The following is an 895,250-nucleotide window of genomic DNA, read 5'->3' on the forward strand; positions in this document are numbered from 1 at the left end:
AGCTGCCGGCATGGGCGTGGGTGATGGCCAGGCCCAGCGCGTCGGCCGCGTCCTTGCCCGGCAGGCCGGGCAGCTGGAGCAGCCGCTTGACCATCTCCTGCACCTCGGCCTTGCCGGCCCTGCCGTAACCGGCCACCGCCTGCTTCATCTGCAGCGCGGTGTACTCGGCCACCGGCAGCGCCCCCGCCACCAGCGCCGTGACGCAGGCGCCGCGCGCCTGGCCCAGCAGCAGCGTGGACTGCGGATTCGCGTTGACGAACACGATCTCCACCGCCGCGGCGTCCGGCGTGTAGCGCGAGCGCACCTCGGCGATGCCCTCGAACAGCACCTTCAGCCGCGCCGGCAGGTCGCCGCGCGCCAGGTGCGTGGTGCTGATGGTGCCGCTGGCCACGTACCGCAGTGCGTGGCCGTCCAGGTCCACCACGCCGAAGCCGGTGGTCTGCAGGCCGGGGTCGATGCCGAGGATGCGCATGGTCAGGACGGCGCGCGGGTCCAGTTCTCCAGCATCAGCGGCGCCTGGATGCGCCGGTAGTGCCGTTCGTTGTTGGTGACCAGCACGGCGCCTGCGGCCAGGGCATGGGCAGCGATCATCATGTCCACCTCTCCGATGGGCTGCCCGGCCTGCGTCAGCTGGTGGCGGATGGCGGCATACCAATCCGCGCAGTCGGCGTCCCAGGACAGGACGCGGATGATCTTGAACATCCGCTGCACCGCCAGATGCAGCCTGTGCGTGGCGGGCAGCCGCTTCAGGCCGTATTGAAGCTCCGCGCGCGTCATCGCCGAGATGCAGATGTCTGCCGGCGCATGGGTGGCGATGCGCGCCTCGACCTCCGGCGAGGTGCCCTTGACCAGGTAGCTCACCGTATCGGTGTCCAGCAGGTGGAGCATCAGAACCTGGGCCCGCGCACCGACCCCGCCGGTGCCTCGTCGAACAATCCGCCGGAGGCGGGCACGCGGTTCATGGGACGTTCCGTCATGAAGTCGGCCGGCGCTTGCGCCGAATGCAGCAGCTCGAAAAATCCGGCCCAGGCCTGGGCGCCCGGCCGATCGGACAGGATGACGTCCCCGGTCGCTTCGTCACGCGTGACGTACACCTCGTCGCCTTCGAAGCGGAACTCGGCAGGCAGCCGCACGGCCTGGCTGGCACCGTTCTTGAACAGCTTGGCGGTACGTGTCTCGGCCATGGCTTCTCCTTCTATGCCAGTGAGTATATATCGATGTATATACTAATCCACCAGGCACCGAAGTACCAGTGCCAGGCCATCGGCAGGTGCTTCCTACCCGCGCTTGCAGGCGCGGACGACAGCATTGCCTTGCGCGCGCGGCACAGTGGCAGGCCCTTGGCATTTCCGACGAAGGAGTTTCCCATGGCATCGCGTTTTCCGACGCCTTTCCAGGCGCCCTCGCGCAACCTGCGCGCCCCCGACCCGTTCAGCGACCTGCACCGCGAGATGAACCGGCTGTTCGACGACTTTTTTTCCTTCGGCGCACCCACGCCGGGCACCGCCACCCTGGCTCCCATGCCGCGGCTGGACGTGCGCGAGACGGACCAGGAGATCTGCATCAGCGCCGAGCTGCCCGGCGTGAAGCCGGCCGACGTCGACGTGCGCGTGGAAGGCAACCTGCTGACCATCCGGGGCGAGAAGAAGAACGAGGCCGAGCAGCAGCAGCAGCAGCAGGACTACCACCTGATGGAGCGCAGCTACGGCCGCTTCCAGCGATCGCTGCAGCTGCCCTTCCAGCCCGATCCCGGGCAGGTGCGGGCCAGCTTCGAGGATGGGGTGCTCACGGTCCACGTACCGAGGCAGGCCCAGCAGGAGCGCAGCCGCCGCATCGAGATCCAGGCGGGCGCCGGGGCGCAGCACGCGGCGGTCGGCGGTTCCGCGACCGGCAGCGGCGACGATGCCGGCAACCGCCCCGATCCCATGAGCCATCACTGATCCTCCGCCGTCGTGAGGCGCGGCGCGCATTGCCAACGGATCAGCAACCGGTGGTCGGTCACGGATGAGCTGAAAGCTCATCCGCCTATGCGCTGTCCTCCTACAGACGAGCCTGGCTCGGCCGTGGGACAAACGCGCTTCGTTTCCAGCCCGAACCCAGACATGTCCCTCGATCCCGCAGCGGCCCCGGCCGATCACCTCTGGCAGCCCAGCCGGCCTGCGGGTGGGCAGCCGGCGCATGCACCCCTGCAACGCCGCTGGTCGGCTTTGCTGGCCGATTGGGCCTGGGGCACCGCCCTGCGCTGGCGCGCTCCGGCCGGGCGCGGCCACCGGGACCCGTCCAGCGGGCTGCTGCAGAAAGAGGGCTTCCTGCAGCAGGCGACCGCACTGGCGCAGGACTGCCGCGAGCAGGGCCTGCCGCTGTCAGCGGCGGTGTTCGACTTCCCCGACCTGCTGGAGGTGCACCGGATGTACGGCAGCCGCATCAGCAGCCAGCTGCTGGACCGGCTGGGCCGCTCGCTGTGGCGGGCGGCGGGGCGCTCGGGCCTGGCAGGCCGCACCGGCCCTACCCAGTTCGCCCTGGCCCTGCCGCGCCTGACGCAGGCGCAGGCCCGGGCCCAGGTGCAGCGCGTGCTCGGCAAGGTGCCTTGCGTCGAGCTCGACGCCGGCGGCGACGAGCTGGTGCTGGTCGCCGACTTCCTGGTCGCCCAGATCCAGGGCGGCGGCTTCGAAGCGCTGTTCCACCGCCTGCGCGCCGGCCTGTCGCGTGTCCAGGAGCGGCGCCTGCGCATCGAGCGTTACCTGGAAAGCGCGCCCGCCAGCCTGACCCGGCCGGCCGAATTGCACTGAAGGCGCCGCCGCGCCGCCGTCAGGTGCGCCGCGGCTTGCGGCCGAAGGTCAGCACCCGCCACGCGTACCAGGCCAGCAGGCCGCCCACCACGACGCGGGTCGCGATCTCCACCACGTCCTTCACCTTGTCCCAGCGGGTTTCCAGCGCGAAGCCCAGGGCCGCCAGCGCGCCCGTCCACAGCAGGCTGCCGGCCGCCGACCACAACAGGAAGGCACCCAGGGGCATGCGCTCGATCCCGGCGGGCATGGAGATCACGCTGCGGATGGCGGGGATCAGCCGGCCGATCATCACCGAGCGCGCGCCGTGGCGCCGGAAACGGTCCTCCGCCTGCTCCAGGTCCTCGGGGTCCAGGGTGAGCCAGCGGCCGTGCCGTTCGGCGAAGCGCTTGAGCCGGGCGCTGCCCAGGCGGCGCCCGGCCCAGTACCAGGGCAGGGTGCCCAGCAGGGATCCCACCAGGCCGGCTGCGACCACGCCCACCGGGTTCAGGTCGCCGCGCGCCGCCACGAAGCCGGCGAAGGGCATGATCAGCTCCGAGGGGACGGGCGGGAAGATGTTCTCCAGCAGCATGAGGACCGCGATCCCCAGGTAGCTGAAGCGCTCGATGAACTGGATGATCCACTCCGTCATGGCGACATCCAGGTTGGCACCGGCTCCCGGGCCCGGATGTAGGACGGCTACGGGAGCTCGGCCTCGCGCATGCGAGCCACGATGGTGTAGGCACGGCTGGCCAGGTAGCCGGAATTGGGCACCTTCTCGAAGAACCGCGGCCGCGGCAGCATCACCGCCAGGCGCGCCGCCTCGTAAGCGCTGAGGCGGGCGGCGCTCTTGCGCCAATAGTGCTGGGCCGCGGCCTCGGCGCCGAACACCCCCTCGCCCCATTCGACGCTGTTGAGGTAGATCTCCAGGATGCGTTCCTTGGTCAGCAGCTGCTCCAGCGCGAAGGTGAGCACGATCTCCTGGCCTTTGCGCAGCAAGGTGCGCTCGCCCGACAGGAGCAGGTTCTTGGCCAGCTGCTGGGTGATGGTGGAGCCGCCCACGATCCTGGGCGGCCGGGCCTGGCGGCGCAGCTGGGCGCGGCGCGCGGCCTGTTCCTCGGCCTTGGCATTGCGCTGCCAGGCCTTCTCGATGGCCTCCCAGTCCACGCCCTCGTGGCTGGCGAAGCCGTCGTCCTCGGCGGCGATCACCGCCCGCTTGAGGTGATCGGAGATGCGGTCGTACGGCACCCACTGCTGCCGCCAGCGGAACCGTTCCTTCTCGGTGGCCACGCGCCAGGCCTCCGAACGCTGGAAGGCCGTGGACTGCGGGTCCACCACCGCCATCAGCGCGATGCGGCCGATGAAGAACAGCTGCAGGCCCAGGGCGGCCACCAGGGCCAGCAGCAGCCAGCGACCCAGGGCCCTCACTGCCGCGCCAGGCGCTCGCGCAGCCCGTCCAGCACGGCGGCCGAAGGCGGGCGCACGCCGCGCCAGACCTGGAAAGCCTCGGCCGCCTGCTCCACCAGCATGCCCAGGCCGTCGCGCGGCACCGCGCCCAGGCGCCGCGCCCAGTCCATGAAAGGTTGGGCGGCCGGCCCGTACATCAGGTCGCAGGCCAGGGTGCCGGGCCGCAGCACCGCGTCCGGCACCGGCACCGCGCCGCCGGCCAGGCTGCTGGCGCTGGCGTTGACCACCAGGTCGAACGCCTGGCCGGGCTGCTGCAGGCCGGCGGCCTGCAGGCGCACGCCATGGCGGGCGGCCAGCGCCGCGTGACGGTCCACCAGGGCCCGGGCCTTGTCCTCGGTGCGGTTGGCGACCACCACCGCCTGCGGGCCGGCCTCGACCAGCGGTCCCAGCACGCCTGCCGCCGCCCCGCCCGCACCCACCAGCAGCACCCGCCGGCCGGCGATCGCCACGCCGGCGTTGCGCGTGATGTCGTGCACCAGGCCGATGCCGTCGGTGTTGTCGGCGAAGACCTCCTCACCGTCGAAGCGCAGCGTGTTGCAGGCGCCGGCCAGCTCGGCGCGGGCGCTCAGGCGGGTGGCCAGCGGTGCGGCCTCGAACTTGAACGGCACGGTGATGTTGCAGCCGCGCCCGCCGCCGGCGCGGAACTCGCGCACCGCCTGGGCCAGGCCGCCCGGCGGCACCAGCAGGCGCTCGTAGCCCAGGACCTGCCCGGTCAGCTCGGCGAAGCGCGCGTGGATCCACGGCGACTGGCTGTGCGCCACCGGGTTGCCCATCACCCCGTAACGGTCCATCGGCTATCGGCTGGTGAGCTTGGTTTCCAGGGTCTCGTCGCGCGTGAACTTGAAGCGGGAGACGACCACGATCTGGTCGGCGCGGCGCCGCATGGCCTGGCTGAAGCGGCCGAACGGGCCGGCGGCCTTGGCGATGCTCTGGGCGCGGCGGTCCAGGGTGAGGTTGCCCGAGGTCTGGACCACCTCGGTGTCCAGCACCCGGCCGTCGTGGTTGACGGTCACCACCATGGTCAGCTCGCCGTACAGCTTGCGGCCGGCCAGGTGGGGGAAGTTCTGCGTGCCGCGGTCCTCGATCCTGCGGCGCAGCCCGTCGTAGTAGACGGCGTACACCTCCTCGCGGGTGGCGGGACTGATGTAGCGCTTCTTGGGACGCGCGTTCTCCTGGTGGATGCGCCGCTCGATCTCCGCCAGCGCCTTGACCAGCTGGCGGCGCTTTTCCTCCTGGGCCCGGGTCTCCGGGTTGCGGGTGGGCTGCTTGGGCTGGGGCGGGGGCAGGGCGGCCAGCTGCTTCTTCAGCTGGGCCAGCAGCAGCATCTGCTGTTCCTGCATGGCCTCGATCCTCTTTTGCGCTTCCTCGGCGGCGTCGCCCATCTCGGTCAGCGCCGAGGGCGGCAGCGGCGAAGTGGCGCGGCCCTGCTCTGCATCGCCGCCGCCGGCCAGCGCCGCCTGGGCGATGGCCTGCGCCTTGTCGGGCCGCTCGCTGGTGCGGGCGTTGACCAGCACCACTTCCAGCGGGGTGTCCTGGAACACCCGGTTGAAGCGTTCCGGGTCCACGAAGCGCACCGTCAGCAGTCCTGCATGGACCGCAAATGAGATGCCCAGCGCGATCTGCAGGGTGCTGAAGGACTTCAGGTTCACGGAGCAGGATTATGGTCGGGCGCTTCCGGTTCGCTCACATCGACCGCGATGGCGATGGGGCCGGCCACCGCTTCTTCTTCGCCGGTGTCGTCTTCCGCCGACACCGGCGCCCGCTCGGCATCCAGCCGCTCGACCACCGTGCCGTGCACGTCCAGGCCGATCTCGTCGATCTCGCCCAGCCTCACGCGCACCCGCGCGCCCCGCGGCAGGTCGCCGGCGCCCAGCACCGGCAGCACCAGCGGCAGCTCGTCGGCGCGCACCAGGCCTTCCTTGAACACCGTCGCGGTCAGTTCGCCCAGGCCCTGCTGGCGCAGGTACTTCAGCGTCCAGAACCGCTCCATGGCGGCCTGGTAGCCGTTGTAGGCCGAATAGGCGGCGTCGAAGGCCGAGATGATGGAGAACAGCTCCGCGTCCTTGGGCTTGAAAGGCGCGGCCAGGGCGGCGGTGCGGCCATGGCGGGCCGCGGCGATGATCTGCCACTGGTTCACCAGGTCGGTGTAGCGGCGCAGCGGCGAGGTGCTCCAGGCATAGCACTTGACGCCGATGCCGGCATGCGGCGCGGCCTTGGTGCCCATGCGCACCTTGACGCCGGGCGCCAGGCTGGCCTGGCTGCGGTAGATGGCCGGCACGCCCAGGTCGGCCAGCCACTGGCCCCAGCTGCTGTTGGCCAGGATCATGGCCTCGGCCACGATCAGGTCCAGCGGCGCGCCGCGGCGGCGCACGGTGATCTGCACCTCCTCGCCGCCGGTGGGCTCGGCATCGCCGGCGCCGACCAGCTTGAAGCTGTAGTCCGGCCGGTTGAAGGTCTCGGGCCTGCCGCGCACCAGCTCGCGCAGGCCCTTGAGGTGCCGCGCCAGGCGGTACAGGAAGGAGAGCGCGCCGCGCAGGCTGGACGCCGGCTCGGGCACGTTCCCGCCCGGGGAGTCGGCGTCCGCCAGCCATGCCTCCGTGACGAAGGCGTCGAGCTGGTCGTGGCGCAGGTTGTGCGCGATGGGCACCCGCTCCAGCCGGGTCTGGCTGTCCTTCACCACCAGGGTGGCCTCGTCGAGGCTGAGGTACAGCGACACCGCCGGGCAGTCGCGCCCTTCCTGCAGCGTGTAGGCCTGCACCACCTCGTCGGGCAGCATGGTGATCTTGTAGCCCGGCATGTAGACGGTGGACAGGCGCGAGCGCGCCACCTGGTCGATGGGCGTGGACGGCTGCAGGGCCAGGCCGGGCGCCGCGATGTGGATGCCCACCGTTACCGTGCCGCTGCCCAGGCCCTGCACCGACAGCGCGTCGTCGATCTCGGTGGTGCTGGAGTCGTCGATGGAGAACGCCCGCACCGGCGCCAGCGGCAGCTCGTCCCGGATGGCCGGCGCGGCCAGCGGCGGGAAACCCGTGCCCTTGGGGAAGTTGTCGAACAGGAAGCGCTTCCAGTGGAACTGGTAGGGCGAGGTGATGGCCCCGGCCTTCTGCAGCAGCGCCAGCGGCGGCAGCTGCGTGCTGCGCGAGGCCTCGACCACGGCCTTGTACTCGGGCCCGTTCTTGTCCGGCTTGAACAGGATGCGATAAAGCTGCTCGCGGATGGCGGGCGGGCAGCTGCCGGCCGCCAGCTCCGCGGCCCAGGCGCCGATCTGGGCCTGCTGCTGCTGCTTCTTCTCGATGCCGGCCAGCGCCTGCTGGACGATCTCGGCCGGCGCCTTGCGGAAACGGCCCTTGCCGGCGCGGCGGAAGTAGTGCGGCGCCTCGAACAGGCGGAACAGGGCGGCGGCCTGCTGCTCCAGGCTGGCGTCGTCGTTGAAGTAGTCGCGCGCCAGGTCGGCGAAGCCGAACTCCTCCTCGGGCGCGAACTCCCAGGCCAGCTCCAGCTCGATGGAAGGCGCCAGGGCCTGGGCCCGGGCGATCAGTTCCGCCGGCTGGGGCTTGTCGAACTTCAGCAGGACGTGCGCGGCCTTGACCTTGACGCGCTTGCCGCTGTCCAGCTCCACCTGGGCCGAAGCCTCGGCCTCGGACAGCACCCGGCCGGCCTGGAACTTCCCGGCCTCTTCAAATAGGACGAACATCGCGGGATTGTCCCTCACAGGCCGAGGAAGCCCAGCACGTCGTCGATGTGGTCGGGGAAGTCGGACAGCGCGTGGTCGCCGCCTTCCAGCAGCTTGATGCGCGCGCCGGGGTAGCGGCCCGTCATCTCGCGCCAGTCGAGCACCTCGTCGCCCTTGGCGACCACCGCGAAATAGTTCGCGGGCCGCGCCGGCGGCCCGGGCTCCAGGACCCGCAGCTCGTCGACGAAGCGCGGTTCGAAGAAAAAGCGCTCCCCGGGCGCGTGCCAGGCGGCCTGCTCGCCGATGTGCCGGGCCAGGTCGCGCGCCGGATGCACCGCGGGATTGAGCAGCACGGCGCGGCAGCCCGTGGCCTCGGCCACGCAGCTGGCGTAGAAGCCGCCGAGCGAGGAGCCGATCACGCCCATGCCCTCGCGCGGCCAGGCGGCGATGCCGTCCAGCACCAGCGCCATGGCGGCGCGCGGGGAGGGCGGCAGCTGCGGGCACCACCAGGCCACCCCCGGATGCCGTCCGCGCACCCGCGCCTCCACCTGGACCGCCTTGGCCGAGCGCGGCGAGGAGCGGAAGCCATGCAGGTACAGCAGGTGTGTAACAGGGGCGGGTAGGGGGTTTTCTGGCATGGTTTCATCATGCCAGCGTGATAATCCCGGCCCATGCAGGCCGTGTTCGACAAACCCCCCCTGTGGCAGCGCGCTGCCCCCTCGCTGCAAGGCTTCGACGGGCCGCTGGCGTTCGCCATCTTCCTGCTGGTGTGCGCCGGGCTGTTGACGATGTACTCCTCCGGCTTCGACCATGGCACGCGCTTCATGGACCACAGCCGCAACATGCTGATCGCCGGCTTCGTGATGTTCGTCATCGCCCAGGTGCCCCCGCAGCGGCTCATGAGCTTCGCCGTGCCGCTGTACATCATCGGGGTGTCGCTGCTGATCGCAGTGGCGATGTTCGGCATCGCCAAGAAGGGCGCCCGGCGCTGGATCAACGTGGGCATCGTCATCCAGCCTTCCGAGATGCTGAAGATCGCCACTCCGCTGATGCTGGCCTGGTGGTTCCAGAAACGCGAGGGCCACCTGCGGCCGCTGGACTTCATCGTGGCCGGCGGCCTGCTGCTGCTGCCGGTGGGCCTGATCATGAAGCAGCCGGACCTGGGGACCGCGCTGCTGGTCATGGCCGCCGGCCTGTCGGTGATCTTCTTCGCCGGCCTGCCCTGGAGGCTGATCGTGCCGCCGGCGGTGGTGGGCGTGCTGGGCATCGCGCTGCTGATCGGGTTCGAATCGCGGCTGTGCGCCGACGGGGTGGACTGGAAGGTGCTGCACGAGTACCAGCGCCAGCGCGTCTGCACCCTGCTGGACCCGGCCAAGGACCCGCTGGGCAAGGGCTTCCACATCCTCCAGGGCATGATCGCCATCGGCTCGGGCGGCCTGGTCGGCAAGGGTTTCATGCAGGGCACCCAGACGCACCTGGAGTTTATCCCGGAGCGCACCACGGACTTCATCTTCGCGGCGTTCTCCGAGGAGTTCGGGCTGGTGGGCAACCTGTGCCTGATCGCCGCCTTCATCTTCCTGATCTTCCGCGGCCTGGCCATCGCGCTGGAAGCCTCCACCTTGTTCTCGCGCCTGCTGGCCGGCGCGGTGACCATGATCTTCTTCACCTACGCCTTCGTGAACATGGGCATGGTCAGCGGCATCCTGCCGGTGGTGGGCGTGCCGCTGCCCTTCATCAGCTATGGCGGCACCGCCATGGTGACGCTGGGCATGGGGCTGGGCATCCTGATGTCCATCGCCAAGGCCAAGCGGCTGGTGCAGACCTGACGGGCAACCCGACAATCCTGCGGGTCCTAGAATGACCCGATGATTTCCCGCGAACCCACCCTCGAACGCCTGGCCACGGCCCAGCGGCTCCTGCTGGAGCCCTTCGGCCTGGACGAAACCCACCTGTCGCGCGCCCTGGCCGAGATCACGGCCCACCAGGTCGACGACGCCGACCTGTACTTCCAGTACACCCGCAGCGAAGGCTGGAGCCTGGAGGAGGGCATCGTCAAGACCGGCAGCTTCAGCATCGACCAGGGCGTGGGCGTGCGCGCCGTCAGCGGCGAGAAGACGGCCTTCGCCTACTCCGACGACATCTCCGAGGCCTCGCTGCTGGACGCGGCCCGCACCGTGCGGTCGATCTCGGCCGCGGCCCGCTCCGGCCGGGCGCGGGTGGCGCCCAGGAAGGTGGCCTCCAGCCGCACGCTCTACGAAGGCCTGGACCCGATCGCCACGCTGGACAGCACGGCCAAGGTGAAGCTGCTGGAAAAGGCCGAGAAGCTGGCCCGCGCCAGGGACCCGCGCATCGCCCAGGTGATGGCGGGCCTGGCCAGCGAGTGGGACGTGGTGATGGTGGCGCGCGCCGACGGCACGCTGGCCGCCGACGTGCGGCCGCTGGTGCGCCTGTCGGTCACGGTGATCGCCGAGCAGAACGGGCGGCGCGAGGTCGGCTCCAGCGGCGGCGGCGGCCGCTTCGGCCTGGCCTACTTCGACGACGAGCGCATCAACACCTACGTGAACGACGCGGTGCGCGCCGCCCTGACCAACCTGGAGTCGCGCCCGGCCCCGGCCGGCGAGATGACCGTGGTGCTGGGCCCGGGCTGGCCCGGCATCCTGCTGCACGAGGCCATCGGCCACGGCCTGGAGGGGGACTTCAACCGCAAGGGCTCCAGCGCCTTCTCCGGCCGCATCGGCAAGCGGGTGGCTGCCAAGGGCGTGACGGTGCTGGACGACGGCACCATCGCCGACCGCCGCGGCTCGCTCAACGTGGACGACGAGGGCAACGCCAGCCAGCGCAACGTGCTGATCGAGGACGGCATCCTGCGCGGCTACATCCAGGATTCGCTCAACGCCCGGCTGATGGGCGTCAAGCCCACCGGCAACGGCCGGCGCGAGAGCTACGCCCACATCCCGATGCCGCGCATGACCAACACCTACATGCTGGGCGGCGACAAGGCGCCGCAGGAGATCGTGGCCAGCATCAAGAAGGGCCTGTACGCCACCAACTTCGGCGGCGGGCAGGTGGACATCACCTCGGGCAAGTTCGTGTTCTCGGCCAGCGAGGCGTTCTGGGTCGAGAACGGCAAGATCCTGTACCCGGTCAAGGGCGCCACCATCGTGGGCAACGGACCCGACGCGCTGACGCGGGTGACCATGATCGGCGACGACATGAAGCTCGACAGCGGCGTGGGCACCTGCGGCAAGGAAGGCCAGAGCGTGCCGGTGGGCGTGGGCCAGCCCACGCTGCGCATCGACGGCCTGACGGTCGGGGGAACCGCTTGACGGCGGGCCACGGGCCTGTGGTAGATTCCAGCCCCATGCGCAAGCACAGCGTCTTCTTCTTCGGCTACTTTTGGTTCTCTGGCCCTTCGGCGGTCGAGAGCTCTGAGCGCACCTGAAGCAGACGCGAAACAGAACTCCCCAAACCGCCGGCAAGCCCGGCGGTTTTTTTTTGCCTCCACCTTCCACGTTCCAGGAGCACACGATGACCGCGATGACCCCGAACGCCAGCGATGCCTGGTATGCGCGCCCCGTCGACAAGACCAGCCAGACCGACGACGAACGCATCAAGGACATCACCGTGCTGCCTCCGCCCGAACACCTGATCCGCTTCTTCCCGATCCGCGGCACGGCCGTGGAGCAGCTGATCACCGAGACCCGCCGCAGCATCCACCGCATCATGGCCGGCCAGGACGACCGGCTGCTGGTGGTGATCGGCCCGTGCTCCATCCACGACCCCAACGCCGCGCTGGACTACGCCCGCCGGCTGAAGCAGGCGCGCGCCCGGTACGCCGACACGCTGGAGGTCGTGATGCGGGTGTACTTCGAGAAGCCGCGCACCACGGTGGGCTGGAAGGGCCTGATCAACGATCCCTACCTGGACGAGAGCTACCGCATCGACGAAGGCCTGCGCATCGCGCGCCAGCTGCTGATCGAGATCAGCCGCCTCGGGCTGCCGGCCGGCAGCGAGTTCCTGGACGTGATCTCGCCGCAGTACATCGGCGACCTGATCGCCTGGGGCGCCATCGGCGCGCGCACCACCGAGAGCCAGGTGCACCGCGAGCTGGCTTCGGGCTTGTCGGCGCCGATCGGCTTCAAGAACGGCACCGACGGCAACATCCGCATCGCCACCGACGCCATCCAGGCGGCCGCGCGCGGCCACCACTTCCTGTCTGTGCACAAGAACGGGCAGGTGGCCATCGTGCAGACCCAGGGCAACAAGGACTGCCACGTCATCCTGCGCGGCGGCAAGGCGCCCAACTACGACGCGGCCAGCGTGGCGGCGGCCTGCAAGGACCTGGCGTCGGCGGGATTGCTGGCGACGCTGATGGTGGACTGCAGCCATGCCAACAGCAGCAAGCAGCACGAGAAGCAGCTGGAGGTGGCGCGCGACATCGGCGGCCAGATCGCCGGCGGCTCGCGCAGCATCTTCGGCGTGATGGTCGAGAGCCACCTGTGCGCGGGCGCCCAGAAATTCACGCCCGGCCGGGACGATGCCGCGCAGCTGGAGTACGGCAAGAGCATCACCGACGCCTGCCTGGGCTGGGACGATTCGATGCAGGCGCTGGAGCTGCTGTCCTCGGCGGTGCGGGCGCGCCGGCGCTGACGGCCGGGGAGACCATCGATTTACATACGTTGAAGCCTCAACTATATTGGGCGCGATCCATGCCACGCGCCCTCCATGACGCCTGAACTCCCTGTCCTGCGCCTCGGCCTGGCCGGCTTTGCGGAAGCCGCCCAGGAGCGGTTCCAGCAGCTGCTGGGCCGCCTGCCGGGTGCCGCCGTGCGCTGGGAGATCGTGCCCCTGGAGGAGGCCGATGCCTGGTGGATCAACGGCGCGCGCACCCAGCAACTGGCCGACGGCACGCTGCGGGTCGCCTCCGGGGCCCCCGGCGGCCGTTCGCTGCAGCTGGACCTGTCGGGGATCGACCGGCCCATCGCCTTCGGCCTGCCGCTGGCGCCGCGCGGGCTGACGCCCGAGCGCTCGTTCGATCCCGAATCGCCGCCCAGCGTGGCCGCGGTGCTGGCCCAGTTCGAGACCCTGCTGCGGCCGCTGTCGGCCCAGTTCCTGCTGGCCTCGCAGATCCTCGAGCGGGAGACCGCCCTGGGGCGCGGCAGCCACCGGGTGGTGGCCAGCGGCCGCCTGCTGGCCATCGTCAACCTGCAGGGCGACGCCTCGGTGCTGGCCACGGTGAGGGCGGCGGACTTCGAGAAGTCGGTGTGGGAGCCCCGCCCCACCTCCGACGAGCCGCTGCCCCGCGGCTTCGTGCGCACCACGCTGTCGCACCTGATGTGGCAGTACGCGCTGCGCACCGGCCGCGACGTGCTGCCGGCGCGCTACCGCAACTGCACCCTGTACTTCCGCCGGCCGCCGCGGCTGCCCCAGCGCCTGCTGCTGGATTCGCACCTGCTGCTGATGCGCGAGCTGGCGGTGGAGCCGGCCACGCTGGAGCAGCTGCAGCGCCGCACCGGGCTGGCACCGCGTCTGCTGGAACGCGACCTGGGCGCGCTGTACCTGGTGGGCTCCGTCACCTCCAATGCCCGGCGCGTGGTGTGGTCGCCATCGTCCGGCCGGCGCGAGGGCCCCGATTCGGGGCTGCCGAACGGCCAGGATACGCAGGAGGGGGCCCTGGACGTGCAGGGCGTGGCGCCGCAGTGGAAACCGGAGCACCCGCCCGACATGACGGCCCCGGCCCCCATTCCCCGGGGCTGACGCTCAGGCGTTCTGCAGCGCCTGCAGCAGGCGGCCATGGATGCCGCCGAATCCGCCGTTGCTCATGCACAGCACCTGGTCGCCGCTGCGGGCGGCCTGCACCACCTGGCGCACCAGCTCGTCGATGGAGTCGGCCACCTGCGCCCGGCCGCCCATGGGCGCCAGCGCCTCGCGCGGGTCCCAGCCCAGGCCGCCGCTGTGGCAGAAGGCCAGGTCGGCCTGCTCCAGGCTCCAGGGCAGCTGCGACTTCATGGTGCCCAGCTTCATGGTGTTGCTGCGCGGCTCGAACACCGCCAGGATGCGCTGGCCCGGCGGCAGGCGGCGGCGCAGGCCGTCCACCGTGGTGCGGATCGCCGTGGGGTGGTGGGCGAAGTCGTCGTAGACCGAGATGCCGCGGACCGTGCCGCGCAGCTCCATGCGGCGCTTGACGTTCTCGAAGCGGGCCAGCGCCTGGGCGGCCTGCGCGGGCGCCACGCCCACGTGGTCGGCCGCGGCGATGGCCGCCAGGGCGTTGAGCTGGTTGTGCACCCCGCCCAGCGACCATTCCACCTGTCCCACGCGCTCGCCCCGGCGCAGCACGTCGAAGGCATGCGGCTCGCCCTCGGCGGTGAAGTCGCCGTCCGCCGCGCCGAAGCTGCGCACCTCGCTCCAGCAGCCGGCATGCAGCACCCGGGCCAGGCTTTCCTCCAGCCCGTTGACCACGACCCGGCCGGTGGACGGCACGGTGCGCACCAGGTGGTGGAACTGGCGCTCGATGGCCGCCAGGTCGTCGAAGATGTCAGCGTGGTCGAACTCCAGGTTGTTCAGGATGGCCGTGCGCGGCCGGTAGTGCACGAACTTGCTGCGCTTGTCGAAGAAGGCCGTGTCGTATTCATCGGCTTCGATCACGAAGTGACGGCCGGCGCCCAATCTTGCCGAAACGCCAAAGTTCATCGGCACGCCGCCCACCAGGAAGCCGGGCTGCAGGCCCGCCTGCTCCAGCACCCACGCCAGCATGGAGGTGGTGGTGGTCTTGCCGTGCGTGCCGGCCACCGCCAGCACGTGCCGGCCCTGCAGCACGTGCTCGGCCAGCCACTGCGGCCCGCTGGTGTAGGGCAGGCCGGCGTCCAGGATGGCTTCCATCAGGGGGTAGCGCGGCGTGCCGTCCGGCTGGCGCGCGCGCGAGACCACGTTGCCGATCACCCACATGTCGGGCTTGAGCTGCAGCTGGTCGGCGCCAAAGCCTTCGATCAGGTCGATACCGAGGGCGCGCAGCTGGTCGCTCATCGGGGGGTAGACGCCCGCGTCGCAGCCGGTGACCTTGTGCCCGGCCTCGCGGGCCAGTGCGGCGACGCCTCCCATGAACGTGCCGCAGATGCCGAGGATGTGGATGTGCATGGGGCGGGATTATCGACGCGGTGTGGAGGCACTCTGGGTTGGCCAGACGCTGTTGCTGCATGGTGTGGCAGCGGTGTTGCACCCTGGCCGCAGACGTGCGCAAGCGGTTGCTCCGCTGGGCGCGGCAGGCGGTGGCTCTCGCGGGGCGCCAGGTGCTCACAAACCAGGTTGGCGCGCTGCGGTGTGGAGAAGTAACGCCCCAGCGCGGCAGGCGGTGCCCGGGCGGGGCGATTTCTGGGGCGGCGGGACGGCTCTTCGGCCTGGGGCTGCGCGCCGCCGGTGCGGCGCGCTTCGTGATCTGACTCGCGGCATCTGTCTGAGCGCAGCGGCCTTCGGGCGCGTAGCGAGTTATACCGCGGCCCCAGGCCGAAGAGAACGGCCCGCGAAGTCCGTGCGCCAGCACGGACCGCCACAGTATGAGCCCCGGCCGGGCACCGCCTGCCGCGCCGCGCAAGGCAACACTCGCGAGCACAACGACCAAGCGACCAGGCAAGCTACAGCCAAGTAGGTGCAAGCCAATCCATGCAGAATCGGCCGCATGGAAAGCCTCAAGTCCGAGATCGCGGCCACGGCCGCCCGCCTGGTGGTGGAGGAAGGACTGGAGTACGGTCCCGCCAAGCGCAGGGCCGCCAAGCAGCTCGGCCTGGCCGCGCGGACGGCCTTGCCCGACAACGACACGCTGGAGGAGGCCGTGCGCGAGTACCTCCAGGTGTTCTGTTCCGATACCCAGCCGGCCGAGCTGACCGCGCTGCGACGACTGGCCCTGGTCTGGATGGAGCGACTGGCGCAGTTCCGGCCCCATCTGGCGGGGGCCGTGTGGAACGGCACGGCCACCCGGCTGTCGGACATCTACCTCCAGCTCTTCTGCGACGACCCGAAATCCGCCGAGATCGCCCTGATCGAGCACGGGGTGGATTACCAAGCGCGCAGCGTCACCGGCTTCAACGGCGAACTGGTGGAGGCGCTTAGCCTGTCCAGCCACAGCGCCGAGCTGGGTGAGCCCATCGGCGTGCATCTCATGATCCATGACCACGACGACCTGCGCGGAGCCCTGCGGCCGGATGGCCGGGGACGCCGTCCCCGCGGCGATTTCGCGGATGTGCAAGCCCTGTTGGCCCAGGAGGGGGTATGAGCGTCAGCGGTGCGGGGCCCCGGGGCTCCAAGGGTACAAGCCGGCGCGGCTGGGTGCTGGCGGGGGTGGGCGCGGCGGCGGCGCTGGCCGGCGGCGGCTTGGGCTGGTGGCGCCTGCGTGAATCGGCGCCCGCCGACGGCGCTTCAGCCTTGTACGCCCAAAGTTTCGACCGGCCCGAGGGCGGCAGCCTGGCGATGGCCGGCCTGAAGGGCCGGCCGGTGCTGGTGAACTTCTGGGCGACCTGGTGCCCGCCCTGTGTGGAAGAGCTGCCGCTTCTGGACGGGTTCTACCGCGAACACAGGGCAAAAGGCTGGCAAGTGGTGGGCTTGGCCATCGACCAGCCCAGTGCGGTGCGCAAGTTCCTGGCCCGCACCCCGGTGGGCTTTCCGATCGGATTGGCCGGCCTGGGCGGCACCGAACTGGGCAAGGCGCTGGGGAATCTGACAGGGGGGCTGCCGTTCACGGTCGTTCTGGACCCGAAGGGCGCGGTTGTGCAGCGTAGAATGGGCAAGCTCACGGCCGAAGACTTGGCGCGCTGGGCAGCCACCACGGCACGCTGAGAGCCGATCCGCCAAACGCGATTGCAGTGTCCGTCGTTGACGACAGATAGCGAAAATACCGCTCAAAAAGTAAAACTTAGCGGAATTTAAGGTACATTCGCCGCTTTTGTTGTCCCCGGAGAGGCCATGGATTTGCGCAAACTCAAGACGTTGATCGATCTCGTATCGGAGTCGAACGTCTCGGAACTTGAGATCACGGAAGCGGAAGGGAAGGTCCGGATCGTCAAGGGCCAGCCAGTGGTGGTGCAGGCCGCCCCGGTTTCTGCGCCCATGCCGGCAGCCCCCGCACCCGTGGCCGCCGCCACTGCGCCCGCGCCGGCGGCGCCGGAGCCACCAGCTGGCCACATCGTGAAATCGCCCATGGTCGGCACCTTCTACCGTGCCTCCAGCCCGGGCGCCAAGGCCTTCGTCGAGGTGGGCAGCCAGGTCAAGGCCGGCGAGACCATCTGCATCATCGAGGCGATGAAGATCCTCAACGAGATCGAGACCGACAAGGCCGGCACCATCACCCAGATCCTGTGCGAGAACGGCCAGGCCGTGGAATACGGCCAGCCGCTGTTCGTGATCGCGTGACGGGTCCGGTTCCATGTTCAAGAAAATCCTGGTCGCCAACCGCGGCGAAATCGCGCTGAGAGTCCAGCGGGCCTGCCGCGAACTGGGCATCAAGGCCGTCATGGTGTATTCGGAGGCCGACCGCGACGCCAAGTACGTGAAGCTGGCCGAGGAGGCGGTCTGCATCGGCCCGGCGCCCTCGCCCCAGAGCTACCTCAACATGCCGGCCATCATCTCGGCCGCCGAGGTCACGGACGCCGAGGCCATCCATCCGGGCTACGGCTTCCTGTCCGAGAACGCCGACTTCGCCGAACGGGTGGAAAAGAGCGGCTTCCAGTTCATCGGCCCCACGCCCGAGTCCATCCGCATCATGGGCGACAAGGTGTCGGCCAAGCAGGCCATGATCAAGGCCGGCGTGCCCTGCGTGCCCGGCTCGGACGGCGAACTGCCGGACGACCCGGTGCAGATCCGCCGCATCGCCCGCACCGTGGGCTACCCCGTGATCATCAAGGCCGCCGGCGGCGGCGGCGGCCGCGGCATGCGCGTGGTGCACACCGAGGCCGCGCTGATCAACGCGGTGCAGATGACCAAGGCCGAGGCCGGGGCCGCCTTCGGCAATCCGGCCGTGTACATGGAGAAGTTCCTCCAGAACCCACGCCACATCGAGATCCAGATCCTGGCCGACAAGCACCGCAACGCGGTCTACCTGGGCGAGCGCGACTGCTCCATGCAGCGGCGCCACCAGAAGATCCTGGAGGAGGCGCCGGCGCCGGGCATCGCCCGCAAGCTGATCGAGCGCATCGGCGAGCGCTGCGTCGCCGCCTGCAAGAAGATCGGCTACCGCGGCGCGGGCACCTTCGAGTTCCTGTACGAGAACGGCGAGTTCTACTTCATCGAGATGAACACCCGGGTCCAGGTGGAGCACCCGGTGACCGAGCTCATCACCGGCATCGACATCGTCAAGACGCAGATCATGGTGGCGGCCGGCGAGAAGCTGCCCTTCCTGCAGCGCGACGTGCAGATCCGCGGCCACGCGATCGAATGCCGCGTCAACGCCGAGGACCCGTACAAGTTCATCCCTTCGCCCGGCCGCATCAGCCTGTGGCATGCGCCGGGCGGCCCGGGCGTGCGGGTGGACTCGCATGTCTACAACAACTACTTCGTGCCGCCCAACTACGACTCCATGATCGGCAAGATCATCGTGCACGGCGACACACGCGAGCAGGCGCTGGCGCGCATGCGCACGGCGCTGCTGGAGACGGTGGTCGAGGGCATCAACACCAACATCCCGCTGCACCGCGAGCTGATGGTGGACGCCAAGTTCCTGGCCGGCGGCACCAACATCCACTACCTGGAGGAGTGGCTGTCGCACCATAAGCGCTAGCCGGCCGCCTATGTTCGAGCTGCGCCTGCTCTGCCCCGAGGACAAGGTCGAGATGCTGGGCGAGGCGCTGGACGCGCTGGATGCGCTCAGCGTCTCGGTCGAGGACGCCGACGCGCACACCGAGGCCGAGCAGGCGCTGTTCGGCGAGCCGGGCATGCCCGCGCCCAAGGAGGGCTGGCAGCGCTCGCGCGTGCTGGCGCTGTTCCAGGGCGAAGCCGCCGCCCGGGACGCCGCCCGGCTGCTGCAGGTGCAGGACTTCTTCGAGGGCTGCAGCGTGCTGGGCCTGGCCGCGGTGCCGCAGCAGGACTGGGTGCGCCTGACGCAGTCGCAGTTCGCGCCGGTGGAGATCACGCCCGAGTTCTGGATCGTGCCGACCTGGCACGAGCCGCCGGCGCAGGCGCGCCAGGTGATTCGGCTGGACCCGGGCCTGGCCTTCGGCACCGGAACGCACCCCACCACCCGCATGTGCCTGCGCTGGATCGCGGCCCATCCGCCGCAGGGCCGGCGTGTCCTGGACTATGGCTGCGGCTCGGGCATCCTGGCCATGGCCGCCGCCCGGTTCGGCGCGGCCGAGGTCGACGCGGTGGACATCGACGAGGCTGCGGTGCGCTCGACCCTGGACAACGCCCAGGCCAACGGCGTGCGGCTGCGCGCCGGGCTGCCCGACCAGGCCCGCGGCGCCTACGGCCTGGTGCTGGCCAACATCCTGGCGACGCCGCTCAAGGTGCTGGCGCCGCTGCTGTGGTCGCATGTCGCGCCCGGCGGTTCGCTGGTGCTGGCGGGCATCCTGGAGCGGCAGGCGCAGGAGCTCACCGCCGCCTATGCGCCGCAGGGCGAACTGCGCGTGGCGGATACCGAGGACGGCTGGATCCTGATGACCGCCCGGCGCTGACCGCCGGCGGCGCTCTCTACAATCGGGCGCTCATGAGTCTCGTCACCTGCTGCCCGGCCTGCGCCACCCTGTTCAAGGTGGTGCCGGACCAGCTCAGGATTTCCGAGGGCTGGGTGCGCTGCGGCCATTGCTCGGAGGTGTTCGACGCATCGGCCCATCTGCGGCGACCGACGCAGGATGAGGCGCCGGCGGCGCCCATCGCCCCGGCGGTGCCGCCCGACTTCCCGCTGACCGAGCCGGTGTCCCTGGCGCCGACCGAGCCGGCGCCGCTGCAGCCCACCGAGCCCGCGCCCTTGCCGCCGACCGAGCCGGCGCCCTTGCAGCCCAGCCGCGCCCCGACGCCCAAGCCGCCGGCCGCTCCCTTCGTCCTGGTCCGCCAGGACACGACCAGCCCCGCACCCGAGGTCGACTCGGGCTGGCACGAGTCCTGGCGCAGTTCGCAGCTGTCCATGGCCCCCACGCAGCCGGCCTCGCAGATCGACGCAGACGAGGACGAAAGCGGGGAGGCCGACACCGAGCCGGCGCTGGAGGACGTCTCCTTCGTGCGGCAGGCGCGCCGCCGCGCCTTCTGGCGGCGCGGCGGCGTGCGTGCGGTGCTGGGGCTGCTCGCGCTGACCCTGGCCGCGCTGCTGGCCGCCCAGGTCGCGGTGCGCCAGCGCGACCGGCTGGCGGCGGCACGGCCGGCGCTGCGGCCGGTGCTGGAGGCGTTGTGCCAGCCCCTGCAGTGCCGCATCGGCCCACCGCGGCGCATCGAGTCGGTGGTCATCGACAGCTCGGCCTTCAACCGCCTGCGCCCGGATGCCTACCGCCTGAGCGTGACGCTGAAGAACCGGGCGGCCACCGAGGTGGCGATGCCAGCTCTGGAGCTCACGCTCACCGACACCCGGGACCAGCCCGTGGTGCGGCGGGTGCTGCCGCCTTCCGAGCTGGGCCCCTCGGTGCCGGCCACCCTCCCTGCGGGGGGCGAGTGGTCCACCTCGCTGGGCGTGTCGGTGGTGGCCAGCGGCAGCGCCAGCCGCATCGCCGGCTACCGCCTGCTCGCCTTCTATCCCTGAACCCTTCCCACTTCCCTCGACCGGCATACCTCCTATGGCAGCAGTGATCTGTGGCTCCCTCGCGTTCGACACCATCATGGGCTTCGAAGGGCGCTTCGCCCAGCAGATCCTGCCCGACCAGCTGCACATCCTGAACGTGTCGTTCCTGGTGCCGGCGCTGCGGCGCGACTTCGGCGGCTGCGCCGGCAACATCGCCTACAGCCTCAGGCTGCTGGGCGGCACGCCGCTGCCCATGGCGACGGTGGGCAGCGACGGCGCCGGCTACCTGGCCCGGCTGCGGGAACTCGGCATCAGCACCGAGTTCGTGCGCGAGGTGCAGGACAGCTACACCGCGCAGGCCATGATCATGACCGACCGCGACAACAACCAGATCACCGCCTTCCACCCCGGGGCGATGATGCAGGCCCATGTCACCCGCATTCAGGCGCGGCCGGACATCAAGCTCGGGATCATCTCGCCCGACGGGCGCGACGCCATGCTGCAGCACGCCCAGCAGATGCACGCCGCCGGCATCCCCTTCGTGTTCGATCCGGGCCAGGGCCTGCCGATGTTCGATGGCCGGGAGCTCGCCGGCTTCATCGAGCAGGCCAGCTGGGTCACGGTCAACGACTACGAGGGCAAGATGCTCGGCGAGCGCACCGGCTGGAGCGAGGCCGAGATCTCGCGCCGGGTGCAGGGCCTGGTGGTCACCCTGGGCGGCGAAGGCTGCGAGGTGTGGGTCGGCGGCGAGCGCACGCGGGTCCCGGCGGTGAAAGCCGCCCAGGTGGTGGACCCCACGGGCTGCGGCGACGCCTGGCGCGGCGCGCTGCTGTACGGGCTGGAGCAGGGCTGGCCGCTGGCGCGCTGCGCCGAGCTGGGCAACAAGGTCGGCTCGATCAAGATCGCCAGCCGCGGGCCGCAGAACTACACGCTGGCCGGGCTGTAGCCCGGCGGGCGCCTCACCCCCGGGCGTGGGTGACGCCCCCGTCCACAACGATGGTCTCGCCCAGCACGTAGTCGCCGGCGCGGGACGCCAGGTAGATCGCGGCGCCGGCCATGTCCTCGTCGGTGCCGATGCGGCCGGCCGGGATGCGCCGCGCCACCTGCTCGCCGTGGTCGCGCGCGTCCTTGTTCATCTCGGAAGGGAAGGCCCCCGGCGCGATGCCGCTGACCACGATGTTGTCGCGCGCCAGCCGCAGCGCCAGGCGCTTGGTCAGGTGGATCAGGCCGGCCTTGCTCGCGGCGTAGGAGTACGTCTCCAGCGGATTGACCGAGACGCCGTCGATCGACGCGACGTTGATCACCTTGGCCGGGTGCCGCGCGGCGGCGGCCTTCAGCAGCGCGTGCAGGGCCTGGGTCAGGAAGAACGGGGTCTTCACGTTCAGGTCCATCACCTTGTCCCAGCCTTTTTCGGGAAAGGTCTCGAAGGCCTCGCCCCAGGCCGCGCCGGCGTTGTTGACCAGGATGTCCAGGGCCGGTTCGCGCCGCGCCATCTCGGCCGCCAGGGCCTGCGCCGCCGCCACAGAGGACACGTCGGCCGGCAGCGAGATGCAGGGCCCCAGCGCCGACAGCTCGGCCGCGGCGGCGTCGCAGGCGGCGGCCTTGCGGGCCGTGAGGTAGACCTTGGCGCCCTGGCGCAGGAAGCCGGCGGCGATCATGCGGCCGATGCCGCGCGAGCCGCCGGTGACCAGGGCCGTGCGGCCTTGCAGGGAGAAAAGCTCGTTCATGGGCGGCGGCTCAGGCCTGCTGGGTGCGCGCCTTGCGCCGGTCCATCCAGGCCAGCAGCTCGCCCACCACGCCCTTGCGGAAGGCCAGCACGCACACCACGAAGATGACGCCGATGATCACCGTCACCCACTCGCCCACCTTGTCGGCCAGCAGGTTCTGCAGCGAGATCACGATGCCGGCGCCGAACACCGGGCCGAAGAAGGTGCCGACGCCGCCCAGCAGGCTCATCAGGATGACCTCGCCGGACATGGACCAGTGCACGTCGGACAGCGTGGCGAAGCCCATCACCACGGTCTTGAGCGCGCCGGCCAGGCCGGCCAGCGCCGCCGACAGCACGAAGGCCAGCAGCTTGTAGCGGTCGACCTCGTAGCCCAGCGAGACGGCGCGCGGTTCGTTCTCGCGGATCATCTTGAGCACCTGGCCGAAGGGCGAGGTGACGATGCGCGAGATGCCCAGGAAGCAGGCGATGAACACCGCCACCACCACGTAGTACATGGCGGTGTCCGAAGCCAGCGACAGCACGCCGAACAGGCTGCCGCGCGGCACGCCCTGCAGGCCGTCCTCGCCGCCGGTGAAGGGCGCCTGCAGGCAGATGAAGAACACCATCTGCGCCAGCGCCAGCGTGATCATTGCGAAGTAGATCCCCTGGCGGCGGATGGCGACGGCGCCGAACAGCAGGCCCAGCAGCGCGGCGACCACCACGCCGGCCAGGATGCCCAGCTCGGGCGTCCAGCCCTGCGACCGGATGAACCAGCCGGTGACGTAGGCGGCGAAGCCGAAGAAGGCGGCGTGGCCGAACGACAGCAGGCCGGTGAACCCCAGCAGCAGGTTGAAGGCGCAGGCGAACAGCGCGAAGCACAGCAGCTTCATCACGAACACCGGGTACAGGCCCAGCAGCGGCGCGGCCAGCAGCAGCGCCAGGATGGCCAGGTAGGTGACGGTGGTCAATTTGGAGTGGCGCATATCAGGCGGACTTTCCGAACAGGCCGGCGGGGCGCAGCATCAGCACGATGACCATCACCACGAACACCACGACGTTGGAGGCCTCGGGGTAGAACACCCGCGTCAGGCCTTCCACCACGCCCAGGCCCAGGCCGGTGACGACCGAGCCCAGGATGGAGCCCATGCCGCCGATCACCACCACGGCGAACACCACGATGATCAGGTTGGAGCCCATCAGGGGGGTGACCTGGATGATGGGGGCGGCCAGCACGCCGGCCAGGCCGGCCAGGGCGGCGCCGGCGCCGTAGGTCAGCATCACCATCAGCGGCACGTTGACGCCGAAGGCCTGCACCAGCTTGGCGTTCTCGGTGCCGGCGCGCAGGTAGGCGCCCAGCCGGGTGCGCTCGATCAGGAACCAGGTGCCCAGGCACACGGCGATGGAGGCCAGCACGACCCAGGCGCGGTAGTTGGGCAGGATCATGAAGCCCAGGTTGGTGGCGCCCGAGAGCAGCTCGGGCACCGGGTAGGACTGGCCCGAGACGCCGTACTGCTGGCGGAACGCGCCTTCCAGGATCAGGGCCAGGCCGAAGGTGAGCAGCAGTCCGTACAGCGGGTCCAGCCCGTACAGGTGCTTGAGGAACAGGCGCTCGATGGCGACGCCCAGCACGCCCACCACCAGCGGCGCCAGCACCAGCGCCAGCCAGTAGTTCACGCCCCATCGCTCGAGCATGATCCAGGCGGCGAAGGCGCCCACCATGTACAGCGCCCCATGGGCGAAGTTCACGATGTCCAGCAGGCCGAAGATGACCGCCAGGCCCAGGCTGAGCATGGCATAGAAGGCCCCGTTGACCAGCCCGAGCATGAGCTGGCCGAGGAAGGCCTGGTGGGGGATGCCGAAGATTTCCATTACGGATGACAAACCGGCCCCGAAGGGCCGGCTCCTAGGGGTGGTGGATTATTTCTTGACCAGCGAGCACTTGGAGTCGGCCAGCGAGGTGAAGGCCTGCTCGCCGGGCACCTTGGCCACGGTCTTGTAGTAGTCCCAGGGCGTGGTGGACTCCTTGGTGCCCTTGACCTGGAACAGGTACATGTCGTGCACCATGCGGCCGTCGGCGCGCACCTTGCCCTTGGTGTAGAAGTCGTTCTGCTGGACGCTCTTGAGGTGGGCCATGATCTTGTCGGAATCGGTCGAGCCCACGGCCTTGACGGCGTTCAGGTAGGCCGTGGTGGCCGAGTAGTCGGCCGCCTGCAGGCTGGAGGGCATGCGCTTGTACTTGTCGAAGAAGCGCTTGGCGAACTTGCGTGACGCGTCGTCCTGGTTCCAGTACCAGCTGTCGGCCAGCTGCAGGCCCTCGGTGTTGGCCAGGCCCAGGCTGTGCACGTCGTTGATGAACACCAGCAGGCCGGCGACCTTCATGTTCTTGGTGATGCCGAATTCCTTGGCCGCCTTCATCGCGTTGGTGAAGTCGCCGCCGGCGTTGGCCAGCGCCAGGATCTGGGCCTTGGAGCCCTGGGCCTGCAGCAGGAAGGACGAGAAGTCCGACGCGTTGAGCGGGTGGCGCACGGAGCCGGCGACGGTGCCGCCGTTGGCCTTGACCACGGTCGCGGCATCGTTCTCCAGCGAGTGGCCGAAGGCGTAGTCGGCGGTCAGGAAGTACCAGTTCTTGCTGCCGGCCTTGACCAGCGCGCTGCCGGCCACCTTGGCCAGGGCCACGGTGTCGTAGGCGTAGTGCACGGTGTAGGGCGTGCAGTCCTCGTTGGTCAGGCGGGACGAGCCGGCGCCGATGGAGATGAAGGGACGCTTCTTCTCGGCCGCCACCTTGGCCATGGCCAGCGCCGTGCCGGAGCTGGTGCCGCCGACCAGCATGGACAGGTTCTGGTTGTCCATCCACTCGCGGGCCTTGGAGCTGGCCACGTCGGCCTTGTTCTGGTGGTCGGCCGTCAGCACCTCGACCGGGCGGCCCAGCACGGAGCCGCCGAAGTCCTGCACCGCCCACTTGATCATCTCGGCGCCGGCCGGGCCGTCGATGTCGGCGTACAGGCTGGACATGTCGGTGATGAAGCCGATGCGCACCGGCCCGTTGTTGGCGGGCTGGGCGAGGGCCGCGGTGGTGCCCAGGCCGATGGCCAGGGATGCGACGAGGGTCTTGAGTTTCATGGGATGCCTCCTGGGGATGAAAACGATGGGCCGGCGCACTAGACGCCGAGGTATTCCTGCAGCATGGCGGTGTTGCCCTGCAGCTCGGCTTGCGCGAACTGCTGCACGATGCGGCCATGCTCCATGACGTAGAAGCGGTCGGCCAGCGGCGCAGCGAAGCGGAAGTTCTGCTCGACCAGCACGATGGTGTAGCCGCGCGCCTTGAGCGCGCGGATCATCTCGGCCAGCTTCTGCACGATCACCGGGGCCAGGCCCTCGGAGATCTCGTCCAACAGCAGCAGCCGCGCGCCGGTGCGCAGGATGCGCGCCACGGCCAGCATCTGCTGCTCGCCGCCGGACAGGCGGGTGCCCGGGCTGGCGGCGCGCTCCTTGAGGTTGGGGAACATGGCGTAGATGTCGTCGACGCTCATGCCGCCTGCGGCGATGACCGGCGGCAGCATCAGGTTCTCCTCGGCGGACAGGCTGGCAAAGATGCCGCGCTCCTCCGGGCAGTAGCCCACGCCCAGCCGGGCCACCTTGTGCGGCGGCAGGCGGATGGCCTCCTCGCCGTTGATGCGCACCGACCCCTTGCGGGTGCCGGTCAGGCCCACGATGGCGCGCAGCGTGGTGGTGCGGCCGGCGCCGTTGCGGCCCAGCAGGCACACCACCTCGCCCTGCTGCACGGCGAGGTTGACGCCGTGCAGGATGTGCGACTCGCCGTACCAGGCGTGCAGGTCCTCGATGCGCAGGAGCTCTTTGGTCATTCAGGCCTCCGACGGGCCGCCCCTAGGCAGGCCTGGGCCCCCTCGGGGGGCAGCGCACTACACGAAGTGAGAAGCGTGGGGGCCATTCAGTGGGCTCCCTGGAGGGCGGTGTCGGTGCTGCCCATGTAGGCCTCGATCACCTGCGGGTTGGCGGAGACCTCGGCGTACGGGCCGTCGGCGATGATGGCGCCGCGCTGCAGCACGGTGATGCGGTCGGCGATGGAGGAGACGACGTTCATGTTGTGCTCGACCATGAGGATGGTGCGGCCCGCCGACACCTTCTTGATCAGCTCGGTCACGCGGCTGACGTCCTCGTGGCCCATGCCCTGGGTGGGCTCGTCCAGCAGCATCAGCTCCGGCTCCAGGGCCATGGTGGTGGCCAGCTCCAGCGCGCGCTTGCGGCCGTAGGGGAGGTTGACGGTCAGCTCGTCGGCGAATTCCTGCAGGCCCACCGTCGCCAGCAGCTGGCGCGCCCGGTCGTGCAGGTGGGACAGGCTGGATTCCGGCTTCCAGAAATGGAAGGAGGTGCCCAGGTTGCGCTGCAGGGCGGCGCGCACGTTCTCCAGCACGGTCATGTGCGGGAACACCGCCGAGATCTGGAACGAGCGCACGATGCCGCGCCGCGCCGTCTGGGCCGGCTTCTCGTGCGTGATGTCCACGCCGTTGTAGGTGATGGTGCCGCGGGTGGGCGGCAGGAACTTGGTCAGCAGGTTGAAGAAGGTGGTCTTGCCGGCGCCGTTGGGGCCGATCAGCGCATGGATATGGCCCCGGCGGACCTTCAGGTCCACGTGGTTGACGGCGACGAAGCCCTTGAACTCCTTGGTCAGGCCCTGTGTCTCCAGGATGAACTCAGCTGGCAAATCGCACTCCTGCGGTGGTTCGGCTGCGGTGGCACGCGGCCGCGCAAAGACTGCGAATGCTAGAAAGCGCGGCAAGGCCGCGCCAGGGGGTTAGACCCTAAGTATTTTTGCGTGCCTGCGCTACGGGCTAATCAGCCGCCGTTGTTCTTCGCGATCAATGGCGGATTCGCCTCGGCGGCCAGTCTCGCCACGCTCCTGGCGCCGAGCTTGTTGGACCCCACCAGGGTCATGGGTGTGGTTGTCAGCTGTCAGCAGGCTGACAGACGCTCGGGCCATGGCCGCTGCGCATGCGCGCGGGCCAGTTCACCGGTGCAGGCCAATATGTACGACGCCCGCCCCGGCGCGAGCCGCTTCCCGACAGGCCTGCGCGATCTGGGGGGGCGTGACCGGCATTGCCGGGTGCTTGGGGTTGAACGGCGCTCCTCCGGTGACTGCGCAGGTCAGGACGACTTTTCCGCTCATTGTGAATTCCTGACGTGAATGCGGTGGCCGCATGCCGGGTAAGTCATTATTTCTCTCAAACGAACGACGCCACGCCGTTGCCTAGGGACCAGTTCTCCTTGGCAGCCTCGAGGACGTTCACGAACACGTCCTCCCGCCGGATGCCTGGTCGATCACCGAGCAGCTGCACAAGGCGCGCATAGAGCGCCTTCTTCTGTTCGGCCGTGCGCGTGTTGAACACGGTGACCTGGAGGTACACGAGATCATCGCTGCGCGAGATGCCGAGATACGAGGCTCCGTAGCGAAAGTTGACAGCATCGTGCTCGGTAAGAACGATGAACTGATCGTCTTGCGGCACGCCCAGCGCGTCTCGCATGGCCTGGTAGACGCCGTCGATGACTCCCTGCCGATAAGCCTCCGGCTTTCCGGAGCGCATCGAGATCCTGACGAAGGGCATTGCCGGTCTTTCAAAGTTGCGGGCAGAACATTAGGATGTGGCAGGCATTTCGACAAGATATCGCTGCCTATATTTGAGATAAGCATTTGAAATGAATCGACCACTCGATCTCGACGCCGTTCAGGCCTTCGTCCGCGTTGCGGAACTTGGCAGCTTCACCCGCGCCGCCGAAGTGATGCAAGCCACGCAAGCCGCAGTGAGCCTGAAACTGAAGCGTCTCGAAGACAGGGTCGGGTGCCGGCTCCTTGAGCGGACACCTCGATACGTGGAGCTGTCCGCGCGAGGCGCCGCCTTCCTAGAACACGCGCGTGAAATGCTGGCGGCACACGACCGCGCGCTCGCCACGTTCGGCGAAGCGCGACAGCGGTTGACCATCGGCATCAGCGATCACGTTGCGGGTCCCGAGCTGTCGGCGTTGATCGCGCGCATGAACGCGCAGGACCCGCAGCTGGTCATCGAAATCCGGATTGCCTCGTCGGGCGACCTGCTCCAAAGCTTCGACCGGCGCGAGCTCGACACCGTGATCGTTCGTCTGCATGCCGGGCGCAGCGACGGGGAGGTGCTGACGGAAGAAAAACTCGGGTGGTTCGCAGCGCCGACCTGGCGGCATCGCGCCGAAGAACCCTTGCCGGTTGCGACCATGGCTGAGCCGTGCGGCGTGCGTGCGCTGGCCGCGCGGCTTCTCGATTCAGCGGGCGTGCCTTGGCGGGAAGTCTTCGTCGGCGGAGGGGTTCCTGCGGTCGCTGCCGCGGTGGTGGCAGGATTGGGTGTGGCCGCGCTGGCTCCTCGCATGCTGCCGTTCGGTGCGGTGGACGTGCGCTCAAAGCTCGGCCTGCCCGCCTTGCCGAAACTGCCGGTGCTGCTTCACACGAGGGTCAAGAGCGGCCGCCCACGGGATGCGCTCACCGCGCTTTCGGCTGCTTTCCGAAGCGCGGTGCGAGGCTGATCATTCGCCTCCGGTCCTCAGCCGCCGCTACATGTTGCGCCGGTACTGGCCGCCCACCTCGAACAGGGCGCTGGTGATCTGGCCCAGCGAGCACACGCGCACCGCGTCCATCAGCACCTCGAACACGTTGCGGTTGTCGATCACGGCCTGCTGCAGGCGCTGCAGCAGGGCCGGCGCCTCGCCCGCGTGCCGGTCGTGGAAGTCGCGCAGCCGCCGCAGCTGGCCTTGCTTCTCCTCCTCGGTGGAGCGGGCCAGCTCCAGCTTCTCCGGGGTGGGGTCGCCGTGCGGGTTGCGGAAGGTGTTGACGCCGATGATGGGCAGCTCGCCGGTGTGCTTGAGCATCTCGTAGTGCATGCTCTCGTCCTGGATGCGCCCGCGCTGGTAGCCGGTCTCCATCGCGCCCAGCACGCCGCCGCGCTCGGCGATGCGCTCGAATTCGGCCAGCACCGCCTCCTCGACCAGCTCGGTCAGCTCGTCGACGATGAACGAGCCCTGGTTGGGGTTCTCGTTCCTGGCCAGGCCCCACTCGCGGTTGATGATCAGCTGGATGGCCATGGCCCGGCGCACGCTGTCCTCGGTGGGCGTGGTGATGGCCTCGTCGAAGGCGTTGGTGTGCAGCGAGTTGCAGTTGTCGTAGATCGCGATCAGCGCCTGCAGCGTGGTGCGGATGTCGTTGAAGTTGATCTCCTGCGCGTGCAGGCTGCGGCCCGAGGTCTGGATGTGGTACTTGAGCTTCTGGGACCGCTCGTTGGCGCCGTACTTGTGCTTCAGGGCCACTGCCCAGATGCGGCGCGCCACCCGGCCCATCACCGTGTACTCCGGGTCCATGCCGTTGGAGAAGAAGAACGACAGGTTGGGCGCGAAGTCGTCGACGTGCATGCCGCGGGCCAGGTACGCCTCGACGAAGGTGAAGCCGTTGGACAGCGTGAAGGCCAGCTGGCTGATCGGGTTGGCGCCGGCCTCGGCGATGTGGTAGCCGCTGATGGAGACGGAGTAGAAGTTGCGCACGTCGTGGTGCACGAAATATTCGGCGATGTCCCCCATCACCTTGAGGCTGAACTCGGTGGAGAAGATGCAGGTGTTCTGGCCCTGGTCCTCCTTGAGGATGTCGGCCTGCACCGTGCCGCGCACATTGGCGAGCACCCACTCCCGGATCTTGGCGGCCTCGGTCTCGGTGGGCTCGCGGCCGTTGTCGGCCTTGAACTTCTCCAGGTTCTGGTCGATGGCGGTGTTCATGAACATCGCCAGGATGGCCGGCGCCGGGCCGTTGATGGTCATGGAGACCGAGGTGCCGGGGCTGCACAGGTCGAAGCCCGAGTACAGTTCCTTCATGTCGTCCAGGGTGGCGATGGACACGCCGGAATTGCCCACCTTGCCGTAGATGTCCGGCCGCGGGTCGGGATCGTTGCCGTACAGGGTGACCGAGTCGAAGGCGGTGGACAGCCGCTTGGCCGGCATGCCTTCGGACAGAAGCTTGAAGCGGCGGTTGGTGCGGAACGCATCGCCCTCGCCGGCGAACATGCGCGTGGGGTCCTCGTTCTCGCGCTTGAAGGCGAAGGTGCCGGCGGTGTAGGGGAAGCTGCCGGGCACGTTGTCCAGCATCAGCCACTGCAGGATCTCGCCGTGGTCCTCGTAGCGGGGCAGGCTCACCTTGCGCACCGGGGTGCCCGAGATCGACCGGGTCGTGAGCTGGGTGCGGATCTCCTTGTCGCGGATCTTCACCACGTACTCGTCGCCGGCATAGGCCTTGCGCATGTCCGGCCACTGCTGCAGCAGGTGCAGGGCGTCCCTGTCCATGCGCGCCTTGCGCTTGCCCGCCAGGTCCAGGGCCGCCTCCGCCGCCGGGGCGCGCCCGGGCTTTTCGACCTTGAGCATGCGGGCGGCTTCCTGCAGCTGCTGGACCTCGCGCGCCAGCACGGCCTGTTCGCGGGCGCGCTTCTTGTAGCCGCGCACCGTGTCGGCGATCTCGGCCAGGTAGCGCGAGCGCGCCGCCGGCACGATGGACGCCTGGTTGGTGCTGTGGCGCACCGTCACGGCCGGCAGGCGGCCGTCCTGCAGCGCCACGCCCAGGGCCTGCAGACGGGCCTTCAGCGCCTGGTACAGGGCGGTGACGCCGTCGTCGTTGAAGCGCGCCGCCATGGTGCCGAACACCGGCATGTCCTCGGGCCTGCTGCCCCAGGCCTCCTGGTTGCGCTGCACCTGCTTGGCCACGTCGCGCAGTGCGTCCTGCGCGCCCTTGCGGTCGAACTTGTTGATCGCCACGAACTCGGCGAAGTCCAGCATGTCGATCTTCTCCAGCTGGCTGGCGGCGCCGAATTCCGGCGTCATCACGTACAGCGGGATGTCCACGTGCGGCACGATGGCCGCGTCGCCCTGGCCGATGCCCGAGGTCTCGACCACCACCAGGTCGAAGCCGGCGGCCTTGCAGGCGGCGACCACGTCGGGCAGGGCGGCGGAGATCTCGCTGCCGAAGTCGCGCGTGGCCAGGCTGCGCATGAACACGCGCGAACCGTTCTTCCACGGGCCGATGGCGTTCATGCGGATGCGGTCGCCCAGCAGCGCGCCGCCGCTCTTGCGCCGCGAGGGGTCGATGGAGATGACCGCCACGCGCAGGCGGTCGTCCTGATCCAGCCGCAGGCGGCGGATGAGTTCGTCGGTGAGCGAGGACTTGCCGGCGCCGCCGGTGCCGGTGATGCCGATCACCGGCACCTGGCGGGCCGCGGCCTGCCGGCGCATTTCCTGCGCCAGGGCCGCGTCGGCGCTGGAATTCTCGATCGCGGTGATCAGCTGGGCCAGGGCCCGCCAGGCCATCTCGCCGTGGCCCTGGATGGCCGCCAGGTCCCTGGGCGCGAGCGCGGTGAGGTCCTTGTCGCAGCGCATCACCATCTCGCCGATCATGCCCTGCAGCCCCATGCGCTGGCCGTCCTCGGGGCTGTAGATGCGCGTCACGCCGTAGGCCTGCAGCTCGCGGATCTCCGCCGGCACGATCACGCCGCCGCCGCCGCCGAACACCTGGATGTGCTCGCCGCCGCGCTGGCGCAAGAGGTCCACCATGTACTTGAAGTACTCGACGTGGCCGCCCTGGTAGGAGCTCACGGCGATGCCCTGCACGTCCTCCTGCAGGGCGGCGGTGACCACCTCGTCGACGCTGCGGTTGTGCCCCAGGTGGATGACCTCGGCGCCCATGCCCTGCAGGATGCGCCGCATGATGTTGATGGCCGCGTCGTGCCCGTCGAACAGGCTGGCGGCCGTGACGAAGCGCACCTTGTGGGTAGGGCGGTAGCTCGCGAGCGCCTTGAATTCAGCGGACAGGTCGGTCATGGGGGGTGTCTCCAGGCCACTACCTTAATTGACGTTTACGTCAACGTCAATGTCGCGAACGCTGCAGGAAAAAGGCCGCCCGGAGGCGGCCTTTCGCGTTCGGCGCAGGGGTCTACCGCGCGTAGAGCACGGACGGCAGCCACAGCCCGATCTGCGGCCAGATGTACAGCAGCACGATGGCCACGATCTGGATCCCCATGAACGGGAGCATCCCCACGAAGATCTGGTTGAGCGTCACGTGCGGCGGACTCACCCCCTTCAGGTAGAAGGCCGACATCGCCACCGGCGGCGACAGGAAGGCGGTCTGCAGGTTCAGCGCGACCAGCAAGCCGAACAGCAGCGGGTCCACGCCGAAGTTGTCGAGCAGGGGCACGAAGATCGGCATGAAGATCACGATGATCTCGGTCCACTCCAGCGGCCAGCCCAGCACGAAGATGATCACCTGGGACAGGATCAGGAACTGCGTCTGGGTCAGGTTCATGCCGAGCACCCAGCGCTCCACCAGCTCCTGCCCCCCCAGCAGTGCGAAGGCTGCCGAGAAGATGGCCGAACCGACGAACAGCCAGCAGACCATGGCAGACGTCTTGGCCGTCAGGAACACGCTTTCCTTGACCACCTCGAAGGTGAGCTGCCGGTAGGCGATCGCGAGCACGAAGCCCCCGAGCGCGCCCACCGCCGCGGCCTCCGTGGGCGTCGCCAGGCCCATCACGATGGAGCCCAGCACCGCCAGGATCAGCACCATCAGCGGGAAGAAGCTCGTCAGCAGCATCTTGAAGACTTCGAGCCGCGCGAAGGTCAGCAGGGCGTAGAAGATCGCGAAGAGCGCTGCGAAGACGGCGAAGGTGGTCCACCAGGTTCTTGAAGCCTCGCGTTCGGCCCCCATCGCTGCGGGCGTGCCGCCGGCGCCTGGAGGCTCCGCGACGCCACCCGCTGCGGGCGGTTCGGCCACGCCACCGGCTGCGGGTGGCTCCGCAAGGCTGCCGCCGGCTGCGGGAGGCTCGGCCACGCCACCGGCTGCCGGCGGCTCTGCGAGGCTTGCGCCCGCTGCGGGCGGTTCGGCCAGTCCACCACCGGACGGCGGTTCCGACAGGCCCGTGCCCGCCGCCGGCGGTTCCGCGAGGCCGCCGGCCGACGGTGGCTCGGCGAGGCCCGTCCTGGCATCGCGGTCTGTCCCGCCGCCGCTCGTCTCGCCCATCCGGGTCAGGTTCTCGTAGGTCGCTTCGGCGGCCAGCGGCTCGGTCACCGCGCGGTAGCTCCACAAGGAGGCGAAGACGAACAGCAGCAGCGGCGCGACGACCACCAGCAGCTGACGCAGCAGGTAACCGGTCGACACGTCCTGGTTGCGCCGACCCTTCAGCGCCGCGAGCAGGCCCACGACCGCATGCTGCGTGCCGTCGGGGTTGGTGATCTTCTGCGTGAGCGGCGGCAGCGGCACGAAGCGGTCGGCCGCGGACAGCGGCGGCGCCAGCGATGGCTTGATCTTCGCCACCAGGACGACGTACAGGATGTACAGGCCGGTCAGCATCAATCCGGGGAAGAAGGCGCCGGCATACAGCTGGACCACCGACACACCGGCCGTCGCGCCGTACACGATGAGCAGCACCGACGGCGGGATCAGGATGCCCAGGCAACCGCCGGCGGTGATGGAGCCTGCCGTCAGCCGCACGCTATAGCCGGCCTTGAGCATGGCCGGCATCGCCAGCAGCCCCATCAGCGTCACGACCGCGCCGACGATCCCGGTGGCGGTGGCGAAGATTGCGCACGTGACGAGGGTGGCCACGGCCAACGCGCCCGGCAGGCGCGCCAGAGCCAGGTGGATGCTTCGAAACAGGCGTTCGATGAGGTTGGCGCGTTCGACGATGTAGCCCATGAACACGAACAGCGGGATCGCGATCAGGACGTCGTTGCCCATCGTCTTGAACGCGGCCTGCACCATCAGATCGAGCGTCCGCGTGGTGTCCCGGTCGTAGGCGAGCCAGGTGAAGATCATGCCCATGCCCATCAGCGTGAAGGCGGTGGGGAAGCCGAGCATGATGGCCACGACGACCAGCGACAGCATCAAAAGGCCGATGTGGCCGCGCTCGATGCGCTCCACGCTCACCAGCATGATCAGCGCCGCGGCCACGATGATGGCCATCAGGCCGAAGCCGAACCAGAGTTCCTTGCGGATCTTCACAGCGGGCTCCCCTTCTCGGCGGGCGCCGCAGCCAGTCCCGGGTTGTCGTCGGCATGGACCATCTTCTTGAGCTTGTCCACGTCCACTTCCTCCACGTCCTGCTCGCGCGACGGCCACTGCCCTTCACGGATGCAGATGATGCAGCGGGCGATCTCGACGAAGCCCTGCAGCAGCAGGATGGCGCCCGCGAACGGGATGAAGAACTTGAAGGGGTACACGGGAATCGGGTCCGCGTTGAAGGTCTGCTCGCGGATCGCGAGCGACTCCTGGAAGTAGGTCCAGCCGGCCCAGGTCATGGCGAACACGCCCGGCAGGAAGAACAGGATGTAGAGGATCAGGTCCAGCGTGGCCTGGGTGCGCGGCCGGAAGAAGCCGTACAGCACGTCGCCGCGCACGTGGCCGTTCTTGGACAGGGTGTAGGCGCCGGCCATCATGAACAGCACGCCGTACAGCATGATCTGCACGTCGAGCATCCAGGAATGCGGCTTGCCCAGCACGTAGCGCGAGAACACTTCCCAGGAGATCGCCACCGTCAGCAGGACGACGCACCAGGCGAACGTTTTTCCCAGCCAGGTTGATAGGCGATCAACCGCCAACAACAGTTTCTGCATCTTTTATACCTTTTTGCCGGAGGCGGGCCTCAGACGAACAAAGGGCGGCTGTGCGCACAGCCGCCCTCTGCACCAAGCCGGTGAATCAGGACTTCTTGGGGGCTGCGCCGCCCGTGCCGGACTTGGCGAAGTAGCGGTTGTAGGCCATCTTGAAGTCGACCATGTAGTCGTTCTGCCACTGGCCGGCACGCGAGGCAAACTCGCGCTGCGAATCCAGCACCTTCTTGAACATCGGGTTCTCGGATCCCTTCTTCGCGGTGACCTTGTCCCAGGAGTCGAGCTGGGCACGCAGGATCGCGTCGGGCGTCTTGTAGAAGTTGACCTTGTCCTTGGTCTTGAGCTCGATGTAGTCCTTGGAGTTGCGGTCGATCGCCTTCCAGCTCATGTCGGCGCTGGCGGCCTGCACGGCGTAGTCGATCATGGCCTTGAGTTCCTGCGGCAGGGAGTTGTACTTGGTCCTGTTGAACAGGATCTCGAACTGCTCGCCGCTCTGGTGGAAGCTTTGCAGCATGCAGTTCTTGGCCACGTCGGGGAAACCCAGCACGCGGTCGGACGAGGCGTTGTTGAACTCGGCCGCGTCGATCAGGCCGCGATCCAGCGCGGGCACGATCTCGCCGCCGGGCAGCGGGTTGACGGCGACGCCGAGGTCGGTGAACAGGTCGACGGCCAGGCCCACGGTGCGGAACTTGAGGCCCTTGAGCTGTGCCACGTTGGACACCGGCTTCTTGAACCAGCCCAGCGGCTGGGTGGGCATGGGGCCGTACAGGTAAGAGACCACGTCCATGTTGATGGACTTGTAGATCTCCTCCAGCAGGGCCTTGCCGCCGCCGTAGTAGTGCCACGACAGGACCATGTTGGGGTCCATGCCGAAGGCCGGGCCCGAGCCCCACAGGGCCAGGGCGGAGTTCTTGCCGTAGTGGTAGGCCACCACGCCATGGCCGCCGTCCAGCGTGCCCTTGTTCACGGCTTCCAGCAGCTGGAACGCCGGGACCACGGCGCCGGAGGGCAGCACCTCGATCTTCATGCGGCCGCCGGCCATGTCGTTCACCTTCTTGGCGAAGTCGTTGGCGTACTCGTGGAAGATGTCCTTGGCCGGCCAGGTGCTCTGGAAGCGGAACGACACCGGTGCGGCCTGGGCCATCACCATGGGCGCGCTCATGCTCGCGCCGGCGGCGACGGCGGCGCCCTTGAGCAGGCTGCGGCGGCGCGGGGACTTGGATTCGGTCATGAGGTCTCCTTTGAGGGTTGGGGTGGTCAACAGGCGATCTTTTGCGCCAGTGGCCGGCACCCGAAACAGGGTTTTCACCGAGCTCAGGTGATGAAGGGCGCCTAAATCCCTGAAGCTGACGCCGGTGTCAGCCTCAGGGCCGGCGGGGCGCGCGCCGCGCGCTGGCAGAATCGCGCCATGCCCGCCCCGCCGCCCACCGTCCAGCCCGCCGAAGGTTATGCCGGCGACGTGCCGCCGCAGCTCGCCTACGAATGGTGGCGCTCGGGCGACGCCGTGCTGGTCGACGTGCGCAGCGATGCCGAACGCGAATGGGTGGGCTACGTGCCCGGCGCCGTCTCGGCGCCCTGGAAGCAGTGGCCGGGCATGGCGCCCAACCCCGGCTTCGACGAAGCGGTCCGTTCCCAGGTGCCGCCGGGCAAGAAGGCGGTGATGCTGTGCCGCAGCGGCGTGCGCTCGATCGCCGCGGCCCGCCGCGCCACCGAGCTGGGCATCGAGGCCTACAACATCCTGGAAGGCTTCGAGGGCGATGCCGACGCCGAGGGCCACCGCGGCCGCAAGGGCGGCTGGCGGCTACGGGGCCTGCCCTGGCGCCAGAACTGAGAGGAGAACCGATGGCTGTGAACCTGAGCGCGCCCCGCGCGGCTGACCTGCTGCCCGTGCCGGGCGTGCGCATCGGCGTGGCCGAGGCGGGCGTGCGCAAGGCCGGGCGCAAGGACCTGACCGTGATGCTGCTCGAGCCCGGCGCGGCGGTGGCCGGCGTCTTCACGCAGAACCGCTTCTGCGCGGCGCCGGTGCAGGTGTGCCGCGAGCACCTGAAGCAGGGGGACATCCGCGCCCTGGTGATCAACACCGGCAACGCGAACGCCGGCACCGGCCAGGACGGCCTGGTGCGCGCGCGCGCCACCTGCATCGCCCTGGCGCGCCAGCTCGAGGTGGCGCCCGAGCAGGTGCTGCCGTTCTCCACCGGCGTGATCATGGAGCCGCTGCCGCTGGAGCGCATCGAGGCCGGCCTGCCCGCGGCGCTGGCCGACGCGCAGCCGGCCCACTGGCTGCGCGCCGCCGAGGGCATCATGACCACCGACACGGTGGCCAAGGCCTTCAGCGCGACGGCCGTCGTCGGCGGCGCGCAGGTGACGGTCACCGGCATCAGCAAGGGCGCCGGCATGATCCGGCCCAACATGGCCACCATGCTGGGCTTCCTGGCCACCGACGCCCGCATCGCCCCCGGGCTGCTGCCGGCGCTGGCGCTGGAGCTGGCCGAGGCCTCGTTCAACCGCGTCACCGTGGACGGCGACACCTCGACCAACGACTCCTTCGTCGTCATCGCCACCCAGAAGGCCGCGCACGCGCCCATCGCCTCCCTGGACAGCGCCGACGGCCGCGCGCTCAAGGCCGCCATGCTGCAGGTGGCGCGCCAGCTGGCCCAGGCCATCGTGCGCGACGGCGAAGGCGCCACCAAGTTCATCACCGTGCGGGTGGAGGGCGGCCGCGACGCGGGCGAGTGCCGGCAGGTGGCCTACGCCATCGCCCACTCGCCGCTGGTCAAGACCGCGTTCTTCGCCAGCGATCCCAATCTGGGCCGCATCCTGGCGGCGGTGGGCTACGCCGGCATTGCCGACCTCGACCCCGGCCGCATCGACCTGTTCCTGGACGACGTGCACGTCGCCGTGGGCGGCGGGCGCAACCCGTCCTACCGCGAGGAGGACGGCCAGCGCGTGATGAAGCAGAGCGAGATCACGGTGCGCGTGGTGCTGGGCCGGGGCCAGGCGGCCGACACGGTGTGGACCTGCGACTTCAGCTACGACTACGTGAAGATCAACGCCGACTACCGTTCCTGATCCGATGGCCGAGAAGTTCGACCACCTCATCGCCCGCGCCGAGCAGCTGCTGGCCCGCATCGAGGCCGTGCTGCCGCAGCCGCTGTCGGCGCCCGACTGGTCGGCCTCGGTGGCCTGGCGCTTGCGCAAGCGCTCCACCGGCCACGGCTCGCTGGAGCCGGTGCGGCACGTGGCGGCGATCCGCCTGGCCGAGCTGAAGGAGATCGATCCGCAGAAGGAGAAGATCCAGCGCAACACCGAGCAGTTCGTGCGCGGCCAGACGGCCAACAACGTGCTGCTCACCGGCGCGCGCGGCACCGGCAAGAGCTCGCTGATCAAGGCCTGCCTCAACGAGTACGCGCCCCGGGGCCTGCGGCTGATCGAGGTGGACAAGGCCGACCTCACCGACCTGCCCGACATCGTGGAGGTGGTGGCGCCGCGGCCCGAGAAGTTCATCGTCTTCTGCGACGACCTGAGCTTCGAGGAGGGCGAAGCGGGCTACAAGGCGCTCAAGTCCATCCTGGACGGCTCGGTGGCCGCGGCCACGCCCAACCTGCTGATCTACGCCACCAGCAACCGGCGCCACCTGCTGCCCGAGTACATGAAGGAGAACCTCAGCTACACCCACACCGAGGACGGCGAGGTCCATCCCGGCGAGGTGGTGGAGGAGAAGATCTCCCTGTCCGAGCGCTTCGGCCTGTGGGTGAGCTTCTACCCGTTCAGCCAGGACGAGTACCTGGCCATCGTGGCGCAGTGGCTGTCCTCGCTGGGCATCCCCGCCGCGCAAGTCGAGGCCGCCCGCGCCGAAGCCCTGGTCTGGGCGCTGGAACGCGGCTCGCGCAGCGGCCGCGTGGCCTACCAGTTCGCGCGCGACTGGGCCGGCAGGCGCGGCGGCGACCTGTGAGCGTTCTGGTCGCCGACGGCGAGCGGCCGCGCGAAGGCGGGCCCGATCGCCGGGAAGTCCTGGTGGCCGTGGGCGTGCTGGTGCGGCCGGACGGCCGCTTCCTGCTGACCTCGCGGCCGGCCGGCAAGGTGTACGCCGGCTACTGGGAGTTCCCGGGCGGCAAGCTGGAGCCGGGCGAGACGGTGGAAGCCGCCCTGCGCCGCGAACTGCACGAGGAGCTGGGCATCACCATAGCCACGGCCCATCCCTGGAAGGTCGAGCGTGTCGACTACCCGCATGCCCTGGTGCGGCTGAACTTCTGCAAGGTGTTCGACTGGACGGGGCAGCTGCAGATGCGCGAGGGCCAGGCCTGCGCCTGGGAGGGCCTGCCGGTGCAGGTGCGCCCGGTGCTGCCGGGCACGGTGCCGGTGCTGGACTGGTTCGCGGCAGAGCGCGGCCACCGGGGCGCCACGCACTTCGCGGCCTGACGATGGCCGTCGCCGGACCTCAGGCCGAGCCCGGCTCCGGGCCGGCGAACGAGGCGCCGGTGGCCAGCTCGAGGCGGTCGGTCAGGGCGTGCAGCGCCGCCTCGTGCTCGCGCCACAGCTGCATGAAGCGGCCGTCGTGGTCGGACTCCAGCCAGGCCTCCGGGTCGGCCAGCCGCAGGCGCTGCTGGGCGGCCAGGAAGGCCGCCAGGCGGGTATGCACATCCATCAGCGCCGACCACTGGCGCGACAGGCGTGGAAAGCCCAGGGCCTGGGCCCTGGCGGCTTCCTGCAGGGCTGTCTCGGCCACGTCGTCGTGCAGAACGAAGGCGGCGTTGCGCCGCTGCGAAGCCACCCAGGCCGAGTAGCGCGCCAGCGCGTGCAGCAGGCGCAGGCCCTGCTCGCGCCGCGCCTCGCGCAACCGCAGGTGGCGGGTGATGAGCGCGCTGATCACGGCGGCCAGCGCCACGCCGGAGAGCAGCCACAAAGCGAGGGAGGAAAGGTCGGACACGGCCACCGCCTTATGCGGCGCGCCGGTTGCGGGCCTTGGCCGGCGCGGGCTTCTTGGCGGGCGCCTGCTTGCCGGCCGCCTTCTTCGACGCGGGTGCGGGGGCCGGCGCGGCCGCCTTGCCACCGCCACCGCGCTGCAGGCTGCGCTTGAGCAGCTCCGTCAGGTCGATCACGTCGGCGCCGGCGGGCGCCGCGGGCTGCGATTCCACCTTGTCGACATGGGCCGTGTCGCCGGCTTCTGCCTTGGCCTCCACCAGCTTCATGACCTCTTCCTTGAACGAGTCGCGGAACTGGTCGGCGCTCCAGTGGGCGGTCATGCCCTCGATCAGCTGCTTGGCCATGTTCAGCTCGGCTTCCCGCACGCCCGCGGCCTTGGCGTCCGAAGGCGGCAGCTTCAGCTCCTCCCACGAGCGGATCTCGCCGCCCCAGCGCAGCAGGTTGAGGATCAGTGCCGGACCGCAGGGGATGAGCACGGCCAAGTGCTGCTTGGTCTGGATCACCACCTTGGCGATGCCGACCTTGCCGGTCTGCTTGAGCGCCTCGCGCAGCAGCGCATACACCTTGTCGCCCTTGTTGACGGGGCCGACGTAGTAGGGCCGCTCCAGGTAGACGAAGGGCACCTCATCCGCGTCGACGAAGGCCTCGATCTCGATGGTCTGGGTGGTGCGCGGGTAGGCTGCGGCGATCTCCTCGGGCGACAGGATCACGTACTGGCCATCCTGCCACTCGATGCCCTTGACGATGTCGTCCTTGTCGATCTCCTTGCCGGTCTTCTTGTTGACCCGCTTGTAGCCCACCGGGTCCATGGTGCGCCTGTCGAGCCAGTCGAAGTTGAGGTCGCTCTCGGCGGTGGCCGAGTACAGCCCGATCGGGATGTGCACCAGCCCGAACGTGATGGCGCCCTTCCACAGCGTGCGCGTGGAGGTTTTCGCCATTCCTTTCTGATCGGCCATGGATGGAAATTCTTGTTGGGAAAAACTTCCTGAGTTTGCAAACGTATCCGTGCCCGGCCTGTGGGACACCTGCAGGGCGCCGTGTAGGCGGGCGCGCACAGCCGGCCCCGGCTCCCTGCTATGCCGTACCGGCTTGGCTCGGGCGCCGTCAGTGCAGCTTGAGCAGGGAGGCCAGGCTGAGCCCGCGCCGCGGCGCCGGGGCGCCGGGCGCGTGTTCGTCAGCCGTGCGCTGCCAGCGGGCGGCCAGGCGCGAGAACGCCTCGCCGCTATCGGGGGCGAAGGCGGCGTGCTCGCGGTGCAGCGTGCCGAAGTTGCCGGCGATGCGGCGCGCCAGCAGGTAGCGGTGGGCCGGCGCCCGCGTCTGCATGAAGGCGGTCATCAGCGACAGCGTGGCCAGCCACAGCGCGCGGCAGGCATCGGCCAGCGCCTTCGCATCGGCGCCGCCTTGCGCATCGGATCGGGGGGTCACGGCTTGCTCCCTGGACGGATGGTGTGGGTCTCCATCCATGCTAGGGGCCGGGCCGCGCCCCCGGTGTCGGCGCAGGTCGCGCCCGCGGACCGCTGAGTCCTACAGCGGCCGCCCGCCCATGGTCAGCGGCTGTCGCCGGCGCTGGGCCGCGCATGCCGCTTCTTGCCGGCGGCACGCGCTTCCTCGCTGGTGAATTCATGCGCGTGGCCGCTCTGGTGGGCGGCGCGCCCTCCCAGGCTGGCGATCTCGCGCTGGCGCTGCGGGTCCATCGCCGCGAAGCCGCGCAGGCTGCGCTTGGGGGTGTTGCCGTTGGACTGGTTGGAGGAATCTTGCAAAGACATGGGGTTTCCTTCGAATAAGGGAAAGGGAGTCCGACTCGTGGCAACGGGCATGCCCGCGAATCCGGCGTGCCGGGCGGCGCGCCGCCGGGGCTCTGCTGCAAAACTTGCGGCAAATGGCTGAACTGCCTAGACGCCGTATTCCTTCAGCCGGTTGTACAGGGTCTTCAGGCTCACGCCCAGGGCCGCGGCGGTGCGCTCCTTGTGGTGCCCGAAGTGTTCCAGCGTGGCCAGGATCACCTGCCGTTCCACCGTCGCCAGCGGCGTGCCCACCGCGACTTCCAGGATGCCGGACGGACGGCCGCCGGTGCCCGCGGCCGTGGCGGCGGGCAGGGGTGCCAGCGCCGCCGGGGCGGCGGTCGGCACGTCGCGCGGCAGCCATTGGTCGGTGATCTGGGCGCCGGCCGTCATCACCCAGGCGCGCTGCAGCACGTTGCGCAGCTCGCGCACGTTGCCCGGCCAGCGGTAGCGCGCCAGCCGCTCGAGCGCGGCCTCGCTCGCCTGCTTCTGCTGCCCCTCGCGCTCGCCGATCTGCTGCAGGAAGTGCCGCACCAGCAGGGGCAGGTCCTCCTTGCGGTCGCGCAGCGGCGGCAGCTCGATGGGGAACACGTTCAGGCGGTACATCAGGTCCTCGCGCAGCGCGCCGGTGGCCACGGCGTGGCCCAGGTCGCGGTTGGCGGCGGCGACCACGCGCACGTCGGTCTCCTGCGGCACGGTGGAGCCCACCCGCATGAAGGTGCCGGTCTCCAGCACCCGCAGCAGCTTGACCTGCAGCTCCAGCGGCATCTCGGTGATCTCGTCCAGGAACAGCGTGCCGCCATGGGCGCGCTCGAAGAAGCCTTGGTGCTGGCGTTCGGCGCCGGTGAAGCTGCCCTTCTCGTGGCCGAAGATCTCGCTCTCGATCAGATGGGGCGAGATCGCGCCGCAGTTCACCGCCAGGAACGGCCGGGCGCGCCGCCGGCTGAGGTCGTGCACGGTGCGCGCCACCAGCTCCTTGCCGGTGCCGCTCTCGCCGGTGACGAAGACCGTCACCGAGGTGCCGGCCACCCGTGCGATCTGCTCGTACACCAGGCGCATGGGCGCCGAGGTGCCCACCAGGTGGCCGAAGCGGCCGGTGCGCTGCAGGTCGTCATTGAGCGTGCGCACCTCGGCTTGCAGCACCGAGGGCTTCATCACCCGGGACAGGATGCCCTGCAGCTGGCGCGCGCTCACCGGCTTGACCAGGTAGTCGGCCGCGCCGTAGCGCAGCGCCTGGATCGAGGTTTCCAGGCTGGCATGGCCCGTCATCAGCACCACCTCGGAATTGCCGATGAGCTCCTGCTCATCCAGCAGCGCCATGCCGTTGCCGTCGGGCAGCTGCAGGTCCAGCAGCACCAGGTCGGGCGGCTGCATCGCCATCTGCCGGCGCGCGTCGCGCAGCGACGGCGCGGTGGCCGCCGAGTAGCCCTCGCTGGCCACCAGCGCGGCCATCATGCGGGCCGAATCGGCGTCATCCTCGACGATCAGTGCGTGTCCCATCCGTGGGGTACTCCCTCAAAACGAACCGATTGTTGCGCGCGGCTACAGACGCGGTGTAACAACATGGAAGAGCGGGGGAGAAGCGGCAAGCTCAGCGCTCCTCCAGGCTGGCACGCAGCTGCCGGCGGTCCACCGGCTTGACCAGGTAGGCATCGAAGCCGGCCGTGTAGGCGTCGTCCGCGTCGCGGTCCCGACCATAACCCGAGAGCGCGATCATGCGGCCCGCGTAGCCGGCCGCGCGGGCGTGGCGCGCCAGCTCGTAGCCGGTCAGGCCGGGCAGTCCGATGTCGACGATGGATACTTCCGGACGCAGCTGCAACACGCAGTGCAGCCCATCGATGCCGTCGCTGGCCGTGCTCACGTCGTGGCCGTCCAGCTCGAGCTTGGAGCGCAAGGCCGCCAGCACGTCCTGGTTGTCCTCGACCACCAGCACGTGGCGGCGCCGCGAGGGCGGCAGCGTATCGCCTGCCTGGCGCACGGGCGGGGCCACCGCTGGCAGCCGCACCGTGAAGGAGCTGCCGCGTGCCAGGTTGGCGGCGCTGACGGTGCCGCCGTGCAGCTCGACCAGGCTGCGCACCAGGGTCAGGCCCAGCCCCAGGCCGCCGGCGCGCCGGTCCAGCGGCCGCTCGCCCTGCACGAACAGGTCGAACACGCGCGGCAGCAGTTCCGGCGGAATGCCGGCGCCGCAGTCCCGCACCTCCAGCTGCGCCATGCCGTCCTGCAGCCCGGTGCTGACGTCCACCGGCGAGCCGGCCGGCGTGTACTTGAAGGCGTTGGTCACCAGCTGGGTCACCACCTGCTCCAGCCGCACCGCGTCGCCCTCCACCCAGGCCTCGTCCAGGTGCAGCCGCAGCTCGTGGCCGCCGGCCTCGCCGGTCAGCGACAGCGTCTGCCGCACCCGGATCGCCACGGCGGCCAGGTCGACCGGCTGCCGCAGCAGACGCACCTTGCCGGCCAGGGCGCGGCCCACGTCCAGCAGGTCGTCCATCATGTGGGCCAGGTTGCGGGTCTGGCGCGCGATGATGCCGCGCGCTTCCGTGGCACTGGGGCTGTCCGCCGGCGCGATCTCCAGCACCTCGACCGCGGCCGAGACCGCGCCCAGCGGGTTGCGCAGCTCGTGGCTGAGCATGGCCAGGAACTCGTCCTTGGCCCGGCTGGCGGCCTCGGCCTGCCGGCGGGCGGCGATGGCGCGCTCGGTCAGCTGCTCGCGCTGCAGCTGCGCCTCGCGGTGGGCCGTCATGTCCACCGTGACGCCCACCATCTGCACGGCCCGGCCGTCGGCGTCGTAGTGCAGCGTGACGCGGCTGGAGAGCCAGCGCGAGCGGCCGTCGGGGGCGGTGATGCAGTATTCCAGCGTCCAGCCCTCCCGGCGCAGGGCGCATGCGGTCCAGAACTCGCGCTCGACGCGGTCGCGGTCGTCCCCGTCGATCCGCGCGAACCACCCGGCCAGGCCGGCCATGGGCGTGTCCGGGCGCGTGCCGAACAGCCGGTGCTGGCCCGGGGTCCAGTCCAGCTGGTCGGCGCCGAAGCGGTAGTGGAAGAAGCCGACCTGGCCGGCCTCCTGCGCCAGGGCCATCAGCTGGTGGCTCTCGCGCAGTTCCTCGGCCGTGGCCTCCAGCCGGGCCCGCGCGGCCGCATCGCGCTGCGCGGACCGCAGCAGCGCATGGCGCAGCAGGGCGACCTCCTTGACCGGCGCCGGGCCGGCCAGCCGCGCCGGCCCGCCGGTGGCCAGCTGGTGCAGCGGGCGGGTGACGCGGCGGGCCGCCAGCGCGGCCAGCAGCACGCCCAGCAGCAGGCTGGCACCGCTGGTCGCCAGCGCACCCAGGATGGCGCGCCGGTGGCCCGCGTCGATCGGCTGGGCCGGCGTGCCGACCCGCACGGTCCATCCGGCCACCGGCACCGCCTGCCAGGCCGCGTACACCGCCCGGCCCTCGGAGTTCAGCGCGCGGTGCACGCCGAACGGCTGGCCGCGCAGCGTCTGCGCGGTCGCCGGGGGCAGGGCATCACCGGCAGCCGCCACCTCGGGCCCGGCGGTGTGGCTGATGGTCCGGTACTGGGCGTCGAGCAGCGCGGCATAGCCGCCCTGGGGGCGGCTGGCGCCGCTGGCCAGCCGCTGCCACACCGCGGGGCCGATGCGGGCGCCCAGCACGTGGCCCGGCTCGCCTTCGCGCACCAGCGGAACCGCCAGGATCACGGCTGGCCCGTCGGTTCCGTCGCGGGGCAGCAGGCCCGAGACGGCCGGCTGCAGCCGCTGGGTTACCAGCCGGCGCACGCCGTCCAGCTCGGGCGCCGGACCCTCGGCCCCCCCGGAGGCGGTGTCGAACAGCACGCCGCCCGCCGGGTCCAGCAGGAACACGCTGTCCCAGTCGCGGCGCGGCCGCGGCCGCCAGCGCCACAGCTGCTGCAGCCGCCCCGGCCCGCCCTCCTGCAGCACCTCGGAATGGGACAGCGCGGTGAGGGCATCGAGCGAGGCCAGCAACTCGCTGTCCACCGCCTGCGCGAACGAGGCCGCCGAGCGCGCCAGGCCGTCCTCCACCTGGTCCTGCTGCGCGCGGGCGTCCATCAGGATTTGCCAGCTCATGAGGGCCGACAGCGGGAAGGTGGCCAGCAGGATCACCGCCACCAGGTAGGTGCGCAGCGAGGCCGCCGGCCAATGGCGTTCGAGCCGTGGGGGCGAGGGTGTTCCGGGCGACATGGTGGACCGCTTCGCGGACGGGCCGCCGCGGGGCCCGAGTATTCCATGGTCGCTGCCCGGCCGGCATCGGCGCAACGGCATGTAAGCCTGCAGTTCTTGCGCGTAACGGCTACCGGCCGGGCTCGCCGGCCGCGCCCAGAGCGGCTCTCCCGGTCGCCGCGGCAGCGCGGTAGGTGAGCTTCGTTTGCTGCTTTCGGCCGTGTTTTCGCCGCGCAATGGTTAGCAATGTCCGGCTTGTGTGAGCATCTTTGTCCAGCCGCTTCGCGAGGCATGGGCTTTGCGTAAAGTCATCGCCGAGCAAGCCACTGCCTGCGCCTGCGCGGCTTCTTTCTTCAAGCAGGGGGATGCCAGACGATGATGATGAATTCCTTGGGCCTGCGCGCCAGCCAGACCCTCCAGCCCGCGCTGTCGCCGCGCCTGCAGCGCGCGGTGCGGCTGCTGCAGATGTCGTCGATCGACTTCTCGCAGGTGGTGCGCGACGCGCTGGACACCAACCCGTTCCTCGAAACCGACGATTCGGCCCCGCCGGCCGACACGGCGGTGGCGGACGTGGCCGAGACCGAACCGCCGGAGGGCCTGGGCTGGGGCGCCGACCCGGTGGGGCGCTCGCGCATGGTCGACGGCGACGGCGGCGTGTTCGACACCCTGATGGCCCCCACCTCGCTGGCCGACCACCTGATCGGCCAGCTCAACGTCATGCCCCTGCCCGAGCGCGACTGGGCGCTGGCGGCGGCGGTCGCCGAGTCGCTGGACGAGGACGGCTACCTGCGCACGCCGCTGGAGGAAGTCGCCGCCGTGCTGCAGCTGCTGCCGCAGGCGCAGCCGCAGGAACTGGTGATCGCGCTGCGCCGGGTGCAGGCCCTGGACCCGGCCGGCGTGGGCGCGCGCAGCGTGGCCGAATGCCTGCTGCTGCAGCTGCCGGCGCTGCCCGATGCGCCGGTGCGCGAGCTGGCCGCCGTCATCCTGGCCGACCACCTGGAGGTGCTGGCGGGCCGCGACCTGGGCGTGCTGGCGCGCCGCCTGGGCGCCAGCCGCTCCGCGGTCGAGGCGGCCTGCGCCGCCATCCGCCGGCTCGACCCGCGCCCGGGCTGGAAGTTCGGCGCGCCCTCGGTGCAGTACGTCACGCCCGACGTCATCGTGCGCAAGCAGCGCGGCCAGTGGACCGCCTCGCTCAATCCGGCCGTGGTGCCCAAGGTGCGCGTCAACCGCAGCTACGCCGACCTGTTCACGCGGCACCGCAGCCCGCAGCACGCGGAGCTGGGCGCGCACCTGCAGGAGGCCAAGTGGACGGTGCGCAACGTGGAGCAGCGCTTCTCCACCATCCTGAGCGTCTCGCGCGCCATCCTCAAGCGCCAGCACCACTTCCTGGCCTACGGCGCGATGGCGATGAAGCCGATGGCGCTGCGCGAGATCGCCGACGAGGTGGGGGTGCACGAGTCCACCGTCTCGCGCGTGACCAACAACAAGTTCATGGCCACGCCCTGCGGCGTGTTCGAGCTCAAGTACTTCTTCTCGCGCGGCCTGGCCACCGCCAGCGGCGGCGAGTGCTCGCCCACCGCCATCCGCAGCCTGATCGGCGAGATGATCGCGGCCGAGGCGCCGCAGCGGCCGTTGTCGGACGTGGAGATCGCGCGCCAGCTGGCGCAGCAGGGCCTGAACGTGGCGCGCCGCACGGTCACCAAGTACCGCCAGCTGATGAAGATCGAGCCGGCCGAGCGCCGGCGGCCGGTGGCCTGCGCCTGACACCAGGGCGCCGCGGGTGCGGCCGGGCCCGGCGCGGGGGCAGCCCGGCCGTTGGCTAGACTGCGCCCATGAGATCCGACATCGCGCCCCCGGCGGCCGCGCCCGAGGCGCTCTGGGTGGAGGGCGAGCTGGTGCGCAGCCTGATGCGCACCGCCCGCACCACGCAGGTCGCCGCCTTCCTGCTGATCCCGGTCTACCTCGGCGTGCTGTGGACCGACACCGACGTGGCGGCGCTGATGGTGTGGGCCGGGATCGCCCTGGCCGTGGCGCTGCTGCGCCTGGCCCTCATCCGCCACTACACGCACAGATTGCCGCATGCGAGCGCGGCCGAGCACCTGGCGTTCTTCGCGCGGGCGCGGCACGTGTGGACGCTGAGCGCCGGAGCCTGGGGCGCCTCGACCTGGCTGTATTTCGACAGCGCGCCGCTGGCCGACCAGTTCATCTGCTGGCTGATCATGGCCGGCCTGGCCATGTTCTCGATCAACAGCATGTCCGCCCACCTGGCCACCATGCGCGCCTACCTGAACACGCTGGCGCTGACGGCGCTGGCCGTCATGGGCTGGCGCATCGTCGTCGAGCTGCAGCTGCGCGGGCCCTTCTACCATTTCTGGCTGATAGCGCTGCTGCTGGTCTTCTGGTACGCGCTGCGGCAGGCCGGGCTGCGGCTGCACCAGACGCACCGGCGCAACTTCGAGCTGCAGTACCGCAACAACCAGCTGATCGATTCGCTGACGCGCCAGACCCAGGCGGCGCTGGACGCGGTGGAGGTCAAGAACCGCTTCCTGGCCAGCGCCGCCCACGACATCCGCCAGCCGGTGCACGCGCTCGGGCTGTACGCCGACTGGCTGGCCGGCGAGCCGGAGCTGGTGCACGACATCGCGCCCAAGATCGTGGAGTCGACCAAGGCGGTGAACGCGCTGTTCGATTCGCTGTTCGACCTGGTGCGGCTGGACTCGGGCAAGGTGCGGCTGAACATCGACCAGGTGCCGCTGGACAAGCTGCTGCGCGACCTGGAGCTGCAGTACCGGCCGCTGGCCGAAGCCAAGGGCCTGCGGCTGCGCATGCACGTGGCGCCGGGCTCGGTGGTGTCCGACCCCATCCTGCTGCAGCGCATCGTGGGCAACCTGATCTCCAACGCCATCAAGTACACCGAGCGCGGCGGCGTGCTGGTGGCCGTCCGCGGCGGCGCGGCGGGCCGGCGCATCGAGGTCTGGGACACCGGCGTGGGCATCGCGCCGGCGCACCAGCGCGAGGTATTCCGGGAGTTCTACAAGGTGCCCTCGCATGGCGGCACCGAGGACGGCTTCGGCCTGGGCCTGAACATCGTCGCGCGCCTGTCGCACATCCTGGGGCACCCGCTGGTGCTGGCCTCGCGGCCGGGCCGCGGCACCCTGTTCCGGCTGATGCTGCGCCCCACGGACGCGCGGCTGGCGGCCGAGCGCGCCGCCCGCGCGGTCAGTCAGCTGGCCAGGAGGCCGTGAACCCGGGCGTAGTGGATGGTCTGGGTGCGGCTCTTGACGCCCAGGCGGCGGAACAGCCGCCACAGGTGCACCTTGACGGTGTGCTCGCTGATGCCCAGCTCGTCGGCGATCTCGCGGTTGGACAGGCCCCGGTCCAGCATCACGATCAGCTGCTTCTGGCGCTTGGACAGCTTGTTGTCGGTGGGCGCCAGCTCCTCGAACCCGCCGTCTGCCGTCATCAGCGCGCGCAGCGCGTTGCCGATCTCCCCGGCGCCGGAGGACTTCTCGATGTAGATGTCGGCGCCGGCCTCGATGCACAGCTCCTCGGCGTCGGCCGCGGGCGAGGCCGAGAGCACGGCCAGCGGCACGCCGGGGAAGCGGTTCTTGATCTCGTGCACGCCCGAGGTGCCGGTGGTGTCCGGCAGCTTCAGGTCCAGGCAGACCAGGTCGGGCGCGCCGTGCTGGCGCACCGCGGCCTCGATGCCGCCCAGCCGGTCCAGCTCGACGACGTTGGCGCCGGGCCGCAGCCGCCGCAGCAGCATGACCACGGCCTCGCGCATCAGCGGGTGGTCGTCGACGACGTACAGGTTCGAGGGAGAGGAAGGTTTTTGTGGGACCATGGAACCGCCGAGGATAACTGGTGACGCCGCCGCCGCCGCGGGGGTCCCTAGCCGGCCTGGGCCAGCTGTTGCAGCGCCGCCATCACCTCGGCCTCGGCCACGCCCGCCGGCCGCTCCAGGAGCGCCTCGAGCCCGTCCAGCCGGCCCTGCCGCAGCTGCGCGATGCTCTGGCCGGCCTCGCGCGGCGAGTCGAAGCCCGCGCTTTGCAGCAGCAGCCGGCCGCCCGCGTCGACCAGCTTGAAGTAGTGCCGGCCGTCGGCCTCGCGGTACTGCTTGAAGCTGGGCAGGGCCGCCTTGTCCTGTTTCTTCGCCGGCGCGGCGGCCGCTCCCATGGCCAGGTGGCGCAGGCCCACCGCCGCGCGCAGCCGCGCCATGAACGGCGTGGCCCGCTCGCGCGCCTTCTCGGCACCGCGGCGCAGGATGGCCTCCAGCTCCTGCGGGTGCTCCATCAGGTGCCGGTAGCGCTCGCGCATGGGCGCGACCTCGCGGTCGATGCGCTCGAACAGCAGCTGCTTGGCCTCGCCCCAGGCGATGCCCTGCGCGTAGGCCTGGCGCAGCGCCTGCGTCTCGGCCTCGCTGGCGAACGCCTGGTAGATCTGGAACAAAGCCGAGCCCTCGACCTGCTTGGGCTCGCCGGGCGCGCGCGAGTCGGTGACGATGGCGGCGATCTGCCTGCGCATCTGCTCGGGGGGCGCGAACAGCGGGATCACGTTGTCGTAGCTCTTGCTCATCTTGCGGCCGTCCAGGCCCGGCAGGAGGGCCACCGACTCGTCGACCGCCGCTTCGGGCAGCACGAAGTTCTCGCCGTACAGGTGGTTGAAGCTGGAGGCCATGTCGCGCGCCATCTCGATGTGCTGCACCTGGTCGCGGCCCACCGGGACCTTGTGGGCGTTGAACAGGACGATGTCGGCCGCCATCAGCACCGGGTACATGAACAGGCCCGCCGTCACGTCCGTGTCCGGGTCGCTGCCGGCGGCCAGGTTCTTGTCGACCTGCGCCTTGTAGGCATGGGCGCGATTGAGCAGCCCCTTGCCGGTGACGCAGGTCAGCAGCCAGGTCAGCTCGGGGATCTCGGGGATGTCGGACTGGCGGTAGAAGAACACCTGCTGCGGGTCCAGCCCCGCGGCCAGCCAGCAGGCGGCGATCTCCATCGTGGAGCGCTGGATGCGCGCCGGCTCGTCGCACTTGATCAGCGCGTGGTAGTCGGCCAGGAAATAAAAGTTCTCGGTGCCGGGCCGGCGGCTGGCCTGCACGGCGGGGCGGATGGCCCCCACGTAGTTGCCCAGGTGCGGCGTGCCGGTGGTGGTGATGCCGGTGAGGTAGCGGACGGGAGCGGCGGTCATGCGGGAGAGGGGAGGATTCAGCGCAGCAGCGCGTTCAGCGGGGCCAGCAGCAGGCCCAGAGTGTCGTAGCCAAGGCGGATCAGCGGGCGCAGCCAGAAGGTGCCGACCAGGCCCACCAGCACCAGGCCCAGGACGATGAAGAAGCCCCAGGGCTCGACGCGGGACAGCAGCTGCGCCTGGCGCCAGGGCAGCAGGCCCATGAGGATGCGCCCGCCGTCCAGCGGGGGCAGCGGGAACAGGTTGAAGGCCCACATCACCAGGTTGACCAGCACGCCGGCCTTGCACATCTCCAGGAAGAAGCGCTCGTTCACGCCGGAGCCGGTGAGCAGCGCGAACAGCACGGCCCAGAAGATCGCCTGGATGAAGTTGGACGCCGGCCCGGCCAGCGCCACCCAGACCATGTCGCGCCTGGGCCGGCGCAGCTGGCCGAAGTTCACCGGCACCGGCTTGGCGTATCCGAACAGGAAGGCGCCCGACGTGGCGAAGTACAGCATCAGCGGCATCAGGATGGTGCCGATGGGGTCGATGTGCTTGACCGGGTTGAGCGTGACACGGCCCATCATGTAGGCGGTGTTGTCGCCCAGGTACCGCGCCACGTAGCCGTGCGCCGCCTCGTGCACGGTGATGGCGAACAGCACCGGCAGGGCGAAGATGAGGACGGTCTGGACCAGATTGTCGATGTTCACCGGCCGATTGTGTCAGAGGGACACGCCCAGGGCGGCGGGATCGCCGCGGCCCTGGCGCACCAGCACCGGCTCGCCGCCCTGGCCCATGGGCGTGAGGTCCAGCACGGTGGTGGGCTCCAGCGGGCAGGCACCGGCGTCGACCACCGCCGCCAGCACGCGCTCGAAGCGGGCGCGGATGGCCGCCGCGTCGTTCATCGGCAGGGTCTCGCCGGGCGGGATCAGGGTGGTGGCCAGCAGCGGTGCGCCGTGCAGCGCCAGCAGCTCCTGCAGCGCGCGATGGTCGGGCACGCGCAGGCCGATGGTCTTGCGCTGCGGGTGGCTCACGCGGCGCGGCACCTCGCGCGTGGCCTCCAGGATGAAGGTGTAGGGGCCGGGCGTGCCCGACTTGAGCAGGCGGAACGCACGGTTGTCCACCCGGGCGTAGCTGGCGAGTTCGGCCAGGTCGCGGCACAGCAGGGTGAGGTGGTGCTTGTCGTCCACGCCGCGGATCTGGCGCAGCCGGTCGGCCGCCGCCTTGTCGTCGAGGTGGCAAGCCAGGGCGTAGCTGGAGTCGGTGGGCACGGCCACGATGCCGCCGCTGCTGAGCAGCGCCGCGGCCTGCTTGAGCAGGCGTTGTTGCGGGTTGTCGGGGTGGACTTCGAAGTACTGGGCCATGGGTTGTGATTCTTGCTGAAGGTCGGGGCAAGCGTTGTTCCAGGGGCGCCCGCACGGGACACCTGGCTTCCGGCATGCATCAAGGCTGTAGAAGCTCCTCGCCTTCCCCCCCTTCTCCCCCCCGCCCCTCTTCGCCCCCCGCCGGGGCGAAGAGGGGAGCCTGGATTTGTCCGCGCGCGCCGAATACGGATCTACAGGGGTAAGGTCGCGGTGCCGATCAGCACGCCACGGCGCGAACCTGCTGCTGGACGCGCTTCGGCGCGCGCAGGCTCGGAGCCGCTGGCCGCGCACAGCGCAGGCCAGGACGAGACAAGGAGGCGGGAGGTCGCGCTCACCTTACGAGCCAGCCGCGCTTGCGCGCTGGCTCGCGGCTCCGATCTGGTCGGCCAGCCATCCCTAGGACTGCAGCGTCCGGGGCCGTGGTTCACCGCGGAGGTGGCGACGGTGGCCTGTAGTTTCGTAGCCGGCGCGACGAACCAAATCAAGGCTCCCCTCTTCGCCCCGGCGGGGGCGAAGAGGGGCGGGGGGGAGAAGGGGGGGAAAACTCCCGCATCGTCAGCCAGGCACCGCCCGCGCCGCAGAGGGCGATCAAGGCCATCCCCGCCAGCGACCACCCGTCGGGCAGGTGGTTGAACACCAGCCAGCCGCCCAGCATGGCGAAGCCGATCTGGGTGTAGAGGTAGGGCGTCAGCGTGCTGGCCGGGGCGCGCTGGAAGGCCAGGATCAGCATGAAGTGGCCCACCGTCGCCATCAGGCCCATGAAGCACAGCGCCGCCCACAGGCCGCCCGGGGGCAGCTCGGCCCAGCCCAGGGGCAGCAGCAGGGTGGCCACGGCCGTGCCCACCCAGCCGGTGTACAGGTGCATGGTCTCCGGGTTCTCGGTGCGCGCCAGCTTGCTGGTGAGGATCTGGAAGCAGGCATTGGTGCCCACCAGGCCCAGCGGCAGCAGCGCGGCCCAGGTGAAGCCCTCGCCGCCGGGCCGGATGATCACCAGGGTGCCCAGGAAGCCGCCGATCACCAGCGCCCAGCGCAGGGGCGACACATGCTCCTTGAGCACCGTGGCGGCCAGCAGCGTCACCGCCAGCGGCGCGATCATCACGATGGCGGTGAACTCGCCCACCGGCATGTAGCGCAGGCTGGCGAAGGCGAACAGGCTGCTGCCCAGGAGCAGCGCGCCGCGCAGCAGCTGGAACAGCGGGTGGCGGGTGCGCAGCACGCGCACGCCGCGCAGCGGCAGCACCAGCGCGGTGGTGGCCACGGCCTGGAAGGCATAGCGGAACCACAGCGCCATCAGCAGGGGCACGGCGTGGCTGACCGCCTTGGTGGTGGTGTCCAGGGCCGAGAAGCAGGCGGCGGCGCCCACCACCAGCGCAATGCCGGCCAGCACGCGCCGGGAACCGGCGGGAAGCGCCGCCGCCGCGGTCACCGGATGCGCGCTTCCAGCAGCTCCCACACCGGCGTCAGCCCGCCGGGCAGGTAGGGCAGCTGGCCCAGGTCGGTGTGGCTTTCGTCGGGGCTGTGGAAGTCGCTGCCGCGCGAGGCGGCCAGGCCGAACTCCTGGGCGGTCTCGGCGTACTTGACGTACTCGGCCGCGGTGTGGCTGCCGGTGACCACCTCCACGCCCTGGCCGCCGTGCGCCTTGAACTCGGAGAACAGCGCGTACTCCTCGTTGGCCGTGAAGCGGTAGCGCGCGGGATGGGCGATCACGGCCAGGCCGCCGGCCCGGGTGATCCACTGCACCGCGTCCTTCAGCGAGGCCCAGCGGTGCGCCACGTAGCCGGGCTTGCCTTCCGTCAGGAAGCGGCGGAACACCTCGCCGGTGTCCTTGCACACCCCGGCCTCGACCAGGAAGCGGGCGAAATGCGTGCGCGAGATCAGCTCGGGGTTGCCCACGTACCTGAGCGCGCCCTCGTAGGCGCCCTTGATGCCCACCTGCGCCAGCTGCGCCGACATCTCCTGGGCGCGTTCGCCGCGGCCGCCGCGGGTGCGCACCAGGCCTTGCTGCATCTGCGGGTCGTCGGGATCGAAGCCCAGGCCGACGATGTGCACCGTGTGGCCGGCGAAGGTGACCGAGATCTCGGTGCCCGTCAGGTACTTCATGCCGCGCCCATGCGCGGCGGCCATGGCACGGTGCTGGCCGCTGATCTCGTCATGGTCGGTCAGGGCCCACAGCTCGACGCCATTGGCGGCGGCGCGCGCGGCCAGCTCTTCCGGCGTCAGCGTGCCGTCGGAGACCACGGAGTGGCAGTGCAGGTCGGCGTTGAGGATGGACACGCCCTGATTTTAGGTGCGCTCAGTCCAGGGCGCCGGCTTCGCTGCGGATGTCCTGCCGGGTGCGCAGCGCGCAGGCGATCGCCAGTTCCAGGCCGCGCACGATGTCCGCCAGCGGCAGGCTGGGCTGGCCCTGGCCCGGCAGCCAGGGCACGTGCACGAAGCCGCCGCGCACGCCTCCCAGATCGGCCTGCGTCGCCAGCGCGTGCATCAGGCCGTAGAACACGTGGTTGCAAACGAAGGTGCCGGCGGTCTGCGACACCTCGGCCGGCAGGCCCTCGCGCTGCAGGGCCGCCCGCATGGCCTTGATGGGCAGCGTGCTGAAGTAGGCCGCCGGCCCGCCCGCGACCACCGGCGCGTCCACCGGCTGCGCGCCCGCGTTGTCCGCGATGCGCGCGTCGTCCACATTGATCGCCACCCGCTCCAGCGAGATCGCGGCCCGCCCGCCGGCCTGGCCGCAGCCCAGCACCAGGGCGGGGCGATGCAGGCGCAGCAGGGCCAGCAGCGCCACCACGCTGCGCCCGAACACGGTGGGCAGCTCGGCGCCGACGACGGCATGGCCATCGATGAGGCGGCCGTGCAGCGCCCGCGCGGCCAGCGCGCTGGGGTTCAGCGCCTCGCCGCCGAAGGGGTCAAATCCGGTTACCAGAACGGTGGGAAAGCCACCCCTGGCACCGGGTGGAGTGCTTAGCATGCAAAGTACTGTACAGCGGCCGGGAGCCGGGAGACCGTCATGCGCTGGGAAGGCAATCGCGAGTCCGGCAACGTCGAGGACCACCGTGCGGGCGGCGGTGGCGGCGGCTTCGGCCTGGGCGGCCGCAGCATCGGCATAGGCACCATCGTGATCGCGCTGGTGGGCGGCGCCATCTTCGGCATCAACCCGCTGACGCTGCTGGGCATCCTCAACGGCGGCGGACCGCCGGCCCAGGTGCAGCAGGGCCCCGCGCAGCCGCCGCCGGCCGACGACCGCATGGCCCGCTTCGTCTCCACCGTGCTGGCCGACACCGAGGACGTCTGGAACCAGCTGTTCCGCCAGGGCGGCGCCGACTACCGCGAGCCGCGGCTGGCGCTGTTCCGCGGCAGCATCGCCACGGCCTGCGGCCAGGGCCAGTCGGCGATGGGGCCGTTCTACTGTCCGGCCGACCAGAAGGTCTACATCGACCTGAACTTCTACGAGACCCTGCGCAGCCGCCTGGGCGCGCCGGGTGACTTCGCCCAGGCCTACGTGATCGCGCACGAGGTTGGCCACCACGTGCAGCACCAGCTGGGCATCACGGCGCAGATGGAGCGCATGCGCGGGCGGGTCAGCCAGGCCGAGTACAACGGCATGAGCGTGCGGCTGGAGCTGCAGGCCGACTGCTTCGCCGGCGTCTGGGCCCACCATGCGCAGAACGCGCGGCAGATCCTGGAGCAGGGCGACGTCGAGGAGGCCATGAACGCGGCTGCGCGCATCGGCGACGACGCGCTGCAGGCCTCGGCCGGCCGCGCCGTGGTGCCCGAGAGCTTCACCCACGGCACCAGCGCGCAGCGCCAGCGCTGGTTCGCCACGGGGCTCAAGACCGGCAGCGTCAAGGCCTGCGACACCTTCGGCGCGCGCAGCCTGTAGCGGCCCCGGCCGGGGCCGTTTTGTTTCACTTTACTGCGCCGCGGGTGAGGGGATGGGGCGCATGCAACAATCGCCGGTTGTCATGACCGACTCCTTCTCCAATCTTTCGCTGGCCGAGCCGCTGGCGCGCGCCGTGGCCGAAATGGGCTACGAGACGATGACGCCGATCCAGGCCCAGGCCATCCCGGTGGTCCTCACCGGCCGCGACGTGATGGGCGCCGCCCAGACCGGCACCGGCAAGACGGCGGCGTTCTCGCTGCCGCTGCTGCAGCGCCTGCTCAAGCACGAGAACTCGTCCACGTCACCGGCGCGCCACCCGGTGCGCGCGCTGGTGCTGCTGCCCACGCGCGAGCTGGCCGACCAGGTGGCGCAGCAGGTCAAGCTCTACGCCAAGTACACCAACCTGCGCAGCGCGGTGGTGTTCGGCGGCATGGACATGAAGCCGCAGACGCTGGAGCTCAAGCGCGGCGTCGAGGTGCTGGTGGCCACCCCGGGGCGCCTCTTGGACCACATCGAGGCCAAGAACGCGGTGCTGGGCCAGGTCGAGTACGTGGTGCTGGACGAGGCCGACCGCATGCTGGACATCGGCTTCCTGCCGGACCTGCAGCGCATCCTGTCCTACCTGCCCAAGCAGCGCACCACGCTGCTGTTCTCGGCCACCTTCTCGCCCGAGATCAAGCGGCTGGCCAACAGCTACCTCAAGGACCCGGTCACCATCGAGGTGGCGCGGCCCAACGAGACCGCCTCCACCGTCGAGCAGCATTTCTACAGCGTGACCGACGACGACAAGCGCCGGGCGCTCAAGCAGATCGTGCGGCAGCGCGGCATCACCCAGGCCTTCGTGTTCGTCAACAGCAAGCTGGGCTGCGCCCGGCTGGCGCGCTCGCTGGAGCGCGAGGGCCTCAAGACCACGGCGCTGCACGGCGACAAGAGCCAGGACGAGCGGCTCAAGGCCCTGGCCGCCTTCAAGGCCGGCGAGGTCGACCTGCTGGTGGCCACCGACGTGGCGGCGCGCGGCCTGGACATCAAGGACGTGCCGGCGGTGTTCAACTTCGACGTGCCGTTCAACGCCGAGGACTACGTGCACCGCATCGGCCGCACCGGCCGCGCCGGCGCGTCGGGCCTGGCCGTCACCTTCGTCTCCGGCAGCGACGGCCGGCTGGTGGCCGACCTGGAGAAGTTGCTGAAGAAGAAGGTCGACCTCGAGGCCATCGAGTACGAGGACGATCGGCCGCGCGGCCGCATCAACGACGGCCGCCGCGCCTGGCGCGAGGCCGGCGAGCTGGGCGACCCGCGCGACGCGCTGGACGCGCCGCGCCCGCGCGAGCGGGAACGGGAGCGCGAGGCGCGTCCCTCGCGACCGGCCGCCGCCCCGCGCGATCCCTTCTTCGACCAGCCCTACCAGGCACCGGCCACCGAGCAGCCGCCGGCCTGGGAGCAGGGCGCCAAGCCGGCCCCCAGCCGGGTCTCGGCCAACATCAAGTCCAAGCGCAAGGTCCCGGCGCTGTTCAAGGCGCAGTGACCCCGGGCGCCTGCGCCTGCTCGCACCCGACCTGGACCAGCCCCTCCTGCCCGGGCGCGGCATCCAGCCGCCAGGCGCTCAGGCAGCCGCCCCAGACGCAGCCGGTGTCCAGTGACAGCAGGTCGGGCCGCCTCAGGAAGCCCAGGGTCGACCAATGCCCGAAGGCGATGGGCTGGCCGGCGGTGCGCCGGCCCGGCACGTCGAACCAGGCCCGGTGGCCGGGCGGCGCCTGGTCCAGCCCGCCCGAGGCCTTCAGGTGCATGCAGCCGTCGGGCGTGCAAAAGCGCAGCCGCGTCAGCGCGTTCACGACCACGCGCAGCCGCGCCGCGCCGGTCAGCGCATCGTCCCAGCGCGCCGGCTCGTTGCCGTACATCTGCGCCAGGAAGTCGGCCAGTGCCGGGCCGCGCAGCACGGCCTCGACTTCGGCGGCCAGGGCCAGGGTCTGCGCCACGTCCCACTGCGGCAGCACGCCCCCGTGCACCAGCAGCCAGCCCTGGACGCCCAGCGCCATGCGGCGGTGGCGCAGCCAGTCCAGCATGGCCCCGCGGTCGGCTGCGGCAAGCACCTGGTCCAGCGTGTCGTTGCGGTGCGGCGCGCGGTGGCCGTGCGCCAGGGCCAGCAGGCTCAGGTCGTGGTTGCCCAGCAGGCACTGGGCCGCGTCGCCGTAGCCCATGAGCCGGCGCAGCACGGCGGCCGACGAGGGCCCGCGGTTGACCAGGTCGCCCAGCAGGTACAGCGTGTCGCGGCTGGGCGAGAACGCGATCTTCTCCAGCAGCCGGCCGAGCGCCTCGTCGCAGCCCTGCACGTCGCCGATCAGGTAGAGTGCCATGGTGTCGGATTCTCGCCTCTGTCCATGGACGTCCTGCTGATCGCGCTGCTGACGCTGATCAACGGCGTGTTCGCGATGTCGGAGCTGGCGCTGGCCTCCAGCCGCAAGGCCCGGCTGGCCGCATTGGCGGAGGGCGGTGACCGCGGCGCGCAGGCGGCGCTCAAGCTGATGGAGCAGCCCACCCAGTTCCTGTCGACGGTGCAGGTGGGCATCACCTCCATCGGCGTGCTCAACGGCATCGTGGGCGAGGCGGCGTTCAGCGGCGACCTGGCGGCCTGGCTGGCCGGTTTCGGCATCGGACCGCGGCCGGCGGCCATCACCGCCACGGCCATCGTGGTGGCGGTCATCACCTTCGTCACCATCATCTTCGGCGAGCTGGTGCCCAAGCGCATCGGCCAGCTGTACCCCGAGGCCGTGGCCACGTGGATGGCACGGCCCATGGACTGGCTGGCACGCGCGGCCCGGCCCTTCGTCTTCCTGCTGTCGGCCTCGACCCAGGCCGTGCTCAAGCTGCTGCGCATCGACACCGACCAGCCGCGCGGCATGACCGAGGAGGAGCTCACGCACAGCCTGGAGGAGAGCGTGGACGCCGGCGTGATCGCGCAGCACGAGCGGCAGATGGTGCAGAACGTGTTCCACCTGGACGACCGGCCGCTCACCTCCATGATGCTGCCGCGCTCGGACATCGAATGGCTGGACGCCAGCCTGAGCGTCGCCGAATGCCTGGCCCAGGCCGGCCGCGGCGGCGCGCACTCCTGGTACCCGGTGTGCCGCGGCTCGCTGGACGACGTGGTGGGCGTGGTGAGCGTGGCCACGCTGCTGGGCCTGGGGCCGCAGCACCCCGGCACGGTGGAGCCGCATGCCGTGCCGGCGGCCTTCCTGCCCGAGACGCTCACCGGCCGCGAGCTGCTGGACCAGTTCCGTGCGCAGTCGGCCCGCATGGTGTTCGTGGTCGACGAGTACGGCGTGGTGCAGGGCCTGATGACGCCGCACGACCTGCTGGAGGCGATCACCGGCGAGCTGCAGCCCAGCGCCCAGACCGAGGCCTGGGCCACGCAGCGCGAGGACGGCTCCTGGCTGCTGGACGGCCTGATGCCGGTGGCCGAACTCAAGGCGCGGCTGGACATCCGCGAACTGCCGGAGGAGGAACGCGGCCGCTACAACACGCTGGCCGGCCTGCTGATGGCCGTCTGCGGCCACCTGCCGGCCGTCGGCGAGCGCATCGATTGCGAGGACTGGGTGTTCGAGGTGGTGGACCTGGACGGCAAGCGCATCGACAAGGTGCTGGCCATCGGGCCGGCCGCCGCCTGAGGCCGGCCGGGTTAGTCCAGCAGCGCCCGGCGGATCGGCTCGACCCAGCCGCGCGTCTCGGGCGACCACACGCCGGCGAATTCGGAGCCGAACTCCCAGTACGTCCAGCCGATGCCGCGCCGCTCGGCCTCGTCGCGCACCAGGCGGGTGTATTCCGCCCGCGAACCCATTTCGCCGGCGCTGTGCGCGCCGAACTCGCCCAGGTGCAACGGGTAGCCCTGCTCGCGGTTCCAGCGCTCGGCCTTTTCGAAGGGGTCGGCCATCTCGCGCCGCTGGCGGCTGTCGCAGCAGGTCTGGCCGGTGCGCAAATCCGGGCGCCAGGACACGCCCTGGTGCGTGAAGTTGAAGGGCTCGTAGGTGTGGATGGCCACGATCAGGTTGCGGTCGCGCGGCAGCCGCAGCTTGGGCAGGTCGCGCACGTTGTTCCAGTAGCTGGGCCCCACCAGCACCGGCCGTTCCGGATTGGTGGCCCGCACCGCCGCCAGCGCCTGGGGGATGAGCTGGTTCCAGGGCTCGCCGTCGAGACGGCCGTGCGGCTCGTTGAGCAGCTCGAACAGCAGGCGCGGCGAGCGGTTCTGGTAACGCTGGCCCAGCTGCCGCCAGATGTTGACCAGCCGTGTCTCCAGCAGCGCCGGATCCACGGTGAACTCGTGTTGGTGCGGCTGGTCGCCGTGGATCTGGCTGTAGTGGTGCACGTTGAGGATCACGTACACGCCCTTGGCCAGCAGCGCGTCCACCACACCGTCCACGCGCCGCGCGAACGCCTCATCGATGGTGGCATCCGCGGTCGGCGCGGCATGGTTGGTCCAGCGCACCGGCAGGCGCACGGTCTGGAAATGACGGGCGGCGATGTCGATGAAGCCGGGCTCCAGGCGGATGCCCCAGTCGCCCTCGCGCGGCGCCTCGAGCATGTTGCCGAGGTTGATGCCGCGTCCCAGCGCATGGGCCACGGCGCAGGTGCGCTCGGTCACCGCCCGGCAGTTCTGTTGCGGCCGGGTCGGCGCAGCCGATCGGGCTGCGGGCGCGGAAGCGCCGGCAGGCGAAGCCAGGCCGGGCGAGGCGGTGGACAGCAGCAGCGACAGGCAGGCGGCCAGGACGGCGACGGCCAGCGCGATGGTCTTGTTGTTCAAAGCATGGTCCCTGGAGCGTTGATGTCTGCGCCATTGTTGGAGCCAAAGCCGCGGCCGTGCCTGTGCGTATGCCGAAACAAACTGAAAATCGGGTCCGTTCTGCCTCGTGCATGAGGCGCAGTCCTACGCTACCTGGGCAGCAGGCAGCACGGTGAACGCCGCGATCCAGTGGCGCACCGAACAGGCCCACCAGCGACACCAGGGCCAGCAGCATGGTCCGGGCGGGTCCGGCATCGGGTCCGAGGGGTGACGGGGCAGCGTTCAAGCGCGACGGTCCAGGGTTGTAGGAGCTTGGTGTTAACGGACCTCACCTGTCCGGGGCTCGCCCTTTCCCTAGGGCATTGCGGTGGTTCGGCCGTCCAATGCGCAAGGCGAGCGGGATTGTCGCGCGATCTACCGGCGCTCCGCACCCGTCTTCAGGGGCTGACAAGAGGCGCCTCCCAAGGCGCCCGAGTGGCAAGTACTGAAAGAAGACAAAAATGGGATTGCTATCACGCATCTTCGGCGAGGCGGACAAGGCGGCGCGCGAAGGCAGGACTTCCCGCCTGGCGGACGCTACCCGCGAGCAGACGCGCAAGGAATTGATCGCGATGGCGGTGCGCGACACGCTCAAGAAGCACGGCATCCCGCCCACCTGCATCACGGCCGAGGCCCGCCCCGGCATGGTGGCCGGCCGGCCCCGCGGCGTGCACCTGCAGCTGGTGTTCCGCGAATGGCAGCCCGAGCTCCTGGCTTACGTCGTCGCCATCGAGAGCACTGTGCGAGCCAGGCTGCTGCGGCTCGATCCGCTGTCGCAGGCCTGGGTCACGGGGGTGTCCTGGCGCTTCGAGCCCACCGACGCACGCCAATGGCCGCAGCTGCCGGCCGCCAGCCAGGCCAGCCCCGCGCCGGCCTCCGCGGCCAAGGGCGCGAGCACCAGCTCCAAGGACACGCTGGAGAAACTGCTGGGGTCGGGGGAGGGCCTGTTCGGCGGCAGGGCCGGCAAGCGCGAGGACTTCAGCCCCACGGTGCCCATGCCGCTGCCGACGCGGTAAACCAGAAAAGGAAAAGGCCGCTGGCTTATGGCAGCGGCCTTTTTCTTGACTGACTGGTGCCGGAGAGAGGAATCGAACCCCCGACCTTCGCATTACGAATGCGCTGCTCTACCGACTGAGCTACTCCGGCAAACCGAAGCCCGCGATTATAGCGGGCGCACCGCTCAGCCATAGCGGACGCACCGCTCAGCCCGCGGCGCCCGCGTGGTAGCCGGTCACCCGCTCGACCTCGTTCTTCGAACCCAGGATCACGCTGACGCGCTCGTGCAGCTTGCCCGGCTGGATGTCCAGGATGCGCTGGCGCCCGCTGGTGGCCGCGCCGCCGGCCTGCTCGACCAGCCAGCCCATCGGGTTGGCCTCGTACATCAGGCGCAGCTTGCCGGGCTTGTCCGGCTCGCGCTTGTCCCAGGGGTAGAGGAACACGCCGCCGCGGCTGAGGATGCGGTGCACGTCGGCCACCATGGAGGCGACCCAGCGCATGTTGAAGTCCTTGCCGCGCGGGCCGTCCTTGCCGGCCAGGCACTCGTCGATGTAGCGCCTGACGGGCGCATCCCAGTGCCGCATGTTCGACATGTTGATGGCGAATTCCTTGGTGTCCGGCGGGATCTGCACGTTCTCCTGGGTCAGCACGAAGGAGCCCATCTCGCGGTCCAGCGTGAACATGGCCACGCCGTCGCCCACCGTCAGCACCAGCGTGGTCTGCGGCCCGTAGATGCAGTAGCCGGCGGCCACCTGCCTGTGGCCAGGCTGCAGGAAGTCCTGCTCGCTCACACCCGCGCCCGCGCCCTCGGGCTTCTTGAGCACGCTGAAGATGGTGCCGATGCTGACGTTGACGTCGATGTTGGACGAGCCGTCCAGCGGGTCGAACAGCAGCAGGTACTCGCCCTGCGGGTAGCGGTTGGGCACCACGTAGATGCCGTCCATCTCCTCGCTGGCCATGGCGGCCAGGTGGCCGCCCCACTCGTTGGCCTCGATCAGCACCTCGTTGGCGATGATGTCCAGCTTCTTCTGCACCTCGCCCTGCACGTTCTCGCTGCCGGCCGTGCCCAGCACGCCGCCCAGCGCGCCCTTGTTGACGGCCTGGCTGATGCTCTTGCAGGCGCGCGCCACCACCTCCAGCAGCAGCCGCAGCTGCGAGGGGATGTGGCCGTCGACGCGCTGCTGCTCGACGAGGTAGCGGGTAAGTGAGATCTTCTGTGGCATGAGGGTCCTTCGGTCAGTCGGCCAATGCGCGGGTGACGATCTCGCGCACGTCGTTGGACAGGTCGGGCTTGGCGGCCACGCGGGCGATGGCCTCGCGCGCCGCGCCGCGCAGCGGCTCGGCCAGCTTGTTCCAGCGGTCCAGCGCGCGGGCCAGGCGCGCGGCCACCTGCGGATTGATCGCGTCGAGCTCCATCACGCGCTCGCTCCAGAACACGTAGCCCGCCGCGTCGGGCCGGTGGAAGGCGCCGGGGTTGGCGCTGCAGTAGCTGAAGATCAGGCTGCGCGCGCGGTTCGGGTTGCGGATGTTGAAGTCGGGGTGCTGCATCAGCTGGCGCACCGCCGGCAGGACGTTGCCGCCGCGGTCGGGCGCGCCGGCCTGCAGCGCGAACCACTTGTCCAGCACCAGCGCCTCGTCCTTGAACATGGCGTGGAAGCGCTGCAGCGCCGGCCGCGCCAGCTCGTGGCCGCTGACCACCAGGGCCGACAGCGCGTTGAAGCGGTCGGTCATGTTGCTGGCGTCCTTGAAGCGCTGGTAGGCCTTGCCGGGCCACACCGGGTCGGCGCTGGCGCGCGCCGCCAGGCACAGGTGGGTGAGGGCCAGGCCGGCCAGGGCGCGCCGGCCCGAGGACACCGGGTCGGGCCGGTAGGCGCCGCCGACCTGGTGGGCCTCCCAGGCCCATTCCCAGTCGGCCTGCAGCGCCTGCGCCAGCTGCTGGCGCATGGCCTCGCGCACGGCGTGGATGCGCGGTGGGTCCACCACCTCCAGCTGCTCGGCGATGTAGGTCTCCGAGGGCAGGGTCAGCACCAGCTCCTTGAAGGCCGCATCCAGCGTGGGATGGCGCAGGATGCCGCGCATGGCGTCGACGAAGGGCGCGTCCAGCGCCACCGGCTCGTGCGGCTGGGCGACGAAGCGCAGGGCGCGGGCCAGCGCCAGGCGCTGCGCCGCCTCCCAGCGGTTGAACGGGTCGGTGTCGTGCGCCAGCAGGGCCAGCAGCTGGGCGTCGCCGTAGTCGAATTCCAGCACCACCGGCGCCGAGAAGCCGCGCAGCAGCGAGGGCACGGGTTCCGCTTGCAAACCCTGGAAGCTCAGGGTCTCGCTGGCCTGCGTCAGCACGTGCAGGCCGCTGGCGAGCTCGCGGCCCTGGTCGTCCAGCAGGCCGTAGGCCACCGGGATGACCACCGGCTCCTTGACCGGCTGGCCCGGCGTGGGCGGGCAGGTCTGGCCCAGGGTCAGCGTGTAGGTGCCGGCCGCCGCGTCCCAGCGGGCCGAGGCCTGGACCCGCGGCGTGCCGGCCTGGCTGTACCAGCGCTTGAACTGCGGCAGCAGCTCGGCCAGCTTGGAGCCGGGGTTGGCGTCGGCGATGGCCTGGGCGAAGTCGTCGCAGGTGACGGCCTGGCCGTCGTGCCGCTGGAAGTACAGCTGCATGCCGCGCCGGAAGCCGTCGCGGCCGACCAGCGTGTACATCATGCGCACGACCTCGGCGCCCTTCTCGTACACCGTGACGGTGTAGAAGTTGTTGATCTCCAGGTACTGGTCGGGCCGCACCGGGTGCGCCATCGGGCCGGCGTCCTCGGGGAACTGCGCGGTGCGCAGCACGCGCACGTCCTCGATGCGCTTGACGGCCCGCGCACTGGCCTCGCCCGCCAGGTCCTGGCTGAACTCCTGGTCGCGAAAGACCGTCAGGCCCTCCTTGAGCGAGAGCTGGAACCAGTCGCGGCAGGTGACGCGGTTGCCGGTCCAGTTGTGGAAGTACTCGTGGCCGACCACCGACTCGATGTTGGCGTAGTCGGTGTCGGTGGCGGTGGACTGGCTGGCCAGGACGTACTTCGTGTTGAAGATGTTCAGGCCCTTGTTCTCCATCGCGCCCATGTTGAAGTCGCTGGTGGCGACGATCATGAAGCGCTCCAGGTCCAGCGGCAGGCCGAAGCGCGCCTCGTCCCAGGCCACCGAGTCGATCAGCGAGTTCATCGCGTGCTCGGTCTTGTCCAGGTCGCCGGGCCGCACGTAGACCTGCAGCAGGTGCTCCTGGCCCGAGCGCGAGGCGATGCGCTGCTCGCGGCACACCAGCTGGCCGGCCACCAGCGCGAACAGGTAGCAGGGCTTGCGGTGCGGGTCCACCCACTTGGCGTAGTGGCGGCCGTCCTCCAGCTCGCCCTGGTCCACCAGGTTGCCGTTGGACAGCAGCACCGGGTACCTTCGCCTGTCGGCGCGCAGCAGCACGGTGTAGCTGGCCATCACGTCCGGCCGGTCCAGGAAGTAGGTGATGCGTCGGAAGCCTTCCGCCTCGCACTGCGTGAAGAAGGAGTCGTTGCTGACGTACAGCCCCATCAGCTTGGTGTTCTTGGCCGGGGCGCAGGTGGTGAAGATCTCCAGCTCGAAGGGCTCGTGGCCCTCCGGCAGGTTCTCCAGCACCAGCTGGCCGCCCTCCAGCTTGAACGAGGTGCCCTGGCCGCCCACCAGCACCCGTGCCAGGTTCAGCTCCTCGCCATCCAGGCGCAGCGGCTGGACCGGCACGTCGGGGTTGCGCCGCAGACGCATGCGGTTGAGCACCCGCGTCTTGGCCGGATCCAGGTCGAAGCACAGCTCCACCGTATCGATCCAGAAGGCCGGGGGCTGGTAGTCGGCGCGGTGGATGACCGCGGCTTGTCCTTCACGCATGTTGGTTTCCTAGACGCCCTGCTTGAGCGAGGCTTCGATGAACGGGTCGAGGTCGCCGTCCAGCACCTTCTGGGTGTTGGAGATCTCGACGTTGGTGCGCAGGTCCTTGATGCGGCTCTGGTCCAGCACGTAGCTGCGGATCTGGTGGCCCCAGCCGACGTCGGTCTTGGTGTCCTCCAGCTTCTGCTGCTCTTCCATGCGCTTGCGCATCTCATGGTCGTACAGGCGGGAGCGTAGGCGTTGCCAGGCGACGTCGCGGTTGCTGTGCTGGCTGCGGCTGTCCTGGCACTGCACCACGATGCCTGTGGGCACGTGGGTCAGGCGGACCGCCGAGTCGGTCTTGTTGATGTGCTGGCCGCCGGCGCCCGAGGCGCGGAAGGTGTCCACCCGCACGTCGGCCGGGTTGATGTTGATCTCCACCGAGTCGTCGACCTCGGGATAGACGAACACGCTGGCAAAGCTGGTGTGGCGCCCGCCCGCGGAGTCGAACGGCGACTTGCGCACCAGCCGGTGCACGCCGGTCTCGGTGCGCAGCAGGCCGTAGGCGTACTCGCCCTCGACCTTGATGGTGGCGCTCTTGATGCCGGCGATGTCGCCGGCCGACTCGTCCTCGACGTTGGCCTTGAAACCCTTGCGCTCGGCATAGCGCAGGTACTGGCGCAGCAGCATGCCGGCCCAGTCGCAGGCCTCGGTGCCGCCGGCGCCGGCCTGGATGTCCAGGAAGGCGTTCATCGGGTCGGCCGGCCGGTCGAACATGCGGCGGAACTCCAGCGCCTCCACGTCCTGGGCCAGCCGGGCGGTGTCGGCCTCGATGGTGGCCAGGCCGGCCTGGTCGCCTTCCTCCTTGCTCATCTCGTAGAGCTCGAGGTTGTCGGCCAGGTCGCGGCTGAGGCTGGTGAGCGTGACGACCACGCTGTCCAGCTCCTTCTTCTCCCTGCCCAGGGCCTGGGCCTTCTTGGGATCGTTCCAGACCGCCGGGTCTTCCAGCGAGGCGTTGACCGTCCTCAGGCGCTCCGACTTGGCATCGAAGTCAAAGATACCTCCGTAGGTCTTCCGTCCTGGCCTGCAGGTCGGTCAGGCGGGTGCCGATGAGGTTGATGCGTTCTGCGTCCATGGTTCTGCGCTTTCTTGAGAACCGCGGATTTTCGCATGCGCCACCTGGGCGCGGGGTGGCCGGCCGGCAGAGCCCGTCAGCGGAACGAACCCAGCCGCGCCTGTGCCCGGCGGTTGCCGGCGCTGGCGGCCAGCTCGTACCAGCGGATGGCCTGGTTCGGGTCGGCGCGCACGGTGACGCCTTCCTGGTAGGCCACGCCCAGGAAGTAGCTCATCTCGGTGCGACCGTAGCGGATGCCTTCCTCGGTGGACTTGCCCGAGCGCTTGACGATCACCGGCACGTCGCCCGTGCCGTTGGCGTAGGCCTGCATCTGCTCGACCGTGGTGGCGAAGAAGCGGTCGCGTGCCTGGCTGGCGAGGGCCTTGTCGGGCTGGGTCGCGACCAGCTCGTCGGCCAGCACCGGCAGCGCCTCGAACGGCGTCATGCCGCCGCGCATGGCCGGCGAGTACCATGCGCGCAGCATCACCTTGTCCAGCGGCATGAGGGCATCGACCTTCCAGGGGAAGTAGCTCAGCACCGTCTTGCCGGCCGGGTGGCCGCGCACGCCCATCACGTGCATGGCCTCGTGGTAAGCGCAGCGCCAGGCGTCGCGTCCGCGCATCTGCACCGTGGCCGAATCGATGCGCGTCTCGGTGCGGAAATCCAGAGAGGTGGCGCAGGGCTGGTTGTCGTCCAGGGCGCTGTCGGAGGTGAACTCGACGCTGAGGTTGGCGGTCTGCGGCGCGTGATCGGTCACGTCGACGAGCTTGACGCCCGCCTCCTGGGTGACGGCGCGCAGCGCGCCCAGGCTGTGCTCCCGGTGGGCGGCGACGCCCAGGCCGGAGAAACGCACGCGGATCTCGTTTTCCCAGCGCACCACGCGGGTGGGCGTGCCGCTCTGGTGCCACAGCACCTCCCACAAGGTGGCCAGGCCCTGCTCGACATCGTCGCCCGCCGTCGCGGCCAGCGGTGAGGAGAGAAGCGCTGCCAGCAGCAGCAGCGTCCGGGACATCCTGCTCATCTGAAAGTCACCTCAGCAATTTGCAGTGACAGTCTAGGAGTAGGACGGCTCCTACGGCAAGTTCTGTTACGTTCTTACGCTGAGCTCTTCAGATTTATGCCAAGAAATTCTCAATGTGCTGAGCCACGGCGGCCGGCTGGTCGTGGTGCAGCATGTGGCCGGCGTCCTCGATGCGCCCCTGTCGCAGCTGTGGCACGGCGCGGATGCGCTCGTGGTATTGCGCCAGCGTGTAGCGGCCTTTCCACCACAGCGAGAGGCTGTCGTCGCCGGCTTCCAGGCACAGCGTGGGCGCCGTGATGCACCGGTAGAGCTCCAGCACCTCGTCCACACGGTAAAGCTGGGCATTGACGATCTTGTGGGCCGCGTCGCCCAGGATGCGCCACTGCCCGTCGGCGCCCGGCCTCGCCCAGTGCGTTGCCAGCCACTGCGCCTTGTCGGGCGCCAGGCGCCGGTTGGTCTTCGTCAGCCGCTGGGCCACGCCGTCGGCCGAGGGGTAGGGCTTGAGTTCCAGCTCGCCGCGGTGCAGGGCCTTGAGCTCGTCCATCCACTGCGCGTAGCGGCGCGGCGCCTGTTGCGGACGGCTGGCCGGCATGCCGAAGCCCTCCAGGTTGACCAGCCGGCGGATGCGCGCCGGCCGCACGCCGGCGTACAGCATGGCGACGTTGCCGCCCATGCTGTGGCCCACCAGGTGCACCGGCGCATCGGGGCTGTAGTGGTCCAGCAGGAAGTCCAGGTCGGCCAGGTAGTCGGGGAACCAGTAGCTGTCGGCTTGCGGTGATTCGGTCAGGCCGTAGCCGCGCCAGTCGGGCGCGAGGACGTAGTGATCGTGGCGCAGGGCGTCGACCACGAACTGCCAGGAGGCCGACACGTCCATCCAGCCGTGCACCATCACCAGCGGCACCTTGCCGGGACCCGGCTCGCCCCAGACGCGCACGTGGTAGGTGAGATTGCGTAGCGGGACGAACTCGCTGCGCGAGGCCTGGCGCGGTTGGTACATTGCGCCGCATCATAAGGAGACAGCCCATGGCCCCCAGTCAAAACCGGGACAACCACGCGGCCCTGCACGCGTCGTTCCGCTGGCAGGTTCCGCAGCGCTTCAACATCGCCCAGGCGTGCTGCACGCGCTGGGCGCGCTCGCCCGGCGCTTCGCGCAGGATCGCCGTGCGCGCCCATTCGGAGCGGGGCGTGCCCGCTGTTCTCTCGTATTCCGAGCTGCAGGCGCAGGCCGACGCCGTCAGCCGGGCCCTGCGCGCGCTGGGCGTGCAGCGCGGTGACCGGGTCGCCATCGTGATGCCGCAGCGTTTCGAGACCGCCGTCGCCTACATGGCGGTGTTCCAGCTGGGGGCGGTGGCCATGCCGCTGTCCATGCTGTTCGGCCCCGAGGCGCTGGAGTTCCGGCTGTGCGACAGCGGGGCCGTGGTGGCCATCTGCGACGACAGCTCGATGGCCAACATCGCGCAGGTGCGCGAGCGCTGCCCGGCGCTGCGCACCGTGGCGGGCGTGGGCGCGGCCGCCGCGCAATGCGATGCCGATTGGCTGGACTGGATGCGCGACCGGTCCGGCGCCTTCGATCCTGTCGACACGGCGGCCGACGAGGCCGCCGTGCTGATCTACACCAGCGGCACCACCGGCCCGCCCAAGGGCGCGCTGATCCCGCACCGCGCCCTGATCGGCAACCTGCCGGGGTTCGTCTGCAGCCAGAACTGGTTCGGCTTCGACCCGGCGCGCGGCGGCGACTCGCAGGCCGTGTTCTGGTCCCCGGCGGACTGGGCGTGGACGGGCGGCCTCATGGATGCTTTGTTGCCCAGCCTGTACTTCGGCCGGCCCATCGTTGCCTTCAACGGCCGCTTCAGCCCGGAGCTGGCGTTCACCCTGATGCAGCAGCACGGCGTGACGCACACCTTCCTGTTCCCCACCGCGCTCAAGGCCATGATGAAGGCCTTCCCGCGGCCGCGCGAGCGCTTCCCGCTGCGGCTGCAGGCCGTCATGAGCGCGGGCGAGGCGGTGGGCGACGCGGTGTTCGCCTATTGCCGCGAGCAGCTGGGCGTCACCGTGAACGAGATGTTCGGCCAGACCGAGATCAACTACGTGGTCGGCAACTGCTCCATGGAATGGGCCCCCACGCTCCCCGCTTCGCGTGGTTCGCTGCCCCCCGAGGGGGCCCAACCCGCCTTGGGGCGGCCCGGCGGCGGGTTGACGGCCGGCCGTGCCGTGGTGGGCTGGCCGGCCAGGCCGGGCAGCATGGGCCGCCCGTACCCGGGGCATCGTGTCGCGGTCATCGACGATGCAGGCAACGAATGCCCGCCCGGCGAGCCGGGCGACGTGGCGGTGCACCGCTGCGACGTGCACGGCGACCTTGACCCCATCTTCTTCCTGGGCTACTGGAACCAGGAGGACGCCACCCGCCGCAAGTTCACCGGCGACTGGTGCCGCACCGGCGACCTGGCGGTGCGCGACGAGGACGGCTACCTCTGGTACCAGGGCCGCGCCGACGACGTGTTCAAGGCGGCGGGCTACCGCATCGGCCCCGGCGAGATCGAGAACTGCCTGGTCAAGCATCCGGCGGTGGCCAATGCCGCCGTGGTGCCCAAGCCGGACCGCGAGCGCGGCGCGGTGGTCAAGGCCTATGTGGTGCTGGCGCCCGGCCACGCCGGCGGCGACTCGCTGGTGGCCGAGTTGCAGCAGCACGTCAAGGGCAAGCTCGCGCCCTACGAGTACCCCAAGGAGATCGAGTTCATCGAGCAGCTGCCCATGACCACCACCGGCAAGGTGCAGCGGCGGGTGCTGCGGCTGCAGGAGGAGGAACGCGCCCGGGCGCAGGCCGCTCAGCCGTAGCGCACCTGGCAGCGCTCGCACCAGAAGCTGCGGCGCTGCGTCAGGCCGAGGTGGCCCTTGTGGAAGGGGATATTGCAGCGCGGGCAGATGCTCTTGGTGTGGGCCAGCCAGTGCGCGCGCAGCACGCCCGCCTTCTTCCATTCGTAGAACTCGAAGCTGTATTGCCGGGCTTGGTCCACCAGTTCGCGCAGCTTGGGCGCGGGCAGGGCGCCGATGGGGGACAGCGGATGCAGCCGGATGCGGAACAGCACCTCGTTCTTGATGATGTTGCCCACGCCGGCCAGGATCTCCTGGTTCAGCAGGGCGTCGCAGGCCAGCTGTTCGGGCAGCGCGCGCAGGCGCCGGCGGGCCAGGGCCGGATCGAACGCCTCGGACATCACGTCGCCGCGCCAGTCGTACACCTGGTCCAGCGGCTCGTCGATGTAGCGCGCCGCGCAGCTGTAGAAGTTCAGCTCGCGGCCCTGCGCGAAGCCCAGGCCGATGCGTAGCGGCTTGTCCTTGCGCTGGTCGATGCACCAGCTGCCGAACATCAGCAGGTGGATGCGCAGCGCCACCCCCGGCACCTGGACCAGGAAATGCTTGCCCCAGGTGCGGATGTCCGTGACGGTGCGGCCGCGCAGCCGGTCGAAATCGAGCTTGCTGTCGCCCTCCACGCGCAGGATGCGGCGGCCCTGGAACACGCTGGCGTGCTCACGCAGGATGACCAGTGACGGGCCTTCGGGCATGGCTTGGATTATTCTTGCCGCCCTCCCACCCCGGCTGTAGTCCCCTATCCATGAACCACGTCATGAACCCTGTCGCCCTGGGCGCCAGCGACCTGCGCGTCACCCCCGTCTGCCTGGGCACCATGACCTTCGGCGAGCAGGTGGCCGAACCGCTGGCGCACCGCATCCTGGACCGCGCCCTGGAGCGCGGCGTCAACTTCATCGACACGGCGGAGATGTACTCGGTGCCGGCGCGCGCCGAGACCTACGGCGCCACCGAAACCATCATCGGCAACTGGTTGGCCAGGAACCCGTCGGCCCGGGGCCAGCTGGTGCTGGCCACCAAGGTCGCCGGGCCCTCGCGCGGCATGCCCTGGGTGCGCGAAGGCGCGGGCATGACGGCGGCCGACATCATCGCCTCGTGCGAGGGCTCGCTCAGGCGCCTGCGAACCGACGTGATCGACCTCTACCAGATCCACTGGCCCGAGCGCAACGTGCCCATGTTCGGCGGCCTGTACTACGACCCGGCCCAGGAGCGCACCCAGACCTCCATCCTGCAGCAGCTGGAGGCGCTGGCCACCCTGGTGCGCCAGGGCAAGGTGCGCCACATCGGCCTGTCCAACGAGACGCCCTACGGCGTGCACGAGTTCGTGCGGCTGGCCGAGCAGCACGGCCTGCCGCGCATCGCCACCGTGCAGAACGTGTACTGCCTGCTCAGCCGCGCGCTGGAGAACGGCCTGGACGAGACCCTGCACCGGCTGGGCGTGTCGCTGCTGGCGTACTCGCCGCTGGGCTTCGGCCTGCTGACGGGCAAGTACGACGCCGCCGGCACCGAGGGGCCGGACGCGCCCAGGCAGGCGCGCATCGCCCGCTACGAGTCGGTGCGCAAGCAGCGCTGGGGCCGGCCCGAGGCCCTGGCCGCGGCGCGGCGCTACAACCAGCTGGCGCGTGACCATGGCCTGAGCCCGGCGCGCATGGCCCTGGCCTTCTGCTACACCAAGTGGCAGGTGGCCAGCACCATCGTCGGCGTGACCTCGCTGGCCCAGCTGGACGAGGACCTCGATGCCTGGGGCACCCGGCTGCCGCCCGAGCTGCTGGCCGAGATCGACAGGATCCGCTGGGAGATGCGCGACCCGGCGAACTGAGGAAGCCCCCATGGCCAAGAAGGAGCACGTCAGCGAAACCCCGGCCACCGCCTTGCTCAGGGCCCAGGGCGTGGCCTTCACCGAGCATCCCTACGAATGGCTGGAGCACGGCGGCGCGCAGCACAGCGCGCAGGTGCTGGGGTTCGACCCGTTCGCCGTGGTCAAGACGCTGGTGATGGAGGACGAGAAGGCGCGGCCGCTGATCGTGCTGATGCACGGCAACCGCAAGGTCTCGACCAAGAACCTGGCGCGGCAGATCGGCGCCAAGTCGGTGGAGCCCTGCAAGCCCGAGGTGGCCCACCGCCACAGCGGCTACCTGGTGGGCGGCACCTCGCCCTTCGGCACCCGCAAGGCGATGCCGGTGTACATCGAGGAGACCATCCTGGGCCTGCCCAGGATCCTCATCAACGGCGGCCGGCGCGGCTACCTGGTGGGCATAGCCCCGCAGGTCTGCGTGCGGCTGCTGGCCGCCCGGCCGGTGCGCTGCGCCCTGGAAGAGTGAAGGCAGAATACCGGCCGTGCAAAGCCTCTACCCCCTGCTCGCCACCGTCGCCGCCTACCTGCTGGGTTCGCTGGCCTTCGCCGTGATCGTCAGCCGCGCCATGGGCCTGGCCGACCCGCGCACCTTCGGCAGCAAGAACCCGGGCGCGACCAACGTGCTGCGCTCGGGCAGCAAGCCCGCCGCCATCGTCACCCTGCTGCTGGACGCGCTGAAGGGCGTGGTGCCGGTGCTGCTGGTGCGGCACCTGGGCGCGCGTTGGGGCCTGGGGGAGGGCACGGTGGCCCTGGTGGCGCTGGCGGCTTTCGCCGGCCACCTGTTCCCGGTGTTCTTCCGCTTCCAGGGCGGCAAGGGCGTGGCCACCTTCATCGGCGTGGTGTTCGGCATCCACTGGGGCCTGGGGCTGGCCACCGGCGCCACCTGGCTGATCATCGCCTTCTTCTTCCGCTACTCCTCGCTGGCCTCGCTGGTGGCGGCGGTGTTCGCGCCCGCCTACTACCTGCTGGGCCACCGCGTGGCCTGGGACGCGCACACGCCGGTCGCGGCGGCCCTGGCGGCCATGGCCGTGCTGCTGGCCTGGCGGCATCGCGAGAACATCTCGCGCCTGCTGCGCGGCACCGAGTCGCGCTTGGGCGCCAAGAAGGCCTGAACAACAGGCCCCCCAAAAACACCCCGCTCCCGTAGACTGGACGGCACCGGGCGCCACCGCGCCCGGCAACCGGGACCGCCGGCCACCCGCTGCGCGTCCCATGTTCCGCAACCAGGCGCGACACGATCGCGCGGAGCGACTGCATGAACGACCCGCACCAGGCCCTGCGCCTGCACGTGCCGGAGCCCTCGGGGCGGCCCGGCTGCGCCACGGATTTCTCCTACCTCCACGTCTCCGCCGCCGGCCAGGTGCGCCGGCCGCCCATAGACACCACCCACTTCGAGACGCAGGACCTGGCCTATGGCCTGATCCGCGTGCTGGACCACGACGACCGCGCCGTCGGGCCCTGGGCGCCGGACCTGGACACGGCCCGGCTGCGCCGCGGGCTGCGCGCCATGATGAAGACCCGCATCTTCGACGCCCGCATGCTGGTGGCGCAGCGGCAGAAGAAGATCTCGTTCTACATGCAGTGCCTGGGCGAGGAGGCGATCGCCATCGCCCACGCCCTGGCGCTGCAGCCGGGCGACATGTGCTTTCCCACCTACCGCCAGCAGGGCCTGCTGCTGTGCCGGGACGACGTGTCCATGGTGGAGCTGATGTGCCAGCTCATGAGCAACGAGCGCGACCCGATGAAGGGCCGCCAGCTGCCGGTGATGTACTCGTTCAAGCGCGCCGGCTTCTTCTCCATCTCGGGCAACCTGGCCACGCAGTTCCCGCAGGCGGTGGGCTGGGCCATGGCCTCGGCGATCCAGGGCGACACCCGCATCGCCTCGGGCTGGATCGGCGACGGCTCCACCGCCGAGGCCGACTTCCACACCGCGCTCACCTTCGCCCACGTGTACCGCGCGCCGGTGGTGCTCAACGTGGTCAACAACCAGTGGGCGATCTCCAGCTTCCAGGCCATCGCCGGCGGCGAGTCCACCACCTTCGCCGCGCGCGGCGTGGGCTGCGGCATCGCCTCGCTGCGGGTGGACGGCAACGACTTCCTGGCGGTGTACGCCGCGTCGGCCTGGGCTGCCGAGCGGGCGCGCGCCAACCTGGGCCCCACGCTGATCGAATGGGTGACCTACCGGGCCGGGGCGCATTCCACCTCGGACGACCCGTCCAAGTACCGCCCGGCCGACGACTGGGAGCGCTTCCCCCTGGGCGACCCCATCCTGCGCCTCAAGCGCCACCTGATCGGCCTGGGTGCCTGGTCCGAGCAGGAGCACGAGCAGGTGCACAAGGAACTGGAGGCCGAGGTCGCCGCCGCCCAACGGGAGGCCGAGCGCCACGGCACGCTGCTGGACGGCCACATCCCCAGCGCGGCCACCATGTTCGAGGACGTGTACGCGCAGCTGCCGGAGCACCTGCGCCGCCAGCGCCAGGAACTGGGGGTGTAGGAATGATGCCCCCACGCTCGATGAATCTCGCTGCCCCCAAGGGGGCTTCAGCCTCCTTGAGGCGGCTCTACGGAGGCTGACATGCTGACCAAGACCCAGGACGCCCGCATCGAGGCCGCGGACACGGCCCCCCAGCCCATGACCATGATCCAGGCCCTGCGCTCGGCCATGGACGTGATGATGGAACGCGACCCCCAGGTGGTGGTGTTCGGCCAGGACGTGGGCTACTTCGGCGGCGTGTTCCGCGTGACCGAGGGCCTGCAGGCCAAGTACGGCAAGACCCGCTGCTTCGACACCCCCATCAGCGAGGGTGGCATCGTCGGGGTGGCGGTGGGCATGGCCGCCTACGGCCTGCGGCCGGTGGCGGAGATCCAGTTCGCCGACTACTTCTACCCGGCGGCCGACCAGCTCGTCTCGGAGGCGGCCCGCCTGCGCTTTCGCTCGGCGGCCGACTTCACCTGCCCGCTGACGGTGCGCATGCCCTGCGGCGGTGGCATCTACGGCGGCCAGACCCACAGCCAGAGCCCCGAGGCGCTGTTCACCCACGTGTGCGGCCTGCGCACCGTGATGCCCAGCAATCCCTACGACGCCAAGGGCCTGCTGATCTCGGCCATCGAGAGCGAGGACCCGGTGATCTTCCTGGAGCCCAAGCGGCTGTACAACGGGCCGTTCGACGGCCACCACGACCGCCCGGTGGTGCCCTGGTCCAGGCACCCGATGGGCAACGTGCCGGCCGGCCACTACCGCGTGCCGCTGGAATCGGCCGCGGTGTTCCGCCCCGGCAGCCAGGTCACGGTGCTGGCCTACGGCACCATGGTCTGGGTGTCGGAATGCGCGGCCCGCGAGACCGGCATCGACGCCGAGATCATCGACCTGCGCTCGATCTGGCCCATGGACCTGGACACCGTGGTCGCCTCGGTGAAGAAGACTGGCCGCTGCGTCATCGTGCATGAAGCGACGCGCACCAGCGGCTTCGGCGCCGAGCTGGCGGCGCTGGTGCAGGAGCACTGCTTCTACCACCTGGAGGCGCCGATCGAGCGCGTCGCCGGCTGGGACACGCCCTACCCGCACGCCCAGGAATGGGCCTACTTCCCGGGACCGGACCGGGTGGGCGCGGCCTTGCGGCGCGTGCTGGAACAAGAGGGAAGGGCCTGACATGGGGCAGTACACGATCAAGATGCCCGACATCGGCGAGGGCATCGCCGAGGTGGAGCTGGTGGAATGGCGCGTCCGGCCCGGCGACGCGGTGGCCGAGGACCAGGTCCTGGCCGACGTGATGACGGACAAGGCCACGGTGGAGATCCCCTCCCCGGTGGCCGGCACGGTGCTGGAACTGGGCGGCCAGCCCGGCGAGCTGATGGCCGTGGGCGCGGAGCTGATCCGGCTGGAGGTGCAAGGCGAGGGCAACGTGAAGGCTCAGGCAGTGGCTGCGGCCAGCGCGGCCGGCGCGCGTGAGGCCATGGTCAGTAGGGAGGGAGCTCCGGCGCTTCCTCCTGCTGACAAGGGCAGTGGAGCGCCCAGGTCTGTGCAGCCTGCGAATCCTGTGCCCGCCGCCACGGCCCAGCCCATCCAGCGCGCCCCCGGCGAGCGCCCCATCGCCTCGCCGGCGGTGCGCAGCCGGGCCTGGGAGCTGGGCATCGAGCTGCGCTTCGTGCACGGCAGCGGCCCGGCCGGCCGGATCACGCACGAGGACCTGGACGTCTACCTGGCTTCGCGCGGGCAGTCGTCGGTCGCGTCCCGCCCGGAATCGGCCTGGGCGCAGCGCCACGGCGAGGAGGCCATCCCCGTCATCGGCCTGCGCCGCAGGATCGCGCAGAAGATGCAGGAGGCCAAGCGCCGCATCCCGCACTTCAGCTACGTGGAGGAGGTGGACGTCACCGAGCTGGAGGCGCTGCGCGCCGCGCTCAACAAGCGGTATGCCGCCGGGCGCGGCAAGCTCACCCTGCTGCCGCTGCTGGCCCGCGCCGTGGTGCTGGCCGTCGCCGACTTCCCGCAGATGAACGCGCGCTTCGACGACGACGCCGGCGTGGTCACGCGCCATGCGCCGGTGCACCTGGGCATGGCGACCCAGACCGACGCCGGCCTGCTGGTGCCGGTGATCCGCCATGCCGAAGCCCTGGATCCCTGGGCCTGCGCGCGCGAGATCGCGCGCCTGGCCCAGGCGGCCCGCGACGGCAAGGCGAGCCGTGACGAGCTGGGCGGTTCCACCCTCACCATCAGCAGCCTGGGCCCGCTGGGCGGCATCGTCACCACCCCGGTGATCAACCATCCCGAGGTGGCCATCATCGGCGTCAACCGCATCGTCGAGCGGCCGGTGCTGCGCGGCGGCGCGGTGGTCGCGCGCCAGCTGATGAACCTGTCGTCCTCGTTCGACCACCGCGTGGTGGACGGCATGGAGGCGGCGCAGTTCATCCAGGCCATCCGCGCGCTGCTGGAAACACCGGCGCTGCTGTTCGTGGAGTGAGGGAGACATGAAGAGCAGGAGCACGACGCTGCTGGTGGTCGGCGGCGGTCCCGGCGGCTATGTGGCGGCGCTGCGCGCGGCGCAGCTGGGCATCGCCACCACCCTGGTCGAGGGCGACCGGCTGGGCGGCACCTGCCTGAACATCGGCTGCATCCCGTCCAAGGCCCTGATCCACGTGGCCGAGGAGTTCGACAGCGCACGCCGCTCGGCCGCCGGCGGCCGCATCGGCATCCAACTGCAGCCGCCCCGGCTGGACCTGGGCCAGACGCATCGCTGGAAGGACTCGGTGGTTGCCAGGCTCACCGGCGGCGTGGGCGCGCTGCTGAAGAAGGCCGGCGTGCAGGTGGTGCGCGGCTGGGCGCGCCTTGAGGACGGCAAGACCGCCACGGTGGAAGTGCCGGACGAGGAGCCGCTGCGCATCCGCTGCGAGCACCTGCTGCTGGCCACCGGCTCGGTGCCGGTGGCGCTGCCACAGCTGCCGTTCGGCGGCCCGGTGCTGTCCTCCACCGAGGCCCTGGCCCTGCCCGAGGTGCCGCGCCACCTGGTGGTGGTGGGCGCGGGCTACATCGGCCTGGAGCTGGGCATGGCGTGGCGCAAGCTGGGGGCCGAGGTGGCCATCGTCGAGGTTGCGGACCGCGTGCTGCCGACCTACGACGAGGCGCTGGGCCAGGTGCTGCAGGCCTCGCTCAGGCGCATGGGCGTGACGCTGCACCTGGGCTGCAAGGCCGAGGGTCTGGCGCAGGACGGCCGGGCCTTGCGCGTGCGCAGCGCCCAGGCCGACGAGTTCGTGCTGCCGGCGGACCGCGTCCTCGCCGCGGTGGGCCGCCGTCCCCGCGCCGAGGGCTTCGGCCTGGAATCGCTGCGGCTGGACATGGCCGGGCGCGCGGTCCGGGTGGATGCGCAGTGCCGCACTTCCATGCGCAACGTCTGGGCCATCGGCGACCTGACCGGCGAGCCCATGCTGGCGCACCGGGCCATGGCACAGGGCGAGGTGGTGGCCGAGGCCATCGCCGGCCACAAGCGCCGCTTCGAGCCGCTGGCCATCCCTGCCGTCTGCTTCACCGATCCCGAGGTGGTGGCCGTGGGCCGGACGGCTGCGCAGGCGGCCGAGGCCGGCATCGAGACGCTGTCGGCGACGTTCCCGTTCGCGGCCAACGGCCGTTCGCTGAGCATGGAAGGCGGCGAGGGGTTCGTGCGCGTGCTCGCGCGCCGCGACAACCACATGGTCCTGGGCTGGCAGGCGGTGGGCCGGGGCGTGTCGGAGCTGGCGGCGGCGTTCAGCTATGCGATCGAGATGGGGGCGCGGCTGGAGGACGTGGCTGGGATCGTCCATGCGCATCCGACGCTGGGGGAGGCGGTGCAGGAGGCGGCCCTGCGGGCGCTGGGGCGGGCATTGCACTGAGCGAGGACCGCCGAAACGGATTGAACCCCGTCACCAGCGCGGTGGCCGCCAGCACCAGCACGCACCCCGGCAGCATGCCGGCCGTGACCGGCTCGCCCAGGAACAGCGCGCCCCAGGTCACGCCGAACAGCGGGATCATGAAGGCCGAGGAGGTGGCCGCGCTGGCCGGGATCTCGCGCATCAGGCGCATGCTGACCCAGTACATGAAGCCGGACGTGATGGTGCCCAGCACCGCCACTGCGAGCAGCGCGCCGGGCGTGGGCTGCATGCGCCCGGCACCCGCCGCCGCGGGCAGCAGCAGCACCAGCGCCGCGGCCAGGTGCACGGCGGCCGAGGCGGGCAAGGGCTGGTGCGCCAGCGTGGCGCGCTTCATGAAGATCGCGCCCACGCCGTAGCTGGCCGCGGCGACGGTGCAGGCCAGCGCGGCCAGCACCACGCGGGCGTCGGGCGCGACCGGCCCCAGCCGCACCAGCAGCGCCACGCCGGCGAAACCCACCGCGCAGCCCGCCAGCCGGCGCGCCGTCAGGCGCTCCTCGCCCAGGGCCGCGGCCGCCAGGATGCCGAACAGCGGCGCGGTGGCGTTGAGCACGGCCGAATAGCCGGCCGGCAGCACCAGGCCCGCCCAGTTGAACAGCACGAAGGGCGAGACCACGGTCAGCAGGCCCAGCAGGGCCAGGCGCCACCAGCTTCCGGCGCCGCCTGCGGGCCAGCGCTGGCGCAGCAGGCGCATCAGCAGGGCGAGCACCACGGCGGCCAGGGCGCAGCGGATGCCGGCCAGGCCGAGCGGGCCGAACGCGGGGCTGGCGATCCGGATCAGCGGGAAGGAACCTCCCCACAGCGCCGACAGGAAGATGAGCTGGAGGAAGTGGCGGGTCTGCATGGCTCGGTCAGGATTGTCCCGGCACTTGGGCCGATAAACTCGTGCCATGGCACATGACCCGCTGCAGCACGACCTGGAAGCCGTGGCCCGCCTGGATGCGGTACCGCTGATCCTGGAGGTCGCGGCACGGACCACCGGCATGGGCTTCGTGGCCGTGGCACGGGTGACGGACGAGCGGTGGGTGTGCTGCGCCGTGGGCGACGAGATCGAGTTCGGGCTGAAGGTCGGCGGCGAACTGCAGGTGGAAACCACCCTGTGCAACGAAATCCGCTGCCACGGCGAGGCCATCGTCATCGACGACGTGCCGCAGGATGCCCGGTACGGCGGTCATCCCACGCCGCAGAGGTACGGGTTCCGCAGCTACATCTCCATGCCCATCTACCGGCGCAACGGCGAGTTCTTCGGCACCTGTGCGCCATCGACCCGCGTCCGGCCCGCGTGCAGGCGCCCGGCGTGGTCGGCATGTTCAAGCTGTTCGCCCAGCTGATCGGCATGCACCTGGACACGCAGGACCGCATACGGGCCACCGAGGCGGCGCTGGCCGAGGCACGGCGCTCGCGCCACGAGCTGGACCAGGTCACGGCCGCGTCCGAACAGCGCAAGCGCCTGTACGAGACCATCCTGTCCAACACGCCCGACCTGGCCTATGTGTTCGACCTGGAGCACCGGTTCATCTACGCCAACGAGGTGCTGCTCAGGATGTGGGGCCGCAGCTGGGACGAGGCCATCGGCAAGACCTGCCTGGAGCTGGGCTATGAGCCCTGGCACGCGCAGCTGCACGATCGCGAGATCGAGCAGGTCAAGGCCACCGGCCAGCCGGTGCGCGGCCAGGTCCCGTTCTCGGGCAGCTTCGGCCGCCGCATCTACGACTACATCTTCGTCCCGGTCTTCGGCCCGGACGGGCGCGTCGAGGCGGTGGCCGGCACCACCCGCGACGTCACCGAGATGAAGGCCTCGGAGGAGCGCCTGCGCGAGCAGGACCGGCACAAGGACGAGTTCCTGGCGGTGCTCGCGCACGAGCTGCGCAACCCGCTGGCCCCGATCCGCACGGGACTGAGCCTGCTGCACCGGCCGGGGCCACCCGAGGCGCAGGACAAGACCTTGCACATGATGGAGCGCCAGCTCGGGCACATGGTGCGGCTGGTCGACGACCTGATGGACATCTCGCGCATCAGCACCGGCAAGGTCCAGCTGCGCACGGAGCGCACGGATGTACGCGACGCCGTCGAGACTGCGCTGGAGAGCTGCCGTCCCTTGATCGAGGCAAGCGGCCATGGCCTGCAGGTGTCGCTGTCCCCGGAGCCGCTTTGCGTCGAGGCCGACCGCACCCGGCTGTCCCAGGTCATCGGCAACCTGATCAACAACGCGGCCAAGTACACACCGGAGGGCGGGCGCATCGAGCTGGCGGCGTCCTCGCGCGACGGCCAGGTCGTGGTCAGCGTCAGCGACAACGGCGCCGGCATCGCGCCGGACATGCTGCCCAAGGTGTTCGACATGTTCTCCCAGGAAAGCCGCAACCTTCAGCGGGCGCAGGGCGGGCTGGGCATCGGCCTGGCCCTGGTCAAGCAGCTGGTGGAGATGCACGGCGGCACGGTGGTGGCGCACAGCGCCGGCCTGGGCCACGGCAGCACCTTCACCCTGGCGCTGCCCGCGGCCGCGACCGGGGTGGAGCTGGCCGGGCCGCAGGAAGCCGACGCCGCTGCCTGGAGCGGCGCCGGCAGTGGCGCCGGCAGCGCCGCCGGCCTGCGCATCCTGGTGGTGGACGACAACGTCGATGCCGCGGAATCCCTGGCCAGCCTGCTGGAGATCCAGGGCCACTCGACGCGGACGGCGCACTCCGGCGAGCGGGCGCTGGAAGTCCTGGGCGGTTTCGCTCCCGACTGCGCGCTGCTCGACATCGGGCTGCCCGGCATGAGCGGCTACGAGCTGGCGCAGCGGCTGCGCGCCGGCCCGGCCGGCGGCGAATGCGTCCTGGTGGCGCTGACCGGCTGGGGCAGCGAAGGCGACCAGCGGCGCTCGGCGCAGGCCGGCTTCGACCATCACCTCACCAAGCCGGTCGAGATCGGGCGCCTGGACCGGCTGCTGCAGGACATCCGGTCCCGGGCCACGGCGGGCTGAGCGCCTTCAGCGCTCCACGCGGAAACGCGTGACGCGCGGCGGCTCCTGGGGCAGGTGGAACGACAGCCGCCGGTCGCGCAGCTGCGCGTCGGCCGCGGTGACGCGGTCGAAGCGGCGCAGGTGCTCGGTCCAGGACTCGTCGGTGATCTGCTCGACGTAGCGGCCGGGCTCGGACAGGTCGTGCAGCAGCTGCCAGTCGAGCGCGCCCTGGCGCAGCCGGCTGCGGCGGCTTTCCTGCATCAATGCCGCGAAGTCGGCGGCGCGCGCCGGGTCGATCCGGTACTCGATCCAGATCTGGATGCGGCCGGCACCCGGCGGCACCGGGATCTGCGGGACCTGGAACACGTGGGCGGGCGTCAGGTCCTCCTCGGTGCCGCGGTCGGCCACGCGCCACTGCACCAGCGCCATCAGCACCACGCCCGAGGCGGCCGAGACCGCCAGGCTGTGGTGGATGCTGGTCCAGGTGGCGAGCTGGCCCCAGAGCGCGGCGCCCAGCGCGGTCGCTCCCATCAGCGCCATCTGGTAAATGGACATACCGCGCGCGCGCACCCAGTCGGGCAGCGCCATCTGCGCCGCCACCGTGAGCGAGTTGGCCACCGTGATCCAGGCCATGCCGGAGAGGAACATGGCCGGCACCGCCATCCCGACGCTGGGCGCGTAGGCCGTTGCCACCGCGCAGGCGGCCTGCATCGCCGTGCCGGTGAGCACCAGGCGCTGCAGGGCCATCAGCTTGCGGATGCGCGGCATCAGCAGCGCGGCCAGGATGGCCCCGGCGCCCATGGACGCCAGCAGCACCGTGAAGGTGCCGGCAGCGCCGCCCGGCAGCGCGCGCGCCACCAGGGGCAGCAGCGCCAGCAGGGCGGTGGAATGCAGGAAGAACAGCGAGATGCGCAGCAGGATGGCGCGCATGCGCGCCGACTGGCGCACGAACTGCACCCCCACGCGCATGGCGCTGCCCAGGCGCTCGCGGCCCAGCGGGTCGATGCGGTGCTCGCGGCGCCAACGCATGATGACGAAGCCGGCCACCAGCGACAGCACCGCGTTGAGCACGAACACCCAGGCGCTGCCGGCGGCGGCGATGATGGCGCCGGCCACCAGCGGGCCGATGATGCGCGAGCCGTTCATCGCCACGCCGTTGAGCGCCAGCGCCTGCGGCAGCTGGGGCCGCGGCACCACCTCGGGGATGATGGCGGCGAACACCGGCCAGCGCATGGCCAGGCCGACGCCGTTGGCGAAGGTCAGCGCCAGCAGCAGCGGCGCGTTCATCCAGCCCAGCAGCACGGCGATGCACAGCACCGAAGCGATGCCGGCGACCCAGAACTGGGTCACCATGAAGTAGCGGCGCCGGTCCAGGATGTCGGCCAGCGCGCCGCTGGGCAGGCCCAGCAGGAACACCGGCAGGGTGGAAGCCGACTGCACCAAGGCCACCCACAGCGGCGAGGGCGCCAGCGAGGTCATCAGCCAGGCGGCGGCCACGTCGTTCATCCACATCGTGGTGTTGGCCGCCAGCCAGGTGAACCAGAGCATGCGGAACACCGGCGCGCGCAGCGGGCCCAGGGCCGAGGTGTCGGCCGGCGCCCCGGCAGCGGATGCCGCGCTGTCCTGGTCGGAAGGCTCGGGCATCAGAACCGGCGTTCCAGCACCATCTGGTCGTTGTCGCGCTTCATCTGGAAGCGGCTCAGGAAACTGTTGCCCAGCAGCACGTAGGGCATGGGCTGGGGCGACACCACCGCGTCGACCTCGTACAGCTCCACGTCGCCGAGGCGCACCGAGGACAGCTTGAGCAGGTAGCCCTGGGACGTGCCGTTGGCCGTGCTCATTTGCACCGGCCGCCCGGCCCGGTAGTTCAGGCCCACGCGCTCGGCATCGGCGGCGCTGAGGCTGACGGCCGAGGCCCCGGTATCCACCATGAACTGCACCGCGCGGCCGTTGATGGTGCCCTGGCTCAGGAAATGGCCGTTGCTGCCGGCCGTCAGCACGATCCGGTTGCCGCGCGCACCGCCGCCGCCCGCGCCCACGCTGGCCGGCGCGTCGCCCACGCGCAGCAGGTGGCGCTTGCCGGCTATCTCCACCACCGCCTGGTCGCCGGAGGTGGACACCACCTTGACGCCCTGGTGCTCCTGGCCGGGCGCGACGCTCTTGGGCGTCCCGCCATCCACGATCAGCAGGGCCTTGCTGCCCAGCATGCCTTGCAGGGCCACCGGCTGCGCCCAGGCAGCGCCGGCGGGTGCCAGCAGCAGCAGGAGCCAGGAAAGGGCGGCCCGCATCAATCGCGGAAGTTGTTGAAGGAGAGCGGCAGGTCGGCCACGTCCTTTCGGATCAGCGCCATGGCGGCCTGCAGGTCGTCGCGCTTGGCGCCGGTGACCCGCACCGCGTCGCCCTGGATGGCGGCCTGCAGCTTGAGCTTGCTGTCCTTGATCAGCCTCTGGATCTTCTTGGCGGCCTCGGACTCGATGCCGCTGCGCACCTTGACCACCTGCTTGACCTTGTCGCCGCCGATCTTCTCGACCTTGCCCTTGTCCAGGAAGCGCACGTCCACGTTGCGCTTGGCCAGCTTGCCGGTCAGGATGTCCTCGACCTGCTGCAGCTGGAAGTCGGCGTCGCCGAGCAGGGTGATGTCCTTGTCCTTGATCTCGATGGCCGCAGAAGTGCCCTTGAAGTCGAAGCGCGTGGCGATCTCCTTGGCGGTGTTGTCGACGGCGTTCTTGACCTCCACCATGTTGGGTTCGCAGACGGTGTCGAAAGACGGCATTGGAAAGCTCCCGGTCCCTGTTCGCTGAGCGACAATTCTCCCATGATCGTCGAGCAAAACGTACCCCTGCAGGCGTACAACAGCTTCGGCATCGTGGCCAAGGCCCGCGAGCTGGTGCGCGTGCGCTCCGAAGCGGACGTGCTCGCCCTGCTGGCGGACGCCGGGCGGGCGGCGCAACCCAAGTTCGTCCTGGGCGGCGGCAGCAACATCGTGCTGACCGGCGACGTGAGGCCGCTGGTGCTGAAAGTGGAGGTGACCGGCCGGCGCGTGGTCGACGACGGACCGCGCGCCACCATCATCGAGGCCGGCGCCGGCGAGAACTGGCACGAGTTCGTCCGCTGGACGCTGGACCAGGGCTTCCCCGGCCTGGAGAACCTGGCCCTGATCCCGGGCACGGTGGGCGCCTCCCCGGTGCAGAACGTGGGCGCCTACGGCGTCGAGACCCAAGACCGCTTCGAGTCGCTGGACGCCATCGACCTGGCCACCGGCCGGGTTTTCACGCTGGACGCCGCCCAGTGCGCCTTCGGCTACCGCGACTCGGTGTTCAAGCACGCGCCGCCGAAGGACGGCGAAGCGTCCGGCGGCATGCCTCGCGGCATGGGCCTGGCCGGCCGGGCGCTGATCCTGCGCGTGCGCTTCCGGCTGCCCAAACCCTGGAAGCCGGTGCTCGGCTACCTGGACCTGGAACGCAAGCGGGCCGAGGCGGGTGTGCGCGAGCCCACGCCGCGGCAGATCTTCGACTGGGTGTGCGCCATCCGCGCCGGCAAGCTGCCCGACCCGCGGGTGCTGGGCAACGCCGGCAGCTTCTTCAAGAACCCGACGGTCACGCCCGAGCAGTGCACCGACATCATCGCCCGCGAGCCGGGCATCGTCCACTACCCCATGCCCGACGGCAGCGTGAAGCTGGCGGCCGGCTGGCTGATCGACGCCTGCGGCTGGAAGGGCAAGTCGGTGGGCAATGCCGGCGTCTACGAGAAGCAGGCGCTGGTGCTGGTCAACCGGGGCGGCGCCACCGGGGGCGAGGTCGTCACCCTGGCGCGCGCCATCCAGACCAGCGTCTACGAGCGTTTCGGCATCCGGCTGGAGCCCGAGCCGGTGGTCGTTTAGGCGCCGCCTCAGCTGGCATCCGGCTTGGATTCGGCGCGCGGCGCGCGCATCGCGGTCCTGCGGCTGGCGCCGCCGGCGCTCATGCGGCCGCCGGACGGCGACGAGCCGCTCGAGGCCATGGCGTTTTTCTGCTGGTAGGCGTCCCAGGCCTTCTTGGCCAGGCCGGACGTGATGGCGAAAAGCACGAGCTTGCGGAACATGGTGTTCTCCTTATTTCGAACAAGCTCGAAGTTAGGAGAGGGCGGGCCGCAGCGCCAGCGGCCGGCGGCCACGCCTGCGGTCAGTGCAGGCCTACACCCTGGCTCAGCGCTTGTCGCCCTCGCCGTCCTGCAGCGTGGGCAGGGCCGCGCCGCCGCCCAGCGACAGCAGCCCGGCCTGGCTGTAGATGCCCAGCTTGCCGCGCGTGTCCACGATGTCGAGGTTGCGCAATGTGAGCTGGCCGATGCGGTCCAGCGGCGAGAAGGGCGCATCCTCGACCTTCTCCATCGACAGGCGTTCCGGCGCGTAGGTGAGGTTGGGGCTTTCGGTGTTGAGGATCGAGTAGTCGTTGCCGCGGCGCAGCTCCAGCGTCACCTCGCCGGTGACCGCGCGCGCCACCCAGCGCTGGGCGGCCTCGCGCAGCATGATGGCCTGCGGGTCGAACCAGCGGCCCTGGTACAGCAGGCGGCCCAGCTTGCGGCCGTTGTCGCGGTACTGCTCGATGGTGTCCTCGTTGTGGATGCCGGTGACCAGCCGCTCGTAGGCGATGTGCAGCAGCGCCAGGCCGGGCGCCTCGTAGATTCCGCGGCTCTTGGCCTCGATGATGCGGTTCTCGATCTGGTCGCTCATGCCCAGGCCATGCCGGCCGCCGATGCGGTTGGCCTCCAGGATCAGCGCCACCGGGTCGTCGAAGGCCTTGCCGTTGAGAGCGACGGGCTGGCCGTCCTCGAAGCGCACGCTGACCTCCTCGGCCTTGACCGCGACGGCATCCTTCCAGAAGGCCACGCCCATGATCGGGTTGACGATGCGGATGCCGGAATGGAGGTGCTCCAGGTCCTTGGCCTCGTGGGTGGCGCCCAGCATGTTGGAGTCGGTGGAATACGCCTTCTCCACCGACATCTTGTAGTCGAAGCCGTTGGCGATCAGGAACTCGCTCATCTCCTTGCGCCCGCCCAGCTCGTCGATGAAGGCCTGGTCCAGCCAGGGCTTGTAGATCTTGAGCGAGGGGTTGGTGAGCAGGCCGTAGCGGTAGAAGCGCTCGATGTCGTTGCCCTTGAAGGTCGAGCCGTCGCCCCAGATGTGGACGTCGTCCTGCTTCATCGCGGCCACCAGCATGGTGCCGGTCACGGCGCGGCCCAGCGGCGTGGTGTTGAAGTAGGTGGCGCCGGCCGTGGAGATGTGGAAGGCGCCGGCCTGCAGCGCGGCGATGCCCTCCTGCGCCAGCTGGCGGCGGCAATCGACCAGGCGGGCGATCTTCGCCCCGTACTGCAGCGCCTTGCGCGGGATCGCGTCGTAGTCGGGCTCGTCGGGCTGGCCCAGGTTGGCGGTGTAGGCGTAGGGCTCGGCGCCCTTCTTCTTCATCCACAACAGGGCGGCGCTGGTGTCCAGGCCGCCGGAGAAGGCGATGCCGACCTTCTGGCCGATGGGGAGGTTCTGCAGGATGGTGGCCATGGCGGTCCTTGCGTTCAGCCGAAATGGCAGATGTAGTGGTAGGCCTGCGCCACCCGGATCTCGAACCTGGCGTTGCCCGGCACGCTGAACTTCTCGCCGGCCCGGCTGGATGCCCAGGCTTCGGTGCCCGCCAGCCGCCACTCGCAGCTGCCGGCCACGCATTCCATCACCTCGGGCGCGCCGGTGGTGAAGGTGAGGGTGGAGGGAAGGATCACGCCCACCGACTTGCGGCTGCCGTCGGCCAGCACCAGGCCGTGGCTCACGCATCTGCCGTCGAAATACACGTTGGCCTGGGTGGTGACGGTCGCGCCGTCGATCTTGTCGGTGGTCATGGGCTGCCGCTGCTCGCGCCGTGAAGAAGGAAAGCCGGCGATTTTAGGCGCTGGCCCGACAGTCTCCCGGGACCAACGAATCCAAAGGCCCGCGGTTTGCGTAAAGACCAGCAAGCCCGACAATCCGCCGCCATGGCATACGACCTTCAAGACCAACAGCTGATCGCACTGATCGACCGCATCGCCGCCCGCGCGGCGGCGGCCGGCCGCGCCGCGGACAGCGAGGCCGCGCTGCGGGCCCTGTACGACAGCACCTCATCCAAGCTGTACGGCGTGGCACTGCGGGTGGTGGGCAACCGCGAATGGGCCGAGGACGTGCTGCAGGAGACCTACCTGAACATCTGGCGCATCGCCGGCGACTACCGGGCGGCGCTCAGCCCGCCGATGGCCTGGATGGGCGTGATCGTGCGCAGCCGGGCCCTGGATTTCCTGCGCCGCCGCGCCAGCGAGCGGGCCGACGCCGCGCTGGAGCTGGACGACGTGATCGCCGAGACCGTGGCCGGCGACTCGCCCAACCCGATGGACACCAGCCAGGCCAGCGAGCAGGCCTGGGCCCTGCACGAGTGCCTGCGCAAGCTGGAGAGCCGCCAGCGCGAGGTGGTCAGCCTGGCCTACCTGCGCGACCTCAGCCACAGCGAGCTGGCGCAGCAGCTCAAGCTGCCGCTGGGCACGGTAAAGACCTGGATCCGCCGCGGGCTGGACCAGCTGCGCGGTTGCATGGGCCGTTTCGCCTGAAGGGACCGCGATGAACCTGATCGACCATCCCGAACTGCTGGACCGCCTGGCGGCGGCCTATGCCCTGGGCACGCTGCGCGGCGGGGCGCGCCGGCGATTCGAATCCCTGGCGCGCCAGAGCGTCACGGTGCGTGCCGCCGCGCTGCTGTGGCAGGAGCGCTTCGCCTCCATGACCGAGCTGCAGCACGTGGAGGCCCCCAGCCCCAACGTCTGGAAGCGCATCGAGAACCTGGTCGCGGCCCAGGCCCGGGGCACCGCATCCGTATTACAGGAGACCGCCATGCTGGACAAGCTCAGGCGCGGCCTCGGCTGGTGGCGCGGCGCGGCGCTGGCCGGCGTTGCCGCCACCGTGGTCGCCGTGGCCGTGGGGCTCAACCTGGGCCGGCAGGTGCAGGTGCAGGATGCGCAGCTGGCACAGGCCGGCGGCCGCGCCGAGCAGCTGGTGCGCGAGAACGCCCAGCTGCGGGCCACGCCCCACATCCAGTACGTGGCCGTGCTGGCCGACGACAAGGCCTCGGCGTCCATCCTGGTGACCTTCGATCCGCGCCACAACGCACTCACCCTCAAGCACGTCGCGCCGATCCAGGTCGGCGCCGACAAGTCGCTGGAGCTGTGGGCGCTGCCGCCCTCGGGCGGGCCGCGCTCGCTGGGCGTGCTGGACGGGGGAGCGGTGGTCCGCCTGCCGGCCGCCGAGAACCAGGTGCGCGAGGTGCCGGCGCTGGCCGTCTCGCTGGAGCCCAGGGGCGGGGTGCCGCCGGGAAGCGGGCCGACCGGCCCCATCCTGTTCAAGGGACCGCTGCTTCAGACGCCGCAGGTGTAAGTGCGCCGGGACCCCGTCTGTGGCGGGGGCCTCAATGGCGCCAGTGGCGATGGTGGCGGTGGCCGCGGTGGTAGCCCAAATTGAGCGAGATGCCCACGGGCGGGTAGTAGTACGGCCGCGGGTAGTAGGCGTGCTGGTAGACCACCGGCGCCGGCACCGTGACCACCTCGCGGATGATGGTGGCCGGCGCCGGCGGGGCCTGCGTCAGCGGCGCGGGCGCGGAGTAGGCCGGCTGCTGGGGCGCGGCGGCGCCCACCGGCGTGACCTGCAGCTGCACCGTCGGGCCCGGGTCCTGCGGCATCTGCACCGTGTACTGCCTGCCCGCGTACTCGTAGGTGACGTTGTAGGCCACCGCGCGGTTCTCGTAGTAGGTCTGAGTGCTGCACTGCTGGTAGTTGTGCACCTCCGAGCCGGTGCCTTCGACGCGGTTGCCCAGCACGGCGCCGCCCAGCACGCCGATGGCGGTGGCCACGGCGCGGCCCGTGCCGTCGCCGATCGCATTGCCCATGGCACCGCCGGCGATGGCGCCCATCAGCGCGCCGGCGCCGGAGGGCTGCTGCTGCACCACGACCGGCTGCTGCGAGCAGACCTGGCGCGGCACGGCGACCTGCTGGATCACGGGAATGCTGGAGATCACCCGGCCCACCTCCTGGGCGCCGGCGGCCGTGGCGGCCAGGCCGCCCAGGGCGAGTAAGTACACGGACTTTTTCATGGCGCGCTCCACTGCATGGCTGGATGGCCAAATTTTAGGCAAGCCGGGCCGATCAAGGTAGCTCGACGGGTAAAGGATGGGTAAAAGTTGGCGTTCAGCGGGGCGCCAGCGCGTCCCAGGCCGCCGGGTCGAAGCCGACCGTGGTGGCCGCGCCCCACTCGACCACCGGGCGCTTGATGACGCTGGGCTCGCGCGCCATCAGGGCCCGCGCCGACGCCGCGTCGGCCACCCGCTGCTGGTCGGCCGCGTCCAGCTTGCGCCAGGTGGTGCCTCGGCGGTTGACCAGGGCCTCCCAGCCGAGCTCGACCACCCAGGCGGCCAGCCGCTCGCCCGGCACGCCGTCCTTCCTGAAGTCGTGGAAGCGGTGCTCGACGCCGCGCCCGGCCAGCCACTGGCGCGCCTTCTTCACGGTGTCGCAGTTCGGGATGCCATAGACCACGATGCTCATGGCGGCTCATCATAGTTCCCGGGGACAATGCCGCCCATGGAGACCTTGCAAGACTGGCTCGCGCACTGCGAGCGACTGCATCCCGCAGCCATCGAGATGGGGCTGGAGCGGGTGGGCGCGGTGGCCGGGCGCATGGGGCTGCGCTTTTCCTGCCCGGTGATCACGGTGGCCGGCACCAACGGCAAGGGCTCGACCTGCGCGATGCTGGAAGCGATCGCGCTGCAGGCCGGCTGGCGCACCGGCGCCTACACCTCGCCGCACCTGGTGCGCTTCGAGGAGCGCTGCCGCCTGGGCGGCGAGGCGGCGCAGGCGGAGCGGCTGGTGCCGCACTTCGCCCGGGTCGAGGCCGCGCGCCAGGGCACCTCGCTCACCTACTTCGAGTTCACCACCCTGGCCATCCTCGGCCTGATGGCCGAATCGGACCTGGACGTGGCCATCCTGGAGGTGGGGCTGGGCGGCCGGCTGGACGCGGTCAACGTGATCGACCCCGACTGCGCCGTCATCACCAGCATCGACCTGGACCACCAGGCCTGGCTGGGCGACGACCGCGAGAGCATAGGCCGCGAGAAGGCCGGCATCCTGCGCGCCGGCCGTCCGGCCGTGGTGAGCGACCCAGTGCCGCCGCGCAGCGTGATCGACCGGGCGACCGAGCTGGGGGCCGACCTGTGGCTGCTGGGGCGCGACTTCAATTTTTCCGGCGACAAGCTGCAGTGGGGCTGGGCCGGCCGCGGCCGGCGCTATCCCGGCCTGGCCTATCCGGCGCTGCGCGGCGCCAACCAGTTGATCAACGCCTCGGGCGTGCTGGCCGCCCTGGCGGCCCTGCGCGAGCGCCTGCCGGTCACGGCCCAGGCGGTGCGCAACGGGCTGGCGATGGTGGAGCTGCCCGGGCGCTTCCAGATCGTGCCCGGCCAGCCGGTGCTGGTGCTGGACGTGGCCCACAATCCGCACTCGGTCGCGGCGCTGGCGGCCAACCTCGACGCCATGGGCTTCTATCCCACCACCCATGCGGTGTTCGGCGCCATGGCCGACAAGGACCTGGACCCCATGCTGGGCAAGATGCTGCCGCTGGTGGACCGCTGGTACTTCACCGACCTGCCCACGCCGCGGGCCGAGCGCGCGGTGCAGCTGCACTCGCGCTGGCAGGCGCTGAACACGCGCCGGGATGCCGCCGCCCGCACGCACGACAGCCCGCCGGCGGCACTGGCGGCGGCGATGGCCGCGGCGGACCCCGCTGATAGAATCCTGGTCTTCGGTTCCTTCTTCACGGTGGGTGGCGTTCTGGAGGCCGGGCTGCCCCGGTTGCAGGCCCAGCACCTGCGGACCTGAATCCCTACGGGCACGCGCTTTCATGGCCTTCTTCAAGTTCCGCAAGGGTGGCGACGAGCCGGTGGCCCACCACCAGCCCGAAAGCGTCGAGGCGATGCGCCGGCGCGCCCGGCACCGCCTGATCGGCGCCGCGGTGCTGGTGCTGGCGGGCGTGATCGGCTTCCCCCTTTTGTTCGACACCCGGCCGCGGCCTGTGGCCGTGGACATCCCGATCGAGATCCCCGACCGCGGCAAGACCCCGCCCTTGCCGGCGGCGCCTGTGGCGCCCCTGGCGCCGACGGCCAGCGCTTCGGCCGCCATGCCTTCGTCCGAGGCGGACACCGGCCGCAAGCCGGCGACCGCCCAGGCGGACCCGGGACCGGGCGCCGCCAAGGAGACGGAGCCGCCCAAGCCGGCGGCACCCGCGGCCGCCGTGGCCAAGGCGCCATCGGTCGAAGAGACTTCCAAGGCGCGCGCCGTGCCGGACGGCAAGGCGGCCGAAGCCGCCGCCGACGGCCGCTTCGTGGTGCAGGTCGGCGCTTTCGCCAACGCCGCCAAGGCGCGCGAGGCGCGCCTGAAGGTCGAGAAGATGGGCCTGAAGACCTACACCCATGTGGCCGACACCAAGGACGGCCGGCGCATCCGGGTGCGGGTGGGGCCGTTTTCCAGCCGCAACGAGGCCGACAAGGCCGCCGACAAGATCAAGGGACTGGATATGCCGGCCACCGTCCTCACCTTGTAGGCGGGCGGCGCTCGCCGATGGCCGCGCTCGACTGGGTGTTCGCAACCGCGCTGGTGGCCTCGGTGCTGCTGGGCGCCTGGCGCGGCCTGATGTACGAGCTGCTGTCGGTGCTGGGCTGGATAGGCGCCTTCGTGCTTGCACAATGGCTGGCGCCCCAGGTGGGCGGCTGGCTGCCGATGGGACGCGCGGGCGAGGCGCTGCGCTACGGCGCCGGGTTCGCGCTGGCCTTCGCCGGCACCGTGTTCGCGGCCGGCCTGCTGGCCTGGGCGGCCAGAAAGCTGGTCGAGGTGGCGGGCCTGCGGCCGGCGGACCGTGCGCTGGGCGCCATGTTCGGCCTGGTGCGCGGCGCGGTGCTGGCGCTGGCGGTGGCGCTGGTGGTGCTGCTCACGCCGCTGAAGGCCGCGGGGTGGTGGACGGAGTCGGTGGGCGCCGCGGTTGCGACCGTGGCGCTGCAGGGTTTGAAACCGGTATTGCCCCAGCCGCTGGGCCAGTACCTTCCGGGATAGACGCATGTGTGGAATCGTCGGCGTTGTCAGCAGCGCCCCAGTCAACCAGCTGATCTATGACGCGCTGCTGCTGCTGCAGCACCGTGGCCAGGATGCGGCGGGCATCGTCACGCAGCAGGAGCGCAAGTTCTTCATGCACAAGGCCAAGGGCATGGTGCGCGACGTGTTCCGCACGCGCAACATGCGCGCGCTGCCGGGCAGCGCCGGCCTGGGGCAGGTGCGCTATCCCACCGCCGGCAATGCCTACAGCGAGGAGGAGGCGCAGCCGTTCTACGTCAACGCGCCCTTCGGCATCGTGCTGGTGCACAACGGCAACCTGACCAATGCCCACGCGCTCAAGGCCGAGCTGTTCTCCACCGACCACCGCCACATCAACACCGAAAGCGATTCGGAGGTCCTGCTCAACGTGTTCGCGCACGAGCTGGAGCGTTCCACCCGGGGCGTTCCGCTGCAGCCGGAGGACGTGTTCACCGCGGTGCGCAACGTGCACCGCCGCGTGCGCGGCTCCTATGCCGTGATCGCGCTGATCGCCGGCCATGGCGTGCTGGCCTTCCGCGACCCGTACGGCATCCGGCCGCTGTCCCTGGGCCGCGGCAAGGACGGCACGGTGATGGTGGCCAGCGAGTCGGTGGCGCTGGAGGGCACCGGCCATGCCTTCGAGCGGCACGTGGCGCCGGGCGAGGCGGTCTTCATCGACCTGGAGGGCCGGCTGCATGCGCGCCAGTGCGCGCAGGAACCCAGGCTCAACCCCTGCATCTTCGAGTACATCTACCTGGCCCGGCCCGATTCCGTGCTGGACGGCATCTCGGTGTACCAGGCGCGGCTCAACCTGGGCGAGACCCTGGCCAAGCGCGTGGTCTCCACCGTGCCGCCCAGCGAGATCGACGTCATCATCCCCATCCCCGAATCGAGCCGGCCCAGCGCCACGCAGCTGGCGCACCTGCTGGGCGTGCCCTACCGCGAAGGCTTCGTGAAGAACCGCTACGTGGGCCGCACCTTCATCATGCCGGGCCAGAGCGTGCGCAAGAAGTCGGTGCGCCAGAAGCTCAACGTGATCGCCAGCGAGTTCAAGGACCGCAACGTGCTGCTGGTGGACGACTCCATCGTGCGCGGCACCACCAGCCGCGAGATCGTGCAGATGGCGCGCGACGCCGGCGCCAGGAAGGTGTACCTGGCCAGCGCCGCGCCGCCGGTGCGCTTCCCCAACGTCTACGGCATCGACATGCCCACTGCCGGCGAGCTCGTGGCCTACGGCCGCACGGTCGAGGAGGTGCGCCAGATCATCGGCTGCGACGCGCTGATCTACCAGGACGTGGAAGGCATGAAGCGCGCGGTCATGAAGGCCGCACCGGGCGCGGCGGGCGCGGTGCCGATCAGCGGTTTCGACGCTTCCTGCTTCGACGGCGTGTACGTCACCGGCGACATCAACCCCGACGACATCGCCCGCATCAACGAGGCGCGCATCGGCCAGGAGGATCCGCTGGACGAGGACACCTCGCGCCTGGCCCTGCCCAACGCGCAGGACGCATGACCATGAGCCGCAGCAAGCCATTGCCCGAGGGGCTGCACCTGGACACGCTGGCGGTGCGCGCCGCCGTGGACAAGAGCCAGTACGGCGAGAACTCCGAGGCCTTGTACCTCAGCTCCAGCTTCACCCAGCCCGACAGCGAAACCTCGGCGCGGCGCTTCGCGGGCGAGGAAGAGGGCTACATCTACTCGCGCTTTACCAACCCCACGGTGGCCAGCATGGAAAAGCGCCTGGCCGCGCTGGAGGGCATGGAGTCCTGCATCGCCGCGGCCAGCGGCATGGGCGCCATCCTGCTGCTGTGCATGGGCCTGCTCAAGGCCGGCGACCACGTGGTGTGCTCGCGCTCGGTGTTCGGCTCCACCATCAAGCTGCTGGCCGGCGAGTTCGGCAAGTTCGGGGTGCAGACCAGCTTCGTGTCGCAGACCGACATCGGCGAGTGGAAGGCTGCGATCCGTCCCGGCACCCGGCTGCTGTTCGCCGAGACGCCCACCAACCCGCTGACCGAGGTGTGCGACATCCGCGCGCTGGCCGACCTGGCGCACGAGGCCGGCGCGCTGCTGGCCGTGGACAACTGCTTCTGCACGCCCGCGCTGCAGCAGCCCGTCAAGCTGGGTGCCGACATCGTGGTGCATTCGGGCACCAAGTACCTGGACGGCCAGGGCCGCGTGATCGCCGGGGCGCTGTGCGCCAGCCAGTCGCTGGTCAAGGAGAAGTTCATCCCGGTGATGCGCAGTGCCGGCATCACGCTGTCGCCGTTCAATGCCTGGGTGGTGCTCAAGGGGCTGGAGACGCTGGGCATCCGCATGGAGGCGCAGTCGCTGCGCGCGCTGGAGCTGGCGCGCTGGCTGGAGGCCCATCCCAAGGTGGAGCGGGTGTACTACCCGGGCCTGGCCAGCCACCCCCAGCACGGGCTGGCGATGGCGCAGCAGTCCGGCCGCGGCGGCGCCGTGCTGTCCTTCGACGTGAAGGGCCAGGGCGCAGACGAGGGGCGGCGCAACGCCTTCCGCGTCATCGACGCCACGCAGCTGCTGTCCATCACCGCCAACCTGGGCGACGTGAAGTCCATCATCACCCAGCCGGCCAGCACCTCCCATGGGCGGTTGACGGAGCAGCAGCGGCTGGAGGCGGGCATCCGCCAGAACCTGATCCGCGTGGCCGTGGGCCTGGAACACCTCGACGACTTGAAGGCCGACCTCGCACGCGGCCTGGACCTGCTGTGAAAGTTCGCACCCGTTTCGCGCCGTCGCCCACCGGCTTCATCCACCTGGGCAACATCCGCTCGGCCCTGTACCCCTGGGCCTTCGCCCGCTCGCAGGGCGGCACCTTCATCCTGCGCATCGAGGACACCGACGTGGAGCGCTCCTCGCAGGCGGCCGTCGACGTCATCCTCGAGGGCATGGCCTGGCTGGGGCTGGACCCGGACGAGGGCCCCTACTACCAGATGCAGCGCATGGACCGCTACAAGGAGGTGGTGGCGCAGATGCGCGCCAAGGGCCTGGTCTACCCCTGCTACATGAGCGTGCAGGAGCTGGACCAGCTGCGCGAGCGGCAGATGGCCAACAAGGAGAAGCCGCGCTACGACGGCACCTGGCGGCCCGAGCCGGGCAAGGCGCTGCCGCCCGTGCCCGAGGGCGTGCAGCCGGTGTGGCGCTTCAGGAACCCGGCCGGCGGCCCGGTGGTGTGGGACGACAAGGTCAAGGGCCGCATCGAGATCAGCAACGAGGAGCTGGACGACCTGGTGATCGCCCGGCCCGACGGCACGCCCACGTACAACTTCTGCGTGGTGGTGGACGACATCGACATGCGCATCACGCACGTGATCCGCGGCGACGACCACGTGAACAACACGCCGCGCCAGATCAACATCTTCCGTGCCCTGGGCCAGGAGCCGCCGGTGTACGCGCACCTGCCCACCGTGCTGAACGAGCAGGGCGAGAAGATGAGCAAGCGCAACGGCGCCAAGCCGGTGACGCAGTTCCGCGACGAGGGCTTCCTGGCCGACGCCGTCGTCAACTACCTGGCGCGCCTGGGCTGGTCGCATGGCGACGACGAGATCTTCAGCCGCGAGCAGTTCCTGCAGTGGTTCGACCTGGACCACCTGGGCAGGAGCGCCGCGCAGTTCGACGAGGCCAAGCTGCGCTGGGTCAACGCCCAGCACATGAAGGCCATGCCCGATACGCAGCTGGCCGACCTGGTCGCGCCGCGGCTGCGCGAGCGCGGCATCCAGCCCGATGCGAGGCTGGCGCCGATCTGCGGCCTGTTCAAGGACCGCTGCGACACCACCGTGGCGCTGGCCGACTGGGCCGTGCGTTTCTACTCGCCGGTGCAGCCGGCCGCGCAAGACCTGGACAGGCACATCACCGAAGGCGTGCGCCCGGCCCTGAGCATGCTGGCCAAGATGCTCGAAGGCGTACCCTGGGAAAAGGGCGCCATCGCCGAGGCGATCAGGGAGGTGCTGCGCGCCACCGGGCTGAAGATGCCGCAACTGGCCATGCCGGTGCGTGTGCTGGTGCTGGGCACGCCGCAGACGCCGTCGCTGGATGCGGTGCTGGAATTGAGCCTGCGCGACGAAGTCGTGCGCCGGCTGTCGAACGGCTGAAATTCGGTCTATAATTCAAGGCTCGACGCCAGACGGGGGGTATAGCTCAGCTGGGAGAGCGCTTGCATGGCATGCAAGAGGTCAGCGGTTCGATCCCGCTTACCTCCACCAAAGTGCGTCGGGACGGAGTTCCAAGGTTTTGACCCTATCGTCTAGAGGCCTAGGACATTACCCTTTCACGGTAAGTACCGGGGTTCGAATCCCCGTAGGGTCGCCAAGTTGACGCAAGTTGATTGGGCACACCGGCCGGCGCAAGCCGGCCGGTTTTTTCAAGCCGCAGCACTTGGCTCGCAAGAGCGGACGCTGCACGACGCGGAGTGGTAGTTCAGTTGGTTAGAATACCGGCCTGTCACGCCGGGGGTCGCGGGTTCGAGTCCCGTCCACTCCGCCACAGACACGAGGCGCTATGCAGGTTCCACCGCATGGCGCCTTTTCATTTCCGTTCCCGCTTTCTCCTTCGCCATGGTCGGGGCCGAGCCTGTGCCAGGCGATGGCGCCTCTGTTAGCTCCGCGCCACCTTTGTTTCACTTCGCCTACACACGCCGCGCAGGGCCCTGCCTAGCATGGGCCCATGACTTGCACAGGAGCAGCGGGAATTCGCCATGCGCTATAGCCGGTCCGAGTACGCGAAGATCGTGGCCGCGCAGCAGGAAGTGGCGCGTGCCGAGGCGGACTACCAGCGGTTCCGCGCCGCCTACCTGGAGATCGCCAAGAACGAGCCCGGTCACGAGGTCGCGCTCGCCATGATCGGCGCCGACATGGACCGGGCGCATGCCCATCTCCAGACCCTCATCGGCCTGCCCAAGCTTCCGTTCACCCACGAGCCCAGTACCGTGGTGCGCCGCGAAGCCCGCCGGACGACCGAGGAAAGCGAAGAAAGCAGCTGACGCGCCCAGGCGGCTTGCGACTACAGGGGCGGCCGCGGTGCCGGTGCGAGCATGGCCCGGAAAGGATGTTGAATGATCCCCTACGACATCGATCCGAGCCTCCACGCCGCCGAGCCCGCGCCCGAACGGCTGGACGACGGCTTCGCGCCACCTGCCGCTCAGGATGAGGGTGTCGCGCCCGAGCCAGCGCCGCCGCAGCTGGCGCTGGCGGCCAAAAGCGATTTCTGAGGCTGCCGTGTCCACCCATCCCGTCGAGCCCGAGCCGCTGCCGCCGGGGCCCGAGCCGGCCGCGCCCAATCCCACCCGCCTGCCGGTGGAGCCGGAGTTCGGTCCCATGGGCTCGCCCGCGGAACCGGAAGATCCCCGCCCTGGCGCCAAGCCGCCGCCGATGTGAGGCCGGCGGCGGCCCGCTCAGTGGCCGCCCTGGCACTCCTGGGTGATGGCCAGCAGCGGCTGCGTCTCCTCGTCCAGCCCCGCCACCGGCGTGGCCTTGGCCAGCGCCATCCACACGCCGAAAGGCAGCGCCGCGCGCTCCCGGCGAGGCGCCAGCCGGACCACCCGCAGCCGGCCCTGTTCCCACAGCATGACGCCGCACTCCGGCGGCACCTCGCCCGCGTCGCCGATCGGCCGGCCGCGGGCGTCGTGCCCCAGCACGTACCAGCACTGGCCCAGGTCGAGGTAGGCGCGGCGCTTGTCGATCCGGCCCAGGTCGGCCAGCAGGTCGGAGCGCCGCACCTTGATCTCGTGCACGACGGGCTCGACGTACTCGGCCACCGAGGTGTTGCGGATGGAGAACACGTCGGGCCGGGCCATGCACCAGCGCGTGCCGCCTTCGGCGGGCACCTGGGCCCGCAGGCCCAGGCCGCGCCAGGCGATGCGGCCGCAGCGCTGCATCTCCAGGGCGACCTCCTCCACCAGGGCCTCGTGCTGCGATCGCGAGGCCCGGTTGCCCTGGAGCATGGCGGCCACCAGGCGCATGCCGTCGTCCGTGACACGCAGCGATTCGTGCCCCGAGGCGGCCAGCACCCGCTGCAGCATGCCCGCGGCCAGCAGGTCGATCTCGATCGCGTCGTGGCACGGCCAGCCGGCCGAGCCGTAGATCTGGCGCAGCCGGCGCGCATGGGCCTTGCCCAGCGGCGGCTCGGACGAGGGGAGGGGCGCGGGAGGGCTCACGGCGGCGCAGTGTAAGGCGCAACCGTAGGCACCTTCCCACGCGGGTTATCGTGTTTGCCTGATCCGCAGGGTGGGGGCGGTCACCACAATGCGCGCATGACCGAAAGAGCGACCTTTGGCATCACTGCGTTGCGCTACGCGGGGGCCCATATCGTCGAAGCCATGATGGGACTGGTGGACGCCGCCCACGCCAGGTGGGACGTCCTGCCGGCCCCCACGCGGGTGAACGAGGTGGTGGACCACCTGGTCGAAGGCGACACCGTCATCACGCTCTTCCCCGACGAGGACGGCGGCTGGGCGCCGGGGCCGGAGGTCAAGGTCGACGTCCTGGCGGAGGGCGTCGAAACCCTGGCCCTGGCCGAGGAGTCGCCCGGCCGGCGGCTGCACGACCTGCCGCGCTTCTGAAAGCGGCGTTGCCGCCTCTGCCAGTGCAGCTTGCCATGGGGGCAGGAATTCCCCTGCCTTGACCGCCCCGTTGCTTGCTGCCCGGGCCGGTTTGGCATGGCCGGATTGCCGGGAAACCAGGCAGTCTCTGCAGTAGTGACGTCCTGTGCCTCATCGTCACATGCATTTACGCCAAGGACGTGCATTAAGGCTGAGGCACAAGCGGCATAGATGCCGACAACCGTGTCCGTCCGCAACCTACAAGCCCGTCGCGGGTCTGTGCCCCAACATCGCGCCTAGATTTGACTCGGCAGACAACAAGCGGAATGGGACTCCAAGCCATGGTTCAAAGAAGTTTTTCGAGGCGGGGGAAGGGCGCAGGCAGCGACGGCAGGCATGTAGATGCCATTCACGCCGCGTTGCACTTCGGTGAAGCCAGCAACATCGCTTCAACCGGCAGTAACGCAGTAACCGTATTTTTGTGTATCGCAGGAGCAGGGGCATGAGCGCGGCAGTAACCACTCTTCAGGCCGACCCGGCCCAATTCATGCAACTCGCGGCTCAGGGCGCCAGCCTTTCCAGCCATGCCGACCTGTGGCAATGGCTGCAGGGCGGCGTGCAGAAGCTGCTGCCGCACGATGTCCTGCTGGTGTGCTGGGGCGACTTCCGTTCGCGCAATCTGCGGTTCGACCTGGTGTCCAGCCTGCCGGGCTTGCGCACCAGCGAGTGCCAGGCTTCCATGGTCGCGCCGCTGGCCAGCTACCTGCGCGACTGCTGGGTTGCCGCGCAGAACCTGCCCTGCCAGGTAGACGTGGCCGGGTGCGCCGATCTGCTGGGCGATTCCGGCACCGGCTGGCCGGCCGGTCACCCGATCGCCGGCATGCAGTCGGCGCTGGTCCACGGCATGCAGGAGGCCGGCGACGGCACCGAGCGCATCTTCGCCATGCTCAGCCGACGGCCGCGCTACGACGCGGCGGCGGCCTCCATGCTGCGGCTGCTGGTGCCTTTCGTCGACCTGTCGCTGCGCTGCATGCCGCCCGTGCCGGCCCGGCCGGTGCACGGCGAACGCGCCTCCCTGTCGGGCGAGAAGCTGACATTGCCGGTGGCGTCGCTGAGCGAGCGCGAACGGCAGATCATGGCCTGGGTCGCCATGGGCAAGACCAATCCCGAGATCGGCTGCATCCTGCGGATCAGCGAGTTCACGGTGAAGAACCACATGAAGAGCATCTTCAGCAAGCTGGACGTGACCAACCGGGCCCAGGCCGTGGCCAAGCTGACGCGGATGGCGACCCATGCGTGAAGCCGAGTCCTTCCCGGGCCTGGGCAGCATCGCCGAGTTGAGGCGAGGCGCGACGGCGGCCAACGAGAGCCGCCTGCTGCTGGCCGTGGAGGCCGTGCTCGAGCCGCTGCTGGCGGTGCTGTCGCTGTGGCTGCTGGTGTGGCTGTTCCAGGGTGCGCTCACGCCGGTCTGGCTGGTCACCTCGGTGCTGGCCTTCGCGCTGGCCTACCCGGGCCGCCCGCAGTTGCGCGCGCCGGCGCACAAGGTGGTCGCCAACACCCTGCTGGGCTGGAGCTGGATCGCCGCGCTGTTGCTGGCGACCGGGCTGGCGACCGGGCACCTGGGCGAGCTGCCCCGGCCGGTGATCATGAACTGGCTGTGGTTCGCGCCGGCTTCCCAGCTGCTGGGCCACTGGGCGCTGCGCAAGGCGGCCCCGCACCTGGTCCGCCTGCAAGGCCCGCCGCTGCGCGCCGTGGTGGTCGGCCTGAACGAGCAGGGCGCCTCGCTGGCCGACCGGCTGACCTCCTCGGCGTACGCCGGCATCGAGCTGGTCGGCTACTTCGACGACCGGGGCGACGGCCGCCACCATCGCAGCGGGCGCTACAAGCTGCTGGGCCGCCTGACCGACGTGGCGGCCTTCGTCAAGACGCACCGCGTCCAGCTGATCTACCTGTCGCTGCCGATGGCTTCGCAGCCGCGCATCAAGGAACTGCTGGATGCGCTGAAGGACACCACGGCTTCGGTGTACTTCGTGCCCGACATGTTCGTGACCGACCTGATCCAGGGCCGCACCGACTCGGTCTGCGGCATGCCGGTGATCTCGGTGTGCGAGACCCCGTTCCGCGGGCACGCCGGCCTGATGAAGCGCGCCAGCGACATCGTGCTGTCGGCGCTGATCCTGCTGCTGCTGTCGCCGCTGCTGCTGGCGATCGCCGCTGCCGTCAAGCTCGGCTCGCCCGGCCCGGTGATCTTCCGTCAGCGCCGCTACGGCCTGGACGGCCAGGAGATCGTGGTCTACAAGTTCCGCTCCATGACCGTCACCGAGGACGGCAGCAGCATCCAGCAGGCGCGCCGCAACGACCAGCGTGTCACGCGGCTGGGCGCCTTCTTGCGCCGTACCTCCATGGATGAGCTGCCTCAGTTCATCAACGTGCTGCAGGGGCGCATGAGCATCGTCGGGCCGCGGCCGCACGCGGTGGCCCACAACGAGTTCTACCGCTCGCTGATCAAGAGCTACATGATTCGCCATAAGGTCAAACCCGGCATTACCGGCTGGGCCCAGGTGAACGGCTACAGGGGCGAGACCGACTCGCTCGAGAAGATGGAAGGGCGCGTCCGCTATGACCTGGACTACCTGCGCAACTGGTCTATCCGGCTGGACTTGTACATAATTTTCCGGACCGTGCGATTGGTCTTCAGGGACAGCGCGGCCTACTAGCGGGGCGGTAGTCCAAATGAGCCATTGCTGGAGCGTATGTGCATCGCCCACCATCGAAAACCGGATACGTCTGCTCCGCGCATTCGCAAGGAGAGCGCCGGATGCGTATCCCAGACAAGGAAAAAAAGTGAAGAAACTGCCTAAGCAATCCCTCATCGGCCTGGCCGCGCTGTGCGTGCTGCCGGCTGCCGTCCAAGCACAGTTGCAGTACCAGGAGCCCTATGCGGGCGACACGCTGCAGTTCCGGGCGCTGGCCGGCCTGCAGCACGACTCCAACGTGCTGCGCACGCGCGACGGCGAGTCGGACCAGGTTGGGGTGCTGGGCGCCGGCATCAGGTTCGACAAGCAGATCAGCCTGCAGCGCATCACCATCGATGCCGAGGCCAATGCCTACCGCCACCGGGATTTCTCGGAGCTGAACTACGAGACCCTGAACTACAACGCCGCCTGGAACTTCTCGCTGACCCCGCGCCTGCGCGGCACGGTGTCGGCCGACCGGCGCCAGTTCCGCGATGTCGTGGACGCGCTGGGCGGCGGCAGCGCCGTCGACCTGCGCACCGAGCGCACCGAGCAGGTGCAGGGCCTGTACGAGATCGGCGGCGGCTGGCGCGCGGTGGGCGGGCTGCTGCAGACGCGCAGCAGGAGCGACGAGCCGCGTGCCTTCGAGTCCAGCCCCACGGTGCGCAGCGCGCGCGTCGGCGGCGGCTACGAGTTCGGCTCCGGCGCCTCGGTGTACGTGCGCTACCGCTACGGCACGGGCGAGTACGACAACGTGGTGGTCGGCCAGGACTTCAAGGAGACCGAGCCCGACATCGTCGTGCGCTGGCCCGTCACGGCCAAGACCACGGTGGACGCGCGCGTGGGCTACCTGCGGCGCGAGCACGACGACGGCGGGGGATTCCGCGACTTCAGCGGCGGCGTCTTCAACGCCAACGCGTACTGGGACATCACCGCCAAGACCCGCCTGACGGGCGGCTTCGCGCGCGAGATCGGCAGCTACGAGTTCATCGGCGGCGGCAATGTGCGCACCAACCGCCTGTACGTCGGGCCGATGTGGATGCCCACCGAGCTGGTCACCGTCAGCCTGCGCTACGAGCGCGAGGAGCGGGACTGGAACGTCGGCCCCGCCTCGCCGGACGCCGCCCGCAGCGACACGACGCACTACAGCTCGGCCATGGTGGAGTGGACGCCGCGGCGCTTCCTGACGCTCCAGGCGTCGCTGCGCGCCGAGCGCCGCAACTCCAGCATCGCCTTCTTCGATTACGACGCCACCATCGTCGGCGTCGGCGCCAAGCTCACCTTCTGAAAAAGGAGATGAGCTCGCCATGACCGGTTAGCTTCATTGTCAATCCAGGGAGATTTGCCATGTCCAACACACTACGCCTCTTGCTGTCAGTCGCCGTCGCGCTGTGGGCCGCGCTCGCGTCGGCCCAGGGCGCACGGGCACAGTCCGCACCGTCCGCGCCGTCCGCCGCCGCGGCGTCGGTCGGGCCCGAGTACAAGCTGGGCCCGGGCGATTCGATCCGGGTCCAGGTATTCCAGAACCCGGACCTGACGGTGGAGGCGCGTGTGTCGGAGAACGGCACCATCAGCTACCCCCTGGTGGGCAACATGCGGCTGGGCGGGCTGTCGATCGGCGAGGCCGAGAAGCGCATCGCCTCCGCCCTGCAGCAGGGCGGCTACCTCAAGCAGCCCCAGGTCAACATCAACCTGCTCCAGGTGCGCGGCAACCAGGTCGCCGTGCTCGGGCAGGTCCAGAAACCCGGCCGTTTCCCGCTGGAGACGGCCAACGTGCGGGCCAGCGAGATGCTGGCCGCCGCCGGCGGCGTGACGCCCGACGGCGATGACACCCTGGTGGTGACCGGCACGCGCGCCGGCAAGCCGTTCCGCAAGGTCATCGACATCCCGCAGCTGTTCTCCAACGCCCGGCCGGAAGACGACATCCAGCTGACCGGCGGCGACACGCTGTACGTGGCCAAGGCCCCGGTGTTCTACATCTACGGCGAGGCCCAGAAGCCCGGCCCGTACAAGGTCGAGCGCAACATGACCGTGATGCAGGCCCTGGCGGCCGGCGGCGGCCCGACCCCGCGCGGCAGCCAGAACCGCCTGCACCTGCATCGTGCCGGCCCCAACGGACAGGTGGTGCAGACCGTGCCCAAGCTGACCGACCCGATCCAGCCGAACGACGTGCTGTTCGTTCGCGAGAGCCTGTTCTGAGGCGGATGCCATGAGTATTCAACAATTCTTTTCCATCCTGCGCGCCCGCTGGCCGGTCGCCGGCCTGATCCTGCTGGCCACCATCGGCGCCGCCCTGGCCTGGGTGCTGCTGCGCCCCACCCACTACACGGCGCGCGCGCCGGTGCTGGTCGACGTGCAGTCCGAGAACGTCGGCGGCGGCTACTCGCCGAGCCTGATCGCCAGCTACATGGCGACCCAGATCGACATCGCCAAGAGCGACCGCGTCGCCGAGCGTGTCATGGAGATCCTCAAGGACGACCTGCCGGCCTCGACCTCGCCGCTGCGGCGCACCAGCGCCGCCGCCGATCCGCAGGCCGAGCGTCGCGAGCGCATGAAGACGATCCAGGAGAACCTGGAGGTCAAGCCGGCCCGTGAGAGCAACATCATCAACATCTCCTACACCGCCAACACCGCCGCCGATGCCGCCAAGGTCGCCAACGCCTTCGCCCGGGCCTACGTGGATGTCGCGCTGGACATCAAGACCGCACCGCACAAGGCCGACGCCTCCTGGTTCGACGAGCAGGTCAAGGCCGCGCGCGCCAAGCTCGAGCAGGCGCAGATGAAGCTGTCCGAGTTCCAGCAGCGCCAGGGGATCGTCGGCGCCAACGAGACGGCGCAGGTCGATTTCGAAACCTCCCGGCTCAATGAGCTGTCCAACCAGCTGGCCCTGGTGCAGGCCCAGACCACGGACGCGCAGAGCAAGCGCGGCGCCGCCGGTGACACCGTCGCCGAGGCCATGGCGAGCCCGCTGGTCCTCAGCCTGCGCACCGACATCGCCCGCCTGGAAGGCAAGCTGCAGGACAGCTCGGCCAGCCTGGGCCCGCAGCACCCCACCATGCAGCGCATGCAGGCCGAGCTGGCTGCCCTGCGCAGCCGGCTGGGGCAGGAGACCTCGCGCATCTCGAGCTCGATCAGCACCAGCTACGAAACCGGCCGCGCCCGCGAGCGCGAGCTGCAGGCCGCGGTGGCCGCCCAGAAGGCGCGGGTGCTGGCCGTCAACAAGGACCGGGGCCAGCTCGGCCTGCTGAACAAGGACGTCGAGGCCGCGCAGCGCAACTTCGAGGCCATCACCAACAACGCTTCCAAGTCGCGGCTGCAGGCGCTGACCACCCAGACCAACCTGATGCTGCTGGCGTCCGCCGTCGAGCCTCTGGAGCCCAGCGGCCCGAGCGCCAAGCAGGCCCTGATCGTCGCCACGCTCGCCGGCCTGCTGCTGGCCGTCGCCGGCGCGCTGATGATGGAACTGGCCAACCGCCGCGTGCGCTCCATCGACGACATCACCATGGCCACCCAGCTGCCGGTGCTGGCCAGCCTGCCGGCCTCGACGCCCGCGTTCGCCGCCCTGCCGGCCTCGCGCCGCCGCCTGGCGCTGTCCAACGGGGGTACAGCATGAGCGCCGCCGCTTCCAAGCCGAATACCGCAGTGTGCAAGACGGAGATTTCACTATGAACAGCCGTGTCCTCGCGATGCCCCGCGAGTCCGAGTACAGCGTGGGCCTGCCGCGGCAGGCGGCGCTGCCGATCGGCGCGCTGCTGGTCGACAGCGGCCGGCTCTCGTTCGACGATGCCGAGCGCATCCACGACTACCAGCAGAAGACCGGCCAGCTGTACGGCGAGGCCGGGGTCGAGATGGGCCTGATCAGTCCGCAGGACGTGCGGCTGGCGCTGTCGCTGCAGTTCGGCCACATCGCGCTGCCGCGCGACGCCGGCCTGTCCAGCGAGCTGGTCGCCGCCTGGCAGCCGGAGAGCGCGGCCGTCGAGCACCTGCGCTCGCTGCGCAGCCAGCTGATGCTGCGCTGGTTCGAGAACGACGCCCGCCATGCGGCGCTGGCGGTGGTCAGCCCCGGCAAGGCCGAGGGCCGCAGCTACATCACCGCCAACCTGGCGGTGCTGTTCTCGCAGCTGGGCAAGCGCACGCTGGTGATCGACGCCGATCTGCGCAGCCCGCGCCAGCACCGCATCTTCGGCGTGCCGGGGCGGGTCGGCCTGTCGGGCATCCTGGCCGGGCGCGTGGGCGCCGACGCGGTGGTCGACATCAAGGCCGTGCCCGGCCTGTCGGTGCTGCCCGCCGGCACCACCCCGCCCAACCCGCAGGAGCTGCTGGCGCGCAGCGGTTTCTCCAAGCTGCTGTCCTCGCTGCGCTCCACCTACGACGTGATCCTGGTGGATACGCCCGCGGCCGCCGATTGCGCCGACGCGAGCACGGTGGCGGCGCGCGCCGGCGCGGCGCTGATCGTGGCCTGCCGCGACAGCAGCTCGGTGCCGCGCATCGCCGACCTGACCGACGAGCTGCGCCAGTTCGGCGTGACCGTGGTCGGGGCGGTTCTCAACGGCGCAGGCAAGGCATGATGGGACGCGCCGCCCGGCCGGCCCCCTGGGAGCCCCGGTGGAAGCAGCTGGTGCGCGCCGTGGTCCGGGTCCATTCCGGCCGTGGCGAGCAGCAGCTGCTGGACTGGCTGACCCGGGTGGAGGAGCCGACGGTGCTGGCCTTCGTCAACGCGCACGCGATGAACTCGGCGGCGGTGTCCGACCGGTTCTTCCGGGCCATCATGTCGGCCAATGTGGTGCTGCGCGACGGCATCGGCATGGCCATCCTCATGGGCCTGCTGAACCAGCGCCCCGGGCTGAACCTGAACGGGACGGACCTGATCCCCAAGATCCTCCAGCGCTACCGGGGCAGCGGGATCGCGCTGTTCGGCACCCAGGAGCCCTGGCTCTCGGCCGCCCGCGACACGGTGCTGGCCCGGCTGGCGCCGGACAGCCGCATCGTGCTGGCGCACGGCTTCCACGAGACCACGGTCTACGTGCGGGTGGCCGCCGCGCACCGGCCGCGCCTGATCGTGCTGGGCATGGGCATGCCCAAGCAGGAGGAGGTGGCGCAGGTGCTGCGCGCCGCGCTGGGCTTTCCCTGCCTCATCATCTGTGGCGGCGCCATCATCGATTTCCTGGGCAACAAGACTTCGCGCGCGCCGGCCTGGATGCGCCGCACCGGCCTGGAGTGGGCCTACCGCCTGGCGCTGGAGCCGCGGCGCCTGTTCCAGCGCTACGTCATCGGCAACCCGCTGTTCGTGGCCCGGGCCCTCAACCTGGCCGCCCACCTGCTCCGCCAGGAAGGCAAGACCGTCTGCCGGAGCGCTGCCTGAAAGGCGGGTAAGGGGACAGCCGGATGCCTCCGGCTGTTGTGTTCCCCCGTATCAGAAGCCGACCCGGCCGTGGCGGCGCGGGCCGGAGCGATCGCCGCCCAGCAGCACCGGCCGCCGGCGCAGCGGCAGGCTGTCGTCGGTCAGCAGCCAGGCCATGGACTGGCGCAGGCCGGTGGCATAAGGCGTCCAGCGCAGGCCCAGCACCTGCTCGGCCGCGGTGGCGTCCAGCTTTTGCTGGCGCTGCCACAGCCCCAGCAGTCCCGGTGTCAGCGGATCGGGCAGGGCCGCGACCGGCCGGCCGAGGCGGCCCAGCACGCGCCGTATGACATGCAGCGGCGGGCCCGCCAGGTACGCGTCGGCGCGCATCTGCTGACGGCGCATCCGCCGCATGGGCTCCGCGCCGATGGCGAGGGCCACGTCGGCGAAGTAGTCGTTCCAGCGCGGGCTGTCCGGCCCCGCCAGGTTCAGCGTGCGCACCTGCCCCGCCGGCACCGGCTTGCGCAGCGCGGCCACCACCGCCGAGCACACGTCGTCCACGTGGACCAGGTTGGACCAGCCGTCGCCGTCCTCGCCCAGGTCACCCAGGCGCCCGGCCGCCAGCCAGCGGGCGATGCGGCCGACCCACAGATGGCTGCCGGGCCCCCAGACGCAGCCGGGCCGCAGCACGGTGGCGCTGCCGCCCGCCGCGGCCACGGTGGCGATGTGGCGTTCCGAATCGCACTTGGCCCGTGCGTACCAGCCCTGCGCCGCCCCGGCGGCGGCCTGTTCGGCCAGCAGGCCTTCCCGGTCGCCGTACACGGCCATGCTGCTGAAATGCACCAGCCGCGGGAAGTCGGCCGCCACCACGGCGCGGGCCAGCACGGCGGCGCCTTCGGCGATGGCCGCGGCACTGCCGGCCACGCAGTTGACCACGGCGTCGGCTTCCTGCAGCGCGCGCGTCAGGGCCGGCTCGTCGCGCGTGTCCAGCCGCAGATGGCCGGGCACGGACAGCGGGGCGCGGGAGGACGCGCTGATGGGGATGGCCCAGCCCGTGGCCTGCAGCATCTGGCACAGCCGCGAGCCGATGTAGCCGGAGCCGCCAAGCACCAGAACTTTCATTGGAAAACCTCCGCCCTGCGGGCTGCGGTGCCATGAGCCTTTGGAACGGCCGGGCGGCTCATGCCACCACCTCCAGCGCCGGCGCGGTGGCCGGTTTGAGGCGCTGCGCCAGATGGTCGGCCAGCCGCAGGGACAGCGCGATGATGGTCAGCGTGGGATTGGCTTGGCTCGAGGTCGGGAAGGCCGCGCTGCCCGCCACGTACAGGCCGCTCACCGCATGCAGCTTGCAGTCGCGGTCCACCACGCTGGTGCGCGGGTCCGGGCCCATGCGGGCGGTGCCGATGTGGTGGCCGCCATAGGCGCCATAGCGCAGCAGGTCCTCTTCCAGCGTGGCGCGCTGGTAGCTGAAGCGGCCGGCGCCGCTGCGCGCCAGCTCGGCAGCCATCAGGTCCAGCGTCTGCGCCACCGAGTCGATGTCGTCGCGGCTGTAGCGCCAGTCGACGCGGATGCGCCGCATGCCCAGCGGGTCGGTGCGGTCGCACAGCTGCACCCGGCTGGTGGCCAGCGGCTGCTGCTCGCTCTGCACCTCCAGGCTGAAGCGGTTGATGCGGTTGCGCAGGATCACCGAGGGGAACTTGCGCTGGGCCAGCGTGCGGCGGCTGACCCAGTGCGCCAGGAAGGCCGCCGTGTCCAGCGGGTCGGAAGCGACGTTGAAGAGGTGGCGCGCGTAGTCGGCCAGCGTCGGCGGCTTGCGGTCCGCCAGGCGCTTGCCGTACTCGTAACTGATCATCTTGCGCGCCAGGAACAGGCCGGACAGCACGCCGCTGCCGTGCGACGGGTCGGTGATCTTGGGGAAGTGCAGCCGCGCCACCGCATTGAGCAGCTGGTGCTGGCGCTGGCGCGCCGGCGCGATCGACAGCCGGCGGCGGCAGTACACGCCGTCAGGCGCCACCTCGTAGCCGTGGCGCACGTCCGACGGCGGACCATTCACCGTGAGGGTGCCGACGTTGCCCGCGATGTGGCACTGGTAGTAGCGCCCGACCACGTCGAACTGGTTGCCCACGCCGGCGGGCGTCACGTCGTTGGAGCACAGCAGCAGGCGCGCGGTCTCCAACCCGCCGGTGGCCAGCACGCTGGCGCGCGCGCGCACGCCGAAGCGGTTGCCCTCCAGCGTGGCGATGTCCAGCGCGCGCACCGCCGATCCGTCGGCCTGCAGCCGGATGCCGGTGCACACGGCGCCGCGCAGCACGCGGATGTCCGGCGCCAGCTGCAGCCGGCGCGCGTAGCGCTTGCCGAAATGCGTGGGACAGGAGAAGCGCTCCAGCCCGGTGGTGCGCACGATGTCGCTGGTGAAGCCCGCGATCATGGGCGGCGAGAACGGGAAAGCCTCGCGCGCGTCGTAGGCGTAGCGGCCGGCCTCGGCCAGGTTGTTGGCCGCCACGTAGTAGGGCACCAGTTCCTCGTAGGCGACGGGCCAGCCGCTGTGCGGCACCCAGGACCGCTCCTCGAAATCGATGGGGTCGTAGGGCATGCAGCGCCCGCCCCACAGCGAGGTGGATCCGCCCAGGCCTCGCAGGCGATAACGGTGCGTCGGGCTGTGCATCTGCTCGTCGGCCACCTCGCCTTCGTACAGCGCCTGCGCCGGCGCGTCCTGCGAATGCTTGCCGGCCTCCAGCAGCACGATGGACAGGCCCTTGCCCGACAATGCCAGCGCCAGCGAAATGCCGGCGGCGCCGCCGCCGACCACGCAGACGTCGGCTTCCAGCACCGTGCCGGCGGGGACCTGGTTCGCGTCTTCGATCATGGCTGCCGCTCCTGCGCAGCCCGGGGCTGCGCCGCGCCGCCGCACAGGCCGAAGTGGCGCCTGTGCACGCTGGCGATGCTGGCGAAGAAGCGCGACATCGAGAAGCGTTGCTCGTACAGCGCGCGCCCGTTGCGTTCCAGCCGCTCGCGCAGCTGCGTGTCACGCAGCACGTCGGCCAGCCCCTGCGCGATCGCCGGCGCGTCGCCGGGCTTGACGAAGCGCGCGTTCAGGCCGTCGCTCAGCACGTGCGGGATCTCGCCCACCGGCGTGCAGACCACGGCCACGCCGTGGGCCAGGGCCTCCAGGATGGCCAGGGGCAGGCCCTCGTCGTAGGAGGGCAGCACCAGCACGTCGGCCTGGGCCAGCAGGGCGGCCACCTGGTCCTGGTCGGCCCAGCCCTCGAAGCGCACGCGCTCGCCCAGGCCCAGGCGGTCGGCCATGGAGCGGTAACCGGCCACGTCGCCGCCGCCGGCGAAGGTGGCCACCAGCGGCACGTCGGCCAGCGCCGGCTGGGCCAGGGCGCGCAGCAGGTCCGACACGCCCTTGCGCTCGGACAGGTTGCCCACGAACAGCACGCGCTGCACCGCCTGGGGGGTGCGCCGAGCCGCGCGCGGCTCGGGAACGCCGTTGATCACGATCTCCACCCGCTGCGGCGGCACCTTCAGCTCGTTCATCACGAACTCGGCCGAGGTCTTGCCCAGCACCACCACGCTGTCCGGCAGCGAGAACGCCCAGCGCACCAGCGCCTGCGCCGGGGCCGGGAAGGCGCGATAGCTGTGGTGCAGCTGCGCGGCGTGCAGGTGCAGCACCGACGGCAGGCCCAGGGCCTTGCAGGCCACCAGCACCGAGCTCTTGCGGAACAGGCTCAGGCGCTCGGCCATGTTCACGTGCACGCCGGCCAGCTGGCCGCTGGCACGCCCGCGCACCAGTTTGACCAGCGCGGACAGCAGCACCAGCAGCGAACGCGCGGGGCTGCCGCTGCCGCGCGTGTCCAGCGGCCGCAGCCGCGGGTTGTCGCCGGGCAGGCGGGCCTGCGACTGGATCAGGTAGTCCGCCACCTTGAACATGCCCCCGCCGATCGGCGTCCAGGGACAGGCGATGTAGATGAAGCGACGGGCGCCGGCTGCGGTGGCCGTCGGTGCCGGAGTGGACACGGGCACCTCAGGCATCGCCCCAGGAGGGTGCGGCGCCAGCGGCGACATGTCGGCCACCGACGGGCCGCCCGCCTGGGCCGGCTGCCCTTGGCGCAGCAAGCCTCGCACCAGGCCGGCGGTGTTGAAGCACCAGGAATACGCCGCATGGAAGCCGCGTTGCATCGAACGTTTGCGCACCGTCATCACCTTGGTATTTTGATTTCCTAAGCATTCATTCGTCCATCACACCGGTTCCTGCGCGAAGCTGTCGGCGCTGCGCACGCGCCAGCTCTGCCACTTGGCGGCCCAGCTTCCGGGCATGAAGAGGGCCATCAGCGCGGTCAGCTGCCAACGCACGCTCCAGGAGCAATAGCGCGCCTCGATCAGCCGCTGCAATGCGCGCTTGCGGTCGCCCGCGGCCAGCGCCTCGCGCGCCAGCGTGATGTGGTACTGCGCCACGAACCACAGCGCAGAGTCGTGGTAGCGCGAGGGGATGGTCCCGTCCAGTGCCTGCTCGCGCATGCGCAGCACGAACGGCGGCGGCACCTGTCTGCACCCGAAAGACGACAGGCTGCCCGGAACGGATGCGCGCACCGTGGCGTAGCAGCCGTTGACCACGGCCACCGGCGCCTGGTCGCCCAGGCGGAACCACATGTCCAAGTCCTCGCCGTAGGACTCGCCCTCGACGAACCAGGTGGTCATCTGCATCAGCCGGGCCTTGCGCACCGCCACGCTGCTGCTGCACAGGGGCGTGTTCTTCATCCAGCGCAGCCGCAGGTCCTCGACCAGCTCGACCTCGCAGAACGGCTCCGGAACCGCCCAGGGCTCCAGCGGCAGGCCGGTGGGCTCGTACACCGTGCGATGGCGCGTGGCCAGCACGTCCGCCTCCGGGCAGGCGGCATGGGCGCGCGCCAGCGCGGCCAGGAACTCCGGGTGGTAGGCGTCGTCGGCATCCAGGAAGGCGACCCAGTCGCCGGTGGCCATGGCGATGCCGCGGTTGCGCGTGGCCGAGACACCGGCATTGTCCTGGCGCACGATGCGCACCCGCGGGTCCGTCACGTGGGCCAGCGCGTCGGCGCCGCCGTCGGTGGAGCCGTCGTCGATCACGATCACCTCGTGCGGCGGCAAGGTCTGCGCCAAGACCGACTGGACGCCGCTTTGCACGAAGCGGGCCTTGTTGTAGAGGGGGATGACGACGGAGAACCTCATGGACAGGCGGCAATCCTCGGCCGCGGCTGCCTGGGCAGCCGTCGGCACCTCGCCGTACAGCGGTGTTTCAGGCATTTTTCCGGTCACGAAGCGGAAAGGGAAGAACCGGCCGCGCCGATGGAGGCGTTCCTCGCCGCCACCTGGCCGGGTTCCTGCAGGACGCGGCTGGCGATGGGCGCGCGAGCATCCCGGCGCGGTCGGAACAGGCCACGCAGCAGGCCGACGGCATTGAAGCACCATGACACCACGGAGTACAGCCCTCGCTCCATGGAGCGCTTGCGCAACGCCATCGCCAGCAACGGCAGCAGCAGCAGCGCGGCGAACAGCGCGGCGCCCACGCTTTCCGGAATCGGCCACAGGCCCGCGGTCAGCAGCAGGGCCCACCACACCCACACGGCCGTGTACAGCCGCAGCTCGCGCTGGTCGCGCAGCACCAGCCGCATCTGGGGTTTGCCGATCGCGCTGCGCACCAGTTCGCCCAGCCCGCAGATGTAGCCCGAGTTCCAGCGCCGCTTCAGCAGCTGGTACGGCGGGGTTTCGTGGCCGTAGTGCGTGGCCGAGTCGACCGGCAGGCGCCACAGCTTCCAGCCCCGCGAGCGCAGCCGGATCCCCAGTTCGAACTCCTCGTAGCTGTGCAGGTTGCGGTCGGAAAAGTAACCGGCCTCCAGGATGGCGCGGCGGCGGTACAGGCCGCCGCTGTCCAGCCGGTCGACCTGGCCGGGCATGTGGTGCGGCTCCTGCACCTGGCGCAGGGCCCGCTCGCGGAACTCCAGGTTCTCGAGGTTGAGCTCGCGGATGTGGCCGCCCACGCCCGCCACCTCGGGATGCTGCGCCAGGAAGGTCAGCCCGTGCTCGAGGAAGCTGGGTACCAGCTTCATGTCGCCATCCAGGATGTAGACGTACTCCCCCAGCGAATGCTGGAAGCCCAGCTGCGGTCCGATGCCGCAGCAGCGCTCCTGCGCATCGGCCAGCTGTACGATGCGGATCGGGTAGCGCGAGGCCAGTTCCACCGTGCGGTCGGTCGAGCAGGAGTCGGCCAGCACCACCTCGCCGCCATACGGCTCCACCGCCTGGAGCGCGCTCTCGATGCAGCCGCAGATGTTGGCCTCCTCGTTCAGCGTCTTGATGACCACCGAAACAAGACAGGAGCTGCTGGTCATGGATGACTGATTCATTGCACCGGCTCCTGGGCGAACACCTCGGCGCTGCGCAGGCGCCAGCGCTGCCACCGGTCGGCCACGCCCACCGGCATGAACAGCGCCATCGCCAGCGTCATCTGCCAGCGGCGGTTGAGCAGGCCACGGGGCGCCGCCATGAGCAGCCAGTGCAGGGCGCGCAGGCGCTGGCCCATGGACAGCGCCTCGCGCGCCAGCGAGACCTGATGCTGCGCCACGAACCACAGCGCGGATGCGCGGTGCCGCGCCGGGATGCTGCCGTCCAGCGCCTGCTGGTGCATGCGCACCAGGAAGGGCGGCATGGTGTTGGGCCGGATGGACGAGAGGCTGCCGGGCACCGCGCTGCGCACCGTGGCGAACGGGCCGTTGACCACGGCCACCGGCGCCTGGTCGCCCAGGCGGAACCACATGTCCAGGTCCTCGCCGTAGGACTCGCCTTCGACGAACCAGGTGGTCATCTGCATCAGCCGGGCCTTGCGCACCGCCACGCTGCTGCTGCACAGGGGCGAGTTCTTCATCCAGCGCAGCCGCAGGTCCTCGACCAGCTCGACCTTGCAAAACGGGGTCGGCCAGGGCTCCAGCGGCAGGCCGGTGGGCTCGTACACCGTGCGGTAGCGCGTGGCCAGCACGTCGGCCTCCGGGCAAGCGGCATGGGCGCGCGCCAGCGCGGCCAGGAACTCCGGGTGGTAGGCGTCATCGGCATCCAGGAAGGCGACCCAGTCGCCGGTGGCCATGGCGATGCCGCGGTTGCGCGTGGCCGAGACACCGGCATTGTCCTGGCGCACGATGCGCACCCGCGGGTCCGTCACGTGGGCCAGCGCGTCGGCGCCGCCGTCGGTGGAGCCGTCGTCGATCACGATCACCTCGTGCGGCGCCAGGCTCTGGGTCAGGGCGGAATGGACGGCGCCGGCGACGAAGCGCGACTTGTTGTACAGAGGGATGACGATCGAGAATTTCATGAGGCGACTCCGTAGCGCATGGTCCTGCCTGCCGGCGCGGCGCGCCGCTCGGCGCTCGCAGCCGAGGCCAGCGTGACCAGCAGCAGCAGATGGTTGAACAGTTCGGTGCCGTAGCCGATCAGCCTCAGCGGCACTTCGGCGATCGACTGCAGGGCGATCGCCACCCACAACACCAGGCTCAGGCCACCGGTAGCACGGGCATAGCGCAGCGACAGCACCAGCAGCACGCTCGCGTAGATGACCAGTGCGCCGGCGCCCACGCTGCCCGAGCGCGCGAGGTCGTCCATGAACTGGTTGTGCGCATGGGTGGCCTGGGGCATGCCGATGCTGGCGCGGTACACGTTGTCCCAGATGGTCAGGCCATAGCCGAACATCGGGTTGTTGCGCCACTCTTCCAGCGCGGCCTCCCAGATGCGGTCGCGTCCGGTCATGGACATCAGCTCGGCGCCTTCGCGGCTGCCGAGGAAGTCATCCAGCTGCCCCGAGGCGTTGCCCACGAGGATCCAGGTGCCCGCGGCCAGCACCACGGCGATGACGCCCAGGCAGACCAGCACGCCCAGGCCGCCGCCGCGGCGCGGATCGCTCATGCGCTGCCAGAAGCCGCCGCCCTGGCGCACCGCCAGCATGCAGGACGCGCACACCAGGAACGCCAGCCAAGCGGTCTTGGACTGTGCCAGGAACAGCACACCCAGCCCGAGCGCCCAGGCGCAGCGGTTGAGCCAGCGCCGCTGGAACGGCCGGCACCACAGCAGCAGCAGCGCGATCTGGGCCAGCATTCCCTGGGTCACCGGATGCGGCGTGAGGCCGCCGAAACGGGGCAGGCCGGGGATGAGTCCCTGCGAGTAGCCGACGTCCAGCACCAGGCGGATGTTGATGGGGATGAACAGCACACCGGCCAGCATCAGCACGAACAGCGCATTGCGCGCGCCGTCGAGGATGCGGTCACGCTCCTGAATGCCCACCAGGCAGGCGGCCGTGCCGATGGCCAGGCTGTAGATCAGGTCGTGGCTGATGGCGGGATGCGTTCCGAACACGGCCGGGATGCCGACCGTACCCAGCCAGTACAGCAGGAAGGACAGCAGCAGGATCACCGAGGGGGTGCGGCGGCCCAGCGAGAAGTGGTTGGCGATCTGCTCGGCCGACGCCAGCAGCAGCAGCAGCGAGATGCCGCGCTGCACCCAGGCGATCACCGTGGGGCGGGTCGGCTCGGCCACGGACTCCAGCTGGACATACAGCTGGGTCAGGTCGCGCCCGGATGCCAAGATGCTGACCGCGACGAAGAAAATGATGGCCTGGAAGACCAGGGGCAGCAGCCCCGACGAGGGCTTGTGTGCGGCCGGCTTCTTCATCATGGCTGTCCCTCCGGCTGGGGCGGCACCGGGCGCATGAAGGGCAGCACGCGGGCCAATGCGCCGCGGGCATGGCTGCCCAGCAGCTGCGGCACGCCCAGCAGCACCAGCAGGCCGGCCGCCAGGGCCGCCGCGCTGCCGGCCGACAGCGACGCCGCCGGCAGGGTGTGCGGGGCCACAGCCCATTGCCCGGCCCACACTGCGCCGGCGCACAGGAGGCTCAGCAGCAGGCCGCGGGCGGCGAACGGCAGCAGTTGCACCCAGCGCAGGTCCAGGGCGCGCAGGCCGGCCGCGACGATCATGACGGCGCGGGCCACGATGACGACGGCCGAGACGGCGGCGGCCGAGCGCAGGCCGCCCGGCGTCAGCAGCCACCAGGCCGGCAGCGCCAGGGCCAGCAACGGAAGCTGAAGCAGGGCCTCGTAGTGCCGGCGACCGGTGTTCCACAGCACCGGCGTGGACAGGCCCCAGCAGGCCCAGGCGGGCAGGCACAGGAACATCAGGGCGAGCACCCAGGCCGACTCGGCCCAGGCCGGGCCGTACAGCATCTGCACCAAGTCGGACGCCAGCAGGGCCAGCACCACCGCCACCGGCGTGACCAGCACCAGCACGCAGGCCAGCACCATCAGCCAGGCCTGGGCCAGCCGCTGCGGTTCGCCGCTCATCTTCGCGCCCGAGGACAGGAAGGCCGGCTGCACGGCGCTGACCAGCAGCGTGTTGGGAATGGTCGACAGGTTGTAGGCCAGGGTGTACAGGCCCACCGCCTGGGCGTTGAGCACGCGGCCGATGATCACGCGGTCGATGTTGCCCAGCAGCCAGTTGACGATGTTGGTGACGAAGACGGTCTTGCCCGTGCCCAGCGCATCCGCGCCGCCGGCATGCCGCAGCAGCGGCCGCATCGGATGGCGTCGCACCCACAGGCCGCCGGCCAGCGTCACTGCCGCCTGCACCACGCAGGCCACGGCCAGCGCGTCGGCGCCCCAGCCGGCCAGTGCCAGCGGCACGCCCACCGCCAGGTAGCCGGCGGCGTAGGCGAGCAGCTGCACCAGCCCGATGGCGCGGAAGTTCAGCTCGCGCTGCAGCAGGCACTGCGCCGTCGCGCTCATGGCCGTCAGCAGGCAGGCCAGCGACAGCCACTGCATCATGGTCTCGACGCGCGGGTCGTCGAAGAAGACGGCCAGGGCCGGGGCCGCCAGCAGCATGGCCAGCGCCGTGACCGCGCCGGCCAGGGTCTGCCAAGTGAAGGCGAAGCGGATGTCATTGTCATCGACACGCGGCTGCAGCATCAGGCTGTAGCTGAAGCCGTTGCCGGCCAGGAAGGTGGCGAAGGTGAGCATCGCGATGCCGATGCCATACACGCCGTAGTTGCCCGGGCCCAGCATGCGGGCCAGTGCCACCTGCGCGACCAGCTGCAGGCCGAAGCGGACCAGCGTGGTGAGGGCGCTCCACTTGAGCGCCCGCTCGGCCAGGTTGGAGAGTGGAGTTGCCGTCATCGGTTCCCTGCGCCGTGGCGCCGCAGGGCGATGCCGGACATCAGCGCGAGCGCCACCCACAGCAGCGCGGGGTCGTTGCGCTCCTCCTGCGCAGCGGCGGTTTCGCGCTGCACCGGCGCGACTTCGCGCTGGACGGCAGCGGTGCGCAGCACGGCGGGTTCGCGCACCACCGCGGTGGACGTCTTGATCAGGTCCGCGCCGCCGCGCAGCGGACCGGCCGCGGCAGGCGTGGACGCGGCGGCGCACTGAGCCGCTGCCAACGGGGCGAAAATACAAAGCACCATCGCGAGAATGGGGGCCTTCATAAGGAATGGGTCCTGGCAGTGAGTCCAAGGGAAATTCTGGGCCAGGGCTCAGCGCGCACACGTCGGAAAAGTCCTTCATGCGATGGCTCTTTCAGGCTATGCGGTCGGGCTCGCAGGGCGTGTCTGGCCACAATCCCGGCATGCAGCCTTCCATCGCCCGCGCGGGCTCCGCGCTTTTCTGCGCGGCCATCCTGCTCGGCACGCTGATGCCGGGCCCCTGGCGCGATGCCGCAGCACGGCCGTTCGAGCTGACCCTGGACCTGGGACTGGTGGCCCATGTGGTGCTGTTCGCCGGGCTGTGCCTGCAGCTGCCGTTCACGCGCTGGTGGGCCATGGCCTGGTGGCACGTGCCGGCGATCGGCCTGGGCCTGGCACTGCTGACGGAAGGGCTGCAGTCCTTCGTGCCGGGCCGCCATCCCAATCTGGCCGGCGTGCTGCAGGACCTGGCGGGCACGCTGATGGGCTGGGTTGCGGCGCGTACCTGGCAGGCGCGCCTGGCGGCCCGCACCGCCTGAGGGCCGGGGGCCGGGGGTCGGCCGTCAGGGCGCCGGCTGCGCGACGCGCGTGCCCAGCCTGAGCAGGCCGGTGGACAGGGCGGTGCCGGTGACGATCACGGCGCCGCACAGCAGCATCCAGGCCGTGAGCGCCTCCCCCAGGAACAGCACGCCGTAGACCACGGCGAACACCGGCAGGACGAAGGTCACGGCCAGCGCCCGGGCCGGGCCGGCCCGCTCGATCAGGCGGAAGAACAGCACATAGGCCAGGCCGGTGCACACCACGCCCACGACCAGCATCGCCAGCCAGGCGCGGCTGCCGGGCATCCGCGCCGGCCACAGCCACAGCGCCGGCAGGGCCAGGCCCAAGGTCGCGCCGAGCTGGCTGCCGGTGGCGGTCACCAGGGCCGGGACGCCGGCCAGGTAGCGCTTGGTGGCGCTGGCGGCGATGCCATAGCACAGGCAGGCGCCCAGGCAGGCCAGCACGGCCCAGCCGGCGGCCGCGCCCGAGGCGCCTGCCGTGAAGCTGGCCCGCTGGCCGGCCAGCAGGGCCACCCCCGCGAACCCCACCAGCAGGCCCAGGATGCGCGAGCCGGCCGGCCGGTCCTGCAGCCACAGCCAGGCGACCAGCGCGCCGAACATCGGCGCGGTGGCGTTGAGGATGGCCGACAGCCCGGTGGTGATGGACAGCAGGGCGAACGCGTACAGCGCGAACGGGATGCCCGAGTTCACCACGCCGATCAGGAAGGTGGCCTTCCAGTGCCGGCGCAGCTGGGGTCCGAGGCCGCGCACCAGCACCAAAGGCAGCAGGAAGGCCGCGGCGATGGCCACCCGCACCGCCGCCGTGGGCAGGGCGCCGAACTCCACCACCGCCAGCTGCATGAACAGGAACGAGGCGCCCCAGATGGCGGCCAGCAGGACGAAGTCGACGATGGCCGCGGGGGTCATGCGACGCCCTCGAGCCGCAGCAGGGCGGTCTTGCGCTCCAGCCCGCCGGCATAGCCGGTCAGGGCGCCGGCCTTGCCCAGCACGCGGTGGCAGGGCACCACGATGCTCACCGGGTTGCGGCCCACGGCCGCGCCCACGGCGCGCACCGCGGCCGGCTGGCCGATGCGCTCGCCCACGGCGCCATAGCTCAGGGTGGCGCCGCGCGGGATGCCGCACAGCGCCTGCCACACGGCCTGCTGGAACGGCGTGCCGGCCTGCAGGTCCAGCGGCAGGTCGAAGCGGACCAGTCGCCCGCCGAAGTAGGCATCGAGCTGCGCCAGCGTCTCGCGCAGCACCGCATGGGCGGGATCCGGGGCCCAGCCGGCGCTGCCCGCCGGCCAGTGGCGCTGGCCCTCGAACCACAGGCCGGCCAGGCCGCGCGGGCTGGCCGCGACCAGCATGGGACCCAGGGGGCTGGCATAGCCGGCGGTCGCCAGGGAAGGATGGAATCTCATACGGTCAGCCTCCAGCCGCCGCCGGTTCCCGGCGCACGGCTCTGGTTTCAGGGAGCGTCACGGCGCCGGGCGACGGTGCCGCCCAGGCGCGCACCACGGCATAGCTGCGCCAGGGTTTCCAGGCCTGGGACGCGGCCTCGGCCTCGCGGGCCGGGTTCTTCGCGCCGAGCACGCCCAGCGCCTTTTGCAGCGCCACGTCGCCGGCCGGGAAGGCGTCGGGCCAGCGCAGCGCGCGCATCGCGATGTACTGGGCCGTCCAGTCGCCTATGCCCGGCAGCTCGCGCAGCGCGGCGATGGTGGCGTGCACGTCGGCACCGCCGTGCAGCTGCAGGCCGCCACCGGCCACGGCGCGGGCCAGCGCCACGATGGCGGCCTGGCGCTGGCGCACGATGCCCAGCTGCCCCAGCGCGTCGCCCCCGGCCTGCGCCAGCACCGACGGGGCGGGGAACAGGCGCGTCAGCCCCGCCAGCGGCGTCTCCACGGGCTCGCCGAAGCGGTCCACCAGGCGCTGCGCCAGCGTGCGGGCGGCGGCCACCGTGATCTGCTGGCCCAACACCGCCCGCACCGCCAGCTCCCAGCCGCTGAGCGTGCCCGGCACGCGCAGGCCGTCGCCCTGCGGGAAGCTCGCGTGCAGCACTGCGTTGACGGCCTTGGGGTCGGCGTCCAGGTCGAGCGCGGCGCGCAGCCGCCGGATCACCAGCGGCAGCGCCTCCAGCAGCGAATCGGCGACCTGCAGCACCAGCTGGTGCCGGTCCTCGTCGAAGGTGCCCACCAGCCAGCCGCGGTGCACGCGGCCGCCGGCCTCGATGGCCAGCGTGCGTCCCAGGCGGCGCTGCGCTTCGTCGACGAACTCGACGCCCGCGATCACCCGCCTGGCGAAAAATCCCAGCATGGCCGCCACGTCGTAAGGCGGCCGGTAACCCAGGCGTATGCCCAGGCCGCCCGCGCCGCGTGCCGGGCCGCCTGCACGGCGCAGGCCGCTGGGGTTGAGGCCGTAGTGCTCGAGGAAGGCGGCATTGAAGCGGCGCACGCTGGCATAGCCGCTGATGAGCGCGACCTGGGTGACGGGCAGGTCGGTGTCGGCCAGCAGCTGCTTGGCCATCAGCAGCCGCCGCGTCTGCAGGTACTGCACCGGCGAGACGCCCAGCTGGGCCTCGAAGATGCGGCGCAGGTGGCGGTCGCTCACGCCCAGCCGCGCGGCCAGCTGGTCCATGGAGGGAGGGCCGCCGGGCCATGCGTCCGGCTCGTCCAGCAGCCGGGCCGCCTGCCGCGCCAGGATGGCGCTGGCGTCCTGCACCGACCAGGCCAGCGAGTGCGGCGCCAGCTCGGGCCGGCAGCGCAGGCAGGGCCGGAAGCCGGCGCGCTCGGCCGCGGCCGCATGGCCGAAGAAGCGGCAGTTCTCGCGCTTGGGCGTGCGCACGCTGCACACCGGCCGGCAGTAGATGCCGGTGGAGGTGACGCCGGTGAAGAAGCAGCCGTCGAAGCGCGCGTCCCGCGACTTGAGCGCCAGGTAGCACGTGTCGGCGTGCAGGGGTGCTTCGTGGTCGGGCGTCATGCGGGGCATCATAGCCAGCGCATGCACGGCGACTGGCCGTTTCCGGACACGTGCCTGCCTGGCCGTGGCTGGTCTTTTCGGGCCGGCGCGGGACGGATGGGCTGGCCATCCCTGCCACAATCTCGCGTTGTTTTTGGCTTCCGGGGAACACGAACACCATGCAACTGTCGCCATCCATCTTCAAGGCCTACGACATCCGCGGCATCGTGCCGTCCACGCTGGACGAGGAGGTGGCGCAGGCCATGGGCCGCGCCTTCGGCGCGGCCGCCCTGCGCGAGGGCGAGAAAGCCGTGGCCGTGGGCCGCGACGGCCGCTTGAGCGGCCCGGCCCTGTCGGCGGCCCTGGTGCGCGGCCTGGTGGCCTCGGGCATCGACGTGATCGACGTCGGCATGGTCACCACGCCCATGCTGTACTTCGCCGCCAGCACGCTGTGCACCTCGGGCATCCAGGTCACCGGCAGCCACAACCCCAAGGACTACAACGGCTTCAAGATGGTGCTGGCCGGGCGCGCCATCTACGGCGAGGAGATCCAGGCCCTGCGCCGGGCCATGGAAGGCCCGCAGCCCGACGCCCCGGCGCCCGGCAAGGTTCGCAACGTCAACGTGTTCGGCCCCTACCGCGACCGCATCGTGTCCGACGTCAGGCTGGCGCGGCCCATGAAGATCGTGGTCGATTCCGGCAACGGCGTGGCCGGCGCCTCGGCCCCGGCCATCCTCCGCGCGCTGGGCTGCGAGGTGGTGGAGCTGTACAGCGAGGTGGACGGCAACTTCCCCAACCACCACCCCGACCCCAGCAAGCCGGAGAACCTGAAGGACCTGATCGCCGCCCTTAGGACTAGCGGCGCCGAGCTGGGCCTGGCCTTCGACGGCGACGGCGACCGGCTGGGCATCATCACCCGCGGCGGCAACAACATCTACCCCGACCGGCAGATGATGCTGTTCGCCCGCGACGTGCTCACCCGCGTGCCGGGCGGCACCATCCTGTTCGACGTCAAGTGCACGCAGCGCCTGGCGCCCGCCATCCGCGAGGCCGGCGGCCAGCCGCTGATGTACAAGACCGGGCACTCGCTGATCAAGGCCAGGATGAAGGAGGTGGATTCCCCGCTGGGCGGCGAGATGAGCGGCCACATCTTCTTCAAGGAGCGCTGGTTCGGCTTCGACGACGGCACCTATGCCGGCGCCCGGCTGCTGGAGATCCTCTCGCGCTCGCAGGACCCGAGCGCCGTGCTGGACCAGCTGCCCACCAGCCACTCCACGCCCGAGCTGAACGTCAAGTGCCAGGAAGGCGAGCCGCACGCCCTGGTGGCGCAGCTGACCCAGAAGGCGAAGTTCGCCGCGCCGGCCGAGGTCTCCACCATCGACGGCGTGCGCGTGGACTGGCCCGACGGCTTCGGCCTGATCCGTGCCTCCAACACCACGCCGGTGCTGGTGCTGCGCTTCGAGGGCCACACGCCCGAGGCGCTGCACCGCATCGAGGCCGAGATGCTGGCCTTGCTGCGCAGCGTCAAGCCGGACGCGTCGTTCGCCGAGGCGGCTCATTGAACGAATGACGCCCCCACCCTTGTCACTGCGTGTACTGCGCTGCCCCCCGAGGGGGCCGTGGGCGCCTTAGGGCGGCCCGGCGGCGCCCAAGTCCGCATGCGCGTCCTGATCGTCAAACTGTCATCGCTTGGCGACGTGGTCCATGCCATGCCGGCGGTGCAGGACATCCGCCGCGCGCGGCCCGACGCGGTGATCGACTGGGTGGTGGAGCAGGGTTTCGCGCCGCTGGTGCAGCGCTGCGAGGGCGTTGCGCGGGTCATTCCCTGCGAGCTGCGGCGCTGGCGCAAGTCGGCCCTGTCGCGCCAGACTCGGCACGAATGGCGCGCTTTCCGCGAGGCGCTGCAGCACGAGGCCTATGACGCCGTCATCGACCTGCAGGGCCTGACCAAGTCGGCCCTGGTGGCGCACACCGCGCGGCTCGCGCCCGGCGGCAAGCGCTACGCGCTGGCCAACCAGACCGAGGGCTCGGGCTACGAGGCGCCCACCCGCTGGGTGGCCGACGTGGCGGTGCGCGTCGAAACGCGCATCCATGCGGTGGACCGTTCGCGCCAGCTGTGCGCGCGGGCCCTGGGCTACACGCCCGGGCCGGCCGAGCACTTCGGGCTGCTGGCCCGCGGCGCTGCCGGCAGTGCCGCGGGGCAGGAGGTCGCGCTGGTCCACGGCACCTCGCGCGACGACAAGCTCTGGCCCGAGGCCCACTGGGTCGCCCTGGGGCGCCGCCTGGCGAGCGCCGGCTTCGCCCTCGGCCTGCCGCATGGCAGCGAGGCGGAGCGCGCGCGCAGCGAGCGGCTGGCCGCCGCGCTGGGCGCCGCCGCCCGCGTCTGGCCGCGGCTGGACCTGGGCCTGCTCGCCGACCGGCTGGCCGGCTGCGCCGGCGTGGTCGGCGTGGACAGCGGCCTGTCGCACGTGGCCACCGCGCTGGACCGGCCGCACGTGCAGGTCTACAACTTCGACACCGCCTGGCGCACCGGCCCGGTGGGCCGCCCCCGGCAGGTCGCCGTCTACGCCGCGCCCACGCCGGCGGTGGACGCGGTGTGGCAGGCCTGGCAGACCGTCCACGGCGCCGCAGGCGCCGGGGTGGGCGGCGCGCAAGCCCTGTGATCCGCGCGCTGTACTCGCTGGTGATGAGCGGCGCGCAGCCCCTGCTGCGGCGCAAGCTGCGCCGGCGCGGCGAGGCCGAGCCGGGCTACCTGGAGGCCGTCGACGAGCGCTTCGGCCGTTACAGCGGCCCGGCCCGGCCCGGAGCGCTGTGGATCCATGCCGTGTCCCTGGGCGAGACGCGCGCCGCCGCCATCCTGGTCGGCGCGCTGCGCCGGCGCGAGCCGGGCCTGCGCCTGCTGCTGACGCACGGCACCGCCACCGGCCGGGCCGAGGGCGCGCGCCTGCTGCGCGAGGGCGACACCCAGGCCTGGCTGCCCTGGGACACGCCGGGGGCGGTGGCGCGCTTCCTCGACCACTTCCGGCCCTGCGCCGGCGCGCTGATGGAGACCGAGGTCTGGCCCAACCTCACCGCCGCCTGCGCCCGGCGCGGCGTCCCGCTGGCGCTGGCCAACGCGCGGCTGTCGGCCAAGTCGCTGGGCCAGGCCCTGCGCATCGCGGCGCTGGCCCGACCCGCGTACGGCGCCCTGGCGGCGGTGTGGGCGCAGACCGAAGCCGACGCCCAGCGCCTGGCGCAGGTCGGCGCGCGCGTGAGCGGCGTCTTCGGCAACCTGAAGTTCGACGCCCAGCCCGATGCCGCCCTGCTGGACCGGGGCCGGGCCTGGCGCCAGGCCCTGGGACAGCCGGTGGTGATGTTCGCCAGCTCGCGCGAGGGCGAGGAGGCGGAGTTCTTCCGCGTCCTGCAGGCGGATCGGGAGCTGGCCCACGCCGGCCGGGCGCGGGGCGCCATCGACGCCACGGCGCCCGGGGTGCGCTGGCTGGTGGTGCCGCGCCATCCCCAGCGCTTCGACGAGGTGGCGGCGCTGGCGGCACAGGCCGGCTTTCGCGTCTCGCGGCGCAGCGGCTGGTCCGACCTGGCGGGCCCCGCCGACGCTGCCGAGATCTGGATCGGCGACTCGCTGGGCGAGATGCCGCTGTACTACGGCCTGGCCGATGTCGCCCTGCTGGGCGGCAGCTTCGCGCCGCTGGGCGGGCAGAACCTGATCGAGGCCGCGGCCTGCGGCTGCCCCGTGGTCATGGGCCCGCACACCTTCAACTTCGCCGAGGCGGCGCAGCTGGCCGAAGCCGCCGGCGCGGCCGTGCGGGTGGGCTCGATGGACGACGGCGTGCGCCAGGCCGCCGACCTGCTGGCCGGCACCGGGCGCCCCGCGGCCAGCGCACAGGCCGCGCTGGCCTTCGCCGGGGCCCACCGCGGTGCGGCCGAGCGGACCGCGCGGGCGTTGCTGGAACTGGCGGCACCCAGGCCATGAAAAAAGGCGGCGCAGGCCCCGCCTGCGCCGCCCACGGTACGGGGCTTTTCTTCAGTTGAACTGCGCGTCCTGCGGCGCCAGCTCAATCCAGTCGATATCGAGCGGCTCGCCGTCCTTGCTCAGGGTGATGACGTTGGTCCCGCTGGGCAGCGCCGTGGTGAGCAGCTTGAGCCAATGCCAGTTGCCTGACGTGCCGCCATGGGCCACGGTGTGCGAAACACCGTTGAGCACCATGGTCAGGTTCTGCGGCACCTGGGCGCGGTAGCCGATACGGATGGCGTAGGTGCCTGCAGCCACGTTGGGGAAAGTCGCCGTAAGCCGGTTGCTGCCCGTGGTGAAGGGGCCCACGTAGCCGGTGCCGTCGTAGCCTGGCACGTCCGTCCTGACGGATGCGCCCGTGCCGCTGACCGCGGCGTTCTCCGCCTGGATCCGCTTGGTGACCGGCAGGCTGGCGGGCGTGCCGCCGGAGGGGACGATCTCGAAAGCGTCAACGGCCATCCACCCCCACTCCTTGCGGAAACCAACCGTGTTGGTGCCGGCGGCCAGGGGCACGCCGCTGAGGGTCTTGTAGCCCCACGGGCTGCCGGTGCCGGGGAAGCTGTGGCTCTGCGGCCTGCCGTTCACAAGCACCTCGTTGTACTGCAGGCCGCCGGAGTTGTAGCGGATGCGCAGGTCGTAGGTGCCGGCGGCCACGTTCGTGAAAGCGACCTGCACGGAGTCGCCGTCATTCGCAAAGGGACCGACGAAGCCGGAGCCCTCGTAACCCGCATGGTTGGCGTTCACCGTCACGTTCCCTGTCAGCGTCCCGTTCTCTGCCTGGATCTTGCTGCCGGACGGCACGGCGGCGGGCGCCGTCGGGTTCCACCAGTTGCCCGATGCCACGATCATGGGGATCAGCATCAGCTCCGCCTCGTAGTAGGTGGCCTGGAACTGCTGCGCCGAGAACGTCCACAGGCTGTTGAGGAAAGGCTGCAGGCTGCTGTCGACGATGGCGCCGGCCAGCATGGGGCCGATGGTGCCCTTGGGGTACCAGTTGTTCAGGTAGGGCCGGTAGTAGCAGGTGCCGAGCTGGCCGGCCAGGGTGTAGCCGATGGCCGTCTTGCCCGGATCGCCGCCGGTGTCGGCGACGAAGAAGTTCATCATCTTCAGCACGATGGCGCGAACGCGGTTGTCGCCGGAGAAGACGTAGTCCGTGCCGAAGCGCCACGGGTTGCGCTGCGCATTCGCGAAGTAGTCACCGTCGGTGGCGGTGCCGTCTCCCATGGCCTGCGTGCAGGCCACGGACCCGGGGCTGGGCGCCGGCGAGCTGTCGGTGTACTTGATGAAATCGGGCTGCAAGCCCGCCGCCGGTGAGTAGCCGGCGATGACCTGCTCCAGCAGCAGCAACTGCTTGTCGACCACCAGGTCCCAGAACGCATCGCCCGTGGCCTGCCGGAAAGCGCGGAAGTGGCCGAACATGAAGTCGGAAGTACGCGAGGTGTTTTCCGTGGGCCGCCCGCGCAGGCGCCCGTCGGAATAGGTGCTCCAGGCCTTGAGCGCGTTGATGGTCCTGATCGCCTCCTGCCGGTAGTTCCATGCGCCGGCGGAGCCCCACTGGCGGTCGGCCATCAGCAGCGCCATGGCGATGTCCAGGTCGCCGTCGGTGGCGGGCCACCGGCCGTACTGGGGGCCGGTGTGCGAGCCGTCCGGCATCAGCGTCCATTCCATCAGGTAGGGCCAATGCGAGGCGTAGCGGTTGTAGCCGTCGTCGTGGTAGTTGGCCAGTCCGTCGGCCGGGCGGGCCCGGGCGGTGGTCAGCAGGCCGTCGAAGATCTGCTGCGCTTCGGTATCCGCGCCGGCCATCAGCACGGCGATCAGCATGCCGTAGCCGATGCCTTCGGACACCGTGAGCCGCTCGGGCGTGGGCGAGTCGCTGAACTTGACGGCCATGCCGCCCGGGATGGTGGGGATGCTGCGCGCCAGGCGCTGCGTCTTCCACATCTGGTACTTGTCGCGGATGGTCTGGTCCATCTGCGCGGCGGTCTGGTTGTTCACCTTCACGCCATGCGGATAGGGATCGAGACGGGCGCCGAAGGGATAGGACGGCGGTGCGGCGTGCACCGATGCACCGGCCAGGGCCAGGGCGAGCGACAGCAATGCCGCTGTCTTGCAAAGCGGATTCATAAGAGTCCTTCGTGAAAGGTTGTGGTGGTTCTTCTGGTCCCTGGGCCTCCCGGGCCCCAGGGGGTTTCACGAGCCTCGGCTGCATGCGACATCGAGGGCTCGGCGGCGTCGGGCACGGTTTCCCGAAGACGTGTCAGCACCCGCGCGGCGGCGCGCGCGGCAGATGGATCAGCATGAGCTCCTCCCTACGGACGAGCCAAGCATGCTTCAGGAATCCTATGCCGTCAAAGCTGAGCTTGAAAACGATGGACTACGCCGCCGCAAGTTTGGAAAACCTTCTCCCGCATGCGGCCGGCCATGTACTTTCTGTTTTTCCTTATTCAGAGAAGAAAGTCACGGTCCGGCGACGAAGTGGATGCCTCTTCCAGCGGCGGCGGAGCACCGCCTTGCTCATCAATCTGAGGCGGACAACCTTTGCCGACCAGTACTGCGCGCCAGACGCTGAGCTTGCAAGCGCCTTATTACTGCTGTTGCAGATGGAGAAACCTGTTCACATGTGCAATCCCAACAATGTACTTCCCGTTTCTAAATATTCAGGGAGATAAGTGATGGTTCTTTCCACGAAGTGGATGCCTGTTGTCGGCTTTTTGTTTGCGCTGGCTGCCTGCGGCGGTGGCGGTAGTAGTGGCGGTGGCGAATCCGCCAGCGGCAGTGCCAGCGGCACCGGCGTGGTGACCGTCGGCGGTGGCGAGACCGGAGGCGGCGGCAGCACCGGAAGTGATACGCCGCCCACGGCTGAGTGGGTCGGCTCCGTCATGGTGGGCGATCAGGCGGGGGACCAGACCACGCCGGGGATTGCGCGCCTGAGTTCAGGCGAGTCGGTCGTGGTGTGGACGGCGGCCGACCGCACCATCCGCGCGCGCCGCTACAACGACGCCGGCGCGACCGTGGGCGCCGAGATCGTGGCCAACACCGGCACCGCACCGGCTTTGGCAGCCGGCGTTGCCGCCCTGGCCAATGGGGGCTTCGTGGTCACCTGGATGGCGCAGGACGGCACGACTCCGTCACGCACCGGCACCCACGAGTACCCGCTGATGAACGTCTACGCCAAGCGGTTCGACAGCACGGGCGAGCCCGTCGGTCCGCAGATCAAGCTGAGCAATGAGAGCAGTTATTACTTCTCGCAGGTGGTTCCTGTCGCGCTCGCCGACGGCGGCTATGTCGTCGTCTGGGCCTGGGATGTGGCATTTCCCGACATGCCCTACTACGGCGGGCCATCGCTGCGCCTGCGCAAGGTGGATGCAGCCGGCAATCCGGCCTCGCCGGAGCAGCCGGTGGACGCGCAATATGACGGGACTGCAGTGCGCTTCTCGGCCGCACCGATGGCCGACGGAGGGTTCATCGTGTTCTGGCAAGGTAGGTCGTATTCCCGTATCGACGCACCCAGTGGTGTGCGCCTGTCGCGGTTCGATGCCACGGCCACGCTGACAGGGCCCACAAGGACGCTGGATGGATCGGGTACCGGGGGTTTTGACGTGGCGAGTACCGCCTACAACCCTGCCATAGCGACCCTGCGAGACGGCGGCTATGTGCTGGCGTGGCAGAGCGGCGATTCGCTGGTGATGCAGCGCTTCAATGCCGCGGGGACTGCGGCGACCTCGAAGCAGCCTCTCGGGCCGCGGATTGCCCCGACGGGATACGGGAGCGCTCCCCCGATGGCCCACCCGATGCTGGCGGCGCTGAGCAATGGAGGGTTCGTGGTGGCATGGCACATCCGAGAAGATGCCTATCCGGCCGTCACCTACCGATTCAGCGCCAGGCGCTTCGACGCCAGCGGCGCTGCAGCAGGCGAGACCCTTCCGCTGGGTTCGTACACTACCGCTTCGGAAAACCTTGGGCCGGGTCGGGTGGGGTGCCCGTGCAGCGCCGCTGCACCCAGCAGCAATGGCCACTTTTTCCTCGTGAGCCAGTGGCATGACGCCGCGACCGGCTGGGACATCCGCCTGACGCGCCAGTAGCGCCTCCCACCGCGCGGCGCACCAGCCGCCGCGCGGCGCCAGCGCCTCAGCGCACCACCAAAGCGTTCAGCCGCGCCAGGTCCTGCTCGGTCAGCGTGCCGTTGGCCTGGCGCAGGCGCAAGGTGCCCAGCAGCACGTTGTAGCGGGCCTGGGCCAGGTCGCGCTTGGTCTGGAACAGCTGGCTCTGGGCGTTGAGCACGTCGATGTTGATGCGCACGCCCACCTGGTAGCCCAGGCGGTTGGCCTCCAGCGCGCTCTGGCTGGAGGCCTCGGCTGCCTCCAGCGCGCGCACCTGGCCCTGGCCCGAGACCACGCCGAAGTACGCGGTGCGGGTGGCCTGCGCCACGTTGCGCCGCGCGGCCTCCAGGTCGGCCTGGGCGCGCTGTTCCAGCGCCAGGGTCTCGCGGATGCGGTTCTGGGTGGCGAAGCCGGCGAACAGCGGCAGGTTGAAGGCGATGCCGACCTGCCCCGTGTTGCTGCGCGAGGCCCCCGCGAAGGTGGTGCTGCCGCTGGGGTTGCGGTTGAGGTTGTAGCTGGCCTGCAAGTCCACCGTCGGCTTGTGGCCGGCCTCGGCCTTCTCGGTCTCCAGCTCGGCGATCTCGCGCGCGATGCGGGCCTGCTGGATCTGCGGGCTGGCCTGCTCGGACTGCTGGACCCAGGCGCTGACGTCGTCGGGCTGCGGGGCCGGCAGCACCAGCGGGGTGGCCAGCGGCACCGGCTGCGCGTCGTCCTTGCCGACCAGGGTGTCCAGCGCCAGCCGGTGCACGCGCAGGTCATTCTCGGCGGCGATCTCCTGCGCCGTCACCAGGTCGAAGCGCGCCTGCGCCTCGCGGGTGTCGGTGATGGTGGCGGTGCCGACCTCGAAGTTGCGCCGGGCCGAGGCCAGCTGCTCGGCCACCGCGGTCTTTTGCGCGCGCACGAAGGCCAGCGTGTCCTGCGCCGCCAGCACGTCGAAGTAGGCCTGGCTCACGCGGATGATCAGGTCCTGGTTGGCCGCCGTGAGCTGGGCGCCGGCCAGCTCGGCCTGGCGCTTGCCCTGCTCCCAGGTGGCGAAGTTGGCCGGGCGGTACAGCGGCTGCGAGGCCGACAGCGTCGCGTTGCGGTTGTTGAAGCCGCGGTCGGTCTCGACACCGCCCACGGTGCTGTCGAACTGGGTGCGGTTGACGCCGGCCGACAGGCCGGCCTGCGGCAGGATGCCCGCGCGCGCCTGCTCGGCCCGGTGCAGGTTGGCGTCGTACTGGGCACGGGCCGACTGCCAGGTGGCGTCGTAGCCGCGGGCCGCTTCGTACAGCTCCAGCAGCGTCTGCGCCCGGACCGGGGCGGCGAGGAGGGTCGCGCCCAGCAGCGCCAGCGGCACCGGCGAGAAGCGGGGAAGGGGCCGCGGCAGCGGGGTCATGGTGCTCCTTGGGGTGGGTCAGTAGCGCGGCACGCCGGCGTCGCGCTCGGCCGACCAGGCGTCGATGCCGCCGGCGATGTTGGCGACCTGGCCGAAGCCCTGCTGCGCCAGGAACATCGCCACCCGCTGGCTGCGCGCGCCGTGGTGGCACAGGCAGGCGACCGGCCGCTGCGGGTCCAGCTCGCCCAGCCGTGCCGGCACCTGCCCCATGGGGATGGTCACCAGGTCGAAGCCCTGGGGCCGCACGGACGCCGCGCGCAGCTCGCCCGCCTCGCGCACGTCCAGCACCACCGGGGCCTGCCCGGCGTGCCGCTGCAGCCAGGCGTCGAGTTCGCCGGGGCGCACCTGTTCGATCATGCTGTTGCCTGCCGTATCAGAAATGGAAGCGCGACGGCTCGGGGAAGTTCAGCAGGCGCGGCGCCACCGTGTCCCAGCGCTGCACCGTCGTGTAGGTGGTCTCGCCGGTGCGCGTGATCAGCGTGGCGCGCATCACCGGCTCGCTGCCGACGATGGCACCCAGGCGGCCGCCCACCTTCAGCTGCAGCAGCAGGGCCTGCGGCACCTCGGCCACCGAGCCGCTGAGCAGGATGACATCGAACGGGCCCTCGGCGGCCAGGCCGCGCGAGCCATCGGCCTCGCGCACGTCCACCTGGGTGATGCCCGCGCGCTGCAGGTTGGTCCGCGCCATGGCGGCCAGCTGCGGGTCGATCTCCAGCGTGATGACGCGCTGCGCGCGGCCGGCCAGCAGGGCGGCCATGTAGCCCGAACCGGCGCCGACCTCCAGCACCTTGTCGTGGCGCTGCGGGTTCACGTCCTGCAGCAACCGGGCTTCCACCTTGGGCGCCAGCATGCAGCGGCCGCTGGCCAGGGCCTGCTCGGCCGGGGAGGCCAGCGGGATTTCCATGTCGACGAAGGCCAGGGCGCGGTGCGCCGGCGGCACGAAGTCTTCGCGCCGCACCTCGGCCAGCAGCTCCAGCACGTCGGGATCGAGCACGTCCCAGGGGCGGATCTGCTGCTCGATCATGTTGAAGCGGGCTTGTTCGAGGGAGTTCATGTCTTGGGAAGGGATTCGCGGTCGGGACAAACGGACGATTCTAGGGAAGCTCTGGACAAGTCGCGCCGTGCGCGACGGGACTTTTCCGGGATGAGCCGCAAGGCGCCGGACCCAGGGCAAGCCTGGACGGCTTGCCTGGTCCGGCAACGCCGCGGATCGCCCGGAAAAGCCCGTCCCCGGAGGGTCTCGGCCCAAAACCGGTGTCTTGCCCACCAAGTTTCTTGCCCGTGCGTGCAGCACGGGCTGCGAAACGTTGGCGGCCAATCCATCCGGTTTTGGGCTCGAGCGCGCACGGCGGGACTTGCTCAGAGCTTGCCTAGGAGCGGCCCGAGCAGAAGCCCTGCAGCAGCGTCTGCGCGGTGGCGCGCACGTAGCGCAGGGGGTCGATGGGGTCGCTGCACGGCACGCAGGCGCCCAGCGAGTGCTTGTTCATCACCAGGAAGATCATGGGCGCGATCACCGCGTAGATCGCGTGGTCGATGTCGGGGACCTGGAACTCGCCGCGCTCCACCCCGCGCTGCAGGATGCGCCGCAGCAGCGTCTGGCCGGGCAGGATCACCTCGCGCTGGTAGTAGGCGGCCACCTCGGGGAAGTTCTGCGCCTCGCTGACCATCAGCTTGGTGATGCCCGAGGCGCGGGTGGCGCCTATGCGCTCCCACCAGGCCAGCATGAAGAATTCCAGCATCTCGGCGCTGCTGCCCTCGAAGGCCGCGAACTCCTGGTTCCATTCGGCGAACCGGCCGGCGATGTTCTCGCGCACCACGGCCTTGAACAGCTCCTCCTTGCTGGGGAAGTACAGGAACAGCGTGCCCTTGGAGACGCCGGCGCGGGCCGCGACTTCCTCGGCGCGGGTGGCGGCAAAGCCTTTTTCGACGAACAGGTCCAGGGCGGCGTCCAGCAGCTCACCCGGCCGCGCCTCCTTGCGGCGCTCGCGCTTGGCCTGGACCCCGTCGCCGGGGTCGCCGCCGGGCTTGTCCTGCCGGCCGATGAGCTTGGAAAGGGAGGGCATGTTAATGACTGACTGGTTAGTAATGTAGCCAGGCCCGGCGCATCCCGTCAACCATTCCCCGCGCCTCCACTCAGGTCGCCGCCTGCAGCGCCAGCCACTCGCGCAGGATCTGCCGCGTGGCCGCCAGGCCCTGGCCCGAGGGCAGCCATTCCAGCGCCGGCCGCTCGCGCGGGACGACGAAGCCGGTGGGCGCGGGCAGCACCTCGAAGCCGGCGCGGCGGAACTCGACCACGGCCCGCGGCAACTGCCAGGTGTCGGTGACCAGGGCGATGCGGTCCACGCCGTCCCGGCGCATCAGCGCGCGCATCTGCTGGGCGTTCTCCGCGGTGTCGCGCGAGCGGCCCTCCACCCAGCGCAGATCCGCGCCGAAGTCCTCGCCGGCGGCGCGGCGTGCCACCTCGGCTTCGGAAGGCGCCGCCGTGCCCAGCGCCGACCAGGCCACGCCGCCGCTGAAGCCCAGCGGCAGGCCGGTGGCCCGCGCCAGGCGCACGCCATAGCGCAGCCGCGACCAGGTGTTGGCCGAGGGCTGGGCCTGCCCGTATTCCGGCGCCTGCGGCAGCACGCCGCCGCCCAGCACCACCACGGCCTGCACGCCGGCCGCGCGCAGCTCGGCCGCCGTCACCGGCCGCACCGGCGGCAGCAGCTGCCGCGCCAGCGCCACCGCCACCGCGTGGCTGCTCAGGGCCCACAGCAGGGCCAGCCCAGCCAGGCCCAGCAGCAGGCCCAGGCGGCGCCGGGCCCAGGCCAGCGCCAGCCCCAGCAGCGCGAGCAACAGGGGCCCGGACGGCGGCAGCACGACGGCGGCCAGGAAAGTCTTGATTTCACCCGCTTGCATAGGGGCGCCATGGTAGCGGCGGGCCGGTACCGCACCGGCAGGCTACAGTGGACGGCTGTCAAGGAGACGCGAGCATGAGCGACCAATCAACCATCGTGCTGGGAGGCGGCTGCTTCTGGTGCACCGAGGCGGTGTTCAAGGAAGTGCGCGGCATCACCGACGTGGAATCCGGCTACAGCAACGGCCATGTGCAGCGGCCCAGCTACGAGCAGGTGTGCACCGGCGCCACCGGCCACAACGAGGTGGTGAAGCTGACCTATGACCCCGGGCAGATCAGCCTGCGGCAGATCCTGGAGATCTTCTTCGTGGTGCACGACCCGACCACGCTGAACCGCCAGGGCAACGACGTGGGCACGCAGTACCGCAGCGGCATCTACACCACCACGCCCGAGCAGAAGGACGTGGCCGACGCCATGATCCGCGAGATGGGCCAGGAGAAGCTGTTCGGCAAGCCCATCGTGACCGAGGTGCTGCCGCTGTCCAACTACTGGCCGGCCGAGGAGTACCACCAGGACTTCTTCGAGAAGAACCCCCACCAGGGCTACTGCATGGCAGTGGCGGCGCCCAAGGTCGCGAAGTTCCGCAAGACCTTTGCCGAACTGACCAGGGCCCCGGCCTGAGCGGTGGCGGCGGGCCTGCGCACGTGATCGAGACCCGGGGCCTGCGCTTTCGCTACCCCGCGGGCGGCGACCTGGCCTTCGCGGACCTGGCGGTGCCGCAGGGTGGGCGGCTGGTGCTGCGCGGGCCTTCGGGCGCGGGCAAGTCGACTTGGCTGGCGCTGGCGGCGGGCCTGCTCACGCCCGGCGCGGGCAGCATCGCGGTGGCCGGGCAGCCGCTGCAGGCCCTGCGTCCCGCCGAGCGTGACCGCTGGCGCGGCCGGCACCTGGGCTTCCTGCCGCAGAAGCTGCACCTGAGCGACGCGCTCACGGTGCAGGAGAACCTGGCCCTGCCTTTCTACGCCGCCGGCCTGCCGGTGGACCGGGCCGCCATCGCCCGGGTCCTGGACGCGCTGGGCGTCGCCCCGCTGGCCGGGCGCCGGCCGCAGCATCTGTCGGGCGGGCAGGCCCAGCGGGTCGCGCTGGCACGCGCCGTGCTGCTGTCGCCGCGGGTGCTGCTGGCCGACGAGCCGACCGCCAGCCTGGACGACGCGGCTGCCGACGCCGCGCTGCGCGTGCTGGACGAGAGCGCCAGCCGCTGCGGCGCCACCCTGGCGGTGGCCACGCACGACCGGCGCGTGCTGCAGGCCTTCCCCGGGGCCGTGGTGCATGAGATCGGACCCGGGTCGGCCGTCGCGTCGGCCGCGGCACCATGAACACGGCGACCCTCGCCTTGCGCTACCTGTGGTCGCGTCCGCTCACGGCGCTGCTCAACCTGCTGCTGCTGACCCTGGGCCTGGCCGCCATCACCTTCGTGGTGCTGGTGGGCGAGCAGGCCGGCCGCGCCTTCGAGCGCGACCTTGCGGGCATCGACCTGGTGGTGGGCGCCAAGGGCAGCCCGCTGCAGCTGATCCTGGCCGGCGTGTTCCAGATCGACGTGCCGCCCGGCAACGTGCCGCTGGCCGAGGTGCGGGCCCTGCAGAAGCACCCGCAGGTGGCCCGGCTGATCCCGCTGTCCATGGGCGACAGCCTGCGCGGCCACCGCATCGTGGGCACCACGCCCGACTACCTGGCGCACTATGGCCTGTCGCTGGCCCGGGGGCAGGGCGGCTTTGGCCCCATGGAAGCCCTGCTCGGCGCGGGCGTGGCCCGGGCCACCGGCCTGGCACCCGGCGAGGCCTTCGTCGGCAACCACGGCCTGGGCGGCGGCGGCCACGCCCACGGCGACACGCCCTACCGCGTGGCCGGCGTGCTGGCGCCCTGCGGCTGCGTGGCCGACCGGCTGGTGCTGACCTCGCTGGAATCGGTGTGGCGGGTGCACGAGGACGCCACCACGGCCGACGAGGAGGACCGCCGGCTGCTGCAGGCCGAGCGCGAGGTGACCCTGGCCCTGATCGCCTACCGCACCCCGCTGGCCGCCGTGAGCTTCCCGCGCATGGTCAACGCCACCACCGCCATGCAGGCCGCCGCGCCGGCTGTCGAGGTGACGCGGCTGGCGCGGATGCTGGGCGTGGGCGGCGACGTGCTGCGCGGCCTGGGGCTGGTGCTGCTGGCCACGGCGGCCCTGTCGGTGTTCATCGCCCTGTGGAACGCGGTGCGCGAGCGGCGGGCCGACCTCGCCATGCTGCGCATGCTGGGCGCCACGCCGGCGCGGGTGGCGGCCCTGGTGGTGTGCGAGGCGCTGTGGCTGGCCCTGATCGCCTGCGTGCTGGGGCTGGCCGCCGGCCACGCCCTGGCGGCTTTGGTAGGCTACGTGCTGGCCGCGCAGCAATCGCTGCCGCTGTCCGGCGCGGTCTGGCTGGCGCGGGAACTGTGGATCCCTGCCGCGGCGCTGGCCGTGGCCGTGGTCGCCGCGCTGATCCCCGCGCTCAGCGCCTACCGGGTCGACGTGGCCCGCCTGTTGCAATCGAGGTGAACCAGACATGAACCGACTGCTGATCGCGCTGCTGCTGGCTCCGCTGGCCGCCCTGGCCCAGGGCCAGCACGGCGCCGAGGACATCAAGAAGGACGTGCAGCGCCACCGCGCGATGGCGGCGGCCCACGAAGCGGCCGCCAGGTGCCTGGAGTCCGGCAAGGGCCACGACGCCTGCCAGAAGGAACTGCAGGCCGCCTGCAAGGGCCTGGCCATCGGAAAATACTGCGGCATGCGGCACGAACACTGAGCCACGCCACTTCTCCGGGAGCCTTGCCATGAAACTGCGTTGTTCCGTTTCCTTCCTGCTCGCCGCCTTGCTGGCCGCCTCCGCCATGGCGCAAACGGCGGCGCCCCTGGGCTCGCCCTTGCCGCAGGGGACGGGCCCCGGCGTGCACAGCCCCGACAGCCCGTTCAAGCCGCTGCCCCAGCGCAGCGACGTGGTGCCCTGGTCGGTGCTGACGGCGGTCAAGACCCGGGTCGAGAAGAACCGGGTGCTGCCGGCCTTCAAGCCCGAGCAGCTCGCGCTGAACCAGAAGACGCAGCGCCTGCAGGGCTTCATGATGCCGCTGGAGCCGGGCGAGAAGCAGCGCCATTTCCTGCTCAGCTCGGTGCCGCTGACCTGCGGCTTCTGCGTGCCCGGCGGGCCGGAGAGCATGGTCGAGGTCAAGACCAGGTCGCCGGTGGCCTACACGATGGAGCCGGTGACGGTGGAGGGCCAGTTCGCGGTGCTGAACGACGATCCCTACGGCCTGTACTACCGCATCACCGACGCGGTGGGCGTGAAATAGGACCGAGGCTGCCGTTCGTGCGCTCCTCGCGGTTCTTGGTTGTCCTGCTGCTGGCGTTCGCTCTCATCGGGGCGCAGGCGTTGGGGCTGATGCACCGCCTCGTCCATGGGCCGCAGGCGCACCTGGCGCATGCGCTGCAGGGCGGCGGCGGGCATGCGCACGAGCACCCACAGGCACACGACCATGAGCATGACGATGACCATGCGGGTCACCACCATCACGACGGCACCGGCTGGGCTGCTGCCCTGTTCGCCGGCCATGACGACGAGTCCACCTGCCGGCTGTTCGACCCGCTGAGCCACGAGGGTCTGCCCGGCGTGCCGATGCTGGCGCTGCCGCTGGCCTTGAGCACCTTCTTCCTCGACCGGTTCCAGGGCGACTTCCTCGTCCGCTGGGCCGCGCTGTTCGACGCGCGCGGCCCGCCCGCGCTCCGCTGATTCCCGCTGACCAGGGCTGCACCGGGCGCTTGTGTCCGGTGCAGCTGCTTTTTTCTTGCGCAATCACCGGAGCTTCACTTGAATACCCTCTTTCCCCGTAGCGCCATGAGCGCTGCCGTCGCCTGCCTGGGCCTGGGTGCCCACGCGCAATCCCAACCCGATTCGCCCGCGGTGCTGCCTCAGGTCACCGTGACCGGCAACCCGCTGGGTGCGACCGACCTGGCCGTGCCGGCCGAGCGCTACGGCGGCACCGGGCTGCTGCTGCGCTCGCAATCCACCCTGGGCGAGACGCTCAACCACACCCCCGGCGTTTCCAGCACCGGGTTCGGGCCCAACGCCAGCCGGCCCGTCATCCGCGGCCTGGACGGCGACCGCATCCGCATCCTGAACAACGGCGGCGCCAGCGTCGATGCCTCCGGCCTGAGCTTCGACCATGCGGTGCCGCTGGACCCCATCGCGGTGGACAGCATCGAGGTGCTGCGCGGCCCCGGTGCGCTGCTCTATGGCGGCAGCGCCGTGGGCGGCGTGGTCAACGTCATCGACAACCGCATCCCGCGCGCGCCGGTGCAGGGGCTGACCGGCCGCCTCGATGCCAGCTACGCCACCGGCGCCCGCGAGAAGGCGGGCGCGGCGATGGTCGAGGGCGGCAACGAGCGCTTCGCGCTGCACGTGGACGCCTTCGGACGCGACGCGCGCGACGTGCGCGTGCCCGTCACGCTGCCCTGCACCCGGGGCGACGAGACGCGCCTGGCTCGGCGCGTCTGCAACTCCGCCGCCGAATCGCACGGCGGCGCGCTGGGCGGCTCGGTGTTCCTGGACCGCGGGGGCTACCTGGGCGCCTCCGTGGCCAGCTTCCGCAAGGACTACGGCACGGTGGCCGAGGACGAGGTCACGATCGACATGAAGTCCGACCGCTACGCCCTGGAGGGGCTGTGGCGCGCGGCCGGCGGCCCGGTGGACAGCATCAAGGCCCAGTTCGGCCACACCGATTACCGCCACACCGAGTTCGACGCCGGCGAGGCCGGCACGCTGTTCAGGAACCGCGGCAACGACTGGCGCATCGAGCTGCGGCACCGGCCTCTCGGGCCTCTGGAAGGCGTGGCCGGCCTGCAGGGCGAGCACACACGCTTTGCCGCCGACGGCGAGGAGGCCTTCGCGCCGTACAGCCGCACGCGGCAGCAGGCGCTGTTCGTCTACGAGGAGCTGGCCACCGGCTGGGGCAAGCTCACGTTTGGCGGGCGCACCGAGTCGGTCCGCGTCGAGTCGCTCGGCAATCCCGAGGTCGACCGCTTCGCCACCGGCGGCCGGCGCTTCCGCGCCAACAGCTACGCGCTGGGTGCGCTGTGGCAGCTGGCGCCGGCCTGGCAGCTGAGCGGCAACCTGGCGCATACCGAACGCGCGCCGCGCGACTACGAGCTGTTCGCCAATGGGCCGCACGTGGCCACCGGCGCTTACGAGCTGGGCGATGCGACGCTGGACAAGGAGCGCTCCGACAACCTGGACCTGGGGCTGCAATGGAAGCAGGGGCCGAGCAGCGCGCGCCTCGGCGCCTTCGTCACGCGCTTTCGCAACTACATCTCGCTGGAATCCACCGGCGCCGAGGTCGAGACGGAGGAGGGCGAGTTCCTGCCCGGGTTCGCCTACCGCCAGGTGCCGGCGCGCTTCCAGGGGCTGGAGGCCGACGGCACGGCGCGGCTGCTGGAGCGCGGCCACACGCTGGACCTGGAATGGCGCGGCGACCTGGTGCGCGCCACCCACCGCGGCACCGGCGAGCCGCTGCCGCGCATCCCGCCCGCGCGCGCGGGCGCCACGCTGGTGGGCGCGCGCGGCCCCTGGAGCGCCCGCGTCGGCTTCGATGCCGCGGCCCGGCAGGACCGCGTGCCCGAAGGTGAGCGGGAGACCGGCGGCTACACCCTCTGGCATGCCGCGCTGACCTACCGCACGAAAGCCGGCTTGGCCGATGCGCTGTGGTACGCCCGGCTGGACAACGCGACCGACAAGCTGGCCTACAGCGCCACCTCCATCCTCACCCAGACCGCGCCGGGCAGGTCGCCACTGGCCGGCCGCAGCCTGCGGCTGGGGGTGCAGGCGAATTTCTGAGCTGCGGCAGGAGGGCTTCAGCGGCGCACCAGCCGCTCGCGCAGCCACGCCGCGAACTCGGCATCGTTCATGTCGCCGGCCGCCACGGCGAGCATGGCCATGGTCGCTTCCGCCTGGCTGGTGACCAGGCGCCAGCCGTTGAGGTGCAGGAACAGGCCGACCGACAGGAAGGCCGCGCGTTTGTTGCCGTCTACGAAGGGATGGTTCTTGGCGACGGCGACGCCATAGCTGGCGGCCAGGTCCGCGGCATCGGGGTCGCCGTAAGCGTCAAGGTTTTCGGGCCGGGCCAGCGCCGCCTCCAGCCGCCCCTCGTCGCGCAGGCCAGCGGCTCCGCCATGCTCGGCCAGGCTTTCGCCATGCAGCAGTAGCAGCGCGCGCTTGTCGACCCAGCGCCAAGTCACTTGGCGAGCTGGTGGAAGGTGTCGCGGAACTCGCGCATGAACTCGCGCCCCGCCTGGATCTGCTCCTCCAAGGTCGGGTCATAGGGCGTCAATGCATAACCTTCGGGCGTTTCCGTCAGGAAAACCGTTTGACCTTTTTCCAGCCGCATGCGGTTCAGCGCTTCCTTTGGCAGGATCACGCCGATGGAGTTGCCGATCTGGGTGAGTTTGAGCATGTGCATCAGGCTTCCCCTGTTATAACGGTCGTTATAGTAGACCGGCAGCACAGGAGCTGCAAGTGCTGCCGTGACGAAGATCAGTTTCATCAAGGAAAGGCGAACCATGGCATGGCTGGTGCTCGTGATCGCGGGCCTGTTCGAAGTGGGCTGGGCGATCGGCCTGAAGTACACCGAGGGCTTCACCCGCCTGTGGCCCTCGGTGGGCACGGTGGCAGCCATGGTGGTCAGCGTGGTCCTGCTGGGCTGGGCCATGCGCACGCTGCCCGTCGGCACCGCCTATGCCGTGTGGACCGGCATCGGCGCCGTCGGCACGGTGGTGCTGGGGATCGTGCTGTTCGGCGAGCCCGCCACCGTCGCCCGGCTGGCCTGCGTCGGCCTGATCCTGGCGGGCATCGTGGGCTTGAAGATCACCCACGCCTGAGGTCCGGGCCGTCGCGCCGCCTGTCGGCGAGACAACTGAGAGCAATGTTGCGGGGGTGACACCCCGGCCGAGGAAGTGTCCCTTCTAGGCTTCCCCACCGGCGTTTCTCTTGCTGCGATTCCCGCAGGGGCGCCGCCGAGGAGAGCCCCATGCCCCAGCCGACCCAGCAACAAAAGCCACCCGGCGTCGAAACGCAGATGGCGCCCAAGCCGGATCATGGCGAGCAGAGCTACCAGGGCTGCGGCAGGCTGGTGGGCAAGGCGGCGGTGATCACGGGCGGCGACAGCGGCATCGGCCGGGCCGTCGCGATCGCCTACGCGCGCGAAGGCGCCGACGTGCTGGTGAGCTACCTCAACGAGGAGGAGGACGCGCAGGAAACCCGGCGCTGGGTGGAGCGGGCCGGGCGCAGGTGCGTGCTGGCCGCCGGGGACATCCGCGATCCGGCGCACTGCCGCGCCATCATCGACCGCGCGGTGGACGAGTTCGGCAGGGTGGACATCCTGGTCAACAACGCCGCCTTCCAGATGACGCGCGAGTCCCTGGAGGAGATCCCGGACGAGGAGTGGATCTACACCTTCGACGTCAACATCCACCCGCAGTTCTTCCTGGCCAAGGCGGCGCTGAAGCACATGAAGCCGGGCTCGTCGATCATCAACACGACCTCGGTGAACTCGGACAAGGCGCCGCCCAAGCTGATCGCCTACTCGGCCACCAAGGCGGCCATCGCGAACTTCACCGCCAGCCTCGGCCAGTCGCTGGCGGACAGGGGCATCCGGGTGAACTGCGTCGCGCCCGGACCGATCTGGACCCCGCTGATCCCGGCCACCATGCCGCCGCAGCAGGTCGAGAGCTTCGGCCAGGAGGTGCCGATGAAGCGGCCGGGCCAGCCCAAGGAGGTGGCCACGCTGTTCGTCTTCCTGGCGTCGGACGACGCGAGCTACGTCACCGGCGCGCGCTATGCCGTGACCGGCGGCACTCCCATCCTCTGAGTTCCCGCGGGACTGCGCGCCCGCGGGCGAGCGTCCTGCTGGGCCAGCCGTGCATGGCATCATCGACCCGATGCCCGAAACCGCTTCCGTGATCTGGTACACCGGCGCCGATGGCGCGGTGAGGCGCCGGAACCCATCCTGGGAACAATTCACGGGCCAGAGCCATGCCGACTACCACGGCTGGGGCTGGCTCGACGCCATCCACCCCGACGACCGCAACCGCGTGGCCCAGGCCTGGCGCGACGCGGTCGCCGACGGCACGCTCGACCGGCTGCGCTACCGGCTGCGCCGCCACGACGGCCAGTGGCGCGACGTCACCGCGCATGGCTCGCCGCTGCTGGAGGACGGCCGTCCGCCCGAGTGGGTCGGCATCTGCGTGGACATCACCCACAGCCTGCAGGCGGAGCGCGCGCTCAAGGCCAGCGAGGAGCGGCTGCGCTTCCTGGACCGCCTGGGCCAGGCCGCGCGGCCGCTGACCGACGCCAACCGCGTCATGGCGACCACGGCCCGGCTGCTGGGCGAGTACCTGGGCGCGACGCGCTGCGCCTACGCCGACGTGGAGGCCGACAGCAACCGCTTCACCATCCGCAGCGACTGGTCGGTGCCGGGTGTGCCCAGCAGCGCGGGCGTCTACTCGCTGGACCTGTTCGGCCCGCAGGCCACCTCCAACCTGCGCCGCGGCCAGCACCTGGTGGTGCGCGACGTGGACCGCGAACTGGGCGACGAGGGCGGCGGTCGCATGTTCAACGCCATCGGCATCAAGGCCATCATCTGCGCCGGCCTGGCCAAGGACGGGCGGCTGGTGGCCATGATGGCGGTGCACCAGTCCCAGCCCCGCAACTGGACGCGGGCCGAGCTGGCCCTGGTCGAGGAGGTGGTGGACCGCTGCTGGGCCCACATCGAGCGCGTGCGCGACAGCGCCATGCTGCGCGAGCAGGACCGGCGCAAGGACGAGTTCCTGGCGACGCTGGCGCACGAGCTGCGCAACCCGCTGGCGCCCATGCGCTACGCCGTGGCCATGATGCGCATGGCCAAGGATGGCAGCGTGCTGCCGCAGGCACAGGAGGTGATCGACCGCCAAGTCAGCCACATGGCCCGGCTGATCGACGACCTGCTGGACCTCTCGCGCATCAACCGCGGGCTGATCCAGCTGCAGCGCGAGCCGGTGCGGCTGGCCACGCTGCTGCAGCGCGCCGTGGAGACGGCCCGCCCCGGCATCGAGGCCGCGCGGCATCGCCTGGAGCTGCAGCTGCCGCCGGACAGCCTGATGGTCGATGCCGACCCGGCGCGCGTGGTGCAGGTCATCGGCAACCTGCTCAACAACGCGGCCAAGTACACGCCCGACGGCGGCCACATCCGGCTGGCGGCCTGGGCCGCCGGACGCAACGCAGTGCTGGAGGTGGCGGACAACGGCATCGGCATCCCGCCCGACCAGCAGGGCAAGCTGTTCCAGATGTTCACCCAGCTGCACCACACGGCCAACCGGGCGCAGGGCGGGCTGGGCATCGGCCTGTCGCTGGTCAAGACGCTGGTGGAGATGCACGGCGGCTCGGTGCGGGTGGACAGCGCGGGGCTGGACGAGGGCAGCCGCTTCACGGTGGAGCTGCCCCTGGCCAAGGCTGCGGTGGTGCCCGCCACACCGCCGGCGGCCGCGACTCCCAGCGCCCCGGGCCCGACCCGGGTGCTGGTGGTGGAGGACAACCGCGACGGGCTGGAAACCCTGTTGGCCCTGCTGGACGTGCTGGGCTACGAGGTGGCGGGCGCGGCCGACGGGCGCGAGGGCCTGGCGGTGGCGCGGCACTTCCGCCCACAGGCGGTGCTGCTGGACCTGGGGCTGCCGGTGATGGACGGCTTCGAGGTGGCCCGGGCGATGCGCGAGGACCCCGCGCTCAAGGACACCTACATCGTGGCGCTGACCGGCTGGGGCGCCGACAGCGACCGGCAGCGCACGGCGCAGGCCGGCTTCGACGCCCACCTGACCAAGCCGGTGGCGCTGGACACGCTGGAGGAGATGCTGGCGCGGGCCACGCAGCCCGCGGCCGGCAACTGAGCGCTAGGGCGCCAGCCGCTCCCGCACCCAGGCCCCGCCGTCCAGCCGGTAGCGCAGGCGGTCGTGCAGCCGGCTCTTGCGGCCCTGCCAGAACTGCCATTGGTCGGGCACCAGCCGGTAGCCGCCCCAGTGCGGCGGGCGCGGCGGGTTCAGCAGGAACTGCGCGCCGTACTTCGCCGCGTTGGCCACCAGCACGCTGCGCCCGGCGATCACCTGGCTTTGCGGGCTGGCCCAGGCGCCGATGCGCGAGTCCAGCGGGCGGCTGTGGAAGTAGGCGTCGCTCTCGGGGTCCGAGGTCTTCTCCACCCGCCCCTCGATGCGCACCGTGCGCTCCAGCTCCACCCAGTGGAACTGCAACGCCGCCCACGGGTTGCCGGCCAGCTCGCGGCCCTTGCGGCTGTCGTAGTTGGTGTACCAGACGATGCCGCGCTCGTCACAGCCCTTGATCAGCACCACGCGCGTGCTGGGACGCAGGTCGCCGGCCACGGTGGCCAGGGTCATGGCGTTGGGCTCGGGCACCTGCGCGGCGATGGCTTCCTGCAGCCACTGCTCGAACTGCCGCAGCGGGTCGGCGTGGGAGGCGTCCTCGCTGAGCTCGGCCCGTTCATAACTCTTGCGCAGGTCGGCGAGGCGGGAGGCGGGTGTGTCCATGCGCGGATTGTGGCCGACAGGGCCGCCCACGGCGGACCGCGGGTGTTCAGGCGACGGCGCAGGCCGCGCTGTAGCGCGCCTCGTTCTCCAGCACGTGCTCGTGCAGCTGCGCGCAGGCACCCTCGACGTCGCCGCGTTCCAGCAGGTCCAGCAGCACCTGGTGGCTGTCCACCATGTTGCTGATGGGCGAGCGGTGGCGCAGCGCGATCAGCTGGTAGCGGATCAGCTCGTAGGCGCCGCGCAGGTAAGGGTTGGTGCAGCAGGCCAGGAACTCGTAGTGGAAGTTCATGTCGATGCGCGACAGCCGCTGCAGCTCGCCGGAGCGCTGCGCCGCCGTCATCTCGGCGATGTGCCGGCGCATGCGCTCCATCAGCGCCTGCGGCTGCGTGGTCGCCGCCTCGCGCAGGGCCGCCGTCTCGATCATCGCGCGGTAGCGGCACAGCTGGCCCACCTGCTCGGGGGTGAGCCGGAAGACAAAGGTGCCGCGCTGCGGCTGGATGTCGACCAGGCCCTCCATCTTCAGCCGCACCAGCGCCTCGCGCACCGGCGTCTTGCTGATGCCCATGCGCTGGGCCAGCTGCGCCTCCGAGACCTGCTCCCCCAGCTTGAGGTCGCCGGCCACGATGCCCTCGCGCAGCCGTTCGTAAGCCAGGTCGGTGAGCAGCTGCGGCCGCTCGAGGAGGAGGGGGGCGTTCATGGGATGCGATGCGTGTGTCGAGGGAAAGTATATAGGGTTAAACCGGATGCCAAATCTGAGATATCAGATACGATGCCGCCACTTGATCCTGCGGTCAAGCCAGAGGAATCCCTTGGAGACAAGCGCGACATTACTGCAGCAGCAGCCTTCCGCCGCCTGGGAGCGGGCGTTCGTCGCGCTGAACCGCTGGGCGCTGATCGGGCTGCTGGCGGCCATGGCGGTGCTGGTGATCGCCAACGTGGTGTCGCGCTACCTGTTCCTCTATTCCTTCACCTGGGTGGAGGAGGCCACGCGCTACATGATGGTCTGGGTCGCCTTCCTGGGCGCCGGCTTGGCGCTGCGGGTGGGTGGCCACATCGCCATCGACTCGCTGCATGCCTCGCTGCCGCCCGGGCCGGCGCGCGTCGTGCGGGGCGTCATCGTGGCCGTGCTGGCGGTCACGCTGCTGGTGGTGGCCTGGCTGGGCTGGGACTACGCGCAGTTCGCCTGGGAACAGGAAACGCCGGTGCTGGGCTGGTCCTTCGGCAAAGTGTACCTGGCCATTCCCGTGGGCGCCGTGCTCATGCTGTGCCACCTGGCCCTGGTCGCGCGCCAGTGGGTGGGCCGCGGCGAATGGGAACGGCTCGAGGGTTTCGACCCGCAGGCGCTGTGAGCACCATCCTCGCCGTCACCTTCGTGGGCCTGATGGTGCTGGGCGCGCCGATCGCCTTTGCCATGCTGATCGCCGGCCTGGTGGCGGTGTGGGTGAAGCCGGGCCTCTCCGGCCTCGTGGTGATGCAGAACATGTTCAGCGGGCTGGACAGCTTCCCGCTGATGGCCATCCCCTTCTTCATCCTGGCCGCCGAGCTGATGTCGGGCGGTGCGCTGACCGACGTGCTGCTGCGGTTCGCCGCGCGGCTGGTGGGCCGCCGGCGCGGCGGACTGGGCCACGCCAACATCCTGACCCTGACCTTCTTCTCCGGCATCAGCGGCTCGGCGCTGGCGGACGCCGCCGGCCCCGGCGCGATGCTGATCAGGATGATGAAGAAGGCCGGCTACAGCGACGCCTACGCCGCGGCGCTCACCGCGTCCACCGCCATCGTCGGCCCCATCATCCCGCCCTCGATCATCATGATCGTGTACGCGTTGACGGACAACAGCGTCACCATCACCGGCCTGTTCCTGGCCGGCGTGGTGCCCGGCTTCCTGATCGCCGCCGCGCTGGCGGCCGTCAACCATGCCGTGAGCCTGCGCCGCGGCTACCGCAGCCCGCCCGAGCTGCTCGACCCCTCGCCGCTGCCGCGCCTGTTCGTGCGCGCGCTGCCGGCCCTGATGCTGCCGGTGATCATCCTGGGCGGCATCCACTTCGGCGTGTTCACGCCCACCGAGGCCTCGGCCGCCGCCGTGCTGTACGCCCTGGTGGTGGGGCGCTTCGTCTACGGCACGCTGCGCATGCACATGCTGCCGGCCATCCTGCTGCGCACCGCGCTGATGACGTCCTCGGTGCTGTTCATCGTCGCCACCTCGGCCGTCTTCGCCTGGGTGCTCACGGTGGGCCAGATCCCGCAGACCGTGGCCGCCTGGATCGCCGGCATGGAGCTGTCGCCCACCGTGCTGCTGCTGGCCATCAACGTCCTGCTGCTGCTGGTGGGCATCTTCATCGAGCCGCTGCCGGGCGTGATGATCATGGTGCCCATCCTGGCGCCGCTGGCGGACGCCGCGGGCCTGAACCCGCTGCACTTCGCCATCGTGGTGATCGTCAACCTCACGCTGGGGATGATCACCCCGCCGGTGGGCGGCCTGCTGTTCGTCACGTCCATCGTCTCGGGCGTGCCCATGGGCCGCATGGTCCGCGAGGCCCGCCCCATGCTGGTGGCGCTGATTGCGGTGCTGGCCCTGCTCACCTTCATCCCGGCCCTGTCGACCTGGCTGCCGGGCCTGCTGGGCTACAGGAACTAGAAGCCTTCCCACTTCACTAGGAGACACCGATGATCCGACGCCGTTTTCCCTTGCTGACCGTGGCCGCGGCCCTGCTGGCCGGCCTGGGCGCGCTGCCCGCGCACGCCCAGAAGGTGCTGAAGTACGCGCACTTCCAGCCGGCCAAGAACGACCAGCCCAAGCACGTGGCCGCGGTGGCCTTCAAGGAGCACGTGGAGAAGGCCACCGGCGGCTCGCTCAAGGTCGAGATCTACCCGGCCGGCCAGCTGGGCACCGCGCAGCAGATGATGGAAGGCCTGCGCCTGGGCACAGTGGAACTGGCCGTGGTGCACGACGGCGGCATCCCCGGCGTGTACAAGACCTTCAACATCTTCGGCCTGCCCTACCTGTTCAACGACCACGCCCATGCCTACGCCGTGCTGGACGGCGCGTTCGGCAAGGAACTGGCCGAGGACATGCGCAAGAAGACCGGCATCCGACTGATGGCCTACGCCGACAACGGCATCCGCCACTTCACCAACTCCAAGCGGCCGATCAAGGCGCCCGAGGACATGAAGGGCCTGAAGATGCGGGTGCAGCCCAGCCCGGTGTTCGTCAAGCTGGTCGAGTCGCTGGGCGGCAGCCCCACCGCCATCGACTGGGGCGAGCTGCCCGCGGCCCTGGCCCAGGGCACGGCCGACGGCCAGGAGAACGGCGTCACCAACATCCTGGCCGCCAGCCTGTTCCAGCACCAGAAGCACGTGACCCTGGACGGCCACGTCTACAGCCTGCACGCCTACCTGGTCAGCGACCGCTTCTACAACGGCCTCACGGCCGCCGAGAAGAAGGCGGTGGACGAGGGCGTGGAGAAGGCCAAGAAGATCCACCGCGACATGACGCGCGAGCAGGACCTGTCGGCCAAGAAGGTGCTGGCCGACAAGGGCATGACCGTCACCGAGCTCAGCGCCGCCGAGGTGGACCGTTTCCGCAAGGCCGCGCAGCCGGCGGTGCGCCAGTACCTGGAGGCCGAGGTCAGCAAGGAATGGACCGGCAAGCTGGTCCAGGCCGCCGACAGCACCCGCAGCAAGTAGGTCGGGGGACCCGCGCACCATGTCCGTGACCGCACCGCGACTGGTCGTCGCCCTGGACGACGGCTACGCGACCTACGACCAGGAGACCGAGCTGCTGGCCACGGTGGGGGCGCGCTTCGAGCTGCGCCCCTGCCGCGGCGACGAGGCGGCGGCCACCCGCGCCGTGCGCGGCGCCGACGTGGTGCTGGTGCGCGAGTCGCCGGTGAGGCAGCGGGTGATCGAAGCCATGGACCGGTGCCAGGCGGTGATCCGCTACGGCATCGGCGTGGACAACATCGACCTGGCGGCGGCGGCCCGGCGGCGCATCGCGGTGGGCAACGTGCCCGACTACGGCACCGACGAGGTCAGCACCCAGGCCGTGGCGCTGGCCCTGGCCGTGGTGCGGCAGCTGCGCCTGCACGACGCCGAGGTGCGCGCCGGCCGCTGGTCCACCGGCGTGCTGCGGCCCCTGTACCGCCTGCGCGGCCGCACCCTGGGGCTGGTGGGCTACGGCCGCATCGCCCGCATGACGCACGAGAAGTTCGCCGGCTTCGGCTTCGGCCGGGTGCTGGTGAGCGACCCCCACGCGCAGCTGCCGCCCGGCGCCGAGCGGGCCGAGGTGGACGAGATCTGCCGCGAGGCCGACGTGATCTCGCTGCACGCGCCGCTCACGCCGCAGACGCGGCATTTGATCGACGCGCGCCGGCTGGCGCTGATGCGCCCCACGGCCATCCTGGTCAACACGGCCCGCGGCCGCCTGGTCGACATGGACGCCCTGTGCGCCGCGCTGCAGGCCGGGCGCCTCCTCGGCGCCGGCCTGGACGTGCTGGAGACCGAGCCGCCCGACCCCGCCCATCCGCTGTTCGCGCTGGACAACCTGGTGGTGACCAACCACATCGGCTGGTACAGCGAGGAGGCCATGCGCGACCTGCAGCGCAAGGCGGCGCAGGAGGCGGTGCGCGTGCTGGAAGGCCGCACGCCGCAGCACTGGTTGAACCCCTGGTAGTTGGAAGGAAGAAACCCTCATGAAAGACCTGATCGATGGATTCCAGTCCGTCGCCGTGGCCTCGGTGGCCGACGCGGTGGACAAGGTGTGCGGCAAGCGCGGCTACATGGATGCGAGCATCAAGCCGCGCATCAACGACAAGCGCGTGGTCGGCCCGGCCGCCACGGTGCTGGAGGCGGCCACGGACGAGTTCCTGCCGCCGCAGCACGCGCTGGACCTGATCGACGAGGCGCCGCGCGGCAGCGTCATCGTGATCTCCGTCGCGGGCGGCGAGCCCGACGTGGCGGTGTGGGGCGGCCTGATGACCGCCGGCGCCGTGGCCAACGAGCATGCCGGCGCAATCCTGGACGGCGGCGTGCGCGACCTGTCCGAGATCCGGCGCGACTACGGCTTCCCGGTGTACGCCCGCGACGTCAGCCCCGGCACCACGCTAGGCCGCTTCAAGACCGTGGCGTCCCAGGTGCCGGTGGAGGTGGGCGGCGTGGTGGTGCATCCCGGCGACATCATCGTGGCCGACATCGACGGCGTGGTGGTGGTGCCCAAGGACAGGGCGCGCGAGGTGCTGGAGATGTCGCGCGAGATCGACGCGCGCGAGCTCGAGCAGGCCAAGCTGATCATCGCCGAGCGTTCGCTGCGCAAGGGCCTGGCCAAGTACGGGCGCATCTGAGCCACAGCCGCGAAAGGGGCGGGACCGTGCAGACCGACATCCTCGCGCTGGGCGAAGCCATGGTGGAGTTCAACCAGACCGGCGCCGACGGCGGGCAGACCTACCTGCAGGGCTTCGGCGGCGACACCTCCAACGCCGCCATCGCCGCCGCGCGGCAGGGCGCGCGCGTGGGCTATCTCTCGGCCATAGGCGACGACGTCTACGGCCGCATGCTGCGCGGGCTGTGGTCGCGCGAGGGCGTGGACCATGGCGGCGTGCGCACCGACGACCAGGCCTTCACCGCGGTGTACTTCGTCAACCATGACGCGCAGGGGCACCACTTCAGCTTCTTCCGCAAGGGCTCGGCCGCCAGCCGGCTGCGGCCGCAGGACCTGCCGGCCGAACGCATCGCGCAGGCCAAGGTGCTGCACCTGTCGGGCATCTCGGCGGCCCTCTCGGACAGCGCCTGCGACACCTGCTTCGCGGCGGTGGACCTGGCCCGCGCCGCCGGCGTGCAGGTGTCCTTCGACACCAACCTGCGCCGCAAGCTCTGGCCGCTGGCGCGCGCCCGCGCCGTCATGCGCGAGCTGATCCGCCAGTGCGACATCTGCCTGCCCAGCCACGACGATGTGGCCGCCATCAGCGGCTTGCAGGAGCCGGATGCGCTGCTGGACTGGTGCCTGGCGCTGGGCCCGCGGGTGGTGGCGCTCAAGCTGGGCGAGCAGGGGGCGCTGGTCACCGACGGCACCTCGCGCTGGCGCATCCCGCCGCACCCCTGCCGCGCGGTGGATGCGACCGGCGCCGGTGACACCTTCGGCGGCGCCCTGCTGGCCCGGCTGGTGGCCGGCGACGCGCTGGAAGCCGCCGCCCGTTACGCCGCGGTGGCGGCGGCGCTGTCCACGCAGGGTTATGGCGCGGTCGAACCCATTCCCACCGCCGCGCAGGTGCGCTCGGCCCTGCAGGGGAGCGCCCCATGAGCCGGGCTGTCGAAAGCTTCGCGCCCGGCCTGTTCGCGCGGCGCCAGGTGCTGGTGGTGGGCGGCAGCTCGGGCATAGGCGCCGGGATCGCGGCCGCCTTCCTGGGCTGCGGCGCCGCCGTGCAGGTGACCGGCGCGACGGCCGGCGAGGTCGACGCCGCGCGGGCCGATGCCGGCCTGCAAGGCGCACAGGTCGCGCAGCTCGACGTGCGCGACGAGGCCGCGGTGAAGGCCTGCGTGGGCGCTCTGGCGCGCCTGGACGTGCTGGTCAACTGCGCCGGCATCATCCGGCGCGGTGCCGAGCTGGACCCGGCGGTGTTCGCCGAAGTCCTGGACATCAACCTGAACGGCACCATGCGCGCCTGCGCCGCGGCGCGGGAGAAGCTGGCCGTGGACGGCGGCTGCATCGTCAACACGGCGTCCATGCTCAGCTTCTTCGGTGGCGCTCTGGTGCCCGGCTACGCGGCCAGCAAGGGCGGGGTGGCGCAGCTGACCAAGTCGCTGGCCATCGCCTACGCGGCCGAGGGCATCCGCGTCAACGCCGTCGCGCCGGGCTGGATCGCCACCCGCCTGACCGGGGCGCTGCAGGAGGACGCGGCGCGCAGCCAGGCCATCCTGTCGCGCACGCCGCTGGCGCGCTGGGGCCGGCCCGAGGACGTGGCCGGCGCGGCGCTGTTCCTGGCCTCGCCCGCGGCCGCCTTCGTCACCGGCGTGGTGCTGCCGGTGGACGGCGGCTACCTCATCAGCTGAAGGACACTCTCATGATCACCCAACTGCCCGGCATCCGGCCCGAGATCGCCCTGCAGGCCATTCCCGACGACGAGCGCGTCTGGGTCCCGCAGGCGCCCGAGGTGTGGTTCCGCCCGCTGCTGCTCAACACCGTCACCGGCAGCTGGTGCAACCTGCTGCGGGTGCGCAAGGCCGGCGTGCTGTCGCGCCACATCCACCCGTCCTGGGTCACCGGCCTGGTGCTCAAGGGCGCCTGGCGCTACCTGGAGCACGACTGGGTGGCGCGCGAGGGTTCCTTCGTCTACGAGCCGCCGGGCGAGATCCACACCCTGGTGGTGGACGAGGCGGCCGGCGCGCAGGAGATGGTCACCTTCTTCAACATCCACGGCGCCATGGTCTACGTGGACGCCCAGGGCGCGGTCACGGCTTACGAGGACGTGTTCACCAAGATCGGGATGTGCCGCCGCCACTACGAGGCCTGCGGGCTGGGTGGCGGCTACGTGGACCAGTTCATCCGTTGAACCGGCAGCCGGGCGTTCCCCGGCCGTGGGGCCATCATTTCCAGCTAAGAGAGTCGGGCAAGCGGCGGCGGTACAGTCGCCCTCGTTCCACCCAGGCTGCGAAAAGGAGGGCCCATGACCACGCTCAACATCAACGGCAAGGACGTCGCGGTCGACGCCGACCCGTCCACCCCCATCCTCTGGGCCCTGCGCGACACGCTGGGCATGACGGGCACCAAGTTCGGCTGCGGCCAGGCGCTGTGCGGCGCCTGCACCGTGCACCTGAACGGCGCCGCCACCCGCTCCTGCGTCACGCCCCTCTCCGCGGCCGCCGGCCAGAAGATCACCACCATCGAGGCGGTGGGCGCCGACCGCGTGGGCCGGGCCGTGCAGGCCGCCTGGGTCAAGCACGACGTGGCCCAGTGCGGCTACTGCCAGAGCGGCCAGGTGATGAGCGCCACCGCGCTGCTCAAGACCAACCGCAAGCCCAGCGACGCCGACATCGACGCCGCCATGGCCGGCAACGTCTGCCGCTGCGGCACCTATGTCCGCATCCGCGCCGCCATCAAGGATGCGGCCTCCACCCTGGCCTGATGGGCTCAACGAGAAGGAGCACACCATGCATTTCGATCCCGCCGTCGCCCGTGACATGCACAAGGTGCTCGCGGCCCGCCTGCGCTCCGACGACCCCGAAGCCGCGGGCGGACTGGAGCGCCGCAGCTTCCTCAAGCTGGGCGCCGCCTCCGGCTTCGCGCTGGGCCTGTTCCCCGTGGCCGCCTGCGCCCAGGGCGCCGGCCTCAAGCCCCAGGAACAGCCGTCCGCCTTCGTCAGGATAGACCGCGACGGCACCACCACCGTCACCATCAACCGCCTGGACTTCGGCCAGGGCGTGCAGACCGGCCTGCCCATGATCCTGGCCGAGGAACTGGACGCCGACTGGTCCAAGGTGCGCAGCATCCACGGCGACGCCAACCCCGCGTACGCCGACCCGGCCTTCGGCACCCACCTGACCGGCGGCTCCAACTCCATCAAGAACTCCTACACCCAGTACCGCGAGCTGGGCGCCCGCACCCGGGCCATGCTGGTGGCCGCGGCGGCGCAGCAGTGGAAGGTGGAGCCTGGCAAGCTGCGTACCGAGAACGGCGCCGTGATCGGCCCCGGTGGCCAGCGCCTGGGCTACGGCGAGCTGGCCGAGGCCGCGATGAAGCAGCCGGTGCCGCAGAAGGTGCAGCTGAAAGACCCGAAGCAGTTCAAGATCATCGGCAAGCCCACCGGGCGGCTGGACGCAGTTCCTAAGTCCACCGGCCAGCAGGGCTACGGCATCGACGTGCGGCTGCCCGGCATGCTCACCGCCGTGGTGGCGCGGCCGCCGGTGTTCGGCGCCAAGCTCAAGGCGGTGGACGACAGCGCGGCCAAGGCCGTCAAGGGCGTGAAGGCCGTGCTGCGCGTGCCCACCGACCGCGGCGGCGAGGGCGTGGCCGTCGTCGCCGACGGCTACTGGCCGGCCAAGCAGGCACGCGACGCGCTCAAGCTGGAATGGGACACCGCCAGCGCCGAGCGCGTGGACACGGCGCAGCTCACGGCCAAGTACCGCGAGCTGGCCCGGCAGCCCGGCGCCGTCAAATACAACGCAGACGTCTCGCGCTTGGGCGCAGCGCCGAACAGGATCAGCGCCGAGTTCGTCTTCCCCTACCTGGCGCATGCGCCCATGGAGCCGCTGAACTGCACCGTGGCCTTCGACGGCAAGGGCGCGCAGCTGTGGATGGGCACGCAGATGCCGGGCCTGGACGCGGCCGCGGCCGCTCGCACCCTGGGCGTCAAGCCGGAGGCGGTGAAGGTGAACACGCAGATGGCCGGCGGCGGCTTCGGCCGGCGCGCCATCCCCAGCAGCGACTACGTGGTGGAGGCCTGCCACGTCGCCAAGGCGGCGCGCGCCGCCGGCGTCAACGCGCCCGTGCGCACGCTGTGGAGCCGCGAGGACGACATCAAGGGCGGCTACTACCGCCCGCTGCACGTGCACCGCGCCGAGATCGGCTACGACGCCCAGGGCAACATCCTGGCCTGGGACCACGTCATCGTGGGCCAGTCCATCCTCAAGGGCTCGCCCTTCGAGGACTTCATGGTCAAGGACGGCATCGACGCCACGGCCGTCGAGGGCATGAAGGAGCCCTACGACTTGCCCATGCGCCTGTCGGTGCACCACCCGCAGGTCAACGTGCCGGTGCTGTGGTGGCGCAGCGTGGGCTCCACCCACACCGCCTATGCCATGGAAACCCTGCTGGACGAGGTGGCCCGCGCGACCAAGCAGGACCCGGTGGCCATGCGCATGAAGCTGATGGGCGGCAAGCACCCGCGCCACGCGGCGGCGCTGCAGATGGCCGTGGACAAGTCCGGCTACGGCAAGCGCCAGCTTCCGGCGGGCCGGGCCTGGGGCGTGGCGCTGCATGAGTCGTTCAGCTCGGTGGTGGCCTACGTGGTCGAGGCCTCCGTCGACAACGGCACGCCCAGGCTGCATAACGTCACGGCCGGCGTGCACTGCAACCTGGCGGTCAACCCGCTGAGCGTGGAGGCGCAGGTGCAGGGCGCGGCGCTGATGGGCCTGGCCATGTGCCTGCCCGGCGCGGCCGTCACGCTCAAGGACGGCGTGGTCGAGCAGAGCAACTTCGGCGACTATGCCGTGCCGCGCATCACCGACATGCCGCGCATCGCGGTGCACATCGTGCCCAGCGCCGACGCGCCCACCGGCATCGGCGAGCCGGGCCTGCCACCGCTGGCGCCGGCCTTCGCCAACGCCATCGCCCGCGTCACCGGCAAGCCCGCTCCGCGCGAGCTGCCGTTCAAGCTGGCCTGATGGCCTCCACCGGCGCCGCGCCGCAGCCGGTGGTGCTGGTGCTGGCCTCCGGCCGGGGCGAGCGCTTCCAGGCCTCGGGCGGGCAGGTCCCCAAGCTGCGGGCGCTGCTGGCTGGCGTGCCGGTGCTGCAGCGCACGCTGGCCGCCGTGCGCGCCAGCGGCCTGCCCTGGCACCTGGAGGACGCGGGCCATCCGGGCATGGGCGATTCCATCGCGGCCGCCGTGCGTGCCACGCGCGATGCGCCGGGCTGGCTGGTGTTGCCGGCGGACCTGCCGCTGGTGCAGCCCTCGACCCTGCAGGCCGTGGCGCGGGCCCTGGCCGGACACGAAGCGGTGGTGCCGGTGTTCCAGGGCCGGCGCGGCCACCCGGTCGGCTTTGCCGCCGCCTGCGGCGCCGAGCTGGCCGGCCTGACAGGGCAGCAGGGCGCGGCGCCCGTCCTGAAGAGGCGCGGCGCCCTGGAACTGGCGGTGGACGACATCGGCTGCGTCACCGACATCGACACCGTGGCCGACCTGGCGGAGGCGCAGCGGCGGCTGGCCGGGGCCTGAGGCGCGCGCCCGCTGTGCTACCGTCGCCGGGCCATGCCCAGCGACATCCCCCTGCTGCTCCTAGGCGCCCTGGTCGCGGGCGTGGTGCAGGGCATCTCCGGCTTCGCCTTCTCCATGGTGGCCATGAGCTTCTGGGTCTGGGGCCTGGAGCCGCAGCTGGCGGCGGTGCTGGCCGTGGTGGGCTCGCTCACCGGCCAGCTGACGGCCGTGGGCACGGCGCGGCGGCGCCTGGACCTGCACGACCTCTGGCCCTTCCTGGCCGGCGCCGGCGTCGGGGTGCCCATCGGCGTGGCGGTGCTGCCGCTGCTGGGCGCCGAGGTGTTCAAGCTGATCCTGGGCGGCGTGCTGGCCGTGTGGTGCCCGGTGATGCTGTTCTCGCGCCGCCTGCCGCACACCACCGTGGGCGGCCGCTGGGCCGACGCGCTGGCCGGGGCGGGCGGCGGCTTCATGGGCGGGCTGGGCGGCTTCACCGGCGTGGTGCCCACCCTGTGGTGCACGCTGCGCGGCCTGGACAAGGACCGCCAGCGCGCCATCGTGCAGAACTTCAACCTGGCGACGCTGGCCTTCACGCTGGCCGGCTACGTCGCCAGCGGCGCCGTCTCCGGCCGCGTGCTCACGCTGGCGCCTCTGCTGACCGCCGTCGTGGTGCCCGCGGCCTGGCTGGGGACGCGCCTGTACCGCGGCATGAGCGCCGAGGTGTTCCGCCGCTTCGTGCTGGGGCTGCTGTCGCTGGCCGGCCTGGCGATGCTGGCCTCGGCCCTGCCGCGACTGCTGGGCTAGCTCAGGCCTTCTGGATCACCGCGCAGGCCAGCCGCGGCCCGGCATTGCCGGTCGGCTGGGTCTGGTAGTCGTCGGGGTCGCGGTGCACGATCAGGCCCTTGCCGCTCACGTCGGCGGGGCCCCCGCCCAGGGCGATGCTGGACGACTCGAAGCTGAAGCTGGCCACGCCCTGCGCATTGGCGCGCAGGCTGGGCAGGTCGCCCGCGTGCTGCGCCGCGCCGCCATGCCGGCCGTGCGGCGCGTTGCCGGGATTGAAGTGCCCGCCGGCGCTCATCGCGTCGGGGCTGGAGCAGTCGCCCTTCTCGTGCACGTGGAAGCCGTGCTCGGCGCCCGGCTTCAGGCCCCGCACCTCGCCGGCGACGCGGACCCGGCCGCTGCCGACGGAGGTGAAGTGCACCGTGCCGGTGGTGGAATTGCCGGCCGTAGGCGCCAGGTTGGCGACCGCGTGCGGCCCGGGGCCGCCGGTGACGGCGCAGGCCGCCAGGGCCAGGGGCAGCGCGGCGGCGAGCGCCGCCCGTGTGATGAGGGGGGTGTTCACGCTTGTTCTCCTTGGTTGGTGGGATGGCCAGAGCGCACTCTAGGGCGAAGGCCGGGCTGCGTGTGGCTCAGCCTTTTCCGCGCACCAGCCTGAGCAGCCGCTCCAGGTGGCGGTCCCGGATGTTCATGCGCCGCAGCTCCTCCAGCGTACGCTCGGCGTAGTCCAGGGTGGTGCCGTAGATGCCGCAGGCCCCGTCGAAGATGCGCCGGTATTCCTCCTCGCTCAGCGTGCCGGTGTGGCTGGGGCTGCTGCGCGACAGGGTGAAGGCCAGCGCCGTCACCGGCCCGTGCGTGGTGTGGCAGGTGAGCCAGCGCGGGTCGTACACCGCCGTGACCATCTCGCGCTGCCACAGCCGCGTCAGCACCTCGCGCCCGCTGGCCTGGGGGATGCGGAACACCATGCCCTGGCAGCAGCCGCCCGACAGCAGGCCGAACACCAGGCCCGGCCGCTCGGGCGTGCCGCGGTTGATGCGGCTCCACATCTTCAGCGCCCGGTGCCAGCCGTGCACCCGGGCCGGCCGCCGCTCGGCGTAGTCGAAGTCGGGCTTCCAGATCAGCGAGCCGTAGCCGAAGATCCACAGGTCGCCATGGCCGCCCCATTCCTGCAGCGCCTTCTCCAGCATCGGTGCCGGGTCGCGCACGGGTTGGACGAGGGGCCTCATGGCCGGGAACTGTAGCGCGGCCGGTGGCGGGAGCGGAGGCGGCGTTTTGGTAACCCGGACGTAACCACGCGGCCCTCGCCGGCGGGGCTTGGCGGTACCATGAAACGCATGTCCCAACTCCACTCCGTCGTGGCGGCCGTCACCGACCGCATCCGCGAGCGCAGCCAGGCCGCGCGCGGCGACTACCTGCGGCGCATCGACGCCTATGCCAGCCGCGACCGCGGCAGCGACCGCCTGGGCTGCGCCAACGTCGCGCATGCCTTCGCCGCCTTGCCCGGCAACGACAAGTTCAAGGTGGTGGTCGAGCGCGCGCCCAACATCGCCATCGTCACTTCCTACAACGACATGCTGTCGGCGCACGCGCCGTTCGCCGGCTTCCCCGACATCCTCAAGGACGAGGCGCGCCGCCAGGGCGCCACCGCCCAGGTGGCCGGCGGCGTGCCCGCCATGTGCGACGGCGTCACCCAGGGCACGGCGGCCATGGAGCTGTCGCTGTTCTCGCGCGACGTGATCGCGCAGGGCACGGCGGTGGCGCTCAGCCACGACGTGTTCGACGGCGCGCTGATGCTGGGCATCTGCGACAAGATCGTGCCGGGCCTGCTGATCGGCGCGCTGCACTTCGGCCACCTGCCCACCGTGTTCGTGCCCGGCGGGCCCATGACCAGCGGCCTGTCCAACAGCGAGAAGGCCAAGGTGCGCGAGCAGGCGGCGCAGGGGCAGGTGGGGCGCGAGGCCCTGCTGGACGCCGAGCAGAAGGCCTACCACGGCCCCGGCACCTGCACCTTCTACGGCACGGCCAACAGCAACCAGATGCTGATGGAGGCCATGGGCCTGCACGTGCCGGGCACGGCCTTCGTCAACCCGGGCAACGAGCTGCGCGAGCAGCTCACGCGCGAGGCGGTGCGCACGGTGCTGGGCATCGTCAAGGCCAGGCGCTTCACGCCCGTCGGCAAGCTGGTCGACGAGGCCTGCATCGTCAACGCCCTGGTGGCCCTGCTGGCCACCGGCGGCTCGACCAACCACCTGATCCACTGGGTGGCGGTGGCGCGCGCCGCGGGCATCACCATCGACTGGAACGATTACGACGAGCTCTCGGCCGTCACACCGCTGCTGGCGCGGGTCTATCCGAACGGCAGCGCCGACGTGAACCACTTCCAGGCCGCGGGCGGTCCCGGATTCGTCATCCGCGAGCTGGTCGACGCCGGGCTGATGCACGGCGACGTGCTCACGGTGCGTGAGGGCGGCATCCGCGAGTACACGCGCGAGCCCGAACTGCACCTGGCGCCGCCCGCCGGCAGCGGGGACGCCCTGCACTGGCGCGACATCGGCCCTTCGCGCGACACCGCCGTGGTACGCCCGGCGGCCGACCCGTTCAGCCCCACCGGCGGCCTGCGGCTGCTGACCGGCAACCTGGGCCGTTCGGTCATCAAGGTCTCGGCGGTGCCGCAAGACCGCCACGTCGTCGAGGCGCCGGCGCGCATCTTCGACAGCCAGGAGGACCTGCTCAAGGCCTTTGGCGACGGCGAGCTGGAGCAGGCTTGCCGGTCCAGTGGTGCCAACGGACTGGTGTGCGTGGTGCGCTGGCAGGGCCCGCAGGCCAACGGCATGCCCGAGCTGCACAAGCTGACGCCGCCGCTGGCGGTGCTGCAGGGCAAGGGCTACCACGTGGCGCTGGTGACCGACGGCCGCATGAGCGGCGCCTCCGGCAAGGTGCCGGCCGCCATCCACGTCTCGCCCGAGGCCGCCGCGGGCGGTCCGCTGGCGCGCCTGCGTGACGGCGACGTGGTGCGCATGGACGCGGTGGCCGGCACGCTGGCCGCCCGGGTGGCCCAGGCCGAATGGGACGCACGCGAACCCGCCGCCCTGCCGGAAACCCTGCGCGCGGCCAACCAGGTCGGCCTGGGCCGTGACCTGTTCGCCGGCTTCCGGCGCAATGCCCTGACGGCAGAAGAGGGAGCCTGCACGTGGCTATGAACGCAAACGAGAAGCTGACGGCGCTGGCCGTGATGCAGGACGCGCCGGTGATCCCCGTGATCGTGCTGGACGAGGTGGCGCAGGCCGTGCCGCTGGCGCGGGCGCTGGTCGAGGGCGGCATCCGCATGCTGGAGGTGACGCTGCGCACGCCGGCGGCGCTGGCCTGCATCGAGGCGATCGCGCGCCACGTGCCCGAGGCCGTGGCCGGCGCCGGCACGGTGCGCAGCCAGGCCGACGCGCAGGCCGCGCAGCGCGCGGGCGCGCGCTTCGCCGTCAGCCCCGGCTACACGCCGGCGGTCGGCCGCGCATGCCGCGAGCTGGGCCTGCCCCTGCTGCCCGGCGTGGCCACCGGCAGCGAGATCATGCTGGCGCAGGAGGACGGCCACACCGACCTCAAGTTCTTCCCGGCGCTGCAGGCCGGCGGCGCGGCCATGCTCAAGGCCTGGAGCGGGCCGTTCGGCGACGTGCGCTTCTGCCCCACCGGCGGCGTCACCGCCGCCAACGCCCGCGAGCTGCTGGCCCTGCCCAACGTGGTGTGCGTGGGCGGCTCCTGGCTCACGCCGGCGGACGCGGTGCGCCAGGGCGACTGGGCCCGCATCACGCAGCTGGCGCGCGAGGCGGCTGCCCTGCGCTGAGCGGGGTCACGGGCCAGCCTGCGTTTCCAGGCTCAGGCATTCAATGTCGGCCAAGGACGGAAACTGTCGATCATTGCTCACCAGGCAGGTCGCTCCAGCCTCCAGCGCCGTTGCCAGCTGCAAGGCATGCACCATTTTGAGTCCGTGCCTGGCACGCAGCGCAGCGGCGCGCTCGAAAGCCTTGCGACTGTGGCTGTGCAAGGCAATGCTGCCATCTTCCACCAGCAACTCACGCACGGCAGCCACTGCCTGCGCATCGTTGGCCTGCAGCGGCTTGACCAGCAATTCGGCCAGGGTGACGTCACCGGTGCAGCCCAGGATCCGCTGGCGCGCGCAGGCTTGCAGCAATTCGAGGCACAGCGCAGCGTAGCGCTGGCTGGCACCCAGCACGTAGATGAAGATGTTGGTGTCGAAATAGACGCGTCGGCCGGCATGGCGTTCGATCAGCGCGTCCGCTCGCAAGAGCATCGGCTGCGCACGCCTACCAGCCATCGCGCAGGTCTTGGACGTACTTGTCCATGGCCCGGCTGTCCTTGCCGTAGTGGCCTCGTGCCGCACCGAGAAAGCGGCTCATGTCCGAGACACCCTTGCCTGCACGCAGCGGCACCAGCTCGATCACGCCATTGACGAAGCGCACGTCCAGCGCGTCGTCCACTTCCAGCCGTGCAGCCTCGACCACCTCGCTGGGCAAGGTGATCTGGCGGCGTTCACGCAGGCGTGCTGTGGTCATGGACAAGGGCGAGTCGTCTGATTTCTGATGGTACGTCAGAAATCGAAAAATCAACCCCGCCGCTCGATCAGCTCGATCTTGTAGCCGTCCGGGTCGGTCACGAAGGCGATCACGGTGCTGCCGCCCTTCACGGGGCCGGGCTCGCGCGTGATGTTGCCGCCGGACACGCGGATCTTCTCGCAGGCGGCATGCACGTCGGGCACGCCCAGCGCGATGTGGCCGTAGGCCGTGCCCAGCTCGTAGCCGGGGACGCCGTGGTTGTAGGTCAGCTCGATCTCGGCATGCTCGGGGTTGCTACCGTAGCCGACGAAGGCCAGCGAGTACTTCTGCTCGGGCCGCTCGGTGGTGCGCAGCAGCTTCATGCCGAGCACGCGGGTGTAGAAGTCGATGGAGCGCTGCAGGTCGCCCACCCGCAGCATGGTGTGGAGGAGTCGCATGCGGACGATTATCGCCACGTCCGCGGCGGCTCGCCCTCAGCCCGCGGCGCCCGCCAGGTCGGCCAGGTGCGCCTCCAGGGCCGACAGCTCGTCCTCCTCGATCGCGCCCTTGCCCGCGATGGCGGCGAACACATGGCCGCCGAAGCCGTCCACCGGGAAATAGCGGGTGAAGCCCCAGCCGATCAGCAGCTGTCCGAACAGGCTGGGCGAGAAGCGCGCCGACGCGCTGGCCATCTCCACGCCATTGAAGCGCAGCGTCTGCCGCCCCGGCCGCGAGGTCAGCGCCAGCACCACCGGGCGCTGCAGCGGCAGGCGCGCCTCGCCGGTCAGCACGACCTGCTGGCCCTTGGCGTCCACCCAGCGTGCCTGCGGGCAGCCGCCGGCCAGCCGCAGCTCGGAGACGTGGGTCTCCTCGGCCTTGGAGGCCTGGAAGGCCACGCCGCTGGCCTCGGCGCACGGCACGCTCAGGGCGATCAGCGCGAAGTGCGCGTCCTGCAGGTGGTAGGGCACGCGGTTGCCCGGGTGCGGCAGCACGCCGGGGGACATGGCGGCCTTCTTGCACCAGAAGCCCCAGGTCCCGGACGCCGTGTGGTCCGAGCAGCGCCGTCCCTCCAGCGTGCGCGCCACCGGCGCACGCGCCGCGGCGCGCTGCGGGTCCAGCCAGTTGAGCATCTGCATGGGGTGACCCAGGGAGGCGCCGAAGCCGGAGTCGGGGATGGCGCGCAGGAACTCGCCGTCGGCGGCCGGCCCCTCGTCGCCCAGGCGGGCGCGGCCGTCGGCCATCTCCCATTTGCTGGCGGCGTAGCGGGACAGGATGGCGCGCACGGCGGGGCGCGCCGGCCCGGTGTTGGCGGGGAGATCGAGCCGCTCCGACCAGGATGGCGTGTCGTATGGCTCGAAGGCGGCAGAAAGGCAGGTTTTCATGGCGTGGCGCAATGCTGCGGAGGTACAGCATCTCAGCAGCAGTCCTGCATGCTAGTGGGCGGGATCCGCGCGGCTGTGAGGCCGGGTCGGCAAACGTAAGCGTTTACCGGCGCCGGGCACCGCAGCCGGCGACAGGCTCGCATGCGGCGCGGCAGTGCGCGTTGGCTGAGATGCACGGGAATACAAGCTCAACAGCCGCGGATGCCAGCACGAACCGGCGTTGCTCCGACTTGGCGGCGGCAGTCTGCGAGCGGGGGATTCAGCAGCAGAAGTTACTTTTGCTGCGACCGCCAAACGTCGCGCGGATGCCTCAACCGGCTTTGGCGGGCGGCAGCTCGAACACCAGGCAGGTGGTGGTGGCATGGGCGTACAGCGTGCCGTCGGGACCGTACAGACGGCCTTCGGCCGTGGCCAGCTGGCCGCCGCAGTGCAGCACCTGGCCTTGCGCGCGCACGCGCGGCGCCTTGGCGCCTATGCCGCGCACCAGGTTCACGCTGAGCTCGGCGGTCGTGTACGCGCGGCCCGGCGGCATCAGGGTGTGCACGGCGCAGCCCATGGCCGAATCCAGCAGGGTGGCGTACCAGCCGCCATGGACGGTGCCCATCGGGTTGAGGTGGGTGGGTCCCGGCGTGCCCTGGAACAGCGCGCGCCCTTCGCCCACCTCGAGCAGCATGAAGTCCAGCGTCCTGGCGATGGGAGGGTAGGGGAAGTCGCCGCGCAGCATGGCCTGCATCAGCGCCAGGCCGCTGCGGCCCGCCACCTGGGCCGGTGCCGCCACGCCCGGGCCCGGGCCGCGCTCCAGCCGTTGCACCACCTCGGCCTCCTGCGCCAGCCAGGCCTGCAGCTCGTCCCGGTTCTTTTCCATGGGCACCTCCAGAAAGTTGCATATGCAAAACTTGCAGCTACAATAAATCGCCATGGACACCGCCGTCAAGCCCCAGGGCTGCACCAACCTCAAGCTGCGCCAGCTGATGCGCCGGGTGGCGCAGCACTACGACGCCGAGGTCGGCAAGACCGGCCTCAAGGGCACGCAGTACTCGCTGCTGTCCTATGTCTGCAAGCTGGGCCCGATCCGGCCCGGCGACCTGGCGCGCGAGATGAAGCTCGACGCCTCCACCCTCACGCGCAACCTCAAGCCGCTGCTGGCCGCGGGCTGGCTCAGCCTGGAGCCCGGGACCGACGGCCGCAGCCGCCTGGTGAGCGCCACCGATGCCGGCCGCGACAAGCGGCAGGAGGCGCAGCGCCGCTGGCGCGTGGCCCAGGAAGGCATCAATGCCGCGCTGGGCGCGGAGCGCGTGGTCGCGCTGCACGCGCTGATCGACGAGTGCATGGAACGACTGGCCCCCCCAGCCGCAGGAGAGAGCGATGACTGACACCCCGGGCGCTTCCGCGCGCCGCATGGCGTTCTGGCTGGTGATGATGCAGATGATGTCGGCCGGCGCCATGGGCGGGGGCGTTGCCTCGGCCATCGCGCGGGCGCTGGGGGCGCAGCGGCGCGCCGACGCCGACGCGCTGGCCGTGCATGCGCTGGTGCTGGCGCTGGGCTTCGCCCTGCTGTTCACCGTCGGCCTGTGGCTGGGCGGGCCGGCCTTGTACCGCCAGATGGGCGGCAGCGGCGCCTCGCTGCAGGCGGCGCTGACCTATTCCAACTGGGTGTTCGCCGGCGCCCTCGTGGTGTGGCTGTTCAATTCGCTGGCGGCCGTGGTGCGCGGTACCGGCAACATGGCGCTCCCGGCCATCGTCACCTCCGGCGGGCTGTTCGTGCTGATCCCGCTGTCGCCGCTGCTGATCTTCGGCTGGGGCCCGGTGCCGGCCTTGGGCATCGCCGGCGGCGCCGTCGCGCTGCTGGTCTATTACGCCGGCGGCATGCTGGCGCTGGCGCTGTACCTGCGCTCGCCGCGCAGCCTGATCAAGCCCTCGCTGCACGGCGGCGGGCTGCGCTGGCCGCTGGCGCGCGACATCCTGCGCGTCGGCCTGGTGGCCACGGTGTCGGCGCTGGCCACCAACCTGACCATCGGCATCGCCACCGCCCTGGTCGGCCGGCTCGGCCCGGCCGCCATCGCCGGCTACGGCACGGCCTCGCGGCTGGAGTACCTGCTGGTGCCGCTGGTGTTCGGCCTGGGCGCGCCGCTGGTGGCCATGGTGGGCACCTGCATCGGTGCCGGGCGGCGCGAGCGCGCCCTGCAGGCCACCTGGGTGGGCGCCCTGATCGCGGGCGTCCTGTGCGAGGCCGTGGGCCTGGCGGCCGCCTGTTTCCCGCGGCCGCTGCTGTCGCTGTTCGGTTCCGACCCGGCCATGCTGGAGGCCGGCAGCCGCTACCTGCAGATCGTGGGGCCGGCCTACGGCTTCTTCGGCTTCGGCCTGGCGCTGTACTTCGCCTCGCAGGGCGCCGGCCGCCTGGCCTGGCCGCTGCTGGGCAACGTGGTCCGGCTGGCGGTGGCGGGCGGCGTGGGCTGGCTGGCGCTGGCCGCGGGCGCCGGGCTGGCCGGCATCTTTGCCGCGCAGGCCGTGGCGCTGCTGCTGTACGGCGCGGTGAACGGGCTGGCGATCGCCGGCGGCGCCTGGTTCGGCTGGCCCGGGCGGCCGCGCGCGCCGGCCTACTGGGCACTGCGTAGCTGATCCAGAAGGTGGCCGCGCTCTTGCCGCACAATGGCAGGCTCCCCTTCGCACCAACCGACCCCTGAGAGGCAGCGCATGACCTATCCCAGCACCCAGCTCTTCATCAACGGCCAGTGGCAGGACGCGGCGGACGGCCGCACGCTGGCGGTGTTCAACCCGGCGACGGGCAAGGAGATCGGCCGCGTGGCCCATGCGTCCAAGGCCGACCTGGACCAGGCGCTGGCCGCCGCGCAGAAGGGTTTCGAGACCTGGCGCGACATGACCGCCGCCGACCGCAGCAAGGTCATGCGCAAGGCCGCCGGCTTCATGCGCGAGCGCGCCGAGGCCATCGGCCGCCTGCTGACGCAGGAGCAGGGCAAGCCGCTGGCCGAGGCCAAGGGCGAGGCCCTGGCCGCGGCCGACATCATCGAGTGGTTCGCCGAGGAGGGCTTCCGCGTCTACGGCCGCATCGTGCCCTCGCGCTGGAACCTGTCGGTGCGGCAGATGGTGGTGAAGGACCCGGTGGGCCCGGTGGCCGCGTTCACGCCCTGGAACTTCCCGATCAACCAGGTGGTGCGCAAGGTGGGCGCGGCCCTGGCCGCCGGCTGCTCCATGCTGGTCAAGGCGCCGGAGGAGACGCCCGCCGGCCCGGCCGAGCTGATCCGCGCCTTCCAGGACGCCGGCCTGCCGCCCGGGGTGCTGGGCCTGGTCTACGGCAACCCGGCCGAGATCTCCAGCTACCTGATCCCGCATCCCGTGATCCGCAAGATCACCTTCACCGGCTCCACGCCGGTGGGCAAGCAGCTGGCCGCGATGGCTGGCCAGCACATGAAGCGCGTGACCATGGAGCTGGGCGGCCATGCGCCGGTGATCGTCTGCGAGGACGCCGACATCGCGCTCGCGGCCAAGTCCGCGGGCAGCGCCAAGTTCCGCAACGCCGGCCAGGTGTGCATCTCGCCCACGCGCTTCCTGGTGCACGAGAGCGTCAAGAAGGAGTTCGCCAGCGCGCTGGCGCAGCAGGCCCAGAAGCTCAAGGTGGGCGACGGCCTGGCCGAGGGCACGCAGATGGGCCCGCTGGCCAACCCGCGCCGCCTGACCGCCATGGCCGAGTTCACCAAGGACGCCGTGGCCAAGGGCGCCACCGTGCTGGCCGGCGGCGAGCGCATCGGCGATGCCGGCAACTTCTGGCAGCCCACCATCCTGGCCGACGTGCCGGTGGAGGCCAAGGTGTTCAACGACGAGCCCTTCGGCCCCATGGCCGCCATCCGCAGCTTCAACACGCTGGACGAGGCCATCGCCGAGTCCAACCGCCTGCCCTACGGCCTGGCCGGCTATGCGTTCACCAAGTCGCTGAAGAACGCCGACCTGCTGGCGCGGCGAGTCGAGGTCGGCATGCTGTGGGTCAACATGCCGGCCATGCCCTCGGCCGAGCTGCCCTTCGGCGGCGTCAAGGACTCGGGTTATGGCTCCGAAGGCGGCCCCGAGGCGCTGGAGGCCTACCTCAACACCCGCGCGGTCAGCGTGGCGAACGTCTGAGTGGTCGTCGCAAAGACGCTGCACGTTTTTGCGACGGTGATGATCAGATGAACATATCGCTGCTGATTGCCGGTACCAGCGTCCTGGTGCTCTCCAGTTGCGCGGTCGCGCCCCCGACGGTGATCGTGCAGCCCCAGCCGCGCATCGTTGTCGCTCCGGCACCCGCCCTGGCAGTGGACATTCCGCCGGGGCACTACCCGCCACCTGGCAGCTGCCGGATCTGGATTCCTGGCGTACCCGCCGGGCAGCAGTCCCCGCCTGGGCGGTGCGCTGACTTGCAGCATCGCGTTCCGCCCGGCGGCGTACTCGTGGGTCGGTGACCTGTTGCGTGCTTGCACCACCGAGCAATTCTTCACACACGAGGCGGGCCTGCAGCCTACAAACTCACCTCATGAAAGTGATTCGCGTCAGCACCATCCTGTTTGCCCTGGCAACCTTGCCGTTCGCGGCCATCGCCGACCCGGACAAGGACGAGAGCGGCCACGGCAAGTACCGCCATGGCCGGTCCGAATTCAAGCATGAGTACCGGGACGGCAACTGCAAGGTTGAGATCAAGCAGAAGAAGAATGGCGACTACAAGGAGGAGCGCAAGTGCAAGGGGCACCAGCATGTCCATGCGCCCGCTCCTGTTTATGTGGTTCCGCAGCCGGTGGTGGTGGCCCCCCAGCCGGTGTACGTGCCGGCGCCTGCAGTGGTCGTCGAGCCTGGTGTAACCATTCGGGGCACCATCCACCTGAAGTAAGTCCAGAACCCCTGCGCAGACGTTCAGGTGCGTTTGACCGACGCCAGCACGGCTGGCAGAAAGGCCGCCCGTACCTCTGACGCACCACGCAGGCTGGGCTCGATGGTGCGGGTGAACCAGGAGGCGTCGCCCCGCAGGAAGTGCGCGTGCAGGTCCACCAGCTGGCCATGCCGCGCCGCGGCCGCGGCCAGCACCTCGTTGACCCGGCGGTGGTTGGCGCGGGCGATGCGCGCGTCGATGCCCAGGAAGTTGTTCGCGTCGTTGCCCAGGGTCGGGTCGTAGACGTTGCCGATCAGCACCGGCCGGACCTTCAGCCCGCGCAGGAAGCGCTCCAGCCTGGATTCGAACTCGCGGATGCCCGGCCCGCTGTCCGCCGCCAGGCCGCGCAGCAGGTCGTTGCCGCCCACCGTCAGCACGGCCAGCGCCGGGCCTGAGGCCGCCAGCCGCCGTGCCTGGTCGGGCAGGTCGTCCACCGTGGCGCCGTCCACCGCGCGATGCTCCAGCCGCGCCGGTCCGATCGTCTGCAGGTCGCGCCCGCGGAACCCGGGGAACAGCGCGTCGTCGTTGCGCACCAGCAGCTGGCCGGGGTGGACGCCATGCTCGTTGTAGCGCCCGCAGTCCAGGATGGAGTCGCCGAAGGTGTACAGGGTCATGCGGCGCTCCTGCGCGGTGGCCGGCAGGCCGGGCAGCAGCGCGGCGATGAGCGCGCAGAACCTGCGCCGGCTGCTGGTGGGGCTTGCCATGGAGCCCACTGTGCCGCGCGCCGCCCCGGCGTCTGTCGGCGCGCACTGACGATGCGCGTCAGCGCCGCAGGCGCTAGGCCGGCACCGTGTAGTTGAGCGTCATGCGCCCGCCGTCCACCACCACGATCTCGCCGGTGACGTAGCTGGCGGCGTCGCTGGCCAGCCAGGCCACGGCGTCGGCGATCTCGGACGGCTGCCCCAGCCGCTTCATGGGCGTGCGGCTCATGATGCGCGCACGGGCTTCCTCGCTGGTCAGCACCGCCTGGGCCGCCAGCTCGGTGGCGATGGTGCCCGGCGCCACGGCATTGACGCGGATGCCCCGGTCGGCCAGCGCCAGGGCCATCACGCGGGTGAGCTGGTTGATGCCGCCCTTGCTGACGTTGTAGCTGGCGATGCTGGGGATGGCCAGCACGCCGTTGACCGAGCTCATGTTGACGATGGCGCCGCGCATGGCGCCGCCCGCTGCGTCCTGCCGTGCCGGCTGCCGGACCATCTGGCGCGCCACCGCCTGGCCCATGAGGAAGGCCCCCTTGAGGTTGACGCGCAGCACGGCGTCGAAATCGGCCTCGCTCACGTCCAGGAAATCGGCGGCCTTGAAGATGCCCGCGTTGTTGACCAGCACGTCGATGCGGCCGTGCAGCGCCACGGCCTGGGCGACGGCGGTATCGACCTGTGCCTTGTCGCCCACGTCGCAATGCAGGTAGCGGGCGCCCAGCTCGGCTGCCAGGGCCTGGCCGCGCGCCTGCGCGATGTCGGCGATCAGCACCTGCGCGCCCTCGCGGGCGAAGCGCCGGGCGCAGGCCTCGCCGATGCCCTGGGCGCCGCCGGTGACGATGCAGACGCGGCCGCGCAGGCCGAAGGAGATGGGGTCGTCGTTCTGCGGCTGCGCGGTGTTCATGCGCGCATGGTACCGGCCCAGGCATCGCGGAAGGTTTGCGCGCGCCGGCCCACCTCGGCCGCGTCCACGCCCGGCGCGAACAGCGCCGAGCCGATGCCGAAGCCGTCGGCGCCCGCAGCCCGGTAGGCCGCCATGTTGTGCGGGGTGATGCCGCCCACCGGCAGCAGCACCGCCTCGCGCGGCAGCACGGCGCGCATCGCCTTGACCGCCGGCGGCGGGATCATCTCGGCCGGGAACAGCTTGAGCGCGTGGGCACCCGCCTCCAGCGCGGCAAAGGCCTCGGTCGGCGTCACCACGCCCGGCAGGTACACCATGTCCAGCCGCGCGGCCTCACGTGCCACGCCCGGGTGGAAGTTGGGCGCGACGATCAGCCGGCCGCCGGCGGCGCCGATGGGTTCGACCTGGCCGGGCTGCAGCACCGTGCCCGCGCCGACCAGGGCCTGCGGAAAGGCGCGCGCCAGCGCGGCGATGCTCTGCAGCGGCTCGGGCGAGTTGAGCGGCACTTCCATCAGGCTGAAGCCGGCCTGCGCCAGCGCGCCGCCCACGGCAATAGCCTCGGCCGGCGCCAGGCCGCGCAGCACGGCCACCAGGGGGCAGGCCTGGAGCGCGGCCTGGAAACGCGATGCGGCCTCGTTCATGCGAAGTCCTCGACGGTCCGGGCGATGGCCCACAGCCCGCGCCAGGTGGCCTCGGGCCCGACGCGCCGGCAGGCGATGCCGCGCGATTGCAGCGCCAGCTCGTAGCGCAGGGTCAGCGCCGGGGCGCCGATCAGCACCACCGGACCGCCGGCGGGCGCGGGCTGCAGCAGCCGCAGCTCATCGCCGATCACCAGGCCCGACAGGTAGCTGGGCAGGAACGCGGCGGGCAGCGACTCGAACAGCGCCAGCGTGCGCACGCCGAAGGCCGAGCGCAGCAGGCTGCCGGCCTCGCGCGCCTGCCCCACGCCGCGCAGGAAGGCGTCGCGGTCGAGCTCGTCATCATGAGACTCCGGCAGCGTGCGCGCCAGGATGGACTGCCTGCGCAGCAGGCCGTACACCTCGCCCGTCATGAAGGTGCTGAAGGATTCGATGCGCCCTCCGCGCACCTGCACCCACTTGCTGTGCGTGCCGGGCAGCAGGAGCAGGCCGTCCTGCAGGCCCAGCAGCTCCAGCGCGCCGAAGGCCTGGGTCTCCTCGCCGCGCATCACGTCGGGCAGGCCGTCGTGCTCGCAGCGCAGCCCCGGCACGATGGCGACGCGGCCCAGCGGCGGCAGGTCCGGCAGCCGCAGCAGCCGCGCGGCGACGTCGCCGAAGCCGGCGGGGCAGGGGCAGTAGGCCGCCTCCTGCCAGCCCTGGCGGCTGCCCACCATGCCGGACATCAGGACCCCGCGCGCCCCGGCGCCCTCCCAGCCGCGGCAGGCTGCGGCCAGCACGGCGGGGAACCCGTCCGGCGGCACCGCCAGGATGCCCTGGGGCGCGCTGCGCTCCTCCAGCACCCGGCCGGCCGCGTCCAGCAGCGCGGCGCGCAGCGAGCTGGTGCCCCAGTCGACGGCGATCAGCGGCGCGCCCACGCGGAATGCCTCAGTGATTGTCGCGAGGCACGAAGGCGCCGCGCCTGCCGACCAGGAAGTCCAGGTCCGCGCCCTCGTCGGCCTGCAGCACGTGGTCCACGTACAGCTTCCAGTAGCCCGAGGCCAGCGGCGGCGGGGTGGGCTGCCAGCGGGCCAGGCGGTGCTGCAGCTCCTCGTCGCTGATGTGCAGGTGGATGCGCCGGTTCGGCACGTCCAGCTCGATCAGGTCGCCGTTTCGCACCACCGCCAGCGGACCGCCGGCGGCGGCCTCGGGCGCGGTGTGCAGCACCACCGTGCCGTAGGCCGTGCCGCTCATGCGCGCGTCGCTGATGCGGACCATGTCGGTGATGCCCTTGCGCAGGATCTTGGGCGGCAGCGGCATGTTGCCCACCTCGGCCATGCCGGGGTAGCCCTTGGGGCCGCAGTTCTTCAGCACCATGACGCAGGTCTCGTCGATGTCGAGGTCCTCGTCGTCGATGCGGGCGTGGAAGTCCTCGATGTCCTCGAACACCACGGCACGGCCGGTGTGCACCATCAGCGCGGGCGTGGCGGCGCTGGGCTTGATGACGGCGCCGCGCGGCGCCAGGTTGCCGCGCAGCACGGCGATGCCCGCCTTGTCCTTGAACGGCGCGGCCAGCGGCTGGATCACCTCGGTGTTGTAGTTCTGCGCCTCGGCGATGTTCTCGCGCACGGTCCGGCCGCTGGCGGTGACGGCGTCCAGGTGCAGGTGCTCGCGGATCTCCTTCATCACCACGGGCAGGCCGCCGGCGTAGCAGAAGTCCTCCATCAGGTGCTTGCCCGAGGGCTGCAGGTTGACCAGGCAGGGCATCTCGCTGCCCAGGCGGTCGAAGTCCTCCACCGACAGCTCGACGCCGATTCGCCGCGCGATGGCGATCAGGTGGATCACCGCGTTGGTGGAGCCGCCGATCGCCGCCAGCGTCTTGATGGCGTTCTCGAAGGCCTGGCGCGTGAGGATGCTGGAGAGCTTCTGGTCGGTGTGCACCATCTCCACGATGCGCCGGCCGGCCATGCGCGCCAGCACGTTGCGGCGGCCGTCCACCGCGGGGTAGGCGGCGTTGCCCGGCAGGCCCAGGCCCAGCGCCTCGACCATGCTGGCCATGGTGGAGGCCGTGCCCATGGTCATGCAGTGGCCGTGGCTGCGGTGCATGCAGGATTCCGCCTCGAAGAAGTCGGCCAGCTTGAGCGTGCCCGCGCGCACCTGCTCGCTCATGCTCCACACGCCGGTGCCCGAGCCCAGCTCCTGGCCGCGCCACTTGCCCGAGAGCATGGGGCCACCCGAGACGCCGATGGTGGGCAGGTCACAGCTTCCGGCCCCCATCACCAGCGAGGGCGTGGTCTTGTCGCAGCCCATCAGCAGCACCACGCCGTCGATCGGGTTGCCGCGGATCGATTCCTCCACGTCCATGCTGGCCAGGTTGCGGTAGAGCATGGCGGTGGGGCGCAGCAGCGTCTCGCCCAGCGACATGACGGGGAACTCCAGCGGGAAGCCGCCCGCCTCGTACACGCCGATCTTGACCTGCTCGGCCAGGGTGCGGAAATGCGAGTTGCAGGGCGTGAGCTCGCTGAAGGTGTTGCAGATGCCGATGACGGGCCGGCCGTCGAACTGGTCGTGCGGCACGCCCTTGCCCTTGACCCAGCTGCGGTAGGCGAAGCCGTCGCGGTCCTGGCGGCCGAACCATTGCTGGCTCCTCAGTTCACTGGGTTTCTTGCGTGGCTTGCTTTCGTCGGTCATGCGGGTTAGTCCTGAAACTGCAAACATATTATGGTCATACGATTGCCGGCGACGCCTCGTACAAACCATGATCAAGAACGTCCACGGCAACACGCTAGACCACCTGGGCGAGGCCATCGTCGCCGGGCGCTATGGCGCCGGGCTGGCCATCCCGCCCGAGCCCATGCTGTGCGTCGAGCTGGGCGTCAGCCGCACCGTGGTGCGCGAGGCGGTCAAGTCGCTGGTGGCCAAGGGCCTGCTCAGCACCGGCCCCAAGGTGGGCACCAAGGTGCTGCCCTCGGAGCAGTGGAACTGGTTCGACCCGGACGTGGTGGTCTGGCAATCCAAGGCCGGCCTGACGCGCGAGTTCCTGCGAGACCTGCAGGAGCTGCGCCGCGTGGTCGAGCCGGCCGCGGTGCGCATGGCGGCCGAGCGCGCCACGCCCGGGGACATCGCCGAGATCGAGACCGCCTTCGCCGGCATGAAGCGCGCGGTGGAGGAGGGCGGCGACTACGTCACGCACGACCTGCGCTTCCACCAGGGCCTGCTGCGCGCCTGCCGCAACCGCATGATCGTGCAGATGAGCAAGGCGCTGGGCGCGCTGCTGCGCACCAGCTTCGAGATCTCCACCACGCGCAAGGACGGCCCGCGCAACTCGCTGCCGCTGCACCGCGCGGTGCTGGACGCGGTGATCGCGCGCAACCCGGTCCAGGCCGAGCGCGCCATCCTGGTGCTGATCGACGGCGCGCGCGACGACATCGAGGAGGTGCTGGCGACGCGCAAGCGCCTGCCGCGCCTGAACGTTCCCGCGCGGCACCTGCCCGCGGGCCTGCGCGCGGCCTGAGCGGAGTGCGGATGCGCAAGGCGACGGACCTTTTCTTCAAGCTGCTGGAGCTGCTGGTGGTGCTGGCCCTGGTGGCCATGGTGGTCATGGTGTTCGGCAACGTGGTGCTGCGCTACGGCTTCAACTCCGGCATCACCGTGTCCGACGAGATGTCGCGCTACTGCTTCGTCTGGCTCACCTACATAGGCGCCATGATCGCCATGCGCGAGAAGGGCCACCTGGGCGTGGACACCCTGGTGCGGCACCTGGGCACCACCGGCAAGAAGGTCTGCCTGTTCGCCAGCGAGTCGCTGATGCTGCTGGTCAACGGGCTGTTCGTCCTGGGCACCTGGAAGATGCACGGCCTGCAGGTCAGCAACGTCTCGCCGGTGGTGGGCATGTCCATGATCTGGGTCTACGGCGTCGGCTACGTGGTGGGCACGGTGATGGCCCTGTTCAACCTGAGCGTGCTGTGGCGCCTGGTCACCGGCCGGCTGCGCGAGGACGAGCTGGTGCAGGTGGTCGATTCCGAAGACGTGCCGCACGAGGCACCGGCTCCCGTGGCGACGGGGGTGGCGCGATGACGGTCGGCGTCTTCCTGTTCAGCCTGCTGGGGGCCATGGCCATCGGCATGCCCATCGCCTACGCGCTGCTGGTGTGCGGCCTGGCGCTGATGGGCTTCATGGCCGCCACCGGCGCGCTGGCGGCCTTCGACAGCCAGATCCTGGCGCAGCGCTTCGTCGACGGCGCCGACAACTTCCCGCTGCTGGCCGTGCCCTTCTTCCTGTTGGCCGGCGAGTTCATGAACGCCGGCGGCCTGTCGCGGCGCATCGTCAACCTGGCCATGGCCTGGGTCGGCCACTTCCGCGGCGGCCTGGGCTACGTGGCGGTGCTGGCGGCCGTGATCATGGCCTCGCTGTCGGGCTCGGCGGTGGCCGACACCGCGGCGCTGTCGGCGCTGCTGATCCCCATGATGAAGCAGGCCGGCTACCAGGTGAATCGCTCGGCCGGCCTGATCGCCTCGGGCGGCATCATCGCGCCGGTGATCCCGCCGTCCATCGGCATGATCATCTTCGGCGTGGCGGGCAACGTCTCCATCACCAAGCTGTTCCTGGCCGGCATCGTCCCGGGCATCCTGATGGGCGTAGCCATCGGCCTGACCTGGTGGTGGCTGGCGCGCCGCGAGAACGTGCAGCCGGCGCCGCGCGTGGGCCTGGGCGAGCGCCTGAAGGTCACCGCGCAGGGCAGCCTGGCGCTGGCGCTGCCGGTGCTGATCCTGGGCGGCATGAAGTTCGGCGTGTTCACGCCCACCGAGGCCGCCGTCGTGGCCGCTGTCTACAGCTTCGCGGTGGGCATGTTCGTCTACCGCGAGCTCAAGCCGTCGGCGCTGTACGGCCTGGTCCTGTCGGCCGGCAAGACGACGGCAGTGGTGATGTTCCTGGTGGCCGCCGCCATGGTCAGCGCCTGGCTGATCACGGTGGCCAACATCCCCACCGAGGTGGCGAAGCTGCTGGAACCCTTCATGGACAACCGCATCCTGCTGATGGCGGTGATGATGGTGATCGTCATCGCGGTCGGCACGGCGCTGGACTTCACGCCCACGGTGCTGATCCTCACGCCGGTGCTGATGCCGGTGGTCAAGCAGGCCGGCATCGACCCGGTGTACTTCGGCGTGCTGTTCATCATGAACAACGCCATCGGCCTGATCACCCCGCCCGTGGGCACCGTGCTCAACGTGGTCTGCGGCGTGGCGCGCATCACGCTCGACGACGCCTTCAAGGGCGTGATGCCCTTCTTCCTGGCCCAGCTGGCGGTGCTGTTCGCCCTGGTGCTGTTCCCCGACCTCGTGCTCGTGCCTCTCAAGTGGCTGATGCAGTGAGGACGTTTTCCCATCCCGTCGTTCATCCAAGGAGACAAGCCATGTTCAAGCGACGCACCCTGGTGGCCTTCGCCGCCACCGCCGTCTTGGCCGCCGCGCCCGCCTTCGCGCAGTTCAAGGAGCGCACCATCAAGTTCACCAACGGCGTGAACGAGGACCACCCGGTGGGCGTGGGCGTCAAGAAGATGCAGGAGGTCCTGAACGCCAAGACCGGCGGCAAGATGAAGATCCAGGCCTTCTGGGGCGGCGCCGCCGGCGGCGACCTGCAGGCCACCCAGGCGCTGCGCGCCGGCACGCAGGAGATGGTGTGCACCTCGTCCTCGCCGCTGGTGGGCATCGTCAAGGAGCTGGGCGTGTTCGACCTGCCCTTCCTGTTCGCCAGCGAGAAGGAGGCCGATGCGGTGCTGGACGGCGAAGCCGGCAAGTACTTCAACAAGAAGTTGGAAGACGCCGGCCTGGTGAACCTGGCCTACTGGGAGAACGGCTTCCGCAACCTCACCAACAGCAAGAAGCCGGTGGCCAAGGCCGAGGACTTCGAGGGCATCAAGGTGCGGGTGATGCAGAACAACATCTTCCTGGACACTTTCAAGACCCTGGGCACCAACGCCGTGCCCATGTCCTTCGGCGAGGTCTTCACCGCGCTGGAGACCCGCACCATCGACGGCCAGGAGAACCCCTTCGTGACCATCGAGACCTCCAAGTTCAACGAGGTCCAGAAGTACCTGTCGGTCACGCGCCATGCGTACACGCCGTTCCTGGTGCTGTATTCCAAGAAGCTGTGGGACGGCCTCTCCCCGCAGGAGCAGGCCGTGCTGCGCGAGGCCGCCGCCGAGGGCCAGAAGGTGCAGCGCCAGGCGAACCGCCAGCTCAACGAGAAGTCGCTGGCCAGCCTGAAGACCAAGGGCATGCAGGTCAACGAGGTCTCGCCGGCCGAGCAGAAGCGCATGTTCGAGAAAGTGAAGCCGGTGTACGACAAGAACGTGCCCACCATCGGCACCGAGGCTGTCAACGTGGTGATGGACGGGTTGAAGAAGGCCCGCGGAGGATAAAAGCGCACCCATGAAGATCGCCCGCCTGGAAACCGTCCGCCTGGGCGAGTTCCCCAACATCCTGTGGGTGCGGCTGCACACGGATCAAGGCCTGGTCGGCCTGGGCGAGACCTTCATGGGCGCGGCGGCGGTCGAGGCCTACCTGCACGAGTGGGTGGCGCCGCGCCTGATCGGCACCGACCCGCTGGCCATTGAGGCGCGCAACCGCGACATCACCGGCTACCTGGGCTGGCGCGGCTCGGGGGTGGAGACGCGCGGCAATTCCGCCGTGGACATCGCCCTGTGGGACCTGTTCGGCAAGGCGGCCGGCCTGCCGCTGCACACCGCGCTGGGCGGCAGGAGCCGCGACGCCATCCGCGTCTACAACACCTGCGCGGGCTACCAGTACATCCGCAGCAATGCCAACCAGACCTCCTCGAACTGGGGGTTGGCGAACGGACAAGGCCCCTCCGGTAGCGCGAGCGGCCCGTACGAGGACCTGCAGGGCTTCCTGCACCACGCCGACGAGCTGGTGCAGTCGCTGCTGTCCGAGGGCATCACGGCGATGAAGATCTGGCCGTTCGACACCGCGGCCGAGGCCAGCCACGGCCAGTACATCAGCAACGCCGACCTCGACGCCGCGCTGGAGCCCTTCCGCAAGATCCGCGGCGCGGTGGGCGAGCGCATGGACATCATGGTCGAGTTCCACAGCCTGTGGCGGCTGCCCATGGCCCGCAAGATCGCCCGCGCGCTGCAGCCCTTCAACACCTTCTGGCACGAGGACGCGATCCGCATGGACTCGCTGGATCTGCTCCAGCAGTACGCGCAGGACTGCCAGGCCCTGATCTGCGCCAGCGAGACCCTGAGCTACAAGTGGGGCTTCAAGGACTACCTGCAGACCGGCGTGGCCGGCGTGGTCATGCTGGACCTGTCCTGGTGCGGCGGCCTGACCGAAGCGCGCAAGATCGCCGCCATGGCCGACGCCTGGCAGCTGCCGGTGGCGCCGCACGACTGCACCGGGCCGGTGGTGTGGACAGCGTCCACCCACTTGTCGCTGCACGCGCCCAACGCCCTGGTCCAGGAGAGCGTGCGGGCCTTCTACAGCGGCTGGTACAAGGAACTGGTCACCGAGCTGCCGCGCGTCAGGGACGGGATGGTCTCGCTGGGCGACCAGCCCGGCCTGGGGCTGGAGCTGCTGCCCGACCTGCACCGGCGCAAGGACGCGATCGTGCGCATGTCGTCCGGGGAAAACGCCCCATGAGCCATTTCACCGAAGTCAAGCTGGCGCACGCCAGCCGCCTCATCAACCACGGCCCCACCGTGCTGGTCACGAGCAGCCATGGCGGGCGCGGCAATGTCATGGCGGCGGCCTGGTCCATGCCGGTCGAGTTCACGCCGCCGCGCATCGCGGTGGTGATCGACAAGACCACCTGGACGCGGGAGCTGGTGACGGCCAGCGGCGCCTTCGGCATCTGCGTGCCCGGCGCGGCGCTGGTGGACCTGACCCACGCGGTGGGCAGCCTGTCGGGGCGCTCGGTGGACAAGTTCGAGCGCTTCGGCATCCGCACCCGGCCCGGGCCGGTGCTGGGCGTGCCGCTGCTGGAGGCCGGCTGCGCGGCCTGGCTGGAGTGCCGGCTGATCCGCGAGCCGCACGCCGAGGACGCCTACGACACCTGCTTCGGCGAGGTGGTTGCCGCAGCGGCCGACAGCCGCATCTTCGCCGGCGGGCACTGGACCTTCCGCGAGGACAACGCCGACCTGCAGACCATCCACCACCTGGGCGGCGGCCACTTCGTGCGCGCCGGCGGCACGCTGCGCGCCGCTGGGTCTTAGACGCCGCGTCAGCGGTTGAAGTTGCGCGCCGGGTTGCCGCCGCGCGCACCGAAACCGCCGCCGCCGGAGCGGCCGCCGCGCCGGCCACCGCCGCCGCCCCCACCACCACCACCGCCCATGCTGTCGATGCTGGTGCGGGTGGGGTCGGGCTGGCCGTTGCCGTTGACGCGCTTGACGCCGGTCATGTCGCGGCGGGTGGGCAGGCTGGTGCGCAGCGGGTCCACGTTGCGCGGCATGCGGTCGTCGTCGCGGTCGAAATCGTCGTCCTGGGCGCGCTCGGGCTGCGCCAGGCGCGGCTGCTGGGGCTGCGGCGGGCGCTGGCCGTTCGGCGCGCCGTTGTGCCGGCCGCCCTGGCCGTTGTAGCCGTTGTGGCCGTTGGCGCCCTGCGCCGGACGACCGCCGCCGGCCGGCCTGGCGCGGCCGTTCTGGCCGTTGCCGCCACCCTGGCCGTTGCCGCTGCCGTTCGCGCCATTGCCGCCGCGGGCATTGCGCGCGCCCTGGCCTGGCGCACCGCCCTTGTTGTCGCGGATGCGTTGCATCATCTCCTGGCGCGCCGCCTTGGCCGCCTGGACCATCACTTCGCGGCTGGGCGGCTTGCCGGCGCCGCCCCACAGGGTCTGGCGGCCCATGGCGATGGGCTCGGCACGCTCACCGGGCTCGGGGCCGAAGCCCTCGATCACCTGCGCCGGGATCTGCTGCTTGGTGAAGCGCTCGATCTCCTGCATGAAGCCTTCCTCGTCCAGGCAGACCAGGCTGACGGCCTGGCCTTCCTTGCCGGCGCGCCCCGTGCGGCCGATGCGGTGCACGTAGTCCTCCGGCACGTTGGGGATCTCGTAGTTCACCACGTGCGGCAGGTCGTCGATGTCGATGCCGCGCGCGGCGATGTCGGTGGCCACCAGGGCGCGGATGTCGCCGCTCTTGAAGCCGGCCAGCGCCTGGGTGCGCGCGCCCTGGCTCTTGTTGCCGTGCAGCGCCATGGCGGTGATGCCGTTCTTGTTCAGGAACTCGGCCACGTTGTTGGCGCCGAACTTGGTGCGGGTGAACACCAGCACCTGGCTCCAGTCGTGCTGCTGGATGATGTGGGCCAGCAGCTGCTTCTTCTTGCCGCGGCCCACCGGGTGCACGACCTGGGTGATGCGCTGCACCGTGGTGTTGCGCGGCGTGACCTGGATGGACTGCGGGTTCTTCAGCAGGCCGTTGGCCAGATCGCGGATCTCGTCGCTGAAGGTGGCGGAGAACAGCAGGCTCTGCTTGTCCCTGGGCACCAGGGCCAGGATCTTCTTGACGTCGGGCAGGAAGCCCATGTCCAGCATGCGGTCCGCCTCGTCGAGCACCAGGACCTCGACGGTGGACAGGTCCAGATGGCCCTGCTGCTGCAGGTCGAGGAGGCGGCCCGGAGTGGCCACCAGGATGTCGACCCCTCGCTTGATGCGGTCGATCTGCGGGTTCATCCCCACACCGCCGAAGATGACCGTGGAGGTCAGCGGCAGGTACTTGCCGTAGGTGCGGATGGACTCTTCCACCTGGGCGGCGAGTTCACGCGTCGGCGTGAGCACCAGGGCGGCGATGCCGTCCTTGCCGAACTTGTTGGTCTTGCCCTGGCCCTTGGTGAGCTTGTGCAGCATGGGCAGCGTGAAGGCCGCGGTCTTGCCGGTGCCGGTCTGCGCGCCGGCCAGCAGGTCGTGGCCTTCGAGCACGGCGGGGATCGCCTGGGCCTGGATGGGGGTGGGGGTTTCGTAGCCTTGCTCGCGCACGGCCTTGAGGATGGCGGGTGCCAGTTTCAGTTCGTCAAAAGTCATGAAATGAGCGCCGTCCGTGGCGCTGGGCATCGGCCTGTCCGGCGGGTGGCCGGGCCAGTTAAAGGCAGATGAGGTTGCTAAGGTGGGAGCCGGCGGCGCATTGGGCCACGTCGTCCCCAGCGAATCGCTGAGCTTGCGCACAACTGGTTCGCGCAAGAGCCGCCATTGTCTCATGCCTGGGCGATGGGTGAAGGCCGGGCTGAGGTTACGGCTGTTTACAACGGGCGCCGCCGCAACAGGCCGGCCTCGAACGGGGTCGCTCCATGGGGCTGGCAAGCTCTGCCGTTTCATAATGGCTGCCGCATGGCCAAGCTGTTGAAACTCCGACTGGGCGTCTCCGACGATCCCACCGCCTTGCAGCCGACCCTGGCCGACTGCCTGCAGGCCCTGCTGTCGCAGTCGGAGCCGCTGATGGCGCAGGTGATCGAGGGGCTGCAGCTGGCGGCCGCTCCGGCCGGCCCGCGCCGCATCCCCGGCTTCCAGCAGCCGGGCATCCAGCGGGCGGTGCAGGCCCTGGCCGAGGCGTCCGCCGAGGTGCGCGCCCGCTACACCGCCGAGCTCGGCCGCCTGGTGTACGAGGGTGGCGGCAAGGAGCAGGCCCAGACCGAGGCGCTGCGCTTCGAGGACCTGCAGCTGTTCGGCGACGAGGAACTGGACCAGAGCATCGAGGTGGCACGCGCCCAGCAGGAGGTGTCGCAGGCGGTGGACGACGTGCTGCCCGCACTGGACGCGCTGATCAGCACGCTGCTGGGCTGGCGCACCATCCAGTCCGGCCTGAATCCCTTGAGGCCCGACGTGTTCGTGCGCGCGCTGCAGGCCTGCCTGGCCGCGCACGTGCCCGACCCGGCGGTGCGTGAGGCGTTGATCGTGCCGGCCGCCGGCCTGCTGGGCGCCCAGCTGCGCCAGCTCTACCGCGAACTGACCGACTGGCTGGCCTCCTCGGGCGTGGAGCCGGCCATGCCCGTGGGCGGCAAGGCCAAGAAAGGTCTGGCCACCGGCACGGCCGTGGCCAGCTCGGTGGCCAAGACACTGCTCACGCTGGACCGGCTGCGCAAGCTGCTGGCCGGCGATTTCGACACCCCGCCGCGCCAGGACTACCAGCACACGTTGCCGGCTTCCATGGCCCTGCTGCAGGACATGAAACAGGTCGACGCCCTGGTCAGGCAGCTGGAGGAGCGCTCGCGCGGCGAGCCGCCGGCGCCGCCGCGCGACCTGCTCGAGCCCGCGCCGGCCGAAGGCTCGCCGCGCCTGGGCCGGCAGCTGGGCAAGGAGGTGGTGCGGCTGATGTTCGACAACCTCACGCAGGACAGCCGCCTGGTCAGGGAGTACAAGAACCAGCTCAAGGCCATCGAGCCGGCGGTGCTGCGACTGGCGCAGTACGACTCGCGCTTCTTCAGCGACCGCAGCCACCCGGCGCGCCAGCTGCTGGACCGCATGACCCAGCGCAGCCTGGCCTTCACCAACGAATCCGATCCCGGCTGGCAGCGCTTCCTGGCGACCGTACAGGCCGCGGTGAAGTGGCTGGACAGCAAGGTCATCGACGCCGACACCTTCGCCGAGCTGCTGGAGACCCTGCAGGCGCAGTGGGGCGAGCAGGACCAGAACGGCCGCCAGCGGCGCGAGGACGGCGCCCGGGCCCTGCTGCACGCCGAGCAGCGCCACCTGCTGGCGCAGAAGCTGGCCGGCGAGTTCGCGCAGGAGGCGGAAGGCCTGGGCGTGCCGGAGTTCGTGGGCGACTTCCTCAAGGGCTCCTGGTCGCAGGTGGTGGCCGAGGCGAAGCTGAGCTGTGTCGACGGCTCGGACGATCCCTACGGCTACCGCGCACTGGTGGCCGACCTGGTCTGGAGCGTGCAGAAGAGCACTGCCCAGCGCAGCCGGCTGGCGCGCCTGGCGCAGATGATCCCGGGCCTGCTGGAGCGGCTGCGCGAGGGCCTGGACCGCATCGACTACCCGCCCGAGCTCACCGGCCGCTTCTTCGAGAACCTGACCGTGGTGCACCAGTCGGCGCTGCAGGAAGGCCGTGACGCACAGGCGCGCGAGGCGGCCGAAGCCGCCGAGGCCCAGCCTTCGCAGCTGCCCGACAGCGTGTTCGACGACGCCGCGATCTGGCTGGCCGAAGGCGAGGCGGCCGGCACCGGCTACCTGCAGCCCGAAGCCGGCGCCCAGGGCGCGCCGGCGCAAGGCCCGGAGCAGCCGCCGGCCGCGCCGGGCGAGCTGCGCACCGGCGCCTGGGTGGAGCTGATGGTCAAGGGCGAGTGGCTGCGCGTGCAGCTGACCTGGGCCAGCCCGCACCACACGCTGTTCATGTTCACCTCGCCCGCCGGCACCGCGCACTCCATGTCGCGCCGCATGCTGGACCGGCTGCGCGCCCAGGGCCTGATGAAGGTCATCGCCGACCGCAACGTGGTCGACGAGGCGCTGGACCAGGTCGCCAAGACCGCTCTGCTCAACAGCCTGGACGGCAAGACCTGAGCCGCGGCCGCCGATGCGGCGGCGGGCGGCCCGCCCGCGCGGGATAATGCGCGGTTTGGTCCGCCATCCACCCTATCCAGAGCAAGAGCCATGGCCCAGTACGTCTACACCATGAACCGCGTCAGCAAGATCGTGCCGCCCAAGCGGCAGATCTTGAAGGACATCTCCCTCTCGTTCTTCCCCGGCGCCAAGATCGGCGTGCTCGGCCTCAACGGCTCGGGCAAGTCGACGCTGCTCAAGATCATGGCCGGCATCGACCACGAGATCGAGGGCGAGGCCACGCCCATGCCCGGCCTGAAGATCGGCTACCTGCCGCAGGAGCCGCAGCTCGATCCGCAGCAGACGGTGCGCGAGGCCGTCGAGGGCGGCATGGGCGAGGTGGCCGCGGCCAAGCAGCGGCTGGAGGAGGTCTACGCCGCCTATGCCGAGCCCGACGCCGACTTCGACAAGCTGTCGGAGGAGCAGGCCAGGCTGGAGGCCATCATCTCCGCCGCCGGGGCCGAGGGCGATTCGGAGCACCAGCTGGAGATCGCCGCCGACGCGCTGCGCCTGCCGCCCTGGGACGCCACCATCCAGCACCTGTCGGGCGGCGAGAAGCGCCGGGTCGCGCTGTGCCGGCTGCTGCTGTCCAAGCCCGACATGCTGCTGCTGGACGAGCCCACCAACCACCTGGACGCCGAGTCGGTCGAGTGGCTGGAGCAGTTCCTGGCCCGCTTCTCCGGCACCGTGGTGGGCATCACGCACGACCGCTATTTCCTGGACAACGCCGCCGAGTGGATCCTGGAGCTGGACCGCGGCCGCGGCATCCCCTGGAAGGGCAACTACAGCACCTGGCTGGAGCAGAAGGAAGCGCGCCTGGAAGCCGAGCAGAAGGGCGAGGAAGCCCATGCCAAGGCGATGAAGAAGGAACTGGAGTGGGTGCGCCAGAACGCCAAGGGCCGCCAGTCCAAGAGCAAGGCGCGCCTGGCCCGCTTCGAGGAGCTGTCCGACTACGAATACCAGAAGCGCAACGAGACCAACGAGATCTTCATCCCGGTGGGCGAGCGGCTGGGCCACGAGGTGATCGAGTTCGTCAACGTGAGCAAGTCGTTCGGCGACCGCCTGCTGATCGACAACCTGAGCTTCAAGGTTCCGGCCGGCGCCATCGTCGGCATCATCGGCCCCAACGGCGCGGGCAAGTCCACGCTGTTCAAGCTGATCTCCGGCAAGGAGAAGCCGGACAGCGGCGAGGTGAAGATCGGCAAGACGGTGCAGATGGCCTTCGTCGACCAGCACCGTGACGAGCTGGCCAACAACAAGACGGTGTGGGAGGACGTGTCCGGCGGGCTGGACATGATCAACATCGGCAAGTTCCAGATGGCCAGCCGCGCGTACTGCGGCCGCTTCAACTTCAACGGCAGCGACCAGCAGAAGAAGGTGGGGATGCTCTCGGGCGGCGAGCGCGGCCGCCTGCACCTGGCCAAGACGCTGCTGCAGGGCGGCAACGTGCTGCTGCTGGACGAACCGTCCAACGACCTGGACGTCGAGACCCTGCGCGCGCTGGAAGACGCGCTGCTGGAGTTCGCCGGCAGCGTGATGGTGATCAGCCACGACCGCTGGTTCCTGGACCGCATCGCCACCCACATCCTGGCCGCCGAGGGCGACAGCCAGTGGGTGTTCTTCGACGGCAACTACCAGGAGTACGAGGCCGACAAGAGGAAGCGCCTGGGCGAGGAGGGCGCCAAGCCCAAGCGGGTGCGGTTCAAGGCCTTGAAATAAAACAGAGCCTTAGCTAGGTGAGAAAGAGGCGGAGAGGTTCGAACGAATTGCGCAAGCGTTTGACGAAGACCGAGGCCAGGATGCGAAGGTGACGGTCAAGGAAGCCTCAGTCGAAAAGCTATTCTGCGACGCATACTTTCTGAAAAAGCTGGTGCCCGTGATGCTTGAGGCTCGGCGTGCTAGCCAAGTTTCGGCAACCGAGGGAACTGCCGATTCAGCCGTAGGAAGCGTGCGGAGTAGGATCCGAGCTCTCATTTGAAAGCAGGCAGATGCGAGTCACGTCGCTCCAAATGGCAGGATTCCGGTCGTTCGCGAACATGGATTCCATCGAACTAGGGACGATCAACGTCCTTATAGGGGCCAACAATTCAGGGAAGTCCTCGATTCTCCGAGCGCTGAGTCTGATGCAAACCTCGGAAGGCAGCCCACCATATCCCGACGTTCGGATAGGGCACCCTTCAGCAAGCATCCGTATCGGTTTGACCGGCATCGACAATCCAACGTGGACCGGATTGCCCGCAGCTCCGCTCGTAATTACATTGAGCACGGAAGACAGGCGTGGTGGAAGCATCGCCCTCAACTTTATCCAACCGAATGGATCTAGTTCGGCCGTGTCCCAGCTGCCAGCGATCGAGCCATATCACTTTATCGTCCCGTACCTTTCAAAACGGAAGGTGATGACGTTCCAAGAAGATGTGCGACAGCAGCACGCGATGGCGATCACTCAAACCATGACGTACTTGGCTGCGAAGCTATCCCGCCTAGGAAATCCGGAGTTTCCGGGCTCCGAAAAATACCGGGACACCTGCAGAGCGATCTTGGGTTTTGTTGTGACTGCCGTACCCTCGGAAGGCGGGCAACGTCCGGGAACCTACCTTCCAACACGAGAGGTGTTGCCTATCGAACAAATGGGCGAAGGGGTCCCCAATATCGTAGCTCTGCTCGCTGATCTCGCACTTTCGAAAGACAAGCTTTTCCTCATTGAAGAACCTGAGAATGACCTGCACCCGGCGGCGTTGAAAGCTTTGTTGGAGCTTATTCTGGAAAGCTCGTCTACGAACCAGTTTGTCATCTCGACACACTCGAACATCGTTGTCAGCACGCTCGGAGCGTCTCCCGAAGCAAAAATCTTAGAAGTAAGCAGCGTCCGAAACCGGCTTCCAACTGAGGCAACCGTGCGACCAGTGGATGCGACGCCGCAGTCACGCCTTGATGTACTCCGATCGTTGGGTTACTCGCTGTCGGACTTTGACCTTTGGGATGGCTGGCTTTTCCTTGAGGAAGCTTCTGCCGAGCGAGTGATCCGCGACTACCTCATTCCGTGGTTTACGCCGGCCCTGACTCGCGTGCGCACCATTTCAGCTAATGGAGTGTCGCGTGTTGAGCCGTCTTTTGATGATTTCCACAGGTTGACCTTGTTCTCACAATTGCAGGAGGTCTATTCACGTTCAACGTGGGTTTGCGTTGATGGCGACGAGCCGGGAAATGAACTTGTGCGAAAACTTCGAGACAAGTACCGGTCATGGCCCGCAGATCGGTTTCGCACGTTTTCGTCCCAGCAGTTCGAGCGGTACTACCCCTCGCATTTCCATGAGCGCGTGGACTCAGTGTTGGGCATACAGGATCGGCAGGCCCGCCGAGAGGCAAAACGAGTACTTCTCGACGATGTCAGGAGTTGGCTTGATGAAGATGAGGCGCGAGGCAAAGCGGCGCTTCGAATAGATGCCGCCGAGGTGATCGAAGTACTTCGCGAAATATCTTCGAAGCTCAAACCCCAATGACTGGGAATGGGGACAGTGCTTGACAGCTTTGGCGTGGACTGACGAGCAAAGGCGAGCCTAAGTTATGAGAAATATGGACTAACACCCCCGTTATCTGTCACTGGAATTGCGTTGGTACCCGGAGCAACATGCCCGTCACTGATGAGAAGTACCACGAGCTTAGGAAGAAGGGTTTTCATAGCGGCGGCCTGCGCTTGCGCGGCTGCCGCGTACGCCCAGGCGCTCCCCGTCACCCGACCTCGACGCTCAGGAAAGGTATTTTCAAAGGAGCTATCTGCTGATATGCAAGAGCGTTTCCGCTCTGCCGGCGTGCCAAGCTCCTAAATACCAGAGGTATCTTAGGTAGGCACCTGTGCGGTGCCGTGGTTCTAGGCACACCCCTTGCCGCGTTCGTGCTCCTCTTGCACGAGCCCGCCATGGAACCTGTCTCACGCCGCATCTTCCTCAAGGTCAGTAGCGCGACCGCCGTCACGCCTGTCGTCGCCGAGGCCGCGGCGCCGCAGCGGCCGGGCGCACACGCGTCTGCGGCCGCAGCCCCCGCGGCCGGCGCCGAGGCCCAGCCCTACCTCTTCTTCACCGCCGGCGAGGCCGCCTTCATGGAGGCGGCCGTGGATCGGCTGATCCCGCCCGACGACCTGGGCCCCGGCGGCCGGCAGGCCGGCGTGGTGCAGTTCATCGACCGCCAGCTCGCCGGCGCCTGGGGCGCCGGCGAGCGCCTGTACCGCAGCGGGCCCTGGCAGCCGGGCACGCCGTCGCAGGGCTACCAGCTGCCCTTCACGCCGGCCGAGCTGTTCCGCAACGCGCTGCGCGGCATCGCGCAGCAAGGGCAGCAGGGCGGCGGCACGCCGTTCGAGAAGCTGCCCGGCCCGCAGCAGGACGCCTGGCTTACGCGGCTGCAGAACGGCGGCACCGACCTTGAGGGCGTGCCGTCCAAGGTGTTCTTCGAGTCGCTGCTGGCCATGACCGTCGAGGGCTACTTCTGCGACCCGGCCTATGGCGGCAACCGCGGCATGGGCAGCTGGTCCATGATCGGTTTCCCCGGCGCTTACGGCAACTACTACGAGCTGGTCGACCGCCACGGCATCGCCTTCAACGTGCCGCCGCGCAGCCTGGCCCAGGACGGCGGCGGCCATGTGCACCCCATGCCCGCGACCCGGCCGCAGGCCACGCAGCCGCCACCGCAGCAGGGGAAGCGCTGATGGCCGCCACCCGGCTGCCGCCGGTCGATGCCGTCGTGCTGGGCGTGGGCCTGGTGGGCAGCATGCTGGGGCGCGAGCTCACCAAGGCCGGCCTGAAGGTGGTGGGCCTGGAACGCGGCCAGCCGCGCGCCACGGTGCCCGACTTCCAGGGCCCGCAGATGCACGACGAGCTGCGCTACTCGGTGCGCAAGGCCATGATGCAGGACACGGCGCGCGAGACCCTCACCTTCCGCAACAAGGCCGGCGAGACGGCGCTGCCCATGCGGCGCTGGGAAAGCTTCCTGCCGGGCACCGGCGTGGGCGGCTCGGCCGTGCACTGGAACGGCCAGACCTTCCGTTTCCAGGACAGCGACTTCCGCATGCGCACGCGCACCCTGGAGCGCTATGGCGAGAAGATGATAGCCCCCGGCCTGCTGGTGCAGGACTGGGGCGTCAACGCCGCCGAGCTGGAGCCCTACTACGACCGCTTCGAGTACCTGCTGGGCACCAGCGGCAAGGCCGGCCACCTGCAGGGCAAGAAGATCGAGGGCGGCAACCCGTTCGAGGACTCGCGCTCGCGCGAGTACCCCACGCCGCCGCAGAAGGAGCCCTACGGCTCGGCGCTGTTCCGCAAGGCGGCCCAGGGCCTGGGCTACCACCCCTTCCCGCAGCCCTCGTCCAACCTGAGCCAGCCCTATACCAATACCGAGGGCGTGCAGCTGCGCACCTGCATGTTCTGCGGCTTCTGCGAGCGCTATGGCTGCGAGCACTACGCCAAGTCCTCGCCGCAGACCACGCTGCTGCCGGTGCTGCTGCGCGACCGCAACTTCACCCTGCGCACCCAGTGCCAGGTGCTGCGCATCAACCTGGACAAGGACAAGAAGCGCGCCACCTCAGTCACCTACATCGACGCCGCCGGCCGCGAGTTCGAGCAGCCCGCCAGCCTGGTGATCGTGGGCATGTACGCGCTGAACAATGTCCGGATGCTGCTGCTGTCGGGCATCGGCCAGCCCTACGACCCGGCCACCGGCAAGGGCGTGGTCGGGCGCAACTACGCCTACCAGACCACCAGCGGCGTGCAGGTGTTCTTCGACGAGAAGGTGAACATCAACCCCTTCATGCGCTCGGGCGCCTGCGGCACGGTGATCGGCGACTTCGCCAGCGACAACTTCGACCACGGGCCGCTGGGCTTCCTGGGCGGCGCCTTCATCGGCGAGATCATGACCAACGGCCGCCCCATCGAGTTCCACCCCACGCCGCCAGGCACGCCGGCCTGGGGCTCGGCCTGGAAACGGGCGGTCGCGCGCCACTACAACCACACCTCGGTGCTGCAGGTCCACGGCAGCTCCATCGCCGCGACGCAGAACTACCTGGACCTGGACCCGACGTACAAGGACGCCTGGGGCCTGCCGCTGCTGCGCATGACCTTCGACTTCCCCGAGAACGACCTGCGCCTGTCGAACCACATCACGGCGCGCGCCGTGGACATCGCCCGCGCCATGGGCGGACGGCAGGTGAACGGCACGCCGCGCCGCGGCCCCTACACGGCCACCCAGTACCAGAGCACGCACAACACCGGCGGCACCGTGATGGGCACCGACCCGTCCACCAGCACGGTGAACCGCTGGCTGCAAAGCTGGGACGTGCCCAACGTGTTCGTGATCGGCGCCTCCAACTTCCCGCAGAACGCGTCGTACAACCCGACCGACACGGTGGGCGCGCTGGCCTACTGGGCGGCCGACGCCATCGTCGGGCGCTACCTCAAGCAGCCGGGGCCCCTGGCATGAAAGTTCCCCCAAGCCTCGCCTTGTTGCTGGCTTGTCTGATCGCAGTGGCGCTGGCCGGCTGCGACCGGGGCGAGCAGGCCGCCGCGCCCGCCGCCGGCGCGGCCTCGGCCCCGGCCGCACCGGCCTCGGCCCCTGCGTCCGCGCCGGCCATGGCGCCGCCGCTGGTGCCGGCTCAGGTGGCCATGGCCGCCGTCGGCACGCCCGAGCAGATCGAGGCCGGTCGCCAGCTGGCCACGCAGGGCGCGGGCGCGGCCGCCGCCTGCCTGGCCTGCCATGGCGCCAACGGCGAGGGCCAGCCACAAACCGGTTTTCCCCGGCTGGCCGCGCAGGGCCGCCTGTACCTTGCGCACCAGCTGGACAGCTACGCCAACGGCAGCCGCAAGCACCCGGTGATGAGTCCCATCGCCTCGGCCATGAATGCCGAGCAGCGGCTGGCCGCCGCGGCGTACTACGCCAGCCTGGGCGGTGCGCCGGCGGGAGTGGCACCGGCGGCCGCGCCGCGGCTGCCTCCCGAGCCGGTGCTGGCCGGCCGGGGCGACGAGTCGCGCCAGCTGCAGGCCTGCGCCAACTGCCACGGCCCGCAAGGCATCGGCGACGCGGCCTACAACCCCTACCTGGCGGGCCAGCACGCGGCCTACCTGCTGTCGGCGCTGGCCGAGTGGAAGAGCGGCGCGCGCAACAACGACCCCAGCCGGCAGATGCCGGCCATCGCCAAAGCGCTGACCGACACCGAGGCGAAGGCGCTGGCCACCTACTACGCGGCACTGCCCGCGCCGGCGCCGCGCAATGCGCAGGCGGTGGCAGTGGCACCAGGCTCCGCGGCTGGGACTGCGTCCCAGTCCGGCCCGACCGGGGCCACTGCGCCGAATCTCGGCATAGGCACGGAGCAGGGAGCGCCGCTGACCGGCGGCGCGCAAGGGCAGGGCGTGGGCGGCGCGGCCACCAATCCCGCGAACACGCCCAACGCACCGCAGCAGCAGCAAACGCCCAATCGCCCCTGAGCGGGCCCGCGGCAGGACGGCATGCGCTAGACTGCCTGCGGGTGCGGCGCCGTGCGGGCGCCGCAGGTTCTCGCGCAGGTCGGGCCGCCGCGCGGCGTTCCCACGCCTGGAGCCCCATGCCCGCCGCCGATCCCATGCAGCTCGTCGCTGCCGCCCTGTTCGCCCTCGCGCTGATCCACACCTTCGCCGCCAAGCAGTTCGAGCGGCTGTCGCACCGCTTCCCGCGCCACGCCGGCGTGTTCCACCTGCTCGGCGAGGTCGAGGTGGTGTTCGGCTTCTGGGCCATCGTGCTGGTGGCGGTCATGGCGCTGGTCGTCGGCGGCGCGCAGGCGCTGGAATACGCCGAGTCGCGCCACTACACCGAGCCGCTGTTCGTGTTCGTGGTGATGGTGGTGGCCGGTTCGCGCCCGGTGCTGCAGGGGGTGCGCAGCGCCATCGACGTGCTGGCGCGGCGGGCGCCCCTGCCCACGCCGCTGGCGCGCGCCTGGCTGGGACTCGCGGCGGTGCCGCTGCTGGGGTCGCTGATCACCGAGCCGGCGGCCATGACCATCGCCGCGCTGATGCTGGCACCGCAGATCTTCCGCTCCGAGGTGCGCGAAGGCGCCAAGTACCTGGCCCTGGGCGTGCTGTTCGTCAACGTGTCCATCGGCGGCACGCTCACCTCGTACGCCGCGCCGCCGGTGCTGATGGTGGCGGCCACCTGGAACTGGGACACGGCCTTCATGGCGCAGACGTTTGGCTGGAAGGCCGCGCTCGCGGTCGTGCTCAACGCCAGCGTCGCCACGTGGGTACTGCGCAAGCACCTGGCCGGCACGCCGCTGGAGCTGGCCGCGGAAGCCGGCCCGCGCGTGCCCGCCAGCGTGGTGGCCGTCCACCTGGCCTTCCTGGCGGCGGTGGTGCTGCTGGCCCACCATCCCGTGGCCTTCACGGGTGTCTTCCTGATGTTCCTGGGCTTCACGACGGCCTACGAGCGCTACCAGAGCCGCTTGATCCTGAGGGAGGCCTTGCTGGTGGCCTTCTTCCTGGCAGGCCTGGTGGTGCTGGGCGGCCTGCAGCAATGGTGGCTGCAGCCCATCGTCTCGGCCCTGCAGCCCGGGGCCCTGTTCTTCGGCGCCGCGGCGCTGACGGCGGTGACCGACAACGCCGCGCTGACCTACCTGGGTTCGCTGATCGGCGGCATCTCGGAAGAGGCCAAGTACAGCCTGGTGGCCGGTGCGGTGGCCGGCGGCGGCCTGACGGTGATCGCCAACGCGCCCAACCCGGCCGGCGTGGCCCTGCTCAAAGCCGGGTTCGCCGACCAGACGGTGGGCGCGGGCGGGCTGCTGCTGGGGGCGCTGTTCCCGACGGCGGTGGCGCTGGCGGCGTTCTGGTTCCTCTGAAGCCGCGCTCAGGCTTCCTTGAACGCGTCCTCGCGCGTCTTGCGGATGGCCGGCAGCGCCACCACCAGCACCATGAGCACGGTGGCGACCAGCAGGCCCGCCGACAGCGGGCGCGTGACCAGGGTGGAGAAGTCGCCGCGCGACAGCAGCAGGGCGCGGCGCAGGTTCTCTTCCATCATCGGCCCCAGCACGAAGCCCAGCAGCAGCGGCGCCGGCTCCATGCCGCAGCGCGCGAACACGTAGCCGGCCACGCCGAAGCCCACGGTCATGAACACGTCGAAGGTGTTGTTGTTGATCGAGTAGACGCCGATGCAGCAGAAGGCCAGGATCGCCGGGTAGAGGAAGCGGTAGGGCACCTTCAGCAGCTTGACCCACAGGCCGATCAGCGGCAGGTTGAGCACGATCAGCATGGCGTTGCCCAGCCACATGCTGGCGATCAGGCCCCAGAACAGGTCGGGGTTGCTGGTCATCACCTGCGGCCCCGGCTGGATGTTGTGGATGGTCATGGCGCCCACCATCAGCGCCATCACCACGTTGGACGGGATGCCCAGCGTCAGCAGCGGGATGAACGAGGTCTGCGCGCCGGCGTTGTTGGCCGCCTCCGGCCCGGCCACGCCCTCGATGGCGCCCTTGCCGAACTCCTCGCTGCGGCGCGAGATCTTCTTCTCCAGCGTGTAGGAAGCGAAGGCCGACAGCGTGGCGCCGCCGCCGGGCAGGATGCCCAGGGCCGTGCCCAGCGCCGTGCCGCGCACCGCCGCCGGCAGGAAGCGGCGGAAGTCCTCCCCGCTGGGGAACAGGTGGGTGACCTTGTTGGTGAAGGTCTCGCGGTGCTCGCGCTGCTCCACGTTGTTGAGGATCTCGGCGAAGCCGAACAGGCCCATGGCGACCGCCACGAAGTTGATGCTGTCGGTCAGCTCGGGGATGTCGAAGGAGTAGCGCGCCACGCCCGAGTTGACGTCGGTGCCCACCATGCCCAGCGCCAGGCCCAGCAGGATCATGCCGATGGCCTTGATCAGCGAGCCCGAGGCCAGCACCACCGCGCCCACCAGGCCCAGCACCATGAGCGAGAAGTACTCGGCCGGCCCGAACTCGAAGGCCAGCTCCGACATCGGCTGGGCGAACGCCGCCAGCACCAGGGTGGCGAAGCAGCCGGCCATGAAGGAGCTCAGGCCCGCGGTGGCCAGCGCCGCGCCGGCCCGGCCCCGGCGCGCCATCTGGTAGCCGTCGATGGCGGTGACCACCGAGGACGACTCGCCCGGCAGGTTGACCAGGATGGCGGTGGTCGAGCCGCCGTACTGCGCGCCGTAGTAGATGCCGGCCAGCATGATCAGCGCCGACACCGGCGGCAGCGTGTAGGTGATGGGCAGCAGCATCGCGATCGTGGTGGACGGGCCCAGGCCCGGCAGCACGCCGATCAGCGTGCCCAGCAGGCAGCCGATGAACGCGTAGGCGAGGTTCTGCAGGCTGAGCGCGGTCTCGAAGCCGAGGCTGAGGTTCTCGAAGAGTGCTTCCATGTCGACCTCAGCGCGTCAGGAAGGAGGGCCACAGCGGCATCTGCAGGTTGATGCCGTAGATGAAGACGCCGACGCAGAACAGCGTCAGCAGCACGGTGCTGGCCAGCGCGCCTTTCCAGGTGAACTCGTGGCTGGCGAAGCTGGAGCCCAGGATGAGCACGCACAGCGCCGCGACCAGGCCCATGGGGATGAGCAGCAGGCCGAACAGCACGACCGAGCCCAGCACGATGGCCATGGTGCGCAGGTCGGGCCGCTTGATCTTCTCGGCGGCAGCGTCGCGCCGCAGGCCGGCCAGGGCCGTCACCACGCCGGACAGCGCCAGCAGGATGCCGACCCAGAACGGGAACCAGCCGGGCCCCATGCGGGCCGGATCGCCCAGGCTGTAGTTGAGCGCGCCGAGGCTGAAGGCGGCGCCGAACGCGATGTAGATCACCCCCGCGGCGAAGTCTTTCTGGTTGCGGATCTTGAGGCCCGAGGCCATGGCTGTCTCCTGTTTCCTTGACGCGCCCTGCGACCGGGGCGCAACCCGGCTTTTATATCACGGCATGATCTAAAAGTGTCATGATGTGACGTGAATGGCGGGCTCAGCCGCGAGCCGGTGTACAGTGCGGCGCGTGCGGCGCAGGGGGATTGCACTGATGGAACCGAAGAAGACAACGCCTCTGGACAAGGCGGCGCTGGAGCGGATATCCACTTTCCGCTACCAGCTCAGGCGCTTCCTGCGCTTCAGCGAGGACGCGTCCCGCAGCGCGGGCATCACCATGCTGCAGTACCAGGTGCTGCTGCACACCCAGGGCTTCGCCGGGCGCGAGTGGGCCAGCATCGGCGAGCTGGCCGACCGCCTGCAGGCCCAGCCGCACGGCGTGGTGGCCCTGGTGACGCGCTGCGAGCAGGCCGGCCTGGTGCGCCGGCTGGAGAACAAGGAGGACCGCCGGCTGGTGGAGGTGCACCTGACGGCCAAGGGGCGCCGCTGCCTGGACCGGCTGGCGGTCCAGCACCAGGCCCAGCTGGGCGCGCTGGCGGCGGTGATCGAGGCCGCGCGCGCGGGCGCGAAGTAGCGGCCTGCGCCGGCTCAGGGCGCGGCGTCGACGACCCGGCGCGGGTCCAGCTCGCGGATGCGGTGCTCCACGTAGTAGCCGCCGTACTCGGTGTAGCGCAGGAAGGGCCGGCCGCAGGAGGCGCACTGCCAGACGTCGCAGCGGTTGTACGGGAAGTACGCCGGCGCGATCGGCGCGTCGGGCGCCCACAGGGTGCCGCCGCCGGGACGGTACTCCTCCAGCGTCGGATCCTCCACGCCGGGGTCGCGCAGCGTGCCCACGCAGCGCAGCCGCCGCGTGTCGTAGGTCCCCGGCACCGCTTCCCAGCCCGGGCAGGCCAGGGCCGCGCAGGAAGGGCAGGGCCCGGCGCCGGCGGATTCGCCCAGCTGGCGCAGCGCGTCGGGCGTGAAGAGGCTGGCGGAGTCGTTGGTGGACATGGGCGTCTCAGTGGGCGGCGGCCGCGGCCTCGCGCGGCAGGCGCCGCCGGACCAGCTGGATGTTGCCGCGCAGCGCGTACAGCTCGTCGGCGTAGGACAGCGGCACGTTGATGCGCCCCACGCGCTGGTCCAGGGCGTCCAGCTCGCGGGCCAGCTGCGGCGCCGAAGCCGGCTCGGCCTGCAGGCGCTGCTCGATGTCGCGCAGCTGGCCGTACCAGCGGAACACGCGCGAGCGGATGCGGAACTGGTAGAGCGGCGGCACGATGCGCGACAGCGGCAGCAGCACCGCGATGATGATGCCCAGCGCCAGCCACATGCGCTCGATCAGGTTGGCGAACCAGAAGGTCAGGTAGCGCTGCAGGAACGGCGCGCCGCTGCGGATCGCGCGTTCGGCCTCCTTGGACACCGGGTACTCGCTGTGCTCGATGGTGGGGAAGGCGCCGGCGCGGTTGAACCAGCCGGCCGGCCCGTGCAGGTCGCGCGCCTCCTGGGCGAACAGCTGCACCAGGGCCGGGTGCGTCTGCTCCCGCGCCAGCAGGGCGGTGGTGGTGGCCACCAGGCGCACGTCCTGCGGCGGCAGGTCGCGCGCCAGGTGCACGATGCCGCGCGGCAGCGTCACCGGCGTGAGGAAGGGGAAGCGGCGCGAGTAGGCCTCGCTCTGCGCGAAGTCCATCAGCTTGACGCCGGGCGTCTGCAGCAGCATCTGCACCATGGGCGACTCGGGCGCCGAGGCGAACACCAGCGCGTCGATCTCGCCGTCCAGGAAGGCCATGGTGGCCGGCGTCTGCGTCAGGCGCGACAGCGTCATCGATTCGGGTTCGATGTCGTTGGCCTGGAACAGCTTGCGCATCAGCGTGGGCACGCCGCTGCCGCGGCTGCCGATGTTGATCCGCATTCCCTGCAGCTGGGACAGCGAGCGCAGCGTCCCGTCGGCCTGGCGCTTGCGCGCGGCGTCCTCGCGGTAGAACAGCCAGAGCGGCTCGACGAACAGGCTGCCCAGCGACAGGATGCCGCCGTCGTCCTTGGCCCCGCCCCGGTCGGTGGTGCCGCCCTGCACGAAGCCCAGGTCGGCCTTGCCTTCGCGCAGCAGCCGCAGGTTGGCCGACGAGCCCTCGGTGGGCAGCAGCACCACCTCGATGCCGTCGGCGGCCAGCGCCTGCTGGTAGCGCTTGCCGAACTCGTCGTAGGCGCTCTGCGCCGGGCCGGTGGCCAGCACCACGCGGCGCGGCGGCGTGGGCTGGAGCCAGAAGTAGGCCAGCACCAGCAGGGCGATGGCCAGCGCGACCACCGGGCCGGCGGACACCAGCAGGTCGCGGATCGACAGGAGGGTATGGCGGATGGCCTGGGGCATGGGCTTCACGCGCCGAAGTCGCGTGCGGCCGGCAGCACGAGCCCGCCGGCCGAGACCGACGTGGCCGCGCGGACCGCGCGCAGCACGGCCTGGGCCACGGCCTCGGCCGCCATGGTGGCCAGCACCATCATGTCGGCCGTCCGGCCCGAGGCGCCGGTGCCCAGGGCGAACAGCACGTCGCCGTCCCACTGCGTGTGGGCCGGGTTGATGCTGCGCGCCAGGCCGTCGTGCGCCACCGTGGCCAGGCGCGCGGCCTGGGGCTTGGTCAGCACCGCGTCGGTGGCGATCATGCCGATGCTGGTGTTGCTGCCCGCCACCAGCCGCCGGGGCGGCTCGCCGCGCAGCAGCGCGCGCCGCGTGTCCAGCAGGGCGCGCCCATCAAGGGTGCGCGCGCCCGCGACCAGGCGGCCGCTGTCCGGGTCCACCACGTCGCCGATGGCGTTGCACGCGACCAGCGCGCCCAGGCGGATGCCGCCGACCTCGACGCAGGCCGTGCCTATGCCGCCTTTCATCGCGCGATCGGCGCCGAAGACCTTGCCCACCACGGCGCCGGCGCCGGCGCCCACGCTGCCTTCGGCGGGCGCCTGGCGCGACGCCGCGTCGCAGGCCGCGTAGCCGGCCTGCGCATCGGGCCGGATGCGGGTGTCGCCCAGGTACAGGTCGAACAGCACGGCCGCCGGCACGATGGGGATGCGTCCGGGGCCCACCTGCAGGCCGATGCCGCGTTCCTCCAGCCAGCGCACCACGCCCGAGGCCGCGTCCAGGCCGAAGGCGCTGCCGCCGGCCAGCAGCACCGCGTGCACCTGTTCCACGGTGTTGGCCGGCGCCAGAAGGTCGGTCTCGCGCGTGCCCGGCGCCGCGCCGCGCACGTCCACGCCGGCCACCGCGCCCTGCCGCGCCAGCACCACGGTGCAGCCGGTGGGCCGGCGCGTGTCGGTGAAATGGCCGACCTCGATGCCGGCCACGTCGGTGATGGCGCCGGCGGCGCTGGGCGGGGGATGCGTCATGTGGGGCGCATTATCCCCAGGACGCTCCCCCCGCGGACCGCCTCAGGCCGACAGCCAGGGCTGCACGAAGGCGAACCAGCCGCCCACAATGTAGACGGCGACGCTGGCGGCATAGACGCGCCGCGAGCTGCGGCGGGTGCGCAGGCAGGCGTCGCGCAGCCGGGGGTCGGTCGGGCAGGGCGCGGTACGGTATGCCCACTGCAACCCGCCCGAGGCGGCCAGCATCAGGCCGGCGGCGATGAACAGCGCCTCCTTGTGCTCGGACAGCCACACCAGCTGCGGCACGGCCGACACCAGCGAGGACAGCGCCGCACCGGCGCCCAGCGCCACCAGCAGCGCCGGCAGTGCGCAGCACACCAGCGTGCCGGAACTGGCCACCAGCGTCGCCAGCGAGGCCCAGAAGCCGGTGCGGGCCTGGGCCACGCCATCGCCGCCGGTCACCTGGCGGCCTTGGCCGCCTGGGTCTCGGCCTTGATCTCGGCCACCGTCTTGGGCACGGTCTCGAGCTGGGTGACGTCGTAGCCGGCGTCGGTGATCTCCGCCGTGATGAGCTTGCCATCCAGCTTCTGGCCGTCCTTGGCCTCGACGGCGACGACCTTGCGCTTGAGGTCCACGAACACGGCCTTGGTGGCCGGCAGCGCCGACAGGCGCTTTTCGATGCCCTGGGCGCAGAAGGCGCACACCATGCCGTTGACGGTGGCCTTCACGGTCTCGGCGGCGACGGCGGAGGAAACGCCTGCGAGGGCGCCCACCGACAGGACGCAGGCGGCGATGGTCTTGGATGCGAAACGGATCATGTCGAACTCCTGGAACTCAAAATATGTACATGAAATTGAAGCGGGCCTGCTTCATCTGGTTGACGCCCGCCTCGACGAAGTAGCGGCTGTGGATCAGCCGCAGCATGGGCGTGATCTCGGTCTCGTCGGACAGCCCCTTCATGCGGCGCGCCTCGACGATCAGCCAGGGCTGGACCTGGTCGTAGTCGACTTCGTAGAAGGAGAAGCCCGCGCGCACCGAGGCGAAGTCGTGCTTCAGCCCCTCGGCCCGGTACAGCCGCGCGGCCGCCGACAGGTACAGCCGGGTGGTCTCCCAGTCGGCCGAGATGCCCGGCGCCAGCATGGTGCGCGTGCCGGCGAAGTCGTTGCCGCGCACCGGGCCGGCGCCGGCGACGAACCACAGGTTGGCCTGCGAATGCGGCCCGTTCCAGCGCCGCACCAGGCGGGTGTAGGTCAGCTCGGCGAACTCGCGCGTGACGCGCTCGTCGTCCGACCGCATCCACACGCCGCCCGCGCCGATCGCGTCGCGCGCGGTGAGCGCGTAGTTGACCCAGCCTTCGCGCCAGTTCGGCCCGAAGTCGCCCATGGCCATGGTGCTGCCCTTGAAGCCCATCGGGCCGGCGTGGGCGGCGGCCCCGGCGCCCAGCGCCAGCGCCAGCATCAAAGCTCTCGACAAAGGTGATCTCCTGAAAGCCGCCGTGCGGCGGCAAAGCCTCGCGCCCGCCGGACGGCGGGCGCACTTCGGGTGGGAAGGCTCAGGAAATGGGCGGCTTGAGCAGCGGCGGCAGCGGCGCGCTGGCGTACCGGTCAGCGCCGAAAGCGGGCAGGGCATGCACCGGCCGAACGGCCGTGAAGCCTCCCTCGGGCGCGCGCAGCGCCAGCAGCATGCACAGCTGGCAGTGGCTGCAGACTTCGCCGGCATGCAGGTCGGGCGCGGACACATCGCCTGCGTCGGACGACGCTGCGGCGTGGCCATGGCAGTCCGGTGGATGGGGCGCCGAAGCCTGCGCGTCCGCCGCCATGGCGACCACCTGGCGGGCCAGCGCTTCCCCGGCCATGGCGTCGCCCACCCAGCCGCGCAGGGGCAGCAGGGCGACCATCAGGATGAGGAGCCAGGGACGCATGGCCGCCATGATACGGCGGCGGCGCGCTGGTGCCCGTCAAGGGGCATTCAGGCCGGCACGTAGCCGGCTTCGGACAGCGCCCGGGCCAGGCGCTCGCGCTGCTGCAGCGACTCCACCTGCACGCGCTTGCGCGCCAGGTCCACCTCCACGCCGGCCGCCGGGTCCACCTCGTGCAGCGCCTCGGTGACGGCGGTCACGCAGTGGCCGCAGCTCATGGCGGGAAGTTCGAATTCGATCATGGGGCCTCCAGGCGGCAAAAGGACACTCTAAGCCTTCGGGCCCGGCTCACAGCAGGAAACGTCCTACAGCTGAAGCCCTGCTTCGGCCGACAGGCGCGGAACGCTGTGCTTCCTAGAGTAGGGGTCTCGCCGGAGTGCCGGCCCCACCTTCATACGCCAAGAGGACAACCATGAACACCGAAACCTCCGAGTCTCCCTTCCCCACCAGCAGCAGCGCCAACGGCGTGGGCGGCGGCCTGAACGGCGGCGCCAATGCGGGTACCGTCCAGCGCATGGCCCAGAAGGCGCACGAGGCCGTGGACAAGCTCGAGCAGACCATCGGCTCGGGCAGCGAGACCGTCATGGGCTGGCAGCAGGAGTACGGCGAGATGGCCCGCGAGCAGGTCAAGTCCAACCCGCTGGCCGCGGTCGGCATCGCTTTCGGCGTCGGCATCCTGTTCAGCAAGCTGTTCATGCGCTGAGGCCGGCGCGTCGCCCGCGCGCTAGTGCTGCGCGGCGGCGTGCGTGGCCAGTTCCCGCCGCGCCTGGCGGGCCACCGTCCAGCCTGCGCTGATCGCCAGCGCGGCCATCACCGCCGCCACGGCCAGATCGGGCCAGGCGGTCCCCGTTCCGAACACGCCCAGGGCGGCCGCCAGCACGGCCAGGTTGCCCAGGGCGTCGTTGCGCGTGCACAGCCATACGCTGCGCATGTTGGCGTCGCCGTCGCGGTAGGCATAGAGCAGCAGCGCCACCCCCACGTTGGCCGCCAGCGCCAGCGCGCCCACCACCCCCATGGTCACCGCCTCCGGCGGCACGCCCTGCAGCGCCGACCAGGCGGCCCGGCCCAGCACCAGCACGCCGAAGGCCAGCATGCTGGCGGCCTTGATCAGCGCCGCGCCCGAGCGCCAGGCCAGTCCCAGGGACAGCACCGCCAGCGACAGCGCGTAGTTGGCGGCGTCGCCGAAGAAGTCGATGGCGTCGGCCAGCAGCGACACCGAGCCGGCGCGCACGCCGGCGCCGATCTCCACCGCGAACATCAGCGCGTTGACGGCCAGCGCGATCCACAGCGCGCGGCGGTAACCGGCGGGAATGTGATTGCGGGGCGGTTCGGGGTGGCAGCAATGGGCGGACATCGTGTTTTCCTTCAGGGGCATTGGAAAGCCTGGAGCCGCTCCAGGGTCAAGCGGCTAGCATGGCCCCATGAAGATCAGTGACTTGGCCCGCGCCACCGGCGTGGACGTGGACACCATCCGCTATTACGAGAAAGCCGGCCTGCTGCCCGAGCCCGCGCGCGAGGCCAACGGCTACCGCCACTACGGCCCGGCCCAGCTGGAGCGGCTGGCCTTCGTGCGCCACTGCCGGGCGCTGGACATGCCGCTGGCCGACATCAAGCGGCTGCTGCAGGCGCTGGACGGCCAGGGCGACGACGTGGACGCGCTGGTGCAGGCCCAGCTGGCGCGGGTGCGCGCCCGGCTGCAGAGCCTGCAGGCGCTGGAGCACCAGCTGGTGGCCTTGCAGGCGCTCTGCGACGCCGACCATGCGCGCCACCCCTGCGGCATCCTGCAGGAGCTGGTGGCTGCGGCGCATGGCGAGGCCTGCGCCTGCCACGCCCCGGCTCGAGCTTCAGGCCTCGGCTGACGCCGGGCGCCGCGCCGGCTGCGCCGCGTCGAACCACAGCGTGACCAGCGCCAGCAGCGCGAACGGCAGCCCGACCCAGGCCAGCCGGTGGAAGCCCAGCACGTCGACGAAGGCACCGCTGAGGGCTGCGCCCAGCGCCGTGCCCACGTACAGCATGGAGCCGTTCAGGCTCATCAGCAGGGGCGCCTGCTCCGGCCAGCGCTGCGCCAGCAGCACCTGCTGCGGCGACATCATCCCGAAGCCGGCGACGCCCCAGACGACGAACACCACCACCGTCGCCACCGGATGGCCGCGCGTCAGCGGCACCAGCACCATCATCGCGGCCAGCACCAGCAGCTGCACCCGCAGCGTGCGGATGGGCCCGAAGCGGTCCCCGGCCCAGCCCCCGCTCAGCGTGCCCGCCACGCCCGACAGCCCGAACAGCACCAGGGTGAGCGACAGCTGCGCCGGCGTCAGCGGGTTGAGCGCCAGCAGCACCGGGCCGGCATAGGCGAACACGCTGAAGATGGCGATGAAGTACAGCAGCGTGCGCAGCCACACGCGCAGGATGGCCGGGTCCCGCGCGGCCTGGCCCAGCCCGCGGAAGCTGGCGCCGGGCGCCCCGATGCGCGCCGGCAGCAGCAGCATCAGCAGGGCGCCCACCGCCACGCAGGCGCCGGCCACGCCCCACACCGGCACCTGCCAGCTGTGGGCCAGTCCCAGCCAGGTGCCCAGCGGCACGCCGAAGGCATAGCTCAGGCTCATGCCCAGGAAGGTGAGCGACAGCGCGCGGCCGCGCCGCTCGGGCGGCACCACGGCCACCGCGACGCCGGCCGCCAGCGCGGTGAACACCGAGCCCGCGCCCATCAGCACCCGGCCCAGCAGCAGGGTGGTGAGCGAACCGGCCGACGCGCAAGCGGCGCAGCCGGCGGCGAACAGCGCCAGCGCCAGCAGCACCGCCCGCTTGCGCGGCCAGCGGCCGGTGGCCAGCAGGATCAGCGGGGCCAGCAGTGCCGAGGCCAGCGCATAGGCCGTCATGACCTGGCCGGCCGCGGCCACCCTCACGCCCAGCGAGGCGGCCAGCGGCTGCAGGATGCCGGACAGCACGAAGGCGCCGGTGCCGATGACCAGGTTGGTCAGCGCGAAGAGGTAGAGGACGGCCGGCATGCGCGAGCCCTCAGAACGAGAGCGCCACCTCGCCCAGCCCGTCGATCTCGCCGCGCACCCGCGCGCTCGCGGGCGCGAACAGCAGGCCGGTGCAGGAGCCGGTAGTGACCACCTGCCCGGCGCGCAGCGGCAGGCCGCGCGCCTCGCAATGCACGGCCAGCCAGGCCAGCAGCGACCAGATGTCGCGCGTGGGATGGCCGCCCACGGTGTCGGCGGCGGGGCTGCCGTCGAACCAGAGGCGGCAACGCAGCGAGGCCAGGTCCAGCCGTGCCGGCTTCAGGGCCGAAGCCGCGCCGGTGACCAGCACGTCGTGGCTTTGCAGGTCGGCCAGCTGGACCGGCGGCGGGCTTTGCCGGCCCTCGGCCAGCCGCGTGTCCACCACCTCGATGGCCGGCAGCAGCGCATCGACCGCGGCCACGATCTCGGCCGCAGGCAGCACACGCCCGTCCGGCAGCAGGTCGCGCCCCAGCCGCACCGCGACCTCCAGCTCGATGCCGCGCAGGGCCGCGCCCGGCCGGGCCAGGGTGGCGCCGCCGGGCAGCAGGCCGGACGAGGGCAGGGGTGCGCAGTTGGGCATGGCCTGTGCCGACGCGGCGCCGACCTTCCAGCCGCCGTGCGGCCCGAGCACGCGCAGGGTCGCGTCCTGGATGGCATAGGCATCGGTGGCCTGTGCCGCGGGGATGGACGCATGCGGCACCTTGCCGCCGCCACGGCGCGCCTCGGCGAGGGCCCGGCCGGCGGTTTCGAAATCGTTCCTCAGCATTGGGTTCCTTGGGAGAGCCCGGATGATAGGGGGCAGGCGCGTCGCCCAAGCGACGCCCACCGGGCCAGTCCCGATGGCATGCGGCGCGCGCGCCGTTAGGCTGGCGACCAGGACATCCCGGAGACACACGCCTTGCAGCGACCGCATCACCCGTTCTGGCCCAAGCGCCTGCCCCATGCCATGACCCCGCCGCAGACCTCGCTGTGGGACAACCTGGCCATCAGCGCCCGGCGCTACCCCGACAAGGCCGCCCTGGTGTTCCTGGGACGGGTGTTCAGCTATGCGCAGGTACAGCGCCAGGCCGAGCGCCTGGCCGCGCGGCTGCAGGCGCTGGGCGTGCAGCGCGGCGACCGGGTGGTGCTGGACATGCAGAACTGCCCGCAGCTGGTGATCGCGCACTTCGCCATCCTGCGCGCCAACGCGGTGGTGGTGCCGGTCAACCCGATGAACCGGGCGGAGGAGCTCAAGCACTACATCACCGACCCGGACGCCAAGGTCGCCATCACCACCGCCGACCTGGCGGCCGAGCTGGCCCGGGCCAGCAACGCGCTGCCGGCCGGCGAGCGGCTGGCCCACCTCATCGTCACCCACTTCACCGACGCCTTCGACCCCGCCGACACCGGCGAGCCCCTGCCGGCCGCCTGGCACGACTGGCTGCTGACGCGCCATGCCCTGCCTGCGCTGGAGGGCGGCGCGGCGATGGCCTGGACCGACGCCCTGGACAACGCGCTGCCGCTGCCCGAGCCCACCACCGGCCCCCAGGACATGGCGGTGCTGCCCTACACCAGCGGCACCACCGGCCTGCCCAAGGGCTGCATGCACCGGCACGCCAGCCTGATGCACAACGCCGTGGCCAGCGCCGCCTGGAGCAACGCTACGGCGGAGAACCGGACGCTGCTGGTCGTGCCCATGTTCCACATCACCGGCATGGTGAGCGTGATGCACGCCAGCATCTACGTGGGCGCCACGCTGGTGGTGATGCCGCGCTGGGACCGCGACCTGGCCGGCCGCCTGATCTCGCGCTGGAAGGTCACCACCTGGACCAACATCCCCACCATGGTCATCGACCTGCTGGGCAGCCCCCGCTTCGACCAGTACGACCTGTCCAGCCTGGTCCACATCGGCGGCGGCGGCGCCGCCATGCCCCAGGCGGTGGCGCAGCGGCTGTGGGAGCAGTTCGGCCTGCGCTACATCGAGGGCTACGGCCTGACCGAGACCTCCGCGCCCTCGCACAGCAACCCGCCCGATGCGCCCAAGCAGCAATGCCTGGGCGTGCCCTTCGTCAGCTGCGACGCGCGCGTGGTCGATCCCGAGACGCTGGCGGAGCTGCCGCCCGGCGAGCAGGGCGAGATCGTGGTGCACGGGCCCATGGTGTTCCAGGGCTACTGGAAGCGGCCCGACGCCACGGCCGCGGCCTTCTTCGAGCTGGAGGGCAAGCGCTTCTTCCGCACCGGCGACCTGGGACGCATGGACGAGGACGGCTATTTCTTCATCACCGACCGCCTCAAGCGCATGATCAACGCCTCGGGCTTCAAGGTCTGGCCGGCGGAGGTGGAGGCGCTGATGTTCAAGCACCCCGCCATCCAGGAGGCCTGCGTCATCTCGGCCAGGGACGCCTACCGCGGCGAGACCGTGAAGGCGGTGGTGGTGCTGCGGCCCTCGCACAAGGGCCAGGTCAGCGAGCAGGACATCGTGGACTGGTGCCGCGCGAACATGGCCGTGTACAAGGTGCCGCGCATCGTGCAGTTCGCGGATGCGCTGCCCAAGAGCGGCAGCGGCAAGGTGATGTGGCGCACCCTGCAGGAAGCTGAGCCGGCGGGCTGACCGGGTGCGGGCGGGCACGTGGCTTGCCGCACGGCGCCATCCAGATCCTGCCGGGAGACCTTCGATGAACTCGCCCTTTCCCACCTCCGACAACCCACCCCAGGAGCGCAACGACCAGGCACCCCTGGGCCCGCATCCCAGCTACGACGACGTGCTCGACACCGCGGTGGAGTACACCTTTCCCGCCAGCGACCCGGTCGCCGTGCAGAGCATCGCCGAGCACGAAGCCAGGCGCGAGCATGCCCAGGCCGGCCAGGGGCATCCCGCTGCCGGTCCCCAGGATGAGCAAGCCGGCGTGGCCGAGGAGGCCAGCCCGGGAGACCGGCCGTGAGGAGCCGCGCGCGGCTGCTGGGGCACCCCATCCACCAGATGTTGATCGTCTTCCCGCTGGGGCTGCTCGCCACCTCGGTGGTGTTCGACCTGATCGACCTGGCCACCGGAACCGGCGCCTTCCACGAGGTGGCGTACTGGACGCTGGCGGCGGGGCTGGTCGGGGCCCTCGTGTCGGCGCCGTTCGGCTTCATCGACTGGCTGCACGTGCCGCGCGGCACGCGGGCCCGGCGCGTGGGCGCGCTGCACGGCGCCGGCAACCTGGTAGTGACGGCGCTGTTCGCCGGCAGCTGGCTGCTGCGCGAACCGCAGGCCGAGGTGCCGGCGCTGGCCCTGGCCCTGTCGCTGGGCGGCACCGCGCTGGCGCTGGTCACGGCCTGGCTGGGCGGCGTGCTGGTCTCGCGCCTGGGCGTGGGCGTGTACGACGACGCGGGCCTGGACGCGCCCAGCTCGCTGCACGGCGACTACGACGCGCAAGAGGGCACCACGCCGCCGCGCGCCGGCGGCGGCAAGGCGCACGCACGGGCCCGTGCGCACTAGCGCGACGCGGGCTGCGCTAGAGGATGTCGGCGCCGTCGCCCTGGCCGACGGCTTCGTCGAATTCTTCCTGGGCCTGGCGCCGCCGCGCGCGCTCGCGCATGGCCATGCTGCCCAGCGCGATGCCCAGCGCGAAGCAGGCGTAGGCACCCACCAGCGCGCCGGTGGACACGCGGTGCTGGAAGCCGGGCGTGAAGCGCTCGGGCGTGAGCTTGAAATCCACCAAGGCGGCCACCGCGGTGGCCGCCGCCGCGCCGGCGAGCGCCGGCACCGGCCGCTTGTTCTCGGGCTGCGTGCCCCAGAAGCGCGCGTGCAGCACGCCCCACATCGTGGCCGCGCCGTGGTGGATGGCGTAGCCGGTCAGCGTGTGGCGCAGCGTGGGCTCGTCCTGCCGCAAGGCCTCGCCCTTCCACAGCCACTGGCTGGCGGCGTTGATGGGCGCGGTGGCGCTGCCGGCCTGGCGGCGGCCGGCCCAGGCCAGCGCCGCAAACGACAGCAGGCTGGCCAGGCTGCCGGACACCGCGCCTTCGCGCAATGCCTGGCCCCAATCGGGATCGGTGGTGTTCTTCATGGCCGCAGTCTAGGAGCGCCGCCGCGCGGCGCAGGGTCGTCATTGCAAGGCGTAACCGCCGGGTCCGCCTTGTGGCTAGACTCGTCGCCCAGCAACGGCGGGGGTACGGGATGCGGATCTTGATGACGGGCGCGACGGGCTTCATCGGCAGGGCCCTGGCCCGGGCCCTGCTGCGAGAGGGCCACGAGCTGGTGTGCGCGGTGCGCGACCCGGCGCGGCTGAGCCTCGGCAGCGGCGCCTGGCGCGGCCTGCGGGTCGACCTGTCCACGGTCCCCATGAGCGAATGGTGGAAGCCGCACCTGGCGGGCATCGACGCCGTCATCAATGCGGTGGGCATCATCCGCGAGCAGCCGGGCCAGACTTTCGAGGCCCTGCACGACCGGGCGCCGTGCGAGCTCTTCCATGCCTGCGCGCAGGCCGGCGTGCGGCAGGTGGTGCAGGTCTCGGCCCTGGGCGCCGATGCGCAGGCCACCAGCCGCTACCACCTGAGCAAGAAGGCCGCCGATGACGTGCTGCGCGCGCTGCCGGTGGCCGGCACGGTGGTGCAGCCTTCGCTGGTGTACGGCAGCGAAGGCGCCAGTGCCGCGATGTTCAACCAGATGGCCGCCGCGCCCCTGCTGGCCCTGCCGCAGCGTGGCGGCATGGCCGTGCAGCCGGTGCATGCGACCGATGTGGTGGCGGGCGTGCTGGCGCTGCTGCGCAAGCCACCGGCGCCGGGTTCCACCATCGCCTTCGTCGGGCCGCAGCCCATGCCCCTGCGCGACTACCTGCGCCAGCTGCGCCGGGCGCTGGGCATCGCCGGTCCGCTGCCGGTGCTGCCCTTGCCCACTTTCCTGTTCATGACCGGCGCCCGCGTCGCCGCGCGCCTGCCGGGCAGCATCCTGGACGAGGAGACGGCGGGCATGCTGCTGCGCGGCAATGCCGCGCCGGCCGCCGACTTCCGGCGCCTGCTGGGCCGTCCGCCGCGCGAGGTGGCGCAGTTCATCCACGCCGCCGAGGCGCCGGCGCTGCGCACGCAGGCCGTGCTGGGCGTGTGGCTGCCGGTGCTGCGCGTCGCGCTGGCCTTGCTGTGGATCTGGACGGCCATCGTCTCGCTGGGCCTGTACCCGGTGGCGCAGAGCTACGAGCTGCTGGCGCGCGTCGGCCTGACCGGCGGTCTGGCCGCGCTGGCGCTGTACGGCGCGGCGGGGCTGGACCTGCTGCTGGGCGTGCTCACGCTGGCCGCGCCCGCCGCCTGGCGTCGCTGGGTCTGGGCATCGCAATTGCTCCTGATTGGGGGTTACACGCTGCTCATCACCCTCTTTTTGCCGGAGTACTGGCTGCACCCCTATGGCCCCCTCAGCAAGAACCTGCCCCTTCTGGCGGCGATCGGCCTGCTGTGGGCGCTGGAGCCGGCACGCCCGGCGCACGGAGGACTCCGCTGATGGAGTACCTGGCCGTCAAGTGGGTGCACATCCTGTCGTCCACGGTGCTGTTCGGCACCGGCATCGGTTCGGCCTTCTACCTGCTGGCGGCCACGCTGCAGCGCGACGTGAAGGTGGTGGCCGCCGTCAGCCGCACCGTGGTGCTGGCCGACTGGCTGTTCACCGCCACCACCGCGGTGCTGCAGCCGCTCACCGGCCTGTGGCTGGTGCATACGCTGCGCCTGCCGCTGTCGACGCCCTGGGTGGCGTGGTCGCTGGGGCTGTACGTGTTCGCGATCGCCTGCTGGCTGCCGGTGGTGTGGATCCAGATGAGGCTGCGCGACCACGCCGTGGCGGCGGCCGCGGCGGGCAGGGCGCTGCCCCCGGCGTACTGGCGGTTGTTCACGGCCTGGGTGGTGCTGGGCTTCATCGCCTTTTTCGCCTTCCTGGCGATCTTCTGGCTGATGGTGGCCAAGCGGCTGCCGTGGGAAGGCTGAGGCGTCGCGGGTGAACGCACGAGAGCCGATCCTCGATTGCCTGGTCATCGGCGGCGGCGCGGCGGGCCTGACGGCGGCCGTGTACCTGGCGCGCTACCGGCGCACCCTGCGCGTGATCGACGAAGGCCGCAGCCGGCTGCAGTGGATCCCCAAGACGCGCAACGTCATGGGGTTCCCGGACGGCGTGGCGGGCAGCGTGCTGTGGGACCGGCTGCGCCAACATGCGGCGCGCTACGGCATCGAGCCCGAGCCCGGGCGCGTGGAGTCGCTGGTGCTGCGCGAGGACGGCGCGTTCGAGGCGGGCGTCGACGGCCGGCGCCTGCTGGCGCGCAAGGTGCTCCTGGCCACCGGCGCCAGCGACGTCGAGCCCGTGGTCGCCGGCCTGCGCGAGGGCCTGGCGCATGGCCAGGTGCGGTACTGCCCGGTGTGCGACGGCTTCGAGACGCAGGGCCAGCGCGTGGCGGTCATGGGCCCGGGCCTGCACGGCTTGCGCGAATCGCTGTTCGTCTCCGGCTTCGACAACCGCGTCACCTGGCTGTCCATGGGGTCGCTGCAGGCGGTATCCGCCGATCAGGCCGGGCGCCTGCGCGGCTGCGGCGTGCAGGTCCACGACGGGCAGCCGCACGGCATCGCCTGCGTGCCGGGCGCCGAGGTGCGGGTCACGATGGACGACGGCCAGGTGCTGGTGTTCGACACGCTGTACCCGGCGCTGGGGCAGACGCATGCGTCGGCGCTCGCGGTACGCCTGGGCGCCCGGTGCGCGGACGACGGGCAGCTGGAGGTCGACTCGCACCTGCGCACCGCGGTGCCGGGCTTGTTCGCGGCGGGGGATGTGGCGCAGGGGCTGAACCAGATCAGCGTGGCCGCGGGGCAGGCGGCGATCGCGGCGACGGCGATTCACAACAGCTTGTAGGGCGGGGCGGGTTGCAGGGTTTGTCGCCGGGTGGTCAGTGGGGACTGCGGCGGAAGGCCGCGCCAGGCAAGGGGCGAACGGCTTCGGCGAGAAGGCAACCGCCGTGTCATCCCGCGGCTTTGCGGGAATTCGCGCCCGTCTCATGGGGTCGTCGGCAGTGGCGCCGGTGGTGGCCTGTTGATATAAATCAACGGGTTAGGCAACAAGGAGGACCCAAGAATGACCCCTTCACTGCTTTTCGCTTTCCTGCTTGACGGAAAAACGGTGCAAGTCGCCATCCAATCTCCCGGTGGGGAAGCACGCGCGAGCGCCTTTCCGGACAGCGAGCAAGGGATCCAGGCATTCGACAAATGGCTCAAGGCTGAGAACCCGATCACGGACCCGACGACCGCCCATTCGTGTGTGGCGACATCGGGGGAGCAGGACGAGGCATTCTTTTCGTCCCCGTTTGTCGAGTTCGCGTACAACGGGACACGAAACACCTCGGCTTGGAGCAAGGACCGCCTCCTCCAGGCGGGGGGTGGCGAGCTGAGCGCCACCGCCCTTCTGCGATCTTGGGCGAAAGAGGAGGGCTACGCTGCCTAGTGAGCCTGGCGTAACCTGGGTACTCAGGGCATCGCGACCGGGTGCTCGTGAGTTCTTCGAAAGACTTGGGTTCCGGCCCTCGTCAGACGCAATGGAGCGAAATCGTGAGAGTCGCCATGACGTCTGACATGGCAGTGGATGCGGACGTGGAGCTTGCCTCGCTTTCGTTGACACTTTCGCCTGTACGAGGCGGTTTCCATTAAGGACGGTCGGCCAATGCACCCTGACGTGGCACTTCGTTGCCGCTCCGCATAGGGCTGCGTGCAGCCCGGCCGACGGTCCACTCCTTACTGAGGCAAGCTCTTATGACAATCGAGCTGGACAAAGAGGTGCGCAAGGAGGCGGCCGCGTCCATCGAGCGCTACTTCCGCGAGAAGATGGACGAGCCCATCGGCAATATCGCCGCGGCCGGTCTGCTGTCGTTCTTCCTCGAGGAGATCGGCCCGGTGGTCTACAACCAGGCGGTGGCCGACGTGCAGGAACGCATGAAGGCGCGCCTGGAGGAGCTGCAAGCCCGCGTCGAGGAGCTCGACATCGAAGTGCACGAGGAGCCGTTCCAGTACTGGCGCAAGTTCGAGCGGCCGCACAAGGCAAAGTAGCGTGACCTGCGCACCCGGCACCGACGCGCTCGCCGAGCGCTATGACGCGATGTGGGCCGAGGCAGCACCCCTTGTCCGCGCGGGCGGGGCCGCGCTCGATCCCTGGCTGGCCCGACCGGCCGGGGACGCGCGTCGCGGGGTCACGTTGCTCGCCCGACCGGCGCGGTCGGTTGCCGCCGCGCTCACCGCGTTTCTGGGGTGGCTTCGGGCTCTGGAGCCTGCGCAGTACTACCAGCCGGAAGCGGAGCTCCACCACACGGTCCTGTCGCTGTTTACCGCGACGGCGGACTACGCGCCGCACCTGGAGCACCTGCCGGCCTACCGCGCCGCCGTTGCCGATGCCATTGCGGAGGTGCCCCCGTTCACGATCGCCGTGAGCGGGGTCACGCTCGCCCCCGGGGCGGTCCTGGCCCAGGGCTTCCCGCAGGATGGAACTCTGGCCGCAGTCCGCGAGCGCCTGCGGGCGGCGCTCGGCGCACGCGGCCTCGGGGGCGCGCTGGACCGCCGCTATCGGCTCGAGACCGCGCACATGACGCTGGTGCGGTTCGCTTCGCCGCTGCGCGACGCTGCCCGCTTCGTCGACGCGGTGGCCGCCGCGCGCGCGACCGATTTCGGCGCCTCGGAGGTGGACGGGCTCGAGTTGGTGCTGGGCGACTGGTACCACACCGCCGCGCACGAGCGGGAACTCGCCCGGTACCGTCTGGACGGGGCGCGCCCGCGCGCCACGTGATGTGGCAAAGTCATAACTCTTCTTGGACCAGCCGGATTTCCGCTCGTGGCGGACGCGATGTCCGCAGCTTCCGGCCGCCTTATTGCATGAGCTGCAGCGCTGCATCGAGCAGCCCAACGAGTACCTCCAGCACCACACGCCATGATCTCGCGCCAGTACATCGCCGAAGTGAAGTTGAGGCGCGAAGAAGTGCCCTCGTTCGCTCAGTACCCCTTCGCGCTTGCTGCCATACGCACCCGATGCCCAACGGACTCTCGCCCAGACTCGCCGCCGCTGTCGACGCGCTGCCGCTGAAGCCGGGGCTTCGCGTCCTGGAGATCGGCTGCGGGCCGGGTGCCGCCGCACGTGCGGTCGCCGGGCGCATCGGCGAAGGCCACGTTCTCGGCATCGACCGGTCGGCAACGGCCATCCGCCAGGCCATCGCCGGTTCGAGGCCCGAGATCGCCTCCGGGCGCCTGAGCTTTCGTGTGGCGGCCATAGAGGAGTTCGAGCTCGAGCCGGGTGAGCAGGCCTATGACCTGGCTTTCGCACTGCGGGTGGGTGCGCTCGATGGGCGGCATCCCGAAATCGAGCAGGCGGCGCTTCTGCGTGTTGCGGCTGCCCTGCGGAAGGACGGCCGCCTTTTCATCGACGGGGGTGCTCCATTGCGGGAGGTTCCCCTTGGTCGTCCCCTGCCATGAGAAGAGGCCTCCCGGTGCCGACAACGCTCGACCTGATCTGGAACCGGGCCTGCTGCGGCGGAGGCGATGCCCGCTTCTCAGCCAATCCGGCAGAATTCGCTCCGGTCGGGTGACGAGAGACCACCGGAGGCACCATGGCGAAGTCATACCTCTTTCTAAAGCCGGCCACACTCCCGCTTGTGGCGAGCGAGCTGTCGGCAGATTCCGTCGGTCCCATCGATCCCGGCGAGGTCGAACGCAGCCTCAAGGAGGCCGTGCCCCAGCTGGTGTGGGAGAACGCCACCCAAGCATCTGGCGAGGTGGAGGAAGGGTGGATCGAGTTTTCCCAGACCGGCGAGGGAGCCAGTCGAACGCTCTCCCTGCGCTGTTCCTTGAGAGCGGACTACACAGCCCTGGTGCAGCGCCTCTGCGACCGCTATGGGTGGGTCGCATTCGACGACACGCCGCTCTGCTTCCAGCCGCACCGCCCGCCTATGGGCGTGTGAGCCTCTTGCACGCAAACCCGGCGTTGAGCGCAGCCGCGCAAGCCGTCATGCTCCTCGAGTTTGCTCCGCGATGAACGATCAGGAATCCCTTCTCGCCGCCCTCCATGAGGAAGTACGGCTGCACGGCTACGACCCCGCGTGGCCGTCCCGGTTTGCCGCCGAGCGCGACCGGTTGGTGTCCTCGCTCCCGGAGGCGTTCGTGGAGATCCAACACATCGGCAGCACCGCCGTCCCCGGCCTGCCGGCCAAGCCCATCATCGACATCCTGGCCGGCGTGAGATCCATGGCCGAGGCCGAGTCGCTTGCGGAGCGGATCTGCAGGTCGGGCTACACCACCTCGGCCGAGTTCAACGCCAGCTTGCACGACCGCAGGTGGTTCATGCGCTGGGCTGACGGCCGCCGCACCCATCATCTCCACGTCGTGGTTCATGACAGCCAGGCATGGCGCGAACGCGTGGATTTCCGTGACGCGTTGCGCTCGCGCCCGGAGCTGGCGTCCCGCTATGCGGCGCTGAAGTCGCAGCTCGCGCTAAGGCACGCGACGGACCGGGAGGCCTACACGGAGGCGAAATCCGAGTTCGTGCGTTCCGTGCTGGCAGGCGCGTGCTAAGTTCGTGCCCGCGCGGGCACACCGACCCACCTGACAAGGCTCCCATGAAGATCACCGCCGTCGAACCCTTCATCCTCCACGTGCCGGTCACCGGCTCGCACATCGCCGACAGCACGCACAGCATCACGCACTGGGGCGTGGTGGGCGCCCGCATCGCCACCGACGACGGCCTGTCCGGCTACGGCTTCACCGGCACCCATGCCCACCTGCCGGGCGACCGGCTGATCGCGCAGTGCATCGCCACCTGCCACGCGCCTCTGCTGCTGGGCGAGGACGCGCACGACGTGCAGCGGCTGTGGGTCAGGCTGGCGCGCAACCCCGCGCTGCAATGGATCGGCCGCGCCGGCATCACCACGCTGTCGCACGCCGCCATCGACATCGCGCTGTGGGACCTCAAGGCCAAGGCGGCCGGCGTGCCGCTGTGGAAGCTGCTGGGTGGCCAGGTGCACGCGCGCATGCGGGCCTACAACACCGACATCGGCTGGCTCAGCATCGCCGACGAGGCGCTGGTGGCCGGCGCGCGGCGCGCGGTCGATGCGGGCTTCACGGGCATCAAGATCAAGGTGGGTTCCACCGTGGAGCGCGACCTGCGCCGCCTGGAGGCGGTGCGCCGGGCCATCGGTCCCGACGTGACGCTGGCCGTGGACGGCAACGGCAAGTGGGACCTGGCGACCTGCCTGCGCTTTTGCCGCGGGGCCGAGGCCTTCGACGTCTACTGGTTCGAGGAGCCGCTGTGGCACGACGACGTGAAGGGCCACGCGGAGCTGGCGCGCGCCACCCGCATCCCGGTGGCGCTGGGCGAGCAGCTGTACACGCAGGACGCGTTCAGCGAGTTCTTCCACCAGAACGCCATCCACTGGGTGCAGCCCGACGTGACGCGCATGGGCGGCCTGACCGAGGTGCTGCGCGTGTGCGAGGCGGCGCATGCCCACCGGCTGCCGGTGGCGCCGCATGCCGGCGACATGAGCCAGGTGCACGTGCACCTGAGCTATGCCCACCCGGCCTGCCAGGTGCTGGAGTACATCCCCTGGATCAAGGACTGCTTCACCGACCCGGCGGAAGTGGAGGACGGCTGCTTCGCCCTGCCGCAGCAGCCGGGGGCGGGCACGACGCCGACCCGGGACGCCTGGCAACGCTACCGCCAGCCGGTGTGAACGCCGCGGTTCAGCCGTCCGCCGCGGCGGTGCCGCCGATGTTGGTCACCACCCGCGCATAGCGCTGCCGGCTCCAGTACGCCGTGGCCCAGTCGAACAGCACCACGATGCGGTTGCGAAAGCCGATCAGGAAGTACACGTGGGCGAACAGCCAGAACAGCCAGGCCGGGTAGCCGCTGAACTTGACGCGGCCGAAATGAGTCCACAGGTCGACCACCGCCGAATTGCGGCCGATGGTGGCCAGGCTGCCGTAGTCGCGGTAGCGGAAGGGCCGGGTCGGCTCGCCGCGCAGGCGCCGCAGGATGTTGGCCGCGGCAGCGCGGCCCATCTGCTTGGCCGCGGGTGACACGCCGGGCACCGGCCGTGCCGGGCGCCTGGGGTGATGGCTCATGGCGGCAGCCAGGTCGCCCACCACGCTGATGTCGGGATGGCCGCGCAGGCTCAGGTCGGGCTCCACGGGCATGCGCCCGGCGCGGTCGGTGGCGATGCCGGTGGCCTCGGCCAGCTGCCGGCCCAGCGGCGACGCCGCCACGCCGGCGGCCCAGACGATGCAGCGGCTGCTGATCCGGTAGGCGGCGTCCGGCCCGGCGCCCGGCTGGACCTGCAGGCCGGTGTCGTCGATGCCGACCACGCGCGAGCCGGTGCGCACTTCCACGCCCAGGCGCTGCAGCTGCTCCTGCGCGCGCTGGCTCAGGTCCTCGGGCATGGTCTGCAGCACGCGCGAGCCGCCCTCGATCAGCAGCACCCTGGCCGACGCCGGGTCGATGCGACGGAACTCGCCGCGCAGCGTGTGGCGTGCGATCTCGGCCATCGTGCCGGCCATCTCCACGCCGGTCGGGCCGCCGCCGATGACCACGAAGGTCAGCCACTCGGCGCGGCGCCGCGGGTCGCTTTCCTTTTCCGCGGCCTCGTAGGCCAGCAGGATGCGGCGGCGGATCTCGAAGGCGTCGTCCAGGGTCTTGAGGCCGGGCGCGAAGCGTGCCCAGTCGTCTCGGCCGAAATAGCTGTGGGTGGCGCCCGCCGCCACGACCAGGTGGTCGTAGGGCAGGGCCTCGCCGCTGCCCAGGCGCACGATGCGCAGTGCCGGGTCGATGGCGGTGACCTCGCCCAGCAAGGTGGTGACGTTGGCCTGGTCGCGCAGCACATGGCGCACCGGCGCGGCGATCGCCGGCGCGGACAGGCCGGCGGTGGCCACCTGGTAGAGCAGGGGCTGGAACAGGTGGTGGTTGGTGCGGTCCACCACCGTCACGTCCACCGGCGCGCGGCGCAGCGCCTTGGCGGCCTCCAGCCCGCCGAAGCCGCAGCCGATGATCAGGACACGGGGGCGGGCGGGGGTGGTGGTGTCCATGGGGTGATTATGCAAACCCGCTTCCGGGCGTGCCGCGCCTGTGACAAGCTTGCACACCATGATGCCCACGCTGCGCCTTTCCGTGCTCGACCAGTCCGTGGCCCGCGCCGGCCGCCCCCAGGACGAGTCGATCCGCCACACCCTGGCGCTGGCCGAGCGCTGCGAGGCGCTGGGCTACCACCGGTTCTGGCTGAGCGAGCACCACAGCCTGCCCACCATCGTGGGCAGCGCGCCAGAGGTGCTGATGGCCGCCGTGGCGGCGCGCACCTCGCGCATCCGCATCGGCAGCGCCGGGGTGATGCTGCCGCACTACTCGCCTTTCAAGGTGGCCGAGCAGTTCCGGGTGCTGGACGCGCTGGCGCCGGGCCGCATCGACCTGGGCGTGGGCCGCGCGCCGGGCAGCGACCAGCGCACCGCCCGCCTGCTCAACCCCCACCTGCGCTCGGCCGAGGACTTTCCCCAGCAGGTGCTGGAGCTGCACGCCTGGGTGAGCGGCCAGGGCTTGCCCGAGGGCCATGCCGGACACGGCATCCAGGCCCTGCCCATGGGCGCGACGGCGCCGCAGCTGTGGATGCTGGGCAGCTCGGGCTACGGCGCCCAGCTGGCGGCCTACCATGGCATGCCCTACGCCTTCGCCCACTTCATCAGCGAGGGCGAGGGCTGCTCTCAGGCGCTGGACTTGTACCGCGCCACCTTCCGCCCGGGGCTGCTGCCCGAGCCCTGCGCCACGGTCTGCGTGTGGGCGCTGGCGGCGGATACCGAGGAGGAGGCCTGGCGCCTGTTCGCCAGCCGCGAGCGGGCCCGCATCGACCGCAACGCCGGCCGCTTCGGCCCGCTGCTGCCGCCCGAGGAGGCGCTGCGGCCGTACGGCGGCTCCGAGCGCTTCCACAGCGAGGAGCTGCGCCGCAAGGCGCTGGTGGGCAGCGCCGCCCAGGTGCGCGACAAGCTCACGGCGCTGGCCGCCGAGCTGGACGTGGGCGAGCTGGTCATCATCACCTGGACCTGGGACCCGGCGGCCCAGCGCCGCTCCTACGAACTGCTGGCGCGCGAGTTCGGCCTGGGCTGAGCCGCCGCCGGCGGGCCGCGCGCCTGGAGAACTTGCCGCTCCTTTTACCGGGCAGCCGCCGGCACCGCGCCGGTGCTGCCATTTGCCTTAAGGCACCCCGATTGCCCCCCGCCTGGTTCGATCCCCTTTTCTCCACACAAGGAACGACATGGCCATCAATCTCTTGCAAGACCGGGGCACGGCGCTGGACCAGCAGCGCTTCACCTGGAAGGAGCTGGTGCAAAAGCCCATCAGCAAGCTCGACGACGATGCGTTCACCCGCATCCGCGTGATCCTCATGAACGGCGTGGAGCTGGATGCGCTGCGCCTCAAGCAGGTGCTGCTGCGCATGAACCGCGAGGCACGCGTGCCCATCGCCCAGCTGATGCGGGTGGAGCAGCACCAGGCCACCGCCATCAACTGGATGCTGTCGGCCGACCATTCGCCGCTGGAGACCACCATCGCCTACGAGCAGGTGGCCATCGAGGTGACGGCGTCGGTGGCCCAGCTGGAGCCCGATCCCTACATGGCCCAGGGCTACCGCTTCGGCCTGCTGGAGGACTTCGACCACCTGTACCGCTACTCGGCCCTGATGGACCGGCTGGAGGGCAAGGACGCCAACAACATCGTCCAGGGCTATACCGACATCGTGCCCGGCCGGCCCACCCTGGTCCACCACCGCGCGCCGGAGAACGAGCTCATGGAGCCCTATCCGCGCGACGCCCAGCTCGCGACCAAGCTGCATGCGATCACCCTGGTGGGCGGCGAGTACCAGACCCACGACTACTACATGAACATCGGCCCGGTGTTCGCCGACCCGGTGGCGCGGCTGCTGTACGCCGAGATCGCCTCGGTGGAAAGCCAGCACATCACGCACTACGGCTCCATGCTCAACCCCGACGAGTCGCCGCTGGAGAAGCTGATGCTGCACGAGGCCGCCGAGGTCTGGAACTACGCCGCCTGCGCCGAGCAGGAGACCAACCCGCGCCTGAAGACGCTGTGGGAGCGCTTCCTGGACTACGAGCTCGGCCACTTCCAGGTGGCGATGCAGCTGTTCAAGGACACCGAGCGGCGCGACCCGGCCGAGGTGCTGGGCGACGGCAAGCTGCCGGCCTTCATCCAGTACAAGAGCCAGCGCGACTTCGTGCGCAAGACCCTGGCCGAGGTGCCCCTGCGCAAGGACGGCACGCAGTTCGTGGACGAGGACGCGGAAGCAGTCTCCTCGCTGGCTTACCGCAACCACATGAATTCGCAGGGCTCGCCGTCCAACAGCGTCTCGGGCGGCTACCAGTGGACGCCCGGCACCGAGCTCAACCGCAACATGCTGCCCACCACCCAGCCCGCCACCGCCTGAAGAAGGAGCACACCATGGACAACACGATTTCCACCGGCATGAACCGCACCGGGCTGGACATGGCGCCCCTGAGCAAGGGCACCATGGTCAGCTTCGCGCAGCAGGAGGGCCAGCGCGCACCGGCCGACACCGAGGCGATGGCCGAGCTGCGCAAGACCTACGCCCTGGAGGCCGACCGCGTCGGCTCGGTGCCGGTGCCGGCCAAGCTCAAGGGCATGGCCAGCACCATGATGGACACCCTCAAGGGCAACAAGCCGTCGGTGCTGCTGGACAAGCTGGGCGAGCGCGCGGCCTACGAGCGCACCGGGGTGCGGCTGTACGAGGCGCTGATCCTGAAGGTGAGCGCGGCCAGCAGCGGCCCCATGGTCGACACCGCCGCGCTGATGCGCATCCGCGACGACGAGGAGTCTCACTTCCACATGGTGGCCAAGTGCATTGCCGAGCTGGGCGCGGACCCGACGGCCATGACGCCCTGCGCCGACATCTCGGGCGTGGCGGCCCTGGGCCACCTGCAGGTGATGACCGATCCGCGCACCACCGTGGCCCAGGCGCTTAACTCCATCCTCATGATCGAGCTGGGCGACAACGCCGGCTGGGACCTGCTGATCGAGCTGGCCAACGACATGGGCCACACCGAGATGGCGCAGCAGTTCACCGTGGCGCTGGAGACCGAGCGCCAGCACCTGCAGACGGTGCAGGGCTGGCTGCGCCAGGCGGTGCTGGAAGAGGCGACCTGAGCGTGGGGGAGCACCCGACCGACTGGAAGCACGACGGCGTGCGGGTGATCCCCGGCGACCGGCTGGACGGCAACGTGCCGTCCACGCCGGGCATGGACCGCAAGGCGGCGATCAACTTCGCCCGCGTCGGCGCCCAGAAGCTCTGGGCGGGCACGGTCACCATCCATCCGGACGCCAAGACCGGCGCGCACCACCACGGCCACCTGGAAAGCGTGATCTACGTGGTGCGCGGCCGGGCCCGCATGCGCTGGGGCGGGCGGCTGGAATTCACCGCCGAGGCCGGTCCGGGCGACTTCATCTACGTGCCGCCCTATGTGCCGCACCAGGAGATCAACGCCAGCGCCACCGAGGTGCTGGAGTGCGTGCTGTGCCGCAGCGACGGCCAGGCCGTGGCGATCAACCTGGACATCGAGCCGGTGGAAAAGCCCGAGCACGTGCGCTGGATCGATCCCACACATCCGGCCTGAGGCGTAGGGAAAGTCCTAGCTCCACGCCAGAGGGTTCGGCGGGCGAGACAAGGCGGTCTCCTACAAGCTCGGCTGTAACGTCTTGCTACAAATGAGGGCACTTCCACTTAACCATTTGTAAGGGAGTTCCTGTCATGCGCTGGTCCGAAAGCTTCATTTTTCATGCCGTCGTGATGGCCGTCGCCGTGGCCGCCTGGGGCGCCGTGCTGGCGCGCACGATGGGCTGACCCCGTTTTGCCCGGCCGCCTTTCTTCTCCGGACGTCGCCGTCCACCGCAACGATCTTCTCCGGCGCTACCAGGCCGTGCGTGCGCACAGCCTGGCGCTGGCCCAGCCGCTGTCGGCCGAGGACCAGTGCATCCAGTCCATGCCGGACGCCAGTCCCACCAAGTGGCACTTGGCGCACACCAGCTGGTTCTTCGAGGCGGTGGTCCTGGCGGCGCATGTGCCCGGCTGGCGGCCGTACGACCGGCGCTTCTTCCACCTGTTCAACTCGTACTACGAATCGCTGGGCCCGCGCCATCCGAGGCCGCAGCGTGGACTGCTGACCCGGCCGTCCCTGGACGAGGTGCTGGCGTACCGCAGCCACGTGGACGAGGCGATGCAGGCGCTGCTGGCCGGTGACGGCCCGGCCGACGCCGCGGCCTCGCTGGTGGAACTGGGACTGCAGCACGAGCAGCAGCACCAGGAGCTGATCCTCACCGACATCCTGCACGCGTTCTCGTGCAACCCCTTGCTGCCGGCCTACCGCCGGCCCGAGCCGCCGGTGCTGCGCCTGGCCGGCAGCGGGCCGGCGCCGCAGTGGCTGGCCCTGCCTGGCGGGGTGGTCGAGGTCGGCCATGCCGGTCCGGGTTTCGCCTTCGACAGCGAGACGCCGCGCCACGCCGTGCTGCTGCGGCCCTTCCAGATCGCCAGCCGGCTGGTGACCTGCGGCGAGTACGCGGAATTCATTGCCGACGGCGGCTACCGCCGCGCCAGCCTGTGGCTGTCGGACGGCTGGGCCGCCGTGCAGGCGCAGGGCTGGCGGGCGCCGGCCTACTGGCTGGCGCCCGGCGATCCGCGCGCGCCGGCCGAGGACTGGCAGGTGTTCGGCCTGCACGGCGTGCAGCCGCTGGACGCGTCGGCGCCGGTATCGCAGCTGAGCTTGTACGAGGCGGCCGCGTACGCCGAGTGGGCCGGCGCGCGGCTGCCCACGGAATTCGAATGGGAGGCGGCCAGCGTGCAGCCGGGGCTGGACCAGGCCACCGGCCATGTCTGGCAGTGGACGCGCTCGTCCTATGATCCCTATCCCGGTTTCCGGCCGCTGTCCGGCGCCGTGGGCGAGTACAACGGCAAGTTCATGGTCGGCCAGGTCGTGCTGCGCGGCGGCAGCCTCGCGACGCCGCCGGGCCATACCAGGCCCAGCTACCGCAACTTCTTCCCGCCGGCCGCGCGCTGGCAGTTCTCCGGCCTGCGACTGGCCAAGGATGCCGAATGCTGAATGCGAATGCCCTGAAGCGCGCCACCGACACCCATGGCCCGGCGCCGTCGGCCGTACAGGGCAGCGAGTTCGGCCGCGACCTGGTCCAAGCCCTGGTCCAGCGGCCGCGCGCCATCTCGCCCAAGTACTTCTACGATGCCGAGGGCTCGCGCCTGTTCGACCGGATCTGCGAACTGCCCGAGTACTACCCGACCCGCACCGAAGTAGCCATCCTGCGCGAGCGGGCCGGCGAGATCGCGGCCCTGGCCGGGCCGCGGGCCGAGATCGTGGAGTTCGGCGCCGGCTCGTGCACCAAGGTGCGGCTGCTGCTGGACGCGCTCGAGCGTCCGGCCCGCTACCTTCCCATCGACATCTCGGCCGAGCACTTGGCCGCGGCCGCCGCCGTGCTGCGGCGCGACTACGCCGGGCTGGAGGTGCACCCCGTGGCCGCCGACTACACGCAGCGCCTGCTGCTGCCGGCCGCCACGCCGGGCGCCGGCCGGCGGGTCGGCTTCTTCCCGGGTTCCACCCTGGGCAACTTCTCGCCCGAGGAGGCGCTGCAGTTCCTGCGCATGGCGGCGCGCGTGCTGCGCGGCGGCGCGCTGCTGCTGGGCGCCGACCTGGTGAAGGACCCGGCGCTGCTGCATGCGGCGTACAACGACGCACAGGGCGTGACGGCCGCCTTCAACCTGAACCTGCTGGCCCGCGCCAACCGCGAGCTGGGCGCGGACTTCGCACTGGACCAGTTTGCGCACGCCGCCTTCTACAACGCGCCGCTGCAGCGCATCGAGATGCACCTGGTCAGCCGCCGGGCGCAGCGCATCGCGCTGGGCGGCGAGTGCCACGAGATGGCCGAGGGCGAGACGCTGCACACCGAGAACTCGCACAAGTTCACGGTCGAGGGGCTGCGCGCGCTGGCGGTGAAGGCGGGCTTCCGGCCGGGCGCGGCGTGGGCCGATGCGCGGCGCCTGTTCAGCGTGCACTGGCTGCACGCGCCCGACGCTTCCAACGACGAGAAGGAACGGCGATGAAAGCAAGCTGGAACGGCGTGGTGATCGCGCAGAGCGACGACACCGTGGTGGTGGAAGGCAACCACTACTTCCCCGAGTCGGCGCTCAGGCGCGAGTACGTCACCTTCAGCAACCACAGGACCACCTGCCCCTGGAAGGGCCAGGCCAGCTACTACTCGCTGCTGGTGGACGGCGAGCTGAACCCGGACGCGGCCTGGTACTACGCGGATCCCAAGCCCGAGGCCGAGATGGTGCGCGGCCGGGTGGCGTTCTGGAAGGGCGTCAAGGTCGAACCCTGACGCCGGCTCGGGCAGGGGCGCTGCGCTAAGCTCGGCGCATGACCCTCGCGCTCGCGCCCGTCCTCACCCCGCCCGCCGAACTCGACGCGCAGCTGCGCGAGCATGGCTTCGCCGTGCTCGATGCCGCGGGCGTGCGCGGCTGGACCGGCTGCACGCCGCGCGAGCTGCAGGACTGGCTGCCCAGCTGGGACCGCCTGGCGCCGGACGGCTACCTCAAGGACGGCGGGCGCTACCGGCGGCGCCGGCATTCGTGCTTCGTGGTCAGCAGCGAGGGTGGGGGCGCGGCGGTGCAGCCGGTGCCGCACCGCGCGCACTGGCAGCCGGTGGAGTACAACGCCCTGCACGGCGGCATGGAGCGCTGGTTCGAGCCCATGGAACCCGCCGTCGCGGCCTCGCCCGCCTGGGGCCGGCTGCTGGCGGCGCTGGGCCGCACCGCCTCGGCGCTCAAGGGCGCGCAGCCCTGGTATGCCGAGGCGCACCAGTTCCGCATCGACACCACGGACGGCATCGGCCGGCCCACGCCCGAGGGCGCGCACCGCGACGGCGTCGACCTGGTGGCCGTGTTCCTGGTGGCGCGCCAGGGCATCAAGGGCGGCGAGACCCGGGTGTTCCAGGCCGACGGGCCGGCCGGCATGCGTTTCACCCTCACCGAGCCCTGGAGCGTGCTGCTGCTGGATGACGAGCGCGTGATCCACGAATCCACGCCCATCCAGCCGGTGGGCGAGGCCGGCCACCGCGACACGCTGGTGGTGACGCTGCGCGCCGGCGGTTTCCAAGGGCCGGCGGCGGCCTAGTAGGGCTTCAGCCCCGCACGTCGGCCACCGGCTCCTTGCCGAAGTCCGGCCGCGCCAGGAAAGCCAGCACGCGGGCGGCGGCGTCGTCGGGCGTGCTCAGCGCACCCTGCTGCTTCATGCCCTGGAAGGCGCCGATGTCGGGGAAGCGGCTGGCGTCCGCGCTGCGCAGCTGCACCTGCATGTCGGTGTCGATCACCCCGGGCGCCAGCGAGCAGACGCGGGCGCCGTTGGCCTGCTGAGCCTGCTCCAGCGCAACGCAGCGGCTGAAATGGTCCATGCCGGCCTTGGCCGCGCAATAGACAGCCTGCGAGGCCATGGCGCGGCGCCCCAGGCCGGAGGAGATGTTGAGCAGCCTGCGCGGGCAGCGCCAGCCCGTGGTGGCGCGCAGGAAGGCGCCGGACAGCAGCATCGGCGCCTCCAGGTCCACCCGCATCGCGTCGGCGACCTGGCCGTAGGCGATCTGCTCCAGCGGCGCGATCTCGGGGATCACGCCGGCGTTATTGATCAGGGTGACCGAGGCAGGCTCGTCCCGTGCGCCGCGTTCCTTGAGCCAGGTCTCCAGCCGGGCCGCGACGGCGTCGGGCCGGCCCAGGTCGGCCGGCCACTGCTCGCAACGCAGGCCGGCGGCCGCGGCCTGCGCGGTCAGCTCGCCGTTGGGCTTGCGCGAGATGCACAGCAGCTCGTGGCCCGATCGCAGCAGCTGGCGGGCCATCGCCAGGCCCATGCCGCGCGAGGCGCCGGTGAGGAGGGTGAGGGGGGGAGCGGTCATGCCGCCATCGTAGCGGCGGCGCTGCGGCTCAGGCGGCGACCACGAGGGGGAAGCGGGCGCGCAGCCCGTCCGGCCCGGCGGCGAACGGCACCGTGAGGGCCTCGCGCGAGGCGGTATCCAGCCGGCGCCACAGGCCGTCGCGCGGGTTGCCGGGGTCGCCCTGCACGTAGAGCTGGGTGGTCAGCAGCTCGCGCGGGCCCAGCCGGACCTTGACATGGATGTGCGGCGTGCGGCCGCTGTAGGCCACCGGGCGGATGGTGCGGAAGCGCCAGGCGCCGTCGTTGCCCACCTGCACGCGGCCGAAGCCCTGGAAGGCCGGATCGGCCCGCCCGCCGTCGCCCGGATGGTGGTAGTGGCCGGCCTCGTCGCACTGCCAGATCTCCACCTGCGCGCCGGCCACCGGGCGCCCGGCCAGGTCCGTGACCTGACCTTCCACCCAGGCCGGCTGGCCGCGGCCATAGGTCCGGGTACCGTTGCGCAGCAGGTCGAAGTCGCTGTCGGCGGGCAGCTCCACCGGGTAGAACGGCCCCTCGGTCTGCGACGGCGTGGCCTGCCGCGTGGGTGACTGGGCACGGGCGCCCAGCAGCACGGCGGGCGCGGCCACCAGGGCGGCGGCGACGGTGCGGCGGGGCAGGAGTGGGGGACGGGGCGGGGCCATGCGGTTTCGAGCCTGGGCGGCGACGCGGAGTTCCGGCTCAGAAGGGCGGCGGCGAGGCAAAGGCCAGGGGCGCCCCGCTCACCGGGTGCGGCAGCGCCAGGGCGCTGGCGTGCAGCAGCAGCCTCGGCGCCCGGGCCGCCACCTCGGGCGGCGCGTACAGCGCGTCGCCCAGTATGGGGTGGCCCAGCGCCATCAGGTGCACCCGCAGCTGGTGCGTGCGGCCGGTCACCGGCGCCAGCTCCAGGCGGGTGCTGCCGGCCGCCGCGTCGTGGCCCAGCACGCGCCAGAGCGTGAGGCTGGGCTTGCCGGCGTGCGGGTCCACCTGCTGCCGCGGGCGGTTGGGCCAGTCGGCGGCCAGCGGCAGGGCTATGCGGCTCCAGCCCTCGGCGTCGGCAGGCATCGGAAGCAGGAGGCCGGCCACCACTGCCACGTAACGCTTGCCGACCTCGCGCCGGGCGAAGGCGTCGCCGAACGCGCGCTGCAGGGCCGCGCCGCGCGCCATCAGCCACAAGCCCGAGGTCGCCATGTCCAGCCGGTGCACCACCCGCGCGTCGGGGAAACGCTGCTGTACCCGGGCGGCCAGGCACTCCTGCTTGCCGGGACCGCGGCCGGGCACGCAGAGCAGCCCGGCCGGCTTGTCCACCACGATGCAGTCGGCATCTGCATGGATGAGCACGGGGGCCGCGCCGGGCCCGGACGGTACACTCGCCGCCGTCACAAAACTGTCATCCAAACGCTCCGGAAGGGAGACTGCATGCTGTTCGGCAAGCTGCTGCCGCGCGAAGGCAACTTTTTCGAGATGTTCAACCAGCACGCCGCCCGCATCGTCGAGGCGGCGCACGCGTTTTCCCGGCTGGTGGCCAACTATAGCGACGCCGGCCTGCGCGAGCGCTACACGCGCGAGGTCGACGCCGCCGAGCGCGCCGCCGACCGCGTCACGCACGAGGTCAACCGGCTGATCCACAAGACCTTCATCACGCCCATCGACCGGGACCAGATCCACACGCTGATCAACACCATGGACGACGTGGCCGACCTGATCCAGGACTCGGCCGAGACCATGTCGCTGTACGACCTGCGCCAGGTCAACGAGGAGATCACGCGCCTGACCGACCTGAGCGTCAAGTGCTGCGAGCGGCTGCAGGACGCCGTGGGCCTGATCGCCCGGCTGGCCGACGCGTCCACGGCCGAGGCGGCGCTCAAGACCTGCGAGGAGATCGACCGGCTCGAGTCGGACGCCGACCGCGTCATGCGCAGCGCCATGAGCAAGCTGTTCCGCGAGGAGCCGGACGTGCGCGAGGTGCTCAAGCTCAAGGCCATCTACGAGCTGCTGGAGACCGTCACCGACAAGTGCGAGGACGTGGCCAACGTGATCGAGGGCATCGTCCTCGAGAACTCGTAAGGACGGTTCGATGGAGACCGCACAGGCCGCCCTGTGGGTGGTGATCCTGCTGGTGGCGCTGGCCCTGGCCTTCGACTTCATGAACGGCTTCCACGACGCGGCGAATTCCATCGCCACCGTGGTGTCCACCGGCGTGCTGCGCCCGGGGCAGGCCGTGCTGTTCGCCGCCTTCTTCAACTTCGTCGCCATCTTCGTCTTCCACCTGAGCGTGGCGGCCACGGTGGGCAAGGGCATCGTCCAGCCGGGGGTGGTGGACACCCACGTGGTGTTCGGCGCCCTGGTGGGCGCCATCAGCTGGAACGTGCTGACCTGGTACTACGGCATCCCCAGCAGTTCCTCGCATGCGCTGATCGGCGGCATCGTGGGCGCGGTGATCGCCAAGGCCGGCACCGGCTCGCTGGTGGGCGCGGGCATCCTCAAGACCGTGCTGTTCATCTTCGTCTCGCCCACGCTGGGCTTCTTGCTGGGCTCGCTGATGATGGTGATCGTGGCCTGGGGCTTCCGCCGCTCGGCCCCCTCGCGGGTGGACCGCTGGTTCCGGCGGCTGCAACTGGTCTCGGCGGGCGCCTACAGCCTGGGCCACGGCGGCAACGACGCGCAGAAGACCATCGGCATCATCTGGATGCTGCTGATCGCCACCGGCTACACCGCCTCGGGCGCGGCGGCGCCGCCGAGCTGGGTGGTGGTCAGCTGCTACATCGCCATCGCGGCCGGCACCATGTTCGGCGGCTGGCGCATCGTCAAGACCATGGGCCAGAAGATCACCAAGCTCAAGCCGGTGGGCGGCTTCTGCGCCGAGACCGGCGGCGCGCTGACGCTGTTCCTGGCCACGGGACTGGGGATCCCGGTGTCGACCACCCACACCATCACCGGCGCCATCGTAGGGGTGGGCTCCACCCAGCGCGCCAGCGCCGTGCGCTGGGGCGTGGCCGGCAACATCGTCTGGGCCTGGGTCTTCACCATCCCGGCCAGCGCCTTCGTGGCGGCGGTGGCCTACTGGATCAGCCTGCAGATCTTCTAGGCACTCGCAAAACGCTGCGCGTTTCGCGAGTGGTTTTGATCAGATGGGACGAGCCGAGCGAAGCCCGGCCCATCCCATGAGGTGTTCGCACTGCACGCTGTCCGTGCGAACGGTTCGACCTGCGGTCGTGGTGGGCAGTCAGGCGAGCTGCGCCGGCAGCGTGGGCGGGCGGGGATGTAGCCGCGCCATGGACAAGCTGTCCACGTAGCGGCCGTTCTTCAGGGCATAGGCGCGGTGGCGGCCCTCCTCGACAAAGCCAAGGCTGCGGTAGAGCGCTATGGCGCGCGTGTTGTCCTCATGGACGTGCAGTTCGATGCGCAGCACGCCGGCCCAGTGGTCGGCCCAATCGAGCAGGCGCGTCATCAGCTGGCGGCCGATCCCCCGGCCTTGCCATTCGGTGGCCATGCCGATGCCCAGCAGCCGCACATGGCCGCGGCGCAGGCTGGCGTGCACCGTGTGCAGGCCGGCCATGCCCACGATCTCGCCGGCGGCCACGGCCACCAGCTTGCAGTCGCGCGGCTCGACGCGCTGCAGCATGTCGATGCGCGAGGCAATGGCCGCATCAGGCACCTGCAGCGTGCCTTCCACGGTGCCGATGCGCCCGAGCAGGGCGGAAACAGCCGCCGCATCCGCGGGCTCGGCGGGGCGGATCAGGATGTTCGGAGTCTGCACCGTCTGCTCCTCACTGCGAGATGCGCCGGCCTTCCTCGACCTGCAGCTCGAAGTAGCGCTGGAAGCTGAAGGCGATGCTGGCCATCAGCACCGCCGTGCCCACCATCAGGGACACCACGATCGCGCCTATGGTCAGCCAGCTGGTGGCGCCCGGCGCCGCCTCGGCGTCCGCCCCCGGGTTGAAGCGGGCGTTCCACTTCTGCCTGTCCATCAGGCCATACACGATGGCCGTGAGGGCGCAGCCGGCGATGGTGAAGCCCAGCAGCGGGACCAGCAGCCAGCTCAGCTTGTCGTCCTGGCCGAACTGCTGCACCCGCTGGATACCGTAGATGCCCAGCGCCGTGGGGATGGGCAGCGCCCAGCCCAGCAGGTCGCCCAGGCCGCGCAGGTAGAAGCGGTGCAGGCCCAGCGGCCCGCCCAGGAAGGCCAGCCAGGCCGCCAAGGTCTTGTTCTTCGTCATGCGCCGCTCCCTTCGGGCGTGCTGCGATCGGCATCGCCCAGGGGTTTTTCCATCAGCACGATGTCCAGCCAGCGGCCGAATTTCCAGCCGCAGCTGCGGATCACGCCCACCCGCTCGAAGCCCAGTGCGCGGTGCAGGCCGATGGAGCCGGCATTGGCCGAGTCGCCGATCACGGCGATCAGCTTGCGCACGCCGGCGGCCTCGGCCGCGGCGGCCAGCGCCGCCAGCAGTTGCCGGCCCAGCCCGCGGCCGCAGGCGTCCGGGTGCAGGTAGATCGAGTCCTCGGCCGAGTAGCGGTAGGCCGGCCGCGGCTTGAACCACTGGCAGTAGGCAAAACCCAGCACCCGGCCGTCCTCCTCGGCCACCAGGTAGGGCAGGCCCTTGGCCAGCACGTCGGCGCGGCGGGCGGCCATGTCGGCCTCGGTCGGCGGGGTGGTCTCGAAGGTGCCGGTGCCGTGCGACACGTGGTGGCCGTAGATGGCGGCGATGGCGGCGAGGTCACCGTCGCGGCTGGGGCGGATGAGGGTCATGGGATCACGCGCAGGAAGGTTATAATCGCGGGCTTTTCAGCGTGTCGCTGGCCGGGTGGCTATGTCGCGTGTCTCAAACGCTGGAAGAAATGACGGGGTGGCCGGTGGCGGCTGCTCCCCACCACCCGAAGGATAAATCATGGTCGTGATCCGACTCTCCCGCGGCGGCGCCAAGGCCCGTCCGTTCTTCAACATCGTCGTGGCCGACAAGCGGATCCGCCGCGACGGCCGCTTCATCGAGCGCATCGGTTTCTACAACCCGATCGCCAAGGACAACGAGGAAAGCATCCGCATCGCCCAGGATCGCCTGACCTACTGGCGCGGCGTCGGCGCCCAGGCCTCGCCCACGGTGGAGCGCCTGATCAAGCAGGCCGCCGACAAGGCCCCGGCCGCCGCCGCGGCCTAAGGCCGTGTCGATCCCCGGGCTCGAGCCGGCGGAGCTGCCGGCCGATGCGGTCGAAGTCGGCCGCATCCACGACGCCTGGGGCGTCAAGGGCTGGTTCAAGGTCCTGCCCCACAGCGCTTCCCCGGAAGCGCTTTTTTCTTCCAAGCGCTGGTTCCTGCAGCCGTCCGAGCGCGGCGCCAAGGCGTTCGCCGGCACGGTGCTGCTGCGCATCCGCGAGGCCAAGGAGCATTCGGACAGCATCGTCGCCAGCGCCCACGAGGTGGACGGCCGCGACGCCGCCGAGGCCCTGCGCGGCGCGCGCATCTTCATCCCCCGCTCCAGCTTCCCCACCGCGGCCGAGGATGAGTACTACTGGGTCGACCTGATCGGCCTGGCCGTGGTCAACCGCCAGGGAGAGGCGCTGGGCGAGGTGCGCGAGCTGCTCTCCACCGGCCCGCAGACCGTGCTGGTGGTGGGCTACGAGGCCGAGGGCAAGCCGGCCGAGCGCATGATCCCCTTCGTTTCCGCCTACGTGGACACGGTGGACGTGCCGGGCCGGCGCATCACGGTGGACTGGCAGGCGGATTACTGAGCGCTGTCGCTCCGCGCGGCTGCAGACGCTATCCCCGCGCGGCGCGGCAGGCGGTGCCCGGGCGGGGCTCATACTGTGGCGGTCCGTGCTGGCGCACGGACGGACTTCGCGGGCCGTTCTCTTCAGCCTGGGGCCGCGGCATAACTCGCTGCGCGCCCGAAGGCCGCTGCGCTCAAACAGATGCCGCGAGTCAGATCACGAAGCGCGCCGCACCTGCGGCGCGCAGCCCCAGGCCGAAGAGCCGTCCCGCCGCCCCAGAAATCGCCCCGCCCGGGCACCGCCTGCCGCCCCGCGAGAGGTGACGCTCGCCAATCCATGCAGAATCGACCTGCCATGCGCTTCGACGTCATCACCCTGTTCCCCGAGCTGTTCGCGCCCTTCCTCGAGGCGGGCGTGACGCGCCGGGCGTTCGAGTCCCGGCAGGTCGACGTGCGGCTGTGGAACCCGCGCGATTTCGCCGAAGGCAACTACCGGCGCGTGGACGACCGGCCGTTCGGCGGCGGGCCCGGCATGGTGATGCTGGCCGGGCCGCTGGCGCGCTGCCTGGCCGCGATCCGCGAGGCCCGCGTCGCCGACGCGGCGCCGGTGGTGCTGTTCTCCCCCACGGGGCGACGCCTGGACCATGCCGGCGTGGCGCAGTGGTCGGCCGGCGCCGGCGCCATCCTGGTGTGCGGCCGCTACGAAGGCATCGACCAGCGCTTCATCGACGCCCACGTCGACATGCAGCTCAGCCTGGGCGACTTCGTGCTGTCGGGCGGCGAGATCCCGGCCATGGCCCTGCTCGACGCCGTGGCCCGGCTGCAGCCCGGCGTACTGAACGATGCCGGCAGCCACGAGGCCGACAGCTTCAACCCCGCGCTGGACGGCCTGCTGGACTGCCCGCACTACACCCGGCCCGAGGAATGGGGTGGCCGCCGCGTGCCGGCCGAGCTGCTCTCGGGCCACCATGCCGAGATCGAGCGCTGGCGCCGCGAGCGGCGGCTGGAGACCACGGCCCGGGCCCGGCCCGAGCTGATCGAGGCGGCGCGGGCGGCGGGCCGGCTGGACCGGGCCGACGAGGCCTTCCTGTCCCGCCTGGCCGCCCGGCTATAATCGCGGGCTTTTCCAGATCCTCTGTCCGGCAGCATTCCAAGGACCGACGCGGCCGCGTCGGTCCGGCGCCGTCAAACCGGCGCTTCCTCTCCAACACGGCGCGGGCACGATCTCCGAGGACACCATGAACCTGATCCAGACCCTCGAACAAGAGGAAATCGCCCGCACGGGCAAGAAGATCCCCGACTTCGCCCCCGGCGACACGGTGATCGTGAGCGTCAACGTCGTCGAAGGCAACCGCAAGCGCGTGCAGGCCTACGAAGGCGTGGTGATCGCCAAGCGCAACCGCGGCCTGAACAGCGGCTTCACCGTGCGCAAGATCGCCAGCGGCGAAGGCGTGGAGCGCACCTTCCAGACCTACAGCCCGCTGATCGCCGGCATCGAGGTCAAGCGCCGCGGCGACGTGCGCCGCGCCAAGCTGTACTTCCTGCGCGAGCGCAGCGGCAAGTCGGCGCGCATCAAGGAAAAGCTGCCGAGCAAGGCGGCAGCGGCCGCCGAGTAAGCGGCCCGCCCGCCACGAAGCCGCCGCCGGCCCTGCTCGCGGCGGCTTTGCTTTTCCAGCGCCCCCATTGCCCATGCCGATCGATCCCGCACCTTCCGCCGCCACCCCCTTCGTGCCGCTGTCCAAGCTGCCGAACTTCGACCCGCGCGCGGTGCCGGTGGCCGGCGTCGATTCGCACCTGCCCGCCGTGCCGGCGGCCGTGCTCACGCCGCCGGCCCTGCGCCGGCGCTTCACGGCGCCCCCGGCGTGGCGGCCGGAGGTGGAGGTCGAGCGCCGCTTCGCCGACCGCCAGCCGGCCGAGGCCTCGGTGCTGGTGCCCATCGTGCTGCGCGAGCAGCCCACGGTGCTGCTGACCGAGCGCACCACCCATCTGTCCACCCACTCGGGCCAGGTGGCCTTTCCCGGCGGCAAGCGCGACGACACCGACCGCGATGCGGCGCACACGGCGCTGCGCGAGGCGCAGGAGGAGATCGGCCTGGCGCAGGAGCAGGTCGAGGTGATCGGCCAGCTGCCCACCTACACCACCGGCACCATGTTCATCGTCACGCCGGTGGTGGCCCTGGTCGATCCCGGCCACCGCCTGACGCTCAACGCCGACGAGGTGGCCGACGCCTTCGAGGTGCCGCTGGCCTTCCTGATGGACCCCGCCAATCACCGCCGCCACGTGTTCGAGGCCAACGGGCTGCGGCGCGAATGGTTCTCCATGCCGTACCCGGACGGCGGCACCGAGCGCTTCATCTGGGGCGCCACCGCCGCCATGCTGCGCAACTTCTATCGCCTGCTGGCGGCCTGAGGGCCTGCGCGCGCCGGCGCGGCACTATCATGGCTGCATGAGTTTTTTCGCCATCCTGCTCGCCCTGCTGATCGAGCAGGTCCGGCCCTTGGCGCGCCACAACCCCATCCATGCCGGCCTGCGCGCCTGGGCGCGCTGGACCAGCCGCAACTTCGACGCGGGCAAGCCGCACCACGGCTGGATCGCCTGGTCCCTGGCGGTGCTCGGCCCGGCGCTGGCCGCGGCCGCCGTGCACGGCCTGCTGGATTACTTCCTGGGCTGGCCGGTGGCCATGCTGTGGAGCGTGGTGGTGCTGTACGTGACGCTGGGCTTCCGGCAGTTCAGCCACCACTTCACCAGCATCCGCGACGCGCTGGAGGCCGGCGACGAGGCGCGCGCGCGCGAGCTGCTGGCCCAATGGCAGCAGGTCGAGGCGGCGGCGCTGCCGCGCAGCGAGATCGTGCGCCACGTCATCGAGTACTCGGTGCTGGCGGCGCACCGCCACGTGTTCGGCGTGCTGGCCTGGTTCTCGGTGCTGGCGGCGCTGGGCCTGGGGCCAGCCGGCGCGGTGCTCTACCGCATGGCCGAATTCGTCACCCGCTACTGGCGCTGGCGCAGCCGCACCCACAACCAGCCCGCCAGCGAGGCGCTGGACTGGGCCGCCATCCGGGCCTGGGGAGCGGTGGACTGGCTGCCGGCACGGGTCACGGCCCTGTCGTTCGCCGTGGTCGGCAGCTTCGAGGAGGCCATCGACAGCTGGCGCCACCATGCCCAGCGCTTTCCCAGCGACAACGACGGCGTGATCCTGGCCGCCACCTCGGGCGCGGTGAACGTGCGCCTGGGCGGCGAATCGCTGCGCTCGGCGGCGGTGGCGCCGGGCAGTGCGCAGGCTTTCAGCACCGCGGCCGCCGGCGGCGTCACCGAGCTGGAGGCCACCGAGAGCACGCCCGGCCGGGAGGCCGAGATCGGGCACCTGCGCAGCATCGTCGGCCTGGTCTGGCGCACGGTGGTGCTGTGGATGGTGCTGCTGGCGCTGCTGACGCTGGCCCGCCTGCTGGGATAGGCCTGTCCTCGGCCCGCGTCAGTAGCGCGCCGGCTGCGACAGTTCCTCGAACAGGTCGCGGTAGATCCGGTGGCGGTGGGCAGTGATGGGATGGGAACCGGCATCCGAGTCGACGGCTGCCAGCACGGCGCAGCCTGGTTCGTGCAAGTGGGTGCAGTTGTAGAAGCGGCACTGGCCCAGGTGCGGCCGCAGGTCGGGCATCAGCTGCGCCAGCCTCGCCGGCTCGATGTGGTGCAGGCCGAATTCCTGGAAGCCGGGCGAGTCGATCAGCGCCGTGCTGCGCTGCGGGTCCATCCAGTACCAGGTGGTGCTGGTGGTGGTGTGCTTGCCGGAGTTGAGCGCCTGAGAGATCTCGCCGGTCTGTGCCGCCGCGCCGGGCACCAGCAGGTTGATCAGCGTGCTCTTGCCGGCGCCGGAGGGCCCCAGCACCAGCGTGGTCTTGCCCTGCAGCCGCTGCAGCAGCTGCTCGCGGTCGGCCGCGCCCGACTGCCGCAGCGCCAGGCGCAGCATGGGGTAGCCCATGTCCCGGTAGGGCTGCAGGCGGCGCCAGGCGCGTTCGAAGGCCTCGCCCAGGTCGCTCTTGTTCAACGCGATCAGCGGGGCGATGCGCTCGGCCTCTGCGGCGATCAGGGCGCGCGCCAGCTGGCTTTCGGAGAACTCCGGCTCGGCGGCAATCAGCACCAGCACCTGGTCGAGGTTGGCGGCGAACGACTTGGTGCGGATCTCGTCCTGCCGGTAGAACAGGTTGCGGCGCGGCTCGATCTGCTCGATGGTGCCTTCGTCGTGGCTCAGCTTCCAGCGCACCCGGTCGCCGACCACCGCCTGGTTCTTCTTGCCGCGGGGATGGCAGATCAGGCGTTCGCCGCCGGCGGCTTCCACCAGCACGTGGCGCCCGTGGCCGGCCACCACCAGGCCCGGCCGCAGGCCGGCAGCGTCAGCAGCCAAACGGGCCCGCCTTCATGCCAGCAGCGCGTCGACCAGGGCCGCGCATTCGAAGTCGGTGTCCGAGATCCCCTGGACATCGTGCGTGTTGAAGCGCACCACGCAGCGGCTGTAATGCACCGACAGGTCGGGGTGGTGGTCCTGCGCGTTGGCCACGAAGGCCACGGCATTCACGAACGAGATGGTTTCGTAGTAGTTGGCGAAGGTGAAGGTCTTTTCGATCGCCACGTCGGCGCCGTCGCCGGCGAGCTTCCAGCCGGGCGCGGTGGTCAGCCGCGTCACCACCTCGGTGGGCGTGAGGGCGCGCCGGGGCAGCAGGGACCAGTCCTTTTTCCTGAGCATCGTCATGGGGCAGCCTCCAGTCCGAGTCGGGCCAGCCGTTCGGAGGCCGGCGGGTGCGAGTAGTAGAACTTGACGAAGACCGGGTCGGGCGTCAGCGTGGACGCGTTGTCCTCGTACAGCTTGAGCAGGGCGCGGCCCAGGTCGGTGCCGCTGGTCTGGGCCACGGCGAAGGCGTCGGCCTCGAACTCGTGCTTGCGCGACAGCCGGGCGAACAGCGGCGAGAGGAAGAACGAGAACACCGGCACCGCCAGCAGGAACAGCAGCAAAGCCAGCGCGTCGTTCGGCCCGGCCAGGTTGGGCCGCACGCCCAGGCCCGTGTAGAACCAAAGCTGGGTGGACAGCCACCCCAGCAGGGCGAAGCCGGCCAGGCTGATCGCGAACAGGCCGACGATGCGCTTGACGATGTGCTTGTGCTTGAAATGGCCCAGCTCGTGCGCCAGCACCGCGTCCACCTCGCCGGGCGAGAGCTTGGCCAGCAGCGTGTCGTAGAACACCACGCGCTTGGCGGCGCCGAAGCCGGTGAAGTAGGCGTTGGCATGGGCACTGCGGCGGCTGCCGTCCATCACGAACAGCCCCTTGGCCGAGAAGCCGCAGCGCTGCATCAGGGCGGTGACGCGGGCCTTGAGGGTCTCGTCCTGCAGCGGCTGGAACTTGTTGAACAGGGGCGCGATGAAGCTGGGGTAGACCACCAGCAGCAGCAGGTTGAAACCCATCCACACGCCCCAGGCCCACAGCCACCACCAGGCACCCGCGGCGCCCATCAGCCACAGGATCAGCCAAGCCACGGGCAGGCCGATGGCCGCGCCCAGCAGCGTGGACTTGGCCAGGTCGGCCAGCCACAGGTGCGGCGTCATCTTGTTGAAGCCGAAGCGCTCCTCGACCACGAAGGTCTGGTACAGCGAGAACGGCAGGTCCAGCAGGCCGCCGATCACGGCGAACGAGGCCAGCAGCGCCAGCTGCTGCGCCATGCCGGTGCCCAGCGCCTCGACCAGCACGCGGTTGAGCGCATCCAGCCCGCCCAGCAGCGTCCATCCCAGCAGCACCGCGGTGCCGAAAGCCAGCTCCAGCAGGCCGACGCGGGCCTTGGCGATGGTGTAGTCGGCCGCCTTCTGGTGCGAGGCCAGCGACACGGTGCCGGCGAACGCGGCGGGGACCGCCTCCCGGTGCCGCACCACGTGCCGCACCTGGCGCGTGGCCAGCCAGAACTTCAGGCCCAGGCCGGCCAGCAGGGCGGCGGCGAAGGCCAGGGTGAGCAGGAACGGGGGGGCGGGCATGCGGAGCAGTTTAGGCCATAGGCGACAATCGCGAGATGGCCGACACCGCTGTCCCCACACCCCCGCCGACCTTGGCCAAGAGCGACCAGAACCTGGTCTGGCTCGATTGCGAGATGACCGGGCTGGATCCCGAGGTCGACCGCATCATCGAGATCGCCGTCATCGTCACCGGTCCGCAGCTCGAGCCGCGCATCGAGGGCCCGGTGTTCGCCATCCACCAGAGCGACCAGCAGCTGGACAAGATGGATGCCTGGAACAAGGGCACGCACGGCCGCAGCGGGCTGATCGACAAGGTGAAGGCGTCCACCGTCGCCGAGGCGCAGGCCGAGGCTGAGGTGCTGGCCTTCCTGGAGCGCTACGTGCCCCGGAACGCCACGCCGATGTGCGGCAACAGCATCAGCCAGGACCGGCGCTTCCTGGTGCGCTACATGCCCAGGCTGGAGGCCTTCTTCCACTACCGAAACCTCGACGTCAGCACGCTCAAGGAGCTGGCCAAGCGCTGGCATCCCGAGGTGTACACCGGCTTCAGGAAGCAGCAGAAGCACACCGCGCTGGCGGACGTGCACGAATCCATCGACGAGCTGGCGCACTACCGGCAGCATTTCCTGCGCCTGCCCGGGTGAGCAGGAAAAACCGGCCTGTGCGACAATAGCGGGCTTCGCAGCGCCGGGCAGCCAGCCGGCGCCGCAATCCTTGCATCTGCCTTCATGCACAGGCCCGACGAATGGGCCAGCGGACCCGCCTCGAGGGTCCGTGCGTCGTTTGATGGTTGATGTCCCTTAACCATTGACGACGGCCGTCCCGCCTTGGGACGGGTTCGCGTGCGAGACCTCATGACCGACACTTTCGAAGTGCAGGGCGACTTTACGCCTGCGCAATCCTTTGACGCCGACACCGCGGGCACCGATGCGCCCGTGGCACCCAACGGCTTCCTGAAACTGGGCCTCGCGCCCGAACTGATCCGCGCCGTGGAGGACCTGGGCTTCACCCAGCCCACCGCCGTGCAGGACCAGGCCATCCCGCTGGCGATGGACAGCGCCGAGGAGGGTGCCTCCTCGCGGTTCATCGACCTCATGGTCTCCAGCCAGACCGGCAGCGGCAAGACCGCGGCCTTCCTGCTGCCGGTGCTGCACACGCTGCTGAAGCTGCAGGCGCAGGCCGAAGAGCAGGAGCGCGCCGAGCAGCAGCGCCTGGCCGACGAGGCCGCGGCGCGCGGCGAGGCGCCGCCCAAGCGCAAGCGCCGCAACCCCACCGACCCGCGCAACTTCAAGGCCGCCGCGCCCGGCGCGCTGATCCTGTGCCCCACGCGCGAGCTGGCGCAGCAGGTCGCGCACGACGCGATCGATCTGGTCAAGCACTGCAAGGGCCTGCGCATCGCCAACGTGGTGGGCGGCATGCCCTACCAGATGCAGATCGCGCGCCTGCAGAACGCCAACCTGGTGGTGGCCACGCCCGGACGCCTGCTGGACCTGCAGCGTTCGCAGCAGATCAAGCTGGACCAGGTCAAGTTCCTGGTGGTGGACGAGGCCGACCGCATGCTGGACCTGGGCTTCGCCGACGACCTGGCCGAGATCAACCAGCTGACCATCGAGCGCCACCAGACCATGATGTTCAGCGCGACCTTCGCGCCGCGCATCCAGCAGCTGGCCGCGCGCGTGATGCGCCAGCCGCAGAAGGTGCAGATCGACTCGCCGCAGGAGAAGCACGCCAACATCCAGCAGGTGCTGTTCTGGGCCGACAACGCCCAGCACAAGCGCAAGATGCTGGACCACTGGCTGCGCGACACGACGATCAACCAGGCCATCGTGTTCGCCAGCACGCAGATCGAGTGCGACGGGCTGGCCAACGACCTGCAGCAGGAGGGCTTCGATGCCGTCGCGCTGCACGGCGCGCTGAGCCAGGGCCTGCGCAACCGCCGCCTGATGGCGCTGCGCAACGGGCAGGTGCAGATCCTGGTGGCCACCGACGTCGCCGCGCGCGGCATCGACGTGCCGACCATCACGCACGTGTTCAACTTCGGCCTGCCGATGAAGAGCGAGGACTACACGCACCGCATTGGCCGCACCGGCCGGGCCGGGCGCGACGGCCTGGCCGTGACGTTCGCCGAGTTCCGCGACCGCTTCAAGATCTTCGACATCGAGGCCTACACCAAGCAGCCGTTCAAGGCCGAGGTGGTCCCGGGGCTCGAGCCGCAGCAGCGCGCGCCGCGTGCGCCGCAGCCGGGGTTCGGCGCCAAGCCGGGCCGCGGCGGCCCGCAGCGCGCCGGCGCCGGCAGCTACGCCAAGCGTGGCGGCAGCGGCGACTTCGGCCGCAAGACCGGGTTCGGCGACTTCGGCGAGCAGCGGGATGCCCGCCGCGCGCCTTCGCCCTGGGAGAAGCCGGCACGGGCCGACTTTGCCAAGCCCGGCGGCGGCGGCAAGGTCTTCGTGCCGCGCGACGCCAAGAAGCGGGCCTACAAGCCGGCGCGCTGACGACGAGGGGACCGATGGCCAGCAGCAGGCGCGTCGCTGCCCCTGCATCGCCGCAGGCGCGCGCGCCGCGCCCGGCGCAGGACCGGCACCTCGTGGTGGCGCTGGCGCGCGGGCTGGAGGTGCTGGCCTGCTTCCGCTCGGGCGCGCTGCTGGGCAACCAGGACATCGCGGTCCGCTGCGGCCTGCCCAAATCCACCGTCTCGCGCCTGACGGCCACCCTGACGCGCCTGGGCTACCTGATCCAGATTGGCGAGAGCGGCAAGTTCCGCCTGGGCACGGCCACGCTGTCGCTGGGCAGCGCCATGCTGTCCAGGCTGGACGTGCGGCAGTTGGCGCGGCCCGGCATGGAGGCACTGGCCGCGCAGTGCAAGGTGGAGGTGGCGCTGGGCGCGCGCGACCGGCTGTCCATGATCTACGTGGAAGCCTGCCGCAGCGCCCGGCCGCCGGCCCAGGCGCTGGACATGGGCGCGCGCATCCCGGTGGCCACCACGGCCATGGGCCGCGCCTGGCTGTCGGCCATCGAAGCGCCCGAGCGCGAGGATTTCCTGGAACGCATCCGGCGGCGCGATGCGGCCGCCTGGCCGGCGCTGCGCCGCGGCATCGAGGGTTCGCTGCACGAGCACCGCACCCTGGGCGTGACCTGTTCCTTCGGCGAGTGGCTGTCGGACATCAACGGCATCGCCTGCGCCGTGCGGCCGGGCGAGGGGCTGCCGCCCATGGCGATCAGCTGCGGCGGGCCGGCGGCGCGGCTGTCGCCGCAGTACCTGCTCGGCGAGGTGCGGCCCCGCCTGATCGCCCTGGCGGCCGCCATCGAGGATGCGGCCGCCGGCGCCACGCCGGCGCGGCGCTGGGCCGGCTAGGCCTGCTTACCGGAAGTCGCGCAGCGCCCGCTCTTGCACCTTGCCGCCCTCGACCACCGCCACGCGCGTGTTGGCCAGCGAGCCGCCGCGCTCGTCCACGCCCTCCAGGCCGTGCGGGTTGGCGGCCGGCGGCAGCTGCTTCATCGCCTTGTCCAGGCTGGCGCGGATGGCCGCGGCATCGGTGGTGGTGCCGGCCAGCTTCATCGCCAGGGCCGTGGCGTGCACGGCGGTGTAGTTCAGCGACACCTCGGAGCTGGGGTTGCGGCCCGGGTAGGCCTTGCGGAAGCGCTCGACGAAGGCCTTGGTCGCGGGGGCCGGGTCGTCCACCACCGGCAGCACGCCGATCGAGCCTTCCAGCGGGGCATAGCCGCCCGTCACCTGGGCCATCTCGTCCATCTTGGCCTGGTCGATGATGATGAAGCCGCCCTTGAAGCCCAGCTCCCGCGCCTGCTTGACCACCAGGCCGGTGGGCTCGGAGGCGCCGCCGATGAACAGCACGTCAGGCTTGGCGGCCAGCACCCGGCTGACGCCGCTGTAGAAGTCGGTGGCGCGGTTGTAGGACATCGGGTTCTCGGCCACCACCTTGCCCCCGGCCTTTTCCCAAGCCGGCTTGAAGGCGGCGGTCCAGGCCTTGGCGTAATCGTGGTCGGCATTGGCGATGGCCACGTTCTTGCCGTACTTGCCCATCGCGTGCTTGACGAAGGGCTCGATGTAGGAGGTGAACTCCGGCGGGATGCGCAGCGTCATCTTGTTGCCGCGCGCCGTCACCTGCGGCACGCTGGTGTACGACAGCAGCAGGTACTTCTGCGCCTCGTTGTTGGTCTGCACGGCGAAGCTGCCGCCCGAGTGCGGCACCAGGATGGCCGGCGTCTTGTGCTCCTGCACCAGGCGCTGGGCGTTGATGGCCGTCTCGCTGGGGTTGTACTTGTCGTCCAGCGCGACGATCTCCAGCTTGTACTTCTTGCCGCCCACTTCCAGGCCCTGGGCGTTGATCTCGCCCGCGGCCATCTGCATGCCGTCCAGCACGTTCTTGCCGTACAGCGCCGCGCCGCCCGACAGCGGGCCGGAGTAGCCGATCTTGACCACTTCCTGGGCCAGCGCCGCGCCGCTGGAAGCCAGCGCCACGGCCGACACGGCGGCCAGGCGTTGGAGGGTGGAGGGGAAAGCCATGGTGTGTCTCCTTGTGAAAACGAACGAAAGAAGCCGGGGCCTCAGGCCCCGATGTAAGCCTTGCGGACCGCCGTGTTGTTCATCAGGGCGTCGGGCGCGCCTTCCATGACGATGCGGCCGCTCTCGATGACGTAGGCGCGGTGGGCGATCTTCAGCGCCGCGTAGGCGTTCTGTTCGGCCAGCAGCACCGTGGTGCCCGCGCGGTTGATGCGCTGGATCACCTCGAACACCTGCTTGACCACCAGCGGCGCCAGCCCCAGCGAGGGCTCGTCCAGCAGCAGCGTCTGCGGCCGGCCCATCAGCGCGCGGGCGATCGCCACCATCTGCTGCTGGCCGCCGGAGAGCGACCCCGCCGCCTGGCCGCTCCGCTCGGCCAGGATGGGGAACAGGCTGTACACCTCGTCCAGCTTGCGCTGGTTGCCGGCCTTGTCGCCGCGGTGCACGTAGGCGCCCAGCATTAGGTTCTGCAGCACCGACATCTGCGGGAACAGCTTGCGGCCCTCGGGGCACAGCACCACGCCCAGCTCCACGATCTGCGAGGGCTTCATGCCCACCAGCTCCTGGTTGCGAAAGCGGATGCTGCCGCCGCTGGCGCGGTTCAGGCCGCTGGCGGTGAGGAAGATGCTGCTCTTGCCCGCGCCGTTGGCACCCAGCAGCACCACCAGCTCGCCGTCGCGCGCCTCCAGGTTGACGCCGTTCAGGGCGCGGAAGCTCCCGTAGTGCTGGCTGACGTTCTCAAACCTCAGCATGCTCGCTCCCCAGGTAGGCATCGATCACCGCCGGGTTGGCGCGGATCTCGGCGGGGCTGCCCTCGGCGATCTTCTCGCCGTAGTTCAGCACCATGATCTTGTCGGCCAGGCTCATGATCATGTCCATCTTGTGCTCGATCAGGCACACGGTCAGGCCGCTGGCGACCATCTTGCGGATCAGGTCGGCCAGGCCCTGCGTCTCGTCCGGGTTGACGCCGCCGGCCGGCTCGTCCAGCAGCACCAGGCGGGGGTCGGTGGACAGCGCCAGCGCGAAGGCGACCCGCTTGCGCTCCTCCTGCGAGATGTCGCCGGCCAGCCGGTGGGCGATGTGGGACAGCCCGACGAAGTCCAGCGCCTCGCGCGCCTTCTCGCGGCAGGTGCGTTCCTCCTCGCGCAGCCGGCGCGAGTTGAACAGCACGTCCACCAGGCCGGAACGCGTGCGCAGCCGGTGGCCGACGATGAGGTTGTCCAGCACCGTGGCCATGTCGAACAGGGTGGTGGTCTGGAAGGTGCGGGAGATGCCCAGCCGCGCCACCTGGTCCGACCGCAGGTGGGTCACGTCCTGCCCCTCGAAGCTGATGCTGCCGGAGGTGGGGCGGTGTACCCCGCTGATCAGGTTGAAGAAGGTGGTCTTGCCGGCGCCGTTGGGGCCGATGATGGCGTTGATCCTGCCGCGCTCGACCGTGGCGCTGACGTCGTTGACGGCGGCCAGCCCGCCGAAGCGCTTGGTCAGGTGGCGGATCTCAAGCATGGCTGCCTCCCGGCCGCGTGCCGACCTCGGCCGCGCTCGGGCCTGCGATGGGGGCGTTGCGGCTGGGCGCCGCCACGCCGGCTTCGCGCCGTGCCCGCCAGCCCAGCCAGGTGCCGACGATGCCGTGCGGCAGGAAGATCACCAGCAGCACCAGGATGGGCCCGAACACGATGAAACGGTACTCCTGCAGGAACTGCAGGTACTGCGTCAGCCAGGGCACGGCCAGCGCGCCCAGCAGTGGCCCGAGCAGCGTGCCCAGGCCGCCCACCAGCATGTACATGGTCATGTCGAAGGTGTGCTCCACCCCCGCCAGGCCGGGGCCCAGGAAGCGCACGAAGCCGGCGTACAGCCCGCCCGCCAGCCCGGCGTAGAACACCGACAGCATGAAGGCCAGCAGCTTGTTGCGCATCAGGTTGATGCCCAGCGACTCGGCCAGCTCGTCGCCGTTGCGGATGGCCATGAACGTGCGGCCCAGCAGCGAGGTGACGATGCGGTGCATGACCCACACGCCCAGCACCAGGAAGAAGAACACCAGGTAGTACAGCGAGCGCGGCGAGTCGAAGGCCAGCGGCCCGATGGGCGAGGGCGCGGGGATGCCGATGATGCCCACCGTGCCGTGGGTCAGGCCCTCCCACTTCTCGATCACCAGGAACATGATGTAGCCCACGCACAGCGTGAAGATCGAGAAGTAGTGCCCCTTCAGGCGCAGCGACACCAGCCCGATGAAGAAGCCCAGCACCGTGGCCGTGACGCCCGACAGTGCGAAGGCGATCCAGAACGGCACCTGGTGGTCCACCGTCAGGATGCCCACCGTGTAGGCGCCCACGGCCATGAAGCCGCTGTGCGCCAGGTTGAACTGGCCGGTGTAGCCGGTGATCAGGTTCAGCCCGACGGTGGCCAGGGCGAAGATGTAGGCCGTGGACATCACCGTGAGGTGGTAGTCGTTCCTGGCGAACCAGGGGAAGGCCAAGCCCAGGGCCAGCAGCAGCAGCCAGCCGGGCTTGCCGGTGAGGTACCTCATCAGTGCGCCCCCTTGGTGAACAAGCCCTGCGGCCGCAGCGACAGGATCAGCACCAGCAGCGCGAAGGCGATGATGTCCTTGTAGTCGGTGGAGATGTAGAAGGCGCCGAAGCTCTCGGCGAAGCCGATGATCAGCCCGCCGACGATGGCGCCCGGCACGCTGCCCATGCCGCCCAGGATGATGATGACGAAGGCCTTGGTGATGACCAGGTGGCCCATGGCTGGGTAGACCAGGTTGATCGGCGCGTACAGCGTCGCCGCCACGGCGGCCAGCGCGCCCGAGATGGCGAACGTCAGCATCGCGACCTTGTTGGCGTCGATGCCCACCAGCGAGGCGCCGTCGCGGTTCTGCGCCATCGCGATGATGGTCGAGCCGGTCACCGTGCGGCGCAGGAACAGCTGCAGCACGACCATGAGGCCGAAGGCGGCGGCGATGATGAGCAGTCGCTGCACCGGCGCGGTGACGCCGCCCAGGTCCAGGATGCCGGTGTAGGGCGTCTGCATGCGGTGGAAGTCGGCACCCCAGATGGCCTGTGCGCCCGCTTCCAGGAACAGCAGGATGCCGATGGCGGCGATCATGGGGTGCAGGCCCGAAGCCTTGCGCAGTGGGTGGAACACCAGCCGCTCGGCCAGGGTGGCGATGACCGCGACACAGGCCGCCGAGCCCAGCATCGCCAGCCAGTAGTTGAAGCCATAGGCCTTCATGAGGTGGAAGGACACGAAGGCCCCGGCCATGTAGAAGGCGCCGTGCGCGAAATTGGGCACGTGCAGGATGCCGTACACCAGGGTCAGGCCCAGCGCCACCAGGCTGTAGATGCCGCCCAGCGTGAGGCCGTTGAGGACTTGTTGGAGGAAGAGGTCCATGGATCGTGGTTGCGCGTGCTGCGCGCATGAGCCGAACCAATTTAGCGCCGCGTGCAGGCGCCAGCAACACGCAGGCGCTCCTGCGTACCGCACTGCGGAACGTCCCAGGGAAAACACCAGTTCGCTGCCGGCGTCGGGTGTCGCGCAGGTGCCTGCCTATCCTCAGCCGTAGGCGCGCGAGGGTGCCTTTCAGGCGGCCGTGGCGACGCGGCCGATCTCCGGCCAGCGCCGGTGCAGGAAGACCCAGGCGGCCAGCCCCACGCTCATCATCAGCAACGAGGCCACGGCCAGGCTGCGCGTGGAATGCATGACCAGCGGCGCGATGGCGCCGGCGACGATGCCGTTGGCGGTCGAGCCCACCACGGCCTGCAGCGAGGACGCCAGGCCGCGCCGCTCGGGATGCAGGTCCAGCACCAGCAGGGTCACCACCGGCACCATCAGCGCCCAGCCGAAGCCGAAGACGGCGATCGGGAACACGGCCCAGCTGGCCTGCGCGGGAAACAGGAAGTTGGCGGCCACGTTGAGGATCGAGACCGTCAGCATGATCACGAAGCCGTGCCGGATCTGCCGCTTGGGCGCGATGCGCCCGGCCAGGCGGCCGCTGGTGAAGGCGCCGCCCATGATGCCGGCGATGGTGAGCACGAAGAACCAGAAGAACTGCGTGGGCGCCAGGCCCAGGTGGGTGCCCAGGAACTCGGGTGCCGACAGCACGTACAGGAACATGCCGTTGAACGGGATGCCGCTGGCCAGCGCCAGCAGCAGGAAGCGCGGGCTGGCGCCCAGCTGCCAGTAGCCGCGCATCAGGTTGCGCACGTTGAAGGGCTGGCGCTGGTCGCGGTGCAGCGTCTCGGGCAGCAGCCGCCAGTTGGCCGTCCACAGCACCACGCCGATGGCCGTGAGGAACCAGAAGATCGCATGCCAGTCGGCATGCACGAACAGCCAGCCGCCGACGATGGGCGCCAGCGCCGGCGCCACCCCGAAGTAGATGGTGACTTGGCTCATCACCTTTTGCGCCTGGTCGGGCGGGAACATGTCGCGGATCACCGCGCGCGAGACCACGATGCCCGCGCCGGTGGACAGGCCCTGCAGGCCGCGGAAGAACACCAGCTGCCCGATGGTCTGCGACAGGGCGCAGCCGGCCGAGGCGAGGGTGAACACCGCGATACCCCACAGCACCACCGGTCGGCGGCCGAAGCTGTCCGACAGCGCGCCATGGAACAGGTTCATGAAGGCAAAGCCGAACAGGTAGGCCGACAGCGTCTGCTGCATCTGCACCGGCGACGCGCCGAGCGCGCGGGCGATGCCGGCGAAGGCCGGGATGTAGGTGTCGATCGAGAACGGGCCGAGCATGCCCAGCACGGCGAGCAGCACGGCCAGGGCCCAGCGCGGCGCGCGCCAGAGGGTGTGGGCGTCGGGATTCATGCCCGGGAGTATCACCGGGCAAGAGCCGGCCGCCGGCCGGCCCTGCGGGCGCTTACATCAGGCCGGATTCGCCGCGCGAGGTCTGGCCGTCGCGCACGGCGCTCACCGCCTGCGCCTTCACCGCCTCGCGGCTCATGTCCGAGGCCGCCGGGGTCATCACGCCGGTGCTGCCTTCGCTGATGCGGATGGGGTTGCGCGCTTCGGCACGCACCTCGGCGGCCGGGCGCGTCGACTGCGCTTGCAGCACATGCTGCGAACCGTCGGCCTCGTCGGCATGCGCGGCGGTGGCCAGCAGGGATGCGGCGGCCAGGGCCAGCAGGGAGAAGTTCTTCATGGTGAGTCCTCTATGTGTGTTGAAGGTACCTGCCTTACGCGCCGCAGGCGCCCGCTGGATTCAAGCTCTGCGTTAATTCTTTAGTTGGGCCTGACTGGGTTGTCGCCGAGTGAATGGGAAGTAAGCCCAGATGCATGTGACAAACTGCCGCTTACCAGCAACAAGATGCGAGAAGCGCTAGCACTTGCTACTCATCGGCAAAGACAATGCGCCCCAATGCTCCGTTCCAGCTCTTGGCAGGAAAGGACGCCGCGTCGGTGAGGGAAGGGCGCGCAGAAATGAGAAAAGAACATCCGTTGAGAGGGCAGCGTGGCTTCACGCTGATCGAGCTGATGATCGTGGTGGCGGTCGTCAGCCTGCTCGCCATGGTGGCGTACCCGTCCTATGTGGACCACGTGCGCCGCGGCAAGATCGCCGCAGCCCTGGGCGAGATGAGCGCCGTGCGCGTGCGGATGGAACAGTTCTACCAGGACAACCGCCATTACGGCTCCACGGCCAGCAGCTGCGCCCCGGGCATGCCGTCGGCCCCGGGCTTCGCCTTCAGCTGCGCCTGGGGCGCCGGCGGCACCTCGCAGTCCTTTCTCGTGACCGCCACCGGACAGGCCGACATGGCCGGCTACGTGTACACGGTCAACGAGACCGACCAGCAGCGCACCGTGGAGTTCGCCGGCGCCACCGTCAACGCGGCCTGCTGGCTCAAGAAGAAGGGTGCATCGTGCTGAAGTGCCTGCACCGTGGCGTGACGCTGATCGAGCTGCTGACCGTGGTGGCCATCCTGGCCATAGGCGCCACCCTGGCCGCGCCCGGTGCCAGCCAGATGCTCACCAATCGCAAGGTGCAAGGCGCGGCCCAGAGCATCCTGGACGGGCTCAACCACGCACGCGCCGAGGCAGTGCGGCGCAACGCGGCCGTGCGCTTCACGATGCGGGCGGACGGCACAGGCTGGGAGGTGACCCGGGTCACGCCCGGCGAGACGCTGCAGTCCTATGCCAGCACGGACTGGCTGGGACTGACGCTGTCCTACACGGACGCGGTCCGGTCCGTGACCTTCCTGCCCACCGGCCTGCTCAACCCGGGCACCCAGCTGTCGCAGGTCACGATCTCCGGCGCGGCGGCCGATTCGCGCACGCGGCGCGTGAACGTGTTCGGCGGCGGCCTGATCCGCATGTGCGATCCCGCCGTCACGACCGCGGCGGACCCGAGGAGGTGCTGATGCGACACGCGGTCTCCTCGCTTGCGCCGGCCCGCGGCGTCGCCATGGTGGAGGTGCTGGTGGCGGTGGTCATCTTCGCCCTGGGCGTGCTGGGGCTGGTGCGGTTGCAGGCCACGGCGGTGAAGATGTCGACGGATGCGCGCCAGCGCGCCGAAGCCACCTTCCTCGCGGACCAGCTGCTGGCGCGGATGCTGATCGCCGCGCCCGCCGACGCGATGAGCTTCCGGCACATGGCCGACGGGACCGTGGCCTGCTCCCCCACCGGATCGGCGTCGACCCACCCGGTTGTCACCGACTGGCTGTCGCAGGTCACGGCTGCCTTCCCCCGCGCGACCGCCGCCGAGCAGCAGGTGATCGTGTCCGGCTCGCCACCGGACGAGGTGACGGTGCGGCTGTGCTGGCGCAACGGCGAGGGCGACACGCCCCACACGCTGGAACTCGTCAACCGGGTGCAATGGCCATGAACGCACGAAGTCTCCACCGCCGGCCGCTGCCGGCCCGCAGCCGCGGCGTCACGCTGGTCGAGCTGATGGTCGCCAGCGCCCTGGGGCTGCTGGTGGCGCTGGCCGTGACCACCGCGGTGGTCAGCTCCGGCCGGCAGTTCTCCATCATCAGCGCCAACGCCACGGCGCAGAACAGCGCGCAGATCGGACTGTCGCTGCTGGACCTGGCGGGCCGCGGCGCCGGGGCCGGGTTCTACGCGAACCGGCAGCCGCTGTGCCCGACCTGGAACGCCTACAACGGCTCGGCTCTGGTGTCCAACGGCGGCCGCTTCATGCCGGCGCGCATCACCGACGGGGGCAGCGCCGGCGCGTCGGACACTGTCGTCTTCACCGGTGGCTCGGGGGCACGCGCGCTGACCGCCGCGCCCGTGATGATGAACACGACGGGCAGCAACATCCAGGTGGCCAACGCCGGGGCTTTCGCCGACAACGATTACGCGTTGCTGGGCGCTCCGGGCTCGGGCCAGCCTTGCACGCTGTTCCAGGTCACGGGAGCACCTACCGCCACGTCGGCCTGCGGTGGCAATGCCAACGAGTGCCAGGTGCTGGTGCGCAACCCGAACCAGGGGCTCAATCCCGGTCCTACCGCGTTCACCAACAACCCAACGTTCGGGTTCAGCAGCGGCGGCGGCGCCCATGGCCCGGCGACGGTCAGCCGCGTCGGTTCGGTGGCGAACGGCTTCCGCCAGGATGCGTTCACCGTGCAGTGCGCCTCGCTGGTGCGCTACAACGCCTTCGTCACGGCTGCGCTGCCGCCGTGTACCGCCGCCCCGCTCGCCTTCGGCGCCGGCGTGGACGCCATCGCCACCGACGTGGTGCTGATGCACGCGCAGTACGGCGTGAGCAACTCACCGGCCAGCGACGTGGTCGAGCAGTGGGTGAATGCCAGTGGCCCAACCTGGGGCGGCACGCCGGCCGAGGCCGACATCTCGCGCATCAAGGCCGTGCGGATCGTGCTGGTGGCCCGCGGGCGGGAGCCGGACGGCGCCATGGTGAGCGTCGCCTGCACCAACACCGCCGGGGTGGCCAACACCGGCCCGTGTTCCTTCGAGGATGCGGCCGCGCCGGTGATCGACCTGAGCAGCGTCCCCGTCCCCGCCGGCCGCGGCTGGCAGAACTACCGCTACCGGGTGCATGCGGCCGTCATCCCGCTGCGCACCGTGATCTGGAGCGATTGATGCGGCCAAGGCAACAGCAAGAGGGCATGGTCCTCATCGTCGTGCTGGTGGTGCTGGTGGTGACCCTGCTTGCCGGCATGGGCGTGATGCGCACGGTGCAGACCGGCAATGCGATGGCCGGCAACTTCTCCTTCCGGCAGGCGGCCATGCAGGCGTCGGACCGGGCCATGACGGACGCCTTGAGCGAAGTGGCCAACCGCATCAGCGGAGGGCAGGGCAACAACGCGGTGGCCCACCGCTACCTGTCCGTGATCGACGGCACCGTCGACGCGCTCGGCATGCCGGCATCGATCGACTGGGCGCAGGTGCGCTGCACGGACGAGCGCGGCGTGCTGCTGACCGATTGCGCCGCCGACACCGGCAACTACCGCATCCAGTACGTGGTGGAGCGCCGGTGCGCGGCCAACCCCGACCTGGCCGACATCCTCGACATCCGCTCGCGCTGCGAGTACGAGCCCCAGGCCACGGCCGTGTCGGCTTCCACCACGGCGCTGCGCTACCGCGTGCTGGTGCGGGTGCGCGGCCCGCGCGGCACCGAGTCCTGGTTCGAAGCCATGTTCAGCGGCCCGGCCTCGACCTGACCGCGCCACAGGAGTCCGTGATGACCCACCTCTTTCGCAGGATCGCGCCCGGCCGCGGTACGGTTGTGCTGGCCGCGCTGGCGCTGGCCTTCGGCGGCGCGCTCGCGCAGAAGATCGACGACGTCCCGCCCGCGGTCCAGAACAACGTCGCTCCGAACTTCATGTTCATGATCGACAACTCCGGCTCGATGAACAACATCGTGCCGGCGGCGCCGTATTCGCCTTCGGCCACTTACTTCGGCAACTGCAGCAGCCCGATTCCAATCCCGCCTTCGGGTGCCAACCCCCCGTCCATCGATATCCGCGTCGTCGATGGTGAGCCGCGCTTCGTCTCCAACGGCACGACGTACCGGCATGTCACCGTGGACAGCAGGGGTCGCTGCTTCCACAACAACGTCACGTACAGCGCCCGGTTGCTGGGCAACGGGGGTTCCAGCGATGACCGCATGCCCACGGGTTACCTGGACTCGGAATACAGCGGCCACTTCCTGAACTGGTATTTCGGCAATTACGGCGGTCCGGTCACGGGCTGGGGCAACCGCAAGCGCTTGGCGTCGGGCCTGGTCGAAACGCGCATGGAGATCGCCCGCCGTGCGGCCAAGAGCACCATCGATTCGCTGCCGGTGCAGGCCACCGGTGCGCGCCCGGTGGTGCGGGTGGGCCTCAGCAGCTACCGACGCACGTCGGACGGCGGGGCGCTTCGTGTCGATATGAGTGACTTCAATGCGGCCTTGCGCAGTTCCCTCAAAACCAGCATTGATGCTCTTCAGGCCGAAGCCTCGACGCCGCTGGCCTCCACGCTGGCCGACATCGGGCGCTACCTGGCCACCGGCTACAACGGTGACATCACGACTGCCCGCACCAACAGCGTCAACATCGACACGCTGCTGCGCCTGAACGGTACGGACAACGCCACACGCAATGCCTGCTTGGCCGGCGCCGCGTCATGCACCGGCAGTTCGTCGCCCCGGCCCATCCAGTACTGGTGCCAGCGCTCGTCCATCTTCGCCATGACCGACGGCCGCCCGCAGAGCGATCGCGCTTTCAACAGCAACACCTACATCCGGGACTATGACGGCGACTGCTCCGGTGTGAACGACACCAACTGCGTGAACAAGGGCGCGGCGGGTTCCTGGGACCGCAAGATCGGGCGCACCTATGAGAGCGCAGGCTCCGACTACATGGACGACGTGGCCAAGCTGCTGTTCGACGCCGACTGGCGGCCGGACCTGGCCAAGCCCGCGCCCACGGGCTCGGAGCCGCGGGCCAAGAACAACATCAGCACCTACATGATCGGCTTCGCCGACCCGACGGTGCAGAACGACCCGCTACTGATCAACACGGCGCGGCAGGGCGGCGGCAAGTTCATCGCCGCCACCGACTCCGACACCCTGGTCGACGCCTTCCGCACCGTCATCGCCGATGCCATCGCCAAGGACGCCGCCGCCGCCGCGGTGGCCGTGACCAACGCGCAGATCACGGCCGGCACGGTGGGCTACGCCTCCAGCTACAAGTCGGGCAGCTGGTACGGCGACCTGGAGGCCTACTCGCTGGACATCACCACGGGCCTGCAGAACGGCACGGCGAGCTGGTTCGCCAAGGACCGGCTGAACGCGATGGCGCCGGCGTCGCGCAAGATCGCCTCCTGGAACGGCACGACCGGCGTGCCTTTCACCACCGCCAGCGGCACGGCGCTGCGCGCCACCACGCCCGGCCTCACCGACGCCCTGATCGACTATACGCGCGGCGTGCGCCACGGCGAGGACGTGAGCTTCCGCGCGCGCACCTTCCTGCTGGGCGACATCATCAACGCCGAGCCGGTGGTGGTGAACTACCCCGCCGGCCCGGTCGTGTACCAGGCGGCCAACGACGGCATGCTGCACGCCTTCGACGGCCGCGTGGAGGCCAGCGCGGACACCCGGGGCCAGGAGCTGTGGGCCTACGTCCCGCGCCTGATCCACGGCAAGCTGGCTGGCCGCGCCAGCCTGGCCTTCGAGCACGAATACCTGGTGGACGGCACGCCCGCGACGGCGGCCGTCACGGGGGTGGGGGATGTCCGCCACCTGCTCGTCGGCGGGCTGGGCAAGGGCGGTGCCGGTTTCTATGCCCTGGACGTCACCAGCGGCACTGCGGCCACGGAGGCCGACGCCGTCGCCAAGGTGCTGTGGGAGTTCCGGCCGGCGAACATGGGCTATTCCTTCGGCATCCCCTTGATCGTGAACACCTCCGCCGGATGGAGGGTGGTGGTGACCTCCGGCTTGCGCAACGACACCGGCAGCGAAGGCCTGGGCGGTGACGGCCGGGGCCGGGTGTGGGTGCTCAATCCCGCCAACGGCAACGTCGAGAAGGAGTTCATCACACCCGCCGGCTTCGGCAGCGCCGCCGCCGGCCTGGGACTTGCCCACCTGGCCAAGCCGGCGAACCTCGCCGCCAGTGCCGTGGTGCGCCATGTCTACGGGGGCGACCTGCAGGGCAACGTCTGGCGCTTCGACCTGAACGCGCCCACGCTCTCGGCGCCGGTGCGCGTGGCCGCGGCGGTGGACCGTGCCGGCCTGCCCCAGCCCATCACCGCGCCGCCGGTGGTTTCCCCGGTCCTCGGCAGCGCGACCCGGATGTTCATCTACTTCGGCACCGGCCAGTACTTCTCCATCGACGACGTGCCGGGGACCGGGGCGCCCAACGCCAATGCCAGCCAGCAGCAGACCATCTACGGCATCGTCGACGACACCAGCGTGGCCTCGCCCGCGCTGCCGGACATCCGCGGCTCCAACGGGGCGAGTTGCCCCAGCAACGGCGGCAACGGCGAGCTGGTGTGCCAGTTCGCCACCCAGTCCACCCCGGGCGGCCCGATCAACGTGAGCCACAACGCCGTGGACCTGAGCAGCCGGCGTGGCTTCTACCTCGACATCCCGATCGCGGGCGGCCGGGTGAACACGCAGCCCGCGCTGACCGCGGGCGGTACGCTCGTCATCGTCGTCAACCAGCCTTCCAATGCGGACTGCAACCCGGGCGGCTCCAGCTACCTGTTCCAGCTGTCCGCCGCCACCGGCGGCGCGGTGATCAAGACCCCGGGAGGCAGCGACTACTACGATTCCGTCTTCTTCATCGCCAACGCGCTGTCGAGCCGGCCGGTGATCGTGATCACCGCCAATGGGCCGCGCGCGCTGCTGCGGCTGTCGGACAAGACGACGCAGAGCCGCGAGATCGACGAGACCGCCAACAGCAACCCGGCTTTCCGCCGGATCTACATGCGGCCCCTGAACTGAGGCGCGGCAGCAGGTCCCCGGCTCACTTCCCGGAGCTGTAGAAGGTCGGTGCAGGGTCCGCCTGCGTGGCGGGGGCGTTCGAGCAGACCCGCTCGATCAGCAAGAACAGCTGGTCGAACTCGATGGGTTTGACCAGGTGGTGGTCGAAGCCGGCGTCCGAGGAGCGGCGCAGGTCCTGCGGTTGGCCCCAGCCGGTGACGGCGACCAGGGTCCGGCCCGACCCGCCGGGCTGCTGGCGGATCAGGCGCGCGGCGTCATGGCCGTTCAAGCCCGGCATGCCGATATCGAGCAGCACCAGGGACGGGCCGAATTCCTGGACGGCGCGCACCGCGGCTTCTCCATCATGCACCTGGCGCACCTCGTGCCCGAGGAGCTCGAGCAGCTGGGTGAGCGACGAGGCGGCGTCCTCGTTGTCGTCCGCGACCAGGATGGACAGCTTGGTGCTGCTGGTGGAAGGGGTGTGTGAGGGCGGCAGCGAGGGGGCCTGCTCGGTGCCGCTGCTCGCCAACGGGAGCTGGACCAGGAAGCGGCTGCCCAACCCGGGCCCCTCGCTCTGCGCCTTGACGCTGCCGCCATGCAGCCGGATCAGCTGCTGGGTGAGCGACAGCCCGATCCCCAGGCCGCCGCGCGAGCGCGCCAGGGCCGACTCCACCTGCGAGAACATCTCGAAGATGGTCTCCAGCCGGTCGGCCGGTATGCCTATGCCGGTATCCCGCACCGTGACGATCACGTTCTCCCGCTCCACCGCGACCACCAGCTCGATCCTGCCGCCGGGTTCGGTGTACTTCACCGCGTTGACGAGCAGGTTGGTGAAGGCCTGCGCCAGGCGCGTGCGGTCCCCATCCACCAGCAGCTTGGTATCCGGCAGCAGCACCGCCAGCTCCAGCCCCGCCTCCTTGGCCGACGAACGGATCGCGTCCAGCGCATCGATCAGCGCCTCGTTGAGCGGCATGAGCTCGCGCCGCAGCTCGATGCGGCCCCGGTTGATCCGGCTGACGTCCATCAGGTCGTCGATCAGGCGGCTGAGCAGGCGCACCTGCCTGTCGATGATGGAGGAGGCCCACTGCAGCTTGTTGGCATCCAGCCGGTTGCGCTTGATCAGCTCGACGGCGCTGCGCACCGGCGCCAGGGGATTGCGCAGCTCGTGCGCCAGGGTCGCGAGGAACCCGTCCTTGCGGCGATGCTCCTCCAGCAGCCGCTCCTCGCTGGCCCGCAGCTCGGTGGTGCGTTCCATCACCCGCCGGTCCAGCGACGCATTCAGCTCGCTCAGGCGGGCTTCGGCATTGCGCCGCTCGGCCACCTCGCCCAGCAGCAGGCGGTTGGCCGCGGCGAGTTCGCGCCCCTTGCGGTGCAGCTCGGCGAAGACGGCCACCTTGGAGCGCAGGACCGCGGGCTTCACCGGCTTGTGCAGGTAATCCACCGCGCCGGAGCCGTAGCCCTCCAGGATGTGCTCGTCCTCGTTGTAGTAGGCCGTCAGGAAGATGATGGGGATGCGGGCCGTCTTCCTGCGCTCCTTGACGAGCTGGGCCACCTCGAAGCCGCTCATGCCGGGCATGCGGACGTCCAGCACCAGGACGGCGAACTCCTCCTGGACCAGCGCCAGCAGGGCCTCCTCCCCGGAAGAGGCCCGCACCAGCCGGTAGCCGGGGTCGTCCAGCACGCTCTCCAGCACCGTCAGGTTCTTGGGCTCGTCGTCGACGATCAGGATGTTCACGAGGGAAGCCGCATCCGGCTGCTCCCGCTCCTGCGTCGCCGCATCCTGGGTGTTGTTCTTGGTGTTCATGGGCATGGAGGGTCAGCGGTACAGCCAGACGCGCATGAGCGACAGCAGCTGGTTGGTGTTCACGGGCTTGGAGATGTAGTCGCTGGCGCCCGCGTCCAGGCACTTCTCGCGGTCTCCCTTCATCGCCTTGGCCGTCAGCGCCAGGATGGGCAGGGTGCGGAAGGCCGGGTCCTTGCGGATCTCGCGCATGGTCTCGTAGCCGTCCATCTCCGGCATCATGATGTCCATCAGCACCATCGTCAGGTCGGGCGTGCTGCCGATGATGTCGATGGCCTGGCGGCCGTTGGTGGCGCTGAGGACCTCCATCTCGTGGTTCTCCAGCACCGAGGTCAGCGCGAAGATGTTGCGCGCGTCGTCGTCCACCACCAGGACCTTGCGCCCGCGCAGCACCTCGGAGGAGTTGTGCAGCCGCTCCAGCATGGCCTGCTTCTCGGCGGGCAGCTGGGTGACGACGCGGTGCAGGAAGAGGGCGGTTTCGTCGAGCAGGCGCTCGGGCGAGCGCACGTCCTTGAGCACGATGCTCTTGGCCATGGTGTTCAGGCGCGCCTGTTCGTCGTGGCTGAGGTCCTTGCCCGTGAACACGACCACCGGCACGCTGGACAGCGCCGACTCGGCACGCAGCCGCTCCAGCAGCTCGAAGCCCGTCATGTCCGGCAGCCGAAGGTCGAGCACCACGCAATCGAAAGGCTGCCTGCGCATCGCCGCGAGGGCCGCGTCGCCGCTGCCGGCCGCCACGATGTCGATGTCGTCGTAGCCCAGCAGCTCGATGACGGCATCCCGCTCGATGTCGTTGTCCTCCACCACCAGCAGGCGCTTGGGCCGCGGCGCGGTGAAGGCCTTCAGGCGGTCGAAGGCCGCCTCCAGGTTGGTGGTGGTGGGCTCCTTCAGCAGGTAGGCGAAGGCGCCATGCGACAACCCGTGCTGCCGCTCCTCCTCCAGCGTGACGATCTGCACCGGGATGTGCCGCAGCGCGGGATCGAGCTTCAGCTGGTTGAGAACCGTCCATCCCAGCATGTCGGGCAGGAAGATGTCCAGCGAAATGGCGGCGGGGTGGTACTGGCGCGCCAGCGACAGGCCCATCGCGCCTTTGGTCGCCACCAGGCCCTTGAAGCCCTTATCGCGGGCCAGGCCCAGCAGGATGCGCGCGTAATGCGGGTCGTCCTCGATCACCAGCATGACGGGATCGCCCGAGTCGATGCTGTCCCGGTCGTCCGGGATGTGCTCCTCCCGCACCGCCGGCAGGGTGAGCACCGGCTTGGCGGCGCCGGCACCGTCGCCCGAGTTCTTCGCGTTGCGCACGGCCGTCGCCTGGTCCGGGCCGGCGTAGTGCAGCGGCAGGTACAGCGTGAAGGTGCTGCCCTGGCCGTGGACGCTCTGCAGCTTGATCTCGCCCCCCAGCAGCACGGCCAGCTCGCGGCTGATGGCCAGGCCCAGGCCGGTGCCGCCGTACTTGCGCGACGTGCCGGCGTCGGCCTGCTGGAACGCCTCGAAGATCAGGCGCTGCTTGTCGGGCGGCACGCCGATGCCGGTGTCCTCCACGGCGAACGCCACCACGTGCTGGGCCTGGCTGAGCACCGGGTGGTCCTGCGACCAGCCGCTGGCGGACAGGCCCACGCGCACCTCCACCTGCCCGTGCGAGGTGAACTTCACCGCGTTGGACAGCAGGTTCTTCAGGATCTGCTGCAGGCGCTTGGGGTCGCTGTCCATGGAACGCGGCAGGTCGTCCGCGAAGCGGATGTGGAACGGCAGGCTCTTGGCTTCGGCGACGTGGCGGAAGTTGCGGTCGATGCTGTCGCGCAGCCCGTTGAACGAGATCTCCTCGACGTCGACCGACACCGTGCCAGACTCGATCTTGGACAGGTCCAGGATGTCGTTGATCAGGTTCAGCAGGTCGCTGCCGGAGGAGTTGATGTTGCGCGAGAACTCCACCTGCTTGGGCAGCAGGTTGCCGGCCCCGTTCTCGGCCAGCTGCTGGCTCAGGATCAGGATGGAGTTGAGCGGGGTGCGCAGCTCGTGCGACATGTTGGCCAGGAACTCCGACTTGTACTTGGAGGTGAGCGCCAGCTCGGACGCCTTCTCCTCCAGCGCGCGGCGGGCCTGCTCGACCTCGGCGTTCTTGCGCTCCACCTCCTCGTTCTGCTGCGCCAGCAGGCGGGCCTTGGTGCCCAGCTCCTCGTTGGTCTGCTGCAGCTCGATCTGGCGCGACTGCAGCTCCACCGTCAGCTGCTGCGACTGCGTCAGCAGGCCCTCGGTCCGCATGGTGGCCTCGATGGTGTTGAACACCGCGCCGATGCCCAGCGCCAGCTGGTCCAGGAAGTTCAGGTTGACCGGGCTGAACGGGTGCAGCGAGGCCAGCTCGATCACCGCCTTGGTCTGGTTCTCGAACAGCACGGGCAGCACCACGACGCTGACCTGCCGCGCCTGGCCCAGGCTGGAACTGATGGTGACGAAGTCGGCCGGCACGTCGGTCATCAGGATGCGCCGGTTCTCCAGCGCGCACTGGCCGACCAGGCCCTCGCCGAGCGCGATGGCCGGCGCGAGCTTCACGGTGCCGGCCTGCGCGTAGCTGGACAGCAGCCTCAGCTCGTCCTGGCCGTCGGTGCCATGGCTGTTGTGGTAGATGCTTCCCTGGTGGGCGTTGACCAGCGAGGCCAGCTCGGACAGCAGCATCTTGCCCACGGTGGACAGCTCGCGCTGGCCCTGCAGCATGCCGGTGAAGCGCGCCAGGTTGGTCTTGAGCCAGTCCTGCTCGCGGTTGGATTCCGTGGTCTCGCGCAGGTTCGAGATCATGGTGTTGATGTTGTCCTTGAGTTCGGACACCTCGCCGCGCGCATCGACCTGGATCGAGCGCGTCAGGTCGCCCTTGGTCACGGCCGTCGCCACTTCGGCGATGGCGCGCACCTGCGTGGTCAGGTTGGCGGCCAGCAGGTTCACGTTGCCGGTGAGGTCCTTCCAGGTGCCTGCGGCGCCGGGCACGTGGGCCTGGCCGCCCAGGCGGCCCTCCACGCCGACCTCGCGCGCCACGTTGGTCACCTGCTCGGCGAAGGTCGCCAGCGTGTCGGTCATGCCGTTGATGGTGTCGGCCAGCGCCGCCACCTCGCCCTTGGCCTGCACGGTCAGGCGCTGCGTCAAGTTGCCGTCGGCCACCGCCGTCACCACCTTGACGATGCCGCGCACCTGCTCGGTGAGGTTGGAGGCCATGAAGTTGACGTTGTCGGTCAGGTCCTTCCAGGTGCCGCCCACGCCGGCCACCTGGGCCTGGCCGCCCAGCTTGCCCTCGGTACCCACCTCGCGCGCCACCCGCGTCACCTCGCCGGCAAAGGAGTTGAGCTGGTCCACCATGGTGTTGATGGTGTTCTTGAGCTCCAGGATCTCGCCCTTGACGTCCACCGTGATCTTGCGGTTCAGGTCGCCGCGGGCCACGGCGGTGGTCACCTCGGCGATGTTGCGCACCTGCGAAGTGAGGTTGGCGCCCATGGTGTTGACCGAGTCGGTCAGGTCCTTCCAGGTGCCGGCCACGCCGGGCACCACGGCCTGCACGCCCAGGCGGCCTTCGGTGCCCACCTCGCGCGCCACGCGCGTCACCTCGGAGGCGAAGGACCGCAGCTGTTCCACCATGGTGTTGATGGTTTCCTTCAGCTGCAGGATCTCGCCGCGCACGTCCACCGTGATCTTCTTGGACAGGTCGCCGTTGGCCACCGCGATCGTCACGTCGGCGATGTTGCGCACCTGGTTCGTGAGGTTGGAGGCCATGGAGTTGACGTTGTCGGTCAGGTCCTTCCAGGTGCCGGCCACGCCGGGCACGGCCGCCTGGCCGCCCAGCTTGCCCTCGGAGCCCACCTCGCGCGCCACCCGCGTCACTTCCGACGCGAAGGCCGACAGCTGGTCCACCATGGTGTTGATGGTTTCCTTCAGCTGCAGGATCTCGCCCTTCACGTCCACCGTGATCTTGCGGCCCAGGTCGCCGCGCGCGATGGCGGTGGCCACGTCGGCGATGTTGCGCACCTGGCCCGTGAGGTTGTTGGCCATGGAGTTGACGTTGTCGGTCAGGTCCTTCCAGGTCCCCGCCACGCCTGGCACCACGGCCTGGCCGCCCAGCTTGCCCTCGGTGCCCACCTCGCGCGCCACCCGGCTGACCTCCGCCGCGAAGGAGCGCAGCTGGTCCACCATGGTGTTGATGGTCTCCTTGAGCTCCAGGATCTCGCCGCGCACGTCCACCGTGATCTTCTTGGACAGGTCGCCGTTTGCCACCGCGATCGTCACTTCCGCGATGTTGCGCACCTGGCCCGTGAGGTTGGAGGCCATGGAGTTGACGTTGTCGGTCAGGTCCTTCCAGGTGCCGGCCACGCCTTCCACCGCCGCCTGCCCGCCCAGCTTGCCGTCGGTGCCCACCTCGCGCGCCACGCGGCTCACCTCGCCGGCGAACGCGTTGAGCTGGTCCACCATGGTGTTCATGGTCTGCTTGAGCTGCAGGATCTCGCCCTTGACGTCCACCGTGATCTTGCGCGAGAGGTCGCCGCGGGCGATGGCGGTGGCCACGTCGGCGATGTTGCGCACCTGGCCGGTGAGGTTGGACGCCATGAAGTTGACGTTGTCGGTCAGGTCCTTCCAGGTGCCGCCCACGCCGGCCACCTGGGCCTGGCCGCCCAGCTTGCCCTCGGTGCCCACCTCGCGCGCCACGCGGGTCACTTCGGACGCAAAGCCGTTCAACTGGTCCACCATGGTGTTGATGGTGTTCTTCAGCTCCAGGATCTCGCCCTTGACCTCCACCGTGATCTTGCGCGAGAGGTCGCCCTTGGCCACGGCGGTGGTCACCTCGGCGATGTTGCGCACCTGGCCCGTGAGGTTGTTGGCCATGGAGTTGACGTTGTCGGTCAGGTCCTTCCAGGTGCCGGCCACGCCGCGCACCTGGGCCTGGCCGCCCAGCTTGCCTTCGGAGCCCACCTCGCGCGCCACGCGCGTCACTTCGGAGGCGAAGCCGTTGAGCTGGTCCACCATGGTGTTCAGGGTGTTCTTCAGCTCCAGGATCTCGCCCTTGACGTCCACCGTGATCTTCTTGGACAGGTCGCCGTTGGCCACGGCGGTGGCCACGTCGGCGATGTTGCGCACCTGGGCCGTCAGGTTGGACGCCATGGAGTTGACGTTGTCGGTCAGGTCCTTCCAGGTGCCCGCCACGCCCAGCACCTGGGCCTGGCCGCCCAGCTTGCCCTCGGTGCCCACTTCACGCGCCACGCGGGACACCTCGCCGGCGAAGCCGTTCAACTGGTCCACCATGGTGTTGATGGTGTTCTTCAGCTCCAGGATCTCGCCGCGGACGTCCACGGTGATCTTCTTGGACAGGTCGCCGCGGGCCACGGCGGTGGTCACCTCGGCGATGTTGCGCACCTGGCCCGTGAGGTTGGAGGCCATGAAGTTCACGGAGTCCGTCAGGTCCTTCCAGGTGCCGGCCACGCCGGGCACGGCCGCCTGGCCGCCCAGCTTGCCCTCGGTACCCACCTCGCGCGCCACCCGCGTGACCTCCGAGGCGAAGCCGTTCAACTGGTCCACCATGGTGTTGATGGTGTTCTTCAGCTCCAGCACCTCGCCGCGCACGTCCACCGTGATCTTCTTGGACAGGTCGCCGTTGGCCACGGCGGTGGTCACCTCGGCGATGTTGCGCACCTGGCCGGTGAGGTTGGACGCCATGAAGTTGACGTTGTCGGTCAGGTCCTTCCAGGTGCCGGCCACGCCCGGCACCTGGGCCTGGCCGCCCAGCTTGCCCTCGGTGCCCACCTCGCGCGCCACGCGGGTCACTTCGGACGCGAAGCCGTTCAACTGGTCCACCATGGTGTTGATGGTTTCCTTCAGCGCCAGGATCTCGCCCTTCACCTCCACCGTGATCTTGGAGGAGAGGTCGCCCTTGGCGATGGCGGTCGCCACGCCGGCGATGTTGCGCACCTGGCCGGTGAGGTTGGAGGCCATGGAGTTGACCGAGTCAGTCAGGTCCTTCCAGGTGCCGGCGATGCCCGGCACCTGGGCCTGGCCCCCCAGCTTGCCCTCGGTGCCCACCTCGCGCGCCACCCGCGTCACCTCGGAGGAGAAGCCGTTGAGCTGGTCCACCATGGTGTTGATGGTTTCCTTCAGCTCCAGGATCTCGCCCTTGACCTCCACCGTGATTTTGCGCGAGAGGTCGCCCCGCGCCACGGCCGTGGTCACCGTGGCGATGTTGCGCACCTGCGAGGTCAGGTTGTTGGCCATGGAGTTGACCGAGTCGGTCAGGTCCTTCCAGGTGCCGGCTACGCCCGGCACCACGGCCTGGCCGCCCAGGCGGCCGTCGGTGCCCACCTCGCGGGCCACCCGCGTCACTTCCGAGGCGAAGGAGCGCAGCTGGTCCACCATGGTGTTGGTGGCCTCCTTGAGCTGCAGGATCTCGCCGCGCACGTCCACCGTGATCTTCTGCGACAGGTCGCCGTTGGCCACGGCCACCGTCACGTCGGCGATGTTGCGCACCTGCGCCGTGAGGTTGCCGGCCATCTGGTTGACCGAGTCGGTCAGGTCCTTCCAGACGCCCGACACCCCCTTGACCTGGGCCTGGCCGCCCAGCTTGCCCTCGGTGCCCACCTCGCGCGCCACCCGGGTCACTTCCGAGGTGAACACCGCGAGCTGCTCGATCATGGTGTTCACCAGCTTGGCCGAGCGCAGGAACTCGCCCTTGAGCGGGCGTCCGTCCACCTGCAGGTCCATCGGCAGGCCCAGGTCGCCCTTGGCCACGGCGCCGATGGTGCGGGCGATGTCCGTGGTGGGGCGCACCAGGTCGTCGACCAGGGTGTTGACCGAGTCCACCTGGGCGGCCCAGCCGCCCGCCGCCGCCGGCAGGGAGATGCGCTGCATCAACCGGCCTTCCTTGCCCACCGTATTGCTCAGCCGGGCCGCCTCGTTGGTGATGCGCTCGGCGTTGCCGATGCACTGGTTGAACGCCTCCGCGATGCGGCCGTCCGTTCCCGTCCAGGTGGCCGGCAGGCGAGCCTTGAACTCGCCGTTGGCGAAGGCCACCAGCGCGGCCAGTATCTGCCGCGACTGGGCTTGCGCCTGCGCCGCGTCGAGGGTGTCGATGGGCGCGATGCGCGAGGCGGGCTTCCTCGAAGAAGAAGCGGCATTGGCCTGGGCGGGGCGTTTCTTGGCCGCGGTAGGAGTGACGGGGTCCATGGGCGGATTCCTAGAGAGAGAGAGGCAGGCTCGGCAAGCCGAGCCGGATGCATGCGGCGCGGATTGCCGAGCCATGCAAAGAACCCGGTAGTGTCTTCGCAATCGCCTACAAAGGATGTAGGACCGGTCTTACGACGAGGATATGTATCGATGAGCTTGACAGCTATGTACAACCAGCTCATCCGAACTGCTCGGCCGCCCTTCGGCGCGCCGTCGAGCCCAGGGCGGCGCACAGGAAATCCACGAAGGCGGTGACGCGGCGCGCCTTCTGGTGGCGCTGGGGATAGACCGCGTAGATGTCCGCCGGCGGGGTCGCATAGCCTTCGAGCACCTGGCGCAGGCGGCCGCTGCGCAGGTACTTGGCGATGTCCCACTCGGCGCGCATGAGGATGCCGTGCCCGTCCAGCGCCCAGGCCACGGCGATGTCGCCGTCATTGGTGCTCATCAGTCCCGTCACCTTCACCGATTCGGTGCGGCGGCTGGAGGCCAGGCGCCAGAGCCCGTAGGCGTCGTCGCCGTGGTGGATGCTGATGCAGTGATGCCGCACCAGGTCGGCCGGCGTACGCGGCGTGCCGTGGCGGGCCAGGTAGGCCGGTGACGCGCACAGCAGGCGCCGGTTGGGGGCGACCTTGCGCGCGATGACGCGCGCATCCGGCGGCTCGCCGAAGCGCACGCACACGTCGAACGCATCCTCGGACAGCGGCGGCGGCGTTACCGACAGGTGGAACTGCACCTGCACCTCCGGGTGGGCCTTGCAGAACCGGGAGATCACCGGGGCGACATGGCTGCGGCCGAAACCCAGGGTGGCGTTCACCCGCAGCAGCCCGCGCGGCTGCGCCATCGACTGGCTCAGCTGGTGCTCCACATCCTCGATGTCCGCCAGGATGCGCCGCGCCTGCGTCAGGTACTCCTCGCCTTCGGGGGTGAGGGCGATCCGCCGGGTCGTGCGGTTGAGCAGCTGCACGCCCAGCCGCGCCTCGAGCAGGGCCAGCCGCCGGCTCACCGCCGGCGTCGTGAGCCCCAGCTCCCGCGCCGCCGCCGACAGGCTGCCGCAGCGCATCAGCAGGTGGAAGAAGGCCATCTCGGCCGAGGCATTGGTGATCTCGGTCATTGTGAAATCCAGTTGAACAATGCTGTAAGCGCCACGCGATTATTCAGCCGGGATCCGACGTAGAGTCCGCCCATCGGCTGCCCATGGGGCGGCGACCCGAGGAGACAAAGTGAACCTTCCGCCGCCCGCCCTGTCGCGCCGTTCCCTCCTGGCCGGCCTGTCCGCGCTGGCGCTGCCGGTGCGCGCCCAGGCCTACCCGTCCAAGCCCGTGACCGTCGTGGTGCCCTACGCGGCCGGCGGCACCACCGACATCGTCGCGCGCCTGGCGGCCCACTCGCTGAGCACCCTGACCGGCAAGACCTTCGTGGTCGAGAACAAGGGCGGGGGCAGCACCACCATCGCCACCGGCCTGGTCGCCAAGGCGCCGGCCGACGGCTACACGCTGCTGGCCAACGAGATGACGCAGACCATCGTGCCGGCGCTCTTTCCCAAGCTGCCGTTCGACCCGATCAGGGACCTGGCGCCGGTCACCGTCTTCGCCGAGGCGCCCTACGTCCTGGTGGTCAACGCCAAGGTGCCGGCCAACAACCTGCGCGAGCTGGTGCAGCTCGCCAAGGCGCAGCCCGGCAAGCTCAACTTTGCCTCCGGCGGCGCCGGCAGCGGCCCCCACATCGCGGGCGAGTTGCTGAAGGCCGTGGCCGGTATCGACATGGCGCACGTGGCGTACAAGGGCTCGGGCCCGGCGGTGTCCGACCTGCTGGGCGGCCAGGTGGAGGTGCTGATCACGGCGGCGCCGACGGTGGCGGCGCAGATGGGCTCCGGCCGTATGCGCCCGCTGGCGGTGGCCCATGGGCAGCGGCTGTCGTCGCTGCCGGACGTCCCCACCGCGGCCGAAGCCGGCTTCCCGGGCTTTCTCATCGCCAACTGGTTCGGGCTGGCCGCGCCCAAGGGCACGCCGGCGGAGGTCATCGCCTTCCTGCACGCCGAGGTGCAGAAGATGATCCGGCGGCCCGAGGTGCGCGAGAAGCTCGTGGCCGCCGGCGCCGAGCCCGTCGCCATGACGCCGGACCAGGCGGCGCGCCATATCGACGCGGAGGCGCGCCGCTGGGGCGAGCTGATCCGCAAGGCCGGCATCAAGGTGGACTGAGCCGGCCGCCCATCACGGAAGAACCAATGAAGATCAGGAAAGTCGAGCCCCTGCACGTGGGGCAGTTCATGTTCGTGCGCGTCACCACCGACCAGGGGATCACCGGTTACGGCGAGGCCGGCACCTGGGGCCACATCGAGGCCGCGGGCGCCTGCATCCGGCGCTTCGCCGAATACCTGGAGGGCAAGGACGCCTTCGCGATCGAGCACCACTGGAACGTGATGCACCGCTTCAGCTACTTCCAGGGGCTGGCGGAGAACGCGGCGATCTCCGCCATCGACATCGCCCTGTGGGACATCAAGGGCAAGGCGCTGGGCGTGCCGATCTACGAGCTGCTGGGCGGGGCCGCGCGCCGCAAGGCGCGCATCTACGGCCACATCTACGAGAACACGATCGAGAAGATGCTGGTGGAGTGCCAGGCCAAGATGGAGGCCGGCTTCAACGCCTTCGGCCACCTCAACCCCTTCCTGGACGAGGGGCACGACCAGGTCTACTTCAAGACGCACATCAAGAAGATGCGCGACGCGATCGACAACACCCGGCGCATGCGCGAGGTGGTGGGCGACCGGGTGGACCTGCTGATCGAGATCCACCGCCGCCTCACGCCGGCCGAGGCCATCGTGTTCGCGCGCGGGATCGAGGACACGCACCCGATGTTCATCGAGGATCCGATCCGGCCGGAGGGCCCCGACGCCATGGCGCGCGTGGCCGAGAAGATCCACATCCCGATCGCCACCGGCGAGCGCTTCGCCACGATCTACGAGTTCCAGGCCCTGCTGGCGCGCGGCGGCGTCGAGTACGCCCGGGTGGACGTCTGCCTGTGCGGCGGCATCACCGGCGCGCGCAAGGTGGCCGCCATCGCCGAAGCGCACCAGGTGCAGGTGGTGCCGCACAACCCGCTGTCGCCGATCGGCCTGGCGGCCTGCCTGCAGCTGGACGCGGCGATCCCGAACTTCGCGATCCAGGAATACGCGACCGGCTTCGAAGCCGGGATCTTCGAATCCCGCCCCGAGCACCTGGGCAGCAACATCGTCGACCAGGTGCCGCGGCCGGACAACGGCTTCGTGGACATCCCCTCGGGCCCGGGCCTGGGCATGAACCTGCTGCCGGACGCGCAGAGGATCCGGCCGCCGCTGTCCAAGCCGATCTCCATGCGGCCGCATTTCGACGGGTTCGTGGTCGACCAGTGACGGACCCGTTCCAAGGTTGAGCTGGGATGAAGCCGGGCCAGCTTCATCCTGTAGCGCAATGGGGTTCCGCTCCCCCCGTACGCTGCGTAAACTGGCCAGACATCGGAGGTCAATCCATGCGTCCACGGATCCTGTCGGTCTTCCTGCTGCTCGCAGCGCTGCTCGCGCCCGTGGCGCCGGCCTTCGCGGCCTGGCCCGACAAGCCTATCCGGCTGATCATCCCCTCGGCGGCGGGCGGGGCGCCCGACGTCCTGATGCGCGCGCTCTCGGCGCAGCTGTCGCAGCAGCTGGGCGTGCCCTTCGTCATCGAGAACAGGCCGGGCGCCTCCTACACCATCGGCACCATGGAGCTGGTGCGCTCGCCGGCGGACGGCTACACGCTCGCCTACGCCAACGTGGTCTCGCTGGCGACCAACCGCTCGCTGCTGCCCAACGTCCCCTACGACGTGGACAAGGACCTGACCCTGATCTCCAACGCGCTGCGGGTGGTCAACCTCATGGCGGTGAACAACAGCGTCCCGGTCAGGAGCGTGCCCGAGCTCATCGCGTACGCCAGGAAGAACCCGGGCAAGCTGGCCTTCGCCTCCGACGGCAACGGCACTACCTCCCACCTGGGCGTGGAGCTGTTCAAGTCCATGACCGGCACCTTCATGCTGCACGTGCCGTACAAGGGCGCGACGGCCGCCGTCACCGACCTGATCGGCGGCGGCGTGCAGCTGTTCATGGCGAACACGCCGGTGCTGGGCCCCCACGCGCAGGCCGGACGGGTGCGGGCGCTGGGCATCTCGTCGCCGCAGCGTTCGCCGGCCTATCCCGACATCCCCGCGATCGCCGAGGCCGTGCCCGGCTTCGAGGTGGTGGCCTGGGGCGGCCTGGTGGGCCCCGCCAACCTGCCCAGGGAGATCGTCCAGCGCCTGAACAGCGAGATCCGCACGGCCCTGGCCACGCCGGCCGTGCAGGAGCGCTTCAAGGCGCTGGGCGCCGAGGCCGCGCCCAGCACGCCGGAGGAATTCCGCGAGCTTGCGCGCAGCGAGACCGCCAAGTGGGCCAAGGTGGTCAAGTCCTCCGGCGCCAAGCTCGACTGAGGCGAAAGATGCACGACCTCTTCGACCTCCTCATCCGCAACGCCGACATCGTGGACGGCACGGGCGCGCCGCGCTTTCCCGGCGACATCGGCATCCGGGGCGACCGCATCGAGCGCATCGGCGACCTGGCGGGCCGCAGCGGCCGCACCGAGATCGACCTGGGCGGCCGCGTCGCCGCGCCCGGCTTCATCGACGCCCACACGCACGACGACCGCCTGATGCTCTCGGGCGGCGACATGGCGCCCAAGGTGAGCCAGGGCGTGACCACGGTGGTCGGCGGCAACTGCGGGATCTCGCTCGCGCCCATGCCGCGGCCCATCCCGCAGCCGGTCACGCCGCCGCTCAACCTGCTGGACGACCAGGGCGGCTGGTTCCGCTTCCCCACCTTCGCCAGCTACCTGCAGGCGCTGCGCGAGCAGCCCGCCGCGACCAATTGCGCCATGCTGGTGGGCCACACCACGCTGCGCGTGGCGACCATGGAGAACCTGGAGCGTCCCGCCACCCCGGACCAGGTCGCGCGCATGCGCGCCCTGGTGCAGGAGGCGATGGAAGCCGGCGCCATCGGCGTGTCCACCGGCCTGTTCTACGAGCCGGCGGTCGCCGCGCCGACCGAGGAGGTGATCGAAACCTGCCGGCCGCTGAAGGACTTCGACGGCCTGTACTGCACCCACATGCGCGACGAGGGCGACCGGGTGATCGAGTCGCTGGAAGAGACCTTCCGCATCGGCCGGGAAGTGGGCGTCACGGTGGTGATCTCCCACCACAAGGTGATCGGCAGCAGGAACTATGGCCGCTCCGAGGAGACGCTGGCCTTCATCCGCAGGAACATGGCGCTGCAGCCCATCTGCCTGGACTGCTACCCGTACACCGCCGGCTCCACCATCCTGTCCTGGGACCGGGCCGCCAGCTCGGCGCGCGTGATCGTCAGCTGGTCCAAGGGCCTGCCGCGGTTCGCGGGCCGGGACCTGGCGGACGTCGCGCGCGAGCTGGGCGTGTCCCAGGAGGAGGCGGTGCGCCGGCTGACGCCGGCCGGGGCCATCTACTTCCGCATGGACGAAGCCGACGTGCAGCGCATCCTGCAGTTCGACGACACCATGATCGGGTCCGACGGGCTGCCCCACGATGCGTCGCCGCACCCGCGCCTGTGGGGCAGCTTCCCGCGGGTGCTGGGCCACTACGGGCGCTCGCTCGGCCTGTTCCCGCTAGAGACCGCGGTGCACAAGATGACCGGACTCACGGCCGCCAAGTTCGGGCTGGCCGACCGCGGCGTGCTGAGGGAGGGCGCCCATGCCGACCTGACCCTGTTCGACGCGGCGACGGTGGACGAGGCCGGCACCTACGCCCGGCCGATCGCGCCCGCGCGCGGCATCGACACGGTCGTGGTGAACGGCAGCATCGTCTGGCGCGAGGGCCGCGCCAGCGGCGCGCGGCCGGGACGGGTGCTGGCCCGGCAGGCCGCAGGCGGGGGGCGCTGACATGCCCCGTGTGCTGCAGGAGATGGAGACGCCCGCGCTGCTGCTGGACGAGGCGCGGATGGAGCGCAACATCGAGCGCATGCGCCGCCAGGTGGAGCGGCTCGGCGTCGCCTTCCGCCCGCACGTGAAGACGAACAAGTGCATCGAGGTGGCGCGCCGGATGATGACCGGCCCGGAAGGGCCGATCACCGTCTCGACGCTGCTGGAGGCGGACTACTTCGCCGGCCACGGCGTGCGGGACATCCTGTACGCGGTCTGCATCGCGCCCAACAAGATGGACCACGTGCTGGCGCTGCAGGCGCGCGGCGTGCGCATGTCCATCATCCTGGACAGCGTCGAGGCGGCCCGGCTGGTCGCGCAGCGGCTGGCCCATGCTCCGGCCGGCATCGGCGTGCTGATCGAGATCGACGCCGACGGCCACCGCTCCGGCGTGAAGCCGGAATCGCCCGAGCTGCTGGACATCGCGCGCACGCTGGAGGCCGGCGGCGTTGCGGTGCGCGGGGTGATGACGCATGCGGGCAGTTCCTACGACTGCCGCAGCGCGCAGGCGCTGCGCGCCATGGCGGAACAGGAACGGCGGGCGGTGGTGCTGGCCGCCGGGCGTCTGCGGGCGGCCGGCATGGCCTGCCCGGTGGTCAGCGTGGGCGCCACGCCGACCGGGCTGTTCGCCGAACACCTGGAGGGCGTGACCGAGCTGCGCGCCGGCGTCTACGTGTTCTTCGACCTGGTGATGGCCGGTATCGGCGTCTGCGACGTGGACGACATCGCGCTGTCGGTGCTGGCCACCGTGATCGGCCACCAGCGCGAGAAGGGCTGGACCCTGCTGGACGCCGGCTGGATGGCCATGTCACGCGACCGCGGCACCTCGTCCCAGCCGCTGGACCAGGGCTACGGGCTGGTGTGCGACCTGGACGGGCGGCCCCTGCAGGACTACATCCTGGTGGGCGCGAACCAGGAGCACGGCATCATGGCGCGCCGGCCGGGCGCGGGAGCCGACACGCTGCAGCTGCGGGTCGGGCAGCAGGTCCGGATCCTGCCCAACCATGCCTGCTCCACCGCCGCCCAGTACGGCGAGTACCAGGTGGTGCGGGGCGGGTCGCAGGTCCGCGCCACCTGGAAGCGCTTCAGCGGCTGGTAGGCCGCCTCCGGGGGCGTACCGGTCAGTCGAGCTTGATGTTGGCGGCGGCGACCACCTGGGCCCAGCGCTTGCGTTCCTGCGCGAAGAACTGGTCCTGCTCCTGGGGCGTCATGGTCACGACCTCGGCGCCCTGGCCGGCCAGCCGCGCCCGCACGTCCGGGTTGCGGATGGCGCGTATCAGCTCGGCGTTGAGTTTCTGCACCACGGCTTCCGGCGTGCCTTTCGGGACCAGGACACCCTGCCACGTGCCGGACTCGAAGCCGGTGGCGCCCTGCTCGGCGATCGTCGGCGTGTCGCCGATCAGGGGCATGCGGGTGCGCTTGGAGACGCCCAGCAGCTTGAGCTTGCCGCTTTGCACGTGCGGCAGCGTGGCCAGCATGCCGTTCATCAGCACCTGGGTCTGCCCGCCCACCGTGTCCTGGATCGCCTGGATGCCGCCCTTGTAGGGGACGTACTGCCAGCGCGCATCCACGGCGCGCTGCAGCTCCACGCCCGCCAGGTGCGGCGCGCTGCCGGTGGCCGTCACGGCGAAGTTGAGGTCCTTCTGCCTGGACAGCGCGACCAATTCCTTCAGGTTGTTGGCGGGCACCGAGGGGTGGACCACCAGCAGGTGCGGCGAGTAGGCCAGCATGGCCACGCCGCGCAGGTCCTTGGAGGGGTCGAAGGGCAGCTTGGTGTACACCGACGGCGTGATGGCGAGGGCGCCGACGTCGCACAGCACGAAGGTGTGGCCGTCCGGGGCGGACTTGGCCACGAAGTCCGTGCCCAGGTTGCCGTTGGCGCCGGCCTTGTTCTCCACGATGACGGTCTGCTTCAACCCCTCCTGCAGCAGCGGCTGGAGGGTGCGCGCGATGATGTCCGACGAGCCCCCCGGCGGGTAGGGCACGACGATGCGGATGGTCTTCGAGGGCCAGGCCCCCTGGGCGGACACGGCGGGCGCGGCGAGGGCGGCCGCGGCGGCGGCCAGGGCGTGACGGCGGGTGAGTGGCATGCGTTCGTCTCCTTGGTGGTTCCTGACTGTGGCTCACGGCGGCGCGGCCGATCGTAACGAGCCGTTCGCCCGGCTCAGGACGCGGCCGGACGCGATGCCCGGCGGGCGCGCGGGGGCGATGCGAGCTGCAGGAGCAGGCGCCGGAACGATTCCGCCGCGGGCCGCAAAGCGCGCCCGCGGCGCCGGATGATGCCGATCGTGCGGCTCAGGCTGGGCTCCTCGAGCGCGATGGACGCAAGCCGCCCGCGCGGGGGCATGGCCAGGCGCGGCACCACGCCGATGCCCAGTCCCGCCTCGACCAGGCTGACGAGCGCGGGCACGTGGCGCACTTCGCAGAACCACTCGGGCTTGCGCGCCAGCGGCCCCAGCGCCTGGTCCAGCAGGAAGCGGTTGCCGCTGCCCTGCGCGAGGGACACGTAGTCGTGCTTGGCGAGCTCCGCCCAGGTCACGCGCCGCTTGTTGGCCAGCGCATGGTCGCGCGGGCAGGCAACGACGAAGGGGTCCTCCAGCAGCGGCTCGAACTCGATGTCGGGTTCCTGCGTGCCGATGTAGGTCAGGCCCAGGTCCGCCTCGCCGTTGGCCACCGCCAGCAGGATGTCCGCGGACGATTCGTCGATCAGCCGCACGCGGATGCGGGCGTGCAGCTGGTGGAACCGGCCGATCACGGCGGGCAGGAAATACCCCACGGCCGAGGGCACGCACGCGACCGTGACCTCGCCGGAGATGCGCTGCGCGGAATCGGCGATCCCGAGCAGCGCGCCCTCCAGCTCGTTCATCACGCCCCGTGCCTTGTGCACGAAGGTGCGGCCGATCGCCGTCAGCTCCACGCTGCGGGTCGTGCGCACGAACAGGTCGACGCCCAGGGCTTCCTCCAGCTTGTCGACCCGCCGGGAGACGGCGGACTGCGACAGGTGCAGGCTGCCGGCGGCCGCCCGGAACGAGCCGAGGTCCGCCACGGCGAGGAAGGCGCGCAGGTCCGCCAGGTCGAAATTCATGTGTGCGACGCAAGAGTCGTTCTGATTTTTGCACTTTACCGTTGAATCGGCCGCTGACACGATGGCCCACCAGAAACACAGAACGAAGAGACAACGCTAGCCATGGCCCGCTTCCGCCCGCATCCCGCAGTTCCCCCGACGCGCCGCAGCTGGCTGCGCGCCGCCCTCGCCGCCGCCGGCCTGGCCGTGCTTCACGCGCCGGCTTTCGCCACCCCCGCGGCCTGGCAGCCGGAGCGGCCGATCCGCCTGGTCGTGCCGTACGGGCCCGGCGGCAGCTCCGACGTCATCGCCCGCCTGCTGGCCGCGGAAATGGCCAGGACGCTGGGACAGTCCGTGGTGGTCGACAACAAGGGCGGCGGCTCGGGCCTGATCGCCATGCAGGAAGTCGCGCGCGCCGCGCCCGACGGCCATACCCTGGTGCTGGGGCACGTGGGCACCCTGGCGGTGAACCCCGCGATGCTGGACAAGCTGCCCTACTCGGACAAGGACTTCGAGCCGATCGGGCTGCTCGCCAAGGTGCCGATGGTGTTCGCGACGGGCGCCAAGGTGCCGGCCAAGACCCTCCCGGAGTTCATCGCCTACGCCAAGGCCCACCCCGGCAAGCTCACCTACGGGTCGGCCGGCAACGGCAGCGCCGGCCATCTGGCCTTCGAGATGCTCAAGGTGGCGACCGGCATGGATGTCACCCACATCCCGTACAAGGGCACCGGGGCGCAACTCAACGACCTGCTCGCCGGCACCACCGACGCCGCCTCCGCCGGCCCGCCCGGCTTCATGCAGCACGTCAAGGCGGGCCGCATCCGCATCATCGCCAGCGGCTCGGCCCAGCGGCTGGCCGCGCTGCCCGAGGTGCCCACGGTGGCCGAGCAGGGCTATCCCGGCTTCGACAGTTCGCAATGGTTTGGCCTGCTGGCGCCGGCCCGCACCCCGGCCCACGTGGTCGCCCGCATCCACGCGGCCGCCGAGCAGGCGCTGCAGGTTCCCGCGGTGCAGGAGCGGCTGAAGGCGGACGCCACCCTCGCCAGCCCGATGAACGGGCCGCAGTTCGCGGCCTTCATCAAGGCCGAGCGCGAGCGCTGGGGCGAGGTGGTCCGCAAGTCGAAGCTGAAAGCGGAGTAAATGCCCTGTCCCTTCCGGAGCAAGCAATGAACGCCCGTATAGAAGCCGTGCCGCCGCTGTCGGAGGCCGACCTGCTGGACCTCGGCACCCGCGCCTTCCAGGGGCTCGGCCTGCCGGCCGCGGACGCGCGGCAGGTGTCCCGCATCCTCGTGATGGCCGACCTGTTCGGTCTGGGCACGCACGGCCTGAGCCGCATCGAGTCCTATGGCGAGCGCCTGGCCGTGGGCGGCATCAATGCGCAGCCGCGGATCACCGTGGAGCGGGTGGCGCCCGCGCTGTCCAGGGTCAATGGCGACAACGCGGTCGGGCCGCTGGTGGGCATGCGCGCGCTGGAGGCGGCGATGGAGGCGGCGCGCGAATGCGGCGTCGGCGTGGCGCTGGCCCGCGCAAGCAACCACTTCGGTCCGATCTCGCCGTACTCCCTGATCGCCGCCGAGGCGGGTTTCGCCAGCATCATCGGCAGCAACGCCACGACCACGATCGCGCCCTGGGGCGGCAGCGACGCGCGGCTGGGCAACAGCCCCATCGGCTTCGGCGTGCCGCATCCCGGCGGTGACCCGTTCCTGCTGGACATGGCCATGAGCGTGGTGGCCCGGGCCAAGATCCGCGGCGCACTCAAGCGCGGCGAAGCCATCCCCGCCAGCTGGGCCACCGACGCCCAGGGCCGTGAGACGACGGACCCTGCCGCCGCGCTGGACGGCTTCCTGCTGCCCATCGGCGGTCACAAGGGATACGGCCTGGCGCTGATGGTGGACCTGTTCGCCGGGCTGCTGTCCGGCGCCGCGTACCTGACCCACGTGAAGTCCTGGTCGCAGGCGCCGGAGCAGCCCCAGGACCTGGGGCACTTCTTCATCCTGATCGACACCGCCCGGCTAGGCTCGACCGAGTGGCTGGCCGCGCGCATGCGCGACTTTGCCGCCATCCTGCATGACAGCCCGCCGGCCGACCCGTCCCGGCCGGTGATCGTGCCGGGCGAGATCGAGCTCGGCAAGCTGCGCCGCCAGCGCGAGTCGGGCGTGACGCTGGACGGCGCGACGTACCAGCTGCTGCAGCGCCACGCCGCGGCCGCGCCGGCCGCGGCAGCCTGAACCTCCTGCTCCACCCACCCAAGGACGACCGTGAAGAAACTGCTTGCCCATCTCGCCCTGTCGCTGGCCGCTCTCGTCGGCGCCTCGGCGGTGGCTGCCGCCGACTACCCCAGCCGGACGATCAAGATCATCGTCCCGTTCGCGCCCGGCGGCGGCTCGGACGTGATCACGCGGCTGATGGCCGACAAGATGGCGGTGGACCTCGGCGTGCCCGTCATCGTCGACAACAAGCCCGGCGCCTCCAGCATCATCGGCACCGACGCGGTCGCGCGCGCCGCGCCGGACGGCTACACCATCCTGATGACCAACAGCGCGATCACCAGCAACCCCTGGCTGTTCAAGCTGCCGTTCGACACGGCCTCGCTGGTGCCGGTCACCATGATCGCCTCGGCGCCCCAGCTGCTGGTGGCGCATCCGTCGGCGCCCTTCAAGACGCTGAAGGAACTGGTGGCGTATGCCAGGGCGAACCCCGACAAGGCCTCCGTGGGCACCGCCGGCGCCGGCCAGCTCTCGCACCTGTCGGCCGAGCTGCTGCAGCGCATGAGCGGCACGCGCCTGACCACGGTGCACTACAAGGGCAGCGGCCAGTCGCAGTCCGACCTGCTGAGCGGGCAGATCCACATGTCCTTCGGCACGGCCCCCGGCTTCATGCAGCACATCAGGAACGGCAAGGTCGTGCCGCTCGCCGTCTCCGGCGCCGAACGCATCGAGGCGCTGCCGGACGTGCCGACGGTCGGGGAACTGCTGCCCGGCTACGACCTGACCAACTGGTTCGGCATCTTCGCGCCGCCCGGCACGCCCAGGCCGATCGTCGAGCGGCTCTACCAGTCGGTCAGCCGCACGCTCGCGCATCCGGACATCGGCGAGCGCCTGGTCAAGGACGGCTTCAAGGCCCGCAGCATGGCGCCCGCGCAGTTCGACAAGACCGTCCGCGACGAAATGGCCTACTGGCAGAAATTCGTCAAGGACAACAACCTGAAGATCGACTGAGCCGCCCATGAGCACCGAGGATCCGGCCAAACCGGTCGCGCCGGAGCGGCTGCGCGACTTCGTTGCCCGCGTCTACCGCAGCGCCGGCGTTCCCGAGGCCGACGCGGCCTTCGTGGCCGACACCCTGGTGCAGGCCGACCTGTGGGGCCACCAGTCGCATGGGGTGCTGCGGCTGGGCTGGTACTACGCGCGGCTGCGCTCCGGCGCCATGCGGCCGGTGACGGCGCCGCAGACGGTGGTCGACGCCGGCGCGGTGGCGGTGATCGACGGCAAGGACGGCGTCGGCCAGGTCATCGCGCGCCATGCGACCGAGGAGGCGGTGCGCCGCGCCCGCTTGCATGGGGTGGGCGTGGTGTCGGTGCGCAATTCCAACCACTTCGGCACCTGCATGTACTTCACGGGCATGGGCGCGAAAGCCGGCTGCATCACGCTGCTGACCACCAACGGCGGGCCCAACATGGCGCCCTGGGGCGGCGTGAAGAAGATGATAGGCACCAACCCCTGGTCGGTGGGGGCGCCGGCCGGGCGGCATGCGCCGATGATCATGGACGTGGCGAACTCCGGCGTGGCCCGGGGCAAGATCTTCCTGGCGCAGCAAAGGCGCGAGCCCATCCCCGACGGCTGGGCCATCGACAAGGACGGCGCCCCCACCACCGACCCGCGCGCCGCGCTGGAGGGGTTCATCCTGCCGATGGCCGGACACAAGGGCTACGCGATCGGCGTCATCGTGGACATGCTCTCCGGCGTCCTGTCCGGCAGCGCGTTCCTGGACGACGTCCACGGTCCCTACGACCCCGTCAACCGCAGCGGGGCGGGCCACTTCTTCGCCGCCTTCAACCTCGAAGCCTTCCAGCCGCGCGCGCAGTTCGACGCGCGCATGGAGGAGTACATCGCCCGCCTGAAGGCGGTGCCGGTGGCGCCCGGCCACGCCGAGGTGTACTACCCCGGCGAGCTGGAGGCCAGGAACGAGGCCCGCCACCGCCGCGAAGGGCTGGTGCTGCCCGCGGACACGCTGGCCGACCTGGACCGGGTGGCGCACCTGGCCGGCATCGGCGACTATCGCCTGCGGGATTGAAGGAGGAGGCAAGCCGATGGCGCAACTTCGCATCCCCGCCGTGTACATGCGCGGCGGCACCAGCAAGGGAGTCTTCTTCCACCCCGCCGACCTGCCGGCCGATCCGGTGCGGCGCGACCGGCTGCTGCTGCGTGTCATGGGCAGCCCCGATCCGTACCGCAAGCAGATCGACGGGATGGGCGCGGCGACGTCGAGCACCAGCAAGGTGGTCCTGGTGTCGAAGTCCACGCGTGCGGACTGCGATGTCGACTACCTCTTCGGGGCCGTGTCCATCGACACGCCGGTGCTGGACTGGTCCGGCAACTGCGGCAACCTCAGCGCGGCCGTCGGTCCCTTCGCGATCTCGCAAGGGCTGGTCCAGGCGCCGCGCGACGGCATCGCGACCGTCCGGATCTGGCAGGCCAACATCGGCAAGATGATCGTGGCCCGCGTGCCGATGCAGGACGGCGAGGTGGTGGAGGAGGGCGGCTTCGAGCTGGATGGCGTGACCTTTCCCGGCGCGGAGATCCGCCTTGAATTCCTGGACCCGGGCGGTGGCGAGGAGGATGGGGCGGGGCCCATGTTCCCCACCGGCCGCAGGATCGACCTGCTCGAGGTGCCGGGCATTGGCAGGGTCGAGGCCACGCTGATCAACGCCGGCAATCCCACGATCTTCATCGACGCCGCCACCCTGAGGCTGGCCGGCACGGAGCTGCAGGAGGACGTCAACGGCGATGCGGCGCTGCTGCGGCGCGCCGAGGCGATCCGGGCCGCCGGGGCGGTGGCCATGAAGCTGGCGGCCAGTGCGCAGGAGGCGAGCACCTTGCGCCTGCACACCCCCAAGCTGGCGTTCGTCGCGGCCCCCGCGCCTTACACGACCTCGGCTGGCAAGTCGATCGCGGGCACCGACATCGACCTGCTGGCCCGCATCTTCTCCATGGGACCACTGCACCACGCGATGACGGGCACCGGCGCGGTCGCGATCGCCGTGGCCGCGGCCATCCCCTCCACCCTGGTGAGCCGCCTGTTCGCGGGCGGCGCCAGGGGCGAAGTGCGCTTCGGCCATCCTTCGGGCACCTTGGCGGTCGGCGCCGAGGCCCGTCAGGTGGAAGGCCAGTGGCAGGTGGCCAGGGCCATCATGAGCCGCAGCGCGCGGCGGCTCATGGAGGGGTTCGTCCGCGTGCCCGGCTGAGGTTGCGCGAACGAACGCCGGTTCAGGCCACCGGCCTGAACTGGTAGCCGCCGTCCGCCGTTTCCATGGTGCCGAACGCCGGGAACGGGAAGTGGAAGCCCCCCGTGAGCGCGCGCTCCTTGACCATGCTGTCGAACACGCGCCGGCGCGTCACGCGGGCCATGTTCGGGTCCATGTCGAAGACGACGGCCCAGTCCGGGCTGCGCGCGAACAGGGAGGGGATGTTGGTCACGTCCGCCACGTAGTTGAAGGACTGGCCCCCGGACCTGACGTTGAAGATGCACATCCCCGGCGTGTGGCCGAAAGCCGCGCTGGCGGTGATGCCGGGCGCGATCTCCGCCCCCGGTTCGAAGCGCACCAGCTGTTCGGCGGAAAGGCTGCCGAACACCCGGCGGGCGTTCTGGAAGGCGCCCTTCGCGGCCGGGGGCGCGGCCTCCATGCGCGCCTCGTCCATCCAGAAGGCATGCTCCGGCGCCGGCACGTGCACCTTGGCGCGCGGGTACACCAGCGAGCCGTCCTTGGCGCGCAGCCCATTGATGTGGTCGCCGTGGTAGTGGCTGATCACCACGTCCGTCACGTCCTCGAGCTTGAAGCCGGCGGCCTCCATGTTGGCGCGCAGGCGCCCGGTGGTTGGCGGGCCGTTGTCCGCGAAGCCGGTATCGAAGAGGAAGCGGCGATTACCGCTCACGACCAGGAAGGGCGTGTAGGGCACGTCCACATAGTCCGTGGGCAGGCCCTGCGAGGCCAGCAGGGCCTTGACCTGCTCCAGCGGCGCGTTGGTCACGAACTCCTGGCCCAGGGGGCGGCGCACCACCCCGTCGTTGATGGCGACCACTTCCATCGCCCCCAGCTTCATGCGCCGGAAACCGGGTGCCGCGGGCGTCGGCGTGCCCAGGTTGGGCGAGGATTGCTGTGACCACACCGAGCTGAAGGCCAGGCCGGTTGCGCCGAAGAACGCCGTGCCCAGGAAGTTTCTCCTGTCCATGCTTGTCTATGTCCTTGAGGTTGGGTCGATGGGGAAAATGGAGCCGGCAGAAGATACGCGAAACAGGCGCGAAACAGGCGAGCCGTGCAGGCGCTCTGCCATGCTCGCCGCGTCCGCCGGCATCAAGCTCGATTGATCCGCCTGGTGCGGCGGCGCTCGCGCGGGGCCGGCCGCAGCAGTTCTTGCAGCCGCGTCTCCACCTCCTGCTGCGTGCGCCGCGCCCGCAGCGCGATGACGTGCGGATCCACCTTCAGGCGCAGGTCCGTGAGGATGGCCGAGTCCTCCCAGGGCTCCCAGGGCTGGCCGATGCGCGAGGGCACCTCGAAGGCCATCACCGCGCTCCGTGGACGCGGGCCGCGCGGGGGGGCGGCCGGGTGGAAGTCAGGACGTCAGCCATGCCGGCAGTGTCGGCCTGCCGTCGGGCTGGTCATGTGGGAGGCCGGCTGTTGCCGCTGGGCGCCGGCGCCATTCGGCTGAGTCGGAAAAGCGGAAATCCAGCCTGTCCGCCCGCGCACGGCATGGCCCAGCTGCTATCGCTTGTGTAGCGGCCGAGTCGATGCGCACGGCTGAGGCCGACGTGGACTGACGGGGGAGAAGTGGTGGGTCCTGCAGGATTCGAACCTACGACCTACGGATTAAGAGTCCAAATCAAGACTCCGCGTGTCTCTGAATTACACCACAGGCCACAAGCTTTCACCGACGGAGCAACAACTCTGGGCGCTCTACAAACTGCAGGGGAGTAAGTTAGCTCAGCGCGTTTATCGAACCGAAGCGCCCGCCTTAAGGACACGGACCCGAGGGGCGCATAGCGGGCTGGATCCCGAAGCGGTTTGGCTCTCGAGCTCGCTGTTCCAGCTCAAACCGTTTGGCAGGGCGTGCCGGGAGCAGCCCCTGCCGCGGTCATTGACGTGTCAACGCTAAACTCAGCCGTACCGGGGCCACAAACCTCATGGACGGTGCAGTTCGACCGGGGAGGGGAATGAACAAGAAAGACCTGTCCGAGAGCGACATCTGCGACAAGTTCATCCGACCTGCCATGGAAAAGGCGGGCTGGGATGGCATGGTGCAGGTGTACCGAGAGTTTCCGCTGCGCGCCGGGCGGGTCGTTATCCGTGGACGCCGGGCCAAGCGTGACACTTCGACGGTGCTCAGGGCTGACTACGCCCTGTTTTTCAAGCCCAACATCCCCCTGGCCGTCGTCGAGGCCAAGGACAACAACCACGCCATGGGCGCCGGCATGGCGCAGGCGATTAACTACGCCCAATTGCTGGATGTGCCATTCAGCTTCGCGAGCAACGGCGACGGCTTCGTCTTTCGCGACGCCACACTGAGGGACGGGGTGCTCGAACGCAATCTGGCGCTCGACGAGTTCCCGTCACCCACCGAGCTGTGGGCACGCTACTGCGCCTCGAAGGGCTGGACGCCCGAAGTGCGCCAGGTCACCGAGCACGACTACGCGCCGGCCAAGACCCCGCGCTACTACCAGCTCAACGCCATCAACCGCACGGTCGAGGCAGTGGCCCGTGGCCAGAACCGGGCACTGCTGGTCATGGCCACCGGCACCGGCAAGACCTACACCGCCTTCCAGATCATCTGGCGGCTGTGGAAGAGCGGCGCCAAGAAGCGCATCCTGTTCCTGGCCGACCGGAACATCCTCATCGACCAGACCATGGTCAACGACTTCCGGCCCTTCAAGGGCGCGATGGCCAAGCTCAGCCCCCACGCCAAGGGCGTCGAGGTGGTCGACAGCCAGGGCAAGACCACGGTGGAAGACGTTGACCTGGCTATCAACCGCGCCACCAAGCAGGTCAACAAGAGCTACGAGATCTACCTGTCGCTGTACCAGGCCGTCAGCGGCACGGAAGAAGACCGCAACATCTACAAGCAGTTCTCGCCCGACTTCTTCGACCTCATCATCATCGACGAGTGCCACCGCGGCAGCGCCGCCGAAGACTCGGCCTGGCGCGACATCCTGAGCTACTTCAGCACCGCCACCCAGATCGGTCTGACGGCCACGCCTAAGGAAACCGCCGACGTGTCCAACACCGACTACTTCGGTGAGCCCGTCTACACCTACAGCCTGCGCCAAGGCATTGAAGACGGCTACCTCGCCCCGTACAAGGTGATCCGCGTCGACCTCGACAAGGACGCCTTCGGCTGGCGCCCGCCCGAGGGTATGACCGACAAGCTGGGCAACGTCATCGAAGACCGGGTCTACACCGGCGCGGACATGAACCGCAAGCTGGTGCTGGAGCGCCGCGACGAGGTGGTGGCGACCAAGATCACCCAGTACCTGAAGGCCACCAACCGCTACGACAAGACGATCGTCTTCTGCGAAGACATCGAACACGCTGCGCGCATGCGCCAGGCCCTGACCAATGCCAACGCCGACCTCTGCGCCACCCAGCCCAACTACGTGGTGCAGATCACCGGCGACAACCCCGAAGGCAAGCGCGAGCTCGACAACTTCATCGACCCCGAGAAGACCTACCCGGTCGTCGCCACCACCTCCAAGCTGATGAGCACGGGCGTGGACGCCCAGACCTGCAAGCTGATCGTGCTGGACCAGAACATCAAATCGATGACGCTGTTCAAGCAGATCATCGGGCGGGGCACGCGGCTGCGTGAGGACCTGGGCAAGAGCTGGTTCACCATCCTCGACTTCAAGCGCGCCACCGAGCTGTTTGCCGACCCGGCCTTCGATGGCGACCCGGTACAGGTCTATGAGCCGGGCCCCGACCAGCCAGTCGAGCCGCCGCAGCCACCGGAGCCGCCCCAAGGCGGAGCCGATGGACTACCGGGCGCTCAGCCAGTAGGCCCCGGCCCCCTCATCGGCGGCAACGATGGTCTCGCCGAGCCCCGCAAATACATCGTGGGCGGCAGCGTCAACGTGGCCGTGGCGCGCGAGCGCGTGCAGTACCTGAACGCCGACGGCAAGCTGGTCACCGACAGCCTGCGTGACTACACCCGCATCAACCTGGGCAAGGCCTACGACTCTTTGGACGGCTTCCTGCAGGCCTGGAACAGCGCCGAGCGCAAGGCCGCGCTGATCGAGGAATTGGAAGCCCGCGGTGTCTTCCTGGAGGCACTGGCCGACGAGGTGGGCAAGGACTTCGACCCCTTCGACCTGCTGCTGCATGTGGCCTACGACCAGCCGCCGTTGACCCGGCGTGAACGCGCCCAGCGCGTGAAGAAGCGCAACGTCTTCACGCAGTACGGCCCGGTGGCACGCCAGGTGCTGGAAACGCTGCTGGACAAGTACGCCGACGAGGGCATCACCACTATCGAGAGTGACGCCGTGCTGCGCGTGCAGCCCTTCACCGACCTGGGCTCACCCGTGGAGCTGATCCGCAGCTTCGGCGGCCGCCCCCAATACCTGAAAGCCCTGGCCACGCTGGAGCGCGAGCTCTACGCGCCGCCGCAGGCCTGACCGACCCTCACTGATCCCCTCTCGTGTCCAACCTCACCCTCGTCATCAAGTCCATCCAGGACGTCATGCGCCAGGACGCCGGCATCAACGGCGACGCGCAGCGCATAGAGCAGATGGTCTGGCTGCTGTTCCTGAAAGTCTTTGACGCGCTGGAAGAAGAGCTGGAGCTGACCCGCGGCGACTACAAGAGCCCCATTCCCGAGCACCTGCGCTGGCGCCATTGGGCTTCAGACTCCGAAGGCATCACCGGCGACGCGCTGCTGGACTTCGTCAACAACACGCTCTTCCCCAAGCTCAAGTCCCTGCCGGCCGACCCGGTGCGCAACCCGCGCGGATGGGTGGTCCGGGGCGTGTTCGAAGATGCCAACAACTTCATGAAAAGCGGCCAGCTGCTGCGGCAGGTGATCAACAAGCTGGGCGCCATCGACTTCAACCGCCAGGCCGAGCGCCACCAGTTCAACGACCTGTACGAGAAGATCCTGCGCGACCTGCAAGGCGCCGGCAACGCGGGCGAGTTCTACACACCGCGCGCCGTCACGCAGTTCATGGTGGACATGGTGAACCCACAGCTGGGCGAGAAGGTGCTGGACCCGGCCACCGGCACCGGCGGCTTCCTGGTCTGCGCGATCGAACACCTGCGCAAGCAAGTGAAGAACACTGAGCAAGAGGCGCTGCTGCAAAGCAGCATCCTGGGCGTGGAGAAGAAGCAGCTGCCGCACCTGCTGTGTGTGACCAACCTGCTGCTGCACGGCATCGAGGTGCCCAGCAACGTGCGCCACGACAATACCCTGGCCCGCCCGCTGCGCGACTACACGCCGGCCGAGCGCGTGGACGTGGTGCTGACCAACCCGCCCTTTGGCGGCATCGAAGAGCCGGGCATCGAGGCCGGCTTCCCGGCCGACGTGCGCACCAAGGAGACGGCAGACCTGTTTCTGGTGCTCATCAAGCACATCCTGAAGGCGAACGGCCGCGCCGCGCTGGTGCTGCCCGACGGCACGCTATTTGGCGAAGGTGTGAAGACGCGCATCAAAGAGCAGCTGCTGGCTGAGTGCAACCTGCACACCATCGTGCGCCTGCCCAACGGCGTGTTTGCCCCCTACACCGGCATCAAAAAAAATCTGCTGTTCTTCACCAAGGGCCGGCCGACCGAGGCCATCTGGTACTACGAGCACCCCTACCCGGCGGGCGCCAAGAGCTACAACAAGACCAAGCCGATCCGCATCGAAGAGTTCGACGCAGAGAAGGCCTGGTGGGGCAGCGAGGCCGACGGCTTTGCGGCGCGAGTGGAGAGCGAGCGTGCTTGGAAGGTGGACATCGCTGCCATCAAGGCAGCGGGCTACAACCTGGACCAGACGAACCCGCACACGCCGGACGCGGTGAGCCACGACCCCGATGAACTGTTGCGCGACTACGCGCGGCTGCAGGCCGAATCGCAAACGCTGCGCAACCAGCTGAAGGCGATCCTGGCGGAGTCGCTGTCGGGGGCGCGGGCGTGAGTGCGGTGCTAGAGGCGCGGGAACCGAGTGCGCGGTACTTGGCAGACGCGCAGCCGGCGCTGGTGCGGCAGTTTGAAATGCTGGCGACTGCGCCGGGCGGGGTGGCGCGGCTGCGGGACTTGATTCTGCGGCTGGCAGTGCAGGGCAAGCTGGTTCAGCAACGGGAGCACGACAACCCGGTGGCCGTTCTGCTGCGAGAGGCTGAACCTGCGAAGGAAGGTGCCGCCTTTCGCAGTCGATTCAAAGCGACCAAGACAGACGATGAACTCATCGCGCCCTTTGCGCTGCCCGAGTCCTGGGCTTGGGTAAGACTGGGTGAGGTAACGGACATCTCGGGTGGCGTCACGCTTGGCCGCAAAGGAACCGTTGAGCAGCCGATCACGCTTCCGTATCTTCGTGTGGCGAACGTGCAGCGCTGGAACGTCCTGTGCCAAGACTTGAAGACCGTTACGATCGCCAAGACGGAACTGGATCGGTACCAACTGCGCGCTGGCGACCTGTTGATCACTGAAGGCGGCGATTGGGACAAAGTGGGGAGAACCGCCATCTGGAGTGGCGAACTTCCAATCTGCCTCCATCAGAACCATGTGTTCAAGGCGCGCGGTTTGACGCCAAGTTGGAACTCGGAATGGGCTCAGGTCTACCTGAACTCTCCGGTCGCGCGGGCCTACTTTGCTTCGTGCTCCAAGCAGACGACCAACCTTGCGTCGATCAACATGACTCAGCTGAAGGCATGTGCCTTTCCGCTGCCGCCAGTCGCTGAGCAAGCCCGCATCGTCGCCCGCGTCGACGAACTAATGCGCCTGTGCGACGCCCTCGAAGCCCAAGGCCGGCTCGAAGCGGAGCAGCACGCCCGCCTGCTCGGCACCCTGCTGGGCACGCTGACCGACAGCAGCACGCCCGAGGAACTGGCCGCGAATTGGAAACGCGTCGCCGACCACTTTGATCTGCTGCTCGACCGCCCCGAGGCCGTGGATGCGCTGGAGCAGACCGTTCTGCAACTGGCTGTTCGAGGGTTGCTGGTCCCGCAGGATCCCCGCGATGAGCCGGCGAGCGAGCTGCTGAAAGCGATTCGTGAAGAAAAGTCCCGATGGAGTAACGAGCGAAGGGGAAGGCGTGAGGCGCCCGAATCGCGTACTGACAGACTCGGCGTTCCGTTTGCAGCGCCGCCAGGCTGGAGCTGGGTCGGGCCGGATCAGGTTGCGCTTCAGATTACCGACGGGACCCATCACACGCCAAAGTATCAAGCCCGCGGAGTCGCTTTTATTTCGGTGAAGGACATCAATGGCTCAACGGTCAACTTCTCTGACTGCAAGTACATCGCGGAAGACGAGCATCGCGAGATCAACGCGCGCTGCAACCCAGAGCGTGGAGATCTGCTTCTATGCCGCATCGGTACGTTGGGTCGGGCAACGCTCGTTGATACCGATAGACCATTCAGCTTGTTCGTGAGCGTAGGTTTAATTAAGTTGCCAAAGAGCAAGGACATCGGGAGGTACCTGCACATGGTGCTATCGAGCCCGCTGCTCGCCGAACAGTACCAGTCCATCAAGGCTGGCGGCAGCCATACCAACAAGCTCAATCTCGGCGACATCCCAAGGCTGCAGATCCCTCTGCCTCCCCTTGCTGAGCAAGCCCGCATCGTCGCCCGCGTCACCGAACTCCGCCGCCTCTGCACCAACCTGCGTCAACGCTTGAATCTCAGCAAAGCCACGCAAACTGCGCTCGCTGATGCCTTGGTCGACCCAGCACTGGCAGCCTAGCCATCGAACAAGATGCATCGCACGTTCAAGGACTTGAGAACGCCGTCTGGCAAAGACGACGCGGTCGAGCTCTCATGGGGTGAGCGCTTCGACGAATCCGGCGTCAGCTGGGACGAACTGCTGAAGTCTCAGCGCATTCTTATCGTGTCGGAGGCAGGTGCCGGCAAGACCTATGAATGCGAGTCGAAGGCGCGGGAGCTCTTCACTCGCGGCGAGCCTGCGTTCTTCCTGTCACTTGAGAGCGTCGCATCCACGGGCGTTGTCGCAACCCTTTTCGGGGACGACCTGACGCGCTTCAACGACTGGTTGGCATCTTCGTCGCAGTTCGCCTACTTCTTCCTCGACTCCATCGATGAGCTTCAACTTGCCCATCGGTCGTTCAAGGACGCTCTGCGCCGATTTGCGTACGACATCCGGGGGGCGTTGGGACGGGCAACCGTGGTGGTCACCGCTCGACCAGTGCCCATTGATCGCCAGGCGTTCAAGGAGATCTTGCCTGTGCCGGCTGCAGTAGGCGTAGTCGACTCAGAAGATGAGTTCATACGCATCGCGATGGATGGGCCCAACAAGGGCAAGGACGACGGTCCGCCTTCGCACCGCGAGGTTGAACTGCTCCCGCTCATGGGGCCACAGATCGTCGAGTTCGCTCGGGCTCGTGGAATCCAGAACCCAGATGCTCTGCTTCAGGCAATCGACGCCAAGCATGCCCGAGAGTTTGCGCGCAAGCCTCAAGACCTGATCGAGCTGTGCGATGACTGGCGCGAGCACGGGCGAATCCGCACGCACCTCGATCAGGTTCAAACCCATGTGCGTGCCAGGTTGACCGCTCGTCCGGATCGGCGCGAGAAGGCGGACCTGTCGCCCGAGAAGGCGCGGTCGGGCGCGCAGCGGCTCGCGCTGGCGGTGATGCTGAGTCGGCGCCTGACCGTGCGCTACAGCGCGGGGTCGGATGGCGACGCGACGGGTGGCGCGCCAATCGACCCGCGTGCGCTGCTACCCGACTGGGGCGTCAACGAAGTGTCTGCGCTGCTGGAGCGCCCGATCTTTGTGGAGGGGGGATACGGTCGCGTCCGCTTCCACCATCGGTCAGTCATGGAGTTCTTGGCCGCCTGCCAGATCCATGACCTGATTGAGGCCGGGCTCCTTGCCCAGTCGGCGGCCGCTCGTCTCTTGTTCGGGCTTACGCCGACGAACCAGACGATTCTCAAGCCATCGATGAGGCCTGTCGCGGGCTGGCTGGCTTTGCTTCGGTCGGACATGTTCGAGAGGATCGTCAAGCTTGAGCCTGATGCGCTGTTGACCCACGGCGACCCTGAATCGCTGAACGATCTCCAGCGCGAGCGCGCTTTACTCGGCTTTGTCGAACGATACGGCCGGGGCCAGTGGCGTGGCCTTGAAGTACCGAATCTGCAGGTAGCACGGCTAGCTCAACTTGGGCTGACCGACACGGTGCTCTCCGCCTGGGCCGCTGGTGTCGAGGCTCCTGAAGTCCGGGAGTTGTTGCTCCGGCTCGTGAGCGCCGGGCGGATGCGAGGTTGCGCAGACTTGGTTGCAAGCGTCGCCGCTGACACTACCTGCAGCGATCGCGAACGATTCGAGGCACTGCTCGCGCTCGCGGCTCTGGGCGACTCGCGTCTCGGACCGATGGTTGATGCGATCGTCACACTGGCGCCTGGCTGGTCGGAGCGGCTTGCGCGCTGGGTGGGGACGATGCTGTATCCGGAGCACGTCAGCGAAGCACAGCTGGTTCAGCTCTTGGCAAGAGTTCGCAGCGACACGAGAAGCGGTGGAGACTACGCCGACAGTGTCGCCCGGGTGATCCAGAAGGCCGACCTGAGCCAAGCCCGCCTTGAAGCCTTGTTGCCCGATGTGCTTGGGCTTGCACGCGGCGGGCTGGCGGCTTCGGAAGAAGAGTTCCAAGACGTTGCTGGGCGGCTGGAAATGTCGAGCATCCTGCGCTCGCTGTGCATCCGGTTGCTCGAACGCGGCAGCGTCAGCGAGATGCTGATCGAGGCCTCGCTTCTTGCCATGCGGTCTGCCAATGCTTCGTCTGGCCTCAGGAAGGGCAAGACCGAGATCCGTGCGCTTCTTGACGCGCTGCCTGCCGAATGGCGACCCCGGGTCTTTGGGGCAGAGCTGGCCTGCGTAGAGTTGCTCGGCGCTGACCGCAGCGCCAGGTATCGACTGGTTCGAATCGTCTACGAAGGGGCGCTGAACTACGCATTGGTCCTCGACGGCAAGTGGGTACTGGGGGCACTTGCCGACGTAAACGTTTCGCCCGAGCGTCGCGCCGTGCTGCTTCACTTGGCCGCACACCTCTATGCGATTGAGGGACGCCTCCACGATGGCCTGGAGGCCATGCGCCAGGCCGTGAGCGATTCGACAGCGCTGACAGATGAGCTGAACTCGATCGTCGAAGCGAGTAAACCAAGCGCTCAGTTCCTCCAGATGCAGGAGGAGCAGCGTAAGCGGCAAGAGCGTCAGGCCAAGAAGCGCGCCGACGAGAGGGATGCATGGGCTCAGCTCAGGCGAGAACTCGCTGAGCAACCACCGCTTGCGCTAGCGCCGGGCCGCAGCAGCAACACGATCTGGAGCCTTTGGCTGGTTCTACGGCGACTGGATCGCAACGGACACGAGGGGCGATGGAATCGCGCGTTCTTGGTCTCCCACTTTGGAGGCGACGTCACGGACAGGCTGAGGCTCGCCTTGATGGCCTATTGGCGCAGCATGCGCCCGACGGTTCGCTGTGAGCGTCGGCTGGGAGAGGAGAACACCTATCTCGTGGTGTGGTCTATCGGCCTCATGGGCATCTACGCGGAAGCGGAGGATCCACTCTGGGCGACAAAGCTGAGTCGTGCTGAAGCCGAGTTCGCAGCTCGGTATGCCTTGCTGGAGCTGAACGGCCTGCCCAGTTGGCTCGGCGACCTTGCGATTGCGCACCCAAAGGAGGTGGAGGACATCATCGGCTCCGAGTTCGTCGACGAACTGCTGGACTCGGGAGCAACTTCGGGTTGGCACTCTATGGTGCTGCAGTCCTTGCGGAATGGCAGGCAGGACGTCGCTCAGGTCTTTCTGCCCCGACTGCTCGGCTGGCTCGCGTGGTCCGGCAGCCCACTCATGCAGTTGCCGCATTCGCCGTCGAACGAGCAGAAGCTGTCCCAGGTGATGCGCGTGCTCTTGGAGCATGCCGGCTCCGACATCAGAGGTCCCTTGGAGGAACTGGCCGCCGAGCAGGTGCATGCCGCCGGCACCGGTGCGTACCTGTTGCTCTGGTTGCCTGTCTTGTTCTCGCTCGCGCCGAAGCGGGCTGTCGAGAGCTTGCTTGCGGTCTTGGCGTCTCTTCCTGTGGAGCCAGACGGCGCAGCTGTACGCGTGGTCGGATCGCTGTTTAGCGAACGCGCTGGATCAGTGTCGACCGCTTGGTCCACGAAGTTGTCGCTTGCCGACCTGCTTCGGCTGACGGTTGTCTTGCATCGTCACGTCAGATCGGAGGACGATCTCGTTCACGACACCGTCTACACGCCAGGGGCGCGCGATTTTGCCGAAGATGGGCGCCGCTACATCTTCGATGCACTGATGAAGACCAGTGGACCGGAAGCTTTCCGCGCAAAGCTGGCGCTGGCAGCCGATCCGCTCTTCGCGCGCTTGAAAGATCACATTGCGGCGTTAGCTCAGGAGCGGCTTGCCGCAGAGATCGACTCTAGCGCTTGGACGCCCGCGGAGGTTGCCACTCTTTTGTCTCGCAAGGAGCTTTCGCCCAAGACCGCAACCGACATGGCCCAGTTGTTGGTCGATCGGCTGGACGACCTTCAGGAACTGTTGCTCAAGGACACAGGACCACGTGCCGGCTGGGCGTCGATCGACGACGAGAACACGCTGCGGCCCTTGATTGCCCGCGAACTGGAAGTTGCATCCCGGGAAGCCTACACCGTTGATCAGGAGGCCGTGACCGCTGATGGCAAGGAGACCGACATTCGTCTTCGGGCTGTTTCAGGGTACCAAGCGACGATCGAACTGAAAATCGGTGAGAAGGGGCGATCCGCGCGCGAGCTCTGCGACGCGATCGACGACCAGTTGGTCAAGAAGTACATGGCCCATCGTGATGCGCGTACGGGCTGTCTGCTCGTCACGGTGTCTGACCCGGGCAGGTACTGGCAGCATCCCGAGACAGGCGAACGAATCGATCGCTTCGGCCTGCAGACGCTCCTTCAGGTAAAGGCGGATGCCGCTCAGCAGAGACTTGGCGGGGAGGCCCGTGTTCTCTCTCGAGTGCTTGACCTTGTTGCACGCCTCCCGACGGAGAAGAAAACCTGACCCGCTCTCCTCTCGGATAGGGAAGCTCAGATTTAGGCTCCCAATTGCCAGGTCTGGCGTAGGTGCTGACAGACTGCCTCCGGCTAGCTGTGGCCGCTCCACGTCGCGCCTCGCGACGGACAGCGGGAGGATATCGGGTTAGCTGCCGCCAGACCGGGCAAGCGTAAGACACATGGGCGGAGACTAAGTCCTCCAAACTGACCGGCGGATTGCGAGTCCGCCGGCTCGCATTCCCCCTATCTTTCTTGATGAAGCGCCATAGTTGCGAGGGGACGACAGTGAAAGCGCCGCTGCTTAATGGTCTGGGCTTTGGGTCGCGTTCCTAGTACGCTTTGCCCTGCGCGCGAAATACAAGGAAAAAGGGGAGGAAGCATGCGCTGGCGATATGGGGGTCTGTGCATTGCCGCGGCTCTCAGCGGCTGTGCTGATATTCAGCATCTCAAAGGCAAAACCGAAATTGCCTTCAGCAGGCCTCTCGATGGCGTTCAATCTCTTGAGGCGGCAGCTGGAACGGACCCCTACAACCCGCTGTATCAAATCGACTACCTAGGCCAGCGGGAAAAGTACGCCCGGGAATTCTTGACGCAGGCCGAGCTGCTGCGTGCCGAGGGGAAGTTCGCAGAAGCAACGGCAGCCTATGAGCGGGTGCTCCAGCTGGATCGGGGCAACATGCGCGCGACGGAAGGTCTCGTCGGGCTGCAGCACGATTTGCGCGACGAGCGCCGTTTGGCAGAAGGCGAAGGCTTTCTCGCACAGGGCAAAGCTGACATGGCTCTGAGTCGGGCCCAGGATGTCCTGGAGCGAAGTTCGAGAAACCGGCGCGCCGGCAAGCTGAAGGAAGCATCGCTAAATGCCCTTACCGAGCAGCAGGTTGCGCGGGATCGGATCCAGGCCGGCCGGGCGGTCCTGGACGCCCCGGTCACCTTGCAGTTGCGTGATGCGCCTATCCGGATCGCCTTCGAATCCATTTCCAAGTCCACGGGGTTGAACATTTTGCTGGACCGGGACGTGAAGCAAGACGTCCGTGTCAGCATCTTCGTCAAGGACATCTCCGTAGCGGATGCGATTGACCTCGTGCTGCTGCAGAACCAGCTCGACAAGCGTGTCATCAACACCAATACCATCCTGATCTACCCTTCGAACCCTGCCAAGCAGGCAGAGTATGAGGACTTGGTCATCCGTACCTTCCAGGTGACCAATGCGGACCTGAAGTACCTGACAGGCCTCCTGAAGACAATGCTCAAGGTCAAGGAAGTATCTGCCGACGAGCGCTCCAACACACTGGTCATTCGAGATACACCTGAACGAATCCGCTTGGCTGCGCGGCTGATCGCGGCGCATGACATTCCCGAGCCGGAGGTCATGCTGGAGGTTCAGGTGCTGGAAATCAGCTCAGGCCGAAACAGCAACCTCGGCATCCAACCGCCCACGGGCATCACGGTGCAAACGCCGGGAACCGCTGGAACCCTGACCCTGGGCCAACTGCGCAGTCTCGGGCGAAACGACCTGCTCGTGTCGCCGCTCACGGCCAGCATCAACTTCAAACTCGAGGACGCCGATGCCCGCGTCCTTGCCAGTCCACGCATTCGCGCCCGGAACAGGGAAAAGGCCAGGATCTTGATCGGTGATCGGGTGCCCACCATCACCAACACTGTGACGCCGATCAACACCGGGGCGTCGGTCGTGACCGGCAATGTCACCTACCAGGACGTTGGCCTGAAGCTGGAATTCGAGTCGCAGGTCTACGGCAATCAGGAGGTAGGCATCAAGGTGAACCTGGAGGTCAGCAACATCGTCCAGGCCTTTACCGATCCCCAGGGCGGGCGCTCCTACCAGATCGGGACCAGAAACGCCAACACCACGCTTCGGCTGAAGGATGGCGAAACCCAGGTTCTTGGTGGATTGATCTCCGACAATGAGCGGAATACGGCCTCCCTGATTCCCGGGCTGGGGCACCTGCCCATCGTGGGGAAGTTATTTGGCAACAATGAAGGAAGCAGTGGCCAAACCGAGATCGTTCTGGCGGTCACCCCTAGAATTTTGCGAGAGGCTTCGGTCAGCGCACCCCAGACGACGAGCATCTTCTCGGGAACCGTGAACACGGTGCGCGAGCGGCCGATCCTTGCCGAGCCGCTCAAGGTGCTGAAGCTTGCCGATCGAACTGCTGTTGTTCCGCCCGGTTCCGTAGCAGCAACACCCACGGTGCCTTTTCCTGTTGCGCCCCCTGAAAGCCCTGCGAGCCCGCCTGCAGCCGCTCCGCCTTCGGGTAACCCGGTCCAAGAGGCACCCGCACCCCAGGTCAGTGAACCGGTGCCGATGAGCTCAGGTGCTGCGCTGCCACCACCGCCACCGTTGATCCACAGAGGCCAGCGCAACTGAGCGGTCATGGTCAAGTTCCACCTTCCAAGCGTGGCCAAGGTTCTGAAACCCATGCGCGGCTTCACCCTGATCGAGCTGCTCGTGGTCTTTTCGCTGCTGGCTTTGCTCCTGAGCATCGCGGTGCCGAAATACCTCGGCAGCTACGATCAAGCACGAGAAAAGGTGCGGCGCCAGAACATGGAAACCATCCGCGACGCCTTGGACAAGTTCAGGGCTGATCAAGGGCGCTACCCGGCCGATTTGGCTGAAGTGGTGAGCAAGCAATACCTGCGCAGCGTGCCGCTCGACCCGGTTTCGGATTCGAGCAGTTGGGTGCCCGTTGCCCACCCGTCGGGTCAGGACGCTGGCGTTTACGACGTGCTGCCGCCTGCCTCCACCGAGGCAAAAGATCCCTGAACTGATGTGAGTGCAAATAAAAGAAAGTGTGGCGCGGGTTTTACGCTAATCGAGCTGCTGGTCACGTTGGCCTTGGTTGGAGTTGCGGCAGCCATCGTGTTGCCGCTGGCCTCGCTGGCCGAGACGCGTGCAAAGGAAGCAGAGCTTCGCCAGGCCTTGCGCAACATCAGGCAAGCTTTGGACGAGTACAAGGCTGCCGCCGACGCTGGTGTGATCGACAAGCCCACGGGTACCTCAGGGTACCCGACAAGCCTGGAAGTCCTCGTGACGGGAGTGCCCCGGTCTGCCGCACTTGGTGCCAGCGAGATGCCGCTTGTCTTCCTCCGGCGCATCCCCCGCGATCCCTTCTTCGCAGATAACAGCACACCTGCAGCGCAGACCTGGCGAATCAGGTCCTATGGAGCGGCTCCCGGGGAGTCAAATGCGGGTCAAGACGTATTCGACGTGAGCTCAAAATCGAATAGGACCGCCCTGGACGGTACCAGGATCAGTGAATGGTGAGGCCATGAATCGTGCTCGGACGTCAAAACAAGCGCGCGGAGTGGTCCTGCTGGTGGTGCTCTTGTTCGTGTTCCTAACTACTCTGGCGGCCAGCGGCATGGTCAAGAGCTACCAGACGGCAAGTCAGCGGGAGAAGGAGGCGCAACTCCTGTTTGCTGGAGACCAATACCGCCGCGCGATTGCTTCGTACTACAGCACCGTTCCAGCCGGGCAACCTCGCTCATTGCCGCTGCAGCTGGAAGACCTTGTCAACGATCACCGGTTCCCTACCCCACGGCATCATTTGCGTCGGCTCTATCCGGACCCCATCACCAACCGCGTGGATTGGGGGCTGGTGATGGAAGCTGGAGGTATTGCGGGGGTGTACAGCAAGGGTCAGAGCAAACCCTTGAAACAGGCCGGATTTCCCCGCCGGTACGCCCACTTCGAGCATCAACCTGCATATTCCAGCTGGGTTTTCCGGGTGGATCGCTAGCGCCAAGCCTTCTGCTACGGCCTCATGATCAATGACTGCCGCTCTTTGAGTGGCAAATAGGTGAGCTCGACCGAGTCGCCGGTGATGGCTTCCACCCGATACGTTTTGTCGATCTCGTCGCCTGCTTGAACAGTCAGCACTTCGTCCCGCATCCGCAGGAACGCCACAGGCCTGCCGCCGGCGATGCGATCACCGGTGATCCCGCCCAGAACGGTGAAGGGCAGCGGAGGCGCCGTCGGGGGAGCCGGAGTGGGGGGTGGCTGCGCGGCGACGGGCGCGGCGACCTTCGCCACGACCGTCGGGGCTTTGCTGACTGATCGGGCAGTGAATCCGGTCTTGCGAGCGCCGAGTTCGCCCGAGTCGGCCTGCAGATTGAGCAGATCGAAAGGATTGTGGGTGACATGGCCCTGCACGGGTGTGGGTGCCGCTGAAGGTATAGGCGGCGGAGTCGGCCCAACTGATTGCGGCTCCAAAGGCTGGATGGTTGTAGCAGCCAGGTTCTCGCGTTCTGCCGGCTGTACGATGTCCGCGCTTTCCGGCAGCAGGTCACCACTGAATGAAGCCGCTAAGGCAAAGCTCAAGAACCCAGCCATAGCAATTCCCGCAGTTCGCAACCAGCGGGGTACATTCTTTTGAACTGCGTTGAACATGCCGTAGCCGCCTGAAATCACAATCTGGCAAGGCCCGAAGGCGGTAAGTCATCGCGGTAGAGAAGAACCAGCTTGAAGGCAATTTCGCCTTGCAACGTTGTTCCGTCACTGCGTTCGAAGCGCAGCTCCTGCAATGAGGCATGCGGAATCTTTCCCAGGACAGCTGCCAGGAAGCGCTTTAGCTTGGGGTATTCCTCGCTGACGCGGATATCGAGTGTCCGAAGCTGCAAGGCCAGAGCCGGGTTGCGCTCCCGGTGGTACTGCACGGAATCGATTCGCAACCCGGTTTCTTTCGCCAGCCTGAATAGCTCCTCATAGTCTCGGGTGTGCTGTGCCGCTTGCGGAAGACTGCTGTGCAGTCCAGGCTTGCTTCGCTCCTGCTGCATCCCCGCCAGCGCAACCGGACGAGCTAAGCGGGCTGCGCGCTCCAGGGTCTGAGCGGTTCGAGAGTGCAGATACCAGGCAAAGCCGGACACAGTTCCCCCGCAAACCAGGAAGGCCAAGCCCACCAAAGCAGGCGACATCCGACGGATCCGATCGAGTGCCTTCATTAATCAGCCTTGAGAATGGATGGGGCATTCGAGCGGAGTTCGATCTGAAAGCGCAGGACGTTTCTGCCCAAACTCTCATCTGGCTCGTGCATGGTCAGCTCAGCATGACTGACTCGCGGGTCGGACTGAAGCGCCCGGACATATCGAAGCATCAGAGGTGCGCTCGCCGCCAAAGCTTCCAGACGAAGCTGCACCTCGCCTCTTTCGGATGCCTCGGGCGCGAGCGACAGAAGCGTTACGCCAGAGCGGGTCTGGTGCGCAGCGTTCTCAAGAACATCGAGCACCTCGAACCAGCGCAAACCCGTCATCTGCCGTAGCCGCTCTTCCTCTTTGACGCGCTGGCGGGTTTGAGGATCGGATGCCCGAGTTTGGGCGTTTCGCTGCTCCTCGGACTCCGCGTCCCTGGCTGCCCGAGCGCTCAACACCAACAATTCTGCTCGATGGGCTTCCTGCGCATTCGTACCGAGTACCCAGAGCGAGCCCAGGAGGAGGGCAGTGCCGGCCGCGAAGATCAACCAGGCTGCCATCGAGTGGCGCGGCGCCCGTGGTGCTATGTCAAGCGGATCTCGCAAAAGGTGAAGCTTCATACAGCAACGGTTTCCACCGGACTGGCGTCCGGACAGTCATCCCAGTGAACCTGGTGGATCGCCACGTCCGGAGTGATTGCATGCGCAGCGGCAAAGCGCGCAACGGCACCTGCAAGTGCTTCATCGCGCTCACTCGCAGGGATCCAGCCGCGCCATACGGCTCTGAGATGATCCCCTCGGCCGTGAGTGAGCATGACCAGCTCTGTCCGTGGCGCATTGTGAGCAGGCTCCGTCCAGACGAACAGCTGATCATTGGAAGTTGCGCTGGAACCGTGCATCTCCAGCATAGAAAGTGCCGCCGGCCGACAGCTCACAAATCGCATGCCCGTGCGGCTTGCAAAAGCGTCGATGCACTCAAAAACCGCTCGATCGACACCGGAGACGAGCAGATCCTGGTCTCGGCCGACCTTGGCCCAACGGGTGATCTGTGACGCCGGATCGATGCTCCACATCTGACGAATCCAAGCCCTTACGTACTCATCACGATCAGTCGCAGCAACCGCCATGGATGTGCGCATCAAGCCGAGCCGTGAGTGAGTCAGGCCTACCTGCACGGCCAGTTCCATGTCCGCTAAGCCGAAGCCGCCTTCTTGGGGTGTGAGGAGTCGCTCCAGCGCGGGTGGCAAATTCCTGGCATTAAATGCCGCTTCCGAGCAGAGGGAAGAACCCTGAACAGGGCCTGCTTGGGTTCGCTTTCCACGACCGTAGAACGGCAGGAGACGCGCGGCAAGGCTTGCCGCCGGTTCCGGCGACATGCTCAGACGATTGCGGCTGATTTTCAAAAGAACTCGGGCTCGCATATCACTGAACGGGAGTGACTCTGTTGATCTCTTCCAGGGTGGTGCCGCCTCGGAGGACCAGTGCCACCGCGGAATCGCGTAGGCTGCGAAAGCCGCGGTCGCGCGCCGCACGCTTCACCGTGGACACGGGTGACTGCTTCACGAGCAGGTCCTTGATCTCATCGTCCACCGGGAGCGTTTCCGCGATCACGGCTCGTCCCTTGTAGCCCGTTCCGCGGCAGTGCTCGCAACCTACGGCTTGTTTGAGCTTGATGCCTTCTGTCTGTGCCGTGACTCCCAGCTCGCTCCCCAGGCTTGGACTGGCTTGTTCCTCCTGGGCACAGTGCGGACAGACCAAGCGGACGAGGCGCTGGGCCATGATCCCCGTCAAGGCGGCTACCAGGCTGTAGCTATCGACGCCCATGTTCGAGAACCGGCCGAGTACGTCGAACACATTGTTGGCATGCACCGTGGTGAACACCTGGTGGCCCGTCAGCGCCGCTTGCACGGCAATCTGGGCCGTTTCGCTGTCCCGGATTTCCCCCACCATGATCTTGTCGGGGTCGTGGCGCAGGACTGACCTCAGGCCTTTCGCAAAAGTCAGCCCTTTTTTCTCATTGACTGGGATCTGGAGCACGCCGGCCAGCTGGTACTCGATGGGATCCTCGATCGTCACGATCTTGTCCAATCCCGTGTTGATTTCGGAAAGGGCTGCATAGAGGGTGGTGGTCTTGCCGCTCCCCGTCGGCCCCGTGACCAACAGCAGCCCATACGGCAGCGAGGACGAGTGCCGGATGAAGCGTTTGACCTCTTCTTCCAGGCTCAAGCTGTCCAGTGTGAGGGATTGGAATTGGCCGGTGAGGTGCTTGCGATCCAGGATCCGCAGGACGGCATCCTCGCCGGCGGCATTGGGCATGATCGATACCCGAAAGTCGATCTCACGCTGGTCCAAAGTGACCCTGAACCGGCCGTCTTGGGGGATGCGTCTCTCCGAAATGTCCAGGTCGGACAGCACCTTGATGCGGGAGACCGTCTGGTGAGCCGCTTCGAGGCTGTCGATGCGCTTCATGGCTTGCAGTACGCCATCGATCCGGTACTTGATAGTCAGGGTCTTGCCCTGCACCTCGAAGTGGATGTCCGATGCCCCAAGCTTCAGCGCGTCATACAGGGTGGAGTCGACCAAGCGTACCGTGGGGTGGGCGGTCGCCTCGATGGTGGCCAACGACAGACTGAGCACCGCCGAGACTTCCGCAGCGCCCCTGTCCGTCTCGACCTCCAGTGAATCCATAGCGCGCACGCTTTGCTCGGCTGAGCGCAGGCATTCTTCGAAGTCCTGCTTGGTCACCAGCACTCTCTCGAGCAGTCGGGGCGCAATGGCCTCTATGGTCGATTCAAACCAGAGCTGCAGATCAAAGGCCAGAGGGTCGTGCGTCACGAAAACCAGCGACTGGCCCTTCTCATTCATACTTCCATCATCATCCCGCCGCCCGAGAAGAGCCCCACGCTTGGAACACTCCGCGTAGCTCGCCAAATCAAAATCGGGCCGCACACCTTGCAGGTCAGCGGCGGTCATGGCAGCCATGAAAAATAGCTGTGCCTGGAGGCCCAGCGAGGTTTGCGTGTCAATGCTTTCGGCATCCATGGTCAGGAGATGCTCGAAGCCAGGTCGAAAATGGGCAGATACATGAGGATGACGATGCCGCCAATGATGATGCCGAAGAGGATCATCATGACGGGTTCGATCAGCCGGCTGACCAGGTCGATGCTCCGGCGCAGGCTCTGCTCATAGAAGTCGGCGATACGGTCGAGCATCTCGGGGAGCGATCCCGTTTGCTCCGCAACGCTCAGCATGCTGCTGGCAATCACGTCCGACAAACCCGCGTTGGCCAGCGCCGGGCTGATGGCGACGCCTTCCCGCATCGCGGTGATTGCCGCCCGCAGGCGCTGCCCGTCGGCTGGGTTCAAGAGCTCAAGGCAGTACGCCAATGCCTGATGGACAGTAATGCCCCGTGAAGTGAGGATGGCCGCCGTGCGATACATCTGCAGGTGCTGGAACTCCCGCGCGAGCTTGGCGAACCCAGGGACTCTTTGCAACCAGCGCCGACGAACGGCCGGATCCCTCATTCGAAACAAGGCCGCGACAACGGATATGACCGCAGCCAGGATGACGGCTCCGCCAACGAACGGGTGTGCCCCGGCCCAGCGCCCCCAAGCCATCAGCAGATAGGACAAGTAGGGAAGTTCACGGTTGTTGATCTCCACCAACGTCGCGAACCGCGGCACCACGATGCCAAGCAAGAGGGCAACTACCAGCGAGCCGACGCAAAGGAGCAAGAGCGGGTAAACGCACGCGCCCACAACGCGCTCGCGCACCGCCCGCAAGCTCTCCTGATGTCGTGCATAGCGCAGCAGCCCGGTGGCCAGGTCACCAGTTTGCTCACTGGCCGCGATTGTGGCGACCAGCAGCTGGGACGCGCCGCTGCTGCGCCGCATCGCCTCCGAAAGAGAAAGACCGGAATCCACATGGCGGGCCAGTTCCAGAAGATGGCCGCGGACCGCGCCTGACTTTTCCCGCTGAGTAAGGGCCCGCAGGGCTGCTTGGACCGTCACGCCGGCATGGACAAGGACAGCGAGATCGTGCGTGAAGGAGATCGTGTCTAGCGATGCAGCCGGTGCTCCCGGCAAAAGCCCCCTGATTTTGCCTGGCGAGTAGCGGCTTCTCGCGCCTTCCTCTTCGCATCGGAGCACGGACCTTCCGGTCCTGGCGGCAAACTCGTAGGCCTCGTGTCTGGAGGCAAAATCTCCAGAGGCTTGCTCCAGGAGCCCCTCCGCATTCATCAGCACCATCGTGTACGTGCTCTTCATACGCTTGGGGGTATGCACTAGTCCTTGTCGGACAGGGAAACATCCTTAGCATCTCCCTCGCCGCCTGGACGCCCGTCAGAACCCAAAGAGGTGAGCTCGATGTCCTTCATCGAAGGTGCTACCTTGTAGACATAGGCGTTGCCCCAGGGGTCTTCGGGAACAGCTTTCTTGAGATACGGGCCTTCCCATCTCTGCGCGCCTGCAGGCCGGACCATCAGAGCCTGCAGGCCCTGCTCATTGGTCGGAAAGGCGCCGACGTCCAGTCGGTACTGCTCGAGCGCCCTCTCCAGAGCAGTCATCTGAGCCTTTGCGACCTTTGCCTTGGACTTGCCTACGGTGTCGAAGTACCGAGGCAGGACGAGACCTGAGATGAGGCCAATGATCACGATGACGACCAGTAGCTCGAGCAACGTGAAGCCGCGTACCCAGGATGCTACTGGTCGCCCCAGCGATTTCATGATCATCTGCATCGCGCTCGATGGCGCGTCCTCCTCTGATTGTTTGACTTTCTATTCGAGCCCCTATGGTAATCACCGTCGGACCCGGAGCGTCGAGCGCGCGGCAAGTGATTTCACCAGAAGTTCCACTGCGTTTCCAAAATAAGACAGGCGTCCGGACGAGCAATAAGCATGATGCGCGGCGTTGACAAGTACTCAGGCCCGTTCTTATATTGCCAACAGGGGGGAACAAATGCGCGAGAAAAGCCTGCGCCACGCCTTTACGGCCCGCGCGCACAGCAGCCAATACCGCCGCCGATATTCGAGGCGACAGGTAATCACCGTGCTCGGCGCCTTGTGGCACTTCGCGCAACTCTTTCTTATCGCCGTCAGCCGCATCAATCGCGCCAGCCGCTTGACTTGCCGCTGTACGCTTCTTTCGCTCGCGTTCGATCGTTAGTCGGTCGTTCTGGGAGCAAGTTTGGTTGGCCGCTCCCCGGGGGGGCCAAAAAGCCTTGGCTAGCTAAAAGGACAGGGAGAACAGAAATGAGTGGGCATAAGCTTGGGTGGTGCGTAGTGAAGAGGGCGCTGTGGCGCGTCCTGTCGTCTGCAGCAGTATTGATGACCGCAGTTTCGGTCCAGGCGCAATGCCCACCCGGTGTCTGCAACATCGCATCAAGGCACCCCGTTGACTGGTGCCGAGCAGATGACGGCATGGGTGGCACTGTTCACTTCCGCCGGGAAGCCGGTGCTGGAGCGCCAGGTTTCAGTGTTGCCGCCGTACTGCAGAAGGGCTGCGAGATCTACGCGAAGGCGCACTCGAGTTCGTCTTCTACCGCAACATTCACGGCGTGTAATCCAAGGCTGCCAGACCCGAACGTTGGGTCATTTGGAGGTAGCTGGGGCAGCTACGTTGTTGACGGAATCCTTGTTAGTACCCGCCACGATGACGGCGTTTCTGTGTCCTCAACGGGAACCTGGAGTCTGGCCTCGTGTGACTGCATGGACGCACGCAGCCATGACCGTGTAGGGCTTGGGAGCGACGGCGCCTGCTATTGCAAGTACGGATTGTCTTGGGACGACAACCGCCGCGAATGCGTGAATATCCAGGAAATAGATAATACTAGGAAGCCGCCGAGTGGCGGCTGCTCCGCCCAGCCAGGGTTGGGAAATCCCATCCATCCGCTGACAGGCGCCAAACGGGACTTCGTTAAGACTGGCATTGCGGTGGGTGGGCTGGAACTTGTCCTCACTTACGATTCCACTATCAAGTCGCCGAGCACCCATGCGTACATGCCGTCGGAGGTAGTGGACCCTAACGCGTTTGGGCTCCTGTGGAACTCCAGTTTTCATCGCAAGCTCAGAGTAGCGACAAACTCCCGATCTGCGTTGCTCACGCGCGGGGACGGAAAGGTGCTCAATTTCCGTGGGAATGGTGGGGGTGGTTTCTCTCCGGCGGAAGGTGACAACGCGAACAAGCTTCAGAGCGTGACAGGCGGATACCTATTTACCGACGTATCCACCGGTGATCAGGAGAGGTTCGATACGACGGGGAAGTTGATGAGCATCAGCACCGCTAAGGGGGACTTAGTCACGTTCACCCACGAGGGTGAGAACATGGTGCTGGCGCAGGCTGCCGACGGGAGAGTTGTTCGGTTCCGGTATTCAGGCTCACGGATCGTCAAGATTTGGGACGCAAATGGAGCCATGCTGACGCCCACTTACGACGGAAATGGCAATCTCGCCTCATTGACCTGGCAAGACCAGCGCCAGCACCGGTTCCTTTATGAAAGCCCAGCGTTCCCCTGGGCCCTGACCGGTAAGGTCGATGAGAATAACAACCGCTATGCAACGTTCACCTATGACGCAGAGGGTCGTGCGATAGCTACAGAGTACGCCGGGGGTGTAGATAGATTTACAGTCAGCTATGGGAGTCCTCCGCTGCGCACGTTCAGTGAAACGTATGACGCGCAACAGGACGTCGTCCTTCGGGTGCTCGGTTGGCAGCCGCCGTCCGGCGTGAGCATTACGCGGCCCAACGGTGCCGTTGAGGCTGTGGGTGCGGAGAAGATCGCCGGGATGCCGTCGATGGTGAGTAGAAGCCAGCCAGCGGGCTCCGGCTGCGCGGCCTCCAGCAGTGGTGTGGCTTACGACGCTCTCGGGAATATTGTTTCCAGCGATGACTTTCAAGGAAATCGCACCTGCTACGCCTACGACGGCAGTAATCGGGAAACGACGCGTGTTGAGGGACTGGCAAGTGCGATGGCTTGCTCAATGGTCTTGCCCCCGGGATCCTCGTTGCCGGCGGGAGCTCGCAGGATCACGACCACCTGGCACCCGGATTTGAAGAAGCCCGCCATCGTGACTGAACCACTGCGCAAAGTCACAACGGTGTACCACGCGCAGCCAGACCCTTTCAATGGGAACGCAACTGCGAGCTGCAGTACCGCGCCAGCGCTGCCCAACGGAAAACCCTTGCCAGTCGTTTGCAAGATAGTCGAAGAGTCATTACTGCCCGATGGGGGCGTCGACACGGCTGTGCCTGGCAAGACGAAGCGCTTTACTTATGACAGTGCGGGCCGATTGCTCACCAGCGTCGATCCGAACAATCGGACGACCACCTATGCCTATTTTTCGGATACGTTGCATTCCGGAGCTCCATACGACCCGGACATCAGCAAAGTCAGCCTACTTCTGCACGGTAATGGCCTTAATGGCAGCGTTTCAGTCCCGGATGACAGCCCTTTTTCTCGTGGCGTGAGAGCCGTCGGCAACGCAGCGGTAAGTACCGCTCAAAGTAAGTTCGGCGGCGCGGCTATCGCCTTTGATGGCGATGGGGACTATGTGGAGATTCCTTATGACCCAGATCTCGGTTTCGGAGCCGCCGACTTCACGATCGAGATGTTCGTTCAAAAGACCGCTAATAACCCGAACTACAGCAGGCTCTGGAATCCCAACGGTGATGTCTATGACGGGGTTTCCATGTTCGTTGACCACAACGGCAACTTCGGGATGTATTTGAGCACCAATGGAACGAGCTACACCCACCAGGCGACCGCCATTGCAAACCTGGCAAATGGTCAGTGGTACCACCTAGCGGTGGTTCGAAGTGGCGGCTCGATATTCGCGTTTGTGAATGGCGTCAAGTACATTGTCACCACGACGTTGGGAACGACTCACCTGTTCAACAATACGACGCATGCACGTGTGATCGGTGGCCAGTCCGGAGTGAACAGGGCGCTGTACGGCTACGTCGACGAAGTCCGTATCACCAAGGGCAAGGCTCGCTATACGGAGAATTTCACGCCCCCGACGCAGGAGTTTGTCAACGCCGGCGGCCACGGTGTGGCTGGGACGGGCCACACCGTGGGCGATCTGCAAAGCATCACCAATGCTGCAGGCCAGGTCACGCAATTCACACAGTACAACCCCGCGGGTCGCCTGCGCCAGATGGTCGATCCAAAAGGTGTGACCACGGACATCACGTACACGCCTCGGGGCTTTGTGAGCACCGTATCTGTCACGCCGCAAGGCGGCAGCACGCGAACCACGACCTACACCTATGACAACGCCGGCCAAATGACCGGTGTGGCGCTGCCCGACGGCACGACCCTGAGCTACAGCTACGACGCCGCGCACCGGCTGGTGGGTGTCACCGATGCTCGTGGCAACGCCATCACTTACACCCTGGACAACACCGGCAACCGCACCGGCGAAGAAGTGCGCGACCCCACCGGTGCGCTGCAGCGAAGTATCAGCCGGTCGTTCGACGCACTCAACCGATTGCAGCAAGTCACGGGCTCGGCCCAATGAGGGCGCGTGGGACGGAGTGGCCAGTCAATCACAGGTAAGCGGCGCTGCTATGGCGCAAACAATGGGGAGGGGAAGAAATGAATCGATCTGTTGGAGCGCTAGCAAACGCCGCCACGACGCTGCGCATGCTGGGCCTGATGCTGCTGATGCTGGCGGCGTCGGCGGTCCAGGCTCAAACCAGCACGTCCACCACGCTGTCGTCCTCGGCCAATCCGGTCACCTACGGGCAAGCGGTGACACTGACTGCTACTGTCACAGGCGCCAGCCCGAGCGGAACCGTCAACTTTCTTGATGGCGGGACCCTGGTGGGGAGCGGCACGCTGAGCACTGGCGGAGTGGCTACCCTGAGCGTCAACACGTTCGCCGCAGGCAGTCACAGCCTGACGGCCGTATACGCCGGCGACACGAACAATGCCGGCAGCACCTCGGCCGCGCTGTCCCAGACCGTGGATAAGCTGGCCACCAGCGCCAACCTGACTTCGAGCCTGAACCCGTCCACCTACCCGCAGAACGTCACTCTTACCGCCACCGTCACGGGCAGCAGCCCCACCGGAAGCATCACCTTCAAGGACGGCGCGGCCACGCTGGGCAGCAGCACCTTGGCTGGCGGGGTGGCTACCTTCAGCACCACGGCCCTGGTGGCCGGCAGCCACAGCCTGACCGCCGTCTATGCCGGGGATGCCAACCACCTGACCAGCACCTCCGGCGCCGTGACCCAAACGGTCAACCAGAAGGCCACCACCACGACATTGAGCGTGTCCCAAGCCAGCCTCACGCAAGGCCAGAACCTCACCCTGACAGCCAGCGTCAACGGCGCCAACCCCAGCGGCCTGGTGACCTTCACTGACGGCGGGGCCACGCTGGGCACGGCCAGCGTGGCTGGCGGGGTGGCCACCTTCAGCACCAGCGCGCTGGCGCTGGGCAGCCACAGCCTGGCGGCCAGCTACGCGGGCGATGCCAACAACACGGCCAGTAGCGCCGTCGCGGTGAGCGTTACGGTCAACGCCCGCAGCGGCGTGGTCTGGCAGTACGGCTACGACGCCATGGGCCGCATCAACACCCAGGTCGACCCCAACGGGCTGGCCACCTACTTCTACTACGACAGCCTGGGCCGGCGCATCCAAAGCCAGCAGCCGCCCAACACCGGCGCCACCTCGCCCACCGTCATCGACTACGGCTACAACCTGGCCGATGCCCTGGTCAGCGTCACCGACCCCAGGAGCCTGACCACCAGCTACACCCCCAACGGCCTGGGCCACGTGACTGCCCAGAGCAGCCCGGACAGCGGCGGCACGCAGTACACCTACGACGCCAAGGGCAACGTGCTGACCAAGACGGACGCGCGCGGCAAGACCACCACCTACACCTACGACGCGCTGGACCGGGCCACGAGCATCAGCTACTCTACCGGAGCGCCAACGACCTTCGAGTACGACGGCGGCACCACCCCCACGCCGGCGGCCACGGGCGAGCTCACCCGGATGAACGACGAGTCGGGCCAGACCAGCTACAGCTACGACGCGCTGGGACGCATGACGGGCAAGAGCGTGACGATCGCGGGCAGGACCTTCACCGTGGGCTACAGCTGGGGCGACTCTGGCAGCGCCCTGGACAAGCTCACCGCCATCACCTACCCCAGCGGCAGCCGCGTCAACTACAGCTACGACCCGTACGGCAGCATCAGCGGCATCACGGTGAATCCGGCGAATCCGAACGGGCAGGGCACGAGCGGCACGGCCACCACGCTCCTCAGCGGCATCACCTACAACGCCGAGAACAAGGTCACCGGCTGGCTGTGGCCCGATGGCAAGATGCGCCCCATCGGCTACGACAGCTATGGCCAGATCGCCAGCTACAGCCTGGGCGATCCCCAGGGCACGGGCAACGCGGCCGGCGTGCTGCGCACGCTGCAGCGTGATGCGGCCGGGCGCATCACCGGCTACGGCCACACCAACGGCGCAGCTGCCGTGACCAGCCTGGACCAGAGCTTCGGCTACGACAGCCTGAACCGGCTGACGGCGGCCACCCAGGCCTCAGGCTCGACCAGCTACAGCTACGACGCCACGGGCAACCGCACGGCCAAGACCATTGCCGGCAGCACCTATGCCAACACCATCAGCGCCACGAGCAACCGGCTGACCCAGGTGCAGGACGTGCTGGGTGCGGCCAGCGTGGTGCACGATGCGGCGGGCAACGTCACCTCCGACGGCAGCGCCAGCTTCGCCTACAGCGACCGCGGGCGCATGGGCAGCGCCACCACGGCAGGCGGCACGGTGGCCTACCTGTACAACGGCTTGGGCCAGCGGGCACAGAAGAGTGGGCCGACGGCGCTGGTTGCAAGCGGCGCCAGCTACTTCGTCTATGACGAGGCCGGGCAGCTGCTGGGCGAGTACGACGCCAACGGCAACCCGGTGTACGAGACGGTCTACCTGGGCAGCATGCCCGTGGGGGCGCTCAAGCAGAGCGGCAATGCCGCCAACGGTGACATCGCCACCACCGTCTACAACGTGTACGCTGACCACATCGACACGCCGCGCCTGATCACCCGGCAGGACCACACCATCGTGTGGAGGTGGGACACGGCCGAGGCGTTTGGGGCCACGGCGGCGAATCAGGACCCGAGCGGGCTGGGCGCCTTCGTGTACAACCAGCGCTTCCCCGGCCAGGTGTTTGACTCAGAGACCGGCTTGCTGCAGAACTGGAACCGCGAGTACAACCCAAGGTGGGGCAGGTATGTGCAGTCGGATCCGATCGGGCTTGAAGGGGGGATCAATACGTTCAGCTATGTGGAGGGGAATCCGCTGCAATTCATTGACCCAATGGGTTTGATGGGCGGGAGTGGCAGCGGTGCAGCTCAGAGACGATCCCCGGCGTTTTCGGTGTTCGGGTGTCTCGTTGGTTGCGCAACCTACGGCACACACGACACGAGCACTCAATATAGTGCTGAACTAACGGTTGGTGGTGGAATGGAGATTTGCGATCCGCCGCCACCTCCGCCGCCTCCGCCACAGATGTGTTCGAAGAATGACGGCGTAGCGCAGGTTCAACCGCCAGGAATACCGGTTCCCAAGAAGTTGGGCGGTGCTTTCATCGGGATAGGATTTAAGTCGGGTGGTCGGTTCTGCCTCCGTATTGGCCCTCACGCCACCGTACCGTTTACGCCCTCGTTTGACGGTGCCAGCACCCCGAGGCAGCGATGACGATTTCTATTGTGCTGGGTGCCTTAGGCACCCTCCTTGGAATCTGGTATGCCCTTCTGGGCATCCGGGCTCTTCGGCATCTGCACCATGCTGATGAAATTGACAAGGCCGCAGGATGGTCACTTTGGTGGTGCCTTGATGTGGCACGGTATGACGATGAAGGGCGGCGTCTGTGCAAGCAAGGCCAGGCGATAGCGTTGGTCGCCGCTGCCCTTTGGATTGCTGCATATGCTATCCGGCGTTAGGGGAGGGGAACTTGCGTCAGTTCGTGCCCATTCCTGACTACTTCAAGAGCAAATCTCCTCCAGGAAATGGACAGCCATGATCCTCATTCAGGCATATCACTCATCGCGGCAATCTGAGCGGGAAGCTCATTTGTCATCGCTTTCTCAGGGCTGCTGATGCTCGTGGTTCAGCCTACCGCCATATTCCCGGTGGGGCTTCTATGCAGTCCTACACGACAGCCACGGCCAGATCGCCAGCTACAGCCTGGGCGACCCGCAAGGGGTGGGCAGCGCCGCCGGCGTGCTGCGCACGCTGCAGCGCGATGCAGCCGGGCGCATCACTGGCTACGGCCACACCAACGGCGCAGCTGCGGTGACCAGCCTGGACCAGAGCTTCGGCTACGACAGCCTGAACCGGCTGACGGCGGCCACCCAGGCTTCGGGCTCGACCGCCTACAGCTACGACGCCACGGGCAACCGCACCAGCAAGACGGTTGCGGGCAGCAGCTACGCCAACACCATCAGCGCCAGCAGTAACCGGCTCACCCAGGTGCAGGACGTGCTGGGTGCGGCCAGCGTGGTGCACGATGCGGCGGGCAACGTCACCTCCGACGGCAGCGCCAGCTTCGCCTACAGCGACCGCGGGCGCATGAGCAGCGCCACCACGGCAGGCGGCACGGTGAGCTACCTGTACAACGGCTACGGCCAGCGGGCACAGAAGAGTGGGCCGACGGCGCTGGTTGCAAGCGGTGCCAGCTACTTCGTGTACGACGAGGCCGGGCAGTTGCTGGGCGAGTACGACGCCAACGGCAGCCCGGTGTACGAGACGGTCTACCTGGGATCGACACCGGTCGGAGCGATGAAGCAGACCGGCAGCGCAGCCAATGGCGACATCGCCACCACCGTCTACAACGTCTACGCCGACCACATCGACACGCCGCGGCTGATCACGAAGCAGGACCACACCATCGTGTGGAGGTGGGACACGGCAGAGGCGTTTGGGGCTACGGCAGCGAATCAGGATCCGAACAACTTAGGCGTCTTCGTGTACAACCAGCGCTTCCCCGGGCAGGTGTTCGACTCGGAGACCGGTCTGCTGCAGAACTGGAACCGGGAGTACAACGCCAGGTGGGGCAGGTACATCCAGAGTGATCCCATTGGGCTCGAAGGAGGAATCAATACATTTAACTATGTTGGGGCGAATCCCCTCAGTGATGTGGACCCCACCGGATTGAAATCCCAATCGGCTACTTCGGCTTCGACTTCGGACGCTTCTAATGCCACAGGCTCCACCGATGTTTGCGTGGCGGGAAGATCTCCTGCCGAGTGCAGAGAGATTTGCTCAAAGCTAGCGCTTCCGACCCGTGATTTCGGAGTGGCTTTCCAGCGTTGCGTGAACCAATGCATGGGAACCAACACCTACCGGGAATGGCGCAAGTACTTCTAGCTCGACGGGAGGCATAAATGGACCGTGATATCGCACTCAGATTGGATGCGCTTCTGATGGGTTGCCGAGGTCAACTTGACATGGCAGCCCATTACATGAAGAACAACTTGGCGAATGAGGAATTCGACCGGTACGTTCAAAGAGTTGGCGCCAGCATGGCGGAACTGATAGAGATATCGAACGAACTGCACGCGAAGTTCCCAGACATCGTGCCCAAAGAATTGAAGTGACTAGTTAATCGATCATGACCGCGAGTCAGTACGTTAGCCGCGTAACGCTTAGGCGTGAAAGCGTCGAATCTTTCACGGCCTATCCGTTTTCGTTGCCGGCTGTCCGAGGTCTGGATGTACTTCATCTACATCCTAAGCTTACCTTCTTCATTGGCGAGAACGGCTCTGGCAAATCGACTCTGCTCGAGGCCATTGCCGTATCGCTTGGTTTCAATGCCGAAGGTGGCACCAAGAACTTTCGATTTGGAACGCGCGCGTCTCACTCTGCTCTCCATGAATATCTGCGAGTCGCCAAGGGCCTGCGTGCCAAGGACGGATTCTTTCTTCGGGCTGAGAGTTTCTTCAACGTCGCAACAGAGATCGAGAACTTGGACGCCGATCCATGGGGCGGACCACCAGTCATCGGATCATATGGCGGACGCTCCCTGCACGAGCAGTCGCATGGTGAATCGTTTCTCGCGCTGATCACTAACCGGTTTGGAGGTAAGGGCCTTTATCTTTTGGACGAGCCGGAGGCTGCCTTATCTCCGTCGCGTCAATTGGCGGTTCTATCGCGGATACACGACCTCATCTGCGATGACTCCCAATTCATCATTGCCACACATTCGCCGATCCTCATGGCATACCCAGATGCCTGGATCTACGAGTTCAGTGCCGAAGGCATCAGGCGATTGACGTATGAGGAGACGGAGCACTACCAAGTGACCCGGAACTTCCTATCCAATCCGAAGCGAATGCTTGATATCCTGCTTGATCGCGAGGACCAGGGGCAGGGAAGTTCCGGAACTTGACGATTTGAGCAACGGTGTTGTGTTGTCTGTTTCAAGTGCTCCGCTCGCCCCTCGCCCCCCTTAGCCGCTAAGGCCGGAGTTCAACCGCGGCGGATCCCGCGTGCTCAGTGCCCTTGTTGGGCGCGCATGGCCTCGATCACATCGATGACGGCGCGCTGATGCGGCTTCGGCAGGGAGCCGATGCGCTCCAGGTGCTGCTGGATCTTCAGCGCCGGCCTGCACATACGGTCAGCTGCTGATGGCTACTTGTCAATCAAATCCTGCACAGCCAAGCTCGAGGCGTGCGCCGGCAGCCACGGCATCGGCACAGGAACCCACCGTTGACCGCTTTTGCAGGCGGTTATGGCTGCGACAAAGTCCCAACGCTGCAAGTCAAGAACCTGCAAGCCAACGGCGCAGCTTTCCCCGATTGATAGATGCTCTCGGCGTTCCGGCAGACCCGCCGGGCAGGTAGACGGACAAGGCGACAAGGAAGGAATACTGGAGGCTTGCTGTCATTCTTGACAGGATTGATCTCCTGTTCAAACTCAGCAGAATAAGCATGCAATGGACCGTGCTTGCGCTGGGACGTGAACACAAATGAGGGAGTAGGAATGAGGGATCAATCAAGGATTCGCGAGGGAGGCGAGCACTGCCAGCGCTGCGATACGGATGCAGCGCTTGCCGCCGTCTTTTTCCGAAACATTGCCGGGCGGATTAGCGTTGAGGCTCGCGAACGTCTATGTATTGATAGCGGGCATAGGCGCTGCGCTTTTCATTTTGCGCTGTTAGTCGTTTTCTGCACGCTGTTGATGCTTGGTACTGCCGCGCAAGCTGCAGTGCCCGGCGTGCCTGGTTACTACAGCACGAATGCGCCGTACATTCCACTCGGCCCAACCAATACCTATGTCAGTCCCATGGCGCTCTGCGAGGCGTCTAAGGCTGGCTTCGAAAAGGCAAACACTCCTGAGTGGAAATGGCGCATCGATCAGTGCATCGTGGGCGGAAGAGGCTACGTCATCAGTGGCAGCTACAAAGGAGGCCCGTACAACAGCACTTACTATTATGAAGTCAGGCAAATAGAAGATCGCTACTGCCCGCCAAACGCGAATCGCCTGAACGGTCAGTGTGTGTGTGATGCAAGTTACGCCGAGCACGAGAGCGCGTGCGTCGTTAAGGTTGACGTATCCCGCTTGGGGCCGCCACCGCCAAGCTGCAGCAATCCAGGGCGTGGCAATCCCATCTTCCCGATGTTGGGTACGAAGCGAGAAGAGCTGGAGACGGGTATCACTGCCGGTGCGCTGGCTTTGAAACTGGCATACGACACTACACCAGCTACTCCGATTCCCGTAGGGAGCAGCCGTCCTGCGGAACCCAAGCCTGCTGTTCTCGGTCGCTTGTGGTCCAGCAGCATGCATCGTAAGGTTCTGATCCAAGCCATTGGGCGAGGAGCTTTGGTGGCTCGAGGAGACGGCCGCACAATGAGCTTCAGCGGCGATGCAACTGGCGTTTTCACCCCTAAAGCAGACACTGGTGATCGCCTCCTGAGCATCAATGGTGGCTATCGCTACGTTGACAGTGCGGCGCGAGCACTAGAGAGTTACGACGGGTCTGGCAACCTAATGGCGATCCATTGGGCGGACGGCCGTGAGCTTACCCTGGCGTACAGCACCAGCAGCACCCCTGCAGCAACGGCGCCTGGGCCTGGCTACCTGATCGCGGCGCAGGATGGCCATGGGCGCGCCATCGGCTTTTCCTACAGCGCGTCAGGCCTGTTGACGGCAATTCTTGACGCCCGAGGCCAGAGTCTGAACGTGAGCTATGACAGTGCTGGCAATCTCAGTGGGATTCGGTGGGCAGACGGGAAGAGTCGAGTGTTTCACTATGAGAACGCGACGCATCCCTGGGCGCTGACAGGTATCACCGACGAGAGGGGCGTGCGCTATGCCACCTTTGGGTACGACAGCGCGGGCCGGGCAATCTCTACCGAGCATGCTGGCGGAGTGAACCGCTTCGCAACCAGCTATACCAGCCCGCCGCAGGTGGTAGTCAGCGAGGTGTACGACAGCGCCGCACAGGTGCTGTACCGCTACCACGACTGGCAGGGACCGCAGGGTACGAGCATGACCGGCCCGCGTGGCGAGAGCGTGGCCATGAGCTCGGTCACTATCCATGGCAAGAACTACCTGACCAGCCAGAGCCAGCCCGCTGGGAGCGGCTGCGCGGCGTCGAGCAGTGCCATGAGCTATGACGTCAATGGGAACTTGGCCAGTTGGGATGACTTTAGCGGCAGCAGAAACTGCTATGTGAGTGACTTGGCCAGGAACCTGCAGATAGTGAAGGTGGAGGGCTTGACCAGCGCGGCTGCGTGCTCGAGTGTTACGGGGACGGGAGCGAGCTTGCCCGCGGGTAGCCGCAAGAGCAGTACGGAATGGCATCCGGACTGGCAGTTGCCAGTGAGGCTGGCCGAGCCTGGCAAGCTCACCACGTATGTGTACAACGGGCAGGCTGACCCCACGGCTGGCAATGCGGTTGCAAGCTGCGCGCCGGCGGCAGCACTGTTGCCTGACGGCAAGCCCATTGCGGTGCTGTGCAAGCAGGTGGAGCAAGCCACCACGGACGCTGACGGCTCGCAGGGCCTTGCTGCGCCGCTGCGCAGCGGCGTGGCCAGCCAAGAGAACAAGTGGACGTATAACGCGCGCGGCCAGGTGCTCACGCACGACGGGCCGAGAACTGATGTGAGCGACGTGACTAGCTATGCGTATTACGCGGATACGACGTCCGAACACACCAAGGGTGATCTGCAGAGCGTGACCAACGCAGCGGGGCACGTCACCAGCTACACGATCTACGACGCTGAAGGCCGCCTCAAGCGTTCCATCGCACCGAACGGCATCGTCACTGACGTAACCTATACACCTCGCGGGTGGGTCAGCAGCGTCACCACCGCGGCGGGATCAGCGACGCCGCGGACCACTACATACACGCACGAAGCGGATGGCCAGCCTTCGTCGGTGATCCTGCCGGATGGCACAACGATGAGCTACTCGTATGACGGCGCGCGGCGACTGACCGGGATTACCGATGGTGCCGGCAATGCAGTGACCTACACGCTGGACAGCGCCGGCAACCGCATAGGCGAGCAGTACAAAAACCCAACCGGCAGCTTGGCACGAGGGATCACCCGCATTTACGACTTTTTAGGGCGCCTGATGACCACTTCAGGGGGAGCGAGATGAGGGCGAGCAACGGCCGTAGACGGGCAGCAATTTAAGCATCGGCTCGCGTGAGTCTCGATAGAAGGCGAACAAAACTCATCCAATACGCAGCTCGTGCCTGAGAAGGCGGTAGAGGTTCTCCCGCAGGTTTGATCCATGCCCATCGATGCAGACAACACCACGGTGTGAGTCACACATTTCTTAGTGACTTATTCCCATGCGAGCACGTGAGCAAGCCGTATTGCTGGCTGTCTTCGCTAACGTCCTTCAATCTGTGAACCGTTCGCGGCTCATGCACCTCGCTCGCCTTCCAGTTTGCGCATCACCGGTGGCTCTGCATGCCTTGGTGACGGTGTCGACAGGCATGCGCCGGTCAGCCATCAGTTACACGAGCTTCAGCATTCAGCGGACGTAGCTCAAGTGGACGATGTCCCGGTAGCTTTGGCCGGCATGTTGCCAGCAGCACCATGACCGCAAAGTCGTCTGTAGCGAACGTTTTTTGACTTTGAGTAGGGGCTGTCTGCGCGACCAGTATCGATGCTGGTCTCAGGTAAAGCGGTTTTGCTGAGCGGGCTTATGTCTGAGCCGAGTCACCCAGCTCAAGTGCGCAACCGACAAATTGCCACCGGATTGTCACCAGGAAAGCGATGTTGGCCGTCACTCACGAATTCATAGCGCTAAGGCCAGTAACTACAAGGGGAAAGTGGTGGGTCCTGTAGGATTCGAACCTACGACCTACGGATTAAGAGTCCGCTGCTCTACCAACTGAGCTAAGAACCCACGGGAAAGAAAGTGTGTTGTGGTGGAGAGGAGGAGGATCGAACTCCCGACCTTCGCATTGCGAACGCGACGCTCTCCCAGCTGAGCTACCCCCCCACAACGACCGGTATTCTAGCAAGGCGCGCAGCGGCCCGCACGCCGCCGCGGCCGCTCAGTCGAACATGTCGGGCTGGCTCTGGACCAGCTGGCCCCAGATCGGCTGGAAGTGCAGCCAGCCGATGTACTCGCTGCCCACGTGTTCACGGCTGAAGCGCGCCTTGTCGGGCGGCACCAGCTTCGGCGCGATGCCGGTGGCGTCGATCATCAGCTGTTGCTGGCAGCAGCGCTCGAGCGCGATGAACCAGAAGGCCGCCGCTTCGATGCTGTGGCGGCTGACGGTCAGCAGGCCGTGGTTCTGGTGGATGGCTGCCTTGACGCCCTTGAAGTGCGCGGCGATCCCGGCGCCCGCGCCGTCTTCCACCGCGACTTTGCCGGCCTGGTCGCCGATCACCACGTGGTCCTCGAAGAACACCGCGGCGTCCTGTGTGATCGGCTCCAACTTCTTGCCCAGCGCGGCAAACGCCACGCCGTGCACCGTATGCGCGTGGCACATCGCGACGATGTCGGGATGCGCCTCGTGCACCGCCGCGTGCAGTACGAAGCCGGCGCGGTTGATCGCGTGGTCACCCTCGACCACCCGGCCGCTGTGGTCCGCCAGGATCAGGTTGGACACCTTCACCTGCGAGAAGTGCACCGCCATCGGGTTGGTCCAGTACAGGTGCGGATGCTCAGGATCGCGCACCGTCAGGTGGCCGGCGAAGCCGTAGTCCAGGCCGTGCAGCGCGAAGGAGCGGCAGGCGGCCACCAGCCGCTCCTTGCGATGGCGCCGCTCCTCGGCCGGCGTGGCGAAGGCCGGCACCTCCGGGAAGCGCAGCCCCGGCTGCTCAGGCTGGTAGATCGAAACGCGCTTGACTCTGTCCAGCATGGGCGCTCCCTCAGGCGGCCGGCGCCTGCGGCGCCACCAGTTCTTCCATCTGCTTGCGGATCTGGAAGGCGCGGGTGCCGGTGTCCATGGCGACATCGGCCCAGCTCAGGCTCTGGCCCTTCTTCACCGGCCGCACCACCTTGACGCCATGCGCCAGGCCCAGCGGCAGGCCGCCCAGGGCCTTGGAGGTGTGCGCCGGCAGCAGCTTACCCCACACGGTGTAGCCGCCTTCGCCGTCCAGCATGTCGCCCGGCTTGAGGTCGCGCTTGGCCGTGGCCACCACGTCGGCGTTCCAGCAGGTGGCCACGCCCGTGGGCTCGCCGCGCAGCGCGACGGAAGCCACCGACACGCCCACCTCCAGGCCGATCAGGTGCCAGCGCTTGTACAGCGTGAAGTAGCGCCCGCTGGGGTCGGTATGGGCGTTGTACTCCTCGAAGCAGTTCTTGATGTACTCGGTCTCGGCCTCGACCGTGACCCACACGCCCATGCGGATGTCATAGGGGATCTTGCGGCCGTCCGGCTCCAGCGAGGAGACCACCTCCACCATGCCCTTGCGCTCGAGCACGCCGCCTTCGCTGCGCGGCCGCGTGACGTAGGGGATGTCCTCCACGCTGGCCGGCGGGTAGAGCAGGCCGTCGGAGGGCACGCCCAGGCCGGTGGCGTTGGCCACCGCCGTGCTCTCGATGGAAGGCTTGGAGCCGTCCAGGAAGCTGTTGAACATCTTGGGGTTGAGGCCGCCGCGGCTGGCCTGCTCGGGCGTGAGGCCGTAGTAGCCCCACACCGTCTCGGGCGTGGACTCGCAGAAATGCGGCAGCCACTTGTGGCCGCGGCCGGCGGCCACCACCGGGAAGCCGCAGGTGCGGGCCCAGTCCACCAGGTCGCAGATCAGCGCCGGCTGGTCGCCGAAGGCCAACGAGTACACCACGCCGGCTTCGGCCGCGCGCCGGGCGAGCAGGGGGCCGCAAAAGGCATCGGCCTCCACGGTGACGTTGACCACGTGCTTGCCGTGGGCGAAGGCCTCCAGGCAGTGGTCGACCGCGGCGATGGGGTGGCCGGTGCATTCCACGATGACGTCGATGGCGGGGTGGCGCACCAGCGCCTGCCAGTCGTCGCCCACGTGGGTGGCGCCGGTGCGCAGGGCCTCCTCCAGCGAGGCGGCCTGCACGCGCCGCGGCTCCCAGCCCACCCGCGCCAGGTTGGCGCAGGCGGCGTCGGGCGACAGGTCGGCGATGCCCACCAACTGCACGCCGGGGGTGCGCGGCACCTGGGCCAGGTACATGGAGCCGAACTTGCCGGCACCGATCAGGCCGATGCGCACGGGCCGGCCTTCGGCCGCGCGCTGCCTCAGTTTGGCGTGCAGGTTCATCAGGCGGCCTGCTTCATCTCGTCGAAGGGCACCGAGGAGGTTTGCAGCGCGCTGGCCGGCAGGCCGTCCTTCCACGGCAGCTCCACCGGGTAGGGCTTGCGCAGGCAGTCGTCCGGCAGCATCTCGATGGGCCTGAAGTCGCGGTGCGCGATGAACTCGGGCCGCTTGAAGCGCCGGATGTGGTTGGACACCGCGCACAGGCTCAGGTAGACGCTCACGCGGTGCCAGGGCGACAGGTTGCTGCCGGAGGCGTGCACCAGGCAGCTGTGGAACAGGATCATGGAGCCGGCCGGGCCCTTGGGCGAGACGATGCCCCCGTTCTTGCCGCCGGCGCGCTCGACCAGCTTGCCGATCAGGTCGTTGTCGACGGTCCACAGCGGGTAGCTGGTGGTGGTGAGGTCGTGCCTGGCCTCGACCACGCCCTTCTTGTGGCTGCCGGGGATGAACATCAGCGGGCCGTTGTGCTCGTTGACGTCGTCCAGGAAGATGGCCACGTTCATCGCCCGCTCGGTGGGCATCATGTCGTCGTTGAGCCAGGTGCCGTAGTCCTGGTGCCACTGCCAGACGTCGCCCTCGAACGCGGCCTTGCCGTTGATCTTGAACTGGTGCATGTAGACCTGCTCGCCGAACAGGTCCATCACCGGCTGCACCATGCGCGGGTGCCGCGCCAGGCGGGCGAAGGGCTCGCTGACCATGTGCGCGGCGAAGTTGGTGCGCACCGCGTCGCTGCCTTTCTCGCGGATGTTGTAGGCCTCGCGCCGGCTGTACAGCCGCGGCACCTCGTCGGTCAGTGTGCGTGTCTCCTCGGGGCTGAACTGCCCCGGGAAGAACAGGTAACCGTCGCGGTCGAACTGCTCCAGCTGCTCTTGGGTCAATCTCATCGCTTGTCTCCTTCACCGGTCTTCAACACCATGCCCAGTCGGGCGGCCAGGTTGTCGCTGGCCTGCCGGCTGTGCTCCTCGACGAGGCGCGCCGCCGCGTCCCCGTCGCCTCGGGCGATCGCGCGGGCGATCGCCTCGTGTTCGTCCCACACCGCCTCGCGCTGGCGCTCCTCGCGCAGCACCGCGCCCATCACCCGGCGCAGATGCCGCCAGTGCAGCTGCGCGCTCTGGCCGATCAGCGGATTGCCGCTGGCGGCGTAGATGGCGTTGTGGAACGCCAGGTCGGCATCGATCATGGCCTGCACGTTGCGCCCGCGGGTGGCCTTGCGGCCCTGTTCGATCAGCCGCGGCTCCATGCGCCAGCGCTGCTGCGCCGCCAGCCGGGCCGCCAGCGCGTCCAGCGCGCCGCGCACCTGGTAGACCTGGGCGATCCAGGCCGGATCCAGCGGCGCCACCTGCACGCCGCGGCCGGGCGCGTCCAGCACGAAGCCGTCCTTCTTCAGCAGCCGCAGCGCCTGCAGCACCGGCTGGCGCGAGACCGCCAGCTGCTCGGCGATGTCTTCCTGCGTGATGCGCCCGCCCGGCGCCAGCGAGCCATCGCTGATGGCGTCGAGCAGGCGGCGGTAGACCTGCTCGACCAGGTCGGGCGCGGCATCGAGCTTGAGCAGGGTGGCGGGCATGGCGTGCGTCTCTGCGTACTGTATACAGAATACGAGCCAACGCAAAGCGCGGCCGTGCGACCATTTCGCAACCGAATGAAAGGACAAGGATGAGCGAGCACGATCCCGCCTGGCTGGACCGCATGTACAACAACCGCGCGCTGGTGCCCGGGCACGGCACACACCTGGCCCGCTGGGCCGACGCCTCCGCGAAGGTGCGCAGCCACTTCCCCGGCGAGTACGACATCCCCTACGGGCCCTCGGCTGGCCAGAAGCTAGACGTGTTCGCCGCCGCGCAGGCGCTCTCGCCGGTGCTGGTGTTCATCCACGGCGGCTACTGGCGCTCGCTGGACAAGAGCGACCACTCCTTCGTGGCGCCCACGTTCAACGAGGCCGGCGCCTGCGTGGTCATCCCCAACTACGACCTGTGCCCCGCGGTGACCATTCCCGAGATCGCACTGCAGATGGCGCGGGCGCTGGCCTGGACCTGGAAGAACGCGCCCACCTACGGCGGCGACCCGCGGCGCATCTCGGTGGTCGGCCACTCCGCGGGCGGCCACCTGGCCGCCATGATGCTGGCCTGCGACTGGCGGGCCTTCGATCCCGAGCTGCCAGCCGACGTGGCGCGCAAGGCGCTGTCCATCTCCGGCCTGTTCGAGCTGGAGCCGCTGCGGCACACGCCTTTCCTGAAGGACAGCTTGCGGCTGACGCAGGAGGACGCGCTGCGCGCCAGCCCGGCGTTCATGCCGGCGCCCACGGGCGCCACGCTGTACACCGTGGCCGGCGGCGACGAAAGCCCCGAGTTCCTGCGGCACAACCGCCTGATCCGCGAAGCCTGGGGCGAGGAGGTGGTGCCGGTGTGCGAGGAGCTGCCCGGCCTGAACCACTTCAGCGTGCTTGAGACGCTGGTGCAGGAGGATCAGCCGCTGCACCACGTGGCGCTGGACCTGCTCTGGCGGTAGCGGGCGCGTCTGCGCTCCTGCGGACGAGCCGGACCTGGGCGGCGGGTGGCCGACGCAGCGAAGTAAAGGAGGAGAAATGGGCGAAGCCCATTTCGGGGGACATGAGCGGAGTCGGCCACCCGTCGCCCGTAGCCCCGTGCCAACGCCAACGGCGCGGGCTACATCAGCAGGTGTTCGCCCGCGTTGTCCCCGCCCAGGATCACGTAGTTCACCTTGCGGATGTCCATCAGCTTGCGCCCGCCGGCGTAGCTGATGGAGGACTGGATGTCCTCCTCCATCTCGCGCAGGGTGTGGGCGAGCTTGCCCTTGACCGGCTCGAGGATGCGCTTGCCTTCCACGTGCTTGTACTCGCCCTTGTTGAAGTCCGAGGCGCTGCCGTAGTACTCCTTGAACAGCTTGCCGTCGACCTCGACGGTCTGGCCCGGCGACTCCTCGTGGCCGGCCAGCATGGAACCGATCATCACCAGGGTGGCGCCGAAGCGCACGCTCTTGGCGATGTCGCCGTGCTCGCGGATGCCGCCGTCGGCGATGATGGGCTTGGTCGCCACGCGGGCGCACCACTTGAGCGCCGACAGCTGCCAGCCGCCGGTGCCGAAGCCGGTCTTCATGCGGGTGATGCAGACCTTGCCCGGGCCGATGCCCACCTTGGTCGCGTCGGCCCCCCAGTTCTCCAGGTCGATCACGGCCTCGGGGGTGCCCACGTTGCCGGCGATGACGAAGCTGGCGGGCAGCTTGTCCTTGAGGTGGCGGATCATGCGCTGAACCGTGTCGGCATGGCCATGCGCGATGTCGATGGTCACGTACTCGGGCACCAGGCCCTCGGCGGCCAGCCGGTCCACCGTGTCGTGGTCCGGCTGCTTGACGCCCAGCGAGATCGAGGCGAACGCGCCCTGCGCATGCATGCTGCGCACGAACCCGACGTTGTCCAGGTCGAAGCGGTGCATCACGTAGAAGTAGCCGTTCTTGGCCAGCCACAGGCAGATGGGCTCGCTGACCACCGTCTTCATGTTGGCCGGCACCACCGGGATGCGGAAACTGCGGCCGCCCAGTTGCACGCCGGCGTCGCATTCGGACCTGCTTTCCACGCGGCATTTGCGCGGCAGCAGCAGGACGTTGTCGTAATCGAAGATTTCCATGACCAGGCTCCGGAATTCCGTTGTTGAACAGAGTGAGCGCTTGGACTGATGGCCCGGCCGTTTCCGCGCGCGGGGGCCGGAAACGAAAAACCGGGCCGCAATGCTTGGGCCCGGTGCTTGATTCTACTGCCCCGCCGGCAGCGGCGCACAGCGCGACTGCGCGATGGCCCGGATGCGGCCACGGGCATCCTCCACCCAGCCGACCACCCGCAGGCGCTCGGCCTGTGCGCCCTCGGGGATGGCCATGGGCCGGGACTCCATCAGGCGCTTCTGCTGCGCCTGGGTCGGCGGCCGCCGCAGGCTCCAGTCGGGCTGGAAGGCATTGCGCACCAGGTTGCGCTCCACCGGCGAGCCCTCGGTGCCGGGCGGCAAGGTTTCCACCAGCAGCAGCCAGGCCGTCCAGGGCGCGCGGCCGGCGGGCTTGAGCTCGATGGAGGTGCCGATGTAGTCGTTGAACGGCAGCCCGTGCGCGACCCGCAGCGTGCGGGCCGCCGCCACCAGCTTGTGCTGCGCGGTGTGGCCGGCCGTGGGCACGGCGCGCCCCAGCGCCTGCAGCCGGGGCAGCGCGTCGCGGCTGGCCACCACCGCCAGCGGCGCGTCCTCTCCCTTGCCACCGGGCACCACCCAGTCGATGGCCAGCTCGCGCGGGCCCGGCCGGGGCGTGGCGGGGTCGGCCCAGCAGCTGTCGCAGTCGGCGTTGATGAAGCGTTCCATCAGCGCCAGCGGCCGCGGCTGGCCGTCGCTGGAGCAGAACGACTGCGCGCGCGATCCGCCCGCGAACAGGGCGGCGGCCAGGCACAGGGCGAGCGGGGCGGATCGTGACATTTGCTTGCGGGGGCGCTTTCTACAATGCCGTATGTTCCCAGAACTCCAGGCAGCCGACTCGCCGCTGCTGCAGCACCTCAATCCCGAGCAGCGGGCGGCGGTGACGCTGCCCAACGAGCATGCCCTCATCCTGGCCGGCGCCGGCTCGGGCAAGACGCGCGTGCTCACTACCCGCATCGCCTGGCTGCTGTCCACCGGCCAGGTCTCGCCGGGCGGTGTGATGGCGGTGACCTTCACCAACAAGGCGGCCAAGGAGATGATGACCCGCCTGTCCGCCATGCTGCCGGTGAACGTGCGCGGCATGTGGATAGGCACCTTCCACGGGCTGTGCAACCGCTTCCTGCGCGCGCACTACAAGCTGGCCAACCTGCCGCAGAGCTTCCAGATCCTGGACACGCAGGACCAGCTGTCGGCGATCAAGCGCCTGATGAAGCAGCACAACGTCGACGAGGAGCGCTTCCCGGCCAAGGAGACGCAGTGGTTCATCGCCGGCTGCAAGGAGGACGGCCTGCGCCCCGGCGACGTCGAGGTGCGCAGCGAGGAGGACCGGCGCAAGGTCGAGATCTACCAGCTGTACGAGGAGCAGTGCCAGCGCGAGGGCGTGGTCGACTTCGGCGAGCTGATGCTGCGCAGCTATGAACTGATGCGCGACAACGGCCCCATCCGCGAGCACTACCAGCGGCGCTTCCGCCACATCCTGATCGACGAGTTCCAGGACACCAACCGGCTGCAGTACGCCTGGATCAAGATGTTCGCCGGGGATCCGACGGGAACCTCCGGTTCGTCCAACGCGGTGTTCGCGGTGGGCGACGACGACCAGAGCATCTACGCCTTCCGCGGCGCACGCGTGGGCAACATGGCCGACTTCGTGCGCGAGTTCCAGGTCGCGCACCAGATCAAGCTGGAGCAGAACTACCGCAGCTACAGCAACATCCTGGACTCGGCCAACGCGCTGATCAGCCACAACCGCACCCGCCTGGGCAAGAACCTGCGCACGGACCAGGGTCCCGGCGAGCCGGTGCGGGTGTACGAGGCGCCCACCGACCTGGCCGAGGCGCAGTGGATGGTGGAGGAGCTGCGCCACCTGGTGCGCGGCGAGGGCACCAGCGAGGGCATCCCGCGCCACGAGATCGCCATCCTCTACCGCAGCAACGCGCAGAGCCGGGTGATCGAGACCGCGCTGTTCAACGCCGCCGTGCCTTACCGGGTGTACGGGGGCTTGCGCTTCTTCGAGCGGGCGGAGATCAAGCATGCGCTGGCCTACCTGCGCCTGCTGGAGAACCCGCAGGACGACACCTCGTTCCTGCGGGTGGTGAACTTCCCGCCGCGCGGCATAGGCGCGCGCAGCGTCGAGCAGCTGCAGGACGCGGCCCGCGCCGCCCGCTGCTCGCTGCACGACGCGGTGAGCGCCACCACCGGCAAGGCGGGGGCCAACCTGGGCGCCTTCGTCGCCAAGATCGACGTGCTGCGCGAGCAGACGCAGAACCTGTCGCTGCGCGAGATCATCGATCTGGTGCTGCAGCACTCCGGCCTGGTCGAGCACTACAAGACCGAGCGCGAGGGTGCCGATCGCATCGAGAACCTGGAAGAACTGGTCAACGCCGCCGAGAGCTTCGTCACCCAGGAGGGCTTCGGCCGCGACGCCGTGGCGCTGCCGGTGGACGAGCTGCGCCAGTCGCCGGCCAGCCAGGGGCTGGATGCGAACCTGCCGCAGCTGAACGAGCCCGCGCCGGACTACGTCCCGCCCGATGCCGAGACCGGCGAGACGCTGTCGCCGCTGGCCGCGTTCCTGACCCACGCCGCGCTGGAGTCCGGTGACAACCAGGCCCAGGCCGGGCAGGACGCGGTGCAGCTGATGACGGTGCACTCGGCCAAGGGCCTGGAGTTCGACTGCGTGTTCGTCAGCGGCCTGGAGGAGGGCCTGTTCCCCAGCGAGCGCTCGATGTCCGACTACGAGGGGCTGGAGGAGGAGCGCCGGCTGATGTACGTGGCCATCACGCGCGCCAGGAAGCGGCTGTACCTGAGCTATTCGCAGACGCGGCTGCTGCACGGCCAGACCCGCTACAACATCAAGAGCCGCTTCTTCGACGAGCTGCCCGAGCACGCGCTCAAGTGGCTCACGCCCAAGAACCAGAACTTCGGCGGCTCGGCCTTCGGTTTCGGCTCGGGCTATCCCAGCACGCGGCACGCGGGCGGCGGCTTGCCGCGCGACCTGGCGCCCGGCCACTTCGCCAGCCCGCCGGTGCCGGCGCAGAAGGCCGCGCCCTCGCACGGCCTGCGCTCGGGCATGCAGGTGTTCCACGCCAAGTTCGGCGAGGGCACGGTGCTGATGCTGGAGGGCTCGGGCGACGACGCGCGCGCCCAGATCAACTTCCCGCGGCACGGCATCAAGTGGCTGGCCCTGTCGGTGGCCAAGCTCACGCCCGTGGCCTGAGCGGACGCAGCGGAAAGGAAAGCCTCAGTCGCCCATGCGCTGCCACTGCGCCTCGGGCAGGGCGGCCAGGAAGGCCTGCACGGCGGGCAGGGCGCCGTGCGCGGCCGCCCACTCCAGGTGGTCGCGCAGGAACATGCGCTTGGCCAGGGCGGCGGTGGACCGCCACTCGGCCGCGCCGACCGGCGGCAGCGGGGGCTGGGTGCCGGCCCGGGCGGCGGCCGCCAGCAGCAGCTGGTACAGGCGCGCCCAGGGGGCGGGCAGGGGGCAGACCCGGTTGCCCGCGCGTGCCAGCTGCAGCACCTCGGGCAGGCCGGCAGCGGCGGAAGGTGGCGCGTTCGGCACCGGCTCCAGTGCGCCGGGCAGGGTCATGGGCTCGGTGGTCGGGTACACGTCGTCGCCTGCCTGCAAGGCCTCGAACTCGGCCCAGCCGGAGTCCGGGCTGCGCTCGACCGCCCGGGGCGCGGGGATGGCGTCGCCGGGGAGGTAGGGCTCGCCCCCGCCGGGGCGCGAAGGCTTCTGGCTGTTCATGCGGCAGCCGGGTTTGTACCGCAGAGCTGCCGCACCGCCAAACGGCGGGCGCCATGCCCCCATGCGCCGGTTTGTCAACACCCGGATGGGTGGGCGCGGCGCCGTCAGCGCAGGCCCTGCGCCGTCTGCTGGTCGGCCAGCAGGTCGGCCAGCCGGCGCGCCACGGTCTCCAGCGCCACGGGCTTGGCCAGCACCACGGTGCGCTGGCTGCCCAGGCCGGCCGCGGCGGCGCTGTAGCCGGTCACCACGATGGCGGGCACCTGCGGGCGGCGCTCCCGCAGGCGCAGCAGCATGTCGCGGCCGTTCATGCGCGGCATGGTCAGGTCGGTGATCACCGCGTCGGCCGGGTCGCGTTCGTCCGCCGCCAGCCCCATCAGGCCGTCGTTCGCCACCGTCACGCGGTAGCCGGCGTCCTCCAGGTAGGCCTGGAACAGGAAGGTGAGCTCCTGCTCGTCGTCCACCACCAGCACGTGCCGCATGCGTCAACCCTCCTGCCCGGCCGGCGCGGGCGTGCGGCCGAGCGCGGTGCGGATGGACTCGGCCAATTCATTGCGGCGGTAGGGTTTGCCCAGCACCGCCATCGACGGGAGCTGGGCGCCCTGGGATGCCAGTTCGTCCATGTAGCCGGTCGTCAGCAGCACGGGCAAGCCCGGCTGGCGCTGGCGCACGCGTTCGGCCAGCTGCAGCCCGTTCATGCCGCCGGGCATGATCACGTCGGTGAACAGCAGGTCCACCCCACCGGCATGCGCCAGCAGGTCCAGCGCCTCCTCGCCGCTGGAGGCCGCCAGCACCTGGTAGCCCAGCGAGCGCAGGTAGTGGTCGGCCACCTGGCGCACGTCCTCGCTGTCTTCCACCAGCAGGATGGTCGCGGTGTCCGGTCCGGTCCGAACCGCCGGCATGGCGGGCGGCGCGGCGCCCGCCGCGCGGTCCTGCGCCACGGGGAAGATCATGCGAACGGTGGTGCCGCGCTCCGGCGCGCTGTCGATCTCCAGCCGGCCGTGCGACTGCTGCACGAAGCCGTGCACCATGGCCAGCCCCAGGCCGGTGCCGGGCTCCTTGGTCGTGAAGAAAGGCTCGATGGCGCGGCGCCGCACCTCGGATGTCATGCCGCGGCCCTGGTCGGCCACCCACAGCACCACGCAGCCGCCGGCCGGCAGCGGGTGCGCGTCGGTGCGCCGCGCGTCCTGCACGACGGAGGTGCCCACCGTGGCGCGGCCGCCCTGCGGCATGGCGTCGCGGGCGTTGATCACCACGTTCAGCAGCGCCATCTGCAGGTGCGTCGGATCCACCACGCAGGCCGGCAGGCCCGGATGCAGGTCCAGCTGCAGCTCCACCTGCCCGCCCATGCTGCGCACCAGCATCTCGCTGAATTCCACCACCAGGGTGTTGAGGTTGACGCGCCGGGGATCGAGGCGCTGCTTGCGGGCGAACGTCAGCAGCTGCTGCGTGAGGCAGCCGCCCTTGTGGGCGGCCCGCGAGGCGCGTTCGATGGCGCTTTCCAGGACCGGATGGCCCGCCGCGTGGTGCGCGGCCAGTTCCAGGTTGCCCGAGATCGCCTGCAGCAGGTTGTTGAAGTCGTGCGCCAGGCCGGCGGTGAGCTGGCCGATCGCCTCCATCTTCTGCGCCTGGCGCAGCGACTGCTCGGACATGCGCCGCCGGGTGATGTCCATCTGCGAGGAGGACCAGTGGATCAGCCGGCCCCGGCTGTCAAAGATGGGGCCGATGAACAGCGCATTCCAGAACGGCGTGCCGTCGGCCTTGTAGTTGAGGATGTCCACCGCCACCGCTCGCTGCTCGGCCAGCGCCGTGCGGATCTCGGCCACCGTCTCCGAGTCAGTTTCCGGGCCCTGCAGGATGCGGCAGTTGCGGCCCAGCACCTCGGCCTCCTCGTAGCCGGTCATGTCGAGGAAGGCGTCGTTGACGAAGGCAATCGGGTTGTCCGGCTGGTGCGGGTCCGTGACCACCATGGGCATGCGCGTCATTTCCACGGCGGCGAAGAACAGGTTGCCGGTCGCGGGAACGCCCGCGCCTTGTCCCTCGCGCTCGGTGTCCAGCTGTGGCTGGTCGGTGTCGTTGTTCTTGCGGCCTGTGGCCATCCGGCGTTCCCCGGGGGCCCCATGGGAAGGCCCCTGTGTTGGCGCTTGCGCAGCGCAGCGCACAAGCTTAAAGGCGCAGGGGGGCCTGCGGACGTTGCGGACGGGTCGGAAGCTTAACGCTGTGTAACGCCCGCCCAGCGCGCGTCAGCTGCCGCTGCCGTCGCGCAGGCCCTTCCTGCCGGACAGCTGCCAGGCTGTGCGCTGGCCGACCAAGCCGGCCAGCTGCTCGATTTCCTCATCCGTGTGGTTGATCGGCTGCGCCGGTAGCAGCAGCCGGCCGCCCCGCGGCTGCGCCTCGGCCCAGAACGACTGGTGGTACTCGGCGCGCGACTGCCTGCGCTCGGCTCCTGCGGCCAGGTCCACCGTGCCATGGCAGTTGCAGAAATAGCTGCGCAGCTCCTGCCCGGGCAGCACCTCGGCATACATGCCGGTGCCGCGGATGGCGGCGCTCAGCGTGGGCGTGACGATCTGCCGGCCGGCGCCGCGGCCGCCCCAGACGCCGGCCACGCCGCCGGCCTGCAGGCGCAGCACGCTCACCGCGTTCAGCGTGGCGCCGCGCTCCACCTTCAGGCGCGAGTTCTGCCGCACCAGCAAGGAGGTGCTGCCGATCACGAACACCAGCGTGGCGCCAGGCCCGGTCTCCACGCTGTCCCCGGTCTGGATGGTGCCTTCGGGCCGCAGCGCGGCGCCGTTGACCAGCGCCTCGCCCGCCAGCTCGACCACGTTGCCGCGCTGCTGGGCCTGCGCGGCGGACCAGCCGCCCAGCGCGCTCCAGGCGGCCGCGGCGCCCAGGAAGCTGCGGCGCCGGAACCAGAGGACTTCACAGGCGCTGCGGCCTTGCAGGTGGTGATGGGTCATGAGGGCTCCGCGTCGGTGGTGGTGGCGGGCGGGGTTTCGTCGGCCGTGAAGCTGTCGCGGAAGGTGAAGTAGATGGAGGCGGAGAACATGGCCGCCAGCAGCAGCGCCGCGGGCATGATCACGGCCTGGGCCGCGCCGCTGCCGCCGATCAGCGCGCCCAGCACGCCGAACAGCGAGGTGGCGCCCAGGAACACCGCCAGCCAGCCCAGGCCGTACACCAGGTGGGCGCCGAAGTTGCGCAGCACCGCGACAGCGCTGAAGAACAGGCTCTTGACCGGCGACACGCCGTGCCAGTGCACCAGGGCCGGGGCATGCCAGAACATCAGGAACAGCGGCGTGTGCAGCAGCAGCGCCACCAGCGTGGCGACGTCCATGCGGCCCGCGTCCGCCACCCCGGGCCGGCCGGCGATCAGGGCGCCCAGCGCGGTGGCCAGCATGGAGCCGGCGGTGTAGATCGCGCCCAGCACCAGCATGGCCCGCGCGCGCTGGCGGCCGGCGCGAAAGGCACTCAGCAGCACCGAAGGCATGGGGAAGCGGCCGCGGGCCGCCTCGGCCGTGGCGGCCATCAGGCCCAGGGTGGCGGCGGGCACCAGCATGCCGCCGATGAGGACGCCGAGCACCGGCACCTGCGACACCAGGATGACCGACACCATGTACAGGAAGAACAGCCCGGCCAGGGCCAGCGGCTGCCTGAAGAAGGTGCGGATGCCGAGCTTGACCCATTGCAGGCCCGTGCGCGCGGGAACGACGTTGAGCTTCATGGGATGCAGGCGGTGAGCGGGCAGGCGACGCGCTGGCGCAGCACCCGTTCGAAGTGCGCGGGATCGTGCGGCTGCAGCAGGGCGGCCTGGCGCGGGAGATGGAGGTCCCACAGACGCGAGACCCAGAAGCGCAGCGCGCCGGCGCGGGCCATGGCGGGCAGCAGGCGGCGCTCGGCCCAGGACAGCGGCCGGCGCGCGGCGTAGGCCTGCAGGAAGGCCCGTGCGCGCTCGGGCACGTGGGCGCCCGTGGGCAGATGGACGCACCAGTCGTTCAGGCACACCGCGATGTCGAACAGCCAGGTGTCGACGCCGGCGAAGTAGAAGTCGAAGAAGCCGGTGAGCACCGGCCCGGCCTCGCCCTGCTCGAACATCACGTTGTCGCGGAACAGGTCGGCGTGGATGGGGCCGCGCGGCAGGGCGGCGTAGGCGGCGCTTTCGGCCACGTGGTTCTGGAAGGCCAGCTCGCTGCGCAGCAGGGCCGCCTGCGCGGCGTCGACGTGCGGCAGCACCACCGGCACGGTCTGGTTCCACCAGGCCAGGCCGCGCAGGTTGGGCTGTTGCCGTGCGTAGTCGCGCGCGGCCAGGTGCATGCGCGCCAGCATGTCGCCCACGGCGGCGCAGTGCCCGGCGCCGGGCGCGAGCTCGCTGGCGCCGCGCAGCCTGTCCACCAGCGCCGCCGGCTTGCCGCACACGGTGTGCAGGATGTCGCCGTCGCCGTCGGACTGCGGATCCGGCACGGGGATGCCGCGCAGCGCCAGGTGCTTCATCAGGTGCAGGTAGAACGGCAGCTGCTCGTGCGTCAGCCGCTCGAACAGCGTCAGCACCCAGTCGCGCCGCTGCCCGTCCTGCTGGCTGGTGACGAAGTAGTTGGTGTTCTCGATCCCGCCCTGGATGCCGCGCAGCTCGACGAGCTCGCCCAGGCGCAGCGCGGCCAGCAGCCGGCTCGCCTCCTCGGCGGGGACTTCGGTGAAGACGGCCATCGGGTCGGCTAGAAGCGCAGCACGTTCCAGAAGCGCTGGCCGCCGGCGCTGGACAGGCCCTCGCGACTGTCGGCCGGGCGCGTGCGCGACAGCGGCGCGGCCTGCACCTCGTACTCGGGCACGTCCGCCTTGGGCTGCACCACGATGCTCTGGGTCTGGCCGCCGTAGCGCACCTCGTCGATGCGGCTGCCCGCGTCCTCGTGCCGGATGCGCTCGATCTTCTGGTTGCGGCGGCCCTCCAGCTGCTCCGATTCTTGTAGCGCCCGGGCCGAGGTGGGCGCGGGCTGCGGGCCGGCCGGAGCCGGCGCCTGGGCCGTCGCGGCGGTGGCGGCCAGCAGCAAGGGCAGGAGCAACAGAAGGTGACGCATGGCCGGATTGTAGGCAGGGCGCGGCAGGCACAATCGGCGCCATGAGCGAGCCCCTGAGCGAGTCCCCGGACGAAGAACAAGCCCCGGCGGCGCAGGCGCCGGAAGGCGCCGGCCCCAAGGTGCTGCTGCTGGTCGACGGCTCCAGCTACCTGTACCGCGCCTTCCACGCCATGCCCGACCTGCGGGCCGTGCCGGGCGACCCGGGCAGCCCGGCCACCGGCGCCATCCGCGGCATGATCAACATGATGCAGAAGCTGCGGCGCGACGTGCGCGCCGACTACGCGGCCTGCGTGTTCGACGCGCCGGGCAAGACCTTCCGCGACGACCTGTACCCCGGCTACAAGGCCAACCGCTCGGCCATGCCGGACGACCTGCGCGCGCAGATCGAGCCCATCCACGAGGTGGTGCGCCTGCTGGGGTGGAAGGTGCTGAACGTGCCGGGCGTGGAGGCCGACGACGTGATCGGCACGCTGTCGTGCATGGCCACCGAGCGCGGCATCCACACCGTGATCTCCTCGGGCGACAAGGACCTGAGCCAGCTGGTCAACGACCACGTCAAGGTCATCGACACCATGAACGACAAGGTGCGCGACGTGGCCGGCGTGGAGGCGGAGTTCGGCGTGCCGCCGCGGCTGATGGTGGACTACCAGGTGCTGGTGGGCGACTCGGTGGACAACGTGCCGGGCGTGGACAAGGTCGGGCCCAAGACGGCGGTCAAGCTGCTGCAGGAGTACGGCTCGCTGGACGCCCTGGTCGAGCGCGCGGCCGAGGTCAAGGGCGCGGTCGGCGAGAACCTGCGCAAGGCCCTGCCTTGGCTGCCCACCGGCCGCGAGCTGCTGACCATCCGCAAGAGCTGCGACCTGAGGGACCACATCCCCGGCCTGCCCGAGCTGGAGGACATCGTCATCGGCGGCCAGGACACGGAAAAGCTCAAGGCCTTCTACGAGCGCTACGGCTTCAAGGGGCTGGCGCGGCAGCTGGAGGAGCATGCCGTGCCGCCCGAGCTGATCGAGGAGCACCGCAGCAAGAAGAAGGTCGGCCCCGGGCCGGGGCCGGGCGGGCTGTTGCAGGAGCCCGACCTGACGGGCCTGTCGCAGGTGACCAACCTGCAGTACGACACCCTGCTGGACTGGGAGCAGTTCGAGGCCTGGCTGGCGAAGATCGAGGCGGCGGACCTGGTGGCCGTGGACACCGAGACCAGTTCGCTGGACGAGATGCGGGCCGAGATCATCGGCCTGTCGTTCAGCACCGAGCCGGGCGTGGCCGCCTACGTCCCGCTGGCCCACAGCTATGCCGACGCGCCGCCGCAGCTGCCGCGCGAGGAGGTGCTGGCGCGCCTGAAGCCCTGGCTGGAGGACCCGGGCAGGAAGAAGCTGGGCCAGCACGTCAAGTACGACCGCCACGTCTTCGCCAACCACGGTATCGAGGTGCGCGGCTACGCGCACGACACCATGCTGCAAAGCTACGTGCTGGAGGTGCACAAGCCACACGGGCTGGCCAGCCTGGCCGAGCGCCACCTGGGGCGCAGCGGCATCGACTACGAGACCATCGCCGGCAAGGGCGCGCACCAGATCCCGTTCAGCCAGGTGGCCATCGACAAGGCGGCCGAGTACTCCTGCGAGGACTCGGACCAGACGCTGGACGTGCACCTGGCGCTGTGGCCGCGGCTGGAGCAGGACGGCAAGCTGCGCTTCATCTACGAGCTGGAGATGCAGTCCAGCGAGACGCTGTTCCGCATCGAGCGCAACGGCGTGCTGATCGACGCCGCCACCCTGGCCCGGCAGAGCGCCGAGCTGGGCCAGCGCATCCTGCAGCTCGAGCGCGAGTGCCACGAGCTGGCCGGCCAGCCGTTCAACCTGGGCAGCCCCAAGCAGATCGGCGAGATCTTCTTCGGCAAGCTGGGCCTGCCGGTGGTGAAGAAGACGCCCTCCGGCGCGCCCAGCACCGACGAGGAGGTGCTGGAGAAGCTGGCCGAGGACTTCCCGCTGCCGGCCAAGGTGCTGGAGCACCGCAGCCTGTCCAAGCTCAAGGGCACCTACACCGACAAGCTGGCGCAGATGGCGCATCCGCGCACCGGCCGCGTGCACACGCATTACGCCCAGGCCGTCGCGGTCACCGGCCGGCTGTCCAGCAACGAGCCCAACCTGCAGAACATACCGGTCAAGACGGCCGAGGGCCGGCGCGTGCGCGAGGCCTTCGTCGCGCCGCCCGGCCACCTGATCGCCAGCGCCGACTACAGCCAGATCGAGCTGCGCATCATGGCCCACCTGAGCGAGGACCCGGCGCTGCTGCGCGCCTTCACCGAGGGCCTGGACGTGCACCGCGCCACCGCGGCCGAGGTGTTCGGCGTGCCGCCCGACCAGGTCACCAGCGAGCAGCGCCGCTACGCCAAGGTGATCAACTTCGGCCTGATCTACGGCATGAGCAGCTTCGGCCTGGCGCGCAACCTGGCCATCGACAACCAGGCCGCCAAGAACTACATCGAGCGCTACTTCCAGCGCTATCCCGGCGTCAAGAACTACATGGACGAGACGCGCCTGGCGGCCAAGAGCAAGGGCTACGTGGAGACGGTGTTCGGGCGGCGCCTGTACCTGCCGGAGATCAACTCACCCAACGGCCCGCGCCGCGGAGGCGCCGAACGCGCGGCCATCAACGCGCCCATGCAGGGCACGGCCGCCGACCTGATCAAGCTGTCCATGGTGAAGGTGCAGGAGGTGCTGGACGCGCAGCGGCGCCGCACCAAGATGATCATGCAGGTGCACGACGAACTGGTGTTCGAGGTGCCCGAGGACGAGGTCGAGTGGGTGCGCGGCGAGATCCCGCGTTTGATGGCCGGCGTGGCGGAGCTGCGCGTGCCGCTGCTGGCGGAGATCGGGTTGGGGGAGAACTGGGAGAAGGCGCACTGAATCCCGGATCACCCACACCTCACCGAGCGCACGCGCTCGAAGTCGCCCACCTCCAGCGTCAGCCGGGAGCGGTTGGCATCCTGGGTGACCGCGTCACCCGGCCGGATGATGCGCACGCTGGCCGCACCCGCGCGCTGCTGCGCCTGGGCGGCCAGCGCGTCGTCGGCGATCCGGGCGACGGCATACTGCGCCGCGGCGGCGTTGCAGCCGGCGCCGGCGCCGGACACGCGGGCCGGGTTGGACGCCGAGACCGACGGCAGGTAGGGATCACGGGTGCAGGCGGCCAGCAGCATGGCGGCAGTGGCAGCGGCGACGACAAGGCATCGTGCGGACATGGCAGGTCTCTCCTTCTTCGCGGTGGCGGTGGGCCACCCGGCCTAGGCTAGCCCGGCTTCAAGCTCGGCCTTGTCGGACATTGCCGCCAACGCGGCGCCGCCAGCTCAGCCGCAGGTGATGCGCACGATGTTGCCCATCGGGTCCACCTCCAGGTTCAGGCGCTGGGCCATGGGCGGGTCCGTGTCGGGGCGGCCGGCGCGCGTCATGCGCACCGACTCGGCCCCCGCGGCAGCGCCTGCCCGCTCGGCCAGGACGTCGCTGTAGGGGTAACCCAGGGCGCCGCGTGCCGCGGCCGCATTGCAGCCGGCGACGCGGGGTGCGGGCGCCGGGGACGCAGCCGCCGGCGCCGCCGGAACGGCGGCGGGCGGCGCCGGAACGGGCGCGGGCACCGGGGAAGCCGCCGGGGGCGCGGCAGGCATCGGGGAAACGGCCCCGGGCGGCGCCGTTGCGGGTGCCGGCATCGTGCCGCCGGCCGGACCCTGCTGGGCGCAGCCGGCCAGGACCAGCAGGCCCGCCGCAGCGGCCAGGCGGCTCAGGGGGACGACCCGCCTGCTCATGACTTCTCCGACCACAGCACGCCGCCGGTGGCCCAGTCGTGCCGCCGGATGTCGTACAGCAGGATGTCGACCGACTCGGGCTTGCTGCCCAGGGTCTCGACGACCGCCTGGGTCAGGGCCTGGACCAGCTGCTTCTTCTGTTCCGGCGTGCGGCCTTCCATGAGTTCTACGCGCAGGGTGGGCATGGCTTCTCCTTGTGGGCAAAGTGGGGACAGCCGCGATTGTGCCGATGTCCGAGCACCGGACGGGCCCGGGCTTTGTGCCTAGACTCGCCGGTTTTCCACCACCGGAGACCTTTGCGATGCTGACCGATGATTTGAGGAAAGACTTCGACTCCCTGCTGCCGGGGCGATCCACGGAGCAGGGCGCCACGCGCCGCACGGCCCTGAAGGCCGCACTGGGGGTGGGCTATGCGGCGGCGGCTGCGCCCATCATGGCGCAGACGGCCGTCCGGACCCCGGCCGAGGGCCTGACCGCCGGCATGGTCGGCTACGAGGTGGGCGGCTTCCAGGTGCCGGCCTACCGCGCCCAGCCGGCCGGCCGCACCGGGCTGCCGGTGGTGCTGGTGGTGCAGGAGATCTTCGGCGTGCACGAGTACATCCAGGACACGGCGCGGCGCTTCGCCAAGGCCGGCTACCTGGCCATCGCCCCCGAGCTGTACGCGCGCCAGGGCGATGCGTCCAAATACACCGAGATCCCCAAGCTGCAGGCCGAACTGGTGTCCAAGGTGCCGGACGCGCAGGTCATGGCCGACCTGGACGGCGCGCTGAAATGGGCGGCCGCCAACGGCGGCGACGTCTCCAAGGCCGGCATCACCGGCTTTTGCTGGGGCGGCCGCATCACCTGGCTGTACGCGGCGCAGGGGCCGGTCAAGGCGGGCGTGGCCTGGTACGGCCGGCTGGTGGGCAGCGCCGGCGAGCTCACGCCGCGGCACCCGGTGGACGTGGCCGCGCAGCTCAAGGCGCCCGTGCTGGGCCTGTACGGCGGCGCCGACACCGGCATCCCGCTTGACACGGTTGATAAGATGAAGACCGCCCTGACCGCAGGCTCCCCGGCGGCCAAGGCCTCGCAGTTCGTCGTGTACCCCGACGCGCCGCACGCCTTCCATGCCGACTACCGGGCCAGCTTCCGCCAGGGGCCGGCCGAGGATGGGTGGAAGCGCGCGCTGGCGTGGTTCAAGGCGCACGGCGTGGCCTGAGGCAAGCGGCTGGGAGGGCGCGAGAGAACAACCACCACGAGGAGCCGCCCACCGGGCGGCTTTTTGCTTATTTGGCGCTGCGGGTGCGCACAGCTCCGCGCGGACAGCGATGACCTTGTTAGCGATCGTGATCGCCACCCTGGTGGCCGGCATCGGCAGCGTGTGGCTGGCGGCCGCCCTGATGGGCCTGGGCGTGCGCCGCGGCGGCGAGGCCGGCGGCGTCGTCGACTCGCAGCACCTGCTCAGCCTGGCGGCCGGCGCGCTGCTGGCCACCTCGTTCATGCACCTGCTGCCCGAGGCCTTCGAGAGCGATGCCGGCGCGCACGACCTGTTCGCGGTGCTGCTGGTCGGCCTGGTGTTCTTCTTCCTGCTGGACAAGGCCGAGCTCTGGCACCACGGCCATGAGCACCACCACCACCGGCATGGCACCGAGGGGCAGGGCCACGACCACCACCACGACCACGCGCATGCGCATGCGCCGCGCTCGGGCGCCTGGGCCGTTCTCACCGGCGACAGCGTGCACTGTTTCGGCGACGGCATCCTGATCGCCTCGGCCTTCATGGCGGACCTGCGGCTCGGGCTGGTGGCCGCGGTCTCGGTGCTGGCGCACGAGGTGCCGCACCATATCGGCGACCTGGTGGTGCTGCGCATGACCAGCCGCAACCGGCGCGCGGCGGTGCTCAAGGTATCCATGGCCGGCGCGGTGACCGCGCTGGGCGGCCTGGTCGGCTGGTGGCTGGTGGACCGGCTGGAATCCTGGCTGCCGTACTTCCTGGCTGTGGCCAGCAGCAGCTTCATCTACGTCGCGCTGGCCGATCTGATCCCACAGCTGCAAAAGCGCCTGGGCGCGCGCCAGACCGCCACCCAGGTGACCTGGCTGCTGGCCGGCATCGCGCTGGTCACGGTGGTCAGCGGGCTGGGCCACGCCCACTAAAGGGGCGCGCCGGCTTCAGTGGCGCCAGTGGTTGTTGGGGCGGCGATCGAAGCGGTTGGGGACGCCGTCGCCGTCCCGGTCACGGTCGTAGCGGTTGGGGATGCCGTCGCGGTCCTGGTCGCGGCGCAACCCATGGCCGTGGCCGTGGCCGGGTCCATAGGCGTAGCCGGGCTGCACGTAACCATGGCCCGGCCGCACGTAGCCGTAGCCGGGATGCCCGTACACCGGCTGCGGCGCGCGCCAGTGGCCGGCGACCCACACCTGCTGGTAGCCGTTCCACTGCCAGTGTCCCGGCACCCAGAGCGGGGCCGGCGCGACATGGCGCGGATGCGCCGTCTGGCCGATCTGCACGTGCACCCTGGTGCTGGCCGCCGCCGGCAGGCTGGCCAGGCCGAACCAGGCGGCGGCGGCCGCCGAACCGATGAACCACGCTGTCTTTTTCATGGCGCACTCCTGAAGGCTGTGCCTCATCTTCCTGCGCCGGCGTAAAGCGGGGCCTGCGGTGTTGCGAAGCGCAGGTAAAGAAACCGCATGTTTCGCAATGCTGCGCCTGTCTACACGGTTGGGGCCTTGTCCGACACCCCGCGCGGAAAGCCGGTCCTAAGGTGGACGCGTGCCGGGCTTGAGCAGCCCGCATCCATGCACGACAGGACATTGAACAGGAGATCAGCCATGGCATCACGCGAGTGGGACGACCGCGATCCGCAGCAGGAGCGCTGGGGCGGCGATCAGCAAGGCCGGCAGCAGCCGCGGCAGCCAGGCGGCCAGAACGAGTGGCAGCAGGGTGGCTGGGGCGGCAACGAGTCTTCGCGCGGCGGCCAGGCCCAGGGCGGCTGGAGCCCTCAGGGCGGAGGCCCGCGCGGCGGCAGCCAGCGCTCGGGCGAGTTCGGCTCGCCGCAGTCCGGCGGCTATGGCGGCTACGGCGGCGGCAACGAAAGCCACGGCTACGGGCGGGGTGCCGCCGGTCCGGACTATGGCGGCGGCCAGGGCCGCGGCGGCGAGCACGGCTGGAGCGGCGGCGAGTTCGGCGGCCAAGGCGGCTACGGCGGCCAGGGCTACGGCCAGCAGGGCCACGGCGGCCAGGGCGCCTGGGGCGGCCAGCACAGCGGCGGCTGGGGCGGCCAGCCCTCCGGCCCAGATTACGGCGGCCAGGGCTATGGTGGCCAGCAAGGCCACGGCGGGCAGCAGGGCGGCTACGGCGCCGGCTTGGGCCAGCCGGGCGGCCGGGGCTATGGTCAGACGGGCAGCCAGGGCGGCGACTACGGCGGCATGGCCGGCGACAGCAGCCGCGGCGGCATGGGCGGCTATGGCCAGGGGCAGGGCGGCTACGGCGGTGGCGCGGGCACGGGCCTGAGCAGCCAGGGCGGCTTCGGCGGCATCCCCCAGTCGCCCGGCGGCATGCAAGGCTACGGCGGCCAGGGCTACGGCCAGACCCAGGGGTACGGCAGCCACGGCGCGCCGCACCACGACCACGACTACCACCAGTGGCGCGAGGAGCAGCTGCGCAACCTGGACAACGACTACCACTCCTGGCGCCAGGAGCGCTACAAGAAGTTCTCCGACGAGTTCAACCAGTGGCGCTCCAGCCGGGCCAAGCAGAGCGGCACCGAGCACAGCACCACGGGCGGCAACTTCGGCCCGGCAGGCGGCGCCACCGGCTCCTCGGGCGCGGACTCCGACCGCGGTGACTTCGGCACCACCGGCACCAGCGGCAGCACCACGCTGCACGGCTCCAGCGGCATGGGGGCGGCCGGCACCACCATGACCGGCGCGCCCGGCAGCGGCGGCGGTGTCAGCGGCACCAGTACCGGCACCGGCGGCTCGACGAGCGGCACGGGCGGGTCCTCCCCTTCTTCTTCCAAGAACCGATAACCCTCTTTTTTCCAAAAGGAACGACCATGAACAGCAAACGCCTCACCCACTGCGCAGCCGCCGTCCTGGCGCTGGGCCTGTCCCTGGGCACCGCCTGGGCCCAGAGCTCCTCGTCGGGCACCTCGGCCGGCGGCGCCGGCACCGGCTCGTCGGCCAGCGGCGGCGCCGCGGCGCCGCGGGCACAGCCCGGCACCGGCGCCCGCAACGACCCCGCCAGCAAGGACAAGAGCGAGCAGCTGGCCCGCGCCGACCGCAAGTTCATCGAGGATGCCGCGGCCAGCGGCATGTTCGAGGTGCAGGCCGCGCAGCTCGCGGTGACCAAGGCCAGCAGCCCCGCGGTCAAGGACTACGCCAGCATGCTGGTGGACCACCACAGCGCCGCCAACAACGAGCTGATCCAGATGGCCAACAGCAAGGGGGTCGAGCTGCCGCCGGCGCCGCCGCGCAGCATGCGCAAGCAGGTCGAGGACATGGGCAAGAAGAGCGGCCAGGAGTTCGACCGCGACTTCGTCCGCACGGTGGGCATCAAGGCGCACGAGAAGGACGTCAAGATGTTCCAGAAGGCCAGCCAGGACGCCAAGGACCCGCAGCTCAAGGCCTGGGCCGCCAAGACCCTGCCCACCCTGCAGCAGCACCTGGCGCAGGCGCAGAAGCTGCCGCAGGCCGGCCGCGGCAATGGCGGCGATGCCGCCCGCATGGGCAACACCAGCGGCGGCGGCGCGGCCACCGGCAACACCGGCGGCGGGGCAGCCACGGGCAGCACCGGCACCACCGGAGCCAACAAGACGGGCAGCTGATCGCACGCCCGTGACCACAGGGCCGCAGCGCCTGTCCATTGCCTGGACCCGGGCCGTCGCGACGGCCTGGGCGCTGGCCTGCGGGCCGTCGCTGGCGGAGACCGAGGCCGAATACGCCACGCCGCCGGTCGGCGGCCGCCTGCTGCCGCCCAACGTGCGCGGCGCCTTCCCGCCGGGATGGCCGCAGCCGGTCCGGCTGCCTCCTTCACCGGCGGTGACGCCGCGGCCGCAAGCGGCGGCTCTTCCCGCCGGGCGTGCCGCGGCGCCGCGCCAGCCTGCCGCGCCTCGGCCCGCGCCGGCCGTCACCGTCCCCTACGCCCCCGAAGCCATGCGCACCGTGGCGCGGCTGGCGCCGGACCGGCTGCGCGAGCGCGGCTTTCTGCAGGCGGCGGCTGCCGCCGCGCGCTTCGAGCTGGAGGCACTCAGGCTAGCCGCGGGCCGGACGCACGATCCGGTGCTGCGCGGGCACATCGCCGCGTCGGCTGCCGAAGGGGAGGCCGTGCTGCGGGACCTGGCGCGCCTGCTGCATGCGCGCGGCATGGCCTTGCCCATGCTGGACGATGCCCATCGCCGGCTGCTGACCCGCCTGGGCAAGCTCTCGGGCGCCGGCTTCGACCGCGAGTACCAGCAGCAGGTGTCGCTGGGGCTGGGGCGCGAGATGCTGCGCGGCTACCAGCGCGCCGGCGCTGCCGTCACCGAACCGGCCTTGCGGTCCTGGGTGCAGGCGCGGCTGCCCGTGATGCAGGCACGCCTGGCCGCGGCCGAGCGCATCGCCACGGGCGAGGGCCAGGCCGTGCTGCGCGCCAGCGCCACCACCGGCCGGGCAGTCCCTACCGCGGCTGCGCCGAGTAGCCGGTGACCCGCCAGCGGCCGTCCGGCTCGCGGACGGTGGTCACCAGCTCCTGCACCTGCCGCTGGTCGAACCGGGTGTTGAACTTGACGCTGACGTAGTCGCCGGCCGGCCGGCCCTCGAGCTGGGTGCGGTAGATCGTCTCGGCGGGCGTGCGCTCGACCAGCGTGCCCAGGGGCTCGCGCACCTTGGGGATGCCGTCCATCCAGGCCGACAGCGGCACCGCCGAGCGGAACATGCCGGCCGACGTCTCCCAGGCCGTCCCCCAGTCCTTGCGGTCCAGCAGCAGCAGCCAGCCGGCCGCCGCCGTGCGGCCGGCATCCTCCTTCTGCGGGTCGCCCTTGGCCGGCGCCGCCTCGCGCGCCGGCGCGGCAGGCTGGGGCCGTGCGGCCGGCTGGGCGGGCGCGGAGGACGGCGCGCCCAGGCCGCCGGCGGGATTGCGGCTGTCGGCGGGTGGCTTGAGCTGGGCATGGACGCCGCCGGTGAAGAGGGCGGCGGCACAGCAGGCCAGGGCGAGCGGGCGCGGGAAGGTCATGCGGATTCCAGGCAAAGGCAAAGAGGTTCGGACGAGTCTAGCGGCCCGGAGGTTCCCGCCGGCGCGGTCGCGGGCATGCGGTTTGCCGCCCAGGCCACCTCCATCCCCTCCCAGAAAAAGGAATCGCATGAACTTCGCACCCCCGTCTTCGCGTCCCTCCACCCTGCTGGCATTGGCGGCCGCCGCGGCCCTGGCCCTGGCCACCGGTTGCTCGTCCGTGGATCTGGGCGGTGGCTCGGGCACGGCTACCGCCGGCGCCCCGGGGGCCGGCGCCGCCGCCCTGGGCATGCAGGACCGCGTCTTCGCCTTGCAGGCGGCCGCGGGCGGCATGTACGAGGTGCAGGCCGGCCAGCTGGCCGCGGCGCGCGCCGCGGACCCGCAGGTCCAGGCGTTCGGCCGGATGCTGGTGGACCACCACACGCTGTCCAACAACGAGCTGCTGTCGCTGCTCCAGGCGCGCGGCCTGGCCGCGCCCGCGGCGCTGCCGCCGCAGCTGCAGGCCAAGCTGGCGCGCCTGCAGGGCCTGAACGGGCCCGAGTTCGACCGCGAGTTCATCCGCAATGCCGGCCTGCTGGACCACCAGGTGCAGATCACGCTGGCCGAGCAAGCCAGCCGCGACGCGGTCGATCCGGCGCTGCGCGCCTGGTTCGCCAAGAACCTGCCGGTGCTGCGGCAGCACCTGGGCGCGGCGCAGGCGGTCGCCGGATCCATGGCAGGGTGATGCCGCCGCGGCGCGTCAAGCGGCGAGCGGCGCAAGGTGGGGGAAGCCATTTCCTACAGCAGCGCGCAGCCTCAACCGACACACGCCGCGCGCCGTCCTCCTAGATTGAAACTCACGGCATGACGCACGGTGCGCCGCGCCGCCAACATCACAGGAGCAAGCTATGGCATCTTCGAAATCCTCTTCCCCTTCGTCGGGCAGCAAAAGCAGCGGCAACAGCGGCAGCCGTGGCAGCCGAGGACAGGCCAACAGCGGCGCCACCAGCCGCAGCGAGGCCGCCAGCAAGGGCGCCAAGGCCAGCAACCAGAACAGCGCCGCCCAGAGCGAGCGCGCCCGCGGCAACAGCAACGGCAGCAAGAGCAACCGCAGCAAGTAGGAAGCGGTGGCGCGCCGAACCCGAGAAAGCCCGGCAGTGCCGGGCTTTTTTCATGCCGACGGAGATCGGGTGGCTTGGTGCGGCACGCCCGGCATGGCCGCGCTGGGACAATGCGGCCATGCTCATCCAAGCCCCTTCCAACTTCCGCGACCTGGCCGACCAGGTGCATCCGCGCATCCCGCTGCGCCGCCACACGCTGTTCCGCTCCGACCACCTGGGCGCGCTCACGCCCGAGGACTGCCGGCAGATCGAGGCGCTGGGAGTGCGCCGGGTGCTGGACTTCCGCGGCGGGCAGGAGCGTCTGAGCGCCGCCTGCGCCTTGCCCGGCGTGGCGGTGCACTCGCTGGCCATCGAGCCGACCATCGTGCAGGTGCTGACCGACCTGGTGGCGGCCGGCCACCGGCTGACGCCCGCCGACATCGTGGCGCACATGCAGGACACCTACCGCGGCTTCGTGCGGCACAGCACGCCCCGCTTCGCCGAGTTCTTCGACCACCTGCTGGAATCGGACCAGCCCACGGTGTTCCACTGCACCGCCGGCAAGGACCGCACCGGCTTCGCCGCGGCGCTGGTGCTGCACGCCCTGGGCGCCTCGCGCGAGGAGGTGATGCGCGACTACCTGCTGACCAACCAGCGGCTCAAGCCACCCACGGGCGCCGGCCTGGGCCTGGCGCCCGAGGTGGCGGCCGTCCTGTGGGGCGTGCAGCCCGAGTTCCTGCAGGCTGCGTTCGAGGCGGTGGAAAGCGATTTCGGCTCGCTGGACGCCTACCTGCGCGACGGCCTGGGCCTGGGCCCCGCGCGGCGCGAGCGGCTGCGCGCCCTCTACCTGCAGAGCTGACGCACCTGTAGAGCCGAGTCCTACGTAACCAGGCGCAACAGGACGACACGGCCGAGCCGGCCCGGCCTTCAGGATTGCGTGCAAGGCGCCAAGAAGAAGTACAGGCGCCGCACGCAACGAAGGGAGAGTCGTGTGATGGGAGCCAGACTGGTGCGGGTGTACCCGCCAACGCAGGCCGGCCGCCAGGCCGGGAGGAGGACGACATGGTCGCCGCAATCGTTTTGCTGATCGGGCTGCTGAGCCTGCTGGCGCTGTACGGGGCCGCCATCTGCTGGCTCTATTTCTGGCAGGAAAGGCTGCTGTTCGAGCCCGAGCGCCTGCCGGCCGATTTCCGGCTGAGCGAGGAGCCCGACGTGCACGAGATGCTGGTCGAGGTGCCCGGCGCGCAGCTGGCGGCCGCGCAGCTGCGCCGGCCGGGCGCGCGCGGGGTGGTGTTCTTCCTGCACGGCAACTCCGGCAACCTGAGGAAGTGGTTCACCGGGCTGGATGCCCTGCGCGAGCAGAACTTCGACCTGGTGATGTTCGACTACCGGGGCTTCGGCCGCAGCAGCGGGCGCATCGAGAGCGAGGCGCAGCTGCAGGACGACGTGGAAGCGGTGTGGGCGCACTTCGCGCCGCAGTACCAGGGGCGGCGCGTCGTCATCGCCGGCCAGTCCCTGGGCACCGGGTTGGCCGCCTGCCTGTCGGCGCGCCTGTGCGCCCAGGGGCGCGGGCCCGACCTCACGCTGATGGTCTCGCCCTACAGCAGCATGCGCGCGCTGGCCGACGAGCTGTATCCCTGGGTTCCCAGCCGCGTGCTGCGCTACCCGCTGGCCACGCTGGACCACCTGTGCCGGGTGCAGGGGCGCCTGATGCTGATTCACGGTGACCGCGACGAGCTGATCGGGATGCACCACAGCGAGGCCTTGTGCCGCGCGGCGCCGCGGGCGCAGCTGCTGCGCCTGGAAGGCGCCGGCCACGGCGACGTGCACGAGCACCCGAGCTTCCGCCAGGGGATCGCGGCGGCCCTGGCCGGCCTGTAGGGCTGGCACGGCCTCCTACGCGGGGCCCCGGGACGCACCGACAGCCCGGTGCGCGGCGGCCGGCGAGGATCAACGGCATGGGCGGGCCCGGACCGGGCCTGCCGCTGCCAGGAGATCACCATGCCCAACCAGGAAGAATCGAACGACGGCAAGCCGCGCGTCGACCGCGACCGTCCCTCCGCCGACGTGGAGCGCTACGCCACCGACGGCCAGTCCGATGCCCGCGGCAAGGGCGCCAGCGACGAACAGGGCGAGTTCCCGCCTCGCAGCGCCGAGCGGCCGCTGGAGCGCCGCACCGAGCCCTATGAGGGCGACGGCCCCGGCAAGGTGGGCCTGACCAGCGACCAGCAGCCGGACCTGGTGGCGCCCAGCGGCGTGAACCAGGGCGACCACGGCGTGGCCGAGGACAAGCCCATGGCCGGCGACACCGTGAACTTCGACGACGACGACGAGAACCGCCCGCGCGGCAACACCACGCGCACCGGCGGCACCTGGGACGCCCAGGGTGGCGACAGTGGGGCCCTGAGCGGCGAGGGCGAGCGCAAGGGGCCGGGCGCAGGCCTGTCCAACCGCAACGGCCCCAGCGACCCGGATGCCAAGAACGAGCGCCCGGCCGGCTGACGCCGCCGGCTCGGGCCGGCGCTAGGCGGGCGGTGCATGGAGTTCGCCCTCTGGTCGGTGCTGGTCGGTGCGCTGCTGATCCTGATGGCGCTGAGCGCCACGGTGCTGTCGCGCCTGCCGCTGTCCACCTCCATGCTGTACCTGGCGGTGGGCCTGGCGGTCAGCCCGCTGTGGCTGGGGTGGGTGAAGGCCGGGCCCCTGGATGCGCCGGTGCTGCTGGAGCGCATGACCGAGATCGCGGTCATCGTTTCGCTGTTCACCGCCGGCCTCAAGCTCAGTCCGGGCCTGCGCGACCGCCGCTGGCGGCTGCCGCTGCGCCTGGCGGTGAACTCGATGATCATCACCGTGTTCGCCATCGCCGCTGTGGGTTACCTGCTGCTGGGGCTGCCACTGGGCGGCGCCATCCTGCTGGGTGCCATCCTCGCGCCGACCGATCCCGTGCTGGCCTCGGAAGTGCAGATCCACCAGCCCGGCGACCGAGACAAACTGCGCTTCGCACTCACCGGTGAGGGCGGGCTCAACGACGGCACGGCCTTTCCCTTCGTCATGCTGGGCCTGGGCCTGCTGGGCCTGCACGAGATCGGGCCCTGGGGCTGGCGCTGGCTGGCCGTGGATGTGCTGTGGGCCACCACTGCCGGACTGGGTCTAGGCGCGCTGCTGGGCGCGGCCGTCGGCAAGCTGGTGCTCTACCTGCGGCGCGAGCACAAAGAGGCAGTCGGGCTGGACGACTTCCTGGCGCTGGGCCTGATCGGCCTGTCGTACGGCCTGGCCATCCTTGCCCATGCCTACGGCTTCCTCGCGGTATTCGCCGCCGGCGTGGCGCTGCGCCACTTGGAGCAGTCGCAAAGCGATGCGCCCGAGGAAAGCGGCCAGGCCGTGCAGGAAGCCAGCATCGACCCCGACCGCTCCCTGGCCGACAGCGTGGCGGTCGATCCGCGGCATGCGCCCGCCTTCATGGCGCAGGCGGTGCTCGGCTTCAACCAGCAGATCGAGCGCATCGGCGAGGTCACGGTGGTCATCGCCATCGGCTCGCTGCTCTGGGCGGTGCAGTGGGAACACGCGGTGTGGTGGTTCGTGCCGCTGCTGCTGCTGGGGATCCGCCCGGCCGCCGTGCTGCTGGGCATGGCCGGCTCGCACAGCACGCCGCTGCAGCGCGGCTTCACCGCCTGGTTTGGCATCCGCGGCATAGGCTCGCTGTACTACCTGATGTACGCCATCAATCATGGCCTGGCGCCCGAGCTGGCGCAGGTGCTGGTGGCGCTGACGCTGTCGGTGGTGGTCAGTTCCATCGTGGTGCACGGCATCTCCGTCACTCCGCTGATGGCGGCGTACGAGAAGCGCGCCGGCCGCCGCTGAGTCGGCATGCGGCCGGCGCATCGTCATTGTCTTCGCTGTCCTACAGCGCCGGCAAAGGCGCGACTACACCGTGCCTCTGCACAGCTTGCCTACAGTGGGCGACCGCCTTCCCACCACGCCACCAGGAGGACACGATGGACAACGCCGACAAGGCCAATGAGCGGGCCGAGCGCGAGCCCAAGGCGCGCGCCGACGACCGCGACGACAGCAGCCGCAAGACGCCCAACACCGACATGCAGGCCGAGGACGTGACCACCGAGGATTCCGCCAAGGGCGACAAGCGCGAAGACCGGCCTGCCGGCGACGCGCGGGCCACGGCCGGCGGCACGCCCGCCGAGGACGCGATGAAGCAGACCAGCAAGACCGACGCCGAGGCGGGCGGCTGAAAGGGCAGGCGCCATGACATCCCCGCATCCGCAGGACGCGATCGAATTCCTGCTGGCCGAGCACCAGGCCATCCAGGCGCTGCTCGCCGAGTACCGCGCCCTCGGCCACGAGGTCCCCAGCGCCTGCCGCAAGGCCCTGGCCGAGCAGATCTGCATGGAGCTGACCATCCATGGCAAGCTGAAGGAAGAGCTCTTCTACCCGGCGCTGCGCGACGCGCTGCACCAGGACCTGCTGGACGAGGCCGAGCTCGAGCACGCCGGTTGCCGCGACCTGATCGGCCAGATCCTGGCCATGGGATCGGGCGATGCCCTGTACCACGCCAAGATGACGGTGCTGGCCGAGCAGGTGGAGCATCACCTGCGCGAAGAGGCCCATCTGTTCGCGCAGGCGCGCAAGTGCGGCCTGGACCTCGGCAAGCTGGGGCGCCGGCTGGCCGAGCGCCGCACCGAGCTCGAGGTGGTGTCCGAGGCGCTGCGCGAGGAAGCCCTGGTCGCGGTCATCGCCTAGGTCGACGCGGCGGCAGGCTCAGCGCCTGCCGTTTGCTTGTCCTACAGGCTTCGACAGTAGGAGACGACACTGTCGCCTAGGGTTGACCCTAAAGTGGTTGCAGGGCCGTTTCAGCGGCCCCACACACGTTCGACAACCACGCAAGGAGTTCCCCTGATGAAAACCACTTCCGTTTCGCGCGCTGCGGCGCTCGCCCTGATGGTGGCCGGTTCGCTGTCGCTGGCCGCCTGCAACCGTTCCGACCCCGCCACCTCCGGCGCCTCCGGCTCGGGTGCATCCGGCTCCAGCGGCTCCTCCACCGCCGGCACGTCCGGCAGCGGCGGTACCTCCGGCAGCGGCGGCACCAGCGGCTCGGGCAGCATGTCCTCGGGCAGCACCCCGGGCAGCACCGCCGGCAGCGCCGGCAGCACCTCCGGCACGGGCGCCACCACCGGCTCCACCGGAAGCACCGGCTCCACCACCATGGGCGGTTCGGGCGGCGCCAGCGGCTCGGGCACCACCGGCACCGGCACCGGCACCGGCAGCACCGGTTCGGGCAGCACCTCCGGCGCCTCGGGCAGCGGGTCGACCGGCACCGGCTCGTCCGGCACCACCGGCTCCGGCACGACGGGTAGCGGCACCGGCACCACCGGTTCCGGCAGTGGCTCCGGCAGCACGACCCGCTGACGCGATGAGGTGGCAGGCCTTCACAGCGGCCGCCGGGCTGGCGGCCTGCGCCGTCCTGGCGGGCTGCGGGCAGGGCGCCGACACGGGCGCCACCCGCAACCCCAATGCGCCGGGCAGCCCCGGCACCGGCAACGCGGCCCAGACAGTGACGCCCACGCGCGCCGCAGGGCAGGGCGACGCCGGCGCACCGGGACCTTCCGGCGTGGCGGGCTCGGCCCCGCATCCGGGTTCGTCCGGCGGCGACACCGTGTCCGGGGTCAGCGGCCGCGGCACGGATGAAGCCGGTGGCCGCAGCCAGACGGCCCAGCCGGGGGTCGGCACCACCGGCGGACTGGGTGGCAACGCCGGCGCCGCCGTGATGGGCGGCCAGCCGACACAGGGCGCGGCCGATGCCGGCCAGGCCACGGTGCCGGACGGCAGTTCCAACCGCAGCACCAGCGGCGCGGTGGGCCGGCGCTGACCCCGCGTCAGCGGAACTGGCCGAACCAGACGGCCGCGTCCTGTTCCCACACCAGGGTCGCGGTGCCGTCGCCCGACAGGGCGAGCTGCGGCGAGCCGGCCGGCACGTCGGCCGGGCTCGTCTCCAGCACCGCAGGCAGGCCCCAACCGGCGTCGGCCATGAACCGGTTGGCGCGCACGTCGTAGCTGGTGCCGTTCGACTGCTGCCACACGGCCAACAGGCGGCCGGCGCTGTCGACTTTCAGGCGGGGCTGGATCACCTCGCCCGAGTCGAATTCGATGAGTGCCGGCGGCTCCCAGCCGTCCTCGGCCCGCTGCCGGCCCACGTACAGGTTCTTGATCGCCCCGTCCCACTGCACCCAGGCCACGGCCGGGCGGCCGGCCGCGTCCAGGGCCAGGGCGAGGTCGCCGCTGGTGGCCCGGGACGTGGGCTGCAGCAGCGTGGGGTTCCAGCCGGTGGCCGGCGCATAGCGGCGCAGATAGACCCCGCCACCCTCCTGCGCCCAGGCCAGCACGGCCCCGCCATCCTCGGCCACCACCAGGCGCGGCTGCCCCACGGCACTGGCCGGCGCGGGGTTGCTGATGTCCACCTCAGGGGCCCAACCGCCGGCCATGGTGTGCCGGCTCGCGCGGACGACGGTGCGGCTGCCGTCGGACACATGCCAGGCCGCGACCGCGTTGCCGCCGGCATCCATGCCGATCTGCGGGTCCGACGTGGTCACGCCGCTGGCCAGAGACACGGCCGGCGACCAGCCCATGCCGGCGGTGTAGCGCGCAGCATAGAGCTGGTCGCCGGTGCTGTCGAAGTGGGAAAAGAGCACCATGGCGTTGCCGGCCGGATCCATCGCGACAGCGGGCCGCTTGATCATCCACGCACCGGATGCGCCGGCATCCACCGGCGTGCTCCAGGCGCCGCCGGCCGGCCGGTGGCTGGCCCGGATCCGGTAGCCGCCCATGGGCACGACCTCCACCCACACCGCGACCGCCTGGCCTTGCGCGTTGACGGCCACGCGCGGCGACTCGATGCGTGCGGCCGGGCCGGACATGGGCTGCGGCGCCTGCCAGGCGAGTGCGCCCGTGCGGCGGCTGGCCCAGACCTGCCCGTCCTGGACCCACACGGCCACGGTCTCGCCCGCGCTGTTGGCGGCGACGTCCGGCATGGTTGCGGCGGTCGCGTTGTCTGTGCTCAGCAGCGTGCCGGCCCGCCAGGCCGGCGCGGTGGCGGACACCGGCTCGGCGCACACATAGGCGGTGCGCGTCACTTCCGCATCGTCCAGCACACCATCGGCGTCGCTGTCGATGCCGCTTTGCACCCGGGTGCCGCCGGCCGCGCAACGCGGCCCCGCCGGCTCGGCCTCCAGCTCGACCAGCGCCTCCTGGGCTGCTTCGCCGCCGCCGTCCGCGACGGGGCCGCCGGGCGCTGGTGCGGGTGCCGGTGGGGGTGCTCCGCCACCACCGCCGCCGCCGCAGGCGGACAGCAGCAGCGCGAACAGCGCAGGCGCAAGATGGCGGGTGCGGACGTCTGCGGCAAGGCGCAGCATGGGGTGGCGCATGGCCGGCTCCTCCTGATTGATGCGGGCGCATGGTACGCGCCCGTGCCGGCTGCGCGAAGGCGCGTTAACCCTTCTCGACAGGCCGCGCCGGGTCGCGGCACCACTCGCTCCAGCTGCCGGCGTACAGCGCCGTCGGGCCCAGGCCGGCGATCTCCATCGCGATCAGGTTGGGCACGGCGCTGACACCGCTGCCGCACTGGTGCACCACGGTGCCCGGGTCGCGCCCGGCAAGCAGCTGCTCGAACTCGGCGCGCAGCTGCTGCGCGGGCTTGAACCGGCCGTCGGGTCCGAGGTTCTGGGTGAAGGGCCGGTTCAGCGCGCCCGGGATGTGGCCGGCCACCGGGTCCAGCGGCTCCACCTCGCCCCGGTAGCGCGGCGCGGCGCGCGCGTCGACCAGGGTCTGGCCGGGCGAGCCCAGCCGCTGCGCGACCGCCGTGCCGGCGACCAGCGTGCGCCGCTCGGGACCCAGCGCGAAGTTGGACTGGAAATGCGAGGCCTCCTCGCCCCCGGCGACTTCGCCGCCGGCGGCCTGCCAGGCCTGCAGGCCGCCGTCCAGCACGGCCACGGCCTCGTGGCCGGCCCACTTGAGCATCCACCACAGCCGGCCGCAGTAGTTGGCGCCCTGGCGGTCGTAGACCACGGCCTGCATGTCGTTGGAAAAGCCCACGCGCGACAGCCAGGTGGAGAACTTCTCCCGGCTGGGCAGCGGATGGCGGCCGCCCGAGGCGGCGTCGGGATGCGGGTGCCGCCGGCCGTCGGGATCGACCACGCCTTCGTCGCTGAGGTCGCGGTCCAGGTGCGCGTACACGGCGCCGGGGATGTGGGCCTGGCGGTACTGCTCCTCGCCGGCGGCGGGGTTCATCAGGTCGAAGCTGCAGTCGAACACCATCAGCCGGGCGCCCGCGGCGCGCAGCGCCATCAGCTCCTGGGGCGAGATCAGCAGGGTGTAAGCCTTGGGCGGCGTGTCCATGGGTCAGTGCTCCTCAGCGGGTGCATTCGGGGCGGCGCGCTCGCGCAGCACGGTCGCGGCTATGCCGCTGCCCACGATCAGGGCCATGCCCAGCCAGCCCACCAGCGGGATGGCATCGCCGAACAGCAGCAGGCTGTAGATCGCGCCGAACACGATCCCCGAGTATTGCAAATTGGCCACCACCAGGGTGGCGCCGTGGCTGTAAGCGCGTGTCATGCACAGCTGCCCCAGCGAGGCCAGCACGCCCACCGGCAGCAGCCACAGTGCGTGGCGCCAGTCCCAGGGCGAGACCCCGGCCACCGCCATGCCGATGCCGCCGGCCAGGGCGGAGCCCACCGCGAAGTAGAAGACCGTGCGGGCCTCGGGCTCGCCCAGCTTGCCCAGCGCCATGACCTGCAGGTAGGCGAAGGCGGCCATCAGTCCCGACAGCAGGCCCACCAGGCCGGCGAAGGCCTGGTGCTGACCGAGGGTGGGCCGCAGCATCAGCACCACCCCGGCGAAGCCGGCCAGCACGGTGAGCGCCAGCGCCCCTTGCCGCGGGGCCGTGCCGCTGCGCGGGTTCCAGGCCAGCAGGGCCCCGCCCACCAGGAACGCCGCGATCCAGACGCTGCTCATGTAGTTGAGCGTCATCGCGGTGGCCAGCGGCAGCCCGGCGATGGCATAGAACCAGGCGCCCAGGGAGATCACGCCGACCAGGCTGCGCCAGGCGTGCATGCCGGGGTAGGCGGTGGCCAGGCGAACGCCCTGGCCGCGCGCCAGCAGCCACATGAACAGCATACCCAGCAGGCCGCGCCAGAACACCAGCTCGGCGCTGTTGAACCAGGCCGAGGCGATCTTCACGCACACCGCCATGCTGGCGAAGAAGAAGGCCGCCAGGACCATCCACAGCGCCTGCATCAGCGGGCGCTCCGATGGGGGAAGCGGGTGGTCAAACGCGCAGGCGGTTGGCGCCCATCCGGGCCCGGTACCACTCGTGGAAGTGCTGCATGCCGTCCTCCATCGGGCTCTGGTAGGGGCCGACCTCGTTGTCGCCGCGCCGCATCAGCGCCTTGCGGCCGGCGTCCATGCGCAGGGCGATCTCGTCGTCCTCCACGCAGGTCTCCATGTAGGCGGCCTGCTGCGCCAGGGCGAAGTCGCGCTCGAAGGCGGCGATCTCCTCGGGGTAGTAGAACTCGACCACGTTGAGCGTCTTCTGCGGCGCCACCGGGTGCAGCGTGGACACCGTCAGCACGTGCGGGTACCACTCCACCATGACGTGCGGGTAGTAGGTCAGCCAGATCGCGCCGTACTTGGGCGGCTCGCCGCCCCGGTAGCGCAGCAGCTGCTCGTGCCAGCGCTCGTACACCGGGCTGCCGGCCTTGCCCAGTCGGTTGGCCACGCCCACGGTCTGCACCGAGTAGCTGTCCTTGAACTCCCAGCGCAGGTCGTCGCAGGTGACGAAGCTGCCCAGACCGGGGTGGAACGGACCGACGTGGTAGTCCTCCAGGTAGACCTCGATGAAGGTCTTCCAGTTGTAGTTGCACTCGTGCAGCTCGACGCGGTCGAGCACCATGCCGGTGAAATCCAGGTCGGCCCGCGGGCCCAGGCCGGCCAGGTCGGCCGCCACGTCGCGGCCATTGCGTTCGAAGAGCAGTCCGTTCCACTCCTGCAGCGGGTAGTTGTGCAGGTTGAGGCAGGGATCCTCGGCGAAGTGCGGCGCGCCCAGCAGCGTGCCGGCCTTGCTGCCGTGGCCGGCGCTGTAGGTCCAGCGGTGCAGCGGGCACACGATGTTGCCGCCCGAGGCCGGGTTGCCCAACGTGGAACCGCGGCCGCGCAGGATCACGGCCTGGCGATGGCGGCAGACATTGCTGATGAGCTCAACGCCATGCGGCGTGCGCACCAGCGCGCGTCCTTCGCCCTCCTGGGGCAGCGCGTAGTAGTCGCCCACCTCGGGCACGGAAAGCTGGTGCCCCACATAACGGGGCCCGCGCTGGAAGATGGTCTCCATCTCGCGCGAGAACAGCGCCTCGTCGAAATAGCTGGAAACGGGTAGTTGGCTTGTGGCCTGCTGGAGCTGAAGACTTAAATCAGACATTTCACCTGACCTAGAGACTCCCCCTATGAAGGGGCAGGGACAGCGCTTATCCGGAGATGGGCGCGAGAAGGGGAGCGGGATTGTACCCCCCGGGTCCCAGCTGGGGGCGTGGGCTCTAGAATCCAGCCTTTGCCCGCAAATGCCCGATGTCCCAGGCCCCGTCCCCACCGCCCGCCACGTATGAGGCTGCCCTGGAAGAGCTGGAGCAGCTGATCGGCCGGATCGAATCGGGACAGCTGCCGCTGGAGCAGCTGCTGGCGGGCTACGAGCGCGGCGCGCAGCTGCTGGCGTTCTGCCGCGGCAAGCTCGAGGCGGTGGAGAACCAGATCAAGGTGCTGGACGAAGGCACGCTCAAGCCATGGGCACAGCCATGAGCGGCGCCGCGAGCGTGGCACCGCAGGGCTTCGAGCTGCGCGGCTGGAGCGAGCAGCGCCTGGCGCTGGTCGAGCAGGCGCTGTCGCGCTGGGTGGTGGCCGACGCGCCGGCCGGGCTGGGCGATGCCATGCGCTACGCGGTGCTGGACGGCGGCAAGCGGCTGCGCCCGCTGCTGGTGCTGGCCGCGGCCGAGGCCGTGCGGGGCAACGAGGCGGCGGCGCTGCGCGCCGCCTGCGCCGTCGAGCTGATCCACGCCTATTCGCTGGTACATGACGATATGCCCTGCATGGACAACGACGTGCTGCGCCGGGGCAAGCCCACGGTGCACGTGAAGTTCGGCCAGGCCCAGGCCCTGCTGGCCGGCGACGCGCTGCAGGCGCTGGCCTTCGAACTGCTGGCGCCCGAGGACGAGGACGGCGTGTCCGCGACGGTGCAGGCGGCGCTGTGCCGGCTGCTGGCCCGCGCCGCCGGCCACGAGGGCATGGCCGGCGGCCAAGCCATCGACCTGGCCAGCGTCGGGCAGCAATTGGACGAGCCGCAGCTGCGCGAGATGCACCGCCGCAAGACCGGCGCGCTGCTGCGGGGCAGCGTGATGATGGGCGCAGCCTGCGGCGACATCGGCACGGCGGCGCGCGCCGCGCTGTCGCGCTACGGCGCGGCCCTCGGCCTGGCCTTCCAGGTGGTGGACGACATCCTGGACGTCACCGCCGATTCGGCCACGCTGGGCAAGACCGCGGGCAAGGACGCGGCGCAGGACAAGCCGACCTACGTCTCGCTGCTGGGGCTGGAGCGCTCGCGCGCCCTGGCGGCCGGGCTGCTGGACGAGGCGCTGGCGGCGCTGGGCGAGAGCGGCCTGCCGGATACGCGCGCTTTACATGCGTTGGCCAAGATGGTGGTCGACCGCGACAACTGACAACAAATGGCCTCTCTGCTCGAAACCATCCAATCCCCGCAAGACCTGCGCCGCCTGCCGCGCGCCCAGCTGCCGCAGCTGGCCGAGGAGCTGCGCGCCTTCGTCCTGGACAGCGTCTCGCGCACCGGCGGCCACCTCAGCTCCAACCTGGGCACGGTGGAACTCACCATCGCGCTGCACTACGTGTTCAACACGCCGCACGACCGGCTGGTGTGGGACGTGGGCCACCAGACCTACCCGCACAAGATCCTGACGGGACGGCGCGACCGCATGGGCACGCTGCGCCAGCTCGGCGGCCTGGCCGGCTTCCCGCTGCGCACCGAGAGCGAGTACGACGCCTTCGGCACCGCGCATTCGTCCACCAGCATCTCGGCCGCCCTGGGCATGGCGGTGGCGGCGCACCGCCAGGGCGAGGACCGCAAGGCGGTGGCCATCATCGGCGACGGCGCGATGAGCGCCGGCATGGCGTTCGAGGCGCTGAACAACGCCGGCGTGGCCGAGTGCAACCTGCTGGTGATCCTGAACGACAACGACATGTCCATCAGCCCGCCGGTGGGTGCGCTGAACCGCTACCTGGCCCAGCTGATGAGCGGGCAGTTCTACGCCGCCGCCAAGAGCGTGGGCAAGAACGTGCTCAAGGTCGCGCCGCCGCTGTTCCAGCTGGCCAAGCGCTTCGAGGAGCATGCCAAGGGCATGGTGGTGCCGGCCACGCTGTTCGAGCAGTTCGGCTTCAACTACATCGGCCCGATCGACGGCCACGACCTCCATTCGCTGATCCCCACGCTGGAGAACCTCAAGCACCTCAAGGGCCCGCAGTTCCTGCACGTGGTCACCAAGAAGGGCCAGGGCTACAAGCTGGCCGAGGCCGACCCGGTGGCCTACCACGGCCCGGGCAAGTTCGACCCCGCGGTGGGCCTGGTCCAGCCGGCGACGCCGCCCAAGACCACCTTCACCCAGGTGTTCGGCCAGTGGCTGTGCGACATGGCCACGCAGGACGCGCGGCTGGTGGGCATCACGCCGGCCATGCGCGAAGGCTCGGGCCTGGTGGAGTTCGAGAAGCGCTTCCCAGAGCGCTACTTCGACGTGGGCATCGCCGAGCAGCATGCCGTGACTTTCGCCGCGGGCCTGGCCTGCGAGGGCCTGAAGCCGGTGGTGGCCATCTATTCCACCTTCCTGCAGCGCGCCTACGACCAGCTGATCCACGACGTGGCCTTGCAGAAGCTGCCGGTGGTGCTCGCGCTGGACCGCGCCGGCATCGTCGGCGCCGACGGGCCCACGCATGCCGGCGCCTACGACATCCCCTACCTGCGCTGCATCCCCAACGTGAGCATCGCCTGCCCGGCCGACGAGAACGAATGCCGGGGCCTGCTAAGCGCCGCCTTCGCGCAGGACCATCCGGTGGCCGTGCGCTACCCGCGCGGCGCCGGCGTCGGCGCCGCGGTGGATGCCGGGCTGGCGCCGCTGCCGTTCGGGCGCGGCGAGCTGCGGCGCCAGGGCCAGCGCGTCGCCATCCTGGCCTTCGGCACGCTGCTCCACCCGGCGCTCAGGGCGGCCGAGCGGCTGAACGCCACCGTGGTCAACATGCGCTGGGCCAAGCCGCTGGACCAGGCCCTGCTGCTGGAGGTGGCCGCCCGCCACGAGGCGCTGGTGACGGTGGAGGAGGGCGCCGTGATGGGCGGCGCCGGCAGCGCGGTGGCCGAGGCGCTGGCCGCCGCCGGCGTGGCCAAGCCGCTGCTGCAGCTGGGCCTGCGCGACGAGTTCATCCCGCACGGCGACCCGGCGCGGCTGCTGGCCCTGCAGGGCCTGGACGACGCCGGCATCGAGCGCTCGATCTGCGAGCGTTTCGCCGGCCTGGCCCTGCGCGAGCCGCCCGAACTCAAGGTCGTGCGCTGACGTTTTTTCCCCTCGCTCAAGGGAAAACCCCTGAGTACCAAAGTCCTGCCGTTCCTAGAATGACCACGGTCGAGACAGCCGAAAGTTGTCTCGCCACCTTGAGGGGAACCGGGTCGCGCCGCGTGCGGCCGGGTCTTGAAACCGCGCTTCGGCGCGGTTTTTTTATGGCCGCGCCATCATCTCGCGGTTTTTGACCATCAGGAGAATCGCGATGGACCGTCGCTCCCTCATCCGGCGGGCCGGCATCGCCGGCGTGCTGGCCGCCGGCGCGGCCCCGGCCGTCCATGCGCAGGCCGCGCTGCGCTGGCGCCTGGCCTCCAGCTTCCCCCGGTCGCTGGACACCATCTACGGCGCGGCGGAGGTGTTCTCGCGCAAGGTGCGCGCGCTGTCGGGCGGCCGGTTCGAGGTTTCGGTGCATGCGGCAGGCGAGCTGATGCCGGCCTTCGACGTGGTCGACGGCGTGCAGAACGGCGCCGTGGAGGCGGCGCACACCGCGCCCTACTACTTCTTCGGCAAGGACGAGACCTTCGCCATCGGCGGCGCCATCCCGTTCGGCCTGAACAGCCGCCAGATGAGCGCCTGGACCTACGAGGGCAACGGCCTGAGGCTGATGCGCGAGTTCTACGCCCGCTACCAGATGGTCAGCTTCCCCTGCGGCAACACCGGCGCCCAGATGGGCGGCTGGATGCGCCGGGAGATCAGGAGCGCGCGCGACCTCCAGGGCCTGAAGTTCCGCATCGGCGGCTTCGCCGGCAAGGTGCTCGAGCGCATGGGCGGCGTGCCGCAGAACATCCCGGGCGGCGAGATCTACCAGGCGCTGGAGAAGGGCACCATCGACGCGGCCGAGTGGATCGGCCCCTACGACGACCAGAAGCTGGGTTTCAACAAGGTCGCGCCGTTCTATTACTACCCCGGCTGGTGGGAGGGCGGCCTGCAGCTGGACCTGTACGTCAACCAGAAGGCCTACGACGCGCTGGGCGCCGAGCAGAAGGCCATCGTGGAGGCGGCCAGCGCCTACGCCCACGTCGAGACCCAGGCCAAGTACGACGTGAAGAACCCGCAGGCGCTCAAGCAGCTGGTGGGCGCGGGCGCCCGGCTGCGCCCCTTCCCGGCCGACCTGATGACCGAGGCCTTCAAGCAGTCCATGGCGCTGTACGACGAGCTGTCGCGCAAGAACCCGAACTGGCGCAAGGTCTACGCCGACTACGCCAGGTTCCGCTCGGACCAGAACCTGTGGTTCCGCTTCACCGAGGCGACCTTCGACCGCTTCATGCAGTCGCAGAGGCTCTAGGGAAGCTCTGAACAAGTCGCGCCGTGCGCGACGGGACTTTTCCGGGATGAGCCGCAAGGCGCCGGACCCAAGGCAAGCCTGGACGGCTTGCCTGGTCCGGCAACGCCGCGGATCGCCCGGAAAAGCCCGTCCCCGGAGGGTCTCGGCCCAAAACCGGCGTCTTGCCCACCAAGTTTCTTGCCCGTGCGTGCAGCACGGGCTGCGAAACGTTGGCGGCCAATCCATCCGGTTTTGGGCTCGAGCGCGCACGGCGGGACTTGTTCAGAGCTTCCCTAGGTGAAAACACGGCCTTCCCTGCCCAGCTGTAGGGGCGGGGCCCGGCTATGATCGCCCGGCTTTCCCAAAACGACAGGAGTACTCTTCCATGGATCGCCGTTCCCTCATCAAGAACGCGGGCATCGCCGGCGTCCTCGCGGCCGGTGCCGCGCCCGCGGTGCATGCCCAGGCCGCCGTCCGCTGGCGCCTGGCCTCCAGCTTCCCCAAGTCGCTGGACACCATCTTCGGCAGCGCCGACACCTTCTCGCGCACGGTGCGCGCGCTGTCCGGCGGCAGGTTCGAGGTCTCGGTGCACGCCGCCGGCGAGCTGATGCCGGCCTTCGGCGTGGTCGACGCCATCCAGAACGGCACCATCGAGATGGCGCAGACCGCGCCCTACTACTTCACCGGCAAGGACTCCATCTTCGCCTTCGGCTGCGCCGTGCCCTTCGGCCTGACGGCCCGGCAGATGGACGCCTGGATGGAGCACGGCAACGGCCGCAAGCTGATGGACGCGTTCTACGCCAAGTACAACATGCGCAGCTTCAGCGCGGGCAACACCGGCACCCAGATGGGCGGCTGGTACCGCAAGGAGATCAAGGGCCCGGCCGACCTCAAGGGCCTGAAGATGCGCCTGGGCGGCGGCCTGTTCGGCGAGGCCATGGCCAAGCTGGGCGTGGTGGCGCAGAACATGCCCGCCGGCGAGGTGTACCAGGCGCTGGAAAAGGGCACGCTGGACGCCACCGAGTTCGTCGGCCCCTACGACGACGAGAAGCTGGGCTTCAACAAGGTGGCCCCGTTCTACTACTACCCCGGCTGGTGGGAAGGCGGCGCCGAGCTGGAGTTCTTCGTCAACAACAAGGCCTACGAGGCCCTGTCGGCCGAGAACAAGGCCATCGTCGACGCCGCCACCCAGGTGGCCGCGCGTGACATGACGGCCAAGTACGACGCCATGAACCCGCTGGCGCTCAAGCGCCTGGTCGCCAACAAGACGCAGCTCAAGCCGTTCTCCAAGGAACTCATGGACGCCGGCTACAAGGCCTCGATGGAGGTGTTCGCCGAGCACGAGGCCAAGTCGCCCGAGTTCAAGAAGATCCACCAGGACATGCGCGCCTTCCAGCGCGACCAGCTGCTGTGGGAGCGCTTCTCCGAGTACCGCTTCGACAGCTACATGAGCAGCGTCAAGCTGTAAGCCGGCGGCGCGCCGGTCGAGCCAGGGCCCCCGTGGGGCCCTTTTTCATGGGCGATACAATCCGCCGCTCATGCGCGCACGCCTGATCGCCGGCCTGGTCGTCCTGTCCTTCCTGTGGGCGGGCATCTTCGGGCACGAGCGTCCCGTGCTCCAGGCCGAACCCGCCATCGCCACCTTCGCGGCCGTTGCCGATGCTGGGCCGGCCGAACAGCTGCAGGGCTCGGTCGAGGACCACCACCTGGACGACCGTCCGGCGCAGCAGGCCGACGTGTCCGGCGACCTGCCCGATGCGTCGCACCAGCGATGGCTGCGCCGCGCGCCGCCGGCCGGTACGGGTGGCCCTGCGGCTTTCCAGGTGCGCCAGCGCCGCTCCCCCGACCTCGACGGACTCCGGCGCCCGCCTCGCGTCCGGACGGCGCTCACCTGAGCCGTCCAGCCGGCACGCCGGCTGCCTGACCTTTCCCCGTCTCCCTGCGCCCCGACGGGCGCCGATGAACCATGACCTGGATCGAAGCGGTGGTCCTGGGCGCGCTGCAAGGCCTCACCGAATTCCTGCCGATCTCCTCCAGTGCGCACCTGCGCATCGTCGGGCCCTTGCTGCCGTCCGGCTCCGACCCCGGCGCCGCTTTCACGGCCATCGTGCAGATCGGCAGCGAGGCCGCGGTGCTGCTGTACTTCCGGCATGACCTGCTGCGCATCGCCCGGGCCTGGGCGACGTCGCTGCGCGGCGGCGCCGACCATGACCGTGATGCGGCCCGCCTCGGCTGGCTGATCCTGGTTGGCACGCTGCCGATCGGAGTCGCCGGCCTTGCACTGCGCGACGCCATTGAAGGCGCCATGCGGCACCTGCTCCTGACGGCCGCCACCCTCATCCTGTTCGGCCTGCTGCTGGGCCTGGCCGACCGTCTGGGCCGCAAGTCGCTCACCTTGCAGGAACTGCGCTGGCGGCATGGGCTGGTGTTCGGCCTGGCCCAGGCGCTGGCCCTGGTGCCGGGCGTGTCGCGCTCGGGCGGCACCATCACCGCCGGGCTGCTGATGGGCTTCACGCGCGAGACGGCGGCCCGCTACTCCTTCCTGCTGGCCGTGCCCGCCGTGCTCGCCTCGGGCCTGTTCCAGCTGCTGCGCCATGGGACCGATGCCACGGCGGTGCCGCCCGGGCCCACGGCCCTGGCCGCGCTGGTCGCGTTCGGCGTCGGCTACGCCGTCATCGTCGGCTTCCTGCGCGTCGTGGCTGCCCGCAGCTTCATGCCCTTTGTCGTCTACCGCGTGCTGCTCGGGCTGCTGCTGGTCGTCCTGCTGGGCACCGGCCGGCTCCACCCGCTGTAGGCGCCTGTCGCCGCACACCTCTTCTTCCCATGGAAATACTCGTACTCATAGGACTCATCCTTCTCAACGGCGCCTTCGCCATGTCGGAGATCGCCCTGGTCACGGCGCGCAAGGCGCGCCTGCAGCGCCTGGCGGACGAGGGCGACAGCGCCGCCGTCGCGGCAATGAAGCTGGGCGAGGACCCGACCCGCTTCCTGTCGACCATCCAGATCGGCATCACCTCCATCGGCGTGCTCAACGGCATCGTCGGCGAGGCCGCGCTGGCCGCGCCGCTGGCGCAGTGGCTGCAGTCCCTCGCGGTGCCGGCGCCCTACAGCAGCTACGGCGCCACCGGCCTGGTGGTGCTCACCATCACCTACTTCTCCATCGTGGTCGGCGAACTGGTGCCCAAGCGCCTCGGGCAGACGCATCCGGAAGCCCTGGCGCGCCTGGTGGCGCGGCCCATCAACTGGCTGGCGCTGGCGACCCAGCCGTTCGTGCGCCTGCTGTCGATCTCGACGCGGGGCCTGCTGCGCCTGCTGGGCGCCCGCGAGAACCAGGCCGCGGCGGTCACCGAGGAGGAGATCCATGCCGTGCTGGCCGAGGGCACGACCGCGGGCGTCATCGAGTCGAACGAGCATGCCATGGTGCGCAACCTGTTCCGGCTGGACGACCGCCAGATCGGCTCGCTGATGGTGCCGCGCGCCGACGTCTTGTTCCTGGAGGTGGACGGTCCGTTCGAGCGGCACCTGGAGCGCATCGAGCAGTCCGACCACACGCGGTTTCCGGTCGTCAAGGGCGGTCCGGACCAGGTGCTGGGCGTGGTGAACGCCCGCCAGTGGTTTTCGCGCGCGCTGCGCCAGGGCGAGCGCGAGCTGTCGGCGCAGCCGCTGGAGCCGGCGCTGTACGTGCCCGAGACGGTGACCGGCCTGGAACTGCTGGACAACTTCAGGCAGTCGGACCTGCACATGGCTTTTGTCATCGACGAGTACGGCGAGGTGCAGGGCATCGTCACCTTGCAGGACCTGGTGGAGGCGATCACCGGGGAGTTCCAGCCGCGCAACCCCGAGACCTCCTGGGCGGTGCAGCGCGACGACGGCTCCTGGCTGCTGGATGGCCATATCCCGGTGCCCGAGCTCAAGGACCGTCTTCTGCTGGGCAAGGTGCCGGAGGAGGAGCGGGGGCGTTACCAGACGCTCAGTGGCATGCTGATGCTGCTGATGGGCCGCCTGCCGCGCGTGGCCGACCATGCGGAATGGGAAGGCTGGCGCTTCGAGGTGGTCGACATGGATGGCAAGTCCATCGACAAGGTGCTGGCGCTGCGGTTGCCGGAAGCGCCCGTCGCCGCGGCCGGCGACTCGTGATCGAGGCGGCGCGGATGGGAAAAGCAAGACCGCATGCACATGGCTGGCTGGCCGGCCTGCTGCTGCTGCTGCTGGCCGCCTGCTCGGACGGCTACCCGACCGATGACCAGGCGCCCCTCAGCCCGTTCGACATGTCGCCCACCGAACGGGTCGGTGCCCTGAACGCGCTGGGGGCGTCGGCGCACCCCGACACGCATTGGCGCTACGGCCTGGACGGTGGCTGCCTGCTGCGGGTGGCGCGGCGCGGCGACTGGTGGCGGTGGCAGGAGAGCGTGCACGACCTGCGCGGCGCGGCGGTGCAGCTGCAGATCGGCAGCGACGCGGCGGACCGGCGCCGGTACGACGTGGTGATCCGGCCGGCCGGAAGCGCCGAAGGCAGTGTGATGCTCAGTTCGCGACGGGAGTTCGAGGCGCTGCAGGCCCGCCAGCTCGCACGCCTGCTGGCGCGCGATTGCACGCAGTCCGCGCCCTGACGGGTGCGCCCTGGGGGGCGTGCCCACCCGCGCGGTACGCCGGCGGCGCGGCAACCCTGGTGTAGATTCGACCGCATGCCCCACAACGTCGCCCTCATCTCCACCATCGCCGGCGGCCTGGGCCTGGCCCTGATCCTGGGTTTCCTCGCGGCCCGCATGCAGCTGCCGGCGCTGGTGGGCTACCTGATCGCCGGCGTCCTCATCGGCCCCTACACACCGGGCTTCGTGGCCGACACCGAACTGGCCGCCCAGCTGGCCGAGATCGGCGTGATGCTGCTGATGTTCGGCGTGGGCCTGCATTTCTCGCTGGACGACCTGCTGGCGGTGCGCAGGATCGCCATCCCCGGCGCGGTGGTCCAGATGGCGGCGGCCACCGGCATGGGGGTGGCCCTGGCCCTGTGGTGGGGCTGGAGTGCCGCGGCCGCGCTGGTGTTCGGCATCTCGCTGTCGGTGGCCAGCACGGTGGTGCTGCTGCGGGCGCTGGAAAGCCTGGGCCTGCTGGAGAGCTTCAACGGCCGCATCGCCATCGGCTGGCTGGTGGTGGAGGACCTGGCCATGGTGCTGGTGCTGGTGCTGCTGCCGCCGCTGGCCACCGTGCTGGCCGGCCGCGGCGACGGCGGCGACCCCGCCGCGCTGTGGCGCACCATCGGCACCACGCTGTTCCAGGTGGCCTTGTTCGTGGTGCTGATGCTGGTGGTGGGCCGGCGCCTGTTCCCCTGGCTGCTGTGGCAGGTGCAGAAGGTGGGCTCGCGCGAGCTGTTCACGCTGTGCGTGGTGGCGGCCGCCGTGAGCATCGCCTACGGCGCCACCCTGCTGTTCGGCGTCTCGTTCGCGCTGGGCGCCTTCTTCGCCGGCATGGTGCTGCGCGAGTCGCAGTTCAGCCACCGGGCCGCGGAGGAGACGCTGCCGCTGCGCGACGCCTTCGCCGTGCTGTTCTTCGTCTCGGTGGGCATGCTGTTCGACCCGCGCGTGCTGATCGAGCAGCCGCTGCACGTGCTGGCGGTGGTTGGCATCATCGTGCTGGGCAAGTCGGCGGCGGCGGCGCTGCTGGTGCTGCTGCTGCGCTACCCGCTGCACACGGCGCTGACCGTGTCGGCCAGCCTGGCGCAGATCGGCGAGTTCTCCTTCATCCTGATCGGCCTGGGGGCCTCGCTGCAGCTGATGCCGCCGCAGGCGCAGAGCCTGGTGGTGGCCGGCGCGCTGATCTCCATCGCGATCAATCCCTTCGTCTTCAAGGCCATCCAGCCGCTGCAGCGCTGGCTGCTGGCGCGGTCCGAACTGGCGCGCCGGATGGAGCAGCGCGTCGACCCGCTGGCCGAGCTGCCCATGACCACCGACGAGAAATACCTCTCCCGGCAGGTGGTGCTGGTGGGCTACGGCCGCGTGGGGCGGCACCTGGCCGAGGCGCTGGCGGCCTCGGGCGTGCCGTTCGTGGTGGCCGAGCAGAACCGGGAGATCGTCGAGCGGCTGCGCGGGCAGGGCATCCCGGCCGTGTTCGGCGACGCCACCCAGCCGGAGGTGCTGGTCCAGGCCCATATCGCTCGGGCGCGCATGCTGGTCATCGCCACGCCCGACACGCTGGGCGTGCGCCAGATGGCCGAGACCGCCCGGGCGCTGAACCCCGGCATCGAGCTGGCGGTGCGCAGCCACAATGAGGACGAGGCCCGGATGCTGGAGACCGAGCAGTTCGGCAAGGTCTTCCTGGGCGAGCGCGAGCTGGCGCTGTCCATGACGCGGCACGTGCTGGCGCGCTGCGCGGCCTGAGCCGCGGCACCGTCACTTCTTGTTGTTGTTGAACAGCTCGTCGATGCGCTTCTGCTCCTCGTCGGGCGAGGACAGCGGCTCCGCGCCGGGCGCGGCCCCGGTGCCCGGCGGCGTCAGCGGCGCCGCGTCGAAGCCGGGCAGCTCGGCCGGCATCTCGATCTGCACCTTGTCCAGGTCGACCTTCTGCTCGACCTCGCGCGAGACGATGCCGGGGAAGCCGATGATCAGCGCCACCATCAGGATCTGGATCAGCACGAAGGGCACGGCGCCCCAGTAGATCTGCATGGTGGTCACCGGCGCCACGCGCCTGCCCGTCACCTTGTCGGTGTACTCCTTCTCGGGCGCCACGCTGCGCAGGTAGAACAGCGCGAAGCCGAACGGCGGGTGCATGAACGAGGTTTGCATGTTCACCGCCAGCAGCACGCCGAACCACACCAGGTCGATGCCCAGCTTGTCGGCCACCGGCGCCAGCAGCGGCACCACGATGAACGACAGCTCGAAGAAGTCGAGGAAGAAGGCCAGCAGGAAGATCAGGATGTTCACCACGATCAGGAAGCCCAGCTGGCCGCCCGGCAGGCTGGACAGCAGGTGCTCCACCCAGCGCGGCCCGTCCACGCCTTGGAACGTCAGGCCGAAGATGGTGGCGCCGATCAGGATGAACACCACGAAGCAGGACAGCTTGGTGGTGGTGTTGAGCGCCTGCTTGAGCAGCGAGAAGCTCAGGCGCCGGCGCGCCAGCGCCATCCCCAGCGCGCCGAGCGCGCCCATGGCGCCGCCCTCGGTGGGCGTGGCGATGCCCAGGAAGATGGTGCCCAGCACCAGGAAGATCAGGAACAGCGGCGGGATCAGCACGAAGGTCACGCGCTCGGCCATGCACGACAGCAGGCCCAGGCGCGCCAGCTTGTTGACCACGGCCACCACGAAGGCCAGCAGCACGGCGGCGGCGGTGCACACCACGATCTTCTCGTCGGTCGCCGCGGTGGTGATCTCGCGGCCGCTCCACCAGCTGGCGAGGTCGGTGTAGCGCATGCCCATGTAGATGGCCAGCGCGGTGCACACCGAGGTCAGGACCAGCAGCGAGGGCAGGCCGCTGGAGCCGTTGGGCTCGCGGAAGGTGCGCGCCTCCAGCGGCAGCGCCGGCACCTGGTGCGGCCGGAAGATGGCCAGCAGGATCACGTAGACGGCGTACAGGGCGGTGAGCACCAGGCCGGGGACGAACGCGCCCTTGTACATGTCGCCCACGCTGCGGCCCAGCTGGTCGGCCAGGACGATCAGCACCAGCGAGGGCGGGATGATCTGCGCCAGCGTGCCGGAGGCGGCGATCACGCCCGAGGCGACGCGCCGGTCGTAGCCGTAGCGCAGCATGATGGGCAGCGAGATCAGGCCCATGGAGATGACCGAGGCGGCCACCACGCCGGTGGTGGCCGCCAGCAGCGCGCCCACGAAGATCACGGCCAGCGCCAGGCCGCCGCGCACCGGGCCGAACAGCTGGCCGACGGTGTCCAGCAGGTCCTCGGCCATGCCGCTGCGCTCCAGCACCAGCCCCATGAGCGTGAAGAACGGGATGGCCAGCAGCGTCTCGTTCTGCATGATGCCGAAGATGCGCAGCGGCATGGCCTGCAGCAGCGACTCGGGCAGCACGCCCAGCTCGAAGCCGACCAGGGCGAAGAACAGGCCGCAGGCCCCGAGGCTGAAGGCCACCGGGAAGCCGAACAGCAGGAAGACGATCAGGCCCACGAACATGATCGGGGCCATGTTTTGCGCGATGAATTGCAGCATGTGTCGGGTTCCTCTCGGCCGCTCAGGCCCTGGCGTCGCGCTCGGCCTGCCGGCGGATCTCTTCGGCCAGTTGCTCCTCGGCCGACTTCTCCGCCTTCTTGAGGGTGGGGTCCTCGATCAGGCCGCGCAGGAAGGCGATGCGCTTGACCAGCTCCGACAGGCCCTGCAGCAGCAGCAGCGCGAAGCCCAGCGGCAGCATCAGGTACACCGGCCAGCGGATCAGGCCGCCGGAGTTGGCGGACACCTCGCCGGAGCGCCAGCCCTGCAGGAAGAACGGGATGCCGTAGTACAGCACCGCGATGCACACCGGCGTGAGGAAGAAGGCGAAGCCGATCACGTCGATCCAGACCTGCTTGCGCCTGGACAGGCGGCCGGAGACCACGTCGATCTTCACGTGCTCGCCCTGCAGCAGCGTGTAGCCGGCGGCCAGCATGAACGAGGCCGCGAACAGGTACCACTGCACCTCGAGGTAGGCGTTGGAGCTGGCGTTGAAGGCCTTGCGTACGATGGCGTTGACGCCGCTGATGACGGTGGAGGCCAGGATCAGCCAGATCACCCACCGGCCGACCTGGGCGTTCAGCCAGTCGACGCCGCGCGAAAGCTTGAGCAAAGCCTGCATGCTGTCTCCTCGAGAATCCGGAAAAACAAAGCGGCGCGTGGATGCGCACCACGCGCCGTTTAGTACTAATGAAAAATTCTAGGCGGCACTATAAAGGCAAGCTGACGGCATTTTGACGAGCCACACCCCCGTGTCATCCCTAGCCGACGCTGGCGCGATCCGCCACGGCGACCGCGACACGCTGTCGCTGGCGCTGATGGACGCGCGCAACCGCACGCTGGCCCTGCTGGCGCGCTTCGAGCAGGCCCTGGACGCCGAAGGCCTGATCGTGCCCGAGCGCGAGGAGCTGGAGCCGCCGGCCTGGCTGGCCGGCCACATCGGCTGGCTGGCCGAGTACTGGATAGGCCGCAACCCGCAGCGCGGGCGGGGCGAGGCCTGTCCGGCCGGCGGCCTGCGCCTGGCCTCGGTCGAACCGCTGGCCGACCCGTGGTTCGACCCGGCGCTGGCGCCCCACGCGCTGCGCTGGCGGACGGCGCTGCCCGACCTGGCGAGCGTGCGCGCCTACCTGCTGAACACCCTGGAGGGCACGCTGGAACTGCTGGACAAGGCCGCCCCTCACGATGACGGCCTGTACTTCTTCCGCATGGCGCTGTTCCACGAGGACTGGCGCGGCGAGCAGCTGGCCGCCATGGCCCAGGCGCTGGGGCTGGCGCTGCCGCTGGGGCCGGCGCCGCCGGCGCCGCCGCGCGAGCCGCTGCAGCTGCCGGCCGGCCGCTGGCGGCTCGGCGCACAGCCCGGCGGCTTCGTGCGCGATGTGGAGAAATGGGCGCACGAGGTCGACATGCCCGAGTTCGAGATCGACGCGCAGCCGGTGGGCTGGGCCCAGTACGCCGAGTTCGTCGACGACGGCGGCTACGACCGCGCCGAGCTGTGGCAGCCCGAGGGCTGGGCCTGGCTGCAGGCGCTGGCGCAGCGCGAAGGCCGGCGCGGGCCGCGCTACGTGGAGCAGATCGGCGCGGCCGGCGGCGCCGTGCTGCAGGCGCAGTTCGGCCAGGCGCGCCGCCGCCCCGGCGCCCAGCCGGCCATGCATGTGAGCTGGTGGGAGGCCGACGCCTGGGCGCGCTGGGCCGGCCGGCGCCTGCCCACCGAGGTGGAATGGGAGCGGGCGGCCGCCACCCTGGCAAGCCGCGGCCTGCGCTGGGGCGAGGTGCTGGAATGGACCGCCGGCACGCTGCGCCCCTGGCCCGGCTTCACGCCCGACGCCTGGACCCGGCACGGGCCGCTGGAGGCGCAGCCGCTGTTCGGCCGCGCCCGGGTGCAGCGCGGCGCCTCGTTCGCCACGCCGCCGCGCCTGCGCGAGCTGCGGCGGCGCAGCTTCGCGCTGCCGCACCGCGACGACGGCTTCGTCGGTTTTCGCACCTGCGCGCCATGACGGCGATCGCCAAGGCCGGCCTCCGATGGCTTGTCGGGATGGCACTGGTCTCGGTGCTGGGCGCCTGCAGCAGCCTGCCGGCGCTGGAAGGACAGCGCAGCGCGTCGCAGCCCATAGACACCAGCGGCACGCGGCTGGCGCGGGCGATCGCGCCGCGCGCGGCCGCGCACCCGGGACTGTCGGGCGTGCTTCCGCTGGCGAACGCGCTGGACGCATTCGCCGCCCGCGTCCTGCTCGCGCGGTCGGCGGAACGCACGCTCGACGTCCAGTACTACCTCTGGAACCAGGACACGTCCGGCCTGCTGCTCATGGGCGCGCTGCGGGAAGCGGCGGACCGCGGCGTGCGCGTGCGGCTGCTGCTGGACGACATGAACACGGCGGGGATGGACGACCTCCTGGCGGCCCTGCACGCGCACCAGAACATCGAGGTCCGGCTGTTCAATCCTTTCGCGGTCCGCTGGCCGCGGGCCGTCGGCTACCTCACCGACTTCCGGCGCCTGAACCGGCGCATGCACAACAAGTCCTTCACCGCCGACGGGCAGGCCACCATCGTCGGCGGGCGCAACGTGGGGGACGAGTACTTCGGCGCCACCGACGGCGCCGCGTTCGTCGACCTGGACGTGCTGGCGGTCGGACAGGTGGTCCCGGCCGTTTCCGCGGACTTCGAGCGCTACTGGGCCAGCGGCTCCTCCTACCCCTTGCACCTCCTGGTGCGGGCGCCGCCGCCGAACGGGCCCGCACCCGTCTCGGACCCGCCCGGCAGCGCAGCCGCGGCGTACCTGGACGCCGTCCGCACGTCGCCGTTCGTCAGCGACCTCCTGCAGGGCCGCCTGGCCCTGGACTGGGCGCCGGTGCGCCTGGTCAGCGACGACCCGGCCAAGGCCCTGGGCCAAGGCACGGCCACCACCCTGGTGGAGCAGCTGAACCGCGTCATCGGCAACCCGGCGCGCCGCCTGCAGCTGGTCTCCGCCTACTTCGTGCCGGGCGCGGCGGGGACTGAGGCGCTGGTGGCCATGTCCCGGCGCGGGGTCGACGTGGGCGTGCTCACCAACTCGCTGGCGGCGACCGACGTCCCGGTCGTGCATGCCGGCTACGCCAGGCGGCGCAAGCCCCTGCTCGAGGGCGGCGTGAAGCTGTACGAGCTGCGCCGGCAGCCGCGCGTCATCGAAACGCCGGACGGACCGTCCACGCCGGTGCTGCGGGCCTCCAGCGCCAGCCTGCATGCCAAGACCTTCACGGTGGATGGCCTGCACGTCTTCATCGGTTCGTTCAATTTCGACCCGCGGTCCATGCACCTGAACACCGAGATGGGCCTGGTGATCGCCAGCCCCGCGCTGGCGCGCCAGGCCGAAGCGGCGTTCGGGCAGGCGATCCAAGGTCGCGCCTACACCGTCCGGCTGGACGAGGAGGGCGGGTTGTACTGGCTGGACCCGGTGCCCGGCGGCCAGGCGGTGCGGCACGCGACCGAGCCCGGCACCAGCACCTGGCAACGCGCCGCCGTCCGGTTCCTGTCGCTGCTGCCCATCGAGTGGCTGCTCTGAGTCGCGGGTGGCCGGCGGTCAGCCGCGTCCTTTCCTCTTGGGCGCGGCGAAGCGCCACCAGGGCAGCTGCCGCCGCAGGCTGAGCACCTCGCCGCCGCGCTCGCTGCGGTAGCCGGGCAGGGCGGCCAGGCGCTGCTGCCAGGCCGGGCTGGCCAGCACCTCGCGCAGCGCCCGCAGCGGCGGCTGCTCCAGCGCCGACTTCAGGCACACCAGCCAGTAGTCTTCCTCGACCAGCGGCACGAAGCCCAGGCCGCGGCCCTGCGCCGCCGCCTCGATGGCCAAGCCGGCGTCGGCCGCGCCGGACGCCACGGCCTGGACCACGGCGGCGTGCGAGGGCTCGGCATGGTCCCAGCCGCGCAGGGCGGCGGGCTGCAGCCCGGCCTGGGCCAGCAGCTCCTCGGCCAGCACGCGCGTGCCGCTGCCCAGCGGGCGGTTCACGTAGCGCGCGCCGCGCCGCGCCGCGTCGGCCAGCGAGGCCAGGCCCAGCGGGTTGCCCGGCGCCACCACCAGGCCCTGGCGGCGCCGCGCGAAGCCGATGATCTTGTGCAGCCCGGGCTGCAGCAGCGGCTGGTAGGTGCGCTGGGCCAGGGTGCCCGGCGCGGGCGAGGGCGGCGTGTGGAAGCCGGCCAGCGTGCAGCGCCCCTCGTTGAGCGCGGCGATCGCGTCCACGCTGCCCATGAAGCGCACGTCCAGGTGCAGCCGGTGCTGCGCGGCGGCGTGCTCGCGGAGCAGGGCCAATGCGTCATCGTGGCTGGCATGCAGCGTGAGCACCTGGGCCGCGTCGTCGAAGGCCACGGCGAAGGCGCGCTCCAGGTCGGCATGCAGCGCCTCGATCTGCGGCGCCAGCCGGGCCTGGGCCTGGCGCTCGGCCCACAGCAGCTTCTCGCCGAAGGCCGACAGGCGCGCCGGCTGGCCCTTGTCCCAGACGATCAAGCCGTGGCCCAGCTCGGCCTCCCAGCGCTTGAGCTCGCCCCACACGTGACGGTAGGACTGGCCCAGCGAGCGGGCGGCGCCGGAGATCGAGCCCTCGCGCTGCACCGCCTGCAGCAGGTCCATCAGCGGGTTGCGCAGCGCGCGTGCCGACGCGGCGCCCACCAGGCCATAGGACAGTTCGATCTTGTGCACGGTGGACGAGTATGCCTATGCACGCCGGTGCATAACTCGCCAATACCGATGCGGGCCCCTGCCGCGCTGGCTACCATCGGCGCCCCATGAACAGCTTCTCGGACGGCATCGCCGCGGCGCTCGCGCTGGTCGCGCAGGGCGACGCGACCCTGGGCGCCATCGTGCTGCGCTCCCTGGCCGTGAGCGCCAGCGCCTGCCTGCTGGCCTGCGGGCTGGGCCTGGTGCTGGGCGCCTGGCTGGGCGTGGCGCGCTTCGCCGGGCGCGGCGCGGTGCTGGCCGTGCTGAACACGGCGCTGGCCATCCCGTCCGTGGTGGTCGGCCTGGTGGTGTACCTGCTGCTCTCGCGCTCGGGACCGCTGGGCTTTTTGGGCTGGCTGTTCTCGTTCAAGGCCATGGTGCTGGCGCAGGCGCTGCTGGTGCTGCCGGTGGCCGCGGCGCTGGCGCGCCAGGCCGTGGAGGACGCCGACCGGCTGCACGGCGAGCAGCTGGCCTCGCTGGGCGCGCGGCCGCTGCTGCGGGCGCTGCTGCTGGCCTGGGACGAGCGCTACGCCATGCTCACCGTGCTGATCGCCTGCTTCGGCCGCGCCGTCTCCGAGGTGGGCGCGGTCATGATCGTGGGCGGCAACATCGACGGTTTCACCCGAGTGATGACCACGGCCATCGCGCTGGAGACCAGCAAGGGCGACCTGCCGCTGGCGCTGGCGCTGGGCATGGTGCTGCTGGCGGTGGTGCTGGCCCTGAACGCGCTGATCGCGCTGGTGCGGCGCTGGCGCCTGGAGCGGGGCGATACCGTGCAGGTGCTGCGCGCGGGGGCGGCTGGATGAGCGCCGTGATCCGCCTGCAGTCGGCCGACGTGCGCTTCGGCCCGGTGCAGGCGCTGCACGCGGTCGACCTGCGCATCGACGTCGGCGAGCGCATCGCCCTGATCGGCGCCAACGGCAGCGGCAAGAGCACGCTGCTGCGCGTGCTGCACGGCCTGGTGCCGCTGGCGCGCGGCTCGCTGCTGCGCGACGGCGCCGCGCGCCAGGCCATGGTGTTCCAGCGGCCTTTCGTGATGCGCACCAGCGCCGCCAACAACGTGGCCCTCGCGCTGTGGCTGCGCGGCACGCGCTGGCGCGCCGCGCGCGAGCAGGCGCTGGGCGCGCTGGCCCGCGTCGGCCTGGCCGAAGTCGCGTTGCGCAACGCGCGCGCGCTGTCGGGCGGCCAGCAGCAGCGCCTGGCGCTGGCCCGGGCCTGGTGCCTGCAGCCCGACGTGCTGCTGCTGGACGAGCCCACCGCCAGCCTGGACCCGCATGCCAAGCGCGAGGTCGAGGCGCTGATGGCCCAGTTCGCCGACGCCGGCACCACCCTGGTCTTTGCCAGCCACAACCTGGGCCAGGTCAAGCGCCTGGCCAGCCGCGTGGTCTACCTGGAGCAGGGCCGCGTGCTGGCCGACGCGCCGGTGGCCGAGTTCTTCGACCGCGTGCGACTGCCCGAGCTGTCGCGCGAGGCCGACCTGTTCGTCAAAGGAGAAACCGCATGATCCCCCTTAGTCTCGGCGTCAAGCCCGCACGGACCTTCGCCCGCCTGGCCGCGGGCCTCGCCGCCGCCGTGCTGGCCGCCGGCAGTGCCGCGGCGCAGTCCATCACCATGGCCTCGACCACCTCGACCGAGCAGTCCGGCCTATTCGGCCACCTGCTGCCCGAGTTCAAGCAGGCCAGCGGCATCGACGTCAAGGTGGTGGCCGTGGGCACCGGCCAGGCCATCGACATGGCCCGCCGCGGCGACGCCGACGTGCTGTTCGTGCACGACCAGCCGGCCGAGGAGAAATTCGTGGCCGAGGGCTATGCCGCGCGCCGCCACCCGGTCATGTACAACGACTTCATCCTCGTCGGCCCCAGGGGCGACTCGGCCGGCGCCAAGGGGCGGGACATCGTGGCGGCGCTGAAGAAGCTGTCCGCGGCCGGCGCCCCCTTCGTCTCGCGCGGCGACAAGAGCGGCACCCATGCCGCGGAGCTGCGCTACTGGAAGGCCGCCGGCGTCGAGAACGGCAAGGGCGGCGGCTACAGGGAGTGCGGCTGCGGCATGGGCCCGGCGCTGAACATCGCCTCCTCGTCCAACGCCTACGCCCTGACCGACCGCGCCACCTGGCTGAGCTTCAAGAACCGCGGCGAGCTGGCCGTGCTGGTGGAGGGCGACCAGCGGCTGTTCAACCAGTACGGCGTGATGGTGGTGAGCCCGCACAAGCATCCGCACGTGAAGGCGGCCGAGGCGCAGAAGTTCGTGGACTGGGTGATTTCGCCGGCGGGGCAGGCCAGCATTGCCAGCTACCGGATCGGCGGCGAGCAGCTGTTCTTTCCGAACGCGGGCAAGTGACCGGCGGACGTGTCCGCTTCGGCGATCTGCGCCGATTGGCCACAACCGGACGGTGACTGGCGTCGGTAGCGTTCGGTTACTATCTCAGCCGTTTCGTACAGCAACGATTTGGGAGGATTGCTATGGCTTGTTGGGTGCAATCGAGGGATCGTCGTGTGGTGGGTGCCCGTGCCCACCGGCTTCTCGGAATCGGCTTTGCCTTGTTGCTCGCCGCCTGCGGCGGTGGTGGTGGTGGAGATAGCGGCGATGGCGGCGTGCTCACCGTCAGTCTGTCCTACAGCGGCCATGCGCTGCTGCTTCGCCAGTCCACCATTGCGCCCACCATTACCGGGCTCAGGGGCCGCGCGCCGGACTGCTCTTTGAAATCCGGCGCACTGCCGCCGGGTTTGATGCTGAACCGGGACTGCTCGATCACCGGCACTCCTTTGGCCGCGGGCAGCTTTCCGATCGTCGTGAACCTGGGTGCCTCGGGCGTGGCCAATGAGCTCGGCTGGAGCGTTTCAGCACTGGTCCTGGGCCCCTCGGTGACCTATTCACTCCCAGCTTCCATGATGACGGGTGCGAGTTACGACTTCACGACGCTGAACAACTTCTGGATCGCCACTGCCGCCGACACCGTGACCTATTCGGTGTCCGAGGGGAGCCTGCCTTCCGGATTGGTCATCGACCCCGGCACTGGCCGCATCACCGGGACCCCGGCGGTGGAGGGGGACTATTCCTTCAAGGTCACGGCCCAGGTCGTCAATGCCGGCCGCATCGCCACGGCGACCTCGCGATGGCCGGAGTCGGTGACGGTGAACCGACCGGTGATCCCATACAGCCAGGCGCAAGCCTGGGCCGGGCTGCCATTCCGCTCGACGCCCACCTTGCCATCCGGAAGCGTGGCCTACACCTTCTCCGCAACATCCCTCCCGGCGGGCCTCTCCATCGATCCTGCGACCGGCGTGATCTCCGGTATGCCGTTGGAGCCCGCTTTCAGCGCTGACTACCGTATCGAACTGGTCGGCACCACCGCCGGTGGCGGCACCTTCGCGAACTTCACGAATGTCAGCATCGACGTGGAGTCGCCCGTCTACATTCGCTACGCAGGAACGGTCGGCCGCGTCGACTCGCCCATGTCGGACATGCCGGTGATCGTGAACAATAGTGGTGTCCAGCTGACGGGTATCAGCTATAGCTATGCGCTAGACGATCCCTCGTCCCTGCCATTGGGCCTCTCGCTGGACCCCATCACCGGCGAAATCTCTGGCACGCCGAGAGTAGTCTCGGGAAGGCCCGTGCGGATCAACGTCACCGTCACGATCAATGGCATCAGCTTCGTGGTGCCAGTGGACACTGTCGTGAGTGTGCAAATCTAGCTTGGCCGTTTGCACCTTTGAGCATCAATCCCATGTCCCTTCTCAAGCTTGCCGTTGTCCCGGCGCTGGTGGCTCTTCTCACCGGCTGCGGAACGGGCGCCCTCCTGAAGCGTGACTCCCGTGGGCCTTCGCCTGACGAGTCCGTGGTGGTCATCGGAGTTACGCCGAATTTCCGGCTCCACGTCCTTCCCGGAGAAGAGGTATCGGGATCGTTCAGCAAGAGCCAGTGGTTCGGTCCGGTCATTAACGGAGTGGCCGAAGACGGATACATCGTGGCGACGGTGAAACCCGGTCGGCTGCTTGCGATCACCGATGTGTTTGCCACGAACAATGGAGGGTTCTCCGGCCGGCGCTACGTGGCCTGCGGTGGAACGAGAACGCCGGTGTTCCAAGTCCCGGCGGGCAAGCTGTTGTACCTGGCCGATATCGACTACGTGCCGTCCGGATCGAAATTGTCGATCAGGTACCGCGATCGGCTTGCAGCGGCCGAAGAGCACATCCGCGCGCACTATCCGCAGTTGAAAGGGAAGTTGGAGCCGCTCGAATATCGCGCACTGCCCACGGCAGACGGATGCGGCGGCGGCACGACGGTGATTCCGATCTATATCCCCCGGTAGCGGAGGAGGGCCAGCAGGCCTACGGCGTGGTCTAGGCCTTAAGCGTCCTACAGAGCCGCCGTGTAGACGATCGCTCCCCCTGTGCTCGGCGACCTTGTCGTACAGCTTGCGCGCGACCGAGTTGGACTCGTACGTGTGCCAGTACAGGTGAGCTGCGCCGGCGAGCCTGGCCTGCTGCTTCACACCTTCCATCAGCGCGCGGCCGACACCTTGTCCACGGACCGCGGTCGAGGTGAAGAGATCCTGCAGGTAGCAGGCCGGACCCACGGCAGTGGTGCTGCGGTGGAACAGGTAGTGCGCCAACCCGACCACGACGCCGCCGGTTTCGGCCACCAGTGCTAAGACGGGCTCGCCGGGATCGAACAGCCGCTCCCAGGTGGTCTCGACCACGTCGTCGGGAAGCGCCGTCTCGCCATGACGGCCGTAGAACTCGTTATAGCCCCTCCACAGCTCCAGCCAGGCGGCCCGGTCCGAGCGGGCCAGCTGGCGAACGGTGGGAGAGCCTGGGGGCAGATGGACCACGGACATACCGGTTTCTCTCGCGTGCTTTACTGATGCAAATGCGCGGCTGCCCCTTCGGTTCGCTCACGCGCAGCACGCCGAAACAGCCAGGCCGACCCGACAAACAAGGCGATGAAGAATCCATTCAACGCCAGGATCTCTGCCGGCGGGCTCCACGGGAGCCCCAATCCTGCGATCAGCGCGATCGCCGTGACCAAGGCCTGAGCAAGCGCCATCGCGAACAATGTCTGTGCCATCCCACGAGGCTGGCCGCGCGCGATGGCGGCCCCGATGATTCCGACGGCAAGCACCCCGAAGTACATCAGGTTTGCGGGATCGCCGTCCGCGCCGATGATGCCGACGCCAAGACTCAGCCAGACGAGCATGGATGCTGCTGTGAGTGCAATGCCGACGGCGGATCGGTACGCGGCATTGTTTGTACGTGGTGGCATGGGCGTGTCTCCGAGGTGGTCCTAGGCGCACGGGACACTGGCCGCGCACTCTGAAACCGCAATGGTCACTCCCAGGATGATGCACGAGTGTCAACGACACTGAGGCAAGCTCCGCGTCCGTGTCGAACGACCTGTTAGATCGCAGTGTCACGTGATCCCCAGCCCCTTCAGAACTGCCATTGTCCCTAGGCCAGATGCGAGGGCGAAGTAGAAGAACGCCATCTTCCGGCTGGCGGGGAATGAAAGCTTCTCACAAACCCAGATCAATCCCCGAAAAAAGACGGCCTTGTGGCTGTAGTAGTAGCTCGCCAGGAACATGCAACCCCAAGCGATTACGTACAAGCCCAATAGGACCGTACCAGCCCCCGGCTTCACCGGTCCGCTCTCTATGCCAGCCGCCTGCGTTGCGCCAAGCAAAGCGAGCAGCAGACCGATGAGGACGGCGCTAAGGAGATAGCCGGGCTCGTTGCGACTCTCGTGTGGTTTTGGTGCGTCCATGCCGTTCCTGCGATCTAACGTTGGAGATGACCGGCGAACAGTAGGCCGGCAAAGCCGGCCGATAGGACGTCCGTGTCGATCGACCTGTTAGCCGGCAGTTGCATACTCCACCTTTCCGTCAGCAACTTTGAGGTGCCCAGGGCGCTGAAGGGCGGCGATGACTGCTGAAACTTCCTCCTCCGTGAGTTGCTTTTGAAAGTGGGCGCTTATGGCACTGCGCAAAGCCTTCTCGGTTTGCGGCTTTGTGGCATTCGGTTGGAGGAGCCTGGAAAGAAACAGGATTGCCCGCTCCTCGGGAGACTTGACTTGAGCCGCCTTCACGAGGGGAATGTCGTCAATAGTCTCCCACCGCCCACAAAAGATCATGTTGTCTTTCAGGTGCTGGATTAGGGGATCGAACCCTGTGTCCTTTGAGATGATGTGGAAGAAGGCCTCGGGCTCATGAGAGGCGATACGCCCGATGTAATAGGCGATGTGAAAGTCCAGCGCATTTCGCCCCACGCCGGAGATCTTGATGTACTCCGCCCGATCTCCCAGCTGCTGGATCGCGGTGACCAGCTCAAAGGGCAACTTGCTTTGGGTGGCGCCGACGAAGATCTTGGCACTGAAGTGATCGGCGGCAAGAGCCGCCAGTGACTCCGGCTGCACGCTTTCGTAGTCGATGAGGACGATATTTGGGCGCAAGTACTCTTCCCTGCAGGCTAACGTCGGAGTTGACCGGCGGCCAGTCGGCCGGCGAAGCCGGCCGGTAGGACGTCCGCGTCGAACGACCTGTTAGACCGCATATTCACGTAGACACCTTCTGTCGATTAAGAAGTGTCGCCGCGATCCTTGCAGCAGCCCAAGTTATTGCTGCCCCGAAAAATCCAAGCCCCAGAGCCATGGTCAGAGCCATCGCGAGGTGATTTCCTGGACCTGGGCGGACAGTTACGTTCGTCAGCATCATCGAACCGGCAAACGCCAAGAGCAGCGCCGGCCCGAACGCCACTGCCGAGACGCCCCACACCACTAGCTTCTGCTTGCGCGATAGGCTTGCGAACCTACCGGAGCGCAGAAATCTTCGAATGCTTATGGCTGCCCATACTGCAGCTGCAAACGCACCTACAGGGACAGCAGTAACGGCGTTGAGCTCGATCATGTTGGTAGCGGTCTAACGTCGGCGTTGACCGGCGCACGTGCGGCGAGTGCGCGAAGCGCACGGATGCACGTGTGCGTCCGTGTCGAACAATCTGTTAGAGCGCTTCCTCATGCTTCGGCCCTGCTGCTCGGATCACCCCACATGCGCTCGTGCAAGTCACGTACCTCCTTAGCCACGTACGGCCAAGCAGCCGTTTTAGTAGCGTTGTCGAGGTCCCACATCAGGTTTTCCGCGTATGCGACGTCGACAAGTGCCTTCACACAGTCGGGCCCGTTGCAATACTCAGTGGCCATGAATTCAGTTTGATCTTTCACCGCGCTCCAATTGCCGGCCCGAGCGGCCTCGTTGGTCCGGTCCGCGAACGCCTCAGACATGGGGAGCCTCATCCGGCGTGTCCCAGCGGTCGACCATCCATTCGTCCGTCCGCATGGATTCGTCAGGAAAGCGCTGGCGGAGGCGATCGATGACTTCCTTCTCGTGCGCGTAGTCGTCCATGCGCTGCGCTCTAACGTAATGTAGACGGCAGTCTAAAACCTGTTGTCCCGCAGCTGCGGAATAAAACCGACGCGCTGTACATCGCAAGTGCCTGAATTGTCAGCATTTTCTGTCCTCCCTCGCGTTCTTCAAACCTAATAAATCGTGACCTCAAACCCCGCAGAGGCGATGTCAGGGTGCTGCGGGATAAAACTGCCGGATAAGGTCGCGCTAAGTAGCTGCGAATGGCGCTGGGCGCACCTAAGTCCTTGTCTCACCTGCATCGGCCCGCGCCATCCTAGCGCCAGGTAGTTGCTAAGTACAAGCACAAACCCGCTTCTGCCAGCACTGCCTGCTCTGCCGGAGAAAAAGCCGCGTCGGCTCCTGTGCTCCGTTACCGCCCGTGCGAGTCCTTGCCTACCGCGCCAGCGCCGCCGCCTTCACCTGCGCCCACACCCGCAGCCCCGGCGCCAGCGCCAGCGCATGTGCCGCCCGCGCCGTGATGCGCGCCAGCAGCGCCTCACCGCCACCGCAGTCCAGCCGCACCACCACCTGCGACGGATGCCCGGCCTCCTGCACCGCGCCGACCGTGGCTGCGATCACGTTCTGGATGCTGCTCGCCCCCGACGCGGGCGCCTGCGTGGCGATGCTCACGTCCCGCGCCAGCACGCGCACGCGCACCGGCGTGCCGATGGCCAGCCCCTCGTCGCGCAGCCACAGCGATCCGCCCGCGCAGTCCACGCGCGCCAGCCGCCAGCGCAGGTCGCGCTCGGCCAGCGTCCCCTGCCACAGCGCGCCCGCATCCTCGCCCTGCGCAAGGGGCAGGTCCGCCCGCGCCAGCGTCTGCGCCAGCGGCCCGCAGGCCAGGGCCCGCCCCTGGTCCATGGGCACCAGCGTGTCGGCTAGGCGCGCCATCTCGTCGGCCGAGTGGGTGACGTACAGCATGGGGATGCGCAGCTCGTCGCGCAGCCGCTCCAGCCAGGGCAGGATGTCGCGGCGGCGCACCGCGTCCAGCGCGGCCAGCGGCTCGTCCAGCAGCAGCAGGCGCGGCTGCGTGGCCAGCGCGCGGGCGATGGCCACGCGCTGGCGCTCGCCGCCCGACAGCCCGGTCGGCCGGCGGGCCAGCAGGTGGGCGATGCCCAGCAGCTCGATCACGCCTTCCAGTGACAGCGCGTCGTGCGCCGCCGCGCGGCCCGCGCGCTTCTGCGCAAAGCGCAGGTTGCTACGCACGTCCAGGTGGTCGAACAGGCTGGCTTCCTGGAACACGTAGCCCAGCGGCCGCTGCCAGGTAGGCAGGAAGACGCCGTTTGCATCGTCCTGCCAGGCCGTGCCGCCCACCTGCACCAGCGCCTCCTCGGCACGCTCCAGGCCGGCGACGCAGCGCAGCACCGTGGTCTTGCCCGAGCCCGAGGGGCCGAACAGCACGGTGATGCCGCGCGCTGGCAGCTGCAGGTCCACGTCCAGGCGGAAGCCGCCGGGCCGCGGCAGGCGCAGGCGGATGCGGTGCGCCGCCGCCGCGGGGCTCACGCGTACACCCGCGCCGTGCGGCGCGTCAGCAGCGCCAGCGCCAGCAGCACCACGAACGAGAACACCAGCATGGCGGCCGACAGCCAGTGCGCCTGCCCGTACTCCAGCGCCTCCACGTGGCCATAGATCTGGGTGGACACCACGCGCGTCTGCTCGGGGATGTTGCCGCCAATCATCAGCACCACGCCGAACTCGCCCACCGTGTGGGCGAAGCTCAGGATGGCCGCGGTGACGAAGCCGGGCCGCGCCAGCGGCAGCGCCACGTGCACGAAAGCGTCCAGCGGCCGGGCCCGCAGGGTGGCCGCCACCTCCATGGGCCGGCGGCCCACCGCCTGGAAGGCATGCTGCAGCGGCTGCACCGCGAACGGCAGCGAGTACACGATGGAGGCGAGCAGCAGCCCGCCGAAGGTGAAGGGCAGCAGGCCGATGCCCAGCGCCTGCGTCAGCTGCCCGCCCCAGCCCTGCGGGCCGAAGGCCACCAATAAGTAGAAGCCCAGCACCGTGGGCGGCAGCACCAGGGGCAGGGCGACCACCGCGCCCACCACGGCCGACCAGCGCGTGCGCGCATGCGCCAGCCACCAGGCCAGCGGCGTGGCCAGCAGCAGCAACGCGGCAGTGGTGGCGGTGGCCAGCTTGAGTGTGAGCCAGATCGCCTGCAGGTCGGATGCGCTGAACGGCATGGATGCGGCGGGTCCCGCTCAGAGCTCGTAGCCGTGGGCGCGGATGATGGCCTTGGCCGCGTCACTGCGCAGGAAGCTGGCCAGGGCGGTAGCGGCCGGGTTGTCCTTGCCGGCCGCCAGCACCACGGCGTCCTGCCGGATCGGGGCATGCAGGTCGGCGGGAACGACCCAGGCCGATCCCTTGGCGATGCCGCCGTCCACCATCACCTGCGACAGCGCGACGAAGCCCAGCGGCGCGTTGCCGGTGGCGACGAACTGGAAGGCCTGGCCGATGCTCTCGCCCTGCACCAGCCGGGGCCGCAGCGCATCGGCCACGCCCAGCCTGTCCATGGCCTGCAGGGCGGCAGCGCCGTAAGGCGCCAGCTTGGGGTCGGCGATGGCCAGCCGCTCGAAGCGGCCCGTGCGCAGCACCTCGCCCCGGCCGTCCACCAGGCCGGCGCTGGCGCTCCACAGCACCAGCCGGCCGGTCGCATAGGTGAAGCGGCTGCCGCGCACCGCCAGGCCCTCGGCTTCCAGCTTCGCGGGCGTCTCGTCGTCGGCCGCCAGCAGCACCTGGAAGGGCGCGCCGTTCTTCACCTGCGCGTAGAAGCGGCCGGTGGAGCCGAAGGCCAGCACCGCCTTGTGGCCGGTGGCCTGCTCGAAGGCGGCGGCGATCTTCTGCATGGGCGCGGTGAAGTTGGCCGCCACCGCCACGCTCACCTCGGCGGCGTGGGCGGCCGCGGCGCCGGCCAGCAGCAGGCAGGACAGGATGGCGCGGCGCAGGTCCATGGGGGTCTCCTCGCTATTCCGAAAATGAATAGCGGGGAGTATAGGCAGGCCCCTGCACAGGCACAATCAACCCATGGCAAGACCGCGACAGATCGAGCTCGCCGGCGCGCTGGGCCACCTGGCGGCCGACAAGCGGCTGGAGATCCTGCGCCGCGTCGGCGAGGGTGGCTCGATCTCGCAGGCCGCGCGCGAGGCGGGCGTGAGCTACAAGGCCGCCTGGCAGGCGCTGGACACGCTGTCCAACCTGGCCGGCGCCGCGCTGGTCGAGCGCAGCGTGGGCGGGGCGGGCGGCGGCGGCGCGCGCCTGACGCCGGCCGGCCAGCAGCTGCTGCGCGCCGCCGGCGAGCTGGCCCGGGCGCGCGAGCAGGTGATGACGCGACTGCGCGGCCGCAAGGGCGGCGCCGGCCTGCCCGGCGCGGCCGCCCTGGGCCTGCGCACCAGCATGCGCAACCAGCTGCCCTGCGAGGTCGAGGCCATCGAGGCGCAGGGGCCGCTGGTGCGCGCCCGGCTGGTGCTGGCCGACGGCACGCCGCTGGTGTCGCGCATCACCGCCGAGAGCGCGCAGCTGCTGCAGCTGGCGCCCGGGCTGCCGGTGCTGGCGCTGTGCAAGGCCACGGCGGTGATGGTTGCGCGGCACGGCCAACGTGGTGCTGGCGGGGCGCCTTCCAATCTGCTGGCGGGCAAGGCCACCCGCGTGGCGCGGGGCGAGCTGGGCGACGAGGTCGCGGTGCAGCTTCCGTCCGGCTTGCAGGTGGTGGGTTTCGCGGGTCCCGGCAGCGGGCTGCGGTCGGGCAGCCGGGTGGTGCTGGCGGTGGACGAGAGCACGGTGGTGATCGCGCTGGCGTGAGGCGCCGGCCGTCCCGCGCGCACAACTTTTTTGCTGTCAGGGGCAATTTTCGGTTCAGCCAGCCAGGATGCGGCCAGGCCTACGTATGCTTGGCCGGCATGGACGGCTTCAGCTTTACCGGTGGCTCGGCAATACATAGGCTATTGCAGCAAGCCCAATCCCAGCACTCGCGTCTCGGAAAGCCCGGCGACTGGCCTGTCGCTCTGCGGGTGATGGTCAGCGCCATGCTCGACAGCAAGCAGGCCATGTCGGTGGTGTGGGGAGACGAGCGGATCCTCCTCTACAACGATGCCTACCTCCCGTTCCTGCAGGAAAAGCATCCGGCGGCGTTCGGGCAGCCGCTGGAGCAGGTCTGGGCGGAGATCTGGCCGCAGATAGGGCCGCTGGTCGACCGCGCCCGCTCGGGCGAGGCGTTCCAGATCGACGACATGCCGCTGGTGCTGCAGCGCAATGGCAAAAGGGACCCCGGCTGGTTCACCTTCTTCTATGCACCGCTTCGCGACGAGGACGGGCGCATCCAGGGCATGTACAGCTCCGTGGTCGAGACGACAGCCCGGGTGCTGGAGGAACAACGGAAGACGCAGCTGCTGGAGCTGTCCGACCAGCGGGTAGCTCAGCGGACTGCCGAGCTGGAAGCGGCGCGCAAGGAGGCGGTCGAGTTCTCCCAGCGGCTGCAGTTCACGCTGGATGCGGCCGAGATCGGAGACTGGTACCTGGACCTGGAGCGCGATACGGCTTACCGGTCGAGACGCCATGACCAGTGCTTCGGCTATTCGGAGCCGATCGAGGAGTGGGGCTTCGAGAAGTTCATCGCGCACGTGCATCCGGAGGACCGCGCCCATGTCCGGCGCCAGTTCGCGGAGGCGCTCAGCGAGCTCAAGGGATGGCGTTTCGAATGCCGTGTCGTCTGGCCGGACCAGAGCGTCCACTGGATCGCCGCCCACGGCTTCGTCCACCACATGGACCGCACGCCCAAGACCATGACCGGCATCGTGCTGGACATCACAGAGCGAAAGCTCAACGAACAGGAGATCGTCCACGCCAACGCCCGCAAGGACGAGTACCTGGCGATGCTGGCGCACGAGCTCAGGAACCCGCTGGCGCCGATCAGCGCGGCAGCCGCCGTGCTGCAGCTGGGCGCGCGCGACGAGGAGCGCGTCCGCAAGGCCGCCGAGGTCATCTCGCGCCAGGTGCGGCATATGACGGGGATCGTGAACGACCTGCTCGACGTGTCCCGTGTCACCCGCGGAAAGGTCGCGCTGGAGAAAGCGCCCCTGGACTTGAAGAACGTCGTGGCGTCGGCCATCGAGCAGGCCCGTCCCCTGATCGAGGCCCGCCATCACCACCTCGAGGTGCATCTCCCGCCCGAGCCTGCCTCGGTGCACGGCGACTTCAAGCGCCTGGTGCAGGTGTTCGCGAATCTGCTGACGAATGCCTCCAAGTTCACGCCCGACTCGGGGCGGATCATGGTGGCCATCGCCGTGGAGGCGGGACAGGTTCGGGTGACGGTGGCGGACACCGGGATCGGGATGGAGCCCGCCTTGCTCGGCCGTGCTTTCGACCTTTTCACGCAGGGGGAGCGCGCCGCTGACCGCTCGGAAGGCGGGCTGGGCATCGGGCTGGCGCTGGTCAAGAGCCTGGTCGCCCTGCACGGCGGCGAGGTCTCGGCCGCGAGCGAAGGGCCGTCCCGGGGGAGCACGTTCGAAGTTGCGCTGCCGCTGCTGGCCCAGGACGCGGACAGCGGCGGCCCGCCAGACCGTCCCGGGCAAGCTCCTACCGGCAGGCCGGGGCTGAGCATCCTGATCGTTGACGACAACCGGGATGCGGGGGACCTGCTCGGCCTGGTGTGCCAGACGCTGGGGCACTCGGTCCAGGTGGTGTATGGCTCGGCGCAAGCGCTTGCCCACGCGGAAAAGGTCACGCACGACGTGTACCTGCTGGACATCGGCCTGCCGGAGATGGACGGGTACGCCCTGGCCGCGCGCCTGCGCGGCACGGCTCGCGCCGCTAGGTTCATCGCGGTCACCGGGTATGGGATGGAGCAGGACAAGGGCATCGCCAAGGCGACGGGCTTCGACGAATACCTGGTCAAGCCGGTGGATGCGGGAAGGCTTGCAGAGCTCCTGGCCGCCGAAGGGCCGCAGAAGTAGAGACACGGCGCCGAGGGCCTTGAAGGCGGCTGCGTTCAACGGCGATGGGTGCCGACCTACATGGCTGAGCTCGCGGCAGGTCCATCATGGAAACCAACGGCCGCTCGCACCCGGACAGGGGAGGATCCGACGCGGCCATCCCAGCAGTGCCCGCGCATGAGTAACAACAAGCCAGAGCAGGTCGGTCGTGTGTTCGAGCGCTTCTTTCAAGAGACGGACGAAGCGTGCTGCGTGTTGGAAGCGCAGGTGGAGGCAAGCGGGCAACTCGGCTTCGTCCTGCTGGAGGCCAATGCCAGTTTCCGCAAGCACGCGTGGTGCGGCGAAACACCGCCTGGGCACGGGCGCGAGCCCGCGCTGCCGCTGGACGAAGCCTGGCTGGAGCTGCTGCGCGAAGTGGCGCTCAGCGGATGCGACCTGCACGCGTGCCTTGAAGGGCCCGAGCCGGAGCAATGGTTCGAGGTGCGCGCTTTCCGCGCGGGGGACGCTGCGCGGCCGGTGGTCGGGCTGCGCCTGAGGGACATCAGCGAGCAGCGCCGCCTGGTGGACCGGCTGCAGAACCTCCGGCGCATCACCACCGTGGGCGTGCTGTTCTGGGGGGCGGAGTTCGGCCTGGTGGACGCGAACGAAGGCTTCATCCAGATGAGCGGCTTCAGCCGCGAAGAGGCCATCGGCAAGACCTGGCAGGAGCTCACCCCCGAGGAGTTCCATCCCGCTTCCTGGAATGCGGTCCGGCAGGTCCTCACCCGGGGTGAAGCCACGCCCTACGAGAAGCAGTACCTGCGCAAGGACGGCTCGCGCTGGTGGGGACTTTTCGCGCCCCGCAAGATCGGCGACCAGGTGATGGAGTTCGTCCTGGACGTCACGCAGCGTCGGCACGCCGAGGCCGCCTTGCGCGAGCAGGACAGGCGCAAGGACGAGTTCCTGGCGACGCTGGCGCACGAGCTGCGCAACCCGCTGGCGCCCATCAAGAACGGGCTCCACGTCCTGCGACTGTCGACCCAGGCCGACTCCCCGGCCCAGCGCACGCTGGAGATCATCGATCGTCAGCTCAATCACCTGATCCGGCTGGTGGACGATCTGCTGGACGTGGCGCGGATCACCGCCGGCAAGGTGCGGGTGGACAAGCGCGTGGTCCCGCTGCGTGACATCCTGACCCGCAGCCTGGAGGCGACGCAGGCGGCGATCGATGCCAAGCAGCACCGGCTGACCGTCGAACTGCCCGCGGACGACGTGCACGTCGCGGCCGACGTCGACCGGCTCACGCAGGTGTTTTCCAACCTGCTGTCCAATGCCGCCAAGTACACCGGCGCGGGCGGCGCCATCCACCTGCAGGTCCTTGCCGGCGAGCACCAGCTGGACGTCACCGTCCAGGATTCCGGCATCGGGATTCCCGCGGAGCATCAGGCGGGGGTGTTCGAGCTGTTCTCGCAGGTCCGGGACCACCAGCCCCATTTCGAGGGCGGGCTGGGCATCGGGCTGGCGCTGGTGCAAAGCCTGGTCCGCATGCACGGCGGCACGGTGGAGGTGCACAGCGAAGGCGCGGGCAGGGGCAGCACCTTCCGGGTGCGGCTGCCGCGCGCCGATGCGCCCGCGCAAGGCCGGCCGGCCGATGTGGCGCAGCCCAGGGAGGGAGCCGCCCGGCGCATCCTGGTCGCCGACGACAACCAGGACGCGGCCGACACGCTGGCGAGCCTTCTGCGGGTGGAGGGGCACGAGGTGGTGACCGCGTCCGATGGGCTCGAAGCCGTCGAACGGGCCAGGACGTTCCGCCCCGAGGTGGCCTTCCTGGACCTGGGCATGCCGGTGATGGACGGCCTGGAGGCCGCTCGCCGCATCCGTGCCGCAGAGGAGCTCGCGCACATCCGGCTGGTCGCGTTGACGGGCTGGGGGCAGGCTTCCGACCGGCAGCGCACGCGCGAGGCGGGCTTCGACCTGCACGTGGTCAAGCCACTGACCCCCACGGCGATGCAGGAGGCGCTGGCCATCGCGGCCCACGCCTAGGGCTTCACCCCTTGGGCCGGGTACCCAGCTTGCGGTACACCGTCGCCCGGCTGATGCCCAGCACGCGCGCGGCCTGCATCACGTTGCCGCGGGCCTCGTTCACGGCCTTGCGGATCAGCTCGGTCTCCAGGTCCTTCAGCGGCAGGCGTGGGTCCGGCGCCGGGCCGCGCAGGCGCGGCAGCTGGCCGGGCGACTGGGCCAGCACCTGCAGCGTCAGGCCGGACCACAGCGGCACCTCGCGCGGCGCGTCCTGGCGGGCCGCGTCGAACAGCACCTCCCAGGGCACGGCGAACAGCTCGCTGCAGTGCACGCGCGCGCCGCCGCCCGCGTTCACGCCCGAGACCATCTGCCGCGCCGTGGCGTTCACCGACAGGACCCAGCCGTCCGCGTCCACGCACACCAGGCCGTCGCCGTCGTCGCCCAGCGCGCGCCCCGGCCAGTTCAGCCGCAGCAGCAGCGCGTGGGGGTGCGACAGCGCCAGCGCGTTCTCGATGCTGCGCGCCGACTGGGCCACCAGGTGCTTGAGTTCGGGGCGCTCCAGCGTCTCGATGCCGGTCAGGTCCAGCATGCCCACGCAGCGGCCATCCGGCCCGAACAGGGGCGCGCCGGCGCAGCTGTAGACGCTGGTGTCCTCGAAGAAATGCTCGCCCCGGTGCAGCCACACCGGCTGCAGCTCGGCCAGCACGGCGCCAATGGCGGTGGTGCCGACCGCGCGCTCGGACAGGTCCACGCCGATGCGGGTGATCAGTTGGGCCCGCCGGTCCGTGCGGTCGATGGCGCCGTCCACGTGGATGACGACCCCCTCGGCGTCGGTGAGGATGGCGAAGTAGCGGGTGTTGGCGATCGCGCGGCACAGCCGCTCCATGACCGGGCGCGCCGCGTAGAGCAGGGTCTGGCTGGCCTCCTCGACGCGGCGCGCGGCCTGGGCCGGCACCAGATCGAAGGACACGCGCTCCTGCGGTCGCCGGCCGCTGTCCAGGCAGCGCCGCCACGAGCGCGCGATCCAGCTGCGGTCCCACCCGCCGTCCACCAGGGCCTCGGTCGCCGGGCGGCCCTCGGCCATGACGGCGTCGCGGGCCTGCGCGATCTGCTGCAGCCGCTGCTGCGCGCGTGCATCCTGACTGGCGTTCATGGTTGAGCTCTCCTCGTGCACGCGCACTGTCGAGCGCGCCGGCGCGGCCCATTGTTCCATTTTGAGAATTTCGTGTCACGCGGCGCCGGGTCCTAGGGTTTCGCCTAGGGGAGGGCCCAGGGGTGGATCCAACAATGGCCGCGCCAAACCACTCACAGGAGACAACATGCAGGTCCAACTGAAGGTCAACGGCAAGGCCGCGACCCTGGACGTCGCGCCCAACACGCTGCTGGTGCAGGCCATCCGTGAGCAACTGCGCCTGACCGGCACCCACGTCGGCTGCGACACCGCCCAGTGCGGTGCCTGCACCGTCCTCGTCGACGGGCACGCCATCAAGTCGTGCAACACGCTGGCGGCCCAGCACCCGGGCGCCGAGATCACCACCATCGAGGGCATCGCCGCCGCCGACGGCACCATGCACCCGATGCAGGCGGCCTTCAAGGAGTGCCACGGCCTGCAGTGCGGCTTCTGCACGCCCGGCATGGTGATGAGCGCCCTCGACCTGTGCAGGCAGAGCCCCCAGGCCAGCGAGGGCGAGATCCGCGACCTGCTGGAAGGCAACATCTGCCGCTGCACCGGCTACCAGAACATCGTCAAGGCCGTGCAGCAGGGCCAGGCCGCCATGGCCCGCGCCTGAGCGCCGGAACCAGGAGACAGCCATGGGTGCATCCGACTTTTCCAAGCTGCCGCACATCGGCGAGGCGATCCGCCGCAAGGAGGACTACCGCTTCCTCACCGGCGCCGGCCAGTACACCGACGACATCAACCTGGCCAACCAGCGCGTCGCCGTGTTCGTGCGCTCGCCGCACGCGCACGCGGCCATCAGGTCCATCGACGCTTCGCGCGCCGAGGCCATGCCCGGGGTGGCCAGGGTCTTCACCGGCAAGGACGTGGAAGGCAAGATGGGCGGGCTGCCCTGCGGCTGGCTGATCACCAGCACCGACGGAACGCCGATGAAGGAGCCGCCGCACCCCATCCTGGCCCAGGGCAAGGTCCGCTACGTGGGCGACCACGTGGCCATGGTGGTGGCCGACACGCTGCAGCAGGCCAAGGACGCGGCCGAGGCGGTGGAGGTCGAGTACGACGTGCTGCCCGCCGTGGTGCGCGTCGAGGACGCGAAGAAGGGCCCCGCGCTGCACGACGCCGCGCCGGACAACCGGTGCTACAAGTGGGCCATCGGCGACAAGGCCCAGGTGGATGCCGCCTTCGCCAAGGCCGCGCACGTCACCAAACTGGACTTGGTGAACAACCGCCTGGTGCCCAACCCGCTGGAGCCGCGTGCGGCGATCGGCAGCTACAACCGCGCCAGCGACGAGTACACGCTCTACGTGTCCAACCAGAACCCGCACGTCGAGCGCCTGCTGATGACGGCCTTCGTGCTGGGCCTGCCCGAGCACAAGGTGCGCGTGATCGCGCCCGACGTGGGCGGCGGCTTCGGCGCCAAGATCTACCTGTACGCCGAGGATGTGGCCCTGACCTGGGCCGCCAAACAGCTCAACTGCGCCATCAAGTGGACCTGCGAGCGCAGCGAGGCCTTCCTGTGCGACGCGCACGGCCGCGACCATGTCAGCCATGCCGAGATGGCGATGGACCAGGACGGCAAGTTCCTGGCGCTGCGGGTGCACACCGACGCCAACCTGGGCGCCTACCTGTCGACCTTCTCCACCGCGGTGCCCACCATCCTGTACGCCACGCTGCTGGCCGGCCAGTACACCACGCCGCAGGTCTACTGCGAGGTCGACGCCTGGTTCACCAACACCGCGCCGGTGGACGCCTACCGCGGAGCCGGCCGGCCCGAGGCCACCTACCTGCTGGAGCGCCTGGTCACCCGCTGCGCCTGGGAGATGGGCCTGGGGCAGGACGAGATCCGCAATCGCAACTTCATCACCCAGTTCCCCTACCAGACGCCGGTGGCGCTGCAGTACGACACGGGTGACTTCCACGCCTGCATGGACAAGGCGAAGAAGCTGGCCGAGGTCGAGGGCTTCGCCGCCCGCCGCAAGGCCAGCGAGGCGCGGGGCCTCAAGCGCGGCATCGGCTACAGCAGCTACATCGAGGCCTGCGGCATCGCGCCGTCCAACATCGCCGGCGCCCTGGGCGCGCGGGCCGGCCTGTTCGAGTGCGGCGAGATCCGCGTGCACCCGACCGGCAGCGTGACGGTGTTCACCGGCTCGCACAGCCACGGCCAGGGCCACGAGACCAGCTTCGCGCAGGTGGTGGCCGCGCGCCTGGGCATCCCGATCGAGAACGTGGACGTGGTGCACGGCGACACCGGCCGCGTGCCCTTCGGCATGGGCACCTACGGCTCGCGCTCGATCAGCGTCGGCGGCGCGGCCATCATGCGCGCGCTGGACAAGATCGAGACCAAGGCCAAGAAGATCGCGGCGCACCTGATGGAGGCCAGCGACGCCGACATCGAGTTCGCGGGTGGCGAGTTCACCGTCAAGGGCACGGACAAGAAGATCCCGTTCGGCCAGGTGGCGCTGACGGCCTACGTGCCGCACAACTACCCGCTGGACAAGCTGGAGCCGGGCCTCAACGAGACGGCGTTCTACGACCCGACCAACTTCACCTTCCCCGGCGGCACCTACATCGCCGAGGTCGAGGTGGACCCGGCCACCGGCGTGGTGCGCATCGACCGCTTCACCGCGGTGGACGACTTCGGCACCATCATCAACCCCATGATCGTCGAGGGCCAGGTGCACGGCGGGCTGGCGCAGGGCATCGGCCAGGCGCTGATGGAGCAATGCGTGTACGACCGCGAGACCGGCCAGCTGCTCACCGGCAGCTTCATGGACTACGCCATGCCGCGCGCCGACGACCTGCCCAGCTTCCGCCTGGACACCAACGCCACGCCGTGCACGCACAACCCGCTGGGCACCAAGGGCTGCGGCGAGGCCGGCGCCATCGGCTCGCCCCCGGCGGTCATCAACGCCGTGCTGGACGCGCTGGCCGACCTGGGCGTCAAGGACATCGACATGCCGGCCTCGCCGTCCCGCGTCTGGGAAGCCATCCAGGCCGCGCGCTGAACGCCGGACAGAAGAAGGAGCCACCATGTACGCATTCACTTTCGAACGCCCCGCCAGCGTCAGCGACGCCGCACGGCTGGCGGCCACCGGCGCCAAGGTGCTGGCCGGCGGCCAGACCCTGCTGGCCTCGATGAAGCTGCGGCTGGCCAGCCCCGACCAGCTGGTCGACCTGGGCGGCATCCGCGAGCTCACCGGCATCCGCCGCGAGGGCGACGCCGTGGTCGTCGGCGCCATGGCGCGCCATGCCGAGGTCGCGTCCAATGCCGAGGTGCGCTCGGCGCTGCCGGCGCTGGCCGACCTGGCCGGCCACATCGGCGACCGGCAGGTGCGGGCCATGGGCACGCTGGGCGGCTCGGTCGCCAACAACGACCCGTCGGCCTGCTACCCCGCCGCGGTACTGGGGCTGGGCGCCACGGTGCACACCACTCACCGCAAGATCGCGGCCGACGACTTCTTCGGCGGCATGTTCACCACCGCGCTGAACGAGGGCGAGCTGATCACGGCCGTCGCCTTCCCGTGCCCCAGGCGCGCCGCCTACATCAAGTTCAAGCAGCCGGCCTCGCGCTTCGCCCTGATCGGCGTGTTCGTGGCCCAGTTCGACGGCGGCGCGCGCGTGGCGGTCACCGGCGGCGGCAACGGCGTGTTCCGCCACGCCGGGCTGGAGGCGGCGCTGTCCGGGAGCTTCACGCCGGAGGCGGCCGCGGGCGTGCAGATCGACGCCGGCAGCCTGTCCAGCGACCTGCACGCCTCCGCGGCCTACCGCGCCAACCTCGTCAGCGTGATCACGCAGCGGGCGGTGGCCAAGGCGCTGGGCTGACGACCTTGGGGGGAGGGGACAATGCCCGTGACATGAGCGCAACCCCTTTCTCTTCCATCGATGCCTTGACGCAGGCCCTGGAGCGGGCCGGCTACTTCGCCGACCGCCGGCTGGCGACGGCGGTGTTCCTGGCGCTCAAGCTGCAGCGGCCGCTGCTGCTGGAGGGCGAGCCCGGCGTCGGCAAGACCGAGCTGGCCAAGGCGCTGGCCGGCGCGCTGGGCCGCGAGCTGCTGCGCCTGCAGTGCTACGACGGCCTGGAGCACCGCGAGGCGCTGTACGAGTGGAACTACGCCGCGCAGCTGCTGCACATGCGGGCGGTGGAACTCAGGGCCCCCACGCTCGGCACTGGCGTGTCCTCGCTGCCCCCCGAGGGGGCGCTCGCCGGCTTGGGGCGGCCCGGCGCCGGCGGGCAAGAGACCGCCGAGCAGGCCGAGCGCGAGGTCTACCAGGACCGCTACCTGATCCGCCGTCCGCTGCTGCAGGCCCTGCAGGCGCCGGCGCCCGGCGCAGTGCTGCTGATCGACGAGCTGGACCGCGCCGACGAGCCTTTCGAGGCCTTCCTGCTGGAGTACCTGGGCGAGTACCAGGTCAGCATCCCCGAGCTGGGCACCGTGCGGGCGGTCGCCACGCCGGTCACCATCCTCACCAGCAACCGCACGCGCGAGCTGCACGACGCCGTGAAGCGCCGCTGCCTGTACCACTGGCTGGACTACCCGGACCGCGAGCGCGAGCTGGCCATCGTGCAGGCGCGCGTGCCGGGCGCGAGCCAGGCGCTGTCGCGCCAGGTGGCCGAGTTCGTGGGCCGGCTGCGCAGCCAGCCCTTTGCCAACGCCTTCCAGCGCGCGCCCGGCATCGCCGAGAGCGTGGAATGGGCCAAGGCGCTGGTGGCGCTGGACACCTTGGTGCTGGACCCCGAGGTGGTGAGCGACACCGCCGGCATCCTGTTCAAGCAGCGCGAGGACGTGGCCGCGCTGACGCAGGACCTGGCGGCCGACCTGCTCAAGCCCGAGGAGGCTTGAGCCCATGCAGCTGGGAGATTCGCGCACCGGCAAGCTGGCCGACAACATCACCGCGTTCGGCCGGGCGTTGCGGCGCGCGGGCGTGCCGGTCGACAGCGCGCGCATCGCCCTGGCCGGCCAGGCCGCGCAGCTGGTGGATTTGTCCCGCAAGGACGACCTGGGCGCCGCGCTGGAGGCGGTACTGGTCAGCCGCGAGCAGGACCGGGGGGTGTTCCGCGAGCTGTTCGACGCCTTCTTCCGCGATCCGGCCGTGGCCAACAAGCTGCTGGCGCAGATGCTGCCGAGCGCCGAAGGCAAGGCCGAGCCCAGCAAGCGCCGCCCGCGGGTGAGCGAGGCGCTGGCGCCGCAGAAGGGTTTCGGCGCCCAGCCGCCGCGCGCCGCCGAGGACGAGGTGCGCTTCGACGCCGCCATGACGGCCAGCGACCTGCAGCGCCTGCGCCATGCCGACTTCGGCGCGCTCGGCGGCGGCGAGTACCGCCTGGTGGAGCGGCTGGCGCGCGAGGTGGCGCTGCCGGTGCCGCGCATCGCCATGCGCCGCACCCGGCCGGGCGCGCGGGGCGCGCGCCTGCACTGGCCCGGCGTGATGCGCCACGCCGCCCACACCGGCGGCGAGCTGCTGCAGCTGCGCCGGCTGCAGCGGCGCAAGCAGCCGCTGCCGCTGCTGCTGCTGGTGGATGTCTCGGGTTCCATGGAGCGCTACGCCCGGCTGCTGCTGGCCTTCCTGCATGCGGCCACCCGCGGCGGCGTGGGACGGCGGGGGCGGCGCGACGTGTTCGCCTTCGGCACCCGCCTGACCGACCTGACGCCGGCCTTCCGCCTGGCCGACACGGACGAGATGCTGGCGGCCGCCGGTGCCGCCATCGACGACTACGCCGGCGGCACGCGCCTGGGCGAGTCGCTGGCCCAGCTGCGCGAGCGCCATGCGCGCCGCCTGGTCGGGCGCCGCACCCTGGTGCTGGTGATCTCGGACGGCCTGGACACCGGCGAGCCGGCAGCCCTGGAGCGCGAGCTGGCGTGGCTGCGGCTGCACAGCCGGCGCCTGCTGTGGCTGAATCCGCTGCTGCGCTACGACCGCTACACGCCCAGCGCCCAGGGCGCGGCGGTGCTGCACCGCCAGGCGCACGGCATGCTGGCCGTGCACAACATCGCCAGGCTGGAGCAGCTGGCCGCCAGCATCGCGGCGGTGATGGACACCTGAACCCACGAGAACGACAAGGGAACCACCATGGAAATGCAAGGCAGCCGCGAGCTCGCGGTCACGCAACGGCAGGCCTGGGATGCGCTGAACGATCCGGACGTGCTCAAGGTCTGCATCCCGGGCTGCTACAAGGTCGAGTCCACCGGCGAGAACCAGTACGCCGTCGCGCTGTCGGTCAAGATCGGCCCGGTGTCGGCGCGCTTTGCCGGCAAGATCACGCTCAGCGACGTCAACCCGCCGTCCAGCTACACCCTGGCCTTCGACGGGCAGGGCGGGGTGGCCGGCTTCGGCAAGGGCCGCTCGGAAGTCAGCCTCGCGCCCGGCGGCACCGGCTGTGTCCTGCGCTACAGCGTGCAGGCGCAGGTGGGCGGTAAGATCGCGCAGATGGGCCAGCGTCTGATCGACGGCGTCGCCAGGTCCATGGCCGAGGATTTCTTCAAACGCTTCGACGCCGAGATGCAGCGGCGCCACCCCCCTCCATGAGAATGACCGCTGTCGCCGCTGCCGCGGCGCTCGCCGCCGCCCAGGCGGGCGCCCAGCCGGCTGCCGAGACCGCGCCCGAGCGCACCCTGGCCCCGGTGGTGGTGACGCCCACCCCGGGCGTCGCCCAATCCGCTTTCGACACGCCCGCCTCGGTGGACGTGGTCGACGGCGCCACGCTGCGCGAAGGCCAGCTGGGCATCAACCTGTCCGAATCGCTGGTGCGGGTGCCCGGCCTCGTGGCGCTGAACCGCCAGAACTACGCCCAGGACGTGCAGATCTCCTCGCGCGGCTACGGCGCACGCGCCACCTTCGGCGTGCGCGGCCTGCGGCTGTACACCGACGGCATCCCCGCCACCGCGCCCGACGGCCAGAGCCAGATCTCGCACTTCGACCTGCAGTCGGCCGACCGCATCGAGGTGCTGCGCGGGCCGTTCTCGGCGCTGTACGGCAACTCGTCGGGTGGCGTGATCAGCCTGTTCACGGCGGACGGCGGGCCCGAGACCGTGGCCGAGGCGGGCACCGCCTTCGGCAGCGACGACACGCGCCGGCACAACGTGCGGCTGTCGGGCCAGCAGGGCCAGCTGCAGTACAACCTCAGCGCCACCCGGTTCGACACGGACGGGTACCGCGAGCACAGCGCCGCGCAGCGCACCGGCTTCAACGGCAAGCTCAGGTACAACGCCAGCGCGGACACCAAGCTCAGCCTCATCCTCAATTACGTCGACATGCCGGACGTGCAGGACCCGCTGGGCCTGACGCGGGCCGAGTACGAGGCTGACCCGCGCCAGGCCAGCCCGGCGGCGCTGACGTTCAACACCCGCAAGTCGGTCGACCAGCTGCAGGCCGGCGCCATCCTGGAGCACCGGCTGGACGCCACCCATTCGTTCAAGCTGACCGGCTGGCGCGGCACGCGCGGCACGGTGCAGTACCAGGCCATCCCGGTGGGCACGCAGACGCCCATCACCCAGCCCGGCGGCGTGATCGACCTGGACCGGGACTACCACGGCCTGGACGGGCAGTGGGTGGCCCGGACGCGGCTGTTCGACGCGCCCCTGACCCTCACCGCGGGCCTGTACGCCGACCGGCTGGACGAGCGCCGGCGCGGCTTCCAGAACTTCACCGGCACGGGCGCCACGCAGCAGCTGGGCGTGCGCGGCGCACTGCGCCGCGACGAGGACAACGAGGTCGGCAGCTTCGACCAGTACCTGCAGGGCGTGTGGAGCGGCGCGCGCTTCAGCGTCACCGCCGGGCTGCGGCACTCGCGCGTTTCCTTCGACTCGCGCGACCGCTTCATCGTGGGGGCCAACGGCAACGACAGCGGCTCGGCCGACTACAGCGCCACCACCCCGGCGCTGGGCGTGGTGTTCCACGCCACCGACGCGCTCAACCTCTACGCCTCCTATGGGGAGGGATTCGAGACGCCCACCTTCAACGAGCTGGCCTACCGTCCGCCCGGGGCCGGCGGCGGCCTGAACTTCGGCCTGCGGCCGGCGGAAAGCCGGCAATGGGAGATCGGTGCCAAGGCGGCCCTTGGGACTGACTGGCAGCTGAATGCGGCACTGTTCCAGGCCCGCACCGAAGATGAGCTCGTTGTGCTGACCAACAATGGCGGGCGCAGCACCTTCCAAAACGCGGGCGAGACGGAACGCCGTGGCTTCGAGGCGGCGCTGTCCGGGCGCTTTGGCGGCGGCTGGTCGGCCGCGCTGGTCGGCACCTGGCTGGACGCCAGCTACGACTCATCATTTATCACCTGTGGCCGGCCGGGTTGCGGCGCCCCAGGCAATCCGCCGGACCTCCTGGTCCCCGCCGGCAACCGCGTCCCTGGCATCCCGCGCGCCACCGCCTTTGCCGAGCTGGCCTGGCGGCACAAGCCCTGGGGCCTGGAAACGGCGCTGGAGCTGCGGCACGTGGGCCGGATCTACGCCAACGACCTGAACAATGAATCGACCGATGCCTCCACCACGGCCGCCGTGCGCCTGTCGCTGGCGCAGCAGGTAGGCCGCTGGTCGCTGCGTGAATTCCTGCGGGTGGACAATCTGACCGACCGCCGCTACATCGGCTCGGTGATCGTCAACGAGGGCAACCAGCGCTACTTCGAGCCGGCCCCCGGGCGCACCTGGCTGGTGGGCGTGAACGCCGCGTACACCTTCTGAGCGCGCGGCCCGGCCGAGAGAGCAAGCAGATGGAAAACCTGGACGTGATGGTGCTGCGCACCCTGCGCGACTGGCGGCTGGCCGGCCGCCGGGCGCTGCTGGCGACCGTGGTGCGCACCTGGGGCTCGTCGCCCCGGCCGGTGGGGTCGATCATGGCCCTGTGCGAGGACGGCGCCGTGGCCGGCTCGGTCTCGGGCGGCTGCATCGAGGACGACCTGATCTGGCGCTACAGCCGCGCCTATGCCGGCCAGGGCGACGCCCGCGAGATGCCGCAGGGCGCGCCGGCCTTCGTCAAGTACGGCATCACGGCCGACGAGGCGCACCGCTTCGGCCTGCCCTGCGGCGGCACGCTGGAGCTGCTGCTGGAGCCCGACCCCGAGGGCGCCAGCCTGGGCCGCCTGGTGGAGCAGCTGGAGGCCGGCCATCTGGTGCGGCGCACCGTGCGCCTGGCCGACGGGCAGGTGACGCTGGAGCCGGCGGACACGCCGTCGGAGCTGGCGCTGGATGAGGCGGACATGGCCAACACCTTCGGCCCGGAGTACCGCATGCTGCTGATCGGCGCCGGCCCGCTCACCGAGTACCTGGCCACCATGGCCCTGTTCAGCGGCTTTGCCGTGACGGTGTGCGACCCGCGCGAGGAGTACAGCGCGGGCTTCAACGTGCCGGGCGCGCGCCTGGTGCGCGAGATGCCCGACGACGTGGTGGCGGCCTTCCGGCCCGACCGGCGCAGCTGCGTGGTGGCCCTGACGCACGACCCCAAGCTGGACGACCTGGCGCTGCTGGAGGCGCTGGGCACCGACGCCTTCTACGTCGGCGCGATCGGCAGCCGCCGTAACAACGAGGCCCGGCGCGAACGCATGGTTGAACACTTCGGCCAGACCGAAGCCTCGCTCGAGCGGCTGCGCGGGCCCATCGGCATCTACATCGGCAGCAAGACGCCGCCGGAGATCGCCGTGAGCGTCATGGCCGAGATCCTGGCCGTGAAGAACGGCGTGCCGCTGCCGCGCGACCTGGACGTGGCCCGGGCCAAGGATCAGCTGGCGGTGCAGGCCAACGATCCCGGCGCACTGGTGTGCGGCGTGCGCGCCTAGGCAGCTCAACGGTTCGAGCGCTCCGCGGGTACGGTACGGCGTCTTACCCCATATGGGGGGTGACCCGATGCGCAGGGGAAAAGAAAGTCGGGTCCTGGACGAAAGGAACCCTGCCCATGCAACCATCCCAAGTAGCTCGACTTCGAACCATTGCACAGGGGAGGTGGATGCAGGGGCGGCTGCGCCTGCCAGCCATCGCGCTCGCCATCGTGGTTGCCGCGTGCGGCGGCGGTGGCGGCGGGAGCAGCGGCACGGGCGCCACCGGCGGGCCGGGGACGCCCGGCACTTCGCCGGGTACCGGCGGCGGCCCGGGCACGACGCCCGGTACCTCGGTGAACGTGGATGTCGCGCCGGCTTCCACGCGCCTGGCCAGCATCCCTGCGGGCACCTCCCTGACCGAGTCGATGGCGTACATGGGGGACCAGTTCGAGGTCGCCAAGTACCGGCGTGCCAACCTCATCGACGACAACGGCCGGAACCTGGTCTATGCGGTCAGGGCCGACGGCAACGCCAGGCCCCGGGCCTACGACGTGTATTCGCTGACGGAACAAGGCCCGGTGCAGATCTACTCGGGCGTGGCCCGCAACTCCAGCGTTTCGGCGGGGTGCGAGGCAGGAGCCCGGTACCTGCTCGACGCCGACGGCACCGAGGTGCTGATGGCCGAGAACCCGGCGGGGGGTGCAGGCGGGTGCAGCGGAGCGGGCCGGGTGATCTCGATCCCCCTGGCCAACCCGGCAGCCACCAGCATCGTCGCCACGAATGGCGGCGCCAGGCTGTCGACCCACAACCTGGTCGCCACGGCGAACCATCACGAAATCGCCGTCGCGGGTTTCGAAGCGACGAACCAGACCCTGCGGCGGGTGGTCTTCGCGGACCGGCCGGGCCGGCAGGCCGCCACCGTGAAGACATTCCAGTCATCCACGCTGTCGTTCGGCAATGTCATCAACGACTACAACGGCGCCCTGATCGCCCGGCCGGAATGCTGCTCGGGGCGGGTGAGGGTGGTCGCGCAGGAAGGGATCCAGCCGGCTTCGCTGTGGGAGCTGGATTTCGTCACGATCCCTGCGATCGTGCGCATCGGGCAGGCGGCCCCGGCTGTGCCGACCGACCCGAATCCCTTGATCGGCAAGGTGGGCATCGCGGTCGGCGGGCTGGTCGTCAGCAGGGATGGCACCAGCGGGGAGGCCTTCGGGGCCACGTACAGCGCCTCGGCAGACAACATCATCGGCCGGCTGTGCCAGCTGGATGCGACCCGCTTCTTCCGGCTCTACAACGACCTGCAGGAACCGAACCCGGGGATCCCGCGGCATGCCGAGGCCCAGCGCGACAACGTCTGCAACAACCCGATCTTCCCCGCCAGGCTCCAGACCGACTTCGTCCGGGGTAGCTTCGCCATCTTCAGGAGCGGCAATCTCATCGCCAGCATGAACCTGCTCGATCCGTCGCAGGTGAAGATCATGCGTGAACCCAGGCCGAACGGCCTGGTGTCCGAGATCTACACCGTGTCGGCCAACGGACGCTGGGTGGTGCTGCGGCAGGCGCAGCCTGCCGGCGGCCAGATGCAGTTCCTGGTCCACGACTCCTTCGCCTGGCCTGACCTGCCTTGATCTTGGCTAGGGTTAACGTGGGTGCCCGGCGCGGCCGGCCGCTGTAGCGTGGCTGTCCTTCTTGCAAGCAGGAGCCTGCCATGCGCAAACTCATCCTCTCCCTGGGCCTGACCCTCGCGGCCGCCGGTGCGGCCTGGGCCCACAACTGCCCGAACGAGATGAAGGCCATCGACGCCAGGCTGCAGACCAAGCCCGCGCTGTCCAAGGACGTGGCCGACAAGGTGGCCAGGCTGCGCGCCGACGGCGAGGCCCACCACAAGGCAGGCAAGCACAACGAATCCATGGCCGCGCTGGGCGAGGCCAAGAAGCTGCTGGGGATCTGAGCGGCCTGGCCGGTGCCCGGCCGCTCAACCCGCCGGGCTGAGGAACCGGTGCACCGCCTGGATCACCACCGAGCCTTCGCCCACGCCCGAGGCCACGCGCTTGACCGAGCCCGAGCGCACATCGCCCACCGCGAACACCCCGGGCTGGCTGGTGGCGTAAGGCGAGGGCAGGGCCCTGCCGTCCGCATCCGCGCCGGTCACCACGAACCCCTTATCGTCCAGCGCCAGGCAGCCGCGCAGCCAGTCGGTGTTGGGCTCGGCGCCAATCATCAGGAACACGTTGGTCACCGGGCGTGTGACGCTCTCCCCGGTGCGTCGGTGCGTCCAGGTGACCGAGCGCAGCCGCTCGTCGCCCTGCATCGCGGTGATCTCGCTGTGCGGATGCAGGGTCACCGTGGGGGAGCGGGCGATGCGCTGGACCAGGTAGTCCGACATGGTGGCGGCCAGTCCCTCGCCGCGCACCAGGATGTGCACGTGCGCGGCCACGCGCGAGAGGTACATCGCGGCCTGGCCGGCGGAGTTGCCGCCGCCCACCACCACCACTTCCTCGCCGCCGCACAGCCGGGCCTCCATCGCGGTGGCCGCGTAGTGCAGGCCCTGGCCGTCGAAGCGGGTGCAGTGGGGCAGCGCCAGCCGGCGGTAGCGCGCCCCGGTGGCCACGACCACCGCGCGGGCGCGCACCGCCTGGCCATCGTCCAGGCGCAGCGTGTAGGGCGTGTCCTCGCATTCCAGGCCCGCCACCGCGCGCGAGATCGCCAGCCGCGCGCCGAACTTCTGCGCCTGCACCTGGGCCCGGCCGGCCAGCGCCTGGCCGGAGATGCCGGTGGGAAAGCCCAGGTAGTTCTCGATCTTGGAGCTGGTGCCGGCCTGGCCGCCGGGCGCGCTGGCCTCGACCACGATGGTCTTCAGGCCCTCGGAGGCGGCATACACCGCCGCGGCCAGCCCGGCCGGCCCGGCGCCGACCACGGCCAGGTCGTACACCTGCGCCGCATCGACGCGCTCGGTCAGCCCCAGCTGGTCGGCCAGCTCGCCGATGCCCGGGTTGCGCAGCACCCGCTCGCCCTGCGCGATCACCACCGGCAGCTGGGTGGCGTCCAGGCCGAAGCAGCGCAGCATGCCGCCGGCGTCCGGGTCGGTGTCGGTGTCCAGCAGCCGGTGCGGATAGCCGTTTCGCGTGAGGAAGCGCTGCAGGGTCAGCGTGTCGGCCTGGCGGCCGGGGCCGATCAGGACCACGCCGCCCTGCGCATGCTGGATCAGCCCGACGCGGCGCAGGATGAAGGCGCGCATCAGGATCTCGGCGATGTCGGGCTCGCTGGTGACCAGGCGCAGGAAGTCGGTGCGCGGCAGGCGCACCACCTCGCTGGCAGCGCCGGTGCGGCCCGACACCAGGATCATGCGGTCGTTGAACAGGTCCAGCTCGCCGGTGAACTGGCGCGGCCCGTGGGTGGTGAACACGCGCTCGCGGCCGTGCTCGTCCAGGTCGAAGATCTCGATGCTGCCTTCGAGCACCAGGAAGAAGTCGACGGAGCGCTGGCCGCGCTGGAACACCACGGTGCCGGCGGGCAGCCGCTCATGGCGGCCGTAGGCGGCGATGCGCTCGGCCATGGCCGGAGTCAGGCGCGGGAAGATCTGCGCCTCGCGCGCGTACGGATCCGAGGGATCCGGCGGCGCCGGTTCGTCGCCGGGGGGCGGGGGCAGGTTCATGGACGGCTCCGGAGTGGGCCCCATGATAGGGGCGCCGCCACCGGGCCGATGGCCTTACTTGCGGTAGGCGTCCACCAGCTGCTGGCCCTCGGGGCCGGCCTTGTCCAGCCACTCCTTGAGCATGGTGTCGCCCACCTTCTTCATGTCGGCCTTGAGCTGGGCCGGCGGCTGCAGGATCTGCATGCCGTTGGCCTTGAGCTTGTCCAGCGTCTCGGTGTTGGCCTTGCGGCTGGTGGCCCAGCCGCGCTCCTGCGCGGCGGCACCGGCCTTGAGCAGCGCGTCCTGCATCGCCTTGTCCAGCGCGTTGAAGGCCGCGCGGTTGACGATGACCGCGTTCTTGGGCAGCCAGGCCTGGGTGTCGTACCAGTTCTTGATGTGCTCGTAGGTCTTGGTGTCGAAGCCGGTGGAGCCGGAGGACATGTACGAGTCGACCACGCCGGTGGCCATGGCCTGCGACAGCTCGGCCTGCTGCACGGTGACGGGCTGCGCGCCCACCAGCTCGGCGATGCGGGCCGTGGCCGGGCTGTAGGCGCGCCACTTCAGGCCCTTCATGTCGGCCGCGGAGTTGAGCGTGCGCTTGGTGTAGATGCCCTGCGGCGGCCAGGCCACCGCGTACAGCAGCATCATGCCCTGCTCGCCCAGCTTCTTGTCCAGCAAGGGCTTCTGCGCCTGGTACAGCTTCATGGCGGCTTCGTAGCTGTCGGCCAGGAAGGGCACGCCGTCAGCGCCGAAGATCTGCCATTCGTTCTGGTAGTTGGCCAGCAGGATCTCGCCGATGGGGGCCTGGCCGCCCTGGATCGCGCGCTTGATCTCCGGCGCCTTGAACAGCGAGGCATTGGCATGCACCGTGATCTTGAGCTTGCCGCCGCTGGCCTTGTCCACGTCCTCGGCGAACTGGGTGAGGTTCTGGGTGTGGAAGTTGGAGGTGGGATAAGCCGCCGGCAGGTCCCACTTGGTCTGGGCAAAGGCGTGGGGAGCCAGGGACAGGGCGGCCGCGGCCAGGGCGAGCTTGAATTTCATCGGGTCTCCAGGAGGGGTTGCACGAGGGAAGGCGTGCAGGGTACCTGCAAGTTCCAGGCCGCCGGATGCGGTCTTACCCCAGCCCCAAGCCCGCCAGGTAGGCGTCGATGGCCTGCCGGCCCGCGCGCGGCAGCTCGAAGGCCCGCGGGTCCAGCATCCAGTTCTGGATCAGCCCATCCACCAGCGCGTGCAGGCCGCGCGCCGCGGCCTCGGCCGGCAGCGGCAGGCGCCGGCCGCGCATGCGGGCACCGTGGCTGAGCACCTGCTTCATGTCGGCCAGGCATTCGTCGCGCACCGCCAGGTGGCGCTGGCGCACCGCGTCAAGGCTCTCGACGTATTCGACCTTGTGCGTCGCCACCTCGACCACGCGGCGTGTGCGAGGATCGGTGGAAATCTTGGTGAGCACGCCCAGCAGGGCGCTGCGCAGCGCGGGCAGCGGGTCCACGGTCGTGTCCGCGGCCTCGTGCAGAGCGTGCTCCATGGGCAGGCTCACGCGCTCGATCATCGCGTTGTACAGGTCGGCCTTGTCCTTGAAGTGCCAATAGATGGCGCCGCGCGTGGTGCCGGCCTCGGCCGCGATGTCGGCCAGCGAGGTGCTGGAGACGCCCTTGCGCTGGAACACGCGCTCGGCCGCGTCCAGCAGGGCGTGGCGGGTGGCCAGGGCGTCTTCCTTGGTGCGGCGCATGATGGCCGACACTATACATTCATGCGTGTATGTATACTGCGGGGTTTTCCTCCATCCAACCGGGTCGTTCCATGCATCCACTGCGCATGTCCTCCAGGCTTGTGTCTGTCCTGCTCATCGCGGCCGCGCTGCTGGCCGCCTGCGGCAAGTCCGACAACCCGGCGGCCACCGCCGGCGCCGCGCCGCCGCCGCCCGAGGTGGGCGTGGTCACCGTGTCCGCCGGCGAGGTGGGCCTGGTGACCGAGCTGCCCGGCCGGGTGGAGGCCTCGCGCACCGCGCAGGTGCGCGCGCGCGCCGCCGGCATCGTGCAGGAGCGGCTGTTCCGCGAGGGCAGCGACGTGCGCGCCGGCCAGCTGCTGTTCCGCATCGACCCCGCGCCCTACCAGGCGCAGGTGGCCAACGCCCAGGCCACGCTGGCCCGGGCCCAGGCCAACCTGGGGCAGGCCACGGCCCTGGCCGAGCGCTACAAGCCGCTGGTGGAGGCCAACGCGGTGAGCCGGCAGGACTTCGTGAATGCCGTGTCCGCACAGAAGCAGGCCGAGGCCGAGGTGGCGGCGGCACGCGCGGCGGTGCAGACCGCGCAGATCAACCTGAACTACGCGGCGGTGACGGCGCCCATCTCCGGCCGCATCGGCCGCGCGCTGGTGACCGAGGGCGCGCTGGTCGGGCAGGGCGAGGCCACGCCGCTGGCCGTGATCCAGCAGATCCGCCCGGTCTACGTCAACTTCACCCAGTCGGCCAGCGAGGTGCTCAACCTGCGCCGCGCCTTCGAGCAGGGGCGGCTGGAGCGCACGGCCGGCAACGGCGGCGCGGTGGTGCGCGTGGTGCTGGAGGACGGCAACGTGCACCCCCAGACCGGCCGGCTGCTGTTCTCCGACCTGTCGGTGGACCCGGCCACCGGCCAGGTGACGCTGCGCGCCGAGGTGCCCAACCCCGACGGCGGCCTGCTGCCCGGCCTGTACGTGCGCGTGCGGCTGGCGCAGGCCAAGGCCAGCAACGCCGTGCTGCTGCCGCAGCAGGCCGTGACGCGCTCCAACCAGGGCGACACCGTGATGGTGGTCGGCCCCGACGGCCAGGTCGCTCCCCGCACCGTGCGGGTGGGCAGCGCGCAGAACGGGCAGTGGGTGGTCATGGACGGGTTGAAGAACGGCGAGCAGGTGGTCGTCGACGGCTTCCAGAAGATCCAGCCCAACACCCCGGTCAAGCCGGTGCCCTGGAGCGGCGGCCAGTCCGCGCCCGCCGCTTCCGGCGCCTCGGCCCCGCGTTCGTAGAGGTCGGTCCATGGCCAAGTTCTTCATCGACCGGCCCATCTTCGCCTGGGTCATCGCGCTGTTCATCATCGTCCTGGGCGGCGTCGCCATCACCCAGCTGCCGGTGGCGCAGTACCCGCCGGTGGCGCCCCCGTCCATCGTCATCAACGCCACCTACCCGGGCGCCTCGGCGCGCACGCTCGAGGAGAGCGTGATCAGCGTGATCGAGCAGGAGATGAACGGCTCCCCGGGCCTGATCTACATCGAGTCGGTGGCGCAGGCCAACGGCAACGGGCAGATCACCCTGAGCTTCGAGTCCGGCACCGATCCCAGCCTGGCGCAGGTGGACGTGCAGAACCGCCTGTCGCGCGCCGCGCCGCGCCTGCCCCAGGCGGTGACACAGCAGGGCGTGCGGGTGGACCAGGCGCGCTCGAACTTCCTGCTGTTCGCCATCCTGTCCTCGGACGACACAGCCAACTTCACGCCGGTTCAGCTCGGCGACTACGCCTCGCGCAACGTGCTGCCCGAGATCCAGCGCCTGCCCGGCGTGGGCCAGGCTCAGCTGTTCGGCACCGAGGCCGCCATGCGCATCTGGATCGATCCGCAGAAGCTGGTCGGCTTCAACCTGTCGACGGCCGAGGTCAACGCCGCGATCCGGGCGCAGAACGCGCAGGTGTCCGCCGGCGCCATCGGCGACCTGCCCAACGTGCAGGGCCAGGGCATCGCCGCCACGGTGGTGGTCAACGGCCAGCTGACCTCGCCCGAGCAGTTCGCCGCCATCGTGTTGCGCGCCAACACCGACGGCTCCACCGTGCGGCTGCGGGACGTGGCGCGCGTCGAGCTCGACGCCCAGAGCTTCGCCACCTCCGCGCGGCTGAACGGCAGGCCGTCCACCGGCATCGGCGTCCAGCTCTCGCCCACCGGCAACGCGCTGGCCACGGCCGACGCGGTGCGCCGGCGCATGGGCGAGCTGGCGCCGTACTTCCCGGCCGGCATGAAGTGGGACATCCCCTACGACAGCTCGCGCTTCGTGCGCATCTCCATCGAGCAGGTGGTGGTGACGCTGCTGGAGGCGGTGGCGCTGGTGTTCGTGGTGATGTACCTGTTCCTGCAGAACTGGCGATACACCATCATCCCCACGCTGGTGGTGCCGGTGGCCCTGCTGGGCACCTTCGCCACGCTGCTGGCGCTGGGCTTTTCCATCAACGTGCTGACCATGTTCGGCATGGTGCTGGTGATCGGCATCGTGGTGGACGACGCCATCGTGGTGGTGGAGAACGTCGAGCGCATCATGACCGAGGAGGGCCTGCCGCCGCGCGAGGCGACCCGCAAGGCCATGGGGCAGATCCAGGGCGCCATCGTCGGCGTGACAGTGGTGCTGATCTCGGTGTTCGTGCCGCTGGCCTTCTTTGCCGGCGCCACCGGCAACATCTACCGCCAGTTCTCGGCGGTGATGGTGTCGTCCATCGCGTTCTCGGCCTTCATGGCGCTGTCGCTCACCCCGGCGCTGTGCGCCACCCTGCTCAAGCCGGTGGAGAAGGGCCAGCACCACGACAAGCGCGGCTTCTTCGGCTGGTTCAACCGCTCCTTCGGCCGCACGGCCAAGGGCTACGAGGGCCTGGTGGGCCGGATGCTGCGCCGCGCGCCGCGCTTCATGCTGCTGTACCTGGTGATCGCCGCGGCCGCGGCCCTGTTCTACACCCGCCTGCCCACCTCCTTCCTGCCGCAGGAGGACCAGGGCTACCTCATCGTCAACGTGCAGCTGCCGCCGGGCGCCACCCAGCAGCGCACCCTGTCGGTGATGGAGCAGGTCGAGGGCTTCATCCTCAAGCAGCCCGAGGTCCAGAGCATGGTCGGCGTGCTGGGCTTCTCGTTTTCCGGCCAGGGCCAGAACGCGGCGCTCGCCTTCGTCACGCTCAAGCCCTGGGACGAGCGCGAGGACGAGGGCCAGTCGGCGCAGGCGCTGGCCGGCCGCGCGTTCGGCGGCCTGGCCGGCGTCCGCGACGCCTTCATCTTCCCGCTGAGCCCGCCGCCCATCCCCGAGCTGGGCACGGCCTCCCGGCTTCACCTTCCGCCTGCAGGACCGCGGCGGCCAGGGCCGCGAGGCGCTGACCGCGGCGCGCAACCAGCTGCTGGGCCTGGCCGCGAAAAGCCCGGTGCTGGCGCAGGTGCGGCCCGACGGCCTGGAGGACGCGCCGCAACTGCAGCTGGACATCGACCGCCAGAAGGCGCAGGCGCTGGGCGTGACGTTCGAGGCGATCAGCACCACGCTGTCCACCGCACTGGGCTCGAGCTACATCAACGACTTCCCCAACCGCGGCCGGCTGCAGCGGGTGATCGTCCAGGCCGACGCGCCCTCGCGCATGCAGCCGGAGGACCTGCTGCGGCTCAACGCCGTCAACACCCAGGGCCGGCCGGTGCCGCTGTCGGCCTTCGCCAGCACCCGCTGGGTGAACGGCGCCACGCAGGCGGTGCGCTACAACGGCTACCCGGCCATGCGCATCTCCGGTTCGGCCGCCCCGGGCTACAGCTCCGGCGCCGCCCTGGCCGAGATGGAGCGCCTGGCCGGCCAGCTGCCGCCGGGCTTCGCCTACGAGTGGACCGGCCAGTCGCGCGAGGAGAAGCTCGCCGGCGCGCAGGCGCTCATCCTGTACGGCTTCGCCATCCTGGCCGTGTTCCTGTGCCTGGCCGCGCTGTACGAGAGCTGGTCCATCCCGCTGGCGGTGATCCTGGTGGTGCCGCTGGGCGTGGTGGGTGTGCTGATGGCGACCTGGCTGCGCAGCTACGCAAACGACGTGTACTTCCAGGTGGGCCTGATCACCATCATCGGCCTGTCGGCCAAGAACGCCATCCTGATCATCGAGTTCGCCAAGGACCTGCAGGCCCAGGGCAAGGGCGTGATCGAGTCGGCGCTGGCCGCGGCGCACCTGCGGTTCCGGCCCATCGTCATGACCTCGCTGGCCTTCGGCCTGGGCGTGCTGCCGCTGGTCATCGCCTCGGGCGCGGGCTCGGCCAGCCAGCGCGCCATCGGCACCGGCGTGCTGGGCGGCATGCTCACGGGCACCGCGCTGGCCGTGTTCTTCGTCCCGGTGTTCTTCGTGGTGGTCCGGGGCTTCTTCAAGGGCAGCGAGCGCCAGCGCCGCATGCACGCCCACGAGCTGGATCGCGAGCCGCCGCCCGGCGCTCGCGCGGGAGACCCGGCATGAGACGACTGATCCGCCCCTGGCCACCGGCGCCGCTGGCCGCCGCCGTGCTGGCCGGCTGCTCGATGATGCCCACCTACGAGCGGCCCGCGCCGCCCGTGCCCGCGGCCTTCCCGTACCCGGCCGCGGCCGAGGGCACGGCACCCGCTGCGCTGGACTGGCAGGAATTCTTCGGCGATGCGCGGCTGCGCCAGCTGATCGCCACGGCCCTGCGCAACAACCGCGACCTGCGGCTGGCGATGCTCAACGTCGAGCAGGCGCGGGCGCAGTACGACATCCGCCGGGCCGACCGCCTCCCGACCGTGGGCGCCTCGGTGGCGGGCAGCCGCACGCCCACGCCCGGCGGCGGCAGCGCCACCACCTACACCGCCGGCCTGCTGTTCTCGGCCTGGGAGATCGATTTCTTCGGCCGCATCGCCAGCCTCAGCCAGGCGGCGCTGGCCCAGTTCCTGGCCACCGAGGAGGGCCGCAAGGCGGCGCAGATCACCCTGGTGTCCACCGTGGCCAACACCTGGCTGTTCCTGGTGGCCGACGAGGAGCAGCTGGCCCTGACGCGGCAGACGCTGAGCACGCGCGAGGAGTCGCTGCGGCTGACGCGGCTGCGCTTCGAGAGCGGCGCCGCCTCCGAGCTGGACTTCCGGCAATCGCAGTCGCTGCTGGAGAACGCGCGGGTGGCCCTGGCCCAGCAGCAGCGCCAGCGCGCGCTGGACCTCAACACCCTGGCCTTGCTGCTGGGTGAGCCGGTGCCGCCGGAGCTGCAGGTCACGGCGCGCATCGCCGACATCGCGCTGCCCGACGTGCCGGCCGGCCTGCCGTCCGAGGTGCTGGTGCGGCGGCCCGACGTGCGCCAGGCCGAGCAGCAGCTGATCGCCGCCAACGCCAACATCGGCGCCGCCCGCGCGGCCTTCTTCCCGAACATCTCGCTGACCGCGGGCGTGGGCCGCGCCAGCACCGAGCTGTCGGGCCTGTTCAACGGCGGCTCCTGGGGCCTGACGGTGGCGCCGCAGCTGCTGCAGCCCATCTTCGACGCAGGGCGCAACCGGGCGGGCCTGCGCTCGGCCAATGTCTCGCGCGACATCGCGATCGCCCAGTACGAACAGGCCATCCAGTCGGCCTTCCGCGAGGTGGCGGACGCGCTGGCCGGCCGCGCCACCTTCGGCGAGCAGCTGCAGGCGCAGCGCAACGTGGTCGAGGCGGAGAGCGCGCGGCTGCGGCTGTCGCAGCTGCGGTACGACGCCGGCGTGGCCAGCTTCCTGGACCTGCTGGACGCGCAGCGCTCGCTGTTCACCGCGCAGCAGGCCGAGATCCAGACCCGGGTGCAGCAGCTGCAGAACCAGGTGCTGCTGTACCGCTCGCTGGGCGGCGGCTGGCGCGAGCCGGGCACCGGCACCGCCGGCACGCCTTAGGGGTCGCATCATGCCGGCCCGTGCAGTGTTGCGAGGCGCAGGGGCCCTGGTGCTGGCCGGCAGCTGCGGCTTGGCCGGTGCGCAGGCCGGCGCCGACGAGGCGCTGGTCCAGGCCATCGCCGCCGCGCGCGAGCGCGGCTGCCAGGGCCGGGCCGGCGTGCGCGCGCCGCTGCGCACCGAGCCCCGGCTGGCCGAGGCCGCGCGGCGCATCGCCGCGGGCGAGCCGGCCCTGCAGGCGATGCGGCAGGCCGGCTTTCGCGCCAAGTCGTTCGCCCAGGTGCAGTTGAACGGCTACCCCTCACCGGCCGCCGTGGCGGGCGCGCTGGCGGCCCGCTACTGCGAGCCGCTGACCAATCCGGCGCTGAGCGCCATGGGCCTGCACCGGCGCGGCACGTCCTACTGGATCGTGCTGGCTGCGCCGTTCCATCCGCCCGCTCCGTCGCAGGCGCGCGACGTGGCGGCGCAGGTCCTGGCGCTATCCAACCAGGCCCGCTCGCAGCCGCGGCGCTGCGGCAACCGGTCGTTCGCGGCGGCGCCGCCGCTGCAGGCCGATGCCCGGCTGGACCGCGCCGCGGCGGTACATGCGCAGGACATGGCGCGCCACGGCTACCTGGGCCACCGGGGCCGCGACGGCAGCGGCGCCGACCGGCGAGTGACGCGCGCCGGCTATGCCTGGCGCAGCGTGGGCGAGAACATCGCCTCGGGCCAGCAGACGGCGCGGGAGGTGGTGCGCGACTGGCTGGCCAGCCCCACGCACTGCGCCAACCTGATGTCGCCGCGGTTCACCCAGATGGGCATCGCCTACGCGGTGAACCCCGCCAGCCCGGACGGCAGCTACTGGGCGCAGGTGCTGGCCCGGCCGCGCTGAGGCACCGGCTTCACATCTGCGCCGGCAGCCAGAGCGCGATCTGCGGGAAGAACCACAGCAGCAGCACCATCGCGCACAGCAGCAGGAAGAACGGCAGGGCGGCCCGCGCGATCCAGGTAATCTCCTTGCCGGTCATGCCCTGCAGCACGAAAAGGTTGAAGCCCACCGGCGGCGTGATCTGGGCCATCTCCACCACGATGACGATGAAGACGCCGAACCACACCAGGTCCAGGCCGGCGGCCTGCACCGTCGGCAGGACCACGCCCATGGTCAGCACCACCATGGAGATGCCGTCCAGGAAGCAGCCCAGCAGGATGTAGAACACGGCCAGGGCGACCACCAGCATGAAGGGCGACAGGCCCAGCGAGCCGACGAACTCCGCCAGCCGCCGCGGCAGGCCGATGTAGCCCATGGACAGAGTGAGGAAGGCCGCGCCGGCCAGGATCAGCGCGATCATGCAGTACAGGCGGGTGGCGCCCATCAGCGAGTCGCGGAAGGTGGCCCAGTTCAGCGAGCCTTGCGCCACCGACAGCGCCAGCGAGCCCACCACGCCCACGGCGGCGGCCTCGGTGGCAGTGGCGACGCCGCTGTAGATGGAGCCCAGCACCGCCCCGATCAGCGCCACGACGGGGATCAGGTGGCGCGACTCGTGCAGCTTCTGGCGCAGGCCGAGGGTGGATTCGGGCGCGGGCACGCGCCCCGGGTTCAGCAGCGACCACAGGCCCAGGTAGCCGGAGAACAGCGCCGCCAGCAGGATGCCGGGCAGGACGCCGGCGATGAACAGCTTGGCGATGGACACGTCGGCCGACACGCCGTAGACGATCATGATGATGGACGGCGGGATCAGCAGGCCCAGGGTGCCGGCGCCGGCCAGCGAGCCGATGGTGATCTCCTCCGGGTAGCCGCGCCGGCCGAGTTCGGGCAGCGACATCTTGCCGATGGTGGCGCAGGTGGCGGCCGACGAGCCCGAGACCGCGGCGAAGATGGTGCAGCCGATCACGTTGGTGTGCAGCAGGCGGCCCGGCAGGCGCGAGACCCAGGGCGCCAGGCCGCGGAACATGCTTTCCGACAGCCGCGTGCGGAACAGGATCTCGCCCATCCAGATGAACAGCGGCAGGGCGGTGAGAGTCCAGCTCGAGGCGGCGCCCCAGACGGTGACGGCCATCGCGTCGCCGGCGGGCCGGGCCGAGAACAGCTGCATGCCGATCCAGGCGACGCCGGTCAGCGTCAGGCCAATCCACACGCCGGTGCCCAGCAGGGCGAACAGCGAGACGATCAGCAGCGCGGTGATGGCGATCTCATTCATTGCGCAGCGCCTCCGCCGGCTGGGCGGCGGCGCGGCGCCCTCGTAGCTGCTGCACCCATTCGTCCAGGAAAGCGATGAACAGCACCACAGCGCCCACGCCGAACGCGAGCTGCGGGATCCACAGCGGCGTGGCGTCGCTGCTGGTGGAGATGTCGTTCAGCGAGCGCGAGACCCAGGCCAGGCGTGCGGCGTAGAAGGCGAGCAACCCGGCCAGCAGCACCGCGGCCGACAGCGCCCACAGCTCCAGGGCCTGGCGCGCGCGGCCCTGCAGCCGCCCGAGCAGCAGGGTCACGCGGATGTGCTCGCCGCGGCGCAGCGTGTGGGCCAGCGCCAGGAAACCCGCGGCAGCCATGCAGTAGCCGGCGTAGGCGTCGGTGCCCGGCACGTGGAAGCCGGCCTGGCGGCTGACGATGGACAGCAGCACCATCGCCAGCACGCCGACCATGGCCAGCGCGGCCAGCCAGGCGGCCCCGTCGTAGAGCCCATCCAATAAGCGCCTCATCGCAACCCTCCATGTTGGCAATGGGGCATTATTGCGTTGCTCCACCCCCATTCCCGCAGGAACCCATGACCCCTGGACGCTGGCAATTCTGGATCGACCGCGGCGGCACCTTCACCGACGTGGTCGGCAAGCGGCCGGACGGCACGCTGGTGACGCACAAGCTGCTGTCCGAGAACCCCGAGCAGTACCGTGACGCTGCCGTGGCCGGCATCCGGCAGCTGCTGGGCCTGCGAGCCGGCGAGCCGGTGACGCCCACGCAAGTGGAGTGCGTGAAGATGGGCACCACGGTAGCCACCAATGCGCTGCTGGAGCGCAAGGGCGAGCCCACGCTGCTGGTGACGACCCAGGGCTTTCGCGACGCGCTGCGCATCGCCTACCAGAACCGCCCGCGGCTGTTCGACCGGCGCATCCTGCTGCCCGAGCTGCTGTACGCCGAGGTGGTGGAAGCGCGCGAGCGGGTGGGTGCGCAAGGCGAGGTGATCCAGCCGCTGGACGAGGAGCACCTGCGCCAGGCCCTGCGCGCCGCCCGGGGGCGCGGCCTGCGCAGCGTGGCCGTCGTCTTCATGCACGGCTGGCGGCATACGGCGCACGAGCAGGCCGCCGGCCGGCTGGCGCACGAGGCCGGCTTCGCGCAGGTGAGCACCTCGCACCAGACCAGCCCCATGATGAAGTTCGTCAGCCGCGGCGACACCACGGTGGTGGACGCCTATCTCTCGCCCATCCTGCGCCGCTACGTGGACCAGGTGGCCGGGGAGATGCCGGGCGTCCCGCTGTTCTTCATGCAGTCCTCGGGCGGCCTGACCGATGCCCACGCCTTCCACGGCAAGGACGCCATCCTGTCCGGCCCGGCGGGCGGCATCGTGGGCATGGCCCGCACCGCCCAGCTGGCCGGCCACGACCGGGTGATCGGCTTCGACATGGGCGGCACCTCCACCGACGTGTCGCACTTCGCCGGCGAGTTCGAGCGCGAGTTCGAGACCCAGGTGGCGGGGGTGCGCATGCGCGCGCCCATGATGAGCATCCACACGGTGGCCGCTGGCGGCGGCTCCATCCTGGAGTTCGACGGCTCGCGCTTTCGCGTCGGGCCCCGCAGCGCCGGGGCCAACCCCGGGCCGGCCAGCTACCGGCGCGGCGGGCCGCTGACGGTGACCGACGCCAACGTGATGGTGGGCAAGATCCAGCCCGCGCACTTCCCGCGGGTGTTCGGCCCCCGAGGGGATGAGCCACTCAGCGCCGAGGTGGTGGGGGCGAAGTTCGGCGAGCTGGCCGAGCGGGCGGGGCGCGGCGCGGAGGAGGTGGCCGAGGGCTTCATCGCCATCGCCGTGCAGCAGATGGCCAACGCCATCAAGAAGATCTCGGTGGCACGCGGCTACGACGTCACGCGCTACACGCTGCAGTGCTTCGGCGGCGCGGGCGGCCAGCATGCCTGCCTGGTGGCCGACGCGCTGGGCATGAACCGCGTGTTCGTGCACCCGCTGGCCGGCGTGCTGTCGGCCTACGGCATGGGCCTGGCGGACCAGAACGTGATCCGCGAGCAGGCGGTGGAGCTGCCGCTGAGGGCCGACTCGCTGCCGCAGGTGGTCCAGCGGCTGGACATGCTGGCGGCGGCGGCCCGGGCCGAGCTGCAGCAGCAGGTCGGCGCCGGCGCCATCGAGGTGCACCGCCGGGTACACGTGCGCTACCAGGGCAGCGATTCGGCCCTGGTTGTGCAATTCGGCGACCTGGACGCCATCACCACCGCCTTCGAGGCCGCCTACCGCCAGCGCTTCGCCTTCCTGATGCAGGGCAAGGGCCTGGTGGTGGAGGCGGTGTCGGTGGAAGCCGTGGTGGCCGGCGACGCGCCGGCCGAGTCGCGGCACGAGGTGCACCCGGTGCGGGAGGTGCCGCGGCGCGAAACCGTGCGCATGTACTCGGGCGGCCAGTGGCACGAAGCGGCGCTGGTGGTGCGCGAGGACATGCGGCCCGGCGACCTGCTGCCCGGGCCGGCCATCATCGCCGAGAAGAACGCCACCACGGTGGTGGAGCCGGGCTGGCAGGCGCAGCTGACGGCGCTGGACCACCTGGTGCTGGAGCGGCGCACGCCGCGTGCCGCGCGCTTCGCCGCCGGCACCCAGGTCGACCCGGTGCTGCTGGAAGTGTTCAACAACCTGTTCATGAACATCGCCGAGCAGATGGGACTGCAGCTGCAGAACACGGCCTACTCGGTGAACATCAAGGAAAGGCTGGATTTCTCCTGCGCGCTGTTCGACGCGCAGGGCAACCTGATCGCCAACGCGCCGCACATGCCGGTGCATTTGGGCTCCATGGGCGAGAGCATCAAGACGGTGATCCGCGAGAACGCGGGGACCATGTCGCCGGGCGACGTGTACGTGCTCAACGACCCCTACCACGGCGGCACGCACCTGCCGGACGTGACGGTGATCACGCCGGTGTACCTGACCGGCCATGCCGACCCCCTCTTCTACGTCGGCTCCCGCGGTCACCATGCCGACATCGGCGGCACCACGCCGGGCTCCATGCCGCCGTTCTCCACCCGCATCGAGGAGGAGGGCGTGCAGATCGACAACGTCAAGCTGGTCGACCGCGGCGTGCTGCGCGAGGCCGAGATGCTGGCCCTGCTGGCCGGCGGCCAGTACCCCAGCCGCAACCCGGCGCAGAACATGGCCGACCTCAAGGCGCAGATCGCGGCCAACGAGAAGGGCGTGCAGGAGCTGCGCCGCATGGTGGAGCAGTTCGGCCTGGATGTGGTGCAGGCCTACATGCGCCACGTGCAGGACAACGCCGAGGAGTCGGTGCGCCGGGTCATCACGCGGCTCAGGGACGGACAGTTCACCCTGCCGCTGGACAACGGCGCGCAGATCCGGGTGGCCATCCGCGTCGACGCGGAGAACCGCAGCGCCGAGATCGACTTCAGCGGCACGTCGCCGCAGCAGGCCAACAACTTCAACGCGCCGACGGCCGTGTGCATGGCCGCGGTGCTGTACGTGTTCCGCACCCTGGTGGACGACGACATCCCGCTCAACGCGGGCTGCCTGAAGCCCCTGAAGGTGATCATCCCGCCCGGCTCCATGCTCAACCCGAACCCGCCGGCCTCGGTGGTGGCCGGCAACGTGGAGACCTCCACCTGCATCACCAACGCGCTCTACGGCGCGCTGGGCGTGATGGCTGCGGGGCAGTGCACCATGAACAACTTCACCTTCGGCAACGAGCGCCACCAGTACTACGAGACCATCTCGGGCGGCTCGGGCGCGGGGGCCGTGACCGACGCCAGCGGCACCGTCGTCGGGGGCTTCGACGGCACCAGCGTGGTCCAGACCCACATGACCAATTCACGGCTGACCGACCCCGAGGTGCTGGAATTCCGCTTCCCGGTGCGGCTGGAGAGCTACGAGATCCGCCACGGCTCGGGCGGGGCCGGCCGCTGGCAGGGCGGCGATGGGGGCATCCGCCGCGTGCGCTTCCTGGAGGACATGACCGCCAGCATCCTGTCCAACGGGCGCAGGCATCCCTCGTTCGGCATGGCGGGCGGCTCGCCGGGTGCGGTGGGCATCAACCGGGTGGTGCGGGCCGACGGCCGCACCGAGGAGCTGGACCACATCGGCTCGGCGGCCATGCGGCCGGGCGACGTGTTCGAGATCCACACGCCGGGCGGCGGCGGCTACGGCAAACCCTGAGCGGCAGGAGCATGGCAGCCATGGACGACACGGCTTTCCTCGAGAACTACCGCTTTCTGGCGCGCTACAACCGCTGGTGCAACCAGCGGTTGTACGACAGCTGCGAGCAGCTCTCCGACGAGGAACGCAAGCGCGATCGCGGTGCCTTCTTCGGCTCCATCCACAGAACGCTCAACCACCTGGTGCTGGGCGACCAGGGCTGGCTGCGACGCTTTCGCCAGTGCGCGCACGACCACCGCACGGACATCGCCAGCCTGGACGAGAGTGTGCTGGAGTTGCCGGCCACGTACACGCTGGACCAGGTGCTGTACGAGGACTGGGCGGCGCTGCGCGCCAAGCGGGCCCAGCTGGACGCAGCTATCGAGGTCTGGCTGGGCGACCTGCCAGCCGGCGCCACGCAGTGGACCATGCGCTACCACAACCTCAAGGGCATGGCCCGCGAGCACCCCGCCTGGCAGGCAATGACGCACTTCTTCAACCACCAGACCCACCACCGCGGCCAGGTGACCACGCTGCTGATGCAGGCCGGCGTGGACCCGGGCGTGACCGACGCCATCGCGCTGGTCTAGCGCTTGGCGCCGCCGACCGGGGCGATGGTCGGCCGGTAGGACGCGCCGCCGATTCTCAGGCCCGCCTCGGACAGGTGGGCGGCGCGCGCGTCGCCCACGCCCTTGACCCGCTCGATGAAGTCGGCCCAGTCCTTGAACTCGCCCTGCTTGCGCTCGGCCAGGATGATCTTGGACGTGCCGGGGCCGATGCCCTTGACGCCGTCGAGCTCGGCCTCGGTGGCCTTGTTGATCTCCACCGCCATGGCGGCGGTGGCGCAGCACAGGGCCAGAACGGCCAGGATCTTCTTGAGCATGGGACACCCTCCTTGGTGGCGTGCCGGCACGGCGCCGGCACTGCCGCTTCAACGGCCGCGCGCCAGGATGGTTGTCATCAACCTGGAGGAGGACGTGCGCCTCAGGCCTGCGTCGCCAGCCAGGCCATGTAGCGCGCCACGCCGGTCTGTACGTCGGCAAAGGCATGCTGGCAGCCGGCCGCCCGCAGCGCCGACAGGTCGGCCTGGGTGTAGCATTGGTACTTGCCGCGCAGCGCTTCGGGGAAGGGCACGTACTCGATCAGGCCCTGGGCGGCCGCGGCGGCGGTGTCCAGCGCCGGGCCGCCCGCCGGCCGCAGCGCGTTGACCACTGCCGTCGCCACGTCGTTGAAGGGCTGGGCCCGGCCGCTGCCCAGGTTGAACAGGCCGGATCTTTCCGGGTGGTCCAGGAACCAGAGGTTCACCGCCACCACGTCATCGACGAAGACGAAGTCGCGCATCTGCTGGCCGGGGCCGTAGCCGCCGTACTCGCCGAACAGCTTCACTTTCCCCTGCTCGCGGAACTGGTTGAACTGGTGGAAGGCCACGCTGGCCATGCGGCCCTTGTGCTGCTCGCGCGGGCCATAGACGTTGAAATAGCGGAAGCCCACCACCTGGTGCGCCGCACGCTCGAAGCGCGGGCCGGTCTCGCGACGCAGCCGTTGGTCGACCAGCAGCTTGGAATACCCGTAGACGTTGAGCGGCCCCTCGAACTCGGGCGATTCGCGGAAGCTGCGGTAGCCGCCCGGCGAAACCGGGTCCGGTTTCGCCTCGCCATACGTGGCGGCCGAGGACGCGTACAGCAGCCGCGCGCCGCGCTCCTGGCAGGCCCTGAACAAGCCACACGTGAGCGTGTAGTTGTTGTCCATCATGTACTTGCCGTCGGTCTCCATGGTGTCGCTGCACGCGCCTTCATGGAACACTGCCTCCACCGGGCCGAACAGGCCGTCGGCGAACGCGTCGTAGAAGTAGTCCGCATCCACATAGTCGGCGATCTTCAGGTCGGCCAGGTTGCGGAACTTGTCGCCCTGGGTCAGGTCGTCGACGGCGATGATGTCGTCGATGCCGCGCTCGTTCAGGCCCTTGACGATGTTGCTGCCGATGAAGCCGGCGGCGCCGGTGACCACATGACGCGTCATGCGAACAGCTCCTCGTAGGACACGGTGGCCGTGCCGAACTTGCCGACCACGATGCCGCCGGCCTTGTTGGCCAGGGGCATGGCCTCGCGCAGGGGCACGCCGGCGGCGACCAGCGCGGCCAGGGTGGCGATGACGGTGTCGCCGGCGCCGGTGACGTCGAACACCTCGCGCGCCTGCGCGCCCACGTGGGCCTGGCCCTGGGCGTCGAACAGCGTCATGCCGTCCTCGCCCAGCGTGACCAGCAGGGCTTGCAGCCGCAGCTGCTCGCGCAGGGCCTGCGCCTTCGCGGCCAGCTCGCCGGCGTCGCGCCAGCTGCCCACCACCTGCTGCAGCTCGGCCCGGTTGGGGGTGATCACGCTGGCGCCGCTGTAGCGGGTGTAGTCCGAGCCCTTGGGGTCGACCAGCACCGGCTTGCCCTGGCCGCGCGCGGCCGCGATCATCGCCGGAATGTGGGCCAGGCCGCCCTTGCCGTAGTCGGAGAACAGCACCGCGTCGTGCGAGGGCGCGAGCTCGGCGAAGGTCTCGTTCTGCAGCGCCAGCGCCTCGTGGTCGGGCTCGTTCTCGAAGTCCATGCGCAGCAGCTGCTGCTGGCGGCCGATGACGCGCAGCTTGACGGTGGTCTTCAGGCCCGGGTCGCGCTTGAGGTGGGCCGCGATGCCGGTCTGGCGCAGCAGCGCCTCCAGGCGGTGGCCCGGCTCGTCGTCGCCGACCACGCCCAGGAAGCTGGCCTGCGCGCCCAGCGTGGCCACGTTGTAGGCCACGTTGGCGGCGGCGCCGATGCGCTCCTCCTCGCGGTTGACCTTGACGACGGGCACCGGCGCCTCGGGCGAGATGCGCTCCACGGCGCCGTGCCAGTAGCGGTCCAGCATGGGATCGCCCACCACCAGGACACGGGCCTTGGCAAGTTGTTGCTTGGATAACTTCATAGTTCCTCGACGCGACGCGCCGGATAACTGTCCCAGGCCTGGCAGCCGGGGCATTGCCAGAAATGCTGCTTGGCCTCGAAGCCGCAGGCGGCGCAGCGGTAGCGTGTCAGCGGGCGGGCGGCGTGCTCCAGCGCGCGCTGCACCTGGGGATGGAACTGCTCGTGCTCGAGCTTCTCGTCCACCAGCCATTTGGCGGCGGCCACCAGGGAGGGCTCCCGCTCCAGGTGCCGGACGTACCAGTCGCGTGCCGACGCGGGGTCTTCCAGCGCCACGATGCCGTCCAGCACGTCCAGCGAAGGCGCGGCCTCGTAGCTGCGCGAGAGCACCTGCCGGGCAGCCGCCTCCTGGCCGCAGGCGGCGGCGCATTCGGTCAGCGGCCGTGCGATCAGGGGCAGGGCCGCGGGCGCGACCTCGGCCAGCTCGACCAGGGTGTCGAAGGCGGTGCCGTGCTGGCCCGCGCGCCGCTGCAGCTCGGCCAGGGCGAGCCGGGGCCGGGCGGTGCTGGGCGCGGTGGCGATGGCCTGGCGCAGCAGGCGTTCGGCTTCGTCGTTGCCCGCGCCGGCCGCCTGTTCGCACAGGTAGTGCGCGCGGCGGCCGCTGAAATCGCCCTGGCCGGAGGCCTCCAGCTTGGCCGCGGCCTCGCCGGCGCGCACCCAGTCGCGCGAGCGCTCGTAGATGGCCAGCAGGGCCAGCAGCGCCTGGGCGCCGTAGGCCGTGCCTTCCAGCTTGCGCAGCGCCTCCTCGGCCCGGTCCAGCAGGCCGGCCTTGAGGAAATCCAGGGCCAGCGCGTGCTGGGCCCGGTGCCGGTCCTCGCGGCTGAGGTCGCCGCGCGAGAGCAGGTGCTCGTGCACCCGCACGGCCCGCTCGTACTCGCCGCGCCGGCGGAACAGGTTGCCCAGCGCGAAGTGCAGCTCGGAGGTGTCGGGATCGTTCTGCACCGCCTGGATGAAGGCGTCGATGGCCTGGTCCTGCTGCTCGTTGAGCAGGAAGTTCAGGCCGCGAAAGTACGCCTTGGGCGCCTGCCGGTTCTCGATGCGCAGCTGGCGCAGGTCCAGCCGGGAGGCCAGCCAGCCCAGCACGAAAGCCAGCGGCAGGCCCCACAGCAGCCAGGCGAAATCAGAGTCCATGCGGCCCCTGGGTGGGCATGATGCTGGTGGGCGCATCGGCCGGCAGCCCGCGCCGGGCGGCGTTGCGGTGCTTCCACCAGCGCGGCACCATTCCCAGCGCGCCGATCACCAGTCCCAGCGCGAACGCCGCCAGCACCACCAGCACCAGGGGTGCCTGCCACTGCGTGCCGAAGAAGAAGTGCACCGTGACGGCCTGCTGGTTGTTCAGCGCGAAGGCGAACAGGGTAAAAAAAATGGCTGCCTTCAGCAGCCACATGAGGTATTTCATCCGACTCCCCAGTGGAGCCCGGGATTCTAACGAGGAGCTAGCGCTGGCCGTCGGCCTCGATCTCGGCGGTGCGCTGGTCCACCGCCTCGCGCAGGGCCTTGCCCGGCTTGAAGTGGGGAACGCGCTTTTCCGGGATCTGCACGCTTTCGCCGGAGCGCGGGTTGCGCCCCATGCGCGGCGGCCGGCGGTTGATCGAGAAGCTGCCGAAGCCGCGGATCTCGATGCGGTGCCCGCGCACCAGCGCCTCGCTCATCGCGTCGAGAATGGTCTTGACGGCGTACTCGGCGTCGCGGTGCGTGAGCTGGCTGAAACGGGCGGCCAGTTCCTCGACGAGGTCGGATCGGGTCATAACGGAGGAAAACACGGCGAGCGCCGCCCGCCGTGTCCTGCGGTTCTTACTTTTCCAGCTTGGCGCGCAGCAGGGCGCCCAGGCTGGTCGTGCCGGCGTTCTCGCGCGACGACTGCTGGCTCAGGTTGGCCATCGCACCCTGCTCGTCGATCATGTCCTTCTGCTTGACCGACAGCTGGATGTTGCGGGTCTTGCGGTCGATGTTCACCACCACCGCCGTGACCTCGTCGCCTTCCTTGAGCACGTTGCGGGCATCCTCCACGCGGTCGCGGGAGATCTCGCTGGCGCGCAGGTAGCCGATGATGTCCTGGCCCAGGTCGATCTCGGCGCCCTTGGGGTCGACCGACTTGACCTTGCCGCTCACCGCGGAGCCCTTGTCGTGCACCGACACGAAGGTGGTGAACGGGTCGGCGTCCAGCTGCTTGATGCCCAGGCTGATGCGCTCGCGGTCCACGTCGACGGCCAGCACGATGGCCTCGACCTCCTGGCCCTTCTTGTAGTTGCGCACAGCCTGCTCGCCCGGCTCGTTCCAGGACAGGTCGGACAGGTGCACCAGGCCGTCGATGCCGGCGGCCAGGCCGACGAACACGCCGAAGTCGGTGATCGACTTGATTGGGCCCTTGACGCGGTCGCCGCGCTTGGTGTTCTGCGCGAATTCCTGCCAGGGGTTGGCCTTGCACTGCTTCATGCCCAGGGAGATGCGGCGCTTGTCCTCGTCGATCTCCAGCACCATGACCTCGACCTCGTCGCCCAGCGAGACGATCTTGGACGGCGCCACGTTCTTGTTGGTCCAGTCCATCTCGGACACGTGCACCAGGCCCTCGATGCCGGGCTCGAGCTCGACGAAGGCGCCGTAGTCGGCGATGTTGGTGACCTTGCCGAACATGCGGGTGCCCTGCGGGTAGCGGCGCGACACGCCCATCCAGGGGTCGTCGCCCATCTGCTTGAGGCCCAGCGATACGCGGTTCTTCTCGGTGTCGAACTTCAGGATCTTGGCGGTGATCTCCTGGCCGGCCTGCACCACCTCGGACGGGTGGCGCACGCGGCGCCAGGCCATGTCGGTGATGTGCAGCAGGCCGTCGATGCCGCCCAGGTCGACGAAGGCGCCGTACTCGGTGATGTTCTTGACCACGCCGCGGACGATGGAGCCTTCCTTGAGGGTTTCCATCAGCTTGGCGCGCTCCTCGCCCATGGAGGCTTCGACCACGGCGCGGCGGCTCAGCACCACGTTGTTGCGCTTGCGGTCCAGCTTGATGACCTTGAATTCCAGGGTCTTGTTCTCGTAAGGGCTCAGGTCCTTGATCGGACGGGTGTCGATCAGCGAACCGGGCAGGAAGGCGCGGATGCCGTTGACCAGCACCGTCAGGCCGCCCTTGACCTTGCCGCTGGTGGTGCCGGTGACGAACTCGCCGGACTCCAGGGCCTTCTCCAGGCTCATCCACGAGGCCAGGCGCTTGGCCTTGTCGCGCGACAGGATGGTGTCGCCGTAGCCGTTCTCGATGGCGTCGATGGCCACCGACACGAAGTCGCCGGCCTGGACTTCGATCTCGCCCTTGTCGTTCTTGAATTCGTCGATCGGCACGTAGGCTTCGGACTTGAGGCCGGCGTTGACGACCACGAAGCTGTGCTCGATGCGGATCACCTCGGCGGTGATGACCTCGCCCTGGCGCATCTCGGCGCGTTGCAGCGATTCCTCGAACAGGGCGGCAAAAGATTCAGACATTCAGTTTCCTTGCACGTCGCACAGGTTTCCACCGGCACCATTGCCGGGTGTTTCTATGGCTGCGGACGGCGATTGCTGCGGCTGGTGCCGCGGGTTGCGTTGACGATCCCCATCGCCGGGTGCGCTGGCGCGCGAAGGGCAGCGACGGGGGCCCGATACAGAGATGGTGGCTCTGCGGCAGCCGTTCAAGCGGACCGGAACGGCTGCTTCTCGTCCCACCACCGGAGGACCTGGGCCACCGATTCATCGACCGATTGCTCCGAGTTGTCCAGTAGCAGGGCATCCTGCGCCGGCTTCAGAGGCGCGACGGTCCGCTGCGAGTCGCGGGCGTCGCGCGCTTCCAGGTCGGCGCGAAGAGCCGTGATTGTAGTGGGAATCCCCTTTAGATTCAATTGCTTATGGCGCCGCTCGGCACGCTGGGCGGCGCTGGCGGTGAGGTACACCTTGAGCGCCGCGTCCGGGAAGATCACGGTGCCCATGTCGCGGCCGTCGGCCACCAGGCCGGGCAGGCGGCGGAAGCTCTGCTGCAGCGCCACCAGCGCCGTGCGCACCGCGGGCAGGGCCGAGACCCGCGAGGCGTTCATGCCCGCCTCCTCGGTGCGGATGGCGTCCGTCACGTCGTCCCCGCCCAGCAGCACCCGGCCGTCCACGAAGCGCACCGGCAGCGTCTCGGCCATCCTGGCGATGCCGTGCTCATGGGCCAGGTCCAGGGCCAGGCCGGCCCGCGTGGCCGCCAGCGCCGTGATGCGGTAGAGCGCGCCCGAGTCCAGGTAGTGGTAGCCCAGGCGGCGCGCCACTTCGGAAGCCAGCGTGCCCTTGCCGGAGGCCGTGGGCCCGTCCACGCAGATCACCGGGATGTGCGGCGCCGTGGTGCGAACCACCGAGAACAGGGTCTCGAAGTAGTCGGGGAAGGTCTTGGCCACGCACTTCGGATCCTCGATGCGCACCGGCATGCCTTCGGGATTGAAGGCGGCCAGCGAGAAGCACATGGCGATGCGGTGGTCGTCGTACGTGTGGATGCGCGCGGCCCGCCACTGGGCCGGCGGCGTGATGCGCAGGAAGTCGGCGCCTTCCTCGACGGCCGCGCCCAGCTTGCGCAGCTCGGCCGCCATGGCGGCCAGCCGGTCGGTCTCCTTGACGCGCCAGCTGCCGATGTTGCGCAGCCGGCTGGTGCCGTCGGCGTACAGCGCCATCACGGCCAGCGTCATGGCGGCGTCGGGGATGTGGTTGCAGTCCAGGTCGATGGCCGCCAGCGGCCAGCGGCCGCGCCGCACCTCGATGCGGTTGGCGCCGCTGGCCACGCTGGCGCCCATCGCCTGCGCCGCTTCCAGGAAGCGGATGTCGCCCTGGATGGAATCGCGGCCCAGGCCCTCGATGGCGATGCCCCGGGGGCCGTTCGCGGCGATCGCGCCCAGGGCGATGAAATAGCTGGCGGAGGAGGCGTCGGCCTCGACGTGGATGTCGCCGGGCGAACGCAGGCGGCTGCCGGCCGGGATGGTGAAGCGCTGCCAGCCGTCGCGCCGCACGGACACGCCGAACCGCGCCAGCAGGTTCAGCGTGATCTCGATGTAGGGCTTGGAGATCAGCTCGCCGGCCACCTCGACCACGATGTCCTGCCGGGCCACCAGGGGCAGCGCCATCAGCAGGGCGGTGAGGAACTGGCTGGACACGTCGCCGCGCACCGGGATGGGCGCATCCAGCTGCAGCCGGGGCTGGCCGATGCGCAGCGGCGGATAGCCCTCCCGGCCCAGGTAGTCGATGCGGCAGCCGAGCTGGCGCAGCGCATCCACCAGGTCGCCGATCGGGCGCTCGTGCATGCGCGGCACGCCCGACAGCTCGTAGTCGCCGCCCAGCACGGCCAGCGCCGCGGCCAGCGGCCGCATCGCGGTGCCGGCGTTGCCTAGGAACAGGCGGGCCGGGGAGGCGGGTGCGCGGCCGCCCAGGCCCGTCAGCTCCACCCCGTCCGCCTGCCGCGCCACGCCGCAGCCCAGCTGGCGCAGCGCCTCCAGCATGACCCGGGTGTCGTCCGAGTCCAGCAGGTCGTGCACCCGGGTGCGGCCCTCGCACAGCGCGGCCAGCAGCAGCACGCGGTTGGAGATGCTCTTGGAGCCGGGCAGGGCGACAGCGCCCTCGGCGCCGTCCAGCGGCGGGATGTCCAGGAAGGGCGTGGCGAACATCGGCGCGGCGGGTTGGAGCGCTACTTCTTGCCCATGCGCCAGCGCGCGCGCGTGCTGCTGGCCTGGCCGATCAGGCTTTCCAGGCCTTCGCCGTCGCCGCTCTCGAGCAGCTTCTCCAGCCCCGCCAGGCTGCTCTGGAACAGGCGCGACTGCTCCAGCAGCTCCTGCCGGTTGGCCATCAGGATGTCGCGCCAGACCTTGGGGTCGCTGGCGGCGATGCGGGTGAAGTCGCGAAACCCCGGGCCGGCCAGCGACAGGAAGTCCGGGCCGGTGGGCTGCGAGACGATCGCGTTGACCAGCGCGAAGGCAACCATGTGCGGCAGGTGGCTCACGGCCGCGAAGGCCGAGTCGTGCGCCTCCGGCGACATCTTCAGCACGTGGCAGCCCAGGGCATCCCACAGCGCCTCGGCCTTGGCCAGCTGCGCCACCTGCGTCTTCTCGATGGGCGTGAGCACCACCTGCTTGCCGGAGTACAGGTCCGGGTCGGCATGCTCGACGCCGGACACCTCCTTGCCGGCCACCGGGTGGCAGGGCACGAAGGCGCCGACGTTCTCGCGCAGCGCCCGGCGCGCCGAATCGATCACGTCGCGCTTGGTCGAGCCCACGTCCATGATCAGCATGTCGCGGTCCACCAGGTGGCGGATCGCCTTGAAGGTGGCCTCGGTGGCCGCCACCGGCACCGCAACCAGCACGACGTCGGCGCCCGAGACGGCGAGCAGGGCGGACGGCGCTTCCACGTCGATCACGCCCAGCTGGCGCGCCTTTTCGGTCGTGGAGGGCGACTTGCTGTAGCCCACCACGCGCTTGACCAGGCCGGCGCGCTTGAGCGCCAGGGCGAACGATCCGCCCATCAGGCCGCAGCCGATCAGCCCCAATTGCTCGAACATGTGGTCCTTATTCACCCGCAGGGTAGGTGCCCAGCACCTTGTAGAAGGCGCACAGGGACTGCAGGTCCTGGAGTGCGGCGGCCACATGCGGCTGCGAGGGATGGCCCTGCACGTCGATGTAGAAGAAGTATTCCCACTGGCCGGAGCGGGCGGGGCGCGACTCGAAGCGCGTCATCGACACGCCGTGGCGCTTGAGCGGCACCAGGATGTCGTGCACCGCGCCGGGCCGGTTGGGCACCGAGACCACCAGGCTGACGCAGTCGCGGCCCGAGGCCCGCGGCGCCTCCAGCGTCTGCGGCAGGCAGACCACCGCGAAGCGGGTGCGGTTGAAGGCGTCGTCCTGGATGGCGTGCGCCGCCAGGTGCAGGCCGAACTCGCTGCCGGCCCGCTCGCTGGCGATGCCGGCCCACGCCGGATTGCCCGCGGCCAGCCGCGCCCCTTCGGCATTGCTGGCCACGGCACGGCGCTCGGCGCCGGGCAGGTGCTTGTTCAGCCAGCCCTGGCACTGCGCCAGCGCCTGCGGATGGGCCAGCACCGCCTCGATGCCCCCGAGCGACGGCGCCAGGCGCAGCAGGTGGTGGCGCACCAGCAGGCTGACCTCGCCCACGATGTGCAGCGGCGACTGCAGCAGCAGGTCCAGCGAGCGCGTGACCACGCCCTCCGTACTGTTCTCCACCGGCACCACGCCGAAGTCGGCGGTGCCGGCCGCGGCCGCATGGAACACCTCGTCGAAGCTGACGCAGGGGACATGCTCGATGCTGGAGCCGAAGAAGTGCAGCGCCGCCTGCTCGCTGAAGGTGCCGGCCGGCCCCAGGTAGGCCACCCGCTGCGGCGCCTCCAGGGCCCGGCAGGCCGACATGATCTCGCGCCAGATGGTGGCCACGTTGCCTGCCTTGAGCGGGCCGGGATTGGCCTGCTGCAGGCCATGGATGACCTGGGCTTCGCGCTCGGGACGGAACACGGTCGAGCCCTCGGCGCGCTTGAGTTCGCCGACCTGGCCGGCCAGCGCCGCGCGCCGGTTCAGCAAGGCCAGCAGCTCGCGGTCCACCGCGTCGATCGCCGTCCTCAGCTCGCCCAGGTTCTTCGCCATGGCGGCGTCAGTCTTCGCTGTCGCCGGGGGCGGCGTCGGCCGGTTCGCCTTCGGCCGCCTGCGCGTCGTTCTCCACGATGCGCTGCAGGCCGCTGAGCTTGGAGCCCTCGTCCAACCCGATCAGCGTCACGCCCTGGGTCGCGCGGCCGAGCTCGCGGATCTCGCTGACGCGGGTGCGCACCAGCACGCCCTTGTCGGTGATCAGCATGATCTCGTCGTCGGCATGCACCAGCGTGGCGGCCACCACCTTGCCGTTGCGCTCGCTCTGCTGGATGGCGATCATGCCCTTGGTGCCGCGGCCATGGCGCGTGTACTCGGTGATGGGCGTGCGCTTGCCGAAGCCGTTGACGGTGGCGGTGAGCACGGACTGCGACTCGTCCTCGGCCACCAGCATGGCGATCACGCTCTGGCCGTCCTCCAGCGTCATGCCGCGCACGCCGCGGGCGGCGCGGCCCATGGGGCGGACGTCGTTCTCGTCGAAGCGCACGGCCTTGCCGCCGTCGGAGAACAGCATCACGTCGTGCTTGCCGTCGGTCAGCGATGCGCCGATGAGATAGTCGCCCGGGTCCAGGTCGACCGCGATGATGCCGGCCTTGCGCGGGTTGCTGAACTCGTTCAGCGCAGTCTTCTTCACCGTGCCCATGGAGGTGGCCATGAACACGTAGTGGTCGGCCGGGAAGCTGCGGAACTCGCCGGTCAGCGGCAGCACCACGTTGATCTTTTCGCCCTCGGCCAGCGGGAACATGTTGACGATGGGCCGGCCGCGCGAGCCGCGCGAGCCGGCCGGCACTTCCCAGACCTTGAGCCAGTACATGCGGCCGCGGTTGGAGAAGCACAGGATCCAGTCGTGCGTGTTGGCGATGAACAGCTGGTCGACCCAGTCGTCTTCCTTGGTCGCGGTCGCCTGCTTGCCGCGGCCGCCGCGCTTTTGCGCGCGGTACTCCGACAGCGGCTGGCTCTTGATGTAGCCCGAATGGCTGAGCGTGACCACCATGTCGGTGGGCGTGATCAGGTCCTCGGTGGCCAGGTCCTGGGCGTTGTGCTCGACCACGGAGCGGCGCGCGCCGATCTTGGTCTGGCCGAACTCCTGCTTCAGCGCGGTGAGCTCCTCGCCGATGATGGTGGCCACCCGCGCCGGCCTGGCCAGGATGTCGAGCAGGTCCTCGATCTCGGCCATCACGTCCTTGTACTCGGCGACGATCTTGTCCTGCTCCAGGCCGGTCAGGCGCTGCAGGCGCATCTGCAGGATCTCGGAGGCCTGCGTGTCGGACAGGCGGTACAGGCCGTCGCCGCCCAGGCCGTACTGCCGGTCCAGCCCCTCCGGGCGATAGTCGTCGGCGTTGACCACGCTGCCGTCCTCGCGCGCGCGGGTGAGCATCTGGCGCACCAGGCTGGAGTCCCAGGGCCGGTTCATCAGCTCGGCCTTGGCCACCGGCGGGGTGGGCGCCTGCCGGATGATGCGGATGAACTCGTCGATGTTGGCCAGCGCCACCGCCAGGCCTTCCAGCACATGGCCGCGCTCGCGCGCCCTGCGCAGGTTGTAGACGGTGCGCCGCGTGACCACCTCGCGGCGGTGCTGCAGGAAGATGTCGACCAGGTCCTTCAGGTTGCACAGCTTGGGCTGGCCGTCCACCAGGGCCACCATGTTGATGCCGAAGGTGTCCTGCAGCTGGGTCTGCTTGTAGAGGTTGTTCAGCACCACCTCGGGCACTTCGCCGCGCTTGAGCTCGATCACCAGGCGCATGCCCGACTTGTCGCTCTCGTCCTGGATGTGGCTGATGCCCTCGAGCTTCTTCTCGTTGACCAGCTCGGCCATGCGCTCCTGCAGCGTCTTCTTGTTGACCTGGTAGGGCAGCTCATCGACGATGATGGCCTGGCGCTGGCCGCGGTCGATGTCCTCGAAGTGGCACTTGGCGCGCATCACCACCTTGCCGCGGCCGGTGCGGTAGCCTTCCTTGACCCCGTTGATGCCGTAGATGATGCCGGCGGTGGGGAAGTCCGGCGCCGGCACGATCTCCATCAGCTCTTCGAGCGAGGCCTGCGGGTTCTTCAGCAGGTGCAGGCAGGCGTCCACCACCTCATTGAGGTTGTGCGGCGGGATGTTGGTGGCCATGCCCACCGCGATGCCGCCCGAGCCGTTGACCAGCAGGTTGGGCAGCTTGGACGGCAGGACCAGCGGCTCCTTCTCGCTGCCGTCGTAGTTGGGGCCGAAGTCGACCGTCTCCTTGTCGATGTCGGCCAGCATCTCGTGCGCGATCTTGGCCAGGCGGATCTCGGTGTAGCGCATGGCCGCGGCGTTGTCGCCGTCGACCGAGCCGAAGTTGCCCTGGCCGTCCACCAGCATGTGGCGCATGGAGAAGTCCTGCGCCAGCCGCACGATGGTGTCGTAGACGGACTGGTCGCCGTGCGGGTGGTACTTGCCGATGACGTCGCCGACGATGCGGGCCGATTTCTTGTACGGCCGGTTCCAGTCGTTGTTGAGCTCATGCATCGCGTACAGCACGCGCCGGTGCACCGGCTTGAGCCCGTCACGGGCATCGGGCAGGGCCCGTCCGACGATCACGCTCATGGCGTAATCGAGGTAGCTGCGCCGCATCTCCTCTTCGAGGCTGATGGGCAGTGTTTCCTTGGCGAACTGGGTCATGGGGCAGGGGGAAGCGGCGCAGAACTCGCGATTTTAGCTTGTCGCAAGGTCGCAACAGCGAGTCCGGAAAGAGGTTTTGTCCTACGACGGGCCAAGCTCGGCTGGAAGCGAGTGTGTAAGGGCGTGTGGCACAATTCTTTGGACGTTTTCGGTGAATGGTCACCTGAATCGTAGCGTTCACGCAGCACGGCTGCGGCTTTTTCCCCTTAAGAGGAGAACCATGAAGAAACTGAACAAGATGGCGCTGTTGTTTGCTTCCGCCGCCCTGGCCACGGCCGCTGGCGCGCAAACACGCGTGGCCGCAGCAGGTGGTGGCAACCAGGTGGACAACTGGACCAACGGCACCGGCGAGATCACCTGGAGGAACGGCACCAACGAGCTGTGCTGGCGTGATGCCTCCTGGACCCCCGCGACCGCCGGCACCGGCTGCGACGGCGCCCTGGCCCCGGCCCCCGCGCCGGTCGTCGCTGCCCCGCCTCCGCCGCCTGCGGCTCCCGCACCGGTCGCTCCGCCCCCGCCGCCCCCGCCCCCGCCCCCGCCCGCTCCGCCCGCAGCCACCAAGGTGACCTACGCCGCCGACGCCTTCTTCGACTTCGACCGCGCCGTTCTCAAGCCCGAAGGCCGTGCCAAGCTCGATGACCTGGTCAGCAAGGTCAAGGACATCAACCTGGAAGTGGTGATCGCCGTGGGCCACACCGACGCCGTGGGCGGCAACGCTTACAACCAGAAGCTGTCGGTGCGCCGCGCCGAGGCGGTCAAGTCCTACCTGGTGTCCAAGGGCATCGAGAACAACCGCGTCTACACCGAAGGCAAGGGCGAGGCCCAGCCCGTGGCCGACAACCGCTCCGCCGGCGGCCGCGCCAAGAACCGCCGCGTGGAAATCGAGGTGGTCGGTACCCGCGCCAATCGATAAGCCTTGCACAGGCCTGCGGCCTGAGGTGAAAAAAAGGCCCCGCGATGCGGGGCCTTTTACTTGGGCGCGCCGGCGGCGCGAGAATCAACGCATGACTGTGAATGCCGATCCGGCCGAACTGGCCAAGTTCTCCGAACTCGCCCATCGCTGGTGGGACCCCGAAAGCGAATTCCGTCCGCTGCACGACATCAATCCGCTTCGCCTGGAGTGGATCGACGCGCAATGCCCCCTGGCCGGACGCCGCGTGCTCGATGTGGGCTGCGGCGGCGGCATCCTGGCCGACTCCATGGCGCGCAAGGGCGCATCGGTGCTGGGCATCGACCTGGCCGCCAAGGCCCTCAAGGTGGCCCAGCTGCATGCGCTGGAGGCGCAGACGCCCGGAATCGAGTACCGGGAGATCAGCGTCGAGGCCTTGGCGGCCGAAGCGCCGGCCAGCTTCGATGCGGTGACCTGCATGGAGATGCTCGAGCACGTGCCCGACCCGGCGTCCGCCGTGCGCGCCTGCGCCGCGCTGGTCAAACCCGGCGGATGGGTGTTCTTCTCCACCATCAACCGCAACGCCAAGGCCTTCCTGTTCGCGATCGTCGGCGCCGAGTACGTGCTGGGCCTGCTGCCGCGGGGCACGCATGAATACCTCAAGTTCATCCGTCCTAGCGAGCTGGCCTCGCACTGCCGCGCGGCCGGCCTGGGCCTGTCCCAGATGCGCGGGCTGGAATACAACCCGCTGACGCGGCGTTACAAGCTCTCGGGCGACACCAGCGTCAACTACCTGCTGGCCGCGCGCAAAGCCTGATGTTCGGCCACGCCCAAGCCGTGCTGTTCGACCTGGACGGCACCCTGATCGACAGCGCGCCGGACCTGGGCGCTGCCGCGGACCAGATGCGCACCGACCGCGGCCTGGCGTCGCTGCCACTGGAGCGCTACCGCCCCATGGCCGGCGCCGGCGCGCGCGGCATGCTGGGCATCGCCTTCGGAATGGGACCGGAACATCCGGACTTCCCGGCCATGCGGGAGGAGTTCTTCCGCAACTACGAGCGGCGCATGACGCAGCTGACCTATGCCTTCCAGGGCGTGGCCGAGCTCATCGCCGCGCTGCAGCACCGCGGCCTGGCCTGGGGCGTGGTGACGAACAAGTCCATGCGCTTCACCGGCCCGCTGACCCGCGCCATGCCCCTGTTCGCGGGCGCCCGTGCGGTGGTCGGCGGCGACAGCACGCCGCATGCCAAGCCGCACCCGGCGCCGCTGCTGGAGGCGGCCCGCCAGCTCGGCCTGCCGCCGGCGGCCTGCGTCTACGTGGGCGACGACGAGCGCGACATCGTGGCCGGCCGCGCGGCGGGCATGCCGACGGTGGCCGCCACCTATGGCTACCTCGGCAGCAACGCCGACACGGTGGCCTGGGGGGCCGATGCCCGCATCGGTTCGCCCCTGGATCTGCTGCCGCTCTTGCAATCGGGCCGGACGGCTTAAAATACGACCTCCTGGGGCTGCACTGGTTTCGACGTGGGTTCGGACACGCAGCAGGGCATGTCGAGGTTCAGTCACCTCGTTAATCCGCTGAAACCAAGTAACTGCAAACGACGAACGTTTCGCACTCGCCGCTTAAACACCGGTGAGCCTCACAACAGTTGGCCGATGGGCTGGGCAAGGGGCGCAAGCTCCCGGCTGTGAGGGAATTCACATTGGCTGGTCCTGATCCGGGTGCCTTGGGTCGGGACGAGAAAATAGGGCACTGGCGGCTGGCATAGCGTGCGTCTGCGCGATGCCCGCGGCGAGATCCAAACCAGAGCGCTAAACATGTAGATCTGCGCGGAGAAGGCTTGCGGACGCGGGTTCAATTCCCGCCAGCTCCACCAATTCGGCATCGAAGGCCGTCCAACGCGATTCGTTGGGCGGCCTTTTCATTTGGAAGATCGACCTTTGAGGCAACTGTGATGGCGATGCAGGCACTTCCTCCTACGTTCATCGTCTGCGGCGAGGCGCTGTTTGACGTTTTTTCGGGCGCCCCGACGGCCGTCGGCTTCGGCCTTGACGCGCGCATGGGCGGTTCGCCCTTCAATGTCGCCCTGGGCCTGGCGCGCCTGGGGCAACCGGTCGCCTTCCTGGGCGCCCTGTCCAGTGACTTCCTGGGCCAACGGTTGCTTCGCGCGCTGCGGGACGAAGGGGTCGACGAGCGCTGCGTCGTTCGCGTCGACGCCCCCACGACACTGGGGCTCGTCGGGTTGGACGACTCCGGTGTGCCGTCCTACGCCTTCTACGGCCACGGTTCGGCGGACCGCCAGCTCACGCTGGCCACCCTCCCTGCCTTGCCTGACAGCGCCGGGGTGCTGCAATTGGGGTCGTATGCCATGGTGGTCGAGCCGGTCGCATCGGCGCTGCTGGGCCTGGTCGAGCGCGAGCACGGCCGGCGGCTGATCGCTTACGACGTGAACGTCCGCCTGAACGTCGAGCCGCGGGTGGACGCATGGCGGGCGGTCCTTGCCCGCATGCTGCCGCGCACCGACCTGCTCAAGCTCAGCGAGGAGGACCTGGTTTTGCTGCATCCCGGCGGAAACGAGGCCACGCTGGCCGAAGGCTGGCGCCGGGAGGGTGTCGCCTGGGTGGTGGTCACGCGCGGGGCCCGCGGAGCAGTGGCTTACACGCCGGCGGGTGTGGTCGAGGTTCCGGGATCGCCCGTCCAGGTGGTGGATACGGTGGGCGCCGGCGACACCTTCCAGGCTGCCTTGCTGGCCTATCTGGCTGAAACCGGAGCACTGTCAGCGCCTGCGCTGCACGATGCGACCCGTGAGCACGTACTGGCGGCACTCGACTTTTCTGCCAAGGCAGCTGCGATCACCTGTACGCGTCGCGGTGCCGACCTGCCCCGGCGAGCCGATCTGCGTTCCACCTGCTGCTAGTTGGTCTTGCAATTGAGGTCCAAGTAGCATTCTGTTCCCGGCGCCGGCGCGGTGGTCGGCGGCAACACTGGGCAAGGGGCGCAAGAGATCTGCGCGGAGAAGGCTTGCGGACGCGGGTTCAATTCCCGCCAGCCCACCAATACAAGGTACAAGGCCGTCCGGTGATATCCACCGGACGGCCTTTTTTTTAGCAAGTCACCAACACACGCGGCTGGCAGTTACCAAAGCGCCGAGTCCCGCATGCTTTCGAGCTCTTGGCGTTCCCGACGCAGCTGGCGTCCCCGAAGCCAGGCAAGCAGCACCGGGCAAGCTACCACGATTGCCGCCCCTTCCCATACTTTCAGATGACGACCAAGGGTGACGAAGGCAGCCAGCCAGAGCAAGGCAGGCAGCACCAGCACGGCGATGAGAAATCGAGCTCGAGAAAGCAGCATGGTTGAGCTATTGAATGCCTGCGATTTTCGCCGAAATCGCAGGCCGTCATTGCCATTCAGCGGACGGCGTTGTTCAGGCGCAAATGTGCCTGAACGGCGCCGCCCGGTCCAGCTTCCTCCTGCGGATTTTCAGGCCAGCGAATCGGCCCAGATGTTCCGGGCCCAGTTCCAGGCGTAGACGCCCTCCAGCTCACTGGGCGCCGTGCTCAGGCCACCCGAGCCCGCCACGGTCTTGAACGTCTTCTCGGCCGCGACGTACTCGTGGACGCTCGCGACGTGCACCACGTTGCGGTCATCCACGAAGCTGTAGCAGGTGTTGTTGAGCATGGGGGCAGGGTTCAGTTCCCAGCCCGAAAGCCGGGCCACGAGGGCCGCGGCGGCCACCTTGGCGTGGCTGTTGGCCATATGGCCGCTCTTGGGCATGGCCGGGGCGATCTGGATCGAATCGCCCAAGACGTGCACGTCCTTCGCAGCCGTCGATTCGAAAGTGAGGTAGTCCACGCCGCACCATCGGCTGTTGGCCTGGTTGTTCAGCCCGGCCTGGACGGCGACCAGGCCGGCGCGCATGGACGGCAGCACGTTCAGCACGTCGGCCTTCTCGTCGTCCTGCACCTCGAACCTCACCACCCCCTTGCGCCCGTCCACGGCCGTTGCCTTGTGCTGTGGCCGGTACTCCACGATGTCCTTGTACTGCTCGGCCCAAACCTTCCTGAAAAGCGCCGCCTTGGAGGTGACGTCGGCGTTCGCGTCCAGCACCAGCACCTTGCTGCGCGGCTTGGCATTCTTGAAATACCAGGCTACCTGGCAGGCCCGTTCGTACGGCCCCGGCGGGCAGCGGTAGGGCGCCTCGGGAATGGTGATGGCGAAGACGCCGCCGTCGGGCATGGCTTGCAGCTGCCGCCGAAGGGCGACCGTTTCGGGCCCGGCCTTCCACGCATGCAGCACGGTGCCGCCCGCGTGCGCGGCCTGCAGCCCCTCGACGGTGTCGAACATCAGGTCGACGCCGGGCGACATGACCAGTTTGTCATAGCCTATCGTCGCGCCGCCGGCGAGGGTGACGGTCTTGCGCGAGGTGTCGACGGCACGCGCGCTGTCCCTGACCACTGTGACTCCATGGTGACGGGCCAGGCCGGTGTAGGGCAGGGTGATCTCGCCCAGCTGCCGGCTCCCGCCGACCACCAGGTTGGAGATGGGGCAGGAGACGAATGCCTCGTTGGGTTCGATCAGCACCACGTCGATCTTGTGGTCGGACAGCAGGCGCACGTACTTGGCAGCCGTCGTGCCTCCATAGCCGCCGCCAACGACCACCACCCGGGCCCTGGACGGGATGGAGCTGGTGGCGCAGGCGCCCAGGCCGAGCAGGGAAAGACCGGCGGCGGAGTGCAGGAAGGATCGGCGTTGCATCGTGGCCTCCTATCGCTTCTGGGCGGCGAAGTAGCCGGCGAGCTGTTCGATCTGCGCGTCGCTGTAGCCTTTGGCCAGCTGGTGCATGATGGTCGCAGGCTGTGTGCCGGCCTTGAAAGCCTTCAGCTGCGCCACCATCCTGTCTCGCGGCATGCCCGCCAGCGAAGGAAGGGGCGATCCTTCGGCGGCCCGGCCATGGGTGCCGTGGCAGCTGGCGCAGGTCGCCGCCAGGCCTTGCAGGTGGAAGGCCTGGGCCTGCTGGGCGCAGGCCAGTGCGGGCAGGCCCGCCATCAGGGCTGCGGCAATCAGTTGGTGCAGCATGTCGGTTGTTCCTCCGGTCGTGCGGCCGGCTTGGCCGCCTTTGTTGTTCTAGCGAAGCAGCCGGACCTGCAACCACCGGGTAAACCCCGGGGCTTTGACGGGCTGCGGGCTGAAAACATCGCTACTCAATGAAATAATGATATTGCATGGACGTTGCTCCCTTCTCCTGGGCTGCGCGACACGAGTCCATCTTGCTGGGAGCCCCATGGCAAAACGTGCATCCGCCGCTAGCGCTACCGAATCGGACGAGGTCTTCGAGTTGGCCGCGGAGGTGTTCCGCGTGATGGCGGCGCCCATGCGCCTGAAGATCATCAGCAGCCTGTGCCAGGGCGAGAAGAACGTGAGCCAGCTGCTGGAGGAGATCGACACCACCCAGCCCAACATGTCCCAGCACCTCAACACGCTCTACCAGGCGGGCGTGTTGGGCCGGCGGCGCGAGGGCGTGCAGATCTACTACCGCATCATTAACGACAGGGTGGTGACGCTGTGCCGGGCGGTATGCACCCAGATCGCGATCGAGGCGGACTCGAGGTGAGCCCTGCCAGGCGCCTGGCCCTGGGTGCGGGCGCGGCGCTCGGGTTGGCGGCTGTGGTGCCGGCCCATGTCATGGCGCAAACGCAGGCCACGGCCGCAGTCGCGGCCGTGCAGGTGTCTCCTTCCGCCTGGTACGTCCAGGGGTTATCGGCGCTGGGCACGGCCGCCAACCGCAACTTCATCTCCAACGCCGGCTTCATCGCCACGCCCGAAGGTGTCGTGGTGATCGATGCCCTGGGTTCCCCTCGGCTGGCCCGGGAGCTGATGGCGGAGATCTGGCGGGTCAGCCGGCGCAAGGTGACGCATGTGATCGTGACCCACTACCACGCCGACCACATCTACGGCTTGCAGGAGTTCCAGGCGGCGGGCGCGCGCATCCTGGCCGGTCCTGGTGCGCTGGAGTACCTCCACTCCGACGCCGCCGCCTCGCGCCTGGCCGCCTCGCGGGTCGAACTGGCCCCCTGGGTCGACGAGCAGACCCGGCTGGTGCATGCCGACGAGTGGATCGGCAGCCGGCGCGAACTGGTGCTGGGCGGCGTGCGTCTTTCGCTGATCCCGGTGGGGCCGGCGCACACGCCGGAAGACCTGGTCGTGTTCCTGCCCTCGGAGAAAGTGCTGTTCGCTGGCGATCTCGTCTTTCGCGGCCGCCTCCCCTTCGTTGGCCAGGCCAATAGCGGGCGGTGGATCAGGGCGCTGGACACCCTTCTGGCGTTGGACGCCCATGTGATCGTGCCCGGGCATGGGCCGCTGTCCACCTCGGCGCGACAGGACGTGCAACTCATGCGCGACTACCTGGGCCACCTACGCGAAACCATGGGCCGAGCGGCGCGCGAGATGGAGCCGTTCGACCAGGCCTATGCCCGCACCGACTGGTCGCGTTTCGAGCAGCTGCCGCTGTTCCGCGTGGCTAACCGGATGAACGCCTACAACACCTACCTCCTGATGGAGCGGGAGGAGCGTTGAGGCGCCGCCTGTTCGCGGGCTTGGTGTCGCTGTGCCTGACGACCTTGGCAGGGGCTGCCCAACGGGAGCGCAAGCCGCTGCTGCCGGCCCCGCGCTCGCTCGGGGACGAGCTTGCCGCCGCCCTGGCGACCGGGCAGCCGCTGCTGGTGCTGGTCAGTCTCGAGGGCTGTCCCTGGTGCAAGCTGGTGCGCGAGAGTTACCTGGCGCCCCTGCGGCACGGCCACGCCTTGCCCGTGGTGCAGGTGGACATGGGCAGCCGCCAGGCGCTGCAGGACTTCGCCGGTGCCTGGCGCACCCATGAGGAGATGGTGCGCGCATGGCGCGTGGACACCGCGCCGACGCTGTTGTTTTTCGGCCGCGGCGCCAGGGAGGTGGCGCCCAGGCTGGTGGGGGCTGCCGCCGACTTCTACGGCGCCTACCTCGAAGAGCGCCTGCACCGGGCGCGCGGCGCGGTCCGGCCCTGAGGTTCGGGCGCGCCGTCGCGGATATTCAGGGTTTGCCCCGATCAAAGGGGATGGTGCTGGCTGCGATTGATCGATATATTCACCAATGATGATATTCTGATGGACCGAAGAGGGTAGAGAACAGGATGGCCGACATGCAAGACCCAAGGCAAGGGCGCCTGCGCAAGGCGCCTGAGAGTTTCCTGGACCGTGCGGCCATCGCGGCGGTGATGCAGGAAGCGCGCAACGGCCGGCGCGGCTTCATCCGCGGCGCCTTTGCAGCAGCGGCCGCGGGGCTGGCCGCCCCGGCGCCCGCCCGGCAGGCTCCCGCGCCGGGCGCGGCCGCGGATCCGAACATCGTCAACCTGCCGGAACACACGCGGGGCCTGGGACGGCCGGTGGTCACCGACGGCTATGGCAAGCCGTCGCGTTACGAAGCCAACCTGCAGCGGCGTCAGAGCCCGGGCCTGACCCAGACCACCCAGGCCTCGGTCTCTTTCGCGCCGCTGCAGTCCCTGTTCGGCATCGTGACGCCAAGCGGCCTGCATTTCGAGCGGCATCACCAGGGCTGGTGGGACATCGACCCTTCGAAGCACCGCCTCATGATCAACGGTCTGGTCAGGACGCCCCAGGTCTTCACCGTTGACGATCTGATGCGGCTGCCTTCGCATTCGCGTTTCCATTTCCTCGAATGCGGCGCCAACACCGGCATGGAATGGGGCAATGTCGCCGTGCCCACAGTGCAGTACACGCACGGCATGATTTCCTGCAGCGAATTCACCGGCGTGCCGCTGATCACGCTGCTCGAGATGGCAGGAGCCGACTTCAGCCGCGGCAAGTTCCTGCTGGCCGAGGGGGCGGATGGTTCGTCCATGACACGCACCATCCCCATGAGCCTGGTGCGCTCCGGCGAGGTGATGGTCGCCTGGGGCCAGAACGGCGAGATGCTCAGGCCCGAGAACGGATATCCGCTGCGGCTGGTGGTGCCCGGCGTGCAGGGGGTCAGCTGGGTCAAGTACCTGCGCCGCATCGAGGTGGGCGACATGCCCTACGGGACCAAGGACGAGGTGCTCCACTATGTGGACCTAATGCCCGACGGCCTGCACCGGCAGTACACCAGCCTCCAGGAGTGCAAGAGCGTGGTGACCACCCCGTCCGGCGGTCAGGTCCTGCTGGACAAGGGGTTCTACAGCATCAGCGGCCTGGCCTGGTCGGGCCGCGGGAAGGTCAAGCGCGTGGATGTCTCCGTCGATGGCGGGCGTCACTGGCGCCAGGCGCGGCTGCAGCCGCCGGTGCTGGACAAGTGCCTGACCCGCTTCAGCATCGACTGGGTATGGGACGGCCGGCCGGCCATCGTGCAGAGCCGCGCAACCGACGACACCGGCCATGTGCAGCCCACCTATCGGCAATTGCGGGCGGTGCGCGGCTCGCGCTCCATCTACCACAACAATGCCATACAGTCCTGGCTGATCAAGGAAGACGGGGAGGTGAGCAATGTCCAGCTTGCTTAAGCGCGCCTGCGGTCTGTTGCTGGGGCTGGCGGCCCTGCAGGTCCTGGCGCAGGCGATGCCCGCCGCCCAGCGCTTTCCCGGCATAGGCCGCGCCGCGACGGCGCAGGAGGTGCAGGCCTGGGACACCGATGTGCGGCCCGACTTCAAGGGCCTGCCCAAGGGCAGCGGCTCCGTCGCCAAGGGCCAGGAGGTGTGGGAGGCCAAGTGCGCCTCCTGCCACGGCGTGTTCGGCGAATCGAACGAGGTATTCGCTCCCCTGGTGGGCGGCACGACCGACGAAGACGCCAGGACGGGAAGGGTCGGCAATCTGCGGCGCAGCGATTACCCCGGCCGCACCACCATGATGAAGCTGTCCCAGGTCTCGACCTTGTGGGACTACATCAACCGGGCAATGCCGTGGAACAGCCCCAAATCCCTGAGCGTGGAGGAGGTCTATGGCGTCACGGCCTACATCCTGCACCTGGGCGGGGTGGTGCCGGCGGACTTCACACTCCGCGACGGCAACATCACCCAGGTGCAGCAAAAGCTGCCGAACCGCAATGGCAAGACCACCGACCACGGCCTGTGGCCGGGGCGCGAATTCGACGGCACCACGGTTCCCGACGTGCAAGGCTCGACCTGCATGAGCAATTGCTCGGTGGAACCCAAGGTGGCTTCCATGCTGCCCGATTTCGCCCGCGACGCCCATGGCAACCTCGCCGAACAGAACCGCCTGGTCGGGCCGCAGCGCGGCGCCCGCACGGCCAGCCCGGTTGCCGGCGGCGCAGCCCCCGTCGCTGCCGCCCCGCAGGTTGTCGCGCAGGCCGGACCCCCCGGTGCGCGCGCCACCGAGGCTGCCCGGGCCCGAGCCCTGGCTCAGGCCAGCAACTGCACGGCCTGTCATGCGCCCGACCGCAGGCTGGTGGGGCCGAGCTGGGCCGAGATCGCGGGCAGGCACAAAGGCAACGCCGCCTACCTGAGCGGAAAAATCCGCGCGGGCGGGATCGGCGCTTGGGGAAACATCCCGATGCCGCCACAATCGCTCGGCGAGGACGATGCGCTGCTCCTTGGCAACTGGCTCGCCGCCGGTGCGCCATGAGCGGGGCGGGGGATAACCCTGTGGGCCGATTACCATCACTTTATTAGCATGTACTTAAATTCAAGGAGATGCGCATGCAAACCCGTCGCCAGAACATGAAGCAGACCGTCGCACTCGTGGGCGCGCTGGCGTCCACCGGCCTGCTGCCCCTGCCGGCCCGCGCCTTCAACAAGAAGGCCTTCGAGGCCAAGTCGGTGCTGGATGCCGCCAAAGCCTTCGGCGGCGACACGTTGGTGGAAAGCAAGGAGGTCACGATCCAGGGCCCCGACATCGCCGAGAACGGCGCGGTTGTGCCGCTGGGCGCCGCCACCACCGCGGCCGGCGTGAAGCACATGCTGATCCTGGTAGAGAAGAACCCGAACGTGCTGGTGGCCATGTTCAACGTGAGCGACGCCGTGGTGCCGAACTTCGCAACGCGCGCGAAGATGGGCCAATCCTCCGACGTTTACGCCCTGGCCGTCATGAACGACGGCAGGGCGTTGTTCGCCAAGAAGGAAGTCAAGGTCACGCTGGGCGGCTGCGGCGGCTGAACCCGTCGGAAGAAGAACGCGCCCCGCAGCGACAGCTAGCAAACAGGAGATATCCAAATGGCAGATCCGATGCGCATCCGCGCCCAGGCCCAGGAGGGCAACGCACTCGTGCGAGTCCTCATGAGCCACGAGATGGAAACCGGCCAGCGCCGAGATGCAAGCGGCAAGGTCATTCCGGCCTGGCACATCATCGAGGTGAGCGTTGCCCACAACGGCAAGAACGTGATGACGGCCGAATGGGGCCCGGCGGTGGCCAAGAACCCTTTCCTGCAATTCACCGTCAAGAACGCCAAGGCCGGCGACAAGATCGCGGTGAGCTGGAAGGACAACAAGGGCGACAGCCGCACCGACGAGGCAACTGTTTCCTAATGACGGCAGCTGCCGGCCGCCAGGGCCGGACGCCGCCAAAGATTTGGAGGGAGATTGATGAGGACCGTGCGCACATCGTTGATGCTGGGCGTCGGCCTGATGGCGGGGAGCGCCGCATGGGCGCAGAAATCCACCACCGAGGCCATTGAGGAATACCGCGCCATGCTGGCGGACGGCAATCCTGCCGAGCTGTTCGAAGCCAAGGGCGAGGAGTTGTGGAAGCAGCGGCGCGGGCCCAAAGCCGCGTCGCTCGAACGCTGCGATCTGGGCAAGGGCCCGGGGGTTGTGAAAGGCGCATTCGTGGAGCTGCCGCGCTACTTTGCCGACACCGGCAAGGTGCAGGACCTCGAGTCGCGTCTGGTCACCTGCATGGAGCGGCTGCAGGGCTTCAACGCGGCGGAAATCGCCAAGACGCCGTTTGGCCGCGGCGAGATGGCCAACGTCACGGCCCTGGCCACCTGGATCGCTGCCGCATCCAAAGGCATGGCCTTCAACCTGCCGCAGGCGCATCCCATGGAGCGCACGTTCTACGAGGCGGGCAAGCGCATGTTCTTCATGCGTGGCGGCACGCATGACTTCTCCTGCGCCTCCTGCCACGGCGAGGAGGGGAAGCGGATCCGGCTGCAGGAACTGCCCAACCTCACCAGAAGCCCCGGCGACGGCGTCGGCTTCGCGGCGTGGCCCGCCTACCGCGTCTCCAACGGCCAGATGTGGAGCATGCAACTGCGGCTCAACGACTGTTTCCGCCAGCAGCGCTTCCCCTACCCGGAGTTCGGAAGCGATGCACTGACCGCCCTGAGCACCTACCTGGGCGTCAATGCCAAGGGCGCCAAGTCGGCCGCTCCCACCCTCAAGCGCTGAAGGAGAGACACGACATGAAGACACCGCGTTCCGGTGGGGCCGCCGCCCTCGTGGCGGCGCTGACGGTCGGCTGCGCCGCCCTGGGGGGCGGTTCCTCGGCGGACCAGCTGGCTGCGGACATGGTCAAAGCCTCGTTCCGCAGCGAAGGCATCGCCAAGGTGGAGCGGGTGACCGGCATCGACGAAACGCTGCAGGCCTGCAACGCCGCCGACGTGGTCGGCAAGCCGCTCGACCCGGCGATCGCCAAGCGCCTCGAGGAAGCCAACCTCAAGACCGTGAAGTGGCCCTCGGACGGCAAGTTCCTTGGCGACTGGAAGCAGGGGGAGGCCATTGCCCAGAGCGGCCGGGGCCTGACCTGGACCGACGCGGCGAACACGGTCAACGGCGGCAACTGCTACAACTGCCACCAGATCTCCAAGGAGGAAATCTCCTTCGGCACCCTCGGCCCCAGCCTGTACAACTACGGCAAGCTCAGGGGTGTCGCCGACCCGGGCAGCACCGCGGCCAGGCCCGTCGTCGAGTACACCTGGGGCAAGATCTGGAACGCCAAGGCCTACAACGCCTGTTCCAACATGCCGCGCTCGGGCCACATGGGCAACCTCAACGAGCAGCAGATCAGGCATCTGATGGCGCTGCTGCTCGACCCGCAGTCACCCGTCAACAAGTAGCCGTGCGCGCGATCGCTCCAGGGGTGTCGAATACGGCTGCCGGCTCACCGCCTTCCCCATGAATCTGAGCAAACGGGATTTTCTGCAGGCGCTGGGTGCCGGCGCCGCGGCGGGCTTGTCCCTGGGCCGCTGGGCCGACGCCGACGCGGCTACGGCCGCCGCCGGGTTGTACGACATCCCCCGGTTCGGCAACGTGTCGTTCCTGCACATGACGGATTGCCATGGGCAGCTCAAGCCCGTGCATTTCCGCGAGCCCCACATGAACCTGGGCGTCGGCGGCATGAAAGGACGGCTGCCGCATCTGGTGGGCGAGTCCCTGCTGAAGGCGGCTGACCTGCGGCCCGGCACGGCGCAGGCACATGCGCTCACCTACCTGGACTTCGAGAAGGCGGCGCGCCGCTATGGCAGGATGGGCGGATTCGCCCACATGGCCACGCTGGTCAAGCGGATGAAGGCCAGCCGGCCCGGCGCGCTGCTGCTCGATGGCGGGGACACCTGGCAGGGGTCGGCCACGGCGCTCTGGACGCGCGGCCAGGACATGGTCGATGCCTGCAAGCTGCTGGGCGTCGACGTGATGACCGGCCACTGGGAATTCACGCTAGGGATGGAGCGGGTCCAGGAGATCATCGACCGGGACTTCAAGGGCCGCATCGCCTTCGTCGCGCAGAACGTCAAGACCAGCGACTTCGGCGACCCGGTGTTCGAGCCCTACGTGATGCGCGAGATCAACGGCGTGCCCTGCGCCATCATCGGGCAGGCCTTCCCCTACACCCCCATCGCCAACCCGCGCTATTTCGTCTCGGACTGGGTCTTCGGCATCCAGGACGAGAACATGCAGAAGGTGGTGGACGAGGCGCGCGGCAAGGGTGCACAGGTGGTGGTGGTGCTGAGCCACAACGGCATGGACGTCGACCTGAAGATGGCCAGCCGCATCAGCGGCATCGACGCCATCCTGGGAGGCCACACGCACGACGGCATGCCGGTGGCCTCCGTCGTGGCCAACCGGGGCGGGCAGACCCTGGTGACCAACGCCGGCTCGAACGGGAAGTTCCTGGGCGTGATGGACCTGGAGGTGAAGCAGGGCCGGGTCACCGGCTACCGTTACCGGCTGCTGCCCGTCTTCTCCAACATGCTGCCGGCGGACCCGGAAATGGACGACCTTATCACCCGCGTCCGGCAGCCGTACGCGGTTCGCCTGGGCGAGACGCTGGCAGTGACGGAAGGCACGCTGTACCGGCGCGGCAACTTCAACGGCACTGGCGACCAGCTGCTGCTGGACGCGCTGATGGAGGTGCAGGGCGCCGAGATCGCGTTCTCGCCAGGCTTCCGCTGGGGCACGTCGCTGCTGGCGGGCCAGGGCATCACGCGCGAATGGCTGATGGACATGACGGCCACCACTTATTCGTATGCCACGGTGAGCGAAATCAGCGGCGAGATGATCAAGACCATCCTCGAGGATGTCTGCGACAACCTCTTCAACCCCGATCCCTATTACCAGCAGGGCGGCGACATGGTTCGCGTCGGCGGGCTGGCGTACAGCTGCAATCCTGCAGCGCCCATGGGCCGACGCATCGAAGACATGCGCCTGGGCGGCAAGCCGATCGAGGCGTCCCGGCGCTACAAGGTGGCTGGCTGGGCCCCCGTGGCCGAAGAGGCGCGCCACAGCGGCGCGCCTGCGGTGTGGGAAGTGGTGGAGCAGTGGCTCAAGGCGCGTGGTGGCAAGGTCACGGCGCGCAAGCCGAACATGCCGCGGCTCACGGGGGCCGTACCGAACCCCGGCTTCGAGCCGAAAACCGTCTGAGGGCGCCCCGGATGGAAAAAAGACGTTCCAACCTGCCGTCCTGGACCCTGCTGTGCGCCCTGGTGTCGAGCGGCGCCGTGGCGCAGCAGGCCACTCACACGCTGCGTTCCCTGACGCCGGAGGCCGCCCTGCGCGCAGCCCAGGCTGCCTTGCAGAGTTGCGCGAAAAGCGGCTTTCAGGTGGCCGTGGCCGTGACCGACCGTGGCGGCCACGCCCTGGTCATGCTGAGGGACCGGCTGGCCGGTCCGCACACGCCCGAGACCGCTATCAACAAGGCGTACACGGCCCTGACCTTCCGTATGGACACGCTTGCGTTCGCCCGGGCGACGCAGGCCACCGAAGCTGCATCGGGCATCCGGCACCTGCCGCGGGTGGTGGCCATCGGCGGCGGTCGGCCCATCGATTCGGCCGGATCCCTGGTCGGCGCCATCGGCATTTCGGGCGCGCCGGGCGGCGAGGCTGACGACGCCTGCGCCCGTGCCGGCATCGACGCGATCAGGGACGACCTGGACTTCTGAGTGCCGCTTCTCAGTTCAGCGCCTGCCCGCTGGCAGCGGGGGCCATTCCTTGCGGAACGGCGGCGCCGTCATGCCGTGCAGCGCGCCGGGCCTGCAGCCATAGCGCGGCGCAGGTACCGGCCGTCAGACCGAGCACCGCCAGCACCGATCCCAGGGACAACAGCGCCAGGCCGCTGACGCCGTTGCCTATGGAGCAGCCCAGGGCGGTCACCCCGCCGAACCCCATCAGCAGTGCTCCCGCGACGTGGGCGCCGAATTCCCGCGGCGAGGAGAACATCTCCCAGCGGAAATCGCCGCGCCATCGGGCGCTGGCATGGCTGCCGGCCAGCACGCCCAGGGCCACCACCACGCCGAAACTCAGCAAGGTGCTCTTGTCGGACCACATCGTGAGCAGGTCCAGCAGGTGGCCCAGCGGCGCGGAGAAGCTGAGAGCCTCCGGCCGGCGGGACTGCGTCCCCAGCCAGGCCGGCTCGAGCGTCTCGGGATGCTCCGCGACGAAGCCCACGTGGCCGGTGAGAAACAGCGCGCCGCCCACCAGGATTCCAACCAGGCTGCCGCCCAGCACGGTGGCGGCGTCCAGCGAGCGCCGCACGCGCCAGGCGAACGCCAGCACGGCGGCCGACACCAGCACGGTCAGCAGTCCGCGGGCGGCGGGCGGCGACAGGTGCAGCGCCGGCGCCAGCAGCGAGCCCAGGTCCTGCGGACCCGAAAGCTGGATCACCCACGCATCGAACATGGAGACCCGTACGCCGGCCAGGATGCCGCGCAAGGTCATCAGCGCGGCCACCGCCACCACCAGCAGCGTCAGCACGGACCTCAGATTGCCGGCCCCCGCCTTGACCAGGTTGCGCTGCGGGCAGCCGCCGCACAGCACCATGCCGAAGCCAAACAAAGCGCCTCCGAACAGATAAGAGGCCCATGGCAACCGCGGCGCCCAGGCCAAGGTGCGCGTCGCATCCAGGGTGCCGCCGACGATGAGCAGCTGCGTGCAGGCCGCTCCGATGGCGACGGCGAGCATCCAGGCAACCAGACGCGCGGGGCCTCTGAAGATGACCCAATCGGCGATCGCGCCGCGCACGCAGAAACGTGTCGCCTGCCCGGTGGCGCCAAAGATCAGGCCGATCACCAGCCCGCCCCACAGCACGTACTGGGTCAGGGTCGATGGCGGCGTGGAAGTCATGCGGTCATTCTGAGGAAGCGGCGCCGGTAAGGCGCTTGCGGACGCGCAGTGTACCGGGTGGAGCGCGCCGCACCAGCCCTAGCGCTCCAGCCACGCCAGCAGATCGCGCAACCGCTGCTCGTTCTGTGTGTCGAAGGCCTGAATGCCCACGGTCTTGAGGACCTGCTGGTCCGCTTCGCTCTCGGTCATGGACGCCAGGGTTTTCTTGATGGCATCCACCTGCTTGGCCGTGATCTTGGAAGAGGCGATCAAGGGAAAGTAGGGCTGCGTCACGCTCTTGTGCAGCACCCTATGGCCGTCCTTCTCCCATTTTTTGGCCACCCCGGAATACGAGGCCACGCCGCCGACATCGGCAAACTTGTTCTGCAGGTAGAAGGCCACGGCTCCCTGTTCACGGACGTACTGCACCTTTTCCTTGGCCAGGTCGATGCCCTTGTCGCGCAGCTCGGCGCGGCAGAACTTGCTCATGTAAGCCGCCTGCTCGGGCATGGCGATGCGCTTGCCCTTCATGTCGTCCAGCGACTTCAGGGGCGAGTCCTTGGCCACGATGATGTGGCATTGCCCATCCGGCTTGGCGCTCGCCACGTACTTGTAACCATAGTCGCGCAACCCACGGGCCGGGTAGTCGCTGGGCCGGGCGATCACAAAGTCGAAGCGCGAGGTCTTCATCCCTTCCTCGAGGAAGAGGAACTCCCGTGCGAAGACGACGTTGACTTTCTGGTTGATGCTGCGGCCGATCGCGTCGGCCAGCCCTTGGTACTTGGCGATGACCTGCGCATGGTCGAGGCCGCCGGAGGTGCCCTCGCTCACCCCCATCACCAGTCCCTGCGCGAATGCGCCCGTCGAATGCAGCAGCAACGCCGCCGCCAGCCATATGCTCCTCATCGTTTCCCCCTTCAGTGAAACCTCCGCGACAGTCGCATAAAGCGCAGAAAATGGCAAGCCACAGAGGAGGTTCTGACGATGGATGGGGTCTCGGGACGACAGCGGTCGCCTTGAAGCTGCCGGCTAGGCCGCCTCGCTGTCGCAGCTCAGTGCGAGGTCCCGCTGCCCCTCCAGTGCCGCCAGCCGGCCCGTCAGCGCCGTGTGGATGCGCTCGTACGCCGCCGTGCCCAGGGTCAGGCGGGCCGGCGCCACGCCGGCATCCATGGCGGCGATCATGGCCTGCGCCATCCTGTCGGCGTCGCCGCGCACGGGAAAGGAGCCGTCCGCGAAGCCGTCGCGCACCTGCCGCACCGCCGACGCGCCGTAGGCCGGCATCGCCGGCGCCGTCACCAGGGACGCACCGAAGTTGGTGCGGGTCGGGCCGGGCTGGGCGATGGTGAAGAAGATGCGGAACGGCGCCACCTCCTGGGCCACCGCCTCGATGAAACCCTCGATGCCCCATTTGCTCGCGTGATAGGCGCTGAAGCCGGGGTAGGCGGTCTGCCCGCCCTCGGAGGACAGCTGCAGCACACGTCCTCCGCCTTGCCCGCGCAGGTGGGGCAGAGCGGCCCGGATCACGCGCATGGACCCGACCAAGTTGGTATCGATCTGGTGCGCGATCTGTTCGTCGCTCAGCTCCTCGGCGGCGCCGAAAAGCCCGAAGCCCGCGTTGCTCACTACCACGTCCACCCGGCCGAATACGCGGAAGGCATCGTCGACCACACGCGGCACGGCGGCACCATCGGTAACGTCCAGCACGCCGACCTGGAGCCTGTCAGGGTGGCGCCGCTGCAGGTCCGCCAGCGCCTCGGCGCGGCGCAGGGTTGCGAACACCCGGTCGCCGCGTTCCAGCAGCCGTTCGGCCAGCTGTCGTCCCAATCCGCTCGAGGTCCCGGTGATCAGCCAGTTCTTGGGGTTCATGTCATCGCTCCTTGTGTGGGTTGCGTCAGCCCTTACCGTAGCCCCGCAAGCGGCCGCGACCAAGGGGCCGCGGGGTCATGGCCCTGGAACCCCAAGTTCATAATCCAGCGCATGGACAACGGGCTGCTGCTGGGCGTGAACACCTTTCTCGCCGTTGCGGAATGCGGCAGCTTCACCGGTGCGGCCCTGCGCCTGGGCGTCAGTCCCACCGCGGTCAGCAAGTCCATCCGCGCCATGGAGGGGCGCCATGGCGTCCTGCTGTTCCAGCGCACGACGCGGCAGGTGGCGCTGACGGAGGCCGGCCGCCTGCTCGCCGAGCGCTTGCGGCCGGCGGCCGAAGATATCGCACAGGCCTTCACGACGATGGCGGGTTTGCGTGACCGGCCGACGGGCATCCTGCGCATCACGGCGCCGCGTTCGGCCGCCGACCTGCTGGCGGCCGTGGTGCCGGCGTATCGCCGCGCCTGTCCGGAGGTCACCCTGGACCTGTCGCTGAACGATGCCCTGGTGGATCTCATCCGTGACGGCTACGACGCGGGCATCCGGCTCGACGAGGCCGTCGAGAAGGACATGGTCGCCGTGCGCCTGACGCCGCGCATTACCTGGACGGTGGTGGGCGCGCCGGCCTACCTGGACCGTGCGGGTCGGCCGCAGGCGCCGGAAGACCTGGTCCACCACGAATCCATCCGCTACCGCTTCAGCGCGTCACGCGCGCTGCACCGATGGGAGTTCCGGCGCGGCAGGCGCAGCTTCATCGTCGACGTGGCCGGCGGCCTGGTCGTGGACGACCGGCGGCTGTTGCTCGAGCTGGCCGCGCAGGGGCAGGGGCTAGCCTACGTCGCCGAGCGCGAAGCCCGGGCCGACCTCGCGGCCGGCCGCCTGCAGGCGATGCTGCACCCCTATATCCCGAGCAACGAAGGCTTGTACCTGTACTTCCCCGGCCAGTCGCAGCGGCAGCCCAAGCTCAGGGCCTTCATCGATGCGCTGCGTGCGTCGACGCGCGAGGCGCTTCGGCCGGGGGACGACGCCAGCCCCACGACAAGCCGCTGAGTCACTCGCCGGCCTCCGGCAGGCCTTCCTCGGCCAGGTTCTTGTGCAGCTCGATCATCTGCTTGAGCATGGCCTTGAGCTCTGCCGCGCGCGCCAGGCCCAGGGGCTCCAGCACGCGGCGCTCGTGCTCCTGGGCCAGCTCGATCAGCCCACCGACCAGCCGCTGGCCCGCCGGCGTGATGGCGATGAGCGTGACGCGCCGGTCGGTTTCGTGGGCGATGCGGCGCACCTGGCCACGGCCTTCCAACCGGTCCACGACACGGGTGACGGTGGGCTGCTTCAGCACCACCAGCCGGGCCAGGTGGCCTATGCTCATCGGCTGGGCGCCGGCCAGCGAGGCGAGCACGCGCCACTCCGACACGGTGAAGCCCTTGGCCAGGGCCACCCGGTGGAACTCGCCCGAGATCAAATGGCTCGCCTGCGTGAGCAGGGCCGGCAGGTAGTCATCGACGAAGCTGCCCTGGCTGGGCCTGGCTTTGCTCATGAGCCGATTGTCGCGGCAATCGCGGCGGAGAAATCGCATGACTTTTCATATGTTGCCGCATAAACTAAACGGAACGCAGCTGTTCGTGGTTGGGATGCCTGCGGCATGGGGACGTCAATGGCCGAAAGATCGTTTGTCGAGGAAGTCAAGAAGCTGCGGCTGGGCGCCGGCGAAACCTTCCGCGGCGAAGGCATCCTGGCCGTCACCAAGGCGCTGCTGGAGTCCGGCGTGGCCTACGTCGCGGGCTACCAGGGCGCGCCTATCTCCCACCTGATGGACGTGCTGGCCGACGCCCAGGACATCCTGCGCGAGCACGGCATCCGCTTCGAGAACAGCGCCAGCGAGGCCACGGCCGCGGCCACCCTGGCGGCGTCGGTCAACTATCCGCTGCGCGGCGCCGTCACCTTCAAGGCCACCGTGGGCACCAACGTGGCCTCCGACGCGCTGGCCAACCTGGCCTCCGGCGGCGTCACCGGGGGCGCGCTGGTGGTGGTGGGCGAGGACTACGGCGAGGGCTCTTCCATCATGCAGGAGCGCAGCCACGCGTTCGCCATGAAGTCGCAGATCTGGCTGCTGGACCCGCGGCCCAACCTGCCGTCCATCGTCCAGGCCGTCAAGCAGGGCTTCGAGCTGTCCGAGGCCAGCCACACGCCGGTGATGCTGCAGCTGCGCATCCGCGCCTGCCACGTGCACGGCGAATTCACCGCGGCGGACAACCAGCGTCCGGCCTTCACCATCGGCCAGGCGCTGGACCACCCGCAGCGCGACACCGGCCGCATCGTGCTGCCGCCCGCCAGCTTCCAGCACGAGCAGGAGAAGGTGCGCGAGCGCTGGCCTGCCGCGGTCCGCTTCATCGAGTCGCGCGGCATGAACGAGTTCTTCGCCGAGGGCGCCGACGACCTGGGCATCGTGGTGCAGGGCGGCAGCTACAACACCCTGGTTCGCGTGCTGGAACGGCTGGGCCTGGCCGACGTCTACGGCAACAGCCGGGTGCCGCTGTACGTGATGAACGTGGCCTACCCGGTCATCGACAGCGAGGTGCTGCGCTTCTGCGAGGGCAAGCGCGCGGTGCTGATGGTGGAGGAGGGCCAACCCAACTTCGTCGAGCAGAACGTCGCCACCATCCTGCGCCAGGCGGGGTCTTCCGCCGCCCTGCACGGCAAGGACCTGCTGCCGGTGGCGGGCGAGTACACCGCGGCCGAGGTGCTCAAGGGCGTGCGCGGTTTCCTGGAGCGCTACGGCCGGCTGCAGCCGGCGCCCGCCCAGCCCAAGGCACCCAGGGTCATCCCGCTGCAGCCGCTGGCCGAGAGCGTCCAGGCCCGTCCGCCGGGTTTTTGCACCGGCTGCCCGGAGCGGCCCATCTTCACGGCCATGAAGCTGGTCGAGCGCGAGCTGGGGCCCCACCACGTCAGCGCCGACATCGGCTGCCACCTGTTCTCCATCCTGCCGCCGTTCAACCTGGGCAACACCACCATGGGTTACGGCCTGGGCAGCGCCGGCGCGGCGGCACTGAACGTGCCCAACCACAAGCGCGCGATCAGCGTGATGGGCGACGGCGGCTTCTGGCACAACGGCCTGACCAGCGGCATCGCCAACTCGGTGTTCAACCGCAGCGACCACCTGACCATCGTGGTTGACAACAGCTACACCTCGGCCACCGGCGGCCAGGACGTGCTGTCGTCGACGGCCGCCAATCCCACGCGCAGCACCGGCCATGCCATCGAGCGGGCGGTGCGCGGCGTCGGCGTGGAATGGGTGCGCACGCTGCGCCGCACCTACGACGTGAAGGGCATGCGCGACACGCTGCGCGAGGCGCTGACCACGAAGGAGCAGGGACCCAAGGTCCTGATCGCGCAGTCCGAGTGCATGCTGAACAAGCAGCGCCGCGAGAAGCCGCTGGCGCGCAAGGCGGCGGCCGAAGGCAGGCGCGTGGTGCGCGAGCGCTTCGGCATCGACCCGGACACCTGCACCGGCGACCACTCCTGCATCCGCCTGTCGGGCTGCCCCTCCTTGTCGATCAAGCCCAACCCGGACCCGCTGCGCACCGACCCCATCGCCACCGTGCTCGACTCCTGCGTCGGCTGCGGGCTGTGCGGCGAGGTGTCGCATGCCGCCGTGCTGTGCCCGTCCTTCTACAAGGCGCAGATCGTCACCAACCCCACGCGCTGGGACCGCCTGCGCCGCAAGGTGTCCGGCGCCGTGATCGGCTGGCTGCAGCGGCGCGACGCGCGCTCCCGCGGGCGGTACGCCTTCTGAGCAAGCGATGAGCCGGGTGCAGCCGATCAAGATCGCGATCCTCGCCATGGGCGGGGAGGGCGGCGGCGTGCTGGCCGACTGGATCGTCGACCTCGGCGAGGCCAACGGCTTCTTCGCCCAGACCACATCCGTGCCCGGCGTGGCGCAGCGCACCGGCGCCACCATCTACTACGTCGAGCTGTACCCGAAGGCGCAGGCCCGGGCCGACGGCGGCGGCACGCTCGTGCTGGCGCTGATGCCGCTGCCCGGCGACGTCGACGTGGTGCTGGCCTCCGAGCTGATGGAGGCGGGCCGCGCCGTGCAGCGCGGACTGGTCACGCCCGACCGCACCACGCTCATCGCCTCGACGCACCGGGTCTACTCCATCGCGGAGAAGACCGCCCTGGGCGACGGCCGCGTCGACAGCGCCAACCTGGTGGCTCACGCCGGCGCCGCCGCGATGCGCTTCGTGCGCTTCGACATGGCGCAGGCGGCCGAGGACGCCGGCAGCGTGATCAGCGCGGTGTTGTTCGGCGCCCTGGCCGGCACCGGCGTGCTGCCGTTCAGCCGGTCCCAGTTCGAAGCCACCATCGAGCGCGGCGGCATCGGTGCCAGGGCCAGCCTGAAGGCCTTCGCCACCGGCTTCGCGCGCGCGGGCGCGCCGGGCGAGCCCGGGCCGCAGCAGCCGGCCCCGGCCGTCGACCCGCAGCCCCGGCATCCGCAGGTGCGCGCGCTGGTGGACCGGGTCCGCCGCGACTTCCCGCCCGCGGCGCATCCCGTCCTGTTCGAAGGCGTGCGCCGCCTGATCGACTACCAGGACCCCGCGTACGCCGGGTTGTACCTGGACCGGCTGGACGCCGTGCGCCGGCTGCCCGACGACGGCGAAGGGCGCCTGCTGGCCGAGACGGCCCGGCACCTGGCGCTGTGGATGTCGTACGAGGACACCATCCGCGTCGCCGACCTCAAGACCCGCGCCAGCCGGTTCGAGCGCGTGGGCGCCGAGGTCCACGTGCAGCAGGGCCAGCTGCTGGCCATCAACGAGTTCATGCATCCCGGCCTGCAGGAGGTGGTGGAGACGCTGCCGGCCTTCCTGGGGCGGCGGCTGGCCGGCTCCCGCTGGAGCCGTTGGCTGGTCGAGCGCTTCACCCGCGAAGGCCGCGTGGTCACCACCAGCTCGCTGGGCGGCTTCCTGATGCTCCGGACCGTGGCCGGCATGAAGCGCTGGCGGCGCAGCACGCTGCGCTACCAGGCGGAGAACCGCCGCATCGAGGACTGGCTGCGCCGCATCGCGGCCACGGCCGGCATCAGCCCGCAGCTGGCGCTGGAGGTGGCGCAGTGCCAGCGGCTGGTCAAGGGCTACAGCGACACCCATGCGCGCGGCCTGCGCAACTACGAGACCGTCATGGAGGCGGTGCAGCGCGGTGGCGCGCGCCTGGCCCCGGCCACCGTGCGCGAGCTGCGCGACGCGGCGCTGGCCGACGAGCATGGCCACAAGCTGCGCCAGGCGCTGGAGCGCCATGCCCTGACGGTGCCGGTGGAGGCCGCGACCTAGACCCGGGCGGCCCGGCGCTGTGGCGCTTACTGTTCGGCGAAGGCGCGCTCGATCACGAAGGCACCGGGCCGCGAGGTGTTGCCCTCGGCAAAGCCCCTGCCTTCCAGCATGTGCCGCAGGTCGCGCAGCATGGCGGGGCTGCCGCAGATCATGACGCGGTCCTCTTCGGCGCTCAGGGGCGGCAGCCCCAGGTCGGCGAACAGCTTGCCGCTCTCGATGAGGTCGGTCACCCGCCCCATGTTGCGGTAGCTCTCCCGCGTGACGGTGGGGTAGTAGCGCAGCTGGCTGCTGACCAGGTCGCCCAAGAGCTCGTGCGCCGGCAGGTGCTCGACCAGCAGGTCGTGGTAGGCCAGCTCGTCCTTCTGGCGCACGCCGTGCACCAGGACGACCTGCTCGAATTTCTCGTAGGTGGCCGGATCGCGCACGATGCTCATGAAGGGCGCCAGGCCCGTGCCGGTGGACAGCAGGTACAGGCGCCTGCCCGGCAGCAGGTAGTCGATCAGCAGCGTCCCGGTGGGCTTGCGCCCCACGATGATGGTGTCGCCCGGCTGGATGTGCTGCAGCCGCGAGGTCAGCGGGCCGTCGGGCACCTTGATGCTCAGGAACTCCAGGTGTTCCTCGTAGTTGGCGCTGACGATGCTGTAGGCGCGCAGCAGCGGCTTGTCGTTCACCCGCAGGCCGATCATCGTGAAATGGCCGTTGGAGAACCGCAGCGACTGGTCCCGGGTGGTCTTGAAGGTGAACAGCTTGTCCGTCCAGTGGTGCACGGACAGCACGCGCTCCTCGTTGAATGCGCTCATGGTGGCTTCGGGGATGGTTGTAGTTCAGGACCTGCCGGCTCGCCGGCGCCGCCCCTTCGGCGGTCGCGTCGGGCAGGATCCTTGCGCCCCCGATGATAAGCGGCCCCCCGCCGCGACCCGGAACCGGGGCCTTCGCCTTCTTCCGGTATCAGGCGGCCTGGCGCTCCCCCTCGATCACCGCCAGGACGTTGCGCGCGGCGGCGACGCCCATGTTGACGTAGGCGTCGGTCGTCACGCCGCCGATGTGCGGGCTCAGGAGGATATGGGGCTCACCCTGGAAGGGATGGGGCGCCGTCATGGGCTCGACCGCAAAGCTGTCCAGGCCCGCGGCAGCCACCTGGCCGGAGCGCACGGCGCCCAGCAGCGCCGCCTCGTCCACCAGGCCGCCGCGCGCCGTGTTCACGATCAGCACGCCGGGCTTGCATGCCTGCAGCGCCGCCGCGTCCAGCATGCCGCGGTTCTCCGGCGTCAGCGGGCAATGCAGCGAGATCGCATCCGATTCGCGCCAGAGGGTCGCCAGGTCGACGCGGCGGATGTACGGCGGCAGCGCCTGCGCATACGGATCATGGCCCAGCACCGTCATGCCCATCGCATCGCACATGCGGGCAAAGCGCTGCCCGATCGCGCCCAGCCCGACCAGCCCGACGGTGCGCCCGTTCAGCTCCACGCTCTTGTGGGTGGCCTTGTCCCAGTGGCCGGCGTGCATCCGGGCGTTGAGCTGCACCACCGACTTGGCGCAGGCGAGCAGCAGGGCCATGGCCTGCTCCGCCACCGCGGCCGCATTGGCCCCCACGGCGGCACGCACCTCGATGCCGCGCGCCCGGGCGGCATCCTTGTCGATGGTGTCGGTGCCGCTGCCATGCTTGGAGATGACGCGCAGCGAGGGGGCCGCGTCCATCACGGCGGCTCCCACCTTGCCGTAGCGCACGATGATGGCGACGGGGTCGTGGCGGCGGCACAGCGCCACCAGGTCCGGCTCCTGCGGGGCTTTGCCGGCATAGACGATCTCGAACTCGGCCAGCAGGGCCAGCGCCTGCGGCGCGAGGTCGGCCCCCGTGACGAGGATGGCGCCGCGCCCGCTCACAGGCTCTCCCCTTCCTTCAGCACGCCTGCGGTGCGCAAGGCGGCGGCGAGCCACGGCGCGCTGGTATTGCCCTGCCGGATCTGCGCGATGCGCGCGGCCTCGTCGGCGACCTTCTTGCCGGCCAGCGGCAGCAGGCCCGCCACCCGATCGCGTTCGAGGACCACGATGCCATCGGCGTCGGCCAGCACCAGGTCGCCCGCGCGGACGCTCACGCCGCCGCAGCTGATCGGGTGGCCGATGCGGCCGGGCACGTTCTTCGTCGGTCCGTTCGGGTTGGTGCCGGCGCTGAAGACGGGATAGTCCATCTCGTCGATCTCCAGGCTGTCCCGCACCGCACCGTCGATGACTACCCCGGCGATGCCCAGCTGCTTGCAGGCGGTCATCATGATCGTGCCCATCAGGGCCGAGGTCCGGTCCGCCTTGCCGTCGATCACCAGCACGTCGCCCGGCCTGGCCAGTGCGATGGCGGCGTGGATCATCAGGTTGTCGCCCGGCCGCACGTCCACGGTGAGCGCGGGGCCGGCAAGCTTCATCCGCGGGTGCAGGGCGCCGATGCGGCCATGCATCGCGCCGCGGCGGCCCGCCACGTCGGCCAGGATGGCAGCCTGGAATTGCGCGGCCTGCCGCACGAGGTCGGGGGAGACGCGCTCGAAGTCGCGCAGGATGTCGGTGGTCATGGCGGGGCTTCGCGGGTGCTCAGTCGACCTTGGCGCCCGATTCCTTGACGATCTTGCCCCAGCGGGCGATGTCGTCGCGGATCAGCTTGCCGAACTGCTCCGGCGTGCTGCCCGCCACCTCGGCGCCCTGGTCGCCCAGCTTCTTGCGCAGCTCGGGGTCCTTCAGGGCCTTGTTGATGTCGGCGTTGAGCCTCGCGACGACCTCCTTGGGCAGGTTGGCCGGACCCAGGATGCCGAACCAGGTGACGGCCTCGAAGCCGGTGTGGGTCTCGGCGATCGCAGGCACCTGCGGCAGGTCGTCGACACGCCTGGACGAAGTCACCGCGATCGGGCGCATCTTCCCGCTCTTGATATGGCCCAGCAGGGTCGGGATCGAGGACCAGTAGAGCTGCACCTGGCCGCTGATCACGTCGGTGGCGCCCTGCGCCGCGCCCTTGTAGGGGATATGGGTGAGCTTGATGCCGGCCGCCCGCTGGAAGGACTCGGCGGCGAGGTGCGCGACCGTGCCGTTGCCCGAGGTCGCGTAGTTGATGCTGCCCGGCTGCGCCTTGGCCGCCGCCGCCACGTCGGCCAGGCTCTTGTAGGGCGAGTCGGCGCCGACGACGATCACCAGCGGGGCGCTGGCCACCAGGCTCACCGGGGCCAGGTCCTTCACCGGGTCGTACGGCAGCTTCGGATACAGGGTGGGGTTGATCGCCAGGTTGCTGGTCTGCCCCATCACCACGGTGTAGCCGTCGGCCGGCGCCTTGGCGGCGGCGTCCACGCCGAGGTTGCCCCCGGAGCCGGGCCGGTTCTCCACCACGAAGGTGTAGCCGGAGCCCGCCACCTTGTTGGCGACCTCACGGGTGATCAGGTCCGTGCCGCCGCCGGCGGGGAAGGGCACGATCAGCCGGACCGGCTTGCTCGGCCAGGCCTGCGCATGGAGGCTGCCGGCGAGCGCCAGGCCGGCGGCGGCGGCGAACAGGGAACGACGGGAAATCTGCATGGTTTGTCTCCGTGGTGGGCGCCATTGCGCCGGGTGCCCGCACTCTAGGCGCGAGTTGCGGACAGTACAATGGCGTTTCGTACAGTGAACCAGGGTGCAGGATGCGCAACCCAGCCAGGCAAGGGACGGGCGAGCAGGACGGCGGGGTCATCGCGGTCACGCGCGCACTCTCGCTGATGGAAGCTTTCGCCGTGGGCGAGGCTACGCTGTCACTGGCCGAGCTCAGTCGCCGTGCCGGGATGCACAAGACCACCGCCTTGCGGCTGGCGCGCACGCTGGCGCTGAGCCAGTACATGGTGCAGGCCGACGACGGGCAGTGGCGGCTGGGCCCGGCGGCCGGCTGGCTGGGCGCCCGCTACCAGGCGGGCTTCGACGTCAACAACGTGGTGGAGCCCGCCTTGCACCAGCTGGTGAAGGAGACCGGCGAAAGCGCGTCCTTCTACGTGCGCGAAGGCGACATCCGCTCCTGTGTCGCCCGGGTCGAGGGGCCGCAGTCCGTGCGGCACAACGTCCGCATTGGCGAGCGACTGCCGTTGAACAAGGGCGCCCCCGGCCGCGTGATCCTGGCCTTCAGCGGCGCCAAGGGCGAACCGTACGAATCCATCCGCGAACGCGGCTGCCACATCTCCATGGGAGAGCGCGAAGCCGAGGTGTCCAGCGTCGCCGCGCCGGTCTTCGGGCTGAACTGGCGGCTGCTCGGTTCCATGTGCATCTCCGGGCCGAGTTCCAGGCTGACCAAGGCCAAGCTGGACAAGCACGCCAAGCACGTCATCCGTGCCGCCAACCAGCTGTCCTATGCGCTGGCGGGGGACCGGTCGGCGACGACCCCCGCCGCCGTTTCGCGCTGGCATCCCGGATGAGGCCCAGGCTAGAGTAGCGCCATGACCTGGAACGCTTCGAATCCATGACGACCATCGCTCCCGACATCGTTCGCGCCTTCGCGCCCACCGGCCGCCTGCGGGCCTCGATCAACACCGGCAACCCCATCCTGGCGGCGCCCGACGCGGCCACCGGGCTGGCCAAGGGCGTGTCCGTGGACCTGGCGCGCGGCTTCGCGCAAAGGCTGGGTGTGGAGCTGGAACTGGTGGTGTTCGACACCGCCGGCAAGTCGGTGGACGCGGTCGGCCAGGAGCGGGCCGACATCGGCTTCTTCGCGATCGACCCCAAGCGGGGCGAAGGCATTTTGTTCACGCCGCCCTATGTGCTGATCGAGGGCTGCTACGCGGTGCGCGAAGCCTCGCCGCTGCGCGGCAACGACGAGGTGGACCGGGCCGGCACGCGCGTGATGGTGGGCAAGGGCAGTGCCTACGACCTGTACCTCAGCCGCGAGCTGAAGGCCGCGGAGATCCTGCGCGCCCCGAGCTCCCCGGCGGTGGTGGCGTATTTCCTGGAGCAGGGTGCGGACGTCGCCGCCGGCGTGAAGCAGCAGCTGGAAGCCGACGCGGCGCGCCTGGGCGGCCTGCGCCTGCTGCCGGGGCGCTTCATGGTCATCCAGCAGGCCATGGGCTGCCCGCGCTCGCGCGGCGAAGCGGCGGCCGCGGTGCTGCGCGCGTACGTCCAGGAGATGAAGGCCAGCGGCTTCGTGCGCGAGGCGCTGCAGCGCCACGGGATCGGCGGCGCGACGGTGGCGCCCTGAGCGTCACTGCGCCTGCGGCAGCGGCTCGCCGGGCCCGACGCGCTCCACGATCAGCCCGTAGTGCTCGGGGCGGCGGTGCCGCGCGAAGTCGAAGACGTTCTTGCGGAAGGCCGCGGCCAGGTCCAGGTCGGCGTTGACGCAGAGGACCTCGTCCTCCTCGGTGCTGGCCTGGGCGGCGATCTCGCCGGTGGGCGCCACGATCACCGAGCCGCCGATCATGTGGAAGCCGTCCTCGCGCCCGCACTTGGCCGCGGCCGCCGCCCAGACGCAGTTCTGGTAGGCGCTGGCCTGCAGCGTGATCAGGTGGTGGTGCATGCGCAGGTGCACCGGTTCGTCCCAGTGGATGTTCTGCGAGGGCGTGTTGTAGCCCAGGACCACCACCTCGGCGCTCTGCAGCGACATCACGCGCCAGGTCTCGGGCCAGCGGCGGTCGTTGCACAGGGCCATGCCGATGCGCGCGCCCATGGCGTCCCACACGCCCCAGGGCTTGTCGCCTACGTCGAAGAACTTCTTCTCCAGGTGCTGGAATGGCGCGTCGGGCTTGTGCTCGCTGTGCCCGGGCAGGTGCACCTTGCGGTACCTGCCCACGATGTTGGCCTGCTGGTCGACCAGGATGGAGGTGTTGTACGGCCGGCCCTCGGGCGAGAGCTCGGCGTACCCCAGGTAGAAGCCGATGCCCAGCCGCCTGGCCTCGTCGAACAGCGGCTGCACCTGCGCGTTGGGCATGGTGGGCTCGAAGAAGCGGGCCTGCGCCTCCTCCTCGCTCATCCAGTAGCGGGGGAAGAAGGTGGTCAGCGCCAGCTCGGGGAAAACGACCAGCCGCGCGCCGCGCGATTTCGCCTCGCGCATCATCTCCACCAGCCGGGCCACCACGGCGGCGCGGCTGTCCGACAGGTGCACGGGGCCCATCTGCGCGACGGCCAGTCCCAACTTGTTCTTGCTGCTCATGTGCTCGAGTCTCCCGGGTCCAAGACGGCTGCCATGATGCCGCGTGCGCGTCGCCGCTTCCGTCGGCGGCGGGCAGCGGGGGGCTGGCCCCGCCGCCGGGCCACGGCCCGCCAGGCCGCACCGGTGCTGGCGATCCGCCCCGGTGGACCGCGTCCGGCGATAGCCACCGGTTATGAACCCCCGCCTAAATTTGATGGGGCGGCCCGGCCTGCAGCACGTGGCCCAGCGCCGTGAGCAGGCGCCTGGCCAGCACCGGCATCGGCTCCAGCCGCGACGACACGGCCCAGATGCCGACCGAGGCCGCCGGCTCCACCGGGCGCACCACCATGCCCGGGGCCAGCGCGGGCGGCAGGCTCCATTGCACGACCAGTGCCGCGCCCAGGCCCTGCTGCGCGAAGGCGATGGCCGTGACCGGCGAATGCACCTCGATGGCGGCGCCGGCCTGCGCCTGCGGGCCCATCCATCCCGCCAGCACCCGCCCGAGCGGGGCGCTCGGCGGATAGGCGATCCAGGGCGTGCCCTGCAGGTCCTGCGGCCGCACCACCGGCCGGTCCGCCAGCGGATGGTCGCCTGGCAGCAGGCACACCAGGCGGTCGCGCCCCAGCTCCGCCGCCTTCAGGTTGGCATGGTCCGGCGCGACCATGGAGATGCCGATGTCGGCGTCCCCGGTGACGAAGCGCGCCGCGAGCTCGTCGTAGGTCACGTTGCGGCAGGACAGCTGCGCGCCGGGGTTGCGCCGCACCAGGCGCTGCAGCGCCAGCGGCAGCAGGCGCTCGCCGTAGCTGGCGCTGGCGACCACGCGCAGGCTGCCGGCGCCGCTGCGCGCCAGGTTGCGCGCCAGGTCGTTGACGCGCTCCACACCGCGGTACAGGCCTTCCACCTCGGTGAACAGGCGGCGCGCTTCCGGCGTGGGGGACAGGCGGGTGCGCTGGCGCTCGAACAGCTTGAACCCCAGCCGGCTCTCGGTCAGGGCCAGCATGCGGCTGATCGCCGGCTGCGATACATAGAGCATGCGGCCGGCGGCGCTCACCGAGCCGGCCAGCATGACGGCGCGGAACACCTCGATCTGCCGCAGGTTCAGCCCGCGGCGCGGGTCGCTGCCGCCTTCGTCCTGCGCGGCCAGCCCGTCTTCTTGCATTGGTCACCTCCGGCCCATAACAGCCGCTTATTGTCTGCGCACATGAAGGTATGGGGCGTTCCGGCGGGCCCTGGCTATTCTCGCGAAGGCTCAACTCTCCACCTGACGACACCATGCCTACAACCCAACTGACCCGATGGCTCGCCGGCCTGGCCGCCGCGGTGTCGCTGTGCGCCGCGGCGCCCGCCCGGGCCGAATGGCCCGAGCGCCCGATCAGCTTCGTGGTGCCGTCGGCCGCCGGTGGCTCGCCCGACGTGCTCTCGCGCGTGATCACCAACGAGCTGGCCAAGATCCTGAACACGTCCGTGGTGGTGGAGAACAAGCCGGGCGCGGCCGGCAACATCGGCCTGATGCAGATCATCAACAAGCCCGCCGACGGCTACACCATCGGCTACGGCAACGTGAACACGCTGGCCGTCAACCGCGCCCTGTTCAAGAAGCTGCCCTACGACGTCGACCGCGACCTGGCGCCCGTGGCGCACGCCTTCGACCTGTACAACGTGCTGATCGTGCCGGCCAACTCGCCGTACAAGACCGCCGGCGAGCTGATCGCGGCGGCCCGCAAGACGCCCGGCAAGCTGTCGTTCGGCGCTCCCGGGGTCGGCACCACCGGCCACATGAGCGGGGAGGTGTTCCGCTCCATGGCCAAGATCGACGTGCTGTACGTGCCCTACAACGGCGGCCCCGCCGCCCTGCAGGACCTGATGGGCGGCCGCACCGACTTCCTGTTCGCCAACAGCTCGGAGGTGGTGCCCCTGGTCGCCGGCGGCAAGGTGCGGACGCTGGGCGTGACCAGCCTGAAGCGCCTGCCGCTGCTGCCGGAAGTGCCGACGCTGGACGAGGCGGGCCTCAAGGGCTACGAGACCGTGGCCTGGGGCGGGGTGGTCGCCCCGCGCAACACGCCCAAGCCGGTGATCGACAAGCTCAACGCCGCCATGCAGCAGGCGCTGAAGACGCCGGCCGTGCGCGAGGGCCTGGCCCGGCTGGGCGCGGTGCCGGCCGGCGGCAGCCCGGAGCAGTTCAAGCAGATGATCGACCGCGAGACCGCCCGCTGGGCGACGATCATCGAGAACGCCAAGATCGAGAAGCTCGACTGAACGTGGACGCCGCAGTCAAAGGCGGCCGCCTGCTGCTGGCGGGCGGCCTGGTGGTCGACGGCAGCGGCGCGCCACCCCGGCGCGCCAACGTGCTGCTGGAAGGCGACCGGATCGCCGCCGTCGGTCCGTCCGAGAGCATTCCCAGCGGCGTGCCGCGCATCGACGTGTCCGGCCGGGTGGTGGCGCCGGGCTTCATCGACTCGCACACCCACGACGACGGCTACCTGCTCGCGCACCCGGACATGAAGCCCAAGGTGTCGCAGGGCATCACCACGGTGGTGACGGGCAACTGCGGCATCAGCCTGGCGCCGCTGGTGCGCCAGGCCCTGCCGCAGCCGCTGGACCTGCTGGGCCCGGCCGAGCTGTTCCGCTTCCCGACTTTCCGCGGCTGGATCGAGGCGCTGCGCGCGTCGTCCGCGGCCGTCAACGTGATCCCGCTGGTGGGCCACACCACCTTGCGCGTGAACGCGATGCAGGACACGCAGCGCGCCGCGACGCCGCAGGAGATCGAGCAGATGCGAGGCCTGCTGTCGGACGCGCTGCAGGCCGGCGCCTTCGGCATGTCCACCGGCACCTTCTACCCGCCCGCGGCGCATGCGCCTACCGAGGAGATCATCCAGGTGGGCCAGCCGCTGCGCGCGCACGGCGGGCTGTACGCCACCCACCTGCGCGACGAGGCCGACCAGATCGTGTCCGCGATGGACGAGGCGCTGGAGATCGGGCGGGCCCTGGACTGCCTGGTGGTGTTCTCGCACCACAAGCTGGCCGGCGGGCGCAACCATGGCCGCTCGGTGGAGACGCTGGGGCTGCTGGAGCATGCCGCGCGCCTGCAGCCCGTGTGCCTGGACTGCCATCCCTATCCCGCCACCTCGACCATGCTGCGGCTGGACCGCGTGCGCATCGCGCAGCGCACCCTGATCACCTGGTCGGGCGGCTACCCGCAGGCGCAGGGCCGCGACTTCGCCGACGTGCAGCGCGAGCTGGGGCTGGACGACGAGCAGACCCTGCAGCGCCTGTCGCCCGCCGGCGCGATCTACTTCCTGATGGACCCGGCCGACGTGGAGCGCATCATGGCGCACCCGTTCGGCATGGTCGGCTCCGACGGCCTGCCTTTCGACAAGCACCCGCATCCGCGCCAGTGGGGCACCTTCACCAACGTGCTGCGCACCCTGGTGCGCGAGCGGCAGGTCCTCTCGCTGGAAGCGGCCATCCACAAGATGACGGGGCTGGCGGCGATGTACTACGGCGTGCCGGACCGCGGGCTGCTGGCGCCGGGGCACAAAGCCGACGTGGTGGTGCTGGACGCCGCCCGCGTGACCGACCGCGCCACCTTCGAGCAGCCGATCCAGGCCAGCGAGGGCATCGAGCAGGTGTTCGTCAACGGCCAGCGCGTCTGGGACGGCGAGCGCACCACGGGCGCGCTGCCCGGGCGCGTGCTGGCGCGGAGCAGCGGTCGTGCGTGAGGCCGCTGTTGGCCAGGGCCTGCTGGGCATCCTGGGCGGCATGGGGCCCTTGGCCGGCGCCGCCTTCGCCGCCCGCCTGGTGGCGCTGACGCCGGCCGGGCGTGACCAGGACCACGTGCCGGCGCTGCTGTGCAACGACCCGCGCATCCCCGACCGCTCCAGCGCGCGGCTGGGGCAGGGCGAAGACCCGCTGCAAGCCATGCTGGCGGGCCTGCGGCTGCTGGAGCGCGCCGGCGCCAGCCTGATCGCGATCCCCTGCAACACGGCGCACCTGTGGTACGAGCAGATGGCCCGCCGCACCCGGGTGCCGCTGCTGCACATCGTCGAGGCGGTGTGCGATGACCTGGAGCGCTTGGGCGCGCGAGATCCCATCGGCCTGATGGGCACGCCGGCCACGCTGAAGCTGGGGCTGTACCAGGAGCCGCTGCGCGCGCGGGGGTACGAGGTGATCGTGCCGGACGAGTTGGGGCTGGCGCAGTGCGTGGCCGCCATCGCGGCGGTAAAAGCCAACCGGCCAGCCGAGGCCTTTGAGCCTGCGGCAGCCTGCATCCGCGCGCTGGTGGCCCGCGGTGCCCGGGCCGTGGTGCTGGGCTGCACGGAGCTGCCGCTGGCCGTGCCCCACGACCGGCGCGACGAATTCGGCGCCGTGCTCACCGACTCCATCGATGCATTGGCCCGCGCGGCGCTTGCGCGCTGTGGCCGTGAGGCTGCCGTGCCGGCCACGGCCTAGAAGCTGTGTCTTCCTCCCTCTCCCTCCGGGAGAGGGCAGGGGTGAGGGCGCCCGGCGGCGAGCAGTCAACCGCCCCTGAACAGTGCGGCGGTAAACCCGCGCGCCTACCAGCTGCGGGCTTTGTCCTTGTACTTAGCACCTACACCGCGCTAGGCTGGCGCAGCTTGATGCAGGCGTGACAACGACTTAGAAGGCCGGTCACCACCTCAACGCCAAGCGGCGCGGTTTTATCTCGCAGGTGCCCTGCATGCACATCTGCGAGATTTCAGGTCGCGATTGATCAGAGCTGAATAGAGCGAGGGGAGGACGAAAAATGCAGACAAGTCAGGCATTTACGACGTTTAGCGCGTCGGTTTTATCCCGCACCTGCGTGATATCAGGTTCGCGCCTGCAGTCGACATTACGTTAGACCGCACGAACGGAGCCGGCCCTGGCAAGACATATGATTGCGAGATGCCGTACGACGAAAGCCACTTCGAGTCTGTGAGACAGGAGGTCCGCCGGCATTTGGAGGACACTGAGACTTCTAAGCTCGCGCACTGGGGAGCGGCTGCAGTATATGAGCGCACGCACAAGCTCTTTATCGGCCTGCCGGCGCTGTTGCTGTCACTGCTCCTCACTTGGCTCCTATCTTCAGACACCAAGGCTTTTCTTTCGGCAGACGACGGGTGGAAATCGTTCGCGAACAGCCTCCCGGTTGTACTGAGTTTGGTTGTCTCTGTTCTAAGCGGCTTGGGCGCTTTTCTCAACCTTAACGACTTGGCGGGAAAACACCGAACCGCTGCTGAGAATCTGCACGCGTTGTGGCGAGACTGTCGAAACTGGGACACTGACTATCCAGACGCGTCCATGTGTGAAAAGGCAGTGCAAACTGTTCAAACCTACAGGCAGCGATTGAATGAGATCAATCGTGACTCTCCGCAAATCCCGAAATGGGCTTGGAAGAGCGTCAGGCCCCAGCGCTTGGAAGGCTCGACACAATATGAGTCGGACAAGAATGCCTGACCGATACTTCGTCCCGGGAGTGCGGTCTAACAGGTCGTTCGACGCGGACACGCAGCGGCATTGCGCCGGGAAGGGTGCTGGTGAGCGTACGCCTCGCGGCGCAATGCCGCTGCGTGCCGGTCAACTCCGACGTTAGAGGTCAGACATGCTCGAGAACATGCGTGCAGTCAGCAATCCGCTTTCGATCATCGCCATCTTTGCAGCCCTCGCGGAGGTTGCAGGCACAGTGGTTCTGGCACTCGTGGACAAAACGATCCAGGGAACGTTCGTCTGGTTCGTCATGTTGTTTCCGATTCTGATAGTCGTTCTCTTCTTCTTGACGCTGAACTTCAACCCGAAGGTACTGTACGCACCCAGCGACTTCCGAGACGAGGACAACTTCCTACAGACGATGCTCGGTGCGAAGTGGATCGAAAGCAGCCTGACAAAGATCGACACTCAGATTGAAGAGGCGAAGCAAGCCATCGCCGAGGAAGCAAAGCGTCGGATCGGAGCAACAGCCGCCGAAAGTAACGCCAAGCTTCAGTCCATCGTGGACAGGTACCTGAAAACCATTCAGGAGAGTGTCGAGTCCACTCGCGAAACTGCGGTGGATCTGAACATCATGTCTTTCGACAAGCTGCCGCACTCCGCGTTTCAGGCGAAGATCATGCATATCCTCCGAACGAGGAACGACTACGTGCCCCTCTCGGAAATCTCGAACATCACAAAGATGGGGGAGCAGGCCACAAGGCGGTCCTTGGAGAAGCTGCAAGGGAGGAAGATTGTCGAACCCAACTCCGATGCAAGTGCGTTCAGGCTGGCAGACCTCTAACAGCCCAGTTAACGCGGACGTCCACGCGGCCGGCTTTCGCCGGCCTATGGGCAGCCGGTTACTTCTACGTTAGACGCCGTGAAACGAGCGCTCCTGGCAATCCTGACCTTCGGGTTCTCGCTGAGCATCTTGGCTCAGGGTAAGCCATTCGCCGGGTGGCTCCTCAATCCGTCGCGGCCTGGCGGAGCGTCTATCGAGGTCTGGGCTGATCCGGCAAATCCAAAAAACTTCACGTGGCGCCTGGTCGCGGCTGGCGGTGCACTGCTTGCGGAGATGAAGCAGCCCGATGTGCCTCGGGGACTCACGGTGAACCTCGGGCAGTGCAAAGTCTCAGGGCTTCTACGTCAGGATGTTCTGGCGCTCGTGAAGCATCGCAAGGGAGAGGAGTGGTCGCCTGATGTCAGATCTGTGTGGGTGGCTGATCCGGACGCGAGGGCCTTCGTTCCGCACAACCCCAGGGGGGTGGCTTGCCACAACGAGGGGTATGGTGTCTAACGAGTCAATCGACACGGGTTCTCGCAGCGGGCTTGCCCGCCTATGGCCGTCGGTCATTTCCGACGTTATAGCTCATGAGTAACACCTCGCTCAAGATGAGGATCGCAGCGGAAGCCAACTCGCTTCTTGCAGGTCTCGAGGAGCCAGACCCCACGCGGTGGCTTTCTTTCTCAAGGCATCTGAAGCTCGCTGTCGGGTCGTTGGAGAAGTTGACCCGCTCACAACGGGACGCCGGAAGCGAGCTAGCCTCTCGCCTTGAGTGTCTCTTCTGGGACTACCAGGAAGGGCTTCAGGCGAACGCCAGCGACGATCTTAGAAGTGTGCAGGAATGGATTGCCAGCGTTCCGGACTGAGCCCTAACATGTCGTTCGAGCGGACGGCCTATGGCGGCCGCTCACCTACACGTTAGGGCTCATGGAAAGCCGTTTCGATCCAGCTCTTGCCCGGAAACTCCTGGTACCGTACGTAGAACAACTGCGTTCGCGTGGGTACACTGACCTGCGCGAAAAGGTCACACGCGCAGAGCAGGAGACTTTTGAAGTCAGGGCGCCAGACGGCACGCTCTACCAGTTCGAGATCCTGTTCCATTGGGATGACGAGGCAAATGGGGACATTCGGGTGATCGCCTCAGCCTTTCATGATCCACGCGGTGATATGGTCAACGACGGCTTTGTCCTTTCGCCGGACGGCAAGTTCCTTGGCGACGTGAGGGCACAGGTGGACGAACTTAGGCAATTCGCGCAAGACCGGTCTCTAATCTCTCTTCGCAGAGCGGGAGTCGATGAGAACAAGATCCAGGGTTTTGTTCTGGGATCATCGGATCGGCTCGTCCTACTTCAGTACGTCTACGACTTCAATCTCGACGGATTGATGGTGCTGCGCACCGAGGACATCTCTGAAGTCACTCGGTCGAAGACAGACGCATTCCAGGAGCGGCTCTTGGCGGACGAAGGGCTTCTCTCTCGTGTCCCGTTCGACTACTCTGTCGACCTGAGTAGTTGGGGCAGCGTGATCGCGGGCCTAAGCGGCCTGCATCCGTTGCTGATTCTGGAATGCGAGCTGATGGAAGAACCGGACTTCATCGTCGGCCGGGTTCTGGAGATCGGAGCGAATGACGTGACTGTGAGGTACTTCACCGGCGCGGCGAATTGGCTGGAGGAGCCCGTCAAGGTCCGGTATGACGACATCACCTCCTGCCAAGTGAACACCAACTACGTGAATATCTATCAAAGGTACTTCGAGCGAAATGCGCCCTAACAGCCCAGTCGACACGGACGTCCTATCGGCGGGCTCTGCCCGTCTACTGTCCGCCGGTCATCTCCAACGTTAGGGCGCTATGGAGGTTGTGCACTATGCGACCGACTCTCCGTGCGTAGGCAACATGAAGTGCCTCGCGTGCGAGCGCGTCACGCCCGCGTGGCAATCGAGTGGCATGGGCGAAAGCTTCCCGCATTTCTATTGCGACACGTGCTCGAGTGTGATTCATCGCGAACAGGACAAGGAGCTTGTCGATCCTGTCGAGCCATCGCAGCAGCTACTTGACCAGATCGCTACAGCGCTGCCGAATTGCCCGTGCGGTGGGCGCTTCAGACCAGGCGCCAATCCAAAATGTCCTCATTGCAGGGCCGAGTACAAGCATCCTTGGAGTCCGGTGCAGCGCCTTACTCTTCCGCACGTGATCCTCCTCGACGGCGCTTGCCTCATTCGAGACCGGCTGTACTCGTACCAGGTTTCCATCGGGTCAAAGGCGAAGTATTGGTTGCGCGTCGTCCGTAGGGCTCTCGCATGAGGCAGGGCCCTAACAGTTTGTTCGAAACGGAAGCCCAAGGGCGGCCGTGCCTGCGACATCGTATTCCTTGGCCCCTAGTCAACACCGACGTTCGAGGAGGCATCGTTGCAAACCCTGAAACACCCCTACCGACCGAAGCCCTGGACCATGGCGCTTGCGTCCGCGTTCTTCGGCGCTATCGCGTTCTTCATGGGACGCGAGGCGATGCTGAATGACCGCGGACTCGTCATCAATAGGCTCATCCACCTGGGTCCGGACGGGGCCACCCTCTTCTACTGGTGCATCGCCGCCACCGGCGCTGCGTTCGTGGCGGTGGGAGTCCCCGCATTCATCATGGGCCTGGTCTCCTCCCACCACGTCACCGTGACGGCCACCGAGATCTCCGCACCCAGGTTCGGATTCTCCCGGGCAGCTACGGTGGTGAAGCTTGCCGACGTCCGGCACGTGACCCTGCAGGCCGTCCAGAAGCAACGGTTCCTCAACGTCATCCACGCGAACGGAAAGCTCACCATCACCGAGTCCTTCCTTCCCAACCGGGCCGCCTTCGAGGAGCTGTGTTCCGCGATCGCCAGTCGTGTTCCGGTGCGGCCGCAGGGCTGAGCCTTTCTACCCGAGTGCAAGATGAACCCAACCGACGCCAAGAACGAGTACCTCGTGATCTCCCGCGGGCAGTGGGACGCGGGTGCGTCGAAGCAGGACGTCCAGCGCGCCATTGACGAGTTTTACGACTGGTTCGAACGCAACCAGAAGCTGGGGCGGATGAAGCTGGGCAGCCGCCTCGCCAACGAAGGCAAGCTGGTCTCCAAGTCCTCGGTCACCGACGGTCCTTTCGCCGAAACCAAGGAAGTGATCGGCGGCTTCTGGTTCATCGTCGCCGGCAGCTTGGATGAGGCCGCGGCACTGGCTGCCCAGAACCCCTGCATGGCCTTCGGGCTGTCCTATGAGGTTCGCCCACTCGAGGGCGAGCGCGCAGTCGCCACTTCGGTCACCAACGAAACCCCTGCTGCGTGGCGCTAGTGCTGCGCTCGCAACCGCAAGCGGCGCGGATTACGTCACTCGGCGGCTTCCAGTTCACGCTGGATCTCCGCCTTCAGCGCCATCAGCGCGGGAGCGAGTTCACGCACCACTGCCGCGAACGGCTCCGACGTGGTCAGGCTCACGTTGAGCGCGTAATGGGAGCGCTGGAACACCAGCGGCGTCGCCACGGCAACGACCTCGGCCTGCCATGAAGCCGCGCAGTAGCCTTGGCGCTGGACCTCCTCGACCGCCTCGGTGAGCGCCGGCCCCAGCTCCGCCCACTGAGTGCGCCGCACATAACGGAAGTGCGCCAGCAGCGCCTTGCGCTGCGCCTCGGGCGCGCTCGCCAGGTAGGCCCGTCCCAGCGAGGTCAGCTCCATCGGCACCCGCTGGCCGGAGACCACCGTGCGCAGCGAAGGCCGGCGGTTGTAGCGGATCGATTCCAGGTACACCATCTCGTCGCGGTCCGGGGCCGCCAGCCCAACGTTGACCCGCCGGGCCTCGGCCGTGGCGCGCATGCGCGGTGCGGCGATCCCCAGCACCGTGGAGCCGCTGCGCATCGCCTGGGCCAGGCTGAGGACGGCAGGGGCGAGCCGGTACGCGCGGCTGCGCGGTTCCACCTGCAAGAAGCCGGCGCCAACCAACGTCTGGGTCAGCCGGCTGACCGTCGAGCGCGACAGTCCGGTGCGCTCGGCCAGCTCCGCGTTGCCCAGCAGTTCGGATCCGGGCCGGAACGAGCGCAGCACCTCCATGCCCCGCTCCAGCGAGCGGTTCGCAGGGGAGCGGCCCGGCTTTTCGGCCAGGGGCGCCCGGGTTCGGGAGGACGGCGCGGACACGACAGGGCAGTGTAGCCAGTTCCACTGTTTGGAATTCATGGGACGCCAAGCCGGGCCCGTCTCCCTAAGCTGGCGGTCCGCCGGCGGTGCGGCCGTCACGACCAGATCCCAGGAGACAACCCATGAACCTTCTCTCTCGCGGCGTTCCCACGCGCCTTGGCGCCGTCTTCGCGGCGTTCGCCTTCGCGGCCTCCACCGCGCTCGCGGCCTTTCCCGACCGGCCCGTGAAACTGGTCGTTCCCTTTGCCCCTGGCGGCGGCACCGATGCCATCGCCCGTGCCTTGGGCGTCGGCCTGTCCCAGGCGCTCGGCCAGCCCGTGATCGTCGACAACAAGCCGGGCGCCGGCACCATCATCGGCAGCGATCTCGTGGCCAAGAGCCCACCCGACGGCTACACGCTGGTGGTGGCCACCTTCGCGCATGCGGTGAACCCGAGCATGGTGGCCAAGCTCCCGTTCGACACGCAGAAAGCGTTCGCCCCGGTGGTCCTGCTCGCGCGCGGGCCGAACCTGCTGGTCGTGCGCGCGGACAGCCCCCACAGGTCGGTGGCCGACGTGCTGGCCACCGCCCGCGCCCAACCCGGCAAGCTCACCTATGCCTCGCAGGGCAATGGCACCTCCGCGCACCTGGCCGGCGAGATGTTCACCAACCTCGCGAAGGTGCAGATGACGCACGTCCCGTACCGGGGCGCCGGCCCGGCCCTCACCGACCTGCTCGGCGGCCAGGTCGACATGATGTTCGCCACCGCGGCGGCGGCGTCGCCGCAGCTCGCCAACGGCAAGCTGCGCGCGCTCGCGGTCACGACGCCCCAGCGCGCGGCGGCCCTGAAGGACGTGCCGGCCATCGCGGAGACCATCCCCGGCTACGCGGTCGAGAGCTGGTACGGGCTGTTCGCTCCCGCGGGCACGCCGGCCGACGTGATCGCCAAGCTGCATGCCGCGGCCAGGAAGGCGGCCGACAGCGCGGAGTTTCGCAGGATGATGGAACCGGAAGGCCTCACGGTCAGCGCCGGTGGCCCCGCGGAGCTCGACGAGTTCGTGCGCTCCGAGACCAGCCGCTGGGCCCGGATCGTGAAGGAAAACAACGTGAAGGCCGATTAAGGTCAGCCAAGGCAGGCAACCCGATGGACTATTCCCTGATCCAACTCCAGGTCTCCGAGGGCGGCATCGCCACGCTGACCCTCAACCGCCCCGACAAGCGCAACGCGATGAGCGACGAGATGCGCGGCGAGTTCATCCACGCCCTGGAGCGCGTCAGCGCCGACAAGGCCATCCGCGCGCTGGTGCTCACGGGCGCCGGCAAGGGCTTCTGCGCCGGCGGCGACATCGCCGGCATGGAGCGCCGCTTGAACGCCCCGGCGGGCGAGGTCGGCTTCAACGGCTGGCATCGCCAGCAGCGCGTGCACCACACGCAGGCGCTTCTGCACACCCTGCCCAAGCCGGTGATCGCGGCCGTGAACGGCGCGGCCTCCGGCCTGGGCGCCGACACCGCGCTGGCGTGCGACTTCATCATCGCCAGCGAGTGGGCCAGCTTCACCTGGTCCTACATCCACCGGGGGATCATTCCCGACGGTGGCGGCATGTACTTCCTGCCGCGCCGCATCGGCCTGCCCAAAGCCAAGGACCTGATCTTCACCGGCCGCAAGGTGGAGGTGGACGAAGCGCTGGCCCTGGGCATCGTGGACCGCAAGACCGGCGCCGACCGCCTGCTGGCGGACGCCCAGGCCTGGGCGGCTGAGCTGGGCAGGGGCTCCGCCACGGCGCTGGCGCTGGGCAAGACCATCCTCAACCAGAGTTTCGAACTCCCGGCGCAGCAGGTCTTCGCTCAGGGCAGCCAGGCCCAGGGCATCTGCTACACCAGCGCCGAGCATCGCGAATCGGTCATGGCCTTCCTGGCCCGATCCGGCGGCAGGCAGTGATCCCGTGGACGCCATCTCCCGACTCCTGAAGCCCCGCAGCGTGGCCGTGATCGGCGCCTCGGGCGATCCCGCCAAGACCGCCGGCCGGCCGGTGTCCTACCTGGTCAAGCACAGCTTCTCCGGCGAGATCTACCCGGTCAACCCCAAGATCGACCGCATTGGCGACCTGCGCTGCTACCCCGACCTGGCCTCGCTGCCCGCCGTGCCGGACGTGGGCATCGTGCTGCTGGGCGCCGAGCGCGCGCATCTGGCGGTGCGTGACCTCGCCTCACGCGGAGCCGCGGCCGCCATCGTGCTCGCCAGCGGCTATGCCGAGACCGGCGAGGAAGGCGCGCGCCGGCAGAAGCAGCTGCTGGAAGCGGCGGGCTCCATGCGCATCCTCGGGCCCAACACCATCGGCCTGGTGAACCTGACCGACAGCATCGTGCTGTCGGCCACCGGCGCGCTGGAGATGGACCATTTCCCCGTGGGTTCCATCGGTGTCGTGTCGCAAAGCGGCGGCATCCTGGGCTCGCTGCTGTCGCGCGCGGCGGCGCGCGGCATCGGCCTGTCCAAGCTGGTGTCCACCAGCAACGAGGCGGACCTGGAGCTGGCGGACTTCATCGCCGCGCTGGCCGATGACGAGGCGACCCGGGTGATCGCGCTGTATGTCGAGACCGTGCGCCATCCAGGGAAATTCCGCGCGGCCGCGCTGAAGGCGGCCCGGGCCGGCAAGCCCATCGTGGCCTTCAAGATCGGCCGCTCCGAAGCGGGCGCCCAGGCGGCGGTGTCGCACACCGGCGCGCTGGCCGGCGCCGACCGCATGTACGACGCGCTGTTCCGCCAGTGCGGCGTGATCCGGGCGCAGACCTTCGGCGACCTGCTCGACATCCCGGCGGCGCTCGCCACGGGCCGCCAGCTGCGCGGCAACCGCGTCGCCATCCTGACCTCCACCGGAGGCGCCGGTACGCTGGTCTCGGACAGCCTGGGCGTGTCCGGCTTCGACACGCCGGCGCCCGACGCGCGGACCGCGGCGGCCCTGCGCGCCCTGCAGACCGGCGACCATGCGGCGCTGGACCGGAACCCCATCGACGTCACGCTCGCCGGCCTGCAGCCGGACCTGCTGCGCGGCGCCATCCAGGCCTTGCTGGCCAGCCCCAGCTACGACGCGCTGACCGTCATCGCCGGTTCCTCCAGCCTGGCCATGCCCGAGCTGATGGCCGGCGCCATCCGGGACTGCCTGCCGCTGTCGGACAAGCCGGTGGTCGCCTACGTCAGCCCGCATGCGCCGGAGGCGGCGGCGCTGCTCACGCAATGCGGCGTGCCGGCCTTTGCCGCCCCCGAAAGCTGCACGGCGGCGCTGCGGGGCCTGCTGCACGCGGGCCAATGGCGGGCACCCGTGGAAGAGGGCGTGGGCGAAGGGTCTGTCGTGGTCGATGACCTGCCTGCCGGTCCGCTGGACGAGGCGCAGGCCAAGCAGCTGTTCGCGCGCTTCGGCGTGCCCTGCGCCCGCGAGGTCGTCGTGGAGACGCCCGGCCAGGCCGAACGCGCCGCCCGCGAGCTGGGCGGACGGGTCGTGCTGAAGATTCTCGCCGGCGAGATCACGCACAAGAGCGACGTTGGCGGCGTCGCGGTCGACCTGACCCCGGAGCAGGTTGACGCGCGAGTGTCGGCCATGGCGGAGGAGGTCGAGCGCAAGGCCAGGGTGCGTCCACGGCGCTTCCTGGTCCAGGAGCTGGTGGCCGGCGGCACCGAGCTGATCCTGGGCATGCACTGCGATCCGCTGGGAACGGCCATCCTGCTGGGCATGGGCGGCGTCACCGCCGAGCTGTTCAAGGACACGACCCTGCGCCTGCTGCCCGCCCGCGGTGGCCTGAGCCGGGAAGAGGCGCTCTCCATGGCGCGCGAGCTCAGGACCTGGCCGCTGCTGGACGGCTTCCGGGGCCGCCCCAAGGCCGACGTCGAAGCGCTCGTGACGGCGATCGTCGCCTTCTCGCGCATGGCGGCGCAGCTGGGCGAGCGGCTGGTCGAGGCGGAGATCAACCCGTTGTTCGTGCTGCCGCAGGGCCAGGGCGTGCGTGCCGCCGACGGCGTCGCGGTGCTCGCGCGCTGAGGACGGGCATGGCAGCGTCTCAGCTCGCCCGGTAAGCCCGCGCCCTCAACCGCGCCGCCGCCTCGTTCACGAACGAATCCAGTGCCGCCAGCCGGTGCTGCGCGTTCCAGGCCAGCACCCCCGTGGTCGATGCCTTCATGCCCCGGATGCGCACCAGTCGCGCCCCGTCGATCCCGGCCCGGCCTATGGTTTCGGGGACCACGGCCACGCCCATGCCGGCGGCGACCAGCGCCACCACGGTCAGCCACTGGCGCGCGGCGTGGCGGGTGCGCGGGTGGATGCCGGCCTGGCTGAAGACCGCGGTGACGTTGTCGTGGTAGGCAGGCGCGACGTCACGCGAGAACATCACGAAGGTCTCGTCCGCCAGCTGCCGCAGGTCGACGGACCTGGCGCTGGCCAGCCGGTGCGTCAGCGGCAAGCAGCACACCAGGGAGTCGTTCGGCAGCGGCAGCGTCTCCAGCGGGGTGGGCAGGATGCCGGCATTCAGGAAGCCGGCGTGCAGCTGCCGGTGCAGCAGGGCGTCCACCTGCTCGTTGGTCGACATCTCGCGCAGGTTCACCTCGATGCCCGGGTGCCGGGTGTTGAAGCCGGCAACGATGCGCGGCATGTCGCGGTAGATCATGGAGCCGGTGAAACCCACGTCCAGCCGGCCGCGCATGCCGGCCGCCACCGAGCGCGCCGTCTCGGCCGCCGACGCCACCCGCTCCAGCACCCCACGGGCCTCCGGGAGAAAGGCCGCGCCGGCCGCGGTCAGCGCCACCTGCTTGCTGTTTCGCTCCAGCAGCTGGACGCCCAGTTCCTCTTCCAGCGCCTTCAGGGCCGAGCTCAGGGGCGGTTGGGTGATGGACAGGCGTGCCGCCGCCCGGCCGAAATGCAATTCTTCGGCGAGCACGATGAAGTAACGCAGCAGGTGGATCTTCATCGCGCCATCATGGCGCAGCGGCCGGCTACCTGTTTCTATCCTCGATCCGCTGCTGGATGAAGCCCAGGACCAGCCACAGGAAGATCAGGGGACCGAACGCACCGCCGAGGAAATCGCCGATCTCGTTCCCCGGCATGGTGCTCGCCAGGCTGGTCCAGCGGGCGCCGTGCAGCACGAACGCCCAGAAACCCAGGTAAGCGAAGCTGATCAAGGCCCCGACGCCGAGCCATACTTTTTCCATGGTTTTCTTCTCCCTGAGCCGGCATGCTGCCACAACGCCGCGCCTTTGGCATCAGGGATGGGGGCTTCAGGCCTCAGTAGGACTTGGGCAGGCCCAGCACTTTTTCGGCGATGTAGCAAAGGACCAACTGCGGGCTGACCGGCGCCAGCCGCGGGATCCACGACTCGCGCAGGTAGCGCTCCACGTGGTACTCCTTGGCGTAGCCCATGCCGCCGTGGGTGAAGATGGCGTTCTCGCAGGCGCGGTAGCAGGCCTCGGCCCCCAGGTACTTGGCCGCGTTGGCCTCGGCCGCGCAGGGCAGCTGCGCGTCGTACAGCGCGGCGGCCTTGTGCACCATCAGGTGGGCGGCTTCCAGCTCCATCCAGGACTTCGCCAGCGGATGCTGGATGCCCTGGTTCATGCCGATGGGCCGGTCGAAGACGATGCGTTCCTTGGCGTACTGCGAGCCGCGGCGCAAGGCGGCGCGCCCCAGGCCGATGGCTTCTGCCGCGATCAGGATGCGCTCGGGGTTCATGCCGTGGAGGATGTAGCTGAAGCCTTTTCCCTCCTCGCCGATGCGGTCCTCCACCGGGATGCGCAGTCCGTCGATGAACACCTGGTTGGAGTCCACGCACCGGCGGCCCATCTTCTCGATCTCGCGCACCTCCACCGCGCCGCGGTCCAGGTCGGTGTAGAACAGGCTCAGCCCCTCGGTGCCGCGGCTGTCCTCCAGCGGCGTGGTGCGCGCCAGCAGCAGGATCTTGTTGGCCACCTGGGCGGTGGAAATCCAGACCTTCTGGCCGGACACCCGGTAGTGGTCGCCGTGGCGCTCGGCCCGCGTCCTGAGCTTGAGCGTGTTCAGGCCGGTGTTCGGCTCCGTCACCCCGAAGCAGGCCCGGTCCCGGCCCTGGATCAGCGCCGGCAGCCAGCGCTGCTTCTGGGCGTCGGAGCCGAACACCACCACCGGGTGCAGGCCGAAGATGTTCATGTGCACCGCCGAGGCGCCCGACAGGCCGGCGCCCGTGGCCGAGATCGCATGCATCATCAGCGCGGCCTCGGTGATGCCCAGCCCGGCGCCGCCGTAGGCCTCGGGCATGGCGATGCCCAGCCAGCCCGCCTGCGCCAGCGCGCGGTGGAAGTCCTCCGGGAAGCCGCCCTCCCGGTCGCGGCGCAGCCAGTAGTCGTCGTCGAAAGGCGCGCAGACCCGCTCGACGGCGGCGACGATCTGCTGCTGCTCCTCGCTGAGGAAGAAGTTCATGCCGCTGGCCGCTGCACCCGGGCCGGGTTCTCGCCGTAGGGCGGGCTGTAGACCACCAGCACCCGGGCCGGCTGCTCGCTGGTGACCGTGAAGACGTGCAGGGCGCCGGCCGGGAAGAAGCAGGCATCGCCCGGCTGCATGTCGAAGGACTGGCCGTCGATCTCGGCGCGGGCGCTGCCGGCCAGCAGGTAGCAGGCCTGCTCCATGCCGGGATGCGCGTGCGGCAGCGCGCCGCCGCCGCGGCCGATGGTGCCCAGCACCACCTCCAGGTGCCTGGCGCCCATGTGCTCGCCGACCAGGCGCTGGTTGCTGGTGTGCTCGTGGTTGGCGGGGTGGTAGGCCGGCACGTCGGCCCCGCGGATGAAGTAGGTCGGTTTCATGGTCGTTCCTCAAGGGGTGGGGCGGGGGCCCGGCAGGCGCCGCTGGCCAGCAGGCGGGCGATCTCGGCGCGGCTGTAGCCCGCTTCCTCCAGCACGGCGACGGACTGCTCGCCCAGCCCCGGTGCCGGCGCCAGGTCGGCAGGGGGCGGGGTGGCGCTCCAGCGGGTTGGGCAGGCCGGCGTGCGAAGCGCCCCTTCGGTCGGATGCTCGACCTCGCGGATGAACCCCGTGGCCTGGTGGTGTAGGTCGTCCAGCAGGTCCTGCGGCGTGTTCATCGGCATGTTGGGGACATCCGCCCGGTCCAGCAGCGCCCGCCATTGCGCGGTGGTGCGCTGCGCCATCAGGCGCGCCACTTCCTCGTAGACGGCATCGATGTTCTCCGCGCGCGCGCCATGGCTGGCGAACCGGGGGTCGTCCTGCATGCGCTGCGGCTCGCCGATGGCGGCGAAGAAGCTGCGCCAGTGCTTGTCGTTGTAGATCAGCACGCACAGGTAGCCGTCACTCGTCCGGTAGGGCCGGCGGTGGGGCGTCAGCAGCCGCGGGTAGCCGGCGGCGCCGGCCGGCGGGTCGAAGCTCAGGCCCGCCAGGTGGTCGCCCAGCACGAACTGCGTCATGGCTTCGTACATGGGCACCACCACCGCCTGGCCCTGGCCCGAGCGCTCCCGCGCGTACAGCGCGGCCGTCACCGCATACACCGCGTGCAGGCCGGTGACCCGGTCGGCCAGCGTCACGGGGGCGTAGCAGGGCGCCTGGGCGCCGTACTCCTGCATCAGCCAGGGCAGGCCGGTGGCGCCCTGGATCAGGTCGTCGTAGGCGGCGCGGGCGGCGTAGGGCCCCGACTGGTCGAAGCCGCAGCAGCTCACGTGGACGATGCGCGGGTTGCGTTCGCGCACCGCCTCGTAGCCCAGGCCCAGGCGTTCCAGCGCCTGCGGCCGCACGTTGCTGATCAGCACGTCGCTGCGCTGGGCCAGGCGCAGCGCCGCCTCGCGCCCGTCCTCGTGCTTGAGGTCCAGCACGATGCTGCGCTTGCCCTGGTTGGCGTGCAGGAAGATGTGGCCCATGCCCGGGTTGCGCATGGGCCCCACGTGGCGCATGTTGTCGCCTTCGGCGGGCTCGACCTTGGTTACCTCGGCGCCCAGCGAAGCCAGGATCTGGGTGGCGAAGGGACCCATGATCACGGAGGTGAGGTCCAGGACCTTCACCCCCGCCAGGGGGCCCGCGCCCGAGGTCCGGGTGTGCGGCATGGCTTATTCCGGGGTGATGCCGGCCTGCTTGATCAGCTGCGTCCAGTGGGCGAGCTGGGCCGACACGTACTGGGCGAACTCGGCGGGGGTTCTCGACGGCGACACCTGGAAGCCGATCTGCGCCAGCTTGCCCTGGAGCTCGCGGTCGGCCAGCACCACCTGCAGCTCGGCGTTCAGCCGGTCCACCACCGGCGGGGGCAGGCCGGCGGGACCGAAGATGCCGTTCCACGAGGTCAGGTCGAAGCCGGGCAGGGTCTTGCCCACCGGCGGCACGCCGGGCAGCAGGGGCGTGCTCTCCGCCGTGGTCACGGCCAGGGTGCGGATCTTGTCGGACTTGAGCATGCTCATGCCCGAACCCAGGTCCGTCACGTACACCTGCACCTGGCCGCCGATCAGGTCGGTCATGGCCTGGGGGCTGGACTTGTACGGGATGGCGGTCATCTGCACGCCCGCCATGCGCTTGATGGTCTCGGTCGCCACCAGCGAGGTGCTGTTGGGCGTGGCGTAGGACAGCTTGCCGGGGTTGGCGCGCGCGTGGGCTATCAGCTCCTGCAGGGACCTGGCCGGAACGCCGGGGTGGACCGCCAGCGCGAAGGGCAGTTCACCCACGCGCGCGATCGGTGTGAAGTCCTTGATCGGGTCGTAGCGCAGGCTCTTGAACAGGCTGGGGTTGGCCGAGTGCGAGGTGTTGGTCGTCATGAACAGCGTGTAGCCGTCCGGCTTGGCCGCGGCGACGAACACCGCGCCCACCTGCGCGCTGGCGCCAGGCTTGTTGTCGATGAGGACGGGCTGCTTCAGCCGCTCCGAGAGTTTCTGGCCGACGGCGCGGGCCACCGCGTCGGTGCCGCTGCCGGCCGCGAAGGGAACGACCAGGGTGACGGGGCCGGCCGGATAGGGCTGCGCCAGGGCCGCGGGCGCGCCCAGCAGGCCCAGGGCCGCGGCGGCCAGGGCCAGAAGGTTCTTCATGCTTGTCTCCTTGTTGTCGGCGGCGCGTTCTGTGCCGCCGGCCGCCATCTTCAGGAAGACAAGGATTCGCGTCCAATTGGATTTTCGGCTTCAACCATCCATTTTGCGAATGGTCTGCGGCAGCCACTCCCGCGTGTTCTCGCCCAGGGCCGGCGCCGCGCGCCGGTAGGGCGGCCGCTCCCCGTCATAGGTGAGCGGCAGGCCCACGGTGGGGAACGCGCCCTCGGGTCCCTGCTGCACGATGCCCAGCGCCGCGGTCTGCGGATCGGCCACGACCTGCCCGATGGTCTGCACCGGCGCGTTGGGCACGCCGGCTTCGTCCAGCAGCGCGCCGAGCTGGCGGTTGGTGAAACCGGCGGCAAAGGCCTTGATGAGCGGCAGCAGCTGCGCCTTGTTCGACACGCGTCCCCGGTTGGTGCGGAAGCGCTCGTCGCTGGCGAGATCGGGGCGCTGCATCGCGCGCGCGAGCTTGGCGAACAGGCCGTCGTTGCCGGCGCCGATCACCAGCCAGCCGTCCTGCGTCTTGAACGCCTGGTAGGGCACGATGCCCGCCGCGCCCGACCCCTGCGGCAGCTGCGGCTGGCCGCTCATCTGCTGGCGGCAGATCGGCGTGGCGGTCCAGGCCAGCGCCGTCTCGAACAGGGAGGTGCGCACCACGGTGCCGATGCCGGTGCGGCGCCGCTCGATCAGCGCGCCCATGATGCCGATGGCGCCCCACATGCCCGAGCCCATGTCGATGATGGACACGCCCACGCGGATCGGCGGCCGCTCGACGCTCTCGCCGGTGATGCTCATCATGCCGCCGTAGGCCTGCATCAGCGGGTCGTAGCCGGGCTTGTCGGCCATGGGCCCGACGTGGCCGAAGGCGCCGATCTCGCAGTACACCAGCGACGGGTCCGCCTCGCGCAGGCCGATGGGTCCCACGCCCAGCTCCTCGGCCGCGCCCGCGCGCATGTTGCAGATCACCGCGTCGGCCTTGTCCAGGATGAACTCGCGCAGCGCGTCGCGCTGGGCGGGATCGCGCAGGTCCGCGGTCACGCTGTGCTTGTCGCGGTTGAAAGCGGTGAAGTGCGGCGCCGAGCCGGCGTGGAAGGGCGGCCCCCAGCCACGGGCGGCATCGCCGCCCTCGGGGTTCTCGACCTTGATCAGCTCGGCGCCCAAGCCGGCCAGGATGAAGCCGGTGTAGGGCGCGGCGACGCTGTGGCCGATCTCCACCACGGTGAAGCCGGCCAGGGGCTGCGAATGGGACATCTGAAAACTCCGAAGACTTGGGGGCGGGCCAGCTCAGGCGGCCCGCGCGCGGGCCAGCAGGCGCAAGGCGCGGTCGGCCACGGGCTTGTCGACCATGGCGCCCTCGAACAGGGTGGCGCCGCGGCCCTGGGCCAGGCCTGATTCGTAGGCGGCGATGAGGCGGCGCGCGCGCTCGAGCTCCTGCTCGGAGGGGCCGAAGGCGGCATTCAGCAGCGGCACCTGGGCCGGATGCACGCAGGTGGCGCAGGCAAAGCCCAGCGCGCGCGAGCGCGCCAGCATGGCGCGGTAGGCCTCGCCGTCCCCCACGCCAGCGACGCTGGCCAGCACGCCCAGCGGCAGGATGCCCGCGGCCCGCGCCGCGTGCAGGCCCAGCATCTTGGCCACGTACAAGGTGTCGGCGGTGGGCTCGGCCTGCAGGTCGGTCGCCAGGTCCTCGCCGCCCACGGCCATCGCGACCAGGCGCGCATCCGCCCGCGCGATGGCCGCCAGCTGCTCCAGCGCCGCGGCCGACTCCACCAGGGCGACGAAGCGGGTGTGGCCGGGCTGCAGGCCGAGCTCGAGCTCACGCGCGGTGACGACTTCCGCCAGCAGCCGCACGTGCTCCGGCCCCATCACCTTGGGCAGCACCAGGCCCATGACGCCGGCACCCACGGCCGCGGCGATGTCCTGCACGGCCCAGGGCAGCTCCCGGTTGATGCGCACCAGCACGTCGGCACCGGCCTGGCCCACGCTGGCCGCGGCCGCGGGTACGCCCGCGCGCGCCGAAGCCTTCTCGGCGGCGCCCACCGAGTCTTCCAGGTCCAGGATGATGGCGTCCGCGCCGCGGCTGTGGGCCTTGGCCACGAAGCGCTCGGAACTGGCCGGGCAGAACAGCAGCGAGCGCCAGGCAGGCAGGGGCCGCTGGCTCACGATGCCCCCTCGAACCGCAGCGTGCAGCTGGCCGCCAGCGCTCCCTGCTCGTCGCCGGCCCAGGCCTCGAGGGTGGAGCCCTCCGCGTCGCGGCCGGCTATCTTCAGCTGGCCGCCCACGAACAGCGGCTTGACCAGGCGGGCGCTGAGGCCCGCCAGCCGGCGCCCGGCGGCGCGCTTGAGCGCTTCCTCCACCACCAGGTGCACGGTCAGCGCGCCGTTCATCACGCAGCCCGGGTAGCCTTCCTCGCGGCGCGCATAGTCGGCGTCGTAATGGATGCGGTGGCCGTTCCAGGTCAGGGCCGAGTAGCGGAAGACCAGCACGGGATCCATCTCGTACTCGGCCTGCCAGGCGGCGCTGGCGGGCACCGGGGTCGCTGCAGCGTTGGCCGGCTTCGCGTCCGCCGCCGGCGCATCGCGGTACACGACCTCCTGCTGCTCGGTGACGGCCGGCTGCCCGCCCACGGAAATCGTGTGCAGCACCTTGAGGAACACCAGCGTGCCGCTGCGGCCCTGCTTCTGCTCGATCCCCGCGATCTCCGAACGCTTGCTAGCCTCGTCGCCGACCCGCAGCACGCCCGGGAAGCTGACCTGGCGGCCCACGAACATGCGCCGCGGCAGCGGGATGGGCGGCAGGAACTCGCCCTTCTTCGGATGGCCGTCGTGCCCGATCTGCGAGCGGCGGGCATTCTGGGTGAAGAACATCGAGTACCAGTGCGGCGGGATGGCGCTGCCGCGATGGAACTCCAGCGGGTCGAGGTCCAGCATCGCCGCCATGCGCCGCACGGCCGGCAGCGAGATCTCGTCCTCCACGGTCACGCAGCGGCCGATCCAGCCGGCGAATTCCGAGGCGATGTCGCGCATCACGGGCCTTTCAGTAGGAACGCGGCAGGCCGAGGACGTTCTGCGCGATGTTGGCCAGGATGAGGTTGGTGGACACCGGCGCGATGCGCGCCAGCCGCGCCTCGCGCCACTTGCGCTCCACGTTGTACTCCCGCGCGAAGCCGAAGCCGCCATGGGTCTGCATGCAGGCCTCCGCGGCGTTCCACAGGCATTCGGCGGCCAGGTAGCGCGCCATGTTGGCCTCGGCGCCGCAGGGCAGGCCGGCCTCGAACAGCGCCGTGGCGCGCCGCACCATCATGTCGGCCGCTTCCATCTGCACGTGGGCCTGCGCGATGGGGAACTGGATGGCCTGGTTGGCGCCGATGGGGCGCTTGAACACCACGCGCTCGTTGGCGTAGGCCGTGGCCGTGCGGACGAACCAGCGGGTCGAGCCTATGGCCTCGGCCGCCGTGATCATGCGCTCGGCGTTCATGCCGTCCAGGATGTAGCGGAAGCCCTTGCCTTCCTCGCCGACCAGCGCGTCCGCCGGCACGTCCAGGTCCTCGAAGAACACCTCGGTGGCATGGTGGTTCACCATGGCCTGGATCGGGCGGATGGTCAGGCCCTTGCCGAGGCCCGCGCGGATGTCGATCAGGAAGGTGGAGATGCCCTCGGTCTTGCTCTTCACCTCGGCGGCGGGCGTGGTGCGCGCCAGCACCAGCATCAGGTCGGAATGCAGGGCGCGCGAGGTCCACACCTTCTGGCCGTTGAGGCGGTAGCCCTTGTCGGTGCGGGTGGCGCGCGTCTTCAGCTGGGTGGTGTCCGAGCCGGTGGTGGGCTCGGTGACGCCGAAGGCCTGCAGGCGCAGCCGGCCGGCGGCGATCTCGGGCAGGTAGCGCTGCTTCTGCTCCTCGCTGCCGTGGCGCAGCACCGTGCCCATGATGTACATCTGCGCATGGCCGGCCGCGGCATGGCAGCCGGCGGCGCAGATCTCTTCCATGATCACGGCGGCGGCGCGCAGCGGCAGGCCCGAGCCGCCGTACTGCTCGGGGATCAGCGCGGCGAGGAAGCCCGCCTCGGTCAGCGCATCGATGAACCCGGTGGGGTATTTCTCCCCGTCCTCCAGGCCGCGCCAGTACTCCTGCGGGAAGCCGGCGCACACGCGCCGCACCGCTTCACGGATGTCGGCATGGTCTTCGCCGAGCTGCAGGGTGATGGGCTCGGCACCGTGGTCGAGGCGATGGGCGGGGGAACTCATGGGGTCCGGTCTCCTGGGTAGGGCGCTTATGCTAGGTGCGAAAGCGCGCCGCGGCACCGGTCCGGACCCCTGCGCGGAGACATTTCACGGGGCTGATTTCCGGCCCCGGCCGGACAGGTCAGGAGGTCTTGACCACGGCGTAGCCGGCCTGCGGCGGCTGGATGCGCGGGCGCCCGGTCTCACCGCTGCCGGGCGGGAAGTAGGTGCCCAGCGCTTCGCGCAGCAGGGCCATGACGGTGTCCTGCAGCTCCTGGCGCTGCCAGGTGTGCACGCCGATGCCCACGGCCAGCGGCTGGCCGCCCACGTCCACCGGCACGCGTGCCGCGATCACGGAAGAGCCTGGCGTCACCGCGTCCACGCTGAAGGCGAAGCCGGTGCGCCGGCACTCGGCGACTTCCTTGAGCAGGGCCTTGCCGTCCACGGGCTGCGGGAACGACACGTCCGTCGCGTTCACGTTGCGCACGATGCGCAGGATCTCGTCGTCGGCCATGGTGCTCAGGAGCACCTTGCCGACGGCCGAGCGGCAGATCGGCCGCAGCAGGCCCGGCTTGAGCCCCACGCGCGAGGTGCGCGCCGAGACGATGTGGATGTACTGCGCATGGATCCCGTTCTGCATGGCCAGCATCGCCACGTGCCCGGAACGGCTGGCGAGCATCTCCATGAAGTCCAGCAGGTTGCCCTGGGCCAGCACGCGCTGGTGCAGCCACATGCCCAGGAAGCTCACGCGCAGCGTGGGCAGGAAGGTGCGCGCGTGCCGGTCGTGCTGCAGGTAGCCCAGCTCGCTGAGGTTGTGCAGCAGCACGGAGGTGCTGGACTGCGGGTAGCCCAGCTGCTGCGCGACTTCGCCGACGGTGAGGGCGCGCTGTTCGACCGCGAAAAGCTCCAGCACCTCCAGGCTGCGGTGCAGCGACCCGACCGCCTTGCCATAGGGCATGTCGGGCGCCACGCGGGTCAGGGCGACCTTGTCCGGCGGGGTGGGTTCCGGGCCATTCATGCTGCGGCCAGTTTACCGCCGCGCCAGCGTCTACAGCGTGAAGACCGCCATCTGCTCGAGCGCGGCCAGCTGGTCGAACAGCGCCTGGGCATCGCCCTCGTAGCGGCCATGGGCCAGGGCGTCGACGAACTTGGCCCGCAGGTCCGCCGGCCCCAGCGGCCGCTCGGCATGGCCCAGCGCCTGGTGCACCGGCTCGCCCTGCAGCACGCTGCCGTCCTTGAGCGTCACGATCACCTGGTCGGCCCACGCCGCCGCGGGCGTGTGCGGATCATCGGCCGGGATGGCCATGACGTACACGCGCTCGATCAGGCGCTGCACCAGCGGCTGCTGCACGAACCCGTCGGTCAGCTCGCCCAGGCCGGCGCGGCCGGCGACGATGGCGCTGGCCATGGCGAACTCGATGCTGAACTTGGCGGCCAGGCCCGTCGTCGGGCGGTGGTTGCGCAGCACCGTGGCGTGCTCCTGGCTCATGTGCACCTCCACTCCCTCGACATCCTCGGGCGCGAACGGGCAGGTTGCACGCAGGGCCAGCATGCAATCCAGCGAGCGATGGGTGTAGTAGCACAGCGGGTAGCGCTTGACGTTCATGCGGCGCGCCGGCAGCTGCCAGCGGGCATGCACGGCAACCTCCCGGACCGGGTCCACCTCGCCGCGGGGCGAGACGGCCGCCAGGAAGCCCTGCGGATGTTCCAGTGCATCGGCCGAGGCGGTGAAGCCGGCGCGCGCCAGCCGCGCCGACAGCACGCCGGCCTGCGCCGCGCGCCCGGCATGGAAGGGCTTGGACATGGCGCCGAAGTTGGACATCAGGCCCGCGCTCTGGCTGGCGCCCAGCCCCAGCGCGTGCATGCTCTGCTCCTCGTCGAGCTCCAGCAAGACCGCCGCCGCGGCGGCAGCGCCTATCGATCCGAAGATTCCGGTGGGATGCCAGCCCTTGAGGTGGTGGATGCCGGTTTCGCGGTCCACCAGCTCGCCCCACACCTCGTAGCCGGCCACATAGGCGTCGAGCATGCGCGCGCCGCTGCACCCCATCTCGGTGGCCAGCGAGACGATGGCGGGCACCAGCACGGCGCTGGGGTGCCCGCGCAGCGCCACATCGTCGTAGTCCAGGGCATGGGCGGCGGTGCCGTTGACCAGGGCCGCCGTGCCCGCATCGGTGGTCTGGGCGCCATACAGCAGCCGAGCCCGCCCTGGCGGGAGCGGGGCCAGCGCGCGCAGCAGGGTCTGCACCGCGTCTTCCTGCCGGGCCGCGATCAGCGTCCCCGTGGTGTCGATGAAGCCGACGCAGGCGACCGCGCGGGCCTCGCCAGGGGCCCCCTCCCGGGCCACCCGGGCGACGAAGCGGCCCAGCTCGCGTGTGAGCCCCGCCTGCGTCACTCGACCTTGACCCCGGCCTTCTTGACGACCTCGCCCCATTTCACGATCTCGTCCTTCATCAGCTTGCCGAAGGCATCGGGCGTCATGGGGTCGGCCTCGACGCCCTGCTTGGCATAGGCCTGCTGCACCTCCGGGCTCTTCACCGCCTCGTTGATCACCTGGTTCAGCCGCGACACGATGGGGGCCGGCGTGCCGGCCGGCGCCACGATGCCGTTCCAGCCGATGGCCTCGAACCCCGGGTAGGTTTCCGCGACCGCCGGCACGTTGGGCAGGGCGGCGATGCGCTTGCTGGTCATCACCGCGATCGGGTGGACCCGGTTGGAGCGGATCAGCTGCAGCGCAGGCTCGATGCTGCTGAAGGCGACTTCCACCTGCCCGCCCAGCAGGTCGTTCAGCGCGGGCGCGCTGCCCTTGTACGGGATGTGGGTCATGTCCACGTCGGCCATGCTCTCCAGCAGCTCGCCCCCCAGGTGGGCCGGGCTGCCCTGGCCGTAGGAGGCGTAATTGATCTGGCCGGGCTTGGCCTTGGCGGCCTTGATGAGGTCGGCCAGGGTGTTGTAGGACGCCTTCTGGTTGCGGATGATGATCAGCGGCACCTCGGCCACCATCGCCACCGGTGCGAACGCCCGCTCGGTGTCGTACGGCACCTTGTAGAGGCTGGGGTTGATGGTGAAGGAGCTGGCCACGTAGAGCAGGGTGTAGCCGTCGGCCGGCTGGCGCGCGACCTCGCTGGAGGCCAGCATGGTGTTGGCCCCCGGCTTGTTCTCGATCACCACGCTCTGCCCCAGCTTGTCGGCCATCTTGCTGCCGATCAGGCGGGCCAGGCCGTCCGCGCCGCCGCCGGCCGGGTAGGGGACCACCAGGCGGATGGGCTTGTTCGGGTACGCCTGCTGGGCGTGGGACCCCGTGGCCCCCAGCAGGCCCGCGGCCGCTGCGGCGACGGCGGCCAGGATCGCGCGACGATTCATTGGTTTGTCTCCGAGGATCGAGTGAGAGAGCCTCGGATGCTAGGCGGCCGTCCGGCCCCGGGGAACACCGGGGCCGCAATGTTCAGCGGGCTGATATCTGCGGCCGTGGGCCGCCCGGATGCGCCTGGCCTGAGCCCTACCTGTGTTCCGGCAGCGTCCGCTTCTTGTCCGCTGCCCGCCGGCCGGGATGCTGCTCGCGGTGGTTGGCCGCCCTGCGGTCCAGTGCGAAATCGCAGCTCGAGGCATCCATGTGGATGGCCGAACAGCCGTACGGCCGGACCGCGTCCCTCAAGCGCAGCAATTGCTCGGCGGAAGCCAGGCTGAAATGCGCGAGAACCGTCCCGTCGAAGCTGCGCACCATGACGTCCACGGGCGGGCCTGCGGTGCTCGCGCGCTCCCGCGCCGCCGCGATGATTGCGCCCGCCAGGCGTCGGCGGAAGGTGTCGAAGATGTCCGGTAGGGTGGCAGCCATGCCGCTTGGAGTGGAAGGCGCCGGCGGCGTTCCAGGTCGATCACATGAAGGCCCGGCGCAGCTCGGCCACGGAGCCGGGCGCGGGATGCAGGTCCGTGCTGCGCCCCGCCTTGGCCACCTGCCCGGGCACGTCGTGCCCGACGATCTGGGGCAGCCGGCGCGCGACCGCCAGCAGCCGCTCCAAGTCCATGCCCGTGTCGTAGCCCATGGCCTGCAGCATGTGGACGGCATCCTCGCTGCTGATGTTGCCGCTGGCCCCCGGCGCGTAGGGGCAGCCGCCCAGCCCGCCCAGCGAGCCGTCGAAGCGGACGATGCCGGCCTGCACGGCGGCCAGCACGTTCGCCAGTCCCATGCCGCGCGTGTTGTGGAAGTGCAGGGTCAGCTGCAAGGCGCCGAACCGCTCGCGCAGGGCCTGCGCCATGCGGGCCACCTGGGCCGGATGCGCCATGCCGGTGGTGTCGCAAATCGTCAGGCCGCGCACGCCAAGCCGAGCGAAGCGGTCGGCCCAGCGCAGCACCTCGTCCTGCGGCACCTCGCCTTCCATCGGGCAGCCGAAGCAGGTGGACAGCGAGACGTTCACCGGCACCTGGCCGGCCGCCAGCACGATCACGTCCTTGAGGCCCGCGAAGCTCTTCTCGCGCGGCATGCGCAGGTTGGCGAGGTTGTGCGTCTCCGAGGTGGACATCACCAGGTTGAGCTCGTCGGCGCGTGACTCCAGCGCGCGCTCGGCGCCGCGCACGTTGGGCACCAGCACCGTGTACTCCACGCCGGGCACCCGGCGGATGCGGCCCATGACCTCCTCGGCGTCCCGCAGCATGGGGATGGCCTTGGCCGAGGTGAACGAGGTGACCTCGATCTTGGCGTAGCCGCACTCGCTGAGCTCGTCGACCAGTGCCACCTTGGCGTCCGTGGGCACGAACCCGGGTTCGATCTGGAAGCCGTCGCGGGTGACGACCTCGTTGAAGTGGATGCGTGTCATGCGGATGCTCCATTGACGATGCCGCGCTCCTTCAGGGTCCGGATCTGCTGCGGCGTGAGGCCCATCTCGCGCAGCACGGCATCGGAGTCCTGGCCGAGGGCGGGGGCGTTGCGGCGGTGGCTGCCGGGCGTCAGCGACAGCTTGGGGACGATGCCCGGCACGGCCAGCGTGCTGCCGTCGTCCATGCGCAGCTCCTGCAGCATGCCGCGCGCCCGGTAGTGCGGGTCGGCCGCGATGTCGGCGACGGTGTAGATGCGGCCGGCCGGCACGGAGGCTTTCGCGAGCGCCGCCAGCACTTCGTCGACCGGCCGCTGGGCCGTCCAGGCGCCGATGGCCGCGTCGAGCTCGGCCACGCGCGCCACCCGGCCGGCGTTGTCGGCCAGGGCGGGATCGCCGCCCAGGTCCTCGCGGCCGATCAGCGTCATCAGCCGGCGGAAGATGCTGTCACCGTTGCCGGCGATCAGGGCGTAGCCGCCGTCCCGGCAGAGGTAGGCATTGGTCGGCGCGATGCCGGGCAGGGCGCTGCCGGCCGCCTCGCGGACGGCGCCGAAGGCGCTGTACTCGGGCAGCAGGCTTTCCATGCAGTTGAACACCGCCTCGTAGAGCGCCACGTCGATGACCTGGCCGCGGCCGCTCGCGTGGCGGTGCTGCAGCGCCAGCAGGATGCCGATCACCCCGTGCAGCGCGGCCAGCGTGTCGCCGATGCTGACGCCCACGCGCACCGGCACCCGTCCCGGCTCGGCGGTGAGGTGGCGCAGCCCGCCCATGGCCTCGGCCACGACGCCGAAGCCGGGCCGGTCCCGGTAGGGGCCGGTCTGGCCGTAGCCGCTGATGCGCAGCACGATGAGCCGCGGGTTCAGCCCCAGCAGGTCGTCCGGCGCCAGGCCCCAGCCCTCCATCGCCCCGGGGCGGAAGTTCTCGATCAGCACGTCGGCCTCGCCGGCCAGCCGGCGCACGATCGCCTGGCCCTCGGGGTCGCGCAGGTCCAGTGCCAGCGAGCGCTTGTTGCGCGACTGGACCTGCCACCACACGGAGGTGCCGTCCTTCAGCAGGCGCCACTTGCGCAGCGGATCGCCGGTGCCCGGCGGTTCGATCTTGATGACTTCGGCCCCGAAATCCGCGAGCGTCTTGGCGGCGAAGGGGCCGGCGATCAGCTGGCCGAGTTCCAGGACCTTGAGTCCGGACAAGGCGCCTGGCGCTGTATGGGTCGTGACGGTGTCCATCCGGAGAGTCTCCGGCGGGCCGGGCCGCGCGTCCATCCGCGCTTTGCGGAAGCAGCCTTCGCATTCTGCGAAGGGCGCCGGGGGTCCGCTTGTGACTTTGGCGCCAATCCGGGCCGCGTCCGGAGGCGATGTTGTCGCGCCCCAGCTCAGCTGTTGATGGCTATTTCCGGGTCAACAACCGGGAAGCTCGACCTTGCCCGAGCCACCCGCCACCGCCAGGCTCACCGCGCACGGCCCTTCGCCGCGCGCCCGCTGCGGCTCCGGCCTCAGCGTGATGCGGCAATCCGCCAGCCTCACCTGCCCGTCGGCCACCGCCTCGGCGCCCAGGAAGGCGCGCCAGCGCGCCAGCGTGGCCTCGACGTCCCGGACGGCGACCGCCACCTCGGCGATGCCGAGCGCGCCGTTGGCGTGCCGGCGCACCTCTCCTTCGGGGACGCGCAGCGCCCGCGGTGTGACGTCCGCGCACAGGAAGGGCAGGTCGTGCGTCGCCTGGCGCGCCGTCTGCCAGGCCAGCTGCACACCGTCCGGCCGCACCCGCCCGCCGGGATGGGGGCCGGTGATGCGGGCCAGGCCGCGTTGGCGCGCGGCCGCGACCACGGCCTCGATGTCCTGCGGCAGCAGCGCGAAGTCCACCAGTCCGGTGCCGTGATGCGACAGGACCTGCCACCACCGCTCCTGCGGCGACGGAGCGTCGTAGGTGATCAGCTCCAGGTAGGCGCCGTCCTCGAACACCACCAGTGCATTGCGCGTGCTGCGGCCGGGATGGCTGCCGCCCGGCACCACGGTGAAGCCGGCCGCCCGGTAGGCGGCGACCGCCGCATCGAGCTGCGCGACCACGATCACCACGTGGTCCAGCCTCATGGCGCTGCCGCTCACTCCTGCAGCTTCAGGTTGGTGGCGCGGACGAACTCGCCCCAGCGCTCGTACTCCCGGCGCGCGTGCTGCTCGACGCCGCGGCCGTCGGTGGCCATCACCTCGAAGCCGGCCTGCGTCAGCTTGCCGTGGACCTCGGGCGAGTTCAGCGTGGCGCGGAACTGCTCGGTGAGCTCGCGCAGCTTGTCCTGCGGCGTGCCGGCCGGCGCGAAGATGCCGATCCACGAATAGGCCTCGAAGCCGGGGAAGCCGGACTCGGCCACCGTGGGAACGTTGGGCAGGTCGGGCAGGCGCCTGGCCCCGGTCACCGCCAGCGGCTTGACCTTGCCGGCGGCGATCTGGCCCTTCAGCGCGGCGTAGCTCAAGAGGGTGAGCTGCGAGGTGTCGCTCAGCACCGCCTGCACCGCCGGCCCGCCGCCGCCGTAGGGCACGTGCAGCACGAAGACGTTGGCCTTGCGCTTGATGTCCTCCATCACCAGGTGGTTCATCGAGCCGACGCCGGTGGACGCGTAGCTGAACTTGGCCGGCTCGCGGCGCGCGGCCTCCAGGAAGCCGCGCAGGTCGGTGGCCGGCACCGAGGCCGAGGCGCCGATGACCAGCGGGAAGCGCACCGCCAGCGTCACGCCGGCGAAGTCCTTGAAGGTGTCGTAGGGCAGGTTGGACTTGGCGATGGGGTTGATGGCGTGCGTGTCGAAGCTCACCAGCAGCGTGTTGCCGTCGGGCGGCGCCTTGGCCACGAAGCTGGTGGCCAGCTGGCTCGCCGCCCCGGGCTTGTTGTCCACCACGACCGAGCGGCCCAGGCGCCTGGCCAGCTCGGGCTGGATGATGCGCGCCGCGATGTCGGTGCTGCCGCCGGGAGGGAAGGTCACCACCAGCCGCAGGGGCGTGTCGGACTGGGCCCAGGCGGCCGGGGCGAGGCCCAGGGCCGCCGCGGCGGCGATGACCTGGCGACGGTTCGGAAGGCTGCTGCTCATGGTCTTGACCTTTCTTCTTGACGTTGCGGAAGGGAAAACGGCGTCAGCCCATCCACTGGCTGACCGGCACGGCGGTGTCCTGCAGTTCCTGCGAGACCACGTCCACCAGGGCGGGGCCGTCGTGCAGCAGCGCCGCCTTGAGGCTAGCGTGGACCTGCGACGGGTCTTCCACGCGCCAGGCCTTCACGCCGAAGGCCTCGGCCACGCGCGCATGGTCGGTGCGGTTGAAGTCGACCGAGAAGTAGCGCTCGCCATAGCCGGTCTTCTGGCTGGCCTTGATCCAGCCGAACACCGAGTTGGAGAACACGATCATCTTCAGCGGGATGCCGCGGCGCACGATGGTCTCCATCTCGCCGCAGGTGAAGCCGAAGCTGCCGTCGCCCATGACCGAGACCACCGTCGCGTCGGGCCGGCCGAACGAGGCGCCCACGCCGGCCGCCATGGAAAAGCCCAGTGCGCCGTGCGCCCGGTTGGTGATGAAGTGCCGCCCCGATTGCGGCGCGTCGAAATAGGCGGAGAAGTAGGGGCAGGGCGTGCCGGGGTCGGCGACCACGATGGACCTGGCCGGCAGCAGCTTGTTGAGGGCGTCCACCACCCGCTCGGGCTTGATCGGCCGGTCGTTGGATTCGGCCAGCTGGGCGAAGAAGCCGTGCTTCTCCTGCCGCGCCCTGGCCACGATGGCGCGGCCGTCCGCGGCGCCGGCCGGGCGGTGCGCGATGCGCGCTGAGGCCGCGGCGGCCAGCGCCGCCAGCCCCAGCCTGGCATCACCCACCAGCGCTACGTCGGTGCGGTAGTTGGTGGCGATGGTCATGGGGTCCACGTCCAGGTGCAGGATGGCCACGTCGCGCGCGGGCATCTGCCAGTGCTCGGTGGTGGTCGAGCCGGCGCGGGCGCCCACGAACAGCACCAGGTCGGCCTGGGCCACCACGGCCCGGGTGGCGGCGACGCCGCCGTTGGTGCCCACCACCCCGGCGTTGAGCGGGTGCGCGCCGGGCAGGCAGCCGTTGCCGCTGATGGTGGTGCAGACCGGCGCGTTCAGCAGCGTCGCCAGGGCCTCCAGCTCGGCGCTGGCGCCGGAGATCACCACCCCGCCGCCGCAGACGATCACCGGCGCGCGGGCCGCGACCAGCTTCTCCGCGGCGCGCTCCACCTCCGCCGGGTCGGGGCCAAAGCGGTAGGCGGGAAAGCGGTCATGCCCCGGCTGGGCCCAGACCTCGGCCGGATCGATGGCGTGCTTCTGCACGTCGTAGGGCAGGCAAAGGTGGGTGGCGCCGGGGCGGCCGGTGGTCATCGCGCGGAACGCGGTGCGCACCGCGTGCGGGATCTGGTCGACGCGGTCGATGGTGGTGTTCCACTTGGTGAGCGGCTGATACAGCGCCTGCTGGTCCAGCTCGGTCAGCGGGAACTTGCCGCGCGAGCCGACCGACACGTCGGAGGTGATGCCCAGCACGGGGATGGCCGATTCGTTGGCCTCCACCAGGCCCGGCAGCAGGTAGGTGGCGCCGCCGCCGCTGGGGCCCTCGCACACGCCCGGCTTGCCGGTGACGCGCGCATAGGCGTCGGCCATGTAGGCGGCACTGCGCTCGTCGCGGGTGAGCACGTGGTCCATGCCATGGTCCAGCCGGGCCATCGCGTCGTAGAAGGGCAGGCTGGTGTCGCCGCACAGGCCGAAGATGTGCTTGACGCCATTGAGCTGCAGCATGCGGACCAGGGCGTCCGCGCCATTCATAGCGGTCATTCGATCTCCGGCCATTTGGATTCCACAGTGAGTGCATCTCAGTATACTTAAGCGACGACAGGGGCGGCAACAGACGACCAACCACATGCGGGCTCCGATTTCCAAGGTTCGGCGCGAACGCGGCTCCGGCGTGCTGAACACGCTGCGCGAGATGGCGATCTCCTACCAGCTCAAGCCGGGCGAGAAGCTCAGCGAGATCGAGCTGGCGCAGCGGCTGGGCGTGAGCCGCACGCCGGTGCGGGAGGCGCTGACCCGGCTGGTCAACGACGGCTTCCTGCAGCCTTCCAGCCGCGGCTTCATCCGCCGGCCGCTGGACGTACAGGAGACGCTGGAGCTGTACGAGACCCGGGTGGCCATCGAAGCCGCCTGCCTGGGCATGGCGATCGCCCGGGCCACCGACGAGGAGATCGCCGAAGCCATGGCTTACCTGGAGCAAAGCCAGGCCGTGCCGGCCGACACGCCGGTGGAGCGGCTGGTGGAGCTGGACGAGGGCTTCCACCTGCGCATCGCCGACATGGCGCGCAACGCCGAGCTGCGCCGCATTTTGCTGAACCTGAACGAGCGCATCCGCTTCATCCGCTGGATCGACATGGAGAAGGTGGGCCGCGACTCGACCCAGCGCGAGCACCAGGCCATCCTGCAGGCCCTGAAGGCGCGCGACGCCGCGGCCAGCGAGCGCGTGCTGCGCGAGCACATCGGGCTGAGAAGGGATCAGATCGTGGAGGCGATCACGCGGGGGTTGGCGAGGATCTATTTGGCGGAGGAGGGGCGGGGAGTGGGCGCGGCGTGAGGAGCCGCAGCGGTCCGCCCCAATTGCTCAGGCAAGTGGGCTGGCGGCATGCCGGGCTTATTGCCTTCGCCTCTCAAACCGAGACTGCCAATTTTCTTGATCAGTCCGACGCGCGAGATCCCTAGTCTCCTCGCTGCTTCAGACTGGTTGCCGCCCGACCCTGCGAGTGCCTCCGAAATCAGGCGCGTTTCCAGCTCGACGAGGGGGCATCGAGGAAACCTAAGCCTTCTTGCCCCGATGTGGATGGGGCAGTCAGATCTGCACCGCTATATGGGTTTCCGCTGGCCAAGAGCAGCAGGTCCGCATCCACTTGCGCGTCTCCGGGCAGGATCAGTGCACCGGCCGGCAACCTCACCACGGCGCGCAGCTGGCAGACGTTCCCTGACCATGCTGTGCGCAGCCAAGCGAGCGCCTCAGCGCTGAAGCTGCGCCTGCGCGACAAGATGCAGGAATCGTGTAGCCCCCAGCGGTACGTTCGCGGCCTGTTAAAGTGTCACCTGGAGAATATTGGCCGGCTTTGTTGGATCACTTTCTTACGACCACCTCTTGATGGCGTCAGTCGTGATGTCTGTCACTGTTGCAGTAAATGCTCGTGCAGGTAACGACTGCTTCGCTTGAGCAGTTCCTTCGCGATGCGCCTTACCTCGCTGCTTGGCACCTACTGCATGCTCTTAGTTTCTGCGTCAGTGTGCGCTTGCCATGGCGTCTTGCAAAACGTCGTGGCGCAGCCTAACCGGTAAGTCGAGACAGGCACTCTATCGGTGGGCTGCGCCCGCCTACTAGGTACCGGTCATTTCCGACATTAGGCATCAGAGTGCGGCGTCCGATGTTGATCGAAAGTGATGCTCTTCAGCCTCTTATGCAGTTTGTCCGAAGCGCAGGGGGCAAGGGGCTCGAGGCGCTGCTACGAGGGGGAGATTCTTTCTCTGGAACTGCAGAGGAGATTTACTCCACGCGGGTCACCGAACGAGTCAGTGAGCTTGATAACTCATTGGCGGCCTTGCGCCTAGCCCTGGGATTTATCATCGATCTGACACGCGGTGAGGTCCCTTCGCCTGAGCAGTACCGGTATCACTACGAAAACTTTATCTTCCGTGCCGTCGGACTGATTGACCGGGCTCACCGTTTGGCAGGAGCCTCGCTGCTGCTGGATGCAAGGCGCTACGAAAAGTCCGATGGCAATCGTTATGTCCTCGCCCACATGGAGGATGCACATCCCGAGATCTATTCGGCACTTGTCGCGCTGACAAACCGGATTAAGGAGCATAAGGCTCTGAGAAACGAGGTCATTCACTCCTCAGCGTTTTCGAGCCGAGAGTTAGGCATTTTTACCGCCTTTAAAGCGCTCCAGCTGGAGAGTCCAAAAAATATTGATCTGCTTGAGTTAATGAGAGAGCACTTCGCAATGACTGCAAACGATGTAGCTGTACTGATTGCAGACGCTGAGAGCATGCTTCGTACACTGCTAGAGAGACTGAGAAGCGTCTACGAAGCCGTCGGACGGCCCATTTGATGCTGGTCTGCCTGTTGGAGCGGCTATGGCCAACATAGCAATCGAGCATACTGCTACGGGGCCGCTCATTTCTGCATGAGGCAATTCCGCACGGCACGGACAAAGTATGACCACCGCCAACCTCAAGGCATTTGTAATTGGACCCATCGGCGACAAAGAGGCTGCAGATGGAACGCTAGCCCGAGTGGCATATGAAGAGGGTGTGCAGATCCTGGAGGAGGTGATTATTCCCGCCTGCACCGCCTTCGGAATCGAGGCCGTTCGCGCGGACATGATTGCGAAGACAGGAGAGATCCCAGAACAAATCTTCCGACACCTGCGGGACGCGCCTGTTGTCATCGCTGATTTAACTGGCGCGAATCCTAACGTCATGTATGAACTAGGTCTTCGCCATACGACCGGAAAGCTCACAGTGCAAATTGGCGAGAAAGGTCGTCTTCCTTTTGACGTCGCTGCGATCCGCACAATTATGTTTAAGCGTACGGAAGCCGGGCTTGTACAGGCACGTAAGGACTTAGCGAAGGTTATCGGCGCGAATTTAGATTCAGGCGGCGATCCGGTAACTGCAACTCGGGTCTGGTTTGAAACGTCCAGGACCGAGATGACAGAATCCGCAATCGTGGAAGCGTCTGACCAGGCTGAGGGAGAAAATTCGGAGGAGGACGCGCCCGGTTTCCTCGAATTGATTGCGGAAACTGAAATCGCAAGCCAGTCACTCGCACAGACAATGACGGCGGCAACAACCATCACCGAGGACATTGCTCGTGTGTACTCAGAAGCTACCGAGAGTGTGCGGCAAGCTGATGCACGGGGAGGTGGTGCTGCTGCGAGACTGGCCTTGGCAAACCGTACCGCTTCGGACTTGGGGGGACCAGCACTTCGCTTGGAGATTGTTGCGGGAGACTATGCCCAGACAGTGGCTCGGATCGAACCAGGACTCAAGTACCTGCTGGAGCGACTTGCAGAGGATCCGAAGCAGATTGCTGAAGCTCCAGAGTTCCCCAAGCAGATGCGTGCGCTCGTTACGGCAGCCGCATCAACTGTGGAGGGCGCCCTTGCAATGGGAAGCAATGCCGCAGAGATTGGAAAGGCATCTAAGTCTCTGCGTCAGGTTGGTAGGAGGCTTGCTGCATCTTTCAAGAAGATGGCGGAGACGTCCGGCAGAGTTGCAGGCTGGCGCCAGCTACTCGATCAATTGCCAGTTACCGAGAATGTTTCGACCCAAGGCAAAGAGCCCTAGTCGGTCGACCGATAGGGACGCCCGGAGATAACGCCTTCCGCGCTCCCGTTTCTTGAATCCCTGTCATTTCCAAGTTAGGTCGCATGTAGTGCCGGACATAGCAAACCACGTTCGTTGCGCCGAGGCTTTTCTGGAAGCCCATAGGCGTTGTGATCCCGAACAGGAGCTACAGGACCAGTCAAAAATCGCGCTGCCGGCAATTGTTTGCGGCGCTTTCGCCTCAGAGGTCGCCTTGAAAGCGCTTCTACAGCTGCATGGCCAAGCTGCGAGGGGCCACGATCTGCAGGATTTGTTCCAGAGACTTCCTGAACGGCTTCGGCTTCAGATCCAAGAACGGACTTGCCTCTCCGCAGACAAATTTGATCGATATCTGCGAGAGGGAGGCATGCATTTAGTCAGTGGCGGTATTTTCATGAGAGTGAGGAAGGTCTGATCGCGCACGTGGGCTTCCTTGGTACATTGGCATCAGTAGTGCTCGCAATCATTCAGAGCATGGAGAATGCAGCCTAATGGGTCAATCAATATGAGGCCGTCCTGTCGGCGGCTTCTCTGCCTGCTCAGGCGCCTACTCGGCTTTGTCTTAAACCGCGCTTGGTCTGCGTAACGTCGGCTGTGGGACAAAAGACTCAAGCTCCGCTGTGGGGGCATGACATTGATGTTGTAGCTCAAGACCGCCCTACTCCCTGCAGCAAATCCCCAATCCCAACCCGCTGGGCAAACTCCCGCCGCACCCGCTCGGCCACCTCCGTCACCTCGCCCGCCCCGTCGTCGATGAAATCGACCACCGTGCGGAAAGGCCGCGACCCCGGCGGGCTGCCGACGATGCGCGCGATCGCGTCGGCCACGGCCTGGGGATCGGCCTCGGGTGGCGTCAGCTCGCTCAGGCGCGCCGCCACCTGGTCCATCACGCCCTCGTAGCGCTGCTCATAGGCGGCAACGGTCGCCGTGTCGGCAGGCCGGCCCGCGTTGGGGAAATGGGCCGTGCCGCGGGTGAAGGCGCCGGGCACGACGATCGAGGTCTCGATGCCGAAGCGCACCAGCTCGTAAGACAGGGTCACGGCTAGCGAGTCCATCGCCGCCTTGGCGGCCGCATAAGGCCCCAGGAAAGGCGGGAAGCCGCCGCGCACCGTGGTGCTGCTCACCCACACCAGCAGGCCGGACCCGCGGCTGCGCATCGCGGGCAGGGCGGCGCGGTTGACGCGCTGGGTGCCCAGCAGGTTGGTGTCCAGCACCTGCACGATCTCCTCCGGCGTGAAGGCCTCGGTGGGGCCCATGGCCAGGTGGCCGGCGTTGTGCACCACGATGTCCAGCCGGCCCTGCTCGGCCAGCACGCGGGCGATGGCGGCGTCGGCCGAGGCTTGCGACGAGACGTCGAGTTCCAGCGCATGCAGGGCGCCGCTCTGCTCGGCGCCGAAGCGGCGCAGTCCTTCGGCCTGGGCGGCGTTGCGGCCGTCGACGTCGCGCATGCTGGCGTAGACGGTGTGGCCGTCGGCGGCGAGGGCGCGGGCGCTCAGGTGGCCGATGCCGGTGGAGGCGCCGGTGACGAGGATGACGGAGGGCATGGGGATGTCCTCGTTCACACCAGCCCGCCGTTGGCGCGCAGCGTCTGCCCGTTGATCCAGCCGGCCGCCGGGCTGGCCAGGAAGGCGACGGCCTGCGCGATGTCCTCCGGCGTGCCCAAGCGCTCCAGCGGCGCCGCCTTGGCCAGGCGCTCGACCGCTTCCGGGCTCTTGCCGTCCAGGAACAGCGCGGTGGCGGTGGGCCCGGGCGCCACCGCATTGACGGTGATGCGGCGGCCGCGCAGCTCCTTGGCCATGATGTGGGTGAAGGTCTCGATCGCGCTCTTGGTCGCGGCGTACACCGCGTAGCCGGGCAGAGCCAGGCCGATCACGCTGCTGGACAGGTTGACGATGCGCCCGCCCGGCTGCAGCCGCCGCGCCGCCTCCCGCAGGGTGTTGAAGCTGCCCTTGACGTTGATGGCGAACAGGCGGTCAAAGGTGGCGTCGTCGGTGTCGGCCAGGTGCGGCAGCGCGCCCGGCATCACGCCCGCGTTGTTGACCAGCACGTCGATGCGGTCCCAGGCCTGCTGCGCCCGGTCGAACAGCGCGCGCGCCGCGGCCGGGTCGGCCACGTCGGCCTGCACGGCGATGGCCCGGCCGCCGTTCTTCTCGATGTCGGCGACCACGGCCGCGGCGTCGTCGGCGCGGCCGGCATAGTTGACGACCACGGCGTAGCCGTCGGCGGCGAGGCGGCGGGCGATGGCGGCGCCGATGCCGCGCGACGCGCCGGTGACGATGGCGACCTGGGTGGGGGTGGGTGTCATGCGGGAACTCCTTGCGAATCGAATGGCGATGGGCCCATTCTTCGGTGGATGGCCGCGCGGATAAATGGCCTAGGATTGCCATCACCGTCCAAGCGGCGCCAACAATCCAGACCCGAAGAACCCAGGCACGTGGACCGACTCACCGCCATGCGGGTGCTCATCCGCGTCGTCGAACTGGGCAGCTTCACCAAGGCCGCCGACGACCTGCAGCTGCCGCGCGCCACCGTCACCCATGCCGTGCAGCAGCTGGAGCAGCGCCTGGGCACGCGCCTGCTGCATCGCACGACCCGGCATGTCGGTGCCACCCCGGACGGCGAGGCCTATTACCAGCGCTGCGTGCGCCTGCTGGCCGACCTGGAGGAGGCGGAGTCGGCCTTCGGCGGCGAGGCGGCCCAGCCGCGCGGCAAGCTGCGCGTGGACCTGCAGGGCACGCTGGCCCGGCATTTCGTGCTGCCGGTGATCGGCGACTTCTTCGAGCGCCATCCGCTGGTCGAGCTGGAGATCGGCATGGGCGACCGGCTGGTCGACCTGGTGCGCGAGGGGGTGGACTGCGTGCTGCGCGCGGGCGAGCTGGCCGACTCCAGCATGGTGGCCCGGCGGGTGGCGCTGCTGCAGCAGGTGACCTGCGCCAGCGGCGAGTACCTGCGCCGGCATGGGGTGCCGGAAACGCTGGACGACCTGCGCCGGCACCAGGCAGTCAACTTCTTGTCCACGCGCACCGGCAAGGTCATGCCCTTCGAGTTCCTGGAGGGCGGCACCGAGCGCCGGGTGCAGCTGAAGGGGCCGGTGTCGGTGAGCGATGCCGAAGCCTATGTGGCCTGCAGCGCCGCGCACCTGGGGCTGATCCAGCTACCGCGCTACCACGTGGCGGCCCGGCTGGACGAGGGCAGCCTGCGCGAGGTGCTGCCGGACATGCGCCCGGCGCCGCTGCCGGTGTCGGTGCTCTATGCGAACCAGCGCCAGCTGGCACCCCGGGTGCGGGTGTTCGTGGACTGGCTGGCGGAGGTGATGGGCAAGGCGCGCTAGTCCGCCGGGGGCCGGGTAGCCTGGTTCAACCACTGGGCTTCGCGCTCCGCCGCACGTTGTTCCGCCAGGGCGGCCAGCTCCTCGAAGAGCTTCTGGCATTGCGCTTCCTGGGCGCCGATCTGCGCGCCCAGGTGGGCGGCCTCGGGGCTGGCGCCCAGCTGTCCCCCGCCGACCTGGCTGGCGAAGGTGCCGCGCAGGTTGCCGAGCTGCGCCCGGGCACTCACCCATGCGTCGAAGGCGGCGGCAAGCCTGTCGTCCAGGTTCATCGGGTGGGCCCGCGCACAGGGCACGGTGTACTTGAGAATGGTTCTCGATTTGAACAGAGTATCCCTCTGGCTTCATAGGCTGGTCACAAAATCGCAACCTAAAGCAGCTTCTGCTTGTCCTACACGCATGCGCTCTCGTCCTACAGCGCCGTCGGCGTTCGCTGCCTAGATTGCCCTGCAACGGCATTCGTCGCCGTTGCAGTACAGGTCCCAGAGACGAGCCATGCACCAATCTCCCCAGAAAGAATTGCCCGGCCGGCGCGAGAAGTACGCTGAGTTCGACCCCGGTGATGCGCAGGCCGAGCGCCGCCTCTACCGCGGCATGCAGCCCAAGGCCCGCAAGTTCTCGCTGCGCGACGAGCCGCCGCAGCGCGAGGCCCGCGCCGGCGGCAAGTCCTCGCGCGGCTGATCCGCCAGGCGCCCGGTGCGCCCGGGCTTGCGATACTGCAGCGCATGCAGCTGCAGGACATCCTTTTTTCCCAAGGCTTCGGCACGCGGCGCGTCTGCGCCGGGCTGGTCCAGCAGGGCCGGGTCGAGGTCGGCGGCCAAGCGTGCACCGACGCCACGGCGCAGTTCGAGCCTGAAGGGCTGAGCTTCTCGGTGCAGGGGGTGCCCTGGACCTACCACCGCCTGGCCTACCTCATGCTCCACAAGCCGGCCGGCTTCGAGTGCTCGCAGCGCCCGTCGGCCCATCCCAGCATCTACACCCTGCTGCCGGCGCCGCTGCGCCAGCGGCCGAACAAGGGGAACGTGCCGGGCGTGCAGGCCATCGGCCGGCTGGACCAGGACACCACCGGACTGCTGCTGCTCACGGACGACGGCGCCTTCATGCACCGCATGGCCTCGCCGCGCCACCACGTGCCCAAGGTCTACGAAGTGGGGCTGCGCCACCCGGCGACCGCCGCCATGGCCGGCCGGCTGCTCGAAGGCGTGGTGCTGGACGACGGTCCCAAGCCGGTGCGCGCGGCGGCTTGCGAGGTGGTGGCCGAGCGCCGCCTCCACCTGACGCTCACCCAGGGCAAGTACCACCAGGTCAAGCGCATGGTCGCGGCCGTGGGCAACCGGGTCGAGACGCTGCACCGCTCGCGCATCGGCGCCCTGGCGCTGCCGGACGACCTGGCGCCGGGGGCCTGGCGCTGGCTCACGCCGCAGGACCTGGCGGCGCTGCAGCCGGACTGAAGGAAGATGGGGTCAGGGAAGGTCGGCCAGGAAGCGGACGATGTGCCCGGTCGTGGCCTGGGCCTGGTCCTTGTGCGGCGAATGGCCACAGGCCGGCAGCTGGACCTTCTCGAAGGGCCCTTGCGTCGGCGCGATCTCGTCGATCTGCCGCAGCGTTCCATAGGGATCGTCCAGGCCTTGCAGGGCCAGCACCGGCGCGGCGATGCGCCGGCACTCGGCTCGGATGTCGAAGGCCCGGAAGCGCGGGTCCAGCCAGATGTCGTTCCATTGCCAGAACGCGTTGTCCACGTCGGCATGGAACCGGGACAGCCGCTCGCGCAGCCCGCCCGACTCGAAGGCTTCACGCGCCTGCTCGATCGAGCGCACGGAAATGTCTTCCACGATCACATGCGGCGCCATCACCACGCAGGCGCTCACCGGGAAGTGGCTGGCGTGCAGCAGGGCGATGCTGCCGCCGTCCGAATGGCCCAGCAGGACCGGATCTTCCACGTCCAGCTCGTCCAGCAGCGCCGGCAGCACCTCCAGCGCCTCGCGGTGCAGGTAGTCCGGTTGCAGGCGGCCGGTACCGCGCACGTCGGGCACCGGGTCGGAGCCGCCGTAGCCGCGGCGCGAGTAGACGATGCCTTCGCGGCCGCAGGCCTGGCACAGCCGCGCCGGCCAGTCGCGCCACATGGCCACCGAGCCCAGGCCCTCATGCAGGAAAACCAGGGGCGCCCGCGGTCGGCCGGAGCCCGCCTTCAGGCGTTGTACCTCGATTTCCACGCCGCCGACGTCGATCCGTTCCATCGCAGGGATGTTACGTGATGGCTCAGGCGGCCGGGTACACTCTCGCGCCGCCGCCCTGAGGTTTGCCGTGACCCGTTTTCTGCGTTCAATCGCCCTCGCGCTGGGACTCGGGGCCGTGCTGGCCGCCGCCGCCCAGCCCGCCCCCCCGGCCGCGCCCCTGGCGCTGCCTGCCGCCTCGTCCACCGCGCCCATCGCGCCGCCTGCCGCATCGCCGGCGGCGCCCATCTTCGTGCTCAATTCGCTGGATGCCAGCGTCAGCGTGATCGACCCGGTGAGCTGGGCCGAGGTCAAGCGCCTGCCCACCGGCAAGGAGCCGCACCACCTGTACCTGACGCCGGACGAGAAGTCGGTGATCGTGGCCAACGCGGGGGCCGATTCGCTGACCTTCATCGATCCCCGGACCGCCGAGGTGCAGCGCACCGTGCGCGGCGTGATGGACCCCTACCACCTGCGCTTCTCGCCGGACATGAAGTGGTTCGTCACCGCGGCCAACCGGCTCAACCATGTCGACGTCTACCGCTGGGACGGCAGCAACATGCAGCTGGCCAAGCGCATCCCCACCGGCCGCACCCCCAGCCACATGTGGATCGACAGCCGCAGCACCACGGCCTACGTGTCCATGCAGGACAGCGACGAGCTGGTGGCCATCGACCTGGCGACCCAGACCCTGAAGTGGCGGGTGGCCACGGGCTCGCTGCCGGCCGACGTGTACGGCACGCCGGACGATCGCCGGCTGCTGGTGGGCATGACCGGCGGCGACACGGTCGAGGTATGGGACGTGAGCGGGAACTCGCCCCGGCTGGAGCGCAAGGTCAAGACAGGCGCCGGCGCGCACGCGTTCCGGGCGGCCGGCGACAGGCGCCACGTCTTCGTCAGCAACCGCGTGGCCAACACCATCGCCAAGATCGACCTGGAGAGCATGGCCGTGGTCGACAGCTATGCGGCGCCGGGCGGCCCGGACTGCATCGAGGTGATGGCCGGCGGCAAGCTGCTGCTGGTCACCTCGCGCTGGGCCAAGCGGCTGACCGTGATCGACACCGAGACCAAGGCGGTGGTGCGCCAGGTGCCCGTGGGCAAGTCGCCGCACGGCGTGTGGACGCTGGACCACGCGCCGCGCTGAAGGGGGCGGATCCATGCGCGCCTGGCTCGCCCTTGCCCTGGTGGCCGTCTGCGGGCTGCCGGCGCGGGCGGCCGCGCCGGGCGGCTGCGGCAAGCCGCTGTACCTGACCTTCGACACCGGCCACATGGAGGTCGCGCCGCTGGTCGCCGATGTCCTGGCGCGCCAGCAGGTGAAGGCCACCTTCTTCGTGGCCAACGAGCGCACCAAGGAGGGCGACGGCAGCCTGGGCGCGCACTGGGCGCCGTGGTGGAAGGCGCGCGCGGCCGAGGGCCACGAGTTCGCCTCCCACACCTGGGACCATGCCTACTGGCGCGCCGACCTGCCGGGCGTGGAGCCGCGCTTTCGCGTCCGCCCCTCGGCCGGCGCCTTCGCCGGGCGCGAGTTCACCTGGGACGCGGCCCAGTACTGCGAACAGATCGCCCACGCGGCCGAGCGCATCGCCGACCACACGGGCAAGAAGGCGCTGCCGCTGTTCCGCGCCCCGGGCGGCAAGACCTCGCCGCGGCTGCTGGCCGCGGCGCGCAACTGCGGCTGGGCCCACGTGGGCTGGTCGCCGGCCGGCTTCCTGGGCGACGAGCTGCCCAGCGAGAAGTTCAGCAACCAGGCGCTGCTGCGCCAGGCGCTGAAGGACATCCGCACCGGCGACATCCTGCTGGCGCATCTGGGCATCTGGTCGCGCAAGGATCCCTGGGCGCCGGCCGTGCTGGAGCCGTTGATCACGGGGCTGAAGCAGCGGGGCTTTTGCTTCCGCACCCTGCGCGACCATCCCGATTACGCCGGCTGGATCGCCGGGCGGGGCCGTTGACGCCATGGGCTGGATCGAGGACCGTTTTTCGGCCGCCCAGCAATGGCTGTTCGAGGCCGCCGTGCAGCCGCTGCTGTTCGCGCTGGGGCTGGGCCAGCTGCTGGAGGACGGCTATGCCGCCACGGGCTGGCTGCTGGTGGGCCTGCTGCAGATCGCGGTCATGCTGGCGGTCTTCGCGCCGCTGCAGCGCTGGCGGCCGGTCGAGGCGGTGACCGACCGCGCGGCGATCCGCACCGATATCGTCTACACCCTGGTGCACCGCCTGGGCCTGTTCCGGCTGGCGCTGTTCTTCAGCGTGGAGCCGCTGTTCGACGCGCTGTTCGGCGCCACGCGCGCGGCCGGCTGGGGCACCTGGCACCTGGACCAGCTCTGGCCCGGCGTCACCGACCTGGCCTGGGTCAGCTTCGCCATCTACCTGGTGGTGTTCGACTTCGCCGACTACTGGATCCACCGCGGCCAGCACGGCCTGCGCTGGTGGTGGAGCCTGCATGCGCTGCACCATTCGCAGCGGCAGATGACCCTGTGGAGCGACAACCGCAACCACCTGCTGGACGACCTGCTGCGCGACAGCCTGCTGGTGCTGCTGGGCCAGATGATCGGCGTGGCGCCGGGGCAGTTCGTGGCCATCGTGGCCATCACCCAGCTCAGCGAGAGCCTGCACCATGCCAACCTGCGGCTGTGGTTCGGACGGGTGGGCGAGCGGCTGTGGGTCAGCCCGCGCTTCCACCGCCGACACCACAGCATCGGCATCGGTCACGAGAAGCACGGTCGGGGCACGCTGGGCGGCTGCAATTTCAGCGTGCTGCTGCCCTGGTGGGACCTGCTGTTTCGCACCGCCAATTTCGAGCTGCGCTACGATCCCACCGGCGTGCGCGACCAGGTCGAGCGTGGGCGCGATTACGGCCGGGGCTTTTGGTCGCAGCAGTGGCTGGGCCTCAAGCGCCTGGTCGGCCGGGCCTGAGATACTCGGGGCCATGTCCCCGCCCGCCATCCCCGCATTCGGCCTCATCATCGTCGGCGACGAGATCCTCTCGGGCAAGCGCGCCGACAAGCACATGCCCAAGCTGATCGAGCTGCTGGCCGCGCGCGGACTGCAACTGGCCTGGGCCGAGTACGTGGGCGACTCGCCCGAGCGCATCACCGCCACGCTGCAGCGCGCGTTCGCCGGCGGCGACGTGGTGTTCTCCTGCGGCGGCATAGGCGCCACGCCGGACGACCACACCCGCCAGTGCGCGGCGCGTGCGCTGGGCGTCGAGCTGGCGCTGCATCCCGAGGCCGAGGCCCTGATCCGCGAGCGCATGCAGGACGTGGCCCGGGAGCAGGGCGTGCCTTACGAGCCGGACCGCCCCGACAACATCCACCGCCTGAACATGGGCGTGTTCCCCCGGGACGCGGCCATCATCCCCAACCCGTACAACAAGATCCCGGGCTTTGGCGTGCGCAACGTGCACTTCGTCCCCGGCTTTCCGGTGATGGCCTGGCCGATGATGGAGTGGGTGCTGGACCGGCACTACCGCCACCTGTTCCGCCAGCGGGCCTACCTGGAGAAGTCCGTCATCGTGTTCGGCGCCATGGAGGCGACGCTCACCCCGCTGATGGAGCAGATCGAGCGCGACCATCCGCGGGTCAAGGTGTTCAGCCTGCCCAGCGTGGACCATCCCACCTACGGCCGCCACATCGACCTGGGGGTCAAGGGCGAGCCGGCCGCCGTCGAGCCGGCTTACGGGCAGCTGCTGGCCGGCCTGCGCCAGCACGTCGTCCAGCTCGGCCCCGAGTTGGTGCGAGAATGACGCGCACCTTTCGGGTGCGCCAGAGATTTGGCACCGCCGTGGTGCGGTTGCCGTACCCCGCAGCCGGGCTGCCGTAAGAAATCTGCTCAACATCAGGGACAATGCCGCGCTTTGCGGGCGCGGTCATGCACCAGCTTTTGGCACAGAAACTGCATCCACGGCCCCGTCCCCATTGATCAACAACCATCGAAACCAGGAGAACCTGATGGCAGCCAAGACCGTCGCCGACGTGATGAAGATGGTGAAGGAGAACGAAGTCAAGTTCGTCGACTTCCGCTTCACCGACACGCGTGGCAAGGAGCAGCACGTGACCGTGCCCGTGTCCCACTTCGACGAAGACAAGTTCAGCTCCGGCCATGCCTTCGACGGCTCGTCCATCGCCGGCTGGAAGGGCATCGAAGCCTCCGACATGCTGCTGATGCCCGACCCGGACACCGCCAACGTGGACCCGTTCTTCGAGGAAACCACGCTGATCCTCTCCTGCGACGTGCTGGAGCCGGGCGACGGCAAGGCCTATGACCGCGACCCGCGCTCCATCGCCAAGCGCGCCGAGGCCTACCTGAAGGCCTCCGGCCTGGGCGACACCGCCTTCTTCGGTCCCGAGCCCGAGTTCTTCATCTTCGACGACGTGCGCTGGGGCGCCGACATGTCCGGCTCGTTCGTCGAGATCGACGAGTACGAGGCCTCCTGGAACACCGGCAAGAAGATCGACGGCGGCAACAAGGGCCACCGTCCCACCGTCAAGGGCGGCTACTTCCCGGTGCCGCCGGTCGACAGCACGCAGGACATGCGCGCCGAGATGTCGCTGATCCTGGAGCAGCTGGGCATCCCGGTCGAGGTGTTCCACCACGAGGTGGCGGGCGCCGGCCAGAACGAGATCGGCACCAGGTTCAACACGCTGGTCAAGCGCGCCGACTGGTCGCAGCTGCAGAAGTACGTGATCCAGAACGTGGCCAACGCCTACGGCAAGACCGCCACCTTCATGCCCAAGCCCCTGGTGGGCGACAACGGCTCGGGCATGCACGTGCACCAGTCCGTGTGGAAGGGCGGCAAGAACCTGTTCGCCGGCGACGGCTACGCCGGCCTGTCGGACTTCGCGCTGTACTACATCGGCGGCATCATCAAGCACGCCCGCGCGCTCAACGCCATCACCAACCCCGGCACCAACAGCTACAAGCGCCTGGTGCCCGGCTTCGAGGCGCCCGTGAAGCTGGCCTACTCGGCCCGCAACCGCTCGGCTTCCATCCGCATCCCCTACGTGGCCAACCCCAAGGGCCGCCGCATCGAGTGCCGCTTCCCGGACCCGCTGATGAACCCCTACCTGGGTTTCGCGGCCATGCTGATGGCCGGCCTGGACGGCGTGGAGAACAAGATCCACCCGGGCGAGGCCGCCACCAAGGACCTGTACCACCTGCCGCCGGAAGAGGACGCGAAGATCCCGACCGTCTGCCACAGCCTGGACCAGGCCCTGGACTACCTGGACAACGACCGCGCCTTCCTGACCAAGGGCGGGGTGTTCACCGACGCCATGATCGACGCCTACATCGAACTGAAGATGACCGAGGTCACGCGCTTCCGCATGACCACGCACCCGATCGAGTTCGACATGTACTACTCGCTGTAACGGAAAAAGGGCGACATGTGTTGCCCTTTTCCCTTTCGAATCATGGGCTTGCTTTGATTTCCTGAAGAGTTGCGCGATACTGCAGGGCCGTCCTGCGCCCTCCCGCGCAAGGAGCTCTCCCATGAAGTTCGCCATCCTGATCCCCCTGGCCGCGTTGCTCGCGGCCTCGCATGTGCATGCGCAGTCGCGCATCTGGCGCTGCGGCAATACCTACACCAACAGCGCCGCCGAGGCCCAGGCCCGGGGCTGCAAGCCCATGGAAGGCGGCAACGTCACGGTGGTGGAGGGCACGCGCGTCCACAACCCGGTACGCGTGGTCGCCCCGTCCAGCGCGCCGGCCGGTGGTGCGCCTTCGCAGCGCATCGACGCCGGCGACCAGCGCGCCCGTGACTCCGACGCCCGCCTCATCCTCGAGGCCGAGCTGAAGAAGGCCGAGGAGCGGCATGCCGAGCTGGTCAAGGAATACAACAACGGCGAGCCCGAGAAGCTGGGCCCCGAGACGCGCAACTACCAGAAGTACCTGGACCGCATCGCCGAGCTGAAGGCCGGCATCGCCCGCAGCGAGTCCGACATCGCCGGCCTCAGGCGCGAGCTGGGCCGCGCGGGCGGCCCGCCCTCGGCCTCCGCGGCCGTGGCCAAATGACGGCTTGAAGCCCGCCCCCCGCCCCAGCGTTCCGCCGCCCAGCCGCTACCAGTCGTTCGACCTGCTCGCCACTTTGGTGGCGGTGGTGGGGGCGAACGGCTCGGTGCTGTTCGCCAACGCGGCGCTGGAGGACGTGATGGGCACCTCGCGCCGCACCATCGAAGGCTCGCATTTCGCCGCCTGCTTCACCGAGCCGCACCTGCTGCGCAATGCGCTGGAAGGCGCCGGCAGCAACGCGTTTGCCGCGCTGCGCTACGACGCCTGGCTGGTGCGCCACAACGCCGAGCCCATGCCGGTGCACGTCATCGTCGCCCAGACCGACCAGCCGGGCGAGGTCGTGGTGGAGCTGCTGCCCCTGGAGCAGCAGGCGCGCCAGGAGCGCGAGGAGAGGCTGCTGGACCAGGCGCAGGCCAACAAGGAGTTGATCCGCAACCTGGCGCACGAGATCAAGAACCCGCTGGGCGGTATCCGCGGGGCGGCCCAGCTGCTGGAGATGGAGATCGAGGGCCGCGACCTGAAGGAGTACACCCGGGTCATCATCCACGAGGCCGACCGGCTGCAGACCCTGGTGGACCGCCTGCTCGCGCCGCACCGCCGGCCGCACCTGGTGGGCGACGTCAACATCCACGAGGTGTGCGAACGCGTGCGCTCGCTGGTCCTGGCCGAGTTTCCGCGCGGGCTGAAGGTGGTGCGCGAGTACGACACCTCCATCCCCGAGTTCCGCGGCGACCGCGAGCAGCTGATCCAGGCGGTGCTGAACATCGCGCACAACGCCTGCCAGGCCCTGACCGAGCGCATCGCGGCTGGCGACGCGCAGCTGGTGTTCCGCACGCGCGTGGCGCGCCAGGTCACCTTCGGCAAACAGCGCTACCGACTGGCACTGGAATTGCATGTCATCGACAACGGGCCCGGCGTGCCCCTGTCCATCAAGGACCGCATCTTCTACCCGCTGGTGTCGGGGCGGGAGGGCGGCTCCGGCCTGGGCCTCACGCTCGCGCAGACCTTCGTGCAGCAGCACCATGGCCTGATCGAGTGCGACAGCGTGCCGGGCCGGACGGATTTCAAGATACTGATTCCGTTGCCCTGAAACGCGTGAGATGACCTGAGGGGGACCACAGCCATGAAGCCGATCTGGATCGTTGACGATGACCAATCCATCCGCTTCGTGCTGGAGAAGGCGCTGCTGCGCGAGGAGCTGCCCACCCGCAGCTTCACCAACCCGCGCGAGGTGCTGCTGGCGCTGGACGCCGCCAACGACGAGGACGGCCCACAGATCCTGGTCAGCGACATCCGCATGCCCGGCGGCTCGGGCCTGGACCTGCTGTCCAAGGTCAAGGAGAAGCACCCGGGCCTGCCGGTCATCATCATGACCGCCTTCTCCGACCTGGACAGCGCGGTTTCCGCCTTCCAGGGCGGCGCCTTCGAGTACCTGCCCAAGCCGTTCGACCTGCCCAAGGCCATCGAGCTGATCCGCCGCGCGGTGGAGGAGAGCCAGCGCGAGGAGGTGGCCGAGGAGCGCATCACCGCCGCGCCCGAGATGCTGGGCCAGGCGCCGGCCATGCAGGACGTGTTCCGGGCCATCGGCCGGCTGTCGCAGAGCAACGTGACGGTCATGATCACCGGCGAGTCGGGCACCGGCAAGGAGCTGGTGGCGCGCGCCCTGCACAAGCACTCGCCGCGCGCCAGCGGCCCCTTCGTGGCCATCAACACGGCGGCCATCCCCAAGGACCTGCTGGAGTCGGAGCTGTTCGGCCACGAGCGCGGCGCCTTCACCGGCGCGCAGACCATGCGCCGCGGCCGCTTCGAGCAGGCCGAGGGCGGCACGCTGTTCCTGGACGAGATCGGCGACATGCCCTTCGACCTGCAGACGCGCCTGCTGCGCGTGCTGTCCGACGGGCACTTCTACCGCGTGGGCGGGCACAACGCCGTCAAGGCCAACGTGCGCGTGATCGCCGCCACGCACCAGGACCTGGAGCAGCGCGTCAAGGAAGGCGCCTTCCGCGAGGACCTGTTCCACCGGCTCAACGTGATCCGCCTGCGCCTGCCCGCGCTGCGCGAGCGCCGCGAGGACGTGCCCATGCTGGCGCGCCACTTCCTGCAGCAGTCGGCCAAGCAGCTGGGGGTGGAGCCCAAGCGCATCTCCGACGCCGCGCTGGCGCAGCTGGCGGGCTTCGGCTTTCCCGGCAACGTGCGCCAGCTGGAGAACATCTGCCACTGGCTGACCGTGATGGCGCCGGCCCAGCTGATCGAGCCCAAGGACCTGCCGCCGGAGGTGGCGGTGGCGCCGGGCGATGCGCCGGCGGCAGTGCGCACGGCCCCCATGCCCGAAGCCGCAGTGAAGCCGGCGGGCAGCGAGGCGCCTGCACTGGCGCCGGCAGCGGCTACCGCCGTTCCGGCCCCTGGTGCCTGGGAGGCCGGCCTGGAGGCCGAGGCCATGCAGCTGCTGGCCAGCGGCCGCCATGACGTCTGGGAAGAACTGAGCCGCCGCTTCGAGTCGCGCCTGATCCTCACCGCCTTGAGCAACACCCGCGGCCGGCGCATCGAGGCGGCGCAGAAGCTGGGCATAGGCCGCAACACCATCACCCGCAAGATCCAGGAGCTGGGGCTGGAATAGCCGCGGCCTGCGTTGTGGCGCTCACGTCCCGACGATGCCCCCGTCCACCTTCCGGATCACCACCGTGGACGACCGCGGCCGGCCTCCCGGCCGGTAGTCCGGCCAGTTCGAGAACTTCGCCGGCTCGGCCGGATCGCTGCGGTCGCTGGGCGTCTCGCCCGGATGCTGGATGTTGATGAACATCGTGCGGCCATCGGGGGTCATCGTCATGCCCGTGACTTCGGAATTCGTCGGGCCGGTGAGGAATCGCCGCACTTCGCCCGTGGCGACGTCGCAGGCCAGCATCTGGTTGTTCCCGATGCTGGCGAACTCGCCCTTGTACATCTGCGTGGCGTGGGCGTCGGTCTGGATCCACAGCATGCCGCGCGCGTCGAACGCCAGCCCGTCGGGGCAGGCGAACAGGTCGCCGCGGATGTTGCCCTTGGCGCCGGCGCGCGGCTGCGCCGGATCGCCGGCCAGCACCAGGTGGTCCCACCGGAAGCGGGCGGCGTCGAAGTCGCCGCCGTCCTCGCCACCCTCGCGCCAGCGGATGATGTGGCCGTGCGCGTTGTTGGCGCGCGGGTTGGCCGCGTCGGGCCCGGGCATGCCCTCCTTGCCGCGGTCGGCGTTGTTGGTCAGCGTGCAGTACACCGTGCCGTTCACCGGGTCGATGGCCAGCCACTCGGGCCGGTCCATCTTGGTGGCGCCGAGCAGGTCGCTGGCCTGGCGGGACTTGATCACGATCTCCCCCTGGTCGGCGAACCCGTTAGCGGCTGTGAGCGGCCCCTGCCCGTGCACCAGCGGCAGCCACTGGCCCACGCCGTCGGCGTCGAACCGGGCCACGTACAGCGTGCCGTGGTCGAGCAGTTCGCGATTGGCCTGGGCGGCCGTGAGCCCGTTGCCCGCCGGCCGGATGCGGTCGCGGCTGACGAACTTATAGATGTACTCGTTGCGCGCGTCCTCGCCGCTGTAGACGACCGCGCGGCCGTCGCGCGTGACGGCGACCCATGCGCCCTCGTGCGCGGCACGGCCGAGCGCGGTGCGCTTGACGGGCGTAGACGCCGGGTCCATGGGATCGACCTCGACCACCCAGCCGAAGCGGTTGGGTTCATTCGGGTTGCCCACGGCGTCGAAGCGCGGGTCGTGCTCGGCCCAGCGGAAGAACGCCGTGGCCGTGAGCCCCCACCGCCGCTGGTGGGCATCGAGGCTGGAGCCCGCGGCGAAGTAGTTGCGGAAGTTCTCCTCGCCGCTCAGGTAGGTGCCCCACGGCGTGATGCCGGCGGCGCAGTTGTTGAAGGTGCCGAGCACCGTGCGGCCCTGCGGGTCGGCGGCGGTGCGCATCAGCGGATGGCCGGCGGCGGGGCCGCCCAGGTTGAAGGGCGTGTTGGCGGTGATGCGACGGGCGAACCTGGAAGGCCGCACCATGCGCCATTCACCACCGGCCGCCTGTTCGACCTCGATCACCGCGATGCCGTGCGCGGCTTGCGACTTGCGCACCTTCTCCAGCGTCCAGGTCTTCAGGCCGTCGGCGTGCAGCAGGCCGTCGTCGACGTACTCGTGGTTCATCACCAGCAGGCCGCGCCGCGACCCGTCGAGGGGAAAGTAGTGCAGGCCGTCGTGATGCATGCCCATCTGCGCCGCCTGCTCATCCGCTGTGTTGCCCGCGTCTGGGCGCCAAACCGGCAGGTTGCCGGGCAATCCGACCGGCTCCCCCCAGGGGGCCAGCGCCGACGCGACGTAGCCCTTCGGCACGATGAGACGATCGCCGGCTCCGATGGGGACCGGCTCGAAGCCGGGCCTCAGCCGCGCCGCCGGCGTGCTCGCGCACCCGGCCAGCCACGGCGCGAACAGGGTCGAGGCGGCCGCGCCCGCGGACGCCTTCAGCACGACGCGCCGGCCGGGGTCGCGAAGCTCGCGGATGTGGGGTTGGGCGGACGGGTTGCTGTCCTCCATCTCCTCGTAGGACTTGGGCATGGTTTGCTGCTCTCCTCTTGCAAAGGACGCAAGGATGGCAGCAGCGGGCCGACCCGCGTGTTCGGATTTCCCGGGTCGCGCAGCCTGCGGATTCGTGCTTGGCGCCGCCCTAGCCGATGTCGACCGTCACTGGCGCATGGTCGCTCGGCTGCTTCCACTTGCGCGGCGTGCGGTCGATGGCGCAGGCCTTCACCAGCGGCCGCAGCGCCTCGCTCACCAGGATGTGGTCGATGCGCAGGCCGCGGTTCTTCTGGTAGCCCAGCATGCGGTAGTCCCACCAGCTGAAGCTCTTCTCGGGCTGCTCGAACAGGCGGAAGCTGTCGCACAGGCCTAGGGACAGCAGCCGGCCGAAATGCTCGCGCTCCTGCGTGGTGTGGTGGATGGTCTCGTGCAGGCCCTCGGGGTCGAAGGAGTCGCGGTCTTCCGGCGCGATGTTGAAGTCGCCCAGCAGCACCAGCCGCGGATGCCGGGCGAGCTCGTCGGCCATGTAGCGCTGCAGGCCGCCCAGCCAGTCCATCTTGTAGGTGAACTTGTCCGTGCCCGGCGCCTGGCCGTTGACGAAGTAGCCGTTGACGATGCGCAGCTCGCCGCCGGGTGCGTCCACGGTGGCGGCGATCACGCGCGAGTGCTCGTCCTCGAAGCCGGCGATGTTGCGGGCGACGTCGCGCACCGGCGCGCGGCTGAGGATGGCCACGCCGTTGTAGGTCTTCTGCCCGAACACGGCGCAATGCGGATAGCCGGCCTCGCGCACCGCGTCCAGCGGGAACTTGTCGTCGGTGAGCTTGAGCTCCTGCAGGCACAGCACGTCGACCGGGTTGGCGGCCAGCCAGTCCAGCACGTGCTGCAGGCGGGCGGTGAGGGAGTTGACGTTCCAGGTGCTGATTTTCACGGCACGGCCCGGTGGTAGGTCACGAAGTCGAAGGGCAGGCCGGCCGGCGACTGGTGGCGCTCGCGCGCGACCTCCAGCCAGGCGGGACCCAGGTCGGGTGCGTAGGCATCGCCGTCGTACTCGGCGCCGATCTCGGTGGCCTCCACCACCTGGGCGTGCGGCAGCGCCAAGCGGTACAGCTCGGCACCGCCGATGACCCAGGCCTGCCGCTGCCCCTCGCACAGCGCCAGCGCCTCCCGCAGCGAGCCCGCCCGCTGCGCGCCCTCGGCCTGCCATCCAGGCTGACGGGTGACCACGATGTTGCGCCGGCCGGGCAGGGGGCGGAACCTCGGCGGCAGCGAGTCCCAGGTCTTGCGGCCCATGATCACGGGGCAGCCCAGCGTCACCTGCTTGAAGTGCGCCAGGTCCTCGGGCAGGTGCCAGGGCAGGCCGCCGTGCCTGCCGATCACGCCGTTGGCCGCGCGGGCGAAGATCAGGCCCAGCTTCACGGCGTCACACCGCGACCGGCGCCTTGATCGCGCCGTGGCACTGGTAGTCCAGCACCTCGAAGTCCTCGTACGCGTAGTCGAAGATCGAGGGAGGCCGGCGCCTGATGTTCAGCACGGGGTAGGGGAAGGGCTGGCGCGAGAGCTGCAGCTCCACCTGCTCGTGGTGGTTGCTGTAGATGTGGCAGTCGCCGCCGGTCCAGATGAAGTCGCCCACGCCCAGGTCGCACTGCTGCGCCATCATGTGCGTGAGCAGGGCGTAGGACGCGATGTTGAACGGCACGCCCAGGAAGATGTCCGCGCTGCGCTGGTACAGCTGGCAGGACAGCCTGCCCGGAGCCGAAGGCGACTCACCGGGCGCGACGTAGAACTGGAAGAAGGCGTGGCAGGGCGCCAGCGCCATCCTGGGGATGTCGGCCACGTTCCAGGCGCTGACGATGATGCGGCGGGAATGGGGATTCGTCTTGATGGCGTGCACCGCCTGCGCGATCTGGTCGATGGTGCCGCCGGAAGGCGTGGGCCAGCTGCGCCATTGCACGCCGTACACCGGCCCCAGGTCGCCGTCCTCGCGCGCCCACTCGTCCCAAATGGTCACCCCGCGCTCGCGCAGCCGGTTGTTGTCGCTGGAGCCCTCCAGGAACCACAGCAGCTCGTGGATGATGGACTTCAGGTGCACCTTCTTGGTGGTCACCAGCGGGAAGCCCTCGTTCAGGTCGAAGCGCATCTGGTGGCCGAACACGCTGCGCGTACCGGTGCCGGTGCGGTCCTGCTTGGGCGTGCCATGCGTGTACACATGGCGCATGAAGTCTTCGTACTGCGAGCGGACGGGGCGGGGCGCGGACATGGGATGATTATCGCGGCGACTCCAGCACGCGAGCCGGGTTGAGGATGCCCTGCGGGTCCAGCGCCTGCTTGACCGCACGCATCAGCCCCAGCGCCACCGGCGACTTGTACTGGGGCAGGGTGCCGGCCTTGAGGCTGCCGATGCCGTGCTCGGCCGAGATGGAGCCGCCGAAGCGCCGCACCTGCTCGTACACCAGGGTGTTGACGCGGTGCTCCTGTTCGCGCAGGAAGGCCGCCGCGTCGCCCCCCTGCGGCGCCTGCACGTTGTAGTGCAGGTTGCCGTCGCCCAGGTGGCCGAAGTTGACCAGGCGCACACCCGCGATCTCGCGCGCCAGCAGCGCGTCGGTCTCGGCGCAGAAGTCGGGAATGCGCGAGATCGGCACCGAGATGTCGTGCTTGATGTTCAGGCCTTCCTCGGCCTGCGCCAGCGGGATGCTCTCGCGCACGTGCCACAGCGTCCGCGCCTGCGCGATGTTCTCGGCCACCACGGCGTCGGTGGCGCAGCCCTCTTCCAGGGCGGCTTCCAGCAGCGCCTCGAAGCCGGCGCGCGCATGCGCTTCCGACTCGTGGTCGGCGTTCTCCAGCAGCACGCCATAGGGGCTTTCCTCGACGAACGGCACACGCAGCTGCGGGAAGTGGCGCGCCACCAGGCTGAGCGCGAACTGCCCCATCACCTCGAAGCCGGTGAGGCCCGCGCCCAGGCGGCGGCGCGCCAGGCTCAGCAGCTGCACGGCCGCCTCCATGGACGGCACGGCGGCCCAGGCCGTCAAGGTGGCGGCCGGCTGGGGGAACAGCTTCAGGGTGGCGGCGGTGATGATGCCCAGCGTGCCCTCGCTGCCGATGAACAGGTCGCGCAGGTCGTAGCCGGTGTTGTCCTTGCGCAGGCCCGACAGGCCTTCCAGCACCTCGCCCCGGGCGGTCACGACCTCCAGGCCCAGGCACAGCTCGCGCGCGTTGCCGTAGCGCAGCACCTGGGTGCCGCCGGCGTTGGTGGCCAGGTTGCCGCCGATGCTGCAGCTGCCCTCGGCGGCCAGGCTGAGCGGAAAGAGCAGGCCCGCCTCGCGCGCCTTCTCCTGCACGGTCTGGAGCACGCAGCCGGCCTCCACCGTGATGGCCAGGTTGGCCGCGTCCAGCTCGCGCACCCGGGCCATGCGTTGCAGGCTCAGCACCACTTGCGTGCCGGAGGGGTCGGGGATGCCGCCCACGACCAGGCCGGTGTTGCCGCCCTGGGGCACGAGGGGGGTGCCGGCGGCGGCGCAGGCCTGGACCACGGCGGCGACCTCGGCGGTGGAGCCGGGCCGCACCACCGCCAGGGCCTTGCCGCGCGAGCGCTTGCGCCAGTCCAGTTCCCAGGCGCTGAGGTCGCCCTGGTTCAGCACGTTGTTGGCGCCGACGATGGCGGCCAGTTGATCGAGGAGACCGTTCATGTTGCTTTCCTTCCCCAGCCAAGGCGCGTGCGCACGTGCATCGCGCAGGCCGCGAACAGCACCAGGCACAGCGCGACCTGCGTGAGCGGCAGCCACGCCGGCGCCACGGGGTCGTTCCAGGCGCGCATCACGCCCTCGGCGAAATAGAGCCAGACCAGCAGGCTGACCCAGCGGTAGGTGTACATGCGGTGCCGCAGGAAACCGGCCAGCGGGAAGACGAGGGGCACGACCTTGAGCGCCCAGAGCGAGCCGCCCGGACGCAGCGGCGCCAGCACCAGCTCCCAGGCCAGCCCCAGGGCGATCAGCGCGACCAGGGTGGCGACGGCGACGGTGCGGATCCTGCGCAGCTCGGACGGCGCGTCGCGCGTGGCGGGCGCGGTGGAAGAGGTGTCATGCATGGCCGATGGCATCATAGCGGCCGATGAATGCCCGGCAACTGCTCGATGATCTCTCGCGCTTCCCGTGGCGGACGACGGCGCTGACCCTGGGCGAGCGCTTCCGCGAGGACCGCCTGGGCCTGACGGCCAGCAGCCTCACCTTCACCACCTCCATCGCGCTGGTGCCCTTCTTCACCGTGATGCTGGCGGTGTTCACCGTCTTCCCGGTGTTCAGCAAGCTGCAGGGCGCGCTGCAGACCTGGCTGGTGCAGAGCCTGGTGCCCGACACCATCGCCCGCCAGGTGCTGGGCTACATGACGCAGTTCGCGCGCCAAGCCAACCGGCTCGGCGCCGCCGGCCTGCTGGTCCTGCTGGTCACCGCCCTGGCGCTGGTGCTGACCATCGACCGCACGCTCAACGGCATCTGGCGCGTCAAGCGGCCGCGCCCGCTGGGCCAGCGCGTGCTGGTGTACTGGGCGGTGATCACGCTGGGGCCGCTGCTGCTGGCAGCCTCGCTCAGCCTCAGCTCCTACCTGCTGTCGGCCTCGCGCGGCCTGGTGAGGGGTGTGCCGGGCGGGGTGCGGCTGCTGCTGGACCTGGTGGAGTTCGCGCTGCTGTCCGGCGGCTTGGCGGCGCTGTACCGTTTCGTGCCGAACACGCCGGTGCGCTGGGCCCATGCGTGGGCCGGCGCGCTGTTCGCCACCGCCGGCATCGAGGTGGCGCGCCGCCTGCTCGCCTTGTACATCAAGGCGGTGCCCACCTATTCGGCGGTGTATGGCGCCTTCGCGACCGTGCCCATCCTGCTGGTGTGGATCTACGTGGCCTGGCTGGTGGTGCTGCTGGGCGCGGTGGTCGCCGCCTACCTGCCCAGCCTGTTGGCCGGCACGCGCCGGCGCGGCGGCGGCCATGGCTGGCAGTTCCAGCTGGCGCTGGAGGTGCTGCAGGCGCTGGAGCGGGCGCGGCCCTCGGTGCGCCGCGGCCTGAGCATGGGCCAGCTGTCCGCGCAGCTGCAGGTGGACGCACTGCAGCTGGAGCCGGTGCTGGAAATCCTGGTGACGCTGGACTGGACCGGCCGCCTCAACGAGGTGGACGACGAGGCCGACACGCGCTACGTGCTGCTGGCCGATCCGCGGTCCACGGCGCTGGAGCCGCTGATGCGGCACCTGCTGCTGCCGTCCACCGAAACGACCGCCGGGCTGTGGAAGAGCGGCCGGCTGTCGGCGCTCTACCTCAAGGACGTGCTATAGCCGCCCGGCTCAGATGCGGACCTGGCCGGTCCAGATGTCTCTGTACATCGCCCAGTCGCCCATGAAGCTGTAGAGCGGGCGCTTGAAGCTGGCCGGCTTGTTCTTCTCGAACATGAAGTGGCCGATCCAGGCGAATGCGTAGCCGCTGACCACGCCGGCCAGCAGCCACCAGGCGTTGCGCGTCACCACGGCCAGCGCCAGGAACAGCAGCGCCAGGCTGGAGCCGACGAAGTGCAGCCGGCGGCAGGTCAGGTCGCTGTGCTCGCTCAGGTAGAAGGGGTAGAACTCGGCGAAGCTGGTGAAGGACTTCGGGTCCACCGCCGTGCCGGGCGCCGTGGTCGTGTTCATGGTGTCGTCTCCTGCGTGCGCATGCACGGCCACGCCAGTTTAGGCGACGCTGAACGGTGCTTTCAAGAAGCCGCGAAAGCGCGCGCGGCCGCCGCGGGTGGGCGCCTCGGGCAGCCGGTAGCGCGGGAAGCGCTGCAGGAAGCGGCCGATGGCGATGCGGCCTTCCAGCCGCGCCAGGCTGAGCCCGGCGCACTGGTGGATGCCGAAGCCGAAAGCCAGGTGGCGATTACTCTCGCGGTCCAGCCGCAGCACGTCCGGCTGCCCGAACTGGGCCGGGTCCCGGTTGGCCGCACCTATGCACAGGGTCACCAGCGCGCCCTCGGGCAGCGCCACGCCGCCCACCTCGCAGGCACGCAGCGCCCGGCGGTTGCCCAGCTGGTTGGAGGACTCGAAGCGCAGGAACTCGTCCACCGCCAAGGTCAGGTCGGCTTCCAGCCCGCTGGGATGGTGGGCGGAGTGCTTGAGCCTGTGCAGCAGGCGCGCCTTCTCCCCGGGCCACTCCTGCAGCGCGACCAGGGCGTTGCCGATCAGGTTGGTGGTGGTTTCGTGGCCGGCATTGAGGATGAAGACGCAGTTCTGCAGCAGCTCGGCCTCGCTCAGCTGTTCGCCGGCCGCCTCCCCCTGGATCAGCCGCGTCAGCACGTCGTGCTCGGGGTCGCCCGGGTGGCGGCGCCGCTGCGCCACCAGCGTGCGCAGGTAGGCGGTGAAGTCCTGCACGCTGCGGTGGCCCAGCGCTTCCTGCTCGGGCGTGAGCCGGGGCTCCAGCGCGCCCAGGATGGCCAGGGACCAGTCGCGCAGCGGTCCGCGGTCCGCATGCGGCACGCCCAGCAGGTTGCCGATGATCTCCACCGGGATGGCCGACGCGAAGTCCTCGATCAGGTCGCCGCCGCCGCGCTGCGCGATGCGATCGAGCAGCCCATCGACCAGCGCGACCAGGCCTGGCTCCATCTCGGCGATGGCGCGCCGCGTGAGCGCGCCCATGATCAGCTTGCGCACCCGGGTGTGCAGGGGCGGGTCGTTGAACACCAGGCTGGTGGTGTGGTGCTCCAGCAGGGGCGAGCCCTCGCCGTACTTCGGGGTGAACTCCACCTTCTTGTCCGAGCTGAAGGTGGCCGCGTCGCGGTACACCGCCACCAGGTCGGCGTAGCGCGTGAGGAAGTACGAGCCGTCGGGCATGCGCCGCACCGGCTCGGTCTCGCGCAGCCGGGCATAGACCGGGTAAGGGTTGGCGTAGAAGTCCGCCGGCAGGGCGCGCAGGTCGAACCCGGCGGCGATCTCGGCCGCGCGTGCCGGGCTCATGGCCGGGGTGACGGGCGGCAGTGCGGGTGGGTTCGGCTCGGCAGCGGACATGCGGCATTCTTGCACCTCCGGGCCCCCGCCAGCGGCGGGGCGCCGCGCAAGATCGATACACTGGAGCAGGGACCCACGGGCGGGCCGCAAGGAGCAGGGACATGGGCAGGGCGGAGGTGGATCTTGGACGGCGTGCCGCAGCCGGTTCGCTGGCGCTGCTGGGCACCCTGGGCCTGGCGGCCTGCGGCGGCGGCGTGACCGTCGTCATTGGCGATGACGATCACCACGACGACGTCACGGTGTCCTTCAACTTCGTGGCCGGCTACGATGCGCGCGTCCTGCCCGAGGGCAACCACGTGTTCCGCAGCCAGGCCGACCTGAACCGCGTCTGGGCGGCCAGCCCGCCCTTTCCCGAAGGCGGGGCTTCGGGCAGCACGGCGCCGCTGTTCGATTTCGCCAACTTCACCTTGGTCGCCGTCGCGCTGGGCGTGGGCCTGCTGTGCGAAAGGCCGCGGCTGACGAGCGTGAGGGCTTCGGGCGGCACGCTCATCATCAGCTACCGCACCGGCCGCGATCCGACCCTGGCCTGCGTGAGCGAGGGCCTGCTGCAGTTCTTCCTGTCGGTGCCGTTCTGGCCCGGCGACATCCTGTTCAGGCGGCTGGACTAGGCACGGGTGCCCGCGCCAGGAACTCGCGCAGCGCCTGCAGCACGCCGTCCGGCGCCTCGGTCATGAGGCTGTGGCCGGCATCGAGCAGCACCGTGCGCGCGTCGCGGGCCCGTGCCTGCAGGGGCTGCGCGGCCCGGGCCGGGGTCATCGCATCCTGCCGGCCCAGCACGAACAGCACGGGGCAGCGCACCTGCTCCATCGCCGCCTCGCCGCCGCGCCATCCGTCGCAGGCCTGGAAGCCGGCGTGGAACAGGTTGGTGCGCGGGTTGCTGGCCAGCACCCGGCGCATCAGGGCCCGGGAGCCGCCATACAGCCAGGTGCCCGGCCCCAGGGCCGAGGGCGGTGGCGCCAGCATGGAATGCGAGAACACGTTGACCATGTGGATGGCCTGCTGCGGCTGGTGCAGCGAGGCCTCCAGCAGCGCCGGCGACACCTTCATCGGAAAGGCCGTGCCCACCAGGGCCAGGTGGCTCACGCGATCCGGCGCCCGCGCGGCCGCCTCCAAGGCGATCAGCGAGCCCAGGCTGTGGCCCACCAGGGCGGCTTGCTGGACGCCGGCCGCGTCCAGCAAGCCCAGCACGAAGGCGGCGGCTTCCTCCACGCTGCGCGGCGGCTCGCCGGCGCTGCGGCAGTGGCCCGGCAGGTCGGGCGCCAGCACGTTCCAGCCATGGTGGGCGAGGTAGCGCGTCTGCAGGATCCACACGCTGTGGTCGTTGAGCACCCCGTGCAGGAACACCGCCGTGGGCTTGGCCGCATCGAAGGGCCTGCCGCCGGTGTAGCAGTAGGTGCGCTGGCCGTTGACGACGAGTTCCATGGTCAGGCCCCGGTTTTTTCGGCCGCCTTGAGCGCGCGCTTCAGGTCGTCGATCAGGTCGTCCGGATCCTCCAGCCCGATCGACAGGCGGATCGTGCCCTGGGTGATGCCGGCGCCGGCCAGCGCCTCGTCCGACATGCGGAAATGCGTGGTGCTGGCCGGGTGGATCACCAGCGAGCGGCAGTCGCCCACGTTGGCCAGGTGGCTGAACACCTTGAGCGCCTCGACGAAGCGCTTGCCCTGCTCGCGGTCGCCCTTCATGTCGAAGCTGAACACCGAGCCGGCGCCGCGCGGCAGCAGCTTGCGGGCCAGCGCATGGCTGGGGTGCGACTCCAGCAGCGGATGGCCGACACGCGCCACGAAGGGATGGGCCGCCAGGAACTCCACCACCTTCCCGGTGTTGCGGATGTGGCGCTCCATGCGCAGCGGCAGCGTCTCTATGCCCTGCAGGATCAGCCAGGCGGTGTGCGGGCTCATGCTGGCGCCGAAGTCGCGCAGGCCCTCGCGGCGCGCCCGCAGCAGGAAGGCGCCGACGGTGGATTCCTCGCTGAACACCATCTGGTGGAAGCCCTCGTAGGGCGCCGTCAGCTCCCGGAACTTGCCGGCGGCCCGCGGCCCTTCCCAGTCGAAGCTGCCGCCGTCGACGACCACGCCTCCGATCACCGTGCCGTGGCCCGACAGGAACTTGGTGGCCGAGTGATAGACCAGGTCGGCGCCGTGCTCCAGGGGCCGCATCAGCCAGGGCGAGGTGAGCGTGGAGTCCACCAGCAGCGGCACGCCCGCGTCGTGGGCGATGGCGCTGACGGCGGGGATGTCCAGCACGTCCAGGCCCGGGTTGTCCACGGTCTCGCCGAACAGCAGCCGGGTGTTCGGCTGGATCGCGGCCCGCCAGCCCTCCATGTCGCCGGGCTTGACGAAAGTCGTGGTGATCCCGAAGCGGCGCAGCGTGTAGTGCAGCAGGTTGTGCGAACCGCCGTACAGGGCGGTGCTGGCCACGATGTGCGAGCCGGCGCCCATCAGCGTGGCGATGGCCAGGTGCAGCGCCGCCTGGCCGCTGGCGGTGGCGATGGCGCCTATGCCGCCCTCCAGCGCCGCCACGCGCTGCTCCAGCACGGCATTGGTCGGGTTGCTGATGCGGGAGTACACATGGCCCGAACGCTCGAGGTTGAACAGCGCGGCCGCATGGTCGCTGGACTCGAACACGAACGAGGTGCTCAGATGGATGGGCACGGCCCGCGCGCCGGTGGCGGGGTCGGGCGCGGCGCCGGCGTGCAGCGCGAGCGTGTCGAAGCCGGGATCGGAATAGCCGGGCATGGCGGGCCTTCTCTTCGATGGAAGTGCGCGGGATTGTGGGCTATATTCATCCGCACCGGCACCCGGGCTGGTCGAGGAGACACCATGAAAGTCAGCGACATCCTGCGCGTCAAAGGCAACACGCTCTACACCGTCGGCCCCGACGAGCCGCTGGGGCGGGCCGTGGAGGTGATGGCCGAGAAGGACATCGGCTCGCTGGTGGTCATGGAGCATGGCGACCTGGTGGGCATGCTCACCTTCCGCGAGGTCATCCTCTGCATCGTCAAGAACGGCGGCAGCGTCGGCAACACCCGGGTGCGCTCCGCCATGGACGACCACCCGCTGACCTGCACCTCCGAGACCGAGCTGGACGAGGTGCGCCGCATGATGCTGGAGCGGCATGCCCGCTACATGCCGGTGATGGACCGCCGCATGCTGATGGGCGTGATCAGCTTCTACGACGTCGCCAAGGCGGTGGTCGACAGCCAGAACTTCGAGAACCGCATGCTCAAGGCCTATATCCGCGACTGGCCCAGCAGCGAGGACGCGCAGCCGACGGCGCGGCTGTAGCCGATAATCCGCCGCCATGAGCGGCAACACCTTCGGACACCTCTTCGCCGTCACCAACTTCGGCGAGTCGCATGGCCCTGCCATCGGCTGCGTGATCGATGGTTGCCCGCCCGGCATGGCGCTGTCCGAGGCCGACATCCAGCCGGACCTGGACCGGCGCCGTCCCGGCACCAGCCGCCACGTCACGCAGCGCCAGGAAGCCGACCAGGTCGAGATCCTGTCGGGCGTGTACGAGGGCCGCACCACCGGCACGCCCATCTGCCTGCTCATCCGCAACACCGACCAGCGCAGCAAGGACTACGGCGACATCGCCCAGACCTTCCGCCCGGGGCACGCCGACTACGCCTACCTGCACAAGTACGGCCTGCGCGACCCGCGCGGCGGCGGCCGTTCCTCGGCGCGGCTCACCGCGCCCATGGTGGCGGCGGGCGCCGTGGCCAAGAAGTGGCTGGCGCAGAAGTTCGGCACGCGGTTCCGCGGCTGCATGCAGCAGATCGGCGAGGTCGAGATCCCGTTCGAGGGCTGGGACCACGTGCCGCGCAATCCGTTCTTCGCGCCGGTGGCCGACGTGTCGGCGCTGGAGAGCTACATGGATGCGCTGCGCAAGGCCGGCGATTCCTGCGGCGCGCGCCTGCGCGTCAGCGCCACCGGCATGCCGCTGGGCCTGGGCGAGCCGCTGTTCGACAAGCTGGACGCGGACATCGCCTGGGCCCTGATGGGCATCAACGCGGTCAAGGGCGTGGAGATCGGCGCCGGTTTCGCCAGCGTGGTCCAGCGCGGCAGCACGCACGGCGACTCGCTCACGCCGCAGGGCTTCAGGACCAACAATGCCGGCGGCGTGCTGGGCGGCATCAGCACCGGGCAGGACCTGGAAGTCTCCATCGCGATCAAGCCGACCAGCTCCATCATCAGCCCGCGCGAGACCATCAACCTGCAGGGCGAGGCCGCGGAGATCGTCACCAAGGGTCGCCACGATCCCTGCGTGGGCATCCGCGCCACGCCCATCGCCGAGGCCATGCTGGCCCTGGTGGTGATGGACCATGCGCTGCGCCACCGGGCGCAGAACGGCGACGTCGCCCCGCCGATGCAGCCGATCCAGGCTTCCTTCCTCTGACGCCGATGTCCGCAGCGCCGCCGGCCAGCCTGGGCCGGCAGATCGTCCCGTTCGCCGGCCTGTCGGCCAGCTACTTCGCCCACATCGGCTTCTTCAACCCCTACCTGCCGCTGTGGCTCAAGCACCTGGGCCTGCCCATCGTGGTGATCAGCCTGCTGGCCTCGGTGCAGTCCTTCACCCGCGTGTTCGCGCCCTACATCTGGGGCGCCCTGAGCGACCACACCGGCGAGCGCGTGCGGCTGCTGCGCTTTTCCGCCGGGGTGGCGCTGCTGGCGTCGGTCGGGCTGTGGTTCGACGGCGGCCCGGTCTGGATAGGCCTGGTGCTGCTGCTGCTGTTCACCCACACCAGCTCCATGATGTCGCTGACCGAGGCGGCGATGGCGCACCTGGTGGCGGGCGACTGGGGCCGCTATGGCCGCATCCGGCTGTGGGGATCGATGGGCTTCATGCTCACCGTGTTCCTGGCCGGCGCCTGGTTCGAGCGTTTCGGCATGGGCCACTTCCCGGGCTGGACCGCGCTGACGCTCGCAGCGGTGCTGGGCTGCACCTGGTGGCTGCCCGACGTGCGCGAGAAGCCGGCGCAGGCGCACGAGCGCGGCGAGCCGATCGCGCCGGTGCTGCGCCAGCCGGCGGTGCGCTGGTTCTTCGCCTCGCTGCTGTTCCACGTGATGGCGCACTTCGCCATCTACGGCTTCCTGTCGCTGTACCTGGATGCGCGCGGCTACAGCAAGGCCATGATCGGCGTGCTGTGGGCGGTGTCGGTGCTGGTGGAGATCCTGTGGTTCTTCTGGCAGGGACGCCTCATCGGCGCGCTGCCCATGACGCGCTGGCTGGTGGTGTGCGGCGCCGCCACCGCGCTGCGCATGGCGCTCACCGGCGGGGCGGCGGACTGGCTGCCGGCACTGTTCGCGGCGCAGGTGCTGCACGCGCTGACCTTCGCCACCCACCACACGGCCTGCATCGCCATGGTGACGCGGCATTTCCCGGGGCGGCTGCGGGGGCGGGGCCAGGCGCTGTTCACGGTGATCGGCTACGGCATCGGCGGCGTGACCGGGGTGCTGGCCGGCGGCGCGCTGGCCTCCCGCTTCGGCTTCGAGGCTATGTACGGCGCGGCCACGCTGCTGGGCCTGCTGGCCACCGCCTGCGCCTGGCGGATGGAACTGCTGGAGCAGCTGGAGCGTCCCGCCGGCCACGGTTGAGCCGCATACCCCGTTGGGCCTTGGGACTTGCCCGCACATGCGCGACACCCTGCTCGGCTCGGCCGTTGCAATGCTCCTGAAAACATAGCTGCAAAAGGATGCAGGTAGCGGGTTCCTCAAAGCTGAGAGTGCCCTGGCGGTAAGGACAGCTCGACGGCAGCCGTTGACCCACCGGCCCCAAGAGCATGAGTTTGTCGCTACCCTAGGAGCCAACTCCTTGCATCATGCGATCCGAGCTCACCGATCCGGCGTTCCAACTGGACGACCGCCACTACCGGCAGATCGTCGACAGCGCGCTGGATTACGCCATCATCAGCTGCGACGAGCGCGGTCGCATCACCACCTGGAACGAGGGTGCCCGGCGCCTGCTTGGATGGACCGCGGCCGAAATGATGGGCCAGACCCTGCACCGCATCTTCACGCCGGAAGACGTGGCCGCGGGCGCCGTGGAGCGCGAGCTGTCCACCGCGATGCGCGAGCGCCATGCGCTGGACGAGCGCTGGCACCAGCGCAAGGGCGGCGAGCGCTTCTGGGCTTCGGGCGAGCTGATGCGCGTGCACGACGAGGAAGGCCGTCCCGCGGGGCTGGTCAAGATCCTGCGGGACCGCACCGAGCAGCGCCGGCACGAGGCCGAGCTCCAGCGCTTCAACGAGACCCTGCGGGCCGGGGAGCAGCGGCTGCAGCTGGCGCTGGACGCCGGGGGACTGGGCGTGTGGCAGGCCGACCTGGCCAGCGGCGAGGTCACCTGGTGGCCGGGCATGTACCTGGTGCACGGCATGTCGCCCGGCGCGGCCCCCGTGCCGGCGCCGCGCTACTACGACGAACTGGTCCATCCCGACGACCGCGCGCGCGTGGTGGAGGCCATCCAGGAGGGGCTGCGCGGGAGCACCGGGCACCGCGTCGAGTACCGGGTGCTCTGGCCGGACGGCAGCGTGCACTGGCTGGAGGGGCGGGGCCACGTGCTGCCCGACGCCAGCGGCGCGGCGGCCTTGATGTCGGGGGTGTGCATGGACGTCACCCGGCGCAAGAACGCCGAGAACGACCTGAAGTTCCTGGCGCAGGCGAGCGAGGAGCTGGCCGACGTGACCGATTTCCAGAGCACGCTGGACAAGATCGCACGGCTGGCCGTCCCGGGCTTTGCCGACTGGTGCGCGGTCGACATGCTGGCGGACGACGGCAGCCTGCAGCGCGTGGCCGTGGCCCATGTGGACCCGGCCAAGGTGGAGCTGGCGCACGAGCTGCACCGGCGCCTGCCCGCGGACCCGCAGGCCGCCACCGGTCCCTGGAGCGTGGTGCGCGAAGGCCGGGTGGCCTACGTGCCCGAGATCAGCGACGAGATGCTGCTGGCCCGCATCGGCGACCCGCAGCTGCTGGCCGCGATACGCGCGCTGGGCCTGCGCTCGTACATCGGCGTGCCGCTGTCGGCGCACGGCCACACGCTGGGCGTGCTCACGTTCGTGACGGCCGAGTCGCGGCGCCGCTATACCGAGGATGACCTGGCACTGGCCCAGGACCTGGCGCGCCGGGCCGCGGTGGCGATCGAGAACGCCAAGCTGCTGCGCGCACTGCGCAACTCCGACCGGGCCAAGGACGTGTTCCTGGCCACCCTGGCGCACGAGCTGCGCAACCCGCTGGCGCCGATCTGGAACGGGCTGTCCATCATCAAGCGCGTGCCCGGCGATGCCCACCGGGTGGAGCAGGTGACCGGCATCATCGAGCGCCAGGTCGGCCAGCTGTCGCGCCTGGTGGACGACCTGCTGGACGTCTCGCGCATCAGCACCGGCAAGATCGAGCTGAAGAAGGAGCCCACCAGCCTGGTGCAGGTGCTGACGACTGCGGTGGAGATCAGCCGGCCCCACATCGAGGCGGCCCATCACCGGCTGACGCTGACATTCACCGACGAGCCCACCGACGTCTACGCCGATCCGGCGCGCATGGCCCAGGTGTTCTCCAACCTGCTGAACAACGCGGCCAAGTACACGCGGCGCGGCGGCCGCATCGACGTGGCGGTGGAGGCCCAGCCCTCGCAGTTGGTGGTGCGGGTGCGCGACAACGGCACTGGCATCGCGCCCGAGATGCAGGGCAAGGTCTTCGGCCTGTTCGCCCAGGCCACGCACCAGACCGAGCGGCGCCAGGGCGGGCTGGGCATCGGGCTGTCGCTGGTGGAAGGCCTGGTGCGCCTGCACGGCGGCAGGGTCGAGGTGCGCAGCGAGGGGCTGGACCGCGGCAGCGAGTTCGCCGTCTACCTGCCGCGGCTCGGGCGCGAGCAGGCCAGGACCGCCGCGGCGCCGGCCCAGCCGGCGCCGCCGCCCGGCGGGGGCAATCGCCGCGTGCTGGTGGTGGAGGACAACGTGGACTCCGCGACCACGGTGGCCGAGCTGCTGTCCATGTCGGGCAACGAGGTGGCCGTGGTGCACGATGGCATGACGGCGGTCGAGCGTACCGCCGCCTTCCGGCCCGACGTGGTGCTGCTGGACATCGGCCTGCCGGATATCAACGGCTACGAGGCGGCGCGCCGCATCCGCAAGCTCGAAGGCGTGCGCCAACCCATGCTGATCGCGCTGACCGGCTGGGGCCAGCCGCAGGACAAGGAGCTGGCGGCCCAGGCCGGATTCGACCACCACTGGACCAAGCCGGTTGACCCTGCGCGCCTGCAGGAGCTGGCTTCGCGTTAAGGTGCCGCCATGCTGCGCAGCCTCAAGGACCTGTTCGACTCCATCGTCTCGCCGTCCGCCAGCGCGGCGCAGGCCGAGCATTCCATCCAGCTGGCCACGGCCGTGCTGCTGGTCGAGGTGATGCGGGCCGACCCGCAGCTGGGCGCGCCCGAACGGGCCACCGTGGTCGGCGCGCTGCGGCGCACCTTCCCGCTGGCCGATGACGAGCTGGAGCGGCTGGTCGAGCTGGCGCACCAGGCCTCGCGCACGTCTTCGGACTTCCACCAGTTCACCTCGGTGGTGAACCAGCACTTCGGCACCGAGCAGAAGGTGCGCATCGTGGAGTACATGTGGCAGGTCGCCTATGCGGACGGCCACCTGGATGCGCATGAAAACCACCTGATCTCGCGGGTGGCCGAGCTGCTGCACGTCACGCACGGCCAGTACATCGCGGCCAAGCTGCGCGCCAAGGAGGCGGCGCCCGGCCCGGCCGCCTGATCCGCTGTAGGCCCGCTCCCACGCAGGCGTCTCGAAAAGGTTGACAGGGTGCCGCCCGCGCGCTGGCGATAGTGGGGGTTTGCGACGAAAGGAGCCCCCCATGAGCGACAAACCCAGCGCCCGCGAGGAAGGGCGCGGACCCGGCACGGAAGCCGCCGCCGAGCACCAGCGCGAGCTGCAGCGCGAACAGGACCGCAAGGACGAGGCCAAGGCCCAGGCCAAGGGCCAGGAAGGCGGCGAGCAGAAGCAATCCAAGGCCATGCAGGCCGGGCCGCGGCCGCAGCCGGAGGACATGCCGGCCCAGCACCTGCCCAAGCCCGGCCTGGAGGCCGACATGGAGCTCAAGCCGCGCTTCTACGCCCCCGACTACCGCGGCAGCGGCAAGCTCAAGGGCATGGTGGCCCTGGTGACCGGTGGCGATTCGGGCATCGGCCGCGCCGTGGCCGTGCTGTACGCGCGCGAAGGCGCCGACGTGGCCATCGTCTACCTCAGCTCGCACGAGGACGCGCAGGAAACCAAGCGCCACGTCGAGAAGGAAGGCCGCCAGTGCCTGCTGATCCCCGGCGACGTGAAGGACTCGGCGTTCTGCAAGGAGGCGGTGGAAAAGACCGTGGCCGAGTTCGACCGGCTGGACATCCTGGTCAACAACGCCGCCTTCCAGGAGCACGCGGACTCCATCGAGGACATCACGGACGAGCGCCTCGAGGAGACCATGAAGACCAACATCTTCGGCTACTTCTACATGGCGCGCGCCGCGGTGCCCCACCTCAAGCAGGGCTCGTCCATCGTCAACTCCGGCTCGGTGGTGGGCCTGCGCGGCAGCGGCTCGCTGCTGGACTACTCGGCCACCAAGGGCGCCATCCACGCCTTCACCATGTCGCTGGCCTCCAGCCTCATCGACAAGGGCATCCGCGTCAATTGCGTGGCGCCGGGGCCGGTGTGGACGCCGCTCAACCCGGCCGACCAGACGGCGGAGAAGGTGGCGCAGTTCGGCAAGCAGAGCGACATGAAGCGGCCAGCCCAGCCCGAGGAGCTGTCGCCGGCCTACGTGTTCCTGGCCGCGCCGTCCTGCGCCAGCTACATCACGGGGATCGTGCTGCCCGTGACGGGATCGGTGGGCGCGACCTGAGGCCGACGCGGTGCCGGCCCCGGTGCTGGCCCGGTGCCGCAGCAGGGTCTTGGCCGCGCCGCTAGCATGGCCCCATGACCTCGCAGCTGAAGATCGATTTCGTCTCCGACGTGGCCTGCCCCTGGTGCGCCGTCGGCCTGGGTTCGCTGGAGCAGGCGCTGGCGCGCCTGGACGGCGAGGTGCGGGCCGAACTGCGCTTCCAGCCCTTCGAGCTCAATCCGCAGATGCCGCCGGGCGGGCAGGACGTCGCCGAGCACCTGACGCAGAAGTACGGTTCCACCCCCGCGCAGCAGGCCGCCCTTTGGTCGCAGCTGTGCCAGCGGGCGCAGGCGGCGGGCTTCGCCTTCCGCCCGGAGGGTCGCGGTCGGGTGTGGAACACCTTCGATGCCCACCGGCTGCTGCACTGGGCGGGCGAGCTGGACCCGGCGCGCCAGCACGCGCTCAAGCGCGTGCTGCTGGACGCCTATTTCGGGCAGGACCGCAACGTTGCCGACCCCGAGGTGCTGCTGGATGCCGTGGCGCGCGCCGGGCTGGACGTGGAGCGGGCCCGCGCCATCCTGGCGGGCGACGAGTTCGCCGACGAGGTGCGCGAGCGCGAGAGCCACTTCCTCTCGCTGGGCATCCACGCCGTGCCTTCGGTCATCGTCAACGACCGCCACCTGATCCAGGGTGGGCAGCCGCCCGAGGTGTTCGAGCAGGCGCTGCGGCAGATCGCGGCGGGCGCCGCCTGAGGGCCTGCCTGCGCCGCTCAGACGCTGTTGCGCCAGCGCTCGTTGACCGTCAGCCAGAAGTCGTGCAGCTGGCGCATCTTGCGCCGCAGCTCGTCGTAGTCGGTGGCCTTGCGCACGTAGCTGTTGGCGCCGTGGGTATAGCAGTCGGCGATGTCGCCCCGCTCGGTGGAGGAGGAATGCATGATCACCGGGAGCAGGGCGGTGCGCTCGTCGGCGCGGATGGCCTTGAGCACGTCCAGCCCGTGCAGGCGCACCAGCTTCATGTCCAGCAGCACCAGCCGGGGCTGCTGGCGCGGGTCCCGGCGGGCGTGGGGGCCGCGGGCGAACAGGTAGTCCAGCGCCTCGACGCCGTCGTTGGCGGTGACGATGTGGTCAGGGTCGCAGCACTCGCTGAGCGCCATGACGGTGAGTTCGAGGTGGTCGGGATTGTCATCCACCACGAGGATCGCGGCGTCGTTCATCGGGCTGGCACGGGGTAACGGAGGGCCATTTTGTCACGCACGCGGCGGATGGCAACAAGCCTATGGCTGACGTCCGCTGCCGTGTTGCAGCGCGAGTGATACGCAGTATTCAATCAAGGCGTCGGTCTCGATAGATTTATCGAACACCCGGTCGCTGCCCAGCGCCTCGCACTGCTGCCGCACCGGCGGGCTGGCCGTGGCCGTCAGCACCACCACCTTGCGCTGCGGCGGCCGCTGGCGCAGCGCCTCCAGCACCCGCAAACCGCTGCCGCCGGCTTCCAGGATGAGGTCGACGATGGCGACGTCCCAGTGATGCACCGGATTGGTGAGCCAGGCCAGGGCGGCCTGTTCGCTTCCCGCCACACCGGCGGTGGCGATGCCGGCCAGCTCGGCCAATGTCTCGACCAGGCTGTCCCGGATCGCCGGGCTGTCCTCGACCACGAATGCCGTCAGCGTCACACCCACCTCCTGCTCTGCCGATGGATGATGCACGCGACGAGCCCCGCTGCCAAGCCGGGCCGGCCCGGGCCGGGCCGGTCCGCCGGACGGGCTCACTCGTAGGCCGACATCGGCACGCAGCTGCAGAACAGGTTGCGGTCGCCCCAGACGTTGTCGACGCGCCCGACCGGTGGCCAGTACTTGGCGTGCCGGCGCTCGTCCAGCACCGCCGCGCCGGCATCGCGCGGGTAGGCGTGCGTCCAGTCGCTCTTGAGCAGGCTGGCCGCCGTGTGCGGCGCGTTCTTCAGCGGGTTGTCGTCCTGCGGCCACTCGCCCTTCTCGACGCGGCGGATCTCCTCGCGGATGGCGACCATCGCGGCGATGAAGCGGTCCAGCTCCTCCAGCGTCTCGCTCTCGGTCGGCTCCACCATCAGCGTGCCAGCCACCGGGAAGCTCAGCGTGGGCGCGTGGAAGCCGTAGTCGACCAGGCGCTTGGCCACGTCCTCGGCGGTCACGCCGCTGGTGTCCTTGAGCGGCCGCAGGTCCAGGATGCACTCGTGCGCCACGTGGCCGTTGCGGCTGGCGTACAGCGTGGGGTAGTGGTCCTTCAGGCGCGTGCTGATGTAGTTGGCCGACAGGATGGCCACCTCGGTGGCCTGGCGCAGGCCCTGGGCGCCCATCATGCGGCAGTACATCCAGCTGATCGGGAGCACGGCGGCGTTGCCCAGGGGGGCCGCCGACACCGCACCCACCTGGCCGGGAACCCCGCCGGTCGCATGGCCCGGCAGGAAGGGCACCAGGTCCTCCACCACGCACACCGGACCGACGCCCGGCCCGCCGCCGCCGTGCGGGATGCAGAAGGTCTTGTGCAGGTTGAGGTGGCTGACGTCGCCGCCGAACTCGCCCGGGGCGGCCACGCCCACCAGCGCGTTCATGTTGGCGCCGTCCACGTACACCCGGCCGCCGTAGCGGTGCACCAGGGCGCACAGCTCCTTGACCTGGGTCTCGAATACGCCGTGCGTGCTGGGGTAGGTGATCATCACCGCGGCCAGCTTGTCCGCGTGCTGCCGGCACTTGGCCTCGAGGTCGGCCAGGTCGACGTTGCCGCTGGCGTCGCAGGCGGTCACCACCACCTGCATGCCCACCATCTGCGCGCTGGCCGGGTTGGTGCCATGGGCGGAGGAGGGGATCAGGCACACGTCGCGGTGGGCCTGGCCGCGGCTGGCGTGCCAGGCCTGGATGGCCAGCAGGCCGGCGTACTCGCCCTGCGAGCCGGCATTGGGCTGCAGGCTGATGCCGGCATAGCCGGTGGCCTGGCACAGCCACTCGCGCAGCTGCCGGTCCAGTTCCGCGTAGCCTTGCAGCTGCTCGCGCGGCGCGAACGGATGGACGTGCGCGAACTCCGGCCAGGTGATGGGGATCATCTCGCTGGTCGCGTTCAGCTTCATGGTGCAGCTGCCCAGCGGGATCATGGTGCGGTCCAGCGCCAGGTCCTTGTCGGACAGGCTGCGGATGTAGCGCAGCATGCCGGTCTCGCTGTGGTGGGTGTTGAACACCGGGTGCGCGAGGAAGGCGCTGGTGCGGCGCAGGGCCGTAGGGATCGCGGGCTCGACGCCCTTCTCGAAGGGCGCGAAGTCCGGCAGCGCCTGCCCCGGCCTGGCGAAGACCTGCCAGAGCAGCCGGATGTCGTCGCGCGTGGTGGTCTCGTCCAGCGACACCATGATGTACTCGTCCCAGCCGACGCGCAGGTTGGCGTTCAGCGCGTGCCCCTTGGAGACGATCGCCTGCGTGGCCTCGCCGGTGTGCAGCGAGAGGGTGTCGAAGAACGCGCCGGCACGCGGCTTGTGCCCGAGCTGTTCCAGCCCCTTCGCCAGGATGGCGGTGTAGCTGGCGACGCGCTGCGCGATGCGCTTCAAGCCCTGGGGCCCGTGGTACACGGCATACATGCTCGCGACGACGGCGGGCAGCACCTGCGCCGTGCAGATGTTGGAGGTGGCCTTCTCGCGGCGGATGTGCTGCTCGCGCGTCTGCAGCGCGAGTCGGTAGGCGGGATTGCCGTGCGAATCGATGCTGACGCCCACCAGCCGGCCCGGCAGGGAGCGCTTGTACTCGTCGCGGCAGGCAAGATAGGCGGCGTGCGGGCCGCCGGCACCCATGGGCATGCCGAAGCGCTGCGTGGTCCCGCAAACGATGTCGGCGCCGAATTCGCCCGGCGGCACGATCAGCGTGAGGGCCAACAGGTCGGCGGCGACGATGAAGGCTGCCTGCTTCGCGTGGACCTTGTCGACGTCGGCGCGCAGGTCGTCGATGCGGCCGCTGGTGGAGGGGTACTGGGCCAGCACGGCGAAGTAGTCGCCGGCCAGCCGCTCGCTCCATTCCTCGTGCGAGTTCGCCAGCAGCACCTGGATGCCCAGCGGGGCCGCGCGGGTCTGGATCACCTCGATGGTCTGCGGGTGGCAGTCGCCGGCGACCACGAAGGTGTTGCTCCTGCTCTTGACGCTGCGCTTGGCCAGCGTCATGGCCTCGGCCGCGGCGGTGGCCTCGTCCAGCATGGAGGCGTTGGCGATGGGCATGGCCGTCAGGTCGCACACCATGGTCTGGAAGTTGACCAGCGCCTCCATGCGGCCCTGGCTGATCTCGGCCTGGTAGGGCGTGTAGGCGGTGTACCAGGCCGGGTTCTCCAGGATGTTGCGCAGGATCACCGGCGGCGTGATGGTGCCGTGGTAGCCCTGGCCGATGAAGGACCTGGCCACCCGGTTCCTGGATGCGATCGCCCGCAGCTCGGCCAGCGCGCCGGCCTCGGTGGCGGGCGGCGGCAGCCTCATCTCGCTGGTGCGCGCGATGGAGCGCGGCACGATGCTCTCGATCAGCGCGCGGCGCGAGGCCTCGCCGATCACCGACAACATGTGCCGCTCGTCGGCCTCGGAGATGCCGATGTGGCGGGGGATGAATTCGGCGTTGTTCTCGAGCTCGCCCAGCGGGCGGGCGGATTGCATCAGCATGGGTCTCTTTCTGTCAGGAAGCGTTCTTCGCGAACTCGCCGTAGGCGGTCTCGTCCATCAGCGGCTCCAGCTCGGCCGGATTCGCCAGCTTGACCTTGAAGAACCAGCCCTGGCCCAGCGGGTCGCTGTTGGCCAGCGACGGGTCGGCACGCAGCGCCTCGTTCACCTCGGTCACCTCGCCGGTGACCGGCATGTAGACGTCGGCCGCGGCCTTGACGGACTCGACCACGCCGGCCACCTCGCCCTGGCCATAGCGGCGGCCGACTTCGGGCAGGTCGACGAAGACCACGTCGCCCAGCGCGTCCTGCGCGTGCACCGTGATGCCCACGGTGGCGGGGCCGCCGCCCTCCAGCTTGATCCATTCGTGCTCGGGCGTGTACTTGACGGTCATGGTTCTTCTCCAGGTGGTTGATGAGGGCTCAGCCGCGGTAGTAGCGGTTGGGGACGAAAGGCATGGCGCTCACCTCCATCGGCACGGGCTTGCCGCGCACCAGGGCGTTGACGCGCGTGCCGGGCGAGGCGAAGGCGGCCTCGACATAGGCCATGGCGATGGGTTTGCCGAGGGTGGGGCCGAGCAGGCCGCTGGTGACCTCGCCGACCTTGCGGCCGCCGGCGTCCTGCAGCTCGGTGTGCTCGCGCACCGGCACGCGTTCCAGCGCCACCAGGCCCACGCGCTTGCGCGCCACCGGCACGCTGCCGTCCAGTTGACCAAGGATGCGCGACGCGCCGGGGAAGCCGCCGGCACGGGCGCCACCGCTGCGGCGCACCTTCTGCAGGGCCCAGTTCAGCCCGGCCTCGACCGGCGTGGTGCCGGTGTCGATGTCGTTGCCGTAGAGGCACAGGCCGGCTTCCAGGCGCAGCGAGTTGCGGGCGCCCAGGCCGATGGGCTGGACCTCGGGCTGGGCCAGCAGCGCGCGTGCCAGCGCCTGCGCCTGCGATTCGTGCACCGAGATCTCGAAGCCGTCCTCGCCGGTGTAGCCGCTGCGGGTGATGAACAGCTCGCCGCCGTCCCAGGCGAAGGCGCCGCCGGTCATGAACACCAGCTTGTCCACGCCCGGCACCAGCCGGCGCAGGGCATGGACCGCCTTCGGGCCCTGCAGGGCCAGCAGGCCGCGATCGGGCAGGGGGACGACCTGGCAGCGCGAACCGATCCGCTCCCGGATATGGGCGATGTCCCCCACCTTGCACGCGCCGTTGACGATCACGAAAAGGTCGTCGCCGCGGTTGACGAACATCAGGTCGTCGATGATCCCGCCTTCGTCGGTCAGCAGCAGGCCGTACCGCTGCTTGCCCGCCGGCAGGTCCACCACGTCCACCGGCACCAGCGTCTCGAACGCGGCGGCGGCGTCCGGGCCGGCCAGGCGCAGCTGCCCCATGTGGGAGACGTCGAACAGCCCGGCCGCATCGCGCGTGTGGTGGTGCTCGGCCATCAAGCCGGCCGGGTACTGCACCGGCATGGAGTAGCCGGCGAACGGCACCATGCGGGCGCCGAGCTCGAGGTGCAAGGCGTGCAGCGGGGTGCGCTGCAGAGGCGGGTCTTGGGTGGCTGCGGTCAAGCGGCTCTCCAGTGGCAAAGCTCCGGGCCATGGTACCGGGGAAGCACGGCCGTGCTTCCCCGCCATGGGTGAGCCCTGCTGTCCGCTTTACCTGAGAGATTCGCCCCGTGGCGTCACGGGGTTTGCTCCTTCGGTGGGCCGCCTGCATTGCAGCACGCTGCACGCGGCGGCCTCTCTCCAGCAAGGAAACGTCCCTTGCGGGACGTGCCGTCAGTCCTGGGTACCTGAGCGTTCGGCCACACCTTCAAATCATGGGCCTGCGCCTTCGGTGGCTCCCTCGGGGAGAGCGCTCTCCTGACGTGCCCGGGATTCTAGCCGGCCGGCCTTCAGCGCGCGTAGGCCAGGTCGCGCAGGCCCAGCGACAGCTGGGGCACGTAGGTGATCACCATCAGGCAGGCCAGCACCACCAGCACGAAGGGGATCAGCTGCGTCACGATGCGGTCCAGCGAGATGCGCGCCACCGTGCAGGCGGCGAACAGGTTGACGCCGAAGGGCGGTGTGATCATGCCCAGGGCCAGGTTGACCACCATGATCAGGCCGAAGTGCACCGGGTCGATGCCGAAGTGCTGGGCGACGGGTGCCAGGATGGGCGCCAGCACGATGATGGCCGCGCTGGTCTCGATGAACATGCCGATCACGAACAGGGCGGCGTTCACGCCCAGCAGGAACCAGAACGGCGTCTGCAGCACCTCCTTGAGCCACTGCCCGATCGCATCCGGCACCCCGGCGCGGGTGATCAGGAAGGCGAACAGCCCGGCGTTGGCGATGATGAACATGATCACCGCCGAGGAGATGACCGACTTGCGCAGGATGGCGTACAGGTCGCGCAGCCGGATCTCGCGGTAGATCACCATGCCCACGACCAGCGCATAGGCGACCGCGACGGCGGAGGCCTCGGTAGGCGTGAACACGCCGCCGTAGATGCCGCCCAGGATGATCACCGGCATCAGCAGGGCCCAGCTGGCCTGCAGGGTGGCGCGTCCGAACGACAGGCGGCCCTCGCCGTCGGTCTTGCCCCAGCCCTTCCACTTGCACCAGGCCCAGACGAACAGCATCAGCGCCAGGCCGATCAGCAGGCCGGGGCCGAAGCCGGCGATGAACAGCTCGCCGATGGACACCTCGGCGCTCACGCCGTACAGGATCATCGGGATGGACGGCGGGATGATCACGCCCAGTTCCGCCGAGGTGGCCTGCAGCGCCGCGGCCCAGGAGGTCGGGTAGCCGTGCTTGATCAGCGCCGGGATCAGGATGGCGCCGATGGCGAAGGTGGTGGCCACCGACGAACCCGACACCGCCGCGAAGATCATGCAGGTCAGCACGCAGGTCATGGGCAGGCCGCCCTGCACGCCGCCGACGATGCTCTTGGCGAACTCGACCAGCCGGCGCGAGATGCCGCCGGTCTCCATCAGGTTGCCGGCCAGGATGAAGAAGGGGATGGCGGCCAGCGGGAACTTGTTGATGGCGCCGAACATCTCCTTGACGGAGATCAGCATGTTGGCGTTGCTGGCCTGGATGCCCAGCACCGAGGCCAGGCCGATGGACACCGCCACCGAGATGGTGAGGGCGAAGCACAGCACCATGGTGCCGACCATGATGCTGGTCATTGCGCAGTCTCCAGTTCCAGGCGCTGGGGGTCCAGCAGGTTGCCGATGATGCCGATGGCCGAGAACACGGCGCCCACCGGCATGGCCAGGTAGGCCCAGAACATGGACACGTCCTCCAGGCCGATCATGCTTTGCACCTCCCCGCGCCTGGCGTAGTCCCAGCCCCACCAGAGCACCACCGCCATCAGCGCCAGGGCGGCGATGCACACCATCCAGTCGAGGAAGCGCCGCATGCCGGGCTTGCTCCAGCGGTACAGCACGTCCACGCTGACCATGGCGCCCTGGCGGAAGGCCATGGGGATGCCCAGGAACACCATCCAGATCAGCGAAAAGCGGATCAGGACCTCGGTCCACTCGGCCGGCTGCTCGAGCACGAAGCGCATGATGATCTGGAACACGCCCAGGCCGGAGGCCAGGGCCAGCATGGCGCAGGCCGCCGCCATGGCGAAGCCGCTGGTCAGGCGCTCAAGGCGCAGGAAGCTGTTTCTCATATGAAAACGGCCCGCGACCCCGACACATGGGCGCAGGCCGCCATCCTTTCAGCAGCAGATCACTTGTAGTTGCGGATCTTGTCCATGTTGGCCTTGCCGAACTGCTTCTCGAACTCGGCATTGATCGGCGCCAGGGTGGCGACGAACTTGGCCTTGTCCACGTTCTCCACCACCTGCATGCCCTTGGCCTTGAGCTCGGCGGCCCCCTTGGCGTCGTCCTCGTCCACCCGGGCGCGGTTGGCCTTGACGGCTTCCTTGGCTGCGTCGAGGAAGGCCTGCTTGTCGGCGGCCGAGAGCTTGTCGAAGGCCGCCTTGTTCATCACGAAGATGCAGGGCGAGTACACATGGCCGGTGAGCGACAGGTGCTTTTGCACCTGGTCGAACTTGGCGGCCATGATCACCGACAGCGGGTTCTCCTGGCCGTCCACCGTGCCCTGCTGCAAGGCGGTGAACACCTCGGGGAAGGCCATGGGGGTGGTGACGATGCCCAGGCCCTTGTAGGCCGTCACGTGCACCGGGTTCTCCATGGTGCGCATCTTCAGGCCCTTGAGGTCCTCGGGCGCGGTGACCGGCCGCTTGCTGTTGGTCATGTGGCGGAAGCCGTTCTCCCCCCAGGCCAGCGCCTTGAAACCCTTGGAGTCGAACTTGCCCAGCATCTCCTGGCCGATCGGCCCGTCCAGCACGGCGCGGGCATGCGCCTTGTCGCGGAACAGGAACGGCACGTCCAGGATCTTGGTCTCGGGCACGAAGTTGGGCACCGGGCCGGTGGAGCTGAAGGCCAGCTCCTGGGTGCCCAGCTGCACCGCCTCGATGGACTCGCGCTCGCCGCCCAGCGAGCCGGAGTAGAAGGTCTGGACCTTGTAGCGGCCGCCGGTGCGCTTGTCGACCTCGCGGGCGAAGGTGTCGATGGCCACCCCCTGGTGCGAGTTCTGCGCCGTCGAGATGCTGATCTTCATGGTGGTCTGGGCAAGCGCGGCGGAGCTCATCACCAGTCCCGCGGCCAGGGCCGCGAACAGTTTGCCGAATTTCATGCTGTCTCCTGTGGGTGGGCAAAGACGCGATCTTGCCCCAGCCGCGGCGCCGGCCGCCACAGGAGTTCTACTCACATGTTGGTGTAGTTGGGCCCGCCGCCGCCCTCGGGCACCACCCAGACGATGTTCTGCGTCGGGTCCTTGATGTCGCAGGTCTTGCAGTGCACGCAGTTCTGGGCGTTGATCTGCAGCCGGTCGCCGCCGCTGTCGTCGCGCACGTACTCGTACACCCCCGCCGGGCAGTAGCGGCTCTCGGGGCCGGCATAGACGCGCAGGTTGGTGTTCACCGGCACCGACGGGTCCCTCAGCGTCAGGTGCGCCGGCTGGTCCTCGGCGTGGTTGGTGTTGGAGATGAACACCGAGGACAGCTTGTCGAAGGTGAGCTTGCCGTCCGGCTTGGGGTAGACGATGGGCTTGCACTGCGCCGCCGGCTTGAGGTAGAGGTGGTCGGCTTTCTCGCGGTGCAGCGTCCAGGGCACCTTGCCGCGCAGCACGAACTGCTCGATGCCGGTCATCACGGTGGCGGTGTACAGCCCCTTCTTGAACCATTGCTTGAAGTTGCGGGCGCGGTGCAGCTCGGCATGCAGCCAGGACTTCTCGAAGGCCGCCGGGTAGGTCGTGAGCTCGTCGTGCCGGCGGTCCGCCTGCAGGGCCTCGAAGGCGGCCTCGGCCGCCAGCATGCCGGTCTTGATGGCCGCATGGCTGCCCTTGATGCGCGAGGCGTTCAGGTAGCCGGCGTCGTCGCCCACCAGCGCGCCGCCCGGGAACACCGTCTTGGGCAGCGACAGCAGGCCCCCCACCGTCAGGGCCCGCGCACCGTAGCCCAGGCGCTTGGCGCCCTTGGCCCCCTCGAAGTACCAGCGGATGTTGGGATGCGTCTTGAAGCGCTGGAACTCCTCGAACGGCGACAGGTAGGGGTTGGCGTAGTCCAGGCCGACCACGAAGCCGATGGACACCTGGTTGCCCTCCATGTGGTACATCCACGAGCCGCCGTAGGTGGTGCTGTTCAGCGGCCAGCCGGCGCTGTGCAGGGCCAGGCCGGCCTGGTGCCGCGCCGGATCGATCTCCCACACCTCCTTGATGCCTATGCTGTAGCTCTGCGGGTCGCGGCCGGCATCGAGCTTGAACTTGCGGATCAGCTGCTTGCCCAGGTGGCCGCGCGAGCCCTCGGCAAAGATGGTGTACTTGGCATGCAGCTCCATGCCGAGCTGGAAGTTCTCGGTCGGCTGGCCGTCCTTGCCCACGCCCATGTTGGCCGTGGCCACGCCCCTTACCGCAGGTAAGCCCCCAGGTCCCGAGCCGTCCTGCGTGTAGAGCACCTCCGCCGCGGGGAAGCCCGGGAAGATCTCCACGCCCAGGCCCTCGGCCTGCTGTGCCAGCCAGCGCGTCACGTTGGCCAGGCTGACGATGTAGTTGCCGTGGTTCTGGAAGTTGGACGGCAGCAGGAAGTTGGGCGTGCGGCTGGCGCCGCGCTCGCTGAGGAACAGGAAGATGTCCTCGGTCACCGGCTGGTTCAGCGGGGCACCCTTCTCGCGCCAGTCGGGCAGCAGCTCGGTCAGGGCGCGCGGGTCCATGATGGCGCCGGACAGGATGTGCGCGCCCGGCTCGGACCCCTTTTCCAGCACCACGACGGAGACTTCCTTGCCCTCCTGCGCCGCCAGCTGCTTGAGGCGGATGGCGGTGGACAGGCCGGCCGGGCCGGCGCCCACCACGACCACGTCGTACTCCATGGCTTCGCGGGGGCCGTACTGGGCCAGGATCTCGTCATGGGTCATGGAGGTCTCGCTGATAATGTTTTTTCGGTCGGGTGCCGGCGACGCCGCCTGGCCGCTCGGGTGGCCCCGGATTCTATGGCGGCGGGACCCGGAAAAGAACGACCGTTCTTATTTTGTTGGCCGGTTCCGGCGGGAGACCCTTCAGTGAGCTACAGCATCGACCTTTCGGGCCGTGTCGCCTTCGTTACGGGCGCCTCCAGCGGGCTGGGCGCGCAGTTCGCGCGCGTCCTGGCGCGGTCTGGCGCGGCCGTGGTCCTGGCCAGCCGCCGCATCGAGAAGCTCAAGGAGCTGCGGGCGCAGATCGAGGGCGAGGGCGGCGACGCGCACGTGGTCACGCTGGACGTGACGGACCTGGCCAGCATCAAGGCCGCGGTGGCCCACGCCGAGACCGAGATGGGATCGATCGACATCCTGGTCAACAACTCGGGCGTGAGCACCACCCAGCGCCTGCAGGACGTGACGGAAGAGGACTACGACTTCATCTTCGACACCAACGTCAAGGGCGCCTTCTTCGTGGCGCAGGAGGTCGGCAAGCGCATGCTGGCGCGCGCCAAGGGCGCGGCGCCCGGCACCTTCACCGGCGGGCGCATCATCAACATCGCCTCCATGGCGGGGCTGAAGGTGCTGCCGCAGATCGGCGCCTACTGCATGAGCAAGGCGGCCGTGGTGCACATGACGCGCGCCATGGCGCTGGAATGGGGCCGCTTCGAGATCAACACCAACGCGGTCTGCCCCGGCTACATCGACACCGAGATCAACCACCACCACTGGGAGACCGAGCAGGGGCAGAAGCTCATGCAGATGCTGCCGCGCAAGCGCGTGGGCAGCCCCGAGGACCTGGACGCCCTGGTGGTGCTGCTGGCCAGCAGCCAGAGCCACTTCATCAACGGCGCCGTGATCGCCGCGGACGACGGCTTCGCCGTTTGAGCGCGCAGCGGATGGGAGCGGGCGTCCTGGCCGGCCTGGCGGCCGGGGCGCTGTGGGGCCTGGTGTTCGTGGCGCCGCGCATGGCCGGGGGCTACTCGCCGGTGGACCTGACCGCGGGCCGCTTCGTGGCCTACGGCGCGGTCGCCACCGCCTTGATGCTGGCCGCGCGCGGCCGGCAACGCCCCACGGCGCGCCAGGCCGGGGCCGCCGCGGGGCTGAGCCTGCTGGGCTTCACCGCCTACTACCTGCTGCTGGTGCTGGCCATCCGCGACGCGGGCACCGAGGTGCCCACGCTGATCATCGGGACCATTCCGCTGTGGGTGATGCTGCTGGGCAAGCCGGGGCACCTGCGCTGGACGGCGCTGGTCCCCGGGCTGGCCCTCACGGCAGCGGGCCTGGCGCTGATGATGGGCGTGCCGCATGGCGGCGAAGCCGGGGGCGCCGCGCCTGCGCACCCCTGGCGCGGCGTGGGCCTGGCCGTGGGCGCATTGGCCTGCTGGACGGCGTTCGCCCTGCTCAACGCGGCCTGGCTCAAGCGGCACCCCGAGGTCGACGTGACCGCCTGGGCCAACTGGCTGGGCGTGGCCACCGGCCTGGGGGCGCTGCTGCTGTGGCTGGCCGCCGGCTCGCCGCCCGAGGTGCTGGCGGCCCGCCCGGACCGGTGGCTCTTCGCCCTGCTGTGCCTGGCCACCGGTTTCGGCTCGGCCTGGCTGGCCACGGTGCTGTGGAACGTCGCCAGCCGCCGCCTGTCGGCCAGCCTGTGCGGCCAGCTGATCGTCAGCGAGACGCTGTTCGCCCTGCTGTATTCCTTCGCCTGGGACGGCCGCTGGCCCAGCCCGGCGCAGTCCGTCGCCTGCGTGCTGTTCACGCTGGGCATCCTCGCCTCCATCCGCGCGCACCGATGAAGATCGCCATCCCCGAGCACAAGAAGCTGGTCCACGAAATGCTGATCCCCATCCGCTGGGGCGACATGGATGCCATGGGCCACGTGAACAACACCACCTACTTCCGCTACCTGGAAACCATCCGCATCGAGTGGATGCGCTCCATCGGCTGCCAGCCCGACCCGCGCGGCGAGGGGCCGGTCATCGCCAACGCCTTCTGCAACTTCTACAAGCAGCTGGAGTACCCCGGCAACGTGCGCGTGCGCATGTACGTCAGCGACCCTTCGCGCAGCAGCTTCGAGAGCTGGGGCACGATGGAGCGCGAGGACGACCCCGGCGTGCTGTACGCGGCGGGCGGCGCCACCACGGTGTGGGTGGACTTCCCGGCGCAGAAGTCGGCGCCGCTGCCGCCGTGGATGCGCGCGCACCTGGAATAGCCGCGGCGGCTCAGCCGCCCTTTACGGCTTTTTGCATCGGTTGCAAGGGCAGAGCAGGCGGCTTGGCTACGCTCGTCGCATGCTGACTTCATTCCTCCTCGTCCAACCCCGTTCCTTTCCCGCCACCAAGACCCTCGCCACCGCGTTGTTCCTGGCCGCAGCCGCCCAAGGCTGCGGCGGTGGAGGCGGCGGCTCCGGCGATGGCACCCAGCAGACCGCATCAGCCCCCTCGGGCACCCCGGCCACCCCGACCCCCTCGGCCGCCCCGGCCCAGGTGGCAGTGACCACCCGCGCCACCGGCCTGTCCAGCCCCTGGGGCATGGCCTTCCTGCTGGACGGGCGGCTGCTGGTCACCGAGCGCACCGGCGGCCTCAAGCTGCTGTCCGGCGAGGGCTCGGTGCTGGGCAACGTCGGCCTCGCGCTGCCCAACCTGGTGGTCGAAGGGCAGGGTGGGCTGATGGACGTGGCGCTGGACCCGGCCTTCGCCAGCAACGGCCGCGTCTACCTGAGCTTCTCCGAGCGCGATCCGGGCAACCCCGCCCTCAACGGCACCGCGGTCGCGCGCGGCGAGCTCAGCGCCGACGCTCGCACGCTCAGCAACGTCACCGTCATCTACCGGCAGCAGCCCAAGGTGGCATCGACCGCGCATTTCGGCTCGCGCCTGGTGTTCGACCGCGAAGGCCGGCTGTGGGTCACGCTGGGCGACCGGCGCACCAACGAGCAGCGCGGCTTCGCCCAGGACCTCACGCGCGGCAACGGCAAGGTGGTGCGCATCACCACCGATGGCGCGCCGGCGCCCGGCAATCCCACCTGGCCCGCCGGCGCGCTGGCCGAGACCTGGAGCTACGGCCTGCGCAACCCGCAGGGCGCCGCCGTGCATCCTGCGACCGGCGATCTGTGGACCAGCGACCATGGCCCGCAGGGCGGCGACGAGATCAACCGCACCGTGGCCGGCGCCAACTTCGGCTGGCCCCTGGCCAGCCACGGCCAGGAATACGGCACCACCACGCCGGTGGGGCCGCAGACGCTGGCCGGCACCGTGGGACCGGCCTGGGTCTGGAACACCCGCGACGGGCAGCCCTGGACCGGGGGCGCCATGTCCTCGCCGGCGCCGGCGGGCATCAGCTTCTACACCGGCACTGCCGTGCCGCAGTGGAACGGCAACCTGTTCGTCACCTCGCTGGCCGGGCGGGCACTGTGGCGCCTGACCCTGGACGGCAACACGGTCACCGGCCAGGAACGGCTGCTGGCCTCGCGCAACCAGCGGCTGCGCGACGTGGAGCAGGGGCCGGACGGCGCGCTTTACCTGCTGACCGACGACGGCCAGCTGCTGCGTTACGGGCCCTGAGCGCTACTTCCTGGCGCCTTTGTCGCGCGGCACGCGCCCGAGCAGGTAGAACTCGGGATTGGGCTGCATGCCCGTGGCGTTGGCCATGCGGTTGGACAGGCCGAAGAAGGCGGTGATGGCGGCGATGTCCCAGGCATCCTCGTCCGAGAAGCCGTGCGCGTGCAGCGCCTGGAAGTCGGCGTCGTCCACCTCGTGCGAGCGCAGGCAGACCTTCATCGCGAAGTCCAGCATGGCGCGCTGGCGCGGCGTGATGTCGGCCTTGCGCCAGTTGACCGCCACCTGGTCGGCCACCAGCGGCTTCTTCTCGTAGATACGCAGGATGGCGCCGTGCGCCACCACGCAGTACAGGCAGTGGTTGGCGGCGCTGGTGGCGGTGACGATCATCTCCCGGTCGCCCTTGGTCAGGGTGCCTTCCTCCTTGAGCATCAGCGCGTCGTGGTAGGCGAAGAAGGCCCGCCACTCGGCGGGCCGGCGCGCCAGCGCCAGGAACACGTTGGGCACGAAGCCGGATTTCTCCTGTACCTCGAGGATGCGCGCGCGCATGTCCTCGGGCAGGTCCTTCAGTTCGGGCAGGGGGTAGCGGGGGGCATCCATGGTGTCTCCTGGTTCGGCATCCAAGGTTAGCGCGGGGCGGGGCCGCGGGCGTAAGCTCGCGGCTCCTTTTCTTCCATGGAGACGACGATGCAACTGCCCCAGGACCCCGAACTCCAGGCCGGTCTGGCCACCCGCCGCGCCGTGCTGGGCAACGACTACGTGCAAGGCGCCCTGGACAAGGCCACGCCGTTCACCGCGCCGCTGCAGGAATTGGTGACGCGCCACGCTTGGGGCAACACCTGGCAGCGCCCGGGCATCGACCTGCGCACCCGCAGTATCGTCACCGTGTCCATGCTGGTGGCGCTGGGCCGCATGCACGAGCTCAAGATCCACGTGCGCGGGGCGCTCAACAACGGCGTGACGCGCGAGGAACTGCAGGAGATCTTCCTGCATGCCAGCGTGTACTGCGGCTTCCCGGCCGCGGTCGACGCCTTCCGCACGGCCTCGGAGGTGATCGACGGCGGCAAGTAAAGGCCGGCCGTGCGGGCGTCACTTCTGCACCAAAGTGTCACCAGGCGCGGCCTGCCTGGGGATGCCGGGGTAAGGTAGGGCAATGGCCTTGAATCAGCCCCGAGGGCCACTCGTCGCTTTCTGGTTCATGCTGGCGCTCGTGCTGGCAGGCGGCCTGGCGCTTGCGCTGCGCGATGGCACGCCCGCCGCCAGCACGAGGGCGGATCGTCTGCCGCCGCAGGCGACCGCGGGCCCCGCGGCATGCGCCTTCGACCCCATGGCGCCGGAGAGAGGGTCGGGCGACGGCCAGTTGCGCCTGCGTACCGACCTGGACGGCAAGACCGCCGCCGACGCCGCCGGCCTGGTCTGGCTGGCCCACGAGGTGGCCGGCCAGGGCCGCACGCGCGACACCGAGGTGGCGCTGATCATGGCCTGCCGCCTGGCGGCCCGGCTCGACGGGCCGCAGGCGCCCGCCGTGGCCGAGGCCAAGTACCAGCTGGGCCGCCACTACCTGGCACTGGTCGCGCCCGGCGGCGCATCGGCGCTCGGCGGCGGCACGCGCGGCGACATGCTCCGGCGCGCGCAGGAGGTGCTCCAGGAGAGCCGCCACGCCTTCACCGCGCAGTACGGTGATGCCCATGCCAAGACCCAGTTGGCCGCCGCTGCCGCAGCGACGGCGCAGCAGAGTCTGACGGCCGTCGCCGCCCGGCCACCAAACGCCGTGCCACCTGCAGCCGTGCCACCTGCAGCCGTGCCACCTGCAGCCGTGCCCGGCCGCCCGCCCGAGGCGGTGGCTGCAGCCCCGGAGAGCGCACCGCCGCCCCCGCCAGCGCCGGCACCGCAGGCACAACAGTCGCAGCAGGCCCCGCCTCAAGCGCAGCCGCCGGCGCAGGCCTCCGCACCCAGGCCCGAGCCGGCGCCGCCGCCTCCCGCCGTGGCGGCCAAGCCGGCACCTCCCCCTCCAGCCGTCACCGCCAGGCCGGCGCCCCCGCCAGTGGCTTCCGGCAAGCCGGCGCCGGCGCCGGTGCCTCCTGCGGTCGCCGGCAGGACCACGCCGCCGGACCCGGCCGTGGCCAGCGTCAAGCCCAGCTTCGACTGCGCCAAGGCGCGCTCCGTGCCGGAAAAGATGATCTGCTCGGATGCCGAGCTGGCGCGGCTGGACCGCGAGCTGGGCCGCCTGCATGCGCAGGCCAAGCGCGCCGCCCCCAGCACGACTGCCTTCAATCGCAAGAACAACGAGGAATGGAACCGGCGGGAGGCGACCTGCCGCACCCGCTCCTGCCTGCTACAGTGGTATGCCGAACGCCGGCAGCAGCTGGAGGGCGACCTGCGCCGCTCGCAGGACCGCACCACCGCGTCCCGCTAGGCGGGGCGCCTCAGACCCCGGCCATCAGCTTGTGCACCAGGTCGGCCGTGGTGCTGGCCTTGTACTTGCGCATCAGCCGGGCCCGGTAGATCTCCACCGTGCGGTGGCTGATGGCCAGCGCCTTGCCGATCTCCTTGGAAGTCATGCCGTCCAGCAGGCGGGCGGCCACCTCGCGCTCGCGCGCCGTCAGCTCGGCCTTGACCGGCCGCTGCGAGCTGAGGTCCTCGAACGCCCAGATGCCGGCCTCGTGCGGCGCGGCGCGGTTCAGGGCGCGGCCGGTCACGTGGCACCAGAACACCTCGCCGTCGGCGCGCTTCATGATGCGGTCGTCCGCGTAGTGGCCCTTGGCATTGAGGATGGGCGCCATGCGTGCGCCCAGGCGCTCGTATTCGTCGGCGCTGGGGTAGAGGACCTGGAACGACTGGCCGATCAATGCCTCGCGCGTGGCGCCGAACATGTCGCACAGCTGCTGGTTGCAGTCCACGATGCTGCGGTTGCGCGACAGGCACAGGCCCACCGGCGCGTGCTGGAAGGCGATGCGGTAATCGATGTCCATCGGGTCGTTCTTTACGGGATACTACGTAGCTCGCTAGGTAGTATCGTAGCGGTTCCCCCGGCGCCCCCCGGCCGCCCCGTTTCCAGGAGACAACCCCCGTGAACAAGCTATTCCCTTCCGCCGCGGCAGCGCTCGACGGCGTGGTGCGCGACGGCCAGCTGCTGGCCGTCGGCGGCTTCGGCCTGTGCGGCATCCCCGAGGCGCTGATCGATGCGCTGCGCGACTCGAGCGCGAAGAACCTCACCGTCATCTCCAACAACGCCGGCGTCGACGACTTCGGCCTGGGCAAGCTGCTGCAGACGCGGCAGATCAGGAAGATGATCTCGTCCTACGTGGGCGAGAACAAGGAATTCGAGCGCCAGTACCTGAACAAGGAGCTGGAGCTGGAATTCACGCCCCAGGGCACGCTGGCCGAGAAGCTGCGCGCCGGCGGCGCCGGCATCCCGGCCTTCTTCACCAAGACCGGCGTGGGCACCATCGTGGCCGAGGGCAAGGAGCTGCGCGAGTTCGACGGCGAGACCTACGTGATGGAGCGCTCGCTGGTGCCCGACGTGGCCCTGGTCAAGGCCCACGTCGCGGACAAGTCCGGCAACCTGCGCTTCAACCTCACCGCCCGCAACTTCAACCCCGCCTGCGCCATGGCCGGCAAGGTCTGCATCGTCGAGGTCGAGAAGGTGGTGGAAGTGGGCGAGCTGGCGCCCGACGACGTCCACCTGCCGGGCATCTACGTGCACCGCATCGTGCACAACCCGAACCCCGAGAAGCGCATCGAGAAGCGCACCACCCGTTCCGCCTGAGGAGTAAGACATGCCCTGGACCCAAGACCAGATGGCCGCGCGCGCGGCGCAGGAACTCGAGGACGGCTTCTACGTGAACCTCGGCATCGGCATCCCCACCCTGGTGGCCAACTTCACCGGCGACAAGGAGGTGTGGCTGCAGTCGGAGAACGGCATGCTGGGCATCGGTCCGTTCCCCACCGAGGACCAGGTCGACGCCGACCTGATCAACGCCGGCAAGCAGACCGTCACCACCATCAAGGGCTCCTCCATCTTCGGCAGCCACGACAGCTTCGCCATGATCCGCGGCGGCAAGATCAACCTGTCCATCCTGGGCGCCATGCAGGTCAGCGAGAAGGGCGACCTGGCCAACTGGATGATCCCCGGCAAGATGGTCAAGGGCATGGGCGGCGCCATGGACCTGGTGGCCGGCGTCAAGCGCGTGATCGTGCTGATGGAGCACGTGGCGCGCAAGAAGGACGGCACCGAGGACCTGAAGATCCTGCCCCAGTGCACCCTGCCGCTGACCGGGGTGGGCGTGGTCGACCGCATCATCACCGACCTGGCGGTGCTGGACGTGACGCCGCAGGGGCTGAAGGTGGTCGAGATGGCGCCCGGCGTGACGCGCGAGTTCCTGCAGTCCAAGACCGGCGTCCCCCTGCACTGAAGGGCAGGCACCGGCCGGGACAGGGTTCCGGCTGACACGGCGGTAAGCCGCTTGCCGTCGTGCCAAAACGGCCTGCGCGTGCCAAGATGCGGCATCGCAACTTCCGGCGGTGGGGGTCCCATGAAACTTCTTCGTCTGGTGTTCGGCGGCGCGCTGGGCCTGGCCGCGTCCCAGGCCGCGCTGGCCACCTGCTACACGGTCTATGGCCCGAACAGCCAGGTGCTCTACCAGGCCCAGACCCCGCCGGTGGACATGAGCCGGCCGCTGCACGAGACCCTGCCCCGGGCCTATCCGGGCGGCCACCTGGTGTTCGACAGCGCCAACCAGTGCCCGGTCGAGAACGTGGCCGGCCAGCCCTCGGCCCTCAAGGCGGCGGTGGCGCGCGCCGGCGGCAGCACGCCGCTGCTGACCGACCGCGGCACGGCCGAAGCCCTGGGGCTGCCGCACACGCCGCTGGGCAACGACGTGGTGGTCGTGCCCCAGCGCCCGGCCAACATGCGTCCCGGCCTGAACGTGATGGAAGGCCCCGGCGGCGCGGTGGTCACCGAGGCCTACGCCCCGCCGGTGCCGGGCGCGGGGCGCACCGTCATGGGCGGCGCACCGGCCCGCTGATCCGCGGCCGGCCTGCTCAGGGCGTGGCGGGCGGCTGCAGGCCCAGCACGGCCGCCAGCGTAGCCGTCGGCATCGAGCCTTCCTGGACCACCAGGGCGCCGGTCTGCGCATGGTTGGCCACGACGGTCGGCACGGAGGAGAAACGGAAGCGGTTGAACAGCTGGGTGTTGGCCGCGACCACGGCGCGCTGCGCCTCCAGGTCGCCTTGGGCGCTGATGCCGCCCTGCTTGGCCGTCAGCGAGGCCTCGTGCGCGTCCATCGCTGCGACCGGGTCGGGCGCCCCCAGGATCGCTGCGCCCTGGGCCGCGCTGGTGGCGTTGATGATGCCCACCGGTACCCAGACGAAGCGGGCCTGCGGCTTCAGCGGCTTGGCCGCCTGCCACAGCGCGGCGCAGTGCGGGCACTGCGGATCGAAGAAAACGAACACCCGCCGCACGCTCATCTCGGAGCCGACGGTGAAGCCCTTGGCTTCGGCCGCCACGGCGGCCACCGACACGGTCGCCGGGGCGCCGCTGGAGCCGCCGGCTCCGGCGGCGGGCGCCGGTGCGTCCTTGCAGGCGGCCAGGCCCAGGCCGAGCAGGGCGGTGAGTAGGAAAGTCTTGCGCGACAGTTTTTTCATGGGATGCCAAGCGATGATGACCCGCGCAACATACCAAAAACCCGCCGGCCCCCATCTCGCCGCGGGTCAGGGCGCCGGCCGGACCCCCGTGCCCAGCACCTGCCGCAGCCCGACCAGGATGGCCACCAGGCCCAGCCAGGCCGGCGCCGCCATGGCATGGCCCAGCACCAGCCAGTCCAGCAGGGCGGTGCCCGGCGGCACCAAGTAGAACAGGCTGGTGACGTTGACCAGGCTGCCCGAGCGGATCAGCCGGTACAGCAGCCAGGTGGCCGCCACCGAGATCACCACGCCTAGCCAGACCAGGCACACCAGCAAACCCAGGCCGAATTCGGCGCGCAGCGGTTGGAAAGGCAGGAACAGCCCGCACAGCAGCAGGGCGCAGCCGTGCTGCAAGGGCAGCAGGTCCAGCGGCTCGCCGTCCAGCCGCTTTTGCAGCAGCGTGCCGGCCGTGGCGCAAGCCAGGGCGGCCAGGCCGAAACCGGCCCCGGCCCAGCCCATGCGCGTGGCCATCAGGCTGTCGACCACCACCAGCGTCAGGCCCGCCAGGGCCAGGGTCAGGCCGCCCAGGCGGCGCCAGGCCAACCTGCGCTCGAGCAGCAGCAGGGTCAGGATGGGCTGCACGCCCAGCAGCGTTGCCAGTCCACCGGCGCTCAGGCCGGCGTCCAGCGCCAGCAGGTAGCAGATGGAATAGCCGCCCAGCAGGATGAGACCCGTGGCGGCCGCCAGGCCCCGCTGGCCCGGGCGCGGCAGCCAGCGGCCCCGTGCCGCGGCCAGCACGGCCAGCACCGCGCAGGCCAGGACGAAGCGCAGCGCCAGGAAGGCGAAGGGGCTGGCATGGGCCAGGCCGGCCTGGGCGAACAGCGCGCCGCTGCTCCACAGAAGCACGAACAAGGCGGTGGGGCCCCAGGCCGCCACCGCGAAAAGATGCGTACGCATGAAAACACATGTCTCGAAGAAAGCCATGGACCCCAGCGCCGCCGCACATGTGAATGCGGCAGCGCGATGCGCCGTGGCGCATGCGGAACTGGAGGGAGGAAAAGGCTGTGCTCAGACCCGCCGTGCGGCGGGCGGGCTGAGCGGGGGCGAGACGGGAGGTGCGATGGAACGCATGGGCGGACTATAGCGCCTGCACGGCCTCTAGCGGAAGCGCTGGCTGAGGTAGGGCGAGCCCGCCAGCCCGAAACGCCAGGGCACGTCCATGGCCTTGGAGATGCCGATGCGCGGGCCCACCGTCACCTCGGGCGCCCGCTGCGGCGCAGCCAGCACCTGGAACGGCGGCCGGTCGAGACGCTGCGCGTTGAGCGCGCGGGTGATGCCCAGCGCCTGGCCCACGCGGCCGGGACCGCTGCACAGCAGGCGGGTCTCCTGCACCCCCCGGCGCTCGCGCATGCGCTCCAGGCCGTGCGTGGGTTCCAGCGCGCGGATCAGCACGCCCGCGCCGTGCCCTTCCTCGCGGCAGACGAAGTTCAGGCACCAGTGGATGCCGTAGGAGCGGTACACGTAGCTGCGGCCGGGCGGGCCGAACATGGACTGATTGCGCGGCGTCGGGCCGCCATGGGTGTGCGAGGCCGGGTCATCCCGGTCGTAGGCCTCGGTCTCCACGATGATGCCGCCCACGCCGTCGACCAGCAGCGTGGCGCCGATCAGTGCGCGCGCCACGACCGGCGCGTCGGCGGCGAAATCCTCGGGCACGAGCGGGCGGCTCATTTCACTGCCTGCTCCGCGCCGCTGTACTGGTCCTCGCCCAAGAAGCCGCCGCTCTGGTGCGCCCACAGCCGCGCGTACAGCCCGCCCTGCGCCAGCAGGCCGCGGTGGTCGCCTTCTTCGACGATGCGGCCCTGGTCCATCACCACCAGCCGGTCCATGGCGGCGATGGTGGACAGGCGGTGCGCGATGGCGATCACGGTCTTGCCCTGCATCAGCTCCTGAAGGCTGGCCTGGATGGCGGCCTCCACCTCCGAGTCCAGCGCGCTGGTGGCCTCGTCCAGCAGCAGGATGGGCGCATCCTTGAGCATGACGCGGGCGATGGCGATGCGCTGGCGCTGGCCGCCCGAGAGCTTGACGCCGCGCTCGCCCACGTGCGCCTCGTAGCCCTTGCGGCCCTGCAGGTCCGTCAGGTGCTGGATGAAGTCGTGCGCCTCGGCGCGCCGGGCGGCGCGCACCATCTCCTCCTGTGACGCCGTGGGCCGGCCGTACAGGATGTTGTCGCGCACCGAGCGGTGCAGCAGCGAGGTGTCCTGCGTCACCATGCCGATGTGGCTGCGCAGGCTGTCCTGCGTCACCTGCGCGATGTCCTGGCCGTCGATCAGGATGCGGCCGCCTTCAGGATCGTAAAAGCGCAGCAGCAGGTTGACCAGGGTGGACTTGCCGGCGCCGGAGCGGCCGATCAGCCCGATCTTCTCGCCCGCGCGCACCGTGAGGTTGAAGTGGTCGATCACCGGCGCGGGCTTGCCGTAGCCGAAGCGCACCTCCTCGAAGCGCACCTCGCCCCGCGTCACGCGCAGGGGCTTCGCGCCCGGCGCGTCGAGCACCGCACGCGGCCGCGTCAGCGTGGCGATGCCGTCCTGCACGGTGCCCACGTTCTCGAACAGCGAGGCCATCTCCCACATGATCCAGTGCGAGATGCCGGCGATGCGCAGGGCCATGGCCGTCACCGCCGCCACCGCGCCGACGCCGACCTGGCCGCGCGTCCACAGCCACAGCGAAAAGCCCGTCACGGCCAGGATCAGCCCCACCACCAGGGCATGGTTGACGATCTCGAAGGCGCTGACCAGCCGCATCTGGCGGTAGCCTGTGGCCTGGAACTCCCGCATCGCCTGCCGCGCGAAGCCGGCTTCGCGGTGGGTGTGCGAGAACAGCTTGACCGTGGAGATGTTGGTGTAGGCGTCGGTGATGCGGCCGGTGAGCATGGCCCGCGCGTCGGCCTGCGCCTTGCCGATGCGGCCCAGGCGCGGCACGAAGTACCAGACGGAGATGCCGTACAGCACCAGCCAGCCGGCGAACGGCAGCATCAGCCGCGCGTCGAAGGTGCCGGCCAGCCCGACGATGGTGACGAAGTACACGCCGACGCCGATGATCACCTCGGTCGTGGTGAACACCATCTCGCGCACCGCCAGCGCCGTCTGCATCACCTTGGTGGTGATGCGGCCGGCGAACTCGTCGGCATAGAAGGCCATGCTCTGGCCCAGCATCAGCCGGTGGAAATTCCAGCGCAGCCGCAGGGGGAAGTTGATGGCCAGCGTCTGGTGCTTGACGATGGTCTGCAGCGCGACGATGCCCGTGCTGGCCGCCAGCACCAGGCCCAGCACCAGCAGCAGCGGCCCCTGCTCCTGCCACAGCCGCGCGGGCTGCACGTTGCCCAGCCAGTCGACGATGCGGCCCAGCATCCAGAACAGGGCGGCTTCATAGGCGGAAACCGTCGCGCTCAGCAGCGCCAGCCAGGCGATGTAGCCGCGCAGGCCGCGGGTGCAGGCCCAGACGAAGGGCAGGAAGCGCTTGGGGGGGAGCGGCGGCTCGGCTTCGGGGTAGGGATGGAGGAGTTTTTCGAAGAGGCGGAACAAGAGGCGAGTCTTTCGGGCTGGCCGGCAAAGCGATCAAGTTTGCCTCAGAGCCCCGGGCCTTGCAGTCCCGAAGGGCCATCACCCGACGGCTTGCGCAGTGCCAGCAGGCGCGTGGTTTCCGCCAGTTCCCTGGCGATCTGGGCTTCGCTGGGCAGCACGGTCTGGTACTCGGATGCCATCACCTTGTTGGGCAGCCCTTCCAGCGCGTAGCGGGCCTCGGCCGCGCCTTTCTCGCTGCACAGGATCAGGCCCACCGGCGGGTTCTCGTCGGCGCGCATCCAGTTGGCCTTGGCGTAGTTCAGGTACAGGTGCATCTGCCCGGCGTCCGCGTAGCTGAACCGGCCGACCTTCAGGTCGATGATGACCAGGCAGCGCAGCCGGCGGTGGAAGAACACCAGGTCGACGCGGAACCAGCTGTCGTCGATGCGCAGGCGCTTCTGGCGCCCGATGAAGGCGAAGTCGTCCCCCAGCTCGAGCAGGAAGTCCTGCAGCCGGTGGATCAGCGCCTCCTCGAGCTCGCTTTCGGAGTAGTCGTCCTTCAGGTCCAGGAACTCCAGCACGTACGGGTCCTTGATGGCGGCGTCCGTACCCAGGGCGTCCTCGGGCCGGGGCGCCTGGCCGCGCGCCAGCATGGCCGCCTTGTCGCGCGACAGCGCGGTGCGCTCGTAGAACTGGCTGCCGATCTGGCGGTCGAGCTGGCGCACGCTCCAGCCGCCGCGCAGCGCTTCGGCCTGGTAGAAGGCGCGGGCCTGCTCGTCCTTCACGGACAGCAGGCGCACGTAGGCCGACCAGGGCAGGGGGAAATGGCCGGCCAGCGCCGCCAGGTTCTCGGGCGTCGCGCTTGCCGATATTGCAGACGGTGTCTGCAATATCCCGGGCCAGGCCAGGTAGAAGGCGCGCATCTGGAAAAGGTTGCGCCAGCCGAAGCCGCGCCCGAACCGGGCCGTGAGGTCCAGCGCGAGCCGCTTGATCAGCACCTCGCCATAGTCGGCCTTGCGCCTGCCTTTCTGCTCAGCTTCCACGATGCGGTGGCCGATCTCCCAGTAGCTGACGGTCATCAGTGCGTTGACGCTGCGCGCGGCCGCGATGCGGGCGGCTTGCAGCAGGTCGACGATGCCGCCGTGGATGGTTTCGTAATCGGCATTGGCGGCTGGCGTTGCCGGTGGGCGTGCCTTCCGGGGGGCGCCCTGCCCAGGACGGTGCGGCACCGCCTTGTGCTTGCTCTCAGCCATTTTTTAACTCCCTGGTCACTGCGCGCATGACGACACGCGCTTGGGATACTGTATAAATAAACAGGTAAATTGACAAGGCCGCCGTGTCACTCTCTTCCCCGTTGCCCCGCTGTTCCTCCTTTTCCTTTCTGAACCGGCCCGATGTCTGGCGGCTGCGCGAACTGGCAACCGAAAGCCGGACCCTGCCCAGCGGCCATCCGGCGCTGGCCGCGCAGCTGCCCGGCGGCGGCTGGCCGCTGGACGGCATGGTCGAGGTGCTGCAGGCGCGGCCGCAGCAGCATGTCTGGCAGCTGCTGCTGCCGGCGCTGGTGCAGGCGGCGGGACAGCAGGCCGGGCCGGTGGTGCTGGTGGGCGCCCCCTTCGAGCCTTTCGGTCCCTGCCTGGCAGCGCAAGGGCTGGCCTGCGACCGGCTGCTGTGCGTGCGGGCGGACCCGCCCGCCGCGCGGCTCTGGGCGGCCGAGCAGGCCCTGCGCTGCGCCGAGGTGGCGGCCGTGCTGGCCTGGCTGCCGCAGGCCGCCGCTGCCGAGCTGCGCCGGCTGCATCTGGCGGCCCAGCAGCGTCAGCGGCTGCTGATCGTGTTCCGCGGCCTGCGTGCGCGGCACCAGGCCTCGCCAGCGCGCCTGCGCCTGCTGGCCGAGGGGGTGGAGGCGCTGCAGGTGCACATCCTCAAACGCCGCGGCCCGCCCCTGGCCACGCCCGTGGTGCTGCCGGCCTGGCCGGCACGCCTGGCGGCGCTGCTGGCGGCACGCAAAGGCACGGGCCATGACACGGCCCAGCCCGCCTCCCTTCCCGACAACAGGAGCTTGCATGCACTGGATCGCCCTCTGGCCCTCCCATGAGGACGAGCTCGCCGCCTGGGGCTGGCGGGCGCTGCAGTTCACCCCGCGCGTGGCGCAGGTCGGGCGGGCCTTGCTGCTGGAGGTCTCGGGCAGCGAGCGGCTGTTCGGCGGCCGCAACCGCCTGCTGCATCAGGTCTTGCAGGACGACCATGGGCTGGCAGCCCCCTTTGCCTGGGCGCAAGGCGCCACTTCCCTGGTGGCCCTGGCCTTGCTGCGGCTGCGCCTGCGCGGCCAGCCACCTCCCGCCGTTCTGCCCGGCGGGCTGCCCCTGGAGGTGCTGGACGCGGCCCAGGAGCACATGGCCACGCTGGCCCGCGCAGGCTGCAACAGCTGGGGCGGGCTGCGCGCCTTGCCGCGTGGCGGCGTGGCGCGGCGCTTCGGCGCCGCATTGCTGGAGGCGCTGGACGCGGCCTATGGCGAGCGGCCCGAGCGCCATGCCTGGCTCGCGCTGCCGCAGGCGTTCGACCTGAAGCTCGAGTTGCCGACGCTGGCCACCGGCGCGCCCGAGCTGATGGGCACCGCGCAACGCCTGCTGGCGCAGCTGCAGGCATGGCTGCAGGCCCGGCACCGGGGCGTGCTGGCGCTGGAGCTGGAATGGACGCTGGACTTGAAGCGCCTGGACGGCGTGAGGCTGCCCTCCCACGAGCAGCTGGCCGTGCGCACCGCCCAACCCACGCAGGACCTCGGTCACCTGCGCCGGCTGGTGGGCGAGCACCTGGGGCGCGCCCGGCTGGCGGCGCCGGCCAGCCAGCTGCGGCTGCGCTCGCTGGATACCCGGCCCTGGGCCGGCGCCAGCCGCAGCTTCCTGCCCGAGGACAACCCCCAGGGCGAGCCGCTGCACCAGCTCGTCGAGCGGCTGTCGGCCCGGCTGGGCGCGCACAACGTGCGGATGCCGCAGGCCCAGGCCGATTGGCGTCCCGAGCGCATGCAGCGCTGGGTGCCGGCCGCTTCCCCTGGGCCGGTGCAGACGGCCGCGGCCGTCCAGCCCGGCGACGTGCTCTATCCCTCCTGGCTGCTGCCCCAGCCCTTGCCGCTGGAGGTGCGCGACAACCGCCCCTGGTACGAAGGACCGCTGCGCCTGCTGACGCGGCGCCAGCGGGTGGAGACCGGCTGGTGGGAGGAGGGCGGCGCCGTGGTGCGCGACTGCTTCATCGCCCGCAGCGAGCAGGCCGGCCTGCTGTGGATCTTCTGCGAGCACACGGTGCGCGAAGGCGAGGGCGGCTGGCCGAAGCGGCATTTGCGCTGGTACCTGCAGGGCTGGTATGCCTGAGTCCCCTGACAAGACCTTCCAGACCCCCTGGCCCGAGGACGGGGACCTGCCGCCCGTCCTGGGCGACACGCCCGACCCTTTGCCCCGTTATGCCGAGCTGCACTGCCTGAGCAACTTCAGCTTCCAGCGCGGCGCCTCGCATCCGCACGAGCTGGTGGAGCGCGCCTACAACCTGGGCTACGAGGCCCTGGCCATCACCGATGAATGCTCGGTCGCCGGCGTGGTGCAGGCCCACATCGGCCTGCGCGACTACCTCAAGGACATCGCCGAGCTGGAAGCGAAATACCCGGCGGAAAAACGCAAGCGTCCTTTCCGCCTGCTGTACGGCGCCGAGTTCCGTTTCCCCGAGGCGACGCTGGTGGCCCTGCCGCGCAACACCTTCGGCTGGGGCGACCTGTGCGAATTCATCACCGCCGCGCGCGCGCCGGCGGACAAGGGCGAGTACGTGGTCGGCTGGGAATGCAGCGACCTGGCCCTGCTGGCCGGCTGCGAGATCCTCTACGTGCCCCGGCGCGACCGGCCGGAGGCGATGGATGCACAAGCCCTCCAGGCCGGGCTGCAGCGGGCGGCGGGCCACTTCGGCCCCCGGCTCTGGCTGGGCGTCGAGCTGCCGGGCGAGCTGGGCGACGACCTGTGGCTGGCCTTGCTGCGCGAGGCCGGCGGGCACGTGGGCGTGCCGCTGGTGGCCTGCGGCGGCGCCGTGATGCACAAGCGCTCGCGCAAGAACCTGCTGGACGTGGTGACCGCCGTGCGCGAGGGCGCCACTGTGGCCGAGTGCGGCTTCGCCCTGCAGCCCAATGCCCAGCGCTACCTGCATTACCGCGCGCACCTGGCCCAGGTGTATCCGCCCGGGTTGCTGGCGGCCACGCAGGAGGTGGCCAGGCGCTGCACCTTCAGGCTGGAGGACATCCAGTACAACTACCCGCGGGAACCGGTGCCGCCGGGCCGCACGCCCATGGGCCAGCTGGTGCGGCTCACCTTGCTTGGCGCGAGGCGGCGTTACCCGGATGGCGCGATCGACGACCATCGCAAGCAGATCAGGCACGAGCTGCGCCTGATCCGCGAGAAGCGCTACGAGATGTTCTTCCTGACCGTGGAGGACATCGTGCGCTACGCCCGCGACCAGGGCATCCTGTGCCAGGGCCGCGGCTCGGCCGCCAACTCGCTGGTGTGCTACTGCCTGGGCATCACCGAGATCGCGCCCGAGTTCGCCAGCATGCTGTTCGAGCGCTTCATCAGCCGCGAGCGCGACGAGGCGCCGGATATCGACGTCGATTTCGAGCACCAGCGCCGCGAGCAGGTGATCCAGTACATCTACGGCAAGTACGGCCGCGAGCGCGCCGCCATCGCCGCGGTGGTGGTGCGCTACCGCACCCGCATGGCCATCCGCGACGTGGGCAGGGCGCTGGGCGTGGACGCGCGCCTGGTCGATGCCTTCGCCAAGGACCACTTCTGGTTCGACAAGGAGGTGGCGGTGGACCGGCTGGTGGAAGTGGCGCAGGCGCTGGGCGTCGAGGAAGCGCCGCACAAGCTGCGCCTGTGGCTGCAGCTGGCCGGCCAGCTGCGGGGCTTCCCGCGGCACCTCTCGCAGCACGTGGGCGGCTTCGTGCTCACGCAGGACAAGCTCACCCGCCTGGTGCCCATCGAGAAGGCCTCCATGCCCGGGCGCAGCGTGATCCAGTGGGACAAGGACGACCTGGAGGCGATGAACCTGCTCAAGGTGGACGTGCTGGCCCTGGGCATGCTCAGCGCGCTGCGCCGCTGCCTGCAGCTGGCCAACCAGTGGCGCGGGCGGAGCTGGACGCTGCAGCAGCTGCCCAAGGAGGATCCCGCGGTCTACGACATGATCTGCAGGGCCGACACCGTGGGCGTGTTCCAGATCGAGAGCCGGGCCCAGATGTCCATGCTGCCGCGCCTCAAGCCGCGCGAGTACTACGACCTGGTGGTCGAGGTCGCCATCGTGCGGCCGGGCCCCATCCAGGGCGGCATGGTCCATCCCTACCTGAAAGCGCGCGAGCGCCGCCGCCGCGGCCTGCCCATCCACTACATCAAGCACGAACTGGCTGGCCCGCTGGGCCGCACGCTGGGCGTGCCCATCTTCCAGGAGCAGGTGATGCAGCTGGCCATGGTGGCCGCGAAGTTCAGCGCCGACCAGGCCGATGCGCTGCGCCGCTCCATGGCCGCCTGGTCGCGCCGCGGCGGCGTGCACCGTTTCAGGGAGCCGCTGGTCGAAGGCATGGTGGGCAACGACTACCCGCGCGACTTTGCCGAAGGCATCTTCAAGCAGATCGAGGGTTTCGGCGAGTACGGCTTCCCGGAGAGCCATGCCGCCGGCTTCGCCCTGCTGGTGTACTTCAGCAGCTGGTTCAAGTGCCACGAGCCGGGCTGCTTCCTGGCGGCCATGCTCAATGCCCAGCCCATGGGCTTCTACTCGCCTTCGCAGCTGATCCAGGATGCGCGGCGCCATGGCATCGAGGTGCGGCCGGTGGACGTGGCGCTGAGCGATTTCGACTGCACCCTCGAGCCGCCGAGTGACTTACTCCCTCTCCCTCTCCCCCCGGGAGAGGGCCGGGGTGAGGGTGCTCCCGGCCAGGGCAACACCCTGCAACCCTGCGTCCGCCTCGGCCTGCGCCTGGTCGCCGGCCTCAGCACCCGAGGCGCCCAGCGCATCGTGGCCGCCCGCGCCGGCGGGACCTTCACCAGCGTGGAAGACCTGGCCCTGCGCGCGGCGCTGGACTTGAAGGACATGAACGCCCTGTCCGCGGCCGACGCGCTGTCCAGCCTGGCCGGGCACCGCCGCCAGCAGGTGTGGGCGGCCTCCGCCACCCGCCACGCGCCCGGCCTTCTCAGCCGGGCGCCGGTGCAGGAGGAATTGCTGCACCTGCCGGCCGCGCCCGAAGGCGAGGACGTGGTGTTCGACTACGCCGCCACCGGCTTTTCCTTGAGGCGCCACCCGCTGGCGCTGCTGCGCCCGCGCTTGGCCGCGCAAGGCTGGCTCACGGCCCAGGCGCTGCGCGAACTGCCGCACGGCAGCCCGGCGCGCGCCTGCGGCATCGTCAGCATGCGCCAGCGCCCGCCCACCGCCAAGGGCACCCTGTTCATCCTGCTGGAAGACGAGACCGGTACGGTCAACGTGATCGTCTGGGACCATGTGGTGCAGGCCCAGCGCGACGCGCTGCTGCGCTCGCGCCTGCTGGCGGTGGAAGGCGTGTGGCAGCGCGACGTGGACAGCGGCGGCCGGGTGCGCCATTTGCTGGCACGCCAGACGGAAGACCTCACGCCGCTGCTGGGCCGACTGGGCCGCCACGGCACCCGCAGCCGGGACTTCCATTGATGCAGCCGTACCAGCAACTGGCCATGCCGTTCCCGGCCGAACCCAGCCGTCGCCTGTTCGTGGGCCTGCAGCCCGACACCGCCACGCAGCGGGCCATCGCCGCTTGGCGCGACGGCTGGGCCTGGGCCGCGCGCCCGTCGCTGGTGCCGGCCGAACGGCTGCACATCACCCTGTTCTTCCTGGGCGAGGTGGCCACGCGCGACGAGCCTGCGCTACGCCAGGCCCTGGCCGCCACGCCCATGCCGCCCTTGTCGCTCGCACTGCGCACGCCGGCCGTCTGGCGCAATGGCGTCGCCGTGCTGCTGCCCGACGAGCATGCTGGCCTGCGCGCGCAGCGAGAGCGCATGCGCCAGTCGCTGCAGCGCCACGGCTTCGCGTGCGGGGCCGACTGGCAGCCGCACCTGACCCTGGCGCGCAAGGCCGCCGGCGCCCGGCCCCCGGCCGGCCCGGCCGGCTTTGCTTTCACGCTGTACGAGTTCGCGCTGGTCTGGTCGCAGCTGCCGCCGCTGGTGCCCGCAGCCCGGCATGTGGTGTTGGCGCGCTACCCGGCAGGAGTGCCGCCTGTCAACTGAGCCCTGTGCTTGCTGCGGACCGATGCGGCCGCCCGACACTCCAGGCTTGCCGCTTCAACCTTAAGAGCCAGTGACAGGTCCTTGGCACATCAGGCAAAAGCCATGATGTCCACCAGCTTATCCACAGCTGAAAGAACTACCTCAAGTAACAAATAGACGCACTTAACGGGTGCTTTTTGTAATTTCTGAATCTAGAGTTGTTTCAGCGAGTGACGCTCAGCAGTCAGAAACAGCGCAACTACGCGGGTAGTACGAGCTGAGGAGGCCATCTTCTCTCCTTGGTGTTTGCTTCACAAATTGACTGGAGAGTTACTGTGACTCACGACGAATTGAAGGACGAGGCGGTCTATGACCGCGACCGGCTGGAGCGGCATCTGTGGCAAATACAGCGCACCACCGGCCTGGACCGGCGCAAGGTACTCAGGTTGTTCGCCTCGAGCCTGGCAGTCGGCGCAGCCGGAGGCATGGTCCCCGGGTCGATGCGGCAGGCTTCTGCCCAGCAGGCGCTCACCCCGATCGTCAAGCCCACGCCAAGCGATCTCTTCTATACGCTGGGCACCAACCGGGAGATGCGCTGGGAAGCCATGCGCGGCCAGGACTACACGGTGCCCAACGAGCTTTTCTTCGTGCGCAACCACACCGTCACGCCCCGGCTGGCGGCCGACACCTGGCGCCTGCAGATCTTCGGCTCTGGCGTGGCGACACCCATCGAGCTGACTTACGCGGACCTCCTGGACATGGAGTCCGTCACCCGGACCCGGGCCATCGAATGCGCAGGCAATGCGCGCAGTTTCTTCGGCTCGCAGCAGGGAACGCCAGCCCCGGGCACGCAGTGGAAGCTGGGCGCCATCGGCGTGGCCGAATGGGAGGGTGTCCCGCTATGGAAGGTGCTGAAGAAGGCCGGGGTCAAGCAAACGGCCGTGGACATCATGCCCCAGGGCCTGGACAACCCGGTGACCGGCCAGGGCAATGTGCGCCGGCCCCTGCCGATCGAAAAGGCGCTCGACAAGGACACGCTGCTCGTCTTCCGCATGAACGGGGAAGTCCTGCCGCCTGACCATGGCCATCCGGTGCGCCTGCTGGTTCCTGGCTGGGGGGGCATCTCCAGCATCAAGTGGATCGGCAGCATCGAAGTGTCGGAAACGCCCCTGTTCTCGCCCTGGAACACCACGCAGTACCGCTTCTTCGGTCCGGAATATGCCCCCGACTTCCCGCCTGTCACGACCCACAAGGTCAAGAGCGCCCTGGAGCTGCCGTTTCCGGCCACGCTGCAAGCGGGGCGCAACATGCTGACCGGGCGTTCCTGGACCGGCAGCGGAAAGAAGATCCACCGGGTGGAGGTCAGCTTCGACGGCGGCTTCAACTGGGTCCGCGCGCGGACCTCCGGTCCGGACAAGGAGCAGGCCTGGACGCGCTGGACGGTGATGTGGGACGCCATGCCGGGCCATTACACCGTCAAGGTCCGCGCGACCGACAGCGACGGCCTGGTCCAGCCCGACAGCCTCCCCTTCAACTCGCAGGGCTACTCCTTCTGGGCGGTGGTGAACCATCCGGTGACGGTGAACGCGTAGCCAGCCGGCGGCCGCGCAAGCGGCCTCCCAAAGAAAATGCCCCGCCTGAGCGGGGCATTTTCTTTGGGCCCGCCGCCGTGCAGAGATTGCAGGGCGGGCGGACGGTCAGTGCATCGTGTCGATCTTCAGGCCGGCGCTGCGCCACTCGGGAAAGCCGCCGCGGAACCAGTGGACCCGCGTGTACCCGGCCTTGAGGGCGGCATGGCTGGCCTTGAAGCTCTTCCAGCATTCGGCTCCATTGCAGGAAAAAATCAACGGGGTGCCGCGGTCGTTCGGGAGCTGGGCCAGGTCGAACTGGTCGTCGGCTGCCTTGAAGTCGGCGTCCTTCGCGCTCTTTTCCACGTAGGGGACGAGCTTGGCCCCGGGGATATGGCCCGCCTTGAACTCCACCTCGGTGCGCGTGTCGACGAAGACCGCGCCGGCCTCCATCAGCTGCTTGACCCCCTGGGCGTCCAGCAGGGTGGCGCCAGGCAGGCTGCGCGGGGTGAAGTAGCCCAGCGTGGAGACATAGTCGAAGTCGCTCGCCGCCATGGGCACCAGGGCGGCGCCGGCCTGGGTCACGCCGGGGCCTGTGGCCAGTGCGGCGCGCAGCGCTTCCACGCCGGGCCGTGTGCCGTTCTTGATCGCGACCGACAACGCCGGAGCTGTGCGGGTCTCCATCAGTATCTTGATCTTCTCGCCATTGGCCGCCCAGCGGTCGAACACCGACCGCTCCACGGCGACCGCATCGCAGCGCCGCACCTGGAGGCACAGCAGCAGCGCGTCCTGGTAGCGGGTTTCGTACAGCGTGGCGAAGTGGCTCTTGAGCGTCGTGTTCGCGGCGTTGAGTTCGCCGCGCAGGAGGTAGGTGACCAGGCTGTCCTGCAGCGGCAGCCCCAGGCGCTTGCCCTTGAGTGCCTTCAGGCTGTCGACCGCGCCGTCGGCGCTGGTGACCAGCACCGCCTGCACGGGGCGGTCGATGCCCAGCACGGGGGTGTAGCCATAACGCACGGCGCTGCCGATCACGTGGGCCGGGGCGATGAAGACATCAGGAATCTTCGAGCGCGTCGCACCCAGGTCCGCACCCGCGTCGGTGGACAGCAGGATGTTCATGTCGGCCAGTTTTTCCTTGCGCAAGGCCTGCTCGATCGCGCTTTTCCAGGAAAGGTAGACGGAGTAGCGGGACTGCTCGCCCTGGTCGCCGGGGTTGATCAGGATCTTGGTCTGGGCATGTGCGTCGGTTCCTGGCAGGAACGCAGCGGACAGCGCGGCAGCCAGGATGGTCGTCGCGTAGAGCTTGGTCGTGGGTTTTTTCATGATGAATGCCTCTTGTTGGTAGACGGCTGCAGCCAGCCGCGCCGGGTGCTAATTGGCTTTGAAGATGCGGTCCAGGTGTTCCATGTCGTTGACCACCTTCCAGTCGGCCGCGCCGGCCGTACGGGCGCGTTTTTCCCACCACTCGAGTCGGCCCAGGTAGCGGCGGGGATCGACGTTGTCGGTCTCCAGCTTGGTGACGTTGACGGCCACCAGGTGGATGCCATCGAGCTTGAGCGGGATGTTGTTGCGCTGCGTCTTGTCGTCCAGCTCCTCCTGCATGTCCGAGAAGATGACGATGGTCTTCTTGCCCGCCTGGGTCTCGTTCAGGTACTCCGCAGCCTGGATCACGCCGCCGGTAATGTCGGTGTAGCGGCTTCCCTTGGAGGTCTGCACCGTCTTGGAGAAGTCCGCGAACTGCTGGCTGAACGCGCGCTTTTGCGTGTTGACGGCCATGGGGTCGCGGCCCAGGCTGACCTTGGCCACGATGCTCTTCTCGCTGAAGCTGCGGCTCTGGACCTGGCCGATGGCCAGCGAATCGCCGGGGTTGATCGTGCCCAGCAGGTAATTGACCATGGCCTGCGCCTTGCCCAGCTCCTTGGCGTACGTGCCTGACGTGTCGATCAGCACGTAAACGGCCTGGTGCCGGTTGACCTGCGGCCCGCAGGACGCGAGGAGGGGCAGCGCCGCCGCAAGCAGCAGGCGCCTGCGCCGCAACGGGGCGCTCATCGCGTCTTCCCCGACGGCAGCTCGCCGAATGCACTCGCCGGGCTGAGCTGCGACATGCGCGGGCCGGCGCCGCGGTGGCCGGCCACCCAGCGCTCGACCGCCAACGGGGCGAAGATCAGCACGTCATAGAGCATGATCGTGAAGCGGCCGAGTTCCTTGACGGCGATGGCCAGGAAGCGCAGCGCGAACGCCAGCGCGTGCATCACCATGTCGAGCAGCGCGCCGAGCACGGTGCGGCCCGTGTTGACGAAATGCTCCAGCGGGATCGCGACGAACGCCAGGGCGAACGGCAAGGTGAATCCCAGCACCATCTGCCCGATGGTGGGAATGCGCATGACCCAGCTGGCTTCGGCCGGAGCCGCGGCGGCGCCTGCGCCCGCTGCGGCGCTCAGCTGCTGCTTGAGCGCCATGCCGGCCGCGATGATCTCGTCGCGCATCACCGCCAGGGCGACTTCGAAGCCCGCCAGCACCAGCAGGACCGTGAGCGAGGCCCACATCAGGCGGCGGCGCATCTTCTCGGTCAGGTTGCCCAGGGGCAGCAGGCGGGTGAAGTGGAGCATCTCCATCAGGAACAGGCCCATCAGCGCCTCGAACAGGATGATGACCAGCGCCGCCAGTTCGGAGGCCTGCATGTTGCCCGCGATGTAGTCGCCGCCGCCGACCATTGCCGCCATGGGCAGGGCGATCAGCTTGTAGTTGATGTAGGCGCCGCCCACGGCGATCAGCATGATCAGGCCGGACACGAAGAACTGCGTGGCGGCCGAGGTGGTGAGCGCGTGCGTGATGTCCTTGCCGCGGGCATGGATCTTGTCGAGCTTGAGCACATTGGCGTCGATCCGCGCCGCGCTGTCCTTGAGACTGGTGATGTTGCCGTTCACCTGCGTGAGCGTCTGGCTGACCGAGCGCCAGAACGGCAGGAAGCCGTTGAGGATGCGATGCCGCTCCTTGGCCGTCCCGCGGTATTCCGCGATGACCTTGGCATAGATGTCATCCAGCGCCTTGCGGATCTCGCCCAGGATGCGCTGCACCATCCCATCGCTCGACGGCTTGATCTTGGCGATCGCCTCGACGGCGTTGACCCATTCCGGCGGGGGCGGGGGCACCTCGCCGCTCTTCTTGTAGTCCTCCTCGATCTGCGTGATCTGATCCATCAGCTTGCGCTGCAGGGCCGGATAGCCCTCCAGATCCCGCTGCACAAGGGCGGAGACGCGCTCCAGGTCGCGCTCGACCCCCTTGCCGACCTCATGGGCGGCCTGCGCGAACAGCACTTCGCGGTTGCGATGGTGCAGGCGCTGGGCTGTCTTGCTCAGCCAACGCGCACTCAGCTTCAGCGGGTTGGAAACGGACCGCGCCGCTCCTCTGATGAGTTCGTGCACGGGCTTGCGTGCCATGTAGAGGAACGGCATCCCGATCAGGAACAGGAACGCGACGGACAGCAAAAGCCGGTCCGGCCATATCAAGAGCGACTCCAGGGGCAACATGTTTTCTCCTCTCCGACTTGCATTCATTGATGGCGCTGGCAACCCCATGCAAATGGACGCCGCGCCCCCATACCGAGCTTTTTCCTGCTCTTCCTTAATGACTCAGCCGCGTCATCCTAGGATGAGAAGGATTTGCTGTCGCGCTGCAAATCCGCAGCAGTGCACGGTTGCAACGAAAGCCGCGCGTATTCGCATCACTATTAATATTTGTTACATATTCAATGTTTCGTCGCAAGTCTTGGCGACAAGCTTTTGTCCGACATCGGGGTGTCCGGGCGTCCTTTAACTTGACTCCAGCTGTTTTCATGCGGAGCCTTTTTGATGCTGGAGAAATTGCCGGGGGCCGTCGGCCACGTGCTGCGCCATCGCCGCGCCGGGTTGGACAAGATCGCCTTCCACCACAGCGGCTTGCGCGCCGGACTGGCGGCGATCCAGGTCAGCAGCCTGGCTTTTGCCGACCACATGCCCATCCCGGCGCGTTACACGGCCGATGGCGAGGGCCTGTCACCGCCGCTGCAGTGGCAGGGCGTTCCTGCGGGCACGGCCTCCCTGGTGCTCATCGTCGAGGACGCCGATGCGCCCACGCCGCAGCCGCTGGTGCATGCCATCGTGGTCGACCTGGCGCCCGAGGACGGTGCCCTGGCCGAGGGAGCGCTCCAGAGCGCCGACCATGAGGGTACGGCCGACGTGCACGAGGGCCGCAACTCCTACTTCCGCGCCGGCTGGCTGCCGCCCGACCCGCCGCCGGGCCACGGCTCGCACCGCTACGCCTTCCAGTTGTTCGCGCTGGGGCCGGGCGCGCCTTTCAGCGGCACGCCCGGCCGCGATGCGGTGATGGACGAGGTACGCGCGCGCGCCCTGGCCAGCGGGCTGTTGATCGGTACCTATGCCCGGCCCGACGGCTCGATCAAGGCCGGCGAAGGCGCCAAGGCAGCGGCCGTCACGGCGGCGGTGCCGCCCCACTGACGACCGCGTTGCCGCGGCTGCGGCCGCTATGCTGCGATGTGGACGACCTGCGCCAACTCACCGGCTTCTTTCCTTTCGAAGGCCGGCTCGAAGCCATCCTGCTGCGGCCGGCGCGGGGCACGCCCGTGCACAGCGCTCCAGCGGCCGAAGCCCTGGCCGGCCGCGGACTGGCCGGCGACCGCAGCGCGGCGGGCCGCGGGGGCGGCAAGCGCCAGGTGACGCTGCTGCAGGCCGAGCACCTGCCGGTGCTCGCGGCCTTGCTGCGGCGTGACGCCATCGATCCCGCACTGCTGCGGCGCAACCTGGTGGTCTCGGGCCTGAACCTGCTGGCGGCGCGCTCGCTGTTCGCCGACCGGCCGCTCGCGCTGCGCATCGGCGATGCCGTGCTGCTGGAGGTGACGGGTCCTTGCGAGCCCTGTTCGAAGATGGAAGCCGCCCTGGGCCCCGGCGCGTACAACGCCTTGCGCGGCCATGGCGGGGTGACGGCACGGGTGCTGGCCGGCGGCCGCGTCAGCGTCGGGATGCGCTGCCGGCCTGTGCAGATGCCTGATGGATTGGAGCGGGCGATGGGAATCGAACCCACGTCTTGAGCTTGGGAAGCTCAGGTCCTGCCATTGAACGACGCCCGCGTGGCCACGAAGTGTACAAGCTCCGTTCCTGCCGCTAACGCGGTGCCGCGGCGATCGCCTGCGGCGACAGCGGCACCAGCGTGTAAGCCTCCGGCAAATCGGGGCGCCAATCGAACTGCCAGATGCGGCGGTCGGCGAAATGCTGCAGCAACGCCCGGTCGCGCGTGTCACCCAGGCTGCGCGCTATCACCACCTCGGCCCGATCGATGTCGGGCTCGTTGTAGACCATCTCGTAGTGCAGCGGCGTGTGGGGCCCCACCTTGACCAGCACCAGGTCGCGGCCGGGTTCGTTTTTCAGGCGCGCGATCAGCCGGTTGCGCAGGCCCTCCTGGCCGATCGCGCAGCAGGCCTGGGCGGTAAATTCGGCGTTGAGCCGCGGGACGCCGAACACCACCGCGGCAGCCGGCAGCAGCAGCGTGGCCACCGCGGCGGCGGGCATGGCCCGCGTGAGGAACAGGCCCACCGGCCGCCCGCGCAGCTGCCAGCCGCGCAGGTACATGAAGCCGCGCATCACGATGATGAGCAGCACCGGCAACAGCGGCGCCGTGTAGTGCGGGAAGTTCCAGGTCACCAGCGCATACCCGAGCATGAAGAACCCCAGCGTGCCCAGGAGGAATCCCTCGCGCCGCACCGCCCCCAGCCCGGCCAGCAGGGCGAAGGTGAAGAGGGGGCCGACGTAGAAGTTCCAGTTGTGGAACAGCTTGCCGGCGATGCCGGCGCCGATGCCGGCCGTGGAGTAGCGCCGCTGGTAGTCGCGTCCCTCGGCGCGGTAGAAGTCGCGGAAGTAGGCCGGCCCGCGCAGCTGCGATTGCAGCGGCGGCGAGGTCAGGAACGCCGGCGCCGCCGCATAGGCCGCGCGGTTGACTTCGTACGGCGTCAGGAGGGCGTGGCCGGTGGTGGCCACGTTGTAGGCCAGCAGCAGCGCGCCGCCGGCGCCCACCAGGGCGGTGGCCGGCACCACCGTCTTGAGCAGCTGCCAGCGCCCGCCGGCCCAACTGGGCCGCAGCAGGCGTGCCAGCAGCAGCACGGCCACCGGGATGCACAACAGCATGCCTTCGTAGGAACGCGTGGTCATCAGGATGGCGGCGCCCAACCCGATGGTGCCTCCCAAGGCCCAGCTCGGGCGTCGCAGGATGCGCGGCAAGGCGCCGATCACCAGCATCGCGCCCAGCGCGGTGAACGCGCCGCCCCAGTAGGAATTGACCCAGTAGCTGAAGACGCCGAAGCGGATCACCAGCAGCACGCCGCCCAGCAGAGCGAACGGCGCCGGCACCCAGGCCTGCAGCATCCATACGGCCGCCATGCACATCAGCACGAAGGACAGCCAGACACCCACCCAGGGCTCGCCCGCCACCAGCAGGCCGGCGGCCAGCGGCGCGCTGCGGCCCGGGAAGTACATGGACGCGTAGGCCGGGACCTGGTTGACGTGGAAGGTCTCGAAATGCTCCCAGAACGGATGGGTCGGGTTGGCCAGCCGGCCCTGCAGATAGGTCTGTGCCTGCAGCAGCAGGCTTTGCTCATCGTGGACGGCGGCCGAGGGCGGGCCCAGCCACGGCAGAAAAACCGCCCGCGCAGCCACGGCGAGCAGACCGACGAAGAGAATAGCCCGCCAGGGACGGGCCAACAGCGGCGCTGCCGCCTGCTCGATGCGGCCAAAGAAAACGCCGCCCAGGCGAGGGGCGGCCAGTGCCAGGATGGTGATGACGAGGGCCAGGCCCGCTTCCGTCAACATAGAGGGGCTGCCCAGCCGATCGATCAGCTGGGCCAGCGCTCCCGGCGAATCGCCGGCAAGGTCATTCCAATTCACGCCGCCACCCGGCGTGCTTCAGCGTCTATCTGCATCTATCCATTATCACGCCCCGGTCTGGCCGGCTGATAGCCCGGACGGCCCATGCCGCCACCGGAGGTGCCGCCCGTACCGGTGCTGCCACCCATGCTGCCGCTGCCGCCGGCATAACCAGCGCCGGCGCCGCCGCCTGCAGCCATGCCGCTGGCCCGTTGCCCTGCGGCTTCGGCGGTGCGCTGCAGCTGCGCGGCCTTCTCATGCGACTTGCCGTACCAGTTGCGCACGATCTCGGCGGCGGTCTCGCGGCCGCCCAGGCCGAAGGACAGGCCCAGCGCCAGCGCGATCGCGCCGACCACGGCCATGAACAAGGTGTTCACCAGCGTGGTGGCGATGCCCAGCTGGTTGACCGCCACCACGACGGCGAAGGTCCACACCACCGTGGAGGCCACCTTGGCTAGGAAGTCGGGATTGCCCAGGCCACCCTCGGCCGCGGCGCCGCGCACGATATTGCTGAGCGCGCGGGCCGCCAGTCCGCCGATGACCAGCACCACCAGGGCCACGACCACGTTGGGCAGCCACAGGAGCAGCTGGCGCAGCACGTCCGACACCGCGGGCAGTCCCAGCGCGTCGAAGGCCACCACCAGCGCGATCAGCCGGATGAACCACTTCACCACCGCGCCTATCATCCCGGCCGGGTCGGTGCCGGTGCCCATCTTGTGGACGAAGTCTGCCAGGCCCGAGCGCTGAGCCAGGTCGTTGAAGCGGATCGAGCGCAGGATGGCGGCAATGCCCTTCTCGACCAGCGAGGCGATGAACCAGCCGGCCAGGACGATGACGAGAAAGCCCAGGATCTTGGGGATGGCCGAGAAGAACAAGGCCATGGCTGCGGCCAGCGACGACATGATGGCCGTGCTCCACTCGGTGATGGTGTTGGTTTCCATGAAAAGCTCCGGTCGAGGGAAGAGAGGGAAGGAGGCGACTTTCCAGCCTGAAGTGCTGCCATTTCGTCAGCGCAGGTCCGTCGCCCATGTAGGACGCACTTGCAGGACCTTGATCCTGTCTCGGCCGTGGGTTTCTGCCATGGGCCGTGCAGGGCACGCCGGGACCCCCAAACCTATAATCGTCTGTTCTGCTGAGCACACTATGAGCACACCCAAGTTCACCGTCGCCGACATCCGCAAGACCTTCCTCCAGTTCTTCGCCGGCAAGGGCCACACGGTGGTCGAGTCCAGCCCGCTGGTGCCGGGCAACGACCCCACGCTGATGTTCACCAACTCGGGCATGGTGCAGTTCAAGGACGTGTTCCTGGGCGCCGACAAGCGGCCCTACGTGCGCGCCGCCTCGGTGCAGGCCTGCCTGCGCGCCGGCGGCAAGCACAACGACCTGGAGAACGTGGGCTACACCGCGCGGCACCACACCTTCTTCGAGATGCTGGGCAACTGGAGCTTCGGCGATTACTTCAAGCGCGACAGCCTGAAGTGGGGCTGGGAGCTGCTGACCGAGGTCTACAAACTGCCCAAGGACAGGCTCTGGGCGACGGTCTACATCGACGACGACGAGGCCTACGACATCTGGACCCGGGAGATCGGCCTGCCGCCCGAGCGCGTGGTGCGCATCGGCGACAACAAGGGCGCCAAGTACGCCTCCGACAACTTCTGGATGATGGCCGACACCGGCCCCTGCGGCCCGTGCTCCGAGATCTTCTACGACCACGGCCCCGAGATCCCGGGCGGCCCTCCGGGCAGCCCCGATGCCGACGGCGACCGCTACATCGAGATCTGGAACCACGTGTTCATGCAGTTCGACATGCAGCCGGACGGCAGCATCCGGAAGCTGCCGGCGCCCTGCGTGGACACCGGCATGGGTCTGGAGCGGCTGGCCGCCATCCTGCAGCACGTGCACAGCAACTACGAGATCGACCTGTTCCAGGCGCTGATCGCCGCCGCCGCGCGCGAGACCGGCACCCCGGACCTGGCCAACCCGTCGCTGCGCGTGATCGCCGACCACATCCGCGCCACCGCCTTCCTGGTCAGCGACGGCGTGATCCCCAGCAACGAGGGCCGCGGCTACGTGCAGCGCCGCATCGTGCGCCGCGGCATCCGCCACGGCTACAAGCTCGGGCGCAAGACCCCCTTCTTCCACAAGCTGGTGCCCGACCTGGTGAAGTTGATGGGCGCTGCCTATCCGCGCCTGAAGGCCGAGCAGCAGCGCATCACCGAGGTGCTCAAGGCCGAGGAGGAGCGTTTCTTCGAGACGCTGGAGAATGGCATGGACATCCTGGACGCCGCGCTGAAGGATGGCCAGAAGGTCCTGCCCGGCGAGGTGGCGTTCAAGCTGCACGACACCTACGGCTTCCCGCTGGACCTGACCCAGGACGTCTGCCGCGAGCGCGGCGTCACCGTTCATGAGCCCGGCTTCAACGCCGCCATGGACAGGCAGAAGGCCGCCGGCCGCGCGGCCGGCAAGTTCAGGATGGACCGCGCCCTGGAGTACAGCGGCGCCGGCCATCCCTTCACCGGCTACGAGCGCCTGGAGGAGCCGGCCAAGGTGGTGGCGCTGTACCGCGACGGCACGCCGGTGCAGGCGCTGCGCGAGGGCGAGCCCGGCGTGGTGGTCCTCGACACCACGCCGTTCTACGCCGAGAGCGGCGGCCAGGTCGGCGATTGCGGCCAGATCACCGCCGAGGGCGTGCAGTTCGGCGTCGAGGACACGCAGAAGATCAAGGCCGACGTCTACGGCCACCACGGCATGCAGACTCAGGGCACGCTGCAGGTCGGCGACGCGGTCATGGCCAAGGTGGACGTGGCCCGCCGGCAGGCCACCATGCGCAACCACAGCGTCACGCACCTGATGCACAAGGCGCTGCGCGAGGTGCTGGGCCCGCACGTGCAGCAGAAGGGCTCGCTGGTCGACGCCGACAAGACGCGTTTCGACTTCACGCACAACCAGCCGGTGACGCAGGACCAGGTTCGCGAGATCGAGCGGCGCGTCAACGCCGAGATCCTGGACAACCACCCCACCCAGGCGCGGGTGATGGAGATCGAGGCCGCCAAGGCCACCGGCGCCGTGATGCTGTTCGGCGAGAAGTACGGCGACACGGTGCGGGTGCTGGACATCGGCTCCAGCCGCGAGCTGTGCGGCGGCACGCATGTGCAGCGCACCGGCGACATCGGCCTGTTCAAGATCGTGAGCGAAGGCGGCGTGGCCGCGGGCATCCGCCGCGTGGAAGCCGTGACCGGCGCCAATGCGCTGGCCTACCTGCAGCAGGTGGAAGCCACGGTCCAGAGCGCCGCCGCGGCACTCAAGGCCCCGGCGGCCGAGCTGCAGGCGCGTGTCGGCCAGGTGCTGGAGCAGGTGCGCACGCTGGAAAAGGAAGTGGCCCAGCTCAAGGGCAAGCTTGCGTCCTCCCAGGGCGACGAGCTGGTCAGCCAGGCGGTGGACGTCAGGGGCACCAAGGTGCTGGCGGCAACGCTGCAGGGCGCCGACGCCAAGACCCTGCGCGACACCATGGACAAGCTCAAGGACAAGCTCAAGTCCGCGGCCATCGTGCTGGCGGCGGTGGACGGCACCAAGGTGCAGCTGGCCGCCGGCGTCACGGCCGACCGCATGGGCCAGGTCAAGGCCGGCGAGCTGGTGAACTTCGTGGCGCAGCAGGTCGGCGGCAAGGGCGGCGGCAAGCCGGACCTGGCCATGGCCGGCGGCACCGATGCCGGCCAGCTGCCGGTGGCGCTGCAATCGGTGCGGAGCTGGGTGGCGGAGCGCCTCGGCGCGTGAGCATGCGACCGGTCCGCGTGCTGCCAGCGTTCGCCTCCTCGGTGTGCGGTGCACCGTGAAGGTCCTCTCGCGCATCTTCTCGTCCATCCACGGCGTGATCGCCGTGCTGTTTGCGGCTGCTGCCCTTGTCCTGGTCTTCGTCGCGGCGCGGATCGCCTGGACGGCGGTGAGCGGGGCCCTGGACGAAGGCGCGGCGCAGGGCGTCATCGAGGCCATCGGCGTGCTGGCCGCTGCGGTGGTCGCACTGCAGATCGCGCAGACCATCACGGAGGAGGAGATCATCCGCGGGGTGGACATCAGCGCGCCGACCCGGGCGCGCCGCTTCCTGTCGCGGTTCATGGTGGTCGTCGTGGTGGCCCTGGCGATCGAGGGCCTGGTGGCCGCCTTTACGGCCATCCACGAGGACTTGGCTGAACTGGTCTATGCCGCGGCGCTGCTGCTCTCCACCGGGGCGCTGTTGGCCGCCTGGGGGGTCTTCATCCACTTCAACCGCGAAGCCGAGGAGCTGGAACCCGAAGCCATGCGCAAGACCAAGCAGGAAGACCGCAAGCTCGACCAGTGACGCCCGCGTGTGCCGAAGGGTTCTTACGGGCCGCTATGAGCGCACGAACACCAGGTCCCACACGCCGTGCCCCAGCTTGAGGCCGCGGTTCTCGAACTTGGTCAGCGGCCGGTAGTCGGGCCGGGGCGCGAAGCCCGGGGCGGTATTGGCCAGCAGCGGCTCGGCCGACAGCACCTCCAGCATCTGCTGCGCGTACGGTTCCCAGTCGGTGGCGCAGTGCAGGTAGCCGCCGGGCGCCAGCCGGCTGGCCAGCCGCGCCGCCAGCGGCGGCTGGATCAGGCGGCGCTTGTGGTGGCGCAGCTTGTGCCAGGGGTCGGGAAAGAAGACGTGGATGCCGGCCAGGCTGGCGGGCGTCAGCATGCGGTCCACCACCTCCACCGCGTCATGCGGGACGATGCGGATGTTCGAGAGGCCCAGCTCGCCGATGCGCTTGAGCAGCGCGCCCACGCCCGGCTCGTGCACCTCGCAGCACAGGAAGTTCTTCTGCGGCATCAGCCCCGCGATGTGGGCCGTGGCCTCGCCCATGCCGAAGCCGATCTCCAGGACGGTGGGGGCCTCGCGGCCGAAGGCGGCGGCCAGCTGCAGCGGCTCGCCTGTGTAGGGCAGCAGGAAGCGCGGGCCCAGCGTCTCGAAGGCGCGCGCCTGGCCGATGGTGGTGCGGCCGGCACGGCGCACGAAGCTGCGGACGGTGCGGGGATGGGGCACGCTCCCGGGCGGGGCGTTCGGCGGCTCGCTCATGGCACTATTGTCGCGGCCCGGGCGGCACCCATCGCCGGGCCCACTCCCGGGTGGCCGCCTGCAGCCAGCCGGCGGCGCTGGCCGCGTCGCCGGTGATGCCCAGCACCCGCCCGGCCTCGCGCAGGCAGCGCAGCGCATCCGAGGTGTCCAGCGCCGCTGCGCCGTTCTGCTTGGACAGCTTCTCGCCGTTGGCGCCCAGCACCAGCGGCGTGTGCAGGTAGTACGGCGCGGGCAGGCCCAGAGCGCGCTGCAGCAGCACCTGGCGGGCGGTGTTGTCGGCCAGGTCCTCGCCGCGCACCACGTGGGTGACGCCCTGGGCGGCATCGTCGACCACCACGGCGAGCTGGTAGGCCCACAGCCCGTCGGCGCGGCTCAGCACGAAGTCGCCCACCTCGCGCTCCACCTCCTGCGACTGCGGGCCCAGGCGGCGGTCGGTCCAGTCCACCCGGCCCGCCCCGCGCGTCAGCATCCGCCAGGCCCGCGGCGGCTTGCCGTGCAGGCCCTCGCGGCAGGTGCCCGGGTAGACCAGTTCGCCATGGCGCTCGCGCGCGCGACCCTGCGCCGCCAAGGTGGTTTCGATGTCCTTGCGCGTGCAGCCGCAGGGATAGGCCAGTCCGCGCCGCACCAGCGTATCCAGCGCGGCCTGGTACAGCGCGCCGCGCCGCGACTGCCACAGCGGCGCCTCGTCGGGCACCAGGCCGCAGTCGGCCAGCTGGCGCAGGAGGGTGTGGTCCGCACCCGGCACGCAGCGCGGCGTGTCCACATCCTCGATGCGCACCAGCCAGCGGCCGCCATGGGCCCGCGCGTCCAGCCAGCTGGCCAGCGCGGCCACCAGCGAGCCGGCATGCAGCGCCCCGGTGGGGGAGGGGGCAAAGCGCCCCAGGTACCGTGTGCCCCCACGCTCTCCCACTGCGTGTGGGTCGCTGCCCCCCGAGCGGGCCTTCGCGCCTTGGGGCGGCCCGGCGGCGCTCAAGCCCATGGCCTCAGAGGGCGGCCAGCGCCAGCTCCAGCCCCGAGACGAAGGCGTTCTCGACGCGGTGGCCCAGGCACCAGTCGCCGCACAGGCCCAGGCCGACGCGGCTGTCCCACAGGTGGCTGCGGCCCAGCGGCACCTGGGTGCGCGCAAAGCGCCAGCGGTGCACCTGGACATGGGCGGGCTCGGCGCGGATGCCGGTGACCTCGGCAAAGGCGCGCAGCAGCTTGGCCGTGACGCGCTGCGGGTCGTCTTCCAGGTGCTCGGAGGACCATGCCGCGCTGGCCTGCACCGTCCAGCGCTCCACCGGGCCGCGGCCCGGCTTGGACGATTCGCGCGACAGCCAGGCGATGCGGTGGTGCGTGCTCAGGGCCGCGTTCCACTGCGGCCCCAGGGTCGTCAGGCCCGGCTGCACGGCCTGGGGAAAGGCCAGCATCAGGGTCCAGCAAGGCGCCACCTCGACCTGGGCCAGGCGCTCGGCAAACGCCGGAGCCAGCGCGGACTCGCGCAGCAGGTCCATGGCTTGCCGGCTGGGCACGGCCACCATGACCGCGTCGAAGCCCGAGAACACGCGCGCCGAGCCGTCCATGCCCTCGGTGCGCAGCTGCCAGCGGCGGCCGTCCAGGCTGTCGCGCTCGATGCGCGCCACGCGCGTCTCCAGCACGGTGCGCCCGGCCTGCGCCAGCGGCTGGGCCCAGTGCCGGGCCAGGGCGTCCATGCCCGGCACGGGCACCCAGTGCCGCTCGGGTGCCGGCAGGGACGCCTCGGCCATGCGGCCATGCGCATCCAGCACCCGCACCGCGTTGGCGCTCCAGGGGCGGCACAGCTGCGGCGACAGGGCCAGCGCGCGGGCGAAGCGCTCGTCGCGCACGGTGAAGTACTGGGCGCCGTGGTCGAAGCGGCCGAAGGGCGTGTCGCGGCTGGCCATGCGGCCGCCATAGCCGCGGCTTTTCTCGAACACAGTGACCTCGCAGCCGGCCTGCGCCAGCGTGCGCGCGCAGGCGATGCCGGCCAGGCCGGCGCCGATCACTGCGAACTTGCGGCGCACGGGCGGCTCGGCGCTGGGCGATTCGATCGGCGGCGGGGAAGGCAGGGGCATGGTGCGGGCGATTGTGGCATCAGCCCCGGCGCCGCTCCAGCAGCGCGCGCCGCGTCGCGGGGCTTTCCAGCTGGTTCAGCCACCACTGCAGGCCTTGGCCGGGCCCCAGGTTGCCGGAGCGCCAGGCGTAGTGGAGCCGCGCCACGCGCCTGGGGCGCTCGGTTTGCCGCACCACCAGCCGCCCGCTCTCGATGAAGGGCCGCGCCGCGGGCTCCGGCAGGAAACCGGCGCCCAGCCCGCGCAGCTGCGCATCGAGCTTGAGCGCCATGGTCGGCACTGTGAACACCTCTTGGCCCGCCAGCAGTCCGATCGACATGCCATGGCCGCGCTGCGTGCTGTCGGCCACCGCCACCGCACGGTGGCTGCGCAGCACCTCCTCGGGCAGCGGCTCAGGATGTCGGGCCAGCGGATGGTGCGGCGCCACGGCAAAGACGAACTCCACCTCGCCCAGCAGCTGGTGATGCAGGCCCGGCAGGGTGCCGGGGTCCATCGCGAAGCCCAGCGCCAGGTCGGCCTGCCCGTTGCGCAGCGCCTCGACCGTGCCGGTGAGCACCTCGTCGCGCAGCCGCAGGCGGGTCGGCGGACAGCTGTCGAAGAAGGCTTGGCACAGCTCCAGCACGGTGTCGCGCACGATCAGGCCGTCGATGGACAGCGTCAGCTGCGTCTCCCAGCCGGTGGCCACGCGCCGCACCCGGTTCGCCACCGCGTCCACCTGGTCGAGCAGGCGCTCGCCCTCGCGCAGCAGCTCGGCGCCGGCATCTGTCAGCCGCGCCTGCCGCGAGCTGCGGTCGAACAGCAGGGCGTCCAGCGCGTCCTCGACCAGGCGCACCCGGTAGGTGACGGCGCTGGGCACCAGGCCCAGCTCGCGCGCGGCGGCGGCGAAGCTGCCCGTGCGGGCCACGGCTTGCAGCAGGGCCAGGGTGTCGGGCGTCAGGACGTCGCGGGGGGTGGGCAAGGCGGTGTTCAGTTTTTTTGAATGATGCCATCAAAACCGGCTGAGTCCATGACCGCCGCTCGGCGCCTACATTGGCTGCATCGAGCGAAGTTTGAGAAGAAAGGATTTGCCATGCTGACCTTGCGCCCCTCCCAGGACCGCGGCCATGCCAACCACGGCTGGCTGGATTCGTACCACAGCTTCTCGTTCGCGAACTACTACGACCCCGAGCACATGGGCTGGGGCAACCTGCGGGTGATCAACGAGGACCGCATCGCGCCCGGCACCGGCTTCGGCACCCACGGCCACCGCGACATGGAGATCATCAGCTACGTGCTGCAGGGCAACCTGGCGCACAAGGACACGCTGGGCAACGTCAAGGGCATCCCGCCCGGCGACGTGCAGCGCATGAGCGCGGGCACCGGCGTGATGCACAGCGAGTTCAACCATGCGCCGGACCAGGTGACGCACTTCCTGCAGATCTGGATCCAGCCGGACCGCCACGGCATCCCGCCGAGCTACGAGCAGAAGACCTTCGCCGACGCCGAGAAGCGCGGCAGGCTGCGCCTGGTGGCCTCGCCCGACGGCGCCGAGGGCTCGGTGCAGATCAATGCCAGCGCCCGCCTGTACGCCGGCCTGTTCGACGGCACCGAGGCCACGCAGCTGCAGCTGGCCAGCGGCCGCAAGGGCTACGTGCACCTGGTGCGCGGCGAGCTGGACGTCAACGGGCGGCCGCTCAAGGCCGGCGACGCCGTGCTGCTGGACGGCGAAACCCGTGTGGCGCTGGCGAGCGGCCGCGATGCCGAGGTGCTGGTGTTCGATCTGGCGCCCTGAGCGTTTTTCTGGTTTGCTTCGCTTTCCCAACCACCATCAGACGAGGAGCTGACATGACCGCAACCACTGCCACCACCATCCCCGCCACGACGGCCACCACCTCCGGCCAGGACGCGCTGAGCTTCCTGGGCCGGGCGCTGATCGCCCTGCTGTTCATCCCGGCCGGCTTCAGCAAGATCGGCGGCTTCGCCGGCGTGACCGGCTACATCGCCTCCAAGGGGCTGCCGATGCCGGCCGCCGGCGCGGCGCTCGCCATCGTCGTCGAGCTGCTCATCGGCCTGATGCTGCTGGCGGGCTTCAAGACCCGGTTCTCGGCCCTGGTGCTGGCCGTCTTCACGGTGGTGGCCAGCGTCGTCTTCCACAACTTCTGGGCGCTGCAAGGCGCGCAGGCGATGGCGCAGCAACAGGCCTTCTTCAAGAACATCGCCGTGGTCGGCGGCCTGCTGGTGCTGATGGCCTTCGGCCCCGGTGGCTGGAGCATCGACGCGCGCGGCCGCAAGCGCTGAGCCGCACCCTTCCTCTTCTTCTTTCCCCTCAAAGCAACAAAGGAGTTTTCCCATGGCCGACATCGCAGTCGTCTTCCATTCCGGCTACGGCCACACCCAGCGCCAGGCGCAGGCCGTGGCCGAGGGCGCCGCCGCCCGGCTGATCGCCATCGACGCCGAGGGCAACCTGCCCGAGGGCGCGTGGGAGCAGCTGGCCGCCGCCGACGCCATCGTCTTCGGCTCGCCCACCTACATGGGCGGGCCGAGCTGGCAGTTCAAGAAGTTCGCCGACGCCACGTCCAAGCCGTGGTTCACCCAGGCCTGGAAGGACAAGCTGTTCGCCGGCTTCACCAACAGCGCGGCACTCAACGGCGACAAGCACTCGACCATCCACTACTTCATCACGCTGGCGGCGCAGCACAGCGGCCTGTGGGTGAGCCAGGGCATCATGCCTTCCAGCACCAAGGCCGCGCAGCGCGACGATCCCAACCGCCTCGGCTCGTACGCCGGCGCGATCGCCCAGAGCCCGTCCGACGCCTCGCCCGCGGAGATGGCCCCCGGCGACCTGGAAACCGCGCGCCAGTTCGGCAAGCGGGTTGCCGAAGCCGCCGCCCGCTGGGCCCGCAGGTAAGGTCGCTGCCGTGGGCGCCGCGCTGCAACTTGCCGGGCACGAGAAGGACCTGGGCGGCGGCTTCACCGTGCGCCGCCTGCTGCCTGCGGCGCGCCAGCGCGCCGTCGGGCCCTTCGTGTTCTTCGACCACTTCGGCCCGGTCACGGAAGTGCCGCAAGCCAACCACGACGTGCGGCCGCATCCGCACATCGGCCTGGCCACGGTGACCTACCTGTTCGAGGGCGCGATGATGCACCGCGACAGCCTGGGCACCGAGCAGCTGATCGAGCCCGGCGCCATCAACTGGATGTCGGCCGGGCGCGGCATCGTGCATTCCGAGCGGCGGCCCCCGTCGCTGCAGGGCGCCACCTTCGTCAACCACGGCTTGCAGCTGTGGGTGGGCCTGCCGCGCGACAAGGAGGAGGACGCGCCGTCCTTCACCCACACGCCGGCGGCCGCGATCCCGCAGGCGCTGCAGGCCGGCGGCGCGCAGGTGCGTGTGCTGGTGGGCGAGGGCTTCGGGATGCGTTCACCGGTCGAACCCGCCTCGCCCACGCTGTACCTGGACATCCGGCTGCCGGCCGGCGCCCGCTTGGAGCTGCCGCCGCTGGCCGCCGAGATGGCCGTGTACCCCGTGGCCGGCGAGTTGCGCCTGGATGGCGCGCCGCTGCCGGCGCGGCAGATGGCGGTGCTGCACCCGGATGCCGGCGTGCGGCTGGAAGCCGTTGCCGACGCCCGCCTGGCGGTGATCGGCGGCGAGCCGCTGGGGCCGCGCCACATGTGGTGGAACTTCGTGTCCAGCCGGCCCGAGCGCATCCAGCAGGCCGCGGCCGACTGGGAGGCCGGGCGCTTCGGCCGCGTGCCCGGCGAGACCGAGTTCATCCCGCTGCCCGAGCATCGCTTCGTCGCGCCGCCGGCCGCAGCGGCCGTTGCGCCGCCGCCCGGCGCGGGCCCGGGACCGCAATACCTCTAGTGCGGCAGGGCCTGCCGGTCCTATGATGGCCGGCATGCAAACCCTGGCCCTCCTGCCCTGGCCCGACCTGCTGGCGATGGCCTGGTTCCTGGCCGCCTGGGTGGGCTATGCCTGGTACTCGCGCCGCGCCAGCGTCCACGGCGCCACGCTGCTGGCCACCACCAACCGCTACCGCCGCTACTGGATGCTGCAGGCCACCTCGCGCGATCCGCGGGTGCTGGACGGCATCATCGTGCAGAGCCTGTCCAGCAGCCCCTCGTTCTTCGCCTCGGCCACCATCATCATCATCGGCGGACTGCTGGCCCTGCTGGGCACCACCGACAAGGCGGCGGAGTTCGTGCGCGAGATCCCGTTCGCCACGCGCACCTCGATGCTGGTGTTCGAGCTGAAGATGCTGGTGCTGATCGGCATCTTCGTCTATGCCTTCTTCCGCTTCACCTGGTCGATCCGTCAGTACACCTTCGGCGCGCTGCTGCTGGGGTCGCTGCCGGCGCCGGAGGAGTTCGCCGCCGGCAAGTTCGACCGCGAGCGCTTTGCCAACCGCGCCGGCACCCTGGTGGGCATGGCGGCCGAGACCTTCAACGACGGCGTGCGGGCCTACTACTTCGCCTTCGCCGCCATCGCGTGGTTCTTCTCGCCGCTGGCGCTGGCGGTGGGCGCCGCGCTGGTGGTGGCGGTGCTGTACGGCCGCGAGTTCCACTCGCAGGTGCTGCACGTGCTGCGCGACTGAGGGCCGCAGCTAGTCGGTGACGGCGGCCAGCCCGGTATCCAGCGCCTCGCGCCCGTCGAACACGAAGCAGTGGCCGTGCCAGTGCGCGCCGCCGGCCTCCTCGAAGTACTTCAGGATGCCGCCTTCCAGCTGCCACACCTGGTCCAGCCCGGCCTCGCGCATGTAGAGGGCCGCCTTCTCGCAGCGGATGCCGCCGGTGCAGAAGCTCACCACGGTCTTGCCTTCCAGCTGGTGGCGGTGCTGCCGCACGGCGTCCGGGAAATCGCTGAACCGGGCCAGCCGCCAGTCGATCGCCCCCTCGAAGGTGCCGTGGTCCACCTCGAACGCGTTGCGCGTGTCGAGCAGCACCACCGGCCGGCCCTGGTCGTCGCGGCCCTGGTCCAGCCAGCGCCGCACGGTGGGTGCATCCACGGCGGGTGCGCGGCCGTGCTCGGGGCGGATGGAGGGATGGTTCATGCGGATGATCTCGCGCTTGACCTTGGCGACCAGCCTGCGAAACGGCTGCGCCTCCGACCAGCTTTCCTTGGCCTGCAGGCCGGCGAAGCGGGTATCGCGGCGCAGTTCGTCGAGGAATCCTCGCACGCCTGCCGGCTCGCCGGCCAGGAACAGGTTGATGCCTTCGGTCGCCAGCAGCAGGGTGCCGCGCAGCTCGCGCCGGCGGGCCTGCGCCAGCAGCTCATCGCGCAATGCATGGGGTTGGTCCAGCGCCACGAAACGGTAGGCAGCGACGTTCAGCACGGAAGGCATGGCTGGGCGCATTATCGTGGCGCCGCAGGGCGCAGGCCGTCCGGCTGCGCCGCGTGCGGCTCGTAAAATCGACCCGATGTTCGTCCACCTGCGCCTGCACTCCGAATTCTCCGTGGTCGACGGCACCTGCCGCATCGACGATACCGTCCAGGCCGCCGCGGCTGACGGCCAGCCCGCCCTGGCGATCTCCGACCTGAACAACCTGTTCGGCGCCATCAAGTTCTACAAGGCGGCGCGTGGCGCCGGCGTCAAGCCGGTAGCGGGCGCCGAGGTCGTGCTGCAGGGCCTGGGCACGGAGCCGACGGCGCTGTCTCGCATCGTTCTGCTGGTGCAGAACCGCCAGGGCTACCTCAACCTGTGCGAGCTGCTGGCGCGCGCCTGGACACAGAACGTGGTCAAGGCCCAGGCGGTGTGCAAGCTCGACTGGCTCAAGGAGCTCGGCGAGGGGCTGATCGCCCTGTCTGGCGCCCAGGCGGGCGCGGTGGGGCAGGCGCTGGTGCAGGGCGACACGGCGCGCGCCAGCCAGTGCGCACTGGCGCTGGCCTCGGTCTTCCCGCACCGCTTCTACCTGGAGCTGCAGCGGGCCGGCCGGCCCGACGACGAGGCGCACGTGGCGGCCGCCGTGCAGCTGGCGGCCCACCTGCAGCTGCCCGTGGTGGCCACGCACCCGGTGCAGTTCCTGGCCGAGGACGACTACGAGGCGCACGAGGCGCGGGTGTGCATCGCCGAAGGCGAGATCCTGGGCAACCAGCGGCGCGTGCGCAAGTTCACGCGCGAGCAGTATTTCAAGCCGGCCGCCCAGATGGTGCAGCTGTTCGCGGACGTCCCCTCGGCGATCGCCAACACGCTGGAGATCGCCAGGCGCTGCAGCCTAGTGCTGGAGCTGGGCAAGCCCCGCCTGCCGCACTTCCCGACCCCCAACGGAATGCCGATTGAGGAGTACTTCCGCTTCGCCTCGCACGAGGGGCTGAAGGAGCGCATGCTGCAGCTGTATCCCGACGCGGCCCGGCGCGAGCAGGAGATGCCGCGCTACGTGGAGCGGCTGGAGTTCGAGATCAGCACCATCCTCAAGATGGGGTTCCCGGGCTACTTCCTGATCGTGGGCGACTTCATCAACTGGGCCAAGAACAACGGCTGCCCGGTGGGGCCGGGCCGCGGCTCGGGCGCCGGCTCGCTGGTGGCCTACGCGCTCAAGATCACCGACCTGGACCCGCTGCAGTACAACCTGCTGTTCGAGCGCTTCCTCAATCCCGACCGGGTGTCCATGCCCGACTTCGACATCGACTTCTGCCAGAGCAACCGCGACCGCGTCATCGAGTACGTCAAGCAGAAGTACGGCCGCGACGCCGTGAGCCAGATCGCCACCTTCGGCACCATGGCCGCCCGCGCCGCCATCCGCGACGTGGGCCGGGTGCTGGACATGAGCTACACCTTCTGCGACGGCATCAGCAAGCTGATCCCCAACAAGCCGGGGCAGCACATCACCATCGACGGTGCGCTCAAGGTGGAGCCGCTGCTGGCCGAGCGCCTGGAGAAGGAGGACGAGGTCAAGACCCTGCTGGGCCTGGCGCAGAAGCTCGAGGGCCTGACGCGCAACGTGGGCATGCACGCCGGCGGCGTGCTGATCGCCCCGGGCAAGCTGACCGACTTCACGCCGCTGTACCAGCAGCCGGGCAGCGACGCGGCGGTGAGCCAGTACGACAAGGACGACGTGGAGGCCGCCGGCCTGGTGAAGTTCGACTTCCTGGGCCTGGCCACGCTCACCATCCTGGAGATCGCCAAGGAGTTCATCCGCGCCCGGCACAAGGGGCGGGAGGACTTCAGCTTCGAGAACGTGCCGCTGCAGGATGCGGCCACCTACAAGCTGTTCGCCGACGGCAAGACCGAGGCGGTGTTCCAGTTCGAAAGCCGGGGCATGCAGGGCATGCTGCGCGACGCGCGCCCGACGCGGCTGGAGGACCTGATCGCGCTGAACGCCCTGTACCGCCCTGGCCCGATGGACCTGATCCCGAGCTTCGTTGCACGCAAGCACGGGAGAGAACAGGTCGAGTACCCGCACCCGCTGGTGGCCGAGATGCTTTCCGAGACCTACGGCATCATGGTCTACCAGGAGCAGGTGATGCAGACCGCGCAGATCCTGGGCGGCTACACGCTGGGCGGCGCCGACCTGCTGCGCCGGGCCATGGGCAAGAAGAAGGCCGAGGAGATGGCCCAGCACCGCGAGATCTTCCGCGCCGGTGCGGCCAAGAACGGCATAGGCCAGGAGAAGGCCGACGAGATCTTCGACCTGATGGAGAAGTTCGCCGGCTACGGCTTCAACAAGTCGCACGCCGCCGCCTACTCGCTGCTGGCCTACCACACGGGCTGGCTGAAGGTGCACTACACGGCCGAGTTCTTCTGCGCCAACATGACCGTGGAGATGGACGACACCGACAAGCTCAAGGTGCTGTTCGAGGACGCGGTCAAGAACTTCGGCCTGTCCTTCGAGCCGCCCGACGTCAACCGCGGCGTCTACCGCTTCGAGCCGGTGTCGGACAAGGTGATCCGCTACGGCCTGGGCGCGGTGAAGGGCACCGGCCAGGCCGCCATCGAGGCCATCGTCCGCGCGCGCGAGGAGGAGGGTCCGTTCAAGAGCCTGTACGACTTCTGCTGCCGCGTCGACCGCACGCGCATCAACAAGCGCACCGTGGAGGCCCTGGTCAAGGCCGGCGCCTTCGATTCGCTGCAGCTCAACCGCGCGGCGCTGGTCGCCTCCATCGACCGCGCCTTCGAGTTCGCGTCCGTCTGCGAGGCCAACGCCAACCAGGGCGGCCTGTTCGACATGGGCGACGCGCACGGCGCCAGCACGCAGGAGCCCGAGCTGGTGGAAGCCATGCCCTGGGGCGTGAAGGAGCGCCTCACGTTCGAGAAGACGGCGGTGGGCTTCTACCTGTCGGGCCACCTGTTCGACGAGGTGGCGGCCGAGGTGCGGCGCTTCGCCAAGCTGCGAATCGACGACCTGATCGACTCGCGCGAGCCGCAGCTGGTGGCGGGCATCGTCAGTGACTTCCGCGTCATCAACGGCCAGCGCGGCAAGCTGGCGCTGTTCAAGCTGGACGACAAGTCCGCCACCATCGAGGCCACGGCCGACGAAGCCGTGATCAACGCCCACCGCCATCTGCTCAAGGACGACGAGCTGGTGATCGTCATGGCCAAGGCCCAGCCCGACCGCTTCTCCGGCGGCGTGCGGCTGAACGTGCAGCAGGTGTGGGACCTGGCCACCGCGCGCTGCCGCTTCGGCAAGTACCTCAAGGTGGCGGTCAACGGCAAGGCGCCCGACATCCAGCGCCTGGTGCGCGATTTCCCGCCCAGGCGCGAGATGAGCGAGCAGGGCGAGCTGGTGCGCGGCCTGCCGGTGCGCCTGGCGCTGCGCCGGGCCCAGGCCAGCGCCGAGCTGCAGCTGGGCGAGGAGGCGCGCTTCTTCCCCAGCGACGCCGCCCTGGCCAGCTGGATGGCCCAGGCCGACGCCGGCCTGGCGCAGATCGTCTACGAATCGAGCTGAGCGCGCGACCGCCGGTGGCCGCCGGCGCGCAGCAAGCACTGGCCGCTAGTCGTTGGGCCTGAACAAGGCCGGGAATTCGGGCACCACGCTGCCGTCGGTGTCGCGCGGGATGGAGCCGGTGCGGTCGATGGCGCGCAGCACGGCCTCGTCCCAGGCCTTGTTGCCGCTGGAGCGCACCAGCGTCTTGCCGACGATGGTGCCGTCGGGCGCGACCCGGATGCGCACCTCGGTTGCGGGGTTGCCGCTGACCACGTCGGTGAAGACGATGTTGCGCTTGATGCTGGCGGCGATGCGGCTGGCATAGCCGGCCGAGGGGCCGGAGGAGCGGGCCGCCGTGCCGCTGGCGCTGGGCCCGCCCGTGCCGGCCAGGCCTTGCAGCCGCTTCAGGTTCTCCTGGCGCAGCTCGGCCAGCTCGGCCTCGCGCGCCTTGGCCTTGGCGGCCGCCGCCTGGTCCTGCTTGCGCCGCTCGGCTTCCTTCTCGGCCTGCGCCTGCTTCTGCTTGAGCTCTTCCTGGCGCTTCTGCTCGGCCAGGCGCTTCTGGGCCTCGGCCTGCTTCTGCGCTTCCAGGCGCTTTTGCCGCTCGCGTTCGCGCTGCTGCTGTTCTTCCAGCTCGCGCTGCTTCTCCTGCGCCTGGCGCTGCTTCTCGCGTTCCTGCGCGATGTCGGCCTCGCGGCGCTGGGGCGCCGGCGGCGGGGGAGGCGGCGCCGGCGGCTTCTGCGCCACCGGCGGCGGCGCAGGCGGCGGGGCCGTTTCGCGCGGCGCCGCCTGCTGCGGCACGGCGGACCAGAGCTCGGCCTCGGCCACCACGTTCTGGGAGTCCCGCTTCCACTGCACGCCCCAGGTGAGCGCGATCAGCAGCAGCGCATGCACCACCACCGCCAGCACCACGGCCTGCGGCAGCCCCGGCTGCGGCGGCGGGGCGAAATCCAGGCGCTCGGGAGCGAAGGGCATGGCCTCGGGTATCTACCGCGACAGCTGCACCGACAGGCCCACCCGCTGCACGCCGGCTTGCTGCAGCGTGTCCATCACGCGGACCACGGTCTCGTACTTGACGTTGCGGTCGGCGCTGATCACCACGGCGCTGGTGCCGGCCGGCTGGCCGCTCTGGGCCCGGGTCACGGCCGCGGCCACTTCGGCCAGGCGCAAGCGCTGCCCCTTGTCGGAGATCTTGACCTCGAGCACCTCGTCCTTGCCGATCACGATCTCGATCTTCTGGTCCGGCTGGCGGTTGGCGCGTCCCACGCTGGGCAGCTCGATCACGCTGGGCGTGATCAGCGGCGCTGTGACCATGAAGATGATCAGCAGCACCAGCATCACGTCGATGAAGGGCACCATGTTGATCTCGTTGATGGTACGGCGGCGGCTGCCGCGGGAGGCGAGGGCGGGCATGTCTCAGTGTCCCGAGGGGGTGACGGTGGCGGCGCCAGCTGCGCTGGCCGTGCTGGCCGCGGCGCTGCTGCCGTGGGTGGCGGGGGTGGAAGGGCCGGGGCCTGCGATGCTCAGGTTGCGCTGCAGGATGTTGGAGAACTCCTCGATGAAGGTCTCCAGCCGGATCGCGACTCGGTCGATGTCGCGCGCGAAGCGGTTGTAGGCCACCACCGCGGGGATGGCGGCGAACAGGCCGATGGCCGTGGCCACCAGCGCCTCGGCGATGCCGGGCGCCACCGTGGCCAGGGTCACCTGCTGCAGGCTGGCCAGCCCGGTGAAGGCATGCATGATGCCCCACACCGTGCCGAACAGGCCCACGTAGGGGCTGACCGAGCCCACCGAGGCCAGGAAGGACAGGTGGGTCTCCACCGCATCGACCTCGCGCTGGTAGCTGGCGCGCATGGCGCGGCGCGCGCCGTCCATCAGGGTGGCGGCGTCCTGCACCCGGCGTTCGCGCAGCTTCTGGTATTCGCGCATGCCTGAGGCGAAGATGCGCTCCATGGGGCCGGCCAGCTTGGCGTTCTGCGTTGCCGCGGCGAACAGGTCGTTCAGGCTGGTGCCGGACCAGAACTCCCGCTCGAAGTCGTCGTTGAGGGAGTTCACGCGCTTGAGCGCGTACAGCTTGCGGAAGATGGCGGCCCAGCTGGCGATGGAAACGGCCACCAGCAGCAGCATCACGAGTTGCACCACCCAGCTGGCGCCCAGCACCAGTTGCAGGATGGACAGGTCTTGGTTCATGGGGTCAGTGTGTCGAGGACGATGGGGGGGATTCTCGCAGGCCGCAGCGTGGATGCTTCGACCCAGCCGATGCGGATGGTTCCCTCGGCCAGCAGGGCGCCGCTGCTCTTGTGCAGGGCTTGCTGGGCAATTATGAGAGAGGCGCGCCCGCCGTTGCGGAGCGTGGCCGTAACAAGAAGTTCGTCGTCCAGGCGGGCCGGCTGCAGGTAGCGCACGGCGGTCTCGCTGACCACGAACATGCCGCCGGTGGCCTCGCGCAGGCGGCTTTGCTCCATGCCCAGGGAGCGCAGCCATTCGGTGCGGGCGCGCTCGAAGAACTTCAGGTAGTTGGCATAGAAGACGATGCCGCCGGCGTCGGTGTCTTCCCAGTAGACGCGCACGGGAAAGGAAAAGCTCATGACGCCGCGTCGCGCAGCGCGCGCAGCCGCGCGACCGCCTCCTGCAGCTGCGCCATGGAACTGGCCGTGGAAAAGCGGATGAAGCGCCGCGTGTCGGCGCTGCCGAAGTCACGCCCGGGCGTGACGGCCAGGTGCGCCCGCCGCATGACCTCGAAGGCGAACTCCCAGCTGCCGGGCAGGCCCAGGCGGGCGCACCAGTCGCCGCAGTCCGCCCAGGCGTAGAAGGCGCCGTCCGGCACCACGGGGACCTGCAGGCCGAGCGCCTGCAGCTGGGGGATGAACCAGTCGCGGCGCGCCTTGAACTCGGCCCGCCGGCGCTCGTACTCCGCGATGCTGTCCGGCTCGAAGCAGGCCAGCGCCGCGTGCTGCGCCACCGTGCTGGGGCAGATGAACAGGTTCTGCGCCAGCCGCTCCACCACCGGCACCAGGGCTTCGGGCACCACCAGCCAGCCCAGGCGCCAGCCGGTCATGTTGAAGTACTTGGAGAAGCTGTTGACGCTGATCACCTGGTCGTCGATGGCCAGCGCGGTCTGGCCGAAGGCCGGGTCGTGGCTCAGGCCCAGGTAGATCTCGTCCACCAGCGTGACGCCGCCATGCCGCGACACCACGTCGTGGATGCGGCGCAGCTCGCCGGGTTCGATGGACGTGCCGGTCGGGTTGGAGGGCGAGGCCAGCAGCACGCCGCGCGTGCGCCCGCCCCAGTGCGCCTCCACCTGCGCCGCGCTGAGCTGGAAACGCTCCTGCGCGGTGGTGGGCACCAGCACGGCGCGGCCGTCGGCGGCGCTGACGAAATGCCGGTTGCAGGGGTAGCTGGGGTCCGGCATCAGCACCTCGTCGCCGGCGTCGATCAGCGCCAGGCAGGCCAGCTGCAGGGCCGCCGACGCCCCCGCCGTCACCACGATGCGCCGGGCCGGCACGTCGACGCCGAAGCGCTGGCGGTACCAGCCGGAGATGCGCTCGCGCAGGGGTTCCAGGCCGGTGGCCTGGGTGTACTGGGTCAGGCCTTCGCGCACGGCCCGGGCCGCGGCCTCCTGCACCAGCGGCGGTGCGGTGAAATCCGGCTCGCCGATGTTGAGGAACACCATGGGCCGGTCGGTGTGGGCCACCTCGCGGGCCAGCGCGGACGCGGCCTTGGCCACCTCCATCACGTAGAAGGGCTCGATGCGCTCGGCGCGGCTGGCGATGCGCATCAGCGGGCCTTTCCGGCCGCCCGGTCGGCCTCGACCTCGAGCGGGCGCAGCTTGGGCGCCAGGCCGTTGAGCACGGCGTTGACGTACTTGTGGCCGTCGGTGCCGCCGAACTCCTTGGCCAGCTCGATGCACTCGTTCAGCACCACGCGCCAGGGCACGTCCGGGCAGTGCAGGAACTCGTACACGCCTATCCACATGACCGCATGCTCGACGGGGGAGATCTCCTGGAGCTTGCGGTCCAGCAGCGGCACGATCAGGGCATCCAGTTCGGCGGCCTCCTTGATGCAGCCGTGCAGCAGGGCGTCGTAATGCACCGAATCGGCCTTGTGGAAGCCCGACAGGTCGCGGGTGAAGCTGTCGATCGCGCCGGCCTCGTTCCCCCCCACCAGGTGCTGGTACAGGGCCTGCAGGGCGAACTCGCGCGCCCGGGTGCGGGCGGACTTGGCGGATGCCTTGCGCGTGCCGGTGCTGGTCAGGCCGGTGCGCGACTGGCGCGGCGGGCGGGCGCCGGGTGCTGCGGGCGCGTCCGTCATTCCAGTTGTTCCATCAGGTTGGCCATCTCCACCACCACGCGGGCCGCATCGACGCCTTTCTCGACCTGGCGGGCCACGGCCTGGGCCAGGTTCTCGGTGGTCAGGATGACGTTGGCGATGGGCAGCTGGTAGTCCAGCGTCACGCGGGTGACGCCGGCGGCCGATTCGTTGGCCACCAGCTCGAAGTGGTAGGTCTCGCCGCGGATGATGCAGCCCAGGGCCACCAGCGCGTCGTAGCTGCCTTTTTCGGCCAGCGCCTGCAGCGCCACCGGGATCTCCAGCGCGCCGGGCACCAGCACGTGGTCGATGTCCTTGGCCTGCACGCCCAGCACGGCCAGCTCGCCCCGGCAGGCCTGGGCCAGGGCGTTGGTGATGCTCTCGTTGAAACGCGCCTGGACGATGCCGATGCGCAGGCCCTTGCCGTCCAGGCTGTCGGCCTTGCCTTTTTCTGCGCCAAACATGGTGTGTGGAAATTCCTTGGGGATGAGAAGTCAGGGCGCCAGGTGCCCGGCGATTTCGAGGCCGTAGCCCGCCATGCTGGGCATGCGGCGGGGCGAGCCCATGAGGTTCATGCGATGCACGCCGCATTCGCGCAGGATCTGCGCGCCCACGCCGTAGGTGCGCAGGTCCATGCGGCCGCGCTCGGGGGCCTGCGACGCGCGCGCCGTGCCCTGGAACTGCGCCAGCAGCTGCTCGGCCGACTCGCCGCCGTTGAGCAGCACGGCGACGCCGCGTCCCTCGCGGGCGATGTGGGCCAGGCTGGCGTCCAGGCTCCAGGAGTGCATGGAGCGGCCCAGCTCCAGTGCGTCCATGACGGAGAGGGGTTCGTGCACGCGCACCGGCACCGCCTCATGCGGCTGCCATTGCCCCATGACCAGGGCGATGTGCAGGCCCTGGCTGGGCTTGTCCTTCCAGGCGTGCGCGGTGAAGCGGCCGAAGGCCGTCTGCAGCGGACGCTGGCCCACCTTCTCGATCAGCGACTCGTGGCGGCTGCGGTACTCGATCAGGTCGGCGATGGTGCCGATCTTCAGGCCATGCCCGGCGGCGAACAGCTGCAGGTCCGGCAGGCGGGCCATGGTGCCGTCGTCCTTCATGATCTCGCAGATGACGGAGGCGGGCGTCAGCCCGGCCATGCCGGCCAGGTCGCAGCCGGCCTCGGTATGGCCGGCGCGCATCAGCACGCCGCCGTCGACCGCCTGCAGCGGGAAGATGTGGCCGGGCTGCACCAGGTCCTCGGGGCGGGCATCGCGGGCGACGGCCGCCTGCACGGTGCGCGCCCGGTCGGCCGCCGAGATGCCGGTGGTCACGCCCTCGGCCGCCTCGATGGAGACGGTGAAGGCAGTGCCCATCTTGGTGCCGTTGCGCGCCACCATGGGCGGCAGGCGCAGGCGCTCGCAGCGCTCGCGCGTGAGGGTCAGGCAGATCAGGCCGCGGCCGTAGCGGGCCATGAAGTTGATGGCTTCGGGCGTGACATGGTCGGCGGCCAGCACCAGGTCGCCCTCGTTCTCGCGGTCCTCCTCGTCCACCAGGATCACCATGCGGCCGGCGTGCAGCTCGGCCACGATGTCCTGGACCGGCGAGATGGCCACGGGCGCCGCGGCGGCGGGCAGGGCGCTCACGTCGCAGCCCCTTGCCGCGCGACCGGCGCAAGCATGCGCTCGACATAGCGGGCGATCAGGTCGATCTCCAGGTTGACCCGGCTACCGGCGCGCAGGCCGCCCAGCGTGGTGTGCTCCACCGTATGCGGGATGAGGTTGATGCTGATCTCGCAGCCTTGCGGCGTGTCGGCCACGGCATTGACCGTGAGGCTCACGCCGTTGACGGTGATGGAGCCCTTGTAGGCCAGGTACCTGCCCAGGGCGGCCGGCGCCGCCACGCGCAGCAGCCAGCTCTCGCCGACCTGCTCGAAATGCAGGACGGTGCCGATGCCGTCGACGTGGCCGGACACCAGGTGGCCGCCCAGGCGGTCCTGCGGCCGCAAGGCTTTTTCCAGGTTGACGGCCGTGCCGGCCTCGGCCAGGCCGGCGGTCTTGTCCAGCGACTCGGCCGAGATGTCGATGGTGAAGCGGCGCGGCTGGGAGGCCTGCTCCAGCGAGGTCACCGTCATGCAGGCGCCGTTGAGGGCGATGCTGTCACCGAGGCCCACGTCGTCGAGGTAGCCGGCCGGCGCCTCGACGGTGAGGCGCTTGCCGTGCTGCGAGGAGCTACCCAGGTCGTGGACGGCGGCGATGCGCCCCACGCCGGTGATGATTCCGGTGAACATCCCGGCATTTTCGCAGGGTTCGCGATGCCCCTCCGGGCAAACCCTAGAACGCGTCGCGGCCGGGGATGCGGGCCAGGATGCGCAGGTCGGGCCCCACGGCCTCGGTGGACGTGAACTGCAGCGGCACCGCCTTCGACAGCTCGCCCAGCGGCGCCAGGGCGGCCATGCCGCGGCCGGGCCCGAGCAGCTTGGGCGCCAGGTACACCAGGAACTCGTCCACCAGCCCTTCGCGCACCAGCGAGCCGTTGAGCTTGTGGCCGGCTTCCACGTGCAGCTCGTTCACCTCCCGCCGCGCCAGGTCGCGCAGCATGGCGGGCAGGTCGACCTTGCCGCCGGGGCCGGGCAGCAGGATGACCGTGGCGCCCCGCGCCTCCAGGGCCGCCCGTTTCGCCGCGTCGGCAACCGCCGCATACACCAGCAGCTTGCGGCCCGGCCGCAGCAGGCGCGCCGTCAGCGGCAGCTCCAGGCGGCTGTCCACCAGCACCGCATGGGGCTGGCGCGGCGCCTGCACCAGGCGCACGTCCAATTGGGGATCGTCTTCCAGCACGGTGCCGATGCCGGTGAGCACGGCGCAGGCGCGCGCTCGCCAGGCATGCCCGTCGGTGCGGGCCGCTTCCGAGGTGATCCACTGGCTGGCACCGTTGTCCAGCGCCGTGGTGCCGTCCAGGGAAGCCGCGACCTTCAGCCGCACCCAGGGCGTCTGGCGGACCATGCGGCTGAAGAAGCCGATATTGAGCTCGCGCGATCCGGCCGCGCCCGCGCCGACCTCCACCTGGACACCGGCGGCGCGCAGCCGCTCGAAACCCCGGCCCGAGACCAGCGGGTTGGGGTCGGCGATGGAGGCGACCACCCGGGCGATGCCGGCCTGGATCAGGGCGTCGCAGCAGGGGCCGGTGCGGCCGTGGTGCGAGCAGGGCTCCAGCGTGACATAAGCCGTCGCGCCGCGCACGTCATGGCCCCGCGCCGCGGCGTCGCGCAGCGCCATGACCTCGGCATGCGGACCGCCGGCCTGCTGGGTGTGGCCCTGGCCCAGGATGCGGCCGGCCGGGGCGCACAGGATGCAGCCGACGCGGGGGTTGGGGTTGGACAGCCACAGGGCCTGCCGGGCGAGTTCCAGGGCTTGGAAGGCGAGAACCGGGCTGGCTGCAGTCATGGCACCGCATTGTGAGTGATCGCTTCCGGGCCGGCCGAAACCGCTCATCCATTGCCGGCCGCCGCCCGTCCGAATGGGGTTCCCTTCGTCCGGCTGAGCTTCCTACACTGCGCGCCAAGGACACATCGAGGGACTCCAATTGAACAAGCACCGTTCCCGCGGTTTCACGCTGATCGAGCTGATGATCACCGTGGCCATCGTCGCCATCCTGGCCGCGGTGGCTTATCCGTCGTACACGGACCACGTGAGAAAAGGGGCGCGCCGCGCGGCACAGGCCCAGATGCTGGACATCGCCAACCGCCAGCAGCAGTTCCTGATCTCGACCCGGTCCTATGTTCCTTATTCCGCCTTGACAGCCAGCGGTTATGCCCTGCCTGCGGATCTGGTGGGCAAGTACACCCCCACGGTCACGGTGGGGACGGGCACCGTGCCCTCGTACACGATCACTTTCCAGGCGACCGGGGTCCAGGCCAAGGACGGTGACCTCGGCTACAGCAGCGACGGCGTGAAGACGCCGGCCGGGAAATGGTGACCCATCGCGGTGCCTCCATGATCGAGGTGCTGGTCACCATGGTGATCATCGCCTTCGGCCTGCTGGGCATGGTGGGGCTGCAGGCCAGGCTGCAGTCCACGGAGATGGAGTCGTACCAGCGCACGCAGGCGCTGCTGCTGCTGGACGACCTGCGGGGCCGCATCGAGGCCAACCGGCTGGAGGTGGCCACGTATCCCGACCATGCGCCGGCAACCGCGTCCGTCGGCACGAACATGACATGCCCGGCGGCAGGAGCTGCGGCGACACGCGCATTGAACGACGTGCGGGAATGGTGCCTGGCCCTGCAGGGCGCGGCCGAGTCCCTGGGGGGCAACAGCGTCGGCGCCATGATCGGCGGACGAGGCTGTGTCGAGGACCTGGGAGTGGGCCCCGCCGGCGACCTCAGGGTCCGCATCTCCGTGGCCTGGCAGGGCCTGACGCCGATTGCCGCACCGGTGGAGGCTTGCGGAGCGGGTCTCTATAACGGAACCGCCGGCACCCCGTGCCAGGGCGATCTTTGCCGCCGGGTGGTTTCAACGGTGGTCCGCATCGCCAACCTGAAATAGCACCATGCGCACTGCAGCTGCACAACCCCTTTTCCAGAGCTCCCGCCATTGGGCGACGCCGGCGCCCAAGCGCCGATCCCAGCGCCTGCGGCGCTCACACGGCCTGACCCTGGTCGAACTGCTGGTTTCCATCACGCTGGGGCTGGTGATCCTCACCGCGCTGCTGGCGCTGTTCGGGAACGTCACCCGCAGCAACAACGAGATGGCCAAGACCAACCAGCTGATCGAGAACGGCCGCTTCGCGATGCAGCTGCTGCAGGACGATGTTGCACACGCCGGCTTCTGGGGGCCGGTCAGGATGATCAACGCGACCGCGGTGCCCAACCCCTGCCTGGCTTATGCCAGCTGGCCGACCGACGCGGCTGAACTCGATGCGTACAAGAAGAACCTGCTTGCAATCCCGGTGCACGGCTACGCCGACGGGAGTGCCCTGTCTGCCTGCGGTCCGGGTCTGGCGAACGTGGTCGCGCAAAGCGACGTGCTGATCGTGCGCCACGCCAGCACCTGCGTCAAAGGACCTGGCTGCGACACTGCGGACACCGGCCCGCATATCCAGGTGTCAGGTTGCAGGACTGATGCGCCTCCAGAGCCGGCCCACGTGCTGGAAACGCCGGCCGAGATGGATGCACGGACACCTCGCATCCGCCTGAAGAACTGCGCCACCGAGGCGGCACGCCGCAAGATGGTGATCAATGCCTACTACGTCGCGAACAGCGCCACTGGGATACCCACGCTGATGCGCGTCAGGATGGCCAACGGCACTTTCCTGGCGGCTGAACCCCTGGTCGATGGCATCCAGGCCTTCAAGGTCGAATTCGGCGTCGACGACAAGGGCTCCAATGGCCTGCCCATCAGCTCGACCAACCCGGGCGACGGCAATGCCGACACCTATGTCTCGTGCGCACCCTCCTGCGACCTGGCGGTGCTGGCCAACGTGGTGTCGGTCAAGCTGCATCTGCTGGTGCGCAACCTGGAACCCACGGCGGGCCACACGGATGACAAGGCCTACCAGGTCGGCCCGCTGGCCGTTGCCGCGGCCAACGACAACATCAAGCGGCATGTGTTTACCACCACGGTCCGCATGGTGAATCCTTCTTCGCGCCGGGAGATTCCATGAACAGCCGCAGGCATCCAGGACACAGGCAGCGTGGCGCCACCTTGGTGATGGGCATCGTCTTCCTCACTTTGCTGATGCTGTCGGTGACCATCGCGTTCCGCATGAGCAACAACAACCTCAAGGCGGTGGGCAACATGCAGTCGCAGGCCGAAGCGGAAGCCTCGGCGGAGCGGGCGGTGGAGCAGTTGATCAGCACGGACGGCATCTTCCTGGCGCCGGCGGCCACGAACGTGCCCCAGGACGAGTACGGGGTCACGGTGGCCATCGCCGCGCCGGAATGCACGCAGGGCGTCTTCGTCGAGGCGTACACCAGCTCTGATCCCAATGCCAACTACTACAGCCCGCAGCTGGCGCCGGGTTCGAACTCCGGCTACATGGAGACGCACTGGAACATCGCGGCAACTGCCTCCGGCGCCGGGTCCGGTGCGCGCGTGGTCGTCAACCAGGGGGTCCGGCTCATCATGCAGTCGGATCCCAACCCGTGCCCCTAAACCCCAAAAGGCAGGAAGACACACACATGAAACCCGCCAACTTTTGCAAGGTATCGCCGCGTCCCCGGGCGTGGTTGATCGGTGCGCTCATTCTGCTGGGCGCGTCAGGCAGCCACGCCGAAGACATCGATCTTTTCCTCAAGAACCCGATGGCCGCCGCCACGCGGCCCAACCTGCTGCTGATCGTGGACAACGCGGCATCCAACAACAGCAGCATCACCCCGCTGCCCAACGGCTCGGGCAACAAGAAGCTCGACCTGATCAGGGATGTCATCAACATCCTGACGAATCCGCTGACCTCGCCTTACTTTCCGTCTTGTTCCGTGCCGGCAGATCCCGAAGCGGCGCGCACGCCTGAAGGATGCATGACCCGGGAGGAGGTCAATATCATGGTCAACAACATCAACATGGGGTTGATGCTGATGAACCCGTCCGGCAACACGCGCGGTGGCTATGTGCGGTCGCACATCCGGCCGATGACCGCGGGATTGGGTAACAGGGCCAAGTTGTGGGATACCGTGAAGAACGGCATTCCAACCGCCAACAATGCCCCCTATGCCAAGACCATACACGAGGCGTACCTGTATTTCGCCGGCAAGCCGGCTTACGCCGGCTTCAGCTCCAGTGTCTACGACACGGAGGCGAAGGACGGACCCAACTACCGAAGCCCGATCGGGGACGCCTGCCAGCCCGGCTACATCATCTACATTGGCAATGGCGGGCCCGACACTGCCGAGGATGGCGACGCCCGAACGCTGCTGAGCGGTCTGGGCGGGGTGCTGAGCAGCGACCCTATCAAGTTCTCCCCCAGCAACTTTCAGTCCAACTGGCTCGATGAATACGCCCGCACGCTGAACCGGCTCGATCTGTCGGGCTTCACGGGCGAGCAGAAACTCACGACCTACACGATCGCCATCCAGAACCCGCTGGACAACAACTTCAACACCGCGCCATCGACCAGCGCGCGGGCGCTGCTGCAGAGCGCTGCCCTGGCCGGCGGCGGCGAATACGCCCTTGGCCAGGACGGCCAGTCCGTGTTGAAGGCAGTGCTCGCCGCCCTGCGCAAGATGCAGCCGGTGAACTCCGTCTTCGCGGCGGTGACGCTGCCGGTGAGCGTGAACGTTCGGGGCACCTCCCTCAATCAGGTGTACATGGGCCAGTTCCGTCCAGACGCCGACGCGCGGCCTTACTGGCCCGGCAACCTCAAGCAGTACCAGTTGGACCTGGACGCCAACAACAACCCCATCCTGGTGGACCGCAACAAGGCGCCCGTCGAAGACAAGACGAAGGGCTTTCTGTTGCCCACCATCACCAGCTTCTGGACCAAGGCTTCCAGTTATTGGGGGTTCACCGGCACGACTGCCAGCGATGCACCTGACGGCGCCATCGTGGAGAGAGGCGGCGCTGCGCAACGCATGCGCTCCGACTTCGCCACCTCGACACAGCGCGCCAACCGAAAGCTGTATACCTGCAACGGCAGTTGCGTGAAAGGCGCGTCCCTGTCGACGGTCAATTTCGCCACATCCAATATCGACCTGGCCGGCCCGACGGCCTTGAACCTGGGCGTGGATCTCGTGGAACGCGACCCGCTGATCGAGTGGATGCGCGGGGCCGACAACCGCAGCGACGAGAACAAGAACTCGTCCTCCACCGATGCCCGCGCCTATATCCACGGGGACCTGCTGCACTCACGGCCCGGCGTGGTGAACTACAACCGATCGCCCGGCGATCGCGACATCATGGTGTATTACGGCTCCAACGATGGCGTGTTCCGGGCACTCAAAGGCGGGCAGGACGCCACGGACGGCTACGAGAAATGGGGGTTTGTTTTCCCGGAGTTCTTCAAGAAGCTCAAGCGTCTGCGCGACAACGACGACATCATCGAGCCGGGCTATCCGAAACCGTACTTCGCCGACGGTGCCGTGTCGGTGTACCAGAACGACGTGAATGGGGACGGCAAGCTGGTGGCGGCGGACGGGGACAAGGTCTACCTGCACGTCGGCATGCGCCGCGGCGGGCAGCTCATCTACGCTTTCGACGTGAGCGACCCGGACGATCCCAAGTTCATGTGGAAGATCGACGAGGACACCCCTGGCCCGGACGGCATCACCAAGGTCTTTGCCAAAATGGGCCAGAGCTGGTCGAGCATCCGGACCGCCACCATCGCCGCCTACAACGGACCGGTGGTGATGTTCGGCGGCGGGTACGACCCGGTGGCCGAGGATCCGCAACCGGCGACCTCTCCCAATACCATGGGCCAGGGCATTTATGTCGTCGACGCGGCCACCGGCAGATTTCTCAAACACATCGCGCCTGCGGGAATGGGCGCGATTCCTGCCGACTTGACTTTGGTCGACCGTGACTTCGACGGCAGGACCGATCGCATCTATGCGCCGGACACCAAGGGCAACGTGTGGCGGATCGACATTTCCGATGCCAACATGGCGAACTGGAAGAGCTACAAGATCGCCACGCTCGGCGGCAGCGGTGCGGATGCCCGCAAGCTCCTGAACAAGGTCGACGTGGTGTTCGGGGACACCTTCGATGCGGTACTGGTCGGCTCGGGTGACCGCGAGCACCCCTTCGAGACGAGCATCGTCGATCGCTTCTACATGCTCCAGGACCGCTTCGTCGGGCTCAACGGCGGGCTGTTCTGCGGAAGTACCACCAGTCCGGCCAGCTGCACGCATTCGGACCTGACCGATGTCACGTCCTACCAGGAGGGCAGCCTGCCGGCAGGGTCGCACGGCTGGTACCTGACCTTCCGGGCGGGCGAAAAGATGGTGAGCAGCCCGGTTACCGTGTTCGGGACGGTGATCTTCAGCACCAACAGGCCCACCCCTTCCACGGATGGAAGTACCTGCGGCAATCTCGGCGAAGCCCGGATGTACCAGATCAGTTTCCGGAATGGGAGCGCCGTCACGGATACGAACAAGGATGGCGTCATCAACGGGGACGACAGCTCCGAAGTGCTCGCCGGCGGCGGATTCCCGCCGTCCGCCGTCTATTCACCGGTCCTGATCGACGGAAAGCGGCAGGAGGTGGTCTGCGTCGGCCCGCGGTGCTTCAAACCGGGCGGCGCCGGCTTCGACACGCGCAGGCACCGCACGTACTGGTTCAAGCAGCAATGAGCACGTACTCCCTCTGTGACCTGGCCTGCGCCAGGACGACTGTCCGGCGTCGGTTGGAGCTGACACCCCGCAAGGCCATGGGTGGCTTCACCCTGATCGAACTGATGGTGACCATCGGCATCGCCGCGATCCTTGCCGGGGTGGCGGCACCGTCCCTGCGGGAGGTGATCGCCAACAACCGGCTCAAATCGCACAGCAGCGCATTGCAGACCAGCCTGATGCTGGCCCGGAGCGAGGCGATCAACCGCAAGGCGCGGGTGGTGGTGTGCAAGTCCGCCGATCAGGCGGCCTGCGCAAGTGCGGGAAACTGGCAGCAGGGCTGGATCGTGTTCATTGACGCGAATGACTCGGCCTCGGTGGATGCCGGCGAAACGGTAATCCAGAAGGTCGGCACTCTCAGCGGTTCCTTTATCCTTCAAGCTGGCGGAAACGTGACCGACTACGTCTCGTACACCAGCACAGGGGCCGCCAAGCTGAAGGCTTCGGACAGCTTCCAGACCGGATCGTTCAACCTGTGCCAGACCGCGGGCGGCAATGCCCGCCAGATCGAGCTCTTCGCCACCGGGCGCTTGAGCTTCGGCAAGCAGTCGGTGTCCACCTGCACCGCGTCGTAAGCAGGCGAAAACGCGCTTGTTCTTTTTTCACAGGCGGGAGCCAGGCCTTCTCCCCTCAATGGTGGATGTCCCAGCGTTGATGCCCGATTAATTTCAGGCGGTGGTCCCACCGCCTGTCCTTTCGTCCGATCGACGCATCGCCGCCCGCAGGGCGCGGAAACCGTGCCCTCGGTGCTCAGGCGGCATGACCCTGGTGGAGATGCTGACGACGCTGACCGTCGCTGCGGTCACGGTGGCGGTTGCCATTCCTTCCTTTCGCAGTGTGGCCGACGCGAGAAAGCTCGACGGCGCAGCGATGGCCATGTTCTCCACCCTGAGCTTGGCTCGAAGCGAAGCCATCAAGCGCAACGCTCCCGTCGTGCTGTGCAAATCCGCCGACGGCATGGTCTGTGCGGGCAGTGGAGGCTGGGAACAAGGCTGGATCACTTTCCACGACGGCAACAACAATGCGCTCGTGGACCATGGCGAAACGGTCATCCAGAAGGCGCACGCCGTCGGCTCCGGCATCCGTTTCAGCGGCAACCTGCAAGTCGCCCGGTACATTTCCTTCTCTGCCTTGGGTGCGCCCCGGACTGTCAGCGGTGCTTTTCAGGCTGGCACCCTCACGGCTTGCCAGCGCAGGGACGGCGCTGCAAACGCGAAGCAGGTGATCCTGAGCGCTACCGGGCGGGCCCGCCTGAGCAAAGCGGGGATCAGCGAGTGCCAGTGACCGCCTAGCGCCTCACCTCGTCCACCAGCGTCTTGAACTCGTCGATGTCCTCGAAGCTGCGGTACACGCTGGCAAAGCGCACGTAGGCCACCTTGTCCAGCTTCTTGAGCTCGCGCATCACCAGCTCGCCGATGCGCGAGCTGGCGACCTCGCGCAGGCCCAGCGTCAGCAGCTTCTCCTCGATGCGCTCCACCGCGCCATCGATCTGCTCGGTGCTCACCGGCCGCTTGCGCAGTGCCAGGTTCAGGGAGGCGCGCAGCTTGCCGCCGTCGTAGTCGATGCGCCGGCCGTCCTTCTTGACCACGGCCGGGAAGCTGACGTCCGGCCGCTCGTAGGTGGTGAAGCGCTTCTCGCAGGCCGCGCACTGGCGCCGCCGCCGGATGAAGTCGCCGTCCTCGGCCATGCGCGTTTCCACCACCTGGGTGTCGCCCTTGCCGCAGAACGGACACTTCATTGTGCGGGCCCCTACCTGTAGACCGGGAACCGGCGGGTGAGGGCGTGGACCTTCTCCCGCACGGCCGCGATGTTGGCGGCATCGCGCGGCTTGTCCAGCACGTCGGCGACCAGGTGGGCCGTCGCGCGGGCTTCTTCTTCCCTGAAGCCGCGCGTGGTCAGGGCCGGCGTGCCGATGCGCACGCCGCTGGTCACCATCGGCTTTTCCGGATCGTTGGGGATGGCGTTCTTGTTGATGGTCATGTGGGCCTCGCCCAGCACGGCCTCGGCTTCCTTGCCGGTGATGCCCTTGGCCCGCAGGTCCACCAGCATGACGTGGCTTTCGGTGCGACCGCTCACGATGCGCAGGCCGCGTTCCACCAGCGTCTGCGCCACCACCTGGGCGTTCCTGACCACCTGCTGCTGGTAGATCTTGAACTCGGGCGACAGGGCCTCCTTGAAGGCCACGGCCTTGGCGGCAATCACGTGCATCAACGGGCCGCCCTGCAGCCCCGGGAAGATGGCGCTGTTGATCGCCTTCTCGTGCTCCGGCTTCATCAGGATGATGCCGCCGCGCGGGCCGCGCAGGCTCTTGTGGGTGGTGGAGGTCACGACGTCGGCATGGGGTACCGGGTTGGGGTAGACGCCCGCGGCGATCAGGCCGGCATAGTGCGCCATGTCCACCATGAAGAGGGCGCCGACCTCCCGGGCCACCTTGGCGAAGCGCTCGAAGTCGATGCGCAGCGAGTAGGCCGAGGCGCCCGCGATGATCAGCTTGGGCTTGCTCTCGCGCGCCTTGCGCTCCATGGCGTCGTAGTCGATCTCCTCCTTCTCGTTGAGGCCGTAGGAGACGACGTTGAACCACTTGCCGCTCATGTTCAGCGCCATGCCGTGCGTGAGGTGGCCGCCTTCGGCCAGGCTCATGCCCATGATGGTGTCGCCGGGCTTGAGGAAGGCCAGGAACACGGCCTCGTTGGCCTGCGCGCCGGAGTGCGCCTGCACGTTGGCCGCCTGGGCACCGAACAGCTGCTTGACGCGGTCCAGGGCCAGCCGCTCGGCCACGTCGACGTTCTCGCAGCCGCCGTAGTAGCGCTTGCCGGGGTAGCCCTCGGCGTACTTGTTGGTCAGCTGAGTGCCCTGGGCGGCCATCACGGCCGGCGAGGCGTAGTTCTCGCTGGCGATCAGCTCGATGTGCTCTTCCTGCCGGCGGTTCTCGGCCTGGATGGCGGCAAACAGCTCGGGATCGGTTTGTTCGACGAGGATGTGGCGGTGGTACATGGCGGCGGCAGTCCTTCAGACGACGGTCCCTGTTCACGAACAAGGGCTGCCCAGGCGAACGGCTGAACGCCGCGGCCCCAACCACGGACCCGGCGGTGCGCTTCCCCGTGGTGTCCCACGTCAGCGCGGGCGCCCGGAGCCGGGGCCGCGCCTATCGCCAGTCGCGCACGGGCCAAGTGTAGCCCAGCGCCGGGTCGCTCCGCTCAGAACACCGACAGGCGCGCGACCTTTTCTTCCTGGGCCTTGGGCTGCTCGTCGGCGGGCTTGGCGGGCGAGACGGCGCGGATGACCGGGGGCGTGAACACCGGCACGGCCCGGCCGGCGGCCACCTGTTGCAGCCGCGCATGCTCGGCCAGCACCTTCTCGGCGTAGCCACCGTCGCCCTCGAGGTTGGCCGCGCCCACGTAGTACTTGAGCCCGGCCTGCAGCGAACCAGCGCGCTGTATGCATTCCTGCAGCACCTTCACCCCCACGCGCAGGTTGGTCACCGGGTCGAAGGCGGCCAGCTTGCCGCCGAAGTTCTCGTACTTGTCGCTGTGCACGCCGGTCATCACCTGCATCAGACCCTGGGCGCCCACCGGGCTCTGGGCGAACGGGTTGAAGCCGGACTCGATGGCCATGATGGCCAGGATGAGGGTGGGGTCGAGCTTGGTCTTGTGGCCGATCTGGTAAGCCTCGGCCACCAGCGCGCTGATCGGCTCCGGCGCCACGCGGTACTTGCGGCTCAGCCAGTAGGCCACGGCGGCCTGCTGCTTGGGCAAGTCGTTCGGGTTGGCCGCGGTGGCCCGGTCGATCGCGTCCGGCTCCGGCTGCATGCCCAGCGCTTCGGCGTGGCGGGTCTGCAGCCAGCTCATCAGCTTGGTTTCCCCGGTCTGCCGCAGATCGGGCCGGGCCGTGAGGGTGACCACGGCGAAAACGACCGCCAGGCCGACAACGGCAAAGCCGTTGTGCGTGATCTCAAAAAAGCCCTGGGCGATGTCCGAGGCGAAGGTTCGCAGGCCGTGGACCAGTTTTCCTGACGCTGTCATAGCACTTCCTCATCTAGCGCGGGCCTGGGGCGGTGCGGGGCACCGTGACCTCAGACTCCTCGTTTGGATCGGTACGCCATCAAATGCCTGCAGGTTTCAAAAAACCTGCTTCGGTCACTTGACTTCGCCGGGGTCGGCAGCGGGTTCGGGGTCCTTCCCGGGTCAGGTGGGAAGACGGGGCGGATTCTAGGGGCCGCTGTAATAACCGGTCAAGAATATAGAAAGCTGCTTTTATATCTAAATTACTTGAGTCAAAGTCAATTTACGCTTGGTAACACCGAGTGAATGTCAGTTGATCTAGAGGTTGCACGTGGGACATGGCTGACAAGGAAGCAATGCCAAGGTTGCTGGCCAGCCGGAGGGGCAGAACCACCAAGTGACCGCCGGCTCGGCAATGTCACGTCAAGGCAGAAGCTGCAATGGCGTAAGCCGCTGCCATTGAAAACACGCATTGGCAATGCGAGGAGCAGCGCCTAATTTCCGGGGGCCTGACATCAGGCGTCTCGCCTCAGGTCACTTCGGTGGCTGCGTGGCACCCTCAGGAAGCAATCTTTGCTTCCGCTGCGGAACGGAGCGTCCAGCGCGCCGGTCTGCAACAGCGGCCCGCCATCCAGCGGCCGCTCAGCCCGGCAGACGGTCGAAAGCCGCCTGCCGGGCTTTCTTGTTGGGAGATCAGAGGCGCATCCACCTCTGCTGCCGCGGCAGAGAGTTTTCAAGGCCAAAATAGCGGCTTGCCCTCGCCCGAGGGCCGCTTTGTTTCAAGAACTCCCTTCCGTGACCCAAGCCACCCTCAAATCCCACGACACCCAGGCGCTGGACGCGCTGACTGGCGGCGCCTTTTCGGCGGCGACCTCGGGCGAGCGCGCCTCGCGCCTGCGCGAATGGCTGGCCTCCAACCCGGCGGCCGAGCAGATGCAGGAGGTGTACCGCGAGCTCAGCGGCCGCGACAAGGGCGCGGCCCGGCTGCTGCGGGAGCGGCTGGACGAGATCAAGCGCAGCCGGGGCCAGGAGGCGATTGCCGCCGAATGGTCGCAGCGGGCCGAGGCGCTGCTGGCCCAACCCAAGATCAACATCGCCGACGCCATGGCATGGCAGCGCGACGCGGCCAAGGCCGGCGCCCCCCTTAGCCGCGAGCCGCTGGCCTCGCTCAAGTCGCGGCTGGCCGAGCGCATCCGCGGCATCGAGGACCTGCAGCACCGTGTCCAGGTGCAGCGCGAGGCCGCCGTGCTGCTGGCCCAGCGCATCGAGGTGCTGTCGACCAAGTCCTGGCGCGACGCCCAGGCCGCGGCCGATGCATTGCGCGCTGACGTTCCGGAGTGGCAGGCCCAGGCCCAGGCGCTGGTGCAGGACCCCAACTGGCCCAGCGTGGATGCGCGCTTCCCGCCCTTGCTGGAGGCCTCGCGCAACCAGCTCCAGGTGGTGTGGGATGCATTCCAGAGCGCGCTGACACAAGCCGTGGGCGCCGATACCGACCCGGCAGCGCCGCTGCCGCCGGTGCCGGTATGGGCCGACGAACTGCGCGCCGCGCGCGGCGTACCGGTGGAGGTGCCGGTCAAGCCCGCCAAGCCCAAGGTCGACCCGGGCGTGCGCGCCAAGGCCCAGGACACCGTGCGCGAAGCACTGGCCCGGCTGGAGCAGGAAGTGGCCCAGGGCCATGGCAAGGCCAGCGCCGGCGCCGCCCAGGCGCTGCGCAACGCGCTCAAGGAGCACGGCAAGCTCATCGACGGGGCCCTGGAGAACCAGGCGCACGCCGCGCTGGCTGCCGCCGGCGAGATGGAAGGCTGGCAGCGCTGGCGCGCCGACCAGCTGCGGCTGGAGCTGGTGGCCAAGGCCGAAGGCCTGTTCGAGACCGTGTCCCAGGCACCGCCGGCCGAAGGCGGCGAGGGGCAGGCAGCCCCCGCGCCCGAACGCAAGCCCCGCTACGGCGGGCGCAAGATGCAGGAGCAGCTGCGGCAGCTGCGCGAGCAGTGGAAGCAGGTGGACCAGGGCGGGGCGCCCAACCACGCGCTGTGGAAGCGCTTCGACGAGGCCTGCAACGAAGCCTACAAGGTGGTCGAGGCCTGGCTGGACAAGGTCAAGACCGAATCGGCCGAGCACCGCGCCCGTCGGTTGGCGCTGATCGACGAGGTCAAGTCCTGGGCCGCCGCCCACCCCGCGGCGCCGGGTGGTGACTGGAAGGCGTTCAGCCGCGCCATCCACCAGTTCGAAAACCGCTGGCGCGAGGCCGGCCATCTGAGCGAGAAGGCCTTTGCCGAACTGCAGCCGCAGTGGAAGGAGGCTATCCACGCCGCCGAGGCGCCGCTGGCGGCCGTGCAGAAGCAGAGCCTGGAACGCCGCCACGCCATGATCGAGGAGGCGCAGGCGCTGGGCGCCCAGCCTTCGCTGCGCATCGACGCGGTCAAGGCCCTGCAGCAGCGCTGGCAGGCCGAGGCCCAGTCCATCCCGCTGGACCGCAAGCACGAGCAGAAGCTGTGGGACGCGTTCCGCAAGCCGATCGACGAGGCCTTCAACCGCAAGGGCGAGGAGCGCGAACGCGCGGCCGCCGCGCTGAGCGACCGCGATCGCGCCGTGCTGGAGGCCTCCAAGGCGCTGGAGGCGGCCAACGCCTCGGGCGACGCGCAAAGGATCCGCCATGCCATGGCTGCGCTGGAGGCGGCGCTGCGCGGGCAGGCCCAGGCGCGGGCTGCCGCGGCCGAAGCGGCAGCGGCGCCGGCAGCAGGGGCCAAGGAAGGCGAGGCCGGCACCGGTGGCGCCAGCGATGCTCCTGAAGCCGGTGCCGACGCGCCCGCCGCCGAACCGCCGGCCGCACCGCCCAAGCCGGCGCCTCGTCCGGTGGTGGCCATGCGCGGCGACGACCGCCCGGGCATGAAGAAGGCGGAGCCCGCGCCGGCCCGCGGCGGGCGCTTCGGCGACCGCAAGGGCGGCCCGGCGGGTCCCGGCGCCGGCCGTTTCGGCGCCGGCGATCGCGGCGGGCGCGAGTTCGACCGCGGAGGCCGGGATGGCCGCGCCGGTGGCCGCTTCGGCGACCGTGCGCCCGAGGACCGCGGCCCGCGCCTGGGCGACGTCGCCTTCCGCGCCCAGCGCGAGGCCCTGGACCATGCGCAGCAGGCCCTGAAGAAGCTGGCGGCCCAGGCGCATGGCGAGGCGCTGACCCAGCTGATGACTGCCTGGGAGCAGCGCGCTGCCGACCAGGTCCCGCCGCAAGGCGAGCTGGGCAAGGCAGTGACGCCTGCGGTGCGCAGCAGCTGGGTGCAGGCCCTGGGCGCGGCGCCCGCCGGCGATGCCTCCGAGGTGCTGCTGCGGCTGGAGATCGCGGCCGAGGTGCCCACGCCGGCCGAGCATTTGCAGGCGCGGCGCGCGCTGCAGCTGCAGCTGCTGACGCGCCGCAACGACCCGTCGCCGGCGCAGACCTGGGGGCAGGACACGGCCCGCGTGCTGGCCACCGCGCATCAGCCGCAGGCGGCGCGCCGCCTGCAGAACGTGCTCAAGCAGCTGATGCGCGGCTAAGGCCGGGTGGCCGAAGGCTTGAAGAAGCTGTCGAACAGGGTGGCCAGCCGGGGGAACTCGGCCTCGAAGCGGTCGCGGGCGACGAAGTAGGCCTCGCAGGCCACGGCGAAGAATTCGTCGGGCGCCTGCGCGCCGTACGCGTCCAGCCACGGCCGCTCACCGCCGAAGCGTTCGGCCACGACGACCCGCTCGCGAAACGCTTCGTACTCGGCATGCAGCAGCGACAGCCAGTCGCGGCGGGCCGCCGCCGAGGGCAGGGGCGGGCAGCCGTCCCCCACGCCGTCACGCAGGTCGATCTTGTGGACGAACTCGTGGATCACCACGTTGTAGCCCTGCGCCGCGCTGTCGCCGGCCTCGCGCACGTCCTGCCAGTTCAGCATCACCGGACCCAGGTCCATGGCTTCGCCGGCCAGCACCTCGTCGTAAGCGTGCACCACGCCGGCTTCGTCCGTCACGCGGCGGCGCGCCACCACCTCGCGCGCGTGCACCACGATGCCGACGAAGTCGTCGTACCAGCGCAGGCCTAGGTGCAGCACCGGCAGCACGGCCTGCACGGCGATGGACAAGGCCATCTCGTCGGTGATGGCCAGGCCTTGCGCGCCGTGGAATTCCTTGTCGGCGAGGAAGCGCGCCGCCAGCTCGCGCAGGCGCTCGCGCTCGGCCACCGGCCGCTGCGCCAGGAAGGGGTAGGCTTCCATCACCTGCCGCCACAGCGCTTCAGGGATGTCCGGTGGCGTCCGGCGCCGTCGCCACCAGCCGAACATCAGGCGCCAGCCAGGATGACGCGATGCAGGCCTTGCCCGGCCTCCAGGCGCAGGGCCTGCAGGCGCGGCGGCTGCGAGGCGGCGTCCCAGTCGCTGAGCACCACGCGGCGCAGGCCGTCCCCCAGCCCGTGTTCACCCGGCCGGTGCGTGTGGCCGTGGATCATCACCTGCGCACCGGCGGCCCGCAGCCACTCGCGCGCGGCGGCGGCGTCCACGTCGGCGTACTCGGCCACCTCGCGCTGCTGCGCCTGGCTGCCCTCGCGCAGGCGGCGGGCCACCTCCTGCCGTTGCGCCAGCGGCTGGGCCAGGAAGTCGCGGGCCCACTGGGGCGTGCGCACCTGGGCGCGGAAGGCGAGGTATTTGGTGTCCGCCAGGCACAGCATGTCGCCGTGGGTGAGCAGCCAGCGCCGGCCGGCGAAGGCCAGTACCGTGGGATCGCCGATCAGCCGGGTGCCGGTGCGCCGCGCCAAGCCTTCGCCCACCAGGAAATCGCGGTTGCCGTGCATCAGGAACACCGGCCGGCGCGCAGCCGCCTCGCGCAGCACGGCCTCGCAGTCCGCGGCGAAGCCGGGGCCCTCGGCGGCGTCGTCGCCGATCCAGACCTCGAACAGGTCGCCGAGGATGAAGACCGCATCGGCGGGCGTGGACGCCATGTAGCGGCGCCAGGCCTCGAAGGTCGCCGGCTCGCCGGCCTGCAGGTGCAGGTCCGAGATGAAGTCGACGGCGCGCCAGCCCGGCGCGGCCGCCAGGTGCGTGAAGCAGGGCGTTTCGCTGCCCACCGCCGCCTCCTTCAGAGCAGGACGGCCTTCTCGATCACCACGTCCTGGTTCGGCACGTCGTCGTGGAAGCCCTTGCGGCCGGTCTTGACGGCCTTGATGCGGTCCACCACGTCGGCGCCTCCGACCACCTTGCCGAACACCGCGTAGCCCCAGCCCTGCGGGCTGGGCGAGGTGTGGTTGAGGAACTCGTTGTCCGCCACGTTGATGAAGAACTGCGCAGTGGCCGAATGCGGTGCCTGGGTGCGCGCCATGGCCACGGTGTAGTTGCCGTTCTTCAGGCCGTTGGTGGCCTCGTTCTCGACGGGCGCATCGGTGGGCTTTTGCTTCATGCCCGGCTCGAAGCCGCCGCCCTGGACCATGAAGCCCGGAATGACGCGGTGGAAGATGGTGCCGTCGTAGTGGCCCTTCTTCACGTAGGAGACGAAGTTCTCCACCGACTTGGGCGCCTTGGCTGCGTCCAGCTCCAGCGTGATCACGCCATGACCGGCGATGTGCAGTTCGACCTTGGGGTTGCTCATGATGCGGATCCTCTTGTGTGTTGCTTACTTCACCAGCGTGGCGCTGGTGATGACCACCGGCGTGCGCGGCACGTCGCTGGGGAAGGGGCCGCCGGCGCCCGTGGGCATGGCCTTGATCCTGTTGACCACGTCCATGCCGCTGACCACCTTGCCGAACACGGTGTAGCCGTACAGCTGCGGTGCGCGTTCCAGCTGGGCCCGCGGCACATTCTCGTACACCCGTCCCTGGTACTCGAACCGGGGCACCGGGTCGCCCGGCGGGACGGGCGTGGGGTCCAGGAAGGCGTTGTCCTTGACGTTGATGAAGAACTGCGCCGTGGCGGAATTCGGGTCGCCCGTGCGGGCCATCGCCAGCGTGCCCACCACGTTCTTCGGCCCGCCCTTGGCCAGGGCTTCGCGGCCCTCATGCGCCACCGGCGCGCGGGTGGGCTTTTGCGAGTAACTGGCGTCGTAGCCGCCGCCCTGGACCATGAAGTCGTTGATGACGCGGTGGAAGACGGTGCCGTCGTAGTGCTTGTCGCGCACGTACTGCAGGAAGTTCGCTACCGTCTTGGGCGCCTTGTCGGGGTAGACCTCGACCACGAAGTCGCCCGCCGAGGTGGCGAACTTGACACGCGGCGCCGCTTGCGCGCCGACGATCAGGGGCGCGGCCGCGCAGGCGCCGGCCAGCAGGGCCGCTGCAGCGCGGCGCGTCAAAGCCCGAGGCCTTGCAATCATTCGATGACTCCTTCGAAGAAGATTTTCCCGAGCGTCACGGCCGGGCGCCCTTGCCTGCCGGGGCGAACAGCTCGCGGATCAGTGCCAGCTTGGGCTGCACGCCGGTGTTGGCCGCATCGAGCTGCAGCGCTTTGCTGTAGGCCTGGCTGGCCAGCTTGGCGTACACGTCGCCCAGGTTCTCGTGCGCGGTGGCGTAGCCGGGGTTGGTGCGGATGGCCATCTCCAGGGCGGCGCGCGCCTTGTCGAACTGGCCCTGGCCGGCGTACAGCACGGCCAGGTTGTTGTACGGCTCGGGCAGCTCGGGATAGTCCTCGGTGAGCTTGGTGAAGGTGGCGATGGCCTCCTGCGTACGGCCGGCGCTGGTCTGGACCACGCCCTTGAGGAAGCGCATCTGCGGATCGCGCGGCTTGGCCGCCAGGTACTGGTCGGCCTTGGCCAGCGCCTCGACATGCCTGCCCGAACGCAGCAGCTGGTCGACATCGGCATAGTCGTCGGCGCGCGCGGGCAGGGCGGCTGCCAGCACGGCGGCCAAGGCCAGCAGGCGCAAGGCCGGGGGACGGAAGGGGCGTGCGTGCGACATGGAGGCCTTGGTCTGCGCTTGTGACATGCCCTCACACAGGGCTATATACTGCGCCGGATTGTAGCCGGGGCACCTCTCGAAGCGACCCGGTGCAAGCCTGAAACCAGCCTTCCGAACAGCGCCCGCCCGTGTGCGGCGCATGCCCTCCAGACATCCATGAGCCTGCGCATCTACAACACGCTGACGCGTGCGCTGGAGGACTTCGTTCCGCTCGAAGCCGGCCGCGTGCGCATGTACGCGTGCGGCATCACCGTCTACGACCTGTGCCACATCGGCCACGCGCGCGCCTACGTGGCTTTCGACCTGATCCAGCGCTGGCTCAAGGCGAGCGGCCTGCGGGTCACCTTCGTGCGCAACATCACGGACATCGACGACAAGATCATCCGCCGCGCCGTGGAGAACGGCGAGACGGTGCGCCAGCTCACCGACCGCATGATCGCGCAGATGTACCTCGACTTCGACGCGCTGGGCATCGAGCGGCCGACGCACGAGCCGCGCGCCACCGACTACGTGCCGCAGATGCTGGACATCGTGCGCACGCTGGAAGCCAAAGGACTGGCCTACCGGGCCGAGGGCGGCGACGTGAACTACGCGGTGCGCCGCTTCCCCGGCTACGGCAAGCTCTCGGGCAAGTCGCTGGACGAGCTGCATGCCGGCGAGCGCGTCGCGGTGCTCGAGGGCAAGGAGGACCCGCTCGACTTCGTGCTGTGGAAGGCCGCCAAGCCCACCGAGCCGCCCGATGCGCAGTGGGACAGCGATTACGGCCGCGGCCGCCCGGGCTGGCACATCGAGTGCTCCGCCATGTCGTGCGCGTTGCTGGGCGAGACCTTCGACCTCCACGGCGGCGGCGCCGACCTCACCTTCCCGCACCACGAGAACGAGATCGCCCAGAGCGAAGGCGCCAACGGCAAGCCGCTGGCGCGCTTCTGGGTGCACAACGGCTTCGTCAACATCGACAACGAGAAGATGTCCAAGTCGCTGGGCAACTTCTTCACCATCCGCGAGGTGCTGAAGAAGTTCGACGCCGAGACCATCCGCTTCTTCATCGTCCGCGCGCACTACCGCAGTCCGCTGAACTACAGCGACGTGCACCTGGAGGACGCGCGCGGCGCGCTCAGGCGCCTGTACACCGCGCTGGACGCCGTGCCCCCCGCGCCTGCAGCGATAGCCTGGGCCGACCCGCACGCGGCCCGCTTCAAGGCCGCCATGGACAACGACTTCGCCACGCCCGAGGCGGTGGCCGTGCTGTTCGAGCTGGCCGCCGAGGTCAACCGGGGCCGGTCGGCCGAGCGTGCCGGCCTGCTGAAGGCGCTGGGAGGCTGCCTGGGCATCCTGCAGGGCGACCCGCGTGCCTTCCTGCGCAGCGGCGCCGCCCTGGACGAGGCGACCATCCTGCAGCGCATCGAGGCGCGGGCCGCGGCCAAGAAGGCCAGGGACTTCGCCGCAGCCGACCGCATCCGCGCCGAGCTGCTGGCCCAGGGCATCGTGCTCAAGGACTCGGCGGCGGGCACGACCTGGGAAGCGGCGTCATGAGCGATGCCGGCGGCAGCCCCGTCCAGCTGGCCCGGCCCGACTACTGGGAGGAGGCCTGCCGCCACTTGGCCCGCAAGGACCGGGTGATGAAGCGCCTGATCCCGCAGTTCGGCGACGCCTGCCTGCAGTCGCGCGGCGATGCCTTCACCACGCTGGCGCGCAGCATCGTCGGCCAGCAGATCTCGGTCAAGGCGGCGCAAAGCGTCTGGGACCGCTTCGCCAAGCTGCCGCGCCGCATGACGCCCGCGGCGGTGCTCAAGCTCAAGGTGGACGACATGCGGGCCGCCGGCCTGTCGGCTCGCAAGATCGAGTACCTGGTCGACTTGGCGCTGCATTTCGATTCCGGTGCCATCCACGTGGATGCCTGGGACCGGATGGAGGACGAGGCCATCATCACGGAGCTGGTCGGCATCCGCGGCATCGGCCGCTGGACGGCCGAGATGTTCCTCATCTTCCACCTGATGCGGCCGGATGTGTTGCCTTTGGACGACATCGGGCTCATCAACGGCATCAGCAAGAACTACTTCTCGGGCGACCCCGTCAGCCGCAGCGAGGCGAGGGAGGTGGCGGCCGCCTGGACCCCTTACTGCAGCGTCGCCACTTGGTATATTTGGCGCTCGCTCGATCCGCTGCCCGTCGCCTACTGACGGGCGCGAGCGAGAACAAACAAAGAATCAAAGATTCAGAGGAGCTGCAACCTTGGCCAAGAAGACCTTCCTGGACTTCGAGCATCCCATTGCCGAACTCGAGACCAAGATCGAGGAGCTGCGCTACGTGCAGACCGAGTCGGCCGTCGACATCTCCGAGGAGATCGACCAGCTCTCCAAGAAGAGCCAGCAGCTGACCAAGGACATCTACAGCGATCTCACGCCCTGGCAGATCACCAAGATCGCCCGGCATCCGGAGCGGCCCTACACGCTGGACTACGTCGGCGAGATCTTCACCGACTTCATCGAGCTGCACGGCGACCGGCACTTCGCCGATGACCAGTCCATCGTCGGCGGCCTGGCCCGCTTCAACGGCAACGCCTGCATGGTGCTGGGCCACCAGAAGGGCCGCGACACCAAGGAGCGCGCGCTGCGCAACTTCGGGATGAGCCGGCCCGAGGGCTACCGCAAGGCCCTGCGGCTGATGAAGACGGCCGAGAAGTTCAGGCTGCCGGTGTTCACCTTCGTCGACACGCCCGGCGCCTTTCCCGGCATCGACGCCGAGGAGCGCGGCCAGTCGGAAGCCATCGGCCGCAACATCTACGAGATGGCGCAGCTGGAGGTGCCCATCATCACCACCGTGATCGGCGAGGGTGGTTCCGGCGGCGCGCTGGCCATCTCCGTGGCCGACCAGGTGCTGATGCTGCAGTACTCGGTGTACTCCGTCATCAGCCCCGAGGGCTGCGCGTCCATCCTGTGGAAGACCTCCGAGAAGGCGCAGGACGCGGCCGACGCCATGGGCATCACCGCGCACCGGCTCAAGGCCCTGGGCCTGGTGGACAAGATCGTCAACGAGCCGGTGGGCGGCGCCCACCGCGACCACAAGCAGATGGCCGCCTTCCTCAAGCGCGCCCTGAACGACGCCTGGCGCCAGGTGAGCGACCTCAAGGTGCGCGAGCTGCTGGAGCGGCGGTACGAGCGGCTGCAAAGCTATGGCCGCTTCACCGACACCAAGGCCGACGCCCGCTGAGCCGCCGGGCCGCCCCGATCCCGTCCTGGCGCCGCTGCAGGCGCTGAATCCCCCGCACCCCCTGGGCGTCGCCTTCAGCGGCGGCGCCGATTCCACGGCGCTGCTGTTCGCCGCGGCCCGGCAGTGGCCCGGCGCGGTGCACGCGGTCCACGTGCACCACGGCCTGCAGGCGGCCGCCGACGCTTTCACCGAGCACTGCGCGCGCAGCTGCGAGGGCCTGGGCGTGCCGCTCCATGTGCGGCGCGTCGATGCCCGGCCGGCGGCCGGCGAGAGCCCCGAAGACGCGGCGCGTGGCGCGCGCTATCAGGCTTTGGCGGCCGCCGCGCGCGACGCGGGTCTGGCCTGCGTGCTGCTGGCCCAGCATGCGGACGACCAGGCCGAGACCCTGCTCCTGGCGCTCAGCCGCGGCGCCGGTCTGCCGGGGCTGGCCAGCATGCCGGCGCGTTTCGAGCGGCACGGCGTGGTCTTCCTGCGCCCGCTGCTGGCGGTGCCGGGTGCCCGGCTGCGAAACTGGGCCCGCGAACAGGCGATCGCCTTCATCGAGGATCCCACCAACGCCGACACGCGCTACACGCGCAACCGCATCCGGCGCGACCTGCTGCCCGCGCTCGAGCGGGCCTTCCCGGCCTTCCGCGAAACCTTCGCCCGCTCCGCGCGTCACGCGGCGCAGGCGCAGCGTCTGCTCGACGAGGTGGCTGCCGCCGACCTGGCGGCCATGGGCGGCGAGCCGGACATCGGCGCCCTGCAGGTCCTGTCCTGCGCACGCCAGGGCAACCTGCTGCGCTACTGGCTGAGGACCGTGCATGCCCAGCAGCCCAGCGCCGCCCAGCTGGATGAGCTGTTGGCCCAGGTGGCCGACTGCACGACGCGCGGCCACCGGCTGCGCTTGAAGGTGGGCGCCGGGTTCGTTCTCAGGGATGGTCCCCGGTTGCGCTTTGCCGGCGGCTGATCGAAGAATCCCATGCGACAACCACAGGAGACAAGCATGGGCATTTCCCGCCGCACGGCGCTCAGGCAACTCGGCGGCGCCTCGGCCGCGCTGCTGGCCTTTCCCTCGCTGGCGCAGCAGGGCTGGCCGAACAAGCCGATCCGCTACATCGTGCCGTTCGCCCCGGGCGGCACCACCGACATCCTGGGCCGCATCGCCGCCGAGCGGCTGACGCCGGTGCTGGGCCAACCCGTGGTGATCGACAACAAGGCGGGGCAGGGCGGATCGATAGGCGCGGCGGAACTCGCCCGGGCCGCTCCGGACGGCTACACCATCGGCGGCGGCACGATCAGCTCGCATGCGATCAACGCCTCGCTCTACTCCAAGCTGCCTTACGACCCCATCGCCAGCTTCGCGCCGATCACGGTCTACGCGACGCAGCCCAACGTGCTGCTGGTGCACCCCAGCGTGCCGGTCCAGTCGCTGGCCGACTTCATCAAGCTGCTCAAGGCCAGCCCCGACAAGTTCTCCTTCGGGTCGGCCGGCAGCGGCACCTCGCAGCACATCTCCGGCGAGCTGTTCAAGAGCATGGCGGGCGTGCAGATGCAGCACATCCCGTACAAGGGCAGCGGGCCGATGATGACGGACCTGCTGGGCGGCAACCTGCTGGCCGCGGTGGACAACATCGCCACGGCCATCCCGCACATGAAGACCGGCAAGCTGCGGGCGCTGGCGGTCACCACCTCCAGACGCTCCCAGGCCGCGCCGGAGGTGCCGACCTTCGCCGAGCAGGGCCTGGCGGGTTACGAGCTCGCCTCCTGGCAGGCCGTGTTCGCGCCGGCGGGAACGCCCCAGCCCATCGTGGACCGGCTCTACACCGAGATCAGCCGGTTCCTCAAGACGCCCGAGATCCAGAAGCGCTTCGCCGACCTGGGGCTCGACCCGAGCGGCATGCCGCCGCAGGAGCTGGCCGCGCTGATCAAGGCCGACGTGCCGCGCCTGGGCAAGGTGGTGCGCGACAGCGGCGCCAAGGCCGACTGAGGCGCGCGCCGCGCGCCCTGGAAGAGCTGTGCCGCGCAGCAGCTAAAATGCGCGGTTCCCACAGGCGGCCCAGGCCGGCGCGACATGCCGGCCGGGCCTTTCTTTCGCATCTTCCATGGCACTGATCGTTCACAAATACGGCGGCACGTCGATGGGCTCGACCGAGCGCATCAAGAATGTCGCCAAGCGCGTGGCCAAGTGGGTGCAGGCGGGCCACCAGCTGGTGGTGGTGCCCAGCGCCATGAGTGGCGAGACCAACCGCCTGCTCGGCCTGGCCAAGGAGCTGGCGCCGGCCCGGCCGGGCGACGCCTACCTGCGCGAGCTGGACATGCTGGCCTCCACCGGCGAGCAGGTGTCCGTGGGCCTGCTGGCCATCGCGCTGCAGGCCGAAGGTCTGGAGTCGGTGAGCTACGCCGGCTGGCAGGTGCCCATCCGCACCAACAGCGCGTTTACCAAGGCCCGCATCGAATCCATCGACGACCGGAAGGTGCGCGCCGACCTGGCGGCGGGCAAGGTGGTCATCATCACCGGCTTCCAGGGCGTGGACGACCACGGCCACATCACCACCCTGGGCCGCGGCGGCAGCGACACCTCGGCCGTGGCCGTGGCCGCCGCGATGAAGGCGGCCGAGTGCCTGATCTACACCGACGTGGACGGCGTCTACACCACCGACCCGCGGGTCGTGCCCGAGGCGCGGCGCCTGTCCACCGTGAGCTTCGAGGAGATGCTGGAGATGGCGTCCATGGGCTCCAAGGTGCTGCAGATCCGCAGCGTGGAGTTCGCCGGCAAGTACAAGGTGCCGCTGCGCGTGCTGTCCAGCTTCACGCCCTGGGACATTCCGGTCGAGGAAGAGGCCCGGTCCGGCACCCTCATCACTTTCGAGGAAGACGAACAAATGGAACAAGCCGTCGTATCCGGAATCGCCTTCAACCGCGACGAGGCCAAGGTGTCGATCCTGGGCGTGCCCGACAAGCCGGGCATCGCCTACAACATCCTGGGCGCCGTGGCCGATGCCAACATCGAGGTCGACGTCATCATCCAGAACCTCTCCAAGGAGGGGAAGACCGACTTCAGCTTCACCGTGCACCGCAACGACTATGCGCGCACCGTGGACCTGCTCAAGACCCGCGTGCTGCCCACCCTGGGCACCGACCGCATCGAGGGCGATACCCGCATCTGCAAGGTCAGCATCGTGGGCATCGGCATGCGCAGCCACGTGGGCATCGCCAGCAAGATGTTCCGCGCGCTGGCCGAGGAGGGCATCAACATCCAGATGATCTCCACCAGCGAGATCAAGACCTCGGTGGTCATCGACGAGAAGTACATGGAGCTCGCGGTGCGGGCGCTGCACCGCGCCTTCGACCTGGACCAGCCGGCCGCCTGAAGAGCGCAGGCTTGGGGCATAATGCCCGCTGCTGGAAACGTGACCGAGAGGCCGAAGGTGCTCCCCTGCTAAGGGAGTATGCGGTGTAGAGCCGCATCGAGGGTTCGAATCCCTCCGTTTCCGCCAACAATCCTTCCCCTCCAGCCAACTCAGCCGTCGATGGCCGCCGCGGCCGCCGCATCGTCGAGCCCCGAGCCGCTAAGATCATTCCCCGCCCGCGCAGTGCCTCTTGCGCTGCCGTGCGCGTGAATGCAAGCATCCCCCGACATCGCGCCCTACATCGGCAAGCTCGTCAATTTCCGGCGCGACCTGCACGCCCATCCCGAACTGAAGTTCGAGGAGTCGCGCACGTCCGGCCAGATCGCCGCTTGGCTGCAGTCCCTCGGCCTGCCGCTGCAGCGCGGCCTGGGCGGGACGGGCATCGTCGCGACGCTGCGCGGCAAGGGCCCGGATGCCCATGATCCCGCCCGCGCCCTCGGGCTGCGTGCCGACATGGACGCGCTGCCGGTGCAGGAGCTCAACACCTTCGATCACGCCAGCGCCCATCCCGGCCGCATGCACGCCTGCGGCCACGACGGTCACACGGCCATGCTGCTGGGCGGCGCCACCCTGCTGGCCCGGCAGCCGGACTTCAACGGCACGGTTCACTTCATCTTCCAGCCGGGCGAGGAGGGCGGGGCCGGCGCGCGCCGGATGATGGAAGACGGCCTGTTCGACCGCTTTCCCATGAAGGCGGTGTTCGCGCTGCACAACTGGCCCGCGCTGCCGGCCGGTCAGATGGGCGTGCGGGTCGGGCCCATCATGGCCGCGACCAACCGCTTCGAGATCCGCGTGCGCGGCCAGGGCGGGCACGCCGCCCAGCCCCACACCACGGTCGACCCCATCCCCGTCGCCTGCGCCATCGTCGGCCAGCTGCAAACGCTGGTGTCGCGCGGCGTCGATCCGCTGGACAGCGCCGTGCTCACCGTCGGCAAGATCGACTCGGGGACCGTGGAGAACATCATTCCGGACCAGGCCTTCATCTACGGCACCTGCCGCACCCTGAGCACCGCGACGCAGAGCCAGCTGGTGGAGGGCATCCGGCGCATCAGCACCCACGTGGCGCAGGCGCACCGGGCCAGCGCCGAGGTGATCATCAAGCCGGGCTACCCGGCCACGGTCAACCACCCGCGGGAGGCACGCTTCATGGCGCAGGTGATGCGCGCCCTGGTGGGCGTAGGCAACACCCATGCCGACGTGCTGCCCGCCATGACCGCGGAAGACTTCGGCTTCATGCTGGAGCAGGTGCCGGGCGCCTACGGCTTCATCGGCAACGGGGCAGGGGGCCGGCCGGGCGTCAACCTGCACAACGCCGCCTACGATTTCAACGACGACATCCTCGGCCTGGGCGCGGGCTTCTGGGACCGGCTGGCGCGCCAGTGGTTCGGGCAGGCAGGGACGAACGGGAAGGACATGCGCCCATGACATCTCGCCGAAACGCCCTGGGACTGGGGCTGGGTTCCCTGGCGGCCGCCGTGCTGCCGCTAGCCGCGCGCGCGCAGGGGGCCTGGCCGGAGCGCGCGGTCAGGATCGTCGTCCCCTACCCGGCGGGCGGCGTGAACGACGTGGTCGCGCGCATGCTGGCCGAGCACCTGCGGCCGCTGCTCGGGCAGCCGGTGGTGGTGGACAACCGCGCCGGTGCCGGCGGCACCATCGGCATGGACGCCGTCGCCCGGGCCCAGGACGGCCACACGCTGGCCTTCGCCGCGATCAGCCCGCTGACGCTGAACCCGCACGTCATGAAGGTGCCCTACGACCCGCTGAAGGATTTCGTGCCGGTGGCGCCGGTGATGTATTCGCCGGTCTACGTGCTGGCGACGCCGCGCTTGCCGGGCGCCAGCTTCGAGGACGCGATCGCCGCGGCCAAGGCCGGGCCCGGCAGGGTGAGCATCGCGAGCTCGGGCTACGGCACGCTCGGGCACATCATGATCGAGCAGATCCGCCGCAAGTCGGGCGCCGACCTCACGCACGTGCCCTACAAGGGCGGCACCCAGCTCGTGACCGACGCCGGCGGCGGCCAGTTCGACCTGTTCGTCGCCAATCCGTTCGCGGCCATCAACAACCTGATCGCCGAAGGCAAGCTGCGCGTGCTGGCGGTGACCGGGCCGCGCCGCCTGGCCGCCATGCCTCAGGTGCCGACGCTGGCCGAGCTGGGCTTCCCGGAAGCCAACCTCACCTCGCTGTTCGGCTTCTACGCGCCAGCGTCCCTGCCCGCCGAGGCGGTGCGGCGGCTGAACGGCGCCATCAACCAGGTGCTGGCCGACAAGGAAGTGCAGGAGCAGTTGCGCAAGCTCGACAATGTCGTGAGCCCCGGCACGCCGCAGCAATTCGCGGCGCTGATCGAGCGGGAGCACGCCGCCAACGCGCGCATTGTGAAAGAGGCCAACATCAAGGCGGAGTGAGGTGCCGCGCCTCGTAGGCGGCGATCTCCTGCTCGTGGCGCAATGTCAGCGCGATCTCGTCGATGCCGGCCAGCAGGCACTCCTTGCGGAAGGGGTCGACGTCGAACCCTTCGATGCCGCCATCGGGAAACCGCAGCGTCTGGCGGGCGAGGTTGATGGCCAGGGAGGTCCCGGGCGCCGCATGCAGCTGCGAGCGCAGGCCGGCGACCCGTCCCGCCGGCAGCACGATGGGCAGCGCGGCGTTCTTGAACGAGTTCTCGAAGAAGATGTCGCCGAAGGACGGCGCGATCCAGGCCCGGAACCCGGCGCCCGTGAGCGCCCAGACCGCCGCCTCGCGCGAGGAGCCGCAGCCGAAGTTCTCCGCCGTCACCAGGATCTGCGCGCCCCGGTACTCCGGCCGGTCCAGGATGAACTCCGGGTCGCGTTCGCGCAGGTCGCGAAACAGGAAATTCCCGTAGCCCGCGGAACGCGGATGGCGCAGGAAGCGCGCGGGGACGATCTGGTCGGTGTCCACGTTGGCGAGATCCAGCGGGACCGCCGCGGCATGCAGGGTGGTGAAGGCCTGCATGCTCAGCCCGCCAGCAGCTTGCGCACATCGGTCATCCGCCCCGTCACCGCCGCGGCGGCGGCCATCGCCGGGCTCATGAGGTGGGTCCGGGCGCCCTTGCCCTGCCGGCCCTCGAAGTTCCGGTTGGAGGTCGATGCGCAGCGCCGGCCGGCACCGACCAGGTCGCCGTTCATGCCCACGCACATCGAGCAGCCCGGCTCGCGCCAGTCGAACCCGGCCTCCCGGAACACCCGGTCCAGGCCCTCGGCCTCGGCTGCCCGCTTCACCAGCCCGGAGCCGGGCACGACCAGCGCGGGCACCACCGCCCTGCGGCCGCGCACCACCGACGCCGCGATCCGCAGGTCCTCCAGCCGGCTGTTGGTGCAGGAGCCGATGAACACCTGGTCGACCGGCAGGCCCTCCAGCTTCTGCCCGGGCTGCAGGTCCATGTAGCGCAGCGCCTTTTCCATGCTGCCGCGCCGGGTCGGGTCGGGCTGCTGCGCCGGGTCGGGAACGACGCCGCCGATCGCCACGCCATGCTCCGGGCTCGATCCCCAGGTGGCCATCGGTTCGATCGACGCGGCGTCGAGCGCGACCTCGCGCTCGAACACCGCGTCCGGGTCCGACGGCAGCCGGCGCCAGCGCGCGACGGCGCGGTCCCAGTCCGCGCCCGTGGGCGCGTACGGGCGTCCCGCCAGGTACTCGAAGGTGGTGTCGTCGGGCGCCACCAGGCCGCTGCGCGCGCCCGCCTCGATCGACATGTTGCAGACCGTCATGCGCGCCTCCATCGAGAGCGCGCGGATGGCGCTGCCGGCGTACTCGATCGTGTAGCCGGTCCCGCCGAAGGCGCCGATCCTCGCGATCAGCGCCAGGACCAGGTCCTTGGAATGCACGCCCGGGCGAAGGAGGCCGCGCGCCTCGACGCGCAGTGTCCTCGAGCGGGTCTGCCACAGCGCCTGCGTGGCCAGCACGTGGGCGACCTCGGAGGCTCCGATGCCGAAGGCGAGCGCGCCGAAGGCGCCGTGCGTGGAGGTATGCGAGTCGCCGCAGACCAGCGTGATCCCGGGCTGCGTGATCCCCTGTTCCGGCCCGACCACGTGGACGATGCCCTGGCGCGGATCGTCCGGCCCGAAGAAGGTGATGCCCGTGCGCGCCGCGTTCGCCGCCAGCGTCTCGATCTTCTCCCGCAGCTGCGGGTCGGCGATGGCCTGCCGGTCGCGGGTGGGGATGTAGTGGTCGGGCGTGGCGAAGGTCGCTTCGGGCCGGCGCACCGACCGCCCGGCGTTGCGCAGCGCCTCGAAGGCGTGGAAGCTGCCGTCATGCGCCAGGTGCCGGTCGATGTAGAGCAGGGTCCTGCCGCCGGGGCCGGCGGCGACCGCGTGCGCGTTCCAGATCTTGTCGTAGAGGGTGGCCGCCATCTACTCCGGGAGGTGCCCGACGGAGTCGGCGTACTTGCGCATGGCCTCCTCGCCCAGGTAGTCGCGCTCCCAGGCGCGCACCTGGTCGAAGCCCGCGAAGGTGTGCAGGTCGCCCAGGGGATGCTGGCGGAAGGACTCCATGAACCGCGTCTCGGCCGCCGGCCCGTCGCGGCGCATCTGCTGCGCCAGGTCGTGCATGGCGCCGAGCGCGGACCGCAGCATGGCGTTGGGGGAGATGCACACCGCGATGCCCAGGGCGCGCATCTCCTCCAGCGTCAGCCGCGGCGAGACGCCCGTCATGTTGTAGAACACCGGGCCTTCGACGGCGCGGCAGATGCGCTCGACCTCCTCGCGCGAGGTGGGCCCCTCGATGAACGCCAGGTCCGCGCCGGCGGCCAGGAAGGCATTGGCGCGGCGGATCGCCTCGTCCAGCGAGCCGCCGGAGGCGCCGCGCGCGTCGGTGCGCGCGATCAGCACGAAGTCGGGGTCCAGCGCGTCGCGGGTGTCCACCGCCGCCCGGACCTTGCCTACGGCTTCCTCCATGGGGATCACCTGCCGCCCGGCCACGTGGCCGCAGCGCTTGGGGTTCACCTGGTCTTCCATGTGCAGCCCCGCCACGCCCGCCGTGATGTATTCGCGCACGGTGCGGATCACGTTGATCGCGTTGCCGAAGCCGGTGTCGGCGTCGGCGATCAGCGGCAGGCCCACCGCGGAGGCGATGTAGCGCGCGTTGGCGACCATCTCCGACATCGTCGTGAGGCCCACGTCGGGCAGGCCGGTGAGCGACAGCGAGGTCCCGTAGCCGGTCATGTAGACGGCGTCGAAGCCGGCGCTCTCCAGCACCCGTGCGCTCATGGCGCTGTAGCAGCCCGGGATATAGAGGGTGGGGCCTTGCGCGATCAGCTCGCGCAGGCGCGTGGAGGCTCTTTTCCGGGTCATTGCGGCTTCACCCCCGAATCCTTCAGCACCTTGCCCCACAGTTTCTGCTCCTCGGCCAGGAAGGCGCGGAATTCGGCCGGCGTGTTGCCCGCCGGGTCGGCGCCGAGCTTGGTCAGGCCTTCCCGGACCGCGGGCGACTGCAGCGCCTTCACGGCGGCCTGGTGCAGCCGGGAGATGGCCTCCCTGGGCGTGCCGCTGCGGGCCAGCAGGCCGTACCAGGTGTCCGAGGCATAGCCGGGCAAGGTTTCGCCCACCGTGGGGATCTCCGGGTTGCTCTGCGGCCGCCGGCTGCTGGTCACCGCGATCACCTTCAGCCGGCCATCCTTGATCAGCGGCTGCAGGGGCAGCAGGCCGTCCACGGCGAGCTGCACCTCGCCGGCGAGCACGCCCTGGCGCGCCTGCGTGCTGCCCTTGTAGGGCACGTGCACGATGTCCACGCCGGCCATGGACTTCAGCAGCTCCATGTTCAGGTGGGTGGCCGAGCCGGTGCCGGCGGACCCGTAGTTCAGCTTGCCGGGGTTGTTCTTGGCATAGGCGATCAGCTCGCGCAGGTTGCTGGCCGGCACCGAGGGATGCGCCGCGATGACCTGGTGGGTGTAGGCCAGCACCGTGATCGGTTCGAAGTCGCGCAGGGGGTCGTAGGTGGAGCCGGCATGCAGCGCCGGGTTGATGACGTGCGAGGGGCTGACGGCCAGCAGTGTGTAGCCGTCGGCGGGAGCGTTCAGCACCGAGGTGGTCCCCAGCAGGCCCCCGGCACCCGGCCGGTTGTCGATGACCACGGACTGCCCCAGCTCCCTGGCCATGCCGTCGCCCACCGTGCGCGCCAGCGTGTCGCCGGTGCCCCCGGCGGCCAGCGGCACCACGACCTTGACGGGCTTGGACGGATAGGCCTGCGCCAGGCCCACGGCCTGGGCCGACAGCAGCAAGGCGCCGGCGATCAGCGAAACAACTCTCTTCATCTTGTCTCCTGTGTTCTGGCCGCCATCCTAACGGGCATTGCCGGCGCTCGGCCGCCACGAAAAAGCCGCCTCGGGGGCGGCTTTTTTCGAGGGTGGCGCAGCTGCGTCAGCTCAGGCGCGGCGTCTCACTGCCGAGCCGGGGTGCTGCCACGGCAGTGGCGTTGCGCGGCGTGGTTTCGTCGTGCCTCACCGTGGAGGCGCCGGCGGCGGTCAACCGCAGCGCCTGGGGCGGCACCTGCAGGCCGTACGAGGCTGCGGTGACCGCCAGGATGACCGGCAGTCGCTGCAGGATGGAAGAGGTTTTCTGTTCGTTCATGGGGTCCCCTGAATCTGTTTTGTGGAAGAGAACCCACAAGTATGCGAGCGCCGTGCGTCCATTTCGTGACACCGCGCGCCGCAGCGCGCGAATTGGGAGGCCTCCGACGCTGAGCGCAGGACATTTCCCACGGGGATGTGGGGTCCCAGCCGGCTACTCGTCCAGCGAGGCGCTCCAGCGGTCGCCCCAGCCGCGCTGCGCCTGGTCGAGCTCGCGGCGGCCGCGCTTGGTGGGCCGGCCGTGCTCGATGGCCAGGGCCGGTTCGCGGGCGTAGCGGCGCTGCTCGGCGGCCTGCTCGCGCGCGCGCAGGCTGTCGGCCGTTTCCTCATAGAGCTGCTGGGCCACCGGCGCCGGACCCCGCACGCTGGACAGCGCCTTGACGACCACGGTGCGCGTCACCGCTTCCCGCCGCACGGCCACGGTATCGCCGACCTTGACCTCGCGCGCCGGCTTGGCCTCCTGCCCGTTGATCTCCACCCGGCCCTTGCCGATCTCGTCGGTGGCCAGGGTCCGCGTCTTGTAGAAACGCGCGGCCCACAGCCATTTGTCGATGCGCAGTCTGTCCATCAGCCTCCATTGTCGGCCAGCGGCAGGCGCGCCGTGGCATCCAGTCCCTCGGTATGGCGCCGACCGCGCCGGTTTTCAAGCTCGAGCGTGCCGCCCAGCGCCGACACGATCTCGTGGCAGATGGCAAGACCCAGGCCCGAGCCGCCGTGCGCGCGGCCGGCGGCAAAGGGCTGGAACAGGCGGCCGCGCAGCTCGACGGCGATGCCCGGTCCGCTGTCCGCGACGGTGAGGGCGGCCCAGCGCCCGTCCGTCACCAGCCGCACCGACAGCCTGCCGCCAGCCGGGCCATGCCGGATCGCGTTGTGCAGCAGGTTGCGCGACAGCTCGCGCAGCATCCACTCGTGCGAGCGCACCGGCGCCGGCTGCGTGTCGATCTCGAAATCCAGGTCCTTGTCGGCCACCAGCGGGGACAGCTCGAGCGCCACCGCACGCACCACCGCGGCCCAGTCGCTGCTGCTTGCGGGCTGCTGGCGCAGCTGTTCGACTTTGGCCAGCGACAGCATCTGGTTGGCCAGCTGGGTGGCCCGGTCCACGGTGGCGTTGATCTCGGCCAGCGCATCGCGTGCGTCCATGTCGCCGCGCAGCGCCGACTGCACCTGGGTCTTGAGCACGGCCAGGGGGGTGCGCAGCTGGTGCGCGGTGTCGCGCACGAAGCGCTTCTGGTTGTCCAGCAGCTGGGCCAGGCGGGCCATCACCTGGTTGGTGGCCTCGACCAGCGGCAGCAGCTCGCGCGGCGCGTCGGGCGCGGCGATGGCCGTGAGGTCGCCCTCCGGCCGGGCCTGCAGCTGGGCCGACAGCCGCCGCACCGGCCGGGTGGCGCGCTGCACCACCACCACCGCGACCAGGGCGATCACTGCCACCAGCCCGGCCTGGCGCCACAGCGTGTCGATCAGGATCTGCCGGGCCAGGGTGCGGCGCAGCTCCAGCGTCTCGGCCACCTGCACCACGGCCATGCCGCGGCCGCCGGCGCCGGCCACCGGCTGCAGCAGCACCGCCATCCGCACTTCGCTGCCCTCGAAGCGGTCGTCGTAGAAGTCCACCAGCGCGGCATAGGGCGGCCGCTGGGACAACTCGCCGCGCCAGAAGGGCAGGCCGGCGAAACCGGAAACCAGCTCGCCGCGCAGGTCGGAGACGCGGTAGAACAGCCGGCTGCGGTTGTCGGCCTCGAAGGCCTCCAGGGCCGAGTAGGGGACGGTGGCGCGCAGCCGGGCCTGCTCGTCGTAGCCCTGCACGTCCAGCTGCTCGCCAATCACCTTGGCCGAGGCCAGCAGCGTGCGGTCGTAGGCGGTGTTGGCGGCCGACAGCGCCGTGCCGTAGAGGCTGGCGCCATTGAGCGCGATCAGCACCACCACCGGTACCAGGATGCCCAGCAGCAGGTAGCGGCGCAGCGAGACCGCCCGGTGCCCGTTCATGCGGCCTTCAGCAGGTAGCCCAGCCCGCGCAGGGTCATCAGGGTGACGCCGGTATCCGCCAGCTTCTTGCGCAGCCGGTACACCACCACCTCGATGGCCTCGGGCTGCACGTCCGGCTCGCCGGGGAACACCAGCTCGAACAGCCGCTCCTTGGACACCGCGTGGCCGGGCCGCGCGCCCAGCGCCTGCAGCAGCGCCGCCTCGCGCGGCGTGAGCTCCAGCACCTGGCCGTGCCGGTAGAAGGCGCCGCTCTCCCGGTCGTAGCGCAGCGCGCCGATGTGCAAGGCGGGGGCGGGCGGTTCGGCTTGCGAGCCCGGGTGGCGGCGCAGCAGGGCGCGCAGCCGCGCTTCCAGCTCGTCCAGGTCGAAGGGCTTGGGCAGGTAGTCGTCGGCGCCGGCGTTCAGGCCCAGCACGCGGTCGCCCACGGTGCCGCGGGCCGTCAGGATCAGCACCGGCGCCGCCAGGCCGGCTCCGCGGGCATGCTCGAGCACCTGCAGGCCGTCCAGGCCGGGAAGGCTGAGGTCCAGCACGACCACGTCGGGCGGCGCGGCCTGCCACAGCGCCAGCGCGCGCGGCCCGTCCGCGCAGGCCGTCACGGCCATGCCCCGGCGGGCCAGCGCCCGCTCCAGCGTGCGCCGCATCGGCGCGTCGTCTTCCACCAGCAGCAGTTTCATTCGCGGCCGTGAGGTTAGCCGGTCCGTGGCCGCCCGCATCCTTCGGTAGTTTCCCCAATGCGGCAGGACAGCCGAATGACAGGTGGACGGCGCATCATGGGCGCCGACCCCATTCCAAGGAGACACCATGCGCCGCGATACCTTCCTCAAGACCCTTGCTGCCCTGGCGGCGGCCGGTGCGTTGCCGCTGCCGGCACGCGCGGCGGCCAACGTGAAGATGATGATCCCCGCCAACCCGGGCGGCGGCTGGGACATCACCGGCCGGGCGCTGGGCAAGGCGCTGCAGGAAGCCAAGGTCGCCGACAACGTCAGCTACGACAACAAGGGCGGCGCTGCGGGCGCGCTGGGCCTGGCCCAGTTCGTCAACGCCAGCAAGGGCGATCCGAACGCCATGATGGTGATGGGCGCGGTGATGCTGGGCGGCATCATCACCGGCAAGCCGCCGGTCAGCCTGACCCAGGCCACGCCGATCGCGCGGCTGACCAGCGAGTACAACGTGTTCGTGCTGCCGGCCAATTCGCCGTTCAAGACCATGGCGGACGTGGTCAACCAGCTCAAGAAGGATCCCGGCAGCGTCAAGTGGGGCGGCGGCTCGCGCGGCTCCACCGAGCACATCGCCGCGGCGATGATCGCGCGCGACGTGGGCGTCGACCCGGCCAAGATCAACTACGTCGCCTTCCGCGGCGGCGGCGAGGCCACGGCGGCCATCCTGGGCGGCAACGTCACGGTGGGCGGCAGCGGCTACAGCGAGTTCGCCGAGTTCATCGCCGCCGGCAAGATGCGCCCCATCGGGGTCACCTCGGGCACGCGGCTGAAGGGCATCGACGTGCCCACGCTCAAGGAGCAGGGCATCAACGTCGAGATCGGCAACTGGCGCGGCGTGTACGGCGCGCCCGGCATCAACGACGCCCAGCGCAAGCAGCTCACCGACATGGTGCTGGCCGCGCTCAAGACCAAGTCCTGGCAGGAGTCGCTGGAGAAGAACAACTGGACGCCGGCCGTGCTGGCCGGCCCGGCTTTCGGGAAGTTCGTCGACGACGAGTTCGCCAGCCTGCGCGCCACCATGGTCAAGTCAGGCATGGTGTGAGCGGCGGCAGCAAGGCGGTGCAGAGCGCCGTCGGCGCCGGCGTGCTGCTCCTGGGCCTGGCGCTGGCGGCGGGGGCCCTGCAGATCCCGGCGGCCGCCGGCTATGGCGGCGTCGGCCCCAACTTCCTGCCCTGGGTGGTGTCGGTGGCACTGGCCGTGTGCGGCGTGGCCATCGTCCGCGAAGCGCGCACCGGCGGCTTCCGGAACATGGATCCGCCGTCCGGCGCGGCCCGGGCCTGGTGGCCGGGCTTCGCCTGGGTCTCGGCCGGGTTGCTGGCCAATGCCGCGCTGATCACCACCATCGGCTTCCTGCTCAGCTGCACGCTGTGCTACCTGCTGGCGGTGCAGGGTTTGCGCCGCGCGGCCGGCCAGCCGATCGGCCCGCGCACGCTGGTCATTGACGCCATCACCGGCGCGGCCATCTCGGCGCCGGTGTACTGGCTGTTCACCAAGTTCCTGGCCATCAACCTGCCGGGCCTGACGTCCACGGGCTGGATCTGATGGACATCCTCGACGCGCTGCTGCAGGGCTTCGCCACCGCCATCAGCCCGGCCAACCTGCTGTGGGCGCTGGTCGGCTGCGCCCTGGGCACGGCGGTGGGCGTGCTGCCCGGCATCGGGCCGGCGGTCGCGGTGGCCATGCTGCTGCCCATCACCGGGCAGGTCGAGGTCACGGCCTCGATGATCTTCTTCGCCGGCATCTACTACGGCGCGATGTACGGCGGCTCGACCACATCGATCCTGCTGAACACCCCCGGCGAGACCGCCACCATGGTCACGGCCATGGAAGGCAACAAGATGGCCAAGAGCGGCCGCGCCGGCGCGGCGCTGGCGACGGCGGCCATCGGCTCCTTCGTGGCCGGCACCATCGCCACGGTGGTGGTCACGCTGTTCGCGCCCTATGTCGCCGAGTTCGCGGTCCGGCTCGGGCCGCCCGAGTACTTCATGCTGATGGTGCTGGCCTTCACCACCGTCAGCGCGGTGCTGGGCAAGAGCACGCTGCGCGGCCTGACGGCGCTGTTCCTCGGGCTGGCGATCGGCTGCATCGGCCTGGACCAGATCTCGGGCCAGCCCCGCTACACGCTGGGTGTGGCCGAGCTGCTGGACGGCATCGAGATCGTGCTGGTGGCCGTGGGCCTGTTCGCGGTGGCGGAGGTGCTGTACGCCGCCATGTACGAAGGCCGGGTGAGCGAGACACGCAACCCCATGAGCAAGGTGTACATGACGGGCCGGGACTGGCGCCGCTCCATCCCGGCCTGGCTGCGCGGCACCGCCATCGGCGCGCCCTTCGGCTGCATCCCCGCCGGCGGGACCGAGATCCCCACCTTCCTGAGCTACGCCACCGAGAAGAAGCTGGCCAAGGGCGAGAACCTGGCCGAGTTCGGCGGCAAGGGCGCGATCGAAGGGGTGGCCGGGCCCGAGGCGGCCAACAACGCCAGCGTGACCGCGGCGCTGATCCCCCTGCTGACCCTGGGCATCCCCACGTCCAACACCACGGCCATCCTGCTGGGCGCCTTCCAGAACTACGGCATCCAGCCCGGGCCGCAGCTGTTCACCAGCTCGGCGGCGCTGGTCTGGGCGCTGATCGCCTCGCTCTACATCGGCAATGTGATGCTGCTGGTGCTGAACCTGCCGATGGTGCGGCTGTGGGTGCAGTTGCTGAAGATCCCCAAGCCCCAGCTGTATGCCGGCATCCTGATCTTCGCCACGGTGGGCGCCTACGGCATGCGCCAGAGCGCGTTCGACCTGGTGCTGCTGTGGGGCATCGGCCTGCTGGGCGTGGTGATGCGGCGCTTCGATTTCCCCACGGCGCCGGTGGTGGTGGGCATGATCCTGGGCCCGCTGGCCGAGGCGCAGCTGCGCAACGCGGTGTCCATCGGCGAGGGCAGCTTCGCCGTGTTCCTGCAGCGCCCCATGTCCCTGGCGCTGCTGCTGGCGGTGGTGGCGGTGCTGGTGCTGCCCCGGCTGCTGGCCCGGCGGAGCGCCCGGCGGGCGGTCGCGCCGGGCGCCTGAGGACTCAGCGGATCCCGGCGCAGTTGGCGTAGAAGGTGGTGGTGGCGGGCCAGTCGGAGAACACGCCCAGCACGCCGACCTGCTTGGCGAGCACGTCCAGCACCTGCATCATGTCGCCTTCGCGGCGGATGGCCGGATCGACGCTCTGGTAGTAGGAGCCGTTGTTGCCGTCGGCCAGGATGCCCGAGCGCTCCAGGCTCCAGGTGATGATGTCCAGGCCGGCGGTCTTGGCATTGCGCGCGTACTGCGAGGGCACGATGTTGCCGGCGGCGTCGGTGGTGAGCAGGGCGAAGATCGGCGGCGCGACGATCTGGATGCCCTGCATCTTGTACGAGGCCAGCTCCGCGTAGCCGGGCAGGTCGGCCACGGTGTTGGCGTCGTCCAGGTACACCGCCTGCTTGCCGTAGGCCGGCTCGCTGCGCACCCAGTACAGCACGTCGTCCTTGCTGAACGACTGCGGCCAGACGCGGCGCGGCGGCACGCCGGCCTGCTTGTACTCGTCGATCATCTTCTGCGCGTAGGCCTCCTGGGAGAAGCCGTCGAAGGGCATGGTCACGCTCGCGTTCTTGAGTTCCGGCGTCATCTTCACGCCCAGCTTCTTGAACAGCTCGATGCTCTCCCTGTGCGTGAGCAGGGTGCCGCTGGTGGGGCCGGAATACAGGTCGGTGCGCCAGTTGGCCGTGCCGGCCATGTACTCGGCCACGGTGCGGGCGCGCGGGTTGAAGGCGTCCATCTTGCCGCGCAGGGTCTTGAACTCGGCCAGGGTCACCTCGCTGGTGCGGCATTCGGCGCTGGCCGGCCTGACCAGCGTGCCGGCGGCATCGAAGACCGCGGGCGTGAACGGCTTGACGCACTTGGACGCCAGCGGCGTGGCCAGGATGTTGGTGGTGGTGTGCAGGTCGTTCTGGGCATGCCGGCACACCAGCTCCTTGTCCTTGGTGAAGGTCACGTCGCACTCGACGATGCCGGCCCCCATGCGCGCGGCCGCCTCGTAGCTTTCCTTGGTGTGCTCGGGGAATTGCAGCGGCGCACCCCGGTGGCCGATCGAGAAGTCGCTGCTGCGCCAGCGGTCGCGCTTGGCGGCGCAGGCCTGCAGCTCCGACTTGAGGGCACCCGGCTTCATGTCCTCGACCAGGAAGAACGGGCGCGGGCCCATCTGGACGCTGGCGGGCTCGTCGGCCAGGCCCAGGCCCGGCAGCAGGCCGGCGAGGCCGGCCAGGGTGAAGCTGAGAAAACGGTGGCGCATGGAGTCTCCTTGGGTGGGGGATGCCGCGGCCACGATACGCCACGGCGCCACGCATCGGAAGCGCGGCCGTGTCAATCTAGCCGGCGGCGATGACGCCATCGTGACTCGGGCGGACCTGCCGCTCGCTGCTTGGCAGCCGTGGCGGCGCTGCGGATCCGTCGTCGCGGGGAACCGCTGAGTCGATGTCCGCCGACATGCGAATGCCTTCTTGCTGACGACAGTCTTCCGTGCTGCCCGATGGCTTCGTGGCGCAGCCCATCCACCATGCTTTGACATGCTGAGCCTTGCGCCGTCCGCGCTGTCGGGCGTTGCCGGCGCGCAGCGTGTGTCGATCCACCCTGCGGTCTGTTGCCGACCCGCCATGAAGGAGATGTCCCCATGAAAACCCTTGCCAGAAAGTTCGGCCTGAGCCTGCTGTCCTTGGCCTTGGCCGGAGCGTTCGGCCTCAGCTACCCGCCGGATACCTTTGCCCAGGCTGGCGGGGGCGGTGCGGGCGCTGGAGGCGCAGGCGGTGGGGCCGGGGGAGCCGGGGGTGGAGCGGGTGGAGGTGCAGGCGGTGGCGCCGGGGCCGGAGGAGCAGGGGCTGGCGGGGGTGGAGCGGGCGCCGGGGGCGCAGGAGCTGGCGGTGGTGGAGCGGGAGGAGCAGGGGCTGGAGGTGCAGGCGGTGGCGCCGGGGCCGGAGGAGCAGGGGCTGGCGGCGGTGGTGCGGGTGCTGGAGGAGCAGGTGCTGGCGGCGCGGGAGGAGCAGGGGCTGGAGGTGCAGGCGGTGGCGCCGGGGCCGGAGGAGCAGGGGCTGGCGGCGGCGCCGGCGCTGGGGGAGCGGGCGCCGGCGGCGCGGGAGCTGGTGGCGGCGGAGCGGGGGCTGGCGGGGCAGGGGCTGGCGGGGCAGGTGGCGGTTCCGGAGCGGGAGGCGCTGGGGCCGGTGGTGGTGGCGCCGGGGCGGGCGGCGCGGGTGCCGGAGGCGCCGGTGGTGCAGGTGCCGGCGGTGCGGGTGCAGGAGGAGGCGCTGGCGGCGGAGCCGGTGGTGCGGGCGCAGGTGGTGCAGGCGCAGGAGGAGGTGCTGGCGGCGCGGGTGGCGGGGCCGGCGCAGGCGGTGCGGGTGCTGGGGCAGGTGGTGGCGCAGGTGCCGGTGCCGGCAGTGGCGCCGGTGCGGGAGGAGCAAGTGCAGGGGGTGGTGCAGGCGCCGGGGGAGCAGGCAGTGGTGCCGGAGCCGGCGGCGCAGGAGCCGGGGGTGCCAGCGCAGGTGGCGCGGGTGCGGCGGGGGCTGGCGCCGGGGGATCAGGGGCTGGCGCCGCAGGTGGCGCTGGAGCGGGAAGCGCCGGCACCGGGGGAGGCAGTGCCGCCGGGGCCGGAGGTGCCGGCGGCACGGGAAGCAGTGGCGCAGGCTCGGGCAGCGGCGGTGCTGCAGCAGCCGGAAGCAGCGGCGGGACTGCCGGGGCTGGAACCGGGGGCAGTGCTGGAGGCAGCAGTGCTGGCGCCGCGGGCGGTGCCAGTGCAGGGACAGCCGGTGGCACTGGCAGCACCGGTAGCACCGGTACCGGTGGTGCGGGCAGCGGCAGTGCCGGAACCGGCACCGCTGGCGCGGCAGCGGCCGCGCCCGGAAACGCGGCCGGCAGCACCGGCCCGGGCACGTCCAGCGCGGGCAATGCAGCAGCAGCTGCCGTGGGCAGCACGGCGCCGGCTGCCGTCTCGCCAACCATGGATGCGGGCGGGCCGGCGCCCGACGGCGTGGGGCCCGCTCCGGGTCCGGGCATCGCGATCATCCGGACGGTGCCGGCATCGCCCCGGACCGCGGGCCCGGTTCCCGGCCCCGTGCCCGGTCCGGCCAGTGTGTCCGTTCCTGCCGTGGTCAGCGTCCCCGCTGCCCGGCCGGCGCCGACGGCATCGGCGCAGCCGCAGGTTCCTCCTGCCATCACGGAAACCCAGTCGATGGGCGCGGGGCCTTCGGTGGCCTCGTCTCCTGGCCCTTCGGCGCCGAGCGCCCCGGCGCCGGGGTCGGCGGCGCCCGCGGGATCCGTGACCTTCCCCATCCCGTCGCGGGACGGCCTGCCCTCCGCGCAGACGCTTCCGCCGCAGGAGCCCTTGATCCTGGACCGGCCCCTGCCGTCGACCCAGTAGCGGGCGCGAAGCGCAGCGATGCCGCGGCCGCCGGCCGCGGCGTAACATCGCGCCCATGGCGCTTCCCGACAACCTTCCCCGCGACGGCGAACGCATCCTGGAGCTGGCCGCGCGGTCCATGTTCCAGCTGTTCTCCAGCGCCAGCGAGGGCATGTTCCTGGTGGACCGCGGCGGACGCATCGTCTGGCTGAACGACGGCTACAAGCGCTTCCTGCCGGCCCTGGGCTTCTCGTCGGTGGACCAGTTCCTGGGCCACCGCGTGGAGGACGTGGTGCCCAACACCCAGATGCGGCGCGTGCTGGAGACCGGCAAGCCCATCCTGGTGGACCTGCTCACCAACCGCGCCGGCACCTTCGTGGTCAGCCGCATCCCGCTGCGCGACGACGCCAGCGGCGAGGTGATAGGCGCCATCGGCATCGTGCTGTTCGACCACCCCGAGACCACGCTGCAGCCGCTGATCCAGAAGTTCGCCCACCTGCAGCGCGAGCTGGACGATGCCCGGCGCGAACTGGCCAGCCAGCGCCGCACCAAGTACACGCTGGCCAGCTTCGTCGGCGCCAGCCCCGCCGCCGCCGAGGTCAAGCGGCAGGCCCGGCGCGCGGCCGCCACGGCCAGCCCGGTGCTGCTGCTGGGGGAGACCGGCACCGGCAAGGAGCTGCTGGCCCATGCCATCCATGCCGCATCGCCCCGCGCCAGCCGGCCGTTCGTCAGCATCAACATCGCCGCCGTGCCCGACACGCTGCTGGAGGCCGAGTTCTTCGGCGTCGCGCCGGGCGCCTACACCGGCGCCGACCGCAAGGGCCGCGACGGCAAGTTCAAGCTGGCCGACGGCGGCACGCTGTTCCTGGACGAGATCGGCGACATGCCGCCCAGCCTGCAGCCCAAGCTGCTGCGCGCGCTGCAGGAGGGCGAGATCGAGCCCCTGGGCTCCAACAAGGTCGTGCCCTTCGACGCCCGCGTGATCGCCGCGACCTCGCGCGACCTGGGCGCGCTGGTGCGCGAGGGCCGGTTCCGCGAGGACCTGTACTACCGCCTGAACGTGCTGCCCCTGCGCGTGCCGCCGCTGCGCGAGCGGCGCGCCGACATCCCGGCGCTGGTGGAGGTGCTGGCCGAGGACATGGCGCTGCGCAACGGCACGCCGCCGCCCGAGCTGTCGGCGGACGCGCTGGCGCTGCTGCAGGCCCAGGGCTGGCGCGGCAACATCCGCGAGCTGCGCAACGTGCTGGAGCAGGCCGCGATGCGCAGCGACTCGCCGCATCTGGGCGCGGGCGAGCTGGAGGCGGTGCTGCGCGAGTCGGGCGTCGAGCGCGTCGAGCCGCCACCGGCCGCACCGGCATCGGCAGCCGCCCTGCGGCCCCTGGCCGAGCAGGTGGCCGAGGTCGAGCGCCAGGCCATCCAGGCCGCGCTGTCCGCCACCGGTGGCAACAAGCTGGCCGCCGCGCGGCTGCTGGGCATCTCGCGGGCCAAGCTGTATGAGCGGCTGGAGGCACTGGCTGGAAACCGGGCAGTGTCCGTTTCCCGGACAGGCTCGGTTGTCCGGTTTCCGGACACGGGGCGCTGCGGCTGAAGGAAACCCAGGCGCCACAGGCACTTGGGCGGCTGGCACGGCTCGTGCGTTCCCTGCCCCGGATTCGTGCAGACACCATAAGGAGACAACGTAATGCAACGCCGCACCTGGGTGGGCCTCGCCGCCCTCGCCACTGCCACGCTCGCCGCGCCCCTGGCCTTTGCCCAGGCCAAGGACATCAGGATCGCCCACGTCTACAGCCGCACCGGCCCGCTGGAGGCGTACGGCAAGCAGACCCAGGTGGGGCTGACCATGGGCCTGGAGTACGCGACCGGCGGCACCATGACGATCAACGGCCGCAAGATCGTCGTCATCGAGAAGGACGACCAGGGCAAGCCCGACCTGGGCAAGTCGCTGCTGGCCACGGCCTATGCCGACGACAAGGTGGACCTGGCCGTCGGCCCCACCTCCTCCGGCGTCGCGCTGGCCATGCTGCCGGTGGCCGAGGAGTACAAGAAGATCCTGCTGGTCGAGCCCGCGGTGGCCGACTCCATCACCGGCGACAAGTGGAACAAGTACATCTTCCGCACCGGCCGCAACAGCTCGCAGGACGCGATCTCCAACGCCGTGGCGTTGGACAAGCCCGGCACCGTGATCGCCACCCTGGCGCAGGACTACGCCTTCGGCCGCGACGGCGTCAAGGCCTTCAAGGAGGCGGTCAAGAGCGCCAAGATCGTCCATGAGGAGTACCTGCCGCAGAACACCACGGACTTCACGGCAGGCGCCCAGCGGCTGATCGACAAGCTCAAGGACCAGCCGGGCCGCAAGGTGATCTGGATCGTGTGGGCCGGCTCGGGCAACCCGTTCAAGATCGCCGACCTGGACTTGAAGCGCCACGGCATCGAGATCGCCACCGGCGGCAACATCCTGCCGGCCATGGTGGCCTACAACCAGTTCCCGGGCATGGAAGGCGCCAGCTACTACTACTTCGGCTTCTCCAAGAACCAGCCCAACCTGTGGCTGGTGACCAACCACTACCAGCGCTTCCAGGGCCCGCCCGACTTCTTCACCGCCGGCGGCTTCTCTGCTGCGATGGCTTTGGTCACCGCGCTGAAGAAGACCAACGGCGACACCGCCACCGACAAGCTGATCGCCACCATGGAAGGCATGTCCTTCGAGACGCCCAAGGGCATGATGACCTTCCGCAAGGAGGACCACCAGGCCATGCAGTCCATGTACCACTTCCGCGTCGCGCCCGGCGCCAAGCCCGGCGCCATGGCCGACCTGCATCTCGTCAAGGAGATCAAGCCGGCCGAGATGAACGTCCCCATCCGCAACAAGCGCTGATGCGCCGGCCGGGCATTGCCTGCCCGGTCCCGTTTTCCCCTCTGAAGTTCCAGTCGTTCCAACCCCGGGCCACACGGGGCGATGAGGTTTCGTGTCCGTTCGAACCACCACCACCAAGGAGACAAGACGATGAGATTCAGATTTGCGCCCACGCTGCTGGCCGGCGCCTTCCTCATGGCGGCCACCGCGGCCGCCCACGCCGCCGTGGCCCTGCCCAAGCTCAACATTGACAAGTCGCGCACCACGGTGTCCGGCCTGTCCTCGGGCGGCTTCATGGCCAGCCAGCTGGGCTATGCGCATTCGGCCACGTTCAAGGGCGTGGGCGTGTTCGCCGCCGGGCCCTACATGTGCGCCGGCCACAACAACTACACCGCCTGCATGTACAACGCCAGCATCAGCAGCACCCAGCTGGCGACCATGCAGAACAGCATCAACAGCTGGAGCGGCGGCCAGATCGACGACAAGGCCAACGTGGCCGCCCAGAAGATCTTCATGTTCGTGGGCAGCAGCGACGCGACGGTGGGCCCCAACCCGATGAACGCCGCCCGCACGCAGTACGCCAACAACGGCGTGCCCACGGCCAACCTGGAGTTCGTCCAGCGCGCCGGCACCGCGCACGTCTTCCCCACGGACTTCGACGCCACCGGCAACAACAGCTGCAGCAGCAGCAGCTCGCCCTACATCAGCAACTGCGGCTACGACGGCGCCAAGGCGGTGCTGACCCGGCTCTACGGCACGCTGAACGCGCGCAACAACGCGCCGGCCGCCGCCAACTACATCGAGTTCGACCAGACCCCGTTCACCAACAGCAACCCCGGGATGGCCGCGACCGGCTGGGCCTACGTGCCGAGCAACTGCGCCAGCGGCTCGCAGTGCAAGGTGCACGTGGCGCTGCACGGCTGCCAGCAGACCTACGCCACCATCGGCGACAAGTTCATCAAGAACACCGGCTACACCCGCTGGGCCGACACCAACAGCATCGTCGTGCTGTTCCCGCAGACCAAGGTGGACAACATCAGCCGCCAGACCGCGGCCAGCGGCTCGCTGAGCAACCCCAACGGCTGCTGGGACTGGATCGGCTGGTACGGCAGCAACTTCGCGCAGAAGACCGGCGCGCAGATCACCGCGCTCAAGGCGATGGTCGACCACGTGTCCTCCGGCGCCGGCTCCGACGGCGGCTCGACCACGCTGCCGGCCCCGACCAACGTCACGGCTTCGGGCGCGACCAACACCTCGATGAACATCGCCTGGAGCTCGGTGACCGGCGCCGCGGGTTACAACGTCTACCGCAACGGCAACAAGACCAACGCGTTGACGGTGACGGGCACCAGCTTCACCGACGGCAACCTCTCGCCCGGCACCACCTACAGCTGGACGGTTCGCGCGGCGGACGCCAACGGCGTGGAGGGCGCGGCCTCGGCGCCGGTCAGCGGCACCACCACCGGCACGGCGGCCACCTGCTACACCTCCAGCAACTACACCCACACCACCGCCGGCCGCGCCTACACCTCGGGCGGGTATACCTACGCCAACGGCTCCAACCAGTACATGGGGCTGTGGAACACCTACACCACGACCACGCTGAAGCAAACCGGCACGAACTACTACGTGATCGGCACCTGCTAGCGTTCACAAGGAGACCATGAGCCTGCTCGCCACCCGTGATCTCACGGTCCGCTTCGGCGGCCACGTGGCGGTCGATGCCGTGACCTGCTCGTTCGAGCCCGGCACGCTGACCGCCATCGTGGGCCCCAACGGCGCCGGCAAGACCACCTACTTCAACCTGATCTCGGGCCAGCTCAGGGCGAGCGCGGGCTCGGTGACGCTGGGCGGGCGCGACCTGTCGCGCCTGCCGGCGTCCGAGCGCACCCGCGCCGGGCTGGGCCGCGCCTTCCAGCTCACCAACCTGTTCCCGCGCCTGTCGGTGCTGGAGAACGTGCGGCTGGCGGTGCAGGCCAGCCGCGAGGGGCGGCACCGGCGCGGCCTCAACCTGTGGAGCGTGTGGAGCGACCATGGAGCGCTGCGCGCGCGGGCGGACGAGGTCCTGGCGGCGGTGGCCCTGCGCGACAAGGAGGAGGAGCTGGTGGCCAACCTACCGCACGGCGACCAGCGCAAGCTGGAGGTGGCGCTGCTGATGGCCCTGGAGCCGCAGGTCTTCATGTTCGACGAGCCCACGGCCGGCATGAACGCGGCCGAGGCGCCGGTGATCCTCGATCTGATCCGCAGGCTCAAGCAGGACCGCAGCAAGACCATCCTGCTGGTGGAGCACAAGATGGACGTGGTGCGCGAGCTGGCCGACCGCATCATCGTGCTGCATAACGGCGCCCTGGTGGCCGACGGCAAGCCGGCCGAGGTGATCGCGCTGCCGATCGTCCAAGAGGCTTACCTGGGCGTTGCAGCCAAGGAGGCGGCATGAGCGTCAACCTCCTCGAACTCTCCGGCGTGCACACGCACATCGGCGCGTACCACATCCTGCACGGGGTGGACCTGCAGGTGCCGCGCGGCCAGCTCACCATGCTGCTGGGCCGCAATGGCGCGGGCAAGACCACCACGCTGCGCACCATCATGGGCCTGTGGCAGGCCTCGCAGGGCAGCATCCGCTTCGACGGGCAGGACATCACCCGCCTGGCGACGCCGCAGATCGCGGGACAGGGCGTGGCCTATGTGCCGGAGACCATGGGCATCTTCGCGGACCTGACCGTGAAGGAGAACATGCTGCTGGCCGCGCGCCGGGCGCGCCGCGCCGGCGAGATCGACGACGCGCGGCTGAAGTGGATCTTCCGGCTGTTCCCCGCGGTGCAGAAGTTCTGGAACCACCCGGCCGGCAAGCTGTCGGGCGGGCAGAAGCAGATGCTGGCGGTCTCGCGCGCCATCGTCGAGCCGCGCCAGCTGCTGGTCATCGACGAGCCCAGCAAGGGGCTGGCGCCGGCCATCATCAACAACATGATCGACGCCTTCGCCGAGCTCAAGGCCAGCGGCGTGACGCTGCTGCTGGTCGAGCAGAACATCAATTTCGCCAAGCGGCTGGGCGACACGGTGGCGGTGATGGACAACGGACGCGTGGTGCATGCCGGCGCGATGCGCGAGCTGGCGCAGGACGAGGAACTGCAGCGTTCGCTGCTGGGGTTGGCGCTGTGAACTTGAGAGAGCTGGACTGGAAACCCCTGGCCCTGGTGCCGCTGCTGGCCCTGGCCGTGCTGCCCTTCATCGGCTCGGCCTCCACCTGGGTGACGCTCACCGTGGCCGGCCTGGCCATGGGCATGATCATCTTCATCATCGCCTCGGGCCTGACGCTGGTGTTCGGCCTGATGGACGTGCTGAACTTCGGGCACGGGGTGTTCATCGCGCTGGGCGCCTTCGTCGCCACCAGCGTGCTGGGCGCCATGGGCGACTACACGGCGTCGCAGAGCCTGCTGACCAACCTGCTGGCGGTGTTCCCGGCCATGGTGGTGGCCATGCTCGTCGCCGGCGCCGTCGGGCTGGCGTTCGAGCGCTTCATCGTGCGGCCGGTGTACGGCAACCACCTGAAACAGATTCTCATCACCATGGGCGGCATGATCATCGGCGAGGAACTGATCAAGGTGATCTGGGGCCCGCTGCAGATCCCGCTGCCGCTGCCGCAAGGCATGCGCGGCACCGTGCTGTTGGGCGATGCCGCGGTGGAGAGGTACCGCCTGCTGGCCGTGATCGTCGGCGTCGCGGTGTTCGCCATCCTGCTGTGGACGCTCACGCGCACCAAGATCGGCCTGCTGATCCGTGCCGGCGTGCAGGACCGCGAGATGGTGGAGTCGCTGGGCTACCGCATCCGCGTCCTGTTCATCGGCGTCTTCGTCGTGGGCAGCGCGCTGGCCGGGCTGGGCGGCGTGATGTGGGGCCTGTACCAGCAAAACGTGGTCCCGCAGATGGGCGCCCAGGTCAACGTACTGATCTTCATCGTGCTCATCATCGGCGGCCTGGGCTCGACCACCGGCGCCCTGATCGGCGCGCTGCTGGTGGGCCTGATGGCCAACTACACCGGTTTCCTGGTGCCCAAGGCGGCGCTGTTCTCCAACATCGCGCTGATGATGGCCATCCTGCTGTGGCGTCCCCAGGGCGTGTACGCGCTGTCGAAGTGAGCCCGTCCATGCTGAACCGACTGCTCTCCCACGACCTGCCGCGCAGCAAGCCGCTGGCGGTGCTGCTGCTGCTGATCGTGCTGGCCCTGGCCTTCACGCCTTTCCTGTTTCCCGGCGTCAAGGCGCTGAACGTCGCGGCCAAGGTGCTGGTGTTCGTGGTGCTGGTGGCCAGCTTCGATCTGCTGCTGGGCTACACCGGTATCGTCAGCTTCGCCCACACCATGTTCTTCGGCATCGGCGCCTACGGCGTGGCCATCGCGTCCACCCGCATGGGCGCGGGCTGGGCGGCGCTGGGCACCGGCATCGCCGCGGCCCTGGCGCTGTCGCTGGTGCTGGCGCTGGCCATCGGGCTGTTCTCGCTGCGGGTGCGGGCCATCTTCTTCTCCATGATCACGCTGGCCGTGGCCGCCGCCTTCCAGACCCTGGCCTCGCAGCTGTCGGAGATCACCGGCGGCGAGGACGGCCTCACCTTCCGCGTGCCCGAGCAGCTCTCTCCCAGCTTCGAACTGGCGGCCGAGCCCTTCCTGGGCGCCAACCTCGACGGCCGCCTGCTGTGCTACTACCTGCTGTTCGCCACCGCGCTGGTGCTGGTGCTGGCCCTGCTGCGCATCGTCAACTCGCCGTTCGGCCGGGTGCTGCAGGCGATCCGCGAGAACGAATTCCGCGCCGAGGCCATCGGCTACCGGGTGGTAGTCTACCGCACGGTGTCCAGCATCCTGTCGGCGCTGTTCGCCACCCTGGCCGGTGCCATGCTGGCGGTCTGGCTGCGCTACAACGGGCCGGACACCTCGCTGTCCTTCGAGATCATGCTGGACGTGCTGCTGATCGTGGTCATCGGCGGCATGGGCACGATCTACGGCGCCCTGATCGGCTCGGCCGTCTTCGTGGTGGCCCAGAGCTACCTGCAGGACCTGCTGCGCCTGGGCAGCGAGGCGGTGTCGGGCCTGCCCTGGCTGGCGGCGCTGCTGTCGCCGGACCGCTGGCTGCTCTGGCTGGGCCTGCTGTTCGTGCTCTCGGTGTACTACTTCCCCACCGGCGTGGTCGGGCGGCTGCGCGCGTGGCGTGCAGCCCGGTCCCCGGCCACCTCCACCCACCCCACCCACCCCCTGCAAGGAGACTACGTTGAGAACAACCGCTGATCCTTACCGCGCAGCCGCCGTGCGCCGCATCCTTCCCCTGTGCGCGATCGCTTCCGCGGTGCTTGCGGGCTGCGGCGGCGGCGCGGACGGTTCCGCCTCCGTGTCCGACGTGCAGGCCGCCAACGTGAACGCCAAGGTGCCGCCGGGCGTGGATCTGCCGGCGCAGGCCATGCCGCTGGGCGTCACCCAGCACAGCGTGACCGACTACCCGGCCACCACCGTGGGCACCGGCGCCACGGCGCAGCAGCAGGACCTGCTCACCGGCGGCATCGGCAAGACCGGCCTGGGCGCGCCCGTCCCGCCGCTGTACGCCGACGCGAACAATCCCACCGCGGCGGAGCTGCGGCGCAACGCGCTGTATTCCAACTACCGTGCCATCCTGGATCCATCGGTGGCGGGCGGCTATGGCCGCTTCTACGGCCCCAACGTCACGGCCGACGGCACCGTCACGGCCAACGAGGGGCTGATCCCCGGCCGCGAGTACCTCGCCTCGCTGGACGACGGCAGCGGCCGCAAGCGCGTGGTCATGGCGGTGCTGATCCCCGACAGCTTCGACACCGGCAAGCCCTGCCTCGTGCTGGGGCCGTCCTCCGGCTCGCGCGGCGTGTACGGCGCCATCGGCACTGCCGGCGAGTGGGGCCTGAAGAAGGGATGCGCCGTGGCGCTGACCGACGCCGGCAAGGGCGTGGGCCTGCACGACCTGGGCGACGACACCGTCAACAAGGTGGACGGCACGCGCGCCACGCGCACCGCCGCCGGCGTGCTGGCCCACTTCGCCGCCGACATCACGGAGTCGGCGCGGGCCGCCTTCAACGCGGTGCTGCCCCACCGCTTCGCCCTCAAGCAAGTGCACTCACAGCAAAACCCCGAGAAGGACTGGGGCAGCGACACGCTGGCCGTGGCCCGCTACGCGTTCCATGCCCTCAATGACCGTTTCGGCGGGCCCGGCAGCGGTAGGCGCTTCGTGCCGGCGAACACGCTGGTGATCGCCGGCTCGGCCTCCAACGGCGGGGCGGCCGTGCTGCGGGCCGCGGAGCTGGACCGCACCGGCCTGATCGACGGCGTGGTCGCGTCCGAGCCGGTGACGCAGATGCCGACCACGGCGGGCTACGGCATCAGCTTCGGCGGCACGCCGGTGAGCGGCTACGGCCGCAACCTGGCGGACCTGGTGACCTACGGCAACCTCTACCAGCCCTGCGCGGCGATGGCCGCTGACGCGGCCATGACCGAGTTCTCCTTCTTCAACTTCATGACCATCGCGGGCATGAACGGCCGCGCGCAGGCACGCTGCGCCAGCCTGGCGGCCAAGGGCCTGGTGAATGGCGCGACCGCGGCCGAGCGCGCGGCCGATGCGCTGGCGCGCCTGCGCGGCTACGGCTGGACGGTGGAGCACGACCGCATGCACAACGCGCACTGGGGCCTGGGCAACGGCCCCATCCTGTCGGCCATGTACCCGGTGGCCTATGGCCGCTTCTCGGTGCTGGACAACGTCTGCGGCACCAGCTTCGCCGCCGCCGATACGCTCGGCAATCCCGTCGCCGCCACCGCCGCGGCCAAGGCGCAGAGCTTCGCCATCGCCAACGGGACGGCCAACGGCACGCCGGCCGCGCCTATCTACGACAACTCGCTGGGCGGTTCCAAGGCCTGGCAGTGGGCCGTCTCGGCCTCCACCGGCACCGCCGACTTCGGCCTGGACACCGCCCTGTGCCAGCGCGCGCTGGTGACCGGCGCCGACCCGGTGACCGGGGCGCCGCTCACCGATGCCTCCACGCCGACGGCCGACCAGAGCGCCGCCGTGCGCCGCGGCATCGCCGAGGTGGCCGTCAGCGGCGACCTGGGCCGCACGCCCACCATCATCGTCAGCGGCCGCAGCGACGCGCTGGTGCCGGTGAACAACAACTCGCGCGCCTACGCCGCCTACAACCTCGCCGTCGAGGGCACCCGCAGCCAGCTGCGCTACGTGGAGGTCACCAACGCCCAGCACTTCGACACCTTCATCCCGCTGGCCGGCTTCGACACGCGCTTCGTGCCGCTGCACGGGTACTTCAACCAGGCGATGGACCTGATGCACGCGCACCTGACCGCCGGCGCGCCGCTGCCGCCCAGCCAAGTGGTGCGCACCACGCCGCGCGGCGGCGTGCCTGGCGCCGCGCCGGCGCTGACCGCTGCCCACATCCCGCCGATCAGCGCCGCACCGGCGGCCGCCGACCGCATCGGCTTCAGCGGGACCACGCTGACAGTGCCGCAGTAAGAGAGCGAACGGGGCGCCCGCCCCGGCAAAGGACAGCATGCAGCCCACATCGAACTACGCGACCTGCGCCGGGCGCGAGATCCACTACACCGAATGGGGCCCGCCCGGCGGTCCGGTGGTCATCGCCTGGCACGGCCTGGCGCGCACGGGGCGCGACATGGACGAGCTGGCGCAGCGCCTGGCGCAGCGCTTCCGGGTGATCTGCCCCGACACCCTGGGCCGCGGCCTGAGCCAGTGGAGCCCCGACCCGCTGCGGGAGTACACCCTGGCGTTCTACGCCCGCCTGGCCTGCGAGCTGTTCGACCGGCTCGGCATCGAGGAGGCGCACTGGGTGGGCACCTCGATGGGCGGCGCCATCGGCACGGTGTGCGCCGGGGGGCTGCAGGTGCCGGCGCTGCGCGGGCGCATCCGCAGCCTGGTGCTCAACGACAACGCGCCGCGCCTGGCGCAGGCCGCGCTCGACCGCATCCGGGCCTATGCCGGCAGCCCGCCCTCGTTCGCCACGGTTCGCGAGCTGGAGGCGTTCTACCGGCAGGTCTACAAGCCCTACGGCTGGATGAGCGATGCGCAGTGGCGGCGCCTGACCGAGACCTCGACGCGGCGCCTGCCGGACGGGCGCGTCACGCCGCACTACGACCCGGCCATGGTGCGGCAGTTCATCGACCACCCGCGCGACTACGAGCTGTGGGAGCACTACGACGCGATCGAGGCCCCGGTGCTGTGCCTGCGCGGCGCCGAGTCCGACTTGGTGCTGCCCGACGCGACGGCCGAGATGATGCAGCGCGGCCCGGGCGCGCGCGGCCGGCTGCGCGTGGTCGAGGTGCCCGGCTGCGGCCATGCGCCGGCGCTCAACGTGCCAGCGCAGCTGGACCTGGTGGCGGGCTTCATCGAAGCCCACGAGCCGGCGCTGGCCGTTGCCTGAGCCGGGGCCTCAGGCGGAGGCGCCGAGCGCCTTGGCGCGTTCGCGCGACTGCGCCAGCGCGGCGGGGTCCGGGCGCTCCCGGGTCGGCCAGCCCGCCAGGTGCTTCTCGGCCAGGTCGGCCAGGGCCTTGATCCAGCGGTTGTCGTCGTTCAGGCAGGGGATGGCGTGGAAGGCCTGGCCGCCCGCGGCCAGGAAGGCGGCGCGGCCTTCCATGGCGATCTCCTCCAGCGTCTCCAGGCAGTCGCTGGTGAAGCCCGGGCAGGCCACGTCCACCCGCTTGACGCCGCGGGCGGCCAGGGCGCGCAGCGTGGGCTCGGTGTAGGGCTCCAGCCACTTGGCCTTGCCGAAGCGCGACTGGAACGAGACCGTGTACTGCTCCGGGCTGAGGTTCAGCCGCGCGGCCAGCAGGCGCGCCGTCTTGTGGCATTCGCAGTGGTAGGGGTCGCCCAGCCGGAGGGTGCGCTCGGGCACGCCGTGGAAGCTCATGACGAAGTGGTCGGGCCGGCCGTGCGCCATCCAGTGGCGGCCGATGGTGCCGGCCAGGGCGTCGATGTAGCCGGCATCGTCGTGGTAGCGGTTGATGAAGCGCAGCTCCGGCAGGTTGCGGGTGCGCTGCGACCAGGCGCTCACCGCGTCGACCAGGCTGGCCGTGGTGGTGCCCGAGTACTGCGGGTAGGCCGGCACGACGAGGATGCGCGTGACGCCCTGGGCCTTGAGCGCGTCCAGCTGCGCCTCGATGGACGGGTGGCCGTAGCGCATGGCGTAGCGCACCGTCACCGCATGGCCGCGCTCGCCCAGGAAGCCGTGCAGCAGCTTGGCCTGCTTGTCGGTCCACAGCCGCAGCGGCGAGCCGCCCTCGGCCCAGATGCTGGCGTACTTGCGCGCCGACTTGGCCGGCCGCAGCGGCAGGATGATGCCCCACAGGATGGGCAGCCACAGCGCCCGCGGGATCTCCACCACCCGCTGGTCGCTCAGGAACTGCGCCAGGTAGCGCCGCACCGCCGGCGCCGTGGGCGCGTCGGGCGTGCCCAGGTTGCACAGCAGGACGGCGGTGGTGGGCGCCTTGCCGTGCGTGTAGGAAGGCTCGGGGCGGAAGCGTGATGCGAAGGCCATCAGGTATTCTCGCCTGCATGCTGGACGTAGCGAGAATCGGGGCGATTTCCCTCGACCTGGACGATACCTTGTGGCCCATCTGGCCCACCATCGAGCGCGCCGAGAAGGTGCTGCACGCCTGGCTGGTGGAGAACGCGCCCATGGCCGCGGCCCTGTTCTCCAGCCCTTCCGCGCTGCGCGACATCCGTGCCCACATGGCGGCGCAGCGGCCCGACCTGAAGCACGACCTCAGCGCGCTGCGGCGCGAGTCGATCCGGCTGGCGCTGTACCGCGCCGGCGAGAACCCGCTGCTGGCCGAGCCGGCCTTCGAGGCTTTCTTCGCCGAGCGCCAGCGCGTGGAGCTGTTCGGCGACGTGCTGCCGGCGCTGGAGTTCCTGGCCTCGCGCTACCCGCTGGTCAGCCTGTCCAACGGCAATGCCGACCTGGAGCGCGTCGGCCTGGCGCGCTACTTCCAGGCGGCGATCTCGGCGCGCGAGTTCGGCGTGGGCAAGCCCGACCCGCGCATCTTCCATGCCGCCGCCGGCGCCGTGGATGCCGTGCCCGCGCAGGTGCTGCACCTGGGGGACGACGTGCTGCTGGACGTGCTGGGCGCGCTCAACGCCGGCATGCAGACAGGCTGGGTCAACCGCACCGAGGCCCTCTGGCCGCACGAGGACCAGCGGCCTCACCTGGTGCTGCGCGACCTGGGCGAGCTGTGCGAGGTGCTGCGTTGAGCGCAGGCCGCCGTCAGGGCAGCAGCGCCGCGGCCGCCTCGGCCGAGCGCACCGCGCCCTCCAGCGTGGCGGGATAAGGCCCTTCCACGTAGTCGCCGCAGGCGAGCAGGCCGGGGGCGACGCGCACCGGCGGGCGCCGCAGGCCCGGCAGGCAGGCGAAGGTGGCGCGCTTCTCGACCACGGTCTGCAGCGCCCGCACGTCGGTCCAGCCCAGGGCATGGGCCTGGGCCAGCACCTGCCGCTCGACCGCCTCGCGCGCGCCGCGGCTGGCGCTGGCCACGAAGGCCAGCAGGCCCTGCGGCCCGCCCAGCTGGCCGCGGTCGAACACGTACTGCGCCGGCGCGTCGGGACCGTCGCGCAAGGCCAGCAGGGGCAGGGGCAGCCGCCGCCGGCTGCTGGCGTAGACGGTGGCGATGGGCTCGTGGGCCAGGCCCTGGGCCAGCGCGCGCCACGCCGCCGCGCAGGGCAGCGGCGCGAGCAGGCGTTGCGCCTCCCAGGGCGGGCAGGCGAGCAGCACCGCATCGAAAGGCTGGCCGTCGACCCGCCAGCCCGAGGGGCCGTCCTGCGCCAGAGAGGCCACGCGGTGCCCGGTCGCGAGCACCTGGCCCCGGGCTGCCAGCCAGCGCGCCGCCGCCTGCGGCAGTAGCTCGCCCAGGGGCGCGTGCGGCAGCAGCAGCCAGGAGCTGCCCCAGGCACCGTCGCCAGGGCCGAAGAGCGAATCGCGCAGCACGCGCAGGAAGACCTGGCCGCTGGCGCGCGCGGCCGGCGTGTTCAGCGCCGCCACGCACAGGGGCTCGACCAGTTCGCGCAGCACGCGCGGTGCCAGGCCGTCGCACAGCGCCAGAACGGTCTGGTCCGGCGCGCACTGGAAGCCTGCAAGACGCCAGCGCAGCGCAGCCCGCAGCAGCGAGGCCTTGTCGCGCGCATCCCAGCCGCGCGCCCGCGCGATGCCCCAGGCCGCATCCAGCGGTGCCGGCCAGGCCGGCAGCGCCAGGCCGGTGCCGTCGGGAAAGCGCAGGGTCAGGGGCAGGGCGTGCAGCACCTGGGCCGGCTCCACGCCCACCGTGCGCATCAGGGCCAGGGTGCGGCCGTAGGCGCCGATCAGGATGTGCTGGCCGTTGTCCAGGAGGGCGGTGCCGCCCTCGGGCAGCGCCACCTCGAGGCTGCGCGCGCGGCCACCCAGGGTGCGTGCGGCTTCGAACACGCTGACGCGGTGGCCGGCCTGGGTGGCGGTGACCGCCGCGGCGAGGCCGGCCCAGCCGGCGCCGATCACCGCGATCTGGGCCATTTCTCTCTCCCGGCCAGGACGTGAAGCCTTCGTGCCTTGGCACGAGCCAGCCGCGCTTGCGCGCTGGCTCGCGGCTCCGCGCACGGGCGCCAGCCTTTTCCTAGGACTGCAGCGCCCGGGCCGTGGTTCGCCGCGGAGGTGGCGACGGTGGTCTGTAGCTGCGTAGCCGGTGCGAGGTAACCAAATCCAGGCCCCCCTCTTCGCCCCGGCGGGGGGCGAAGAGGGGCGGGGGGGAGAAGGGGGGGAAGACGAGGAATCACTTCAACAAACCAACACCGAACAAGCAGTCCAAGACCCAAGCGCCTCGGAACGCTTCAGAGCTTCCCCAGCGCCTGCACCTTCCACGCCAGCCAGAACTTGCGCAGCGGCGTCAGGCCGACGCGCTGGTGCAGCACCTGGAAGCCGTCGCGCTCGATCTCGCGCAGCAAAGTGCGGTAGATGCTGGCCATCATCAGGCCCGGCTTCTGGCTGCGCCGGTCGGCCGCGGGCAGCAGGGCCAGCGCCTGCTCGTACAGGCCGTGGGCGCGCTCGGCCTGGAACTTCATCAGCGCGGTGAAGCGCCCGGAGTACTGGCGCGACGTGATCTCGTGCGCCTTGACGTCGAAGCGCTGCAGCTCGCTGATGGGCAGGTAGATGCGCCCGCGCATCGCGTCCTCGCCGACGTCGCGGATGATGTTGGTCAGCTGGAAAGCCAGGCCCAGCGTGTGCGCGTAGGCGGTGGTGCACGGCTGGGTCTGGCCGAAGATGCGGGCCGACGCCTCGCCCACGACGCCGGCCACCAAGTGGCAGTAGCGCTCCAGTGCCGGGAAGTCGAGATAGCGGGTCTGCTCCAGGTCCATCTCGCAGCCCTCGATCACCGCCTGCAGCTGGCGTTGCTCCAGCCCGAACTCGGCGGCCCAGGGCATCAGCGCCTGCATCACCGGGTGCGTGGGCTGGCCGGCGAAGGACTGCGCCACCTCCTTGCGCCACCAGGCCAGCTTGGTGCGCGCCACGCCGGGATCGCTGACCTCGTCGACCACGTCGTCCACCTCGCGGCAGAACGCATAGAAGGCGGTGATCGCGGCGCGGCGCGGCGGGGGCAGGAACAGGAAAGCGTAGTAGAAGCTGCTGCCCGAAGCCGCCGCCTTGTCCTGCACGTACTGGTCGGGCGTCATCGCGCGGATTGTCCCATTCGCAGCACGCGCCACAGCAGCACGGGCGCATCCCGCGCCGACAGGGTGGGGCGGCGGCTAAAGGTGTCGAAGCCCTGCGCCTCGATCTTGTCCAGGATGCGCAGGCCGCCCTGGACCACGGCGCGCAGCTCCCAGCCGGCGCGCCCCGGCACGCGGTGGGGGATGGCCAGGCCCTGCCGCATGGTGGCGCGTGCCCAGGCCACCTCGTCGGCGACCAGCCGCCTGGCATTCGGGTGGGCCCGCCAGCTGGCCGGGGCGGCCGGGTCCAGGCCGTGGGCGCGCAGGTCGGCCTCGGGCAGGTAGCGGCGGCCGCGGCGCAGGTCCACGCCCAGGTCCTGCCAGAAATTGATCAGCTGCAGCGCCGTGCAGACGCAGTCGCTCTCGGCGACGGCCTGGGCGTCGTGCACGCCGTACAGGTGCAGCATCAGCCGCCCGACCGGGTTGGCCGAGCGGCGGCAGTAGTCCAGCAGGTCGGCGCGATCCGCGTACCCGGCGCCCTCGCGGGTGCGCACCACGTCCTGCTCGAAGGCGCTGAGCAGGTCGGTGAAGGGCGCGAGCGGCAGCCGGTGGCGTTCCATCGCCGCCGCCAGCGGGCCGAACACCTGCGGCCAGCGGTCTGAAACGGGCGAGCGGTGGGCCAGGGCCAGCAGGTCGGCCCGGAACGCCGCCAGGTCGGCCAGGCGTTGCTCGGCCGGCGCGTCGCCCTCGTCGGCAATGTCGTCGGCGGTGCGGGCGAACCAGTAGAGGGCGGCCACCGCGGGCCGCAGGGACGCCGGGCAGAGCCAGGACGCGACAGGGAAGTTTTCGTAGTGGTCGCCCGGCGGCGCCAGGGCGGTGGAGGAGGGGCGCACGGCCAAGATTGTCGCTTGACACGCCCGTGGGTCGCCGCGTAGATTACTAACCGGTCAGTCATTAAAGTACCGGAACCCATCCCTCCATGCCCGCTCCGAACCCCTCCCTCGGCGGCCGCCCCGTGCTCGCCGTGGCGGCTGCCGCCCTGCTGCTGGCCGCCTGCTCCAAGCCCCAGCCCGCGCCGGAGCCCGTGCGCGCCGTCAAGGTGGTGACCGTGGGCGCCAGCAATTTCCAATTCGTCCGTGAGTTCCCCGCCGAGGTGCGGCCGCGCATCGAGTCGCGCCTGGGTTTCCGGGTGGCCGGCAAGATCCTGCGCCGCCAGGCCGAGCCAGGCCGTCGGGTCAAGGCCGGCGAGGTGCTGGCCGAACTCGATCCGCAGGACTACCGGCTGGCCGCCGAGGCCGCCCGCGCCCAGCTGGCCGCGGCCCAGACCAACCGGGACCTGGCGGCCGCCGACTTCAAGCGCTTTGCCGCGCTGCGCGAGCAGAATTTCATCAGCGGCGCCGAGCTGGAGCGGCGCGAGACCGCGCTGCGGGCCGCGCAGGCCCAGTTCGACCAGGCCCAGGCCCAGCTGGCATCGCAGGGCAACCAGGCCGGCTACACCCGGCTGCTGGCGGACGCGGCGGGCGTTGTGACGGCAGTGGAGGCCGAGCCGGGCCAGGTGGTGGCCGCCGGCGCGCCGGTGGTGCGCGTGGCGCAGGACGGCCCGCGCGACGCGGTGTTCTCGGTGCCCGAGGACCGGGTGGCCGAGATCCGCGCCGGCTCCCCGGTGGCGGTGCGGCTCTGGTCCGAAAACCGCAGCCTGGCCGGCCAGGTGCGGGAGGTGGCGGCCAGCGCCGACCCGGTGACCCGCACCTTCCAGGTCAAGGTCGCCCTGGCCGGGCAGGCCCAGCCGGCGCTGGGCTCCACGGTGTACGTGACGCCCCAGGCGCCGGCCAGCGCCGGCGCCCAGGTGATCAAGCTGCCCACCAGCGCGCTGCGCCAGGAGGGCAACGGCAGCGCCGTGTGGGTGCTGGACACGGCCAGCATGACGGTGCGGTCGCAGCCGGTGCAGATCGCCACGGCGGACGGCAACGAGGCGGTGATCGCGGGCGGGCTGCAGCCCGGCGCCCAGGTGGTGGTGGCCGGGGTCCACGTGCTGTCGCCCGGCCAGAAGGTCTCGATCTACCAGGACAAGACGGTGCAGGGACGCGGCGCTGCCGTGCCGGGCGCCGCCGACCCCCGGGTGGCGGCAGCGCCGCCGGCCGCTCCCGCCCGCTGAGGCCGCGATGGACGCTTCCGACCAACCCAAGCCCGGCTTCAACCTCTCGCGCTGGGCGCTGGAGCATCCGGCGCTGACGCGCTACCTGATGCTGGTGCTGATGCTGCTGGGCTTTGCCGCCTATTTCCAGCTGGGCCAGGACGAGGACCCGCCCTTCACCTTCCGGGCCATGGTGGTGCGCACCCACTGGCCGGGCGCGACGGCGCAGCAGGTGGCCGAGCAGGTGACCGACCGCATCGAGCGCACGCTGCAGGAGGTGCCGTACGCGGACATCATCCGAAGCTACTCCAAGCCGGGCGAGTCGCAGATCATCTTCCAGATCAAGGACTCCTCGCGGCCGGCCGAGGTGGCCAACGTCTGGTACACGGTGCGCAAGAAGGTGGGCGACATGCGCGGCCTGCTGCCCGCCGGCATCCAGGGACCCTTCTTCAACGACGAGTTCGGCGACGTCTACGGCGTGATCTACGCGCTGCAGTCCGACGGCGGCTTCAGCTACGCCGAGCTCAGGGACTTCGCCGACGACGCGCGCCAGCAGCTGCTGCGCGTGCCCGACGTGGCCAAGGTGGAGCTGTTCGGCGCGCAGGACGAGAAGGTCTTCGTCGAGATCTCGCAGAAGCGCCTGGCGCAGCTGGGATTGGACCTGCCCCAGGTGCTGGCGCAGCTGGGGCAGCAGAACGCGGTGGAGCCGGCCGGCGCGGTGCAGACGCCGCTGGACGTGGTGCAGGTGCGCGTGGCCGGCCAGTTCCAGGCGGTGGAGCAGGTCGCGGCCATGCCGATCCGCGGAAGCTCGGGCAGCCAGCTGCGCCTGGGCGACATCGCCGAGGTCCGGCGCGGCTACGTGGACCCGCCGCTGGTGAAGGTGCGCCACCAGGGCGTCGAGGTCATCGCCCTGGGCGTGTCCATGGCCAAGGGCGGGGACATCGTGCGCCTGGGCCAGTCGCTGCGGACCGCCACCGGCCGCATCGAGGACGGGCTGCCCGCCGGCATCCGCCTGGTGCAGGTGCAGGACCAGCCGCGCGCGGTCAGCAGCTCGGTCGGTGAATTCGTCCGCGTGCTGGTCGAGGCCGTGGTCATCGTGCTGGCGGTGAGCTTCGTCTCGCTGGGCCTGCACAAGCGGCCCGGCGCCGCGGCGCTGCCCCTCTGGCGGCGCTATTACATCGACGTCCGGCCCGGCCTGGTGGTGGGCATCACCATCCCCCTGGTGCTGGCCCTGACCTTCCTGGCCATGAGCTACTGGGGCATCGGCCTGCACAAGATCTCGCTGGGCTCGCTGATCATCGCCCTGGGCCTGCTGGTGGACGACGCCATCATCGCGGTGGAGATGATGGTGCGCAAGATGGAGGAGGGCTACGACAAGGTGCGCGCCGCCACCTTCGCCTACGAGATCACCGCCATGCCCATGCTCACCGGCACGCTGATCACGGCGGCCGGCTTCCTGCCCATCGGGATCGCGCGCTCCACCGTGGGCGAGTACACCTTCGCCATCTTCGGCGTCACGGTGGTGGCGCTGGTGCTCAGCTGGCTGGTCTCCGTCTATTTCGTGCCCTACCTGGGCACCCGGCTGCTCAAGGACAAGCCGGCGGCCGCCGGTGCGGACCACCACGAGCATTTCGACACGCCGTTCTACCGGCGCTTCCGCCATACCGTCGACTGGTGCGTGGAGCACCGCTGGCTCACCATAGCGGCCACGCTGCTGACGTTCGCGCTGGGCATCGCTGGCATGGGGCGGGTGCAGCAGCAGTTCTTCCCCGATTCCAGCCGGCCCGAGATCCTGGTGGACCTCTGGTTCCCCGAGGGCACCTCCTTCGCCGCCAACGAGTCGGTGGCGCGGCGGGTCGAGGACCGCCTGCGCCAGGAGGCGGGCGTCAGCTCGGTCACGACCTGGGTCGGCTCGGGCGTGCCGCGCTTCTACCTGCCGCTGGACCAGGTGTTTCCCCAGACCAACGTGTCGCAGCTGATCGTGCTGCCACACGACCTGGAGGTGCGCGAAACGCTGCGCCAGCGGCTGCCGGCCCTGCTGGCCACCGAGTTCCCGGAGGCGCGCGGCCGCGTCAAGCTGCTGCCCAACGGCCCGCCCGTGCCTTACCCGGTGATGTTCCGCGTGGTGGGCCCCGATCCGCAGGTGCTGCGCGAGCGCGCCGACGAGGTCAAGGCGCTGATGCGCGCCAATCCGGATACCCGCGGCGTCAACGACAACTGGAACGAGTCGGTCAAGGTGCTGCGGCTGGAGGTGGACCAGGCCAAGGCGCGCGCCCTGGGCGTGACCAGCCAGTCGATCGCGCAGGCCTCGCGCACCATCCTCAACGGCACGCCCATCGGCCAGTACCGCGAGGGCGACAAGCTGATCGACATCGTGCTGCGCCAGCCGCAGGAGGAGCGCAACGCCATCACCGACCTGGGCAACGCCTACCTGGCGACCGCCAGCGGCCGGTCCATCCCGCTGACGCAGATCGCCAAGCCGGTGTTCACCTGGGAGCCGGGCGTGCTGTGGCGCGAGAACCGCGACTACGCCATCACCGTGCAGGGCGACATCGTGGAAGGGCTGCAAGGCGCCACCGTCACGGACGCGCTGCTGCCCGAGCTGAAGGCGCTGGAGGCGAAATGGCAGCCGGGCTACCGCATCCAGGTGGCCGGGGCGGTGGAGGAGAGCTCCAAGGGCTCCTCGTCCATCGCCGCCGGCGTGCCCATCATGCTGTTCATCACCTTCACCCTGCTGATGCTGCAGCTGCAAAGCTTCAGCCGGGCCCTGCTGGTGTTCCTGACCGGGCCGCTGGGCATCGCCGGCGTCGCCGGGGCGCTGCTGCTGCTGGACCGGCCGTTCGGCTTCGTGGCACTGCTGGGCGTGATCGCGCTGATGGGCATGATCCAGCGCAACTCCGTGATCCTGATCGACCAGATCGAACAGGACCGCGCGCGCGGCGTGCCGGCCTGGGATGCGGTGGTCGAATCGGCGGTGCGGCGGCTGCGGCCCATCGTGCTGACCGCCGCCGCGGCGGTGCTGGCCATGATCCCGCTGTCGCGCTCGGTGTTCTGGGGCCCGATGGCGGTGGCCATCATGGGCGGCCTGATCGTGGCGACCGCGCTCACCTTGCTGGCGCTGCCGGCGATGTACGCCGCATGGTTCCGTGTGCAGCGCGAGGGCGCGCCCGCCGCCCCGGCCCCGGGGGCGGTGCCGGCCAGCGCATAAAATAGCCGGTTGCCGTATTTCAGGACGGGCGGTCAGGCAGCACCTGGCGGCCCGTTTTGCTTTGAAGCTACGCGCGGGTGGCGAAATTGGTAGACGCACCAGGTTTAGGTCCTGACGCCAGCGATGGTGTGGGGGTTCGAGTCCCCCCCCGCGCACCAGACACACACTGATCCTCTAGAGAGAGATGCCCATGGCCGTGACCGTTGAAACCCTCGACAAGCTCGAGCGCAAGATCACCCTGACGCTGCCCGCCAGCGTGATCCAGTCCGAAGTCGACACCCGCCTGAAGCGGCTGGCGCGCACCGTCAAGATGGACGGCTTCCGCCCCGGCAAGGTGCCGGTCAACGTGGTCGCCCAGCGCTACGGCTACTCGGTGCACTACGAGGTGATGAACGACAAGGTCGGCGAGGCCTTCGCCCAGGCCGCCAACGAGGCCAAGCTGCGGGTGGCCGGCCAGCCGCGCATCACCGAGAAGGACCAGTCGCCCGAGGGCCAGCTGGCCTTCGACGCGGTGTTCGAGGTGTACCCCGAGATCAAGATCGGCGAGCTGTCCGGCGCCGAGGTCGAGAAGGTCTCGGCCGAGGTGACCGACGCCGCCATCGACCGCACGCTGGACATCCTGCGCAAGCAGCGCCGCACCTTCGCCCAGCGCCCGCAGGACGCCGCCGCCCAGGACGGCGACCGCGTGACGGTCGACTTCGAGGGCAAGATCGACGGCGAGCCCTTCCAGGGTGGCAAGGCCGAGGACTTCCAGTTCCTGGTCGGCGAAGGCCAGATGCTCAAGGAGTTCGAGGACGCGGTGCGCGGCATGAAGTCCGGCGAGAGCAAGACCTTCCCGCTGGCCTTCCCGGCCGACTACCACGGCAAGGACGTGGCCGGCAAGCAGGCCGACTTCATGGTCACGGTCAAGAAGATCGAGGCGGCCCACCTGCCGGAGGTCAACGAGCAGCTGGCCAAGTCGCTGGGCATCCCGGACGCGACAGTGGAAGGCCTGCGCGCCGACATCCGCAAGAACCTGGAGCGGGAGGTGCGCTTCCGCCTGCTGGCACGCAACAAGCAGGCCGTCATGGACGCGCTGCTGGCCAAGGCCGAGCTCGACCTGCCCAAATCCATCGTGCAGGCCGAGGTCGACCGTATGATCGAGGGCGCCCGTGCCGACCTCAAGCAGCGCGGCGTCAAGGACGCCGACAAGGCGCCCATCCCCGAGGAGATGTTCCGCCCGCAGGCCGAGCGCCGCGTGCGCCTGGGGCTGGTGGTGGCCGAGCTGGTGCGCACGCACAACCTGCAGGCCAAGCCCGAGCAGATCAAGGCGCACGTCGACGAGCTGGCCTCCAGCTACGAAAAGCCGGCCGAGGTGGTGCGCTGGTACTACGGCGACAACCGCCGCCTGGCCGAGGTCGAGGCCATGGTGATCGAGAACAACGTCACGGAGTACGTGCTTTCTCAGGCCAAGGTGAACCAGAAGCAGGTGGCCTTCGACGAGCTGATGGGCAACAACGCGGGCTGAGCGACCGGCAGGGCAGGCCGCGTACCCGGATGGGGCTTGTGCGCTCTTGCAGTACGGCGCGCAAGCCCCATGTCCTTTTTGGCTACAGTACGCCCCAGACAACGGAGTTTCTTCCCCCATGAGTGCACTTGATACCCAGGCCCTTGGCATGGTGCCGATCGTCATCGAGCAGTCCGGCCGTGGCGAGCGGTCCTACGACATCTACTCGCGGCTGCTGCGCGAGCGGGTGGTCTTCCTGGTGGGTCCGGTGAACGACCAGACCGCCAACCTGGTGGTGGCCCAGCTGCTGTTCCTGGAGAGCGAGAACCCGGACAAGGACATCTCGTTCTACATCAACTCGCCGGGCGGCAGCGTCAGCGCGGGCATGGCCATCTTCGACACCATGAACTTCATCAAGCCCGACGTGTCCACCCTGTGCACCGGCATGGCTGCCAGCATGGGCGCCTTCCTGCTGGCCGCCGGCACCAAGGGCAAGCGCTTCGCTTTGCCCAACTCCAAGGTCATGATCCACCAGCCGCTGGGCGGCATGCAGGGCCAGGCCACCGACATCGAGATCCACGCCAAGGACATCCTGAAGACCCGCGCCCAGCTCAACAAGATCCTGGCCGAGCGCACCGGCCAGCCGCTGGAGAAGATCGAGCGCGACACCGAGCGCGACTACTTCCTCTCCGCCGACGAGTCCAAGGACTACGGCCTGGTCGACCAGGTGATCGCCAAACGGCCTTGAGGCCCGGCGTGGCGGCGTTCAGAGTGGGTTGCTCGGCAGCAACGGCGGCTTCCCCCGCGGGAAGTCGCCGTTTGCTATTTGGTTATCATTGAATTTCACGTTACGAGGCATCCCTCCCATGGCCGACAAAAAGGGCTCTTCCAGCGAGAAAACGCTTTACTGCTCGTTCTGCGGAAAGAGCCAGCACGAGGTCAAGAAGCTCATCGCAGGGCCCTCGGTCTTCATCTGCGACGAGTGCATCGACCTGTGCAACGAGATCATCCGCGACGAACTGCCCGCGGGTGAGGAGGCGCGCGAGGCGCGCGGCGACCTGCCCACGCCCGGCGAGATCAAGTCCAACCTCGACAACTACGTGATCGGCCAGGAGACGGCCAAGCGCGCGCTGTCGGTGGCGGTCTACAACCACTACAAGCGGCTGCGCCACAAGGACAAGGCCAAGAAGGACGACGTCGAGCTGGCCAAGAGCAACATCCTGCTGATCGGGCCCACCGGCTCGGGCAAGACGCTGCTGGCGCAGACCCTGGCGCGCATGCTGGACGTGCCCTTCGTCATGGCCGACGCGACCACGCTGACCGAGGCCGGCTACGTGGGCGAGGACGTCGAGAACATCATCCAGAAGCTGCTGCAGAGCTGCAACTACGAGGTGGAGCGGGCCCAGCGCGGCATCGTCTACATCGACGAGATCGACAAGATCTCGCGCAAGTCCGACAACCCCAGCATCACCCGCGACGTGTCGGGCGAGGGCGTGCAGCAGGCGCTGCTCAAGCTGATCGAAGGCACCATGGCCAGCGTGCCGCCGCAGGGCGGGCGCAAGCACCCCAACCAGGACTTCCTGCAGATCGACACCACCAACATCCTGTTCATCTGCGGCGGCGCCTTCGCCGGCCTGGAAAAGGTGATCGAGCAGCGCACCGAGGCCTCGGGCATCGGCTTCGGCGCGGCCGTCAAGAGCAAGAAGCAGCGCAGCCTGACCGACGTGTTCCGCGAGGTCGAGCCGGAGGACCTGATCAAGTTCGGCCTGATCCCCGAGCTGGTGGGCCGCATGCCGGTGGTGGCCACGCTGGCCGAGCTGTCCGAGGAGGCCCTGGTGCAGATCCTCACCGAGCCCAAGAACGCGCTGGTCAAGCAGTACGGCAAGCTCCTGTCCATGGAAGGCGTGGACCTGGAGATCCGCCCCAACGCGCTGCGCGCCATCGCGCGCAAGGCCCTGGCCCGCAAGACCGGCGCGCGCGGCCTGCGCTCCATCCTGGAGCAGTCCCTGATCGACACCATGTTCGAGCTGCCCAACGCCGCGAACGTGGACAAGGTGGTGGTGGACGAGTCCACCATCGAAGAGAACAAGCCGCCGCTGCTGGTGTACCGCGAAGCCGCCAAGAAGGCGTGATTTCCCGCGGGCCGGCTTGAAAAACCCCGTGTCCCCGTCCATGTAGGCGGGGCAACTGAAAAGGATTTCCATGTCCGGACACATTCCCCTGCCAGCGACCCCGCTGGACCTGCCCCTGCTGCCGCTGCGCGACGTGGTGGTCTTCCCCCACATGGTGATCCCGCTGTTCGTGGGCCGTCCCAAGAGCATCAAGGCGCTGGAAGCGGCGATGGAGGCCGAGCGCCGGATCATGCTGGTGGCGCAGAAGGCCGCCGCCAAGGACGAGCCCTCGGTCAACGACATGTTCGAGGTCGGCTGCGTCTCCACCATCCTGCAGATGCTCAAGCTGCCCGACGGCACGGTGAAGGTGCTGGTCGAGGGCCAGCAGCGCGCACGCGTCAACCGCATCCAGGACGGCGAGCAGCATTTCATCGCCAACGTCACGCCGGTCGAGCCGGCTGCCGCGGAGCAGGCCTCCAGCGAGATCGAGGCGCTGCGCCGCGCCGTGATGCAGCAGTTCGACCAGTACGTCAAGCTCAACAAGAAGATCCCGCCGGAGATCCTGACCTCCATCTCCAGCATCGACGACCCGGGCCGCCTGGCCGACACCATCGCCGCCCACCTGCCGCTCAAGCTGGACAACAAGCAGATCGTGCTGGACCTGGCCGAGGTGAAGGACCGGCTGGAGAACCTGTTCGAGCAGATCGAGCGCGAGGTCGACATCCTCAACGTCGACAAGAAGATCCGCGGCCGCGTCAAGCGCCAGATGGAGAAGAACCAGCGCGACTTCTACCTCAACGAGCAGGTCAAGGCCATCCAGAAGGAGCTGGGCGAGGGCGAGGAGGGCGCCGACATCGAGGAGATCGAGAAGAAGATCAAGGCCGCCAAGATGCCGCAGGAGGCCCGCAAGAAGGCAGACGGCGAGCTCAAGAAGCTCAAGCTGATGTCGCCCATGTCGGCCGAGGCCACGGTGGTGCGCAACTACATCGACGTGCTCACCGGCCTGCCCTGGAGCAGGAAGACCAAGATCAAGCACGACCTGGCGCATGCCGAGGAGGTGCTCAACGAGGACCACTACGGCCTGGACAAGGTCAAGGACCGCATCCTCGAGTACCTCGCGGTGCAGCAGCGCGTGGACAAGGTCAAGGCGCCCATCCTGTGCCTGGTCGGCCCCCCCGGGGTGGGCAAGACCTCGCTGGGCCAGTCGGTGGCCAAAGCCACCGGGCGCAAGTACGTGCGCATGGCCCTGGGCGGCATGCGCGACGAGGCCGAGATCCGCGGCCACCGCCGCACCTACATCGGCGCGCTGCCGGGCAAGGTGCTGCAGTCGCTGTCCAAGGTGGGCACGCGCAACCCGCTGTTCCTGCTGGACGAGATCGACAAGCTGGGCACGGACTTCCGCGGCGATCCGTCGAGCGCGCTGCTGGAGGTGCTGGACCCCGAGCAGAACCACACCTTCGGCGACCACTACGTCGAGGTCGACTTCGACCTGTCGGACGTGATGTTCGTGGCGACCTCCAACTCCATGAACATCCCGCCGGCGCTGCTGGACCGGATGGAGGTGATCCGCCTGTCGGGCTACACCGAGGACGAGAAGACCAACATCGCCATCAAGTACCTGCTGCCCAAGCAGATGAAGAACAACGGGGTGAAGGACGAGGAGCTGCAGGTCACCGAGGAGGCGATCCGCGACATCGTGCGCTACTACACGCGCGAGGCCGGCGTGCGCTCGCTCGAGCGCGAGCTGTCCAAGATCTGCCGCAAGGTGGTCAAGGGCCTGCAGCTCAAGAAGATGAAGCCCCAGGTGGTCGTCACGTCGGAGAACCTTAACGAGTTCCTGGGCGTGCGCAAGCACACCTACGGGCGCGCCGAGCAGCAGAACCAGGTGGGCCAGGTGGTGGGCTTGGCGTGGACCGAGGTGGGCGGCGATCTGCTGACCATCGAGACCGCGCTGATGCCCGGCAAGGGCAACATCCTGCGCACCGGCTCGCTGGGCGACGTGATGAAGGAGTCGGTGGAGGCCGCGCGCACCGTGGTGCGCAGCCGCTCGCGCCGCCTGGGCATCAAGGACGAGGCGTTCGAGAAGAAGGACATCCACATCCACGTGCCCGACGGCGCCACGCCCAAGGACGGCCCCAGCGCCGGCATCGCGATGACCACCGCGCTGGTGTCGGCCCTGACCGGCATCCCGGTACGCGCCGACGTGGCCATGACCGGCGAGATCACGCTGCGCGGCGAGGTCACCGCCATCGGCGGCCTCAAGGAGAAGCTGCTGGCGGCGCTTCGCGGCGGCATCAGGACGGTGCTGATCCCCGAGGAGAACGCCAAGGACCTGCAGGACATCCCGGAGAACGTGAAGAACGGCCTGGAGATCGTGCCGGTCAAGTGGATCGATCAGGTGCTCGCGGTGGCGCTGGAGCGCCAGCCCCAGGCCCTGCCCGAGGACGAGCCGGTGCCGGCGGCCGCCGCGCCGCTGGCACCGGCCGAGCCCGACGGCGCGCGCCCCGGCGCGGTGCCGGGATCGGTGAAGCACTGAGCCGGAAATTTTGCCGGCCCTGGCGATGAGCACGGAATTTGGCCCTATAATGCGAGGCTCACGCGGGAGTAGCTCAGTTGGTAGAGCGCAACCTTGCCAAGGTTGAGGTCGAGAGTTCGAGACTCTTCTCCCGCTCCAGACACGGTTAAAAGGGAAGCATTCGCTTCCCTTTTTATCTTCCGTCACCCGGGCGCGGTAGCAAAGCGGTTATGCAGCGGATTGCAAATCCGTCCAGGGCGGTTCGACTCCGCCCCGCGCCTCCAGATGCCACAGCCCCGCCAACGCAGTTGCCGGGGCTGTTTTGTTTTACAGTGGCCGCGCGCCTCGGTGGTGAAATTGGTAGACACAGCGGACTTAAAATCCGCCGCCCCTAACCCGGGCGTACCGGTTCGACCCCGGTTCGAGGCACCATCGACCGCAGGCACCAGAGCGCGGTCTGCGTCGGAGAACATCATGCCCAGCTACAACAACCCCCCGTTCGAGATCCATGTGCACGGCGACGTGCCGCTGCGGGCCGACGTGACCTTCGCGCAGCTGCAGGAGGCGCTCAAGCCGCTGTGGGCCTACGCCGGCGCCAAGTCGCTGGCCGACGGCGCCGGCAGCTCCTACGAGGAGGAACCCGGCATCAAGTTCGACGCCAAGGAGCACATGCTGACCATGTGCTGGACGGTGCCCGGCGACGAGGACTTCCGCCAGTCGCTGGACGAGATGTGCATGGGCCTGAACGAGCTGGCGGAGCAGGGCGCGGCCATCGAGGTCACGTTCTACGACACCGAGTTCGACGAGGACGAGGAGCCGCCCGAGGCCGAGTCGCGCGACGATTTCGTCATGCTCTTCGTCGGCCCCACGCCGGCGGCCATCATGCAGGTCCAGCGCGACCTGCTGGTCGAGGACGTGGTCAACCTGATGGAGCGGCATTTCGACGGCTCCGAGCTCTCGGGCGTGGTGGCCGAGATCGACAAGCTGTTCAGCCAGCGCTTCGACGCCCTGGTCAACTCGCTGGAGCTGGGCAAGCCGCCGCGCGGCAGCGGCGGCAGCCCGGGCGGCGGCAGCCACGGCGGCGGCCGCCGGCCGCGCCACCTGCACTGACGCCAGGCCGCATGGCCCTGTTTTCGCAAGAGGCGCTCAACCCCGGCGTGCGGCGGCGCGAGGTGTTCGGCTGGGCGATGTACGACTTCGCCAACTCCGGCTACACCACCGTGGTCACGACCGCCGTGTTCGCGGCCTACTTTGTCGGTGGCATCGCCCGCGGCGCCGAGTGGGCCACCTTCGCCTGGACGGCGGCCCTGAGCGTCTCGTACGCGATCGTCATGCTCACCATGCCCAGCCTGGGCGCGTGGGCGGACCTGCGGGCCGCCAAGAAGCGGCTGCTGATCACGATGACGGCCGGCTGCGTGGCCAGCACCGCGGCGCTGGCGCTGGCCGGCCCGGGTTCGGTGGCGCTGGCCATGGCGCTCGTCGTCGTCTCCAACACCTTCTACTCCTGGGGCGAGTCGCTGACGGCGGCCTTCCTGCCCGAGCTGGCGCGGCCCGACGCCCTGGGCAAGGTGAGCGGCTGGGGCTGGGGCTTCGGCTACTTCGGCGGCATGCTGGCGCTGGGCATCTGCCTGGCCTACGTGCTGTGGGCGCAGGGGCAGGGCGTCCCGGCCGAGCGCTTCGTGCCGGTCACCATGCTGGTCACGGCGGTGATCTACGGCGCCGCGGCGCTGGTGACCTTCGCGCTGCTGAAGGAGCGGGCGCTGCCGCAGGCCGGGGCCCTGCGCGAAGGCGGGCTGAGGGCCTCGTGGCAGCGGCTGCGCCAGACCCTGGCGCAGTCGCACCGCTACCGCGACTTCCGCTGGCTGATGGCCTGCGCCGTGTGCTACCAGGGGGGCGTCGCCGCGGTGGTGGCGCTGGCGGCGATCTACGCCGAGCAGGTGATCGGCTTCCAGCCGCAGGAGACCATGGTGCTGATCTTCGTGCTCAACCTGGCCGCCGCGGCCGGTGCCTTCGCCTGGGGCTACCTGCAGGACCGCATCGGCCACAAGCTGGCGCTGGGCTCCACCCTGGTGGGCTGGATCGCCACCTGCATCATCGCCGCGCTCACCACCACCAAGGGCGGCTTCTGGTGGGCCGCGGCCATCGCCGGCCTGTGCATGGGATCCAGCCAGTCGGCGGGGCGCGCGATGGCCGGCCTGTTCGCGCCACCGCGCCGGCTGGCCGAGTTCTACGGCCTGTGGACCTTCGCCATCCGCCTGGCCAGCGTGATCGGCCCGCTGTCCTTCGGCGCCATCACCTGGGCCACCGGCGGCAACCAGCGCATCGCCATCGTGTCGACGGCCACGCTGTTCCTGGCCGGCCTGGTGCTGCTGCTGAAGGTGGACGTGCAGCGCGGGCGCGAGGCCGCGCTGCAGGACGCCTGAACGGGCTCAGGCGGCCGCGACCGCCACGCCCTTGAACTCGCCGGTGGCGATGCGCCTGGACCACTCGGCCGGGCCGGTGGTGTGGACGCTGGTGCCGCCGGCATCCACCGCCACCGTGACCGGCATGTCCACCACGTCGAATTCGTAGATGGCCTCCATGCCCAGGTCGGCGAAGCCCAGCACCCGCGACTGCCTGATCGCCTTGGACACCAGGTAGGCCGCGCCGCCCACGGCCATCAGGTAGGCCGCCTTGTGCTTGCGGATCGCGTCGATCGCCTGCGGGCCGCGCTCGGACTTGCCGATCATGCCGATCAGCCCGGTCTGCGCCAGCATCATCTCGGTGAACTTGTCCATCCGCGTGGAGGTGGTCGGGCCGGCCGGGCCCACCACCTCGTCGCGCACCGGGTCCACCGGCCCGACGTAGTAGATCACCCGGTTGCCAAAGTCCACCGGAAGCTTCTCGCCCCTGGCCAGCATGTCCTGGATGCGCTTGTGCGCGGCGTCGCGGCCGGTCAGCATCTTGCCGTTCAGCAGCAGCGTCTGGCCGGCCTTCCAGGTGGCGATCTCTTCCCGGGTCAGCGTGTTCAGGTCCACCCGCCGGCTCTTCTGCGTGTCGGGCGCCCAGTCCACGCGGGGCCACAGGTCCAGGCTGGGCGGGTCCAGGTACACCGGGCCCGAGCCGTCCATCACGAAGTGGGCATGGCGGGTCGCGGCGCAGTTGGGGATCATCGCCACCGGCTTGCCGGCGGCATGGCAGGGGAACATCTTGATCTTGATGTCCAGCACCGTGGTCAGGCCGCCCAGGCCCTGCGCGCCGATGCCCAGCGCGTTGACCTTCTCGTACAGCTCCAGGCGCATCTCCTCCAGCTTCGACAGCTTCTCGCCGCGGCCGGACTTCGCCTGCAGCTCGTACATGTCGAGGTCTTCCATCAGCGCCTCCTTGGCCAGCAGCACCGACTTTTCGGCCGTGCCGCCGATGCCGATGCCCAGCATGCCCGGCGGGCACCAGCCGGCGCCCATGGTGGGCACCGTCTTGAGCACCCAGTCGACGATCGAGTCGCTCGGGTTGAGCATGGCCATCTTGCTCTTGTTTTCGCTGCCGCCGCCCTTGGCCGCCACCGTCACGTCGACCTTGCTGCCCGGAACCAGTTCGACGTTCACCACCGCCGGCGTGTTGTCCTGGGTGTTCTTGCGCTCGAACTGGGGATCGGCCACGACCGAGGCCCGCAGGGTGTTGTCCGGATGCAGGTAGCCGCGGCGCACGCCTTGGTTGACCGCGTCCTCCAGGCTGCCGGTGAAGCCCTCGAGGCGGCAGTCCATGCCGATCTTGAGGAACACGTTGACGATGCCCGTGTCCTGGCAGATCGGCCTCTGGCCGGTCGCGCTCATCTTGCTGTTGGTGAGGATCTGCGCGATCGCGTCCCTGGCCGCCGGCGACTGCTCGCGCTCGTAGGCGCGGGCCAGGTGGGCGATGTAGTCGGCGGGGTGGTAGTAGCTGATGTATTGCAGCGCGGCCGCGATCGATTCGACGAGGTCGGCTTGCTTGATGAGGGTCGGCATGGTCTTGGGAGCGTGGTGGAGCTTGCCGCCGATTATCCCAAACGCTGCTGAGTCCCTTCTTGCTACGTTCGCACCGCCCGCAGCGCGTGCCAGGCGAACAGGCCACCCAGCGCAGCACCCGCGGTGTCCAGCACCAGGTCGGAGAGCGTGTCCACGAAGCCTAGGTCGCCCACCAGCCCCTCGATCATCTCCCACCCGATCCCGAGCGCCAGGCCCATGCCGGCGCACCACCCGACCAGCTGCGCGCGCCCGGGGTTGACATTGAGCGCGTGCAGATAACCGATGGCAGACAGGCCGGCGAACCCCGTGTAGACGTGCACGAGCTCGTCGAACCAGGGGTAGGCGTTGAACCAGTCGAAGGTCCCGCCGGCCCCGTTCAGGAGCGCCGCGAGCACGAGCAGGAAGATGAAGAGGCTGGGCAGTTTGTCCTTGAGCAGCTGGATGCCCAGGCTGGCCACCAGGAAGATCCCGAGGGCCCAGACCAGGGCCGATCGACCGGCCATCCAGACCAGCGCCAGGAGGGCGGCGATCAGCAGCACCCCGACCCAGGCGAGCACGCGCCAGACTTCTGCGCCCAGCGGAGAACCTGCAGCTTGTGTTCTTCTCATGGTGGACAGTACCTTACAGCGACATGCCCGCGGGCGCCGTGCAGCGGCCCGATTCCCCAGTCGTGTGGTACGTTGGCTGCCATGAACACCCGCACCGAACACGACACCTTCGGCCCCATCGAGGTGCCGGCCCACCGCCTGTGGGGCGCCCAGACCCAGCGCTCGCTGCAGAACTTCGACATCTCCGGCGAGCGCCAGCCGCGCGAGCTCATCCGGGCGCTGGTGCAGGTCAAGCGCTCCTGCGCCGTGGTCAACCACCTGATGGGGCTGATGGACGACCGCAAGGCCTCGGCCATCATCGCCGCCGCCGACGAGGTGCTGGCCGGACAGCACGACGACGAGTTCCCGCTGGTGGTCTGGCAGACCGGCTCGGGCACCCAGACCAACATGAACGTCAACGAGGTGCTGGCCAACCGCGCCAGCGAGCTGCTGGGCGGCCGGCGCGGGGAGGGGCGGCTCATCCATCCCAACGACGACGTCAACAAGAGCCAGTCCTCCAACGACGTCTTCCCCACCGCCATGCACGTGGCCGCCGTGGAAGCCATCCGGCAACGGCTGATGCCCTCGCTGATGAAGCTCAAGGGCACGCTGGCCGCCAAGTCGGCCGAGTTCAAGGACATCGTCAAGATCGGCCGCACCCACCTGCAGGACGCCACGCCGCTGACCCTGGGCCAGGAGTTCTCGGGCTACGTGGCGCAGCTGGAGCAGGCCGACCGGCACCTGCATGGCGCGCTGCCGCACCTGTGCGAGCTGGCCCTGGGCGGCACCGCCGTCGGCACCGGCCTGAACGCGCCGCCCGGTTACGCCGACAAAGTGGCGGCGGAACTGGCGCGCCTGACGGGCCTGCCGTTCGTCAGCGCGCCCAACAAGTTCGAGGTGATGGCCGCGGCCGACGCGCTGGTGCACGCGCACGGCGCCCTCAAGACGCTGGCAGCCAGCCTGTTCAAGATCGCCAACGACATCCGCTGGCTGGCCAGCGGCCCGCGCAGCGGCATCGGCGAGATCGCCATCCCCGAGAACGAACCGGGCTCGTCCATCATGCCCGGCAAGGTGAACCCGACGCAGAGCGAGGCCCTGACCATGCTGTGCTGCCAGGTGTTCGGCAACGACGTGGCGGTCAACGTCGGCGGCGCCTCCGGCAACTTCGAGCTGAACGTGTTCCGCCCCATGATCGCCCACAACTTCCTGCAGAGCGTGCGGCTTCTGGCCGACGGCATGCGCAGCTTCAACGATCACTGCGCCGTGGGCATCGCGCCCAACCGCGAGCGAATCGCCGAGCTGGTCGACCGCTCGCTGATGCTGGTGACCGCGCTCAATCCCCACATCGGCTACGACAAGGCGGCGCAGATCGCCAAGAAGGCCCACAAGGAAGGCAGCAGCCTGCGCGAGGCCGCGCTGGCCCTGGGCTACGTCACGGCCGAGCAGTTCGACCAATGGGTGCGGCCCGAGAAAATGGTCTGAGGCAGGCACGAGCATGCGGCCGATAAAGTTCTAATGGTTTTCCAGAGTGTCGACGTTCATGTGCAAACTGTTGACACTTTAAGGCGGCGGCTCCAATAATGGCCTAGCGGTTCGATCGAGGCCGCGTAGGAGACAAGCAATGTCAGTGAAGCCCGCCGCCATCCTGGCGATAGCGGCCGCACTCGTCACGGGTGCGGCCCATTCCCAAGCTCCCGCCGCCTACGACGCGACGCCGCAGCTCGTGGCCGCCGCCCAGAAGGAGGGCAAGGTCGTCTGGTACTCCGCCACCGACGTCCAGGTCGCTGAGAAGCTCGCCAGGGCGTTCGAGGCCAAGTACCCGGGGGTCAAGGTGCAGGTGGAGCGCTCCGGCGCCGAGCGCATCTTCCAGCGCATCAACCAGGAGTACGGCAGCAAGATCCACGCGGCCGACGTCGTCGAGACCTCGGACGCCGTGCACTTCATCTACTTCAAGAAGCAGGGCTGGCTGACCCCCGCCGTGCCGGTCGACGTGGCCAAGCACTGGGGCAAGGACTACAAGGACGCCGACGGCCAGTACGCCGCCTACCGCGCCCACCTGTCCGTGATCGCCTACAACACCAAGCTGGTGCCCAAGGAGCAGGCGCCCAAGTCGCACGCCGATCTGCTGGACCCGAAGTGGAACAGCAAGATCGTCAAGGCGCACCCCGGCTACAGCGGCACCATCATGACCGGCACGCAGGCCCTGTCGCAGTCGCCCCTGGGCTGGAAGTACCTCGAGCAGCTGGGCAAGCAGAAGATCATGCAGGTGCAGTCCTCGACCGAGCCGCCCAAGAAGCTGGCCGCCGGCGAGCGGCCCGTCATGGCCGACGGCAACGAGTACAACGTCTTCATCCTCAAGGAAAGCGGCGTGCCGATCGAGCCGGTCTACGCGGCCGAGGGCACGCCCATCGTGGTCGGCAACGCGGCGATCATGAAGAACGCGCCCAACCCCAACGCGGCCAGGCTGTTCTACCACTTCATGTTCACCAGGGACGCGCAGCAGCTCAACAGCGACGTCGGAGGCCTGCGCTCCTTCCACCCCGAGGTGAAGGAGAAGGCGGGCCGAACGCCGCTGTCGCAGATCAAGCTGCTGAACTCCGATCCGAACAAGCTGGACCCGGACAACATCAAGAAGAAGTACGAAGAGTACTTCGGGACCTGAGCCCATGTCCGTCGCGCTTCCCGAACGAGAAGTCGCGATCGGCAAACCCCACTTCCGGTTCGACCTCACCCGGCCCGCGTTCTACGCGCTGGCCGCGGTGCTGGCCGTCCTGGTGGTGCTGCCGCTCGCCTGGCTCGCCTACTACGCCCTCGTCGACAAGGACGGCCAGCCGACCTTGGCCAATTTCGCGGCCCTGGTCAGCGACGCCACGCTGCGCAAGCCCTACGTGCTCGCGTCCGGCATGGCGCTCGGCGTGGGCCTGCTGTCGGTGGTGATCGCCACGCCGCTCGCCTGGCTGGTCTCGCGCACCGACCTGCCCGGCCGGCGCGCCGTGCGTGCGCTGGTCACGGCATCCTTCGTCACGCCGCCCTTCCTGGGGGCCATCGCCTGGGAGATCCTGGCCGCCCCCAACAGCGGCCTCATCAACGTGTTCTGGCGCTGGGCCGCGGGCGGGCAGCCGTACGACGCCCCGCTGGTCAACATCTACAGCTTCGGCGGCCTGGTCTTCGCCATCGCCTGCTACACCTTCCCCTACGTGTTCACGCTGGTGGCCAACGGCCTGGACCGCGTGCCCGCCGACCTGGAGGACGCCTCGGCCATCCTGGGCGGCCGCGCCTGGACCACCCTGCGCAAGATCACCTTCCCGCTGGTGCTGCCCGCGGTGCTGGCCGGCGCGCTGATCGCGATCCTGCAGGCGCTGACCATGTTCGGCTCGCCGGCCATCCTGGCCCTGCCGGCCGGCTTCCACGTGATCACCACCAAGATCTGGAGCCTGTTCCAGTTCCCGCCCAAGCCGGGGCTGGCCGCGGCCGCCGCGCTGCCGCTGCTGCTGATCACCGTGCTGCTGCTGCAGGGCAAGTCCTGGATCCTGGGCCGCAAGGGCTACACCGTGCTGGGCGGCAAGAGCGGCGCGCCGCGCATCTCCCGGCTGGGGCCGTGGATGCCGGTGGCGGCGCTGTTCGCGTTCGCCGTGCTGTCGCTGACGGTGCTGCTGCCCTATGCGGCGCTGCTGAAGACCGCGCTCACGAAGAACGGCGTCGAGGGCCTGACGCTGCACAACTTCCACTTCGTGTTCTTCGAGTTCTCGGCGACGCGGCTGGCCATGTACAACACCTTCGTGCTCGGGTTCGCCACGGCCACCATCGGCACCGGCATCGCGCTCATGGCGGCCTACATGGTCTCGCGCAGCCCGGTGCGCGGCGCCGGCGCGCTGGGCCTGCTGGCGACGGCGCCGGTGGCCATCCCCGGCATCGTGCTGGGCGTGGGCCTGTTCCTGACCTACTCGCATCCCTCGCTGATGCTGTACGGCACGCTGTGGATCCTGCTGATCGCCTTCCTCACCATCGAGATGCCGGCGGGCTACCAGCAGATGCAGGCCGCCTTCCACGGCATCCACCCCGAGCTGGAGGAGGCCAGCCGCATCCTCGGGGCCTCGCGCATGAAGACGCTGCGCCTGATCACGGCGCCGCTGCTGCGCACCAGCGTGATCGCGACCTGGTGCTTCGTCTTCATCGGCACCATCCGCGAGCTGTCGGCCACCATCCTGCTGACCACCGCGAACACCAAGCTGGTGTCCGTGATCATCTACGACCTCAACGAAAGCGGCGACATGGGCGCGATCTCCGTGCTGGGGATCATGCTGCTGGCCGTTTCCTTCACGGTCGTCTTCATTGCCAACCGCCTGCCGCTGCTCGGCGGGCAGCGCCTGCCGGCGCTCCGATGAGGAGACAAGCCATGGGATTCCTGGAACTGAAGGGGCTGACCAAGAGATACGGGTCGGCGGCGGTGGTCAAGGACGTTTCGCTGTCCGTCGAGAAGGGGCAGCTGGTGTGCCTGCTGGGGCCTTCGGGCTGCGGCAAGACGACCACCCTGCGCCTGATCGCCGGCTTCCTGCAGCCGGACGGCGGCGAGATCCGCGTCGGCGGCCGGCGCGTCTCGTCGCCCGGCGACAGCGAGGCGCCGGAGCGCCGCAACATGTCGATGATCTTCCAGAGCTACGCGCTGTGGCCGCACATGACGGTGATGGAGAACGTCACCTACGGCCTGAAGCTGCGCGGCCTCTCCAAGGACGACACGGCCCGGCGCGCCGAGACCATCCTCGCCGCGACCAAGCTCGCGCAGCTGGCGCAGCGCTACCCCGGCGAGCTCTCCGGCGGCCAGCAGCAGCGCGTGTCGCTGGCCCGCGCGCTGGTGGTCGAGCCCGAGACGCTGCTGCTGGACGAGCCGCTGTCCAACCTCGACGCCAACCTGCGCGAGGAGATGCGCTTCGAGATCCGCCGCCTGCACGACAAGTACCGCTACACCACCGTGTACGTCACGCACGACCAGGCCGAGGCCATGACCGCGGCGGACCTGATCGTGGTGATGAACCAGGGCGTGATCGAGCAGGCCGGCTCGCCCGAGGACATCTACCAGCGCCCGCGCACCGAGTTCGTGGCGCGCTTCATAGGCGGCACCAACATCCTGCGCGGCCGCTGGGATGGCCGCAATGGCGTGGCCGGCGGCAACCAGCTGCTGCTGCGCTGCGGCTCGGGCGAGTTCGCCGAGGACGGCGACACCGCCGTTTCCGTGCGCCACCACGACGTGCGCCTGAGCGCGAGCCGGCCGGCCGGCGAGACCAACGTGGTGCAGGGCAGGGTGACGCGGCAGATCTACCTGGGCTCGCACCGCGACTACCTGGTCGCCCTGCCCGGCGGCGAGACCCTGCGCGCCGTCACGCCTTCGCACGTGAGCATCCCGCCGGGCGATTCCGTCTGGCTGCACCTGCCGCCGGAGCACTGCCGTGCCCTGGCCCACTGACCCGAACCCCGCCGCAACATCCACCCCTACGAGGAGCACCGAGTGAGCAACACCGAGCAACCGGCCGCCGAGCACCTGACCCGCTACGTGTCCCATTTCATCTGCAGCAGCAGGCTGTCCGACCTGCCGCAGGACGTGGCCGGCCTGGGCAAGAAATCCATCCTGGACGGCATCGGCCTGGCGCTCTCCGGCGGAGCCAGCCACCTGGGCACCCTGGTGCGCAGGCACCTGGCCGAGCTGAGCCTGGGGCCGGGCCTCTCCACCGTGATCGGCACCCGCCTGAAGGTGGCGTCGCGCTTCGCCGCCTTCGCCAACGGCGTCGGCATCCATGCCGACGACTACGACGACACGCAGCTGGCCGTCGCCACCGACCGCGTCTACGGCCTGCTCACGCACCCGACCGCACCGGCGCTGCCGGCCGCGCTGGCGATGGCCGAGGCCGTGGGCGCCAGCGGCGCGCAGGCCATGCTGGCCTACCACCTGGGCGTGGAAGTGGAATGCAAGATCGCCGAGGCGATCAACCCGCGCCACTACCAGACCGGCTTCCACTCCACCGCGACCTGCGGCACCTTCGCCGCCGCCGCGGCGGCGTCCAAGCTGATGGACCTGGACGAGGAGACGACCTGCCGGGCGCTGTCCATCGCCGGCAGCCAGTCGGCCGGCCTGCGCGAGAACTTCGGCACCATGACCAAGCCCTTCCACGCCGGCCGCTCCTCGGAAAGCGGGGTGGCGGCGGCGCAGTTCGCCTCCTACGGCTGGACCGCGACCGACAGGATCCTGGAGGCGCCGCGCGGCTTCTTCAGCGCCGCCGGCGGCGGCTACGACGCCGACGCCATCGCCGGCCGGCTGGGCAGGCCCTGGACCTTCGCCGAGCCGGGCGTGTCGATCAAGCCGCATCCGTCCGGCTCGCTCACGCATCCCGGCATGACCGAGATGCTGCGCCTCATCCGCGAGAACCGCATCCAGGCCAAGGACGTGATGCGGGTGCGGGTGGGCACCAACCACAACATGCCCAATGCGCTGATCCACCACCGCCCCAGGAACGAGCTCCAGGCCAAGTTCTCCATGGAGTTCTGCATGGCCATCCTGCTGCTGGAAGGACGCGCGGGCCTGAACGAGTTCACCGACGAGGTGGTGCTGCGTCCGGACGTGCAGAGAATGATCGAGAAGATCGATTTCGTGGTGGACAAGGAAGCGGAGGCGGCCGGCTACCACAAGATGACGACCCTCATCGACATCGAGCTGGCCAACGGCCGCAAGGTCCGTGGCCGGGCCGACTTCGGCAAGGGCAGCCCCGCCATGCCCATGAGCTACGACGAGGTCGCCGACAAGTTCCGCGAGAACGCCGGGTTCGCGGGGTTCCCGAAGCAGCGCGCGGAGGAGGTGGTGGCCATGGTGCGCGAGCTCGAGTCGCTGCCGGCCATCTCGCGGCTGATGGACGTGCTGGCGCATGACCGCGCCTGATCCGCGCCCGCTGCTCGGGCTGATGCTGGGCGACATGACCGGCATCGGTCCCGAGATCAGCGCCCGGCTGCTGGCCGGCGGGACGCTGCGGGAGGTGGCCCGCATCGCCGTGATCGGCGACGCCCGCGTGTTCGAGCTGGGCTGCCGCGATGCCGGCATCGCGCCGGCCTGGCGCTCCTGCACCAGCGTGGCGGCGATCGACTGGTCGCGCGACGAGATCCCGGTGGTGGACCTGGGCAACATCGCCCCTGCGAAGCTGCCCAGGCGCGAGAACTCGCCCGAGTCGGGGCGCCTGACCGGCGAGACGCTGCAGCACATGACGCAGCTGGCCCAGGCCGGGGAGATCGAGGGCATCTCGTTCGCGCCGCTGTCCAAGGCGGCGCTGCACCAGGGCGGCTGGAAGTACCACGACGAGCACCAGATGTTCGCCGCGTGGAACCGGCACGAGGGCTTCTTCGGCGAGATGAACGTCATCGAGCAGTTCTCGACCTTCCGCGTCACCTCGCACGTGGCGCTGCGCCGGGCGCTGGAGATGATCACGCCCGAGCGCATCGCAGCCGCGGTGCACCTGGCCGACCGCAGCCTGCGCGAGGCGGGGATCGCCAGGCCGCGCATCGGCGTGGCGGCGCTCAACCCGCACTGCGGCGAGGGCGGGCTGTTCGGCGACGAGGAGATCCGGCTGATCGCGCCGTCGGTGCAGCGGCTGGCGCAGGAGGGCCTCGCCGTGAGCGGCCCGGTGTCCTCGGACGCCATCTTCCTCAAGGCGCTCAAGGGCGAGTACGACGGCGTGGTGATGATGTACCACGACCAGGGGCAGATCGCGACCAAGCTGCTGGGCTTCAATAAGGGCGTGACCGTCACCGCGGGGCTGAAGACCGTCTACACCACGCCGGCCCACGGCACGGCATTCGACATCACGGGCCAGGGCAAGGCCGACACGGGCGCGCTGGAGCAGGCCGTCCGCATCGCGGCGCGCATGGCCCTCGCGCGCAGGAACAGCAAGGCGGCAGCATGAACGACCCCCACCTCATCCTCGGCGTGCTCGAGGGCGACGACATCGGCCACGAAGTGGTGCCCGCGGCCGTGCAGGTCGCCAGCGCCGCGGCGCAGAAGCACGGCCTGCGCATCGACTGGCGCCCGATGCCGGTCGGCCGGCGCGCGCTGGACACGCACGGCTCGACGCTCCCGGCGGGCACGCTGGAGACGCTGGCGACGATGGACGGCTTCGTGCTGGGGCCGATCGGCCACCGCGAGTACCCCAAGGTGCCGGGCGCGATCAACCCGCACCCCATCATGCGCAAGCACTTCAACCTGTTCGCCAACGTGCGTCCGACCCGCTCGTACCCCGACATCGGGTGCCTGCGCGACGACGTGGACCTGGTGATCGTGCGCGAGAACAACGAGGGCTTCCAGCCGGACCGCAACGTGGTGGCCGGCTCGGGCGAGTTCCGGCCGAACGACGACCTGACGATTTCCGTGCGCGTGATCAGCCGCAAGGGCAGCGAGCGCGTCGCCCGGGTCGCCCTGGCACTGGCGCGCAGCCGGCGCAAGCTGCTGACCGTGGTGCACAAGAACACGGTGTTCAAGCTGGGTTGCGGCATGTTCGTGGAGGAGTGCCTCAAGGCGGCGAAGGACTTCCCCGACGTGACGGTCAACGAGGTGATCGTGGACACCATGGCGATGCGGCTGGTGCGCGACCCGCAGAACTTCGACGTGGTGGTCACCACCAACATGTTCGGCGACATCCTCACCGACGAGGCGGCCGGCCTGGTGGGCGGCCTGGGCATGGCGCCCGGGCTGTGCATCGGCGAGGGCGACTTCGCGATGGCGCAGGCCACGCACGGCTCGGCGCCCGACATCGCCGGCAAGGGCATCGCCAATCCCTACGCGATGATGGATTCGACGCGGATGATGCTGGACTGGCTGGGGCGCAGGAAGGCGATCGCGCCGGCCGTCGCGGCGGCGGCGAGCATGGAGAAAGGGCTGGCGGCGGCGCTGGGGAACGCGAAGGCCAGGACCGGGGACATCCGGGGCCAGGGCCGCACAGCGTCATTCGCGGGCGCCGTCATCGAGAACCTCTGACCGCCGTCCCGCCAGCGCGGGCGTGGCGGATTCATTTCTCGTCGGCAAGCGCGAGAAGGCGCTGCCTGCCCGCCTGGATGTGCTCCTGCGCGTACTGCTTCGCCTTGGCGACGTTCCCCTTGGAGATCGCCTCGTACAGCTTGCGGTGCTCCACATTGGAGCGGCGCATGTTGCCCGGGGCGTTGAAGTTCTGCCGGCGGTACAGGTGCAGCTCCTTCACGTAGCTGTCATACAGCAGCCGGGCCCGCTGGTGGTTGCACAGCACCAGGACCAGCTCGTGGAACTGCACGTTGAGGTCGTAGTAGAGGTTGCTGTCGTTCTCCGCGGCCGCCCGGTCCATGCCGTCCAGCAGCGCCTCGAAGCGGGCGCGGCCGGCGTCGGTGATGTTCTCGCAGGCACGCTCCGCCGCGAAGCCGAAGACAAGGGCGCGCAGCTCGTAGATCTCCAGCATCTCGCGGATGGAGACCTGCCGCACGTACACGCCGCGGTTGGGCACCGGGGTGACGAGCCCGGTGCCGGCGAGGATGCGGATCGCCTCGCGGATCGGGCCGCGGCTGGTGCCCATGCGCACCGCCAGCGCCGCCTCGTTCAGGCGGTCGCCGGCCTTGAACTCGCCCGCATAGATCAGCTGCTTGATCTGCTCCGCGATGTTGAGCGGCGGGCTTTCGGTGGTGGCGGTCGGGACGGAGGACATGCGGCGAGCAGCAGCGCCGCAGGGCGGCGACGTTGGCAATTATAGGAATGTGTCGACACAAGCGCATCGACTGTCGACACTGCGACGCTAGTGCCGGCCGTTGCTCGCCATGCCCGACATGATCTTGTCGGTGTAGGCGATGGCCATGGCCGACAGCAGGAAGGCGATGTGGATCGCGGTCTGCGCGATCAGCACCCGGTCGGAGTAGTTGTCGGCGTTGATGAAGGTCTTGAGCAGGTGGATGGAGCTGATGCCGATGATCGCGGTGGCCAGCTTCACCTTCAGCACCGAGGCGTTCACGTGGCTGAGCCACTCCGGCTGGTCGGGGTGGCCCTGCAGGTTCATGCGGCTGACGAAGGTCTCGTAGCCGCCCACGATCACCATGATCAGCAGGTTGGAAATCATCACCACGTCGATCAGCGCCAGCACCACCAGCATGATGACGGTCTCGTTCAGGCTGGTCAGCGGCGCCGTGCTCTTGTAGCCGATGCTGGTGACCAGCTGCTGCAGCGCGGCCTGGCTGCCGAAGGCGGCTTCGATCAGGTGGACCAGCTCCACCCAGAAGTGGTAGACGTAGATGGCTTGCGCCGCGATCAGGCCCAGGTACAGCGGCAGCTGCAGCCAGCGGCTGGCAAAGATCAGGTTGGGCAGGGGACGCAGGGGCGAGTTCTTGCCTTGCAGCGGGTTCGGGTCTTGCATGAAGAAGAAGGGCGGTGCGGGTTTTGCCAAGGATGGGCTATTGTAGGTTTGGACCCATTGCACCCGTCGGCCCCGGCTTTGTAAGCTTGGAGCCAGTCAGTGCACTGTAAGTGCACCCGCTGAAAGTTGGCCGCAAATTCCAACCATCCGGAGACAAGCATGAGCGCCATCGAATCGGTCCTGGTCGAAAACCGCGTCTTCCCGCCGCAGGAGGCCGCCGTGAAGGCGGCGCGCATCTCCGGCATGGCCGCGTACGAGGCCCTGTGCCGGCAGGCCGAGCAGGACTTCCAGGGCTTCTGGGCCCAGCAGGCCCGCGACAACGTCGTCTGGACGCGGCCCTTTTCCCGCACGCTGGACGAGTCGAACGCGCCGTTCTACAAGTGGTTCGACGACGGCGAGCTCAACGCCAGCGCCAACTGCCTGGACAAGCACGTGGGCACGCCGGTGGAGAACGAAACCGCCATCGTGTTCGAGGCCGACGACGGCACGGTGACCCGGGTCACCTACAAGGAACTGCTGGCGCGGGTCGGCCAGTTCGCCAACGCGCTCAAGGCCCAGGGCATCCGCAAGGGCGACCGGGTCATCATCTACATGCCCATGACCGTCGAGGGTGTGGTGGCGATGCAGGCCTGCGCCCGCATCGGCGCCACGCACAGCGTGGTGTTCGGCGGCTTCTCGGCCAAGGCGCTGAACGAGCGCATCATCGACGCCGGCGCGGTGGCGGTCATCACCGCCAACTTCCAGATGCGCGGCGGCAAGGAATTGCCGCTCAAGGCCATCGTGGACGACGCCATCGCCATGGGTGGCTGCACCACGCTGCGGACCGTGCTGGTCTACATGCGCACGCCCACTGCCTGCAACATGGCGGCCGGCCGCGACAAGACCTTCGATGAGGTGCTCAAGGGCCAGAGCGCCGAGTGCACGCCGGTGAGCGTGGGCGCCGAGCACCCGCTGTTCATCCTCTACACCTCGGGCTCCACCGGCAAGCCCAAGGGCGTGCAGCACTCCACCGGCGGCTACCTGCTGTGGGCCAAGCTCACCATGGACTGGACTTTCGACATCCAGCCCAAGGACGTGTTCTGGTGCACCGCCGACATCGGCTGGATCACCGGCCACACCTACGTGGCCTACGGCCCGCTGGCCGCAGGCGCCACCCAGGTCATCTTCGAGGGCATCCCGACCTGGCCGGACGCCGGGCGCTTCTGGCAGATGATCCAGAAGCACAAGGTGACGGTGTTCTACACGGCGCCGACGGCCATCCGCTCGCTGATCAAGGCCGCCGAGACCGACGCCAAGGTGCACCCGCGCAACTGGGACCTGTCGTCGCTGCGCATCCTGGGCAGCGTGGGCGAGCCCATCAATCCCGAGGCCTGGATGTGGTACCACAAGAACGTGGGCGGCGAGCGCTGCCCCATCGTGGACACCTTCTGGCAGACCGAGACCGGCGGCCACGTGATCACGCCGCTGCCGGGCGCCACGCCCACCGTGCCGGGCTCCTGCACGCTGCCGCTGCCGGGCATCATGGCCGCCATCGTCGACGAGACCGGCAAGGACCTGCCCAACGGCGCCGGCGGCATGTTGGTGATCAAGCGGCCCTGGCCCTCCATGATCCGCACCATCTGGGGTGACCCGGAGCGTTTCAAGAAGAGCTACTTCCCCGAGGAGATGGGCGGCAGGACCTACCTGGCCGGCGACGGCGCGGTGCGGAGCAGCGACCGCGGGTACTTCCGCATCACCGGCCGCATCGACGACGTGCTCAACGTCTCCGGCCACCGCCTGGGCACCATGGAGATCGAGTCGGCGCTGGTGTCCAAGACCGACCTGGTGGCCGAGGCCGCGGTGGTGGGCCGGCCCGACGACCTGACCGGCGAGGCGGTCTGCGCCTTCGTGGTGCTCAAGCGCCCGCGCCCCGTGGGCGAGGAGGCCAAGAAGATCGCCAACGAGCTGCGCAACTGGGTGGCCAAGGAGATCGGCCCCATCGCCAAGCCCAAGGACATCCGCTTCGGCGACAACCTGCCCAAGACCCGCAGCGGCAAGATCATGCGGCGCCTGCTGCGCAGCATCGCCAAGGGCGAGGCGATCACGCAGGACACGTCGACTCTCGAGAACCCGGCCATCCTCGAGCAGCTGGCCGAGAAGAACTGAGGGGCTTCCCTCCCTTTCCTCTCCCTCCGGGAGAGGGCTGGGGTGAGGGCGCTAACGCAGCCCCAGTCCCCTCAGGAGGTGATCCAGGATCACCAGGTGGTCGTCCAGGAACTGCCCGTCCAGCCCGGGCAGGTCGGCCACCGGCACCCACTCGGCGTGGGCCGCGTCGTCCGCGCCCTGCACACGCGGCAGCGTGCCGCCGGGCAGGTCGAAGAAATGGGCGTGGACGATGATGCGGTTGCGCTGGCTGCGCCAGGGATGGTCGAACGCCCGCACCGCCTTCAGGCACGCCCACAGCTGCGCCTCGGGCACGTCGAGCTGCGTCTCCTCCAGCAGCTCCCGGATGGCAGCATGCGCCAGCGTCTCGCGCGTCTCCAGGAAGCCGCCGGGCAGGGCGCGCAGGCCCTTGCCGGGATGGCGGCCGCGGCGGATCAGCAGCACGTGGCCGGCGGCGCGCACCACGGCGTCCACCGTCACCAGCGTCACCGGGTAGGGGACGGCCGCCCAGAGGGCCCGCTCGCGCGCGATCTGCTGCCATTCCTCGCGCAGCCGTTGATGGTCCGGCATTCCCAGCCAGCCTTGCAGGAACGCCGCCGTGCCGGGCGCCACGCGACCGCGCAGGGTTGCCAGCGCGGCTTGCGCGTCGTCGGCGGCGAACAGCTCCGGATGGAGGTCGCGCATGCCTGGGTCGCCCGGCGTCATCGACTCGTCGCGTGCCGGGCCGCAGCGCCGCACTGCGTCCCGCGCCACGCCGGCCGCGTCCGCAGCCTGCTGCAGTGCCTGCGCGTTGCGTGCATCGTCGAACCATTCGCGCAACGGCACGAACTCCACACGTGCGGCTTCCGCGCCGTCGAGCGAGTCGCGCAGCATCGCCGCTCGCTCCTGCCAGGTGAAGGGCGTGCGCGGCGAACGCGGCAGGTGGGCGGACGCGATGAGCACGCGGCAACGCCCGATTTCGGCCAGGGCCTCGCGCACGGTCCGCACATCGCCTGCACTGGGCAGGGTGAAAGCCCCCACGCACACGGCGTGCGCCTGTCGCGGCGGCGCCTGCGTCATCGCCGGATCACCGCCTTCACCGCGTCCCATTGCATGGCCCCGGCCCGGTCGGGCGCCTGCGGCTCGCACAGGTAGATCTCGCCGGCCGGCCGTCCCACCACGCGCAGCCCGGCCGAGCGCAGCATGGCCTCGCAGCCGGCATGGTTGGCCACCCACCAGTTCGTCTCGTCGCCGGAGAAACGGTGCTCGATGAAGGCCATCTTGGGCCAGCCCTCGTGCAGCAGCGGCTCGCGCTCGGTGATCGGATGGTCGGCCGTGTCCTCGTACACCGCCTCGCCCGGCAAGGTGAGGGTCTGGAACACCATCAGCCGCCGTGTCATGCGGGCCAGGGTGTCCAGCGCCAGCAGCGGGTAGCGCAGGTGATAGAAGACCCCCATGAACCAGACCAGGTCGAAGCGCTCCTCGCCCCACCCGAGCAGGTCGTACACGCCCTGCTCGCGGAACTCGATGCGGTCCTGCAGCCCGAACTGCCGCGCCGCCCAGCGCGCCTGCTCCAGGTACAGCGGCTCGTGGTCGATCGCGACCACGTCGGCGCCGCGCCGCGCCAGCTCGAAGCTGTAGAAGCCGGCGTTGCAGCCCACGTCCAGCACGCGCCAGCCGCCGAGGTCCTCGGGGATGTGGGGCGCGATCTCCAGCCACTTGAAGCGCGGGAAGTCGCCGCCCAGGAAATGCCGCGGCACGGTCTGCACGCCGCCGGGCAGGTGCAGGTTGTGGAACCAGGGCCCCAGGGCGTCGATCTGGCGCTGCAGTTCGTCCGCCTCCGCCTGGGGCGCAGCCAGCGCGGCGTCCGCGGTCTCGCGCGCGCTCACGATGCGGGCTCCAGGTGCGGCCTCGCCTGCGGCGCCGCCCCGGTCCGGGAGGTGCGCGACGCACCCGTGCCGGCGCGCAGCAGCTCCAGCGCATAGCCTTCCAGCTGCTCGGCGCGGTGGGCGGCGGTGTGGCCGGCCAGGATGCGCTCGCGTGCCCGTTCGGCCAGGCGCGCCCGCTCGTCCTCGCCCCAGTCCCGCAGCACGGCCAGCGCCTGCTCCGTGCTGTCGGCCAGCACGATCTCGCGCCCGGGCGCCAGCAGCTCCTCGATGCCCTGCCAGCGGTCGCTCAGGATGGGGGTGCCGCAGGCGGCCGCCTCGAACAGCCGCACGCTGGGCGACCAGCCGGCCTGGACCATGTCGGCGCGCGTGATGTTCAACGTCCAGCGCTGGCGGTTGTAGAAGGACCGGTGCTCGGCCGGCGGCAGGTGGGGTTGGTACTCCACGTTGGCCGGCCAGGCGATGTGCTGCGGGTACTGCGGCCCCGCGACGATGAAGCGGCCGGGCGGATGCCGGCGCGCGGGCTCCAGCAGCAGGCGCTCCACGCCGGGCTGGCGGTCGTCGCTGTAGGTGCCCATGTAGCCCAGGTCCCAGCGCGGCGGCTGCGGCTCGGGGTAGTACAGGGTGGGATCCACAGAGCAGTAGAACGGGCGCGCGCGCGGCGAGCCGAACTCGCGCTCCAGCCGCTGCAGCGTCGGGCCGGCGGTGAAGGACAGGTACAGGTCGTAGCCGGGGATCTGGCGCGGCGCCAGGTAGTCGTGCTCGCCGCGGGCCAGGCGCGCCAGCGTGACCGGCGTGTCGATGTCGTAGAAGGCGGTGAGGCCGCGCGCCGTGCGCTGCACCCAGTCGCCGGCCGCGACGCCCTCGGGAACGAAGGAGCCCACGATCACCAGGTCGGCGTCGCGCACCGGCGCCTGGAAGCGCTCGCGCAGGTCGTCCAGGCTGGCGTAGAGCTCGGTGCGCCCCCAGGGCGGGTTCGGCAGGTCGCGGTTGGCCGCGTACCAGGGCTGGTCGCGCTCCAGGAACAGCAGCTCGTGGCCGCGCGCCACCAGCTCGCGCACCAGCCCGCGGTAGGTGGTGGCGTGCCCGTTGCCCCAGGAGGAGGTGATGGACAGGCCGAGGATGACGATGCGCAGCTTGGATGTCATGCGGACTCCTCCGCCGGCGCCACCGCGCGGCGCCCCTGCAGCAGCGCGTCCAGCTGCGCCGCGCGGTGCGCGTAGGTGTGCTCGGCCAGCACCCGCGCATAGGCGGCGCGGCCGACGCGGTGCGCGGCCTCGGCGTCCAGCGCGCGCACATGGGCCGCCACTTCCTCGCCGTCGCGCGCCACCAGCATCTCCCGGCCCGGCTCGAAGAACATCTCCAGGCCCTCCCAGGCGTCGGTGATCAGGCAGGCCGCGGCGCCGGCGGCCTCGAACACCCGGGTGGCCGGCGAGAAGCCGTAGCGCGCCATGCTCTCGCGGCTGACGTTCAGCACCGCGCGCGGCGTGCAGTTGAAGGCGTTGTGGTCGGCCGTGTACACGTGGCCCAGGTACTGCACGTTGGGCGGCATGGTCTTGTCCTGCCAGCCACTGCCGCCCAGCAGCATGCGGTGCGAGGGCAGCAGGCTGGCCGCGCGCAGGAAGAACTCCTCCACCCGCGCCTCGCGGTCGGGCAGGCGGTTGCCCAGGAAGCCCAGGTCGCCCTCGAAGCGCGGGTTCGGCGCCACCGGGAAGTGGGTGCTGGGGTCCAGCGCGTTGTAGATGGGCACGCAGTCGCGCGCGCCCAGCCCCAGGTAGGCCTGGCGCACCGGCTCGCCGCCGCCGTAGGTGAGCACCAGGTCGTAGCGCGGCACCAGTGCGCGCAGCGGATCGGCCGCGTTGCCGTGCATGCGGTCCAGCGTCGCCGGCGCATCCACGTCCCAGTACGCCACCAGGGTGCCCGGGCCTTGCAGGTCCAGCACCGCTCTTTCCAGCAGCTCGTCGTGCACGCCCACGCCGCTGGCCTTGACCACCAGGTCGGCGCCGCGGGCCTGCTCCACCGTGCGCAGCACCTCGGCCTCGGACTGGGCCGAATAGACCACCACCTTCGCCCAGGGCGGATCGGCCATGTCGCGGTGCTGCTGGCGGCCGAAGGCGTCGGGCTCGTAGAAGGTGACGCGGTGGCCGCGCTCGTGCAGCGCGCGCACCATGCCCCGGTAATAGGTGGCCGCGCCGTTCCAGTACGCGGACACCAGGCTGGAGGCGAAAAACGCGATGTCCATTCCCTGTTTCATGGTTCCTCTCGAAGTCGTGTCAGGCGCCCACCGCCAGCGCCTGCGGCGCGGGGGCGGCCAGTTCGCGGTGGATGGCGAGCAGCTCGTCGACGCGGTGGCCGCAGCTGTGGCGCGCCAGGATGGTGCGGCGGCCCTGCTCGGCCAGCGACCGCGCCAGGGCGGCGTCGTTCAGCACGTCGCTCAGGTGGCGCCTCATCTCGGCGCCATTGCGCGCCACCAGGAAGTCGCGGCCCGGCTCGAACAGGCCCTCGCAGTCGTTCCAGGGCGCCGACACCAGCGGGATGCCGCAGGCCAGCGCCTCGAACATGCGGATGGTCGGGATGCCGGGCAGGGCGGCGACGTAGGGGCGCCGCGGCACGTGCACCGTCACGCCATAGCGCGCGAAGACCTCGGGCGCGCGGTAGTTGGGCAGCCAGCCGGCATAGGCGATGCCGGCGGCCTGCAGGCTGCGCAGCGCGTGCTCGGGATAGCGCACGCCATGCACGCGCGCCTGGAGCCCCAGCTCATGCACCGGGTCGAGCAGGAACTCGTGCAGCTCCGCCGTGCGTTCCTCGTCGCCCCAGTTGCCTATCCACACCAGGTCGCCCTCGCGCGGCTGGCCCGGCACCGGCCGGAACACGCGCGTGTCCGCGGCCTCGTGCCAGGTCCAGGCCCGGGCGGCCCAGCCGTTCTTGCGGTACAGGTCGCGGATCACCCCGCCAAAGGCCAGCACGCCGTCGTAGTGGCGCAGGTCGTAGGCCGCCATGCTCTGCGGCTCGGTCACGCTGCGGTGGTGCGTGTCGTGGAACAGCAGCTGGTAGCCGGGGTTGTCGCGGCGGTGCTCGCCGATGCGCCGGACCAGGTCGTGGTCGCTCCACTCGTGCACCAGCACCAGGTCGGCGCCTTCCAGCGCCTCGTGCAGGTCCAGCTCCGCGGGCGTGTAGCGCCGGCTGCGCAGCAACGGGTAGGCGGCAGCGAAGTCCTGCAGCGGCTGCGTGCCGTGCTCGGCCACCAGGTTGGCCACGCTCCAGGCGTCCTGCGGTTCGTAGACCCGGACGTCATGGCCGCGCGCCAGCAGCTCGCCGCACACGCCGCGCAGGAAGTGGGCATTGCCATGGTTCCAGTCGGACACCAGCGAATGGCAGAACAGGATCACGCGCAAGTCAGGTCCTCCTCGAAGCGGGGCGCCCGGCGCGCCTGCAGCGCCGCGTAGGCGGCCAGCGTGGCATCGGCCGCGCGGGCGGGGTGGAAATGCAGGGCGCGCTCGCGCGCCGCCTGCCCGAGCCGGGCACGTTCCGCGGGATGGTCGATCAGCGCCTGCAGCGCCTGCCGCAGCGCCTCGTGGTCCTGCGGCGGCACGTAGCGGGCCGCGTCGCCCCAGACCTCGCGCAGGCTGGGGATGTCGCCCAGCACCAGGGCGCAGCCGCACAGCCCGGCCTCCAGCGCCGACAGGCCGAAGGGCTCGTAGCGGGCCGGCAGGGCGTAGATGGCGGCCTGCGCCATGGTTTGCGCCAGGGCCGCAGCCGACAGATTGCCCAAGGCCTGCACGGCTCGGGGGCTGCGCGAGCGGCCGTCCGGCGCCACGCAGGAACCGGCCACCTGCACCGACCAGGGCAGCTGCGGCGCCACGGCCTCCAGCGCGGCCAGGTTCTTGGCCTCGTCCCACAGCCGGCCCGCGGCCAGGATGAACGGCTGCTTGCGCTGCGGCACGAACAGGGCCGCATCGCGCGCGTTCGGCAGCACCAGGCCGGTGCCCGAATAGCCGTAGTTCCTCCCCAGCGTGCCCAGCATGGCCTGGGTGGGAGCAGCCACCTGGTCCGCGCCCTGCAGGCCCTGGCCCACGCGCTCGCGGTAGCGGTCCCACTCGGCCGGTGCGTCGGTGCCGTGCACCGCCTGCCACCAGGACAGCACGCAGGAATGCGCCACCAGCAGCGTGGGGGCGCGCCAGGGCAGCGACCCGAAGGCCAACTGGTTCAGGTGCACGACCGCGGGCCGCAGCCGGGCCTCCAGCCCCATCAGCCAGCGGCCGGCGCGGTCCACGTCGTCCCAGGGCTCGGGCATCCACTCCAGGCGCCAGCGGCTCTCGTGCAGGCTGAGGCCTTCCAGGCCCTCCACCTGTTCGCGCTGGTGCCGCGCCAGCGGCGCGCCCAGGGTGGCCAGGTGGACCTGCCAGCCGCGCCCCAGCAGGGCGCGGGACAGCTCCACCGCATAGGTCCACACGCCGCCGACGGTGTCGGCCGTCAGCAGCACGGACCGCGCGTTCTCAGCGGCCATAGATCCGGTCGACCACCGTGGCCACCTGCACCGCGGGCTCGATGGCCGGCGAGAAGCCCGATCTGGCGGCCAGGCGCCGTGCCCAGTCGACGATGGCGCGTCCGCCCCAGGCGTCCGGCGGTTCGGCGAGGGACACGCGCTGGGTGCCGTGGTAGCGCTCGGCGGCGAAGTCGAAGAAGGAGCCGTTGCGGTTGCGCATGGCGACGCCGCCGCGGCTGCCGTGGAAGTGCGCTTCGATCGCGGCGTCGCAGCCGGCGGAGAAATTCCACGAGCAGGCCAGCCGCACCGTCGCGCCGGTGGCCAGCTCGATCTGTGCCACGGCATAGTCCTCCACCTCGGTGGCGCCGGGTTCCAGCAGCCGGCCCTGGGCGTACAGCCGGCTGTCCACCCGCGCCACCTCCGGGAAGCCCAGCACCCACAGCGCCAGGTCGACCAGGTGGGTCCCCAGGTCGATGGCGCAGCCGCCGCCGGCGAGCTGCGGGTCGCGCGCCCAGGACTTGTCCGGGCCGTACGCGTTGTGGAACACCAGGTCGGCCGCGTACACGCTGCCGATCTCGCCTTCCACCACGCTGTTGCGGATGCGGCGCATGGCCTCGGTGTGGCGGTAGGAGAAATCGCAGCCCAGCAGCTTGTCGGCCCGGCGCGCGGCCTCGACCATGGCCGCGGTCTCGGCCGCGGTGCGGGCCAGCGGCTTCTGGCAGAACACGGCCAGGCCGCGCTCCAGGCAGCGCAGGGACTGCTGCGCGTGCAGGGCGCTGGGCGTGGCGATCACCACGCCGTCCAGCTCGTGCGCCAGCAGCTCGTCCAGCGAGGATGCGAGGGCCGCGCCGGGCGCGAGTTTCCGCACGCGCTGCTGCGCCTGCGGCGACGGGTCGGCGACCACGGCGACCTGGCAGGCCTGCTCGTCCAGCAGGGCCTGCATCCGGTGCTGGCCGATCCAGCCCAGGCCCAGGAAGCCCAGGCGGGGCGGCTGGACGGTTGCGTTGCTCGCGTTGCTCATGCCGTCACCAGCGCCTTCATGAAGCCGTCGGGACGGTTGCGCGTGAGTTCCAGCGCCTCTCCCAGCCGGTCCAGCGGCAGGCGGTGCGTGTACAGCGGCTCGGGATCGATGATGCCCTGCGACATCCAGTCGACGGCGGTGCGCATGCCGTCCACGTACATGCGGGGATCGCGCTCGTGGGCATTGATGACGTCGATGCCGCGCCAGTTCCACAGCTGCACGTTCACCTCGCGCATGCCGTCCTGGTGGTAGCCGGCGATCACCAGGCGGCCGCGCTCGGCGGTCAGCTCGCCGGCCAGCTGCAGCGGCCACTGCAGGCCGGTGGCCTCGATCACGCGCTCGCACCAGCGGCCCTCGGTCAGCTGCTTGACCTGCTCGATGACCTTCCAGTGGTCGTCCAGGGCGATGGTGTGGGCGGCGCCGCAGGCGCGCGCGAAGTCCAGCGAGAAGCCGCGTCGCGACAGGGCGATCACCCGGGCGCCGGCATGCGCCGCCATCTGGGTCAGCAGCGCGCCCAGGAAGCCGATGCCGACGATGGCCACGGTCTGGCCGCGCTCGATCTGGCTGCGCCGGAAGATGTTGACCGCGCAGCCCAGGGGCTCGCCCGGCACAGCGGCGCTGGCCAGGGCCTCCGGCAACCGGACCGTGGCACTGGCCTCGGCCAGGTCGTACTCGGCATGGGCCCGGTAGGTGAGGGCGGCCACCCGGTCGCCCCGCGCCAGGCCGGAAACGCCCGCGCCCACCGCTTCCACCCGGCCCCAGCCTTCATGCCCCGGCGCCCCCGGCTGCTGCGGGTACTGGAACCAGTCGCGCCCTTCCCACAGCGGCAGGCTGGAAGCACAGACGCCCGAGCCTTCCAGCCGCAGCAGCACCTGCCCCGGGCCCGGCTCGGGGATGTCCACGGTCTGCAGGGTCGCCTGCTGGGGCGACGCGATCACACACGCTTGCACGACGAGTTTCTCCCTGTCTTTCTTGATCGATGTCCGTTGTTGTTCAGTGCGCGCCTGCCTCGACGGCCACGCGGCGCGGCGCGCCGGCCTGCTCGCGTTCGGCCAGCCAGCGGTAGAGGCGGGCGATGCCGTCCTCGGCCTCGACGCGCCGGCGCCAGCCGGTGGCCTGCTCGAAGGCCCGGGTGTCGGAGACGTAGTAGCGCTGGTCGCCGGTGCGCCAGTCGTCGAAGGCCAGCGCCGGGCGCTGGCCTTGCAGGCGCTCGATGCGGTCGACCAGATCCAGCAGGCTGATGGTGCTGCCAGGGCCCCCGCCGATGTTGAAGGCCCGGCCCGACAGGCGCGCGGCGTTCTGCTCGGCCAGCAGGAAGGCGTCGACCAGGTCGTCCACGAACAGCACGTCGCGCACCTGCTTGCCGTCGCCGTAGAGCGTGATGGATTCGCCGCGCAGCGCCCGCAGCAGGAAGTGCGCGACCCAGCCCTGGTCCTCGGTGCCGAACTGGCGCGGCCCGTAGATGCAGCTCATGCGGAACACGCAAGTCGTCAGGCCGTAGCTGCGCGCGTAGTCGACCACGTACTGGTCGGCCGTGCCCTTGGAGCAGCCGTAGGGGCTGTGGAAGTCCAGCGGGCGGGCCTCGCCGATGCCGCGCCGGCGCACCTCCTCGTCCACCGGCAGGTAGCGCTGGCCCTCCAGGCCGAGCGCCACGTCGCCCAGCCCGCCGTAGACCTTGTTGGTCGAGGTCAGCAGGATGGCCGGCGGCAGCGGGCGGGCGCGGGCCGCCTCCAGCACGTTCAGCGTGCCCTGCGCGTTGATGGCGAAGTCCTCCTGGGGGTCCTCCAGGCTGGTGGTCACCGCCACCTGGGCGGCGAAGTGGAAGACCTGGTGCACGCCGACCATGGCGCGCTGCACGGCCTGCGCGTCGCGGATGTCGGCCACCACCACGTCCAGCTGGGCGCCATGCGCTTGGCGCAGCCACTGCAGGTTCTGCTCCACGCCCGGGCGGGACAGGTTGTCCAGGATGCGCACGCGGCGGCCGGCGCCGAGCAGGCGATGGGCCAGGTTGGAGCCCACGAACCCGGCGCCGCCGGTGATGAGCGCCAGCGACTCCTCACTCATAGGAGTACCTCCGCCCTGCGGGCTGCGGTGCCATGAGCCTTCGGAACGGCCGGGCGGCTCATACCGTCAACCCCCGGGCGCTGAGCTCGGCGCTGGCCTGCGCGACGCGGTCCACGGCGGCCTGGCCCGCCAGCCAGGAGGCCAGCTCGGCCATGCCGTCGTCCAGCCGCACCTGCGGGGTGTAGCCCAGCACGCGCTGCGCCTTGGAGATGTCGGCGTAGCAGTGGCGGATGTCACCCACCCGGTACTTGCCCAGGATCTGCGGCTGGATCTCCTCCTTGCCCATCACCCGGGCCAGCCGGGCGGCGATGGCGCTCACCGTCTGCGGCTCGCCGCTGCCGATGTTGAACACCTCGCCGGCCGCGGCCGGCGTCTCCAGCGCCAGGCGGCAGCCGCGGGCCACGTCGTAGACGCTGACGAAATCGCGCTGCTGCAGGCCGTCCTCGAAGATCGCCGGCGCGTTGTCGTTGAGCAGCCGCGAGGCGAAGATGGCGAGCACGCCGGTGTAGGGGTTGGACAGGGCCTGGCGCGGGCCATAGGCGTTGAAGAAGCGCAGCGCCACGGTGGGGATCTGGTAGGCGCGGCCGGTGATCAGGGTCATGCGCTCCTGGTCGTACTTGGACAGCGCGTAGATGGACGCCAGGGTCGGGCTCTTGCTTTCCGGCGTGGGCACCGGCTGCAGGATCGCGCCTTCCTCGTCACGCAGCTCCCACTGCGCCTGGCGCAGCTGCTCGAGCGAGCGCTCGCCGGCCTCGCACACCCGTCCCGACGGGCTGCGGTACAGGCCTTCGCCGTACAGGCTCATGCTGGAGGCCACCACCAGCCGCTCCACCGGCTTCTTGATGAGCGCCTCCATCAGCACAGCCGTGCCGAGGTTGTTGACGCGGGTGTAGTGCGCCACCTCGTACATGCTCTGGCCCACCCCCACCGCGGCCGCGAAATGGAACACGGCATCGACGCCCTCGAGCGCGCTTTCCACCGCTTCCTTGTCGCACACGTCGCCCACCACCAGCTCGACGTCGCGGTGCAGGTAGTCGGGCCTTCGGCGCGCGTCGCCGTGCACCTGGGGATTGAGGCTGTCCAGCGCGCGCACCTGGTAACCATGCCCGATAAGCTCATCAGCAAGATGCGAACCGATGAAGCCGGCGCCTCCCGTGATCAGTACTTTCTTCATGTGCTTAATTCCATCTTTTGCCGAGTGGGAATGTGATCGTAGGCCACCTGCCCAGCTCTGTGGGTCCGGTGAGCTCATCATTGAAAAAAAAGTTGACAACGGGGCCGTTTCACCCCCGTGCCGGTTCAAGGATCGGTAGGATGGTTCTCGCTGAGGTTCCAGCGGTCGCACACAGGGAGAAGTCCGTCATGACGAGAAAGGTCCGGGTAGCCATCATCGGCGTGGGCAATTGCGCCTCCTCGCTGGTCCAGGGCGTCCACTTCTATCGCGACGCCCGCGGCGAGGACTTCGTGCCCGGACTGATGCACGTCGACCTGGGCGGCTACTTCCCGGGCGACATCGAGTTCAGCGCCGCCTTCGACGTGAGCGCGCACAAGGTCGGGCTGGACCTGGGCGAGGCCATCTATGCCGAGCCCAACAACACCATCCGCTTCGCCGAGGTGCCCAAGCTGGGCGTGCCGGTGCATCGCGGCATGACCCACGACGGGCTGGGCACCTACCTGAAGGACGTGGTGCCCAAGTCCACCGCGTCCACCGACGACATCATCGGCATCCTCAAGGCCACCCGCACCGACGTGGTGGTCTCCTACCTGCCGGTAGGCTCGGAGATGGCCACCAAGTGGTACGTGGAGCAGGTGCTGGAGGCCGGCTGCGCCTTCGTCAACTGCGTGCCGGTGTTCATCGCCTCGCAGCCCTACTGGAACAAGCGCTTCGCCCAGCGGCGCCTGCCCATCATCGGCGACGACATCAAGTCGCAGGTGGGCGCGACCATCGTGCACCGCATCCTCACGGACCTGTTCAAGAAGCGCGGGGTGCGGCTGGACCGCACCTACCAGCTCAACTTCGGCGGCAACACCGACTTCCTGAACATGCTCGAGCGCGAGCGGCTGGCGTCCAAGAAGATCTCCAAGACCCAGGCCGTGACCAGCCAGCTGGGCCATCCCATGCAGGAGAAGGACGTGCACGTCGGCCCCAGCGACTACGTGCCCTGGCTGGCCGACCGCAAGTTCTGCCACATCCGCATGGAAGGCACGGGCTTCGGCAACGTGCCCATGCAGTGCGAGGTGAAGCTGGAGGTCTGGGACTCGCCCAACTCCGCCGGGGTGGTGATCGATGCCATCCGCTGCGCCAGGATCGCCCTGGACCGCGGCATCGGCGGCGCGCTCAACGGCCCGTCCAGCTACTTCATGAAGTCGCCGCCGCTGCAGTTCACCGACGAGGAGGCCCGCGAGCTGGTCGAGGCCTTCATCCGCGGCAGCGGCGCGGCCACGCAGCCAGCCGAAGGCGCATCCGCCGAGCCGGCGGCCGAACCCGCCCCCACCGTCCAGCAGAAAACCGCCTGAACCCGCGTCATGATCGAAGCCGTCAAATTCTGGAACGAACCCAACAACAAATCGCACTGGGACCTCGAACTCGACCCTGGCTGGGAGCGCTTCGCCGAGATGGTGAAGCTGGCCTGCGTCGCCACCTATGCCGAGAACTCCGCGCTCACCCGCGTGCTGGGCGGCATCTCGCCCGTCGATCCGTCCTTCCTGCAGCGCCTGCAGGGCCTGGGCGTGCTCGACGGCGTGAACGCGGTGGCGGTACACGGCTTCCCGCTGGACTGGAACCACTGGCAGATCGACGAGTGGCCGGCCAGGATCGCCGAGATCCAGGCGGTGACGCCGCTGCCGGTCTGGGTCACCGAGGTGGGCGTGTCCACCTTCGGCGCCGAGGAGGTCCAGGAATGGGGCCTCAAGCGCACGGCCGAGCTGCTGATCGGGCGCGTGCCCAGCATCCACTGGTACTCGCTGTACGACCTGCCCAAGGCCTGGCCGGCCACCACGCGGCACCGCGAGGCCGAGGGCTCGAGCTACTACCGGCACTTCCACATGGGCCTGCTGCGCGAGGACGGCTCGCCCAAGCTCGCCGCCCGTATCTTCGCCAACTACACACCGGCGATGGGCATCTGCCAGTGGTTCCACTTCGAGGACCACCGGCTGGATGACGCGGTGCGCTGGCTCAAGCGCCTGGGCGTGCGCAAGCTGCGCACCGGCCTGTCCTGGGCCGACAGCTTCCGCCCCGGCGCGGACGCCTGGTTCGACCGGCAGATGCAGGCGCTGGAGGACTTCGACGTGACGCTGACCTTCTGCTTCACGCCGGAGCACCGCGGCCTGCAGCCGCACCACACCAGCGCGCCGCAGGTGCCCGAGGAGTACGCGGAGTTCTGCGCCCGCATGGTGCGGCGCTACGTGGGGGGCGGCTCGGCGAGCAGCGGCCCGGGGCTGCCGCGGGCCGACCTGCTCACCGCCTCGGCGTGACGCGCCTGCTGCTGCTGCGGCATGCGGCGCATGACCTGGCCGGCCGGGCCCTGGCGGGGCGCCTGCCGGGCCTGGGGCTCAACGCGCTGGGCCGGCAGCAGGCACAGGCCCTGGTCGAGCCGCTGCTGCGGCAGTCGGTGCAGGTCGTCTGCGCCAGCCCGCAGCAGCGGGCCCGCGAAACAGCCCTGCCGCTGGCAAACCGGCTGGGCGTGGAGGTGGCCGTCGCCCCCGAGTTCGACGAGATCGACTTCGGCGAATGGACGGGCCAGGAGTTCGGGCAGGTCCGCGACCGCCATCCCGGGCTGTGGGACGGCTGGGTGCACCGGCGTTCGCAGGCCACGCCGCCCGGCGGCGAGCCGTTCGCCCGGGTCGCCGAGCGCGTCCAGGCCGGCGTGCAGCGGCTCGCGCGCGAGCACCCTGACGAGGTGGTGCTGGTCGCCTCCCATGCCGACGTGATCAAGGCCACGCTGGCCACGCACCTGGGCCTGTCTCTGGACCGGCTGGAGGGCTTCGAGATCGCCTGTGGCTCGCTGAGCGTGCTGGAGGTGGGCGCCCAGGGCTCGCAGGTCAAGCTGGTCAACGGCGTCTATTTCTGAGCGTCCTGCGGGCTGTCCTCGGTTTCGCGGTAGGCCTCGTCGATCTGCCCGGCCAGCTTCTCCGGGTCGGTGGCCTGCACCAGCACCCCGACCTCGGGGTCGTCCCCTTGCAGGGCGCCCACCTTCTTGGCGATCGCCTCCAGCAGCAGCAGCATCTTGGAGTTCTCCTGCTCGGCCAGCAGGTTGATCTGCAGGTCCAGCTGGTTGCGCCGCTCGGCCAGGCGCCCCTGGTAGTTCTGGCTGATCAGGATGAAGGACATCAGGAAGATGCCTTCGGCCGAGGCGAACAGGGTCAGCAGCGTGAAGGGGTAGGGATCGGGCGGGTTCCCGGCCAGGGAGTTCCAGATCATCCAGGCGGCGAAGCCGATCGCGTGCACGATGACGAAGCCGATGTGGCCGCAGGCGCGTGCCACCAGGTCGGCCACCCGGTCGGCCCAGCCGTGGTTGGCGTTCTGCAGCTCGTCCAGTTCGCGCATCGCGCGCACGTTGGCGCGCGTGACGTCCGCCACGTCACGGGGAGGCTCGTGCAGGTTCTTGCGGTGCCGGGCCGGTGGTGCTTCCATGTGCCGCCACTGTGGCCGGGCCGGTTGCGCGCGGCGGTAGGTGGGCGTCGCCTGTATGCGTCAGTGCCGCGCGTTGGCGCAGCGCCGCCGCCACCTGCCGGACCAGCCCCGCCCAGTCGCCGGCGCGCGGCTGGCGGAACAGCCGCATGGCGGGGTACCAGGGCGAATCCTCGCGGTCATCCATCCAGCGCCAGTCGGCCTCGTGCTTGAGCAGCAGCCAGGTGGGCCGGCCCAGCGTGCCGGCCAGGTGGGCGGGCATGCCGTCCACCGCGATCACCAGGTCCATGGCCAGCATGGCGGCGGCCGCCACTTCGATGGACTGGGTCTGGCGCCACAGCGGCACCAGGCCGAGCCGGTCGGCCGCCGGGTCCTGCGCGGCGGCGCCTTGCTGCAGGCTGTGGAAGCGCACCCCCGGCACGCCCAGCAGCGGCGCCAGCGTGTCCAGCGGGATGGAGCGGCTGCCGTCCCAGTCGCTGGCCGCCCACAGCAAGCCCACGCGCAGGCCGCCGTCGGCCGGCAAGGCCGGCGGCTGCCGGCCCGCCGCCAGCGACGCGAGGTGGGGATAGGGCGGCGGCACGGTGGCGGCCGTGCTGCGCACCGCATAGGCCAGTTCCATCACCTCGATCTCCACCTCGTGCGGGGGTGGATGGTCGGTCCAGGCGTTCGATACCCGGCCCAGTTCCGGCGCACCCGCCAGCAGGGGCAGCAGCGCGGGCTGCACCAGGAAGTGCAGCTCGCGGGCGTGCCGCGCCAGCAGCGGGACGAAGCGCATGAATTGCAGGCTGTCGCCCAGCCCGTGCAGGCAGCGCACCAGCACCGAGCGGCCGGCCAAGGGCGTGCCGTCCCAGACCAGGTGGTGCGGCTGGCGCTGGAAGCCGGGCAGGCGCTGTTCGGCGCGGCGCGGCAGTTCCAGGCGGTCGGTCTGCCGCCAGGCGGCCTCCCAGTCGCCCGCGCGCATGGCCTGCAGCCAGCGCGCGCCGACCTCGGCGGGATCGGCCGGGGATGCCTTCCCGGTCAAGCGCCTTCCTTGAGCAGCCGGTCGAAGTAGGCGATGGTGCGCACCAGTCCCTCGCGCAGCTGCACCGTCGGCTCCCACCCCAGCTTCTCGCGGGCCCGTGCGATGTCGGGGCGGCGCTGGGTCGGGTCGTCCGCGGGCAGCGGCTTGTGGACGATGGGCGAGCGGGAGTTGGTCAGGTTGATCACCTGCTCGGCCAGCGCCGCGATGGTGAACTCGCCCGGGTTGCCCAGGTTGATCGGGCCGGGGCAGGGCGCGTCCCGGCGCATGAAGCGCACGAAGCCCTCGACCAGGTCGTCCACGTAGCAGAAGCTGCGGGTCTGTTCGCCCTGGCCGTAGACGGTCAGGGGCTCGCCGCGCAGCGCCTGGACGATGAAGTTGGAGACCACCCGCCCATCGTTGGGATGCATGCGCGGGCCGTAGGTGTTGAAGATGCGCGCGATGCGCACGTCCACCCCATGCTGGCGGTGGTAGTCCATGAACAGCGTCTCGGCGCAGCGCTTTCCTTCGTCGTAGCAGCTGCGAACACCCACGGGGTTCACGTGCCCCCAGTAGTCCTCGGCCTGGGGATGCCGCTCGGGGTCGCCGTAGACCTCGCTGGTCGAGGCCTGGAAGATCCGCGCCCCGGTGCGGCGCGCCAGCTCCAGCAGGTGCAGCGCGCCCAGCACGCTGGTCTTGGTGGTCTGCACCGGGTCGTGCTGGTAGTGCGGCGGCGATGCCGGGCAGGCCAGGTTGTAGATCTGGTCCACCTCCACCTGCAGCGGCAGCACCACGTCGTGGCGCATCAGCTCGAAGCGCGGATGGCCCAGCAGGTGCGCGACGTTGCGCTTGCTGCCGGTGAAGAAGTTGTCCACGCACAGCACCTCATGCCCCTCGCCGAGCAGGCGCTCGCACAGGTGGCTGCCCAGGAACCCGGCGCCGCCGGTGACCAGCACCTGGCGGCGTTCGTTGTAGTCGCGCATGCTCGTTCGCTCCCTAAAATCATGAACCGCGTCGGCCTCAGCGGTTATACCGAGGAACCGGCCGGCCGTGGGGCGCTTCAGCTCTGCCTGGCCGGGCTTCGCTTGCGGGGCTTGGCGCCGGCAGGCCGCGCGCCCTTGTCCAGCGCCACCAGGCTGTCCTGCAGCGTTCCCTCCAGCGTCCGGTTCAGGCGCGCCTCCAGCAGGCTGAGCACCGCCGCTTCCTCGGGCTTGAGATGGCCCAGGTCCTCGCGCAGCTGCGCCTCGACCTCGTCCTTGATCTCCAGCAGCAGGTCGCCCGTGGCGTAGGCCGTGAGGATCTCCGGATGGACATAGCACTTGCGGCAGATGGCCGGCGTGTTGCCCAGCCGCGCCGAAACCTTCTCGATGGCGGCCTTCAGGTTCTTCTTGGCGGCCGCCTGGGTGTCGAAGCGCTCGAACTCCTGCAGCGCCAGCGCGGCCATCACGGTGCCGGCCCAGGTGCGGAAATCCTTGGCCGTGATGTCGCTGCCGCTGATCTCGCGCAGGTACTCGTTGACATCGGCCGAGGTGACGTCGCGCAGCTCGCCGTCCTCGTCGATGTACTGGAACAGCTCCTGGCCGGGCAGCTCCTGGCAGGCCCGCACCACCCGGGCCACGCGCCGGTCGCCGACGCGCAGCTGCCAGGTCTTGCCGCTCTTGCCCTTGAACTGGAAGCGCAGCTGCGAGCCCTCGACCTTCACGTGCGAGTTGCGCAGCGTGGTCAGGCCGTAGCTCTGGTTGTCGCGTGCGTAGTCGTCGTTGCCCACGCGGATGAGCGTGCTCTCCAGCAGGTGCACCACCGTGGCCAGCACCTTCTCGCGCGGCAGGCCGCGCAGCGCCATGTGCTGCGCCACCTTGGCGCGCAGCGCCGGCAGGGCGCGGGCGAACTCCAGCATGTGCTCGTACTTGGTGCTCTCGCGCGCCTCCCGGAAGGCCGGGTGGTAGCGGTACTGCTTGCGGCCCTTGGCGTCGCGCCCGGTGGCCTGCAGGTGGCCGCTGGGTCGGCTGCAGATCCACACATCCGTCCACGCCGGCGGGATGACCAGTTTGCGGATGCGCTCCAGCGTCGCCTCGTCCTGCACGCGCGCACCGTCGGGCTTGAAGTAGGCGAAGCCTTCGCCCTGGCGCTCCCGGCGGATGCCCGGACGGTCGGGCGAGACGTAGACCAGGCCGGCCTCCTCGGCAGCCTGCACGGCCGTGTCGATCCTGTCGCTGCGCTCCGGGTCGGTCCGTTCCATGCCGCGGATGATCCGCCGCCACGGTGGTGCTTGCGCGTGCGGCGCGCCGTCTCGCAAGGCGCCAAAACACCTGAACCATGGTAGGAATGGGATTACGCCGATACGCGCCTTCCGGTGCACTCAGTCGAGCCCGGGCTTTTTACGCTTGAGATTGGCTGCGAAGTGCGGCCGCGGGAGGGAGTCGAATGAACGTCACCATTGTCGGCACGGGCTATGTCGGTCTTGTGACCGGGGCCTGCCTGGCCGAGCTGGGCAACCACGTGTTCTGCCTGGACCTGGATCAGGACAAGGTGGCCATGCTCCAGCGTGGCGTGATCCCGATCTACGAGCCCGGGCTGCAGGAGCTGGTGGACCGCAACGTCGAGGAAGGGCGGCTGACCTTCTCCAGCGACGTGGAGGCCAGCATCGCCTTCGGCGACGTCCAGTTCATCGCCGTGGGCACGCCGCCGGACGAGGACGGGGACGCCGACCTGCGCCACGTGTTCGCGGCGGCGCGCGCCATCGGGCGGCACATGGAGCGTTCCAAGGTGATCGTGCAGAAATCCACCGTGCCGGTGGGCACCGGCGAGCTGGTGTCGGCCGTGGTGCGCGAGGAACTGGAGGCGCGGGACAAGGAGATCGAGTACGCGGTGGTCAGCAACCCGGAGTTCCTCAAGGAAGGCTGCGCCATCGACGACTTCATGCACCCCGACCGCATCATCCTGGGCGTGGGCGACGACCTGCCGGGCCGGCGCGCGCTGCTCATGATGCGCCAGCTGTACCTGCCGTTCAACCGCAACCACGAGCGCACCCGCGTCATGGACGTGCGCAGCGCCGAGCTTGCCAAGTACGCGGCCAACGCCATGCTGGCCACCCGCATCTCGTTCATGAACGAGCTGGCCAACCTGGCCGACCGGCTGGGGGCGGACATCGAGCTGGTGCGCCAGGGCATAGGCGCCGACCCGCGCATCGGCTACAGCTTCCTGTACGCCGGCACGGGCTACGGCGGCAGCTGCTTCCCCAAGGACGTGGAGGCGCTGTGCCGCACCGCGCAGGCCCAGGGCCAGCGGCTGCAGGTGCTGGAGGCCGTGCAGGCGGTCAACCAGGTGCAGAAGCACGTGCTGCTGGACAAGGTGTTCGCGCATTTCGGTCCCAACCTGCGGGGCCGCAGCTTCGCGGTCTACGGGCTGGCCTTCAAGCCCGACACCGACGACATGCGCGAGGCGCCCAGCCGCGTCCTGGTCGCCGGCCTGCTGCGCGCCGGCGCCAGCGTGGTCGCCCACGACCCGGTCGCGCAGGAGCAGGCGGCGCGCGCCCTGGCCCAGGACCTGGCGGATGCGCCGCACCTGCTGGAGCGCCTGAGCTACGTGGCCAAGCCGGCGGACGCGCTGCGCGAAGCCGATGCCCTGGTCCTGGTGACGGAGTGGAAGCACTACCGCAGTCCCCCGCTGGCGGCGATGAAGAAGCTGATGCGCTCGCCCCTGGTCTTCGACGGCCGCAACCTGTGGGATCCGCACCAGCTGGCGACGGCCGGCGTCACCTACGTGGGCGTGGGGCGCAACAACCACGCCCAGCTGCGCGCCGCCGAAAAGGCGCAGCCGCCGGCCCAGCCCCTGGCCTTCAAGAAGAAGCCGCGCGTGGGCAACGGCCGGGAGGCCGGCGCGGCCGGCACCGTGGCCCCCGCCGCCACCGGCTGAGGCCTGGCGCCCGAAAACGACAAAGCCCGCTGGAGCGGGCCTTGTCGTCGGAGCAGGATGGGGTTACTTCTGGCTGAGCACCCAGGCCGCCAGCTTCTTGGCATCGGCCTCGTTGACCTGCGGGTTGGCCGGCATGGGCACGGCGCCCCAGACGCCGGCGCCGCCCTTGATGATCTTGGCCGCCAGCTTGTCCACGGCCGCCTTGTCGTTGGCGTACTTGGCTGCCACGTCCTTGTACGACGGGCCCACCATCTTCTTGTCGACGGCATGGCAGGCCATGCAGTTCTTGGCCTGGGCCAGGGCCTGGTCGGCCATCGCCGGGGCGGCCACCAGGGCGGCGGCGGCCAGGGCAAACAGGGCACGTTTCATTCGCGGTCCTCTACGGTTGGGTTACAGTCGTCCAACGCCATTGTAGGGAGGACGGTTGACCTTTCCCGTGAAGCAGGGGTAAATCCCCCCGGGCGTGACGTGCTGAAAGAGGGACGCGATGTATTTCCTGGGCCTTGGGATCGTTTTGCTGCTGATGAAGTACCTGGAGGTGGACCCGGTGGCCGCCTGGGCGTGGTGGTGGGTGCTCAGCCCCTTCGGCCTGGCCGTGGCCTGGTGGGCCTGGGCCGACTGGTCGGGCTACACCAAGAAGAAGGCGGTCGAGAAGGAAAACGCCCGCAAGCAGGCGCGCATCGACAAGAGCCGCGAGGCCCTGGGCATCAAGACGCGCCGGCGCTGAGGCGCGGGCGCCTCAACCCAGCGCGATGGGCTTGCGGCGCAGGGGCTTGAGCGCCGGCCCTTCGATGACCGAGCCGTCGGGCCGGAAGCGGCTGCCGTGGCAGGGGCAGTCCCAGCTGGTTTCCACGCTGTTCCAGTGCACCTTGCAGCCCATGTGGGTGCACACCGGCGAGACCGCGAACAGCTCGCCCTGCGGCGAGCGGTAGGCGGCGAACGACTCGCCCTCGAACTCCACCAGCGCGCTGTCGCCGGGCGCCAGGCTGGACAGGTGTTCCTTCTGTCCGCGCGTGAGGTAGTCCTTGAACAGCGCCTTGGCGGTGGTGAGGTTCTCCTCCAGCAGGTTCCTGGCGCCCTTGATGGGCGTGAAGCGGCCGGGGGCGCAGCGCTCGCCGAAGGCCGGCCGCTGGCCCGCCAGCTGCGCCGCGATCAGCCGGGCCGCCGCCGTGCCCCAGGTCAGGCCATCGGTGGAAAAGCCGGTGGCGATGAAGCAGCCCGTGTGGTCGCGGCCGATGTAGGGCAGGCCGTCGTGCGGGCGATAGTTCTGGGCCGACCAGCGGAAGCGGGCTGGCCCGGGCGACAGGTAGCTGGCGGCCGCGGCCTCCAAGGCCATCAGCGCCGCCTTGGCATTGTGGGCGCCGGGCTTGTGCTCCTGGCCGACGCAGATGAGGTAGCGCCGGCCCTGCTGCTCCAGCGTGCGCATCGACAGGCCCTCGTCGCCGTGCCACCAGAAGATGCCGGGCCCGATGTCCGTGTTGCCGGGCGGTGCCTCGAAGGCGACGCCGTACTCGCGGTGCACGGGCATCTCGGCATGCACCAGGTGGACGCCCTTGGGCGAGTGGGTGGCCATCACGATCTCGCCGGCCTTCACCGTGCCGGTGGCGGTGACGGCGACCCTGGCGCCGGTGTCGATCTCCAGCACCCGGGAATGCTCATGGACCGCCGCGCCGGCCTGCGCGGCGCGCCGCGCCAGCTGGGCCAGGTAGGCCTGCGGCTGGAACTGCGCCTGGTCGGGCAGCACCAGCACCGCGCCCCTTGCGGGCGGCAGGCCCGCGGGAGCCCTGTCTTCCCGCCGCACCGGGCAGCCGATCCGCGTCAGGGCCTGGATCTCGCCGTCCACATGGGCCTGGTCCCGCACCGAGCGCGCATACAGCACCAGGGGGCAGCGCCTGAAAGCCGCCTCCGGCATGCCCTGCGCCTGCGCCTCGACGAACTCCATGGCGGCGCGGCGCTCGGCCACGACCTCGCGCGCCACCTGCTCGCCCCAGCGCGACAGCACCGTGGACAGGCCCTGGCTCAGCGTCACGTAAAGGTTGCCGGTGGAGTGGCCGGTCGTCCCGCTGCCGATCTCGCCCGCCTCCAGCAGCACCGTCCGCCGGCCCTGCTGGGCCAGCAGCAGCGCCAGCGTCACGCCCGTGATGCCACCGCCGATGACGAGCACGTCGCACTGCGTGTCGCCCTGCAGCATGCCGAAGCCGGTGGCGGGCGCGGCCGTGCGCCAGACGGAGGTCGTGTCCATGGGAGCTTCCTCGCGAAGATCCCATGCTAAAACGGCCCGCCGCGCGGCGGCTGTAGGAGAAATTCAGAAGTTGTCGAGCACCGCGCCCTTGCTGGCGCTGGAGGCGTTGAACGCGAACTTGGCCTGCACGCCGCGGGTGTAGCGCGGCGCGGGCGCCTGCCAGGCGGCGCGGCGCCTGGCGATCTCGGCCTGCGGCACGTTCAGCTCCAGCCTGAGCTGGTGCGCGTCGATGGTGATGGAGTCGCCCTCGTTCACCAGCGCGATGGTGCCGCCGGCCGCCGCTTCGGGCGCGACGTGGCCCACCACCATGCCCCAGGTGCCGCCGGAGAAGCGCCCGTCGGTGACCAGGCCCACGCTCTCGCCCAGTCCGGCGCCGATCAGCGCGCCGGTGGGCGCCAGCATCTCCGGCATGCCCGGCCCGCCCTTGGGCCCCAGGTAGCGCAGCACCATCACGTCGCCGGCCTTGATCTTGCCGTCCAGGATGGCCTGCAGCGCCGACTGCTCGTCGTCGAACACCCGCGCCGGGCCGGTGATCACCGGGTTCTTCAGGCCGGTGATCTTGGCCACCGCGCCCTCGGGCGAGAGGTTGCCCTTGAGGATGGCCAGGTGGCCTTCCTTGTACATGGGGTTGCCGATCGGCCGGATCACGTCCTGGGAGGCAGCAGGCTGGTCGGGCACGTCCTGGAGCACCTCGGCGATGGTCTTGCCGGTGATGGTCAGGCAGTCGCCGTGCAGCAGCCCGGCCTTGAGCAGGACCTTCATCACCTGCGGGATGCCGCCGGCGCGGTGCAGGTCCACCGCCAGGTACTTGCCGGAAGGCTTGAGGTCGCAGATCACGGGCGTGCGCTGGCGGATGCGCTCGAAGTCGTCGATGGTCCACTCCACGCCCGCCGCATGGGCGATGGCCAGGAAGTGCAGCACGGCGTTGGTCGAGCCGCCGGTGGCCATGATCACCGCCACCGCGTTCTCGATCGCCTTGCGCGTGACGATGTCGCGCGGCTTGATGTCCCGGCGGATCGCCTCCAGCAGCACCTTGGCCGATTCCCGGGCCGAGTCCATCTTCTCGTCGTGCGGGTTGGCCATGGTGGACGAGTAGGGCAGGGAGATGCCCAGCGCCTCGAAGGCCGAACTCATGGTGTTGGCGGTGTACATGCCGCCGCAGGAGCCGGTGCCGGGGATGGCGTGCTGCTCGATGTCCTTGAGCTCCTGGTCGCTGATCTTGCCGGCGGCGTTCTGGCCCACGGCCTCGAACACGCTGACGATGTTCAGGTCCTGGCCCTTCCACCGGCCCGGCAGGATGGTGCCGCCGTAGACGTAGATGGCCGGCACGTTGGCGCGCAGCATGCCCATCAGGCCGCCCGGCATGTTCTTGTCGCAGCCGCCCACCACCAGCACGCCGTCCATCCACTGGCCCTGCACGCAGGTCTCGATGCAGTCGGCGATGACCTCGCGGCTGACCAGGCTGTACTTCATGCCCTCGGTGCCCATGGCCATGCCGTCGCTGATCGTCGGCGTGCCGAAGATCTGCGCGTTGCCGCCCGCTTCCTCGATGCCGACCACGGCCGCGTCGGCCAGCTTCTGCAGGCCGCTGTTGCAGGGCGTGATGGTGCTGTGGCCGTTGGCCACGCCCACCATGGGCTTGCGGAAGTCGCCTTCCTGGTAGCCCATGCCGTAGTACATGGAGCGGTTGGGCGCGCGCGACTTGCCCTCGGTGATGTTCTTGCTGCGGCGGTTGATCTGGATGGTCTTGTTGTCCATGGTGGCGGTGGCGTCAGGGTGCGAGGCCTGCAGTATCGCGCAGCTGCGGCTGGCCTCCGTCTCGACCGTGCCCTGGTGCGAGCGGCTCGGCTGGCTACCAGTCTTAGGCTTTCGCTGCGCGGGTTGACGACACGGGGCACCCGCCTCCGCTCATGTCCCCCGGGTGGGCTGCGCCCACCCTCCTCCTTTACTTCGCTGCGGCGGACGCCCCGTGCCGCCAACCCGCTCCGGGCGGCCGGCGGGGCGGCGTGCCACACGCGCACCGCAGGATTCGGTGGTTGGGGTGCCCTGCGCAGCGAAGTAAAGGAGGAGGACGGGGCGCAGCCCCGGCCGGGGGACATGAGCGGAGCAGGGCACCCCAGCCACCGAATCCCGAAACCATGCCGTAGTGCGTGCGCCTCGCAGCAGGGCGGCTGCAGCGCGCCGTTCCAAAGGCCGGGGGGCGGCACAATAGCCCTCATGCTGACCTACCCGCAGATCGATCCCGTGGCCCTGCAGCTGGGCCCGCTGGCCATCCATTGGTACGGCCTGACCTACCTGGCGGCCTTCGCGCTGTTCCTGCTGCTGGCGTCGCGCCGGCTGCGGCACCAGCCGTACGCCTCCATCACCGGGCCGGGCGCCTGGAGCCGCAAGGACGTGGAGGACATGCTGTTCTACGGCGTGCTGGGCGTCATCATCGGCGGGCGGCTGGGCTACTGCCTGTTCTACAAGCCGGCGTACTACGCCGCCCATCCGCTGGAGGTGTTCTACGTCTGGCAGGGCGGCATGAGCTTCCACGGCGGCATGCTGGGCGTGATCGCCTCGCAGTGGTGGTTCGCGCGCAGCCGCGGCAAGCCGTTCTGGCAGGTGATGGACTTCGTCGCGCCCTGCGTGCCGCTGGGACTGGCCTCGGGGCGGGTGGGCAACTTCATCAACGGCGAGCTGTGGGGCCGGCCAGCCGACCCGTCGCTGCCCTGGGCCATGGTGTTCCCGCAAAGCGGCTCGCTGGTGCCGCGCCACCCCTCGCAGGTCTACCAGTTCCTGCTGGAGGGCGTGCTGCTGTTCGTGATCCTGTGGCTGTACGCGCGCAAGCCGCGCCGCGAGGCCCAGGTGTCCGCCGTTTTCCTCATCGGCTACGGCCTGCTGCGCTTCGTGGCCGAGTTCTTCCGCGAGCCGGACCGGCACCTGGGCCTGCTGTCGCTGGGCATGAGCATGGGCCAGTGGCTGTGCGTGCCCATGGTGCTGGCCGGCATCGCGCTGTGGGTGTGGGGCGAGCGCCGGCCCCGGACGGCCCACGCCTGAGCGGGCTGCGGCCCGCCTTCCTGCTCTTCAAGGGAAAACCACTAAGGCGGGCGGCTCCGAGCCGACGGGCGAGTGCCCATAATTATTCGTCATTACGCGAAATTACGAATCTCAGCCATCCATGCGCCTGGTCCACAACTCGCTCCATGAAGAGGTCGCCGCGCGCCTGCGCGAGCGCATCTTCGAAGGCGAGCTGGCGCCCGGCAGCTTCGTCGACGAGGTGCAGCTGGCCGCCGACCTGGCGATCTCGCGCACGCCGCTGCGCGAGGCGCTCAAGGTGCTGACCGCCGAGGGCCTGGTGCGCCACGAGCCGCGCCGCGGCTGCTTCGTGGCCCAGGTGACCGAGCAGGACCTGGACGAGATCTTCCCCGTCATCGCGCTGCTGGAAGGGCGCTGCGCCTACGAGGCCGCCCAGCACGCCAGCGACGCCGACCTGCAGGCGCTGGAGGCGCTGCACGAGCGGCTGGCCCGCTTCGCGCGGGCGCGCCGCATCAACGACTACTACGCCGCCAACTTCGCCATCCACGAGGCCATCATCGAGCTGGCCGGCAACCGCTGGCTGGCCCAGGTCATCACCGACCTGCGCCGGATCGTCAAGCTGGCGCGCCTGCAGCAGCTGCACGCGCCGGGGCGGCTGGAGCAGAGCCTGCAGGAGCACCTGTCGGTGTTCGCAGCGCTCAAGGCGCGCGACGCCGTGGGCGCCGAGGCGGCCATGCGCACCCATCTCACCCGCCAGCGCGAGGCGCTGCGCGAACTGGCCCGCAACCAACGCTCGAGGATAGGCCCATGATGACGACCCTCAACGCGCAAGCAACCATGACCTGGTGGACCCGGGGCACGGCCTGGCTGCGGCCGGGCGCCGCGCCGCAGGGCCTGGCGGCGGTCCACCCCGCCATGGCCGCGCCGGCGCCTTCCAAGGAGCCGGCCCCGCGCATGCGCCCGCTGCGCGAGCGGCTGGAGGCCACCCTGGGCCGCACGCACGAGGCCTTGTCGCCGCGCATGCTGCGGCGCATCCTGGCCGAGCTGCAGGCCATCACCGACAGCCGCATCAGCGAGGTCGAGGCCGGCCGGCGTGCCCATGCGGTCGCGCAGTGGTACGCCCAGGCCACGCCGCAGGAGCGGCGCGACTGCTGGCTGCTGATGACCGAGAAGTTCGCGCCCGACGCCGCGCGCCTGCGCAGCGCCCGCGAGCATTACGAGCGGGCGGTGGGCTCGCCCGGCGAAGGCCAGGCCGAGATCCAGCTGCGCCGCGCCATGGTGTCGCCGCGCTCGCGCCTGCTGCAGCGTTTCGCCGCCTACCCGCAGGGCATGCGTTTCCTGGTGGACCTGCGCGCCGAGCTGCTGCCGCAGCTCAAGGGCGACCCGCGGCTGCTGCCGCTGGACGCCGAGCTGGAGCACCTGTTTTCCACCTGGTTCGACGTGGGCTTCCTAGAGCTGCGGCGCATCAGCTGGGACTCGCCGGCCTCGCTGATCGAAAAGCTCATCCGCTACGAGGCGGTGCACGACATCCGCAGCTGGGCCGACGTGAAGAACCGCCTGGACAGCGACCGGCGCTGCTACGGCTTCTTCCACCCGCGGCTGGAGGACGAGCCGCTGATCTTCGTCGAGGTGGCCCTGGTCCACGAGCTGGCCGGCTGCATCACCCCGCTGCTGGACGAGGCGGCCGCCGTCTCCGACCCGCACAAGGCCAGCACCGCCATCTTCTATTCCATCAGCAACACCCAGACCGGGCTGCGCGGCGTGAGCTTCGGCGATTCGCTGATCAAGCGGGTGGTGGAGACGCTGGCCGGGGAGTTCCCGCGGCTCAAGACCTTCGCCACGCTCTCGCCCATCCCCGGCCTGCGCCCCTGGGTGAACCGGCATGCCGGTGCGCTGCTGCAGCAGCTCGATGCGAAGAAGCGGGCGGAGCTGGCGCGCGTGCTGGGCGCCGAGCCGCAGGCCGCCAACGTGCTGGCCGCCCTGGAGCAGCCGCTAGGGCTGGACGCCCGCTCGCCGCTGCGGGCGCTGCTGCTGGGCTGGTGCGCCCAGTACCTGGGGCGCGAGCTGCAGGATGGCCGGCCGCTGGACGCGGTGGCCCGTTTCCACCTGGGCAACGGCGCCCGGATCGAGCGGCTCAACTGGGCGGGCGATCCGTCTTCCAAAGGTCTGAAGCAGTCGTTCGGCCTGATGGTCAACTACCTGTACGACCTGAAGCGGCTGGACCGGCACCGCGGCCTGCTGGGTCGAGGACAAATCCCGATGTCGAAGGCGGTGGAAGAGCTGTATCTTTGAGGGGCATTCCAACAACGCCTCAGGAGGCCCCCTCATGGACCATCGCCTAGCCCGGCGCGCCCTGCTGCGCGCAGCCGCCGCCGGTGCAGCGACCTCGCTCGCACCCTTCGCCCGCGCCCAGGATGGCGCCGCTGCCTGGCCCGCCCGGCCGGTGATGATGATCGTGCCATTCCCGGCCGGCGGCGGCACCGATGCCTTCGCGCGGCCGCTGTCGGCCCAGTTCTCCAAGCAGACCGGCCGCCAGCTGGTCATCGACAACAAGGGCGGCGCCGGCGGGACGGTGGGCGCAGCGCTGGCGGCGCGCGCCACGCCGGACGGCTACAACCTGTTCATGGGCGCGGTGCACCACACCATCGCGCCGTCCATGTACCCCAAGCTGGAGTACGACCTGGAGAAGGACTTCGTGCCGCTGACCCTGGTGGCCAGCGTGCCGCAGGTGGTGGTGGTCAACCCGCGCCGCGTGGAGGCCGGCGACTTCAAGGCTTTCCGGGAGCTGGTGCGCAAAAGCCCGGGGCGCTTCAACTACGGCTCGGCCGGCAGCGGCACCTCGCACCACCTGGCCGGCGAGCTGTTCAAGCAGCAGACCAACACCTTCATCACCCACATCCCCTACCGCGGCGCCGGCCCGGCACTGCAGGACCTGATCGCCGGCAACGTGGACATGATGTTCGACGGCCTGGGTTCCTCGGCCGCGCACATCAAGGGCGGCCGGATCAAGGCGCTGATGGTCTCGGGCAGCAGGCGCAGCGCGGCCTTCCCGGACGTGCCCAGCGCCGCCGAGGTCGGCCTGCCGGACTACACCGTCACCACCTGGTACGGCCTGTGGGCGCCGCGCGGCACGCCGGCCGAGGTGCAGGCCCGCGTGGTCGACGAGGTGCGCAAGGCCATGGCCTCCGACGAGCTCAAGGCGGTCTGGGCCAACCAGGGCGCCGAGTTCCCCAACCTCACGCAGCAGCAATTCGCGAGCTTCGTCGGCAGCGAGATCAAGCGCTGGGCCGCGGTCGTCAAGGCCTCGGGCGCCAAGCTGGACTGACCGGTACATGCACAACGACGACCAGAACCTGTTCTCCGCGCTGCGCGCGGCCCTCCCGGAGGACCTCTCCGGCATCGCGGTGGAAACCGACCAGGGCGCCACCTACTCCTGGCGCGACCTGGACCGCGCCACCGCCATGATCGCCAACCTGCTGCAGTCGCTGGAGCTGCCCGAGGGCGCGCGCATCGCCGTGCAGGTGGAGAAATCGGTCGAGGCGCTGATGCTGTACCTGGCGACGCTGCGCGCCGGCTACGTGTTCCTGCCGCTCAACACCGCCTACCAGAGCGCCGAGATCGAGTACTTCATCGCCAACGCCGAACCGGCGGTCGTCGTGTGCAGCCCGAAGAACTTCGGCTGGGTCAGCAAGATCGCCTTCCAGGCCGGCACGCGCAACGTCTTCACCCTGGGCGAGGACCGCAGCGGCACGCTGCTGGACCGCGCGGTGCACCACGGCGACGTGCACACGCCGGCCGTGCGCGGCCGCGACGACCTGGCCGCCATCCTCTACACCAGCGGCACCACCGGGCGCAGCAAGGGGGCCATGCTCACCCACGGCAACCTGCTGTCCAACGCGCAGGTGCTCAAGGACTACTGGGGTTGGCAGCCCGGCGACGTGCTGATCCACGCGCTGCCCATCTTCCACGTGCACGGCCTGTTCGTGGCCCTGCACGGCGCGCTGATCAACGGCAGCCCCATGCTGTGGCTGAACAAGTTCGACCCCCAGCGGGTGATCGCCTGGATGCCGCGCGCCACCGTGTTCATGGGGGTGCCCACGCTGTACACCCGCATGCTGGCCGAGCCGGCGCTGACGCGGGAGGCGGCGCGCCACATGCGCCTGTTCATCTCCGGCTCGGCGCCGCTGCTGATCGAGACCTTCAACGCCTGGCGCGAGCGCACCGGCCATACCATCCTGGAGCGCTACGGCATGAGCGAGACCGTCATGCTGACCTCCAACCCCTACCGGCCCGAGGAGGGACGCCGCGGCGGCACCGTGGGCTTCCCGCTGCCGGGCGTGGGCCTGCGCGTGGCGGGCGACGACGGGCGCGAGCTGCCTGCCGGCGAGATCGGCGGCATCCAGGTGCGCGGCCCCAACGTGTTCAAGGGCTACTGGCGCATGCCCGAGAAGACGGCCGAGGAGTTCACCGCCGACGGCTGGTTCAAGACGGGCGACGTGGGCAAGGTGGACGAGCGCGGCTACGTCACCATCGTGGGCCGCAGCAAGGACCTGATCATCAGCGGCGGCTACAACGTCTACCCGGCCGAGATCGAGGGCTACATCAACGAGATGCCCGGCGTGGCCGAGAGCGCGCTGGTGGGCGTGCCGCACCCGGATTTCGGCGAGGTCGGCGTCGCCGTCGTGGTGCCCAAGCCGGGCGCACGGCTGGACGGCGAGGCCATCGTCGCCGCGCTCAAGGCGCAGCTGGCCAACTTCAAGATACCCAAGCGCTGCTTCGTGGTCGACGACCTGCCGCGCAACACCATGGGCAAGGTGCAGAAGAACCTGCTGCGCGACCAGCACAAGGCGCTGTTCGGCTGATCAGGTGTTGCTCTTGCGATGCAGGGATGTACTCCTACAGCCCAGGTGCGCATTGCTGCTTAGAGTGGCGTCATACCAACTGAAGGAGAAACCCATGTCCAAGCTGCTCGTTGCCCTCATGACCGCCGCCGTCCTGGCCGGCTGCGCCGGCATGCCCGGAGGCCAAGGCGGCCCCACCCGCACCGCGGGCCAGGCGGTCGACGACGCCACCATCGGCACCCGGCTGAAGGCCGCCTATGCCGGCGACCCCGAGCTGAGCGCGCTGAAGATCAACGTCGACACCACGCAGGGCGTGGTGCGGCTGCGCGGCGAGGTCAAGTCGGTCGCCCTGCGCCGCAAGGCGGAGGAGACCGCGCGCAAGATCGAGGGCGTGAAGTCCGTCGAGAACATGCTGATCGTCACCGGCTGACCGGCTGACCGGCTGCGCGGGCAGCACCAGCTGCACCCGCGTGCCGCGTCGCGGCGCGCCGGGTCAGCCCTGCCGCGCCGGCTGCCGGGTCTCGATCGCCTGGCGCATGCTGGCCGGGTCCACCGGCGCGCCACCGGGCGCCGCGGGTTGCGCGCCGGTGCTGAAGACCACCCGGCCCTGCCCCTCGGCCAGCACGAACGAGCGCCAGCGGCGTTCGGCGGCCACGGCCCGCACCCGCGTCTCGAAGCGGTCCAGGCGCTGCTGCTCCAGCGAGTCCGCGTGCGACAGGGTCTCCAGCACCGCCACGGTGGCCAGGAGATCGGATTCCACCGCGCTGCCGATGGACCGTGCCATGCCCAGGCGGCCTGCTGCATGTCCTGCTCGCGGCTGTGCATCTCCCGCAGCAGCGCGCCGACCGCCGCCAGCGCCAGCGGCAGCAGCCCGCCCACGGCCAGCACGAACAGCCGCCACCGCAGCGGGCGCGCGACCATCAGGCCGGGTTGGCGGCGGCCGGCCGCACCACGTAGCGCACGAAGCCGTCGGCCTGCGCGAAGCGGTCGTACAGCGCGCGCGCCGCCGTGTCGTCGGGAGGGGCCGTCCAGTACAGCTGGGCCCAGCCCTCGGCCCGCATGGCGTTGCGCAGCCACTCGATCAACGCCGCGCCGATGCCGTGGCCGCGGGCCGACGGCAGCACGAACAGGTCCTCCAGGTGGCACACGGGCTGGGCCTCCCAGGTGTTCTCGTGCACCACGCAGTTGGCGAAGCCATAGACCTGGCCGTCCACCTCGGCCACGATGCACATCACGGCCGAATCCGGGTCCAGGATGCGCTTCCACGTGCGCTGGCTCACTTCCGGCGCCAGGCTCACGCCGCAGGAGACGCAATAGCCCTGCCACAGGCGCAGCCAGGCTGCTTCGTCGGAGGGCAGGGCGGAGCGGATCTGCAAAGGGGACATCCGCCCCATTGTGCCGCGCGGCAGCCGCAGGGCTTCTACGCCGGCGCCTGCAGCTGGGCCGCCAGCACCGCGGCCACGTGCCGGGCCTCGCGCTGCACGCCGTCGTGGATCTGGTGGCGGCAGCTGGTGCCGTCGGCCACCACCACGGCATCGGCGGGCGCCTGGCGCAGCGCCGGCAGCAGGGACAGCTCGGCCATGCGCATGGACACATCGTAGTGGCCGGCCTCGTAGCCGAAGCTGCCGGCCATGCCGCAGCAGCTGCTCTCGATCAGCCGGGGCTGCACGCCGGGGATCAGCCGCAGCACCTCCAGCACCGGGGGCAGGGCGCCCAGGGCCTTCTGGTGGCAGTGGCCGTGCACCAGCACCGGCGCCTCCAGGGGCCGCAGCCGCCGCTGCAGGGCCTCGAGCCGGCCGGCCGCGGCCTCGCGCGCCAGGTACTCCTCCAGCAGCAGGGCCTGGCCGCCCACCGTGGCGGCCGTCTCGCCCAGGCCCAGCGACTGCAGCTCGTCGCGCAGCGTCAGCAGGCAGGACGGCTCCAGGCCGACGATGGGGATGCCGCGCGAGGCGAAAGGCAGCAGGGCGTCGACCAGCTGCCGGCCCTTGGCCCGCGCCTCGTCCACCCGGCCGCTGGCCAGGTAGGTGCGGCCGCAGCACAGGTGGCCGCCGGCGCCGTCGGCGCGTGCCGCGACGTGCACCGTGCAGCCGGCCGCCTGCAGCACCGCCAGCGCGTCGCGGGCGTTCTCCGACTCGAAGAAGCCGTTGAAGGTGTCGACGAACAGCACCACCGGCTGCCGCGCGGCCATCACCTCGGCGGCCGTCGCGCCCGGCAGGCGGCCGCGGAAGAAGTGGTCGCGGCGCCAGCGCGGCAGGCTGCGCTTCGCGGACAGGCCCAGCAGCCGCTCGCCCAGGCGCGCCAGCAGCGGGCTGGCGTTGCGCAGGTTGAGCAGCGGCGCGAGCCGGCTGGCCCAGCGCGCGTACTCCGGCAGGCGGGCGATCAGGCGGTCCTTCAGCCGGTCGCCATGGCGGGCGCGCCAGTGGTGCAGGAACTCGATCTTCATGCGCGCCATGTCCACGCCGGTGGGGCAGTCGCGCTTGCAGCCCTTGCAGCTGACGCACAGGTCGAGCGCGTCGCGCACCGCCTGGCTCGCCAGACCTTCCGGCCCGAGCTGGCCCGACACGGCCAGCCGCAGGGTGTTGGCGCGCCCGCGCGTGAGGTGCTGCTCGTCCCGCGTGACGCGGTAGCTGGGGCACATGGTGCCGGCGTCGAACTTGCGGCAGTGGCCGTTGTTGTTGCACATCTCCACCGCCTTGGCGAAGCCCTGGGCGGGGTCGCCGCCGGTGCCGGGGGCGGTGGTCTTCTCGGTGATCGGGTCGTTCTGCACGTCCCACTCGCGCCAGTCCAGCGCGGTGCGCAAGGGGATGACGCGGTACCGGGGCGAGAAGCGCATCAGAGCGGTGTCGTCCATGGGCGGCGCATCCACGATGCGCCGCGGGCACAGCAGGCCCTGCGGGTCGAACAGCTCCTTGATGTCGCGGAAGGCCTCGGTGATCGCCGGGCCGAACTGCCAGGAGATCCATTCGCCGCGGCACAGGCCGTCGCCGTGCTCGCCGCTGTAGGCGCCGCGGTAGCGGCGCACCAGCGCCGACGCCTCCTCGGCGATGGCGCGCATGCGCGCCGCGCCGCCTTCCGGGCCGGCCGCGCGCATGTCCAGGATGGGCCGCACGTGCAGCGTGCCCACGGAGGCATGGGCATACCAGGTGCCGCGCGAGCCGTGCCGGCGGAACACCTGGGTCAGGGCGTCGGTGTACTCGGCCAGGTGCTCCAGCGGCACGGCGCAGTCCTCGATGAAGCTGACCGGCTTGCCGTCGCCGCGCAGGCTCATCATGATGTTCAGGCCCGCCTTGCGCACCTCCCACAGGTTCTTCTGCGCCGCCTCGTCCTCCAGCCGGACCACCGTGCCGGGCAGGCCCAGGTCGCCCATCAGCTCGACCAGGCGGTCCAGCAACGCCACCAGCCGGGCCCGGTCGCTGCCCGAGAACTCCACCAGCAGCACCGCGTCGGGCTGGCCGATCACCGCGCCGCGGATCACCGGCGCGAACGCCGGGTTGCGCAGCGACAGCTCGATCATGGTGCGGTCGACCAGCTCGACCGCCGTCAGCAGGCCGTCCGCGCCCAGCTCGCGCACGATGTGCTGCGTGCTGTCCATGGCCTTGTAGAAGCTCTGGAAGTTCACCACCCCCAGCACCTTGCTGCGCGGCAGCGGCGCGAGCTTCAGGCTGAGGCTGCGGGTGAGGGCCAAGGTGCCCTCGCTGCCCACCAGCAGGTGCGCCAGGTTGACGCCGCCGTCTTCGGTGTAGGGCTTGGGGTTCTGGTTGCGGAAGACGTCCAGGTTGTAGCCGGCCACGCGGCGCAGCACCTTGGGCCAGCGCTCGTCGATCTCGGGCGCCAGGCGCTGGGCCAGCATGCGCACGCGCTCGCCGATCTCGCGTACCCGGCCGGTCGCTTCCTCGAAGCGGCCGAAGCGGTGCAGCTGACCGTCGGCGGTGTAGGCCTGCAGCCCCGCCACGTTGTGCACCATGTTGCCGTAGGCGATGCTGCGGCTGCCGCAGGAGTTGTTGCCGGCCATCCCGCCCAGCGTGGCCTGGGCGCTGGTGGACACATCCACCGGGTACCACAGGCCGTGGGCCTTGAGCTGCGCGTTCAGGTGGTCCAGCACCAGCCCGGGCTCGACCTCGCAGCTGCGCGCCTGCACGTCCAGCGACAGCACCTGGCGCAGGTGCTTGGAGCAGTCGATCACCAGGCCGGCGCCCACGGTCTGGCCGCACTGGCTGGTGCCGCCGCCGCGCGGCACGACGGGCACGCCCAGGCCGCGGCAGATGTCCAGCGCCAGGCGCAGGTCCTCGGCCTCGCGCGGCACGAACACGCCCACCGGCATCACCTGGTAGATGGACGCGTCGGTGGCGTAGCGGCCGCGGTCGGCCGGCGAGAACAGCACCTCGCCGCGGGTTTCGCTCGCCAGGCGCTGGGCCAGGCGGCCCGCGACCTCGCTGCCGGTGGCGGCCGCGACGGTGTCGTAGGCGCCGGCGGCGGACTCGCGCGCCACCGACAGGGGCAGGGGCGCGTTCATCGGTCCGCCTTTCCGGCCTCCCGGGCCGCCGCGTCGCGCAGCTGCTCCAGCACCACGTCGCGCTTGTTGTGCAGGTGGGCCACCAGCACGGCGCGCAGCGCGGCGCCGTCGCGGGCCTTCAGGGCTTCGATCATCTTGTCGTGTTCCTCGAGGGCGCGCTTCCACTTGGCGCCATCCTGGTTGGAGCGGAAACGCAGGGCCTGCAGGCGGGCGTTGACCTGGTTGTAGGTCTGCGTCAGCACCGGGTTCTTGGCCGCGGCGTTGATGGCGCGGTGGATGCGCGCGTTGAGCGCGTAGTAGGCGGACAGGTCGCCGCGGGTGTAGGCCGCCAGCATCTCGAAGTGCAGCGCCTGGACCTCGGCGAGTTCCTCTTCGGTGACGCGCAGCGCCGCCAGCTCGCCGGAAAATCCCTCCAGGGCCGCCATCAGCTCGAAGCTGTGGGCCACGTCCTCCTCGCGCAGGGTCACCGCCACCGCGCCGCGGTTGGGCACCAGTTCCACCAGGCCCTCGGCCGCCAGCATCTTGATGGCCTCGCGCAGCGGCGTGCGCGAGACCTGCAGCACCTCGGACAGCTCGCGTTCGTTGAGCTTGGCGCCGGGGGGGATCTGGCCCTCCACCAGCATCTGCCGCAGGCGCCGCGCCACCTGGTCGTGCAGCGTCGCACCGGAGATGGAAATGATGTCCGCTGTCATGGGCGGTATTTTGTATGCAAAAAGACCGGCCGTCAAAAGCCAACGGCAGAGTAGCCCCGGAGGAAGCCTGCTTGACAAAGCGATTTTGTATGCAAAAAATGCCCCCGACCTCACTCCCCGTCCACCATGCTGCAACTCGACTTCCACCCCACCGGTCGCCATTTCCTGCAGATCCCGGGCCCTTCTCCCGTGCCCGACCGCATCCTGCGCGCGATGAGCCTGCCGACCATCGACCACCGCGGCCCGGAATTCGCGGTGCTGGGCAAGCGCGTGCTCGCCGGCGTGGGTCAGATCTTCCAGACCCGGCATCCGGTGGTGATCTACCCGGCCTCGGGCACCGGCGCCTGGGAGGCCGCGCTGTCCAACGTGCTCAGCCCCGGCGACGCGGTGCTGATGTACGAGACCGGCCACTTCGCCAGCCTGTGGAACAAGATGGCCCTGCGGCTGGGCCTCAAGCCCGAGTTCCTGGCGTACCGGGGTGCCGATGCCCAGCTGCCCAATGCACCCGGCTGGCGCCAGGGCGTGCAGGCCGACCAGATCGAGGAGCGCCTGAAGGCCGACACGCAGCACGCGATCAAGGCGGTGTGCGTGGTGCACAACGAGACCTCCACCGGCGTGACCAGCGACATCGCCGCGGTGCGCCGCGCCATCGACGCGGCGCGGCACCCGGCGCTGCTGCTGGTGGACAGCATCTCGGGCCTGGCCTCGGCCGACTACAGGCACGAGGCCTGGGGCGTGGACGTGACCGTGAGCGGCTCGCAGAAGGGCCTGATGCTGCCGCCCGGCATCAGCTTCAACGCGGTCTCGCCCAAGGCGATCGAGGCCAGCAAGCGCGCCAGGCTGCCCAAGGCCTTCTGGGCCTGGGACGAGATCATCGAGATGAACCAGGGCGGCTACTGGCCCTACACCCCCAGCACCAACCTGCTGTACGGCCTGGCCGAGGCCTGCGACATGCTGCTGGATCCCACGCACGGCGGGCTGGAGGGCACCTTCGCCCGGCACCGCCGCTGGGGCGAGGGCGTGCGCGCGGCGGTGCGCGCCTGGGGCCTGCCCATCCAGTGCGCCGACCCGCAGCTGTACTCGCCCGTGCTCACCGGCGTGCTGCTGCCCGAAGGCGTGGACGCCGACGCGGTGCGCCGCCTGATCTACGAGCGCTTCGACCTGTCGCTGGGCACCGGCCTGGGCAAGGTCAAGGGCCGCATGTTCCGCATCGGCCACCTGGGCGACTGCAACGACCTCACCCTCATGGCGGCCTTGTCCGGCTGCGAGATGGGCCTGAAGCTGTCCGGCGTCAAGCTCGCCGCCAGCGGCGTGCAGGCGGCGATGGAGTACTTCGCGGGACACCCCGCGCCAGTGGCCCTGCAGAAGGCCGCGTAAAGAACAACGTTGATTCACCACCCAAGGAGACAAACCATGTTGCGCAGAACCTTCGTGGCGGGCGCCGCCGCCGCCGTCGCCGTCCCCCATCTGCAGGCGCAGAACCTCCCCGCGGGGCCGGTGCGCATCATCGTGGGCTTCGCCCCCGGCGGCGGCACCGACATCCTGGCCCGCGTGATCGGCCAGAAGCTGGCGGACATGTGGAAGACCCAGGTCATCGTGGAGAACAAGGCCGGCGCCTCCGGCACCATCGCCGCCGACTACGTGGCCAAGCAGCCGGCCGATGGCACCACGCTGCTGATGGCGCACATCAACAGCCAGGCCATCACGCCGGCGCTGGTCAAGCTGAACTACAACCCCGAAACCGACTTCCAGCCCATCGTGCTGGTGGGCGTCACGCCCAACCTGCTGATCTGCAACGAGCAGCAGCCGGCCAAGACGGTGAAGGACCTGGTCGAGCTGTGCCAGAAGAATCCCGGCAAGGTCAGCTTCGGCTCGGCCGGCACCGGCTCCGCCCAGCACCTGGCGCTGGAGATGTTCATGCTGGCGGCCAAGGTCAAGGCCATCCACGTGCCCTACAAGGGCTCGGGCCCCATGCTCACGGACCTGATCGGCGGCCAGATCCAGTACAGCTTCGACACCATGACCGCCGCCACGCCGCACGTGAAGAGCGGCAAGGCGATCCCGATCGCCCAGACCCGCCCGCAGCGGGCCAAGGCCTACCCCAACGTGCCGACCATGGCCGAGTCGGGCTTCCCCGGCTTCGAGGCCACCACCTGGTACGGCCTGGTCGGGCCGGGCAGGATGCCCGTGGCCATGGCCAAGCGCATGAACGAGGACATCAACAAGGTGCTGCTCATGCCCGATGTCATGGAAAGGCTGGAGGCTTCCGGCGCGGAGGAGGGCGGCGGCTCCACCGAGAAGTTCGGCCAGTTCATGAAGGCCGAGCAGGCCAAGTGGGCCAAGGTCATCAAGGACGGCGGCGTCAAGGCCGATACCTGATGGGGCAGGCGCAAGGACGCCCGCTGCCGCTGGCCGGCGTGCGGGTGCTGGACATCAGCCAGGTCATGGCCGGCCCCTACGCCTGCATGCTGCTGGGCGACCTGGGTGCCGACGTGGTCAAGATCGAGCCGCCCGGCACGGGCGACCAGACGCGCGGCTCCATGGGCTTCAAGATGAAGGGCGCCGACAGCCTGGGCTTCCTCAACATGAACCGCAACAAGCGCAGCATCGTGCTGGACCTCAAGAGCGAGGCCGGCAAGTCGGTGCTGCTGCGGCTGGTGCGGGACGCGGACATCCTGATCGAGAACTACCGGCCCGGCGCGATGCGGCGCCTGGGCCTGGGCTACGAGGCACTGCGCGAGATCAACCCGCGCCTGGTCTACACCAGCATCTCGGGCTTCGGCCAGACCGGGCCCTGGTCCGACCGGCCGGGCTTCGACCTGATGGCGCAGGCCATGTCGGGCGTGATGAGCGTCACCGGCTACCCGGACAGCCCGCCGGTCAAGGCGGGCGTGCCGGTGGCCGACATCGGCTGCGCGCTGTTCGCCATCTACGCCACGCTGGCCGCCTACATCGGCGCCAGGGACACCGGCCAGGGCCAGTACGTCGACGCGGCGCTGTTCGACTCGGCCATGGCGTTCTCGGTCTGGGACATCTGCGACTACTGGGGCACGGGCCAGCCGCCGCAGCCGCTGGGCACGGCCAACAAGATGACCGCGCCCTACCAGGCCATGGCCAGCAGCGACGGCCACTTCGTGATGGGCGCCAACAACCAGAAGCTCTGGGTGCAGCTGTGCACGCTGATGGGCCGCGAGGAGCTGCTGCAGGATGCGCGCTTTTCCACCATCGCGCTGCGCCTGGCGCACCGCGCCGAGCTGCAGGACGAGCTGGAGAAGACCTTCCGGCAAAAGCCCAAGGACCACTGGGTGGAGACGCTGCTGGCCAACGGCATCCCCGCCGGGCCCATCCTGTCCTACCCCGAGGCCTTCGGCAGCGAGCACGCCCAGGCGCGGCGCATGCGCATGGAGATCGACCATCCGGTGGAAGGCCGGGTGCCCAACATCGGCTTCGCGGTCAAGCTGTCCGGCACGCCGCAGCAGGTGCGCCGGCACCCGCCGCTGCTGGGCGAGCACACGGCCGAGGTGCTTGAGGAGCTGGGCATCGGCGGCGAGGAGCAGGCCAGGCTGCGTGCGCAGGGCGCGCTCGGGACATGAGCGAAGGCCAGGTGCACCTGACGGTGGAGGGCGCCATCGCGTCCGTCACCTTCGACCGGCCCGAGGCGCGCAACGCCATGACCTGGGCCATGTACGAGGCGCTGGTGCGCATCTGCGAACGGCTGCAGGGCGACGCCTCGGTGCGCGTGGTGCGCTTCCGGGGCGCGGGCGGCCAGGCCTTCGTGGCCGGCACCGACATCGCCCAGTTCCAGGCCTTCACCGGCGGCGAGGACGGCGTGGCCTACGAGCGGCGCATCGACGCCTGCATGGCGCTGCTCGAATCGCTGCCCATGCCCACCGTGGCGGTGCTGGAAGGCTGGGCCATCGGCGGCGGCCTGGCCATCGCCACCGCCTGCGACTTCCGCATCGCCACGCCGGGCACCCGGCTCGGCGTGCCCATCGCCCGCACGCTGGGCAACTGCCTGTCCATGGCCAACGTGGCCCGGCTGGTGGCCGCCCTGGGCCGGCCGCGTGCCGAGCGCCTGCTGCTGCTGGCCGACCTGCTGGGCGCCGAGGAGGCGCTGGCGGCGGGCTTCCTGCTGCAGATCGCGCCGGCCGAGGCGATGGACCAGGCCAGCGACGCGCTGTGCGAGCGCCTGGCCGCGCTCGCGCCGGTGACGCAGCAGGTCAGCAAGCAGGCGCTCAACCGGCTGCTGCGCGCGCAGCTACCCGAGGCCGAAGACCTGATCCGCCGCTGCTACGGCAGCCAGGACTTCCGCGAAGGCGTGCAGGCCTTCGTCGCCAAGCGCCCACCGGCCTGGCGGGGCCGCTGAACGGCCGCGCAGCATAGCCCCCGTCCTACGGCGGGGTGGCCGGCCGCTGCCTACCATGGGTCCATTCCGTTGAGAGGTATGGCATGGCTGCTGCTGAAGAACGCGCTTCCAGGAACGCTCCGCTCGACCTGAGCGAATCGGTCGCGGGCGAGGAGGACCCGGGCGCATCGGTGGACCTCGCCGTGCGCGACGAGAAATCCCCGGGCGCCACGGACCAGCCGGCGGGGGCCGCGGGCGCGCGGCCCGGCGCGCCGACGCCGCCCATGAGCCGCGGCGACGAAGCGCCCCCCGGCACGCCCGGCACGGGCGAGGACGTCTGCCCCAGCTGCGGCGGCAGCGGCCGGCTCCAGGGTTCCTCCTGCCCCAACTGCGACGGCACCGGCAAGGTGACGGTGGGCATCGGCGGCGCCTGAGCGGCCCCAGGCGCCGGGCCCGCTGCCGCGCCGGCACCAGCTCGCCACCCGCAGTGGCGTGCTGGAGTACGTGCATTCGGGCAGCGGCAGCCCGACCTACGTGCTGATGAACGGCGCGGGCGTCACGCTGGAAGGCTGGCGGCCGCTGTACCCCGGCATCGAGCGGCTGGGCACGGTGTTCGCCTGGAACCGCCAGGGCCTGGGACGCAGCGCGCGGCCGCGGTCGCGCCAGACCGGTGCCCTGGTGGTGGCCTCGCTGCGCGAGCTGCTGGCGTACGCGGGCCTGGCGCCGCCCTACGTGCTGGTGGGGCACTCGCTGGGCGGCCTTCACGCCAACCTGTTCGCGCGGCTGCACCCGGCCGAGGTGGCCGGCGTGGCGCTGATCGAGGCCACCCACCCGGACGACTGCGGCCGGCTGCGCGAGCACGAGGGGCGCCTGGCCGGCGTGCTGGCCCGCCTGCTGGCGGTGCCCGCGGCCTGGCTGCGGCCCAACCTGCACGCCGAGCTGGCCTGCGCCCTGGACACGGCGCGGCAGGTGGAAGCGGCCGGGCCTTTCCCGCCGGTGCCGCTGGTGGTGGTCAGCGGCGGCCAGACGCCGCCGCGCTGGCTGATGTCACCCGAGGCGCTGGAGCTCAAGCAGGCGCGCCAGCGCGCGCTGGCGGCGCTGTCGCCACTGGGCGAGCAGGTGATCGCGCAGGCCAGCGGCCATTTCCCGCAGCGCACCCAGCCCGAGCTGGTGCTGGACGTGCTGCGGCGCCTGGCGGATTCGGTGACCTCCGCGCGTGGCGCTGCGGTCTGAGCCCTTCGGAGCGGCCGGGCGGGCTCAGCCAGAAAGGCCCTTGTAGAACATGTAGGCGGCCAGCAGGTACAGGATGCTGCCGAACACCTTCTTGAGCTGCTTGACCGGCAGGGCGTGCGCCGCCTTCGCGCCCAGCGGCGCGGTGAGCACGCTGCCCAGGGCGATGACCACCAGGCCGGGCAGCCAGATGTAGCCGAAGGAGGCGGGCGGCAGGCCGCTGACGCTCTGGCCGCTGATGACGTAGCCGGCGACGTTGGCCACGGCGATCGGGAAGCCCAGCGCCGCGGAGGTGGCGACCGCGTTGTGGATGGCCACGTTGCACCAGGCCATGAAGGGCACGCTGATGAAGCCGCCGCCCGCGCCCACCAGGCCCGAGAGGAAGCCGATGATGCCGCCGGCCGCCACCGTCCCCGCCGTGCCCGGCATCTGCCGCGTCGGCTTGGGTTTCTTGTCCAGGAACATCTGGGTCGCGGAGAAGCCCACGAACAGGCCGAAGAAGATGGCCAGCACGCTGCCCTTGAGCAGCGCGAACACGCCCAGGCTGCCGGCCAGGCTGCCGATCACGATGCCGGGGGCCAGCCGCTTGACGATGTCCCAGCGCACCGCGCCGCGCTTGTGGTGCGCGCGCACGCTGGAAACGGAGGTGAAGATGATGGTGGCCATGGAGGTGGCGATCGCCATCTTCACCGCCAGGTCCGGCCCGACGCCGCGCGCGGAGAGGATGAAGGTGATGAAGGGCACCATCACCATGCCCCCGCCTATGCCCAGCAGGCCCGCCAGGAAGCCGGTGCCCAGGCCCAGCAGGGCGAGTTCCACGATCAGGCGGGGAGTGAGCAGGTCCATTCGTTTGTTGTTGTCGCGGGGAAGGGCCTGCATTGTCGCAGCCCGCTCAACGGCAAGCTGACGCCCACCTCACGGATCGCGCGCGCAACGCGCGGCGCGATCCCCCAATGACGAAGGCCGGATTCACTCCGGCCTTCGTCATCTGACTAGCTACCACTTTGAAAACGCGCAGCGTTTTCAAAGTGAACAAATAAGGCGTCTGCAGATGCCACCGGACCGGCATCCTGAACCAGGGGTTCAGGTGGGCGAGGTCAACCAGGCGTTGGGTTCATCTGACGCGAGACGATCACGCTCGCCAGGTTTGTTCCAAGCCCGAGCTCAAAGAGCATTGGTTCAAGGAAATATAAAGCCCGGCACGCACCGCAGACACGGGTTCATTCTAGGCGCTGGCCGAGCAGCGTGGGGTCAAAACACTGCCGGCGCAAAGTGAAAAAATGCAGCCGCTTGACAGCCGTCGAAGCTGCTCAACGGCAGAGCGTCAGAGCAGCCGGCCGTCGTCGCCCAGCACGTGGTCCAGCCGCTGCAGCAGCTGGGCCAGGCGTGGGTCGTTGGCGGGCGCGCTGGCCGCGGGCGCACGCGCGGGGGCGGGTGCCGGCGGCTGCGCCGTGGCGCGATCGGCCACGTCGAAGGCCAGGTTCAGCGCCGCCAGGACGGCGATGCGGTCGCGCGCCTTGACCTTGCCGGCATCGCGGATGCGGCACATGGCGGTGTCGACCTTCTCCACGGCCTCGAGCAGGCGCTGCTCGCCGCCTTCCGGACAGCCGAGCAGGTAGCTCTGACCCATGATCTGCACCTCGACCTGCTTCATGGCGACGGCGAGGCGCTCAGGCCGCGCTCTTGATCTCGGGCAGGCGTTCGAGCAGCGCGTCGACCCGCGACCGCGCCGCGGACAGGCGTGAGCGCAGCGAATCGCGTTCCTGGGTGAGCACCTCGACCTGCTGCGTCAGCAAGGCGTTGGTGCGCTGCAGCTCCTCGTAGCGCACCAGCAGGCGCTCGACGCGCTCTGCGATCTGTTCGACCTGGGTGGCGGAAGACATGGCTGGAAATTGTAGGCTTATGTTTCTGCTTTCTATTTAGAATCGCGGTGTTGGTGCTCGCGGTGTGGTTCACATGCCGCAGTTCAACGGGAAGCAGGAAGGCGGTGCCGCAAGGCCAGCCCAACCTGCGCTGCCCCCGCAACGGTAAGCGGCGAATGCCTCATGGCATTCCCCTCCATCACAAGCAGCCACTGGGCGCGCATGCGCGCCTGGGAAGGCGATGGAAGGCCAGCCGCCAGCCCGGATACCGGCCAACGAGGTGGCGGTGCGCGTCTCGCGACGCGCGCCGCCGTGACGCCCAATGTACCGGCGGGGAGGCCGGTGCGGGTTTCCAACTGTGATCGCTTCTTCCATGAACCACCGTGCACTGCACGTCTTTCGCGTCGGCCGCCCGACGCTGCTGGCGCTCGCCCTCGTGGCCGCCGGCGTCTCCCACGCCCAGACCGCCGCGCTGGGCGAAACCGTGGTTACCGCCACGCGCACCCCGGCCCGGGCCGACAGCCTGGTCAGCGACGTCACCGTGCTCACGCGCGAGGACCTGCAGCGCCAGCCCGGGCGCAGCCTGCCCGAAATCCTCGCGCGCGAGGCCGGCGTGCAGTTCGCCGCCAACGGCGGTCGCGGCAAGAGCAGCAGCGTGTTCCTGCGCGGCACCGAGGCGCGCCACACCATCCTGCTGATCGACGGCGTGCGCTATGGCTCGGCGACGCTGGGCACGCCCGTGTGGGAGAACCTGCCGCTCGACGCCATCGAGCGCATCGAAGTGGTCAAGGGCCCCGCCTCGTCGCTGTACGGCAGCGACGGGGTGGGCGGCGTGGTGCAGATCTTCACGCGCCAGGGGCGGCAGGGATTCCATCCGTACGCCGAGCTGTCGGCCGGCAGCCGGGGCTACACCCAAGGGGCGGCCGGCTTTTCGGCCGGCCAGGGCGCGTTCAGCGGCTCGCTGGGCCTCCAGGCGCTGAACGACCGCAGCTTCTCGGCCACCAACCCTGCCGTGCCGTTCGGCAACTACAACCCGGACCGGGACCCGTTCCGGCAGCGCTCGGTCAACGCGCAGGGGGCGTGGTCCTTCGCGCCCGACTGGAAGCTCGAAGGCGGCTTGCTGCACGCCGAAGGCACCAGCCACTTCGACGATGGTCCCGGCCGCGATTCGCACAGCAAGGTGCGCACCTCGCTGCTGCGCGCGAATGTGAACGGCCGGGTGACCGGCGACTGGCAAACGCGCGTGCAGCTGGCGCGCAGCCGCGATGTGTCCAACGCCGTGGTCGCCTCCGTCCTGCCCAGCGACTTCGAGACCACGCAGGACCAGCTGCTGTGGCAGAACGACCTGGCCACGGCGCTCGGCGTGGCGCAGCTGGGCCTGGAGCGGCTGGAGCAGCAGGTCGACGGCTCCACCGCCTACGCCGTGCGCGAGCGCACCATCAACTCCGCCTTCGCCGGACTCAACGGCGAGGCCGGCGTGCACGGCTGGCAGGCCAGCCTGCGGCATGACCGCAACTCGCAGTTCGGTCCGCACACCACGGGCTTCGCCGGCTACGGCATCCGCTTCGCGCCGGCCTGGCGCGCCCATGCCTCGTACGGGACGAGCTTCGTGGCGCCCTCGTTCAACCAGCTGTACTTCCCCCGCTTCGGCAACCCCACGCTGCAGCCCGAGGAGGGCAGGAACCGCGAGTTCGGCCTGACCTGGAGCCCGGGCGACCACACGGTGAAGCTGGTGCGTTTCGACAACCGCATCCGCGGCTTCATCCCCAGCGGGCCGCTGCCGGCCAACGTGCCGCGCGCGCGCATCGACGGCTGGACGCTGTCCTGGGACGGCCGCTTCGCCGACCTGGGGCTGCGCGCGGCCTACGACAGGCTGGACCCGCGCAACCAGCTCACCGGGCGCAAGCTCCCCCGCCGCGCCGACGAGCAGGTCACGCTGGGTGCCGACTGGCGCGCCGGTGCCTGGACGCTGGGCGGCTCGCTGCTGTACGTGGGCGAGCGCTTCGACGATGCGGCCAACAACGTCCGCCTTGGCGCGTACACCACGGTGGACCTGTTCGCCACCTACGCGCTGGCGCGGGATTGGACGCTGCAGGCCAGCCTGCGCAACGCCGCCGATCGCGAGTATTCCACGGTGCGCGGCTACAACCAGCCCGGTCGCGCCTTCGTCGCCACCCTGCGCTGGCAACCCAAGTAAGCTGGCCGCGCATGACTGCCGTTTCGCCGTACACGCCATCCCGCATCGTCTGCCTCACCGAGGAGACGACGGAGTGGCTGTACCTGCTGGGGCAGGAGCATCGCATCGTCGGCATTTCCGGCTACACGGTGCGGCCGCGCCGCGCGCGGGACGAGAAGCCCCGGGTCAGCGCTTTCCTTTCGGCCAAGATCGACAAGATCCTGGCGCTGGAGCCGGACTGCGTGTTCGGCTTCTCCGACCTGCAGGCCGACATCGCCTCGGCCCTGGTGCGCCAGGGCGTGCAGGTCACCGTCTTCAACCAGCGCAGCGTGGAGCAGATCTTCGCCATGCTGTGGCAGGTGGCGGCCCTGGTGGGCCAGGCGCAGCAGGGCGAGGCGCTGCTGGCGCGGATGCGCGCGCGGCTGGACGCCATCCAGGCTGCGGCGCGGGCGCTGCCGCGCCGGCCGCGCGTGTTCTTCGAGGAATGGGACGAGCCCCCCATCAGCGCCATCCGCTGGGTCAGCGAGCTGCTCACCGTTGCCGGTGGCGACGACTGCTTCGTGGAGCTGTCGCGGCAGGCGCTGGGCAAGGACCGCATCGTGCAGGACGCCGCGGAGATCCCGCGCCGCAACCCGGACATCGTCATCGGCTCCTGGTGCGGCAAGAAGTTCCGACCCGAGAAGGTGGCCGCGCGCCCGGGCTGGCAGGACGTCAGCGCCGTGCGCGACGGCCAGCTGTTCGAGATCAAGTCAGCCGACATCCTGCAGCCCGGTCCGGCGGCGCTGACCGACGGCGTGGAGCAGCTGCACCGCATCGTGATGGACTGGGCCCGGACGCATGCCTGAACCCACCGTCGCCAGAAGCGAGCTGATCCTGGGCGGCCAGAAGAGCGGCAAGACGGCACGCGCCGAATCGCTGGCAGCCGCCTGGCTGGACCGGTCGCCGCAGCACCGGGCTGTCTACATCGCCACCGCGCAGGCCTGGGACGAGGAGATGCGCGAGCGGATCGCCCGCCACCGGCGCGACCGCGCCGACCGGGTGCCGCGCATGGAGACCGTGGAGGAGCCCAGCGCCCTGGCCCAGGCCATCGGGGTGCACAGCCGGGCCGACACGCTGATCGTGGTGGACTGCCTGACGCTGTGGTTGACCGGGCTGCTGATGCCGGCGGTCGGCACGCCTGGAGCCGACCCGGTGTCGGGTATTGCTCAGGCCCAGGAGGAAGCCCGGCCCGATGCCGTCCTTGCGGGAGCAGTTCGGGCCTGCGCCGGACCGCTCGTGCTGATCAGCAACGAGATCGGCCTGGGCGTGATCCCCATGGGCCACGACGTGCGCGCCTTCGTCGATGCCCTGGGCACCCTGAACCAGCAGGCGGCGGCCGCCTGCGAGCGCGTCACGCTGATGTCGGCGGGGCTGGCCCTCACGCTCAAGGGGGCCGCATGACGGGTGCGCGGGCGGCCCGGTCCTGCCCGGCCGTGCTGATCGCGGCCCCCGCGTCGGGCCAGGGCAAGACCACGGTGGCCTGCGCTCTGGCGCGGCTGCACGCCCGGCAGGGGCGCCGTGTGCGTGCCTTCAAGTGCGGGCCCGATTTCCTGGACCCGCAGTGGCTCGCGCTGGCGAGCGGCGCGCCGGTGCACCAGCTCGATCTCTGGATGACGGGCGAGGCCGATTGCGCCGAGCGGCTGTGGCAGGCGGCCGGCGAGGCGGACCTGGTCATCGTCGAAGGGGTCATGGGACTGTTCGACGGCGAGCCGAGCGCCGCGGATCTGGCGCGCCGCTTCGGGCTGCCGGTGATGGCCGTGGTCGATGCCGCCGCCATGGCCGGCACCTTCGGTGCCCTGGCGCATGGCCTGCGGCATTACCAGGCCGGCCTGCCCTGGGCCGGCGTGCTGGCCAACCGGGTGGCGGGCGAACGCCACGCCGCGATGCTGCAGGCCGGCCTGCGCGACGGCGCGGACTGGCTCGGCGGGCTTGCGCGCCAGCCGGCCGCTGCCTTGCCCGAGCGGCACCTGGGGCTGGTGGCGGCCGGCGAGCTGCCCGATGCGCTGCGGCGGCTGGACGCCGCCGCCGATGCGCTGGCGGCGACGCCGCTGGGCAGCCTGGCGCCCGGGCAATTGCAGCGCTGGACGATGCGGATCGAGCCGCCTGCCGCGCCGCCGGCGATACCCCCCTTGCTGCAGGGACGCACGGTGGCCATCGCCCGTGACGCGGCCTTCTGCTTCGTCTACGCCGCCAACCTCGACTGCCTGCAGGCACTGGGTGCGCGGCTGTCGTTCTTCTCGCCTTTGGCCGGCGAGGCGCTGCCCGAATGCGACGCCGTCTGGCTGCCCGGCGGCTACCCGGAGCTGCATGCGCCGCAGCTGTCGCGCAACCTGCGCCTCCGCGAGGGCCTGGCGGCGCACCTGGCGCGCAGCAAACCGATGTGGGCCGAGTGCGGCGGCATGATGGCGCTGTTCGACGCCTTGCAGACCGCCGACGGCCAGGTCCATCCGATGTGGGGGCTGCTGCCCGGGCAGGTGGTCATGCAGCAGCGGCTGGCGGCGCTCGGGCCGCAGCAGCTGGCGCTTGCCGGCGGCGTGCTGCGCGGCCATACCTTCCACCATTCCCTTTGCGCCAGCCCTCTCGCCCCCGCGGCCCACACCACGAGCCCTGGAGGCGTGAAAAGCGGCGAGGCGCTGTATCGGCTCGGATCGCTGCGCGCGAGCTACTTCCATGCCTGGTTTGCCTCCAGCCCGGCAGCGACGGCGGAACTGTTCCATGCCTGACACCTCCACCGCCCCGAAAAACCGCACGGTGCACTGGCTGTTGCTGCTTCTGGCCTTGCTGCTCGCCACGCCGGCGCGGGCGCTGGACCTGACGGACGACCGCGGCGTGCGCATCACGCTGGACGCGCCACCGCAGCGCATCGTCAGCCTGCTGCCTTCGCTGACGGAGACGGTGTGCCACCTGGGCCAATGCCATCGGCTGGTCGGTGTGGACCGCTACTCCAACTGGCCCGAGGCGGTGCACCGGCTTCCCCAGGTGGGCGGCGGACTCGATCCCAGCATCGAGGCCATCGTGGCCCTGCGGCCCGACCTGGTGCTGGCCGGCACCTCGATGCGCGCGATCGCGCGGCTGGAGGCGCTGGGCGTGAAGGTGGTGGCGCTGGAGCCGCGCACCCACGCCGACGTGCGCCGCGTGCTGGGCAAGGTCGGCGTGCTGCTGGGGGTGGACGATGCCCAGCGGGTCTGGCGCGAGATCGACGCGGGCGTGTCGGCCGCCGCCCAGTCGCTGCCGGCCCAGGTGCAGGGAACGCGTGTCTATTTCGAGGTGAACCGCGGCCCCTACGGCGCCGGCGAGGCATCGTTCATCGGCGAGACGCTGGCCCGGCTGGGAGTGCGCAACATCCTGCCGGCCACCCTGGGGCCTTTTCCCAAGCTGAATCCGGAGTTCGTGGTGCGCGCCAACCCCGACCTGATCATGGTGGGTGCCCGCGACGGCGCTGAACTGCACAACCGGCCGGGCTGGGGCGCGATCCGCGCGCTGCGCGAGCAACGGGTGTGCAGCTTCGCGCCGGCCGAGGCCGAGGTGCTGGTGCGCCCGGGGCCGCGGATGGCGGAGGCGGCCCGGCTGATGGCGCGCTGCCTGGCCGACAAAGCGCCGCGCGGCGCGCAGCGAGCCGCTCCGTGAGACGCGGCGGTGGCGCCCTGCTGGGCATGACCCTCGCGGCGCTGAGCGCCGGGCTGCTGGTGCTGGGCACCGGCATCGGCAGCGCGGGCTTCGAAGGCATGCTCGCGCCGCTGCTGGATCCCGCTGCCGATCCGGCGCAGGCCGCGATGGCGCGGCAGATCGTCTGGGAGATCCGGCTGCCGCGCACCCTGGGCGCCTGGCTGGCGGGCGCGCTGCTGGGCCTGGCCGGCGCGCTGGCCCAGGGCCTGTTCCGCAACCCGCTGGCCGATCCCTACCTGCTGGGAAGCGCGGCCGGCGCGTCGCTCGGCGTCGCCCTCGCGCTGGCCGCGATGGGTGGTGCCGCCGGTATGCTGGGAGGCAGCATGAGGAGCGCCGCGACCGTGGGGCTGTCTTCCTCCGACATCTGGGTCCGCCTGGGCTTCACCGGCGCGGCGTTCGCCGGCGCGGTGCTGGCCGTGGTGCTGACGCTCGCGCTCGCGCGCGGCGTGCAGCACACGTTGCGGCTGCTGCTGGCCGGGGTCATCGTCGGCGTGGTGCTGGGCGCGCTGAGCTCCCTGGTCCTGTTGTTCTCGCCCGACTCGCTGCAGGCGATGCAGGCATTCATGCTGGGCTCCACGGGCTTCGTGGGCTGGAGCGCCTGCGCCCTGATGGCCGGCGCCTGGCTGCTGACCGCTTCGGCAGCCTGGCTCCTGGCGCGGGCGCTGGACGGCCTCGCCCTGGGCGAGGCCACGGCCCGGAGCCTGGGATTGGCGCTGGGCCCGCTGCGCGCCGCGCTGGTCGCGGCGCTGGCCCTGGCCACCGGCACGGCCGTGGCGCAGACCGGGCTGATCGCCTTCGTCGGCCTGGCCGCGCCCCACCTGGTGCGCGCTGCGTTCAGCCTGCCGCACCGCCGCCTGGTGCTGCTGGCCAGCCTGATGGGCGGCGTGCTGTTGACGGCCGCCGACCTGCTGGCGCGGGCCCTGATCGCGCCGCAGGAGCTGCCGGTGGGCATTCTGACGGCCGTGCTCGGCGGCGGCTACCTGCTGTGGCTGATGCACAGGCGTGGCGGCCACCTGGGGACCGGAGGCCTGCATTGAACGCAGCGGCTTTGCAGGCGCTGGGCCTGCGGGTGGCCCTGGGAGGCCGGCCGGTGCTGCACGGCATCGACCTGGCTTTCCCCGCGGGTCGCTGGACCAGCGTCGTCGGACCCAACGGCGCGGGCAAGTCGACGCTGCTGAAGGCGCTGGCCGGCCTGCTGCCGGCCGAAGGCCAGGTGGCGTTGCTCGGGCAGCCGCTGGCAGCCTGGCGGCAGCGCGAGCGGGCGCGCCGGCTCGCCTGGCTGGGGCAGGGCGAAGCCGGCGCGGAGGACCTGACCGTTCATGACGTCGCCATGCTGGGCCGGCTGCCGCACCAGCCGTGGCTGGCTCCGCCGGGCCCTGGCGACCGGGCGGCCGTGGAGCAGGCACTGCGCGCGACGCAGGCCTGGGACTGGCGCGACCGGCCGCTGGGCCAGCTCTCCGGCGGCGAGCGACAGCGGGTGCTGCTGGCGCGTGCGCTGGCCGTCCAGGCGCAGGTGCTGCTCATGGACGAGCCGCTCGCCAACCTCGATCCGCCTCACCAGTCGGACTGGCTGCTGCTGGTGCGCGACCTGGCGGCGGCAGGCCGCACGGTGGTCAGCGTGCTGCACGAGGTCACCATGGCGTTGCAGGCGGATTCGCTGGTAGTGATGGCGCAGGGCCGCGTCGTGCACCAGGGCGCCTGCGCCGCGCCCGCCACGCACCGCGCCGTGGAAGCAGTGTTCGATCGGCGCATCGCCGTCCACGCGGTGGCCGGCCGGCCGGTGGCGCTGCCGCAATGAGGAGATACAAGGCATGAACATCGAGCAACCGCCCTCGGCCAAGCCGTACGACAAGCCGCAAGGCGAGCGCCGCGGGCTGGTGATCGTCAACACCGGCGACGGCAAGGGCAAGAGCACGGCCGCTTTCGGACTGGCGCTGCGCGCGCACGGCCGCGGCAAGGCGGTGAAGATCTACCAGTTCATGAAGGTGCCCACCGCGCGCTTCGGCGAGCACCGCATGTTCGAGCAGATCGGCATCCCCATCGAGGGCCTGGGCGATGGTTTCTCCTGGAAGAGCCAGGACCTGGAGCGCTCGGCCCAGCTCGCGCGCGACGGCTGGCAGCGGGCCAGGCAAGCCATCCTGGGCGGGCAGTTCTTCCTGGTGGTGCTGGACGAGCTCACCTACCCGCTGATCTACGGCTGGCTGCCGCTGCCCGAGGTGCTGCAGACCCTGCGCGAGCGGCCGAAGGATGTGCACGTGGCCATCACCGGCCGGCGCTGCCCGCCCGAGATCGTGGAGATCGCCGATACCGTGACCGAGATGACCAAGATCAAGCACGCCTTCAATGCCGGCGTGCCGGCGCAACGCGGCATCGAGGACTGAGGCGATGGCTGGCGGGTCCTCGCCCATGCTTGCCGGCGCCGTCGCCCTGGCGGTGGCGTTCGCCCTGGACCGCTGGCTGGGCGAACCGCCCGCGCGCTGGCATCCGGTGGTGGGGATGGGGCGCTACCTGGGCTGGATCGGCGGGCGCGTCGCGCCGCGCGAGGAGCGGCCGGATCCCGATTGGCTCGCCTTCTGGGCCGGTGCCCTGGCCTGGAGCGGCGCCGCGCTGCTGCTGGCGCTGGCTGCGTGGATGGTCCAGCGGTGGCTGCTGGGGCTGCCCGCCCTTGCAGCCGGGCTGTTGCTGGGCCTGCTGCTCAAGCCGCTGCTGTCCTGGCGCATGCTGCGCGAGGAAGTGGCCGCGGTGGAGGATGCGCTCGCTGGGTCGCTGGACGACGGGCGGCGGCGGCTGGCGCGCCTGGTGAGCCGCGACGTGAGCCAGCTGGACGAGGCCCAGGTGCGCGAGAGCGCGATCGAGTCGCTCGCGGAGAACTACAACGACTCGGTGGTCGCGCCGGTGTTCTGGTTCGCCGTCGCCGGGCTGCCCGGCGCGGTGCTGTACCGCTTCGCGAACACCGCCGATGCGATGTGGGGCTACCGGGGCTTTCGCGGCGGGCTGCACTGGGAATGGGCCGGCAAGTGGACGGCGCGCGCCGACGACGCGCTGTCCTGGCTGCCGGCGCGGCTGGCGGCGCTGCTGCTGGCGCTCGCCGCGGCACGCCGGCTGCCGGGCCTGCGCGGCCAGTCGGCGCTGACGCCCTCGCCCAATGGCGGCTGGCCCATGGCGGCCATGGCGCTGGCGCTGGGCGTGCGGCTGCGCAAGCCGGGCGTGTACGCGCTGAACGCGGGTGCGCCTTCGCCGGCGCCCATGCACACCCGGCAGGCACTGCGGCTGTGCGGGCGCGCGTTGCCGCTGCTGCTGGCCTGTGCCTGGCTGCTGGCGGCCGCCGTGCAGGGAGCCTGGCTGCGATGAGCGAGCATGGCGGCCCCGACGCGCTGGGCATCCCGGCGCACGATTTCTCCACCAATGCCAATGCCTGCGGCCCCTGCCCGCAGGCATTGCTGGCGGTGCAAGGGGCCGATGCCCGGCAGTACCCGGATCCCGGCTACGGCCTGCTGCGGCAGGCGCTGGCGCAACTGCACCAGGTCGAGCCCGCCCGCATCGTGCTGGCCGCCAGCGCCAGCGAGTTCATCCAGCGCGTCACGGCCTGGTGCGCCCGCCAGGGGATTCGCAGCGCCGCCGTGCCGCGCCACGGCTATGGCGACTATGCGCGGGCGGCGCGGGCCTGGGGCCTGGCCGTGGTGCACGAGGGCGCGGCGCCGCTGCTGTGGCTGTGCGAGCCCTCCAGCCCGCTGGGCCAGGCGGAAGAACGCTGGGACGCTGCCGGCCAGGCCGAGGTGGTAGTGCTGGACCGTGCCTACGAGCCGCTGCGCTTGGAGGACTGGAGCAGCGGCACCGCGGCCGACCCGGGAGGTGTCTGGCAGCTGTGGACGCCCAACAAGGCGCTGGGCCTGACCGGCGTGCGGGCGGCCTATGCGATCGCGCCGCGCGGCGCGGAGCAGGGCATGGCCGCGCTCGAGGCGCTGGCGCCTTCCTGGCCGCTGGGCGCGCACGGCGTGGCGCTGCTGCACGCCTGGTGCGAGCCTGCGGTGCAGCTGTGGGTGCTGGACAGCCAGCACGTGCTGCGGCGCTGGAAGCTGCAGCAGCAGGCGCTGTGCCGCGACCTGGGCTGGCGCTGCGAGCCCAGCGCCGCCAACTTCTTCGTCGCCGGCCCGCTCGCGCCAGGGCGCCTGGCCGCCCTGCGGCAGCAGGGCGTCAAGCTGCGCGACGGCAGCTCCTTCGGACTGCCCGGCCAGGTGCGCTTGAGCGTGCAGCCGCCGGCCAGCCAGGCAGCGCTGCGCCTTGCCTGGAGGGCTACCGCATGAAGGCCAGGTGCGTGATGGTGCTGGGCACCACCAGCAGCGCCGGCAAGAGCTGGCTGGCCACAGCGCTGTGCCGCTGGTACGCGCGCCAGGGGCTGAAGGTGGCGCCGTTCAAGGCGCAGAACATGAGCAACAACGCCCGTGTCGTCGCCGGCGGGGAGATCGGCAGCGCGCAGTATTTCCAGGCGCTGGCCGCCGGTGCCGAGCCCGAGGTGCGCATGAACCCGCTACTGCTCAAGCCCGAGCGCGACACGCACAGCCAGGTGGTGCTGCTGGGTCAGGTGGACGAGGAACTGACGGCCAGGCCCTGGCGCGGGCGCAGCGCCAGCGTGTGGCCGCGGATCGCCCGGGCGCTGGACGAGTTGCGGGCCGAGAACGACGTGGTGGTGATCGAAGGCGCGGGCTCGCCGGCCGAGATCAACCTGAAGGACAGCGACATCGTCAACATGCGCGTCGCCGCCCATGCGGATGCCGCCTGCCTGCTGGTGACCGACATCGACCGCGGTGGCGCCTTCGCCCATCTCTACGGCACCTGGGCCTTGCTGGACGCGCCGGAGCGCGCCCGCATCCGCGGCTTCGTGCTGAACAAGTTCCGCGGCGACGCGGCCCTGCTGGCGCCGGCGCCGCAGCGCCTGGAGCAACTCACCGGCGTCCCGACCCTCGCCACCTTGCCCATGTGGCGGCAGCATGGCCTGCCCGAGGAGGACGGCTGGTACGGCGCCCGCGGCGGCGCGGGCGAGGGCCGGGCGATCGCGCTGGTCGCCTACCCGCGCATCAGCAACCTCGACGAGTTCCAGCCGCTCGCCAACCTCCCGGGCGTGCGGCTGGTGTGGGCGCGCAGGCCGGCCGACCTCGCCGGCGCCGATTGGGTGGTACTGCCCGGCTCCAAGCACACCAGCGGCGACCTCGCCTGGCTGCGCGAGCAGGGCCTGGACCGCGCCATCTTGCGCCATGCAGGCGAGGGCAGGACCGTGCTGGGCGTGTGCGGCGGCCTGCAGATGCTGGGCGAGGCGCTGGTCGACCCGCACGGCATCGACGGCAACGCCCCCGGCCTCGGCCTGCTGCCGCTGGTGACGCAATTCGAGCCCGCCAAGACCGTGCGCCGCACCAGCGCGCGTTTCGGCGCGGTGGGCGGCCCCTGGGCGCCGCTGGCCGGCGTGGCCGTCGCGGGCTACGAGATCCACCATGGCCGGACCGCGCAGCACCCGGCGATGGCACGCGCGCAGGCGGTGCTGCCCGACGGCCTGGGCTGGCAGAACGCCGGGGGCAACGTGCTGGGGCTGTACCTGCATGGCATGTTCGAGGACCCGGCGGTGCTGCAGGCCCTGTTCGGCGCCCAGGCGCCCACGCTGGACCATGTGTTCGACGGCCTCGCCGACTTCATCGAGGCCCATTTCCCGGCCGGCGCGCTGCCCGGCCTCATCACCCGTTCCTGACCATGGACATCCCCGACCTCCACGACGCCGCGCTCGCGGCGCGCCTGCAGCACAAGCTGGACCGCAAGACCAAGCCGGCGGGCTCGCTGGGCCGCATCGAAGCGCTCGCGCTGCAGCTCGGGCTGGTCCTGGGCTGCGAGACCCCGCGCCTGCGCGAGCCGCAGGTGCTGGTATGCGCGGGCGACCACGGCCTGGCCGCGCGCGGCGTCTCGGCCTATCCCAGCGACGTCACCTGGCAGATGGTCGAGAACTTCCTCTCCGGCGGCGCGGCGGTGAGCGTGCTGGCGCGCCAGCATGGCCTGGCGCTGACGGTGGTCGACTGCGGCGTGCGCCACGACTTCGCGCCGCGCGCGGGGCTGCTGGCACGCAAGATCGCGCCGGGCACCGGCGACAGCTCGCAGGGCCCGGCGATGACGGCGGCGCAATGCGCGCAGGCCATCGCCAACGGCCGCGACGTCGTCGCCCGGCTCCCCGGCAACGTGATGCTGCTGGGCGAGATGGGCATAGGCAACACATCCGCCGCCTCGCTGCTGCTGGCGCGGCTGACCGGGCACGACCTGCTCGACTGCGTGGGCGCCGGCACCGGCCTGGACGCGGACGGCATCGCACGCAAGCGCGCCCTGCTCGGCGAAGTGCTGCAACGGCACGCGGATGCGAAGGAGCCGCTGCAGGCGCTGGCGGCCTTCGGCGGCTTCGAGATCGCGACCCTGGTGGGCGCGGTGCTGCAGGCCGCGCGCGAGCGCCGCGTGATCGTGGTGGACGGCTTCATCTCCAGCGCCGCGGTGCTGGTCGCCAGGGCCCTGGAGCCGCACGTGACGCAGCGCTGCGTGTTCTCGCACCGCTCGGACGAATGCGGCCACGGCCTCATGCTGCGCCACCTGGGGCCGGACCGGTCCACGCCGGCGCGCGCGCTGCTGGACCTGGGCCTGCGGCTCGGCGAAGGCTCGGGCGCCGTGCTCGCATGGCCCCTGCTGCAATCGGCCTGCGCGATCCTGGAGCAGATGGCCAGCTTCGAATCGGCGGGCGTCTCCGACAAGGGCGCGCGATGAATGCGGTGCGCCACTACCTGCTGGCCCTGCAGTTCTTCACCCGCGTGCCGGTGACGGGCCGGCTCGCCGGCTGGGTGGGCTACAGCCCCGCGCTGCTGCGCGCCAGCGCGGCGCATTTCCCGGGCATCGGCCTGCTGGTGGGACTGCTCGCCGCGGGCGTGGCCTGGGTGCTGCTGGCGTGGTTGCCGCCCGGTCCGTTCGCGCCTTTCGTCGCCGCGGTGTTCTCCACCATCGCCACCGTGCTGTTCACCGGCGCGCTGCACGAGGACGGGCTGGCCGACGTGGCCGACGGCCTGGGCTCATACGCCGACCGCCGGCGCGCCCTCGAGATCATGAAGGATTCGCGCATCGGCGCCTTCGGCGCCATGGCGCTGGTGCTGGCCTTCAGCGCCAAGCTGGGGCTGCTGGCGCTGATCGCGTCCCACGACGCGGGCGCGCTGGCCGCGGGCCTGGTGCTCGCGCACGTTCTCTCGCGGGCCTGGCCCCTGCTGCTGATCCACTGGCTGCCTTACGTAGGCGAGGCCGACGGCGTCAAGGCCAAGCCCATGGCCGATGCGATCTCGGGGAGCACGCTGGCCGTGGCGGCGACCTGGACCCTGCTCGCCGCCGCCGGCGTGGCATGGCTGCAGGGCGTGGTCTTCCTGATGGTTCCGCTGCTGCTCTCCGCGCTGGCGCTGCTAGCGATGCTGCGCCTCTTCGCGCGGCGCCTGCAGGGCTTCACCGGCGACTGCCTGGGCGCCACGCAGCAGGTCTGCGAGATCGGCTGCTACCTGGGCGTGGCGCTCGCGCTGTGAAGCTCTGGCTGGTGCGCCACGCGCGGCCAATCGTGCAGGAGGGCATCTGCTACGGCGCGACCGACCTGCCGGCCGATCCGCAGGCGACCCTGGAAGCAGCGCGGGCGCTTGCGGCGGCCCTGCCGACGGGCCTGGCGGTGCGGTGCTCGCCGCTGCGCCGCTGCCTGCAGCTGGCCCAGGCCTTGCACGCACTGCGGCCTGACCTGGCACACGAGACCGATGCGCGCCTGGCGGAGATGGACTTCGGCACCTGGGAAGGACAGCGCTGGGACGCGATCGGCCGCACGGCCTTCGAAGCGTGGATGGCCGACTTCGCGCGGCACCGCTGCGGCGGCGGCGAAAGCGTGGCGGTCCTCATGGCCCGCGTCGGCCAAGCCATGGCGGAGGTTCGTGCCGGCCATCGCGACGTTTTATGGATCAGCCATGCCGGCGTCGTCCGCGCCGCCCGGATGCTCGCCCGCGGCGTGCCGGCGCCGGCGCAGGCCAGCGACTGGCCGGCCGACGGCGTCGGCTTCGGTGCGGCGCACTGCCTGGACCTGTGTGACCCCGGGGAAACCCCCGCCGCGCAGCCGCAGGCCTGAACGGGCCTGGCTCCTTGGGGCTAGCCCCCTTGCCCCAGCCGCGGGGCGGTCCTATGCTGGGCCGCATCGACCTTGCGAGGCAAAGCCATGTACAAGCGCATCCTGTTGGCCTATGACGGCAGCGACGCGGGCCAGAAGGCCCTGCTGGAGTGCCGCGAAGTGGCGCAATGGAGCCGCTCCGAGCTGTTCCTGGTGGCGGCCATGCCGTCAGCCATGAGCTTCGTCGGGCTGGAGGGCGGCGTCTACGACGTGGAGCTGGAGGAGCGCGAGCGCCGCAAGTACCAGTCGGTGCTGGAGGACGGGCTGCGCCGGCTGGCGTCCTGTGGCTACGCCGCCCGCGGCGAGGTCGTGGTGGGCGAGGCGGTGGACGAGATCACCAAGGCCGCGCGCCGCCTGGAGGCCGACCTGATCGTGGTCGGCCACAAGCACCTGGACAGCTGGGCGGCGCGCTGGTGGCGCGGATCGATCTCGGGCGCGCTGATCGAGCACTCGCCTTGCAGCGTGCTGTGCGTGATCGTCCACTGAAGCCGGTTGTGCTCCTGATTCCGTAGCGGCGCGCCTAGCCCGGGTGCGGACCGCCGGGCGACGCTGTGGGGCCCAAGGTTTTTTGCTGCACGGCAAAATAACTATACACGGCAGACACAGTGGGCTGGCATGCTGGCCCCGTGGTGCGCCCCCGCTCCCGCTGCCACGATTCGAAGAACAAGGACCCGGATGGACCCTCAAGCGCCGCCGCCCCCACGACCCGATCCCGCCACCCGTCCCGAGCCTGCCGAAGGGATCGGCTCGCCGCCGCGCCGCATCAGCCGCCGCGCTTCGCTGCTGGGCTCGCTCGTCGCCCTGCTGGCCGTGCTGGGCATAGCCTGGCTGGCCTGGTCGCTCACGCACCGTGAGCCCGCCGCTGCCGGCCCGGGCGGCGCCAATGCGGCCCGGGGCGCGCCGCCCACCACGGTGGGCGTGGCGACGGCCGAGCGGGCCGACCTGCCGGTGACGCTGGAAGCCCTGGGCACGGTGGTGCCGCAGGCCACGGCGCGGGTGCGGCCCCAGGTGTCGGGCGTGCTGCAGCAGGTGCTCTACCGCGAGGGCCAGATGGTGCGCAAGGGCGAGCTGCTGGCCGTGATCGACCCGCGCCCCTTCGAGATGGCGCTGCAGCAGGCCACCGGCCAGCGCATGCGCGACGAAGCGCAGCTGCAGGCGGCGCGCGTCACGTTGCAGCGCTACCAGACCCTGCTGGCGCAGGACTCCATCGCGCGCCAGGAGGTGGACACGCAGGCCGCGCTGGTCAAGCAGCTGGAGGCGGCCGTGGTGGTGGACCGCGCCAACGAGGGCACGGCGCGGCTGAACCTGGGCTACGCGCGCATCAACGCGCCCATCAGCGGCCGGGTCGGCCTGCGCACCGTGGACGTGGGCAACGTGGTGGGCACCAGCGACGCCAACGGCGTGGCCGTGATCACGCAGATGACGCCCATCGACGTGGAGTTCGCCGTGCCGCAGGACCAGGTGCCGGCGCTGCAGGCCAACGCCGGCCGGCCGCTGCCGGTGCGCGCTCTGGACCGCACCCGCGCCAACGTACTGGATACCGGCGTGTTCGCCTCCTTCGACAACCAGATCGACACCCAGACCGGCACCGTGCGCGCCAAGGCCCGCTTCACCAACCCGCAGGGCCAGCTCTTCCCCAACCAGTTCGTCAACGTGCAACTGCAGCTGCGCATTGTCGAAGGCGCCACCGTGGTGCCGGTGGCGGCGGTGCGCAACGGCGCCAACGGCGACTACGTGTTCCTGCTCAACCCGGACCGCACCGTGTCCATCCGCCAGGTCAAGCGCGGGTTGATGACGGTGGACAAGGTGCAGATCACCCAGGGGCTGCAGCCGGGCGACCGGGTCGTCACCGAGGGCGCGGACCGGCTGCGCGAAGGTGCGCGCGTGATGCTGCCGGGGGACGCGCCACGCCAGCCCGGCGCGGCCGGGGCGGGGCAGGGCGCGCAGAGCAGGCGCCCGGGGGCCAGCGCGCCGGCGCCATGAGCCCGTCCACCCCCTTCATCCAGCGCCCCGTCGCCACGGCCCTGTTCATGCTGGCCATCGTGCTGGCCGGGCTGGTGGGGCTGCGGCTGCTGCCGCTGTCGGCGCTGCCGCAGGTCGACTACCCGACCATCCAGGTGCAGACCCTCTACCCCGGCGGCAGCCCCGAGGTCATGGCGCAGACCGTCACCGCGCCGCTGGAGCGCCAGTTCGGCGAGATGCCGGGGCTGGAGCGCATGAGCTCCACCAGTGCGGCGGGCGTGTCCATCGTCACGCTGCAGTTCGGCCTGGGCCTGGCGCTGGACGTGGCCGAGCAGCAGGTGCAGGCGGCCATCAACGCCGGCGGCTCGCTGCTGCCGGCCGACCTGCCGGCGCCGCCGGTGTACGCCAAGGTGAATCCGGCCGACGCGCCGGTGCTGACCCTGGCCATCACCTCCGACACGCTGCCTTTGCCCGAGGTGCAGAACCTGGTCAACACCCGGCTGGCGCTCAAGATCAGCCAGGTCTCGGGCGTGGGTCTGGTCACGCTCTCGGGCGGGCAGCGGCCGGCCGTGCGCATCCAGGCCGACACGCGCGCGCTGGCCTCGTACGGCCTGACGCTGGACAACATCCGCACCGCCATCGGCGCGGCCAATGCCAATGGCGCCAAGGGCAGCATCGACGGCCCCAGCCGGGCCTGGAGCATCAACTCCAACGACCAGCTGCTGCGCGCCGAGGACTACAGCGACCTGATCGTCACCTACCGCAACGGCGCGCCGGTGCGCCTGTCGCACGTGGCCCGGGTAGTGGAGAGCGCCGAGAACGTCAAGCTCGGCGCCTGGGCGGGACTGCAGGCGCAGCAGGGCGGCACCGAGCTGGTGCCGGCCATCGTGCTCAACGTGCAGCGCCAGCCCGGCGCCAACGTGATCGCCACGGTGGACGCGATCAAGGCCCGCCTGCCCGGGCTGCTGGCTGGCCTGCCGTCCTCGCTGCGGGTGGAGGTGCTGTCGGACCGCACCACCGGCATCCGCGCCTCAGTGCACCACGTGCAGCTGGAGCTGGTCCTGGCGGTGGTGCTGGTGGTGCTGGTGATCTTCGCCTTCCTGCACAGCCCGCGCGCGACCGTCATCGCCAGCCTGGCCGTGCCGATCTCGCTGATCGGCACCTGCGGCGCCATGTACCTGCTGGGCTACAGCCTGAACAACCTGTCCCTGATGGCGCTGACCATCGCCACCGGCTTCGTGGTGGACGACGCCATCGTGATGATCGAGAACATCCAGCGCCACATCGAGGACGGCGAGCCGCCCATGCAGGCCGCGCTCAGAGGCGCCAGCGAGATCGGCTTCACCATCATCTCGCTGACGGTGTCGCTGATCGCCGTGCTGATCCCGCTGCTGTTCATGGGCGACGTGGTGGGCCGGCTGTTCCGCGAGTTCGCCGTCACGCTGGCCATCACCATCCTGATCTCGGGCGTGGTCTCCCTGACCCTGGTGCCCATGATGTCGGCGCGCTGGCTGAAGGCGCACGGCCCGGGGAGCGCCCGGCCGGAAACCGGCTGGGGCGCGCGCATGCAGAAGGGCTTCGACAGCATGATCGGCCGCTACGACGTCGCCCTGCAGTGGGTGCTGGCGCGCCAGGGCCTGACGCTGCTGGTGGCCCTGGCCACCCTGGTGCTCACGGTGCTGCTGTACATCTGGATCCCCAAGGGCCTGTTCCCGACGCAGGACACGGGCCAGCTGCAGGCCCGGGTGGAGGCGGCCGAGTCCGTGTCCTTCGGCGCCATGGCCGGCCTGCAGCAGGAGGTGGCCCGCGCGCTGATGGAGGACCCGGCGGTGGCCTCGCTGGCCAGCTTCGTCGGCGTGGACGCGGCCAACAACACCATGCTGCACACGGGCCGCCTGCTGATCAACCTGAAGGACGACCGTGACGGGCTGGACGAGGTGATGGAGCGGCTGCGCCGCGCCGGCCAGCGCGTACCGGGCGTCGCGCTGTACCTGCAGCCGGTGCAGGACCTGAGCATCGACGCCGAGTCCGGGCCCACGCAGTTCCGCTTCTCGCTGGAGGCGGCCGACACCGCCACGGTGACCGAGTGGGCGACCCGCCTGGTGGAGAAGCTGCAGACCGAGCCGCGGCTGCGCAACGTGGTGACCGATGCCGACGCGACCGGCTCGGCCGTGTTCGTCGACGTGGACCGCGACACGGCGGCCCGGCTGAACATCACGGCGGCCACCATCGACGAGGCGCTGTACAGCGCCTTCGGCCAGCGCATCGTCTCGACCATCTTCACCGAGACCAACCAGTACCGGGTGATCCTGGAGGCCCGGCCGGACGGCTACGGCTCGCCGGCCTCGCTGGGGCAGGTGCAGCTGCGCACCGCCTCGGGCGAGCCCACGCCGCTGTCGGCAGTGGCCCGCATCACCGAGCGGCCGGCGCCGCTGCAGGTGACGCACGTGGCGCAGTACCCGGCGACCACGGTGGGCTTCGACACGGCCGAGGGCGTGGCGCTGGGCCGCGCCGTGGAGGCCATCCGCGAGGCCGCGCGCGAGGTCGGCCTGCCGGCCGGCGTGACCATGACCTTCCTGGGCGCCTCGGGCGCCTACGAGTCCTCGCTGTCCAACCAGCTGTGGCTGATCCTGGCAGCCGTGGTCTGCGTCTACATCGTGCTGGGCGTGCTGTACGAGAGCTACGTGCACCCGCTCACCATCCTGTCCACGCTGCCCTCGGCCGGCGTGGGCGCGCTGCTGGCGCTGATGCTGACCGGCAACGAGCTGGGGGTGATCGGCATCATCGGCATCATCCTGCTGATCGGCATCGTCAAGAAGAACGCGATCATGATGATCGACTTCGCCATCGACGCCGAGCGCAACGACGGGAAGTCGCCGCGCGAGGCGATCCACCAGGCTGCGCTGCTGCGCTTCCGGCCCATCCTGATGACCACGCTGGCTGCGCTGTTCGCCGCCGTGCCGCTGATGCTGGGCTGGGGCGAGGGCGCCGAGCTGCGCCGGCCGCTGGGCCTGGCCATCTTCGGCGGCCTGATCGTCAGCCAGCTGCTGACCCTGTTCACCACGCCGGTGATCTACCTGGCGTTCGACAGGCTGGGGCGGCGCTGGGGCCGGCGCCCGCAGGAGCAGGCGCCCGCATGAACCTGTCCGCGCCCTTCGTCCGCCGCCCCGTCGCCACCGTCCTGCTGACGGTCTGGATCGCCCTGTCCGGCATCGGCGCCTTCTTCCTGCTGCCGGTGGCCGCGCTGCCGCAGGTCGACTTCCCCGTGATCAGCGTCAGCGCCAGCCTGCCGGGCGCCAGCCCCGAGACCATGGCCACCAGCGTGGCGCAGCCGCTGGAGCGCCGGCTGGGCGTGATCGCGGGCGTCAACGAGATGACCTCCAGCAGCGGCAACGGCTCGACCCGCATCACGCTGCAGTTCAACCTGGACCGCGACATCGACGCGGCCGCGCGCGAGGTGCAGGCGGCCATCAACGCCTCGCGCGCCGACCTGCCGTCCACGCTGCGCAGCAACCCGACCTACCGCAAGGCCAACCCGTCGGCCGCGCCGGTGATCATCCTGGCGCTGACCTCGCCCACCCGTTCGCCCGGCCAGATCTACGACGCGGTGTCCAACATCGTGCAGCAGAAGATCGCCCAGGTGCAGGGCGTGGGCGAGGTGGAGCTGGGCGGCGGCTCGCAGCCGGCGGTGCGGGTGGAGCTGGTGCCGTTCGCGCTGAACAAGTTCGGCATCAGCACCGAGGACGTGCGCGCCGCCATCCAGGCCGCCACCGGCAACCGTCCCAAGGGCGCCGTGGAGGGCGGCGCCCAGCAGTTCCAGATCTACACCTCCAGCAGCGGCGGCGGCGGCCGCAGTGCTGCCGACTACCGCGGGCTGGTGGTGGCCTGGCGCGACGGCGCGGCCGTGCGCCTGTCCGACGTGGCCCAGGTCAGCGACAGCGTGGAGAACATCAACACGCTGGGCCTGTTCAACGGCGAGCCGGCCGTGGTCGTGCTGGTGCGGCTGCAGGCCGGCGCCAACGTGATTGAGACGGTGGACGGCGTACGCGACCTGCTGCCCGAGCTGCAGGCCCAGCTGCCGCAGGACATCCGGCTGGCCGTGGCCTCGGACCGCACCTACTCGATCCGCGCGGCGCTGCACGAGGTGGAGATCACGCTGGTGATCGCGGTCATCCTGGTGGTGCTGGTGGTCAGCGCCTTCCTGCGCAGCGTGCGCGCCACCATCATCCCGGCCATCGCCACCGTCGTGTCCCTGCTGGGCACCTTCGGCGTGATGTACCTGCTGGGCTTCTCGCTCAACAACCTGTCGCTGATGGCGCTGACGGTGGCCACCGGCTTCGTGGTGGACGATGCCATCGTGGTGCTGGAGAACACGGCCCGCCACATCGAGGCCGGCATGGACCGCATGAAGGCCGCGCTGCTGGGCGCGCGCGAGGTCGGCTTCACCGTGCTGTCGATCAGCCTGTCGCTGGTGGCGGTGTTCATTCCGCTGCTGTTCATGGGCGGGCAGGTGGGCCGGCTGTTCCGGGAGTTCGCGGTCACCCTGTCGGCGGCGGTGATGATCTCGCTGCTGATCTCGCTGACCACCACGCCCATGATGTGCGCCTGGCTGCTCAAGCCCGGCACGCCACACAAGCAGCCCAGCCGCGTCGCGCGCGCGTTCGAGCGCGGCTTCGGCGCCATGCACCGCGCCTACGCCCACAGCCTGGACTGGGCGCTGCACGCGCGCTGGATGGTGATGGCCATCCTGGCGGCCGTGGTGGGGCTGAACGTCTACCTGTTCGTCAAGATCCCCAAGGGGTTCTTCCCGCAGCAGGACACCGGCCAGATCAGCGGCGGCCTGCGTGCCGACCAGAGCATCTCGTTCCAGGCCATGCAGGAGAAGCTGCGGCAGCTGGTGGACATCATCCGCAAGGACCCGGCGGTGGACACCGTGGTGGGCTTCACCGGCGGCAGCCGCGCCGGTGGTGGCTTCCTGTTCGTCAACCTCAAGCCGGCCGACGAGCGCCCCGGGGGCGAGCGCGGCCAGGCGGTGATCGCGCGCCTGCGGCCCCAGCTGGCGCAGGTGACCGGCGTCACGCTGTTCCTCAACCCGGTGCAGGACCTGCGCTTCGGCGGCCGCTCCAGCAACTCCACCTACCAGTACACGCTCAAGAGCGACAACCAGGCCGACCTCAAGCGCTGGGCTGTGCGCCTGGCCGATGCCATGAGGCGCCAGCCGGCCCTGGTGGACGTGGACACCGACCAGCAGGAGAACGGCGTCGAGACCTACGTGGAGGTCGACAAGGAGACCGCCGCCCGCCTGGGCATCAGCTCGCGCGACGTGGACAACGCCCTGTACAACGCCTTCGGCCAGCGCCAGGTGGCCACGCTCTACCAGGACATCAATCAGTACCGGGTGATCCTGGCGGTCGCACCGCAGTACATCCGCAGCCCGGAGGCGCTCAAGGACATCCACGTGCCGGCCCGCAACGCCGGCGGCGTGGTCGGGGCGGGCACCGGCAGCGCCGCGACCGGCGGCACCAGCGCCACCGGCACCGCGGGCACGACCACCGGCACCGCCACCGCCGCCATCAACCCCGCCCTGCGCGACCAGGCCAGCGGCCAGCCGCTGAGCAACGCCTCGGTGACCATGGTGCCGCTGTCGGCCATCGCCCGCTTCTCCGAGCGCCCCACGGCCAGCTCGGTCAACCACCAGGACGCCGAACTGGCCACCACCATTTCGTACAACCTGGCGCCCGGCAGCAGCGTGGCCGAGGGCGAGGCCGCGGTGCGGGCGGCCGAGGCCGAGATCGCCATGCCCACCAGCGTGCGCGGCAGCTTCCAGGGCGTGGCGCGGGCGGCGCAGGAATCCCAGGGCCAGCAGCCGCTGCTGATCCTCGCGGCCGTCGTGGTCATCTACATCGTGCTGGGCATGCTGTACGAGAGCCTGGTGCACCCGGTCACCGTGCTGTCCACGCTGCCGTCGGCCGGCGTGGGCGCGGTGCTGGCGCTGCTGATGTTCGACCTGGACTTCTCCATCATGGCGCTGATCGGCGTGTTCCTGCTGATCGGCATCGTCAAGAAGAACGCCATCCTGATCATCGACTTCGCACTGGATGCCGAGCGCTCGCGCGGCCTGCCGGCGCCGGAGGCGGTGCGCGAGGCCTGCCTGCTGCGCTTCCGGCCCATCCTCATGACCACCCTGGCCGCCATCCTGGGCGCGCTGCCGCTGGCCATCGGCTTCGGCGACGGCGCCGAGCTGCGGCGGCCGCTGGGCATCGCCATCGTCGGCGGACTGGTGGCCAGCCAGGTGCTCACCCTGCTGACCACGCCGGTGGTGTACCTGGTGCTGGACAAGCTGCGCCGGCGGGGGCCGCAGGAGCGGGCGCTGGGCCGCCAGAACGAGCCGCAAACGACATGAAGAACGACACCGTCTCCACGCACCCGGTTCGCTCGGGGCGAACGGCGTTCCTGCCGGCCTTGGTGCTGGCCCTGACGGCCTGCGCCGTCGGTCCCACCTACCAGGGCCCGCCGCCGGTGGAGACGCCGGTGGCCTTCAGGCAGGGGCAGGGCGAGTGGATACGGGTGGTGCCGGCCGACACGCTGGAGCGCGGCCCCTGGTGGCAGCTGTTCGGCGACCCGGTGCTGAACGACCTGGCCGCCAGCGTCGAGGTGTCCAACCAAAACGTCGCCGCCGCCGTGGCGGCCTATGCCCAGGCCCGCGCCCTGGTGGCCGAGCAGCGCGCCTCGCTGTTCCCCAGCGTGGTGCTGGACGGCGGCGGCAGCCGCACAGGCGGCGAGGGCAGCGCCACCGGCACCCGCCGCAGCTACGACGTGACCCTGGGCGCGGGCTGGGAGCCGGACGTGTGGGGCCGGCTGCGCCGCGGCGTCGCCGGCGCGCGCGCCGGCGAGCAGGCCAGCGCCGCCGACCTGGCGGCCGCGCGCCTGTCCGCCCAGGGCGAGCTGGCCGTCAACTACCTCAACCTGCGCGGCACCGATGCGCAGCGCGCGCTGCTGGTGCAGACCCTCCAGGGCTACCAGCGCGCCCTGACCATCACCAACAACCGCTACCAGGCTGGCATCGCCGCGCGCACCGACGTGCTGCAGGCCGAGACCCAGCTGGCCAACGCCCAGGCCGAGCTGCTGGGCCTGGACCGCCAGCGCGCCCAGCTGGAGAACGCGATCGCCGTGCTGGTGGGGCGCGCGCCGGGCAACTTCAGCCTGCCGCCGGCGTTGGCTTCCGCGGCCGTGCCGCAGGTGCCGGACGTGCCCCTGGCGCTGCCGTCCACGCTGCTGCTGCGCCGGCCGGACGTGGTGTCGGCCGAGCGGCGCGTGGCGGCGGCCAACGAGAACATCGGCATCGCCCAGTCCGCCTGGTTCCCCAGCCTGCAGCTGTCCGGCTCGGCGGGAGCGGGCGCGGCGGCCATCGGCGACCTGTTCAGCGCCGGCAGCCTGGTCTGGGCGCTGGGCGTGTCGCTGGCCCAGTCGGTGTTCGACGGCGGCGCCATCAACGCGCGCATAGCGCGCAGCCGCGCCGCCTTCGACCAGGCCGCGGCGCAGTACCGCCAGACCGTGCTGGTGGCTTTCCAGGACGTGGAGGACCAGCTGGCCGCCGCCCGCATCCTGGGCGAGCAGCTGGCGCTGCGCCAGCAGGCAGCGCGGGCGGCCGATCTGGTGGAGCAGCAGGTGCTCAACCGCTACCAGGCGGGGCAGGTGGGCTTCACCGAGGTCATCACCGCGCAGGCCACGGCGCAGGCGGCGCGCCGCAACCTGGTGCAGCTGCAGGCCGACCGGCAGGTGGCCGCGGTGGCGCTGATCCAGGCACTGGGCGGCGGCTGGCAGGGCCTGCCGCGCTGATTTTGTAGGACGGGGCCGACAACTGCCGCGCTTGGGCCGGGGATGGGATCGATGCCAACGTAAGATGCCGGCGCCCAGGCACAGACATGAGGCCCCCGACCCGACCGCTTCCCCTTGCCCTGCTGCCGCTGCTGGCCTGCGCCGCCTCCCTGCAGGCGGCGCAGGCCGAGGTGGCCCAGCTCGGCAGCCTGGCGGACCTGAGCCTGGAGCAGCTGAGCCAGGTGCAGGTCACCTCGGTATCGGGCCATGCCGAGCCGCTGCAGGATGCGGCCGCTTCCATCTACGTGATCACGGCGCAGGACATCCGCCGCTCGGCCGCCACCAGCCTGCCCGAGGTGCTGCGGCTGGCACCCAACCTGCAGGTGGCGCAGGTGGATGCCGGGAGCTGGGCCATCAGCGCGCGCGGCTTCAACACCGCCATCGCCAACAAGCTGCTGGTGCTGATCGACGGCCGCACCATCTACTCCAACCTGTTCTCCGGCGTCATCTGGGAGGCCAACCGGGTGATGCTGGAGGACATCGAGCGCATCGAGGTGATCAGCGGCCCCGGCGGCACGCTGTGGGGCGCCAATGCCGTCAACGGCGTGATCAACGTCATCACCCGCCAGGCCGCCGACACCCAAGGCGTGCTGGCCAGCGCGGTCCGCTCGCACGACGGCGGTCGCGAGGCGGTGCGCTGGGGCGGCCGGCTGGGGGGTGGGGCCGTGCGCGTCTACGGCCTGGCCACCGACCGCGGCAACACGCGGCGCCTGGACGGGACCGGGGTGGACGATGCGGCCAGCCGGCTGCAGACCGGTTTCCGCGCGGACTGGCAGTCAGGCCCGGGCGGGCTGACGCTGCAGGGCGATGCCTACCGCGGCGGCAGCGAGCCGGCCAGCCGCAGCGCGCCGCGCCAATACGGCGGCAACCTGCTGGCGCGCTGGAGCAGCCGCCTGGCCGGTGGCTCGCCCTACACGCTGCAGGCCTACTGGGACGTGGCCGACTACGACCAGCTCACGGCCATCCGCAACCGGTCCACCAACCTGGACCTGCAGTTCAGCCAGGAGCCGCTGCTGCCGGCCGGGCATCACCTGGTCTGGGGCGGCGGCTGGCGCCGCGGCTTCGACGCCAACCAGGCCAGCGAACTGGTGCTGCTGCAGCCGGCCGAGCGCCAGCTGACCTGGTCCCACCTGTTCGTGCAGCACCAGCTGCGCCTGGCGCGCCGCTGGCAGCTGACCGCGGGCGTCAAGGCCGAGCGCAACAGCTACACCGGGCTGGAGTGGCTGCCCAACCTGCGCCTGGCGTACGAGCATGGGCCGCAGAGCACCACCTGGGCCGCCGCCTCGCGCGCGGTGCGCGCGCCCTCGCGCATCGACCGCGATTTCTTCTTTCCCGGCCGCGCGCCCTTCCTCATCGCCGGCGGCCCGGACTTCGAGTCCGAGGTCGCCGACGTGCTGGAGCTGGGGCACCGCGGCCGCTGGGGCAACACCCTGTCGTACGCGGCCACCGTGTTCCGGCAGCAGTACCGGGGCCTGCGCGCCGGCGTGCCCGGCCAGGTGCCGGCCCGGGTCTCCAACCAGGTGGAAGGGACCAACGACGGCATCGAGGCCTGGGGCCAGTGGCAGCTCGCACCCGCCTGGCGCCTGGCCGCCGGCTGGCTGGCGCAGCACAAGGACCTGCGCTTTTCCTCCGGCGCCACCGATGCCGTGTCCATCGCCAACCTGGGCAACGACCCCAGCCACCAGTGGAGCCTGCGCTCCTACCTGTCGCTGGGCGCGCGCACCGAGTTCGACCTGGCGCTGCGGCGCGTCGGCGCCTTGCCCGCGCCGCAGGTGCCGGCCTACACCGCGGTGGACGCGCGGCTGGCCTTCCAGGTGACGCCCTCGCTGGCGCTGTCGGTGCTGGGCCAGAACCTGTTCGACCGCGGCCACCGCGAATTCGAGCCCGCGGCGGTCGGCAGCGTGATCGGGCGGCGGCTCTATCTCAAGGCCGTGTGGCAGCTCTGAGCGTGAACCATTCCCTGTCGTCGCCGCTGCGGTGGTTGCTGCCCTGGGCGGTGCTGGCCTGGCTGCTGGCCGGCGGCGCCGCGCTGGCGCAGCCCGCGTCCCAGCGCGAGAGCGCGGTGAAGGCGGCGTTCCTGTTCAAGTTCCCGGCCTTCGTCGAGTGGCCGGCCGGCAGCTTCCGCACGCCGGACCATCCGGTGGTGATCGGCGTGCTGGGCAACGACGCGGTGGCGTCCGACCTGGAGCAGCTGGCCGCGAGCCGCCACCTGGACGGCCGGCCCGTCACGGTGCGCCGGCTGGCCGAGGGCGAGCCGCCGGCCGGCGTGCACCTGCTGTTCGTGGGCGCAACCACGCCGGCCCGGCTGCGCGAGTCGGTGGCCGCGGCGGCGGGCCCGGTGCTGGTGGTCGCCGAGCAGGAGGGCGGCCTGCGCGCCGGCGCGGTGCTCAACTTCACGCAGGAGGAAGGCCGGGTGCGCTTCGGCGCCTCGCTGGCCGCGGCCGAGGCGCGCGGCCTGCGCCTGAGCTCGCGCCTGCTGGCGGTGGCCAGCGCGGTGGAAGGGCGGACCCGGTGATGAACCCGCTGCGCGCCGGCACCCTGCGCCAGCGGCTGGACCGCATCCTGTCCGGCACCACCCTGCTGGCGCTGGGGGTGGCGGGACTGGCGCTGCTGGCGTTCAACCTGGGGCGCGAGCTGCGCTACCTGGAGCAGGACCTGGTCACCCAGGGTGACATCGTGGCCCTGGCCAGCTCCGCGGCGCTGGCGTTCGACGACACCCGGGCTGCGGCGGAGGCGCTCTCGGCGCTGCGGGCCAATCCGAGCGTCACGGCGGCCGCGCTGTACGACACGCAGGGCGAGTTGTTCGCGTCGTTTTTCCAGGCGCAGGGGCAGCGCCAGCTGCTGCCCGAGGGGCCGGACGGCTGGGGCCGGCGGCTGGATACGCGCGCCGCCGTGGTGTGGCGGCCGGTAGAACTGCGCGGCGAGCGTGTGGGCCTGCTCTACCTGCAGGTGCAGCACGGGCTGGTGCGCAGCACGCTGGAGTACCTGGCGGCCCTGGCCGGCATCATGAGCCTGAGCCTGGCCGCGGCGCTGCTGCTGTCGCGCCGCCTGCACCGCGAGGTGATGCGGCCGCTGCACGAGGTGAGCGAGGTCGCGCGCGCCATCCTGCGCGGCGAAACGCCCAGCCTGCGGGCACGCAAGACCAGCGACGACGAGGCCGGCGCGCTGGTGGACGCCTTCAACGCCATGCTGGACGAGCTGGACCGGCGCGCCCGGACCCTGCGCGAAGCCAACGACGCGCTGCGCGCCAGCGAGCAGCGCTACCAGCTGGCGGTGCGCGGCTCCAGCGCCGGCCTGTGGGACTGGGACCTGGGCAGCCGCACGCTGTTCCTGTCGCCGCGCTTCAAGGCGCTGCTGGGCTACACCGAGCAGGAATTCCCGGACCGGCCTTCCTCGACCCTGCGGGTGCTGCACGAGGACGACCGCGCGTTGCTGTTCGCCGCGATGCGCGGCCACCTGCGGCACGGCCGCCCGTTCCAGGTGGAGTGCCGGCTGCGCGACGCCACCGGGCGCTGGCGCTGGTTCTTCGTGGCCGGCATGGCCCAGCGCGACGACGCGGGACGGGCGTACCGCATGGCCGGTTCGGTGATCGACGTGACCGAGCGCAAGGAAGCCGAGCAGGTGCTGCAGGAGGCCAACCGCGCCAAGGACGAGTTCCTGGCGACACTGGCGCACGAGCTGCGCAACCCGCTGGCACCCATCCGCACCGGCCTGGACATCCTGAAGAAGGACAAGGCCAACGGGACGGCCTCGCAGCGCGCGCGGGAGACCATGGAGCGCCAGCTGGCGCACATGATCCGGCTGATCGACGACCTGCTGGACATCTCGCGCATCAACAGCGGCAAGATCCACCTGGCGGTGGAGCGCATCCGCCTGCGCGGGGTGATCGACAGCGCGGTGGAGGTCAGCCGCCCGGCCATGGCCGCCGGCGGCCACGAGCTGCAGGTGCTGCTGCCCGAGGCCGAGATCGAGCTGATCGGCGACGCCACGCGGCTGGCGCAGGCGGTGGGCAATCTGCTGAACAACGCCGCCAAGTACACGCCGGCCGGCGGCCACATCGCGCTGCGCGCGCGCCAGGAGGGCCTGGAGGCGGTGATCGAGGTGCAGGACGACGGCGTGGGCATCCCCGAGGCCATGCTCGAGCGCGTGTTCTCGCTGTTCACCCAGGTGGACCGCAGCATGGAGCGGGCGCAGGGTGGCCTGGGCATCGGCCTGTACCTGGTGCGCAGCCTGGTGGAGCTGCACCATGGCAGCGTGGTGGCCGCCAGCGCCGGCGCAGGCCGCGGCAGCCTGTTCACCGTGCGCCTGCCCTGCCTGCCCGCCGACAGCGCGCCGGCCGCGCCCTCGGCGCCGGCCGGCGCCGCCGGCGCCGCCACCGAGGGCCGCAAGGTGCTGCTGGTCGACGACAACGTGGACGCAGCCGAGACCCTGTCCCTGGTGCTGGACATGATGGGCTACCAGGTGTGCATGGTGCACGACGGCGCCGCGGTGCTGGCGGCGGCGCAGGCGTTCGATCCGGACGTCATCCTGCTGGACATCGGCCTGCCGGGCCTGAGCGGCTACGACGTGGCGCGCCAGCTGCGCCGCGAGCCGCGTTTCGCCCGCACCGTGCTGATCGCCATCACCGGCTGGGGCAGCGAGCGCGACCGGCGCGAGGCCCGGGAAGCCGGCTTCGACCACCACCTGACCAAGCCGGTGGACGTGGCCGTGCTGGAGCCCTTGATGGCGTCGGTGGCTGCGGCGCCTTGAGCCCCGGGTGTTAAGACCCCGCACGCCAACCTGGCGCCCTGCGCGGGGCACCTTTGCCATCCTAGGACGGCAAAGGTCAGCGGCTGGCCTGGCTGCCGGAGGCGGCCCGCCTGGGCAGCGCGTTCAGCTGGCGCGCCGGCGTGAGGCGCAGGGTCTCGGCGGCCGTGGCGCTGCTGCGCGAGGCCGGCCCGGGCGTGCCGGGCAGCAGGCGCCAGGCCAGCCACCCCAGGCCCAGCACCACCAGCAGCAGGCAGGGCAGGACCCACCGCAACGGCAGGCGCGAGCGGCCCAAGCCCTCCAGCGTATAGCGGCTCAGGTCCGCCGGCTTGCGCAGAGGCGTGACCGGCACCGCTGCCGCGGGCCAGCGGGCGGCGTCGTACTCGGCCCGGCGGTGCGGGTCGGACAGCACTTCGTAGGCCTGGTTGATCAGGGCGATGCGGGCCTCGTTGCCGGCCGCGCGCCCGCGCCTATCAGGGTGGTGCTGCTGCACCAGGGCACGCCAGGCGCGGCGCACCTCCTCCGTCGACGCGGTGGGCAGCACGTGCAGCGCGTCGTAGAGGCTGGGGGCCGGATTCTGGCTCATGGGGGCGGAAGATACACCAGCCTCAGCGGCCGGCGCCAGAGGGCGGGGTCTTGGGTTGGTAGTCGCACCAGCGCGCCACGGCGCATTCCCAGCAGCGCGGCGTGCGCGCAACGCAGACATAGCGGCCGTGCAGGATCAGCCAGTGGTGGGCGTTCACCGCGTAGGCCGGCGGCACGCGGCGGATCAGTTCCAGCTCCACCTCCAGGGGGTTCTTGCCCGGCGCCAGGCCGGTGCGGTTGCTGACGCGGAAGATGTGGGTGTCCACCGCCATGGTGGGCTCGCCGAAGGCCACGTTCAGCACCACGTTGGCCGTCTTGCGGCCCACGCCCGGCAGCGCCTCCAGCTCCTCGCGGGTGCGCGGCACCCGGCCGCCATGGCGCTCGACCAGCAGGCGGCAGGTCTCCATCAGGTTGCGCGCCTTGGTGCGGTACAGGCCGATGGTGCGGATGTAGCCCTCCAGCCGCTCCAGCCCCAGCGCCAGCATGGCCTGCGGCGTGCCGGCCACCGGGAACAGGCGCCGGGTCGCCTTGTTCACGCCCACGTCGGTGGCCTGCGCCGACAGCAGCACCGCCGCCAGCAGCTCGAACACGCTGGTGTACTCCAGCTCGGTCACCGGCTGCGGGTTGGCCGCCTGGAGGGTGGCGAAGAAGGGTTCGATGGACTCGCGCTTCATGCGCGGCAGTGTAGGGCGCTGCCCGGTCCTAGCCCGCCAGGTTGCGGAACACGTAGCGCAGCAGGGCCGGCCAGAAGTCGCCGCCCCGGTGCTGCTCGGCCAGGGCCGAGACGTCGGCGAAGCCCTTGTGCAGCACGATGCCGCAGATCAGGGCCAGCAGGGCGATGGCGAAGACCTGCAGGACGCGTGGCAGGAGTCCGTGGGTGCGCGGGGGCATGGGGCGGGCGGGTGGGGCAGGCGGCAGGGTACCGCAAGCCGTTCAGCCGCGGTAGTGCGCCACCAGCGTGTCCACCAGCGACTGCGCGTAGGCCGGCAGCGCCTCGCCTTCGCGCACCAGCACGTGGCGCTCGCGCACGCGCCAGGGGTCGGTCAGCTCGATCTGCACCAGCTTCATGGGGCCCAGGTTGCGGCGGGCCGCGCTCTCGGGGACGATGCCGATGCCCACGCCGGCGCCGACCATGCGGCACATCGCATCGAAGCTGGACAACTGGATGCGCAGCTTGAGCGGCCGCCCCAGCGCCTCGGTCACCTGGGCCAGGAAGGCCTGCAGCGTGCTGCCCGGGTGCATGCCCACCGCGTCCTCGTCCAGGGTCTCGGCGAAGGCGATGCGCCTGCGCCGCGCGAAGCGGTGGTCGCGCGGCACCACCAGCACCAGCCGGTCGGTGCTGAAGTGGATGGCGCGCAGGCCCAGCGTGTCCACCTGGCCGGCCACGATGCCCAGGTCGGCACGGCTGTCCAGCACGCCGCGGGCGATCTCAGCGTTCGGTTTTTCCTGAAGCTCCACGTTCACCCGCGGGTTGGCGTTGAGGAAGGCCGGCAACACCTCGGGCAGGAAGTCGGTCACCGCCGTGGTGTTGGCGAACACGCGCACGTGCCCGCGCAGGCCGCCGCCGTAGTCCTGCAGGTCGGCCTGCAGCTGGTCGGCCTGGCGCAGCAGCGCGCGCGCATGGTGCAGGAAGGCCTCGCCCGCTGGCGTCAGGCGCACGCCGCGTGCCTCACGGTAGAGCAGGGCCAGGCCGGCCTGCGACTCCAGCGCCTTGATGCGAGCGCTGGCCGCCGCCAGCGACAGATGCCGCAGCCGCGCGGCGCGGGTGAGGTTGCCCTCGGCGGCGGTGGCGGCGAACAGCCGCAGGTCGGTCACGTCGAACTGCATGGCGCATGCTAGCCCAAGCCTTCGGCAATACCGAAGGCTTGCTCCTGGAAAGCGCGATTGTCGGCGGCGCCCGCGGCTGCGACGATAGGCCCACAAGCAGGAGACACACGCATGAGCTTTTTCCCCAGCGGCCTGCGCCGCGCAATGCTGCTGGCCGCGCTGGCCGCCCCCCTCCTGGCGTCGGCCCAGGGCAGCTTCCCGAGCCGGCCCATCGTGATGGTGGTCCCGCAGGCCGCGGGCGGCACCAACGACATCGTCGGGCGCCTGGTCGGCCAGAAGCTTGGCGAGGTGCTGGGCGCCAGCGTCGCGGTGGAGAACCGCCCGGGCGCCGGCGGCAACGTTGGCACCCAGCACGCGGCGCGCGCGCCCAAGGACGGCCACACGCTGCTGATGACCATCAGCAGCAGCCAGGCCATCAACCCGGCGCTGTACAAGAACCCCGGCTTCGACCCGGTCAAGGACTTCCGGCCGATCAGCCTGATCGGCGCCGTGCCCAACGTGCTGCTGGTCAACCCCGCCTTCCCCGCCAAGACCCTGCCCGAGCTGATCGCCCTGGCCAAGGAGCGGCCGGGCCAGTACAGCTACGCCTCGGCCGGCAACGGCACGCTCAACCACCTGCTGGGCGAGATGCTCAACAGCATGGCGGGCATCCAGCTGCAGCACGTGCCGTACAAGGGCGTGGCGCCGGCCATGAACGACGTGCTGGGCGGCCAGCTGCCCATGGTGTTCGCCAGCCTGCCGTCGTCGCTGCAGCACATCAAGGCCGGCCGCCTGCGGGCGCTGGCCGTCAGCGGCGCCTCGCGCTCGCCGTTGCTGCCCGAGGTGCCGGCGGTCGCCGACTTCGTGCCCGGCTACAACGGCACCCTGTGGATCGGCCTGTTCGCCCCGGCCGGCGTGCCGCCGGAGGTGGTCTCGCGGCTGGAGGAGGGCATGGCCCGCGCCCTGGCCGCGCCCGACCTGCGCGAGAAGCTGGAGCAGCAGGGCGTGGAGATCGCCGGCGCCGCCGGCAAGCCGGTGTCGGCCGAGCAGTTCGCCCGCGTGCTGCAGGACGACCTGGCCAAGTGGGCGCGCATCGTGAAGACCTCCGGCGCGACGGTGGACTGAGCATGGCGGCCGCATCCTCACCGGCGCACGGCCTGGACGCGGCCACCCTGGACAGCCTGCGCCAGTGGCAGGGCCGCACCGAGACCCTGGCCGACGAGATCACCGCCGCGCCGCTGCGCGGCCTCGCGGCCACGCTGGACCGCGACGACCCGGCGCCCGCCGCCGGCACCGAGCTGCCGCCGCTGGCGCACTGGCTGTACTTCCTGCCGCAGCACCGCCAGGGCGAGCTGGGGCCCGACGGCCACGCGCGGCGCGGCAGATTCCTGCCGCCGGTGCCGCTGCCGCGGCGCATGTGGGCGGGCGGCCGGCTGCACTGGCACCGGCCGCTGCGCGTGGGGGATAGCGTGCAGCGCACTTCGCGCATCGAGTCCGTCACGCACAAGGCGGGCCGCACCGGCGACCTGGTGTTCGTTCTGGTGCGGCACGAGCTGCGCGCCGGCGGCGAACTGGCGCTCGCGGAGGAGCACGACATCGTCTACCGCGCCGCGCCGCGCCCGAGCGATCCGGTGCCGCCGCCGCAGGCCGCCGAGGCCGGCGCGCCCTGGCAGCGCGAGATCGTGCCGGACGACGTGCTGCTGTTCCGCTACTCGGCGCTCACCTTCAACGGCCACCGCATCCACTACGACCGCAGGTACGTGACCGAGGCCGAGGGCTATCCCGGCCTGGTGGTGCACGGGCCGCTGATCGCCACCCTGCTGGTGGACCTGGTGCGGCGCGAACGGCCGCAGTCCCGCGTGAAAAGCTTCAGCTTCAAGGCGCTGCGCCCCACCTTCGACCTCCATCCCTTCCGCGTCAACGGCCAGCCGGGCGCCGACGGGAAGTCCGTGGCCCTGTGGGCCAGCGACCACGAGGGCTGGCTCACCATGCAGGCCGAGGCCACGCTGGCCTGACCCCTTGGCTTCCGAACGAATGAAAACCCAGATCCCCACCCCCGACGCGCACCAGGAGCTGCGCGAGGCGCTGCGCGCGCTGTGCCGCGGCTTCGACTCCGCCTACTGGCAGAAGGTCGACGACGAGCGCGGCTACCCCGAGGCCTTCGTCAACGCGCTGAGCGAGGCCGGCTGGCTGGCCGCGCTGATCCCGCAGGAGTACGGCGGCTCCGGCCTGGGCCTGGCCGAGGCCTCGGTCATCATGGAGGAGATCAACCTGGCCGGCGGCAACGCCGGCGCCTGCCATGGCCAGATGTACAACATGGGCACGCTGCTGCGGCACGGCTCGGCGCAGCAGAAGCAGCAATACCTGCCCGGCATCGCCAGCGGCAAGCTGCGCCTGCAGACCATGGCGGTCACCGAGCCCACCACCGGCACCGACACCACCCAGCTCAAGACCGTGGCGGTGAACAAGGGCGACCGCTACGTGGTCAACGGCCAGAAGGTCTGGATCTCGCGCATCCAGCACTCCGACCTGATGATCCTGCTGGCGCGCACCACGCCCCTGGCCGAGGTGAAGAAGAAGAGCGAGGGCATGAGCATCTTCATCGTCGACCTGCACCAGGCGATCGGCCGCGGCATGGAGGTCCGGCCGATCCGCAACATGGTGAACCACGAGACCAACGAGGTGTTCTTGGACAACCTGGAGATCCCGGCCGAGAACCTGATCGGCCAGGAAGGACAGGGCTTCAGGTACATCCTGGACGGCCTGAACGCCGAGCGCACCCTGATCGCGGCCGAGTGCATCGGCGACGCGTACTGGTTCATCGACAAGGCGCGGCGCTACGCCAGCGAGCGCGTGGTGTTCAACCGTCCGATCGGCCAGAACCAGGGCGTGCAGTTCCCCATCGCCGACGCCTACATCGAGACCGAGGCCGCCAACCTGATGCGCTTCAAGGCCTGCAGCCTGTTCGATGCCGGCCGGCCCTGCGGGGCCGAGGCCAACATGGCCAAGTACCTGGCGGCCAAGGCCTCCTGGGAAGCGGCCAACACCTGCCTGCAGACGCACGGCGGCTTCGGCTTCGCCTGCGAATACGACGTGGAGCGCAAGTTCCGCGAGACCCGGCTGTACCAGGTGGCGCCCATCTCCACCAACCTCATCTACTCGTACGTGGCCGAGCACCTGCTGGGCCTGCCCAGGAGCTTCTGATGCGCCCGCTCGATGGCATCACCGTGGTGTCGCTGGAGCATGCGATCGCCGCGCCTTTTTGCACACGCCAGCTGGCCGACCTGGGCGCGCGCGTGATCAAGGTGGAGCGGCCCGGCGGCGGCGACTTCGCCCGCGACTACGACCAGCGCACCAAAGGCCTGGCCTCGCACTTCGTCTGGGTCAACCGCTCCAAGGAAAGCCTGACGCTGGACCTCAAGCAGCCCGCCGCGCTGGCCGCGCTCAAGCAGCTGGTCGGGCGCGCCGACGTGCTGGTGCAGAACCTGGCGCCCGGCGCCGCCGCGCGCATGGGCCTGTCGTACGCCGAGCTGTCCCCGCAGCACCCGGGCCTGATCGTGTGCGACATCTCGGGCTATGGCGGCGACGGGCCGTACCGCGACAAGAAGGCCTACGACCTGCTGATCCAGAGCGAGGCCGGCTTCCTGTCGGTGACCGGCACGCCCGAGGAGCCCTGCAAGTCCGGCAACTCCATCGCCGACATCGCGGCCGGCATGTACGCCTACACCAGCGTGCTGGCCGCGCTGCTGCAGCGGGGCCGCACAGGCCGCGGCTCGCACATCGACGTGTCCATGCTGGAGAGCCTGGCCGAGTGGATGGGCTTCCCGCTGTACTACGCCTACGAGGGCGCGCCGCCGCCACCGCGCAGCGCCGCCTCGCACGCCACCATCTACCCCTACGGCCCGTTCGCCGCCGGCGACGGCGGCACGGTGATGCTGGGCCTGCAGAACGAGCGCGAGTGGAAGCTGTTCTGCGACAAGGTGCTGCTGCAGCCGGCGCTGGCCGACGATCCGCGCTTTTCCAGCAACGCGCGGCGCAACGAGCACCGCGAGGCGCTCAAGGCCCTCATCCTGGAGGCCTTCGGCGGCATGACGGCCGCCCAGGTGATCGCGCGGCTGGACGAGGCCGGCATCGCCAACGCGCGCATGAACGGCATGGCCGAGGTCTGGGCGCATCCGCAGCTGGCCGCGCGCGGCCGGCTGGCCCGGGTCGATTCGCCGGCCGGCCCGCTCGCGGCCCTGCTGCCGCCGGGCGTGAACAGCAGCTTCGACTACCGCATGGACGCCATCCCGGCCGTCGGCCAGCACACCGAGGCCATCCTGCGCGAGCTGGGGCTGGGCGAGGCCCAGATCCGCACGCTGCAGGGCAGCCGCGCCATCTGAAGGAAGGACACCCCCATGAGCACCGAGCAACTCGCCGGCTTCGCCGCGCAGCTGCGCTTCGAGCACATCCCCGATACCGTGGTCCGCAAGGCCGAGGACCTGCTGGTCGACTGGTTCGGCTCGGCCCTGGCCGGCAAGGGCGCGCGGCCGGTGGAATCCATCGTGCGCTTCGCGGAAGGCATGGGCGGCGGCGCCGGCCCGTCGGAGATCCTGGTGCACCGCAGCGGCGCCAGCCCCTACCTGGCGGCGATGGCCAATGCCGCGGCCTCGCACGTGGCCGAGCAGGACGACGTGCACAACGGCTCGGTGTTCCACCCGGCCACCGTGGTGTTCCCGGTGGCCCTGGCCGCGGCCCAGACCCTGGGCGCCAGCGGCGCGCGGCTGCTCACGGCGGCGGTGGCCGGCTACGAGGTCGGCATCCGCGTCGGCGAGTTCCTGGGCCGCTCGCACTACAAGGTGTTCCACACCACGGGCACGGCCGGTACGCTGGCGGCCGCCGCCACCGCCGGCCAGCTGCTGGGCCTGGATGCGGCGCAGATGCGCCATGCCTTCGGTTCGGCGGGCACGCAGTCGGCCGGGCTGTGGGAGTTCCTGCGCACGGCCGCCGATTCCAAGCAGCTGCACACGGCGCATGCCGCCGGCGCCGGGCTGATGTCGGCCTGGCTGGCCAGGGACGGCTTCACCGGCGCCGCGCAGATCCTGGAAGGCCCGCAGGGCCTGGCTGCCGGCATGTCCAGCGACGCGGACCCGGCGCGCCTGGCCGACGGCCTGGGCACGCGCTGGGCCACGGCCGAGACCTCGTTCAAGTTCCATGCCTCCTGCCGGCACACGCACCCGGCCGCCGACGCACTGCTGGCCGTGATGCGCGAGCACCGCCTGCAGCCGGCCGACATCGCCGAGGTGGTGACCCACGTGCACCAGGGCGCCATCGACGTGCTGGGGCCGGTGGTGCGCCCCGCCACGGTGCACCAGAGCAAGTTCTCCATGGGCACGGTGCTGGCGCTGGTGGCGCGCCATGGCCAGGCCGGCCTGGGCGAGTTCGACCGGCATTTCCAGGATCCGGCCGTCCAGGCCCTGCGCGAACGCGTGCGCATGGAGCTGGATGCGGAGGTCGACCAGGCCTACCCGCGCCGCTGGATCGGCAAGGTCACGGTGCGCACCACGGACGGCCGGGTGCTGCGCGGCCGCGTGGACGAGCCCAAGGGCGACCCGGGCAACACGCTCAGCCGTGAGGAGATCAACGCCAAGGCCCTGCGGCTGGCCGAGTACAGCGGGGCCGCGACCGCGGCCGAGATGCGTTCGGCGCTGGACCGGCTGTGGGGCATCGCCCAGGCGCCATCGGTGCAACGCCTGATGCCAGCCGCCGCCTGATCGCGCACCATCCGGTTTCCAAACGACCCCTTAGGAAGACAGAAAATGACCCCCCTCAAGCTCAAGCACGTGCTGCTGGCCGGCCTGGCCACCTTTTCGCTGGGCGCCGGCGCGCAACAGGCCTGGCCCGACCGGCCGATCTCGCTGGTGGTGCCTTTCGCCGCCGGCGGGCCCACCGACGTGGTGGCGCGCATGCTGGCCATCCCCATGGGCAAGGCCCTGGGCCAGCCGGTGACGGTGGAGAACGCGGTGGGCGCCGGGGGCACCATCGCCGCGACCAAGGTGGCGCGCGCCCAGCCCAACGGCTACACCGTCTTCCTGCACCACATGGGCATGTCCACCGCGCCGGCCCTGTACAAGAAGCTGCAGTTCGACCCGCTCAAGGACTTCGAGTACATCGGCCAGGTGGTCGACGTGCCCATGACCCTGCTGGCGCGCAAGGACTTCCCCGCCAGCAACTTCCAGGAGCTGCAGGCGCACCTCAAGCGCGAGGGCAACAAGGTCTCGCTGGCCAACGCCGGCCTGGGCGCCGTGTCGCACCTGTGCGGCCTGCTGTTCCAGAGCGCCATGGGCGTGGAGCTGACCACCGTGCCCTTCGGCGGTACCGGCCCGGCCATGAACGCGCTGCTGGGCAGCCAGGTCGACCTGCTGTGCGACCAGACCACCCAGACCGTGCCGCTGATCAAGGATGGCCGCGTCAAGGTGTTCGGCGTCACGGTGCCCAAGCGGCTGGAAGCGCTGCCCAACGTGCCCACGCTGGACGAGCAGGGCCTCAAGGGCTTCGAGGTCAAGGTCTGGCATGGCCTGTACGCGCCCAAGGGCACGCCGCAGCCGGTGATCGAGAAGATCAACGCGGCGCTGCGCACCGCCGTGCAGGACCCCATGGTCACGCAGCGCCTGAAGGACCTGAGCTCGGACGTGCCGCCCATGGACAAGATCACGCCCAACGGCCTGAAGACCCACCTGGAGGCGGAGATCGCCAAGTGGGGCCCGGTGATCCGCAAGGCCGGCGTCTACGCCGACTGATTTTTCCCCCCTTCTCCCCCCGCCCCTCTTCGCCCCCGCCGGGGCGAAGAGGGGAGCTTTGATCTGGTTGCGTCGCGCCGGCTACGCAGCTACCGGGAACCGTCGCCACCTGCGCGGCGCACCACGGCCCAGGCGCTGCAGTCCTAGGGATGGCTGCCGGACCAGCTCGGAGCCGCGAGCCAGCGCGCAAGCGCGGCTGGCTCGTGCCGAGGCACGAAGGCTGTCCCGTCCTGGCCAGCGCTTTGCGCGGCCAGCGGTTCCGAGCCTGCCCGCATCGAAGCGCGTCCCCCTTCGCCCCGGCGGGGGCGAAGAGGGGCGGGGGGGAGAAGGGGGGAAGGCGAGCAGCTCCTACAGCCCTCTAAGCAGGCCATCACCCACCATTGCTCCGGCCTTTAACAGTAAAGCCAACCTTTATCCTGCCTAAAGCATTATTCGCTTTTGCCTTGACATCCCCGTTCCGATAATCCGCCCATGAAACACTCCCGTCGCTCCCTCGTGCTGGCCGCTGCGGCCGGCGCGCTGGCCCCGGCCTGGGCCCAGCCCGCCAGCTACCCCAACAAGCCGATCCGCCTGGTCGTGCCGTTCCCGGCCGGCGGCGCCACCGACATCTTCGCCCGCGCGGTCTCGCAGAAGCTGGGCGAGAAGCTGGGCACCACCGTGGTGGTGGACAACAAGCCGGGCGCCGGCGGCGCCATCGGCTCGGACATCGCGGCCAAGGCGCCGGCCGACGGCTACACGCTGCTGCTGGCCACCAGCAGCACGCACAGCATCGGCTCGAGCTTCGGCAAGGTGCCCTACGACGCGGTGGCCGACTTCACGCCCATCTCGCACGTGGGCAACGCGCCCAGCATCATGCTGGTACCCAACAGCTCGCCCGCTAGGACCGTCAAGGAGTGGGTGGAACACGCCCGCAGCAATCCCGGCCGGCTCAACTACGCCAGCAGCGGCAACGGCACCGTGGTGCACCTGGGGACGGAATACTTCAAGGCCCAGGCCGGCCTGTTCCTGGTGCACATCCCCTACCGCGGCACGGCACTGGCCATCCCCGACCTGGTGAGCGGCAAGGTCGACGTGCTGTTCGACTCGCTGCCCAGCGGCCTGCCGCACGTGCGCGAGGGCCGGCTGCGCGCCCTGGGCATCACCGGCGCCAGGCGCTCGCCGCTGCTGCCCGAGCTGCCCGCCATCAGCGAGACGGTGCCGGGCTACGAGACCGTCACCTGGTTCGGCCTGTACGGGCCCAGGGGCCTGTCCGCGGACATCGTGAACCGCATCAGCACCGGCATCGACCAGGCGCTGCAGGAAGCCGACGTGAAGGACCGCCTGGCGCGCCTGGGCATCGAGCCGGTGGGCGGCACGCCGCAGCAGTTCGCCGCCATGGCGCAGGCCGACCGCGCCAAGTGGAAGAAGATCATCGACGAGCGCAAGCTCACCGCCGACTGAAAGCGCCTCCATGCAGTTCGACTTCAGCAATCCCTACCCGACGGCGCGCCTGCCGGTCTTCGCGCGCAACGTGGTGTCCACCTCGCACCCGCTGGCCGCGCAGGCCGGCCTGCGCATGCTGGGCAAGGGCGGCAACGCGGTCGATGCCGCCGTCGCCGCCGCGGCCGCCATGACCATCTGCGAGCCGGTGAGCAACGGCCTGGGCAGCGACGCCTTCGCCATCCTGTGGGACGGCCGCCAGCTGCAGGGCATCAACGGCTCGGGCCGCGCGCCCGCCGGCTGGACGCCGGAGTACTTCCGCAGGAAGTACGGCGCGGACGCGAAGAAGCCGCCCAAGCGCGGCATCGACTCCGTCAGCGTGCCGGGCGCGGTAGGCACCTGGGCGGCGCTGTCCGAGCGCTATGGCAAGCTGCCTTTCGCCGACCTGATGGAGCCGGCCATCGAGATCGCCGAGCGCGGCTACCTGCTGCCGGTGGTGGTGCAGCAGAAGTGGGCCGCCGCCACGCCGGAGCTGGGCGGCCAGCCGGGCTTCGCGCAGAGCTTCCTGCCCTGGGGCCGCGCGCCGCAGGTGGGCGAGCTGTTCCAGTTCAAGGCGGCTGCGCGCGCCCTGCGCGCCATCGCGCAGACCCGGGGCCAGGCGTTCTACGGCGGCGAGATCGCGCAGGCGCTGGCGCGCTTCAGCCAGGAGAACGGCGGCGTGCACACGGCGCAGGACTTCGCCGCCTTCCAACCGGAGTGGGTGACGCCCATCCGGAAGAACTACCGCGGCTACACGCTGCACGAGATCCCGCCCAACGGCCAGGGCATCGCCGCCCTGATCGCGCTGGGCATCCTGGACAGGTTCGATGTGGGCTCGCTGCCGGTGGACGGCGCCGACTCGCAGCACCTGCAGATCGAGGCGATGAAGCTGGCCTTTGCCGATGTGTACCGCTGGGTGGCCGAGCGTTCGGCCATGGAGGTCACGACCGAGCAGATGCTGGACGACGCCTACCTCGCGAGCCGGGCGAAGCTGATCGACCCGAGGAAGGCGCAGGACTTCCAGGCCGGCAACCCGGTCCAGGGCGGCACCATCTACCTGACCGCGGCCGACCAGGACGGCATGATGGTCAGCTTCATCCAGAGCAACTACATGGGCTTCGGCTCCGGCTGCGTGGAGCCCGGCTGGGGCATCAGCCTGCAGAACCGCGGCCACGGCTTCGGCCTGGAGCCGGGCGCGAACCAGGTCGCGCCGGGCAAGCGGCCCTTCCACACCATCATCCCGGCCTTCCTGACCAAGGAAGGCCAGCCGGTCATGTCCTTCGGCGTGATGGGCGGCAACATGCAGCCGCAGGGCCACCTGCAGACTCTGGTGCGCATGATCGACTACGGCCAGAACCCGCAGGCCGCCTGCGACGCGCCACGCTGGCGCTTCAACGCCGGCCTGGAGATCAACGTCGAGCAGCAGATGAACAAGGCCACGGTGCAGGAGCTCATGGCCCGCGGCCACCGTGTCGAGGTCATCAACGACAGCTACCAGGACTTCGGCGCCGGCCAGTTCATCTGGCGTGCCGGCGACCCGAAGGTGGAGGGCTACGTCTGCGCCAGCGACCCGCGGCGCGACGGGCTGGTGGCCGGCTTCTGAAACTTACCCGACCCGCAGCAGGATGACCGGGGAGCTGGACTTGAGGTAGTCCAGCAGGGTGTGGATGAACACCAGGATGCCGGTCATCTCCAGCGTCTCCTCCAGGGTCATGGCCACCATGTAGGGCACCAGGTCGGCACCCGCGATGCCGGCGGTTTCCGGCTCGATGAAGAAGTAACCGCCGACCATCTCCATGCCCACGGCACCCAGCACGTAGAGCCCGCCCGACACCAGGAACAGGGCCCGGGTGCGCGCGGGCAGGCTGCCCAGGAAGCGCAGGTAGTACAGCAGCACGGCCACGGCGAACAGCGCGCCGGCGATCACCCAGCCGAAACGCAGCACGCCCCGCAGGTCGAAGGCCTTGACCATGGGATTGATCAGCACCTCGTGGAAGCTGGCGGATTCGTCCAGCGACAAGCCGAGGAACAATAGCGCCAGCAGCAGCCACTGGGCGTGGAAGCGGTCCCGGGCGCGCTGCTTGAGCCCCGCGATCAGGCCCAGCAGCAGCGCACTGATGAGCAAGAGGAGCGAGGAGAACCAGGTGGGCACGTTGCCTTCCTGGTCCAGGTAGAAGCGATTCACGCCCGGCAGCGACCAGTCGGCCAGGTAGGTGAGCACCACCAGAATGTGCAGGAACACCAGGCCCGCCGCCGCGAGTCCCAGGGCCCGCAGCACCGCGGCCACGTTGATGGACATGAACATCGATGCGGGGGCCCGCCCCGCGTCGGTGGGTGGCGCGTGCATCACGGGGGATGCGTGCGACAAGCTCGTGGCAACGGGCGATGCAAGTTGTGACATAACAGTAACATCAGCAGCGGTTGGCAAGTATCGGTCAGGACAGCCCGGTGTGGTTCATCAGCCGTGAAATTTTTCCGGCAGGTCCGGCACCTTACTCAGCCGTAGAAGAGCAGTCGGCCAGCCCTGCCGCCGCGGATGACTCAGTCGACCTTGACGTTGGCGGTGACTATCACCTTCTTCCACCGGGCCCGCTCGGCCTCGACGAAGGCGGTCATGTCGGCGGGCGTGCCGCCCACCACCTCGGCGCCCTGGGCCGCGAACTTCTGCTGCACGTCCGGCATCTTCATCACCTCGAGCACCGCGGCGTTCAGCTTGACGGCGATGGGCGCTGGCGTTCCCGGCGGCGCGGCGATGGCGAACCAGGCCGAGGCCACGAAATCCGGCAGCCCCGCCTCCACCGCCGAGGGCACCTCCGGCGCCATGGAACCGCGCCGCGGCGAGGCCAGCGCCAGCAGCTTGACCTGCCGGGCCTGCTGGAACTTGAGCACCGCCGAGACGTTGCCGAAGAACAGGTCGACCCGGCCGCCCAGCAGCTCGGTCAGCGCCGGGCCCTCGCCCTTGAAGGGCACGTGGACCAGCTCGGTACCGGTCATGGTGGCGAACATCTGGCCCGTGAGGTGCGAGGTGGAGCCGCTGCCCTGCGAGCCGTAGGTCACCTTGCCCGGATGCGCCCTGGCGTAGGCGACCAGCTCCTTGACCGAGTTCACCGGCAGGTCGGCGCGCGCGGTGATCACGTTGGGCACGCTGGCCATCAGCACCACCGGCACCAGGGCCGCCGGGTCGTAGCGCATGTCGCGGTACAGGTTCTGGTTGATGGCCAGCGGGCCCGGCGGCGTGGCCAGCAGGGTGTAGCCGTCCGGCTCGGCCGCGGCCACCGCCTGCGCGCCGATGTTGCCGCCGGCGCCGGGGCGGTTGTCCACCAGCACCGGCTGGCCCCAGCGCTCGGACAGCTTCTGCGCCACGGTGCGGGTCAGCACGTCCACCGTCCCGCCGGGCGGGAAGTTCACGATCATGCGGATCGGCCGGCCGGGGTAGGCCGCGGCCGCGTCCTGCGCGGCGGCCGGCCCGCCGGCCAGGCCGGCCGCCGCCAGCAGCGCCGCGGCGAGGAAGGTTCGCTTGGTGTCCATGCTCTTTGTCTCCTGGTTGGGATCGTAGGCGGCGGCGCGGCCTTCACGGGGGGCCCAGCACCTGGCCGGAAATCGGCGGCAGCACCACGTCGACCACCGCGCTGCGGCCGCCGCGCACCGTCTCCAGCGCCTGCCGCAGCGTGGCATCCAGCTCGGAGGCGCGGCTGACCCGGAAGGCCGCCGCGCCGCCGGCCGCCGCGGCGATGTCGGCCAGGCGGGCACGGGCGGTGGTAGTGGTCCAGTAGCGGTCGCGCTGCCTGGCGGTGCCCTGCGGGTGCACCAGCAGGGTCGAGGCCTTGGGCGCGTTCCAGCCGCCGTTGTTGAAGACCACCGTGAGCTGCGGCGCGCCATAGGTTTCGCCCACCCAGTAGGTGCTGCTGGGCACGCCGAACACGTAGCTGCCGTCTCCCACCAGGGTGATCACCTCGGCCTGCGGGTCGGCCAGCTTCACCCCGATGGCGGCGTTGATGCCCCAGCCCAGGCCGCTGCCGCCGTTGGCGTAGTAGCTGCCGGGCCGCGCCATGCGCAGCGTGTGCAGCACGCGCTCGGTGGCGGTGGGCGATTCGAACAGCACCACGGTGCGCTCGCCCACCAGGCGGGCCACGGCTTCGCTCAGCTGCTGCAGGTTGATGCCGCCGTCGGGCGCGGCGGGCAGGTCGGGCAGCGCCAGCCGGCCGCGCGCATCGGCGATCCAGGCTTCCCGCTGCGCCCGTCCGACGCCGCCGGTGAGCACGGGCAGGTCAAGCAGCTGCCGCAGCACCGCCAGGCTGTCGGCCTGCCAGCGGCGCTCGGCCGGGAAATGCCAGAAGCCCAGGCCGGGCTTGAGCGGGTCGCAGTCGATGTGGAACAGCCGCGCATCCGGCCGCGGCGCGGCCTGGCCGGGGATCCAGGGCACGTCCACGTCCAGCATCAGAACCAGGTCGGCTTCGTCGAGCAGCGCGTTGCGGCGGTAGCCCACGTGGTTGGGATGGTCGCCGGGGCAGTTCACGTACTGCGGGTTCACCTCGGACACCGCGAGGCCCATGCGCGAGGACAGCTCGGCCAGCAGGGCGGCCGCCTCCGGCTGGCGTCCCAGGTAGCTGGTGATGACCAGCGGCCGCCGCGCGCCCCACAGGGCCTGCGCCAGGTCCCGCGCGGCCTCCTGCGGCAGGCCCGCGCCGCGCGCCGGCGCCCAATCGGGCAGGGCTTGCGCCGGCGCGGCGGCCGGCTCCTCCCAGACCTCGCGCGCGCCGGTCAGGTACACCGGGCCGGCCGGCTCGGTGCAGGCCAGCTGCATCCCGCGCAGCAGCACCTGGTCCACCATCTCGCCGGCCCGCAGCTCGTAGGACCACTTGACGTAGGGCCCCACGATCTCGTGCTGGCGCGGGGTGTCCTGCGTGTAGTGGATGAACTCGGTGCGCGCGCCGGCGCGCCCCCCGCCCACGGTCACCGGCGACAGGCCGGCCACCACGATGGCCGGCACCCGGCCGCGCGCGGCGTTGTGGATGCTGCTGCCCAGGTTCTGCGTGCCCACGTCCACGTGCACCAGCACCATCTGCGCCCGCCCGCTGCGCATGGCATGGCCGTGGGCGGCGCTCAGCGCCGTCATCTCGTGCGGGCAGACGATGACCCGGGGCATGGCCGCGCCCTCGGCGTCCAGGGCGGCAAAGGCCTCGATGAAGGCCGGGTGGTCGCTGCCCAGGTTGGTGAAGAGGCAGTCCACGCCCATCCGCGCCGCCTCTTCGAGCAGGCGGCGCGCGGCCGTGGGGGAAGAGGGGGTGGGTGGCATGGCTGGCGGTTCAGGCTTGGGGTGGGGCGGGTAAGGTGTCGGGCGCGGCGGCGGCCGGCCCGGGCACGAAGGCATCGCTGTGGAAGCGCTGCGGCGCAAGCCCGCGCCCGGCGACGCAGGCCTGCCTGACCGCGGCCACCATGGCCGGGGCGCCGCAGCAGTAGACCTCCCAGCCGGCCAGCGAAGGGCAGTGCGCGAGCAGGGCCTGGTCTACCCGGCCGTGGAAGCCGCCCAGAGCCTGCGCATCGGCTGCGTCCTCCACCGCCGGCAGGAAGCTGAAGCCGGGCAGCTGCAGGCGCCAGCGCTCCACGGCGCCCAGCAGGTACAGCCCGGCGCGGTTGCGCCCGCCCCAGATCAGCGTCACCGGGCGGCGCACGCGCTTTTTCACCAGGTCGTCCAGCAGCGACTTGACGGGCGCGAAGCCGGTGCCGCCGGCCACGCACAGCAGCGGCGCGCCGGCCTGCTCGCGCAGCTCGAAGCTGCCGAAGGGCAGCTCCAGCTGCAGCACCTCGCCCGGCTCGAGACCGGCCACGATGGCGCTGAACCGCCCGCCCGGCACGTGGCGCACGTGCAGCTGCAGCATGTCGCTCTCGTGCGGCGGGTTGGCCATGGAGTACGAGCGACGGCTGCCGTCGGGCAGCACCAGCTGCAGGTACTGGCCGGCCTTGAACCTGGCGCGCTGGCCCGGCGGCAGCCGCAGCTGCAGCACGCTCACGTCATCGGCCGCGCGGGTGTTGCGGTACACCTTGGCGGCGAAGGTCTTGCGCGCGCCCGGCTCGGCGCGGTGCCAGGCCGGCGGCGCGATCTCCAGGTCGCCCAGCGGGACGCACTGGCAGAACAGGTGCTGGCCCGCAGGCGCCACCTCGCTGGGCGGCGAGTGCACCGGGCCGGACGGCACGGCCCCCGCGCAGTTGCCGCACACGCCCTTGCGGCAGGAGTAGGGCATCTCGATGCCGGCCTTGAGCGCGGCGTCCAGGAGGTTCTGCCCGGACTCGCAGGGAAAGTGCAGGTCGGTGCCGGCGATGCGGATGTCGTGGGCCATCGGTTGTCCCTTGCTAGGCGATGCCGGCCATCAGGCGCAGGCTGCGCAGCAGCGCGTCGGGCCGCGCCGTGCCGGTGCCGGCGATGTCCATGGCGCTGCCGTGGCCGGTGCTGGCCAGCAGCACCCCGGCGCCGATGGACACGGCGCTGGCGGCCTGCGGCGCCAGCAGCTTCACCGGGATGTGGCCCTGGTCGTGCAGCATGGCCACGTACAGGTCGTGCCGGCGCTCGGCCAGCAGCACGTCCGCACCCTGCGGACCGGTGACCGGCAGGCCCAGGGCCTGCAGCTGCAGCACCGCCGGCACCACGCGCTCGCCGTCCTCGGGGCCGAACAGGCCGCCTTCCGAGGCGTGCGGGTTGATGCCGAACAGCGCCACCCGCGGCGCGGCCACGCCCAGCAGGCGGCAGGCGCGTACGCCGGCCAGCGTGGCCGCCATCACCAGCTGCGGGGTGATGCGCGCCAGCGCCGTGGCCACGCTCTCGTGCAGCGTCACGTGGACGATGCGCAGGCCGCCGCCCACCAGCATCAGGAAAACGCTCTCCTCGGGCTGGCCGCACACCCGCGCCAGCAGCGAGGGGTAGCCGCTGAAGGGGATGCCGGCCTGGTGGATGGCGATTTCGTGGTGCGGGCCGGCGACCACCGCGTCGAACTCGCCGGCCTGGCAGGCCCGGATGGCGGCGCTGGCCGAGGCGACCGCGCTGGCGCCGGCCTCGGCATGCACCCGGCCCGGCTGGGCGGCGGCGGCGCCGAGCTCGCCGGCGGGGCGCAGCGGGGTGTCGTGCAGCAGCCGCTCCAGCGCCAGGGTGCGGGCCGCGCGAGCCAGCACCGGCGGCGGGCCGAACAGCGTCACCTGCAGCCGCCCGTCGCCGCGCAGCGCGTCCAGCGCCTGCAGCGCGATCTCCGGCCCGATGCCGTTCGGGTCGCCGACGGAGAGCGCGATGCGGCGGGTCATGGGCGGCTCACAGCGGCAGCGCCATCAGGGTGTCGGTGACGGTGCTGTCGCACACCGCCACCCGCTCGGCCAGCAGCAGCCGGCCCTGCTCGACCACGAAGCGGTCGCGGTAGGCGCCGGTGGCGAACAGCTCGGCCTGCCCGGTGTGCATGATGCGCGCCACCATGAAGGGCGTGCGCGCGACGGCGCCGTCGGCGCTGGCGCTGTCCACCAGCGGCAGGCCCAGCAGGTGGCGGTAGCGATGCCGCTCGTAGATGTTGGCCTCGCGCAGCGCGGCGATGCGGTCCTCCAGCATGGCGCGCGAGTCGGCGTACACGATGCCCGCCGGCAGGCCCTCGCGCTCGTTCTCCACGTGCGTGATGCGGTAGTGGCAGCGGGCGGTGAAGAAGCCTGGCCACTGCTCCAGCGCCTCGCTGTCGATGGCGTGGGCATAGGCGGCGTTGAAGGCCGCGATGGCCAGCAGGTCGACGGCCATGCTCATGCCTCCATCCGGGCGCGGTACGCCTTCCAGAAGCCGCGCACCGAGGCCTCGGTGGCGCGCCCCTCGCCGGAGGCGGCGCCGTCGCCGCCCATCTCCACCACCGCGTCCAGCTCGCGCGCGCCGGCGATGCCGCGCTGCACGAAGCCGCCCACCGCGCCGTCCTCCATGGAGATGAAGCCGGCCGGCCCCACCAGGTTGGCCTGCTTCAGCCGCACCGTGCGCTGCTCGGGCGTGTCGTCGGCGTAGCCGAGGTAGGTCCAGTTCAGCTCGGAACGGTCCAGGCCCTTGGGCAGTACCTGGCGCACCGCCAGGCAGTTCTGGATCTGCTGCAGGATGAAGCCCGGGAACACCGACAGGATCTGCAGCGTGATGCCGTCGTCGTACTCCGCGAAGCCGGCCAGCAGGCTGGGGTCCTTCAGCCGGTAGTTCTCGGTGTCGGAGCGCAGGCCCTGCTCCTTGTACGAGGCGTCGGCCGCGGCCGGGTCGATCATGGAGAAGCTCACGTGGTGGCCGCCCGACTCGTCCACGATCACGCCGCCCTTTTGCGACAGGCGGTTGATCTCGAAGGTGGTGAAGAACAGGTGCAGCAGGCTGGCGTGGTAGCTGTCCTTGACGTTCTCCACGTACAGCTTCCAGTTGTTGGGCAGAGCCTGGGTGAAGCGGCCGATCACCTCCACCGGCTTGTGCAGCACGCGCTCGATGCGCTCGCAGATCTGCGGCCCCAGGTACTCGTCGATGGGCGGCACCTCGTCGTCGAAGCTGCCGAACACCAGGCCGCAGAAGACGGCGATGCGCAGCTTGCGCGGGCCGTGCTCCTCCTTGCAGAACTGCGGCGGCATGCCGCCCTGGCCCTTGACGCCCTTCTCGAAGGCCACCCCGGTCAGGTCGCCCTGGCGGTTGTAGCTCCAGGCGTGGTAGACGCACTGGAAGCTCTCGGCCTTGCCCGATCTCTCCAGGGCGATCAGCGCGCCGCGGTGCGCGCAGCGGTTCTCGAAGGCATAGACCTCGCCGTCGTCGTCCTTGACCACCACCACCGGCGTCTCGCCCACGAAGGTGGTACGGAAGCTCCCGCCCTCGGGCAGCTCGGCCTCCAGGCACAGGTAGTTCCAGGTCGGCCCGCGGAAGATGCGCTGCTGCTCGGCGCGCGCGGTGGCGGCGTCGCTGTACAGCGCGAAGGGGATGCGGGTCAGGCCGGGGCCCTTCCACGCGATGGTGTGTTCCTGCATGTGCTTGGCTCGCGAAAGGAAAACTCAGTCGACGGTGACGCCGGAGCTCTGGATGACGCGGCTCCACTTGTCCGACTCGCCGCGGATGAACCTGCCGGTGCGCTCGGGCGACCAGCCGCGCGGCTCGGCACCCTGGTCCTGGAAGCGCTGCTTCACGTCGGGCAGGGCCAGGGCCTGGGCCACGGCCTTGTGCATGTGGTCCACCGCGGCGGCCGGCATGCCGGGCGGCGCCACCATGGAGAAGAAGGTCACGGCCTGCATGGGCGGCAGGCGCGCCTCGGTGAAGGTCGGCACCTGGGGCAGGGCGGGCGAGCGCTGCTCGTCGGCCACGGCCAGCACGCGCAGCTTGCCGCCGGTGTGGAAGGTGGCCGAGGAGCTGATGTTGTCGAAGAACACGTCCACGTTGCCGCCCACCAGGTCCACCAGCGCCGGCGCCGTGCCCTTGTACGGCACGTGGATCATCTGGGTGCCGGTCAGCTGCATGAACAGGTTGGCCGTCAGGTGCGAGGTGGAGCCGTTGCCCTGGGAGGCGTAGCTCACCTTGCCGGGGTTGGCCTTGAGGTAGGCGACGAACTCGGCCGCGTCCTTGACCGGCAGCCTGTTGCTCACCGCCAGCACGTTGGGCACGGTGGCCAGCACCGTCACCGGCACCCACTTGGTGGGGTCGAACGGCATGGCCTTGTACAGGTGGTGGTTGATGGCGATGGGCCCGGGCGGCGACACCAGGAAGGTGGTGCCGTCCGGATCGCTGCGCGCCACCAGCTCGCCGCCGATGTTGCCGCCGGCGCCGGACTTGTTCTCCACCACCAGGCCGGCCGGGTAGGCGTCGCGCATCTTCTCGGCCAGGATGCGCGGCAGCACGTCGGCGGTGCCGCCGGCCGGGAACGGCACGATCAGCCGCACGGGCTTGCTGGGCGGGGGCTGCTGGGCGAGGGCGGGCGCCGCGAAGGCGGCGCCGGCCGTCGCCAGCAGCAGGCTGCGGCGAGAGGTCATGGGCTTGTCTCCTGTGTCGTGGACGGCGCGCAGAGAAGAGAGAGAGAGAGTCACGCGCCGTGGCCGCAGTGTCGGGCGCAGCGCGGCCGGCCACAAGGCAGAATTGCGCGATGCGCAAAAACGCCCCGGCCCCATCCGCTCAGCCAGGCGGGCGCGCCGAGCCTGGCAGCAAGGATTTCGTCACCGCGCTGCACAAGGGCCTGGAGGTGCTGACCTGCTTCAGCCGCCAGGCCAGCCGGCTCACCGTGAGCGATGCGGCGCGCCTGACCGGCAGCTCGCCCGCCTCGGCGCGGCGCTCGCTGCGCACCCTGCACGCGCTGGACTACCTGGACAGCGACGGCAAGCGCTTCTGGATGTCGCCGCGCGCGCTGCTGGTGGCCCACGCCTTCCTGGCCTCGCGGCCCATCCCCCAGCTGGCCCAGCCGCTGCTGGACGCCCTGAGCGAGCGCACGCGCGAGTCCGCCAGCCTGGCCCAGCTGGTGGGCGACGACGCGCTGATCATCGGGCGGTCCACGGCGCGGCGCAGCCTGTCCACCGGCCTGGGGATAGGGGCGCGGCTGCCGGCCTACTGCTCGGCCACCGGCCGGGTGCTGCTGGCCAGCCTGCCGCCGGCCGAGGCGGCGCGCCGCATCCGCGCCATGCCGCGCCGGCCGCTGACGCCGCGCACCGTGTGGCAGGCCGACGAGGTGACCGCCCTGGTGGCGCGCTGCCGCGAGCAGGGCTGGGCAGGCAACGACGGCGAACTGGAGATCGGCGTGCGTTCCATGGCGGTGCCGGTGTACGACCGCGAAGGCGCGGCCGTGGCCGCCATGAGCATCGCGGTGCGCGCCGAGCGCATGACGCTGCAGGAATTCAGCGACGCCTTCCTGCCGGCGCTGCGCAGGGCGCGCGACACGCTGGCATCGCGCCTGTTCTCATGAGGCGGGCGCGCGTGCCGGCGAGCGCGAGCCGCGCTCGTCGGCATACACCTTGGTGAACTCGGCACCCAGCAGGAACACCTGCGCGGCGTAGTACACCCAGGCCAGCAGCACCACCAGCGAGCCGGCCGCGGCGAACGATTCGGTGACGCCGCTCTTGCCCAGGTACAGGCCGATCAGCAGCTTGCCGATCTCGAACAGCACCGCCGTGGTCGCGGCGCCCACCCACACGTCGCGCCAGGCGATGGGCGTGGACGGCAGCAGCTTGTAGATCATGGCGAACAGCAGGGTGAACACGGTGAACGACACCACCAGGTTGAGGCCGTGCAGCAGCGTCTCCCAGCCCGGCAGCAGGGCGCCGGCCCAGGCGCCGACGGCCGCCAGCCCCGCGCTCACGGCCAGCGAGACCATCAGCAGGAAGGCCAGGCCCAGGATCAGGCCGAACGACAGCAGCCGCGCCCGCAGGATGGCCCAGAGGCCGGACGGCTTGTCCCGCTCTGGCACGTGCCAGATGCGGTCCAGCGCGCTCTGCAGCTCGGCGAACACGGTGGTCGCGCCGACCAGCAGGATCACCAGGCTGATGAGGCCGGCGACGAGGCCGCGGTCGGTGTCGCTGGCGCTGGCCACCAGCCCTTCCACGAAGCTCGCGCCTTCCTGGCCGATCAGGCCTGACATCTGGGTAACGATCTGGCCCTGCACCGCCTCGCGGCCGAACAGCGCGCCCGCGATGGCGATCACGATCACCAGCAGCGGCGCCAGCGAGAACACGGTGTAGTAGGCGATCGCGGCCCCCATGCTGGCGGCGTAGTCGTCGACCCAGGCCTTGCCGGCCTTGACGAAGAGTTGGAACAGGTGCTTGGGCGAGATCATGGCGGACGGCTCTGCAATTTTTATAGCAGCGCGCGCGCCCGCCGTGCGGACTACAGCCCAGTTCGATACATGTGTCACACGGCTGGGGAGGCCGTGCACCGGCGCTCTAGCTGCCCGGACCCATCACGCTCAGCGGCACCGACAGCGTCATGCCGGCCTGCCAGGCCGGATGCCAGGCCGTGGTCTGCTGCGCGCCCGGGCGCAGCGTGTAGTGGAAAGCGACGTGGCTGTGCAGGGGCAGCGGCACGTTGGCCGCCAGGCCCAGCACCGCGGCCGCGGGCGCGTCCCAGCTGCGCTGGTGGGTATAGCTCAGGCTGGCCGTGGCCTTGCCCCACAGCGGCGCCTGCGCGCCGGCCTGCATGCGGCCGCGCGGCGGCGCCTCGCCCGGGGCGGCGCCCAGCTGGGTGAAACCGCGCTCGAACTCGTCCCAGGACAGCGACCAGCCCATGCCCTCGGCCTTGCCCATGTAGCCCATGCCCCAGCGCAGGCCGGACTGCTCGGGCGTGCTGGACTGCGCCAGCACGGCGCGCACCGTGCCGGCCGGGCCGAGCACGCTGCTCATCTCCACCCCGCCGGCGATGCGCGCGGGCGTCCACTCGCCGCGGGCTTCGGCCGTGAAGCCCGCGCCCAGGCCGCGCCGGTACGCGCCGGCCGCGTAGCCCTGGTCGTAGCGGTCGTCCACCGTGCCCCAGCCGCTGCGCAGGCGCCCGGCTTCCACTTCGTAGTCGGAGGCGCCCGTCTCCAGGGAGCCGGGCGTGCCCACGGCCGGCTGGCGACCGGCCACGGCGGGCATGCCCGTGGCGGGCAGGGCGATCTGCGGCTGGCCGGCGCCGCTGGACAACGCGAAAGCGGCGGGCGGCGGCGCTACGCCTCCCGCCGGAGCCTCCTGCACACCGGCCGCTTCCAGGGACGAGGGCAGGGCGGCCGTGCCCCACACCGGCTGGGGCGCGGTGACATAGCCGGGACGCACCATCACGCTGCGGCCGAAACGCAGGCCGCCGAAGCGCACCGGCCGGCTCCAGCCGCCGCCGCTGCCGAAGGTGTCGCCCAGCACCAGCGCAGGCAGCGGGGCCGAGCCCGGGCCGAACCAGGCGGTGTCCAGCCGGGCCAGGCGCTCGCCCTCCAGCCCGCCGGGGTTGAGCAGCACGCTGGTGAGCAGGCGGCCGTGCGAGCCGGCCACCACGCCTTCCAGCCGGCCGGGGCCGGTGGCGGCGCCGGGCTCCGCCAGCAGGTCGTAGTTGATCTCCAGGCCGGGGGCTGGCCGCATGGCGGCCGCGCGCGGCTGGGCCGGGACGGCCAGGGCCTCGCCGGGCACCAAGGCGGACGCGGCGTGGTCGGGGGTCGTGAGCGGCTGGGCCAGGACACCGTGGCTGGCGACCAGCGCGGCCACCAGCACGGCGCACGGCGACAGGCGGCGCGTGCACGGCTGCAGGGCAGGGCGGGTGGAGGCGGGGTACGGCATGGCTTCTCCTCTCTCGCTCCCCCGCTGGTGCGGGGCAAGAGAGCCGGCCCGCTGTCGCGCAGGCTCGGCTGAGCTAGACGCATGGTAGCGATGTAGCTCTGCCGATCCAAGCCCCAGGCGGTGTTTGGGTGTAACGAATGGAAGACTGTGAACTCTTCCGCAGCCACAATAGGCAGTTGCCCGTTCCTTCCATCTCCCGCCAATGTCCACACTGCCCCTGGCCCGCCGCCTGCAAAATGTCGAAACCTCCGCCATCCGCGAGCTGTTCAAGCTGCTGGGCAAGCCCGGCATCATCAGCTTCGCGGGGGGCTTCCCCGACAGCGCCATGTTCGACGTGGAGGGCCTGCGCCAGGCGAGCGCCAAGGCCCTGGCCGAGGAACCGGGCGGCGCGCTGCAGTACGGCGCCACCGAAGGCTACGAGCCGCTGCGTACCGAGCTGGCCGCCTTCATGCGCGCCAAGGGCGTCAGGGACATCGGACCCGAGGGTCTGGTCGTCACCACCGGCAGCCAGCAGGCGCTGGACCTGCTGGGCAAGACCCTGGTGGACCCGGGCGACAAGGTGATCGTGGAAGGCCCCACCTTCCTGGCCACCATCCAGTGCTTCCGCCTGTACGGCGCCGAGGTGATCAGCGCACCCATCGACGCCCATGGCGTGCAGACCGACAGCCTGGAGCAGCTGATGGCACAGCACCGGCCCAAGTTCGTCTACCTCATCCCCACCTTCGGCAACCCCAGCGGCGCGCTGCTGGGCCTGGAGCGGCGCCGCAAGGTGCTGGAACTGGCGGTGAAGTACCAGACCCTGGTGGTGGAGGACGATCCCTATGGCGACCTGTATTTCGGCGAGGCGCCGCCGCCGTCCATCCTGGCACTGACGAACGAGGTGCCCGGCAGCCGCGAGCTGGTGGTGCACTGCGGCAGCCTGTCCAAGGTGCTGTCCCCCGGCCTGCGGGTGGGCTGGCTGATCGCCCCGCACGAGCTGCTGGGCAAGGCGGTGATGTGCAAGCAGTTCAGCGACGCGCACACCAGCACCTTCGCGCAAGCCACCGCGGCGCAGTACCTCAAGAGCGGCCGCATGCCGGGCACGCTGCGGCAAGTGCGGCGGGCCTATGCGCAGCGGGCGCAGGCGATGGGCGATGCGCTGCAGCGCGAACTGGGGGATGCGATCGAGTTCACGCAGCCCCGGGGCGGCCTGTTCTTCTGGGCGCGGCTGACCGGCGCGGGCGGCAGGATCCAGGACGCCGGCGAGTTCGCCAGGCGGGCGATCGAGCAGGGCGTGGCGTTCGTGCCGGGAGCCCCGTTCTTCGCAACGGAACCGGACGCGAGCGCGCTGCGGTTGTCGTTCGCGACGGCGGACGTGGGGAGGATCGACGAGGGGATGGCGCGGCTGAAGAAGGCCTTGTAGTTCGCCTACCGAAGCACCACCCGATCGGATTCGAACGCGACAGGCACGGTCAGGAGCGCGCGGAACTCCTTGTAGCCGGTGCGGCCTGGAAAGAACGCATGCAGGAAGAGCTGCGGCTGGCCGTCCAATCCGTTGGCGACGGACGGATGGCCCGGGCCTGACCACTGCGGCGTGGACGTGAGCAGCGGACCGTCGAGCTTGGCATACGGGCCGAGCGGCGAGTCGGAGATCGCGACGCCAATGCCGTAGTCAGCCGTGGTGAAATCGTTGCCTGCGTAGAACAAGTAGTACTTGCGCCCGTGACGCGCCACCCAGGCGCCTTCGACCAGGTGCGCCTCCCAACCGCGGTCGTTCATCAGCACGACCTCGCGCGGGCCCGTCAGGGAACGGCTGTCCGGCGCAAGTCGCTGACCATGGATCGGCGTGCGCATGGCTTCCAGCACGTCACGAGCGATGCTCACGGCCTGCTGCCGCATGCCGGCCTGCACCAGGCCTCCCAGGCGCTGCTGGAACGGCAGGAAGTCGGAAGTCACGGCTTCCACGAGAGGCTGCAGCGCCAGGAACCGCTCCATGGGCGGCAGCGTCCGTATCCAGGGCCAGAGGGTTTGGCAAAGCGACGCCGTTCTCTGGCGCGCGAGGTCGGGGAACAGGCCGACGGTGAGCTCGCCATGCCTGTGAAGCAGGTCGGCGAGAAGCGCGGGCCAGCGGTCGTTGGCATCGTGCTTCCAGAACAGGTACGCCTTCCCGTCAGGTTCGACGAGCACATGGGGGTCGATCACGCCATCGGCGACCAGGGGCTTTTCGTCGGCGACAAAGGGTCCGCAGGGCGTGGAAGACCTGGCCACGCCGATGGCAAGTTCGCCACCGTCCTTGGCCCGCGCCGCGAAAAACACCAGGTACTCGCCTCCCACGTGGTGCAGTTCCGGGGCCCAGAAATCGCTTCGCCCTTCGCCATCCAGCGCCCATCCGGGCTTGTCACCTTCGGGAAAGACAAAGCCCGCCAGCTCCCATTGCCCGAGATCACGCGAGCGCAGGACCGGAAACGAGTCCGGGGCGTCGTTGGAGGTGACGACGAGGTAGTACGTTCCGGCCGATCCGGTCCGTGGCGAATCCGGCACCTGCAGCACGGCAGGGTCCCCGTAGCCATACCGTATCTGCGCGGACAGCGGTTGCGTGAGCAGCGCCTCATAGCGCGTCCGTGATGAGGCGGATCCCGCGTCACGCCGACTTCTCGGGACGCAGGTTCCGAAATCCCCCGCAATGGTCGCGTACAGGTCGAGATAGGCGCCGTGCGTGGTGTCGGGGAGCCGGTATTCATGCGTGCGCCAGGTTCCGGACGAAGGATCCCGGCCCGAGATCCTGAGGGTCCGCGATGGCGCGTCCGCTCCCGCGCCCTCGATCACGACCGAGAACGGGAACGGGGCTGCTGCTGCGGCGACGAGCAGTTCAAGCTTCCTGGAGGCTGGCCACCAGCTCGGCCTTGCGCGCTTCGAGCCGGGTGGCGAGCGCGGCCAGGTCCAGGCCGGCCGACCGCGCCTTCGGGAAGATCTGCAGCCGCTCTTCCATCACATGGTGCTGGACGGTCCGCTGCAGCTCGGCCACGAGGGCGTCGAGGTTATCGGTGCTTTCGGCCTGGGCGATCAGCTGCTTGGCCTGGTCGTGCTCATCGCGGGCTTCCTGCACCAGCTTCTCGTCCTTCGTGGCTTCGCGAAACGCCGGATAGAACAGCTCTTCCTCCAGCGCTGCGTGCAGCGTGAGTTCCATGCAGATGATCTGCGCGAGGTCGGCCTTCGCCGCCGCGTCGCTGCCGGCGGACAGGTAGTCGCGGAAAAGGGTTTCGACGCGCTGGTGGTCGGCATCGAGCAAGTCAATCGCATCCTGGGCCATGGGGGTCTCCTGCGGGGTGGGATGGTCGGATGCGGACCATCATTGAGCCGGCCGCGGGTCGCGTCTGTAGGCCGGCGCCGATGGTCCGGCCGTGTCAGGAAGCCGGGCCCCAGCCGCTAGAGCCGCTTGCCGGTGCGCAGGTAGGTGGCCGCGCGCTCCAGGCACTGCTGCTCTTCCAACGTCAGGTTGCGCAGGCGGTCGCGCTCCTCCAACGTGGGCTCCGGCCCGGAGCCGTTGAAGAATCTGGCGTAGGCCGCGTTCAAGTCCTTCTGGGCGCTTTCGGCGCGCGCAGCCGCCCCCTTCCAGGCGGCGATCAGCTCGGCGTATTTCTCGGGCATCTTCTTGTCCGCTGCAAAAAGAGCCCCGCTCCTGTCGGAGCAGGGGCGAGATCCCCGGGGCCAACAGCTATCGAAATGCCCCTGGGCGAAGGAACCATCTTAATGCCGGGTCCCTTCCCGGCACCGCGATTGCATCAAGGCGGCGCGTGCCCGCTTGCAGGCGCTGCTCGACCGATGGGGTGGGAGAAAGTCGACTCGACGGGAACGTGGACATGACCAGGATTCTCAGCACCGTCGCCCTTCTCGCCGTGACCGCCTGCTCAGGCGTCCCGCAGGGTGCCTCCGCCACCGCCTCGCCTTGCGCCAGCTCCGAGGCTTCCTACGAGTGCCAGGTCGAGCGCTACCAGCGCGTGGCGCACTGAAGGTGGCTAAGCTGCCGGGATGACGCTTTCCGACCCGAGCGCAGCCCCGCAGCCGCTGGCCGTGCTCCATCTCGACGCCGACCTGGTCGCCATGGCCAAGCCACCGGGACTGCTGGTGCACCCCAGCGCGCTCGACGCCCACGAGGAGCGCACCGCCCTGCGGCTGCTGGAGCAGCAGCGGGGCGAGCGGCTGTTCCCGCTGCACCGTCTGGACAAGGCCACCAGCGGCGTGCTGCTGTTCGCGCGGACCGCGCAGGCCGCCCGGCACTGGGGCGCCGCCTTCGAAAGCGGGGCGGTGGCCAAGCGCTACCTGGCGCTGGTGCGCGGCTGGCCGCCCGAGTCCGGCGAGATCGACCACCCGCTCGCCCGCGACCCGGAGCTGCCTTCGGCCGGCCAGCCGCGCCTGGCCGCCGCCACGCGCTTTCGCCGGCTGGCGTGCTTCGACTGGCCTTTCCGCGTCGACGGGCGCCACCCCACCAGCCGCTACGCCTTGGTGGAGGCGGCGCCCCTGACCGGACGCCGCCACCAGATCCGCAGGCACTTCAAGCACCTGTCACATCCGCGGGTGGGCGACACCACCCACGGCAAGGGCGCACACAACCGGGCCGTGGCGGCGTGGCTGGGCGAGCAGCGGCTGTGGCTGCATGCGGCGAGCGTGGAGCTGCCCGGAGGATTGCGGATCGAGGCGGCCTGCGGGAAGGAGTGGAGCCTCCTCACGGCGGACATTCCTGCATTCGCCCGATGAACGCCTTCGATGCCCACCTGCTGCAGCTGCTGGTGACGCGCGAGATGCCGTTCGGCAAGTACCAGGGCACCGTCATCGCCGACCTGCCCGGCGCCTACCTGGCCTGGTTCGCCCGCCAGGGCTTCCCGCCCGGCGAGCTGGGCCGCCTGCTCGCGCTGATGCTGGAGATCGACCACAACGGGCTGCGGCATCTGCTGCAGCCGCTGCGGCCCGGCGCGACCTGAATCCTTACCGCCCCTGGGCGACCATGTAGTCCACCGCCTGCCTGACCTCCGCGTCGGACAGGTTGGCGAAGCCGCCCTTGGGCGGCATGACGCCCTTCTTGCCGGTGTAGCCCTGGATGGCATGCTGGTACAGCACGTTCATGCCCTGCTGGATGCGCAGTCCCCAGTCGGCCTTGTCGCCCAGGCGCGGGGCGCCCGCCACGCCGGCACCGTGGCAGGCGGCGCAGGCCTTCATGTAGACGGACATGCCGGCGTTGTCGGGCCCCGCTCCCATGGTCACCGCGGGGTTGGCCGAGGGTGCGGGCGTGCCGTCGGAGGTGGGGTTGGTGCCCTGGCCCTGGGGCACGGTACCGGGGGCGGCGGACGCCGCCTGGGGCGGGGCGGCGGGCGTACCGGAGGCGACGGTCCCGGGAGTGTTGCCGCTGTCGGTGCCGCCCGCGCCGCCGCCCGGGCGCGGCGTCGCGGACGAGGTGGCACCTTGCGACTGGGAGCCGCCGTTCTCCTGCTGGCCACAGGCGGCGAGCAGGGCCAGGGCGGCGAGAGCGGCGGAAAGCGTGGCGAGGGTCTTGGGCATGCGCGATTTCATCCCTGCTTTTTCGCCGGCCTGCAGCCGCCGCCGTGTAGGCCGTTCCTGATCGACGGTGGAGGCGCCCTACCACCACCAGGGCCGCCGCAAACGGCTATCGTGCGGCGATGATCCCGCCCCAACGCCTTTCCGTCCCCAAGGACAAGCTCAAGTTCGTCCTGCTCGAGGGCATCCACGCCTCGGCCATCGAGTCGCTGCGCGCCCAGGGCTACGAGCACATCGTCACCTCGCCCAAGGCACTGGCCGGCGACGAGCTGCGCGCCGCCGTGGCCGACGCGCACTTCCTGGGCATACGCTCGCGCACCCAGCTGACCGAGGCCGTGCTCGCGGCCGCACCCAAGCTCACCGCCATCGGCGCCTTCTGCATAGGCACCAACCAGATCGACCTGCGCGCCGCGCTGCGCCGGGGCGTCCCGGTGTTCAACGCACCGTTCTCCAACACCCGCAGCGTGGCCGAGCTGGTCCTGGCCGAGGTGGTGATGCTGATGCGCGGCATCCCGCACAAGAACGCGGTGCTGCACCGCAACGGCTGGGTCAAGAGCGCGGCCGGCTCCTACGAGGTGCGCGGCAAGACGCTGGGCATCGTGGGCTACGGCCACATCGGCACCCAGGTGGGCGTGCTGGCCGAGCACCTGGGCATGCAGGTGGTGTTCTGCGACGTCGAGGCCAAGCTGACGCTGGGCAACGCGCGGCAGCTGCATTCGCTGGACGCCGTGCTGGAGCAGGCCGACGTGGTGACGCTGCACGTGCCCGAGACGCCGCAGACCCTGGACATGATCGCGGCCCCCCAGCTGGCGCGGATGAAGCCGGGCAGCCACCTGATCAATGCCTCGCGCGGCACGGTGGTGGACATCGCCGCGCTGGCCGACGCGCTGGAGCGCGGCCACCTCGCCGGTGCCGCCATCGACGTCTTTCCCGTGGAGCCGCAGGGCAACGACGCGCGCTTCGACTCGCCGCTGGTGAGATTCGACAACGTGCTGCTCACGCCGCACATCGGCGGCTCGACCGCCGAGGCGCAGGAGAACATCGGCCGCGAGGTGGCGGCCAAGCTGGTGCGCTACTCCGACAACGGCTCCACCGTGTCCGCGGTCAACTTCCCCGAGGTGTCGCTGCCCGAGCCGGCCGGCCGCAGCCGCCTGCTGCATATCCACCGCAACGTGCCGGGCGTGATGGCGGCCGTCAACGAGCGCTTCTCCGTGGCCGGCATCAACATCGCGGCGCAGTACCTGCGCACCAACGAGGAGGTGGGCTACGTGGTGATCGACGTGGACGGCGCGGCCAGCCGGGTGGCCATGGAGGAGCTGTGCGGCGTGCCCGGCACCATCCGGTGCCGGGTGCTGTACTGACTCAGTGCTGGGCCACGGTGCCGCGCCAGGCGCCGCTCTCGAAACCGCGGGATTCCAGCAGGTTCTTGAAGCGCTTGAGGTTGCCCTTGGTGGTGAGCTTGACGCCGCCGACCGCGTCGCCCACCTTCTCGACCAGGGTCTCGGGCTGGTAGTCCATCTGCAGCATCACGCGGGTGCGGTTGTCGCCGATCTTGTGGAAGGTGACCACGCCGGCGTTGGGCACGCCGTCGGTGCTGCGCCAGGCGATGCGCTTGTCGGGGATCTGCTCGGTGATCTCGGCATCCCATTCCTTGGGCTTGCCGGCCACGACGGCGCGCCAGTGCAGGTGGGTGTCGTCAAGCTGCTTGACCTCTTCCACGGTCGCCATGAACTGGGGGAAATCCTCGAACTGGGTGAACTGGTTGTAGGCGGTGCTCACCGGCACGTCGAGCTCGATGGACTCTTCGACGGTGGACGCCGAGCCCGAGCTGCGTCCCTTTCTCATCTGGCTCGACAGCAGCCAACCGCCGGCCGCCAGCGCGGCGACGGTCAGCAGGGCGCGGCCGCCGGGCGGGCGCACCACGAGGGTTTCCTCCACGGAGAGCAGGGGCCCGGGCCGGCGGCTCATCCTGGTTCGTTTGGACAGGAGCAGGCCGCCTGCGGCGGCAAGTGCGGCGACCGCTGCGGCGATCCCTGACTTTTTCATTTGCATGTTCGATTCCTCGGCTGTAGAAGGGAGTGGATGCTCATACGCGAGCAATGCGTCATGGTGGGCAATACGCCCGCTGACAGCGGCAACAGGCTGCAAAAGACGAACTCGACCATCGGCGCCCGGCGAAGGGCCGCGGGGCCGGACGGGCGCTCGGATGCGGACGGCCGAGGAGCCCACCCATGGCACGAGAGTTCTTACACAGGGATGCGCGGGGGCTGGCAGAACAATGTGCTGTTACCCGCTGTCCGGCCGCTTGCCGATAGCCTGCGCGTTTGCTTGCCATCCCTGAAAGGTGAATCCCTTGACTCCCCAACAATACGAACGCACCCAAGCCATCGCGCAGCGCTTCATCCGCGAGCTGCACCGGTTGGAATCCGGCGACGAGTCCGCCGTGGAGAGCCTGGCCCTGATGTTTGTCGACAACGGGCGCCTGAGCAATCCCATGCTGGAACACGAAGGCCGCGAATGCTGCGGCCGCGAGGAGGTGGCCGCGTTCTGGCGGCAGTACCGCAAGTCCTTCCAGGAGATCCATTCCGAGTTCCTGGAGGTCACCGTCAACCCGCTGGCCGCCGGCCTGTTCTGGCGCTCGCGCGGCAAGGACGCCGCCGGCGAGCCGGTGGACTACCACGGCGTGTCGCTGCTGATGCTCAACGAGGCCGGCCATATCCAGCGTTTCGAGGGCTACTTCGACAGCCGCCAGCTGGAGCGCGTCGCGCACTGAGCGCATGCGAAGACGTCGTCCCGCGCGGCGCGGCAGGCGGTGCCCGGCCGGGGCTCATACTGTGGCGGTCCGTGCTGGCGCACGGACTTCGCGGGCCGTTCTCTTCGGCCTGGGGCCGCGGCATAACTCGCTACGCGCCTAAGGCCGCTGCGCTCAGACAGATGCCGCGAGTCAGATCACGAAGCGCGCCGCACCGGCGGCGCGCAGCCCCAGGCCGAAGAGCCGTCCCGCCGCCCCAGAAATCGCCCCGCCCGGGCACCGCCTGCCGCGCTGAGACATGGCCTCGTGCGAAAGGTCTTCAAGACACGGCGCGCCAACCTAGCTGACTGACTCACCGCATCTGTCTGAACGCAGCGGCCTTAGGGCGCGTAGTGAGTTATGCGGTGCAAGCCCAGGCCCGGTACGGCGCAGCGAAGTGCGTGCGCAGCACGCACCGACACAGTATGAGCCCCTGGCGGGGAGCGCCTGGCGTCCCCGCACGGGACAACGACTGCCGCGCCACGCGGAACCACCTGCCGCAGCCGGATTCGGGTTTGCCGCATGGCCCGGCCCGCGCACGCGCGGTACCTTGCCCGGCCACCCCAACGCCGGAAAACCGCATGACGAACCCCTTCGCACCGCTCGCCCTGGCAGTGCGCGCCCTTGCCACGGCCGCGCTGGGCTTGGCCCCCCTGGCCGCTGCGTCGCAGGACTTCCCCTCGCGGCCCATCACCATGGTCATGCCGTACGCGCCGGGCGGGCCGGGCGACACCATCACGCGGGTGTTCGCCGCCGCCATGCAGAATACGCTGGGCCAGCAGATCCTGGTGGACAACACGGCCGGCGCGTCGGGCACCATCGGCAGCGCCAAGGTGGCGCGCGCGAAACCGGACGGCTACACGCTGCTGATGATCCACGTGAGCCATGCCACCAACCTGGCCATGTTCAAGGACCTGCCTTACCACCCCGTGCGTGATTTCGAGCCGGTAGGCTCGGCCACCAGCGGCCCGATGGTGATCGTGGCCCGCAACGGCTTCCCGCCCAAGGACCTGGCCGAGTTCGTGACGCACGTGAAGGCCAATCCGGCCAAGGTCAACCTGGCCCATGCCGGCGTGGGCTCGGCCTCCCACCTGTGCGGTCTGATGATGATGAGCGTGCTGGGCGTGCAGCTCAACGAGATCCCGTACAAGGGCACGGGCCCGGCTCTGACCGACCTGATGGGCGGCCAGGTGGACCTGCTGTGCGACCAGACCTCGGGCACGGTGCCGCCGGTCAAGGCCGGCAGGATCAAGGCCTACGCGGCGGCCGGCAAGGCACGGCTGCCCTCGCTTCCCGAGGTGCCGGCGATCGCCGAAGCCGGCATCCAGGGCTTCGACATCAACATCTCCTTCGGCCTGTACGCGCCCAAGGGAACGCCCCAACCGGTGCTGGGCCAGCTCACCGCGGCCTTGCAGAAGGCGGTGACCGACCCCGAGGTGCGCAGCAAGCTCGAGGGCATGGGCATCGCGGCCGTCGGCGCCGGGCAGGCCACGCCGGCCGCCTTGCGCGCGCACCTCGCGCACGAGATCGAGACCCTGGGCGGCCTGCTGGCCAAGGCCGGCGTGAAGGCCAACTGAACCCGGTTCGACCTCAGGCGCGGCTGCGTTCCACGTGCAAGGATGCCCGCATGATCATCCCGCGGTTTCCTCATGCGCCAACACGGCGGTGCGCACACGCCGCTGCTGCCAGCGCTCGGCCACATGCCCGGGCAGGAAAAGCGCCATCAGGGCCGTGAGCTGCCAGCGGCGGGTCAGGCACACCCGCCTGGCCTGCAGCAGGGTGAACAAGGCCCTGCGGCGGTCACCACCCGCCAGGGCGGCGCGCGCCAGCGTCACCTGCTGCTGTCCGACGAACCACAGGGCCCGGGCGCGCTGCGGACGCGGCACTTCGCCGCTGAGCGCGCGCCTTTTCATGCGCTCGATGAAAGGGGGCAGGCCCATCCGGATGTCGTAGTTGGAGGTCGACAGGCTGTCGGGCAAGGCCCGGTAGCCGGCCAGCGCCGCGTCCACCAGCACCAGCGGCGTGCGCTCGGCCACGCGGAACCACAGGTCCAGGTCCTCGCCGCACGACTCACCCGGCGGAAAGCACGGTTGCATGCGGTGCAGCAGGCTGGCCCGCACGGCCAGGCTGCTGGTGCAGAACGGGGTGCTCTGCATCCACCGCGTGCGCAGGTCGGGCACCACATCCATGCGAAACGGCCGCTCGACGCTCGGCCAGTTCGCGCTGTCGCCGGTGAACGAGTCCGATACCCGCCGAAAGCCCGTGGCCAGCATGTCGGCGTGGGGGTGGGTTTCATGCGCCTGCGCCAGCGCGGCCAGCAGCTCGGGATGGTGCCAGTCGTCGGCATCGAGAAAGACGATCCAGTCGCCGGTGGCTAGGGCGATGGCCCGGTTGCGGGCCAACGATACGCCGGCATTGGCCTGGCGCACGATCTGCAGCCGCTGGTCGGCGATGCCGTCCAGTGCCTGCACGCCACCGTCAGTGGAGCCGTCGTCCACCACGATCACCTCGTGCACGGGGTGGCTCTGCCCGAGCGCCGAAAGCACCGAATTGCGCACGTAAGCCGCTTTGTTGTAAAGCGGGACCACAACGGAAAATTTCATCATGAGGCTGGTTCAGAGCAGTTCATTGATCGGGTAGGCCCGTGCTCATAGAGCTTGTGCCGGGTGCCGCGCCGGTGCCATTGCTCACCCGCACGCCACTCCACCTTGCTTGGATGGATCAGGGTATCGCCCGCCGGTTCCAGCCATGGAAACGAGGTGTCACCCACGAACACCGGCCACAGCGAAATACCCAACAGCATCGCCGCATCGAAGAAGACGGGTGGTCATACTCGGCCGTCATCAGTTGCACGACATCGTCAGTCATGCGGCCCAGCTTAAGGGGCTGACAAGGCCAGGGTTGTTACTGCTCGTGTGGAAGCGTAAAAGCTATCGAAAAGATAGCAAGCTGCCCGGCCGGACCGAGGCCGGGCGAAGGCCGGGCGAGCCTCAGACGCGGCTGCGCTCCAGCGGGACTTCCTGCTCGCGGATGAAGCCGAAGTACGCGCCGACGGCAGCCAGGCCGGCGTGCAGCCAGACGTCGTGGCCGTACAGCGGTACCAGGCCGAACAGCGTGTGCAGGTTCATTGCCGGGATCAGACCCAGCACCAGCAGCAGGCCGTAGGCGACGGCGACGGCCTTGCCGTAGCTGCGCGAGGCACTGTCCGACTTGGACGCCACCAGGCCCCACACGCCGAACAGCAGGTGGGCGAGGTTGTGCAGCACGTTCACCGCGAACAGGCCGAGCACGGCGCCCAGGCCGGCGGTCACGCGCACGTCCGGATGCGAATGTGGCTGCGTGATACCGGGGATGAACCCGGCCGCGCCGACCAGTAGGAAGACGATGCCAAAGATCATGGCGAAACGACGGGTTGCAGTCATGGTCACCTCTCGCAAATGAAAGAAGGTTCGGGAAATCCACTCTAGCGAGAATGCACCTGCCCGTGTTCCTCGACCATGGTCCTGCGCACGAGAAATCATCGTTCAGGCCCGGCCTACACGCGAGCGCGGGGTGGGCTGATGCCCGCTGTGGCGCGGTGAGTCGACCATCGGCGGCATCTACTCTTCCTTCCTGGGTCGCACCATGTTCTTCTTTTTCTCCAACAAGCTCGGCTGGGGCAAATCGATCGCGCTGTCCATCGTCCTGACCCTGCTGCTGCTGTTCCTGTTCGGCGTGTTCGGCTGATCCATGGCCGAGGCCGCCTTCACTACTGCCGACTACAAGCTCTACCCGTCGCCGCGCAACACGCACCGCGAGGTGTTCCTGCACGAGGTGTTCGTGCCGCATCCGTATGCGCTGATCGACCTGCCGAGCTTCCACCTGAAGGGCCGCTCCAGCCTGTTCGCCGCCTACCGGCTGGCCGACGGCAAGCACGGGCAGCTGGTGACCTTCGAGCTGCCGGCCGATGCGTCCAGCTTCTCGGCCCGGTTCAGGCCCGACTGAGCCGGCTGCTACGCTGTGGGCCACGATAAGGAGCCGCCATGGCCAAGCAGGACCCCGCAGACCACGGCCGCTCGGTCGCGCTGTACTGGGATTTCGAGAACCTCCACGCCGGCCTGTGCGACGAGAGGGAGCCGGGCGCCTACGCGCGCCAGGACTTCCGCTTCAAGCCGCAGGAGCCGCTGGTGGACGTGCAGGCCGTGGTGGGCCTGGCGTCGTCCTTCGGCCCCATCGCCATCCACCGGGCGTACTGCAACTGGCAGTACTTCAGCCGCTACCGCGACCAGCTGCTGCAGAACGCGGTCGAGCTGATCCAGCTGTTCCCGCCCGGCGGCGGTGCCAAGAACGGGGCCGACATCAAGCTGTGCCTGGACGCGATCGAGGATATCGCCCGCTTCGCGCATGTCGGCACGGTGGTGATCGTCGGCGGCGACAGCGACTTCATGCCGGTGTCGCAGAAGATCAAGGCCGCCGGCCGCACGCTGATCGGCGTGGGCACGCGCAAGGCGACCAACCCCCACTGGGCCAGGAGTTGCCACGAGTTCCGCTATTACGAGGACCTCCTGGAGGTGAGGGCTACAGCACCTCGTTGATCAGGTAGACCAGCTGGTCGCGCGCCTTGCGCCAGCGCGGACGGCGGCGCCAGCGCTCCAGGTCGACCTCGTCGGCGCGCCGGGCGTAGCGCTCGAACACCGCGTCCAGCCGCCGGGCCAGGGCGGGGTCGAGCACGCCCAGGGTGATCTCGTCGTTGGTCTCGAACGAGCGGTCGTCGAAGTTGCTGGAGCCGATGGCGCTCCAGCGGCCGTCGATGGTCATCACCTTCTGGTGCAGCAGGGTGTGCGGGTACTCGAACAGGCGCACGCCGCAGCGCAGCAGCTTCTCGAAGTTGCGGTGGCCGGCGTGCTGCACGATGGGGTTGTCCGAGCCGCTGGCCGATGGCATGAGCACCCGCACGTCCACCCCTCGTCGAACGGCCTCGCCCATGGCGTCGATGGCCTCGGGCTCGGGGATGAAGTAGGGGTTCTGGATCCAGATGCGCTCGCGCGCCAGGCACAGCGCGGTGTGGTGCAGGATCTTGACCGCCGGCGCCGATCTCTCCGGCTTCAGGAAAGCGGCGTGGATCACCGCATCGCCCGCCGGCTCCAAATGCGGGAACACGTCGTCGCCCACGAACAGCTCGCCGGTGATGCCCGCCCAGTTCTCGCTGAAGGCGGCCTGCACGCTGTGCACGACGGGCCCGTGCAGGTGCACGCTCAGGTCGGCGTAGTGCTCACCGTCCTCGGCGTCGCCCAGCCAGTGGTCCTTGATGCAGTGGCCGCCGACGAAGGCCTCGCGCCCGTCGATCACGCACAGCTTGCGGTGGTCGCGGTCGTTCAGCACACCCAGGTTGCGCAGCGACCACTTGTGGAAGAACACCAGCCGGCAGCCGGCCTGGCGCAGCTGGCGCGTGACGTCCGGGCCGATCTTCTTGCCGCCCTGCGCGTCCAGCAGCAGGCGCACCTTCAGGCCGGCGCGCGCCCGCTCGGCCAGTGCGGCCGCCAGGCGCTGCGCCAGCCGGCCGTGCTCCCACAGGTAGGTCTCGAAGTGCACCGTGTGCCGGGCCGCGTCAATGCGCTCGATCAGCACGTCGTAGAAGCGGCCGTTCTCCAGCAGCTGCACCCGGTTGCCCGGCATGGCCGTGCCCAGGGTCAGCCCGGCCAGGGAAGGCATCAACTCGGCGATGGGCGCGTCGCACTCGATGGACAGCGCCGGGTTGCGGTGCCGCCGCACGGACCACAGCGCGATGGCCAGCAGCGCCGTCAGGGCGAGGGCGAGGGCGGTCCACAGGGCGGCGTCCATTCAGGCGGGTCGCGCCTGCTGCGGCGCCTCGCCCAGCAGGTAGGCGTCCATCGCCAACGTGCCATGGGTCATGCCGCCGTCCAGCACCTCTACCTTCGCGCCGGGTTGCGCGGCACCGTACGCGAAGGGCAGGGGCAGGTAGTGCTCGGGCGTGGGATGGGCACGCCGGGCATGCGGCGCGCTGTCCAGGTAGCCGGCAATAGCCGCCTCGTCGTGCGCGCGCAGCGCGACGCGCGCCCAGTCCACGAACTCGGCGGCGTAGCCCGGGTTGGGAAGGCCCGGCTGGCGGAACTCGAACAGGTTGTGCGTGATGCTGCCGGAGCCGACGATGAGCACGCCTTCCCCGGCCAGGGGCGCCAGCGCGCGGCCCAGGCGCACCGCACCCGGCCCGTCCAGGTCGTGCGGCATGGACACCTGCAGCACCGGGACGTCGGCCTCGGGGTAGAGGTGGCGCACCGGCACCCAGGCACCGTGGTCCAGCCCGTGCTGCGTGTCGGGCGAGACGTTCCAGCCCGCCGCGTTGAGCAGCTCGAGCACGCGCTCGGCCACGTCGGGGCTGCCGGGGGCCGGGTACCGGATCTCGTAGAGCGCCTGCGGGAAGCCGCCGAAGTCGTGGATGGTCTCGGGCGCCGCCGCCATGGCCACGCGCACGCCGCGCGTCATCCAGTGGGGCGAGAGCACCAGCACCGCCCGCGGGCGCGGCAGCTGCTGGCCCAGCCGCCGCAGCTGCGGACCCGCGAGGCCCGGCTCGACCGCGAACATGGGCGAGCCGTGCGAAACGAACAGGGAGGGCAGGCGGGGGCTCATGGAAGGTCCTTTCCTTTCGTCGCAGCCACTGTAAGCCGGATCGTGCCGCCGGGCAGCGTGGCCGGCGGGCCGGCCAGGACGGTCCCTAGAATGCCCGGCCATGAGCGGCTGGATCGACCAGGCATGGACCGCCCTGCACACGCTGCAGGGCCCGCCGGCCTATGGCCTGGTGCTGGGGTTGCTGGTGGCCAGCGGCTTCTTCCTGCCGGTCAACGAGGACCTGCTGCTGGTGGCCGCCGCGGCGCTGACGCTGAAAGGCTTGATGCAGCCGCCGCTGCTGGTGCTGGTCGCCTGGGCCGGCATCGTCACCGCCGATGCACTGGTGTTCCACTGGGGCCGGGTGTTCGGCGCGCGCGCGCTGGAGAACCGCTGGGCCGCCCGCGTGCTGCCGCCGGCGCGGCTGGCCAGGGCGCAGGCCGCCATCCGGCGCTGGGGACCGCTGTGCATCATGGCGGCGCGCTTCCTGCCCGGGCTGCGCACGCCCATCTACTTCGCGGCCGGCTCGCTGCGGCTGCCGTACCGGCAGCTCTTCCTCTACGACGGGGCCGCGGCGGCCGCGGAGATACCGCTGGTGGTGTACGCCGTGCGCTGGTTCGGCGAGCGCTGATGCCGCGCTCAGGCGCCGCCGAGCTCGCGCACGCGGTCCGAGTTGGTGGTGCTGTGCACACCCTTGAGGTGGGCCTCGACGTCGGCAGCCTTGTCCCCGACCGCGGCCACGGCTTCGCGCAGCTGCATCTCGGTGGCGTCCAGTTTTTTCGCCCAGTGCGCGCAGGCGGCGGGCTCGTTGATGTCGATGCGGTCGGGTTCCACGCCGGGTTGGCTGCTCATGTCATCTCCTGGTTCGGTCGATGTGCGCACCCTAACGCGCCGCCGGCGCCGGCGCTGTAGGCCGGCGCCCAGGCCGGGCTTCCGGGCTAGCGCTTGACCCAGGTGAACACGCGCACCGGGGGCACGTTCAGCGTCTCCCATTCCTTCTGGGGCTCGCCCAGGTAGGGCGTGGCGAAGCCGGCCACGTGGGCGCGCACCTGGTAGGCGACGAAACGGCCGCCCGGCCGCAGCACCTGGGCGATGGCGGCGGCGATGCGGTCCGACACCTCGGGCGGCATGGTGGAGAAGGGGATGCCCGAGACGATGGCGTCGGGGGGCGACAGCCGGCGCGCCCCCAGGAACTCGGCCAGGCGCTCGGCGCTGCCCAGCTCCAGCGCCAGGCGCGGGTCGTGGAAGGCCTGGCTGAGGTGCTCGTGGAAGTTCGGGTCCAGCTCGATGGCCAGCAGCCGCGCCGAGGGCGACATGGCTTTCAGGAAGGCCGCCGTCGTGCCGCCGGTGCCGGGGCCCAGCTCGACCACCGTGCGCGCTTCGGCGATGCCCGCGTTGCGCACCAAACGCTGCTCGAGCCAGCGCGAGCTCGGCACGACCGAGCCCACCTGGGCCGGGTTGCGCACGAAGCCGCGCAGGAATCGGGCGCTGTCGCGCAGCGGCTTGGAAGGCGACGTTGCGGTGCGCGTGGTGCTGCGTGCTGCGGCCTGGGCGGCGGGGCGTTCGTTCATGATGGAGTGGTTGTTGTGGGGTGGTTGCTGGGAAAATCGGGCCATTCTGGTGCCGGCCGAGCCGGCAACCTGTCGGACAGTTTCGCTTGGCTGACGCCCCGACCGCAAGCGCGAGACAATCGGCTCTTCCGTGCGCAGCCTGCGCGCGGTCCGTCGTTTCGCTTGCCGCCGTCCCCATGCCCCTGCCCACTCCCGCGCCGCGCGCCCACCTGCACACCCGCAACGTCGTCTTGCGCGGCTACCACCGCGAGGACGGCCTGTGGGACATCGAGGCCGAGCTGGCCGACAGCAAGAGCTACGAGGTCGAGATGGCCGAGCGCGGCCCGCTGCCGCCGGGCGGCAAGGTGCACGGCCTGGCCATCCGCGTGACGGTGGACGACGCCATGGTGATCCGCGCCATCGCCAGCTCGATGGACGACACGCCCTTCGGCGAATGCCAGCAGGGCAACGCGCCCATGCAGCAGATGGTGGGCGCCACGCTGGGGCCGGGCTGGCGCCAGGCGATCGAACGGGCGCTGGGCGGCGTGCGCGGCTGCACCCATCTGCGCGAGCTGCTGTTCAACATGGCCACGGCCGCCTACCAGACCATCCCGGCCTGGCGCGAGCGGCTGCGGCGCGAAGCCGGCCAGCCGCGTGCCGACAGCGGCCAGCCGCCCTACCATGTGGGGCGCTGCATCGCCTGGGACGTGGACGGTGCGGTGGTGCAGCGCCACTACCCCCAGTTCGCCGGCTGGGAGCCGCTGCGGCGCAAGTCGCCGCCCAAGCCCTGACTGCTTCCGGAGGTCCCCCATGCCTGTCCCTGCCCGCCGACGGTTCCTGGTCCTGGCCGCGCTCGCAGGGCTGGGCACGCGCGCGGTCGCCCAGCCCGACGGGGCCGATGCCGGCTGGGCCGCCCTGGCGAGGCCGGGCGCGATCGTGCTGTTCCGTCATGCCACCGCGCCCGGCGTGGGCGATCCGCCGCAGTTCCGCCTGGGCGACTGCGGCACGCAGCGCAACCTGAGCGAGGAAGGCCGGGCCGAAGCGCGGCGGCTGGGCGAGCAGTTCCGCCGGCGTGGCATCCAGGTGGGCGCGGTGCTGACGTCGCAGTGGTGCCGGGCGCGCGAGACGGCGCAGCTGGCCTTTCCCGGGCAGGTGCGCGAGGAGCCGGCGTTCAATTCGACCTTCGGGCGCGGTGGCGGTGACGAGCGGCAGACGGCGCGGGCGAGGGCGCTGCTGCACGACTGGCGCGGCCCGGGGGCGCTGGTGGTGGTGAGCCACCAGGTCAACATCCAGGCCCTGGCGGGCGTGAGCACGTCCTCGGGCGAGGGCATCGTGTTGCGGCGGACGGCCGACGGACGGCTGGAAGTGGCGGGCCGCGTCACATCCTGAGGGCACAGGTGGCCGGCCAAAAAAAAGCCGGCGTTGCTGCCGACCTCAAGCTTCCCTGGAGACTGATCAAACTACTCGATCCCGAAGCCGACGCCCTCGTGTTGGGCGTCAGCTTCGGGTGATCCCGGTTTACTCGCCGGTGACCGATCCGGACGACAGGTACACGCGGCCGGTTTGGCTGAAGAAGGTGCCGGCGGCCAGCAGCAGGCGGCTCGCGTCCGAGGTGATTGCCGCTGCGCGCCAGTTGGCCTCGCCCTCGGGCTCGGTGATCGGCGCGAACGAGGTGCCGCCATTGGTGGACAGCAGCACGTCGCCATTGCCGGACCGGGTGGCAACGATGATGTCGCCGTTCTGCGAGGTGTCGAGCGACGTATAGGCACTGCTCTCGGCGAGGCCCCGGACCCAGGTGGCGCCGCGGTCACGCGAGACATACACCCCAGTGCTGACTTTGGCGCCGGGGAAGTCGGTGTTGCCTGCCGCGGCAATGGTATTGCCGTCCGGCGAGACTGCGACGCGGTACCAGCTGTCCGTGATCGCGGTGCCATCGACCGTGATCGCTAGTGGGGTGAAGGTCACTCCCCCATCGGCGGATTGGAACAGGCTGCCCGTCTCGCTGGCGGCCACCAGGAAAGTGCCGTCGGCCGAGCCGTCGATTGCGCGGAATCGGGCGCCCGCGACGTTCGCGGCCGCCGCTTCGGCGCCATTCACCGACGTATAGACATTGCCACCGAGATCAACGGCAACGATGCGCTGTCCATCCTCGGAGATCGTGACCGACTCGTACTCGAGGCTCTCGCCGGGGTTGACGGTCGTGTCAATACGGGTCCAGTCGAGCCCGCCGTTCGTTGACAGGTACATGCCACCCGAGAATCCGACGGCTGCCATGCGAGTGCCATCGGGGGTCATGTCCACCGAGATCCAGAGGCGTTCCGGCGAGTTGGACACGGTCCAGGTGGCACCACTGTCGACCGAGCGGTGGATGCGGCCGGGGATAGGGGCGGCCACCATGACGGTGCCGGTCGGGTTTACGGCGACCCAGTGCCACGACATCGGCATCTCCGTGGAGCCGCCGGTAGCCGACCAGGCCAGGGGGCTGGTCGGAGCGGGAGCCGGCGCCGACGGGCCGGGTGCCGGGGCCGATGGGCTAGGTGCCGGGGCTGAAGGGCTGGGTGATGGCGGTGTTGCCGTGTCTGGTGCCGGAGCGGGCGCCGTCGCTGGTGGAGGAGCTGGCGAGAGATCCGTCGAAGGGCGGGGGGCCGTAGCTGGCGAGGTGGAAGGAGTTGGCGCAGGTGGTGGGCTATCCCCGCCTCCGCCTCCGCAAGCCGCCAGCCAAAAAGCTGCCAGTGCGGAGAGAGCATGTGCACGATGCCGAGTCACTGTCTTCCCACCAGATACATCCATGTTTGTCTCCCAATCGCGCTGAATGCACATTGCAGGATTACGCATCTAGGGCCGGGAGACGCGGCCTGATCAGCTTTGACTTGCCGTAACGTCCGGTAATCTCCGATGGATTGCACCCGGCTTGCTGCTAGGCAGTCGGCAGCTCAGGGCGAAGACGCACCCCTGTCACCTTCCTCCTGAAAGGAGGCAAGGCCGGAACCCAGGCCGCCCCCACCTTGAAGCTGGCCTGACTTTGTCAGGCTCCATGTATCTACCAAGCCTATCGACATGAATGTCCCTGGACCGGCCATAAAAAAAGACCGGCGTTGCCGCCGGCCTCAAACTTCCCCTGGAGACTGATCAATCACCGGATCAGGAAGCCGCCCATCTGTTATTACCTCTCGGTGGCGTCGGCTTCCAGCGATCCTGACTTACTCGCCGACGACCGAGCCGGACGACAGGTACACGCGGCCGGTTTGGCTGAAGAAGGTGCCGGCGGCCAGCAGCAGGCGACCCGCGTCCGAGGTGATCGCCGCGGCGCGCCAGTTGGTCTCGCCTTCGGGCACGGTGATCGGTGCGAACGAGGTGCCCCCATTGGTGGACAGCAGCACTTCGCCGGCGCCCGACCGGGTGACGACGATGATGTCGCCGTTCTGCGAGGTGTCGAGTGACGTGTAGGTACCGGCCGCGGCCAGGCCCCGGACCCAGGTGGTGCCACGGTCACGCGAGACGTACACGCCGGTGCTGGTGGGACCCGCGTAGTCGGTGTTGCCCGCCACGACGATGGTGTTGCCGTCCGGCGAAACCGCGACGCGGTACCAGTTATCCGTGACCGCGGCGCCATCGACGGTGACCGTCAGCGGCGCGAAGGTCGTGCCGCCATTGGTGGACAGGTGGGCGTCGCGGTTCTGGCTGACCGCCACCACGACCGAGCCATCGGCCGAGCTATCCACTGCGCGGAACGCCGCACCAGCCACCGGCACGGTGGTGAAGGTGGGCGTCGCCGAGGTGCCGTCGGCGGAGACGTAGAGGTTGCCGGACAGGTCCGCCGCCACGATGCGGGTGCCATCCTGCGACATCGTCACCGACTCGTAAGAGATCGAGCTTCCGCCGGCATTGAAGGCGGCGTCGATCGGCGCCCAGGTGGCTCCCCGGTCGGTCGACATGACCATCGCGCCGTTCAGGGCCACGGCGATCATGCGGGTGCCGTCGGCCGTCATGTCCAGCGAGATCCAGATGGCGCCGGTGTCCAGCGTTGTGGCCGTCCAGGTGGCGCCGCTGTCGGTCGACACGTGGACACCGCCCGGGATAGCCGCCGCCGCCATCACCGTGCCGGTCGGGTTGGTGGTCACCCAGTGCCAAGACCTGGCCGTTTCCGTGGTGCCGCCGGTGGCCGTCCAGGCCAGAGGGGTGGCCGGGGCCGGAGCCGGCGCGGGTGCCGACGGGCCGGGTGCCGGGGCCGGAGCGGAAGGGCCGGGCGCCGGAGCCGACGGGCCGGCCGGGGGCGGAGCCGCGGCAACGTCATCGCCGCCACCACCACCACCGCCGCAGGCCGTCAGCCAGAGTGCGGCCATGGCCGCAAACGCCGCCGAGGTGGCGCGGGACTTTGTTTCCTTCTTCAACATTTGGTCAGCTCCTAGTTTCTTGCTGGACATGACGAAATCCCGTCACGGCCTAGATGGTCGGTGTCTCTGCTGAGGCTCGTCTGGAGGGTTTGGAGCAAGTGCGTGTAGGAGCAATGCTCGCGGAAAAGTCGTCCCGCATTGCGGAGCGCGTTACCTCGTACAACCGTCCGTATCCGGTTGAAATCGCACTAGCCCCAAAGGGCTGGCCCGAAGGAGTCACTTGCGCGGTAGCGCCCGCCATGCTGTGTGCCTAGACTGCCGGCTCACCCACCGGAGACGACGATGACGCTCACCCTGCACGGCCTGCCGATCTCGAACTACTACAACAAGGTCAAGATGGCGCTGCTCGAGAAGGGCGTGCCCTTTGCCGAAGCGCATGCCGCGACGCACAGCACCGACGAGGCCGTGCTGCGCGCATCGCCGCTGGCCAAGATCCCCTTCGTCACCACGCCCGAGGGCGCGCTGTGCGAGAGCCAGGTCATCGTCGACTGGATCGAGGTGCGCTGGCCGCAGCCGCCCCTGCTGCCGGCCGACGCCTTCGCCGCCGCCAAGGTGCGCGAACTCACCACCTTCCTCGACTGGCACCTGGAGATGGCGGCGCGGCAGCTGTACGGGCCGGCGTTCTTCGGCGCGCCGCCGCTGTCCGAGGCCAATGGCGCGCGCGTGCGCCGGCAGCTCGAGGCCAGCATCGCCGCGTTCCAGCGCATCGCGCGCTTCGCGCCTTACGTGGCGGGCGAGCATTTCACCCAGGCCGACCTGGCAGCCTTCAACCACCTGCCCCTGGTGGGAATGGCCAGCAAGGCTGCCTACGGCCAGGACCTGCTGCTGGCCGCCGGCGTGGACTACAAGGCCTACCTCCAGCGGGTGGGCGAACGCCCCTCGGCGCAGAAGGTGGTGGCGGACCGCAAGGCGGCCCAGCAGGCCGCCCGCTGAAGAGTCCACCGGCCGTGGCCTGCGCCGGTTGCCTCAGCGGCTGGCCGAGGTGCGATGCCCCGTGGAGGTATAGAGCGCCCCGCTCGCGCCGCCGGGTGAGCCGGCAGCCACCGCGATGGACTGGCCATCCGCCGACAGGGCCATGGCACGCCAGTTGGTGTCGGTGCCGGGCAGGGCCAACGGCGCGAACGTGGCGCCGGCGTCCTGCGAGAGCAGCACGTCGCCGCCGTTGATCGTGGTCCCGATGACCCGTCCATCGCTGGACATGGCGATGGCGGAGTAGTTGCCGACGCGCGAAGTGGCATAGCCGCCCCAGGTCCCGCCGCCGTCGCGCGACACGAGCAGCGGCGACTGGGTGCGGCCGGCGATGGCGATGGTCTGCCCGTCGCCGGACACCGCGACGCGGTGCCACTCGTGCGATCCACCACCGGGCGTCTGGCGCGCATTCCAGGTCAGCCCGCCGTCGGCGGAAACGTAGACGGCATAGGTCGGTCCATAGTACATGCCGCTGGTTCCGGACGGTACGGCCACCATATGGCGGCCGTCCGCCGAGCTGCCGAGGGCGCCCCAGCTGGCGGTCATGGTCACCAGGTCCCCGTTGATGCGGCACGAGGTGGGGGTGCTGCAGGGTCTGAGGCCCAGGGTCCAGGTGGCGCCGCCGTCCTGCGACACGTAGACCGGGCCATCCAGCACGGCCGCGGCGATGCGCCGGCCGTCGTCGGACACCGTCACCGATGTCCATGGGCGGTTGCCGAAGTCCTCGCCAGCCGGCGCGGCCACCGCGCTCCAGGTGGCGCCGCGGTCCGTGGACATGAACAGGCCGCCGCCGCTGGCCGCGGCCACGATGCGGCCGGCATCGGCGCTCATGTCCGCCGACGTCCAGGCGGCCGTCGGACTGTTGCCGGTGGTCCAGGTGGCGCCGCCATCCACCGACGTGCGCACGCGTCCCGGGCTGTCGGTGGCGACCAGCACCTCGCCGGTGGCGCTGGAAGCCAGCCAGCTCCATGCACGCGGCTGGTCCCGCTGCGTCCATCGGCTGTCGGACGCTGCATCGCCGGCCGGGGGGGAGGCGCCCACCACTGGACTGTTGGCTGCAGGCGCTGCAGTCCCCACCGCAGACGCTGCAGCCCCGTCGTTGTTGCCTCCACCGCCACCGCCACAGGCGGCCAGCCAAAGTGCAGCCAGCGCCGCGAGGGCCGCCGGGTGACGGCGGTGTCTTGTTTCACGCTTAGACATGAGTACTCCTTTGTCCTTCCCTGATGTGACGGTCGCGCCACGTCACCGATGGTCACGCCGCTGCTGAGGCCACTCCTTCTGCTTTGGCCCGAGCGCGTGTAGGAGGGATGCGCGTCGATCGGAGTCCTGCATGGAGTCGCGCAGCGCACGTTGCGGTTCGGCCACGTGAGACCGAAATTCCATCGCCGGCACTCCTGCCGCGCTTGCATTTGCGCGCCGCCTGCCTTACCTGCGGTTCATGACCGAGTCCCTGCACGTCGTCTGCCCGCACTGCCAGACCACCAACCGCGTCCGCGCCGAGCAGCTGGGCAGCGCGCCCGACTGCGGCCGCTGCAAGCAGGCGCTGTTCACCGGCCGCCCGGTGGCGCTGGACGAGGCGGCCTTCGAGCGCCAGGTCGGACGCAGCCAGCTGCCGGTGCTGGTGGATTTCTGGGCCCCGTGGTGCGGGCCCTGCCGCACGATGGCGCCGGCTTACGAGCAGGCGGCCGCGGCGCTCGAGCCCCAGGTGCGCGTCGTCAAGGTCGACACCGAGCAAGCGCAGGCGCTGGCCGGCAGGCTCAACATCCGCAGCATCCCGACGCTGGCGCTGTTCGTCGGCGGGCGCGAGGTGGCGCGGCAGCCCGGCGCGCTGACCCGGGCCGCGGACATCGTGGCCTGGGCGCGCGGCCACCTGCGCTGAAGGCGAGGCGGGTGCTCAGGCCGGCTTGCAGGCCGGCACGGCAGCGTCCGCCGGCGCCGGGTGCAGGTAGACCTGGCAAAAGCCCACACCCAGCACCACGCCGGCCAGGAACAGCCAGCCCCCAGCCAGGCCGCGGGCCGCCGCCTTTGGCGCGGCCGCGCGGCCGGTGAGCGCGGGCTCGTCGGGCTGGGCCTGGTTCCAGCGGGTAATGACGCGCTGGGCGGCGGCATGGTCGGCCTCGTCGACCACCACGCGGACCAGGCCGGCGGCAGGCAGGGCGCCCACGGCTCCCTGCAGGTACTCGCCCTCGACCTGCCCGCGGATGCCTTCCTGCCGCAGCAGGTCCAGGATCATGTGGGCTTCCAGGCTGTTGGCGGCGTCGTACACGTGTTTCATGGCGGCTCTCCGTTGACGCATCCTATCGGCTGTGCTGCCAGGCCGGGCAGCGTCGTGCACAATCGCACGGCTGGGTTGAACTTCTGGCCCGGCAGCGCGCTCGGTCTTGCGTCTTCAAGGAAGGGAGAGAGAGCCATGGCGCCGTGGGCTGGCAAAGCCTTGTTCGTCGCAGGTTGCGCGGCCGTCGTGGCCCTGGAAGGGCTGGCGCTCGCCCGTTGGCAGGGGTGGCTTCCTTCCCGCGGCGGCCCGAGCACGGCAGGGCCGGTGCCCGTGCCGGCGCCAGTGCCCGCCTCCGTGGCCATCGAGTTTGAACCCATGGCCCTCGAGGAGGCGCCCACCCCCGAGCCCTCGCCCCTGGCGCGCCGGTACCAGGCGCTGCGCGAGCGCCTGCGCTGGGTGCCGACGCGGCTGGGCCGGGACATGCACCTCACGCCCGATCTGCCTTCGCGGCTCCTGCTGGTGAAGTCGGCCGCGCAAGAGGCCCGGCTGCACGAGGTCGGCCTGGGTTTCGCCGACGTCTACGGCCTGATCACCGCCGAGACGTCCTGGGTGCCGCGGCTGGGCCGCAGCCGGGACGGCACGCCCAACCTGGGCGTGGCCCAGTTCGAGCCGGCCACCGCAAAAGCGGTCGGCCTGCAGGATCCGCATGACGTGGTGGAGGCGGTGCATGCTGCGGCGCGCCACATGCGCGAGGCCGCGGAGTGGAGCCGCCAGCGCATTGCCGGCCTGAAGCTGAACCGCGCCGAGCGTGCGGCCCGGCTGCGCGAGGGCGTGTCGATCTACTACAACCTGTCCAGCCGTGGCCGCGAGGCCTGGGATGGACGCAATACCGAGCGGCTGCCGGTGCAGACGCGGCAGCACATTCGCAACGCACGCAGCGGAGCCGCCGAGGCCGCGGTGCTGGCGACCCGGCTGGCCCTGCCCGCGCCGCCGGCCGGCGTGGCGCCGGTGGCCCAGCGGCCGCATCCGCCTCTGCACGCGGCGCCGTAGGCGCCTTCCTGCCTGCCGCTTCGCATGTGCCTGACCCGCGGGGCGCGCACGCCGTGCCTAAGGTCTGGCCTTCTTCATCTTCCTCACGGAGACGGCAATGGCAGGCAGCATCTTGGGACAGGTACTGGGCAGCGTGTTCGCTGGCGGGCGCGGCGGCATGGGCATGGGTGGCATGGGCATGGGCGGTGGCCTCGGCGGCTTGGGCGGCCTCGGGGGCATGGGCGGCCTCGGGGGCATGGGCGGCATGGGCCTGCCGGGCGGCCGCTCGGCATCCCCGTTCGGCAACCGCACGGCATTGATGATGATGATGCTGCCCCTGGCCATGCAGTGGGTGCAACGCAACGGCGGCATGGGTTCCGTGCTGCAGCGCTTCAACCAGCGCGGCTACGGCCAGCACGCGTCGTCCTGGGTGTCGACCGGCGAGAACCAGGCGCTCGACCCCCAGGCCGTTGGCGACGTGGTCGGTCAGGAGGAGCTGTCGCGCCTGTCGCAGCAGCTGGGCGTGCCGCAGGAGGAGGTGGCCAGCGGCTTCGCCGAGATCATGCCGGAGATGGTGGACCAGCTCACGCCGCAGGGCCGGCTGGACCCCGATGCGGACGACGTGCTGAACGGCGGCCTGTCGCACTGGCAGCGGTCCATGTCCCCCGAGCGCGTGGGCTGAAGCTCGGCGCCTCGCGCGGCCGTCCTACAGCGGCCGGCGCGGCGCTGGCGGTACAGTCCCACGGATGAGAACGGCCCTTGCCCGCACCGCCCGGCTGGCGGCAGATGGCGCCCGCCGGGTCGGCCAGGCCATGCGGCGCCACCCGTGGCGGACGCTGCTGATCCCGCCGGCGCTGCTGCTGCTGTACACGCTGGCGCTGGTGCCCTTCACCCCCGCGGTCAACGACATCCGCAAGCTGCGCAACGAGGCGCCGGCGCTGGTGATGTCGGCCGACGGCAAGCAGCTGGCGGCGTTCAAGCGCGCCAACCGCGAATGGGTGGGTCTGGCGCAGATCTCGCCTACGGTGATCGCCGCCCTGATCGCCACCGAGGACCACCGCTTCTACCAGCACCACGGCATGGACCTGCGGCGCACCGCCTCCGCCGTGCTGCACACCCTGGGCGGCGACCCGCAGGGCGGCTCCACCATCACGCAGCAGCTGGCGCGCAACCTCTACCCCGAGGACATCGGCCGCGCGCGCACGGTGACGCGCAAGCTCAAGGAGGCGATCACCGCGCTGAAGATCGAGAGCGTCTACACCAAGGACGAGATCCTCGAGACCTACCTGAACACCGTCCCCTTCCTCTACAACGCCTACGGCATCGAGATGGCGGCGCGCACCTATTTCGACAAGCCGGCGCGGCGCCTCGACCTGCTGGAGAGCGCGACGCTGATCGGCATGCTCAAGGGCACCAGCTACTACAACCCGGTGCTCAATCCCGAGCGCGCCGTGCAGCGCCGCAACATCGTGCTGGGCCAGATGGTCAAGCACGGCAAGCTGGAAGCGGCGCGCCTGGAAGGGCTGAAGAAGCGCCCCATGCGGCTGGACTTCGAGCGCCAGCTCGAGCCGCTGGGGCCGGCGCCGCATTTCGCCCAGGTCCTCAAGCGCTGGCTGATCGACTGGGCCGACCGCAACGGCTACGACATCCATGCCGACGGGCTGGTGGTGCGCACCACCATCGACTCGCGCCTGCAGGCCGCCGCCAACCAGGCGGTGGCGCGGCAGATGGAGCGGCTGCAGGCCACCGCCGATGCGCAGTGGAGTCCGCGCGCCTGGGCCGGCCGGCGCGAGCTGGTCCAGGCCCTGGTGCGCGACACCGCGCCGTACCGGCAGGCGATCGCCCAGGGGATGGACGAGGAGGAGGCGCTCAGGCGGGTGCTGGCCGATGCGGCCCTGATGCAGGCGCTGCGCGAGGAGAAGACGCGGCTGGCCGCCGGCTTCCTGGCGCTGGACCCGCGCAGCGGCCAGGTCCGGGCGTGGGTCGGCAGCCGGGATTTCGCGCTGGACCAGTTCGACCACGTGCAGCAGGCACGGCGCCAGCCCGGCTCGACCTTCAAGCCCTTCGTGTACGGCGCCGCCTTCGAGATGGGGGCGCGGCCTTCGGACACCCTGGTCGACCAGGCGGTGGAGATCCGGCTGCCGGGCGGGCAGGTCTGGCGGCCCGGCGACGCCACGCCGCCTACCGGCGAGGTGTTGACGCTGAGCCGGGGTCTGGCCCTGTCCAAGAACACCATCACCGCGCAGCTGATGCAGCGGGTCGGGCCGGAGCGCGTGGTCGCCCTGGCGCAGTCCCTGGGCGTGCGCCAGAGCAAGCTGGAGCAGGTGCCTTCCCTGGCCCTGGGAACCAGCCCGGTGACGCTCAAGGAGATGGTGGCTGCCTACGGCGCCATCGCCAATGGGGGCCAGTACCTGGAGCCGGTGATGGTGGCAAGCGTCGAGGACCGCGACGGCCGGGTGCTGGAGGCGTTCCAGCCGGCCATGCCCGAGCCGGCGATGTCGCTGCCGGCCGCGCAGATGCTGGTGGCCGCGATGCGCGGCGTGATCGACGAAGGCACGGGCACGGCCATCCGCGGCCGCTTCGGCATCCAGGCCGACGTGGCGGGCAAGACCGGCACCACCCAGGACAACACCGACGGCTGGTTCATCCTGGTGCACCCGCAGCTGGTGGCCGGGGCCTGGGCCGGCTTCAACGACAGCCGCATCACCATGGGCGACAGCTGGGGGCAGGGCGCGCGCAGCGCCTTGCCCATGGTGGGCGACTTCTTCCAGCAGGCGCTGCGCGCGCGCTGGGTGGACCCGCAGGCGCGCTTCACCACGCCGGCCGAAGGCGGCCTGCTGGACCCGCTGCTGGGACGCATCAACGACTGGCTGGGCAGCATCTTCCCGCAGGTCCAGCGCGAGGGGCGGCGCGCGCCGCAGCGCCCGCCGCCGCCCGCCGAGGAGATGGCACTGCCGCCGGCGCAAGCGCCCATCCCCGCCGTGGTCGCGCCGAGGCCCGCGCCGCCTGAAAGGGACTTGCCGCCGGTGGTGACCATCCCGGTGCCGCCGCCGCGGCCGCCCGCGCCGGTGGTGGTGGCACCCGCACCCCCGCCGGGAGCGGTGCCGCGCGCCCGCGTGGCGCAGCCGGGTGAGCGGCCCCCGTCCGAGGCCGGGCGCGGGGCGCCCCCGCCGGCGCGTGCGCCCAGCCCCGGCGTTCCCATCCTCTCCGTGGAGTGAGGACCGCCGCGGCTATGCTGCGGCCATGTCACCGGAACAACTGCTGACCCACCACGACCAGGCACGCCTGTGGCCGGCGCCCTCGGGGCTGGACCTGGACACCGCCTACGAGCACGCTCTGACGGTGCGCCGGCTGCGCATGGCGCGCGGCGAGCGGCCGCGCGGCTTCAAGGTCGGCTTCACCAACCGCGGGATCTGGCCGCGCTACAACGTTTTCGCGCCCATCTGGGGCACGGTGTGGGACGGCACCCTGGCTTTCTGCGAGGGCGAAGGCGAACTGGCCCTGGCCGGCACCTGCCAGCCGCGCCTGGAGCCCGAGGCGGTGTTCGGCCTGGCGGCCACGCCGCCGCCCGCAGCCTCGGACCAGCAGCTCTGGGCCTGCCTGGCCTGGGTGGCGCCCGGCTTCGAGGTGGTGCAGTCGCATCTCCCGGACTGGAAATTCGCCGCCGGCGACACCGTGGCCGACGGCGGCCTGCATGCCCGCCTGCTGGTGGGCCGCCGGGTGCCGGTGCGGGAGGTGGCGCCGGATGCCGCCAGCTTCGGCCGGCGGCTCGCGGCCGCGCAGGTGGCGCTGCACAAGAACGGGCAGCGGGTGGAGCAGGGCGCCGGCCGCAACGTGCTGGACGGGCCGCTGCAGGCGCTGCAGCATTTCGTGCGCGCCTTGCGGGCATGCCCCGGCGCACCCGATCTGCAGCCGGGTGACGTGGTGACCACCGGCACCTGGACCGACGCCTGGCCGGTGGCGCCCGGTGAACGGTGGAGCGCCGAATTCGACGCACCGCTGGCGCCGCTGACGGTGCGCTTCGGCTGAGCTGGTTCGGCTTTCGCTCTGACACACGCTCCACCCGGTTTCCTACAAGGCGCTCGCTGCTGCGGCGGGTAGGCTCGTCGGTGTGCAATAAAGCGTAACAGGAGCACGGATGAAACAGACGCCGCGGACCGATCAACGCGCCGCCGATCGCTTCGGGGTGGCCCTGCCCATCACCATGGAGGGCGAGGAGGGCGCGACCCACGACCTCAGCGCCGGCGGCATCCTGTTCGAGTCGCCCAGCGACGCGGTGCTGGGGGAACAGGTGACGGTGCAGCTGCAGTACCGCCGCCATGGCATCGATCATCAGCTCGACTGCAAGGGCCGGGTGGTGCGGGTGGAACGTTGCGGGGACGGCTACAACATCGCCGTTCAGCTCAACCAGCCGCTATTCGGCGAGACCGAGGTGGCACGCGCCGGCTGAGGCACTGGCACCACAGTCCGATGGGAGCGGCGCCGGGCGCCCCGCATAATCGCTCGCATGAGCTTGCTGCGGAAACTCTTCAGCGACAAATCCGCGACCGGCGGCGCCACCACCCAGTTCCAGGACAGCGATTCCGGCAATGCCGCAGGGCCGCGTGACACGCCGCGGCGGGAACTGGTGCACGTGGTGCTGCGCGACACCATGCGCCGGCACGGCATCCCGTCGGACTGGATCGACTGCCGCGTGCTGTCGGTGGTCAGCCGCAGCTCAGCCTCGGGCGTGCACGTGACCTTCATCGTGCGCGGCGGCCAGGACCGTTTGCTGGCCTACGTCCCGGCCTTCCAGAGCAGTTTCTGGGACGCGATCCGCCAGTTCGAGCCGCGCGCGCGGGATTGGCTGTTCAGCCTGTCCTGGCAGTTCGACGGCATGGCCCGCAACCCAGGCATGCCCGATCCCGCCAGCTGGACCGCCGCGTCCGGTGCACCAGCCCCCGTTGCACCAGGCCCCGTCCCCCAGGATGAGTTGCAAGAGGATCTGCAGGCGCTGTTCGCGATCCGCGATGCCGTCCTGCGCGAGTCGCCGCAAGCACCCAACTTCGAAGCCACCCAGCCACTGCGACGCGAGCCGCCCGCGGGGTCCAGCTTCGACGCCACCCAGCCGCTGAAACGCTGATCCGGCGCAGGCCCTTGCTGCTGTAGGACAACCCTGACGATGAGCTGCGCGAGCACCGACATACCGACGAGCTTGCGAGCTGTAGAGTTCGTCGGTGGCTGCTAGCGAACTCCCGCCTGATATCCGGCGCTTCATCCTGACCAGCGTGCCCTCGGTGCCCTACCTCGAGGCCCTGCTGCTGCTGCGTGCCCGGCCTCAGCAAGCCTGGGAGGCCTCCGACATCGCACGGCGGCTGTACCTGGGCGAGCGCCAGGTACAGGAACTGCTGCAGGCGCTGGTGGGCAACGGCGTGGCTTCGGCCGTGCCGATGGCCGAGGAGCAGAAGCGCGGCTACATCTACCAGCCGGTGTCGACCGAACTGGCGCAGATGCTGGACCGCCTGGCCACCACCTATGTCTCCAACCTGGTGCCCGTCACCGACCTGATCCATTCGCGGATCGACAAACGCGCCCAGCAGTTCGCCGATGCGTTCCGCTGGCGCAAGGACAGCAAATAATGGCTGCGCTGATCTACCTCCTGTGTGCCCTCACCTGCCTGACCGCATTCGTCCTGCTGCTGCGCGGCTGGCTTGCCGGCGGCCCCAGGCTGCTGTTCTGGAGCGCGCTGTGCTTTGCCTGCCTGACCTTCAACAACGTGCTGCTGGTGATCGACCGCATCGTGTTCCCGACGGAGGTGGACCTGAGCACCTGGCGGCTGGCGGCGGCCCTGGTGGCGGTCGCGCTGCTGGTGTACGGCCTGGTTTCGGAGGAGGAGTAAGCCATGAGCCAGATGCTGATGGGTGCGATCGCGGCCTTGTCGCTGGTCGCGGCGCTGTTCTTCTTCCGCTTCTGGCGGCGCTCGGGCGACCGCTTCTTCCTGTACTTCGCGCTGTCGTTCGCCATCGAGGGCGCCAACCGCATCGCGCTGGGCCTGGTCGGGCCGGCCAGCGAGACCGAGCCGCTGTTCTACGGCATCCGCGTGCTCGCCTACGGGCTGATCGTGGTGGCGATCTGGCAGAAGAACCGGCCGCGCGGCTGAGCCACGGCGCGGCGCGGCGCTACAGCTTGGGGATGCGCAGCGTCTTGCTGATCATGAGGCTGCCCGACAGCACGAACACCAGGGCCAGCGGATGCAGCTCCCACGGACCCAGGTTCCAGCCGCCGCCCCACAGCCGGTCGTCCAGCCGGCCCTGCCAGGCGGCCCAGGCCAGCACCGCGGTCAGCAGCACGCTGCTGGGGATGGGCGTGCCCTCGAAGTGCGACACCTTGGCCGAGGTGCCCGCCAGCTGTTCGGCGGTGACGTTGAAGCGCGCCAGCCGGCTGACGCCGCAGCAGACGAAGTAGATCAGGGCCGCAGCATCCCAGCCGCCCTGCAGGCCGGCCGCGAAGCCCAGGGCGGCCGGCGCGACGCCGAAGGAGATCACGTCGGACAGCGAGTCCAGTTCACGGCCCAGCGCCGAGTGCTGGTGGCGCGCCCGGGCGATGCGGCCGTCCAGCACGTCGAAGGCGAAGGCCGCGGGCGCCAGCGCCGCGGCGGCCATGAAGTGCGCCAGTTCGCCGCTGCGCATGTACAGCAGCGTGAGCAGCACGGCGCCGACGCCGCAGGCCGCATTGCCCAGGGTGAAGAAGTCCGCCAGGTGGAACTCGCGCAGCATGGAGAAATGCCGCGGGGCCGGGCGGTGCGTCGCTTCTTTCGTCATAGCCTACCTTAGGCTCCTCCGGGGCCGGTCCGGGTCGGAGGCCGGCAGGCCCGGCTGTCGGCGCCCGCCTACTGGCGGATCTTGCCGCTGCCGCTGATGATGGACAGCTCGACGAAGCGCGAGCCGGAGCGCATGCCCGGCCTGAAGCCGACCACGTAGCCGCCCAGGTCGTAGGTTTCCATCGCGTCCAGCGTGGCGACCACGCCCTCGCGCGTGGGACGCGCACCCTGGCGCCGCACCGCCTCGACGATCACCTTGCCGGCGATGAAGCCCTCCATCATGGCGTAGCTGACCGGCACCTCCAGCTTCTGCGCCGCCGCCGTGTCCGAGAACTCCTTGGCCAGGCGGCTGGAGATCTTGTAGGGGCTGGGGGTCACCTGGGCGATGGCCACGCCCTGCATCTGTTCCTCGGCCAGGCGCTTGGACATCTGCTCGATGTCGGCGCCCGAATGGGCGAACAGCTGCGCGGCGCCGCCGCTGGCCCGGTAGTCCTCGATGAAGGCGGCCGCCGCGGCGCCGCTGGCCACCATCAGGATGGCCTGGGGCGGCGTCTTCAGGAAGGTCTGCACCGCCGCCGCGGTGTTGGCGGTGCCGGCGGGGTAGGCGGCCTTGGCCAGCAGGGTGGCCTTGGCCCGGCGCACGGCCTCGTCCGAAGCCGCCAGCAGGGCAGCGGCACCCGGGCCTTCCTCGTACAGCAGCCCCAGGCGCGTGATCCCTATGGTGGCCAGGTGCTCGGTCAGCTTGTTGATCTCGTCGCGCAGGCTGGCGCGAACACTGTAGAGCAGCGGCGTCTCGGGACGGATCTCGGCCGTGCGGTAGCCCACCAGCGCGATGCGGTCCTTCTCCAGCAGGCCCGACTTCACCAGGTCGGCGACGTTGCGGCTGCCGAAGTAGCCGGCCAGCACCAGCGGCTTGTCCTGAGCCAGCATCTGGCGCGTCGCGCTCACCGTGTCCTCGGGCCGGCCGCCGTCGTCCTTGCGCACCAGGGAGAAGGTGTGGCCGTTGACGCCGCCCGCCTTGTTGGCGCGGTCGAACACCAGCTGCATGCCGACCGCGTAGGCCCGGCCCTGCGCGGCGTCCAGGCCGGACATGGGACCGACCTGGCCGACCACGATCGGGGCGGCCTGTGCGCCCGCCATGGCGCCGGCGGCCAGCCAAGTGGCCGCGATCAGGGATTTGATCTTGCGCATGTCTCTGCTCCTGGGATGGGGACGCTACCTTAGGCAAGACGCAGCGGTCTGTCAGTGGGGGTCTCCCTGATGAGGCAGCTGCGCGTGACTTAGTAGCAGCGTCCATGCATTACTGTTGAGCTGGGCGATTGCTATAGTCGGCGCCCCGATGGTCGAACCCGTCCTTGCCGAGCGTCGACGGCTGCTCCAGCTGGCGGCCGCAGCCGCCGCCTGCACCTGGCTGCCGCGCGGCGCCCACGCGCAGCGCCGCTGGGGGTTCGATCCTTTTTCGCTGGGGGTCGCGAGCGGCTCGCCCGCCGCGGACTCCGTGGTGCTGTGGACCCGGCTGCTGGGGCCGGGCTGGTGGGACAGCATCGGCGAAGCGCCGGTGCCGGTGCGCTGGGAGGTGGCCCACGACCAGGGCTTCTCGCGCATCGCCCGCCGCGGCGAAACCCTGGCGCTGGCGCAGCTGGGGCACAGCGTCCATGCCGAGGTGGCCGGCCTGGAACCGGATCGCTGGTACTTCTACCGCTTCACCGCCGGCCATGCGGTGAGCCCCACCGGCCGCACGCGCACGCTGCCGGCGGCCGACGCGCTGCCGGCGCGCCTGCGCCTGGCGTATGCCTCGTGCCAGCGCTGGGAGCACGGCTACTACGGCGCCTACCGCCACATGCGCGAGGAGCAGCTGGACCTGGTGATGTTCCTGGGCGACTACATCTACGAGTATCCCAACGCCACCGCCGCCGTGCGCGACTTTCCGACCCTGGGCTGGGTGCACACCCTGCAGGAGTACCGCGAGCGCCATGCGCTGCACCGCGGCGACGTGCACCTGCAGGCCATGCACGCCGCCTGTCCCTGGCTGGTGAGCTGGGATGACCATGAGGTGCAGAACGACTATGCGGCCGGCCAGGCCGGCGACGGCCGGCCCCTGGGCCTGAACGCCTCGTCCGATTTCGCGGCCCGGCGCGCAGCCGCCTACCAGGCGTACTACGAGCACATGCCGCTGCGCGCGTCGGCGCTGGGCGGCGCCCTGGCAGGCGTGGCCGGTGCAGCCGATGTGCGGTTGTATGGCCGTTGGCGTTTCGGCCGGCTGGCCGATCTGCTGCTGCTGGACACGCGCCAGTACCGCGACCGCCAGGTCTGCGGTCCGGACTTCAAGCCTTCCGGGCAGGTCCATCCCTCGGCCTGCCCGGCGTGGGAGGACCCGGGGCGCAGCCTGCTGGGCGCCGCGCAGGAGCAATGGCTGGACACCGCCTTCGCGCAGGCGGGCAGCGGCTGGACCGTGGTCGGGCAGCAGACCCTGTTCGGCCGCCGCGACAACCATCCCGGGGCGGGCGAGCAGTTCTGGAACGACGGCTGGGACGGCTATGGCGCGGCGCGGCGCCGCGTGACCGGATCGCTGCAGCGCCATCAGGTGGTCAACCCGGTTTTCCTGGGCGGCGACGTGCACGAGAACTGGGTGGGCCATGTCAAGGCCGACTACGCCCGGCAGGGCAGCGCCAGCCTGGGCGTGGAGTTCTGCGGCACCAGCATCACCTCGCGCGCGGGCGGCGCCGAGCAGGTGGCCCAGCGGCTGGCGGAGAACCCGCACTACGTCTTCGCCGATGGCTGGCGCCGGGGCTACAGCGTGTGCGAGTTCACGCCGCAGCGGCTGACCACGACGCTGCGGGTGCTGGACGACGCCACCCGCGAGGATGCCCGCATCGAGACGCAAGCCCGCTTCACCGTGCAGGCCGGACGGCCGCGGCTGGAACGCGCCTGATGGTTTCCAGGCGCCCGCCCTAGAGTTTGGTGCCGCCGCTGGCCTCGACCACTTCGCCCGTGGTCCACGCCGCGTCGCGCCCGGCCAGGAAAGCGACCACCCCGGCGATGTGTTCAGGCTGGCCGACGCCGGCGAGCGCCTGCATCTGCCTGAGTGCCTCCTGGCCGCCCGGCTGGTGGATCCAGTCGCTCATGCGCGTGTCGATCGCACCGGGCGCCACGGCATTGACGGTGATGCCGCGCGGACCCAGGGCTGCCGCGAGCTGGACGGTGAGCGTGTTCACGAAGCCTTTGGTGGCGGCGTAGGCGGGATGCCGGCGAAGGCGGTGCGGGCCACCACCGAGGAGATGTTGACGATGCGGCCGCCTTCGGGAATGCGCGGCAGGAACTTCTGCGTGACGAAGAACAGGCTGCGCATGTTGACGTTGGACAGGCGGTCGTAGCCGGCCTCGTCCATGTCGTCGATCGCCGCGAATGGCGCCACGCCGGCGTTGTTGACGAGGATGTCGATGCGCCGGGCGCTCACCGCCTCGGCCAGCCGCGCGGGCCCGTGTGCAGCGGCCAGGTCGGCCTGAACCGCGCTGGCACGGCCGCCGTGGCCGGTGATGGCGGCCACCACGTCCCGGGCTTCTGCCTCGCCACTGCCATAGTGGACGATGACCTCCGCACCGTCCCGTGCCAGGCGCCTGGCGATGGCTGCGCCGATGCCGCGCGAGGCGCCGGTGACGAGGGCGACTTTGTTCTGGAGAGGCGTGTTCATGGTGGATCCTTTAATTGAACGTTCGGTCAAAATGGGGCCGTAAAAAGGCGCCGAAGCGCCTGCCTGCCGGGCGGCCCTGCTACCGCGGCTGTTTCTTCCTGGAAGGAGCGGGCGCGGTGTCCAGGACGGACAACACGCGCGCAAGGGTTTTCTGCAGGCGCTTGGGGTCTTCCACGGCGCGTGCGTTGATGCGCAAGCCGCCCATCAGCGCCATCAGCACGTCGGCCAGTTCGCCGGGGTCGTCGGCGCTCGCGATCGAGCCATCGGCCTGGCCGCGGCGCACGGCGGTCCGCAGCACGTCATGGCTGTAGGCCCACTTGCCGCGCAAGGCCTCGGAGATGCGCGGGTCGGCCACGCCTTCGAGAAGCCCTGCCGAGACGATGCAGGCCTGCTCGGCCGGGTCCTGGCTCACGCAACTGCCCAGCACCCGCTCGAAGAAAAGCCGGATGGCGCTGCGCCCATCGGGAGCGCGGTCCATCTCGTTCACGACGCTGGCGTAGCGCGCGGCTGAACAATCCAGCGCCTTCAGGTAGAGGTTCTGTTTGTCGCCGAAGCTGTTGTAGAGGCTTTGTTTTCCCAAGCCGCAGGCGTCGGCGAGCATCTGCACCGAAGTGCCCTTGAAGCCATTGGCCGCGAAGACGTCAGCGACGCCTTCCAGCACTTCATCGTCGGAAAAGGTTTTTTGCCGGCCCACGGGTGCCAGTGTGCCCTAAATTTGACCGACCGGTCAAATTAGGGCCTGACGACTTCGAGCAGCCGGTCCAGCCCGCCCTCGTTGATGGCCACCATCGCCTGCTCGCGTACTTTGGGCTTGGCGTGGTAGGCCACCGACAGGCCGGCCTCGCCCATCATCGGCAGGTCGTTGGCGCCGTCGCCCACGGCGATGGCTTGCCTGGTCGAGATGCCCAGGCGCTGGCAGGTCTCGACCAGCATGCGGCGTTTCTCGGCGCCGTCGCAGATGTCGCCCCAGGGCTGGTCCACCATGCGGCCGGTGAGCCGGCCGGCCTCGACTTCCAGCACGTTCGAGCGGGTGTAGTCGATGCCCAGCCGGTCGCGGATGCGGTCAGTGAAGAAGGTGAAGCCGCCGGATACCAGCAGCAGCTTCAGGCCGGCCTGCTTGCAGGCGCGGACCAGTTCCTCGGCACCGGGGTTGAGCTGCAGGCGGCGGTCATACACCTCCTGCATGTGCTGCACGCCCACGCCCTTGAGCAGGGCGACGCGCCGGCGCAGGCTGTCCTTGTAGTCGGCGATCTCGCCGCGCATCGCGGCCTCGGTGATGGCGGCCACTTCCTCCTTACGGCCCGCGGCGGCGGCGATCTCGTCCACGCACTCGATGTTGATCAGCGTGGAGTCCATGTCGAAGGCGGCGAGCTTGAAGTCCTGCAGCTTCAGCGGGGGCGTGAAGCCCTGGATGACGAGGCCGGGAGCGTGTTCTTGGGGCATGGGCGGGATTGTCCCATGCGTACTTTTGGTCCTGAGCCGTGGTGCTGTGCGGTGCTTCCGCGCGGCGCGGCAGGCGGTGCCCGGTCGGGGCTCATACTGTGGCGGTCCGTGCTTGCCGCACGGACTTCGCGGCCGTTCTCTTCGGCCTGGGGCCGCGGCATAACTCGCTACGCGCCCTAAGGCCGCTGCGCTCAAGCAGATGCCGCGAGTCAGATCACGAAGCGCGCCGCACTTGCGGCGCGCAGCCCCAGGCCGAAGAGCCGTCCCGCCGCCCCAGAAATCGCCCCGCCCGGGCACCGCCTGCCGCACCCTGCGCAGGACTTCGGGCCCAGGAATGTCAGGCCGGCTCCGCCACCTTCGGCTGCCCCAGCGAACGCAGCACGTCGCGCACCATCTGGGCCCGGTCCTTGGGCTCCTTGAGCTCGCGCTCGATGCGCAGCTTCTCGTTGCCCGCCAGCTTGATGTGGCGGTTCTTCTGCACCAGCTCGATGATGCGCATCGGGTCGACGGGCGGGTTGGGCTTGAAGGTGATGGTGATGACGCCGGGCGCGGCATCCACCTTGACCACGCCGTAGGGCCGCGCCAGCACCCGCAGCCGGTGCACGTCGATCAGGGTCGTAGCCTGCGGCGGCAGCTTGCCGAAGCGGTCGACGATCTCCTCCAGCAGGCCGTCGATCTGGTCGGTGGTCTTGGCCGTCGCCAGCTTCTTGTAGAACGACAGTCGCAGGTGCACGTCGCCGCAGTAGTCATGGGGCAGCAGGGCGGGCGCGTGCAGGTTGATGTCGGTGGCGGCCGACAGCGGTGCCAGCAGGTCGGGTTCCTTGCCGGCCTTGAGGCTGCGCACGGCCTCGGCCAGCATCTCGTTGTACATTTGGAAGCCCACCTCCAGCATGTTGCCGCTCTGGTTCTCACCCAGCACTTCGCCGGCGCCGCGGATCTCCAGGTCGTGCATGGCCAGGTAGAAGCCCGAGCCCAGCTCCTCCATCTGCTGGATCGCTTCCAGCCGCTGCGAGGCCTGCTTGGTCAGGCTCTCGGTGTCCGGCACCATCAGGTAGGCGTAGGCCTGGTGGTGGCTGCGGCCGACACGGCCGCGCAGCTGGTGCAGCTGGGCCAGGCCGAACTTGTCGGCGCGGCTGATGATGATGGTGTTGGCCGTGGGCACGTCGATGCCGGTCTCGATGATGGTCGAGCACAGCAGCACGTTGAAGCGCTGGCCCACGAAGTCGCGCATCACCTTCTCCAGCTCGCGCTCGGGCATCTGGCCGTGGGCCACGGCGATGCGCGCCTCGGGCAGCAGCGCCTCCAGCCGCTCGCGCCGGTTCGCTATGGTTTCCACCTCGTTGTGCAGGAAATAGACCTGGCCGCCGCGCTTGAGCTCGCGCAGCACCGCTTCGCGCACCACGCCGTTGCCCTCGTTGCGCACGAAGGTCTTGATCGCCAGGCGCCGCTGCGGCGCGGTGGCGATCACCGACAGGTCGCGCAGGCCTTCCAGCGCCATGCCTAGCGTGCGCGGGATGGGCGTGGCGGTGAGCGTGAGCACGTCCACCTCGGCGCGCAGCGCCTTCATCGCCTCCTTGTGGCGCACGCCGAAGCGGTGCTCCTCGTCGATGATGAGCAGGCCCAGGTGCTTGAACTTGGTCGACTCCGACAGCAGCTTGTGCGTGCCGACCACGATGTCGATGCTGCCGTCGGCCAGGCCCTTGAGCGTGGCCGACACCTCCTTGCCGGAACGGAAGCGCGACACCTCCGCCACCTTCACCGGCCACTTGGAAAAGCGGTCCACCAGCGTCTGGTAGTGCTGCTCGGCCAGCAGCGTGGTCGGCGCCAGGAAGGCCACCTGCTTGCCGCCGGTCACGGCGATGAAGGCCGCGCGCAGTGCCACCTCGGTCTTGCCGAAGCCCACGTCGCCGCACACCAGCCGGTCCATGGGCTGGGGCGAGATCATGTCCTGGATGACGGCGTGGATGGCCGCGTTCTGGTCGGCCGTCTCCTCGAAGCCGAAGTCGTTGGCGAACTGCTCATAGTCCTGCGCCGAGAAGCGGAAGGCATGGCCCTGGCGCGCGGCGCGGCGGGCATAGATGTTGAGCAGCTCGGCGGCCGTGTCGCGCACCTGCTCGGCGGCCTTGCGCCGGGCTTTCTCCCACTGTCCGGAGCCCAGCTTGTGCAGCGGCGCCTCGTCGGCCGACACGCCGGTGTAGCGGCTGATCTGGTGCAGCTGGCTGACCGGCACGTACAGCGTGGCCTTGTCGGCGTACTCCAGGTGCAGCATCTCCTGTACCAGGGGACGGCCCTGCGCGTCCATGCCCTGGCCCAGGTCCATGTTGACCAGGCCCCGGTAGCGGCCGATGCCGTGCTGGGCGTGGACCACCGGGTCGCCGATGTTCAGCTCGGACAGGTCCTTGATCAGGGCCTCGACGTCGCTGACCTGCTCCTGCTTCTTGCGCCGGCGCGTGGTCGGGCCGGCGGCAAACAGCTCGGTCTCGGTGACGAAGTCGATGCCTTGCTCGAGCCAGGCGAAGCCCTGGGCCAGCGGGGCGGTGGCGATGCCCAGCTTCTCGGGGCTGGCCTGGAACTCCTCCAGCGAGTCGAAGGCCGGGGGCGCGAGATGGCTGGCGCGCAGGAAGTCCAGCAGGCTCTCGCGCCGGCCGTCGCTCTCGGCCAGCACCAGCACGCGCTGGGGCGTGTCGCGCAGATGGGCCTTCAGGCGCGCCAGCGGCTCCTCGGCGCCGCGCACCACCGACAGGTCCTCCAGCTTCTGGAACCAGGGGTTGTCCGCCACGTCGGCGACCGTCGGGCGGACGGCCAGTTGCGCGTGCGCGTTGGCCTGGGTGAAGAACTGCTCGGTGGTCAGGAACAGCGCTTCGGGCGGCAGCACCGGCCGCTCCGGATCGCCCTGCATCAGCCGGTAGCGGTCCCGCGTGTCCTGCCAGAAGCGCTGGAACGCCGGCTCCAGCTCGCCGTGCAGCACCAGCGTCGCCTGGGCGCCCAGGTAGTCGAACACCGTGGCCGTCTCCTCGAAGAACAGCGGCAGGTAGTACTCGATGCCGGCGGTGGCTACGCCTGCCCCGATGTCCTTGTAGATGCGGCTCTTGGTCGGGTCGCCCTCCAGCAGCTCGCGCCAGCGGCTCCTGAACTTGGCCCGGGCCTCGTCGTCCATGGGGAACTCGCGGCCCGGCAGCAGGCGCACCTCGGGCACGGGATAGAGGCTGCGCTGGCTGTCCGGGTCGAAGGTGCGGATGGAATCGATCTCGTCGTCGAACAGGTCCACCCGGTAGGGCACCGGCGAGCCCATGGGGAACAGGTCGATCAGGCCGCCGCGCACCGCGTACTCCCCCGGGCTCACGACCTGGGTGACGTGGCTGTAGCCGGCCAGCGTGAGCTGCGAGCGCAGCTTGGCCTCCTGCAGCTGCTGCTTGACCTTGAAGTGGAAGGTGTAGCCGGCCAGGAAGGAGGGCGGCGCCAGCCGGTACAGCGCGGTGGTGGCGGGAACGATCACCACGTCGGCCTCGCCCTGGGAGATGCGCCACAGCGTGGCCAGCCGCTCGCTGATCAGGTCCTGGTGCGGCGAGAAGCTGTCGTAGGGCAGGGTCTCCCAGTCCGGGAACAGGCAGCAGCGCAGATCGGGCGAGAAGAAGGCGAACTCGTCCAGCAGGCGCTGCGCGTCGGTGGCGTCGCTGGTGACGATGGCGGTCCGCTGGCCGGCCGCCTTGTCGCGCTCGGCCAGGCGGGCCAGCAGCAACGCGTCGGCCGAGCCGACGGGGCGGGGCAGGGCGAAACGCTTGCCGGCGGAAAGCTTGGGTAGGTCCATGGGGTCGGGGGCGCAATACAAAACACCCCGCGCCGGCCGGGCGTGGGGTGTCGCTGCCCGGATTCTAGAATGGCGCCCGAGCTTATGACTGATGCCCCACCGTTGGCCCCACGGCCGCGCCTGCATGCGCTGATCCCCTGCGCCGGCCAGGGCAGCCGCGCGCGGACCGCGGTGCCCAAGCAGTACCAGCCCCTGGCGGGCCGGCCCTTGGTCATGCACACCCTGGGCGCCTTTGCCGCCGTGCCCCGGCTGGCTTCGGTGCTGGTGGCAGTCGCCCCGGGCGATTCCGCCCTGGACACCCTGGGGGCGCCCTTTTCCATCGCGCACTGCGGCGGCGAGACGCGCGCCGCCACGGTCTGCAACGGCCTGCGCGAACTGCGCGGGCGCGGCGCGGCGCTGGACGACTGGGTGCTGGTGCACGACGCCGCCCGCTGCCTGGTGACCCCGGCGCTGGTCGACCGGCTGATCGACGCCTGCCTGGGCGACGAGGTCGGCGGCCTGCTGGCCCAGCCCCTGGCGGATACGCTCAAGCACGGGCCGCAGGGCCGCTCGCAGGCCACGCTGCCGCGCGAGGGCCGCTGGCTGGCGCAGACGCCGCAGATGTTCCGCCTCGGCGTGCTGGCGCGGGCGCTGGAGCGCGCCGGCGACGGCGTGACCGACGAGGCCAGCGCGATCGAGGCCATGGGGCTGCAGCCCCTGCTGGTGGCGGGTTCGCCGCAGAATTTCAAGCTGACCTGGCCCGACGACTTCGCGCTGGCCGAGGCTTTGCTCAGGAGCAGACAGGCATGAGGCTACGCATAGGCGAGGGCTGGGACGTGCACCAGCTGGTGGCCGGCCGGCCGCTCATCATCGGCGGCATCCTCATCCCCCACGACAAGGGCCTGCTGGGGCACTCGGATGCCGACGTGCTGCTGCACGCCATCACCGACGCGGTGCTGGGCGCGGCCGGCCTGGGCGACATCGGCCGCCATTTTCCCGATACCGACGAACGCTTCCGCGGCGCCGACTCCGCAGTGCTGCTGGCCGAGGCGATGCGCGGCGCGCGTGCCCAGGGCTGGGAGCTGGTGAACATCGACAGCACAGTGATCGCCCAGGCCCCCAGGCTCGCGCCCTACATCGAAACCATGCGCAGCCGCATCGCCGACGTGCTGGGGCTGATGCCCGGCCAGGTCAACGTCAAGGCCAAGACGGCCGAGAAGCTGGGGCCGGTGGGCGAGGGGCGCAGCATGGAGGCCCGCGCCGTGGTGCTGCTGCAGGCCCGCTAGGGGTCAATGCGCGATGGCGGCGCGCGCGGCGGGCGGGTGGCCTTCGCCGGCGACCAGCGAACGCGGCTTTTGCAGCTTGATGTGCGCCGCCAGCCCGCCGGAGGTGGTGTTGGCCAGGGCGAAGATGCCGCCCATGCGCTGCACCGTCTTGTCCACGATGGCCAGGCCCAGGCCGGCGCCGGTGGCGGCGGTGCGGGCCGCGTCGCCGCGGAAAAATGGCTTGATCAGGTTGGGCAGCGCCTCCGGCGCCACGCCCATGCCGTGGTCGCGCACCTTGAGCAGCACCCATTCGTTGCGCGCCTTGGCGGCGATGTCGACGATGGCGATCCCGGTCTCCGGCGTCTTGCCGTAGCGCCGGGCGTTCTCCAGCAGGTTGGAGACCACGCGGGCCAGCTCCACCTCGTCGGCCAGCACGTGCAGGTTCTTGGGCACGTCGACGTTGATGCGCATGTCGCCCTGGTCCTGCACCGCGTACACGCAGGCCTGGATCACGTCGTTCAGGTTCACCGGCTTGAGCTCGGCATGGTCCGGGCGGGCGTAGTCCAGGAACTTGTCGATGATGGCGTCGAGCTGGTCGATGTCGGCCGCCATGTGCTGGCGCGCGTCCGCGTCGGCGACGCTCATCTCGGTCTCCAGCCGCAGGCGCGCCAGGGGCGTGCGCAGGTCGTGCGAGATGCCGGCCAGCATCACCGCGCGGTCCTGCTCGATCTTGGCCAGCTGCTGGGCCATGCGGTTGAAGCCGATGTTGACCTCGCGGATCTCGCTGGTCACCGCCTTCTCGTCCAGCCGGCTGGCGTCGAAGTCGCCGTCGCGCACCCGGCTGGCCGCGAAGGACAGCTGCTTGAGCGGGCGGTTGATCAGCCGCGCGATCAGGGCGGCGCCGGCCAGGGATAGGCCGGCGGCCGTGATCAGCCAGATCAGCCAGGTCCTGCCGCCCACCCGGGTGAAGCGCTCCCGGTCCATCAGCAGCCAGTATGCGTCGGCGTCGATCTTGAAGCCCACCCACAACCCCTTTTCACGATTGACACTGGAAGCTAGCACCGTGCCCGGCCCCAGGCGCGACAGCAACTCCCCGGCCATCTCCTGGTCCATGTCGCCGGAGCTGAAGGGCGCATAGCGGTCGTTGGGCTCGCGCGGCACGATGCGCACGCCTTCCTGTTCGGCCAGCGTCTTGATGAGGGAGACCCGGGCGATGGCATCCGAGTACATCAGGGCCGCCCGGCTCAGGTTGACCAGGGACGCGATCTGCTGGGCCGTCTGGATGGCGCGGGGCTCGAACTCCAGGGCGCGGAAGGTCTGCAGCCAGGCCACGATGGAGCCGATCAGCAGCAGCGACAGCAGGAAGAACGTGCGCCAGAACAGTGACAGCCCGACGCGCGGGCGCATCTCCAATGGTGCCGGTGCTGTTTCCAGGGGCACCGGCCCGGTCACGTCCATGGTGTTGCTAACGCCGCGTATCAAGCTGTCTCCGATGCCGTCGGTCCGACCCGGCCGAGATTATCGGCCGCGGGCCTCACCCGTGCTCCGGGTCAACCCGCACCGTCCGGCACGAAGACGTAGCCCACCCCCCACACGGTCTGGATATAGCGCGGGGCTGCCGGGTCGGCCTCCACCAGCTTGCGCAGGCGCGAGACCTGCACGTCCAGGCTACGGTCGAACGGCTCGAACTCGCGGCCGCGCGCCAGCTGGGCCAGCTTCTCGCGCGACAGCGGCTGGCGCGGATGGCGCACCAGCGCCTTGAGCATGGCGAACTCGCCGGTGGTCAACGGCAGCTCCTCGCCGTTCTTGCGCAGGGTGCGGGCGCCCAGGTCGAAGGCGAAGGGGCCGAAGCTGACCACCTCGTTCTCGCTGGACGGCGCTCCGGGCGCCTCTTGCGCCGGACGGCGGCGCAGCACGGCATGCACGCGGGCCAGCAGCTCGCGCGGGTTGAAAGGCTTGCCCAGGTAGTCGTCGGCACCGACTTCCAGGCCGACGATCCGGTCCACGTCCTCGCCCTTGGCGGTGAGCATGATGATGGGGGTGCGGTCGTTGGCCGCGCGCAGGCGCCGGCAGATCGACAGCCCATCCTCGCCGGGCATCATTAGGTCGAGCACGATCAGGTCGGCCGTCTCGCGCAGCATTAGGCGGTTGAGCGCCTTGCCGTCCTCGGCAAGGATGACCTCGAAGCCCTCCTGGGTGAGGTAGCGGCGCAGCAGGTCGCGAATCCGGGCGTCGTCGTCGACCACCAGGATCTTGTCGGTGCGGGCTGCAGTCTGGTTCATGGTGCTCCACAACGGAATTTGTAACAGCGACGATTTTGCAGGGCTTGTTGCACTGCGTGCCGGTTTTTCCGGTTAATTTGACGCGTTGTTACAAAAGTTGCCCCAGCCTCACCCGGCTGACCTGAACGCTGTCAACTTCCAGGCGCCGGCTGACCTTGGCCATGCGGCAGGCAGGGGCATCCACCCGACTGCGCCACAATCCGCACCATGGCCTCATCCGTTATCCGAATCATGGCTGCGTGCGCCCTCTGGGCCTGCGCAGGGACCGCCACTGCCCAGCCGGTGGTGCTGGCGCCACCGCAGAACGTGCTGCAGCTGAGCGCCAGCGGAACGGTCGAGACGCCGCAGGATCTGCTGACCCTCAGCCTGAGCACCACCCGCGAGGGCGCCGATCCGGCGGCCGTGCAGGCCCAGCTCAAGGCCGCGCTGGATGCGGCGCTGGCCGAGGCCCGCAAGGCGGCCCAGCCGGGGCAGATGGACGTGCGCACGGGCAATTTCGCGATCTATCCGCGCCATGGGCGCGACGGCCGCATGAGCGGCTGGAATGGCACGGCAGAGCTGGTGCTGGAGGGCCGCGACTTCGCGCGCATCACCCAGGCCGCCGGGCGCATCGGCAGCCTGACGCTGTCCGGCGTGAGTTTCGGCCTGAGCCGCGAGCAGCGCCTGAAGGTGGAAGGCGAGGCCCAGCAGCTGGCCATCGAGCGCTTCAAGGCCAAGGCGGACGAGCTGGCCAAGAGCTTCGGCTTCTCGGGCTACACGCTGCGCGAGGTGGCCGTGAACGCCAACGACCCTGGTTTCGTGCCGCGGCCGCGCATGATGGCCATGGAAGCCAAGGCCGCCGGAGCCGACATGGCCGTGCCGGTGGAGGCGGGCAAGAGCGCCGTGGTGGTGACCGTGTCGGGTTCCGTACAGCTGCGCTAGCCGCCGTCCGACAGGGCCGCAGGAACGCCGTTGCTACGCTGGATGCATGCTCTCCACCCTGCCTGCCGACCTTCCGGACGCGCCGGATGCGCCGCTACCATCCACCGCGGTGGGGACCTTCTACATCCTGATCAACCCGGCCTCGGGGGCCAACGACGCGCAGCAAAAGCGCGAGGCCCTGGCGCGGGTGATGCAGGAAGCCGGCTGCCGCTGGGAATTCGTGCCGCTGGACTCCCCCAAGGCGCTGGAGGCGGTCAGCCGGGCGGCCGCCGAGCGGGCGGCGCGCGAGGGCGGCGTGCTGGTGGCCGTGGGCGGCGACGGCACGCTGGCGACCGTGGCCCAGGCGGCCTGGCAGCAGGGCTGCTGCTTCGGCGTGGTGCCGCAGGGCACCTTCAACTACTTCGGCCGCACCCATGGCGTCCCGCAGGAAGCCGAGGCCGCGGCCCGGGCGCTGGCGCGGGCGCAGCCGCAGCCGGTGCAGGTGGCGCACGTCAACGGCCGGCTGTTCCTGGTCAACGCCAGCCTGGGCCTGTACCCGCAGCTGCTGCAGGACCGCGAAGCCTACAAGTCGCAGCTGGGCCGGCACCGCTGGGTGGCGCTGCTGTCCGGACTGGTCACGCTGTTCGAGTGGCGCCGGCAGCTGGTGCTGGAGATCGACCTGGAGGGTCAGCGCACGGTGCTGACCACGCCCACGCTGTTCGTGGGCAACAACAAGCTGCAGTTCGACCGGCTTGGCATCGAACCGGCGGTGGCCGACCGCGTGGGCGAGGGCTGCCTGGCCGCGATCGTGCTGCGGCCCATCGGCACCTGGGCCATGCTGGGCCTGCTGCTGCGCGGCGCGCTGGGCCGCTTGGGCGAGGCCGAGCAGGTGCGCAGCTACGCCTTTCGCACACTGGACGTGCGGGTGCGGGGCATGCGGCGGGTGAAGGTCGCCGCCGACGGCGAGGTGGGCATCATGACGCCGCCGCTGCGCTTCGAGGTCGCCAGCCGGCCGCTGATGCTGATGATGCCGCGACCGGAAGACCGCGTCCCCGTCGAATGAGTCTGCAAGTCGCTGCCAAGGCGGACGGCACCGCAGGGCACCGGGCAGAGGTGACCCCGTGAGCCTGGTGCTGCATATCTCGGACACCCACTTCGGCACCGAAAAGCCGGCGGTGGTGCAAGCCCTGGTCGCGCTGGCGCGCGAGCGCCGGCCCGACCTGCTGGTGTTCAGCGGCGACGTGACGCAGCGCGCGCGGCCGGCGGAGTTCGACGCGGCGCGGCGCTTCTGCGATGCGCTGGGTGTCTCGCCGGTGCTGGCGCTGCCGGGCAACCATGACATCCCGCTGTTCAACCTGGCGGCGCGGCTGTGGCGCCCGTACGCGGGCTACCTGCGCGCCTTCGGGCCCTGGCTGGAGCCCACGCTGGAAACCGATGACTTCCTGGTGGTGGGCGTCAACACCACGCGCGCGCACCGGCACAAGAACGGCGAGGTCTCGGCGGCGCAGGTGGATCGGGTGGCCCGCCGGCTGTCGGCCGCGCGGCCCTGGCAGCTGCGCATCGTCGTCACCCACCAGCCGGTGGCCGTGCCGCGCCCCCAGGACGCGCACGACCTGCTGCGCGGCGCCACGCCGGCGCTGCATGCCTGGTCGCGGGCCGGCGCCGACCTGGTGCTGGGAGGCCACATCCACCTGCCCTACGTGATGAACCTGCGCGCCGGACGCTGGCCGACGCCGGGGCCGCTGTGGTGCGTGCAGGCCGGCACCGCGGTGTCGTCGCGGGTGCGGCACGGCACCTGCAACTCGGTCAACCTGATCCACTGGCGGCCCAGGCCGGTGGGGGAGGTGCGGGAATGCCGGGTCGAGCGCTGCGACTACGACGCGGCCAAGGGCGCCTTCACGCTGGCCGCGGATACCGTGCTGCGGCTGGCCTGAGCGGCGGCGGTTACTGCGCCGCCCAGCCGCCGTCCATGTTCCAGGCCACGCCGCGCACGTTGTTGGCCGCCGGCGAGCAGAAGAAAACGGCCAGCTCGCCCAGTTCCTCGGGCGTGGTGAACTGCATCGACGGCTCCTTCTCGCCGAGCAGGTGCCGCGTGGCCTCTTCGTTGCTCCAGCCATTGGCGGCGGCCTTCGCGTCCACCTGCTTTTGCACCAGGGGCGTGAGCACCCAGCCGGGGCAGATGGCGTTGCAGGTCACCCCCGTGGTGGCGTTCTCCAGCGCCACCACCTTGGTCAGGCCCACCAGGCCGTGCTTGGCCGCCACGTAGGCCGACTTCTCGGCCGAGGCCACCAGGCCGTGCACCGAGGCCACGTTGATGATGCGGCCCCAGTTGGCCGCGCGCATGGCCGGCAGTGCCAGGCGGGTGGCGTGGAAAGCGCTGGACAGGTTGATGGCAAGGACGGCGTCCCACTTCTCGGGCTGGAACTCCTCCACCCGGGCGACGTGCTGGATGCCGGCGTTGTTGACCAGGATGTCGACCCGGCCGAAGCGCTCGGCGGCGAACCCCATCATGGCCTCGATCTCGGCCGGCTTGCTCATGTCGGCGCCGTGGTAGGCCGCCTGGACGCCCAGGGCGCGGACCTCGTCCTGCGGGCCTTTGGCGTCGCCGAAGCCGTTGAGGACCACGTTGGCGCCCTGGCGCGCCAGGGCCTTGGCCAGGCCCAGCCCGATGCCGCTGGTGGAGCCGGTGACGAGGGCGGTTTTTCCTTTGAGCATGGAAGAGTCTCCGATCAATTAGGATGGGCGCAACGCGCCGCAGGACAGAAAAACAGCGGCATTGTCACCCTCCATGCCCGCCCCTACGCTGAACTACGTAACCTGCTCCGCCGCCGGGGCGCATCGCATGGCCTACTGGCAGTGGGGCGAGCCGGCCGCGGCCCATGCGATCGTGTGCGTGCACGGGCTGACCCGCCAGGGCCGCGACTTCGACACCCTGGCCCAGGCGCTGCTGGCGCGTGCCGGCGGCGGCTTGCGCATCGTCTGTCCCGACGTGGTGGGGCGCGGCCGCAGCGACTGGCTGGCGGACCCGCTGGGCTACCAGGTGCCGGTGTACGTGCAGGACATGCTGGCCCTGCTGGGCCAGCTGCAGCGCGAGGCGCCCGTGGGACAGCTGGATTGGGTGGGCACCAGCATGGGCGGGCTGATCGCCCTGGGGTTGTTCGGCCTGCCGGACGCGCCGCTGCCGGCGCCGCTGCGCCGGCTGGTACTCAACGACGTGGGCCCGGCCCTCCGGTGGCCGGCCCTGCAGCGCATCGGGACCTACCTCGGCCAGGCCGGACGCTTCGCCACGGTCGAGGAGGCGGCCCAGGCCATGTGGGCCATCTCCACCAGTTTCGGCCCGCACAGTCCCGAGCAATGGCTCGCGCTGTCGCGGCCCATGGTGCGCGCGCTGCCCGAGGGCGGCTTCACGCTGCATTACGACCCGGCCATCGCGGTGCCGTTCCGCCAGCTGACCGAGGAGGCGGCGGCCCGCAGCGAGGCGACGCTCTGGCAGATGTACGACCGCCTGCGCGCGCCGACCCTGCTGCTGCGCGGCGCCGATTCCGACCTGCTGTCGCGCGAGGCGGCGCAGGCCATGGCGCAGCGCGGTCCGCGCGCGCGGCTGGTCGAGTTCGGCGGCGTGGGCCATGCGCCCACCCTGGTGGCGCCCGATCAGGTCGGGCCGGTGGCGGACTTCCTGTTGTCGGGGGAGACGGCTTCGCATGAAGAGCCTGACGGCCGAGCCGGCTGAAGCGGCGCCGGTCCCGGAACTGGTCGCGGCGGCCGAGCAGGCGCTGCCGCAGCAGGCCAACGCGCTGGCCCGCGCCCGCGCCTTCGCCGAGCCTTTCATCGGTCAAGAGACGCTGGACACCGGCGAGAACACGCTGGCCCATGCCGACGCGGTGGCCGGCATCCTCAAGGGCATGGGCGGCTCCGAGGCCATGCAGGCCGCCAGCTACCTGGTCTACGCCTGCCCGCACCTCGCACGGCCGCAGGAGGTGATCGCCAAGGCTTTCGGTGACAGCTATGCCGCGTTGGCGGTGGAGACCACCAAGCTGGTGGGCGTGCAGCGCCAGGCGCGCGCGGCGGAGGATGCGGCCCGCGCGCCCGAGGACCCGCAGCTGCAGGCCGAGAAGGTGCGCAAGATGCTGCTGGCCTTCTCGCGCGACCTGCGGGTGGTGATGCTGCGCCTGGCCTCGCGGCTGCAGACGCTGCGCTGGCATGCCGCGGCCAAGACGCTGGCGCCGCGCAGCGTCGCGCGCGAGGCACTGCAGGTGTTCGCGCCGCTGGCCAACCGGCTGGGCATCTGGCAGCTCAAGTGGGAGATGGAGGACCTGGCCTTCCGCTTCCTGGAGCCCGCCACCTACAAGCAGGTGGCGCGGCTGCTGGACGAGAAGCGGGTGGAACGCGAGGCCTACGTTGCGCAGCTGCGCGCCAGCCTGGAGGCCGAGCTGCGGGTCAACGGCATCCCGGCGCAGGTGCACGGACGGCCCAAGCACATCTACAGCATCGTCAAGAAGATGCGCGGCAAGTCGCTGGACTTCGAGCACGTGTTCGATGTGCGGGCGCTGCGGGTGATCGTGCCCGAGGTGCGCGACTGCTACGCCGCACTGGCCTGGGTGCACGAGCGCTTCGAGCCCATCGCCAGCGAGTTCGACGACTACATCGCGCGGCCCAAGCCCAACGGCTACCAGTCGCTTCACACCGTGGTGCGCGACGAGGCCGGCCGGCCGATCGAGATCCAGGTCCGCACCCAGGCCATGCACGAGCATGCCGAGCACGGCGTGGCGGCGCACTGGGCCTACAAGGAGGCCGGCGCCAAGGGCTACGCCGGCGTGTCGGCCAGCAGCGAGTACGACGCCAAGATCGCGGTGCTACGCCAGCTGCTGGCGTGGGAGCGCGACCTCGCCGGCGCCGGCCAGGGCCTGTTCGAGGACCGCATCTACGTGCTGACGCCGCAGGCGTCCATCGTCGAGCTGGTCCAGGGCGCGACGCCGGTGGACTTCGCCTACACGGTGCATACCGACCTGGGGCACCGCTGCCGCGGCGCCCGGGTGGACGGCGTGATGGTGCCGCTGAACACGCCCCTGCGGAACGGCCAGACGGTGGAGATCGTGGCGGCCAAGGAGGGCGGCCCCTCGCGCGACTGGCTCAACGCCGACCTGGGCTTCCTGGCCAGCCCGCGGGCCAAGTCCAAGGTGCGGGCCTGGTTCAACGAGCAGCTGCGGCACGAGACCATCGCCCGCGGCCGCGAGGCGGTGGAGAAGCTGCTGCAGCGCGAAGGCCGCACGGCCATGAAGCTGGACGATCTGGCCGCGCGGCTGGGGTTCAAGGCGGCCGACGACCTGTTCGCGGTGGTCGGCAAGGACGAGCTTTCGCTGCGCACCATCGAGGCGCTGCTGAACCCGCCGCAGGCGCCGCTGCCCCACGACGAATTCCTGTTGAAAAAGGCGCGGCCGGCGGCGCGCTCGCCCAAGGGCGGTGTGCTGGTGGTGGGCGTGGACTCGCTGATGACGCAGCTGGCCCGGTGCTGCAAGCCCGCGCCGCCCGACCCGATCGGGGGCTTCGTCACCCGCGGCAAGGGGGTGAGCATCCACCGCGCCGACTGCAGCAGCTTCCGCCAGCTGGCTGCGCGCGAGGCCGGCCGCGTGATCGAGGTGGAATGGGGGCAGCCCAAGGGCGAAGGCACGGCCGTGTACCCGGTGGACGTGTCCGTGGAAGCGGCGGACCGCCAGGGGCTGCTGCGCGACATCTCCGAGGTGTTCGCCAAGGAGAAGATGAACGTGATCGGCGTGCAGACGCAATCGCTCAAGGGCACGGCCTGGATGACCTTCACCGTGGAGGTGGCGGACTCGCAGCGCCTGGCCAAGGTGCTGGGCTCGGTGGCCGAGGTGCCGGGCGTGCGCTCGGCGCGCAGGCGCTAGCCGGCCATCTGCTACAATCGCGGGCTCGACGACAGGCGCGTAGCTCAGCTGGTTAGAGCACCACCTTGACATGGTGGGGGTCGTTGGTTCGAGTCCAATCGCGCCTACCAGTCCTCCTGTGCACAAGGCACCGCAGGAGGCACCCTAGGGTTAAACCCCGGGCTTGGCCTCAGGGGCCTTCCTAGAATCTTCGCACTGCCCACACAAACCCGCCGGCGCGCCGCGCCCGGTGCGAGGAGCCGCCCAAGTGCACAGCAAGAAAGCCCACGCCGCCAAGCCCGCGCAGCGTGTGATCAAGAAATACCCCAACCGGCGCCTCTACGACACCGACACCTCCACCTACATCACCCTGGCCGAAGTCAAGCAGCTGGTGCTGGACGGCGAGCCTTTCGTGGTGCGCGACGCCAAGACCAACGACGAGCTCACGCGCAGCATCCTGCTGCAGATCATCCTGGAGGAGGAGGCCGGCGGCGCCCCGATGTTCAGCGAGGCCGCGCTGGCCAACATCATCCGTTTCTACGGCAATGCCATGCAGGGCTTCATGGGCTCCTACCTCGAGAAGAACGTGCAGGCCTTCACCGACATCCAGGCCCAGCTGGCCGAGCAGTCCAAGAGCATGACGCCGGAGATGTGGGCCCAGTTCATGAACACGCAGAACCCGCTGATGCAGGGCATGATGGGCAGCTACGTCGAGCAGTCCAAGGCCATGTTCGAGAAGATGCAGGAGCAGATGCAGAAACAGACCGAGCAGATGTTCGGCGCCTTTGGCCTCAAGCGCTAGCGCCTTTCGGATAGCTGGGACAATCGGGGGATGAGCGAAGCTGCCTCTCCCGGAACCCGGATCCCCAAGGTCGGGTTCGTCAGCCTGGGCTGTCCCAAGGCCCTGACCGATTCCGAACTCATCCTCACCCAGCTGTCGGCCGAGGGCTACCAGACGGCCAAGACCTTCGAGGGCGCCGACCTGGTGATCGTCAACACCTGCGGCTTCATCGACGACGCCGTGAAGGAGAGCCTGGACACCATCGGCGAGGCCCTGGCCGGCAACGGCAAGGTCATCGTCACCGGCTGCCTGGGCGCGCGCGCGGGCGAGGGCGGCGGCAACCTGGTGCGCCAGATGCATCCCTCGGTGCTGGCCGTCACCGGGCCGCACGCCACCCAGGAGGTGATGGACGCCGTGCACGCCAACCTGCCCAAGCCGCACGACCCGTTCGTCGATCTGGTGCCCAACCCGCTCGCGGGTTCCTTCGGTGCCGCCGGGATCAAGCTGACGCCGCGGCACTACGCCTACCTGAAGATCAGCGAAGGCTGCAACCACCGCTGCACCTTCTGCATCATCCCTTCGATGCGCGGCGACCTGGTGAGCCGCCCGGTCGGCGACGTGCTGAAGGAGGCGCGCGCCCTGTTCGAGGGCGGCGTCAAGGAGCTGCTGGTGGTCAGCCAGGACACCTCGGCCTACGGCGTCGATGCGAAGTACCGCACCGGTTTCTTCGACGGCCGGCCGGTCAGGACGCGGCTGCTCGAACTGGCGCAGGCTCTGGGGGAACTGGCCGAGCCGTTCGGCGCCTGGGTGCGGCTGCACTACGTCTACCCCTACCCCTCGGTGGACGAGGTGGTGCCGCTGATGGCCACCGGCAAGGTGCTGCCCTACCTGGACGTCCCGTTCCAGCACAGCCACCCCGACGTGCTGCGGCGCATGAAGCGGCCTGCCAGCGGCGAGCGCAATCTGGAGCGCCTGCAGCGCTGGCGAGAACTGTGTCCCGAGCTGGTGGTGCGCAGCACCTTCATCGCCGGCTTTCCCGGCGAGACCGAGGCCGAGTTCCAGCACCTGCTGGACTTCGTGCGCGAGGCCGGGATCGACCGCGCAGGCTGCTTCGCCTACAGCCCCGTCGAGGGCGCGGCGGCCAACGAGCTGCCGGGCATGCTGCCGCAGGAGGTGCGCGAGGAACGCCGTGCGCGCTTCATGGCGGTGGCCGAAGAGGCCTCGGTGGCGCGGCTGCGCCGGCGCATCGGCGCGACCATGCAGGTGCTGGTCGATTCGGCGCCTGCGCTTGGCCGCAAGGGCGGCGTGGGCCGCAGCTATGCGGACGCGCCGGAGATCGACGGCACGGTGAAGCTGCTGCCGCCCGAGAAGCTGAGCAAGCAGCTGAAGGTGGGGGAGTTCACCCGTGCGCGCATCGTCGGCGCCGAGGGCCATGACCTGGTGGCGGTGCCGCTCTGACGCACGGCCCAGCAACCAGAGAAAAGCCGCCCTTCAAGGCGGCTTGGCAGCTGATTTCAGAAACAACAAAGCCGGCCAAACTTGACGTTCACCGGCTTTATGATTGGTGCCCAGGAAGGGACTCGAACCCCCACGATGTTACTCGCTAGTACCTGAAACTAGTGCGTCTACCAATTCCGCCACCTGGGCATTTCAGGAAAGAACAGGATTCTAACATTAAAAATTCAGTGCAGATGGGCAGCGGACTGCTCGACGAAATCGAGGGAGTGATCCAGGGACACCGCGACGGCCACGGCTACGTGGTCCGCGACGACGGCGAGAGCGACATCTACCTGCCGCCCAACGAGATGCGCGCCGTGCTGCACAAGGACCGCGTCAAGGCCCGCATCGTGCGGCACGACCGCAAGGGCCGCCCCGAGGGGCGCGTGCTGGAGATCGTCGAGCGCCCGCCGCAGCCCATCATCGGCCGCCTGCTGCACGAGTCCGGCGTATGGCTGGTCGCGCCCGAGGACAAGCGCTACGGCCAGGACGTGCTGATCCCCAAGGGCGCCACCGGCACGGCCAAGCCCGGGCAGGTGGTGGTGGTGGAACTCACCGAGCCGCCCAGCCTGTACGGCCAGCCGGTGGGCCGCGTCAAGGAGGTGCTGGGCGAGATCGACGATCCGGGCATGGAGATCGAGATCGCGGTGCGCAAGTACGGCGTGCCGCACGAGTTCTCCGAGGCCTGCATCGCGCTGGCGCGCACCTTGCCCGACAAGGTGCGACCGCAGGACAAGAAGCACCGGGTCGACCTGACCGACGTGCCGCTGGTCACCATCGACGGCGAGGATGCGCGCGATTTCGACGACGCCGTGTACTGCGAGCCGGCCAGGGTCGGCCGCGGCAAGGGCTGGCGCCTGCTGGTGGCCATCGCCGACGTCAGCCACTACGTGGAGACCGGCAGCGCCATCGACATCGACGCCTACGACCGCGCGACCAGCGTCTACTTCCCGCGCCGCGTGATCCCCATGCTGCCGGAGAAGCTGTCCAACGGCCTGTGCTCGCTCAACCCCGAGGTCGACCGGATGTGCATGGTGTGCGACATGCTGATCGCCGCCACCGGCGAGATCGCCGCCTACCAGTTCTACCCGGGCGTGATGTGGAGCCATGCCCGCTTCACCTACACCGAGGTGGCCGCCATCCTGGCCAACACCCGCGGCCCCGAAGCCCAGCGCCGCAAGGACCGGGTGCAGGACCTGATGAACCTGCACGACGTCTACCGCGTGCTGCTCAAGGCGCGCAACGCCCGCGGCGCCGTGGACTTCGAGACGGTGGAGACCCAGATCGTCTGCGACGAGAGCGGCCGCATCGAGAAGATCGTGCCGCGCACCCGCAACGACGCGCACCGCCTGATCGAGGAGGCCATGCTGGCCGCCAACGTCTGCAGCGCCGACTTCATCCAGCAAAGCGGCCATCCCGGCCTGTACCGGGTGCACGAGGGCCCCACGCCGGAGAAGAAGGAGATCCTGCGCAGCTACCTCAAGGCGATGGCCGTGGGCCTGAGCATCAGCGACGACCCGCAGCCGGCCGAATTCCAGCGCATCGCCGAGGCGGTGAAGGAGCGGCCGGACGGGCAGCAGATCCACACCATGCTGCTGCGCTCCATGCAGCAGGCGATCTACACGCCGATCAACAGCGGCCACTTCGGCCTGGCCTACGACGCCTACACGCACTTCACCAGCCCGATCCGCCGCTACCCGGACCTGCTGGTGCACCGGGTGATCAAGGCCATCCTGGCGGGCCGGCGCTACGAGCTGCCGGCGCTGCCGACGCCCGGCGAGGCGCACGAGAAGCTGGCGCGGCGCCTGGCCAGCCGGGTCGCCGCGCCGGGCCAGAAGCTGCGCAAGCCCGCCGCGCCGCCCAGCCGCGAGATCCAGGCCTGGGAGGCCGCCGGCCTGCACTGCAGCGCCAACGAGCGCCGCGCCGACGAGGCCAGCCGCGACGTCGAGGCCTGGCTCAAGTGCAAGTACATGCGCGAGCACCTGGGCGAGGAGTACGGCGGCGTGGTCACGGCCGCCACCACCTTCGGCATCTTCGTCACGCTGGACGCGATGTACGTCGAGGGCCTGGTGCACATCACCGAACTGGGCGGCGAGTACTTCAAGTTCGACGAGGCGCGCCAGGAGCTGCGCGGCGAGCGCACCGGCATCCGCTACGCCATCGGCACGCGGGTGCGGGTGCAGGTCAGCCGGGTCGACCTGGACGGCCGCAAGATCGACTTCCGCCTGGTGCGCGAGGGCGAGGAACTGATCGCCCGCGCGATGAAGGACAAGGGCGTGTCCTCGCCCGGCCCGGCCGCCTCGTCCAAGGGCACGGCCAAGCGGGCCAGCCGCAAGACCGCGGCGGCAGCGCCGGGCGAGCGCGCACGCTCGCCGATCCAGGCGCTCAAGTCGGCGGTGAAGACGGCCGCCGCCAAGGGCAAGGGCCGCGGCAGCAAACGGCGCTGAGCGGCGCCATCCTACGACGACAAGGAGACCCCATGGCATCGAATCCCCCGTCCGCCGGCCGCGTGGCCATCGTCACCGGCGGCGGCACCGGCATCGGCAAGGCGGCGGCGCTGGCGCTGCTGGGCGGCGGCTGGCGCGTGGCCATCGCCGGCCGGCGGCGCGAGCCGCTGGAGCAGGTGGCGCAGGAGGCGCGTGCGCCGGGCCGCGCCCTCGCCGTGCCCACCGACGTCACCGACGCGGCTTCGGTCGCGGCGCTGTTCGAGGCCACGGTCAAGGCCTGGGGCCGCGTCGACCTGCTGTTCAACAACGCCGGCATGGGCCTGGGCGGCGCGGCGCTGGAGGACATCGCCATCGAGGACTGGAAGCGTGTGGTCGACACCAACCTCAGCGGCATGTTCTACGCCATCCAGCAGGCCTTCCGCGTGATGAAGGCGCAGCAGCCCCGCGGCGGCCGCATCATCAACAACGGCTCGATCTCGGCGCACGCGCCGCGTCCGGGTTCCATCGCCTACACCGCCACCAAGCACGCGGTGACGGGCCTGACCAAGGCGGCCTCGCTGGACGGGCGCAAGTGGGACATCGCGGTGGGCCAGATCGACATCGGCAACGCCGCCACCGAGCTGGCGGCGCGCATGGCGCAGGGCGTGCCGCAGGCCAACGGCGAGATCGCGGTCGAGCCGCTGATGGACGTGTCCATCGTCGGCCAGTCGGTGCTGTACATGGCCAACCTGCCGCTGGAGGCCAACGTGCTGTTCCACACCGTGATGGCCACCAAGATGCCCTTCGTCGGCCGCGGCTGAACGCCGAGCTCCGGCTAGGGGCCGCTGCGGCTCCAGAAGCCGCGGCCGGCCAAGGCGGAGGCCACCAGCGGCTCGCCCTGGGGCCAGCGGTCCGCCGCCAGCCCATGGTCGAACACCGCGCCGGCCGCCGCCTGGAACGGCGCAGCTCCGGCGGCCAGCCGCGCCGCCACCAGGCCGGCCAGCACGTCGCCCGTGCCCGCGCTGGCCAGGCGTGCGTTCCCGGTGGGATTGATCAACGGCACGCCGGCCGGCTCGGCGACCACCGTGCCCGAACCCTTGAGCACCACCACGCAGCCGTGCCGCACCGCCAGCGTGTAGGCCGCGGCCAGCCGGTCGGCCTGCACCTCGGCCACCGTGCAGCCCAGCAGCCGCGCGGCTTCCAGCGGATGCGGCGTCAGCACCGTCGCCTGCTCGCCATGGCGCGCCCGCGCCTGCAGCAGCGGACGCAGGGCGGCGACGGCCGCCAGGGCATTCAGCGCGTCGGCGTCCAGCACCAGCGAGCGCGCCTGCAGCAGCACGCGCGGCAGCACGTCGCGCACGGCCTGCCCGCCGCCGCAGCCGCAGGCCACGTGCATGCCCGCCAGGTCCAGGCTGTCCCAGGCGCGCAGCATCAGCTCGGGCTGGCTGGCTTCGTAGGCCGGCCGCGCATCGTCGAGCAGCCCGACGAACACCCGGCCCGCGCCGGCGTGCAAGGCCGCCGTGGCCGCCAGCAGCGCGGCGCCCCCCATGCCCGGCGCGCCGCCGATCACGGCCACGTCGCCCCAGCTGCCCTTGTGCGAGGCATGCGGCCGGGACGCGGGTTGTGGCGCGCCGGCCAGCCAGGCGGTGGGCGGCTGGGCATGCTCCACGCCCAGGTCGTCCAGCCACACCTGGCCGGCCGCGTCGCGCCCGCCGGCGGTGAACAGGCCCGGCTTGAGCGTCAGCAGGCTGAGCGTGTGCGTGGCGCACACGGCGTCGCCGTGGCCGGTGTCCGCGTTCAGGCCGGAGGGCAGGTCCACCGCCAGCACCGGGCAGGCGCCTGCGCTCAGGCGCTGCCGCCCGGCGGCGCCCGGGCCTTCCAGCGGGCGCCGCTGGCCGATGCCCAGCATCGCGTCGATGGCCAGGTCGCAGTCCTGCGGCGGCTGCGCAGCCAGCGGCACGCCGGCTTCGCGGGCGCGCCGCAGCGAGGCCAGCGCATCGGGCGGCGCGTCGATCTCGTTGCCCAGCCAGGTCACGACCGGCTGCTTGCCCCAGCGCCGCAGGTGCAGGGCCGCTTCCAGGCCATCACCGCCGTTGTTGCCGGGGCCGCAAGCCACCCAGACGGTGCGCGCATGGGGCGCGATGGCCAGCGCCAGCCGCGCCACCGCGAGGCCGGCACGCTGCATCAGCGTGTGCGGAGGCAGGCCGGCCGCTGCGGCAGTCTCCACCGCGCGCGTGGCGGCTGCGTCGAACAGGGGCCAGGCCGGCCCCGGGGCGATGCGTTGCATGGCGGCATTGTGAGGCCGCCCCGGGCTCAGGCGAACAGCCGCTCCACGCCCAGGCCTTCGATGTCCACGTCGGGCGGGCGCGCCCCCATCAGGTCGGCCACGGCACGCGCGCTGCCGCAGGCCAGGGCCCAGCCGCTGGAGCCGTGGCCCAGGTTGAGCCACACGCCGGGAATGCCGGTGGCGCCCAGCAGCGGCGGGCCGTCCGGCAGCATGGGCCGGGCGCCCTTCCACTCCTGCACCGCCGAACCCGTGTTGGCCAGCTGGGCCGCGCCCGGGAACCAGTCGTGCAGCACCTTGTACAAGGTCTGGATGGCCGCCGGGTTCTTGCGCTCGAGCCGGCCGCCGATCTCCGCGCTGCCGGCCACCCGCACGCGGTTGCCCAGCCGGGTGATGGCGACCTTGTAGCGCTCGTCCATCAGCGCGCTGCGGGGCGCGTTCAGCGGCTCGCGGATGGGCGCGCTCACCGAATAGCCGTACACCGGCGCCAGCGGGATGTGCAGCCCCAGCGGCCGCAGCAGGTCGGCCGAATCGGCGCCGCCGCACACCACCACCGCCTGGAACGGGCGCTCCTGCGGCGGCTGGCCGCCCGTGGACACGCGCAGCACGGCGGCGTTGGCGCGCTCCAGCGGCGCCACCGCGCTGTTGAACTCGAAGCGCACGCCCAGCGACTGGGCCTGGCCGCGCAGCAGCAGCGCGAACTGGCGGCAGTTGGCGACCCCGTCGTCGGGCAGGTGCACCGCGCCCGCGAACTCGGTGTCGGGGTTGAGCGCCGGTTCGATCGCGCGGGCCGCCTCCTGCGAGATCTCCTTGAAGCGCACCCCGGCTTCCTTGAGCACCGGCAGGCCGGCGTGCACCAGCTGGCGCTCTTTCTCCGAGCGCAGCAGCACCAGGTAGCCGGGGCTGCAGTCGTACTCCAGCTGCAGCGTCTCGGTCAGCTGGTGCATGCGGGCGCGGCTGTAGAAGGCCAGGCGCTGCAGGCGGGCCCGGTTGGCCAGGTAGGTCGCCGGGTCGCAGGCCCGCCACCAGGCCCACATCCAGCCCAGCTCGCGCGCCGACAGCGGCCAGGCCAGCTTGACGGCGCCATGGCGGCTGAACAGCGAGCGCATGGCCTTGGCCGGCATGCCCGGCGCCGCCCAGGGCGTCACATAGCCGGGCGCGACCACACCGGCATTGGCGAAGCTGGTCTCCTCGGCGGCGGCGCCGCGGCGCTCGAACACGGTGACTTCGTGCCCGTCGGCGGCGAGCTCGTAGGCCGTGGTGACGCCGATGATGCCGGCGCCCACGATGGCGATCTTCATTTAGGGCCTGGTGATGGAAGCGAGTGCCGTCTCGGCTTGCTGCGCGACGTTCAGCACGGTGTCGTCGCGCATCGCACTTTGCCAGATCATCAGCCCCACCGGGAGCTCGCCGGCGCCGTGGCAGGGGATGGAGATGGCGCAGCCGTCGAGCATGTTGACCACGCTGGGGTTGCGCAGCAGCAGGGCGTTGACGCGGAAGAAGGCCTCGTCACGCGAGGCGTCGCCGGGCGCCACCTGCGCGATGGGCGGGGCGACGATGGGCACGGTGGGCGAGAGCACGGCGTCGAAGCCCCGCAGCGAAGCCTCGACCCGGGCGATCCAGTCGCGCCGGGCGCGGATGAGTTCCAGGTACTCGTGCGCCTTCATGCCGGCGCCGCGTTCGATACGCGCCCGCACCCGCGGGTCGTAGCCGTCGCCGCGTGCCTCTAGCAGGCTGCGGTGCCAGGCGAAGCTTTCGGCCGCCGAGAAGCCACCCGTGGCCTGGATGCTGCCCAGGTCGCGGATGGCGTCCAGTTCGATCTCCTGCACCGTGGCGCCGGCGCTGCGCAGCCGGTCCAGGGCCCGTTCGAAGGCGGCGGCGACCGTGGCGTCCAGCCCGTCCAGCATCTGCGTGCACGGCACCGCCAGGCGGTACGCGCGCAGCGGCGCCGTGCTGCGCACCACCTGGCGGCCGGCCAGGATCTCGTGCGCCAGGATGGCGTCGCGCACCGAGCGCGTCATCGCGCAGACCGTGTCCAGGGTGGCCGATAGCGGCAGGGCACCTTCCAGGGGCGTGAGGCGCTGGGTGTTCTTGAAGCCGACGATGCCGCACAGCGCCGCCGGGATGCGGATCGAGCCGCCGGTGTCCGAGCCCAGGCCGATGAAGGCGGCCCCGCCCGCCACGGACACGGCCGCGCCCGAGGACGAGCCACCCGGTATGCGCGGCGTCGCCGCGTCCGCCGGATTGGCCGGCGTGCGGAAGTGCGGGTTGGTGCCCACGCCGGAAAACGCGAACTCGGTCATGTGGGTGCGGCCCAGCACCGTGGCGCCGGCCGCCTTCAGCCGGGCCACGGCGGGCGCATCGCGCTGGGCGGCAGGCGCGTCGGCCAGCACGCGCGAGCCGGCGGGCGTGGGCTGGCCGGCCAGGTCGAACAGGTCCTTGACCGAGACCGGCAGGCCGCCCAGCGGCAACGCCTGCCGGGCCGGGTCGGCTGCCTGCTGCAGGGCCTGGTCACGGAAGGTTTTCAGGAAGGCGGGGGCGCAGACCGGGGAGTCCGCAGCCTCGAGGGCGCGGTCCAGTTCGGCGGCGGTGCTGCCGCGTCCGGCGCGGATGCGCTCGAGTGTGGCGATGAGGTCGTGCGGCGGTTGGGCGTGGGGGCTCATGCTAGAATTTCACGGCTTTGCTGGGCGCTGGCACGCGCGTGCCAAGCGTCATCAGCAAAGTCAAAACTCGCGAATCCTTCCCAACAAGGTGTCGGGGCCTTTTCGAGGCGCTGATTTCGGGGCGGATTTTAGACCCAACCTTAGGAAAAACTCATGCCCGCAACCATGCGTGAAATGCTGGAAGCCGGTGTCCATTTCGGGCACCAGACGCGCTTCTGGAACCCCAAGATGGCCCCCTTCATCTTCGGCCATCGCAACAAGATCCACATCATCAACCTGGAAAAGTCGCTGCCGATGTTCCAGGACGCGATGAAGTTCGTGAAGCAGCTGTCGGCCAACCGCGGCACCATCCTGATGGTGGGCACCAAGCGCCAGGCCCGCGAGATCGTGTCGAGCGAAGCCAAGCGCGCCGGCGTGCCCTACGTCGACCAGCGCTGGCTGGGCGGCATGCTGACCAACTTCAAGACCGTCAAGACCTCGATCAAGCGCCTGAAGGACATGAAGGCCCAGCAGGAAGCCGGCCTGGAGTCCATGAGCAAGAAGGAACAGCTGATGTTCCAGCGCGAGATGGAGAAGCTCGAGAAGGACATCGGCGGTATCCAGGACATGAACAGCCTGCCGGACGCCATCTTCGTGATCGACGTGGGCTTCCACAAGATCGCCGTGTCCGAGGCCAAGAAGCTGGGCATCCCGCTGGTGGGCGTGGTCGACTCCAACCACTCGCCCGAGGGCATCGACTACGTGATCCCCGGCAATGACGACTCTTCCAAGGCCGTCACCCTGTACGCCCGCGGCATCGCCGACGCCATCCTCGAGGGCCGCTCCAGCGCCATGAACGACGTGGTCAAGGCCGTCTCCGACGGCGGCGACGAGTTCGTGGAAGTGGAAGAGGGCGCCAACGCCTGATCCCCGGGACATCTCCGAAGGAAGGGGGCTCTCGGGCCCCCTTTTTCCAATCTGTTGAAAGGTAGAGAAGAAATGGCTGCAATCACCGCAAGCATGGTCGCCGAGCTGCGCGGCAAGACCGACGCCCCGATGATGGAGTGCAAGAAGGCCCTGACCGAGGCCGGCGGCAACCTGGAGAAGGCCGAGGAGATCCTGCGCGTCAAGCTGGGCAACAAGGCCGGCAAGGCCGCCGCCCGCGTCACGGCCGAAGGCGTGGTGTCCGCCTGGATCGAGGGGACGACCGGCGCGCTGCTGGAGACCAACTGCGAAACCGACTTCGTCACCAAGAACGACAGCTTCCTGGCCCTGGCCCGCGCGGCGGCCGAGCTGGTCGCCCGGCACAATCCGTCGGACGTGGCGGCCCTGGGTGCGCTGCCCTACAGCCAGGACGGCTTCGGCCCCACGCTGGAAGACGTGCGCAAGGGCCTGATCGGCAAGATCGGCGAGAACATGAGCTTCCGGCGCTTCAAGCGCTTTTCGGGCGGCAACAAGCTGGCTTCCTACCTGCACGGCACGCGCATCGGCGTGGTGGTGGAGTACCAGGGCGACGACACCGCCGCCAAGGACGTGGCCATGCACGTGGCCGCGATGAAGCCGGTGGCGCTGGCCAGCAGCGACGTGCCGGCCGAGCTGATCGAGAAGGAGCGTTCGGTGGCCACGGCCAAGGCCCAGGAATCCGGCAAGCCGGCCGACATCGCCGCCAAGATGATCGAAGGCTCGGTGCAGAAGTACCTCAAGGAGGTGTCGCTGTTCAACCAGCCCTTCGTGAAGAACGACAAACAGACCGTCGAGCAGATGCTCAAGGCCGCCGGCACCACCGTCAAGGGCTTCACCCTGTACGTGGTGGGCGAGGGCATCGAGAAGAAGGTCGACGACTTCGCGGCCGAAGTGGCCGCGCAGGTGGCCGCCGCCAAGAGCACGGCCTGAGGTAAAAGGCGGCCGCGCGGCCGCCACCGTCCACGGCAACGCCGCTACACTCCACCCGTTCATTCCAGGAGCCCCTCCCATGCCCGACGCCCAGCCGGCCCACAAGCGCATCTTGCTGAAGCTGTCGGGAGAGGCGCTGATGGGCGACGACGCCTTCGGCATCAACCGCTCCACCATCGTTCGCATGGTGCAGGAGGTGGCCGAGGTGGTGCACATGGGCGTGCAGGTGGCGGTGGTCATCGGCGGCGGCAACATCTTCCGCGGCGTGGCCGGCGGTGCGGTGGGCATGGACCGGGCCACGGCCGACTACATGGGCATGCTGGCCACGGTGATGAACGCGCTGGCCCTGGCCGACGCCATGAACAAGCAGGGGCTGATCGCCCGGGTGATGTCGGCCATTGCCATCGAGCAGGTGGTCGAGCCCTACGTGCGGCCCAAGGCGCTGCAGTACCTGGAAGAGGGCAAGGTCGTGATCTTCGCCGCCGGCACCGGCAACCCGTTCTTCACCACCGACACGGCGGCGGCGCTGCGCGGCGCGGAGATCGGCGCCGAGCTGGTGCTCAAGGCGACCAAGGTCGACGGCGTGTACTCCGCCGATCCCAAGAAAGACCCGTCGGCCACGCGCTACAACCAGCTGTCGTTCGACCAGGCCATGAACCAGAACCTGGGCATCATGGACGCCACCGCGTTCGCGCTGTGCCGCGACCAGAAGCTGCCGATCAAGGTGTTTTCCATCTTCAAGAACGGCGCGCTCAAGCGCGTGGTGATGGGCGAGGACGAGGGCACCCTGGTCTACGCCTGACAGGAGAGACGCAACCATGAGCACGATTGCCGAGATCAAGAAGACGACGCAGGCCAAGATGGACCAGTCCATCGCCGCCTTCAAGAACAACCTGACCAAGATCCGCACCGGCCGGGCCAATCCGGCGCTGCTGGACACGGTGCAGGTGGACTACTACGGCTCCATGATGCCGATCAGCCAGGTGGCCAACGTCTCGCTGCTGGACGCGCGCACCATCAGCGTCCAGCCCTGGGAGAAGGGCATGGGCGCCAAGATCGAGAAGGCCATCCGCGAGAGCGACCTGGGCCTGAACCCGGCCTCCATGGGCGACCTGATCCGCGTGCCCATGCCGCCCATGAGCGAGGAGCGCCGCAAGGAGATGACCAAGCTGGTGCGCCACGAGGGCGAGAACGCCAAGATCGCGATCCGCAACCTGCGCCGCGACGCCAACGAGCACGTCAAGAAGCTGGTCAAGGACAAGCAGGCGTCGGAGGACGACCAGAAGCGCTCCGAGGCCGACATCCAGAAGGTCACCGACAGGCACATCGCCGAGATCGACAGCATGGTGGCCGCGAAGGAACAAGAGATCATGGCGGTATGAAACCGGCCCCCACGCTCCCCCACTGCGTGTGGCTCGCTGCCTCCCGAGGGGGCCTTCGCGGCTTGGGACGGCCCAGCGCCGCTCAAGGTCGCCGCCGATGAGCGCGGTGCCGCACCACATTGCCATCGTCATGGATGGCAACGGCCGGTGGGCCACCCGGCGCTACCTGCCGCGCGTGGCTGGCCACAAGATGGGGGTCGATGCGCTGCGCGCCTGCGTGCGGCACTGCGGCGACCGCGGCGTCAAGGTGCTCACCGTGTTCGCCTTCTCCTCGGAGAACTGGAACCGGCCGGCCGACGAGGTCTCGGGCCTGATGGAACTGCTGGCGATCGCGCTGTCGCGCGAGGTGCCGCAGCTCAAGGCCGAGGGCGTGCGCATCCATTTCGTGGGCGACCGCTCCAAGCTGCCGGCCAAGGTCAAGACCGGGCTGAGCCAGGCCGAGGCCGCCACCGCCGCCAACACGCGCCTGGTGCTCAACGTCTGCTTCAATTACGGCGGCCGCTGGGACATGGCGCAGGCCGCCGCGCGCCTGGCGGACGAGGGCAAGCCCATCAACGAGGCCACGCTGTCGGCCGCCATGGCGCTGGCCCATGTGCCCGACCCCGACCTGGTGATCCGCACCGGCGGCGAGCAGCGCATCAGCAACTTCCTGCTGTGGCAGGCCGCCTATTCCGAGCTGTACTTCAGCGACAAGCTCTGGCCCGAGTTCAACACCGCGGCGCTGGACGCCGCGATCGCCGACTTCGCCCGCCGGGAGCGCCGCTTCGGCAAGACGTCCGAGCAGCTCACGCCTGCCGCGGTGAGCAAGAAGGCTGCTTGACGCATCCATGCTGAAGCAGCGGGTGATCACGGCCGTCGTCCTGCTGGCCATCCTCCTGCCCGCGCTGTTCTGGCCCGACCCGGCGCCCTTTGCCCTGGTGACGCTGCTGCTGCTGGGCGCGGGCGCCTGGGAATGGGGACGCCTCAACGGGCTGGCCAAGGATGCCTCGGTGGCCGCCGCCGTGATCTGCGTCGGGCTGTGCGTGGCGGCCTGGGGCGCCGGCTGGCTGTCGCGGCCGCTGCCGCTGCTGTGGGTGGGCGCCGGCGCGGCCTGGGTGCTGGCTGGCGGGTTCATGCTGCGCGCCGGGGTGGCGGGCTGGCCGCGGGTGCCGGCCTGGCTGCGCCTGGCCGGCGGCGTGCTGGCGCTGTGGGTGGCTTGGCTGGCCATCGCGCAGGCCCGCGTGGTCGGCATCAACTTCCTGCTGTCGGTGCTGGTGCTGGTCTGGGTGGCGGACGTGTTCGCCTATTTCGCCGGGAAGCGCTTCGGCCTGAAGTTCACCCGCGCCAAGCTGGCACCGGCGATCAGCCCCGGCAAGAGCTGGGAGGGCGTGTGGGGCGGCATGGCCGGCGTGGTGCTGCTGGGCCTGGCCTGGGCCGCGGCGGACGGCCGCCTGGGTGCCGCCGTCCCCAGCCTGTTCAGCCGGCTGGCCGAGCGCGGCTGGTGGCTGCTGGTGCTGGCCGTGCTGTTCCTGGCGGCCATGAGCGTGGTGGGCGACCTGGTGGAGTCGCTGATCAAGCGCAGCGCCGGCGCCAAGGACTCCGGCGGCCTGCTGCCCGGCCATGGCGGCGTGCTCGACCGCGTGGATGCGTTGCTGCCGACGCTGCCGCTGGCGATGATGCTGGCTTCCTTCTGATCCGCATGGACAAGCAACGCATCGCCGTCCTGGGCTCGACCGGCTCGGTCGGCGCCAGCACGCTGGACGTGGTGGCGCGCCACCCGGACCGCTTCGAGGTGTTCGCCCTGTGCGCCGCCACCCGGGTGGACGAGATGCTGGCGCAGTGCCGGCGCTTCCGGCCGCAGGTCGCGGTGATGGCCGACGAGGCTGCGGGCCGCGAGCTGGCGCGCCAGCTGGAGGCCCATGGCCTTCCCACCCGCGTCGAGGTGGGGCCGTCGGCGGTCGACGCTGTCGCCTCGCACGAGGCGGTCCACATCGTGATGGCCGCCATCGTCGGTGCCGCCGGGCTGTCGTCCTGCCTGGCCGCCGCCCGCGCCGGCAAGCGCCTGCTGCTGGCCAACAAGGAGGCGCTGGTGGTAGGCGGCGAGGTCTTCCTGGCGGCCGTGCGCGAGGGCGGCGCCACGCTGCTGCCGATCGACAGCGAGCATTCGGCGATCTTCCAGTCGCTGCCCGAGGACCCGGCGAGCTGGGACGAACGCGTCGAGAAGATCATCCTCACCGCCTCGGGCGGCCCGTTCCGCACGCGCGACCCCGCCAGCCTGCGGCAGGTCACGCCCGAGGAGGCCTGCGCCCACCCGAACTGGGTGATGGGCCGCAAGATCTCGGTGGACTCCGCCACCATGATGAACAAGGCGCTGGAGGTGATCGAGGCGCGCTACCTGTTCGGGCTGCCGCCCGAGCGGCTGGAGGTGGTGATCCATCCGCAAAGCGTGATCCACTCCATGGTGCAGTACCGGGACAGCTCGGTGGTGGCCCAGCTTGGGACGCCGGACATGCGGGTGCCCATCGCCTACGGCCTGGCTTGGCCGGGACGGGTGGCCTCGGGCGCCCAGGCGCTGGATTTCTCGCGCCTGGCGGACATGAGCTTCGAAGCGGTCGACAGCCGCGGCCACCGCGACCGCTTCCCGGGACTGCAGCTGGCCTGGGACTGCCTGCGGGCGCCGGCCGGCACCACGGCGGTGCTCAATGCCGCCAACGAGGTGGCGGTGGCGGCCTTTCTGGACCGGCGTATCCGTTTCGACCAGATCCATGCGCTCAACCTTGCAACTTTGGAGGCCGTGCCGGTCTCCAAGCCGCGGGCGCTGGGCGACTTGCTGGAGCTGGACGGCCGTGCCCGCCGCTCCGCCGAAGCCGGGATCGCGCGGCTGCCCTGACACCTTCACGAGGATTCGCCCATGCTCACCGTCGTTGCCTTCATCGTCGCCCTGGGCCTGCTGATCGCCGTGCACGAATACGGCCACTACCGGGTGGCGGTGGCCTGCGGCGTCAAGGTGCTGCGCTTTTCCGTGGGCTTCGGCAAGACGCTGTACCGCTGGAAGCCGCGCAAGCAGCGGCCCGGCCAGGACACGGAGTTCGTGATCGGCGCCTTCCCGCTGGGCGGCTACGTGCGCATGCTGGACGAGCGCGAAGCGCCGGTGGCGCCCGAAGAGCGGCACCTGGCCTTCAACACGCAGCCGCTCAAGTCGCGCGCCGCCATCGTGGCGGCCGGGCCGGCGGCCAACCTGCTGCTGGCGGTGCTGCTGTACGCGGTGGTCAGCTGGTGGGGCGTGCAGGAGCCGCGCGCCATCCTGGCCAGCCCGGTGGCCGGCTCGGTGGCCGCGCAGGCCGGCCTGCGGGGCAGCGAGCAGGTGGAGGCGGCCGCCTTCGAAGGCGAGCCGCTGCGGCCGGTCGAATCCTTCGAGGACCTGCGCTGGCTGCTGACCCGCGGCGCGCTCGATGGCCGCGATGTGCGGCTGCAGCTGGGCGGCCAGGGCCAGGCCGGCGTGCTGCTGCCGCTCAGCGGCGTGGATGCCAAGGAGGCGGACGCGCAGCTGTTCCGCCGCATCGGGATCCTGGGCCCGTGGACCCGGCCCGTGATCGGCGAGGTGGTGCCGGGCGGCGCGGCCGACCGCGCGGGTCTGCGCCAGGGCGACGCGGTGCGGGCCGTCGGTGGCCAGGCCGTGGTGGACGGGCAGCAGCTGCGCGAGCTGATCCGTGCCCAGGTGCAGGGTGGCCGGCCCATGGAGAACGTCTGGCGGGTGGAGCGCGACGGCCGCGAGATCGAGCTGCGGGTGGCGCCGGACGCGGTCGACGACGACGGGGCCACCATCGGGCGCATCGGCGCCTACGTCGGCGCGCCGCCGGCCATGGTGGAAGTGCGCCGCGGGCCGCTGGACGGCCTGTGGGCGGGCGCGGTGCGCACCTGGGAGGTGTCGCTGCTGACGCTGCGCATGATGGGCCGCATGGTGATCGGCGAGGCCTCGCTGAAGAACCTCAGCGGACCGCTGACGATCGCGGACTACGCGGGCAAGTCCGCCAGCCTGGGCCTCACGCAGTACCTGGTGTTCCTGGCCCTGATCAGCGTGAGCCTGGGGGTGCTGAACCTGCTGCCGCTGCCGGTCTTGGACGGCGGGCACCTGATGTATTATCTTTGGGAGGCGGTGACGGGCAGGGGCGTCTCGCAGGCATGGATGGAACGGCTGCAGCGGGGCGGCGTCGCGGTCCTGCTGGTCATGATGTCCATCGCCCTCTTCAACGACGTCACGCGCCTTTTCGGATAGCAGACATTCGCGGCGGACCTGTCGCCGCATGCGTGCGGCGGCCCACCTGAATCCATGAAAAAACACTTCAAGCGCTTTCGCGCACGTGGCGTCGCGGGCGTGATCGCGATGGCTTTCGCCGCCCACGCCTGGGCCGTCGATCCGTTCACGGTGCGCGACATCCGCGTCGAAGGCCTGCAGCGGGTGGAGCCGGGCACCGTGTTCGCATCGCTGCCGTTCCGCGTGGGCGACGAGTACAACGACGAGAAGGGCGCGGCCGCCATCCGCTCGCTGTTCGGCCTGGGCCTGTTCAAGGACGTGCGGCTGGAGGTTTCGGGCAACGTGCTGGTGGTCATCGTCGAGGAGCGCCCCACCGTCGCCGACGTGGACTTCGTGGGCACGCGCGAATTCGACAAGGACACGCTGCGCAAGGCCCTGCGCGAGATCGGCCTGACCGAGGGCCGGCCCTACGACCAGGCGCTGGCCGACCGCGCGGAGCAGGAGCTCAAGCGGCAGTACATCAACCGCAGCCTGTACGGCGCCGAGGTGGTGACCACGGTGACGCCGATCGAGCGCAACCGCGTCAACCTGACCTTCACCGTCACCGAGGGCGAGCCGGCGCGCATCGGCGACATCCGCATCGTGGGCAACAAGTCGTTCAGCGAGGGCACGCTCAAGGGCCTGTTCGACCTGGACACCGGCGGCTTCCTGAGCTGGTACACCAAGTCCGACCGCTACTCGCGCGTCAAGCTCAACGCCGACCTGGAGGCGCTACGCTCGTACTACCTGCAGCGCGGTTTCCTGGAGTTCCGCATCGACAGCACCCAGGTCGCGATCTCGCCCGACAAGCAGGACATCACCATCACGGTGAACGTCACCGAGGGCGAGCGCTACGTGGTCACGGGCGTCAAGCTCGAGGGCAACTACCTGGGCCGCGATGACGAGTTCAAGTCGCTGGTGACCATCAGGCCCGGCGAGCCGTACAACGCCGACCAGGTGGCCGAGACCACCAAGGCCTTCACCGACTACTTCGGCAATTTCGGCTACGCCTTCGCCAACGTCGAGGCGCGCCCGGAGGTGGACCGCGTCAGCAACCGCGTGGCCTTCGTCATCGTGGCGGACCCGGCGCGCCGCGCCTACGTGCGCCGCGTCAACATCTCGGGCAACAACCGCACGCGCGACGAGGTGATCCGGCGCGAGTTCCGCCAGTTCGAGTCCAGCTGGTACGACGCCGACCGCATCCGCATGTCGCGCGACCGCGTGGACCGCCTGGGCTTCTTCCGCGAGGTCACGGTCGAGACCGCCGAGGTGCCGGGTTCGCCCGACCAGGTGGACATCAACCTCAACGTGGTGGAGAAACCCACCGGCAGCCTGCAGCTGTCGGCCGGCTTCTCCAGCGCCGACCGGCTGGGCCTGGGCTTTGCCGTCAAGCAGGAGAACGCCTTCGGCTCGGGCAACTACCTGGGCATCGAGGTCAACACCAGCAAGTACAACCAGACCATCGTGTTCAACACCGTGGATCCGTACTTCACCACCGACGGCATCTCGCGCACCATCGACCTGTACCACCGCCGCTCCAAGCCCTACGAGGACCAGGGCGGCAACTACGAGCTCATCACCTCGGGCGGCGGCCTGCGTTTCGGCGTGCCTTTCAGCGAGGTCGACACGGTGTTCTTCGGCGGCAGCCTGGAGCGCACCGAGATCCGGCCCGGCACCAACATCCCGGCGGCCTACCTGGCCTACGGCAGCCGCTTCGGCTACACCAGCACCAACCTGCCGCTGACGGTGGGCTGGTCGCGCGACGACCGCGACAGTGCCATTGCGCCCAACGCCGGCCGCCTGCAGCGTTTCGGCGGCGAGCTGGGCCTGATCGGGGACGCGCGCTACGTCCGCTCCAACTACCAGTACCAGCAGTACATCCCGCTGAACAAGCAGTACACCCTCGCCTTCAACGGCGAACTGGGCTGGGGCAAGGGCCTGCAGGACCAGCCTTTCCCGGTGTTCAAGAACTTCTATTCCGGCGGCCTGGGTTCGGTGCGCGGCTTCGAGCAGGGCACCTTGGGTCCGCGCGACGTGACCGGCGCCTCCATCGGCGGGGCGCGCAAGATCACGCTCAACGCCGAGCTCATCACGCCCTTCCCGGGCGCCGGCAACGACCGCACGCTGCGGCTGTTCGGCTTCTTCGACGTGGGCAATGCCTTCGGCGAGAGCGAGAAGGTCCGCGCTGCCGACCTGCGCACCTCCGCCGGCATCGGCCTGTCCTGGATCTCGCCGATCGGGCCGCTGCGCATCGCCGTCGCCAACCCGGTGCGCAAATTCCCTGGGGATAGAATCCAGAGATTCCAATTCCAGATCGGAACATCGTTCTAATGAAGTACCTGAGCCGCCAAGCCTGCGTCATGCTCCTGGGCCTTGCCGCCATGTCGGCGCCCGCTCTGGCGCAGGAGTTCCGTGTCGGCTTCGTCAACACCGACCGCATCTTCCGGGAGGCCAGCACCGCCAAGGCGGCGCAGAGCAAGCTGGAGCAGGAATTCTCCCGGCGCGAGAAGGAACTGGCGGAATTGGGCAGCTCCCTGAAGGCCGGGTCGGAGCGCTTCGAGCGCGAGGCGCCCACCCTGTCTGAAAGCCAGCGCGGCCAGCGCCAGCGGCAGCTGATCGAGCAGGACCGCGACTTCCAGCGCAAGCGACGCGAGTTCCAGGAAGACCTGAACGCCCGCAAGAACGAGGAACTGCAGCAGGTGCTCGAGCGCGCCAACCGCGTGGTGCGCCAGGTGGCCGAACAGGAAAGATACGACCTGATCCTGCAGGAAGCGGTGTACATCAACCCCAAGCACGACATCACCGACAAGGTGATCAAGGCGCTCAACGCGAGCCGGTGAGGCGTGCAGCAGTCCGAGCGGTTGCGCCTGGGCGAGATCGTTGACGCGCTGGGCGGCGAGCTCCACGGCGACGCCGGGCAGGCCGTGGAGGGACTGGCCCCGCTGGAAACGGCCACCTCGCGGCAGCTGAGCTTCCTCAGCAATCCCCGTTACCGTGCGCAGCTGTCCGTCTCCAGGGCCGGATGCGTGATCGTCGCGCCCGGCGTGCGGGACGAGGCGCTGGCGCGCGGGGCCGCCATCGTCACCGACGACCCGTATCTGTACTTCGCCCGCGTCACCCGGCTGTGGAAGGAGCGCACGGCGCCGCCCCCCGGGCCGCGCATCCACCCCAGCGCCGTGGTCCATGACGAGGCCTGGGTCGATCCCACGGCCCGCATCGGCGCACTGTGCGTGGTCGAGCGCGGCGCGCGCATCGGCGCCGGGACCGAGCTCAAGGCGCGCGTCTTCATCGGCGAGAACTGCGTCGTCGGCGAGCGCTGCGTGTTCCATCCGGGGGCGGTGATCGGTGCCGACGGCTTCGGCTTCGCCCCGCGCCAGGGGGAGTGGGAGAAGATCGAGCAGCTGGGCGCGGTGCGCATCGGCAACGACGTCGAGGTCGGGGCCAACACCTGCATCGACCGCGGTGCGCTGGCCGACACCCTCATCGAGGACGGCGTCAAGCTCGACAACCTGATCCAGATCGGCCACAACGTGCGCATCGGCCGGCACACCGCCATGGCCGGCTGCGCCGCGGTGGCGGGCAGCGCCAACATCGGTGCCTACTGCACCATCGGCGGCCGCGCCGGCATCCTGGGGCACCTGACCGTGGCCGACCGCGTGCACATCTCGGCCGGCTCCTATGTCACCCGTTCCATCCACAAGCCGGGGCAGTACACCGGCTTCTTCCCCATCGATGACAATGCCGCCTGGGAAAAGAACGCAGCCACGCTCAAGCAGCTGTACGCCCTGCGCGAGCGCGTGAAGGCACTCGAAAAGAAATGACAGCCACCGGCGACCACCCAGCCATGATGGACATCCACCAGATCCTGAAGAACCTGCCGCATCGCTACCCGTTCCTGCTGGTGGACCGGGTCACGGCCATGGAGAAGGGCAAGAGCATCCAGGCGATCAAGAACGTCACGATCAACGAGCCGTTCTTCATCGGCCACTTCCCGCACCGCCCGGTGATGCCCGGCGTGCTGATCCTGGAGGCGATGGCGCAGGCCGCCGCGCTGCTGTCGTTCGCGACGCAGGGCACCACGCCGGACGACAAGACGGTGTACTACTTCGCCGGCATCGACGCGGCGCGCTTCAAGCGGCCGGTGGAGCCGGGCGACCAGATGCTGATGGACGTGACGCTGGAGCGGCAGAAGGCCGGCATCTTCCGGTTCAAGGGCTGCACCCGCGTGGGCGAGGAGCTGGCCTGCGAGGCCGAGCTCATGTGCACCATGCGCCGCATCGACGAGTGACGCCCCGATGGCCGACCTGATCCATCCCACGGCCCTCGTCGATCCGGCCGCAAGGATCGACCCTTCCGTCGCCATCGGTCCCTACACGGTGGTGGGGCCGAACGTGACCATAGGCGCCGGCACCACCGTGGGGCCGCACTGCGTGATCGAGGGCCACACCACCATCGGACGCGACAACCGCATCTTCCAGTTCGCCTCGCTGGGCGCGATCCCGCAGGACAAGAAGTACGCGGGCGAGCCCTGCGAGCTGGTGATCGGCGACCGCAACACCATCCGCGAGTTCTGCACCTTCAACATCGGCTCGCCCGGCGGCGGCGGCGTCACCCGCGTGGGCAACGACAACTGGTTGATGGCCTATGTGCACCTGGCGCACGACTGCATCGTCGGCGACCACACCATCTTCGCCAACAATTCCCAGCTGGCCGGCCACGTGGAGGTGGGCGACTGGGTGATCCTGGGCGGCTTCACGGTAGCGCACCAGTTCGTGCGCATCGGGGCGCACGGCATGACGGCCATGTGCTCGCTGCTGTTCGCCGACCAGCCGCCCTTCGTCATGAGCCAGGGCCAGCCGGCCCAGGCGCGCTCCATGAACTTCGAGGGCCTGCGCCGGCGCGGCTTCTCGCCGGCGCGCGTCTCTGCGGTCAAGGCCATGCACAAGGCGCTGTACCGCGACGGCCTAACGCTGGAGCAGGCGCAGGCGCGCATCGCCGCGCTGGCTGCCGCCACGCCGGAGGCGCAGCCCGACGTGCAGCTCATGCTGGAGTTCCTGGGGCGGGTCTCGCCCCAGCGCGGCATCGTGCGCTGACAAAGGTGAGGGCGTGGGAGCTCTGCGTGTGGCCATGGTCGCCGGCGAGGTGTCTGGCGACCTGCTTGCCGGGCGGCTGCTGGACGGGCTGACCGCGCGCTGGCCCGACCTGCAGGCCTACGGGATCGGCGGGCCGCAGATGGCCGGCCATGGTTTCCGGGCGCTGTGGCCCTACGAGAAGCTGGCCGTGCGCGGCTATGTCGAGGTGCTGCGCCACTACCGCGAGATCGTGGGCATCCGCCGGCAGCTGCGGGACCGGCTGCTGGCCGACCGGCCGCCGCTGTTCATCGGCGTGGACGCGCCCGACTTCAACCTGGACCTGGAGGCCGCGCTGCGGCCGGCGGGCGTGCGCACGGTGCAGTTCGTCTGCCCCTCGATCTGGGCCTGGCGCGCCGGCCGCGTGGAGAAGATCCACCACAGCTGCGACCACGTGCTGTGCATCTTCCCGTTCGAGCCCGAACTGCTGGCGCGGCACGGCATCGCCGCCACCTACGTCGGCCATCCGCTGGCCGACGTCATCCCCCGGCAGCCCGACCGTGCGGCGGCCCGGCGAGCTTTGGGTTTGCCGCAGGAGGGCGAGGTGCTGGCCATCCTGCCGGGCAGCCGTGCCTCCGAGGTGAGGTACCTGGCCCCGGCGTTCTTCCAGGCGGCGGCCCGCGTCCAGGCCGAGCGGCGCGGGATCCGGCTGGTGGTGCCCACGGTGCCTTCGCAGACCGCGGCCGTGAGGGCCGCCGCCGCAGCGGCCGGCCTTGGGGCGGGCCTGCAGATCGTCGAAGGCCGGTCGCACGAGGCGCTGGAGGCCTGCGACCTGACCCTGATCGCCAGCGGCACCGCCACGCTGGAGGCGGCGCTGTTCAAGCGGCCCATGGTGATCGCCTACCGCATGAACCGCCTGAGCTTCGAGATCATGAAGCGGCAGGCGCTGCAGCCCTGGGTGGGGCTGCCCAACATCCTGCTGCGTGAATCCGCCGTGCCCGAGTTGCTGCAGCACGACGCGACACCCGAGCGGCTGGCAGGGGCGGTCTTGGAATGGCTAGCGCGTCCTGACAGAATGGCGGCCGTCCACGAGAAATTCAGCGCGCTGCACGACCGGCTGCAGCGCGATACCGCCCAACTCGCCACCGATGCGATCGAGAAAGTCCTGCAAACCGCCTGAGCAAGCGCCGCTGGCCTGGGATCCGATAGGCCTGATGGCCGGCGTGGACGAGGCGGGGCGCGGCCCGCTGGCCGGGCCGGTGGTGGCGGCGGCCGTCATCCTCGACGATGCCAGGCGAATCCGCGGCCTGGCCGACTCCAAGGTGCTGACGCCGCTGCAGCGCGAACGCCTGTACGACCAGATCCGCGAGAAGGCCCTGTGCTGCTCGGTGGCCGAGGCCAGCGTGCAGGAGATCGACACGCTCAACATCTTCCATGCCACCATGCTGGCGATGCGGCGCGCGGTGGAGGGCCTGCGCCTGCGGCCCGCCAAGGTGCTGGTCGACGGCAACCGGCTGCCCCGGCTGGACGTGCTGGCCGAAGCGGTGGTGGGCGGCGACGCCAAGGTCAAGGCGATCTCGGCCGCGTCCATCCTGGCCAAGGTGCACCGGGACCGCCTGTGCGAGACGCTGCACCAGGAATTCCCGCAGTACAACTTCGCCGCGCACAAGGGCTACGGCACGCCGGAGCACCTGCAGGCCCTCAAGGCCCATGGTGCCTGCCGGCACCACCGCCGCTTCTTCAGCCCGGTGGCTGCCACGCTGACGGTGGAAGGCGGCGCGGCCGCCGGCATCACCGTCCCGTGAACGAACCCGGCGGCGCGCCCGTCCTCATCCGCTCGCGCGACAACGCGCTGCTCAAGGAACTGCGCCGCCTGGCGCAGGACAGCACGGCCTACCGCAAGCAGGGCCGCATCTGGCTGGAGGGCGACCACCTGGCACGGGCCCTGCTGGCCCGGGGCGGCCGCGCGGAGCTGGCCGTTTTCCCGGAATCGGAATGGCCGCAGGCCCAGGCGGAGTGGGGGCGGGCGGCGCCGAAGTCGGTGGTGGTCGCCGACGCCCTGTTCGACGGCTTGAGCACGCTGGAATCGCCGGCACGCATGGGCCTGGTGCTGACGCTGCCGCCGGTTCCGGATTTGGAGCCGCAGGCGCCCACCCTGGTCCTGGATCGGTTGCAGGATGCCGGCAACGTGGGCTCGGTCCTGCGCAGCGCCGCGGCCTTCGGTTTTCGCCAGGTGCTGGCGCTCAAGGGCACGGCCGCCCTGTGGTCGCCCAAGGTGTTGCGCGCCGGCATGGGCGCGCATTTCGGGCTGCGGCTGATGGAGTCGCTGGAGGCTGCGGCCCTGGATGCCCTGGCCGTGCCCCTGCTGACCACCAGCTCGCACCAAGGGGAACTGCTGGGGTCGCAGCCGCTGCCCTGGCCCTGTGCCTGGGCCTTCGGGCACGAAGGGCAGGGCGTGAGTGCCGAGCTGGCACGGCGGGCGGCCCGGGCCGTGCGCATAGGCCAGCCGGGCGGCGAGGAGTCGCTCAACGTGGCGGCGGCTGCGGCCATCTGCCTGCACCTCAGCGCCATGCGACGCGAGGCAGGCCCCAAGCTATAATCGGGGGCTTTCCCGCAATCCGTACGCCCTAGCGCAGCCAAGCCCCTCCCCTGAACAAAAGCAACACCGGAAGCGACCGCTTTCGGCCGCGTTTGGGCGTACCCGCATCTCACGGAGAACCCAGTGCTTTTGTCCCAGCAGCGAGCCCTTCCCCCCGCCATCCTGGCGCTCGCCGACGGCACGGTCTTTCTTGGCACCTCGATCGGAGCCGCCGGCTCCACCAGCGGCGAGGTCGTGTTCAACACGGCCATCACCGGCTACCAGGAAATCCTCACCGACCCCAGCTACTGCCGGCAGATCGTCACGCTGACGTATCCGCACATCGGCAACTACGGGGTCAACGAGGAGGACGTCGAAGCCAGCAAGGTCCACGCCGCCGGCCTCATCATCCGCGACCTGCCGCTGGTCGCGTCCAACTTCCGCACCAGCCTCACGCTCTCGCAGTACCTGCAGCGCGAGAACACGGTGGGCATCGCCGACATCGACACGCGCAAGCTCACGCGCCTGCTGCGCACCCAGGGCGCGCAGAACGGCTGCATCCTGGCGCTGCAGCCGGGCCAGGAGGTGACGCCGGCCCTGGTCGACCAGGCCGTGGCGCAGGCGCGCAAGGCGCCCGCCATGACCGGCCAGGACCTGGCCAAGGACGTGTCCGTCGGCCAGCCCTACGACTGGACGCAGACCGAGTGGGAGCTGGGCAGCGGCTACGGCAAGCTGGAGACGCCGCGCTACCACGTGGTCGCCTTCGACTACGGCGTCAAAAAGAACATCCTGCGCATGCTGGCCGAGCGCGGCTGCAAGGTCACGGTGGTGCCGGCCAGGACGCCCGCCGCCGAGGTGAGGAAGCTCAAGCCCGACGGCGTGTTCCTGTCCAACGGCCCCGGCGACCCGCAGCCCTGCGAGTACGCGATCGAGGCCACGCGCGAGCTGGTGGAGGAGGGCTACCCCACCTTCGGCATCTGCCTGGGCCACCAGATCCTGGCGCTGGCTTCGGGTGCCAGCACCTACAAGATGAAGTTCGGCCACCACGGCGCGAACCACCCGGTCAAGGACCTGGAGAACGGCCGGGTCTCGATCACCAGCCAGAACCACGGCTTCGCGGTGGACGAGAAGACGCTGCCGGCCAACCTGCGGCCCACCCACGTGTCGCTGTTCGACGGAACGCTGCAGGGCCTGGCCCGCACCGACAAGCCCGCGTTCTGCTTCCAGGGCCACCCGGAGGCCTCGCCGGGCCCGCACGACATCGGCTACCTGTTCGACAAGTTCACCGGCCTGATGGACGAGAAGAAGAAGTAAACATGCCCAAGCGCACAGACATCAAGAGCATCCTCATCATCGGCGCCGGCCCCATCGTCATCGGCCAGGCCTGCGAATTCGACTACTCCGGCGTGCAGGCCTGCAAGGCGCTGCGCGAGGAGGGCTACAAGGTCATCCTGATCAACAGCAACCCGGCGACGATCATGACCGACCCCGCCACGGCGGACGTCACCTACATCGAGCCCATCACCTGGCAGACGGTCGAGAAGATCATCGCCAAGGAAAAGCCCGACGCCATCCTGCCCACCATGGGCGGCCAGACCGCGCTGAACTGCGCGCTGGACCTGTGGCGCCACGGCGTGCTGAACAGGCACGGGGTCGAGCTGATCGGCGCGACGCCGCAAGCCATCGACAAGGCCGAGGACCGGCAGAAGTTCAAGGAGGCCATGACCAGGATCGGCCTGGGCTCGGCGCGGTCGGGGATCGCCCACTCCATGGACGAGGCCTGGGCAGTGCAGAAGAGCGTGGGCTTCCCCACCGTCATCCGCCCCAGCTTCACGCTGGGCGGCACCGGCGGCGGCATCGCCTACAACGCCGAGGAGTTCGAGGTCATCTGCAAGCGCGGCCTGGAAGCGTCGCCGACCAACGAGCTGCTGATCGAGGAATCGCTGCTCGGGTGGAAGGAGTTCGAGATGGAGGTGGTGCGCGATAGGGCGGACAACTGCATCATCGTCTGCTCCATCGAGAACCTCGACCCCATGGGCGTGCACACCGGAGACTCCATCACCGTCGCGCCAGCCCAGACGCTGACCGACAAGGAGTACCAGATCATGCGCAACGCCTCCCTGGCGGTGCTGCGCGAGATCGGCGTGGACACCGGCGGCTCCAACGTGCAGTTCTCGATCAACCCCCAGGACGGCCGGATGGTGGTGATCGAGATGAACCCGCGCGTCTCGCGCTCCTCGGCACTGGCGTCCAAGGCGACGGGCTTCCCCATCGCCAAGGTCGCCGCCAAGCTGGCGGTCGGCTACACGCTGGACGAGCTGCGCAACGAGATCACCGGTGGCGCCACGCCCGCCAGCTTCGAGCCCAGCATCGACTACGTGGTCACCAAGATCCCGCGTTTCGCGTTCGAGAAGTTCCCGCAGGCCGACTCGCGCCTGACCACGCAGATGAAATCGGTGGGCGAGGTCATGGCCATGGGCCGCACCTTCCAGGAGTCGTTCCAGAAGGCGCTGCGCGGCCTGGAGGTGGGCGTCGACGGCATGAACGAGAAGACCCAGGACCGCGAGGTGCTGGAAAAGGAGCTGGGCGAGCCCGGCCCCGAGCGCATCTGGTACGTGGGCGATGCGTTCGCCATGGGCCTGTCGGTGGACGAGGTGTACGAGCTCACCAGGATCGACAAGTGGTTCCTGGTGCAGATCGAGGAGATCGTGAAGATCGAGCTGGAGCTGGACCAGATCACCGCGGACAAGGGCGGGAAAGCCCTGGCCTCGCTGGATGCCGCCACCCTGCGGCTGCTCAAGCGCAAGGGTTTTTCCGACCGGCGCCTGGCCAAGCTGCTCAAGACCACCGACAAGGCGGTGCGCGAGCAGCGCAAGAAGCTGAACGTGCGACCGGTCTACAAGCGCGTGGACACCTGCGCCGCCGAGTTCGCCACCAACACCGCCTACATGTACTCGACCTACGAGGACGAGTGCGAGGCCGAGCCGACCAGCCGCAAGAAGATCATGGTGCTGGGCGGCGGGCCCAACCGCATCGGCCAGGGCATCGAGTTCGACTACTGCTGCGTCCACGCGGCCCTCGCCCTGCGCGAGGACGGCTACGAGACCATCATGGTCAACTGCAACCCGGAGACGGTGTCCACCGATTACGACACCTCCGACCGGCTGTACTTCGAGCCGCTGACGCTGGAGGACGTGCTGGAGATCGTGGACAAGGAAAAGCCCACCGGCGTGATCGTGCAGTACGGCGGCCAGACGCCGCTGAAGCTGGCGCTGGGCCTGGAGGCCGAGGGTGTGCCCATCATCGGCACCAGCCCGGACATGATCGACGCGGCCGAGGACCGCGAGCGCTTCCAGAAGCTGCTGCACCAGCTGGGCCTACGCCAGCCGCCCAACGCCACGGCTCGCACCGAGGCGCAGGCGCTGGAGAAGGCGGCCGCGCTGGGCTACCCGCTGGTGGTGCGGCCCAGCTACGTGCTGGGCGGCCGTGCCATGGAGATCGTCCACGAGCAGCGCGACCTGGAGCGCTACATGCGCGAGGCCGTGAAGGTGTCGAACGACTCGCCGGTGCTGCTGGACCGCTTCCTCAACGACGCCATCGAGTGCGACGTGGACTGCATCTCCGACGGCAAGGACACCTTCATCGGCGGCGTGATGGAGCACATCGAGCAGGCCGGCGTGCATTCGGGCGACTCGGCCTGTTCGCTGCCCCCTTACTCCCTGTCCAAGGCGACGGTGGACGAGCTCAAGCGCCAGACCGCCGCGATGGCCAAGGCGCTGAACGTGGTCGGCCTGATGAACGTGCAGTTCGCCATCCAGGAGTCGGGCGGCCAGGACGTGATCTTCGTGCTGGAGGTCAATCCCCGTGCCTCGCGCACCGTGCCCTACGTCAGCAAGGCCACCGGCATCCAGCTGGCCAAGGTGGCGGCCCGCTGCATGGTGGGCCAGTCGCTGGAATCGCAGGGCATCCGCCGGGAGGTCACGCCACCGTACTTCAGCGTCAAGGAGGCCGTGTTCCCCTTCGTCAAGTTCCCCGGCGTGGACACCATCCTGGGGCCCGAGATGAAGTCCACCGGCGAGGTGATGGGCGTGGGCAAGACCTTCGGCGAGGCCTTCGTCAAGAGCCAGCTGGGCGCCGGCACCAAGCTGCCGCGCCCCACGGACCGGGTGAAGAAGGTGTTCCTCACCGTGAAGAACAGCGACAAGCCGCGCACCGTCGCGGTGGCCAAGGAGCTGGCCGCCATGGGCTTCGAGATCGTGGCCACCAAGGGGACCGCCGCGGCCATCAGCGCCGCCGGCATCGCCTGCCAGACCGTGAACAAGGTGGCCGAGGGCCGCCCGCACGTGGTGGACATGATCAAGAACAACGAGATCTGCATGGTGGTCAACACCGTGGAGGAGCGCCGCAACGCGATCGCCGACTCGCGCGCCATCCGCACCTCGTCGCTGCTGGCCCGCGTGACGACCTTCACCACCATCGCCGGCGCCGAGGCGGCCGTGGAGGGCATGAAGTACATGGACAACCTGGACGTGTACTCGGTGCAGGAACTGCACGCGCAGCTGCCGGCCTGAGCCGGCCGGCTGCTTTCGGCATAATCGGCCCATCAGACACCGCCGGTCGGCAACAACCGGCGGTTTCGCTTTTGGAACCAGGAAATACGAGACATGGCCACCATCCCCGTCACCGCGCGCGGCGCCGAAAAGCTCAAGGCCGAGCTGCACAGGCTCAAGACCGTGGACCGCCCCTGGGTGATCAACGCGATCGCGGAGGCGCGCGCACAGGGCGACCTGTCCGAGAACGCCGAATACGACGCGGCCAAGGACCGGCAGGGCTTCATCGAAGGCCGCATCCAGGAGATCGAGAGCAAGCTGTCGGCGGCGCAGATCATCGACCCCAAGTCGCTGGATGCCGGCGGCAAGGTGGTGTTCGGCGCGACCGTGGAGCTGGAGGACGAGGACAGCGGCGACCAGGTGACCTACCAGATCGTGGGCGAGGACGAGGCCGACCTCAAGCAGGGCCTGATCAACATCTCCAGCCCGATCGCGCGGGCGCTGATCGGCAAGGAGGAAGGTGATACGGCCGAGGTGCAGGCGCCCGGCGGCCTCAAGCGCTACGACATCGTCGCGGTCAAGTACCGCTGAGCCGCGTGGCCTGGCGTGACCGTCTCGGCCAGCTGGCGGCCGCCCTGTGGTGGGGCAGCCTGACGGCCATCGGCTTCGTGGCCGTGCCGCTGCTGTTCGCCAGCCTGCCGACGCCGGCCCTGGCCGGCCAGGCCGCCGCCCGGCTGTTCACCGCCCAGAGCTGGATCGGCATCGGTTGCGGGCTGGTGTTGCTGGTGAGTTCGCGGTCCAGGGACGGCGCGGCCGGCATGGATTGGGCGCGCGGCGCGCTGGCGTTCGTGGTGACCGGGATGCTGCTGGCCGTGCTGGCCGAATTCGCCGTCGCGCCGCGCATCGTCGCCCGGGAGAACCTGCGGCTGTGGCACACCCTGGGCAGCGCCATGTACGGGCTGCAGTGGCTGTGCGCCCTGGTGGTGCTGTGGAAGCTGTCGGACCGGCCGTCTAGCCCAGCCGTCCCTTCTTGACCGACTTCTGCTTGGGCTTGGCCCGCTTGACCTGGCCGCCGGCGGTCAGGCGCTGGTTGCCCAGCACGCGCAGGGTCTTCACCTCCGGCCGCTGGCCGCCGCGCTTGCTGTACTTGAGCACCTTGAAGTCGCGCGGGCCGGGCATGCGGTCCTCGTCCTCGGCGCGTTCCTTCTTCGGTTGGGGGCGCCACAGGACCAGCAGCTTGCCGATGTGCTGGATGGGCGCGGCCGACAGCTCGTCGGCCAGCTGCTGGTAGATGGCTTCGCGCTGGGCCCGGTCGTCGCCGAGCACGCGGATCTTGATCAGCCCGTGCGCGTTGAGCGCGGCATCGGTTTCCTTCTTGACGGCGGGCGTGAGGCCGTCGTTGCCGATCATGACCACGGGGTCGAGGTGGTGGGCGTCGGCGCGGTGCGCCTTGCGCTCGGCGATGGTGAGTTGGAGGGCGGGCATGGCGCCTATTATCGTTTTGCGGGAACACACATGAAGGTCAAGACCAAGAGCAAGAAGGTGAACAAGGCATGGCTGAACGACCATGTCAACGATCCCTATGTCAAGCTGGCGCACAAGGAGGGCTACCGCGCCCGCGCCGCCTACAAGCTCAAGGAGATCGACGAGGCCCTGGGCCTGATCCGGCCCGGCCACCTGGTGGTGGACCTGGGCTGCGCGCCGGGCGCCTGGAGCCAGTACGTGCGGCGCAGGCTGTCGCCCCAGGGAGCGGCCGCCGGGCAGCTCGACGGCACCGTCATCGCGCTGGACCTGCTGCCCATGGAAGCCATCGAGGGCGTCACCTTCCTGCAGGGCGACTTCCGCGAACCCGAGGTGCTGGCCCGCCTGCAGGCCGTCCTGGCCGGGCGCAAGGCCGACGTGGTGGTGTCCGACATGGCCCCCAACCTCTCGGGCGTCGCCTCGGCCGACGCCGCCCGCATCTCGCACCTGGTGGAGCTGGCGGTGGAATTCGCCTCGGCCCACCTCAAGCCCGAGGGCGCGCTGGTGGCCAAGGTCTTCCATGGCAGCGGCTACAGCCAGCTGGTGCAGCTGTTCAAGGAAACTTTTCGTGTCGTGAAACCTCTCAAACCCAAGGCGTCGCGCGACAAATCGTCGGAAACCTTCCTGGTCGGGATCGGGCCGAAGGCGCCGCGTTGAGGCGTGGCGTGGCTACGTGGTCCAGGGCTACACGGATTCGGCCCTACCGCCTATAGGCGCTGTAGCCAATTTACATCGGGCCCCGCATTGAAAGCCCTAGAATGGGCCGCAACTTGACCGGGCACCGTCCAGGTGCCTATTCCGGAGACTGAGTTGAACAATCAGTGGTTTTCCAAGATCGCCGTATGGCTGGTCATCGCCCTCGTGCTTTTCACCGTGTTCAAGCAATTCGACACGCGCGGCGCGGCGGGCGCCAGCATGATCGGCTACTCGGAGTTCCTGGAGCAGGTCCGCAACAAGCAGATCAAGAACGCCGTGATCCAGGAGGGGCAGGGCGGCACCGAGATCGTGGCGGTCACCACCGATGACCGCAAGATCCGCACGACCGCCACCTACCTCGACCGTGGCCTCGTGGGCGATCTCATCAACAACGGCGTCAAGTTCGACGTCAAGCCGCGCGAAGAGGGTTCGCTGCTGATGACTTTGCTCGTCAGCTGGGGCCCCATGCTGCTGCTCATCGGCGTCTGGGTGTACTTCATGCGCCAGATGCAGGGCGGCGGCAAGGGCGGCGCCTTCAGCTTCGGCAAGAGCAAGGCGCGGATGCTGGACGAGAACAACAACCAGATCACGTTCGCCGACGTGGCCGGCTGCGACGAGGCCAAGGAGGAGGTCAAGGAGGTCGTCGACTTCCTGAAGGACCCGCAGAAGTTCCAGAAGCTGGGCGGCCGCATCCCGCGCGGCCTGCTGCTGGTCGGGCCTCCCGGCACCGGCAAGACGCTGCTGGCCAAGGGCATCGCCGGCGAGGCCAAGGTCCCGTTCTTCTCGATCTCCGGCTCCGACTTCGTCGAGATGTTCGTCGGCGTGGGCGCGGCTCGGGTGCGCGACATGTTCGAGAACGCCAAGAAGAACGCGCCCTGCATCATCTTCATCGACGAGATCGACGCGGTGGGCCGCCAGCGCGGTGCCGGCCTGGGCGGCGGCAACGACGAGCGCGAGCAGACCCTCAACCAGATGCTGGTCGAGATGGACGGCTTCGAGACCAACCTGGGCGTGATCGTGGTGGCCGCCACCAACCGCCCGGACATCCTGGACGCCGCACTGCTGCGCCCGGGGCGCTTCGACCGCCAGGTCTACGTGCAGCTGCCGGACATCCGCGGCCGCGAGCAGATCCTGAACGTGCATATGCGCAAGATCCCGATCGGCACCGACGTCAACGCCAGCATCATCGCCCGCGGCACGCCCGGCATGTCCGGTGCCGACCTGGCCAACCTGTGCAACGAGGCCGCGCTGATGGCCGCCCGCCGCAACGCGCGCGTGGTCGAGATGCAGGACTTCGAGAAGGCCAAGGACAAGATCTTCATGGGCCCCGAGCGCAAGAGCATGGTCATGCCCGAGGAAGAGCGCCGCAACACGGCCTACCATGAGTCCGGCCACGCCATCATCGGCAAGCTGCTGCCCAAGTGCGACCCGGTGCACAAGGTGACGATCATCCCGCGCGGCCGCGCGCTGGGCGTGACCATGAGCTTGCCGGCCCAGGACCGCTACAGCTACGACCGCGAGTACATGCTCAACCAGATCAGCATGCTGTTCGGCGGCCGCATCGCGGAAGAGGTCTTCATGAACCAGATGACCACCGGCGCCAGCAACGACTTCGAGCGGGCCACCAACCTGGCGCGCGACATGGTCATGAAGTACGGCATGACGGACGCGCTGGGCCCCATGGTCTACGCCGAGAACGAGGGCGAGGTGTTCCTGGGCCGCTCGGTGACCAAGACCACCAACATGAGCGAGCAGACCATGCAGAAGGTCGACTCGGAGGTGCGCCGCATCATCGACGAGCAGTACGCCCTGGCGCGCAAGCTCATCGAGGACAACAAGGACAAGATGCACGCCATGGCCAAGGCCCTGCTCGAGTGGGAGACCATCGACGCCGAGCAGATCGACGACATCATGGCCGGCAAGCCGCCGCGCCCGCCCAAGGACTTCACGCCGCGCACGCCGTCCTCCGGCGGCGGTTCGGGCGGCGCTCCCGTGGGCGCAGACCCGGCCCCGACAGCAGCCTGAGCTCCCGTCCTTGAATTCCAGCAAGCCCCGCGATGCGGGGCTTTTTTCCTGGGGCCTCAGGCCCAGCCCGCGTCCACCACGAAGTCCTGCGCGGTGCACATGCGCGAATCGTCGGCCGCCAGGAACAGCGCCATCGCGGCGATGTGCTGCGGCAGCAAACGGCCCGGCAGGCACTGCGCGGCGTCGATCTCCGCCTCGCTCTCCGGCTTGAGCCACAGGCGCACCTGGCGCTCGGTCATCACCCAGCCGGGCACCAGCGAGTTGACGCGGATGTTCCGCTTGCCCAGGTCGCGGGCCAGCGAACGGGTCAGGCCCTGGATGGCCGCCTTGCAGCTCAGGTAGACCGGGTAGCCGGGGTCCTTGATCATCCAGCTGATGGAGCCCAGGTTGATGATGCTGCCGCCGCCCAGTGCGGCCATGTCGGGAGCCACGGCCTGCGCGGCAAAGAACTGGTGCCGCAGGTTCACGGCCACGGAACGGTCGAAGTAGTCGGGCGTGACCTCGGCCACGGCATGCCGCTGGTCATTGGCCGCGTTGTTCAGCAGCACCGCGATGGGACCGAACCGCTGCCGCACGGTGGCGATGGCGCTGCGCAGCGCGGCCGTGTCCGTGACATCTGCCTGCCGGAACTCCACCCGGGCGCCGCCGGATGCCAGCTCCTGCGCCAAGCGGTCGCCTGCTGCCGCATCCAGGTCCAGGAAGCCCACCTGCGCGCCTTGGGCCGCAAACGCGCGCACGAAGGCTTCGCCGATGCCGGAGGCGCCGCCCGAGATCAGCACGGTGCGGCCCCGCAGCGAGGGGTAGACGGCGCTGTTCGGCTGGGTGGCAGGAGGTGATGGGATCATGGCCACTCCTCAGCGAGGCCTGCGCCCTTGCGCCAGCCGCGCCTGCAGCACCACCACCGCCAGCAGGAAGGCGCCGCGCACGATGGTCTGCCAGTACGAGCCCAGGCGCAGGTGCGGCCCGTCGGTGTAGCCGTTCTCGAAGTTGATGAGGTTGAGGATCACGGCCAGCAGCAGGACGCCGGTCAGGGTGTTGAGGATGGAGCCCTGGCCGCCGGTCAGCAGGGTCCCGCCCACCACCACGGCGGCGATGGCGATGAGTTCCCAACCCACGCCTTCGGTCGGCGAGCCCGAAGTCTGGGCCGCCAGGATCACGCCGGCCAGCCCGGCCAGCGCGCCCGAGAGCGTGTAGACGGCCATCTTGACCCGGTCCACCGGCAGGCCCATCAGCCGTGCCGCCTCTTCGTTGCCGCCCACGGCCAGCACCGACCGGCCGAAGCGGGTGTAGCGCAGCACCAGCGCGCCCAGCAGGAAAGCCAGGCCAGCGATCAGCACCGGCGCCGGGATGCCCAGCAGCTGCCCGTCCGCCAGCCGGTCGAAGCCGCTTTCATAGCTGATGGACACCGTTTCGCGGCCCGAGACCACCAGCGCCAGGCCGCGCGCGGCGATGAAGGTGCACAGGGTGACGATGAAGGGCATCAGCCGCAGCTTGGCGATCGCGACGCCGTTGAACAGGCCCATGGCCAGCCCGGTCGCGACGCCGCCGGCCAGCGCCGGCGCCAAGCCGTGCGGCGACAGCAGGGCCGCCACCACGCTGGACAGCACGGCCACGGTGCCCACCGACAGGTCGATGCCGCCGGACATGATCACGAAGGCCATGCCGATGGCGATCAGCCCGAACTTGGCGGTGTTGGCCAGCAGGAAGGCCAGGTTCTGGGCACCCAGGAATTCGTCGTAGCGCAGCCCGCCGAACAGCAGCAGGAGCAGCAGCGCCATCAGCGCGCCCTGCGACTGGATCAAGGCCGCCCACCGGCCGCGGTCGCGTGCAGGAACCGCCTGCGCGGCGGCCGCTGCAGGGCCGGCCGGGGCGCTGCCCAGCGGGGTGGAACTCATCTTCAGGCCTCCTTGCGCTGCAGCCACACGGCCAGCAGGATGATGCCGGCCTTGACCAGCAGGCCCCATTCGTCGGCCACGCCGTGCGCGAGCAGGGTGTAGTGCAGCAGCTGGATCAGCACGGCGCCCACCAGCGTGCCGATGATGTTGGCGCGGCCGCCGGTCAGGCGCGTGCCGCCCACCGCCACCGCGGCGATCGCGTCCAGCTCGATGTTCTGGCCGATGCGGGCCGGGTCGGCCGCCGAGATCATGGCCACGTTCATGATGCCGGCGACGCCCGCCAGCACGCCGCAGACCACGTAGACCCACAGCTTCACCCGCCGGGCCGGTATGCCGGCCAGCCGCGCCGCCCGTTCGTTGCCGCCCACCGCCAGCACCCAGCGGCTGAACACCGTCTGGCGCATCACCCAGGCAGTGACGGCCACCACCACCAGCATGAGCCAACCCTGCACCGGCACGCCCAGCAGGTTGGCGCGCAGCCAGTCCAGCGAGCCGGAGAAGGTGCGCAGGTTGCTCTCGGTCAGCATTTCCGCGAAGCCGCGGCCGGCGATGAAGAGCACCAGCGTCGCCACGATGGGCTGGATGCCGAAGCGGGCGATCAGCGTGCCGTTGACGGCGCCGAACCCGGCGGCCGCGACCAGGGGCAGCGTCAGTGCCGCGGCCAAGGCCAGACCAGGCTGGGCCAGCAGGCCCTGCGTCTGGCTCAGCATTACTGCGGCCAGCGTACCGGCAAACGCCGCGGTGGCTCCGACGGACAGGTCGATCCCGCCGGTAGCCACCACCAGCGCCATGCCCATGGCCACCACGACGACCTGGGCCACCTGCGACAGGTTGACGTTGAGCGTCTGCAGCGTGAGGAAGTCGCGCGTGAAAAAGGCATTGAACAGCAGCAGCAGGACCAGGGCCACCAGGGCGCCATTGCGCAGGGCTGCTGCGCCGTGCAGGCGGGGGCGTCCAGCGTCCAGACGGGCTTCAGCCATCGCGCGCTCCCTCGGCGGCTGCGGTCGTCGGCATGGCGCCATGCGCCATGGCCGACATCAGGTTCTCCTCGGTGAGGGCGTCGCCCTGCAGCTCGGCCACGGTGTGCCCGTCGCGCAGCACCACCGCCCGGTCGCTGGCGCCGACCAGTTCCTCCAGCTCGCTGGCGATCATCAGCACCGACAGGCCCTCTTTCTGCGCCAGCTCGCGGATGAGCCCCAGGATCTCGGCCTTGGCGCCCACGTCGATGCCGCGCGTGGGCTCGTCCAGCAGCAGCAGGTCGGTCCGGGCCGCCAGCCAGCGCGCCAGCAGCACCTTCTGCTGGTTCCCGCCCGACAGTTCGCGGATGGGCTGCTCGGGGCCGGCGCAGACGATGCCCAGCCGTTCGATGAAGCGCTCGGCGACCTCCCGCTGGCGCTGCCGGTCCACCACGCCCAGCCGGGCCAGCTGGGGCAGCAGCACCAGGGTCAGGTTCTCGCGGATGGACAGGTCCGGCACGATGCCTTCGGTCTTGCGATCCTCGGACAGGTAGGCCAGGCCGCGGGCGATGGCGTCGGCGGGCTCGCGCCAGCGCACGGCCTCGCCCTGGAGATCCATCCGGCCCTGATCGACGGGCTCGGCGCCGAACACCGCACGCGCCAGCTCGGTGCGGCCCGAGCCGAGCAGGCCGGCCAGGCCCACGATCTCGCCGCGCCCCAGGGCCAGGCTGGCGTCGCGCACGCGGGGGCCGCTGCGCACCCCGTCCAGCCGCAGCACCGGCGGGCCGGGCGGCAGCCTCGGGTCGCGGCGCGCGGCCTGCAGGGCGGACAGCTCCTTGCCCAGCATGGTGGACACCAGCTGGTACTTGTCGAAGCCCGCCATCTCCCGCTCGGCCACGGTCCGGCCGTCGCGCATCACCGTGATGCGGTCGCACACGGCATACAGCTCGTCCAGCCGGTGGCTCACGAAGATGACCGAGACGCCGTCGGCCTGGAGCCGGCGGATGACGCCGAACAGCGTCTGCACCTCGCCCTCGTCCAGCGACGAGGTGGGCTCGTCCATGATGACCAGCCGGGCCCGCGTGCTCACCGCGCGAGCGATGGCCGTCATCTGCTGGGTGGCGGTGTTGCAGGTGTGCAGCGGGCGCGTCACGTCCGCCTGGATGCCCAGGCCCGAGAGGATGGCGGCGCTTTCGCGCTCGATGCGGCGCCAGTCGATCAGCCCGAAGCGGCGGGGCTCGCGGCCGACGAAGATGTTCTCGGCCAGCGAGCGGTGCGGGATGAGGTTGAGCTCCTGGTAGATGGTGCTGATGCCCGCCTCCTGGGCCTCGATGGGCGCGCGGAAGCGCACCTCCTGGCCGCCCCAGCGGATGCTGCCCGCGTCGCGCCCATGAGCGCCGGTGAGGATCTTGATCAGCGTGGACTTGCCGGCGCCGTTCTGGCCGATCAGGGCGTGCACCTCGCCGGCGCCCACCGACAGGCGCGCCTGCCGCAGCGCGGGCACCCCGCCGAACGCCTTGTCGATGCCCCGCATCTCCAGCAGGGGCACGGACGCGGCGGCAGCGGTCATGCGTTCGGCAGCGGTGCGGGGCTCAGTAGCCGTCGGCCATCATGGCCTGGGCGTTGGACTTGTCGTAGAACTTGTCCTCCACCTTCACCCAGGCGGGGATCTTCTCGCCCTTGGCGTACTTGCGGGCGGTCTCGCAGGTGATGGGGCCGAAGAAGGGGCTGGACTGCACGGTCGCGCCCATCTTGCCGGCGGCGATGGCCGTGAGCGCGTCCTTGGTGCCGTCGATGGACACCACCAGCACGTCCTGGCCGGGCTTCTTGCCCGCGGCTTCCAGGGCCGCGATGGCGCCGACGGCCATCTCGTCGTTGTGCGCGTACACGGCCGTCACGTCCGGATGGGCCTGCAGCAGGGTCTGCATCACCTGGCGGCCCTTGTCGCGGGCGAAGTCGCCGCTTTGCGAGGCCACGATCTTCATGCCGGGCTGCTTGGCGATGACGTCGTCGAAGCCCTTCTTGCGGTTGTTGGCGGGCGAGGAGCCGGTGGTGCCTTCGAGCTCGACGATCTTGCCCTTGCCGCCGGTGGCCTTGACCAGCCATTCGGCGGCGCGGCGGCCCTGGTCCACGAAGTCCGAGCCGATGAAGGTGACGTAGTCCCTGCCGGCGGCGGCGACCTTCTGGTCCACGTTGCGGTCGATCAGGATCACCGGGATGCCGGCCTTCTTGGCCTTCATCACGGCCGGGATCAGCGGCTTCTCCTCGCGCGGGGCCAGCACGATCAGGTCGACCTTCTGGGCGATCATGTTCTCCACGTCGGCCACCTGCTTGGCGGCCGAGCCGCCGGCGTCGGCATAGACCAGGTTCCAGTTGCAGGTCTTGGCGACGTCCTGCATGGACTTGGTCTCGGCGATGCGCCAGGGGTTGTTGTTCTCGGTCTGGGCGAAGCCGACCTTGTAGCTGTCCTTCTGCGGCAGCTTGGGGGCCTGGGCCTGCGCCAGGCCCAGGCTGAGGGTGGCGGCAAGGGCGAGGGCGGAAAGGCGGGCGATGCGCATGGAAATCCTCCTGAGGTTCGGACGAGGCCTCGGGGCTGGCGGCACCACGGCGGTGCAGCGGCTGTCCTGGCGCGCATTCTGGGCCTCCGAAAATTAGTCATAAACTAGGGGAAACGCTAGTTTATGAACCAGCCTATGACTGCCGAGCTCCGACGATCTCGGCCACCGAGTCGCGCGGCACCAGCGGGCAGTCCATCTTGATCTGGCGTGGCGCCAGCGGCTCCTGCGCCGCGGCTTCCTCGATCAGCCGCTCGACCGCCCACTGCCCCATCCCGAAGTTGGGCAGCAGCACGGTGGTCAGGGCGGGATGCGCGTGGCGCGCGATCTCCAGGTCGTCATAGCCCACGATGGACAGCTGGTCCGGCATGGACAGCCCGAGCTGCCGGGCCGCCTCCAGGGCCCCCAGCGCCATCAGGTCGTTGGCGCAGAACAGCGCCGTGGGCCGGCGCTCCAGCTGCAGCAGCGACATGGCTTGCTCGAAGCCGCTGCCGCTCATCCAGTCGCCATCGCGCACCAGGCGCGGATCGAACGGCAGGTCGGCGGTCGCCAGCGCCTGGCGGTAGCCCTTGAGGCGGTCGCGCGCCGCGTCCATCCAGGGCTCGCCATTGATGAAGCCGATGCGTCGATGGCCGTGCTCGATCAGGTGCTCGGTCGCGGCATACCCGCCGCCGACCTCGCCCGGGATCACGCTGGACAGCATGCGTTCGCGGTGCAGGCAGTTGAGCAGCACGCAGGGCAGGGGATCGCGCCGGCGCGCCAGCCGCACCGGCAACTCCACCTCGCGGGTGAAGATGGTGGCGTACACCACGCCCAGCACGGCCGGATTGGCCAGCACGGTTTCCAGCGTGGCGTCTTCCAGTTCGCGGTCGGCGCCCGTGACGTGCACGGAGAGCAGGCAGTTGTGCTCCCAGGCCGCGGCGCGGGCGCCATCGATGGTCACCGCCGGATGCGAGGTCGTGGACAGCTCGTCCGCCAGGTAGACGATGAGGTTGCGCCGCACGCCGCTGGCGGCCGGCGGGGCGGCCGGCGCGGTGGTCTTGCGGCGCGGCAGCTGGTAGCCCAGCTCCTCGGCCACGGCGAACACGCGCTCGCGGGTGGCGGGGGACACCTTGGCCCCGGTCATGTGGTTGAGCACCAGCGAGACGGTGGACTGCGACACGCCGACCTGCTTGGCGATGTCGGTCATGGTGGGCCGCGGGCGCGGCCGGTCGGCGGGAGTGCGGGGAGGTGCCACGGCTGGGATTATTGGGCGGGGCTCGGGATGTCACCTAGGTAATTACCAGAACTTGAGCCTGTTTATGACTAATGAAAGAATGCGACTTACGAGGTTTATTACCTGCCAACCGCCACTGCACCATGCGCTACACCGCCGCCGAACACGATGCCTTTGCCCGCGACTTCAACCGCGACAGCCTGGTCGTGCTGAAGAACCACATCCCGCGCGAGAAGCTGGCCCGCTGGCGCCGGGCCTTCCAGCCGCTGTTCGAGGCGCAGGTGGCCAAGGACAAGGACGACCCCAACCGCGGCGCCCAGCGCTTCTACGTGACCTTGCCGTTCCAGGGCGTGTTCGCCGATCCCGAGATCTACGAGGACCGCGACATCCTGTCCATCGTCGAGCGCGTCGCCGGCCCCGAGCCGGTGCTGTGCCAGCTGGCCAGCGACACGCCCTTGAAGGGCTCGGACTACCAGCCCTGGCATGCCGACACGCCGCCGCTGTTCCCGGAGACCGGCAGCAACGACACGCCGTCGTTCCAGCTGGCCGTCAACTTCGCGTTGTGCGACGTGAACGACGACAACGGCCCGTTCGAGACCACCCACGGCACGCACCGCATGAACAAGGCCGAGGCGCTCAAGGGCATCGCCGACGGCTTGATCGCGCAGCACCGCTACAAGATGCAGATGGGTGACGTGATGATCCGGGACGTGCGCGCGGTCCATCGCGGCACGCCCAACAAGACCGACGAGCCGCGGCCCATGGTGGTGCTGGGCTACAGCCGCCGCTGGCTGCACCGCCCCGAGGTGAACATCCGGGTTCCGCAAAGCAGCTGGGACAAGTTGTCACCCCTGGGCAGGCAGTTGCTGCGCTATAACCCGGTGGTGCCGGACGAGCAGGTCCTGGCGTCCGGCGAAAGCTACCGCGTCTTCGCGTACTGATCCTCCCTCCTTCCATGCAGACCCTCCCACTCGCCGCCGGCGAACTGCGCGCGGACATCGCGCCGGCCGCGGGCGGCTCCATCGCGGGGTTCTGGCGGGCCTGGCAGGACGGACCGGCGCAGCGCCGCACCGACTGGCTGCGCCCCGCCAGCGCACAGGGCCTGGCGCAGCGTGACCCCCTGGCCATGGGCAGCTTCCCGCTGGTGCCGTTCTGCAACCGCATCCGCAACGGCCGCGCCAGCTTCGAGGGCCGCGAGATCCGCTTCCCGCCCAACCACCCCACGGTGGCCTCGCCGCACCCGCTGCACGGCATCGGCTGGCAGCGGCCCTGGACCGTGGCGGCGGCCGGCGAACGCATGATCGAGCTGACCCTGGAGGTCGAGGCCAGCCCGGCCTGGCCCTGGCGTTTCAGCGCCTGGCAGCGCTTCGAGCTGAGCGAACAAGCCCTGGTGACCCGCTTTGGCCTCGCCAACCGGGACACGGCGGCCATGCCCGCCGGCATCGGCCACCATCCCTACTTCCCGCACACGCCGGGCACCCGCCTGACCAGCGCCACCGCCGCCATGTGGGTGGGCGATGCCGAGGTGATGCCCACGGTGCTGCAGGAGAGCGACGCCGTGCGCCGGCTGCGCGCGGGCGTGGAACTGGCCGAGCTCGACCTGGACAACAACTTCGTGGGCTGGCGGCGCCAGGCGCTCATCGAATGGCCGGTCGACGCGCAAGGCGGCGGGCGCAGCCTGGTGCTGCAGGCCGAGGCGCCCCTGGACTATTTCGTCGTGTACTGCCCGCGCGGGGCGGACCACTTCTGCGCCGAACCGGTGAGCCAGTGCACCGACTGGCTGAACCTGCTGGACGCGCACGGCCCGGGCCCGCTGGGCGGGCACCGACTGGCGCCCGGCCAGTCGGTCGAGGCGCGGTTCACCCTGACGCCGCGCTGGGCCTGAAGGCGTGCCGACCCTGGTCGACGCGATAGAGCCGCGTTTCGCCGTGCTGGCGGGGCAGGCCGCGGCCCCGGAATGCCTGCATGAGGGCGGGCTGTGGCTGGAAGGGCCGCTGTGGCTGCCGGACAGCCAGCAGCTGCTGTTCTCCGACATTCCGCGCGACGTGGTGCTGCGCTGGGTTCCTGGCCTGGGCGTCGGCGTGTTCAGCCGCGGGGGCTTCCAGAACGGGCGCACGCGGGACGGCCAGGGGCGCATCGTCTTCTGCGAGCACGGCGGGCGCCGGCTGATGGCCCGCGGCCTGGATGGCTTGCAGGCGGTGCTGGCCAGCCACCATGCGGGCGGGCGCCTGAACTCGCCCAACGACGTGGTGGCGCGGCCGGACGGCAGCCTCTGGTTCACCGATCCCGACTACGGCATCCTGAGCGACTACGAGGGGCACCGGGCGCCTTCGGAGCAGGCCGCCTGCCACGTGTTCCGCCTGGCGCCGGGCGCCGCCGAGCCGCAGCCTGTGGTCGCCGCCATGGTCAAGCCCAACGGGCTGGCGTTCTCGCCGGAGGGACGATGGCTGTACGTGGCCGACAGCGGCGGCTCGCACATCCCCGGCACGCCGCCGGAGATCCGCCGCTTCGCGGTGGGGCCTGGGGGTGAGATCGAGGCCGCCGGCGTGCTGGCCAGGCTGGACTGCGGCCTGCCCGACGGCATGGCGGTGGACGAGGAAGGCAACGTCTGGAGCAGTGCCGGCGACGGTGTCCATTGCTTCGCCCCGGATGGCCGCCTGCTGGGCAGGCTGCGCCTGGGCTGCGTGAGCAGCAACCTCTGCTTCGGCGGGCCGCAGGGCCGGCGGTTGTTCATCACCACGGCGCAGCGGCTGCTGGCCGTGGACGTCGGGGTGCGCGGCGCGCCCGAGCTTCGCTGAAGCACCAGCCCGTCCGTGGCGCAGAATCAACCGATGCACTGGCAGACCACACGCCACCGGATCGACCTGGCCACGCCCCGGGTGATGGGCATCGTCAACCTCACGCCCGATTCGTTCTCGGACGGCGGGCGCCACGCCGGCACCCGCCCGGCCCTGGCCCATTGCGAGGAACTGGTCGCCCAGGGCGCCCACATCCTGGACCTGGGCGCCGAGTCCAGCCGCCCCGGCACCGCGCCCGTGTCCCTGGAGGAGGAGCGCGCCCGGCTGCTGCCGGTGCTGCGCGAGGCGCTGTCGCTGGGCGTGCCGGTTTCGGTCGACACCTACAAGCCGGCGCTGATGCGCGAGGTGCTGGACCTGGGGGCGGACATCGTCAACGACATCTGGGCGCTGCGCCAGCCCGGTGCGCGCGAGGCGGTGGCGGCCCACCCGTCCTGCGGCGTGTGCCTGATGCACATGCACGGCGAGCCGCGGACCATGCAGCGTGTCCCGATGGAAGGCGACGCCGTGCCGCAGGTTCTGGCGTTCCTGCAGGAGCAGACCGCGGCGCTGGGCCGGCTGGGCGTGGACAAGGCGCGCGTCGTGTGGGATGCGGGCATAGGCTTCGGCAAGACCGTGGAGCAGAACTTCGCGCTGCTGGCGCGCCAGCACGAGCTGCTGGCCGGCGGCCATCCGCTGCTGGCGGGGTGGTCGCGCAAGTCATCGCTGGGCGCCGTCACCGGCCTGGCGGTGCACGAGCGCCTGGCGCCCAGCGTCGCGGCGGCGCTGCTGGCGGTGGAGCGCGGCGCCCGCATCGTGCGGGTGCATGACGTCAGGGAAACAGCGGCCGCGCTGCAGGTATGGAACTCTACAATTTCGGCTGTTTTGCCGGCACAAGGCCGGGCAGGGAGGAGCAATCCATGAGCAGGAAGTATTTCGGCACCGACGGCATCCGTGGCACCGTGGGCCAGCCGCCCATCACGCCCGATTTCGTTTTGCGGCTGGCGCATGCGGTGGGCCGCGTGCTCAAGCAGAACGAGTCCCGCCCCACGGTGCTGATCGGCAAGGACACGCGCATCTCCGGCTACATGCTCGAGAGCGCGCTGGAATCGGGCTTCAACTCCGCCGGCGTCGACGTGGTGCTGCTGGGGCCGCTGCCCACGCCGGGGGTGGCCTACCTCACGCGCGCCCAGCGTGCCAGCCTGGGCGTGGTGATCAGCGCCAGCCACAACCCGTACGCCGACAACGGCATCAAGTTCTTCAGCGCGCTGGGTACCAAGCTGCCCGACGAGTGGGAGGCGGCGGTCGAGGCCGCGCTGGACGAGCAGCCGGTCTGGGCCGACTCGGCCAACCTGGGCAAGGCACGCCGGCTGGATGACGCGGCCGGCCGCTACATCGAGTTCTGCAAGAGCACCTTCGAGCCCAACTTCACGCTGCGCGGCATCAAGATCGTGGTCGACGCCGCGCACGGCGCGGCCTACCACATCGCGCCGCTGGTGTTCCACGAGCTGGGCGCCGAGGTGCACGGCATCGGCTGCGCGCCCGACGGCCTGAACATCAACAAGGGCGTGGGCGCCACCCATCCGGAGGCACTGGTCGCGGCCGTGAAGGAGCAGGACGCGCACTTCGGCATCGCGCTGGACGGGGACGCCGACCGGCTGCAGGTGGTCGATGCCCATGGCCGGCTCTACAACGGCGACGAGCTGCTGTACCTGATCGTGTGCGACCGGCTGGCGCGCGGCGAGAAGGTGCCCGGCGCGGTGGGCACCCTGATGACCAACATGGCCGTCGAACTGGCGCTGCGCGAGCGCGGCGTCGAGTTCGTGCGCGCCAAGGTGGGCGACCGCTACGTGCTGGAGGAGCTGGAAAAGCGCGGCTGGCTGCTGGGCGGCGAGGGCTCCGGCCACCTGCTGGCGCTGGACAAGCACACCACGGGCGACGGCCTGATCAGCGCGCTGCAGGTGCTCAGGGCCTGCGCGCACAGCAGCCGCAGCCTGTCGCAGCTGCTGCAGGACGTCCAGCTGTTCCCGCAGACGCTGATCAACGTGCGCCTGGCGCCCGGCCAGGACTGGAAGCGCAACGAGCAGCTGGCCAGCACCACCCGCGCCGTCGAGCGCGAGCTGGAAGGCCAGGGCCGCGTGCTGATCCGCGCCAGCGGCACCGAGCCCCTGCTGCGCGTGATGGTCGAGGCGCGCGACGCGCAGCAGGCGCGCAACAGCGCCGAACGGCTGGCACAGGCGGTGCGGGCCGGGTGAGCGCGGCATGACAGGCCGCGGCCAGGTGGTGGCGGTCCATCGCAGCGGCAGCCACAGCTTCAGCAAGTTCACCGAGGACGAAGGCATCGTCCTGGTCCCGGGCCTGGGCGTGCAGGGCGACGCCCATGCCGGCGCCACGGTGCGGCACCGCTCCCGCGTGGCGCGCGATCCTTCGCAGCCCAACCTGCGCCAGGTTCACCTGATCCATGCCAAGCTGTTCGATGAGCTGGTGCAGGCCGGCTTCGCCGTGTTCCCGGGCGAGCTGGGCGAGAACGTCACCACCCGCGGCCTGGACCTGCTGGCCCTGCCCGCCGGCACCCGTCTGCGCCTGGGCACGTCGGCGCAGGTCGAGATCACCGGCCTGCGCAATCCCTGCGCGCAGATCGACCGCTTCCAGCCCGGACTGACGGCCGCCGTGCTGGAACGCGATGCCCAGGGCCGGCTGGTGCGCAAGGCCGGCGTGATGGCCGTCGTGCTCGAGGGCGGGCCGGTGCGCCCGGGCGATGCGATCGAAGCCGTGCGGCCGGCGCTGCCGCACCGGCCGCTGGTGCCGGTGTAACGGTGGCGGCGCCAGCTGCGCCGGCAGTAAGGGCACCGGCGCGGCGTTACAATCCCACCCTTGCCGCCCAGTGCGGCCAACCAGCAAGGGCGAGAAAGGCACACCGGTTATGACACCGCGAACTCCCACCCCCGGTGGAACGACCCGATGAGGTCGCGCAGTCGCGTGCTCTGAATTTCTCTCCCGGTTTCAGCAAAAGGCGCGGCTCACGACCGCGCCTTTTTGTTTTCGTTTTTCGCAGCTCACCATGATCCACATCACGCTTCCTGACGGTTCCCGGCGCGAGTACCCCGGGCCGGTCACCGTGGCCGACGTCGCCGCCTCCATCGGCCCGGGCCTGGCCAAGGCCGCCATCGCCGGCAAGGTCGACGGCAAGGTGGTCGACACCACCTACACCATCGCCAAGGACAGCCCGGTGTCCATCATCACGGCCAAGGACGCCGAGGGCCTGGACGTGATCCGCCACTCCACCGCGCACCTGCTGGCCTATGCGGTCAAGGAGCTGTTCCCCGAGGCCCAGGTGACCATCGGCCCGGTGATCGACAACGGCTTCTACTACGACTTCGCGTACAAGCGGCCCTTCACGCCCGAGGACCTGGCCGCCATCGAGAAGCGCATGGCCGAACTGGCAGCCAAGGACGAGCCGGTGACGCGGCGGGTGCTGCCGCGCGACCAGGCGGTCGAGCACTTCAAGGCGATGGGCGAGCAGTACAAGGCCGAGATCATCGGCAGCATCCCGGCCGGCGAGGACGTATCGCTGTACGCCGAAGGCGGCTTCGAGGACCTGTGCCGCGGCCCGCACGTGCCCAGCACCGGCAAGCTCAGGCACTTCAAGCTGATGAAGGTGGCCGGTGCCTACTGGCGCGGCGACCACCGCAACGAGATGCTGCAGCGCATCTACGGCACGGCCTGGGCTTCCAAGGAGGAGCTGCAGCAGTACCTGAAGATGCTGGAGGAAGCCGAAAAGCGCGACCACCGCAAGCTCGGCCGGGAGCTGGACCTGTTCCATATCGACGACGTCGCGCCCGGCGTGGTGTTCTGGCATCCCAAGGGCTGGGCCGTGTGGCAGGTCGTCGAGCAGTACATGCGTCAGGTCTACAAGGACACCGGCTACCAGGAGGTCAAGGGACCGCAGATCCTGGACAAGAGCCTGTGGGAGAAGACCGGCCACTGGCAGAACTACCGCGAGAACATGTTCGTCACCGAGAGCGAGAAGCGCGACTACGCGCTCAAGCCGATGAACTGCCCCGGCCACGTGCTGATCTTCAAGTCGGCCCTGCGCAGCTACCGCGACCTGCCGATGCGCTACGGCGAGTTCGGCCAGTGCCACCGCAACGAGCCCTCCGGCGCGCTGCACGGCATCATGCGCGTGCGCGGCTTCACGCAGGACGACGGCCACGCCTTCTGCACCGAGGACCAGATCCTGGACGAGTGCGTGGCCTACACGGCGCAGCTGCAGAAGGTCTACCAGGATTTCGGCTTCGCCGACATCCTCTACAAGGTGGCCACGCGCCCGGAGCACCGGGTCGGCTCGGACGAGCTGTGGGACAAGGCCGAGCACGCCTGCATGGAAGCGCTGCGCCGCTCGGGCGTGGAGTTCGTCGTCGCCCCGGGCGACGGCGCGTTCTACGGGCCCAAGATCGAGTACACGCTCAAGGACGCGCTGGGACGCCAGTGGCAGTGCGGCACCATGCAGGTGGACTTCAACACGGCCGAGCGGCTGGGTGCCGAGTACGTGACCGAGACCAGCGGCCGCGCCCACCCGGTGATGCTGCACCGGGCCATCGTCGGCAGCCTGGAGCGCTTCATCGGCATGCTGATCGAACACCATGCCGGCGCGCTGCCCGCCTGGCTGGCGCCGGTGCAGGTGGTGGTGGCGAGCATCACGGACAACCAGGCCGACTATGCCCGCGAGGTGGCCAAATCGCTTCAGAATCAAGGGGTTAGGGTTGAGCTCGATCTGCGCAACGAGAAAATCACGTATAAAATACGCGAGCATTCGATGCAAAAGCTGCCTTACATCCTGGTCGTCGGCGACAAGGAAAAGGCGGCAGGCGCCGTCTCCGTGCGCGCTCGTGGCAACCAGGACCTCGGCTCGATGCCTCTCGAAGCTTTTTCGCAGAGGCTCGCCGCCGACATCACCAGCAAAAGCTGATCGTGGATGGAAAGCCGGTTGCCCGCGCCAACAGGGACGGTTCAGCTACTGTTTTGGTAGCAAACCATTATGAAGGATTGAACCATCGCTACTGACTTTCGCGACCGCCGCCACCGCGAGGAACGCAAGCACCGCCTGAACCGGGAAATCATGGCCCCGGAAGTCCGCCTCTCCGGCCCCGAGAACGAGCCCCTGGGCATCGTCAGCCTGCAAGAGGCGCTGCGCATGGCGGGCGAGCTGGACGTGGACCTGGTCGAGATTGCCGCGACTGCCAACCCGCCGGTGTGCCGGCTGATGGACTACGGCAAGTTCAAGTACCAGGAACAGAAGAAGGCGGCGGAAGCGAAAGCCAAGCAGACGGTCATCGAGATCAAGGAAATCAAGTTCCGGCCGGGCACCGACGAGGGCGACTACGCCATCAAGATGCGCAACATCCGCCGTTTCCTGGCCGAGGGGGACAAGTGCAAGATCACGCTGCGCTTCCGCGGCCGCGAGATCACGCACCAGGAGATCGGCATGGCGTTGCTCAACCGCATCCGCGACGAGCTGGGCGACAGCATCCTAATCGAGCAGTTCCCCAAGCTGGAAGGCCGGCAGATGATCATGATGATCGCGCCGAGCCGCAAGAAGGTCGTTGCCAAGCCGGCCGCCGAGCCGCAAGGCGCTTCGGCCTGAGGGGTTTCAAGGACAGGTTCAGCCGCCGCCGGGTCTGGTCGCCCGGCGGCGCTGTGAAGGAAGGCTTCGGCCTTCCACAAGTGGCTCGGGGCCAACAAGTCCGCGGAAGGTTCGCGGCGCCTCACGAGCACAACGAAGAAGGAGCATTCACATGCCCAAGATGAAGACCAAGAGCGGCGCCAAGAAGCGTTTCCGCGTCCGTCCCGGTGGGACCGTCAAGCGTGGCCAGGCTTTCAAGCGCCACATCCTGACGAAGAAGACCACCAAGAACAAGCGCCATCTGCGTGGTGCGGTCGCTGTGCATGAGACCAACATGGGTCACATGGCGCAGATGCTGCCGTTCGCCGGCCTGTAAACACTGACGGACAAGGAGAAAACACATGCCTCGCGTCAAACGCGGCGTCACCGCCCGCGCCCGCCACAAGAAAGTTCTCGCCCTGGCCAAGGGCTTCCGCGGCCGCCGCGGCAACGTCTTCCGCATCGCCAAAGAGGCGGTGATGAAGGCCGGGCAGTACGCCTACCGCGACCGCCGCACCAAGAAGCGCGTGTTCCGCCAGCTGTGGATCGCCCGCATCAACGCGGCCGCGCGCGAGTGCGGCCTGACCTACAGCCAGTTCGCCAACGGCATCCGCAAGGCCGGTATCGAGATCGACCGCAAGGTGCTGGCCGACCTCGCCGTGCACGACAAGGCGGCCTTTGCCGGCATCGTGGAGCAGGCCAAGGCCAAGCTGGCTGCCTGAGCTCACGGCGGGCGCGCACGTGGCGCCCGCTTTCGCGAAACCTCAAGGACAGGGGCTAGGGCGCAGCACTAGCCCCTGTTTTCGTCTGATGACCACCAACGATCTCGAATCCATCGTCGCGGCCGCCCGCCAGGCGTTCGCCCAGGCGGCCACGCCGGCCGAACTGGAGAACGCCAAGGCGCAGTTCACCGGCAAGTCGGGCCGCGTCACCGAGCTGATGAAGGGCATGGCCGCGCTCCCGGTCGACGAGAAGAAGACGCGCGGCGCGGCGATCAACCAGGCCAAGCAGGCGATCGAGGCGGCGCTGCACGAGCGCCGCCAGGCGCTGGCCGACGCCGAGCTGGAAGCGCAGCTCGAGGCCGAGGCGCTCGACGTGTCGCTTCCGGGCCGCCTGCGCGAGCCCGGCGCACTGCACCCGATCACGCTGACCCAGGAACGCATCGAGCTGATCTTCGCCAGCATGGGCTTCGACGTGGCCGACGGCCCCGAAGTCGAGAGCGACTGGCACAGCTTCACGTCGCTGAACAACCCGCCCAACCACCCGGCGCGCTCGATGCAGGACACGTTCTACGTGGACATCAAGGGCGACGACGGCATCCCGTACAACCTGCGGCCGCACACCAGCCCGATGCAGGTGCGCTACGCCCACCAGCGCGTCAAGAAGTACGCCGAGGCGGTCCGGCGCGGCGAGCCCATGCCGGACATCCGCGTGATCGCACCGGGGCGCACGTACCGCGTGGACAACGACGCCACCCACTCGCCCATGTTCCACCAGTGCGAAGGCCTGTGGCTGGGCGAGAACGTGAGCTTCAAGGACCTGAAGGTCGTCTTCACCGACTTCTGCCGCACCTTCTTCGAAAGCGACGACCTGGCGCTGCGCTTCCGCCCCAGCTTCTTCCCGTTCACCGAGCCTTCCGCCGAGATCGACATCCAGTTCCAGAGCGGCCCGCTGGCCGGCCGCTGGCTGGAGATCTCCGGCTCCGGGCAGGTGCACCCGCAGGTGGTGCGCAACATGGGCCTCGATCCTGAAAAGTACATCGGCTTCGCCTTCGGCATGGGCATGGACCGCCTGACCATGCTGCGCTACGGCGTCAGCGACCTGCGCCTGTTCTTCGACGGCGACATCCGCTTCCTCAAGCAATTCCGGTAAGCCATGCAATTCCCCGAGTCCTGGCTGCGCGCGTTCTGCAACCCGCCGCTGTCCACGCAACAGATCGCCGACGTGCTCACCATGGGTGGCATGGAGGTGGAAGACCTGCGCCCGGTCGCGCCGCCTTTCACCCAGGTGGTGGTGGGCGAGATCAAGGAGGCCGTCCAGCATCCCAACGCCGATCGCCTGCGGGTGTGCCAAGTGGACGTGGGGCAGGGCCGGCTGCTCAATATCGTCTGCGGCGCCCCGAACGCCCGCGCGGGCATCAAGGTGCCCACCGCGTTGGTCGGTGCCGAGCTGCCGCCGGGCGAGGACGGCAAGCCGTTCGCCATCAAGCTGGGCAAGCTGCGCGGCGTCGAGAGCCAGGGCATGCTGTGCTCGGCGCGCGAACTCAAGCTCAGCGAGGACCATGGGGGCCTGCTGGAGCTGGCGGCGGACGCTCCGGTCGGCAAGAGCCTGCGCGAGGTGCTGAACCTCGACGACCACGTCTTCACGCTCAAGCTCACTCCCAACCTGGCGCATGCGCTGTCGGTGTACGGCGTCGCCCGCGAGCTGTCGGCGCTGACCGGCGCCCCATTGAGGGAGCCGAAATTCGAGCCAGTGCCGCCGTGCCACGACGCCAGGCTGAAGGTCAGGCTGAACGCCCCGGACCTCTGCGGGCGCTTCAGCGGCCGCATCATCCGCAACGTCGACACCCGGGCCAAGACGCCGCAGTGGATGGTGGACCGCTTGGCCGGCTGCGGCCAGCGCAGCGTCACCGCATTGGTCGACATCTCCAATTACGTGATGTTCGAGTTCGGCCGGCCCTCGCACATCTTCGACCACGACAAGATCCACGGTGCGCTGGACGTGCGCTGGGGCCGCCCGGGCGAAAAGCTCAGGCTGCTGAACGGCAGCACGATCGAGGTCGACGGCAGGGTCGGCGTGATCGCTGACGACGTCCAGGTCGAGTCGCTGGCGGGCATCATGGGCGGCGATGCCACCGCCGTGTCCGACGACACCCGGAACGTCTATGTCGAGGCCGCCTTCTGGTGGCCGGAAGCGGTGCAGGGGCGTTCCCGGCGCTACAACTTCTCCACCGACGCGGGCCACCGCTTCGAGCGCGGCGTCGACCCGAGCACGACGGTCGAACACATCGAGCACGTCACCCGCCTCATCCTGGACATCTGCGGCGGCGAGGCCGGCCCCCTGGACGACCAGGTAGCCAGGCTGCCGCAGCGCAAGCCGGTGCAGCTGCGCGTCGCCCGTGCCGCCAGGGTGATCGGCATGGCTGTCACCGAGCGGCAATGCCTGGACGCCTTCGCCCGCCTGCGGCTGCCGGCCCAGGCGGACAACGGCGTCGTCACCGTGACGCCGCCGCCGTACCGCTTCGACCTGGCGATCGAGGAGGACCTGGTCGAAGAGGTGGCGCGCATCGTCGGCTACGAGCGCCTGCCCACCACGCCGCCCCTGGCGCCCATCACCGCCAAGCTGCCGCCGGAGAGCCGGCGCAGCCGCTTCGCGCTGCGGCGCCTGCTGGCCGCCCTGGGTTACCAGGAAACCATCAACTTCAGCTTCGTCGAGGCGGCCTGGGAGCGCGACCTGGCCGGCAACGCCGATCCGGTGCGCCTGCTCAACCCGATCGCCAGCCAGATGAGCGTGATGCGCTCCTCGCTGCTGGGTTCCTTGCTGCAGGTGCTGAAGTTCAACCTGGACCGCAAGGCCGACCGCGTGCGCATCTTCGAGGTGGGCCGCGTGTTCCGCCGCGACGCGTCCGTGGCCACCACCGACACGACGGTGCGCGGCGTGCACCAGCCCATGCACCTGGCGGGCCTGGCCTTCGGTGCGGCCGAGGGCCTGCAGTGGGGCCGCAAGGAGCAGGGCGCCGTCGACTTCTTCGACGTCAAGGGCGATGTCGAGGCGCTGCTGTCGCCGCGCCGGGCGGAATTCCGCCCCGGCGAGCACCCGGCGCTGCACCCCGGGCGCTGCGCCACGATCTGGCTGGACGGCCGGCAGGTCGGCGTCCTGGGCGAACTGCATCCGCGCTGGCGCCAGGGCTGGGAACTGCCCGAGCCTGCGGTGCTGTTCGAGATCGATCTCGAGGCCGCCTCGCAGCGGCCGGTGCCCGCCTTCCGCGGCGTGCCGCGGGTGCAGCCGGTAGAACGCGACATCGCCATCGTGGTGCGTGACGACGTCAGCCATGCCGACCTGATGCGCGCCATCCACGGTGCCCAGGCGGGCGGCCTGCTGCGGCAGGCACTGTTGTTCGATGTCTACAAGCCCCGGCAGGCCGCCGCGGGGCTGGCAGCCAATGAGAAGAGCCTGGCCGTGCGCTTGACGCTGGGTGGCATGGAAGCAACACTGACGGATGCCCAGATCGAGGCAGCGGTGCAATCCGTCATCGATCGCATCGCCCGCGAGGTGGGCGGGCGGCTGCGCAGCTGATGCCGTGTGACGAGGAGGACAACAACGATGCAAGAACAAGAGGCAGCCATGGAATTCACCGTCGAGAGCCTGGAAACACCGGCCCTGACCAAGGCGCAGCTGGCCGAGCTGCTGTTCGAGCGGATCGGCCTGAACAAGCGCGAGTCCAAGGACATGATCGACGCCTTTTTCGACCTGGTGGCGGGCAGCCTGGTAGGCGGCGACGACGTGAAGATCTCCGGCTTCGGCAATTTCCAGATCCGCACCAAGGCGCCACGGCCCGGCCGCAATCCGCGCACCGGCGAGGCCATCCCCATCCAGGCGCGGCGCGTCGTCACCTTCCATGCCAGCCACAAGCTCAAGGAGCAGATCCAGGGCAATGGCATCGACAGCGGCACGGCCGAAGACTGACTGGTACAGGCGCCACGGTCCGGCAGCGGGCCCGCCGAGCGCGCAATCCGCCCTTGGCAGGCCGGGGTGGCTTAGAGTAACCTCGCAGCTCCCTCTCCTACAACATTGATTTCAATGGAGAAAGCTCTTCCCTCCATACCGGCCAAGCGCTACTTCACCATCGGTGAGGTCAGCGACCTGTGCGGCGTCAAGCCGCACGTGCTGCGGTATTGGGAGCAGGAGTTCACGCAGCTGCGCCCGATGAAGCGGCGCGGCAACCGCCGCTACTACCAGCACCACGAGGTGCTGATGATCCGCCGCATCCGCGACCTGCTGTACGACCAGGGCTTCACCATCAGCGGCGCGCGCAACAAGCTGCAGGAGCTGGTGCAGGGCGAACGCGACCGGCGGCGCGCCGGCGAGGTCATGCTGGAGGGCGTGGAGGTGATCGAGGTCGAGGACTCGGGCTTCGGTGATTTCGAGGACAGCGTGCCGGCCGAGGACCGCGAGTTCGTCTCCGAGAAGCTGTCGCTGGTGCGGCGCGAGCTGTTCGAGATCCGCGATCTGCTGTCCCCGGCCTACTGAGGCGCCGTGCGCCGGCGCCGCGCGGCTATAATCGCGGGCTTGTCGGCGTGTAGCGCAGCCTGGTAGCGCACTTGCATGGGGTGCAAGGGGTCGCGAGTTCGAATCCCGCCACGCCGACCATCCATCCGAAGGGTTGGCAGGACATCCTGCCAACCCTTCTTCTTTTGTGGCTGTGCTGAGGGGCGCGGGCATAGAATTGGACAGCATGTGGCTCATCCCCGTCACCCTCTGCCGGAAGCCGACCTGATCGTGGCCACCGTTGTTTTCGCTGACCTGGTCGGCAGCATCGGCATCTTCGAGCGGCTGGGCGACGAGACGGCCGGCCGCTTCGTGACCCAGCTGACGACCGCGCTGTCCAAGACCTTCGAGCAGCACCGGGGCCGGGTCGTCAAGCTGCTGGGCGACGGCCTGTTCGTGGTGTTCCCCCAGGAGCGCGACGCGCTGGAGGCCTGCGTGGCGATCCAGAAGCGCCTGATCGACAAGCCGGTGTACCCCGGCGGCACGGGCAGTCCGGTGCAGATGCAGATGGGGCTGGAGTCGGGCGAGGTGGTCGAGATCGAAGGCGACTGCTACGGCGACGCCGTCAACAGCGCGGCGCGGCTGGCCGACCTGGCGGGCGCGGAGCAGATCCTCACGACCCAGCGGGTGCGCGACGCCCTGGGCCCGCTGCCGCACCTGCAGCTGCGCAGCCTGGGGCCGATGTACCTGCGCGGCAAATCCGAAACCACCGAGGTGTTCCGCGTCGACTGGCGCGTCGAGCGCGACACCGACGCCACCGTGATGGGCGTGTCCCTGTTCAAGGCCATGGCGCAGGGCCTGCTGGAGCTGGCCACGGCGCAGCAGCGGGTCAAGCTGGCGCCCCTGGGCGAGCGGCTGACGCTGGGCCGCGCCACCGCCTCTTCGCTGCAGTTCAACGACTCGCGCGTCTCGCGCCTGCATGCCACGGTGGAGTGGCGCAGCGGGCAGTTCGTGCTCAGCGATGCCTCCAGCTTCGGCACCTGGGTCTACGTGGGCAACCAGAGCGAGCCGGTCATCCTGCGGCGCACCGAGTGCTATCTGGTCGGGCAGGGCCGCATCATCCTGGGCTGCGACGCCCAGGCCGACAACGCACCGGTCGTCCAGTTCACGGTGAAGACCTGAGGTGGTGCCCGGCCCGCCCTTTCTCGAACTGCGCATCGCCGGTCCCGGGGTGGACCTGGTGTGCCAGCTCGAGGCCGGCGCGGACGAACTGCTGGTGGGCCGCGATGCGTCCTGCGCCGTGTGCCTGCCGGACCCCCGCCGCAGCATCTCGCGCCGGCATCTGGCCGTGCGGAACCAGGGCGGCGAGCTGCACTTCCGGGTGCTGTCCCAGGTCAACGGCGTGCAGATGCCGTTCGGCGAGGCGCCGCCCGGAGCCAGGGGCGTGCTGCGTCCGGGCCAGCAGATGGGCCTGGGCGGCTACGTGCTGACCGTGGTGCCCCCTGCTGCCCAGGCGGTTGCTCAGCCGCAGGACGATCCCTGGGCGGTGTTCGAGCAGCAGGACGCTTCGGGCACCGTGGCCCGGCCGCGCGCCCTGCTGCCGGCGACAGGGCCCGCCGAGATCCCGACCAGCAGCGAGAACGATCCGTTCGGCGACTGGGGCTTCCAGAGCGGTTTCGGACCGGGCGGCGAAGGCGATCCGGCGACCGGCCTGGAACCGTTCTTCCACGGCCTGGGGCTGACGGATGCGGCCGCCGGGCCGCTCAGCGACCGGGAGCTCGAGGCCATGGGGCGGCTGGTGCGCGAAGCCGTGCTCGGACTGCTGGCTCTGCATCGACCACGGCCCGGCGACCCGGTTACCATGGCGGCCAATCCCCTGACGTCCGATGAGCCCGCCGCGGCCAAGCTGCGCTATTTGTTCGGCGGGCACGCGGCCCAGGGTGGGCAGATGAGCCCCGACCAAGCCCTGCGGCAGCTGCTGCAGGACCTGGGCAACTATTTCACGGCGGCGTCCGCCGGGCGGGACGTGGCGGGCCAAGCGGCTGCAGACCCGGACCCGGGGTGAGATGCTGTGGAAGGGCGAGGGCTAGAATCTGTGTCCTCCCGTTACCAAGACTGATGAAGTGAGTCTCAAAAAGCTTGGCCGTTATGACCTGGTGCGCGTTCTCGGGAAGGGCGCCATGGGGATCGTGTACGAAGGTCGCGATCCCAACCTGGATCGCCGCGTCGCGATCAAGACGGTCAAGGTCGAGAACCTGTCCGAGGAAGCCGCGAACGAGTACGAATCGCGCTTCCGGACCGAGGCGCGCTCGGCCGCGCGGCTGCAGCATCCCAACATCGTCAGCGTCTACGACTCCGACCGCGACGGCGACATCGCCTACCTGGTGATGGAGTACATCCAGGGCGACGACCTCAAGCACCACCTCGACCGCGGCGCGCGCTACACGCTGGAGCAGTCGCTCAAGATGATCCGCGACCTGCTGTCCGCGCTCGACTATGCGCACAAGCAGGGCATCATCCACCGCGACATCAAGCCGGCCAACCTGCTGATCGAGCCGGCCGGGCGCGTGAAGCTCACCGATTTCGGCGTGGCGCGCATCCAGGATTCCGGCGAAGCCACCCGCACCCAGGGCAGCATGGTCGGCACGCTCAAGTACATGGCGCCCGAGCAGGTGCAGGGCCTGAAGATCGACTCGCGCGCCGACCTGTTCTCGGTCGGCGTGGTGCTCTACCAGCTGCTGACGGACAAGCGCCCGTTCGACGGCGACAACGACTTCTCCATCATCCACCAGATCATCGGCCACACGCCGCCGCCGCCCAGCGCGATCAACCCGCGGCTGCCTGCGGCCATCGATGCAGTGGTGGCCCGGGCGCTGGCCAAGGACCGGGACCAGCGCTTTGCCACCGCACGCGATTTCGCCGGCGCGCTGCAATCGGCCATCCGCCGTGCCGAGGATGCCACGGTGGTTCCGCCCGCCGATCCGCAGCGAAAGGCCGATATCGGAGGCACCGCCACGCGCACGGCGCCCTCGCGCGCCGGCGCGGGCGGCTCGGCGCCCACCTCGGTCACCGCAGGCAGCACGGCCACGGTGACGCAGGAACTGGAGCTGGTGTACTGGAAGGAGATCAAGGACTCGTCCGATCCGGATGAACTGCAGGGCTTCCTGGACAAGTTTCCCGAAGGCATCTATGCCGACCTGGCGCGCCGCCGCCTGCGCCGGCTGGTGCCCGGCTCGCCCGACCTGACCGTGCTTGCCACCGGCACGCCCCCGTACGCCGCGGACAGGGAGCACGATCCCGACGCGACGCGGCTGCAGGCCTCGCCGCCCTCGGCCGCCGCCCTGGCCGCCCTGGCTTCGGCTGCGTCTCCGGACCTGTCCATGCCGACCAGGGGCCGGTCCGCCCCCACCCTGCCGCCCGTACCCCGGGAGGTTCCAGCACCGGTGCCGGGCAAGGTTGTCGCCAGTGCGGCAGCGGCCGCGGGTGCAGCGTTCATGCGGGGTGTGGCAGCCGGGTCTGCGTTCCTGGGGCTCGCCCTGGGGAAGCTGTGGCGTGCCTTGACCAGGCTGTGGCAGACCCTGGCGGAATTGGGCTCGCCTGCCGCCCGGATGCCCCTGGGCGTGCTGGCTGGCGCCGGTGCCATCGTGCTGGCCGGCATCGCGGCTTTCGTGCTGACCGGCCGCCCCGGCGCGCAGGACCTGGCCGCGTCGGATGCCCCCCCGCCGCTCAGCCAGCCGGCCCCGGCGCCTTCGGACGCGGCGACCGCCGGGCCGGACGGCGCGACGGCCCAGGTGGATGCGGCAGCGGCGGCACCCACGGCGGCACCGCCGCAGCCTGTGCGCAGGGCCCCTGCGCAGGCCGGGGCCGCGCCTGGCCCGGCGGCCACCCCGGCGCCCCCGGCGGCGGAACAGACTGCCGCCGCGCCCAAGCCTGCCGGCGCTGCGGCCCGGCCGCGGCGTCCTGGCGCCGATGGCACGGCGACAGCGGGGGCCGGGGGCCCCTCCGACACGCGCAACGACACGCCCGGTCCTCCTCCTGCTCCTCGTGCTTCTTCATCGCCGGCGCCGGTGGCCGCGGCGCGGCTCACCCCACCGGCGGAGATCTGCAAGGACCGCATGTTCCTGTCCCGCCAGTACTGCCTGCAGTCGGAATGCGCCAAGCCGGCCTTCTACAACGCCTCGGCCTGCGTGCGCCTGCGCGACGAGGCGCGGCTGCGCGAGGAAAGCCGCATCCGCAACTGAGCGTCGGGGGCAGGGCCCTTGCGGCTAGGTGACGTCCAAGGTGTGGACGTCGAAGCAGCCGCGCCGGCGGTCGTCGAAGTAGAAGACCAGGGTCTCCCTCACGGTGCGGAAGGCGATCTCCTCCCAGGGCACCTCGTCCTCGGCGAACAGCCGGGCTTCTATGGTTTCCGCGCCGGGCTCGAACCGATCGCTGAGCAGCCGCGCCCGGTAGAACAGGTGCACCTGGCCGACGCGCGGCACGCTCAGAAGCGACAGCAGTCCTTCCATCTCGAACTGCGCACCGGCCTCTTCCACGGTTTCGCGGGCCGCGCCCTGCGCCGTGGTCTCGCCCAGTTCCATGAAGCCCGCCGGCAGGGTCCACTTGCCCCGGCGCGGCTCGATGTTGCGCTTGCACAGCAGCACCCGCTCGCCCCAGTAGGGCACGGTGCCGACCACGTTGAGCGGGTTTTCGTAGTGGATGGTGTCGCAGGCCGGGCAGACGGCGCGCTCGCGCGTGTCCCCGTCGTCCGGCACCCGGTAGACCACCGCCGTGCCGCAGTTGCGGCAATGTTTGATGGGGCTGCGCAGCATCCGGCCAGTGTAAGAAAGAAAAGGGCTCCCGCAGGAGCCCTGCCGGCAAGGCCGCCTGCGGCGCTCAGGCCTTGGTGGACTTCGTGTGCTTGTCGATCAGGCCGCGCGCCGTGTCCAGCAGCTTGCGGCCGTCGAAGCCGCGCTTGTTCATGTCCTCCACCCATTCCGCCTCGATGGTGCGCGAGCGGCGACGGAACTCCTGCGCCTCCGCAGCGCTGACGGTGAAGATGTTGTTGCCGCGCTCGGAGGCCGACTTGCGGCCCACCGGGTCGTTGCCCTGCTGCGTCTTGCCCAGCCAGGCCGAGGTGGCCATGCCGGAGTTGGCGTCGATGACCTTCTTCAGGTCGGGCGGCAGCGAGTCGTACTTGGCCTTGTTCATCGCCATCACGAAGGTGGTGGTGTAGAGCGAGCCGCCGGCCGGGTCGAACTCGGCGTGGTACTTGGTCAGCTCGTTCACCTTGACCGAGGGCACGACCTCCCAGGGGATCACGCAGCCGTTGATGGTGCCCTTGCTCAGCGCGTCGGGGATCTGCGGCAGCGGCATGCCCACCGGCGTGGCGCCCAGGGCGGCCACCAGCTTGGTGACCTGGCGGGTGGGCGCGCGCACCTTGAGGCCGCGCATGTCGTTCACCGACTTGACCGGCTTGTCGGCGGTGTGGATCACGCCGGGGCCGTGCACCTGCAGCGCGATCACCTGCGTGTCCTTGAACTCGTCGGCCGCCACGGTCTGCACGTACTCCCAGTAGGCCTTGGACGTGGCCTCGGCATTGGTCATCATGAACGGCAGCTCGAAGACCTCCACCCGCGGGAAGCGCCCGGCGGTGTTGCCCGGCAGCGTCCACACCACGTCCACCACGCCGTCCTTGGCCTGGTCGTACAGCTGCACCGGCGTGCCGCCCAGCTGCATGGCCGGGTAGGCCTCGAACTTGATGCGGCCGCCGGAGTCCTTCTCGACCTTGTCCATCCACGGCTTGTGCATGCTCAGCCACACGTTGGACTGCGGCGCCATGAAGGTGTGGAACTTCAGCGTGACCGACTGCTGGGCGAAGCCGGTGAGGGCGCTGCCGCCCAGGGCAGCGGCGGCGCCCGATTTCAGAAGGGTTCGACGTGGGATCATGGGGTTCTCCTTGGGGCCGAAGTTAAACGCAAAGCGCACGGGACGGTTCCGGGGCTTTCCCGTAAGCCGCCCGCGCCGGGGACTAGCGGATGAAGCCGACCAGCCAGAGCGGGATGATCGGGAAGAACAGGAACAGCAGGGTGCGCAGCACGTCGCTGACCAGGAACGGCAGGACGCCGCGGTAGGTCTCGCCCATGGGCACGTCCTTGGCCAGGCCGTTGACGATGTAGACGTTCAGGCCCACCGGCGGCGCGATCAGCCCGAAGCCCACGGTCATCAGCACCATGATGCCGAACCAGATGGCGACCGATTCCCGGGGCATGCCGAAGTCCAGGCCGATGATGATGGGGAAGAAGATGGGGATGGTGAGCAGCAGCATGGACAGCTCGTCCATCACGGCGCCCAGCAGCACGTAGAACAGCAGGATGGCTACCACCACGACCAGGGGCGACAGGCCCCAGCCGCCCACCACCGCGGCCAGCTGGTTCGGCACCTGGGTCAGGGCCAGGGCGGCGTTCATCAGGTCGGCGCCCAGGAAGATCAGGAAGATCATGGCGGCGCTGACGGCCGTGCCGTAGAAGCAGTCCCTGAACTTGGCCAGGCTCATCTCGCCCTTGCCCAGGGCCGTGAGGAAGGTCGACGCGGCGCCTACGGCCGCGCCCTCGGTGGGCGTGAAGAAGCCGCCGTAGATGCCGCCGAACACCAGGGCGAAGATCACCGCGATGGGCAGCACGCCCAGCAGCGAGCGCAGCGTCAGCGGCGGCGGCGCGTCCTCGACCTCGGGCGCGTGGCCGGGCACGGCCCGCACGTAGATGGCCACGGCGACCATGTAGCCGACCATGGCGATGAGGCCGGGCAGGATGGCGGCGGCGAACAGCTTGCTGATGTTCTGCTCGGTCAAGATCGCGTAGATCACCAGCACGATGGACGGCGGCAGCTGGATGCCCAGGGTGCCGCCGGCGGCCAGCGTGCCGGTGGCGATGCGGCCCGAGTAGCCGTGGCGGCGCATCTCCGGCAGCGCCACGCCGGTGATGGTGGCAGCCGTGGCCACCGACGAGCCGCTGATCGCGCCGAAGGCCGCACAGGCCAGCAGCGAGGCCATCGCCAGGCCGCCCTTGAAGCGGCCCATGACGGCGGCGGCGAACTCGAACAGCGACTTGCTGATCCCGCCCTTGGTGGCGAAATGCCCCATCAGGATGAACAGCGGGATGACCGAGAGGTCGTAGCTGGCGAAGCGAGCGAAGGCCTGCGTGTTCAGGAAGTTGGCGAAGGGCAGCCAGCCGGTCTGCACCAGGTAGCCGATGGTGCCGGCGCTGAACATGCTGACGGCGATCGGCACCCGGATGGCCATCAGGGCCAGCATGCTGCCGAAGATCAGGGCGGTGAGGCCGAGCGAGCTCATTCGATAACCTCCGCCCTGCGGGCTGCGGTGCCATGAGACTTCGGAGCGGCCGGGCGTCTCATATGGCCGCCTCGCCGGCCTCTTCGGTGCGGAAGCCGAACACCGCCTGGTGCAGGGCGATCAGCCCGGCCAGCACGAAGGCCGGCGTCATGACGGCGTAGACCACCCATTCCGGGAAGCCCATGATCTGCGTCTCGGAGCCGGTGTTGTAGCTGTTCAGGCCGCCCAGCGCGGTGCGCCAGGTCAGCAGGCCGAAGATCAGGGCCAGCAGCAGGGCGCCCAGCCGGTCCAGCCTGTCGTTGACGGCGGGCCGCAGGCCCGCGGTGAAGAAGTCGACGATGATGTTGCCGCGCCGGGCCTGGCACAGCGGCATGAACAGCGCGATGGCCGCGCCGGCTGCCACCGCGGTCAGCTCGAACGCGCCGACGATGGAGTCACCGGTCGTGTTGCGGCCGATCAGGCTACCGCAGGTCAAGAGCGTGATGGCGGTCAGCAGCACGCCGGCCAGGATGGCGCACAGCTTGGCCAGCTTTTCCAGTACGAACAAAGCCAGGTCTCCTTCGTTCTTCTGCGCGATTGTCGAGCCCCGGGTCGGTTCAGGGGTGGCTGCGCGCGGTCCCTGTTCGATGATCGAACGCGCTGCTCGATCATCGCGCATGCGCCGGGCCGGCTTCAGGCCGGCTGCACCTTCACCGTCAGCGGCTCCAGTCCCGCCACGCCGCCGGCCAGGGTGTCGCCGGCCACCACCGCGGCCACCCCTTCGGGCGTCCCGGTAAAGATCAGGTCGCCCGGCTGCAGCTCCCAGGCCGCCGACAGGTGCTCGATGGTCTCGGCGATGTTCCAGATCAGCTTGGAGATGCTGCTGCGTTGCCGGTCCTGGCCGTTGACCTGCAGGAAGATCTCGGCCTGCTGGATGTTGCCGGCCTGTGCCGCCGGGGTGATCGGCCCCATGGGCGCGGACTGGTCGAAGCCCTTGCCGATGTCCCAGGGGCGCCCCTGCTTCTTCATCTCGCCCTGCAGGTCGCGCCGGGTCATGTCCAGGCCGACGGCGTAGCCGAAGATGTGCTTGAGCGCGTCGGCCGCCTTGATGTTGCGCCCGCCGGTGCCGATCGCCGCCACCAGCTCGATCTCGTGGTGCAGGTTCTTGGTCAGGGTCGGGTAGCGGATCGCACCGGTCTTGCCGGCTTCCACCGGCACCACGGCGTCGGCCGGCTTGAGGAAGAAGAAGGGCGGCTCGCGGCCGGTGAAGCCCATCTCCTTGGCATGCTCCTCGTAGTTGCGGCCCACGCAGTAGACGCGGCGGACCGGGAAGCGCTCGGCGCGGCCCACCACGGGCACGGACACCACGGGCGGCGCGGAGACGACGTAGTTCATGACAGCCTTTCTTCTTGGTGAATGCCCAGGGCCTGGTGCACCGGGCGGTCGGAGAAACTGAACAGCACGCAACCCGCGGCCGATTCAAGCCGGGCAGTGTGCCATGAGGGGATGACGAAATGGTCGCGCGCCGCGACCTCGAACCGCCAGGTCTCGCCCCTGGGGGATTCGGCGTGCACCACGGCTTCGCCCTCGACCACGCTGTAGACCGCACCATCGGTCTGGCGCCAGCCCTTGCCCGCGAAGCCCGCCGGCAGCTTCTGCATGAAGGTGGCCATGGTGGGCATGGGCGAGCCGCCGGTCAGCGGGTTCAGGTAGCGCAGCTTGACGCCGTCCCAGGGGTCGATGGGCGCGAGGCGCTCCAGCTGCTGGAGCGCCTCGCGGCTGCGCTCGTAGGGATAGCTGAACAGGGGCGAGGTCTTGCCGCCGAAGGGCGGGTCGTGCCGCACCGGCGCCATGTTGTGGCCATAGCGGGCGAAGCTGGTGCCCTCGGTGCGCGTCACCTCCTGCGCGCGCGCCGTGCCGTTCTGCGCGAAGCCGGCGTCGAAGAAGCGGATCATGGGGATGTCCAGCCCGTCCAGCCAGACCACCGGGCCGTCCGCCTCGCTGCCGTGGTCGTGGAAGGTCCAGCTCGGCGTGATGATGAAGTCGCCCGGACGCATGGCGGTGCGCTCGCCATCCACCGCGGTGTAGGCGCCGCTGCCCTCGACGATGAAGCGCAGCGCGCTCTGCGTGTGGCGGTGGCTGGGCGCCACCTCGCCCGGCAGGATCAGCTGCAGCCCGGCATACAGCGACTGGGTGACGGCCGACTGGCCGCGCAGCTTCGGGTTCTCCAGGATCAGCACGCGCCGCACCGCTTCCTCGGCCGTGATGGCCTGGCCTGCGCGCATCAGGAACGGCCGCACCTGGCCGTACTTCCACAGCGCGGGCACGCAGGGGGAGGCGGGCTGCGGCGGAACCAGCGCATGCAGCACCTCCCACAGCGGGGTCAGGTTCAGCGGGTCCATGTCGCGGTACAGCTGCTGGCGCGCCAGCAGGGCGTTGTTGGGTGCGTTCATGCGGTTTCTCTCCTTCAGGCGCGGCTCACCAGGTTTGTCCCAGGTAGGCGCTGGCGGCTTCCAGCCGCTGCTGCAATTGGGCCACGTCCACGCTGCCCGCGGGGACGCCGGCGGAAAGGGCCAAATCCGCGGCGGTGCCTGCCGCCTGGCCCATGACAAAGCAGGCGCCGGTGACCCGGGCCGCCGACTGCGCCTCGTGGCTCATCGAGGCGCAGCGGCCGGCCACCCACAGGTTGTCGAAGCCGACCGGCACGGTCATGCGGTAGGGCAGGTGGTTGAAGCCGCGGCTTTCCGGGATCCGCGGCCAGCGGAACTCCACGTCGCCCTTCAGGTGCAGCTCCAGCGGCCAGCCGTTGACGCCGACGGTGTCGTCGAAGCTGGCGCAATCCAGCACGTCGGCTTCGGTCAGCTGGTACAGCCCGCGCACGCGCCGCGTCTCACGGATGCCCACCTGCGGCGCGATGTCCACGATGTAGCTGGCCTCGAAGCCGGGCACCTCGCGCAGGAAACCCGCGACCTCGGCGATCTGGCGCCGCCCCAGGATCTCGGCCTCGCTCAGCTCGGCGGCATCGACGCCGTTCATCGCGTTGCCGTCGCGGTTGGCCAGCTGGGTCAGGTTGACGCGCCACTCGATGCCGCTCTTTTGCGGCCGCACGATGGGCGTCTTGCGCGGGAAGCGGTAGCGGCCCTCGGCCTGCGCCTGCAGCATCAGCTTGGGGATCGCCTCCCAGGCACGGCCGGCACGCGCCGGGTCGATGCCGTTGAGCCGGAACATGGTGGAGGGGTAGAGCATGTTGCCCTGCCCGTCGCCCAGCTCCCAGGGAGCGCCGGCCCAGGCCGCCAGGTCGCCGTCGCCCGAGGCGTCGACGAAGCAGCGGCCGCGCACGGCGCGCCGGCCGGAGCGGGTCTCGACCAGCAGCGCGGACAGCTGGCGCGGGCCCTCCATCACCACGCCCACGGCCAGCGCGTGGAACAGCAGCTGCACCCCCGCCGACAGCAGCAGGTCGTCGGCCGCGATCTTGTAGGCGGCGGTGTCGTACGCCTGGGCCACCGTCTTGCCGAACAGGGCATGGGGCGCGTTCAGCCCGCCCAGCCGGTCGATGCGCGCCAGCAGGTCATCGGCCACGCCGTGCACCACCTGGCGGATGTCGCCGTGCACGTTGGCATGCAGGCCGCAGAAGTTGGTCACGCCGGCGGCCGTGCCCATGCCGCCCAGGAAGCCGTAGCGCTCGATCAGCAGCGTGCTGCGGCCGGCGTGCGCGGCGGCCACCGCGGCCGCCATGCCGGCCGGGCCGCCGCCCAGGACGACCACGTCCCACTCGCCCAGCACGGGCGTCTGGCGGCTGGGTTCGGTCAGGGCGGCGGGCTGGGTCATGGCTGGCTCATGGCTGGAACAGGCGCTCGGGGTCTATGCCTTTGTACATCCACTGCAGGCCGGCGAAACCCGCCGATTCCTGGCCGGACTGGAACAGCCGGTTGCGCAGCTCGCGCTGCACGCCCGAGGCATGGTAGATGTCGCCGTAGAAGCGGGCGGTCAGCTGCACCCGGCCGGTGCGCAGGTAGCGCTCGTCCTGGTACAGCTGGAAGGCCCGCGCCGGGTCGTTGCTGGCGGCCTTGAGCGCCCGGCCCAGCACCACCGCGTCCTCGATCGCCTGGCCGGCGCCCTGCGCCAGGTACTGCAGCATCGGATGGGCGGCATCGCCCAGCAGGGTGACGCGGCCTTGCGACCAGTTCCTCACCGGCTCGCGGTCGCACAGCACCCACATCTTCCAGGTCTCGATCCTGGCCAGCAGTTCGCGCACCTGCGGCACCGCCTGGGCGAAGCGCTCGTTCAGCTCGGCGCTGTCGCCGAAGGTGTTCCAGCCCTCGTCGTACTTGTTGCTGTGGAAGACGGCGACCAGGTTGAACAGCTCGCCGCGGCGCAGCGGGTAGTGCACCAGGTGCGTCTTCTCGCCGCCCCACAGCAGCACGTCGTCGCTCCACAGGTGCGCAGGCACCTCTTCGCGCCGCAGCACGGCGCGGTAGGCGATGTGGCCCGAGACGCGCGGCTTGCCGTCGCCGACCACCGCCTCGCGGATGCGGCTCCACAGCCCGTCGGCGCCCACCAGAGCGTCGCCGGCCAGGGCCTCGCCCGAGGCCAGCCGCACGCGCACGCCGGCATCGTCCTGCCCGAACGAATCGACCTTGGCGGCGGTGCGCAGCGTGACGCCCGGCAGCGTGCGGCAGGCCTCGAGCAGCACCGCGTGCAGGTCGGCGCGGTAGATCACACCGTAGGGGAAGCCATAGGCGGCGCGCGCCGCCTCGCCCAGCGGCACGCGCACCACGCGCTCGCCGGTGCGCACGTCGTTCATGCCCAGCCCCGCGGGGTAGAAGGCCACGCGGTCGACGGCGGCCGCAAGGCCCAGGTACTCGAACATCCTGAAGATGTTGGGGCCGAGCTGGATGCCGGCGCCGATCTCGCCGAAGGCCTGCGACTGCTCCAGCACCGTGACGCGATGGCCGGCGCGCGCCAGCACGCAGGCGGCGGCCAGGCCGCCGATGCCGCCGCCGGCCACGAGGAAGTGCAGTGCTGGTGCCATGGATTGATAAGCATACATATAAATTCCGGCGCCGCAAGGGGCCGCACCCGACCGTACACTCCGCTCCCATGGCCAAGAGCTTCGATTTCCAGCATGCGCCGGGTCACCTGATCCGTCGCGCGCACCAGGTCGCGGTGGCGATCTTCATGGAGGAGACCGCGGCCTTCGACGTGACGCCGGTGCAGTTCGCCATCCTCAACGCGCTCATCGACGAGCCCGGCGAGGACCAGGTGACGCTGGCCTCGCGCGTCGCCTTCGATGCGGCCACCTTCGGCTCGGTGATCGGCCGGCTGGAGGCCAAGGGCTGGGTGCGGCGCGAGCCCGATGCCCAGGACAGGCGCCGCAAGCTGTTGTGGATCACGCCGGCGGGCCGCGAGGCCGCACTGCGCATGAAGCGCGCGGTGGCGCGGGTGCAGGCGCGCATCGTGGCGCCGCTGGACGATGCCGAGCGCGAGCAGATGGTGTTGCTGCTGGGTAAACTGGTGGCCGGGCACGCCCAAGGCTGAGCCCGACCGCAGGATTCGTCCTACCGCAAAGTCAGCCGTTGGCAGTGCGCCTGCGGACTGCGCTCGCGTTCAATACAGAAAATCGTGACCAAGGAGCAACGATGAATCTTTCCAACCGACTGCCGAACCGCCTGCTGCCGGGCCTCGTGGCCGCTGCCGCGCTCGTTGCCGGCTGTGCCGACATGGGGCTGCAGCCCATGAACCCGACCGCGCGCAACACGGCGATCGGCGCGGGCGTGGGCGCCGTCGCCGGCGGTGCGCTCGGCGAGGGCCGGGGCGCCGTGATCGGCGCCGGCGTGGGCGCGCTGGGCGGCTATGTCTGGTCGCGCCAGATGGAGCAGCGCAAGCAGGCCATGGAGCGGGCCACCGTGGGCACCGGCGTGGCCGTGTCGCAGACCCCGGACAACCAGCTGAAGCTGAACATCCCCAGCGACATCTCTTTCGACACCGGCCGGGCCGACATCAAGCCCAACCTGCGGCCCATCCTCGACCAGTTCGCCTCCGGCCTGTCCGGCCAGCCGAACACGGAGGTCCGCATCATCGGTCACACCGACAACACCGGCGCCGACGCGGTGAACGATCCGCTGTCGGTGCAGCGGGCCCAGGCCGCGCGCGACTACCTGGCGGCCCGCGGGGTGGACCCACGCCGCATCATGGTTGCCGGACGTGGCGAGCGCGAGCCCATCGCCGACAACGGCAGCGAGGCCGGCCGCGCCCGCAACCGCCGGGTCGAAATCTACCTCGGCGAGCGCCAGGGGGTGGCGGCGCGGTAGAGGGCGGGACCGGACAGGTCCGTCACGAACTCAGTGCTGCCGCTGCGGCAGGTCGACGACCAGCCCGTCCAGGGCGTCGGTCAGCTCGATCTGGCAGCTCAGGCGGCTGTTGGCCTGCCGCGGCGAGGCGGTGAACTCCAGCATGCCCAGCTCGTCCTCGCCGGGCGCGGAGAGGCGGGCGGCATGCGGCTCGCGCAGGTAGACGTGGCAGGTGGCGCAGGTCATCAGCCCGCCGCAGTCGGCCTCGATGCCGGCGATGTTGGCCGCCATCGCGGCCTGCATCAGGCTCTGCCCCGTCTTGCAGCGGACCTCGGTGGCGGCAGGCTCCGGCCCTTCGCTGGATGCAATGAATCGGACGGTGATCATCAGAATCGGCTGAAGTATTCGCGGCGCTGGAAGTCGTCCTTGTCCTCGGCGGCTTCCCAGCGCTGCAGCTCGCATTGCTTGATGCGGCTGAAGTAGTCGATGAAGGGGGCGCCAAACGCGGCCACCAGGCCCTCGTCCTGCCGCAGCGCGGCCAGCGCCTCGCCCAGGCCGGTGGGCAGCATCACGCCGCCGGTGGCATAGGGCGCCTCGGTGGCCGGGGGCGCCTCGCGCCGCCGCTCGATGCCGTCCAGCCCGGCGTGGATCTGCGAGGCCAGGTACAGGTAGGGGTTGGCCGCCGGCTCGCCGATACGGTTCTCGATGCGCGTGCCGGCATCGCCGCAGGCGCCCACCACGCGCAGCATGGCGCCGCGGTTGTCGCGGCCCCAGAGCACGGCCTGCGGTGCGAGCGCGTTCGGGCGGAAGCGGCCGAAGCCGTTGACCGTGGGCGTGCAGAACACCGCCATGCCGCGGGCGTGTTCCAGCAGCCCGGCCAGGTAATGCTCGCCCAGCGCCGAGAGCGTGTGCCGGGCCTGGGCCGGCGTCGCCCCCGGCTCCGGCTGTTCGCGTCGGAACAGGTTGGCGCCGCCGTCCAGCGCCACCAGCGACTGGTGCAGGTGCCAGCCGCTGGACATGATGTTGGGGAAGGGCGGCCGGCACATGAAGCTGGCGTGGTAGCCGGCACGGCGCAGCGCCTGGCGAACGCCGTTGCGGAACAGCACCATGTTGTCCGCCGCGGTCATGGCGTCGGTGGCCTGGAACACCGCCTCGACCTGGCTGGGCCCCAGCTCGATCTCCAGCGACAGCAGGGGCAGGCCGAGCGCCTGCGCCGTGTGCTGCACGATGCGCAGCGGCTCCTCCGCCATGTCGTACCAGTTCTCGGCCAGCAGGTTGTAGCCCGGGTGGACCAGTTCCACCCGGGGCGGCAGCCCCGGCCAGGCGGCCTGCGCCGGGTCCAGCTGGTCGCCGGCATCGGTGATGCGGTAGATGTGGAACTCGACTTCCAGGCCGCAGCGCAGGCCCCAGCCGCGGCCCGCCAGGCGCTCCAGGGCGCGCTCCAGCACGCGGCGGGTGTCCAGCTCCACCGGCGTCGCGTCCTCGAACCAGGGCTGCGCCCGCACCCAGCCGGTGGCCGGGGTCCAGGGCAGGGTGCGCAGGCTCGCCGGGTCGGCCAGCAGCAGCAGGTTGTTGGCGAAGCCGAAGCCCGGCAGGCTGGCGGTGCCGCCCGGCTCGAACACCTTGAACGCGGTGCGGTCCGAGGTGTCCTTGAGCATCAGCGTGCTGACCATGCCCAGGCCGTCGCGCATCGCCTGCGCCGCGGCCGAGGCCACCAGGGTCTTGCCGCGCGTGACGCCATGCAGGTCGCACCAGGCGAAGCGCACCAGCTCCAGGCCGCCGGCGGCGATCGCTTGCTCCGCCCGCTGCAGCGCGTCCTCGCGCGCCGCGTCGTGGATGCCGCAGCGCTGGGCGAAGCTGGCCGTCATGCCGGCTCGGCGGTCGTGGCGGCCTTGGGCGTCCACGGCGCGCCTTCGCGCTTGGCCTGGACCCGCTCGCGCCACCAAGTAGGCCAGGTGCCGGCCGGGGCGATGCCGTCCACCGTGTCGGGCCCGTGCATCTGGCCGGCCAGCGTGGCATCGCCCACTCCCGGCGGCGTGCCGCCGTTTTTCACCGACTCGATGGCGGCCAGCAGCATGCGCCGGTTGGCCATGATCACCTTGTCCGAGGTGCCCAGGTGCTCGCGCGTGCGGTCCTGGATGGGGCCCATGCTCTCCACCGCCCACTGGTCGTGCACGTTGATGTCGTCCTCGCCCATGCCCAGGTAAGTGCTGCTGCGCTGCTCGTCGGCGTTGAAGCCCCAGCGGTTGTGGCGGCCGGAATTGGGGATGTAGTCGGGCAGGCTGATGTACTGCGTGCGCTGGTTGCGCATCGCGGCCTTGTCCACCGGCCCGGCGAAGCTGGTGAAGACCGAATACCAGTAGGTACGGGTGTCGTCCACCGGCACGTGCATCTGGGTGATGGTCAGCGTCTCCGACAGCGGGATCACGAAGGTGTGCGGGAAGATGGCGTTGGTGATGCGAACGTGCGTGAGCTCGTCGGTCATGGGCCGCAGCGCCGTGAGCTGCAGGCCCCAGGGCTTGGGTTCGAAGCTGATCTCGGGGCGGTGGAACTCGCGCATGATGCGCGTCATCGGCCAGCGCTCGCCGGCGGCCTCGCCGGCGCTGGCGCTGCGGAACTGCTTGCCTGCCGCGTTGTCGCCGACCTGCTCCAGCGCCGCGTCGTTCAGGAAGCGGTGCAGGAAGGACGGGTGCGCCGGGTCGATGCCCACCTCGAAGGCCTGCAGCCAGTTGCAGTGCCACAGGCCCTTGAAGGCGAAGGTGTGGCTGGCCGGCGCGGCGAAGCAGTCGAAGGCGGGGAAGGGCGGGGGCGTGCTCCCTTCCTCGCCCAGCCAGGCGAACAGGATGCCGCTTCGCTCCAGCACCGGGTAGCTGCGCTGGCGGACGCGCTCGCACAGCCGGCTGCCCAGGGGCTCGGCCGGCGTCTCCAGGCAGCGGCCGGTGGCATCGAACTTCCAGCCGTGGAAGGGGCAGCGCAGGCCGTCGCCCTCGTGCCGGCCGAACGAGAGGTCGGCGTTGCGGTGCGGACAGTCGCGGTCAAGCAGGCCCCAGCGGCCCTGGTCGTCCCTGAACAGCACCAGGTCCTGGCCCAGCAGGCGCACCGCCTTGACCGGGCGCTGCGCCATGCGCGGATCCAGCGCCGGGTCGAACTCGTCGACCAGGGCGGCTGGCTGCCAGTAGCGGCGCATCAGCGCGCCGCAGGCGGTGCCGGGGCCAGTGCGCGTGACCAGTTCGTTCTGTTCGGCCTTCATCGCGCGGTCCTTTCAAACGGTATACCGAAATTGAGGTTCAGTGTACAGTCCGTTGGCATGAGCCTGCAAGAAACCGTGCTGATGCAGCTGCGCGACCGCATCCTCAGCGGCGAGTTCGAGCCCGGCCAGCGCCTGGCCGAACAGCAGCTGGCCGAGCAGCTGGGCGCCTCGCGCACCCCGGTGCGCGCAGCGCTGGGCACCCTGGAGCAGGAGGGCCTGGTGGAAGCCAACGAGGCCGGCAAGTACCTGGTGCGCCGCTTCACGCCGCGCGAGGTGGCCGACGCCATCGCGGTGCGCGGCCACCTGGAGGGCATGGCGGCGCGGCTGGTGGCCGAGCACGGGCTGCCCCGCCAGCTGCAGCTGGACCTGCAGGCCTGCCTGGAGGAGGGCGACGCCGTGCTGGCCGCCAAGAAGCCCGACTACGACAGCTACGCCGGCTACGCGGCGATGAACGACCGCTTCCACGGCCTGATCCTGCAGGCCTGCGGCAACCGGGCGCTGCAGCGCGCCGTCGCCCTGAACAACTCCCTGCCGTTCGCACCGCCCTCGGCCATGCTGCCCATGCAGTCGGCCCTGCCGCAGGACTGGGACTGGATGCGCTATGCGCACCGGCAGCACCACATGCTGTTCGACGCGCTCCAGCGCGGCGAGGGCGCGCGGGCGCAGGCCCTGGCGATGGAGCACACCGAGGTGGCGCAGATGAACATGCGGCTGGCGCTGGAGCGCCGCGCCGAGACCGAGCGGGTCCTGCCCGCCATGCGCCTGGTGGTGGGGCGGTGACGGCCGCGCCCGTCAGTTTCACGCGCGCCGGCGTGTGGCGCGGGTTCGTGCTGGCCCAGCCCCTGGCGCCGGGCGTGGCGCTGTATGGCCTGGTGTTCGGCGTGCTGGCCGGCGAGCGCGGCCTGTCCTGGCTGCAGGCCCTGCTCATGAGCGTGTTCGTCTATTCCGGCAGCGCGCAGCTGGCGGCCCTGGAGGTTTGGGCCAGCGCCTCGGGCCTGGCGGCGCTGCTGCTCACCATCCTGGCCATCAACGCGCGCTACGTGCTGTACGGCGCCGCGCTGCAGCCTTGGCTGGCGCCCCTGCCGCGCCGCCATGCCCTGGGCAGCCTGTTCCTGCTGGGCGACGGCAGCTGGGTGCTGTCCATGCGTGAGTGGGAGCGGGGCGAGCGCGACGCCGGCTTCGTGCTGGGCAGCGGCCTGGCCGGCCTGCTGCCCTGGCTGGGCGGCACCGTCGCGGGCCACCTGCTCACCAGCGGCCTGCCGGATCCGCGCGCCTGGGGACTGGATTTCATGCTGCCGGCTTTCGCGGCGGCCATCGCCATCTCGGTCTGGCGCGGACGCGGCGACCTGGCCGTGCTGGCGGTGGCGGGGGTCACGGCGCTGCTGCTGCACCGGCTGGTGCCCGGCGGCTGGTACATCGTGGGCGCGGGCCTGGCGGCCGGCGCCATGGGAGCCTGGCGCCATGGGAGGTGAGATGGGCGGTGAAATGGGTTTCTACCTGGCCCTGGCGGCCATGGCCGCGGCCTCGTACGCCTGCCGGGTGGCCGGCTACCTGCTCATGGGCTGGGTCCCCATCACGCCGCGGCTGGAGGCGGCGCTCAAGGCCATGCCGCTGGGCGTGATGGTGGGCATCGTCACGCCGGCCGCGTCGTCGGGCCGCGCGCCCGAGCTGCTGGGCCTGGTGGCCGTGGCGGTGGTGATGCGGCTGAGCGGCAAGGACGTGATCGCCGCCGTCGTCGGCGCGGCGGTGGTGGCGCTGGCGCGCCGCTTCCTCGCCTGATCGGCGCCCGGCGAAGCCCTCGACCGACGAGGTAGGCTCCCGCGATGGATGCCCTGATCGCCGCTTCCGCGCGCGCGCTCGCCGCCGGCGACGCGCTCGGCGCGCTCAAGCGGGTGGCGCTGCGCGACGATCCGCCGGCGCTGGCGCTGCGCGGCATCGCGATGGCGCAGCTGGGCGAGCATGCGCGGGCACGCGATCTCCTGCGGCGTGCCGCCCGCGCGTTCGGCCCGCACGAGGAGGTCGCACGTGCACGCTGCGTGCTGGCCGAGGCCGAAGTCGCGCTGGCCATGCGCGACCTGGGCGGCCCGCCCCGGGTGCTGGCCACGGTGTCGAGCACGCTCGACAAGCACGGCGATCGTGCCAATGCACTGCACGCACGGCTGGTGGCGGCCAGGCGCTTCCTGCTGCTCGGTCGCCTGCCCGATGCCGCGGCCACACTGGAAGCCGTCGACCCACGCGGCCTGCCGCCGGCACTGGCGGCGGTGGCCGAGCTCACTGCCGCCGAGCTGGCCCTGCGCACGCTGCGGTCCGGCCCGGCCCAGGCAGCCCTGGCGCGCGCGCACCAGGCCGCGTATCGCGCCGGCATTCCGTCGCTGATCGCGGAGGTGGCCGAGGCGCGGGCCGCGCTCGACCGGCCTGCGGCCCGGCGCCTCGCGGGCGGCACCGCGCAGGCCTTGCGGCTGGATGAGATCGAGGCATTGCTCGCCGGCGGCGCGCTGGTGCTGGATGCCTGCAGGCGCGGGCTCGCCACGGCCGGCGCGTGGCAGCCACTGGCACGGCGGCCCATCCTGTTCGCGCTGGCGCGCTCGCTGGCGCAGGCCTGGCCGCAGGACGCCGAGCGCGATGCGCTGATCGCGACCGCGTTCCGCACCCGCCGCCCGGACGAGACGCATCGCGCGCGCCTGCGGGTGGAGATCGGGCGCCTGCGCGCGCTCGTCAGGGACATGGCGGGCATCGAAGCGACGCCGCGCGGTTTCGTGCTCCAGCCCCGGGCCGCCTGCGAAGTCGTCGTGCTGGCCCCGCCCATCGACGGCGAGCAGGCCTCGCTGGTGGCCCTGCTCGCCGATGGCGCCGCGTGGTCGACTTCCGCCCTGGCGCTGGCCCTGGGCACCAGCCAGCGCACCGTGCAGCGCGCCGTGGCCGAGCTCGAGGCCGCCGGCCAGGTGCGCGGCATCGGCCAGTCGCGCGCGCGCCGCTGGCTGGCTGCGCCGCTGGTGGATTTCACGACAATCTTGTTACTCCCCGCTTCGCTGCCGGGTGCCTAGAGTCCTCTTACCGCGCCGACCCGAGGCGCCGAAGAAAGGAATCCCGCCATGAGCACCAAGACCCGCAGCCACCCGCCCCAGCCCGCGGCGCGCCCGGCCGAGATCGTGCGCGAGTTCGGCCCGTTCGCCGGCGTGACCCAGGTGCACGGCGTCAGCTACGACGGCACGCGCGTGTGGGCCGCCACGGGCGCGCAACTGCTGGCCATCGATCCCCGAAGCGGCGAGGTCACGCGCTCCCTGCAGCGCACCGGCGATGCCGGCACCGCCTTCGACGGCAAGCACCTCTGGCAGATCGCCGAGTCGCGCATCGACAAGATCGATCCCGCCACGGGCGACGTGGTGGCATCCATCCCGGCTCCCGGCGGCGGCGGCGACTCCGGGCTGACCTGGGCCGAGGGCAGCCTGTGGGTGGGCAACTACCGCGGCCGCAGGATCCACCAGATCGACCCCGCCACCGGCGCCATCCAGCGCACCATCGAATCCAACCGTTTCGTCACCGGCGTGACCTGGGTGGACGGCGAGCTGTGGCACGGCACCTGGGAGGCCGACGAGAGCGAGCTGCGCCGCGTCGATCTGCGCAGCGGTGAAGTGCTCGACAGGCTGCAGATGCCGCCCGGCACCGGCGTGAGCGGCCTCGAATCCGATGGCGCCGATCTGCTGTACTGCGGAGGCGGCGGCAGCGGCAAGGTGCGCGCCGTGCGGCGCCCCAGAGCACAACCCAACTAGACATCCCCATTCCCGCATCAGGCCCGAGCAAGGAACCCAACAATGAACCACGCCTACACCGGCGGATGTGCTTGCGGAACCATTCGATTCGAAGTCACTGGCGGACCCATCGTGATGAACGACTGCCAGTGCCGCGACTGCCAGCGCCGAAGTGGTACCGGGCACGGCTCCTATCTCACGTTCCCGTCGCGCGCAGCCGTGAGGCTGACGGGAGAAGCCAGGCAATGGGAGGTTACCGGCGACGGGGGCACGGTGAAGCGCCACGCTTTCTGTCCCGTCTGCGGTTCACCGGTCTACCTGACGTTTCCCGCGATGCCGCAGCTGTTCATCGTGCATGCCGCGAGTCTCGATGATCCCAGCCGGTACAAGCCGCAATTCGTCACGTACTTGGCAAGCGGTCACGCTTGGGACCCGGTGGACCCGGCCCTGCAAACATTCGAGAAGATGCCTCCGCCCGCGGCATCTTCCGGCTGATCCACGGAGCGCAGGTTTATGCTTGCCGCACCATGAAGCTGTACAACTACTTCCGCTCCTCCGCATCGTTCCGCGTGCGCATCGCGCTCGAGCTCAAGGGCCTGGCGTACGAGTATCTGCCCGTGCACCTGGTCAAGGGCGAGCACAAGCAGCCGCACTACGCCGCCGTGTCGCCCTCGCTGCTGGTGCCCACCCTGGTTACGGACTCGGGCGAGGCGCTGGGGCAGTCCATGGCCATCATCGAGTACCTGGACGAGGTCCATCCGCAGCCGCCGCTGCTGCCCACCGACGCCCTGGGGCGCGCCCGCGTGCGGGCGCTGGCGCAGCTGATCGCCTGCGAGATCCATCCGCTGAACAACCTGCGCGTGCTCAAGTACCTGGTCAAGGAGCTGAAGGTGGAGGAGGAGGCCAAGAACGGCTGGTACCGCCACTGGGTGCGCACCGGTCTGGAGGCCTTCGAGCGCGAACTGGCGCAGCTGCCGCCGGGCACCTACTGCTGGGGCGACACGCCCACCCTGGCCGATTGCTGCCTGGTGCCGCAGATCTTCAACGGCCAACGCTTCAACGTGGACTTCTCCGGCCTGCCGCGCACGATGGCGGCGTTCGATGCCTGCATGCGGCACCCGGCTTTCCAGAAAGCCCAGCCGTCCAGCTGCCCCGACAACGAAGGCTGAGCGCCATGGACGGTGTGCAGCCGCAGTGGCCGGCCCCGCCCGGCGTGCGGGCTTGGTGCAGCACGCGCGCCGGCGGCGTCTCGGCCCCGCCCTACGACAGCATGAACCTGGGGGACCACGTGGGCGACGATTCGGCCGCCGTCCAGGCCAACCGGTCGCGCTTCGCCGGCGCGCTGGATGCACGGCCGGTCTTCCTGCAGCAGGTGCACGGCAGCCATACCGCGGTCCTGGGCCTTGACGCGCGCGACGGCTTGCCGGCCGACGCCTGCGTGACCACCGAGCGCGGCCTGGCCTGCACCATCATGGTGGCCGACTGCCTGCCGGTGCTGCTGTGCGATGCGGCGGGGCGCGCCGTGGCGGCGGCCCATGCCGGCTGGCGCGGCCTAGCGGGTGCGCAGGGACAGGGGATCCTGGAGTCGGTGGTGGCGCGCTTGCAGGCGCTGGCACGGGCTGCCGCTGGCGCCCAGCCTTCCGAGATCCTGGCCTGGTTGGGCCCGTGCATCGGCCCCGATGCGTTCGAGGTGGGGCCCGAGGTCAAGGCCGCGTTCGAAGCGCAGGACGCCGGCGCGGCCGCGCTGTTCCGCCGCGGCGCCCCCGGCAAGTGGCTGGCCGACCTGCCGGGCCTGGCGCGCCGCCGGCTGCAGGCGCTGGGCGTGACACGCGTCCACGGCAACGACGGCGGCGCCGCCTGGTGCACGGTCGGCAACCCCTCAAGGTTCTTTTCGCACAGGCGGGACCGGCTCAGCGGGCGCTTTGCCGCCAGCATCTGGCTGGCCTAAGCCGGCCGGCTGCCCCGCCTGCCGGGCTGCATCCCAGGCGGCCTGCTCAGCCGCTTGCCGCGCGCGGATCGCCCGTTTGCGTGCCGGCGTGCCCAGCAGGTAGAGCACCAGCGCGACCGGCGCGATACCGTAGAGCAAAAAGGTGAACACGGCGCCCAGCACCGTGCCGCTGCTGTGGGTGGCCTCGGCCACCGCCATCATCAGCGCAACGTAGAGCCAGCCCAGGGCGACGATATACATGCGTGGGTTTCAGTTTCAGTTTGCTTCCGAAGCGCAAGGCCACGATGGGATACTGTGGCGGACCCGGCCGCGGCAAGAACATCGGAGACAACGGCATGAATTCTGAAGCAGACTGGACGCAGGCGACGCAGCAGTTCCAGGAACACCTGGGCGAGGGCTGGAAAAAGGCGCTGGAGTCGTTCCAGCGCATGGACCTGGGCGGTCCGCAGGCCGGCGTCGCCAAGCTCAGCTTCCAGCCCGACAAGCTGATGGCCCTGCAGCAGGCCTATGTCAGGGAAGCCTCCGAGCTGTGGAACCAGGGCCTGGCCGGCAATGTCGGCCGGGACAAGCGCTTCGCCGGCGACGCCTGGGCGAGCAACCCGGTGGCCTCGTTCTCCGCGGCGGTCTACCTGCTCAACGCACGCACGCTGCTGGGCCTGGCGGAAGCCGCCGACGCCGACGAGAAGACCAAGGCGCGGCTGCGCTTCGCGGTGGAGCAGTGGATGGCGGCCTCGGCGCCCAGCAACTTCATGGCCCTCAACGCCGAGGCGCAGAAGAGGGCCGTCGAGACCCGAGGCGAGAGCATCGCCCGCGGCATGCAGAACCTGCTCAAGGACATCCAGCAGGGCCATGTGTCCATGACCGACGAGAGCGCCTTCGAGGTCGGCCGCAACGTGGCCACCACCGAGGGCGCGGTGGTGTTCGAGAACGAGCTGTTCCAGCTGATCGAGTACAAGCCGCTCACGCCCAAGGTGTACGAGCGCCCCTTCCTGGTGGTGCCGCCCTGCATCAACAAGTTCTACATCCTGGACCTGCAGCCCGAGAACTCGCTGGTGCGCTACCTGGTCGAACAGGGCCACCGCACCTTCGTGGTGAGCTGGCGCAACCCCGACGATTCGCTCAAGGACAAGACCTGGGACGACTACATCGAAGGTGGCGCGCTGCGCGCCATCGAGGTGACGCAGGAGATCGCGCAGGCGCCGCAGATCAACGCCCTGGGCTTCTGCGTGGGCGGCACCATCCTGGGCACGGCCCTGGCGGTTCAGGCCGCGCGGGGGGAGAAGCCGCTGGCGAGCGTCACCTTCCTGACCACCTTCCTGGACTTCGGCGACACCGGCGTGCTGCAGCTGTTCATCGACGAGAACTTCGTCAAGTTCCGCGAGATGCAGATGGGCGGCAGCGGCCTGCTCAAGGGGCAGGAGCTGGCCTCCACCTTCAGCTTCCTGCGGCCCAACGACCTGGTGTGGAACTACGTGGTGGGCAACTACCTCAAGGGCGAGACGCCCCCGCCGTTCGACCTGCTGTACTGGAACAGCGACTCCACCAACCTGCCGGGCCCGATGTACGCCTGGTACCTGCGCAACACCTACTTCGAGAACAACCTGGCCAAGCCGGGCAAGTGCACGGTGTGCGGCGAGAAGGTCGACCTGCGCAGGATCGACATCCCGGCCTACGTCTACGGCTCGCGCGAGGACCACATCGTTCCCATCGGCGGTGCCTACGCCTCCGTGAACCACCTGTCGGGCAAGAAGCGCTTCGTGATGGGCGCCTCGGGCCACATCGCCGGCGTGATCAACCCGCCGGCCAAGAAGAAGCGGTCCTACTGGACCAACGACCAGCTGCCCAAGACCCATGCCGAGTGGCTGGAGGGCGCGACCGAGCACCCCGGCAGCTGGTGGACCGACTGGTCCGCCTGGCTCAAGCCCCACGCGGGCAAGCAGATTGCCGCGCCGAAATCGTACGGGCGGGGCAAGTACAAGGTCCTCGAACCCGCGCCGGGTCGTTATGTGAAAGCGAAGGCCTGATCCTCGCCAACCCCCAGGAGCTCACCATGGAAGACATCGTCATCGTCTCGGCCGCCCGCACCGCGGTCGGCAAGTTCGGCGGCTCGCTCGCCAAGATCCCGGCCACGGAGCTCGGCTCCGTCGTCATCAAGGAAGCGCTGGCCCGCGCCAGGGTGGATCCCGCCCAGGTGGGCGAGGTGATCATGGGCCAGGTTCTGGCCGCCGGCGCCGGCCAGAACCCGGCGCGCCAGGCGCTGCTGAAGGCCGGCCTGCCCAAGGAGGTTCCCGGCCTGACGATCAACGCGGTGTGCGGCTCGGGCCTGAAGGCCGTGATGCTGGCGGCGCAGGCCGTCGCCTGGGGCGACAGCGAGATCGTGGTGGCCGGCGGCCAGGAGAACATGAGCGCCGCCCCGCACGTGCTGATGGGCTCGCGCGACGGCCAGCGCATGGGCGACTGGAAGATGGTCGATTCCATGATCGTGGACGGCCTGTGGGACGTCTACAACCAGTACCACATGGGCATCACCGCGGAGAACGTGGCCAGGCAGCACAGCATCGACCGTGCTGCCCAGGACGCGCTGGCGCTGGCCAGCCAGCAGAAGGCCGCCGCTGCCCAGGAAGCCGGCAGGTTCAAGGACGAGATCGTGCCGGTCGCCATCCCGCAGAAGAAGGGCGAGCCGCTGCGCTTCGATGCCGACGAGTTCATCAACAAGAAGACCAGCGCCGAGGCGCTGGGCGGCCTGCGCCCGGCGTTCGACAAGGCCGGCACCGTGACCGCCGGCAATGCCTCGGGCATCAACGACGGCGCCGCCGCCGTGGTGGTGATGAGCGCGAAGAAGGCCGCGCAGCTGGGCCTCAAGCCGCTGGCGCGCATCGCCGCCTTCGGCACCTCGGGGCTGGATCCCGCGACCATGGGCATGGGCCCGGTGCCGGCCTCGCGCAAGGCGCTGCAGCGCGCCGGCTGGAACGTGCAGGACGTGCAGCTGTTCGAGCTCAACGAGGCTTTCGCCGCCCAGGCATGCGCGGTCAACAAGGAGCTGGGCATCGACCCGGCCAAGGTCAACGTCAACGGCGGTGCCATCGCCATCGGCCATCCGATCGGCGCCTCGGGCTGCCGCATCCTGGTGACGCTGCTGCACGAGATGCAGCGGCGCGAGGCGCGCAAGGGCCTGGCGGCGCTGTGCATCGGCGGCGGCATGGGGGTTTCCCTCGCGGTGGAACGCGCCTGAGCGAGTAAAAAGAACCGACAGCAACCCTCAAGGAGAGAAGAACATGAGCCAGAAAACTGCCTACGTCACCGGCGGGATGGGCGGCATAGGCACCGCCATCTGCCAGCGCCTGCACAAGGAAGGCTTCAAGGTCATCGCCGGCTGCGGCCCCACCCGCGACTACGTCAAGTGGCTGGGCGAGCAGAAGGACAAGGGCTACACCTTCCACGCCTCGGTCGGCAATGTGGGCGACTGGGGCTCCACGGTGGAGGCCTTCACCAAAGCCAAGGCCGAGCACGGCGCCATCGACGTGCTGGTCAACAACGCCGGCATCACGCGCGACCGCATGTTCCTCAAGATGACGCGCGAGGACTGGGACGCGGTGATCGAGACCAACCTCAACTCCATGTTCAACGTCACCAAGCAGGTGGTGAGCGACATGGTCGAGCGCGGCTGGGGGCGCATCATCAACATCAGCTCGGTCAACGGCGAGAAAGGCCAGGCCGGCCAGACCAACTACTCGGCGGCCAAGGCCGGCATGCACGGCTTCACCATGGCCCTGGCCCAGGAGCTGGCCAGCAAGGGCGTCACGGTCAACACCGTGAGCCCGGGCTATATCGGCACCGACATGGTCAAGGCCATCCGCCAGGACGTGCTGGACAAGATCGTGGCCACCATCCCGGTCAAGCGGCTGGGCATGCCGGAGGAGATCGCGTCCATCATCGCCTGGCTGGCTTCGGAGGAGGGCGGCTACTCGACGGGCGCCGACTTCTCCGTCAACGGCGGCCTGCACATGGGGTAACGCGCAGCACGCTGCGCGTCAGGCCAGGTCTTCGATCACCAGTTTCCCGTACCTCTGGGCATAGGCCACCGGCATGCCCCTGAGCGCGTCCATCACCTTGTCGCTCTCGCGCCCGCCGGGAGCGTGGACCATCAGGCCCCAGTGCCCCTGGCTGGCCAGCTCGGCGAAGCGCCGCACGGTGTCGGCCTCGGTGCCGGCCGAGGGCAGGGGCATGTCGGCATTGCCGACCGTGCGGGCGATCTGGCCGTGGATGATTTCGGGGCTCAGGAGCGAGATGTCGTCGCCCGACATCCCGGCCTCCTGCAGGGCATGCACCGCCTTGTCCACGGTGTCCCGGCCCGGCAGCATCACCACCACGTGCCCGGTCGGATAGAAGACGCCCGACATCGTGGTCATGCTCGAGTCAAGGGTGAATGGCTTCATGTCGGCTCCTTGCGGGCTGTTCAGTCAATGAGCGATTAGCGCGCAAAAAGACCTGCGCGGCTGTCAGCACCCTCGGCCGGCGCGTGTAGGACTTCGACCGCGTACAGTGGCGCCGTGCAAGTTCCCTCCCCGCCGCCCCACCCCTGGCGCCTGAGCGTCGCGCCGATGATGGACTGGACCGACCGCCACTGCCGCTACTTCCACCGGCTGCTGAGCCGGCGCGCGCTGCTGTACACCGAGATGGTGACCACGGGCGCGCTGCTGCACGGCGACGTGCCGCGCCACCTGGACTTCGATGCCGCGGAGCATCCCGTCGCGCTCCAGCTGGGCGGCAGCGAGCCGGCGGACCTGGCCCAGTGCGCGCGGTTGGGCCGGCAATGGGGCTACGACGAGATCAACCTCAACTGCGGCTGCCCCAGCGAGCGGGTGCAGCGCGGTGCCTTCGGCGCCTGCCTCATGGCCGAGCCGCGGCTGGTGGCCGACTGCGTCAAGGCCATGGTCGACGCGGTCGACCTGCCGGTGACGGTCAAGCACCGCATCGGCATCGACAAGACCGAAAGCTATGACTTCGTGCGCGACTTCGTCGGCACCGTGGCCGAAGCCGGCTGCCGCGTCTTCATCGTCCATGCGCGCAATGCCTGGCTGCAGGGCCTGTCGCCCAAGGAGAACCGCGAGGTGCCGCCGCTGCGCTACGAGCTGGTGCATCGGCTCAAGCGCGACTTCCCCGGGCTGGTGATCGCCATCAACGGCGGCGTCACCGCCGACGACCAGGTGGCCGGGCAGCTGCAGGTGCTCGACGGCGTGATGGTCGGGCGGCAGGCCTACCACCAGCCCTGGTGGCTGGCGTCCTGGGACGCGGCGTTCCTGGGCGCCCCGGCCCGCGAACTGTCGCGCGAGACCGTCGAGGAGCAGATGGTGGGCTACATGGAGCGCCAGGCGCAGGCCCACGGCACCCCGTGGCATGCCGTCGCCCGCCACATGATGGGCTTGTACAACGGGCTGCCCGGTGCGCGGCGCTGGCGCCAGGTCTGGAGCGACCACCGGCTCAAGGGCCGGCCGGCCCGCGAGGTGATGGCCATGGCGCACCGCCGGGAGCCATTGGCTGCCTAGCCACCAAGCAGCAATTGCTTTAAACTTAAAATATCTAGGTTTGTAGCAAAGAGGCAAGCATGCGCATCGTCTGCATCGGCGGCGGCCCGGCCGGCCTGTACTTCGCCCTGCTGATGAAGAAGCAGGATCCCGCCCACCGCATCACCGTGGTCGAGCGCAACCGGCCGTACGACACCTTCGGCTGGGGCGTGGTGTTCTCCGACCAGACGCTGGGCCACCTGCAGGAGGCCGACCCCGAAACGGCCGCCGAGATCCTGGGCGCCTTCAACCACTGGGACGACATCGAGGTCAACATCCGCGGCCGGCGCGTCACCTCGGGCGGCCACGGCTTCTGCGGCATCGGCCGCAAGCGCCTGCTCAACATCCTGCAGCGGCGCTGCGAGCAGCTGGGGGTGGAGCTGCGGTTCGAGACCGACGTCCAGGACGACCAGCAGTACCGCGACGCCGACCTCGTCATCGCCAGCGACGGCCTGAACAGCCGCATCCGCACCAAGTACGCGGCCACCTACCAGCCCGACATCGACCTGCGCGACTGCCGCTTCGTCTGGCTGGGCACGCACAAGAAGTTCGACGCCTTCACCTTCGCCTTCGAGAAGACCGAGCACGGCTGGTTCCAGGCCCATGCCTACCAGTTCGACGGCGACACCTCCACCTTCATCGTCGAGACGCCGGAGGAGGTCTGGCTCAAGCACGGCCTCGACCGGATGGAGAAGGAGGAGGCCATCGCCTTCTGCGAGCGCCTGTTCGCCAGGTACCTGGACGGGCACAGGCTGATGTCCAACGCGTCCCATCTGCGCGGCTCGGCGCAGTGGATCCGTTTCCCCCGGGTGGTGTGCAAGACCTGGGTGCACCACAACGGCACAGCGCCGGTGGTGCTGATGGGCGACGCCGCCCACACCGCCCATTTCTCCATCGGCTCGGGCACCAAGCTGGCGCTGGAGGACGCGATCGAGCTGGCCCGCTGCATGGGCAGCGCCCCCGACCTGAACCAGGCGCTCAAGACCTACGAGGCCGTGCGCAGCGTCGAGGTGCTGAAGATCCAGAACGCGGCGCGCAACTCCACCGAATGGTTCGAGCACGTGGCGCGCTACGAGAGCCTGCCGCCCGAGCAGTTCGCCTACTCGCTGCTCACCCGCAGCCAGCGCATCAGCCACGAGAACCTGCGGGTGCGCGACAGGCGCTACGTGGAGGGCTACGAGGACTGGATCGCCCAGCGCTCGGGAGTCGAGCGGCAGCCGGCGCGCCAGCCCATCCCGCCCATGTTCACGCCGTTCCGGCTGCGCGGCACCACGCTCAAGAACCGGGTGGTGGTCTCGCCCATGGCGCAGTACTCCTGCGTCGACGGCCTGCCCGGCGACTTCCACCTGGTGCACCTGGGCGCGCGGGCCCTGGGCGGGGCCGGCCTGGTGGTGGCCGAGATGACCTGCACCTCGCCCGATGCGCGCATCACCCCCGGCTGCCCGGGCCTGTGGAACGGGGAGCAGCAGTCGGCCTGGAAGCGCATCGTTGATTTCGTCCACGCCCAGGGCGACGCCAAGATCGGGATGCAGCTGGGCCATGCCGGGCCCAAGGGCTCCACGCGGGTGCCCTGGGAGGGCGGCGAGGACCAGCCGCTGGCCGAGGGCAACTGGCCGCTGATCGCCGCCTCGCCACAGCAGTACGTGGACGGCGTGAGCGACTGGGCACGCGCCATGACGCGCGAGGACATGGAGCGCGTGCTAGGCGACTTCGTGCGCAGCACCGTGCTGGCGGCCCAGGCCGGCTTCGACTGGCTGGAACTGCACTGCGCCCACGGCTACCTGCTGTCCAGCTTCATCTCGCCGCTGACCAACCAGCGCACCGACGAGTACGGCGGCTCCCTGGAGAACCGGCTGCGCTACCCGCTGGAGGTGTTCCGCGCGATGCGCGGCGCCTGGCCCGAGCACCTGCCGATGTCGGTGCGCATCTCGGCGCACGACTGGGTGCCCGGCGGCATCACGCCCGACGACGCGGTGGCCATGGCGCGGCATTTCAAGGCGGCCGGCTGCGACCTGATCGACGTGTCCTCCGGCCAGGTCAGCAAGCAGCAAAAGCCGGTGTACGGCCGCATGTACCAGACGCCGTTCTCGGACCGCATCCGCAACGAGGTGGGCATCGCCACCATGGCGGTGGGCGCCATCGCCGAGGCCGACCACGTCAACAGCATCATCGCCGCCGGCCGGGCCGACCTGTGCGCGGTGGCCCGCCCGCACCTGGCCAACCCGGCCTGGACGCTGCTGGAGGCGGCGCGCATCGGCTACACCGAGGTGGGCTGGCCGCGCCAGTACCTCTCGGGCAAGACGCAGCTGGAGCGCAACCTCGAGCGCGAGAAAGCCCTGGCGGCTGCCGCGCCCCA

The 895,250-nt window shown here is 70.1% G+C and carries 856 protein-coding genes, 15 tRNA genes, 2 other RNA genes, 6 pseudogenes and 3 riboswitches (2 of these 882 cut by a window edge); of the genes and pseudogenes, 493 read left to right on the plus strand and 386 right to left on the minus strand.

All coding sequences use genetic code 11. The features are described from left to right. The 3 genes in view from ruvC to RTA_RS05015 are tightly spaced (at most 2 nt apart) and all read right to left on the minus strand, a layout consistent with a single transcriptional unit that may run on beyond the window. On the minus strand, positions 1–472 hold the 5' portion of the coding sequence (ruvC, locus tag RTA_RS05005; protein WP_013900297.1) for a crossover junction endodeoxyribonuclease RuvC. The gene continues 77 nt to the left of window position 1, outside the view; 472 of the gene's 549 nt are visible here — the first part of the coding sequence; its start codon is at positions 470–472; its stop codon lies beyond the left edge, outside the window. A gap of 2 nt (positions 473–474) precedes the next feature. Next, positions 475–888: a type II toxin-antitoxin system VapC family toxin gene (locus RTA_RS05010; RefSeq protein ID WP_013900298.1), complete on the minus strand. Its 414-nt coding sequence runs from the start codon at positions 886–888 to the stop codon at positions 475–477. Then, positions 888–1,184 (minus strand): antitoxin, encoded by a 297-nt coding sequence (locus RTA_RS05015; RefSeq protein ID WP_013900299.1) that lies wholly within the window; start codon positions 1,182–1,184, stop codon positions 888–890. The genes RTA_RS05010 and RTA_RS05015 overlap by 1 nt, the downstream gene beginning before the upstream one ends. Positions 1,185–1,367: 183 nt before the next feature. Here RTA_RS05015 and RTA_RS05020 point away from each other — a divergent pair, with 183 nt between their 5' ends. Continuing rightward, the gene (locus RTA_RS05020) at positions 1,368–1,940 is read left to right on the plus strand and encodes an Hsp20/alpha crystallin family protein (protein WP_013900300.1); all 573 of its coding nucleotides are present in this window, start codon (positions 1,368–1,370) and stop codon (positions 1,938–1,940) included. 162 nt (positions 1,941–2,102) lie between these two features. Further along, a complete protein-coding gene (locus RTA_RS05025) occupies positions 2,103–2,789 on the plus strand; it encodes a diguanylate cyclase domain-containing protein (RefSeq protein WP_158307818.1) in 687 nt (228 codons plus the stop codon). A 19-nt stretch (positions 2,790–2,808) separates the two neighbouring features. Here the strand turns inward: RTA_RS05025 and RTA_RS05030 are convergent, their stop codons facing one another. From RTA_RS05030 to RTA_RS05055, 6 genes are read right to left on the minus strand one after another with little or no spacing between them, the layout of a single operon-like run. After that, positions 2,809–3,417 (minus strand): DedA family protein, encoded by a 609-nt coding sequence (locus RTA_RS05030; RefSeq protein WP_013900302.1) that lies wholly within the window; start codon positions 3,415–3,417, stop codon positions 2,809–2,811. 47 nt (positions 3,418–3,464) lie between these two features. Then, positions 3,465–4,193: a monofunctional biosynthetic peptidoglycan transglycosylase gene (gene mtgA / locus RTA_RS05035; RefSeq protein WP_013900303.1), complete on the minus strand. Its 729-nt coding sequence runs from the start codon at positions 4,191–4,193 to the stop codon at positions 3,465–3,467. After that, complete coding sequence (gene aroE / locus RTA_RS20585) at positions 4,190–5,023, minus strand: shikimate dehydrogenase (protein ID WP_041675060.1); 834 nt, start codon at positions 5,021–5,023, stop codon at positions 4,190–4,192. The genes mtgA and aroE overlap by 4 nt, the downstream gene beginning before the upstream one ends. Positions 5,024–5,026: 3 nt before the next feature. Beyond that, entirely contained in the window at positions 5,027–5,875 is an 849-nt protein-coding gene (locus tag RTA_RS20590; RefSeq protein WP_041676123.1) for an energy transducer TonB, read from the minus strand. Positions 5,876–5,877: 2 nt separating this feature from the next. Beyond that, positions 5,878–7,926 carry a ribonuclease catalytic domain-containing protein gene (locus RTA_RS05050; RefSeq protein ID WP_013900306.1) on the minus strand — a complete coding sequence of 683 codons (2,049 nt, stop codon included), beginning with the start codon at positions 7,924–7,926 and terminating at the stop codon, positions 5,878–5,880. Positions 7,927–7,940: 14 nt separating this feature from the next. Further along, the gene (locus RTA_RS05055) at positions 7,941–8,543 is read right to left on the minus strand and encodes a YqiA/YcfP family alpha/beta fold hydrolase (RefSeq protein ID WP_041675061.1); all 603 of its coding nucleotides are present in this window, start codon (positions 8,541–8,543) and stop codon (positions 7,941–7,943) included. A 33-nt stretch (positions 8,544–8,576) separates the two neighbouring features. Here RTA_RS05055 and rodA point away from each other — a divergent pair, with 33 nt between their 5' ends. The 4 genes from rodA to RTA_RS05075 all read left to right on the plus strand — a co-directional run bounded on the left by rodA (position 8,577) and on the right by RTA_RS05075 (position 13,662). Beyond that, positions 8,577–9,731, plus strand: a complete 1,155-nt coding sequence (rodA, locus tag RTA_RS05060) for a rod shape-determining protein RodA (RefSeq protein WP_013900308.1) — start codon at positions 8,577–8,579, stop codon at positions 9,729–9,731. 39 nt (positions 9,732–9,770) lie between these two features. Next, positions 9,771–11,231: a metalloprotease TldD gene (gene tldD / locus RTA_RS05065; RefSeq protein WP_013900309.1), complete on the plus strand. Its 1,461-nt coding sequence runs from the start codon at positions 9,771–9,773 to the stop codon at positions 11,229–11,231. Between the two features lie 202 nt (positions 11,232–11,433). Beyond that, a complete protein-coding gene (locus RTA_RS05070) occupies positions 11,434–12,555 on the plus strand; it encodes a 3-deoxy-7-phosphoheptulonate synthase (protein WP_013900310.1) in 1,122 nt (373 codons plus the stop codon). Positions 12,556–12,630: 75 nt separating this feature from the next. Next, positions 12,631–13,662: a hypothetical protein gene (locus RTA_RS05075; protein WP_013900311.1), complete on the plus strand. Its 1,032-nt coding sequence runs from the start codon at positions 12,631–12,633 to the stop codon at positions 13,660–13,662. A 3-nt stretch (positions 13,663–13,665) separates the two neighbouring features. On the opposite strand, the gene mpl is transcribed toward RTA_RS05075, so the two are convergent. Further along, a complete protein-coding gene (gene mpl, locus RTA_RS05080) occupies positions 13,666–15,039 on the minus strand; it encodes a UDP-N-acetylmuramate:L-alanyl-gamma-D-glutamyl-meso-diaminopimelate ligase (protein WP_013900312.1) in 1,374 nt (457 codons plus the stop codon). Between the two features lie 538 nt (positions 15,040–15,577). On the opposite strand from mpl, the gene RTA_RS05090 reads away from it, so the two are divergent. The 7 genes from RTA_RS05090 to RTA_RS05120 all read left to right on the plus strand — a co-directional run bounded on the left by RTA_RS05090 (position 15,578) and on the right by RTA_RS05120 (position 21,539). Next, positions 15,578–16,171, plus strand: coding sequence for a hypothetical protein (locus RTA_RS05090; protein ID WP_013900313.1), 594 nt, complete (start codon positions 15,578–15,580; stop codon positions 16,169–16,171). Continuing rightward, complete coding sequence (locus tag RTA_RS05095) at positions 16,168–16,731, plus strand: TlpA disulfide reductase family protein (RefSeq protein ID WP_013900314.1); 564 nt, start codon at positions 16,168–16,170, stop codon at positions 16,729–16,731. Before RTA_RS05090 ends, RTA_RS05095 begins: the two co-directional genes overlap by 4 nt. A gap of 126 nt (positions 16,732–16,857) precedes the next feature. After that, positions 16,858–17,304, plus strand: coding sequence for an acetyl-CoA carboxylase biotin carboxyl carrier protein (accB, locus tag RTA_RS05100; protein WP_013900315.1), 447 nt, complete (start codon positions 16,858–16,860; stop codon positions 17,302–17,304). A gap of 13 nt (positions 17,305–17,317) precedes the next feature. Then, a complete protein-coding gene (gene accC, locus RTA_RS05105; protein ID WP_013900316.1) occupies positions 17,318–18,667 on the plus strand; it encodes an acetyl-CoA carboxylase biotin carboxylase subunit in 1,350 nt (449 codons plus the stop codon). A gap of 10 nt (positions 18,668–18,677) precedes the next feature. Beyond that, positions 18,678–19,559, plus strand: a complete 882-nt coding sequence (gene prmA / locus RTA_RS05110; protein WP_013900317.1) for a 50S ribosomal protein L11 methyltransferase — start codon at positions 18,678–18,680, stop codon at positions 19,557–19,559. Positions 19,560–19,591: 32 nt separating this feature from the next. Continuing rightward, positions 19,592–20,614 carry a zinc-ribbon and DUF3426 domain-containing protein gene (locus tag RTA_RS05115; RefSeq protein ID WP_013900318.1) on the plus strand — a complete coding sequence of 341 codons (1,023 nt, stop codon included), beginning with the start codon at positions 19,592–19,594 and terminating at the stop codon, positions 20,612–20,614. A gap of 34 nt (positions 20,615–20,648) precedes the next feature. After that, on the plus strand, positions 20,649–21,539 hold the full coding sequence (locus RTA_RS05120) for a carbohydrate kinase family protein (protein WP_013900319.1): 891 nt from the start codon (positions 20,649–20,651) through the stop codon (positions 21,537–21,539). A gap of 13 nt (positions 21,540–21,552) precedes the next feature. On the opposite strand, the gene RTA_RS05125 is transcribed toward RTA_RS05120, so the two are convergent. The 8 genes from RTA_RS05125 to RTA_RS05155 all read right to left on the minus strand — a co-directional run bounded on the left by RTA_RS05125 (position 21,553) and on the right by RTA_RS05155 (position 27,922). Continuing rightward, positions 21,553–22,320, minus strand: a complete 768-nt coding sequence (locus tag RTA_RS05125; protein WP_013900320.1) for an SDR family oxidoreductase — start codon at positions 22,318–22,320, stop codon at positions 21,553–21,555. Positions 22,321–22,330: 10 nt separating this feature from the next. Continuing rightward, complete coding sequence (locus RTA_RS05130; RefSeq protein WP_013900321.1) at positions 22,331–23,284, minus strand: branched-chain amino acid ABC transporter permease; 954 nt, start codon at positions 23,282–23,284, stop codon at positions 22,331–22,333. Between the two features lies 1 nt (position 23,285). Beyond that, positions 23,286–24,170 carry a branched-chain amino acid ABC transporter permease gene (locus tag RTA_RS05135; RefSeq protein WP_013900322.1) on the minus strand — a complete coding sequence of 295 codons (885 nt, stop codon included), beginning with the start codon at positions 24,168–24,170 and terminating at the stop codon, positions 23,286–23,288. 48 nt (positions 24,171–24,218) lie between these two features. Further along, entirely contained in the window at positions 24,219–25,421 is a 1,203-nt protein-coding gene (locus RTA_RS05140) for an ABC transporter substrate-binding protein (RefSeq protein ID WP_013900323.1), read from the minus strand. Between the two features lie 38 nt (positions 25,422–25,459). Then, positions 25,460–26,164 (minus strand): ABC transporter ATP-binding protein, encoded by a 705-nt coding sequence (locus RTA_RS05145; protein ID WP_013900324.1) that lies wholly within the window; start codon positions 26,162–26,164, stop codon positions 25,460–25,462. An 86-nt stretch (positions 26,165–26,250) separates the two neighbouring features. Beyond that, positions 26,251–27,024: an ABC transporter ATP-binding protein gene (locus tag RTA_RS05150; protein WP_013900325.1), complete on the minus strand. Its 774-nt coding sequence runs from the start codon at positions 27,022–27,024 to the stop codon at positions 26,251–26,253. Between the two features lie 303 nt (positions 27,025–27,327). Beyond that, positions 27,328–27,519, minus strand: a complete 192-nt coding sequence (locus tag RTA_RS20110; protein WP_318532686.1) for a 3-keto-5-aminohexanoate cleavage protein — start codon at positions 27,517–27,519, stop codon at positions 27,328–27,330. Positions 27,520–27,541: 22 nt separating this feature from the next. Further along, entirely contained in the window at positions 27,542–27,922 is a 381-nt protein-coding gene (locus tag RTA_RS05155) for a tautomerase family protein (RefSeq protein WP_041675063.1), read from the minus strand. Positions 27,923–28,013: 91 nt separating this feature from the next. Here RTA_RS05155 and RTA_RS05160 point away from each other — a divergent pair, with 91 nt between their 5' ends. Next, positions 28,014–28,868: a LysR family transcriptional regulator gene (locus tag RTA_RS05160; RefSeq protein WP_013900327.1), complete on the plus strand. Its 855-nt coding sequence runs from the start codon at positions 28,014–28,016 to the stop codon at positions 28,866–28,868. 27 nt (positions 28,869–28,895) lie between these two features. Here RTA_RS05160 and icmF read toward each other — a convergent pair whose 3' ends face one another. The 4 genes from icmF to RTA_RS05180 all read right to left on the minus strand — a co-directional run bounded on the left by icmF (position 28,896) and on the right by RTA_RS05180 (position 36,204). Next, on the minus strand, positions 28,896–32,189 hold the full coding sequence (icmF, locus tag RTA_RS05165; RefSeq protein ID WP_013900328.1) for a fused isobutyryl-CoA mutase/GTPase IcmF: 3,294 nt from the start codon (positions 32,187–32,189) through the stop codon (positions 28,896–28,898). 112 nt (positions 32,190–32,301) lie between these two features. Further along, the gene (locus RTA_RS05170; protein ID WP_013900329.1) at positions 32,302–34,365 is read right to left on the minus strand and encodes a TRAP transporter large permease subunit; all 2,064 of its coding nucleotides are present in this window, start codon (positions 34,363–34,365) and stop codon (positions 32,302–32,304) included. Next, positions 34,362–34,976, minus strand: a complete 615-nt coding sequence (locus RTA_RS05175; protein WP_013900330.1) for a TRAP transporter small permease subunit — start codon at positions 34,974–34,976, stop codon at positions 34,362–34,364. Before RTA_RS05175 ends, RTA_RS05170 begins: the two co-directional genes overlap by 4 nt. A gap of 85 nt (positions 34,977–35,061) precedes the next feature. After that, the gene (locus RTA_RS05180) at positions 35,062–36,204 is read right to left on the minus strand and encodes a TRAP transporter substrate-binding protein (protein ID WP_013900331.1); all 1,143 of its coding nucleotides are present in this window, start codon (positions 36,202–36,204) and stop codon (positions 35,062–35,064) included. 177 nt (positions 36,205–36,381) lie between these two features. Here RTA_RS05180 and RTA_RS05185 point away from each other — a divergent pair, with 177 nt between their 5' ends. The 4 genes from RTA_RS05185 to RTA_RS05200 are packed head-to-tail and all read left to right on the plus strand — an operon-like array spanning position 36,382 to position 39,392. Continuing rightward, a complete protein-coding gene (locus RTA_RS05185; protein WP_041675064.1) occupies positions 36,382–36,804 on the plus strand; it encodes a rhodanese-like domain-containing protein in 423 nt (140 codons plus the stop codon). An 11-nt stretch (positions 36,805–36,815) separates the two neighbouring features. Beyond that, entirely contained in the window at positions 36,816–38,042 is a 1,227-nt protein-coding gene (gene argJ / locus RTA_RS05190; RefSeq protein WP_013900333.1) for a bifunctional glutamate N-acetyltransferase/amino-acid acetyltransferase ArgJ, read from the plus strand. 4 nt (positions 38,043–38,046) lie between these two features. Next, entirely contained in the window at positions 38,047–38,925 is an 879-nt protein-coding gene (locus RTA_RS05195) for an ATP-binding protein (protein ID WP_013900334.1), read from the plus strand. Then, complete coding sequence (locus RTA_RS05200; protein WP_013900335.1) at positions 38,922–39,392, plus strand: NUDIX domain-containing protein; 471 nt, start codon at positions 38,922–38,924, stop codon at positions 39,390–39,392. The genes RTA_RS05195 and RTA_RS05200 overlap by 4 nt, the downstream gene beginning before the upstream one ends. Positions 39,393–39,411: 19 nt before the next feature. Here the strand turns inward: RTA_RS05200 and RTA_RS05205 are convergent, their stop codons facing one another. From RTA_RS05205 to RTA_RS19655, 6 genes are all read right to left on the minus strand, one after another. Then, entirely contained in the window at positions 39,412–39,900 is a 489-nt protein-coding gene (locus tag RTA_RS05205) for a hypothetical protein (protein ID WP_013900336.1), read from the minus strand. A 10-nt stretch (positions 39,901–39,910) separates the two neighbouring features. After that, on the minus strand, positions 39,911–40,852 hold the full coding sequence (gene ku, locus RTA_RS05210) for a non-homologous end joining protein Ku (protein ID WP_041675066.1): 942 nt from the start codon (positions 40,850–40,852) through the stop codon (positions 39,911–39,913). 148 nt (positions 40,853–41,000) lie between these two features. Continuing rightward, positions 41,001–41,321 (minus strand): hypothetical protein, encoded by a 321-nt coding sequence (locus RTA_RS05215; RefSeq protein ID WP_013900338.1) that lies wholly within the window; start codon positions 41,319–41,321, stop codon positions 41,001–41,003. Positions 41,322–41,443: 122 nt separating this feature from the next. Further along, positions 41,444–41,662, minus strand: coding sequence for a KGG domain-containing protein (locus RTA_RS05220; protein WP_013900339.1), 219 nt, complete (start codon positions 41,660–41,662; stop codon positions 41,444–41,446). Positions 41,663–41,788: 126 nt separating this feature from the next. Further along, on the minus strand, positions 41,789–43,177 hold the full coding sequence (locus tag RTA_RS05225) for a sigma-54-dependent transcriptional regulator (RefSeq protein ID WP_013900340.1): 1,389 nt from the start codon (positions 43,175–43,177) through the stop codon (positions 41,789–41,791). A 91-nt stretch (positions 43,178–43,268) separates the two neighbouring features. Further along, positions 43,269–45,872, minus strand: coding sequence for a hybrid sensor histidine kinase/response regulator (locus RTA_RS19655; RefSeq protein WP_013900341.1), 2,604 nt, complete (start codon positions 45,870–45,872; stop codon positions 43,269–43,271). A gap of 360 nt (positions 45,873–46,232) precedes the next feature. Between RTA_RS19655 and rpoN the strand changes: the two genes are divergently transcribed. Both rpoN and RTA_RS05240 read left to right on the plus strand, forming a co-directional pair. Further along, positions 46,233–47,615 carry an RNA polymerase factor sigma-54 gene (gene rpoN / locus RTA_RS05235; protein WP_041676130.1) on the plus strand — a complete coding sequence of 461 codons (1,383 nt, stop codon included), beginning with the start codon at positions 46,233–46,235 and terminating at the stop codon, positions 47,613–47,615. Between the two features lie 68 nt (positions 47,616–47,683). Next, the gene (locus tag RTA_RS05240; protein ID WP_041675067.1) at positions 47,684–49,096 is read left to right on the plus strand and encodes a sensor histidine kinase; all 1,413 of its coding nucleotides are present in this window, start codon (positions 47,684–47,686) and stop codon (positions 49,094–49,096) included. Here RTA_RS05240 and RTA_RS05245 read toward each other — a convergent pair. From RTA_RS05245 to pcp, 7 genes are all read right to left on the minus strand, one after another. Continuing rightward, complete coding sequence (locus RTA_RS05245) at positions 49,075–49,695, minus strand: response regulator transcription factor (RefSeq protein ID WP_013900344.1); 621 nt, start codon at positions 49,693–49,695, stop codon at positions 49,075–49,077. The two genes, RTA_RS05240 and RTA_RS05245, sit on opposite strands and share 22 nt — an antisense overlap. A gap of 47 nt (positions 49,696–49,742) precedes the next feature. Then, a complete protein-coding gene (locus RTA_RS05250) occupies positions 49,743–51,038 on the minus strand; it encodes a tryptophan--tRNA ligase (RefSeq protein ID WP_013900345.1) in 1,296 nt (431 codons plus the stop codon). 17 nt (positions 51,039–51,055) lie between these two features. Beyond that, positions 51,056–51,724, minus strand: coding sequence for a site-2 protease family protein (locus tag RTA_RS05255; protein WP_013900346.1), 669 nt, complete (start codon positions 51,722–51,724; stop codon positions 51,056–51,058). Positions 51,725–51,736: 12 nt separating this feature from the next. After that, entirely contained in the window at positions 51,737–52,378 is a 642-nt protein-coding gene (locus tag RTA_RS05260; RefSeq protein WP_013900347.1) for an L-threonylcarbamoyladenylate synthase, read from the minus strand. 481 nt (positions 52,379–52,859) lie between these two features. After that, entirely contained in the window at positions 52,860–53,804 is a 945-nt protein-coding gene (locus RTA_RS05265; RefSeq protein WP_013900348.1) for a DMT family transporter, read from the minus strand. Continuing rightward, on the minus strand, positions 53,801–54,652 hold the full coding sequence (locus RTA_RS05270) for a 3',5'-nucleoside bisphosphate phosphatase (RefSeq protein ID WP_013900349.1): 852 nt from the start codon (positions 54,650–54,652) through the stop codon (positions 53,801–53,803). The genes RTA_RS05265 and RTA_RS05270 overlap by 4 nt, the downstream gene beginning before the upstream one ends. Positions 54,653–54,671: 19 nt before the next feature. Further along, the gene (gene pcp, locus RTA_RS05275; RefSeq protein ID WP_013900350.1) at positions 54,672–55,343 is read right to left on the minus strand and encodes a pyroglutamyl-peptidase I; all 672 of its coding nucleotides are present in this window, start codon (positions 55,341–55,343) and stop codon (positions 54,672–54,674) included. A gap of 39 nt (positions 55,344–55,382) precedes the next feature. Here pcp and ypfJ point away from each other — a divergent pair, with 39 nt between their 5' ends. Together ypfJ and RTA_RS05285 are read left to right on the plus strand one after the other, a co-directional pair. Then, the gene (gene ypfJ, locus RTA_RS05280; protein WP_013900351.1) at positions 55,383–56,255 is read left to right on the plus strand and encodes a KPN_02809 family neutral zinc metallopeptidase; all 873 of its coding nucleotides are present in this window, start codon (positions 55,383–55,385) and stop codon (positions 56,253–56,255) included. 82 nt (positions 56,256–56,337) lie between these two features. Then, positions 56,338–57,777 carry a DEAD/DEAH box helicase gene (locus RTA_RS05285; RefSeq protein WP_041675068.1) on the plus strand — a complete coding sequence of 480 codons (1,440 nt, stop codon included), beginning with the start codon at positions 56,338–56,340 and terminating at the stop codon, positions 57,775–57,777. Here the strand turns inward: RTA_RS05285 and RTA_RS05290 are convergent. After that, the gene (locus RTA_RS05290; RefSeq protein ID WP_041675069.1) at positions 57,764–58,606 is read right to left on the minus strand and encodes a symmetrical bis(5'-nucleosyl)-tetraphosphatase; all 843 of its coding nucleotides are present in this window, start codon (positions 58,604–58,606) and stop codon (positions 57,764–57,766) included. The genes RTA_RS05285 and RTA_RS05290 overlap by 14 nt on opposite strands. Positions 58,607–58,630: 24 nt before the next feature. Here RTA_RS05290 and RTA_RS05295 point away from each other — a divergent pair, with 24 nt between their 5' ends. After that, positions 58,631–59,917: a hemolysin family protein gene (locus RTA_RS05295; RefSeq protein ID WP_041675070.1), complete on the plus strand. Its 1,287-nt coding sequence runs from the start codon at positions 58,631–58,633 to the stop codon at positions 59,915–59,917. 11 nt (positions 59,918–59,928) lie between these two features. On the opposite strand, the gene RTA_RS05300 is transcribed toward RTA_RS05295, so the two are convergent. After that, a complete protein-coding gene (locus RTA_RS05300; RefSeq protein WP_013900354.1) occupies positions 59,929–61,047 on the minus strand; it encodes a glycoside hydrolase family 5 protein in 1,119 nt (372 codons plus the stop codon). A gap of 479 nt (positions 61,048–61,526) precedes the next feature. Here RTA_RS05300 and RTA_RS05305 point away from each other — a divergent pair, with 479 nt between their 5' ends. Next, positions 61,527–62,081 (plus strand): hypothetical protein, encoded by a 555-nt coding sequence (locus RTA_RS05305; RefSeq protein ID WP_013900355.1) that lies wholly within the window; start codon positions 61,527–61,529, stop codon positions 62,079–62,081. Between the two features lie 54 nt (positions 62,082–62,135). Here RTA_RS05305 and RTA_RS05310 read toward each other — a convergent pair. The 6 genes from RTA_RS05310 to RTA_RS05335 all read right to left on the minus strand — a co-directional run bounded on the left by RTA_RS05310 (position 62,136) and on the right by RTA_RS05335 (position 69,054). Further along, a tRNA-Thr gene (locus RTA_RS05310) sits at positions 62,136–62,211 on the minus strand. A gap of 56 nt (positions 62,212–62,267) precedes the next feature. After that, positions 62,268–63,284 carry a class 1 fructose-bisphosphatase gene (locus tag RTA_RS05315; protein WP_013900356.1) on the minus strand — a complete coding sequence of 339 codons (1,017 nt, stop codon included), beginning with the start codon at positions 63,282–63,284 and terminating at the stop codon, positions 62,268–62,270. Positions 63,285–63,297: 13 nt separating this feature from the next. After that, complete coding sequence (gene pepN / locus RTA_RS05320; protein ID WP_013900357.1) at positions 63,298–65,943, minus strand: aminopeptidase N; 2,646 nt, start codon at positions 65,941–65,943, stop codon at positions 63,298–63,300. Between the two features lie 9 nt (positions 65,944–65,952). Beyond that, positions 65,953–67,057 (minus strand): peptide chain release factor 2 gene (gene prfB / locus RTA_RS05325; RefSeq protein ID WP_143762901.1). Its coding sequence is split into 2 segments (ribosomal slippage): positions 65,953–66,975 and positions 66,977–67,057, totalling 1,104 coding nucleotides; the frame shifts between segments, so codons are not numbered across the junction. A gap of 76 nt (positions 67,058–67,133) precedes the next feature. Beyond that, a complete protein-coding gene (locus RTA_RS05330; protein ID WP_013900359.1) occupies positions 67,134–68,057 on the minus strand; it encodes an SEL1-like repeat protein in 924 nt (307 codons plus the stop codon). Positions 68,058–68,151: 94 nt separating this feature from the next. Beyond that, on the minus strand, positions 68,152–69,054 hold the full coding sequence (locus RTA_RS05335) for an alpha/beta fold hydrolase (RefSeq protein ID WP_013900360.1): 903 nt from the start codon (positions 69,052–69,054) through the stop codon (positions 68,152–68,154). Between the two features lie 26 nt (positions 69,055–69,080). Between RTA_RS05335 and RTA_RS05340 the strand changes: the two genes are divergently transcribed. Next, on the plus strand, positions 69,081–70,892 hold the full coding sequence (locus tag RTA_RS05340; RefSeq protein WP_013900361.1) for an acetate--CoA ligase: 1,812 nt from the start codon (positions 69,081–69,083) through the stop codon (positions 70,890–70,892). Here RTA_RS05340 and RTA_RS05345 read toward each other — a convergent pair. After that, a complete protein-coding gene (locus RTA_RS05345) occupies positions 70,883–71,617 on the minus strand; it encodes a DNA-formamidopyrimidine glycosylase family protein (RefSeq protein WP_013900362.1) in 735 nt (244 codons plus the stop codon). The genes RTA_RS05340 and RTA_RS05345 overlap by 10 nt on opposite strands. A 62-nt stretch (positions 71,618–71,679) precedes the next feature. Between RTA_RS05345 and RTA_RS05350 the strand changes: the two genes are divergently transcribed. The 7 genes from RTA_RS05350 to lpdA all read left to right on the plus strand — a co-directional run bounded on the left by RTA_RS05350 (position 71,680) and on the right by lpdA (position 79,137). Beyond that, a complete protein-coding gene (locus RTA_RS05350) occupies positions 71,680–72,741 on the plus strand; it encodes an aldo/keto reductase (protein WP_041675073.1) in 1,062 nt (353 codons plus the stop codon). Positions 72,742–72,751: 10 nt separating this feature from the next. Further along, positions 72,752–73,243 (plus strand): aminoacyl-tRNA deacylase, encoded by a 492-nt coding sequence (locus RTA_RS05355; protein WP_013900364.1) that lies wholly within the window; start codon positions 72,752–72,754, stop codon positions 73,241–73,243. Positions 73,244–73,259: 16 nt separating this feature from the next. After that, positions 73,260–73,889: a glycerol-3-phosphate 1-O-acyltransferase PlsY gene (gene plsY, locus RTA_RS05360; RefSeq protein ID WP_013900365.1), complete on the plus strand. Its 630-nt coding sequence runs from the start codon at positions 73,260–73,262 to the stop codon at positions 73,887–73,889. A 143-nt stretch (positions 73,890–74,032) separates the two neighbouring features. Then, positions 74,033–75,271 carry a 3-methyl-2-oxobutanoate dehydrogenase (2-methylpropanoyl-transferring) subunit alpha gene (locus RTA_RS05365; protein WP_013900366.1) on the plus strand — a complete coding sequence of 413 codons (1,239 nt, stop codon included), beginning with the start codon at positions 74,033–74,035 and terminating at the stop codon, positions 75,269–75,271. A gap of 81 nt (positions 75,272–75,352) precedes the next feature. Then, entirely contained in the window at positions 75,353–76,426 is a 1,074-nt protein-coding gene (locus RTA_RS05370) for an alpha-ketoacid dehydrogenase subunit beta (RefSeq protein WP_013900367.1), read from the plus strand. A 1-nt stretch (position 76,427) separates the two neighbouring features. Next, a complete protein-coding gene (locus RTA_RS05375; protein ID WP_013900368.1) occupies positions 76,428–77,735 on the plus strand; it encodes a dihydrolipoamide acetyltransferase family protein in 1,308 nt (435 codons plus the stop codon). 7 nt (positions 77,736–77,742) lie between these two features. After that, positions 77,743–79,137 (plus strand): dihydrolipoyl dehydrogenase, encoded by a 1,395-nt coding sequence (gene lpdA, locus RTA_RS05380; RefSeq protein WP_013900369.1) that lies wholly within the window; start codon positions 77,743–77,745, stop codon positions 79,135–79,137. Positions 79,138–79,177: 40 nt separating this feature from the next. Here the strand turns inward: lpdA and RTA_RS20115 are convergent. Continuing rightward, positions 79,178–80,158, minus strand: a pseudogene (locus RTA_RS20115) (DMT family transporter); the annotation flags it as partial. On the opposite strand from RTA_RS20115, the gene RTA_RS05395 reads away from it, so the two are divergent. Together RTA_RS05395 and RTA_RS05400 are read left to right on the plus strand one after the other, a co-directional pair. Further along, positions 80,064–80,504, plus strand: coding sequence for a GAF domain-containing protein (locus tag RTA_RS05395; RefSeq protein ID WP_013900371.1), 441 nt, complete (start codon positions 80,064–80,066; stop codon positions 80,502–80,504). The pseudogene RTA_RS20115 and the gene RTA_RS05395 sit on opposite strands and share 95 nt — an antisense overlap. After that, positions 80,456–82,135, plus strand: coding sequence for a hybrid sensor histidine kinase/response regulator (locus tag RTA_RS05400; protein ID WP_049871224.1), 1,680 nt, complete (start codon positions 80,456–80,458; stop codon positions 82,133–82,135). The genes RTA_RS05395 and RTA_RS05400 overlap by 49 nt, the downstream gene beginning before the upstream one ends. Positions 82,136–82,141: 6 nt before the next feature. Here RTA_RS05400 and RTA_RS05405 read toward each other — a convergent pair whose 3' ends face one another. The 3 genes from RTA_RS05405 to RTA_RS05415 are packed head-to-tail and all read right to left on the minus strand — an operon-like array spanning position 82,142 to position 84,887. Continuing rightward, positions 82,142–83,758, minus strand: a complete 1,617-nt coding sequence (locus tag RTA_RS05405; RefSeq protein WP_013900373.1) for an MFS transporter — start codon at positions 83,756–83,758, stop codon at positions 82,142–82,144. Beyond that, complete coding sequence (locus RTA_RS05410; RefSeq protein ID WP_041675076.1) at positions 83,758–84,402, minus strand: retropepsin-like aspartic protease family protein; 645 nt, start codon at positions 84,400–84,402, stop codon at positions 83,758–83,760. The genes RTA_RS05405 and RTA_RS05410 overlap by 1 nt, the downstream gene beginning before the upstream one ends. Further along, entirely contained in the window at positions 84,402–84,887 is a 486-nt protein-coding gene (locus tag RTA_RS05415) for a YajQ family cyclic di-GMP-binding protein (RefSeq protein WP_013900375.1), read from the minus strand. Before RTA_RS05415 ends, RTA_RS05410 begins: the two co-directional genes overlap by 1 nt. A gap of 42 nt (positions 84,888–84,929) precedes the next feature. On the opposite strand from RTA_RS05415, the gene murB reads away from it, so the two are divergent. Continuing rightward, positions 84,930–85,994, plus strand: coding sequence for a UDP-N-acetylmuramate dehydrogenase (murB, locus tag RTA_RS05420; RefSeq protein ID WP_013900376.1), 1,065 nt, complete (start codon positions 84,930–84,932; stop codon positions 85,992–85,994). Between the two features lie 8 nt (positions 85,995–86,002). Here the strand turns inward: murB and RTA_RS05425 are convergent, their stop codons facing one another. From RTA_RS05425 to ppnP, 3 genes are all read right to left on the minus strand, one after another. Then, on the minus strand, positions 86,003–86,194 hold the full coding sequence (locus RTA_RS05425; protein WP_013900377.1) for a hypothetical protein: 192 nt from the start codon (positions 86,192–86,194) through the stop codon (positions 86,003–86,005). Positions 86,195–86,297: 103 nt separating this feature from the next. Further along, positions 86,298–87,644 carry an argininosuccinate synthase gene (gene argG, locus RTA_RS05430; protein ID WP_013900378.1) on the minus strand — a complete coding sequence of 449 codons (1,347 nt, stop codon included), beginning with the start codon at positions 87,642–87,644 and terminating at the stop codon, positions 86,298–86,300. 14 nt (positions 87,645–87,658) lie between these two features. Continuing rightward, complete coding sequence (gene ppnP, locus RTA_RS05435; RefSeq protein WP_013900379.1) at positions 87,659–87,976, minus strand: pyrimidine/purine nucleoside phosphorylase; 318 nt, start codon at positions 87,974–87,976, stop codon at positions 87,659–87,661. 132 nt (positions 87,977–88,108) lie between these two features. Here ppnP and RTA_RS05440 point away from each other — a divergent pair, with 132 nt between their 5' ends. Both RTA_RS05440 and RTA_RS05445 read left to right on the plus strand, forming a co-directional pair. Then, positions 88,109–88,711 carry an RNA polymerase sigma factor gene (locus RTA_RS05440; protein ID WP_041675077.1) on the plus strand — a complete coding sequence of 201 codons (603 nt, stop codon included), beginning with the start codon at positions 88,109–88,111 and terminating at the stop codon, positions 88,709–88,711. A 10-nt stretch (positions 88,712–88,721) separates the two neighbouring features. Continuing rightward, complete coding sequence (locus RTA_RS05445; protein ID WP_013900381.1) at positions 88,722–89,531, plus strand: anti-sigma factor; 810 nt, start codon at positions 88,722–88,724, stop codon at positions 89,529–89,531. A 31-nt stretch (positions 89,532–89,562) separates the two neighbouring features. Here RTA_RS05445 and RTA_RS05450 read toward each other — a convergent pair whose 3' ends face one another. Both RTA_RS05450 and RTA_RS05455 read right to left on the minus strand, forming a co-directional pair. Further along, the gene (locus RTA_RS05450) at positions 89,563–90,243 is read right to left on the minus strand and encodes a glycine zipper 2TM domain-containing protein (RefSeq protein ID WP_013900382.1); all 681 of its coding nucleotides are present in this window, start codon (positions 90,241–90,243) and stop codon (positions 89,563–89,565) included. A gap of 94 nt (positions 90,244–90,337) precedes the next feature. Next, positions 90,338–90,691, minus strand: a complete 354-nt coding sequence (locus RTA_RS05455) for an ArsC family reductase (RefSeq protein ID WP_013900383.1) — start codon at positions 90,689–90,691, stop codon at positions 90,338–90,340. 27 nt (positions 90,692–90,718) lie between these two features. Between RTA_RS05455 and folC the strand changes: the two genes are divergently transcribed. The 12 genes from folC to RTA_RS20925 all read left to right on the plus strand — a co-directional run bounded on the left by folC (position 90,719) and on the right by RTA_RS20925 (position 98,652). Further along, positions 90,719–92,017, plus strand: a complete 1,299-nt coding sequence (gene folC / locus RTA_RS05460; RefSeq protein WP_013900384.1) for a bifunctional tetrahydrofolate synthase/dihydrofolate synthase — start codon at positions 90,719–90,721, stop codon at positions 92,015–92,017. Between the two features lie 22 nt (positions 92,018–92,039). Further along, the gene (locus RTA_RS05465; RefSeq protein WP_013900385.1) at positions 92,040–92,738 is read left to right on the plus strand and encodes an SPOR domain-containing protein; all 699 of its coding nucleotides are present in this window, start codon (positions 92,040–92,042) and stop codon (positions 92,736–92,738) included. Positions 92,739–92,755: 17 nt separating this feature from the next. After that, positions 92,756–93,244, plus strand: a complete 489-nt coding sequence (locus RTA_RS05470; RefSeq protein ID WP_013900386.1) for a CvpA family protein — start codon at positions 92,756–92,758, stop codon at positions 93,242–93,244. 4 nt (positions 93,245–93,248) lie between these two features. After that, entirely contained in the window at positions 93,249–94,775 is a 1,527-nt protein-coding gene (purF, locus tag RTA_RS05475; protein ID WP_013900387.1) for an amidophosphoribosyltransferase, read from the plus strand. Positions 94,776–94,777: 2 nt separating this feature from the next. Beyond that, positions 94,778–95,992, plus strand: coding sequence for an O-succinylhomoserine sulfhydrylase (locus tag RTA_RS05480; protein WP_013900388.1), 1,215 nt, complete (start codon positions 94,778–94,780; stop codon positions 95,990–95,992). After that, complete coding sequence (gene gltX / locus RTA_RS05485; RefSeq protein WP_013900389.1) at positions 95,989–97,371, plus strand: glutamate--tRNA ligase; 1,383 nt, start codon at positions 95,989–95,991, stop codon at positions 97,369–97,371. Before RTA_RS05480 ends, gltX begins: the two co-directional genes overlap by 4 nt. Positions 97,372–97,406: 35 nt before the next feature. Beyond that, a tRNA-Ala gene (locus RTA_RS05490) sits at positions 97,407–97,482 on the plus strand. 30 nt (positions 97,483–97,512) lie between these two features. Next, a tRNA-Glu gene (locus RTA_RS05495) sits at positions 97,513–97,588 on the plus strand. Positions 97,589–97,685: 97 nt separating this feature from the next. After that, positions 97,686–97,762: transfer RNA gene (locus tag RTA_RS05500), tRNA-Asp, on the plus strand. A gap of 211 nt (positions 97,763–97,973) precedes the next feature. Continuing rightward, positions 97,974–98,258, plus strand: a complete 285-nt coding sequence (locus RTA_RS05505; protein ID WP_013900390.1) for a hypothetical protein — start codon at positions 97,974–97,976, stop codon at positions 98,256–98,258. A 72-nt stretch (positions 98,259–98,330) separates the two neighbouring features. Further along, the gene (locus RTA_RS20920; RefSeq protein ID WP_013900391.1) at positions 98,331–98,486 is read left to right on the plus strand and encodes a hypothetical protein; all 156 of its coding nucleotides are present in this window, start codon (positions 98,331–98,333) and stop codon (positions 98,484–98,486) included. 7 nt (positions 98,487–98,493) lie between these two features. Continuing rightward, the gene (locus RTA_RS20925; protein WP_158307819.1) at positions 98,494–98,652 is read left to right on the plus strand and encodes a hypothetical protein; all 159 of its coding nucleotides are present in this window, start codon (positions 98,494–98,496) and stop codon (positions 98,650–98,652) included. 17 nt (positions 98,653–98,669) lie between these two features. On the opposite strand, the gene RTA_RS05510 is transcribed toward RTA_RS20925, so the two are convergent. After that, the gene (locus RTA_RS05510; protein ID WP_013900392.1) at positions 98,670–99,431 is read right to left on the minus strand and encodes a hypothetical protein; all 762 of its coding nucleotides are present in this window, start codon (positions 99,429–99,431) and stop codon (positions 98,670–98,672) included. Positions 99,432–99,527: 96 nt separating this feature from the next. On the opposite strand from RTA_RS05510, the gene RTA_RS05515 reads away from it, so the two are divergent. From RTA_RS05515 to RTA_RS05550, 8 genes are all read left to right on the plus strand, one after another. Beyond that, positions 99,528–99,836, plus strand: coding sequence for a hypothetical protein (locus tag RTA_RS05515; RefSeq protein WP_143762902.1), 309 nt, complete (start codon positions 99,528–99,530; stop codon positions 99,834–99,836). Positions 99,837–100,362: 526 nt separating this feature from the next. Further along, complete coding sequence (gene epsA / locus RTA_RS05520) at positions 100,363–101,115, plus strand: XrtB/PEP-CTERM-associated transcriptional regulator EpsA (protein WP_049871225.1); 753 nt, start codon at positions 100,363–100,365, stop codon at positions 101,113–101,115. Further along, entirely contained in the window at positions 101,108–102,532 is a 1,425-nt protein-coding gene (locus RTA_RS05525; protein WP_013900395.1) for an undecaprenyl-phosphate glucose phosphotransferase, read from the plus strand. The genes epsA and RTA_RS05525 overlap by 8 nt, the downstream gene beginning before the upstream one ends. A gap of 127 nt (positions 102,533–102,659) precedes the next feature. Next, entirely contained in the window at positions 102,660–103,838 is a 1,179-nt protein-coding gene (gene epsL / locus RTA_RS05530) for an XrtB/PEP-CTERM-associated polysaccharide biosynthesis outer membrane protein EpsL (protein ID WP_013900396.1), read from the plus strand. 59 nt (positions 103,839–103,897) lie between these two features. After that, on the plus strand, positions 103,898–104,749 hold the full coding sequence (gene epsE, locus RTA_RS05535) for a polysaccharide export protein EpsE (protein ID WP_013900397.1): 852 nt from the start codon (positions 103,898–103,900) through the stop codon (positions 104,747–104,749). Positions 104,750–104,759: 10 nt separating this feature from the next. Next, positions 104,760–106,163 (plus strand): chain length determinant protein EpsF, encoded by a 1,404-nt coding sequence (epsF, locus tag RTA_RS05540; RefSeq protein ID WP_013900398.1) that lies wholly within the window; start codon positions 104,760–104,762, stop codon positions 106,161–106,163. Positions 106,164–106,215: 52 nt separating this feature from the next. Then, positions 106,216–107,118 (plus strand): chain length determinant protein tyrosine kinase EpsG, encoded by a 903-nt coding sequence (epsG, locus tag RTA_RS05545; protein ID WP_013900399.1) that lies wholly within the window; start codon positions 106,216–106,218, stop codon positions 107,116–107,118. Next, positions 107,115–107,912 carry a WecB/TagA/CpsF family glycosyltransferase gene (locus tag RTA_RS05550; RefSeq protein WP_143762903.1) on the plus strand — a complete coding sequence of 266 codons (798 nt, stop codon included), beginning with the start codon at positions 107,115–107,117 and terminating at the stop codon, positions 107,910–107,912. The genes epsG and RTA_RS05550 overlap by 4 nt, the downstream gene beginning before the upstream one ends. 51 nt (positions 107,913–107,963) lie before the next feature. Here RTA_RS05550 and RTA_RS05555 read toward each other — a convergent pair whose 3' ends face one another. The 9 genes from RTA_RS05555 to RTA_RS20930 are packed head-to-tail and all read right to left on the minus strand — an operon-like array spanning position 107,964 to position 118,377. After that, positions 107,964–109,010: an NAD-dependent epimerase/dehydratase family protein gene (locus RTA_RS05555; protein WP_013900401.1), complete on the minus strand. Its 1,047-nt coding sequence runs from the start codon at positions 109,008–109,010 to the stop codon at positions 107,964–107,966. A 58-nt stretch (positions 109,011–109,068) separates the two neighbouring features. Further along, positions 109,069–110,754 (minus strand): FAD-dependent oxidoreductase, encoded by a 1,686-nt coding sequence (locus tag RTA_RS05560; RefSeq protein WP_013900402.1) that lies wholly within the window; start codon positions 110,752–110,754, stop codon positions 109,069–109,071. Next, positions 110,751–112,091 carry a glycosyltransferase family 4 protein gene (locus RTA_RS05565; protein WP_226986118.1) on the minus strand — a complete coding sequence of 447 codons (1,341 nt, stop codon included), beginning with the start codon at positions 112,089–112,091 and terminating at the stop codon, positions 110,751–110,753. The genes RTA_RS05560 and RTA_RS05565 overlap by 4 nt, the downstream gene beginning before the upstream one ends. Positions 112,092–112,130: 39 nt before the next feature. After that, positions 112,131–113,171, minus strand: coding sequence for a glycosyltransferase family 2 protein (locus RTA_RS05570; protein WP_226986119.1), 1,041 nt, complete (start codon positions 113,169–113,171; stop codon positions 112,131–112,133). 8 nt (positions 113,172–113,179) lie between these two features. Beyond that, positions 113,180–114,271, minus strand: a complete 1,092-nt coding sequence (locus RTA_RS05575; protein WP_013900405.1) for a glycosyltransferase — start codon at positions 114,269–114,271, stop codon at positions 113,180–113,182. Next, on the minus strand, positions 114,268–115,230 hold the full coding sequence (locus RTA_RS05580; RefSeq protein WP_013900406.1) for a glycosyltransferase family 2 protein: 963 nt from the start codon (positions 115,228–115,230) through the stop codon (positions 114,268–114,270). Before RTA_RS05580 ends, RTA_RS05575 begins: the two co-directional genes overlap by 4 nt. Next, complete coding sequence (locus RTA_RS05585; RefSeq protein WP_013900407.1) at positions 115,227–116,582, minus strand: O-antigen ligase family protein; 1,356 nt, start codon at positions 116,580–116,582, stop codon at positions 115,227–115,229. The genes RTA_RS05580 and RTA_RS05585 overlap by 4 nt, the downstream gene beginning before the upstream one ends. Next, the gene (locus RTA_RS05590; RefSeq protein ID WP_013900408.1) at positions 116,579–118,072 is read right to left on the minus strand and encodes an oligosaccharide flippase family protein; all 1,494 of its coding nucleotides are present in this window, start codon (positions 118,070–118,072) and stop codon (positions 116,579–116,581) included. Before RTA_RS05590 ends, RTA_RS05585 begins: the two co-directional genes overlap by 4 nt. Then, positions 118,069–118,377, minus strand: coding sequence for a hypothetical protein (locus tag RTA_RS20930; protein ID WP_013900409.1), 309 nt, complete (start codon positions 118,375–118,377; stop codon positions 118,069–118,071). The genes RTA_RS05590 and RTA_RS20930 overlap by 4 nt, the downstream gene beginning before the upstream one ends. Before the next feature lie 140 nt (positions 118,378–118,517). On the opposite strand from RTA_RS20930, the gene RTA_RS05600 reads away from it, so the two are divergent. Next, on the plus strand, positions 118,518–118,892 hold the full coding sequence (locus RTA_RS05600; RefSeq protein ID WP_158307820.1) for a VanZ family protein: 375 nt from the start codon (positions 118,518–118,520) through the stop codon (positions 118,890–118,892). 24 nt (positions 118,893–118,916) lie between these two features. Here RTA_RS05600 and RTA_RS05605 read toward each other — a convergent pair whose 3' ends face one another. Genes RTA_RS05605 through RTA_RS05615 form a run of 3 tightly spaced genes read right to left on the minus strand, consistent with a single transcriptional unit; the run spans position 118,917 to position 121,868 of the window. Continuing rightward, complete coding sequence (locus tag RTA_RS05605; protein WP_013900411.1) at positions 118,917–119,819, minus strand: DMT family transporter; 903 nt, start codon at positions 119,817–119,819, stop codon at positions 118,917–118,919. Then, positions 119,816–120,313: a methylated-DNA--[protein]-cysteine S-methyltransferase gene (locus RTA_RS05610; protein ID WP_013900412.1), complete on the minus strand. Its 498-nt coding sequence runs from the start codon at positions 120,311–120,313 to the stop codon at positions 119,816–119,818. Before RTA_RS05610 ends, RTA_RS05605 begins: the two co-directional genes overlap by 4 nt. A gap of 4 nt (positions 120,314–120,317) precedes the next feature. Then, positions 120,318–121,868: a DNA-3-methyladenine glycosylase 2 family protein gene (locus tag RTA_RS05615; protein ID WP_041676155.1), complete on the minus strand. Its 1,551-nt coding sequence runs from the start codon at positions 121,866–121,868 to the stop codon at positions 120,318–120,320. Positions 121,869–122,026: 158 nt separating this feature from the next. On the opposite strand from RTA_RS05615, the gene RTA_RS05620 reads away from it, so the two are divergent. The 3 genes from RTA_RS05620 to RTA_RS05630 all read left to right on the plus strand — a co-directional run bounded on the left by RTA_RS05620 (position 122,027) and on the right by RTA_RS05630 (position 125,817). After that, positions 122,027–123,409 (plus strand): phosphomannomutase/phosphoglucomutase, encoded by a 1,383-nt coding sequence (locus RTA_RS05620; protein ID WP_013900414.1) that lies wholly within the window; start codon positions 122,027–122,029, stop codon positions 123,407–123,409. Between the two features lie 96 nt (positions 123,410–123,505). Continuing rightward, positions 123,506–124,510, plus strand: coding sequence for a lipopolysaccharide heptosyltransferase I (waaC, locus tag RTA_RS05625; RefSeq protein WP_041675082.1), 1,005 nt, complete (start codon positions 123,506–123,508; stop codon positions 124,508–124,510). 23 nt (positions 124,511–124,533) lie between these two features. Further along, positions 124,534–125,817, plus strand: a complete 1,284-nt coding sequence (locus RTA_RS05630) for a 3-deoxy-D-manno-octulosonic acid transferase (protein WP_049871363.1) — start codon at positions 124,534–124,536, stop codon at positions 125,815–125,817. Between the two features lie 51 nt (positions 125,818–125,868). On the opposite strand, the gene RTA_RS05635 is transcribed toward RTA_RS05630, so the two are convergent. Beyond that, positions 125,869–127,980, minus strand: coding sequence for a glycosyl hydrolase family 8 (locus RTA_RS05635; RefSeq protein WP_013900417.1), 2,112 nt, complete (start codon positions 127,978–127,980; stop codon positions 125,869–125,871). 548 nt (positions 127,981–128,528) lie between these two features. Here RTA_RS05635 and RTA_RS05640 point away from each other — a divergent pair. Continuing rightward, positions 128,529–129,938, plus strand: coding sequence for a hypothetical protein (locus RTA_RS05640; RefSeq protein WP_013900418.1), 1,410 nt, complete (start codon positions 128,529–128,531; stop codon positions 129,936–129,938). A gap of 46 nt (positions 129,939–129,984) precedes the next feature. On the opposite strand, the gene RTA_RS05645 is transcribed toward RTA_RS05640, so the two are convergent. The 5 genes from RTA_RS05645 to RTA_RS05665 all read right to left on the minus strand — a co-directional run bounded on the left by RTA_RS05645 (position 129,985) and on the right by RTA_RS05665 (position 134,232). Continuing rightward, complete coding sequence (locus RTA_RS05645; RefSeq protein ID WP_013900419.1) at positions 129,985–131,334, minus strand: TolC family outer membrane protein; 1,350 nt, start codon at positions 131,332–131,334, stop codon at positions 129,985–129,987. An 18-nt stretch (positions 131,335–131,352) separates the two neighbouring features. Then, a complete protein-coding gene (locus tag RTA_RS05650) occupies positions 131,353–131,691 on the minus strand; it encodes a rhodanese-like domain-containing protein (RefSeq protein ID WP_013900420.1) in 339 nt (112 codons plus the stop codon). A 16-nt stretch (positions 131,692–131,707) separates the two neighbouring features. Beyond that, positions 131,708–132,388 (minus strand): protein-L-isoaspartate O-methyltransferase family protein, encoded by a 681-nt coding sequence (locus RTA_RS05655; protein ID WP_013900421.1) that lies wholly within the window; start codon positions 132,386–132,388, stop codon positions 131,708–131,710. 316 nt (positions 132,389–132,704) lie between these two features. Next, a complete protein-coding gene (locus RTA_RS05660) occupies positions 132,705–133,397 on the minus strand; it encodes a TetR/AcrR family transcriptional regulator (RefSeq protein WP_081466218.1) in 693 nt (230 codons plus the stop codon). Between the two features lie 70 nt (positions 133,398–133,467). Continuing rightward, positions 133,468–134,232, minus strand: coding sequence for a YdcF family protein (locus RTA_RS05665; RefSeq protein ID WP_013900423.1), 765 nt, complete (start codon positions 134,230–134,232; stop codon positions 133,468–133,470). 74 nt (positions 134,233–134,306) lie between these two features. Here RTA_RS05665 and msrA point away from each other — a divergent pair, with 74 nt between their 5' ends. The 7 genes from msrA to RTA_RS05700 all read left to right on the plus strand — a co-directional run bounded on the left by msrA (position 134,307) and on the right by RTA_RS05700 (position 140,068). After that, complete coding sequence (msrA, locus tag RTA_RS05670; RefSeq protein ID WP_013900424.1) at positions 134,307–134,852, plus strand: peptide-methionine (S)-S-oxide reductase MsrA; 546 nt, start codon at positions 134,307–134,309, stop codon at positions 134,850–134,852. 23 nt (positions 134,853–134,875) lie between these two features. Continuing rightward, positions 134,876–135,544, plus strand: coding sequence for an ABC transporter ATP-binding protein (locus tag RTA_RS05675; protein ID WP_013900425.1), 669 nt, complete (start codon positions 134,876–134,878; stop codon positions 135,542–135,544). Next, positions 135,541–136,743 (plus strand): FtsX-like permease family protein, encoded by a 1,203-nt coding sequence (locus RTA_RS05680; protein WP_013900426.1) that lies wholly within the window; start codon positions 135,541–135,543, stop codon positions 136,741–136,743. Before RTA_RS05675 ends, RTA_RS05680 begins: the two co-directional genes overlap by 4 nt. A 7-nt stretch (positions 136,744–136,750) precedes the next feature. Then, on the plus strand, positions 136,751–136,990 hold the full coding sequence (locus RTA_RS05685; protein ID WP_013900427.1) for a hypothetical protein: 240 nt from the start codon (positions 136,751–136,753) through the stop codon (positions 136,988–136,990). A gap of 28 nt (positions 136,991–137,018) precedes the next feature. Further along, the gene (locus tag RTA_RS05690) at positions 137,019–137,531 is read left to right on the plus strand and encodes a DUF3299 domain-containing protein (RefSeq protein WP_013900428.1); all 513 of its coding nucleotides are present in this window, start codon (positions 137,019–137,021) and stop codon (positions 137,529–137,531) included. Between the two features lie 89 nt (positions 137,532–137,620). Further along, on the plus strand, positions 137,621–137,968 hold the full coding sequence (locus RTA_RS05695) for a hypothetical protein (protein WP_226986120.1): 348 nt from the start codon (positions 137,621–137,623) through the stop codon (positions 137,966–137,968). Positions 137,969–138,073: 105 nt separating this feature from the next. Next, on the plus strand, positions 138,074–140,068 hold the full coding sequence (locus RTA_RS05700; protein ID WP_041675086.1) for a TonB-dependent receptor: 1,995 nt from the start codon (positions 138,074–138,076) through the stop codon (positions 140,066–140,068). 17 nt (positions 140,069–140,085) lie between these two features. Here the strand turns inward: RTA_RS05700 and RTA_RS05705 are convergent, their stop codons facing one another. Beyond that, positions 140,086–140,469: a type II toxin-antitoxin system death-on-curing family toxin gene (locus tag RTA_RS05705; RefSeq protein ID WP_013900431.1), complete on the minus strand. Its 384-nt coding sequence runs from the start codon at positions 140,467–140,469 to the stop codon at positions 140,086–140,088. After that, a complete protein-coding gene (locus RTA_RS05710; protein WP_013900432.1) occupies positions 140,466–140,690 on the minus strand; it encodes an AbrB/MazE/SpoVT family DNA-binding domain-containing protein in 225 nt (74 codons plus the stop codon). Before RTA_RS05710 ends, RTA_RS05705 begins: the two co-directional genes overlap by 4 nt. 100 nt (positions 140,691–140,790) lie before the next feature. Here RTA_RS05710 and sugE point away from each other — a divergent pair, with 100 nt between their 5' ends. From sugE to RTA_RS19660, 3 genes are all read left to right on the plus strand, one after another. After that, positions 140,791–141,108, plus strand: a complete 318-nt coding sequence (gene sugE, locus RTA_RS05715) for a quaternary ammonium compound efflux SMR transporter SugE (protein WP_013900433.1) — start codon at positions 140,791–140,793, stop codon at positions 141,106–141,108. Between the two features lie 149 nt (positions 141,109–141,257). Next, a complete protein-coding gene (locus RTA_RS05720) occupies positions 141,258–142,097 on the plus strand; it encodes a glucose 1-dehydrogenase (protein ID WP_013900434.1) in 840 nt (279 codons plus the stop codon). A 49-nt stretch (positions 142,098–142,146) separates the two neighbouring features. After that, complete coding sequence (locus tag RTA_RS19660; RefSeq protein WP_013900435.1) at positions 142,147–144,147, plus strand: PAS domain-containing hybrid sensor histidine kinase/response regulator; 2,001 nt, start codon at positions 142,147–142,149, stop codon at positions 144,145–144,147. Positions 144,148–144,150: 3 nt separating this feature from the next. On the opposite strand, the gene pdxH is transcribed toward RTA_RS19660, so the two are convergent. Together pdxH and RTA_RS05735 are read right to left on the minus strand one after the other, a co-directional pair. Further along, positions 144,151–144,798, minus strand: coding sequence for a pyridoxamine 5'-phosphate oxidase (pdxH, locus tag RTA_RS05730; protein WP_013900436.1), 648 nt, complete (start codon positions 144,796–144,798; stop codon positions 144,151–144,153). A gap of 46 nt (positions 144,799–144,844) precedes the next feature. Then, positions 144,845–145,495 carry a GntR family transcriptional regulator gene (locus RTA_RS05735; RefSeq protein WP_041675089.1) on the minus strand — a complete coding sequence of 217 codons (651 nt, stop codon included), beginning with the start codon at positions 145,493–145,495 and terminating at the stop codon, positions 144,845–144,847. A gap of 112 nt (positions 145,496–145,607) precedes the next feature. On the opposite strand from RTA_RS05735, the gene RTA_RS05740 reads away from it, so the two are divergent. The 12 genes from RTA_RS05740 to RTA_RS05795 all read left to right on the plus strand — a co-directional run bounded on the left by RTA_RS05740 (position 145,608) and on the right by RTA_RS05795 (position 156,497). Then, on the plus strand, positions 145,608–146,147 hold the full coding sequence (locus RTA_RS05740) for a TRAP transporter small permease (RefSeq protein ID WP_013900438.1): 540 nt from the start codon (positions 145,608–145,610) through the stop codon (positions 146,145–146,147). After that, positions 146,144–147,433: a TRAP transporter large permease gene (locus tag RTA_RS05745; RefSeq protein WP_041675091.1), complete on the plus strand. Its 1,290-nt coding sequence runs from the start codon at positions 146,144–146,146 to the stop codon at positions 147,431–147,433. The genes RTA_RS05740 and RTA_RS05745 overlap by 4 nt, the downstream gene beginning before the upstream one ends. Positions 147,434–147,462: 29 nt before the next feature. Further along, on the plus strand, positions 147,463–148,482 hold the full coding sequence (locus RTA_RS05750; RefSeq protein WP_013900440.1) for a TRAP transporter substrate-binding protein: 1,020 nt from the start codon (positions 147,463–147,465) through the stop codon (positions 148,480–148,482). Between the two features lie 19 nt (positions 148,483–148,501). Continuing rightward, positions 148,502–149,467, plus strand: coding sequence for a C-terminal binding protein (locus RTA_RS05755; protein WP_013900441.1), 966 nt, complete (start codon positions 148,502–148,504; stop codon positions 149,465–149,467). 19 nt (positions 149,468–149,486) lie between these two features. Continuing rightward, positions 149,487–150,134: an RraA family protein gene (locus RTA_RS05760; protein WP_013900442.1), complete on the plus strand. Its 648-nt coding sequence runs from the start codon at positions 149,487–149,489 to the stop codon at positions 150,132–150,134. 26 nt (positions 150,135–150,160) lie between these two features. After that, positions 150,161–151,090 carry a sugar kinase gene (locus tag RTA_RS05765; protein WP_013900443.1) on the plus strand — a complete coding sequence of 310 codons (930 nt, stop codon included), beginning with the start codon at positions 150,161–150,163 and terminating at the stop codon, positions 151,088–151,090. Next, positions 151,087–151,839 carry an SDR family NAD(P)-dependent oxidoreductase gene (locus RTA_RS05770; RefSeq protein ID WP_013900444.1) on the plus strand — a complete coding sequence of 251 codons (753 nt, stop codon included), beginning with the start codon at positions 151,087–151,089 and terminating at the stop codon, positions 151,837–151,839. Before RTA_RS05765 ends, RTA_RS05770 begins: the two co-directional genes overlap by 4 nt. An 11-nt stretch (positions 151,840–151,850) precedes the next feature. Next, a complete protein-coding gene (locus RTA_RS05775) occupies positions 151,851–152,339 on the plus strand; it encodes a 2,4'-dihydroxyacetophenone dioxygenase family protein (protein ID WP_013900445.1) in 489 nt (162 codons plus the stop codon). Between the two features lie 114 nt (positions 152,340–152,453). Next, entirely contained in the window at positions 152,454–152,912 is a 459-nt protein-coding gene (locus tag RTA_RS05780) for a (2Fe-2S)-binding protein (protein WP_013900446.1), read from the plus strand. Positions 152,913–152,937: 25 nt separating this feature from the next. Beyond that, positions 152,938–155,169, plus strand: a complete 2,232-nt coding sequence (locus RTA_RS05785; RefSeq protein WP_013900447.1) for a xanthine dehydrogenase family protein molybdopterin-binding subunit — start codon at positions 152,938–152,940, stop codon at positions 155,167–155,169. Then, positions 155,169–155,717 (plus strand): nucleotidyltransferase family protein, encoded by a 549-nt coding sequence (locus RTA_RS05790; RefSeq protein ID WP_013900448.1) that lies wholly within the window; start codon positions 155,169–155,171, stop codon positions 155,715–155,717. The genes RTA_RS05785 and RTA_RS05790 overlap by 1 nt, the downstream gene beginning before the upstream one ends. 33 nt (positions 155,718–155,750) lie before the next feature. Continuing rightward, on the plus strand, positions 155,751–156,497 hold the full coding sequence (locus tag RTA_RS05795) for a sulfite exporter TauE/SafE family protein (protein WP_041675092.1): 747 nt from the start codon (positions 155,751–155,753) through the stop codon (positions 156,495–156,497). A 1-nt stretch (position 156,498) separates the two neighbouring features. Here the strand turns inward: RTA_RS05795 and RTA_RS05800 are convergent, their stop codons facing one another. Together RTA_RS05800 and RTA_RS05805 are read right to left on the minus strand one after the other, a co-directional pair. Further along, positions 156,499–157,035, minus strand: a complete 537-nt coding sequence (locus RTA_RS05800) for a superoxide dismutase family protein (RefSeq protein WP_013900450.1) — start codon at positions 157,033–157,035, stop codon at positions 156,499–156,501. A 67-nt stretch (positions 157,036–157,102) separates the two neighbouring features. Continuing rightward, entirely contained in the window at positions 157,103–157,696 is a 594-nt protein-coding gene (locus RTA_RS05805; RefSeq protein WP_041675093.1) for a gamma-glutamylcyclotransferase, read from the minus strand. A 99-nt stretch (positions 157,697–157,795) separates the two neighbouring features. On the opposite strand from RTA_RS05805, the gene edd reads away from it, so the two are divergent. Beyond that, positions 157,796–159,670: a phosphogluconate dehydratase gene (edd, locus tag RTA_RS05810; RefSeq protein ID WP_013900452.1), complete on the plus strand. Its 1,875-nt coding sequence runs from the start codon at positions 157,796–157,798 to the stop codon at positions 159,668–159,670. Further along, the gene (eda, locus tag RTA_RS05815) at positions 159,667–160,305 is read left to right on the plus strand and encodes a bifunctional 4-hydroxy-2-oxoglutarate aldolase/2-dehydro-3-deoxy-phosphogluconate aldolase (RefSeq protein ID WP_193384820.1); all 639 of its coding nucleotides are present in this window, start codon (positions 159,667–159,669) and stop codon (positions 160,303–160,305) included. The genes edd and eda overlap by 4 nt, the downstream gene beginning before the upstream one ends. Before the next feature lie 6 nt (positions 160,306–160,311). Here eda and RTA_RS05820 read toward each other — a convergent pair whose 3' ends face one another. From RTA_RS05820 to RTA_RS05840, 5 genes are all read right to left on the minus strand, one after another. After that, complete coding sequence (locus RTA_RS05820; protein ID WP_226986121.1) at positions 160,312–160,767, minus strand: type II toxin-antitoxin system VapC family toxin; 456 nt, start codon at positions 160,765–160,767, stop codon at positions 160,312–160,314. A gap of 19 nt (positions 160,768–160,786) precedes the next feature. Beyond that, a complete protein-coding gene (locus RTA_RS05825; RefSeq protein ID WP_041675096.1) occupies positions 160,787–161,035 on the minus strand; it encodes an AbrB/MazE/SpoVT family DNA-binding domain-containing protein in 249 nt (82 codons plus the stop codon). 50 nt (positions 161,036–161,085) lie between these two features. After that, on the minus strand, positions 161,086–161,472 hold the full coding sequence (gene gloA / locus RTA_RS05830; protein WP_041675097.1) for a lactoylglutathione lyase: 387 nt from the start codon (positions 161,470–161,472) through the stop codon (positions 161,086–161,088). A 36-nt stretch (positions 161,473–161,508) separates the two neighbouring features. Next, positions 161,509–162,396, minus strand: a complete 888-nt coding sequence (locus RTA_RS05835; protein ID WP_013900457.1) for a hypothetical protein — start codon at positions 162,394–162,396, stop codon at positions 161,509–161,511. A gap of 310 nt (positions 162,397–162,706) precedes the next feature. Beyond that, positions 162,707–163,261, minus strand: a complete 555-nt coding sequence (locus tag RTA_RS05840; RefSeq protein WP_013900458.1) for a PaaI family thioesterase — start codon at positions 163,259–163,261, stop codon at positions 162,707–162,709. Between the two features lie 52 nt (positions 163,262–163,313). Between RTA_RS05840 and RTA_RS05845 the strand changes: the two genes are divergently transcribed. The 4 genes from RTA_RS05845 (at position 163,314) to RTA_RS05860 (ending at position 167,272) form a co-directional block, all read left to right on the plus strand. Beyond that, positions 163,314–163,769 (plus strand): MarR family winged helix-turn-helix transcriptional regulator, encoded by a 456-nt coding sequence (locus RTA_RS05845; protein ID WP_013900459.1) that lies wholly within the window; start codon positions 163,314–163,316, stop codon positions 163,767–163,769. After that, the gene (locus tag RTA_RS05850) at positions 163,762–165,015 is read left to right on the plus strand and encodes an MATE family efflux transporter (protein ID WP_013900460.1); all 1,254 of its coding nucleotides are present in this window, start codon (positions 163,762–163,764) and stop codon (positions 165,013–165,015) included. Before RTA_RS05845 ends, RTA_RS05850 begins: the two co-directional genes overlap by 8 nt. A gap of 75 nt (positions 165,016–165,090) precedes the next feature. Beyond that, a complete protein-coding gene (locus RTA_RS05855; RefSeq protein WP_013900461.1) occupies positions 165,091–166,530 on the plus strand; it encodes an NAD-dependent succinate-semialdehyde dehydrogenase in 1,440 nt (479 codons plus the stop codon). A gap of 391 nt (positions 166,531–166,921) precedes the next feature. Next, positions 166,922–167,272: a hypothetical protein gene (locus RTA_RS05860; RefSeq protein ID WP_049871227.1), complete on the plus strand. Its 351-nt coding sequence runs from the start codon at positions 166,922–166,924 to the stop codon at positions 167,270–167,272. A 23-nt stretch (positions 167,273–167,295) separates the two neighbouring features. Here RTA_RS05860 and RTA_RS05865 read toward each other — a convergent pair whose 3' ends face one another. The 5 genes from RTA_RS05865 to RTA_RS05885 all read right to left on the minus strand — a co-directional run bounded on the left by RTA_RS05865 (position 167,296) and on the right by RTA_RS05885 (position 172,215). Next, positions 167,296–168,015 carry an SGNH/GDSL hydrolase family protein gene (locus RTA_RS05865; RefSeq protein ID WP_226986122.1) on the minus strand — a complete coding sequence of 240 codons (720 nt, stop codon included), beginning with the start codon at positions 168,013–168,015 and terminating at the stop codon, positions 167,296–167,298. Between the two features lie 73 nt (positions 168,016–168,088). Beyond that, a complete protein-coding gene (locus tag RTA_RS05870) occupies positions 168,089–168,913 on the minus strand; it encodes an SDR family NAD(P)-dependent oxidoreductase (RefSeq protein WP_013900464.1) in 825 nt (274 codons plus the stop codon). After that, positions 168,910–169,551 (minus strand): 2-dehydro-3-deoxy-6-phosphogalactonate aldolase, encoded by a 642-nt coding sequence (locus RTA_RS05875; RefSeq protein ID WP_013900465.1) that lies wholly within the window; start codon positions 169,549–169,551, stop codon positions 168,910–168,912. Before RTA_RS05875 ends, RTA_RS05870 begins: the two co-directional genes overlap by 4 nt. Further along, the gene (locus RTA_RS05880; protein WP_013900466.1) at positions 169,548–170,462 is read right to left on the minus strand and encodes a 2-dehydro-3-deoxygalactonokinase; all 915 of its coding nucleotides are present in this window, start codon (positions 170,460–170,462) and stop codon (positions 169,548–169,550) included. Before RTA_RS05880 ends, RTA_RS05875 begins: the two co-directional genes overlap by 4 nt. 10 nt (positions 170,463–170,472) lie before the next feature. Further along, on the minus strand, positions 170,473–172,215 hold the full coding sequence (locus RTA_RS05885; protein WP_013900467.1) for an IlvD/Edd family dehydratase: 1,743 nt from the start codon (positions 172,213–172,215) through the stop codon (positions 170,473–170,475). Positions 172,216–172,282: 67 nt separating this feature from the next. Here RTA_RS05885 and RTA_RS05890 point away from each other — a divergent pair, with 67 nt between their 5' ends. Genes RTA_RS05890 through RTA_RS05915 form a run of 6 tightly spaced genes read left to right on the plus strand, consistent with a single transcriptional unit; the run spans position 172,283 to position 177,757 of the window. After that, on the plus strand, positions 172,283–173,038 hold the full coding sequence (locus RTA_RS05890) for a FadR/GntR family transcriptional regulator (protein WP_013900468.1): 756 nt from the start codon (positions 172,283–172,285) through the stop codon (positions 173,036–173,038). Between the two features lie 11 nt (positions 173,039–173,049). Continuing rightward, on the plus strand, positions 173,050–173,601 hold the full coding sequence (locus RTA_RS05895) for a TRAP transporter small permease (protein WP_013900469.1): 552 nt from the start codon (positions 173,050–173,052) through the stop codon (positions 173,599–173,601). Beyond that, a complete protein-coding gene (locus RTA_RS05900; protein ID WP_013900470.1) occupies positions 173,598–174,896 on the plus strand; it encodes a TRAP transporter large permease subunit in 1,299 nt (432 codons plus the stop codon). Before RTA_RS05895 ends, RTA_RS05900 begins: the two co-directional genes overlap by 4 nt. Before the next feature lie 41 nt (positions 174,897–174,937). After that, positions 174,938–175,945, plus strand: a complete 1,008-nt coding sequence (locus tag RTA_RS05905) for a TRAP transporter substrate-binding protein (protein ID WP_013900471.1) — start codon at positions 174,938–174,940, stop codon at positions 175,943–175,945. Positions 175,946–175,955: 10 nt separating this feature from the next. Continuing rightward, positions 175,956–177,185, plus strand: a complete 1,230-nt coding sequence (locus RTA_RS05910; protein ID WP_013900472.1) for a mandelate racemase/muconate lactonizing enzyme family protein — start codon at positions 175,956–175,958, stop codon at positions 177,183–177,185. Then, positions 177,182–177,757, plus strand: a complete 576-nt coding sequence (locus tag RTA_RS05915) for a flavin reductase family protein (RefSeq protein WP_013900473.1) — start codon at positions 177,182–177,184, stop codon at positions 177,755–177,757. The genes RTA_RS05910 and RTA_RS05915 overlap by 4 nt, the downstream gene beginning before the upstream one ends. A gap of 8 nt (positions 177,758–177,765) precedes the next feature. Here RTA_RS05915 and RTA_RS05920 read toward each other — a convergent pair whose 3' ends face one another. Continuing rightward, a complete protein-coding gene (locus RTA_RS05920; protein ID WP_041676161.1) occupies positions 177,766–179,556 on the minus strand; it encodes a DEAD/DEAH box helicase in 1,791 nt (596 codons plus the stop codon). Positions 179,557–179,859: 303 nt separating this feature from the next. Between RTA_RS05920 and RTA_RS05925 the strand changes: the two genes are divergently transcribed. From RTA_RS05925 to RTA_RS05950, 7 genes are all read left to right on the plus strand, one after another. Further along, positions 179,860–182,028 (plus strand): DUF1631 family protein, encoded by a 2,169-nt coding sequence (locus tag RTA_RS05925; RefSeq protein WP_013900475.1) that lies wholly within the window; start codon positions 179,860–179,862, stop codon positions 182,026–182,028. A gap of 90 nt (positions 182,029–182,118) precedes the next feature. Continuing rightward, positions 182,119–183,786, plus strand: a complete 1,668-nt coding sequence (ettA, locus tag RTA_RS05930; protein WP_041675098.1) for an energy-dependent translational throttle protein EttA — start codon at positions 182,119–182,121, stop codon at positions 183,784–183,786. 269 nt (positions 183,787–184,055) lie between these two features. After that, the gene (locus RTA_RS20120; protein WP_013900477.1) at positions 184,056–185,567 is read left to right on the plus strand and encodes an ATP-dependent nuclease; all 1,512 of its coding nucleotides are present in this window, start codon (positions 184,056–184,058) and stop codon (positions 185,565–185,567) included. Positions 185,568–185,983: 416 nt separating this feature from the next. Further along, entirely contained in the window at positions 185,984–186,766 is a 783-nt protein-coding gene (locus tag RTA_RS05935) for a gluconate 2-dehydrogenase subunit 3 family protein (protein WP_013900478.1), read from the plus strand. Beyond that, on the plus strand, positions 186,766–188,532 hold the full coding sequence (locus RTA_RS05940) for a GMC family oxidoreductase (protein WP_013900479.1): 1,767 nt from the start codon (positions 186,766–186,768) through the stop codon (positions 188,530–188,532). The genes RTA_RS05935 and RTA_RS05940 overlap by 1 nt, the downstream gene beginning before the upstream one ends. Beyond that, the gene (locus RTA_RS05945; protein ID WP_013900480.1) at positions 188,529–189,533 is read left to right on the plus strand and encodes a c-type cytochrome; all 1,005 of its coding nucleotides are present in this window, start codon (positions 188,529–188,531) and stop codon (positions 189,531–189,533) included. Before RTA_RS05940 ends, RTA_RS05945 begins: the two co-directional genes overlap by 4 nt. A gap of 116 nt (positions 189,534–189,649) precedes the next feature. After that, positions 189,650–190,912, plus strand: coding sequence for a putative Na+/H+ antiporter (locus tag RTA_RS05950; RefSeq protein WP_013900481.1), 1,263 nt, complete (start codon positions 189,650–189,652; stop codon positions 190,910–190,912). 8 nt (positions 190,913–190,920) lie between these two features. Here RTA_RS05950 and RTA_RS05955 read toward each other — a convergent pair whose 3' ends face one another. Next, positions 190,921–192,426 (minus strand): tripartite tricarboxylate transporter permease, encoded by a 1,506-nt coding sequence (locus RTA_RS05955; RefSeq protein ID WP_013900482.1) that lies wholly within the window; start codon positions 192,424–192,426, stop codon positions 190,921–190,923. Positions 192,427–192,433: 7 nt separating this feature from the next. Then, a complete protein-coding gene (locus RTA_RS05960) occupies positions 192,434–192,907 on the minus strand; it encodes a tripartite tricarboxylate transporter TctB family protein (protein ID WP_013900483.1) in 474 nt (157 codons plus the stop codon). A 157-nt stretch (positions 192,908–193,064) separates the two neighbouring features. On the opposite strand from RTA_RS05960, the gene RTA_RS05965 reads away from it, so the two are divergent. Continuing rightward, positions 193,065–193,484: a MarR family winged helix-turn-helix transcriptional regulator gene (locus RTA_RS05965; RefSeq protein WP_013900484.1), complete on the plus strand. Its 420-nt coding sequence runs from the start codon at positions 193,065–193,067 to the stop codon at positions 193,482–193,484. Positions 193,485–193,498: 14 nt separating this feature from the next. Here RTA_RS05965 and RTA_RS05970 read toward each other — a convergent pair whose 3' ends face one another. From RTA_RS05970 to RTA_RS06005, 8 genes are all read right to left on the minus strand, one after another. Next, positions 193,499–193,900 carry a hypothetical protein gene (locus RTA_RS05970; protein ID WP_013900485.1) on the minus strand — a complete coding sequence of 134 codons (402 nt, stop codon included), beginning with the start codon at positions 193,898–193,900 and terminating at the stop codon, positions 193,499–193,501. Positions 193,901–193,907: 7 nt separating this feature from the next. Beyond that, complete coding sequence (locus RTA_RS05975) at positions 193,908–195,251, minus strand: TAXI family TRAP transporter solute-binding subunit (protein ID WP_013900486.1); 1,344 nt, start codon at positions 195,249–195,251, stop codon at positions 193,908–193,910. A gap of 5 nt (positions 195,252–195,256) precedes the next feature. Then, the gene (locus RTA_RS05980) at positions 195,257–196,258 is read right to left on the minus strand and encodes a P1 family peptidase (RefSeq protein WP_013900487.1); all 1,002 of its coding nucleotides are present in this window, start codon (positions 196,256–196,258) and stop codon (positions 195,257–195,259) included. A gap of 42 nt (positions 196,259–196,300) precedes the next feature. Next, positions 196,301–196,699, minus strand: a complete 399-nt coding sequence (locus RTA_RS05985) for a hypothetical protein (protein ID WP_013900488.1) — start codon at positions 196,697–196,699, stop codon at positions 196,301–196,303. Then, a complete protein-coding gene (locus RTA_RS05990) occupies positions 196,696–197,055 on the minus strand; it encodes a heavy-metal-associated domain-containing protein (RefSeq protein WP_013900489.1) in 360 nt (119 codons plus the stop codon). The genes RTA_RS05985 and RTA_RS05990 overlap by 4 nt, the downstream gene beginning before the upstream one ends. 16 nt (positions 197,056–197,071) lie before the next feature. Beyond that, a complete protein-coding gene (locus RTA_RS05995; RefSeq protein ID WP_013900490.1) occupies positions 197,072–197,710 on the minus strand; it encodes a hypothetical protein in 639 nt (212 codons plus the stop codon). A 79-nt stretch (positions 197,711–197,789) separates the two neighbouring features. After that, positions 197,790–198,158 carry a hypothetical protein gene (locus RTA_RS19665; protein WP_143762907.1) on the minus strand — a complete coding sequence of 123 codons (369 nt, stop codon included), beginning with the start codon at positions 198,156–198,158 and terminating at the stop codon, positions 197,790–197,792. 47 nt (positions 198,159–198,205) lie between these two features. Continuing rightward, positions 198,206–198,397: a heavy-metal-associated domain-containing protein gene (locus tag RTA_RS06005; RefSeq protein WP_013900492.1), complete on the minus strand. Its 192-nt coding sequence runs from the start codon at positions 198,395–198,397 to the stop codon at positions 198,206–198,208. Between the two features lie 170 nt (positions 198,398–198,567). Between RTA_RS06005 and RTA_RS06010 the strand changes: the two genes are divergently transcribed. Then, positions 198,568–198,858 (plus strand): ElaB/YgaM/YqjD family protein, encoded by a 291-nt coding sequence (locus tag RTA_RS06010; RefSeq protein WP_013900493.1) that lies wholly within the window; start codon positions 198,568–198,570, stop codon positions 198,856–198,858. Between the two features lie 21 nt (positions 198,859–198,879). Here the strand turns inward: RTA_RS06010 and RTA_RS06015 are convergent, their stop codons facing one another. Continuing rightward, positions 198,880–199,509 (minus strand): cation efflux transmembrane domain-containing protein, encoded by a 630-nt coding sequence (locus RTA_RS06015; protein ID WP_013900494.1) that lies wholly within the window; start codon positions 199,507–199,509, stop codon positions 198,880–198,882. 67 nt (positions 199,510–199,576) lie between these two features. On the opposite strand from RTA_RS06015, the gene RTA_RS06020 reads away from it, so the two are divergent. Beyond that, entirely contained in the window at positions 199,577–200,014 is a 438-nt protein-coding gene (locus RTA_RS06020; RefSeq protein ID WP_041675104.1) for a Cd(II)/Pb(II)-responsive transcriptional regulator, read from the plus strand. Here RTA_RS06020 and RTA_RS06025 read toward each other — a convergent pair. Together RTA_RS06025 and RTA_RS06030 are read right to left on the minus strand one after the other, a co-directional pair. After that, positions 200,000–201,160 (minus strand): MFS transporter, encoded by a 1,161-nt coding sequence (locus tag RTA_RS06025; RefSeq protein WP_013900496.1) that lies wholly within the window; start codon positions 201,158–201,160, stop codon positions 200,000–200,002. The genes RTA_RS06020 and RTA_RS06025 overlap by 15 nt on opposite strands. A gap of 10 nt (positions 201,161–201,170) precedes the next feature. After that, positions 201,171–201,923, minus strand: coding sequence for a 2-keto-4-pentenoate hydratase (locus tag RTA_RS06030; RefSeq protein WP_013900497.1), 753 nt, complete (start codon positions 201,921–201,923; stop codon positions 201,171–201,173). Positions 201,924–202,055: 132 nt separating this feature from the next. On the opposite strand from RTA_RS06030, the gene RTA_RS06035 reads away from it, so the two are divergent. The 3 genes from RTA_RS06035 to RTA_RS06045 all read left to right on the plus strand — a co-directional run bounded on the left by RTA_RS06035 (position 202,056) and on the right by RTA_RS06045 (position 204,617). Then, the gene (locus RTA_RS06035; protein WP_013900498.1) at positions 202,056–203,747 is read left to right on the plus strand and encodes a long-chain fatty acid--CoA ligase; all 1,692 of its coding nucleotides are present in this window, start codon (positions 202,056–202,058) and stop codon (positions 203,745–203,747) included. Positions 203,748–203,811: 64 nt separating this feature from the next. Beyond that, complete coding sequence (locus RTA_RS06040) at positions 203,812–204,078, plus strand: hypothetical protein (protein WP_013900499.1); 267 nt, start codon at positions 203,812–203,814, stop codon at positions 204,076–204,078. Next, complete coding sequence (locus tag RTA_RS06045) at positions 204,075–204,617, plus strand: DUF2231 domain-containing protein (RefSeq protein ID WP_013900500.1); 543 nt, start codon at positions 204,075–204,077, stop codon at positions 204,615–204,617. Before RTA_RS06040 ends, RTA_RS06045 begins: the two co-directional genes overlap by 4 nt. 16 nt (positions 204,618–204,633) lie before the next feature. Here RTA_RS06045 and RTA_RS06050 read toward each other — a convergent pair whose 3' ends face one another. Then, entirely contained in the window at positions 204,634–205,185 is a 552-nt protein-coding gene (locus RTA_RS06050; protein ID WP_193384812.1) for a hypothetical protein, read from the minus strand. Between the two features lie 122 nt (positions 205,186–205,307). On the opposite strand from RTA_RS06050, the gene RTA_RS06055 reads away from it, so the two are divergent. The 10 genes from RTA_RS06055 (at position 205,308) to RTA_RS06100 (ending at position 212,841) form a co-directional block, all read left to right on the plus strand. Continuing rightward, positions 205,308–206,609 carry an SDR family oxidoreductase gene (locus tag RTA_RS06055; protein ID WP_226986124.1) on the plus strand — a complete coding sequence of 434 codons (1,302 nt, stop codon included), beginning with the start codon at positions 205,308–205,310 and terminating at the stop codon, positions 206,607–206,609. Beyond that, on the plus strand, positions 206,609–207,085 hold the full coding sequence (locus RTA_RS06060; RefSeq protein ID WP_013900503.1) for a DUF2269 family protein: 477 nt from the start codon (positions 206,609–206,611) through the stop codon (positions 207,083–207,085). The genes RTA_RS06055 and RTA_RS06060 overlap by 1 nt, the downstream gene beginning before the upstream one ends. 10 nt (positions 207,086–207,095) lie before the next feature. Then, positions 207,096–207,998: an NAD(P)/FAD-dependent oxidoreductase gene (locus RTA_RS06065; RefSeq protein WP_013900504.1), complete on the plus strand. Its 903-nt coding sequence runs from the start codon at positions 207,096–207,098 to the stop codon at positions 207,996–207,998. Between the two features lie 219 nt (positions 207,999–208,217). After that, on the plus strand, positions 208,218–208,583 hold the full coding sequence (locus tag RTA_RS06070) for a hypothetical protein (RefSeq protein ID WP_013900505.1): 366 nt from the start codon (positions 208,218–208,220) through the stop codon (positions 208,581–208,583). Between the two features lie 305 nt (positions 208,584–208,888). Then, the gene (locus tag RTA_RS06075; protein ID WP_013900506.1) at positions 208,889–209,182 is read left to right on the plus strand and encodes a DUF2164 domain-containing protein; all 294 of its coding nucleotides are present in this window, start codon (positions 208,889–208,891) and stop codon (positions 209,180–209,182) included. 1 nt (position 209,183) lies between these two features. Then, the gene (locus RTA_RS06080) at positions 209,184–209,912 is read left to right on the plus strand and encodes a 2'-5' RNA ligase family protein (protein ID WP_041675106.1); all 729 of its coding nucleotides are present in this window, start codon (positions 209,184–209,186) and stop codon (positions 209,910–209,912) included. Positions 209,913–210,151: 239 nt separating this feature from the next. Continuing rightward, complete coding sequence (locus RTA_RS06085; protein ID WP_041675107.1) at positions 210,152–210,592, plus strand: methyltransferase domain-containing protein; 441 nt, start codon at positions 210,152–210,154, stop codon at positions 210,590–210,592. Between the two features lie 134 nt (positions 210,593–210,726). Further along, complete coding sequence (locus tag RTA_RS06090; protein ID WP_013900508.1) at positions 210,727–211,077, plus strand: hypothetical protein; 351 nt, start codon at positions 210,727–210,729, stop codon at positions 211,075–211,077. A 70-nt stretch (positions 211,078–211,147) separates the two neighbouring features. Further along, on the plus strand, positions 211,148–211,687 hold the full coding sequence (locus RTA_RS06095) for a GrpB family protein (protein ID WP_041675108.1): 540 nt from the start codon (positions 211,148–211,150) through the stop codon (positions 211,685–211,687). 44 nt (positions 211,688–211,731) lie between these two features. Next, positions 211,732–212,841: a mandelate racemase/muconate lactonizing enzyme family protein gene (locus tag RTA_RS06100; RefSeq protein WP_013900510.1), complete on the plus strand. Its 1,110-nt coding sequence runs from the start codon at positions 211,732–211,734 to the stop codon at positions 212,839–212,841. Positions 212,842–212,851: 10 nt separating this feature from the next. Here the strand turns inward: RTA_RS06100 and RTA_RS06105 are convergent, their stop codons facing one another. Next, complete coding sequence (locus RTA_RS06105; RefSeq protein ID WP_041675109.1) at positions 212,852–214,189, minus strand: NAD(P)/FAD-dependent oxidoreductase; 1,338 nt, start codon at positions 214,187–214,189, stop codon at positions 212,852–212,854. Between the two features lie 58 nt (positions 214,190–214,247). Here RTA_RS06105 and RTA_RS06110 point away from each other — a divergent pair, with 58 nt between their 5' ends. The 8 genes from RTA_RS06110 (at position 214,248) to RTA_RS06145 (ending at position 221,353) form a co-directional block, all read left to right on the plus strand. Further along, entirely contained in the window at positions 214,248–215,255 is a 1,008-nt protein-coding gene (locus RTA_RS06110) for an LLM class flavin-dependent oxidoreductase (protein ID WP_226986125.1), read from the plus strand. A gap of 148 nt (positions 215,256–215,403) precedes the next feature. Further along, positions 215,404–216,588: a hypothetical protein gene (locus RTA_RS06115; protein WP_013900513.1), complete on the plus strand. Its 1,185-nt coding sequence runs from the start codon at positions 215,404–215,406 to the stop codon at positions 216,586–216,588. 14 nt (positions 216,589–216,602) lie between these two features. Continuing rightward, a complete protein-coding gene (locus tag RTA_RS06120; RefSeq protein ID WP_013900514.1) occupies positions 216,603–217,325 on the plus strand; it encodes a ferritin-like domain-containing protein in 723 nt (240 codons plus the stop codon). A 2-nt stretch (positions 217,326–217,327) separates the two neighbouring features. Next, entirely contained in the window at positions 217,328–217,792 is a 465-nt protein-coding gene (locus tag RTA_RS06125; protein ID WP_013900515.1) for a cupin domain-containing protein, read from the plus strand. A gap of 234 nt (positions 217,793–218,026) precedes the next feature. After that, entirely contained in the window at positions 218,027–219,271 is a 1,245-nt protein-coding gene (gene egtB, locus RTA_RS06130) for an ergothioneine biosynthesis protein EgtB (protein ID WP_013900516.1), read from the plus strand. Continuing rightward, positions 219,265–220,281 (plus strand): L-histidine N(alpha)-methyltransferase, encoded by a 1,017-nt coding sequence (gene egtD / locus RTA_RS06135; RefSeq protein WP_013900517.1) that lies wholly within the window; start codon positions 219,265–219,267, stop codon positions 220,279–220,281. The genes egtB and egtD overlap by 7 nt, the downstream gene beginning before the upstream one ends. After that, positions 220,278–220,559, plus strand: a complete 282-nt coding sequence (locus tag RTA_RS06140) for a DUF427 domain-containing protein (RefSeq protein WP_013900518.1) — start codon at positions 220,278–220,280, stop codon at positions 220,557–220,559. The genes egtD and RTA_RS06140 overlap by 4 nt, the downstream gene beginning before the upstream one ends. A 38-nt stretch (positions 220,560–220,597) precedes the next feature. Continuing rightward, entirely contained in the window at positions 220,598–221,353 is a 756-nt protein-coding gene (locus tag RTA_RS06145) for a 2OG-Fe dioxygenase family protein (protein ID WP_013900519.1), read from the plus strand. A gap of 7 nt (positions 221,354–221,360) precedes the next feature. Here RTA_RS06145 and RTA_RS06150 read toward each other — a convergent pair whose 3' ends face one another. Genes RTA_RS06150 through RTA_RS06160 form a run of 3 tightly spaced genes read right to left on the minus strand, consistent with a single transcriptional unit; the run spans position 221,361 to position 223,456 of the window. Beyond that, complete coding sequence (locus RTA_RS06150; RefSeq protein ID WP_041675112.1) at positions 221,361–222,122, minus strand: SDR family NAD(P)-dependent oxidoreductase; 762 nt, start codon at positions 222,120–222,122, stop codon at positions 221,361–221,363. A gap of 28 nt (positions 222,123–222,150) precedes the next feature. Next, positions 222,151–222,780, minus strand: coding sequence for a dioxygenase family protein (locus tag RTA_RS06155; RefSeq protein WP_081466221.1), 630 nt, complete (start codon positions 222,778–222,780; stop codon positions 222,151–222,153). Positions 222,781–222,817: 37 nt separating this feature from the next. Further along, positions 222,818–223,456, minus strand: coding sequence for a pseudouridine synthase (locus RTA_RS06160; protein ID WP_013900522.1), 639 nt, complete (start codon positions 223,454–223,456; stop codon positions 222,818–222,820). 78 nt (positions 223,457–223,534) lie between these two features. Between RTA_RS06160 and RTA_RS06165 the strand changes: the two genes are divergently transcribed. Together RTA_RS06165 and RTA_RS06170 are read left to right on the plus strand one after the other, a co-directional pair. Next, positions 223,535–224,182, plus strand: a complete 648-nt coding sequence (locus RTA_RS06165; protein WP_013900523.1) for a DUF47 domain-containing protein — start codon at positions 223,535–223,537, stop codon at positions 224,180–224,182. 10 nt (positions 224,183–224,192) lie between these two features. Next, positions 224,193–225,203, plus strand: a complete 1,011-nt coding sequence (locus tag RTA_RS06170; protein ID WP_013900524.1) for an inorganic phosphate transporter — start codon at positions 224,193–224,195, stop codon at positions 225,201–225,203. A 138-nt stretch (positions 225,204–225,341) separates the two neighbouring features. Here RTA_RS06170 and RTA_RS06175 read toward each other — a convergent pair whose 3' ends face one another. Genes RTA_RS06175 through RTA_RS06185 form a run of 3 tightly spaced genes read right to left on the minus strand, consistent with a single transcriptional unit; the run spans position 225,342 to position 226,865 of the window. After that, a complete protein-coding gene (locus tag RTA_RS06175; RefSeq protein WP_013900525.1) occupies positions 225,342–225,875 on the minus strand; it encodes a GNAT family N-acetyltransferase in 534 nt (177 codons plus the stop codon). Between the two features lie 10 nt (positions 225,876–225,885). Further along, on the minus strand, positions 225,886–226,335 hold the full coding sequence (locus tag RTA_RS06180; protein WP_013900526.1) for a TM2 domain-containing protein: 450 nt from the start codon (positions 226,333–226,335) through the stop codon (positions 225,886–225,888). Further along, on the minus strand, positions 226,332–226,865 hold the full coding sequence (locus RTA_RS06185; RefSeq protein WP_013900527.1) for a GNAT family N-acetyltransferase: 534 nt from the start codon (positions 226,863–226,865) through the stop codon (positions 226,332–226,334). Before RTA_RS06185 ends, RTA_RS06180 begins: the two co-directional genes overlap by 4 nt. Before the next feature lie 139 nt (positions 226,866–227,004). Here RTA_RS06185 and rpsP point away from each other — a divergent pair, with 139 nt between their 5' ends. From rpsP to RTA_RS06215, 6 genes are all read left to right on the plus strand, one after another. After that, positions 227,005–227,271, plus strand: coding sequence for a 30S ribosomal protein S16 (gene rpsP, locus RTA_RS06190; RefSeq protein ID WP_013900528.1), 267 nt, complete (start codon positions 227,005–227,007; stop codon positions 227,269–227,271). Positions 227,272–227,275: 4 nt separating this feature from the next. Continuing rightward, on the plus strand, positions 227,276–227,842 hold the full coding sequence (gene rimM, locus RTA_RS06195) for a ribosome maturation factor RimM (protein WP_013900529.1): 567 nt from the start codon (positions 227,276–227,278) through the stop codon (positions 227,840–227,842). A 333-nt stretch (positions 227,843–228,175) separates the two neighbouring features. Continuing rightward, a complete protein-coding gene (gene trmD, locus RTA_RS06200; protein ID WP_013900530.1) occupies positions 228,176–228,934 on the plus strand; it encodes a tRNA (guanosine(37)-N1)-methyltransferase TrmD in 759 nt (252 codons plus the stop codon). A 124-nt stretch (positions 228,935–229,058) separates the two neighbouring features. Further along, entirely contained in the window at positions 229,059–229,436 is a 378-nt protein-coding gene (gene rplS, locus RTA_RS06205) for a 50S ribosomal protein L19 (protein WP_013900531.1), read from the plus strand. 73 nt (positions 229,437–229,509) lie between these two features. Further along, the gene (locus tag RTA_RS06210) at positions 229,510–230,229 is read left to right on the plus strand and encodes a CoA pyrophosphatase (RefSeq protein WP_013900532.1); all 720 of its coding nucleotides are present in this window, start codon (positions 229,510–229,512) and stop codon (positions 230,227–230,229) included. Positions 230,230–230,266: 37 nt separating this feature from the next. Beyond that, positions 230,267–231,271 carry a CobD/CbiB family protein gene (locus RTA_RS06215; RefSeq protein WP_013900533.1) on the plus strand — a complete coding sequence of 335 codons (1,005 nt, stop codon included), beginning with the start codon at positions 230,267–230,269 and terminating at the stop codon, positions 231,269–231,271. Positions 231,272–231,289: 18 nt separating this feature from the next. Here RTA_RS06215 and rsgA read toward each other — a convergent pair whose 3' ends face one another. Genes rsgA through RTA_RS06230 form a run of 3 tightly spaced genes read right to left on the minus strand, consistent with a single transcriptional unit; the run spans position 231,290 to position 233,829 of the window. After that, positions 231,290–232,216 (minus strand): ribosome small subunit-dependent GTPase A, encoded by a 927-nt coding sequence (gene rsgA / locus RTA_RS06220; protein ID WP_013900534.1) that lies wholly within the window; start codon positions 232,214–232,216, stop codon positions 231,290–231,292. A 12-nt stretch (positions 232,217–232,228) separates the two neighbouring features. Beyond that, the gene (locus RTA_RS06225) at positions 232,229–232,561 is read right to left on the minus strand and encodes a 4a-hydroxytetrahydrobiopterin dehydratase (RefSeq protein ID WP_013900535.1); all 333 of its coding nucleotides are present in this window, start codon (positions 232,559–232,561) and stop codon (positions 232,229–232,231) included. Beyond that, entirely contained in the window at positions 232,558–233,829 is a 1,272-nt protein-coding gene (locus tag RTA_RS06230) for a M48 family metallopeptidase (RefSeq protein ID WP_013900536.1), read from the minus strand. The genes RTA_RS06225 and RTA_RS06230 overlap by 4 nt, the downstream gene beginning before the upstream one ends. A 35-nt stretch (positions 233,830–233,864) precedes the next feature. On the opposite strand from RTA_RS06230, the gene orn reads away from it, so the two are divergent. The 3 genes from orn to RTA_RS06245 all read left to right on the plus strand — a co-directional run bounded on the left by orn (position 233,865) and on the right by RTA_RS06245 (position 237,160). Beyond that, positions 233,865–234,452 carry an oligoribonuclease gene (gene orn, locus RTA_RS06235; protein ID WP_013900537.1) on the plus strand — a complete coding sequence of 196 codons (588 nt, stop codon included), beginning with the start codon at positions 233,865–233,867 and terminating at the stop codon, positions 234,450–234,452. A gap of 210 nt (positions 234,453–234,662) precedes the next feature. Next, positions 234,663–236,300: a DEAD/DEAH box helicase gene (locus RTA_RS06240; protein ID WP_041675114.1), complete on the plus strand. Its 1,638-nt coding sequence runs from the start codon at positions 234,663–234,665 to the stop codon at positions 236,298–236,300. Positions 236,301–236,314: 14 nt separating this feature from the next. Further along, entirely contained in the window at positions 236,315–237,160 is an 846-nt protein-coding gene (locus RTA_RS06245) for an IclR family transcriptional regulator (RefSeq protein WP_013900539.1), read from the plus strand. Between the two features lie 6 nt (positions 237,161–237,166). On the opposite strand, the gene RTA_RS06250 is transcribed toward RTA_RS06245, so the two are convergent. The 7 genes from RTA_RS06250 to RTA_RS06280 form a co-directional block, all read right to left on the minus strand. Continuing rightward, complete coding sequence (locus RTA_RS06250; protein ID WP_013900540.1) at positions 237,167–238,330, minus strand: ABC transporter substrate-binding protein; 1,164 nt, start codon at positions 238,328–238,330, stop codon at positions 237,167–237,169. Between the two features lie 41 nt (positions 238,331–238,371). After that, positions 238,372–239,079, minus strand: a complete 708-nt coding sequence (locus RTA_RS06255; protein ID WP_013900541.1) for an ABC transporter ATP-binding protein — start codon at positions 239,077–239,079, stop codon at positions 238,372–238,374. Next, the gene (locus RTA_RS06260) at positions 239,066–239,830 is read right to left on the minus strand and encodes an ABC transporter ATP-binding protein (RefSeq protein WP_013900542.1); all 765 of its coding nucleotides are present in this window, start codon (positions 239,828–239,830) and stop codon (positions 239,066–239,068) included. The genes RTA_RS06255 and RTA_RS06260 overlap by 14 nt, the downstream gene beginning before the upstream one ends. Then, complete coding sequence (locus RTA_RS06265) at positions 239,823–240,851, minus strand: branched-chain amino acid ABC transporter permease (RefSeq protein WP_013900543.1); 1,029 nt, start codon at positions 240,849–240,851, stop codon at positions 239,823–239,825. Before RTA_RS06265 ends, RTA_RS06260 begins: the two co-directional genes overlap by 8 nt. Next, the gene (locus RTA_RS06270) at positions 240,851–241,714 is read right to left on the minus strand and encodes a branched-chain amino acid ABC transporter permease (RefSeq protein ID WP_041675116.1); all 864 of its coding nucleotides are present in this window, start codon (positions 241,712–241,714) and stop codon (positions 240,851–240,853) included. The genes RTA_RS06265 and RTA_RS06270 overlap by 1 nt, the downstream gene beginning before the upstream one ends. Before the next feature lie 189 nt (positions 241,715–241,903). Beyond that, entirely contained in the window at positions 241,904–243,136 is a 1,233-nt protein-coding gene (locus RTA_RS06275) for a multidrug effflux MFS transporter (RefSeq protein WP_013900545.1), read from the minus strand. Between the two features lie 52 nt (positions 243,137–243,188). Further along, a complete protein-coding gene (locus tag RTA_RS06280) occupies positions 243,189–243,470 on the minus strand; it encodes a hypothetical protein (RefSeq protein WP_013900546.1) in 282 nt (93 codons plus the stop codon). Between the two features lie 296 nt (positions 243,471–243,766). Between RTA_RS06280 and RTA_RS06285 the strand changes: the two genes are divergently transcribed. Genes RTA_RS06285 through RTA_RS06310 form a run of 6 tightly spaced genes read left to right on the plus strand, consistent with a single transcriptional unit; the run spans position 243,767 to position 250,211 of the window. Beyond that, positions 243,767–244,192, plus strand: a complete 426-nt coding sequence (locus RTA_RS06285; RefSeq protein WP_226986126.1) for a type IV pilin protein — start codon at positions 243,767–243,769, stop codon at positions 244,190–244,192. Beyond that, a complete protein-coding gene (locus RTA_RS06290) occupies positions 244,186–244,683 on the plus strand; it encodes a GspH/FimT family pseudopilin (RefSeq protein WP_013900548.1) in 498 nt (165 codons plus the stop codon). Before RTA_RS06285 ends, RTA_RS06290 begins: the two co-directional genes overlap by 7 nt. After that, positions 244,683–245,147 carry a type IV pilus modification protein PilV gene (gene pilV / locus RTA_RS06295; RefSeq protein ID WP_013900549.1) on the plus strand — a complete coding sequence of 155 codons (465 nt, stop codon included), beginning with the start codon at positions 244,683–244,685 and terminating at the stop codon, positions 245,145–245,147. Before RTA_RS06290 ends, pilV begins: the two co-directional genes overlap by 1 nt. Continuing rightward, positions 245,144–246,364, plus strand: a complete 1,221-nt coding sequence (locus RTA_RS19670) for a PilW family protein (protein ID WP_013900550.1) — start codon at positions 245,144–245,146, stop codon at positions 246,362–246,364. Before pilV ends, RTA_RS19670 begins: the two co-directional genes overlap by 4 nt. A 26-nt stretch (positions 246,365–246,390) precedes the next feature. Then, a complete protein-coding gene (locus RTA_RS06305; RefSeq protein WP_049871232.1) occupies positions 246,391–246,945 on the plus strand; it encodes a hypothetical protein in 555 nt (184 codons plus the stop codon). Positions 246,946–246,965: 20 nt separating this feature from the next. Further along, on the plus strand, positions 246,966–250,211 hold the full coding sequence (locus RTA_RS06310; protein ID WP_013900552.1) for a pilus assembly protein: 3,246 nt from the start codon (positions 246,966–246,968) through the stop codon (positions 250,209–250,211). Positions 250,212–250,233: 22 nt separating this feature from the next. On the opposite strand, the gene RTA_RS06315 is transcribed toward RTA_RS06310, so the two are convergent. The 3 genes from RTA_RS06315 to RTA_RS06325 form a co-directional block, all read right to left on the minus strand. Further along, the gene (locus RTA_RS06315) at positions 250,234–251,994 is read right to left on the minus strand and encodes a response regulator (protein WP_013900553.1); all 1,761 of its coding nucleotides are present in this window, start codon (positions 251,992–251,994) and stop codon (positions 250,234–250,236) included. 12 nt (positions 251,995–252,006) lie between these two features. After that, positions 252,007–259,179 carry a HAMP domain-containing protein gene (locus RTA_RS06320; RefSeq protein ID WP_013900554.1) on the minus strand — a complete coding sequence of 2,391 codons (7,173 nt, stop codon included), beginning with the start codon at positions 259,177–259,179 and terminating at the stop codon, positions 252,007–252,009. Positions 259,180–259,357: 178 nt separating this feature from the next. After that, entirely contained in the window at positions 259,358–260,290 is a 933-nt protein-coding gene (locus RTA_RS06325) for a LysR family transcriptional regulator (protein WP_013900555.1), read from the minus strand. Positions 260,291–260,399: 109 nt separating this feature from the next. Here RTA_RS06325 and RTA_RS06330 point away from each other — a divergent pair, with 109 nt between their 5' ends. The 5 genes from RTA_RS06330 (at position 260,400) to RTA_RS06350 (ending at position 266,265) form a co-directional block, all read left to right on the plus strand. Continuing rightward, positions 260,400–261,377 (plus strand): Bug family tripartite tricarboxylate transporter substrate binding protein, encoded by a 978-nt coding sequence (locus RTA_RS06330; RefSeq protein ID WP_013900556.1) that lies wholly within the window; start codon positions 260,400–260,402, stop codon positions 261,375–261,377. Between the two features lie 26 nt (positions 261,378–261,403). Further along, the gene (locus RTA_RS06335) at positions 261,404–262,567 is read left to right on the plus strand and encodes a mandelate racemase/muconate lactonizing enzyme family protein (protein ID WP_013900557.1); all 1,164 of its coding nucleotides are present in this window, start codon (positions 261,404–261,406) and stop codon (positions 262,565–262,567) included. Between the two features lie 116 nt (positions 262,568–262,683). Next, positions 262,684–263,652, plus strand: coding sequence for a Bug family tripartite tricarboxylate transporter substrate binding protein (locus RTA_RS06340; RefSeq protein ID WP_013900558.1), 969 nt, complete (start codon positions 262,684–262,686; stop codon positions 263,650–263,652). A gap of 8 nt (positions 263,653–263,660) precedes the next feature. Then, positions 263,661–265,127 (plus strand): N-acyl-D-amino-acid deacylase family protein, encoded by a 1,467-nt coding sequence (locus RTA_RS06345; protein WP_013900559.1) that lies wholly within the window; start codon positions 263,661–263,663, stop codon positions 265,125–265,127. A 1-nt stretch (position 265,128) separates the two neighbouring features. After that, entirely contained in the window at positions 265,129–266,265 is a 1,137-nt protein-coding gene (locus RTA_RS06350) for a DSD1 family PLP-dependent enzyme (protein ID WP_013900560.1), read from the plus strand. Between the two features lie 22 nt (positions 266,266–266,287). Here RTA_RS06350 and RTA_RS06355 read toward each other — a convergent pair whose 3' ends face one another. Together RTA_RS06355 and RTA_RS06360 are read right to left on the minus strand one after the other, a co-directional pair. Next, positions 266,288–267,256, minus strand: coding sequence for a Bug family tripartite tricarboxylate transporter substrate binding protein (locus RTA_RS06355; protein WP_013900561.1), 969 nt, complete (start codon positions 267,254–267,256; stop codon positions 266,288–266,290). A gap of 74 nt (positions 267,257–267,330) precedes the next feature. Beyond that, positions 267,331–268,251, minus strand: coding sequence for a LysR family transcriptional regulator (locus RTA_RS06360; protein ID WP_041675117.1), 921 nt, complete (start codon positions 268,249–268,251; stop codon positions 267,331–267,333). Between the two features lie 102 nt (positions 268,252–268,353). Here RTA_RS06360 and RTA_RS06365 point away from each other — a divergent pair, with 102 nt between their 5' ends. Genes RTA_RS06365 through prpF form a run of 5 tightly spaced genes read left to right on the plus strand, consistent with a single transcriptional unit; the run spans position 268,354 to position 273,694 of the window. Continuing rightward, a complete protein-coding gene (locus RTA_RS06365) occupies positions 268,354–269,370 on the plus strand; it encodes a Bug family tripartite tricarboxylate transporter substrate binding protein (RefSeq protein WP_013900563.1) in 1,017 nt (338 codons plus the stop codon). Positions 269,371–269,396: 26 nt separating this feature from the next. Further along, positions 269,397–270,458: an Ldh family oxidoreductase gene (locus RTA_RS06370; protein WP_013900564.1), complete on the plus strand. Its 1,062-nt coding sequence runs from the start codon at positions 269,397–269,399 to the stop codon at positions 270,456–270,458. A 30-nt stretch (positions 270,459–270,488) separates the two neighbouring features. Beyond that, positions 270,489–271,448, plus strand: coding sequence for a Bug family tripartite tricarboxylate transporter substrate binding protein (locus tag RTA_RS06375; RefSeq protein WP_013900565.1), 960 nt, complete (start codon positions 270,489–270,491; stop codon positions 271,446–271,448). Between the two features lie 7 nt (positions 271,449–271,455). Then, on the plus strand, positions 271,456–272,523 hold the full coding sequence (locus RTA_RS06380; RefSeq protein WP_013900566.1) for an Ldh family oxidoreductase: 1,068 nt from the start codon (positions 271,456–271,458) through the stop codon (positions 272,521–272,523). A 16-nt stretch (positions 272,524–272,539) separates the two neighbouring features. After that, a complete protein-coding gene (gene prpF, locus RTA_RS06385; protein ID WP_013900567.1) occupies positions 272,540–273,694 on the plus strand; it encodes a 2-methylaconitate cis-trans isomerase PrpF in 1,155 nt (384 codons plus the stop codon). A gap of 22 nt (positions 273,695–273,716) precedes the next feature. On the opposite strand, the gene RTA_RS06390 is transcribed toward prpF, so the two are convergent. Further along, entirely contained in the window at positions 273,717–274,679 is a 963-nt protein-coding gene (locus RTA_RS06390) for an MBL fold metallo-hydrolase (RefSeq protein WP_013900568.1), read from the minus strand. A gap of 122 nt (positions 274,680–274,801) precedes the next feature. Then, on the minus strand, positions 274,802–275,011 hold the full coding sequence (locus RTA_RS06395) for a hypothetical protein (protein WP_013900569.1): 210 nt from the start codon (positions 275,009–275,011) through the stop codon (positions 274,802–274,804). A gap of 647 nt (positions 275,012–275,658) precedes the next feature. Between RTA_RS06395 and hsdR the strand changes: the two genes are divergently transcribed. The 8 genes from hsdR (at position 275,659) to RTA_RS06430 (ending at position 289,433) form a co-directional block, all read left to right on the plus strand. Further along, the gene (gene hsdR / locus RTA_RS06400) at positions 275,659–278,109 is read left to right on the plus strand and encodes an EcoAI/FtnUII family type I restriction enzme subunit R (protein ID WP_013900570.1); all 2,451 of its coding nucleotides are present in this window, start codon (positions 275,659–275,661) and stop codon (positions 278,107–278,109) included. A 23-nt stretch (positions 278,110–278,132) separates the two neighbouring features. Continuing rightward, positions 278,133–279,605 carry a type I restriction-modification system subunit M gene (locus tag RTA_RS06405; protein WP_041675118.1) on the plus strand — a complete coding sequence of 491 codons (1,473 nt, stop codon included), beginning with the start codon at positions 278,133–278,135 and terminating at the stop codon, positions 279,603–279,605. 38 nt (positions 279,606–279,643) lie between these two features. Beyond that, positions 279,644–281,368 (plus strand): restriction endonuclease subunit S, encoded by a 1,725-nt coding sequence (locus tag RTA_RS06410; protein WP_143762909.1) that lies wholly within the window; start codon positions 279,644–279,646, stop codon positions 281,366–281,368. Between the two features lie 12 nt (positions 281,369–281,380). Beyond that, positions 281,381–285,682: an NACHT domain-containing antiphage protein HyoA gene (hyoA, locus tag RTA_RS06415; protein WP_013900573.1), complete on the plus strand. Its 4,302-nt coding sequence runs from the start codon at positions 281,381–281,383 to the stop codon at positions 285,680–285,682. Positions 285,683–286,054: 372 nt separating this feature from the next. Then, positions 286,055–288,061, plus strand: a complete 2,007-nt coding sequence (locus RTA_RS06420) for a secretin GspD/PilQ domain-containing protein (RefSeq protein WP_013900574.1) — start codon at positions 286,055–286,057, stop codon at positions 288,059–288,061. A gap of 30 nt (positions 288,062–288,091) precedes the next feature. After that, positions 288,092–288,457 (plus strand): prepilin-type N-terminal cleavage/methylation domain-containing protein, encoded by a 366-nt coding sequence (locus tag RTA_RS06425; protein WP_226986127.1) that lies wholly within the window; start codon positions 288,092–288,094, stop codon positions 288,455–288,457. 6 nt (positions 288,458–288,463) lie between these two features. Next, on the plus strand, positions 288,464–288,958 hold the full coding sequence (locus RTA_RS20135) for a type II secretion system protein (RefSeq protein ID WP_013900576.1): 495 nt from the start codon (positions 288,464–288,466) through the stop codon (positions 288,956–288,958). A 4-nt stretch (positions 288,959–288,962) separates the two neighbouring features. Continuing rightward, the gene (locus RTA_RS06430) at positions 288,963–289,433 is read left to right on the plus strand and encodes a type II secretion system protein (RefSeq protein ID WP_013900577.1); all 471 of its coding nucleotides are present in this window, start codon (positions 288,963–288,965) and stop codon (positions 289,431–289,433) included. 14 nt (positions 289,434–289,447) lie between these two features. Here the strand turns inward: RTA_RS06430 and RTA_RS20595 are convergent, their stop codons facing one another. From RTA_RS20595 to gspG, 7 genes are read right to left on the minus strand one after another with little or no spacing between them, the layout of a single operon-like run. After that, the gene (locus RTA_RS20595; protein WP_143762910.1) at positions 289,448–290,083 is read right to left on the minus strand and encodes a hypothetical protein; all 636 of its coding nucleotides are present in this window, start codon (positions 290,081–290,083) and stop codon (positions 289,448–289,450) included. A 17-nt stretch (positions 290,084–290,100) separates the two neighbouring features. Beyond that, positions 290,101–290,634, minus strand: a complete 534-nt coding sequence (locus RTA_RS20600) for a hypothetical protein (RefSeq protein ID WP_143762911.1) — start codon at positions 290,632–290,634, stop codon at positions 290,101–290,103. Further along, positions 290,634–291,161 (minus strand): hypothetical protein, encoded by a 528-nt coding sequence (locus RTA_RS06440; protein ID WP_041675119.1) that lies wholly within the window; start codon positions 291,159–291,161, stop codon positions 290,634–290,636. Before RTA_RS06440 ends, RTA_RS20600 begins: the two co-directional genes overlap by 1 nt. A 56-nt stretch (positions 291,162–291,217) precedes the next feature. Next, a complete protein-coding gene (locus RTA_RS20605) occupies positions 291,218–292,003 on the minus strand; it encodes a hypothetical protein (protein WP_143762912.1) in 786 nt (261 codons plus the stop codon). Between the two features lie 19 nt (positions 292,004–292,022). Further along, on the minus strand, positions 292,023–293,642 hold the full coding sequence (locus RTA_RS06445; RefSeq protein ID WP_143762913.1) for a GspE/PulE family protein: 1,620 nt from the start codon (positions 293,640–293,642) through the stop codon (positions 292,023–292,025). Between the two features lie 2 nt (positions 293,643–293,644). Continuing rightward, positions 293,645–294,865: a type II secretion system F family protein gene (locus tag RTA_RS06450; protein WP_049871234.1), complete on the minus strand. Its 1,221-nt coding sequence runs from the start codon at positions 294,863–294,865 to the stop codon at positions 293,645–293,647. A gap of 17 nt (positions 294,866–294,882) precedes the next feature. Next, entirely contained in the window at positions 294,883–295,335 is a 453-nt protein-coding gene (gspG, locus tag RTA_RS06455; protein WP_013900584.1) for a type II secretion system major pseudopilin GspG, read from the minus strand. Between the two features lie 220 nt (positions 295,336–295,555). On the opposite strand from gspG, the gene RTA_RS20935 reads away from it, so the two are divergent. From RTA_RS20935 to RTA_RS20145, 7 genes are all read left to right on the plus strand, one after another. Beyond that, a complete protein-coding gene (locus RTA_RS20935; RefSeq protein ID WP_158307823.1) occupies positions 295,556–295,762 on the plus strand; it encodes a hypothetical protein in 207 nt (68 codons plus the stop codon). Positions 295,763–296,304: 542 nt separating this feature from the next. Continuing rightward, the gene (locus tag RTA_RS20140; protein ID WP_158307824.1) at positions 296,305–299,115 is read left to right on the plus strand and encodes a LamG-like jellyroll fold domain-containing protein; all 2,811 of its coding nucleotides are present in this window, start codon (positions 296,305–296,307) and stop codon (positions 299,113–299,115) included. A 77-nt stretch (positions 299,116–299,192) separates the two neighbouring features. Beyond that, a complete protein-coding gene (locus tag RTA_RS06465) occupies positions 299,193–302,315 on the plus strand; it encodes an Ig-like domain repeat protein (protein ID WP_013900586.1) in 3,123 nt (1,040 codons plus the stop codon). A 507-nt stretch (positions 302,316–302,822) separates the two neighbouring features. After that, a complete protein-coding gene (locus RTA_RS06470) occupies positions 302,823–303,986 on the plus strand; it encodes an RHS repeat-associated core domain-containing protein (protein ID WP_013900587.1) in 1,164 nt (387 codons plus the stop codon). A gap of 17 nt (positions 303,987–304,003) precedes the next feature. Then, positions 304,004–304,216 (plus strand): hypothetical protein, encoded by a 213-nt coding sequence (locus tag RTA_RS20610; protein ID WP_143762914.1) that lies wholly within the window; start codon positions 304,004–304,006, stop codon positions 304,214–304,216. Positions 304,217–304,230: 14 nt separating this feature from the next. Then, positions 304,231–305,007, plus strand: coding sequence for an AAA family ATPase (locus RTA_RS06475; RefSeq protein WP_013900588.1), 777 nt, complete (start codon positions 304,231–304,233; stop codon positions 305,005–305,007). A gap of 593 nt (positions 305,008–305,600) precedes the next feature. Beyond that, on the plus strand, positions 305,601–308,225 hold the full coding sequence (locus tag RTA_RS20145; protein WP_013900589.1) for an RHS repeat domain-containing protein: 2,625 nt from the start codon (positions 305,601–305,603) through the stop codon (positions 308,223–308,225). 683 nt (positions 308,226–308,908) lie between these two features. Here the strand turns inward: RTA_RS20145 and RTA_RS06485 are convergent. The 6 genes from RTA_RS06485 to RTA_RS06510 all read right to left on the minus strand — a co-directional run bounded on the left by RTA_RS06485 (position 308,909) and on the right by RTA_RS06510 (position 312,875). Further along, a tRNA-Lys gene (locus RTA_RS06485) sits at positions 308,909–308,984 on the minus strand. Between the two features lie 20 nt (positions 308,985–309,004). Continuing rightward, positions 309,005–309,080, minus strand: a tRNA-Ala gene (locus tag RTA_RS06490). 55 nt (positions 309,081–309,135) lie between these two features. Further along, complete coding sequence (locus RTA_RS06495) at positions 309,136–309,948, minus strand: class II aldolase/adducin family protein (protein WP_013900590.1); 813 nt, start codon at positions 309,946–309,948, stop codon at positions 309,136–309,138. A 10-nt stretch (positions 309,949–309,958) separates the two neighbouring features. Then, entirely contained in the window at positions 309,959–311,314 is a 1,356-nt protein-coding gene (locus RTA_RS06500; RefSeq protein ID WP_013900591.1) for an NAD(P)H-dependent oxidoreductase, read from the minus strand. Next, positions 311,314–312,195 carry a phytanoyl-CoA dioxygenase family protein gene (locus RTA_RS06505; RefSeq protein ID WP_013900592.1) on the minus strand — a complete coding sequence of 294 codons (882 nt, stop codon included), beginning with the start codon at positions 312,193–312,195 and terminating at the stop codon, positions 311,314–311,316. Before RTA_RS06505 ends, RTA_RS06500 begins: the two co-directional genes overlap by 1 nt. After that, positions 312,192–312,875 (minus strand): GntR family transcriptional regulator, encoded by a 684-nt coding sequence (locus tag RTA_RS06510; RefSeq protein WP_013900593.1) that lies wholly within the window; start codon positions 312,873–312,875, stop codon positions 312,192–312,194. Before RTA_RS06510 ends, RTA_RS06505 begins: the two co-directional genes overlap by 4 nt. 89 nt (positions 312,876–312,964) lie before the next feature. On the opposite strand from RTA_RS06510, the gene RTA_RS06515 reads away from it, so the two are divergent. Beyond that, positions 312,965–313,816, plus strand: coding sequence for an alpha/beta hydrolase (locus RTA_RS06515; RefSeq protein WP_013900594.1), 852 nt, complete (start codon positions 312,965–312,967; stop codon positions 313,814–313,816). A 158-nt stretch (positions 313,817–313,974) separates the two neighbouring features. Here RTA_RS06515 and RTA_RS06520 read toward each other — a convergent pair whose 3' ends face one another. Together RTA_RS06520 and RTA_RS06525 are read right to left on the minus strand one after the other, a co-directional pair. Then, positions 313,975–314,952 carry a GMP reductase gene (locus RTA_RS06520; protein ID WP_013900595.1) on the minus strand — a complete coding sequence of 326 codons (978 nt, stop codon included), beginning with the start codon at positions 314,950–314,952 and terminating at the stop codon, positions 313,975–313,977. Positions 314,953–315,075: 123 nt separating this feature from the next. Then, a complete protein-coding gene (locus RTA_RS06525; protein WP_013900596.1) occupies positions 315,076–315,777 on the minus strand; it encodes a hypothetical protein in 702 nt (233 codons plus the stop codon). Between the two features lie 31 nt (positions 315,778–315,808). On the opposite strand from RTA_RS06525, the gene RTA_RS06530 reads away from it, so the two are divergent. Continuing rightward, complete coding sequence (locus tag RTA_RS06530) at positions 315,809–318,211, plus strand: UvrD-helicase domain-containing protein (protein WP_041675122.1); 2,403 nt, start codon at positions 315,809–315,811, stop codon at positions 318,209–318,211. A gap of 24 nt (positions 318,212–318,235) precedes the next feature. Here RTA_RS06530 and RTA_RS06535 read toward each other — a convergent pair whose 3' ends face one another. The 7 genes from RTA_RS06535 to RTA_RS06565 form a co-directional block, all read right to left on the minus strand. Then, the gene (locus RTA_RS06535) at positions 318,236–318,739 is read right to left on the minus strand and encodes a hypothetical protein (RefSeq protein ID WP_041675124.1); all 504 of its coding nucleotides are present in this window, start codon (positions 318,737–318,739) and stop codon (positions 318,236–318,238) included. A 104-nt stretch (positions 318,740–318,843) separates the two neighbouring features. Then, positions 318,844–319,218: a response regulator gene (locus tag RTA_RS06540; RefSeq protein ID WP_013900599.1), complete on the minus strand. Its 375-nt coding sequence runs from the start codon at positions 319,216–319,218 to the stop codon at positions 318,844–318,846. A 3-nt stretch (positions 319,219–319,221) separates the two neighbouring features. Next, positions 319,222–320,835, minus strand: a complete 1,614-nt coding sequence (locus RTA_RS06545; RefSeq protein ID WP_013900600.1) for a histidine kinase famiy protein — start codon at positions 320,833–320,835, stop codon at positions 319,222–319,224. A gap of 144 nt (positions 320,836–320,979) precedes the next feature. Continuing rightward, positions 320,980–321,693 carry a FecR family protein gene (locus RTA_RS06550; RefSeq protein ID WP_013900601.1) on the minus strand — a complete coding sequence of 238 codons (714 nt, stop codon included), beginning with the start codon at positions 321,691–321,693 and terminating at the stop codon, positions 320,980–320,982. Next, positions 321,690–322,454, minus strand: a complete 765-nt coding sequence (locus RTA_RS06555) for a BPSS1780 family membrane protein (protein ID WP_013900602.1) — start codon at positions 322,452–322,454, stop codon at positions 321,690–321,692. The genes RTA_RS06550 and RTA_RS06555 overlap by 4 nt, the downstream gene beginning before the upstream one ends. Then, on the minus strand, positions 322,451–323,434 hold the full coding sequence (locus RTA_RS06560; protein WP_013900603.1) for a homoserine kinase: 984 nt from the start codon (positions 323,432–323,434) through the stop codon (positions 322,451–322,453). Before RTA_RS06560 ends, RTA_RS06555 begins: the two co-directional genes overlap by 4 nt. Before the next feature lie 8 nt (positions 323,435–323,442). Then, positions 323,443–323,802, minus strand: a complete 360-nt coding sequence (locus RTA_RS06565; RefSeq protein ID WP_041676208.1) for a hypothetical protein — start codon at positions 323,800–323,802, stop codon at positions 323,443–323,445. 41 nt (positions 323,803–323,843) lie between these two features. Between RTA_RS06565 and polA the strand changes: the two genes are divergently transcribed. Beyond that, a complete protein-coding gene (gene polA / locus RTA_RS06570) occupies positions 323,844–326,708 on the plus strand; it encodes a DNA polymerase I (RefSeq protein ID WP_013900605.1) in 2,865 nt (954 codons plus the stop codon). An 8-nt stretch (positions 326,709–326,716) separates the two neighbouring features. Here the strand turns inward: polA and RTA_RS06575 are convergent, their stop codons facing one another. The 3 genes from RTA_RS06575 to RTA_RS06585 form a co-directional block, all read right to left on the minus strand. Then, positions 326,717–327,043 carry an I78 family peptidase inhibitor gene (locus RTA_RS06575; protein ID WP_013900606.1) on the minus strand — a complete coding sequence of 109 codons (327 nt, stop codon included), beginning with the start codon at positions 327,041–327,043 and terminating at the stop codon, positions 326,717–326,719. A gap of 105 nt (positions 327,044–327,148) precedes the next feature. Beyond that, positions 327,149–327,601 carry an I78 family peptidase inhibitor gene (locus RTA_RS19675; RefSeq protein ID WP_049871238.1) on the minus strand — a complete coding sequence of 151 codons (453 nt, stop codon included), beginning with the start codon at positions 327,599–327,601 and terminating at the stop codon, positions 327,149–327,151. Further along, on the minus strand, positions 327,598–327,786 hold the full coding sequence (locus tag RTA_RS06585; protein WP_013900607.1) for a 4-oxalocrotonate tautomerase: 189 nt from the start codon (positions 327,784–327,786) through the stop codon (positions 327,598–327,600). Before RTA_RS06585 ends, RTA_RS19675 begins: the two co-directional genes overlap by 4 nt. 116 nt (positions 327,787–327,902) lie before the next feature. Here RTA_RS06585 and RTA_RS06590 point away from each other — a divergent pair, with 116 nt between their 5' ends. Both RTA_RS06590 and RTA_RS06595 read left to right on the plus strand, forming a co-directional pair. Next, entirely contained in the window at positions 327,903–328,799 is an 897-nt protein-coding gene (locus RTA_RS06590; protein WP_013900608.1) for a dienelactone hydrolase family protein, read from the plus strand. Positions 328,800–328,908: 109 nt separating this feature from the next. Next, a complete protein-coding gene (locus RTA_RS06595) occupies positions 328,909–329,733 on the plus strand; it encodes a ZIP family metal transporter (RefSeq protein WP_041675125.1) in 825 nt (274 codons plus the stop codon). Between the two features lie 15 nt (positions 329,734–329,748). Here RTA_RS06595 and RTA_RS06600 read toward each other — a convergent pair whose 3' ends face one another. Beyond that, positions 329,749–330,177 (minus strand): thrombospondin type 3 repeat-containing protein, encoded by a 429-nt coding sequence (locus RTA_RS06600; protein WP_013900610.1) that lies wholly within the window; start codon positions 330,175–330,177, stop codon positions 329,749–329,751. 228 nt (positions 330,178–330,405) lie between these two features. Between RTA_RS06600 and RTA_RS06605 the strand changes: the two genes are divergently transcribed. The 3 genes from RTA_RS06605 to RTA_RS06615 are packed head-to-tail and all read left to right on the plus strand — an operon-like array spanning position 330,406 to position 333,261. Continuing rightward, complete coding sequence (locus tag RTA_RS06605; protein ID WP_013900611.1) at positions 330,406–331,605, plus strand: hypothetical protein; 1,200 nt, start codon at positions 330,406–330,408, stop codon at positions 331,603–331,605. Between the two features lie 26 nt (positions 331,606–331,631). After that, positions 331,632–332,402 carry a DUF4142 domain-containing protein gene (locus RTA_RS19680; RefSeq protein ID WP_013900612.1) on the plus strand — a complete coding sequence of 257 codons (771 nt, stop codon included), beginning with the start codon at positions 331,632–331,634 and terminating at the stop codon, positions 332,400–332,402. A 10-nt stretch (positions 332,403–332,412) separates the two neighbouring features. Beyond that, positions 332,413–333,261: a DUF4142 domain-containing protein gene (locus RTA_RS06615; protein ID WP_013900613.1), complete on the plus strand. Its 849-nt coding sequence runs from the start codon at positions 332,413–332,415 to the stop codon at positions 333,259–333,261. Here RTA_RS06615 and RTA_RS20940 read toward each other — a convergent pair. Then, positions 333,233–333,787, minus strand: a complete 555-nt coding sequence (locus RTA_RS20940; RefSeq protein ID WP_041675128.1) for a DUF4019 domain-containing protein — start codon at positions 333,785–333,787, stop codon at positions 333,233–333,235. The two genes, RTA_RS06615 and RTA_RS20940, sit on opposite strands and share 29 nt — an antisense overlap. 127 nt (positions 333,788–333,914) lie before the next feature. Between RTA_RS20940 and RTA_RS20945 the strand changes: the two genes are divergently transcribed. The 8 genes from RTA_RS20945 (at position 333,915) to RTA_RS06660 (ending at position 339,615) form a co-directional block, all read left to right on the plus strand. Then, complete coding sequence (locus RTA_RS20945) at positions 333,915–334,508, plus strand: DUF4142 domain-containing protein (RefSeq protein WP_013900614.1); 594 nt, start codon at positions 333,915–333,917, stop codon at positions 334,506–334,508. 163 nt (positions 334,509–334,671) lie between these two features. Further along, complete coding sequence (locus tag RTA_RS20950) at positions 334,672–334,884, plus strand: hypothetical protein (RefSeq protein WP_013900615.1); 213 nt, start codon at positions 334,672–334,674, stop codon at positions 334,882–334,884. 118 nt (positions 334,885–335,002) lie between these two features. Continuing rightward, positions 335,003–335,722, plus strand: a complete 720-nt coding sequence (locus tag RTA_RS06635; protein WP_013900616.1) for a tyrosine-protein phosphatase — start codon at positions 335,003–335,005, stop codon at positions 335,720–335,722. Positions 335,723–335,925: 203 nt separating this feature from the next. Further along, positions 335,926–336,744, plus strand: coding sequence for an alpha/beta hydrolase (locus tag RTA_RS06640; RefSeq protein WP_013900617.1), 819 nt, complete (start codon positions 335,926–335,928; stop codon positions 336,742–336,744). Between the two features lie 120 nt (positions 336,745–336,864). Beyond that, the gene (locus RTA_RS19685) at positions 336,865–337,365 is read left to right on the plus strand and encodes a hypothetical protein (protein ID WP_013900618.1); all 501 of its coding nucleotides are present in this window, start codon (positions 336,865–336,867) and stop codon (positions 337,363–337,365) included. Positions 337,366–337,401: 36 nt separating this feature from the next. Then, positions 337,402–338,721 carry a cation:proton antiporter gene (locus RTA_RS06650; RefSeq protein ID WP_013900619.1) on the plus strand — a complete coding sequence of 440 codons (1,320 nt, stop codon included), beginning with the start codon at positions 337,402–337,404 and terminating at the stop codon, positions 338,719–338,721. A gap of 134 nt (positions 338,722–338,855) precedes the next feature. Beyond that, positions 338,856–339,107 carry a hypothetical protein gene (locus tag RTA_RS06655; protein ID WP_013900620.1) on the plus strand — a complete coding sequence of 84 codons (252 nt, stop codon included), beginning with the start codon at positions 338,856–338,858 and terminating at the stop codon, positions 339,105–339,107. A 13-nt stretch (positions 339,108–339,120) separates the two neighbouring features. Beyond that, on the plus strand, positions 339,121–339,615 hold the full coding sequence (locus tag RTA_RS06660) for a hemerythrin domain-containing protein (RefSeq protein ID WP_013900621.1): 495 nt from the start codon (positions 339,121–339,123) through the stop codon (positions 339,613–339,615). A gap of 110 nt (positions 339,616–339,725) precedes the next feature. Here RTA_RS06660 and RTA_RS06665 read toward each other — a convergent pair whose 3' ends face one another. Further along, positions 339,726–340,271 (minus strand): hypothetical protein, encoded by a 546-nt coding sequence (locus RTA_RS06665; RefSeq protein ID WP_049871239.1) that lies wholly within the window; start codon positions 340,269–340,271, stop codon positions 339,726–339,728. Between the two features lie 14 nt (positions 340,272–340,285). On the opposite strand from RTA_RS06665, the gene RTA_RS06670 reads away from it, so the two are divergent. Next, positions 340,286–340,741, plus strand: coding sequence for a hypothetical protein (locus RTA_RS06670; RefSeq protein WP_041675129.1), 456 nt, complete (start codon positions 340,286–340,288; stop codon positions 340,739–340,741). A 7-nt stretch (positions 340,742–340,748) separates the two neighbouring features. Here the strand turns inward: RTA_RS06670 and RTA_RS06675 are convergent, their stop codons facing one another. The 4 genes from RTA_RS06675 to RTA_RS06690 form a co-directional block, all read right to left on the minus strand. Beyond that, the gene (locus RTA_RS06675; RefSeq protein WP_013900624.1) at positions 340,749–342,293 is read right to left on the minus strand and encodes a DUF7151 family protein; all 1,545 of its coding nucleotides are present in this window, start codon (positions 342,291–342,293) and stop codon (positions 340,749–340,751) included. 64 nt (positions 342,294–342,357) lie between these two features. Then, positions 342,358–343,263 (minus strand): sulfurtransferase, encoded by a 906-nt coding sequence (locus RTA_RS06680; RefSeq protein WP_013900625.1) that lies wholly within the window; start codon positions 343,261–343,263, stop codon positions 342,358–342,360. 3 nt (positions 343,264–343,266) lie between these two features. After that, positions 343,267–344,160: a DMT family transporter gene (locus RTA_RS06685; RefSeq protein ID WP_013900626.1), complete on the minus strand. Its 894-nt coding sequence runs from the start codon at positions 344,158–344,160 to the stop codon at positions 343,267–343,269. A 31-nt stretch (positions 344,161–344,191) separates the two neighbouring features. Further along, a complete protein-coding gene (locus tag RTA_RS06690; protein ID WP_013900627.1) occupies positions 344,192–345,337 on the minus strand; it encodes an aromatic ring-hydroxylating oxygenase subunit alpha in 1,146 nt (381 codons plus the stop codon). 146 nt (positions 345,338–345,483) lie between these two features. Here RTA_RS06690 and xseB point away from each other — a divergent pair, with 146 nt between their 5' ends. The 10 genes from xseB to RTA_RS06745 all read left to right on the plus strand — a co-directional run bounded on the left by xseB (position 345,484) and on the right by RTA_RS06745 (position 356,162). Further along, positions 345,484–345,711 (plus strand): exodeoxyribonuclease VII small subunit, encoded by a 228-nt coding sequence (xseB, locus tag RTA_RS06695; RefSeq protein WP_013900628.1) that lies wholly within the window; start codon positions 345,484–345,486, stop codon positions 345,709–345,711. Continuing rightward, positions 345,708–346,625 carry a polyprenyl synthetase family protein gene (locus RTA_RS06700; RefSeq protein ID WP_041675131.1) on the plus strand — a complete coding sequence of 306 codons (918 nt, stop codon included), beginning with the start codon at positions 345,708–345,710 and terminating at the stop codon, positions 346,623–346,625. Before xseB ends, RTA_RS06700 begins: the two co-directional genes overlap by 4 nt. 6 nt (positions 346,626–346,631) lie before the next feature. After that, positions 346,632–348,518, plus strand: coding sequence for a 1-deoxy-D-xylulose-5-phosphate synthase (dxs, locus tag RTA_RS06705; protein WP_013900630.1), 1,887 nt, complete (start codon positions 346,632–346,634; stop codon positions 348,516–348,518). Between the two features lie 211 nt (positions 348,519–348,729). Beyond that, positions 348,730–349,809: a TRAP transporter substrate-binding protein gene (locus RTA_RS06710; RefSeq protein WP_013900631.1), complete on the plus strand. Its 1,080-nt coding sequence runs from the start codon at positions 348,730–348,732 to the stop codon at positions 349,807–349,809. Between the two features lie 364 nt (positions 349,810–350,173). Beyond that, on the plus strand, positions 350,174–351,256 hold the full coding sequence (locus tag RTA_RS06720) for a TRAP transporter substrate-binding protein (protein ID WP_013900632.1): 1,083 nt from the start codon (positions 350,174–350,176) through the stop codon (positions 351,254–351,256). Between the two features lie 70 nt (positions 351,257–351,326). Beyond that, complete coding sequence (locus RTA_RS19690; protein ID WP_013900633.1) at positions 351,327–351,683, plus strand: hypothetical protein; 357 nt, start codon at positions 351,327–351,329, stop codon at positions 351,681–351,683. A gap of 71 nt (positions 351,684–351,754) precedes the next feature. After that, positions 351,755–352,582 (plus strand): undecaprenyl-diphosphate phosphatase, encoded by an 828-nt coding sequence (locus RTA_RS06730; protein ID WP_013900634.1) that lies wholly within the window; start codon positions 351,755–351,757, stop codon positions 352,580–352,582. 29 nt (positions 352,583–352,611) lie between these two features. Further along, a complete protein-coding gene (locus tag RTA_RS06735) occupies positions 352,612–353,925 on the plus strand; it encodes a hemolysin family protein (protein ID WP_041675134.1) in 1,314 nt (437 codons plus the stop codon). Between the two features lie 14 nt (positions 353,926–353,939). Continuing rightward, positions 353,940–354,398, plus strand: a complete 459-nt coding sequence (locus tag RTA_RS06740) for a hypothetical protein (protein ID WP_013900636.1) — start codon at positions 353,940–353,942, stop codon at positions 354,396–354,398. 75 nt (positions 354,399–354,473) lie between these two features. Continuing rightward, positions 354,474–356,162: a cation:proton antiporter domain-containing protein gene (locus RTA_RS06745; RefSeq protein WP_013900637.1), complete on the plus strand. Its 1,689-nt coding sequence runs from the start codon at positions 354,474–354,476 to the stop codon at positions 356,160–356,162. A gap of 12 nt (positions 356,163–356,174) precedes the next feature. Here RTA_RS06745 and RTA_RS06750 read toward each other — a convergent pair whose 3' ends face one another. Together RTA_RS06750 and RTA_RS06755 are read right to left on the minus strand one after the other, a co-directional pair. After that, the gene (locus RTA_RS06750; RefSeq protein WP_013900638.1) at positions 356,175–357,941 is read right to left on the minus strand and encodes a TRAP transporter large permease; all 1,767 of its coding nucleotides are present in this window, start codon (positions 357,939–357,941) and stop codon (positions 356,175–356,177) included. A gap of 22 nt (positions 357,942–357,963) precedes the next feature. Then, positions 357,964–358,560 (minus strand): TRAP transporter small permease subunit, encoded by a 597-nt coding sequence (locus tag RTA_RS06755; RefSeq protein ID WP_013900639.1) that lies wholly within the window; start codon positions 358,558–358,560, stop codon positions 357,964–357,966. Positions 358,561–358,690: 130 nt separating this feature from the next. Here RTA_RS06755 and RTA_RS06760 point away from each other — a divergent pair, with 130 nt between their 5' ends. Continuing rightward, entirely contained in the window at positions 358,691–359,932 is a 1,242-nt protein-coding gene (locus RTA_RS06760; protein ID WP_013900640.1) for an SUMF1/EgtB/PvdO family nonheme iron enzyme, read from the plus strand. Positions 359,933–359,970: 38 nt separating this feature from the next. Continuing rightward, a complete protein-coding gene (locus tag RTA_RS06765; RefSeq protein ID WP_013900641.1) occupies positions 359,971–361,473 on the plus strand; it encodes a phospholipase D family protein in 1,503 nt (500 codons plus the stop codon). Between the two features lie 18 nt (positions 361,474–361,491). Here RTA_RS06765 and RTA_RS06770 read toward each other — a convergent pair whose 3' ends face one another. Continuing rightward, positions 361,492–362,598, minus strand: a complete 1,107-nt coding sequence (locus RTA_RS06770; protein ID WP_013900642.1) for a substrate-binding domain-containing protein — start codon at positions 362,596–362,598, stop codon at positions 361,492–361,494. A gap of 86 nt (positions 362,599–362,684) precedes the next feature. Between RTA_RS06770 and RTA_RS06775 the strand changes: the two genes are divergently transcribed. The 5 genes from RTA_RS06775 (at position 362,685) to RTA_RS21195 (ending at position 366,928) form a co-directional block, all read left to right on the plus strand. Continuing rightward, positions 362,685–363,422, plus strand: coding sequence for an ABC transporter permease (locus RTA_RS06775; protein ID WP_013900643.1), 738 nt, complete (start codon positions 362,685–362,687; stop codon positions 363,420–363,422). Then, entirely contained in the window at positions 363,419–364,120 is a 702-nt protein-coding gene (locus tag RTA_RS06780; protein ID WP_013900644.1) for an ABC transporter ATP-binding protein, read from the plus strand. Before RTA_RS06775 ends, RTA_RS06780 begins: the two co-directional genes overlap by 4 nt. Next, positions 364,117–364,953, plus strand: coding sequence for an ABC transporter substrate-binding protein (locus RTA_RS06785; RefSeq protein WP_013900645.1), 837 nt, complete (start codon positions 364,117–364,119; stop codon positions 364,951–364,953). Before RTA_RS06780 ends, RTA_RS06785 begins: the two co-directional genes overlap by 4 nt. A 158-nt stretch (positions 364,954–365,111) precedes the next feature. Further along, positions 365,112–366,311, plus strand: a complete 1,200-nt coding sequence (locus tag RTA_RS06790; RefSeq protein WP_013900646.1) for an Ig domain-containing protein — start codon at positions 365,112–365,114, stop codon at positions 366,309–366,311. A 32-nt stretch (positions 366,312–366,343) separates the two neighbouring features. Continuing rightward, positions 366,344–366,928 carry a hypothetical protein gene (locus RTA_RS21195; protein WP_041675139.1) on the plus strand — a complete coding sequence of 195 codons (585 nt, stop codon included), beginning with the start codon at positions 366,344–366,346 and terminating at the stop codon, positions 366,926–366,928. A gap of 105 nt (positions 366,929–367,033) precedes the next feature. Here the strand turns inward: RTA_RS21195 and RTA_RS21200 are convergent. The 10 genes and pseudogenes from RTA_RS21200 to modA all read right to left on the minus strand — a co-directional run. Then, a pseudogene (locus RTA_RS21200) lies at positions 367,034–367,456 on the minus strand (GNAT family N-acetyltransferase); the annotation flags it as partial. Positions 367,457–367,476: 20 nt separating this feature from the next. Continuing rightward, complete coding sequence (locus RTA_RS06800) at positions 367,477–367,815, minus strand: hypothetical protein (RefSeq protein WP_049871240.1); 339 nt, start codon at positions 367,813–367,815, stop codon at positions 367,477–367,479. Between the two features lie 213 nt (positions 367,816–368,028). Beyond that, positions 368,029–368,379, minus strand: coding sequence for a hypothetical protein (locus RTA_RS06805; protein ID WP_041675140.1), 351 nt, complete (start codon positions 368,377–368,379; stop codon positions 368,029–368,031). An 87-nt stretch (positions 368,380–368,466) separates the two neighbouring features. After that, entirely contained in the window at positions 368,467–369,063 is a 597-nt protein-coding gene (locus RTA_RS06810) for a PIN domain-containing protein (protein WP_013900649.1), read from the minus strand. Positions 369,064–369,166: 103 nt separating this feature from the next. After that, entirely contained in the window at positions 369,167–369,517 is a 351-nt protein-coding gene (locus RTA_RS20615) for a hypothetical protein (RefSeq protein WP_143762917.1), read from the minus strand. Positions 369,518–369,624: 107 nt separating this feature from the next. Next, positions 369,625–369,891 (minus strand): DUF7674 family protein, encoded by a 267-nt coding sequence (locus RTA_RS20620; protein WP_143762918.1) that lies wholly within the window; start codon positions 369,889–369,891, stop codon positions 369,625–369,627. Continuing rightward, a complete protein-coding gene (locus tag RTA_RS21350; protein ID WP_264362603.1) occupies positions 369,884–370,012 on the minus strand; it encodes a hypothetical protein in 129 nt (42 codons plus the stop codon). The genes RTA_RS20620 and RTA_RS21350 overlap by 8 nt, the downstream gene beginning before the upstream one ends. A 396-nt stretch (positions 370,013–370,408) precedes the next feature. Beyond that, the gene (gene modC, locus RTA_RS06815; RefSeq protein ID WP_013900650.1) at positions 370,409–371,518 is read right to left on the minus strand and encodes a molybdenum ABC transporter ATP-binding protein; all 1,110 of its coding nucleotides are present in this window, start codon (positions 371,516–371,518) and stop codon (positions 370,409–370,411) included. Continuing rightward, on the minus strand, positions 371,515–372,198 hold the full coding sequence (gene modB / locus RTA_RS06820; RefSeq protein ID WP_013900651.1) for a molybdate ABC transporter permease subunit: 684 nt from the start codon (positions 372,196–372,198) through the stop codon (positions 371,515–371,517). The genes modC and modB overlap by 4 nt, the downstream gene beginning before the upstream one ends. 18 nt (positions 372,199–372,216) lie before the next feature. After that, complete coding sequence (gene modA, locus RTA_RS06825; RefSeq protein WP_013900652.1) at positions 372,217–372,966, minus strand: molybdate ABC transporter substrate-binding protein; 750 nt, start codon at positions 372,964–372,966, stop codon at positions 372,217–372,219. Positions 372,967–373,039: 73 nt separating this feature from the next. Here modA and RTA_RS06830 point away from each other — a divergent pair, with 73 nt between their 5' ends. From RTA_RS06830 to RTA_RS19700, 3 genes are all read left to right on the plus strand, one after another. Beyond that, positions 373,040–373,813 (plus strand): TOBE domain-containing protein, encoded by a 774-nt coding sequence (locus RTA_RS06830; RefSeq protein ID WP_013900653.1) that lies wholly within the window; start codon positions 373,040–373,042, stop codon positions 373,811–373,813. Between the two features lie 224 nt (positions 373,814–374,037). Next, complete coding sequence (locus RTA_RS19695) at positions 374,038–375,963, plus strand: hybrid sensor histidine kinase/response regulator (protein WP_158307825.1); 1,926 nt, start codon at positions 374,038–374,040, stop codon at positions 375,961–375,963. A gap of 156 nt (positions 375,964–376,119) precedes the next feature. Then, the gene (locus tag RTA_RS19700) at positions 376,120–377,964 is read left to right on the plus strand and encodes a hybrid sensor histidine kinase/response regulator (protein WP_158307826.1); all 1,845 of its coding nucleotides are present in this window, start codon (positions 376,120–376,122) and stop codon (positions 377,962–377,964) included. A 4-nt stretch (positions 377,965–377,968) separates the two neighbouring features. Here RTA_RS19700 and RTA_RS06845 read toward each other — a convergent pair whose 3' ends face one another. Further along, entirely contained in the window at positions 377,969–379,096 is a 1,128-nt protein-coding gene (locus RTA_RS06845; RefSeq protein WP_013900656.1) for a helix-turn-helix domain-containing protein, read from the minus strand. Between the two features lie 166 nt (positions 379,097–379,262). Between RTA_RS06845 and RTA_RS06850 the strand changes: the two genes are divergently transcribed. The 10 genes and pseudogenes from RTA_RS06850 to RTA_RS06895 all read left to right on the plus strand — a co-directional run bounded on the left by RTA_RS06850 (position 379,263) and on the right by RTA_RS06895 (position 390,816). Next, positions 379,263–379,733, plus strand: a complete 471-nt coding sequence (locus RTA_RS06850) for a (2Fe-2S)-binding protein (RefSeq protein WP_013900657.1) — start codon at positions 379,263–379,265, stop codon at positions 379,731–379,733. 22 nt (positions 379,734–379,755) lie between these two features. After that, positions 379,756–382,125, plus strand: coding sequence for a xanthine dehydrogenase family protein molybdopterin-binding subunit (locus tag RTA_RS06855; RefSeq protein ID WP_013900658.1), 2,370 nt, complete (start codon positions 379,756–379,758; stop codon positions 382,123–382,125). Positions 382,126–382,150: 25 nt separating this feature from the next. Next, positions 382,151–382,942 carry an FAD binding domain-containing protein gene (locus tag RTA_RS06860; protein ID WP_013900659.1) on the plus strand — a complete coding sequence of 264 codons (792 nt, stop codon included), beginning with the start codon at positions 382,151–382,153 and terminating at the stop codon, positions 382,940–382,942. Positions 382,943–382,974: 32 nt separating this feature from the next. Then, positions 382,975–383,961, plus strand: coding sequence for an AAA family ATPase (locus tag RTA_RS06865; protein ID WP_013900660.1), 987 nt, complete (start codon positions 382,975–382,977; stop codon positions 383,959–383,961). Between the two features lie 4 nt (positions 383,962–383,965). Then, on the plus strand, positions 383,966–385,159 hold the full coding sequence (locus RTA_RS06870; protein ID WP_013900661.1) for a vWA domain-containing protein: 1,194 nt from the start codon (positions 383,966–383,968) through the stop codon (positions 385,157–385,159). Positions 385,160–385,186: 27 nt separating this feature from the next. Beyond that, positions 385,187–385,633: pseudogene (locus RTA_RS20625) on the plus strand (SRPBCC family protein); the annotation flags it as partial. 5 nt (positions 385,634–385,638) lie between these two features. Next, positions 385,639–387,795: a TonB-dependent receptor family protein gene (locus RTA_RS06880; protein WP_013900663.1), complete on the plus strand. Its 2,157-nt coding sequence runs from the start codon at positions 385,639–385,641 to the stop codon at positions 387,793–387,795. 29 nt (positions 387,796–387,824) lie between these two features. Continuing rightward, the gene (locus RTA_RS06885; RefSeq protein ID WP_013900664.1) at positions 387,825–388,886 is read left to right on the plus strand and encodes an XdhC family protein; all 1,062 of its coding nucleotides are present in this window, start codon (positions 387,825–387,827) and stop codon (positions 388,884–388,886) included. A 167-nt stretch (positions 388,887–389,053) separates the two neighbouring features. Beyond that, positions 389,054–390,493 (plus strand): hypothetical protein, encoded by a 1,440-nt coding sequence (locus tag RTA_RS06890; protein WP_013900665.1) that lies wholly within the window; start codon positions 389,054–389,056, stop codon positions 390,491–390,493. Between the two features lie 80 nt (positions 390,494–390,573). Beyond that, on the plus strand, positions 390,574–390,816 hold the full coding sequence (locus RTA_RS06895) for a PA2433 domain-containing protein (RefSeq protein ID WP_013900666.1): 243 nt from the start codon (positions 390,574–390,576) through the stop codon (positions 390,814–390,816). Between the two features lie 24 nt (positions 390,817–390,840). Here RTA_RS06895 and RTA_RS06900 read toward each other — a convergent pair whose 3' ends face one another. The 3 genes from RTA_RS06900 to RTA_RS06910 all read right to left on the minus strand — a co-directional run bounded on the left by RTA_RS06900 (position 390,841) and on the right by RTA_RS06910 (position 394,237). Next, complete coding sequence (locus RTA_RS06900) at positions 390,841–392,520, minus strand: FAD-dependent oxidoreductase (RefSeq protein ID WP_013900667.1); 1,680 nt, start codon at positions 392,518–392,520, stop codon at positions 390,841–390,843. A 54-nt stretch (positions 392,521–392,574) separates the two neighbouring features. Beyond that, on the minus strand, positions 392,575–393,540 hold the full coding sequence (locus tag RTA_RS06905) for a TRAP transporter substrate-binding protein (RefSeq protein ID WP_013900668.1): 966 nt from the start codon (positions 393,538–393,540) through the stop codon (positions 392,575–392,577). Positions 393,541–393,613: 73 nt separating this feature from the next. After that, positions 393,614–394,237 (minus strand): TetR family transcriptional regulator, encoded by a 624-nt coding sequence (locus tag RTA_RS06910; RefSeq protein ID WP_318532687.1) that lies wholly within the window; start codon positions 394,235–394,237, stop codon positions 393,614–393,616. 74 nt (positions 394,238–394,311) lie between these two features. Here RTA_RS06910 and RTA_RS06915 point away from each other — a divergent pair, with 74 nt between their 5' ends. The 4 genes and pseudogenes from RTA_RS06915 (at position 394,312) to RTA_RS06930 (ending at position 400,952) form a co-directional block, all read left to right on the plus strand. Then, positions 394,312–395,496 (plus strand): efflux RND transporter periplasmic adaptor subunit, encoded by a 1,185-nt coding sequence (locus tag RTA_RS06915; protein ID WP_226986129.1) that lies wholly within the window; start codon positions 394,312–394,314, stop codon positions 395,494–395,496. 10 nt (positions 395,497–395,506) lie between these two features. After that, positions 395,507–398,681, plus strand: a pseudogene (locus RTA_RS06920) (efflux RND transporter permease subunit). Continuing rightward, positions 398,678–400,084 carry an efflux transporter outer membrane subunit gene (locus RTA_RS06925; RefSeq protein WP_041675142.1) on the plus strand — a complete coding sequence of 469 codons (1,407 nt, stop codon included), beginning with the start codon at positions 398,678–398,680 and terminating at the stop codon, positions 400,082–400,084. The pseudogene RTA_RS06920 and the gene RTA_RS06925 overlap by 4 nt, the downstream one beginning before the upstream one ends. Positions 400,085–400,094: 10 nt before the next feature. After that, the gene (locus tag RTA_RS06930; protein WP_081466230.1) at positions 400,095–400,952 is read left to right on the plus strand and encodes a CAP domain-containing protein; all 858 of its coding nucleotides are present in this window, start codon (positions 400,095–400,097) and stop codon (positions 400,950–400,952) included. 10 nt (positions 400,953–400,962) lie between these two features. Here the strand turns inward: RTA_RS06930 and RTA_RS06935 are convergent, their stop codons facing one another. Next, positions 400,963–402,258 (minus strand): TRAP transporter large permease, encoded by a 1,296-nt coding sequence (locus tag RTA_RS06935; protein WP_013900673.1) that lies wholly within the window; start codon positions 402,256–402,258, stop codon positions 400,963–400,965. Further along, complete coding sequence (locus RTA_RS06940; RefSeq protein ID WP_013900674.1) at positions 402,251–402,760, minus strand: TRAP transporter small permease; 510 nt, start codon at positions 402,758–402,760, stop codon at positions 402,251–402,253. The genes RTA_RS06935 and RTA_RS06940 overlap by 8 nt, the downstream gene beginning before the upstream one ends. 65 nt (positions 402,761–402,825) lie before the next feature. Between RTA_RS06940 and RTA_RS06945 the strand changes: the two genes are divergently transcribed. After that, positions 402,826–406,434, plus strand: coding sequence for a hydantoinase B/oxoprolinase family protein (locus RTA_RS06945; RefSeq protein ID WP_013900675.1), 3,609 nt, complete (start codon positions 402,826–402,828; stop codon positions 406,432–406,434). Between the two features lie 20 nt (positions 406,435–406,454). Next, on the plus strand, positions 406,455–407,003 hold the full coding sequence (locus RTA_RS06950) for a DinB family protein (RefSeq protein ID WP_013900676.1): 549 nt from the start codon (positions 406,455–406,457) through the stop codon (positions 407,001–407,003). Here RTA_RS06950 and RTA_RS06955 read toward each other — a convergent pair. The 11 genes and pseudogenes from RTA_RS06955 to gyrA all read right to left on the minus strand — a co-directional run bounded on the left by RTA_RS06955 (position 407,000) and on the right by gyrA (position 419,623). Continuing rightward, positions 407,000–407,296: a ComEA family DNA-binding protein gene (locus RTA_RS06955; RefSeq protein WP_013900677.1), complete on the minus strand. Its 297-nt coding sequence runs from the start codon at positions 407,294–407,296 to the stop codon at positions 407,000–407,002. The genes RTA_RS06950 and RTA_RS06955 overlap by 4 nt on opposite strands. A 101-nt stretch (positions 407,297–407,397) precedes the next feature. Beyond that, complete coding sequence (gene rfaD, locus RTA_RS06960; RefSeq protein ID WP_013900678.1) at positions 407,398–408,432, minus strand: ADP-glyceromanno-heptose 6-epimerase; 1,035 nt, start codon at positions 408,430–408,432, stop codon at positions 407,398–407,400. Then, positions 408,429–409,358, minus strand: coding sequence for a D-glycero-beta-D-manno-heptose-7-phosphate kinase (gene rfaE1, locus RTA_RS06965; RefSeq protein WP_013900679.1), 930 nt, complete (start codon positions 409,356–409,358; stop codon positions 408,429–408,431). The genes rfaD and rfaE1 overlap by 4 nt, the downstream gene beginning before the upstream one ends. Continuing rightward, positions 409,355–410,485, minus strand: a complete 1,131-nt coding sequence (lapB, locus tag RTA_RS06970) for a lipopolysaccharide assembly protein LapB (RefSeq protein WP_013900680.1) — start codon at positions 410,483–410,485, stop codon at positions 409,355–409,357. Before lapB ends, rfaE1 begins: the two co-directional genes overlap by 4 nt. After that, positions 410,475–410,753, minus strand: coding sequence for a LapA family protein (locus tag RTA_RS06975; RefSeq protein WP_013900681.1), 279 nt, complete (start codon positions 410,751–410,753; stop codon positions 410,475–410,477). Before RTA_RS06975 ends, lapB begins: the two co-directional genes overlap by 11 nt. A gap of 37 nt (positions 410,754–410,790) precedes the next feature. Further along, positions 410,791–411,129, minus strand: a pseudogene (locus RTA_RS06980) (integration host factor subunit beta); the annotation flags it as partial. 19 nt (positions 411,130–411,148) lie between these two features. Further along, complete coding sequence (gene rpsA / locus RTA_RS06985; RefSeq protein ID WP_013900683.1) at positions 411,149–412,825, minus strand: 30S ribosomal protein S1; 1,677 nt, start codon at positions 412,823–412,825, stop codon at positions 411,149–411,151. Positions 412,826–413,010: 185 nt separating this feature from the next. Next, on the minus strand, positions 413,011–415,002 hold the full coding sequence (locus RTA_RS06990) for a bifunctional 3-phosphoshikimate 1-carboxyvinyltransferase/cytidylate kinase (protein WP_013900684.1): 1,992 nt from the start codon (positions 415,000–415,002) through the stop codon (positions 413,011–413,013). Between the two features lie 20 nt (positions 415,003–415,022). Beyond that, positions 415,023–415,889: a prephenate dehydrogenase gene (locus RTA_RS06995; protein ID WP_013900685.1), complete on the minus strand. Its 867-nt coding sequence runs from the start codon at positions 415,887–415,889 to the stop codon at positions 415,023–415,025. Positions 415,890–415,896: 7 nt separating this feature from the next. Next, the gene (pheA, locus tag RTA_RS07000; RefSeq protein ID WP_013900686.1) at positions 415,897–416,979 is read right to left on the minus strand and encodes a prephenate dehydratase; all 1,083 of its coding nucleotides are present in this window, start codon (positions 416,977–416,979) and stop codon (positions 415,897–415,899) included. A 7-nt stretch (positions 416,980–416,986) separates the two neighbouring features. Continuing rightward, a complete protein-coding gene (gyrA, locus tag RTA_RS07005; protein WP_013900687.1) occupies positions 416,987–419,623 on the minus strand; it encodes a DNA gyrase subunit A in 2,637 nt (878 codons plus the stop codon). A 220-nt stretch (positions 419,624–419,843) separates the two neighbouring features. Here gyrA and ompA point away from each other — a divergent pair, with 220 nt between their 5' ends. The 5 genes from ompA to RTA_RS07025 all read left to right on the plus strand — a co-directional run bounded on the left by ompA (position 419,844) and on the right by RTA_RS07025 (position 423,430). Then, a complete protein-coding gene (gene ompA, locus RTA_RS07010; RefSeq protein ID WP_013900688.1) occupies positions 419,844–420,536 on the plus strand; it encodes an outer membrane protein OmpA in 693 nt (230 codons plus the stop codon). 91 nt (positions 420,537–420,627) lie between these two features. Further along, positions 420,628–421,329, plus strand: coding sequence for a bifunctional 2-polyprenyl-6-hydroxyphenol methylase/3-demethylubiquinol 3-O-methyltransferase UbiG (gene ubiG, locus RTA_RS07015; protein WP_013900689.1), 702 nt, complete (start codon positions 420,628–420,630; stop codon positions 421,327–421,329). Next, positions 421,329–422,003 (plus strand): phosphoglycolate phosphatase, encoded by a 675-nt coding sequence (gene gph / locus RTA_RS07020; protein ID WP_041675146.1) that lies wholly within the window; start codon positions 421,329–421,331, stop codon positions 422,001–422,003. The genes ubiG and gph overlap by 1 nt, the downstream gene beginning before the upstream one ends. A 13-nt stretch (positions 422,004–422,016) precedes the next feature. Beyond that, positions 422,017–422,389, plus strand: a transfer-messenger RNA (tmRNA) gene (gene ssrA, locus RTA_RS20160). 78 nt (positions 422,390–422,467) lie between these two features. Next, complete coding sequence (locus RTA_RS07025; protein WP_013900691.1) at positions 422,468–423,430, plus strand: carbohydrate kinase family protein; 963 nt, start codon at positions 422,468–422,470, stop codon at positions 423,428–423,430. A gap of 218 nt (positions 423,431–423,648) precedes the next feature. Here the strand turns inward: RTA_RS07025 and RTA_RS20630 are convergent, their stop codons facing one another. The 3 genes from RTA_RS20630 to RTA_RS07035 form a co-directional block, all read right to left on the minus strand. Next, entirely contained in the window at positions 423,649–423,864 is a 216-nt protein-coding gene (locus tag RTA_RS20630) for a hypothetical protein (protein WP_143762921.1), read from the minus strand. 129 nt (positions 423,865–423,993) lie between these two features. Continuing rightward, positions 423,994–425,268, minus strand: a complete 1,275-nt coding sequence (locus RTA_RS07030) for an NAD(P)/FAD-dependent oxidoreductase (protein ID WP_013900692.1) — start codon at positions 425,266–425,268, stop codon at positions 423,994–423,996. Between the two features lie 9 nt (positions 425,269–425,277). After that, positions 425,278–425,589: a c-type cytochrome gene (locus RTA_RS07035; protein WP_013900693.1), complete on the minus strand. Its 312-nt coding sequence runs from the start codon at positions 425,587–425,589 to the stop codon at positions 425,278–425,280. Between the two features lie 205 nt (positions 425,590–425,794). On the opposite strand from RTA_RS07035, the gene RTA_RS07040 reads away from it, so the two are divergent. From RTA_RS07040 to RTA_RS07090, 11 genes are all read left to right on the plus strand, one after another. After that, positions 425,795–426,124: an ArsR/SmtB family transcription factor gene (locus tag RTA_RS07040; RefSeq protein WP_013900694.1), complete on the plus strand. Its 330-nt coding sequence runs from the start codon at positions 425,795–425,797 to the stop codon at positions 426,122–426,124. Next, positions 426,121–427,086 carry an MBL fold metallo-hydrolase gene (locus tag RTA_RS07045; RefSeq protein WP_013900695.1) on the plus strand — a complete coding sequence of 322 codons (966 nt, stop codon included), beginning with the start codon at positions 426,121–426,123 and terminating at the stop codon, positions 427,084–427,086. Before RTA_RS07040 ends, RTA_RS07045 begins: the two co-directional genes overlap by 4 nt. After that, entirely contained in the window at positions 427,083–427,550 is a 468-nt protein-coding gene (locus RTA_RS07050) for a thioredoxin fold domain-containing protein (RefSeq protein ID WP_013900696.1), read from the plus strand. The genes RTA_RS07045 and RTA_RS07050 overlap by 4 nt, the downstream gene beginning before the upstream one ends. Positions 427,551–427,675: 125 nt before the next feature. Further along, positions 427,676–429,040, plus strand: a complete 1,365-nt coding sequence (gene soxC / locus RTA_RS07055; RefSeq protein ID WP_013900697.1) for a sulfite dehydrogenase — start codon at positions 427,676–427,678, stop codon at positions 429,038–429,040. After that, entirely contained in the window at positions 429,024–430,118 is a 1,095-nt protein-coding gene (locus tag RTA_RS07060) for a c-type cytochrome (protein WP_013900698.1), read from the plus strand. Before soxC ends, RTA_RS07060 begins: the two co-directional genes overlap by 17 nt. A gap of 74 nt (positions 430,119–430,192) precedes the next feature. Beyond that, positions 430,193–430,648, plus strand: a complete 456-nt coding sequence (gene soxY / locus RTA_RS07065; protein WP_013900699.1) for a thiosulfate oxidation carrier protein SoxY — start codon at positions 430,193–430,195, stop codon at positions 430,646–430,648. A gap of 57 nt (positions 430,649–430,705) precedes the next feature. Further along, entirely contained in the window at positions 430,706–431,017 is a 312-nt protein-coding gene (soxZ, locus tag RTA_RS07070; protein ID WP_013900700.1) for a thiosulfate oxidation carrier complex protein SoxZ, read from the plus strand. A 57-nt stretch (positions 431,018–431,074) separates the two neighbouring features. After that, positions 431,075–431,878 (plus strand): sulfur oxidation c-type cytochrome SoxA, encoded by an 804-nt coding sequence (gene soxA / locus RTA_RS07075; RefSeq protein WP_013900701.1) that lies wholly within the window; start codon positions 431,075–431,077, stop codon positions 431,876–431,878. A gap of 14 nt (positions 431,879–431,892) precedes the next feature. Continuing rightward, positions 431,893–432,546: a sulfur oxidation c-type cytochrome SoxX gene (soxX, locus tag RTA_RS07080; RefSeq protein WP_013900702.1), complete on the plus strand. Its 654-nt coding sequence runs from the start codon at positions 431,893–431,895 to the stop codon at positions 432,544–432,546. 58 nt (positions 432,547–432,604) lie between these two features. Continuing rightward, positions 432,605–434,347: a thiosulfohydrolase SoxB gene (soxB, locus tag RTA_RS07085; protein ID WP_013900703.1), complete on the plus strand. Its 1,743-nt coding sequence runs from the start codon at positions 432,605–432,607 to the stop codon at positions 434,345–434,347. Positions 434,348–434,358: 11 nt separating this feature from the next. Then, positions 434,359–434,865 carry a GlcG/HbpS family heme-binding protein gene (locus tag RTA_RS07090; protein ID WP_013900704.1) on the plus strand — a complete coding sequence of 169 codons (507 nt, stop codon included), beginning with the start codon at positions 434,359–434,361 and terminating at the stop codon, positions 434,863–434,865. A gap of 10 nt (positions 434,866–434,875) precedes the next feature. Here RTA_RS07090 and RTA_RS07095 read toward each other — a convergent pair whose 3' ends face one another. The 3 genes from RTA_RS07095 to RTA_RS07105 all read right to left on the minus strand — a co-directional run bounded on the left by RTA_RS07095 (position 434,876) and on the right by RTA_RS07105 (position 437,890). Then, complete coding sequence (locus RTA_RS07095) at positions 434,876–436,045, minus strand: YeeE/YedE family protein (protein WP_143762922.1); 1,170 nt, start codon at positions 436,043–436,045, stop codon at positions 434,876–434,878. Between the two features lie 78 nt (positions 436,046–436,123). Beyond that, entirely contained in the window at positions 436,124–436,930 is an 807-nt protein-coding gene (locus RTA_RS07100) for a phosphate/phosphite/phosphonate ABC transporter substrate-binding protein (protein ID WP_013900706.1), read from the minus strand. Between the two features lie 123 nt (positions 436,931–437,053). Then, positions 437,054–437,890, minus strand: coding sequence for an SDR family oxidoreductase (locus RTA_RS07105; protein WP_013900707.1), 837 nt, complete (start codon positions 437,888–437,890; stop codon positions 437,054–437,056). 111 nt (positions 437,891–438,001) lie between these two features. On the opposite strand from RTA_RS07105, the gene RTA_RS07110 reads away from it, so the two are divergent. After that, a complete protein-coding gene (locus tag RTA_RS07110) occupies positions 438,002–438,940 on the plus strand; it encodes a LysR family transcriptional regulator (protein ID WP_013900708.1) in 939 nt (312 codons plus the stop codon). Position 438,941: 1 nt separating this feature from the next. Here RTA_RS07110 and RTA_RS07115 read toward each other — a convergent pair whose 3' ends face one another. Then, positions 438,942–439,424, minus strand: coding sequence for a MarR family winged helix-turn-helix transcriptional regulator (locus RTA_RS07115; RefSeq protein ID WP_013900709.1), 483 nt, complete (start codon positions 439,422–439,424; stop codon positions 438,942–438,944). A gap of 117 nt (positions 439,425–439,541) precedes the next feature. On the opposite strand from RTA_RS07115, the gene RTA_RS07120 reads away from it, so the two are divergent. Then, positions 439,542–441,680, plus strand: coding sequence for a thiamine pyrophosphate-dependent enzyme (locus RTA_RS07120; protein WP_013900710.1), 2,139 nt, complete (start codon positions 439,542–439,544; stop codon positions 441,678–441,680). A gap of 7 nt (positions 441,681–441,687) precedes the next feature. After that, positions 441,688–443,211: an indolepyruvate oxidoreductase subunit beta family protein gene (locus RTA_RS07125; RefSeq protein WP_041675149.1), complete on the plus strand. Its 1,524-nt coding sequence runs from the start codon at positions 441,688–441,690 to the stop codon at positions 443,209–443,211. Between the two features lie 26 nt (positions 443,212–443,237). Here RTA_RS07125 and RTA_RS07130 read toward each other — a convergent pair whose 3' ends face one another. The 4 genes from RTA_RS07130 to RTA_RS07145 all read right to left on the minus strand — a co-directional run bounded on the left by RTA_RS07130 (position 443,238) and on the right by RTA_RS07145 (position 446,757). Next, the gene (locus RTA_RS07130) at positions 443,238–444,011 is read right to left on the minus strand and encodes a ferredoxin--NADP reductase (protein ID WP_041675151.1); all 774 of its coding nucleotides are present in this window, start codon (positions 444,009–444,011) and stop codon (positions 443,238–443,240) included. A gap of 148 nt (positions 444,012–444,159) precedes the next feature. After that, positions 444,160–445,095, minus strand: a complete 936-nt coding sequence (locus RTA_RS07135; RefSeq protein WP_013900713.1) for a hydroxyacid dehydrogenase — start codon at positions 445,093–445,095, stop codon at positions 444,160–444,162. Further along, positions 445,092–445,772: an RraA family protein gene (locus RTA_RS07140; protein ID WP_013900714.1), complete on the minus strand. Its 681-nt coding sequence runs from the start codon at positions 445,770–445,772 to the stop codon at positions 445,092–445,094. The genes RTA_RS07135 and RTA_RS07140 overlap by 4 nt, the downstream gene beginning before the upstream one ends. A 19-nt stretch (positions 445,773–445,791) precedes the next feature. Then, positions 445,792–446,757 (minus strand): Bug family tripartite tricarboxylate transporter substrate binding protein, encoded by a 966-nt coding sequence (locus RTA_RS07145; RefSeq protein WP_013900715.1) that lies wholly within the window; start codon positions 446,755–446,757, stop codon positions 445,792–445,794. Positions 446,758–446,858: 101 nt separating this feature from the next. Here RTA_RS07145 and RTA_RS07150 point away from each other — a divergent pair, with 101 nt between their 5' ends. Continuing rightward, the gene (locus RTA_RS07150; protein ID WP_013900716.1) at positions 446,859–447,617 is read left to right on the plus strand and encodes an IclR family transcriptional regulator; all 759 of its coding nucleotides are present in this window, start codon (positions 446,859–446,861) and stop codon (positions 447,615–447,617) included. A 44-nt stretch (positions 447,618–447,661) separates the two neighbouring features. Continuing rightward, positions 447,662–448,393 carry an ABC transporter substrate-binding protein gene (locus tag RTA_RS07155; RefSeq protein WP_013900717.1) on the plus strand — a complete coding sequence of 244 codons (732 nt, stop codon included), beginning with the start codon at positions 447,662–447,664 and terminating at the stop codon, positions 448,391–448,393. A 3-nt stretch (positions 448,394–448,396) separates the two neighbouring features. Here RTA_RS07155 and RTA_RS07160 read toward each other — a convergent pair whose 3' ends face one another. Together RTA_RS07160 and RTA_RS07165 are read right to left on the minus strand one after the other, a co-directional pair. Further along, the gene (locus RTA_RS07160) at positions 448,397–449,341 is read right to left on the minus strand and encodes an N-carbamoyl-D-amino-acid hydrolase (RefSeq protein WP_013900718.1); all 945 of its coding nucleotides are present in this window, start codon (positions 449,339–449,341) and stop codon (positions 448,397–448,399) included. A 184-nt stretch (positions 449,342–449,525) separates the two neighbouring features. Further along, positions 449,526–450,479 (minus strand): LysR family transcriptional regulator, encoded by a 954-nt coding sequence (locus RTA_RS07165; protein ID WP_013900719.1) that lies wholly within the window; start codon positions 450,477–450,479, stop codon positions 449,526–449,528. Between the two features lie 113 nt (positions 450,480–450,592). Between RTA_RS07165 and RTA_RS07170 the strand changes: the two genes are divergently transcribed. The 10 genes from RTA_RS07170 (at position 450,593) to RTA_RS07205 (ending at position 458,889) form a co-directional block, all read left to right on the plus strand. Beyond that, entirely contained in the window at positions 450,593–451,576 is a 984-nt protein-coding gene (locus tag RTA_RS07170) for a Bug family tripartite tricarboxylate transporter substrate binding protein (RefSeq protein ID WP_041675152.1), read from the plus strand. A 2-nt stretch (positions 451,577–451,578) separates the two neighbouring features. After that, the gene (locus RTA_RS07175; RefSeq protein WP_013900721.1) at positions 451,579–453,039 is read left to right on the plus strand and encodes an N-acyl-D-amino-acid deacylase family protein; all 1,461 of its coding nucleotides are present in this window, start codon (positions 451,579–451,581) and stop codon (positions 453,037–453,039) included. Beyond that, positions 453,032–453,769: a cysteate racemase gene (gene cuyB / locus RTA_RS07180; protein WP_013900722.1), complete on the plus strand. Its 738-nt coding sequence runs from the start codon at positions 453,032–453,034 to the stop codon at positions 453,767–453,769. The genes RTA_RS07175 and cuyB overlap by 8 nt, the downstream gene beginning before the upstream one ends. Before the next feature lie 453 nt (positions 453,770–454,222). Beyond that, a complete protein-coding gene (locus RTA_RS21440; RefSeq protein ID WP_143762923.1) occupies positions 454,223–454,774 on the plus strand; it encodes an SLATT domain-containing protein in 552 nt (183 codons plus the stop codon). Between the two features lie 145 nt (positions 454,775–454,919). Beyond that, complete coding sequence (locus RTA_RS19705) at positions 454,920–455,588, plus strand: V-type ATP synthase subunit E family protein (RefSeq protein WP_013900723.1); 669 nt, start codon at positions 454,920–454,922, stop codon at positions 455,586–455,588. A 569-nt stretch (positions 455,589–456,157) separates the two neighbouring features. Then, positions 456,158–456,436, plus strand: a complete 279-nt coding sequence (locus RTA_RS20645; RefSeq protein WP_143762925.1) for a hypothetical protein — start codon at positions 456,158–456,160, stop codon at positions 456,434–456,436. A 61-nt stretch (positions 456,437–456,497) separates the two neighbouring features. Then, positions 456,498–457,340 carry a hypothetical protein gene (locus tag RTA_RS07195; RefSeq protein WP_013900724.1) on the plus strand — a complete coding sequence of 281 codons (843 nt, stop codon included), beginning with the start codon at positions 456,498–456,500 and terminating at the stop codon, positions 457,338–457,340. Between the two features lie 124 nt (positions 457,341–457,464). Next, the gene (locus RTA_RS21525) at positions 457,465–457,872 is read left to right on the plus strand and encodes a hypothetical protein (RefSeq protein WP_498365958.1); all 408 of its coding nucleotides are present in this window, start codon (positions 457,465–457,467) and stop codon (positions 457,870–457,872) included. A gap of 105 nt (positions 457,873–457,977) precedes the next feature. Beyond that, positions 457,978–458,472, plus strand: a complete 495-nt coding sequence (locus tag RTA_RS07200) for a hypothetical protein (RefSeq protein WP_013900726.1) — start codon at positions 457,978–457,980, stop codon at positions 458,470–458,472. A 21-nt stretch (positions 458,473–458,493) separates the two neighbouring features. Beyond that, positions 458,494–458,889, plus strand: a complete 396-nt coding sequence (locus tag RTA_RS07205; RefSeq protein WP_013900727.1) for a YciI family protein — start codon at positions 458,494–458,496, stop codon at positions 458,887–458,889. Positions 458,890–458,924: 35 nt separating this feature from the next. On the opposite strand, the gene RTA_RS07210 is transcribed toward RTA_RS07205, so the two are convergent. After that, positions 458,925–459,764 (minus strand): IclR family transcriptional regulator, encoded by an 840-nt coding sequence (locus RTA_RS07210; RefSeq protein WP_143762926.1) that lies wholly within the window; start codon positions 459,762–459,764, stop codon positions 458,925–458,927. 83 nt (positions 459,765–459,847) lie between these two features. Here RTA_RS07210 and RTA_RS07215 point away from each other — a divergent pair, with 83 nt between their 5' ends. The 3 genes from RTA_RS07215 to RTA_RS07225 are packed head-to-tail and all read left to right on the plus strand — an operon-like array spanning position 459,848 to position 463,735. Beyond that, positions 459,848–460,825 carry a tripartite tricarboxylate transporter substrate binding protein gene (locus tag RTA_RS07215; RefSeq protein WP_013900729.1) on the plus strand — a complete coding sequence of 326 codons (978 nt, stop codon included), beginning with the start codon at positions 459,848–459,850 and terminating at the stop codon, positions 460,823–460,825. A gap of 23 nt (positions 460,826–460,848) precedes the next feature. Continuing rightward, entirely contained in the window at positions 460,849–461,643 is a 795-nt protein-coding gene (locus RTA_RS07220; protein WP_013900730.1) for an enoyl-CoA hydratase/isomerase family protein, read from the plus strand. Positions 461,644–461,647: 4 nt separating this feature from the next. Further along, a complete protein-coding gene (locus tag RTA_RS07225) occupies positions 461,648–463,735 on the plus strand; it encodes an acetate--CoA ligase family protein (RefSeq protein ID WP_013900731.1) in 2,088 nt (695 codons plus the stop codon). A 19-nt stretch (positions 463,736–463,754) separates the two neighbouring features. Here RTA_RS07225 and RTA_RS07230 read toward each other — a convergent pair whose 3' ends face one another. The 19 genes from RTA_RS07230 to RTA_RS07320 all read right to left on the minus strand — a co-directional run bounded on the left by RTA_RS07230 (position 463,755) and on the right by RTA_RS07320 (position 482,559). Further along, entirely contained in the window at positions 463,755–464,657 is a 903-nt protein-coding gene (locus RTA_RS07230; RefSeq protein WP_013900732.1) for a LysR family transcriptional regulator, read from the minus strand. 25 nt (positions 464,658–464,682) lie between these two features. Beyond that, complete coding sequence (locus tag RTA_RS07235) at positions 464,683–464,898, minus strand: hypothetical protein (protein WP_013900733.1); 216 nt, start codon at positions 464,896–464,898, stop codon at positions 464,683–464,685. A 73-nt stretch (positions 464,899–464,971) separates the two neighbouring features. Then, entirely contained in the window at positions 464,972–466,135 is a 1,164-nt protein-coding gene (locus tag RTA_RS07240; protein WP_013900734.1) for an acyl-CoA dehydrogenase family protein, read from the minus strand. Further along, entirely contained in the window at positions 466,132–466,515 is a 384-nt protein-coding gene (locus RTA_RS07245) for a cupin domain-containing protein (protein WP_013900735.1), read from the minus strand. Before RTA_RS07245 ends, RTA_RS07240 begins: the two co-directional genes overlap by 4 nt. After that, entirely contained in the window at positions 466,512–467,759 is a 1,248-nt protein-coding gene (locus tag RTA_RS07250; RefSeq protein WP_041675162.1) for a CaiB/BaiF CoA transferase family protein, read from the minus strand. Before RTA_RS07250 ends, RTA_RS07245 begins: the two co-directional genes overlap by 4 nt. Positions 467,760–467,762: 3 nt before the next feature. After that, a complete protein-coding gene (locus tag RTA_RS07255) occupies positions 467,763–468,725 on the minus strand; it encodes a Bug family tripartite tricarboxylate transporter substrate binding protein (RefSeq protein ID WP_013900737.1) in 963 nt (320 codons plus the stop codon). A gap of 90 nt (positions 468,726–468,815) precedes the next feature. Beyond that, entirely contained in the window at positions 468,816–469,976 is a 1,161-nt protein-coding gene (locus RTA_RS07260; protein ID WP_013900738.1) for a CaiB/BaiF CoA transferase family protein, read from the minus strand. A gap of 33 nt (positions 469,977–470,009) precedes the next feature. Further along, complete coding sequence (locus RTA_RS07265) at positions 470,010–470,885, minus strand: HpcH/HpaI aldolase/citrate lyase family protein (RefSeq protein ID WP_013900739.1); 876 nt, start codon at positions 470,883–470,885, stop codon at positions 470,010–470,012. Beyond that, complete coding sequence (locus tag RTA_RS07270; RefSeq protein WP_013900740.1) at positions 470,882–471,748, minus strand: HTD2 family dehydratase; 867 nt, start codon at positions 471,746–471,748, stop codon at positions 470,882–470,884. The genes RTA_RS07265 and RTA_RS07270 overlap by 4 nt, the downstream gene beginning before the upstream one ends. Before the next feature lie 10 nt (positions 471,749–471,758). Beyond that, entirely contained in the window at positions 471,759–472,964 is a 1,206-nt protein-coding gene (locus tag RTA_RS07275) for an acyl-CoA dehydrogenase family protein (protein ID WP_013900741.1), read from the minus strand. Positions 472,965–473,082: 118 nt separating this feature from the next. Continuing rightward, entirely contained in the window at positions 473,083–473,958 is an 876-nt protein-coding gene (locus tag RTA_RS07280; RefSeq protein ID WP_013900742.1) for an IclR family transcriptional regulator, read from the minus strand. 30 nt (positions 473,959–473,988) lie between these two features. Continuing rightward, positions 473,989–475,332, minus strand: a complete 1,344-nt coding sequence (locus RTA_RS07285) for an MmgE/PrpD family protein (RefSeq protein WP_013900743.1) — start codon at positions 475,330–475,332, stop codon at positions 473,989–473,991. Next, complete coding sequence (locus tag RTA_RS07290) at positions 475,329–476,300, minus strand: tripartite tricarboxylate transporter substrate binding protein (protein WP_013900744.1); 972 nt, start codon at positions 476,298–476,300, stop codon at positions 475,329–475,331. The genes RTA_RS07285 and RTA_RS07290 overlap by 4 nt, the downstream gene beginning before the upstream one ends. Positions 476,301–476,436: 136 nt before the next feature. Beyond that, positions 476,437–476,772, minus strand: coding sequence for a hypothetical protein (locus tag RTA_RS07295; RefSeq protein WP_041675164.1), 336 nt, complete (start codon positions 476,770–476,772; stop codon positions 476,437–476,439). Between the two features lie 40 nt (positions 476,773–476,812). After that, complete coding sequence (locus tag RTA_RS07300) at positions 476,813–477,751, minus strand: hydroxymethylglutaryl-CoA lyase (protein WP_013900746.1); 939 nt, start codon at positions 477,749–477,751, stop codon at positions 476,813–476,815. Next, complete coding sequence (locus RTA_RS07305; RefSeq protein WP_013900747.1) at positions 477,748–478,974, minus strand: CaiB/BaiF CoA transferase family protein; 1,227 nt, start codon at positions 478,972–478,974, stop codon at positions 477,748–477,750. Before RTA_RS07305 ends, RTA_RS07300 begins: the two co-directional genes overlap by 4 nt. Before the next feature lie 171 nt (positions 478,975–479,145). Continuing rightward, positions 479,146–479,835 (minus strand): VOC family protein, encoded by a 690-nt coding sequence (locus RTA_RS07310; protein ID WP_049871244.1) that lies wholly within the window; start codon positions 479,833–479,835, stop codon positions 479,146–479,148. Positions 479,836–479,846: 11 nt separating this feature from the next. Continuing rightward, entirely contained in the window at positions 479,847–480,821 is a 975-nt protein-coding gene (locus RTA_RS07315) for a tripartite tricarboxylate transporter substrate binding protein (protein WP_013900749.1), read from the minus strand. 43 nt (positions 480,822–480,864) lie between these two features. Beyond that, positions 480,865–482,559 (minus strand): thiamine pyrophosphate-binding protein, encoded by a 1,695-nt coding sequence (locus RTA_RS07320; RefSeq protein WP_013900750.1) that lies wholly within the window; start codon positions 482,557–482,559, stop codon positions 480,865–480,867. Between the two features lie 85 nt (positions 482,560–482,644). Between RTA_RS07320 and RTA_RS07325 the strand changes: the two genes are divergently transcribed. Continuing rightward, positions 482,645–483,349 carry a GntR family transcriptional regulator gene (locus tag RTA_RS07325; RefSeq protein WP_013900751.1) on the plus strand — a complete coding sequence of 235 codons (705 nt, stop codon included), beginning with the start codon at positions 482,645–482,647 and terminating at the stop codon, positions 483,347–483,349. On the opposite strand, the gene RTA_RS20170 is transcribed toward RTA_RS07325, so the two are convergent. Beyond that, positions 483,310–483,594, minus strand: a complete 285-nt coding sequence (locus RTA_RS20170; RefSeq protein WP_081466231.1) for a helix-turn-helix domain-containing protein — start codon at positions 483,592–483,594, stop codon at positions 483,310–483,312. The genes RTA_RS07325 and RTA_RS20170 overlap by 40 nt on opposite strands. Before the next feature lie 581 nt (positions 483,595–484,175). Between RTA_RS20170 and RTA_RS20650 the strand changes: the two genes are divergently transcribed. Beyond that, a complete protein-coding gene (locus RTA_RS20650) occupies positions 484,176–484,862 on the plus strand; it encodes a Cthe_2314 family HEPN domain-containing protein (protein ID WP_143762927.1) in 687 nt (228 codons plus the stop codon). A 106-nt stretch (positions 484,863–484,968) separates the two neighbouring features. Further along, on the plus strand, positions 484,969–486,102 hold the full coding sequence (locus RTA_RS20655; protein WP_013900754.1) for a hypothetical protein: 1,134 nt from the start codon (positions 484,969–484,971) through the stop codon (positions 486,100–486,102). Between the two features lie 665 nt (positions 486,103–486,767). Here RTA_RS20655 and RTA_RS07330 read toward each other — a convergent pair. Next, positions 486,768–487,664: an SDR family oxidoreductase gene (locus RTA_RS07330; protein ID WP_013900756.1), complete on the minus strand. Its 897-nt coding sequence runs from the start codon at positions 487,662–487,664 to the stop codon at positions 486,768–486,770. A gap of 14 nt (positions 487,665–487,678) precedes the next feature. Continuing rightward, the gene (locus tag RTA_RS07335) at positions 487,679–488,425 is read right to left on the minus strand and encodes an SDR family oxidoreductase (protein WP_013900757.1); all 747 of its coding nucleotides are present in this window, start codon (positions 488,423–488,425) and stop codon (positions 487,679–487,681) included. A gap of 129 nt (positions 488,426–488,554) precedes the next feature. Between RTA_RS07335 and RTA_RS07340 the strand changes: the two genes are divergently transcribed. Then, on the plus strand, positions 488,555–489,451 hold the full coding sequence (locus RTA_RS07340; protein ID WP_041675166.1) for a LysR family transcriptional regulator: 897 nt from the start codon (positions 488,555–488,557) through the stop codon (positions 489,449–489,451). On the opposite strand, the gene RTA_RS07345 is transcribed toward RTA_RS07340, so the two are convergent. Then, positions 489,448–489,717: a hypothetical protein gene (locus RTA_RS07345; protein ID WP_013900759.1), complete on the minus strand. Its 270-nt coding sequence runs from the start codon at positions 489,715–489,717 to the stop codon at positions 489,448–489,450. The genes RTA_RS07340 and RTA_RS07345 overlap by 4 nt on opposite strands. Positions 489,718–489,940: 223 nt before the next feature. Between RTA_RS07345 and RTA_RS20660 the strand changes: the two genes are divergently transcribed. Further along, positions 489,941–490,126, plus strand: coding sequence for a hypothetical protein (locus RTA_RS20660; protein WP_143762928.1), 186 nt, complete (start codon positions 489,941–489,943; stop codon positions 490,124–490,126). A 44-nt stretch (positions 490,127–490,170) separates the two neighbouring features. Then, complete coding sequence (locus tag RTA_RS07350; RefSeq protein ID WP_013900760.1) at positions 490,171–490,896, plus strand: pseudouridine synthase; 726 nt, start codon at positions 490,171–490,173, stop codon at positions 490,894–490,896. Positions 490,897–490,908: 12 nt separating this feature from the next. Here the strand turns inward: RTA_RS07350 and RTA_RS07355 are convergent, their stop codons facing one another. Then, positions 490,909–491,682, minus strand: a complete 774-nt coding sequence (locus RTA_RS07355; protein WP_041675167.1) for an alpha/beta fold hydrolase — start codon at positions 491,680–491,682, stop codon at positions 490,909–490,911. Between the two features lie 115 nt (positions 491,683–491,797). Here RTA_RS07355 and RTA_RS07360 point away from each other — a divergent pair, with 115 nt between their 5' ends. The 8 genes from RTA_RS07360 to ntrC all read left to right on the plus strand — a co-directional run bounded on the left by RTA_RS07360 (position 491,798) and on the right by ntrC (position 500,278). Next, positions 491,798–492,802, plus strand: a complete 1,005-nt coding sequence (locus RTA_RS07360) for a YncE family protein (protein ID WP_013900762.1) — start codon at positions 491,798–491,800, stop codon at positions 492,800–492,802. A gap of 13 nt (positions 492,803–492,815) precedes the next feature. Then, positions 492,816–493,607 carry a polysaccharide deacetylase family protein gene (locus RTA_RS07365; protein WP_013900763.1) on the plus strand — a complete coding sequence of 264 codons (792 nt, stop codon included), beginning with the start codon at positions 492,816–492,818 and terminating at the stop codon, positions 493,605–493,607. Between the two features lie 4 nt (positions 493,608–493,611). Further along, positions 493,612–494,568, plus strand: coding sequence for a sterol desaturase family protein (locus RTA_RS07370; RefSeq protein WP_013900764.1), 957 nt, complete (start codon positions 493,612–493,614; stop codon positions 494,566–494,568). A 13-nt stretch (positions 494,569–494,581) separates the two neighbouring features. Then, positions 494,582–495,397, plus strand: a complete 816-nt coding sequence (locus tag RTA_RS07375) for a competence/damage-inducible protein A (protein ID WP_013900765.1) — start codon at positions 494,582–494,584, stop codon at positions 495,395–495,397. Between the two features lie 205 nt (positions 495,398–495,602). Next, positions 495,603–497,021 (plus strand): type I glutamate--ammonia ligase, encoded by a 1,419-nt coding sequence (gene glnA / locus RTA_RS07380; protein ID WP_013900766.1) that lies wholly within the window; start codon positions 495,603–495,605, stop codon positions 497,019–497,021. Between the two features lie 121 nt (positions 497,022–497,142). Beyond that, on the plus strand, positions 497,143–497,664 hold the full coding sequence (locus RTA_RS07385; protein WP_013900767.1) for a hypothetical protein: 522 nt from the start codon (positions 497,143–497,145) through the stop codon (positions 497,662–497,664). 4 nt (positions 497,665–497,668) lie between these two features. Next, a complete protein-coding gene (glnL, locus tag RTA_RS07390; protein WP_041675168.1) occupies positions 497,669–498,751 on the plus strand; it encodes a nitrogen regulation protein NR(II) in 1,083 nt (360 codons plus the stop codon). A 33-nt stretch (positions 498,752–498,784) separates the two neighbouring features. Further along, on the plus strand, positions 498,785–500,278 hold the full coding sequence (gene ntrC, locus RTA_RS07395) for a nitrogen regulation protein NR(I) (RefSeq protein WP_013900769.1): 1,494 nt from the start codon (positions 498,785–498,787) through the stop codon (positions 500,276–500,278). 21 nt (positions 500,279–500,299) lie between these two features. On the opposite strand, the gene RTA_RS07400 is transcribed toward ntrC, so the two are convergent. The 6 genes from RTA_RS07400 to RTA_RS07425 all read right to left on the minus strand — a co-directional run bounded on the left by RTA_RS07400 (position 500,300) and on the right by RTA_RS07425 (position 506,273). Beyond that, entirely contained in the window at positions 500,300–502,231 is a 1,932-nt protein-coding gene (locus tag RTA_RS07400; RefSeq protein ID WP_013900770.1) for a PhoX family protein, read from the minus strand. A 109-nt stretch (positions 502,232–502,340) separates the two neighbouring features. Then, the gene (gene xth / locus RTA_RS07405) at positions 502,341–503,120 is read right to left on the minus strand and encodes an exodeoxyribonuclease III (RefSeq protein ID WP_013900771.1); all 780 of its coding nucleotides are present in this window, start codon (positions 503,118–503,120) and stop codon (positions 502,341–502,343) included. Next, positions 503,117–503,608: a dihydrofolate reductase gene (locus tag RTA_RS07410; protein WP_013900772.1), complete on the minus strand. Its 492-nt coding sequence runs from the start codon at positions 503,606–503,608 to the stop codon at positions 503,117–503,119. Before RTA_RS07410 ends, xth begins: the two co-directional genes overlap by 4 nt. A gap of 4 nt (positions 503,609–503,612) precedes the next feature. Further along, entirely contained in the window at positions 503,613–504,449 is an 837-nt protein-coding gene (locus RTA_RS07415) for a thymidylate synthase (protein ID WP_041675170.1), read from the minus strand. A gap of 7 nt (positions 504,450–504,456) precedes the next feature. Continuing rightward, complete coding sequence (locus RTA_RS07420; RefSeq protein WP_013900774.1) at positions 504,457–505,875, minus strand: FAD-binding oxidoreductase; 1,419 nt, start codon at positions 505,873–505,875, stop codon at positions 504,457–504,459. Then, entirely contained in the window at positions 505,872–506,273 is a 402-nt protein-coding gene (locus RTA_RS07425) for a DUF2069 domain-containing protein (protein WP_041675171.1), read from the minus strand. Before RTA_RS07425 ends, RTA_RS07420 begins: the two co-directional genes overlap by 4 nt. Before the next feature lie 23 nt (positions 506,274–506,296). Here RTA_RS07425 and RTA_RS07430 point away from each other — a divergent pair, with 23 nt between their 5' ends. After that, a complete protein-coding gene (locus RTA_RS07430; protein ID WP_013900776.1) occupies positions 506,297–507,499 on the plus strand; it encodes a YihY family inner membrane protein in 1,203 nt (400 codons plus the stop codon). A 9-nt stretch (positions 507,500–507,508) separates the two neighbouring features. Here RTA_RS07430 and RTA_RS07435 read toward each other — a convergent pair whose 3' ends face one another. Beyond that, positions 507,509–507,847 carry an Mpo1-like protein gene (locus tag RTA_RS07435; RefSeq protein WP_013900777.1) on the minus strand — a complete coding sequence of 113 codons (339 nt, stop codon included), beginning with the start codon at positions 507,845–507,847 and terminating at the stop codon, positions 507,509–507,511. Positions 507,848–507,886: 39 nt separating this feature from the next. Continuing rightward, positions 507,887–509,197 (minus strand): cytochrome P450, encoded by a 1,311-nt coding sequence (locus RTA_RS07440; RefSeq protein ID WP_438865678.1) that lies wholly within the window; start codon positions 509,195–509,197, stop codon positions 507,887–507,889. A 101-nt stretch (positions 509,198–509,298) separates the two neighbouring features. On the opposite strand from RTA_RS07440, the gene RTA_RS07445 reads away from it, so the two are divergent. After that, entirely contained in the window at positions 509,299–509,805 is a 507-nt protein-coding gene (locus RTA_RS07445; protein WP_041675174.1) for a hypothetical protein, read from the plus strand. On the opposite strand, the gene RTA_RS07450 is transcribed toward RTA_RS07445, so the two are convergent. Both RTA_RS07450 and RTA_RS07455 read right to left on the minus strand, forming a co-directional pair. After that, on the minus strand, positions 509,789–510,619 hold the full coding sequence (locus RTA_RS07450; RefSeq protein ID WP_013900779.1) for an alpha/beta fold hydrolase: 831 nt from the start codon (positions 510,617–510,619) through the stop codon (positions 509,789–509,791). The two genes, RTA_RS07445 and RTA_RS07450, sit on opposite strands and share 17 nt — an antisense overlap. A 2-nt stretch (positions 510,620–510,621) precedes the next feature. Beyond that, on the minus strand, positions 510,622–511,932 hold the full coding sequence (locus RTA_RS07455) for an O-acetylhomoserine aminocarboxypropyltransferase (protein ID WP_013900780.1): 1,311 nt from the start codon (positions 511,930–511,932) through the stop codon (positions 510,622–510,624). A gap of 84 nt (positions 511,933–512,016) precedes the next feature. On the opposite strand from RTA_RS07455, the gene RTA_RS07460 reads away from it, so the two are divergent. From RTA_RS07460 to RTA_RS07490, 7 genes are all read left to right on the plus strand, one after another. Beyond that, positions 512,017–512,481 carry a CBS domain-containing protein gene (locus RTA_RS07460; RefSeq protein WP_013900781.1) on the plus strand — a complete coding sequence of 155 codons (465 nt, stop codon included), beginning with the start codon at positions 512,017–512,019 and terminating at the stop codon, positions 512,479–512,481. A 16-nt stretch (positions 512,482–512,497) separates the two neighbouring features. Next, the gene (aroC, locus tag RTA_RS07465) at positions 512,498–513,595 is read left to right on the plus strand and encodes a chorismate synthase (protein ID WP_013900782.1); all 1,098 of its coding nucleotides are present in this window, start codon (positions 512,498–512,500) and stop codon (positions 513,593–513,595) included. A gap of 5 nt (positions 513,596–513,600) precedes the next feature. Then, positions 513,601–514,794, plus strand: coding sequence for an MFS transporter (locus RTA_RS07470; protein ID WP_013900783.1), 1,194 nt, complete (start codon positions 513,601–513,603; stop codon positions 514,792–514,794). A 224-nt stretch (positions 514,795–515,018) separates the two neighbouring features. Continuing rightward, entirely contained in the window at positions 515,019–517,469 is a 2,451-nt protein-coding gene (locus RTA_RS19710) for a PAS domain S-box protein (RefSeq protein WP_013900784.1), read from the plus strand. Positions 517,470–517,478: 9 nt separating this feature from the next. Next, positions 517,479–517,946, plus strand: coding sequence for a tellurite resistance TerB family protein (locus RTA_RS07480; protein WP_013900785.1), 468 nt, complete (start codon positions 517,479–517,481; stop codon positions 517,944–517,946). A 100-nt stretch (positions 517,947–518,046) separates the two neighbouring features. After that, positions 518,047–519,075: an SDR family oxidoreductase gene (locus RTA_RS07485; RefSeq protein ID WP_013900786.1), complete on the plus strand. Its 1,029-nt coding sequence runs from the start codon at positions 518,047–518,049 to the stop codon at positions 519,073–519,075. A 74-nt stretch (positions 519,076–519,149) separates the two neighbouring features. Beyond that, positions 519,150–519,806: a DsbA family oxidoreductase gene (locus RTA_RS07490; RefSeq protein ID WP_013900787.1), complete on the plus strand. Its 657-nt coding sequence runs from the start codon at positions 519,150–519,152 to the stop codon at positions 519,804–519,806. Positions 519,807–519,823: 17 nt separating this feature from the next. On the opposite strand, the gene RTA_RS07495 is transcribed toward RTA_RS07490, so the two are convergent. From RTA_RS07495 to RTA_RS07535, 9 genes are all read right to left on the minus strand, one after another. Beyond that, entirely contained in the window at positions 519,824–520,267 is a 444-nt protein-coding gene (locus tag RTA_RS07495; RefSeq protein ID WP_013900788.1) for a response regulator, read from the minus strand. A 60-nt stretch (positions 520,268–520,327) separates the two neighbouring features. Continuing rightward, entirely contained in the window at positions 520,328–520,726 is a 399-nt protein-coding gene (locus tag RTA_RS07500) for a response regulator (RefSeq protein ID WP_041675176.1), read from the minus strand. Between the two features lie 92 nt (positions 520,727–520,818). Next, positions 520,819–523,707: an aminomethyl-transferring glycine dehydrogenase gene (gene gcvP / locus RTA_RS07505; protein ID WP_041675178.1), complete on the minus strand. Its 2,889-nt coding sequence runs from the start codon at positions 523,705–523,707 to the stop codon at positions 520,819–520,821. A gap of 13 nt (positions 523,708–523,720) precedes the next feature. Continuing rightward, the gene (gcvH, locus tag RTA_RS07510; RefSeq protein WP_013900791.1) at positions 523,721–524,098 is read right to left on the minus strand and encodes a glycine cleavage system protein GcvH; all 378 of its coding nucleotides are present in this window, start codon (positions 524,096–524,098) and stop codon (positions 523,721–523,723) included. Between the two features lie 28 nt (positions 524,099–524,126). Continuing rightward, the gene (gene gcvT, locus RTA_RS07515) at positions 524,127–525,263 is read right to left on the minus strand and encodes a glycine cleavage system aminomethyltransferase GcvT (protein WP_013900792.1); all 1,137 of its coding nucleotides are present in this window, start codon (positions 525,261–525,263) and stop codon (positions 524,127–524,129) included. A gap of 68 nt (positions 525,264–525,331) precedes the next feature. After that, positions 525,332–525,454: riboswitch (glycine riboswitch) on the minus strand. A gap of 10 nt (positions 525,455–525,464) precedes the next feature. Next, positions 525,465–525,570, minus strand: a riboswitch (glycine riboswitch). Between the two features lie 19 nt (positions 525,571–525,589). Continuing rightward, on the minus strand, positions 525,590–526,867 hold the full coding sequence (locus RTA_RS07520) for a TRAP transporter large permease (RefSeq protein WP_013900793.1): 1,278 nt from the start codon (positions 526,865–526,867) through the stop codon (positions 525,590–525,592). Further along, positions 526,864–527,358, minus strand: a complete 495-nt coding sequence (locus RTA_RS07525) for a TRAP transporter small permease (RefSeq protein WP_013900794.1) — start codon at positions 527,356–527,358, stop codon at positions 526,864–526,866. The genes RTA_RS07520 and RTA_RS07525 overlap by 4 nt, the downstream gene beginning before the upstream one ends. Positions 527,359–527,417: 59 nt before the next feature. After that, positions 527,418–528,389 (minus strand): TRAP transporter substrate-binding protein, encoded by a 972-nt coding sequence (locus tag RTA_RS07530; protein WP_013900795.1) that lies wholly within the window; start codon positions 528,387–528,389, stop codon positions 527,418–527,420. Positions 528,390–528,460: 71 nt separating this feature from the next. Then, on the minus strand, positions 528,461–530,164 hold the full coding sequence (locus tag RTA_RS07535; RefSeq protein ID WP_013900796.1) for an electron transfer flavoprotein-ubiquinone oxidoreductase: 1,704 nt from the start codon (positions 530,162–530,164) through the stop codon (positions 528,461–528,463). A 144-nt stretch (positions 530,165–530,308) separates the two neighbouring features. Between RTA_RS07535 and RTA_RS07540 the strand changes: the two genes are divergently transcribed. From RTA_RS07540 to RTA_RS07555, 4 genes are all read left to right on the plus strand, one after another. Next, positions 530,309–531,091 carry an SDR family oxidoreductase gene (locus RTA_RS07540; protein WP_013900797.1) on the plus strand — a complete coding sequence of 261 codons (783 nt, stop codon included), beginning with the start codon at positions 530,309–530,311 and terminating at the stop codon, positions 531,089–531,091. Positions 531,092–531,102: 11 nt separating this feature from the next. After that, entirely contained in the window at positions 531,103–531,996 is an 894-nt protein-coding gene (locus RTA_RS07545; protein ID WP_041675179.1) for a DMT family transporter, read from the plus strand. Continuing rightward, positions 531,993–532,412 carry an acyl-CoA thioesterase gene (locus RTA_RS07550; protein ID WP_041675180.1) on the plus strand — a complete coding sequence of 140 codons (420 nt, stop codon included), beginning with the start codon at positions 531,993–531,995 and terminating at the stop codon, positions 532,410–532,412. Before RTA_RS07545 ends, RTA_RS07550 begins: the two co-directional genes overlap by 4 nt. Positions 532,413–532,491: 79 nt before the next feature. Further along, on the plus strand, positions 532,492–533,760 hold the full coding sequence (locus RTA_RS07555; RefSeq protein ID WP_081466234.1) for a PQQ-dependent sugar dehydrogenase: 1,269 nt from the start codon (positions 532,492–532,494) through the stop codon (positions 533,758–533,760). Positions 533,761–533,763: 3 nt separating this feature from the next. Here the strand turns inward: RTA_RS07555 and RTA_RS07560 are convergent, their stop codons facing one another. Further along, the gene (locus tag RTA_RS07560) at positions 533,764–534,354 is read right to left on the minus strand and encodes a peroxidase-related enzyme (RefSeq protein WP_013900801.1); all 591 of its coding nucleotides are present in this window, start codon (positions 534,352–534,354) and stop codon (positions 533,764–533,766) included. A gap of 87 nt (positions 534,355–534,441) precedes the next feature. Between RTA_RS07560 and RTA_RS07565 the strand changes: the two genes are divergently transcribed. Both RTA_RS07565 and RTA_RS21105 read left to right on the plus strand, forming a co-directional pair. Beyond that, positions 534,442–534,825: a carboxymuconolactone decarboxylase family protein gene (locus RTA_RS07565; protein ID WP_013900802.1), complete on the plus strand. Its 384-nt coding sequence runs from the start codon at positions 534,442–534,444 to the stop codon at positions 534,823–534,825. Between the two features lie 127 nt (positions 534,826–534,952). Continuing rightward, entirely contained in the window at positions 534,953–536,170 is a 1,218-nt protein-coding gene (locus RTA_RS21105) for a lysozyme inhibitor LprI family protein (protein WP_049871245.1), read from the plus strand. 10 nt (positions 536,171–536,180) lie between these two features. Here RTA_RS21105 and RTA_RS07580 read toward each other — a convergent pair whose 3' ends face one another. Then, positions 536,181–536,726 carry a PAS and helix-turn-helix domain-containing protein gene (locus RTA_RS07580; protein WP_013900804.1) on the minus strand — a complete coding sequence of 182 codons (546 nt, stop codon included), beginning with the start codon at positions 536,724–536,726 and terminating at the stop codon, positions 536,181–536,183. 98 nt (positions 536,727–536,824) lie between these two features. Between RTA_RS07580 and RTA_RS07585 the strand changes: the two genes are divergently transcribed. The 3 genes from RTA_RS07585 to RTA_RS20175 all read left to right on the plus strand — a co-directional run bounded on the left by RTA_RS07585 (position 536,825) and on the right by RTA_RS20175 (position 538,781). Next, on the plus strand, positions 536,825–537,523 hold the full coding sequence (locus tag RTA_RS07585; RefSeq protein WP_013900805.1) for a CoA transferase subunit A: 699 nt from the start codon (positions 536,825–536,827) through the stop codon (positions 537,521–537,523). A 10-nt stretch (positions 537,524–537,533) separates the two neighbouring features. Then, on the plus strand, positions 537,534–538,169 hold the full coding sequence (locus RTA_RS07590; RefSeq protein WP_013900806.1) for a 3-oxoacid CoA-transferase subunit B: 636 nt from the start codon (positions 537,534–537,536) through the stop codon (positions 538,167–538,169). Between the two features lie 120 nt (positions 538,170–538,289). Then, entirely contained in the window at positions 538,290–538,781 is a 492-nt protein-coding gene (locus tag RTA_RS20175) for a hypothetical protein (RefSeq protein ID WP_013900807.1), read from the plus strand. 16 nt (positions 538,782–538,797) lie between these two features. Here the strand turns inward: RTA_RS20175 and RTA_RS07600 are convergent, their stop codons facing one another. The 5 genes from RTA_RS07600 to RTA_RS07620 all read right to left on the minus strand — a co-directional run bounded on the left by RTA_RS07600 (position 538,798) and on the right by RTA_RS07620 (position 544,192). Further along, the gene (locus RTA_RS07600; protein ID WP_013900808.1) at positions 538,798–539,400 is read right to left on the minus strand and encodes a thioredoxin fold domain-containing protein; all 603 of its coding nucleotides are present in this window, start codon (positions 539,398–539,400) and stop codon (positions 538,798–538,800) included. Between the two features lie 66 nt (positions 539,401–539,466). Continuing rightward, complete coding sequence (locus RTA_RS07605) at positions 539,467–540,336, minus strand: DMT family transporter (protein ID WP_041675181.1); 870 nt, start codon at positions 540,334–540,336, stop codon at positions 539,467–539,469. A 201-nt stretch (positions 540,337–540,537) separates the two neighbouring features. Further along, positions 540,538–541,107, minus strand: coding sequence for a DNA-3-methyladenine glycosylase (locus RTA_RS07610; RefSeq protein ID WP_013900810.1), 570 nt, complete (start codon positions 541,105–541,107; stop codon positions 540,538–540,540). Then, positions 541,104–542,960, minus strand: a complete 1,857-nt coding sequence (locus RTA_RS07615; protein WP_013900811.1) for an ABC transporter ATP-binding protein — start codon at positions 542,958–542,960, stop codon at positions 541,104–541,106. Before RTA_RS07615 ends, RTA_RS07610 begins: the two co-directional genes overlap by 4 nt. Positions 542,961–543,004: 44 nt before the next feature. Then, positions 543,005–544,192, minus strand: coding sequence for a PDDEXK nuclease domain-containing protein (locus tag RTA_RS07620; protein ID WP_013900812.1), 1,188 nt, complete (start codon positions 544,190–544,192; stop codon positions 543,005–543,007). An 83-nt stretch (positions 544,193–544,275) separates the two neighbouring features. Here RTA_RS07620 and imuA point away from each other — a divergent pair, with 83 nt between their 5' ends. From imuA to RTA_RS07645, 5 genes are all read left to right on the plus strand, one after another. Beyond that, entirely contained in the window at positions 544,276–545,031 is a 756-nt protein-coding gene (gene imuA / locus RTA_RS07625; RefSeq protein WP_013900813.1) for a translesion DNA synthesis-associated protein ImuA, read from the plus strand. Then, complete coding sequence (locus RTA_RS07630) at positions 545,000–546,301, plus strand: DNA polymerase Y subunit UmuC family protein (protein ID WP_013900814.1); 1,302 nt, start codon at positions 545,000–545,002, stop codon at positions 546,299–546,301. The genes imuA and RTA_RS07630 overlap by 32 nt, the downstream gene beginning before the upstream one ends. Next, entirely contained in the window at positions 546,294–549,635 is a 3,342-nt protein-coding gene (locus RTA_RS07635) for an error-prone DNA polymerase (RefSeq protein WP_013900815.1), read from the plus strand. The genes RTA_RS07630 and RTA_RS07635 overlap by 8 nt, the downstream gene beginning before the upstream one ends. Further along, entirely contained in the window at positions 549,635–550,207 is a 573-nt protein-coding gene (locus RTA_RS07640) for a 2'-5' RNA ligase family protein (protein ID WP_013900816.1), read from the plus strand. Before RTA_RS07635 ends, RTA_RS07640 begins: the two co-directional genes overlap by 1 nt. Positions 550,208–550,488: 281 nt before the next feature. Beyond that, positions 550,489–551,778 (plus strand): sulfite oxidase, encoded by a 1,290-nt coding sequence (locus RTA_RS07645; RefSeq protein ID WP_226986152.1) that lies wholly within the window; start codon positions 550,489–550,491, stop codon positions 551,776–551,778. Positions 551,779–551,883: 105 nt separating this feature from the next. Here the strand turns inward: RTA_RS07645 and RTA_RS07650 are convergent, their stop codons facing one another. From RTA_RS07650 to RTA_RS07660, 3 genes are read right to left on the minus strand one after another with little or no spacing between them, the layout of a single operon-like run. Further along, on the minus strand, positions 551,884–553,074 hold the full coding sequence (locus RTA_RS07650; protein WP_013900818.1) for a rhodanese-like domain-containing protein: 1,191 nt from the start codon (positions 553,072–553,074) through the stop codon (positions 551,884–551,886). Between the two features lie 48 nt (positions 553,075–553,122). Further along, positions 553,123–553,800 (minus strand): vWA domain-containing protein, encoded by a 678-nt coding sequence (locus tag RTA_RS07655; protein WP_013900819.1) that lies wholly within the window; start codon positions 553,798–553,800, stop codon positions 553,123–553,125. Then, positions 553,797–555,281: a hypothetical protein gene (locus RTA_RS07660; protein WP_013900820.1), complete on the minus strand. Its 1,485-nt coding sequence runs from the start codon at positions 555,279–555,281 to the stop codon at positions 553,797–553,799. Before RTA_RS07660 ends, RTA_RS07655 begins: the two co-directional genes overlap by 4 nt. 321 nt (positions 555,282–555,602) lie before the next feature. On the opposite strand from RTA_RS07660, the gene RTA_RS07665 reads away from it, so the two are divergent. Together RTA_RS07665 and RTA_RS20180 are read left to right on the plus strand one after the other, a co-directional pair. Then, a complete protein-coding gene (locus RTA_RS07665; protein WP_013900821.1) occupies positions 555,603–556,247 on the plus strand; it encodes a YbhB/YbcL family Raf kinase inhibitor-like protein in 645 nt (214 codons plus the stop codon). A gap of 38 nt (positions 556,248–556,285) precedes the next feature. After that, a complete protein-coding gene (locus RTA_RS20180; RefSeq protein ID WP_081466236.1) occupies positions 556,286–556,837 on the plus strand; it encodes an MOSC domain-containing protein in 552 nt (183 codons plus the stop codon). Here RTA_RS20180 and RTA_RS07675 read toward each other — a convergent pair. From RTA_RS07675 to RTA_RS07685, 3 genes are all read right to left on the minus strand, one after another. Next, positions 556,803–556,876 (minus strand) — tRNA-Gly (locus RTA_RS07675). The two genes, RTA_RS20180 and RTA_RS07675, sit on opposite strands and share 35 nt — an antisense overlap. 34 nt (positions 556,877–556,910) lie before the next feature. Beyond that, complete coding sequence (locus RTA_RS07680; RefSeq protein ID WP_013900822.1) at positions 556,911–558,683, minus strand: hypothetical protein; 1,773 nt, start codon at positions 558,681–558,683, stop codon at positions 556,911–556,913. Between the two features lie 35 nt (positions 558,684–558,718). Then, on the minus strand, positions 558,719–559,603 hold the full coding sequence (locus tag RTA_RS07685) for a mechanosensitive ion channel family protein (protein ID WP_013900823.1): 885 nt from the start codon (positions 559,601–559,603) through the stop codon (positions 558,719–558,721). Positions 559,604–559,805: 202 nt separating this feature from the next. On the opposite strand from RTA_RS07685, the gene alaS reads away from it, so the two are divergent. Together alaS and RTA_RS07695 are read left to right on the plus strand one after the other, a co-directional pair. Next, the gene (gene alaS, locus RTA_RS07690; RefSeq protein ID WP_013900824.1) at positions 559,806–562,436 is read left to right on the plus strand and encodes an alanine--tRNA ligase; all 2,631 of its coding nucleotides are present in this window, start codon (positions 559,806–559,808) and stop codon (positions 562,434–562,436) included. A 55-nt stretch (positions 562,437–562,491) separates the two neighbouring features. Beyond that, complete coding sequence (locus tag RTA_RS07695; RefSeq protein WP_013900825.1) at positions 562,492–562,998, plus strand: hypothetical protein; 507 nt, start codon at positions 562,492–562,494, stop codon at positions 562,996–562,998. Positions 562,999–563,031: 33 nt separating this feature from the next. Here the strand turns inward: RTA_RS07695 and trmB are convergent, their stop codons facing one another. The 4 genes from trmB to RTA_RS07715 all read right to left on the minus strand — a co-directional run bounded on the left by trmB (position 563,032) and on the right by RTA_RS07715 (position 566,763). Further along, a complete protein-coding gene (trmB, locus tag RTA_RS07700) occupies positions 563,032–563,736 on the minus strand; it encodes a tRNA (guanosine(46)-N7)-methyltransferase TrmB (protein WP_049871246.1) in 705 nt (234 codons plus the stop codon). Between the two features lie 4 nt (positions 563,737–563,740). Beyond that, the gene (gluQRS, locus tag RTA_RS07705; RefSeq protein ID WP_041675185.1) at positions 563,741–564,646 is read right to left on the minus strand and encodes a tRNA glutamyl-Q(34) synthetase GluQRS; all 906 of its coding nucleotides are present in this window, start codon (positions 564,644–564,646) and stop codon (positions 563,741–563,743) included. Positions 564,647–564,719: 73 nt separating this feature from the next. Beyond that, positions 564,720–565,808 (minus strand): NAD(P)/FAD-dependent oxidoreductase, encoded by a 1,089-nt coding sequence (locus RTA_RS07710; RefSeq protein WP_049871247.1) that lies wholly within the window; start codon positions 565,806–565,808, stop codon positions 564,720–564,722. Positions 565,809–565,827: 19 nt separating this feature from the next. Then, positions 565,828–566,763 (minus strand): LysR family transcriptional regulator, encoded by a 936-nt coding sequence (locus RTA_RS07715; RefSeq protein WP_013900829.1) that lies wholly within the window; start codon positions 566,761–566,763, stop codon positions 565,828–565,830. Positions 566,764–566,874: 111 nt separating this feature from the next. Between RTA_RS07715 and RTA_RS07720 the strand changes: the two genes are divergently transcribed. The 5 genes from RTA_RS07720 to RTA_RS07740 are packed head-to-tail and all read left to right on the plus strand — an operon-like array spanning position 566,875 to position 570,374. Further along, complete coding sequence (locus tag RTA_RS07720; RefSeq protein ID WP_013900830.1) at positions 566,875–567,576, plus strand: pirin family protein; 702 nt, start codon at positions 566,875–566,877, stop codon at positions 567,574–567,576. A 53-nt stretch (positions 567,577–567,629) separates the two neighbouring features. Next, entirely contained in the window at positions 567,630–568,082 is a 453-nt protein-coding gene (locus RTA_RS07725; protein WP_013900831.1) for a DoxX family protein, read from the plus strand. A 52-nt stretch (positions 568,083–568,134) separates the two neighbouring features. Further along, complete coding sequence (locus RTA_RS07730; protein ID WP_013900832.1) at positions 568,135–568,692, plus strand: flavodoxin family protein; 558 nt, start codon at positions 568,135–568,137, stop codon at positions 568,690–568,692. A 10-nt stretch (positions 568,693–568,702) separates the two neighbouring features. Beyond that, positions 568,703–569,644, plus strand: coding sequence for a pirin family protein (locus RTA_RS07735; protein ID WP_013900833.1), 942 nt, complete (start codon positions 568,703–568,705; stop codon positions 569,642–569,644). 34 nt (positions 569,645–569,678) lie between these two features. Next, entirely contained in the window at positions 569,679–570,374 is a 696-nt protein-coding gene (locus RTA_RS07740; RefSeq protein ID WP_041676245.1) for a DUF599 domain-containing protein, read from the plus strand. Positions 570,375–570,383: 9 nt separating this feature from the next. Here the strand turns inward: RTA_RS07740 and RTA_RS07745 are convergent, their stop codons facing one another. Continuing rightward, complete coding sequence (locus RTA_RS07745; RefSeq protein ID WP_041675187.1) at positions 570,384–571,121, minus strand: sulfurtransferase; 738 nt, start codon at positions 571,119–571,121, stop codon at positions 570,384–570,386. 76 nt (positions 571,122–571,197) lie between these two features. On the opposite strand from RTA_RS07745, the gene dnaE reads away from it, so the two are divergent. Next, positions 571,198–574,662, plus strand: coding sequence for a DNA polymerase III subunit alpha (gene dnaE, locus RTA_RS07750; RefSeq protein ID WP_041675188.1), 3,465 nt, complete (start codon positions 571,198–571,200; stop codon positions 574,660–574,662). Between the two features lie 45 nt (positions 574,663–574,707). On the opposite strand, the gene tolA is transcribed toward dnaE, so the two are convergent. From tolA to ribD, 10 genes are read right to left on the minus strand one after another with little or no spacing between them, the layout of a single operon-like run. Next, complete coding sequence (gene tolA / locus RTA_RS07755) at positions 574,708–575,613, minus strand: cell envelope integrity protein TolA (RefSeq protein ID WP_041675189.1); 906 nt, start codon at positions 575,611–575,613, stop codon at positions 574,708–574,710. A gap of 12 nt (positions 575,614–575,625) precedes the next feature. Then, complete coding sequence (locus RTA_RS07760; RefSeq protein WP_013900838.1) at positions 575,626–576,051, minus strand: ExbD/TolR family protein; 426 nt, start codon at positions 576,049–576,051, stop codon at positions 575,626–575,628. A 3-nt stretch (positions 576,052–576,054) separates the two neighbouring features. Continuing rightward, positions 576,055–576,828 carry a protein TolQ gene (tolQ, locus tag RTA_RS07765; RefSeq protein WP_013900839.1) on the minus strand — a complete coding sequence of 258 codons (774 nt, stop codon included), beginning with the start codon at positions 576,826–576,828 and terminating at the stop codon, positions 576,055–576,057. Continuing rightward, a complete protein-coding gene (gene ybgC / locus RTA_RS07770; RefSeq protein WP_041675190.1) occupies positions 576,825–577,226 on the minus strand; it encodes a tol-pal system-associated acyl-CoA thioesterase in 402 nt (133 codons plus the stop codon). The genes tolQ and ybgC overlap by 4 nt, the downstream gene beginning before the upstream one ends. Next, positions 577,223–578,416 (minus strand): pyridoxal phosphate-dependent aminotransferase, encoded by a 1,194-nt coding sequence (locus RTA_RS07775; protein WP_013900841.1) that lies wholly within the window; start codon positions 578,414–578,416, stop codon positions 577,223–577,225. The genes ybgC and RTA_RS07775 overlap by 4 nt, the downstream gene beginning before the upstream one ends. Continuing rightward, a complete protein-coding gene (gene nusB / locus RTA_RS07780; RefSeq protein WP_013900842.1) occupies positions 578,416–578,949 on the minus strand; it encodes a transcription antitermination factor NusB in 534 nt (177 codons plus the stop codon). The genes RTA_RS07775 and nusB overlap by 1 nt, the downstream gene beginning before the upstream one ends. After that, on the minus strand, positions 578,946–579,410 hold the full coding sequence (ribH, locus tag RTA_RS07785; protein WP_013900843.1) for a 6,7-dimethyl-8-ribityllumazine synthase: 465 nt from the start codon (positions 579,408–579,410) through the stop codon (positions 578,946–578,948). Before ribH ends, nusB begins: the two co-directional genes overlap by 4 nt. A gap of 30 nt (positions 579,411–579,440) precedes the next feature. After that, on the minus strand, positions 579,441–580,568 hold the full coding sequence (ribBA, locus tag RTA_RS07790; protein ID WP_013900844.1) for a bifunctional 3,4-dihydroxy-2-butanone-4-phosphate synthase/GTP cyclohydrolase II: 1,128 nt from the start codon (positions 580,566–580,568) through the stop codon (positions 579,441–579,443). After that, positions 580,565–581,212, minus strand: coding sequence for a riboflavin synthase (locus RTA_RS07795; protein ID WP_041675191.1), 648 nt, complete (start codon positions 581,210–581,212; stop codon positions 580,565–580,567). Before RTA_RS07795 ends, ribBA begins: the two co-directional genes overlap by 4 nt. A gap of 43 nt (positions 581,213–581,255) precedes the next feature. Further along, positions 581,256–582,365, minus strand: coding sequence for a bifunctional diaminohydroxyphosphoribosylaminopyrimidine deaminase/5-amino-6-(5-phosphoribosylamino)uracil reductase RibD (gene ribD / locus RTA_RS07800; RefSeq protein ID WP_041675193.1), 1,110 nt, complete (start codon positions 582,363–582,365; stop codon positions 581,256–581,258). A 139-nt stretch (positions 582,366–582,504) separates the two neighbouring features. Between ribD and RTA_RS07805 the strand changes: the two genes are divergently transcribed. From RTA_RS07805 to RTA_RS07835, 7 genes are all read left to right on the plus strand, one after another. Continuing rightward, a complete protein-coding gene (locus RTA_RS07805; RefSeq protein ID WP_013900847.1) occupies positions 582,505–582,897 on the plus strand; it encodes a type IV pilin protein in 393 nt (130 codons plus the stop codon). Positions 582,898–582,914: 17 nt separating this feature from the next. Continuing rightward, positions 582,915–583,463 carry a type IV pilus modification PilV family protein gene (locus RTA_RS07810; RefSeq protein ID WP_143762930.1) on the plus strand — a complete coding sequence of 183 codons (549 nt, stop codon included), beginning with the start codon at positions 582,915–582,917 and terminating at the stop codon, positions 583,461–583,463. A gap of 4 nt (positions 583,464–583,467) precedes the next feature. Beyond that, positions 583,468–584,580 carry a PilW family protein gene (locus RTA_RS07815; RefSeq protein WP_013900849.1) on the plus strand — a complete coding sequence of 371 codons (1,113 nt, stop codon included), beginning with the start codon at positions 583,468–583,470 and terminating at the stop codon, positions 584,578–584,580. Then, entirely contained in the window at positions 584,577–585,071 is a 495-nt protein-coding gene (locus RTA_RS19720) for a hypothetical protein (RefSeq protein ID WP_013900850.1), read from the plus strand. The genes RTA_RS07815 and RTA_RS19720 overlap by 4 nt, the downstream gene beginning before the upstream one ends. A gap of 26 nt (positions 585,072–585,097) precedes the next feature. Beyond that, positions 585,098–588,202, plus strand: coding sequence for a pilus assembly protein (locus RTA_RS07825; RefSeq protein WP_013900851.1), 3,105 nt, complete (start codon positions 585,098–585,100; stop codon positions 588,200–588,202). 77 nt (positions 588,203–588,279) lie between these two features. Beyond that, entirely contained in the window at positions 588,280–588,816 is a 537-nt protein-coding gene (locus tag RTA_RS07830) for a GspH/FimT family pseudopilin (protein ID WP_041675194.1), read from the plus strand. 184 nt (positions 588,817–589,000) lie between these two features. Then, positions 589,001–589,525 (plus strand): GspH/FimT family protein, encoded by a 525-nt coding sequence (locus RTA_RS07835; protein ID WP_041675195.1) that lies wholly within the window; start codon positions 589,001–589,003, stop codon positions 589,523–589,525. Between the two features lie 4 nt (positions 589,526–589,529). Here the strand turns inward: RTA_RS07835 and nrdR are convergent, their stop codons facing one another. The 3 genes from nrdR to RTA_RS07850 all read right to left on the minus strand — a co-directional run bounded on the left by nrdR (position 589,530) and on the right by RTA_RS07850 (position 592,263). After that, on the minus strand, positions 589,530–589,979 hold the full coding sequence (nrdR, locus tag RTA_RS07840) for a transcriptional regulator NrdR (protein ID WP_013900854.1): 450 nt from the start codon (positions 589,977–589,979) through the stop codon (positions 589,530–589,532). A gap of 11 nt (positions 589,980–589,990) precedes the next feature. Beyond that, positions 589,991–591,235: a serine hydroxymethyltransferase gene (glyA, locus tag RTA_RS07845; RefSeq protein WP_013900855.1), complete on the minus strand. Its 1,245-nt coding sequence runs from the start codon at positions 591,233–591,235 to the stop codon at positions 589,991–589,993. A gap of 203 nt (positions 591,236–591,438) precedes the next feature. Further along, entirely contained in the window at positions 591,439–592,263 is an 825-nt protein-coding gene (locus RTA_RS07850; RefSeq protein ID WP_013900856.1) for a lytic transglycosylase domain-containing protein, read from the minus strand. A 774-nt stretch (positions 592,264–593,037) separates the two neighbouring features. Here RTA_RS07850 and RTA_RS07855 point away from each other — a divergent pair. Then, positions 593,038–595,770, plus strand: a complete 2,733-nt coding sequence (locus RTA_RS07855; RefSeq protein WP_143762931.1) for a DUF349 domain-containing protein — start codon at positions 593,038–593,040, stop codon at positions 595,768–595,770. On the opposite strand, the gene RTA_RS07860 is transcribed toward RTA_RS07855, so the two are convergent. The 5 genes from RTA_RS07860 to RTA_RS07880 are packed head-to-tail and all read right to left on the minus strand — an operon-like array spanning position 595,767 to position 599,128. Further along, positions 595,767–596,534 (minus strand): M90 family metallopeptidase, encoded by a 768-nt coding sequence (locus RTA_RS07860; RefSeq protein WP_013900858.1) that lies wholly within the window; start codon positions 596,532–596,534, stop codon positions 595,767–595,769. The genes RTA_RS07855 and RTA_RS07860 overlap by 4 nt on opposite strands. Continuing rightward, entirely contained in the window at positions 596,534–597,313 is a 780-nt protein-coding gene (locus tag RTA_RS07865; protein WP_013900859.1) for a UDP-2,3-diacylglucosamine diphosphatase, read from the minus strand. Before RTA_RS07865 ends, RTA_RS07860 begins: the two co-directional genes overlap by 1 nt. A gap of 11 nt (positions 597,314–597,324) precedes the next feature. Next, positions 597,325–597,831: a peptidylprolyl isomerase gene (locus RTA_RS07870; RefSeq protein ID WP_013900860.1), complete on the minus strand. Its 507-nt coding sequence runs from the start codon at positions 597,829–597,831 to the stop codon at positions 597,325–597,327. Positions 597,832–597,855: 24 nt separating this feature from the next. Then, on the minus strand, positions 597,856–598,548 hold the full coding sequence (locus RTA_RS07875; protein ID WP_013900861.1) for a peptidylprolyl isomerase: 693 nt from the start codon (positions 598,546–598,548) through the stop codon (positions 597,856–597,858). A 34-nt stretch (positions 598,549–598,582) separates the two neighbouring features. Further along, positions 598,583–599,128 (minus strand): tetratricopeptide repeat protein, encoded by a 546-nt coding sequence (locus tag RTA_RS07880; RefSeq protein WP_013900862.1) that lies wholly within the window; start codon positions 599,126–599,128, stop codon positions 598,583–598,585. A 156-nt stretch (positions 599,129–599,284) separates the two neighbouring features. Between RTA_RS07880 and cysS the strand changes: the two genes are divergently transcribed. The 9 genes from cysS to RTA_RS07925 all read left to right on the plus strand — a co-directional run bounded on the left by cysS (position 599,285) and on the right by RTA_RS07925 (position 608,132). After that, entirely contained in the window at positions 599,285–600,661 is a 1,377-nt protein-coding gene (cysS, locus tag RTA_RS07885; RefSeq protein ID WP_013900863.1) for a cysteine--tRNA ligase, read from the plus strand. Next, a complete protein-coding gene (locus tag RTA_RS07890) occupies positions 600,658–601,308 on the plus strand; it encodes a DNA-3-methyladenine glycosylase family protein (RefSeq protein ID WP_013900864.1) in 651 nt (216 codons plus the stop codon). Before cysS ends, RTA_RS07890 begins: the two co-directional genes overlap by 4 nt. Positions 601,309–601,360: 52 nt before the next feature. Next, positions 601,361–602,338: an acetyl-CoA carboxylase carboxyltransferase subunit alpha gene (locus RTA_RS07895; protein WP_013900865.1), complete on the plus strand. Its 978-nt coding sequence runs from the start codon at positions 601,361–601,363 to the stop codon at positions 602,336–602,338. Next, positions 602,301–603,287, plus strand: coding sequence for a tRNA lysidine(34) synthetase TilS (tilS, locus tag RTA_RS07900; RefSeq protein WP_013900866.1), 987 nt, complete (start codon positions 602,301–602,303; stop codon positions 603,285–603,287). Before RTA_RS07895 ends, tilS begins: the two co-directional genes overlap by 38 nt. Before the next feature lie 36 nt (positions 603,288–603,323). Continuing rightward, the gene (locus tag RTA_RS07905) at positions 603,324–604,307 is read left to right on the plus strand and encodes a Bug family tripartite tricarboxylate transporter substrate binding protein (RefSeq protein ID WP_013900867.1); all 984 of its coding nucleotides are present in this window, start codon (positions 603,324–603,326) and stop codon (positions 604,305–604,307) included. Positions 604,308–604,422: 115 nt separating this feature from the next. Continuing rightward, on the plus strand, positions 604,423–605,691 hold the full coding sequence (locus tag RTA_RS07910) for an aspartate kinase (RefSeq protein ID WP_041675197.1): 1,269 nt from the start codon (positions 604,423–604,425) through the stop codon (positions 605,689–605,691). 33 nt (positions 605,692–605,724) lie between these two features. Continuing rightward, positions 605,725–605,817: transfer RNA gene (locus tag RTA_RS07915), tRNA-Ser, on the plus strand. A 123-nt stretch (positions 605,818–605,940) separates the two neighbouring features. Beyond that, entirely contained in the window at positions 605,941–607,155 is a 1,215-nt protein-coding gene (locus tag RTA_RS07920; protein ID WP_013900869.1) for a M20 aminoacylase family protein, read from the plus strand. After that, positions 607,152–608,132, plus strand: coding sequence for a Bug family tripartite tricarboxylate transporter substrate binding protein (locus tag RTA_RS07925; protein ID WP_013900870.1), 981 nt, complete (start codon positions 607,152–607,154; stop codon positions 608,130–608,132). Before RTA_RS07920 ends, RTA_RS07925 begins: the two co-directional genes overlap by 4 nt. On the opposite strand, the gene leuD is transcribed toward RTA_RS07925, so the two are convergent. The 8 genes from leuD to RTA_RS07965 form a co-directional block, all read right to left on the minus strand. Beyond that, positions 608,119–608,700 (minus strand): 3-isopropylmalate dehydratase small subunit, encoded by a 582-nt coding sequence (gene leuD / locus RTA_RS07930; protein WP_013900871.1) that lies wholly within the window; start codon positions 608,698–608,700, stop codon positions 608,119–608,121. The two genes, RTA_RS07925 and leuD, sit on opposite strands and share 14 nt — an antisense overlap. Positions 608,701–608,702: 2 nt before the next feature. Then, positions 608,703–610,097, minus strand: coding sequence for a 3-isopropylmalate dehydratase large subunit (gene leuC, locus RTA_RS20670; protein ID WP_013900872.1), 1,395 nt, complete (start codon positions 610,095–610,097; stop codon positions 608,703–608,705). Then, positions 610,098–611,036 carry an isocitrate lyase/PEP mutase family protein gene (locus RTA_RS20675; protein WP_013900873.1) on the minus strand — a complete coding sequence of 313 codons (939 nt, stop codon included), beginning with the start codon at positions 611,034–611,036 and terminating at the stop codon, positions 610,098–610,100. Beyond that, positions 611,033–611,995, minus strand: a complete 963-nt coding sequence (locus RTA_RS07945) for a Bug family tripartite tricarboxylate transporter substrate binding protein (RefSeq protein ID WP_013900874.1) — start codon at positions 611,993–611,995, stop codon at positions 611,033–611,035. The genes RTA_RS20675 and RTA_RS07945 overlap by 4 nt, the downstream gene beginning before the upstream one ends. 106 nt (positions 611,996–612,101) lie before the next feature. Next, positions 612,102–612,311 (minus strand): hypothetical protein, encoded by a 210-nt coding sequence (locus RTA_RS07950; protein ID WP_013900875.1) that lies wholly within the window; start codon positions 612,309–612,311, stop codon positions 612,102–612,104. A 153-nt stretch (positions 612,312–612,464) separates the two neighbouring features. Next, the gene (locus RTA_RS07955) at positions 612,465–612,878 is read right to left on the minus strand and encodes an RNA-binding S4 domain-containing protein (protein ID WP_013900876.1); all 414 of its coding nucleotides are present in this window, start codon (positions 612,876–612,878) and stop codon (positions 612,465–612,467) included. Then, positions 612,878–614,290, minus strand: coding sequence for a sensor histidine kinase (locus tag RTA_RS07960; protein ID WP_013900877.1), 1,413 nt, complete (start codon positions 614,288–614,290; stop codon positions 612,878–612,880). The genes RTA_RS07955 and RTA_RS07960 overlap by 1 nt, the downstream gene beginning before the upstream one ends. After that, entirely contained in the window at positions 614,287–615,003 is a 717-nt protein-coding gene (locus RTA_RS07965; protein WP_013900878.1) for a response regulator transcription factor, read from the minus strand. Before RTA_RS07965 ends, RTA_RS07960 begins: the two co-directional genes overlap by 4 nt. Positions 615,004–615,091: 88 nt before the next feature. Here RTA_RS07965 and RTA_RS07970 point away from each other — a divergent pair, with 88 nt between their 5' ends. From RTA_RS07970 to RTA_RS07980, 3 genes are read left to right on the plus strand one after another with little or no spacing between them, the layout of a single operon-like run. Next, a complete protein-coding gene (locus RTA_RS07970) occupies positions 615,092–616,051 on the plus strand; it encodes a Bug family tripartite tricarboxylate transporter substrate binding protein (protein ID WP_013900879.1) in 960 nt (319 codons plus the stop codon). Further along, positions 616,048–616,551 carry a tripartite tricarboxylate transporter TctB family protein gene (locus RTA_RS07975; protein ID WP_013900880.1) on the plus strand — a complete coding sequence of 168 codons (504 nt, stop codon included), beginning with the start codon at positions 616,048–616,050 and terminating at the stop codon, positions 616,549–616,551. The genes RTA_RS07970 and RTA_RS07975 overlap by 4 nt, the downstream gene beginning before the upstream one ends. After that, positions 616,551–618,062, plus strand: a complete 1,512-nt coding sequence (locus tag RTA_RS07980) for a tripartite tricarboxylate transporter permease (protein ID WP_013900881.1) — start codon at positions 616,551–616,553, stop codon at positions 618,060–618,062. The genes RTA_RS07975 and RTA_RS07980 overlap by 1 nt, the downstream gene beginning before the upstream one ends. Positions 618,063–618,066: 4 nt before the next feature. Here the strand turns inward: RTA_RS07980 and RTA_RS07985 are convergent, their stop codons facing one another. Further along, the gene (locus RTA_RS07985) at positions 618,067–619,308 is read right to left on the minus strand and encodes a glycerophosphodiester phosphodiesterase family protein (RefSeq protein WP_013900882.1); all 1,242 of its coding nucleotides are present in this window, start codon (positions 619,306–619,308) and stop codon (positions 618,067–618,069) included. A gap of 466 nt (positions 619,309–619,774) precedes the next feature. Here RTA_RS07985 and RTA_RS20955 point away from each other — a divergent pair, with 466 nt between their 5' ends. The 10 genes from RTA_RS20955 (at position 619,775) to RTA_RS08040 (ending at position 632,707) form a co-directional block, all read left to right on the plus strand. Continuing rightward, complete coding sequence (locus RTA_RS20955) at positions 619,775–621,328, plus strand: hypothetical protein (RefSeq protein WP_049871250.1); 1,554 nt, start codon at positions 619,775–619,777, stop codon at positions 621,326–621,328. Between the two features lie 153 nt (positions 621,329–621,481). Then, the gene (locus RTA_RS08000; protein WP_013900884.1) at positions 621,482–622,993 is read left to right on the plus strand and encodes a sigma-54 interaction domain-containing protein; all 1,512 of its coding nucleotides are present in this window, start codon (positions 621,482–621,484) and stop codon (positions 622,991–622,993) included. Positions 622,994–623,086: 93 nt separating this feature from the next. Continuing rightward, positions 623,087–624,280, plus strand: a complete 1,194-nt coding sequence (locus RTA_RS08005; protein WP_013900885.1) for a substrate-binding domain-containing protein — start codon at positions 623,087–623,089, stop codon at positions 624,278–624,280. A gap of 129 nt (positions 624,281–624,409) precedes the next feature. Further along, a complete protein-coding gene (locus RTA_RS08010; RefSeq protein ID WP_013900886.1) occupies positions 624,410–625,906 on the plus strand; it encodes an extracellular catalytic domain type 2 short-chain-length polyhydroxyalkanoate depolymerase in 1,497 nt (498 codons plus the stop codon). Positions 625,907–625,922: 16 nt separating this feature from the next. Next, positions 625,923–626,696, plus strand: a complete 774-nt coding sequence (locus tag RTA_RS08015) for an ABC transporter ATP-binding protein (protein WP_013900887.1) — start codon at positions 625,923–625,925, stop codon at positions 626,694–626,696. Beyond that, complete coding sequence (locus tag RTA_RS08020; RefSeq protein ID WP_013900888.1) at positions 626,693–627,418, plus strand: ABC transporter ATP-binding protein; 726 nt, start codon at positions 626,693–626,695, stop codon at positions 627,416–627,418. Before RTA_RS08015 ends, RTA_RS08020 begins: the two co-directional genes overlap by 4 nt. Then, positions 627,415–628,395 carry a branched-chain amino acid ABC transporter permease gene (locus RTA_RS08025; protein WP_013900889.1) on the plus strand — a complete coding sequence of 327 codons (981 nt, stop codon included), beginning with the start codon at positions 627,415–627,417 and terminating at the stop codon, positions 628,393–628,395. Before RTA_RS08020 ends, RTA_RS08025 begins: the two co-directional genes overlap by 4 nt. Before the next feature lie 8 nt (positions 628,396–628,403). Beyond that, positions 628,404–629,534, plus strand: coding sequence for a branched-chain amino acid ABC transporter permease (locus tag RTA_RS08030; protein WP_013900890.1), 1,131 nt, complete (start codon positions 628,404–628,406; stop codon positions 629,532–629,534). Then, positions 629,518–631,785, plus strand: a complete 2,268-nt coding sequence (locus tag RTA_RS08035) for a 3-hydroxybutyrate oligomer hydrolase family protein (RefSeq protein WP_013900891.1) — start codon at positions 629,518–629,520, stop codon at positions 631,783–631,785. The genes RTA_RS08030 and RTA_RS08035 overlap by 17 nt, the downstream gene beginning before the upstream one ends. A gap of 37 nt (positions 631,786–631,822) precedes the next feature. Continuing rightward, entirely contained in the window at positions 631,823–632,707 is an 885-nt protein-coding gene (locus RTA_RS08040) for an alpha/beta fold hydrolase (protein ID WP_013900892.1), read from the plus strand. Between the two features lie 9 nt (positions 632,708–632,716). Here RTA_RS08040 and hemH read toward each other — a convergent pair whose 3' ends face one another. After that, positions 632,717–633,820, minus strand: coding sequence for a ferrochelatase (gene hemH / locus RTA_RS08045; protein ID WP_013900893.1), 1,104 nt, complete (start codon positions 633,818–633,820; stop codon positions 632,717–632,719). A 17-nt stretch (positions 633,821–633,837) separates the two neighbouring features. Here hemH and RTA_RS08050 point away from each other — a divergent pair, with 17 nt between their 5' ends. Next, positions 633,838–634,533: an HAD family hydrolase gene (locus RTA_RS08050; protein ID WP_013900894.1), complete on the plus strand. Its 696-nt coding sequence runs from the start codon at positions 633,838–633,840 to the stop codon at positions 634,531–634,533. Positions 634,534–634,546: 13 nt separating this feature from the next. Here RTA_RS08050 and hpnE read toward each other — a convergent pair whose 3' ends face one another. From hpnE to hpnC, 3 genes are all read right to left on the minus strand, one after another. Further along, positions 634,547–635,821 carry a hydroxysqualene dehydroxylase HpnE gene (hpnE, locus tag RTA_RS08055; protein ID WP_013900895.1) on the minus strand — a complete coding sequence of 425 codons (1,275 nt, stop codon included), beginning with the start codon at positions 635,819–635,821 and terminating at the stop codon, positions 634,547–634,549. A 314-nt stretch (positions 635,822–636,135) separates the two neighbouring features. Continuing rightward, on the minus strand, positions 636,136–636,975 hold the full coding sequence (hpnD, locus tag RTA_RS08060; protein WP_013900896.1) for a presqualene diphosphate synthase HpnD: 840 nt from the start codon (positions 636,973–636,975) through the stop codon (positions 636,136–636,138). Then, positions 636,972–637,853 carry a squalene synthase HpnC gene (hpnC, locus tag RTA_RS08065; protein WP_438865680.1) on the minus strand — a complete coding sequence of 294 codons (882 nt, stop codon included), beginning with the start codon at positions 637,851–637,853 and terminating at the stop codon, positions 636,972–636,974. The genes hpnD and hpnC overlap by 4 nt, the downstream gene beginning before the upstream one ends. 77 nt (positions 637,854–637,930) lie before the next feature. Here hpnC and RTA_RS08070 point away from each other — a divergent pair, with 77 nt between their 5' ends. From RTA_RS08070 to RTA_RS08125, 12 genes are all read left to right on the plus strand, one after another. After that, positions 637,931–639,106, plus strand: coding sequence for an efflux RND transporter periplasmic adaptor subunit (locus RTA_RS08070; RefSeq protein WP_049871251.1), 1,176 nt, complete (start codon positions 637,931–637,933; stop codon positions 639,104–639,106). A gap of 7 nt (positions 639,107–639,113) precedes the next feature. Beyond that, a complete protein-coding gene (locus RTA_RS08075) occupies positions 639,114–642,293 on the plus strand; it encodes an efflux RND transporter permease subunit (protein WP_013900899.1) in 3,180 nt (1,059 codons plus the stop codon). Positions 642,294–642,364: 71 nt separating this feature from the next. Beyond that, positions 642,365–642,451: transfer RNA gene (locus tag RTA_RS08080), tRNA-Leu, on the plus strand. Positions 642,452–642,483: 32 nt separating this feature from the next. Then, positions 642,484–643,800, plus strand: coding sequence for a trigger factor (gene tig / locus RTA_RS08085; protein ID WP_013900900.1), 1,317 nt, complete (start codon positions 642,484–642,486; stop codon positions 643,798–643,800). Between the two features lie 118 nt (positions 643,801–643,918). Continuing rightward, entirely contained in the window at positions 643,919–644,527 is a 609-nt protein-coding gene (gene clpP, locus RTA_RS08090) for an ATP-dependent Clp endopeptidase proteolytic subunit ClpP (protein WP_013900901.1), read from the plus strand. Positions 644,528–644,645: 118 nt separating this feature from the next. After that, positions 644,646–645,911, plus strand: a complete 1,266-nt coding sequence (gene clpX, locus RTA_RS08095; RefSeq protein WP_013900902.1) for an ATP-dependent Clp protease ATP-binding subunit ClpX — start codon at positions 644,646–644,648, stop codon at positions 645,909–645,911. Positions 645,912–645,981: 70 nt separating this feature from the next. Then, positions 645,982–648,426 carry an endopeptidase La gene (lon, locus tag RTA_RS08100; RefSeq protein ID WP_013900903.1) on the plus strand — a complete coding sequence of 815 codons (2,445 nt, stop codon included), beginning with the start codon at positions 645,982–645,984 and terminating at the stop codon, positions 648,424–648,426. Between the two features lie 62 nt (positions 648,427–648,488). Beyond that, a tRNA-Gly gene (locus RTA_RS08105) sits at positions 648,489–648,564 on the plus strand. Between the two features lie 51 nt (positions 648,565–648,615). After that, a tRNA-Cys gene (locus tag RTA_RS08110) sits at positions 648,616–648,689 on the plus strand. A gap of 58 nt (positions 648,690–648,747) precedes the next feature. Next, positions 648,748–648,837: transfer RNA gene (locus RTA_RS08115), tRNA-Leu, on the plus strand. A 42-nt stretch (positions 648,838–648,879) separates the two neighbouring features. Then, on the plus strand, positions 648,880–649,515 hold the full coding sequence (locus RTA_RS08120; RefSeq protein WP_013900904.1) for a DUF6806 family protein: 636 nt from the start codon (positions 648,880–648,882) through the stop codon (positions 649,513–649,515). Between the two features lie 11 nt (positions 649,516–649,526). Beyond that, complete coding sequence (locus RTA_RS08125; RefSeq protein WP_013900905.1) at positions 649,527–650,828, plus strand: MFS transporter; 1,302 nt, start codon at positions 649,527–649,529, stop codon at positions 650,826–650,828. A gap of 6 nt (positions 650,829–650,834) precedes the next feature. Here the strand turns inward: RTA_RS08125 and RTA_RS08130 are convergent, their stop codons facing one another. Both RTA_RS08130 and RTA_RS19730 read right to left on the minus strand, forming a co-directional pair. After that, positions 650,835–652,388 carry a fumarate hydratase gene (locus tag RTA_RS08130; protein WP_013900906.1) on the minus strand — a complete coding sequence of 518 codons (1,554 nt, stop codon included), beginning with the start codon at positions 652,386–652,388 and terminating at the stop codon, positions 650,835–650,837. Between the two features lie 62 nt (positions 652,389–652,450). Further along, positions 652,451–652,996: a DUF2238 domain-containing protein gene (locus tag RTA_RS19730; protein ID WP_013900907.1), complete on the minus strand. Its 546-nt coding sequence runs from the start codon at positions 652,994–652,996 to the stop codon at positions 652,451–652,453. Positions 652,997–653,077: 81 nt separating this feature from the next. Here RTA_RS19730 and fumC point away from each other — a divergent pair, with 81 nt between their 5' ends. From fumC to RTA_RS08170, 7 genes are all read left to right on the plus strand, one after another. After that, on the plus strand, positions 653,078–654,457 hold the full coding sequence (gene fumC / locus RTA_RS08140) for a class II fumarate hydratase (RefSeq protein WP_013900908.1): 1,380 nt from the start codon (positions 653,078–653,080) through the stop codon (positions 654,455–654,457). Between the two features lie 139 nt (positions 654,458–654,596). Further along, positions 654,597–655,637, plus strand: coding sequence for an ABC transporter substrate-binding protein (locus tag RTA_RS08145; protein WP_013900909.1), 1,041 nt, complete (start codon positions 654,597–654,599; stop codon positions 655,635–655,637). A gap of 4 nt (positions 655,638–655,641) precedes the next feature. Continuing rightward, complete coding sequence (locus tag RTA_RS08150; RefSeq protein WP_013900910.1) at positions 655,642–657,360, plus strand: ABC transporter permease; 1,719 nt, start codon at positions 655,642–655,644, stop codon at positions 657,358–657,360. An 11-nt stretch (positions 657,361–657,371) separates the two neighbouring features. Beyond that, positions 657,372–658,436 (plus strand): ABC transporter ATP-binding protein, encoded by a 1,065-nt coding sequence (locus RTA_RS08155; RefSeq protein WP_013900911.1) that lies wholly within the window; start codon positions 657,372–657,374, stop codon positions 658,434–658,436. A 42-nt stretch (positions 658,437–658,478) separates the two neighbouring features. After that, the gene (locus tag RTA_RS08160; RefSeq protein WP_013900912.1) at positions 658,479–659,900 is read left to right on the plus strand and encodes an MmgE/PrpD family protein; all 1,422 of its coding nucleotides are present in this window, start codon (positions 658,479–658,481) and stop codon (positions 659,898–659,900) included. Beyond that, positions 659,887–660,915 (plus strand): PdxA family dehydrogenase, encoded by a 1,029-nt coding sequence (locus RTA_RS08165; RefSeq protein WP_013900913.1) that lies wholly within the window; start codon positions 659,887–659,889, stop codon positions 660,913–660,915. The genes RTA_RS08160 and RTA_RS08165 overlap by 14 nt, the downstream gene beginning before the upstream one ends. Next, positions 660,912–661,982: an isocitrate/isopropylmalate dehydrogenase family protein gene (locus RTA_RS08170; protein ID WP_013900914.1), complete on the plus strand. Its 1,071-nt coding sequence runs from the start codon at positions 660,912–660,914 to the stop codon at positions 661,980–661,982. The genes RTA_RS08165 and RTA_RS08170 overlap by 4 nt, the downstream gene beginning before the upstream one ends. 31 nt (positions 661,983–662,013) lie before the next feature. Here RTA_RS08170 and RTA_RS08175 read toward each other — a convergent pair whose 3' ends face one another. Both RTA_RS08175 and RTA_RS08180 read right to left on the minus strand, forming a co-directional pair. Next, positions 662,014–662,676, minus strand: a complete 663-nt coding sequence (locus tag RTA_RS08175; RefSeq protein ID WP_013900915.1) for a GntR family transcriptional regulator — start codon at positions 662,674–662,676, stop codon at positions 662,014–662,016. An 87-nt stretch (positions 662,677–662,763) separates the two neighbouring features. Further along, complete coding sequence (locus RTA_RS08180; RefSeq protein WP_041675204.1) at positions 662,764–663,375, minus strand: YqhA family protein; 612 nt, start codon at positions 663,373–663,375, stop codon at positions 662,764–662,766. Positions 663,376–663,534: 159 nt separating this feature from the next. On the opposite strand from RTA_RS08180, the gene acs reads away from it, so the two are divergent. Further along, complete coding sequence (gene acs, locus RTA_RS08185; RefSeq protein ID WP_013900917.1) at positions 663,535–665,520, plus strand: acetate--CoA ligase; 1,986 nt, start codon at positions 663,535–663,537, stop codon at positions 665,518–665,520. A gap of 51 nt (positions 665,521–665,571) precedes the next feature. Here acs and RTA_RS08190 read toward each other — a convergent pair whose 3' ends face one another. Genes RTA_RS08190 through RTA_RS08235 form a run of 10 tightly spaced genes read right to left on the minus strand, consistent with a single transcriptional unit; the run spans position 665,572 to position 676,127 of the window. Beyond that, the gene (locus RTA_RS08190) at positions 665,572–666,576 is read right to left on the minus strand and encodes an NUDIX domain-containing protein (RefSeq protein ID WP_013900918.1); all 1,005 of its coding nucleotides are present in this window, start codon (positions 666,574–666,576) and stop codon (positions 665,572–665,574) included. Then, a complete protein-coding gene (locus tag RTA_RS08195) occupies positions 666,573–667,385 on the minus strand; it encodes a TIGR04290 family methyltransferase (RefSeq protein ID WP_013900919.1) in 813 nt (270 codons plus the stop codon). Before RTA_RS08195 ends, RTA_RS08190 begins: the two co-directional genes overlap by 4 nt. Continuing rightward, complete coding sequence (locus RTA_RS08200; RefSeq protein WP_013900920.1) at positions 667,382–668,530, minus strand: CgeB family protein; 1,149 nt, start codon at positions 668,528–668,530, stop codon at positions 667,382–667,384. The genes RTA_RS08195 and RTA_RS08200 overlap by 4 nt, the downstream gene beginning before the upstream one ends. Then, positions 668,527–669,636, minus strand: coding sequence for a CgeB family protein (locus RTA_RS08205; protein ID WP_013900921.1), 1,110 nt, complete (start codon positions 669,634–669,636; stop codon positions 668,527–668,529). The genes RTA_RS08200 and RTA_RS08205 overlap by 4 nt, the downstream gene beginning before the upstream one ends. A 19-nt stretch (positions 669,637–669,655) precedes the next feature. Then, on the minus strand, positions 669,656–670,771 hold the full coding sequence (locus RTA_RS08210; RefSeq protein WP_226986153.1) for a CgeB family protein: 1,116 nt from the start codon (positions 670,769–670,771) through the stop codon (positions 669,656–669,658). Further along, the gene (locus RTA_RS08215; protein ID WP_013900923.1) at positions 670,768–671,889 is read right to left on the minus strand and encodes a glycosyltransferase family 4 protein; all 1,122 of its coding nucleotides are present in this window, start codon (positions 671,887–671,889) and stop codon (positions 670,768–670,770) included. Before RTA_RS08215 ends, RTA_RS08210 begins: the two co-directional genes overlap by 4 nt. Then, complete coding sequence (locus RTA_RS08220) at positions 671,879–672,889, minus strand: Gfo/Idh/MocA family protein (RefSeq protein ID WP_013900924.1); 1,011 nt, start codon at positions 672,887–672,889, stop codon at positions 671,879–671,881. Before RTA_RS08220 ends, RTA_RS08215 begins: the two co-directional genes overlap by 11 nt. Beyond that, entirely contained in the window at positions 672,886–673,827 is a 942-nt protein-coding gene (locus RTA_RS08225) for an MDR/zinc-dependent alcohol dehydrogenase-like family protein (RefSeq protein ID WP_226986131.1), read from the minus strand. The genes RTA_RS08220 and RTA_RS08225 overlap by 4 nt, the downstream gene beginning before the upstream one ends. A gap of 55 nt (positions 673,828–673,882) precedes the next feature. Further along, the gene (locus RTA_RS08230) at positions 673,883–674,953 is read right to left on the minus strand and encodes an NAD-dependent epimerase/dehydratase family protein (protein WP_013900926.1); all 1,071 of its coding nucleotides are present in this window, start codon (positions 674,951–674,953) and stop codon (positions 673,883–673,885) included. A gap of 58 nt (positions 674,954–675,011) precedes the next feature. After that, a complete protein-coding gene (locus tag RTA_RS08235) occupies positions 675,012–676,127 on the minus strand; it encodes an NAD-dependent epimerase/dehydratase family protein (protein WP_013900927.1) in 1,116 nt (371 codons plus the stop codon). Between the two features lie 188 nt (positions 676,128–676,315). Here RTA_RS08235 and RTA_RS08240 point away from each other — a divergent pair, with 188 nt between their 5' ends. From RTA_RS08240 to RTA_RS08250, 3 genes are read left to right on the plus strand one after another with little or no spacing between them, the layout of a single operon-like run. Beyond that, the gene (locus RTA_RS08240) at positions 676,316–677,470 is read left to right on the plus strand and encodes an inositol-3-phosphate synthase (protein ID WP_013900928.1); all 1,155 of its coding nucleotides are present in this window, start codon (positions 676,316–676,318) and stop codon (positions 677,468–677,470) included. Between the two features lie 9 nt (positions 677,471–677,479). Then, positions 677,480–678,427 (plus strand): beta-xylosidase, encoded by a 948-nt coding sequence (locus RTA_RS08245; RefSeq protein WP_013900929.1) that lies wholly within the window; start codon positions 677,480–677,482, stop codon positions 678,425–678,427. Next, the gene (locus RTA_RS08250) at positions 678,424–679,023 is read left to right on the plus strand and encodes a histidine phosphatase family protein (RefSeq protein WP_013900930.1); all 600 of its coding nucleotides are present in this window, start codon (positions 678,424–678,426) and stop codon (positions 679,021–679,023) included. Before RTA_RS08245 ends, RTA_RS08250 begins: the two co-directional genes overlap by 4 nt. On the opposite strand, the gene RTA_RS08255 is transcribed toward RTA_RS08250, so the two are convergent. From RTA_RS08255 to RTA_RS08270, 4 genes are all read right to left on the minus strand, one after another. After that, positions 679,014–679,586: a DUF1003 domain-containing protein gene (locus tag RTA_RS08255; RefSeq protein WP_081466241.1), complete on the minus strand. Its 573-nt coding sequence runs from the start codon at positions 679,584–679,586 to the stop codon at positions 679,014–679,016. The two genes, RTA_RS08250 and RTA_RS08255, sit on opposite strands and share 10 nt — an antisense overlap. Then, complete coding sequence (locus tag RTA_RS08260; protein WP_013900932.1) at positions 679,534–680,604, minus strand: hypothetical protein; 1,071 nt, start codon at positions 680,602–680,604, stop codon at positions 679,534–679,536. Before RTA_RS08260 ends, RTA_RS08255 begins: the two co-directional genes overlap by 53 nt. Beyond that, a complete protein-coding gene (locus RTA_RS08265; protein ID WP_013900933.1) occupies positions 680,601–681,563 on the minus strand; it encodes a UDP-glucuronic acid decarboxylase family protein in 963 nt (320 codons plus the stop codon). Before RTA_RS08265 ends, RTA_RS08260 begins: the two co-directional genes overlap by 4 nt. Before the next feature lie 77 nt (positions 681,564–681,640). Then, positions 681,641–682,819 carry a DNA topoisomerase IB gene (locus RTA_RS08270; RefSeq protein WP_013900934.1) on the minus strand — a complete coding sequence of 393 codons (1,179 nt, stop codon included), beginning with the start codon at positions 682,817–682,819 and terminating at the stop codon, positions 681,641–681,643. 185 nt (positions 682,820–683,004) lie between these two features. On the opposite strand from RTA_RS08270, the gene RTA_RS08275 reads away from it, so the two are divergent. Next, positions 683,005–684,495, plus strand: a complete 1,491-nt coding sequence (locus tag RTA_RS08275) for a UDP-glucose dehydrogenase family protein (RefSeq protein WP_013900935.1) — start codon at positions 683,005–683,007, stop codon at positions 684,493–684,495. Positions 684,496–684,558: 63 nt separating this feature from the next. Here the strand turns inward: RTA_RS08275 and RTA_RS08280 are convergent, their stop codons facing one another. After that, on the minus strand, positions 684,559–684,864 hold the full coding sequence (locus RTA_RS08280) for a c-type cytochrome (RefSeq protein WP_013900936.1): 306 nt from the start codon (positions 684,862–684,864) through the stop codon (positions 684,559–684,561). Positions 684,865–684,982: 118 nt separating this feature from the next. Between RTA_RS08280 and RTA_RS08285 the strand changes: the two genes are divergently transcribed. Then, the gene (locus tag RTA_RS08285; protein WP_013900937.1) at positions 684,983–685,222 is read left to right on the plus strand and encodes a TIGR04438 family Trp-rich protein; all 240 of its coding nucleotides are present in this window, start codon (positions 684,983–684,985) and stop codon (positions 685,220–685,222) included. Between the two features lie 12 nt (positions 685,223–685,234). Here RTA_RS08285 and RTA_RS08290 read toward each other — a convergent pair whose 3' ends face one another. Both RTA_RS08290 and ilvD read right to left on the minus strand, forming a co-directional pair. Continuing rightward, a complete protein-coding gene (locus RTA_RS08290; protein ID WP_013900938.1) occupies positions 685,235–686,737 on the minus strand; it encodes an FAD-dependent oxidoreductase in 1,503 nt (500 codons plus the stop codon). Positions 686,738–686,800: 63 nt separating this feature from the next. Further along, the gene (gene ilvD, locus RTA_RS08295) at positions 686,801–688,495 is read right to left on the minus strand and encodes a dihydroxy-acid dehydratase (RefSeq protein ID WP_013900939.1); all 1,695 of its coding nucleotides are present in this window, start codon (positions 688,493–688,495) and stop codon (positions 686,801–686,803) included. A gap of 459 nt (positions 688,496–688,954) precedes the next feature. On the opposite strand from ilvD, the gene lgt reads away from it, so the two are divergent. The 6 genes from lgt to RTA_RS08325 all read left to right on the plus strand — a co-directional run bounded on the left by lgt (position 688,955) and on the right by RTA_RS08325 (position 695,026). Next, the gene (gene lgt / locus RTA_RS08300) at positions 688,955–689,776 is read left to right on the plus strand and encodes a prolipoprotein diacylglyceryl transferase (protein WP_013900940.1); all 822 of its coding nucleotides are present in this window, start codon (positions 688,955–688,957) and stop codon (positions 689,774–689,776) included. Between the two features lie 121 nt (positions 689,777–689,897). Beyond that, positions 689,898–690,566 carry a GntR family transcriptional regulator gene (locus tag RTA_RS08305; protein WP_013900941.1) on the plus strand — a complete coding sequence of 223 codons (669 nt, stop codon included), beginning with the start codon at positions 689,898–689,900 and terminating at the stop codon, positions 690,564–690,566. Then, positions 690,563–692,047, plus strand: a complete 1,485-nt coding sequence (locus RTA_RS08310; RefSeq protein WP_013900942.1) for a malonyl-CoA decarboxylase — start codon at positions 690,563–690,565, stop codon at positions 692,045–692,047. The genes RTA_RS08305 and RTA_RS08310 overlap by 4 nt, the downstream gene beginning before the upstream one ends. Positions 692,048–692,081: 34 nt before the next feature. Then, positions 692,082–693,080 carry a Bug family tripartite tricarboxylate transporter substrate binding protein gene (locus tag RTA_RS08315; RefSeq protein ID WP_013900943.1) on the plus strand — a complete coding sequence of 333 codons (999 nt, stop codon included), beginning with the start codon at positions 692,082–692,084 and terminating at the stop codon, positions 693,078–693,080. A 7-nt stretch (positions 693,081–693,087) separates the two neighbouring features. Then, positions 693,088–694,617 carry a malonate--CoA ligase gene (locus RTA_RS08320; protein WP_013900944.1) on the plus strand — a complete coding sequence of 510 codons (1,530 nt, stop codon included), beginning with the start codon at positions 693,088–693,090 and terminating at the stop codon, positions 694,615–694,617. Positions 694,618–694,711: 94 nt separating this feature from the next. Further along, positions 694,712–695,026 carry a BON domain-containing protein gene (locus RTA_RS08325; protein WP_013900945.1) on the plus strand — a complete coding sequence of 105 codons (315 nt, stop codon included), beginning with the start codon at positions 694,712–694,714 and terminating at the stop codon, positions 695,024–695,026. 63 nt (positions 695,027–695,089) lie between these two features. Here RTA_RS08325 and RTA_RS08330 read toward each other — a convergent pair whose 3' ends face one another. The 4 genes from RTA_RS08330 to RTA_RS08350 form a co-directional block, all read right to left on the minus strand. Next, the gene (locus RTA_RS08330; protein WP_013900946.1) at positions 695,090–695,380 is read right to left on the minus strand and encodes a hypothetical protein; all 291 of its coding nucleotides are present in this window, start codon (positions 695,378–695,380) and stop codon (positions 695,090–695,092) included. Between the two features lie 136 nt (positions 695,381–695,516). Then, positions 695,517–695,981 (minus strand): GNAT family N-acetyltransferase, encoded by a 465-nt coding sequence (locus RTA_RS08340; RefSeq protein ID WP_049871253.1) that lies wholly within the window; start codon positions 695,979–695,981, stop codon positions 695,517–695,519. Between the two features lie 35 nt (positions 695,982–696,016). Further along, entirely contained in the window at positions 696,017–699,109 is a 3,093-nt protein-coding gene (locus RTA_RS08345; protein ID WP_013900948.1) for an FAD-binding and (Fe-S)-binding domain-containing protein, read from the minus strand. After that, positions 699,106–699,801, minus strand: a complete 696-nt coding sequence (locus RTA_RS08350) for a GntR family transcriptional regulator (protein WP_013900949.1) — start codon at positions 699,799–699,801, stop codon at positions 699,106–699,108. The genes RTA_RS08345 and RTA_RS08350 overlap by 4 nt, the downstream gene beginning before the upstream one ends. A gap of 126 nt (positions 699,802–699,927) precedes the next feature. Here RTA_RS08350 and RTA_RS08355 point away from each other — a divergent pair, with 126 nt between their 5' ends. The 6 genes from RTA_RS08355 to RTA_RS08380 all read left to right on the plus strand — a co-directional run bounded on the left by RTA_RS08355 (position 699,928) and on the right by RTA_RS08380 (position 705,379). Then, the gene (locus RTA_RS08355; protein WP_041675210.1) at positions 699,928–701,178 is read left to right on the plus strand and encodes a pyridoxal-phosphate-dependent aminotransferase family protein; all 1,251 of its coding nucleotides are present in this window, start codon (positions 699,928–699,930) and stop codon (positions 701,176–701,178) included. Positions 701,179–701,214: 36 nt separating this feature from the next. After that, entirely contained in the window at positions 701,215–702,180 is a 966-nt protein-coding gene (locus tag RTA_RS08360) for a Bug family tripartite tricarboxylate transporter substrate binding protein (RefSeq protein WP_013900951.1), read from the plus strand. Further along, positions 702,180–703,394, plus strand: coding sequence for a CaiB/BaiF CoA transferase family protein (locus RTA_RS08365; protein WP_013900952.1), 1,215 nt, complete (start codon positions 702,180–702,182; stop codon positions 703,392–703,394). The genes RTA_RS08360 and RTA_RS08365 overlap by 1 nt, the downstream gene beginning before the upstream one ends. Further along, the gene (locus RTA_RS08370) at positions 703,391–704,167 is read left to right on the plus strand and encodes an enoyl-CoA hydratase/isomerase family protein (protein WP_013900953.1); all 777 of its coding nucleotides are present in this window, start codon (positions 703,391–703,393) and stop codon (positions 704,165–704,167) included. Before RTA_RS08365 ends, RTA_RS08370 begins: the two co-directional genes overlap by 4 nt. A gap of 83 nt (positions 704,168–704,250) precedes the next feature. Then, positions 704,251–704,580, plus strand: a complete 330-nt coding sequence (locus RTA_RS08375) for a hypothetical protein (RefSeq protein WP_013900954.1) — start codon at positions 704,251–704,253, stop codon at positions 704,578–704,580. Positions 704,581–704,638: 58 nt separating this feature from the next. Further along, on the plus strand, positions 704,639–705,379 hold the full coding sequence (locus tag RTA_RS08380; RefSeq protein WP_049871254.1) for an alpha/beta fold hydrolase: 741 nt from the start codon (positions 704,639–704,641) through the stop codon (positions 705,377–705,379). A 24-nt stretch (positions 705,380–705,403) separates the two neighbouring features. Here RTA_RS08380 and RTA_RS08385 read toward each other — a convergent pair whose 3' ends face one another. The 4 genes from RTA_RS08385 to RTA_RS08395 all read right to left on the minus strand — a co-directional run bounded on the left by RTA_RS08385 (position 705,404) and on the right by RTA_RS08395 (position 707,259). Next, on the minus strand, positions 705,404–706,222 hold the full coding sequence (locus RTA_RS08385; protein ID WP_041675211.1) for a sulfite exporter TauE/SafE family protein: 819 nt from the start codon (positions 706,220–706,222) through the stop codon (positions 705,404–705,406). Positions 706,223–706,414: 192 nt separating this feature from the next. After that, a non-coding RNA gene (gene ssrS, locus RTA_RS21495) (6S RNA) lies at positions 706,415–706,594 on the minus strand. 106 nt (positions 706,595–706,700) lie between these two features. Then, positions 706,701–707,030: a cell division protein ZapA gene (locus tag RTA_RS08390; protein WP_041675212.1), complete on the minus strand. Its 330-nt coding sequence runs from the start codon at positions 707,028–707,030 to the stop codon at positions 706,701–706,703. Between the two features lie 16 nt (positions 707,031–707,046). Further along, entirely contained in the window at positions 707,047–707,259 is a 213-nt protein-coding gene (locus RTA_RS08395) for a hypothetical protein (RefSeq protein ID WP_013900958.1), read from the minus strand. 34 nt (positions 707,260–707,293) lie between these two features. Next, a riboswitch (cobalamin riboswitch) is annotated at positions 707,294–707,529 on the plus strand. A gap of 82 nt (positions 707,530–707,611) precedes the next feature. Here RTA_RS08395 and RTA_RS08400 point away from each other — a divergent pair. From RTA_RS08400 to RTA_RS08505, 22 genes are all read left to right on the plus strand, one after another. Beyond that, the gene (locus RTA_RS08400) at positions 707,612–709,435 is read left to right on the plus strand and encodes a TonB-dependent receptor domain-containing protein (RefSeq protein ID WP_143762932.1); all 1,824 of its coding nucleotides are present in this window, start codon (positions 707,612–707,614) and stop codon (positions 709,433–709,435) included. An 11-nt stretch (positions 709,436–709,446) separates the two neighbouring features. Continuing rightward, positions 709,447–710,259 carry a cobalamin-binding protein gene (locus RTA_RS08405; protein ID WP_013900960.1) on the plus strand — a complete coding sequence of 271 codons (813 nt, stop codon included), beginning with the start codon at positions 709,447–709,449 and terminating at the stop codon, positions 710,257–710,259. Beyond that, positions 710,252–710,854: a bifunctional adenosylcobinamide kinase/adenosylcobinamide-phosphate guanylyltransferase gene (locus RTA_RS08410; protein WP_013900961.1), complete on the plus strand. Its 603-nt coding sequence runs from the start codon at positions 710,252–710,254 to the stop codon at positions 710,852–710,854. Before RTA_RS08405 ends, RTA_RS08410 begins: the two co-directional genes overlap by 8 nt. Continuing rightward, on the plus strand, positions 710,851–712,176 hold the full coding sequence (locus RTA_RS08415; protein WP_013900962.1) for a cobyrinic acid a,c-diamide synthase CobB: 1,326 nt from the start codon (positions 710,851–710,853) through the stop codon (positions 712,174–712,176). Before RTA_RS08410 ends, RTA_RS08415 begins: the two co-directional genes overlap by 4 nt. Further along, positions 712,169–713,080 carry an ABC transporter substrate-binding protein gene (locus tag RTA_RS08420; protein ID WP_013900963.1) on the plus strand — a complete coding sequence of 304 codons (912 nt, stop codon included), beginning with the start codon at positions 712,169–712,171 and terminating at the stop codon, positions 713,078–713,080. The genes RTA_RS08415 and RTA_RS08420 overlap by 8 nt, the downstream gene beginning before the upstream one ends. A gap of 26 nt (positions 713,081–713,106) precedes the next feature. Further along, on the plus strand, positions 713,107–714,156 hold the full coding sequence (locus RTA_RS08425; RefSeq protein WP_049871255.1) for a FecCD family ABC transporter permease: 1,050 nt from the start codon (positions 713,107–713,109) through the stop codon (positions 714,154–714,156). Beyond that, entirely contained in the window at positions 714,153–714,917 is a 765-nt protein-coding gene (locus tag RTA_RS08430; RefSeq protein ID WP_013900965.1) for an ABC transporter ATP-binding protein, read from the plus strand. Before RTA_RS08425 ends, RTA_RS08430 begins: the two co-directional genes overlap by 4 nt. Positions 714,918–714,930: 13 nt before the next feature. Then, a complete protein-coding gene (cobO, locus tag RTA_RS08435; RefSeq protein WP_013900966.1) occupies positions 714,931–715,500 on the plus strand; it encodes a cob(I)yrinic acid a,c-diamide adenosyltransferase in 570 nt (189 codons plus the stop codon). A 4-nt stretch (positions 715,501–715,504) separates the two neighbouring features. Beyond that, positions 715,505–716,470 (plus strand): adenosylcobinamide-phosphate synthase CbiB, encoded by a 966-nt coding sequence (gene cbiB, locus RTA_RS08440; protein ID WP_041675213.1) that lies wholly within the window; start codon positions 715,505–715,507, stop codon positions 716,468–716,470. Next, positions 716,467–717,423: an aminotransferase class I/II-fold pyridoxal phosphate-dependent enzyme gene (locus RTA_RS08445; protein WP_013900968.1), complete on the plus strand. Its 957-nt coding sequence runs from the start codon at positions 716,467–716,469 to the stop codon at positions 717,421–717,423. The genes cbiB and RTA_RS08445 overlap by 4 nt, the downstream gene beginning before the upstream one ends. Then, entirely contained in the window at positions 717,420–718,856 is a 1,437-nt protein-coding gene (locus RTA_RS08450) for a cobyric acid synthase (protein ID WP_013900969.1), read from the plus strand. The genes RTA_RS08445 and RTA_RS08450 overlap by 4 nt, the downstream gene beginning before the upstream one ends. 2 nt (positions 718,857–718,858) lie before the next feature. Further along, complete coding sequence (gene cobT, locus RTA_RS08455; RefSeq protein WP_013900970.1) at positions 718,859–719,905, plus strand: nicotinate-nucleotide--dimethylbenzimidazole phosphoribosyltransferase; 1,047 nt, start codon at positions 718,859–718,861, stop codon at positions 719,903–719,905. Next, complete coding sequence (locus RTA_RS08460; RefSeq protein WP_013900971.1) at positions 719,902–720,699, plus strand: adenosylcobinamide-GDP ribazoletransferase; 798 nt, start codon at positions 719,902–719,904, stop codon at positions 720,697–720,699. The genes cobT and RTA_RS08460 overlap by 4 nt, the downstream gene beginning before the upstream one ends. Continuing rightward, positions 720,696–721,280 (plus strand): histidine phosphatase family protein, encoded by a 585-nt coding sequence (locus RTA_RS08465; protein ID WP_013900972.1) that lies wholly within the window; start codon positions 720,696–720,698, stop codon positions 721,278–721,280. The genes RTA_RS08460 and RTA_RS08465 overlap by 4 nt, the downstream gene beginning before the upstream one ends. Positions 721,281–721,367: 87 nt before the next feature. Next, positions 721,368–721,805: a universal stress protein gene (locus tag RTA_RS08470; protein ID WP_013900973.1), complete on the plus strand. Its 438-nt coding sequence runs from the start codon at positions 721,368–721,370 to the stop codon at positions 721,803–721,805. Between the two features lie 189 nt (positions 721,806–721,994). Next, positions 721,995–723,302: an efflux RND transporter periplasmic adaptor subunit gene (locus RTA_RS08475; RefSeq protein WP_013900974.1), complete on the plus strand. Its 1,308-nt coding sequence runs from the start codon at positions 721,995–721,997 to the stop codon at positions 723,300–723,302. Beyond that, positions 723,299–726,421, plus strand: coding sequence for an efflux RND transporter permease subunit (locus tag RTA_RS08480; protein ID WP_013900975.1), 3,123 nt, complete (start codon positions 723,299–723,301; stop codon positions 726,419–726,421). Before RTA_RS08475 ends, RTA_RS08480 begins: the two co-directional genes overlap by 4 nt. Continuing rightward, complete coding sequence (locus RTA_RS08485; protein WP_013900976.1) at positions 726,418–729,684, plus strand: efflux RND transporter permease subunit; 3,267 nt, start codon at positions 726,418–726,420, stop codon at positions 729,682–729,684. Before RTA_RS08480 ends, RTA_RS08485 begins: the two co-directional genes overlap by 4 nt. Next, entirely contained in the window at positions 729,681–731,120 is a 1,440-nt protein-coding gene (locus RTA_RS08490; protein WP_013900977.1) for an efflux transporter outer membrane subunit, read from the plus strand. The genes RTA_RS08485 and RTA_RS08490 overlap by 4 nt, the downstream gene beginning before the upstream one ends. Positions 731,121–731,206: 86 nt before the next feature. Next, positions 731,207–733,105, plus strand: a complete 1,899-nt coding sequence (locus RTA_RS08495; protein ID WP_049871256.1) for a TOL_0244 family TonB-dependent receptor — start codon at positions 731,207–731,209, stop codon at positions 733,103–733,105. A 2-nt stretch (positions 733,106–733,107) separates the two neighbouring features. After that, complete coding sequence (locus RTA_RS20960; protein ID WP_049871257.1) at positions 733,108–733,674, plus strand: TOL_0243 family YfiR-like periplasmic protein; 567 nt, start codon at positions 733,108–733,110, stop codon at positions 733,672–733,674. Further along, on the plus strand, positions 733,674–735,908 hold the full coding sequence (locus tag RTA_RS08505) for a sensor histidine kinase, YfiR-like protein-associated (protein ID WP_013900980.1): 2,235 nt from the start codon (positions 733,674–733,676) through the stop codon (positions 735,906–735,908). Before RTA_RS20960 ends, RTA_RS08505 begins: the two co-directional genes overlap by 1 nt. Positions 735,909–735,984: 76 nt before the next feature. Here RTA_RS08505 and RTA_RS19735 read toward each other — a convergent pair whose 3' ends face one another. The 4 genes from RTA_RS19735 to RTA_RS08525 are packed head-to-tail and all read right to left on the minus strand — an operon-like array spanning position 735,985 to position 738,317. Further along, on the minus strand, positions 735,985–736,491 hold the full coding sequence (locus RTA_RS19735) for a J domain-containing protein (protein WP_013900981.1): 507 nt from the start codon (positions 736,489–736,491) through the stop codon (positions 735,985–735,987). A gap of 22 nt (positions 736,492–736,513) precedes the next feature. After that, a complete protein-coding gene (gene nth / locus RTA_RS08515; RefSeq protein ID WP_013900982.1) occupies positions 736,514–737,164 on the minus strand; it encodes an endonuclease III in 651 nt (216 codons plus the stop codon). 28 nt (positions 737,165–737,192) lie between these two features. Then, positions 737,193–737,381, minus strand: a complete 189-nt coding sequence (locus RTA_RS08520; RefSeq protein ID WP_013900983.1) for a hypothetical protein — start codon at positions 737,379–737,381, stop codon at positions 737,193–737,195. 42 nt (positions 737,382–737,423) lie between these two features. Then, on the minus strand, positions 737,424–738,317 hold the full coding sequence (locus RTA_RS08525) for a LysR family transcriptional regulator (protein ID WP_013900984.1): 894 nt from the start codon (positions 738,315–738,317) through the stop codon (positions 737,424–737,426). A 111-nt stretch (positions 738,318–738,428) separates the two neighbouring features. Here RTA_RS08525 and RTA_RS08530 point away from each other — a divergent pair, with 111 nt between their 5' ends. The 8 genes from RTA_RS08530 (at position 738,429) to RTA_RS08565 (ending at position 748,136) form a co-directional block, all read left to right on the plus strand. Then, positions 738,429–739,421, plus strand: coding sequence for a tripartite tricarboxylate transporter substrate binding protein (locus RTA_RS08530; protein WP_013900985.1), 993 nt, complete (start codon positions 738,429–738,431; stop codon positions 739,419–739,421). Positions 739,422–739,423: 2 nt separating this feature from the next. Then, positions 739,424–740,311, plus strand: coding sequence for an HTD2 family dehydratase (locus tag RTA_RS08535; protein WP_013900986.1), 888 nt, complete (start codon positions 739,424–739,426; stop codon positions 740,309–740,311). A 19-nt stretch (positions 740,312–740,330) separates the two neighbouring features. Continuing rightward, complete coding sequence (locus tag RTA_RS08540; protein WP_013900987.1) at positions 740,331–741,500, plus strand: acyl-CoA dehydrogenase family protein; 1,170 nt, start codon at positions 740,331–740,333, stop codon at positions 741,498–741,500. After that, positions 741,500–742,678 carry a CaiB/BaiF CoA transferase family protein gene (locus RTA_RS08545; RefSeq protein WP_013900988.1) on the plus strand — a complete coding sequence of 393 codons (1,179 nt, stop codon included), beginning with the start codon at positions 741,500–741,502 and terminating at the stop codon, positions 742,676–742,678. Before RTA_RS08540 ends, RTA_RS08545 begins: the two co-directional genes overlap by 1 nt. A gap of 15 nt (positions 742,679–742,693) precedes the next feature. After that, positions 742,694–744,049 carry an MmgE/PrpD family protein gene (locus RTA_RS08550; protein ID WP_013900989.1) on the plus strand — a complete coding sequence of 452 codons (1,356 nt, stop codon included), beginning with the start codon at positions 742,694–742,696 and terminating at the stop codon, positions 744,047–744,049. A gap of 45 nt (positions 744,050–744,094) precedes the next feature. Continuing rightward, a complete protein-coding gene (locus RTA_RS08555) occupies positions 744,095–745,075 on the plus strand; it encodes a tripartite tricarboxylate transporter substrate-binding protein (protein WP_013900990.1) in 981 nt (326 codons plus the stop codon). 471 nt (positions 745,076–745,546) lie between these two features. Further along, positions 745,547–746,515: a tripartite tricarboxylate transporter substrate binding protein gene (locus RTA_RS08560; protein ID WP_041675215.1), complete on the plus strand. Its 969-nt coding sequence runs from the start codon at positions 745,547–745,549 to the stop codon at positions 746,513–746,515. Positions 746,516–746,525: 10 nt separating this feature from the next. After that, the gene (locus tag RTA_RS08565) at positions 746,526–748,136 is read left to right on the plus strand and encodes a gamma-glutamyltransferase family protein (protein WP_013900992.1); all 1,611 of its coding nucleotides are present in this window, start codon (positions 746,526–746,528) and stop codon (positions 748,134–748,136) included. Positions 748,137–748,139: 3 nt separating this feature from the next. Here RTA_RS08565 and RTA_RS08570 read toward each other — a convergent pair whose 3' ends face one another. The 8 genes from RTA_RS08570 to RTA_RS08605 all read right to left on the minus strand — a co-directional run bounded on the left by RTA_RS08570 (position 748,140) and on the right by RTA_RS08605 (position 756,523). Beyond that, entirely contained in the window at positions 748,140–748,880 is a 741-nt protein-coding gene (locus tag RTA_RS08570; protein WP_143762934.1) for a DUF8692 domain-containing protein, read from the minus strand. Positions 748,881–749,074: 194 nt separating this feature from the next. After that, positions 749,075–750,061: a Bug family tripartite tricarboxylate transporter substrate binding protein gene (locus tag RTA_RS08575; RefSeq protein WP_013900994.1), complete on the minus strand. Its 987-nt coding sequence runs from the start codon at positions 750,059–750,061 to the stop codon at positions 749,075–749,077. Positions 750,062–750,104: 43 nt separating this feature from the next. After that, the gene (locus RTA_RS08580; protein ID WP_041675217.1) at positions 750,105–751,829 is read right to left on the minus strand and encodes a thiamine pyrophosphate-requiring protein; all 1,725 of its coding nucleotides are present in this window, start codon (positions 751,827–751,829) and stop codon (positions 750,105–750,107) included. A 10-nt stretch (positions 751,830–751,839) separates the two neighbouring features. Then, entirely contained in the window at positions 751,840–752,871 is a 1,032-nt protein-coding gene (locus RTA_RS08585; RefSeq protein ID WP_013900996.1) for a 2Fe-2S iron-sulfur cluster-binding protein, read from the minus strand. A 13-nt stretch (positions 752,872–752,884) separates the two neighbouring features. Next, positions 752,885–753,823, minus strand: a complete 939-nt coding sequence (locus tag RTA_RS08590; protein ID WP_013900997.1) for a PdxA family dehydrogenase — start codon at positions 753,821–753,823, stop codon at positions 752,885–752,887. 7 nt (positions 753,824–753,830) lie between these two features. After that, entirely contained in the window at positions 753,831–754,298 is a 468-nt protein-coding gene (locus RTA_RS08595; protein WP_013900998.1) for an aromatic-ring-hydroxylating dioxygenase subunit beta, read from the minus strand. A gap of 2 nt (positions 754,299–754,300) precedes the next feature. After that, positions 754,301–755,530: an aromatic ring-hydroxylating dioxygenase subunit alpha gene (locus tag RTA_RS08600; RefSeq protein WP_013900999.1), complete on the minus strand. Its 1,230-nt coding sequence runs from the start codon at positions 755,528–755,530 to the stop codon at positions 754,301–754,303. A gap of 24 nt (positions 755,531–755,554) precedes the next feature. Continuing rightward, positions 755,555–756,523: a Bug family tripartite tricarboxylate transporter substrate binding protein gene (locus RTA_RS08605; RefSeq protein ID WP_013901000.1), complete on the minus strand. Its 969-nt coding sequence runs from the start codon at positions 756,521–756,523 to the stop codon at positions 755,555–755,557. A 110-nt stretch (positions 756,524–756,633) separates the two neighbouring features. Here RTA_RS08605 and RTA_RS08610 point away from each other — a divergent pair, with 110 nt between their 5' ends. Beyond that, a complete protein-coding gene (locus tag RTA_RS08610) occupies positions 756,634–757,443 on the plus strand; it encodes an IclR family transcriptional regulator domain-containing protein (protein WP_013901001.1) in 810 nt (269 codons plus the stop codon). On the opposite strand, the gene RTA_RS08615 is transcribed toward RTA_RS08610, so the two are convergent. Together RTA_RS08615 and RTA_RS08620 are read right to left on the minus strand one after the other, a co-directional pair. Beyond that, entirely contained in the window at positions 757,438–758,310 is an 873-nt protein-coding gene (locus tag RTA_RS08615) for a YihY/virulence factor BrkB family protein (protein WP_013901002.1), read from the minus strand. The two genes, RTA_RS08610 and RTA_RS08615, sit on opposite strands and share 6 nt — an antisense overlap. Positions 758,311–758,416: 106 nt before the next feature. Further along, positions 758,417–759,772, minus strand: a complete 1,356-nt coding sequence (locus RTA_RS08620) for a fimbria/pilus outer membrane usher protein (RefSeq protein ID WP_013901003.1) — start codon at positions 759,770–759,772, stop codon at positions 758,417–758,419. Between the two features lie 211 nt (positions 759,773–759,983). Between RTA_RS08620 and RTA_RS08625 the strand changes: the two genes are divergently transcribed. Beyond that, a complete protein-coding gene (locus tag RTA_RS08625) occupies positions 759,984–761,174 on the plus strand; it encodes an aminotransferase-like domain-containing protein (protein ID WP_143763053.1) in 1,191 nt (396 codons plus the stop codon). 5 nt (positions 761,175–761,179) lie between these two features. On the opposite strand, the gene RTA_RS08630 is transcribed toward RTA_RS08625, so the two are convergent. The 3 genes from RTA_RS08630 to RTA_RS08640 form a co-directional block, all read right to left on the minus strand. Then, a complete protein-coding gene (locus RTA_RS08630) occupies positions 761,180–762,577 on the minus strand; it encodes a family 43 glycosylhydrolase (protein WP_226986133.1) in 1,398 nt (465 codons plus the stop codon). Between the two features lie 43 nt (positions 762,578–762,620). Continuing rightward, complete coding sequence (locus RTA_RS08635) at positions 762,621–763,061, minus strand: hemerythrin domain-containing protein (RefSeq protein ID WP_013901006.1); 441 nt, start codon at positions 763,059–763,061, stop codon at positions 762,621–762,623. A gap of 116 nt (positions 763,062–763,177) precedes the next feature. Continuing rightward, the gene (locus RTA_RS08640; protein WP_013901007.1) at positions 763,178–763,399 is read right to left on the minus strand and encodes a hypothetical protein; all 222 of its coding nucleotides are present in this window, start codon (positions 763,397–763,399) and stop codon (positions 763,178–763,180) included. Between the two features lie 212 nt (positions 763,400–763,611). Between RTA_RS08640 and RTA_RS20965 the strand changes: the two genes are divergently transcribed. Genes RTA_RS20965 through RTA_RS08650 form a run of 3 tightly spaced genes read left to right on the plus strand, consistent with a single transcriptional unit; the run spans position 763,612 to position 764,730 of the window. Continuing rightward, a complete protein-coding gene (locus RTA_RS20965) occupies positions 763,612–763,761 on the plus strand; it encodes a hypothetical protein (RefSeq protein ID WP_158307827.1) in 150 nt (49 codons plus the stop codon). A 19-nt stretch (positions 763,762–763,780) separates the two neighbouring features. After that, a complete protein-coding gene (locus tag RTA_RS08645; protein WP_013901008.1) occupies positions 763,781–764,506 on the plus strand; it encodes a pseudouridine synthase in 726 nt (241 codons plus the stop codon). Then, on the plus strand, positions 764,503–764,730 hold the full coding sequence (locus RTA_RS08650) for a DUF3820 family protein (RefSeq protein WP_013901009.1): 228 nt from the start codon (positions 764,503–764,505) through the stop codon (positions 764,728–764,730). The genes RTA_RS08645 and RTA_RS08650 overlap by 4 nt, the downstream gene beginning before the upstream one ends. A gap of 4 nt (positions 764,731–764,734) precedes the next feature. Here RTA_RS08650 and RTA_RS20195 read toward each other — a convergent pair whose 3' ends face one another. Next, entirely contained in the window at positions 764,735–765,304 is a 570-nt protein-coding gene (locus tag RTA_RS20195; protein ID WP_013901010.1) for a c-type cytochrome, read from the minus strand. Positions 765,305–765,423: 119 nt separating this feature from the next. Between RTA_RS20195 and serA the strand changes: the two genes are divergently transcribed. Beyond that, a complete protein-coding gene (gene serA, locus RTA_RS08660) occupies positions 765,424–766,662 on the plus strand; it encodes a phosphoglycerate dehydrogenase (protein ID WP_013901011.1) in 1,239 nt (412 codons plus the stop codon). A gap of 1 nt (position 766,663) precedes the next feature. On the opposite strand, the gene RTA_RS08665 is transcribed toward serA, so the two are convergent. Beyond that, complete coding sequence (locus RTA_RS08665; RefSeq protein ID WP_226986134.1) at positions 766,664–767,269, minus strand: SRPBCC family protein; 606 nt, start codon at positions 767,267–767,269, stop codon at positions 766,664–766,666. Between the two features lie 385 nt (positions 767,270–767,654). Here RTA_RS08665 and RTA_RS08670 point away from each other — a divergent pair, with 385 nt between their 5' ends. Together RTA_RS08670 and RTA_RS08675 are read left to right on the plus strand one after the other, a co-directional pair. Next, positions 767,655–768,074: a nuclear transport factor 2 family protein gene (locus RTA_RS08670; protein ID WP_013901013.1), complete on the plus strand. Its 420-nt coding sequence runs from the start codon at positions 767,655–767,657 to the stop codon at positions 768,072–768,074. 599 nt (positions 768,075–768,673) lie between these two features. Beyond that, a complete protein-coding gene (locus tag RTA_RS08675) occupies positions 768,674–769,669 on the plus strand; it encodes a tripartite tricarboxylate transporter substrate-binding protein (protein WP_013901014.1) in 996 nt (331 codons plus the stop codon). Between the two features lie 54 nt (positions 769,670–769,723). Here RTA_RS08675 and RTA_RS08680 read toward each other — a convergent pair whose 3' ends face one another. Continuing rightward, on the minus strand, positions 769,724–770,698 hold the full coding sequence (locus RTA_RS08680; RefSeq protein ID WP_318532692.1) for a glycosyltransferase family 2 protein: 975 nt from the start codon (positions 770,696–770,698) through the stop codon (positions 769,724–769,726). Between the two features lie 384 nt (positions 770,699–771,082). Further along, positions 771,083–771,514, minus strand: a complete 432-nt coding sequence (locus RTA_RS08685; RefSeq protein ID WP_013901016.1) for a DUF4383 domain-containing protein — start codon at positions 771,512–771,514, stop codon at positions 771,083–771,085. Between the two features lie 307 nt (positions 771,515–771,821). Between RTA_RS08685 and RTA_RS08690 the strand changes: the two genes are divergently transcribed. Together RTA_RS08690 and RTA_RS08695 are read left to right on the plus strand one after the other, a co-directional pair. Next, positions 771,822–772,076: a hypothetical protein gene (locus RTA_RS08690; RefSeq protein ID WP_041675220.1), complete on the plus strand. Its 255-nt coding sequence runs from the start codon at positions 771,822–771,824 to the stop codon at positions 772,074–772,076. A 38-nt stretch (positions 772,077–772,114) separates the two neighbouring features. Next, positions 772,115–772,666, plus strand: coding sequence for an NYN domain-containing protein (locus tag RTA_RS08695; protein ID WP_013901017.1), 552 nt, complete (start codon positions 772,115–772,117; stop codon positions 772,664–772,666). Here the strand turns inward: RTA_RS08695 and RTA_RS08700 are convergent. Together RTA_RS08700 and RTA_RS08705 are read right to left on the minus strand one after the other, a co-directional pair. Beyond that, on the minus strand, positions 772,650–773,912 hold the full coding sequence (locus RTA_RS08700) for a phospholipase D-like domain-containing protein (RefSeq protein ID WP_013901018.1): 1,263 nt from the start codon (positions 773,910–773,912) through the stop codon (positions 772,650–772,652). The two genes, RTA_RS08695 and RTA_RS08700, sit on opposite strands and share 17 nt — an antisense overlap. Next, positions 773,913–774,719 carry a dioxygenase family protein gene (locus RTA_RS08705; RefSeq protein WP_013901019.1) on the minus strand — a complete coding sequence of 269 codons (807 nt, stop codon included), beginning with the start codon at positions 774,717–774,719 and terminating at the stop codon, positions 773,913–773,915. It abuts the gene before it with no gap. A 100-nt stretch (positions 774,720–774,819) separates the two neighbouring features. Between RTA_RS08705 and RTA_RS08710 the strand changes: the two genes are divergently transcribed. After that, the gene (locus RTA_RS08710) at positions 774,820–775,326 is read left to right on the plus strand and encodes a DedA family protein (protein WP_013901020.1); all 507 of its coding nucleotides are present in this window, start codon (positions 774,820–774,822) and stop codon (positions 775,324–775,326) included. Positions 775,327–775,334: 8 nt separating this feature from the next. Here the strand turns inward: RTA_RS08710 and RTA_RS08715 are convergent, their stop codons facing one another. Both RTA_RS08715 and RTA_RS08720 read right to left on the minus strand, forming a co-directional pair. Next, a complete protein-coding gene (locus RTA_RS08715; RefSeq protein ID WP_013901021.1) occupies positions 775,335–775,547 on the minus strand; it encodes a DUF3606 domain-containing protein in 213 nt (70 codons plus the stop codon). Between the two features lie 86 nt (positions 775,548–775,633). Continuing rightward, positions 775,634–776,266, minus strand: a complete 633-nt coding sequence (locus RTA_RS08720; RefSeq protein WP_143762937.1) for a class I SAM-dependent methyltransferase — start codon at positions 776,264–776,266, stop codon at positions 775,634–775,636. A gap of 176 nt (positions 776,267–776,442) precedes the next feature. Here RTA_RS08720 and RTA_RS08725 point away from each other — a divergent pair, with 176 nt between their 5' ends. After that, positions 776,443–777,036 carry a DUF2889 domain-containing protein gene (locus RTA_RS08725; RefSeq protein ID WP_041675222.1) on the plus strand — a complete coding sequence of 198 codons (594 nt, stop codon included), beginning with the start codon at positions 776,443–776,445 and terminating at the stop codon, positions 777,034–777,036. A 19-nt stretch (positions 777,037–777,055) separates the two neighbouring features. Beyond that, positions 777,056–777,634: a histidine phosphatase family protein gene (locus tag RTA_RS08730; protein ID WP_013901024.1), complete on the plus strand. Its 579-nt coding sequence runs from the start codon at positions 777,056–777,058 to the stop codon at positions 777,632–777,634. A 129-nt stretch (positions 777,635–777,763) separates the two neighbouring features. On the opposite strand, the gene RTA_RS08735 is transcribed toward RTA_RS08730, so the two are convergent. Then, a complete protein-coding gene (locus RTA_RS08735) occupies positions 777,764–778,684 on the minus strand; it encodes a WD40/YVTN/BNR-like repeat-containing protein (RefSeq protein WP_013901025.1) in 921 nt (306 codons plus the stop codon). Between the two features lie 761 nt (positions 778,685–779,445). Then, positions 779,446–780,639: a WD40/YVTN/BNR-like repeat-containing protein gene (locus tag RTA_RS08740; RefSeq protein WP_226986135.1), complete on the minus strand. Its 1,194-nt coding sequence runs from the start codon at positions 780,637–780,639 to the stop codon at positions 779,446–779,448. A 282-nt stretch (positions 780,640–780,921) separates the two neighbouring features. On the opposite strand from RTA_RS08740, the gene RTA_RS08745 reads away from it, so the two are divergent. Continuing rightward, entirely contained in the window at positions 780,922–781,572 is a 651-nt protein-coding gene (locus RTA_RS08745) for a glutathione S-transferase (RefSeq protein ID WP_013901027.1), read from the plus strand. Between the two features lie 33 nt (positions 781,573–781,605). On the opposite strand, the gene RTA_RS08750 is transcribed toward RTA_RS08745, so the two are convergent. Continuing rightward, a complete protein-coding gene (locus tag RTA_RS08750; RefSeq protein ID WP_158307828.1) occupies positions 781,606–782,649 on the minus strand; it encodes a WD40/YVTN/BNR-like repeat-containing protein in 1,044 nt (347 codons plus the stop codon). 397 nt (positions 782,650–783,046) lie between these two features. On the opposite strand from RTA_RS08750, the gene trxC reads away from it, so the two are divergent. Then, positions 783,047–783,487, plus strand: a complete 441-nt coding sequence (trxC, locus tag RTA_RS08755; RefSeq protein ID WP_013901029.1) for a thioredoxin TrxC — start codon at positions 783,047–783,049, stop codon at positions 783,485–783,487. Between the two features lie 15 nt (positions 783,488–783,502). On the opposite strand, the gene RTA_RS19740 is transcribed toward trxC, so the two are convergent. Next, positions 783,503–783,883: a putative signal transducing protein gene (locus tag RTA_RS19740; RefSeq protein WP_013901030.1), complete on the minus strand. Its 381-nt coding sequence runs from the start codon at positions 783,881–783,883 to the stop codon at positions 783,503–783,505. A 315-nt stretch (positions 783,884–784,198) separates the two neighbouring features. Here RTA_RS19740 and RTA_RS08765 point away from each other — a divergent pair, with 315 nt between their 5' ends. The 9 genes from RTA_RS08765 to RTA_RS08805 all read left to right on the plus strand — a co-directional run bounded on the left by RTA_RS08765 (position 784,199) and on the right by RTA_RS08805 (position 790,991). Then, positions 784,199–784,873: a lysozyme family protein gene (locus RTA_RS08765; protein WP_041675225.1), complete on the plus strand. Its 675-nt coding sequence runs from the start codon at positions 784,199–784,201 to the stop codon at positions 784,871–784,873. 97 nt (positions 784,874–784,970) lie between these two features. After that, on the plus strand, positions 784,971–785,534 hold the full coding sequence (locus RTA_RS08770; protein WP_013901032.1) for a YidB family protein: 564 nt from the start codon (positions 784,971–784,973) through the stop codon (positions 785,532–785,534). Between the two features lie 64 nt (positions 785,535–785,598). After that, entirely contained in the window at positions 785,599–788,070 is a 2,472-nt protein-coding gene (locus tag RTA_RS08775) for a penicillin-binding protein 1A (RefSeq protein WP_143762939.1), read from the plus strand. Between the two features lie 25 nt (positions 788,071–788,095). Further along, a complete protein-coding gene (locus RTA_RS08780) occupies positions 788,096–788,881 on the plus strand; it encodes a 2-keto-4-pentenoate hydratase (protein ID WP_013901034.1) in 786 nt (261 codons plus the stop codon). A gap of 109 nt (positions 788,882–788,990) precedes the next feature. Then, the gene (locus RTA_RS08785; RefSeq protein ID WP_013901035.1) at positions 788,991–789,302 is read left to right on the plus strand and encodes a PilZ domain-containing protein; all 312 of its coding nucleotides are present in this window, start codon (positions 788,991–788,993) and stop codon (positions 789,300–789,302) included. Positions 789,303–789,359: 57 nt separating this feature from the next. Beyond that, positions 789,360–789,974, plus strand: coding sequence for a hypothetical protein (locus RTA_RS08790; RefSeq protein WP_013901036.1), 615 nt, complete (start codon positions 789,360–789,362; stop codon positions 789,972–789,974). Positions 789,975–790,068: 94 nt separating this feature from the next. Further along, positions 790,069–790,470 (plus strand): hypothetical protein, encoded by a 402-nt coding sequence (locus tag RTA_RS08795; protein WP_013901037.1) that lies wholly within the window; start codon positions 790,069–790,071, stop codon positions 790,468–790,470. Continuing rightward, entirely contained in the window at positions 790,470–790,730 is a 261-nt protein-coding gene (locus tag RTA_RS08800; protein ID WP_013901038.1) for a DUF5985 family protein, read from the plus strand. Before RTA_RS08795 ends, RTA_RS08800 begins: the two co-directional genes overlap by 1 nt. Before the next feature lie 3 nt (positions 790,731–790,733). Then, a complete protein-coding gene (locus RTA_RS08805; protein WP_013901039.1) occupies positions 790,734–790,991 on the plus strand; it encodes a DUF5985 family protein in 258 nt (85 codons plus the stop codon). Positions 790,992–791,010: 19 nt separating this feature from the next. Here RTA_RS08805 and RTA_RS08810 read toward each other — a convergent pair whose 3' ends face one another. Continuing rightward, entirely contained in the window at positions 791,011–791,652 is a 642-nt protein-coding gene (locus RTA_RS08810; protein WP_013901040.1) for a CDP-alcohol phosphatidyltransferase family protein, read from the minus strand. A 68-nt stretch (positions 791,653–791,720) separates the two neighbouring features. Further along, positions 791,721–792,842, minus strand: a complete 1,122-nt coding sequence (locus tag RTA_RS08815; RefSeq protein ID WP_013901041.1) for an ABC transporter substrate-binding protein — start codon at positions 792,840–792,842, stop codon at positions 791,721–791,723. A 148-nt stretch (positions 792,843–792,990) separates the two neighbouring features. Here RTA_RS08815 and RTA_RS08820 point away from each other — a divergent pair, with 148 nt between their 5' ends. Next, a complete protein-coding gene (locus RTA_RS08820) occupies positions 792,991–794,583 on the plus strand; it encodes an alkaline phosphatase D family protein (protein ID WP_013901042.1) in 1,593 nt (530 codons plus the stop codon). Positions 794,584–794,602: 19 nt separating this feature from the next. Here RTA_RS08820 and RTA_RS21445 read toward each other — a convergent pair. From RTA_RS21445 to mfd, 4 genes and pseudogenes are all read right to left on the minus strand, one after another. After that, positions 794,603–795,342 (minus strand): annotated as a pseudogene (locus tag RTA_RS21445) (SDR family NAD(P)-dependent oxidoreductase). Positions 795,343–795,421: 79 nt separating this feature from the next. Continuing rightward, positions 795,422–796,036: a TetR/AcrR family transcriptional regulator gene (locus RTA_RS08830; protein WP_013901045.1), complete on the minus strand. Its 615-nt coding sequence runs from the start codon at positions 796,034–796,036 to the stop codon at positions 795,422–795,424. A 38-nt stretch (positions 796,037–796,074) separates the two neighbouring features. Continuing rightward, positions 796,075–796,785, minus strand: coding sequence for a phosphoserine phosphatase SerB (serB, locus tag RTA_RS08835; protein ID WP_013901046.1), 711 nt, complete (start codon positions 796,783–796,785; stop codon positions 796,075–796,077). A 337-nt stretch (positions 796,786–797,122) separates the two neighbouring features. Continuing rightward, positions 797,123–800,593 carry a transcription-repair coupling factor gene (gene mfd, locus RTA_RS08840; protein WP_041675228.1) on the minus strand — a complete coding sequence of 1,157 codons (3,471 nt, stop codon included), beginning with the start codon at positions 800,591–800,593 and terminating at the stop codon, positions 797,123–797,125. An 84-nt stretch (positions 800,594–800,677) separates the two neighbouring features. Between mfd and ispD the strand changes: the two genes are divergently transcribed. Both ispD and ispF read left to right on the plus strand, forming a co-directional pair. Continuing rightward, on the plus strand, positions 800,678–801,382 hold the full coding sequence (gene ispD / locus RTA_RS08845; protein ID WP_041675229.1) for a 2-C-methyl-D-erythritol 4-phosphate cytidylyltransferase: 705 nt from the start codon (positions 800,678–800,680) through the stop codon (positions 801,380–801,382). After that, on the plus strand, positions 801,379–801,858 hold the full coding sequence (ispF, locus tag RTA_RS08850; protein WP_013901049.1) for a 2-C-methyl-D-erythritol 2,4-cyclodiphosphate synthase: 480 nt from the start codon (positions 801,379–801,381) through the stop codon (positions 801,856–801,858). Before ispD ends, ispF begins: the two co-directional genes overlap by 4 nt. Positions 801,859–801,861: 3 nt before the next feature. On the opposite strand, the gene RTA_RS08855 is transcribed toward ispF, so the two are convergent. Together RTA_RS08855 and ompR are read right to left on the minus strand one after the other, a co-directional pair. Further along, entirely contained in the window at positions 801,862–803,295 is a 1,434-nt protein-coding gene (locus RTA_RS08855) for a sensor histidine kinase family protein (protein ID WP_049871259.1), read from the minus strand. Between the two features lie 92 nt (positions 803,296–803,387). Next, positions 803,388–804,119, minus strand: coding sequence for an osmolarity response regulator transcription factor OmpR (gene ompR / locus RTA_RS08860; protein ID WP_013901051.1), 732 nt, complete (start codon positions 804,117–804,119; stop codon positions 803,388–803,390). A 207-nt stretch (positions 804,120–804,326) separates the two neighbouring features. Between ompR and RTA_RS08865 the strand changes: the two genes are divergently transcribed. Genes RTA_RS08865 through RTA_RS08875 form a run of 3 tightly spaced genes read left to right on the plus strand, consistent with a single transcriptional unit; the run spans position 804,327 to position 806,953 of the window. Next, a complete protein-coding gene (locus tag RTA_RS08865) occupies positions 804,327–805,040 on the plus strand; it encodes an SIMPL domain-containing protein (RefSeq protein WP_041675230.1) in 714 nt (237 codons plus the stop codon). A gap of 46 nt (positions 805,041–805,086) precedes the next feature. Beyond that, positions 805,087–806,082 carry a diacylglycerol/lipid kinase family protein gene (locus tag RTA_RS08870; RefSeq protein ID WP_013901053.1) on the plus strand — a complete coding sequence of 332 codons (996 nt, stop codon included), beginning with the start codon at positions 805,087–805,089 and terminating at the stop codon, positions 806,080–806,082. A 58-nt stretch (positions 806,083–806,140) separates the two neighbouring features. Beyond that, positions 806,141–806,953 (plus strand): metallophosphoesterase family protein, encoded by an 813-nt coding sequence (locus RTA_RS08875; protein WP_013901054.1) that lies wholly within the window; start codon positions 806,141–806,143, stop codon positions 806,951–806,953. A 10-nt stretch (positions 806,954–806,963) separates the two neighbouring features. On the opposite strand, the gene RTA_RS08880 is transcribed toward RTA_RS08875, so the two are convergent. Then, on the minus strand, positions 806,964–807,734 hold the full coding sequence (locus RTA_RS08880; RefSeq protein WP_013901055.1) for a 3-hydroxybutyrate dehydrogenase: 771 nt from the start codon (positions 807,732–807,734) through the stop codon (positions 806,964–806,966). 73 nt (positions 807,735–807,807) lie between these two features. Between RTA_RS08880 and RTA_RS08885 the strand changes: the two genes are divergently transcribed. The 5 genes from RTA_RS08885 (at position 807,808) to rimO (ending at position 813,140) form a co-directional block, all read left to right on the plus strand. Next, a complete protein-coding gene (locus tag RTA_RS08885; protein WP_041675231.1) occupies positions 807,808–808,749 on the plus strand; it encodes an alpha/beta fold hydrolase in 942 nt (313 codons plus the stop codon). Beyond that, complete coding sequence (locus RTA_RS08890) at positions 808,721–810,922, plus strand: RelA/SpoT family protein (RefSeq protein WP_013901057.1); 2,202 nt, start codon at positions 808,721–808,723, stop codon at positions 810,920–810,922. Before RTA_RS08885 ends, RTA_RS08890 begins: the two co-directional genes overlap by 29 nt. Positions 810,923–810,955: 33 nt before the next feature. Beyond that, a tRNA-Val gene (locus tag RTA_RS08895) sits at positions 810,956–811,032 on the plus strand. A gap of 137 nt (positions 811,033–811,169) precedes the next feature. Next, positions 811,170–811,703, plus strand: coding sequence for a polyhydroxyalkanoate synthesis repressor PhaR (gene phaR, locus RTA_RS08900; protein WP_013901058.1), 534 nt, complete (start codon positions 811,170–811,172; stop codon positions 811,701–811,703). A gap of 30 nt (positions 811,704–811,733) precedes the next feature. Beyond that, on the plus strand, positions 811,734–813,140 hold the full coding sequence (gene rimO / locus RTA_RS08905) for a 30S ribosomal protein S12 methylthiotransferase RimO (protein ID WP_013901059.1): 1,407 nt from the start codon (positions 811,734–811,736) through the stop codon (positions 813,138–813,140). A 104-nt stretch (positions 813,141–813,244) separates the two neighbouring features. On the opposite strand, the gene RTA_RS08910 is transcribed toward rimO, so the two are convergent. Beyond that, positions 813,245–813,329 (minus strand) — tRNA-Leu (locus RTA_RS08910). Positions 813,330–813,373: 44 nt separating this feature from the next. Between RTA_RS08910 and rnr the strand changes: the two genes are divergently transcribed. Continuing rightward, entirely contained in the window at positions 813,374–815,626 is a 2,253-nt protein-coding gene (rnr, locus tag RTA_RS08915) for a ribonuclease R (protein ID WP_013901060.1), read from the plus strand. Between the two features lie 32 nt (positions 815,627–815,658). After that, complete coding sequence (locus RTA_RS08920; protein WP_013901061.1) at positions 815,659–816,426, plus strand: SDR family oxidoreductase; 768 nt, start codon at positions 815,659–815,661, stop codon at positions 816,424–816,426. Between the two features lie 14 nt (positions 816,427–816,440). Here the strand turns inward: RTA_RS08920 and RTA_RS08925 are convergent, their stop codons facing one another. The 3 genes from RTA_RS08925 to RTA_RS08935 are packed head-to-tail and all read right to left on the minus strand — an operon-like array spanning position 816,441 to position 820,552. Then, positions 816,441–817,892, minus strand: a complete 1,452-nt coding sequence (locus RTA_RS08925) for a bifunctional ADP-dependent NAD(P)H-hydrate dehydratase/NAD(P)H-hydrate epimerase (protein WP_013901062.1) — start codon at positions 817,890–817,892, stop codon at positions 816,441–816,443. Between the two features lie 26 nt (positions 817,893–817,918). Continuing rightward, on the minus strand, positions 817,919–819,190 hold the full coding sequence (locus tag RTA_RS08930) for a D-amino acid dehydrogenase (protein ID WP_013901063.1): 1,272 nt from the start codon (positions 819,188–819,190) through the stop codon (positions 817,919–817,921). Next, on the minus strand, positions 819,191–820,552 hold the full coding sequence (locus RTA_RS08935; RefSeq protein WP_013901064.1) for an amidase: 1,362 nt from the start codon (positions 820,550–820,552) through the stop codon (positions 819,191–819,193). A gap of 153 nt (positions 820,553–820,705) precedes the next feature. Between RTA_RS08935 and rpsB the strand changes: the two genes are divergently transcribed. The 20 genes from rpsB (at position 820,706) to RTA_RS09035 (ending at position 841,310) form a co-directional block, all read left to right on the plus strand. Next, a complete protein-coding gene (gene rpsB, locus RTA_RS08940) occupies positions 820,706–821,458 on the plus strand; it encodes a 30S ribosomal protein S2 (RefSeq protein WP_013901065.1) in 753 nt (250 codons plus the stop codon). Between the two features lie 72 nt (positions 821,459–821,530). Continuing rightward, positions 821,531–822,424 carry a translation elongation factor Ts gene (gene tsf / locus RTA_RS08945; RefSeq protein ID WP_013901066.1) on the plus strand — a complete coding sequence of 298 codons (894 nt, stop codon included), beginning with the start codon at positions 821,531–821,533 and terminating at the stop codon, positions 822,422–822,424. A 79-nt stretch (positions 822,425–822,503) separates the two neighbouring features. After that, the gene (gene pyrH / locus RTA_RS08950; RefSeq protein ID WP_013901067.1) at positions 822,504–823,226 is read left to right on the plus strand and encodes a UMP kinase; all 723 of its coding nucleotides are present in this window, start codon (positions 822,504–822,506) and stop codon (positions 823,224–823,226) included. A 16-nt stretch (positions 823,227–823,242) separates the two neighbouring features. Next, positions 823,243–823,806: a ribosome recycling factor gene (gene frr, locus RTA_RS08955; protein ID WP_013901068.1), complete on the plus strand. Its 564-nt coding sequence runs from the start codon at positions 823,243–823,245 to the stop codon at positions 823,804–823,806. Positions 823,807–823,903: 97 nt separating this feature from the next. Then, positions 823,904–824,626, plus strand: coding sequence for a polyprenyl diphosphate synthase (gene uppS, locus RTA_RS08960; RefSeq protein WP_013901069.1), 723 nt, complete (start codon positions 823,904–823,906; stop codon positions 824,624–824,626). 7 nt (positions 824,627–824,633) lie between these two features. Next, the gene (locus RTA_RS08965) at positions 824,634–825,479 is read left to right on the plus strand and encodes a phosphatidate cytidylyltransferase (RefSeq protein WP_013901070.1); all 846 of its coding nucleotides are present in this window, start codon (positions 824,634–824,636) and stop codon (positions 825,477–825,479) included. A gap of 5 nt (positions 825,480–825,484) precedes the next feature. After that, entirely contained in the window at positions 825,485–826,675 is a 1,191-nt protein-coding gene (locus RTA_RS08970) for a 1-deoxy-D-xylulose-5-phosphate reductoisomerase (protein WP_013901071.1), read from the plus strand. Positions 826,676–826,696: 21 nt separating this feature from the next. Then, entirely contained in the window at positions 826,697–828,061 is a 1,365-nt protein-coding gene (rseP, locus tag RTA_RS08975) for an RIP metalloprotease RseP (RefSeq protein ID WP_013901072.1), read from the plus strand. Between the two features lie 54 nt (positions 828,062–828,115). Then, positions 828,116–830,410 carry an outer membrane protein assembly factor BamA gene (bamA, locus tag RTA_RS08980; RefSeq protein ID WP_013901073.1) on the plus strand — a complete coding sequence of 765 codons (2,295 nt, stop codon included), beginning with the start codon at positions 828,116–828,118 and terminating at the stop codon, positions 830,408–830,410. Next, positions 830,410–830,919: an OmpH/Skp family outer membrane protein gene (locus RTA_RS08985; protein WP_013901074.1), complete on the plus strand. Its 510-nt coding sequence runs from the start codon at positions 830,410–830,412 to the stop codon at positions 830,917–830,919. Before bamA ends, RTA_RS08985 begins: the two co-directional genes overlap by 1 nt. Positions 830,920–830,922: 3 nt before the next feature. Beyond that, the gene (gene lpxD / locus RTA_RS08990) at positions 830,923–831,900 is read left to right on the plus strand and encodes a UDP-3-O-(3-hydroxymyristoyl)glucosamine N-acyltransferase (protein WP_013901075.1); all 978 of its coding nucleotides are present in this window, start codon (positions 830,923–830,925) and stop codon (positions 831,898–831,900) included. Between the two features lie 23 nt (positions 831,901–831,923). Next, positions 831,924–832,367, plus strand: coding sequence for a 3-hydroxyacyl-ACP dehydratase FabZ (fabZ, locus tag RTA_RS08995; RefSeq protein WP_041675232.1), 444 nt, complete (start codon positions 831,924–831,926; stop codon positions 832,365–832,367). Positions 832,368–832,374: 7 nt separating this feature from the next. Further along, positions 832,375–833,172 carry an acyl-ACP--UDP-N-acetylglucosamine O-acyltransferase gene (gene lpxA / locus RTA_RS09000; RefSeq protein ID WP_013901077.1) on the plus strand — a complete coding sequence of 266 codons (798 nt, stop codon included), beginning with the start codon at positions 832,375–832,377 and terminating at the stop codon, positions 833,170–833,172. Between the two features lie 34 nt (positions 833,173–833,206). Then, complete coding sequence (gene lpxB, locus RTA_RS09005) at positions 833,207–834,328, plus strand: lipid-A-disaccharide synthase (protein ID WP_041675234.1); 1,122 nt, start codon at positions 833,207–833,209, stop codon at positions 834,326–834,328. Next, complete coding sequence (rnhB, locus tag RTA_RS09010; RefSeq protein ID WP_049871260.1) at positions 834,297–834,953, plus strand: ribonuclease HII; 657 nt, start codon at positions 834,297–834,299, stop codon at positions 834,951–834,953. The genes lpxB and rnhB overlap by 32 nt, the downstream gene beginning before the upstream one ends. Then, on the plus strand, positions 834,950–835,747 hold the full coding sequence (locus RTA_RS09015) for a TrmH family RNA methyltransferase (RefSeq protein ID WP_013901080.1): 798 nt from the start codon (positions 834,950–834,952) through the stop codon (positions 835,745–835,747). The genes rnhB and RTA_RS09015 overlap by 4 nt, the downstream gene beginning before the upstream one ends. A 123-nt stretch (positions 835,748–835,870) precedes the next feature. Beyond that, positions 835,871–837,040, plus strand: coding sequence for a glutamine-hydrolyzing carbamoyl-phosphate synthase small subunit (gene carA / locus RTA_RS09020; RefSeq protein ID WP_041675236.1), 1,170 nt, complete (start codon positions 835,871–835,873; stop codon positions 837,038–837,040). Positions 837,041–837,042: 2 nt separating this feature from the next. Then, positions 837,043–840,297 carry a carbamoyl-phosphate synthase large subunit gene (gene carB, locus RTA_RS09025; RefSeq protein WP_013901082.1) on the plus strand — a complete coding sequence of 1,085 codons (3,255 nt, stop codon included), beginning with the start codon at positions 837,043–837,045 and terminating at the stop codon, positions 840,295–840,297. A gap of 93 nt (positions 840,298–840,390) precedes the next feature. Then, complete coding sequence (gene greA, locus RTA_RS09030) at positions 840,391–840,867, plus strand: transcription elongation factor GreA (RefSeq protein ID WP_013901083.1); 477 nt, start codon at positions 840,391–840,393, stop codon at positions 840,865–840,867. 5 nt (positions 840,868–840,872) lie between these two features. Further along, entirely contained in the window at positions 840,873–841,310 is a 438-nt protein-coding gene (locus tag RTA_RS09035; RefSeq protein ID WP_143762940.1) for a DUF4149 domain-containing protein, read from the plus strand. Here the strand turns inward: RTA_RS09035 and RTA_RS09040 are convergent. After that, entirely contained in the window at positions 841,288–841,761 is a 474-nt protein-coding gene (locus tag RTA_RS09040) for a YhbY family RNA-binding protein (protein ID WP_013901084.1), read from the minus strand. The two genes, RTA_RS09035 and RTA_RS09040, sit on opposite strands and share 23 nt — an antisense overlap. 30 nt (positions 841,762–841,791) lie before the next feature. Between RTA_RS09040 and RTA_RS09045 the strand changes: the two genes are divergently transcribed. Both RTA_RS09045 and ftsH read left to right on the plus strand, forming a co-directional pair. Beyond that, a complete protein-coding gene (locus tag RTA_RS09045) occupies positions 841,792–842,454 on the plus strand; it encodes an RlmE family RNA methyltransferase (RefSeq protein WP_013901085.1) in 663 nt (220 codons plus the stop codon). 153 nt (positions 842,455–842,607) lie between these two features. Next, entirely contained in the window at positions 842,608–844,518 is a 1,911-nt protein-coding gene (gene ftsH, locus RTA_RS09050; RefSeq protein ID WP_013901086.1) for an ATP-dependent zinc metalloprotease FtsH, read from the plus strand. Positions 844,519–844,574: 56 nt separating this feature from the next. Here ftsH and RTA_RS09055 read toward each other — a convergent pair whose 3' ends face one another. The 6 genes from RTA_RS09055 to RTA_RS09080 form a co-directional block, all read right to left on the minus strand. After that, positions 844,575–845,363 carry an SDR family NAD(P)-dependent oxidoreductase gene (locus RTA_RS09055; protein ID WP_013901087.1) on the minus strand — a complete coding sequence of 263 codons (789 nt, stop codon included), beginning with the start codon at positions 845,361–845,363 and terminating at the stop codon, positions 844,575–844,577. A 9-nt stretch (positions 845,364–845,372) separates the two neighbouring features. Beyond that, positions 845,373–846,413 (minus strand): ABC transporter permease, encoded by a 1,041-nt coding sequence (locus tag RTA_RS09060; RefSeq protein WP_013901088.1) that lies wholly within the window; start codon positions 846,411–846,413, stop codon positions 845,373–845,375. A gap of 2 nt (positions 846,414–846,415) precedes the next feature. Then, positions 846,416–847,393: an ABC transporter permease gene (locus RTA_RS09065; RefSeq protein WP_013901089.1), complete on the minus strand. Its 978-nt coding sequence runs from the start codon at positions 847,391–847,393 to the stop codon at positions 846,416–846,418. Continuing rightward, positions 847,386–848,939, minus strand: a complete 1,554-nt coding sequence (locus tag RTA_RS09070; RefSeq protein WP_041675239.1) for a sugar ABC transporter ATP-binding protein — start codon at positions 848,937–848,939, stop codon at positions 847,386–847,388. Before RTA_RS09070 ends, RTA_RS09065 begins: the two co-directional genes overlap by 8 nt. 22 nt (positions 848,940–848,961) lie before the next feature. Next, positions 848,962–849,927 (minus strand): ABC transporter substrate-binding protein, encoded by a 966-nt coding sequence (locus RTA_RS09075; RefSeq protein ID WP_013901091.1) that lies wholly within the window; start codon positions 849,925–849,927, stop codon positions 848,962–848,964. Between the two features lie 133 nt (positions 849,928–850,060). Continuing rightward, positions 850,061–851,113, minus strand: coding sequence for a LacI family DNA-binding transcriptional regulator (locus RTA_RS09080; RefSeq protein WP_041675240.1), 1,053 nt, complete (start codon positions 851,111–851,113; stop codon positions 850,061–850,063). 170 nt (positions 851,114–851,283) lie between these two features. Between RTA_RS09080 and RTA_RS09085 the strand changes: the two genes are divergently transcribed. From RTA_RS09085 to RTA_RS09170, 18 genes are all read left to right on the plus strand, one after another. Next, positions 851,284–852,081 (plus strand): phytanoyl-CoA dioxygenase family protein, encoded by a 798-nt coding sequence (locus RTA_RS09085; protein WP_041675241.1) that lies wholly within the window; start codon positions 851,284–851,286, stop codon positions 852,079–852,081. 14 nt (positions 852,082–852,095) lie between these two features. Next, positions 852,096–853,025 (plus strand): aldose 1-epimerase, encoded by a 930-nt coding sequence (locus tag RTA_RS09090; RefSeq protein WP_013901094.1) that lies wholly within the window; start codon positions 852,096–852,098, stop codon positions 853,023–853,025. A gap of 4 nt (positions 853,026–853,029) precedes the next feature. Beyond that, entirely contained in the window at positions 853,030–853,938 is a 909-nt protein-coding gene (locus RTA_RS09095) for an SMP-30/gluconolactonase/LRE family protein (RefSeq protein ID WP_013901095.1), read from the plus strand. A gap of 33 nt (positions 853,939–853,971) precedes the next feature. Continuing rightward, positions 853,972–854,838: a dihydropteroate synthase gene (gene folP / locus RTA_RS09100; protein WP_041675242.1), complete on the plus strand. Its 867-nt coding sequence runs from the start codon at positions 853,972–853,974 to the stop codon at positions 854,836–854,838. Then, positions 854,835–856,169 (plus strand): phosphoglucosamine mutase, encoded by a 1,335-nt coding sequence (glmM, locus tag RTA_RS09105; RefSeq protein WP_013901097.1) that lies wholly within the window; start codon positions 854,835–854,837, stop codon positions 856,167–856,169. The genes folP and glmM overlap by 4 nt, the downstream gene beginning before the upstream one ends. 7 nt (positions 856,170–856,176) lie before the next feature. Beyond that, on the plus strand, positions 856,177–856,728 hold the full coding sequence (locus RTA_RS09110) for an MOSC domain-containing protein (RefSeq protein WP_013901098.1): 552 nt from the start codon (positions 856,177–856,179) through the stop codon (positions 856,726–856,728). 247 nt (positions 856,729–856,975) lie between these two features. Further along, a complete protein-coding gene (gene thrS / locus RTA_RS09115; protein ID WP_041675243.1) occupies positions 856,976–858,883 on the plus strand; it encodes a threonine--tRNA ligase in 1,908 nt (635 codons plus the stop codon). An 84-nt stretch (positions 858,884–858,967) separates the two neighbouring features. Further along, positions 858,968–859,558 (plus strand): translation initiation factor IF-3, encoded by a 591-nt coding sequence (gene infC, locus RTA_RS09120; RefSeq protein ID WP_081466247.1) that lies wholly within the window; start codon positions 858,968–858,970, stop codon positions 859,556–859,558. Positions 859,559–859,709: 151 nt separating this feature from the next. Continuing rightward, entirely contained in the window at positions 859,710–859,913 is a 204-nt protein-coding gene (rpmI, locus tag RTA_RS09125) for a 50S ribosomal protein L35 (RefSeq protein WP_013901101.1), read from the plus strand. 25 nt (positions 859,914–859,938) lie between these two features. Further along, on the plus strand, positions 859,939–860,298 hold the full coding sequence (gene rplT, locus RTA_RS09130; RefSeq protein WP_013901102.1) for a 50S ribosomal protein L20: 360 nt from the start codon (positions 859,939–859,941) through the stop codon (positions 860,296–860,298). An 88-nt stretch (positions 860,299–860,386) separates the two neighbouring features. Then, positions 860,387–861,448 (plus strand): phenylalanine--tRNA ligase subunit alpha, encoded by a 1,062-nt coding sequence (pheS, locus tag RTA_RS09135; protein WP_041675246.1) that lies wholly within the window; start codon positions 860,387–860,389, stop codon positions 861,446–861,448. Positions 861,449–861,451: 3 nt separating this feature from the next. Further along, positions 861,452–863,872, plus strand: coding sequence for a phenylalanine--tRNA ligase subunit beta (pheT, locus tag RTA_RS09140; RefSeq protein WP_013901104.1), 2,421 nt, complete (start codon positions 861,452–861,454; stop codon positions 863,870–863,872). 48 nt (positions 863,873–863,920) lie between these two features. After that, a complete protein-coding gene (locus RTA_RS09145; protein WP_041675247.1) occupies positions 863,921–864,262 on the plus strand; it encodes an integration host factor subunit alpha in 342 nt (113 codons plus the stop codon). A 114-nt stretch (positions 864,263–864,376) separates the two neighbouring features. Further along, positions 864,377–864,826 carry a MerR family transcriptional regulator gene (locus tag RTA_RS09150; protein ID WP_013901106.1) on the plus strand — a complete coding sequence of 150 codons (450 nt, stop codon included), beginning with the start codon at positions 864,377–864,379 and terminating at the stop codon, positions 864,824–864,826. A 43-nt stretch (positions 864,827–864,869) separates the two neighbouring features. Next, positions 864,870–864,946, plus strand: a tRNA-Pro gene (locus tag RTA_RS09155). A 129-nt stretch (positions 864,947–865,075) separates the two neighbouring features. After that, on the plus strand, positions 865,076–865,966 hold the full coding sequence (locus RTA_RS09160) for an adenylate/guanylate cyclase domain-containing protein (protein WP_013901107.1): 891 nt from the start codon (positions 865,076–865,078) through the stop codon (positions 865,964–865,966). A gap of 4 nt (positions 865,967–865,970) precedes the next feature. Then, positions 865,971–866,849 carry an FHA domain-containing protein gene (locus RTA_RS09165; protein WP_158307829.1) on the plus strand — a complete coding sequence of 293 codons (879 nt, stop codon included), beginning with the start codon at positions 865,971–865,973 and terminating at the stop codon, positions 866,847–866,849. 58 nt (positions 866,850–866,907) lie between these two features. After that, complete coding sequence (locus tag RTA_RS09170; protein WP_041675249.1) at positions 866,908–869,025, plus strand: serine/threonine-protein kinase; 2,118 nt, start codon at positions 866,908–866,910, stop codon at positions 869,023–869,025. Between the two features lie 24 nt (positions 869,026–869,049). Here RTA_RS09170 and RTA_RS09175 read toward each other — a convergent pair whose 3' ends face one another. From RTA_RS09175 to RTA_RS09210, 8 genes are all read right to left on the minus strand, one after another. Continuing rightward, positions 869,050–869,595: an NUDIX hydrolase gene (locus tag RTA_RS09175; RefSeq protein WP_041675251.1), complete on the minus strand. Its 546-nt coding sequence runs from the start codon at positions 869,593–869,595 to the stop codon at positions 869,050–869,052. Between the two features lie 64 nt (positions 869,596–869,659). Beyond that, entirely contained in the window at positions 869,660–870,712 is a 1,053-nt protein-coding gene (locus tag RTA_RS09180) for a TRAP transporter substrate-binding protein (RefSeq protein WP_013901111.1), read from the minus strand. An 82-nt stretch (positions 870,713–870,794) separates the two neighbouring features. Further along, complete coding sequence (locus tag RTA_RS09185; RefSeq protein WP_013901112.1) at positions 870,795–872,114, minus strand: TRAP transporter large permease; 1,320 nt, start codon at positions 872,112–872,114, stop codon at positions 870,795–870,797. 58 nt (positions 872,115–872,172) lie between these two features. Next, the gene (locus RTA_RS09190; protein WP_013901113.1) at positions 872,173–872,661 is read right to left on the minus strand and encodes a TRAP transporter small permease; all 489 of its coding nucleotides are present in this window, start codon (positions 872,659–872,661) and stop codon (positions 872,173–872,175) included. Positions 872,662–872,786: 125 nt separating this feature from the next. After that, positions 872,787–873,488, minus strand: coding sequence for a fumarylacetoacetate hydrolase family protein (locus RTA_RS09195; protein ID WP_013901114.1), 702 nt, complete (start codon positions 873,486–873,488; stop codon positions 872,787–872,789). Continuing rightward, complete coding sequence (gene gtdA / locus RTA_RS09200; protein ID WP_013901115.1) at positions 873,485–874,546, minus strand: gentisate 1,2-dioxygenase; 1,062 nt, start codon at positions 874,544–874,546, stop codon at positions 873,485–873,487. The genes RTA_RS09195 and gtdA overlap by 4 nt, the downstream gene beginning before the upstream one ends. A 25-nt stretch (positions 874,547–874,571) precedes the next feature. Beyond that, a complete protein-coding gene (locus tag RTA_RS09205; RefSeq protein WP_013901116.1) occupies positions 874,572–875,921 on the minus strand; it encodes an FAD-dependent oxidoreductase in 1,350 nt (449 codons plus the stop codon). Between the two features lie 7 nt (positions 875,922–875,928). Then, a complete protein-coding gene (locus RTA_RS09210; protein WP_041675253.1) occupies positions 875,929–877,125 on the minus strand; it encodes a 3-hydroxybenzoate 6-monooxygenase in 1,197 nt (398 codons plus the stop codon). A 68-nt stretch (positions 877,126–877,193) separates the two neighbouring features. On the opposite strand from RTA_RS09210, the gene RTA_RS09215 reads away from it, so the two are divergent. Both RTA_RS09215 and RTA_RS09220 read left to right on the plus strand, forming a co-directional pair. Further along, positions 877,194–877,631, plus strand: a complete 438-nt coding sequence (locus RTA_RS09215) for a MarR family winged helix-turn-helix transcriptional regulator (RefSeq protein ID WP_041675255.1) — start codon at positions 877,194–877,196, stop codon at positions 877,629–877,631. Positions 877,632–877,732: 101 nt separating this feature from the next. Next, entirely contained in the window at positions 877,733–878,404 is a 672-nt protein-coding gene (locus RTA_RS09220) for a YiaD family glycine zipper/OmpA-like lipoprotein (protein WP_013901119.1), read from the plus strand. 30 nt (positions 878,405–878,434) lie between these two features. Here the strand turns inward: RTA_RS09220 and RTA_RS09225 are convergent, their stop codons facing one another. Genes RTA_RS09225 through RTA_RS09235 form a run of 3 tightly spaced genes read right to left on the minus strand, consistent with a single transcriptional unit; the run spans position 878,435 to position 881,633 of the window. Continuing rightward, on the minus strand, positions 878,435–878,770 hold the full coding sequence (locus tag RTA_RS09225) for a 2Fe-2S iron-sulfur cluster-binding protein (protein ID WP_041675256.1): 336 nt from the start codon (positions 878,768–878,770) through the stop codon (positions 878,435–878,437). Then, positions 878,770–880,251 (minus strand): glutamine synthetase family protein, encoded by a 1,482-nt coding sequence (locus tag RTA_RS09230; protein WP_013901121.1) that lies wholly within the window; start codon positions 880,249–880,251, stop codon positions 878,770–878,772. Before RTA_RS09230 ends, RTA_RS09225 begins: the two co-directional genes overlap by 1 nt. After that, positions 880,248–881,633, minus strand: coding sequence for a Rieske 2Fe-2S domain-containing protein (locus RTA_RS09235; RefSeq protein WP_013901122.1), 1,386 nt, complete (start codon positions 881,631–881,633; stop codon positions 880,248–880,250). Before RTA_RS09235 ends, RTA_RS09230 begins: the two co-directional genes overlap by 4 nt. 57 nt (positions 881,634–881,690) lie before the next feature. On the opposite strand from RTA_RS09235, the gene RTA_RS09240 reads away from it, so the two are divergent. From RTA_RS09240 to pgeF, 8 genes are read left to right on the plus strand one after another with little or no spacing between them, the layout of a single operon-like run. Continuing rightward, entirely contained in the window at positions 881,691–882,413 is a 723-nt protein-coding gene (locus RTA_RS09240) for a GntR family transcriptional regulator (protein WP_041675257.1), read from the plus strand. Beyond that, entirely contained in the window at positions 882,410–883,105 is a 696-nt protein-coding gene (locus RTA_RS09245; RefSeq protein ID WP_013901124.1) for an AzlC family ABC transporter permease, read from the plus strand. Before RTA_RS09240 ends, RTA_RS09245 begins: the two co-directional genes overlap by 4 nt. 1 nt (position 883,106) lies before the next feature. After that, complete coding sequence (locus RTA_RS09250) at positions 883,107–883,412, plus strand: AzlD family protein (protein ID WP_143762941.1); 306 nt, start codon at positions 883,107–883,109, stop codon at positions 883,410–883,412. A 44-nt stretch (positions 883,413–883,456) separates the two neighbouring features. Then, the gene (locus RTA_RS09255) at positions 883,457–884,677 is read left to right on the plus strand and encodes a hypothetical protein (protein ID WP_013901126.1); all 1,221 of its coding nucleotides are present in this window, start codon (positions 883,457–883,459) and stop codon (positions 884,675–884,677) included. Positions 884,678–884,725: 48 nt separating this feature from the next. After that, positions 884,726–885,403, plus strand: a complete 678-nt coding sequence (locus RTA_RS09260) for a Vgb family protein (protein ID WP_013901127.1) — start codon at positions 884,726–884,728, stop codon at positions 885,401–885,403. Positions 885,404–885,445: 42 nt separating this feature from the next. Then, positions 885,446–885,877, plus strand: a complete 432-nt coding sequence (locus RTA_RS20205; protein ID WP_013901128.1) for a GFA family protein — start codon at positions 885,446–885,448, stop codon at positions 885,875–885,877. 32 nt (positions 885,878–885,909) lie between these two features. Beyond that, complete coding sequence (maiA, locus tag RTA_RS09265) at positions 885,910–886,551, plus strand: maleylacetoacetate isomerase (RefSeq protein ID WP_013901129.1); 642 nt, start codon at positions 885,910–885,912, stop codon at positions 886,549–886,551. 5 nt (positions 886,552–886,556) lie between these two features. Continuing rightward, positions 886,557–887,330: a peptidoglycan editing factor PgeF gene (pgeF, locus tag RTA_RS09270; protein WP_013901130.1), complete on the plus strand. Its 774-nt coding sequence runs from the start codon at positions 886,557–886,559 to the stop codon at positions 887,328–887,330. Here the strand turns inward: pgeF and RTA_RS20210 are convergent. After that, complete coding sequence (locus tag RTA_RS20210) at positions 887,262–887,570, minus strand: hypothetical protein (RefSeq protein ID WP_081466248.1); 309 nt, start codon at positions 887,568–887,570, stop codon at positions 887,262–887,264. The two genes, pgeF and RTA_RS20210, sit on opposite strands and share 69 nt — an antisense overlap. Positions 887,571–887,665: 95 nt before the next feature. Here RTA_RS20210 and phaC point away from each other — a divergent pair, with 95 nt between their 5' ends. Genes phaC through phbB form a run of 3 tightly spaced genes read left to right on the plus strand, consistent with a single transcriptional unit; the run spans position 887,666 to position 891,343 of the window. Further along, complete coding sequence (gene phaC / locus RTA_RS09275) at positions 887,666–889,354, plus strand: class I poly(R)-hydroxyalkanoic acid synthase (RefSeq protein ID WP_041675259.1); 1,689 nt, start codon at positions 887,666–887,668, stop codon at positions 889,352–889,354. A gap of 26 nt (positions 889,355–889,380) precedes the next feature. Then, positions 889,381–890,562: an acetyl-CoA C-acetyltransferase gene (locus tag RTA_RS09280; protein ID WP_013901132.1), complete on the plus strand. Its 1,182-nt coding sequence runs from the start codon at positions 889,381–889,383 to the stop codon at positions 890,560–890,562. 43 nt (positions 890,563–890,605) lie between these two features. Continuing rightward, a complete protein-coding gene (gene phbB / locus RTA_RS09285) occupies positions 890,606–891,343 on the plus strand; it encodes an acetoacetyl-CoA reductase (protein WP_013901133.1) in 738 nt (245 codons plus the stop codon). A gap of 18 nt (positions 891,344–891,361) precedes the next feature. On the opposite strand, the gene RTA_RS09290 is transcribed toward phbB, so the two are convergent. After that, positions 891,362–891,766, minus strand: a complete 405-nt coding sequence (locus RTA_RS09290; RefSeq protein ID WP_013901134.1) for a hypothetical protein — start codon at positions 891,764–891,766, stop codon at positions 891,362–891,364. 114 nt (positions 891,767–891,880) lie between these two features. Here RTA_RS09290 and dusA point away from each other — a divergent pair, with 114 nt between their 5' ends. Together dusA and RTA_RS09300 are read left to right on the plus strand one after the other, a co-directional pair. Continuing rightward, a complete protein-coding gene (dusA, locus tag RTA_RS09295) occupies positions 891,881–892,876 on the plus strand; it encodes a tRNA dihydrouridine(20/20a) synthase DusA (protein ID WP_013901135.1) in 996 nt (331 codons plus the stop codon). Positions 892,877–892,935: 59 nt separating this feature from the next. Then, positions 892,936–895,250, plus strand: partial view of a bifunctional salicylyl-CoA 5-hydroxylase/oxidoreductase gene (locus tag RTA_RS09300; RefSeq protein WP_013901136.1) — the 5' portion only. Its footprint extends 19 nt past the window's final position; only the first 2,315 of its 2,334 coding nucleotides appear in the window; it begins with the start codon at positions 892,936–892,938; its stop codon lies beyond the right edge, outside the window.

Source organism: Ramlibacter tataouinensis TTB310 (assembly GCF_000215705.1).
GTDB lineage: Bacteria > Pseudomonadota > Gammaproteobacteria > Burkholderiales > Burkholderiaceae_C > Ramlibacter > Ramlibacter tataouinensis.

Excerpts from the sequence above, each read along its gene's own strand:
- RTA_RS06115 (WP_013900513.1), top strand. The coding sequence starts at position 215,404 with ATGGCCATCAATCTCTTGCAAGACCGGGGCACGGCGCTGGACCAGCAG.
- RTA_RS06320 (WP_013900554.1), bottom strand. The coding sequence starts at position 259,179 with ATGGACCCCGTCACTCCTACCGCGGCCAAGAAACGCCCCGCCCAGGCC.
- RTA_RS05305 (WP_013900355.1), top strand. The coding sequence starts at position 61,527 with ATGGGATTGCTATCACGCATCTTCGGCGAGGCGGACAAGGCGGCGCGC.
- RTA_RS07870 (WP_013900860.1), bottom strand. The coding sequence starts at position 597,831 with ATGAGCAACCCCAAGGTCGAACTGCACATCGCCGGTCATGGCGTGATC.
- RTA_RS05240 (WP_041675067.1), top strand. The coding sequence starts at position 47,684 with ATGAGATCCGACATCGCGCCCCCGGCGGCCGCGCCCGAGGCGCTCTGG.
- RTA_RS08165 (WP_013900913.1), top strand. The coding sequence starts at position 659,887 with ATGACCGCGCCTGATCCGCGCCCGCTGCTCGGGCTGATGCTGGGCGAC.
- cbiB (WP_041675213.1), top strand. The coding sequence starts at position 715,505 with ATGGCTGGCGGGTCCTCGCCCATGCTTGCCGGCGCCGTCGCCCTGGCG.
- RTA_RS06535 (WP_041675124.1), bottom strand. The coding sequence starts at position 318,739 with ATGAACAGCCAGAAGCCTTCGCGCCCCGGCGGGGGCGAGCCCTACCTC.
- RTA_RS08330 (WP_013900946.1), bottom strand. The coding sequence starts at position 695,380 with ATGGCACGGTCCATCGGCAGCGCGGTGGAATCCGATCTCCTGGCCACC.
- RTA_RS06600 (WP_013900610.1), bottom strand. The coding sequence starts at position 330,177 with ATGAAAAAGACAGCGTGGTTCATCGGTTCGGCGGCCGCCGCCGCCTGG.
- RTA_RS05225 (WP_013900340.1), bottom strand. The coding sequence starts at position 43,177 with ATGGGACACGCACTGATCGTCGAGGATGACGCCGATTCGGCCCGCATG.
- rplT (WP_013901102.1), top strand. The coding sequence starts at position 859,939 with ATGCCTCGCGTCAAACGCGGCGTCACCGCCCGCGCCCGCCACAAGAAA.
- RTA_RS06675 (WP_013900624.1), bottom strand. The coding sequence starts at position 342,293 with ATGCGCCACCCCATGCTGCGCCTTGCCGCAGACGTCCGCACCCGCCAT.
- RTA_RS19700 (WP_158307826.1), top strand. The coding sequence starts at position 376,120 with ATGAGTAACAACAAGCCAGAGCAGGTCGGTCGTGTGTTCGAGCGCTTC.
- RTA_RS06215 (WP_013900533.1), top strand. The coding sequence starts at position 230,267 with ATGAGTTTTTTCGCCATCCTGCTCGCCCTGCTGATCGAGCAGGTCCGG.
- RTA_RS06240 (WP_041675114.1), top strand. The coding sequence starts at position 234,663 with ATGACCGACACTTTCGAAGTGCAGGGCGACTTTACGCCTGCGCAATCC.
- RTA_RS19720 (WP_013900850.1), top strand. The coding sequence starts at position 584,577 with ATGAACAGCCGCAGGCATCCAGGACACAGGCAGCGTGGCGCCACCTTG.
- RTA_RS07320 (WP_013900750.1), bottom strand. The coding sequence starts at position 482,559 with ATGACCGCTATGAATGGCGCGGACGCCCTGGTCCGCATGCTGCAGCTC.
- RTA_RS05615 (WP_041676155.1), bottom strand. The coding sequence starts at position 121,868 with ATGACGCCCGACCACGAAGCACCCCTGCACGCCGACACGTGCTACCTG.
- RTA_RS05655 (WP_013900421.1), bottom strand. The coding sequence starts at position 132,388 with ATGAACTCCCTCGAACAAGCCCGCTTCAACATGATCGAGCAGCAGATC.
- RTA_RS07730 (WP_013900832.1), top strand. The coding sequence starts at position 568,135 with ATGGCCGACATCGCAGTCGTCTTCCATTCCGGCTACGGCCACACCCAG.
- RTA_RS05515 (WP_143762902.1), top strand. The coding sequence starts at position 99,528 with ATGACCGAAAGAGCGACCTTTGGCATCACTGCGTTGCGCTACGCGGGG.
- RTA_RS06020 (WP_041675104.1), top strand. The coding sequence starts at position 199,577 with ATGAAGATCAGTGACTTGGCCCGCGCCACCGGCGTGGACGTGGACACC.
- RTA_RS06710 (WP_013900631.1), top strand. The coding sequence starts at position 348,730 with ATGGACCGTCGCTCCCTCATCCGGCGGGCCGGCATCGCCGGCGTGCTG.
- RTA_RS06040 (WP_013900499.1), top strand. The coding sequence starts at position 203,812 with ATGAACTCGCCCTTTCCCACCTCCGACAACCCACCCCAGGAGCGCAAC.
- RTA_RS20645 (WP_143762925.1), top strand. The coding sequence starts at position 456,158 with ATGAGTAACACCTCGCTCAAGATGAGGATCGCAGCGGAAGCCAACTCG.
- RTA_RS06775 (WP_013900643.1), top strand. The coding sequence starts at position 362,685 with ATGAACAGCTTCTCGGACGGCATCGCCGCGGCGCTCGCGCTGGTCGCG.
- RTA_RS05340 (WP_013900361.1), top strand. The coding sequence starts at position 69,081 with ATGGCCCCCAGTCAAAACCGGGACAACCACGCGGCCCTGCACGCGTCG.
- RTA_RS07060 (WP_013900698.1), top strand. The coding sequence starts at position 429,024 with ATGTCCAGCTTGCTTAAGCGCGCCTGCGGTCTGTTGCTGGGGCTGGCG.
- RTA_RS07605 (WP_041675181.1), bottom strand. The coding sequence starts at position 540,336 with ATGCGTACGCATCTTTTCGCGGTGGCGGCCTGGGGCCCCACCGCCTTG.
- RTA_RS08570 (WP_143762934.1), bottom strand. The coding sequence starts at position 748,880 with ATGCACGCGCCACCCACCGACGCGGGGCGGGCCCCCGCATCGATGTTC.
- RTA_RS08565 (WP_013900992.1), top strand. The coding sequence starts at position 746,526 with ATGCAGTTCGACTTCAGCAATCCCTACCCGACGGCGCGCCTGCCGGTC.
- RTA_RS08420 (WP_013900963.1), top strand. The coding sequence starts at position 712,169 with ATGCCTGACACCTCCACCGCCCCGAAAAACCGCACGGTGCACTGGCTG.
- hpnE (WP_013900895.1), bottom strand. The coding sequence starts at position 635,821 with ATGGCCCAGATCGCGGTGATCGGCGCCGGCTGGGCCGGCCTCGCCGCG.
- RTA_RS05770 (WP_013900444.1), top strand. The coding sequence starts at position 151,087 with ATGAGCCGGGCTGTCGAAAGCTTCGCGCCCGGCCTGTTCGCGCGGCGC.
- RTA_RS08255 (WP_081466241.1), bottom strand. The coding sequence starts at position 679,586 with ATGGAAGCACCACCGGCCCGGCACCGCAAGAACCTGCACGAGCCTCCC.
- RTA_RS05845 (WP_013900459.1), top strand. The coding sequence starts at position 163,314 with ATGGACACCGCCGTCAAGCCCCAGGGCTGCACCAACCTCAAGCTGCGC.
- RTA_RS05780 (WP_013900446.1), top strand. The coding sequence starts at position 152,454 with ATGACCACGCTCAACATCAACGGCAAGGACGTCGCGGTCGACGCCGAC.
- argJ (WP_013900333.1), top strand. The coding sequence starts at position 36,816 with ATGGCTGTGAACCTGAGCGCGCCCCGCGCGGCTGACCTGCTGCCCGTG.
- RTA_RS06765 (WP_013900641.1), top strand. The coding sequence starts at position 359,971 with ATGGCACTGGTCTCGGTGCTGGGCGCCTGCAGCAGCCTGCCGGCGCTG.
- RTA_RS08885 (WP_041675231.1), top strand. The coding sequence starts at position 807,808 with ATGCCCGCCCCTACGCTGAACTACGTAACCTGCTCCGCCGCCGGGGCG.
- RTA_RS08865 (WP_041675230.1), top strand. The coding sequence starts at position 804,327 with ATGGCCTCATCCGTTATCCGAATCATGGCTGCGTGCGCCCTCTGGGCC.
- RTA_RS08215 (WP_013900923.1), bottom strand. The coding sequence starts at position 671,889 with ATGGCCGCTGAGAACGCGCGGTCCGTGCTGCTGACGGCCGACACCGTC.
- RTA_RS07725 (WP_013900831.1), top strand. The coding sequence starts at position 567,630 with ATGACCGCAACCACTGCCACCACCATCCCCGCCACGACGGCCACCACC.
- leuD (WP_013900871.1), bottom strand. The coding sequence starts at position 608,700 with ATGCAGGCCTTCACCACCCTGCATGCCGCGGCGGTCCCGCTGGATCTC.
- RTA_RS08595 (WP_013900998.1), bottom strand. The coding sequence starts at position 754,298 with ATGGCCGTCGACCTGCTGGCCATCGCGGCCTTCAACGCCGCCTATGCC.
- RTA_RS06430 (WP_013900577.1), top strand. The coding sequence starts at position 288,963 with ATGAATCGTGCTCGGACGTCAAAACAAGCGCGCGGAGTGGTCCTGCTG.
- RTA_RS08305 (WP_013900941.1), top strand. The coding sequence starts at position 689,898 with ATGCGCCTGGTCCACAACTCGCTCCATGAAGAGGTCGCCGCGCGCCTG.
- pdxH (WP_013900436.1), bottom strand. The coding sequence starts at position 144,798 with ATGGACACACCCGCCTCCCGCCTCGCCGACCTGCGCAAGAGTTATGAA.
- RTA_RS09185 (WP_013901112.1), bottom strand. The coding sequence starts at position 872,114 with ATGAGCTCGCTCGGCCTCACCGCCCTGATCTTCGGCAGCATGCTGGCC.
- RTA_RS08490 (WP_013900977.1), top strand. The coding sequence starts at position 729,681 with ATGAAGAACGACACCGTCTCCACGCACCCGGTTCGCTCGGGGCGAACG.
- RTA_RS07375 (WP_013900765.1), top strand. The coding sequence starts at position 494,582 with ATGTCCCCGCCCGCCATCCCCGCATTCGGCCTCATCATCGTCGGCGAC.
- RTA_RS07955 (WP_013900876.1), bottom strand. The coding sequence starts at position 612,878 with ATGGACAGACTGCGCATCGACAAATGGCTGTGGGCCGCGCGTTTCTAC.
- RTA_RS06270 (WP_041675116.1), bottom strand. The coding sequence starts at position 241,714 with ATGGACCTCTTCCTCCAACAAGTCCTCAACGGCCTCACGCTGGGCGGC.
- RTA_RS06755 (WP_013900639.1), bottom strand. The coding sequence starts at position 358,560 with ATGCAGGCTTTGCTCAAGCTTTCGCGCGGCGTCGACTGGCTGAACGCC.
- RTA_RS08870 (WP_013901053.1), top strand. The coding sequence starts at position 805,087 with ATGCTCTCCACCCTGCCTGCCGACCTTCCGGACGCGCCGGATGCGCCG.
- nusB (WP_013900842.1), bottom strand. The coding sequence starts at position 578,949 with ATGACGGACGCGCCCGCAGCACCCGGCGCCCGCCCGCCGCGCCAGTCG.
- RTA_RS05180 (WP_013900331.1), bottom strand. The coding sequence starts at position 36,204 with ATGACCGAATCCAAGTCCCCGCGCCGCCGCAGCCTGCTCAAGGGCGCC.
- RTA_RS09060 (WP_013901088.1), bottom strand. The coding sequence starts at position 846,413 with ATGAGTTCCACCCCGCTGGGCAGCGCCCCGGCCGGCCCTGCAGCGGCC.
- RTA_RS07875 (WP_013900861.1), bottom strand. The coding sequence starts at position 598,548 with ATGATTGCAAGGCCTCGGGCTTTGACGCGCCGCGCTGCAGCGGCCCTG.
- RTA_RS07345 (WP_013900759.1), bottom strand. The coding sequence starts at position 489,717 with ATGAACCTGGACGACAGGCTTGCCGCCGCCTTCGACGCATGGGTGAGT.
- hyoA (WP_013900573.1), top strand. The coding sequence starts at position 281,381 with ATGCATCGCACGTTCAAGGACTTGAGAACGCCGTCTGGCAAAGACGAC.
- RTA_RS06085 (WP_041675107.1), top strand. The coding sequence starts at position 210,152 with ATGCCCAACGGACTCTCGCCCAGACTCGCCGCCGCTGTCGACGCGCTG.
- RTA_RS05395 (WP_013900371.1), top strand. The coding sequence starts at position 80,064 with ATGGCACATGACCCGCTGCAGCACGACCTGGAAGCCGTGGCCCGCCTG.
- RTA_RS06530 (WP_041675122.1), top strand. The coding sequence starts at position 315,809 with ATGTTCCCAGAACTCCAGGCAGCCGACTCGCCGCTGCTGCAGCACCTC.
- RTA_RS07580 (WP_013900804.1), bottom strand. The coding sequence starts at position 536,726 with ATGGACATCGATTACCGCATCGCCTTCCAGCACGCGCCGGTGGGCCTG.
- RTA_RS19670 (WP_013900550.1), top strand. The coding sequence starts at position 245,144 with ATGAACGCACGAAGTCTCCACCGCCGGCCGCTGCCGGCCCGCAGCCGC.
- RTA_RS05315 (WP_013900356.1), bottom strand. The coding sequence starts at position 63,284 with ATGCCACAGAAGATCTCACTTACCCGCTACCTCGTCGAGCAGCAGCGC.
- RTA_RS19735 (WP_013900981.1), bottom strand. The coding sequence starts at position 736,491 with ATGAGCCAGAATCCGGCCCCCAGCCTCTACGACGCGCTGCACGTGCTG.
- RTA_RS08710 (WP_013901020.1), top strand. The coding sequence starts at position 774,820 with ATGAGCGGCTGGATCGACCAGGCATGGACCGCCCTGCACACGCTGCAG.
- RTA_RS06340 (WP_013900558.1), top strand. The coding sequence starts at position 262,684 with ATGCGTCCACGGATCCTGTCGGTCTTCCTGCTGCTCGCAGCGCTGCTC.
- RTA_RS05465 (WP_013900385.1), top strand. The coding sequence starts at position 92,040 with ATGGCCTTCTTCAAGTTCCGCAAGGGTGGCGACGAGCCGGTGGCCCAC.
- RTA_RS07355 (WP_041675167.1), bottom strand. The coding sequence starts at position 491,682 with ATGGAACGGATCGACGTCGGCGGCGTGGAAATCGAGGTACAACGCCTG.
- RTA_RS09040 (WP_013901084.1), bottom strand. The coding sequence starts at position 841,761 with ATGCCCGCCCTCCAACTCACCATCGCCGAGCGCAAGGCGCACCGCGCC.
- RTA_RS07600 (WP_013900808.1), bottom strand. The coding sequence starts at position 539,400 with ATGAAAAAACTGTCGCGCAAGACTTTCCTACTCACCGCCCTGCTCGGC.
- RTA_RS06515 (WP_013900594.1), top strand. The coding sequence starts at position 312,965 with ATGAGCGAGCACGATCCCGCCTGGCTGGACCGCATGTACAACAACCGC.
- RTA_RS20660 (WP_143762928.1), top strand. The coding sequence starts at position 489,941 with ATGCACCAATCTCCCCAGAAAGAATTGCCCGGCCGGCGCGAGAAGTAC.
- prmA (WP_013900317.1), top strand. The coding sequence starts at position 18,678 with ATGTTCGAGCTGCGCCTGCTCTGCCCCGAGGACAAGGTCGAGATGCTG.
- RTA_RS06720 (WP_013900632.1), top strand. The coding sequence starts at position 350,174 with ATGGATCGCCGTTCCCTCATCAAGAACGCGGGCATCGCCGGCGTCCTC.
- RTA_RS07330 (WP_013900756.1), bottom strand. The coding sequence starts at position 487,664 with ATGCCCTCCGTCATCCTCGTCACCGGCGCCTCCACCGGCATCGGCCAC.
- RTA_RS06445 (WP_143762913.1), bottom strand. The coding sequence starts at position 293,642 with ATGGATGCCGAAAGCATTGACACGCAAACCTCGCTGGGCCTCCAGGCA.
- RTA_RS07480 (WP_013900785.1), top strand. The coding sequence starts at position 517,479 with ATGCTGCGCAGCCTCAAGGACCTGTTCGACTCCATCGTCTCGCCGTCC.
- RTA_RS08855 (WP_049871259.1), bottom strand. The coding sequence starts at position 803,295 with ATGGACGTGACCGGGCCGGTGCCCCTGGAAACAGCACCGGCACCATTG.
- RTA_RS08675 (WP_013901014.1), top strand. The coding sequence starts at position 768,674 with ATGACGAACCCCTTCGCACCGCTCGCCCTGGCAGTGCGCGCCCTTGCC.
- RTA_RS06110 (WP_226986125.1), top strand. The coding sequence starts at position 214,248 with ATGATGCCCACGCTGCGCCTTTCCGTGCTCGACCAGTCCGTGGCCCGC.
- RTA_RS08245 (WP_013900929.1), top strand. The coding sequence starts at position 677,480 with ATGATCGAAGCCGTCAAATTCTGGAACGAACCCAACAACAAATCGCAC.
- gloA (WP_041675097.1), bottom strand. The coding sequence starts at position 161,472 with ATGCGACTCCTCCACACCATGCTGCGGGTGGGCGACCTGCAGCGCTCC.
- RTA_RS05975 (WP_013900486.1), bottom strand. The coding sequence starts at position 195,251 with ATGCCCCAGGCCATCCGCCATACCCTCCTGTCGATCCGCGACCTGCTG.
- RTA_RS06635 (WP_013900616.1), top strand. The coding sequence starts at position 335,003 with ATGCTCATCCAAGCCCCTTCCAACTTCCGCGACCTGGCCGACCAGGTG.
- egtD (WP_013900517.1), top strand. The coding sequence starts at position 219,265 with ATGCTGAATGCGAATGCCCTGAAGCGCGCCACCGACACCCATGGCCCG.
- RTA_RS06545 (WP_013900600.1), bottom strand. The coding sequence starts at position 320,835 with ATGGCCACAGGCCGCAAGAACAACGACACCGACCAGCCACAGCTGGAC.
- folC (WP_013900384.1), top strand. The coding sequence starts at position 90,719 with ATGCCGCCCATGGAGACCTTGCAAGACTGGCTCGCGCACTGCGAGCGA.
- RTA_RS06395 (WP_013900569.1), bottom strand. The coding sequence starts at position 275,011 with ATGGCCTTCGAGGTGCCCTCGCGCATCGGCCAGCCCTGGGAGCCCTGG.
- RTA_RS05835 (WP_013900457.1), bottom strand. The coding sequence starts at position 162,396 with ATGAAAACCTGCCTTTCTGCCGCCTTCGAGCCATACGACACGCCATCC.
- RTA_RS07035 (WP_013900693.1), bottom strand. The coding sequence starts at position 425,589 with ATGCTGCACCAACTGATTGCCGCAGCCCTGATGGCGGGCCTGCCCGCA.
- RTA_RS05155 (WP_041675063.1), bottom strand. The coding sequence starts at position 27,922 with ATGCCCTTCGTCAGGATCTCGATGCGCTCCGGAAAGCCGGAGGCTTAT.
- RTA_RS06740 (WP_013900636.1), top strand. The coding sequence starts at position 353,940 with ATGGGAAAAGCAAGACCGCATGCACATGGCTGGCTGGCCGGCCTGCTG.
- RTA_RS07115 (WP_013900709.1), bottom strand. The coding sequence starts at position 439,424 with ATGAGCAAAGCCAGGCCCAGCCAGGGCAGCTTCGTCGATGACTACCTG.
- RTA_RS06700 (WP_041675131.1), top strand. The coding sequence starts at position 345,708 with ATGAGCGGCGCCGCGAGCGTGGCACCGCAGGGCTTCGAGCTGCGCGGC.
- RTA_RS05700 (WP_041675086.1), top strand. The coding sequence starts at position 138,074 with ATGAGCGCTGCCGTCGCCTGCCTGGGCCTGGGTGCCCACGCGCAATCC.
- mfd (WP_041675228.1), bottom strand. The coding sequence starts at position 800,593 with ATGGACCTACCCAAGCTTTCCGCCGGCAAGCGTTTCGCCCTGCCCCGC.
- RTA_RS08180 (WP_041675204.1), bottom strand. The coding sequence starts at position 663,375 with ATGCAAGACCCGAACCCGCTGCAAGGCAAGAACTCGCCCCTGCGTCCC.
- RTA_RS08390 (WP_041675212.1), bottom strand. The coding sequence starts at position 707,030 with ATGAAGCAGGTCGAGGTGCAGATCATGGGTCAGAGCTACCTGCTCGGC.
- RTA_RS08800 (WP_013901038.1), top strand. The coding sequence starts at position 790,470 with ATGGCTGCGCTGATCTACCTCCTGTGTGCCCTCACCTGCCTGACCGCA.
- tsf (WP_013901066.1), top strand. The coding sequence starts at position 821,531 with ATGGCTGCAATCACCGCAAGCATGGTCGCCGAGCTGCGCGGCAAGACC.
- RTA_RS07215 (WP_013900729.1), top strand. The coding sequence starts at position 459,848 with ATGAACCTTCTCTCTCGCGGCGTTCCCACGCGCCTTGGCGCCGTCTTC.
- RTA_RS08520 (WP_013900983.1), bottom strand. The coding sequence starts at position 737,381 with ATGCCCCCGCGCACCCACGGACTCCTGCCACGCGTCCTGCAGGTCTTC.
- maiA (WP_013901129.1), top strand. The coding sequence starts at position 885,910 with ATGAAGCTGTACAACTACTTCCGCTCCTCCGCATCGTTCCGCGTGCGC.
- RTA_RS19695 (WP_158307825.1), top strand. The coding sequence starts at position 374,038 with ATGCTCGACAGCAAGCAGGCCATGTCGGTGGTGTGGGGAGACGAGCGG.
- RTA_RS08610 (WP_013901001.1), top strand. The coding sequence starts at position 756,634 with ATGCGCAAAAACGCCCCGGCCCCATCCGCTCAGCCAGGCGGGCGCGCC.
- RTA_RS21195 (WP_041675139.1), top strand. The coding sequence starts at position 366,344 with ATGTCCCTTCTCAAGCTTGCCGTTGTCCCGGCGCTGGTGGCTCTTCTC.
- RTA_RS07425 (WP_041675171.1), bottom strand. The coding sequence starts at position 506,273 with ATGCATGACACCTCTTCCACCGCGCCCGCCACGCGCGACGCGCCGTCC.
- RTA_RS08590 (WP_013900997.1), bottom strand. The coding sequence starts at position 753,823 with ATGACCCGCCGCATCGCGCTCTCCGTCGGCGACCCGAACGGCATCGGG.
- RTA_RS06900 (WP_013900667.1), bottom strand. The coding sequence starts at position 392,520 with ATGAACCTGCCCCCGCCCCCCGGCGACGAACCGGCGCCGCCGGATCCC.
- RTA_RS07925 (WP_013900870.1), top strand. The coding sequence starts at position 607,152 with ATGACATCTCGCCGAAACGCCCTGGGACTGGGGCTGGGTTCCCTGGCG.
- RTA_RS07210 (WP_143762926.1), bottom strand. The coding sequence starts at position 459,764 with ATGAATTCCAAACAGTGGAACTGGCTACACTGCCCTGTCGTGTCCGCG.
- RTA_RS07850 (WP_013900856.1), bottom strand. The coding sequence starts at position 592,263 with ATGACAGCGTCAGGAAAACTGGTCCACGGCCTGCGAACCTTCGCCTCG.
- RTA_RS08290 (WP_013900938.1), bottom strand. The coding sequence starts at position 686,737 with ATGGACACGACCTCCGTCTGGCGCACGGCCGCGCCCGCCACCGGCTTC.
- RTA_RS05295 (WP_041675070.1), top strand. The coding sequence starts at position 58,631 with ATGGACGTCCTGCTGATCGCGCTGCTGACGCTGATCAACGGCGTGTTC.
- rimO (WP_013901059.1), top strand. The coding sequence starts at position 811,734 with ATGAGCGAAGCTGCCTCTCCCGGAACCCGGATCCCCAAGGTCGGGTTC.
- RTA_RS07455 (WP_013900780.1), bottom strand. The coding sequence starts at position 511,932 with ATGCCCGGCTATTCCGATCCCGGCTTCGACACGCTCGCGCTGCACGCC.
- RTA_RS07270 (WP_013900740.1), bottom strand. The coding sequence starts at position 471,748 with ATGCGCGACATCGCCTCGGAATTCGCCGGCTGGATCGGCCGCTGCGTG.
- RTA_RS19675 (WP_049871238.1), bottom strand. The coding sequence starts at position 327,601 with ATGAGCAGGCGGGTCGTCCCCCTGAGCCGCCTGGCCGCTGCGGCGGGC.
- RTA_RS06800 (WP_049871240.1), bottom strand. The coding sequence starts at position 367,815 with ATGCTCGTCTGGCTGAGTCTTGGCGTCGGCATCATCGGCGCGGACGGC.
- RTA_RS06440 (WP_041675119.1), bottom strand. The coding sequence starts at position 291,161 with ATGGCAGCCTGGTTGATCTTCGCGGCCGGCACTGCCCTCCTCCTGGGC.
- RTA_RS08810 (WP_013901040.1), bottom strand. The coding sequence starts at position 791,652 with ATGACGAAAGAAGCGACGCACCGCCCGGCCCCGCGGCATTTCTCCATG.
- RTA_RS06940 (WP_013900674.1), bottom strand. The coding sequence starts at position 402,760 with ATGAGGCGCTTATTGGATGGGCTCTACGACGGGGCCGCCTGGCTGGCC.
- ilvD (WP_013900939.1), bottom strand. The coding sequence starts at position 688,495 with ATGGACAACAAGACCATCCAGATCAACCGCCGCAGCAAGAACATCACC.
- RTA_RS07610 (WP_013900810.1), bottom strand. The coding sequence starts at position 541,107 with ATGAGCCGCCCGCTCGTGCCCGAGGATTTCGCCGCCGACGCGCCGGTC.
- RTA_RS08050 (WP_013900894.1), top strand. The coding sequence starts at position 633,838 with ATGCTGGACGTAGCGAGAATCGGGGCGATTTCCCTCGACCTGGACGAT.
- RTA_RS20675 (WP_013900873.1), bottom strand. The coding sequence starts at position 611,036 with ATGACCCGGAAAAGAGCCTCCACGCGCCTGCGCGAGCTGATCGCGCAA.
- RTA_RS08535 (WP_013900986.1), top strand. The coding sequence starts at position 739,424 with ATGGCGGCCGCATCCTCACCGGCGCACGGCCTGGACGCGGCCACCCTG.
- RTA_RS06450 (WP_049871234.1), bottom strand. The coding sequence starts at position 294,865 with ATGAAGAGCACGTACACGATGGTGCTGATGAATGCGGAGGGGCTCCTG.
- RTA_RS06280 (WP_013900546.1), bottom strand. The coding sequence starts at position 243,470 with ATGAAGAACTTCTCCCTGCTGGCCCTGGCCGCCGCATCCCTGCTGGCC.
- RTA_RS06005 (WP_013900492.1), bottom strand. The coding sequence starts at position 198,397 with ATGATCGAATTCGAACTTCCCGCCATGAGCTGCGGCCACTGCGTGACC.
- tig (WP_013900900.1), top strand. The coding sequence starts at position 642,484 with ATGGCCGTGACCGTTGAAACCCTCGACAAGCTCGAGCGCAAGATCACC.
- RTA_RS07090 (WP_013900704.1), top strand. The coding sequence starts at position 434,359 with ATGGAAAAAAGACGTTCCAACCTGCCGTCCTGGACCCTGCTGTGCGCC.
- RTA_RS05120 (WP_013900319.1), top strand. The coding sequence starts at position 20,649 with ATGGCAGCAGTGATCTGTGGCTCCCTCGCGTTCGACACCATCATGGGC.
- RTA_RS20145 (WP_013900589.1), top strand. The coding sequence starts at position 305,601 with ATGAGGGATCAATCAAGGATTCGCGAGGGAGGCGAGCACTGCCAGCGC.
- RTA_RS05125 (WP_013900320.1), bottom strand. The coding sequence starts at position 22,320 with ATGAACGAGCTTTTCTCCCTGCAAGGCCGCACGGCCCTGGTCACCGGC.
- RTA_RS08575 (WP_013900994.1), bottom strand. The coding sequence starts at position 750,061 with ATGGACACCAAGCGAACCTTCCTCGCCGCGGCGCTGCTGGCGGCGGCC.
- RTA_RS07965 (WP_013900878.1), bottom strand. The coding sequence starts at position 615,003 with ATGCGGGCGGCCACGGACCGGCTAACCTCACGGCCGCGAATGAAACTG.
- RTA_RS05970 (WP_013900485.1), bottom strand. The coding sequence starts at position 193,900 with ATGTCCACCAACGACTCCGCCAGCCTCTTCACGCCCGACGCGCTGCGC.
- RTA_RS08540 (WP_013900987.1), top strand. The coding sequence starts at position 740,331 with ATGAAAACCCAGATCCCCACCCCCGACGCGCACCAGGAGCTGCGCGAG.
- RTA_RS08770 (WP_013901032.1), top strand. The coding sequence starts at position 784,971 with ATGGCAGGCAGCATCTTGGGACAGGTACTGGGCAGCGTGTTCGCTGGC.
- RTA_RS08925 (WP_013901062.1), bottom strand. The coding sequence starts at position 817,892 with ATGCAACGCATCGCCCCGGGGCCGGCCTGGCCCCTGTTCGACGCAGCC.
- RTA_RS05865 (WP_226986122.1), bottom strand. The coding sequence starts at position 168,015 with ATGGCAAGCCCCACCAGCAGCCGGCGCAGGTTCTGCGCGCTCATCGCC.
- RTA_RS06575 (WP_013900606.1), bottom strand. The coding sequence starts at position 327,043 with ATGTCCGCACGATGCCTTGTCGTCGCCGCTGCCACTGCCGCCATGCTG.
- RTA_RS06225 (WP_013900535.1), bottom strand. The coding sequence starts at position 232,561 with ATGACGATGCTCAGGAAAAAGGACTGGTCCCTGCTGCCCCGGCGCGCC.
- RTA_RS20630 (WP_143762921.1), bottom strand. The coding sequence starts at position 423,864 with ATGCTGCTTTCTCGAGCTCGATTTCTCATCGCCGTGCTGGTGCTGCCT.
- RTA_RS06015 (WP_013900494.1), bottom strand. The coding sequence starts at position 199,509 with ATGTCCGCCCATTGCTGCCACCCCGAACCGCCCCGCAATCACATTCCC.
- RTA_RS06025 (WP_013900496.1), bottom strand. The coding sequence starts at position 201,160 with ATGCCGGCCGTCCTCTACCTCTTCGCGCTGACCAACCTGGTCATCGGC.
- RTA_RS08815 (WP_013901041.1), bottom strand. The coding sequence starts at position 792,842 with ATGCGCAAGATCAAATCCCTGATCGCGGCCACTTGGCTGGCCGCCGGC.
- nth (WP_013900982.1), bottom strand. The coding sequence starts at position 737,164 with ATGAAGCGCGAGTCCATCGAACCCTTCTTCGCCACCCTCCAGGCGGCC.
- RTA_RS06310 (WP_013900552.1), top strand. The coding sequence starts at position 246,966 with ATGACCCACCTCTTTCGCAGGATCGCGCCCGGCCGCGGTACGGTTGTG.
- RTA_RS07795 (WP_041675191.1), bottom strand. The coding sequence starts at position 581,212 with ATGTTCACCGGAATCATCACCGGCGTGGGGCGCATCGCCGCCGTCCAC.
- RTA_RS06010 (WP_013900493.1), top strand. The coding sequence starts at position 198,568 with ATGAACACCGAAACCTCCGAGTCTCCCTTCCCCACCAGCAGCAGCGCC.
- RTA_RS08345 (WP_013900948.1), bottom strand. The coding sequence starts at position 699,109 with ATGAACGCGCCCCTGCCCCTGTCGGTGGCGCGCGAGTCCGCCGCCGGC.
- RTA_RS07815 (WP_013900849.1), top strand. The coding sequence starts at position 583,468 with ATGCGCACTGCAGCTGCACAACCCCTTTTCCAGAGCTCCCGCCATTGG.
- RTA_RS07260 (WP_013900738.1), bottom strand. The coding sequence starts at position 469,976 with ATGTCCCATTCGCAGCCCCTGGCCGGCTTCACCGTGGTGGAGATCGGC.
- RTA_RS05735 (WP_041675089.1), bottom strand. The coding sequence starts at position 145,495 with ATGAACGCCCCCCTCCTCCTCGAGCGGCCGCAGCTGCTCACCGACCTG.
- RTA_RS09075 (WP_013901091.1), bottom strand. The coding sequence starts at position 849,927 with ATGCGCATCGCCCGCCTTTCCGCCCTCGCCCTTGCCGCCACCCTCAGC.
- RTA_RS08270 (WP_013900934.1), bottom strand. The coding sequence starts at position 682,819 with ATGGAACGGACCGACCCGGAGCGCAGCGACAGGATCGACACGGCCGTG.
- glmM (WP_013901097.1), top strand. The coding sequence starts at position 854,835 with ATGAGCAGGAAGTATTTCGGCACCGACGGCATCCGTGGCACCGTGGGC.
- RTA_RS07150 (WP_013900716.1), top strand. The coding sequence starts at position 446,859 with ATGCGCAACCCAGCCAGGCAAGGGACGGGCGAGCAGGACGGCGGGGTC.
- RTA_RS07445 (WP_041675174.1), top strand. The coding sequence starts at position 509,299 with ATGGGCAGGGCGGAGGTGGATCTTGGACGGCGTGCCGCAGCCGGTTCG.
- RTA_RS08325 (WP_013900945.1), top strand. The coding sequence starts at position 694,712 with ATGTCCAAGCTGCTCGTTGCCCTCATGACCGCCGCCGTCCTGGCCGGC.
- RTA_RS05245 (WP_013900344.1), bottom strand. The coding sequence starts at position 49,695 with ATGGTCCCACAAAAACCTTCCTCTCCCTCGAACCTGTACGTCGTCGAC.
- RTA_RS07565 (WP_013900802.1), top strand. The coding sequence starts at position 534,442 with ATGCAACTGCCCCAGGACCCCGAACTCCAGGCCGGTCTGGCCACCCGC.
- RTA_RS05900 (WP_013900470.1), top strand. The coding sequence starts at position 173,598 with ATGACGGTCGGCGTCTTCCTGTTCAGCCTGCTGGGGGCCATGGCCATC.
- RTA_RS05640 (WP_013900418.1), top strand. The coding sequence starts at position 128,529 with ATGGTTCTTTCCACGAAGTGGATGCCTGTTGTCGGCTTTTTGTTTGCG.
- RTA_RS07920 (WP_013900869.1), top strand. The coding sequence starts at position 605,941 with ATGCAAGCATCCCCCGACATCGCGCCCTACATCGGCAAGCTCGTCAAT.
- RTA_RS08775 (WP_143762939.1), top strand. The coding sequence starts at position 785,599 with ATGAGAACGGCCCTTGCCCGCACCGCCCGGCTGGCGGCAGATGGCGCC.
- RTA_RS08740 (WP_226986135.1), bottom strand. The coding sequence starts at position 780,639 with ATGTTGAAGAAGGAAACAAAGTCCCGCGCCACCTCGGCGGCGTTTGCG.
- RTA_RS05605 (WP_013900411.1), bottom strand. The coding sequence starts at position 119,819 with ATGACCCCCGCGGCCATCGTCGACTTCGTCCTGCTGGCCGCCATCTGG.
- pcp (WP_013900350.1), bottom strand. The coding sequence starts at position 55,343 with ATGCTAAGCACTCCACCCGGTGCCAGGGGTGGCTTTCCCACCGTTCTG.
- RTA_RS07275 (WP_013900741.1), bottom strand. The coding sequence starts at position 472,964 with ATGAGTTCCCCCGCCCATCGCCTCGACCACGGTGCCGAGCCCATCACC.
- RTA_RS08310 (WP_013900942.1), top strand. The coding sequence starts at position 690,563 with ATGATGACGACCCTCAACGCGCAAGCAACCATGACCTGGTGGACCCGG.
- mpl (WP_013900312.1), bottom strand. The coding sequence starts at position 15,039 with ATGCACATCCACATCCTCGGCATCTGCGGCACGTTCATGGGAGGCGTC.
- serA (WP_013901011.1), top strand. The coding sequence starts at position 765,424 with ATGATCCCGCCCCAACGCCTTTCCGTCCCCAAGGACAAGCTCAAGTTC.
- RTA_RS06905 (WP_013900668.1), bottom strand. The coding sequence starts at position 393,540 with ATGAAATTCAAGCTCGCCCTGGCCGCGGCCGCCCTGTCCCTGGCTCCC.
- tldD (WP_013900309.1), top strand. The coding sequence starts at position 9,771 with ATGATTTCCCGCGAACCCACCCTCGAACGCCTGGCCACGGCCCAGCGG.
- RTA_RS19655 (WP_013900341.1), bottom strand. The coding sequence starts at position 45,872 with ATGTCGCCCGGAACACCCTCGCCCCCACGGCTCGAACGCCATTGGCCG.
- RTA_RS08615 (WP_013901002.1), bottom strand. The coding sequence starts at position 758,310 with ATGATCTCGCCCAAGCACCTGTTCCAACTCTTCGTCAAGGCCGGCAAG.
- RTA_RS06525 (WP_013900596.1), bottom strand. The coding sequence starts at position 315,777 with ATGTCACGATCCGCCCCGCTCGCCCTGTGCCTGGCCGCCGCCCTGTTC.
- RTA_RS20935 (WP_158307823.1), top strand. The coding sequence starts at position 295,556 with ATGCGCGAGAAAAGCCTGCGCCACGCCTTTACGGCCCGCGCGCACAGC.
- RTA_RS05630 (WP_049871363.1), top strand. The coding sequence starts at position 124,534 with ATGAGCGGCGCGCAGCCCCTGCTGCGGCGCAAGCTGCGCCGGCGCGGC.
- RTA_RS08880 (WP_013901055.1), bottom strand. The coding sequence starts at position 807,734 with ATGCTCAAAGGAAAAACCGCCCTCGTCACCGGCTCCACCAGCGGCATC.
- RTA_RS08000 (WP_013900884.1), top strand. The coding sequence starts at position 621,482 with ATGGCGCTTCCCGACAACCTTCCCCGCGACGGCGAACGCATCCTGGAG.
- RTA_RS06170 (WP_013900524.1), top strand. The coding sequence starts at position 224,193 with ATGGAGACCGCACAGGCCGCCCTGTGGGTGGTGATCCTGCTGGTGGCG.
- RTA_RS08400 (WP_143762932.1), top strand. The coding sequence starts at position 707,612 with ATGAACCACCGTGCACTGCACGTCTTTCGCGTCGGCCGCCCGACGCTG.
- RTA_RS07980 (WP_013900881.1), top strand. The coding sequence starts at position 616,551 with ATGGACATCCTCGACGCGCTGCTGCAGGGCTTCGCCACCGCCATCAGC.
- RTA_RS08685 (WP_013901016.1), bottom strand. The coding sequence starts at position 771,514 with ATGACTGCAACCCGTCGTTTCGCCATGATCTTTGGCATCGTCTTCCTA.
- RTA_RS07230 (WP_013900732.1), bottom strand. The coding sequence starts at position 464,657 with ATGAAGATCCACCTGCTGCGTTACTTCATCGTGCTCGCCGAAGAATTG.
- RTA_RS06975 (WP_013900681.1), bottom strand. The coding sequence starts at position 410,753 with ATGAAATACCTCATGTGGCTGCTGAAGGCAGCCATTTTTTTTACCCTG.
- RTA_RS06250 (WP_013900540.1), bottom strand. The coding sequence starts at position 238,330 with ATGGCTTTCCCCTCCACCCTCCAACGCCTGGCCGCCGTGTCGGCCGTG.
- RTA_RS09260 (WP_013901127.1), top strand. The coding sequence starts at position 884,726 with ATGAGCACCAAGACCCGCAGCCACCCGCCCCAGCCCGCGGCGCGCCCG.
- RTA_RS07420 (WP_013900774.1), bottom strand. The coding sequence starts at position 505,875 with ATGAACGGTCTCCTCGATCAACTGGCCGCCATCGTCGGCGCCAACAAC.
- RTA_RS05750 (WP_013900440.1), top strand. The coding sequence starts at position 147,463 with ATGATCCGACGCCGTTTTCCCTTGCTGACCGTGGCCGCGGCCCTGCTG.
- RTA_RS08010 (WP_013900886.1), top strand. The coding sequence starts at position 624,410 with ATGAGATTCAGATTTGCGCCCACGCTGCTGGCCGGCGCCTTCCTCATG.
- accC (WP_013900316.1), top strand. The coding sequence starts at position 17,318 with ATGTTCAAGAAAATCCTGGTCGCCAACCGCGGCGAAATCGCGCTGAGA.
- RTA_RS07240 (WP_013900734.1), bottom strand. The coding sequence starts at position 466,135 with ATGAACTTCTTCCTCAGCGAGGAGCAGCAGCAGATCGTCGCCGCCGTC.
- RTA_RS05760 (WP_013900442.1), top strand. The coding sequence starts at position 149,487 with ATGAAAGACCTGATCGATGGATTCCAGTCCGTCGCCGTGGCCTCGGTG.
- RTA_RS08735 (WP_013901025.1), bottom strand. The coding sequence starts at position 778,684 with ATGTCGTGGCACTGGGTCGCCGTAAACCCGACCGGCACCGTCATGGTG.
- rnhB (WP_049871260.1), top strand. The coding sequence starts at position 834,297 with ATGCGATCGAGAAAGTCCTGCAAACCGCCTGAGCAAGCGCCGCTGGCC.
- RTA_RS08265 (WP_013900933.1), bottom strand. The coding sequence starts at position 681,563 with ATGCGCGACTACAACGAACGCCGCCAGGTGCTGGTCACCGGCGGCGCC.
- RTA_RS05965 (WP_013900484.1), top strand. The coding sequence starts at position 193,065 with ATGGAACCGAAGAAGACAACGCCTCTGGACAAGGCGGCGCTGGAGCGG.
- fabZ (WP_041675232.1), top strand. The coding sequence starts at position 831,924 with ATGATGGACATCCACCAGATCCTGAAGAACCTGCCGCATCGCTACCCG.
- RTA_RS06155 (WP_081466221.1), bottom strand. The coding sequence starts at position 222,780 with ATGGCCCCGCCCCGTCCCCCACTCCTGCCCCGCCGCACCGTCGCCGCC.
- lon (WP_013900903.1), top strand. The coding sequence starts at position 645,982 with ATGTCCGGACACATTCCCCTGCCAGCGACCCCGCTGGACCTGCCCCTG.
- RTA_RS08635 (WP_013901006.1), bottom strand. The coding sequence starts at position 763,061 with ATGGCCCAGGATGCGATTGACTTGCTCGATGCCGACCACCAGCGCGTC.
- RTA_RS06360 (WP_041675117.1), bottom strand. The coding sequence starts at position 268,251 with ATGAATTTCGACCTGGCGGACCTGCGCGCCTTCCTCGCCGTGGCGGAC.
- lpxA (WP_013901077.1), top strand. The coding sequence starts at position 832,375 with ATGGCCGACCTGATCCATCCCACGGCCCTCGTCGATCCGGCCGCAAGG.
- RTA_RS05580 (WP_013900406.1), bottom strand. The coding sequence starts at position 115,230 with ATGAAATTCTCGATCGTCATCCCTCTGTACAACAAGTCGCGCTTCGTC.
- RTA_RS06915 (WP_226986129.1), top strand. The coding sequence starts at position 394,312 with ATGTCCTCCAGGCTTGTGTCTGTCCTGCTCATCGCGGCCGCGCTGCTG.
- RTA_RS08725 (WP_041675222.1), top strand. The coding sequence starts at position 776,443 with ATGCCCCTGCCCACTCCCGCGCCGCGCGCCCACCTGCACACCCGCAAC.
- RTA_RS06210 (WP_013900532.1), top strand. The coding sequence starts at position 229,510 with ATGCCGATCGATCCCGCACCTTCCGCCGCCACCCCCTTCGTGCCGCTG.
- RTA_RS08175 (WP_013900915.1), bottom strand. The coding sequence starts at position 662,676 with ATGTCCTCCGTCCCGACCGCCACCACCGAAAGCCCGCCGCTCAACATC.
- RTA_RS07040 (WP_013900694.1), top strand. The coding sequence starts at position 425,795 with ATGGCAAAACGTGCATCCGCCGCTAGCGCTACCGAATCGGACGAGGTC.
- RTA_RS20615 (WP_143762917.1), bottom strand. The coding sequence starts at position 369,517 with ATGATCGAGCTCAACGCCGTTACTGCTGTCCCTGTAGGTGCGTTTGCA.
- ntrC (WP_013900769.1), top strand. The coding sequence starts at position 498,785 with ATGAAGCCGATCTGGATCGTTGACGATGACCAATCCATCCGCTTCGTG.
- RTA_RS08550 (WP_013900989.1), top strand. The coding sequence starts at position 742,694 with ATGAGCACCGAGCAACTCGCCGGCTTCGCCGCGCAGCTGCGCTTCGAG.
- gcvH (WP_013900791.1), bottom strand. The coding sequence starts at position 524,098 with ATGACCGTCAAGTACACGCCCGAGCACGAATGGATCAAGCTGGAGGGC.
- RTA_RS05015 (WP_013900299.1), bottom strand. The coding sequence starts at position 1,184 with ATGGCCGAGACACGTACCGCCAAGCTGTTCAAGAACGGTGCCAGCCAG.
- RTA_RS08320 (WP_013900944.1), top strand. The coding sequence starts at position 693,088 with ATGCACAACGACGACCAGAACCTGTTCTCCGCGCTGCGCGCGGCCCTC.
- aroC (WP_013900782.1), top strand. The coding sequence starts at position 512,498 with ATGAGCGGCAACACCTTCGGACACCTCTTCGCCGTCACCAACTTCGGC.
- icmF (WP_013900328.1), bottom strand. The coding sequence starts at position 32,189 with ATGACCGACCTGTCCGCTGAATTCAAGGCGCTCGCGAGCTACCGCCCT.
- RTA_RS05260 (WP_013900347.1), bottom strand. The coding sequence starts at position 52,378 with ATGGCCCAGTACTTCGAAGTCCACCCCGACAACCCGCAACAACGCCTG.
- RTA_RS06850 (WP_013900657.1), top strand. The coding sequence starts at position 379,263 with ATGCAGGTCCAACTGAAGGTCAACGGCAAGGCCGCGACCCTGGACGTC.
- RTA_RS05855 (WP_013900461.1), top strand. The coding sequence starts at position 165,091 with ATGACCTATCCCAGCACCCAGCTCTTCATCAACGGCCAGTGGCAGGAC.
- RTA_RS07250 (WP_041675162.1), bottom strand. The coding sequence starts at position 467,759 with ATGCCGCACACCCGGACCTCGGGCGCGGGCCCCCTGGCGGGGGTGAAG.
- RTA_RS08495 (WP_049871256.1), top strand. The coding sequence starts at position 731,207 with ATGAGGCCCCCGACCCGACCGCTTCCCCTTGCCCTGCTGCCGCTGCTG.
- RTA_RS08555 (WP_013900990.1), top strand. The coding sequence starts at position 744,095 with ATGACCCCCCTCAAGCTCAAGCACGTGCTGCTGGCCGGCCTGGCCACC.
- RTA_RS08220 (WP_013900924.1), bottom strand. The coding sequence starts at position 672,889 with ATGAGCAACGCGAGCAACGCAACCGTCCAGCCGCCCCGCCTGGGCTTC.
- RTA_RS06350 (WP_013900560.1), top strand. The coding sequence starts at position 265,129 with ATGCCCCGTGTGCTGCAGGAGATGGAGACGCCCGCGCTGCTGCTGGAC.
- RTA_RS05755 (WP_013900441.1), top strand. The coding sequence starts at position 148,502 with ATGTCCGTGACCGCACCGCGACTGGTCGTCGCCCTGGACGACGGCTAC.
- carB (WP_013901082.1), top strand. The coding sequence starts at position 837,043 with ATGCCCAAGCGCACAGACATCAAGAGCATCCTCATCATCGGCGCCGGC.
- RTA_RS07970 (WP_013900879.1), top strand. The coding sequence starts at position 615,092 with ATGCGCCGCGATACCTTCCTCAAGACCCTTGCTGCCCTGGCGGCGGCC.
- soxC (WP_013900697.1), top strand. The coding sequence starts at position 427,676 with ATGGCCGACATGCAAGACCCAAGGCAAGGGCGCCTGCGCAAGGCGCCT.
- soxZ (WP_013900700.1), top strand. The coding sequence starts at position 430,706 with ATGGCAGATCCGATGCGCATCCGCGCCCAGGCCCAGGAGGGCAACGCA.
- RTA_RS08765 (WP_041675225.1), top strand. The coding sequence starts at position 784,199 with ATGGCCCTCGAGGAGGCGCCCACCCCCGAGCCCTCGCCCCTGGCGCGC.
- RTA_RS08070 (WP_049871251.1), top strand. The coding sequence starts at position 637,931 with ATGCCCGCTCCGAACCCCTCCCTCGGCGGCCGCCCCGTGCTCGCCGTG.
- RTA_RS20120 (WP_013900477.1), top strand. The coding sequence starts at position 184,056 with ATGCGAGTCACGTCGCTCCAAATGGCAGGATTCCGGTCGTTCGCGAAC.
- RTA_RS07665 (WP_013900821.1), top strand. The coding sequence starts at position 555,603 with ATGCTGGAGAAATTGCCGGGGGCCGTCGGCCACGTGCTGCGCCATCGC.
- RTA_RS05555 (WP_013900401.1), bottom strand. The coding sequence starts at position 109,010 with ATGAAAGTTCTGGTGCTTGGCGGCTCCGGCTACATCGGCTCGCGGCTG.
- RTA_RS07860 (WP_013900858.1), bottom strand. The coding sequence starts at position 596,534 with ATGTTCGGCTGGTGGCGACGGCGCCGGACGCCACCGGACATCCCTGAA.
- RTA_RS09065 (WP_013901089.1), bottom strand. The coding sequence starts at position 847,393 with ATGGCTGAAGCCCGTCTGGACGCTGGACGCCCCCGCCTGCACGGCGCA.
- trmD (WP_013900530.1), top strand. The coding sequence starts at position 228,176 with ATGCGCTTCGACGTCATCACCCTGTTCCCCGAGCTGTTCGCGCCCTTC.
- RTA_RS06950 (WP_013900676.1), top strand. The coding sequence starts at position 406,455 with ATGGACGACACGGCTTTCCTCGAGAACTACCGCTTTCTGGCGCGCTAC.
- RTA_RS06495 (WP_013900590.1), bottom strand. The coding sequence starts at position 309,948 with ATGCTGGACAGAGTCAAGCGCGTTTCGATCTACCAGCCTGAGCAGCCG.
- RTA_RS07810 (WP_143762930.1), top strand. The coding sequence starts at position 582,915 with ATGATCGAGGTGCTGGTCACCATGGTGATCATCGCCTTCGGCCTGCTG.
- RTA_RS06180 (WP_013900526.1), bottom strand. The coding sequence starts at position 226,335 with ATGACGAAGAACAAGACCTTGGCGGCCTGGCTGGCCTTCCTGGGCGGG.
- pilV (WP_013900549.1), top strand. The coding sequence starts at position 244,683 with ATGCGACACGCGGTCTCCTCGCTTGCGCCGGCCCGCGGCGTCGCCATG.
- RTA_RS20930 (WP_013900409.1), bottom strand. The coding sequence starts at position 118,377 with ATGAAGGCCCCCATTCTCGCGATGGTGCTTTGTATTTTCGCCCCGTTG.
- RTA_RS07430 (WP_013900776.1), top strand. The coding sequence starts at position 506,297 with ATGAATGCCCGGCAACTGCTCGATGATCTCTCGCGCTTCCCGTGGCGG.
- RTA_RS06055 (WP_226986124.1), top strand. The coding sequence starts at position 205,308 with ATGACGGGCGCGACGGGCTTCATCGGCAGGGCCCTGGCCCGGGCCCTG.
- RTA_RS08920 (WP_013901061.1), top strand. The coding sequence starts at position 815,659 with ATGGCATCGAATCCCCCGTCCGCCGGCCGCGTGGCCATCGTCACCGGC.
- RTA_RS07100 (WP_013900706.1), bottom strand. The coding sequence starts at position 436,930 with ATGAGGAGCATATGGCTGGCGGCGGCGTTGCTGCTGCATTCGACGGGC.
- RTA_RS08715 (WP_013901021.1), bottom strand. The coding sequence starts at position 775,547 with ATGAGCAGCCAACCCGGCGTGGAACCCGACCGCATCGACATCAACGAG.
- soxB (WP_013900703.1), top strand. The coding sequence starts at position 432,605 with ATGAATCTGAGCAAACGGGATTTTCTGCAGGCGCTGGGTGCCGGCGCC.
- msrA (WP_013900424.1), top strand. The coding sequence starts at position 134,307 with ATGAGCGACCAATCAACCATCGTGCTGGGAGGCGGCTGCTTCTGGTGC.
- RTA_RS08015 (WP_013900887.1), top strand. The coding sequence starts at position 625,923 with ATGAGCCTGCTCGCCACCCGTGATCTCACGGTCCGCTTCGGCGGCCAC.
- polA (WP_013900605.1), top strand. The coding sequence starts at position 323,844 with ATGAGCGAGCCCCTGAGCGAGTCCCCGGACGAAGAACAAGCCCCGGCG.
- RTA_RS08190 (WP_013900918.1), bottom strand. The coding sequence starts at position 666,576 with ATGACGCAGGCGCCGCCGCGACAGGCGCACGCCGTGTGCGTGGGGGCT.
- RTA_RS07640 (WP_013900816.1), top strand. The coding sequence starts at position 549,635 with ATGCAGCCGTACCAGCAACTGGCCATGCCGTTCCCGGCCGAACCCAGC.
- RTA_RS06650 (WP_013900619.1), top strand. The coding sequence starts at position 337,402 with ATGGAGTTCGCCCTCTGGTCGGTGCTGGTCGGTGCGCTGCTGATCCTG.
- RTA_RS05895 (WP_013900469.1), top strand. The coding sequence starts at position 173,050 with ATGCGCAAGGCGACGGACCTTTTCTTCAAGCTGCTGGAGCTGCTGGTG.
- RTA_RS06750 (WP_013900638.1), bottom strand. The coding sequence starts at position 357,941 with ATGCTGCAATTCATCGCGCAAAACATGGCCCCGATCATGTTCGTGGGC.
- RTA_RS08530 (WP_013900985.1), top strand. The coding sequence starts at position 738,429 with ATGAGCTTTTTCCCCAGCGGCCTGCGCCGCGCAATGCTGCTGGCCGCG.
- RTA_RS06095 (WP_041675108.1), top strand. The coding sequence starts at position 211,148 with ATGAACGATCAGGAATCCCTTCTCGCCGCCCTCCATGAGGAAGTACGG.
- RTA_RS07525 (WP_013900794.1), bottom strand. The coding sequence starts at position 527,358 with ATGAGAAACAGCTTCCTGCGCCTTGAGCGCCTGACCAGCGGCTTCGCC.
- RTA_RS07245 (WP_013900735.1), bottom strand. The coding sequence starts at position 466,515 with ATGAAACCGACCTACTTCATCCGCGGGGCCGACGTGCCGGCCTACCAC.
- leuC (WP_013900872.1), bottom strand. The coding sequence starts at position 610,097 with ATGGCGGCCACCCTCTACGACAAGATCTGGAACGCGCACGCGGTCGCC.
- RTA_RS05330 (WP_013900359.1), bottom strand. The coding sequence starts at position 68,057 with ATGAGCAGGATGTCCCGGACGCTGCTGCTGCTGGCAGCGCTTCTCTCC.
- RTA_RS06555 (WP_013900602.1), bottom strand. The coding sequence starts at position 322,454 with ATGAAGCTCAACGTCGTTCCCGCGCGCACGGGCCTGCAATGGGTCAAG.
- RTA_RS09205 (WP_013901116.1), bottom strand. The coding sequence starts at position 875,921 with ATGACCCAGCCCGCCGCCCTGACCGAACCCAGCCGCCAGACGCCCGTG.
- RTA_RS06380 (WP_013900566.1), top strand. The coding sequence starts at position 271,456 with ATGAGCACCGAGGATCCGGCCAAACCGGTCGCGCCGGAGCGGCTGCGC.
- pepN (WP_013900357.1), bottom strand. The coding sequence starts at position 65,943 with ATGCGTGAAGGACAAGCCGCGGTCATCCACCGCGCCGACTACCAGCCC.
- RTA_RS05585 (WP_013900407.1), bottom strand. The coding sequence starts at position 116,582 with ATGATGAAGAAGCCGGCCGCACACAAGCCCTCGTCGGGGCTGCTGCCC.
- RTA_RS05140 (WP_013900323.1), bottom strand. The coding sequence starts at position 25,421 with ATGAAACTCAAGACCCTCGTCGCATCCCTGGCCATCGGCCTGGGCACC.
- rfaE1 (WP_013900679.1), bottom strand. The coding sequence starts at position 409,358 with ATGAAGTTATCCAAGCAACAACTTGCCAAGGCCCGTGTCCTGGTGGTG.
- RTA_RS05790 (WP_013900448.1), top strand. The coding sequence starts at position 155,169 with ATGGCCTCCACCGGCGCCGCGCCGCAGCCGGTGGTGCTGGTGCTGGCC.
- RTA_RS05175 (WP_013900330.1), bottom strand. The coding sequence starts at position 34,976 with ATGCAGAAACTGTTGTTGGCGGTTGATCGCCTATCAACCTGGCTGGGA.
- RTA_RS07535 (WP_013900796.1), bottom strand. The coding sequence starts at position 530,164 with ATGACCCATGACGAGATCCTGGCCCAGTACGGCCCCCGCGAAGCCATG.
- RTA_RS08280 (WP_013900936.1), bottom strand. The coding sequence starts at position 684,864 with ATGAAACGTGCCCTGTTTGCCCTGGCCGCCGCCGCCCTGGTGGCCGCC.
- RTA_RS07205 (WP_013900727.1), top strand. The coding sequence starts at position 458,494 with ATGAACCCAACCGACGCCAAGAACGAGTACCTCGTGATCTCCCGCGGG.
- RTA_RS05990 (WP_013900489.1), bottom strand. The coding sequence starts at position 197,055 with ATGATCCGTTTCGCATCCAAGACCATCGCCGCCTGCGTCCTGTCGGTG.
- RTA_RS09290 (WP_013901134.1), bottom strand. The coding sequence starts at position 891,766 with ATGAAGCCATTCACCCTTGACTCGAGCATGACCACGATGTCGGGCGTC.
- RTA_RS05550 (WP_143762903.1), top strand. The coding sequence starts at position 107,115 with ATGATGGGACGCGCCGCCCGGCCGGCCCCCTGGGAGCCCCGGTGGAAG.
- pyrH (WP_013901067.1), top strand. The coding sequence starts at position 822,504 with ATGCCCGACGCCCAGCCGGCCCACAAGCGCATCTTGCTGAAGCTGTCG.
- ettA (WP_041675098.1), top strand. The coding sequence starts at position 182,119 with ATGGCCCAGTACGTCTACACCATGAACCGCGTCAGCAAGATCGTGCCG.
- rpsA (WP_013900683.1), bottom strand. The coding sequence starts at position 412,825 with ATGTCTGAATCTTTTGCCGCCCTGTTCGAGGAATCGCTGCAACGCGCC.
- RTA_RS20110 (WP_318532686.1), bottom strand. The coding sequence starts at position 27,519 with ATGCGGCCACCGCATTCACGTCAGGAATTCACAATGAGCGGAAAAGTC.
- soxX (WP_013900702.1), top strand. The coding sequence starts at position 431,893 with ATGAAGACACCGCGTTCCGGTGGGGCCGCCGCCCTCGTGGCGGCGCTG.
- RTA_RS07195 (WP_013900724.1), top strand. The coding sequence starts at position 456,498 with ATGGAAAGCCGTTTCGATCCAGCTCTTGCCCGGAAACTCCTGGTACCG.
- RTA_RS20175 (WP_013900807.1), top strand. The coding sequence starts at position 538,290 with ATGAAACTTCTTCGTCTGGTGTTCGGCGGCGCGCTGGGCCTGGCCGCG.
- RTA_RS08600 (WP_013900999.1), bottom strand. The coding sequence starts at position 755,530 with ATGCAGGAACACACCATCGCGTGGAAGGGCCCCGGCCTGACCCGCATC.
- RTA_RS07370 (WP_013900764.1), top strand. The coding sequence starts at position 493,612 with ATGGGCTGGATCGAGGACCGTTTTTCGGCCGCCCAGCAATGGCTGTTC.
- RTA_RS07740 (WP_041676245.1), top strand. The coding sequence starts at position 569,679 with ATGCAAACCCTGGCCCTCCTGCCCTGGCCCGACCTGCTGGCGATGGCC.
- RTA_RS07685 (WP_013900823.1), bottom strand. The coding sequence starts at position 559,603 with ATGGAAACCAACACCATCACCGAGTGGAGCACGGCCATCATGTCGTCG.
- RTA_RS07155 (WP_013900717.1), top strand. The coding sequence starts at position 447,662 with ATGACGACCATCGCTCCCGACATCGTTCGCGCCTTCGCGCCCACCGGC.
- RTA_RS05600 (WP_158307820.1), top strand. The coding sequence starts at position 118,518 with ATGCAGCCTTCCATCGCCCGCGCGGGCTCCGCGCTTTTCTGCGCGGCC.
- RTA_RS08935 (WP_013901064.1), bottom strand. The coding sequence starts at position 820,552 with ATGAGCCCCCACGCCCAACCGCCGCACGACCTCATCGCCACACTCGAG.
- RTA_RS07400 (WP_013900770.1), bottom strand. The coding sequence starts at position 502,231 with ATGCCCAAGTCCTACGAGGAGATGGAGGACAGCAACCCGTCCGCCCAA.
- RTA_RS05685 (WP_013900427.1), top strand. The coding sequence starts at position 136,751 with ATGAACCGACTGCTGATCGCGCTGCTGCTGGCTCCGCTGGCCGCCCTG.
- RTA_RS21350 (WP_264362603.1), bottom strand. The coding sequence starts at position 370,012 with ATGGACGACTACGCGCACGAGAAGGAAGTCATCGATCGCCTCCGCCAG.
- RTA_RS06690 (WP_013900627.1), bottom strand. The coding sequence starts at position 345,337 with ATGTCTGATTTAAGTCTTCAGCTCCAGCAGGCCACAAGCCAACTACCC.
- acs (WP_013900917.1), top strand. The coding sequence starts at position 663,535 with ATGAGCGCCATCGAATCGGTCCTGGTCGAAAACCGCGTCTTCCCGCCG.
- RTA_RS07825 (WP_013900851.1), top strand. The coding sequence starts at position 585,098 with ATGAAACCCGCCAACTTTTGCAAGGTATCGCCGCGTCCCCGGGCGTGG.
- serB (WP_013901046.1), bottom strand. The coding sequence starts at position 796,785 with ATGCCCCAAGAACACGCTCCCGGCCTCGTCATCCAGGGCTTCACGCCC.
- trmB (WP_049871246.1), bottom strand. The coding sequence starts at position 563,736 with ATGAGCGAGCCGCCGAACGCCCCGCCCGGGAGCGTGCCCCATCCCCGC.
- RTA_RS08890 (WP_013901057.1), top strand. The coding sequence starts at position 808,721 with ATGAAGAGCCTGACGGCCGAGCCGGCTGAAGCGGCGCCGGTCCCGGAA.
- RTA_RS09240 (WP_041675257.1), top strand. The coding sequence starts at position 881,691 with ATGAGCCTGCAAGAAACCGTGCTGATGCAGCTGCGCGACCGCATCCTC.
- RTA_RS08470 (WP_013900973.1), top strand. The coding sequence starts at position 721,368 with ATGTACAAGCGCATCCTGTTGGCCTATGACGGCAGCGACGCGGGCCAG.
- RTA_RS07945 (WP_013900874.1), bottom strand. The coding sequence starts at position 611,995 with ATGAAGAGAGTTGTTTCGCTGATCGCCGGCGCCTTGCTGCTGTCGGCC.
- RTA_RS05645 (WP_013900419.1), bottom strand. The coding sequence starts at position 131,334 with ATGACCCCGCTGCCGCGGCCCCTTCCCCGCTTCTCGCCGGTGCCGCTG.
- RTA_RS08605 (WP_013901000.1), bottom strand. The coding sequence starts at position 756,523 with ATGACCTCTCGCCGCAGCCTGCTGCTGGCGACGGCCGGCGCCGCCTTC.
- tolQ (WP_013900839.1), bottom strand. The coding sequence starts at position 576,828 with ATGAACCAAGACCTGTCCATCCTGCAACTGGTGCTGGGCGCCAGCTGG.
- RTA_RS08780 (WP_013901034.1), top strand. The coding sequence starts at position 788,096 with ATGTCACCGGAACAACTGCTGACCCACCACGACCAGGCACGCCTGTGG.
- RTA_RS06255 (WP_013900541.1), bottom strand. The coding sequence starts at position 239,079 with ATGCTGAGGTTTGAGAACGTCAGCCAGCACTACGGGAGCTTCCGCGCC.
- RTA_RS07095 (WP_143762922.1), bottom strand. The coding sequence starts at position 436,045 with ATGACTTCCACGCCGCCATCGACCCTGACCCAGTACGTGCTGTGGGGC.
- waaC (WP_041675082.1), top strand. The coding sequence starts at position 123,506 with ATGCGCGTCCTGATCGTCAAACTGTCATCGCTTGGCGACGTGGTCCAT.
- RTA_RS05915 (WP_013900473.1), top strand. The coding sequence starts at position 177,182 with ATGAGCCATTTCACCGAAGTCAAGCTGGCGCACGCCAGCCGCCTCATC.
- RTA_RS08020 (WP_013900888.1), top strand. The coding sequence starts at position 626,693 with ATGAGCGTCAACCTCCTCGAACTCTCCGGCGTGCACACGCACATCGGC.
- RTA_RS07170 (WP_041675152.1), top strand. The coding sequence starts at position 450,593 with ATGCCTACAACCCAACTGACCCGATGGCTCGCCGGCCTGGCCGCCGCG.
- RTA_RS07830 (WP_041675194.1), top strand. The coding sequence starts at position 588,280 with ATGGGTGGCTTCACCCTGATCGAACTGATGGTGACCATCGGCATCGCC.
- RTA_RS07485 (WP_013900786.1), top strand. The coding sequence starts at position 518,047 with ATGAGCGACAAACCCAGCGCCCGCGAGGAAGGGCGCGGACCCGGCACG.
- RTA_RS06565 (WP_041676208.1), bottom strand. The coding sequence starts at position 323,802 with ATGCGTCACCTTCTGTTGCTCCTGCCCTTGCTGCTGGCCGCCACCGCC.
- RTA_RS05565 (WP_226986118.1), bottom strand. The coding sequence starts at position 112,091 with ATGACGGTGCGCAAACGTTCGATGCAACGCGGCTTCCATGCGGCGTAT.
- RTA_RS05030 (WP_013900302.1), bottom strand. The coding sequence starts at position 3,417 with ATGACGGAGTGGATCATCCAGTTCATCGAGCGCTTCAGCTACCTGGGG.
- RTA_RS05220 (WP_013900339.1), bottom strand. The coding sequence starts at position 41,662 with ATGTCTTTGCAAGATTCCTCCAACCAGTCCAACGGCAACACCCCCAAG.
- RTA_RS05025 (WP_158307818.1), top strand. The coding sequence starts at position 2,103 with ATGTCCCTCGATCCCGCAGCGGCCCCGGCCGATCACCTCTGGCAGCCC.
- RTA_RS05720 (WP_013900434.1), top strand. The coding sequence starts at position 141,258 with ATGCCCCAGCCGACCCAGCAACAAAAGCCACCCGGCGTCGAAACGCAG.
- RTA_RS06030 (WP_013900497.1), bottom strand. The coding sequence starts at position 201,923 with ATGCTGAGGAACGATTTCGAAACCGCCGGCCGGGCCCTCGCCGAGGCG.
- RTA_RS05440 (WP_041675077.1), top strand. The coding sequence starts at position 88,109 with ATGGCATACGACCTTCAAGACCAACAGCTGATCGCACTGATCGACCGC.
- RTA_RS05905 (WP_013900471.1), top strand. The coding sequence starts at position 174,938 with ATGTTCAAGCGACGCACCCTGGTGGCCTTCGCCGCCACCGCCGTCTTG.
- RTA_RS06150 (WP_041675112.1), bottom strand. The coding sequence starts at position 222,122 with ATGACCGCTCCCCCCCTCACCCTCCTCACCGGCGCCTCGCGCGGCATG.
- dnaE (WP_041675188.1), top strand. The coding sequence starts at position 571,198 with ATGTTCGTCCACCTGCGCCTGCACTCCGAATTCTCCGTGGTCGACGGC.
- RTA_RS07295 (WP_041675164.1), bottom strand. The coding sequence starts at position 476,772 with ATGGCTGCCACCCTACCGGACATCTTCGACACCTTCCGCCGACGCCTG.
- RTA_RS06520 (WP_013900595.1), bottom strand. The coding sequence starts at position 314,952 with ATGGAAATCTTCGATTACGACAACGTCCTGCTGCTGCCGCGCAAATGC.
- RTA_RS06880 (WP_013900663.1), top strand. The coding sequence starts at position 385,639 with ATGAGAATGACCGCTGTCGCCGCTGCCGCGGCGCTCGCCGCCGCCCAG.
- thrS (WP_041675243.1), top strand. The coding sequence starts at position 856,976 with ATGATCCACATCACGCTTCCTGACGGTTCCCGGCGCGAGTACCCCGGG.
- RTA_RS05335 (WP_013900360.1), bottom strand. The coding sequence starts at position 69,054 with ATGTACCAACCGCGCCAGGCCTCGCGCAGCGAGTTCGTCCCGCTACGC.
- RTA_RS08340 (WP_049871253.1), bottom strand. The coding sequence starts at position 695,981 with ATGTCCCCTTTGCAGATCCGCTCCGCCCTGCCCTCCGACGAAGCAGCC.
- RTA_RS07495 (WP_013900788.1), bottom strand. The coding sequence starts at position 520,267 with ATGAACGACGCCGCGATCCTCGTGGTGGATGACAATCCCGACCACCTC.
- RTA_RS08385 (WP_041675211.1), bottom strand. The coding sequence starts at position 706,222 with ATGGACCTGCTCACTCCCCGCCTGATCGTGGAACTCGCCCTGCTGGGC.
- epsF (WP_013900398.1), top strand. The coding sequence starts at position 104,760 with ATGAGTATTCAACAATTCTTTTCCATCCTGCGCGCCCGCTGGCCGGTC.
- RTA_RS09080 (WP_041675240.1), bottom strand. The coding sequence starts at position 851,113 with ATGACCGACATCGCCAAGCAGGTCGGCGTGTCGCAGTCCACCGTCTCG.
- RTA_RS05885 (WP_013900467.1), bottom strand. The coding sequence starts at position 172,215 with ATGACCGACGAAAGCAAGCCACGCAAGAAACCCAGTGAACTGAGGAGC.
- glyA (WP_013900855.1), bottom strand. The coding sequence starts at position 591,235 with ATGTACCACCGCCACATCCTCGTCGAACAAACCGATCCCGAGCTGTTT.
- RTA_RS19730 (WP_013900907.1), bottom strand. The coding sequence starts at position 652,996 with ATGAGAAGAACACAAGCTGCAGGTTCTCCGCTGGGCGCAGAAGTCTGG.
- RTA_RS05285 (WP_041675068.1), top strand. The coding sequence starts at position 56,338 with ATGACCGACTCCTTCTCCAATCTTTCGCTGGCCGAGCCGCTGGCGCGC.
- RTA_RS07030 (WP_013900692.1), bottom strand. The coding sequence starts at position 425,268 with ATGCAACGCCGATCCTTCCTGCACTCCGCCGCCGGTCTTTCCCTGCTC.
- rpmI (WP_013901101.1), top strand. The coding sequence starts at position 859,710 with ATGCCCAAGATGAAGACCAAGAGCGGCGCCAAGAAGCGTTTCCGCGTC.
- RTA_RS07220 (WP_013900730.1), top strand. The coding sequence starts at position 460,849 with ATGGACTATTCCCTGATCCAACTCCAGGTCTCCGAGGGCGGCATCGCC.
- RTA_RS09210 (WP_041675253.1), bottom strand. The coding sequence starts at position 877,125 with ATGGCACCAGCACTGCACTTCCTCGTGGCCGGCGGCGGCATCGGCGGC.
- RTA_RS06990 (WP_013900684.1), bottom strand. The coding sequence starts at position 415,002 with ATGTTCGCCACGCCCTTCCTGGACATCCCGCCGCTGGACGGCGCCGAG.
- RTA_RS08425 (WP_049871255.1), top strand. The coding sequence starts at position 713,107 with ATGACCCTCGCGGCGCTGAGCGCCGGGCTGCTGGTGCTGGGCACCGGC.
- RTA_RS05450 (WP_013900382.1), bottom strand. The coding sequence starts at position 90,243 with ATGAAAAAGTCCGTGTACTTACTCGCCCTGGGCGGCCTGGCCGCCACG.
- RTA_RS05690 (WP_013900428.1), top strand. The coding sequence starts at position 137,019 with ATGAAACTGCGTTGTTCCGTTTCCTTCCTGCTCGCCGCCTTGCTGGCC.
- epsA (WP_049871225.1), top strand. The coding sequence starts at position 100,363 with ATGCAACTCGCGGCTCAGGGCGCCAGCCTTTCCAGCCATGCCGACCTG.
- RTA_RS06945 (WP_013900675.1), top strand. The coding sequence starts at position 402,826 with ATGACCCCTGGACGCTGGCAATTCTGGATCGACCGCGGCGGCACCTTC.
- RTA_RS07105 (WP_013900707.1), bottom strand. The coding sequence starts at position 437,890 with ATGAACCCCAAGAACTGGCTGATCACCGGGACCTCGAGCGGATTGGGA.
- RTA_RS07435 (WP_013900777.1), bottom strand. The coding sequence starts at position 507,847 with ATGAACACGACCACGGCGCCCGGCACGGCGGTGGACCCGAAGTCCTTC.
- RTA_RS07985 (WP_013900882.1), bottom strand. The coding sequence starts at position 619,308 with ATGCGCCACCGTTTTCTCAGCTTCACCCTGGCCGGCCTCGCCGGCCTG.
- rpsP (WP_013900528.1), top strand. The coding sequence starts at position 227,005 with ATGGTCGTGATCCGACTCTCCCGCGGCGGCGCCAAGGCCCGTCCGTTC.
- ribD (WP_041675193.1), bottom strand. The coding sequence starts at position 582,365 with ATGACTGCAGCCAGCCCGGTTCTCGCCTTCCAAGCCCTGGAACTCGCC.
- RTA_RS08730 (WP_013901024.1), top strand. The coding sequence starts at position 777,056 with ATGCCTGTCCCTGCCCGCCGACGGTTCCTGGTCCTGGCCGCGCTCGCA.
- RTA_RS09255 (WP_013901126.1), top strand. The coding sequence starts at position 883,457 with ATGGATGCCCTGATCGCCGCTTCCGCGCGCGCGCTCGCCGCCGGCGAC.
- RTA_RS05050 (WP_013900306.1), bottom strand. The coding sequence starts at position 7,926 with ATGTTCGTCCTATTTGAAGAGGCCGGGAAGTTCCAGGCCGGCCGGGTG.
- RTA_RS08965 (WP_013901070.1), top strand. The coding sequence starts at position 824,634 with ATGCTGAAGCAGCGGGTGATCACGGCCGTCGTCCTGCTGGCCATCCTC.
- RTA_RS08930 (WP_013901063.1), bottom strand. The coding sequence starts at position 819,190 with ATGAAGATCGCCATCGTGGGCGCCGGCATCATCGGCGTCACCACGGCC.
- modA (WP_013900652.1), bottom strand. The coding sequence starts at position 372,966 with ATGGACCTGCGCCGCGCCATCCTGTCCTGCCTGCTGCTGGCCGGCGCC.
- RTA_RS08415 (WP_013900962.1), top strand. The coding sequence starts at position 710,851 with ATGACGGGTGCGCGGGCGGCCCGGTCCTGCCCGGCCGTGCTGATCGCG.
- RTA_RS07470 (WP_013900783.1), top strand. The coding sequence starts at position 513,601 with ATGTCCGCAGCGCCGCCGGCCAGCCTGGGCCGGCAGATCGTCCCGTTC.
- RTA_RS08230 (WP_013900926.1), bottom strand. The coding sequence starts at position 674,953 with ATGAGTGAGGAGTCGCTGGCGCTCATCACCGGCGGCGCCGGGTTCGTG.
- RTA_RS05875 (WP_013900465.1), bottom strand. The coding sequence starts at position 169,551 with ATGAACGAGGCCGCATCGCGTTTCCAGGCCGCGCTCCAGGCCTGCCCC.
- RTA_RS08170 (WP_013900914.1), top strand. The coding sequence starts at position 660,912 with ATGAACGACCCCCACCTCATCCTCGGCGTGCTCGAGGGCGACGACATC.
- RTA_RS09215 (WP_041675255.1), top strand. The coding sequence starts at position 877,194 with ATGGCCAAGAGCTTCGATTTCCAGCATGCGCCGGGTCACCTGATCCGT.
- RTA_RS05620 (WP_013900414.1), top strand. The coding sequence starts at position 122,027 with ATGCAACTGTCGCCATCCATCTTCAAGGCCTACGACATCCGCGGCATC.
- uppS (WP_013901069.1), top strand. The coding sequence starts at position 823,904 with ATGAGCGCGGTGCCGCACCACATTGCCATCGTCATGGATGGCAACGGC.
- RTA_RS05785 (WP_013900447.1), top strand. The coding sequence starts at position 152,938 with ATGCATTTCGATCCCGCCGTCGCCCGTGACATGCACAAGGTGCTCGCG.
- murB (WP_013900376.1), top strand. The coding sequence starts at position 84,930 with ATGATCGTCGAGCAAAACGTACCCCTGCAGGCGTACAACAGCTTCGGC.
- RTA_RS05455 (WP_013900383.1), bottom strand. The coding sequence starts at position 90,691 with ATGAGCATCGTGGTCTATGGCATCCCGAACTGCGACACCGTGAAGAAG.
- RTA_RS07710 (WP_049871247.1), bottom strand. The coding sequence starts at position 565,808 with ATGCCCCTGCCTTCCCCGCCGCCGATCGAATCGCCCAGCGCCGAGCCG.
- clpX (WP_013900902.1), top strand. The coding sequence starts at position 644,646 with ATGGCCGACAAAAAGGGCTCTTCCAGCGAGAAAACGCTTTACTGCTCG.
- RTA_RS05425 (WP_013900377.1), bottom strand. The coding sequence starts at position 86,194 with ATGTTCCGCAAGCTCGTGCTTTTCGCCATCACGTCCGGCCTGGCCAAG.
- RTA_RS05945 (WP_013900480.1), top strand. The coding sequence starts at position 188,529 with ATGAAAGTTCCCCCAAGCCTCGCCTTGTTGCTGGCTTGTCTGATCGCA.
- ppnP (WP_013900379.1), bottom strand. The coding sequence starts at position 87,976 with ATGACCACCGACAAGATCGACGGCGCGACCGTCACCACCCAGGCCAAC.
- rplS (WP_013900531.1), top strand. The coding sequence starts at position 229,059 with ATGAACCTGATCCAGACCCTCGAACAAGAGGAAATCGCCCGCACGGGC.
- RTA_RS06785 (WP_013900645.1), top strand. The coding sequence starts at position 364,117 with ATGATCCCCCTTAGTCTCGGCGTCAAGCCCGCACGGACCTTCGCCCGC.
- RTA_RS05070 (WP_013900310.1), top strand. The coding sequence starts at position 11,434 with ATGACCGCGATGACCCCGAACGCCAGCGATGCCTGGTATGCGCGCCCC.
- RTA_RS07110 (WP_013900708.1), top strand. The coding sequence starts at position 438,002 with ATGGACAACGGGCTGCTGCTGGGCGTGAACACCTTTCTCGCCGTTGCG.
- RTA_RS08155 (WP_013900911.1), top strand. The coding sequence starts at position 657,372 with ATGGGATTCCTGGAACTGAAGGGGCTGACCAAGAGATACGGGTCGGCG.
- RTA_RS07550 (WP_041675180.1), top strand. The coding sequence starts at position 531,993 with ATGAAGATCGCCATCCCCGAGCACAAGAAGCTGGTCCACGAAATGCTG.
- RTA_RS09250 (WP_143762941.1), top strand. The coding sequence starts at position 883,107 with ATGGGCGGTGAAATGGGTTTCTACCTGGCCCTGGCGGCCATGGCCGCG.
- RTA_RS07385 (WP_013900767.1), top strand. The coding sequence starts at position 497,143 with ATGAAGTTCGCCATCCTGATCCCCCTGGCCGCGTTGCTCGCGGCCTCG.
- RTA_RS08460 (WP_013900971.1), top strand. The coding sequence starts at position 719,902 with ATGAATGCGGTGCGCCACTACCTGCTGGCCCTGCAGTTCTTCACCCGC.
- RTA_RS06680 (WP_013900625.1), bottom strand. The coding sequence starts at position 343,263 with ATGGACACGCCGCCCAAGGCTTACACCCTGCTGATCTCGCCCCAGGAG.
- RTA_RS07450 (WP_013900779.1), bottom strand. The coding sequence starts at position 510,619 with ATGGAACTCGTCGTCAACGGCCAGCGCACCTACTGCTACACCGGCGGC.
- gtdA (WP_013901115.1), bottom strand. The coding sequence starts at position 874,546 with ATGAACGCACCCAACAACGCCCTGCTGGCGCGCCAGCAGCTGTACCGC.
- RTA_RS08370 (WP_013900953.1), top strand. The coding sequence starts at position 703,391 with ATGAGCGAAGGCCAGGTGCACCTGACGGTGGAGGGCGCCATCGCGTCC.
- RTA_RS06060 (WP_013900503.1), top strand. The coding sequence starts at position 206,609 with ATGGAGTACCTGGCCGTCAAGTGGGTGCACATCCTGTCGTCCACGGTG.
- RTA_RS05115 (WP_013900318.1), top strand. The coding sequence starts at position 19,592 with ATGAGTCTCGTCACCTGCTGCCCGGCCTGCGCCACCCTGTTCAAGGTG.
- hemH (WP_013900893.1), bottom strand. The coding sequence starts at position 633,820 with ATGGCCTTCGCATCACGCTTCCGCCCCGAGCCTTCCTACACGCACGGC.
- rseP (WP_013901072.1), top strand. The coding sequence starts at position 826,697 with ATGCTCACCGTCGTTGCCTTCATCGTCGCCCTGGGCCTGCTGATCGCC.
- RTA_RS08745 (WP_013901027.1), top strand. The coding sequence starts at position 780,922 with ATGACGCTCACCCTGCACGGCCTGCCGATCTCGAACTACTACAACAAG.
- RTA_RS19665 (WP_143762907.1), bottom strand. The coding sequence starts at position 198,158 with ATGCGTCCCTGGCTCCTCATCCTGATGGTCGCCCTGCTGCCCCTGCGC.
- RTA_RS07415 (WP_041675170.1), bottom strand. The coding sequence starts at position 504,449 with ATGTCCGCGCCCCGCCCCGTCCGCTCGCAGTACGAAGACTTCATGCGC.
- RTA_RS07125 (WP_041675149.1), top strand. The coding sequence starts at position 441,688 with ATGAGCCGGGTGCAGCCGATCAAGATCGCGATCCTCGCCATGGGCGGG.
- RTA_RS08145 (WP_013900909.1), top strand. The coding sequence starts at position 654,597 with ATGTCAGTGAAGCCCGCCGCCATCCTGGCGATAGCGGCCGCACTCGTC.
- RTA_RS20965 (WP_158307827.1), top strand. The coding sequence starts at position 763,612 with ATGACCAGGATTCTCAGCACCGTCGCCCTTCTCGCCGTGACCGCCTGC.
- RTA_RS07650 (WP_013900818.1), bottom strand. The coding sequence starts at position 553,074 with ATGAAAAAACCCACGACCAAGCTCTACGCGACGACCATCCTGGCTGCC.
- RTA_RS06070 (WP_013900505.1), top strand. The coding sequence starts at position 208,218 with ATGACCCCTTCACTGCTTTTCGCTTTCCTGCTTGACGGAAAAACGGTG.
- rfaD (WP_013900678.1), bottom strand. The coding sequence starts at position 408,432 with ATGACGCGTCATGTGGTCACCGGCGCCGCCGGCTTCATCGGCAGCAAC.
- RTA_RS06365 (WP_013900563.1), top strand. The coding sequence starts at position 268,354 with ATGGCCCGCTTCCGCCCGCATCCCGCAGTTCCCCCGACGCGCCGCAGC.
- RTA_RS06805 (WP_041675140.1), bottom strand. The coding sequence starts at position 368,379 with ATGGACGCACCAAAACCACACGAGAGTCGCAACGAGCCCGGCTATCTC.
- RTA_RS06260 (WP_013900542.1), bottom strand. The coding sequence starts at position 239,830 with ATGCTTGAGATCCGCCACCTGACCAAGCGCTTCGGCGGGCTGGCCGCC.
- RTA_RS08030 (WP_013900890.1), top strand. The coding sequence starts at position 628,404 with ATGCTGAACCGACTGCTCTCCCACGACCTGCCGCGCAGCAAGCCGCTG.
- RTA_RS05370 (WP_013900367.1), top strand. The coding sequence starts at position 75,353 with ATGCTGACCAAGACCCAGGACGCCCGCATCGAGGCCGCGGACACGGCC.
- RTA_RS06325 (WP_013900555.1), bottom strand. The coding sequence starts at position 260,290 with ATGACCGAGATCACCAATGCCTCGGCCGAGATGGCCTTCTTCCACCTG.
- RTA_RS06540 (WP_013900599.1), bottom strand. The coding sequence starts at position 319,218 with ATGCGGCACGTGCTGGTGGTGGACGACGAGCAGGAGCTCACCTTCCTG.
- greA (WP_013901083.1), top strand. The coding sequence starts at position 840,391 with ATGGCCACCATCCCCGTCACCGCGCGCGGCGCCGAAAAGCTCAAGGCC.
- RTA_RS05505 (WP_013900390.1), top strand. The coding sequence starts at position 97,974 with ATGCGCTATAGCCGGTCCGAGTACGCGAAGATCGTGGCCGCGCAGCAG.
- RTA_RS06465 (WP_013900586.1), top strand. The coding sequence starts at position 299,193 with ATGAATCGATCTGTTGGAGCGCTAGCAAACGCCGCCACGACGCTGCGC.
- RTA_RS08705 (WP_013901019.1), bottom strand. The coding sequence starts at position 774,719 with ATGAGCCCCCGCCTGCCCTCCCTGTTCGTTTCGCACGGCTCGCCCATG.
- RTA_RS08005 (WP_013900885.1), top strand. The coding sequence starts at position 623,087 with ATGCAACGCCGCACCTGGGTGGGCCTCGCCGCCCTCGCCACTGCCACG.
- RTA_RS08560 (WP_041675215.1), top strand. The coding sequence starts at position 745,547 with ATGAAACACTCCCGTCGCTCCCTCGTGCTGGCCGCTGCGGCCGGCGCG.
- RTA_RS07630 (WP_013900814.1), top strand. The coding sequence starts at position 545,000 with ATGCACTGGATCGCCCTCTGGCCCTCCCATGAGGACGAGCTCGCCGCC.
- RTA_RS06475 (WP_013900588.1), top strand. The coding sequence starts at position 304,231 with ATGACCGCGAGTCAGTACGTTAGCCGCGTAACGCTTAGGCGTGAAAGC.
- RTA_RS05355 (WP_013900364.1), top strand. The coding sequence starts at position 72,752 with ATGGCCAAGAAGGAGCACGTCAGCGAAACCCCGGCCACCGCCTTGCTC.
- hsdR (WP_013900570.1), top strand. The coding sequence starts at position 275,659 with ATGAACAAGAAAGACCTGTCCGAGAGCGACATCTGCGACAAGTTCATC.
- RTA_RS06420 (WP_013900574.1), top strand. The coding sequence starts at position 286,055 with ATGCGCTGGCGATATGGGGGTCTGTGCATTGCCGCGGCTCTCAGCGGC.
- RTA_RS08120 (WP_013900904.1), top strand. The coding sequence starts at position 648,880 with ATGCCCAGCTACAACAACCCCCCGTTCGAGATCCATGTGCACGGCGAC.
- cobO (WP_013900966.1), top strand. The coding sequence starts at position 714,931 with ATGAACATCGAGCAACCGCCCTCGGCCAAGCCGTACGACAAGCCGCAA.
- RTA_RS05095 (WP_013900314.1), top strand. The coding sequence starts at position 16,168 with ATGAGCGTCAGCGGTGCGGGGCCCCGGGGCTCCAAGGGTACAAGCCGG.
- RTA_RS20950 (WP_013900615.1), top strand. The coding sequence starts at position 334,672 with ATGGCATCTTCGAAATCCTCTTCCCCTTCGTCGGGCAGCAAAAGCAGC.
- RTA_RS05935 (WP_013900478.1), top strand. The coding sequence starts at position 185,984 with ATGGAACCTGTCTCACGCCGCATCTTCCTCAAGGTCAGTAGCGCGACC.
- edd (WP_013900452.1), top strand. The coding sequence starts at position 157,796 with ATGAAACGCATGTCCCAACTCCACTCCGTCGTGGCGGCCGTCACCGAC.
- RTA_RS07235 (WP_013900733.1), bottom strand. The coding sequence starts at position 464,898 with ATGGAAAAAGTATGGCTCGGCGTCGGGGCCTTGATCAGCTTCGCTTAC.
- nrdR (WP_013900854.1), bottom strand. The coding sequence starts at position 589,979 with ATGAAGTGTCCGTTCTGCGGCAAGGGCGACACCCAGGTGGTGGAAACG.
- RTA_RS07290 (WP_013900744.1), bottom strand. The coding sequence starts at position 476,300 with ATGAATCGTCGCGCGATCCTGGCCGCCGTCGCCGCAGCGGCCGCGGGC.
- RTA_RS05160 (WP_013900327.1), top strand. The coding sequence starts at position 28,014 with ATGAATCGACCACTCGATCTCGACGCCGTTCAGGCCTTCGTCCGCGTT.
- modB (WP_013900651.1), bottom strand. The coding sequence starts at position 372,198 with ATGCCGTTCAGCGCATCCGACCTGCAGGCGATCTGGCTCACACTCAAG.
- RTA_RS06335 (WP_013900557.1), top strand. The coding sequence starts at position 261,404 with ATGAAGATCAGGAAAGTCGAGCCCCTGCACGTGGGGCAGTTCATGTTC.
- lpxB (WP_041675234.1), top strand. The coding sequence starts at position 833,207 with ATGGTCGCCGGCGAGGTGTCTGGCGACCTGCTTGCCGGGCGGCTGCTG.
- RTA_RS19680 (WP_013900612.1), top strand. The coding sequence starts at position 331,632 with ATGAACAGCAAACGCCTCACCCACTGCGCAGCCGCCGTCCTGGCGCTG.
- RTA_RS07835 (WP_041675195.1), top strand. The coding sequence starts at position 589,001 with ATGACCCTGGTGGAGATGCTGACGACGCTGACCGTCGCTGCGGTCACG.
- RTA_RS05775 (WP_013900445.1), top strand. The coding sequence starts at position 151,851 with ATGATCACCCAACTGCCCGGCATCCGGCCCGAGATCGCCCTGCAGGCC.
- RTA_RS08475 (WP_013900974.1), top strand. The coding sequence starts at position 721,995 with ATGGACCCTCAAGCGCCGCCGCCCCCACGACCCGATCCCGCCACCCGT.
- RTA_RS08150 (WP_013900910.1), top strand. The coding sequence starts at position 655,642 with ATGTCCGTCGCGCTTCCCGAACGAGAAGTCGCGATCGGCAAACCCCAC.
- RTA_RS06120 (WP_013900514.1), top strand. The coding sequence starts at position 216,603 with ATGGACAACACGATTTCCACCGGCATGAACCGCACCGGGCTGGACATG.
- RTA_RS08125 (WP_013900905.1), top strand. The coding sequence starts at position 649,527 with ATGGCCCTGTTTTCGCAAGAGGCGCTCAACCCCGGCGTGCGGCGGCGC.
- RTA_RS20205 (WP_013901128.1), top strand. The coding sequence starts at position 885,446 with ATGAACCACGCCTACACCGGCGGATGTGCTTGCGGAACCATTCGATTC.
- RTA_RS05925 (WP_013900475.1), top strand. The coding sequence starts at position 179,860 with ATGGCCAAGCTGTTGAAACTCCGACTGGGCGTCTCCGACGATCCCACC.
- RTA_RS06230 (WP_013900536.1), bottom strand. The coding sequence starts at position 233,829 with ATGCCCGCCCCCCCGTTCCTGCTCACCCTGGCCTTCGCCGCCGCCCTG.
- purF (WP_013900387.1), top strand. The coding sequence starts at position 93,249 with ATGTGTGGAATCGTCGGCGTTGTCAGCAGCGCCCCAGTCAACCAGCTG.
- tolA (WP_041675189.1), bottom strand. The coding sequence starts at position 575,613 with ATGCCCTTCGCTCCCGAGCGCCTGGATTTCGCCCCGCCGCCGCAGCCG.
- RTA_RS08585 (WP_013900996.1), bottom strand. The coding sequence starts at position 752,871 with ATGGCCCACGACATCCGCATCGCCGGCACCGACCTGCACTTTCCCTGC.
- RTA_RS05840 (WP_013900458.1), bottom strand. The coding sequence starts at position 163,261 with ATGGAAAAGAACCGGGACGAGCTGCAGGCCTGGCTGGCGCAGGAGGCC.
- RTA_RS07315 (WP_013900749.1), bottom strand. The coding sequence starts at position 480,821 with ATGAGCAGCAGCCTTCCGAACCGTCGCCAGGTCATCGCCGCCGCGGCG.
- RTA_RS05480 (WP_013900388.1), top strand. The coding sequence starts at position 94,778 with ATGAGCCGCAGCAAGCCATTGCCCGAGGGGCTGCACCTGGACACGCTG.
- soxA (WP_013900701.1), top strand. The coding sequence starts at position 431,075 with ATGAGGACCGTGCGCACATCGTTGATGCTGGGCGTCGGCCTGATGGCG.
- RTA_RS07165 (WP_013900719.1), bottom strand. The coding sequence starts at position 450,479 with ATGCAAGAAGACGGGCTGGCCGCGCAGGACGAAGGCGGCAGCGACCCG.
- RTA_RS07160 (WP_013900718.1), bottom strand. The coding sequence starts at position 449,341 with ATGAGCAGCAAGAACAAGTTGGGACTGGCCGTCGCGCAGATGGGCCCC.
- rpoN (WP_041676130.1), top strand. The coding sequence starts at position 46,233 with ATGAATTCCTTGGGCCTGCGCGCCAGCCAGACCCTCCAGCCCGCGCTG.
- RTA_RS05570 (WP_226986119.1), bottom strand. The coding sequence starts at position 113,171 with ATGCCTGAAACACCGCTGTACGGCGAGGTGCCGACGGCTGCCCAGGCA.
- RTA_RS08680 (WP_318532692.1), bottom strand. The coding sequence starts at position 770,698 with ATGATGAAATTTTCCGTTGTGGTCCCGCTTTACAACAAAGCGGCTTAC.
- RTA_RS06505 (WP_013900592.1), bottom strand. The coding sequence starts at position 312,195 with ATGAGATTGACCCAAGAGCAGCTGGAGCAGTTCGACCGCGACGGTTAC.
- glnA (WP_013900766.1), top strand. The coding sequence starts at position 495,603 with ATGGCAGCCAAGACCGTCGCCGACGTGATGAAGATGGTGAAGGAGAAC.
- cysS (WP_013900863.1), top strand. The coding sequence starts at position 599,285 with ATGAGCCTGCGCATCTACAACACGCTGACGCGTGCGCTGGAGGACTTC.
- RTA_RS09195 (WP_013901114.1), bottom strand. The coding sequence starts at position 873,488 with ATGAACTACGTCGTCTCCGCGCCGCCCGTGGTGTCCGTGCCCGTGGTG.
- RTA_RS07350 (WP_013900760.1), top strand. The coding sequence starts at position 490,171 with ATGCAGCTGCAGGACATCCTTTTTTCCCAAGGCTTCGGCACGCGGCGC.
- RTA_RS06605 (WP_013900611.1), top strand. The coding sequence starts at position 330,406 with ATGGCATCACGCGAGTGGGACGACCGCGATCCGCAGCAGGAGCGCTGG.
- RTA_RS06860 (WP_013900659.1), top strand. The coding sequence starts at position 382,151 with ATGTACGCATTCACTTTCGAACGCCCCGCCAGCGTCAGCGACGCCGCA.
- RTA_RS07655 (WP_013900819.1), bottom strand. The coding sequence starts at position 553,800 with ATGAGCGCCCCGTTGCGGCGCAGGCGCCTGCTGCTTGCGGCGGCGCTG.
- RTA_RS06305 (WP_049871232.1), top strand. The coding sequence starts at position 246,391 with ATGGTCCTCATCGTCGTGCTGGTGGTGCTGGTGGTGACCCTGCTTGCC.
- RTA_RS07280 (WP_013900742.1), bottom strand. The coding sequence starts at position 473,958 with ATGAATGGCCCGGAACCCACCCCGCCGGACAAGGTCGCCCTGACCCGC.
- RTA_RS06185 (WP_013900527.1), bottom strand. The coding sequence starts at position 226,865 with ATGACCCTCATCCGCCCCAGCCGCGACGGTGACCTCGCCGCCATCGCC.
- RTA_RS08285 (WP_013900937.1), top strand. The coding sequence starts at position 684,983 with ATGTATTTCCTGGGCCTTGGGATCGTTTTGCTGCTGATGAAGTACCTG.
- RTA_RS05860 (WP_049871227.1), top strand. The coding sequence starts at position 166,922 with ATGAAAGTGATTCGCGTCAGCACCATCCTGTTTGCCCTGGCAACCTTG.
- soxY (WP_013900699.1), top strand. The coding sequence starts at position 430,193 with ATGCAAACCCGTCGCCAGAACATGAAGCAGACCGTCGCACTCGTGGGC.
- rnr (WP_013901060.1), top strand. The coding sequence starts at position 813,374 with ATGGGCAGCGGACTGCTCGACGAAATCGAGGGAGTGATCCAGGGACAC.
- RTA_RS07560 (WP_013900801.1), bottom strand. The coding sequence starts at position 534,354 with ATGGATGCCCCCCGCTACCCCCTGCCCGAACTGAAGGACCTGCCCGAG.
- trxC (WP_013901029.1), top strand. The coding sequence starts at position 783,047 with ATGACCGAGTCCCTGCACGTCGTCTGCCCGCACTGCCAGACCACCAAC.
- RTA_RS08485 (WP_013900976.1), top strand. The coding sequence starts at position 726,418 with ATGAACCTGTCCGCGCCCTTCGTCCGCCGCCCCGTCGCCACCGTCCTG.
- bamA (WP_013901073.1), top strand. The coding sequence starts at position 828,116 with ATGAAAAAACACTTCAAGCGCTTTCGCGCACGTGGCGTCGCGGGCGTG.
- RTA_RS06870 (WP_013900661.1), top strand. The coding sequence starts at position 383,966 with ATGCAGCTGGGAGATTCGCGCACCGGCAAGCTGGCCGACAACATCACC.
- RTA_RS07760 (WP_013900838.1), bottom strand. The coding sequence starts at position 576,051 with ATGCCCGCCCTCGCCTCCCGCGGCAGCCGCCGCCGTACCATCAACGAG.
- xseB (WP_013900628.1), top strand. The coding sequence starts at position 345,484 with ATGTCCCAGGCCCCGTCCCCACCGCCCGCCACGTATGAGGCTGCCCTG.
- RTA_RS08355 (WP_041675210.1), top strand. The coding sequence starts at position 699,928 with ATGCTGCAACTCGACTTCCACCCCACCGGTCGCCATTTCCTGCAGATC.
- RTA_RS08985 (WP_013901074.1), top strand. The coding sequence starts at position 830,410 with ATGAAGTACCTGAGCCGCCAAGCCTGCGTCATGCTCCTGGGCCTTGCC.
- RTA_RS05950 (WP_013900481.1), top strand. The coding sequence starts at position 189,650 with ATGCCCGCCGCCGATCCCATGCAGCTCGTCGCTGCCGCCCTGTTCGCC.
- RTA_RS08205 (WP_013900921.1), bottom strand. The coding sequence starts at position 669,636 with ATGAAACAGGGAATGGACATCGCGTTTTTCGCCTCCAGCCTGGTGTCC.
- RTA_RS19685 (WP_013900618.1), top strand. The coding sequence starts at position 336,865 with ATGCCCAACCAGGAAGAATCGAACGACGGCAAGCCGCGCGTCGACCGC.
- RTA_RS08580 (WP_041675217.1), bottom strand. The coding sequence starts at position 751,829 with ATGCCACCCACCCCCTCTTCCCCCACGGCCGCGCGCCGCCTGCTCGAA.
- RTA_RS07440 (WP_438865678.1), bottom strand. The coding sequence starts at position 509,197 with ATGTCCGCTGCCGAGCCGAACCCACCCGCACTGCCGCCCGTCACCCCG.
- RTA_RS20595 (WP_143762910.1), bottom strand. The coding sequence starts at position 290,083 with ATGTTCAACGCAGTTCAAAAGAATGTACCCCGCTGGTTGCGAACTGCG.
- RTA_RS08200 (WP_013900920.1), bottom strand. The coding sequence starts at position 668,530 with ATGACATCCAAGCTGCGCATCGTCATCCTCGGCCTGTCCATCACCTCC.
- RTA_RS09230 (WP_013901121.1), bottom strand. The coding sequence starts at position 880,251 with ATGACGGCCAGCTTCGCCCAGCGCTGCGGCATCCACGACGCGGCGCGC.
- RTA_RS05135 (WP_013900322.1), bottom strand. The coding sequence starts at position 24,170 with ATGGAAATCTTCGGCATCCCCCACCAGGCCTTCCTCGGCCAGCTCATG.
- RTA_RS08620 (WP_013901003.1), bottom strand. The coding sequence starts at position 759,772 with ATGCCGTACCCCGCCTCCACCCGCCCTGCCCTGCAGCCGTGCACGCGC.
- RTA_RS20210 (WP_081466248.1), bottom strand. The coding sequence starts at position 887,570 with ATGTATATCGTCGCCCTGGGCTGGCTCTACGTTGCGCTGATGATGGCG.
- cobT (WP_013900970.1), top strand. The coding sequence starts at position 718,859 with ATGGACATCCCCGACCTCCACGACGCCGCGCTCGCGGCGCGCCTGCAG.
- orn (WP_013900537.1), top strand. The coding sequence starts at position 233,865 with ATGGCCGACACCGCTGTCCCCACACCCCCGCCGACCTTGGCCAAGAGC.
- RTA_RS06510 (WP_013900593.1), bottom strand. The coding sequence starts at position 312,875 with ATGCCCGCCACCCTGCTCAAGCTCGATGCCGCGCCCGACCTGGTCGAG.
- RTA_RS07635 (WP_013900815.1), top strand. The coding sequence starts at position 546,294 with ATGCCTGAGTCCCCTGACAAGACCTTCCAGACCCCCTGGCCCGAGGAC.
- gspG (WP_013900584.1), bottom strand. The coding sequence starts at position 295,335 with ATGCAGATGATCATGAAATCGCTGGGGCGACCAGTAGCATCCTGGGTA.
- RTA_RS20945 (WP_013900614.1), top strand. The coding sequence starts at position 333,915 with ATGAACTTCGCACCCCCGTCTTCGCGTCCCTCCACCCTGCTGGCATTG.
- RTA_RS21525 (WP_498365958.1), top strand. The coding sequence starts at position 457,465 with ATGAAGTGCCTCGCGTGCGAGCGCGTCACGCCCGCGTGGCAATCGAGT.
- RTA_RS06925 (WP_041675142.1), top strand. The coding sequence starts at position 398,678 with ATGAGACGACTGATCCGCCCCTGGCCACCGGCGCCGCTGGCCGCCGCC.
- RTA_RS06845 (WP_013900656.1), bottom strand. The coding sequence starts at position 379,096 with ATGAACGCCAGTCAGGATGCACGCGCGCAGCAGCGGCTGCAGCAGATC.
- RTA_RS08365 (WP_013900952.1), top strand. The coding sequence starts at position 702,180 with ATGGGGCAGGCGCAAGGACGCCCGCTGCCGCTGGCCGGCGTGCGGGTG.
- pheA (WP_013900686.1), bottom strand. The coding sequence starts at position 416,979 with ATGGCGAAGAACCTGGGCGAGCTGAGGACGGCGATCGACGCGGTGGAC.
- RTA_RS06735 (WP_041675134.1), top strand. The coding sequence starts at position 352,612 with ATGGAAATACTCGTACTCATAGGACTCATCCTTCTCAACGGCGCCTTC.
- RTA_RS09110 (WP_013901098.1), top strand. The coding sequence starts at position 856,177 with ATGACAGGCCGCGGCCAGGTGGTGGCGGTCCATCGCAGCGGCAGCCAC.
- RTA_RS08395 (WP_013900958.1), bottom strand. The coding sequence starts at position 707,259 with ATGTCTTCCGCCACCCAGGTCGAACAGATCGCAGAGCGCGTCGAGCGC.
- RTA_RS08410 (WP_013900961.1), top strand. The coding sequence starts at position 710,252 with ATGCCTGAACCCACCGTCGCCAGAAGCGAGCTGATCCTGGGCGGCCAG.
- RTA_RS05575 (WP_013900405.1), bottom strand. The coding sequence starts at position 114,271 with ATGAATCAGTCATCCATGACCAGCAGCTCCTGTCTTGTTTCGGTGGTC.
- RTA_RS20940 (WP_041675128.1), bottom strand. The coding sequence starts at position 333,787 with ATGACCTTCCCGCGCCCGCTCGCCCTGGCCTGCTGTGCCGCCGCCCTC.
- RTA_RS07660 (WP_013900820.1), bottom strand. The coding sequence starts at position 555,281 with ATGTTGCCCCTGGAGTCGCTCTTGATATGGCCGGACCGGCTTTTGCTG.
- RTA_RS09055 (WP_013901087.1), bottom strand. The coding sequence starts at position 845,363 with ATGATCCCATCACCTCCTGCCACCCAGCCGAACAGCGCCGTCTACCCC.
- RTA_RS09175 (WP_041675251.1), bottom strand. The coding sequence starts at position 869,595 with ATGCTGCGCAGCCCCATCAAACATTGCCGCAACTGCGGCACGGCGGTG.
- RTA_RS08275 (WP_013900935.1), top strand. The coding sequence starts at position 683,005 with ATGAACGTCACCATTGTCGGCACGGGCTATGTCGGTCTTGTGACCGGG.
- ypfJ (WP_013900351.1), top strand. The coding sequence starts at position 55,383 with ATGCGCTGGGAAGGCAATCGCGAGTCCGGCAACGTCGAGGACCACCGT.
- RTA_RS06355 (WP_013900561.1), bottom strand. The coding sequence starts at position 267,256 with ATGCCACTCACCCGCCGTCACGCCCTGGCCGCCGCCGCGGCCGCCCTC.
- RTA_RS05805 (WP_041675093.1), bottom strand. The coding sequence starts at position 157,696 with ATGAGGCCCCTCGTCCAACCCGTGCGCGACCCGGCACCGATGCTGGAG.
- RTA_RS05955 (WP_013900482.1), bottom strand. The coding sequence starts at position 192,426 with ATGGAAGCACTCTTCGAGAACCTCAGCCTCGGCTTCGAGACCGCGCTC.
- RTA_RS08820 (WP_013901042.1), top strand. The coding sequence starts at position 792,991 with ATGGTCGAACCCGTCCTTGCCGAGCGTCGACGGCTGCTCCAGCTGGCG.
- hpnD (WP_013900896.1), bottom strand. The coding sequence starts at position 636,975 with ATGACGCCCGACCAGTACGTGCAGGACAAGGCGGCGGCTTCGGGCAGC.
- RTA_RS06595 (WP_041675125.1), top strand. The coding sequence starts at position 328,909 with ATGACCTTGTTAGCGATCGTGATCGCCACCCTGGTGGCCGGCATCGGC.
- RTA_RS05665 (WP_013900423.1), bottom strand. The coding sequence starts at position 134,232 with ATGCAAGCGGGTGAAATCAAGACTTTCCTGGCCGCCGTCGTGCTGCCG.
- RTA_RS05185 (WP_041675064.1), top strand. The coding sequence starts at position 36,382 with ATGCCCGCCCCGCCGCCCACCGTCCAGCCCGCCGAAGGTTATGCCGGC.
- RTA_RS07025 (WP_013900691.1), top strand. The coding sequence starts at position 422,468 with ATGGCGATGCAGGCACTTCCTCCTACGTTCATCGTCTGCGGCGAGGCG.
- RTA_RS06930 (WP_081466230.1), top strand. The coding sequence starts at position 400,095 with ATGCCGGCCCGTGCAGTGTTGCGAGGCGCAGGGGCCCTGGTGCTGGCC.
- RTA_RS07120 (WP_013900710.1), top strand. The coding sequence starts at position 439,542 with ATGGCCGAAAGATCGTTTGTCGAGGAAGTCAAGAAGCTGCGGCTGGGC.
- argG (WP_013900378.1), bottom strand. The coding sequence starts at position 87,644 with ATGGCCACCATCCTGCAGAACCTCCCCATCGGCCAGAAGGTCGGCATC.
- RTA_RS06090 (WP_013900508.1), top strand. The coding sequence starts at position 210,727 with ATGGCGAAGTCATACCTCTTTCTAAAGCCGGCCACACTCCCGCTTGTG.
- RTA_RS06390 (WP_013900568.1), bottom strand. The coding sequence starts at position 274,679 with ATGGACAGGAGAAACTTCCTGGGCACGGCGTTCTTCGGCGCAACCGGC.
- sugE (WP_013900433.1), top strand. The coding sequence starts at position 140,791 with ATGGCATGGCTGGTGCTCGTGATCGCGGGCCTGTTCGAAGTGGGCTGG.
- gyrA (WP_013900687.1), bottom strand. The coding sequence starts at position 419,623 with ATGACCCAGTTCGCCAAGGAAACACTGCCCATCAGCCTCGAAGAGGAG.
- RTA_RS07905 (WP_013900867.1), top strand. The coding sequence starts at position 603,324 with ATGGGCATTTCCCGCCGCACGGCGCTCAGGCAACTCGGCGGCGCCTCG.
- RTA_RS06890 (WP_013900665.1), top strand. The coding sequence starts at position 389,054 with ATGCAGGGGCGGCTGCGCCTGCCAGCCATCGCGCTCGCCATCGTGGTT.
- RTA_RS07255 (WP_013900737.1), bottom strand. The coding sequence starts at position 468,725 with ATGAAGAACCTTCTGGCCCTGGCCGCCGCGGCCCTGGGCCTGCTGGGC.
- RTA_RS05145 (WP_013900324.1), bottom strand. The coding sequence starts at position 26,164 with ATGACCAAAGAGCTCCTGCGCATCGAGGACCTGCACGCCTGGTACGGC.
- RTA_RS06995 (WP_013900685.1), bottom strand. The coding sequence starts at position 415,889 with ATGTTCGAGCAATTGGGGCTGATCGGCTGCGGCCTGATGGGCGGATCG.
- RTA_RS05825 (WP_041675096.1), bottom strand. The coding sequence starts at position 161,035 with ATGACCACAGCACGCCTGCGTGAACGCCGCCAGATCACCTTGCCCAGC.
- RTA_RS08545 (WP_013900988.1), top strand. The coding sequence starts at position 741,500 with ATGCGCCCGCTCGATGGCATCACCGTGGTGTCGCTGGAGCATGCGATC.
- RTA_RS07145 (WP_013900715.1), bottom strand. The coding sequence starts at position 446,757 with ATGCAGATTTCCCGTCGTTCCCTGTTCGCCGCCGCCGCCGGCCTGGCG.
- RTA_RS05610 (WP_013900412.1), bottom strand. The coding sequence starts at position 120,313 with ATGAGATTCCATCCTTCCCTGGCGACCGCCGGCTATGCCAGCCCCCTG.
- RTA_RS06145 (WP_013900519.1), top strand. The coding sequence starts at position 220,598 with ATGACCCTCGCGCTCGCGCCCGTCCTCACCCCGCCCGCCGAACTCGAC.
- RTA_RS06865 (WP_013900660.1), top strand. The coding sequence starts at position 382,975 with ATGAGCGCAACCCCTTTCTCTTCCATCGATGCCTTGACGCAGGCCCTG.
- RTA_RS07910 (WP_041675197.1), top strand. The coding sequence starts at position 604,423 with ATGGCACTGATCGTTCACAAATACGGCGGCACGTCGATGGGCTCGACC.
- ispD (WP_041675229.1), top strand. The coding sequence starts at position 800,678 with ATGACTGATGCCCCACCGTTGGCCCCACGGCCGCGCCTGCATGCGCTG.
- RTA_RS05345 (WP_013900362.1), bottom strand. The coding sequence starts at position 71,617 with ATGCCCGAAGGCCCGTCACTGGTCATCCTGCGTGAGCACGCCAGCGTG.
- RTA_RS06370 (WP_013900564.1), top strand. The coding sequence starts at position 269,397 with ATGAACGCCCGTATAGAAGCCGTGCCGCCGCTGTCGGAGGCCGACCTG.
- folP (WP_041675242.1), top strand. The coding sequence starts at position 853,972 with ATGCACTGGCAGACCACACGCCACCGGATCGACCTGGCCACGCCCCGG.
- RTA_RS07520 (WP_013900793.1), bottom strand. The coding sequence starts at position 526,867 with ATGACCAGCATCATGGTCGGCACCATGGTGCTGTGCTTCGCCCTCACC.
- phaC (WP_041675259.1), top strand. The coding sequence starts at position 887,666 with ATGAATTCTGAAGCAGACTGGACGCAGGCGACGCAGCAGTTCCAGGAA.
- epsG (WP_013900399.1), top strand. The coding sequence starts at position 106,216 with ATGAACAGCCGTGTCCTCGCGATGCCCCGCGAGTCCGAGTACAGCGTG.
- RTA_RS20600 (WP_143762911.1), bottom strand. The coding sequence starts at position 290,634 with ATGAAGGCACTCGATCGGATCCGTCGGATGTCGCCTGCTTTGGTGGGC.
- RTA_RS21105 (WP_049871245.1), top strand. The coding sequence starts at position 534,953 with ATGCTGGCGCTCGTGCTGGCAGGCGGCCTGGCGCTTGCGCTGCGCGAT.
- RTA_RS06075 (WP_013900506.1), top strand. The coding sequence starts at position 208,889 with ATGACAATCGAGCTGGACAAAGAGGTGCGCAAGGAGGCGGCCGCGTCC.
- RTA_RS07555 (WP_081466234.1), top strand. The coding sequence starts at position 532,492 with ATGCTGACTTCATTCCTCCTCGTCCAACCCCGTTCCTTTCCCGCCACC.
- RTA_RS08315 (WP_013900943.1), top strand. The coding sequence starts at position 692,082 with ATGGACCATCGCCTAGCCCGGCGCGCCCTGCTGCGCGCAGCCGCCGCC.
- RTA_RS09280 (WP_013901132.1), top strand. The coding sequence starts at position 889,381 with ATGGAAGACATCGTCATCGTCTCGGCCGCCCGCACCGCGGTCGGCAAG.
- RTA_RS05635 (WP_013900417.1), bottom strand. The coding sequence starts at position 127,980 with ATGAATCCGCTTTGCAAGACAGCGGCATTGCTGTCGCTCGCCCTGGCC.
- RTA_RS05850 (WP_013900460.1), top strand. The coding sequence starts at position 163,762 with ATGACTGACACCCCGGGCGCTTCCGCGCGCCGCATGGCGTTCTGGCTG.
- RTA_RS06745 (WP_013900637.1), top strand. The coding sequence starts at position 354,474 with ATGCCCCACAACGTCGCCCTCATCTCCACCATCGCCGGCGGCCTGGGC.
- rpsB (WP_013901065.1), top strand. The coding sequence starts at position 820,706 with ATGCCCGCAACCATGCGTGAAATGCTGGAAGCCGGTGTCCATTTCGGG.
- gph (WP_041675146.1), top strand. The coding sequence starts at position 421,329 with ATGTTCGGCCACGCCCAAGCCGTGCTGTTCGACCTGGACGGCACCCTG.
- ispF (WP_013901049.1), top strand. The coding sequence starts at position 801,379 with ATGAGGCTACGCATAGGCGAGGGCTGGGACGTGCACCAGCTGGTGGCC.
- RTA_RS05375 (WP_013900368.1), top strand. The coding sequence starts at position 76,428 with ATGGGGCAGTACACGATCAAGATGCCCGACATCGGCGAGGGCATCGCC.
- eda (WP_193384820.1), top strand. The coding sequence starts at position 159,667 with ATGAACGCAAACGAGAAGCTGACGGCGCTGGCCGTGATGCAGGACGCG.
- RTA_RS07620 (WP_013900812.1), bottom strand. The coding sequence starts at position 544,192 with ATGGCTGAGAGCAAGCACAAGGCGGTGCCGCACCGTCCTGGGCAGGGC.
- pgeF (WP_013901130.1), top strand. The coding sequence starts at position 886,557 with ATGGACGGTGTGCAGCCGCAGTGGCCGGCCCCGCCCGGCGTGCGGGCT.
- RTA_RS05590 (WP_013900408.1), bottom strand. The coding sequence starts at position 118,072 with ATGACGGCAACTCCACTCTCCAACCTGGCCGAGCGGGCGCTCAAGTGG.
- RTA_RS06585 (WP_013900607.1), bottom strand. The coding sequence starts at position 327,786 with ATGCCCACCCTGCGCGTAGAACTCATGGAAGGCCGCACGCCGGAACAG.
- ybgC (WP_041675190.1), bottom strand. The coding sequence starts at position 577,226 with ATGAGCTTTTCCTTTCCCGTGCGCGTCTACTGGGAAGACACCGACGCC.
- RTA_RS05195 (WP_013900334.1), top strand. The coding sequence starts at position 38,047 with ATGGCCGAGAAGTTCGACCACCTCATCGCCCGCGCCGAGCAGCTGCTG.
- RTA_RS05055 (WP_041675061.1), bottom strand. The coding sequence starts at position 8,543 with ATGCCAGAAAACCCCCTACCCGCCCCTGTTACACACCTGCTGTACCTG.
- RTA_RS05710 (WP_013900432.1), bottom strand. The coding sequence starts at position 140,690 with ATGCACATGCTCAAACTCACCCAGATCGGCAACTCCATCGGCGTGATC.
- dxs (WP_013900630.1), top strand. The coding sequence starts at position 346,632 with ATGGCCTCTCTGCTCGAAACCATCCAATCCCCGCAAGACCTGCGCCGC.
- RTA_RS20140 (WP_158307824.1), top strand. The coding sequence starts at position 296,305 with ATGGACGCACGCAGCCATGACCGTGTAGGGCTTGGGAGCGACGGCGCC.
- RTA_RS09220 (WP_013901119.1), top strand. The coding sequence starts at position 877,733 with ATGAATCTTTCCAACCGACTGCCGAACCGCCTGCTGCCGGGCCTCGTG.
- ubiG (WP_013900689.1), top strand. The coding sequence starts at position 420,628 with ATGACTGTGAATGCCGATCCGGCCGAACTGGCCAAGTTCTCCGAACTC.
- RTA_RS05445 (WP_013900381.1), top strand. The coding sequence starts at position 88,722 with ATGAACCTGATCGACCATCCCGAACTGCTGGACCGCCTGGCGGCGGCC.
- RTA_RS05560 (WP_013900402.1), bottom strand. The coding sequence starts at position 110,754 with ATGATCGAAGACGCGAACCAGGTCCCCGCCGGCACGGTGCTGGAAGCC.
- RTA_RS07305 (WP_013900747.1), bottom strand. The coding sequence starts at position 478,974 with ATGGACACCGTCACGACCCATACAGCGCCAGGCGCCTTGTCCGGACTC.
- RTA_RS08040 (WP_013900892.1), top strand. The coding sequence starts at position 631,823 with ATGCAGCCCACATCGAACTACGCGACCTGCGCCGGGCGCGAGATCCAC.
- RTA_RS05960 (WP_013900483.1), bottom strand. The coding sequence starts at position 192,907 with ATGGCCTCGGGCCTCAAGATCCGCAACCAGAAAGACTTCGCCGCGGGG.
- RTA_RS07140 (WP_013900714.1), bottom strand. The coding sequence starts at position 445,772 with ATGACCACCGACATCCTGCGCGACTTCGAGCGCGTCTCCCCCGACCTC.
- RTA_RS06660 (WP_013900621.1), top strand. The coding sequence starts at position 339,121 with ATGACATCCCCGCATCCGCAGGACGCGATCGAATTCCTGCTGGCCGAG.
- RTA_RS08445 (WP_013900968.1), top strand. The coding sequence starts at position 716,467 with ATGAGCGAGCATGGCGGCCCCGACGCGCTGGGCATCCCGGCGCACGAT.
- epsE (WP_013900397.1), top strand. The coding sequence starts at position 103,898 with ATGTCCAACACACTACGCCTCTTGCTGTCAGTCGCCGTCGCGCTGTGG.
- RTA_RS06590 (WP_013900608.1), top strand. The coding sequence starts at position 327,903 with ATGCTGACCGATGATTTGAGGAAAGACTTCGACTCCCTGCTGCCGGGG.
- RTA_RS08130 (WP_013900906.1), bottom strand. The coding sequence starts at position 652,388 with ATGCCGACCCTCATCAAGCAAGCCGACCTCGTCGAATCGATCGCGGCC.
- RTA_RS09225 (WP_041675256.1), bottom strand. The coding sequence starts at position 878,770 with ATGATCACCGTCCGATTCATTGCATCCAGCGAAGGGCCGGAGCCTGCC.
- RTA_RS06935 (WP_013900673.1), bottom strand. The coding sequence starts at position 402,258 with ATGAATGAGATCGCCATCACCGCGCTGCTGATCGTCTCGCTGTTCGCC.
- RTA_RS05695 (WP_226986120.1), top strand. The coding sequence starts at position 137,621 with ATGCACCGCCTCGTCCATGGGCCGCAGGCGCACCTGGCGCATGCGCTG.
- accB (WP_013900315.1), top strand. The coding sequence starts at position 16,858 with ATGGATTTGCGCAAACTCAAGACGTTGATCGATCTCGTATCGGAGTCG.
- RTA_RS06685 (WP_013900626.1), bottom strand. The coding sequence starts at position 344,160 with ATGCAGGCGCTGTGGATGGTCCTGGCGGCCTTCTTCTTCGCCAGCATG.
- RTA_RS06780 (WP_013900644.1), top strand. The coding sequence starts at position 363,419 with ATGAGCGCCGTGATCCGCCTGCAGTCGGCCGACGTGCGCTTCGGCCCG.
- RTA_RS08720 (WP_143762937.1), bottom strand. The coding sequence starts at position 776,266 with ATGAACGAACGCCCCGCCGCCCAGGCCGCAGCACGCAGCACCACGCGC.
- RTA_RS08805 (WP_013901039.1), top strand. The coding sequence starts at position 790,734 with ATGAGCCAGATGCTGATGGGTGCGATCGCGGCCTTGTCGCTGGTCGCG.
- RTA_RS07490 (WP_013900787.1), top strand. The coding sequence starts at position 519,150 with ATGACCTCGCAGCTGAAGATCGATTTCGTCTCCGACGTGGCCTGCCCC.
- RTA_RS05010 (WP_013900298.1), bottom strand. The coding sequence starts at position 888 with ATGCTCCACCTGCTGGACACCGATACGGTGAGCTACCTGGTCAAGGGC.
- RTA_RS06730 (WP_013900634.1), top strand. The coding sequence starts at position 351,755 with ATGACCTGGATCGAAGCGGTGGTCCTGGGCGCGCTGCAAGGCCTCACC.
- RTA_RS07530 (WP_013900795.1), bottom strand. The coding sequence starts at position 528,389 with ATGAAATTCGGCAAACTGTTCGCGGCCCTGGCCGCGGGACTGGTGATG.
- RTA_RS09180 (WP_013901111.1), bottom strand. The coding sequence starts at position 870,712 with ATGATCCCACGTCGAACCCTTCTGAAATCGGGCGCCGCCGCTGCCCTG.
- RTA_RS05020 (WP_013900300.1), top strand. The coding sequence starts at position 1,368 with ATGGCATCGCGTTTTCCGACGCCTTTCCAGGCGCCCTCGCGCAACCTG.
- frr (WP_013901068.1), top strand. The coding sequence starts at position 823,243 with ATGAGCACGATTGCCGAGATCAAGAAGACGACGCAGGCCAAGATGGAC.
- RTA_RS06560 (WP_013900603.1), bottom strand. The coding sequence starts at position 323,434 with ATGGCCGTCTTCACCGAAGTCCCCGCCGAGGAGGCGAGCCGGCTGCTG.
- RTA_RS08645 (WP_013901008.1), top strand. The coding sequence starts at position 763,781 with ATGACGCTTTCCGACCCGAGCGCAGCCCCGCAGCCGCTGGCCGTGCTC.
- prpF (WP_013900567.1), top strand. The coding sequence starts at position 272,540 with ATGGCGCAACTTCGCATCCCCGCCGTGTACATGCGCGGCGGCACCAGC.
- RTA_RS07310 (WP_049871244.1), bottom strand. The coding sequence starts at position 479,835 with ATGAGGCTGGACCACGTGGTGATCGTGGTCGCGCAGCTCGATGCGGCG.
- RTA_RS09235 (WP_013901122.1), bottom strand. The coding sequence starts at position 881,633 with ATGAAGGCCGAACAGAACGAACTGGTCACGCGCACTGGCCCCGGCACC.
- RTA_RS07300 (WP_013900746.1), bottom strand. The coding sequence starts at position 477,751 with ATGACACGCATCCACTTCAACGAGGTCGTCACCCGCGACGGCTTCCAG.
- RTA_RS05405 (WP_013900373.1), bottom strand. The coding sequence starts at position 83,758 with ATGCCCGAGCCTTCCGACCAGGACAGCGCGGCATCCGCTGCCGGGGCG.
- RTA_RS05920 (WP_041676161.1), bottom strand. The coding sequence starts at position 179,556 with ATGACTTTTGACGAACTGAAACTGGCACCCGCCATCCTCAAGGCCGTG.
- RTA_RS06050 (WP_193384812.1), bottom strand. The coding sequence starts at position 205,185 with ATGAAGAACACCACCGATCCCGATTGGGGCCAGGCATTGCGCGAAGGC.
- lapB (WP_013900680.1), bottom strand. The coding sequence starts at position 410,485 with ATGGACTCTGATTTCGCCTGGCTGCTGTGGGGCCTGCCGCTGGCTTTC.
- RTA_RS09085 (WP_041675241.1), top strand. The coding sequence starts at position 851,284 with ATGCGCTACACCGCCGCCGAACACGATGCCTTTGCCCGCGACTTCAAC.
- RTA_RS07130 (WP_041675151.1), bottom strand. The coding sequence starts at position 444,011 with ATGAGCGCATTCAACGAGGAGCGCGTGCTGTCCGTGCACCACTGGACG.
- RTA_RS05290 (WP_041675069.1), bottom strand. The coding sequence starts at position 58,606 with ATGGCACTCTACCTGATCGGCGACGTGCAGGGCTGCGACGAGGCGCTC.
- RTA_RS06265 (WP_013900543.1), bottom strand. The coding sequence starts at position 240,851 with ATGAGGTACCTCACCGGCAAGCCCGGCTGGCTGCTGCTGCTGGCCCTG.
- phbB (WP_013901133.1), top strand. The coding sequence starts at position 890,606 with ATGAGCCAGAAAACTGCCTACGTCACCGGCGGGATGGGCGGCATAGGC.
- RTA_RS07960 (WP_013900877.1), bottom strand. The coding sequence starts at position 614,290 with ATGAACGGGCACCGGGCGGTCTCGCTGCGCCGCTACCTGCTGCTGGGC.
- RTA_RS08700 (WP_013901018.1), bottom strand. The coding sequence starts at position 773,912 with ATGGACGCCGCCCTGTGGACCGCCCTCGCCCTCGCCCTGACGGCGCTG.
- RTA_RS20650 (WP_143762927.1), top strand. The coding sequence starts at position 484,176 with ATGTTGATCGAAAGTGATGCTCTTCAGCCTCTTATGCAGTTTGTCCGA.
- RTA_RS07325 (WP_013900751.1), top strand. The coding sequence starts at position 482,645 with ATGCGGGCTCCGATTTCCAAGGTTCGGCGCGAACGCGGCTCCGGCGTG.
- RTA_RS19705 (WP_013900723.1), top strand. The coding sequence starts at position 454,920 with ATGCTCGAGAACATGCGTGCAGTCAGCAATCCGCTTTCGATCATCGCC.
- RTA_RS06550 (WP_013900601.1), bottom strand. The coding sequence starts at position 321,693 with ATGACCCATCACCACCTGCAAGGCCGCAGCGCCTGTGAAGTCCTCTGG.
- RTA_RS08695 (WP_013901017.1), top strand. The coding sequence starts at position 772,115 with ATGGCCAAGCAGGACCCCGCAGACCACGGCCGCTCGGTCGCGCTGTAC.
- RTA_RS06955 (WP_013900677.1), bottom strand. The coding sequence starts at position 407,296 with ATGCTCAAGAAGATCCTGGCCGTTCTGGCCCTGTGCTGCGCCACCGCC.
- RTA_RS05350 (WP_041675073.1), top strand. The coding sequence starts at position 71,680 with ATGAACCCTGTCGCCCTGGGCGCCAGCGACCTGCGCGTCACCCCCGTC.
- RTA_RS07335 (WP_013900757.1), bottom strand. The coding sequence starts at position 488,425 with ATGACACCCACCCCCACCCAGGTCGCCATCGTCACCGGCGCGTCGCGC.
- RTA_RS05470 (WP_013900386.1), top strand. The coding sequence starts at position 92,756 with ATGGCCGCGCTCGACTGGGTGTTCGCAACCGCGCTGGTGGCCTCGGTG.
- RTA_RS06165 (WP_013900523.1), top strand. The coding sequence starts at position 223,535 with ATGCTGTTCGGCAAGCTGCTGCCGCGCGAAGGCAACTTTTTCGAGATG.
- RTA_RS06895 (WP_013900666.1), top strand. The coding sequence starts at position 390,574 with ATGCGCAAACTCATCCTCTCCCTGGGCCTGACCCTCGCGGCCGCCGGT.
- RTA_RS08375 (WP_013900954.1), top strand. The coding sequence starts at position 704,251 with ATGGCTGCTGCTGAAGAACGCGCTTCCAGGAACGCTCCGCTCGACCTG.
- RTA_RS06275 (WP_013900545.1), bottom strand. The coding sequence starts at position 243,136 with ATGAATCCCGACGCCCACACCCTCTGGCGCGCGCCGCGCTGGGCCCTG.
- tilS (WP_013900866.1), top strand. The coding sequence starts at position 602,301 with ATGGCCGCTTCACCGACACCAAGGCCGACGCCCGCTGAGCCGCCGGGC.
- RTA_RS06655 (WP_013900620.1), top strand. The coding sequence starts at position 338,856 with ATGGACAACGCCGACAAGGCCAATGAGCGGGCCGAGCGCGAGCCCAAG.
- RTA_RS05650 (WP_013900420.1), bottom strand. The coding sequence starts at position 131,691 with ATGATCGAACAGGTGCGCCCCGGCGAACTCGACGCCTGGCTGCAGCGG.
- RTA_RS08970 (WP_013901071.1), top strand. The coding sequence starts at position 825,485 with ATGGACAAGCAACGCATCGCCGTCCTGGGCTCGACCGGCTCGGTCGGC.
- fumC (WP_013900908.1), top strand. The coding sequence starts at position 653,078 with ATGAACACCCGCACCGAACACGACACCTTCGGCCCCATCGAGGTGCCG.
- RTA_RS08450 (WP_013900969.1), top strand. The coding sequence starts at position 717,420 with ATGAAGGCCAGGTGCGTGATGGTGCTGGGCACCACCAGCAGCGCCGGC.
- RTA_RS07720 (WP_013900830.1), top strand. The coding sequence starts at position 566,875 with ATGCTGACCTTGCGCCCCTCCCAGGACCGCGGCCATGCCAACCACGGC.
- RTA_RS06245 (WP_013900539.1), top strand. The coding sequence starts at position 236,315 with ATGGCCAGCAGCAGGCGCGTCGCTGCCCCTGCATCGCCGCAGGCGCGC.
- RTA_RS20620 (WP_143762918.1), bottom strand. The coding sequence starts at position 369,891 with ATGTCTGAGGCGTTCGCGGACCGGACCAACGAGGCCGCTCGGGCCGGC.
- RTA_RS19740 (WP_013901030.1), bottom strand. The coding sequence starts at position 783,883 with ATGAAACACGTGTACGACGCCGCCAACAGCCTGGAAGCCCACATGATC.
- RTA_RS05415 (WP_013900375.1), bottom strand. The coding sequence starts at position 84,887 with ATGCCGTCTTTCGACACCGTCTGCGAACCCAACATGGTGGAGGTCAAG.
- RTA_RS20920 (WP_013900391.1), top strand. The coding sequence starts at position 98,331 with ATGATCCCCTACGACATCGATCCGAGCCTCCACGCCGCCGAGCCCGCG.
- RTA_RS05910 (WP_013900472.1), top strand. The coding sequence starts at position 175,956 with ATGAAGATCGCCCGCCTGGAAACCGTCCGCCTGGGCGAGTTCCCCAAC.
- RTA_RS20195 (WP_013901010.1), bottom strand. The coding sequence starts at position 765,304 with ATGCCCAAGACCCTCGCCACGCTTTCCGCCGCTCTCGCCGCCCTGGCC.
- alaS (WP_013900824.1), top strand. The coding sequence starts at position 559,806 with ATGAGCACACCCAAGTTCACCGTCGCCGACATCCGCAAGACCTTCCTC.
- RTA_RS06830 (WP_013900653.1), top strand. The coding sequence starts at position 373,040 with ATGGCAAGACCGCGACAGATCGAGCTCGCCGGCGCGCTGGGCCACCTG.
- RTA_RS07460 (WP_013900781.1), top strand. The coding sequence starts at position 512,017 with ATGAAAGTCAGCGACATCCTGCGCGTCAAAGGCAACACGCTCTACACC.
- RTA_RS06640 (WP_013900617.1), top strand. The coding sequence starts at position 335,926 with ATGGTCGCCGCAATCGTTTTGCTGATCGGGCTGCTGAGCCTGCTGGCG.
- RTA_RS05525 (WP_013900395.1), top strand. The coding sequence starts at position 101,108 with ATGCGTGAAGCCGAGTCCTTCCCGGGCCTGGGCAGCATCGCCGAGTTG.
- RTA_RS08075 (WP_013900899.1), top strand. The coding sequence starts at position 639,114 with ATGGACGCTTCCGACCAACCCAAGCCCGGCTTCAACCTCTCGCGCTGG.
- RTA_RS08650 (WP_013901009.1), top strand. The coding sequence starts at position 764,503 with ATGAACGCCTTCGATGCCCACCTGCTGCAGCTGCTGGTGACGCGCGAG.
- RTA_RS05365 (WP_013900366.1), top strand. The coding sequence starts at position 74,033 with ATGAACGACCCGCACCAGGCCCTGCGCCTGCACGTGCCGGAGCCCTCG.
- RTA_RS08690 (WP_041675220.1), top strand. The coding sequence starts at position 771,822 with ATGGCCGAGGCCGCCTTCACTACTGCCGACTACAAGCTCTACCCGTCG.
- RTA_RS08350 (WP_013900949.1), bottom strand. The coding sequence starts at position 699,801 with ATGACAGCGGACATCATTTCCATCTCCGGTGCGACGCTGCACGACCAG.
- RTA_RS19710 (WP_013900784.1), top strand. The coding sequence starts at position 515,019 with ATGCGATCCGAGCTCACCGATCCGGCGTTCCAACTGGACGACCGCCAC.
- RTA_RS06100 (WP_013900510.1), top strand. The coding sequence starts at position 211,732 with ATGAAGATCACCGCCGTCGAACCCTTCATCCTCCACGTGCCGGTCACC.
- RTA_RS06855 (WP_013900658.1), top strand. The coding sequence starts at position 379,756 with ATGGGTGCATCCGACTTTTCCAAGCTGCCGCACATCGGCGAGGCGATC.
- RTA_RS07545 (WP_041675179.1), top strand. The coding sequence starts at position 531,103 with ATGGGAGCGGGCGTCCTGGCCGGCCTGGCGGCCGGGGCGCTGTGGGGC.
- RTA_RS05250 (WP_013900345.1), bottom strand. The coding sequence starts at position 51,038 with ATGACCGCCGCTCCCGTCCGCTACCTCACCGGCATCACCACCACCGGC.
- lpdA (WP_013900369.1), top strand. The coding sequence starts at position 77,743 with ATGAAGAGCAGGAGCACGACGCTGCTGGTGGTCGGCGGCGGTCCCGGC.
- RTA_RS07590 (WP_013900806.1), top strand. The coding sequence starts at position 537,534 with ATGCCCTGGACCCAAGACCAGATGGCCGCGCGCGCGGCGCAGGAACTC.
- RTA_RS09090 (WP_013901094.1), top strand. The coding sequence starts at position 852,096 with ATGCAGACCCTCCCACTCGCCGCCGGCGAACTGCGCGCGGACATCGCG.
- RTA_RS05870 (WP_013900464.1), bottom strand. The coding sequence starts at position 168,913 with ATGAACACCGCGCAGCCGCAGAACGACGACCCCATCTCCTTCGGCCTG.
- RTA_RS06670 (WP_041675129.1), top strand. The coding sequence starts at position 340,286 with ATGAGGTGGCAGGCCTTCACAGCGGCCGCCGGGCTGGCGGCCTGCGCC.
- RTA_RS05410 (WP_041675076.1), bottom strand. The coding sequence starts at position 84,402 with ATGCGGGCCGCCCTTTCCTGGCTCCTGCTGCTGCTGGCACCCGCCGGC.
- pheS (WP_041675246.1), top strand. The coding sequence starts at position 860,387 with ATGACCACCAACGATCTCGAATCCATCGTCGCGGCCGCCCGCCAGGCG.
- RTA_RS20610 (WP_143762914.1), top strand. The coding sequence starts at position 304,004 with ATGGACCGTGATATCGCACTCAGATTGGATGCGCTTCTGATGGGTTGC.
- RTA_RS07365 (WP_013900763.1), top strand. The coding sequence starts at position 492,816 with ATGCGCGCCTGGCTCGCCCTTGCCCTGGTGGCCGTCTGCGGGCTGCCG.
- RTA_RS07880 (WP_013900862.1), bottom strand. The coding sequence starts at position 599,128 with ATGTCGCACGCACGCCCCTTCCGTCCCCCGGCCTTGCGCCTGCTGGCC.
- RTA_RS20655 (WP_013900754.1), top strand. The coding sequence starts at position 484,969 with ATGACCACCGCCAACCTCAAGGCATTTGTAATTGGACCCATCGGCGAC.
- RTA_RS08240 (WP_013900928.1), top strand. The coding sequence starts at position 676,316 with ATGACGAGAAAGGTCCGGGTAGCCATCATCGGCGTGGGCAATTGCGCC.
- RTA_RS05890 (WP_013900468.1), top strand. The coding sequence starts at position 172,283 with ATGATCAAGAACGTCCACGGCAACACGCTAGACCACCTGGGCGAGGCC.
- RTA_RS08785 (WP_013901035.1), top strand. The coding sequence starts at position 788,991 with ATGAAACAGACGCCGCGGACCGATCAACGCGCCGCCGATCGCTTCGGG.
- RTA_RS08665 (WP_226986134.1), bottom strand. The coding sequence starts at position 767,269 with ATGAGCCGCCGGCCCGGGCCCCTGCTCTCCGTGGAGGAAACCCTCGTG.
- RTA_RS05130 (WP_013900321.1), bottom strand. The coding sequence starts at position 23,284 with ATGCGCCACTCCAAATTGACCACCGTCACCTACCTGGCCATCCTGGCG.
- RTA_RS06315 (WP_013900553.1), bottom strand. The coding sequence starts at position 251,994 with ATGAACACCAAGAACAACACCCAGGATGCGGCGACGCAGGAGCGGGAG.
- RTA_RS08790 (WP_013901036.1), top strand. The coding sequence starts at position 789,360 with ATGAGCTTGCTGCGGAAACTCTTCAGCGACAAATCCGCGACCGGCGGC.
- RTA_RS07745 (WP_041675187.1), bottom strand. The coding sequence starts at position 571,121 with ATGCCTTCCGTGCTGAACGTCGCTGCCTACCGTTTCGTGGCGCTGGAC.
- RTA_RS08235 (WP_013900927.1), bottom strand. The coding sequence starts at position 676,127 with ATGAAGAAAGTACTGATCACGGGAGGCGCCGGCTTCATCGGTTCGCAT.
- RTA_RS06140 (WP_013900518.1), top strand. The coding sequence starts at position 220,278 with ATGAAAGCAAGCTGGAACGGCGTGGTGATCGCGCAGAGCGACGACACC.
- RTA_RS05090 (WP_013900313.1), top strand. The coding sequence starts at position 15,578 with ATGGAAAGCCTCAAGTCCGAGATCGCGGCCACGGCCGCCCGCCTGGTG.
- ku (WP_041675066.1), bottom strand. The coding sequence starts at position 40,852 with ATGGCCGATCAGAAAGGAATGGCGAAAACCTCCACGCGCACGCTGTGG.
- RTA_RS05680 (WP_013900426.1), top strand. The coding sequence starts at position 135,541 with ATGAACACGGCGACCCTCGCCTTGCGCTACCTGTGGTCGCGTCCGCTC.
- RTA_RS08640 (WP_013901007.1), bottom strand. The coding sequence starts at position 763,399 with ATGCCCGAGAAATACGCCGAGCTGATCGCCGCCTGGAAGGGGGCGGCT.
- RTA_RS06105 (WP_041675109.1), bottom strand. The coding sequence starts at position 214,189 with ATGGACACCACCACCCCCGCCCGCCCCCGTGTCCTGATCATCGGCTGC.
- ribH (WP_013900843.1), bottom strand. The coding sequence starts at position 579,410 with ATGTTTGGCGCAGAAAAAGGCAAGGCCGACAGCCTGGACGGCAAGGGC.
- RTA_RS05980 (WP_013900487.1), bottom strand. The coding sequence starts at position 196,258 with ATGACGCATCCCCCGCCCAGCGCCGCCGGCGCCATCACCGACGTGGCC.
- RTA_RS08525 (WP_013900984.1), bottom strand. The coding sequence starts at position 738,317 with ATGCAGTTCGACGTGACCGACCTGCGGCTGTTCGCCGCCACCGCCGCC.
- RTA_RS08360 (WP_013900951.1), top strand. The coding sequence starts at position 701,215 with ATGTTGCGCAGAACCTTCGTGGCGGGCGCCGCCGCCGCCGTCGCCGTC.
- RTA_RS05660 (WP_081466218.1), bottom strand. The coding sequence starts at position 133,397 with ATGCCCTCCCTTTCCAAGCTCATCGGCCGGCAGGACAAGCCCGGCGGC.
- RTA_RS08505 (WP_013900980.1), top strand. The coding sequence starts at position 733,674 with ATGAACCCGCTGCGCGCCGGCACCCTGCGCCAGCGGCTGGACCGCATC.
- aroE (WP_041675060.1), bottom strand. The coding sequence starts at position 5,023 with ATGGACCGTTACGGGGTGATGGGCAACCCGGTGGCGCACAGCCAGTCG.
- RTA_RS09150 (WP_013901106.1), top strand. The coding sequence starts at position 864,377 with ATGGAGAAAGCTCTTCCCTCCATACCGGCCAAGCGCTACTTCACCATC.
- clpP (WP_013900901.1), top strand. The coding sequence starts at position 643,919 with ATGAGTGCACTTGATACCCAGGCCCTTGGCATGGTGCCGATCGTCATC.
- RTA_RS07890 (WP_013900864.1), top strand. The coding sequence starts at position 600,658 with ATGAGCGATGCCGGCGGCAGCCCCGTCCAGCTGGCCCGGCCCGACTAC.
- RTA_RS05940 (WP_013900479.1), top strand. The coding sequence starts at position 186,766 with ATGGCCGCCACCCGGCTGCCGCCGGTCGATGCCGTCGTGCTGGGCGTG.
- RTA_RS05075 (WP_013900311.1), top strand. The coding sequence starts at position 12,631 with ATGACGCCTGAACTCCCTGTCCTGCGCCTCGGCCTGGCCGGCTTTGCG.
- RTA_RS06885 (WP_013900664.1), top strand. The coding sequence starts at position 387,825 with ATGGAAAACCTGGACGTGATGGTGCTGCGCACCCTGCGCGACTGGCGG.
- RTA_RS08405 (WP_013900960.1), top strand. The coding sequence starts at position 709,447 with ATGACTGCCGTTTCGCCGTACACGCCATCCCGCATCGTCTGCCTCACC.
- rodA (WP_013900308.1), top strand. The coding sequence starts at position 8,577 with ATGCAGGCCGTGTTCGACAAACCCCCCCTGTGGCAGCGCGCTGCCCCC.
- RTA_RS09045 (WP_013901085.1), top strand. The coding sequence starts at position 841,792 with ATGAAGGTCAAGACCAAGAGCAAGAAGGTGAACAAGGCATGGCTGAAC.
- RTA_RS09145 (WP_041675247.1), top strand. The coding sequence starts at position 863,921 with ATGGAATTCACCGTCGAGAGCCTGGAAACACCGGCCCTGACCAAGGCG.
- RTA_RS06500 (WP_013900591.1), bottom strand. The coding sequence starts at position 311,314 with ATGAACCTGCACGCCAAACTGAGGCAGCGCGCGGCCGAAGGCCGGCCC.
- RTA_RS05795 (WP_041675092.1), top strand. The coding sequence starts at position 155,751 with ATGCCCAGCGACATCCCCCTGCTGCTCCTAGGCGCCCTGGTCGCGGGC.
- RTA_RS07950 (WP_013900875.1), bottom strand. The coding sequence starts at position 612,311 with ATGAACGAACAGAAAACCTCTTCCATCCTGCAGCGACTGCCGGTCATC.
- RTA_RS08480 (WP_013900975.1), top strand. The coding sequence starts at position 723,299 with ATGAGCCCGTCCACCCCCTTCATCCAGCGCCCCGTCGCCACGGCCCTG.
- RTA_RS19690 (WP_013900633.1), top strand. The coding sequence starts at position 351,327 with ATGCGCGCACGCCTGATCGCCGGCCTGGTCGTCCTGTCCTTCCTGTGG.
- RTA_RS06345 (WP_013900559.1), top strand. The coding sequence starts at position 263,661 with ATGCACGACCTCTTCGACCTCCTCATCCGCAACGCCGACATCGTGGAC.
- RTA_RS21440 (WP_143762923.1), top strand. The coding sequence starts at position 454,223 with ATGCCGTACGACGAAAGCCACTTCGAGTCTGTGAGACAGGAGGTCCGC.
- pheT (WP_013901104.1), top strand. The coding sequence starts at position 861,452 with ATGCAATTCCCCGAGTCCTGGCTGCGCGCGTTCTGCAACCCGCCGCTG.
- ompA (WP_013900688.1), top strand. The coding sequence starts at position 419,844 with ATGAAGAAACTGAACAAGATGGCGCTGTTGTTTGCTTCCGCCGCCCTG.
- RTA_RS09070 (WP_041675239.1), bottom strand. The coding sequence starts at position 848,939 with ATGACCGCTGCCGCCGCGTCCGTGCCCCTGCTGGAGATGCGGGGCATC.
- ompR (WP_013901051.1), bottom strand. The coding sequence starts at position 804,119 with ATGAACCAGACTGCAGCCCGCACCGACAAGATCCTGGTGGTCGACGAC.
- gcvP (WP_041675178.1), bottom strand. The coding sequence starts at position 523,707 with ATGCTGATGCAATCCGCCCGCCCGCTGGGCGAGCTCGAGAACAACGCC.
- lgt (WP_013900940.1), top strand. The coding sequence starts at position 688,955 with ATGCTGACCTACCCGCAGATCGATCCCGTGGCCCTGCAGCTGGGCCCG.
- RTA_RS07775 (WP_013900841.1), bottom strand. The coding sequence starts at position 578,416 with ATGCGCATCGCCAGCCGCGCCGAGCGCATCGAGCCCTTCTACGTGATG.